868 protein-coding genes, 11 tRNA genes, 3 other RNA genes, 11 pseudogenes and 2 riboswitches (1 of these 895 running past the window's edge) are annotated in these 900502 nt (G+C 63.2%); of the genes and pseudogenes, 466 read left to right on the top strand and 427 right to left on the bottom strand.

Annotation, left to right across the window (positions count from 1 at the left end; translation table 11 throughout):
* The first annotated feature begins 476 nt into the window (after window positions 1-476).
* Genes M1E10_RS21625 through M1E10_RS21615 form a run of 3 tightly spaced genes read left to right on the top strand, consistent with a single transcriptional unit; the run spans window position 477 to window position 4334 of the window.
* Complete coding sequence (locus M1E10_RS21625) at window positions 477-818, top strand: sarcosine oxidase subunit delta (protein WP_499177261.1); 342 nt, start codon at window positions 477-479, stop codon at window positions 816-818.
* A complete protein-coding gene (locus tag M1E10_RS21620; RefSeq protein WP_499174834.1) occupies window positions 815-3793 on the top strand; it encodes a sarcosine oxidase subunit alpha in 2979 nt (992 codons plus the stop codon). Before M1E10_RS21625 ends, M1E10_RS21620 begins: the two co-directional genes overlap by 4 nt.
* A complete protein-coding gene (locus M1E10_RS21615) occupies window positions 3786-4334 on the top strand; it encodes a sarcosine oxidase subunit gamma (protein WP_499174833.1) in 549 nt (182 codons plus the stop codon). The genes M1E10_RS21620 and M1E10_RS21615 overlap by 8 nt, the downstream gene beginning before the upstream one ends.
* A 31-nt stretch (window positions 4335-4365) precedes the next feature.
* Here the strand turns inward: M1E10_RS21615 and M1E10_RS21610 are convergent, their stop codons facing one another.
* The 15 genes from M1E10_RS21610 to M1E10_RS21540 all read right to left on the bottom strand — a co-directional run bounded on the left by M1E10_RS21610 (window position 4366) and on the right by M1E10_RS21540 (window position 25939).
* Window positions 4366-4491, bottom strand: a complete 126-nt coding sequence (locus M1E10_RS21610; RefSeq protein WP_499174832.1) for a hypothetical protein — start codon at window positions 4489-4491, stop codon at window positions 4366-4368.
* The gene (locus tag M1E10_RS21605) at window positions 4491-4730 is read right to left on the bottom strand and encodes a hypothetical protein (RefSeq protein WP_499174831.1); all 240 of its coding nucleotides are present in this window, start codon (window positions 4728-4730) and stop codon (window positions 4491-4493) included. Before M1E10_RS21605 ends, M1E10_RS21610 begins: the two co-directional genes overlap by 1 nt.
* Window positions 4727-5782 (bottom strand): DUF2332 domain-containing protein, encoded by a 1056-nt coding sequence (locus tag M1E10_RS21600; RefSeq protein WP_499174830.1) that lies wholly within the window; start codon window positions 5780-5782, stop codon window positions 4727-4729. The genes M1E10_RS21605 and M1E10_RS21600 overlap by 4 nt, the downstream gene beginning before the upstream one ends.
* Window positions 5783-5791: 9 nt before the next feature.
* A complete protein-coding gene (locus tag M1E10_RS21595; protein ID WP_499174829.1) occupies window positions 5792-7033 on the bottom strand; it encodes a class I SAM-dependent methyltransferase in 1242 nt (413 codons plus the stop codon).
* A gap of 59 nt (window positions 7034-7092) precedes the next feature.
* Window positions 7093-7581 (bottom strand): MaoC family dehydratase, encoded by a 489-nt coding sequence (locus M1E10_RS21590; protein WP_499174828.1) that lies wholly within the window; start codon window positions 7579-7581, stop codon window positions 7093-7095.
* A 91-nt stretch (window positions 7582-7672) separates the two neighbouring features.
* Window positions 7673-9622, bottom strand: coding sequence for a glycogen debranching protein (gene glgX, locus M1E10_RS21585; RefSeq protein WP_499174827.1), 1950 nt, complete (start codon window positions 9620-9622; stop codon window positions 7673-7675).
* A gap of 871 nt (window positions 9623-10493) precedes the next feature.
* Window positions 10494-12122, bottom strand: a complete 1629-nt coding sequence (locus M1E10_RS21580; RefSeq protein WP_499174826.1) for a phosphoglucomutase — start codon at window positions 12120-12122, stop codon at window positions 10494-10496.
* 4 nt (window positions 12123-12126) lie between these two features.
* Entirely contained in the window at window positions 12127-13569 is a 1443-nt protein-coding gene (gene glgA, locus M1E10_RS21575; protein WP_499174825.1) for a glycogen synthase, read from the bottom strand.
* Between the two features lie 6 nt (window positions 13570-13575).
* Window positions 13576-14838, bottom strand: coding sequence for a glucose-1-phosphate adenylyltransferase (gene glgC, locus M1E10_RS21570; protein ID WP_499174824.1), 1263 nt, complete (start codon window positions 14836-14838; stop codon window positions 13576-13578).
* A gap of 16 nt (window positions 14839-14854) precedes the next feature.
* The gene (gene glgB, locus M1E10_RS21565; RefSeq protein ID WP_499174823.1) at window positions 14855-17068 is read right to left on the bottom strand and encodes a 1,4-alpha-glucan-branching protein; all 2214 of its coding nucleotides are present in this window, start codon (window positions 17066-17068) and stop codon (window positions 14855-14857) included.
* Window positions 17068-19530, bottom strand: coding sequence for a glycogen/starch/alpha-glucan phosphorylase (locus M1E10_RS21560; RefSeq protein ID WP_499174822.1), 2463 nt, complete (start codon window positions 19528-19530; stop codon window positions 17068-17070). The genes glgB (M1E10_RS21565) and M1E10_RS21560 overlap by 1 nt, the downstream gene beginning before the upstream one ends.
* A gap of 221 nt (window positions 19531-19751) precedes the next feature.
* Complete coding sequence (locus tag M1E10_RS21555; RefSeq protein ID WP_499174821.1) at window positions 19752-20900, bottom strand: vWA domain-containing protein; 1149 nt, start codon at window positions 20898-20900, stop codon at window positions 19752-19754.
* A gap of 119 nt (window positions 20901-21019) precedes the next feature.
* A complete protein-coding gene (locus M1E10_RS21550) occupies window positions 21020-21895 on the bottom strand; it encodes a transglutaminase family protein (RefSeq protein ID WP_499174820.1) in 876 nt (291 codons plus the stop codon).
* Between the two features lie 5 nt (window positions 21896-21900).
* Window positions 21901-24315 (bottom strand): circularly permuted type 2 ATP-grasp protein, encoded by a 2415-nt coding sequence (locus M1E10_RS21545; protein WP_499174819.1) that lies wholly within the window; start codon window positions 24313-24315, stop codon window positions 21901-21903.
* Between the two features lie 196 nt (window positions 24316-24511).
* Window positions 24512-25939, bottom strand: a complete 1428-nt coding sequence (locus M1E10_RS21540; RefSeq protein ID WP_499174818.1) for a glycosyltransferase family protein — start codon at window positions 25937-25939, stop codon at window positions 24512-24514.
* 523 nt (window positions 25940-26462) lie between these two features.
* Between M1E10_RS21540 and M1E10_RS21535 the strand changes: the two genes are divergently transcribed.
* Window positions 26463-26870, top strand: coding sequence for a DUF1003 domain-containing protein (locus M1E10_RS21535; RefSeq protein WP_499174817.1), 408 nt, complete (start codon window positions 26463-26465; stop codon window positions 26868-26870).
* Window positions 26871-26955: 85 nt separating this feature from the next.
* On the opposite strand, the gene M1E10_RS21530 is transcribed toward M1E10_RS21535, so the two are convergent.
* Together M1E10_RS21530 and cpdR1 are read right to left on the bottom strand one after the other, a co-directional pair.
* A tRNA-Val gene (locus M1E10_RS21530) sits at window positions 26956-27030 on the bottom strand.
* Window positions 27031-27132: 102 nt separating this feature from the next.
* Window positions 27133-27498 carry a response regulator CpdR1 gene (gene cpdR1, locus M1E10_RS21525; protein ID WP_029616709.1) on the bottom strand — a complete coding sequence of 122 codons (366 nt, stop codon included), beginning with the start codon at window positions 27496-27498 and terminating at the stop codon, window positions 27133-27135.
* 174 nt (window positions 27499-27672) lie between these two features.
* Between cpdR1 and M1E10_RS21520 the strand changes: the two genes are divergently transcribed.
* Window positions 27673-28557 carry an N-formylglutamate amidohydrolase gene (locus tag M1E10_RS21520; RefSeq protein WP_499174816.1) on the top strand — a complete coding sequence of 295 codons (885 nt, stop codon included), beginning with the start codon at window positions 27673-27675 and terminating at the stop codon, window positions 28555-28557.
* Between the two features lie 255 nt (window positions 28558-28812).
* Window positions 28813-29586, top strand: a complete 774-nt coding sequence (hisN, locus tag M1E10_RS21515) for an inositol monophosphatase family protein (protein WP_499174815.1) — start codon at window positions 28813-28815, stop codon at window positions 29584-29586.
* 3 nt (window positions 29587-29589) lie between these two features.
* Here hisN and M1E10_RS21510 read toward each other — a convergent pair whose 3' ends face one another.
* Window positions 29590-30558, bottom strand: coding sequence for an alpha/beta fold hydrolase domain-containing protein (locus tag M1E10_RS21510; RefSeq protein ID WP_499174814.1), 969 nt, complete (start codon window positions 30556-30558; stop codon window positions 29590-29592).
* Window positions 30559-30947: 389 nt separating this feature from the next.
* On the opposite strand from M1E10_RS21510, the gene M1E10_RS21505 reads away from it, so the two are divergent.
* The 3 genes from M1E10_RS21505 (at window position 30948) to mazF (M1E10_RS21495) (ending at window position 32147) form a co-directional block, all read left to right on the top strand.
* Complete coding sequence (locus M1E10_RS21505) at window positions 30948-31430, top strand: alpha-crystallin domain-containing protein (protein WP_499174813.1); 483 nt, start codon at window positions 30948-30950, stop codon at window positions 31428-31430.
* Window positions 31431-31572: 142 nt separating this feature from the next.
* Entirely contained in the window at window positions 31573-31815 is a 243-nt protein-coding gene (locus tag M1E10_RS21500) for an AbrB/MazE/SpoVT family DNA-binding domain-containing protein (protein WP_499174812.1), read from the top strand.
* The gene (gene mazF, locus M1E10_RS21495; protein ID WP_499174811.1) at window positions 31815-32147 is read left to right on the top strand and encodes a putative type II toxin-antitoxin system PemK/MazF family toxin; all 333 of its coding nucleotides are present in this window, start codon (window positions 31815-31817) and stop codon (window positions 32145-32147) included. Before M1E10_RS21500 ends, mazF (M1E10_RS21495) begins: the two co-directional genes overlap by 1 nt.
* Here the strand turns inward: mazF (M1E10_RS21495) and M1E10_RS21490 are convergent.
* Entirely contained in the window at window positions 32144-33190 is a 1047-nt protein-coding gene (locus M1E10_RS21490; RefSeq protein ID WP_499174810.1) for a threonine aldolase family protein, read from the bottom strand. The two genes, mazF (M1E10_RS21495) and M1E10_RS21490, sit on opposite strands and share 4 nt — an antisense overlap.
* 383 nt (window positions 33191-33573) lie before the next feature.
* On the opposite strand from M1E10_RS21490, the gene gltB reads away from it, so the two are divergent.
* Complete coding sequence (gltB, locus tag M1E10_RS21485) at window positions 33574-38298, top strand: glutamate synthase family protein (protein ID WP_499174809.1); 4725 nt, start codon at window positions 33574-33576, stop codon at window positions 38296-38298.
* A gap of 177 nt (window positions 38299-38475) precedes the next feature.
* The gene (locus tag M1E10_RS21480; RefSeq protein ID WP_499174808.1) at window positions 38476-39930 is read left to right on the top strand and encodes a glutamate synthase subunit beta; all 1455 of its coding nucleotides are present in this window, start codon (window positions 38476-38478) and stop codon (window positions 39928-39930) included.
* A 27-nt stretch (window positions 39931-39957) separates the two neighbouring features.
* Here M1E10_RS21480 and M1E10_RS21475 read toward each other — a convergent pair whose 3' ends face one another.
* Together M1E10_RS21475 and M1E10_RS21470 are read right to left on the bottom strand one after the other, a co-directional pair.
* Window positions 39958-41124: an SGNH/GDSL hydrolase family protein gene (locus tag M1E10_RS21475; protein ID WP_499177260.1), complete on the bottom strand. Its 1167-nt coding sequence runs from the start codon at window positions 41122-41124 to the stop codon at window positions 39958-39960.
* 120 nt (window positions 41125-41244) lie between these two features.
* A complete protein-coding gene (locus tag M1E10_RS21470) occupies window positions 41245-42465 on the bottom strand; it encodes a lytic murein transglycosylase (protein ID WP_499174807.1) in 1221 nt (406 codons plus the stop codon).
* Between the two features lie 199 nt (window positions 42466-42664).
* On the opposite strand from M1E10_RS21470, the gene galU reads away from it, so the two are divergent.
* Complete coding sequence (gene galU, locus M1E10_RS21465) at window positions 42665-43549, top strand: UTP--glucose-1-phosphate uridylyltransferase (RefSeq protein WP_499174806.1); 885 nt, start codon at window positions 42665-42667, stop codon at window positions 43547-43549.
* Between the two features lie 54 nt (window positions 43550-43603).
* Here the strand turns inward: galU and M1E10_RS21460 are convergent, their stop codons facing one another.
* On the bottom strand, window positions 43604-45232 hold the full coding sequence (locus M1E10_RS21460; RefSeq protein ID WP_499174805.1) for an outer membrane beta-barrel protein: 1629 nt from the start codon (window positions 45230-45232) through the stop codon (window positions 43604-43606).
* 139 nt (window positions 45233-45371) lie between these two features.
* Here M1E10_RS21460 and M1E10_RS21455 point away from each other — a divergent pair, with 139 nt between their 5' ends.
* Window positions 45372-46367, top strand: coding sequence for a KpsF/GutQ family sugar-phosphate isomerase (locus M1E10_RS21455; RefSeq protein ID WP_499177259.1), 996 nt, complete (start codon window positions 45372-45374; stop codon window positions 46365-46367).
* On the opposite strand, the gene M1E10_RS21450 is transcribed toward M1E10_RS21455, so the two are convergent.
* The 7 genes from M1E10_RS21450 to M1E10_RS21420 form a co-directional block, all read right to left on the bottom strand.
* Window positions 46368-46823, bottom strand: a complete 456-nt coding sequence (locus M1E10_RS21450) for an NfeD family protein (RefSeq protein ID WP_499174804.1) — start codon at window positions 46821-46823, stop codon at window positions 46368-46370. It abuts the gene before it with no gap.
* A 3-nt stretch (window positions 46824-46826) separates the two neighbouring features.
* Window positions 46827-47876 carry an SPFH domain-containing protein gene (locus M1E10_RS21445; RefSeq protein ID WP_499177258.1) on the bottom strand — a complete coding sequence of 350 codons (1050 nt, stop codon included), beginning with the start codon at window positions 47874-47876 and terminating at the stop codon, window positions 46827-46829.
* 81 nt (window positions 47877-47957) lie between these two features.
* Window positions 47958-48992: a ferrochelatase gene (hemH, locus tag M1E10_RS21440; protein ID WP_499174803.1), complete on the bottom strand. Its 1035-nt coding sequence runs from the start codon at window positions 48990-48992 to the stop codon at window positions 47958-47960.
* Between the two features lie 121 nt (window positions 48993-49113).
* Entirely contained in the window at window positions 49114-51108 is a 1995-nt protein-coding gene (locus M1E10_RS21435; protein ID WP_499174802.1) for a 5'-nucleotidase C-terminal domain-containing protein, read from the bottom strand.
* A gap of 212 nt (window positions 51109-51320) precedes the next feature.
* Window positions 51321-51689, bottom strand: coding sequence for an outer membrane lipoprotein Omp10 (gene omp10, locus M1E10_RS21430; protein WP_499174801.1), 369 nt, complete (start codon window positions 51687-51689; stop codon window positions 51321-51323).
* A gap of 157 nt (window positions 51690-51846) precedes the next feature.
* A complete protein-coding gene (locus M1E10_RS21425) occupies window positions 51847-53289 on the bottom strand; it encodes a homospermidine synthase (protein WP_499174800.1) in 1443 nt (480 codons plus the stop codon).
* A gap of 136 nt (window positions 53290-53425) precedes the next feature.
* The gene (locus tag M1E10_RS21420; RefSeq protein ID WP_499174799.1) at window positions 53426-54322 is read right to left on the bottom strand and encodes a LysR family transcriptional regulator; all 897 of its coding nucleotides are present in this window, start codon (window positions 54320-54322) and stop codon (window positions 53426-53428) included.
* A gap of 110 nt (window positions 54323-54432) precedes the next feature.
* Here M1E10_RS21420 and M1E10_RS21415 point away from each other — a divergent pair, with 110 nt between their 5' ends.
* Window positions 54433-55155 (top strand): SDR family oxidoreductase, encoded by a 723-nt coding sequence (locus M1E10_RS21415; protein WP_499174798.1) that lies wholly within the window; start codon window positions 54433-54435, stop codon window positions 55153-55155.
* Between the two features lie 10 nt (window positions 55156-55165).
* Window positions 55166-55507 carry an Atu4866 domain-containing protein gene (locus tag M1E10_RS21410; protein ID WP_499174797.1) on the top strand — a complete coding sequence of 114 codons (342 nt, stop codon included), beginning with the start codon at window positions 55166-55168 and terminating at the stop codon, window positions 55505-55507.
* A 7-nt stretch (window positions 55508-55514) separates the two neighbouring features.
* On the opposite strand, the gene M1E10_RS21405 is transcribed toward M1E10_RS21410, so the two are convergent.
* The 3 genes from M1E10_RS21405 to M1E10_RS21395 form a co-directional block, all read right to left on the bottom strand.
* Complete coding sequence (locus M1E10_RS21405; protein ID WP_499174796.1) at window positions 55515-56174, bottom strand: aminotransferase class IV family protein; 660 nt, start codon at window positions 56172-56174, stop codon at window positions 55515-55517.
* Window positions 56123-57283, bottom strand: coding sequence for an aminodeoxychorismate synthase component I (locus tag M1E10_RS21400; RefSeq protein WP_499174795.1), 1161 nt, complete (start codon window positions 57281-57283; stop codon window positions 56123-56125). Before M1E10_RS21400 ends, M1E10_RS21405 begins: the two co-directional genes overlap by 52 nt.
* A 107-nt stretch (window positions 57284-57390) precedes the next feature.
* Window positions 57391-59244: a M3 family oligoendopeptidase gene (locus tag M1E10_RS21395; RefSeq protein WP_499174794.1), complete on the bottom strand. Its 1854-nt coding sequence runs from the start codon at window positions 59242-59244 to the stop codon at window positions 57391-57393.
* A 163-nt stretch (window positions 59245-59407) separates the two neighbouring features.
* On the opposite strand from M1E10_RS21395, the gene M1E10_RS21390 reads away from it, so the two are divergent.
* Both M1E10_RS21390 and M1E10_RS21385 read left to right on the top strand, forming a co-directional pair.
* On the top strand, window positions 59408-60985 hold the full coding sequence (locus tag M1E10_RS21390; protein ID WP_499174793.1) for a sigma-54-dependent transcriptional regulator: 1578 nt from the start codon (window positions 59408-59410) through the stop codon (window positions 60983-60985).
* Between the two features lie 162 nt (window positions 60986-61147).
* A complete protein-coding gene (locus M1E10_RS21385; RefSeq protein WP_499174792.1) occupies window positions 61148-63022 on the top strand; it encodes a peptidoglycan L,D-endopeptidase MepK in 1875 nt (624 codons plus the stop codon).
* Between the two features lie 70 nt (window positions 63023-63092).
* On the opposite strand, the gene M1E10_RS21380 is transcribed toward M1E10_RS21385, so the two are convergent.
* The 3 genes from M1E10_RS21380 to M1E10_RS21370 all read right to left on the bottom strand — a co-directional run bounded on the left by M1E10_RS21380 (window position 63093) and on the right by M1E10_RS21370 (window position 64580).
* Window positions 63093-63371 (bottom strand): DUF2312 domain-containing protein, encoded by a 279-nt coding sequence (locus M1E10_RS21380; RefSeq protein ID WP_499174791.1) that lies wholly within the window; start codon window positions 63369-63371, stop codon window positions 63093-63095.
* Between the two features lie 85 nt (window positions 63372-63456).
* Window positions 63457-63765 carry a DUF1244 domain-containing protein gene (locus M1E10_RS21375; protein WP_499174790.1) on the bottom strand — a complete coding sequence of 103 codons (309 nt, stop codon included), beginning with the start codon at window positions 63763-63765 and terminating at the stop codon, window positions 63457-63459.
* The gene (locus M1E10_RS21370; RefSeq protein WP_499174789.1) at window positions 63765-64580 is read right to left on the bottom strand and encodes an N-formylglutamate amidohydrolase; all 816 of its coding nucleotides are present in this window, start codon (window positions 64578-64580) and stop codon (window positions 63765-63767) included. Before M1E10_RS21370 ends, M1E10_RS21375 begins: the two co-directional genes overlap by 1 nt.
* 234 nt (window positions 64581-64814) lie before the next feature.
* Here M1E10_RS21370 and M1E10_RS21365 point away from each other — a divergent pair, with 234 nt between their 5' ends.
* On the top strand, window positions 64815-65243 hold the full coding sequence (locus M1E10_RS21365; protein ID WP_499174788.1) for a DUF1036 domain-containing protein: 429 nt from the start codon (window positions 64815-64817) through the stop codon (window positions 65241-65243).
* Window positions 65243-66682 carry a pyruvate kinase gene (pyk, locus tag M1E10_RS21360; protein WP_499174787.1) on the top strand — a complete coding sequence of 480 codons (1440 nt, stop codon included), beginning with the start codon at window positions 65243-65245 and terminating at the stop codon, window positions 66680-66682. Before M1E10_RS21365 ends, pyk begins: the two co-directional genes overlap by 1 nt.
* A gap of 28 nt (window positions 66683-66710) precedes the next feature.
* Here pyk and M1E10_RS21355 read toward each other — a convergent pair whose 3' ends face one another.
* The 6 genes from M1E10_RS21355 to M1E10_RS21330 all read right to left on the bottom strand — a co-directional run bounded on the left by M1E10_RS21355 (window position 66711) and on the right by M1E10_RS21330 (window position 70475).
* Window positions 66711-67718, bottom strand: coding sequence for an alpha/beta fold hydrolase (locus M1E10_RS21355; RefSeq protein ID WP_499174786.1), 1008 nt, complete (start codon window positions 67716-67718; stop codon window positions 66711-66713).
* 2 nt (window positions 67719-67720) lie between these two features.
* The gene (locus tag M1E10_RS21350; protein ID WP_499174785.1) at window positions 67721-68320 is read right to left on the bottom strand and encodes a tetratricopeptide repeat protein; all 600 of its coding nucleotides are present in this window, start codon (window positions 68318-68320) and stop codon (window positions 67721-67723) included.
* 105 nt (window positions 68321-68425) lie between these two features.
* Window positions 68426-68551 (bottom strand): type B 50S ribosomal protein L36, encoded by a 126-nt coding sequence (gene ykgO, locus M1E10_RS21345; RefSeq protein WP_007607121.1) that lies wholly within the window; start codon window positions 68549-68551, stop codon window positions 68426-68428.
* Between the two features lie 130 nt (window positions 68552-68681).
* The gene (locus tag M1E10_RS21340; RefSeq protein ID WP_499174784.1) at window positions 68682-69761 is read right to left on the bottom strand and encodes a 5-(carboxyamino)imidazole ribonucleotide synthase; all 1080 of its coding nucleotides are present in this window, start codon (window positions 69759-69761) and stop codon (window positions 68682-68684) included.
* Complete coding sequence (purE, locus tag M1E10_RS21335) at window positions 69761-70258, bottom strand: 5-(carboxyamino)imidazole ribonucleotide mutase (protein WP_499174783.1); 498 nt, start codon at window positions 70256-70258, stop codon at window positions 69761-69763. Before purE ends, M1E10_RS21340 begins: the two co-directional genes overlap by 1 nt.
* 13 nt (window positions 70259-70271) lie before the next feature.
* A complete protein-coding gene (locus M1E10_RS21330) occupies window positions 70272-70475 on the bottom strand; it encodes a YdcH family protein (protein ID WP_499177257.1) in 204 nt (67 codons plus the stop codon).
* Between the two features lie 230 nt (window positions 70476-70705).
* On the opposite strand from M1E10_RS21330, the gene M1E10_RS21325 reads away from it, so the two are divergent.
* Complete coding sequence (locus M1E10_RS21325; RefSeq protein WP_499174782.1) at window positions 70706-70882, top strand: YdcH family protein; 177 nt, start codon at window positions 70706-70708, stop codon at window positions 70880-70882.
* A 100-nt stretch (window positions 70883-70982) separates the two neighbouring features.
* Here the strand turns inward: M1E10_RS21325 and M1E10_RS21320 are convergent, their stop codons facing one another.
* On the bottom strand, window positions 70983-71243 hold the full coding sequence (locus tag M1E10_RS21320; RefSeq protein WP_499174781.1) for an ArsR/SmtB family transcription factor: 261 nt from the start codon (window positions 71241-71243) through the stop codon (window positions 70983-70985).
* Window positions 71244-71324: 81 nt separating this feature from the next.
* Window positions 71325-72086, bottom strand: coding sequence for a sulfite exporter TauE/SafE family protein (locus tag M1E10_RS21315; protein ID WP_499174780.1), 762 nt, complete (start codon window positions 72084-72086; stop codon window positions 71325-71327).
* A 93-nt stretch (window positions 72087-72179) separates the two neighbouring features.
* Between M1E10_RS21315 and M1E10_RS21310 the strand changes: the two genes are divergently transcribed.
* Entirely contained in the window at window positions 72180-72833 is a 654-nt protein-coding gene (locus tag M1E10_RS21310) for a beta/alpha barrel domain-containing protein (protein WP_499174779.1), read from the top strand.
* 8 nt (window positions 72834-72841) lie between these two features.
* On the top strand, window positions 72842-73948 hold the full coding sequence (locus M1E10_RS21305; RefSeq protein ID WP_499174778.1) for a tetratricopeptide repeat protein: 1107 nt from the start codon (window positions 72842-72844) through the stop codon (window positions 73946-73948).
* On the opposite strand, the gene M1E10_RS21300 is transcribed toward M1E10_RS21305, so the two are convergent.
* Window positions 73949-74272, bottom strand: a complete 324-nt coding sequence (locus M1E10_RS21300) for an SdpI family protein (protein WP_499174777.1) — start codon at window positions 74270-74272, stop codon at window positions 73949-73951. It abuts the gene before it with no gap.
* A gap of 216 nt (window positions 74273-74488) precedes the next feature.
* Between M1E10_RS21300 and M1E10_RS21295 the strand changes: the two genes are divergently transcribed.
* The 3 genes from M1E10_RS21295 (at window position 74489) to M1E10_RS21285 (ending at window position 77481) form a co-directional block, all read left to right on the top strand.
* Entirely contained in the window at window positions 74489-75289 is an 801-nt protein-coding gene (locus M1E10_RS21295; RefSeq protein ID WP_499174776.1) for an inositol monophosphatase family protein, read from the top strand.
* Between the two features lie 107 nt (window positions 75290-75396).
* Entirely contained in the window at window positions 75397-76446 is a 1050-nt protein-coding gene (locus tag M1E10_RS21290) for a flagellar motor protein MotA (RefSeq protein ID WP_499174775.1), read from the top strand.
* A gap of 3 nt (window positions 76447-76449) precedes the next feature.
* The gene (locus M1E10_RS21285; protein ID WP_499174774.1) at window positions 76450-77481 is read left to right on the top strand and encodes a peptidoglycan-binding protein; all 1032 of its coding nucleotides are present in this window, start codon (window positions 76450-76452) and stop codon (window positions 77479-77481) included.
* Here M1E10_RS21285 and M1E10_RS21280 read toward each other — a convergent pair.
* Window positions 77468-79264 (bottom strand): ABC transporter ATP-binding protein/permease, encoded by a 1797-nt coding sequence (locus M1E10_RS21280; protein ID WP_499174773.1) that lies wholly within the window; start codon window positions 79262-79264, stop codon window positions 77468-77470. The genes M1E10_RS21285 and M1E10_RS21280 overlap by 14 nt on opposite strands.
* Window positions 79265-79446: 182 nt before the next feature.
* On the opposite strand from M1E10_RS21280, the gene rpmE reads away from it, so the two are divergent.
* Complete coding sequence (gene rpmE / locus M1E10_RS21275) at window positions 79447-79668, top strand: 50S ribosomal protein L31 (RefSeq protein ID WP_029616755.1); 222 nt, start codon at window positions 79447-79449, stop codon at window positions 79666-79668.
* A 136-nt stretch (window positions 79669-79804) separates the two neighbouring features.
* Here rpmE and rcdA read toward each other — a convergent pair whose 3' ends face one another.
* From rcdA to M1E10_RS21260, 3 genes are all read right to left on the bottom strand, one after another.
* A complete protein-coding gene (rcdA, locus tag M1E10_RS21270) occupies window positions 79805-80317 on the bottom strand; it encodes a DUF1465 family protein (RefSeq protein WP_499174772.1) in 513 nt (170 codons plus the stop codon).
* A 340-nt stretch (window positions 80318-80657) separates the two neighbouring features.
* The gene (locus M1E10_RS21265; protein WP_499174771.1) at window positions 80658-80843 is read right to left on the bottom strand and encodes a DUF1192 domain-containing protein; all 186 of its coding nucleotides are present in this window, start codon (window positions 80841-80843) and stop codon (window positions 80658-80660) included.
* On the bottom strand, window positions 80843-82120 hold the full coding sequence (locus M1E10_RS21260; RefSeq protein ID WP_499174770.1) for an MFS transporter: 1278 nt from the start codon (window positions 82118-82120) through the stop codon (window positions 80843-80845). The genes M1E10_RS21265 and M1E10_RS21260 overlap by 1 nt, the downstream gene beginning before the upstream one ends.
* Window positions 82121-82319: 199 nt before the next feature.
* Here M1E10_RS21260 and M1E10_RS21255 point away from each other — a divergent pair, with 199 nt between their 5' ends.
* Entirely contained in the window at window positions 82320-82481 is a 162-nt protein-coding gene (locus M1E10_RS21255) for a hypothetical protein (protein WP_499174769.1), read from the top strand.
* A 123-nt stretch (window positions 82482-82604) separates the two neighbouring features.
* Here the strand turns inward: M1E10_RS21255 and M1E10_RS21250 are convergent, their stop codons facing one another.
* The 5 genes from M1E10_RS21250 to tkt all read right to left on the bottom strand — a co-directional run bounded on the left by M1E10_RS21250 (window position 82605) and on the right by tkt (window position 90218).
* Window positions 82605-83501 (bottom strand): class I fructose-bisphosphate aldolase, encoded by an 897-nt coding sequence (locus M1E10_RS21250; RefSeq protein ID WP_499174768.1) that lies wholly within the window; start codon window positions 83499-83501, stop codon window positions 82605-82607.
* Window positions 83502-83776: 275 nt separating this feature from the next.
* Window positions 83777-84976, bottom strand: a complete 1200-nt coding sequence (locus M1E10_RS21245) for a phosphoglycerate kinase (protein ID WP_499174767.1) — start codon at window positions 84974-84976, stop codon at window positions 83777-83779.
* Between the two features lie 110 nt (window positions 84977-85086).
* Window positions 85087-86928 (bottom strand): potassium/proton antiporter, encoded by a 1842-nt coding sequence (locus tag M1E10_RS21240; RefSeq protein ID WP_499177256.1) that lies wholly within the window; start codon window positions 86926-86928, stop codon window positions 85087-85089.
* Window positions 86929-87164: 236 nt separating this feature from the next.
* Window positions 87165-88169 carry a type I glyceraldehyde-3-phosphate dehydrogenase gene (gene gap, locus M1E10_RS21235; protein WP_499174766.1) on the bottom strand — a complete coding sequence of 335 codons (1005 nt, stop codon included), beginning with the start codon at window positions 88167-88169 and terminating at the stop codon, window positions 87165-87167.
* Between the two features lie 66 nt (window positions 88170-88235).
* Entirely contained in the window at window positions 88236-90218 is a 1983-nt protein-coding gene (tkt, locus tag M1E10_RS21230) for a transketolase family protein (RefSeq protein WP_499174765.1), read from the bottom strand.
* A 309-nt stretch (window positions 90219-90527) separates the two neighbouring features.
* On the opposite strand from tkt, the gene M1E10_RS21225 reads away from it, so the two are divergent.
* The 11 genes from M1E10_RS21225 to M1E10_RS21175 all read left to right on the top strand — a co-directional run bounded on the left by M1E10_RS21225 (window position 90528) and on the right by M1E10_RS21175 (window position 99243).
* A complete protein-coding gene (locus M1E10_RS21225) occupies window positions 90528-90800 on the top strand; it encodes a DUF4164 domain-containing protein (RefSeq protein ID WP_499174764.1) in 273 nt (90 codons plus the stop codon).
* Between the two features lie 18 nt (window positions 90801-90818).
* The gene (locus M1E10_RS21220) at window positions 90819-91193 is read left to right on the top strand and encodes a cell division protein ZapA (RefSeq protein WP_499174763.1); all 375 of its coding nucleotides are present in this window, start codon (window positions 90819-90821) and stop codon (window positions 91191-91193) included.
* Between the two features lie 55 nt (window positions 91194-91248).
* Window positions 91249-91407: non-coding RNA, 6S RNA (ssrS, locus tag M1E10_RS21215), on the top strand.
* 118 nt (window positions 91408-91525) lie between these two features.
* Window positions 91526-93025 carry a sensor histidine kinase gene (locus M1E10_RS21210; protein ID WP_499174762.1) on the top strand — a complete coding sequence of 500 codons (1500 nt, stop codon included), beginning with the start codon at window positions 91526-91528 and terminating at the stop codon, window positions 93023-93025.
* Window positions 93022-93465: a response regulator gene (locus M1E10_RS21205; RefSeq protein WP_499174761.1), complete on the top strand. Its 444-nt coding sequence runs from the start codon at window positions 93022-93024 to the stop codon at window positions 93463-93465. Before M1E10_RS21210 ends, M1E10_RS21205 begins: the two co-directional genes overlap by 4 nt.
* 9 nt (window positions 93466-93474) lie before the next feature.
* The gene (locus M1E10_RS21200; RefSeq protein ID WP_499174760.1) at window positions 93475-94509 is read left to right on the top strand and encodes a sensor histidine kinase; all 1035 of its coding nucleotides are present in this window, start codon (window positions 93475-93477) and stop codon (window positions 94507-94509) included.
* A 270-nt stretch (window positions 94510-94779) separates the two neighbouring features.
* Entirely contained in the window at window positions 94780-96012 is a 1233-nt protein-coding gene (locus tag M1E10_RS21195; protein ID WP_499177255.1) for a hemolysin family protein, read from the top strand.
* Window positions 96012-96599, top strand: coding sequence for a 5-formyltetrahydrofolate cyclo-ligase (locus tag M1E10_RS21190; RefSeq protein WP_499174759.1), 588 nt, complete (start codon window positions 96012-96014; stop codon window positions 96597-96599). The genes M1E10_RS21195 and M1E10_RS21190 overlap by 1 nt, the downstream gene beginning before the upstream one ends.
* A gap of 2 nt (window positions 96600-96601) precedes the next feature.
* Window positions 96602-97426 (top strand): TIGR00282 family metallophosphoesterase, encoded by an 825-nt coding sequence (locus M1E10_RS21185; protein WP_499174758.1) that lies wholly within the window; start codon window positions 96602-96604, stop codon window positions 97424-97426.
* Window positions 97427-97531: 105 nt separating this feature from the next.
* On the top strand, window positions 97532-98386 hold the full coding sequence (locus tag M1E10_RS21180) for an MBL fold metallo-hydrolase (RefSeq protein WP_499174757.1): 855 nt from the start codon (window positions 97532-97534) through the stop codon (window positions 98384-98386).
* A 110-nt stretch (window positions 98387-98496) separates the two neighbouring features.
* Window positions 98497-99243, top strand: a complete 747-nt coding sequence (locus tag M1E10_RS21175; protein ID WP_499177254.1) for a YebC/PmpR family DNA-binding transcriptional regulator — start codon at window positions 98497-98499, stop codon at window positions 99241-99243.
* Window positions 99244-99263: 20 nt separating this feature from the next.
* Here the strand turns inward: M1E10_RS21175 and M1E10_RS21170 are convergent, their stop codons facing one another.
* Window positions 99264-100262, bottom strand: coding sequence for an LLM class flavin-dependent oxidoreductase (locus M1E10_RS21170; RefSeq protein ID WP_499174756.1), 999 nt, complete (start codon window positions 100260-100262; stop codon window positions 99264-99266).
* Window positions 100263-100354: 92 nt separating this feature from the next.
* Window positions 100355-101371, bottom strand: coding sequence for a hypothetical protein (locus M1E10_RS21165; RefSeq protein WP_499174755.1), 1017 nt, complete (start codon window positions 101369-101371; stop codon window positions 100355-100357).
* Window positions 101372-101555: 184 nt separating this feature from the next.
* Here M1E10_RS21165 and ruvC point away from each other — a divergent pair, with 184 nt between their 5' ends.
* From ruvC to M1E10_RS21130, 7 genes are all read left to right on the top strand, one after another.
* Window positions 101556-102068 (top strand): crossover junction endodeoxyribonuclease RuvC, encoded by a 513-nt coding sequence (gene ruvC, locus M1E10_RS21160; protein ID WP_499174754.1) that lies wholly within the window; start codon window positions 101556-101558, stop codon window positions 102066-102068.
* Window positions 102069-102125: 57 nt separating this feature from the next.
* Window positions 102126-102377: an AbrB/MazE/SpoVT family DNA-binding domain-containing protein gene (locus M1E10_RS21155; protein ID WP_499174753.1), complete on the top strand. Its 252-nt coding sequence runs from the start codon at window positions 102126-102128 to the stop codon at window positions 102375-102377.
* A gap of 1 nt (window position 102378) precedes the next feature.
* Entirely contained in the window at window positions 102379-102792 is a 414-nt protein-coding gene (locus M1E10_RS21150; protein ID WP_499174752.1) for a type II toxin-antitoxin system VapC family toxin, read from the top strand.
* 10 nt (window positions 102793-102802) lie between these two features.
* Entirely contained in the window at window positions 102803-103420 is a 618-nt protein-coding gene (gene ruvA, locus M1E10_RS21145) for a Holliday junction ATP-dependent DNA helicase RuvA (RefSeq protein WP_499174751.1), read from the top strand.
* A 72-nt stretch (window positions 103421-103492) separates the two neighbouring features.
* Window positions 103493-104533: a Holliday junction branch migration DNA helicase RuvB gene (gene ruvB, locus M1E10_RS21140; RefSeq protein WP_499174750.1), complete on the top strand. Its 1041-nt coding sequence runs from the start codon at window positions 103493-103495 to the stop codon at window positions 104531-104533.
* A complete protein-coding gene (locus M1E10_RS21135) occupies window positions 104534-105448 on the top strand; it encodes a metallophosphoesterase (protein ID WP_499174749.1) in 915 nt (304 codons plus the stop codon).
* Window positions 105449-105478: 30 nt separating this feature from the next.
* Complete coding sequence (locus M1E10_RS21130; protein WP_499174748.1) at window positions 105479-105694, top strand: hypervirulence associated TUDOR domain-containing protein; 216 nt, start codon at window positions 105479-105481, stop codon at window positions 105692-105694.
* A 58-nt stretch (window positions 105695-105752) separates the two neighbouring features.
* On the opposite strand, the gene M1E10_RS21125 is transcribed toward M1E10_RS21130, so the two are convergent.
* The 4 genes from M1E10_RS21125 to M1E10_RS21110 all read right to left on the bottom strand — a co-directional run bounded on the left by M1E10_RS21125 (window position 105753) and on the right by M1E10_RS21110 (window position 110049).
* Window positions 105753-106952 (bottom strand): hypothetical protein, encoded by a 1200-nt coding sequence (locus M1E10_RS21125; protein ID WP_499174747.1) that lies wholly within the window; start codon window positions 106950-106952, stop codon window positions 105753-105755.
* A gap of 120 nt (window positions 106953-107072) precedes the next feature.
* The gene (locus tag M1E10_RS21120; protein ID WP_499174746.1) at window positions 107073-107969 is read right to left on the bottom strand and encodes an NAD-dependent epimerase/dehydratase family protein; all 897 of its coding nucleotides are present in this window, start codon (window positions 107967-107969) and stop codon (window positions 107073-107075) included.
* Window positions 107966-108829 carry a glycosyltransferase gene (locus M1E10_RS21115; RefSeq protein WP_499174745.1) on the bottom strand — a complete coding sequence of 288 codons (864 nt, stop codon included), beginning with the start codon at window positions 108827-108829 and terminating at the stop codon, window positions 107966-107968. The genes M1E10_RS21120 and M1E10_RS21115 overlap by 4 nt, the downstream gene beginning before the upstream one ends.
* Window positions 108829-110049 (bottom strand): NAD-dependent epimerase/dehydratase family protein, encoded by a 1221-nt coding sequence (locus M1E10_RS21110; RefSeq protein WP_499174744.1) that lies wholly within the window; start codon window positions 110047-110049, stop codon window positions 108829-108831. The genes M1E10_RS21115 and M1E10_RS21110 overlap by 1 nt, the downstream gene beginning before the upstream one ends.
* 122 nt (window positions 110050-110171) lie before the next feature.
* Between M1E10_RS21110 and ybgC the strand changes: the two genes are divergently transcribed.
* From ybgC to M1E10_RS21055, 11 genes are all read left to right on the top strand, one after another.
* Window positions 110172-110621 carry a tol-pal system-associated acyl-CoA thioesterase gene (gene ybgC / locus M1E10_RS21105; RefSeq protein ID WP_499174743.1) on the top strand — a complete coding sequence of 150 codons (450 nt, stop codon included), beginning with the start codon at window positions 110172-110174 and terminating at the stop codon, window positions 110619-110621.
* Window positions 110622-110853: 232 nt separating this feature from the next.
* Window positions 110854-111573, top strand: coding sequence for a protein TolQ (tolQ, locus tag M1E10_RS21100; protein WP_499174742.1), 720 nt, complete (start codon window positions 110854-110856; stop codon window positions 111571-111573).
* A gap of 24 nt (window positions 111574-111597) precedes the next feature.
* Window positions 111598-112053: an ExbD/TolR family protein gene (gene tolR / locus M1E10_RS21095; protein ID WP_499174741.1), complete on the top strand. Its 456-nt coding sequence runs from the start codon at window positions 111598-111600 to the stop codon at window positions 112051-112053.
* Window positions 112054-112063: 10 nt separating this feature from the next.
* Entirely contained in the window at window positions 112064-113185 is a 1122-nt protein-coding gene (tolA, locus tag M1E10_RS21090; RefSeq protein WP_499174740.1) for a cell envelope integrity TolA family protein, read from the top strand.
* Between the two features lie 20 nt (window positions 113186-113205).
* Window positions 113206-114510: a Tol-Pal system protein TolB gene (gene tolB, locus M1E10_RS21085; RefSeq protein ID WP_499174739.1), complete on the top strand. Its 1305-nt coding sequence runs from the start codon at window positions 113206-113208 to the stop codon at window positions 114508-114510.
* Window positions 114511-114683: 173 nt separating this feature from the next.
* Window positions 114684-115226 (top strand): peptidoglycan-associated lipoprotein, encoded by a 543-nt coding sequence (pal, locus tag M1E10_RS21080; protein WP_499174738.1) that lies wholly within the window; start codon window positions 114684-114686, stop codon window positions 115224-115226.
* A 175-nt stretch (window positions 115227-115401) separates the two neighbouring features.
* The gene (gene ybgF / locus M1E10_RS21075; RefSeq protein WP_499174737.1) at window positions 115402-116427 is read left to right on the top strand and encodes a tol-pal system protein YbgF; all 1026 of its coding nucleotides are present in this window, start codon (window positions 115402-115404) and stop codon (window positions 116425-116427) included.
* 64 nt (window positions 116428-116491) lie between these two features.
* On the top strand, window positions 116492-117724 hold the full coding sequence (tilS, locus tag M1E10_RS21070) for a tRNA lysidine(34) synthetase (RefSeq protein ID WP_499174736.1): 1233 nt from the start codon (window positions 116492-116494) through the stop codon (window positions 117722-117724).
* Window positions 117725-117838: 114 nt separating this feature from the next.
* Window positions 117839-119776 carry an ATP-dependent metallopeptidase FtsH/Yme1/Tma family protein gene (ftsH, locus tag M1E10_RS21065; protein ID WP_499174735.1) on the top strand — a complete coding sequence of 646 codons (1938 nt, stop codon included), beginning with the start codon at window positions 117839-117841 and terminating at the stop codon, window positions 119774-119776.
* 208 nt (window positions 119777-119984) lie between these two features.
* A complete protein-coding gene (glmM, locus tag M1E10_RS21060; protein ID WP_499174734.1) occupies window positions 119985-121337 on the top strand; it encodes a phosphoglucosamine mutase in 1353 nt (450 codons plus the stop codon).
* Between the two features lie 167 nt (window positions 121338-121504).
* Window positions 121505-122344 carry an outer membrane protein gene (locus M1E10_RS21055; protein ID WP_499174733.1) on the top strand — a complete coding sequence of 280 codons (840 nt, stop codon included), beginning with the start codon at window positions 121505-121507 and terminating at the stop codon, window positions 122342-122344.
* A 76-nt stretch (window positions 122345-122420) separates the two neighbouring features.
* Here M1E10_RS21055 and M1E10_RS21050 read toward each other — a convergent pair whose 3' ends face one another.
* On the bottom strand, window positions 122421-123011 hold the full coding sequence (locus M1E10_RS21050) for a DoxX family protein (RefSeq protein ID WP_499174732.1): 591 nt from the start codon (window positions 123009-123011) through the stop codon (window positions 122421-122423).
* A gap of 304 nt (window positions 123012-123315) precedes the next feature.
* On the opposite strand from M1E10_RS21050, the gene M1E10_RS21045 reads away from it, so the two are divergent.
* The 3 genes from M1E10_RS21045 to M1E10_RS21035 all read left to right on the top strand — a co-directional run bounded on the left by M1E10_RS21045 (window position 123316) and on the right by M1E10_RS21035 (window position 127457).
* The gene (locus M1E10_RS21045; RefSeq protein WP_499174731.1) at window positions 123316-124494 is read left to right on the top strand and encodes a phosphoserine transaminase; all 1179 of its coding nucleotides are present in this window, start codon (window positions 123316-123318) and stop codon (window positions 124492-124494) included.
* Window positions 124495-124653: 159 nt separating this feature from the next.
* Window positions 124654-126249, top strand: coding sequence for a Rossmann-fold NAD(P)-binding domain-containing protein (gene serA, locus M1E10_RS21040; protein ID WP_499174730.1), 1596 nt, complete (start codon window positions 124654-124656; stop codon window positions 126247-126249).
* A 206-nt stretch (window positions 126250-126455) separates the two neighbouring features.
* On the top strand, window positions 126456-127457 hold the full coding sequence (locus M1E10_RS21035; protein ID WP_499174729.1) for a Tim44 domain-containing protein: 1002 nt from the start codon (window positions 126456-126458) through the stop codon (window positions 127455-127457).
* Here M1E10_RS21035 and M1E10_RS21030 read toward each other — a convergent pair.
* Window positions 127454-127885, bottom strand: a complete 432-nt coding sequence (locus tag M1E10_RS21030) for a DUF1810 domain-containing protein (RefSeq protein ID WP_499174728.1) — start codon at window positions 127883-127885, stop codon at window positions 127454-127456. The genes M1E10_RS21035 and M1E10_RS21030 overlap by 4 nt on opposite strands.
* Before the next feature lie 104 nt (window positions 127886-127989).
* On the opposite strand from M1E10_RS21030, the gene M1E10_RS21025 reads away from it, so the two are divergent.
* The 4 genes from M1E10_RS21025 (at window position 127990) to M1E10_RS21010 (ending at window position 131935) form a co-directional block, all read left to right on the top strand.
* On the top strand, window positions 127990-129120 hold the full coding sequence (locus M1E10_RS21025) for a mechanosensitive ion channel family protein (protein ID WP_499174727.1): 1131 nt from the start codon (window positions 127990-127992) through the stop codon (window positions 129118-129120).
* Between the two features lie 136 nt (window positions 129121-129256).
* The gene (gene mnmA, locus M1E10_RS21020) at window positions 129257-130453 is read left to right on the top strand and encodes an MnmA/TRMU family protein (RefSeq protein WP_499174726.1); all 1197 of its coding nucleotides are present in this window, start codon (window positions 129257-129259) and stop codon (window positions 130451-130453) included.
* A 145-nt stretch (window positions 130454-130598) separates the two neighbouring features.
* Window positions 130599-130675 (top strand) — tRNA-Met (locus M1E10_RS21015).
* A 219-nt stretch (window positions 130676-130894) separates the two neighbouring features.
* Entirely contained in the window at window positions 130895-131935 is a 1041-nt protein-coding gene (locus M1E10_RS21010) for a FecR family protein (protein WP_499174725.1), read from the top strand.
* Window positions 131936-132239: 304 nt separating this feature from the next.
* Here the strand turns inward: M1E10_RS21010 and M1E10_RS21005 are convergent, their stop codons facing one another.
* The 3 genes from M1E10_RS21005 to M1E10_RS20995 form a co-directional block, all read right to left on the bottom strand.
* Complete coding sequence (locus tag M1E10_RS21005; protein WP_499174724.1) at window positions 132240-132725, bottom strand: DUF421 domain-containing protein; 486 nt, start codon at window positions 132723-132725, stop codon at window positions 132240-132242.
* Between the two features lie 176 nt (window positions 132726-132901).
* A complete protein-coding gene (locus M1E10_RS21000; RefSeq protein ID WP_499174723.1) occupies window positions 132902-133111 on the bottom strand; it encodes a hypothetical protein in 210 nt (69 codons plus the stop codon).
* A 137-nt stretch (window positions 133112-133248) separates the two neighbouring features.
* Window positions 133249-134430 carry an HPP family protein gene (locus tag M1E10_RS20995; protein WP_499174722.1) on the bottom strand — a complete coding sequence of 394 codons (1182 nt, stop codon included), beginning with the start codon at window positions 134428-134430 and terminating at the stop codon, window positions 133249-133251.
* Window positions 134431-134646: 216 nt separating this feature from the next.
* Here M1E10_RS20995 and M1E10_RS20990 point away from each other — a divergent pair, with 216 nt between their 5' ends.
* Both M1E10_RS20990 and M1E10_RS20985 read left to right on the top strand, forming a co-directional pair.
* A complete protein-coding gene (locus M1E10_RS20990) occupies window positions 134647-135588 on the top strand; it encodes an NAD(P)/FAD-dependent oxidoreductase (protein WP_499174721.1) in 942 nt (313 codons plus the stop codon).
* 77 nt (window positions 135589-135665) lie between these two features.
* On the top strand, window positions 135666-135935 hold the full coding sequence (locus tag M1E10_RS20985) for a hypothetical protein (RefSeq protein ID WP_499177253.1): 270 nt from the start codon (window positions 135666-135668) through the stop codon (window positions 135933-135935).
* Between the two features lie 39 nt (window positions 135936-135974).
* On the opposite strand, the gene M1E10_RS20980 is transcribed toward M1E10_RS20985, so the two are convergent.
* Window positions 135975-136769: an SDR family NAD(P)-dependent oxidoreductase gene (locus M1E10_RS20980; RefSeq protein ID WP_499174720.1), complete on the bottom strand. Its 795-nt coding sequence runs from the start codon at window positions 136767-136769 to the stop codon at window positions 135975-135977.
* A gap of 201 nt (window positions 136770-136970) precedes the next feature.
* On the opposite strand from M1E10_RS20980, the gene M1E10_RS20975 reads away from it, so the two are divergent.
* Both M1E10_RS20975 and M1E10_RS20970 read left to right on the top strand, forming a co-directional pair.
* On the top strand, window positions 136971-137402 hold the full coding sequence (locus M1E10_RS20975; protein WP_499174719.1) for a DUF983 domain-containing protein: 432 nt from the start codon (window positions 136971-136973) through the stop codon (window positions 137400-137402).
* Between the two features lie 54 nt (window positions 137403-137456).
* On the top strand, window positions 137457-137708 hold the full coding sequence (locus M1E10_RS20970; protein WP_499174718.1) for a hypothetical protein: 252 nt from the start codon (window positions 137457-137459) through the stop codon (window positions 137706-137708).
* Window positions 137709-137786: 78 nt separating this feature from the next.
* Here the strand turns inward: M1E10_RS20970 and M1E10_RS20965 are convergent, their stop codons facing one another.
* Window positions 137787-139166, bottom strand: a complete 1380-nt coding sequence (locus tag M1E10_RS20965) for a UDP-glucose dehydrogenase family protein (protein WP_499174717.1) — start codon at window positions 139164-139166, stop codon at window positions 137787-137789.
* Between the two features lie 225 nt (window positions 139167-139391).
* Here M1E10_RS20965 and M1E10_RS20960 point away from each other — a divergent pair, with 225 nt between their 5' ends.
* Entirely contained in the window at window positions 139392-140252 is an 861-nt protein-coding gene (locus M1E10_RS20960; protein WP_499174716.1) for a Rossmann-fold NAD(P)-binding domain-containing protein, read from the top strand.
* A gap of 21 nt (window positions 140253-140273) precedes the next feature.
* Here M1E10_RS20960 and M1E10_RS20955 read toward each other — a convergent pair whose 3' ends face one another.
* The 9 genes from M1E10_RS20955 to M1E10_RS20915 all read right to left on the bottom strand — a co-directional run bounded on the left by M1E10_RS20955 (window position 140274) and on the right by M1E10_RS20915 (window position 150231).
* The gene (locus M1E10_RS20955) at window positions 140274-141545 is read right to left on the bottom strand and encodes a cytochrome P450 family protein (protein WP_499174715.1); all 1272 of its coding nucleotides are present in this window, start codon (window positions 141543-141545) and stop codon (window positions 140274-140276) included.
* A gap of 9 nt (window positions 141546-141554) precedes the next feature.
* Entirely contained in the window at window positions 141555-141839 is a 285-nt protein-coding gene (locus M1E10_RS20950; RefSeq protein ID WP_499174714.1) for a hypothetical protein, read from the bottom strand.
* On the bottom strand, window positions 141836-143158 hold the full coding sequence (locus tag M1E10_RS20945) for an NAD(P)/FAD-dependent oxidoreductase (protein ID WP_499174713.1): 1323 nt from the start codon (window positions 143156-143158) through the stop codon (window positions 141836-141838). Before M1E10_RS20945 ends, M1E10_RS20950 begins: the two co-directional genes overlap by 4 nt.
* A gap of 400 nt (window positions 143159-143558) precedes the next feature.
* A complete protein-coding gene (gene treY, locus M1E10_RS20940) occupies window positions 143559-146093 on the bottom strand; it encodes a malto-oligosyltrehalose synthase (protein ID WP_499174712.1) in 2535 nt (844 codons plus the stop codon).
* Window positions 146090-147919, bottom strand: coding sequence for a malto-oligosyltrehalose trehalohydrolase (gene treZ, locus M1E10_RS20935; RefSeq protein ID WP_499174711.1), 1830 nt, complete (start codon window positions 147917-147919; stop codon window positions 146090-146092). Before treZ ends, treY begins: the two co-directional genes overlap by 4 nt.
* A gap of 126 nt (window positions 147920-148045) precedes the next feature.
* The gene (locus M1E10_RS20930) at window positions 148046-148189 is read right to left on the bottom strand and encodes a hypothetical protein (protein ID WP_499174710.1); all 144 of its coding nucleotides are present in this window, start codon (window positions 148187-148189) and stop codon (window positions 148046-148048) included.
* Between the two features lie 51 nt (window positions 148190-148240).
* Window positions 148241-148927, bottom strand: a complete 687-nt coding sequence (locus M1E10_RS20925; RefSeq protein ID WP_499177252.1) for a metallophosphoesterase family protein — start codon at window positions 148925-148927, stop codon at window positions 148241-148243.
* 77 nt (window positions 148928-149004) lie between these two features.
* On the bottom strand, window positions 149005-149817 hold the full coding sequence (locus tag M1E10_RS20920) for a nucleotidyltransferase family protein (protein WP_499177251.1): 813 nt from the start codon (window positions 149815-149817) through the stop codon (window positions 149005-149007).
* Window positions 149818-149970: 153 nt separating this feature from the next.
* The gene (locus M1E10_RS20915; protein ID WP_499174709.1) at window positions 149971-150231 is read right to left on the bottom strand and encodes a hypothetical protein; all 261 of its coding nucleotides are present in this window, start codon (window positions 150229-150231) and stop codon (window positions 149971-149973) included.
* A 125-nt stretch (window positions 150232-150356) separates the two neighbouring features.
* On the opposite strand from M1E10_RS20915, the gene M1E10_RS20910 reads away from it, so the two are divergent.
* Window positions 150357-150542 (top strand): DUF3008 family protein, encoded by a 186-nt coding sequence (locus tag M1E10_RS20910; RefSeq protein WP_029616820.1) that lies wholly within the window; start codon window positions 150357-150359, stop codon window positions 150540-150542.
* Between the two features lie 133 nt (window positions 150543-150675).
* Window positions 150676-150906, top strand: a complete 231-nt coding sequence (locus M1E10_RS20905; RefSeq protein WP_499174708.1) for a hypothetical protein — start codon at window positions 150676-150678, stop codon at window positions 150904-150906.
* Between the two features lie 29 nt (window positions 150907-150935).
* On the opposite strand, the gene hutX is transcribed toward M1E10_RS20905, so the two are convergent.
* Both hutX and hmuQ read right to left on the bottom strand, forming a co-directional pair.
* Complete coding sequence (gene hutX / locus M1E10_RS20900) at window positions 150936-151457, bottom strand: heme utilization cystosolic carrier protein HutX (RefSeq protein WP_499177250.1); 522 nt, start codon at window positions 151455-151457, stop codon at window positions 150936-150938.
* A 7-nt stretch (window positions 151458-151464) separates the two neighbouring features.
* Window positions 151465-151812, bottom strand: a complete 348-nt coding sequence (gene hmuQ / locus M1E10_RS20895) for an antibiotic biosynthesis monooxygenase family protein (RefSeq protein WP_499174707.1) — start codon at window positions 151810-151812, stop codon at window positions 151465-151467.
* A gap of 157 nt (window positions 151813-151969) precedes the next feature.
* Here hmuQ and M1E10_RS20890 point away from each other — a divergent pair, with 157 nt between their 5' ends.
* From M1E10_RS20890 to M1E10_RS20880, 3 genes are read left to right on the top strand one after another with little or no spacing between them, the layout of a single operon-like run.
* Window positions 151970-152833: a heme/hemin ABC transporter substrate-binding protein gene (locus tag M1E10_RS20890; protein ID WP_499177249.1), complete on the top strand. Its 864-nt coding sequence runs from the start codon at window positions 151970-151972 to the stop codon at window positions 152831-152833.
* Entirely contained in the window at window positions 152830-153918 is a 1089-nt protein-coding gene (locus M1E10_RS20885; protein WP_499174706.1) for a FecCD family ABC transporter permease, read from the top strand. The genes M1E10_RS20890 and M1E10_RS20885 overlap by 4 nt, the downstream gene beginning before the upstream one ends.
* Window positions 153915-154697, top strand: coding sequence for a heme ABC transporter ATP-binding protein (locus M1E10_RS20880; protein ID WP_499174705.1), 783 nt, complete (start codon window positions 153915-153917; stop codon window positions 154695-154697). The genes M1E10_RS20885 and M1E10_RS20880 overlap by 4 nt, the downstream gene beginning before the upstream one ends.
* 7 nt (window positions 154698-154704) lie before the next feature.
* Here the strand turns inward: M1E10_RS20880 and M1E10_RS20875 are convergent, their stop codons facing one another.
* Window positions 154705-155067 carry a YbaN family protein gene (locus M1E10_RS20875; protein WP_499177248.1) on the bottom strand — a complete coding sequence of 121 codons (363 nt, stop codon included), beginning with the start codon at window positions 155065-155067 and terminating at the stop codon, window positions 154705-154707.
* A 174-nt stretch (window positions 155068-155241) separates the two neighbouring features.
* Here M1E10_RS20875 and M1E10_RS20870 point away from each other — a divergent pair, with 174 nt between their 5' ends.
* The 4 genes from M1E10_RS20870 to M1E10_RS20855 all read left to right on the top strand — a co-directional run bounded on the left by M1E10_RS20870 (window position 155242) and on the right by M1E10_RS20855 (window position 158041).
* On the top strand, window positions 155242-155637 hold the full coding sequence (locus M1E10_RS20870) for a VOC family protein (RefSeq protein WP_499174704.1): 396 nt from the start codon (window positions 155242-155244) through the stop codon (window positions 155635-155637).
* A gap of 10 nt (window positions 155638-155647) precedes the next feature.
* Window positions 155648-156337, top strand: a complete 690-nt coding sequence (gene ung, locus M1E10_RS20865; protein WP_499174703.1) for a uracil-DNA glycosylase — start codon at window positions 155648-155650, stop codon at window positions 156335-156337.
* Between the two features lie 132 nt (window positions 156338-156469).
* A complete protein-coding gene (locus M1E10_RS20860; RefSeq protein ID WP_499174702.1) occupies window positions 156470-157402 on the top strand; it encodes a VOC family protein in 933 nt (310 codons plus the stop codon).
* Window positions 157403-157429: 27 nt separating this feature from the next.
* Window positions 157430-158041 carry an alpha/beta hydrolase gene (locus tag M1E10_RS20855; RefSeq protein ID WP_499174701.1) on the top strand — a complete coding sequence of 204 codons (612 nt, stop codon included), beginning with the start codon at window positions 157430-157432 and terminating at the stop codon, window positions 158039-158041.
* Between the two features lie 109 nt (window positions 158042-158150).
* Here the strand turns inward: M1E10_RS20855 and M1E10_RS20850 are convergent, their stop codons facing one another.
* Both M1E10_RS20850 and M1E10_RS20845 read right to left on the bottom strand, forming a co-directional pair.
* Window positions 158151-159668 (bottom strand): pyruvate kinase, encoded by a 1518-nt coding sequence (locus M1E10_RS20850; protein WP_499174700.1) that lies wholly within the window; start codon window positions 159666-159668, stop codon window positions 158151-158153.
* 161 nt (window positions 159669-159829) lie between these two features.
* Complete coding sequence (locus M1E10_RS20845; RefSeq protein ID WP_499174699.1) at window positions 159830-160402, bottom strand: transglycosylase SLT domain-containing protein; 573 nt, start codon at window positions 160400-160402, stop codon at window positions 159830-159832.
* A 287-nt stretch (window positions 160403-160689) separates the two neighbouring features.
* Between M1E10_RS20845 and M1E10_RS20840 the strand changes: the two genes are divergently transcribed.
* Complete coding sequence (locus tag M1E10_RS20840) at window positions 160690-161253, top strand: transglutaminase-like domain-containing protein (RefSeq protein WP_499174698.1); 564 nt, start codon at window positions 160690-160692, stop codon at window positions 161251-161253.
* A 29-nt stretch (window positions 161254-161282) separates the two neighbouring features.
* Here M1E10_RS20840 and M1E10_RS20835 read toward each other — a convergent pair whose 3' ends face one another.
* Complete coding sequence (locus M1E10_RS20835) at window positions 161283-162170, bottom strand: DMT family transporter (RefSeq protein ID WP_499174697.1); 888 nt, start codon at window positions 162168-162170, stop codon at window positions 161283-161285.
* A 186-nt stretch (window positions 162171-162356) separates the two neighbouring features.
* Between M1E10_RS20835 and M1E10_RS20830 the strand changes: the two genes are divergently transcribed.
* The gene (locus M1E10_RS20830; RefSeq protein ID WP_499174696.1) at window positions 162357-163655 is read left to right on the top strand and encodes an adenylosuccinate synthetase; all 1299 of its coding nucleotides are present in this window, start codon (window positions 162357-162359) and stop codon (window positions 163653-163655) included.
* Between the two features lie 59 nt (window positions 163656-163714).
* Entirely contained in the window at window positions 163715-166063 is a 2349-nt protein-coding gene (locus M1E10_RS20825) for a hypothetical protein (RefSeq protein ID WP_499174695.1), read from the top strand.
* Between the two features lie 63 nt (window positions 166064-166126).
* On the opposite strand, the gene rpoH is transcribed toward M1E10_RS20825, so the two are convergent.
* Together rpoH and M1E10_RS20815 are read right to left on the bottom strand one after the other, a co-directional pair.
* Window positions 166127-167029 (bottom strand): RNA polymerase sigma factor RpoH, encoded by a 903-nt coding sequence (rpoH, locus tag M1E10_RS20820; RefSeq protein ID WP_499174694.1) that lies wholly within the window; start codon window positions 167027-167029, stop codon window positions 166127-166129.
* Window positions 167030-167241: 212 nt separating this feature from the next.
* A complete protein-coding gene (locus tag M1E10_RS20815) occupies window positions 167242-168264 on the bottom strand; it encodes an RluA family pseudouridine synthase (protein WP_499174693.1) in 1023 nt (340 codons plus the stop codon).
* A gap of 33 nt (window positions 168265-168297) precedes the next feature.
* Between M1E10_RS20815 and M1E10_RS20810 the strand changes: the two genes are divergently transcribed.
* The gene (locus tag M1E10_RS20810) at window positions 168298-168678 is read left to right on the top strand and encodes a hypothetical protein (RefSeq protein WP_499174692.1); all 381 of its coding nucleotides are present in this window, start codon (window positions 168298-168300) and stop codon (window positions 168676-168678) included.
* The gene (locus tag M1E10_RS20805) at window positions 168679-169527 is read left to right on the top strand and encodes a TrmH family RNA methyltransferase (RefSeq protein WP_499174691.1); all 849 of its coding nucleotides are present in this window, start codon (window positions 168679-168681) and stop codon (window positions 169525-169527) included. It abuts the gene before it with no gap.
* On the opposite strand, the gene M1E10_RS20800 is transcribed toward M1E10_RS20805, so the two are convergent.
* A complete protein-coding gene (locus tag M1E10_RS20800; protein ID WP_499174690.1) occupies window positions 169524-170681 on the bottom strand; it encodes a coiled-coil domain-containing protein in 1158 nt (385 codons plus the stop codon). The genes M1E10_RS20805 and M1E10_RS20800 overlap by 4 nt on opposite strands.
* 208 nt (window positions 170682-170889) lie before the next feature.
* Window positions 170890-171483, bottom strand: a complete 594-nt coding sequence (locus M1E10_RS20795) for a DUF1134 domain-containing protein (RefSeq protein WP_499174689.1) — start codon at window positions 171481-171483, stop codon at window positions 170890-170892.
* Between the two features lie 164 nt (window positions 171484-171647).
* Here M1E10_RS20795 and chpT point away from each other — a divergent pair, with 164 nt between their 5' ends.
* Both chpT and M1E10_RS20785 read left to right on the top strand, forming a co-directional pair.
* Entirely contained in the window at window positions 171648-172304 is a 657-nt protein-coding gene (chpT, locus tag M1E10_RS20790) for a histidine phosphotransferase ChpT (RefSeq protein ID WP_499174688.1), read from the top strand.
* Between the two features lie 94 nt (window positions 172305-172398).
* On the top strand, window positions 172399-172764 hold the full coding sequence (locus tag M1E10_RS20785) for a response regulator (protein ID WP_499174687.1): 366 nt from the start codon (window positions 172399-172401) through the stop codon (window positions 172762-172764).
* A gap of 136 nt (window positions 172765-172900) precedes the next feature.
* On the opposite strand, the gene ctrA is transcribed toward M1E10_RS20785, so the two are convergent.
* On the bottom strand, window positions 172901-173599 hold the full coding sequence (ctrA, locus tag M1E10_RS20780) for a response regulator transcription factor (RefSeq protein WP_499174686.1): 699 nt from the start codon (window positions 173597-173599) through the stop codon (window positions 172901-172903).
* Window positions 173600-174017: 418 nt separating this feature from the next.
* Here ctrA and M1E10_RS20775 point away from each other — a divergent pair, with 418 nt between their 5' ends.
* Window positions 174018-174368, top strand: coding sequence for a hypothetical protein (locus tag M1E10_RS20775; RefSeq protein WP_029616847.1), 351 nt, complete (start codon window positions 174018-174020; stop codon window positions 174366-174368).
* A gap of 84 nt (window positions 174369-174452) precedes the next feature.
* Here the strand turns inward: M1E10_RS20775 and M1E10_RS20770 are convergent.
* The 4 genes and pseudogenes from M1E10_RS20770 to M1E10_RS20755 all read right to left on the bottom strand — a co-directional run bounded on the left by M1E10_RS20770 (window position 174453) and on the right by M1E10_RS20755 (window position 177405).
* A pseudogene (locus M1E10_RS20770) lies at window positions 174453-174734 on the bottom strand (GNAT family N-acetyltransferase).
* 221 nt (window positions 174735-174955) lie between these two features.
* Window positions 174956-175231 carry a CtrA inhibitor SciP gene (sciP, locus tag M1E10_RS20765; protein ID WP_018327815.1) on the bottom strand — a complete coding sequence of 92 codons (276 nt, stop codon included), beginning with the start codon at window positions 175229-175231 and terminating at the stop codon, window positions 174956-174958.
* 161 nt (window positions 175232-175392) lie between these two features.
* Window positions 175393-176049, bottom strand: coding sequence for a sugar transferase (locus M1E10_RS20760; protein ID WP_499177247.1), 657 nt, complete (start codon window positions 176047-176049; stop codon window positions 175393-175395).
* 204 nt (window positions 176050-176253) lie between these two features.
* Window positions 176254-177405, bottom strand: a complete 1152-nt coding sequence (locus tag M1E10_RS20755; RefSeq protein ID WP_499177246.1) for a DUF2793 domain-containing protein — start codon at window positions 177403-177405, stop codon at window positions 176254-176256.
* Window positions 177406-177691: 286 nt separating this feature from the next.
* Here M1E10_RS20755 and M1E10_RS20750 point away from each other — a divergent pair, with 286 nt between their 5' ends.
* From M1E10_RS20750 to M1E10_RS20720, 7 genes are all read left to right on the top strand, one after another.
* Window positions 177692-178594 carry a branched-chain amino acid ABC transporter permease gene (locus M1E10_RS20750; RefSeq protein WP_499174685.1) on the top strand — a complete coding sequence of 301 codons (903 nt, stop codon included), beginning with the start codon at window positions 177692-177694 and terminating at the stop codon, window positions 178592-178594.
* A 1-nt stretch (window position 178595) separates the two neighbouring features.
* Window positions 178596-179978, top strand: a complete 1383-nt coding sequence (gene livM, locus M1E10_RS20745) for an ABC transporter permease family protein (RefSeq protein ID WP_499174684.1) — start codon at window positions 178596-178598, stop codon at window positions 179976-179978.
* Window positions 179978-180841: an ABC transporter ATP-binding protein gene (locus M1E10_RS20740; protein ID WP_499174683.1), complete on the top strand. Its 864-nt coding sequence runs from the start codon at window positions 179978-179980 to the stop codon at window positions 180839-180841. The genes livM and M1E10_RS20740 overlap by 1 nt, the downstream gene beginning before the upstream one ends.
* Window positions 180841-181569: an ABC transporter ATP-binding protein gene (locus M1E10_RS20735; RefSeq protein ID WP_499174682.1), complete on the top strand. Its 729-nt coding sequence runs from the start codon at window positions 180841-180843 to the stop codon at window positions 181567-181569. Before M1E10_RS20740 ends, M1E10_RS20735 begins: the two co-directional genes overlap by 1 nt.
* Window positions 181570-181593: 24 nt before the next feature.
* A complete protein-coding gene (locus M1E10_RS20730; RefSeq protein ID WP_499174681.1) occupies window positions 181594-181947 on the top strand; it encodes a DUF6867 family protein in 354 nt (117 codons plus the stop codon).
* 138 nt (window positions 181948-182085) lie between these two features.
* Window positions 182086-183198 carry a branched-chain amino acid ABC transporter substrate-binding protein gene (locus tag M1E10_RS20725; RefSeq protein ID WP_499174680.1) on the top strand — a complete coding sequence of 371 codons (1113 nt, stop codon included), beginning with the start codon at window positions 182086-182088 and terminating at the stop codon, window positions 183196-183198.
* A gap of 189 nt (window positions 183199-183387) precedes the next feature.
* Complete coding sequence (locus M1E10_RS20720; protein ID WP_499174679.1) at window positions 183388-184674, top strand: MFS transporter; 1287 nt, start codon at window positions 183388-183390, stop codon at window positions 184672-184674.
* 120 nt (window positions 184675-184794) lie between these two features.
* Here the strand turns inward: M1E10_RS20720 and M1E10_RS20715 are convergent, their stop codons facing one another.
* A complete protein-coding gene (locus M1E10_RS20715) occupies window positions 184795-185718 on the bottom strand; it encodes a response regulator (protein ID WP_499174678.1) in 924 nt (307 codons plus the stop codon).
* Window positions 185711-189088, bottom strand: a complete 3378-nt coding sequence (locus M1E10_RS20710) for a hybrid sensor histidine kinase/response regulator (RefSeq protein WP_499174677.1) — start codon at window positions 189086-189088, stop codon at window positions 185711-185713. Before M1E10_RS20710 ends, M1E10_RS20715 begins: the two co-directional genes overlap by 8 nt.
* A gap of 297 nt (window positions 189089-189385) precedes the next feature.
* On the opposite strand from M1E10_RS20710, the gene urtA reads away from it, so the two are divergent.
* From urtA to ureG, 15 genes and pseudogenes are all read left to right on the top strand, one after another.
* Window positions 189386-190675 (top strand): ABC transporter substrate-binding protein, encoded by a 1290-nt coding sequence (gene urtA / locus M1E10_RS20705; RefSeq protein WP_499174676.1) that lies wholly within the window; start codon window positions 189386-189388, stop codon window positions 190673-190675.
* 242 nt (window positions 190676-190917) lie between these two features.
* Window positions 190918-192525 (top strand): ABC transporter permease, encoded by a 1608-nt coding sequence (urtB, locus tag M1E10_RS20700; protein ID WP_499174675.1) that lies wholly within the window; start codon window positions 190918-190920, stop codon window positions 192523-192525.
* A complete protein-coding gene (gene urtC, locus M1E10_RS20695) occupies window positions 192522-193682 on the top strand; it encodes an urea ABC transporter permease subunit UrtC (RefSeq protein WP_499174674.1) in 1161 nt (386 codons plus the stop codon). Before urtB ends, urtC begins: the two co-directional genes overlap by 4 nt.
* A gap of 5 nt (window positions 193683-193687) precedes the next feature.
* Window positions 193688-194449 (top strand): ABC transporter ATP-binding protein, encoded by a 762-nt coding sequence (urtD, locus tag M1E10_RS20690; RefSeq protein ID WP_499174673.1) that lies wholly within the window; start codon window positions 193688-193690, stop codon window positions 194447-194449.
* Between the two features lie 181 nt (window positions 194450-194630).
* Window positions 194631-195326 (top strand): ABC transporter ATP-binding protein, encoded by a 696-nt coding sequence (gene urtE / locus M1E10_RS20685; protein ID WP_499174672.1) that lies wholly within the window; start codon window positions 194631-194633, stop codon window positions 195324-195326.
* A gap of 207 nt (window positions 195327-195533) precedes the next feature.
* On the top strand, window positions 195534-196655 hold the full coding sequence (locus M1E10_RS20680) for a CE1 family esterase (RefSeq protein ID WP_499174671.1): 1122 nt from the start codon (window positions 195534-195536) through the stop codon (window positions 196653-196655).
* Window positions 196589-197416 carry an urease accessory protein UreD gene (locus tag M1E10_RS20675; RefSeq protein ID WP_499174670.1) on the top strand — a complete coding sequence of 276 codons (828 nt, stop codon included), beginning with the start codon at window positions 196589-196591 and terminating at the stop codon, window positions 197414-197416. Before M1E10_RS20680 ends, M1E10_RS20675 begins: the two co-directional genes overlap by 67 nt.
* A 15-nt stretch (window positions 197417-197431) precedes the next feature.
* Window positions 197432-197734, top strand: coding sequence for an urease subunit gamma (locus tag M1E10_RS20670; protein WP_499174669.1), 303 nt, complete (start codon window positions 197432-197434; stop codon window positions 197732-197734).
* A 19-nt stretch (window positions 197735-197753) separates the two neighbouring features.
* The gene (locus tag M1E10_RS20665; RefSeq protein WP_499174668.1) at window positions 197754-198059 is read left to right on the top strand and encodes an urease subunit beta; all 306 of its coding nucleotides are present in this window, start codon (window positions 197754-197756) and stop codon (window positions 198057-198059) included.
* An 8-nt stretch (window positions 198060-198067) separates the two neighbouring features.
* Entirely contained in the window at window positions 198068-198466 is a 399-nt protein-coding gene (locus M1E10_RS20660) for a lysozyme inhibitor LprI family protein (protein ID WP_499174667.1), read from the top strand.
* Between the two features lie 49 nt (window positions 198467-198515).
* A complete protein-coding gene (gene ureC / locus M1E10_RS20655; protein WP_499174666.1) occupies window positions 198516-200222 on the top strand; it encodes an urease subunit alpha in 1707 nt (568 codons plus the stop codon).
* 28 nt (window positions 200223-200250) lie between these two features.
* Window positions 200251-200919, top strand: a pseudogene (locus M1E10_RS20650) (TIGR02117 family protein); the annotation flags it as partial.
* Window positions 200920-200934: 15 nt separating this feature from the next.
* A complete protein-coding gene (ureE, locus tag M1E10_RS20645) occupies window positions 200935-201396 on the top strand; it encodes an urease accessory protein UreE (protein ID WP_499177245.1) in 462 nt (153 codons plus the stop codon).
* 5 nt (window positions 201397-201401) lie between these two features.
* Complete coding sequence (locus M1E10_RS20640) at window positions 201402-202073, top strand: urease accessory protein UreF (RefSeq protein ID WP_499174665.1); 672 nt, start codon at window positions 201402-201404, stop codon at window positions 202071-202073.
* A 32-nt stretch (window positions 202074-202105) separates the two neighbouring features.
* Window positions 202106-202717 (top strand): urease accessory protein UreG, encoded by a 612-nt coding sequence (gene ureG, locus M1E10_RS20635; protein WP_499174664.1) that lies wholly within the window; start codon window positions 202106-202108, stop codon window positions 202715-202717.
* A 9-nt stretch (window positions 202718-202726) separates the two neighbouring features.
* On the opposite strand, the pseudogene M1E10_RS20630 reads toward ureG, so the two are convergent.
* The 8 genes and pseudogenes from M1E10_RS20630 to M1E10_RS20595 form a co-directional block, all read right to left on the bottom strand.
* Window positions 202727-203409, bottom strand: a pseudogene (locus M1E10_RS20630) (Crp/Fnr family transcriptional regulator).
* Window positions 203410-203589: 180 nt separating this feature from the next.
* Window positions 203590-206922 (bottom strand): efflux RND transporter permease subunit, encoded by a 3333-nt coding sequence (locus M1E10_RS20625; RefSeq protein ID WP_499174663.1) that lies wholly within the window; start codon window positions 206920-206922, stop codon window positions 203590-203592.
* Between the two features lie 13 nt (window positions 206923-206935).
* Entirely contained in the window at window positions 206936-208117 is a 1182-nt protein-coding gene (locus M1E10_RS20620) for an efflux RND transporter periplasmic adaptor subunit (RefSeq protein WP_499174662.1), read from the bottom strand.
* 275 nt (window positions 208118-208392) lie between these two features.
* Window positions 208393-209364, bottom strand: coding sequence for an ABC transporter substrate-binding protein (locus tag M1E10_RS20615; RefSeq protein WP_499174661.1), 972 nt, complete (start codon window positions 209362-209364; stop codon window positions 208393-208395).
* A 61-nt stretch (window positions 209365-209425) separates the two neighbouring features.
* On the bottom strand, window positions 209426-210553 hold the full coding sequence (locus M1E10_RS20610; protein ID WP_499174660.1) for an ABC transporter permease: 1128 nt from the start codon (window positions 210551-210553) through the stop codon (window positions 209426-209428).
* Window positions 210550-211434 carry an ABC transporter permease gene (locus M1E10_RS20605; protein WP_499174659.1) on the bottom strand — a complete coding sequence of 295 codons (885 nt, stop codon included), beginning with the start codon at window positions 211432-211434 and terminating at the stop codon, window positions 210550-210552. The genes M1E10_RS20610 and M1E10_RS20605 overlap by 4 nt, the downstream gene beginning before the upstream one ends.
* Window positions 211431-211811, bottom strand: a complete 381-nt coding sequence (locus M1E10_RS20600) for an endonuclease domain-containing protein (RefSeq protein WP_499174658.1) — start codon at window positions 211809-211811, stop codon at window positions 211431-211433. The genes M1E10_RS20605 and M1E10_RS20600 overlap by 4 nt, the downstream gene beginning before the upstream one ends.
* Before the next feature lie 220 nt (window positions 211812-212031).
* On the bottom strand, window positions 212032-212823 hold the full coding sequence (locus M1E10_RS20595) for an ABC transporter ATP-binding protein (RefSeq protein ID WP_499174657.1): 792 nt from the start codon (window positions 212821-212823) through the stop codon (window positions 212032-212034).
* A 124-nt stretch (window positions 212824-212947) separates the two neighbouring features.
* On the opposite strand from M1E10_RS20595, the gene M1E10_RS20590 reads away from it, so the two are divergent.
* On the top strand, window positions 212948-213361 hold the full coding sequence (locus M1E10_RS20590; RefSeq protein WP_499174656.1) for a cupin domain-containing protein: 414 nt from the start codon (window positions 212948-212950) through the stop codon (window positions 213359-213361).
* A 590-nt stretch (window positions 213362-213951) separates the two neighbouring features.
* On the opposite strand, the gene hydA is transcribed toward M1E10_RS20590, so the two are convergent.
* The 5 genes from hydA to M1E10_RS20565 form a co-directional block, all read right to left on the bottom strand.
* Window positions 213952-215406, bottom strand: coding sequence for a dihydropyrimidinase (hydA, locus tag M1E10_RS20585; RefSeq protein ID WP_499174655.1), 1455 nt, complete (start codon window positions 215404-215406; stop codon window positions 213952-213954).
* A complete protein-coding gene (locus M1E10_RS20580) occupies window positions 215403-216047 on the bottom strand; it encodes an endonuclease domain-containing protein (RefSeq protein ID WP_499174654.1) in 645 nt (214 codons plus the stop codon). The genes hydA and M1E10_RS20580 overlap by 4 nt, the downstream gene beginning before the upstream one ends.
* Window positions 216048-216110: 63 nt before the next feature.
* A complete protein-coding gene (locus M1E10_RS20575; protein WP_499174653.1) occupies window positions 216111-216338 on the bottom strand; it encodes a hypothetical protein in 228 nt (75 codons plus the stop codon).
* Window positions 216339-216439: 101 nt separating this feature from the next.
* Window positions 216440-216643, bottom strand: a complete 204-nt coding sequence (locus M1E10_RS20570) for a hypothetical protein (protein ID WP_499174652.1) — start codon at window positions 216641-216643, stop codon at window positions 216440-216442.
* A 49-nt stretch (window positions 216644-216692) separates the two neighbouring features.
* Window positions 216693-217946, bottom strand: coding sequence for a Zn-dependent hydrolase (locus M1E10_RS20565; RefSeq protein ID WP_499174651.1), 1254 nt, complete (start codon window positions 217944-217946; stop codon window positions 216693-216695).
* Window positions 217947-218200: 254 nt separating this feature from the next.
* Here M1E10_RS20565 and M1E10_RS20560 point away from each other — a divergent pair, with 254 nt between their 5' ends.
* The gene (locus M1E10_RS20560; RefSeq protein ID WP_499174650.1) at window positions 218201-218845 is read left to right on the top strand and encodes a TetR family transcriptional regulator C-terminal domain-containing protein; all 645 of its coding nucleotides are present in this window, start codon (window positions 218201-218203) and stop codon (window positions 218843-218845) included.
* A 7-nt stretch (window positions 218846-218852) separates the two neighbouring features.
* On the opposite strand, the gene M1E10_RS20555 is transcribed toward M1E10_RS20560, so the two are convergent.
* Window positions 218853-219878, bottom strand: a complete 1026-nt coding sequence (locus M1E10_RS20555) for a YeiH family protein (RefSeq protein WP_499174649.1) — start codon at window positions 219876-219878, stop codon at window positions 218853-218855.
* 106 nt (window positions 219879-219984) lie between these two features.
* Here M1E10_RS20555 and M1E10_RS20550 point away from each other — a divergent pair, with 106 nt between their 5' ends.
* Complete coding sequence (locus M1E10_RS20550) at window positions 219985-220881, top strand: LysR family transcriptional regulator (RefSeq protein ID WP_499174648.1); 897 nt, start codon at window positions 219985-219987, stop codon at window positions 220879-220881.
* A 6-nt stretch (window positions 220882-220887) separates the two neighbouring features.
* On the opposite strand, the gene M1E10_RS20545 is transcribed toward M1E10_RS20550, so the two are convergent.
* The 4 genes from M1E10_RS20545 to M1E10_RS20530 all read right to left on the bottom strand — a co-directional run bounded on the left by M1E10_RS20545 (window position 220888) and on the right by M1E10_RS20530 (window position 227529).
* Window positions 220888-222549 (bottom strand): alpha-amylase family protein, encoded by a 1662-nt coding sequence (locus M1E10_RS20545; RefSeq protein WP_499174647.1) that lies wholly within the window; start codon window positions 222547-222549, stop codon window positions 220888-220890.
* Between the two features lie 172 nt (window positions 222550-222721).
* Window positions 222722-224629, bottom strand: coding sequence for a methyl-accepting chemotaxis protein (locus M1E10_RS20540; protein ID WP_499174646.1), 1908 nt, complete (start codon window positions 224627-224629; stop codon window positions 222722-222724).
* A 209-nt stretch (window positions 224630-224838) separates the two neighbouring features.
* Window positions 224839-226155 (bottom strand): NAD-dependent dihydropyrimidine dehydrogenase subunit PreA, encoded by a 1317-nt coding sequence (gene preA / locus M1E10_RS20535; protein ID WP_499174645.1) that lies wholly within the window; start codon window positions 226153-226155, stop codon window positions 224839-224841.
* Between the two features lie 12 nt (window positions 226156-226167).
* Window positions 226168-227529 carry an NAD(P)-dependent oxidoreductase gene (locus tag M1E10_RS20530; RefSeq protein ID WP_499174644.1) on the bottom strand — a complete coding sequence of 454 codons (1362 nt, stop codon included), beginning with the start codon at window positions 227527-227529 and terminating at the stop codon, window positions 226168-226170.
* A gap of 286 nt (window positions 227530-227815) precedes the next feature.
* Between M1E10_RS20530 and M1E10_RS20525 the strand changes: the two genes are divergently transcribed.
* A complete protein-coding gene (locus M1E10_RS20525; RefSeq protein ID WP_499174643.1) occupies window positions 227816-228229 on the top strand; it encodes a DUF2325 domain-containing protein in 414 nt (137 codons plus the stop codon).
* Window positions 228210-228425 (top strand): hypothetical protein, encoded by a 216-nt coding sequence (locus M1E10_RS20520; RefSeq protein ID WP_499174642.1) that lies wholly within the window; start codon window positions 228210-228212, stop codon window positions 228423-228425. The genes M1E10_RS20525 and M1E10_RS20520 overlap by 20 nt, the downstream gene beginning before the upstream one ends.
* Here the strand turns inward: M1E10_RS20520 and M1E10_RS20515 are convergent.
* From M1E10_RS20515 to M1E10_RS20505, 3 genes are all read right to left on the bottom strand, one after another.
* Window positions 228422-228805 (bottom strand): DUF423 domain-containing protein, encoded by a 384-nt coding sequence (locus M1E10_RS20515; protein ID WP_499174641.1) that lies wholly within the window; start codon window positions 228803-228805, stop codon window positions 228422-228424. The genes M1E10_RS20520 and M1E10_RS20515 overlap by 4 nt on opposite strands.
* Before the next feature lie 4 nt (window positions 228806-228809).
* Window positions 228810-229199 (bottom strand): group II truncated hemoglobin, encoded by a 390-nt coding sequence (locus M1E10_RS20510; RefSeq protein ID WP_499174640.1) that lies wholly within the window; start codon window positions 229197-229199, stop codon window positions 228810-228812.
* Between the two features lie 75 nt (window positions 229200-229274).
* Entirely contained in the window at window positions 229275-229472 is a 198-nt protein-coding gene (locus tag M1E10_RS20505) for a hypothetical protein (RefSeq protein ID WP_499174639.1), read from the bottom strand.
* 187 nt (window positions 229473-229659) lie between these two features.
* Between M1E10_RS20505 and M1E10_RS20500 the strand changes: the two genes are divergently transcribed.
* Together M1E10_RS20500 and M1E10_RS20495 are read left to right on the top strand one after the other, a co-directional pair.
* Window positions 229660-230025 (top strand): response regulator, encoded by a 366-nt coding sequence (locus M1E10_RS20500; protein ID WP_499174638.1) that lies wholly within the window; start codon window positions 229660-229662, stop codon window positions 230023-230025.
* A 203-nt stretch (window positions 230026-230228) separates the two neighbouring features.
* Window positions 230229-232190 (top strand): putative bifunctional diguanylate cyclase/phosphodiesterase, encoded by a 1962-nt coding sequence (locus M1E10_RS20495; protein ID WP_499174637.1) that lies wholly within the window; start codon window positions 230229-230231, stop codon window positions 232188-232190.
* 42 nt (window positions 232191-232232) lie between these two features.
* Here the strand turns inward: M1E10_RS20495 and M1E10_RS20490 are convergent, their stop codons facing one another.
* Window positions 232233-234281 carry an O-linked N-acetylglucosamine transferase, SPINDLY family protein gene (locus M1E10_RS20490; RefSeq protein ID WP_499174636.1) on the bottom strand — a complete coding sequence of 683 codons (2049 nt, stop codon included), beginning with the start codon at window positions 234279-234281 and terminating at the stop codon, window positions 232233-232235.
* 871 nt (window positions 234282-235152) lie between these two features.
* On the opposite strand from M1E10_RS20490, the gene M1E10_RS20485 reads away from it, so the two are divergent.
* The gene (locus tag M1E10_RS20485; protein ID WP_499174635.1) at window positions 235153-239475 is read left to right on the top strand and encodes a beta strand repeat-containing protein; all 4323 of its coding nucleotides are present in this window, start codon (window positions 235153-235155) and stop codon (window positions 239473-239475) included.
* Between the two features lie 164 nt (window positions 239476-239639).
* Here M1E10_RS20485 and M1E10_RS20480 read toward each other — a convergent pair whose 3' ends face one another.
* Window positions 239640-240065 (bottom strand): VOC family protein, encoded by a 426-nt coding sequence (locus tag M1E10_RS20480; RefSeq protein WP_499174634.1) that lies wholly within the window; start codon window positions 240063-240065, stop codon window positions 239640-239642.
* Between the two features lie 457 nt (window positions 240066-240522).
* Here M1E10_RS20480 and M1E10_RS20475 point away from each other — a divergent pair, with 457 nt between their 5' ends.
* The 3 genes from M1E10_RS20475 to M1E10_RS20465 all read left to right on the top strand — a co-directional run bounded on the left by M1E10_RS20475 (window position 240523) and on the right by M1E10_RS20465 (window position 241615).
* On the top strand, window positions 240523-240990 hold the full coding sequence (locus M1E10_RS20475; RefSeq protein WP_499174633.1) for a hypothetical protein: 468 nt from the start codon (window positions 240523-240525) through the stop codon (window positions 240988-240990).
* A 176-nt stretch (window positions 240991-241166) separates the two neighbouring features.
* Window positions 241167-241478 (top strand): hypothetical protein, encoded by a 312-nt coding sequence (locus M1E10_RS20470; protein WP_499177300.1) that lies wholly within the window; start codon window positions 241167-241169, stop codon window positions 241476-241478.
* On the top strand, window positions 241379-241615 hold the full coding sequence (locus M1E10_RS20465; protein WP_499177244.1) for a phosphatidylglycerophosphatase A family protein: 237 nt from the start codon (window positions 241379-241381) through the stop codon (window positions 241613-241615). The genes M1E10_RS20470 and M1E10_RS20465 overlap by 100 nt, the downstream gene beginning before the upstream one ends.
* 123 nt (window positions 241616-241738) lie before the next feature.
* Here the strand turns inward: M1E10_RS20465 and M1E10_RS20460 are convergent.
* Window positions 241739-241815, bottom strand: a tRNA-Arg gene (locus M1E10_RS20460).
* A gap of 168 nt (window positions 241816-241983) precedes the next feature.
* Here M1E10_RS20460 and M1E10_RS20455 point away from each other — a divergent pair.
* Complete coding sequence (locus M1E10_RS20455) at window positions 241984-242682, top strand: Rossmann-fold NAD(P)-binding domain-containing protein (RefSeq protein WP_499174632.1); 699 nt, start codon at window positions 241984-241986, stop codon at window positions 242680-242682.
* Window positions 242683-242751: 69 nt separating this feature from the next.
* On the opposite strand, the gene M1E10_RS20450 is transcribed toward M1E10_RS20455, so the two are convergent.
* The 3 genes from M1E10_RS20450 to xylF all read right to left on the bottom strand — a co-directional run bounded on the left by M1E10_RS20450 (window position 242752) and on the right by xylF (window position 246077).
* Window positions 242752-243537: a sugar ABC transporter ATP-binding protein gene (locus M1E10_RS20450; RefSeq protein WP_499174631.1), complete on the bottom strand. Its 786-nt coding sequence runs from the start codon at window positions 243535-243537 to the stop codon at window positions 242752-242754.
* Between the two features lie 14 nt (window positions 243538-243551).
* Window positions 243552-244865: a sugar ABC transporter permease gene (locus tag M1E10_RS20445; protein WP_499174630.1), complete on the bottom strand. Its 1314-nt coding sequence runs from the start codon at window positions 244863-244865 to the stop codon at window positions 243552-243554.
* Window positions 244866-245036: 171 nt separating this feature from the next.
* Window positions 245037-246077: a D-xylose ABC transporter substrate-binding protein gene (gene xylF / locus M1E10_RS20440; protein WP_499174629.1), complete on the bottom strand. Its 1041-nt coding sequence runs from the start codon at window positions 246075-246077 to the stop codon at window positions 245037-245039.
* A gap of 204 nt (window positions 246078-246281) precedes the next feature.
* Between xylF and M1E10_RS20435 the strand changes: the two genes are divergently transcribed.
* Together M1E10_RS20435 and M1E10_RS20430 are read left to right on the top strand one after the other, a co-directional pair.
* A complete protein-coding gene (locus tag M1E10_RS20435) occupies window positions 246282-247499 on the top strand; it encodes an ROK family protein (protein ID WP_499174628.1) in 1218 nt (405 codons plus the stop codon).
* Between the two features lie 4 nt (window positions 247500-247503).
* Window positions 247504-247737, top strand: coding sequence for a hypothetical protein (locus M1E10_RS20430; protein ID WP_499174627.1), 234 nt, complete (start codon window positions 247504-247506; stop codon window positions 247735-247737).
* Here the strand turns inward: M1E10_RS20430 and M1E10_RS20425 are convergent.
* Window positions 247719-248207, bottom strand: coding sequence for a hypothetical protein (locus M1E10_RS20425; protein WP_499174626.1), 489 nt, complete (start codon window positions 248205-248207; stop codon window positions 247719-247721). The genes M1E10_RS20430 and M1E10_RS20425 overlap by 19 nt on opposite strands.
* 177 nt (window positions 248208-248384) lie before the next feature.
* Between M1E10_RS20425 and M1E10_RS20420 the strand changes: the two genes are divergently transcribed.
* Window positions 248385-248741 (top strand): hypothetical protein, encoded by a 357-nt coding sequence (locus tag M1E10_RS20420; RefSeq protein WP_499174625.1) that lies wholly within the window; start codon window positions 248385-248387, stop codon window positions 248739-248741.
* Window positions 248742-248745: 4 nt separating this feature from the next.
* Here M1E10_RS20420 and M1E10_RS20415 read toward each other — a convergent pair whose 3' ends face one another.
* From M1E10_RS20415 to M1E10_RS20405, 3 genes are read right to left on the bottom strand one after another with little or no spacing between them, the layout of a single operon-like run.
* Window positions 248746-249567 carry a transglutaminase family protein gene (locus M1E10_RS20415; RefSeq protein WP_499174624.1) on the bottom strand — a complete coding sequence of 274 codons (822 nt, stop codon included), beginning with the start codon at window positions 249565-249567 and terminating at the stop codon, window positions 248746-248748.
* 11 nt (window positions 249568-249578) lie between these two features.
* Window positions 249579-250523: an alpha-E domain-containing protein gene (locus M1E10_RS20410; protein WP_499174623.1), complete on the bottom strand. Its 945-nt coding sequence runs from the start codon at window positions 250521-250523 to the stop codon at window positions 249579-249581.
* Window positions 250524-250527: 4 nt separating this feature from the next.
* Window positions 250528-251997 (bottom strand): circularly permuted type 2 ATP-grasp protein, encoded by a 1470-nt coding sequence (locus tag M1E10_RS20405; RefSeq protein WP_499174622.1) that lies wholly within the window; start codon window positions 251995-251997, stop codon window positions 250528-250530.
* Between the two features lie 259 nt (window positions 251998-252256).
* On the opposite strand from M1E10_RS20405, the gene M1E10_RS20400 reads away from it, so the two are divergent.
* The 4 genes from M1E10_RS20400 to M1E10_RS20385 all read left to right on the top strand — a co-directional run bounded on the left by M1E10_RS20400 (window position 252257) and on the right by M1E10_RS20385 (window position 257086).
* Window positions 252257-253162 (top strand): DMT family transporter, encoded by a 906-nt coding sequence (locus M1E10_RS20400; protein WP_499177243.1) that lies wholly within the window; start codon window positions 252257-252259, stop codon window positions 253160-253162.
* Between the two features lie 186 nt (window positions 253163-253348).
* Window positions 253349-254101, top strand: a complete 753-nt coding sequence (locus tag M1E10_RS20395; RefSeq protein ID WP_499174621.1) for a gluconate 2-dehydrogenase subunit 3 family protein — start codon at window positions 253349-253351, stop codon at window positions 254099-254101.
* Between the two features lie 10 nt (window positions 254102-254111).
* Window positions 254112-255878, top strand: coding sequence for a GMC family oxidoreductase (locus M1E10_RS20390; protein WP_499174620.1), 1767 nt, complete (start codon window positions 254112-254114; stop codon window positions 255876-255878).
* Window positions 255875-257086: a cytochrome c gene (locus M1E10_RS20385; RefSeq protein WP_499174619.1), complete on the top strand. Its 1212-nt coding sequence runs from the start codon at window positions 255875-255877 to the stop codon at window positions 257084-257086. Before M1E10_RS20390 ends, M1E10_RS20385 begins: the two co-directional genes overlap by 4 nt.
* A 79-nt stretch (window positions 257087-257165) precedes the next feature.
* Here M1E10_RS20385 and M1E10_RS20380 read toward each other — a convergent pair whose 3' ends face one another.
* Both M1E10_RS20380 and M1E10_RS20375 read right to left on the bottom strand, forming a co-directional pair.
* Complete coding sequence (locus M1E10_RS20380; protein WP_499174618.1) at window positions 257166-258806, bottom strand: DEAD/DEAH box helicase; 1641 nt, start codon at window positions 258804-258806, stop codon at window positions 257166-257168.
* A 344-nt stretch (window positions 258807-259150) separates the two neighbouring features.
* On the bottom strand, window positions 259151-259468 hold the full coding sequence (locus M1E10_RS20375; RefSeq protein ID WP_499174617.1) for a hypothetical protein: 318 nt from the start codon (window positions 259466-259468) through the stop codon (window positions 259151-259153).
* A gap of 380 nt (window positions 259469-259848) precedes the next feature.
* On the opposite strand from M1E10_RS20375, the gene M1E10_RS20370 reads away from it, so the two are divergent.
* The gene (locus tag M1E10_RS20370; RefSeq protein ID WP_499174616.1) at window positions 259849-263508 is read left to right on the top strand and encodes a PAS-domain containing protein; all 3660 of its coding nucleotides are present in this window, start codon (window positions 259849-259851) and stop codon (window positions 263506-263508) included.
* Here the strand turns inward: M1E10_RS20370 and mnmC2 are convergent.
* Window positions 263495-264214 carry a tRNA (5-methylaminomethyl-2-thiouridine)(34)-methyltransferase MnmD gene (gene mnmC2, locus M1E10_RS20365; protein ID WP_499174615.1) on the bottom strand — a complete coding sequence of 240 codons (720 nt, stop codon included), beginning with the start codon at window positions 264212-264214 and terminating at the stop codon, window positions 263495-263497. The two genes, M1E10_RS20370 and mnmC2, sit on opposite strands and share 14 nt — an antisense overlap.
* Here mnmC2 and M1E10_RS20360 point away from each other — a divergent pair.
* The 12 genes from M1E10_RS20360 (at window position 264213) to M1E10_RS20305 (ending at window position 271257) form a co-directional block, all read left to right on the top strand.
* Entirely contained in the window at window positions 264213-265400 is a 1188-nt protein-coding gene (locus tag M1E10_RS20360) for an NAD(P)/FAD-dependent oxidoreductase (protein WP_499174614.1), read from the top strand. The two genes, mnmC2 and M1E10_RS20360, sit on opposite strands and share 2 nt — an antisense overlap.
* Before the next feature lie 82 nt (window positions 265401-265482).
* Complete coding sequence (gene puuE, locus M1E10_RS20355; protein ID WP_499174613.1) at window positions 265483-266409, top strand: polysaccharide deacetylase family protein; 927 nt, start codon at window positions 265483-265485, stop codon at window positions 266407-266409.
* The gene (gene uraD, locus M1E10_RS20350) at window positions 266406-266903 is read left to right on the top strand and encodes a 2-oxo-4-hydroxy-4-carboxy-5-ureidoimidazoline decarboxylase (RefSeq protein ID WP_499174612.1); all 498 of its coding nucleotides are present in this window, start codon (window positions 266406-266408) and stop codon (window positions 266901-266903) included. The genes puuE and uraD overlap by 4 nt, the downstream gene beginning before the upstream one ends.
* Window positions 266904-266968: 65 nt before the next feature.
* Entirely contained in the window at window positions 266969-267259 is a 291-nt protein-coding gene (locus M1E10_RS20345) for a nucleotidyltransferase family protein (RefSeq protein ID WP_499174611.1), read from the top strand.
* The gene (locus M1E10_RS20340) at window positions 267256-267618 is read left to right on the top strand and encodes a HepT-like ribonuclease domain-containing protein (protein ID WP_499174610.1); all 363 of its coding nucleotides are present in this window, start codon (window positions 267256-267258) and stop codon (window positions 267616-267618) included. Before M1E10_RS20345 ends, M1E10_RS20340 begins: the two co-directional genes overlap by 4 nt.
* 175 nt (window positions 267619-267793) lie before the next feature.
* Window positions 267794-268084 carry a nucleotidyltransferase family protein gene (locus tag M1E10_RS20335; RefSeq protein ID WP_499174609.1) on the top strand — a complete coding sequence of 97 codons (291 nt, stop codon included), beginning with the start codon at window positions 267794-267796 and terminating at the stop codon, window positions 268082-268084.
* Window positions 268081-268446, top strand: coding sequence for a HepT-like ribonuclease domain-containing protein (locus M1E10_RS20330; protein WP_499174608.1), 366 nt, complete (start codon window positions 268081-268083; stop codon window positions 268444-268446). Before M1E10_RS20335 ends, M1E10_RS20330 begins: the two co-directional genes overlap by 4 nt.
* 5 nt (window positions 268447-268451) lie before the next feature.
* The gene (locus tag M1E10_RS20325) at window positions 268452-268946 is read left to right on the top strand and encodes an ureidoglycolate lyase (RefSeq protein ID WP_499177242.1); all 495 of its coding nucleotides are present in this window, start codon (window positions 268452-268454) and stop codon (window positions 268944-268946) included.
* Complete coding sequence (gene uraH / locus M1E10_RS20320) at window positions 268943-269299, top strand: hydroxyisourate hydrolase (RefSeq protein ID WP_499174607.1); 357 nt, start codon at window positions 268943-268945, stop codon at window positions 269297-269299. Before M1E10_RS20325 ends, uraH begins: the two co-directional genes overlap by 4 nt.
* 77 nt (window positions 269300-269376) lie before the next feature.
* Window positions 269377-270159 (top strand): thermonuclease family protein, encoded by a 783-nt coding sequence (locus tag M1E10_RS20315; protein WP_499174606.1) that lies wholly within the window; start codon window positions 269377-269379, stop codon window positions 270157-270159.
* A 93-nt stretch (window positions 270160-270252) separates the two neighbouring features.
* Window positions 270253-270630: a DUF1622 domain-containing protein gene (locus tag M1E10_RS20310; RefSeq protein ID WP_499174605.1), complete on the top strand. Its 378-nt coding sequence runs from the start codon at window positions 270253-270255 to the stop codon at window positions 270628-270630.
* A gap of 81 nt (window positions 270631-270711) precedes the next feature.
* A complete protein-coding gene (locus M1E10_RS20305) occupies window positions 270712-271257 on the top strand; it encodes an iron transporter (protein ID WP_499174604.1) in 546 nt (181 codons plus the stop codon).
* Here M1E10_RS20305 and M1E10_RS20300 read toward each other — a convergent pair.
* Window positions 271238-271666 (bottom strand): annotated as a pseudogene (locus M1E10_RS20300) (type II toxin-antitoxin system HicB family antitoxin). The gene M1E10_RS20305 and the pseudogene M1E10_RS20300 sit on opposite strands and share 20 nt — an antisense overlap.
* Window positions 271667-271924: 258 nt before the next feature.
* Window positions 271925-273070, bottom strand: coding sequence for an alpha-hydroxy acid oxidase (locus tag M1E10_RS20295; RefSeq protein ID WP_499174603.1), 1146 nt, complete (start codon window positions 273068-273070; stop codon window positions 271925-271927).
* Between the two features lie 176 nt (window positions 273071-273246).
* On the opposite strand from M1E10_RS20295, the gene M1E10_RS20290 reads away from it, so the two are divergent.
* Window positions 273247-273492 carry a type II toxin-antitoxin system Phd/YefM family antitoxin gene (locus M1E10_RS20290; RefSeq protein ID WP_499174602.1) on the top strand — a complete coding sequence of 82 codons (246 nt, stop codon included), beginning with the start codon at window positions 273247-273249 and terminating at the stop codon, window positions 273490-273492.
* Complete coding sequence (locus tag M1E10_RS20285; protein WP_499174601.1) at window positions 273482-273763, top strand: type II toxin-antitoxin system RelE family toxin; 282 nt, start codon at window positions 273482-273484, stop codon at window positions 273761-273763. Before M1E10_RS20290 ends, M1E10_RS20285 begins: the two co-directional genes overlap by 11 nt.
* Before the next feature lie 21 nt (window positions 273764-273784).
* On the opposite strand, the gene guaD is transcribed toward M1E10_RS20285, so the two are convergent.
* Both guaD and puuD read right to left on the bottom strand, forming a co-directional pair.
* Window positions 273785-275092 (bottom strand): guanine deaminase, encoded by a 1308-nt coding sequence (gene guaD / locus M1E10_RS20280; protein WP_499174600.1) that lies wholly within the window; start codon window positions 275090-275092, stop codon window positions 273785-273787.
* Window positions 275089-276318, bottom strand: a complete 1230-nt coding sequence (gene puuD, locus M1E10_RS20275) for a urate hydroxylase PuuD (RefSeq protein WP_499174599.1) — start codon at window positions 276316-276318, stop codon at window positions 275089-275091. The genes guaD and puuD overlap by 4 nt, the downstream gene beginning before the upstream one ends.
* A 288-nt stretch (window positions 276319-276606) precedes the next feature.
* On the opposite strand from puuD, the gene M1E10_RS20270 reads away from it, so the two are divergent.
* The gene (locus M1E10_RS20270; RefSeq protein ID WP_499174598.1) at window positions 276607-276954 is read left to right on the top strand and encodes a hypothetical protein; all 348 of its coding nucleotides are present in this window, start codon (window positions 276607-276609) and stop codon (window positions 276952-276954) included.
* A 33-nt stretch (window positions 276955-276987) separates the two neighbouring features.
* On the opposite strand, the gene M1E10_RS20265 is transcribed toward M1E10_RS20270, so the two are convergent.
* Entirely contained in the window at window positions 276988-277884 is an 897-nt protein-coding gene (locus M1E10_RS20265) for a LysR family transcriptional regulator (RefSeq protein WP_499174597.1), read from the bottom strand.
* A 102-nt stretch (window positions 277885-277986) separates the two neighbouring features.
* Here M1E10_RS20265 and M1E10_RS20260 point away from each other — a divergent pair, with 102 nt between their 5' ends.
* Window positions 277987-278232 carry a hypothetical protein gene (locus tag M1E10_RS20260; protein WP_499174596.1) on the top strand — a complete coding sequence of 82 codons (246 nt, stop codon included), beginning with the start codon at window positions 277987-277989 and terminating at the stop codon, window positions 278230-278232.
* Here the strand turns inward: M1E10_RS20260 and xdhC are convergent.
* Window positions 278207-279040: a xanthine dehydrogenase accessory protein XdhC gene (gene xdhC, locus M1E10_RS20255; protein ID WP_499177241.1), complete on the bottom strand. Its 834-nt coding sequence runs from the start codon at window positions 279038-279040 to the stop codon at window positions 278207-278209. The two genes, M1E10_RS20260 and xdhC, sit on opposite strands and share 26 nt — an antisense overlap.
* A 119-nt stretch (window positions 279041-279159) precedes the next feature.
* Between xdhC and M1E10_RS20250 the strand changes: the two genes are divergently transcribed.
* The 3 genes from M1E10_RS20250 to M1E10_RS20240 all read left to right on the top strand — a co-directional run bounded on the left by M1E10_RS20250 (window position 279160) and on the right by M1E10_RS20240 (window position 281739).
* Entirely contained in the window at window positions 279160-280086 is a 927-nt protein-coding gene (locus tag M1E10_RS20250; protein WP_499174595.1) for a hypothetical protein, read from the top strand.
* Window positions 280087-280287: 201 nt separating this feature from the next.
* Window positions 280288-281394 (top strand): GAF domain-containing sensor histidine kinase, encoded by a 1107-nt coding sequence (locus M1E10_RS20245; RefSeq protein WP_499174594.1) that lies wholly within the window; start codon window positions 280288-280290, stop codon window positions 281392-281394.
* Window positions 281395-281475: 81 nt separating this feature from the next.
* Window positions 281476-281739: a sunset domain-containing protein gene (locus M1E10_RS20240; RefSeq protein WP_499174593.1), complete on the top strand. Its 264-nt coding sequence runs from the start codon at window positions 281476-281478 to the stop codon at window positions 281737-281739.
* A gap of 22 nt (window positions 281740-281761) precedes the next feature.
* Here the strand turns inward: M1E10_RS20240 and xdhB are convergent, their stop codons facing one another.
* The 5 genes from xdhB to M1E10_RS20215 all read right to left on the bottom strand — a co-directional run bounded on the left by xdhB (window position 281762) and on the right by M1E10_RS20215 (window position 288801).
* Window positions 281762-284101: a xanthine dehydrogenase molybdopterin binding subunit gene (xdhB, locus tag M1E10_RS20235; RefSeq protein WP_499174592.1), complete on the bottom strand. Its 2340-nt coding sequence runs from the start codon at window positions 284099-284101 to the stop codon at window positions 281762-281764.
* A gap of 304 nt (window positions 284102-284405) precedes the next feature.
* Entirely contained in the window at window positions 284406-285878 is a 1473-nt protein-coding gene (gene xdhA / locus M1E10_RS20230; protein WP_499174591.1) for a xanthine dehydrogenase small subunit, read from the bottom strand.
* Between the two features lie 34 nt (window positions 285879-285912).
* Entirely contained in the window at window positions 285913-286689 is a 777-nt protein-coding gene (locus tag M1E10_RS20225) for a Rossmann-fold NAD(P)-binding domain-containing protein (RefSeq protein WP_499174590.1), read from the bottom strand.
* A gap of 154 nt (window positions 286690-286843) precedes the next feature.
* Entirely contained in the window at window positions 286844-287629 is a 786-nt protein-coding gene (gene phnF, locus M1E10_RS20220; RefSeq protein WP_499174589.1) for a GntR family transcriptional regulator, read from the bottom strand.
* Window positions 287626-288801, bottom strand: a complete 1176-nt coding sequence (locus M1E10_RS20215; RefSeq protein ID WP_499174588.1) for an alpha-D-ribose 1-methylphosphonate 5-triphosphate diphosphatase — start codon at window positions 288799-288801, stop codon at window positions 287626-287628. The genes phnF and M1E10_RS20215 overlap by 4 nt, the downstream gene beginning before the upstream one ends.
* A 110-nt stretch (window positions 288802-288911) precedes the next feature.
* Between M1E10_RS20215 and M1E10_RS20210 the strand changes: the two genes are divergently transcribed.
* The 3 genes from M1E10_RS20210 to phnE all read left to right on the top strand — a co-directional run bounded on the left by M1E10_RS20210 (window position 288912) and on the right by phnE (window position 291399).
* On the top strand, window positions 288912-289769 hold the full coding sequence (locus M1E10_RS20210; RefSeq protein WP_499174587.1) for a type 2 periplasmic-binding domain-containing protein: 858 nt from the start codon (window positions 288912-288914) through the stop codon (window positions 289767-289769).
* Between the two features lie 72 nt (window positions 289770-289841).
* Complete coding sequence (locus tag M1E10_RS20205; protein WP_499174586.1) at window positions 289842-290612, top strand: phosphonate ABC transporter ATP-binding protein; 771 nt, start codon at window positions 289842-289844, stop codon at window positions 290610-290612.
* The gene (gene phnE / locus M1E10_RS20200) at window positions 290605-291399 is read left to right on the top strand and encodes a PhnE/PtxC family ABC transporter permease (RefSeq protein ID WP_499174585.1); all 795 of its coding nucleotides are present in this window, start codon (window positions 290605-290607) and stop codon (window positions 291397-291399) included. The genes M1E10_RS20205 and phnE overlap by 8 nt, the downstream gene beginning before the upstream one ends.
* Window positions 291400-291447: 48 nt before the next feature.
* Here the strand turns inward: phnE and M1E10_RS20195 are convergent, their stop codons facing one another.
* The gene (locus M1E10_RS20195) at window positions 291448-291846 is read right to left on the bottom strand and encodes a RidA family protein (protein WP_499174584.1); all 399 of its coding nucleotides are present in this window, start codon (window positions 291844-291846) and stop codon (window positions 291448-291450) included.
* 154 nt (window positions 291847-292000) lie between these two features.
* Here M1E10_RS20195 and M1E10_RS20190 point away from each other — a divergent pair, with 154 nt between their 5' ends.
* Window positions 292001-292594, top strand: coding sequence for a TetR/AcrR family transcriptional regulator (locus M1E10_RS20190; RefSeq protein ID WP_499174583.1), 594 nt, complete (start codon window positions 292001-292003; stop codon window positions 292592-292594).
* 10 nt (window positions 292595-292604) lie between these two features.
* Here the strand turns inward: M1E10_RS20190 and M1E10_RS20185 are convergent, their stop codons facing one another.
* The 6 genes and pseudogenes from M1E10_RS20185 to M1E10_RS20160 form a co-directional block, all read right to left on the bottom strand.
* A complete protein-coding gene (locus M1E10_RS20185) occupies window positions 292605-293429 on the bottom strand; it encodes a metallophosphoesterase family protein (protein WP_499174582.1) in 825 nt (274 codons plus the stop codon).
* Window positions 293430-293442: 13 nt separating this feature from the next.
* Window positions 293443-294042 carry a diacylglycerol/lipid kinase family protein gene (locus M1E10_RS20180; protein ID WP_499174581.1) on the bottom strand — a complete coding sequence of 200 codons (600 nt, stop codon included), beginning with the start codon at window positions 294040-294042 and terminating at the stop codon, window positions 293443-293445.
* Window positions 294043-294069: 27 nt separating this feature from the next.
* Window positions 294070-294327 (bottom strand): annotated as a pseudogene (locus tag M1E10_RS20175) (diacylglycerol/lipid kinase family protein); the annotation flags it as partial.
* A 174-nt stretch (window positions 294328-294501) separates the two neighbouring features.
* On the bottom strand, window positions 294502-295512 hold the full coding sequence (locus M1E10_RS20170) for a 2-hydroxyacid dehydrogenase (RefSeq protein WP_499174580.1): 1011 nt from the start codon (window positions 295510-295512) through the stop codon (window positions 294502-294504).
* Window positions 295513-295619: 107 nt separating this feature from the next.
* Window positions 295620-297281, bottom strand: coding sequence for a PQQ-dependent sugar dehydrogenase (locus M1E10_RS20165; RefSeq protein WP_499174579.1), 1662 nt, complete (start codon window positions 297279-297281; stop codon window positions 295620-295622).
* Entirely contained in the window at window positions 297278-297724 is a 447-nt protein-coding gene (locus M1E10_RS20160) for a DUF2231 domain-containing protein (RefSeq protein ID WP_499174578.1), read from the bottom strand. Before M1E10_RS20160 ends, M1E10_RS20165 begins: the two co-directional genes overlap by 4 nt.
* A gap of 184 nt (window positions 297725-297908) precedes the next feature.
* Between M1E10_RS20160 and glpK the strand changes: the two genes are divergently transcribed.
* Window positions 297909-299402 carry an FGGY family carbohydrate kinase gene (glpK, locus tag M1E10_RS20155; RefSeq protein ID WP_499174577.1) on the top strand — a complete coding sequence of 498 codons (1494 nt, stop codon included), beginning with the start codon at window positions 297909-297911 and terminating at the stop codon, window positions 299400-299402.
* A gap of 27 nt (window positions 299403-299429) precedes the next feature.
* Here glpK and M1E10_RS20150 read toward each other — a convergent pair whose 3' ends face one another.
* From M1E10_RS20150 to M1E10_RS20130, 5 genes are all read right to left on the bottom strand, one after another.
* The gene (locus M1E10_RS20150) at window positions 299430-300041 is read right to left on the bottom strand and encodes an SH3 domain-containing protein (RefSeq protein WP_499174576.1); all 612 of its coding nucleotides are present in this window, start codon (window positions 300039-300041) and stop codon (window positions 299430-299432) included.
* Between the two features lies 1 nt (window position 300042).
* Window positions 300043-300537 (bottom strand): invasion associated locus B family protein, encoded by a 495-nt coding sequence (locus M1E10_RS20145; protein ID WP_499174575.1) that lies wholly within the window; start codon window positions 300535-300537, stop codon window positions 300043-300045.
* A 338-nt stretch (window positions 300538-300875) separates the two neighbouring features.
* Window positions 300876-301190: a type II toxin-antitoxin system RelE/ParE family toxin gene (locus M1E10_RS20140; protein ID WP_499174574.1), complete on the bottom strand. Its 315-nt coding sequence runs from the start codon at window positions 301188-301190 to the stop codon at window positions 300876-300878.
* A 4-nt stretch (window positions 301191-301194) separates the two neighbouring features.
* Entirely contained in the window at window positions 301195-301452 is a 258-nt protein-coding gene (locus M1E10_RS20135; protein WP_499174573.1) for a ribbon-helix-helix domain-containing protein, read from the bottom strand.
* 75 nt (window positions 301453-301527) lie between these two features.
* Window positions 301528-302232 (bottom strand): glutathione S-transferase family protein, encoded by a 705-nt coding sequence (locus M1E10_RS20130; RefSeq protein ID WP_499174572.1) that lies wholly within the window; start codon window positions 302230-302232, stop codon window positions 301528-301530.
* A 276-nt stretch (window positions 302233-302508) separates the two neighbouring features.
* On the opposite strand from M1E10_RS20130, the gene M1E10_RS20125 reads away from it, so the two are divergent.
* From M1E10_RS20125 to map (M1E10_RS20110), 4 genes are all read left to right on the top strand, one after another.
* Complete coding sequence (locus M1E10_RS20125) at window positions 302509-304182, top strand: BCCT family transporter (RefSeq protein WP_499174571.1); 1674 nt, start codon at window positions 302509-302511, stop codon at window positions 304180-304182.
* 86 nt (window positions 304183-304268) lie between these two features.
* Window positions 304269-304745 carry an SRPBCC family protein gene (locus M1E10_RS20120; protein WP_499174570.1) on the top strand — a complete coding sequence of 159 codons (477 nt, stop codon included), beginning with the start codon at window positions 304269-304271 and terminating at the stop codon, window positions 304743-304745.
* 207 nt (window positions 304746-304952) lie between these two features.
* Entirely contained in the window at window positions 304953-306014 is a 1062-nt protein-coding gene (locus tag M1E10_RS20115; protein WP_499174569.1) for an LLM class flavin-dependent oxidoreductase, read from the top strand.
* A 31-nt stretch (window positions 306015-306045) separates the two neighbouring features.
* Complete coding sequence (map, locus tag M1E10_RS20110) at window positions 306046-306801, top strand: methionyl aminopeptidase (RefSeq protein ID WP_499174568.1); 756 nt, start codon at window positions 306046-306048, stop codon at window positions 306799-306801.
* Window positions 306802-307309: 508 nt separating this feature from the next.
* Here the strand turns inward: map (M1E10_RS20110) and M1E10_RS20105 are convergent.
* Together M1E10_RS20105 and M1E10_RS20100 are read right to left on the bottom strand one after the other, a co-directional pair.
* Window positions 307310-307705 carry an HIRAN domain-containing protein gene (locus M1E10_RS20105; protein ID WP_499174567.1) on the bottom strand — a complete coding sequence of 132 codons (396 nt, stop codon included), beginning with the start codon at window positions 307703-307705 and terminating at the stop codon, window positions 307310-307312.
* A gap of 12 nt (window positions 307706-307717) precedes the next feature.
* Window positions 307718-308542: a manganese catalase family protein gene (locus M1E10_RS20100; RefSeq protein ID WP_499174566.1), complete on the bottom strand. Its 825-nt coding sequence runs from the start codon at window positions 308540-308542 to the stop codon at window positions 307718-307720.
* Window positions 308543-308752: 210 nt separating this feature from the next.
* Here M1E10_RS20100 and M1E10_RS20095 point away from each other — a divergent pair, with 210 nt between their 5' ends.
* Complete coding sequence (locus M1E10_RS20095; RefSeq protein ID WP_499174565.1) at window positions 308753-309925, top strand: MFS transporter; 1173 nt, start codon at window positions 308753-308755, stop codon at window positions 309923-309925.
* A gap of 127 nt (window positions 309926-310052) precedes the next feature.
* A complete protein-coding gene (gene sbmA / locus M1E10_RS20090) occupies window positions 310053-311330 on the top strand; it encodes a peptide transporter (protein ID WP_499174564.1) in 1278 nt (425 codons plus the stop codon).
* Window positions 311331-311663: 333 nt separating this feature from the next.
* Here sbmA and mazF (M1E10_RS20085) read toward each other — a convergent pair whose 3' ends face one another.
* From mazF (M1E10_RS20085) to M1E10_RS20075, 3 genes are all read right to left on the bottom strand, one after another.
* Window positions 311664-312035 carry a putative type II toxin-antitoxin system PemK/MazF family toxin gene (mazF, locus tag M1E10_RS20085; RefSeq protein ID WP_499174563.1) on the bottom strand — a complete coding sequence of 124 codons (372 nt, stop codon included), beginning with the start codon at window positions 312033-312035 and terminating at the stop codon, window positions 311664-311666.
* Window positions 312035-312301, bottom strand: a complete 267-nt coding sequence (gene mazE, locus M1E10_RS20080) for an AbrB/MazE/SpoVT family DNA-binding domain-containing protein (RefSeq protein WP_499174562.1) — start codon at window positions 312299-312301, stop codon at window positions 312035-312037. Before mazE ends, mazF (M1E10_RS20085) begins: the two co-directional genes overlap by 1 nt.
* 66 nt (window positions 312302-312367) lie before the next feature.
* The gene (locus M1E10_RS20075; RefSeq protein WP_499174561.1) at window positions 312368-313348 is read right to left on the bottom strand and encodes a polysaccharide deacetylase family protein; all 981 of its coding nucleotides are present in this window, start codon (window positions 313346-313348) and stop codon (window positions 312368-312370) included.
* Between the two features lie 233 nt (window positions 313349-313581).
* Between M1E10_RS20075 and M1E10_RS20070 the strand changes: the two genes are divergently transcribed.
* The 3 genes and pseudogenes from M1E10_RS20070 (at window position 313582) to M1E10_RS20060 (ending at window position 316389) form a co-directional block, all read left to right on the top strand.
* Window positions 313582-314253 carry a tetratricopeptide repeat protein gene (locus M1E10_RS20070; RefSeq protein ID WP_499174560.1) on the top strand — a complete coding sequence of 224 codons (672 nt, stop codon included), beginning with the start codon at window positions 313582-313584 and terminating at the stop codon, window positions 314251-314253.
* A 36-nt stretch (window positions 314254-314289) separates the two neighbouring features.
* Window positions 314290-315714, top strand: coding sequence for a ribosome biogenesis GTPase Der (gene der / locus M1E10_RS20065; protein ID WP_499174559.1), 1425 nt, complete (start codon window positions 314290-314292; stop codon window positions 315712-315714).
* A 55-nt stretch (window positions 315715-315769) separates the two neighbouring features.
* Window positions 315770-316389, top strand: a pseudogene (locus M1E10_RS20060) (LysE family translocator).
* A gap of 12 nt (window positions 316390-316401) precedes the next feature.
* Here M1E10_RS20060 and M1E10_RS20055 read toward each other — a convergent pair.
* From M1E10_RS20055 to M1E10_RS20045, 3 genes are all read right to left on the bottom strand, one after another.
* Window positions 316402-317436: a glycosyltransferase family 4 protein gene (locus M1E10_RS20055; protein ID WP_499174558.1), complete on the bottom strand. Its 1035-nt coding sequence runs from the start codon at window positions 317434-317436 to the stop codon at window positions 316402-316404.
* Between the two features lie 135 nt (window positions 317437-317571).
* Entirely contained in the window at window positions 317572-317862 is a 291-nt protein-coding gene (locus tag M1E10_RS20050) for a hypothetical protein (protein WP_499174557.1), read from the bottom strand.
* Window positions 317863-317977: 115 nt separating this feature from the next.
* The gene (locus tag M1E10_RS20045; RefSeq protein WP_499174556.1) at window positions 317978-318889 is read right to left on the bottom strand and encodes a sugar kinase; all 912 of its coding nucleotides are present in this window, start codon (window positions 318887-318889) and stop codon (window positions 317978-317980) included.
* Between the two features lie 162 nt (window positions 318890-319051).
* Here M1E10_RS20045 and bglA point away from each other — a divergent pair, with 162 nt between their 5' ends.
* Entirely contained in the window at window positions 319052-320704 is a 1653-nt protein-coding gene (gene bglA / locus M1E10_RS20040) for an alpha-glucosidase family protein (RefSeq protein ID WP_499174555.1), read from the top strand.
* A gap of 176 nt (window positions 320705-320880) precedes the next feature.
* Here bglA and M1E10_RS20035 read toward each other — a convergent pair whose 3' ends face one another.
* On the bottom strand, window positions 320881-321495 hold the full coding sequence (locus M1E10_RS20035) for a LysE family translocator (RefSeq protein ID WP_499174554.1): 615 nt from the start codon (window positions 321493-321495) through the stop codon (window positions 320881-320883).
* A gap of 342 nt (window positions 321496-321837) precedes the next feature.
* Here M1E10_RS20035 and M1E10_RS20030 point away from each other — a divergent pair, with 342 nt between their 5' ends.
* Both M1E10_RS20030 and greA (M1E10_RS20025) read left to right on the top strand, forming a co-directional pair.
* Window positions 321838-322467: a hypothetical protein gene (locus M1E10_RS20030; protein WP_499177240.1), complete on the top strand. Its 630-nt coding sequence runs from the start codon at window positions 321838-321840 to the stop codon at window positions 322465-322467.
* A 90-nt stretch (window positions 322468-322557) separates the two neighbouring features.
* Window positions 322558-323058, top strand: a complete 501-nt coding sequence (greA, locus tag M1E10_RS20025) for a GreA/GreB family elongation factor (protein WP_499174553.1) — start codon at window positions 322558-322560, stop codon at window positions 323056-323058.
* Window positions 323059-323106: 48 nt separating this feature from the next.
* On the opposite strand, the gene M1E10_RS20020 is transcribed toward greA (M1E10_RS20025), so the two are convergent.
* Entirely contained in the window at window positions 323107-324276 is a 1170-nt protein-coding gene (locus M1E10_RS20020; protein ID WP_499174552.1) for an MFS transporter, read from the bottom strand.
* A 313-nt stretch (window positions 324277-324589) separates the two neighbouring features.
* Between M1E10_RS20020 and M1E10_RS20015 the strand changes: the two genes are divergently transcribed.
* The 3 genes from M1E10_RS20015 (at window position 324590) to M1E10_RS20005 (ending at window position 327399) form a co-directional block, all read left to right on the top strand.
* Window positions 324590-324964, top strand: a complete 375-nt coding sequence (locus M1E10_RS20015; RefSeq protein WP_499174551.1) for a hypothetical protein — start codon at window positions 324590-324592, stop codon at window positions 324962-324964.
* Between the two features lie 36 nt (window positions 324965-325000).
* Entirely contained in the window at window positions 325001-325390 is a 390-nt protein-coding gene (locus M1E10_RS20010; RefSeq protein ID WP_499174550.1) for a DoxX family protein, read from the top strand.
* 257 nt (window positions 325391-325647) lie between these two features.
* A complete protein-coding gene (locus tag M1E10_RS20005) occupies window positions 325648-327399 on the top strand; it encodes a sensor domain-containing diguanylate cyclase (protein WP_499174549.1) in 1752 nt (583 codons plus the stop codon).
* A gap of 89 nt (window positions 327400-327488) precedes the next feature.
* Here M1E10_RS20005 and M1E10_RS20000 read toward each other — a convergent pair whose 3' ends face one another.
* On the bottom strand, window positions 327489-328415 hold the full coding sequence (locus M1E10_RS20000; RefSeq protein ID WP_499174548.1) for an AraC family transcriptional regulator: 927 nt from the start codon (window positions 328413-328415) through the stop codon (window positions 327489-327491).
* Between the two features lie 192 nt (window positions 328416-328607).
* On the opposite strand from M1E10_RS20000, the gene M1E10_RS19995 reads away from it, so the two are divergent.
* Together M1E10_RS19995 and M1E10_RS19990 are read left to right on the top strand one after the other, a co-directional pair.
* Window positions 328608-328757, top strand: coding sequence for a hypothetical protein (locus M1E10_RS19995; protein WP_499174547.1), 150 nt, complete (start codon window positions 328608-328610; stop codon window positions 328755-328757).
* Window positions 328750-329097: an Atu4866 domain-containing protein gene (locus tag M1E10_RS19990; RefSeq protein ID WP_499174546.1), complete on the top strand. Its 348-nt coding sequence runs from the start codon at window positions 328750-328752 to the stop codon at window positions 329095-329097. Before M1E10_RS19995 ends, M1E10_RS19990 begins: the two co-directional genes overlap by 8 nt.
* Before the next feature lie 65 nt (window positions 329098-329162).
* Here the strand turns inward: M1E10_RS19990 and M1E10_RS19985 are convergent, their stop codons facing one another.
* The 4 genes from M1E10_RS19985 to ade form a co-directional block, all read right to left on the bottom strand.
* A complete protein-coding gene (locus M1E10_RS19985; protein ID WP_499174545.1) occupies window positions 329163-329363 on the bottom strand; it encodes a hypothetical protein in 201 nt (66 codons plus the stop codon).
* Between the two features lie 18 nt (window positions 329364-329381).
* On the bottom strand, window positions 329382-329627 hold the full coding sequence (locus M1E10_RS19980; RefSeq protein ID WP_499174544.1) for a DUF2442 domain-containing protein: 246 nt from the start codon (window positions 329625-329627) through the stop codon (window positions 329382-329384).
* Complete coding sequence (locus M1E10_RS19975; RefSeq protein WP_499174543.1) at window positions 329608-329853, bottom strand: DUF4160 domain-containing protein; 246 nt, start codon at window positions 329851-329853, stop codon at window positions 329608-329610. Before M1E10_RS19975 ends, M1E10_RS19980 begins: the two co-directional genes overlap by 20 nt.
* 211 nt (window positions 329854-330064) lie before the next feature.
* The gene (gene ade / locus M1E10_RS19970; RefSeq protein WP_499174542.1) at window positions 330065-331759 is read right to left on the bottom strand and encodes an adenine deaminase; all 1695 of its coding nucleotides are present in this window, start codon (window positions 331757-331759) and stop codon (window positions 330065-330067) included.
* A 128-nt stretch (window positions 331760-331887) separates the two neighbouring features.
* Here ade and M1E10_RS19965 point away from each other — a divergent pair, with 128 nt between their 5' ends.
* Window positions 331888-332133, top strand: a complete 246-nt coding sequence (locus M1E10_RS19965; RefSeq protein WP_499174541.1) for a DUF982 domain-containing protein — start codon at window positions 331888-331890, stop codon at window positions 332131-332133.
* Window positions 332134-332210: 77 nt separating this feature from the next.
* On the top strand, window positions 332211-332888 hold the full coding sequence (locus M1E10_RS19960) for an SDR family oxidoreductase (protein ID WP_499174540.1): 678 nt from the start codon (window positions 332211-332213) through the stop codon (window positions 332886-332888).
* Between the two features lie 60 nt (window positions 332889-332948).
* Here the strand turns inward: M1E10_RS19960 and M1E10_RS19955 are convergent, their stop codons facing one another.
* Complete coding sequence (locus M1E10_RS19955) at window positions 332949-333389, bottom strand: MarR family winged helix-turn-helix transcriptional regulator (RefSeq protein WP_499174539.1); 441 nt, start codon at window positions 333387-333389, stop codon at window positions 332949-332951.
* Between the two features lie 256 nt (window positions 333390-333645).
* On the opposite strand from M1E10_RS19955, the gene M1E10_RS19950 reads away from it, so the two are divergent.
* Window positions 333646-334485 (top strand): alpha/beta fold hydrolase, encoded by an 840-nt coding sequence (locus M1E10_RS19950; RefSeq protein WP_499174538.1) that lies wholly within the window; start codon window positions 333646-333648, stop codon window positions 334483-334485.
* Window positions 334486-334566: 81 nt separating this feature from the next.
* Here M1E10_RS19950 and M1E10_RS19945 read toward each other — a convergent pair whose 3' ends face one another.
* Complete coding sequence (locus M1E10_RS19945; RefSeq protein ID WP_499174537.1) at window positions 334567-335478, bottom strand: hydrogen peroxide-inducible genes activator; 912 nt, start codon at window positions 335476-335478, stop codon at window positions 334567-334569.
* Window positions 335479-335538: 60 nt separating this feature from the next.
* Between M1E10_RS19945 and M1E10_RS19940 the strand changes: the two genes are divergently transcribed.
* Complete coding sequence (locus tag M1E10_RS19940) at window positions 335539-336165, top strand: sodium-dependent bicarbonate transport family permease (protein ID WP_499174536.1); 627 nt, start codon at window positions 335539-335541, stop codon at window positions 336163-336165.
* 58 nt (window positions 336166-336223) lie between these two features.
* Here the strand turns inward: M1E10_RS19940 and aptA are convergent, their stop codons facing one another.
* From aptA to M1E10_RS19910, 6 genes and pseudogenes are all read right to left on the bottom strand, one after another.
* Window positions 336224-337552: an aspartate aminotransferase family protein gene (gene aptA, locus M1E10_RS19935; RefSeq protein ID WP_499174535.1), complete on the bottom strand. Its 1329-nt coding sequence runs from the start codon at window positions 337550-337552 to the stop codon at window positions 336224-336226.
* Between the two features lie 191 nt (window positions 337553-337743).
* Window positions 337744-338064: an ArsR/SmtB family transcription factor gene (locus M1E10_RS19930; protein WP_499174533.1), complete on the bottom strand. Its 321-nt coding sequence runs from the start codon at window positions 338062-338064 to the stop codon at window positions 337744-337746.
* 333 nt (window positions 338065-338397) lie between these two features.
* Window positions 338398-338919, bottom strand: a pseudogene (locus M1E10_RS19925) (HugZ family pyridoxamine 5'-phosphate oxidase); the annotation flags it as partial.
* The gene (gene choV, locus M1E10_RS19920; RefSeq protein WP_499174532.1) at window positions 338916-339974 is read right to left on the bottom strand and encodes a choline ABC transporter ATP-binding protein; all 1059 of its coding nucleotides are present in this window, start codon (window positions 339972-339974) and stop codon (window positions 338916-338918) included. The pseudogene M1E10_RS19925 and the gene choV, both read right to left, overlap by 4 nt.
* A complete protein-coding gene (choW, locus tag M1E10_RS19915; protein ID WP_499174531.1) occupies window positions 339971-340813 on the bottom strand; it encodes a choline ABC transporter permease subunit in 843 nt (280 codons plus the stop codon). The genes choV and choW overlap by 4 nt, the downstream gene beginning before the upstream one ends.
* Before the next feature lie 70 nt (window positions 340814-340883).
* Complete coding sequence (locus M1E10_RS19910; RefSeq protein WP_499177239.1) at window positions 340884-341837, bottom strand: choline ABC transporter substrate-binding protein; 954 nt, start codon at window positions 341835-341837, stop codon at window positions 340884-340886.
* Window positions 341838-342027: 190 nt separating this feature from the next.
* On the opposite strand from M1E10_RS19910, the gene M1E10_RS19905 reads away from it, so the two are divergent.
* From M1E10_RS19905 to M1E10_RS19890, 4 genes are all read left to right on the top strand, one after another.
* A complete protein-coding gene (locus M1E10_RS19905) occupies window positions 342028-342609 on the top strand; it encodes a thymidine kinase (protein ID WP_499174529.1) in 582 nt (193 codons plus the stop codon).
* A gap of 91 nt (window positions 342610-342700) precedes the next feature.
* Complete coding sequence (locus M1E10_RS19900; protein ID WP_499174528.1) at window positions 342701-343153, top strand: pseudoazurin; 453 nt, start codon at window positions 342701-342703, stop codon at window positions 343151-343153.
* A gap of 89 nt (window positions 343154-343242) precedes the next feature.
* The gene (locus M1E10_RS19895) at window positions 343243-344142 is read left to right on the top strand and encodes a hypothetical protein (protein WP_499174527.1); all 900 of its coding nucleotides are present in this window, start codon (window positions 343243-343245) and stop codon (window positions 344140-344142) included.
* Window positions 344135-345322 (top strand): DUF2333 family protein, encoded by a 1188-nt coding sequence (locus M1E10_RS19890; RefSeq protein WP_499174526.1) that lies wholly within the window; start codon window positions 344135-344137, stop codon window positions 345320-345322. Before M1E10_RS19895 ends, M1E10_RS19890 begins: the two co-directional genes overlap by 8 nt.
* 9 nt (window positions 345323-345331) lie before the next feature.
* On the opposite strand, the gene M1E10_RS19885 is transcribed toward M1E10_RS19890, so the two are convergent.
* Together M1E10_RS19885 and M1E10_RS19880 are read right to left on the bottom strand one after the other, a co-directional pair.
* Complete coding sequence (locus M1E10_RS19885) at window positions 345332-345985, bottom strand: helix-turn-helix transcriptional regulator (RefSeq protein ID WP_499174525.1); 654 nt, start codon at window positions 345983-345985, stop codon at window positions 345332-345334.
* A 283-nt stretch (window positions 345986-346268) separates the two neighbouring features.
* Window positions 346269-346466, bottom strand: coding sequence for a hypothetical protein (locus M1E10_RS19880; RefSeq protein ID WP_499174524.1), 198 nt, complete (start codon window positions 346464-346466; stop codon window positions 346269-346271).
* Between M1E10_RS19880 and M1E10_RS19875 the strand changes: the two genes are divergently transcribed.
* Window positions 346465-348687, top strand: coding sequence for a porin family protein (locus tag M1E10_RS19875; protein ID WP_499174523.1), 2223 nt, complete (start codon window positions 346465-346467; stop codon window positions 348685-348687). The two genes, M1E10_RS19880 and M1E10_RS19875, sit on opposite strands and share 2 nt — an antisense overlap.
* Before the next feature lie 68 nt (window positions 348688-348755).
* On the opposite strand, the gene M1E10_RS19870 is transcribed toward M1E10_RS19875, so the two are convergent.
* The gene (locus M1E10_RS19870) at window positions 348756-350303 is read right to left on the bottom strand and encodes a T6SS phospholipase effector Tle1-like catalytic domain-containing protein (protein ID WP_499174522.1); all 1548 of its coding nucleotides are present in this window, start codon (window positions 350301-350303) and stop codon (window positions 348756-348758) included.
* Window positions 350304-350485: 182 nt separating this feature from the next.
* Here M1E10_RS19870 and M1E10_RS19865 point away from each other — a divergent pair, with 182 nt between their 5' ends.
* Window positions 350486-352165 (top strand): formate--tetrahydrofolate ligase, encoded by a 1680-nt coding sequence (locus M1E10_RS19865; RefSeq protein WP_499174521.1) that lies wholly within the window; start codon window positions 350486-350488, stop codon window positions 352163-352165.
* A 32-nt stretch (window positions 352166-352197) separates the two neighbouring features.
* Here M1E10_RS19865 and M1E10_RS19860 read toward each other — a convergent pair whose 3' ends face one another.
* The gene (locus M1E10_RS19860) at window positions 352198-353118 is read right to left on the bottom strand and encodes an AraC family transcriptional regulator (protein ID WP_499174520.1); all 921 of its coding nucleotides are present in this window, start codon (window positions 353116-353118) and stop codon (window positions 352198-352200) included.
* Window positions 353119-353191: 73 nt separating this feature from the next.
* Between M1E10_RS19860 and M1E10_RS19855 the strand changes: the two genes are divergently transcribed.
* Complete coding sequence (locus tag M1E10_RS19855) at window positions 353192-353929, top strand: SDR family oxidoreductase (protein WP_499174519.1); 738 nt, start codon at window positions 353192-353194, stop codon at window positions 353927-353929.
* A gap of 159 nt (window positions 353930-354088) precedes the next feature.
* Here the strand turns inward: M1E10_RS19855 and M1E10_RS19850 are convergent, their stop codons facing one another.
* Window positions 354089-355096, bottom strand: coding sequence for an extensin-like domain-containing protein (locus M1E10_RS19850; RefSeq protein ID WP_499174518.1), 1008 nt, complete (start codon window positions 355094-355096; stop codon window positions 354089-354091).
* A gap of 280 nt (window positions 355097-355376) precedes the next feature.
* On the opposite strand from M1E10_RS19850, the gene M1E10_RS19845 reads away from it, so the two are divergent.
* The 5 genes from M1E10_RS19845 to queF all read left to right on the top strand — a co-directional run bounded on the left by M1E10_RS19845 (window position 355377) and on the right by queF (window position 359696).
* Window positions 355377-357566 carry an anthranilate synthase gene (locus M1E10_RS19845; protein WP_499174517.1) on the top strand — a complete coding sequence of 730 codons (2190 nt, stop codon included), beginning with the start codon at window positions 355377-355379 and terminating at the stop codon, window positions 357564-357566.
* Between the two features lie 77 nt (window positions 357567-357643).
* Window positions 357644-357790 (top strand): hypothetical protein, encoded by a 147-nt coding sequence (locus tag M1E10_RS19840; protein WP_158001928.1) that lies wholly within the window; start codon window positions 357644-357646, stop codon window positions 357788-357790.
* 63 nt (window positions 357791-357853) lie between these two features.
* The gene (locus tag M1E10_RS19835; protein ID WP_499174516.1) at window positions 357854-358156 is read left to right on the top strand and encodes a helix-turn-helix transcriptional regulator; all 303 of its coding nucleotides are present in this window, start codon (window positions 357854-357856) and stop codon (window positions 358154-358156) included.
* Window positions 358157-358314: 158 nt separating this feature from the next.
* Window positions 358315-359235, top strand: coding sequence for a cation diffusion facilitator family transporter (locus tag M1E10_RS19830; protein ID WP_499174515.1), 921 nt, complete (start codon window positions 358315-358317; stop codon window positions 359233-359235).
* Window positions 359232-359696, top strand: a complete 465-nt coding sequence (gene queF / locus M1E10_RS19825; RefSeq protein ID WP_499174514.1) for a preQ(1) synthase — start codon at window positions 359232-359234, stop codon at window positions 359694-359696. Before M1E10_RS19830 ends, queF begins: the two co-directional genes overlap by 4 nt.
* A gap of 68 nt (window positions 359697-359764) precedes the next feature.
* Here queF and M1E10_RS19820 read toward each other — a convergent pair whose 3' ends face one another.
* Window positions 359765-360352, bottom strand: a complete 588-nt coding sequence (locus tag M1E10_RS19820) for a HupE/UreJ family protein (RefSeq protein WP_499174513.1) — start codon at window positions 360350-360352, stop codon at window positions 359765-359767.
* A 287-nt stretch (window positions 360353-360639) separates the two neighbouring features.
* Between M1E10_RS19820 and M1E10_RS19815 the strand changes: the two genes are divergently transcribed.
* From M1E10_RS19815 to leuA, 6 genes are all read left to right on the top strand, one after another.
* The gene (locus M1E10_RS19815; protein WP_499177238.1) at window positions 360640-361230 is read left to right on the top strand and encodes an ATP-dependent Clp protease proteolytic subunit; all 591 of its coding nucleotides are present in this window, start codon (window positions 360640-360642) and stop codon (window positions 361228-361230) included.
* Window positions 361231-361638: 408 nt separating this feature from the next.
* Window positions 361639-363360: an ABC transporter ATP-binding protein gene (locus tag M1E10_RS19810; RefSeq protein ID WP_499174512.1), complete on the top strand. Its 1722-nt coding sequence runs from the start codon at window positions 361639-361641 to the stop codon at window positions 363358-363360.
* A gap of 126 nt (window positions 363361-363486) precedes the next feature.
* Window positions 363487-364668, top strand: a complete 1182-nt coding sequence (locus M1E10_RS19805; RefSeq protein ID WP_499174511.1) for a benzoate/H(+) symporter BenE family transporter — start codon at window positions 363487-363489, stop codon at window positions 364666-364668.
* A gap of 39 nt (window positions 364669-364707) precedes the next feature.
* Window positions 364708-364989, top strand: a complete 282-nt coding sequence (locus M1E10_RS19800) for a BrnT family toxin (RefSeq protein WP_499174509.1) — start codon at window positions 364708-364710, stop codon at window positions 364987-364989.
* Complete coding sequence (brnA, locus tag M1E10_RS19795; RefSeq protein WP_499174508.1) at window positions 364958-365197, top strand: type II toxin-antitoxin system BrnA family antitoxin; 240 nt, start codon at window positions 364958-364960, stop codon at window positions 365195-365197. The genes M1E10_RS19800 and brnA overlap by 32 nt, the downstream gene beginning before the upstream one ends.
* A gap of 306 nt (window positions 365198-365503) precedes the next feature.
* Window positions 365504-367216 (top strand): 2-isopropylmalate synthase, encoded by a 1713-nt coding sequence (gene leuA / locus M1E10_RS19790; RefSeq protein ID WP_499174507.1) that lies wholly within the window; start codon window positions 365504-365506, stop codon window positions 367214-367216.
* Window positions 367217-367219: 3 nt separating this feature from the next.
* Here the strand turns inward: leuA and M1E10_RS19785 are convergent, their stop codons facing one another.
* From M1E10_RS19785 to M1E10_RS19775, 3 genes are all read right to left on the bottom strand, one after another.
* Window positions 367220-368041, bottom strand: coding sequence for an anti-sigma factor family protein (locus M1E10_RS19785; protein ID WP_499174505.1), 822 nt, complete (start codon window positions 368039-368041; stop codon window positions 367220-367222).
* Complete coding sequence (locus M1E10_RS19780; protein WP_499174504.1) at window positions 368041-368523, bottom strand: RNA polymerase sigma factor; 483 nt, start codon at window positions 368521-368523, stop codon at window positions 368041-368043. The genes M1E10_RS19785 and M1E10_RS19780 overlap by 1 nt, the downstream gene beginning before the upstream one ends.
* Window positions 368524-368605: 82 nt before the next feature.
* Window positions 368606-369559: a metallophosphoesterase family protein gene (locus tag M1E10_RS19775; protein WP_499174503.1), complete on the bottom strand. Its 954-nt coding sequence runs from the start codon at window positions 369557-369559 to the stop codon at window positions 368606-368608.
* Window positions 369560-369711: 152 nt separating this feature from the next.
* Here M1E10_RS19775 and M1E10_RS19770 point away from each other — a divergent pair, with 152 nt between their 5' ends.
* The gene (locus M1E10_RS19770) at window positions 369712-370107 is read left to right on the top strand and encodes an NUDIX domain-containing protein (protein ID WP_499177237.1); all 396 of its coding nucleotides are present in this window, start codon (window positions 369712-369714) and stop codon (window positions 370105-370107) included.
* Here M1E10_RS19770 and M1E10_RS19765 read toward each other — a convergent pair whose 3' ends face one another.
* Entirely contained in the window at window positions 370108-371091 is a 984-nt protein-coding gene (locus M1E10_RS19765) for a glutathione S-transferase family protein (protein WP_499174502.1), read from the bottom strand.
* A gap of 247 nt (window positions 371092-371338) precedes the next feature.
* On the opposite strand from M1E10_RS19765, the gene M1E10_RS19760 reads away from it, so the two are divergent.
* A complete protein-coding gene (locus M1E10_RS19760; RefSeq protein ID WP_499174501.1) occupies window positions 371339-371854 on the top strand; it encodes a GNAT family N-acetyltransferase in 516 nt (171 codons plus the stop codon).
* Between the two features lie 73 nt (window positions 371855-371927).
* On the top strand, window positions 371928-373241 hold the full coding sequence (locus tag M1E10_RS19755; protein WP_499174500.1) for an MFS transporter: 1314 nt from the start codon (window positions 371928-371930) through the stop codon (window positions 373239-373241).
* Between the two features lie 3 nt (window positions 373242-373244).
* On the opposite strand, the gene M1E10_RS19750 is transcribed toward M1E10_RS19755, so the two are convergent.
* The 5 genes from M1E10_RS19750 to M1E10_RS19730 all read right to left on the bottom strand — a co-directional run bounded on the left by M1E10_RS19750 (window position 373245) and on the right by M1E10_RS19730 (window position 380589).
* Complete coding sequence (locus tag M1E10_RS19750) at window positions 373245-373670, bottom strand: GNAT family N-acetyltransferase (RefSeq protein ID WP_499174499.1); 426 nt, start codon at window positions 373668-373670, stop codon at window positions 373245-373247.
* A gap of 68 nt (window positions 373671-373738) precedes the next feature.
* Complete coding sequence (locus M1E10_RS19745; protein ID WP_499174498.1) at window positions 373739-375805, bottom strand: hypothetical protein; 2067 nt, start codon at window positions 375803-375805, stop codon at window positions 373739-373741.
* A 13-nt stretch (window positions 375806-375818) separates the two neighbouring features.
* Entirely contained in the window at window positions 375819-378626 is a 2808-nt protein-coding gene (locus tag M1E10_RS19740) for a DUF4159 domain-containing protein (protein WP_499174497.1), read from the bottom strand.
* Window positions 378623-379546, bottom strand: a complete 924-nt coding sequence (locus tag M1E10_RS19735; protein WP_499174495.1) for a DUF58 domain-containing protein — start codon at window positions 379544-379546, stop codon at window positions 378623-378625. Before M1E10_RS19735 ends, M1E10_RS19740 begins: the two co-directional genes overlap by 4 nt.
* Before the next feature lie 29 nt (window positions 379547-379575).
* The gene (locus tag M1E10_RS19730) at window positions 379576-380589 is read right to left on the bottom strand and encodes an AAA family ATPase (protein WP_499174494.1); all 1014 of its coding nucleotides are present in this window, start codon (window positions 380587-380589) and stop codon (window positions 379576-379578) included.
* Between the two features lie 168 nt (window positions 380590-380757).
* On the opposite strand from M1E10_RS19730, the gene M1E10_RS19725 reads away from it, so the two are divergent.
* The 3 genes from M1E10_RS19725 to M1E10_RS19715 are packed head-to-tail and all read left to right on the top strand — an operon-like array spanning window position 380758 to window position 383284.
* On the top strand, window positions 380758-381381 hold the full coding sequence (locus tag M1E10_RS19725; protein ID WP_499174493.1) for a DUF1285 domain-containing protein: 624 nt from the start codon (window positions 380758-380760) through the stop codon (window positions 381379-381381).
* Window positions 381378-382013 carry an NUDIX hydrolase gene (locus M1E10_RS19720; protein ID WP_499174492.1) on the top strand — a complete coding sequence of 212 codons (636 nt, stop codon included), beginning with the start codon at window positions 381378-381380 and terminating at the stop codon, window positions 382011-382013. Before M1E10_RS19725 ends, M1E10_RS19720 begins: the two co-directional genes overlap by 4 nt.
* A complete protein-coding gene (locus M1E10_RS19715; protein WP_499174491.1) occupies window positions 382010-383284 on the top strand; it encodes a CCA tRNA nucleotidyltransferase in 1275 nt (424 codons plus the stop codon). Before M1E10_RS19720 ends, M1E10_RS19715 begins: the two co-directional genes overlap by 4 nt.
* On the opposite strand, the gene M1E10_RS19710 is transcribed toward M1E10_RS19715, so the two are convergent.
* The 3 genes from M1E10_RS19710 to hemF all read right to left on the bottom strand — a co-directional run bounded on the left by M1E10_RS19710 (window position 383281) and on the right by hemF (window position 384858).
* On the bottom strand, window positions 383281-383466 hold the full coding sequence (locus M1E10_RS19710) for a DUF1059 domain-containing protein (protein WP_499174490.1): 186 nt from the start codon (window positions 383464-383466) through the stop codon (window positions 383281-383283). The genes M1E10_RS19715 and M1E10_RS19710 overlap by 4 nt on opposite strands.
* An 89-nt stretch (window positions 383467-383555) precedes the next feature.
* The gene (locus M1E10_RS19705) at window positions 383556-383774 is read right to left on the bottom strand and encodes a hypothetical protein (protein WP_499174489.1); all 219 of its coding nucleotides are present in this window, start codon (window positions 383772-383774) and stop codon (window positions 383556-383558) included.
* A 169-nt stretch (window positions 383775-383943) separates the two neighbouring features.
* Entirely contained in the window at window positions 383944-384858 is a 915-nt protein-coding gene (hemF, locus tag M1E10_RS19700; protein WP_499174488.1) for an oxygen-dependent coproporphyrinogen-III oxidase, read from the bottom strand.
* A gap of 157 nt (window positions 384859-385015) precedes the next feature.
* Here hemF and M1E10_RS19695 point away from each other — a divergent pair, with 157 nt between their 5' ends.
* Window positions 385016-385273 carry a hypothetical protein gene (locus M1E10_RS19695; RefSeq protein WP_499174487.1) on the top strand — a complete coding sequence of 86 codons (258 nt, stop codon included), beginning with the start codon at window positions 385016-385018 and terminating at the stop codon, window positions 385271-385273.
* Window positions 385274-385291: 18 nt separating this feature from the next.
* Here the strand turns inward: M1E10_RS19695 and M1E10_RS19690 are convergent, their stop codons facing one another.
* Window positions 385292-385756 carry a tRNA (cytidine(34)-2'-O)-methyltransferase gene (locus M1E10_RS19690; protein ID WP_499174486.1) on the bottom strand — a complete coding sequence of 155 codons (465 nt, stop codon included), beginning with the start codon at window positions 385754-385756 and terminating at the stop codon, window positions 385292-385294.
* A gap of 377 nt (window positions 385757-386133) precedes the next feature.
* On the opposite strand from M1E10_RS19690, the gene M1E10_RS19685 reads away from it, so the two are divergent.
* Together M1E10_RS19685 and M1E10_RS19680 are read left to right on the top strand one after the other, a co-directional pair.
* Window positions 386134-387987 carry an ABC transporter ATP-binding protein gene (locus tag M1E10_RS19685; RefSeq protein WP_499174485.1) on the top strand — a complete coding sequence of 618 codons (1854 nt, stop codon included), beginning with the start codon at window positions 386134-386136 and terminating at the stop codon, window positions 387985-387987.
* 180 nt (window positions 387988-388167) lie between these two features.
* Entirely contained in the window at window positions 388168-390030 is a 1863-nt protein-coding gene (locus M1E10_RS19680; protein WP_499174484.1) for an ABC transporter ATP-binding protein, read from the top strand.
* A gap of 6 nt (window positions 390031-390036) precedes the next feature.
* On the opposite strand, the gene M1E10_RS19675 is transcribed toward M1E10_RS19680, so the two are convergent.
* Window positions 390037-390978, bottom strand: a complete 942-nt coding sequence (locus M1E10_RS19675) for an endonuclease/exonuclease/phosphatase family protein (RefSeq protein WP_499174483.1) — start codon at window positions 390976-390978, stop codon at window positions 390037-390039.
* 357 nt (window positions 390979-391335) lie between these two features.
* On the opposite strand from M1E10_RS19675, the gene petA reads away from it, so the two are divergent.
* The 4 genes from petA (at window position 391336) to M1E10_RS19655 (ending at window position 394785) form a co-directional block, all read left to right on the top strand.
* Window positions 391336-391914 (top strand): ubiquinol-cytochrome c reductase iron-sulfur subunit, encoded by a 579-nt coding sequence (petA, locus tag M1E10_RS19670; protein WP_499174482.1) that lies wholly within the window; start codon window positions 391336-391338, stop codon window positions 391912-391914.
* A 13-nt stretch (window positions 391915-391927) separates the two neighbouring features.
* Complete coding sequence (locus tag M1E10_RS19665; RefSeq protein ID WP_499174481.1) at window positions 391928-393220, top strand: cytochrome b; 1293 nt, start codon at window positions 391928-391930, stop codon at window positions 393218-393220.
* A 24-nt stretch (window positions 393221-393244) separates the two neighbouring features.
* Window positions 393245-394126 (top strand): cytochrome c1, encoded by an 882-nt coding sequence (locus M1E10_RS19660; protein WP_499174480.1) that lies wholly within the window; start codon window positions 393245-393247, stop codon window positions 394124-394126.
* A gap of 119 nt (window positions 394127-394245) precedes the next feature.
* Window positions 394246-394785, top strand: a complete 540-nt coding sequence (locus M1E10_RS19655) for a purine phosphoribosyltransferase family protein (protein WP_499174479.1) — start codon at window positions 394246-394248, stop codon at window positions 394783-394785.
* A gap of 34 nt (window positions 394786-394819) precedes the next feature.
* Here the strand turns inward: M1E10_RS19655 and M1E10_RS19650 are convergent, their stop codons facing one another.
* Together M1E10_RS19650 and M1E10_RS19645 are read right to left on the bottom strand one after the other, a co-directional pair.
* A complete protein-coding gene (locus M1E10_RS19650) occupies window positions 394820-395287 on the bottom strand; it encodes a MaoC family dehydratase (protein ID WP_499174478.1) in 468 nt (155 codons plus the stop codon).
* Window positions 395284-395754, bottom strand: coding sequence for a MaoC family dehydratase (locus M1E10_RS19645; RefSeq protein ID WP_499174477.1), 471 nt, complete (start codon window positions 395752-395754; stop codon window positions 395284-395286). Before M1E10_RS19645 ends, M1E10_RS19650 begins: the two co-directional genes overlap by 4 nt.
* Window positions 395755-395821: 67 nt before the next feature.
* Here M1E10_RS19645 and M1E10_RS19640 point away from each other — a divergent pair, with 67 nt between their 5' ends.
* Entirely contained in the window at window positions 395822-396499 is a 678-nt protein-coding gene (locus tag M1E10_RS19640; RefSeq protein WP_499174476.1) for a Crp/Fnr family transcriptional regulator, read from the top strand.
* 64 nt (window positions 396500-396563) lie between these two features.
* Window positions 396564-396770: a YgaP family membrane protein gene (locus tag M1E10_RS19635; protein ID WP_499174475.1), complete on the top strand. Its 207-nt coding sequence runs from the start codon at window positions 396564-396566 to the stop codon at window positions 396768-396770.
* Window positions 396771-396836: 66 nt separating this feature from the next.
* On the opposite strand, the gene ychF is transcribed toward M1E10_RS19635, so the two are convergent.
* Complete coding sequence (gene ychF / locus M1E10_RS19630; RefSeq protein WP_499174473.1) at window positions 396837-397940, bottom strand: redox-regulated ATPase YchF; 1104 nt, start codon at window positions 397938-397940, stop codon at window positions 396837-396839.
* A gap of 178 nt (window positions 397941-398118) precedes the next feature.
* On the opposite strand from ychF, the gene clpS (M1E10_RS19625) reads away from it, so the two are divergent.
* Window positions 398119-398427, top strand: a complete 309-nt coding sequence (gene clpS / locus M1E10_RS19625) for an ATP-dependent Clp protease adapter ClpS (protein ID WP_037111663.1) — start codon at window positions 398119-398121, stop codon at window positions 398425-398427.
* 10 nt (window positions 398428-398437) lie between these two features.
* Here clpS (M1E10_RS19625) and pth read toward each other — a convergent pair whose 3' ends face one another.
* The 4 genes from pth to M1E10_RS19605 all read right to left on the bottom strand — a co-directional run bounded on the left by pth (window position 398438) and on the right by M1E10_RS19605 (window position 403273).
* Window positions 398438-399169, bottom strand: a complete 732-nt coding sequence (gene pth / locus M1E10_RS19620) for an aminoacyl-tRNA hydrolase (protein ID WP_499174472.1) — start codon at window positions 399167-399169, stop codon at window positions 398438-398440.
* A 78-nt stretch (window positions 399170-399247) separates the two neighbouring features.
* Window positions 399248-399976, bottom strand: coding sequence for a substrate-binding periplasmic protein (locus M1E10_RS19615; RefSeq protein ID WP_499174471.1), 729 nt, complete (start codon window positions 399974-399976; stop codon window positions 399248-399250).
* A 55-nt stretch (window positions 399977-400031) separates the two neighbouring features.
* A complete protein-coding gene (locus M1E10_RS19610) occupies window positions 400032-402407 on the bottom strand; it encodes a putative bifunctional diguanylate cyclase/phosphodiesterase (protein WP_499174470.1) in 2376 nt (791 codons plus the stop codon).
* A 248-nt stretch (window positions 402408-402655) separates the two neighbouring features.
* The gene (locus tag M1E10_RS19605; protein ID WP_499174469.1) at window positions 402656-403273 is read right to left on the bottom strand and encodes a 50S ribosomal protein L25/general stress protein Ctc; all 618 of its coding nucleotides are present in this window, start codon (window positions 403271-403273) and stop codon (window positions 402656-402658) included.
* A gap of 260 nt (window positions 403274-403533) precedes the next feature.
* Here M1E10_RS19605 and M1E10_RS19600 point away from each other — a divergent pair, with 260 nt between their 5' ends.
* Entirely contained in the window at window positions 403534-405600 is a 2067-nt protein-coding gene (locus M1E10_RS19600) for a putative bifunctional diguanylate cyclase/phosphodiesterase (protein WP_499174468.1), read from the top strand.
* 14 nt (window positions 405601-405614) lie between these two features.
* Here the strand turns inward: M1E10_RS19600 and M1E10_RS19595 are convergent, their stop codons facing one another.
* From M1E10_RS19595 to lgt, 8 genes are all read right to left on the bottom strand, one after another.
* On the bottom strand, window positions 405615-405866 hold the full coding sequence (locus M1E10_RS19595; RefSeq protein WP_499174467.1) for a hypothetical protein: 252 nt from the start codon (window positions 405864-405866) through the stop codon (window positions 405615-405617).
* A gap of 132 nt (window positions 405867-405998) precedes the next feature.
* The gene (locus M1E10_RS19590) at window positions 405999-408167 is read right to left on the bottom strand and encodes a methyl-accepting chemotaxis protein (RefSeq protein ID WP_499177236.1); all 2169 of its coding nucleotides are present in this window, start codon (window positions 408165-408167) and stop codon (window positions 405999-406001) included.
* Window positions 408168-408369: 202 nt separating this feature from the next.
* The gene (locus tag M1E10_RS19585) at window positions 408370-409302 is read right to left on the bottom strand and encodes a ribose-phosphate pyrophosphokinase (protein WP_499174466.1); all 933 of its coding nucleotides are present in this window, start codon (window positions 409300-409302) and stop codon (window positions 408370-408372) included.
* A 113-nt stretch (window positions 409303-409415) separates the two neighbouring features.
* The gene (locus tag M1E10_RS19580) at window positions 409416-410183 is read right to left on the bottom strand and encodes a hypothetical protein (protein WP_499174465.1); all 768 of its coding nucleotides are present in this window, start codon (window positions 410181-410183) and stop codon (window positions 409416-409418) included.
* A gap of 80 nt (window positions 410184-410263) precedes the next feature.
* On the bottom strand, window positions 410264-411415 hold the full coding sequence (locus tag M1E10_RS19575; protein ID WP_499174464.1) for a M24 family metallopeptidase: 1152 nt from the start codon (window positions 411413-411415) through the stop codon (window positions 410264-410266).
* 1 nt (window position 411416) lies between these two features.
* Window positions 411417-412190, bottom strand: a complete 774-nt coding sequence (gene pgeF / locus M1E10_RS19570; RefSeq protein WP_499177235.1) for a peptidoglycan editing factor PgeF — start codon at window positions 412188-412190, stop codon at window positions 411417-411419.
* Between the two features lie 147 nt (window positions 412191-412337).
* The gene (locus M1E10_RS19565) at window positions 412338-413435 is read right to left on the bottom strand and encodes a class I SAM-dependent methyltransferase (protein WP_499174463.1); all 1098 of its coding nucleotides are present in this window, start codon (window positions 413433-413435) and stop codon (window positions 412338-412340) included.
* 22 nt (window positions 413436-413457) lie between these two features.
* Window positions 413458-414297 (bottom strand): prolipoprotein diacylglyceryl transferase, encoded by an 840-nt coding sequence (gene lgt / locus M1E10_RS19560; RefSeq protein WP_499174462.1) that lies wholly within the window; start codon window positions 414295-414297, stop codon window positions 413458-413460.
* Between the two features lie 171 nt (window positions 414298-414468).
* On the opposite strand from lgt, the gene M1E10_RS19555 reads away from it, so the two are divergent.
* From M1E10_RS19555 to M1E10_RS19540, 4 genes are all read left to right on the top strand, one after another.
* A complete protein-coding gene (locus M1E10_RS19555) occupies window positions 414469-414726 on the top strand; it encodes an accessory factor UbiK family protein (protein WP_499174461.1) in 258 nt (85 codons plus the stop codon).
* 424 nt (window positions 414727-415150) lie between these two features.
* Complete coding sequence (locus M1E10_RS19550; protein WP_499174460.1) at window positions 415151-415651, top strand: type III secretion system chaperone family protein; 501 nt, start codon at window positions 415151-415153, stop codon at window positions 415649-415651.
* On the top strand, window positions 415651-416460 hold the full coding sequence (gene proC, locus M1E10_RS19545) for a pyrroline-5-carboxylate reductase (RefSeq protein WP_499174459.1): 810 nt from the start codon (window positions 415651-415653) through the stop codon (window positions 416458-416460). The genes M1E10_RS19550 and proC overlap by 1 nt, the downstream gene beginning before the upstream one ends.
* 8 nt (window positions 416461-416468) lie before the next feature.
* Window positions 416469-416810, top strand: coding sequence for a tRNA-binding protein (locus M1E10_RS19540; RefSeq protein WP_499174458.1), 342 nt, complete (start codon window positions 416469-416471; stop codon window positions 416808-416810).
* A 2-nt stretch (window positions 416811-416812) separates the two neighbouring features.
* Here the strand turns inward: M1E10_RS19540 and M1E10_RS19535 are convergent, their stop codons facing one another.
* From M1E10_RS19535 to M1E10_RS19520, 4 genes are all read right to left on the bottom strand, one after another.
* On the bottom strand, window positions 416813-418192 hold the full coding sequence (locus tag M1E10_RS19535; RefSeq protein WP_499174456.1) for a two-component system sensor histidine kinase family protein: 1380 nt from the start codon (window positions 418190-418192) through the stop codon (window positions 416813-416815).
* A gap of 34 nt (window positions 418193-418226) precedes the next feature.
* Window positions 418227-418922 (bottom strand): response regulator transcription factor family protein, encoded by a 696-nt coding sequence (locus M1E10_RS19530; RefSeq protein ID WP_499174454.1) that lies wholly within the window; start codon window positions 418920-418922, stop codon window positions 418227-418229.
* Window positions 418922-419389 carry a MarR family winged helix-turn-helix transcriptional regulator gene (locus tag M1E10_RS19525; RefSeq protein ID WP_499177234.1) on the bottom strand — a complete coding sequence of 156 codons (468 nt, stop codon included), beginning with the start codon at window positions 419387-419389 and terminating at the stop codon, window positions 418922-418924. The genes M1E10_RS19530 and M1E10_RS19525 overlap by 1 nt, the downstream gene beginning before the upstream one ends.
* 202 nt (window positions 419390-419591) lie before the next feature.
* Window positions 419592-420203, bottom strand: a complete 612-nt coding sequence (locus M1E10_RS19520; RefSeq protein ID WP_499174453.1) for a DUF1236 domain-containing protein — start codon at window positions 420201-420203, stop codon at window positions 419592-419594.
* 142 nt (window positions 420204-420345) lie between these two features.
* Between M1E10_RS19520 and M1E10_RS19515 the strand changes: the two genes are divergently transcribed.
* Entirely contained in the window at window positions 420346-420573 is a 228-nt protein-coding gene (locus M1E10_RS19515) for a hypothetical protein (RefSeq protein WP_499174451.1), read from the top strand.
* Window positions 420574-420629: 56 nt separating this feature from the next.
* Window positions 420630-421286, top strand: coding sequence for an MBL fold metallo-hydrolase (locus M1E10_RS19510; RefSeq protein WP_499174449.1), 657 nt, complete (start codon window positions 420630-420632; stop codon window positions 421284-421286).
* 52 nt (window positions 421287-421338) lie between these two features.
* On the opposite strand, the gene M1E10_RS19505 is transcribed toward M1E10_RS19510, so the two are convergent.
* The 3 genes from M1E10_RS19505 to M1E10_RS19495 form a co-directional block, all read right to left on the bottom strand.
* Window positions 421339-421554 (bottom strand): cold-shock protein, encoded by a 216-nt coding sequence (locus M1E10_RS19505; protein WP_029618728.1) that lies wholly within the window; start codon window positions 421552-421554, stop codon window positions 421339-421341.
* A gap of 438 nt (window positions 421555-421992) precedes the next feature.
* Entirely contained in the window at window positions 421993-422889 is an 897-nt protein-coding gene (locus M1E10_RS19500; protein WP_499174448.1) for a DMT family transporter, read from the bottom strand.
* A 110-nt stretch (window positions 422890-422999) separates the two neighbouring features.
* Window positions 423000-423311 (bottom strand): hypothetical protein, encoded by a 312-nt coding sequence (locus M1E10_RS19495; RefSeq protein WP_499174447.1) that lies wholly within the window; start codon window positions 423309-423311, stop codon window positions 423000-423002.
* A 246-nt stretch (window positions 423312-423557) separates the two neighbouring features.
* Between M1E10_RS19495 and M1E10_RS19490 the strand changes: the two genes are divergently transcribed.
* Window positions 423558-424760 (top strand): pyridoxal phosphate-dependent aminotransferase, encoded by a 1203-nt coding sequence (locus M1E10_RS19490; RefSeq protein WP_499174444.1) that lies wholly within the window; start codon window positions 423558-423560, stop codon window positions 424758-424760.
* 66 nt (window positions 424761-424826) lie between these two features.
* On the opposite strand, the gene M1E10_RS19485 is transcribed toward M1E10_RS19490, so the two are convergent.
* Both M1E10_RS19485 and M1E10_RS19480 read right to left on the bottom strand, forming a co-directional pair.
* On the bottom strand, window positions 424827-425840 hold the full coding sequence (locus M1E10_RS19485; protein ID WP_499174443.1) for an SDR family oxidoreductase: 1014 nt from the start codon (window positions 425838-425840) through the stop codon (window positions 424827-424829).
* Window positions 425841-425935: 95 nt separating this feature from the next.
* A complete protein-coding gene (locus tag M1E10_RS19480; protein WP_499174442.1) occupies window positions 425936-427174 on the bottom strand; it encodes a PQQ-dependent sugar dehydrogenase in 1239 nt (412 codons plus the stop codon).
* A 304-nt stretch (window positions 427175-427478) separates the two neighbouring features.
* On the opposite strand from M1E10_RS19480, the gene M1E10_RS19475 reads away from it, so the two are divergent.
* Entirely contained in the window at window positions 427479-427751 is a 273-nt protein-coding gene (locus tag M1E10_RS19475) for a DUF2188 domain-containing protein (protein ID WP_499174441.1), read from the top strand.
* Here the strand turns inward: M1E10_RS19475 and M1E10_RS19470 are convergent.
* Window positions 427742-428665, bottom strand: coding sequence for a LysR family transcriptional regulator (locus M1E10_RS19470; protein ID WP_499174439.1), 924 nt, complete (start codon window positions 428663-428665; stop codon window positions 427742-427744). The two genes, M1E10_RS19475 and M1E10_RS19470, sit on opposite strands and share 10 nt — an antisense overlap.
* Before the next feature lie 86 nt (window positions 428666-428751).
* Between M1E10_RS19470 and M1E10_RS19465 the strand changes: the two genes are divergently transcribed.
* Together M1E10_RS19465 and M1E10_RS19460 are read left to right on the top strand one after the other, a co-directional pair.
* The gene (locus M1E10_RS19465; protein ID WP_499174438.1) at window positions 428752-429774 is read left to right on the top strand and encodes a Rossmann-fold NAD(P)-binding domain-containing protein; all 1023 of its coding nucleotides are present in this window, start codon (window positions 428752-428754) and stop codon (window positions 429772-429774) included.
* Window positions 429771-430151, top strand: coding sequence for a DUF6220 domain-containing protein (locus M1E10_RS19460; protein WP_499174437.1), 381 nt, complete (start codon window positions 429771-429773; stop codon window positions 430149-430151). Before M1E10_RS19465 ends, M1E10_RS19460 begins: the two co-directional genes overlap by 4 nt.
* Window positions 430152-430187: 36 nt before the next feature.
* On the opposite strand, the gene M1E10_RS19455 is transcribed toward M1E10_RS19460, so the two are convergent.
* From M1E10_RS19455 to trxB, 4 genes are all read right to left on the bottom strand, one after another.
* Window positions 430188-431309, bottom strand: a complete 1122-nt coding sequence (locus tag M1E10_RS19455) for an alkene reductase (protein WP_499174436.1) — start codon at window positions 431307-431309, stop codon at window positions 430188-430190.
* A gap of 53 nt (window positions 431310-431362) precedes the next feature.
* A complete protein-coding gene (locus M1E10_RS19450; RefSeq protein ID WP_499174435.1) occupies window positions 431363-431677 on the bottom strand; it encodes an ArsR/SmtB family transcription factor in 315 nt (104 codons plus the stop codon).
* Between the two features lie 427 nt (window positions 431678-432104).
* A complete protein-coding gene (locus M1E10_RS19445) occupies window positions 432105-433007 on the bottom strand; it encodes a LysR family transcriptional regulator (RefSeq protein ID WP_499174434.1) in 903 nt (300 codons plus the stop codon).
* A gap of 8 nt (window positions 433008-433015) precedes the next feature.
* Window positions 433016-433990, bottom strand: coding sequence for an NAD(P)/FAD-dependent oxidoreductase (gene trxB / locus M1E10_RS19440; protein ID WP_499174433.1), 975 nt, complete (start codon window positions 433988-433990; stop codon window positions 433016-433018).
* Window positions 433991-434220: 230 nt separating this feature from the next.
* Between trxB and M1E10_RS19435 the strand changes: the two genes are divergently transcribed.
* Window positions 434221-434688 (top strand): Lrp/AsnC family transcriptional regulator, encoded by a 468-nt coding sequence (locus M1E10_RS19435; protein ID WP_499174432.1) that lies wholly within the window; start codon window positions 434221-434223, stop codon window positions 434686-434688.
* 32 nt (window positions 434689-434720) lie between these two features.
* On the opposite strand, the gene M1E10_RS19430 is transcribed toward M1E10_RS19435, so the two are convergent.
* The 3 genes from M1E10_RS19430 to greA (M1E10_RS19420) are packed head-to-tail and all read right to left on the bottom strand — an operon-like array spanning window position 434721 to window position 437462.
* Window positions 434721-435911, bottom strand: coding sequence for a capsular polysaccharide export protein, LipB/KpsS family (locus tag M1E10_RS19430; protein WP_499174430.1), 1191 nt, complete (start codon window positions 435909-435911; stop codon window positions 434721-434723).
* Window positions 435908-436972 carry a glycosyltransferase family 4 protein gene (locus M1E10_RS19425; RefSeq protein WP_499174429.1) on the bottom strand — a complete coding sequence of 355 codons (1065 nt, stop codon included), beginning with the start codon at window positions 436970-436972 and terminating at the stop codon, window positions 435908-435910. The genes M1E10_RS19430 and M1E10_RS19425 overlap by 4 nt, the downstream gene beginning before the upstream one ends.
* A gap of 13 nt (window positions 436973-436985) precedes the next feature.
* Window positions 436986-437462, bottom strand: a complete 477-nt coding sequence (gene greA, locus M1E10_RS19420; protein WP_499174428.1) for a transcription elongation factor GreA — start codon at window positions 437460-437462, stop codon at window positions 436986-436988.
* Window positions 437463-437691: 229 nt separating this feature from the next.
* Between greA (M1E10_RS19420) and M1E10_RS19415 the strand changes: the two genes are divergently transcribed.
* Window positions 437692-438924: a putative DNA modification/repair radical SAM protein gene (locus tag M1E10_RS19415; protein ID WP_499174427.1), complete on the top strand. Its 1233-nt coding sequence runs from the start codon at window positions 437692-437694 to the stop codon at window positions 438922-438924.
* Window positions 438924-440384 (top strand): uracil-DNA glycosylase family protein, encoded by a 1461-nt coding sequence (locus tag M1E10_RS19410; RefSeq protein WP_499174426.1) that lies wholly within the window; start codon window positions 438924-438926, stop codon window positions 440382-440384. The genes M1E10_RS19415 and M1E10_RS19410 overlap by 1 nt, the downstream gene beginning before the upstream one ends.
* Window positions 440385-440410: 26 nt before the next feature.
* Here the strand turns inward: M1E10_RS19410 and M1E10_RS19405 are convergent, their stop codons facing one another.
* From M1E10_RS19405 to carB, 7 genes are all read right to left on the bottom strand, one after another.
* Window positions 440411-441958 carry an MFS transporter gene (locus tag M1E10_RS19405; protein ID WP_499174425.1) on the bottom strand — a complete coding sequence of 516 codons (1548 nt, stop codon included), beginning with the start codon at window positions 441956-441958 and terminating at the stop codon, window positions 440411-440413.
* Between the two features lie 105 nt (window positions 441959-442063).
* Window positions 442064-442534, bottom strand: coding sequence for an SRPBCC family protein (locus M1E10_RS19400; protein ID WP_499174424.1), 471 nt, complete (start codon window positions 442532-442534; stop codon window positions 442064-442066).
* Between the two features lies 1 nt (window position 442535).
* On the bottom strand, window positions 442536-442979 hold the full coding sequence (locus M1E10_RS19395) for an SRPBCC family protein (RefSeq protein ID WP_499174423.1): 444 nt from the start codon (window positions 442977-442979) through the stop codon (window positions 442536-442538).
* A complete protein-coding gene (locus M1E10_RS19390; RefSeq protein WP_499174422.1) occupies window positions 442976-443317 on the bottom strand; it encodes an ArsR/SmtB family transcription factor in 342 nt (113 codons plus the stop codon). Before M1E10_RS19390 ends, M1E10_RS19395 begins: the two co-directional genes overlap by 4 nt.
* A 114-nt stretch (window positions 443318-443431) precedes the next feature.
* Window positions 443432-443626: a DUF2283 domain-containing protein gene (locus M1E10_RS19385; protein WP_029618752.1), complete on the bottom strand. Its 195-nt coding sequence runs from the start codon at window positions 443624-443626 to the stop codon at window positions 443432-443434.
* Entirely contained in the window at window positions 443623-443880 is a 258-nt protein-coding gene (locus tag M1E10_RS19380; protein ID WP_499174421.1) for a DUF4258 domain-containing protein, read from the bottom strand. Before M1E10_RS19380 ends, M1E10_RS19385 begins: the two co-directional genes overlap by 4 nt.
* A 10-nt stretch (window positions 443881-443890) precedes the next feature.
* Window positions 443891-447376 (bottom strand): carbamoyl phosphate synthase large subunit, encoded by a 3486-nt coding sequence (carB, locus tag M1E10_RS19375; RefSeq protein WP_499174420.1) that lies wholly within the window; start codon window positions 447374-447376, stop codon window positions 443891-443893.
* Window positions 447377-447634: 258 nt separating this feature from the next.
* On the opposite strand from carB, the gene M1E10_RS19370 reads away from it, so the two are divergent.
* The 4 genes from M1E10_RS19370 (at window position 447635) to M1E10_RS19355 (ending at window position 451809) form a co-directional block, all read left to right on the top strand.
* Window positions 447635-448378 (top strand): DUF1868 domain-containing protein, encoded by a 744-nt coding sequence (locus tag M1E10_RS19370; protein WP_499174419.1) that lies wholly within the window; start codon window positions 447635-447637, stop codon window positions 448376-448378.
* 84 nt (window positions 448379-448462) lie between these two features.
* A complete protein-coding gene (locus M1E10_RS19365; protein WP_499174418.1) occupies window positions 448463-449128 on the top strand; it encodes a glutathione S-transferase in 666 nt (221 codons plus the stop codon).
* 90 nt (window positions 449129-449218) lie between these two features.
* Window positions 449219-450121: a neutral zinc metallopeptidase gene (ypfJ, locus tag M1E10_RS19360; protein ID WP_499174417.1), complete on the top strand. Its 903-nt coding sequence runs from the start codon at window positions 449219-449221 to the stop codon at window positions 450119-450121.
* 305 nt (window positions 450122-450426) lie between these two features.
* Window positions 450427-451809, top strand: coding sequence for an MATE family efflux transporter (locus M1E10_RS19355; RefSeq protein ID WP_499174415.1), 1383 nt, complete (start codon window positions 450427-450429; stop codon window positions 451807-451809).
* A gap of 52 nt (window positions 451810-451861) precedes the next feature.
* Here M1E10_RS19355 and carA read toward each other — a convergent pair whose 3' ends face one another.
* Complete coding sequence (carA, locus tag M1E10_RS19350) at window positions 451862-453067, bottom strand: carbamoyl-phosphate synthase small subunit (RefSeq protein ID WP_499174414.1); 1206 nt, start codon at window positions 453065-453067, stop codon at window positions 451862-451864.
* A 323-nt stretch (window positions 453068-453390) separates the two neighbouring features.
* Between carA and M1E10_RS19345 the strand changes: the two genes are divergently transcribed.
* From M1E10_RS19345 to M1E10_RS19320, 6 genes are all read left to right on the top strand, one after another.
* Complete coding sequence (locus M1E10_RS19345; RefSeq protein WP_499177233.1) at window positions 453391-453840, top strand: GatB/YqeY domain-containing protein; 450 nt, start codon at window positions 453391-453393, stop codon at window positions 453838-453840.
* A 152-nt stretch (window positions 453841-453992) separates the two neighbouring features.
* Window positions 453993-455987: a DNA primase gene (dnaG, locus tag M1E10_RS19340; protein WP_499174413.1), complete on the top strand. Its 1995-nt coding sequence runs from the start codon at window positions 453993-453995 to the stop codon at window positions 455985-455987.
* Window positions 455988-456411: 424 nt separating this feature from the next.
* Window positions 456412-458466 carry an RNA polymerase sigma factor RpoD gene (gene rpoD / locus M1E10_RS19335; RefSeq protein ID WP_499174412.1) on the top strand — a complete coding sequence of 685 codons (2055 nt, stop codon included), beginning with the start codon at window positions 456412-456414 and terminating at the stop codon, window positions 458464-458466.
* 159 nt (window positions 458467-458625) lie between these two features.
* Window positions 458626-459606 carry a DUF930 domain-containing protein gene (locus M1E10_RS19330; RefSeq protein WP_499174411.1) on the top strand — a complete coding sequence of 327 codons (981 nt, stop codon included), beginning with the start codon at window positions 458626-458628 and terminating at the stop codon, window positions 459604-459606.
* Window positions 459607-459684: 78 nt separating this feature from the next.
* The gene (locus M1E10_RS19325) at window positions 459685-460107 is read left to right on the top strand and encodes a YjbQ family protein (RefSeq protein WP_499174410.1); all 423 of its coding nucleotides are present in this window, start codon (window positions 459685-459687) and stop codon (window positions 460105-460107) included.
* A 127-nt stretch (window positions 460108-460234) separates the two neighbouring features.
* Entirely contained in the window at window positions 460235-460627 is a 393-nt protein-coding gene (locus M1E10_RS19320) for a hypothetical protein (RefSeq protein ID WP_499174409.1), read from the top strand.
* Between the two features lie 89 nt (window positions 460628-460716).
* On the opposite strand, the gene M1E10_RS19315 is transcribed toward M1E10_RS19320, so the two are convergent.
* Complete coding sequence (locus tag M1E10_RS19315; protein ID WP_499177232.1) at window positions 460717-461451, bottom strand: SIMPL domain-containing protein; 735 nt, start codon at window positions 461449-461451, stop codon at window positions 460717-460719.
* A gap of 226 nt (window positions 461452-461677) precedes the next feature.
* On the opposite strand from M1E10_RS19315, the gene M1E10_RS19310 reads away from it, so the two are divergent.
* Window positions 461678-461753 (top strand) — tRNA-Ile (locus tag M1E10_RS19310).
* A gap of 101 nt (window positions 461754-461854) precedes the next feature.
* Here the strand turns inward: M1E10_RS19310 and M1E10_RS19305 are convergent.
* Window positions 461855-462526 carry a hypothetical protein gene (locus M1E10_RS19305; protein WP_499174408.1) on the bottom strand — a complete coding sequence of 224 codons (672 nt, stop codon included), beginning with the start codon at window positions 462524-462526 and terminating at the stop codon, window positions 461855-461857.
* Window positions 462527-462636: 110 nt separating this feature from the next.
* Here M1E10_RS19305 and M1E10_RS19300 point away from each other — a divergent pair, with 110 nt between their 5' ends.
* The 3 genes from M1E10_RS19300 to M1E10_RS19290 all read left to right on the top strand — a co-directional run bounded on the left by M1E10_RS19300 (window position 462637) and on the right by M1E10_RS19290 (window position 463940).
* The gene (locus M1E10_RS19300) at window positions 462637-462876 is read left to right on the top strand and encodes an XRE family transcriptional regulator (protein ID WP_499174407.1); all 240 of its coding nucleotides are present in this window, start codon (window positions 462637-462639) and stop codon (window positions 462874-462876) included.
* A 93-nt stretch (window positions 462877-462969) separates the two neighbouring features.
* Window positions 462970-463449 (top strand): hypothetical protein, encoded by a 480-nt coding sequence (locus M1E10_RS19295; protein WP_499174406.1) that lies wholly within the window; start codon window positions 462970-462972, stop codon window positions 463447-463449.
* Between the two features lie 8 nt (window positions 463450-463457).
* Complete coding sequence (locus tag M1E10_RS19290; RefSeq protein WP_499174405.1) at window positions 463458-463940, top strand: hypothetical protein; 483 nt, start codon at window positions 463458-463460, stop codon at window positions 463938-463940.
* A gap of 31 nt (window positions 463941-463971) precedes the next feature.
* Here the strand turns inward: M1E10_RS19290 and M1E10_RS19285 are convergent, their stop codons facing one another.
* The 4 genes from M1E10_RS19285 to M1E10_RS19270 all read right to left on the bottom strand — a co-directional run bounded on the left by M1E10_RS19285 (window position 463972) and on the right by M1E10_RS19270 (window position 468357).
* Window positions 463972-464172 (bottom strand): hypothetical protein, encoded by a 201-nt coding sequence (locus M1E10_RS19285; protein WP_499174404.1) that lies wholly within the window; start codon window positions 464170-464172, stop codon window positions 463972-463974.
* 154 nt (window positions 464173-464326) lie between these two features.
* Window positions 464327-466828, bottom strand: coding sequence for a right-handed parallel beta-helix repeat-containing protein (locus M1E10_RS19280; RefSeq protein ID WP_499174403.1), 2502 nt, complete (start codon window positions 466826-466828; stop codon window positions 464327-464329).
* A 376-nt stretch (window positions 466829-467204) separates the two neighbouring features.
* Entirely contained in the window at window positions 467205-467744 is a 540-nt protein-coding gene (locus M1E10_RS19275; protein ID WP_499174402.1) for a helix-turn-helix transcriptional regulator, read from the bottom strand.
* A 4-nt stretch (window positions 467745-467748) separates the two neighbouring features.
* Entirely contained in the window at window positions 467749-468357 is a 609-nt protein-coding gene (locus tag M1E10_RS19270) for a hypothetical protein (protein WP_499174401.1), read from the bottom strand.
* Between the two features lie 252 nt (window positions 468358-468609).
* Here M1E10_RS19270 and M1E10_RS19265 point away from each other — a divergent pair, with 252 nt between their 5' ends.
* Window positions 468610-469947, top strand: coding sequence for a DUF6161 domain-containing protein (locus tag M1E10_RS19265; RefSeq protein ID WP_499174400.1), 1338 nt, complete (start codon window positions 468610-468612; stop codon window positions 469945-469947).
* 149 nt (window positions 469948-470096) lie between these two features.
* On the opposite strand, the gene M1E10_RS19260 is transcribed toward M1E10_RS19265, so the two are convergent.
* The 5 genes from M1E10_RS19260 to M1E10_RS19240 all read right to left on the bottom strand — a co-directional run bounded on the left by M1E10_RS19260 (window position 470097) and on the right by M1E10_RS19240 (window position 472410).
* Window positions 470097-470336, bottom strand: coding sequence for a hypothetical protein (locus M1E10_RS19260; RefSeq protein ID WP_499174399.1), 240 nt, complete (start codon window positions 470334-470336; stop codon window positions 470097-470099).
* Window positions 470337-470624: 288 nt separating this feature from the next.
* Window positions 470625-470813, bottom strand: a complete 189-nt coding sequence (locus M1E10_RS19255) for a hypothetical protein (RefSeq protein WP_499174398.1) — start codon at window positions 470811-470813, stop codon at window positions 470625-470627.
* Window positions 470810-471313, bottom strand: coding sequence for a hypothetical protein (locus M1E10_RS19250; RefSeq protein WP_499174397.1), 504 nt, complete (start codon window positions 471311-471313; stop codon window positions 470810-470812). The genes M1E10_RS19255 and M1E10_RS19250 overlap by 4 nt, the downstream gene beginning before the upstream one ends.
* A complete protein-coding gene (locus M1E10_RS19245; RefSeq protein ID WP_499174396.1) occupies window positions 471310-472038 on the bottom strand; it encodes a hypothetical protein in 729 nt (242 codons plus the stop codon). The genes M1E10_RS19250 and M1E10_RS19245 overlap by 4 nt, the downstream gene beginning before the upstream one ends.
* A 147-nt stretch (window positions 472039-472185) precedes the next feature.
* Window positions 472186-472410 (bottom strand): hypothetical protein, encoded by a 225-nt coding sequence (locus M1E10_RS19240; RefSeq protein WP_499174395.1) that lies wholly within the window; start codon window positions 472408-472410, stop codon window positions 472186-472188.
* 178 nt (window positions 472411-472588) lie between these two features.
* On the opposite strand from M1E10_RS19240, the gene M1E10_RS19235 reads away from it, so the two are divergent.
* Window positions 472589-473626: a hypothetical protein gene (locus M1E10_RS19235; RefSeq protein WP_499174394.1), complete on the top strand. Its 1038-nt coding sequence runs from the start codon at window positions 472589-472591 to the stop codon at window positions 473624-473626.
* Window positions 473626-474195, top strand: a complete 570-nt coding sequence (locus M1E10_RS19230) for a hypothetical protein (RefSeq protein ID WP_499174393.1) — start codon at window positions 473626-473628, stop codon at window positions 474193-474195. Before M1E10_RS19235 ends, M1E10_RS19230 begins: the two co-directional genes overlap by 1 nt.
* A 1-nt stretch (window position 474196) precedes the next feature.
* Here the strand turns inward: M1E10_RS19230 and M1E10_RS19225 are convergent, their stop codons facing one another.
* The 13 genes and pseudogenes from M1E10_RS19225 to M1E10_RS19165 form a co-directional block, all read right to left on the bottom strand.
* A complete protein-coding gene (locus tag M1E10_RS19225) occupies window positions 474197-476626 on the bottom strand; it encodes a hypothetical protein (protein WP_499174392.1) in 2430 nt (809 codons plus the stop codon).
* Between the two features lie 195 nt (window positions 476627-476821).
* Window positions 476822-477376 carry a hypothetical protein gene (locus M1E10_RS19220; RefSeq protein ID WP_499174391.1) on the bottom strand — a complete coding sequence of 185 codons (555 nt, stop codon included), beginning with the start codon at window positions 477374-477376 and terminating at the stop codon, window positions 476822-476824.
* A 4-nt stretch (window positions 477377-477380) separates the two neighbouring features.
* Window positions 477381-477629: a hypothetical protein gene (locus tag M1E10_RS19215; RefSeq protein ID WP_499174390.1), complete on the bottom strand. Its 249-nt coding sequence runs from the start codon at window positions 477627-477629 to the stop codon at window positions 477381-477383.
* Between the two features lie 172 nt (window positions 477630-477801).
* Window positions 477802-478059 (bottom strand): hypothetical protein, encoded by a 258-nt coding sequence (locus M1E10_RS19210; RefSeq protein ID WP_499174389.1) that lies wholly within the window; start codon window positions 478057-478059, stop codon window positions 477802-477804.
* 382 nt (window positions 478060-478441) lie between these two features.
* The gene (locus M1E10_RS19205) at window positions 478442-479596 is read right to left on the bottom strand and encodes a helicase RepA family protein (RefSeq protein WP_499174388.1); all 1155 of its coding nucleotides are present in this window, start codon (window positions 479594-479596) and stop codon (window positions 478442-478444) included.
* Window positions 479593-480045, bottom strand: coding sequence for a hypothetical protein (locus tag M1E10_RS19200; RefSeq protein WP_499174387.1), 453 nt, complete (start codon window positions 480043-480045; stop codon window positions 479593-479595). Before M1E10_RS19200 ends, M1E10_RS19205 begins: the two co-directional genes overlap by 4 nt.
* A gap of 274 nt (window positions 480046-480319) precedes the next feature.
* On the bottom strand, window positions 480320-480514 hold the full coding sequence (locus tag M1E10_RS19195) for a helix-turn-helix transcriptional regulator (RefSeq protein WP_499174386.1): 195 nt from the start codon (window positions 480512-480514) through the stop codon (window positions 480320-480322).
* A gap of 246 nt (window positions 480515-480760) precedes the next feature.
* A complete protein-coding gene (locus M1E10_RS19190) occupies window positions 480761-482041 on the bottom strand; it encodes a tyrosine-type recombinase/integrase (RefSeq protein WP_499174385.1) in 1281 nt (426 codons plus the stop codon).
* A 280-nt stretch (window positions 482042-482321) separates the two neighbouring features.
* Window positions 482322-483512 carry an IS481 family transposase gene (locus M1E10_RS19185; protein ID WP_499174017.1) on the bottom strand — a complete coding sequence of 397 codons (1191 nt, stop codon included), beginning with the start codon at window positions 483510-483512 and terminating at the stop codon, window positions 482322-482324.
* Between the two features lie 166 nt (window positions 483513-483678).
* Window positions 483679-484866, bottom strand: a pseudogene (gene tcmP / locus M1E10_RS19180) (three-Cys-motif partner protein TcmP).
* A 91-nt stretch (window positions 484867-484957) separates the two neighbouring features.
* On the bottom strand, window positions 484958-485791 hold the full coding sequence (locus M1E10_RS19175) for a DUF5131 family protein (RefSeq protein ID WP_499174384.1): 834 nt from the start codon (window positions 485789-485791) through the stop codon (window positions 484958-484960).
* 266 nt (window positions 485792-486057) lie between these two features.
* The gene (locus tag M1E10_RS19170) at window positions 486058-486714 is read right to left on the bottom strand and encodes a BA14K family protein (protein ID WP_499174383.1); all 657 of its coding nucleotides are present in this window, start codon (window positions 486712-486714) and stop codon (window positions 486058-486060) included.
* Between the two features lie 224 nt (window positions 486715-486938).
* Window positions 486939-487106, bottom strand: a complete 168-nt coding sequence (locus M1E10_RS19165; protein WP_499174382.1) for a CrpP-related protein — start codon at window positions 487104-487106, stop codon at window positions 486939-486941.
* Between the two features lie 202 nt (window positions 487107-487308).
* Between M1E10_RS19165 and M1E10_RS19160 the strand changes: the two genes are divergently transcribed.
* Window positions 487309-487797 (top strand): metallophosphoesterase family protein, encoded by a 489-nt coding sequence (locus M1E10_RS19160; RefSeq protein ID WP_499174381.1) that lies wholly within the window; start codon window positions 487309-487311, stop codon window positions 487795-487797.
* 9 nt (window positions 487798-487806) lie between these two features.
* On the opposite strand, the gene M1E10_RS19155 is transcribed toward M1E10_RS19160, so the two are convergent.
* From M1E10_RS19155 to ytfQ, 5 genes are all read right to left on the bottom strand, one after another.
* Entirely contained in the window at window positions 487807-488592 is a 786-nt protein-coding gene (locus tag M1E10_RS19155; protein ID WP_499174380.1) for a FadR/GntR family transcriptional regulator, read from the bottom strand.
* The gene (gene yjfF, locus M1E10_RS19150) at window positions 488593-489576 is read right to left on the bottom strand and encodes a sugar ABC transporter permease (protein ID WP_499177231.1); all 984 of its coding nucleotides are present in this window, start codon (window positions 489574-489576) and stop codon (window positions 488593-488595) included.
* Window positions 489576-490607: an ABC transporter permease gene (locus M1E10_RS19145; RefSeq protein ID WP_499174379.1), complete on the bottom strand. Its 1032-nt coding sequence runs from the start codon at window positions 490605-490607 to the stop codon at window positions 489576-489578. The genes yjfF and M1E10_RS19145 overlap by 1 nt, the downstream gene beginning before the upstream one ends.
* Window positions 490604-492127, bottom strand: a complete 1524-nt coding sequence (locus M1E10_RS19140) for a sugar ABC transporter ATP-binding protein (protein ID WP_499174378.1) — start codon at window positions 492125-492127, stop codon at window positions 490604-490606. Before M1E10_RS19140 ends, M1E10_RS19145 begins: the two co-directional genes overlap by 4 nt.
* A 103-nt stretch (window positions 492128-492230) precedes the next feature.
* Entirely contained in the window at window positions 492231-493190 is a 960-nt protein-coding gene (ytfQ, locus tag M1E10_RS19135; RefSeq protein ID WP_499174377.1) for an ABC transporter substrate-binding protein, read from the bottom strand.
* 314 nt (window positions 493191-493504) lie between these two features.
* Here ytfQ and araD1 point away from each other — a divergent pair, with 314 nt between their 5' ends.
* The 10 genes from araD1 to M1E10_RS19085 all read left to right on the top strand — a co-directional run bounded on the left by araD1 (window position 493505) and on the right by M1E10_RS19085 (window position 504207).
* Complete coding sequence (araD1, locus tag M1E10_RS19130; protein ID WP_499174376.1) at window positions 493505-494494, top strand: AraD1 family protein; 990 nt, start codon at window positions 493505-493507, stop codon at window positions 494492-494494.
* Window positions 494495-494502: 8 nt separating this feature from the next.
* Window positions 494503-495426, top strand: coding sequence for a Gfo/Idh/MocA family protein (locus M1E10_RS19125; RefSeq protein WP_499174375.1), 924 nt, complete (start codon window positions 494503-494505; stop codon window positions 495424-495426).
* Between the two features lie 48 nt (window positions 495427-495474).
* Window positions 495475-497319, top strand: a complete 1845-nt coding sequence (locus tag M1E10_RS19120; RefSeq protein ID WP_499174374.1) for an IlvD/Edd family dehydratase — start codon at window positions 495475-495477, stop codon at window positions 497317-497319.
* A gap of 79 nt (window positions 497320-497398) precedes the next feature.
* Window positions 497399-498463, top strand: a complete 1065-nt coding sequence (chvE, locus tag M1E10_RS19115) for a type 1 periplasmic-binding domain-containing protein (RefSeq protein ID WP_499174373.1) — start codon at window positions 497399-497401, stop codon at window positions 498461-498463.
* A gap of 57 nt (window positions 498464-498520) precedes the next feature.
* The gene (gene mmsA, locus M1E10_RS19110) at window positions 498521-500080 is read left to right on the top strand and encodes an ATP-binding cassette domain-containing protein (protein WP_499174372.1); all 1560 of its coding nucleotides are present in this window, start codon (window positions 498521-498523) and stop codon (window positions 500078-500080) included.
* On the top strand, window positions 500080-501270 hold the full coding sequence (mmsB, locus tag M1E10_RS19105; RefSeq protein WP_499174371.1) for an ABC transporter permease family protein: 1191 nt from the start codon (window positions 500080-500082) through the stop codon (window positions 501268-501270). The genes mmsA and mmsB overlap by 1 nt, the downstream gene beginning before the upstream one ends.
* Window positions 501271-501392: 122 nt before the next feature.
* Window positions 501393-502214, top strand: coding sequence for a DUF1206 domain-containing protein (locus tag M1E10_RS19100; RefSeq protein WP_499174370.1), 822 nt, complete (start codon window positions 501393-501395; stop codon window positions 502212-502214).
* Between the two features lie 33 nt (window positions 502215-502247).
* Entirely contained in the window at window positions 502248-502955 is a 708-nt protein-coding gene (locus tag M1E10_RS19095) for a phosphatase PAP2 family protein (protein ID WP_499174369.1), read from the top strand.
* 107 nt (window positions 502956-503062) lie between these two features.
* The gene (locus M1E10_RS19090; RefSeq protein WP_499174368.1) at window positions 503063-503644 is read left to right on the top strand and encodes a J domain-containing protein; all 582 of its coding nucleotides are present in this window, start codon (window positions 503063-503065) and stop codon (window positions 503642-503644) included.
* A gap of 65 nt (window positions 503645-503709) precedes the next feature.
* Window positions 503710-504207: a cupin domain-containing protein gene (locus M1E10_RS19085; protein ID WP_499174367.1), complete on the top strand. Its 498-nt coding sequence runs from the start codon at window positions 503710-503712 to the stop codon at window positions 504205-504207.
* 19 nt (window positions 504208-504226) lie between these two features.
* On the opposite strand, the gene glgB (M1E10_RS19080) is transcribed toward M1E10_RS19085, so the two are convergent.
* The 4 genes from glgB (M1E10_RS19080) to M1E10_RS19065 form a co-directional block, all read right to left on the bottom strand.
* On the bottom strand, window positions 504227-506437 hold the full coding sequence (gene glgB / locus M1E10_RS19080) for a 1,4-alpha-glucan-branching protein (protein ID WP_499174366.1): 2211 nt from the start codon (window positions 506435-506437) through the stop codon (window positions 504227-504229).
* Entirely contained in the window at window positions 506434-509730 is a 3297-nt protein-coding gene (gene treS / locus M1E10_RS19075; protein WP_499174365.1) for a maltose alpha-D-glucosyltransferase, read from the bottom strand. The genes glgB (M1E10_RS19080) and treS overlap by 4 nt, the downstream gene beginning before the upstream one ends.
* An 11-nt stretch (window positions 509731-509741) precedes the next feature.
* A complete protein-coding gene (locus M1E10_RS19070; RefSeq protein WP_499174364.1) occupies window positions 509742-512987 on the bottom strand; it encodes an alpha-1,4-glucan--maltose-1-phosphate maltosyltransferase in 3246 nt (1081 codons plus the stop codon).
* Between the two features lie 86 nt (window positions 512988-513073).
* On the bottom strand, window positions 513074-513295 hold the full coding sequence (locus M1E10_RS19065) for a DUF982 domain-containing protein (RefSeq protein ID WP_499174363.1): 222 nt from the start codon (window positions 513293-513295) through the stop codon (window positions 513074-513076).
* 330 nt (window positions 513296-513625) lie between these two features.
* Between M1E10_RS19065 and M1E10_RS19060 the strand changes: the two genes are divergently transcribed.
* Entirely contained in the window at window positions 513626-516493 is a 2868-nt protein-coding gene (locus M1E10_RS19060) for a hybrid sensor histidine kinase/response regulator (RefSeq protein ID WP_499174362.1), read from the top strand.
* On the opposite strand, the gene M1E10_RS19055 is transcribed toward M1E10_RS19060, so the two are convergent.
* Complete coding sequence (locus M1E10_RS19055; protein ID WP_499174361.1) at window positions 516490-516987, bottom strand: MgtC/SapB family protein; 498 nt, start codon at window positions 516985-516987, stop codon at window positions 516490-516492. The two genes, M1E10_RS19060 and M1E10_RS19055, sit on opposite strands and share 4 nt — an antisense overlap.
* 144 nt (window positions 516988-517131) lie before the next feature.
* Window positions 517132-518388 carry an AGE family epimerase/isomerase gene (locus M1E10_RS19050; RefSeq protein ID WP_499174360.1) on the bottom strand — a complete coding sequence of 419 codons (1257 nt, stop codon included), beginning with the start codon at window positions 518386-518388 and terminating at the stop codon, window positions 517132-517134.
* A gap of 156 nt (window positions 518389-518544) precedes the next feature.
* Between M1E10_RS19050 and metH the strand changes: the two genes are divergently transcribed.
* Entirely contained in the window at window positions 518545-522321 is a 3777-nt protein-coding gene (gene metH, locus M1E10_RS19045; protein ID WP_499174359.1) for a methionine synthase, read from the top strand.
* On the opposite strand, the gene M1E10_RS19040 is transcribed toward metH, so the two are convergent.
* The 6 genes from M1E10_RS19040 to M1E10_RS19015 form a co-directional block, all read right to left on the bottom strand.
* A complete protein-coding gene (locus M1E10_RS19040; protein WP_499174358.1) occupies window positions 522276-523196 on the bottom strand; it encodes a PP2C family serine/threonine-protein phosphatase in 921 nt (306 codons plus the stop codon). The two genes, metH and M1E10_RS19040, sit on opposite strands and share 46 nt — an antisense overlap.
* Window positions 523197-523225: 29 nt before the next feature.
* A complete protein-coding gene (locus tag M1E10_RS19035; RefSeq protein WP_499174357.1) occupies window positions 523226-524284 on the bottom strand; it encodes an ABC transporter ATP-binding protein in 1059 nt (352 codons plus the stop codon).
* A 14-nt stretch (window positions 524285-524298) separates the two neighbouring features.
* A complete protein-coding gene (locus tag M1E10_RS19030; protein ID WP_499174356.1) occupies window positions 524299-525090 on the bottom strand; it encodes an ABC transporter permease in 792 nt (263 codons plus the stop codon).
* Window positions 525087-525962 (bottom strand): ABC transporter permease, encoded by an 876-nt coding sequence (locus M1E10_RS19025; protein WP_499174355.1) that lies wholly within the window; start codon window positions 525960-525962, stop codon window positions 525087-525089. Before M1E10_RS19025 ends, M1E10_RS19030 begins: the two co-directional genes overlap by 4 nt.
* A 111-nt stretch (window positions 525963-526073) precedes the next feature.
* Window positions 526074-527132, bottom strand: coding sequence for an ABC transporter substrate-binding protein (locus M1E10_RS19020; RefSeq protein ID WP_499177230.1), 1059 nt, complete (start codon window positions 527130-527132; stop codon window positions 526074-526076).
* Between the two features lie 177 nt (window positions 527133-527309).
* Window positions 527310-528197 (bottom strand): MurR/RpiR family transcriptional regulator, encoded by an 888-nt coding sequence (locus tag M1E10_RS19015; protein ID WP_499174354.1) that lies wholly within the window; start codon window positions 528195-528197, stop codon window positions 527310-527312.
* A gap of 164 nt (window positions 528198-528361) precedes the next feature.
* On the opposite strand from M1E10_RS19015, the gene M1E10_RS19010 reads away from it, so the two are divergent.
* The 9 genes from M1E10_RS19010 to M1E10_RS18970 all read left to right on the top strand — a co-directional run bounded on the left by M1E10_RS19010 (window position 528362) and on the right by M1E10_RS18970 (window position 538011).
* Window positions 528362-529159, top strand: a complete 798-nt coding sequence (locus tag M1E10_RS19010; protein WP_499174353.1) for an N-formylglutamate amidohydrolase — start codon at window positions 528362-528364, stop codon at window positions 529157-529159.
* Window positions 529160-529226: 67 nt separating this feature from the next.
* The gene (locus M1E10_RS19005; RefSeq protein WP_499174352.1) at window positions 529227-529736 is read left to right on the top strand and encodes a TRAP transporter small permease subunit; all 510 of its coding nucleotides are present in this window, start codon (window positions 529227-529229) and stop codon (window positions 529734-529736) included.
* Window positions 529733-531058: a TRAP transporter large permease gene (locus M1E10_RS19000; RefSeq protein WP_499174351.1), complete on the top strand. Its 1326-nt coding sequence runs from the start codon at window positions 529733-529735 to the stop codon at window positions 531056-531058. Before M1E10_RS19005 ends, M1E10_RS19000 begins: the two co-directional genes overlap by 4 nt.
* A 102-nt stretch (window positions 531059-531160) precedes the next feature.
* Complete coding sequence (locus tag M1E10_RS18995) at window positions 531161-532207, top strand: TRAP transporter substrate-binding protein (protein ID WP_499174350.1); 1047 nt, start codon at window positions 531161-531163, stop codon at window positions 532205-532207.
* A 76-nt stretch (window positions 532208-532283) separates the two neighbouring features.
* Complete coding sequence (locus M1E10_RS18990; RefSeq protein ID WP_499174349.1) at window positions 532284-533654, top strand: glutamine synthetase family protein; 1371 nt, start codon at window positions 532284-532286, stop codon at window positions 533652-533654.
* 40 nt (window positions 533655-533694) lie between these two features.
* Window positions 533695-535080: an aldehyde dehydrogenase family protein gene (locus M1E10_RS18985; protein WP_499174348.1), complete on the top strand. Its 1386-nt coding sequence runs from the start codon at window positions 533695-533697 to the stop codon at window positions 535078-535080.
* Window positions 535077-536222, top strand: a complete 1146-nt coding sequence (locus M1E10_RS18980; protein ID WP_499174347.1) for an iron-containing alcohol dehydrogenase — start codon at window positions 535077-535079, stop codon at window positions 536220-536222. The genes M1E10_RS18985 and M1E10_RS18980 overlap by 4 nt, the downstream gene beginning before the upstream one ends.
* Before the next feature lie 204 nt (window positions 536223-536426).
* Window positions 536427-537143 (top strand): ParA family partition ATPase, encoded by a 717-nt coding sequence (locus M1E10_RS18975; protein WP_499174346.1) that lies wholly within the window; start codon window positions 536427-536429, stop codon window positions 537141-537143.
* 91 nt (window positions 537144-537234) lie between these two features.
* Window positions 537235-538011 (top strand): sulfotransferase family protein, encoded by a 777-nt coding sequence (locus tag M1E10_RS18970; protein WP_499174345.1) that lies wholly within the window; start codon window positions 537235-537237, stop codon window positions 538009-538011.
* Window positions 538012-538040: 29 nt separating this feature from the next.
* On the opposite strand, the gene M1E10_RS18965 is transcribed toward M1E10_RS18970, so the two are convergent.
* The gene (locus M1E10_RS18965) at window positions 538041-539360 is read right to left on the bottom strand and encodes a L,D-transpeptidase family protein (RefSeq protein ID WP_499174344.1); all 1320 of its coding nucleotides are present in this window, start codon (window positions 539358-539360) and stop codon (window positions 538041-538043) included.
* Window positions 539361-539593: 233 nt separating this feature from the next.
* Here M1E10_RS18965 and M1E10_RS18960 point away from each other — a divergent pair, with 233 nt between their 5' ends.
* The 3 genes from M1E10_RS18960 to M1E10_RS18950 all read left to right on the top strand — a co-directional run bounded on the left by M1E10_RS18960 (window position 539594) and on the right by M1E10_RS18950 (window position 541248).
* Complete coding sequence (locus tag M1E10_RS18960) at window positions 539594-540433, top strand: aldose epimerase family protein (protein ID WP_499174343.1); 840 nt, start codon at window positions 539594-539596, stop codon at window positions 540431-540433.
* A 71-nt stretch (window positions 540434-540504) separates the two neighbouring features.
* Window positions 540505-540843 (top strand): protein tyrosine phosphatase family protein, encoded by a 339-nt coding sequence (locus M1E10_RS18955; protein ID WP_499174342.1) that lies wholly within the window; start codon window positions 540505-540507, stop codon window positions 540841-540843.
* Between the two features lie 63 nt (window positions 540844-540906).
* Entirely contained in the window at window positions 540907-541248 is a 342-nt protein-coding gene (locus M1E10_RS18950) for a RidA family protein (RefSeq protein WP_499174341.1), read from the top strand.
* A gap of 61 nt (window positions 541249-541309) precedes the next feature.
* Here M1E10_RS18950 and M1E10_RS18945 read toward each other — a convergent pair whose 3' ends face one another.
* The 4 genes from M1E10_RS18945 to M1E10_RS18930 all read right to left on the bottom strand — a co-directional run bounded on the left by M1E10_RS18945 (window position 541310) and on the right by M1E10_RS18930 (window position 546172).
* Complete coding sequence (locus M1E10_RS18945; protein WP_499174340.1) at window positions 541310-542959, bottom strand: thiamine pyrophosphate-binding protein; 1650 nt, start codon at window positions 542957-542959, stop codon at window positions 541310-541312.
* Window positions 542956-544161 (bottom strand): CaiB/BaiF CoA transferase family protein, encoded by a 1206-nt coding sequence (gene caiB, locus M1E10_RS18940; protein ID WP_499174339.1) that lies wholly within the window; start codon window positions 544159-544161, stop codon window positions 542956-542958. Before caiB ends, M1E10_RS18945 begins: the two co-directional genes overlap by 4 nt.
* Before the next feature lie 11 nt (window positions 544162-544172).
* Window positions 544173-545135 carry a DMT family transporter gene (locus M1E10_RS18935; RefSeq protein ID WP_499174338.1) on the bottom strand — a complete coding sequence of 321 codons (963 nt, stop codon included), beginning with the start codon at window positions 545133-545135 and terminating at the stop codon, window positions 544173-544175.
* 104 nt (window positions 545136-545239) lie between these two features.
* Window positions 545240-546172 (bottom strand): alpha/beta fold hydrolase domain-containing protein, encoded by a 933-nt coding sequence (locus M1E10_RS18930; protein ID WP_499174337.1) that lies wholly within the window; start codon window positions 546170-546172, stop codon window positions 545240-545242.
* Window positions 546173-546262: 90 nt separating this feature from the next.
* On the opposite strand from M1E10_RS18930, the gene ettA reads away from it, so the two are divergent.
* The 3 genes from ettA to metF all read left to right on the top strand — a co-directional run bounded on the left by ettA (window position 546263) and on the right by metF (window position 549966).
* The gene (gene ettA, locus M1E10_RS18925) at window positions 546263-547912 is read left to right on the top strand and encodes an ABC transporter ATP-binding protein (RefSeq protein WP_499174336.1); all 1650 of its coding nucleotides are present in this window, start codon (window positions 546263-546265) and stop codon (window positions 547910-547912) included.
* Window positions 547913-548056: 144 nt separating this feature from the next.
* The gene (locus M1E10_RS18920; protein WP_499174335.1) at window positions 548057-549073 is read left to right on the top strand and encodes an ArsR/SmtB family transcription factor; all 1017 of its coding nucleotides are present in this window, start codon (window positions 548057-548059) and stop codon (window positions 549071-549073) included.
* Complete coding sequence (metF, locus tag M1E10_RS18915; RefSeq protein ID WP_499174334.1) at window positions 549070-549966, top strand: methylenetetrahydrofolate reductase; 897 nt, start codon at window positions 549070-549072, stop codon at window positions 549964-549966. The genes M1E10_RS18920 and metF overlap by 4 nt, the downstream gene beginning before the upstream one ends.
* Window positions 549967-550390: 424 nt before the next feature.
* Here the strand turns inward: metF and M1E10_RS18910 are convergent, their stop codons facing one another.
* The 5 genes from M1E10_RS18910 to M1E10_RS18890 all read right to left on the bottom strand — a co-directional run bounded on the left by M1E10_RS18910 (window position 550391) and on the right by M1E10_RS18890 (window position 555507).
* Complete coding sequence (locus M1E10_RS18910) at window positions 550391-551281, bottom strand: DMT family transporter (RefSeq protein ID WP_499177229.1); 891 nt, start codon at window positions 551279-551281, stop codon at window positions 550391-550393.
* Between the two features lie 116 nt (window positions 551282-551397).
* Window positions 551398-552582: a lytic murein transglycosylase gene (locus tag M1E10_RS18905; protein ID WP_499174333.1), complete on the bottom strand. Its 1185-nt coding sequence runs from the start codon at window positions 552580-552582 to the stop codon at window positions 551398-551400.
* A 109-nt stretch (window positions 552583-552691) separates the two neighbouring features.
* On the bottom strand, window positions 552692-553474 hold the full coding sequence (locus M1E10_RS18900; protein ID WP_499174332.1) for a glycoside hydrolase family 25 protein: 783 nt from the start codon (window positions 553472-553474) through the stop codon (window positions 552692-552694).
* A gap of 111 nt (window positions 553475-553585) precedes the next feature.
* The gene (locus M1E10_RS18895; RefSeq protein ID WP_499174331.1) at window positions 553586-554263 is read right to left on the bottom strand and encodes a class I SAM-dependent methyltransferase; all 678 of its coding nucleotides are present in this window, start codon (window positions 554261-554263) and stop codon (window positions 553586-553588) included.
* Window positions 554260-555507: a BtaA family protein gene (locus M1E10_RS18890; protein WP_499174330.1), complete on the bottom strand. Its 1248-nt coding sequence runs from the start codon at window positions 555505-555507 to the stop codon at window positions 554260-554262. The genes M1E10_RS18895 and M1E10_RS18890 overlap by 4 nt, the downstream gene beginning before the upstream one ends.
* A gap of 137 nt (window positions 555508-555644) precedes the next feature.
* Between M1E10_RS18890 and M1E10_RS18885 the strand changes: the two genes are divergently transcribed.
* Window positions 555645-556991 carry a serine hydrolase domain-containing protein gene (locus M1E10_RS18885; RefSeq protein ID WP_499174329.1) on the top strand — a complete coding sequence of 449 codons (1347 nt, stop codon included), beginning with the start codon at window positions 555645-555647 and terminating at the stop codon, window positions 556989-556991.
* On the opposite strand, the gene M1E10_RS18880 is transcribed toward M1E10_RS18885, so the two are convergent.
* From M1E10_RS18880 to M1E10_RS18870, 3 genes are all read right to left on the bottom strand, one after another.
* Entirely contained in the window at window positions 556992-558005 is a 1014-nt protein-coding gene (locus M1E10_RS18880) for a transglycosylase SLT domain-containing protein (RefSeq protein ID WP_499174328.1), read from the bottom strand.
* 100 nt (window positions 558006-558105) lie between these two features.
* Entirely contained in the window at window positions 558106-558741 is a 636-nt protein-coding gene (locus tag M1E10_RS18875; RefSeq protein WP_499174327.1) for a LysE family translocator, read from the bottom strand.
* A 37-nt stretch (window positions 558742-558778) separates the two neighbouring features.
* A complete protein-coding gene (locus M1E10_RS18870; RefSeq protein WP_499174326.1) occupies window positions 558779-559990 on the bottom strand; it encodes a pyrophosphate--fructose-6-phosphate 1-phosphotransferase in 1212 nt (403 codons plus the stop codon).
* A 418-nt stretch (window positions 559991-560408) separates the two neighbouring features.
* Between M1E10_RS18870 and M1E10_RS18865 the strand changes: the two genes are divergently transcribed.
* From M1E10_RS18865 to recN, 25 genes are all read left to right on the top strand, one after another.
* A complete protein-coding gene (locus M1E10_RS18865) occupies window positions 560409-561149 on the top strand; it encodes a TerB family tellurite resistance protein (RefSeq protein WP_499174325.1) in 741 nt (246 codons plus the stop codon).
* Window positions 561146-561913, top strand: a complete 768-nt coding sequence (locus M1E10_RS18860) for an N-acetylmuramoyl-L-alanine amidase (RefSeq protein ID WP_499174324.1) — start codon at window positions 561146-561148, stop codon at window positions 561911-561913. Before M1E10_RS18865 ends, M1E10_RS18860 begins: the two co-directional genes overlap by 4 nt.
* A 237-nt stretch (window positions 561914-562150) precedes the next feature.
* Window positions 562151-562696 carry a lytic transglycosylase domain-containing protein gene (locus M1E10_RS18855; protein ID WP_499174323.1) on the top strand — a complete coding sequence of 182 codons (546 nt, stop codon included), beginning with the start codon at window positions 562151-562153 and terminating at the stop codon, window positions 562694-562696.
* Window positions 562697-562781: 85 nt separating this feature from the next.
* Window positions 562782-563969 carry an NAD(P)/FAD-dependent oxidoreductase gene (locus M1E10_RS18850; protein ID WP_499174322.1) on the top strand — a complete coding sequence of 396 codons (1188 nt, stop codon included), beginning with the start codon at window positions 562782-562784 and terminating at the stop codon, window positions 563967-563969.
* Window positions 563970-563978: 9 nt separating this feature from the next.
* Complete coding sequence (locus M1E10_RS18845) at window positions 563979-565169, top strand: NAD(P)/FAD-dependent oxidoreductase (protein WP_499174321.1); 1191 nt, start codon at window positions 563979-563981, stop codon at window positions 565167-565169.
* Window positions 565170-565227: 58 nt separating this feature from the next.
* Window positions 565228-565660, top strand: an RNA gene (gene rnpB, locus M1E10_RS18840) — RNase P RNA component class A.
* A 417-nt stretch (window positions 565661-566077) separates the two neighbouring features.
* A complete protein-coding gene (mraZ, locus tag M1E10_RS18835) occupies window positions 566078-566512 on the top strand; it encodes a division/cell wall cluster transcriptional repressor MraZ (RefSeq protein WP_499177228.1) in 435 nt (144 codons plus the stop codon).
* A 14-nt stretch (window positions 566513-566526) separates the two neighbouring features.
* Window positions 566527-567552 (top strand): 16S rRNA (cytosine(1402)-N(4))-methyltransferase, encoded by a 1026-nt coding sequence (gene rsmH, locus M1E10_RS18830; RefSeq protein WP_499174320.1) that lies wholly within the window; start codon window positions 566527-566529, stop codon window positions 567550-567552.
* 2 nt (window positions 567553-567554) lie between these two features.
* Complete coding sequence (gene ftsL, locus M1E10_RS18825) at window positions 567555-568025, top strand: Cell division protein FtsL (RefSeq protein WP_499174319.1); 471 nt, start codon at window positions 567555-567557, stop codon at window positions 568023-568025.
* Window positions 568025-569770, top strand: coding sequence for a peptidoglycan D,D-transpeptidase FtsI family protein (locus tag M1E10_RS18820; protein WP_499174318.1), 1746 nt, complete (start codon window positions 568025-568027; stop codon window positions 569768-569770). The genes ftsL and M1E10_RS18820 overlap by 1 nt, the downstream gene beginning before the upstream one ends.
* Window positions 569771-569834: 64 nt before the next feature.
* Window positions 569835-571295 carry a UDP-N-acetylmuramoyl-L-alanyl-D-glutamate--2,6-diaminopimelate ligase gene (locus tag M1E10_RS18815; RefSeq protein WP_499174317.1) on the top strand — a complete coding sequence of 487 codons (1461 nt, stop codon included), beginning with the start codon at window positions 569835-569837 and terminating at the stop codon, window positions 571293-571295.
* The gene (locus M1E10_RS18810) at window positions 571292-572725 is read left to right on the top strand and encodes a UDP-N-acetylmuramoyl-tripeptide--D-alanyl-D-alanine ligase (protein WP_499174316.1); all 1434 of its coding nucleotides are present in this window, start codon (window positions 571292-571294) and stop codon (window positions 572723-572725) included. The genes M1E10_RS18815 and M1E10_RS18810 overlap by 4 nt, the downstream gene beginning before the upstream one ends.
* 24 nt (window positions 572726-572749) lie before the next feature.
* Window positions 572750-573853, top strand: coding sequence for a phospho-N-acetylmuramoyl-pentapeptide-transferase (gene mraY / locus M1E10_RS18805; protein WP_499174315.1), 1104 nt, complete (start codon window positions 572750-572752; stop codon window positions 573851-573853).
* Window positions 573854-573857: 4 nt separating this feature from the next.
* Window positions 573858-575264: a Mur ligase family protein gene (gene murD / locus M1E10_RS18800; protein WP_499174314.1), complete on the top strand. Its 1407-nt coding sequence runs from the start codon at window positions 573858-573860 to the stop codon at window positions 575262-575264.
* A 2-nt stretch (window positions 575265-575266) separates the two neighbouring features.
* Window positions 575267-576421: an FtsW/RodA/SpoVE family cell cycle protein gene (ftsW, locus tag M1E10_RS18795; protein WP_499174313.1), complete on the top strand. Its 1155-nt coding sequence runs from the start codon at window positions 575267-575269 to the stop codon at window positions 576419-576421.
* Between the two features lie 4 nt (window positions 576422-576425).
* The gene (gene murG, locus M1E10_RS18790; protein WP_499174312.1) at window positions 576426-577550 is read left to right on the top strand and encodes a UDP-N-acetylglucosamine--N-acetylmuramyl-(pentapeptide) pyrophosphoryl-undecaprenol N-acetylglucosamine transferase; all 1125 of its coding nucleotides are present in this window, start codon (window positions 576426-576428) and stop codon (window positions 577548-577550) included.
* Entirely contained in the window at window positions 577547-578959 is a 1413-nt protein-coding gene (murC, locus tag M1E10_RS18785) for a UDP-N-acetylmuramate--L-alanine ligase (RefSeq protein ID WP_499174311.1), read from the top strand. Before murG ends, murC begins: the two co-directional genes overlap by 4 nt.
* Complete coding sequence (murB, locus tag M1E10_RS18780; protein WP_499174310.1) at window positions 578959-579933, top strand: UDP-N-acetylmuramate dehydrogenase; 975 nt, start codon at window positions 578959-578961, stop codon at window positions 579931-579933. Before murC ends, murB begins: the two co-directional genes overlap by 1 nt.
* A gap of 249 nt (window positions 579934-580182) precedes the next feature.
* On the top strand, window positions 580183-581109 hold the full coding sequence (locus tag M1E10_RS18775; RefSeq protein WP_499174309.1) for a D-alanine--D-alanine ligase: 927 nt from the start codon (window positions 580183-580185) through the stop codon (window positions 581107-581109).
* The gene (locus tag M1E10_RS18770) at window positions 581097-582023 is read left to right on the top strand and encodes a cell division protein FtsQ/DivIB (RefSeq protein ID WP_499174308.1); all 927 of its coding nucleotides are present in this window, start codon (window positions 581097-581099) and stop codon (window positions 582021-582023) included. Before M1E10_RS18775 ends, M1E10_RS18770 begins: the two co-directional genes overlap by 13 nt.
* Window positions 582020-583348 (top strand): cell division protein FtsA, encoded by a 1329-nt coding sequence (gene ftsA, locus M1E10_RS18765; RefSeq protein ID WP_029618844.1) that lies wholly within the window; start codon window positions 582020-582022, stop codon window positions 583346-583348. Before M1E10_RS18770 ends, ftsA begins: the two co-directional genes overlap by 4 nt.
* A gap of 85 nt (window positions 583349-583433) precedes the next feature.
* Window positions 583434-585206, top strand: a complete 1773-nt coding sequence (ftsZ, locus tag M1E10_RS18760) for a cell division protein FtsZ (protein ID WP_499174307.1) — start codon at window positions 583434-583436, stop codon at window positions 585204-585206.
* A gap of 252 nt (window positions 585207-585458) precedes the next feature.
* Window positions 585459-586412, top strand: coding sequence for a UDP-3-O-acyl-N-acetylglucosamine deacetylase (lpxC, locus tag M1E10_RS18755; RefSeq protein WP_499174306.1), 954 nt, complete (start codon window positions 585459-585461; stop codon window positions 586410-586412).
* A 223-nt stretch (window positions 586413-586635) separates the two neighbouring features.
* Entirely contained in the window at window positions 586636-587502 is an 867-nt protein-coding gene (locus tag M1E10_RS18750) for an outer membrane protein assembly factor BamD (protein WP_499174305.1), read from the top strand.
* Between the two features lie 3 nt (window positions 587503-587505).
* Window positions 587506-589179 carry a DNA repair protein RecN gene (gene recN, locus M1E10_RS18745; RefSeq protein ID WP_499174304.1) on the top strand — a complete coding sequence of 558 codons (1674 nt, stop codon included), beginning with the start codon at window positions 587506-587508 and terminating at the stop codon, window positions 589177-589179.
* 4 nt (window positions 589180-589183) lie between these two features.
* Here the strand turns inward: recN and M1E10_RS18740 are convergent, their stop codons facing one another.
* Window positions 589184-590071 (bottom strand): MBL fold metallo-hydrolase, encoded by an 888-nt coding sequence (locus M1E10_RS18740; protein ID WP_499174303.1) that lies wholly within the window; start codon window positions 590069-590071, stop codon window positions 589184-589186.
* A 139-nt stretch (window positions 590072-590210) separates the two neighbouring features.
* Here M1E10_RS18740 and ligA point away from each other — a divergent pair, with 139 nt between their 5' ends.
* On the top strand, window positions 590211-592628 hold the full coding sequence (gene ligA, locus M1E10_RS18735; RefSeq protein ID WP_499174302.1) for an NAD-dependent DNA ligase LigA: 2418 nt from the start codon (window positions 590211-590213) through the stop codon (window positions 592626-592628).
* A gap of 37 nt (window positions 592629-592665) precedes the next feature.
* On the opposite strand, the gene M1E10_RS18730 is transcribed toward ligA, so the two are convergent.
* Window positions 592666-593271 (bottom strand): BRCT domain-containing protein, encoded by a 606-nt coding sequence (locus M1E10_RS18730; protein ID WP_499174301.1) that lies wholly within the window; start codon window positions 593269-593271, stop codon window positions 592666-592668.
* A 306-nt stretch (window positions 593272-593577) separates the two neighbouring features.
* Here M1E10_RS18730 and M1E10_RS18725 point away from each other — a divergent pair, with 306 nt between their 5' ends.
* The 3 genes from M1E10_RS18725 to M1E10_RS18715 all read left to right on the top strand — a co-directional run bounded on the left by M1E10_RS18725 (window position 593578) and on the right by M1E10_RS18715 (window position 594980).
* Window positions 593578-593751: a helix-turn-helix domain-containing protein gene (locus tag M1E10_RS18725; RefSeq protein WP_499174300.1), complete on the top strand. Its 174-nt coding sequence runs from the start codon at window positions 593578-593580 to the stop codon at window positions 593749-593751.
* Between the two features lie 77 nt (window positions 593752-593828).
* Window positions 593829-594419 carry a 3'-5' exonuclease gene (locus M1E10_RS18720; RefSeq protein WP_499174299.1) on the top strand — a complete coding sequence of 197 codons (591 nt, stop codon included), beginning with the start codon at window positions 593829-593831 and terminating at the stop codon, window positions 594417-594419.
* 69 nt (window positions 594420-594488) lie between these two features.
* Window positions 594489-594980 (top strand): CreA family protein, encoded by a 492-nt coding sequence (locus tag M1E10_RS18715; RefSeq protein ID WP_499174298.1) that lies wholly within the window; start codon window positions 594489-594491, stop codon window positions 594978-594980.
* Between the two features lie 69 nt (window positions 594981-595049).
* Here the strand turns inward: M1E10_RS18715 and M1E10_RS18710 are convergent, their stop codons facing one another.
* Both M1E10_RS18710 and M1E10_RS18705 read right to left on the bottom strand, forming a co-directional pair.
* The gene (locus tag M1E10_RS18710) at window positions 595050-595400 is read right to left on the bottom strand and encodes a hypothetical protein (RefSeq protein ID WP_499174297.1); all 351 of its coding nucleotides are present in this window, start codon (window positions 595398-595400) and stop codon (window positions 595050-595052) included.
* 184 nt (window positions 595401-595584) lie between these two features.
* Window positions 595585-596052: a chemotaxis protein CheW gene (locus tag M1E10_RS18705; protein ID WP_029618855.1), complete on the bottom strand. Its 468-nt coding sequence runs from the start codon at window positions 596050-596052 to the stop codon at window positions 595585-595587.
* A gap of 269 nt (window positions 596053-596321) precedes the next feature.
* Between M1E10_RS18705 and M1E10_RS18700 the strand changes: the two genes are divergently transcribed.
* The 3 genes from M1E10_RS18700 to M1E10_RS18690 all read left to right on the top strand — a co-directional run bounded on the left by M1E10_RS18700 (window position 596322) and on the right by M1E10_RS18690 (window position 598165).
* The gene (locus tag M1E10_RS18700; protein ID WP_499174296.1) at window positions 596322-596480 is read left to right on the top strand and encodes a hypothetical protein; all 159 of its coding nucleotides are present in this window, start codon (window positions 596322-596324) and stop codon (window positions 596478-596480) included.
* A gap of 110 nt (window positions 596481-596590) precedes the next feature.
* Window positions 596591-597190, top strand: coding sequence for an SCO family protein (locus tag M1E10_RS18695; RefSeq protein ID WP_499174295.1), 600 nt, complete (start codon window positions 596591-596593; stop codon window positions 597188-597190).
* Window positions 597191-597280: 90 nt separating this feature from the next.
* The gene (locus tag M1E10_RS18690; protein WP_499174294.1) at window positions 597281-598165 is read left to right on the top strand and encodes a 50S ribosomal protein L11 methyltransferase; all 885 of its coding nucleotides are present in this window, start codon (window positions 597281-597283) and stop codon (window positions 598163-598165) included.
* A gap of 207 nt (window positions 598166-598372) precedes the next feature.
* Here the strand turns inward: M1E10_RS18690 and M1E10_RS18685 are convergent, their stop codons facing one another.
* On the bottom strand, window positions 598373-598546 hold the full coding sequence (locus M1E10_RS18685) for a hypothetical protein (RefSeq protein ID WP_499174293.1): 174 nt from the start codon (window positions 598544-598546) through the stop codon (window positions 598373-598375).
* A 254-nt stretch (window positions 598547-598800) separates the two neighbouring features.
* Between M1E10_RS18685 and M1E10_RS18680 the strand changes: the two genes are divergently transcribed.
* Entirely contained in the window at window positions 598801-600630 is a 1830-nt protein-coding gene (locus M1E10_RS18680) for an aminopeptidase P family protein (RefSeq protein ID WP_499174292.1), read from the top strand.
* Window position 600631: 1 nt separating this feature from the next.
* On the opposite strand, the gene M1E10_RS18675 is transcribed toward M1E10_RS18680, so the two are convergent.
* The 3 genes from M1E10_RS18675 to pncA form a co-directional block, all read right to left on the bottom strand.
* Window positions 600632-600946, bottom strand: coding sequence for an AzlD family protein (locus M1E10_RS18675; protein ID WP_499174291.1), 315 nt, complete (start codon window positions 600944-600946; stop codon window positions 600632-600634).
* Between the two features lies 1 nt (window position 600947).
* A complete protein-coding gene (locus M1E10_RS18670) occupies window positions 600948-601667 on the bottom strand; it encodes an AzlC family ABC transporter permease (protein ID WP_499174290.1) in 720 nt (239 codons plus the stop codon).
* 108 nt (window positions 601668-601775) lie between these two features.
* On the bottom strand, window positions 601776-602402 hold the full coding sequence (gene pncA, locus M1E10_RS18665; protein WP_499174289.1) for a nicotinamidase: 627 nt from the start codon (window positions 602400-602402) through the stop codon (window positions 601776-601778).
* A 184-nt stretch (window positions 602403-602586) separates the two neighbouring features.
* Between pncA and M1E10_RS18660 the strand changes: the two genes are divergently transcribed.
* The 3 genes from M1E10_RS18660 (at window position 602587) to M1E10_RS18650 (ending at window position 607078) form a co-directional block, all read left to right on the top strand.
* Window positions 602587-603969: a DUF2254 domain-containing protein gene (locus M1E10_RS18660; protein ID WP_499174288.1), complete on the top strand. Its 1383-nt coding sequence runs from the start codon at window positions 602587-602589 to the stop codon at window positions 603967-603969.
* 234 nt (window positions 603970-604203) lie between these two features.
* Window positions 604204-605427 carry a YeeE/YedE family protein gene (locus M1E10_RS18655; RefSeq protein ID WP_499174287.1) on the top strand — a complete coding sequence of 408 codons (1224 nt, stop codon included), beginning with the start codon at window positions 604204-604206 and terminating at the stop codon, window positions 605425-605427.
* Window positions 605428-605698: 271 nt separating this feature from the next.
* Window positions 605699-607078 carry a DUF2778 domain-containing protein gene (locus M1E10_RS18650; protein ID WP_499174286.1) on the top strand — a complete coding sequence of 460 codons (1380 nt, stop codon included), beginning with the start codon at window positions 605699-605701 and terminating at the stop codon, window positions 607076-607078.
* A 15-nt stretch (window positions 607079-607093) separates the two neighbouring features.
* Here the strand turns inward: M1E10_RS18650 and M1E10_RS18645 are convergent, their stop codons facing one another.
* From M1E10_RS18645 to M1E10_RS18635, 3 genes are all read right to left on the bottom strand, one after another.
* Window positions 607094-608239: a zinc-binding metallopeptidase family protein gene (locus M1E10_RS18645; protein WP_499174285.1), complete on the bottom strand. Its 1146-nt coding sequence runs from the start codon at window positions 608237-608239 to the stop codon at window positions 607094-607096.
* 89 nt (window positions 608240-608328) lie between these two features.
* Window positions 608329-609330: a zinc-dependent alcohol dehydrogenase family protein gene (locus M1E10_RS18640; protein ID WP_499174284.1), complete on the bottom strand. Its 1002-nt coding sequence runs from the start codon at window positions 609328-609330 to the stop codon at window positions 608329-608331.
* A 102-nt stretch (window positions 609331-609432) separates the two neighbouring features.
* On the bottom strand, window positions 609433-610191 hold the full coding sequence (locus M1E10_RS18635) for an SDR family oxidoreductase (RefSeq protein WP_499174283.1): 759 nt from the start codon (window positions 610189-610191) through the stop codon (window positions 609433-609435).
* A gap of 104 nt (window positions 610192-610295) precedes the next feature.
* Here M1E10_RS18635 and M1E10_RS18630 point away from each other — a divergent pair, with 104 nt between their 5' ends.
* The gene (locus tag M1E10_RS18630) at window positions 610296-610712 is read left to right on the top strand and encodes a winged helix-turn-helix transcriptional regulator (RefSeq protein ID WP_499174282.1); all 417 of its coding nucleotides are present in this window, start codon (window positions 610296-610298) and stop codon (window positions 610710-610712) included.
* Between the two features lie 14 nt (window positions 610713-610726).
* On the opposite strand, the gene M1E10_RS18625 is transcribed toward M1E10_RS18630, so the two are convergent.
* The gene (locus M1E10_RS18625) at window positions 610727-611149 is read right to left on the bottom strand and encodes a type II toxin-antitoxin system VapC family toxin (protein WP_499174281.1); all 423 of its coding nucleotides are present in this window, start codon (window positions 611147-611149) and stop codon (window positions 610727-610729) included.
* Window positions 611146-611409 (bottom strand): type II toxin-antitoxin system Phd/YefM family antitoxin, encoded by a 264-nt coding sequence (locus M1E10_RS18620; protein ID WP_499174280.1) that lies wholly within the window; start codon window positions 611407-611409, stop codon window positions 611146-611148. Before M1E10_RS18620 ends, M1E10_RS18625 begins: the two co-directional genes overlap by 4 nt.
* A gap of 131 nt (window positions 611410-611540) precedes the next feature.
* On the opposite strand from M1E10_RS18620, the gene M1E10_RS18615 reads away from it, so the two are divergent.
* Window positions 611541-611690: a ribbon-helix-helix domain-containing protein gene (locus M1E10_RS18615; RefSeq protein WP_499174279.1), complete on the top strand. Its 150-nt coding sequence runs from the start codon at window positions 611541-611543 to the stop codon at window positions 611688-611690.
* A 115-nt stretch (window positions 611691-611805) separates the two neighbouring features.
* Here the strand turns inward: M1E10_RS18615 and M1E10_RS18610 are convergent, their stop codons facing one another.
* The gene (locus tag M1E10_RS18610) at window positions 611806-614316 is read right to left on the bottom strand and encodes an ATP-dependent helicase (protein ID WP_499174278.1); all 2511 of its coding nucleotides are present in this window, start codon (window positions 614314-614316) and stop codon (window positions 611806-611808) included.
* Window positions 614317-614603: 287 nt separating this feature from the next.
* Between M1E10_RS18610 and M1E10_RS18605 the strand changes: the two genes are divergently transcribed.
* From M1E10_RS18605 to M1E10_RS18595, 3 genes are all read left to right on the top strand, one after another.
* A complete protein-coding gene (locus tag M1E10_RS18605; protein ID WP_499174277.1) occupies window positions 614604-615785 on the top strand; it encodes an efflux RND transporter periplasmic adaptor subunit in 1182 nt (393 codons plus the stop codon).
* On the top strand, window positions 615782-618943 hold the full coding sequence (locus tag M1E10_RS18600) for an efflux RND transporter permease subunit (RefSeq protein ID WP_499174276.1): 3162 nt from the start codon (window positions 615782-615784) through the stop codon (window positions 618941-618943). The genes M1E10_RS18605 and M1E10_RS18600 overlap by 4 nt, the downstream gene beginning before the upstream one ends.
* A 77-nt stretch (window positions 618944-619020) precedes the next feature.
* On the top strand, window positions 619021-619515 hold the full coding sequence (locus M1E10_RS18595; RefSeq protein ID WP_499174275.1) for a nuclear transport factor 2 family protein: 495 nt from the start codon (window positions 619021-619023) through the stop codon (window positions 619513-619515).
* Window positions 619516-619650: 135 nt separating this feature from the next.
* On the opposite strand, the gene M1E10_RS18590 is transcribed toward M1E10_RS18595, so the two are convergent.
* Both M1E10_RS18590 and M1E10_RS18585 read right to left on the bottom strand, forming a co-directional pair.
* Window positions 619651-620250 carry a DedA family protein gene (locus M1E10_RS18590; protein WP_499174274.1) on the bottom strand — a complete coding sequence of 200 codons (600 nt, stop codon included), beginning with the start codon at window positions 620248-620250 and terminating at the stop codon, window positions 619651-619653.
* Window positions 620247-620606 (bottom strand): hypothetical protein, encoded by a 360-nt coding sequence (locus M1E10_RS18585; RefSeq protein ID WP_499174273.1) that lies wholly within the window; start codon window positions 620604-620606, stop codon window positions 620247-620249. Before M1E10_RS18585 ends, M1E10_RS18590 begins: the two co-directional genes overlap by 4 nt.
* A gap of 1832 nt (window positions 620607-622438) precedes the next feature.
* Between M1E10_RS18585 and M1E10_RS18580 the strand changes: the two genes are divergently transcribed.
* Both M1E10_RS18580 and M1E10_RS18575 read left to right on the top strand, forming a co-directional pair.
* Window positions 622439-623869, top strand: coding sequence for an FAD-binding oxidoreductase (locus tag M1E10_RS18580; RefSeq protein WP_499174272.1), 1431 nt, complete (start codon window positions 622439-622441; stop codon window positions 623867-623869).
* A 56-nt stretch (window positions 623870-623925) separates the two neighbouring features.
* Complete coding sequence (locus tag M1E10_RS18575) at window positions 623926-627651, top strand: AsmA family protein (protein ID WP_499174271.1); 3726 nt, start codon at window positions 623926-623928, stop codon at window positions 627649-627651.
* Here M1E10_RS18575 and M1E10_RS18570 read toward each other — a convergent pair.
* The 4 genes from M1E10_RS18570 to ssrA form a co-directional block, all read right to left on the bottom strand.
* Complete coding sequence (locus M1E10_RS18570; protein WP_499174270.1) at window positions 627648-627902, bottom strand: ribbon-helix-helix domain-containing protein; 255 nt, start codon at window positions 627900-627902, stop codon at window positions 627648-627650. The two genes, M1E10_RS18575 and M1E10_RS18570, sit on opposite strands and share 4 nt — an antisense overlap.
* A 68-nt stretch (window positions 627903-627970) precedes the next feature.
* Window positions 627971-628165 carry a DUF4169 family protein gene (locus M1E10_RS18565; protein ID WP_499174269.1) on the bottom strand — a complete coding sequence of 65 codons (195 nt, stop codon included), beginning with the start codon at window positions 628163-628165 and terminating at the stop codon, window positions 627971-627973.
* Window positions 628166-628181: 16 nt separating this feature from the next.
* Window positions 628182-628685: an SspB family protein gene (locus M1E10_RS18560; RefSeq protein WP_499174268.1), complete on the bottom strand. Its 504-nt coding sequence runs from the start codon at window positions 628683-628685 to the stop codon at window positions 628182-628184.
* 115 nt (window positions 628686-628800) lie between these two features.
* Window positions 628801-629168: a transfer-messenger RNA gene (gene ssrA, locus M1E10_RS18555) on the bottom strand.
* A 167-nt stretch (window positions 629169-629335) separates the two neighbouring features.
* On the opposite strand from ssrA, the gene M1E10_RS18550 reads away from it, so the two are divergent.
* The 5 genes from M1E10_RS18550 to M1E10_RS18530 all read left to right on the top strand — a co-directional run bounded on the left by M1E10_RS18550 (window position 629336) and on the right by M1E10_RS18530 (window position 634803).
* Window positions 629336-630130 (top strand): thymidylate synthase, encoded by a 795-nt coding sequence (locus M1E10_RS18550; protein ID WP_499174267.1) that lies wholly within the window; start codon window positions 629336-629338, stop codon window positions 630128-630130.
* On the top strand, window positions 630127-630657 hold the full coding sequence (locus M1E10_RS18545) for a dihydrofolate reductase (protein WP_499174266.1): 531 nt from the start codon (window positions 630127-630129) through the stop codon (window positions 630655-630657). The genes M1E10_RS18550 and M1E10_RS18545 overlap by 4 nt, the downstream gene beginning before the upstream one ends.
* A gap of 132 nt (window positions 630658-630789) precedes the next feature.
* Window positions 630790-631902, top strand: coding sequence for an FtsH protease activity modulator HflK (hflK, locus tag M1E10_RS18540; protein ID WP_499174265.1), 1113 nt, complete (start codon window positions 630790-630792; stop codon window positions 631900-631902).
* Entirely contained in the window at window positions 631899-632909 is a 1011-nt protein-coding gene (gene hflC / locus M1E10_RS18535; RefSeq protein ID WP_499174264.1) for a protease modulator HflC, read from the top strand. Before hflK ends, hflC begins: the two co-directional genes overlap by 4 nt.
* A gap of 181 nt (window positions 632910-633090) precedes the next feature.
* Window positions 633091-634803, top strand: coding sequence for a Do family serine endopeptidase (locus M1E10_RS18530; protein WP_499174263.1), 1713 nt, complete (start codon window positions 633091-633093; stop codon window positions 634801-634803).
* A 3-nt stretch (window positions 634804-634806) separates the two neighbouring features.
* On the opposite strand, the gene M1E10_RS18525 is transcribed toward M1E10_RS18530, so the two are convergent.
* On the bottom strand, window positions 634807-635385 hold the full coding sequence (locus M1E10_RS18525) for a GNAT family N-acetyltransferase (protein WP_499174262.1): 579 nt from the start codon (window positions 635383-635385) through the stop codon (window positions 634807-634809).
* Window positions 635382-636272, bottom strand: a complete 891-nt coding sequence (gene serB / locus M1E10_RS18520) for a phosphoserine phosphatase SerB (protein ID WP_499174261.1) — start codon at window positions 636270-636272, stop codon at window positions 635382-635384. The genes M1E10_RS18525 and serB overlap by 4 nt, the downstream gene beginning before the upstream one ends.
* On the opposite strand from serB, the gene miaA reads away from it, so the two are divergent.
* A complete protein-coding gene (gene miaA / locus M1E10_RS18515; RefSeq protein WP_499174260.1) occupies window positions 636273-637187 on the top strand; it encodes a tRNA (adenosine(37)-N6)-dimethylallyltransferase in 915 nt (304 codons plus the stop codon).
* On the opposite strand, the gene M1E10_RS18510 is transcribed toward miaA, so the two are convergent.
* Complete coding sequence (locus M1E10_RS18510; protein WP_499174259.1) at window positions 637172-639262, bottom strand: ATP-binding protein; 2091 nt, start codon at window positions 639260-639262, stop codon at window positions 637172-637174. The genes miaA and M1E10_RS18510 overlap by 16 nt on opposite strands.
* 391 nt (window positions 639263-639653) lie before the next feature.
* Here M1E10_RS18510 and M1E10_RS18505 point away from each other — a divergent pair, with 391 nt between their 5' ends.
* Both M1E10_RS18505 and ilvN read left to right on the top strand, forming a co-directional pair.
* Window positions 639654-641411, top strand: coding sequence for an acetolactate synthase 3 large subunit (locus M1E10_RS18505; RefSeq protein ID WP_499177227.1), 1758 nt, complete (start codon window positions 639654-639656; stop codon window positions 641409-641411).
* A gap of 44 nt (window positions 641412-641455) precedes the next feature.
* The gene (ilvN, locus tag M1E10_RS18500; protein WP_029618892.1) at window positions 641456-642028 is read left to right on the top strand and encodes an acetolactate synthase small subunit; all 573 of its coding nucleotides are present in this window, start codon (window positions 641456-641458) and stop codon (window positions 642026-642028) included.
* 29 nt (window positions 642029-642057) lie between these two features.
* On the opposite strand, the gene M1E10_RS18495 is transcribed toward ilvN, so the two are convergent.
* Entirely contained in the window at window positions 642058-642906 is an 849-nt protein-coding gene (locus M1E10_RS18495; RefSeq protein WP_499174258.1) for an aldo/keto reductase, read from the bottom strand.
* A gap of 157 nt (window positions 642907-643063) precedes the next feature.
* On the opposite strand from M1E10_RS18495, the gene M1E10_RS18490 reads away from it, so the two are divergent.
* The 6 genes from M1E10_RS18490 (at window position 643064) to M1E10_RS18465 (ending at window position 647411) form a co-directional block, all read left to right on the top strand.
* Entirely contained in the window at window positions 643064-643657 is a 594-nt protein-coding gene (locus M1E10_RS18490; protein WP_499177226.1) for a LysE family translocator, read from the top strand.
* 10 nt (window positions 643658-643667) lie between these two features.
* Window positions 643668-644309 (top strand): nitrile hydratase subunit alpha, encoded by a 642-nt coding sequence (gene nthA, locus M1E10_RS18485; protein ID WP_499174257.1) that lies wholly within the window; start codon window positions 643668-643670, stop codon window positions 644307-644309.
* Window positions 644306-644965, top strand: a complete 660-nt coding sequence (gene nthB, locus M1E10_RS18480) for a nitrile hydratase subunit beta (protein WP_499174256.1) — start codon at window positions 644306-644308, stop codon at window positions 644963-644965. The genes nthA and nthB overlap by 4 nt, the downstream gene beginning before the upstream one ends.
* The gene (locus M1E10_RS18475) at window positions 644952-645338 is read left to right on the top strand and encodes a nitrile hydratase accessory protein (protein WP_499174255.1); all 387 of its coding nucleotides are present in this window, start codon (window positions 644952-644954) and stop codon (window positions 645336-645338) included. The genes nthB and M1E10_RS18475 overlap by 14 nt, the downstream gene beginning before the upstream one ends.
* Window positions 645339-645417: 79 nt before the next feature.
* Window positions 645418-646545 carry an ATP-dependent DNA helicase gene (locus tag M1E10_RS18470; RefSeq protein ID WP_499174254.1) on the top strand — a complete coding sequence of 376 codons (1128 nt, stop codon included), beginning with the start codon at window positions 645418-645420 and terminating at the stop codon, window positions 646543-646545.
* 113 nt (window positions 646546-646658) lie between these two features.
* Complete coding sequence (locus M1E10_RS18465) at window positions 646659-647411, top strand: pyridoxine 5'-phosphate synthase (protein ID WP_499174253.1); 753 nt, start codon at window positions 646659-646661, stop codon at window positions 647409-647411.
* An 8-nt stretch (window positions 647412-647419) separates the two neighbouring features.
* Here M1E10_RS18465 and M1E10_RS18460 read toward each other — a convergent pair.
* Window positions 647420-648370: pseudogene (locus M1E10_RS18460) on the bottom strand (bifunctional helix-turn-helix transcriptional regulator/GNAT family N-acetyltransferase).
* A gap of 55 nt (window positions 648371-648425) precedes the next feature.
* Window positions 648426-649142 (bottom strand): aspartate/glutamate racemase family protein, encoded by a 717-nt coding sequence (locus M1E10_RS18455; RefSeq protein WP_499174252.1) that lies wholly within the window; start codon window positions 649140-649142, stop codon window positions 648426-648428.
* 151 nt (window positions 649143-649293) lie between these two features.
* Here M1E10_RS18455 and M1E10_RS18450 point away from each other — a divergent pair, with 151 nt between their 5' ends.
* Window positions 649294-649758, top strand: coding sequence for an Lrp/AsnC family transcriptional regulator (locus M1E10_RS18450; RefSeq protein WP_499174251.1), 465 nt, complete (start codon window positions 649294-649296; stop codon window positions 649756-649758).
* Window positions 649759-649794: 36 nt separating this feature from the next.
* Here M1E10_RS18450 and M1E10_RS18445 read toward each other — a convergent pair whose 3' ends face one another.
* Entirely contained in the window at window positions 649795-650676 is an 882-nt protein-coding gene (locus M1E10_RS18445) for an SDR family oxidoreductase (protein WP_499174250.1), read from the bottom strand.
* 130 nt (window positions 650677-650806) lie between these two features.
* Here M1E10_RS18445 and M1E10_RS18440 point away from each other — a divergent pair, with 130 nt between their 5' ends.
* Complete coding sequence (locus tag M1E10_RS18440; RefSeq protein ID WP_499174249.1) at window positions 650807-651217, top strand: winged helix-turn-helix transcriptional regulator; 411 nt, start codon at window positions 650807-650809, stop codon at window positions 651215-651217.
* A gap of 56 nt (window positions 651218-651273) precedes the next feature.
* Here M1E10_RS18440 and M1E10_RS18435 read toward each other — a convergent pair whose 3' ends face one another.
* Window positions 651274-652320, bottom strand: coding sequence for an NAD(P)-dependent alcohol dehydrogenase (locus M1E10_RS18435; RefSeq protein ID WP_499174248.1), 1047 nt, complete (start codon window positions 652318-652320; stop codon window positions 651274-651276).
* A gap of 287 nt (window positions 652321-652607) precedes the next feature.
* Here M1E10_RS18435 and M1E10_RS18430 point away from each other — a divergent pair, with 287 nt between their 5' ends.
* Together M1E10_RS18430 and ilvC are read left to right on the top strand one after the other, a co-directional pair.
* Entirely contained in the window at window positions 652608-653246 is a 639-nt protein-coding gene (locus M1E10_RS18430; RefSeq protein ID WP_499177225.1) for a TetR family transcriptional regulator C-terminal domain-containing protein, read from the top strand.
* Window positions 653247-653285: 39 nt separating this feature from the next.
* Complete coding sequence (gene ilvC, locus M1E10_RS18425) at window positions 653286-654305, top strand: NADP-dependent ketol-acid reductoisomerase (RefSeq protein WP_499174247.1); 1020 nt, start codon at window positions 653286-653288, stop codon at window positions 654303-654305.
* Window positions 654306-654429: 124 nt separating this feature from the next.
* Here ilvC and M1E10_RS18420 read toward each other — a convergent pair whose 3' ends face one another.
* A complete protein-coding gene (locus tag M1E10_RS18420; RefSeq protein WP_499174246.1) occupies window positions 654430-654924 on the bottom strand; it encodes a hypothetical protein in 495 nt (164 codons plus the stop codon).
* A gap of 136 nt (window positions 654925-655060) precedes the next feature.
* Between M1E10_RS18420 and M1E10_RS18415 the strand changes: the two genes are divergently transcribed.
* The 7 genes from M1E10_RS18415 to M1E10_RS18385 all read left to right on the top strand — a co-directional run bounded on the left by M1E10_RS18415 (window position 655061) and on the right by M1E10_RS18385 (window position 662503).
* Window positions 655061-656287 carry an aminotransferase-like domain-containing protein gene (locus M1E10_RS18415; protein ID WP_499174245.1) on the top strand — a complete coding sequence of 409 codons (1227 nt, stop codon included), beginning with the start codon at window positions 655061-655063 and terminating at the stop codon, window positions 656285-656287.
* Between the two features lie 126 nt (window positions 656288-656413).
* On the top strand, window positions 656414-657397 hold the full coding sequence (locus M1E10_RS18410; RefSeq protein WP_499174244.1) for an ABC transporter substrate-binding protein: 984 nt from the start codon (window positions 656414-656416) through the stop codon (window positions 657395-657397).
* Between the two features lie 14 nt (window positions 657398-657411).
* Entirely contained in the window at window positions 657412-659106 is a 1695-nt protein-coding gene (locus M1E10_RS18405; RefSeq protein WP_499174243.1) for an ABC transporter permease, read from the top strand.
* Window positions 659094-660122 carry an ABC transporter ATP-binding protein gene (locus M1E10_RS18400; RefSeq protein WP_499174242.1) on the top strand — a complete coding sequence of 343 codons (1029 nt, stop codon included), beginning with the start codon at window positions 659094-659096 and terminating at the stop codon, window positions 660120-660122. The genes M1E10_RS18405 and M1E10_RS18400 overlap by 13 nt, the downstream gene beginning before the upstream one ends.
* A 46-nt stretch (window positions 660123-660168) precedes the next feature.
* Complete coding sequence (locus tag M1E10_RS18395) at window positions 660169-661278, top strand: endonuclease/exonuclease/phosphatase family protein (RefSeq protein ID WP_499174241.1); 1110 nt, start codon at window positions 660169-660171, stop codon at window positions 661276-661278.
* A 98-nt stretch (window positions 661279-661376) separates the two neighbouring features.
* Window positions 661377-662291 carry a PhzF family phenazine biosynthesis protein gene (locus M1E10_RS18390; protein WP_499174240.1) on the top strand — a complete coding sequence of 305 codons (915 nt, stop codon included), beginning with the start codon at window positions 661377-661379 and terminating at the stop codon, window positions 662289-662291.
* A gap of 136 nt (window positions 662292-662427) precedes the next feature.
* A tRNA-Lys gene (locus M1E10_RS18385) sits at window positions 662428-662503 on the top strand.
* A gap of 162 nt (window positions 662504-662665) precedes the next feature.
* On the opposite strand, the gene M1E10_RS18380 is transcribed toward M1E10_RS18385, so the two are convergent.
* The 4 genes from M1E10_RS18380 to M1E10_RS18365 form a co-directional block, all read right to left on the bottom strand.
* Complete coding sequence (locus M1E10_RS18380; RefSeq protein WP_499174239.1) at window positions 662666-663439, bottom strand: amino acid ABC transporter ATP-binding protein; 774 nt, start codon at window positions 663437-663439, stop codon at window positions 662666-662668.
* A 14-nt stretch (window positions 663440-663453) separates the two neighbouring features.
* Window positions 663454-664611, bottom strand: a complete 1158-nt coding sequence (locus M1E10_RS18375) for an amino acid ABC transporter permease (RefSeq protein ID WP_499174238.1) — start codon at window positions 664609-664611, stop codon at window positions 663454-663456.
* Between the two features lie 4 nt (window positions 664612-664615).
* Window positions 664616-665809: an amino acid ABC transporter permease gene (locus M1E10_RS18370; RefSeq protein ID WP_499174237.1), complete on the bottom strand. Its 1194-nt coding sequence runs from the start codon at window positions 665807-665809 to the stop codon at window positions 664616-664618.
* Between the two features lie 114 nt (window positions 665810-665923).
* A complete protein-coding gene (locus M1E10_RS18365; RefSeq protein ID WP_499174236.1) occupies window positions 665924-666946 on the bottom strand; it encodes an amino acid ABC transporter substrate-binding protein in 1023 nt (340 codons plus the stop codon).
* 355 nt (window positions 666947-667301) lie between these two features.
* Between M1E10_RS18365 and M1E10_RS18360 the strand changes: the two genes are divergently transcribed.
* A complete protein-coding gene (locus tag M1E10_RS18360) occupies window positions 667302-668492 on the top strand; it encodes a cystathionine beta-lyase (protein WP_499174235.1) in 1191 nt (396 codons plus the stop codon).
* On the opposite strand, the gene M1E10_RS18355 is transcribed toward M1E10_RS18360, so the two are convergent.
* A complete protein-coding gene (locus M1E10_RS18355; RefSeq protein ID WP_499174234.1) occupies window positions 668493-669656 on the bottom strand; it encodes a Rossmann-fold NAD(P)-binding domain-containing protein in 1164 nt (387 codons plus the stop codon).
* Window positions 669657-669676: 20 nt separating this feature from the next.
* On the bottom strand, window positions 669677-669922 hold the full coding sequence (locus M1E10_RS18350) for a zinc-finger domain-containing protein (RefSeq protein ID WP_499174233.1): 246 nt from the start codon (window positions 669920-669922) through the stop codon (window positions 669677-669679).
* 158 nt (window positions 669923-670080) lie between these two features.
* On the opposite strand from M1E10_RS18350, the gene M1E10_RS18345 reads away from it, so the two are divergent.
* The 7 genes from M1E10_RS18345 to M1E10_RS18315 all read left to right on the top strand — a co-directional run bounded on the left by M1E10_RS18345 (window position 670081) and on the right by M1E10_RS18315 (window position 676433).
* Window positions 670081-670857: an alpha/beta fold hydrolase gene (locus M1E10_RS18345; protein ID WP_499174232.1), complete on the top strand. Its 777-nt coding sequence runs from the start codon at window positions 670081-670083 to the stop codon at window positions 670855-670857.
* Between the two features lie 113 nt (window positions 670858-670970).
* The gene (cysE, locus tag M1E10_RS18340; RefSeq protein ID WP_499174231.1) at window positions 670971-671795 is read left to right on the top strand and encodes an LbetaH domain-containing protein; all 825 of its coding nucleotides are present in this window, start codon (window positions 670971-670973) and stop codon (window positions 671793-671795) included.
* A 122-nt stretch (window positions 671796-671917) separates the two neighbouring features.
* Window positions 671918-672121 (top strand): DUF3126 family protein, encoded by a 204-nt coding sequence (locus M1E10_RS18335; RefSeq protein ID WP_499174230.1) that lies wholly within the window; start codon window positions 671918-671920, stop codon window positions 672119-672121.
* A 250-nt stretch (window positions 672122-672371) separates the two neighbouring features.
* Window positions 672372-672725: an ATP-dependent Clp protease adapter ClpS gene (gene clpS / locus M1E10_RS18330; protein WP_029618925.1), complete on the top strand. Its 354-nt coding sequence runs from the start codon at window positions 672372-672374 to the stop codon at window positions 672723-672725.
* A gap of 9 nt (window positions 672726-672734) precedes the next feature.
* Window positions 672735-675254: an ATP-dependent Clp protease ATP-binding subunit gene (clpA, locus tag M1E10_RS18325; protein ID WP_499174229.1), complete on the top strand. Its 2520-nt coding sequence runs from the start codon at window positions 672735-672737 to the stop codon at window positions 675252-675254.
* Window positions 675255-675342: 88 nt separating this feature from the next.
* Entirely contained in the window at window positions 675343-676095 is a 753-nt protein-coding gene (locus M1E10_RS18320; protein ID WP_499174228.1) for an AzlC family ABC transporter permease, read from the top strand.
* Window positions 676092-676433: an AzlD domain-containing protein gene (locus M1E10_RS18315; protein ID WP_499174227.1), complete on the top strand. Its 342-nt coding sequence runs from the start codon at window positions 676092-676094 to the stop codon at window positions 676431-676433. The genes M1E10_RS18320 and M1E10_RS18315 overlap by 4 nt, the downstream gene beginning before the upstream one ends.
* Window positions 676434-676438: 5 nt before the next feature.
* Here M1E10_RS18315 and M1E10_RS18310 read toward each other — a convergent pair whose 3' ends face one another.
* The 4 genes from M1E10_RS18310 to M1E10_RS18295 are packed head-to-tail and all read right to left on the bottom strand — an operon-like array spanning window position 676439 to window position 679275.
* Window positions 676439-676870, bottom strand: a complete 432-nt coding sequence (locus M1E10_RS18310; protein ID WP_499177224.1) for an HIT family protein — start codon at window positions 676868-676870, stop codon at window positions 676439-676441.
* Between the two features lie 2 nt (window positions 676871-676872).
* Window positions 676873-678081, bottom strand: a complete 1209-nt coding sequence (locus tag M1E10_RS18305; RefSeq protein ID WP_499174226.1) for a GNAT family N-acetyltransferase — start codon at window positions 678079-678081, stop codon at window positions 676873-676875.
* 1 nt (window position 678082) lies between these two features.
* Complete coding sequence (locus M1E10_RS18300; protein ID WP_499174225.1) at window positions 678083-678808, bottom strand: glycerophosphodiester phosphodiesterase; 726 nt, start codon at window positions 678806-678808, stop codon at window positions 678083-678085.
* Window positions 678805-679275: a RidA family protein gene (locus M1E10_RS18295; RefSeq protein WP_499174224.1), complete on the bottom strand. Its 471-nt coding sequence runs from the start codon at window positions 679273-679275 to the stop codon at window positions 678805-678807. The genes M1E10_RS18300 and M1E10_RS18295 overlap by 4 nt, the downstream gene beginning before the upstream one ends.
* A gap of 110 nt (window positions 679276-679385) precedes the next feature.
* Here M1E10_RS18295 and M1E10_RS18290 point away from each other — a divergent pair, with 110 nt between their 5' ends.
* The 6 genes from M1E10_RS18290 (at window position 679386) to M1E10_RS18265 (ending at window position 684933) form a co-directional block, all read left to right on the top strand.
* Window positions 679386-680237: a cell envelope integrity EipB family protein gene (locus tag M1E10_RS18290; RefSeq protein WP_499174223.1), complete on the top strand. Its 852-nt coding sequence runs from the start codon at window positions 679386-679388 to the stop codon at window positions 680235-680237.
* Between the two features lie 37 nt (window positions 680238-680274).
* Window positions 680275-680886 carry a LysE family translocator gene (locus tag M1E10_RS18285; RefSeq protein ID WP_499174222.1) on the top strand — a complete coding sequence of 204 codons (612 nt, stop codon included), beginning with the start codon at window positions 680275-680277 and terminating at the stop codon, window positions 680884-680886.
* A 79-nt stretch (window positions 680887-680965) separates the two neighbouring features.
* Window positions 680966-681781 (top strand): RNA methyltransferase, encoded by an 816-nt coding sequence (locus M1E10_RS18280; protein WP_499174221.1) that lies wholly within the window; start codon window positions 680966-680968, stop codon window positions 681779-681781.
* Window positions 681765-682595: a glutamate racemase gene (gene murI, locus M1E10_RS18275; protein WP_499174220.1), complete on the top strand. Its 831-nt coding sequence runs from the start codon at window positions 681765-681767 to the stop codon at window positions 682593-682595. The genes M1E10_RS18280 and murI overlap by 17 nt, the downstream gene beginning before the upstream one ends.
* A 42-nt stretch (window positions 682596-682637) precedes the next feature.
* Window positions 682638-683273 (top strand): LysE family translocator, encoded by a 636-nt coding sequence (locus tag M1E10_RS18270; protein WP_499174219.1) that lies wholly within the window; start codon window positions 682638-682640, stop codon window positions 683271-683273.
* 127 nt (window positions 683274-683400) lie between these two features.
* Window positions 683401-684933: an ATP-binding protein gene (locus M1E10_RS18265; RefSeq protein ID WP_499174218.1), complete on the top strand. Its 1533-nt coding sequence runs from the start codon at window positions 683401-683403 to the stop codon at window positions 684931-684933.
* A 47-nt stretch (window positions 684934-684980) separates the two neighbouring features.
* Here M1E10_RS18265 and pepT read toward each other — a convergent pair whose 3' ends face one another.
* A complete protein-coding gene (gene pepT / locus M1E10_RS18260; RefSeq protein WP_499174217.1) occupies window positions 684981-686228 on the bottom strand; it encodes a peptidase T in 1248 nt (415 codons plus the stop codon).
* 359 nt (window positions 686229-686587) lie between these two features.
* On the opposite strand from pepT, the gene rpsD reads away from it, so the two are divergent.
* Window positions 686588-687205, top strand: coding sequence for a 30S ribosomal protein S4 (rpsD, locus tag M1E10_RS18255; RefSeq protein ID WP_499174216.1), 618 nt, complete (start codon window positions 686588-686590; stop codon window positions 687203-687205).
* 50 nt (window positions 687206-687255) lie between these two features.
* Here rpsD and sthA read toward each other — a convergent pair whose 3' ends face one another.
* The 5 genes from sthA to M1E10_RS18230 all read right to left on the bottom strand — a co-directional run bounded on the left by sthA (window position 687256) and on the right by M1E10_RS18230 (window position 693138).
* Window positions 687256-688725, bottom strand: coding sequence for a Si-specific NAD(P)(+) transhydrogenase (gene sthA, locus M1E10_RS18250; protein ID WP_499174215.1), 1470 nt, complete (start codon window positions 688723-688725; stop codon window positions 687256-687258).
* A 159-nt stretch (window positions 688726-688884) separates the two neighbouring features.
* Entirely contained in the window at window positions 688885-689700 is an 816-nt protein-coding gene (radC, locus tag M1E10_RS18245; RefSeq protein WP_499174214.1) for a JAB domain-containing protein, read from the bottom strand.
* A gap of 2 nt (window positions 689701-689702) precedes the next feature.
* Window positions 689703-690539, bottom strand: coding sequence for a type I methionyl aminopeptidase (gene map, locus M1E10_RS18240; protein ID WP_499174213.1), 837 nt, complete (start codon window positions 690537-690539; stop codon window positions 689703-689705).
* Between the two features lie 10 nt (window positions 690540-690549).
* Entirely contained in the window at window positions 690550-691284 is a 735-nt protein-coding gene (gene sfsA / locus M1E10_RS18235) for a DNA/RNA nuclease SfsA (protein WP_499174212.1), read from the bottom strand.
* Window positions 691285-691293: 9 nt separating this feature from the next.
* Window positions 691294-693138: a PHA/PHB synthase family protein gene (locus M1E10_RS18230; RefSeq protein WP_499174211.1), complete on the bottom strand. Its 1845-nt coding sequence runs from the start codon at window positions 693136-693138 to the stop codon at window positions 691294-691296.
* 192 nt (window positions 693139-693330) lie between these two features.
* Between M1E10_RS18230 and M1E10_RS18225 the strand changes: the two genes are divergently transcribed.
* The 4 genes from M1E10_RS18225 to recJ all read left to right on the top strand — a co-directional run bounded on the left by M1E10_RS18225 (window position 693331) and on the right by recJ (window position 698637).
* Entirely contained in the window at window positions 693331-693666 is a 336-nt protein-coding gene (locus tag M1E10_RS18225) for a hypothetical protein (RefSeq protein ID WP_499174210.1), read from the top strand.
* Between the two features lie 99 nt (window positions 693667-693765).
* Window positions 693766-694983 (top strand): pyridoxal phosphate-dependent aminotransferase, encoded by a 1218-nt coding sequence (locus tag M1E10_RS18220; protein ID WP_499174209.1) that lies wholly within the window; start codon window positions 693766-693768, stop codon window positions 694981-694983.
* 54 nt (window positions 694984-695037) lie between these two features.
* Window positions 695038-696366 (top strand): homoserine dehydrogenase, encoded by a 1329-nt coding sequence (locus M1E10_RS18215; protein ID WP_499174208.1) that lies wholly within the window; start codon window positions 695038-695040, stop codon window positions 696364-696366.
* A 435-nt stretch (window positions 696367-696801) separates the two neighbouring features.
* Entirely contained in the window at window positions 696802-698637 is a 1836-nt protein-coding gene (gene recJ / locus M1E10_RS18210; RefSeq protein ID WP_499174207.1) for a single-stranded-DNA-specific exonuclease RecJ, read from the top strand.
* 24 nt (window positions 698638-698661) lie between these two features.
* Here recJ and M1E10_RS18205 read toward each other — a convergent pair.
* The 4 genes from M1E10_RS18205 to M1E10_RS18190 form a co-directional block, all read right to left on the bottom strand.
* A tRNA-Glu gene (locus tag M1E10_RS18205) sits at window positions 698662-698736 on the bottom strand.
* A 164-nt stretch (window positions 698737-698900) separates the two neighbouring features.
* A tRNA-Glu gene (locus M1E10_RS18200) sits at window positions 698901-698975 on the bottom strand.
* A gap of 118 nt (window positions 698976-699093) precedes the next feature.
* Window positions 699094-699600 (bottom strand): hypothetical protein, encoded by a 507-nt coding sequence (locus M1E10_RS18195; protein WP_499174206.1) that lies wholly within the window; start codon window positions 699598-699600, stop codon window positions 699094-699096.
* Window positions 699601-699686: 86 nt separating this feature from the next.
* Window positions 699687-700127: a VOC family protein gene (locus M1E10_RS18190; protein ID WP_499174205.1), complete on the bottom strand. Its 441-nt coding sequence runs from the start codon at window positions 700125-700127 to the stop codon at window positions 699687-699689.
* 187 nt (window positions 700128-700314) lie between these two features.
* On the opposite strand from M1E10_RS18190, the gene M1E10_RS18185 reads away from it, so the two are divergent.
* The 5 genes from M1E10_RS18185 (at window position 700315) to M1E10_RS18165 (ending at window position 701990) form a co-directional block, all read left to right on the top strand.
* Window positions 700315-700893: a cold-shock protein gene (locus M1E10_RS18185; protein WP_499174204.1), complete on the top strand. Its 579-nt coding sequence runs from the start codon at window positions 700315-700317 to the stop codon at window positions 700891-700893.
* Window positions 700894-700895: 2 nt separating this feature from the next.
* Window positions 700896-701372 (top strand): DUF192 domain-containing protein, encoded by a 477-nt coding sequence (locus M1E10_RS18180; RefSeq protein ID WP_499174203.1) that lies wholly within the window; start codon window positions 700896-700898, stop codon window positions 701370-701372.
* An 82-nt stretch (window positions 701373-701454) separates the two neighbouring features.
* A tRNA-Pro gene (locus M1E10_RS18175) sits at window positions 701455-701531 on the top strand.
* Between the two features lie 51 nt (window positions 701532-701582).
* Window positions 701583-701888 carry an ETC complex I subunit gene (locus M1E10_RS18170; protein ID WP_499174202.1) on the top strand — a complete coding sequence of 102 codons (306 nt, stop codon included), beginning with the start codon at window positions 701583-701585 and terminating at the stop codon, window positions 701886-701888.
* Window positions 701889-701913: 25 nt separating this feature from the next.
* A tRNA-Arg gene (locus tag M1E10_RS18165) sits at window positions 701914-701990 on the top strand.
* Window positions 701991-702147: 157 nt separating this feature from the next.
* Here the strand turns inward: M1E10_RS18165 and M1E10_RS18160 are convergent.
* Complete coding sequence (locus M1E10_RS18160; protein ID WP_499174201.1) at window positions 702148-702480, bottom strand: hypothetical protein; 333 nt, start codon at window positions 702478-702480, stop codon at window positions 702148-702150.
* 207 nt (window positions 702481-702687) lie between these two features.
* Here M1E10_RS18160 and M1E10_RS18155 point away from each other — a divergent pair, with 207 nt between their 5' ends.
* The 4 genes from M1E10_RS18155 to M1E10_RS18140 all read left to right on the top strand — a co-directional run bounded on the left by M1E10_RS18155 (window position 702688) and on the right by M1E10_RS18140 (window position 706738).
* The gene (locus M1E10_RS18155) at window positions 702688-703434 is read left to right on the top strand and encodes a GntR family transcriptional regulator (protein ID WP_499177223.1); all 747 of its coding nucleotides are present in this window, start codon (window positions 702688-702690) and stop codon (window positions 703432-703434) included.
* A 136-nt stretch (window positions 703435-703570) separates the two neighbouring features.
* Window positions 703571-704983, top strand: a complete 1413-nt coding sequence (gene ligM, locus M1E10_RS18150; RefSeq protein WP_499174200.1) for a vanillate/3-O-methylgallate O-demethylase — start codon at window positions 703571-703573, stop codon at window positions 704981-704983.
* Between the two features lie 94 nt (window positions 704984-705077).
* Window positions 705078-705995, top strand: a complete 918-nt coding sequence (locus M1E10_RS18145; RefSeq protein ID WP_499174199.1) for a methylenetetrahydrofolate reductase — start codon at window positions 705078-705080, stop codon at window positions 705993-705995.
* Window positions 705996-706123: 128 nt separating this feature from the next.
* On the top strand, window positions 706124-706738 hold the full coding sequence (locus M1E10_RS18140; RefSeq protein WP_499177222.1) for an HAD family hydrolase: 615 nt from the start codon (window positions 706124-706126) through the stop codon (window positions 706736-706738).
* 48 nt (window positions 706739-706786) lie between these two features.
* Here the strand turns inward: M1E10_RS18140 and M1E10_RS18135 are convergent.
* Window positions 706787-707267: pseudogene (locus tag M1E10_RS18135) on the bottom strand (cupin domain-containing protein).
* 370 nt (window positions 707268-707637) lie between these two features.
* Here M1E10_RS18135 and M1E10_RS18130 point away from each other — a divergent pair.
* The 3 genes from M1E10_RS18130 to M1E10_RS18120 all read left to right on the top strand — a co-directional run bounded on the left by M1E10_RS18130 (window position 707638) and on the right by M1E10_RS18120 (window position 709141).
* Window positions 707638-708006, top strand: a complete 369-nt coding sequence (locus M1E10_RS18130; protein WP_499174198.1) for a response regulator — start codon at window positions 707638-707640, stop codon at window positions 708004-708006.
* An 82-nt stretch (window positions 708007-708088) separates the two neighbouring features.
* Window positions 708089-708580, top strand: a complete 492-nt coding sequence (locus tag M1E10_RS18125) for a heme-degrading domain-containing protein (protein ID WP_499174197.1) — start codon at window positions 708089-708091, stop codon at window positions 708578-708580.
* A gap of 12 nt (window positions 708581-708592) precedes the next feature.
* On the top strand, window positions 708593-709141 hold the full coding sequence (locus tag M1E10_RS18120; RefSeq protein WP_499174196.1) for a DUF924 family protein: 549 nt from the start codon (window positions 708593-708595) through the stop codon (window positions 709139-709141).
* A 19-nt stretch (window positions 709142-709160) separates the two neighbouring features.
* Here M1E10_RS18120 and M1E10_RS18115 read toward each other — a convergent pair whose 3' ends face one another.
* Window positions 709161-709412 carry a GlsB/YeaQ/YmgE family stress response membrane protein gene (locus M1E10_RS18115; RefSeq protein WP_029618033.1) on the bottom strand — a complete coding sequence of 84 codons (252 nt, stop codon included), beginning with the start codon at window positions 709410-709412 and terminating at the stop codon, window positions 709161-709163.
* Between the two features lie 147 nt (window positions 709413-709559).
* On the opposite strand from M1E10_RS18115, the gene M1E10_RS18110 reads away from it, so the two are divergent.
* The 3 genes from M1E10_RS18110 to M1E10_RS18100 all read left to right on the top strand — a co-directional run bounded on the left by M1E10_RS18110 (window position 709560) and on the right by M1E10_RS18100 (window position 715660).
* A complete protein-coding gene (locus tag M1E10_RS18110; RefSeq protein ID WP_499174195.1) occupies window positions 709560-712022 on the top strand; it encodes a mechanosensitive ion channel domain-containing protein in 2463 nt (820 codons plus the stop codon).
* A gap of 142 nt (window positions 712023-712164) precedes the next feature.
* A complete protein-coding gene (locus M1E10_RS18105; protein WP_499174194.1) occupies window positions 712165-714678 on the top strand; it encodes a GcvT family protein in 2514 nt (837 codons plus the stop codon).
* Between the two features lie 145 nt (window positions 714679-714823).
* Window positions 714824-715660 carry a response regulator gene (locus tag M1E10_RS18100; protein ID WP_499174193.1) on the top strand — a complete coding sequence of 279 codons (837 nt, stop codon included), beginning with the start codon at window positions 714824-714826 and terminating at the stop codon, window positions 715658-715660.
* A gap of 42 nt (window positions 715661-715702) precedes the next feature.
* Here M1E10_RS18100 and M1E10_RS18095 read toward each other — a convergent pair whose 3' ends face one another.
* Together M1E10_RS18095 and M1E10_RS18090 are read right to left on the bottom strand one after the other, a co-directional pair.
* A complete protein-coding gene (locus tag M1E10_RS18095) occupies window positions 715703-716722 on the bottom strand; it encodes a GlxA family transcriptional regulator (RefSeq protein ID WP_499177221.1) in 1020 nt (339 codons plus the stop codon).
* Window positions 716723-716944: 222 nt separating this feature from the next.
* Window positions 716945-717151, bottom strand: coding sequence for a hypothetical protein (locus M1E10_RS18090; protein WP_499174192.1), 207 nt, complete (start codon window positions 717149-717151; stop codon window positions 716945-716947).
* Window positions 717152-717341: 190 nt separating this feature from the next.
* On the opposite strand from M1E10_RS18090, the gene M1E10_RS18085 reads away from it, so the two are divergent.
* The gene (locus tag M1E10_RS18085) at window positions 717342-718238 is read left to right on the top strand and encodes a LysR family transcription regulator (protein ID WP_499174191.1); all 897 of its coding nucleotides are present in this window, start codon (window positions 717342-717344) and stop codon (window positions 718236-718238) included.
* Window positions 718239-718250: 12 nt separating this feature from the next.
* On the opposite strand, the gene M1E10_RS18080 is transcribed toward M1E10_RS18085, so the two are convergent.
* The 6 genes from M1E10_RS18080 to M1E10_RS18055 form a co-directional block, all read right to left on the bottom strand.
* Window positions 718251-720281, bottom strand: coding sequence for an ASKHA domain-containing protein (locus M1E10_RS18080; RefSeq protein WP_499174190.1), 2031 nt, complete (start codon window positions 720279-720281; stop codon window positions 718251-718253).
* Between the two features lie 228 nt (window positions 720282-720509).
* On the bottom strand, window positions 720510-721472 hold the full coding sequence (locus M1E10_RS18075) for a methyltetrahydrofolate cobalamin methyltransferase (protein ID WP_499174189.1): 963 nt from the start codon (window positions 721470-721472) through the stop codon (window positions 720510-720512).
* Between the two features lie 70 nt (window positions 721473-721542).
* Window positions 721543-722634 carry a methylenetetrahydrofolate reductase gene (locus M1E10_RS18070; protein WP_499174188.1) on the bottom strand — a complete coding sequence of 364 codons (1092 nt, stop codon included), beginning with the start codon at window positions 722632-722634 and terminating at the stop codon, window positions 721543-721545.
* Window positions 722631-723269 (bottom strand): methylenetetrahydrofolate reductase C-terminal domain-containing protein, encoded by a 639-nt coding sequence (locus M1E10_RS18065; protein WP_499174187.1) that lies wholly within the window; start codon window positions 723267-723269, stop codon window positions 722631-722633. Before M1E10_RS18065 ends, M1E10_RS18070 begins: the two co-directional genes overlap by 4 nt.
* On the bottom strand, window positions 723262-723564 hold the full coding sequence (locus tag M1E10_RS18060; protein ID WP_499174186.1) for a virulence factor: 303 nt from the start codon (window positions 723562-723564) through the stop codon (window positions 723262-723264). The genes M1E10_RS18065 and M1E10_RS18060 overlap by 8 nt, the downstream gene beginning before the upstream one ends.
* Before the next feature lie 124 nt (window positions 723565-723688).
* Window positions 723689-724330, bottom strand: a complete 642-nt coding sequence (locus M1E10_RS18055) for a DUF1638 domain-containing protein (RefSeq protein WP_499174185.1) — start codon at window positions 724328-724330, stop codon at window positions 723689-723691.
* A gap of 14 nt (window positions 724331-724344) precedes the next feature.
* On the opposite strand from M1E10_RS18055, the gene M1E10_RS18050 reads away from it, so the two are divergent.
* Entirely contained in the window at window positions 724345-724506 is a 162-nt protein-coding gene (locus tag M1E10_RS18050; RefSeq protein ID WP_499174184.1) for an entericidin domain-containing protein, read from the top strand.
* Between the two features lie 39 nt (window positions 724507-724545).
* Here M1E10_RS18050 and M1E10_RS18045 read toward each other — a convergent pair whose 3' ends face one another.
* Window positions 724546-725244, bottom strand: coding sequence for a corrinoid protein (locus M1E10_RS18045; protein ID WP_499174183.1), 699 nt, complete (start codon window positions 725242-725244; stop codon window positions 724546-724548).
* 250 nt (window positions 725245-725494) lie between these two features.
* Between M1E10_RS18045 and M1E10_RS18040 the strand changes: the two genes are divergently transcribed.
* A complete protein-coding gene (locus M1E10_RS18040) occupies window positions 725495-727066 on the top strand; it encodes a trimethylamine methyltransferase family protein (protein WP_499174182.1) in 1572 nt (523 codons plus the stop codon).
* 122 nt (window positions 727067-727188) lie between these two features.
* On the opposite strand, the gene M1E10_RS18035 is transcribed toward M1E10_RS18040, so the two are convergent.
* The 4 genes from M1E10_RS18035 to M1E10_RS18020 all read right to left on the bottom strand — a co-directional run bounded on the left by M1E10_RS18035 (window position 727189) and on the right by M1E10_RS18020 (window position 730806).
* Window positions 727189-727539 carry a hypothetical protein gene (locus M1E10_RS18035; RefSeq protein WP_499174181.1) on the bottom strand — a complete coding sequence of 117 codons (351 nt, stop codon included), beginning with the start codon at window positions 727537-727539 and terminating at the stop codon, window positions 727189-727191.
* 3 nt (window positions 727540-727542) lie between these two features.
* Window positions 727543-728556 (bottom strand): betaine--homocysteine S-methyltransferase, encoded by a 1014-nt coding sequence (bmt, locus tag M1E10_RS18030; RefSeq protein ID WP_499174180.1) that lies wholly within the window; start codon window positions 728554-728556, stop codon window positions 727543-727545.
* 56 nt (window positions 728557-728612) lie between these two features.
* Window positions 728613-729665 (bottom strand): quaternary amine ABC transporter ATP-binding protein, encoded by a 1053-nt coding sequence (locus M1E10_RS18025; RefSeq protein ID WP_499174179.1) that lies wholly within the window; start codon window positions 729663-729665, stop codon window positions 728613-728615.
* A 145-nt stretch (window positions 729666-729810) separates the two neighbouring features.
* Entirely contained in the window at window positions 729811-730806 is a 996-nt protein-coding gene (locus M1E10_RS18020; protein WP_499174178.1) for a type 2 periplasmic-binding domain-containing protein, read from the bottom strand.
* 511 nt (window positions 730807-731317) lie between these two features.
* On the opposite strand from M1E10_RS18020, the gene cobU reads away from it, so the two are divergent.
* Window positions 731318-731842, top strand: coding sequence for a bifunctional adenosylcobinamide kinase/adenosylcobinamide-phosphate guanylyltransferase (cobU, locus tag M1E10_RS18015; RefSeq protein ID WP_499174177.1), 525 nt, complete (start codon window positions 731318-731320; stop codon window positions 731840-731842).
* A 23-nt stretch (window positions 731843-731865) separates the two neighbouring features.
* On the opposite strand, the gene M1E10_RS18010 is transcribed toward cobU, so the two are convergent.
* Window positions 731866-732651 (bottom strand): sulfite exporter TauE/SafE family protein, encoded by a 786-nt coding sequence (locus M1E10_RS18010; RefSeq protein ID WP_499174176.1) that lies wholly within the window; start codon window positions 732649-732651, stop codon window positions 731866-731868.
* Between the two features lie 175 nt (window positions 732652-732826).
* On the opposite strand from M1E10_RS18010, the gene M1E10_RS18005 reads away from it, so the two are divergent.
* On the top strand, window positions 732827-733786 hold the full coding sequence (locus M1E10_RS18005; RefSeq protein WP_499174175.1) for a nucleoside hydrolase: 960 nt from the start codon (window positions 732827-732829) through the stop codon (window positions 733784-733786).
* 12 nt (window positions 733787-733798) lie between these two features.
* On the opposite strand, the gene M1E10_RS18000 is transcribed toward M1E10_RS18005, so the two are convergent.
* On the bottom strand, window positions 733799-734524 hold the full coding sequence (locus M1E10_RS18000) for a Crp/Fnr family transcriptional regulator (RefSeq protein WP_499174174.1): 726 nt from the start codon (window positions 734522-734524) through the stop codon (window positions 733799-733801).
* Between the two features lie 130 nt (window positions 734525-734654).
* On the opposite strand from M1E10_RS18000, the gene hemN reads away from it, so the two are divergent.
* The 8 genes from hemN (at window position 734655) to M1E10_RS17960 (ending at window position 742285) form a co-directional block, all read left to right on the top strand.
* Entirely contained in the window at window positions 734655-736004 is a 1350-nt protein-coding gene (gene hemN, locus M1E10_RS17995; protein WP_499174173.1) for an oxygen-independent coproporphyrinogen III oxidase, read from the top strand.
* A gap of 105 nt (window positions 736005-736109) precedes the next feature.
* Window positions 736110-736388, top strand: coding sequence for an acyl carrier protein (locus M1E10_RS17990; protein WP_029618059.1), 279 nt, complete (start codon window positions 736110-736112; stop codon window positions 736386-736388).
* Window positions 736389-736409: 21 nt separating this feature from the next.
* Window positions 736410-736883 carry a 3-hydroxyacyl-ACP dehydratase FabZ family protein gene (locus M1E10_RS17985; protein ID WP_499174172.1) on the top strand — a complete coding sequence of 158 codons (474 nt, stop codon included), beginning with the start codon at window positions 736410-736412 and terminating at the stop codon, window positions 736881-736883.
* A 22-nt stretch (window positions 736884-736905) separates the two neighbouring features.
* The gene (locus M1E10_RS17980) at window positions 736906-738111 is read left to right on the top strand and encodes a beta-ketoacyl-ACP synthase II (protein ID WP_499174171.1); all 1206 of its coding nucleotides are present in this window, start codon (window positions 736906-736908) and stop codon (window positions 738109-738111) included.
* A 10-nt stretch (window positions 738112-738121) separates the two neighbouring features.
* On the top strand, window positions 738122-739408 hold the full coding sequence (locus M1E10_RS17975; RefSeq protein ID WP_499174170.1) for a beta-ketoacyl-ACP synthase II: 1287 nt from the start codon (window positions 738122-738124) through the stop codon (window positions 739406-739408).
* Window positions 739409-739465: 57 nt separating this feature from the next.
* The gene (locus M1E10_RS17970; RefSeq protein WP_499174169.1) at window positions 739466-740494 is read left to right on the top strand and encodes a zinc-binding dehydrogenase; all 1029 of its coding nucleotides are present in this window, start codon (window positions 739466-739468) and stop codon (window positions 740492-740494) included.
* Between the two features lie 4 nt (window positions 740495-740498).
* Window positions 740499-741434 (top strand): lipid A biosynthesis lauroyl acyltransferase, encoded by a 936-nt coding sequence (locus tag M1E10_RS17965; RefSeq protein WP_499174168.1) that lies wholly within the window; start codon window positions 740499-740501, stop codon window positions 741432-741434.
* Between the two features lie 137 nt (window positions 741435-741571).
* Window positions 741572-742285 (top strand): nitrogen regulation protein NR(II), encoded by a 714-nt coding sequence (locus M1E10_RS17960; RefSeq protein ID WP_499174167.1) that lies wholly within the window; start codon window positions 741572-741574, stop codon window positions 742283-742285.
* Here the strand turns inward: M1E10_RS17960 and M1E10_RS17955 are convergent.
* On the bottom strand, window positions 742277-742717 hold the full coding sequence (locus tag M1E10_RS17955; RefSeq protein WP_499174166.1) for a hemerythrin domain-containing protein: 441 nt from the start codon (window positions 742715-742717) through the stop codon (window positions 742277-742279). The genes M1E10_RS17960 and M1E10_RS17955 overlap by 9 nt on opposite strands.
* 264 nt (window positions 742718-742981) lie before the next feature.
* Here M1E10_RS17955 and ccoN point away from each other — a divergent pair, with 264 nt between their 5' ends.
* From ccoN to ccoP, 4 genes are read left to right on the top strand one after another with little or no spacing between them, the layout of a single operon-like run.
* On the top strand, window positions 742982-744607 hold the full coding sequence (gene ccoN, locus M1E10_RS17950) for a cbb3-type cytochrome c oxidase subunit I (protein ID WP_499174165.1): 1626 nt from the start codon (window positions 742982-742984) through the stop codon (window positions 744605-744607).
* An 11-nt stretch (window positions 744608-744618) separates the two neighbouring features.
* Window positions 744619-745350 carry a cbb3-type cytochrome c oxidase subunit II gene (ccoO, locus tag M1E10_RS17945; RefSeq protein ID WP_499174164.1) on the top strand — a complete coding sequence of 244 codons (732 nt, stop codon included), beginning with the start codon at window positions 744619-744621 and terminating at the stop codon, window positions 745348-745350.
* A gap of 10 nt (window positions 745351-745360) precedes the next feature.
* Complete coding sequence (locus M1E10_RS17940) at window positions 745361-745513, top strand: CcoQ/FixQ family Cbb3-type cytochrome c oxidase assembly chaperone (RefSeq protein ID WP_029618069.1); 153 nt, start codon at window positions 745361-745363, stop codon at window positions 745511-745513.
* Between the two features lie 3 nt (window positions 745514-745516).
* Window positions 745517-746380 carry a cytochrome c family protein gene (gene ccoP, locus M1E10_RS17935; protein WP_499174163.1) on the top strand — a complete coding sequence of 288 codons (864 nt, stop codon included), beginning with the start codon at window positions 745517-745519 and terminating at the stop codon, window positions 746378-746380.
* 62 nt (window positions 746381-746442) lie between these two features.
* Here the strand turns inward: ccoP and M1E10_RS17930 are convergent, their stop codons facing one another.
* Window positions 746443-747861 carry an alanine/glycine:cation symporter family protein gene (locus M1E10_RS17930; RefSeq protein WP_499174162.1) on the bottom strand — a complete coding sequence of 473 codons (1419 nt, stop codon included), beginning with the start codon at window positions 747859-747861 and terminating at the stop codon, window positions 746443-746445.
* Between the two features lie 216 nt (window positions 747862-748077).
* Between M1E10_RS17930 and ccoG the strand changes: the two genes are divergently transcribed.
* From ccoG to gnd, 5 genes are all read left to right on the top strand, one after another.
* Window positions 748078-749658 (top strand): RdxA/RdxB/FixG family protein, encoded by a 1581-nt coding sequence (gene ccoG / locus M1E10_RS17925; protein ID WP_499174161.1) that lies wholly within the window; start codon window positions 748078-748080, stop codon window positions 749656-749658.
* A complete protein-coding gene (locus M1E10_RS17920) occupies window positions 749655-750149 on the top strand; it encodes a FixH family protein (RefSeq protein ID WP_499174160.1) in 495 nt (164 codons plus the stop codon). Before ccoG ends, M1E10_RS17920 begins: the two co-directional genes overlap by 4 nt.
* Window positions 750146-752440 (top strand): cation-translocating P-type ATPase, encoded by a 2295-nt coding sequence (locus M1E10_RS17915; protein WP_499174159.1) that lies wholly within the window; start codon window positions 750146-750148, stop codon window positions 752438-752440. Before M1E10_RS17920 ends, M1E10_RS17915 begins: the two co-directional genes overlap by 4 nt.
* Window positions 752437-752592 carry a cbb3-type cytochrome oxidase assembly protein CcoS gene (gene ccoS, locus M1E10_RS17910; protein ID WP_499174158.1) on the top strand — a complete coding sequence of 52 codons (156 nt, stop codon included), beginning with the start codon at window positions 752437-752439 and terminating at the stop codon, window positions 752590-752592. The genes M1E10_RS17915 and ccoS overlap by 4 nt, the downstream gene beginning before the upstream one ends.
* Before the next feature lie 87 nt (window positions 752593-752679).
* Window positions 752680-754110, top strand: coding sequence for an NADP(+)-dependent, decarboxylating phosphogluconate dehydrogenase (gene gnd / locus M1E10_RS17905; protein ID WP_499174157.1), 1431 nt, complete (start codon window positions 752680-752682; stop codon window positions 754108-754110).
* Window positions 754111-754180: 70 nt separating this feature from the next.
* Here the strand turns inward: gnd and M1E10_RS17900 are convergent, their stop codons facing one another.
* The gene (locus M1E10_RS17900) at window positions 754181-755233 is read right to left on the bottom strand and encodes a LacI family transcriptional regulator (RefSeq protein ID WP_499174156.1); all 1053 of its coding nucleotides are present in this window, start codon (window positions 755231-755233) and stop codon (window positions 754181-754183) included.
* 409 nt (window positions 755234-755642) lie between these two features.
* Between M1E10_RS17900 and M1E10_RS17895 the strand changes: the two genes are divergently transcribed.
* From M1E10_RS17895 to M1E10_RS17850, 10 genes and pseudogenes are all read left to right on the top strand, one after another.
* A complete protein-coding gene (locus M1E10_RS17895; RefSeq protein ID WP_499174155.1) occupies window positions 755643-756878 on the top strand; it encodes an ABC transporter substrate-binding protein in 1236 nt (411 codons plus the stop codon).
* Between the two features lie 136 nt (window positions 756879-757014).
* Window positions 757015-757917, top strand: a complete 903-nt coding sequence (locus M1E10_RS17890; RefSeq protein WP_499174154.1) for a carbohydrate ABC transporter permease — start codon at window positions 757015-757017, stop codon at window positions 757915-757917.
* A complete protein-coding gene (locus M1E10_RS17885; protein ID WP_499174153.1) occupies window positions 757910-758851 on the top strand; it encodes a carbohydrate ABC transporter permease in 942 nt (313 codons plus the stop codon). The genes M1E10_RS17890 and M1E10_RS17885 overlap by 8 nt, the downstream gene beginning before the upstream one ends.
* 3 nt (window positions 758852-758854) lie before the next feature.
* Window positions 758855-759943 (top strand): ABC transporter ATP-binding protein, encoded by a 1089-nt coding sequence (locus M1E10_RS17880; protein WP_499174152.1) that lies wholly within the window; start codon window positions 758855-758857, stop codon window positions 759941-759943.
* Window positions 759944-759950: 7 nt separating this feature from the next.
* Window positions 759951-762392, top strand: a complete 2442-nt coding sequence (locus M1E10_RS17875) for a beta-mannosidase (protein WP_499174151.1) — start codon at window positions 759951-759953, stop codon at window positions 762390-762392.
* A 40-nt stretch (window positions 762393-762432) separates the two neighbouring features.
* Window positions 762433-763194, top strand: a complete 762-nt coding sequence (locus M1E10_RS17870; protein WP_499174150.1) for a sugar phosphate isomerase/epimerase family protein — start codon at window positions 762433-762435, stop codon at window positions 763192-763194.
* 24 nt (window positions 763195-763218) lie between these two features.
* Complete coding sequence (locus M1E10_RS17865) at window positions 763219-764352, top strand: Gfo/Idh/MocA family protein (RefSeq protein ID WP_499174149.1); 1134 nt, start codon at window positions 763219-763221, stop codon at window positions 764350-764352.
* Between the two features lie 64 nt (window positions 764353-764416).
* Window positions 764417-765460, top strand: a complete 1044-nt coding sequence (mgrA, locus tag M1E10_RS17860) for an aldo-keto reductase family protein (protein WP_499174148.1) — start codon at window positions 764417-764419, stop codon at window positions 765458-765460.
* Window positions 765461-765644: 184 nt separating this feature from the next.
* A pseudogene (locus M1E10_RS17855) lies at window positions 765645-767257 on the top strand (glycoside hydrolase family 43 protein).
* A gap of 124 nt (window positions 767258-767381) precedes the next feature.
* Window positions 767382-767711, top strand: a complete 330-nt coding sequence (locus tag M1E10_RS17850; protein ID WP_499174147.1) for an RcnB family protein — start codon at window positions 767382-767384, stop codon at window positions 767709-767711.
* Window positions 767712-767784: 73 nt separating this feature from the next.
* On the opposite strand, the gene znuA is transcribed toward M1E10_RS17850, so the two are convergent.
* Window positions 767785-768810 carry a zinc ABC transporter substrate-binding protein gene (gene znuA / locus M1E10_RS17845; RefSeq protein ID WP_499174146.1) on the bottom strand — a complete coding sequence of 342 codons (1026 nt, stop codon included), beginning with the start codon at window positions 768808-768810 and terminating at the stop codon, window positions 767785-767787.
* 106 nt (window positions 768811-768916) lie between these two features.
* Here znuA and M1E10_RS17840 point away from each other — a divergent pair, with 106 nt between their 5' ends.
* The 11 genes from M1E10_RS17840 to M1E10_RS17790 all read left to right on the top strand — a co-directional run bounded on the left by M1E10_RS17840 (window position 768917) and on the right by M1E10_RS17790 (window position 774944).
* The gene (locus tag M1E10_RS17840) at window positions 768917-769852 is read left to right on the top strand and encodes an ATP-binding cassette domain-containing protein (protein WP_499174145.1); all 936 of its coding nucleotides are present in this window, start codon (window positions 768917-768919) and stop codon (window positions 769850-769852) included.
* Window positions 769845-770672, top strand: a complete 828-nt coding sequence (gene znuB, locus M1E10_RS17835) for an ABC transporter permease (protein WP_499174144.1) — start codon at window positions 769845-769847, stop codon at window positions 770670-770672. Before M1E10_RS17840 ends, znuB begins: the two co-directional genes overlap by 8 nt.
* A complete protein-coding gene (locus M1E10_RS17830) occupies window positions 770669-771076 on the top strand; it encodes a Fur family transcriptional regulator (protein ID WP_499174143.1) in 408 nt (135 codons plus the stop codon). Before znuB ends, M1E10_RS17830 begins: the two co-directional genes overlap by 4 nt.
* Before the next feature lie 164 nt (window positions 771077-771240).
* Window positions 771241-771471: a hypothetical protein gene (locus tag M1E10_RS17825; RefSeq protein ID WP_499174142.1), complete on the top strand. Its 231-nt coding sequence runs from the start codon at window positions 771241-771243 to the stop codon at window positions 771469-771471.
* 113 nt (window positions 771472-771584) lie between these two features.
* Entirely contained in the window at window positions 771585-771722 is a 138-nt protein-coding gene (locus tag M1E10_RS17820; protein WP_499174141.1) for a hypothetical protein, read from the top strand.
* A gap of 244 nt (window positions 771723-771966) precedes the next feature.
* Complete coding sequence (locus M1E10_RS17815) at window positions 771967-772182, top strand: hypothetical protein (RefSeq protein WP_499174140.1); 216 nt, start codon at window positions 771967-771969, stop codon at window positions 772180-772182.
* A complete protein-coding gene (locus tag M1E10_RS17810) occupies window positions 772169-772414 on the top strand; it encodes a hypothetical protein (protein WP_499174139.1) in 246 nt (81 codons plus the stop codon). Before M1E10_RS17815 ends, M1E10_RS17810 begins: the two co-directional genes overlap by 14 nt.
* Before the next feature lie 273 nt (window positions 772415-772687).
* A complete protein-coding gene (locus M1E10_RS17805) occupies window positions 772688-772897 on the top strand; it encodes a cold-shock protein (RefSeq protein ID WP_029618094.1) in 210 nt (69 codons plus the stop codon).
* A 179-nt stretch (window positions 772898-773076) separates the two neighbouring features.
* Window positions 773077-773457 carry a DUF6481 family protein gene (locus M1E10_RS17800; protein ID WP_499174138.1) on the top strand — a complete coding sequence of 127 codons (381 nt, stop codon included), beginning with the start codon at window positions 773077-773079 and terminating at the stop codon, window positions 773455-773457.
* A gap of 85 nt (window positions 773458-773542) precedes the next feature.
* A complete protein-coding gene (locus tag M1E10_RS17795) occupies window positions 773543-774586 on the top strand; it encodes a fatty acid desaturase (protein ID WP_499174137.1) in 1044 nt (347 codons plus the stop codon).
* Between the two features lie 70 nt (window positions 774587-774656).
* Window positions 774657-774944 (top strand): hypothetical protein, encoded by a 288-nt coding sequence (locus tag M1E10_RS17790; RefSeq protein ID WP_499174136.1) that lies wholly within the window; start codon window positions 774657-774659, stop codon window positions 774942-774944.
* Window positions 774945-775000: 56 nt separating this feature from the next.
* Here the strand turns inward: M1E10_RS17790 and M1E10_RS17785 are convergent, their stop codons facing one another.
* Window positions 775001-775528, bottom strand: coding sequence for a gamma carbonic anhydrase family protein (locus M1E10_RS17785; RefSeq protein ID WP_499174135.1), 528 nt, complete (start codon window positions 775526-775528; stop codon window positions 775001-775003).
* 132 nt (window positions 775529-775660) lie between these two features.
* Between M1E10_RS17785 and dusA the strand changes: the two genes are divergently transcribed.
* Window positions 775661-776692: a tRNA-dihydrouridine(20/20a) synthase DusA gene (gene dusA, locus M1E10_RS17780; protein ID WP_499174134.1), complete on the top strand. Its 1032-nt coding sequence runs from the start codon at window positions 775661-775663 to the stop codon at window positions 776690-776692.
* 105 nt (window positions 776693-776797) lie between these two features.
* Window positions 776798-777568, top strand: a complete 771-nt coding sequence (locus M1E10_RS17775; protein ID WP_499174133.1) for a PRC-barrel domain-containing protein — start codon at window positions 776798-776800, stop codon at window positions 777566-777568.
* A 95-nt stretch (window positions 777569-777663) separates the two neighbouring features.
* Here M1E10_RS17775 and M1E10_RS17770 read toward each other — a convergent pair whose 3' ends face one another.
* From M1E10_RS17770 to gcvT, 8 genes are all read right to left on the bottom strand, one after another.
* Entirely contained in the window at window positions 777664-778335 is a 672-nt protein-coding gene (locus M1E10_RS17770; protein WP_499174132.1) for a DUF922 domain-containing Zn-dependent protease, read from the bottom strand.
* A gap of 316 nt (window positions 778336-778651) precedes the next feature.
* Window positions 778652-778786: a hypothetical protein gene (locus M1E10_RS17765; RefSeq protein ID WP_499174131.1), complete on the bottom strand. Its 135-nt coding sequence runs from the start codon at window positions 778784-778786 to the stop codon at window positions 778652-778654.
* A 150-nt stretch (window positions 778787-778936) separates the two neighbouring features.
* Window positions 778937-779137, bottom strand: coding sequence for a hypothetical protein (locus M1E10_RS17760; protein ID WP_499174130.1), 201 nt, complete (start codon window positions 779135-779137; stop codon window positions 778937-778939).
* A gap of 57 nt (window positions 779138-779194) precedes the next feature.
* Window positions 779195-779443 (bottom strand): 30S ribosomal protein S21, encoded by a 249-nt coding sequence (rpsU, locus tag M1E10_RS17755; protein ID WP_029618103.1) that lies wholly within the window; start codon window positions 779441-779443, stop codon window positions 779195-779197.
* Between the two features lie 414 nt (window positions 779444-779857).
* Complete coding sequence (locus tag M1E10_RS17750; protein ID WP_029618104.1) at window positions 779858-780067, bottom strand: cold-shock protein; 210 nt, start codon at window positions 780065-780067, stop codon at window positions 779858-779860.
* 709 nt (window positions 780068-780776) lie between these two features.
* Window positions 780777-783641 carry an aminomethyl-transferring glycine dehydrogenase gene (gene gcvP, locus M1E10_RS17745; RefSeq protein ID WP_499174129.1) on the bottom strand — a complete coding sequence of 955 codons (2865 nt, stop codon included), beginning with the start codon at window positions 783639-783641 and terminating at the stop codon, window positions 780777-780779.
* Window positions 783638-784000: a glycine cleavage system H protein gene (gene gcvH, locus M1E10_RS17740; RefSeq protein ID WP_499174128.1), complete on the bottom strand. Its 363-nt coding sequence runs from the start codon at window positions 783998-784000 to the stop codon at window positions 783638-783640. Before gcvH ends, gcvP begins: the two co-directional genes overlap by 4 nt.
* A gap of 20 nt (window positions 784001-784020) precedes the next feature.
* The gene (gene gcvT / locus M1E10_RS17735) at window positions 784021-785157 is read right to left on the bottom strand and encodes a glycine cleavage system aminomethyltransferase GcvT (RefSeq protein ID WP_499174127.1); all 1137 of its coding nucleotides are present in this window, start codon (window positions 785155-785157) and stop codon (window positions 784021-784023) included.
* Between the two features lie 68 nt (window positions 785158-785225).
* Window positions 785226-785312: riboswitch (glycine riboswitch) on the bottom strand.
* Window positions 785313-785400, bottom strand: a riboswitch (glycine riboswitch).
* 167 nt (window positions 785401-785567) lie between these two features.
* Here gcvT and M1E10_RS17730 point away from each other — a divergent pair.
* On the top strand, window positions 785568-785942 hold the full coding sequence (locus tag M1E10_RS17730) for a hypothetical protein (RefSeq protein WP_499174126.1): 375 nt from the start codon (window positions 785568-785570) through the stop codon (window positions 785940-785942).
* Between the two features lie 66 nt (window positions 785943-786008).
* A complete protein-coding gene (locus tag M1E10_RS17725; RefSeq protein ID WP_499174125.1) occupies window positions 786009-786986 on the top strand; it encodes a copper chaperone PCu(A)C domain-containing protein in 978 nt (325 codons plus the stop codon).
* 108 nt (window positions 786987-787094) lie between these two features.
* Here the strand turns inward: M1E10_RS17725 and M1E10_RS17720 are convergent, their stop codons facing one another.
* Complete coding sequence (locus M1E10_RS17720; protein ID WP_499174124.1) at window positions 787095-787367, bottom strand: hypothetical protein; 273 nt, start codon at window positions 787365-787367, stop codon at window positions 787095-787097.
* 118 nt (window positions 787368-787485) lie between these two features.
* On the opposite strand from M1E10_RS17720, the gene crcB reads away from it, so the two are divergent.
* The 5 genes from crcB to M1E10_RS17695 are packed head-to-tail and all read left to right on the top strand — an operon-like array spanning window position 787486 to window position 790886.
* Window positions 787486-787863 carry a fluoride efflux transporter CrcB gene (crcB, locus tag M1E10_RS17715; RefSeq protein ID WP_499174123.1) on the top strand — a complete coding sequence of 126 codons (378 nt, stop codon included), beginning with the start codon at window positions 787486-787488 and terminating at the stop codon, window positions 787861-787863.
* A gap of 39 nt (window positions 787864-787902) precedes the next feature.
* Window positions 787903-788892 carry an RluA family pseudouridine synthase gene (locus M1E10_RS17710; RefSeq protein WP_499174122.1) on the top strand — a complete coding sequence of 330 codons (990 nt, stop codon included), beginning with the start codon at window positions 787903-787905 and terminating at the stop codon, window positions 788890-788892.
* Window positions 788889-789542: an HAD family hydrolase gene (locus M1E10_RS17705; protein ID WP_499174121.1), complete on the top strand. Its 654-nt coding sequence runs from the start codon at window positions 788889-788891 to the stop codon at window positions 789540-789542. The genes M1E10_RS17710 and M1E10_RS17705 overlap by 4 nt, the downstream gene beginning before the upstream one ends.
* 8 nt (window positions 789543-789550) lie before the next feature.
* Window positions 789551-790339, top strand: coding sequence for an ATP12 family chaperone protein (locus M1E10_RS17700; RefSeq protein WP_499174120.1), 789 nt, complete (start codon window positions 789551-789553; stop codon window positions 790337-790339).
* A gap of 55 nt (window positions 790340-790394) precedes the next feature.
* Window positions 790395-790886 carry a hypothetical protein gene (locus tag M1E10_RS17695; RefSeq protein WP_499174119.1) on the top strand — a complete coding sequence of 164 codons (492 nt, stop codon included), beginning with the start codon at window positions 790395-790397 and terminating at the stop codon, window positions 790884-790886.
* Window positions 790887-790889: 3 nt separating this feature from the next.
* On the opposite strand, the gene sugE is transcribed toward M1E10_RS17695, so the two are convergent.
* The 7 genes from sugE to lipB form a co-directional block, all read right to left on the bottom strand.
* Window positions 790890-791207: a DMT family transporter gene (gene sugE / locus M1E10_RS17690; RefSeq protein WP_499174118.1), complete on the bottom strand. Its 318-nt coding sequence runs from the start codon at window positions 791205-791207 to the stop codon at window positions 790890-790892.
* Between the two features lie 124 nt (window positions 791208-791331).
* A complete protein-coding gene (gene fghA / locus M1E10_RS17685; protein ID WP_499174117.1) occupies window positions 791332-792165 on the bottom strand; it encodes an alpha/beta hydrolase family protein in 834 nt (277 codons plus the stop codon).
* Window positions 792162-792626, bottom strand: a complete 465-nt coding sequence (locus tag M1E10_RS17680; RefSeq protein ID WP_499174116.1) for a DUF188 domain-containing protein — start codon at window positions 792624-792626, stop codon at window positions 792162-792164. Before M1E10_RS17680 ends, fghA begins: the two co-directional genes overlap by 4 nt.
* Complete coding sequence (locus M1E10_RS17675) at window positions 792623-793081, bottom strand: GNAT family N-acetyltransferase (RefSeq protein WP_499174115.1); 459 nt, start codon at window positions 793079-793081, stop codon at window positions 792623-792625. Before M1E10_RS17675 ends, M1E10_RS17680 begins: the two co-directional genes overlap by 4 nt.
* Entirely contained in the window at window positions 793081-794208 is a 1128-nt protein-coding gene (locus tag M1E10_RS17670) for an S-(hydroxymethyl)glutathione dehydrogenase/class III alcohol dehydrogenase (protein ID WP_499174114.1), read from the bottom strand. The genes M1E10_RS17675 and M1E10_RS17670 overlap by 1 nt, the downstream gene beginning before the upstream one ends.
* Before the next feature lie 113 nt (window positions 794209-794321).
* Window positions 794322-794900, bottom strand: a complete 579-nt coding sequence (locus M1E10_RS17665; RefSeq protein ID WP_499174113.1) for a hypothetical protein — start codon at window positions 794898-794900, stop codon at window positions 794322-794324.
* A gap of 275 nt (window positions 794901-795175) precedes the next feature.
* Window positions 795176-795898, bottom strand: coding sequence for a lipoate-protein ligase B (gene lipB, locus M1E10_RS17660; protein WP_499174112.1), 723 nt, complete (start codon window positions 795896-795898; stop codon window positions 795176-795178).
* A 211-nt stretch (window positions 795899-796109) separates the two neighbouring features.
* Between lipB and M1E10_RS17655 the strand changes: the two genes are divergently transcribed.
* Window positions 796110-796194: transfer RNA gene (locus tag M1E10_RS17655), tRNA-Leu, on the top strand.
* A 49-nt stretch (window positions 796195-796243) separates the two neighbouring features.
* On the opposite strand, the gene M1E10_RS17650 is transcribed toward M1E10_RS17655, so the two are convergent.
* From M1E10_RS17650 to M1E10_RS17635, 4 genes are all read right to left on the bottom strand, one after another.
* Window positions 796244-797584, bottom strand: coding sequence for an O-antigen polymerase (locus tag M1E10_RS17650; protein WP_499174111.1), 1341 nt, complete (start codon window positions 797582-797584; stop codon window positions 796244-796246).
* A 405-nt stretch (window positions 797585-797989) separates the two neighbouring features.
* Window positions 797990-799030 carry a tetratricopeptide repeat protein gene (locus tag M1E10_RS17645; protein WP_499174110.1) on the bottom strand — a complete coding sequence of 347 codons (1041 nt, stop codon included), beginning with the start codon at window positions 799028-799030 and terminating at the stop codon, window positions 797990-797992.
* A gap of 467 nt (window positions 799031-799497) precedes the next feature.
* Window positions 799498-799995 (bottom strand): BON domain-containing protein, encoded by a 498-nt coding sequence (locus M1E10_RS17640; protein ID WP_499174109.1) that lies wholly within the window; start codon window positions 799993-799995, stop codon window positions 799498-799500.
* 62 nt (window positions 799996-800057) lie between these two features.
* Window positions 800058-800552: a peptide deformylase gene (locus tag M1E10_RS17635; RefSeq protein WP_499174108.1), complete on the bottom strand. Its 495-nt coding sequence runs from the start codon at window positions 800550-800552 to the stop codon at window positions 800058-800060.
* 201 nt (window positions 800553-800753) lie between these two features.
* On the opposite strand from M1E10_RS17635, the gene mgtE reads away from it, so the two are divergent.
* Together mgtE and M1E10_RS17625 are read left to right on the top strand one after the other, a co-directional pair.
* Entirely contained in the window at window positions 800754-802169 is a 1416-nt protein-coding gene (gene mgtE, locus M1E10_RS17630; RefSeq protein WP_499174107.1) for a magnesium transporter, read from the top strand.
* Between the two features lie 60 nt (window positions 802170-802229).
* On the top strand, window positions 802230-802622 hold the full coding sequence (locus M1E10_RS17625; RefSeq protein ID WP_499174106.1) for a MerR family transcriptional regulator: 393 nt from the start codon (window positions 802230-802232) through the stop codon (window positions 802620-802622).
* 9 nt (window positions 802623-802631) lie between these two features.
* Here M1E10_RS17625 and M1E10_RS17620 read toward each other — a convergent pair whose 3' ends face one another.
* Together M1E10_RS17620 and M1E10_RS17615 are read right to left on the bottom strand one after the other, a co-directional pair.
* Window positions 802632-803621: a heparan-alpha-glucosaminide N-acetyltransferase gene (locus tag M1E10_RS17620; protein WP_499174105.1), complete on the bottom strand. Its 990-nt coding sequence runs from the start codon at window positions 803619-803621 to the stop codon at window positions 802632-802634.
* A 43-nt stretch (window positions 803622-803664) separates the two neighbouring features.
* Window positions 803665-804372 carry a DUF599 domain-containing protein gene (locus tag M1E10_RS17615; RefSeq protein WP_499174104.1) on the bottom strand — a complete coding sequence of 236 codons (708 nt, stop codon included), beginning with the start codon at window positions 804370-804372 and terminating at the stop codon, window positions 803665-803667.
* A gap of 553 nt (window positions 804373-804925) precedes the next feature.
* Between M1E10_RS17615 and M1E10_RS17610 the strand changes: the two genes are divergently transcribed.
* The gene (locus M1E10_RS17610; protein WP_499174103.1) at window positions 804926-806326 is read left to right on the top strand and encodes a serine dehydratase alpha family protein; all 1401 of its coding nucleotides are present in this window, start codon (window positions 804926-804928) and stop codon (window positions 806324-806326) included.
* A gap of 65 nt (window positions 806327-806391) precedes the next feature.
* Window positions 806392-806829 carry a DUF1489 family protein gene (locus M1E10_RS17605; RefSeq protein ID WP_499174102.1) on the top strand — a complete coding sequence of 146 codons (438 nt, stop codon included), beginning with the start codon at window positions 806392-806394 and terminating at the stop codon, window positions 806827-806829.
* A 22-nt stretch (window positions 806830-806851) separates the two neighbouring features.
* On the opposite strand, the gene M1E10_RS17600 is transcribed toward M1E10_RS17605, so the two are convergent.
* The 4 genes from M1E10_RS17600 to M1E10_RS17585 form a co-directional block, all read right to left on the bottom strand.
* Window positions 806852-807121 carry a hypothetical protein gene (locus M1E10_RS17600; protein ID WP_499174101.1) on the bottom strand — a complete coding sequence of 90 codons (270 nt, stop codon included), beginning with the start codon at window positions 807119-807121 and terminating at the stop codon, window positions 806852-806854.
* A gap of 122 nt (window positions 807122-807243) precedes the next feature.
* Window positions 807244-808683, bottom strand: a complete 1440-nt coding sequence (locus M1E10_RS17595; RefSeq protein ID WP_499174100.1) for an SPOR domain-containing protein — start codon at window positions 808681-808683, stop codon at window positions 807244-807246.
* A 329-nt stretch (window positions 808684-809012) separates the two neighbouring features.
* The gene (locus M1E10_RS17590) at window positions 809013-809618 is read right to left on the bottom strand and encodes a transglutaminase-like cysteine peptidase (RefSeq protein ID WP_499174099.1); all 606 of its coding nucleotides are present in this window, start codon (window positions 809616-809618) and stop codon (window positions 809013-809015) included.
* Between the two features lie 541 nt (window positions 809619-810159).
* The gene (locus M1E10_RS17585) at window positions 810160-810765 is read right to left on the bottom strand and encodes a PilZ domain-containing protein (RefSeq protein ID WP_499177220.1); all 606 of its coding nucleotides are present in this window, start codon (window positions 810763-810765) and stop codon (window positions 810160-810162) included.
* 213 nt (window positions 810766-810978) lie between these two features.
* Here M1E10_RS17585 and M1E10_RS17580 point away from each other — a divergent pair, with 213 nt between their 5' ends.
* Both M1E10_RS17580 and M1E10_RS17575 read left to right on the top strand, forming a co-directional pair.
* The gene (locus tag M1E10_RS17580) at window positions 810979-811746 is read left to right on the top strand and encodes a rhomboid family intramembrane serine protease (RefSeq protein ID WP_499174098.1); all 768 of its coding nucleotides are present in this window, start codon (window positions 810979-810981) and stop codon (window positions 811744-811746) included.
* Window positions 811747-811839: 93 nt separating this feature from the next.
* A complete protein-coding gene (locus M1E10_RS17575) occupies window positions 811840-812274 on the top strand; it encodes a CBS domain-containing protein (RefSeq protein WP_499174097.1) in 435 nt (144 codons plus the stop codon).
* Window positions 812275-812295: 21 nt separating this feature from the next.
* Here the strand turns inward: M1E10_RS17575 and M1E10_RS17570 are convergent, their stop codons facing one another.
* The 3 genes from M1E10_RS17570 to folE all read right to left on the bottom strand — a co-directional run bounded on the left by M1E10_RS17570 (window position 812296) and on the right by folE (window position 814439).
* Window positions 812296-813249, bottom strand: a complete 954-nt coding sequence (locus M1E10_RS17570; RefSeq protein WP_499174096.1) for a patatin-like phospholipase domain-containing protein — start codon at window positions 813247-813249, stop codon at window positions 812296-812298.
* 98 nt (window positions 813250-813347) lie between these two features.
* Window positions 813348-813812 (bottom strand): phosphoribosyl-AMP cyclohydrolase, encoded by a 465-nt coding sequence (hisI, locus tag M1E10_RS17565; RefSeq protein ID WP_499174095.1) that lies wholly within the window; start codon window positions 813810-813812, stop codon window positions 813348-813350.
* A gap of 12 nt (window positions 813813-813824) precedes the next feature.
* Window positions 813825-814439 carry a GTP cyclohydrolase I gene (gene folE / locus M1E10_RS17560; RefSeq protein WP_499174094.1) on the bottom strand — a complete coding sequence of 205 codons (615 nt, stop codon included), beginning with the start codon at window positions 814437-814439 and terminating at the stop codon, window positions 813825-813827.
* Between the two features lie 267 nt (window positions 814440-814706).
* Here folE and M1E10_RS17555 point away from each other — a divergent pair, with 267 nt between their 5' ends.
* The 3 genes from M1E10_RS17555 (at window position 814707) to thrS (ending at window position 817652) form a co-directional block, all read left to right on the top strand.
* On the top strand, window positions 814707-815150 hold the full coding sequence (locus M1E10_RS17555) for an iron-sulfur cluster assembly scaffold protein (RefSeq protein WP_499174093.1): 444 nt from the start codon (window positions 814707-814709) through the stop codon (window positions 815148-815150).
* Between the two features lies 1 nt (window position 815151).
* A complete protein-coding gene (yidD, locus tag M1E10_RS17550) occupies window positions 815152-815499 on the top strand; it encodes a membrane protein insertion efficiency factor YidD (protein ID WP_499174092.1) in 348 nt (115 codons plus the stop codon).
* A gap of 134 nt (window positions 815500-815633) precedes the next feature.
* The gene (gene thrS, locus M1E10_RS17545; RefSeq protein WP_499174091.1) at window positions 815634-817652 is read left to right on the top strand and encodes a threonine--tRNA ligase; all 2019 of its coding nucleotides are present in this window, start codon (window positions 815634-815636) and stop codon (window positions 817650-817652) included.
* Between the two features lie 55 nt (window positions 817653-817707).
* Here thrS and M1E10_RS17540 read toward each other — a convergent pair whose 3' ends face one another.
* Complete coding sequence (locus M1E10_RS17540) at window positions 817708-818655, bottom strand: RgsD C-terminal domain-containing protein (RefSeq protein WP_499177219.1); 948 nt, start codon at window positions 818653-818655, stop codon at window positions 817708-817710.
* Between the two features lie 152 nt (window positions 818656-818807).
* Here M1E10_RS17540 and M1E10_RS17535 point away from each other — a divergent pair, with 152 nt between their 5' ends.
* The 3 genes from M1E10_RS17535 to M1E10_RS17525 all read left to right on the top strand — a co-directional run bounded on the left by M1E10_RS17535 (window position 818808) and on the right by M1E10_RS17525 (window position 821257).
* Window positions 818808-819395, top strand: a complete 588-nt coding sequence (locus M1E10_RS17535; protein WP_499174090.1) for a nitroreductase family protein — start codon at window positions 818808-818810, stop codon at window positions 819393-819395.
* Window positions 819395-820012 carry a flavin reductase family protein gene (locus M1E10_RS17530; RefSeq protein WP_499174089.1) on the top strand — a complete coding sequence of 206 codons (618 nt, stop codon included), beginning with the start codon at window positions 819395-819397 and terminating at the stop codon, window positions 820010-820012. Before M1E10_RS17535 ends, M1E10_RS17530 begins: the two co-directional genes overlap by 1 nt.
* A 117-nt stretch (window positions 820013-820129) precedes the next feature.
* Window positions 820130-821257, top strand: coding sequence for a DUF2336 domain-containing protein (locus M1E10_RS17525; protein ID WP_499174088.1), 1128 nt, complete (start codon window positions 820130-820132; stop codon window positions 821255-821257).
* 4 nt (window positions 821258-821261) lie between these two features.
* Here M1E10_RS17525 and M1E10_RS17520 read toward each other — a convergent pair whose 3' ends face one another.
* The gene (locus M1E10_RS17520; protein WP_499174087.1) at window positions 821262-821666 is read right to left on the bottom strand and encodes a hypothetical protein; all 405 of its coding nucleotides are present in this window, start codon (window positions 821664-821666) and stop codon (window positions 821262-821264) included.
* A 120-nt stretch (window positions 821667-821786) separates the two neighbouring features.
* Between M1E10_RS17520 and M1E10_RS17515 the strand changes: the two genes are divergently transcribed.
* A complete protein-coding gene (locus M1E10_RS17515; RefSeq protein ID WP_499174086.1) occupies window positions 821787-822245 on the top strand; it encodes a GNAT family N-acetyltransferase in 459 nt (152 codons plus the stop codon).
* Here M1E10_RS17515 and M1E10_RS17510 read toward each other — a convergent pair.
* On the bottom strand, window positions 822223-823428 hold the full coding sequence (locus M1E10_RS17510; protein ID WP_499177218.1) for an AI-2E family transporter: 1206 nt from the start codon (window positions 823426-823428) through the stop codon (window positions 822223-822225). The genes M1E10_RS17515 and M1E10_RS17510 overlap by 23 nt on opposite strands.
* Window positions 823429-823574: 146 nt before the next feature.
* Between M1E10_RS17510 and M1E10_RS17505 the strand changes: the two genes are divergently transcribed.
* Both M1E10_RS17505 and M1E10_RS17500 read left to right on the top strand, forming a co-directional pair.
* A complete protein-coding gene (locus M1E10_RS17505; RefSeq protein ID WP_499174085.1) occupies window positions 823575-824141 on the top strand; it encodes a biliverdin-producing heme oxygenase in 567 nt (188 codons plus the stop codon).
* Complete coding sequence (locus M1E10_RS17500) at window positions 824134-826677, top strand: HWE histidine kinase domain-containing protein (protein WP_499174084.1); 2544 nt, start codon at window positions 824134-824136, stop codon at window positions 826675-826677. The genes M1E10_RS17505 and M1E10_RS17500 overlap by 8 nt, the downstream gene beginning before the upstream one ends.
* 53 nt (window positions 826678-826730) lie before the next feature.
* Here M1E10_RS17500 and parE read toward each other — a convergent pair whose 3' ends face one another.
* On the bottom strand, window positions 826731-828779 hold the full coding sequence (gene parE, locus M1E10_RS17495; RefSeq protein WP_499177217.1) for a DNA topoisomerase IV subunit B: 2049 nt from the start codon (window positions 828777-828779) through the stop codon (window positions 826731-826733).
* A gap of 193 nt (window positions 828780-828972) precedes the next feature.
* Here parE and M1E10_RS17490 point away from each other — a divergent pair, with 193 nt between their 5' ends.
* The 4 genes from M1E10_RS17490 to pyrG all read left to right on the top strand — a co-directional run bounded on the left by M1E10_RS17490 (window position 828973) and on the right by pyrG (window position 833079).
* Entirely contained in the window at window positions 828973-829857 is an 885-nt protein-coding gene (locus M1E10_RS17490) for an alpha/beta hydrolase (RefSeq protein WP_499174083.1), read from the top strand.
* A 111-nt stretch (window positions 829858-829968) separates the two neighbouring features.
* Window positions 829969-830739, top strand: a complete 771-nt coding sequence (gene tpiA, locus M1E10_RS17485) for a triose-phosphate isomerase (protein WP_499174082.1) — start codon at window positions 829969-829971, stop codon at window positions 830737-830739.
* Between the two features lie 94 nt (window positions 830740-830833).
* Complete coding sequence (gene secG / locus M1E10_RS17480; protein WP_499174081.1) at window positions 830834-831316, top strand: preprotein translocase subunit SecG; 483 nt, start codon at window positions 830834-830836, stop codon at window positions 831314-831316.
* Between the two features lie 134 nt (window positions 831317-831450).
* Window positions 831451-833079 (top strand): CTP synthase, encoded by a 1629-nt coding sequence (gene pyrG, locus M1E10_RS17475; RefSeq protein ID WP_499174080.1) that lies wholly within the window; start codon window positions 831451-831453, stop codon window positions 833077-833079.
* Between the two features lie 153 nt (window positions 833080-833232).
* Here the strand turns inward: pyrG and M1E10_RS17470 are convergent, their stop codons facing one another.
* The 9 genes from M1E10_RS17470 to M1E10_RS17430 form a co-directional block, all read right to left on the bottom strand.
* Window positions 833233-833793 (bottom strand): hemerythrin domain-containing protein, encoded by a 561-nt coding sequence (locus M1E10_RS17470; RefSeq protein ID WP_499174079.1) that lies wholly within the window; start codon window positions 833791-833793, stop codon window positions 833233-833235.
* Between the two features lie 71 nt (window positions 833794-833864).
* Window positions 833865-835298 (bottom strand): cryptochrome/photolyase family protein, encoded by a 1434-nt coding sequence (locus tag M1E10_RS17465; RefSeq protein ID WP_499174078.1) that lies wholly within the window; start codon window positions 835296-835298, stop codon window positions 833865-833867.
* 53 nt (window positions 835299-835351) lie between these two features.
* Window positions 835352-836566 (bottom strand): molybdopterin molybdotransferase MoeA, encoded by a 1215-nt coding sequence (locus M1E10_RS17460; protein WP_499174077.1) that lies wholly within the window; start codon window positions 836564-836566, stop codon window positions 835352-835354.
* A gap of 1 nt (window position 836567) precedes the next feature.
* Entirely contained in the window at window positions 836568-837062 is a 495-nt protein-coding gene (moaC, locus tag M1E10_RS17455; protein ID WP_499174076.1) for a cyclic pyranopterin monophosphate synthase MoaC, read from the bottom strand.
* A complete protein-coding gene (gene trpC / locus M1E10_RS17450) occupies window positions 837059-837874 on the bottom strand; it encodes an indole-3-glycerol phosphate synthase TrpC (RefSeq protein ID WP_499174075.1) in 816 nt (271 codons plus the stop codon). The genes moaC and trpC overlap by 4 nt, the downstream gene beginning before the upstream one ends.
* Window positions 837875-837883: 9 nt before the next feature.
* Complete coding sequence (gene trpD, locus M1E10_RS17445) at window positions 837884-838900, bottom strand: anthranilate phosphoribosyltransferase (protein WP_499174074.1); 1017 nt, start codon at window positions 838898-838900, stop codon at window positions 837884-837886.
* 16 nt (window positions 838901-838916) lie between these two features.
* Window positions 838917-840806, bottom strand: a complete 1890-nt coding sequence (locus M1E10_RS17440; RefSeq protein WP_499174073.1) for a peptidylprolyl isomerase — start codon at window positions 840804-840806, stop codon at window positions 838917-838919.
* A 137-nt stretch (window positions 840807-840943) separates the two neighbouring features.
* A complete protein-coding gene (locus tag M1E10_RS17435) occupies window positions 840944-841816 on the bottom strand; it encodes a DUF72 domain-containing protein (protein WP_499174072.1) in 873 nt (290 codons plus the stop codon).
* A gap of 94 nt (window positions 841817-841910) precedes the next feature.
* Complete coding sequence (locus M1E10_RS17430) at window positions 841911-842258, bottom strand: DMT family protein (RefSeq protein WP_499174071.1); 348 nt, start codon at window positions 842256-842258, stop codon at window positions 841911-841913.
* A gap of 191 nt (window positions 842259-842449) precedes the next feature.
* Here M1E10_RS17430 and M1E10_RS17425 point away from each other — a divergent pair, with 191 nt between their 5' ends.
* On the top strand, window positions 842450-843715 hold the full coding sequence (locus M1E10_RS17425) for a CynX/NimT family MFS transporter (protein ID WP_499174070.1): 1266 nt from the start codon (window positions 842450-842452) through the stop codon (window positions 843713-843715).
* A 1-nt stretch (window position 843716) separates the two neighbouring features.
* Here M1E10_RS17425 and M1E10_RS17420 read toward each other — a convergent pair whose 3' ends face one another.
* Both M1E10_RS17420 and M1E10_RS17415 read right to left on the bottom strand, forming a co-directional pair.
* Entirely contained in the window at window positions 843717-844604 is an 888-nt protein-coding gene (locus tag M1E10_RS17420; RefSeq protein WP_499174069.1) for an ABC transporter permease, read from the bottom strand.
* Between the two features lie 102 nt (window positions 844605-844706).
* The gene (locus M1E10_RS17415) at window positions 844707-845708 is read right to left on the bottom strand and encodes an ABC transporter substrate-binding protein (protein WP_499174068.1); all 1002 of its coding nucleotides are present in this window, start codon (window positions 845706-845708) and stop codon (window positions 844707-844709) included.
* A gap of 322 nt (window positions 845709-846030) precedes the next feature.
* Between M1E10_RS17415 and osmF the strand changes: the two genes are divergently transcribed.
* The 5 genes from osmF to M1E10_RS17390 all read left to right on the top strand — a co-directional run bounded on the left by osmF (window position 846031) and on the right by M1E10_RS17390 (window position 850230).
* Window positions 846031-846942 carry an ABC transporter substrate-binding protein gene (osmF, locus tag M1E10_RS17410; RefSeq protein WP_499174067.1) on the top strand — a complete coding sequence of 304 codons (912 nt, stop codon included), beginning with the start codon at window positions 846031-846033 and terminating at the stop codon, window positions 846940-846942.
* Window positions 846943-846999: 57 nt separating this feature from the next.
* Window positions 847000-848169, top strand: a complete 1170-nt coding sequence (locus M1E10_RS17405; protein ID WP_499174066.1) for an ABC transporter permease — start codon at window positions 847000-847002, stop codon at window positions 848167-848169.
* The gene (locus M1E10_RS17400) at window positions 848166-849104 is read left to right on the top strand and encodes an ABC transporter ATP-binding protein (protein ID WP_499174065.1); all 939 of its coding nucleotides are present in this window, start codon (window positions 848166-848168) and stop codon (window positions 849102-849104) included. The genes M1E10_RS17405 and M1E10_RS17400 overlap by 4 nt, the downstream gene beginning before the upstream one ends.
* Window positions 849101-849835, top strand: coding sequence for an ABC transporter permease (locus M1E10_RS17395; RefSeq protein WP_499174064.1), 735 nt, complete (start codon window positions 849101-849103; stop codon window positions 849833-849835). The genes M1E10_RS17400 and M1E10_RS17395 overlap by 4 nt, the downstream gene beginning before the upstream one ends.
* Before the next feature lie 92 nt (window positions 849836-849927).
* The gene (locus M1E10_RS17390) at window positions 849928-850230 is read left to right on the top strand and encodes a hypothetical protein (protein WP_499174063.1); all 303 of its coding nucleotides are present in this window, start codon (window positions 849928-849930) and stop codon (window positions 850228-850230) included.
* A 67-nt stretch (window positions 850231-850297) separates the two neighbouring features.
* Here the strand turns inward: M1E10_RS17390 and M1E10_RS17385 are convergent.
* The 3 genes from M1E10_RS17385 to M1E10_RS17375 form a co-directional block, all read right to left on the bottom strand.
* Window positions 850298-850387 (bottom strand) — tRNA-Ser (locus M1E10_RS17385).
* A 229-nt stretch (window positions 850388-850616) separates the two neighbouring features.
* Complete coding sequence (locus M1E10_RS17380; RefSeq protein WP_499174062.1) at window positions 850617-851213, bottom strand: hypothetical protein; 597 nt, start codon at window positions 851211-851213, stop codon at window positions 850617-850619.
* 228 nt (window positions 851214-851441) lie between these two features.
* A complete protein-coding gene (locus tag M1E10_RS17375) occupies window positions 851442-852161 on the bottom strand; it encodes a Crp/Fnr family transcriptional regulator (protein WP_499174061.1) in 720 nt (239 codons plus the stop codon).
* Between the two features lie 375 nt (window positions 852162-852536).
* On the opposite strand from M1E10_RS17375, the gene M1E10_RS17370 reads away from it, so the two are divergent.
* The 7 genes from M1E10_RS17370 to M1E10_RS17340 all read left to right on the top strand — a co-directional run bounded on the left by M1E10_RS17370 (window position 852537) and on the right by M1E10_RS17340 (window position 859893).
* Window positions 852537-853565 (top strand): septal ring lytic transglycosylase RlpA family protein, encoded by a 1029-nt coding sequence (locus tag M1E10_RS17370; RefSeq protein ID WP_499174060.1) that lies wholly within the window; start codon window positions 852537-852539, stop codon window positions 853563-853565.
* Between the two features lie 67 nt (window positions 853566-853632).
* Window positions 853633-854796, top strand: coding sequence for a D-alanyl-D-alanine carboxypeptidase family protein (locus tag M1E10_RS17365; RefSeq protein WP_499174059.1), 1164 nt, complete (start codon window positions 853633-853635; stop codon window positions 854794-854796).
* Window positions 854797-854904: 108 nt separating this feature from the next.
* Complete coding sequence (gene tmk, locus M1E10_RS17360; protein ID WP_499174058.1) at window positions 854905-855585, top strand: dTMP kinase; 681 nt, start codon at window positions 854905-854907, stop codon at window positions 855583-855585.
* Window positions 855582-856610 (top strand): DNA polymerase III subunit delta', encoded by a 1029-nt coding sequence (locus tag M1E10_RS17355; protein ID WP_499174057.1) that lies wholly within the window; start codon window positions 855582-855584, stop codon window positions 856608-856610. Before tmk ends, M1E10_RS17355 begins: the two co-directional genes overlap by 4 nt.
* Window positions 856611-856720: 110 nt before the next feature.
* On the top strand, window positions 856721-858274 hold the full coding sequence (gene metG / locus M1E10_RS17350) for a methionine--tRNA ligase (RefSeq protein WP_499174056.1): 1554 nt from the start codon (window positions 856721-856723) through the stop codon (window positions 858272-858274).
* 13 nt (window positions 858275-858287) lie between these two features.
* Window positions 858288-859070, top strand: coding sequence for a TatD family hydrolase (locus tag M1E10_RS17345; protein WP_499174055.1), 783 nt, complete (start codon window positions 858288-858290; stop codon window positions 859068-859070).
* A gap of 4 nt (window positions 859071-859074) precedes the next feature.
* Window positions 859075-859893 (top strand): MBL fold metallo-hydrolase, encoded by an 819-nt coding sequence (locus tag M1E10_RS17340; protein ID WP_499174054.1) that lies wholly within the window; start codon window positions 859075-859077, stop codon window positions 859891-859893.
* 22 nt (window positions 859894-859915) lie between these two features.
* On the opposite strand, the gene arsK is transcribed toward M1E10_RS17340, so the two are convergent.
* From arsK to M1E10_RS17325, 3 genes are all read right to left on the bottom strand, one after another.
* Entirely contained in the window at window positions 859916-861151 is a 1236-nt protein-coding gene (arsK, locus tag M1E10_RS17335; protein ID WP_499174053.1) for an MFS transporter, read from the bottom strand.
* A gap of 77 nt (window positions 861152-861228) precedes the next feature.
* Window positions 861229-861546: an ArsR/SmtB family transcription factor gene (locus M1E10_RS17330; RefSeq protein WP_499174052.1), complete on the bottom strand. Its 318-nt coding sequence runs from the start codon at window positions 861544-861546 to the stop codon at window positions 861229-861231.
* Window positions 861547-862155: 609 nt separating this feature from the next.
* Window positions 862156-862752, bottom strand: coding sequence for a regulatory protein RecX (locus M1E10_RS17325; RefSeq protein ID WP_499174051.1), 597 nt, complete (start codon window positions 862750-862752; stop codon window positions 862156-862158).
* A gap of 111 nt (window positions 862753-862863) precedes the next feature.
* Between M1E10_RS17325 and M1E10_RS17320 the strand changes: the two genes are divergently transcribed.
* A complete protein-coding gene (locus tag M1E10_RS17320) occupies window positions 862864-863286 on the top strand; it encodes a DUF4864 domain-containing protein (RefSeq protein ID WP_499174050.1) in 423 nt (140 codons plus the stop codon).
* Between the two features lie 2 nt (window positions 863287-863288).
* Here M1E10_RS17320 and tgt read toward each other — a convergent pair whose 3' ends face one another.
* The 5 genes from tgt to coaD all read right to left on the bottom strand — a co-directional run bounded on the left by tgt (window position 863289) and on the right by coaD (window position 867265).
* The gene (gene tgt, locus M1E10_RS17315; RefSeq protein ID WP_499174049.1) at window positions 863289-864419 is read right to left on the bottom strand and encodes a tRNA guanosine(34) transglycosylase Tgt; all 1131 of its coding nucleotides are present in this window, start codon (window positions 864417-864419) and stop codon (window positions 863289-863291) included.
* On the bottom strand, window positions 864416-865501 hold the full coding sequence (queA, locus tag M1E10_RS17310; protein WP_499174048.1) for an S-adenosylmethionine:tRNA ribosyltransferase-isomerase: 1086 nt from the start codon (window positions 865499-865501) through the stop codon (window positions 864416-864418). Before queA ends, tgt begins: the two co-directional genes overlap by 4 nt.
* Window positions 865502-865619: 118 nt before the next feature.
* Window positions 865620-866135: a peptidylprolyl isomerase gene (locus M1E10_RS17305; protein WP_499174047.1), complete on the bottom strand. Its 516-nt coding sequence runs from the start codon at window positions 866133-866135 to the stop codon at window positions 865620-865622.
* Between the two features lie 39 nt (window positions 866136-866174).
* Window positions 866175-866750 (bottom strand): peptidylprolyl isomerase, encoded by a 576-nt coding sequence (locus tag M1E10_RS17300; RefSeq protein ID WP_499174046.1) that lies wholly within the window; start codon window positions 866748-866750, stop codon window positions 866175-866177.
* A gap of 20 nt (window positions 866751-866770) precedes the next feature.
* Window positions 866771-867265 carry a pantetheine-phosphate adenylyltransferase gene (gene coaD, locus M1E10_RS17295; protein ID WP_499174045.1) on the bottom strand — a complete coding sequence of 165 codons (495 nt, stop codon included), beginning with the start codon at window positions 867263-867265 and terminating at the stop codon, window positions 866771-866773.
* A gap of 74 nt (window positions 867266-867339) precedes the next feature.
* On the opposite strand from coaD, the gene M1E10_RS17290 reads away from it, so the two are divergent.
* Entirely contained in the window at window positions 867340-867549 is a 210-nt protein-coding gene (locus M1E10_RS17290; RefSeq protein ID WP_499174044.1) for a hypothetical protein, read from the top strand.
* 1 nt (window position 867550) lies between these two features.
* Entirely contained in the window at window positions 867551-867730 is a 180-nt protein-coding gene (locus M1E10_RS17285; protein ID WP_499174043.1) for a hypothetical protein, read from the top strand.
* 274 nt (window positions 867731-868004) lie between these two features.
* Here the strand turns inward: M1E10_RS17285 and gyrA are convergent, their stop codons facing one another.
* The gene (gene gyrA, locus M1E10_RS17280) at window positions 868005-870821 is read right to left on the bottom strand and encodes a DNA gyrase subunit A (RefSeq protein WP_499174042.1); all 2817 of its coding nucleotides are present in this window, start codon (window positions 870819-870821) and stop codon (window positions 868005-868007) included.
* A 229-nt stretch (window positions 870822-871050) separates the two neighbouring features.
* Here gyrA and M1E10_RS17275 point away from each other — a divergent pair, with 229 nt between their 5' ends.
* The gene (locus M1E10_RS17275) at window positions 871051-871680 is read left to right on the top strand and encodes a MarC family protein (RefSeq protein WP_499174041.1); all 630 of its coding nucleotides are present in this window, start codon (window positions 871051-871053) and stop codon (window positions 871678-871680) included.
* Window positions 871681-871691: 11 nt separating this feature from the next.
* On the opposite strand, the gene M1E10_RS17270 is transcribed toward M1E10_RS17275, so the two are convergent.
* The gene (locus M1E10_RS17270; RefSeq protein WP_499174040.1) at window positions 871692-872606 is read right to left on the bottom strand and encodes a 5'-methylthioadenosine/S-adenosylhomocysteine nucleosidase; all 915 of its coding nucleotides are present in this window, start codon (window positions 872604-872606) and stop codon (window positions 871692-871694) included.
* A gap of 88 nt (window positions 872607-872694) precedes the next feature.
* Window positions 872695-873246 carry a single-stranded DNA-binding protein gene (locus M1E10_RS17265; protein WP_499174039.1) on the bottom strand — a complete coding sequence of 184 codons (552 nt, stop codon included), beginning with the start codon at window positions 873244-873246 and terminating at the stop codon, window positions 872695-872697.
* Between the two features lie 253 nt (window positions 873247-873499).
* On the opposite strand from M1E10_RS17265, the gene uvrA reads away from it, so the two are divergent.
* Window positions 873500-876421: an excinuclease ABC subunit UvrA gene (uvrA, locus tag M1E10_RS17260; RefSeq protein ID WP_499174038.1), complete on the top strand. Its 2922-nt coding sequence runs from the start codon at window positions 873500-873502 to the stop codon at window positions 876419-876421.
* 18 nt (window positions 876422-876439) lie between these two features.
* Complete coding sequence (locus M1E10_RS17255; RefSeq protein WP_499174037.1) at window positions 876440-877246, top strand: DUF72 domain-containing protein; 807 nt, start codon at window positions 876440-876442, stop codon at window positions 877244-877246.
* On the opposite strand, the gene M1E10_RS17250 is transcribed toward M1E10_RS17255, so the two are convergent.
* Window positions 877247-878728 carry an NAD(P)H-hydrate epimerase gene (locus tag M1E10_RS17250; protein WP_499174036.1) on the bottom strand — a complete coding sequence of 494 codons (1482 nt, stop codon included), beginning with the start codon at window positions 878726-878728 and terminating at the stop codon, window positions 877247-877249.
* 313 nt (window positions 878729-879041) lie between these two features.
* On the opposite strand from M1E10_RS17250, the gene M1E10_RS17245 reads away from it, so the two are divergent.
* The 3 genes from M1E10_RS17245 to hspQ all read left to right on the top strand — a co-directional run bounded on the left by M1E10_RS17245 (window position 879042) and on the right by hspQ (window position 881395).
* Window positions 879042-879380, top strand: coding sequence for a P-II family nitrogen regulator (locus tag M1E10_RS17245; protein ID WP_029618203.1), 339 nt, complete (start codon window positions 879042-879044; stop codon window positions 879378-879380).
* A 56-nt stretch (window positions 879381-879436) separates the two neighbouring features.
* Complete coding sequence (glnA, locus tag M1E10_RS17240) at window positions 879437-880846, top strand: glutamine synthetase family protein (RefSeq protein WP_499174035.1); 1410 nt, start codon at window positions 879437-879439, stop codon at window positions 880844-880846.
* Between the two features lie 219 nt (window positions 880847-881065).
* The gene (gene hspQ / locus M1E10_RS17235; RefSeq protein ID WP_499174034.1) at window positions 881066-881395 is read left to right on the top strand and encodes a heat shock protein HspQ; all 330 of its coding nucleotides are present in this window, start codon (window positions 881066-881068) and stop codon (window positions 881393-881395) included.
* 96 nt (window positions 881396-881491) lie between these two features.
* On the opposite strand, the gene M1E10_RS17230 is transcribed toward hspQ, so the two are convergent.
* Complete coding sequence (locus M1E10_RS17230) at window positions 881492-882139, bottom strand: invasion associated locus B family protein (protein WP_499177216.1); 648 nt, start codon at window positions 882137-882139, stop codon at window positions 881492-881494.
* Between the two features lie 281 nt (window positions 882140-882420).
* On the opposite strand from M1E10_RS17230, the gene M1E10_RS17225 reads away from it, so the two are divergent.
* The 3 genes from M1E10_RS17225 to M1E10_RS17215 are packed head-to-tail and all read left to right on the top strand — an operon-like array spanning window position 882421 to window position 885895.
* Window positions 882421-884229 (top strand): extracellular solute-binding protein, encoded by a 1809-nt coding sequence (locus tag M1E10_RS17225; protein WP_499174033.1) that lies wholly within the window; start codon window positions 882421-882423, stop codon window positions 884227-884229.
* Between the two features lie 43 nt (window positions 884230-884272).
* On the top strand, window positions 884273-884944 hold the full coding sequence (locus tag M1E10_RS17220; RefSeq protein WP_499174032.1) for a DsbA family oxidoreductase: 672 nt from the start codon (window positions 884273-884275) through the stop codon (window positions 884942-884944).
* A gap of 12 nt (window positions 884945-884956) precedes the next feature.
* The gene (locus tag M1E10_RS17215) at window positions 884957-885895 is read left to right on the top strand and encodes a DMT family transporter (RefSeq protein ID WP_499174031.1); all 939 of its coding nucleotides are present in this window, start codon (window positions 884957-884959) and stop codon (window positions 885893-885895) included.
* Here M1E10_RS17215 and mfd read toward each other — a convergent pair whose 3' ends face one another.
* Entirely contained in the window at window positions 885896-889408 is a 3513-nt protein-coding gene (gene mfd, locus M1E10_RS17210) for a transcription-repair coupling factor (RefSeq protein ID WP_499174030.1), read from the bottom strand. It lies immediately after the preceding gene.
* Window positions 889405-889734 carry an FAD assembly factor SdhE gene (locus M1E10_RS17205; RefSeq protein ID WP_499174029.1) on the bottom strand — a complete coding sequence of 110 codons (330 nt, stop codon included), beginning with the start codon at window positions 889732-889734 and terminating at the stop codon, window positions 889405-889407. The genes mfd and M1E10_RS17205 overlap by 4 nt, the downstream gene beginning before the upstream one ends.
* 92 nt (window positions 889735-889826) lie before the next feature.
* Here M1E10_RS17205 and recG point away from each other — a divergent pair, with 92 nt between their 5' ends.
* Complete coding sequence (gene recG, locus M1E10_RS17200; RefSeq protein WP_499174028.1) at window positions 889827-891932, top strand: ATP-dependent DNA helicase RecG; 2106 nt, start codon at window positions 889827-889829, stop codon at window positions 891930-891932.
* On the opposite strand, the gene M1E10_RS17195 is transcribed toward recG, so the two are convergent.
* The 7 genes from M1E10_RS17195 to M1E10_RS17165 all read right to left on the bottom strand — a co-directional run.
* The gene (locus M1E10_RS17195) at window positions 891910-892611 is read right to left on the bottom strand and encodes a DUF502 domain-containing protein (protein ID WP_499174027.1); all 702 of its coding nucleotides are present in this window, start codon (window positions 892609-892611) and stop codon (window positions 891910-891912) included. The genes recG and M1E10_RS17195 overlap by 23 nt on opposite strands.
* Window positions 892612-892840: 229 nt before the next feature.
* A complete protein-coding gene (glmS, locus tag M1E10_RS17190; RefSeq protein ID WP_499174026.1) occupies window positions 892841-894670 on the bottom strand; it encodes a glutamine--fructose-6-phosphate aminotransferase in 1830 nt (609 codons plus the stop codon).
* Between the two features lie 108 nt (window positions 894671-894778).
* Window positions 894779-896140, bottom strand: coding sequence for a bifunctional N-acetylglucosamine-1-phosphate uridyltransferase/glucosamine-1-phosphate acetyltransferase (glmU, locus tag M1E10_RS17185; protein ID WP_499174025.1), 1362 nt, complete (start codon window positions 896138-896140; stop codon window positions 894779-894781).
* Window positions 896141-896265: 125 nt separating this feature from the next.
* Window positions 896266-897339, bottom strand: coding sequence for a BMP family ABC transporter substrate-binding protein (locus M1E10_RS17180; protein WP_499174024.1), 1074 nt, complete (start codon window positions 897337-897339; stop codon window positions 896266-896268).
* Between the two features lie 46 nt (window positions 897340-897385).
* The gene (locus tag M1E10_RS17175; protein WP_499174023.1) at window positions 897386-898300 is read right to left on the bottom strand and encodes an ABC transporter permease; all 915 of its coding nucleotides are present in this window, start codon (window positions 898298-898300) and stop codon (window positions 897386-897388) included.
* Window positions 898293-899384 (bottom strand): ABC transporter permease, encoded by a 1092-nt coding sequence (locus M1E10_RS17170; protein WP_499174022.1) that lies wholly within the window; start codon window positions 899382-899384, stop codon window positions 898293-898295. Before M1E10_RS17170 ends, M1E10_RS17175 begins: the two co-directional genes overlap by 8 nt.
* Window positions 899374-900502: the 3' portion of an ABC transporter ATP-binding protein gene (locus tag M1E10_RS17165; RefSeq protein ID WP_499174021.1), read on the bottom strand. It continues 443 nt past the right edge of the window; the window shows 1129 of its 1572 coding nt (coding positions 444-1572); its start codon lies beyond the right edge, outside the window; it ends in the stop codon at window positions 899374-899376. The genes M1E10_RS17170 and M1E10_RS17165 overlap by 11 nt, the downstream gene beginning before the upstream one ends.

Raw genomic sequence — 900502 nt, 5'->3', positions numbered from 1 at the left:
CCGAGCGGCACATCGATCTCCCCCCTTGTGGGGGAGATGCCCGGCAGGGCAGAGGGGGGTGAAGCTCCCGGCAGTTTCTCCTGCTTCCGCATTTGCCGCAGCGTCGCGCCCCCCCTCTGTCACCTTCGGTGACATCTCCCCCACAAGGGGGGAGATTGTTCGGCGCTTGCCTTGCGCGCTTCCATCCGTCTCAACCTCGTGGAGGCGGGCATGCTGCTGATCCATCGCCCCTATCGCCAAGACGATCGCTCGGATGTGACGCAAGGCCGCGCGGCAGATCGATCTCCCCCCATCAGGGGGAGATGCCCGGCAGGGCAGAGGGGGGTGAAGCTCCCAGCAACTTCTCCTGCTTCCGCATTCGCCGCAGCGTCGCGACCCCCCTCTGTCACCTTCGGTGACATCTCCCCCACAAGGGGGGAGATTGTTCGGCGCTTGCCTTGCGCGCCATCATCCGTCTCAACCTCGCGGAGCCCGGCATGCTGCTGATCCACTGCCCCTATTGCGAAGACGACCGGTCGGAGCTGGAGTTCCGCTGGGCCGGCGAGGCGCACATTGCCAGGCCGGACAATATTGCCGAGATCACCGACGAGGCCTTCGCCGACTATTTCTTCCTGCGCGACAACGACAAGGGCGTCACCTATGAGCGCTGGCGCCATATCCATGGCTGCGGGCGCTTCTTCAATGCGGCGCGCGATACCGTCAGCGACCGGTTCCTGATGACCTACAAGGCAGGGCTTCCCAGACAGCCGGTGCCGGAGACCGGGGCGACCGAGCAGACCATCGAGACCTATGAGCAGACGGAAGGGGACGCGCGATGAGCGGTTCTCCCAGCAACCTCGGCGCCTTCCGCATCAAGGGCGCCGGTCGGCTGACGCCGGCGCGCACGGCGCGCTTCACCTTCGACGGCAAGAGCTTCACGGCGATGGAAGGCGATACGGTCGCCTCCGCGCTGCTGGCGCATGGCGTGCATCTCGTCGGCCGGTCGTTCAAGTATCACCGGCCGCGCGGCATCCTGTCGGCCGGGCCGGAGGAGCCGAATGCGCTGCTTGACGTCTCGCGCGACAGTGCCCGCCGCCAGCCGAACGTGCGCGCCACCGTGCAGGAGGTCTTCGACGGCGCGAAGATCGCCTCGCAGAACCGCTGGCCGTCGCTCGCCTTCGATGTCGGCGCCGTCAACAACCTGCTGTCGCCCTTCTTTGCGGCGGGCTTTTACTACAAGACCTTCATGTGGCCCCGCGAGGCCTGGTCGAAGCTCTACGAGCCGATCATCCGCAGGGCTGCGGGTCTGGGCGTGGCGCCGAAGGAAGAGGATCCCGACCATTACGCCAACCAGTTCGCCCATTGCGACGTGCTGATTGCCGGCGCCGGCGTTGCCGGACTGACGGCGGCATTGTCGGCAGCCGCGACCGGCGCCGAGGTGATCCTTGTCGACGAGCAGCCTGAGGTCGGCGGCGCGCTGCATTTCGATGCATCCACCAGCATCGACGGCCAGAACGGCTATGACTGGGCGCAGGCGACGGCGGCGAAGCTCGCCGCCATGCCGAATGTGCGCATCCTCACCCGCACCACCGTCTTCGGCTACTACAATCACGGCTTCCTTGGGCTGGCGGAACGGGTGACGGATCATCTGGCGCGGCCCGGTCGCGACCTGCCGCGCGAACGGCTGTGGCAGGTGCGCGCCAAGCGGGTCGTGCTCGCCACCGGCGCCATCGAGCGGCATATGGTGTTTGCCAACAACGACCGGCCGGGCATCATGCTGGCCTCGGCGGCGCGCACCTTCCTCAACCACCACGGCGTGACCGTCGGCCGTACTGTCGGCGTCTATACGGCGCATGACAGCGCCTATGAAGCGGCCTTCGACCTGAAACGGGCGGGCGTCGCCATCGCCGCCATCGTCGATTGTCGGGCGACACCCGGCGAAGCGGTGCTGGCGGAAGCCAGGCGGCTCGGGATCGAGGTGCTGACCGGACATTCGGTGATCGACACTTCGGGCCGACTGCGGATCTCCTCGATGAAGGTCGCCCCCATCGGCAGCACGGACAGCCGCAAGATCACCGTCGACGCGCTGATCGTCTCGGCCGGCTGGACGCCGTCCGTGCACCTCTTTTCGCAGTCGCGCGGCAAGCTGCGCTACGACGAAGCCAACCAGCGCTTCCTGCCGGACATCTATGCGCAGGACTGCATCTCCGTCGGTGCCTGCAACGGCACGGACGAGATCGCCGACCTGATTAACGAGGCGGCTGCGGCGGGCGGCGGCAATGTGGCCATCGGCGGCGAAAGCAGGTTTGCCTGGACCGGCGGCATGATCGGCGCGGCCGAAGGCGCCGGTGCGGACACCACCGTCAAGGCCTTCGTGGATTTCCAGCACGACGTGACCGCCAAGGACATCCGTCTGGCGGTGCGCGAGGGCATGCATTCGATCGAGCACATCAAGCGCTTTACCACGAACGGCATGGCGTCGGACCAGGGCAAGCTCTCCAACATGCACGGGCTGGCGATCGCCGCGGAAATGCTCGACCGGCCGCTGCCGAAGGTGGGGCTCACCACCTTCCGGGCGCCCTATACGCCGGTGACCTACGGCACGCTGGTCGCCCATTCGCGCGGCGAGCTGTTTGATCCGGCGCGGCATACGCCGATGCATGCGCTGCAGGCGGCAGCCGGTGCCGCGTTCGAGGATGTCGGCAACTGGAAGCGCGCCTGGTATTTCCCGCGACGCGGCGAGGACATGGCGGCGGCGGTCAACCGCGAGTGCCGCACGGTGCGCGAGGTGGCGGGGGTGTTCGATGCCTCGACGCTCGGCAAGATCGAGGTGGTCGGGCCGGACGCGGCACAGTTCCTGAACCTTCTCTATACGAATGCGTGGGACACGCTGAAGCCGGGCAAGAGCCGCTACGGGATCATGACCCGCGAAGACGGCTTCGTCTATGACGATGGCGTCGTCGGGCGGCTGGCGGAAGATCGATTCCACGTCACGACGACGACCGGCGGTGCACCGCGCGTGCTGCACCACATGGAAGACTACCTGCAGACGGAGTTCCCCGAGCTGAAGGTCTGGCTGACCTCGACCACCGAGCAGTGGGCGGTGATCGCGGTGCAGGGACCGAAGGCACGCGAAATCATCGCGCCACTCGTCGAGGGGCTGGATCTCTCACCTGAGGCCTTCCCGCACATGAGCGTTGCCGAGTGCAGCGTGATGGGCGTGCCCGCACGGCTGTTCCGGATGTCGTTCACCGGCGAACTCGGCTTCGAAGTCAATGTGCCTGCCGATTACGGCGCGGCCGTCTGGACGGCGATCCGGGAGCGGACGGAGGCGCTGGGCGGCTGCCTCTACGGCACGGAGAGCATGCATGTGCTGCGCGCCGAAAAGGGCTACATCATCGTCGGGCAGGACACCGACGGTACGGTGACGCCGGATGACGCCGGTCTCGGCTGGGCGGTCTCGAAGAAGAAGACGGACTTTGTCGGCATTCGCGGGCTGAAGCGCCCCGATCTGATGCGCGACGGCCGCAAGCAACTGGTCGGGCTCTTGACCAACCGGCCGAGCGACGTGCTGGAGGAGGGCGCGCAGATCGTTGCCGACCCGAACCAGCCGAAGCCGATGACCATGCTCGGCCACGTCACCTCCGCCTACTGGTCGGAGAACTGCGGCCGCTCGATCGCCATGGCGCTGGTCGCCGGCGGACGGGCGCGTGTCGGCCAGACGCTCTACGTGCCGATGCAAGACAGGACGATCGCGGTCGAGGTGACCGAACCCATGTTCTTCGACAAGGAAGGAGGCCGGATCCATGGCTGATGTGGCAATCCGAACCACGCCGCTCGGCGGTGTCCATGGCGGCTCCGCCTCTGTACGGCTGACACCTGCGGCGCCGGCCGAACGGGTTTCGCTCAGGGTGGCTTCGGGCGAGATTCAAGCGCTCTCAAATGCACTCGGTCTTGACCTGCCGGTGCGGCCGAAGGCTTCCGTCTCGGCGGGCGACCGCACGGCGCTCTGGCTGGGTCCTGACGAATGGCTGGTGATCGACGAGGGGCAGGGCGGGCTACTGGCGGCCTGCGTCGCATCCGGCGCGCTGCACTCGGCGGTGGATGTCTCGCACCGGAACACGGCGATCCTCGTCGAGGGACCGGGGGCAGCGGCGACCATCAACGCGGGCTGCCCGCTCGACCTCTCGCCGAAAGTGTTTACGGTCGGCGCCTGCACGCGCACGATCTTCGGCAAGGTCGAGATCGTGCTGCTCAGGACCGGCGAAGAGGCGTTCCGGGTGGAAGTGTGGCGGTCGTTTTCGGAGTATGCGTTCGGGCTGCTTTCGGAAGGGGCAACGGACGCGGAGCTTTAAAGCGTGTTTGTCCTGGTGTCAGGCCGTGGCGTCACTCGCCGGGCTGGCGGTGCCTGTGCTTGCGGTCGAGATCCCACTCGTGCAGGCGCAGAGCTACATAGCCCATGACGACGATGATGGTGGGAATGACCACATTGAAAAAGGTCCAGAAGTCCATCAGCTTAATTTCCTCAGGCCTCGTCTTGCCAGATAATGTAATAGGCCCGCGCTCAGAAGCCAATAGGCGAGATAGAACACCGCTTTTCCAAGCGATATCTCGTTGAAGTTGGTGAGGCCGTAGAGATATCCGGCAAGCGGTGTGACGACCCCAACCGTGATGCAGGCCGTTGATGCCCTGTCGAGCGCATTCGCCAACAGCTTCGTCTGCTCCACTTCGGCCATGGTCAGATCGGTCATGACCAGCCTTTCCATTTCACCCATCGGCCGTGGAAATCGGCGCGGCCGAGATCCTGGCGTTCGCCGCCCGGCCAGATCTGCAGTGTGATGGCGGCGCCGTCGGTCTTGTCGTCGGCCTCCATCGCCAGGCGGGCGAGCGGCGCCTCCGGTGTGGCGCGGCTGCCGGCTTCGGCGATGATGGCCTCGCCCTTTACTTGATCCTCAGGCGGCAGATATTGCCAGGCGATCGAGTGGTAGAGGACGCGAACGGCACCTTCGGCCGGTCGTGCCAGCACCCGCGGCAGCCAGGAGAGGGCATCGGCGCGCTCCACGTGCGGCGGCGCGGGAGCGGCAATTGCCAGGGCTGCGGTGAGACGCTCCATACGGTCCGCCTGGTCGGCCCAGACATAGGACATCAGCCGCAGCCGGTCCTCCGGCGACGTCGGGTCGAGCGGATTGAGATCGCAGCCAAGGCGGTCGCGCACGCGGATCCCGGCAAGCGGCGGGTTCGGGCCCTGCCAGTCGGGTGCCAGACGCACGGAGGAGGTCGGGTCGCCCCATCGAATGCCGCCGAGGCTGTAGTGATACTTGTCCCACTGCAGGTTGAGGCCGGCGCTGGCGCCGATCTCAGCCAAGTCGAGCGGCAGACCGAACCTTGCGGCGATCGTCAGGAAGCCGGGAAGCAGGACTGCGGAGCGGCGGATCTCGTTCGTCTGCGGTGCCGATTTCAGGCGCTCGAGGATGACGTGCTCGTGGCGCGCCATCGCGGCAACGACCGAGGCCCACAGATCGTCATCACTTGCATCGTGGGGCGGGTAGGCCGCCATGAGATCCACATCCCGGTCGGAGAGAACGAGAGCATGAAGTGCGCCGGCCCAGCGCAAGGGGAGAGAATCGCCGCTGGAGGTCGCGTCCCCCGGCCATGCGAGCATCACGGAGCCGACCGGATCGGACGCATCGAGGCGCGCCGCCGCCAGACGGCAGAGCCTTGCGGTGAAGGGCGAGCCGAGCGCCTCGCAGGACCGGGCCTGCCGCTCGAAAGCCTCGCGGACATTGTCTTCTTCTCGGGTCATGGGTAATCCTCAGAGGGAGATGCCGAGTGCTTTTTCCCGCTCGATGTACTCGCGCTGCCTGTCGGTGATGTAGTCGCGGGTGATGGGGGCTGCGTCGCGGCTGCGCGAGAGCTGCATGTGGAAGACGAGCTGGCTGCCGGTGCGGAACATCATCTCGGCACTGATCAGGTAGAATTCCCACATGCGGGCAAAGCGGTCGTCGTAGAGGGCGATCACCTGCTCGCGGTTGTTCTCGAAGCGCTCGCCCCAGTGGGCCAGCGTCGTCGCGTAGTGGACGCGCAGGAATTCCAGGTCGGAGACCCAGAGGCTGTTCCGCTCGACGCTGTCGAAGACCTCGGAGAGCGCCGGCGAATAGGCGCCGGGAAAGATGTACTTCCGGAGCCAGGGGCTCGCCATGCCGGGCGGGCTCATGTGGCCGATGGAGTGCAGCACGGCGATGCCGTCGTCCGGCATCAGGGCGTTGAGGTGCGAGAAGAACTCGTCGTAGTGCTGGACACCGACATGCTCGAACATGCCGACCGAGACGATGCGGTCGAAGCGGTCGTCGACGTCGCGGTAGTCGCGCAGCTCGAACTTGACGCGATCCGCAAGTCCTTCCTTCTGCGCCCGCTCGGAGGCCAGCTTCTGCTGTTCCCGCGACAGCGTGACGCCGGTCACCTGCACGTTTTCCAGCTTCGCCAGATAGAGGGCCAGATCGCCCCAGCCGCAGCCGATGTCGAGGACGCGCATGCCTTCCTTCAGGCAGAGCTTGGAGGCGAGCAGCCGCAGCTTGTTGCGCTGTGCCTGTTCCAGCGTCTCCGTCGGTTCGCGGAAGTAGGCGCAGGAGTAGAGCATGTTGTCGTCGAGGAAGAGCCTGTAGAAGGCGTTGCCGAGATCATAGTGGTGGGCGACGTTCTGCTGCGCCTCGCCCTTCTGGTTCGACTGCTGGCGGGCGCGAAAGCGCATCTTCACCGCCCGGATCGCCTTCTGCAGAGGATAGGAGCCGAGCGAGAGGCGGTTGATGGAGAAGAGGGTCAGGAAGTCGCGCAGCGTCGAGCCTTCCTCGAAGCGCATGGTCCCGTCCATATAGGCTTCGCCTGCGGCCAGTTCCGGGTTGAACACCAGCGTCCGGTAGAGCCGCTTGTCCGTCAGCCGCATCGTCACCTCCGGGCCGGGCGTGCCGGCGAAGACGTGGCGCCTGCCATCGGCGTCGATCACGGTAAGCTGTCCTTTGCGGATGAAGGACTTCATCATGTGGGAAAGCGGAAACATCGGACCTCGCATTATCGGTTTACGGGCGATAGGGACGGGATGCGTATGCTGCTGCGGCCTTAGACCTCCGGCGACCGGTCCTTGGGGTCGAATTGCACGATGGTGATCCAGCTGGCGGTCAATGCCGGCTTCTTCTCGTTCTCGATTTCCACCGAAATGTCATAGGTGGTCATCAGCATGCCGGCGCCGCGAAACCGCGCGCCGCTCAGGGTGAAATGGCCCCTGACCCGGCTGCCGGACTTCACCGGCGACATGAAGCGGATCTTGTCGAAGCCGTAGTTCAGCCCCATGGTCTGCTCGCGGATCTTCGGCAGGCAGTCGAAGTTCATCGCCGACATCAGCGACAGCGTCAGAAACCCGTGGGCGATCGTGCCGCCGAAGGGGCTTTCGGCCGCTGCCCGTGCGGGGTCGACATGGATGAACTGGTGGTCAAGCGTGGCGTCCGCGAAGCGGTCGATCATCGGCTGGTCGACGAGGATCCACTCCGAGATCCCGAGAACCTGACCGATCAGACCCGGCACATCCGCCAGCGATATTTCTCGTGCCATCGTCCCTCACTGATTCCGCTTCGCCGAGAGAGCAATGTACAGAGTTTGCGCCGCTTGGGTAGGCGGCGCGTGCAGTGCAGCGCGGCCTGCCTCAGGTCGCGATGCAGAAGGTGACCGAACGGGCGAGAGCTGCCCCATCCCAGCTGGCCTCGTCGGGCAGGCTGCGCCAGCCGCTTCCCGGCAGCACGAAAGGCCAGGTTTCCCGGCTGCGGTTGAAGATAGCGGCAAGGCGCACGGTCTGGCCGGTGCGGCGATCGAGCGTCTTCAGGACAACGGCCACCACGGAAGCGTCGGAGTCCTGCCAGTCCTCGGGCGTCATCGGCTCGCCGGAGGCTTTCAGCCAGTCGATGTCGTCGCCCGCATCGACGAAGAAGCCGCATTCGGAAAACACCGAGAAGCGCTGGCGCAGGCCTGACAGCATGGCTGTGTGCTCGATCAATTCGTCGTCGAGTGCGGCCCAGTCGACCCAGGTGATGGCGTTGTCCTGGCAATAGGCGTTGTTGTTGCCGCCCTGGCTGCGGCCGGCCTCGTCGCCGGCGGTCAGCATGATGGCGCCGCGGGTCAAGAACAGCGTCGAGAGCAGCGCCATGACATCGCGGCGGCGTGCGGTCAGGATCAACGGATCGTCTGTCTCGCCCTCTGTGCCGTTGTTCCAGGAGAAATTGTCGTGGTGGCCGTCGCGGTTTTCCTCGCCGTTGGCCTGGTTGTGGCGGTTCTCGTAGGAGACCATGTCCATCAGGGTGAAGCCGTCGTGGGCGGCGACGAAGTTGACGCTGCGGGTATGGTGGTGGCCGTGGCGGGCGAAGATGTCGGAGGAGCCCGCCAGCCGGGTGGCGAGATCGCCCATCGTCCAGCGGTCGCCGCGCCAGAAGCGGCGCATGTCGTCGCGGGCGCGGTCGTTCCACTCCAGGAAGGGCGGCGGAAAGTTGCCGAGCTGATAGCCGCCGGGGCCGATGTCCCAGGGTTCGGCGATCAGCAGCCGGTCGACGAGGATCGGGTCCTCGATCATTGCCTTCAGCGTTTCGCTCTCGGCCGAAAAGCCATGAGGGCCGCGCCCGATGATCGGGGCAAGGTCAAAGCGGAAGCCGTCGATTCCGGCGTGAACCACGAGGTGGCGCAGGCTGTCGAGGATCAGGCGGCGCACGAAGGGATGGTCGCAGGCGACCGTATTGCCGGTGCCGGTGTCGTTGACCAGCGTGCCGGGATGGCCGTCCACATGGCGGAAGCAGGCGAGGTTGTCGAGGCCGCGCAGCGAGAGCGTCGGGCCGGCGCGGTCGCTTTCGCCGGTGTGGTTGAAGACGAGGTCGAGGATGACGCCGATGCCGGCCGCGTGGAGGGCAGAGACCGCCTGGCGCAGTTCGGCAATGCCGCCCGGCACGAGCCGCGGATCGAGCGCCATGAAGCCGACCGGATTGTAGCCCCAGCCGTTGGTAAGCCCGAGCGGCGGCAGGTGGCGCTCGTCGATCCAGGCGGTGATCGGCATCAGCTCCACCGCATCGACGCCGATGCGCTTCAGGTGGGCGATGACGGAAGGATGTGCGAGGGCGGCGACGGTGCCGCGCTGGTCTTCGGGAACGTCCGGATGAAGCATGGTGAAGGGGCGCACGGCGACCTCGTAGACCAGGCCGCCGGTGCGGAAACGGGGTGGCTCCTTGGCGAGAGGCTCATGCCGGCAGACGATCGCCTTCGGCATCAGGCCGGCGGTGTCGACGCCGAACTGGCCAAGACGGCTGTCGTAGGCGAAGGGCCTGTCGATCTCGGTGGCGCAGGGATCAAGGAGCAGCTTGGAGGGATCGAACCAGAGGCCGCGGTCGGGATCATAGGTGCCATGGGCGCGGAAGCCGTAGCGGGTGCCGGCGCCGACATTGGGCACGGACACTCGGTGGATGTCGCCTTCGCCGCGCTGCATCGGCATGCGGGCGGTCTCGCGGGTGCCGCTGTCGTCGAAGAGGCAGAGCTCGATGCTGTCGGCGTGTTCGGACCAGACGGCGAAGTCGGCGCCGGCGGCCGGCAGGGTTGCTCCGAGGATTTCCGCTGTCACCACCAATGTCTCCCAATCTCACATTGCCGTCCGAAGGAGACTGAGCCGGTGCGGCCAGGCTCCCAGGATCTCCCCCCTTGTGGGGGAGATGTCACCGAAGGTGACAGAGGGGGGTAGGGGCGGTGCGGCAGACGGGATGTTGAAGATGGTGCGAGGAAGCCACCCCCCTCTGCCCTGCCGGGCATCTCCCCCACACGGGGGGAGATCGGCCCGTGGCGATGCCGGCGTTCTTTGCTGCGTTTCAGGTGATTGCCGTTGGTTCGGCCAGGCTCCCAGGATCTCCCCCCTTGTGGGGGAGATGTCACCGAAGGTGACAGAGGGGGGTGAAGGCGGTGCGGCGGATGGGATGTTGAAGATGGTGCGAGGGCGGAACCCCCCTCTGCCCTGCCGGGCATCTCCCCCACACGGGGGGAGATCGGCCCGTGGCGATGCCGGCGTTCTTTGCTGCGTTTCAGGTGATTGCCGTTGGTTCGGCCAGGCTCCCAGGATCTCCCCCCTTGTGGGGGAGATGTCACCGAAGGTGACAGAGGGGGGTGAAGGCGGTGCGGCGGATGGGATGTTGAAGATGGTGCGAGGGCGGAACCCCCCTCTGCCCTGCCGGGCATCTCCCCCACACGGGGGGAGATCGGCCCGTGGCGATGCCGGCGCTCTTTTCTGAGTGTCAGGTGATTGCCGTCGGTGCGGCCAGGCTCCCAGGATCTCCCCCCTTGTGGGGGAGATGTCACCGAAGGTGACAGAGGGAGGTAAAGGCGGTGCGGCAGGGGCGATCGTGAAGATGGGGTGAGGAGGATACCCCCCTCTGCCCTGCCGGGCATCTCCCCCACAAGGGGGGAGATCGGCCCGTGGCGATGCCGGCGTTTTCTTCGGCGTGTCACGTGATGACCGTCGGGCCGGCGCGGCCGGTGCGGCTGGCGATGCCGGCGATCTCGTCGGCGACGGAGATGAGGTCGGCAAGGGCCGCCTGCGTCTCGACATCGTGGCGGGAGGCGTCCGGCTCGTAGCGCTCTACGTAGAGGCGCAGCGTGGCGCCGGAGGTGCCGGTTCCCGACAGGCGGAAGACGACGCGGCTGCCGCCTTCAAACAGCACACGGATGCCCTGCCTGGTGCTGACGGAGCCGTCGATCGGGTCCGTGTAGGCAAAGTCGTCGGCCGCCTCGACCGTCAGGTCGCCGAAGGTCTGGCCGGGGAGCGATGGCAGCTTCTCGCGCAATGCGTCCATCAGGCCGTTTGCGGCCTCGGTGTCGACTTCCTCGTAGTCGTGGCGGGAGTAGTAGTTGCGGCCATATTCCGCCCAGTGCTTGCGGACGATGGCGGCGACGCCTTCCTGGCGGGCGGCCACGATGTTCAGCCAGAAGAGGACCGCCCAGAGGCCGTCCTTCTCGCGCACATGGGAAGAGCCGGTGCCGAAGCTTTCTTCGCCGCAGACGGTCACCTTGCCGGCGTCCATCAGGTTGCCGAAGTACTTCCAGCCGGTCGGCGTCTCATACATGCCGAGCCCGAGCTTTTCGGCGACGCGATCGGCCGCCGCACTCGTCGGCATCGAGCGGGCGATGCCGGCGATGCCGTCCTTGTAGCCGGGCGCGCATCTGGCGTTTGCGGCGATGATGGCGAGGCTGTCAGAGGGGGTGACGAACATGCCCTTGCCGACGACCATGTTGCGGTCGCCGTCACCATCGGAGGCGGCACCGAAGTCGGGCCCCAGCGCGCTCATCACGTCGTCATAGAGGTCCTTGGCGTGGACGAGGTTCGGATCCGGGTGATGGCCGCCGAAATCGGGCAGGGGGGTTGCATTGCGGACGGAGCCCTCCGGGGCGCCCAGCCGCTTCTCCAGGATCTCCCGGGCATAAGGGCCGGTGACGGCGCCCATGGAATCGATCACGACGCGGAAGCCGCCGGAGATCAGGTCGCGGATGGCAGCAAAATCGAAGAGCTCCTCCATCAGCGCGGCGTAGTCGGCGACCGGATCGATGACCTCCACAGCCATGCCGGCAAGGTCGAAGCTGCCGACCGTGTCGAGGTCGATATCGGCGGCGTCGGCGATCTTGTACTCCTCGATCGTCTTCGAGCGCTCGAATATCGCCTCGGTGATCTTCTCCGGGGCAGGGCCGCCGTTGCCGATGTTGTACTTGATGCCGAAGTCTTCGGTCGGGCCGCCGGGATTGTGGCTCGCCGAGAGGATGATGCCGCCGAAGGCCTCGTATTTACGAATGACGTGGGAGGCGGCGGGTGTGGAGAGGATGCCGCCCTGGCCGACCATGACCTTGCCGAAGCCGGCAGCGGCCGCCATCTTCAGCACCTTCTGGATGACCTCGCGGTTGTAGTAGCGGCCGTCACCGCCGACCACCAGCGTCTCTCCGGCAAAGCCGTCGAGCGAATCGAAGATCGACTGGATGAAGTTCTCCGCATAGTTTTCCTGCGCGAAGACAGGGACCTTCTTGCGCAGGCCGGAGGTGCCGGGCTTCTGGTCCTTGAAGGGCGTGGTTGCAACCGTCCTGATCATCGTCTCATCGACCTTTCGTTGTCAGTCGGGCGTAGAGTTCGGCGTAGAGGCCGGCGCTCTTGTCCCAGGATACGTCGGATTTCATGCCCTGCTTCTGCATGCCGAGCCAGGCCTTCTGATCGCCGTAGAGGCGGAAGGTGCGGCGCAAGGCACGGCGCAGGCCGTCGGCGGTCGTCGGGCCGAAGCTGATGCCGGTGGCGACCCTGGCGGCGAGCGCTGCCGGATTGGCGTCGATCACAGTGTCGTTCAGCCCGCCGGTGCGGGTGACGACCGGCACGCACCCATAACGCAGGCCGTAGAGCTGTGTCAGACCGCAGGGCTCGAAGCGGGAGGGGATGAGGATGGCATCAGCGCCGGCCTGCATCAGATGCGACAGCGGTTCGTCGTAGCCGGTGACGATGGCGACGCGACCGGGGTGCCGTGTCGCCGCGTGACGGAAGGCGTCTTCCAGCCAGGGCTCGCCGGAGCCGAGGACGGCGAGCCGGCCGCCCTGGCTCACGAGATCGCCGACGCATTCGGCGAGCATGTCCATGCCCTTCTGCCCCGTCAGTCGCGAGACGACGCAAAACAGCGGGCCGTCCGCCTGCTCGAGGACGAAGCGTTCGGCGACGGCACGCTTGTTCGTGCCCCGGTTCTTGAGGTTGGCTGCACTGTAATTGGCCTTCAGCAGCGGGTCGCGCTCCGGGTTCCAGACATCGGCATCGATGCCGTTGACGATGCCGTGCAGGTCGCCGGCGCGGGAGGCGAGCACGCCTTCCATGCCCATGCCGAAGTCGCCGGTGAGAATTTCCTCGGCGTAGGTGGGGCTGACCGTGCTGATCGCGGTGGCTGCCTGCACGCCTGCCTTCAGGTAGCCGACGCCGCCCCAATACTCGATGCCTTCGATCGAATAGGCATCCGGCGGCAGGCTGAGATGGGGAAAGATGTCGACCCCGTAACGGCCCTGGAAGGCGATGTTGTGGATCGTCATGAGGCTCGGCGGCACGGGTCTGCCGGCATAGCGAAGATAGGCCGGCAACAGTCCGGCCTGCCAGTCGTGCAGATGCACGAGGTCGGGCCGCCAGCCTTCCATTTGCCCAAGGGCAATATCGGCGCCGGCTTTGGCGAGCGCTGCAAAGCGGCGCCAGTTGTCGGGATGGTCGAGACCGTCCGTGCCCAAGTAGGGGCCGCCCGGCCGGTCGAACAGCGCAGGCGCGTCGAGGACGAAAAGGTCGAGCCCGTCGTGCTCTCCTTCCAGCACCGTCGCCGGGTGGCCCATGAGGTTGTCGAAACGGAGGCAGGGCGTGAGGCCCTTCACCGCCGCCATGACGGCCGGATAGCCCGGAACCAGGGTGCGGGTGCGGATGCCATGGGTGCGTAGCGCCAGCGGCAGGGCGCCCGCCACGTCGGCGAGCCCCCCGGTCTTGACCAGCGGATAGACTTCGGATGCGACCGAGAGGACGTTCATGCGGCGTTACAGATCCAGTTTGTCGATCATCGGCTGGGTGATCAGGCAGATGCCGCTTTCGGTGCGGCGGAAGCGTTTGGCATCGAGTTCCGGATCCTCGCCGACGACGAGGCCTTCCGGAATGGTGACATTGGAATCGATGACGACATTGCGAAGCTGTGCCCGTCGACCGACCCGGACGTTGGGAAGCACCACCGCTCCGTCGAGCCGCGAATAGGAATTGGCACGGACCCCGGTAAACAGCAGGCTGCGGTGCAGGCTGGAGCCGGAGATGATGCAGTCGCCCGAGACGACGGACGAAATGGCCGAGCCGCGACGGTCCTCGTCGTCGTGGACGAATTTGGCCGGCGGGGTGATTTCGGCGTAGGTCCAGATCGGCCAGGACTTGTCGTAGATGTCGAGCTCCGGCAGCACCGCCGTCAGGTCGACGTTGGCCTGCCAGTAGGCGTCGATGGTGCCGACGTCGCGCCAGTAGGACTCGCGCTCGAAATCAGAGCGAACGCAGGAATTGGCGAAGCGGTGGGCGACCGCCTTGCCGTTCTTGACGATCCACGGGATGATGTCCTTGCCGAAGTCGCGATTGGAGGACGGATCGGCGGCGTCGCGCCGCAGCGCTTCGAACAGGAACTTCGTGTGGAAGACGTAGATGCCCATGGAGGCGAGCGCGAAGTCCGGCTTGTCGGGCATGCCCGGCGGATCGGCGGGCTTCTCGACGAAGTCGATGATCTCGTCCTTCTCGTTGACATGCATGACGCCGAAGGCGGTGGCTTCCATCCGCGGCACCTCGAGGCAGCCGACGGTGACGTCGGCACCGGAATCGACATGCTGCTGGAGCATGTATTCGTAGTCCATCTTGTAGACGTGGTCGCCGGCCAGGATGACCATGTATTCCGGGTTGTAGGTCTCGATGATGTCGATGTTCTGGTAGACGGCGTCGGCGGTGCCCTCATACCACTGCGTCTCCGAAACGCGCTGCGAGGCGGGCAGGATGTCGAAACTCTCGTTGCGCTCCGGGCGGAAAAAGCCCCAGCCGCGCTGCATGTGGCGTATCAGCGAATGCGCCTTGTACTGGGTGGCCACGCCGATGCGGCGGATGCCGGAGTTCATGGCGTTGGACAGCGCAAAGTCGATGATGCGGGCCTTGCCGCCGAAATAGACGGCGGGCTTGGCGCGTCGGTCGGTCAGTTCCTTCAGGCGGCTGCCGCGGCCGCCTGCCAATACGTAAGCCATGGCGTCGCGCGCCAGCGGCTGGTATCTCTTGTCTTCCATGATCCCCCCTCCTTTATTATGCCTGTTCCAGTTCGAGCATGATTGTCGCCAGCGGCGGTAAAGTCATGGTCGCGCTTATGGTTCCTCCCGCATCGACGGCCTGAACCCGTCCGCCGTTGCCTTTGCCGCTGCCGCCGTAGATCTCGGCGTCGGTGTTGAGAATTTCACGCCACCGGCCTGCGGTTGGCAATGGGATTCGGTAATTTTCCCGATAGGCGGGCGTGAAATTGGTGATCACCGCCACCGGCTTTTCGCCGGGCGCCAGTCGCACCCAGGCGAAGACGGAATTGTCGTCGTCGTCGGCAATCAGCCATTGGAAGCCCTCCGGCTCGCAATCGCGGGCATGGAGCGCGGGCTTGGAGCGGTAGGCGCTGTTCAGATCGCGCACGAGGCGGCGCATGCCTTCGTGCTGGTGGTAGTGCAGGAGGTTCCAGTCGAGGGCTTTCGCCTCGCTCCACTCGCTCCACTGGGCAAATTCCTGGCCCATAAACAGCAGCTTCTTGCCCGGATAGCCCCACATGAAGGCGTAGTAGGCGCGCAGGTTGGCGAACTTCTGCCAGTCGTCGCCGGTCATCTTGGCAATCAGCGAGCCCTTGCCGTGTACCACCTCGTCGTGGCTGAGCGGCAGCACGAAGTTTTCCGAGAAGGCGTAGACGAGGCCGAAGGTGATCTCGGAGTGGTGGTGCTTGCGGTGGACAGGATCGCGGCTCATGTAGCTCAGCGTGTCGTGCATGAAGCCCATGTTCCACTTGAAGCCGAAGCCGAGACCGCCTTCGTGGACAGGGTGCGAGACCTTCGGCCAGGAGGTGGATTCCTCGGCGATCGTCATGACGCCCGGATGGTTGCCGTAGGAGAGGCTGTTGAGCTGCTGCAGGAAGCGCACGGCCTCCAGGTTCTCGCGACCGCCGTATTCGTTGGGGATCCACTCGCCGTGCTTGCGCGAGTAGTCAAGGTAGAGCATCGAGGCGACCGCATCTACACGCAGCCCGTCGAGATGGAACTTCTCGGCCCAGTAGAGGGCATTGTTGATCAGGTAGGACAGGACCTCCAGGCGACCGAAGTTGTAGATCGCCGTGTTCCAGTCCGGGTGAAACCCCTTGCGCGGGTCCTCGTGCTCGTAGAGTGCGGTGCCGTCGAAATGGCTGAGACCGTGGGCGTCGGTCGGGAAGTGCGCCGGCACCCAGTCGAGGATGACGCCGATGCCGACCTTGTGGCAGCCGTTGACGAAGCGGGCAAAGCCTTCCGGGTCGCCGAAGCGGGCGGAGGGCGCGTACAGCCCCGTCGCCTGGTAGCCCCAGGAGGGGTCGTAGGGGTGCTCTGTGATCGGCAGGAATTCGATGTGGGTGAAGCCCATGTCTGTGACATAGGGGATCAGCCGCGAGGCGAGCTCGTCCCAGCTGAGGAATGTGCCGTCGTCGCGGCGCTGCCAGGAGCCGGCGTGGACCTCGTAGATGGAGACCGGCTGGCGGCGATGATCGGCTTTCTCCCAGTGGCGTCGGTGCGCCGCGTCGTCCCAGTCCTGCTTTAGCTCCGGCGTCGTCACGGAGGCGTTTTTCGGGCGAAACTCGGCGCGGCGGGCGTAGGGATCCGCCTTCAGCGGCAGCAGGTTGCCGTCCTTGCCGACGATCTCGAACTTGTAGGAGGAACCGACCGTCACGTCCGGGGCAAAGATCTCCCAGATGCCGGTGTCGACGCGCAGGCGCATCACATGGCGGCGGCCATCCCAGGTGTTGAAGTCCCCGACGACCGAGACGCGCCGGGCATTGGGGGCCCAGACGGCAAAATGGAAGCCGTCGACACCTTCGTGGCGGATCGGATGGGCGCCCATCTTGTCGAAGAGGCGCAGGTGCGACCCCTCGCGGACGAAGTAGTCGTCCATGGGGCCGAGCACCGGGCCGAAGCTGTAGGGATCGGTCACGGCCCATTCATCGTCGCCGCGGCGGGCGCGGTAGCGGATCGGCCGCAGGTTTTCGGCCGAGACCGGCCCCTCGAAGAAGCCCGCCTCGTGACGCTGCTTCAATTCCCCGAGCAATGTTCCGTCCAGCGCAAAGGCGTCGACGGCCTCAGCGCCGGGAATGAAACAGCGGACGTGGCAGCCGCCCGGCAGCTGGTGGATACCGAGCACGGCGAAGGGATTGGCATGCCGCCCTTCCAGGATCGCCTCGATCTCCGACGACGGAATTTCGCCAGGGGCTCTTCCGTCGTCGACAGCCAGGGGCGATCTTGTCATCAGGCTCTCCAGATCTCCGACGCGTACTGGCGAATAGTTCTGTCAGAGGAGAACCATCCCATCCGGGCGGTATTGCGAATTGTCTTCGAATACCAGGATTTAGGGTCGCTCCAGATTTGGTCAACGGTGCGTTGCGCGGCGGCATAGGCGTCGAAGTCGGCGGCCACCATGAACCAGTCGTGATTGTAGATGCCGTCCATCAGTTCGGCGAAGCGGGAGCGGTCGTCCGGCGAGAAGACGCCGGTGGCGATGGCGTTGAGTGCCTGTGCCAGTTCCCGCGAGTTCTCGATGATCGGGCGTGGCTCATGGCCGGCGGCGCGGACATTGGCGACCTCTTCGGCGGTCATGCCGAAGATGACGATGTTGTCCTCGCCGACGTGGTCGCGCATCTCGACATTGGCGCCGTCGAGCGTGCCGATGGTCAGCGCGCCGTTCAGCGCGAACTTCATGTTGCCGGTGCCGGAGGCTTCCATGCCGGCGGTGGAGATCTGCTCGGAGAGATCGGCCGCGGGCACCATGATCTCCGCCAGGGAGACGTTGTAGTTCGGAATGAAGACGATCTTCAGGAGGCCGCGCACCGAGGGATCGTTGTTGATGACGCGGGCGACATCGTTGGCAAGCTTGATGATCAGCTTGGCGTTGTAATAGCTCGGCGCCGCCTTGCCGGCGAAGAGCTTGACGCGCGGCACCCAGTCAAGCTCGGGATGCGAGCGGATCTGATCGTAGAGGGCGACGGCCTCGATGATGTTGAGGAGCTGGCGCTTGTACTCGTGGATACGCTTGATCTGGATGTCGAACATGGCCGACGGATCGAGGCGCACGCCCATGCGGCTGCCGACGAGATTGGCGAGCTGCACCTTGTTGGCGCGCTTGATGGCGGCAAACTTCTCCTGGAACGATGCGTCATCGGCATAGGCGTCGAGATCGCGCAGGGCATCGGTGTCGTCGAGGAACTTCTCGCCGATGGTGTCGCGGATCAGCGAGGTCAGGTCCGGGTTGCACTGCATCAGCCAGCGGCGCGGGGTGATGCCGTTGGTCTTGTTGTTGATGCGAGTTGGATAGAGGGTGTGGAGGTCGGAGAAGACGGTGACCTTCATCAGGTCTGTGTGCAGCGCCGAGACGCCGTTCGTCGAATGCGAGCCGACGAAGGCGAGGTTGCCCATGCGCACACGCCGGTCGCCGTTCTCGTCGATCAGCGAGATGGAGCGGATCTGCGTATCGGTGAAGCGCTTCTCCTTGCGGGCTTCCATCAGGATCTTGGCGTTGATGGCGTAGACGAGCTGCATGTGGCGTGGCAGCAGACGTTCGAACAGCGGCACCGGCCAGCTTTCCAGCGCCTCGGGCAGAAGCGTGTGGTTGGTATAGGAGAAGGTGTTGCGGGTGATCTCCCAGGCCTCTTCGAAATCCATGCCGTGGACGTCGATCAGCAGGCGCAGCATCTCGCCGATCGAGACCGCCGGGTGGGTGTCGTTCAGCTGGATGGCGACCTTGTCGGCCAGATTGGTGAAATCCGGATACTGCTGCAGGTGGCGGCGCAGGATGTCCTGCAGCGAGGCGGAGGAGAAGAAATACTCCTGGCGCAGGCGCAGCTCCTGGCCGGCGGCCGTGGCATCTGCCGGATAAAGGACGCGGGTCAGGCTTTCGGCCTTGTTGCTTTCGCGCAGCGCGCCGATGTGGTCGCCGGCGTTGAAGGCGTCGAGCAGGATCGGATCGATCGGCTGCGCCGACCAGAGCCGCAGCGTGTTGACGCGATGGGCGCGCCAGCCGACGACGGGGGTGTCGAAGGCGGTGGCGATGACGCGCTCGGCTGGCTTCCAGACGTAGCGCGGCGGATCGTCGTAGCCGCCGATCGTTTCCACCGAGCCGCCGAAGCCGATCTCGTAGGAGCTTTCGCGGCGTTCGAACTCCCAGGGGTTGCCGTGGGCAAGCCAGGTTTCCGGCAGCTCGACCTGCCAGCCGTCGGCCATCTGCTGGCGGAAGAGGCCGTGGACGTAGCGGATGCCGTAGCCATAGGCGGGGATGTCGACGGTCGCCATGCTCTCCATGAAGCAGGCGGCAAGACGGCCGAGGCCGCCATTGCCGAGGGCCGCATCCGGCTCGAGACCGGCGATCACGTTGATATCGACGCCGAGGGAGGCGAGCGCTTCCTTCAGCTCCGCCATGACGCCGAGATTGGAGACGGCATCGCGCAGGAGCCGGCCGATGAGGAACTCCAGCGACAGGTAATAGACCCGCTTGTCGCCCGAGCGGTAGACGCGGCGGGTGGATTCCATCCAGCGGTCGATAATGCGGTCGCGCACAACCAGGATCGCCGCTGTCAGCCAGTCGTGCGGCTTGGCAACCTGGGCATCCTTGCCGATGCGGTAGGTGAGGCGTTCGATGATTTCCGCGGCGAGGATTTCCGGCTGCGTGCTGCGCGGCGTCGGCTGGGGGATGTCGACGTTAGGGCGGGTGTTTTCCATGGCTTGCCAACTCTTCTGGTGGGGCAGGATGGGAGGTCCTGGCGGGTCCATCAGTCCTGATTTGCGTCGCCGTCAGTGTACGCATCCTTGGCGGACGCTTGCAACCAAGCGATTGGGGTGGCGGAAAAAAGTCGGGCCGGCGCGTTGGTGTCTGGAGAGGGCGATGGCAAAAGGAAAACCCGCCGGTGAGGGCGGGTTTTGATGCTGCGTAGGTCGCGCAATCAGCTGCTCAGTCGCGTTGCGGATTTGGCCGCTTTCTGGCCAATGGCCTTGAACGCTTCGATCAGGGCCGTGGCGTTTTCGGGCTGAAAATAATGCGACGCGGTAGAGGCACACTCGGCAAGAAGCTTTTGACCAGCTGCTGGAGCCATGAAGGCGATCGTATATACTTCCATGCCAGCATCTTTTGCGTTTTTGCAAGCCCGTAATGTCTTGGTGTCTGCACCGTTAATATTGTTTTCGCCATCGGTCATGAACACGATGTACTTTGAAGGATCGCCGTCCCCGTTAGTGTTCTTATGGTAGCTGTTCTCGAGCGGATTCGCGAGAGACGTATAGGCCGTCTCGACAGCTTCTCCGGAGTTTGTCATCCCGTCGGCCGGCAGCGCGTTTACGTACGTCAGAGCGTCTGCTGTTCCCCATTTCAGCGGCGATGGAGACTGCATTTTATCGTTGTACGATACTGCACCCGTTCGCACAAACTTGCGATCAGGGTCAACATTCGCCAGCTCCGCAAGGAGATTGCTGGTTGCTTCTTTCAATGCTTCTATCTTCTTGAGCGTAACCATATAACAGAATTTATAGCCGAAGATTACCGAGCACCTCTGGACCTGGGGTTTTGAATCCTCACCCATCGACCCCGAGCGGTCGAGCACAAGGTAGAGAGAAAGCGCGTCCGTCTTTTTCTCAGTCCCACTCGTCGAAACGCTATTCGTCGCGATATTCATCGTCTGGTAGCCCAACACGCCCATCAGCGGTGTGAGCGCGAGATTGTAGCTGGTGCCGACAGAAACCGTGAATTTTTTTCCGGTCGTGCTGGTCGTCGTGTTAACGTCCACGTCCGTGCTGGCGCCCAGCGTGTTGGCGGCGTCGGCACCCATATAGTTGCCCATCTGGCCCAGAAAGAACTGCTTGGCCAAAGCTTCGGCCGCAGCTTCATCGGCGACCTCGCCGTTCGCAAGGGCAGTTGCGGCGGCCAGAGAGGCGGAATCGGCGGCTTCCTGGAGCTGGGTCTTCGACATCATCATATTGGTCAGATCGAGAGCAACGCCGCCGACGCCCAGCAGGACCGGGAGCAGGATTGCCGTCATGATGCCGAAATTGCCGCTGCGGTCATCACGCAGCCGCGCCAACTGTTGCCACATCTTCATCGCGCCTTCCCGTCCATTCACCTGAACTGCCAGCAAGTGGTAGCAAGAAGTCGTGTAAGAACACCTAAACGGGTGCGTCGTGTTTTAGCAATTGGCGCGATAATCCCGCAAGCGCAGGGCTATTGCAGCGGGATGACGTCGACGCCCTGATCGATCTTCTGGCTTCCTGCCCCCTTCAGGACACCCACGACGGGGGCGATATCGGCATAGTCGCGGCCGCAGGCGACGACGATGTGATCGGTGCCGGCCGGGATGTTGTTGGTGGGGTCGAGCTCGATGTAGCCGACCTCGTCGCCGCACCATACGCGCACCCAGGCATGCATGGCGTCGGCGCCCTCCAGCCGTTCCTTGCCCGGCGGCGGGATGGTGCGAATGAAGCCGCTGACGTAGCCGGCGGGAATGCCCAGGCTGCGCAGCGCGACGATCATCACATGGGCGAAATCCTGGCAGACGCCCCGCTTCAGCCGGAAGGCCTGCTGAGGGGTGGTATCGACGTGGGTGGCGTCTCCGTCATAGGAAAATTCGTGGTAGATCCGCTCGCAGAGGGCGACCGCGATGTCCCGGACCGTTTCATCCGGCCGGGCGAAATCCCTGGCGAAATCGGCAATCTCGGAGGTGGCGGGCGCGCGGGGGCTGGGTCCTGCAAGATGGTGGGGCGTGTCGGCGCCGAGCGACCAGAGGGCGGCCAGCTCCTGCGGCAGCCGCTTCAGCAGGGTGGATGTGCCGGTCACCGGCGGGTCCTCGACGCTTACCCGCGCCTGCATGCGGATGTCGAGACGCCGGTGCGGCGCGCGCAGCATCACCGAGGTGGTCGGCTGTCCGAAGAAATCGGCGAAGGTATTGCGTTCCTCGGGCGACGGGGTGAAGTCCAGCGAGCCTGAGATCAGCATCTGGCGGCCGGGGATGACGAGCGGCATCAGCCGGATCACGTGCCGGGCGTTGGAAGCAGGCGTGTCGTATGCATAGAGCATGCGGAGCGAGATGTCGTAGAGCATGACGGTTACGCCAGATACGTGCGGGCGAGCGTTTCGGACAGATGCCCCAGATCCCGCTCGAGCTTCAGGTAAACCGCCGGGGTCATATCCTCGGCGGTCATGACGACGAGCCCGGACTGCAGGCGCATGATCTCGCGAAACAGTGGCGACATCTGCCCGTCCGCATAGGCATTGGGCAGCTGCTCCACCTCGGTGCGCAGTTCGTTCAACTGGAACAGGATCGAGCGCGGGTTCATCGGGTCGAGCGCCAGCAGGTCGGTCACCGTCAGCCGGGTGGTGTTGACGTTGTAGCGGCGGCGGTGGGTCATGACGTTGTCGCCGATCTCCAGGAGCATGTCGAAGGCGCCATCGGGGGGCTCGCGCCCGGACATGTGGCCGAGCAGCCGCGTCATGTGCAGGGCGCGCTCGATGTAGCGGCCGATCGACAGGAAGCGCCAGCCGGTGAAGCGGTACATGTTCTCGTGGACGAGGCCCGCAAAGCCCGCAAGCTTGCGCAGCAGCACGGTCATGGCATGGGCCGCGTCATCGCCGGGATTGACGGTGTCGTGGAAGCGGCGGGCGGTCTTGGCAAGATCGTTCAGCGCCAGCCAGCCATCGGGGGAAAAGCGGTCGCGGATGTTGCCGGCCGCGTAGGTGGCGCTTTCGATGCTGCGCAACAGCGGCGCGGGAATACCGACGGCGGGGTCGATGCCGACACCTTCGTGGAGATAGCGCGCGACATCGGCGAGCAGCGGCTGGTTCGGGTCGGCGGCCTCCGCGTAGCGCTGGTGCCAGGCGCGGGTGATGCGCAGGGCGCCTTCGGCCCGTTCCGTGTAGCGCCCGAGCCAGAACAGGTTGTCGGCGGCGCGGCTCGGCAGGCTGCCGGCCGCAGCGCGGGCAAAGGTTCCCTCCGGCGACAGGAGGGTCGGCGTGGCGACGGGCGCCTGGCTGACGACCCAGACATCCGCGGCGGTTCCGCCCGCCTGCATGGCGATCGCCGCCACGTCGTCTCCTGCGCCGATCCGGGCAAAGCCGCCGGGCATGATCTGCCAGCCGCTTTCGGTTCGGGCTGCGAAGACGCGCAGCGACATGGGCCGGGGCACCAGCCTTCCGTCGACATAGGCCGGCGTCGTCGACAGCGTCACGACCTCCTGGCCGACGAGCTTGGCGCCATCGCTGGCGAGCCACGTGCTGATCGAGTCGCGGGCGGAATCGCGCAGCGACAGGCCGAGCACCGACTGGCTGTCGTCGTCGAAGAAGGGGCGGGTGGAGAAGGCAGGCCCGATGACCATGCGCTCGATGTTGCGCGTCACATGCTCGCGCTCGGCGCCCTGGCCGCACCACCAGGTGGCGATCGAGGGCAGTTTCAGCTTCTCGCCGAGCAGGCGCCGGGCGATAGCGGGCGTGAAGGCGAGGAGCGCGCGGGTCTCCAGGATGCCGGAGCCCAGCGCATTGACGAGCGTGACGGAGCCAGAGCGCAACGCCTCGACCATGCCGGGCGTGCCGATATGCGAGGTCTGGTCGAGCTCGAGGGGATCGGCATAGGAGGAGTCCAGGCGGCGCCAGAGAACACTGAGCGGCTTCAGGCCGGCGACGGTGCGCACCATCAGCTTGCGGTCCACCACCGCCAGATCCTCGCCCTCCAGCAGCATGAAGCCGAGATAGCGGGCGATATAGGCGTGCTCGAAATAGGTTTCGTTGGCGGGACCCGGGGTGAGGACGGCGATGCGGTCGTCCGGCGACTGCCGGCGTGCCTGCAGTGCATCGCGAAAGCTGCCGAAGAAGGAGGCCAGCCGATGGACGTGCATCTCGGCGTAGACGTCGGAGAAGGAGCGGGTGGTGGCGACGCGGTTTTCCAGTGCGAAGCCCGCGCCCGAGGGCGCCTGGGTGCGGTCCGCCAGTACCCACCAGGTGCCGTCCGGGCCGCGGCCGATTTCGAAGGCGCAGAAGTGCAGGTAATGGCCACCCGCCGGCTGGACGCCGACCAGCGGCCGCAAAAACTCGGGATTGGAGGCAATCAGGGCCGGCGGCACGAAGCCTTCCGCCACCAGCCGGTTTTCGCCGTAGATGTCGGCCAGCACCGCTTCCATCAGGTCGGCGCGCTGGACGAGCCCAGCTGAGACCTCAGCCCACTCCGTCTCGTCGATCAGCACCGGGATATGGGAGAGCGGCCAGCTGCGCTCCGCGGTATCTCCGGAGGCATAGGAGCGGTAGAAGACGCCGGCATCGCGCAGATAGCGGGAGGCGCGGGAAAAGCGCTCCTGCAGGTCGCCATCGGGCATTCCCCGCAAGGCTGCGACGAACTGCTGCCAGACCGGCCGAATGTTGCCGTCAGCGTCCATCATCTCGTCGGCAATGCCGGGGAGTGCGCTGTAGCCGAGGACCGGATCGTCGCCGCCCGCTGGCGTTTGCTCGAGATTTGCTGCCGGTGCCTTTGCCATATGCTCTTTCAGCTCCTTGCTGCCGGCGCAGAATGAACGCGTTCGAGTGTGTGCAATGCCGAAGGGGAAAGCAAGGTGGAGCCGGCACATTCGCCCGGCAATCGGCACGCCGGCCCGCGGCGGCGTGAGGTGTTGGATACTTCAGGGAAGGCCGGCTGCCGCAGCGGCGCCGGCCTTCGAACCCGGTGGTGCCGGATCAGCTGCGGCCGAATTCGTCGACGATACGGATGATGTCGTCCTCGCCAAGGTAGGAGCCGGTCTGGACCTCGATCATCTCCAGGAGGATCTTGCCCGGGTTGGCAAGGCGATGGACCTCACCCTGCGGGATGTAGACGGACTCGTTCTCGCGCACCGTCTTCACCTCGTCGCCGACGGTCACCTCGGCGGTGCCCTTGACGCAGATCCAGTGCTCGGAGCGATGGTGGTGCTTCTGCAGCGAGAGCTTCTTGCCGGGCAGCACGAAGAGGCGCTTGACCTGGAAGCGGTCGCCGTTCAGCACCGAGGTATAGCCGCCCCAGGGGCGGTAGGAGGTGGGGTGCGTCTTCGTCAGCGCCGAGGTCGCCTTGCCGGCGGCGAGCAGCTTGACCAGCTGGCCGACGTTCTGGCTGTCCTCCAGCCGGCCGATGTAGACGGCGTCTTCGCTCGCGATCACCGCGACATTGTCCAGGCCCTGCACCGCCAGATGGCTGGTGCGCGACATCACCAGCGAGTTGCGGGTGTCGACGAGCGTGGCATTGCCGGACACGACGTTGCCGGCCTCGTCACGGGTGCCGAGCTTCCAGACGGCATCCCAGCTGCCGAGGTCGGACCAGGTAAAGGATGCAGGGACGACCGCAGCCTTCTTCGTCTTCTCCATGATCGCATAGTCGATGGAGATGTCCGGGCTCCTGGCGAAGGCGCCGGCGTCGAGGCGGACAAAGTCGAGATCGGCAACCGCCTTGCCGACCGATTCGCGGGCCGCCGCGGCGACGTCCGGCGCGAATGTCTCCATCTCGCTCAGCACCTGGCTTGCCACGAACATGAAGATGCCGGAGTTCCAGTAGAAACCGCCGGCGGCCAGCATGCGCTCGGCTTCGGAGAGAACCGGCTTCTCGACGAAACGCTTGACGGCGTGGGCGCCGGTCGGAAGTGCATCGCCGGTCTCGATGTAGCCGTAGCCGGTGGCGGGCTCCGACGGGCTGATGCCGAAGGTGACGAGCTTTCCGGCGAGCGCCGTCTCGCGGGCGATTCGGATCGCGTCGAAGTAACGGTCGTCTGCCACGATCTCGTGGTCTGAGGCGAGAACCTGCAGGATCGCGTCCTCACCGGCGCGCTCGGCTACGAAAACGGCGGCCGCGGCAACGGCAGCCGCGGTGTTGCGCGCCATGGGCTCCAGCAGCGTGGCGGCCAGCGTGATTCCGAGCTCGCGTGCCTGCTCGGCGACGAGGAAGCGGAAATCTTCATTGGTGACGACAACCGGCGGTTCGTAGAGATCCGGGTCGGAGACGCGCGACAGTGTCGCCTGGAACAGCGTCCGGTCGCCGACGAACTGGATGAACTGCTTCGGGGCACTTGCCCGTGACAGGGGCCACAGACGCGTGCCCTTGCCGCCCGCCATGATCACGGGTGTAATCTTCTGAACCATATCATTCGCCCCTGAAAATTCGCTGTCTGATCGACCAATCCGCCGCTGTCGAGACCCTATAGCGGCTCATTTCAACAGCGGGAAGTCAGACGATGAAAATCGAGAGAAATCAAGTGGGAAAGAAGACGTGGAAATCGCTTTCCGCGAATGACGCAACTATACTCGGTTCTCGGCGATCAAAGAAAGTCTATGTCCATGAATACTTCATCCTTTGATAATACGACGTCTGTCATCCGCTGCGTCGCCTGTGGAAAGACTTATCCGGCCCGAAAGATGCACAAGTTGGAGGATCTGAAGCCTTCCCTTCGGGCAATGATCGCCGAGGACGTGAGCGGGATCACGGACCCAATGATCTGCGATGACGATCTTGCCCGCTGCCGGCGCAGCTATGTGGAGAAGCTTCTGAACGACGAGCGGGGAGAGCTCTCGGAACTCGACCGTCGGGTGCTCGACAGCATCGAGACGGGTGCCTCGACGGTGCAATCAAGCGCCGAGCTGGCGCTGGAGCCGCCGCGATCCTTCGGTGGAACGGGCCGCCGATGCGGTCGCCTCCTTCGGTGGTTCCTGGGGCTTCATCGGCACGTTTGGCACCGTCCTCATCCTCTGGATGCTCGTCAATGCGTCCGGAATGCTGTCGACGGCGTTCGACCCCTATCCGTTCATTCTGCTCAATCTCGTGCTGTCCTGCATCGCCGCCCTGCAGGCGCCGATCATCATGATGAGCCAGAAACGGCAGGAGTTTAAGGACCGACAGCGGGCCGAAAGCGACTACATGGTCAACCTTCGGGCAGAACTGGAGATCCGTCAGCTGCACGAGAAGATCGACCATCAGATGGCGCGCCAGTGGAACCGGCTGGCCGAGCTGCAGCAGATCCAGATCGAGCTTCTGGAGCGCAACGGCGGATGGAGGGACGATAGTGGGGCACCATGAGGCGGCGGGTACCGGGCGATGAACCGCCCGGACATGAAAAAGGCTCCCTGCGGAGCCTCAACATCTTGATAAACAAGGGATCGGATGGTGGGCGTGACAGGGATTGAACCTGTGACCCCTACGATGTCAACGTAGTGCTCTCCCGCTGAGCTACACGCCCATCCGACGTCGGCGCATAGACCACATGGTCGCCGGGTCGTCAACTGGTTTTGCGGCCGATTACGAAGCTTTTTTGAACAGCCCCGCGTCCGGCCCTCGCGGCTCAGGCGGCGGCGAGCATCTTGTTGACCTCATTGACGAGATCACGCAGGTGGAAGGGCTTGGAAAGAACCTTTGCGTCCTTCGGAGCCTTCGAATCAGCGTTGAGGGCCACGGCTGCAAAACCGGTGATGAACATGACCTTGAGGTCGGGGTCGAGCTCGGTGGCGCGGCGCGCCAGCTCGATGCCGTCCATCTCCGGCATGACGATGTCGGTCAAGAGCAGCGAGAAGGGCTCTTCGCGCAGCCGATCGTAGGCACTGGCGCCATTGTCGAAAGACGAGACCTGATAGCCTGCCTTTTCCAGCGCCTTCACCAGAAACCGGCGCATGTCGTTGTCATCTTCGGCGAGAAGAATTTTTTGTATCATCCGGGGTCGTCATCCATCACGAGAAATTTCAAGCGTCCAGCCTAGCCAAAATGCGTTAAGGGCCCATTTAATGGCGGCGGACGCAGATCCTTATAACACACACATAGTATGGACTTCACCATGGGCAACTGGCAACATGCCGCTTATGGAAGTTCGGGACATGGTAAAGGCTAGATGGATTGCGTAACGGGCGATTTCGAGCACTTCGAGATAAGGGAACCGACCGCTCATACCATCCCCTTCGTCTACAATTCGCCCCATAGCGGGCGTCGATATCCACCCTCATTTCTGAATGATGCACGGCTTGATTCGGTCGCCATTCGACGCTCTGCCGATCATTACGTGGATGAACTCTTCGCCGCGGCGCCGGAGCTTGGCGCGCCGCTGCTGGCGGCGCATTTCCCGCGCGCCTATCTCGACGTCAACCGCGAACCCTATGAACTCGACCCGAAGATGTTCGACGGGCCCCTGCCGCCTTTCGCCAACATCAGTTCGCTGCGGGTGGCCGGCGGGCTCGGCACGATCCCCCGAATCGTCGCGGAGAACATGGAGATCTACCGGCGGCGGTTGAGTGTCGAGGAGGGGCTGTCGCGGATCGAGGCGCTCTACAAGCCCTACCATGCCGCGTTGCGCCGGCTGATTGCCCGCACCCATACGCGCTTCGGCTTCAGCATCCTGATCGACTGCCATTCGATGCCCGGCAACATCCGCATCGCCGGATCGGAGATCCGGCCGGACTTCATCATCGGCGACCGTTTCGGGACAAGCGCTTCGGCAGATCTGTCGCGGGCGGCGATCAGCTTCCTGACCGAGCTCGGCTTTACGGCGGCGCGCAACAAGCCCTACGCGGGTGGTTTCATCACCGAGCATTACGGACGGCCGGTGCGGGGGCTGCATGCGCTGCAGATCGAGATCAACCGGGCGCTCTATGTGGACGAGGTGACGCTCGAGAAGCGGCCGGAGTTCGAAGCCGTCGTGGGCGCGCTGTCCTGCTTCATGCGCCAGATGGCGGAATTTGCAGACGAATTCGGCAGCACCACCGCGCTGGCGGCGGAATGACTTCTCGCAATGCCCCTGTTTTCTCGGGCTTCCTGCAAGGCAAAAAAAAACCGCGCCGAAGCGCGGCTAGTCTAGGGAGGAAACACCCAAGGAGGGCATTACAGTCAACGACTGCACCGTCACGCTACGTTCACATTGCACAAACGTCAAGCAGGGTTGGCCTTTGGTTAAATATTATACATTTGTGTTGCATCTCTCCCACACGACCTCTCAAGCCGGCCAGGCTTCATGAGGTTTCCCGTTCCGAGGTTATCCATGCTTCCCGATCGCGCCTTCTTCAACACACTCGCCGATGCCGCAAGGGCGGAGACGCTGCCGCGGTTTCGCACCGGCGCCTTCATCACCAACAAGCTGGAAGGCGGTTTCGACCCGGTGACGGAGGGCGACCGCGCCGCCGAGAGCGCCATCCGGGCGCTGATCGAGGCACGATTTCCAGAGCACGGCATTCTGGGGGAGGAGCATGAGGACATCGGGCTCGATCGCGAGCACATCTGGGTCATCGATCCGATCGACGGCACGCGCGCGTTCATCTCCGGGGTGCCGATGTGGGGGACGCTGATCGGCTTCCAGAGCGGTGGCCGGTCGGTAATGGGCGTGATGGACCAGCCGTTCACGGGCGAGCGCTATTTCGCCGACGGCGAGCGCGCCTGGTACAGCGGTCCGGACGGCGAGCGGCAGATCGCGACCCGCGGCTGCAAGAGCCTGTCCGACGCGATCCTCTTTACCACCTCGCCGCACATTTTCCTCGAAGACGAGGCTGAGCGCTATCATGCGGTGGAGCGGCACGTGCGGCTCTTCCGCTACGGGACGGACTGCTACGCCTATGCGCTTCTCGCTGCGGGCCATGTGGACCTGGTGATCGAAAGCAGTCTCAAGCCCTATGACGTCGGTGCGCTGATCCCGCTGATCGAGCAGGCGGGGGGTGTCATCACCACCTGGGACGGCGGGCGGCCCGAATCGGGCGGCAACATCATTGCGGCCGGCACGGCCGAACTGCATGCGCAGGCGATCAGCATCCTGGGCGGCTAAGGGTCAGGCGGCGCTTTCCGACAGATCCATGCCGCCGTCGAGACCGGGCATGAATGCCTCGATCGTCGCCAGCGCCTGCGCCCGATAGATATCGCGCTCCTGAAAGAGCTCGTGGCGGGCGCCGTTGATCGTCACCAACTGCCCGGCACGAAAGTTGCGCGACAGTTCCTCCTGCGCGACATAGGGGATCAGACCGTCGAGAACCGGCGCCAGGATCAGCGTCGGAATGTGGATGCGCGTCAGGTGTTCCTGGGCGGAGACGCGGGTGGCCGCCCGCAGCGTCTCGTGCAGCCAGCGGAAGGTCGGCGCGCCGACCGTCAGCTCCGGATGTGCCGCGATGATGCTGGCGTTGCGCGCGAAGCGTTCGGCGGAGGATGTCAGGGGATTGCCGGCGAAGGGGCGGGCGCTGCGGTCGCCGCCGGTCGACAGGCTGCCGAAGCCGGTCCAACTGGCGACAGCCGCAAGCGGGCGGATGATCCCGGTCGGCAGCTTCTCATGGCGCAGACCGACGTAAGGCGCGGCGAGCGCCATGCGGCTCACGCGGTTGGAAAGCCGTGGTGCCGCCGACAGCGCGATGAGGGCGCCGGTGGAGTGGGCGACGAGGAAGAAGGGCAGGCGGGTGTCGGGCAGGACGATATGTTCGAGGAAGATCTCCAGGTCGCGCTCGTAGTCGGCCAGGCGGCGGACATGGCCCTTGCGCGTGTTCTTCAGGAGGCGGTCGGAGCCGCCCTGGCCGCGCAGGTCGAAGGTGGCGACCCAAAGGCCCATGGCGTTGAGGTCGCGAATCGTCTCGAAATACTTCTCGATGAACTCGTTGCGACCCTGGACCAGTACGACCGTTCCCCTGGCGGGCGAAATCTCCGACCGGAAGATCGCGTAGCGCAGACGCGTGCCCCTGTGGCCGGTGAAATGGCCGGCGGTGCCGTTGGCGGGCGGCGGGTTGTCGGGGGTAAGGTGAAGGATGTCGTCCATCGGGTCCGGGAAGGGCAGGAGGGATTTTGTCCAGCGATAGGCGCTGCGGCTGCAAGGTCAAGCAAAAAAGCCGGAGCAGGGGGCTGATCGGCCCCCTGCTCCGGCAGTCTGACTGAAGAGAAGGGACGTGGCTTCAGTCAGCGACGAACTTGCGTCCGCCGGTAAGCCAAGGTTTATCCGTCTGTGCGTGAACACCTCCAGAACCGTGCATTCATGTGGTGTTCAGCGGCAGGCTACGGTGCGCGATCGCGGGTCTTGACGCGGAAAAATCCAGTTCCCATCTATTCTCTGCGGGCGCCAGAACGGGCCCGCTGACCGGCCGCCGCACCGCCATAACGGGGTGCGGACGGCCACCTTAAATCGCAACGTCGCTTCCCAGGAGGACACACATGCGTCACGTCGACTTCGCCCCCCTTTATCGCTCGACCGTCGGTTTCGACCGTCTCTTCAACCTTCTCGACACCCGTGGACAGCCGGAGCAGGCCCAGACCTATCCGCCCTACAACATCGAACGCACCGGCGATAACACCTACCGGATCACCATGGCCGTGGCCGGCTTCGACGAGCAGGAGCTCAGCATCGAAGCCCATGCCCACGTGCTGACGGTGAAGGGTGAAAAGACCGAGGAAGACAGCACCGGCGATAGCGAATATCTCTACCGCGGTATTGCCAAGCGCGCCTTCGAGCGCCGCTTCCAGCTTGCCGACCACGTCGAGGTCCAGACCGCTTCGCTGAAGAACGGGCTGCTGCACATCGATCTTCTCCGCAACATTCCGGAAGCCATGAAGCCGCGCCGCATTGCGATCGCTGCCGAGGCCAATGATGCGCCGAAGACCATCGAGGCACAGGTCGCCCCGCAGCAGATCAACTAATCTCCACCTCTGCCAGACATCAGGCGGCTCCTCCTCGCGGAGGGGCCGTTTTTCTGTGCACTGCTGAACCGCCTGCAGCGAGCTTGATCGCCGTGCCTGCTGCATGTAGTGTATCGACATTGTCTATACGGAGCCGCTCCCGATGCGTGTCACGATCAAGAAGTGGGGAAACAGCGCCGCGGTGCGAATTCCCTCTGCCGTCATGGAGGCCGCCCGGATCGCTCCCGATGCGATCGTCGACATCTCGGAGGAAGAGGGGCGGATCGTAATCGTTCCGCTTCGCGAAACCGGCCACGACCTTGCGTCGCTGATTGCCGGGATCACGCCGGACAATCTTCACGAGGAGGCCGACTTCGGCGCTCCTGTCGGGCGGGAGATCCTGTAGTGACGGCCTGGGTGCCGGAGGCGGGCGACGTGGTCTGGCTTCAGTTCTCGCCGCAGGCCGGGCACGAACAGGCGGGTCATCGACCTGCGGTGGTTCTCAGCCCTGCCAGCTACAACCGCTTCGGCCTGATGCTTTGCTGTCCGATGACCACCAGAGCGAAGGGCTATCCCTTCGAAGTGGCGATCTCGGACGGTCGGCAGGGGGTTGCCCTTTCAGACCAGATCAAGAGCCTCGACTGGCGCTCCCGGAAGGCTCAGCGCAAAGGCCAAGTCTCGCCGGGAGAGCTGTCGGAGATCCGCGCCAAGGCTTCCGCAATGCTGGGCAAGCCTTAAGCGATCGCATCCAGGAAGGCGTCAACATCGTCCGCGGTGGTTGCGAAGCTGGTGACGAGGCGGATCAGGGTTTCGTCGCCCGACACCGTATCCTGCATGTTGCTCGGCTGCAGCCAGTCGTAGAACTTCGCGCCCTTTTCAGCGGCGGTCTTTGCGGCGGCCTTGGGGATGATGGCAAAGACTTCGTTCGATTGCGTCGGCCAAGCCTGGCGGGCGCTGTTGGAGGCGCGAAGGCCCTCGCGCAGGCGGTCGGCCATGGCGTTGGCATGGGCGGCGAGTTCCAGCCAAAGGCCGTCCTTCAGATAGGCCTCGAACTGGGCGGCGATGAAGCGGGACTTGGAGAAGAGCTGCGCCGTGCGCTTGCGGATGAAGGGCAGTTCCTTGGCCATGGCCGGGTCGAAGAAGACGATCGCTTCTGCGCACCAGCAGCCGTTCTTGGTGCCGCCGAAGGAGAGGATGTCGACGCCGCGCTTCCAGGTCATCTCCGCCGGCGTCGTGTCGAGCCCGATCAGGGCGTTGGCGAAGCGGGCGCCATCCATGTGCAGCGGCAGGCGCTCGGCCTTGGCGATGCCGGAAATGGCCTTGATCTCGTCGAGGCTGTAGATGCTGCCGACCTCGGTCGCCTGGGTCAGGGTGATGGCGGCGGCACGGCCGTGATGGACCGCGTCCTGCGGGTAGCGCGCCATCCGGGCCTTCAGGTTGAGAGGGTTCATCTTTCCCTCGCCGCCGTCCACTGGTATCATGCGCATGCCGCTGAAGAAGTCGGGTGCGCCGCATTCGTCTTCGATGACATGCGCTTCGGTGTGGGCGAAGACGACGCCGCCGGGGCGTTCGACGCTGGCAAGGGCCAGCGAGTTTGCCGCCGTACCGGTTGCGACGAAGAAGACGGCGACTTCACGCTCGAAGAGGTCGTTGAAGCGCTGCTCGATGGAGCGGTCGAGCTCACTCGTTCCATAGGCGGCCGCAAATCGGGTCGACTCACGCATGAGCCGTTCGTTGATGGCGGGATGGGCACCGGCCCAGTTATCTGACGCGAAGAACATGGATGCTTCCTTAGGCTTGGGAGAGAGGCGACCTTAGTGGTTTTGCCTTGAGGATCAATCCGGCGTTTATGATGTTGGGTGGTGAGCAACAAGCGGTCAGCGCAGACGCCTGATCGGGACACAAAGTAGCTGCCTGAGGGCAGCGGGCGGTAATCTTCTATCTGCCCCAGCCGGCAAGGTGTTAACGCGGGCTCTTGCGGCGGGCCTGGAACTATGCGATAGAAAGCACAGGAATAGGTCATATATGTTGTCCTATTTCATTTGAAATCCGCCATCCGCCGTGCCTTCTTGATCCGGGAGGCAGAGGCGGTGTCCGTGTGGCGGGTATCGAAGCGACCGATTGCCAACCACCTTGTCCTGCTGGACCGAAGGAGGAGACGACGATGACGAAGACTGTCGAGACGCATGCTGCCGGCATCCTGGATGACGCGAGCAAGACTGCGGAAACGCGCCCAGCCTTCGTGGCGTCCGGCCTGCCGGCAGCGCAGGGGCTCTACGACCCGCGCAACGAGCATGATGCCTGCGGCGTCGGCTTCATCGCCCACATGAAGGGCCAGAAGTCGCACCAGATCGTCAAGGACGGCCTCTTCATCCTCGAGAACCTGACGCATCGCGGCGCCGTCGGCGCCGATCCGCTGATGGGCGACGGCGCAGGCCTGCTCGTGCAGATTCCCGACCGCTTCTTCCGCGAGGAGATGGCGAAGCAGGGGATTACGCTGCCGAAGGCCGGAGAATATGCGGCCGGCCACATCTTCATGCCGCGCGATCCGGAGCAGATCGAGCACTTCAAGAAGGTGATCGTCGAGGTGATCGCGGAGGAGGGACAGCAGTTCCTCGGCTTCCGCGACGTGCCGGTCGACAATTCCTCTCTGTCGAAGGCGCCCGACATTGCCGCCACGGAGCCGCATCACGTGCAGGTCTTCATCGGTGCCGGACGCGACGCCGCGACCAATCCCGATTTCGAGCGCAAGCTGTTTACCCTGCGCAAGGTGATCTCGAACCGGATCTATGACGCCTTCGGCGGCCAGGACACGGGCTTCTATCCGGTGTCGCTGTCGTCCTCGACGATCGTCTACAAGGGCATGTTCCTCGCCTATCAGGTCGGCGCCTACTACAAGGACCTCTCCGATCCGCGCTTCGAATCGGCCGTCGCGCTGGTGCACCAGCGCTTCTCGACCAATACCTTCCCATCCTGGAAGCTTGCCCACCCGTACCGGATGGTCGCCCACAACGGCGAGATCAACACGCTGCGCGGCAACGTCAACTGGATGGCGGCGCGCCAGGCATCGGTGTCGTCGCCGCTCTTCGGCGAGGATATCTCCAAGCTCTGGCCGATCTCCTACGAGGGCCAGTCGGACACCGCCTGCTTCGACAACGCGCTCGAGTTCCTGACCCGCGGCGGCTATTCGCTGGCGCATGCGGTGATGATGCTGATCCCGGAAGCCTGGGCCGGCAACCAGTCGATGTCGCCTGAGCGCAAGGCATTCTACGAATATCATGCGGCGCTGATGGAGCCCTGGGACGGACCGGCGGCGGTTGCCTTCACGGACGGCAAGCAGATTGGCGCGACGCTCGATCGCAACGGCCTGCGTCCGGCCCGCTACGTCGTGACCTCCGACGACCGCGTCATCATGGCCTCGGAGGCCGGCGTGCTGCCGGTGCCGGAAGAGACGATCATCAAGAAGTGGCGCCTTCAGCCCGGCAAGATGCTGCTGATCGACATGGAGAAGGGCCGCATCGTCTCCGACGAGGAGGTCAAGCGCGAGCTGGCGACGAAGCACCCCTACAGCAAGTGGCTCGACAACACGCAACTGATCCTCGAAGAGCTGAAGCCGGTGGAGCCGCGGGCGCTGCGCCGCGACGTGTCGCTGCTCGACCGCCAGCAGGCCTTCGGCTACACCTCGGAAGATACCCGCATCCTGATGTCGCCGATGGCCACCACCGGCCAGGAGGCAATCGGCTCGATGGGCACGGACACGCCGATCTCGGCGATGTCGACGAAGTCGAAGCTGCTCTACACCTATTTCAAGCAGAACTTCGCGCAGGTCACGAACCCGCCGATCGATCCGATCCGCGAAGAACTGGTGATGAGCCTCGTCTCCTTCATCGGTCCGCGGCCGAACATTCTCGACCACGAGGGCGCTTCGCGGGCCAAGCGACTGGAAGTGCGCCAGCCAATCCTGACGAACGGCGACCTGGAAAAAATCCGCTCGATCGGTCACACGGAAGACCTGTTCGATACCAAGACGCTGGACTTTACCTATGACATCGAGCGCGGTGCCGAAGGCATGCCGGAAATGCTCGATCGCCTCTGCGAGCGGGCGGAGGCGGCCGTCAAGGGCGGCTACAACATCATCGTGCTCTCCGACCGCCAGGTCGGGCCGGACCGCATTGCCATTCCGGCGCTGCTGGCGACGGCGGCCGTCCACCACCACCTGATCCGCAAGGGGCTTCGGACCTCCGTCGGCCTCGTCGTGGAGACGGGCGAACCGCGCGAAATCCACCACTTCTGCTGTCTCGCCGGCTTCGGCGCCGAGGCGATCAACCCCTATCTCGCCTTCGACACGCTGATCGACATGCACACCCGTGGCGAGTTTCCCAAGGAGGTCGATGCCAGCGAGGTCGTGACCCGCTACATCAAGGCGGTCGGCAAGGGCATGCTGAAGGTCATGTCCAAGATGGGCATCTCGACCTACCAGTCCTATTGCGGCGCGCAGATCTTCGATGCCATCGGTTTGTCGACGGAGCTCGTCAACAAGTACTTCTTCGGCACCGCGACCACCATCGAGGGCGTTGGCCTGGCCGAGATCGCCCAGGAGACGGTGACCCGCCACAAGGCGGCCTTCGGCAAGGATCCGGTGCTGGCCCGCACGCTCGACATCGGCGGCGAATATGCCTACCGCATCCGCGGCGAGAGCCACGCCTGGACGCCGGATGCGGTGGCCTCGCTGCAGCATGCCGTGCGCGGCAACAGCCAGGAGCGCTACCGCGAGTTCTCCGGGATGGTCAACGAGACCGCGATCCGGATGAACACCATCCGCGGCCTGTTCAAGATCAAGTCGGCAGAGGATATCGGCCGCAAGCCGGTGCCGGTCGAGGAGGTCGAATCGGCCGTCGACATCGTCAAGCGCTTCTCGACGGGCGCCATGTCCTTCGGCTCGATCAGCCGCGAGGCGCATACGACGCTGGCCATCGCCATGAACCGGATCGGCGGCAAGTCGAACACCGGCGAGGGCGGCGAGGAGAGCGACCGCTATACCCCGCTGCTCGACGGCTCTCAGAACCCGGAGCGTTCGGCCATCAAGCAGATCGCCTCGGGCCGCTTCGGCGTGACGACGGAATATCTGGTCAATGCGGACATGCTGCAGATCAAGGTGGCGCAGGGTGCCAAGCCCGGTGAGGGCGGCCAGTTGCCCGGCCACAAGGTGGATGCGACGGTTGCCAAGACCCGGCATTCGACGCCGGGCGTCGGTCTCATCTCGCCGCCGCCGCACCACGACATCTATTCGATCGAGGATCTGGCGCAGCTGATCTACGACCTGAAGAACGTCAATCCGGAAGCGGATGTCTCGGTCAAGCTCGTCTCGGAAGTCGGCGTCGGCACGGTGGCCGCGGGCGTTGCCAAGGCGCGCGCCGACCACATCACCATCGCCGGCTTCGACGGTGGCACGGGGGCTTCGCCGCTGACCTCGCTGAAGCATGCCGGCTCCCCCTGGGAGATCGGCCTTGCGGAGACGCAGCAGACGCTGGTGCTGAACGGGCTGCGGTCGCGCATCGCGCTGCAGGTCGACGGCGGGCTGAAGACCGGCCGCGACGTCATCATCGGCGCGCTGCTCGGCGCCGACGAGTTCGGGTTTGCAACGGCCCCGCTGATTGCCGCCGGCTGCATCATGATGCGCAAGTGCCACCTCAACACCTGTCCGGTCGGCGTGGCGACGCAGGACCCGGTCCTGCGCAAGCGCTTCAAGGGCACGCCCGAGCATGTCATCAACTACTTCTTCTTCGTGGCGGAAGAAGTGCGCGAGATGCTGGCAGCCCTCGGCTACACCAGGCTCGACGACATCATCGGCATGTCCGAGCTTCTCTCCAAGGACGAGATGATCGCCCACTGGAAGTCCGAGGGGCTCGACTTCTCGAAGATCTTCCACAAGGTGCCGGCACCTAAGGAAGCGACCTTCTGGACCGAGCGGCAGAAGCACCCGATCGACGACGTCCTCGATCGCAAGCTGATCGAGAAGTCGATGGCGGCGCTCGAAAACAAGGAGCCGGTGGTCTTCGAGGTGCCGATCAAGAACGTCGACCGGTCGGCTGGCGCCATGCTGTCCGGTGCGCTGGCGAAGCGCTGGGGCCACAAGGGACTGAAGGACGACACCATCCACGTGACGCTGCGCGGCACGGCGGGCCAGTCGTTCGGGGCCTTCCTTGCGCGCGGCATCACCTTCGATCTGGTGGGTGACGGCAATGATTATGTCGGCAAGGGCCTGTCGGGCGGCCGCATCATCGTGCGACCTCCGGAGAACTCGAGGCTGAAGGCGGAAGAGGCGATCATCGTCGGCAATACGGTGCTCTACGGCGCCATCACCGGGGAATGCTACTTCCGCGGCGTGGCCGGCGAGCGGTTCGCGGTGCGCAACTCGGGGGCGCTCGCCGTCGTCGAGGGCGTCGGTGACCACGGTTGCGAATACATGACCGGCGGCATCGTCGTGGTGCTCGGCGAGACGGGCCGCAACTTCGCGGCCGGCATGTCGGGCGGCGTCGCCTATGTGCTCGACGAGATCGGCGATTTCGCCAAGCGCTGCAACATGGCGATGGTCGAGCTCGAGCCGGTTCCGGAAGAGGACGACATGCTGGAGAAGCTGCACCACCACGGCGGCGACCTCATGCACAAGGGACGCGTCGACGTTTCCGAGGACATGACGCGCCACGACGAGGAGCGGCTCTACCAGATGATCTCCAACCACCTGCATTACACGGGTTCGGAGCGGGCCAAGGACATCCTCGACCGCTGGACCGAATTCCGGCCGAAGTTCCGCAAGGTCATGCCGGTGGAATACCGGCGGGCGCTGGAGGAGATGGAGCGGATGCGGCTGGGGGTTGCGGCGGAGTGAACCGCCTGCGCCTCATTCATCGGCTGCTTGCCGTGGGTGTAGCGGTCGCCGTTCCGGCGGCTACCTTCGTCGCAAGTGGTACTATCGGAATCGAATTGTTTGTACTGGGGGCGGCCTTGGGCTTCGCGTACTGGTACTGGGGGCCGACAGGCACCCTGCTTTAATAGGGGACGACACATGGGCAAGGTTACAGGTTTCATGGAAATCGACCGGCAGGTGATGAAATACCAGCCAGCGTCGGACCGTATCCGCCATTTCCGCGAGTTCACCATTCCGATGTCGGATGCCGAGGTGACCAAGCAGGCGGCGCGCTGCATGGATTGCGGCATTCCCTATTGCCATGGGCCGACCGGCTGTCCGATCCACAACCAGATCCCGGACTGGAACGACCTCGTCTACAGCGGCAAGTGGGAAGAGGCGATCCGCAACCTGCATTCGACCAACAACTTCCCAGAGTTCACCGGCCGCGTCTGCCCGGCCCCTTGCGAGGAAGCCTGCACGCTGAACCTCGAGGACTCGCCGGTGGCGATCAAGACGATCGAGCAGGCGATTGCCGACAAGGCTTATGAACTGGGTCTCGTCGGCCCGCAGCCGGCGACGGAAAAGACCGGCCGCAAGGTCGCCGTCATCGGTTCGGGTCCTGCCGGCCTGGCCGCGGCCCAGCAGCTTGGCCGCGCCGGCCACGACGTGCATGTCTACGAGCGCGAGAGCAAGCCCGGCGGCCTGCTGCGCTACGGGATTCCCGATTTCAAGCTGGAAAAGAACTTCATCGACCGCCGCGTCGAGCAGATGAAGGGCGAGGGCGTCACCTTCCATTGCGGCGTCAACGTCGGCGTCGACATGCCGGTCGAGCAGATGCTCGCCGAGCATGATGCGGTGCTCTACTGCGGTGGATCCGAAACGCCTCGCGCCGCCGGCATTCCCGGCGTCGACCTGCAGGGCGTCCATGATGCCATGCCATACCTCGTGCAGCAGAACCGCCGCGTCGGGCGCGAGAACATCGACAGCGTCGGCTGGCCGGCGGATCCGATCCTGGCGGGCGCCAAGCATGTGGTGGTCGTCGGCGGCGGCGATACGGCGTCCGACTGCGTCGGCACCGCCTTCCGCCAGGGAGCCGTGAAGGTCACCCAGCTCGACATCCGCCCGCAGCCGCCGGAGAAGGAAGACAAGCTGGCAATCTGGCCGTTCTGGGCCACCAAGATGCGCACGTCGTCGAGCCAGGCCGAAGGGGCACGGCGTGAATTCCAGGTGGCGACGCTCGAATTCGTCGGCGAAGACGGACATCTGACCGGCGTGCGCTGCTGCGAGGTCGACGACCGACGCCAGCCGATCCCCGGAACCGACTTCATCATCAAGGCCGATCTCGCCTTCATCGCCATCGGCTTCTCCGGACCGCTGCAGGGCGGTCTCCTCGACGAGCTCGACGGCAAGCTGACGCTCAACGTCGATCGTCGCGGCTCGACCAACGTCGTGGCCAACGATCGCGACTACAAGACTTCGGTGGAAAAGTTCTGGGTGGCCGGCGACGTGCGCCGCGGCCAGTCGCTGGTGGTCTGGGCAATCCGCGAAGGTCGCCAGGCGGCACGTGCGATCGACGAGGCGCTGATGGGTGCTTCGGTGCTGCCGGCCTGACGGCAGCACCATCGGTCACTGGGTGACTTACTGGGTCGATGGCAGAGCGTAATCGTCGATCCGGCCCTTGGGCGCCGGCGGAAGTTCGCCGCGCCGGACGAGCATGTCGCGCGGTGTCTCGATGAGCTGAGCCGGCGGCGGTGCGCCGCCCAGAAGCTCGCTGCCGCCATCGAGTTCCGGATCCGTGAGGCTGATCGGCTGGACGGGGACGGCCGCTGTCGGCGAAGGCGGCAGGATCTGTAGCTCCGGCAGGTTGGTGGCGTCGAGCGTCACCAGTTCGGGGCTGGCCATCTCGCCCAGGTGGCGTCGGGCGTATTTTTCCACATAGAAGGCCAGCTTGCGCTTGCCGGCGGTGGTGAAATTGATGCCGTCGGAGCCGCGCAGACGTGCCTGCTGGCCGTTCATGTCGGAGCCTGTGACGATGAACTTGCCGTCCTCGTCGACGAAGCCGTCCCAGATGTCGACGAACTCACCGCCGATCTTGGCAACCTCGCCGCGATAGACGCCATTCAGCTTCACGGCGTCGCGCATCAGGGACGGTGACTGGAACGACGGCAGGCCCACCCACAGCAGCGGTATCTTGCGGCTGGTGACGATCATGCCGAAGTCGTGCACCCGCTTCTCGTACTCCTTGAACCACGCGTCCGTCGAGAAGTCGACGCGGCCGTCGCCGGTCCGCATCTCCTGGCGGTCGTTGGCGCCGATCATGACCACCACGAGCGCCGGCTCGACTTCCTTGAGGAGGTCGGGAAGCTGGCGAGGCCAGTCATAATAATCCTGGCGCACCAGACCCGAGGAGCCGTTGCTCCGCTCGGTGATGGCCACGCCGGGGGATTGTTCGAAGGCGGTCTTCAGTTCGTCGCCGAGGCCGCCGGCGAGGAAGTCGCCCACCACCAGGATCTGTCGGGCGTTCTCGAGCTTTGCGACAGGATCAGGTTTGGCGGGTGCTGCAGGTGCTGCCGGACGCGGCGCGGAGGCGCGCACCGCCGGCGCGCGATTGCGGCGCGGCTGTGCCTGTTCGTTCTGGCGCTGACGCTGGCGACGGGGTACGACCTGCCTGACGGGAGGGGGTGGATCGATATAGCGTCGGCCGCCACCGAAGATCATGTCGAGGAGATTGCGGCGGGGGACAGGCTCCTGTGCGGCCGCCGGGATCCACTGCAGGGGCCAGGCCAGCAGCAGGGTGAGGATCATCACCGTAAACCGGCTGAATATGCGTCCGCCGCCCATGATCTGCAGAACCCTCGTACTTTTGCTGTGCGCTCTCGCCCCAGACCGCTCAAGAGAGCGATTTGGAGCGAGAGAACGGTCTTGTCAACGAAGCGCCCGCAAAAGGTTGTGCGAGGGTTCGCCGTCGGCCGGCATGCCGAGCCGTTGCTGAATGGCCTGCACGGCCGCCTTGGAGCCTGAGCCGAAGTTGCCGTCGATCTCGCCCTCGTAGTAGCCGAGCTGCTTGAGCTTCGTCTGAAGCTCGAACTTCTCCACCATGTCGAGCGTGCCGTCCGGCCGTGGCCAGCGCTGCTGCATGCCACCGAAGCCGGCGATCTGGTCCGCCAGCAGGCCGACGCCCAGCGCGTAGCTGTCGGCGTTGTTGTAGCGCTTGGTGACGAAGAAGTTCTTCATCATCAGGAAGGCAGGGCCATTGGCGCCCGCCATCAGCTTCAGCTCAGCCCGGTCGCCGGGACGAGGGAAGGGCTTGCCGTTCGGGCGCGATACGCCGAGAGCGGCCCACTGTGCAAGCGTCTTCGTCTGCCCGTCATATTTGGCAGCTCCGCGCGGCACTGCCGCCTCATAGCCCCAGGTCTTGCCGGTCTGCCAGCCGTTCTTGGCCAGAAGGTTGGCGGCGGTCGCGAGCGCGTCGGGGATGGAGTCCCAGATGTCGGCACTGCCGTTGCCGTCGGCATCGACCTTGTAGAGAAGGTAGCTCGACGGGATGAACTGCGTGTGGCCCATGGCGCCGGCCCAGGAGCCGGTGAGATGGTCCGGCGTGATTTCCCCCGACTGGAGGATCTTGAGCGCCGAGATCAGCTGGGTACGGGCAAATTTGGCCCGCTTAGGGTCGCCCCAGGCAAGCGTCGCCAGGGCCTGCGGCACATGGTGCAGTCGATCCTGCTTTTCCAGCACTGCGCCGTAGTTGGATTCCATCGACCAGATCGCCAGCAGGACGTGTTTATCGACGCCGAAATGATTTTCCAGCGAAGCCAGCGTGCGGCCGTGCTTTGCCAGCATCTCCTGGCCGATCCGGACCGTGTAGGGGTTCACGCGTGAATCCAGATAGTCCCAGATCTGCGATTTGAACTCCGGCTGATAGGCCGCCTTCTCCAGAACCCTCTTGTCAGGGCTGTCGATGCCCGCGAACGCCTTCTGGTAGGTCGAGCGGCTGATGCCACTTTTAGCGGCGGTGGCGTAGAAATCCGCAACCCAAGTCTTGAAACCCGTGTCGGCACGGGCATTTATCGGGTTAGTCGCGAGGGCTGCCCCTGCGATCAGGGCAAAGGCGAATCCGCGAAAGCGATTGATGGTGTATATTGTCATCGGCAGTCGTGTCCGTTGCTCTTAAAGTTCATACTTCACCGAGCATGGTGTCCGGCTTAACGAATGAATAAGACATCAGAGTCAACAAACCCTTTACCATATCGGAGCAGGCGGCGTCACCGGTTGTTAAACGGTAGCAAATCAGGGTTAGATAACCGGATTGTGATTGGCACCATGAGGGGTGCTTCAGGAGGTGTGCGTGGCACAAAAGAGAATTCGTAAGGCTGTCTTCCCCGTTGCAGGACTCGGGACCCGATTCCTTCCCGCCACAAAGGCGGTGCCGAAGGAAATGCTGACGGTGGTCGACAAGCCCGTCATCCAGTACGTCGTCGACGAGGCAGCGGAAGCAGGGATCGAGCATTTCGTGTTCGTCACCGGACGCGGCAAGGGCGTCATCGAGGACTACTTCGATATCCAGTTCGAACTGGAGCAGATGCTGCGCGAGCGTAACAAGAACGCCGAGCTCAGCCTGCTTGCTGATCTTCTGCCGACGGCCGGTACGGCGAGTTTCACGCGCCAGCAGGTGCCGCTCGGCCTGGGTCACGCGATCTGGTGCGCCCGCGACATCGTCGGCGACGAGCCGTTCGCCGTGCTTCTGCCCGACATGATCATGTCGTCGGAGAAGAGCTGCCTGAAGGGCATGATCGACATCTACGAGCAGACCGGCGGCAATGTTCTGGCCGTCGAGGAATGCGATCCGGAGATGGCCCACAAGTACGGCATCGTCGGTGTCGGCGACAAGGTCGGCGAGGGCTTCAAGGTGACCGAGATGGTCGAGAAGCCGGCCAAGGGCACGGCGCCTTCCAACTTCTACATCAACGGTCGCTACATCCTGCAGCCGGAGATCTTCGGCATCCTGGAAACACAGGAGCGCGGTGCCGGTAACGAGATCCAGCTCACCGACGGCATGCTGGCGCTTGCCAAGCAACAGGAATTCGCCGCCTATCACTTCAAGGGCGAGACCTTCGACTGCGGCGCCAAGGACGGCTTCATCCTCGCCAACCTTGCCTTTGCCCTGCAGCGCGACGACATTCGTCCGGCCATCGAGGGCCCACTGCGCGAGATGGTGGCCAAGCTCAGCTGATCTGCCAGTCAGCCTCGACAGACACGCGCCCGGGTCACAAGCCCGGGCGTTCTGTTATCTGCGCAAGGTCAGACCGAGGCCGGCCCGCAGTGTCTTCGTGTCGGTGCTGGTGCGGTCGGTGTACTCGTATTCGACGGCGCCGGTCAGATCGAGGTAGCGGCTGAGGTTCCAGGTAAGGCCGGCGCCGGTGATCCAGGTGGTCTCGTCGGAGGCCTGCGGGAAGACCCGCTCCGTCGCCCCGCCCGTCAGGCGGCCGACGAGGTTGTGCCGCAACCGGTGCGTCAGGATGGCGGCAACATTATATTCGACCCAGCCGCTTGCGCCCGGCGCGGTGGCATCCTGCAGCGTCGTGCGCAGGGCCAGCTCCAGTTCGGTGCCGCGTTGTGGCGACCAGACGGTTCGGCCGTCGACGGTCAAGCCATCGAGCGAGGCGAGACGGCTGTCGTCATATTCCACCCGTTCATAGCCCAGTGCCAGTTCGCCCCTCAGCTTTTCGCTCAGATCGACAGCCACGCCACCGCGACCGCCATAGGTCCAGGAGGAGCGCTCGTAGCCGGCGGAATCCTGCGTCCGGTCGTAGAAATTGCGGCCGCCCCGGACTTCCACGAAGGGGATGAGGGCGGGCGAGAGTTCGTAGCCGAGGCGCAGGCGCCCATCGACCAGGGTATGGTCGCGGTCGCTGAGGTCGAGGCGGGAGCCATCCTGGAGCTCGGCATCGCCGTAGATCTCGCGGCTGATGCCGAGGCCGGCCAATCCGCGCAGGATGCCGGCGTCCCGTTCCAGGGTGAGGCCGCCGTTGAACTGCTGAACAGCGGACTGCGCAGAGGCGCCGCCGATGGCGTTGGGGTCGCTGTTGTCCTCGCGTTCGAAGTCGTAGCCGGCGGAGATATTCGCGATTGTTTCATCCGCAAGGTCGAGCCGCAGGTTGGCGTCGATCTGCCCTTCCGGCCTGGGCTGCTCGCCGCCACCGAGGTTGCGCTCGATGATGGTTTCGCCGGTGACGGAAAGCTGGTGGCGCGACCAGTCGGAGGTCAGCGTGCCGCGAATGGTGGTGCCGAGGTAGTTGCGCTTCGTCTCCGTGTCGCCGTCACGGATGGTCTCGCGGTTGATCGACTGGCCGATCGAGGGGCGCAGGAGGAGGGTGCCGAGCCTGATGCCGGTCGGATCGGCGGGAAGCGGCGCCGCTTCCTCTGTTGCCGGATCGTCGAGGGGCGGATCGAGGAGGTCCGGATAGGGCTGGTTCAGATCCTCCACATAGGGCGGATCGTTGACGGGCGTGCTGTTGCCGGAGCCGACCGCGCCGGTCGTCAGCAGGGCCGGGTCTGCGCCTTCGGCAGCACTGCCCGCATCGGAGGCTGCTCCGGCCTGGTCAGTGGACGTTTCGGAGAGGACGGCAGATGTCGGTGCGGCCGCAGGATTGGTGGACGTGGCAGCCGTTGCAGGACGGGTCCGCAGGGGCGTGATGCCGATAGCCGGCGCCGTCGCCCAGGTCCCCTCGCGGCCATCGTCGTTCACCGGGTTCGTCGGGCTGTAGATATTGCGCTCCTGCGGCGCGGCGGAGGAGGGATAGGGCGTCTGCGCAACGGCCATTCCCGGGGCAGACAGCGTCGAGCAGGCAAGCAGGATCGCCATGGCCTGCCGATGCGGCGCCTGTCGTCCGTCTTGCTGTTTCGTCACTGCCATCTGCATGCCCGGGTCTTGCGATCGTTACGCAAAGGTAAAGCCATGTGGTTAACAGTTGGTGTGGGCCTGGGCCGGAGAGGGCGTTTCCGCGACCTTCATGTTGGTGGACTTCATTTGAAGAAGGCGCTAAATGCCGCTGATGACCAAAACCGCATCCCAGCCGGTTGAACGGGACGTGATCGCCTCCGCCCTTCGGACCATCAGCATCGAGAGAAACGGGCTCGAAGCGCTTGAACGCGCCTTGCAGGACGGGCTCGGGGCGTCGTTCCAGCGCGCCGTGGAACTGGTGCTCGGACTGACGGGCCGGCTGATCATCACCGGCGTCGGCAAGAGCGGCCACATCGGCGCCAAGCTTGCCGCCTCGCTCGCTTCGACCGGGACGCCGGCCTCTTTCGTTCATGCCGCCGAGGCAAGCCACGGAGACCTCGGGATGATCTCCCCCGGTGACGCCGTACTGGCGGTTTCCTGGAGCGGCGAGACCGCCGAACTGCAGACCATCGTCGCCTACTGCCGGCGGTTTTCCATTCCGCTGATCGCGCTGACGGCCGGCGAGATTTCGACGCTGGCGCGCGAATCCGACGTGGTGCTTCTCTTGCCCAAGGAGCAGGAGGCCTGCCCGCACGGGCTGGCGCCGACCACCTCGACGCTGATGCAGCTCGCCCTGGGCGATGCGCTGACGGTCGCGCTCCTGGAGGCGCGGGGCTTCACGGCGCTCGACTTCCGGGTCTTCCATCCGGGCGGCAAGCTCGGCGCGATGCTGAGCTATATCGGCGACATCATGCACACCGGCGATACCATTCCTCTGGTGGCCAAGGGCACGCCGCTGCCGCAGGCGGTCATGGTGCTGTCGGAGCGGCGGTTCGGCTGCGTCGGCGTGCTGGATGACGAGGGCCGGCTTTGCGGCATCGTCACCGACGGCGACCTGGCCCGCGGCCTCAACCTCAACCTCGGCGCCATGCTGGTCGACGACATCATGACGCGTTCACCGAAGACGGTGAGCGAGAAGACGCTGGCGACCGCCGCCATGGCAATCCTCAACAAGCACAATATCTCGTCGCTGATGGTGACGGACGACGGCGGGCACCCGGTCGGCATCGTCCACTTCCACGATCTGCTGCGCGTCGGCGTCGCCTGATCAGACCGCCTCGACGCTCAGCTTTCCTCCGTCCGCGGACGTGATCCTGACCTGGGTTCCGGCCGGCAGGTCCGGACCTCTGACCGACCACCAGGTATCGTCAAGATGCACCCGACCGCGGCCTTCGCGGATCGGTTCCCGGAGCGTTGCGGTGCGCCCGACGAGGCTCTCACCGCGCCGGTTGAGAAGCGGCTCGTCGGTCTCCCGGTTGTTGGAGTAGAAGCGCCGACCGAACAGCGCCAGCACGGCGGCGAGTGCCGCAAACAGCACGAACTGCAGCTGCCAGGACCAGAAGCCTGATTCCCAGAAGAGCAGCGACAGCGCGCCGACGATGATGGCCGAGGCGCCGATCCAGATCAGGAAGACGCCGGGCACCAGGAGTTCGGCTGCGAGCAGCAGAAGCCCGAAGATCCACCAGCTCCATGGACCGAGGGTGAGAGCGAGCGCCTGAAGCATCGCTTACGTCTCGTCGCGCGGGGCAAAGGGGTTGATCGGACGGGCCGGGGAGGCCGGTGCCGGCGGCGTCGTGCGCGGCGTTGGTGCGGATGGCTGCGGCGGAACGGCGGGGCGGGTGCGGGTCGGACGGTCGCCATCGCCGAAGACTTCCTTGGCGATCGCTCCGATGCCGGCCAGCGATCCGATCAGCGAGGAGGCTTCCATCGGCATCAGCACGATCTTGGAGTTTGGCGCCTTGCCGATTTCGGCCAGAGCTTCGGTGTAACGCTGGGCAACGAAGTAGTTGATCGCCTGGACGTCGCCCGATGCGATCGCCTGGGAGACGACCATGGTGGCCTTGGCCTCGGCTTCGGCCAGACGTTCGCGTGCTTCCGCCTCGCGGAAGGCCGCTTCCCGCTCGCCTTCGGCCTGCAGCACGGCGGCTTGCTTGGCACCTTCGGCGCGCAGGATCTGGGCATTGCGCGAGCCTTCCGCTTCCAGCACCTGGGCGCGCTTCTCGCGCTCGGCCTTCATCTGCCGGCCCATGGATTCGACGAGGTCGCGCGGCGGCTGGATGTCCTTGATCTCGACGCGCGTCACCTTGATGCCCCAGGGACCGACGGCTTCGTCGACGACGCGCAGCAACCGCTCGTTGATCACCTCGCGGTTCGACAGGAGCTCGTCGAGATCCATCGAGCCCATGACCGAGCGGATATTGGTCATCGTCAGGTTCTGGATGGCGTTTTCGAGATTGGAGATCTGGTAGGCGGCCTGGGCAGGGTTCAGGATCTGGTAGAAGGAGACGGCATCCGCCGAAACGCTGGCATTGTCCTTGGTGATGACTTCCTGGGTCGGGATGTCGAGCACCTGCTCCATGACGTTCATCTTGGCGCCGACGCGCTCGATGAAGGGGGTGATCAGGTTGAGGCCGGGATCGAGCGTGCGCGTGTAGCGACCGAACCGCTCGACGGTGTAGCGATAGCCCTGCGGAACGGTCTTGATCCCCGCAAACAGGACGAGGATCACCAGCACCACTATGGCGAGGACCACGATGTCGAAGCCGCCAAGAAACATGTTCAATACTCCATCTCCATTCGAGAGGTGTGGAGTACCATGTTCCCCCCGAAGAGGGAAATGGCGGCTTCGGACAAGAGGTTAGACCCAGCCCTGCAGTTCCCGCCGCACGACCGTCTCCAGCACTTTCATGCCCTCAGGGCTGTCGTTGAGGCAGGGGATGTGCAGGAATTTCTCGCCGCCGGCGTGTTCGAAGATCTCCGCGGCCTCGCCGGCGATTTCCTCGAGCGTCTCAAGGCAGTCGGAGACGAAGCCGGGGTTCATCACCGCAATCCGCTTCATGCCCTCGCTGGCGAGCTTCTCCATGGTCTTGTCCGTATAGGGCTGCAGCCATTCCTCCGGTCCGAAGCGGGACTGGAAGGTGACCATGAACTTTTCCTTCGGCAGGCCGAGGCGTTCGCGCAGCAGCCGGCCGGTCTTCTGGCAGTGGCAGTGGTAGGGATCGCCCTTCTTGAAATAGGACTGCGGAATGCCGTGGAAGGAGGCGACCAGCATCTCCGGCTCCCAGTCGATCTTCGCCAGCGCCTTCTCCACCGAGACGGCAAGGGAATCGATATAGGTCGGGTCGTCGTGGTAGCGCGGCACGGTGCGCAGGGCCGGCTGCCAGCGCATGGTCATCAGGTGCTCGAAGGCCTTGTCGTTGACGGTTGCCGTCGTCGAGGCGGCGTACTGCGGATAGAGCGGGAACAGCAGGATCTTCTCGCAGCCCTGTGCGTAGAGGTCGTCGATCTTGGAGGCGATCGAAGGGTTGCCGTAACGCATGCCCCAGTCGACCACGACGTTGGGCAGGTCCTTCATAGAGGCCGCCATCAGTTCCGCCTGGTTGCGGGTGTAGGTGCGCAGATAGCTTTCGTCGAGATCCTTGTTCCAGATCTCCTCATAGGCCTTGCCGACCTTCTGGGGGCGCTTGTTCAGGACGATGCCGTAGAGGATCGGGTACCAGTAGAACCGCGACCATTCGATGACGCGCTTGTCGGACAGAAATTCCGCCAGATAGCGGCGCATCGGCCAGTAGTCGGTGCCGTCTGGCGTTCCGAGGTTGACGAGAAGGACGCCGACCTTGCCGAACTTGACCTGCGGGTGACCGGGCGGAATGTGGGGGGCAGTCGCGTCCATCTGTGTAATCCGATTGCTGTTTCAGCGGCTACTACGGTGCCGCGAGAGGTTTGGTTCTATCTAGAAACAAAAAGCGGCCCGGGAAAGTCCCGGGCCGCGTCGCTGGACGGGACAAATCGTCTTAGTTGGCCGGCAGCTCCAGCTCCTGGCCGACGATCAGCAGGTTCGGATTGCGCATGGCGTTGGTCTCGGCAAGCCGTGTCCACATCGTGCCGTCGCCATAGGTGGTGACTGCGATTTCCCAGAGGGAATCGCCAGCGACGACCACATGGGTGCGCGGGGTGCCGGTAGCGGCCGCCGGAGCGGCGGCCTGCCCGGAGGAGGCCATAGGAGCCTGAGTTACCGGTGCTTCGGCTGCCGGAGCGGGAGCCTCTGCTGCGGGTGCCTGGGTTGCGGGTGCCTGGGCAGCCGGCGCCGGTGCTGCGGCCGGAGCTGGAGCAGGGGCCGGAGTGGCCGCCGGAGCAGCTGCAGCCGGTGCCTCTGCCTTGGCGGGCGGCGTGTAGTCGGCAGGCGTCACATCGGTGATGCGGCCGTCCGTATAGGGTGTGTACGGGTTGTTGGCCGTCAGGTAGTCGGCAACGGCCTGTTCCAGGTTGGGGCCGAAGTCGTAGGGGTTGACGGCATTGGTCGCGAAGATCTTATAGCCATCGCCGCCACCGCGGACATAGTTGTTGGTGACGACGCCGTAGGTCTTTTCCGGATCGAGCGGCACGAAGCCTTCGCCTTCCTTGACCTGAATGTCGGTGATGCGTTCACCGGGCGGCTTTGACCTGTCGAAGGCGTATTTCATCCCGGCGACCTGCGGGAAGCGTCCGGCAACCTCTTCGATCTGGCCAACGCCGTTTTCGAGTGCAGTGGCGAGATCGGAGCCCTTGAGCTGGAAGGTCGCGATCGTGTTCTGGAACGGCAGGACCGTCAGGACTTCTCCCATGGTCACGTCGCCCGCATCGATGGAGGCGCGCAGGCCGCCACTGTTGGCGATCGAAAGAGTGATGCCCTGGTCCTGGACGCGGGCAAGCTGCGCGTCGGCCACGAGATTGCCCATGGAGCATTCTTCGACGCGGCAGACGTCGCGGTCACCGACGATCGTGTCCTGGGTCGACCCAACCACCTTCTGCTTCAGTTCCTGGAGCGGCTTGCCGAGTTCCTCGACCTTGGCGGCAATGCCGGCGTCGGCAACGAAGGAGGAATCGAGCAGCTGTGGCGCACCTTCGGCAGATTTGACGACGCCGTTGTCATTAAAGACGACCTTGAGATCGCCGAGATACTTGGAATAGGCATAGGCCTGAACAATCGGAACCTCTGTGCCCGCCGGGTTTGCGACCATGGTGGGATAGGGGCCGGCCGCCTTCTCGTCGGTGCTCGACAGGAGCGTATGGCTGTGGCCGCCGACGATGACGTCGATGCCGTCCACTGCGGCTGCGATCTCCTTGTCGCGCGCATAGCCGACGTGGGAGAGCAGGACGATCTTGTCGACCCCCTGCGCCTCGATCTCCTGAACCGCCGTCTTCAGGTATTCGATCTCGTCCTGGAAGCTGATCTGGTCGCCCGGAGAAGAGGTCTCATCGGTGTCGGTGGCCAGCACCGAGACAACGGCCACCTTCTCTCCGCCCATCTCCTTGATGATGTAGGGCTCGTATTTGCCGGTCAGGATGCTGCCTTCTGCGGCCTTGGTGTTGCCGGAGATGATCGGGAAGTCGGCCGCGTCGATGAACTTCAGGAGCTCTTGCGGGCCGTCGTCGAATTCGTGGTTGCCGATCGCCATGGCGTCGAAACCGATGCCGTTCATGAAGTGGGCAATCGGGCCGCTCTTGAACATGCTGTAGAACAGCGAGCCCTGGAACTGGTCGCCGGCGTCCAGCACGAGGACGTTGGCGTCACCGAGTGCGCCGCGGCGCGTGTCGATGGCGGTCTTCACCCGGGCGATGCCGCCGAAGCACTCGTTCTTGGAGGCTTCGTCCGCCGAGCAGGTGGAATCATATTTGTTGATCGCCTCGATGCGGGAGTGGAGATCGTTGATGTGCAGGATGTTGAGTTCGTAGTCGGCAAACGCGGTGCCGGCAAAGAGAGCCATTGCCGAAGCCGTCATCAGCCCCAGTCTCAAGGTCTTCATCATCGTGTTCTCTCCTGTTTCGTTCCACCGGCCGCTTCTACTGGCGGAGGAGGCGCGACCCGCCTGGGCAGGCGACCTGTCCGGTGGACTTTAGCATGTTTCCATCAAGGCCATGCGACATCAAGGGAAATGTGCAGCGCGGAAGAGAAGTCTGACTTCGACTGCGGACAATAAAAAACCCCGCCGGAGCGGGGTTCATTGGCGGCCCACTGGCCTTAGATACGGCGGGTCAGGGAGAACTGCGCGCCGCTGTCCTGCGTGCAGTTCAGCTGGCTCGGCGTCACCAGCGAGCAGTTGACGCGAGACTGGGTGTTGCGGACGAGCGAGGTCATGCTGATCTCGACCAGTGTCGGCGAAAGACTGGTGTAGGTGCCGGAGGCCAGCAGCGCGTTGCTGTCGGTGGAGCGGGTGCTGAATGTGCCGCCCTGGAAGGTCGAAACGATGCCGTTCGGATCCGCCCATGTGCCTTCGACACCCTGCGGCGCGAGGGATACTTGCTGCTGCTGCATGCGAGGTGGCGCAGACGATACGCAGGCGCTCAGCGTGGCGACGGCGATGAGCACGAGGCTCGCTTTGAATTTCATGGTCAGTGTCTCCCGCAGTTCTACACGGCGGAGGCCGTGGCAACACGATCTCCTATCTAGCGCAGAGTAAAAGGTTTCACAGCCTCTTTCCGCTGCTTTCAACAGGGGAAACGTCCGAATTCGGGACAGTTTCCCCTGTGGAGCGGTCAAGACCGGTTCAGCGAACGAGAATGTTGCGGAACTGCCACGGGTCGGAGGTGTCGAGGTCTTCGGGGAAAAGGCCCGGGCGACCTTCAAGCGGCGTCCAGTCGGTGTAATGACCTTCGACAGGTCCGAGATAAGGCATCTGGATCTCGAGGCAGCGCTTGTAGTCGACCTCGTCGGCCTCGACGATGCCGGCTTCCGGGTTCTCCAGAGCCCAGACCATGCCAGCCAGCACGGCCGAGGTAACCTGCAGGCCGGTTGCGTTCTGGTAGGGCGCGATCTTGCGGGTTTCCTCGAGCGACAGGCGCGAGCCGAACCAATAGGCGTTCTTCTCGTGGCCGTAGAGAAGCACGCCGAGCTCGTCGACGCCTTCCTCAAGTTCGTCCTCGTCCAGCACGTGAAGGACTGGCTGCTGGTTGCCGCCGTTGCCGAACATCTCGTGCAGCGACAGGACCGCATCATTGGCCGGATGGTAGGCGTAGTGGCAGGTCGGACGGTAGACGACTTCGCCGTCCTTTTCGACGGTGAAGTAGTCGGCGATCGAGATCGACTCGTTGTGGGTGACGAGGAAGCCGTACTGCGGGCCCGGCGTCGGGCACCAGGTGCGCACGCGGGTGTTGGCGCCCGGCTGCTCCAGGTAGATGGCCGCCTGGCAGCCCTTCTTGTGCTTCTTGGCGTTCTTCGGCATCCACTTCTCATGGGTGCCCCAGCCGAGTTCGGCAGGCTGCAGGCCTTCGGAGATGAAGCCTTCCACCGACCAGGTGTTCCAGAAGACGTTGAGGGGCTTGGGGTGCTTGGTCAGCTGCGTGTCGCGCTCGGCGATGTGGACGCCCTTGACGCCGAGCTTCTTCATCAGCTTGGCCCAGCCTTCGCGATCGTGCTGGTCCGGCTCGTCAAACTTCAGGCCGGTGTCGTTGGCCAGGTTGACCAGCGCCTGCTTGACGAACCAGGATACCATGCCGGGATTGGCGCCGCAGGTGGAAACGGCGGTCGTGCCGCCCGGGTTCTTCTTCTTCTCGTGGCGCACGGTTTCGCGCAGCGCATAGTTGGTGCGTTCGGCGTTCTTCATGCTCTTGTCGAAGTAGAAGCCGAGCCAGGGCTCGACGACGGTGTCGATGTAGAGGACGTCGAGCTTGCGGCACATCTTCATCAGGTCGAGCGAGCCGGTGTCGACCGAGAGGTTGACGCAGAAGCCCTGGCCGTCGCCCTTGGTCAGGAGCGGCTTGAGGAGCTTCTTGTAGTTCTCCAGCGTGACGTGTTCCTTGATGTGCTTGACGCCGTGCTTCTCCAGGATGCCGGTGTCGTCGTCGCGCGGGTCGATAACGACCATCCGGCTCTTGTCGAACTTGAAGTGGCGTTCGATGAGCGGCAGCGTGCCGCGGCCGATCGAACCGAAGCCGATCATGACGATCGGGCCGGTGATCTCGGCATGCACCGGGTAAGTCGTTTCACTCATATGCTTCTCCTTCAGAGCCGCGGCATCGGAACCGCTGCGCCAGAAGGCCGACAGGGAACGGATGGAAGCGCTCGATCGCTATTTTCGCGCTCTAGATCATAGAATCACGTCACAATAAAGAGGCTGCGAATCGATCTCACGCCGATCGATGGCGGCGCAGATGGTCCACCAGCGCCCGCAGCTTCGGCGCCAGGTTGCGGCGGCTCGGGTAGTATAGGTAGAAGCCCGGAAAACGCGGGCAGTAGGCATCGAGAAGGGGCACCAGCTCGCCGCGCTCGATATGCGTGCGGAAGCTTTCCTCCATGCCGAAGGTGATGCCGGCGCCGGCAACCGCCAGCCGGATCATCAGGGCCATGTCCGTGGTGGTGATCTCATCGCCGACGGCTACCGAAAACTCCTTGCCGTCCTCGGCGAACTCCCAGCGGTAAGAGGTGGTGTCCGGCGCGGTGCGCCAGCCGATGCAGCGATGCGCCGTCAGGTCGCGCGGGTGGCTCGGCGCCCCGAGGCGCTCGATGTAGGCGGGAGAGGCGACGGCGATCTGCCGCTGTTCGCCGGAAACGGGCAGAGCGATCATGTCCTGGTCGATCACTTCGCCCAGCCGCACGCCGGCGTCATAGCCTTGCGCGACGATGTCGAAATGGTCGTCGGTGACGGTGACGTGGATCTTCACCTGCGGGTTCTCGTCAGCAAAGCGCGCCAGCAGGGGGCCGGACAGAAAGCTTTCGGCAATCGAGGAGACGGCCAGCCGCAGCTGTCCGCGCGGGCTGCCCTGAAGGCTTCCTGCCGCCTCGATGGCGGTGCGGATGTTGGCGAGCGCCGGCGAGGCGTCGGCGTAGAGCTGTTCGCCGGCTTCCGTCAACGCCACGCTGCGGGTGGTGCGGCTGACGAGCGCAATGCCAAGCCCTTCCTCCAGCTTGCGGATCGTCTGGCTGACGGCGGCCCGGGTGACGCCCATCCGGTCGGCAGCGGCGCGGAAGTTCTTCTCTTCGGCAACCACGGCGAAGATCGCGAGAGCATTCAGATCAGGAGACATTGGTTAGCTTTCGTTGCCAATATGGTAAGGTATCGACGGATTTTATATACAATGGCCGAGGTCTATCTTCCTGGCAACCGCAATCACGCGGAGAACACGGAGAGAGACAGATGGACAAGGTCATCCTGATCACGGGTGCTTCGAGCGGGATCGGCACCGGAATCGCAAGAGAATTGGCGAGGGCAGGGGCGACGCTCGTTCTCGGCGCCCGGCGCACCGATCGGCTGGAGGCGCTGGCCGACGAGATCCGCGGCGAGGCGGGCGGCGTGCTCACCCACAGGCTGGATGTGACCGACCGCGCGGACGTGCAGGCCTTCGCCGATGCGGCCCGCCAAGAATTCGGCCGCGTCGACGTGATGATCAACAATGCCGGCATCATGCCACTGTCGCCCATGGCCGCGATGAAGGTCGAGGAGTGGGACCGCATGGTCGACGTCAACATCAAGGGCGTCCTACATGGCATTGCGGCGGTGCTGCCGGAGATGACGGCCCGTGGATCGGGGCATATCATCAACATCGCCTCAATCGGCGCGCTGCAGGTGGTTCCGACGGCTGCCGTCTATTGCGCCACCAAATACGCGGTGCGGGCGATTTCCGACGGGCTGCGGCAGGAGCGTGACGACATCCGCGTCACCTGCGTCCATCCCGGCGTGGTGGAGAGCGAGCTTGCCGACACGATCAGCGATCCGGTCACGGCCGAGGCCATGCAGGCCTATCGCGCCATTGCGCTGCAGCCCGAGGCAATCGGACGCGCCGTGCGGTTCGCCATCGAGCAGCCGGCCGATGTCGACATCAACGAGATCGTCGTGCGCCCCACCCGTTCGGCCAACTGAGGAGATGAGCATGACAACGCGCCTCTCAACTCTCGTCGTTGCCGCGTCTCTCGGCGCAGCCGTTGCTCAACCCGCCGATGCGGAGACCGAAATGCCCCAGCAGACTGCCGTGCAGAATCACCCCTATGTCGGCATGTGGGTGACCGGCGACGGCCGCATCCGCCAGGAACTGCTGCCCAATGGCCGCTACGATGAAGCGCGCGGAACTCGCGCCAGCGCTTACCAGGGACGCTATGCCGTCACCGGCAACCACATCGACTACTGGGACGACACGGGCTTCACGGCGGATGGCGAGTTCGTCGACAATGACACGCTGCACCATGGCGGCATGGTGTTCTACCGGGAGAAATAGCCTGCCGTCAGTCGGTCACCAGCTCCGCCGGTATCAGCCCGCGCAGGGAGTTGCCGATGAAGAGCCGGCGGTTCTGGAGGGCCGCCGGCTGCAGCACCTCGGCGCGGGCCTTGCCGTCGCGGATGAGTTCGGCGCGCAGGACGCCGGGCAGCAGGCCACTGGAGAGGGCAGGGGTCAGCAATAGGCCTTCGGCGGTCTCGATGAAGAGGTTGCTGATCGTGCCCTCGCAGAGTTCGCCGCGCTCGTTGAGCATCAGGACCTCGTCGGCGTCCTCCGGCGCAAACTCGGCGCGGGCGGCCTCGTAGACGTCGCGCCGGGTGGTCTTGTGGCGAAGGAAGGCATCGTCGGACGACAGTCGCTGGTTAGCGATCCGCAGCCGCCAGACCTTGTTCTCGGGCTCCGGCTCGAAGGGGGTGGTGGTGACTTCCAGCTTGCCGCGGTAGGTGACGGTCAGGCGGATCCGGAGCGGGGTTTCGCCGCCGACGGCGAGCTGCAGCGCCATGGCGGGATCGGCGGGTGACAGGAAGCCCAATGCATCGGCGGAGCGGGACAGCCGGCGCATATGCTGGTCGAGGCGCAGGAAGCCGTTCCCGGGCTCCCAGCGCATGGTCTCGATCAGCGAGAGATCGCCTGACTGCCGAGTGCGAACCGTGCTTTGAGAAGACATTCGTCGTATTCCGCCTCTGCTGTCGAATCGAACACGATGCCACCGCCGACATTGAAGACGGCCTTTCCCGAATTGAAAAGGGTCAAGGTCCGGATGGCCACCGAAAAACGCATCGGGCCGTGGGGATCACAGTAACCGATCGCCCCGCAATAGACATCACGGGGACCTTCTTCCAGAGACGCGAGGATGCGCATCGCCCACATCTTCGGGGCGCCGGTGATCGATCCGCAGGGGAAAAGAGCGGCGAGGATCTCCGGCAGGCCGATCTCCGGCCGCAGCCTGGCCCGCACGTGGCTGACCAGCTGGTGCACCGTCGGATAGGTCTCGACGGCAAAGAGTTTGGGGACGGAGAGGGTGCCGACCTCGCTGATCATCGAGATGTCGTTGCGCAGGAGGTCGACGATCATGCGGTTCTCGGCCTGGGTCTTTTCGTCGGCCAGCATGGCGGCAACGATCGCCGCGTCCGCCTCCGGCGTTGCACCGCGGGGCGCGGTGCCCTTCATCGGATGCGTCTCGATCCAGCGGTCGTCATCGACCTTGAAGAAGAGTTCCGGCGAGCGCGACAGGATGATCGGACCGCCGAAATCGATCAGCGCGCCGTAGTGGACCGGCTGGCGGGAGACGAGCGACCAGAAGGCGGCGCGGGGGTCACCGCTCCACTTTGCCGTCACCGGCATGGTGAGGTTGGCCTGGTAGCAATCACCGCGACGCAGATGCTCGTGCAGGCGCTCGAAGCGGGCGCGATAGGCTTCCAGATCCCAGCCGGCGTGGGGATCGGTCAGGAAGGGCGCGGTCGGCAGTTCATCTGGAGGTACGGCGAGCGGATGGTCGTCCGGCGCCGGCGCGTCGAAGATGCCCATGGCGATCAGTGGCGTCTCGCGATGATCGACGATCAGCCGCCGCAGCTTTTCCTCGAAGACGTAGCCTACCTCGTAGGAGAGGAAGCCGGCGAGCCAGAATCCGTCGCGGCGCGCCTGCTCGAGGCGGGCGAGCGCCGGCAGGATCTCGTCTGCGGTGCGTGCGGTGACGATCTCGCGCGGCTTTGCGAAGACGAGGCTCTCGCCGCGCTTGTCGTCGCGAAACAGGGCGTAGGGCTGGTGGTCTTGCATGGTGTTCTCGGGTTCCGGCTGCCCGTCATCCGGCTGCCGCCACCTTCTCCCCGCCGGCGGGGAGAAGGGATCTGTTGCGCCGCCTCGGACTCATCGGTGTAGGACGATCAGGCCTTGTCCAGCGCTTCCAGCTCGTCGATCAGGCTCTCGATCATCCCCAGGCCCTTGGACCAGAAGGCCGGATCGGTGGCGTCGAGGCCGAAGGGCTTCAGGAGTTCCGAATGATGCTTGGTGCCGCCGGCCTTCAGCAGTTCGAAATACTTGTCCTGGAAGCCGGGAGCGGCATTCTGGTAGACCGCGTAGAGCGAGTTCACCAGACAATCGCCAAACGCATAGGCGTAGACGTAGAAGGGCGAATGGATGAAGTGGGGAATATAGGCCCACCAGGTCTCATAACCCTCGGAGATGCGAATCGACGGTCCGAGGCTTTCCGCCTGGACCGAGAGCCAGAGCTCGCCGATCTGCTCCGACGTCAGCTCGCCCTCCCGGCGCGCCGTGTGCAGCTTGCGCTCGAATTCGTAGAAGGCGATCTGGCGCACGACCGTGTTGATCATGTCCTCGACCTTCTGGGCGAGCATGGCCTTGCGCTCGCGCTTGTCCTTCGTCTTGTCGAGAAGGGCGCGGAAGGTCAGCATCTCGCCGAAGACGGAGGCGGTCTCTGCGAGCGTCAGCGGCGTCTGCGACATCAGCGCGCCCTGGCCGCCGGCCAGCACCTGGTGGACGCCGTGGCCCAGTTCATGGGCGAGCGTCATCACGTCGCGCGGCTTGCCCATGTAGTTGACGAGGACATAGGGGTGCGCGGAGGGGACGGTCGGATGGGCAAAGGCGCCGGGCGCCTTGCCGGGCCGCACCGGCGCATCGATCCACTCCTCGTCGAAGAAGCGGCGGGCGATATCGGCCATCTCGGGGGCAAAACCGTCATAGGCCGACAGCACCGTGTCGCGGGCGTCCGACCAGGAAATCAGCGCGTTGGGGGTTTCCGGCAGCGGCGCATTGCGGTCCCAGAAGTTCATCTGCTCCATGCCGAGCCATCTGGCCTTCATCGTGTAGTAGCGATGCGAGAGGCGCGGGTAGGCGTCGCGCACGGCGGCGGCCAGCGCATCGACCACTTCGCGCTCGACGCGGTTGGCGAGGTGGCGCGAGTCGGCGATGTCGTCGAAGCCGCGCCAGCGGTCGGAGATTTCCTTGTCCTTGGCGAGCGTATTGGTGATCAGCGTGAAGACGCGGATGTTCTGCTGGAAGGTCTTCGACAGCGCCTCGGCGGCCTTTCGGCGTACCGGCTCGTCGCGCTCCTGCAGCATGTTGAGGGTGAGCTCCAGCGGCAGCTTCTCGCCGTCGATCTCGAAGCGCAGCTCCGCCATGGTCTCGTCGAAGAGGCGATTGAAGGCGGCAGCGCTCGTCATCGACTTCTCGAGGAACAGCTGCTCCAGCCGGTCGTCGAGCTGGTAGGGCTTGTCCTGGCGCAGGTCGAGGATCCAGGGACGGTAGTGGGCCGCCTGCGGGTCGCGGTCGAGCGCTGAGTCCATGGTGGCGTCGTCGATGCGGTTGAGCTCCAGTGCGAAGAAGAGGAGATGCGCGGAGAGATCCGTGAGCTTCGACTGCACGTCGCCGAAGAACTTGCCGTTGGCGGGGCTCGATGTGTCGGAGAAATAGGTGAGACCGGCAAATGAGCCGATCTTGCCGAGAACGTCCTCAAGCTCCTCGTAATCGGCGAGCGCCTGCCCGAGACCCTCGGTGCCGGTCTTTCCGGCCGCTTCTGCCAGCCGGCCCTTCCATTTTTCCTCAAAAGCCAGCGACTGCGTTTTGGCCTTTTCCATATCGGCGGTGAAGCTGGATGAATCCCTGGAGGGATAGAGGTCCGAAAGCTTCCAGACCGGCAGCAGGCCAAGAGCCGGGTCGGCCACTGCGGCGTGTTGCGCCGGCGCTTGCAATACCGGGTTGGATGTCGCGGTCTTCGTCATTCGCCTTGTCCTTTGCGTGGCCTGCATCTGAATGGGCTCTGTCTTCCGCGACAGCCGTTAAAATGCAAGCGTTTCTCAAAAGATGATGTTCAAGCCTTTCTGACACAACCACCGGCAGACCGAAACTCAAGGGGACATTAATGATTGATGTCGGGAGCCGAGCATGATTGCCCAAATCCTTGTAATTGATAGCGATCCCATTCAGCGACGTCTCCTGAAGAGCGCGCTGGAGGGATATGACCATGTGGTGCATATGGCCGAGAACGGCAGTGCCGGCTTGGAGTTCCTCCGGCTGCACGGCGATCAGATCAACGTGATCGTGCTCGACATGATGATGCCGGGAACCGAGGGCGAGACCCTTCTGACGGCAATCCAGGACACGGGCGTCACGGCGCCCGTCATCGTCCAGACGGGGCAGGCGGAAGGCGACGAGCTGGTGCGCGCCATGCAGGCCGGCGCCTTCGACTTCGTCGTCAAGCCGGTGTCGCCCGAGCGGATCGCCGGTTCCGTCATCAATGCGCTGAAGCTGGAGCAGAAGGATGGCCGCGGCCGGGGCGCCCGCAAGGGGCGCGCCGGAATGGTGCCGTTCGGCGACATCGTTTCCGCCAGCGCCGACATGATGCGGGTCATCGATCTCGCCCAGCGCGCCGCGCAATCGCCCATCCCGGTCGTGCTCGAAGGCGAGACCGGCGTCGGCAAGGAACTGGTCGCGCGCGCCATCCAGTCCGGGAGCGACCGTGCCGGCAAGCCCTTCGTCACCGTCAACTGCGGTGCCATTCCGGCCCATCTCATCGACAGCGTCCTGTTCGGTGCAGACAAGGGTCCTGATGGCGGCCAGTCCGGCAAGTTTGCCGAGGCCGATGGCGGCACGCTGTTCCTCGACGAGATCGGCAATCTGCCGCTCGACGTGCAGGTGAAGCTCCTGCGCGCCGTACAGTTCGGCGAGATCGTGGCGGCCGGAACCGACGCAGTCCGCATTATCGACGTGCGGCTGATCTCGGCGACCAACAAGGACCTCATCGAGGAGGTTCGTGAAGGTCGGTTCCGGGAGGATCTCTACTACCGGCTGAACGTCTTCCCGATCACCATTCCCGCCCTGCGCCGGCGCAAGGAAGACATCCCGCATCTCGCCCGGGTGTTTGCCCGGCGCTTCTCCACCGAGCAGCACCTGGCGCAGCCTGTGACCGTCGGGCCAGCCGCCCTGGCGCTGCTGACGGCGCATGATTGGCCAGGCAATGTCCGTGAACTGGAGAACGCCCTGTTCCGTGCCGTCGTGCTGGCGCAGGACGAGCAGCTGACAGAGGCAGACTTTCCGCAGATTGCCGCACAGCTGCCGCATTTCCCCCATGCCGAACTGAAAGCCGGTGCTGCGCCGGCCTGGACCGCTGCACGGGCCGTCAGCCCGGCCAATGAGCCGCGCGAGGCTGCGGTATCGGACCTTTCGCATCGTCTGGCAGAAGGCTTTATGGAGCGGCCTGCAAGTTCTTCCCGTCCAGATCCGCGGGCCCTGCTTGCCGCCGCCTATCCTGCGTCGGACAATGTCATCCCCACCACCGACGGCACCGGGGAGGTGCGCAAGCTGGCGGACGTCGAGGAAGAACTCATCCGTTTCGCACTAAAATTTTATCGCGGCCAGATGAGCCAGGTGGCGCGCAAGCTCGGCATCGGCCGTTCGACGCTCTACCGCAAGCTCAAGGACTATGGCATCGACCCCGACAATCCACTGAAGGAGGCCGCTTGAGGCTTGGCGTATTAGCGGGCGTTAACTTTCGCGCAAGGATGTTCTGTCAGCTTCTGTCAATCTCTTGGTAGCCAATTATTGACTCCAAGTGATATGCTTGTGATTGTGTGGCAAAATTGCCATTGTGTCACCGCAATTGACAGTCATTTACGGCAACAACGGATGTTGTCGATAGGGACGGGGATCGCCTTGCCGGATCAGAATGCACTAGCCACGCCGTCAGGCGCGAACCAGCACGGCCGGAGGGGCGGATTTCTTACATCGCTCGTCAAAGGTGCTGTTTCCTGCGCTGCGGCAGCCTGTCTTGCCCTGCCTTTGCTTTTTGCATCCTCATCCAGTGCCGCTGCGGAAACGCGCAGCCTGAAGCTCTACTTCGTGCACACGAAGGAGCGCGCCGAGATCGTCTTCAAGCGCAACGGCCGATTCGACCCGCGTGGTCTGCAGCAGATCAGCATGATGCTGCGCGACTGGCGGCGCAACGAGCCCACCAAGATGGATCCACGCCTGTTCGACCTCGTGTGGGAAGTCTATCGGCGCAGCGGCGCCCGGGACTACATCCACGTCGTGTCGGCCTACCGTTCGCCTGCGACCAACGGCATGCTGCGGTCCCGCAGCAAGGGCGTGGCAAAGAACAGCCAGCACATGCTCGGCAAGGCGATGGATTTCTACATTCCTGGCGTGAAGCTCGCAACGCTGCGGTCGCTTGCCATGCAGATGCAGGTGGGGGGGGTCGGCTACTACCCGACATCCGGTTCGCCGTTCGTGCATCTGGACGTCGGCGGCGTGCGCGCATGGCCACGCATGAGCCGCCAGGAGCTCGTCAGGCTCTTTCCTGACGGCAACACAGTGCACCTTCCGGCAGACGGCAAGCCACTGCCGGGCTATCAGCAGGCCCTTGCCAGCTACAAGAAGCGCGTCAGCAGCGACAGCATCGAGATTGCCAGCACGGCTGGTGGCAGCAGCAAGTCGGACGGTAAGAAGCGCCCGAACCTGTTCGCCATGCTCTTCGGCGGCGGCGACGAAGACGAGGATGCCGATGCCATCGCGGCGCCGGCTCTGGCCGAGCGTCCCACGCCCGTGGCTCCCGCTCCGGCCCCGGTACCACAGCCGCAGGCGGAAGTCATGGTGGCGGCTGCCGAGCCTGCACCCGCTCTCGAGGTGCTTCCCGGCGTCGAGACAATTGCCGCACCCGTGCCCCTATCGCGGCCTTCCTTCCGGCAGGACGGCGGTCCAGGCGGACTGGCCACGGCACTCTATTCACCGGCTCGCAACGCGGCCCAGGAAGCCCTGCAGGCGGCGCTTCCGCCTGAACCGCGGCCAGCCGCAAGCCTGCAGACGGCCGAAAGCGAGGCTTTCGCCGACCTGCAACAGTATGCGATCCCGGTTCCGACCCTGCTTGGCCCCCGCGGCCAGAAGGGCGACAGCGAAGCCTCGATCATGACCGCATCCGTAACCCCGGCGATCCCTGAGGATGTTCTGGTGACGGTTCCGCTGCCGGCCACGAGGCCGTCGGCAACCGAGCCATTGCTGGCATCGGTCAATGCCGATCCCGAGGCCGAAGCGGATCTCGACGAGCAGCAGGAGCTGACTCCTGCCGTGGTTGCCGCACTGGCGGAAAGCGGCGCCTATGCCCGCGCGTCGCTGGCAAAGCCGGTGCCGGCTCCCGCTCCAAAAGCGCCGGTGGAGGTCGCGTCCCTTCCGAAGCAGGCCGAGCAGCTCGATGCAGGCACTCGGTTCGGCGATGCTTTCGATGTCCCGCAGGTGGCGCCGGAGATCACCGCTCCGACAAAGGGCGGGCGTTCGGCTGCGGCCGCCAAGCCGGAGGCCGCCCCGGCCCTGACCGGCGATCTGGTTGCCAAATGGGCGGTCAGTAACAACAGGCTTTCCGAGGTCGCCTCCGTCAAGGCGCCCCGCGTCGTCACGCGGACGCTCAACGGCACATATTCCGCTGCCTATGCAGCCGGTGCCTTCAAGCCGGTGACCCGTGCCGCGGCCATCGACCTCAACCGGTTCAGCCCGCCACCCGCCAAGCGCTAGGCTTTCGACAAGCGATCATAAAAAAAACCCGCCAAACCGGCGGGTTTTTTCGTTCGTCCGGTAGGATGCCTCAGGCGGCGTCTGCCTCTGCATCGACGCCGCTGTCGATCATGCCGAGCGCCTGGAGGTACGTGTCGAGGATCAGGTCCTCTTCCATGCGCTCCTGCTCGTCCTTCTTGCGCAGCGCAATCACCTTCTTGAGGATCTTGGGGTCGAAGCCCGTGGACTTCGCCTCGCCGTAGACATCCTTGATGTCGTCCGCGATGGTCTTCTTTTCTTCTTCCAGGCGTTCGATGCGCTCGACAAATGCGCGGAGTTGGTCGCGGGCGACGCCATGAGCATCAGACATCGAGGTCTCCTCTAGTTCAGGTTCTGAGATTGACGTGTCACCTGCCGCGAAGGGCTGCGAAGGTCAAGCCCAATCGTTCACGGTGTCAGTGATCAACAGCCTTGTTGTCGGCGAATGCGGCTTTTTGATCGCTGCTCGCTTCGCTCTGGTGCTGGTTTTTCCAGTCTTCGTACGACATGCCGTAGATGATTTCGCGCGACTGGTCCTTGCTCATCTCGAGCCCGGAGGCGCTTGCGGCGTCCCTGTACCAGTTCGACAGGCAGTTGCGGCAGAAGCCGGCCATGTTCATCAGGTCGATGTTCTGGACGTCGGTGCGCTCGCGCAGGTGCTGGACGAGGCGGCGGAAGGCGGCGGCCTCCAGTTCGGTCTGCTGCTCTTTGCTCAGTTCGGTCATCATGCGTGCTCCGATGGGGCATCCTGCCCCGGATAGGGGCCGGTGCGCGAGGGGAAGACCCGATACTCGTGCAGGGACGCGTCTTCATTGAGGCGGGAAAAGACTGGCGCCAGACGATCCGTCCATTCGGCGATGCCCGCCTCGTCGGCGATCAGATCCTGGCGGACCTCGAGAAGGGCGTGAGGGATGCCCGAGGTCATGCAGTGGCGATAGAGCGTGTCTCCGCGCAAGGCGCCGTCGTAGGGTTCATTGTCGCCGATCAGTAGCGCCGGGTCCCGGCGCAGATCCTCCAGCAGCGGTTCGACGGCGCGGTGGTCGGTATCCCAGAGCACCGCGGCGTGCCAGGGGCGAGGAACGCCTTTCCATGCCGGGGTAAACGAGTGAAGCGACAGCACCAGCGGCGCCCGGCCCGAGGTGCCGGCCTTGGCGAGCGTTCTCTCGACGGCGCGGTGGTAGGGGCGGTGATAGGTGTCGAGCCGCCGCTGCCATTCCTCGTCGCTGATCGGGTAATTGCCGGGGATGACGGCGCCATCGGAGATCTTCATGATCAGCGTCGGGTCGTCCTCGCCGCGGTTGGGGTCGATCAGCAGCCTGGAGAAACAGCCAAGGACAGCGGGCACGTTCAGTCGGGCCGCGAGCTGCCGGGTCAGGCCCTCGACACCGATGTCGTAGGCGATGTGGCGGTGAAACGCACTCTCCGGCAGCCCGAGGCTGCCGTAGGAGCACGGCAGCCGGTTCATCGCGTGATCGGCGAGCAAGACCATGCCGCCGTCATAATCGCCTTCTATGATCTCGAACGGGATGAAGTCAGGCATGAGGATGAAGTGATCCTGGTGTTCTGGTGAGTGTGCCCCGGTGATCGCATGCGGTGGCCGGGGGTGCAAGCGCAGGCTCCGTTCCTTCCGGTGTAAGGCCGGTATAATCGATTAGAGTTGCGTTGACTTTCTACCCCTGCCGGGCGAAGAAAGTGCTTTGCGAATAACCATGGGGTCCCATCGGAAGCCGTGACGACATCATCCCGCTTTTCTCCACTCCGCCCGCTCCGCCTGATGCCAGCACTGGCCTTCATGGCAACGATGAGCGTCCCGCTGTTTGCCGCCGATGCCGCGCATGCCGACTTCCGTGTCTGCAACGGCACGCAGAACCTTGTCGGTGTTGCAATCGGCTACCGAGCGCAGGAAGGCTGGACGACCGAAGGCTGGTGGCAGGTCCCGGCATCCACATGCGCCACCCTCATCGAGGGCGAGCTGCAATCCCGCTATTATTATCTCTATGCCGAAGACGCCGCGCGCGGTGGACGCTGGACCGGTGACGTCAACATGTGCGCCGCCGAGAACGAGTTCAAGATCGTCGGCGTCGAGGATTGTTTTGCCCGAGGCCACCAGCGCATGGGCTTCAAGGAATACGACACCGGGCGCCAGGGCAGCTGGATGGTGCAGCTCTCGGATGCACCGAACACCCAGGAAGGCCAGAATTGATGAAGCGCAACCGCAAAGTAAAGATCCTCGCAACGCTGGGTCCGGCCTCATCCGAAGAGGACATGATCCAGAAGTTGCATGAGGCAGGGGCCGATCTCTTCCGCATCAACATGAGCCATTCCAGCCACGAGATGATGCGGACGCTGATCCAGCGCATCCGCTCCGTGGAGGCCCGCTGCGGCCGGCCGATCGGCATCCTTGCCGACCTGCAGGGACCGAAGCTGCGCGTCGGCAAGTTCGCCGAGACGAAGGTGACGCTGGAACCTGGCCAGACCTTTACCCTGGACAGCAGCGAAGTGCCGGGTGACACCACGCGCGTCTTCCTGCCGCATCCGGAAATTCTCGAAGCCGTCAAGCCTGGTCACCGCCTGCTCATCGACGACGGCAAGCTTCTGCTGCGGGCGGACAAGACGGACGGAAAGTCGATCGTCTGCACCGTCGTCTCGGGCAACAAGATCTCCGACCGCAAGGGCATCAGCCTGCCGGATACGCTGCTGCCGGTCGGCGTCCTGACCGACAAGGACCGGGTCGATCTCGATGCGGTGCTGGCCACCAACGAGGTAGACTGGGTTGCGCTCTCCTTCGTGCAGCGTCCCGAGGATCTGGCGGAAGTGCGCAAGATCGCCCGCGGCCGCGTTGGCCTAATGTCGAAGATCGAGAAGCCGCAGGCCATCGAGCGGATCGAGGAGATCATCGAACTCTCCGACGCGCTGATGGTCGCCCGTGGCGATCTGGGTGTCGAAATGCCGCTCGAAGCGGTGCCCGGGCTGCAGAAGCAGCTGACGCGCGCCTGTCGTCGTGCCGGCAAGCCGGTGGTCGTCGCCACCCAGATGCTCGAATCGATGATCAGTTCGCCGGTGCCGACCCGCGCCGAGGTTTCCGACGTCGCCACCGCCGTCTTCGAAGGCGCCGACGCCATCATGCTGTCGGCCGAATCGGCATCCGGCGACTATCCGGTGGAAGCGGTCGCGACGATGGCTTCCGTCGCCAGCACCGTCGAGCGCGACCCCTATTATTCCAACATCATCTATGCGCAGCGTCCGACGCCGGAAGCCACCGGCGCCGACGCCATCTCGCTGGCTGCCCGGCAGATTGCCGAAACGCTGCGGCTGTCGGCCATCGTCACCTATACCTCGTCGGGCACGACGGGCCTTCGCGCCGCCCGCGAGCGACCGCAGGTGCCGATCATCGCGCTGTCGCCGATCGTCCAGACGGCGCGCCGTCTTTCGGTGGTCTGGGGGCTGCACTGCGTGGTGGCGCAGGATGCCGAGGATCTCGACGACATGGTCAACCGCGCCTGCCGCATCGTGGTGCGCGAAGGCTTCGGCAAGCCGGGCGACCGGATCATCATCTCCGCGGGCGTTCCGCTCGGCACGCCAGGCGCGACCAACATGCTGCGCATCGCCTATATCGGCTCGGACGGCCAGAGCGGCATCTGACGGCAGAAGCCGCCGCAAGGCGGCTTCATCACGGATCGGCGAGCGGCGCCTGAAAGCGCCGCGCCGCAGCCTGCAGGTCGCGATCCTGCCCGGCCAGTTTCTCGATGGCAGAGACCGCAATGGCGGTGGCGACATAGTCCGGCTTGTGGCCGACGTTATCGAGCCAGACGAGCTCCGACCCTTCGATATCCTGTCTCAGTCCGACGGAGTGGATCTCCTCGGCAACAACCGCATCCCGGTTGCCGCTGATGATCACCGTCGGTGTCTTGATGCTGCGGTAGAGCGGCGAGACGCGTCTGGCATAGTCATTGAGGTTGGCGACATCGATGGCATTGTAGCGGAAGTTTGCCGGACGAAGCACGAGTGCGGGAGCGCCTTCGGTGACATATCGTTCGGGCCGCGGATTGGGCGAGAAGACGCCATGCGTGGCGCCCTCCAGCCGCGTCATGCCGGCCGGTAGCGCGACGGTCCGCGAAAACAGCCAGCCAATATAGGGTTTCCTGGCGAGGTCGTAGTACCAGTCGACGCCGCCCGGCCAGGGGTGGGTTGCCGGCGCCAGGAAAAGCAGCCCAAGGGTTTTGTCCGGGTGCCGCAGCCCGAAGCTTGCCACGATCGCCCCTCCGAAGGAGTGGCCGACGATGATGGCGCGATCTATCCCTCGTGCGTCCATCAGCCTTGCCACGGCATCGGCCTGTCCGTCCGGAAAGCCGTTCTCTTCGCCGCCGCGCTCCGAGTAGCCATGGCCTGGACGGTCCACAAAGAGAAGCTCGGCGCGTCCCTCCAGGGCAGGTCGGAAGGCGGTTTCCTGATCGCGCAGATTGCCGCTGGCGCCATGGATGAAGACGATCGGTGGCAGGTCGGCCTGCGGACCAGCCGGCAGGTGGAGCGAATTCATCCTGTAGCCGCCGACGTCGACCAGTTCCCCATGGTTGGGGAACTCCTGCTCGATGGAATGGGCCTTCCAGACCGAGAAGCCCATGGCGGCCAATAGCAGGCCGAGGATGGCAACGGGAACCGCAATCACGACATGAAGCATGATCAGGTGCGGCTGCCGGCGATTTTTTCGGAGAGCTTGATGGCCGCCTCCTGCGCGTCGCGGTCGGCTGGATAGATGCTGAGATAGCGCTGCCACGCCTTGAGCGCGAGCTCGTCCTGACCGGCGTCCGTCAGGATTGCGGCCATTCCGGCGATGGCGCCGAAGTGTCGCGGTTCGCGCAGCAGCACCTGGTTGATGTCGGCCATGGACTTGCGCGTATCGCCCATCGCGTAGTGCAGGCCGGCGCGACGGTTCCAGCCTTCGGCGAAGTCCGGGCGCAGCAGGGTCGCCTGATCCAGGAAGTCGAGGGCGGCACCATTGCGTTTCTCGCTGGCGGCCGTCGTTGCCCACTGCATCAGGAGATCGATCGTGGCACTGCCCGAATCGTTTAGCTGGGACATGATCTGGCTAGCGATGCTGCCGGCCTTTTCAGGATCACGCTCGCGCTTCAGCGCATCGTAGAGCGGCTGGAGCTGGCCGCTTGCCTTTGCCTGGGCCGGTGCCGGTGCCGGTGCAGCGGCCGACGGCGGCGTCTGCGAAAGCGCCGGGGAGGCTGCAAGAGCGACAGTGAACAGGAGGTGGGTCAAACGAATTCGGCGCATGCGGATCAAGGTAATCCGCATGCGCCGAAGGTCAATTCAGAAAACCGCATTTTTCGACAACGTGAACGATAAAGCCAAAAGAGGCCTCCCGCCAACGGTCGTCGATCAGCCCTGGCGGGCCTTGAAGCGCGGGTTCATCTTGTTGATGATGTAAACGCGACCCTTGCGGCGAACCAGACGGTTATCGCGGTGACGGGCCTTCAGCGCTTTCAGCGAATTCTTGATCTTCATTGTTCTCGTCCGCAAAGTTTACGAGCGCGACGGCCCGCGTGTCTTTTACATGAAAAACGCGCCGCTTTTTCCCGAGAAGAAGGGCGCGCTGTGAGGTTGGGCGTGCAGATAACCCGAGACATGGGTCGTGTCAACCATATGACGGAGTTTTAGGGCCTGTGAGTTGGGTGACGTGACCCATTTTCCGGCCCGGCCTGGCTTGCGTCTTGCCGTACAGGTGGACAAGCGTGTCCGGTCGCTCCAGCCAGGTGGAGAGGTCGCGGATGTCGTCGCCGATGAGGTTGGTCATGCGGCAGTCGGAGTGCCGGCGCGGGTCGCCGAGGGGCAGGCCGGCAACGGCACGGATGTGCTGCTCGAACTGGGAAACCACGCAGGCGGCGTCCGTCCAGTGGCCGGTGTTGTGGACGCGCGGGGCGATCTCGTTGGCGATCAACCCGCCATCGGCCAACACGAAGAATTCGATACCGATGACGCCGACGTAGCCGAGCGCCTCGAGGAGGCTCCGGGCGGCCTTGCGTGCCGCAGTGACGGTCACGTCGGGTGCGGCGGCGGGAACGACGGAGGTGTGCAGGATGCCGTTCCTGTGGACGTTCTCGGCAGGATCGTAGCAGAGGACGGTGCCGTCGGTGCCGCGCGCGGCGATGATGGAGATCTCGCGCTCGAAGGGCACGAGGCTTTCGAGGATGAGCGGGACGCCACCCAGCGCATCGAAGGCGCCGGCCGGATCGTCGGCGGGCGAGCGGAAGACGCGCTGGCCCTTGCCGTCATAGCCGAAGCGGCAGGTCTTCAGGACGCCGCTGCCGCCGAAATCGGCCAGCGCGGCGATGAGGTCGTCCTGGCTGTCGATGGCGTAGAAGTGGGCGGTGGCGATACCGCAGTCGTTGAGGAAGCGCTTTTCCGTCAGCCGGTCCTGGGCGACGTGGAGGGCCTTGGGCGGCGGGTAGACCGGTACCGAGGCCTGCAGCCGCTCGGCGGCGCCGACCGGCACGTTCTCGAATTCATAGGTGACGACGTCGGCGGCCTGCGCCAGCGCGTCGAGGGCCTGCGGGTCATCATAGGCGGCGACGATCTGCTCGCTGGCGAGCTGCGCCGCCGGGCAGTCGGCCTGCGGTTCCAGGATGATGGTGCGGAAGTTGAGGCGGGCGGCGGCCATGGCGAGCATGCGGCCGAGCTGGCCGCCGCCGATGATGCCGATGGTGGTAACTGTCATTACTCTGCGTCCATGGGATATTCGGCGACGGCGGCGCTCTGGGCGGCGCGCCATTCATCCAGGCGATCGGCGAGATCCTCGTCGCTGAGCGCCAGTACGGCGGCGGCCAGAAGGGCGGCGTTCACTGCCCCGGCCTTGCCGATGGCGAGCGTTCCGACGGGGATGCCGGCCGGCATCTGCACGATCGAGAGCAGGCTGTCCTGACCCGACAGGGCCTTCGACTGGACCGGCACGCCAAAGACCGGCAGCGGCGTCATGGAGGCGGCCATTCCCGGAAGATGGGCGGCGCCGCCGGCACCGGCGATGATCACCTTGAAGCCTTCGTCGCGGGCGCCCTTGGCGAAACTGACGAGGCGATCGGGCGTGCGGTGAGCGGAAATGATTCGGGCTTCATAGCCGACGTCGAGCTGGTCGAGCATGTCGGCGGCATTCTTCATGGTCTCCCAGTCGGACTGGCTACCCATGATGATGGCAACTGCGGGCCGGTCGGAGGTCATCGTCCTCTCCTCCTCAGGCAATGATATCGGGAAGGATCTGGTCCTCGAGCTGGGTGATCCTGTCCTTGATCACCAGCTTCTTCTTCTTCATCCGCTGGACCCGGAGCGCTTCGCAGCCGACCTGGATCATGGCGTTGATGGCGGTGTCGTAGTCCTCGTGCTCCTGACGGAGCCTGGCAAGCGCCAACCGAATATCCGCCTGTTCCTGGTCGGCCATCATTGCAGTCCCCATTCCGATCCACCTCTGCCCCATCGCCGGCAACAAGCGCAAGCTCCTACCACCAAACGGCATTAACTGGAAGTTATGCACGGTCACGAAATTGCCCCGTTCAAAGCACGATTTGACCTTCGACAAACGCGGGGAATGGTGTCACACTTCCTTCGTAAACCTGAAGCCTTCGGCCAAGGATCGGTCGGGGATAGGTTTTCTCAAGGAGGACTTGCCGCATGACCATTCAGGCTCATATTGCATCGCTTGAACAGAAACATGGTGCTCTCGAAGACGAGTTGCAGACTGTTCTGTCGTCTCCCTCTTCCAACGATCGCGAGATCGTTGATCTCAAGCGCCGCAAGCTCCGGCTCAAGGACGAACTGGAGCGTCTGAAGTCATCCACGCGCCACTAGGGCCGTTTTCCATCTCCTGCCGCTGTCCGCAGTAGCTTCATAAAGTCAGAGACGCGGCACAACACATCCAACACAAGCAGTCTGGTCGTGGTCTTCCAGGTCACGACCAGAACTGATCAAGCCAGAGGTTCAAGCGGTCGAACCCCTTGCTGTTGACGGCATAGATCCGTCTCGTTCCAGAATTGCTGACGGTGACCAGATTGCAGGCAAGCAGGGCCTTGAGGTGCTGGGAGACGGCCGGTCTACTGATAGGAAGGCCTTGCGCCAGCTCGTTGACGGTCCTCGGGGCACGACGGAGCTCTTCCAGCAGGTATCGCCGGTTCGGATCGGCAATCGCCGCAAAGGGATCCGTGCTCGTCATGCGCTGCAGGCTAGGCCAAAGCCGAAGCTCCGGCAAGGCCAATTGTGCGGCGCAATATGGCGGCCGGCGCGGCGCGGCGACCTAGAACACCGCATCCCACATCAGCTTGATACCGGCGATCAACGCCAGGCCATAGGTGAGCGGATAGAAGACCTCGGCCTTCAGGCGGCGGACGACGGCGGCTCCCATCATGGTGGCCACCAGTGCGAGAGGCAGCAGGGTCGCCGATGCCGTCAGGTTTTCGAGATCCAGTGCGCCGAGCGCGAAATAGGGGATGAGCTTGATGGCATTGACCAGCGCGAAGAAGCGGACGCTGGCGCCGGTATAGGATTTCGGGTCGAGCCGGAGCGGCAGCACGTAGATCTGGAACGGCGGGCCGCCGGCATGGGCGACGAAACTGGCGTAACCCGCAACCGTTCCCCAGAACGTGGCGGCGACGGGCCTTTGCGGCAGCGGCGGGCGCTCGCCTTCAGAGCGCGGGCCGTAGACCTGGTAGAAGTAACGGCCGGCGAAGACGATGGTGGTAAGCGCAATGAGGAAGCGCAGCACGTCCGGCGGCACCATGGCCGAGGTCGCCCAGCCGAGCGCGATGCCGAAGACGCCGCCCGGCAGGATCATCAGCAGGGTTCGGCGATCATTGTGGTGGCGCCAGGCCCAGAGCGCGACGATGTCCATGACGATCAGGATCGGCAGGAAGATGGCGGCGGCCTTCAGCGGATCGACCACAAGGGCCAGCAGCGGCACGCCCATCAGCGCGAATGCGCCCCCCAGACCTCCCTTCGACAGACCAACAAGAAGCACGGCCGGGACGGCCGCGGCGAAGAACAGGAGATCGAGTTGCATGACGGGCAGTTGATCCAGTTATCGGTCCGGTCTATCGAACGGGGGAGGGGACGAGTGGTATTCGTCTCATAAAGCTGCCGAACAGGAAACACCATGCGCGAAACCGACAACCGTTGCCGACTCGTCCTGATCCTGCCCTCGGCAGAGGATATCGAGAAGCAGGCGCAGCAACTGGAAGAGGCGCTCGGCGCCGGTGATGTCGCGACCGTCATCCTGCCGCAGTACGGCCGCGACGACCAGCAGTTCCAGAGTGCCGCCGAGCGCATCGTTCCGGTCGCCCAGGCGCATGGCGCCGCCGCGCTGATTGCCGGCGACAGCCGGACGGCGGGACGCGCGAAGGCGGACGGGCTGCATTTCGAGGGCAGCATCGAGGATTTACGCGACTCACTTGCCAAGCACACGCCGAAGATGATCGTCGGTGCCGGCGGCGCTTCGGAGCGTCACAAGGCGCTGGAAATCGGCGAGGCGCAGCCGGACTACATCTTCTTCGGCAAGATCGAGGGCGACATCAAACCGGAGCCGCATCCGAAGAACCTCGCGCTGGCCGAATGGTGGGCGTCGATGGTGGAAATCCCCTGCATCGTCATGGGCGGCAACGAGGTCGCCTCGGTGGCGGCGGCTGCGGAGACCGGCGCGGAATTCGTGGCGCTGCGGCTCGCCGTTTTCGAGCATCCCGAAGGCGCGGCTGCGGCCGTGGCGACGGCCAATGCACTCTTGGACGAAAAAGCGCCACGGTTTAACGCTTGATGGGCGTCATGCGGTCGATCCATGCGCGTCAAAATGTTGGTGTTCTTCTTGTCGCGGCAAGCCTTGCGGGGCTGATGCCGTCGCTCTCGGCTGCCCAGCAGGGGCAGCGTGCGGTGACGCGGCCGCTGGAGCCGGACGCGCAGCCGATCAAGGCAGGTCGCGTCGGCGCCGGCGAGCAGGCCGGACCGCAGCCGGACGGGATCGTGCCCTCCGGTGGCGTTGACCTTTACCGGCGGATGGGCGTGACGCTGCCGCCTGCCCCTCCCGAAAAGCCGTATCAAGGCACTATCGACGAGGCCTATGGCGCCTACCAGCGCGGCCTGTATGTCACGGCGCTCACCAAGGCCCTGCCGCGGGCCGAAGAGGGAGACGCCGCAGCACAGACGCTGATGGCGGAGATGATGAGCAAGGGGCTTGGCGTCAAGCGGGACCCGAAGGCGGCCGCCTTCTGGTACGGCCAGGCGGCCGAACGCGGCGATCCGGCGGCGATGTTCCAATACGCGCTTCTGCTGATGTCGGGGCGGCATGTGGAGCGGGACAAGGTCAAGGCTGACGAGTTCATGCGCAAGGCGGCGGAGGCGGGCAATTCCTCGGCGCAGTTCAACTGGGCGCAGATCGTCGTCTCCGACAACCCGGGCGAGAAGGGTCTGAAACTGGCTCTGCCTTTCTACGAGAAGGCGGCAGCGCAGGGGCTGGCCGATGCGCAATATGCCGTCGCCCAGCTCTATGTGGCGATCACCGGCCTGCCGGAGGAGAAGCAGAAGCAGGCGCGGGACTGGCTGGAGCGGGCCGCCAAAGCCGGCTTCGATACCGCTCAGCTCGACATGGGTCTGTGGCTCGTCAATGGCGTCGGCGGCGAACGGGATTACGAGGCAGGGTTTCAATGGCTGCGCACGGCGGCCATGCGCGGCAATGTGGTGGCGCAGAACAAGCTCGCGCATCTCTACATCAATGCGCTGGGCACCCGACCCGATCCGATCGAGGCCACCAAATGGTATGTGCTCTCCCGCCGCGCGGGGCTGCAGGATCCGGAGCTTGAGGATTTCTTCCTCGGGATCAACGAGGAGCAGCAGAAGAAGGGCATCGAGGCGGCAAACCGCTTTCGCCGCAGCTGATCAATTGGCCTGAGCGAGTGCATGGGCCAGGATCAAGGCGTGACCGCCCGCAAGAACCATCACCACAAGCAGCCAGATCGGTAAAAGATAGCGACTTGCGGCGGCGTCGCGATCCCGTTTTACAGTCGCCACGAAGATTGCCACCACCAGCAGCGCCGCCGCCGGCATGGACCAGAAGCCAATGGCCTTGGGGGCATAGCCGTTCGGTGTGCCGTCGAGGCGAAAATGGATGGCCACCGGCATCTCGGGCGGCACAAGCGGCCAGACCACCAGCGAGGCGACAACCATCACGGCGAGCACCACGACGCTGATTGTGGACGGCAAGACGAGTTTCATTGGTTCCCGCGCGGTGAGCAAAGTCGCGAAAATCTGCCAGACGCCTGGCCCGCAGGCAAGGCAGATCGAGCCGCTCCCGGCGCACGACTTGAATTTCCCGCGGATTTGTGGTCTTGAAGCCGCCCATCACTACATTGCTTCTGAAATGCGTCCCGCTGCAGACCGATTGCGGGGCAAGCTTCCGTACTTCAAGGATCTTCCCGCATGGCTCGCTCCGCCCTTCTCAACGTCATGGTTCAGGCTGCCGTCAAGGCTGGCAAATCGCTGTCGCGCGACTTCGGCGAGGTGCAGAACCTGCAGGTGTCGGTCAAGGGACCGAGCGATTTCGTCTCGCAGGCGGATCTGAAGGCGGAGAAGATCGTCCACGACGAGCTGATGAAGGCGCGCCCGACCTATGGCTTCCTCGGCGAGGAGAGCGAAGAGATCATCGGCACGGATGGCGCGCACCGCTGGATCGTCGATCCTCTCGACGGCACCACCAACTTCCTGCACGGCATCCCGCAGTTTGCCGTCTCGATCGCGCTCGAGCGCAACGGCGAAGTGGTGGCCGGCGTCATCTTCAATCCGGCGACGGATGAACTCTACACCGCCGAGCGCGGCGGCGGTGCCTTCCTCAACGATCGCCGCCTGCGGGTCGCCTCGCGCCGGGTGCTCTCCGACTGCGTCATCGGCTGCGGCGTGCCGCATATGGGCCGCGGCAATCACGGCAAGTTCCTGCTCGAGCTTCGCCATGTCATGGGCGAAGTGGCCGGCATCCGGCGCATGGGCGCTGCGGCGCTCGATCTCGCCTATGTCGCCGCCGGCCGCCTCGACGGCTTCTGGGAAGTCGAGCTGTCGCCGTGGGACGTGGCGGCCGGACTGGTTCTGATCCGCGAAGCCGGCGGTTTCATCAGCGACATGAAGGGCACGACCAACATCTTCGAAAGCCGCAGCGTCGTGGCGGGCAACGAGAACATCCACAAGGCGCTGCTCGAGGTGGCCAACCGGCCGGTGCCGGCCCGCTGACCGCAAATGAGCGGTTGCTGCCGGCGCTAGCCAGCGCTTCGGCACTTCAATTCGTCGCATTTTTCCACTAGCCTCCGGCCAAACAGGACCGGAGGCCGAGTCACGACATGGTGGATGCGAAAGTGGACGATCTGGACGAGGCGGAAACGGGCCGCGGTGGCTATGCCCACAAACTCTCCAACCCTGTCCCCTTTCTGTGGACGATGCTGATCTTCCTGATCCTGGTCGGCTTCATCGCCGCCATTCTCTACCGTCAGGCGCATACGGCGTTCATGACCAATCCGGGGCTGAACGGCTTCATTCTCGGGGTTCTGATCATCGGCATCGTGCTGGTGTTCAACCAGGTGTTCAGCCTCATTCCCGAAGTGCGCTGGTTCAATTCCTATCGGGCCGCCGGCAGCGCGGACAAGGTGGGACGGGAGCCGCGGCTGCTGGCGCCGATGCGGGCACTGATCGGTCGTCGCAAGACGATGCTGCTGTCGCCCTCGTCGCAACGATCCATCCTCGATTCGATCGGCACGCGACTCGACGAATCGCGGGAAATCTCCCGCTATCTGATCGGACTTCTCGTCTTCCTCGGCCTGCTCGGCACCTTCTGGGGCCTGATCGGCACGATCGGGTCGATCAGCACGGTGATCCAGACCCTCGATCCGAGCGGCGGCGATACCAATGACGTGCTCAATGCCCTGAAGAGCGGACTGACGGCGCCGCTGGCCGGCATGGGCACCGCCTTCTCGTCGTCGCTGCTCGGCCTTTCCGGCTCGCTGATCCTCGGCTTCCTCGACATCCAGGCAGGCCGCGCCCAGAACCGCTTCTACACGGAGCTGGAAAACTGGCTTTCCTCTCTCACCGACGTCGGCTTCGACCTTGCGCCGACTGCGGCGGCCGATCCGACGGCCGGATCGTCCATCGAGATGAAGGCGCTCACCGACCAGCTGCGCAAGCTGACGGCGGCGCAGGCGAAGGCATCGGACGGCGGGCAGAGCGAGAAGTCGCTGGCGGCCATGGCCAATCTGGCCGAAGGCATTCAGGGTCTCGTCAAGAACATGCGCAACGAACAGCAGATGCTGCGCGACTGGATCGAGGCGCAGCAGGAAGAATCGAAGGCGATGCGGCGCACGCTCGACAGGCTCTCCGAGAAGATCGGGGGCAAATAGCCGATGGCGCTCGTCAAGAACCGCCGCCGGGAACGGGGCGTCGACTATTGGCCCGGGTTCGTGGACGCGCTCTCTACCCTCCTGCTTGCCATCATGTTCCTGCTCACGGTCTTCGTGCTGGCGCAATTCATCCTCAGCCGGGAGATTACCGGGCGGGACGAAGTGCTCACCCGACTGAACAGCCAGATCGCCGAACTGACGCAGCTGCTGGCGCTGGAAAAGGGCAATGCGCAGGACCTGGAGGATACGCTGGCAAATCTCCAGTCATCGCTCACGACCTCCGAGAGCGAGAGAAGCCGCTTGCAGTCGCTGCTCGAGCAGGGCGCCGGCAGCAGCAGCACCGCCAATACCCGGATCGGACAGCTGACGGATCAGTTGAACGAGGAGCAGCAGGTCAGCGCCCGGGCGATGAACCAGATCGATCTGCTGAACCAGCAGATCGCCGCCCTTCGGGCGCAGATCGCGGCCGTGGAGCAAGCGCTGCAGGCGTCGGAGGCGAAGGACCAGACCTCGCAGACGCAGATCGCCGATCTTGGGCGGCGCCTTAACGTCGCCCTGGCGCAAAGGGTGCAGGAGCTGAACCGCTACAGGTCCGACTTCTTCGGGCGCCTGCGGGAAATTCTGTCGGACCGCGAGAACATCCGCATCGTCGGCGACCGCTTCGTCTTCCAGTCGGAAGTGCTGTTTCCGGTGGGTGGCGCCGATCTGGACGAAGCAGGGCAGGCCGAGATGGCGAAACTGGCGACCGCGGTCCTGGAACTGGCCCGGGAGATCCCGGAGGAGATCAACTGGGTTCTGCGCGTCGACGGACATACCGACGCCACGCCACTGACCGGCACCGGCCGCTACCGCGACAACTGGGAGCTTTCCTCTGCGCGCGCCACCTCGGTCGTCAAATACCTGATCTCGCAAGGTGTGCCGGCCAACCGCCTGGTTGCCGCGGGCTTCGGCGAATACCAGCCGATCGCCGAGGGCGATACGCCGGAGGTTCGCAACCAGAACCGCCGCATCGAGCTGAAGCTCACAGAGCGGTGACGGTGTCGCGCTCGATGTCATGGAACTGCAGGCGCGCCAGACGGGCGTAGAGCCCGCCCCTGGCAATCAGGGTCTGGTGCGTGCCTTCCTCGACGATGCGGCCCTGGTCGATCACCAGGATGCGGTCGGCCTTCAGGACCGTTGCCAGCCGGTGGGCAATCACCAGCGTCGTGCGGTCCTTCATTAGGCCGTCGAGCGCCTTCTGCACCAGCGTTTCGCTCTCTGCATCGAGTGCCGAAGTCGCTTCATCGAGCAACAGCACGGGCGCGTCGCGCAGGATGGCGCGGGCGATGGCAATCCGCTGGCGCTGGCCGCCCGAGAGGGTGATGCCGCGCTCGCCAGCCAGCGTATCGTAGCCATCCTCCAGCCTGGAAATGAACTCGTCGGCCTGCGCCGCGATCGCGGCCGTGCGGACCGCGTCGCGCGTCGCGCCGGGCGTGCCGAAGGCGATGTTGTCGTGGATGGAGGCGGCGAAGATGGTGACGTCCTGCGGCACGATCGCGAGACGCTCGCGCAGCTGGTGGAGAGAAGTCTCGCGCAGATCCACGCCGTCGAGGCGAATCGCGCCGGACACCGGGTCGTAGAATCGCAGGAGCAGGGAGAAGAGCGTGCTCTTGCCGGCACCCGAGGGGCCGACGAAGGCGACCGTTTCTCCCGGCCGGACATGGAAGGAGAGGCGGTCCAGGGTGACGGCGTTTTCACGCGTCGGGTAGGCGAAGGAGACGGCCTCGAACGCCACGTCCCCCAGCGACGGCGAGGGCAGGGCAACCGGGTTTTCCGGCTCCGTCACTGCCGGCTTTTCGTGGAGCAGTTCCGTCAGCCGCTCGGCGGCGCCGCCCGCCTGCGAAAGTTCGCCCCAGACTTCCGAAAGCTGCCCGAGAGCACTGGCGGCGATGACGGAATAGAGGACGAACTGGCCGAGCGTACCCGCCGTCATCGTGCCGGAGAGGACGTTCTGCGCCCCGTACCAGAGAACGCCGACGATGCTGCCGAAGATCATCAGGATGGCAAAGCCGGTGAGCAGTGCCCGCGAGCGGATTGCCGCGCGGGCGGCTTCGAAGGCATCCTCGACGGTGCCGGCATAGCGGGCGGCGGCAGCGGTCTCGCCGTTGAAGGCCTGGACGGTGCGCGCGGCGCCCACGGTCTCGGCCGCGAAGGCCGAGGTGCGTGCCAGGGTGTCCTGGGCGGCCCTGGAGCGCTTGCGGACCGAACGACCGAAGGCAACCAGCGGGAAGACGATGAGAGGGATGGCGCCCAGCGCCAGGCCCGACAGCTTCGGGCTCGTGTAGACCATCATCCCCATGGCGCCGAGACAGAGGATGGTGTTGCGCAGCGCCTGGGAGGCGGCCGAGCCGAAGGCGGACTTGATCTGCACGGTATCGGCCGTCAGCCGCGAGACGATCTCGCCGGACTGGTTGACGTCGAAGAAGGCAGGCGACAGCGTCGTAACGCGGGCAAACACATCGCGGCGAAGATCAGCGACGACCCGCTCACCGACGGTGATGACAAAATAGTAGCGCATCGCGCTGGCGAGGGCGAGGAGCACCGCCAGGGCAAACAGCATGCCGAAATAATTGTTGATGAAGACGCCGTCGGCGGCCGCAAAGCCGTGGTCGATCATGCGCCGGACTGCCAGCGGCAGCGCCAGCGTCGCGGCGGCGGAAAGGGTAAGGGAGAAGAGGGCGCCGATGACGAGGCCACGGTAGCGCGAGAGGTAGGGAAGGAGCCGAGCGAGCGGCCCGATGGCCTTGCCTCTCGACTTTCTGTCTTCTGCGTATTCCACTTTGCCCCCATACTCGACGAACTCTTTCGGAGTGCGTCGGCCCTTGTGCTACCGGCGGCCTTCCTGTATAGGCTCCGCATCGAATTGGGAAGCCGTGGCCGGCCGGTCTGCGGCTTCATCTATTAAAGAGGGTCCGCATTCGCAATTGCGACATATGGACCCCGGGCAGCAGGATTAGGGCCATGAAGACTGATATTCATCCAGAATACCACACCATCAAGGTCGTGATGACCGATGGTACCGAATACGAAACCCGCTCGACCTGGGGTTCGGAAGGCGCAACCATGAACCTCGAGATCGACCCGAAGTCGCATCCGGCATGGACCGGCGGCAATCAGCAGATGATGGACCGTGGCGGCCGCGTCTCGAAGTTCAACAAGCGCTTCGGCGGTCTCGGCCTCTAAGCCGATCGACCCGCACCGACATCAAGAACCCGGTCCAGGCCGGGTTTTTTGTTGCCCGGAATCAGCGCGCAAACGGTCTGCAAAAAAAAAGCAGGCCGGAGCCTGCTTCTGTCGATGCGTTTCAAGGGAAGTCGTATCAGGCGCTGAAGGCGGTCTGCAGCAGGCTGAGCTGCGCGCGTACGCCGTTCTCGTTGTCGGGTGTGACAACCGGATCGCTCGGGCGGTAGATTTCGCGGTCGAGCAGGGCGACGCGGTTCTGCAGGCGCAACGAACGCTCGACGAGGTCGCGGAAGCCTTCCGGCAGATCCAGCCAGCCCGGTGCGTTCTTGTCGACGTTGAAGCCGTCGAGGCGAACCTTGTTCTTCTCGATGAGAACCTGATCCTTGCTCATCTCGCCATTGTTGACGGCGCGCTGCAGGAGAAGCCAGGACGCCATCTGCATCAGGCGGGTCGTCAGCCTCATCGACTCGGCGGCGTACAGGACGGAGGCGATCCGCGGCAGCACCTTGGAGGCGGCACGACCCGGTCCGTCCAGATAGGCTGCAGTCTCTTCCACCAACGACATTCCTTCAGCATAGAGAGCCTTGAAATGCGATGAGGCAGCGGCTCGACCTGCGAAGTTGACCGTATTCAGTCCCAGTTCCGACATGGAATTCACCTTGCTAACGCATCACTATCAAGCAATGACGACCGGAGGAAAAAGTTCCGATCCGCCTTTTTGTTGAAGTTAAGATGAGGTTTATAGCCTGAATCCGCAAGGCGTTTCTTAAGGAAGGGTTAATACCCACACTTTTGAAAGTGGCCGGTAAAAAAAAGAGCCGCAAAAGCGGCTCTCAAGGTAAAACAGGGAGAAAGTCAGACCACTTCGCCACTTGGTGAAACTGTCTGAGTCCGGGAAGCCCGGATGTTTATTATCATCGGCCAAGATGATTAATATCTAGTTAAAGATAGAATTGATTTACTTAGATTCCAACTGACGAGCGACCGGTCTAGCGAAAGAGACTGTCCGCGGCGCGTCGGCCGGCGGCCTTGCGTGCCTGATCGGCCTCAAGGCGGAGGATTTCTGCGCGCAGAAGATCGATCCGTTCGGCCAGGTCTTCAACGGAAAGTGAACTGAGATCGCCGCCGATCTCATGCGCGGGCTTTTTCGTGGGTCTGTCCTCGTCTCCAAACATCAGGCCGATTGCCTTTCCGAAAGATCATCGCTGCTGTTCTCGCTTGCCCGCGGATTGAGCAGCAGGCTTTCCGGGGTCGTGAGCGAGGGCGCCAGCGCCGGTGAGCCTGCGTAGCTGTCTCGGTCGGCCACCGGCACCGGTGCGCGCCTGCGGCTGCGGAAGATGGCATAGGCGGTGACGAGCACATGGCTGACGGCCGTGACTGCAAAGAGTGCATGCGGGCCAAGCCAGCTCATCACCGGGCCGCCGAGGCTCGGGCCTATGATGGTGCCGATGCCGAAGAGCAGCAGAAGGCCGCCTGAGACCTTCACGAAATCCTCGGGCGCAGCATGGTCGTTGGCGTGCGCCACGGCAATCGGATAGAGGGCGTTGGACGCAGCGCCATAGATGGCAACGAGGATGAGGATGGCATAGACGCCGGTCGGCTGAAACAGCGCCAGCGACAGGCCTGCGGCGGCGCCGACGGCCGACAAGGCTGCCAGCACATAACGCCGGTCCATGGTGTCGGACAGCCGTCCGGCCGGGAACTGGGCGATGGCGCCGGCAAAGATGGTGATGCTGACCATGAGCGCGATCGTCCCCTCCGGCAATCCGGCGCGGGAACCGAAGACGGCAGCCAGCGTGCCATAGGCGCCATTGGCGGTGCCGATCAGCAGGATGGCGATGAAGGAGACCGGAGAGTTCCGGTAGAGGCCCTTCAGGTCGATCTTGACGCGCTTCAGCGGCTGCGGCGAGGCGGCCCGCGAGACCGCGGTCGGAATGATCGCCAAGCAGTAGAGAATGCCGCAGATCATGAACAGGATGGGCGTCGAGATATCGACGAAGGGCACCATCATCTGGCCGCCGACGACGCCGAAGAGCGTGATGGAGATATAGAAGGAGAAGATCGCGCCGCGGCTCTCGTTGGTGGCGCGCTCGTTCAGCCAGCTCTCGATGATCATGCAGGTGCCGGCGGTGCAGAAGCCGGTGACGGCGCGCAGGATGAGCCAGGCGGTCTGATCGACGAGGATGCCGGTCAGGAGCACGTTGAGGCAGATTAGGGCACCGAAGCCGGCAAAGGCGCGGACGTGGCCGATGCGGCGCACCAGATTGGGCGCCACGAAGCAGCCGACGACGAAGCCCGTCGCCCAGGTGGTGCCGATCAGGCCGAGAATCTCGTTCGAATAGCCCTCCAGCGAGCCGCGAACAGGCAGAAGCAGGCCCTGGAGGCCGTTGCCGAGGAACAGAAACAGCGTACTGGTCAAAAGAGCCAGGACTGGCAGCAGGTTACGTCGCATTGTCTATGACCAACTTCTTCGGTCCGGAGGATGGGCCTTGGTGAGGCATAGCGGAATATATGTTGCCTGTACCGTCAACTGAGGATTAACGACCGGTCGTGATTAAAGATTCGAACCCGGTCCGATTCGATCAAGCCGCATTGGTGGCCAGCAAAGATGTCCAGCCTGTGACGACGGAGGCGGGCCGAGGGAGAATTTCATGTCGAAGGTGATCGGCGTCCTGCTGCTCCTTGCCATGCTGGTGCATATCATCCGCCCCCTTGGGCTACCGGGACTAAGACGCCGCACCGATTGCTGGAAGATCGCCGTCCTGGCGTTCGGCCTGTGGGCGCTGGTCCTGCTGGCTCGCGACTTCAGCTAGGGGATCTGTACGGTTTGGCAATGACAAAAGGCCGCCCGTTGCCGGCGCGGCCTTTGCTGTTTCCGACCGGTGAGGGACCAGGTGGCCCCTTCCGGTTTGCCGCCCCGTGACCTGAAGGCGTGATCAGGCCTTGTTGACGCTGGCGGCGTAGATTTCGTCGATCGTTTCGGCCAGGCTCGCGTTGAACTCTGCGTCGCTCATGGTGACGCGCAGGTTCTCGGTCAGCGCACGCGAGAAGCTCGCGATCATGCCGTGGTTGTGCTTCAGCTTTTCGCAGGCCTCGGTGCGGCTATAGCCGCCGGACAGGGCAACGACCCGGACGACCGAGTTGTGGGCGACCAAGGGGGCATAGAAATCGGAGACCGTCGGGATGGTCAGTTTCAGCATGACCGTCTCGCCTGCCGGGAGCTTGTCGAGGTGCTTGGCGATCTCGTCGCGAAGGATGGCTTCGGCCTCTTGCTTCGTCGGGCTCTTGATGGAGACCTCAGGCTCTATGATCGGCATCAGGCCCTGGGCGATGATCTGGCGCGCCACCTCGAACTGCTGCTGCACGACGGCAGCGATGCCGGCCCTGTCGGCCTCTGCGATCACCGAGCGCATCTTGGTTCCGAAGATTCCCTTTTCGCGAGCGCGGATCAGGAGAGTGTCCAGATCGGGCATGGCCTTCATCAATTGAGCGCCGTTCTGCTCGTCTTCAAGGCCCTTGTCGACCTTGAGAAAGGGCACGACGCCGCGATTTTCCCAGAGATATGAGGGGACCGGCTGACCTTCGACGTCTCCGTCCATGGTCCGCTCGAACAGGATGGCGCCAACGACCTTGTCGCCTGTAAACGCGGGGGCGCTCATGATGCGGACGCGCATGGCGTGCATCAGGCGGAACATCTCCTCGTCGCCCTGATAGTCGGATTCGGTGACGCCATAGAGGGCCAACGCTTTGGGTGTCGAACCGCCGCTTTGATCCAGCGCCGCAATGAAACCGGGCGCCGAGCTGATCTTGTTCAACATCTTCGCGTCCACCATACTTTGCTCCTATCCCTGAAATGGCGCGGTACGCGCTCACAAACATTGTCGATCTGACGGCCAGCCGGCAATCCGGTCTGCTGTCTTCAAGCCGTCCAGTCGGTCGCCCTTCTTTCGAGGCTTCCCATGGCGGATAACAGATGTAGGGCGGAAGTAAATCCTGGCCTAACTGATTGAAACGATTGAATTCATTTCAATCGTTTAAAATTTCTAAATATTTTAAATCCCGTTGACGAAGGCGCGGAACAGCCTATTTCCCGCGCCTTCACCAGATCTCAGACGTGGCGCAGCACATCGACGCCCGGCAGTTCCTTGCCTTCCATCCATTCCAGGAAGGCGCCTCCGGCGGTCGAGATATAGGTGAAGTCCTCGGCCACTCCCGCGTGATGAAGCGCTGCCACCGTGTCGCCGCCGCCGGCAACCGAGACCAGCTTGCCGGCACGGGTGCGTTCTGCGGCGTGGCGCGCTGCCTCGACCGTTGCGGTATCGAAGGGTTCGATCTCGAAGGCGCCGAGGGGGCCGTTCCAGACGAGCGTCTGGGCCTTGGAGATCCAGTCGTTGATCTTCTCGACCGACTTCGGGCCGACGTCCAGCATCATGGCATCGGCCGGGATGGCGTCGATGGCGACGACCTCGTTCTCGGCGCCGGCCTTGAACTCGCGAGCGATCACGCCGTCCACCGGCAGGACGATCGAGCAGCCGGCGGTTTGCGCTTCCGCCATGATCTTGCGGGCGGTCTCGGCCAGGTCGTGTTCGCACAGCGACTTGCCGACGTCGATGCCCTGTGCCGCCAGGAAGGTGTTGGCCATGCCGCCGCCGATCACCAGGGCGTCGACCTTGGTCACGAGGTTCATCAACAGGTCGATCTTGGTCGATACCTTGGCGCCGCCGACGATGGCGACGACCGGGCGGGTGGGGTTGCCGAGACCCTTCTCCAGCGCCTCGAGCTCTTCCTGCATGGTACGCCCGGCATAGGCGGGCAGGTGGCGCGCCAGGCCCTCGGTGGAGGCGTGGGCACGGTGGGCGGCGGAGAAGGCGTCGTTGACGTAGATGTCGCCGTTCTCGGCAAGGGCTGCGGCGAAGTCCGGATCGTTCTTCTCTTCACCCTTGTGGAAGCGGGTGTTCTCCAGAAGCAGGATGTCGCCGTTGTTCATCTTGGTAATCGCCTCTGCCGCGGGCTGGCCGATGCAATCGGCTGCAAAGAAGACGGCGTGATCGAGGACATCCTCGACGGCCGGAGCAATCAGCGACAGCGACATGTCCGCGACGGGTTCGCCCTTCGGGCGGCCGAAATGGGCGAGCAGGATGACCTTGGCCTGCTTGTTGCTCAATTCGCGGATCGTCGGGGCAACACGCTCGATGCGGGTGGCGTCCGTGATACGGCCTTCGGAGATCGGGACGTTCAGGTCAACGCGGACAAGCACGCGCTTTCCAGCGATATCATTGAGGTCGTCGAGTGTCTTGAAGGCAGGCATGGATTGGTCCTCGTCGGCTGGAACTTCGGCTATGTCTTTCGGAAGCGGACCATACTATTCCTGATCGGGCGCGCAAGGCGGCGACGCGGGAATCCGTCGGCCGCCTGTCCTCACTCGTGCCGATTGCCGCCCCTTGCCGACGGGGATGTCGCCTTGCCGCGGTAGCGCCGCAGAGCGTCGCGAACACGATGGGCGATCTCGCGCATGTTGATGAAGACGGGCAGGGTCGTCGCCGGCTCGACGGGCTCCAGCGAGACGCCGACGGAAAGGATGGCATTGTTCTCGTCGAGGTCGCGGACGATCAGCACCACGGAGCCGAAACGGACGCGATCGGCGTATTCGGCGCGTCCGCCCAGCCGGTGGATCATGAGCTCGGCGATCGTCAGGCTTTGCTCGCCGAGGGAGAGAAGGCCCGGGCCGTAGGCGGCGTCCAGTTCTTTGGCCGGGCGCGAGGGCGACACGGAGAAGGCACCGAAGAAGTCCTCATCGTCCGCCTCGACCGGCAGGCGGCTTGCAAACAGGCGGTCGAGCAGCCGGATGTAGGGCGGCGTGACGAACAGATAGAGCTGGTCGCCTTCCTGCAGGCGTCCGGCGTACTGGTAGCGCATGCTGCGGCCGTCGCGGATGACGAGGGACGGCATGGCCCAGCGCGGAATACGCTCGCCGCGCATGACCGGGCTGTCCTTCATGACGCGATAGGAAATGAGTTCGTGGGTCGACTTGCCGGGCAGGTCCAGCTCGACCTTGTCGATCTCGCCGTGCCGGGGAGGGATGATCAGCCCAAGCTTCTGCGCGACAGGCTTGATCGTCCATCCCTGCAGCAGCAGCGAGACCAGCACGATGATGAAGGCGGTGTTGAAGAAGAGGAGGCCATTCTCCAGGCCGCCCAGCAGGGGCATGATGGCGAGCAGGATGGAAACGGCACCGCGCAGGCCCACCCAGGCGACGAAACCGGTTTCCTGCTGCGTCATCTGGAAGGGCAAGAGGCTCAGCCAGACCGCAAGCGGACGCGCGATGAAGACGAGGAACAGGGCAAGGGCGATGGCCGGCAAGGCGATCGACGGAAACTGCGACGGTGTCGCGAGCAGGCCGAGCACGATGAACATGATGATCTGTGCCAGCCAGGTCAGTCCGGCATGGAAGCGGGCAATGGATTCGCGGGCGAACATCTTGCGGTTGCCGGCATAGATCCCGGCGACATAGACGGCCAGGAAGCCGCTGCCGCCGATGGCGCCGGTGAACGCGAAGACCAGGAGGGCGAGCGCCAGCACGAAGATCGGCGCCAGGCTACGGTCCTTGGTGAAGCGGTTGAGAACCCAGACGATCATCATGCCGCCGAGGAAGCCGAAGAGGACGCCGAGCGCCATCTGCTGGACGAACAGCATCAGAAACTGCATGTCCAGTCCGGCAAAGCCTTCGCCGCTGGCGATTACCTCGACGAGGGCGATGGTCAGGAAGATCGCCATCGGGTCGTTGGTACCGGATTCGACCTCGAGCGTGGAGCGAACCTGATCGCGGATGTTGATGCCGCCGATGCGCAGCAGGAAGAAGACGGCGGCCGCATCGGTCGAGCCGACGATGGAGCCGAGGAGCAGACCTTCCAGCCATGTAAAGTCGAGGAGGAACATGGCGGCAAAGGCGAAGATCGAGGCGGTGACGAGAACGCCGACCGAGGCCAGTGTCAGTGCCGGCCAGGCGGCGACGCGGAAGGAATGGATGGAGGTGCCGAAGCCTGAATCAAAGAGGATGATGGCGAGCGCCAGGGAGCCCAGCATATAGGCCAGAGAGAAGTTGTCGAAGGCGATCCCGAGGCCATCGACGCCGGCGATGAGGCCGATCGACAGAAAGACGAGCAGCAGCGGTGCGCCGAAGCGGAAGGCGATGAGGCTGGAAAACGCGGCCGCCAGCACGAGAATCGTGCCGACCAGCAGGAAAATGTAAAACGCATCCACCATTGCGGCTTCTTCCTATCCTTCTGGGGCCGGACGACCACCGGTCGACCATGCCTACGGCTGTGCACCGCGACCCGCTGGATCCACGCAATTTGGGATTTCGGCAGAACGGACGATTCGAAACGAGATATTGTAGAGGCGGGAACAAATCCGGCAACAGAAGGGCAGGGGAGAAATAAAAAGAAAGGCGGGCCGAATTTCGGCCCGCCTTTCCAGCGTTCGACGATCTGACTGTTTTAGATCAGCTTGCCCATCACGACGGCCGTGTCGGACATGCGGTTCGAGAAGCCCCACTCGTTGTCGTACCAGGTGAGGATACGCACGAGGTTGCCTTCCAGGACCTTGGTCTGGTCGGCGGCGAAGTTCGACGAATGCGCATCGTGGTTGAAGTCGATCGAGACGAGCGGATCCGTGACATAGGCCATGATCCCCTTGAGCTCGCCTTCGGCAGCGGCCTTGATCGCGTCGTTGACTTCTTCCTTCGTGACATTGCGCGAGGGAATGAACTTCAGGTCGACGACGGAGACGTTCGGGGTGGGAACGCGGATGGCCGAGCCGTCGAGCTTGCCCTTCAGTTCCGGCAGCACGAGGCCGACGGCCTTGGCAGCACCCGTCGAGGTCGGGATCATCGACATGGCTGCGGCGCGGGCGCGGTAGAGATCCTTGTGCATGGTGTCGAGCGTCGGCTGGTCACCGGTGTAGGAGTGCACCGTCGTCATGTAGCCCTTCTCGATGCCGAAGGTCTTGTGCAGGACATAGGCGACGGGAGCCAGGCAGTTGGTGGTGCAGGAGGCGTTGGAGACGACGAGGTCGTCCTTGGTCAGCGCGCTGTGGTTGACGCCGTAGACGATCGTCTTGTCGGCGCCTTCGGCAGGGGCCGACACCAGGACGCGCTTGGAGCCGTTCGACAGGTGCAGGCTGGCCTTCTCCTTGGAGGTGAAGATGCCGGTGCATTCCATGGCGATATCGACATCCGCCCAGGGCAGATCCTTGGGATCGCGCACCGCGGTCACCTTGATCGGCTTGCCACCGTCGATGATGATGGTGTCGCCGTCCACCCGGACATGTGCCGGAAACTTGCCGTGGACGCTGTCATAGCGCAGCAGATGGGCGTTGGTTTCCACCGGGCCGAGATCGTTGATGGCGACGACCTCGATGTCGGTGCGGCCGGACTCGATGATGGCGCGCAGTACATTGCGCCCGATGCGGCCGAAGCCGTTTATACCCACTTTAACTGTCATTTTCACATACTCCCGCTGGTCTGTCGTAGCGTGTTGGTCAACCTTGCTGACGCGAGGAGAACGGCTTTACGAAAGTCGCTTCTCGGCCGATTCCACCACGGCTTCCGCCGTGATGCCGAAGTGCTTGTAGAGTTCTTTCGCCGGACCCGAGGCCCCGAAGGATTTCATGCCGATGAAGATGCCGTCGGAGCCGATGATGGCGTCCCAACCTTCGCGCACGGCCGCTTCGATGGCGATCTTGACCGGCGAGGTGCCGATGATGGCCGCACGGTAGTCGTCGGGCTGGCCCATGAAGAGCTCGACGCAGGGGACGGAGACGACGCGGGTGGCAATGCCGCGCTGCTGCAGCATCTCGTTGGCCTTCAGGGCGATCTCGACTTCCGAACCGGAGGCGAAGATCGTGACCTTGGCATCGCTGGAAGAGACCAACTCGTAGGCGCCATAGGCGCAGAGGTTCTTCTCTTCGTATTCCTTGCGGGCTGGTGCCAGGTTCTGGCGGGTGAGCGCCAGGCCGGACGGGCGATGCTTCTCCTTCAGCGCCAGCTGCCAGCACTCGGCCGTCTCGGTTTCGTCGGCCGGACGGAAGACGAGGAGGTTCGGGATCGCGCGCAGGGCGGCCAGATGCTCGACCGGCTGGTGGGTCGGACCGTCTTCGCCGACGCCGATGGAATCATGCGTCCAGACGTGGATGACGCGGATGCCCATGAGGGCGGCGAGGCGTACCGAAGGGCGGCAGTAGTCGGAGAAGATCAGGAAGCCGCCGGCATAGGGGATGAGGCCGCCGTGCAGCGCAATGCCGTTCATGGCGGCGGCCATGGCGTGCTCGCGGATGCCGTAGTGAAGGTAGCGGCCGGAGAAGTCTGCCGGCGTGATCGCCGTCATCTGGCTCGTCTTGGTGTTGTTGGACGGCGTCAGGTCGGCAGAGCCGCCCAGTGTTTCCGGCAGCAGGCCGTTGATGACCTCCAGCACGTCTTCCGAGGCCTTGCGCGTGGCAACCGTCGGATTGTTGGCGGCCACCTTCTTCTTGAAGGCGTCGATCGTGCTGTCGAAGTCGCCGGGAAGGTCACCTGCAAAGCGGCGTACGAATTCGGCGCGCGTCCCGTTTGCGGTGGCGTTGAGCCGCTCTTCCCATTCCATGCGCACCTTGGTGGAGCGCAGGCCGGCAAGGCGCCAGGCGTCGAGAACGTCGGCCGGGACGCTGAAGGCTTCCGCATCCCATTCCAGCGACGTGCGGGCCGCTGCAATTTCCTCGGCGCCGAGCGGGCTGCCGTGAACCTTGTGGGTGCCCTGCTTGTTGGGCGCGCCGAAGCCGATGACGGTCTTGCAGGCGATCAGGGTCGGCTTGTCGGACAGGTGGGCGGCCTCGATGGCGGCCGCGATCGCATCGGGATCATGTCCATCGACGGAGATGGTGTTCCAGTTGACGGACTTGAAGCGGGCGACCTGGTCGGTGGAATCCGACAGGGAAACGGCGCCGTCGATGGTGATCGAGTTGTTGTCCCAGAAGACGATGAGCTTGTTGAGCTTCAGGTGGCCGGCCATGGCGATGGCTTCCTGGCTGATGCCCTCCATCAGGCAGCCGTCTCCGACGAGCACATAGGTATGGTGGTTCTGAAGGTCGGAACCGAATTCCTCAGCCAGCTTGCGCTCGGCGATCGCCATGCCGACGGCATTGGACAGACCCTGGCCGAGCGGCCCCGTGGTCGTCTCGATGCCGGAGATGTGTCCGTATTCCGGGTGGCCCGCGGTCTTGGAGCCCAACTGCCGGAACTGCTTGATGTCTTCGATGGTGATGTCTTCGTAGCCCGTCAGGTAGAGGAGCGAGTAGAGAAGCATCGAGCCGTGGCCGGCCGACAGCACGAAACGGTCGCGGTCGGGCCAGAGCGGGTTCTTCGGATCGAAGTTCATGAAGCGGGAAAACAGAACCGTCGCCACGTCGGCGGCTCCCATGGGCAATCCGGGGTGACCGGAGTTCGCCTTCTCCACGGCGTCCATGGAAAGGAAGCGGATCGCATTGGCCATCCGGTTGTGTTTTTCGCGAGAGATCATGACTGTTCCGCTGTGTTCCGGGTGTCGTTCACGGTCTTCAGACGGACCGCGTGAAAGCGGCTGATCCATATCAGGTGCAACGCGCAAGTCAACAAAACTGGCCCGGATCAGCCGTCCATTTGGGCAGCAGCGAGACGCTTTGCCTCATCGGCGAGCAGATCGGCCCGAGGTTATCATCCGCAGGATTCACAAGATAGACGTGGGCTGTCGCGGCGGCTTTGTTGACCCGTGTCGGAGGGCTGAATAGTCTGCGGGCGAAGTCAGATCGGCGCGCAAGCCGATTCGGCATGGTTCACACGGAAGATTCGGATGCCGGCGGAAAAGACGTTGGATCAGGCACTTGCCGAACTCTCGACCGCCCTTGGCGGCCTTGAGAATGCGGTCGACATGCGCATCGAGCATCAACGCCAGAGTGCAGATGCCGAGGGCGAGGTGCGTCGCGTTCATGCGGATAGAGCCCGGCTCGCCCAGGAACTCGACCAGTCACAGTTTCGCGCCAATCGGCTGGAAGAGGTCAACCGCGAGGTGTCGCGTCGTCTGGTCACGGCGATGGAGACCATCCGTGCGGTCCTCGACCGATAGCGCAGCGAAGGACAAGCCATGGCTCAGGTGACGGTAACGATCGACGGCAAGGCCTACCGCATGGCCTGCGAAGAGGGCCAGGAAGACCATCTGACCGACCTCGCGGCCGGCTTCGACCAATATGTCGGGCACCTGAAGAACCAGTTCGGGGAGATCGGCGACCTGCGGCTGACCGTCATGGCCGGCATCATGGTGATGGACGAACTGTCGGAAATGAAGCGGAGACTGGCTGCCTGCGACGCCGATATCGCCGCCCTGAAATCCGCCCGCGACGGCGAGAGCCAGCACCATGAGCACCATGAACAGCTTCTCATTTCGACGCTTGGCGACCTCGCCGGGCGCATCGAGTCGCTAACGGGAAAGCTGAGCGGGCGAAATGCACCCGTCAACTGACGCAAAAGCGTTTTAAGCCACTGGCGGACGGCAGGGATTCGGCCTATATCTGAGTTGCGATCTGCGCCTCACGACAGGAACCACAATCCCTGGGGCCATACTCGATCCAAAGGGAGCTGTCCCTGGCCAGGCCCGTGGGCTTGGTCATATGGCGCCCACCTACGTTTGTAGGCACCCAGGATCGTAAACCTCCATCGGTTGCCGTGGATCGCACTTATTTTTCGCCTTGTTCATCTGTTTGCCTGCCTGCGCAGTGCAAGACTTGATGCCGCGACTTGACTTTGACATTCCGGCGCACGAGTTTCCACCGGCCTCCACATCGCCGGAATCCCATGCCGATCCAAAACAATACGTTCGCTCGCTCGTCGATCCTGATGCTTCTGATCGGCGCCGTCATCCTTGTCGCGATTGTCCTGTCTTCGCTCTTCCAGGCGCGGATGACGCAGTCCTATTCGCAGGAAGTCGTCCAACTGCGCAATGCGCGAACGTCAGCGTCCAATCTTTTCGCCCTGATGCAGGGCGCAGAGACCGGGCAGCGCGGCTACCTCCTGACGCAGAACGAGGATTTCCTGGCGCCCTACGAGCGCTCCATCAACGAGGTCATGGCCAGCCTCGAGAAGCTGGAGAATGCTCTCAGGGAAGAGCAGACCTACGCGCAGACGATCCCGCAAATCAAAACGCTCGTCGAAGAGAAATTCCAAGAGTTGCGGCAGACTGTGGAGCTCGCCCGGTCGGGGGACGTCGACGGTGCGATCGCCGTGGTTCGCGCCGATTACGGGCGCCAGACCATGGAAGCCCTCCGCGACCTGCTGCGGACGCTGCTCCAGTCTCTGGATGGGCGGCTGAGTTCCGGCTTGGAGGAGCTGGCAAGCGCATCAGACACCATGCAGTGGTTCGCGATCGCCGGCGGCATGGTCATCATCGCGGTCGTTGGCGGTGCGATCCTGATCGTCGGCCAGCACGTCCGGGAGCTGTCGCGCGCCCGCGGCGCGGTGGAGGAGTTGAACGCCAGCCTGGAGGAGCGGGTCGAGGAGCGTACGGAAGACCTGATGCAGGCCAACCGCGAAATCCAGCGCTATGCCTATATCGTCTCGCACGACCTGCGCGCGCCGCTCGTCAACATCATGGGCTTCACCAGCGAACTCGATGCGACGCTTACGACCGTACGCACCTATGTCCTGTCGGATGGGGACAGGCTGACGGAGAGCGAAATCCGTGAGGCGCGGCTGGCGGTCGAGGAAGACCTTCCCGAGGCGATCAACTTCATCCGATCGTCCACCAAGAAGATGGACGGGCTGATCAATGCCATCCTGAAGATCTCCAGGGACGGTCGCCGGGAGCTGAAGCCGGAGCCGATCGATCTTTCGGAGCTTCTGGAGAGCACCGCCGCCAGCATCTACCACCAGGTGGACGAGGCGGGCGGGGAGGTCCGGATTGCCGTCGGCGGTGCCAAGGGGCTGGTATCGGACCGCTTCTCGCTGGAGCAGATCTTCGGCAACCTCTTCGACAATGCGGTGAAATACCGCCATCCCGACCGGCCGCTGCATCTGGCCGTGCGCGCCATGCCGGCAAAGCGCAACGGCGTGCGCATCGAGGTGGAGGACAACGGCCGTGGGATCGCGCCGGAAGACCACGAACGCATCTTCGAACTTTTCCGTAGATCGGGCGTGCAAGACAAGACGGGAGAGGGTATAGGCCTTGCCCACGTCCGATCATTAGTCAGAAATTTAGGTGGCGAGATTACGGTGACGTCAACGATGGGGGGCGGATCGACATTCATCATTCGCCTTCCGGGTGATTTGTCCCAGTATGTCAGGAGTAACGGGTCATGAAAGCGGCAGCAAAAGAAGTCACCATCGTGATGGTCGAAGACGACGAGGGCCATGCGCGCCTCATCGAGAAGAACGTCCGGCGGGCTGGTGTCAGCAACGAGATCATTCCGTTCACGGACGGCAATTCCGCGCTCGATTTCATCCTCGGCAGCGACCGCACGGGCGTCTCCACCCAGGACCGTCACCTGCTCATCCTGCTCGACCTCAACCTTCCCGACATGTCCGGCATTGACATCCTGGAGAAGGTGAAGTCCAACCCACATGCGAAGCGCCTGCCGGTCGTCATCCTGACGACCACGGACGATGAGCGGGAAATCCAGCGTTGCTACGATCTTGGCGCCAACGTCTACATCACGAAGCCCGTCGACTATGACAGCTTCGCCCATGCCATCCGTCAGCTCGGCCTGTTTTTCTCTGTGATGCAAGTGCCGGGGCAATAACGGAAGCAGATGCCGCAAACCGTTCTTTATGTCGACGACGATCTTGCGCTGGCCCGTCTGGCGCAGAGGTATCTGGGGCGTGCGGGCTACGATGTGGTCCACGCGGCGGATTCCGCGTCGGCATTGGCGGCGCTGGACAACGGCTCCTTCGGCGCCATCGTGCTCGACCATTATCTGCGGGCGGAAACCGGACTGCAGATCCTCGGCATGCTCAAGGAGCGCGGGATCGTGCTTCCGGTCATCTATGTCACGGGGTCCAGCGAGGCGACGATCGCGATCGAGGCCCTGAAGAACGGCGCCTCCGACTATGTGATCAAGACCGTCGGCGAGGAGTTCTGGCCGCTGATGGAAAGCGCGCTGCGGCAGGCGATCGCCAATGCCGAGCTGCGCAGGGCCAAGGAAAAGGCCGACCAGGAGATCAGGGTCGGCAAGGAGCGGGCGGAGGTGCTGCTGGCGGAGGTCAACCACCGCGTCGCCAACAGTCTCGCCCTCGTGGCAGCACTGATCCGCCTCCAGGCGTCCAACAGCAAGAGCGAGGACGTGAAGGATGCGCTGACAGAGACGCAGGCGCGCATCACCGCCATCGCCGGCATGCACCGCAGCCTCTATACCTCCGACGACGTCCGGCATGTGGAGATGGACAAGTATCTCGGCACCTTGGTCAAGGAGGTGCAGAATTCGGTCAACATGGAGCAGCAGGGGCCGGTCATCCAGCTTCGGGCGGATGAGGTGTCGCTGACATCGGACCGAGCCGTGTCGGTCGGCATGATCGTCACCGAACTGCTCACCAATGCCATCAAGTATGCCTATCCGGACGGCGGCGAAGGCGAAGTCCGCGTTGCCTTCATGCTGCAGGGTTCGGAGCAGGTACTTCTGGTCGTCGAAGACGACGGTATCGGCTGGCTGGAGGATGACACGCCGAAGGGCACAGGTCTCGGCAGCCGGATCGTCAAGTCCATGGCTGCAACCCTCGGCTCCTCCATCGACTACAAGCCGAGGTCTACGGGTACCCGGGCCGAGCTCCTCCTGACGCTCCAGCCCTAGCCGTCATGCCATGAGCGAAGCGGCGGCGACCATTGCCACCTGCGTGGACCGGCCCTATCATTTAAACGCCTGGACACCGGCGCCTGTGCATGAACCGTCTTGGCCCATGCCGCGCAGACCCTCAGGGCGGAACCTTCCAGGTGACTGTCTTTCGATCCGGCCTCGACCGGATCGGTCAAGCGGCCCAGTTTTCGTCCCAACCGAGAGATTCTCTTGTTTACTGAAATCTTCATCGTCGTGGCCCTCACCGTTCTCAACGGCGTGCTCGCCATGTCGGAGCTGGCTGTCGTCTCCGCTCGACCCGTCCGGCTCAGGATCATGGCGGAGCAGGGGAGCCGGGGGGCAAGGCAGGCGCTGCGGCTGGCCGAGGATCCGGGGCGGTTCCTGTCTTCGGTGCAGATCGGCATAACCCTGGTCGGCATCCTTTCCGGTGCCTTCTCCGGCGCAACCCTCGGCGCCCGGTTTGCCAACTGGCTTGAGCTGCAGGGGCTGCCGGACAACTGGTCGGATGCGCTGGGCGTCGGCACCGTCGTCGTCGCCATCACCTATCTGGCGCTGATCGTCGGCGAGCTGGTGCCGAAGCAGATCGCGCTGCGGGCCCCTGAAACGGTTGCTGCCCGCGTGGCACCGGCCATGGTCCTGGTCGCCAAGATCGGGGCACCACTCGTCTGGCTGCTGGATGTCTCCGGCAAGCTGGTTCTCGGGTTGCTCGGCCAGCGGGGCGATACGGGCGAACGGGTGACGGACGAGGAAATCCGCACGGTTCTCGCGGAGGCTCATAATGCCGGCGTGATCGAATCCGAGGAATCGGCAATGATCTCGGGGGTCATGCGGCTTGCCGACCGGACAGCCCGCGGATTGATGACGCCGCGGCGCGACGTCGAGGTGATCGACATCGAGGATGACGCTGCCGAGATCCGTGCGCAGCTGCGCACGACCCAGAGGTCGCGGCTTCCTGTCCGCAACGGCAGTTCCGACGAGATCCTCGGCGTGCTCTTCGTCAAGGATGCCTTCGATTTCGTGGCGTCGGGCACCGGCGACGAGATCCGCCAGCTGATGCGCGAGGCACCGGTCGTCTCCGACCTGACGGGCGCACTCGATGTCATCCAGGCATTGCGCAAGACGCCTGCGCGGATGGTTCTCGTCTATGACGAATACGGCCACTTCGAAGGGGTCATCACCTCGGCGGACATCCTGGAGGCGATCACCGGTGTCTTCCAGGAAGACGAAACCGACGAGCCCGCCATCGTGGCGCGCGAGGACGGGTCGTTCCTGGTGGCCGGCTGGATGCCGATCGACGAGTTTTCCCATGAGATGCGGCTGCGGATCAAAGTGGATCCGGATTATGAGACCGTTGCGGGCTTCGTGCTCGACGAGCTCAAGCATCTTCCGGAGCTCGGCGAGTGCTTCGAGCGGCAGGGATGGGTGTTCGAGGTGATCGATCTCGACGGTCGGCGGATCGACAAGCTGTTGGTGCGCAGGGCCCAGCAGGACCAGGACTGATGACAAGGCCGGAGGCAAAGGCAGAGTTGCGTGCTGGCCGCCTCACGGCGCGGGACGCCATTCCTGTCGCCGAGCGGATCGAGAAGAGCCTGCAGCTCGCCGACCACGGGCTGGCTGCGCTTCAGTTCGAGTCCGGCACGATCATCTCCGGCTTCCTCCCCATTCGCTCCGAGATGGACCTGCGACCGCTGATGGCCGGGCTGCGCGGGCGTGGCGCGCGGATCTGCGTGCCGGTCATCCTCGACAAGCAGCAGATCGTGTTTCGCGAGCTGGTTCCCGGCGCGCCGCTGATCGACTGCGGCTTCGGGACGATGGCGCCCGGACCTGAGGCCGAGGTGCTCGACCCCGACATCATGCTGGTACCGCTGTCGGCCTTCGATGCGCGAGGCCAGCGGATCGGCTATGGCGGTGGCTATTACGACCGGGCAATCGCCCGTCTGCATGCCCTGGGGCGCAGACCGCGACTGATCGGGATTGCCTTCGACTGCCAGGAAGTGGCATCAGTCCCCACCGAAACTCACGACATAGGACTGCAGGCCCTGCTCAGCGAAAGCGGCCTGCGGATCTTCGACACGCAGATTGGATAAGAATGCGACTTCTCTTCTTGGGTGACATGGTGGGCAAGACTGGCCGGACGGCGGTCTGGGAACGGCTGCCGGGCCTGATTTCCGACCTGAAGCTCGACTTCGTCATCGTCAACGGCGAAAACGCAGCCGGCGGCTTCGGCATCACGGAAGACATCTTCCTGGAGACCATCAATGCCGGCGCCGACGTTGTGACCACCGGCAATCACGTCTGGGACCAGAAGGAGGCCGTCGGCTTTTCCGGGCGCCACGAGCAGTTCCTGCGGCCGGCGAATTATCCGGCCGGCACGCCGGGCCGCGGCTCCAGCGTCTATTACGCGCGCAACGGCGCCCGCATCCTGGTGGCCAACATCATGGGGCGGGTGTTCATGCATCCGGAACTCGACGATCCCTTCAACGCGGCCGAGGCCATTCTCGCCGCCTGCCCGCTGAAGGAGCAGGTGGATGCGGTGGTCTTCGACTTCCATGCGGAGGCGACCAGCGAAAAGCAGTGCTTCGGGCATTTCGTCGACGGCCGCGCCAGTCTCGTCGTCGGCACGCATACGCATGTGCCGACGGCCGATTGCCAGATCCTCAACGGCGGTACCGGCTACATGTCGGATGCAGGCATGTGCGGCGATTATGATTCCTCGCTTGGCATGGACAAGGAGGAACCGCTGAACCGCTTCATCTCGAAGATGCCGAAAGGCCGCTTCGAGGCGGCCACCGGCCCGGCGACGATCTGCGGTCTCGGGATCGAGATCTCCGATTCGAGCGGGCTCGCCGAAAAGATCGCGCCGCTGCGGATCGGGCCGCGGCTGCAGGAGACCGTGCCGCCGTTCTGGGCGTAATCCCTCTTCTGGAATGACAGAAATGTGAGGCCGGCGGCTGAGGAAGCCGCTGGACCGTCCTCCTGCCTTGCCGCATCCTGCCGCCACAACGGATATGGGAGTGGCATGATGCTGCGGACTGTCGCCTTCGTTCTCTTCTGCCTGTGCATGCCGGCCACGCAGGCGCTGGCGCAGGACGCGCCGATGGCTGTCAGTCAGTGCCAGGCGATTGCCCGCTCCGTTCCCGGCACCACTTTTGCCAGATACACGCCTTCTAGCGCTGCTCCAGTTGTGCTTGCCCAGAGCGGCGGCACGTCAGACCTCTCAGCGCGCGAGGAGGTGAGGATCACCTACGTCGGCCACTCGACCTATTTTATCGAGACACCGGGCGGCGTCGGCATCGCCACCGACTACAGCGGCGTCTACAGGCCTTCGCGCCTGCCCGACGTGGTGACGATGAACAAGGCGCATTCGACCCATTTCACGCTGAACCCCGATGCCGGCATCGAACAGGTGCTGCAAGGATGGAGCGATGTGCCGGGTGAGAAGATCCAGCACAATGTGGTGGTCGGCGATGCCTATATCCGCAATGTGGCGACCGATATCCGCTCCTGGGGTGGTGATCTGGAGGAGAACGGCAATTCGATCTTCATCTTCGAGATTGCCGGCCTCTGCATCGGCCATCTTGGGCACCTGCACCACGAGCTGACCGAAAGCCATTACACGGAGATCGGCCGCCTGGACGTCCTGATGGTGCCGGTGGACGGCGGCCTGACGCTGGGAGCCGACAGCATGAGCCGTGTGGTCGATCGGCTGCGGTCGTCGGTGATCCTGCCGATGCACCGGCCGGGCGGGCTCGACCGCTTCATCGGCATGCTCGCGGGCAGAGTCGACGTGGCCTATGCGCGTGAGCCGACGATCGTGGTCTCGATGCGCAGTCTGCCGAAGCGGCCGACCATTCTGGTGCCGCAAGGGATGTAAGCCACGGTTGCCGGCCCGATTGCATGCGAAACGCCGCTCGTGGCTTGAACCTTCGCCGCTTCGAACCTATAACGCGGCCTTTCCACGAAATAGACGTGATCAGGGGTGCCATGGCCGGCCATTCACAGTTCAAAAACATCATGCACCGCAAGGGTCGCCAGGACGCGATCCGGTCGAAGATGTTCTCCAAGCTTGCGCGCGAAATCACCGTTGCCGCGAAATCGGGTCTGCCCGATCCGGACGCCAACTCGGCGCTGCGCCTGGCGATCCAGAACGCCAAGGCGCAGTCGATGCCAAAGGACAACATCGACCGGGCGATCAAGAAGGCCTCCGGTGCCGACGCGGAAAACTATGATGCCGTGCGCTACGAAGGCTACGGCCCGGGCGGCGTTGCCGTGATCGTCGAAGCCCTGACGGACAATCGCAACCGCACGGCTTCTTCCGTGCGTTCGACCTTCAGCAAGGCCGGCGGGGCGCTTGGCGAAACGGGCTCCGTCTCCTTCTCCTTCGACCATGTCGGCGAGATCACCTACAAGCTCTCCGTCGGCGACGCGGATGCGGTGATGGAAGCGGCGATCGAGGCAGGCGCCGACGACGTCGTGACCGACGAAGAGGGGCACGTCATCATCTGCGCCTTCGAGAGCCTGGGCGAAGTCACCAAGGCGCTGGAAGCAAGCCTCGGCGAAGCCGAGACCGTCAAGACCGTCTGGAAGCCGCAGAACACGGTACCCGTGGACGAGGAAAAGGCGCAGTCGCTGATGAAGCTCATCGACACGCTGGAAGACGACGACGACGTGCAGAACGTCTATTCGAACTTCGAAGTCTCCGACGAGGTCATGGCCAGGCTCTCGGCCTGACCATGGCAATGGGGAAGGCGCTAGTGCGCCTTCTCCATCATCGGCAGTCCGGCAAACAGCTCGACGGACTTCAGCCGTGCGCCGATGTCGTGGATCGGCATCGAGACGATCAGCTCGTCGGCCTGGGTTTCGGCGAGGAAGCGTGACAGGGTTTCTCCGACGGTTGCTGGAGAACCGACAGCCGCAAACCGCAGCGTGTGCTCCACCGTCATCCGCTCCATGTCGGTCCAGTGACCATCCATGCTGTCCACCGGACGCGGGAACTGGCCGCGGACATTCTTCCTCAAATTGACGAACTGCTGCTGCGCCGAGGTAAACAGGCGGGCCGCCTCTTCGTCCGTATCGGCTGCCACGCCCATGACGCCGACCATGACATAGGGCTTGTGGAGCGTTTCGGAGGGCTGGAAGCGGTCGCGGTAGATGTCGAGCGCCTCCATGAGCATGTCGGGCGCAAAATGCGAGGCAAAGGCGTAAGGCAGGCCAAGGGCTGCGGCGAGGTGGGCGCTGTAGACGCTCGAGCCGAGCAGCCAGAGCGGCACGTTCGAGTGGGCACCCGGAATGGCCAGGATCGCCTGGTCTTCCGAGGGGCTGCCCAGTAGTCGCTGCAGTTCGACGATGTCGTGGGGAAAATTCTCTGCGCCGGCGTCGAGATTGCGGCGCAGCGCACGGGCGGTGCGCATGTCGGTTCCGGGCGCGCGGCCGAGGCCGAGGTCGACGCGGCCGGGGAAGAGGGCGGCCAGCGTGCCGAACTGTTCGGCAATCACCAGCGGCGAGTGGTTGGGCAGCATGACGCCGCCGGAGCCGACGCGGATGCGGCTGGTCGCGGCAGCCACATGGCCGATCACGATGGCGGTGGCAGCACTGGCGATGCCCGGCATGCCGTGGTGTTCGGCAAGCCAGAGGCGATTATAGCCCTGCTCTTCCGCCTTGATGGCCATCAAGCGGGACTGGTCCAGAGCGTCGCTGACGGTCTGCCCTTCCGGAACCGGTGAAAGATCGAGAATTGAAAAGGGGATCATGATTGAAGTCCTGGGGGAAATGTCGGTTTCCCCCATGTAGGTATTCCGGCCGCGGTTGCGAGGCCGGAATACCCAAGGGTGCAGATCGAGACCTACGTCTTCACGAGCCGCAGATGCGAGCGCCGGCCGGTGCCGGGACCAGGGCCTGCCGGTGGGGTGACGACCCGAACTTCCGTATAACGGCTTGCCTGTTGCTCGATGTCGGCGATGGCGCGTTCCATCTTGCCGAGCTGCATGTCCGCAGGCAGGCCGGGTTCGTCGGCAGGCCGCCTTGACCGTACCAGGCTCATCAGACCCGTACGGAGATGATCGACCACGCCGGCGTGCCGGCGGGAGGATTCGCCCAGTGACGTCAGCTGCGAGTCCAGGGCCTCGGTGTAAACGTCGATGGCATCGAATTCGCGCGTCACCTGCGTCGCGGCATTGGACGTGGCTTGCGCCTGGGCAACGACGGCGTCGGTCGCTTCCGTCAGGACCTCTACCGTCGATCCGACTTGCTGGGTCAGAGCATGCAGGTTCTTGGCGATGCCCAGGGCTTCCTGGCCGTCGACGCCCGCGTGGGCGGCGTTGACGCCACCATTGAGCGACAGCAGTGCCGCCTCGCGCAGAAGCGTGCGTACCTCTTCCGTCATCGTCTTCAGGGCAGCGAGCGACTGGCAGGTCCGCTGGGCAGACGCAGCGGCTTCGGCGGCTGCGTTCTTCGGGCGGCGGATGTCCAGCCGGGCATTGTGAAGAATGGCAGCCACATGTTCGACATGGGTGGACTGGCTGCGGGCCGTCTCCGCCGCATTGCCGGCATCGGCAGCCAGACCGGACACGGCGCTGGCGCGGGCGGCCTGCTCATCGCTCGTTCGCTTGAGGCCTTCACGAACCTCTGCGCAGTCCAGATGGGCATCGCGGGCGCGGGTCAGCACCGTGTCGATGGTGGCGCTGACGGAGGCGAGGCCCCGGTTGAAATCCTTGCGCATGCCTTCATAGCCGCGCGGCAGGGGCTGTTCGATCTGCTGGTTCAGATCTCCCATCGCGAGCCGGCGGAGACTGCCATCGAAGGCCTCCACGACGGTGCGCAGTTCCTGCAGTTCATTCTCGAGCTTATCTCGATCCTGCATAACGGTCTCCTCATGATTCCGGATGCGATGTTCTGGCTTGGCAACGCACCAATCCAAAGGCCGTTGCCGAGCTTGCCGATGTTTTACACCGAAGTTGCCGAACAGGGTTAACAGAAGGGACGATGTTTCTCTTTTGTTCACATTTCCGTGGCAGTGCTACCTGCTCCAAGATAGAGTGACCGACATGACAGAGACGATTCGCATCATCGGCATTGATCCCGGCCTGCGCCGCACCGGCTGGGGCGTCATCGAGACGCTCGGCAACAGCCTTCGCTTCGTCGCCTCCGGAACGGTGATGTCCGACGGCGATCTCGACCTCGCCTCGCGGCTCTGCCAGCTGCACGACGGGCTGGCGGAGGTGGTGGATTCCTATCAGCCGCAGGAGGCGGCGGTGGAGCAGACCTTCGTCAACAAGGATGCGGTGGCGACGCTGAAGCTCGGCCAGGCCCGCGGCGTGGTGATGCTGGTGCCGGCGCGGGCGGGACTGCGGGTTTCGGAGTATGCCCCGAATGCCGTGAAGAAGGCGGTGATCGGCGTCGGACACGGCGACAAGAAGCAGATCCACATGATGCTGAAGATCCTGATGCCGAAGGCGACCTTCGTCGGCAATGACGCCGCCGATGCCCTGGCAATCGCCATCTGCCACGCCCATAATCGCGGCGGCGAACGGCTGCGGAAGATGCTGGCATCGGCATAGCGTGTTCTTGACTTGTTCCGTCAGTTGGAATAAGTATTACCTAACAGGAGCACGGTCATGCGCGTCACATCCAAGGGGCAGGTCACCATTCCGCGCGATCTCCGCGAGCTTGCGGGCATCGAACCGAATTCGGAGGTGGTCTTCACCGTCGAGGACGGGAAGCTTATCGTGGCGCCGAAGAAGGATCCTCAGCGCCAGCAGGAACGGCAGCGGCTGGATGACTTCATGGCGACCCTGAAGCGCCTGGAGGGGACCGGCGACCCGGCAGTAGACGCCGAGACGCTCATGGGCATGACGCGGGATCGCTGAGATGGCCGTCCTGGTCGATACCAATGTGCTGGTCGATATCGCCGTTCGGGACCCTCTCTGGCTTGAGTGGTCCCGCAATGCCCTGGCGAAGCTCGCGGGGCGTGTGCCGCTGACGATCAATCCGATCATCTACGCCGAATTCTCCGTAAGGTACGACGACATAGACGAGGTCGAGGCGCTGCTGCCGCCTGAGGAATTTCGGCGCGAAGGCCTGCCTTGGGCAGCGGCCTTTGCGGCCGGTGCCGCGTTCCGCCGGTATCGGGCGGCGGGTGGCGGGCGGGAGCGTGTGTTGCCGGACTTCCTCATCGGTGCGCATGCACTGATCCGCGGCCATGCGATCCTGACACGCGATCCGAAAGGCTACCGCACCTACTTCCCCGACGTCCCCCTCATTACCCCCGAAACCCATCCCTGACGGACATCCCATGATCGGCAAGCTCAAAGGCACCATCGACGAGATCGGCGAGGACTACGTGCTCGTCGACGTACACGGCGTCTGCTACGAGGCCTTCTGCTCGGCGCGGACATTGTCGCGCATGGGCTCTGCCGGCGAGGCGGTGGTGCTGTTCATCGAAACCTATGTGCGCGAGGACCAGCTGAAGCTCTATGGCTTCATCACCGCGCTGGAACGGGAATGGTTCAACCTGCTGCAGAGCGTGCAGGGGGTGGGGGCCAAGGTGGCGCTGGCGGTCTTGTCGACGCTGACGCCCTCAGAGCTCGCCAATGCCATCGCGCTACAGGACAAGACAGCGATATCCCGGGCGCCCGGTGTCGGCCCCAAGGTCGCGATCCGGCTCGTCACGGAGCTGAAGAACAAGGCACCGGCCTTCGCCGGGGAGGCGGCCGGCAACATCGGCTTCAAGCAGGAATTGGGCGAGGGCGTTGCCTCCGCGCCGGTCTCCGATGCCGTTTCGGCACTGACCAACCTCGGTTATTCCCGCGACCAGGCCGCCAATGCGGTGGCGGCCGCCATGAAGACGGCGGGCGAAGGGGCTGACAGCGCCAAGCTGATCCGCTTCGGCCTGAAGGAACTGGCGCGCTAGCCATGGCGACGGTGTCAAACCGGTCGCCCTTGGTGTAATGAACGACAATGATCTTGAACGGAAAATGCCCCGATGAGTGAAGCTGCCCGCCTGATATCGCCGGACAAGCGGGGCGAGGACCTCGATGTCACGCTGCGCCCGCAGACGCTGGACGACTTCACCGGCCAGGCGGAGGCGCGTGCCAACCTGAAGGTGTTCATCGAGGCGGCGAAGAACCGCGGCGAGGCGCTCGACCATGTGCTCTTCGTCGGCCCGCCGGGGCTGGGCAAGACAACGCTGGCGCAGATCATGGCGAAAGAACTCGGCGTCAACTTCCGCTCGACCTCCGGTCCGGTCATCGCCAAGGCCGGCGATCTCGCGGCGCTGCTCACCAATCTCGAAGAGCGCGACGTGCTGTTCATCGACGAGATCCACCGCTTGAGCCCGGCGGTGGAGGAAATCCTCTATCCGGCGATGGAGGATTTCCAGCTCGACCTGATCATCGGCGAGGGGCCGGCGGCGCGCTCCGTCAAGATCGACCTGTCGAAGTTCACGCTGGTGGCGGCCACCACACGGCTCGGCCTGCTGACGACGCCGCTGCGCGACCGTTTCGGCATTCCGGTCCGGTTGTCCTTCTACACGGTCGAGGAACTGGAGTTCATCGTGCGCCGCGGCGCACGGCTGATGGGACTCGGGATGACCGACGACGGCGCCCGCGAAATCGCACGCCGCGCCCGCGGCACTCCGCGCATCGCCGGCCGGCTGTTGCGCCGGGTGCGCGATTTTGCGGAAGTTGCGCGTGCGGAGGCCGTCACCCGCGAGATCGCCGACGAGGCACTGACGCGGCTTCTCGTCGACAACATGGGTCTCGACCAGCTCGACATGCGCTACCTGACGATGATCGGCGTCAACTTCGGCGGCGGACCGGTGGGGATTGAGACGATCGCCGCAGGGCTCTCGGAGCCGCGCGACGCGATCGAGGACATCATCGAGCCCTACATGATCCAGCAGGGCTTCATCCAGCGAACGCCGCGGGGACGCGTGCTGACCGCCAGCGCCTGGAAGCACCTCGGCCTGCAACCGCCGAAGGATCTCGAGGCGGCGCAGTTCCGCCTGACGCTCGAGGACGATTGATTGATTACGCGCCGAGGCTTGCTGAAGCTGGCCGGCTTTGGCTTTGCAAGCCTTGCCGCGGCGGTTGCCTATCCCCTCAGTGAGGTGCTGGCCCGCCCACGCATCATCCACTACCGGCTGACGCCGAATGGCTGGCCGCAGGGACTCGGGCTGCGCGCCTGCGTGGTGGCCGATATCCACGCCTGCGAGCCCTGGATGAACCGCAGGCGGATCGAAGCGATCTGCGCTCAGGTTCAGGACCTGAAGCCGGATATCATCCTGCTGCTGGGCGACTATCTCTCGGGGATGACGCTCGCCAGCGATCCCATCGCGCCATCGGAGTGGGCTCCGGTGCTGGGAAGCCTCGCAGCACCTCTGGGCGTGCACGCCGTTCTCGGAAATCATGACTACTGGGAAGATGGCGCCTTCCAGCAGGATCCGACGGAGATACCGGAGGTGCAGCGGGCACTGGAGGGAGTGGGCATCTCGGTTCACGTCAACCGCGCCGTTCGGATCGAAAAGGACGGGGGACACTTCTGGCTGGCGGGTCTGGGAGATCAGATGGCACTGCTGCCGGATGAGAGGCGGGGTCGGATCACCATGGAGGGAGTGGATGATCTGGAGGCGACACTCAGGGATGTGCAGGATGATGGGCCAGTGATCCTGCTCGCGCATGAACCCGACATCTTTCATGCCGGTGATGACAGGGTGGCACTTACCCTGAGCGGCCACACCCATGGCGGACAGATCAACCTTTTCGGCTGGCGCCCGTTCTCCGCCTCGCCGGGGTCCGCGCGCTATCCCGGGGGCATGTATCGGGAAGGTTCACGCCATCTCGTCGTCTCCCGAGGCCTCGGATGCTCCGCCATTCCGGTGCGCATCGGCAACCGTCCGGAACTCGTTCTTCTGGAGTTGGGGAACGAGCCGTCATCCTGACTGTTCTTCCATCGGAACAGGGAGAACGACATGACGAAGATCAAGGTTGGCGACGACGTCGAGTGGAAGTGGGGTGCAAACAAGGCCGAGGGGACGGCGAAGGAGCGGTTCACCAGCGATGTCGAGCGCACCATCAAGGGCACCAAGGTGAAGCGCAAGGCCGACAAGGACGAGCCGGCCTTCCTGATCAAGCAGGAGGACGGCGACCGGGTGTTGAAGAGCCAGTCGGAATTGAAGAAGAAGTAGATAAGCGGCCGAATGGTAAGTGGCGGAGCGGACCTACGGGCCGCTCCGCCTCCTGGTATTACTGGCTGGACAGAAGGATTTCCTGCGTCACCTTGGCCAGATTGGGATCTACCTCATAATCGTCGCTCAGATGAAGCACCCCGTCCGCGCATTGAAACCACTCGCCGGACGAGGTGATGGCCTTCTGAATGCGCGTCATGAGGTTCGGCCCGACTTTCCCTGCGGTCAGCGAATGAATTCTCTGGGCGAGAAAATCCTCCAGCCAACGCATGTTCGCTGGCGAGACGGCCGCCGCGGCAACAGCAGGGTTCTCCGAAAAATAGCCTGCGAAGGCCGCGTTGGTGGGTGCCGTCACCAGCAGTTGTACCGTGCTGTCACCAAAACCGCGCGCGGCGCCCGTGCGTTGGAGGGCTGCCAGAAAGGTGTCGGAACGTCCCGGCTCGCCCTCATGGGAGCCGAACTCCGCCAGACGCTCCAGGATCGTCGGGAGCTTTTCGTCCCGGGTTGCCATGACGCCGTCCGGCTGGAAACGCAGCGCGATGACGTCGTTAAAGCCCCGCGCGCGTATCCCGCGCGTCCAGTTATACTCGAAATCGACAACGAAGTCGCCTTCAAGTGCCGGGAAGGTTCCTTGGGGGACCTCGAAGATGACGGCGGGGTTCCACAGGTACCCGGCGTAGGAGGGCTCGGCAGGATTGGGCGGCGTCGCCGGACTGAGCCATCCGACGCCCGGAAGGCTGGTGCGCCATGAGATGGAATTCGTCGACGGGCGAGAGGCGAAGGAAACTTCCGATGCCGTGAAGGTGACGCCCACGCTGGCGCTGAGCGAGGCGCCGCCCTTGCCTCCCTCCGTTCCAGCCTCGCCGCTCAGCTCGCCACCGATCGAGAAGCTGACGGTCGCCTGTTCCACCGTGCTATTGGGCCCGAATGTGATCACCCGTGCGCCCGGTGTCCTGCAGCGAATGTCGAGCGTCATGTAGTTGGCGTAGAAGCCCACCGAAACCCAGTTTGCAGAGGGATCAACGGGCGACCCCTGGGTGCCGTGGTAGACGTCGCCCGCGACGAGATAATAGTCGCGGAGCCTGCTTTGGTCCCCCTGCATCAGCTTGTAGACCGGCAAGACCGCCGCTGCCGTCAGTTTCTGATTTTCCGTGGGCACGCTTCCCCAGCCGAAATTCGGGCCGCCTGTACGGGTTCGAGTGCCGTCCATGTGACCGACCAGTTTCCAAACTTCCGGGTTTAAAGATTCAATGGGCATCGATGCTTCTCCCTGTTGGTGGACAAGCCGGGCAAGGCCACGGCATGCCTGTGCAACCTGCACGCAAGGAGTGTAAACATAATTTTCCAAATGCAACCAGGGATATTTTATCCGCCGGGTTCACATCTTCAGGATCTTGCCGACTGGTGGGTCGTCTGTCCACGAACGGTGGAGCCTTGCCAGGGTATCTTGCAGCAAGGCGTACCCGCCCGGCGTCCATCCCAGGGCTAGGACTTTCTGGGTGTCCATTCGCCTCAGATCCACCGCGTCTTCCGAGATCTCCGGTTTGCCGCTTGAAACCAGTTGTTCGGCGCTCATGGTGATGTCGGACACGTTGAAGGACTGTCCATTGATCCGGATCCGCTGCGCCTCCAGCATCAGTTGCACCGCAGCCGCCACGTCGCGGCCGTGCACCTCGGTGCCGGCGCGGGGTGCAATGCCGCGTCCCGCAAGGTAGTCCGCATAGAGCGCGTCCCATTTGTTGGGGCGAAGCTCGCCGTAGACGCCGGTCAGGCGCAGGCTGGCGGTGACGAAATCCGGGCTGGAGAGCCCTGCCAGCGCCAATTCGGCCTCGAGCTTGATCTGTCCATAGAGGGAGGTGGGTGCAAGGTCGGCGGTTTCTTTGAGAGGAAGACCATCGGCCAGGCCGTCGTAGACGGCGCGGCTTGAGAGAAAGACGCAGCGGCGGACGCCTGCCGCTTTCGCCGTCTCGAACAGCCTGAGCGTGCCGTCGAGGTTCAGGCGGCGGAAGCGGGCGGCATCGTCGCCTTCGCCGCCGCGGTATTTTCCGGGCAGGTGGTCGAAGGCGGCGTGCACGAAGGCGTCGATGCCATCGAAGGCGTCACTCTGGTCTTTCTCCGGTTCCAGCGTCAGCGGGATGAAGCCGACGGGAGCCGTGAACCAGTGTTCCGGCGGCGGCGTGCGGCCGCCGACGGTCACTTCGTGTCCCGCCTCGGCCAGCCCGTTGACGATGTAGCGGCCTACGAGGCCGGTGCCGCCGGAGACGAGAACCTTCATTGGTGATTTCCGGGGCCGGGCAGCGACGAGATATCGGGTATCTCGCGGCCCTCATGGAAGCGATGCCAGAGATCGATCAGCGGGCGCAGCTTCTCCACCTTCGGGTGGTTCTCCTCCCAGGGCTTTTCGTACTGGTAGTGCAGGATGGCGATGCTGTTCCAGTCCCAGAGGCCGGGCATGTTGAACCAGACATATTGCAACATGTTCATGAAGACCGGCAGGCCGTGCCAGTCGGGGAAGAAGGTCTCCAGAAAGGTCTGGTCGGTGCGGCGCCAGAAGGCGTCCGGCGCGTCCAGACGTTCCAGCATCTGGTCGAAGGTCGAAAGCGCGGGGCGGGCGACGAAGACGCCGGAGTTCAGCCGGTGGAAATCGGCCAGGCTCTCGTAGACATTCGGTGCGGCGGAGAATTCCGGGTAGTCGAACAGCTTGTCGATGTTGCGCAGCACGATGGCGTCGGCGTCGATGAAGACGCAGGCCCGGTACTCCGTGAGCTGCCAGAGCCGCAGCTTGCAGAAATTGTCGAGCGGCGTGTGGAAGTCGGGTTTTCTGCCCTTCGTGAAAGGGGCGGCGCCATGCAGGTTGCGGCGGGCATGACGCTCGGCAAAGGCCTCCGACAGCGGCAGATGGTCGACCTCGACGAGCCGGCAGCCTTTTGCCGCGAGCGGTGCGAGTGCGGCTTGCTCGACGCCGCCGGTATGGAGGATGACGATGTCTGCCGTTGTGCCGGTGCGGCGCAGCGAATGGGCAAGCGCCGTTGCCCCCATCGCATAATCGGCATTGGTGACGAGCGTCACGAAGGCCAGGTCGCTGACGGCAGGCGTGGCGGGGCGAAGGCCCCGCACACCGGTTTCGGTCGGCATCAGGAGACCGACTTCAGCCGCCGGCCTTCCGGGTCGCGCTCGACCTTGGCGGCGATGTCCTTGGTCCAGGCGGAGACGGCCGGCACGCGCGAGCGGTCGACGCGGTAGGCGAACTTCTTTGCCACCTCGACGATCTCGTCGAGCAGGCCTTCGCCGAGCGTCGTGGGATCGAGGCCAAGGCCGAGGAACTTCTCGTTGCGGACGATGAGGTCGTTTTCGGCGGCCTCCTTGCGCGGGTTCGGCAGCCAGGCGATTTCGGCGCCGGTCATCTTCGCGATCATCTCGGCCAAGTCACGGACACGGTGGGTCTCGGTCATCTGGTTGAAGATCTCGACACGGCTGCCGCGCTGGGGCGGGTTGTTCAGCGCGATCTCGATGCAGCGAACGGAATCCTGGATGTGGATGAAGGCGCGCGTCTGGCCGCCGGTGCCGTGGACGGTCAGAGGATAACCGATCGCCGCCTGGATCAGGAAGCGGTTCAGGACCGTGCCGTAGTCGCCGTCGTAGTCGAAGCGGTTGACGAGCTGGGCGTGGCGGCGCGTCTGCTCCGTGTGGGTGCCCCAGACGATGCCCTGGTGGAGATCGGTGATCCGCAGCGCGTCGTTCTTGGCGTAAAACTGGAAGAGCTGCTGATCGAGGCACTTCGTCATGTGGTAGATCGAGCCGGGATTGCTCGGGTAGAGGATTTCCTGGCTGACGGTGCGACCGTCGACCGTCTCGATGCCGACCGGCAGATAGCCCTCGGGAATGGCCGCGCCGACCGTCGAGTAGCCATAAACGCCCATGGTGCCGAGATGCACGAGATGCGCATCGAGGTCGAGCTCGACCATGGCGTTCAAGAGGTTGTGGGTGGCGTTGACGTTGTTGCTGACCGTGTAGTTCTTGTGACGGTCGCTCTTCATCGAGTAGGGGGCGGCCCGCTGCTCGGCAAAATGAATGATGGCGTCGGGACGATGCTTGGCGAGCCACCCCTTCAGAAGCTCGTAGTCCTTGGCCAGATCGATCAGGTGAAAGTGGATCCGGCGCCCGGTTTCGGCATGCCAGACGCGGGTGCGTTCCTGGATGGAATCCATCGGCGTCAGCGACTGGACGCCCAGTTCCGTGTCGATCCAGCGCCGCGACAGGTTGTCGAGAATGTGGATTTCGTGGCCCTGGTCGGACAAGTGGAGGGAGGTGGGCCAGCCGACAAAACCGTCGCCGCCGAGAACTGCAATCTTCATGAATCAACTCCGCTGGTTGATGGACCGGATTTCCTGATAGGGAGGTTTTGTGACAGAAACAACAATAGTCGAGTGCCGCGCCATGGCATCCGGCCATCACGATCTTCCACTAAGGCATGACGATGACAACTGAGAATTTTCTTCTCTCCGGCCAGTTGACGGAAGCCGGACACCGGCTGGTGCAAAGGGTCTATTACGAAGACACCGATTTTTCCGGTCTCATCTATCACGCCCGCTACCTGCATTTTCTCGAGCGTGGCCGCACCGACTACCTGCGCTGCCTCGGCTGCCAGCAGAGCGAGCTTCTGGACGCTGACGAGGAGGGGCTGGTCTTCGTCGTCCACCGCATGGAGATCGACTTCAAGCTTCCCGCCAGGATGGACGACGTGCTGACGATCCTGACGGCAACGGAAAAGGCCGGCGGCGCGAAGATGGTGCTCCAACAGGAGATCCGTCGCGGCGAAACACTGCTGATCGTGGCCAAGGTGGTGATTGCGGTGATCAACCGGCACGGCCGTCCCCGACGCCTGCCGGAGACCATTGCGGAGAAATTCCTCGGCGGGCGGAAGTAGGCTAAGTCACGCTGCAGTAACGTATCGTTAACCATATTGAGGTGTACTACGGGACGAGGAATTTGTGCGCCGCACGCCTTCCTTTAACCAAATTTGAAAGCGAGAAGCCAATGCTGAAAGCTCAGGGCACCTTGGGGTAACGAGCGCTTCCGGCGGCCAGGTAAATCTCGCGAGAGCGCTTTTGAACCCGCCCGGTCCTGTGCCGGGCGTTTGGATTCGGGGATATAGGTAGATGGAAGATGTAGGTTTGGCTGCAGCGACCCACGACGTCAGTCTTTGGGCGCTGTTCATGCAGGCTGGTATCATCGTCAAGCTGGTCATGCTTGGGCTGATGGCGGCCTCGGTCTGGACCTGGGCGATTGTCATCGACAAGTACGTCAGCTTCGCCAAGGCAAGGCGCCAGTTCGACCAGTTCGAGCAGGTGTTCTGGTCAGGCCAGTCGCTGGAGGAGTTGTACCGGACGCTGGCGGAGCGCCAGAACACCGGCCTCTCGGCGATCTTCGTCGCTGCCATGCGCGAGTGGAAGAAGAGCTTTGAGCGGGGCGCCCGTTCGCCGATCGGCCTGCAGATGCGAATTGACCGGGCCATGGACGTAACCATGGCGCGCGAGGCCGAAACCTTCGAAGGCCGCCTCGGGTCGCTGGCGACGATCGGCTCCGCCGGTCCGTTCATTGGCCTCTTCGGCACCGTGGTCGGTATCATGACCTCGTTCCAGGCCATCGCCGGGTCGAAGTCCACCAATCTTGCGGTCGTTGCGCCCGGTATCGCCGAAGCGCTTCTGGCAACCGCGATCGGCCTCGTCGCCGCCATTCCGGCGGTCATCGCCTACAACAAGTTCTCTGCCGATGCAGGCAAGCTTTCGGCCCGCATGGAGGGCTTTGCGGACGAGTTCTCCGGGATTCTGTCACGGCAGATCGACGAGAAGCTGCAGCCGCGCCAGGCGGCGCAGTAACGCAGTCGAGAAGGAGTTTCCCTCATGGGCATGTCAGCCGGTGGTGCAAAGAGTTCAGGTGGCGGGCGCAGACGGCGCGGCGGCCGCAGGAATGCGCCCGTCAGCGAGATCAACGTCACGCCGCTCGTCGACGTCATGCTGGTGCTCCTGATCATCTTCATGGTGGCCGCGCCGATGATGACAGTCGGCGTACCGATCGACCTGCCGGAGACGCAGGCGACGGCCATGAATTCGGATACCCAACCAATCACCGTGTCCGTCAATCCCGCCGGGGAAATCTACCTGCAGGAAACGGCCATCGGACTCGACGAAGTGGTGCCGAAGCTCGAGGCGATCGCCACCACGGGCTACAGCGAACGCATCTATGTGCGCGGCGACACCGCCGCCGCCTACGGCGTCGTCATGCAGGTCATGGCGCGGATTTCATCGGCAGGGTTCAAGAACATCGGTCTTGTGACCCTCCAGGAACAGGAGCAGTGATCGGTTCGCGATGAAGGCAAGTCTCGGGACATCGCTGGTTCTTCACACCGTGGCGCTCGGCTTCGCGCTGGTGTCGCTTGGCACGCCCGCGTCTTTCGACGTGGCCGATGTCGAGGCGTTGCCGGTCGACATCATTCCGGTGGAATCGATCACCCAGATCCAGCAGGGCGACAAAAAGGCACCGCTTGCGGAGACGGCGGCACCCGTGCCGACGACCAAGCCCAATATCGTCGAGAACGCCGAGAATGCTGGCGACAACGACGTCGACCTGAAGGCGCCGCCGACGCCGACACAGCGACCGATCGAGACGGAAGTCGCGGCCGCGCCGGAAAAGACCGATAATCCGCTGCCCAACCCCACGACCGAGACGAATACGATCAAGGAGATCGTGCCGGAAGAGACGGCGCCGAAGCCGACCGAGGTTGCCGCCCTGCCGGAGACGAAGCCGGAGGTCGCACCCGAGCCGACGCCGGAACCGACGCCCGAACCCGCGCCGGAAGCGGCGGCTGCCGAAGAAATCCCGCTCCCGGACACCGTTCCCGTACCCGCCGCACGTCCACGGCCGGAGCCGCCGAAGGAACAGGCAAAGCCTGCCGAGAAGCCTGCGGAGAAGAAGCCCGAGACGCCGAAGGCTGCCGAGAAGCCGAGCGACAAGAAGGTCGCCGACAAGAAGCAGGAAACCGCAAAATCGACGTCATCCAAGGATAGCGACTTCAACGCCGACGAGATCGCAGCACTGCTCAACAAGCAGGAAGCCTCCGGCGGTGGCGCGAAACGCTCGACCGAGACGGCTGCACTGGGCGGCAAGAAGACCACCAGCGGTTCATCGCTCAGCCAGAGCGAAATGGATGCGCTGCGCGGTCAAATTCAGAATAACTGGTCGATCATCGCCGGCATCGAAGGTGCCGACGGGGTGATCATCACCGTTTCCATGAAGTTGGACGAGAGCGGCGCCATCGTCGGCCGTCCGGAAGTCACAGCGACCGGCGGTTCCGATACTGCCCGTCGCACCCTCGAAGGAAGCGCGCTCCGTGCCGTAATGCGCTCGGCTCCCTTCAAGAACCTTCCCGTCGAAAAATACGATGCCTGGAGTGAGGTTGTCGTGAATTTCGACCCCAGCGAAATGCTGTAATAGCTGAAAGGCTGAACACTATGATGAAACGCAATTTCATCCGCCTGATGATCGCGTTTGCCGGGATGGCGATGTCCTTCGCGCCGGCTTATGCCCTGGTGGAAATCAATATCAACAGGGGCAATGTCGAGCCTCTGCCGATCGCTGTCACCGACTTCATGTCCGGAAACGAGCTCGGCGCCCAGATCAGCCAGGTGATTGCTGCCGACTTGCAGCGCTCCGGCTTGTTTGCGCCAGTCAACAAGGCTGCCTTCATCGAGAAGATCAGCAATCCCGATCAGCAGCCGCGCTTCGAGGACTGGAAGGTCATCAACGCCCAGGCACTGGTGACGGGCCGGGTGACGCGCGAAAGCGACGGCCGCCTGCGCGCCGAGTTCCGCCTCTGGGACACCTTCGCCGGCCAGCAGATGACCGGTCAGCAGTTCTTCACGCAGCCGGAAAACTGGCGCCGCGTCGCCCACATCATTGCCGACGCGATCTATGAGCGCGTCACCGGCGAGAAGGGCTATTTCGACACCCGTGTCGTCTTCGTCTCCGAGAGCGGCCCGAAGACTGCCCGCCAGCGCCAGCTCGCGATCATGGACCAGGACGGCTTCAATGTCCGGCAGCTGACCAACGGCAACAACATCGTGCTGACGCCGCGCTTCTCGCCGAGCCGCCAGGAGGTCACCTACATGTCCTTCGAAGGCGACCAGCCGCGGGTCTACCTGCTGCAGCTGGAAACCGGGCAGCGCGAAGTGGTCGGCAACTTCCCCGGCATGACGTTTTCGCCGCGTTTCTCTCCCGACGGCCAGAAGGTGATCATGAGCCTTCAGCAGGAGGGCAATTCCAACATCTACACGATGGACCTGCGGTCGCGGACGACGACGCGGCTGACGAGCACGGCCGCGATCGACACCTCGCCCTCGTATGCGCCGGACGGTTCCCGCATCGTCTTCGAAAGCGACCGCGGCGGTCGCCAGCAGCTCTACGTCATGGGAGCCGACGGCTCCGGCCAGACGCGCATCTCCTTCGGGGATGGCTCCTATTCCACCCCGGTCTGGTCGCCGCGCGGCGATCTAATCGCCTTCACGAAGCAGTCGGGCGGCAAGTTCTCGATCGGCGTCATGAAGCCTGACGGCTCGGGCGAGCGCATCCTGACGACCGGCTTCCACAACGAGGGGCCGACCTGGGCGCCGAACGGTCGCGTGCTGATGTTCTTCCGGCAGAACGCCGGGGCAGGCGGACCGCAGCTCTATTCCATCGACCTGACGGGCTACAACGAGCAACTGGTCAAGACGCCGTCCTACGGTTCGGACCCGGCCTGGTCGCCGCTTCTCGAATGATGGCAGAATGCGGACGGGGGCGGCGCGCCGCCTCTTTGCCGCCCCAATCTCCTGAAAAGGAGCGGTTGAGGAACACGGAAACGGTTCGTTAACCATACGTATTTCAAGATGATTAACTGCCTCCGGTTAGAGTCCGGCAACTCTATTTACGTTGATCCAAGGAGAGACCGGCTATGAGCCGTACCTATACCCCGGCAATCAGCCGAATGCAGACCCTCGCCCGCAACCCAGCCGTTCTGGCGCTGACGCTGGCACTGGCCTTGACCGGTTGCGCCAACAAGAAGAACCTGCCGAACAATGCTGGCGACCTCGGACTCGGTGGTGCTGCCGGTGCGGGCGCCTCGACACCCGGCTCGGCCCAAGACTTCACCGTCAACGTCGGCGACCGGATCTTCTTCGATACCGATTCGACCTCGATCCGCGCGGATGCCCAGCAGACGCTCGATCGCCAGGCGCAGTGGCTTGCCCGCTACCCGAACTATGCGATCACCGTCGAAGGTCACGCCGACGAACGCGGCACCCGCGAGTACAACCTGGCGCTCGGCGCACGCCGCGCCTCCGCGACGAAGGAATATCTTGCTGCCCGCGGCGTTCCGGCCAACCGGATCCGGACGATCTCCTACGGCAAGGAAAAGCCCGTTGCCGTCTGCGACGACATTTCCTGCTGGTCACAGAATCGCCGCGCCGTCACGGTGCTCGGCGGCGCCGGCATGTAACGCAGATATCGGCGCACAATATTGTGAAGGCGGTCCATCGGGCCGCCTTTTCCGTTTCTCCATAGTTTGGCCGAACTTGAGTTGATTTTAGGGGCGGGCTTAGTTGCTTTTTGGCGTGGATTGACAAAATCTGCAGTCGCGCAAACTCGACGCAGATCAAAGCAGGACGGACGATATGAAGAAACTTGTCTTGGCAGCAATGCTGGGGCTGATGGCGGCGGGCGGCCCCGCCGGGGCATTCTCTTTGCCGGAGCTCTTTCCGCAACGGGGTCAGGCATCGCAGACGCCGCGGGCGCCTGAGGCATCGGTGGTGCTGGCACAAAGCACCGACGGGCCGGTTCGGGTCCAGCAGCTGGAGGAAGAAATTCGCCAGCTGAACGGGCGGATCGAGGAAATGAGCTTCCAGCTTCTGCAGATGCAGGAGCAAATGCGAAAGACCCAGGAAGACAACGAGTTCCGGTTCCAGGAGCTCGAGAAGAGTGAAAATGGAGCGGCCGGGAGACCGGCCGCTACCGCATCCACGTCGCAGCCCGCCGCTCCGGCGACGGAAGCCGACGACGTGGCGCGGCTCATCGGGACGCCACCTGCGGCGCCGTCGGGCGCTGCCGGGCCATCCGGAGCACCGGGGGCACCTGAAACCGTGCTCGGGGCGATCGACTTCGACCAGAATGGCAACCCGCGCAACGTCAGCCGCAATGATGTTGACAATTCCTCCAGCCTGCCGGGCGTCGATCCCGGGCCGGGCCTTCCTGCCCAGGGGCAGGCGACCGGGGTAAACCCGGGCCAGGTGCCGGATACGCAGCAGACGGCCTCGCTCGGCAGCGAGAGCGACACCTATCAGGTTGCCTACAACCATGTGCTCACCGGCGACTATGCCCTGGCAGAGCAGGGGTTCACCCAGTATCTGAGCGAGTTTCCCGAAGCCGAGCGGGCTGCGGACGCAAACTTCTGGCTCGGCGAGGCTCAGTACTCCCAGGCCAAATACACCGAGTCCGCCAAGACCTTCCTGAATGCCCACCAGACCTATGCCAAATCACCCAAGGCGCCGGAAATGCTCTTGAAGCTTGGCATGTCGCTTGCCGCGCTCGACAATTCCGAGACTGCCTGCGCAACACTGGGTGAGGTCAAAAAGCGCTATCCGAACGCGCAGCGCCCCGTGCTGTCCAAAGTGTCGTCCGAGCAGAAACGCCTCGGCTGCTGATCGGCTGCCGGTGTTGAGCGCCGACCATCCTTCCATTCTTTCCGCGCAAGAAGCCGTCCGCGTCTTGCTGCAGGCTCTTCCGAGGCCCGTGCGCCTCCTCGTCGCCATTTCCGGCGGCAGCGACTCGACCGGCCTGCTGGTGGCGCTTGCAGCCCATGCGGGCGCGGATGTGTCGCTGAGCGCCGTCACCATCGACCACCGGCTCCGGCCCGAATCGACAGCCGAGGCTGCCACCGTCGCACAGCTCTGTGCCAAGCTTGATATTCCCCACACGACCCTCGCCTGGACCGACGAAAAGCCGATGAGCGGTCTCTCCGCCGCAGCGCGGGAGGCGCGCTATGTGCTGCTGTGCCAGGCCGCTGCGGACATGGGCGCCACGGCGATTGTCACCGGCCACACGCTGGACGACCAGTTGGAGACGGTTGCCATGCGCCAATCCCGCGGCGACGGCTGGGTTCCCGGACATGCCGGCATGGCGGATGCGGTGCTCCTGCACCGTCGCCACTGGCTGCTGCGGCCGTTTCTGCGGACAAGGCGCCGGGACATCCGCGACTTTCTGCGTGAGGCGGGGCACGGCTGGATCGATGATCCGTCCAACGGTGACATGCGCTACGAGCGGGTGAGGACGAGGGCAGAGCTCCCGGCGGCGGATGCTGGCACGCTGTGCGACATCGAAGCGGCGGGGAAGCGGCGGCGTGCGCTGTCAGACGCAGCCGCGGTCCTGCTTGCCGAGCACGCGCAGGTGCAACATGGCGTCCTAATGCATCTTCGGCCTTCCGCGCTGGTGGCGGAGGCTGCGGTGCTGCGCCATGCGCTGTCGGCCGCGGCCGCCGTGATCGGCGGCCGCGAGCATGGTCCTGCTTCTCGGAGCATGGACCGGCTGATGGACGTGGTAAAGGCACAAGGCCTCCACCGGCTGACGGCCGGGCGGGTTGTGTTCGACGTCCGCCGCAGCGGCCTTTTCCTCTGCCGGGAGAGCCGCAACGTGCCTGAGGTAGAGGCGGCGGCGGGGGAGACCTGCGTCTGGGACGACCGCTTTCGCGTAATGAATACAGCGGCCGGGCCTATGAGCATCAGGCCGATGCGGGTTGACCGAGAGGAGGCGCAGGCGCTTTTTCCTGATGTGCCTGCCTCGATCGCAGCGCGCGCCGCCCGCGCCATGCCGGCGGCACCCGGCGCAGTCGCCAGGCTTGCGCCATACGACCGGTTTCTGCCCCAGTTCGACTATAAACTGGCCACCACTCTGGCAGAGCTTTTCGGATGCGACACTTTCCCGCTGGTTCCGTGGAACGATTAGGCACGGAAAAGGTAACCAGTCGATCCGGTTCGCCTTGGCAAGCAGTAGGCGGAACCCTATGTTAAGCCGCAAGCAAGGTGGCTTTCGAGCTGCCAAACAGTTCCGGGGAGTTCGATGAACCCAAACTTTAGAAATTTTGCCCTCTGGGCAATCATAGCGCTTCTGCTGATTGCGCTGTTCAGCATGTTCCAGACTGCGCCATCACAGACGAGCTCCCGGGAAATTCCGTACTCGAAATTCTTGAGTGATGTGGACGCCGGTCTGGTGCGCGAAGTGGTGGTCACGGGGAACCGGGTGATGGGGACCTATGCCGAAAACGGCACCGGATTTCAGACCTATTCCCCGGTCATCGACGATTCCCTGATCGAGCGCCTCCAGTCGAGAGACGTGACGATCGTGGCGCGCCCCGAGACGGACGGATCCTCCGGTTTCCTCAGCTATCTGGGCACGCTTTTGCCGATGCTGCTGATCCTCGGCGTCTGGCTGTTCTTCATGCGCCAGATGCAGGGCGGCGGCCGTGGCGGCGCGATGGGCTTCGGCAAGTCGAAGGCCAAGCTCCTGACCGAGGCGCATGGTCGAGTGACTTTCGAGGATGTCGCCGGTGTCGACGAAGCCAAGCAGGACCTCGAGGAAATCGTCGAATTCCTGCGCGACCCGCAGAAGTTCCAGCGCCTTGGCGGTCGTATTCCGCGCGGCGTGCTGCTCGTCGGCCCTCCGGGCACGGGTAAGACCCTGCTGGCCCGTTCCGTCGCCGGCGAGGCCAATGTGCCCTTCTTCACCATCTCCGGTTCCGACTTCGTCGAAATGTTCGTCGGCGTCGGTGCATCTCGCGTGCGCGACATGTTCGAGCAGGCCAAGAAAAACGCACCCTGCATCATCTTCATCGACGAAATCGACGCCGTCGGTCGTCACCGTGGTGCAGGTCTCGGCGGCGGCAATGACGAGCGCGAGCAGACGCTCAACCAGCTGCTCGTCGAGATGGACGGCTTTGAAGCGAACGAAGGCGTCATCCTGATTGCCGCGACGAACCGTCCCGACGTTCTCGACCCGGCGCTTCTGCGTCCCGGCCGCTTCGACCGCCAGGTCGTGGTGCCGAACCCGGACATCGTCGGCCGCGAGCGGATTCTGAAGGTCCATGCCCGCAACGTGCCGCTGGCACCCAACGTCGATCTCAAGGTGCTCGCCCGCGGGACGCCCGGCTTCTCCGGTGCCGACCTGATGAACCTCGTCAACGAAGCGGCCCTGATGGCGGCGCGGCGCAACAAGCGCGTCGTCACCATGGCAGAGTTCGAAGACGCCAAGGACAAGATCATGATGGGCGCGGAACGCCGTTCCTCCGCCATGACCGAAGCCGAAAAGAAGCTGACCGCCTATCACGAGGCAGGGCACGCCATTACCGCGCTTAATGTGCCGGTGGCGGACCCGCTGCACAAGGCAACGATCATTCCGCGTGGCCGTGCGCTGGGCATGGTCATGCAGTTGCCGGAAGGCGACCGCTATTCGATGAGCTACAAGTGGATGGTCTCGCGCCTTGTCATCATGATGGGCGGGCGTGTTGCCGAAGAGCTGACCTTCGGCAAGGAAAACATCACCTCCGGCGCGTCCTCCGACATCGAGCAGGCCACCAAGCTTGCCCGCGCCATGGTCACCCAGTGGGGCTTCTCCGACATCCTCGGACAGGTTGCCTATGGCGAGAACCAGCAGGAAGTCTTCCTCGGGCACTCGGTGTCGCAGTCAAAGAATGTTTCGGAATCGACGGCACAGAAGATCGATACCGAAGTGCGTCGGCTGATCGACGAGGCCTATACGGAAGCCCGTCGCATCCTGACCGAAAAGCACGACGAGTTCGTCATTCTGGCCGAGGGTCTCCTCGAATACGAGACGCTTTCGGGCGAAGAGATCAAGTCTTTGATCAAGGGTCAGAGACCCTCCCGCGACACGGGTGACGATACGTCGCCGCCGCGCGGATCGGCTGTCCCGAGCGCCGGCGCCAAGAAGGACGAGCCCAAGGGTGGCGAGCCTGAAGGCGGCCTGGAGCCTCAACCGCACTGATTTCGACAGTCATCGTACCAAAAAAGGCCATTCGCGAGAGCGGATGGCCTTTTCGTTTGGTAACGGGATGTAATCAGTTTTGACGGTAATTTACGTGTCTCGACGGGGAAACTGTGGCATGACCGCAGCCCTCTGGGGACACTGTTTCTCCAAGCCGCGGCGGCTGCCGCGATGACGCGCCATGAGGCGCGGTGACGAAGGAGCATGCATGACACGCCGATATTTTGGCACCGATGGAATTCGTGGACATTCCAACACCTTCCCGATGACGCCGGACCTCGCCATGCGAGTCGGTATCGCCGTCGGGACGATCTTTCGCAACGGCAGTCACCGCCACCGGGTTGTGATCGGCAAGGACACGCGCCTCTCCGGCTACATGCTGGAAAACGCCATGGTTGCCGGTTTTACCGCCGCCGGCCTCGACGCCTTCATCCTCGGACCCATTCCGACGCCCGCCGTCGCGATGTTGACCCGCTCGCTGCGGGCCGATGTCGGCGTGATGATCTCGGCCTCTCACAATCCCTACCAGGATAATGGCATCAAGCTCTTCGGCCCCGACGGCTACAAGCTTTCCGACGAGCTGGAGATGCAGATCGAGGACCTGATCGACAAGGATCTGACGTCGCAGCTTGCGAAGTCCGCCGACATCGGCCGGGCGAAACGCATCGATGGTGTCGACGACCGCTACGTCGAGCATGCCAAGCGGACGCTGCCCCGTGACGTGACCCTGCAGGGCCTCCGGGTCGTCGTCGATTGCGCCAATGGCGCCGCCTACAAGGTGGCGCCGACCGCGCTCTGGGAAATGGGTGCAGACGTCGTGACGATGGGCAACGAGCCGAATGGCCGAAACATCAACCTGGACTGCGGTTCGACCAGCCCGGGCGCGCTTCAGAAGAAGGTCCACGAGGTGAGGGCCGATATCGGCATCGCGCTCGATGGGGATGCCGACCGCGTCATCATCGTCGACGAGACCGGTGCGGTGGTCGACGGCGACCAGCTGATGGCGGTGATTGCCGAAAGCTGGGCGGCGGAGGACAAGCTTCGCGGCGGCGGGATCGTTGCCACCGTCATGTCCAACCTCGGGCTCGAGCGCTTCCTCACCTCCAAGGGCCTGAACCTCGCCCGCACCAAGGTCGGCGACCGCTATGTCGTCGAGCACATGCGCAGCCATGACTTCAACGTCGGGGGCGAGCAGTCCGGCCACATCGTCCTGTCGGATTTCGGCACCACGGGCGACGGTCTCGTCGCTGCCCTGCAAATCCTGGCGCGGGTGAAGCGGCTGGGCATTCCGGTCAGCGAACTCTGCCGTCGGTTCGAGCCGGTGCCGCAGCTTCTGAAGAACGTCCGTTTCCAGGGCGGCAAGCCGCTCGACGACATCATCGTGCAGCAGGCGATTGCCGATGCCGAAGCGGAGCTTGCGGGCAGGGGACGGCTGGTCATCCGCCCGTCGGGAACCGAGCCGCTCATCCGCGTCATGGCGGAAGGCGATGACGAGAGGCAGATCCACCGGATCGTCAACGAGCTGATCGGCGTCATTTCGAACGTGCGCAGCGTCGCCTGAGACGAGTGGGATTTCCAGCAAAAAGCCGGCCTCGCGCCGGCTTTTTGATTCGGTCTTGGTAAATTAGTATAGTTAAGCGGGTCTTTACCTTTCCGGCTCATTATCCATCCAGGATCAACCTATTGGCGTGCGCGACAGCCAATGATGACGAGCTTGGAGATGAAGCCATGAAAAAGAGCCTGCTGGGCGCAGCCGCATTGTTGCTGACGGTCGGTGCTGCCCATTCTGCCGATGTGTACCAGCCTGAGCCGCTCCCCTTCATGGACGCGCCAGAGATCACCGTAAAGGAAGCCAGTGGCTGGTATCTTCGCGGCGATGTCGGCTATTCGTTCAACAAGAGCCGCGGCGCGGAATTCATGCAGGGCAATGATGCGTCCCAGTATGTGGACTTCAATACCACTTCGCTGAAGGACAGCTTCCTGATCGGTGCCGGCGTCGGTTACCAGATCAACAACTATCTGCGCACCGACCTGACCTTCGACTATATGAAGTCGGATTTCGAAGGATCGACAGTTGGCGGTGGCGCCGCATTCGGCGCCTGCGTCGGACCCTGCACATCGCGGGATCTCTCCACCATGCATGCCTACTCGCTGCTCGCAAACGCCTATGTGGACCTCGGGACCTATGGCTCCGTCACGCCTTATGTCGGTGCCGGTATCGGTGGAACCTACGTGGATTGGAAGAACCTGCGCAACACCTCCTGCGCCGATGACGGTAGCAGCTGTGACGACTCAGTCGAGCACGAGGGCCACGGCAGCTGGCGCTTCACCTACGCTCTGATGGCCGGCGCGACCGTCGACATTACATGCGCCGTCAAGGCTGACGTGGGCTATCGCTTCCGTCACGTCACCGGCGGCGATATGTTCGGCTACAACGAAGGCGGCGGACCGGGCTGGGACAAGGGCTTCTACAGCCATGAAGCCCGCGTCGGCGCACGCTACCTTCTCGGCGGCTGCGATACACCGGTATCCTACGAGCCTCCGCTGGAGCCGATCGTCTACAAGTAACATTCGGCTTCTGCTCGCATCATAGAAAAGGCCGCTCGTTTATCCGGGCGGCCTTTTTTGTTGCTGGGTGCGCGACCTAGAATTCGCGCTTGATGAAGAGGCGGTCGATCGACCAGAAGCCACCGCCAAAGGCTGCGAAGAAGAAGGCACCGCCAGTCCAGAACAGCGAGGCGAGTTCGGCCTTGGTCTGTACCTGTTCAAGGAACTTTGTCCCGCCATCTGCCAGCCTCGTCACGGCTGTCGAGGTGAAGAAATCGCTGCCGGACTTCAGAGCCTCGATGCCGCCCGCGGTCAGGAAGGCGTGGCCATAGGGGTGGGCGTAGTGGAACCACAGCGTGATGGCGAGCATCACGCCGTTGGCCAGCGCGATCGGACGGGTGAAAAGCCCGAGCGCGATCATGGCGCCGCCGAAGAACTGCATGGCGGCGAGAAGCGGCGACCAGAGCCAGCCCGGGTAGAAGCCGAGGGTTTCGACGAACCCTGTCTGTGCCAGCGGCGCGACGATCTTCGGGTAGCCCTCGATCATCAGCATGCCGCCGATCGCCACCCGCAGCGCCACCCAGGCGAAGGGTTGGGCAAAACGTTCGTAGAAGCCCGTGAGGAAGGGCATGTAGAAGTGGTCTTTATCCTCTGTCCGTTCAGGACTGAATCCCGTCTGCATGGTCATGACTATCTCCTGATCTTAAACAAATTGAATATGAATATCAGTGGCATTGGTCTGTCTGGGGCCACAACGGCGCCGTATTCAAGCGTCTATCCGGGGCTTTGCCCGGTCCCTCGCCACCAGCAGGTGCACCATGAACCGGTGGCGGATAAATCCATTGACTTACGTCAATCCCGGCACAACCTCCCGTCTGCCCTAGACGAAGATATGCACGGACCTAAGCTTGACCGAAGCGGGCGCTTCCGGTAACACCGCGAGTGGGACACCCTTCCCCAACGAAGGGCTTTCTATCTGGAAGGATAGCCACATGAGCGATATCACCAAGCCGGACCTGCGTCCGGAAAACACCCATTTTTCTTCTGGCCCCTGCTCGAAGCGCCCCGGTTGGACGCTTGAAGCTCTCTCCGATGCACCGCTCGGTCGTTCGCACCGCGCCAAGGTCGGCAAGGCGAAGCTGAAGCAGGCCATCGATCTCACCCGTGAAATTCTGAACGTGCCGGCGGATTACCGCATCGGCATCGTGCCCGCTTCCGATACCGGCGCGGTCGAGATGGCGCTCTGGTCGCTGCTCGGCGAGCGCGGCGTCGACATGCTCTCCTGGGAGAGCTTCGGCGCCGGCTGGGTGACGGATGTCGTCAAGCAGCTGAAGCTCAAGGACGTGCGCAAGTTCGAGGCCGACTACGGCCTGCTGCCCAACATTGCCGACGTCGATTTCGACCGTGACGTCGTCTTCACCTGGAACGGCACCACCTCCGGCGTGCGTGTTCCCAATGCCGATTTCATTCCGGCCGACCGCAAGGGCCTGACGATCTGCGACGCCACCTCGGCGGCCTTTGCACAGGACATGGACTTCTCGAAGCTCGACGTCGTCACCTTCTCCTGGCAGAAGGTGCTGGGCGGCGAGGGCGGCCATGGCATGCTGATCCTGTCTCCGCGCGCCGTCGAACGCCTGGAAAGCTATGTTCCGGCCTGGCCGCTGCCGAAGATCTTCCGCATGACAAAAGGCGGCAAGCTGATCGAGGGCATCTTCACCGGCGAGACGATCAACACGCCGTCGATGCTCTGCGTCGAGGACTATCTCGACGCGCTGAACTGGGCCAAGTCGCTGGGCGGCCTCAAGGCCCTGATTGCCCGCGCCGATGCCAATGCCAAGGTGATCTTCGACTTCGTCGACGAGAACGACTGGATCGCCAACCTCGCCGTCAACGACGAGACGCGCTCGAACACCTCGGTCTGCCTGAAGATCGTCGACCCCGACGTCACGGCACTCGATGCCGATGCACAGGCGGCCTTTGCCAAGGGCATGGTGTCCATGCTCGAGAAAGAAGGCGTCGCCGTCGATATCGGCGCCTATCGCGACGCGCCGTCCGGCCTTCGCATCTGGGCCGGCGCGACCATCGAGACGGCCGACATGCAGGCGCTGATGCCCTGGCTCGGCTGGGCGTTCGAGACGCAAAAGGCCACGCTTGCGAAGGCTGCGGCCTAATCCTTCCTGACCGATTTCCAGTGCATGACATCGTCATCCTCGGCCTTGTGCCGAGGATCTGATCCCATCTCCCAGACCGATCGGTCGCAGATGCTCGGGACGAGCCCGAGCATGACGGCTGAAAGGTTTCAGTTCGAACTCATTTAAGGAGCCCAAACCATGGCACCTCGCGTTCTCGTCTCCGACGAATTGTCGGAAACCGCCGTCCAGATCTTTCGCGATCGCGGCGTCGAAGTCGATTTCCAGCCGCTGCTCGGCAAGGACAAGGAAAAGCTTGCCGAAATCATCGGCAACTACGACGGTCTCGCCATCCGCTCCGCCACCAAGGCGACGGAAAAGCTGATTGCTGCCGCGACCAACCTCAAGGTCATCGGCCGCGCCGGCATCGGCGTCGATAATGTCGACATCCAGGCCGCCTCGCGCCGCGGCATCATCGTCATGAACACGCCCTTCGGCAATTCGATCACCACCGCCGAACATGCCATCGCGCTGATGTTTGCGGTTGCCCGCCAGCTGCCGGCAGCTGATGCCTCCACCCAGGCCGGCAAGTGGGAGAAGTCGAAGTTCATGGGCGTCGAGATCACCGGCAAGACGCTCGGCGTCATCGGCGCCGGCAACATCGGCGGCATCGTCTGCCGCAAGGCGATCGGCCTCGGCATGCATGTGCTGGCCTACGACCCCTTCCTGTCGGCCGAGCGTGCCCAGGAGATGGGCGTCACCAAGGTCGAGTTCGACGAACTGCTGGCCAAGGCCGACTTCATCACCCTGCATGTGCCGATGACCGACAAGACGCGCGGCATCCTCGGCAAGGAGGCGCTGGCCAAGACGAAGCCCGGCGTGCGGATCATCAACTGCGCCCGTGGCGGCCTGGTCGACGAGGCAGCACTTGCCGACGCCATCAGGTCCGGCCACGTGGCCGGCGCCGGCTTCGACGTCTTCGAAGTCGAGCCCGCGACGGAAAGCCCGCTGTTCGGCCTGCCGAACGTCGTCTGCACGCCGCATCTGGGTGCCGCGACCACGGAAGCGCAGGAGAACGTCGCCCTGCAGGTCGCCGAGCAGATGTCGGACTATCTGGTCAAGGGCGCCGTCTCCAACGCCATCAACATGCCTTCGATCACGGCGGAAGAAGCGCCGATCCTGAAGCCTTTCATCCGTCTGGCGGATGTCCTGGGCGCCTTCGTCGGCCAGGTCACCGAAAGCGCGATCAAGGAAATCGAGATCCTCTACGACGGCTCGACGGCCGAGATGAACACCAAGGCGCTGACCAGCGCGCTGCTGGCGGGCCTCATCCGCAACCAGGTGTCGGACGTCAACATGGTTTCGGCGCCGATCATGATCAAGGAAAAGGGCATCGTGCTCTCCGAGGTCAAGCGCGACAAGACGGGCGTCTATGACGGCTACATCAAGCTGACGGTGACGACACAGAACCAGACTCGTTCGGTTGCCGGTACCGTCTTCTCCGACGGCAAGCCGCGCTTCATCCAGATCAAGGGCATCAACATGGATGCCGACGTCGGCCAGAACATGATCTACATCTCCAACACCGATGTTCCCGGCATGATCGGCTTCATGGGCACGACGCTCGGCGAGGGCGGCGTCAACATCGCCAACTTCCAGCTCGGCCGCGACCAGCAGGGCGGAGACGCGATTGCGCTGCTCTATGTCGACGCGCCGGTGAAGCAGGAGGTTCTTGACAAGCTGACGGCAAACCCGGCGATCCGCCAGGCAAAGCCGCTGGTGTTCAACGTCGACTGATCCGTTTTTCATGAACCAGAAGAAGGCCCGGCGGTTCAGCGCCGGGCCTTCTTTGTCGTGGGAGGAGGCGTGAGGTCGGAGGAAGCGAAAAAACATCGACTTCGCCGTTCAATTCTTCGCCAGTTGTCGAAAACCCCTTAAAAACCAGAGCAACTCTCGCTATATGCCTGCTAGTCCGCGCGCTTGCGGATTGTGAGGAGATCCGAATGTTTTCATCCATCCGCCACTTCAAAGGCGTGTTTGCCGTTGCTGCTCTCGCAATGGCTTTCTCGCTGGTGGCCGTCGATTTTGCAGAAGCCCGCCGCGGCGGTGGCTTCGGCAGCCGTGGCAGCCGTACCTTCAATACCCCTGCCGTCACCCGGACTGCGCCCAACCCGGCTGCACCGGTCGATCGCACCATGACCCCCGGCACGCAGCGCAATGCCGCGACGCCGAATGCTGCCGGACAGGCGGCACCTCAGAGCCGCGGCCTTTTCGGCGGTCTCGCCGGCGGTCTGCTGGGTGGCCTTTTCCTCGGCGGCCTCTTCGGCATGCTGATGGGCTCGGGCTTCGGCGGTGCCGCAGGCTTCCTCGGCATGCTGCTGCAGGTCGCGCTGATCGCCGGTCTTGCCATGCTCGCCATGCGCTTCTTCGCGCGCCGCCAGCAGCCGGCCAACGGTCCGGCCGGAACGAGTGCCCGCAATTCCCATGAGGCGCCGCAGCAGGGCGGATCATCGTTCCAGATCCCGAAGATGGGTTCGTTCGGCGCCGGCGCTGCCGCAGGTGCGGCATCCGCGCCGCGGCAGGCCTCGGATGCCACCGACGAGATCGGCGTGACCAGCCGCGATCTCAGCCTCTTCGAGAAGCTGCTGGAGCAGGTGCAGTCCGCCTATGCCGCGGAAGACTACGCGGCCCTGCGGGCCATCACAACGCCGGAAGCGATGTCGTATCTGGCCGAGGAACTGGGCGAGAACGCCACCAACGGCCTCAAGAACGAGGTGCGTGACGTGACGCTGCTGCAGGGGGATCTCTCCGAGGCATGGCGCGAAAACGGCATGGAATACGCCACCGTCGCGATGCGCTACTCCAGCATCGACGTCATGCGTGACCGCGATACCGGTGCGGTGACGAAGGGCGACCCGGATGTTGCCACGGAGACTGTCGAACTGTGGACCTTCGTGCGCAAGCCGACCCAGGAGTGGAAGCTCTCGGCAATCCAGACGGCCTAGTCACCCAGGCGCGCGACGGTCTTCTCGTCGCGGTTGCCTCCATAGAACACCGCAAGGGCTCGCTCGAAAGGCGAGCCCTTTTCGCTGACTGCTGCAAAGAGCGTCATGGAACTCTTGAACTTCATATCGTCCGGAGAGCCGAGAATGGCATGGGCGCTCGTGCCTTCATGCTGCAGCATAAAGTGCGTGCATTCCACGAGTCTCGGACCCAGCACCGGGTGACGCAGATAGGCCTTGGCTTCGGCGCGCGAGCCGATGGCGTATCGTTGCGCCATCGCTGAAGATCCCAGCCCTTCCACCTGTGGAAAGACGAACCACATCCAGTGGGAGCGCTTGGCGCCCTGCCGCAACTCGGCCAGCACCTGCACGTAGACCGGCGCCTGCGCCTCGGTAAAGCGCTCCAGATCAAAGCCGTTCGACGAACGCATCCTGTTCCTCCATGGCATTGGTGCTTCCCAATCTAGAAGTCGCCAGGCGGGAAAATGTTGCCTTGGGGCTTTCCGATGCTGCATTGCACCCTACCATAAGGCCCATGGAAGCACGACTGGAACAATATATTCACGCGTTCATAGGCTGGGTGCCAGACCCGATCCTGAGCCTGATGCTGCTGCTCCTGTCTTTTCTGCTCGGGCTGCTTTTACACAGGATCGTCTTCAGGATTTCGACCCGCGTGGCGGAGAAGCGCGACCTCTTCTGGCGTTCCCTGGTCCAGCGCACGCGGCGTCCGCTGAGGCTGGCGATCCTGACGTGGACGCTGTCGCTTGGGGTCGTGGTGGCACCCTTGAGCGACAACGCGGAGAGCGTGCTGCGGCACATCCTGCTTCTCTGTTTTATCGTCGTGATCGGCTGGATGGCGCGCACCGCCCTGCACATCTGGACGACGGTGTACCTGCGGCGCTTCAAGCTCGATGCGGAAGACAACCTGCTGGCCCGCAAGCACGTCACCCAGTCGCGGATCATGGAGAGGGTGGTGGCTACAGCCATCATCGCCTTTACCATCTCAGCAGCGCTGATGACCTTCCCGGGCGTTCGCCAGTACGGCGTGTCGCTGATGGCGTCAGCCGGCGTTGCCGGTATCGTCCTTGGCCTGGCGCTGCAGCCGGTGCTGAAGAACCTCTTTGCCGGCATCCAGCTGGCGATCACGCAACCGATCCGCATCGACGATGCGCTGCTGGTCGAGGGCGAGTGGGGCAATGTCGAGGAGATCACCTCCACCTATGTCGTCGTCAAGCTCTGGGACTGGCGCCGCCTGATCCTGCCGCTCGGCTATTTCATCGAGAAGCCGTTCCAGAACTGGACGCGCGAGGGAGCCGCGCTGATCGGAACGGTGATCATCTACCTGGATTACAGCGTGCCGATCGCCGAGATCCGCCGGAAGGTGCTGGAGATCGCAGCCAATTCGGCGCTCTGGGACCGCGATGTCGTCAACGTCGCCGTCACCGACTTCAAGGAAAGCGTCATGGAGGTCCGCATCCTCGTCTCGGCCAGCAATGCGGGGCGTGCTTTCGATCTGCGCTGCGAGGTGCGCGAGAAGCTGATCGACTTCATTCAGCAAACCTATCCGTCCGGCCTGCCGAAGGTGCGCGCGGAGGGGTCCGTCGATGCGACGGTCGGCCGGGCAACGGTCGCGGAGGCTTCGCAGGGAACGGCGCCAACACCGTGAAAACCGCTGCGCTTGCACGGGCGGCCAATCCTTTCTATATCCGGGGCAAGAACAGCCCGGCGCGGCCGAACCCGCTCCAGGTCGAATGCCGCCGATATCATGCAAGGCCGGCGCCCGAGTGACTGAGAGAGTTCCTGTGAACACGCTGGATTTTGACAAGAGGCCGGAAGATACGCGCATCGTCGTCGCCATGTCGGGTGGCGTGGATTCCTCCGTGGTGGCGGGTCTCCTGAAGCGCCAGGGCTATGACGTGCTTGGCATCACGCTGCAGCTCTATGACCATGGGGCCGCAGTCCACCGCGCCGGCTCCTGCTGCGCCGGCCAGGACATCGACGATGCCCGCCGTGTCTGCGAAACGCTCGGCATTCCCCATTACGTCCTCGACTACGAGAAGCGTTTTCGCGATGCGGTGATCAACCCGTTCGCCGAAGCCTATGCCATGGGCGAGACGCCGATCCCCTGTGTTGCCTGCAACCAGACCGTCAAATTCGCCGACCTGCTGGCGACGGCGAAGGAGCTCGGCGCCGACGCGCTGGCAACCGGCCATTACATCCGCTCGCAGCCGAACCCGACGCCCGGCAACCCCGGTCGCCGCGCGCTCTACCGGCCAATCGACGCCGACCGCGACCAGAGCTGGTTCCTGTTTGCCACGACGCAGGAGCAGATCGACTATCTGCGCTTCCCGCTCGGCGGCATGTCGAAGGCGCAGGTGAGGGCGCTTGCCGAGGACATGAGCCTCGTGGTCGCCAAGAAGGCCGACAGCCAGGACATCTGCTTCGTGCCGCAGGGGCGCTATACGGACATCATCAACAAGGTGCGGCCGAACTCGGCGCTCGGCGGAGACATCGTCCACATGGATGGTCGCGTGCTCGGGCAGCACGAGGGCATCCTGCACTACACGATCGGCCAGCGCCGTGGCATCGGCGTGGCGACCGGCGATCCGCTCTACGTCGTCTATCTCGATGCCCGCGGCCGCCGGGTCATCGTCGGGCCGAAGGAGGCGCTGGATACGCGGCGCGTCTACCTGCGCGACATGAACTGGCTGGGGGACGGCGCGCTGGAGGCAGATGCCGCCGGCGGCTTCTCCTGCTTTGCCAAGGTCCGCTCCACCCGTCCTCCGACGCCGGTAACGCTGCGCTGCGACGACCGGGGCGTCTATGTCGACCTGACGATCGGAGAGGCCGGTGTGGCACCCGGTCAGGCCTGCGTCCTCTATTCGGGCGAAGGCGCCGATTCCCGCGTCTGGGGCGGCGGCTTCATCGAACGGTCGGAACGGGCACCGGAAGCGGAAGCCGCGCTGAAGGCCCTGCTTTCCACACCCGTTGCGGCCTGACCTGTGCACGGGCGGCAGGCGCGGGTTTTCATTCGCGAAATTGAAAAGACCGCGCTTGACACTGCTACGACGCGGGTTTTATAAGCCGCACATCCAAACGGGCCCGCCCTTCAGTACGCTGAAATTCAAGGCAGGTTTTCCGTGTGGCGGGGTAGCTCAGGTGGTTAGAGCAGCGGAATCATAATCCGCGTGTCGGGGGTTCGAGTCCCTCTCCCGCTACCATTTTTCTTAGTCATTCAAATCGATCACCCTGCTTTTGTACTGGAAACATGAGTGACACACTCGTGTCGACGGTATCTGTCGCTTGTTTCCAGATGGTCAGGTGCATGCCCTGGCGGCGGTGAGACGAGCGGTCATCCGGTTCGGTAAAATTCAGTTTCCTACATCAAGGGATTCTTAAATGGAGTGCTTATAAATTAGCGCCCTGTAATAGGAGTCCTCATGCACCACGTCCGCTTTCTGCCGCTTATGTGTCTTTTCGCCCTCGCTCTTTTTCCTTCCATCGCCGTCGCAAAAGACTGGATCGTGGCCAAGACCACTACCCAGGTGAGCTATACGGTCGACAAGACGACGTGGGACGCTGTTGCGGTCGGCACTGTCATCCCCAGCAAGGCGTGGATCTCGACCGGACCGCGCGGCCGGGTGACGTTGACCAGAGGCGAAGAAAGCCTGTCGCTCAGCCCCAACACCCTGGGCTCGGTGGTCACACATGAAGGCCTGTTCTCGCGCAAGACGGAGGTCGTTCAGCAGACCGGGGAGATCGCTCTCGATATCGAGAAGCGCAGCAGTCCCCATACCTATGTTCATACGCCCTTCCTGGCGGCCGTGGTCAAGGGAACGACGTTCACGGTGACGGTGACGGAGCAGGAGGCTTCCGTGGCTGTCGAGAGCGGCTTGGTGGAGGTTTCATCATTTACAGGCGGACAAAGCGCCGACGTGGGGCCGGGCCAGCAGGCAACGGTGGACCAGAACCAGACCATGTCGGTTGCAGGCGTCGATGCCGCGCCGTCCGTTACGTCGGTGGAGCCGACGCGCGCCAATGTTCCGGCGGTCAATCAGGCCGCTCCTTTGGGAGCCGGTCTCGGGCTCAGCGCCTTTGGCGATCAGAGCGCCCAAAGTGGTGATGCCGGTTCAAACGGCGTCGCTGGAGAGAGCGGCGGCAGCGAAAGCAGCGTTGCAGAAAGCAGCTTCAGCCAGGGCAGCCAGATGGGCGAGGGGGCCGGCAAAGCAAACGGCAACGGCAACGGCGGCGGATCGGCGGGCAATCTTGGAAACACTGGCGACGGCCGTGGCAATGAACAAGGACGTGGCAACGGCAAGGGCAACGGGAATGGCAATGGGCCGGGAAACGGTAACGGCCCCGGTAACGGCCACGGCCACGGCCCCGGTAACGGCCATGGCCCGGGACACGGTAACGGCAATGGCCATGGGCACGGAAATGGAAACGGTCATGGCCATGATGATGATGATGACGACGACTGAGGGCGACGGGCCGAAGTAGCTCCTCAGGCAGCCCATTTCCGGACAGTCCTCTCGTTCATCGCCGCCCTATAAGTCATGGCAGGGGCATAGCCCCCCGTTCGATCCACATCGCAAAGAACTATCTAAGGAGAATACCGTGAGACTTATCATCCTGATCGCCGTCGTCACCCTGGTCGGCTGCACTACGACCGAGCCTTCCTACTACGAACCGCCGGCGACGACGCCGATCTACAAGTAGCAGTCACCCGCGAATCGGAGCGCCACAGGTGCGTTCTGGCGAACGCTCGGAGAGTTGCTTTGTCGGTCACCCCTTGCGCGGAATGACGCTGAGCGAACCGTCGCTTTCGAGGATGACCGCTTCCACCTGGTCGAGTGCGTCAAGGCCCTGCGAGCGGACGGCGGAGAGGACCTCATCTTCCGTCAGCCGCTGGTCGAGGAGGGCAGCGCTGCAGTAGCTTCCGCTGCGGGCCAGCAACGTCGGTTGTGACCGCACCAACTTGGCGAAATCCTTGGAGCGCACAGAAAGAAAGGTGACAAGATACTGAAGCGCAATGAGAAGGCCGAGCGCCGTGGCGCCTTCCGCCAGCGCAATGCTTTCCTGAAGCAGGACGGCCGACAATGTCGAGCCGAGGGCGACGGTGACCACCAGGTCGAAGGCGTTCATCTTGGCCAACGTGCGCTTGCCGGAGATACGCACGAACAAGACCAGCACGACATAGGCAAGCGTTCCGACGATCACCGTCCGGACAATGCCCGACCAACCCTGAAAAAAAAGTTCGCTCCAGTCCAAAGCCTTTTCTCCGTCCTTGCGTCGCAAACCGCAGATGTGGCGGAAGGTTCCTAAAGCGGCGATCAAAGGGCGCGAGGCGGCAGTCGGCACTTGAGATAGCCTGTTCGACCGCCAGGTATCTCGCAGGCAGGTGTCGCCATAGAGTTGCGCTCTTCGGTCCTGTGACAGCTATAGCATTACAGGGACAGGTCCGACTCCTGACGCAGCTTCAAGGCAATCGTCAGGATGGTCCTGGTCCTGAAGGCAACGAAGGGTACAGGCTCATTGCGAGCCTCCGCAGTCCGGATCTTGACTTCCATGTAATCGATGGCAGCGGCAATCTCGTCGCTGGCCACCGTATCATCCTGAGCAAGCGTATTTGCCATGGCCGCAAGTTTGTTTCGCATGGCACCCCCTAACTTGCTCCGTAAGACTATATTTTCCGAGCCAGATGCCATTCTGAACCTATGTTGCGCTGCATTCAACTATAAGCCGCAACAATTTAAGTCTTTGGTAAATTGCCATAGGTTGCCCGAGTAGGCATTTATCCAGCCACGGCCGGTGTCGTGCCGTCGTCTGCAAGCGGTGTCCGCTGGCATTGGAAAAGAGCCGCAATGAGATCCGACTGCGTAATGATGCCGACGACATGATTGCAGTGATCTACGACAGGCATGTGATGCAGGCCCATGTCGGCCATAGGCGGCACGAGCTTGGCGATCATGGTTTCCGGCAGCGCCGATTGAACACGCCGCGTCATCACATCCGCGACACTGCGCGGGGCGCTGTTGTTCGGGAGGATGCGACCGGCCTTGGCGCGCAGGGTCAAGGTTCCATGCTCGTTCAATACCGACATGCGCATGAAATCCGTCTGCGTGACGATACCCACCAGCTCGCCGTCCGCATCCACCACCGGAAGCGCCTTGTGCGGGCTTCGCATCAGCTGCTGCCAAGCGCGGCGCAGGCTTGTCTGCGGTGCGATGGTGACGACATCGCGGGACATGATCTGCCCACAGGTGATCTCCCCGGAGCGGCGTTCATAGGCGCGGATCTGCGCGGCGTGCAGAAGCGCATCGAGATCTTCCGGGCTGACGTTGACCACTTCATCGTACTGCTCCAGCACGGCGCGGAGGTGTTCCGGTACAACGCCGAGCGGACGACGTGCCGTCGCAGCGTTGCCGCCACCGGAAGCCGAAGGTGATACTGCAGGGGCAAGATGCGGATAGCGGCGACCGGTGAGGTTGTTGAAGGCATAGGCGCTCGCCAGCAGCAGGACCGTGTTCAGGCCGACCGGCGAGAGCACGAACCAGTAGCCCCATTCCTGGATGCTGGTGCCGGCAAGCACTGCGGTCAACGCCACGGCCCCGCTTGGCGGATGCAGGCAGTTGAGAAGCAGCATCAACCCGATGGAGACGGCGATCGCCGTGCTGGCGGCAATCACCGGATCCTCGATCAGCAGTGCACAGGTGACTCCAATCGTCGCAGAGACGACATTGCCGCCGAGGATCGACCAGGGCTGGGCCAGGGGGCTGCTCGGGGCAGCAAACAGCAAGACCGCGGAGGCTCCCATGGGCGCGATCAACAGCGGGAAGGCGCCGCTATCGCCGAGCGCCAGCCGGCTCAGCAGGCCGGTCAGGAGAATGCCGAGCAGCGCACCGACGGAGGCGCGGATACGCTCGGCAGGGCTTACGGGGACGATCGATGGATTGAGACGTCGGAGAAAGGACATGGACCCGGTCGTGGTGCTGGAAACCGAGGACTAGCAGAGGATATGCCGCCGCAATAGGCATGGTGCCCTAAATTTGGTCTGCTGCCTGGAATATCCGTTTCAGCGACACGAGGTTACTTCTGAAGCGATGCCGCAGGCGTGGCGCCGAACTGGAACTTCCGCCGCTCCGACCGAGTTAACGGCGCTTGCCGAAGATCAAATCCGAGGAGACCACATATGCTTGGCAAAGGCTCGGACGAGCGCGCCGATTCCGACAGCCCGTTCGACTGTATCATCCTCGGCGGTGGTCCGGGTGGAATGACGGCCGCGATCTATCTGGCGCGGATGAACCGCAAGACCCTGCTGGTCGACGGCGGCCGCAGCCGGGCACGCCTCATTCCGCGTTCCTACAATCATCCGGGCTTTCCCGGCGGTGTGAAGGGCCGCGACCTGCTTGCCCGGATGCGCGAGCAGATCGCCGAACTTGACGTGCCGGTGGTCGAGGGTGACGCAGCGCGGTTCGAACGCACGGGAGACGGCTTCTTCAAGACGGAGATCGGCGGGCGGCTCGTCCTGGCCCAGAACGTCATCTTCGCCACGGGACTGGAAGACAACATGCCGCCTTTCGAACATGCCCATGATCTGGTGGCGGAGGGATACCTGCGGATCTGCCCTATCTGCGACGGCTACGAGATCGCCGGGCGACCGGCAGTGGTCATCGGTGCGACCATGCGAGCGGTCGCGGAAGCGCGCTTCCTGAAGACCTTCACGCCCACCATCGCGATCGCAACGCTCGGCGAGACGCAGCAGTGGGACGAGGAGACGGCGGCGGCCCTGCGGGAAGAGGGTATCGAAGTGGTCGTCGAGCCACTTTCGTCGGTGACGAAAGCCGGGGAGGATGAGATGGACATGATGTTTGGCAGCGGCAAGATGTTCGATGGCGTCATCGTCTATGCTGCGCTCGGTGTCAGGCCACGTTCGCAGGTGGCTGCACAGCTCGGGGTCCGGCTCGAGGAGGACGGTCGCATCAACACCGGGCCGCACCAGGAAACCAATGTCGAGGGTTGCTTTGGCGTCGGTGATGTGGTCACGGGGCTGAACCAGCTCGGAGTTGCCATGGCGCATGGAGAGGTCGCGGCTGTCGCCGTTCATAACCGGCTACGCGCCGGAAGCATGTGAGACCTGGAACTCGCGTATGCGGGCGGTGTTAAGCGTTGCTGAACAGAAGAAAGGTCAGGTGCCTGTTGAGACAGTTCATTCCTATCGTCGGGCTTGCAATCGCGCTGGCCGGCTGCACCTCGGTTTCGCCCGATGCGCCGGGTCTCGAACCCATTCCCGGCAGCATCACCTATGGCGGGCAACCCCGGACGCGCTTGACCAAGGCGCCGATCGGCAGTCCCGTCAACCACCAGTTCCGAAACGAGTTCGGCCAACGGGTCGAGGAACGCTATATCATCCAGCCGGACCGCAGCCTGAAGCTCGTGACCCGGCGGGTCTATCGTGGGTGGCCGTTCGTGGACGACTGAATGCAAGAGGAGCCCCGCTACACACGGGGCTCCTGAGGTTCAGGTTCCGCTGCCGGGCTCGGCCATCTTGCGATGCTGCCCGGCGAGCATTCCGGCCGGCGTGACATTGGCGACGGCGGACATGACCTTGTTCTTCCAGCCGGCGACGACATCACCCTCGCCATCCATCATCGCCTTGAAGCCGGCCTTGGCGACGAATGCGGGATCGTCCTTCTTGCCCTGGCCCACGGCCGTGTCGAGCAGGTCGGCGCGTTCGAAGAACTCGGTGTCCGTCGGACCCGGCATCAGGCAGGTTACGGTGACGCCGCTGTCCTTCAACTCGTCGCGCAGGGCAAAGGAGAAGCTGTTGATGAAGGACTTGGTGGCATTGTAGACGGCCTGGTAGGCGCCCGGCATGAAGCCGGCGATCGAGCCGGTGAAGAGAATTCGACCCTCGCCGCGCGCCCGCATCCGGTTGCCGATGGCGTGGACGAGGCGGATGGTGCCCGTGACGTTGGTGTCGACCACCCGCTGCGCATCGTCCAGATCCTGATCGAGGAAGGAGTGGCCGAGACCGACACCGGCATTGGCCATCAGGAGATCGACGGGGCCGGCGGCGGAAATTCCGTCGACGAAGCGGCGGACGCCGTCCGGCGTCGCAAGGTCCACCTGCATGGCCTCCACCTGCACGCCGAATTCCTTCAGCTTCATGGCCGCGTCCTGAATCTCAGGCTCGTTGGCAGCGATCACGAGGTCGTAGCCGTTTTCCGCGGCGCATCTGGCCAGTTCATAGCCGATGCCGGTCGAGGCGCCCGTGACGACCGCCAGTCCTTTCCTGGTGGGGGTGGGGTTCATCGTCTTCTCCTTGAGGGGGACAGAACGGCGAGGATGCCGCCATGGCCTTGGAATCTTCTGCGCCAAACCGGGGGCGAAGTGGAAATGTTCCCGAGGCTGTTCTGGCAAATGGCAGGTCAGATTGACGCTGGGTGGAGGAAACCCTTGCTGCCGGATCGGGTTCGGACGTATCTCAGACGCAGTTTACGAGAAGGACTGAGCATGACATCAGATGCGCAATGGGCTCCCCTGTCCCCTGTCACGACCGGCCTCCGAGGGCGCTGCCCAAGATGCGGGCAGGGGCATCTGTTCGACGGGTTCCTGAAGCTGCGGCCCAGCTGCGAGGTCTGCGGCCTCGATTACTCGTTCGCCGACCCGGCCGATGGTCCTGCCTTTTTCGTCATCTGCTTTGCCTGCGTCCCAAGCGTGGCGCTTGCTGTCTGGATCGAGGTTGTGTTCCAGCCGCCGTTCTGGGTGCACGCACTGACGTCCCTGCCGTTCATGCTGCTGACCTGCATCCCGCCGCTGCGTCCGCTAAAGGGTTGGCTTGTGGCCAGCCAGTATTTCTACAAGGCCGAGCAGGGCACGATCGACCGTTCGAATGAGGCACAAGTCTCGCCAGACGCTGCCGCCAGCCGGAAAGCCGAGGATTAGTCGGAACCTTTCGTTCGCCAATCAATTCGTCAGGTAGCCAGCAGGGAGCCTGACATGCTTGAAAAAGAAAATGAAAACGACAAGGAAAGCCACCGAAGGGCTTTGGCCCTCGAGGGGGTGATGCTGCTGCTGATCGACGGACTCGCGGCCCGCGGGACCATTTCGGCAGACGAGGCAGAGGACATGCTGCTGATCTTGTCGAAAAGCTCCGATTTCTCCGCGGCACGCGCCTCAGGGTCGCTTCGCATCGTCAACCAGTTGCGGCGGCTGCGCGGCGGCGACGGCTTTGCGACACCTGGCGCATAACCGGCTGACAGCCATCCGATACCAAAAGGGCGCAGCTCCGGCCGCGCCCTTTCTTTATGGCTGGTCTCGACCCGAAGCTCAGACCGGCGCTGCGGCAATCTCGTTCCAGTTGCCGTTTCCGGCACCGGCACGCCGGCCGTTGGTCTTCATGATCGGTGTGGCAGTGCTGCGGCCGATGCTGATGTATTTCAGGCCGTGGCGCGTGACATCCTGTGGCTCGAAAAGGTTACGGCAGTCGATGACCGACTGGCCGGCCATGGACCGGGACAGGCGCTCCAGGTCCAGCCGGGCATAGTCGTCCCATTCCGTCAGGATCACCACAACGTCCGCACCGCGGGCGGCCTCATAGGGGCAGTTGGACCAGGAGATGCCCTCCACGTGGCGTTCCGTCACCTGACGGGCTTTCGGGTCATGGGCGGTCACCTTCACTCCCGCTTCCACCAGAAGCGGTATGATCGTCAGCGCCGCGGAATCCCGTACGTCGTCCGTATTGGCCTTGAAGGCGGTGCCCAACACCGCAGCCCGCCGGCCGCTTCCCTTGAGTTCGGCGAGGATCCGGTTGGCGATTTCGGCCTTGCGGATCTCGTTGCGGCTGATCAGTGTCTCGACGATCTCCTGCGGCTGTCCGAAGCGGCGACCGATCGCTGCAAAGGCGCGGGTATCCTTGGGAAAGCAGGAGCCGCCGAAGCCGGGGCCGGCATTGAGGAAGGCGCGGCCGATGCGGCGGTCAAGGCCGATGCCGTCCGCCACTGCCGCCACATCGCCGCCTGCCGCTTCGCAGAGATTGGCCACCTCGTTGATGAAGCCGATCTTCAGCGCCAGAAAGGCGTTCGCGGCATATTTGATCATTTCCGCGTTGATGGTGCTCGTCGTGACAAAGGGAATTCCCCTGTTGCGCAGGGGCTCGTAGAGCCTTGCCAGAACATCGGCAGCCCTGCTGTCGTCGGCGCCTGCGACGATCCGGTCGGCCTCCAGGAAGTCGCGGATGGCGGAGCCCTCGCGCAGGAATTCGGGGTTGGAGCCGACTGACACGTCCTTGCGGCCTCGGACCGCCTCCACCAGGTCGCTGACCATCCGTGCAGTCCCTGCGACCACCGTAGACTTGATGACGATGACGGCGTCCTTCTTGAGGAGCAGCGCCACGCCAGAGGCGGCATCCTTGACATAGGAGAGATCAATGTCGCCGTCCGATGCCGAGGGCGTTCCGACCGCAATGAACAGGGCGTCTGCGCCGGGGGCGGCGGAGGCTGCATCGTCGGAGAAGGATAGGCGGCCTGCGTCCACGTGCTTGCGGATCAGTTCCGACAGGCCGGGCTCATAGATCGGAACCTCGGCACGCTTCAACCTGGCGACCTTCAGCGCATCCGTGTCGACGCAGGTGACGGTGTGGCCCAGCTCGGCAAGGCAGGCTCCGGTGGTCAGGCCGACATATCCGGCTCCGATGATGACAACGTCCATACTGTCCTCTCTTTCGTAGGTACCCAGTCGCAGACCGCCGACGACGATTGCTGCATATGGCCGTCGAACAAAATTAAGCGCCCACTGTTCCTGAAGAAGACATTGTTGTTGATGTTATTCATGAAGATGCAGCCGGTGGGCCATGCATCAGAAATCTCTGGGGAACATAGACCGGCTGCTGCGGTTGGACAGGTCACCTGACACCGACAGCACGAGAGGATTTCCATGAGCCAGTATCCCAAGCCGCCGTTCGAAGAACAGCAGCCAATCCCCATGCCGGGCCGCACCCGCGACATGAATCCCGTTCCCGACCATGGTGAAGACAGCTACGAGGGGTCTGGGCGGCTGGCCGGTCTGAAGGCCGTGATCACCGGCGCCGACAGCGGCATCGGCCGCGCCGTGGCAATCGCCTATGCAAGAGAGGGCGCCGACCTGGTGCTGTCCTATCTCAACGAGGACGAGGACGCCGAAGAAACCAAGCGTCACGTCGAGAAGGCGGGTCGCAAGGCTGTTCTCGTTGCCGGCGACATCCAGTCGGCCGAACACTGCCGCAGCATCATCGAGACGGCTGTGAGCGAACTCGGCGGCATCGACATCCTCGTCAACAACGCCGCCCACCAGGCGACCTTCTCGTCGATCGACGACATCACCGATGAGGAATGGGAGCTGACCTTCCGGGTCAACATCCACGCAATGTTCTATCTGACGAAGGCGGCCGTGGCGCACATGAAGCCGGGCAGCGCGATCATCAATACCGCCTCGATCAACTCGGATTCACCAAGCCCCAGCCTGCTGGCCTATGCCACGACCAAGGGCGCCATCCAGAACTTCACGGGCGGTCTGGCGCAGCTTCTGGCGGAGAAGGAAATCCGCGCCAACTGCGTCGCGCCCGGCCCGATCTGGACGCCGCTGATCCCGTCGACGATGACGGGCGACCGGCTGAAGCAGTTCGGAACGCAGGTGCCGATGCAGCGGCCCGGGCAGCCGGCCGAACTGGCAACCGCCTACGTGATGCTGGCCGAGCCGCGGTCGAGCTATGTGTCCGGCGCGACCATCGCCGTGACCGGCGGCAAGCCGATCATCTGATCGGCATCGGGCGCGGTCTCCTCAGGATCGCGCCCTGACATCGGTCATGACGAAACCGCTTTCCGGCAGCGCCGGAACGCGGTTCATCCTCACCGACAGGTTCTGTTGCGGCACCCGATAGTCCATCTCCCGGCACAGCAACCGGATGGATTCCTTCAGCAGCTCCACCGTGATCATCTCGCCGGGACAGCGGTGCGTCGTCGCAACCGGTCCTGCTCCCTGGGGAATGAAGTCAAAGCCCTGATCGCGCCAGGAAATCTCCCTCTCCGGATCAAACTCCTGCGGCTGCGGAAACAACTGCGGATCATGGGTCGTGCCGTAGAGATCGAGCAGCAGCCATTGCCCCTTGGGAAGGGCATGGCCCTGCCATTCAATATTCTCCTTCACGCGAGCGCCGACAAAGGGAAAGAAGGGGCTCGATCGCCGGACTTCCTCCGCAAACCCCTCCAGGTTTTCGTCGCCACCGTTGCGAAAGGTTTCCGCCCAGTTCGATTTCTGGTGCAGCCTGAGTGCAGCAAAGACGATGAAGCGGCCAATTGCCACCACCGGCCGCAGCACGTTGAGGACCTCGACGGCGGCAACCTCCGCCGTCAGTTGCTGCCCGTCAAGATCGCGGAAGGTGGCTGCCTGGTAGACGGGGCCGTCCGGATCTGTGGGAATATGACCTGACCGGACGTCTTCGACCATCTGCCGGACGTGACGCTCGGCGCGCCGCCTGCGCCACAGGGCAGCAATCGTGCGCGGGCGGAAATGGCCGGCGTGTTCCACCATGCCGGCCAGCTCCGTGGTTGTCTCGTCACTGTCGCCGATGGGTATCCCCGCCCATTGGCACACGGCGCGCGCCAGGATCCGGTTCACCTCGTCGATCAGGACGATCTGATCCCGGTCCTGCCAGTGCCGCAGCTGGGCGTGCCACTCGCTGCGGAAGATGGCCGTCAGCCGTCCGACCCTGTCGGGCGCCATGAGCATCGCGACGAACAGGCTCTTGCGATGACGGTGGGTCTCGCCATCTTGCTGCTGGACGCTGCCCTTGTCCTGAAGCAGCCGGAGCACCGTCTGCGGCATCGATCCCTGGCGGGTGAGCGCGGCATTGCCGTAGAAGAGTTCTGCCGCCCGTGGGCCCTGCATGCAGATCACCTCGGTCAGCGTCAGACGGGACCGAAAGATGTCGCTCCCCAGTCGTTGACACCGGTTTGGGATGAAGTGATAGCCTTCGCGAAGCAGCGAAAAAGTCGCGTCCCAGGCGCCGTCGACCGGGATGGCTGCAGCCTTTGAAGGTTCCGTGCCGGTCATGGTGCCTCCTCAGGTGCGGCGTCCCACCTCGCTGGCGAGATCCTTGAAATCGAAGGTATCGCCCCGCTCCGACGCCTCGTTTGCGAGCAGCAGGACGCGGATCGGGAAGGCGACCGCCATCTGGTGAGAACCCGAGATGTCGAGGAGATGCGTATCGTCCAAGACTGCACGTTCGACATTCTGCAGCGCGCGTTGAATTTCGTCGTGCGTGACAAGGCCCTTGTCCACGAGCAGCCGATTTATGGAAGCGACGGCAAGATAAAGGCCTTCAAGTTGCGGATTGGCGGTGTTCATGTCTCTGTCCTTTCAGTCGATGCCGGGACTTCAACGGCGGCATTCTCATCGATCAGCCGGGCGCCACGCTGGCGCGTCACGTACCGCCAGATCCACTGGATGCTGACGAGCAGACGCTTTTCGAAGTTGACCAGCAGGTAGACGTGGACGATTGCCCAGAGCAGCCAGGCCAGCCGGCCCTTCAATTGCCAGCGCCCGAAGTCGAAGATCGCCGCGTTGCGGCCGATGACCGCCGTATTGCCACGGTTGTTGAAACGGAAGGGCTCCGGCTGGCGGTCTTCCAGGATCCTGCGGCGCAGCGATTGTCCGAGGTATTGTCCCTGCTGCTTGGCCACCTGCGCCAGCGCAGGGAGCGGCTTTCCTTCTTCTCCGAGGCCAAGGGCGGTATCGCCAATCGCATGGATACCGGGAAATCCGGTGACGGAAAGGTCGGGCTCGACGGGAATGCGCCCACCGGCCTTGCCTTCGATCCCCAGCCAGCCGGCCGCAGGCGAAGCCTTCACGCCGGCGCCCCAGACGATGCAGCCGGTGCGGAAGGTGTTGGGCCCGGCAACGACCTCGTCCTTGGTGATCCTGTCCACCGGCGTGTTCGTCAGAACCTGCACGCCCGCCTTGGCCAGGGTGCGTTCCGCATACCCGGCCAGTTCCTCCGGAAATGCACCCAGAATGCGCGGTGCGGCCTCGATCAGGACCACCCGAAAATCTGCGGGCGAGAGATCGCGGAAGTCCCGGGTGATCATGAAGTGCCCGAGTTCGGCAATGGCGCCCGCCATTTCGACGCCGGTCGGGCCGCCGCCGATCACGATGCTGGTCAACAGCGCCTTCTTCTCCTCCGGATCTCGCGAGAGTTCCGCTTTTTCGAAGGCGAGCAGCAGCCGCTGGCGGATCAGCCGGGCTTCATGGATGGTCTTGAGGCCCGGAGCCCAGGCGCGCCAGTCGTCGTGACCGAAGTAGTTATACTCCGATCCCGTGGCGATCACGAGGTGATCGTAGGAGAGGCTGCCGCCATCTTCAAAACGGATCGTCTTCGCGCCCGCATCCACGCCGGCGACTTCAGCCAGGACGACCCGAATATTGCGGTAGCGTCCCAGCGTGCGGCGGATCGGTTCGGAAATGTCAGCCGGGGAGAGGGCGGCGGTGGCGACCTGATAGAGGAGCGGCTGGAAGAGGTTGTGGTTGCGGCGATCGACGACAGTGACATCGATATCGGTGTTGCCGAGTTCGCGGGCGCAGGCGAGGCCCGCAAAGCCTGCGCCGACTATGACGACGCGGTCAGGTTTTGCCTGCAATCGTGACTGCTGGACGTGCTCTTCTGCCATACCCACCCCCATGGTTCTTCGCTGCAAGGTTCCACCACTGTAACCGGTGAACCCCGCCCCGCGGACGATTGTTCCCGCGGCATCCCTTTGGAACCTTTTGTGCGCCTTGCCGTTCACCTTGCCGAGAGCCACAGGAGAAAGCCATGTACAGTATCGTTTGGTTGGTCGGCGCGGTCGTCATCGTGATCGCCGTTCTGAACCTGGTCGGTTTCGCTTAATTCGTAGTATCAGCATTCATAAGGAGAAAGACATGAACAGCATCGTATGGCTTGTTGGAGCAGTTGTAATCGTTCTCGCTATCCTGTCCTTCGTCGGCCTCGGCTAACAAGGGACAGTCTCCGCCAGGAGAGAAAAAGGACGCCAATCATGATGATTGGCGTCCTTTTTTCGTGCCTCCCGGTTACTCCGAGACCAGGAGTGCGAACGGATGATCAGCGAAAGCCCAGCCGACCGAAAGGCTCGTGGACGGTTCGAATGCCCGACCGCTGAAGATCTCGCGGTAGCGGCGTCCCCGTAGCTCATCGGGAAGCGGCAATTCCGTATCTGCCCATTTGTCCGACATCGAAATCCCGCCTTGGCGAAACGCACTCAGAACCAGCCGCGGAGCGATCAGCACGAGGGACGCATCTCCGACGCTTCGCGCAAAAGAAACCAGATTGTCGGCGCGCTTGCCATGCGGCTCAAGAGCCATGTAGCTGCCGGAGGAGAAGAGCTCGGGCTGCTGCTGGCGGAGGTTCAGGACCCTGGCAATCACCATCTGTTTCAATCGGCCACTGCGCCAGTTTTCCTCATCGGCCGACAGCAGCATTCCGTCGCTGGTTTCGGTCAGTATGTTGAAATCGGGTGCCCGGCGGTTGTCGGGATCGACAAGGCTGAGGTCGAGACGTTCGGCGCCCTGATAGATGTCGGGTACGCCGGGCGCCACCAGCTTGATCAGCGTCTGGGTGATGCCGTTGACGAGGCCGGCACGGACGAAGGGGGATAGCGTGTTGACGAAATCGGAAAGGAAGTCGTCGTTCTCCGGGTCCAGAAGGCGGGTGGCATAATCCTTGACGGCCGTTTCGTAAGGTTCATTCACCTCGTTCCAGCTCGTCCGCTGCTTGGCTTCGCGCAGTGCCTTTTCCACAAAGGCGAGAAAACGCTCTTCGAGCGCCCTCAGTCCTGCCGTGTCTTCCGGCCGAAGGTCTACCGGCCAAGCGCCCGCAAGTGCCTGGTAGAGCATCCATTCCATGGCGGGTTCCGGCGCCGGTCCGTCCTTCAGTGCACGGACCTGCGTGGCGTTCATGTCGCGCCAGCGGGTGACAGCTTCGGACCAAACCTCAGGTGCTTCGCTGAGGGTATAGAGGCGGGCGCGGGCATCTTCACCGCGCTTTGTGTCGTGGGTGGAAGTTCCCGACAGCGCGTGAGGCTGGTGCTTCAGGCGGGTCCGCATCTCCTCGTGGAAGTGCGTGAGCGATGCAGCTGGCGGCGCGGCCTCGCTGCCTACCTCGTTCAGCGCCAGCAGGCGATGATGGCGGAAGAACAGCGTGTCTTCGAGCGACTTTGCCATCAGCGGGCCGGTGAGTTGCTGGAAGCGCGTGCGGAAGAGGCTGGCCTTGTCGGCCTGCGCGGCGCCGACGTCTCCCAGGAGAATGCGCTGGATGAAGGTCAGTGCCTCCTTGTCCGGTGCATGAGGTCCGCTTTCGACCGACGAGACGATGTCGCCGAGGCGGGTCTGGTCTGCCTGCGTCATGCCGTCCGCTGTACCGTAGGTGCGGTAGACGGGGAAAGCGACGAGCAGCTCGCGCAGCGCGTTGTGCATGGCGCGCGCTTCGATCGTTCCGGAGCCGCCCTCGGCTTCATGCAGTGCGAGAGCCAGCTTCTGCAGCGCCGCAACTTCGCCCTCGAAGTTGTTGTTCGCCATCGACAGTTTCGCGTCGCGCAGATCTTCCATCGGGTCCGTCTGCCGGCCGGAGACGGCCTCGTAGGCGTGGGTCAGGGCCTCCGTCTTTTCGCCGTCCACCAGGGCGTTGCTCAGTGCGCCGATGAACTCGTAGCCCGTGGTGCCGGAGATCGGCCAGTCGTCCGGGAGCTGCTCGCCTTCGCCGAGGATCTTCTCGACGACGATGTATGTGTCCGGCCCTGCCGCCTCGCGAAGCTGCTCCAAGTAGGCCTTTGGATCCGCCAGCCCGTCGACGTGGTCGATCCGCAGTCCGTCGACGCGACCGTCCCGGACCAGGTCGAGAACGAGGCGGTGGGCGTCGGCGAAGACCTCCGGATCCTCGACCCGCAGGCCGACCAGTCCGGTGATCTCGAAGAAGCGGCGATAGCTGAGCTCGCGCGGCGCATCGCGCCACGACATCAGCCGCCACGGCTGCTGCTCGTGAAGCTCGGCAATCTCCGTCTTCGCGGTGATCGACAGCACCGCCTGCTCGCGGCCTTCATAGGTGGAGGGCTTCAAGGGGTAGCAGGTATCGTAATAGGCGAGTGCCGGCTTGCCGGTATTCGGGTCGGCCTTGATCGACAGGTCGCCCGCCTCAAGTACCTTCTCGAAGGTGTCGCCGAGGAAGGGGAGCGTCAGCCGCCGGCTCCAGTCGATGTCGAAATAGCGGGCGTAGCGGCTGTCTTCGCCATGCTCCACGACATCCCGCCACCAGGGGTTCTCCAAAGAGGAGGCCATGTGGTTCGGCACGATGTCGAGGATCAGGCCGAGCCCGTGCTGCTGCAAGGCCTGCGACATCCGGTCGAAACCTTCGCGGCCGCCGAGAACCGGATCGAACTCGTTGGCATTGGTCACGTCATAGCCGTGCGTGGAGCCAGTCGTCGCCGTGAAGATCGGCGAGGCGTAGAAATGGCTGATGCCGAGACGCTTCAGGTAAGGCACCAATGCTGCGGCACGATCGAAGGTCATCCCGTCGCGAAACTGGATGCGGTAGGTCGAGGAGGGAATGTTCACGCGCGGGCTCCCGTGGCGGCGGTCACGACAACCGAATTGGCGGCGAGGATATCATCTGCGGCCGCCCCTAGGGGGTAGCTGTGGATCTGCGTGCCGGGCAGGTCCGGGAGCGGCTTTGGTTCCGACCCCAGGTTGATCGCCATTCCGAGCTCTCCATCGGGGAAGCTCCAGCGAACGGCGACCAGGCCATCGGCGGCTTCCACGATCGTGCCGCCGGCCTCGCGCGCGGTGCGGATCATCGGAACGATGATCTCGCGGCGAAGCTTGAGAAGCTGCTTCGTCAGCGCCATCCATTCGCCACCCTCGGACGTCTGGGGCTTGGCCCAGTCGAGCCTGCAGTCGCTGAATGTCGTCAGAGCGTTGGGATCCGGAATCTCCTCTTCCTCGTGGCCATGGCCGGCGTGGCCTTCGAACTCCCTGCGTCGTCCATCACGCACAGCCTTGGCGAGTTCGCCATGAAAGTCTGTGAAGAACTGGAAGGGGCGGGTCTCGCCATATTCCTCGCCCATGAAGACAAGCGGGATATGTGGTGACAGGAGGAGCATCGACAGAAGCGCCTTGACCTTCTCTGGCCCGGCCAGCGTCAGCAGGCGGTCGCCGAAGGCGCGGTTGCCGACCTGGTCGTGGTTCTGGATGAAGTCCACGAAAGCGACCGGCGGTTGGCCGGTGCTGTCGACACCTCGGGCCTCGCCGCTGTGCCTGGACGTTTCGCCCTGGAAGGCGAAGCCTTCCGCCAGCGTCCGGGCCACGAAATATTCGGTCTTGTCGGCGAAATCCTTGTAGTAGCCGTCGGTCTCGCAGGTGGCATAGACGTGGATGGCATTGTGCAGGTCGTCGTTCCACTCTGCGGTGAAGCGGGGCACGCCGCCATCGGCATCGCGCTCATGCAACGAGATGATGTTGCGGGCATCCTCGGTCGCCAGGTGGATGTGACGGTCGGGAAACTCGGCGCGGATGCGTTCGGCAAACTCCACCAGAAGATGCTTCTCAGACTCGTCGTCGGCGATCTGGTCGATCGCGTCGAAGCGAAGGCCGTCGATCTGGAATTCCTCGAGCCAGTAGAGGGCGTTCTCGATGAAGAACCGGCGCACCGCCTCCGTTTCATAGGCGATAGCGGCTCCCCAGGGCGTGTGCTTTTCCTGATGAAAGAAGCTTGGTGCTATCAGCGGCAGGTAGTTCCCGTCCGGGCCGAAGTGGTTGTAGACGACGTCGAGGAAGACCATCAGCCCGTGGCCATGGGCGGCATCGACGAAGGCCTTCATGTCCTCCGGCGTGCCATAGGCACTGTGGGGGGCGTAAAGCAGCACGCCGTCGTAGCCCCAGCCGCGGTTGCCGGCGAACTGGGCGACCGGCATGATTTCCACGGCGGTGATGCCGAGTTCCGCCAGATGCGGCAGCTTTTCGATGGCGGCGCGGAAGGTGCCTTCCTCGGTGAAGGTCCCCACATGGAATTCATAGAGGACCGCTTCCTCCCACGGCCGGCCCTTCCAGCTGGCGTTCTGCCATTCGTAGTTGGTCGGGTCGATGACGAGGGAGGCGCCGCTGACCTCATCCTTCTGACCGCGCGAGGCGGGATCGGGAATGGTCATGCCGTCCGACAGCACGAAGCAGTATTCAGCGCCAGCCGATACGCCAGTTGCCAGCAGCTCGAACCAGCCGTCATCGCTGCGGCTCATCGGCGTCTCGCTGGTGCCGAGGCGAAGGACGACCTCCTTCTGACCCGGCGCCCAGAGCCGGAAGCGGACTTCGCCGGCGGCGGTGAATTCCGCTCCCCAGGTCTTCGGAAAGGCGCGAAATTCGCTTGCGGCTTGGATGGCAGACGTCATGGATTACCCCTGATGATGAGACGGATCAAACGAGCGAGGAAGCCTGTTGTTCCAGAGCTTCCCGCCAAGGGCACAACTTAAAATCGATTTCCGGACTTTGGAGCCAACGCCTTCATCAAGCGGCGTTCAGCGCTTCAATTCGCCGTCATCGTCCTTCACCTTGCGACCATTCTCCTGCGCCTTCTTGTCCTGGCGGGCGAGTTCGCGGTCGATGGTTTCGCGGGAGCCTTCCGCGGGATCCTGCTCGGGGTGGTTCTTCTGGTCTGCCATGGGTGGTCCTCCTTGATACCTGTCGAACATCCGGCAAGACCGGATGTTCCGCTAGAGGTCCAGCAGGGCATACGGCCGGCCCGTCGGCTTCTCGATATGGGAGGCGACGTTGTAGACGGGGGCACCGCCGGGCGTGCGGCCTTCATAGGTTCCACGGTGGGCGTGGCCATGAACGACGGCCGAGACGGGAAAGCGGTCGATGGTTTCCGCCAGCCGGGAGGAGCCGAGGAAGGGATAGATCTCCTGGGGTTCACCCACGACCGTTTCGGGGATGGGCGCGTAGTGCAGCACCACCATGGCGCGCTCGGAGCGGACCTGGCGGAGCGCGTTCTCCAGCCGCATCGTCTCCTCGACGCTTTCGGCCACCATCGCCTTGATCGCGGGTTCGCCGAAGGAACCGAGCATGTAGCGTCCGAAGCCGCCGGCAAAGCCCTTGACGCCGGCAAAGCCGACGCCGTTGATCTCGATCGCCTGGCCTTCCAGCAGCTGGACGCCCGCATCCTTTAAGATCGCCTTGACCTCCTCGATGTGGCCGCATTCGTAATCATGGTTGCCGAGGACGGCGACGACGGGGATCGTGCAGGCGCGCAGGTCGGCGGCCAGCAGTTCTGCTTCCTTCGGCTTGCCGAGATCGGTCAGGTCGCCCGTGAGAACAAGGATATCAGCGGCCTGCGAGATTTCCGTAAACAGGTCCTTGAAGGACTCCGTTCCGGTTTCCTTGACGTGAAGGTCGCCCATGGCTGCAATCCGCTGCTTGCCGTCGGCCTTCTTGGTTCCGCTTTTCCCGGTTTCGCCCTTGCTGCCCGTCGACTTGCTCACGCCGATCCTCCTTCCGCCTTTTCTTTCTCTGTGCCCTCGCGCGGCTCTCCTTCGCCGCCCATATCGGCAAAGCCCCATTCCTTCACGTCGATCTCGAAATCGACGCGGCTGAACATGCGCCCGCGGCAGATCTTCATCTGCGGCAGCGGCAGCTGACGCTGTGCCTGCAGACGATCCAAGAGTTCGTCGAGGAGCCATTCCGGCACCTTGTCGCGCTCGGTGGGATAGATCCAACGGAAGTTGAGGAGGTGGATCAGCAGCACCTCCCAGTGGACTTCCATGTGGTTGAGCAGCCGCTGCCAGTCGATCTGGTCGTGGGCGCGCAGCATGACATGCACGACGTCACCGCCATCGTAGCGGTGGCGCAGCTGGACGAAACATTTCGACCAGACGAGTTCGGTGGGCGCGATGATCCGGACCTGGTGCCCGTTCAGCTCCATCTGGCGAGCGTGCTCGAACCAGGCGTCGCCGATCGGCATGGTGCCGTTGGAGCCGGCGAAGATCACGTCGAAGAAGTAGTCGCCCTTGATGACCTTGCCGAGCCAGCGGTCGTCTTCGACCTCTATGTCATAGCCCTTTGCCTTGAAGTGCGCGAGGATGCGGGCGTAGTCGCCGGCGCGGCAGAAGATGTCCAGATCCTTGGTGGGGCGGGAGATGCCGGTATAGGCACTGACGGCATAGGTTCCGGCGAGCAGGAAAGGGATCCCGCAGGCCACGAGCTCATCGATCGCCTCGCGGACGAAGGCTTCGGCGCCGGCGTCCGAGAGCGTCGGCGCGGCCTTGGCTTCCACGTGAGGCATGGTCTCCATGCGGTCACGCTGTTGGTCGATCTGAGGCGGCATGGCTTCGGCGTTCATATGATCTCCCGGATAAACGGCGGAGCAACGCCGCGTTCGGCGTCCGGTTCCAAGGGGCGGCCATCGTGCCGGAAAGAGCGATGGCGCGCGCCGCCGGAGATGCCTCTAGCGTTCCTGGTTTCCAGAGTTTGCCAGCGCGCTGATGCTGCCGTCCTCGTTCTCGACGCCTTCGCTCTGATCGGCCTCCTCGAGATCGGTCTCCACCAGATAGGTGTCGCCGCCGCCGAGCCTGGAGGCTTCCTTGACCGCTTTCTGGCTGGTCATATCCGTCTGCGCGTGCAGCGCGTCGTCGACGCGTTCGCGGCCTTCCTGTTCGAAGCGGGCGGACGGGTTGGAGGTGTCGGCGATTTTATCCTTGGCATCCATGGTGATGTCCTTCCTTTCAGAATCTGCCAGCCCAACGGAAGCGCGCGCCAGTTGGTTCCGCAGGCTGTCGGGAACCCGAGGGCACCCTGGCTGTTGAACGGAGGGTTCAACGCAAGGAGGCGATGATGCCGGCAAAATCGAAAGCACAGCAAAAGGCTGCAGGTGCGGCGCTGGCCGCCAAGCGCGGCGACATGAAGAAGAGCGAGCTGCAGGGCGCCTCGAAGAGCATGGAAAAATCCATGAGCGAGAAGGAGCTGCATGACATGGCTTCCACCAAGCGGAAGGGCAAGCCGCAGCATGCGTCCGAATAGGTATCGTTCCACCGGCGGCCAGCAGGTGCATTCACCGGAGTGTGACGCTATGCTGCTGGCGGGGGACCCATGCGTATCCTAGAAACGCAGGGGACAGGAGTGCCAGAGACAAGGTTGACCACGGAGGACCGACATGCCGCCCGAAGAACTCGACACGACATTGACCGCCATGCCGCTTCGGGTCGGGACCTATGTCCCGGATGACCTGCTGGAGGACTGGTTCGCCCCGGGAACAGGCATGAACCCGGTGAGTGCAGAGGCGCTGACGGCTGCGGAAAGTTACGGGCGCCGCTTCGAATGCGAGTTCAAATATTATCCGGAGCGTCAGGAAGGCGTGTTCTGGAAGTGGGTTCCGGCCATCTGACCCAGCCGGAACCTGTGGAAGCGCGTCGGCTACGCGAGATAGCCGTCGCGCAGGGCCTCGAACCGGGCCAGCTGGTCGGCCTTTAGTTCGCGCTGCTCGTCGCGGCGGACGAAGACCTTGAACATCGGCGCCCCCTTCTGGTTCATGAACCAGACGGAGCAGGAACGGCGGCCGTGAAAGAGGCGGTCGACGAAGGTGATCGAGGCACAGTTCTCCTTGCGGATATGTCCGCCGATCGGGCTGTCGCCGTGGATGTTGAACCAGCCGTGTCCTTCCGATCCCTGCGGCAGGCTGCCTTCCGCTTCCAGCACGATGTCGTCCGTGTGGACGATGAAGAGAACCTCTCCCCAGCCGGTCATGTCGGTCCAGATGTCACCGAACGCCGCGCTGGCGGTCACCACCGCGGCACCTTTCGGCAGGATGTCGAGGATCTCCGCAGGCGTCACGTCGGCTGACGCAGCGATCGCCTCCACCACGCCATCGGGCTTGGCGGCGAGTGCCGCAAGCGCCCGTTCGCGGCGATCATCGGCGGTTTGAGCAGCAAGGGTCATGGTGCCCTCACGCCGCATCGGCGTTGCGGACGCCCTTGCGGTCTTCATGGATGATAACCTCGAAGCCCTCGAAGTGGGGGCCGGAGAGGTATTCGATCTTGCCGCGGTTCTCGCCGGCCTTGGCGTGGGCGGCGCGGAACTGTTCCGACTTCGTCCATGCCTGGAAATGCTCGAAGCTCTCCCACACCGTGTGCGAGGCATAGAGGGTGTGATCCTCGGCCTTGGGGCCCTTCAGCATGTGGAATTCCACGTAGCCTGGCATTTCCGCCAGCCGGCCCTCGCGGCCGCGCCACATGGCTTCGAAGGCTTCTTCGCAGCCCGGCACGACACGAAATCGGTTCATCGCAATGTACATTTTACAGGTCCCTCACAAATCTTTCTCTTGCCACTCAAGATATAGAACAGCCCCTGTCTTGAAAAGCCGAAAAAACTTGTCTAGTCAACTCAAGTTATAGCCGCCGGTTGAGGCGGAGACTGGTAGGGGCCTCATGTTCAGATCGTATTTCTCTCGCATGGCAATCGCGTCTTCCTTGGTTGTCACGTCGTTTTACGCCGTCCCCGTACAGGCGTCGGATGCCGGCGATCCCGAGGCGCAGCGGATCGTTTCCGTCGGCGGCACGATCACCGAAATCCTCTATGCGCTCGGTGCGCAGGACCGGATCACCGCCGTCGATTCCACGAGCTTCTATCCCGCCGATGCGACGTCGAAGCCCGATGTGGGCTATATGCGTGCGCTGTCGGCCGAAGGCATCCTAGCACAGAAACCGGACCTGATCCTCGCCGAAGAGGGCTCCGGCCCGCCGCCGGTTCTCGATATCCTCCGAGCCAGCGCCGTCCCCATGGTCACGGTGCCCACGCCGGCGACGACCGACGGGATCCTCCAGAAGATCCGCGATGTCGGAACCGCCGTCGGTCTTGGCGAAGAAGCCTCCGTGCTGGCGGAGAAGACCGGGGCCGACCTAAAAGCCGTAATGGACGAGATTGCCACCTTCGACGGCGCCAAGAAGCGAGTGCTGTTCGTGCTGTCGCTCTCCAACGGCCGGATCATGGCCAGCGGTTCCGGCACGGAGGCGGCCGCCATCATAGAGATGGCCGGCGGCATCAACGCCGCGCCCGAGATCTCCGGCTACAAGCCGCTCAGCGACGAGGCGGTCATTGCGGCAAGGCCCGACGTGATCGTCAGCATGGAGCGCGGTGATCACAGACTGACGCCCGAACAGGTGTTTGCGGTTCCGGCCCTGCAGACGAGCCCGGCCGCGGCCAATCAGGCGCTGATCAGCATGGATGGCCTGTTCCTCCTCGGCTTCGGCCCGCGCACGCCCGACGCGGTTCGCGCGCTTGCAAGCCAGCTCTATCCCGGAGCCTTTGGCGGATGAGAACCCTGACCTTGCCCTGGCGCGCCGACAGGACCGAAGGCGACCGTTCGCTGCAGGGGATTGTTGCCCTGGCGGCCCTGGTTCTGCTGGTGGTCGCCGCCAGCCTCGTCTCGCTCAGCAGCGGCCCGACCGGCGTCGGGCTCGCCGAACTCTGGGCCTATGCGAGCGGTCATGGCGACAGTCTCAGCGCGCAGGACAGGGTGGTTCTCGAGGCGGTACGCCTGCCGCGTACGGCACTCGGCCTTCTGGTGGGGGCGGGACTGGCGGTGTCCGGGGCCATGATGCAGGGTCTGTTTCGCAATCCGCTCGCCGATCCCGGGATCGTGGGCGTGACATCCGGTGCGGCGCTGGCGGCGGTCGTGGCGATCGTGCTCGGGCCGACGGTTCTCCTGCCGCTCACCCTTCTCTTCGGCAATCAGTTCCTGCCGCTGATGGCGTTCTGCGGCGCACTGGTGAACACCTGGGTGCTTTATCTGATCGCCACGCAGGACGGGCGGACCTCGACGACGACGCTGATCCTCTCGGGCATCGCCATCGGTGCGCTGAGTGCTGCCCTGATGGGGATGCTGATCTTCATGGCCGACGACCGGCAGCTGCGCGACATCACCTTCTGGAGCCTCGGATCGCTCGGCGGCGCCACCTACGGGAGGGTGCTCTCCATTCTGCCTTTCGTGGCCGTGGTGATCGCCATCATTCCCTTCGTGGCGCGCGGTCTCGACGCCCTGGTGCTGGGCGATGCGGCGGCCTTCCACATGGGCATCCCCGTCCAGCGGCTGAAGAAGATCGTCATCATCGCGGTGGCGGCCGCCTGCGGCTCGACGGTCGCGGTCGCCGGTTCGATCGGCTTCGTCGGCATCGTCGTGCCGCATCTGCTGCGCCTGGTGATGGGCCCGTCCCACCGGTTCCTGCTGCTTGGTTCCGCGCTCGGCGGCGGCGCGCTGCTGCTGATCGCCGACAGTGTCGCCCGCACGGTGGCGGCGCCGGCGGAGCTGCCGATCGGCGTGATCACGGCGCTCTTCGGCGCGCCGGTCTTTCTCTTCCTGCTGCTCGGCAAGGGCGGCATCCGCATGAGGGACATGCCATGATCTCGGCCGACAACATCACCGTCACGCGATCGGGCCGCAAGCTGCTCGATGACGTCGGCATCGATCTCCATCCCGGCCGCTTCACGGTGGTGATCGGTCCAAATGGCGCGGGCAAGTCGACGCTGATGAAGGTGCTGTCAGGCGAGATGGCGCCGGACGAGGGCAACGTCTCCTATTTCGGCACGGCGGCCCATCTGCATGCGCCAGCGCATCTGGCCAAGCGCCGGGCCGTGCTGCCACAGGCGGTGCAGATTTCCTTTCCCTTCACCGCGCTCGAGATCGTGCGCATGGGTGCGGTGGCGCAGGGTTCGCTGCAGCCGACGGAACAGGCGCGCAAGGCGCTGACGCGTGTGGGTCTGCGCGGCTTCGAGGCGCGGGCCTATCCTTCGCTCTCCGGCGGCGAGCAGCAGCGGGTGCAGTTTGCCCGGGCGCTGGCGCAGGTGCCGACCTCCGTCGTCGATGGCATGCCGCGGGCGCTCTTCCTCGACGAGCCAACCGCCAGCCTCGATCTCGGGCACCAGATTTCCGTGCTGGAGATCGCCCGCGACTTCGCCGCTGCCGGCGGCATCGTGCTGGCGATCCTCCACGACCTGAACCTCGCTGCGGAGTTTGCCGATCATCTGGTGGTCCTCGACCAGGGGAGGGTCGTGGACGAGGGCGCCTGCATGGAGACCGTCAACGATCGCACGATCGGCAGCGTCTACGGCATCGCCGGCGCCGTCGGGCGGCTGCCGGCGGCGCATATTCCCTTTGTCCTGCCGCAGTCGCGGCATCGGTGATTTGCGATCAGGCGCCGGGTTCGGGCCGCGTCACTACGAAGATCGCCGGGGCGATCATGATGGCCGCCACCAGTACGGCCCGCCAGAAGGGCGGCGAGGTCCCGAACCAGAAGATCGCGTAGCTTGCCGTCATCATGGTGACGGCGGCGATCTTTGCCTTGCGCGGCACGGCACCCTTTTCGCGCCAGTCCCGAAGCGGCCTGCCGAATTTCGGGTGGTCCAGCAGCCAGGCCTCCAGCCGCGGCGAGGAGCGGGCAAAGCAGGCGACCGCCAGGATCAGGAAGGGGGTTGTCGGCAGCACCGGCAGGAAGGCACCGACGATGCCGATCGCAACAAGCAGCCAGCCGAGACCGAGATAGACGAGGCGCATCGAGACCTTCCGGAAGCGGCTGGAGATCGCCGCCATATGATCACCTGCTGCCTCGAATTCAATCCTGCAACGGACACTACCTGATGTGAATAGCTTGCCCATCTCCTCGACGGGCACTGGAAATCCCATCAACGTTGCCGATACATAGGGAATGTTTCCAAGCAGGAGTCCTCCGTGGCAAAGCTGATCCATTCGATGATCCGGGTTCTCGACGAGCAGCGATCGCTCGATTTCTACGAGAAGGCCTTCGGGCTTACTGTCGCCGAGCGCGTGCCCTTCGACGGCTTCACGCTGATCTATCTCTCCAATCCGGATACGGATTTCGAGCTTGAGCTGACGGTGAATGCGACGCGCGAACAGCCCTATGATCTCGGTGACGGCTATGGCCATCTGGCGGTCTCGGTGGAGGACGCCGAGGCGGAGCACCGGCGCTTCACGGACCTCGGGCTGAGCGTCGGAAAGCTCGTCGAGATGCCGCATGACGGGAGGCCGTTTGCCCGCTTCTTCTTCGCCACCGATCCCGACGGCTACAAGATCGAGGTGCTTCAACGCGGCGGTCGGTTCAAGTAGGGGGTGGGGGATGGTCGAGGGCGTGAAGCTGGAGGAGAGCTGGCGGCAGGCGCTGGCGCTGGAGTTTGAAGATCCGTACATGAGTGCGCTGCGCCGCTTCCTGATGGAGGAGAAGAGCGCCGGCAAGCGCATCTTTCCGAAGGGCAGTGAATATTTCCGGGCGCTGGACCTGACGCCGCTCGACGAGGTGAAGGTGGTGATCCTCGGGCAGGATCCCTACCATGGTCTCGGGCAGGCGCATGGCCTCTGCTTTTCCGTGCAGCCGGGCGTGCGCATTCCGCCCTCTCTCGTCAACATCTACAAGGAGCTGCAGAGCGACCTCGGCATCGCGCCAGCCCGCCACGGCTTCCTGGAGCATTGGGCGCGACAGGGCGTGCTGCTCCTCAACAGCGTGCTGACGGTGGAGGAGGCCCGTGCCGCCTCGCATCAGGGCAAGGGCTGGGAGAGGTTCACCGATGCGGTGATCCGTGCCGTCAACGAACGATGCGACGGCGTCGTGTTCCTGCTGTGGGGCTCCTATGCGCAGAAGAAGGCGTCCTTTGTCGACCAGACGCGCCATCTTGTCCTCAGGAGCCCGCACCCTTCGCCGCTTTCCGCGCACAATGGTTTCTTTGGCTCCGGGCACTTTTCGAAGACGAATGCGTTCCTGGTCTCCAAAGGGAAGGAGCCGATCGACTGGGAACTGCCGCAGCAGGCATGATGGTTGAACGGTGCCGAGGCCCAAGTCTTCAAATGGTGAACGATGCGTTCGGGTGTGGTTCCCTATGCAACAGAGCAGGCACTCGCCAATTATGATCCCAGAGCAGGCTCAGAGAGCCAGAAAGGGTTTCAGATGATCGACCAGATCAAGGGGCTGCATCACGTCACGTCGATGGCGGCCAGCGCCCGCACCAACAACAAATTCTTCACCGATACTCTCGGCCTCCGCCGCGTGAAGAAGACCGTCAACTTCGATGCGCCCGATGTCTACCATCTCTACTATGGCGATGAAGTCGGGACGCCGGGTTCGGTGATGACCTATTTCCCGTTTCCACACATTGCCCGCGGCCGGCCCGGCACGGGTGAAGTGGGGACGACCCTCTTCTCCGTCCCGGAAGGCTCGTTCGGCTACTGGTCCGAACGGCTGACGGCGGCCGGTGCCGAAGGGTTGAAGACCGAGACCGCATTCGGCGAGAACCGCCTGCATTTCGCAGGCCCGGACGGCGACGGCTTTGCGCTCGTCGAGGTGAAGGACGATGGGCGCGCGCCCTGGACCGGCAATGGCGTCGGCGAGGACCATGCGATCCGCGGCTTCCATTCCGCCTCGCTTCGCCTGCGCGACGAAGGGGCCACTGCCGAGCTCCTGAAGTACATGGGTTACCAGCAGATCGATAGCCGCGACGGCGTGCTGCGGCTTGGCGTTGCGGGCGGCAACGGCGCCGATGTCATCGACATCGAGACCATGCCGAACATCAGCGACGCAAGGCTGGGGGCAGGCTCCGTTCACCACATTGCTTTCGCCGTCGACAACCGGGAGAAGCAGCTGGAAGTCCGCAAGGCCCTGATGGACACGGGCTACCAGGTGACGCCGGTCATCGACCGGGACTATTTCTGGGCGATCTACTTCCGGACGCCGGGCGGCGTGCTGTTTGAAATCGCCACCAACGAACCCGGTTTCGACCGCGACGAGGATACCGCGCATCTGGGCGAAGCGCTGAAGCTGCCGCAGCAGCACCAGCATTTGCGATCCACTCTCGAACAGCATCTCGAACCGCTGGAGGCCTGAGGCGTTGGGTCTTCGAAGGAGTATGGCATGAGTTACGACAGTTACATTCATCGGGCGAAGCCGGGCGAAGCCGGGGCGCCGATCCTCTTCGTCTTCCACGGGACTGGCGGCGACGAGAACCAGTTCTTCGATTTCGGCAGCTGTCTGCTGCCGAACGCGACCGTGATCTCGCCCCGCGGCGACATCTCGGAGCATGGCGCGTCGCGATTCTTCCGGCGCAAGGCGGAAGGCGTCTACGACTGCGAGGACCTCGCCCGTGCCACCCATCGCATGAGCGAGTTCGTCGCCGCCAATCGGGAACGGCATCAGTCCGGACCGGTCATCGGCGTCGGATTTTCCAATGGCGCGAATATCCTGGCGAACATCCTGATCGAGAACCCGGGACTGTTTGAATCGGCGGTGCTGATGCATCCGCTGATCCCCTTCGAGCCCAATGACCGGACAGGGAAGGCCAGCAGCCGGATCCTGATCACCGCCGGCGAGCGCGATCCGATCTCGCCGGTCGACCTCACAAACCAGCTCGCCGACTATTTCCGGCGGCAGGGGGACATGGTCGATGTCGAGTGGCATCCAGGCGGGCATGAACTGCGCCCGAACGAGATCCAGGCCGCCAAGTCGTTTCTGGCCCAGTATCGCTGATCATCGCGGGCGGTCGGCGGAGCTTCGTCAGGGGTACGAATGAAGTCGGCCTTTCGTGCCGTGCCAAGAGTGTTGCCGGTGTTCGCCGGCGACATCGGACACCCGCAGATCACGCCGCCGGGGCGGGGTAGGTCCAGGACTTCAGCGCCCGCAGCGTCGGCGTCTTCTTCGTCACGTGCTCGTTCATGCGCGACATCAGGTGGTCAAGGATATTGACGGCCTCGGCGACGGCGGCGCCCTTGTTGAGCATCACGCATTCAGCGCGTGTCGCCATCGCGGCATCGGTCATTTCCCCCCGGGTAGGGATGCCGGTCTTGACCAGATCCTCCAGGACCTGGGTGGCCCAGATCGTCGGTACCGAGGCTGCTTCGCACAGCCAGAGAATTTCCTCCTGCATCTCGGCCACGCGCTCGAAGCCTATCTCGGCGGCCAGATCGCCACGGGCGATCATCACCCCGAAGGGCCGGCGGTGGCGGAAAGCAACGGCGATCAGTGCGGGCAGGTTCGCCAGCGCCTCCGGCTGCTCGATCTTGGCAACCAGTCCTAACGGGCGGTCGCGCGGCGGCAGGCCGGCGAGGGTGATCTCGAGCGACTTGATGTCGTCGGGACGGCTGACGAAGGAATAGCCCAGCATGTCAGCATGGTTCATGACGACCGCGAGATCGGCGTGATCCTTTGTGGTGAGCGGCGACAGGCCGAGAATCGTATCGGGAAGGTTGAGCCCTTTTTCAGCCTTCAGCTTCGTACCGCCGGTCTTGGTGCGCGTGACGCGGATCAGCGCTTCCTCGGGCGAGACAGCCTCGACGATGCCCTCGAGCTTGCCGTCATCGTAGCGGATGCGGTCGCCAATTTTCAGACGCGTAACGATCTCGGGAACGGAGACTGCCGCCGAGAAGCGTGCGATCTCATCGACGCGCGGCAGTGCACCAGTGCACAGGCGGATATGATCGCCAACCTGGGCCTTGGTGGAGGGCGGTGTCAGCACGTTGCCGGTGCGGATCTTGGGACCGGCGATATCCATCAGGATCGTCAAGGGGCGGCCGAGCGTCTTGCCCGCCGTCCGCACATGCTTTGCCATGTCCTCCCAGATCGACTTGTCGTCGTGAGCGCAGTTGATGCGGGCAACGTCCATGCCGCGCCGCGCGAGATCGAGAATGAACTCGGGGTCGTCGGCGCAGTCTCCGGGTAGCGTCACCATGATCCGGCCGCGCCGGTTCGGGCGCCCGGTGCCGAGGAGAGCGTCGGTTTCCTCGGCGAGCGACGACTCGCCGCGAAAGAAGGTCTCTTCCTCGGGTAGAGGATAGGGTGCAGGCGAACCCTGGATCGCCGCCAGTGCCCCCAGCACTGCATCGAAGGTCGGCAGAACGCGGCTTTCCAGCCTGCCGAGGGAAGACAGTCCGCGCTGCATCAGCCTGCGCTGCAGCGGACGCAGATCGTGCCGCCGCAGGGCAAGGTAATGACAGAGGTTTTCGAGACGAATACGATCGTTGTCGTCGATGCCGTCCGTGCCGCCCAGTTCCAGCACCAGGTCGGCCGCGTCGGTGACCACCTGTCGACGGACATCCATCAGGTCCTGGAATAGAACGGCCGACCAGGAAATGTCCTCTTGCTTTACGTTGTTCTGCATCATCGGCAATCCGCGCCATTTTGCAGGAGCCTAGGCGTGTCAAGCCACAGGTTCATGACGCCCGGACGGCAGGCGGGCGTGACATGACGTCCCATCCATTCTGCGGATCGGCACGGCAGGGCTGCCGTGTGCGTCGACGCGGACGCCGGAGCGTTCCCGGATCAGTAGCCGCAGGAGCGCAGCTGCGCCTCGTACTTGGAGGCTATGCCGGCGGAGCGCTGGGCACCCTTGCGGGCGGTCGAGGTGAAGGAGCCGCGTGAATAGCCCGCATGGCCGGTATAATAGGCCAGGTAGAGGTTGTAGCTGTCGTTGCGGGGGATGCCGTTCCGCACGTGGCTGCGATGGTGGTACCAGCCGATGAAATGGATGGCGTCGCCGAAGTCGCTTCGACGGGCGGACCAGCGTCCTGTGGCTCGCTGGTATTCGGTCCAGGTGCCGTCGAGCGCCTGGGCGTAGCCATAGGCGGACGACTGCCGCTTCCAGGGAATGAAGCCAAGCAGCTTGGTACGCGGCGGACGGGCGCGGGCGCGGAAACTGGACTCGGTATAGATCGTGGCCATCAGGATGGGGACCGGCACCCCGAACTCCCGCTCGACCTTCTTGGCATCGCGGGCCCAGTTGTCGAAAAGCCCGTCGCGCTGCTCGAAGATCGCACAGGCATTGGTGACCCGGCTGGGGGCGGACGCGCAGGCTGACAGCAGCAGCAGGAGCGCGATGGAGAACGCAATACGCATCGCTTGACCTCTTGTTTCCAAGAGATTCATGAGCCCTAAGATTTAATGAAAAGTTTAGGGATCACAAAAGCCGCAACATCGGGCTCCCTTTAGAGCCACACCAGTTCTGTGTCATCCCGGGAAAAAAAGTGGATTTCAGTAAATTTGAATCTTTCGGCTTAAGCGGGCTGCAAAGGTGTTTTCGTATGGTTGGCCATCGACGGCATGAGGCCAATGACGACCGAGATGAATTCGGGAAGCCACGCGAGACGGCGATCAACGCTGTCCGATCAAACAGGGTCTCGAAGATGTCGACGAAAATTCTCGCTGCTGCGGCTTTTCTGGCCGCGCTCATTTCGGGTCATGCCGCACAGGCAGCCGGTCCCGGCGGCTTTGCACGCACGTTTGCCGCTTCCCCGGCACTCGAATACAAGATGGCGGAGGTTCGCCCCTCCGCACGGGTTGAGCCTGCCCGTGGCGCATTCTCGCTGACCCGTGAGAAGGCGCAGGAGCTGGTGCGGATCAATCGCACGATCAACCAGGCGATCGACACTGTGGACAGCTACTTCGACGGCTTCCAGACGGATGTTGCCATCGCTGCTCCCGCAGCCGCCTGCTTTGACTGCGCCAACCTGAAGCGGGACCGCCTGGTGGCGCTCGGATGGCCGGATGACCGTCTGCACATCACCTACGCCCTGACGGACACCGGCCGGGTTCAGCGCGTGCTGGTGGTTTCCACCGATCGCGGCCAGATCGTCCTCGGAGAGAAGGTCAGCGTCGTGCGCGGCTGGCGCAACGAAAAGGCTAGAGCGGCGGGCAAGGCACTGTCGCAGACAGCCTCCAAAACCCCTGCGGCCTTCTACGACATCTAATTCGTTCCTCCCGACCAGAGGAGCCCGTCTCAGGGTGAGGCGGGCTTTCCGCGTTCGGCGATGGCAATGCCACCCAGCGCAAGCACCAGGGCGGCAATGTGGAACATCTGCAGATCCTCGCCGATGATGGCCACCGACAGAAGCGTTCCGAAGACCGGGATGAGGTTGATGAACAGGCTGGCGCGGTTCGGACCAATCCCCTCTACGCCCTTGATGTACAGGACCTGCGAGACGAGCGAGGCAAAGAGCGCGGTGTAGAGGACAATGACCCAGCCCCGCGTGTCGGGCCAGATGGCCTGGTCGCTCGCCTGTTCCCAGAGAACCAGCGGCACTGTCGTCAGCAGTGCGAAGAAAGCCGGGATCGCCATCAGCGTGCGCCAGTCGACCACCGGCTTCCAGCGCAGCGAGACGGTGTAGACGGCATAGGCGACGACGGCGATCAGCATCAGCGCGTCGCCGAAATTCACCGTCAGCTCCAGAAGCGTTGAGAGGTCGCCGTGCGCCGCCGTCAGCGCCACGCCCAGCAGCGTCAGCGAGAAGCCGAAAATCTGTGCGAGCGACACCCGCATCCGAAACAGGATGAAGTTGATGATGAAGATCAGCATGGGGATGCCGGCCTGCTCGATGGCGACATTGATCGCCGTCGTATATTTCAGGGCCGTATAGAGCGTCGCGTTGAAGGTCGTATAGCCGACCACGCCGTAGAGAATCAGGATCGGCAGGCGCTTTCGCACGATCGGCCAGTCCCGGATCAGTTGCGGCACCGAGATCGCGAAGATGATGGCGACGGCGAATGTCCAGCGCCAGAAGGTCAGCATCATCGGGCTGACATGGCCGACGGCAAGCTTGCCCGCCACGGCATTGCCACCCCAGCACAGCGTGGCGATGACGAGACACAGATAGGCCTTTTTGTGCAAGGGGATCTCCATGGGAGAAAAGGAAGGAATCTGGCCAGACCAACCGCTGATAAACCGGCGGTTTGGCGCTTGTCACGCAAAAACCTCTTTTTTCGCGACAAACGGTTCGCTTTCCGTGCGTCATGGTTTTATAGATGCGCCGGTTTGAGTGGGCGCAACAGCCTGTGCGGAATAGGAAAGCAAGATATGACGAACGTCGTGGTGGTCGGTTCCCAGTGGGGCGACGAAGGCAAAGGCAAGATAGTTGACTGGCTTTCCGAGCGTGCCGACATCGTCGTCCGGTTCCAGGGTGGCCATAATGCAGGCCATACGCTCGTCATCGATGGCGTCAGCTACAAGCTGTCGCTTCTGCCCTCGGGCGTCGTGCGTCCCGGCAAGATGGCCGTCATCGGCAACGGTGTCGTCGTCGATCCGCACGCGCTGATCGCCGAAATCGAGAAGCTGGCAAAGCAGGGCGTGACGATCACGCCGGAAAACCTGCGCGTTGCCGACAACGCGACGCTGATCCTGTCGCTGCATCGCGAACTGGACGGCATGCGCGAGGATGCCGCCTCCAACAGTGGCACGAAGATCGGCACCACCCGCCGCGGCATCGGACCTGCCTATGAGGACAAGGTTGGCCGCCGTGCGATTCGCGTCATGGATCTTGCCGACCTGGATACGCTGGGCGGCAAGGTCGACCGTATTCTCACCCATCACAACGCCATCCGCCGCGGCCTTGGCGCTCCGGAAGTCTCCCACGAGACGATCATGGAAGAGCTGACGTCGGTCGCCGACCGGATCCTGCCGTTCCGCGAGACAGTCTGGCTGCTGCTCGACAAGCAGCGCCGCAAGGGTGCGCGCATCCTGTTTGAAGGTGCCCAGGGCTCGCTTCTCGACATCGACCACGGCACCTATCCCTTCGTGACGTCGTCCAATACGGTTGCGGGCCAGGCTGCTGCCGGTTCCGGCATGGGACCGGGCGCGCTCGGCTATATTCTCGGCATCACCAAGGCCTACACCACCCGCGTAGGCGAGGGGCCGTTTCCGACCGAGCTCCATGACGAGATCGGCCAGTTCCTCGGCGAAAAAGGCCATGAATTCGGCACCGTCACCGGGCGCAAGCGCCGCTGCGGCTGGTTCGACGCCGCCCTGGTTCGCCAGTCGGTTGCCACCAACGGCATCACGGGAATCGCGCTGACGAAGCTCGACGTGCTCGACGGCCTGGACGAGTTGAAGATCTGCGTCGGCTACAAGCTGGACGGACAGGAAATCGATCACCTGCCGGCGAGCCAGGCGGCCCAGGCGCGGGTCGAGCCGATCTACATCACCCTTGAGGGGTGGAAGGAATCCACCGTCGGGGCCCGCAAGTGGGCGGACCTGCCGGCACAGGCGATCAAGTATGTTCGTCAGGTCGAGGAGTTGATCGGTGCGCCGGTCGCCCTACTTTCCACCAGCCCGGAGCGGGAGGACACGATACTTGTGACCGACCCGTTTGAGGACTAATGTTCATCATTGATTAATTATCAATCGTTGAACGACCCTATGACCATGAGAAAGTACTGATGGCAGATTTTGTTGCGGTCATCCGCCGCGCCGTCGACGGTCTGGCGAAAAACACGCCAGAGATGCGCGAAAAGGTGTACGACAAGGCGCGTGGCGCCGTTCGGCGGCAGCTCGAGAACATGAAGCCGGCCCCGCCGGAAGCCATGATCCATCGTCAGATGGACAAGCTTGAGTCGGCGATCGTTTCGGTCGAGGCGGAGCACGCCGAAGCGTTGCCGGCTGATGAGCCGGTCACCGCAGCACCGTTCTTTGCGCCCGAGATCGAGACGGCACCCGAGCCTGAGGATATCGCTGACGTCGGTCCCGCGCATCATATTCCGGAGCCAGAGACGTCCGCCGCCGCCCAGTGGCCGCAGGATGAGCTCGAACGCACTCCTGAGGAGGACGTCTACAGTGCTCCTCCAGATGCGCCGCAGGTTGTACATCCGGACGAAGAGGCTCCCGTCGAGCCTGCGCCGGAGCAGTTGTACGCGGCACCGGCCGTTCATGCTGATCCTGTCTACCAGGAGCCCGCTCATCAGGAGCATTCTGTACCGGTCGGCATGCCCGAGGAAAGCTGGCCGCCCCGGGAGGAGGCCGAAAGCCATGCATCGGAGGCCGTAGATCATTCGGTCGAGCGCCAGACGGACCACTGGTCCATGGAAGAGACCCGCACAAGTGAGGTCGCGCCGGAACCGATCGGCCTGTGGCCGGCACCGGAACACCATGCGGTTGCCGACGAAAGGCCTGGTGACACCGGAGCTTCTGTCGAGCCTGATCCCTACGCTTCGTCGCAATTCGAGCCCGCGGAAACGGATCATAGAACCTCTTCCTGGCCAGACGAGGCGGCACCTGCTGCTGCGCCGGCCGAGGACGCCTGGCTGTGGCCGGAAGCCCATCCGGCTCCATCCGCCCCAAGGCAGACCGAAGCCGCCTGGCAGGATGTTCCCGACCTGACGACTGCGGAGCCTTTCGCCGAGAACGCACCCGCTGCGGCGATGGCTTCAGAACCGTTCGAGGCGCATTTCAGCGACGAGACACATGCCAGTGCCTCATCTGTGCGCATGCCCTCGACCGAGGACATTCCTCTCTTTACACCGCCGCTTGCGGCGGCCGACGCCGGCGGACATGATGAGTTCGAGGATGCGCTGCGCACGCAGCGGCAGACTGCTTCGGCGCCGAAGAAGGCCAGCGACCCCTGGAACGACCTCGAGGAACTGATTGGTTACAACCCGAACGCCATGCCGGCAGCAGGGGCAGGCGGTCCGCCGACAGAAATGGAGCCGAATGCCGATGCCGACATGGTGCCGCCGCCGCGGCCCTACCGCGTCGCGCCCAAGAAGCGCAACTACGCCGGACCGATCCTGGCGCTGATCGGCGTCATCATCATTGCCGCCGGCGGTTATGCGCTCTGGCTGAACCGCGAATCGCTGACGGAAGTGGTCGGACTGAACGGAACACCGGTCGCAACCGACGGTGCGATCGAGGGTGTTGTCGAACCGGCGCCCGAGACCGCAGAGGCTCCGGTGACCGAACCATCCGCGGCCGCCGAACCGGAAGCAGGAACACCTGCGGTCGAAGACGTCGCCGCCCTTCCCAAGTTCACGCAGCGGCTTCTCACCGACGGTACGGAAGTGGATGAAGGCCCAGGTCCGGGCAATGGCACCGGAGAAGGTCAGTCGGTCGCGCAACTGAACGCCCCGCCGGCGACGCCTGCCGAAGTGGCGGCTAGTGCTCCGGCAGTGGAGGCTACACCATCCGCAGCGCCCGCGGATGCGGCGGCCTTGGCTGGCGAGAAGATGTTCCTCTACGAGGAGCGCGTCGGGCAGACGGCACCGACAGCCATCGAGGGCGCGGTGTCCTGGTCGCTGCAGCGGGAAGCTGGCGCCAATGGCGTACAGGAACCTGTCGTCCAGGGACGGGTCAATATCCCGGGTCGCGGCCTGACGGCGTTGATCACCTTCAAGCGCAATACCGACACCTCCTTGCCGGCAAGCCACCTGGTCGAAGTCGTGTTTGCCGTTCCTCCCGGCTTCGAGGGCGGCGCGATCGACAGTGTTCAGCGGATTGCCATGAAGCAGACGGAGCAGGATCGCGGCGATGCGCTGATTGCGGTCCCGGCCAAGATCACCGACGACTTCCACATGATCGCGCTGAACGACTTTCCCGATGCACGTGCGACAAACCTCGAGCTCCTGCGCAGCCGCAACTGGATGGACATCCCACTTGCCTACCGCAATGGACGTCGCGCGCTCATGACGTTGCAGAAGGGCGATGCCGGAATGCGTGCCTTCAACGATGCCATTCGCGAGTGGCAGGCGATGAGCAGTAACGGATCCGGCGGCAGTACCGGAAGCACCGGCCAGTAACGAAAAAAGCCGGCGGGATGATCCGCCGGCTTTTTTGATGTCCGATGCAATGAGCCGCGAGGATCAGGCGTCGACGACGCGCAGAGCCTGGGCCTGGGCGAGCGCTTCCTTCTGGACCGCATCCTGAACCTTTTCGAAAGCTCTCACTTCGATCTGGCGGACACGTTCTCGGCTGATGTCGAACTCCGACGAGAGCTCTTCCAGCGTGATCGGATTTTCCGCAAGCCGCCTTGCCTCGAAGATCCGCCGTTCGCGGTCGTTCAGAACGCCCATGGCCTTGGACAGCATGCGGCGGCGGGTTTCCAGCTCGTCCTGCTCGATGAGCACGTCTTCCTGGCTGTCGTGGTCGTCGACGAGCCAGTCCTGCCACTGACCGGATTCGCCCTCCGTGGCGCGGATCGGCGCGTTGAGCGACGCGTCGCCGGACAGGCGCCGGTTCATCGACACCACTTCTTCTTCCGAGACCTTCAGCTTGGTGGCAATCTCGGCCACCTGGTTGGGCTTCAGATCGCCCTCGTCGATGGCCTGGATCTTGCCCTTCATGCGGCGCAGGTTGAAGAACAGCCGCTTCTGGTTGGCGGTGGTGCCCATCTTCACGAGCGACCAGGAGCGCAGGATGTATTCCTGGATCGATGCCTTGATCCACCACATGGCATAGGTTGCCAGGCGGAAGCCGCGTTCCGGATCGAATTTCTTGACCGCCTGCATGAGGCCGACATTGCCCTCGGAGACCACCTCGCCGATAGGCAGGCCATAACCGCGGTAGCCCATGGCAATCTTCGCCACCAGGCGCAGATGGCTCGTCACCAGCTGATGGGCGGCGTCGCGGTCGCCATGTTCGGCATAGCGCTTGGCAAGCATGTATTCCTGCTGCGGCTCCAGCATCGGAAACTTGCGGATTTCATCGAGGTAGCGGTTGAGACCGGCTTCCCCGGCAGTGATTGACGGCAGTGAATTGCGGGCCATGAAAGCACCCCCTTCTGATCGATTTTTCTGGCTCCCTCGTCACAAGCGACAATACGCTGAGGCAAGCCAAACGGCGCGGGTCAATATCGACCCCGCACCGACCCAGATACCAAATAAGTGCGGCATAAGAGTGGTTCAAGTGAACGCAGCGTTCACTCCGGCGTTACAGCATTACATTTGTGTAATGCTGATCTCCGACGTCGTTTTCGCCGCTACTGCCGCAGTGCGGTGACCAGAGCGTCCATGTCCTTCGGCATCGGTGCCTCGAACTCCATGACCTCTCCGGTTCGTGGATGTTCGAATGCCAGCAGAAAGGCGTGCAAGGCCTGGCGATGGAAGCCGTTGACCACGGTTTTCGCCGGCTCTGGCAAGAGGTTCACCTTGGTGCGGAAGCCGGCGCTATAGTCCGGATCGCCCACCAGCGGGCAGCCGATGTGGGCCATGTGGACACGGATCTGATGCGTTCGCCCGGTCTCGAGGCGGCATTCGATGAGGGCGGCCAGAGACGTTGCATCCGGCTTCTCGTGGAAGCGCTCCATGACCTCGTAATGGGTCACCGCTTCGCGGGCATCGTCGCTTCCCTCACGCTTTACCGCGCGCTTGATGCGGTCGCCGGCGCGGCCGAGCGGGGCGTCTATCGTGCCGCGCAACTGCCTGGGTCGGCCCCAGACGACGGCCTGATAGGCGCGCTCCAGCGGGCCGGTCCGGCCATGGTCTGCAAACTGCGCGGCGAGATGGCGGTGGGCGGCGTCATTCTTGGCGGCAATCAGCACGCCGCTGGTGTCCTTGTCGAGGCGGTGCACGATCCCCGGCCGGCGGACGCCGCCGATGCCAGAGAGTGTGTCGCCGCAATGATAGATCAGAGCGTTGACAAGCGTGCCCGTCCAGTTGCCGGCGCCCGGATGGACGACGAGCCCCGCCTGCTTTGCGATCACGATGACGTCCTGATCCTCGTAGAGAACCTCCAGCGGGATATCCTCGCCCTTCGGCTCGGGATCTTCCGGCTCCGGGAGGATGATCTCCACCTGGTCGCCGGGCGTGACCTTGCGCTTGGGCTCCTTGCAGACGACGCCCTTGAGCAGAACGGCACCCTGTTCGATCAGGGCCTTGATGCGGCTGCGCGAAAACTCGCCGTCCAGGGCTGCCGTCAGCCATGCGTCTAGCCGGCCTTCTGCGTCTTCGTCGGCCACCAGCACTTTCCTTGGCGCCTCGGCTTGTTTAAAGGGATCGTTCATTCATTCAACCTGACAGCAGCAAGGACATTCGCAATGGCAAATCCTGATTCCGTGGAACAGGAAGAACCGCTTGATCCGGCGATGGAAAGGGTCCGCCGGAAGATGGTGCTGCTGCAACTCGTTTCGGGCGGCATCTTGTTTGTCTGCTTTATGGCGGTCCTCGCCGCGGTTGTCTACAAGGTGACGCAGACGCCGACGAGCGCGCCGGTGGCCACCGGTGGCTTCTCGGTTCCCGCCGACCAGCCGCTGACCTCGTCCGTCACCCTTCCGGCCGGGTTCCAGGTGCAGTCCGTGTCCTTGTCGGGCAGCCAGATCCTGTTCTACGGATCGATCGGCGGCGTGCAGAAGGCGCTGGTGTTCGACGCGTCGGTCGGTCGCATCGTCGCCGACGTGGCGGTCGGAACCGCGCCCTGAATGGCGTCGGACAGCGGAGACCGGATCATCCGGATCAACGATCCCGATGATCCGCGGATCCTGGAATTTCATGGCATCCGCGAGCGGGATCTGACAGGACGCCAGAACCGCTTCATCGCCGAGGGGACGGTCGTGCTGCGGATGTTGGCGGCCGCCCATACAGCCGGCGGAGGCTTCGTCGCTGAAAAGATCCTGTTGCTGGAGAACCGGGTGGCGGGCCTGCAGGCCGAGCTTGCTTCCTTCCCCGCGGACGTGCCGGTCTATGTGGCGAGCTCATCGGTGCTCGATGCCATTGCCGGATTTCATCTGCATCGCGGCGTCCTCGCCCTCGGGTACCGGAGCCATCAGCCCGACGCTGCGGAGCTGCTCGAGACGCTGCCGGACAAAGCGCTGGTGGTCTGCGCCGCCGGCATTTCCAACCACGATAACATCGGGTCGATCTTCCGCAATGCCGCGGCCTTCGGCGCCGATGCCGTGCTGCTGGACGAGACCTGCTGCGATCCCCTTTATCGCAAGGCGCTGCGCGTCTCGGTGGGGGCGGTGCTGAAGGTGCCCTATGCCAGGGGCGGGAGCATAGAAGCCAATCTTGCGGCTCTCGCTCAGCGTGGGTTCGATGTCTGGGCGCTGTCGCCCTCCGGCACCACCGAGATGACCAGCCTTGTCGCCGCGCCGCGCATGGCGCTGGTGACCGGCACGGAAGGCAGCGGTCTTCCCGCGGCTATCCTCGAGAGGTTCAACACGGCGCGTATCGCGCAGGCACCGGGGCTCGACAGCCTCAACGCAGCAACGGCGACCGGTATCGCTCTCTACATGCTGGCCAGCGTTCAGGGACGGCTTCAGGCGGACTAAACGGCCGGCTCGCGAGCGGCGTCAAGCTCTGCGCGCGTGCGCGCGGCCAAGCTCTCGCGCCTCCCTGTCGACCCGCTGTCGGATCCGGTATCCGCCGCCAGCATGGCGTAAACGGGCGAGGCTGGACCTTCGGCCCGGGCGGTGAGCGCCACCATGGCTGCGGCAATCGCTGCCAGTTCCTCGCGGATGGCTGAATCATTGCCATCGCTTCTCGCCTTGAGAAGCCTCTCGGAGAGGGCGGTGGCGCGGTTGTGGACACTGTCCGCCAGTTCGGACAGCGCCGGAGAAGCGGCGATGACCGCGGCGATATCATTCGGCCCCGCCGTTTCGACGGCAGCAAGCGGGACACCTGCGGTGGAGGTCTTTGCGATCGTGCTGCCGGCGGCCGGCTCCTTCGAGCCCGACTTGCCTGCAGAGCGGGAGGCATCGCGAGCTTCGGCGGTGACCGTCTTCAGCTTCTCCTTCAGGATCGCGATCTCCTGTAGGCGACGCTCCAGCGCGTTCTCCTTGTCCGCTCGGGCGGAGATTTCGCGCGAAAGCTTGTCCTCCAGCCGGAGGGCGCGATGTTCTTCCTGTGCCAGCCGGTTTTCGGCATCCTTGGCCCGCGTCGTCTGCAGCTTGATGTCGTTGCGGGTCGCTTCCCGTTCGTCCCGGAGCGCTGCCATGCGAAACTTGAGGTTTTCGATCTCGGTATCACGGGCGGAGAGGTCGATGCGCGCGTTGTCGCTGTCCGCGGTCAGTTTGGCGATGCGTTGCTGCAGTTCATCGATCCGGACGCCTTTGGCGGCATCCGCTTCCTCGGCGGCTTCGACGGCGGCTTTCAGCTGCTGGATGTAGCTGTCTTCCTGGCGCAGGCGAGAGCGCAGATCAGCTGCCTCGACGTCCATATCGTTGATCTGCATCTGCAGGTCATGATTGTCCGACTGCAGGCGCCGGGCCTCGACGGCCAGCTTCTCGTAACGTAGCTTCAATGCCACGGCCTGGTCACGCTCCTGTACCAGCTCCTGCTTGGTACGGGCATTTTCCGCGGCATAGACAGCACGCGCCATGTCGCGCTGGGCGCGAACCTCCTGCGGGCTGATCGGCAAAGTCGCCTGGATTCGCTTCTCGGTGTAGCGCACGATGCGACCGTGGATCGCAGGTGCGATCAACATGACCAACAACGCGGCGCTCAGGAAGCCCAGGCCGAAAAGGAGAGCGAATTGGATCACGATAGGGCCATCTCGCCGAATTGGACGTGTTCTGGGACAGTGCGTCGTTTAAGCACAACCGGCAGGCTGCGGCAAGCAACGCCGGAGTGCCAATCTGCCCAGTATGTCGATGCCTGCGGCCTTGGATGCGCTGAGCCTGTGATTCGGCGGCTCAGAATGGATTCCAGGTCGGAGACGGGGTCAGTTTCAGATAGCCGATATTGATGCCGAGGCGGGCACCCAGGCCGGTTCGTATCGGCACAAGGATGACGTCGTTGCTGCGCATGACCGTCATGCCAACGCCGGCCACGACAAAGGCGGAACCTGAAACACCGCCGAATCGGGCATAGAGGCTTGGTATGGCCGGCAGGTCATACACGAGCATCATGGCGCGTGAGCCTTGGCCGCCATAGTCGATCCCGAGCGATGGACCCTGCCAGAAGACCGGGTGCTGGCCCGCATTCTTCGTGTAAAGCTCGCCCTCCCCATAGGTGAGACCGGCAATAAAGGCTCCCGAACCTTCCTGACCCAGGATGTAGCCGTTCGGCAGACCGTACTGCTCGAAGGCCTTTTCGACGACCTTGGCCAGGCCGCCGCTCGTGGAGCCGAAGAAGCCATGGCCCGCATCAACGATTTCCTGCGCCGTATACTGGGCGCTGCTCTGGGCCTGCGCCGGCTTGACCGACCAAAAGCCAGCCAGCGTCAGCACTGTCACGGCGATTGCGGCGAGGCGGGCGAGGGGAGACGTCTGGTACATGCGCATCATCGGGTCCGTCTTGTTCTTTGGTGCGGGTGAGCTTCACATATTGCGGGGATCGCCTTAACAATCGGTTTACCAAATATGGTGTCTTTATGACCGACGAAACGGCACCATCTTCGCACAATGCTAAGACCATAGAGATGCTGGCATGACAGCAGCAGGAGAAACCAATGGCCAAGAACCCCAATCTCACCCTTGAGGGGCCAGACCTTGCGGCTCTGCTGTGCAGCCGCGTCTGCCATGACGTGATTTCTCCCGTCGGCGCCATCAACAACGGTCTGGAACTGCTGGACGAGGGCGGATCGGGCACATCGGACGCTGATGCGCTCGACCTGATCCGAACCTCCGCGCTTAATGCTGCTGTCCGCCTCAAGTTTGCCCGACTAGCCTTCGGCGCCTCGGGATCGGTGGGCGCTTCGATCGACACCGGCGAAGCCGAAAAGGCTGCAAAGGACTATGCGGCTGCCGAGAAGAAGACGGAAGTGACCTGGAGCGGGCCGCGCGCCATCGTCGCGAAGAACCGGGTAAAGCTGCTTCTCAATCTCTTCCTCGTCGCCTATGGCGGCATTCCGCGCGGCGGCTCCGTCGACGTGATGCTCGAGAACCCCGAGCACCACGCGAAGTTCACGATCACCATCAAGGGACGGATGATGCGCGTGCCTGCAAAGTTCGTGGAGATCTGCTCCGGAACTTTGGAGGAGGCGATCGACGCCCACACCATCCAGCCTTATTATACGGTGCTTCTGGCGGATGAATGCGGCATGGAGCTCAGCTACGTCGTGTCCGAGGACAAGATCGTCTTCACCGCTGAAAGCACAGCCGCCTAAGCATCTGCGTGGTGTAACCATTCGTTAGCTGACTTGGCTTTATCCTTGCCGAGGCCTTTCCTTCACGGGAGGACCTTGGTGTGGGGAGTGAGTTATGCAGCGTCTGATGATCGCCGACGGTTCGGATGTGGTCCGCAAGGTCGGAAAGCGCATCTTGTCGGAGATCGGCTTCCTCGTTGCCGAGGCGGCCAGCGCCGACGAGGCCATGAGCCGTTGCAAAACCGACTTGCCGGCGATCCTGATCGTGGACGCGGGGCTGGAAGGCGCGCTGGGCCTGATCCAGGACATCCGCACACTGCCGAATGGCAAGAGCGTGCGGATCTTCTACTGCGTGATCGAGGCCGATCTGAAGAAGATGATGCTCGGCAAGCGCGCCGGTGCCAATGACTTCCTGTTGAAGCCCTTCGATCGCAAGATCCTGACTGCCGTCTTCGGCGCCTATGTCGTCGCCCCGGCCTGAGGTCAATATCCCTCCAAATGATTAACCCACGCGATCCTGACCGGCCACCGGACCTTGATGCACGCCGGCTGCCAAACGCAAAACGCCCGCGTTGGACGCGGGCGTTTCAAGGAGGAGAATGCGCGGGGTGTTGGAATTATGCGCTTTCGGCCAAGTCGCCTTCCGGTTCGCGCAACACGTAGCCGCGGCCCCAGACGGTTTCGATGTAGTTGGAGCCGCCGGCAGCATTGGCGAGCTTCTTGCGCAGCTTGCAGATGAAGACGTCGATGATCTTCAGCTCGGGTTCGTCCATCCCGCCATAGAGGTGGTTGAGGAACATTTCCTTCGTCAGCGTCGTGCCCTTGCGCAGCGAGAGCAGCTCGAGCATCTGGTATTCCTTGCCCGTCAGGTGGACGCGCTGGCCACCGACTTCGACCGTCTTGGCATCCAGATTGACGATCAGTTCGCCGGTGATGATGATCGACTGGGCGTGGCCCTTGGAGCGCCGGACGATCGCATGGATGCGAGCGACCAATTCGTCCTTGTGGAAGGGCTTGGTCATGTAGTCGTCGGCGCCGAAGCCGAGGCCGCGAACCTTGTCCTCGATACCCGCCATGCCGGATAGGATCAGGATAGGGGTCTTGACCTTGGACAAGCGCAACGTCCGCAGAACCTCGTAACCCGACATGTCGGGCAGATTGAGGTCCAGAAGGATGATGTCGTAGTCGTAGAGCTTTCCGAGGTCGACGCCTTCTTCCCCCAGATCGGTGGTGTAAACGTTGAAGCTCTCCGACTTCAGCATCAGCTCGATGCTCTGCGCTGTCGCGCTGTCATCTTCGATGAGTAGAACCCGCATAATTTTCCCCTTTGCCGCCGCTAGGTAGTCCGTGCCCCTAGGCGTAACGGATCCAGACTGAGCCTGATTTGGAGGCTGCCACCAAATGGTTAACAAATTCTGATTCACTTAGGCAAGCGGTATCGTAATTATTAAGCATGTGAAGACACCCGTCTGATTTTCAAAGAGGATCGGCCATTGCCTGACTTAAACCACTGCTTGAGGAAACCTCGTTAAGTGATTCATGCGACTCTCACATTGTCGCGCCAAATAGGCCTTGGCATTTACCGACCCTTAAATGATCACCCGTATTGTTAATGATGCCCGTAAACGAAAGGTTAACGCAGAGAGGTTTTGCATTAACGAGAACGGGTTTTTTGGCCCGAAGTGTAACAATCGGGTTACAGCGGACAGGTGCCGCTTCCACGGAGTATTGCGTATGAAGTCGCGTGACAGCCTAGTTCGCCTGAAGGAATTCCAGGTTAATGAGAAACGCCGTCAGCTGCAGCAGCTGCAGATGATGATGGCGGAATTCGAGCGCATGGCCAAGGAGCTCGAATACCAGATCGGCGTCGAGGAGAAAAAGTCGGGAATCACCGACCCGAATCACTTCGCCTATCCGACCTTTGCCAAGGCGGCCCGCCAGCGGGCCGACAATCTTCAGGTTTCGATCCGCGATCTTCGCGTTCAGCAGGAAACCGCTGAACTCGCCGTCGAGGAGGCGCAGGCCGAATTTTCCAAGGCCGCGGCTCTGGAAGAGCGCGACGGAGCCATGCGCGCCAGGGCTTGATAGCCTGACGCCTTCAAAGAAAAGATGCCGCAGGCCGATTGGCCATGCGGCCCTTTGCGTTAAGCGGCGTCCGCGTGCGCCAATCTAGCCGCTGATGACGTCCTGCCATTCCGGATGCCGGAGTGCCAGGCTCCTGAAGAAGGGGCAGAGCGGCACGATCTACCATCCCTCGCGACGCGCGTCTTCGACCGCATGGGCGGCGAGCGCCTGGCCGACGCCCCGGCCGCGCAGTTCGTCGGGGACTCCGGTATGGTCGACGATCACCAGCCGCGGCGAGGTCCGCGAGTAGGTGAGTTCGGCCTCATGCCCATCCAGCGTGGCCGAATAGCGCCCACCCGATTTCAATTCCTGATGGCTGATGTCCATGTCGCTCTCCGTCGCCGCATGCGGTTGCCACGCTTAAGGCATCTTCGGCAATTGCGGAGCCGACGCAAGTCCGGCTTTGGGGGAGAAGGGATGGTGGCAGGGTCGGGAGGCCGGCGCGGGGCAGGGGCTGCGCCCGTGCCCCTGTCTCAAATGCCAGAAGGCGCCGCGGTGTGGTCTCCCGAGCGGCGCCTTGCGGCATGGACTAGATCGGTAGCAGAACGCTAGTGGCGATACTGCTGAATACGCGTGGTGCGCAGGCCGGCAAGGCCGTGGTCATTGATCGATGACTGCCAGGAGAGGAATTCCTCCACCGTCAGCGTATAGCGCTCGCACGCTTCTTCCAGGCTCAGCAAGCCACCCCGGACGGCAGCCACGACTTCCGCCTTGCGGCGAATGACCCAGCGGCGGGTATTGGCCGGCGGCAGGTCGGCTATCGTCAACGGACTGCCATCGGGGCCGATGACGTATTTCACTCGGGGCCGTATCATTTCGGTCATGGAACTCTCTACACAAACACAAGACCACAAGGCGAAGGCTAGCGCCGCAGATTTAACATTTACCTAAATGTGGCGAAGCATTTGTTCCAAAGGCGTCGGGAAGCCTGGAAAAGTAGAGGCACAGCAGTTGATCAGCCAATTAAGGCAAGAAAACCGGGTTTTTAGAAGCCGTTACCGCCGCGCAATTCGTTCCACACGGTGAGGACCATGATCTTCAGATCCAGCCGTAGGTTGAAATTTTCGATGTAGTAGAGGTCGCAGGCGATCCGTGCGCGGGCCTTGGCGGCCCTGTCCGTCGGACCCCGCAGGCCGCGCATCTGCGCAAGGCCCGTCATCCCGGGCTTCACCAGGTGACGGCGGTGGTAGTGAGGAACGAGATCCTCATAAGGGATACCGGCAGCCAGCATGCCGATCGCGTGGCACCGTGGCCCGACAAGCGACATGTCGCCTCTCAGGACGTTCAGTAGCTGCGGCAGCTCGTCGATATTCGTGCGGCGAATGATGGCGCCGATCCGCGTGATCCGGGGGTCGTTCACCTTGGTCTGCAGGACGCCGGTAACGTCGCAGTTGTCGATGCGCATCGAGCGGAATTTGTAGACTTTGATCTTGCGGCAGTCCTTGCCCCAGCGGACCTGGGTGAAAAGGATGGGGCCCGGGCTGTCAAGCCGGATCATGATGGCCACTGCCAGCAGTAGCGGCAAAAGCGCGATGAGCGCCATCAAAGAAACGACGACGTCGATCGCTCTCTTGGCGACGGCCTGCTCCAGCCGAATCGGCCCGGTCAACTGCAAGGGGAAGTGGTCGACATAGGTTTGCATAGGGGGCGATGCCGACAGGACATCGGCAGCAGCATAGACGGTATTCTGTTGAAAATCCGACATACTCAAAGAGCCACCCCGACAGGAAGTACGCAATCACCACATCCATTTTCAACAATAGAACAGTAATTTCCGGCTGTCATCCTCAAAGTTAATCATTGGTTAACTACAAGCCGTTGTCCAGGGCGATCAATTCGACGGCCTCTAAAGTAGAGCCAAAGATAGTGTTGTTCCGCTGGAACCAGACTGCAGTACGGGCGTTCCGCCGTGTTGGAGCGACAGGAAGTCCCCCTCCGTAAGTGCCGTTATGGTGCTGGCTGATTGAAAGCCGACGCTCCCCGGCAGTGTCAGCAGATCCGCATTATCGTTGACGCGCAGGATGGTCGTGTGCCCGCTGGAGGAGGCGACGGCCACGTGCAGGCAGATGAGGTAGATGCCGGTCGCGGGCACCATGATCTCATTGCCGCCCCCCGCAACCGCGCCTGCCAGTTGAAACCCGCCCTGGACCAAAGAAAAGTCGGTGAAGCCGCTGCGGGTGCCGTTGCCCGGGGAGAAGGTCGTGCCGGCGCGATAGGCCCGCGCCACGGGCTGGTGTGGTCGATAGATGCGGCCGGAAGGATCGAGGGAGAGTCCGGTCTTCCAGGTGCTGCCGTCGTTGACCCTCAGCGAAAGCGCATTGTCGCCCGTCAGGCCGATCTCCGCATAACCGGCCCATCCGGACTGGAACAGCAGAGAAGCGGTGTCTCCGCCGGTCGCCTTGTTGATCTTCAACTGATGGCCGCCGCCGGCGTGGCTGAAGAGACTGGAAGGCGAAGAGAGGGCGAGCCTGTTCGTGTCGTCGGCGGAGGCCGCTATCCCGAGGCGCGCGAATTGCGCTTCGGCGGGAAGCGCGTCGCGCCACAAGCCGCCGGCAAACACCTTCAGGGATAGATCCGTGACGAACCAGGCACGCCAGCCGTCCTTCGGTTGCAGGAAGGCCCATGCTCCGTCCTGCCAGGTCGCCAACTGTTCCTGCCGACCCGTCCATGGGCCAGATGGTTGGGGGCCGATCAGAAAGACGGAGCTTTCCATCGGTGAGGCGGGTGGCGTGGAGCTTTCCGCGACGATCGCGAGATGCACCAGCGCATCCAAGGTCAGAAGAGCCTCGTTGTGGGTGACTGCTTCTGAGCCTGGGATGGAAGAATGAAGGGCAGGTTCAGCTTCGCGGTGGTATCGGCCATGATCTCTCTCCTGTTTGCCAGAGAGTAGGCGCGGTTCTTCGGGAGGTGAATCTGAACCGGGGTAAGCCGTTGTTTCGACTAACACGGCTGTGCGGTTCCGGCGCGTGGGAGACGCGCAGCTGCAGGCGCCGCACATCGTTTTTCCTTCTTCAGTCGCGGTGTGGGCGCAACCGTGGCGCGGCGGATCGATGTGTCGGCAAACCACGAAGGCGCGGATTTCGGCAGGGCCGTGTGTATTTTTTGGCGTTCCGGCTTCGTCTGTGGGCAGACTGTTGAAAACCGATCGCTTTTCGCCGTACTCCCGGCTTTTTGTCTTCACATTTATGCCAAAAACGGTAATGGATGCGCCTGAAGTCTGGGGACCCGCAAGGGTCAAGAAGAAAAGAGATGCGGCCGATGGGATCGCATCCGGGGGAAAATATATGGAGTACTTCGTCCAGCAGCTCGCCAATGGGCTGACGCTTGGGTCCATCTACGGCCTGATCGCAATCGGCTACACGATGGTTTACGGCATCATCGGCATGATCAATTTTGCCCATGGTGACATTTTCATGCTCGGCGCATTCGCTGCCCTGATCGTCTTCCTTATTCTGACGTCCTTCTTCGCCGGTATTCCGGTGGCGCTCGCGCTGCTGGTGATGTTGATTGCGGCGATGCTGATGACGAGCCTTTGGAACTGGACGATCGAGCGGGTCGCCTACCGGCCGCTGCGCGGCTCGTTCCGCCTGGCGCCGCTGATCACCGCGATCGGCATGTCGATCGTGCTGTCGAACTTCATCCAGGTGACGCAGGGTCCGCGCAACAAGCCGATCCCGTCGCTGGTCACCGATGTCTACCACTTCGGCAATATCACCATCTCTCTGAAGCAGATCATCATCGTCGCAGTGACCGCGGTGCTGCTGACGATCTTCTGGTACATCGTCAACAAGACGCCGCTCGGGCGGGCCCAGCGCGCAACAGAGCAGGACCGCAAGATGGCGGCGCTGCTCGGCGTCGACGTCGATCGGACGATCTCGATCACCTTCATCATGGGTGCCGCGCTGGCGGCAGTCGCCGGCACGATGTACCTGATGTACTACGGCGTCGCGACCTTCAACGACGGCTTCATTCCGGGCGTCAAGGCCTTCACCGCAGCCGTTCTCGGCGGCATCGGCTCGTTGCCGGGCGCCGTGCTCGGCGGGCTGCTGATCGGCCTCATCGAATCGCTCTGGTCGGCCTATTTCACGATTGCCTACAAGGATGTGGCGACCTTCGCGCTGCTCGCCTTCGTGCTGATCTTCAAGCCGACCGGCATCCTTGGCCGTCCGGAAGTGGAGAAAGTCTGACATGGCGCAGTCTCCGGAACACAACGGCCTGATGGCTCAGGCTGCCAAGGAGGCCCTGGTCGCGGCCGCCGTCTCCTTCGGTCTCTTCATTCTTTACGTCGGCATCGAGACCTACCAGGACATCAACAATGCCCTGGTCTGGCGCACGCGCTGGGGGCTCCTGGCCGTCTTCGTCGTGATCGCGGCAGTCAGCCGGTTCCTGGTCGTCGGCTTCATCAAGCCGCATCTGGACAAGCGCAAACGGGACAAGGCCAAGGCCGGCATCCCCGAGGTCTCCGACGGAAAGACCTTCTTCCAGCGGAATTTCCTGAAGATCGCGCTGATCGGGCTGCTGATCTATCCGCCGCTGTCGGTCATGCTGGCGGGAACGCAAGGGTCGCTGAAATACGTCGACAACTTCGGCATCCAGATCCTGATCTACGTCATGCTCGCCTGGGGGCTGAACATCGTCGTCGGTCTCGCCGGCCTCCTCGACCTCGGCTATGTCGCCTTCTACGCGGTCGGCGCCTATTCCTATGCGCTGCTGTCCCAGCAGTTCGGCCTGTCCTTCTGGGTCCTGCTGCCGCTGTCGGGTATTCTGGCCGCCTTCTGGGGTGTCATCCTCGGCTTTCCGGTGCTGCGCCTGCGGGGCGATTATCTGGCAATCGTTACCCTGGCGTTCGGCGAGATCATCCGTCTCGTGCTGATCAACTGGACCGCCGTGACGAAGGGTACCTTCGGCGTCTCCGGAATTCCCAAGGCATCCTTCTTCGGCATCTGGTCCTTCGACGTCGGCGCCGCCAACAATTTCACCAAGGCGTGGGGGCTCTCGATGTCCTCCGCCTACTACAAGATCTTCCTGTTCTACCTGATCCTGGCGCTCTGCATGCTGACGGCCTATGTGACGATCAAGCTTCGCCGCATGCCGATCGGTCGCGCCTGGGAAGCCTTGCGCGAAGACGAAATTGCCTGCCGCTCGCTTGGCATCAATACGGTCACCACCAAACTGACGGCTTTTGCCATCGGCGCGATGATTGGTGGCTTTGCCGGCGCATTCTTCGCCACCCGGCAGGGTTTTGTCTCTCCGGAGAGCTTCGTGTTCCTGGAATCGGCCGTCATCCTGGCGATCGTCGTCCTCGGCGGGATGGGCTCGCTGACCGGTATCGCGATCGCCGCCATCGTCATGGTCGGCGGTACGGAACTGTTGCGCGAGATGGAGTTCCTGAAGCATGTCTTCGGGCCCGACTTCACGCCTGAACTCTACCGCATGCTGCTGTTCGGTCTGGCGATGATCGTTGTCATGGTCTTCAAGCCGCGCGGCTTCGTCGGCTCGCGTGAGCCGACGGCCTTCCTCAAAGAGCGCAAGGCGGTTTCCGGCAGCTTTACCAAGGAGGGCCACGGCTGATGACCCTCGGAACGAATACGATGAACAACGACACCATCCTGAAGGTCGAGCACCTGTCGATGCGCTTCGGTGGCCTGATGGCCATCGACGACTTCTCCTTCGACGCCCGGCGCGGCAACATCACCGCGCTGATCGGCCCCAACGGTGCCGGCAAGACGACAGTCTTCAACTGCATCACCGGCTTCTATAAGCCGACGATGGGGATGATCACGCTGACGCAGCGGGATGGCGACCACTACCTGCTGGAACGGCTGCGCGACTTCGAGATCACCAAGATCGCCAAGGTCTCGCGGACCTTCCAGAACATCCGGCTGTTTTCGGGTCTGACGGTGCTGGAGAACCTTCTGGTCGCCCAGCACAACGCGCTGATGAAGGCCTCCGGATACACGGTCCTCGGTCTCCTCGGCCTGCCCGCCTACACGAAGGCATCGGCGGCCGCGATCGACAAGGCGAAGTACTGGCTGGACAAGGCCAATCTGACAGAGCGAGCCGACGATCCGGCGGGCGACCTCCCGTATGGTGGGCAGCGCCGTCTCGAGATCGCTCGCGCGATGTGCACGGGGCCGGAGCTTCTGTGCCTCGACGAGCCGGCGGCCGGTCTCAATCCGCGCGAATCGGCGGCGCTCAACACGCTTCTGCACTCCATCCGCGACGATGGCGCCTCGATCCTCTTGATCGAGCACGACATGTCGGTGGTGATGGAGATCTCCGACCATGTCGTGGTGCTGGAATACGGCCAGAAGATTTCCGACGGCACACCGGACCACGTAAAGAACGACCCGAAGGTGATCGCTGCCTATCTCGGCGTCGAGGATGACGAAGTTGAACACATCGAGGAACAACTCGACGAGGGGACGATCTGATGTCCGATGAACCCCTCCTGAAAGTGGAAGGCGTCCAAACCTTCTACGGTAATATCCGGGCGCTCGACGGTGTCGATGTGCATGTCAATCGCGGCGAGATCGTCAGCCTGATCGGTGCCAATGGTGCAGGCAAGTCGACGCTGATGATGACGATCTGCGGCAGTCCGCAGGCGCGCCACGGCTCGATCATCTTCGACGGCGAGGACATCACCCAGCAGCCGACGCACCTGATTGCGCGGCGCCGGATCGCCCAGTCGCCGGAAGGTCGCCGCATCTTCCCGCGCATGACAGTCTTCGAGAACCTGCAGATGGGTGCCGGCCTCGACAAGATGAAGCACTTCGACGAGGACGTGGAAAAGATCTTCACGCTCTTCCCGCGCCTGAAGGAACGCCAAAGCCAGCGCGGCGGCACGCTGTCGGGAGGCGAACAGCAGATGCTGTCGATCGGGCGTGCGCTGATGTCGCGACCGAAGCTCCTGCTGCTGGACGAGCCGTCGCTCGGCCTCGCGCCGCTGATCGTCAAGGGGATCTTCGAGGCGATCAAGAAGCTCAACGAGGAGGAAGGCCTGACCGTCTTCCTCGTGGAGCAGAACGCGTTTGCCGCACTGCGCCTGTCGCACCGCGCCTATGTGATGGTCAACGGCAAGGTGACGATGACGGGATCGGGCAGGGAGCTTCTGACCAATCCGGAGGTGCGCGCCGCCTACCTCGAAGGGGGCCGGCATTGAGCCGCGCGTCAGGGAGAGATTGAGATGCAGGGTTTATTCTTCGAAACCGACACCGGCGTCCGATATGTGCTGCGCGTCCTCGTGCTGCTGATCGGCTTCTGGACCGCATGGCGCACTGGCAAGGCCGTCGCAGAAGGCTGGCAGGGCTATGTCACCGTCGTGATCTATACGGCGCTTCTGGCCTTCGTGATGCGCTTTCTGCACTTTTCGCTTTTCGAGGGGCCGTTCGTCAGCCCCTTCTACTACGTCATCGACTTCCTGCTTCTGCTGGTGCTGTCCACCGTCGGATTCCAAATGCGCCGGACACGGCAGATGGTCGACAACTACTACTGGCTCTACGATCAAACCTCCGCTTTCTCATGGAAGAAGAAAGATTGACAGTCGCGAAAATCTGGCCTCAGATTGGGCAAAGGTTCAACGGGACGAAACCTTGGAGTGGAACAGTTTCCGACGCGATAACAGTGGGTATCGCGCCCGGATTGAAATCAACCCGCTTATAAAACTGGGAGTTAAATAATGAAGAAGTCTCTTCTTTCCGCCGTCGCACTGACTGCCGTCGTCGCCTTCGGCGGCAGCGCCTGGGCAGAAGTGCTGGTTGGCGTAGCAGGCCCGCTGACGGGTCCGAACGCTGCCTTCGGTGCGCAGCTCCAGAAGGGTGCCGAGCAGGCAGCTGCCGACATCAATGCCGCTGGTGGCCTCAACGGCGAGCAGATCCGTATCGTGCTCGGCGACGACGTGTCCGACCCCAAGCAGGGCATCTCGGTCGCCAACAAGTTTGTTTCTGACGGCGTCAAGTTCGTCATTGGCCACTTCAACTCCGGCGTTTCCATTCCGGCGTCCGAAGTCTACGCTGAAAACGGCATCCTGCAGATCACGCCAGCCTCGACCAACCCGGTCTTCACCGAGCGTGGCCTCTGGAACACCTTCCGCACCTGCGGCCGCGACGACGAACAGGGCGGCATTGCCGGCGCCTATCTCGCCGAGAACTTCAAGGACGCGAAGATCGCCGTCATCGACGACAAGACCCCGTATGGCCAGGGCCTCGCCGAAGAAACCAAGAAGGCGATGAATGCTGCCGGCGTCACGGAAGTGATCCGCGAAGGCGTCAACACCGGCGACAAGGACTTCTCCGCCCTCATCGCCAAGATGAAGGAAGCCGGCGTCTCGATCATCTACTGGGGCGGTCTTCACACGGAAGCGGGCCTGATCATCCGCCAGGCTGCCGACCAGGGTCTCGACGCCACGCTCGTTTCGGGTGACGGTATCGTGTCCAACGAACTGGCGTCGATTGCCGGCGACGCCGTCGAAGGCACGCTCAACACCTTCGGCCCGGATCCGCGCCTTGCGCCGCAGAACAAGGAGCTCGTCGAGAAGTTCCGCGCAGCCGGTTTCGAGCCGGAAGCCTACACGCTCTACTCCTACGCTGCCATGCAGGTGCTCGATGGCGCCACCAAGGCCGCCGGCTCCAACGAACCGGAAGCCGTTGCGGAAGCGATGAAGGCCAACACCTTCCCGACCGCGCTCGGCGACATGGGCTTCAACGAAAAGGGCGACCCGAAGCTGCCGGGCTACGTCATGTACGAGTGGAAGAAGGGTGCCGACGGCAACTTCACCTACGTCCAGATGTAAGACTAAGGTTTGCCGCGAGGCATTCTGATCTGAGAAAAGCCCGGCTTCGGCCGGGCTTTTTGTTCTGCATGCCTACATTCAACTCGATGCCGCGATCCGGCATCGCTTCAGTTGGCGCAGAAGCGCAGGGATCGGTCCTTATCCACCTTTGGCATTGTGCAAGGTGGCGGAAACGTCGATGTTACCACCATGGCAACAGACACCGAGTTTTCATTCGTAGCGCTCACCCGTTCGGCGCGACGGCACATTCGGGTGTTTCAGATACACCAGTTTCTGGACCGTCTTGCGATGGGTCTGACGATTGCCGTTGTCGCTCTGGCGTTAACCGACCGCGGCATGGACCTCTTTCAGATATCGCTTCTCTTCGGAGTTTATTCGCTCACGACGATCGCGATGGAGCTGCCCTTCGGTGGTTTGGCAGACAGTATTGGACGCAAGCCGGTTTTTCTGACGGCAGTCGTCGCCAGCTTGATTTCGCTCGCCCTCTTTATCTCGACCAGCGATTTCCATGTTCTGGCAGTGTCGTTTGCGTTCATCGGTTTCGGACGTGCGCTTCGGTCGGGGACGCTTGATGCGTGGTTTGTCGAAACCTTCAAGGCCGCCGCGCCAAATGTGGATATCCAGCCCGCGCTGGCCAAAGCGCAATGGGCCAATGCCGTCGGGTTGGCCATTGGCGCGGTCCTCGGTGGCCTTCTGCCCGATGTTTTTGGCTCGGTCGCGAAAAGCATCGGTTTCAGCATCTATGATGTGTCCTATGCAGCAAGCTTTGGTGTGATGCTGGGCGTGTTTGCTTTTACGGTACTGGCCATTGTCGAAAAACCACGTTCTATGGACCCCGGTGCACTCAGGCGGGGGGTCGCAAACGTTCCCTCGGTGATCAAAGACGCGAGCGTCCTTGCTCTGAAACATCCTGCACTATCGGTTCTACTGGCAACGCTGGCGTTCTTCCTGATGGCAACCAATCCCGTCGAGGTGATCTGGCCGACCCACGCAAAGCCGATGTTGGACGCGGGCTATGCAAACACAGTCATTGGCGTCGTGACCGCGACCTATTTCTTCTCCATCGCTTTTGGCGCATCTCTGTCTCCGTACATCAGCCGGATCTTCAAGCGGCAGCATGCGAAAACGCTTGCAGCGACGTTTGCATGCCTGGCAGGCGTTCAGATCGCATTGGCGGTACAGGGCAATATCCTGGGCTTTGTGGCCGTTTTTGTCCTGTATTCTGTGCTCCTTGGCGTCAGCGAGACACCTGCCAGCAGCATTTTGCATCGGTGTGTAGAAGACCGTCAGCGGTCGACCATGCTGTCTTTGAGATCGCTTATACAGCAGTTGGGGGCCGCATTGGGTCTGGTGTTGGCAGGAGCCGTCGCCGAGATCTACTCGACACCCATCGCATGGATTGTCGGTGCCGTGTTTCTATTCATTGCCGCGATACTGTCCTTGTTCTTGCTCAAACGACTGGCCGTAAAAGCCTAAAGCTGACGTTCGTGCACCGCGCAGCATCAGCAATCTAGGCTCTTTCAGCCGTTATCTACGCGCCGTTCAAAAGGCCGCTTGGAGTGTGATCGCTCCAACGGAGGCCTGAACCGGTCATGGTCACGCCAGATAAATCACCTGCGCCGCCTTTACCGCAGCGGAGGCACGGTTCTCGACGCCGAGTTTGACGTAGATCTGCTCCAGATGCTTGTTCACCGTGCGGGCGGAAAGGCCGAGGATATCGCCGATGTCGCGGTTCGACTTGCCCTTGGCGATCCATTCCAGAACCTCCGATTCCCGCAGCGTCAGGGAAAAATGCTGGCGCAGCACCTCGGCGCCGGCGCGCTGGCTGGAGCCGGTCAGCCGGAACAGGAACTCGTCGGCGCCGATGGCGCCGAGGAAGGTGAAGTGCAGGCCGGCATCGCCCTTGAGGGTGAGGGAGAAGCTGCCGTCGCGCGAGGCGCCGGCCTGCTCGCGGGCGCCAAGCCAGGAGGCGATGTGGTGCGCGACCGCTTCCAGCCCGTCGTCGCTGCCGGTTGCGGCGTTCACCAGGCGCGTCGCCTGCGGGGTGGACCAATGGATGCTGCCGTCGCCCTTGACCGCCAGCAGGTGACGGCCAGCTGCGTCGAGCGCCACGCGGGCGCTCTGGGCGGAGCGGGCATTGGCGAGGTGAACGCGAATGCGGGCCCGCAACTCGTCGATGTTGATGGGCTTGGTGAGGTAGTCCACACCGCCGCAGTTCAGAGCGTTGACCACATGCTCGGTCTCGGTCAGGCCGGTCATGAAGATCACCGGGACCTGCGACACGGCCGGATTGGCCTTCAGCCGCCGGCATGTGGCGAAACCGTCCATGGCGGGCATGACCGCGTCGAGCAGGATGAGATCCGGGGTGATGCGCTCGACGATGTTGAGCGCTGCCTGTCCGGAGGTGGCGATCAGCACGGAAAAGCCGGACTGCTCCAGCGCCTCAGTCAGGAAACCGAGGGCTTCGGGACTGTCGTCGACCAGAAGGACGATGTCGCGGGGCTGGGCTGCATCAGCCATCGGTTGCGTGTTCTCCACTGAATCGTTTGAGGAATGTCCTGTAGCCGTCGAAGTCAAAGGCCTGCACGTAGAGCCCCAGTTCGGCGACGAAGGGGCGGTAGACCTCCGCTTGCGCCAGATCGGCGAGCTTGCTTTCGATCCCCCGGACGTAGCCGATCTCGCCCAGTCGCAACAGGTCCTGCAGATGACTTTCGCCGGGGCTGACGATCTTTGCCGGTTTCGGGACCGCAATCGCCTGCAGTTCGTCCTCGTAGACCCAGGTGAGGCCCAGATGCGCCGCCAGCCGGTCGCTCAGCTTGCGCATGTCCACCGGCTTGCCGATCGCGTCATTATGGCCCTCCGTCTTGGCCGCGGTGCCGTCGCCGATGTTGGCCGAAAGCATAACGATCGGCGCCGTCTGGCCGCCTTCGCGCAATCGCGTCACCAGGTCCCAGCCGCTCATCCCGGGCATGGAGATATCGACCAGGAAGAGATCGGGCTTCACGCCTTCGATCAGCGTCAGGCAGTCCGGGCCGCTCGCGGCGGTCAGCACCACGAAATCCATCGGCCCCAGCGCTTCCTGCATCAGGTCGCGATGGTCCTCGTTGTCGTCGACCACCATGATCGTGCGGCGCGGGCCGCTGTAGGAGACGATGCGCCGTTCGGGGGCAGGGGCCGTGCTCGGCCGATCAACCGCGGACAGCATCAGCCGGACCCGGAAGGTCGAGCCCTCGTCCTTGACGCTTTCCACCGAGATGTCGCCGCCGAGCGTATTGGTCAAAAGCCGGGTGATCGTCAGCCCGAGGCCAAGACCGGGCATCGGCTTGATGGTCTCCGCCTCGCCGCGCTGGAAGGGTTCATAGATCCGCCCGAGATCCTTTTTCGCAATGCCACGGCCGGTGTCGCTGACCGTGAAGGTGGCCACCTGGCTGCGATAGGTGACATCAAAGCGGACCGTACCGGCATCGGTGAACTTGATGGCGTTGGAGAGCAGGTTGACGAGGATCTGGCGCAGGCGCTTCTCGTCCGTGCGGACATATTGTGGCAGGGCGCGGGTCCGGTCATGTTCGAACACGAGCCCCTTGGCCTGGGCCTGGAGACCGAACATCTCGACGATCTGGTCGAGAAAATCCTGGATGTTGATCTCGTTGGAATAGACCTGCAGGCGCCCGGCCTCGATCTTGGAAATGTCGAGGAGCCCGTCGATCAGCCCTGCCAGATGGTCGGCCGAACGCTTGATGACCTTGATCGCTGCCTGGCGCGGGACCGGAATGGTCTCATCGCGCTCGAGGATCTGTGCGTAGCCCATCACGGCGTTCAACGGCGTGCGCAGTTCATGCGACAGGCCGACGACGTAGCGGCTCTTGGCGCGGTTTGCCGCCTCGGCGGTCTCTTTCGCCTGCTGCAGGGCAGCGTCGGTCTTCTTGTGCGCGGCGATCTCTCGCAAGAGCAGGGTGTTCTGGCGCGAGGATTCCTCCTCCGCCACCACCCGGCTGTCATGGGCCAGCACATAGAACCAGGAGACGATGCCGGCGATGACGGCGAAAACGAAGAAGACGATGAAGATGGTGCTGTAGATCACCTCGGCATTGGCGGGCGCGGCCAGCCCCGCCTGATAGCCGATCATGACGAGAATCGCGCCGATGACGGAGATCGACAGGACGGCAGCGATCGCATAGCGGCCGAGTCTTGTCGTGAGCCTGGTCACCATTGTGGGTGGCAGCACCGCGCGGGCGACGGTGCCCAGCTGTGCATGCAGCCGGGCCTTCGGCTTGCACATGTCGTGGCAGCGGCTGTCGAGCGAGCAGCAGAGCGAGCAGATCGGCGCGGCATAGGCGGGGCACCAGGCCATGTCCTCCGGCTCGAAGGGATGCTCGCAGATCGAGCAGGTGATCGAGGTGAGGTTCTTCCAGCTGTGGCGCGGCTTGCGGGCCAGGTAGAACTTGCCCTTCGTCGCAAAGGCGATGGCTGGCGACAGCAGAAAGGCGCTCAGCGTCAGATAGGTTGATAGGGAGGCCATCACCGGGCCGAAGAGGCCGAAATGGGCCGCCAGAGCGATAGCAGTCGATCCACCCATGGCGCCCAGTCCGACCGGATTGACGTCATAGAGATGGGCCCGCTTGAACTCGATCCCCGGCGGCGAGAGGCCGAGCGGCTTGTTGATGAAGAGGTCGGCGGAGATCGCGCAGAGCCAGGCCATGGCGATGATCGAGAAGATGCCGAGCGTCTCTTCCAGAAGCCCGTAGATGCCGAGCTCCATCAGCAAAAGGGCGATGGCGACGTTGAAGATCAGCCAGACCACGCGCCCCGGATGGCTGTGGGTGAGCCGCGAGAAGAAGTTCGACCAGGCGAGCGACCCCGCATAGGCGTTCATCACGTTGATCTTCAGCTGCGAGACGACGACGAAGGCGGCCATCAGGAGCAGTGCTGCGGTCTCGTTCGGGATCATGTAGCCGAAGGCGGCAAGATACATATGGGCCGGATCGGCCGCTTCGTCGGCGGGAAAGCCGGTCGAGAGCGTCAGCACTGCGAGGAAGGAGCCGGCCAGCAGCTTCGGCACGCCGACGACGACCCAGCCGGGACCGGCGAGGAAGACGGCCAGCCGATGGCGCCACTTGCGCTGGCCTTCGGCCGGCAGGAAGCGCAGAAAGTCCACCTGCTCGCCGATCTGCGGCATCAGCGCCAGGATCACCGCCGAGGCGGCACCAAATTCCAGGAGGTTGAAGGGTGCAACGCCGGAGACCTCCGCGTTGGAATGGTCGATGCCGGCAAACGCCCGCCAGAGGTCGATCTTTTCCCAGTCGAGGAAGGCGATGAAGATGAAGGGCAGGATGTTGAGGACGATCCAGAAGGGCTGCGTCACCAGCTGGAAGCGGGAGATCAGCCGCACGCCGTAGATCACCAGCGGGATGACGACGACGGCGCTGATGATGTAGCCGATCCAGGGCGGGATGCCGAAGGCAAGCTCCAGCGCGCCGGTCATGATCGAGGCCTCGATCGCAAACAGCATGAAGGTGAAGCTCGCATAGATCAGCGAGGTGATCGTTGAGCCGATGTAGCCGAAGCTGGCGCCGCGGGTCAGCAGGTCGATGTCGACGCCATGGCGGATCGCATAGCGGCTGATCGGAAGGCCGACGACCAGCATGACGACGGCGGCGACAATGATGGCGTAGAAGGCATTGGTGGTGCCGTAGGACAGGGTGATCGCGCCGCCGATGGCTTCGAGCGCCAGGAAGGAGATCGCGCCGATGGCCGTCTGCGAAATCCGGCTCGACGAAAAGCGCCGCGCGCTCTTTGCGGTGAAGCGCAGCGCGTAGTCTTCAAGCGTCTGGTCGGCGACCCAGCGGTTGTACTCCCGACGGACCGGTATGATGCGTTGCCGTGCGGCCATGCCTAATATCTAGCGCCCATGATGATGTGACTGATGATTGGGCACCTTCCTGTGTGCCATGCGCTTTTGCAAGCCCTACGGAAGAAGGATCATGCGCAATACCAGGCGTTTCCCGCCGCTGCCGCCATTGGCAGGACATGCCGACCTTTGGTGCCCATGGGCATTTGTTCCCTCTTCTCCCCCCGCGGTACGTCAAACGACGTATACGGTTTTGCGGTGCAGCACCCGATAGTCCTGTTCAGCAACGGTTAAGGTTTTCACTTCCGGCTGCCAACGAACAAGAAGAGGGGTTCGATCATGAAGATTTCCGCAAGACTTGGCGGGGCAATGCTTGCTGCCGCGCTGTCCACGACTGCATTCCATGGTGCGTTTGCGCAGGAAGACACGATCAAGATCGGCGTCCTGCATTCGCTGTCTGGTACCATGGCCATTTCCGAGACGACGCTCAAGGACGCCATGCTGATGCTGGTGGAGGAGCAGAACAAGAAGGGTGGCGTGCTTGGCAAGCAGATCGAGGCGGTTGTCGTCGATCCAGCGTCCGACTGGCCGTTGTTTGCTGAAAAGGCTCGTCAGCTGATCAGCCAGGACAAGGTTGCCGCCGTGTTCGGCTGCTGGACGTCCTCGTCGCGCAAGTCCGTCCTGCCAGTGTTCGAGGAGCTGAACTCGATCCTGTTCTACCCTGTCCAGTACGAGGGTGAAGAGTCCTCGCGCAACATCTTCTACACGGGCGCGGCGCCGAACCAGCAGGCCATTCCGGCGGTCGACTATCTCGCCGAAACGGAAGGCGTCGAGCGCTGGGTCCTCGCCGGCACCGACTACGTCTATCCGCAGACGACGAACAAGATCCTCAAGGCCTACCTGATGTCGAAGGGCGTGGCCGAGGAAGACATCATGATCAACTACACGCCGTTCGGTCATTCCGACTGGCAGACGATCGTGACGGACATCAAGAACTTCGGTTCCGCCGGCAAGAAGACCGCCGTCGTCTCCACCATCAACGGCGACGCCAATGTTCCCTTCTACAAGGAGCTCGGCAACCAGGGCATCAAGGCGGAAGACATTCCGGTCGTTGCCTTCTCGGTCGGCGAAGAAGAGCTCGCCGGTCTCGACACCACGCCGCTCGTCGGCCATCTGGCCGCATGGAACTACTTCCAGTCCGTCGATGCCGAGGTGAATGCGGAGTTCATCGAGACCTGGCATGCCTTCACCAAGGACGACAAGCGCGTCACCAACGACCCGATGGAAGCCGCCTATATCGGCTTCAATGCCTGGGTGAAGGCCGTCGAGGCCGCCGGCACCACCGACACCGACGCGGTTCTCGACGCCATCATCGGCGTCGCCGTGCCGAACCTCTCGGGTGGATATGCCACAGTCATGCCGAACCACCACATCACCAAGCCGGTGCTGATCGGCGAGATCCAGGCGGATGGCCAGTTCGAGATCGTCCAGCAAACGGCCTCCGTCGTCGGTGACGAATGGTCCGATTACCTGCCGGACTCGAAGGACCTGATCTCCGATTGGCGCAAGCCGATGGAGTGCGGCAACTTCAACGTCGCCACCGGCAAGTGCGGCGGCAAGGGCAGCTGATCAAGGGCGTTTTCGTTGGTGGGGGCAATCCCCTCACCAACAAAATCTAAGACTTAGCTTCGCTAAGATCTTGATTTTGTAACCTCTCCCGCAAGGGGAGAGGTGGGACGCCGAGTTCGCCTCGCCACTCCTCTCCCCTTGAGGGAGAGGAAGCGATTTCAGCATCTTGGGCGAAAGCCCAAGTGCTAGAAATCGCAGGTGAGGGGATCGAACCGCGAACTGTGCGAACGAGGGGCGGTATGATGACGACACGGTTGTTTATCCAGGTGATATTTTTAATCCTTTCTCTCGCCGCGCCATCGCTGGCGCAGACCGACAGCAAGGCGCTCCTCGATGCGCTCGCCGACGCCAACTTCAAGCAGGCGGAAGAGATCGTCGGGCAGCTGGCGGCGTCGGCCGATCCGCGCGTGGTGCCGGCGCTCGAGGCCTTCGCGGAAGGGGATCTCTATGCCCGCAAATCCGACGATGCCGTGTTCATCACCCGGGCAGCCGGCTCCAAGTTCGCTCTGATTGATCCGCTAACCGGCGAAAGTGCCGGCGAGGTCGCCAAGGGCGCCGTGAGCAAGATCCGGGTCAACAACAACCTGCGGCGCGTGATCCGTTCCGCTCTTGGCGGGCTGACGCTGCTCAGCCCCGATCGCAATGTACGCCTGCAGGCGGCAAGCGCCGTGCTCGCCTCTCCGAGCGCCGAAAACCTCGATCTCGTCGAGGCGGCGCTGGCACGCGAGACCGACCCCGAGGTCAAGGCCCGCATGGTCGAGGCGCGTGCCGTGTCACTGCTGCCCTCCGACCGACCGCCCGAGGCCAAACGCGAAGCGATCGAAACGATCGCCAGCCTCGGCGGACGCAATGCGATCGGCATCCTGATGTCGTCCGCCGGCACGCTCGATCCGTCCCTCAAGGAGGATCTCAACGCGGCGATTGCACGGCTTGAAAGCAAGCTTGCCTTCTGGGACATGGCCCAGAACATCTGGTACGGCCTGTCGCTCGGCTCCGTCCTGCTGCTCGCCGCCATCGGGCTCGCCATCACCTTCGGCGTTATGGGCATCATCAACATGGCGCATGGCGAGATGGTGATGCTGGGGGCCTATTCCACCTTCGTCGTGCAGGACCTCATCCGTTCCCACGCGCCGCAGCTCTTCGACTGGTCGCTGCCGATCGCCCTGCCGGTCGCCTTCCTGGTGACCGCGCTGGTCGGTCTCACCATCGAGCGTGGCGTCATCCGCTTCCTCTACGGCCGACCGCTCGAAACGCTGCTGGCCACCTGGGGCATCTCGCTGATCCTGCAGCAGGCGATCCGCTCGATCTTCGGCCCGACCAACCAGGAGGTCGGCAATCCGTCGTGGATGTCCGGCTCGTTTCCGCTCGGCGGCATGACCGTCACCTGGAACCGGTTGTGGATCATCGTGTTTTCGCTGACGATCTTCTTTGCGCTGCTGGCGCTGATGAAGCGCTCGGCCTTCGGCCTGCAGATGCGCGCCGTCACCCAGAACCGGCGTATGGCCGCCTCGATGGGCATTCGCACGCCCTGGGTCGATGCCTTCACCTTCGCGCTCGGATCGGGCATCGCCGGGATCGCCGGTGTCGCGCTGTCCCAGATCGACAATGTCTCGCCGAACCTCGGGCAAAGCTACATCATCGACAGCTTCATGGTCGTCGTCTTCGGCGGCGTCGGCAATCTCTGGGGCACGCTAGTCGGAGCCATGACGCTCGGCGTGCTCAACAAGTTCCTCGAGCCGTCCGTCGGCGCGGTGCTCGGCAAGATCCTCGTGCTGGTGCTGATCATCCTGTTCATCCAGAAGCGGCCGCGCGGTCTCTTTGCACTCAAGGGAAGGGCGGTCGAGGCATGATCACCGGGTTCCTCTTTCGCGCCCTCGACGGCAAGATCATCGTTGCCATCGGCATGCTGCTCGCCGCCGGCATTCTGGTGCCGGCCCTCAACCTGCTGGTGCCGCCCGACAGCGCCTTCCATATTCCGACCTATGCCATGTCGTTGATGGGCAAATACCTCTGCTACGCCCTGCTTGCGCTGGCGCTCGATCTCGTCTGGGGCTACTGCGGCATCCTCTCGCTCGGCCACGGCGCCTTCTTCGCGCTCGGCGGCTATGCCATGGGCATGTATCTGATGCGCCAGATCGGCTCGCGCGGCGTCTACGGCAATCCGGAGCTTCCCGACTTCATGGTCTTCCTGAACTGGGACGAGCTGCCGTGGTTCTGGTACGGCTTCGACATCTTCCCCTTCGCCATGCTGATGGTGCTTTTCGTGCCGGGGCTGCTCGCCTTCCTGTTCGGCTGGTTCGCGTTTCGCTCCAGGGTGAACGGCGTCTATCTGTCGATCATCACGCAGGCTATGACCTATGCGCTGATGCTCGCCTTCTTCCGCAACGACATGGGGTTCGGCGGCAACAACGGCCTGACGGACTACAAGGAAATCCTCGGCTTCAGCGTCCAGGCGCAGGGAACGCGGGCAGTCCTGTTTGCCCTGTCGGCCGTCATGCTGTCGCTCTGCCTGCTGATCGCCTCAGGCATCGTCCGCTCGAAGTTCGGCAAGGTGCTTGTCGGCGTGCGTGACGCCGAGAGCCGCGTCCGCTTCCTCGGGTTCCGGGTGGAGAACATCAAGCTCTTCACCTTCGTCGTCTCGGCGATGATGGCGGGGATCGCCGGGGCGCTCTTCGTGCCGCAGGTCGGCATCATCAACCCGGGCGAATTTGCGCCGGCCAACTCCATCGAGGTGGTCGTCTGGACCGCGGTCGGCGGGCGCGGCACGCTGATCGGGCCGATCATCGGCGCCATCCTCGTCAATGCCGGCAAGAGCTTCTTCACCGGTGCCTTCCCGGAATTCTGGCTCTATGCGCTGGGCGGGCTGTTCATTGCCGTGACGCTCTTCCTGCCAAAGGGCATCGTCGGCACCATCCAGCACGGCTGGACCGGGCGCAAGGCGATGAAGGCGGCTGCCGAAACGGAAAAGGGCAGGGACAATACCGTTCTGCCGCAGGCTGCGGAGTAGAGACGATGGCGACAATTGCAGAAACCAGATCGAAAAGCCTGCTCTATCTCGACGGCGTCTCCGTCTCCTTCGACGGCTTCAAGGCGCTGAACTCGCTTTCCTTCGTGGTGGAGCCCGGCGAACTGCGGGCGATCATCGGCCCGAATGGGGCGGGCAAGACGACGATGATGGACATCATCACCGGCAAGACCCGACCCGACAGCGGCACGGTGCTGTTCGAGGATTCCATCGACCTCACCAAGAAGGATGAGGCGGACATCGCGCAGCTCGGCATCGGCCGCAAGTTCCAGAAGCCGACGGTGTTCGAGAGCCATACGGTCTGGGACAACCTGGAGCTGGCGCTCAACCGCTCGCGCGGCGTCTTCGCCACGCTGTTCTACCGATTGTCGGGCGAGGACCGCGACCGCATCGAGGAGATCCTCTCCACCATCCGGCTGACCCACCGCAAGACGGAACTTGCCGCCAACCTGTCGCACGGCCAGAAGCAGTGGCTGGAGATCGGCATGCTGCTCGCACAGGAGCCGAAGCTGCTGCTCGTCGACGAGCCGGTGGCCGGGATGACGGATGCGGAGACGGCGGAGACTGCCATCCTGCTGCGCGACATCGCAAAAACCCGCTCCGTCGTCGTCGTCGAACACGACATGGGCTTCATCCGCGATCTCGGGGTCAAGGTGACATGCCTGGCGGAAGGATCGGTGCTCGCCGAAGGGTCGATCGATTTCGTGTCCAACGATCCGAAGGTGATCGAGAATTATCTGGGGCGGTGATGATGAACGTTTCTGTTTGGCGCAAGACGCCCCCCTCTGCCCTGCCGGCCATCTCCCCCACGAGGGGGGAGATCGGCTGTGGTGCGGTCGGCGCTCTCCAATCTCCCCCCTCGTGGGGGAGATGTCACGCAGTGACAGAGGGAGGAGTGCTTGCGCCGAGCAAACATTTGGGAGTTCTGCCATGCTGACCGTCGACAACATCAACCTTCACTACGGCGCGGCCCAGGCCTTGCGCGGCGTGTCGCTGACGGCGGAGATGGGCAAGATCACCTGCGTGCTCGGCCGCAATGGCGTCGGCAAGAGCTCGCTCCTGCGCGCCGTCACCGGGCAGCATCCGGTGAGCGGCGGGACGATCTCCTTCGGTGACGCCTCGCTCGACGGCATGGCACCATATGCAAGGGCGAAGAAAGGCATCGGCTACGTACCGCAGGGCCGCGAAATCTTTCCCCTTCTCACGGTGCAGGAAAACCTCGAAAGCGGATATGCGCCGCTTGACCGCAAGGACCGCTTCATCCCGGACGAGATCTTCAGCCTGTTTCCGGTGCTCGGCAGCATGCTGTCTCGGCGTGGGGGCGATCTTTCAGGCGGGCAGCAGCAGCAGCTGGCGATCGGCCGGGCGATGGTGATGCGACCAAGGATCCTCGTGCTCGACGAGCCCACGGAGGGTATCCAGCCTTCGATCATCAAGGATATCGGTCGGGCCATCCGCTACCTGCGCGATTCGACCGGCATGGCGATCCTGCTGGTCGAGCAATACCTCGACTTCTGCCGCGAGCTGGCAGATCGGGTCTATATTATGGATCGTGGCGAGATTGTGCACGAAGGACTTGCGGAAACGCTAGATACGGCAGAAGCAAGGCGTCACCTTACTGTTTAGGGGTCAATAATCGCATAGCTTCTATACGTTTGAATCGTTTTAAGCTTTGCCGGCTTATGCTATCACCGCTGCGGTTTCAGAGCATGACGCAGACCGTGACACTCTCCTGCACCCCACCTTTTGAGGCGCTAGATGGCATTTGCCCGCATTGCTGGTTTTCATCCCCTGAGAGCTCTTACTCGAATGATCGGAGTAGGGGCCTTTTTCTTGGGCGCTTCCGGGGCGGCACTGGCTGCAGGCTGCGGCCAGCCGCTGGAGCCCGGGCGTCACGAGTTCAGCGTCCAATCCACGGATGAAATGCGGTCGGGCGTCTACTTCGTGCCATCGTCCTACACCGGTACGAAGAAGCTGCCAGTGGTCTTCGATTTCCACGGCAGCGACAGCAATCCGAACGGGCAGCTGAACCGGAGCTCCTGGGACAAGGTGGCTGAAAAGAACGGCTTCGTGGTCGTGGCGTTGCAGGGCAGCCTGCGCGGCAAATTCGAAGGCACCCATGCCTGGAACGTCCCGCTTGTCACGCAGGTCGAAGGCGGCCTCGACGAGGTTGGTTTCATCACCTCCGCGCTTACGAAGGTGAAGCAGGAGTTTTGCATAGATGCTGACCGCATCTATGCTTCCGGCTATTCCGGTGGCGGGCGCATGCTTTCCCATTACATCTGCAGCGGTCACGGTGATTTTGCCGCCGCCGGTTTCGTGCATTCTCTGCGGGCCGGCGCGCCTGTCGAGGTTGACGGCAAATGGGGTCCTGGCAGCTGTTCGCCGGCCCGTCCGATCTCGATCATGGCGTTCGCCGGCGAGAAGGATACCTCCAACCCCTATGCAGGCGGCGGTAAGGCCTATTGGCAGTATGGTTTCAAGACGGCCGTGCAGCGCTGGAGCGAACTTGCAGGTTGTAACGGCGGCGCCAAGGTCGAGAGCGCCGACGGCGTCAGCTACGGCATCTACGACACCTGCAAGAACGGCGCGCGCATCGCGTCCTACGTGTTTGCGAACGGCACACACGACTGGCCGAAGCCCAGCGCTACGGATGCCGCGATGGCAGCCAATGCCGATGCGCAGGCCGGTATCGTCAAGGTTGCTGCCGCCAAGAAGCCTTCGTTCAATCCAAGTGTTGATCCTGCCTCCCGGATGTGGGACTTCTTCCAGAAGGCCGACAGGTCGGACATGGTCGCCACGGTTGCGCCCGCCGCAGCCAAGGTCAACGCGCCCTGCACGGCCGCCGCAACGGGCGCGCTGGGCGGCGCCGATCCACAGGGGACGACGTGCAGCAGCAAAGAGCAGTCAATCCAGGCGCGCCGCAGCGGGCAAGGGGCAAAGGGCGCCTTGTAACGAAGCTCTTCAACGGGCGCACGCGACTCTCCGAGTTCTATCAGGAGGGTTGCGCCAAGATCCGCTTGCCCGAGACCTTTTCGCCCGCGATGGAGGCGATCCTCATCAATACGTCAGGGGGACTGACTGGCGGCGACGTGATCGAATGGTCCGTTGCCGCCTCCGATTCCACCCGGCTGACGGTGACCACCCAGGCGAACGAGAAGGTCTACAAGGCTTCCGCCGATACAGCCTCTCTGAGCACCCGGATCACCGTCGGCCCTCAGGCTGCCGTGCACTGGATGCCGCAGGAAACCATCCTCTTCGACCAGTCGGCGCTCAGCCGCCGCCTCGACGTGGATCTCCAGGAGACCTCCGAATTCCTGGCGGTCGAGGCCGTGCTGATGGGCCGCCAGGCCATGGGCGAGACGCTCAACCGCGGCCTCTTCCGCGACCGCTGGCGGGTCCGGCGCGGCGGAGACCTGATCCACGCCGAGGACATGCGACTTGGTGGCGAGATCGACCGTCTGTCGGCGTTGCCGGCGACGCTCTGCGGCCAGTCCGCGTTCGCGACGCTTCTCTACATCGGACCCATGGCCGAGGTCCTGCTGCCGAGGGTACGCGAGAGCCTCGGCAGTGCAGTCGGCGGGGCCAGCCATTGGCAGGGGAAGCTCGTGGTGCGGCTCGTGGCCTCCAGCGGCTACGAGCTCAGAAAACTGCTGGTACCGGCAATTGCCGTATTGCGTAATGGTGCTGCGGTGCCGAAGGTCTGGCACATCTGATTTTATGGGACGAACATGAACCTCACGCCGAGAGAAAAAGACAAGCTGCTGATCTCCATGGCTGCCGTGGTTGCGCGGCGCAGGCTGGAGCGGGGCGTCAAGCTCAATCATCCGGAGGCGATCGCGCTGATCACCGACTACGTGGTGGAAGGTGCGCGCGACGGCCGCTCGGTCGCCGACCTGATGGAGGCTGGCGCCCATGTGATCACCCGCGACCAGGTGATGGAGGGCATCGCCGAGATGATCCACGACGTGCAGGTGGAAGCTACGTTCCCGGACGGGACGAAGCTCGTCACCGTCCATGAACCGATACGTTAAGAGACTGGGAGATCGATTCATGATTCCGGGCGAAGTGATTGCCGCAGCAGGCGAAATTGAACTGAATGTCGGTCGGCCGACGGTTCTGATCGAGGTCGCCAACACCGGCGACCGGCCGATCCAGGTCGGCAGCCACTACCATTTCTTCGAGACCAACGAGGGACTGGCCTTTGAGCGGGACATGGCGCGCGGCATGCGCCTCGACATTCCGGCGGGCACCGCTGTCCGCTTCGAGCCGGGGCAGACACGGCAGGTGACGCTGATCCCGTATGGCGGCGACCGCCGGGTCTACGGCTTCCAGCAGAAGATCATGGGTGCGCTATGAGATCGTTGATGATCGTTGCGAGTGTTTCTCTTTTTTCTTTCGCCGCCCATGCTCAAGACCAGCCCGATGTCGACTGCAACACTGCCATTACTCAGATGGAGATGACGTATTGCGCCCAGCTGGAATTCGGGGATGCCGACGAGCTTCTCAATGCGCAGTACAAATCAACCCGAGACGTCATGAGAAAATGGGACGCGGATTCCATTGATGAGCTGAACGGCGCGGAAGACGCGCTCCTAACGGCACAACGCGCGTGGGTCACCTTCCGCGATGCTCATTGCGCATCGGTCGGTTATCAGGCGCATGGTGGAACGATGGAGCCGATGCTCATCTACGGCTGCCAAGCGGAGCTGACGCGCGCACGAACCGACGAGCTGAAGCAGTTGGCGGATTCAATGGTCAACTAGACCTTCGCCTGGCCTGCCTCGACCAAGTGATTTCAGAAGGTATCATCCCATGCCCCACAAGATGTCCCGCGCCAGCTATGCCTCGATGTTCGGCCCGACCGTCGGCGACAAGGTCAGGCTTGCCGATACGGAGCTCTTCATCGAGGTGGAGAAGGATTTCACCACCTATGGCGAAGAGGTGAAGTTCGGCGGCGGCAAGGTCATTCGTGACGGCATGGGACAGAGCCAGGCGACCCGCGCCGAGGGCGCCGTGGACACCGTCATCACCAATGCGCTCATCGTCGACCACACCGGCATCTACAAGGCCGACGTCGGCCTCAAGGACGGCCGCATCCATGCGATCGGCAAGGCGGGCAATCCGGACACGCAGCCGGGCGTGACGATCATCGTCGGCCCCTCGACGGAGGCAATTGCTGGCGAGGGCAAGATCCTAACGGCCGGCGGCATGGACGCGCATATACACTACATCTGCCCGCAGCAGATCGAGGAAGCGCTGATGAGCGGGATCACCTGCATGCTGGGCGGCGGTTCCGGCCCGGCACACGGCACGCTTGCCACCACCTGCACCGGCGCCTGGCACATCGAGCGGATGATCGAGAGCTTCGACGGCTTCCCGATGAACCTGGCGCTTGCCGGCAAGGGCAATGCCTCGCTGCCGGCACCGCTGGAGGAGATGATCCTCGCGGGCGCCTCGTCGCTGAAGCTGCACGAGGACTGGGGCACGACGCCCGCCGCCATCGACAACTGCCTCACCGTCGCCGACGAATACGACGTCCAGGTGATGATCCACACGGACACGCTGAACGAGTCCGGCTTCGTGGAAAACACGGTGGCCGCCATCAAGGGCCGCACCATCCATGCCTTCCACACGGAAGGGGCGGGTGGCGGTCATGCGCCCGACATCATCAAGGTCTGCGGCCTGCCCAACGTCATCCCGTCGTCCACCAATCCGACGCGGCCCTATACGATCAACACGTTGGCCGAACATCTTGACATGCTGATGGTCTGCCATCACCTGTCGCCGTCTATCCCGGAAGACATCGCATTCGCCGAAAGCCGCATCCGCAAGGAAACGATTGCGGCCGAAGACATCCTGCACGACCTCGGTGCCTTCTCGATCATCTCGTCGGACAGTCAGGCCATGGGCCGCGTCGGGGAAGTCGCGATCCGCACCTGGCAGACCGCCGACAAGATGAAGCGGCAGCGCGGCCGGCTGGCCGAGGAAAAGGGCGAGAACGACAACTTCCGCGTCCGCCGCTACATTGCCAAATACACGATCAATCCGGCCATCGCCCACGGGCTGTCCCACGAGATCGGCTCGGTGGAGGTCGGCAAGCGCGCCGATCTGGTGCTCTGGAACCCGGCCTTCTTCGGCGTCAAGCCGGAGATGATCCTGATGGGCGGCTCGATTGCGGCGGCACCCATGGGCGATCCGAACGCCTCGATCCCGACGCCGCAGCCGATGCACTATCGGCCCATGTTTGCCGCCTACGGCAAGCTCAGGACCACTTCCTCGGTCACCTTCGTCAGCCAGGCCTCGCTCGATGCCGGTCTAGCCAGGCGTCTTGGGGTCGCCAAGAAACTGATGGCGGTGAAGAACACGCGAAACATCTCCAAGGCATCGATGATCCACAATTCGCTGACGCCGCATATCGAGGTCGATCCGGAAACCTACGAGGTGCGCGCCGACGGCGAGCTTCTGACCTGCGAGCCGGCGACCGTGCTGCCGATGGCGCAGCGCTATTTCCTGTTCTGAGGTGGCGCCGGCCAACCGAGGCAATCGCATGACGAGGGTGCTGCGCCGGCTGCTGGCGGTGATGCTGGTCATCGTCGGCGCAGTCGCGGCCGGCGCCCTTATTCCGTTGCCGCTGTGGTCGCAGGAGACCGAACACAACGGTGGTGAGACGCGGCGGATCCTCGTCCTGTCCAATCCGATCCATACGGACATCGCCATTCCGCTCGACGCCGAGACGCGGGCGGGTTTTGCCTTTCTCGAGCGATCCGGCGTCCCTGTCGCGGAACCGGGCGCCAAATGGATGATCATCGGCTGGGGTGGACGCGCCTTTTATCTGGAGACGCCGACCTGGGCCGACCTGAAGCCCATGCCGGTGTTTCGCGCGCTGACTGTCGATAGTTCCGTTCTCCACGTGGACGTCACGGGGGAGCTGGATGAAGGGCATCCTGCCGTAACCGCGCTCGAAGTTGGAGCGGCGGAGTTCGAACAGTTGCAGGTGTTCATTCGCCAAAGCTTTGCGCAGCCGCCGGATGCCGTTGCGGCGATACCGGACGCGGGATATGGACCATACGACCGCTTCTTCGAGGCCAAGGGTTCCTTCAATGCGCTGATCGGCTGCAACACGTGGACGGCGCAGGCGCTGAGGGCGGCGGGCGTGCGCACCGGCCTCTGGAACCCCTTGCCGCAGACGCTTACCTTGTCGCTCAAGCTTTTCAACGGACCGGAGTTTCGGATGCAGTACATTCACACCCACCACAAGGCCGGCGTCATCACCGATCCGCCGGTCGACACGATCTCGCTGCCGCACGACCTGCGCCATCTGCGCCGGAAGGTGCTGCATCTGTCGAACGGCGAGATGGTGATGCTCGACCTGAAGGAGGCGGTGCTGTTTGCCGACGGCGACCGGCTGATCCTCGAGGACGGCAGCAATGTCGCCATCGCTGCCGCTCCCGAGAAGCTCTTCGAGATCAAGCCACGTGATCCGCTGCACCTGATCGAACTCGCCTGGCATCTCGGCAACCGGCATCTCTCGGCGCAGATCGAGGAGGGACGCATCCTGATCCTGCGCGACCATGTGATCCGGCAGATGCTGGAGGGCCTGGGCGCCACGGTCGCCGATGTCGAGGAGCCCTTCCAGCCGGCGCGCGGCGCCTATCACGCCCACGGCGGCCATGATCATCATGCGCATGGCTGACGGAAATGGGTGAGGGGCTTCGCACCCAGGCACTGCTCCGGCTGATGGCCTGGATGTCGCCAGCCTTTCCGATCGGCGGCTTTGCCTATTCCGGCGGGCTGGAGCGGGCGGTGCATGACCGGCTGGTGACGGATGCTGCCGGGCTGCAGGGCTGGATCGCCACGCTCCTGCACCACGGGGCGCTCTGGAACGACGCGGTGCTGTTCTCCCATGCCTGGCGCAGCCGTGAGAGCGAGGCGGACCTCAGCGAGGCCGCGGACCTCGGGCTGGCGCTGGCGGGCTCCGCAGAGCGGCATCTGGAGACGCTGTCGCTGGGGCGGGCCTTCGTCACCGCCGCGCGCGCCTGGCCCGATGCCGTCTTTGAGCGGCTGCCGGACGACCTGCCGTTTCCGGTGGCGGTCGGCAGCGTTGCCGGGGCCCACGCGGTGCCGGCAGAGGATGCGCTGGCGGCCTATCTGCATGCGGCCACATCCCAGATGATCTCGGCCGCCATCCGGCTCGGCATCTGCGGTCAAACGGACGGCGTGGCGGCCCTGGCGGCCCTGGAGCCTGAGATCGTCGCGGTGGCGTCGCATGCTGCCTCCACCACGCTCGACGACCTCGGCAGCTCCTGCATCCAGGCGGAGATCGCGGCACTTCGCCACGAGACACAGCATTGCAGGCTCTTCCGCTCCTGAGCGACGAGCCTTCGCAGATGAAAGGAAACACCATGAAATCCCAGAACGGTCCCTTGCGCGTCGGCATCGGCGGTCCGGTCGGCTCCGGCAAGACGGCGCTTACGGAAAAGCTCTGCAAGGCGATGCGCGACGCGTATTCGATCGCTGTCGTGACCAACGACATCTACACCCGCGAGGACGCCGAGGCGCTGGTGCGGATGCAGGCGCTGTCGTCGGACCGCATCGTCGGCGTGGAGACCGGCGGCTGCCCGCACACTGCCATCCGCGAGGATGCAACGATCAACCTGCAGGCGATCGCGGGTCTCAACGAACGCTTCCCGGATCTCGACATTGTCTTCATCGAATCGGGCGGCGACAATCTGGCGGCCACCTTTTCTCCGGATCTCGCCGACATCACCATCTATGTGATTTCCACCTGCCAGGGCGAGGAGATCCCGAGGAAGGGCGGTCCAGGCATTACCCGTTCGGATCTGCTGGTGATCAACAAGAAGGATCTGGCTCCTTACGTCGATGTCGATCTCGACGTCATGGACCGCGACGCGCACCGGATGCGCGAGGCCAAGCCGCATCTCTTCACCGATTTGAAGCGCGGCGAGGGCGTCGACCATGTCGTCCGTTTCCTGAAGGAGAACGGCGGCCTCTGAGGCCGCTCCCTAGATGTCCCGCAGCGCCTTGACGTCGCCGATCTGCACGACACGGCCGCGGACGGTGACGCCGATGCGGCGCAGCGACGAGAAGGCCCGCGACAGGGCCTCCGGCGCCAGACCCAGCATGCCGGCGAGCAGGTTTTTCTGGTAGGGCAGGCGGAGCGACGCGGGACCGCCGCCGACGGGGCAATTCTTCAGCAGGTATTCCGCGACCCGCTGCTGCGCCGTGTGCAGCCGGTCGTTGGCGACGCAGTCCATGGTCGTCAGCAGATGCTGCGAGAGGCAGGCCATGATCGCCTTGGCGATGTCGGCTCCTGCTCGGCAAGTGTCCGCACCGTGCGGATGTCGAAGCGGGCGAATGTCGTATTCTCGGCTGTCTGGGCGTTGAAGCGATAGGTGTCGTCGCCGAAGATCTGGCATTCGGCGAAGGTGTCGCCGGGGCCGCAGACGCGGATATCGGCCTCGCGTCCATCCCGGTTCAGGCGGTAGAGGCGCACGTAGCCGCCGAGCACGCAGTAGAAGTGATCGGCAGGCATTCCCTCCCGGAAGACCACATGGCGCGCTGGCAGGCTGCTGATCGTGGCGGCATTCAGCATTTTGAGGAGTGCTTCGTTGCTCAACGCAGACATGAACGGCGTGCGCACCAGGAGCGCCTTGTCGCGGCTGTTCACTTTGAGGCTCTTGTTCATCTGCACCGTCGGATCTTCCATCGTCACATCCGGTTGCTGGAGAGACCGGTGAAGAACGAAATCTAACAGCAGCAGCGGCGGAGCCTTTTGACTTCGATCAACTGTGGCGCCAGGAAGACGCGCATGAAAAAGGCCGGGACGTGCCCGGCCTTAGATGCTGTGGTGACGGTGGCGTGGTGCCTATTCCGCAGCCCAGGGCGTCAGCCTGAGGACGTTGGAGCCAGGCTCGGTCTTGTTGCGATCGTCGTTGGCGCCGTTCTGCTTCTCGATGGAGGCCACGCGCTCCTCAAGCGTTGCGATCGACTGCGACGCTTCCTGCGCGTGACGGCTCAGCACCTCGGAGGAGAATGCCGCATCTTCCTCTTCCTTCTTGCCGAACATGCCGCCGAAGATACGTGCGAGCAGGCGGGAGAGATCGTCCATGATCAGGAAGAAGGCCGGAACGACGACCAGCGAGAGCACGGTCGAGACGATGATGCCGCCGATCACCGCAATCGCCATGGGTGCGCGGAATGAGCCGCCTTCGCCGACGCCGAGCGCCGAGGGCAGCATGCCCGCGGACATGGCAATCGAGGTCATGATGATCGGACGGGCGCGCTTGCGGCCGGCTTCCACCATCGCGTGCACGCGTTCCATGCCGTGGCGGCGCATTTCGATGGCGAAGTCCACCAGCAGGATGGCGTTCTTGGTGACGATACCCATCAGCATCAGGATGCCGATCAGCACCGGCATGGAGAGCGAATTCTGCGTGATGATCAGCGCGATCGCGACGCCGCCGATAGCCAGCGGCAGCGAGAGCAGGATGGTGAACGGCTGGATCACGTCCTTGAAGAGCAGGATCAGCACGACCAGCACCAGCAGGAGGCCGAGCAGCATGGCGTTTGCAAAGCCCGCCGTCATCTCCGCCTGAACCTTGGCGTCGCCACTCTCGGCCAGCCGCACCGAAGGGGGAAGCTCCGTCTCGCTGACGATGCGCTTGAACTCCTCGGTGGAGGTGTCGAGAGCGGTGCCAAAGGGCACGTCGGAGCCGATCGAGACGACGCGGCTGCGGTCGTTGCGCTTGATCGAGCTCGGACCTTCCGCATAGTCGACGTCGGCAACGCTATAGAGCGGCACGGTCTCCCCGGTCGCGGTCTTGATCTGCAGGGCCCGGATCGCCGAGAGGTCGCGCCGGAAGTCGAGCGAGGCCTGGACGCGGATCGGGATCTGCCGGTCGTCGATCGACATCTTCGGCAGCTGCGAATCGACATCGCCGATGGTGGCGACGCGAATCGTTTCGGAGATCTGCTGAGGGGTGATCCCGAGGCGGGCAGCCTCATCCGTGCGCGGCCGGATCTGCAGCTCCGGACGGGGCAGGGCGCCTTCCGAGCTGACGTTGGCAAGGATCGGCGAAGCGCGAAGCTTCGATTCCAGCGTGCTGACGGCTTCGTTCAGGTCTTCCTCGTTGGAGGACAGGAAGTTGAAGCTGAGTTCGCGCTCGGCGCGGTCGTTGAGCTTGGAGATGCGCACGTCCGGGATGGACTGCAGCTTGGCCAGCAGTTCCCGCTCGATTTCCCACTGCGGGCGCGTGCGTCCGTGATCTGGAACCTTCGGGATCATGTCGCCGAGCAGCGGAATCGAGCCAAGCCCCTTGTTGACGAGCGTCTTGAACAGCGAGTGATCGATGTTGCCGAGGATGACGCGCACGGTGGCGCGGCGAAACTCGAGATCGCCCTTCGGCGAGGCGCCGCCCAGGATGAAGACCCCCTGGACGCCTTCGAGGTCCCGCGTTGCCTCGTAGATGCGATCGGTCGTCTCGGCCGTCTCGTCCAGCGTCGCGTTCGGCGGCAGTTCGACCGACAGTACGATACGCGAGGAGTCCTCCGGCGGAAGGAAGCTGCCGGGGACCTGAGCCAGAAGCGCAAGCGATCCCACGAGGAATGCGATTGCGCCGAGCAGCGTCGCATAGCGCATGTACCACTTCCTGGTGGTGCCGGTGACCATCCAGGTATAGGCCCGCATCAGCCGGCCATCGTTGTCCTGGTGGTCGTCCATGGCGTCTTCGGCGCGCATCCAGTAGGCCGCCATCAGCGGCGTGATGAGGCGCGCCACCAGCAGCGAGAAGACCACCGAGAAGGCGACGGTCAGGCCGAACTGGATGAAGTACTGGCCGGGGATGCCGGGCATGAAGGACACGGGAACGAAGACGGCGATGATCGTGAAGCTCGTCGCGATGACCGCCAGCCCGATCTCGTCGGCGGCTTCCAGGGCGGCGCGATAGGGCGTCTTGCCCATCTTGATGTGCCGCGCGATGTTCTCGACCTCGACGATCGCGTCGTCGACGAGAATGCCGGTGGCGAGCGTGAGCGCCAGGAAGCTGACGAGGTTCAGCGAGAACCCGAGCAGGTCCATGACCCAGAAGGTCGGAATTGCCGAAAGCGGCAGAGCGACGGCGGCAATGACGGTCGCGCGCCAGTTCTTCAGGAACAGCATGACCACGATGATGGCCAGCACCGCACCTTCGATCAGCGTGTGCAGCGCCGCCTCGTAGTTGCCGTAGGTGAAGTAGACGGAATCATCGACCATCTCGATGTTGACGTCCGGATAGGCGGTCCGAACGGTCGAGAGGCTTTCCTCGACGGTCTCTGCCACCGAGACTTCGCTGGCGCCCTTGGCGCGGAAGACGGCGAAGGTGACGGACGGGACGCCGTTGAAGCGCGAGAAGGACTTCTGCTCTTCGTAGGTGTCGTCGATGGTGCCGATTTCGGCCAGCCTGACGAAGCGTCCGCCAGAAAGCGCGATCGTCGTGTCGGCCAGTTGCTCCACCGTGCGGGCGTCGCCCAGCGTGCGGATCGTCTGCTCGTTGCCGGCCACCTGACCGCGGCCGGAGCCGAGGTCGACGTTGGTGCCGCGCAGCTGGTTGTTCACGTCGACGGCAGTGATGCCGTAGGCGTCGAGCTTGTCCGGGTTGAGGGCGATGCGGATTTCACGGTCGGCACCGCCGTAGCGGTCGATCCGGCCAATGCCGGGCTGGCCCTGCAGTTCGCGCTTGATGGTGTCGTCGACGAACCAGGACAGTTCCTCCAGCGTCATGTTGGGCGAGGAGACGGCAAAGGTCTGGATCGCCTGGCCCTCGACGTCGATCTTGGAGACGACCGGCTCCTCGGCGCTGGCCGGCAGGTCGCTGCGGATGCGGTCGATGGCGTCCTTGGTGTCCTGGACCGCCTCGTCGGTCGGCTTCTCGATGCGGAACATGACGACCGTCTGGGACTGGCCATCGACCACCGTCGAGGAGATCTCGTCGACGCCGCTGATCGAGGCGACAGCGTCCTCGACCTCTCGGGTGATCTGCATTTCCAGTTCGGCCGGCGAAGCGCCGCTTTGCACCACCGTGATCGACACCACCGGCACATCGATGTTCGGGAAACGGGTGATCGGCAGCGAATAGAAGGACTGTATGCCCATGAAGAGCAGCAATGCGAAACCGAGCAGGGGCGCAATCGGGTTGCGGATCGACCAGGCTGAGAAGTTCATCTTACGTCCTCGATCAATTCGATTCGGCGGCTTCTTTGAAGACCGGTGCGATCCGGTCCCCATCACGCACGAAGGCGCCTGCCTTCTCGACTACCACGTCGCCGGCCTCAAGACCGCTGACGACCTCCACGAACCCGCCGTCCTGGATGCCGATCTGGATGTCCACCTGCTTCACGACCCCATCTTCCACCTTGCGGGCGAAGGAGCCGTCGCGTCCCGTGGTAACGGCAGACAATGGCAAGGCGAGGGCCATCTTCTCGTCAATGATGATCTGCGCGCTGCCATACATGCCGGCGCGGACACCATTTCTCTCGTCGATATCGATGCGCACGTAGCCGAGGCGGCTGACTGCATCTACGGTCGGCGACACGAGACGGACCACACCCTCGATCGTCGTGGTGCCGCCGGCGATCGTCACGAGCGCCTTCTGGCCAGGCTCGACCTTCTGGATGTTGGTCTCCGAAAGATCGGCAACCAGTTCCAGCGCGCCGTCGCGGATCACCGTGAACAGGGGCTCTCCGGCGCCGCTTGCAATCGCGCCGACTTTGGCGTTCCTGGCTGAAACGACCCCGGCAACCGGTGTCTTGACGCTGGTGCGCGCGAGCCTCAGGTCGATGTCGGCAATCTGGCTGTCCACCACTTCGATGTCAGCCTCGCCGACGGCGACTGCCTGTTGCGCTGCCTGAAGCCGCGCTTCCGCAACCTCGGCGGCGGAGGTCGCCTGTTCGACCTGGGATGCCGTGCTGGTTCCGGACTGTTGAAGGCGGACGAGGCGGTCACGCTGGCGGATGGTGTCGTCGCGATTGGCCTCAGCCTCGATCACCTGCGCCCGGTACTGCGCCAATCCTGCCTCGGCTTTCGCCCTGTTTGCCTGCAGCTGACTCTTCTGCAGAACCAGCGTGTCGTCGTTAAGGGTCGCAAGTACCTCATCGGCGGCCACGGTATCGCCAGCCTCTACATTTAGAGCCCGAACGGAGAGGCCGTCGACCAGCGGCTGGACGTAGACCTCCTGCACCGGCTGGATTGTTCCGGTCGCGTTGACACGATCCACCAACGACTTTTGCACGGCCTCCGAGACCACGATGGCTGGCAGTGTCGGCTCACGCACTTCGGTTTCGTCCTGCGCCGATACGGGAGCTGCCGTCAGCATGGCAGCCGATATGACGGCGGCAAGAAGAGAAGACTTGCGAAGCATGCGACTAATCCAAATGAACTATGGGTTTATGAGGTCTGCGCCTTGCGACGAGCGGCTGATTGTGCCTCTCGAAGCTTGTATCAATGCACAGTTGGGAACCGGGCCATGCCGTTGCAAGACGGCTGCCGAAGTTTCAACGGTCACCGCTTTTGTACGTGTGCGAGGCGGACAAATCAATCCTGCGTGGGAGCGCGACGCATTCGTTCTGCTGATGACTTACGTAAAACGCGCAGCCGAAGCCGCGCGTTTCGTGGGTGTTTCAAGTATACAGTGTATCACTGCGCCGCCGCATCTGTGATCTCGGCCGTATAGGCGCCTGTCGGCTCAGTGGAGATGATTTTCTGGTCGAGAAGCGCATTGGTGGTACGCTCGTAGACTGTCGTGTCGAGCTTGCCCGTTGCATCGCCAATCAGCTTGGCGACTTCGCCCATCATCCGCACCTGGTGGTTCTCATCCTGGCCGCCGTTGTCCATGACGATCTCGGCCGCTTCTTCCGGGTTGGCGATGGCGTATTCCCAGCCCTTCATCGACGCGCGGACGAATTTCACCATGTTTTCCTTGAAAGCCGGGTCAGCGAGTTTGTCCTCCATGACGTAGAGGCCGTCCTCGAGCAGGTCGTTGCCCATCTCCGAGTAGTTGAAGACAGTCAGGTCTTCCGGCTTGAAGCCGGCATCGATCGCCTGCCAGTATTCGTTGTAGGTCATCACCGAAATGCAGTCGGCCTGCTTCTGGACGAGTGGCTGCACGTCAAAACTCTGCTTCAGGACGGTGACGCCATCGGCGCCGCCTTCGGTGGAGAGGCCGAGCTTGTTCATCCAGGCGAAGAAGGGGTACTCGTTGCCGAAGAACCAGACGCCGAGCGTGTGCCCCTTAAAATCCGCCTCTGTCTTGATCGGTCCGTCTTTCGGGCAGATCAGCTGCAGGCCGGACTTCTGGAACGGCTGGGCGATGTTGACGAGCGGCACACCCTTTTCGCGGGCGACCAGCGCGCCGCCCATCCAGGCGACGATGACGTCGGCACCGCCGCCGGCGATCACCTGTTCGGGCGCGATGTCGGGGCCGCCGGCCTTGATCTCGACCTCAAGGCCTTCCTCTTCGTAGAAGCCCTTGTCCTTGGCAACATAGTAGCCGGCGAACTGGGACTGGGCGACCCATTTCAGCTGGAGGACGATCTCGTCTGCCGCGGCCGTCTGCAGGGTGGCGAGCGATATCGCGCCCGCCATCATTGCCATGAAGATATTTCTCATCTTGTTATCCTTTCCCTCTGAGGTTTTGCCGCCGCCCGTCGTTGCAGGCGGCGGAACACGCCTAGCCACCACGGTTAGACGGATGCCAGAACGTCGTGGCCCGCTCTGCGAGCGCCAGGACGCCATAAAAGACCGATCCGATGACCGCCGCAACTGCGATCTCCGCCCAGACCATGTCGACATTCATGCGGCCGATCTCGGTGGAGATGCGAAAGCCCATGCCGACGATCGGCGTGCCGAAGAACTCGGCGACGATGGCGCCGATCAGGGCGAGCGTCGAGTTGATCTTCAGCGCATTGAAGACGAAGGGCATGGCGGCGGGCAGGCGCAGCTTGACCAGCGTCTGCCAGTAATCCGATGCATAGGAGCGCATCAGGTCGCGCTCCATGGCGCCGGCGGCGCTCAAGCCCGCGATGGTGTTCACCAGCATCGGGAAGAAGGTCATGACGATGACGACGGCGGCTTTCGACTGCCAGTCGAAGCCGAACCACATGACCATGATCGGTGCCACGCCGATGATCGGCAGGGCGGACATCAGGTTGGCGATCGGCAGCACGCCGCGCCGCAGGAAGGCGATCCGGTCTGCGAGGATTGCCATCACGAAACCTGCGGCGCAGCCGACGACATAGCCGAAGAGCACTGCCTTGAAGATCGTCTGGCGCACGTCGGCGGCGAGGATCGGAAGCGAATTGACGATCCTCTCCCCGATCGCCGAAGGCGGCGGCAGCAGGATGAAGGGGACGCCGGCGCCGCGCGTGACCGTTTCCCAGAGGATCAGGATCCAGGCGCCGAAGATCGCCGGGATGAGCAGGCGCAGAAAGGTCTCGGCCGCCCGGCCGTTCGGCTCGATCTCCGCCAGCACGGTGATGCAGCGCCAGCCGAGCAGCCAGCCCGCGGCGACGAGCAGGAAGAAGGCCCGGCTCGCATGGCCCTCGTTGCCGTCGATGCCGCCGATCAGCAGCCAGGCCGCGCCATGCGCAGCCACGAAGAGGACCGCGGCCATTGCCGCCAGTGGCATCCGCAGGAAAGAGGCGAGAGCGCCGCCGGCGATGAGCAGCAGAACGACGGTCGTGGCGCCTGACCCGACGGGGAGCGGTGCCTCGGCCCCGAGCAGCGGCAGCTGGGTCAGAGCGAGAAGACAGAGGAGGAGGGCGACGGCACCCTGCCAGGAGCGCAGGAGGAGGCTCATGCGGACTTTACTCCCATTCTCCGGTCGACCAGGCGCGACCCGATGCCTACGATCGTCACCAGCAGGGCGGCGAGCACGGAACCGGCGATCAGCGCCGCCCACATGTCGATCGTCTGGCTGTAGTAGGAGCCGGCCAGGAGCTTGGAGCCGATGCCGGCGACCGCGCCGGTCGGCAGTTCCGCGACGATGGCGCCGACGAGACTTGCCGCGACCGCAACCTTCATGGAGGTAAAGAGGAAGGGCATGGCGGCCGGCATCCTGAGCTTCCAGAAGGTCTGCCAGGGGCTGGCGCTATAGGTGCGCATCAGGTCGAGATGGATGAGGTCGGGCGAGCGCAGGCCCTTCACCATGCCGACGGCGACGGGGAAGAAGGAGAGGTAGGTGGAGATCAGCGCCTTGGGGATGAGCCCTGAAACGTTGATCGCCGAGAGCACCACCACCACCATCGGCGCGATCGCCAGGATCGGCACCGTCTGCGAGGCGATGATCCAGGGCATCAGGCTTCGGTCGAGCGCCTTCACATGGACGATTCCGACGGCGATCAGGATGCCGAGCAAGGTGCCCATGCCGAAGCCGGCAAGGGTCGAGGAGAGCGTCACCCAGGAATGGTAGACGAGGCTGCGGTTGCTCGTCACCTTGCGCAAAAAGGTGTTCTCGAAGACGTTCACCACCACCTGATGCGGCGCCGGCACGATGGGCTTGGGCTGCGCCAGCGTCTTGCCGATGAACTCCATGGTGGTCGAGGTGACATCGGCGCGGCGATCGAGATCGCGCTGGAAGGGGGCGTTCATCACGACGGCGGCGAGATACCAGACGGTGATGATGAGCGCGACGACGGTTAGGACGGGGATGGCGCGGGTCCTGAGGGGCTCGGTGGTCATGCCGGAACTCCCGTCAGGAAGGGGGCGGCATGGGTCTGGATCGTCACGAAGACGAAGTCCGGGCCGCTGAGCACCTGTTCGTTTTCAAAGCGGAGGACGGTGAAACCCTGGGCAGTCAGGAAAGCGTCCCGCCGTCTGTCGTGCCGGCGCCCCTGGTCCGTTTCATGCGTGTCCCCGTCAACCTCGACCACGATGCGGGCCGACAGCCAGGCGAAGTCGGCGATGTAGGGGCCGATCGGCGTCTCCCGTCGAAACCGGGCGCCATAGGGACGCAGATCGCGTAGCATGCTCCACATGGCAGTCTCCGCCTTGGTGAGTTCGCGGCGGAGGGTTTTCGCCCGGGTTCTCGTCTTGGGATCGATGTTGGAATGCGGCATGCCAATTCCTCCGTCGATAGAGAAGACCCCTCCCCAACCCCTCCCCACAAGGGGGAGGGGCTTAACCTGCCGTACCATCGCCTTCTCCAAATTAACGAGCGTGTTCTGCAAGTTAAGGAGCGTGCAGCATCTGATAGCTGCACTGTCTGTCGCAACGGGGCTGCGGATTAAGCCCCTCCCCCTTGTGGGGAGGGGTTGGGGAGGGGTCTTTTCAAACACACTATTCCTCATAGCTATGCCCCGCCCTCAAGCCCTCGCGCACCCGATGGGCGATCTCCAGGAATTCCGGCGTCTCGCGGATGTCGAGCGGGCGCTCCCGGGGAAGCGTGTTCTCGATCACGTCGGTCACCCGGCCCGGGCGCGGGCTCATCACCACGATCTTCGTCGAGAGGTAGACAGCCTCGGGGATCGAATGGGTGACGAAGCAGATGGTCTTCTGGGTCGCCGCCCAGAGTTTCAGGAGCTGTTCGTTCAGATGGTCGCGGACGATCTCGTCGAGCGCGCCGAAGGGCTCATCCATCAGCAGCAGGTCGGCGTCGAAGGCGAGTGCCCGGGCGATCGAGGCGCGCTGCTGCATGCCGCCCGAAAGCTGCCAGGGGTATTTCTTGCCGAAGCCGGACAGGTTGACGAGATCGAGCGTGCGCGCGACGCGCTCTGCCCGTTCGGCCGGCGAATGACCCATGATCTCCAGCGGCAGGGCGATATTCTTCTCGATCGTGCGCCACGGGTAGAGCGCCGGGGCCTGGAAGACATAGCCGTAGGCGCGCGCCTTGCGGGCCTCCTCCGGCGTCATGCCGTTGACGGTGATGTCGCCGGAGGTATTCTGTTCCAGGTAGGCGACGACGCGCAGGAAGGTGGTCTTGCCGCAGCCCGAAGGGCCGATGAAGGAGACGAAATCGCCCTTGGCCACCTCCAGGTCGACATCCGAGAGGGCATGCACCGGCCCATCACCGGTCTGGAAGGTGAGGCCGAGCTTGCGGGCGGAGACGACGGGCGAGGGGGAGGCTGTCATAGGGATTTGCCAGTGCTGTGTTCCAAGGATGCCGGGGCCGGCAAGCATGCTATGATCGGGACTTGCGGCATCAGGGGCCGATCGGGCCGGGCCGCATTGTGGCACAGGACGGAGGACGGATGACATGGACGCATCATCGAAGCCCACCTGCCGGATCGTCAAACCCGGCACGACCTATGACGGCAAGCAGGGGCTGAGCTATTTCGAGGGGATTGCCGCGGAGACGGTCGGCTCGACCGGCATCTGCATGCATCTCCTGACTATTCCACCCGGCGGCCGCGCCAAGGCGCATCTGCACCAGAGCCACGAGACGGCGATCTACATGCTGTCGGGCTCGGCCCACACCTGGTACGGCGACCGGCTGGAGCACCATGTCGTCGTGCATGCGGGCGAACTCTTCTACATTCCGCCCGGCGTGCCGCACCTGCCGGCCAACCTCTCCAACACGCCGTGTACGGCGATCATCGCGCGGACGGACCCCAACGAGCAGGAGAGCGTCGTGCTGCTGCCGGAGCTGGACGGACTGGTGGAGATTTGAACGCATGGTCGCGACTCCATTTTCACCCCCATGTTTAGTGCGCTCCAGCACTAGAAGGTGCCCTTGAGTGAACTGGGGTAGCCAAAGTTCGAAGCCAACGGACGCAGCGCCCAATGGTAGCCTTTACCGCTACCTGGAGTTAGTACTTTGTAAAAATAGGATCGTAAACGTGGCTGCGAGTGTGGTACTCGTATTGTCTATTAAAGAGAGGAGAAGTGCCGTAGATCTCCCAGAATTTCCAAAGCAGATCAGATTCAGCGTCACGGTGCACGTTACTCACACCCCTGGCTGATGGTCTGCAATGCCTTACTTCTATATTCAGATTCGGGATGTATTTTCCTAGGTCTGCTATCCATTTTTTCATGTGATCCCGTAGTCTATTTCCTACGTTCCCTTCTCCAATATAAAGAACAGGCGAGGATTTCTTGTCGTACGCTATGGAGAAAGGGCGAACGGTACGGATTACGTAAACTGACTTGTCCGAGAGGCTATATTTCAGTTCCCTCAGCCATTCGTTGAATTCTTCTCTTCCCTCTGCAGCGTCTAAAGACGTTCTAAAAGATTGCCATTCTGTTGAGACTTTAGCCATTTCACACCCCGCTCGCCGGTATGCCTGAGCGCTCAACCCTGCGCGGCGCCGTCACTTCCTTCCAGGTAGAGAGCGCCTTGTTGACGGCCGGGAAAGGCTCGCGGCTGACGAACTGGCCGTGGCCCTCTTCCGTCTTCACCGCGCCGTCCTCGATGGCCACCTTGCCGCGGGTCAGCGTGTAGCGCGGCAGGCCCTTCACCTGCTTGCCCTCGAAGACGTTGTAGTCGATCGCCGATTGCTGGGTGCCCGCCGTGATGGTCTTTTCCTTCGCCGGGTCCCAGACGACGATATCGGCATCGGCGCCGACGAGAATGGCGCCCTTCCTCGGGTAGACGTTGAGGATCTTGGCGATATTGGTGGAGGTCACCGCGACGAATTCGTTCATGGTGATGCGACCGGTGGCGACGCCATGGGTCCAGAGCATCGGCATGCGGTCTTCCAATCCGCCGGTGCCGTTCGGGATCTTGCGGAAATCGCCGACGCCAGTGCGTTTCTGGTCTGTGGTAAAGGCGCAGTGGTCGGTCGCCACCACCTGCAGCGAGCCGGACGCGAGGCCTGCCCAGAGCGAGTCCTGGTGGGTCTTGTTGCGGAAGGGCGGGCTCATCACCCGGCGGGCGGAATGGTCCCAGTCCTTGTCGAAATACTCGCTCTCGTCGAGCGTCAGGTGCTGGATCAGCGGCTCGCCATACACGCGCATGCCGTTGCTCCGGGCGCGGCGGATGGCTTCATGGGCCTGTTCGCAGGAGGTGTGGACGACATAGAGCGGCGCGCCGGCCATGTCGGCGATGATGATCGCCCGGTTGGTGGCTTCGCCTTCGACGGAGGCGGGCCTCGAATAGGCATGCGCCTCGGGACCGTCGTTGCCGGCATCCATCAGCTTCTGCTGCATGGCGGCAACGACATCGCCGTTTTCCGCATGGACGAGCGGCAGCGCGCCGAGTTCGGCACAGCGCGAGAACGAGGCGAACATCTCGTCGTCGTTGACCATCAGCGCGCCCTTGTAGGCCATGAAGTGCTTGAAGGTGTTAATGCCCTTCTCCTGGACGACGGTCTTCATCTCGTCAAAAACCTGCTCGCCCCACCAGGTCACCGCCATGTGGAAGGAATAGTCGCAGTTGGCGCGGGTCGCCTTGTTGTCCCAGCGCTTCAGCGCGTCGAGCAGCGACTGGCCGGGATCGGGCAGGCAGAAGTCCACCACCATGGTGGTGCCGCCGGCAAGCGCCGCACGCGTGCCGCTCTCGAAGTCGTCGGCGGAATAGGTGCCCATGAAGGGCATTTCGAGATGCACATGCGGATCGATGCCGCCCGGCATGACGTAGCAGCCGGAGGCATCCAGCACGGTGTCGCCAGAGAGGTCCGGCCCGATCTCGACGATCCTGCCGCCGTCGACCTTGACGTCGGCCTTGTAGGTCAGGTCGGCGGTGACGATGGTGCCGTTTTTGATGACTGTGGTCATGGGTCCCGTTCCCCTGTCGTTTCGAGTGCTGCAAGATCTGAGGGATAAAAGCGGGCGATGTCGCACCGCTCTGTCAGTTGGCCATGCAATGCGGCGAGGATGGTCTCCAGCACGGCCTGCCGTTCGCGCGTGATCTCATGGTTCCAGAAGCGCAAAAGGGAGTAGCGGTTGGCGTTCAGCCAGCGGGTGCGGGCCTCGTCATAGAGATTTTCGGAATGCTGGGAGCCGTCAGCTTCAACGACAAGCCGGTTTTCACGGCAGAGAAAATCGACGATATACGGTCCCAGCGGGATCTGCCGGGAGAACTTGAAGCCGTTCAGGCGGCGACTGCGAAGGTCACTCCACAAGCGATACTCTTCCTCGGTCTCTTCCCGGCGGAGCTTGCGGGCCTGCAGTGTCTTTCCCGGTCGTCGCTTGGTGATGTCGTCACGTTGCATCGCGTACACCCCCTCATCCGACCCTTCGGGCCACCTTCTCCCCGTGGGGGAGAAGGTGGTGCTTGCAGCACCGTTTCCGCTACTTCCGAAACGTTGCCCTATGCGGCAGAGTTGAATTGCTGCGCGTGATGAGTGCTCCCTCTTCTCCCCAGCGGGGAGAAGGTGGCCCGAAGGGCCGGATGAGGGGGGCTTCACCTGCATCATCACCTGCCCACAATCTCCGCCGTCTCCACCACCGCAGGGGACAACAGGTCGTCCCTGCAGGGCTTATACTTCGACGAGATCGAGGCGCTTTTCGATGCGTGTAAGTCGCTCGTCGACACGGTCCAAGCGTTTGGAAATGCTGGCGTACTGGGCTGTGATGCCGCCGATCTGATATTCGACCAGTCCCAGCCGTTCCTTGGTCTCAAGGTGGTACTGCGTGTGCAGGGACAGCGTTTCCTGCATGCGCTTGAGTGTTTCGTAGATGAGCTCGTTGGTGACCTTGTCCGACATCGCGACATCCTCTCGACGCCGGAATATAGCGGTTGCGCCCTCACTCGACAATCTCCGCCGTCTCCACCACCGCAGGGGACAACCCGTCGTCCCTGCAGGGCTTATACTTCGACGAGATCGAGGCGCTTTTCGATGCGCAGGACGCGAAGGTCCAATCGATCAAGCCTGGTCGAGATGCTGGCGTATTGCTGCTCAAGAAAGCCGAGCCGCTCCTTGATCTCCAGGAGGTCGTCCGAATGCTTTTCTTGAGTCGCGCGGATTGCACGCAGCATCTCAAGGACAAGGTTCTCTGTGGATGGCGACATGGCTCGCTCTCCGCGGCTGCGCTATGGGCCGAATATAACGCGATCACGCTCACCCCACAATCTCCGCCGTCTCCACCACCGCGTGGAACAGCACGTCGGCGCCCGCCGCTGCCCATTCCCTGGAGATCTCCTCCGCCTCGTTGTGGGACAGGCCGTCGACGCAGGGGCACATGATCATGGTGGAGGGTGCCACACGGGCGGCCCAGCAGGCGTCGTGGCCGGCGCCGGAGATCAGGTTCATGTGGCTATAGCCCAGCCGTTCGGCGGCCTCGCGCACCCGACCGACGAGCACCGGGTCGAAGGTCACGGGGTCGAAATGCCCGACGGCCTCGACGGAACAGCCGACGCCGAGCGCGGCGCAGATCTCCGCCGCCTGCGCTTCGATCCTCGCCCGCATGCGGTCGAGCTTGTCCTGGCTCGGCGTGCGGATGTCGACGGTGAAGACCACCTTGCCCGGCAGGACGTTGCGGGAATTGGGCGAGAAGAACACCTGGCCGACGCCGCCGACGGCGCCCGGCTGTTCGGCCATCGCCACCGCATGGACCATCTCCAGGATGCGGCCCATGGCAAGGCCGGCGTTGACGCGCAGGGTCATCGGCGTGGAGCCGGTATGGGCCTCCTTGCCTGTCAGTGTGAATTCCAGCCACCAGAGGCCCTGGCAGTGGGTGACGACGCCGATCTGCTTTTCTTCCGCCTCAAGGATCGGGCCCTGCTCGATGTGGTATTCGAAATAGGCGTGCATCTGCCGAGCGCCGACTTCTTCCTCGCCGAGCCAGCCGATGCGCTTAAGCTCGTCGCCGAAGGTCTTGCCCTCGGGGTCCTTGCGGGCATAGGCATAGTCGAGATCATGGACGCCGGCGAAGACGCCGGAGGCGAGCATGGCCGGCGCGAAGCGGGCGCCTTCCTCGTTGGTCCAGTTGACGACGGTAATCGGGTGCTTCGTCTCGATCCCGAGATCGTTCATCGTGCGCACGACCTCGAGGCCGGCAAGCACGCCGAGAACGCCGTCGTATTTGCCGCCGGTCGGCTGGGTGTCGAGATGCGAGCCGATGAAGACCGGCAGGGCCTCGGGATCGGTGCCGGGGCGGGTGGCAAACATCGTGCCCATCTTGTCGACGCCCATCGTCAGGCCGGCCTCGTCGCACCAGGCCTTGAAGAGATCGCGGCCCTCCGCATCCGCATCCGTGAGCGTCTGGCGATTGTTGCCGCCAGCGATACCGGGGCCGATCTTTGCCATCTCCATCAGCATGTCCCACAGCCTGTCGCCGTTGATGCGCAGGTTCTCTCCGGGTGCTGCCACCATGAGCTCAGTCCTCACCTGTTCTGTGACCGCATTGTCGCGGCCGTGCTGTTCCCGTCGGTCCGTTCCTGCCGTTGGTCGGCAGTGAAACTCAGCATTGCCTTTGTTGGACTTGTCGCTGATAATTTGACCGGTTGGTAAAACATTACAATTTCCGCGCCGCCACTCAAGACGAAAATCACGAAAGTCACCGGCAGATTTGCGACGGGCTTTCGCGAGTTCCAAGTTGTGCCGGGGCGGAAAGAGCAGGCGAGGGCATGACAGAACCACGGGCGGCGAAGACACAGCGGCGAACGCGGATCCAGGAGGAGAAGGAGGAGCGCATTCTGGATGCTGCCCTCGACGTTTTTTCCTCAAGCGGTTTTCGCGGCTCGACCATCGACCAGATCGCCGAGGCGGCCGGCATGTCGAAGCCAAACCTGCTCTACTACTTCCGTACCAAGGAGGCGATTCACCGGCTGCTCCTGGAGCGGATGCTGTTCACCTGGCTCGAGCCGCTGAAGGCCTTCGATGCGGACGGCGACCCGGAATCGGAGATCCGCTCCTATATCCGCCGAAAGCTGGAGATGTCGCGGGATTTCCCGCGCGAGAGCCGGCTCTTTGCCAACGAGGTGCTGCAGGGCGCGCCGCATATCGAGGACGAGATCAACGGACCGCTGAAGGCTCTCGTCGACGAGAAGGCGGAGGTCATCCGCACGTGGATCAAGGCGGGCAAACTTGCCCGATGCGATCCCTATCACCTGATCTTCTCGATCTGGGCAACCACACAGCATTATGCCGATTTCGACGTGCAGGTGCGCGCCGTGCTGGGCGAGAACCGGGCCGGCGAGGGGCGCTTCGAGGATGCGGCGCGCTTCCTGGAGCAGCTGTTCATGCGCGGGCTTGGGATCAACGCCGCCTGAGCGGCTTTCAGAAGCCTGTGAGCTTCACCATCATCAGCCCGAAGACGGAGATGAACAGCCAGCCGAAGGCGCCCAGCGCCAGCGGCCGCGCGCCCTGCACCTTCAGCCGTCCGATCGTGGTGTGCAGTCCCATGGCGGCCAGTCCCATGGACAGCAGGAAGCTCGACAGCAGGGCACCCGCCTGATGGGCGAAGGCGGGGATGTCGATGCTGCTGTTTATCAGCACCATGGCGAGGAAGCCAAGCACGAACCAGGGCATGGGGCTCGACGCCGACGAACCGCCGCCCTGGCTGCGGCGGGCGGCATACGCCATGGCCATGACGAGGGGAGCCAGCAGCATGACCCGCGCCAGCTTGGCGATCGTGCCAGACTGGCCTGCCACGTCACCGCCCTGGAAGGCGGCAGCTACCACCTGCGCCACCTCATGGATGGTCGAGCCGGTCCAGACGCCATAGGCCTGCGGGTCGAGCGAGAGCGGGCCGGCGAGCAGCGGAAACAGCAGCATGGACATCGAGCCAAAGATCGTGACGCAGGCAACGGCGTAGGCAACCTGCTCGTCGCGACCGCCGGCGACGGTGTTGGCCGCAATCACCGCCGAGGCACCGCAGACGGAGGTGCCGGCGGCGATGAGGTCGGTCAGCGCCGGATCGACGCCGATGGCGCGGCCGACGAAGCGGATCGCCAGGAAGGTGGCAATGAGAGTTGCCGTCACCGCCGCCAGGCCGCCGAAGCCGAGCGAGAGGATCTGGCCCAGCGTCACCTGCAGGCCGAGCAGGATGATGCCGAGGCGCAACAGGCGCCGCATGGCAAACGCTATCCCGGGCGCGGCGGCGGCCGGCAGCTTCACTGCATTGCCGATCACCATGCCGATGACAATGGAGAGGATCAGCGGGCTCAGCCACAACCACTCGGTCAGCGTCCGGAAGGCAAGCGCCGTGACTGCTATGCCACCGGTGAGGAGGAGCCCGGTCGCCAGCGGCGTGAAACGGGGTTCAGGGCGGATTTGCTCGGAAGTCAATGTGGATTGGGTCATCGTTCTAATTCTGATCTGCAATGCGCAAATCCATCCTCAGCCACTTCCCAACACGAATCCAACGCGTAATATCGCTTGATCCGATCGAAAAATACGAACGATAGCCATGACCCTTGATCAGTTGCGTGTGTTCATCGAAGTGGCGGAGCGGCAGCATGTGACCCGAGCGGCCGCCGCGCTCAACATGACCCAGTCGGCGGCCAGTGCCGCCATCTCGGCGCTCGAGCGTCGGCATGATGTGGTTCTCTTCGACCGCATCGGCCGCCGGATCGAGCTGACGGAGGCGGGGCGGCTGTTTTTGCCGGAGGCGAGGGCGCTCCTGGAACGTGTCGCGTCGGCCGAGCACATGCTGGCAGATCTCGGCGGAACGGCTTCGGGCACCCTGCGGGTGCATGCCAGCCAGACGGTTGCCAGCTACTGGCTGCCGTCACGGCTGGTCGCCTATCATGAGCGCTTTCCGCGCGTCGACCTGCAGCTCACCGTCGGCAACACGCGAAGCGCAGCGGAGGCGGTGCTCGCCGGTCGGGCGGAGCTCAGCGTGGTCGAGGGCGAGGTCGAATTTCCGGACCTGGTGCGGACGCAGGTCGCCGCCGACCGCCTGCTCCTCGTGGTCGGCATTCGCCATCCCTGGCTGGAACAGCGGCGCATCCAGGCCGCGGACCTGACCGACACCACCTGGGTCATGCGCGAGGTGGGGTCCGGCACCCGTTCTGCCTTCGAGCGCGAGCTGCAGGCGCTCGACATCGATCCGGCGGGTCTGTCGGTGGTCCTGGAACTACCCTCCAACGAAGCGGTGATCGCCGCCGTCGAGGCCGGGCTCAGCGCAACGGTCATCTCGAGCAGGGCGGTCGACTGGCACCACGCCTCCGGCCGGGTGCGGGCGGTCGATTTTCCGATGCCGCTGCGGGCCTTCTCCGTGCTGCATCACAGGGAGCGGCATGTGACGCGGGCGATGCAGGCGATGCTGGACGTGCTGCAGGAGCCGGACAAAGCCGCCTTGTGACGGATGCTAGATCTCCGTGCGCCGCAGGAGGTAGTCGAGCCCGCCGACCCGGAACCAGCGGTAGGCGTGCGCCTCCAGCAACAGCCGGTGCCGCCCTTTGTCGTCGGCCTTGCTGCTTTCGCTGTCGACGATGTCGATCAGCGTATTGCTGTGCTCGCCGCAGCCGGGATCGACAAAGATCTCGACCGGCTCCGGGTAGAGGTTGTGGACGATCAGCACCGAATTGTTGCGCCAGTCGTAGCGCATGACCAGCACGCCGGGCTTGCCCGTGTCGATGACCCGGTAGTCGCCCCAGCCGATCTCCGGAACTTCCCTGCGCATGCGGATCAGCCGCTCCATCCAGTTAAGGAGAGAGTTCGGCAGGCGCCTCTGCTCGGCGACGTTGAGGTGATCGTAGGAGAAGGGGCCCTTGGAGATTACCGGCAGTACGGGGTTGTCGCTCCTGGTGAAGCCGCCCTGCTGTTCGTCGGACCACTGCATCGGAGTTCTGGCGCAATTGCGCTCGGGGAGTTCGAGGTCGTCGCCCATGCCGATCTCGTCACCGTAGCGGATGACCGGCGTGCCGGGCATCGAGAACATCAGGCTGTAGGCGAGCTCAAGGCGGCGCTGGTCGCCGCCCAGCATGGGAGCGAGGCGACGGCGGATGCCGCGATCGTAGAGCTGCATGTTCTTGTCAGGACCGAAGGCATCGAACACCGTCTGGCGTTGCTCCTTGCTCAGCCGGCCCAGGTCGAGTTCGTCGTGATTGCGCAGGAACTGGCCGAACTGCGCCGTCTGCGGCTTTTCCCTCGTCTCATCGAGCGCCTTGACCAGCAGCCCCGTGTCGCCTGACGCGAGCGCGTAGAAGAGGCTCTGGTTGACCGGGAAGTTGAACATCATCTGGATGCGGTCGCCGTCGTCGCCGAAGTACTGGATGTTGTCCTCCGGCAGGATGTTGGCCTCGCCGAGGATGATGCTGTCGCCCTGGCGCCACTGGAGGAACTCGCGGAACGTCCGCAGCATGGGAAACTGCGATTTCGGCTTCTTGAACTCCGCGCCCTTCTCGGCAATGACGAAGGGAACAGCATCCATCCGGAAGCCGCTGACGCCGAGCTGGATCCAGAAGCCCATGATCTTCAGGATTTCCTCCTGCACCATGGGGTTGGCGGTATTGAGGTCCGGCTGGAACTTGTAGAAGCGGTGGAAGTAATATTCGCCCGCCTTCTCGTCGCGGGTCCAGGTGCTTTCCTGCACACCCGGAAAGACGACGCCCTTGTCGGCACCGGCGGGCTTGGTCTTCGACCAGATGTACCAGTCGCGATAGGGCGATTTCGGATCGCTGCGGGCTGACTGGAACCAGGGGTGCTGGTCCGACGTGTGGTTGACGACCAGGTCGATCAGCACCCGGATGCCGCGCTGCTTGCAGCCATGGGTGAAATCAACGAAGTCGCCGAGCGTACCGAAGCGGGGGTCGACGTTGTAGTAGTCGGAGACGTCGTAGCCGTCGTCCTTGCCGGGAGAGGGCTGGAAGGGCATCAGCCAGATCGCAGTCACGCCGAGGCCGGCGATGTAGTCGAGGCGCCGGGACAGGCCCTCGAAATCGCCGACACCGTCGCCGTTGGCGTCCATGAAGGTTTCGACGGAAAGACAGTAGACGACGGCGTTCTTGTACCAGAGGTCGCTGATCACGGATTGGTTCTCCTGCTTGCTCCCTGCCGGCAATGAGATGAACCGGTATTTGTTCCGGTCGCCGGCATCCGTGGCAGACTGGCTTTCCTGAAAACCAGAGTGCCTGCGACCAAAGAAAAAGGCCCGGGAGCAGATGCTTCCGGGCCTTTCTGTTCCGAAGACAGGAGGTTGATCAGGCTGCGGCGCGAATGCCGCGGCTGGATGTCTGTCCGTGGCTGTCGAGCTTGAAGTTCTGCAGCATGGTCTGGAGCTGGAAGCTTTCCTGGGCAAGCGTGCTGCTCGCAGCCGTGGTTTCCTCGACCATGGCGGCGTTTTTCTGCGTCATCTGGTCCATCTGGTTGACGGACGAGTTGATCTCGGCCAGCGCCGTCGACTGTTCGCGGGCAGCCGTGGCAATCGACTCCACGTGACCATTGACGCGGTTGACGAGGCTTTCGATTTCCAGAAGCGCGTCGCCGGTGGAGCGGACCAGCGAGACGCCTCCGTCGACTTCCGACGCCGATGCCGTGATCAGTGTCTTGATCTCCTTGGCGGCATTGGCCGAGCGCTGTGCAAGCTCGCGGACTTCCTGGGCGACAACGGCAAAGCCTCGACCGGCTTCACCGGCACGAGCGGCCTCGACGCCGGCGTTTAGGGCCAGCAGGTTGGTCTGGAAGGCGATCTCGTCGATGACCGAGATGATCTGGCTGATCTTGTTGGAGGAGTCTTCGATGCGGCCCATCGCATCGACCGCACTGCGGACGATCTCGCCGGATTTTGCAGCGCTCTGGCGGGTTTCATGGACCATGTCGCGGGCTTCGACGGCACGCGCGGAGGAGGCGCGGACCGTTGCGGTAATTTCGTCGAGCGCCGCTGCCGTTTCTTCGAGTGCCGCAGCCTGCTGCTCGGTGCGCTTGGAGAGATCGTTGGCCGCCGAGCTCAGTTCGGCGGAGTTGTCGTTGATCGTGCTGGCGGCGCCGCGAACATTGTTCATGGTGGCGCGCAGCGTTACCATCGTCGCGTTGACGTTGGCCTGCAGTTCGGCGAAGGCACCCTGGAACTGGCCGTTCATCGTCTGCGTCAGGTCGGCATCGGCAAGCGCTGCGATCACGCGGCGAACTTCGGCCACTGCCGTATCGACGCTGCCGACGAGTTCGTTGACGCTGCGAGCGAAGCGGTTCAGGTCCTCGTTGCTATAGTCCTTGTTGATGCGACCGGAGAAATCGCCGGCAACAGCGGATGCGACGACGACGGCGATGCTGGACTGGAGGTCGCTGCTGCGCTCGTGGAGAACTGCTTCCTGAGCCTTGAGTTCGCGCATGGTGAGAGCGTTGTTGCGGAAGACTTCGACCGCACGGGCCATCTCGCCGATTTCATCCTTGCGGGAGGCATCGATAGAGACGTTTTCCAGGTCCCCCTGGGCCAGACGGCTCATGCCCTGCGTCAGCGAGCGGATCGGCAGGACGATGCCACGGCGGGCAACGAGCGTGCTGATGGCCGCGCCGATCAGGATGAAGGCGAGCGCCGATGCGGCGGCGATGATCATCGCATTGGTGGAGGAGGAAAGAGCTTCGGCACGGGCGGTCGCGAGTGCCTCGCCGGAGTAGGTGCTGTAGACCTTGACGGTGTCGGTGACGACCTTCTGGCCGGCAAGCGCCGTGTCGAGCGCGGCCGAGATCGCCGCAGCATCGCCGGGGTTCTGTTCGGCCACCGTCACCATGGCGCGGATGTTGTTGAAGTAGCTGTCGAGCGCTGCACGGATCGTCTTCAGCTGCTCCTTCTCGGTGGCGTCAGCCGTGGCCTCGATCTTGGGGAGGCGGTCCAGCATTTCTCCTGCGCGCTTCTCGGTCTGGGCGCGGAAATCCGTCGCCTTCTCGGGGGATGCTGCCAGCTGGTAGGTCATGCGGCTGATGGCGATGATGTCGACGCGCAGGTCCATCGCTTCGCGAGCAACCTCTTCTCTGGCGCCGACCGATGTCATTGCCTTCTGGAGTCCATAGAGGCCGCCGCCGGAGATGGCGGCGATGATCAGGGATGAAACTCCCATTACGACGACAAGAAGACCAATCTTCTTGGAGATGCCCATATTCTTAAAATTCATGGTCTGAATCCTGGTTGTATACGCGAGTGCGTGGCGGCGCAGATGATCATCGCCAGAAGAAATCCCACACAACACTTTGCAGACTTGCGCTAATTCCAGGTTAAGATCCGAACGGATCTCTTGCACTGCAGCACGTGCAGGTACGTTGCTGTAAGACCCCTACATTCTGAAAGAGTAAGGGCGGCCATGGGTCGCCCCTTTCTCTGTCGTCACTCGGCAGCCACGGGAGCGGCCATCGGATTGTTGGGATGCGTGGTCCAGTTGGCGTAGGCGGGATCGACCACCTTGCCGGTCCGCTCGTCGAGAGCGCCGGCGGGCAGCGCTTCCAGCGTGATGCAGTCTTCCACGGGACAGACGTTGACGCAGAGGTTGCAGCCGACGCATTCGTCCTCCATCACCTCGAAATGCCGTATCCCGTTGACGACGCTGGTGATCGCCTGATGGGACGTATCCTCGCACGCGATGTGGCAGCGGCCGCACTTGATGCAGAGGTCCTGGTCGATACGGGCCTTGGCGACGTAGTTGAGGTTCAGGTACTGCCAGTCGGTGACATTGCCGACGGCGCGGCCGCAGATGTCGTCGAGACTCCTGTGTCCCTTGGCATCCATCCAGTCCGACAGGCCGGTGATCATCTCCTCGACGATCTTGAAGCCATAGGTCATCGCCGCCGTGCAGACCTGCACGTTGCCGGCGCCGAGCGCCAGGAATTCGGCAGCATCGCGCCAGGTGGTGACGCCGCCGATGCCGGAGATCGGCAGGCCGTAGGTTTCCGGATCGCGGGCGATTTCCGCCACCATGTTCAGCGCGATCGGCTTGACCGCCGGGCCGCAATAGCCGCCATGGCTGCCCTTGCCGGCGATCGACGGGTTGGGCGAGAACGTGTCGAGATCGACGGAGACGATCGACGAGATGGTGTTGATGAGCGAGACCGCATCGGTGCCGCCGCGCTTGGCGGCACGCGCCGGATAGCGGACGTCGGTGATGTTGGGGGTCAGCTTGGTGATCACCGGCATACGGGTGTACTGCTTGCACCAGCGCACCACCATCTCGATGTATTCCGGCACCTGGCCGACGGCCGATCCCATGCCGCGCTCCGACATGCCGTGCGGACAGCCGAAGTTGAGCTCGATGCCGTCCACCTCGGTTTCCTCGACCAGCGGCAGGATCGCCTTCCAGGCCTCCTCCTCGCAGGGCACCATGATGGAGGCGACGATGGCGCGGTCGGGCCAGTTCTTCTTGACCTCCTTCATTTCGCGCAGGTTCACGTAGAGATCGCGGTCGGTGATCAGCTCGATGTTGTTCAAGCCGAGCAGCCTGCGGTCGGCGCCCCAGATGGCGCCGTAGCGCGGGCCGTTGACGTTGACGACCGGTGGGCCTTCCTCGCCGAGCGTTTTCCAGACGACGCCGCCCCAGCCGGCCCGGAAGGCGCGCTCGACGTTATAGGCTTTGTCGGTCGGCGGTGCGGAAGCCAGCCAGAAGGGGTTGGGCGACTTGATGCCGACGAAGTCGTTGCGGATATCAGCCATGTCCGTTCTCCCTCAGGCGACTGCGGCGGCGGGGCGAACGCCGGCAGCCAGCAGCGTGTTGATGCTTTCGGCAGCGTCGCGACCCTGTGCCACGGCCGTGACGGTCAGATCCTCGCCGGTCCCGACGCAGTCGCCGCCGGCCCAGACGCCGGCCATGGAGGTGCGGCCTGTCGCATCGGTGACGATCCTGCCGGCCTCCATGCGCAGGGTGCCGAGACCGCTGGCGGCAAAGGTCTGGCCGATCGCCTTCATAATCTGATCGGCGGCGATGACGCCGGTTTCGCCGGTGCCGGCGAGCTTGCCGTCGACCATCGCCGTATATTCCAGCTCGATACCGGCCACCGTGCCGTCCTTGCCGACGATGCGCCTGGGCGCCAGCCAGTGGCGGATGATGACGCCGTTGGCGGCGGCCAGATCCTGCTCGTAGCCGGACGCGTTCATGTGCTCCTTGCCGCGGCGGTAGCAGATGTTCACCTCCTCGGCGCCGAGCAGCTTTGCCTGAATGGCGGCATCGATGGCGGTCATGCCGCCGCCGAGCACCACGACCCGGCGACCGACCGGAACCGCGGCCTTGTCGGTGGCCTGGCGCAGGGCGGCGATGAATTCCACTGCGTCGTCGACGCCCGCCAGCTCTTCGCCCTCGATGCCGAGGGCGTTCACCCCCGACAACCCGATGCCGAGGAAGACGGCATCGAACTCTTCCGTCAGCTCCGGCAGCGTGAAGTTGCGGCCCAGCATCTGGCCGGTGCGGATCTCGATGCCGCCGATTGCGGTGACATAGGCGACCTCGCGCTGCGCGAAGTCGTTGGTCGCCTTGTAGGTGGCGATGCCGTATTCGTTGAGGCCGCCTGGCTTTTCGCGAGCGTCGAAGATGACGACGTCGTGGCCGTGCAGGGAGAGGCGGTGGGCGCAGGCAAGCCCCGCGGGTCCGGCGCCGATGACCGCGATGCGGTGACCACTTGCGGCAGACCGCGTGTAGAACTGCCGCCCTGCCTCCATGGCGATGTCGGTTGCGTAGCGCTGCAGGTTGCCGATCTCGACCGGGCGGTCTTCGGCGGTATTGCGCACGCAGGCCTGCTCGCAGAGCGTTTCTGTGGGACAGACGCGGGCGCACATGCCGCCGAGAATGTTCTGGTCGAAGATGGTCTTGGCCGAACCCATCGGATTGCCCGTCGATATCTGCCGGATGAACAGCGGGATATCGATGGCGGTGGGACAGGCCGTCATGCAGGGCGCGTCGTAGCAGAAGTAGCAGCGGTCGGCGGCCACCAGCGCCTCGTGCTTGTCGAGGCGCGGATGAAGGTCGGCAAAATTCGATGCGTAGCGCTCGGGAGACAGGCGTCCGGCCTGAATCCCGCTTCCCAGTCGTTCCATCTGAGTTCCCTCTTTTATGGCTTTATGGACAACTATTGGAGGCAGGCTAGCACAAGCCAAAAATTTATCAAACGGTAAAACTTTTGGGTTCCCGACGTGCCGAGCCTGGGCGGCCACGACAAGTTCACAGGCATCCGGATCACCGCGATCGAGCGCGACCGAAGCGGCGCCGCGGTCGGATTGCTGCTAGCGGATTTAATCTTTACTATTCCACTCATGTTTCATAAAGTCGCGTCGAAACTGAGAGGGCGGTCGAGATCGACTGCCCGCCAAGCAGGAGACAAGCATGGCGAAGAAGGGCAAGAAGGGCGGCCGGCAGACCAAGCAGCCAGCGGCTGACGCCGTGGAAACGGTCCCCAAGCTTCAGCGTCCGGAGCCCATTCGCAGCTTCCTCTATGTCGGCGGGCGCGACTGCCAGGTCGCCCATCTTCGCCAGATCGCCAGCAACCATGGTGCCGAACTCATCCACCACGATGGCGGCTTGCGCGAGGCCGTGTCACGCATCGACACCGTGCTGCCGTCGGTCGACTGCGTCTTCTGCCCCATCGACTGTATCAGCCATGATGCGTGTCTGAGGGTGAAGACCGGCTGCAAGAAGTTCGGAAAGACCTTCGTCCCCCTGCGCAATGGCTCGAAGTCCAGCCTGGACCGGGCGCTGCAGACCATGAAGGAGCAATGCGATGACAGAAGAACGTCCTGACGCCAGCCTGCTGATCGGGCTGCACAAGCTCGCCGATCAGAATGGAGACGGATTAGTGCCGGAACTCTACGCGCTGCTGGCGGCGCGACCAGAGGCCGATCCGGCGACCATCGTGCCATTCCCGGGGGAGCGCCGGACAGCCTCGAACCATGACACCCGCGATGGAAAGGGTGAGGTGGTCGCGTTTCGCCGTTAGCGGCCAGCGCCGGCCGGACGGTCTTTGAAGAAGGCGCCGGCCGCCACAACCAGCCAGCCAAGGATCATCGTCGTGCCGCCGATCGGCGCTGCCATGGGAAACAGCCCCGTCGCCAGGAAATGGCGGGCGAGCAGATCGCCCCCGAAGAGGACTGTGCCAAGGGCGATCACCAGGGCCGCCAGCGTCGCCGTCCGAACAAGGCGATGTCCGGCATGCAGCGCCAGAAGCGCCGGTGCATGGGCAAGACACATGGTGGAGGCCGAGCCCAGAAGTCGCATGTCGCCACCGTGGCTGGCTGCCGCCGCCAGCGCCACCCCTGCAGCTCCCAGGAGGCCGCTCACAAACAGAATCAACGGCCGCAGATTGTCGAGTCTTTCCATCGGCCTATTCCCTGTTCTGCATATGAAATGCGAGCCGCTCGATGGGCGGCCAGATAATCTCGCGCAGCTTCGGGTTGTCGACCGTCTCGTCAAGGGCGCGGCGGAAGCAGAGCAGCCATTCGGCCGTTTCCGCCGGGCCGATCGGGGCCGCGAAGTGCCGGCTTCTCAGTCGCGGATGACCATATTTCTCGACATAGACAGGCGGGCCGCCGAGGTAGCCTGTCAGATAATCGTAAAGCTTGGCCTCGCTGCCCTCAAGTGTGGGCGGATGCACGGCACGACAGCGGGCGGCTTCGGGAAGCGTATCCATCAGTGCATAGAAGCGTCTCGTCAGCGCCCGCACGGTCGGGTCGCCACCGATCGCTTCGTACAAGGTAATGGTGTCCGCTGTCATTCAGTTTTCCTCGGCGCCATTCTCCTGTCGCTCTAGAAGTCCCGGGCGAGGCTGGCAAGCGCCACAGCGTCGCAGTCAGTCAGGGCCCACATCGGCATCGTCGCCACCCTCGTCGGCGAGCGAGCCCGTGCCGGGAGTCTTTTCCGCATCGGTCAGTCTGTCCTTGGCGTGCGGCCCGGCCGCTTTGCTGCTCGATGTCCCGGAAGGGACCTGCGCCTGGTCGCGGTTCTCGACGGCCTCCTGGGCCTTCTGGTCTTTATTGTCTTCGCTCATGGCACGGCTCCTTCGTTGAATGTCATAACACGGGCCGGTCGAGCGTTGTTCCCTGGGCGCCCTGCATCGGATTTCATACGGCCGCGATCGGGCTCATTGCACCGAAAACCATGGAACGTAACCGCATCTCGCCTGTTGTGAAGCAGGAGCGGCTGCCGTCCAGACTGCGAGAATAAGATTATGATCCATGAGTAAAATTGTCCCCGTTCTCGTTGTCGAAGACGAGCCCCTGCTGCGGCTCGACATTGTAGACAGTCTGCAGGACGTGGGGTTCCTCGTATTCGAGGCCGCCAACTCGGCCGAGGCAATTGCAATCCTGATGGAGCACGAGGAGATCAGGCTCGTATTCACCGATGTGGATATGCCCGGAAGCATGGACGGGATCATGCTCGCCGCCTACATCCACGACCGTTGGCCGCCTCTCAAGATCATCGTGACGTCCGGCTATCGCCGGGTGACTCAGGACGACATCCCGGCGGAAAGCCGCTTCTTCAGCAAACCCTATGATATCGACACGGTTGTGCGGTCGATGCACGAGATGCTTGCCGCGTAAGCGCCCGCCGTTCTTCCCAGGCCAGCGCTCTACTTCTTTATTAACGTTTTGCTGAAATACTCTGTTGGTCGGGCTTTTGCGCCATGATGGCCTGCAGAAGCACATCTGCCACGCTCGACATGGGTCGCTCGGCGACCAATTCTCCCCCTTTTGTGCTGGCACACTGTTGCCGCCCTGCGGCAGCGACGCGCCAGGAGGTGATCATGCAAATCGCGCGCTGGATAGCAAAAGTCTTTGGCGATCAATCCGATCTCCCGGAATTCCGGCGGGCGCAATACCGGGAGCTTTCGCGCCAGGTCCCGTTGATGTACGCCATCATCATCGTCAATATGGCGATGCTTGCATTGACCTATGTGGGCAAGGCACCCGCCATTCTCTCGATCTGGCTCCCCGCCATCTTCGTCGCGATCTGCCTGGTGCGAGCGATCCGCATGGCCTATGGGCGCCACCATGTGCCTTCCGATGAGGTGATGGGGCGGGCACTGCGCACTGTGGTGGTGCTTGCCTGCGGGCTGGGGTTCACGGTCTCCACCTGGTCGCTGCTGCTCTTCGGCTACGGCGATATATTCACCCAGGGCCAGAACGTCTTCTTCACGGCCATCACCATCATCACGGTCATGACATGCCTGCGCCCCTTGAATCAGGTGGCTCCGGCGCTCTTCATCCTCGTGATCCTGCCGACTGCGATCTTCCTCTCCCTCCAGCACAACAATGTATTCCTGGCTGTCGCCATCAACATGTTGCTTGCCATTGGCGGGATGATCCTCGTCATGCAGCGCTCGCATGCCGATTTTCGCGACCGCATCTACAAGCAGATCGAGCTCGACAGCCAGCGGACGCAACTGGAGTCGCTGAATGAAGCCATCAGCCTTCTTGCGAACCAGGACAGCCTCACCGGGCTGGCCAACCGGCGCTGTTTTCTCAATGCCCTAGATCAGCGGATCGCCGACTACCACCGCCAGGGAAAACGCGGGGAGTTTGCCGTGGGCATTCTGGACCTCGACGGGTTCAAGCCGGTGAATGATGTCTTCGGGCACTTCGTCGGTGATCAGCTTCTGCAGGAGGTCGCCAGGCGGCTGCCTGCCAGCCTGCCGCCGGAGACACTCGTGGCCCGCCTGGGAGGGGATGAGTTCGCACTGATCCTGCCGCCAGCCAGCGTGGAAGAGCTCCAGGAGATCTGCCGCCGGGCCATGGCGGTGCTTGCGCATCCCTTCACGTTCGCGGAGGGCAGCGTGACGATCTCGGCAACCTGCGGCATTGCCTGCTTCCCGAGTGCTGCTGAAACGGGACTCGAGCTCTTCAAGAAGGCGGATTTTGCGCTCTGCTACTCCAAGCAGCACGACAGGGGGAGCGTCACCGTCTTCTCAGACCTCCATGAAGCCGGCGTCAAGAAAGCGGCGGCGGTGGCGCAGCGGCTTCGCAGCGTCGTGGTCGAGCAGGCCTTCCATCTGGAGTACCAGCCGATCGTCGACCGCACCGGCATACCCTTGGGTTTCGAGGCGCTGGCCCGCTGGCGCGATCCGGTGCTGGGGGATGTGCGACCGGATGTGTTCATCCGCGTGGCCGAACAGGCGGGCCTCATCGGCAAGATCACCGTACCGCTGTTCCGCAGCGCCCTTCGCGCGGCGCGGTCGTGGCCCGAACATCTGCGGCTGTCCTTCAACCTGTCCGCCTTTGACGTCTGCAGCGAGACCACGATGGACGCCATCCTGGCGGAGATCGCTTCGGCAGGATTTCCGCCGCAGCGCCTGATGTTCGAGATCACGGAATCGGCGATCATGCAGGATTTTTCCCGCGCGGTGGATGCGCTCAGCCTGCTGCGGTCGAAGGGAGCGACGGTGGCGCTCGACGACTTCGGCACCGGCTATTCCAGCCTCAGCTACATGCGCCGATTGCCGATCGACCGGATCAAGGTCGATCGCTCCTTTATAATCGATCTGGAGAACGAGGCGACTGCTCGGGACATCGTGCGCGCCATTTCGTCGATGTGCCAGAGCCTCGGGCTCGAATGCATCGTCGAGGGCGTCGAAACGCATGCGCAGCTGCAGTTCCTCGCCACCAGCGGATGCACCGGCTACCAGGGATATCTCTTCTCCAGGCCGATGCCACAGGTGGCGATCGCCAATTACCTCGGCGAGCAGGAACAGCTCCGCAAGAGAGCCTGAAGCTTCGAGTTGCTTGTGACGTGCCGGCCCCGCGAGCCGGCGTCAGGCCGCCGGATCCCGCCATAGACGCCGGTCGTAGGGAAGCGGCGAGTAGTCGTGCAGCTTGGCCAGCGCGTCGATGTAGCGCTTCCGGTAGGTCTCTTCGTCCTCGAACTCGACATGCTGCTGCAGAAGTTCGGCGCCCACCTCGTAGTAGACGTCGAGGTTGGTCATGTCGGGCAGGGGCGTCTCGCCGCGCTCGCGCTCGCCCTGCATCTGCCAGAAGAGTTCCTCCAGCCGCCGGACAAAGGCAGGCGTGTCCTGCAGGACACTTGTGGTGCGCTGACTCTCCAGCGAGGTGCGGACGGCGGCAAGGCTCTCGCGGTCCCGTTCGAAGGCAATTGCCCGCTGTACGTATTCATCCGGTGTGGTGCAGATGAGCTCCGGAATGCCGGCTGCAGCGACGATGCTGGTGCAGACCCGCGGCGCGAAGCCGGCGCCGGAGATGGTGAGCACCGGCAGGCCGGCCGAGAGGGCATCCGTGGCCGTCGCATGGGCGCCGTAGGGCGAGGTGTCGAGAAAGAGATCCGCCAGCGCCATCCGGGCGATGTGCCCGGAATGGTCGGCAACCGGGGTCGCAAAGATCAGCCGGTCTGCATCGACGCCACTCTGCGCCGCCAGCTTGCACAGGCGGTCCTGGGCGACGGCGTCGCCGCTGCGAAGCCAGAGGACGCTGCCCGGGGTGGCCTGAAGGATCTGCATCCAGCGGCCGAAGCAGTTGGCGTTGATCTTCTGCATGCCGTTGAAGCAGGCATAGACGAAAGCGTCTTCCGGGAGGCCGCTTTCGGCGCGGCTCGGCGGGGCGGTCAGCTGCCTGGTGCGGTCGATGGCGAGATAGCAGGAGAGCCGCAGCACCTTCTCGGTGAAGTATATCTCCTGTTCCGGCGGGATGATGTGCCCATCGGCGATGATGTACTGGTGCGCGGCACTCGCCATGGAACCGGGGAAGCCGCAGAAGTTCACGATCACCGGGGCCGGGCGGTAGACGAAGATCTTCGTGCGGGCGTTCTTGGTGTAGCCGTTGAGGTCGATCAGAATGTCGATCTCGTCGGCGGAAACGAGCTTGGCAGCATCGACATCGCTCAGCGCCGTGATGTCGCGCCAGCAGTCGACAGCGGCGCGGATACGCCCCTGCGTCTCGTCGTTGGGACGGATCGCACCGGAGTAATAGGCGTAGACCTCGACACTCGACTTGTCGTGCAGCTCGAACGCTTCGCTGAGGGCAAAGCCGACGGCATGTTCGCGGAAATCGGACGAGACATAGCCGACCCGCAGCCGCTCGCCAGTCCCGACCTTCTTCTTCGGCTGCTTGCGCGGGAAGGCGCTCAGATCCGGTCGTCCGGCCTGCGTCTTGCTGAAGCGATAGGCCTTGGCCAGCTGGAACATCGGATCGTCGGCATGAAAGGCGAGCGTCAGAGGCGACATCGAGTCGAGCAACTGGCGGTAGGTCACGTGTTCCGAGGGTGCGAGAACCGGCCACTTGCACTGCCGTTGACGCGCCGCGGTCCAGTGCTGGCCAGCCTCCGTCCGGTCCGGCTGGAGCTCGATCGCCTGCCAGAGTGCTGCCTCAGCCTCTTCGAGCCGCCCGGCGCCTTCCAGAACACGGCCGGTATGCTGGAGGCTCATCAGGCGATGGCCGATCCTTTCCGGCGTGATGTCGGATGTGACTCCTACGTAATCGCGCCACTGCTGGATGGCCTGCCCGGGCAAGCCGCTGTCTTCCAGGGCGCGGCCCAGGTTGATGTAGCCGGCGCCAAAGCGCGGGTTGGCTTTGACGCAGGCCCGCAAGGCCTGCACGGCGCCTGCGGTATCGCCCATCTGCCCCAGCGTCACGCCGTAGTTGAAGTAGGCCAGGTGGAGGAGGGGGCTCGTGTCGTTGTAGGCGATCCAGGTCTTGAAGAACTCCGCTGCCTGGGCTCGTTGCCCCGAGACGTTGAAGCTTTCCGTAATCCTGAAAAGTTCAACCAGTGGAAGGGTGCCTGTGCGTGCACGATCCAGAAGGCCGATCAGCGGGGAGGCGGGCTCTGAGGCAAAGGCGTTGTTGATCAGCATGGATATCCCAAAAGCAGGTGGCGGTTTGCCGACGGCGTCGTGACGCGGGCAGTTGATTGTCTATAGTGCCGCTAGCTTGCGTTGGACTTGCCTGAGTAAGAGACGACATTGCCAAAAAGCAGCGAAATCCGCCAAACCCGCAATCGGGTCCTGATGCCCACGCAGAGAATTTTGGGCGATAAAGCCCAAAAATCTGAAGATTTACTTCCATCTCCCAGCGATGTCGAGATATTCAAATGAATATCCTGCCTGTACCTGCATGGCCGTCTCGACGGGACGCCTCGTTATTTGCTTAGCCTCTAAAATTTCAGATTTTTCTCCGTCCTCTCGCGGTTTCCCTTCAGAAGTCCGTCTATGCAGCGAAAAATAGTTTAGCTGCCGCAGTGTTTCAAAGAGTCTGGCCCGCCTGTTCTGATCTGCACTGCCGTGGCGCAATAAAGAGGCCGTCTCTATTTGTCAGAATGCAACACAAGCACTCCGCGTTAACCCAAATTTAGGAAGTGCGGCGTAACCATGCGTCTAAGACTTCTGCCAGCCACCCATCCCTTGATGGCGCGCGGGCAGATCGGTGTGACAGCCCTGCGGAAGCAAGATGCTCACATCTACAGGCGGGGGAGTCGGGACGCGCAGGCGGCCTGAACGCATGATGCCTTCCCACGCTGCGGCTCCTGTCAGCCATGATCCCAACATTTGAATTCGTCCGAAAGGACACCCTTGGTCGATGCCATGCTGGCATCAACCACGGGTAGGTTGCCAGCATGGCGCAGGATGCGCCTGAGGCCGCAGCGTGGAGCTTGGAAGTGCCCACGCACGATCTCTGGCAGGTGAGATGAAATTTGCTTTCCAGCTTAATAGATAGGCGGCCCCATCCATGACCTCGATCATCTCCTCCTTGAGCGTGAACCAGATCCGCTCACTCTCCACGACCACGATCGCTTCGCTGACCAGCGACGATATCTCCGCTCTGAGAACAGACCAGATCAAGGCGCTGTCCTCCTCGCAGATCTCGGCCCTGGCTTCGGACGATATCGCGCAGCTCACCACCGACCAACTCGCTGCGATCACCACCACCGGCGTCAAGGGCCTGACCCTGGCCCAGCTGGAGGCGCTCGATACCACGCAGGTCAGCAGCCTCGGCACCGCCCAGCTTTCCGCCCTCAGCGCGACGCAGTTCGGCGCGCTCGATTCCGAACAGCTTGATGCTCTGAACACGACGCAGATCGCATCCCTGTCCTCATCCGCCATTTCCGCCCTCTCCAGCGACGAATTGGCAGCCTTCTCCAGCAGCGAAATCACCGCCATCAGCGCCAAGGCCCTGGCCGGCCTCACGACCGCCAATTTCGCTGCCCTGGCGACTGATGTGGTCGCCGCTCTTACCACCGCTCAGGTGGCCGCCCTGAACACAGCCCAGATCGCCGCCCTGACCACGGATCAGATGGGTGCGCTGACCTCCAGCCAGATCGGCGTCCTCTCCGGCACGCAGATCGCTGCGCTGACCACCACCAACATCGCTGCCATTTCCACGGACAACATCGCAACGCTCGGCACCAAGGCGATTGCTGCCCTGACCACCGCCCAGCTCAATGCCCTGACGTCCGACCAGATCGAGGCGCTCACTTCGGCTCAGATCGGATCGCTTGCCGCCGACGACATCGCGGTCATGCAGGCTGACGACATCGCTCAGTTCACCACCAGCGAATTTGCCGCCATCAGCTCCAAGGCGATCGCCGGTCTCGCCGCTTCCGTCATCGCAACCCTCGAAACCGACATGGTTCAGGCTCTGACCTCTTCGCAGGTTGCAGCCCTCAGCACGGCGCAGATCAGCGCCCTGACGTCCGAGCAGGTCGCAGTCCTCGGGACAGCGCAGGTATCGGCCCTCAGCGCTGCCCAGCTCGGCGCCTTCAGCAGCGACAACATTGCTGCACTGACCACCACTCAGGTGCCGGCGCTCTCCGTCAAGGCACTGGCTGCACTTTCGTCGGCACAGGCCGATGCCATGACATCGGACCAGTTCGGCGCGCTCACGACGACGCAGATCGCCGCCCTTAGCTCCGCGGCCATCTCGGCTCTTTCCACCGACGATCTTGGAACCTTCGACACGTCTGATATCGCTGCCATCAGCGTCAAGTCGCTTGCCGGCCTGACGTCGGACAACTTCGCAGCGCTGTCGACCACCCAGGTTGCAGCTCTGACCTCCGGCCAGGTCGCTGCGCTGACATCTTCGCAGATTGGTGCCCTGACCACCGACCAGCTCGGCGCGCTGGCAACCGACAAGATCGCGGTTCTCTCCGCAACCCAGGTTGCCGCACTGACGACGACCAACATCGCTGCACTGGAAACCGACCAGGTCACGGCCCTCAACGAGAAGGTCATCCGCGCTCTGACGACGACGCAGGTCGCTGCCCTCACGTCGGAGCAGATCGATGTGCTGACCACGGGCCAGATCGGCAACCTCAGCTCGGCTGCCATTTCCGCCCTGACCACCGACGACATCGGCACATTCTCGACCACAGAGATCCAGGCGATTTCCGCCCGGTCGCTGTCGGGACTGTCCACTGATGCCTTCGCACTGCTGGCCACGGACCGGGTCGCGGCCCTGACGACGGCTCAGATCGCCGCTCTGACCACCGGTCAGATCGCCGCCCTGACGAGCGACCAGACCCAGGCGCTCACCTCTTCGCAGATCGGTGCTCTGACCGCGACACAGGTTGCCGCCGTGACGACCACCAACATTGCGGCCCTTACCACGGATCAGGTTTCCACGCTCAGCGCCAAGGCGATTGCCGCCCTGACGTCCTCTCAGATCGGTGCCCTGAACTCGTCGCAGACGGAAGCTCTCACCACGACACAGGTCGCCTCGATGAGTGCGGCAGCCCTGGCAGCCTTGGCGGGTGAGGACATCATCGCCTTCTCGACCGCCGACATCGCAGCCATCAATGTTCGGTCGCTGTCCGGTCTGACGACAGACAACGTCGCCCTGCTCACCACCAGCCAGGTCGGCGCCCTGACCACCTCGCAGTTGGCCGCCATGTCCTCTGCCCAGGTCGGCGCTCTGACCAGCGACCAGGTAGGAGCCCTGTCCTCGACCCAGATCGCAGCCTTGAGCTCGGCTGGTCTGGGTGCAATGTCCACGGAAGACCTCGCAACGTTCGACACCGCCGACATCGCTGCCATCAACGTCAAGTCGCTGGCGGGCCTTTCCACCACGAATGTCGCTGCCCTGACCACTTCGCAGGTCGCCGCTCTGACCACCGGTCAGGTCGTCGCCCTCAATACCACCCAGGTCGGTGCCTTGACCACCGAACAGGTCGAAGCCCTGACGACGACACAGGTCAGCGCCCTCAGCGCGGTCCAGCTCGGCGCCATGTCCACGACCAATGTCGCGGCCCTTACCACCGACCAGGTTGCGGCCCTCAGCACCAAGGCCATCGCTGCGCTCACATCCGCACAGATCGGTGCTCTGGACTCCAGCCAGCTCGAAGCACTCAGTTCGGCTCAGGTCGCCGCACTCAGTGGTGCCGCCGTGGCAGGCCTCACCACCGAGGACATCATCGCCTTCTCGACGGACGATATCGCCGCCCTCAACGCAAAGGTCATGTCGAGCCTCTCCACCGACAATGTCGCGGCTCTGACAACCACCCAGATCGGTGCCCTGACGACCTCGCAGCTTGCCGCGATGACGTCTTCGCAGATCGGCGCGCTGACCTCGGATCAGGTCGACAAGCTCACCACCGCCCAGATCGCATCGCTGACATCGGCAGCTCTTGGTGCCATGTCGACGGAGGATATGGCGACCTTCGACAGCGCAGACATCGTCGCAATCAACGTCAAGGCACTGGGTGGTCTGTCCACGACCAACATCGCGGCCCTGGACACCACGCAGGTCGCCGCTCTGACCACCGGCCAGGTCGCTGCCCTCAAGACTGCCCAGGTCGCCGCCCTGACGACGGACCAGATCACGGCCCTGACCACCGCGCAGGTCCAGACGCTCAGCCCGGCACAGGTCTCGGCCATCTCCACCGCCAACGTCGCGCTGCTCACCAGCGATCAGCTCGGCGCACTCTCCACGGCGCAGGTCGCCATCCTGTCATCCGCACAGGTCGGCGCCCTGACCAGCGACCAGATCGACGATCTGAACACGACCCAGATCGCCGCACTGAGCGCAGCCGCACTTTCGGCCATGGGAACGGACGATCTGGCAACCTTCAGTAGCTCGGATATCGCTGCCATCAGCGCCAAGGCACTGGCGGGTCTTTCGACCACCAATGTCGCCGCGCTTGATACAGAGCAGGTTGCCGCCCTGACGACCACCCAGATTGCAGGCATGACGTCGGCTCAGTTCGGCGCGCTTACCTCCGATCAGGTTGCTGCCCTGACGACCACTCAGGTCGGATCTCTGCGGGCAACGCAGGTCGCCGCACTCTCCACGACCAACGTCGCGGCTCTGACCACGACCCAGGTCGGGGTGCTGTCGACTGCACAACTGGTCGGCATGACTTCTGCCCAGATCGGTGCGCTGACCTCGGAACAGGTCGGAGCGCTGAACACGACGCAGATCGGCGCGCTGAGCGCAGAGGATCTGAGCGCCATGTCGACGGACGATCTCTCGACCTTCGACAGCTCGGACATCGGCGCCATCAACGCAAAGTCGATCTCCGGTCTCTCCACCACCACCGTGGCGGCCCTGAGCAGCGCCCAGATCGGGGCTCTCTCCACGGCCCAGATCGCCGGGCTCAATGCGAGCCAGATCGGCGTCCTGAACACCGACCAGATCGATGGTCTGAGCACGACCCAGGTGGCCGCACTGTCTGCCAACCAGGTCGCCGCGCTGAGCACGACCAACGTGGCATCGCTCTCCACTGATCAGGTGGTGGCGCTGAGCACCTCGGCGATCTCGGCGCTGACATCGGCGCAGATCGACGCCATGGACAGCGACCAGATCGAGGCCCTGACCTCGAACCAGGTCGCAGCCCTGACGTCGGCTTCGATCGCGGCCATGTCGAGCTCGGATCTCGTCACGTTCACGACGGAAGACATGGCTGCCATCAGCGTGAGGGGCATGGCGGGTCTCGAGGCTGAAGATATCCTGAACTTCAGCAGCAACCAACTCGAGGCACTGAGTGACGCGCAGATCCAGGCGCTGAGCAATCCTGAGCAGACTGCAGCGCTCATCCAGGCCTACCAGAACTTCTAACGATGCAAGGCGCGGCCTTCGGGCCGCGCCCTTCCACCCTATTCAGGAACGGCCGGTGTTAGGCGAGGGCAGGAATGCCCGACCTTGATCCCGGCCGTCCTGCTTTCGCTGAAGGCGTGCATCATCGGCGCGCTGATGGATCCCGGCGATCCCGCCAACTCGGCTCAGTCTTCCGCCGGCAGCATCTGCGGGTTCCAGACGATCTCCCAGAGGTGCCCGTCCGGATCGGCAAAATATCCGGCATAGCCGCCATAGAACGTTTCCTGCCCGGGTTTAACGATATCAGCCCCGGCGCGACGGGCGGCTTCCATGACATCGTCGACGTCTTCCCGGTGCATGACATTGTGGCCGATGGTGAAGGCGGTCGGACTGGCAGGGGTCTTGCTCAGGCCGGTATCGTGGGAAATGTCGTTCTGGGCCCAGATCGCGAGCTTCAGGCCGCCCGCGAGATCGAAGAAGGCGACGGCGCCATGCTCGAATTCGCGGCCGACGATGCCCTGCGTGGGCAGCCCAAGGCCGTCGCGATAAAAGGCCAGCGACCGCTCGAGATCGGCAACGCCAAGCGTGACAACAGAAATTCTCGGTTTCATCGTCCATACCCTTCCTATCGGCGCCCGCGCATGCGAGCACCTCGATAGTCTTGGGCCGCTGGCATGCAACGGAAGGACCCATCGAGTGGGGGCCGGGCCAACCGTCCCGGGCCTAACCTGTTTCAGACGGGGCAACGATAGGCCTCCCGGTCAGCACCGTCAACGCTCCCACCGGCCTCCGGTTGAGCCTCACGCCACTGCTGCTGAAATGCATGCGCGTTTGGAACCATCGCCATGCGCCATCGTTCGGCAAGCATGCGGATATACGTCCTTGCAGCTCTTCCACGGTCTTTCGTGGCTGGCGCCGCGCCGGTGGCTCGGACCTGAGCCGGACATTGCGGGCTGCTGAGGTGTCAAGCCGGTTGCCACGGCATTCCCTGCAAAGCAAGGCAACGCCACCCAGATCAACGCCACCCAGATCAACAATGGGCACGACAATCACGGAGGTCACGATACAATGGGCAAAGGGCTGAAGGAACTGGGCCTATGGGTTCTCCTCGCCACACTGGCACCTGCGCTTTCCGCAACGGCACAGTCAGCCCTGCCGTTGGATGAAGATCCCGCGGATCTCTTCGGCTATAGCGTCGACATCACCGAGTCTGAGGGCGGTGATGTTGCGGCAAAGGTACGCAACGCCGTGGAACGATCCGACGCCACGGCGGAAGAGATCAAGATGATCTTCAGCGTCGACAACTTCCGCTTCGTGTCGCTTGATGCCGGACTGGTGAAGGACATGGAACCGATACTCGCCCGGCAGCAGCATGGCGTCACCAACCTGCGGACGGCCTTGTCGGCGAGCGCGCTCTTTCACACCGCCATGGAGAGCGAGAGGATCGACACCAATTCGGTCGTCGCCGTCGATCTCGCGCCGGGAGAGAGCGGCCTGCCGTCGGACAAGCAGGCGGTGATCTATGTAGCGGAGTGAGGGGGAGACATCGCGCGTGTCGGCCTGGGATCCGATGCTGCGTTCGACGCGGTTGCTCGGGTGTCGTGATCCTGCCAATTTTGGCTCCAAAGACGGATGATCCAGACCAGGCTGTTTGACACGACAAGCGCCGCCCCCATATTGCGAGCGCAGGTTCTCCCAATGTGGTCGCAGTCGTGAATCTCATCCCTAGCCTTCTGGCGCTTCCGGACGCCGCCCTCCTGGCCGACCCCGTCGTCCTTTCCGCCACTTGGTTCGGCACGGGCCTCGTCGAACCATTTCGGGCGGGGCTGAGCGTTGCCACGGTCTGGCTCCTGCTTGCCTGCCTTGGAATGCCCAAGCTGGCGTTCCTCGCCATGGCTGCGGTCGCCGCGTCCGTGCTCGGTATCTGGTCGGCCAATGCCTGGGAGGCGGCGTTCACGATGTCGGACGATCGCCGGATCGTGCCGGCGGCATCGCGGTCCTGTTCCTGGCCCTCGACCGCCTGAAACCCTGGCCCGTCTCCACGCTCGAAGCCATTCCCGGCGGATTTGGCGTCGTCGCCGACGACGTCATCCTCGGCCTTGCGCTGGGACTGACGGTGCGCCTGGTCGTGGCGCTGCGGCAGCGGGGGTTGAGGGGGTAGGGGGCGCTCACGTCGCTGCGCGCAGTCAAATCTGAGGTTTTGCCTGAGGATGGGCCTGCTGCTCGAAGCAATCTGGCCGCCTTGATGGATGGCAGCACCTAGCGCAATGAATTTCCAAGAAAATGGCGCACCCGACAGGATTCGAACCTGTGACCTTTGGAATCGGAATCCAACACTCTATCCAGCTGAGCTACGGGTGCTAACCGTTGGCGAAGGCTACTTCGCCGCTCCGATGGCAGCTACTTACCTCAGGATGAAGGCCGCTTCAATGGCAATCACGGTGCGGTCGGCGGAAAGTTGTGGGGGGTGGCTGAACTGGGGTGGCGGCTGCGACGTAGATCCCTGCAACAATGGGTGGGAGGATCGCCATGCAGTCTTTGAGACAGGGATACCGGGCGCTGGTGATCGGCGCGAGCGGCGGGATCGGCGGGGCGCTGGCGGCGCAGCTGCGCGGCGATCCGGAGTGCGGGTCTGTCGAGACGCTGTCGCGGTCGGCGACGCCGGGGTTCGATCTCACCGACGAGGCATCGGTCCAGGCGGCAGCCGCGGCGCTGGGGGAGGGCGGCGCCTTCAACCTCGTCTTCGATGCGACAGGCGCGCTGACGATCGACGGCATCGGGCCGGAAAAGACGATCCGGGCGCTCGATCCTGCCGCCATGGCGCGGCAGTTTGCGGTCAATGCCATCGGGCCGGCGCTCCTCCTCAAGCATTTCCTGCCGCTTCTCAACCGCAACGAGCGGGCGATCTTCGCGACGCTGTCGGCCCGGGTCGGATCGATCGGCGACAACCGGCTGGGCGGCTGGATCTCCTACCGGGCCGCCAAGGCGGCGCTCAACCAGATCGTCCGGACGGTCGCCGTCGAGGCGGCGCGCACGCGCCCGCAGGCGGTGATCGCGGCGCTGCATCCGGGCACTGTGGCGACGTCACTGTCGGAAGCCTATGGCGCAGGTCACGAGCGGATCTCGCCGGGGCAGTCGGCGCAGATGCTGCTCGATGTCCTCGACGGGCTGCAGCCGGACCAGACCGGCGGCTTCTTCGCCTATGACGGCAGTCCTATCGAGTGGTGAGCCTGACGCAGGCGTGACGTCATTAAAAGGGCCCCGCGGGGCCCTTTCTTGTCTTCGTTGCGGTCTCGGTCAGGCCGCTACCATGGCGCCGGGGCCGGGAATGGCGCCGGGCGGGCATTTGCCGAGGATGATCATGCCCAGCACCTCGTCCTTCGTCACGTCGCTGGTCCTGGCGTGGCCGACCACCTGGCCGTTCTTCATCACGAAGACGCGGTCGGCGAGGTCGAAGACGTCGTGGATGTCGTGGCTGATCAGGAAGATGCCGATGCCATCGAGCTTCAGCTGCTTGATCAGGTCGCCGACCTGCGCCGTCTCCTGGGGCCCGAGTGCTGCCGTCGGCTCGTCCATGATCAGGATGCGGGCGTCGAAGAGGATGGCGCGGGCGATCGCCACCGACTGCCGCTGGCCGCCCGAGAGTGCCTTCACCGGCTCCTTGAAGCGCTTGAAGTTGGGGTTCAGCCGGCCCATGACCTTGCGGGCATTGGCCTCCATGGCGACGTCGTCGAGCGTCCCCCAGGGGGTCTGCAGCTCGCGGCCGAGGTAGAGGTTGGCGGCGGCGTCGACATTGTCGGCGACGGCGAGCGTCTGGTAGATCGTCTCGATGCCGTGGCCCTTGGCGTCGCGCGGGTTGCGGATGTCGGCCGGCGCGCCGTTGATCAGGATGTCGCCGGCGTCGCGGCGGTAGGCGCCCGAGAGGATCTTGATCAGCGTCGACTTGCCGGCGCCGTTGTGGCCCAGCAGCGCCACGACTTCGCCGGGGAAGAGGTCGATGCTGGCGTTTTCCACCGCGTGGATGCCACCGAAGGAGATGGAAATATTCTTCATTTCCACGAGCGGAGTGTTTTGGTCCGTCACGATGAAAACTCCTGTTACTTGGCTCTGGCGCGATAGACGGTGTCGAGCCATACGGCCAACACGAGAACCGCCCCGACGACGATGCGCTGCAGCGGCGTGTCGATGCCGAGCAGCACCATGCCCGACTGCAGCGACTGCATGACGAGCGCGCCGAGCATGGCGCCGGCGATGGTGCCGACGCCGCCGGCCAACGACGTCCCGCCGATCACGGCGGCGGCGATGGTGTAGAGCTCGTCGAGCTCCCCTTGCGCATTGGTGGCGGCGTTGAGGCGGGCGGTGGAGATGGCCGCGGCGACGGCGCAGAGCATGCCCATCAGCGCGAAGATGCGCACCGTCACCCAGCGGGTCTTGATGCCGGCAAGCTCGGCGGCCTCCGGGTTGCCGCCAATGGCGAAGACATAGCGGCCGAAGCGCAGCCTGGTGGCGATGAAGGTCATGACGATGCCGGCGCCGATGGCGATCAGTACCGGGATGGCGATGCCGTGGGCGATCTGCAGGCCGCCCTCCGGCCAGGCGATGTTGTTGGTGTCAGCGTAGCGGCGGGCGATGGCGACCGGCCAATAGTAGCTGTTGGCGACGAGCACGAAGCCGAGCACCGCGGCGCAGCCGATGCCGCCGATGACATATTCGGCCCAGATCGGCTTGCGCGGGAAGGAGAAGCGCATGCGCTGGCGACGGGCGTTGATGATGGCGGCGATGATGGCGAGGCAGGCGACGAGGCCGACGATCCAGCTCCAGGTGGCGCCGATCGAGCCCGTGGTGCCGCCGCCCATCAGGCGGAAGGTCGGATCCATCGGCGCGACCGTCTGGCCGCTCGTGACGAACCAGGTGGCACCACGCCAGATGAGGAGGCCGCCGAGCGTCACGATGAAGGAGGGCACGCCGAGAAAGGCGATGACGACGCCGTGCAGCGCGCCGACCGCAGCGCCCACCACGAGGCCGCCGGCGAGCGCCAGTGCCCAGATCGCCGGATGGCCGAAGCCCAGCCATTCAGGGAGGATCTGCGCCTGCATCACCCCCATCAGCATGCCGGTGAAGCCGAGGATGGATCCGACGGACAGGTCGATGTTGCGGGTGACGATGACCAGCACCATGCCTGTCGCCATGACGGCGACGGAGGAGGTCTGGACGGTCAGGTTCCAGAGGTTGCGGGGCGTCAGGAACAGCCCGTCGGTCAGGATGTTGAAGCCGATCCAGATGATCAGAAGGGCGCCGATCATGCCGAGCAGGCGCGTATCGACTTCCGTGGCGCGGAAGAAACGCGTCACGGGATTGGTATCCGCCTTGCGCGGAGTGCTGGTTGTCGTGGTCTGCATTGTATCGGCCATTCCCGCCGTTCCCACCTCTTGGGGCGCGTTTGAAGATCGGTCACCGTGGAGGTGATCGTCGCGCCGGCTTTCGGCAATCCGCCACAGCGGATGCAGCCCTGCCTCTTCACGATGGACCGACGCTGCCGCGGTTGCAGAGCAGCGTCGGTCCCTCAGACTATCGTCTCTTGCTTAGTTGCAAGCCTCGACAGAGCCGGACTGTACGCCCTGGCAGGCTTCTTCCTTGCTGATCCAGCCGGCATCGATGACCACGCCAAGGTTATCCTTGGTGATGGGCAGCGGGGCCAGGAAGACGGACTTCATCTCGGCGCCCTTGGGGCCGCCGCTGAAGGTCTGCATGTCGGGGATCTCGTCCATGGTCTTGCCACCGGCAAGGGCGAGGGCGATTTCGGCAGCGTTCTTGCCGAGCTCGCGGCTGTCCTTCCAGACGGAGACCGTCTGCGTGCCACGGGCAACGCGGTTCAGCGCGGCCTTGTCGGCGTCCTGGCCGGAAACCGGCACGGAACCGGCGAGGCCCTGGGCGTCGAGAGCAGCGATCGCGCCGCCGGCGGTGCCGTCATTGGACGCAACCACGGCATCGACGTCGTTGTTGTTGGCCGTCAGGAACTGCTCCATGTTGCGCTGGGCATTTTCCGGCTTCCAGCCGTCGGTATAGGCTTCGCCGACGTTCTTGATCTTGCCGGCGTCCATGGCTTCCTTCAGCACTTCCATCTGACCGGAAAACAGGAAGTCCGCGTTCGGATCGGACGAGGAGCCCTTGATGAAGACGTAGTTGCCTTCCGGCGCGACCTTCAACACTTCGGCAGCCTGCATGCGGCCGACTTCCTTGTTGTCGAAGGTGATGTAGAAGGCTTCCGGGTTCTCGATCAGGCGGTCGTAACCGACGACGGGAATGCCTTCAGCCGTTGCCTTTTCGATGGCCGGGCCGATGGCGTCGGAATCCTGGGCGAGAACGATCAGCGCGTTGGCGCCCTGCGAAATCAATGATTCGACGTCGGTCAGCTGCTTGGCGGCGGACGACTGGGCATCGGCGGAAATGTATTTTGCGCCAGCGGCTTCGAGCGCGGTCTTGATGGCGGCCTCGTCCGTTTTCCAGCGCTCTTCCTGGAAGTTCGACCAGGAAACGCCGACGACGAGTTCCTGCGCCAGGGCAGCGGTCTGCATGGAAACGATGACGGCTGCGCCAGCCATCAGCTTGATGATAGATTTCATGGTGTCCTCCCGAGTGACGGCGGATGGCCAAGCCTCCGTGCTCTCCCCCCCGCCAGATTTGCTGCCCCCAAAAGCCCGAAGGCTTTTTTCTCGACAGTCGAGAAATTAAATGTCAGAGATTTTTAACAGAGTCAATCGGGGCTGTCTGAGCATCCTTCGCAGCTGGACCATGACGGAAAGACCCACGGGAGGAACGGGCAGACAATGCTGGCCAAGTCGAGCACGGAGCTGGTCCGGCAGCAAAACAGCTCGCTCGTCCTGACGGCGCTGCGGCGCCACGGCCCGCTGTCGCACACGCAGCTTTCGGAAGCGACACGGCTGTCCTCGGCAACCGTGTCCGCGATCACCGCAGACCTCGAGCGCCATGCCGTCATCGGCAAGAACGAGCAGCAGGCGGCCACCGGCCGCGGGCGGCCGCGCGTGCTGTTCAGCCAGCGCCGCGACTGCGGCTTCCTCATCATCGTGATCGTCTCGTCCGATTCCATCCAGTACTCGCTGGTGGATTATGCCGGAACTCTGCTCGACAGGTTTTCCGAGGAGCGTCGCGAGGACGGGGCGCAGGCTTTCATGGGGCGGATGTCGGCCGGGCTCGAGCGGGTGGTCGCGCGGTCCAACATCGCCAAGGACCAGGTGCTGCTCGTCTCCTTCAGCAGCAAGGGGCTGGTCAGCCCGACGGAGCCGAAGCTCGTCTGGTCGCCGATGCTGGGCTCAGAGCCCGTCGATGTCCGGACCGTTCTGGGGAAGGGATGGCGCGCCAAGACGATCCTCAACAACGAGACGCTGCTGGTCGCCCAGGCCTTGCAGCAACGCCAGCCGCAGGAGGCGGGCACCCTTGCCGCCGTCTCGCTCGGCCACAGCATCGGGCTCGGCATCGCCAAGGCGAGGGCAGGCAGCGAGCCGGAGATCTCGGCGCCGAACTTCGGGCACATGCTGCATATTCCCGGCGGTGCGCTGTGCCGCTGCGGTGCGCGTGGCTGCATCGAGGCCTATGCCGGCTTCTATGCGGTGCTGCGGACGGCCTTCGAGGTGCCGGCCGACACCATCCCCGCCAAGATCGTGCCGCTGCCGGAGGTCGACAAGATCGCCGCGCAGGCCCGTCAGGGGCACCGCATGGCGGGATTTGCCTTCCGCCAGGCGGGCGTCGCGCTCGGCAACGGTCTGTCGCGGCTGCTCAGCCTGCACGGCCACATGCCTGTCTTCATCACAGGTCCTGGCCTGCGCTACTATGACCTTCTCAGGCAGGGAATCGAGGAGGGGCTGGCGCAGACGCAGGTGGTGCGGCTGTCGGGCATGCCACGGCTCGAGGTCGTGGCGGACGAGCCCTCGCTCGTCTTCGAAGGCCATCTCGGGCTTGCATTTTCGATCGTCGACCAGGATATCATCGCCCATCGTGCGCCAGTCCAGGCGGCGGCTGGAGAATAGACACATGATCGACATCGACCACCCCATGTACAAGCCGCTCTGGGCGCGCCTGCTGATCGTCGGCGTCTGCTTTGCCTGGGCCGGGTTCGAATTCTACAACGGCGCAGCCTTCTGGGGCATGCTGGTCGGGGCGATGGGGATCTATGCCGGCTACAAGCTGTTCTACGAATTCGGGCGCAAGCGTCCGCCAGCTGCGCCGGCTCCGCTAGAGAACGACGGTCAGGACGATCGCCAGTAGAGATCCTTGATCGCCCGGTCGACGAGCAGGTTTGCTGTGGTCATCCGCAGGGTGGCCTCATCGCGGAAGGCGACGGCGATCGTATCGGGATGATTGTCCTTGGCAAAACGCCGGCGCTTCTCCGCCAGTGTCTCGGCTGTGTCCTCCGGACCGATCGCCAGGTCCTCGGCAATCTCCGCCTCGCTGAGCCGCAGGAGGTGCGGGGGGATCTCTGGTTCTTCCGGAGGTTGGGGCACTGGCGCCGGCGCGTCTGATGCGTCTGTCGCCTCCGGTTGCGCAGGCATGCCGTCGGCCTGGACGTCGAAATATGCGTCCGCCGCGCTCGTCGGACTGCCGACGGCCGTTTCCGCCACGAAACTTGCGTTGAGGCCAGACACGCGGAAAGCCTGCGGATCCGCCTCGGTCTTTTCCGCGTCTTCTTCGTCCAGTCGTGTCAGCACCGACTGGAACACCGATTGCCCGAACAGCATGATCTTTCCTCTCGCCGGGAGATCAACACGTGAAGATGGCGCCGGGCTTGCGAGAGGCCTCTGTGTGCGTCACTCAAGCTTTTCATTCACGATTAGTAATATATGCGGCTTTAACCCTTCTCAAAGGGTCGAAGCTAGGGTCGAGCCATCCTGCAATGCACATGAGATCCGGCCGCCATGAGTGAAATCCAAAACCGCGCCATCGAAGTTTTCCACCGACAGACCGGCTCGACACCTGTCACGAACGAAGAATTCCGCCGTCAGTTGCTCCAGGGCGCGCTCGCCCTTTACCGGGCCCTGGGCGGGACGGAGGCGGCTGCGCAGGACCTCCTTCAAGGAAGTTTGTCCAAGGGACCGAAGGATGTCGCGACGTCGGTGGGCGATCTTGTTGTGGCCTTGGCGGGTGTCAGTTATCTGCAGGACATCGATATGGTCCAGGCAGGCTACAATACGCTCAACGACAAGCTGCGCCGGCTGCCACGGGTCGCCTGTGGGCAGAACGCTCCTGTTGCGAGCCACAGGATGGCCGGCTGACCCGTCAGTTCTGGCTCTGCTGCCGGCTGCCTGATTCTGCAACCGTCAGCGCCACGTTCAGGTTCTCGCCGGCGGGGCCGATGCGCATGCCAGAGACGGGTGCGCCTTCCCGGTAGCTGAGGCCGGTGGCGAGCCGCACGTAGCGCTCGTCGGGGCAGACGTCATTGGCGGCGTCGAAGCCGACCCAGCCGAGACCGGCCAGATGTGCCTCCGCCCAGGCGTGGGTCGCCACCTGCTCGGTGATGCCCTCCATCAGCAGATAGCCCGACACGTAGCGGGCCGGGATGTTGAGGAGCCGCGCGGCGCTGATGAAGATATGCGTGTGGTCCTGGCAGACGCCGCGTCCGGCCGCCAGCGCCTGTTCCGCCGTGGTCTGGTTGTCGGTGGACCCGGGGACGTAGGCGACGGCCCGGTGGATCTCGCCCATCAACGCGTGCATGCGCGACAGCTCGCTGCCGGCCGGAAGGGTCTTGACGAGATCGCGCACCAGTTTCCCGGGCTTCGTCAGCGGCGTCTCGCGCAGGAAGAGCCAGAGCGGCGCAAAGCCGTGATGCGGTCCCACGACGCCTGCCTTGTCCGTGGTCTCCACCTCGCCGCGGGCGACGATGCGGATCCGGTGCTCGCTGCCCTCCACCGAGACCAGTTCGACGCGGTTGCCGTGATGGTCGGCATAGCCCGTCTCGACGGTTGCACCGTCGACCTCGATCGTCCAGTTGAGCACCTTCTGCGTCGGCCCGTCGACGGGCGTCAGCCGCAGCCGCTGCAGGATGTAGGAGACCGGCTGGTCGTAGAGATATTCGGTCGTGTGGGTGATCGTCAGCCGCATGGCTCTTCGTCCTACTCGTTGAAGCGATAGCCCTGGGAGATTTCCACGCTAAGCCGGTTGTTGCGGCTGATGAACTCCTCGAGAAATTCGTGGAGGCCGTTGTCCATGATGTCGGCGATCGACCCGTGCGTCAGCATGGCGTTGATCTCCTCGGCGGTCTCGATCGCTGCTGGCCGCATCTCGTATTCGCGCTCCAGATAATGGAGGTTGCTGACGATCTTGCCGTAGCTGTAGGCGAGCGAGCGCGGCATGCGACCGTTGAGGATCAGGAAGTCGGCGATGTTGGAGGGGCGGTATTCGCCGTCATAGACCCAGCTGTAGGCGCGGTGGGCGGAGACGGAGCGCAGGATCGATTCCCACTGCATGTTGTCCAGCGACGAGCCCACCTGGCTGACGGCCGGCAGCAGGACGTAATATTTCACGTCCAGGATGCGGCTGGTGTTGTCGGCGCGCTCGATGAAGGTGCCGATGCGCGAGAAGTTGTAGATGTCGTTTCGGAGCATCGAGCCGTGGAAGGCGCCGCGAATGAGGCCGCAGCGGTGCTTGACCACGTCGATCAGTTCCGGAAGATCGGCGGGCTTGACCCGCTTCGTCAGCCGGGTCGTCAGGTCGATCCAGCATTCGTTGGTGGCTTCCCAGGTCTCGCGGGTCAGAGCCGTGCGCACCATGCGGGCGTTGTTGCGTCCAGACTCGAAGCAGGACATCACGCTCGACGGATTGTGCTGGTCGCGCAGCAGGTAATCGATCGCATCGGCCGACGTCACCTTGTCGTGCACTTCCGCATAGCTCTTGCGGGCACCGGCGCTTTGCAGCACGCCCTCCCAGTCGTCATCGCCGCTGTCGGGGCGGGTGAGGGAGACGCGCAGGCCCGCGTCCACCAGTCGGGCAATATTTTCGGCGCGCTCGATGTAGCGGAACATCCAGTAGAGGCCGTTGGCGGTTCTTCCAAGGAGCATCGGTTTAGTCCTCCAGAACCCAGGTGTCCTTGGTGCCGCCGCCCTGGCTGGAGTTGACCACCAGCGAGCCCTGCTTCAGCGCCACGCGTGTCAATCCTCCGGGAATGATCTTCACCTTGTCGGAGACCAGCACATAGGGGCGCAGATCGACATGGCGAGGGGCGATGCCCTTGTTGACGAAGATTGGCACGGTCGAAAGCGACAGAGTCGGCTGTGCGATGTAGTTCGACGGCCGCGCCTTCAGCTTTTCGGCGAACAGGGTGCGTTCCTTCTTGGTGGCCGTCGGGCCGACGAGCATGCCGTAGCCGCCGGAGCCGTGCACCTCCTTGACGACCAGTTCGTGCAGATGCTCCAGCACATAGGCCAGGCTCTTCGGTTCCGAGCAGCGCCAGGTCGGGACGTTCTCCAGCATCGCCTTGCGGCCGGTGTAGAACTCGATGATTTCCGGCATGTAGGAGTAGATCGCCTTGTCGTCGGCAATGCCTGTTCCGGGCGCATTGGCGATGTTGATCTTGCCGGCGCGATAGACGTCCATGATGCCCGGAACGCCGAGCGTGGAGTCGGACCGGAAGGTCAACGGATCCAGGTAATCGTCATCGACGCGGCGGTAGAGCACGTCGATCGCCTCGTAGCCGCGGGTGGTGCGCATCTTCACCCGGCCGTCGATGACGCGCAGGTCGGCACCCTCGACCAGCTCGACACCCATGGTATCGGCTAAGAAGGCGTGCTCGAAGTAGGCGGAGTTGTAGATGCCGGGCGTCAGGACCGCGACGCGCGGCTTTCCCTGGCAGCCGGGCGGTGCCATCGCCGCCAGCGACTGGCGCAGCAGGTAGGGGTAATCCTCGACCCGGCGAACCTTGTTCTGCGTGAACAGTTCCGGGAACATCTGCATCATCGTCTCGCGGTTCTCCAGCATGTAGCTGACACCGGACGGCGTGCGGGCATTGTCTTCCAGCACGTAGAACTCGTTCTCGCCGGTCCTGACGATATCGGTTCCGACGATATGGGTATAGACGCCGCCGGGCGGCCTGAAGCCGATCATCTCGGGAAGAAAGGCGTCGTTCCTCTCGATCAGCTCGCGGGGAATGCGGCCGGCCTTGATGATCTCCTGCTTGTGGTAGATGTCCTCGAGGAAGGCGTTGAGCGCCAGCACCCGCTGTTCGATCCCGGCCGCAAGCTTTCGCCACTCGGAGGCAGAGATGATGCGCGGGATGATGTCGAAGGGAATCAGTTTTTCAGAGGAATCCGCATGGCCGTAGACGGCGAAGGTGATGCCCGTCCGGCGGAAGATGGTCTCCGCGTCCCGGGTCTTCTGGATGAGATGGGCCGGATCCTGGCCCGCATGCCATGCGTGGTATTTCTGGTAGGGTGGTCGCGGACTTTTGTCCGCAGTCAACATTTCATCGAATGCCAATGGCGCGTTCCCCTTTTTGCAGCCATTTGAATACATGCCCTTTGGTAAAGCAAGAAGCATGCTAGACGCCGATGGCTGCCAGAGGACGTCAGTGGGTGCCTGAAATGCTGCCGGATGCTCCCGCGGACGACGTCGAAGACGCTTCACTACGAGACAGGAAGCCTAGGAGATGGGCGTTTCAGCCCTGTTCCGGCGCGGGAGACGACGGCATTTGGGCAAGCGTCAGCCGCACTGAAGCAACTGGTAAGTTTTTCTGCTTTGACCGATGGCGGAGGGCTGTCTAGGAAGCAGATGCCACTTTTCTGATCGCCGGAACCCCCTGATGCTGTATCGACTGGCTCCGGCCGTATTCGTCCTTCTCTGGTCCACCGGCTGGCTCGTGGCAAAGTTTGCGGTGGCGCATGCCGACCCGCTGACCTTCATGGCCGCGCGGCATGCGCTGGCGGCCCTTGCCTTCACGGCGCTCTGCCTGGCTGCGGGTGCCGCCTGGCCGCGCTCGAAGCGGGCGATCGGCCATGCGCTGATCTCGGGCATCTTCCTGCACGGGCTTTATCTCGCCGGTGTCTGGTGGGCGATCGGGCAGGGCGTGCCGGCAGGGCTGTCGGGCATCATCGCCGGGCTGCAGCCCTTGCTGACGGCGCTGGCTGCCCCATTCCTGATCGGCGAACGCCTTCGCCCGCTGCAGAAGGTCGGCATCGTGATCGGCTTTGCGGGCATCATGATCGCCATATCGCCGCAACTCTTCGACACGCTGGAGCAGGGTCTCGTCGGGCTCGGTCTGCCGATCATCGTCAACCTGACCGCGATGTTTTCCGTCACCTACGGCACGCTCTACCAGAAACGCCACCTGCAGCAGGGCGACCTCCTGTCGATCGCCGTGCTGCAGTTCGTCGGCGCCTTCATCGTCACCGTGCCGCTGGCGCTCGCCTTCGAGGACCTGCGCTTCGACTGGACGGGAGAGGCGATCTTCGCCATGGCCTGGTCGGTGTTCGGGATCTCGATGGGCGCCGTCGGCCTGCTGCTCTACCTGATCCGGCGCGGCCAGGTCTCGCGGGCCGCCTCGCTCATCTACCTGATGCCGCCGGTGGTCGCCATCGAGGCATTCTTCCTGTTCGGCGAGCCGCTGACGCTGCCGATGATCGTCGGCACCGCCATCGTTGTCGCCGGCGTCTACATGGTCAACCGGAACGGCAGTGCCCGGCCTCCTGGCCCCGTCTCGACCTGAGACATTTGCAAATGCATTTTCGTATCAGCGGAATACCTCTGAAATAAAAAGTTCCTGACGGTCGTCAATTGCCGGCTTGTAACGATTGGCCATTGGGTTAGGTTGAAGCGAACCGTTCGGTTCGATCATCTCGGCGCACGTCGCAAGACGCGTCACCGACCTTTTCTCGTTGGAGGAGGTCTTTCCATGGAAAGCCACTGTCTGAAGCGCCCCACCCGGCGCCAATTCCTTTCTTCCGTCGCATTTGCAGCACTGGCCGGCAGCGCCGGGGGTGCGCTGGCTCGCAGCATCTCGGGCGAACTGCCCTGGCAGTCGGGGGCGGCCGATCCGCCGCTTCAGGTGCGCCCCGACGGATGGATGTTCTTCACCGCCGACGAGGTTGCGACTATGGAGGCCGTGGTCGATCGGCTGATCCCAGCCGATGACCTCTCGATCGGCGGCCGGGAGGCGGGCTGCGTCCTCTATCTCGACCGGCAGCTGGCCGGTTCCTATGGGTCGTCCGCGCGCCTCTATACCGGCGGGCCCATCCTGCCCGGCCTGCCGACCCAGGGCTATCAGAACGCCGAGACGCCGGATCAGCGCTATCGCCTCGGGATCGCCTCCCTCAATGCCTGGACTCGCGACAACAAGGACGGCAAGCGTTTTGCCGAGCTGTCGGGCGACGACCAGGATGGCGTGCTGACGGATCTCGAAGGCGGCAAGATCGAGCTCCCCAACAAGGTGAATGCCAAGGCGTTCTTCAACCTGATGCTGAGCGGCGCCATGGAAGGCTTCTTCGCCGATCCGATCTATGGCGGCAACAAGGACATGGCCTCGTGGCGGATGCTGGGTTTTCCCGGCGCCCGTTACGACTATCGCGACCATGTCTCCAAACACAATGAACCCTATCCTCTGCCGCCGGTCTCGATCGCCGGTTCGACGGAATGGATGAGCAGGTAGGATTTCAGCCATGACAACAATTCTCCCCCGCAAGGACGTCGTCATCGTCGGCCTGGGCTGGACGGGTGCCATCCTTGCCCATGAACTGACCGAGGAAGGCCTCGACGTCGTCGCCATCGAACGCGGCCCATGGCGCGATACGGCCACCGATTTCAACATCGGCTATGTACAGGACGAGCTTCGCTACGCGATCCGCAAGGACCTGTTCCTGCAGCCGGTCACGGAAGCGATGACGATGCGCAACAACACCTCTCAGACGGCCCTGCCGATGCGCGACTATGGCTCGTTTCTTCTGGGCAACGGCGTCGGCGGCGCCGGCGTTCACTGGAACGGCCATACCTGGCGTTTCTGGGATACCGATTTTCAGATCGCCGATCACCTGACCCAGCGCTACGGTGCTGAAAAGTTTGCCGAACTGCAGCTGCAGAACTGGGGTGTCACCGGCGCCGAGCTCGAAAACGCCTACGATCGCTTCGAATACCTCAGCGGCATCTCGGGCAAGGCGGGCAACGTCAACGGCGAGATCCGCGAGGGCGGCAACCCGTTCGAGGATCCGCGCTCGCGAGAGTATCCCCTGCCGCCGATGCAGATGACCTATGCGCCGACGCTGTTTGCCGAAGCCGGCCGCGCGCTTGGCTATCACCCGTTTCCGACGCCTTCGGCCAATATGTCGGAGGACTACATCAACCCGCTCGGCATCGCCATGGGCCAGTGCACGATGTGCGGGTTCTGCGAGCGCTTCGGCTGCGCCAACTATTCGAAGTCGAGCGCCCAGACGACCGTGCTTCCGGTGCTGATGAAGAAGAAGAACTTCGAGCTGCGCACCCATTCGGAGGTGCTGCACGTCGATCTCGACGCCGCCAGGACCCACGCCCGCGGCGTCACCTATGTGGACACCTCCGGCGAGGAGTTCTTCCAGCCGGCCGACATGGTGCTGCTCTGCGCCTACGGCCTGCACAATGTCCGGCTGATGATGCTGTCGGGCATCGGTCAGGCTTATGATCCCAATACCGGGGAGGGGACCGTCGGCCGGAACTACTGCTACCAGACCAATTCCGGGGCGCAGGTGTTCTTCGACGACAAGAACTTCAATCCCTTTGTCGCTGCCGGCGCGCTCGGCCAGACGATGGACGATTTCAACGGCGACGCCTTCGACCACGGCGGCCTCGATTTCGTCGGCGGCGCGGGCATCAACTGCATTCCGACCAATGGCCGCCCGATCCAGACCCGGCCGACGCCGCCGGGCACGCCGCGCTGGGGCAAGGACTGGAAGCAGGCAACGGTGGATTCCTACAAGAGCACGCTGTCGTTCTCCGCCCAAGGCTCCAGTTACCCGACCCGCGGCAATTATCTCGACCTCGACCCGACCTACAAGGACCGCTTCGGCCGGCCGCTGCTGCGGGTGACCTTCGATTTCCCCGACAATGACATCCGCATGGCAAGCTGGGTCTCGGGCAAGATGGAGGGGATCGCCAAGGAGCTCGGGGGCCGCCAATACACGGTCTCGCCCCGCAAGAAGGGCTGGGATTCGGTGCCCTACCAGAGCACCCACAACACGGGCGGCGCGACGATGGGAGCCGATCCGCGGACCAGTGCGGTCAACAAATACCTGCAGAGCTGGGATGTCCCGAATGTCTTCGTCGTCGGTGCTTCCGCATTTGCACACAATGCCGGAAAGAACCCGACCGGCACGGTCGGCGCGCTTGCCTATCATGCGGCCGATGCGATCCGTCAGCAGTATCTCCGCAATCCCGGACAAGCTCTGGTGTCGGCATGAGGACGATCGCTCTTTGCCTGTCCGTCACCGTCGCGGCGCTCGCGTCCTCCTCCGTTCTCGCCCAGGCGCCGGACGATGATGCCAAGATCATCCGTGGACGCTACCAGGCGATCCTCTCGGATTGCGCCGCCTGTCACACCACGCCCGGCGGGGCGCCGCTTGCCGGCGGCCTGCCGCTCGAGACGCCGTTCGGCAAGCTCGTTCCGCCCAACATCACGCCTGACGACGAAACCGGCATCGGCAGCTGGTCGGCGGAGGATTTCCGCAGCGCGATGAAGGAGGGCATCGGCCACGACGGCAAGCGCCTTTATCCCGCCATGCCCTATCCAGCCTATACGAAGATGAGCGACCAGGACGTCGACAACCTCTGGTCCTATATCCGCACCGTCGAGCCGGTCCACAATCCGGTCGAGGCAAACCAGCTGCCGTTCCCGTTCAACATTCGCCTGGCGATGCTGGGCTGGAACATGCTGAACTTCGAGCCGGGCGATTTCCAGCCCGATCCGAACCAGTCGGAGGAATGGAACCGCGGCGCCTACATCGTCCAGGGGGCCGGCCATTGCGGCACCTGTCACTCGCCCAAATCCATCCTCGGCGCCGACAAGGGCGACGAGGCGCTGCAGGGCGCCTCGCTGCAGGGATGGTATGCCCCCAACATCACCGGCAACAGCTATCTCGGTGTCGGTGGCTGGAGCGAGGACGAGATCGTCCAGTACCTCAAGACCGGGCAGAATGCCCACTCCATCGCGTCCGGTCCGATGCGGGAGGCGGTCCAGGAATCGACGTCGATGATGACGGATGGCGACCTGAAGGCGATCGCGGTCTATCTGAAGAGCACGGAAGGCGGCGAGACGCAGAAGCCGCAGCCGATCGCTGCCGATGATGCGCACATGCGGGCAGGGGCGATGATCTATCACGATACCTGCTCGGCCTGTCACCGCGGCGACGGCTCGGGCGGAAAGCAGCTGTTCCCGGCTCTGGCCGGAAGTCCGCTCGTGCAGCAGCCGAGTGCCGAGACGCTGACGCATGTCGTCCTCAACGGCTCGCAGGGTGCAGCCACGCCGGAGGCCAGGACAACGCCGGCCATGCCGTCGTTTGCCTGGCGCCTTGACGATCAGCAGGTCGCAGACGTCCTGACCTATATTCGCAACAGCTGGGGCAATGCTGCGCCGCCGGTGACGGCGGATGACGTCAAGGCGCAGCGATAGGCGTCAACGCCCTGTCGAAACGAAGAAAGCCGCCCCGTTTCCGGGGCTGCTTTCTCATTTTTCGAACCGATGGAACCGCTTAGGCGGGGCGGCGCGTGCGGCCCTGGCCGCCGCCGGTGTTCTCGCCGCCGAACTTGACGGGACCGCCGTTGGCGCTGCCCTTGGAGGCAGGACGGCCGTGGCCGCTGCGGGTACGCTGGTTGGCGGCTTCATGGGCGCCGTGGGCTGCAGGAGCTGCACCCTTGCGGTGTTCCTTGCGAGCCGGACGACCTTCGGCACCGTTCGGGCCGCCGAAGGCCTTCTTGGCCGGACGGAAGTCCGATGTCGAGGTCAGGTCGTTGTCGCCCTGCGGGGCGCTTTCGCCGCTGCGCTGGCCGCGGAAGTCGTCGTTGCGACGGTTGTCGCGCTGCGGACGCCCACCGCGTTCCTCAGAGCCTTCAGCCTGCGAGAAGGGCTTGCGGGCCGGGCGATCGCGACGTTCCGGACGGCCTTCGCCGCCGGGACGGCCGCCGCCGTTGCCACGGGCCTGGCGTGGGGCCGAAGCACCGCGCTTGTTGCCGCCGCCGCGTGCCGGACGAGCCATGCCGACCGGGCGCTCGCCCGATGCGGTGGTGATCTCGATGTTCATCAGACGCTCGATGTCACGCAGCAGACCGGCTTCGTCGGGTGCGCAGAAGGCGATGGCGATGCCGTCCTTACCGGCACGCGCGGTGCGTCCGATGCGGTGGACATAGGCATCCGGCACTTCCGGAAGATCGTAGTTGAAGACGTGGGTGACGCCCGGGATGTCGATACCGCGGGCTGCAACGTCGGTTGCCACCAGTACGCGGATATCGCCGTCGCGGAAGGCCTTCAGGGCCCGTTCGCGCTGGCCCTGGCTCTTGTTGCCGTGGATGGAGGCAACCTTGAACTCGACCTGCTCCAGGTGCTTGGAGAGCTTCTCGGCGCTGTGCTTGGTGCGCAGGAAGACCATGGCGCGGCCGTCCGGGTTCTCCGTCAGGGACTTCTTCAGGAGATCGGTCTTGTCGTTCTTGCCGGTGACGAAGTGGACGAACTGCTCGACCTTGTCGGCAGCCTTGCCCGGAGGCGTCACGGACACCTGGACCGGATCCTTCAGGAAGTCGGACGCCAGATCGGCAATCGCCTTTGGCATGGTGGCCGAGAACAGCAGGGTCTGGCGCTTGGCCGGGACCATCTTGGAGATCTTGCGCAGGTCGTGGATGAAGCCGAGGTCGAGCATCTGGTCGGCTTCGTCGAGCACCAGGTAGCGAACCGTCGTCAGGCCGATGGCGCGACGCGAGATCAGGTCGAGCAGGCGGCCGGGGGTGGCGACGAGAATGTCTGTACCCTTTTCAAGCTGCTGCTGCTGCTTGTTGATCGAGGCGCCGCCGACGACGGCGTTGATCTTCAGCGGCGTGTTGCGGATGTAGCTCTTCAGGCTGACGGCGATCTGGTTGACCAGCTCGCGGGTCGGAGCCAGAATCAGCGCACGGGTGGTGCGGTTGTCAGGACGCTTCGGGTCCTTGGACAGCATTTCGATCAGCGGCAGGCCGAAGGCGGCTGTCTTGCCGGTGCCGGTCTGTGCCAGGCCGACCATGTCGCGACCCTGGAGAAGCTGGGGAATGGACTTTTCCTGGATCGGGGTCGGGGTGTCGTAGCCGAGAGCGGAAAGCGCGTCTACGAGCTGCTTGGACAGGCCAAGCTCTTGGAAATTCGTCAAGTCGAATACCTTTTCGGGGCGCCAAAAGCGCGCAACCGGCTACAGCACCATGCTGTCCGGCTTGCCCTTGGCGTCAAGAACCCCGCGTGAAGTGGGAACTTGTGTGTTGGAAATTGCTCTCCAGCGCGTAAACCCTCGGGAGGTGAGGGCGATCTATCTGTGCGCCTTGTTCCTTCTTCGCGACTATTGTGTCGCAGGGCCAACTCACGCGGCGGCCGGAAGGTGAAAGCTGTCGTTCATTTGGTGGATCAGCGGCCCAAAGTCAAGTGACGATTCTGCGGCTGCAATGCGAAAGCCCGCCTCCAGACATGGACGCGGGCTCTAATTTGTTCAATGGATTCCGTTCAGTAGCAGACGCGGGCGCGATAGGCTTCGCCCCACTCGTTCTCCACCCATTCGAAGTGGCAGCGCGGCGCAGGCCGGTAATAGGTGCGGCGATAGACCGGTGGCGGCGGCGGCGCATACTCGTATTCGGGTTCGACATAGACGCGGCGTGGCTGGGAAGCGATGGCTCCACCGATGATGCCGCCGGCCAGGCCCGCTGCAACGCCGGCCCAGACGTCGTCGTGACGATCGCGGGCCTGCGCGTTCGGAACCGCAAGAGCCCCCATCGCCGTCAAAGCCATCATGCCCGCAGTCACAGTCTTCTTAAGTGTTCGCATGATCCTCATCCTTTCCCTCTCCAGGGTATGGGAAGAGTGTCGCCAGCAATCCCGGCGGATTGATGGAGGTGCGGAAGCCGTAGTCTGAACGGCTGTTCAGCCAGATGCGGCTTGCGGTTGAGAGCGCGCTCGACGGCATTTCCGAAAGCGGGAACTGTGGCTGGAACGTGGCGCGAACATGGCATTGGCAGGGCAGGGTTGAAAGCGCCGAAGCGTGCCTTAGACGGGCAAAAAACCTGACAATTGTAAACTTTCGGGACAGTCCGACGCGCTTTGCAAGGATTTGTTAACGCTCGCTATGGTGTTATTCCGGAATCGGAGCACAACAGAATCGCTGCGGGACGCCGCTGTTCAAGCGGCTGGAGCGGAAGACGGTGGGTATGCAGGGCCAACTCCTGACAACGGCTTGCGCGCGGATCGGTGATCTGCGCGAACCTGCGTTCATCAAGGACAGCACTCTCAACTACATTGCCGTCAACGAGGCTTATGCGGCCCTGTTCGGCGGCGCGCCGGCGGATTTCGTCGGTCAATCCACCCGCGAGCTGCTGCAGAGCGAGCACGACGGGGACCGCCGGGAGAAGGAATGCCGCGCGCTGATCTTCGGCAGCGAGGAAACGGCGCGCGTTCTCGACTCCGCCGGCAAGCCGGCTTTCGAGGTCGCCATCGAGCGTTTCGTCACGGAAGATGACCGCACCTTCGTGTTCGGTCGCTTCACGCCGGTGGAGGAGGCCGGCCACGTGCCGCGACTGGTTGTGACGGACGGGGGAGAAAAGACCATGCGTGACAACGCGGACGGCCGCTATCAGGATTTGCAGCTCGAGAACGCTCTCGACCTCCTCGACGTCGGCATCGGCATCTACGATGAGGGCGATGCGCTTATCTACTACAATGCGCAGCTGGAAGAATTTTACGAAACTTTCGGCGTCTCCCTTCGGCACGGCATCCGCTACGATCAGCTCCTGCAGGAGATCTACGAGAAGCGCGTCAAAAATAACCCGCGCCTGCAGGGGCGGGAGCCGCCGGAACGTGCGGCCTGGATGCAGGAACGCGTGAAGTCCTTCAGGCTTGCCTATTCGGAAACGGTCGAGCAACTGAGGGACGGTCGCTGGCTGAAGAGCGTCAACAAGCGCCTGGACAATGGTCTCGTCATCGCACTGCGCTCCGATGTCACCGACTTCAAGGAGCAGGAGCATCACCTGCGCAAGAATATCGGCGAAGCCGAGCTCCTGCGAGCGGTGCTGGAGGACCTGCCGGTCGCCGTCTTCATGCGCGACAGCGAGCAAAGGCTTGAATTCGTCAACGCCGCCTACGAGGAGATGTTCGGCGACAAGCGCGGCAACATCCTCGGCAAGACCGATGCTGAGATGTTTCCCTGGAAGGCGGAGCGCAGCCAGAGCGAAAACGACCGAATTCTGGACGACGGCGAGGCGATCGAAAAGGCCGAGGACAAGACGTTTCCGGACGGCCGCACGATTCCCGTTCTCACCCGGCAGATGCGCGTCCTCGATGCCGAGGGCGAACCGCACCTCGTAGGGTCCATCACCGACATCACGCCCTACAAGCAGGCCATGGAGCACGCCGACAAGCTGCGCCAGGACATGCAGACCATCCTCGGCGGCGTTCCGGTGGGGATAGGCATTCTCGACCGCGACTTCACCTTCGAATATGCCAACCCGGCCTTCTACGGCTTCTGGGATGCCGGCGAGCAGTTCGAGCTGATCGGCCGGCCCTACCGTGATTTCCTCAAGGTCAATTTCGACAACGGCATCTACAGCGATACCGACAAGAGCTTCGAGGAGATCTACAGCAAGCGGATCGCCGACCTGACCCAGGAGGGCGAGCAGCCGCCGATCGAGGTCCGCAGCGCCCAGGGGCGGGTGATCCTGATCTCCGGCACCCGGCTCACGGGCGAAAAGCTGCTGCTCAGCTACACCGACATCACCGCGATCCGCAAACGCGATGAGGAGATGCGGGCCGCCCAGCAGGCGCTCGATCGCCAGGGCGCGCTGATGCGCGACGCCACCAGTGCCATGTCGCAGGGATTGCTCATTCTGCACGACGGGATGATCGTGTTTTCCAACAATGCCCTGCCGGCGATGCTGGAGATCCCGGAGGCGCTCGGAAGCCCCGGCGCCCTGTGGCGCGAGGTCTTCCGCTTCTGCGTCAAGCGTGGCGATCTCGGGCCTACCGACAAAGCCATGGAGACGCTTCGGACCTGGGAGGAGAGCGTCAGCCAGGGCCAGTCCGTCGAGGTCACCTTCAAGGTCGACGGCCGCAAATGGATCCATGTGGAGGCCAATCTCAGCGGCAACGATCACTGGCTCGCCGTGTTTACCGATGTCACCGACGTCAAGGAGCGCGAGGCGGAGCTGACGCGCCTGGTGCAGCGCGCCGAGGCGGCGGACAAGGCAAAGTCGGAATTCCTTGCCAACATGAGCCATGAGATCCGCACGCCCATGAACGGCGTGCTCGGGATGGCGGAACTTCTGGCAAAGTCCAACCTCGACACCCGCCAGAAGACCTTCATCGACATCATCGTCAAGTCGGGCAATGCGCTCCTGACGATCATCAACGACATCCTCGACTTCTCCAAGATCGACGCCGGCCAGATGAAGCTCCGGAAGGCACCCTTCGATCCGGTCGAGGCGATCGAGGACGTGGCGACGCTTCTCTCATCGGCGGCGGCCGACAAGGACATCGAGCTGATCGTGCGCGGCGATGCCTCGGTCAAGGAGACGGTGCTTGGCGACGCCGGCCGCTTCCGCCAGATCATCACCAACCTCGTCGGCAATGCGGTGAAGTTCACCGAGAAGGGCCATGTCTTCATCGACCTGCACTCGGAGGCGATCGCCCAGGGCGAGATGATGCTGTCGGTGCGGATCGAGGACACCGGTCTCGGCATTCCGGACGAGAAGCTGAAGTCGGTCTTCGAGAAGTTCTCTCAGGTCGACGCCTCTTCGACACGGCGCCACGAGGGCACAGGTCTGGGCCTTGCCATCACCGCCGGCCTCGTCGACCTCTTCGGCGGCTACATCGAGGTCGAGAGCGAAGTCGGCAAGGGGTCTGTCTTCACCGTCAAGCTGCCATTCCACGTGGTCAGCGAGCGCACCACCAATCCTTCACTGCCGGTCAATACAGCAGGTGCTCGGGTTCTCGTCATCGACGACAATGCCGTCAACCGGCGCATCCTGACCGAGCAGCTCACCATGTGGGGCTTCGATACGGTTGCTGCCGACGGTGGCGCCGAAGGACTTGCGGTCATGGCAGAAGTCGTTCGGCTCGGCATGACCATCGACGCCATTGTGCTGGACTACCACATGCCGGAAATGAACGGGCTCGAAGTCGCGGCGCACATCCGCGGCGACCGTCGCTTCGACGGGATCGGGATCATCTTCCTGACGTCTATGGACATGGCGGGCGACGACAGCACGTTCGCCAAGCTCAATATCCAGGCGCACCTGATGAAGCCGGCGCGCGCCAATCTTCTGCGCGCAACCGTCGTGGAGGTGGTGCGTTCGGTTCGCCTGAAGCGGCGCACGGATGTGCCGGTGCCGTCACTTCCGGCCGCATCGGCGTCTGCGCCGCGGCTGGTCGAACAGGGCAGCTACGGCAACGAGACGATGCCGGCGGCACCGCCGGCGCCCTTGATCGACGTCCTGGTGGCGGAGGACAACGAGGTCAACCAGATCGTCTTCACCCAGATCCTGCAGGGCACCCCCTGGCGCTTCGAGATCGTCGAGAACGGCGCCAAGGCCGTCGACGCATGGCAGGCCATGGCTCCTTCGCTCATCCTGATGGATGTGTCGATGCCGGTGATGAACGGGCATCAGGCGACACAGAAGATCCGCGAGCTGGAGAAGCAGACGGGCGGCCATGTGCCGATCATCGGCGTCACGGCGCACGCGCTGGAAAGCGACAGGGAACTCTGCATCGCGGCGGGCATGGACGACTACATGTCGAAGCCGATCAGCCCGGAACTGCTGGAGCAGAAGATCCGCCAGTGGCTAGGGGCGACATCGGCCTCCCTCAGGTCGAGCTGACGGGCTTTCTACCGCACAGCATCTCGCGCTTGCCGGCAAAGCCCGGTCGGCGCACGACCGTAAAGCCTGCAGCCTGCAGGTTTCGCCGCACGAAGCCTGCCGCCGCATAGGTGGCGAAGCTCCCGCCGCGCACCGTTCTGTCGAAGATCGCCTGCATCAGTTCCGCAGACCACATGTCGGGGTTTCGCGAAGGGGCGAAGCCATCGAGGAACCAGGCGTCTATATCCACCGGCTCCGCCGTCACACCGTCCAGCGCCGGGCCGATAAAGACCGTCAGCCGCGTCTGCGCATCCACCTCGATCTCCACGCGCCCTTGCGGAACCACAGGCCAGGCCGCGACCAGCGCCGTCCGCTCCTCGGTGATCTCCGGCCACTGCGACAGGGCGCGGTCGATCTCGTCGGCGGCCATGGGATAGAGCTCGAAGGAGGTGAACTGCAGGTGCTGGCCCGGCTGTCGCACAAGCTTCCATTGCCGCCAGGTCTCGCAGAAGTTCAGCCCTGTGCCAAAGCCCAGTTCGCCTATGCGAGAATTTCGTCCGTCGTCCCATCGCTGAGGCAAGTCGTTACCGGCCAGAAAGACGTGGCCGCACTCCAGCCGGCCGTCTTCCCGGCAATAAAAATGGTCGCCAAACTGGGACGAGTAGGGCATATCGCCCTCATGCCACTCGAGGCTTGCCCCATCACTCTTAGAATTATTGTCGCTCATGACCACAGCCGATAGTCCCGCCGGCCGGGCCGGTCAATCGCTTCCGTCACGCCAGGATCTCGTCATCCTCGGTGGCGGCATCATGGGGCTGTGGGCAGCGCTGAAGGCCGACCGGCTCGGCATCCCGACGCTGCTGCTCGACGCCGGGACGCTGGCCAGCGGTGCCTCCGGCGGCCTCCTCGGCGCGCTGATGGCGCATGTGCCGGATCGCTGGTCGGAGAAGAAGCTGTTCCAGTTCGACGCGCTCGTTTCGTTGGAAGACGAAATCGCCGGGCTCGAAGCCGAAACCGGCCTCTCCAGCGGCTATCGCCGCTCCGGCCGGCTGATCCCGCTGCCGAAGCCGCATCTGCGCGACATCGCGCTGCGCCATCAGCAGGACGCGAGCGAGAACTGGGCGTCCGCCGGCCATGATTTCGCCTGGGACGTGCTCGATCCGGACGCCGTTCCGGGTCTCGATCCCGCCTTCACCGGCGCCGGCGTGATCCACGAGACGCTGGCCGGGCGGGTGTCGCCGCGTGCGCTGATGTCGGTGCTGGCCGCACGGCTGCGGGCGTCGTCCAACGTCCGGATCGTCGAATGGGTGCCGGCACTGCGCATCGATGCGGCACAGAACCGGGTGGTGCTCGCGGACGGCACGGCGGTCGCCTTCGGCCATTGCATCGTCGCGGCCGGTCCGTCCTCCTTTCCGCTTCTGGATGATCTCGGCGGTGGCGCTCCCCGGTCGCTCGGACGTCCGGTGAAGGGACAGGCGGCGCTCCTGAAGGCGGACATCGATCCCGCGCATCCGATCATCTTCCTCAACGGCCTCTATGTCGTTCCCCATGACGACAGGCTGGTCGCCATCGGCAGCACCAGCGAGGAGGAATACGACGCGCCTTTCTCGACCGACGCCAAGCTCGACGACCTTCTGGAGCGGGCGCGGCAGCTGGTCCCGGTGCTGCGCCAGGCGGAAGTGGTCGAGCGCTGGGCGGGGCTGCGGCCCAAGGCAATCGGCCGCGATCCCATGGTCGGGCCGCATCTTGACCATCCGTCGGTCATTGCGCTCACCGGCGGCTTCAAGGTCAGCTTCGGCATCGCCCACCGGATGGCCGATGCGGCGCTGTCGGCCATGGCCGGTCAGGTGATGGATGTGCCCGACGCCTTCACCTTCGAGACCCATCTGCGGCTTGCCACCCAGCCCGGCTGACCACCGCAGGTATCGACATTTGCGTCTCGACAGCGGCGGGACGGCTGGCTACCGTCGCCTTCTTGTCTGGCAAGGTGATTTGATGTCCGAGAGTGACTACCCCCGTAATCTCGTCGGCTACGGCCGCAATCCCCCCGATCCGAAATGGCCAGGTGGCGCCCATGTCGCCGTGCAGTTCGTCATCAACTACGAGGAGGGCGGCGAGAGCTGCATCCTCGACGGCGACGCGGCATCCGAAAACCTGCTGTCGGAGATCGTCGGCGCGGCGGCCTGGCCGGGCCAGCGCAACCTCAACATGGAATCGATTTACGAATACGGTTCGCGCGCCGGCTTCTGGCGGCTGTGGCGGATGTTCACGGAGCTCAAGGTGCAGACGACGGTCTACGGCGTGACGCGCGCCATGGCCCGCAACCCCGAGGCCGTCGCGGCCATGAAGGAAGTTGGCTGGGAGATCGCCAGCCACGGCTATCGCTGGCTGGAATACAAGGATTTTCCGCTCGAGCAGGAGCGCGAGCACATCCGCGAGGCCGTCCGCCTGCACACGGAGCTGACCGGCGAGCGGCCCTACGGCATGTACCAGGGCAAGCCGTCGGACAACACGCTGCGGCTCGTCATGGAGGAGGGCGGCTTCCTCTATTCCTCCGATAGTTATGCGGACGATCTGCCCTACTGGGTGCCGGGGCTCGACGGCAAGCCGTTCCTGATCATCCCCTATACGCTGGAGACGAACGATATGCGGTTCGCCACGCCGCAGGGCTTCAACTCCGGAGACCAGTTCTTCACCTACCTCAAGGATGCCTTCGACGTGCTCTACCGGGAGGGCCAGGAGGGTGCGCCGAAGATGATGTCGGTCGGGCTGCACTGCCGCCTCGTCGGCCGTCCCGGCCGCGCCGCCGCCCTTCGCCGCTTCATCGAATACGTGCTCTCCCACGACAGGGTGTGGATCCCGCAGCGCATCGAGATCGCCCGACACTGGCACGCGCACCATATGCCGGGAGACGGCGCATGACAGCGCGCGAGGATTTTGTCGCCCGCTTCGGCGGCGTCTTCGAGCATTCGCCGTTCATCGCCGAACGGGCCTATGACGCCGGCCTGCTGTTCGTGCCGCTGAGGGCCGACGGCGTGCATCAGGCGCTGGTCTCGATCTTCCGCAAGGCAAGCCGGGAGGAGCGGCTCGGGGTGTTGCGCGCCCATCCGGATCTCGCCGGCAAACTGGCGATCGCGGGCGGACTGACGGAGGAGAGCCGCCACGAGCAGGCGGGTGCCGGTCTCGACCGGCTGACGCCGGCCGAACACGCCCGGTTCACCGAACTCAACGACGCCTATACGCAAAAATTCGGCTTCCCCTTCATCATCGCCGTTAAGGGCCTCGACAAGACCGACATCCTCGCCGCCTTCGAAGAGCGCATCCACAACAGCCTTGATGCGGAGTTCGAGACGGCGACGGCGCAGGTGGAGCGCATCGCGGCGCTGCGGCTCGCGACGCTGCTGCCGGAGGGGTGAGCGCCCATGTTCTTTCCAGCCCGTCTCCGATCGCCTATATTGCCGGCATCAGGAGTGATTTCGCCATGAGACCGTCCGAGGTGCTGGACAGGAACCGAACCATCATCAAGGAGATCGTGGCCCGACGTCGGGTCTCGAACCCCCGCATCTACGGGTCGGTCCTGCGCGGCGAAGACGGACCGGGCAGCGACCTCGATATCCTGGTGGACCCGTCGCCGGACACGAGCCTGCTGACGCTCGGCGGCCTCGAAGGCGATCTTTCGGAGGCGCTGGGCATCCGGGTCGACGTGAAGGTTCCGGGCGATTTTCCACCCGCGGTGCGCGAACGCATCATGGCCGAAGCCGTCGCCGTATGAGCGACGATCGCCTGGCCATCTATCTCGAACGCATGGCGGCATCGGCGAAGACGGCGACTGGTTATACGCGCGGAATGGATCGCGCCACCTTCTTCGCCGACCAGAGAACCCAGGATGCCGTTGTTGCCAATATCATGGCTATCGGCGAATGCGTCATCAAGCTGATGGATAGCCACCCGGAGTTCGTTACGGATCACCCGGAGATCGCCTGGAAGGACATTCGCAACATGCGCAACCGCATCGCGCATCAGTATTTCCAACTGGACGTCAGTACTATCTGGCTTACCGTAAACAGCGTCCTACCCGACCTTCTCGACCAACTTCACGCCATCACCCACTGGCGCCCGCAAGGCGAATGATCATGCCGCAGCCTCTCGTCGTCCATCGCCTCAACCGGGAAGCCTCAACGATCCAGAGGCAGAGTTCGAGGAAGGCGCTGCGGCTCGCGACGCTGCTGCCGGAGGGGTGAGCGCCCATGTTCTTTCCAGCCTGTCTCCGATCGCCTATATTGCCGCCATCAGGAGTGATGTCGCCATGAGACCGTCCGAGGTGCTGGAGCAGAACAGAGAAGCGATCCGCGCTGCAACGGCCCGTCACAAGGCGGCCAATCCGCGTGTTTTCGGTTCTGTTGCGCGGGGTGAGGACGGGCCGGACAGCGATCTCGACATCCTGATCGATGCTCTGCCCGGCATGACCCTGTTCGATCTCGGGGGGCTTCAAGCCGAGATGGAGGATCTTCTGCCTTGCCGGGTCGACGTGGTCACGGCCAGCGGCCTGAAGGCGCGGATGCGCGACCGGATCCTTGCCGAAGCGCGCAGCATATGACACCGGAAGAGCGGCTGCTCGACAACCTTATCGATATGGAGGCGGCGGCGCGCGAAGCGATCGCATTCCTTGAGGAGGTCAGCTTCGAGGCATTCGAGCAGGATCTCTTGCATCAGCACGCCGTAGCCATGACCTTCGTTTTAGTCGCGACCGCCGCTGCACGGATCCAGACACTGTTTCCGAACATTGCGTCCGAGCAACCGGAGGTCGCCTGGAGCAAGATCCAGGTGCTGCGCAATCTCGTGGTTCACCAATATGACCGGCTGGATTGGCGTATCGTCTGGGATACGGTGCAGTCCGACCTGCCGAAGCTTGTGCGACAGATCGACCAGCTCCGCCACCCGCATGTCCAGGGAGAATGACCCCTTTGCCCACCGAGCTTCCTATCCGCCCCCTGACGGCCGGGACATTCGCCCCCTTCGGTGACGTCATCGAAGCCGATCCGGCGACGATGCGGCTGATCAACGGCGGCACCACCGAGCGTTTCCACCGGCTGTCGGTCGCCGAGGCCGAGGGCGAGGATGTCATCATCAGCCTGTTTCGCGGCCAGCCGCGGCGCTTTCCCTATGAGATCGGCATGATGGAGCGGCATCCCTTCGGCAGCCAGAGTTTTTCGCCGCTGTCCGGCCGGCCCTTCCTCGTGGCGGTCTCGGAGGATGTCGATGGCCGTCCGGGCGAACCGCGGGTGTTCCTCGCCAGCGGCAGCCAGGGTGTGAACTACCGCCGCAACGTGTGGCATCATCCGCTGATGGTGCTCGATGCCGTCAGCGATTTCCTCGTCGTCGACCGGGACCGGCCGGAGACCAATCTGGAAGAATTCGTCTTCGACACGCCCTACATCCTCTCGGAGCCTCGCCCATGACCGGCCTTACCACCCATGTCCTCGACACCGCCCGCGGCGTTCCGGCCGAAGGACTGGCGATCGACCTCTACCGGCTCTCCGGCGAGACTCGCGAGAAGGTCAAGTCCGTGCGCACCAATGCCGACGGGCGCGTCGACGGCGGGCCGATGCTGGCCGGCGAGACCTTCCAGGCCGGCGAATACGAGCTGGTTTTCCACGCGGGCGACTATCTGCGCCAGACTGGAGCCAAGCTGCCGGATCCCGCCTTCCTCGACATCATCCCGATCCGCTTCGGCATCGCCGACACGGCGGCGCATTACCATGTGCCGCTGCTGCTTTCCCCCTTCGGCTATTCGACCTACAGGGGAAGTTGAGGCCGCGCAGGCGGCTCGGAAACCTTTCGGAAACCATCGTCACCCCATACTTCGCCGCGAGTCGCTGTGAGGGTAAAATGGCAGGTCCGAGACGAAAGACAGCCCGCAGGAGTAGTGGGCGCAAGAAGCGCGCTTCGGCCAGCGGTCGAGGCTCGACCTGGTTCTGGGGGGCGGCGCTCGTCGTTCTCGTCGGCGGTATCGCCGCCTACGACAATTCGGCGGCGGTGCGCCGTTTCGCCGGCACTTTCCTGGAGCAAGGACAAGAAACCGCTGCAGCCCGCCCGGCACCTGACAAGGCGCCGCAACAGAAGACTGTCGCATCGCGCCCCGTACCGGTGCCGCCAGAGGTAATCCCCGAGACGAGGCAGAAGCCTGTCACCAGGCCACGCGACGGCATTCAGACGGCAGCCATTACCCCGCCCGCGCTGATTGGCAACCCCAATGCGGCAAGGCCCGCCGGCGTGGTTCCGGCGGCTGTCCGGCCCGATGCGCCGGTGCTGCCAGATGGCCCCCACCAGACGAAATTCTATCTCTGCGGCACCGCCAAGCAGGACGATTGCGTCATCGCCGGCGACAGCTTCATGTTGCACGGGCAGAAGATCCGGCTTGCCGGCATCGAGGTGCCGGACATGGACAAGCCCGGCTGCGAGGCCGAGCGCATCAAGGGCAGCGACGCGGAACTGCGCGTGCGCGCCTTCCTCGATTCCGGACCCTTCGAGCTGGTGGCCGCCGGTGCCGGTGACGCTGACAGCCGTGGCCAGAAGATCCGCGCCGTCATGCGCAACGGCATTTCCCTCTCCGACATCCTGGTGCGCGAGGGGCTGGCGAGGAAGCCCGGCGCGAAAGGCGGCTGGTGCTAGCGGGCACTTGTCCACCGCCACATGGCCCATGCGGAACGATGTGCAACTTCATGCCGCCAGGCGCAGTTTCACCTGCCTGAAAGGGGACCTCGAATGGACGCCATGTTTGCCCAGCTCCTGCATGTCACCACCCGCACCATCGAAGTGGCGGGTGTGGTGGTCATCGTCGTAGGGATTTTCTTTGCCGCTTTCAACTTCATCAAACACAGATCGCGCGAAGGGGCCTACCACGAACTGCGGGCTACCCTTGGTCGGGCCATCCTGCTGGGGCTGGAGCTTCTTGTGGCGGCCGACATCATCAACACGGTGGCGATCGAGCCGACGCTGGACAGCCTCGCCGTCTTGGCCGGTATCGTGCTTGTCCGAACCTTCCTGAGCCTCTCGCTCGAGGTGGAGATCACCGGCCGATGGCCCTGGCAGGAAGCCAGCCGTTCCTCGGGGCGTGATCCCGGCGGCGTACACAGGGATTGAGCTCGCTTCTGAAACCTTTCGGGCTCGCCACTCTTAATAGACTGAGCGATGCCGCAGTCTCAGCGATCGAAAGGGTTTCAAATGCGCAAAGCACCGGAAAAAGTCAGCGATGAAGCCGATCGTCATCAGATCGAGATGGCGAAGAAGGAGGGCGCTGCCTATCACGCCTCCCTGAAATACATGGCCGAGGAAGTGGCCGACAGCGGCGGGATGACCCGCGCCGGCCACTATATCGTGGCCTACGCGCAGGAGCGCGCGGAAGGCATGTATTCGCTGAAGGGGGAAGGGGAGCTTGTCTGGGACGAGCCCACCGACGAAGACTGCCATCTGGAAATCTCGGTGAGCGATGCCGGCGACCAGCGCTTCGTCCCCTATCTGGACATCACCGCAACCCTGACGCCGAAGGACGGCAAGGCCGTTGGCCCCTTCGACGTGCCCTTCGTCTGGCACCCCGGGCTCTACCACTACGGTACGAACATCAAGGTGCCCGGCGACGGCATCTACCGGCTGGACGTCACGATCAAGCCGCCGACGTTCATGCGCCACGACGAGGTCAACGGCAAGCGTTACGCCGAGACCGTCGACGTGACCTTCGACGCGGTCGAGATCACGACCGGCCAAGAGTGATCTCGCGAGCCTTCGTCTGCCGCTCCAGCTCGCGGCGCGCGGCACCGGCAAGGAAGCCCGACCGCGACAGGCCTTGCGATGTGGCGAAAGCATCGACCTTCCTCAGGACATCTTCCGGCAGAGTAACATTGATGCGCACGGCCCGGCTTTACGGCATCCTGATCGGGACGAGAATGGCGACGCCGTCTCTGTTGGCCAGTTCCGCCATGACGGTTTCGAGGCTTGACGGCTCGGGGATCATGTCGCCGTCCTCCAGCATGCCCTCGATGTGGAAGGCGAGAGCCTCTTCCGCCATCTGACGCGCATCGTCCAGCGTTTCGCCAGCCGTGACGACCCCGAGGAAATCGGGGAAGGACATGCCATAGTCACTGCCGTCTTCCTTATGGATGAGTACGATGTAGTTGGTCATTCGACCCCTTGCCTTGACGCACAATAGAGAATTGTCGTATTACACAAGTATATGAAATTCTGTTGCTGCGCAGGACGTGCGGCCCAATGAGGGCTCGCTATGCGCACAATCACGTCGAACTGTATCTCATTCCTACAAGAAATCACTGTCCCGGTCGGCACGCGATACTTTTGGTTTTCGCAGGCAAACGAGCTTCATCCGCTTTGTTATGGTGTCGCGGACCTAATTGTCCAATTTTTCCGGTGAACATCTGCCACATCAGAACCGGACCTCCGCCAGCACGCTGCGGTCGACCGCCTGGATGTCGCGCTTGCCGCAGAGCGCCATGGTGATGTCCAGTTCTTTCCGGATGATCTCAAGCGCCGTGGTCACCCCCGGCTTGCCCATGGCGCCGAGGCCGTAGAGGTAGGGGCGGCCGATGTAGGTGCCGCGGGCGCCGAGCGCCACGGCCTTCAGCACGTCCTGCCCGGAGCGGATGCCACCGTCGAAATGCACTTCGATCCGGTCGCCGACGGCGTCGACGATCTTCGACAGCATGCTGATCGAGGACATGGCGCCGTCGAGCTGGCGGCCACCGTGGTTGGAGACGATGATGGCGTCGGCACCGGTCTCGGCGGCCGAGCGGGCGTCCTCCTCGTCGAGGATGCCCTTCAGGATCAGCTTGCCGCCCCAGCGTTCCTTGATCCAGGCGACGTCCTTCCAGGACAACTGCGGATCGAACTGCTCCGCGGTCCAGGAGGACAGCGAGGAGAGGTCGGAGACATTCTTGGCGTGGCCGACGATGTTGCCGAAGCCGCGACGCCTGGTGCGCAGCATGTCCATGCACCAGAAGGGCTTGGTCGCCAGCTGCAGGCCGTGGTGGATCGTCCACTTCGGTGGGGCTGAAAGCCCGTTGCGCAGGTCTTTGTGGCGCTGGCCGAGGATCTGCAGGTCGAGCGTCAGCACCAGCGCAGAGCACTTGGCCGCCTTGGCACGGTCGATCAGGTTGGCGACGAACTCGCGATCCTTCATCACGTAGAGCTGGAACCAGAACGGCTTGGAAGTCACCGAGGCGACGTCCTCGATCGAGCATATCGACATCGTTGACAGCGTGAAGGGCACGCCGAATTCCTCCGCCGCCTTGGCCGCCAGCATCTCGCCGTCGGGATGCTGCATGCCGCAGAGACCGGTCGGCGCCAGCGCCACCGGCATCGATGCCTCCTGGCCGACCATGGTCGTCGCAAGCGAACGGTTCGTCATGTCCACCAGCACCCGCTGGCGCAGCTTCACCTTGGCAAAATCCTCCTCGTTGGCGCGGTAGGTGCCCTCCGTCCAGGCGCCGCTGTCGGCATAGTCGAAGAACATCTTCGGCACCCTTCGGCGGGCGCGGGTCTTCAGGTCGGCGATGGTCAGCGGCTTGGACATGGTGTGATCTTCCTCCCAGATGTTGTCAGACAACTAGCAACAATGGCGGCGCGGGTGAACATATTTCCGCGCTTGCCCGACCGTTTTTCCAAGCTATCGGTTTCTTGGCTGCCGTGCTATCAGTACCTAAATCGATGCCAAATTCAGACCTGTTTCATTCGATGAGGGAACCCGAGATGCAGCGCGTGGAAGCCGATGTCGCCGTCAGCGTTTCGGATCTGAAGAAAAATCCTACGGCGATCGTGGATCGCGCAGGCGGGGGGACGGTTGCGGTTCTCAACCACAATCGCGTCATGGCCTACATGGTGCCTGCCGCCACCTACGAAGCGCTGATCGATGCTCTGGACGATCAGGCGCTGGTGGAGATAGCCAGGGCGCGCGCGGAGGAGAAGGGCGTTCCGGTTTCTCTCGATGACCTATAGCCTCGAGTTTCTGCCCTCTGCGCAAAAGGAGTGGGAGAAGCTCGGGGCAACGCTCCGCAGCCAGTTCAAGAAGAAACTTGGCGAGCGTCTTTCCCATCCGCGCGTCGCCGCCGATGCCCTGCGCGGCATGCCGGACCACTACAAGATCAAGTTGCGCTCCGCCGGCTACCGTCTGGTCTACCGGGTCGAGGACGAGAGGATCACCGTCGTCGTCGTGGCGGTCGGACGGCGCGAGGGATCGGCAGTCTACGAGGCCGCCCGGAAGCGCTGATGCGTCCGCGGGGAACGCCCGTTAGAGCCCACCCTTCATCGCCCGTCCCCGCACATAAGTCTCCGCCACCGCCCGATCGTCGCCCATGGTCTGCAGCAGGAACAGCTCCTCCGGCAGCGTCGTCACGGTTTCCATGCGCAGCGCCATGGCCGGCGTTGCCGCGGCGTCGAGGACGACGAGGTCGGCGTCGGTGCCGACCTCCAGCGTGCCGATCCGGTCGGCGAGCGACAGGGCCTCGGCGTTGCCGCGGGTCATCAGGTGGAAGCTGTCCAGCGGGTTCAGCCGCTCGCCGAGGATCTGCTGGATCTTGTAGGCCTCGTCCATCGTGCGCAGCATCGAATAGCTCGAGCCGCCGCCGATATCGGTGGCGACCCCCACGCGGACGGGCTTGTCGCGCCGGCGGATGGCGTTCAGCGGAAACAGGCCGGAGCCGATGAAAAGGTTGGAGGTCGGGCAGTGGACGGCAACCGCGCCGGTTTCGCTGAGTACATCCGTTTCGCGGTCGGAGAGGTGGATCGCGTGGCCGAGCAGCGTCTTTTTGCCCAGCAGGCCGTAGTGGGCGTAGATGTCAGTATAGTCCTTCGCCGTCGGATAGAGCGCGCAGGTGAAGGCGATCTCGTCGAGGTTTTCCGAGAGATGCGTCTGGATGTGGAGGTCGGGGAATTCCTTTGCCAGCGCCTGCGCGGCCTGCATCTGCTCCGGCGTCGAGGTGATGGCGAAGCGTGGCGTGATGGCGACGTGGTTGCGCCCCTTGCCGTGCCAGTCGGAAATGACCCCGCGGGTCTCATCATAGGCCATCTGCGGCGTGTCGAGCAGCCCCTGCGGCGCATTGCGGTCCATCATCACCTTGCCGCCGATCATGCACATGCCGCGCTTCATGGCTTCGGTGAAATAGGCGTCCGCAGAGGTCTTGTGGACGGAGCAATAGGCGGCCGCCGTGGTCGTGCCGTGGCGCAGCAGCTCGTCGTAGAACCGGCCGGCGATGCGTGTCGCATGATCGGTGTCGACGAAGCGCAGCTCCTCGTGGAAGGTATAGGTGTTGAGCCACTCCAGCAGGCTGCCGGCATAGGAGGCGATCACCTGCATCTGCGGGAAATGCAGATGCGTGTCGATCAGGCCGGGCAGGATCAGGTGCGGGCGGTGGTCGATCTCGGCGACATTGTCCGGCGCCTGCGCCCTGACCTCGGCGTAACCGCCGATCGCGGCGATCACGCCATTCTCGACCAGCAGGCCGCCGTCATGCTCGTAGCGGTAGCTTGCCGTGTCGGTCAGCGACAGGGGCGCCCGCGTGAAGGTCAGCAGGCGGCCGCGGATCAGGGTCTTCGTCATTCGGATACTGCACTTTCGTACCAGGCGGTCAGGAGCTCCCGCTCCTGAACCGAAATCTCGGTGATGTTGCCGGGCGGCATGGCGTGGCTGCGACCGGCCTGGATGTAGATCTCGCGGGCGTGGACGGCGATCTCGCGATCGGTCTCTAGCTTCACCGCCTTCGGCGGGAATGGCACGCCCTCCCAGACGGGCTCTGCCGCATGGCACATGGAACAGCGCGACAGGACGACGTCGCGGGCAGCCTCAAAATGGACGTTGGCGGCAAATTTCTGCTGCACGGGCGACATTGCTGCATCGTCCGTCTCGCCGGTCAGGACCTTCGGCACCGTCGACAGCCACATGATGACGATGAAGATCAGAACGGTGGCAAGCCAGGTCCAGGTCGGGCGTCCCTTGCGGGCATGGGTGGTGTTGAACCAGTGCCGGATCGTGACGCCCATCAGGAAGACGAGAGCGGCGATCACCCAGTTGAAATGGGTGGCAAACGCCAGCGGGTAGTGGTTCGACAGCATGAAGAAGATGACGGGCAGCGTCAGGTAGTTGTTGTGCAGCGAACGCTGCTTGGCGATGACGCCGTATTTCGGGTCGGGCGTGCGTCCCGCGATCAGGTCGGCGACGACGATCTTCTGGTTCGGGATGATGATGAAGAAGACGTTTGCGGACATGATCGTCGCGGTGAAGGCGCCGAGATGCAGGAAGGCGGCACGGCCGGTGAAGACCTGCGTATAGCCCCAGCCCATGACCACCAGCACCACGTAGAGGACCGCCATCAGGCCCCAGGTGTTCCTGCCCACCGGCGACTTGCAGAGCTGGTCGTAGATCACCCAGCCGACGGCCAGCGACGCGACCGAGATGGCGATCGCCTGCCACTGGCTGAGCGCCATGACGTGGCTGTCGATCAGGAAGAGGTCGGCACCGCCGTAGTAGACGATCGCCAGCATCAGGAAGCCCGACAGCCAGGTGGCATAGCTTTCCCATTTGAACCACGTCAGGTGCTCGGGCATCTGCGCCGGCGCCACCAGGTACTTCTGGATGTGGTAGAAGCCGCCGCCATGCACCTGCCACTCCTCGCCATAGGCGCCGACGCGCAGATGCGGCCGCTTCACCAGCCCGAGATCGAGCGCGATGAAGTAGAAGGACGAGCCGATCCAGGCGATGGCGGTGATCACATGCAGCCAGCGTGCCGCAAACGACAGCCACTCCCAGGCGACGGCATATTCGTACATTTCAACAACCCCTCTGGAGACCTTCCCCCGACTCGGCACATTGCGAAAAAATGACGGGTGAGGGAAGGGGTGGCAGAGCTGCAGATAAATGTTCCTGCGCGGGAACTCCAGCACTGCTGTCTGGTTCACGGCAAGGCGCGGCAGCTGAACCCGTTTCAGATGCAGGCGCAGGACCGGATGAGGGCGCAGACGCGCTGTTCCGGTGACAGGTGCATGTCGACCGGTGGTGGAGGTTGGCGGGGCTTGCCGGTTGGTGATCGTTCATCATCATCAACGGAGAATGAGCAGATGCGCAGCATGCCGATAACCGCATTCATCGCCTACGCCATGACCGTCGCCACGCTTCCGGCGGCAGCTCATGAAACGACGACAGGCTGGCAGTACGATCAGTTCTGCTGCAACGGCGACAGCCACAGCGGCGACTGTCAGATGATCTCGACGAAGAACGTGAAGATTACCGAGAATGGCTACGAAATCTCGCTTGCGCCCGGCGATCACCGGCTGGTGACCCGGCCGCATCACTTCACCCTGCCGCAAGCCAAGGCGCGGCGCTCCCGGGATGCCGAATACCACCTCTGCCTCTATCCCACGGAAGATACGCTGCGCTGCTTCTACGCACCACCCATGGCGTTCTAGGCGCAAGCCCAGCCCGTAGCCGCAGTCGTGTGGCTACTCGGGGATCGGCGGCAGCATCTTGTGCATGAAATCTCTGAATGCCTTGATCTTGCGGGAGTTGCGCCGCGCCTCGGGGTAGACGAGATAGTAGTCGGTGCCGTCGTTGGCCTTCAGCTCGAAGGGTTGCAGCAGGCGGCCGAGTGCGACGTCGTCGGCGTAGAATTCAGGCATCAGGATCGCGACCCCGTTGCCGGCAATGGCGGCTGCGGCCTCGAAGGCCTGCACGCCGAAGCGGCTTGCGGGGCGACCGGCAAGATCGACGTCCGGCAGTCCGGCAGCCTCGAACCAGATCCGCCACCAGGGATCATTCGGATCGATGATCCGGAGCTTCAGGAGGTCGGCCGGCGTCCGCACGCCGCCGATCGTGGCAGCAAGATCCGGGCTCAGCATCGGCGTGAAACCGCCCTTCATGAGGAGGTGGATCCGCAGCCCCGGCCAGTTGCCTTTGCCGGAGCGGATCGCCACGTCCGCTTCCGTCTTGGTGAAGTCGATCACCTCCTGCGAGGTTTCGAGCCTGACGGCGATGCCCGGGTTTTCCAGCTGGAACGTGCCGAGATGGCGGGCCAGCCAGCGGGAGGCGAAGGTCGCCGTCGAGTGGATGGTCAGCGTCCCGTCCGAGGTGTCCTTCAGGCCGGCCACGGCGTCCTCCAGCATCGCGAAGGCCTCGGTGACCTTCGGCGCCAGCCGCAGGCCGGCATCGGTGAGGCTCAGCTGCCGGGGCTGGCGCAGGAAGAGCTGTTCGCCCAGCATGTCCTCCAGAAGCCTGATCTGGTAGCTCACGGCCGTCTGTGTCAGGCCCAGTTCCGCGCCGGCCCTCGTGAAGCTCATGTGGCGGGCTGCAGCCTCGAACACGCGCAGGGCGTTCAGCGGGAATTGGCGCGACATCTTCATGCATGAGCTCTCTTGATCCATACAGGCGATCATTCGATTGGATGCCGCCCGCAGCGCGGCGCATCTTAGACCCACGATCACCAAATGGAAGTGGGTCACATCATGTCGATATCGTTTGTGTCACAGGAGCAGAGGCGGAGATCAGCGCTTCCTCCGTCATTGCTGCAGAAGCTTGTTGGCGTCTTCAGTGCCGGGCGACGACGCAACAACAGGATCGATCCCGATCACATGCCGGACGACCTGCAAAGGGACATCGGCCTGCTCGACGGCCCTGCGAGACGCGGTGATGCGTCCCGCGACAGCGCCTGGCGCGCTGCCATTCTCACCTATCCGCCGCGGGCACTCTGAGTTTGCTTCCGAGCACCGTCAGCAGTTCAGCCGCCACCAGGGCGGCGATCACGGCCGGGCGCTTGTCGCGGACCTCTGTGCCGCCGATCGGGAGCACGAGCCGGTCGATGAGGCCGCCCGTGATCCTGCCGTCATCGCCCTCGCGCTTCAGCCAGCTCGCGAAGGTCGCCCGTTTCGTCGCCGAGCCGATCATGCCGACATAGGGGAGATCCGGCCGGGTGAGGGCCTCGCGGGCAATCAGGAAGTCGAGCGCGTGGTCGTGGGTCAGGATGACCGCCGCACCGCCTGCCGGGATCTCGGCAACCACGGCTTCCGGCAGGGCCACATGCCGTACGGTCACGCCTTCCGGCAGATCGCCAATCGCCTCGGCACGGGTTTCGACCACCGTGACCGCCAGGGGCAGGGGGGCAAGCGCCCGCGCCAGCGCCAGACCCACATGGCCGGCGCCGAAGAGGAATACGGCAGGGTTCTGTTTGGCCTCCTGGCTCAGTCGCTCGCCAAGGCTGCGGGCGATCTCCGGGGTCACGAGGGAGAAGGAGAGCCGCGTGCGCCCGCCGCAGCACTGGCCGATCTCCGGCCCGAGCGGGATGTCCATGACCGTCTGTCCGCCGCCTTTCAGCAGGGCGCGGGCATTGTCGATCGCCATGAACTCGAACTGGCCGCCGCCAATCGTGCCCCAGATCGCCCTGTCCGCCACCAGCATCACCGTGCCCCGGTCGCGGGGCGTCGAGCCGCGCGCCTCGTCGATCACGACGAGTACCGATTGCGGATGGGCGGCAAGGAATGCGGAGAGAGCGAGATCTGGCATGGCGCTCACGTTAGCATCTTCGATGCCCGGCTGCACCGGTCGTGGCCCGCCGGCAACAGGCTTTGTACCGAAGCGCCATTGTTGTAGGGTCGCATCGAGAGCTCGCGAGGAATTCCCGGATGAACAGGTTTACACGCTCGATCGCCTGGGTCGCGGTCGCGGTCTTTGCTGCGGCGATCTTCGTCGCCAACCCGCTGTCTGAAAGCGCCACCCGCTTCGCCCGCGAGGTGACGATCGGCACCGGCGCCCTCTATGGCACCTTGCGGGTCGCCAATTCAGTGATGAGCGTCGCCAAGGATGCCGACGTCTCGGGCGGTGTGGGTCTCGCCTCGGTGACGGCAAGCCCGGGGCAACTGCTGCAGCCGGTCACCAACACCATCGACCGCATGGCCGATCTTCTCTTCTATCTGGCCATCGCCTCCGGCATCCTCTCAGTTGTGCTTGCCCCCGTTGCCAAGGTGACGGCCGCGTGCCTCGCCATCCTCGGGATCGTGCAGGCGCTGCTTGCGCTGGCGGCCAGACGGGCGCCGCCGTTCGCCGAGCGGCTCAGCCGGTCGGCGCTGGTTCTCTGCCTGATCGGCACGGTGGTGCTGCCGGCCTCCTACGCAATCGCCTTCCATGCGGGCGAGGCGATCACCGACGAGGCCTGGCGAAGTGCCACATCGGTGTTCCAGCGGATGGATGCCGACTACGAGACCACCGCAGTTCGCGAGCAGGTCGAGGCCCTGCGCGAACTGCCGCCGGTAGAAGCGCCGGCCCCGCCCGTGCCGCCGGTGGAGGAGGGGCTTCTCGACCGACTTGGGTCCGCCGTCGATGCGTCACGCTCGGCGCTGGCCGGGACGCTGGATGCGGCGTCCGGGCTGGCGGGGACGGTGACGGGCGGATTGTCGGCCAACGCCCGCATCATCACCGATGGCGTTGCCATCTCCGCGGACCTTTTCACCGCCTCGATCGGGATCGCCGTCGCCTATCTGGTGAAGCTTCTCGTCCTGCCGCTGATGATTTTTGCCGCCTGTCTCTATCTGCTGCGGGCGGCAGTTCGCTAGTGCGGGATGCCGATCTTGGAATTGACAAAGAATGCACTAATTGCTGTTGCGAGAAGCGGTGGCCCGCCGGCTGCACGCAGGATGACCCTACCAAAGTTCGATTTTCCCTAGATGGCTGAAGACGCGCAGAACGAAGTACAAGCGATGCAGGGCGTTCCTGCAATCCCGACAATATTGGAGGTCGTCTGTCAGGCGGCCGGAATGGGATTTGCAGCGGTCGCCCGGGTCACCGAGGACAGGTGGATCGCCTGCCAGGTCCGCGACAGCATCGGTTTCGGCCTGATGCCTGGCGACGAGCTCGCCGTCGAAACAACCCTATGCCACGAGGTGCGGCAGTACCGCGATGTGATCGTCATCGACAATGTCGCCGAAGATCCTGTCTACAGCAGCCACCAGACGCCGAAGCTCTACGGCCTGCAGAGCTATGTCTCGGTTCCGATCATTCTCCCGGACGGGCGGTTCTTCGGAACACTGTGCGCCATCGATTCAAAGCCTGCCACGCCCAGCAATCCGCAGACGCTCGCGACGATCAAGCTGTTTGCCGATCTGATCGGCTTCCAGTTCGATGCGGCGGAGAAACTCAACTCGGCGCGCGCCAGCCTGATGGGCGAGAAGGTCACCTCGGAGCTGCGCGAGCAGTTCATCGCGGTGCTGGGCCACGACCTGCGCAACCCCATTGCGTCGCTCGGCGGCGGCATCAGCATCCTGCAGCGGGAACCGCAGAGCGAGAAGTCGACGCGGGTGCTGAACATCATGCGCGGCAGCGTGTTGCGCATGTCGGCGCTGATCGACAACGTGATGGATTTTGCCCGCGGACGTCTCGGCGGCGGCATCGCGATCCAGAAGGATTACGATTCGCCGCTTGGCCCGACCCTCGACCAGGTCATCTCCGAGATCCAGTCAGGACACCCGGAGCGGCGCATCGAGGCGAACTACCGGCTGTCGGAAGCGGTCGGCGTCGATCATCAGCGGATCGCGCAGATGTTCTCCAATCTGCTCGGCAACGCCGTCACCCATGGCTCGACCGAGCATCCGATCCATGTCCATGCCTCCGTCACGGATGGAGAACTGCATCTGTCGGTGGCCAATGCCGGCGAGCCAATTCCTCAGGAGGCGCTGCAGAAGCTGTTTCAGCCGTTCAAACGCGGCGGCGGGTCGAGCATGCAGGGGCTCGGCCTCGGCCTCTATATCGCCTCTCAGATTGCCGAGGCGCATGGCGGCAGCCTTGCGGTCAATTCCGACGAGAGCGAGACCCGCTTTACCTTCCGGATGCCGGTCGACTCAGGTGACGAACTGGTTGTCCGGTAGTCCTCTGTCCTCTGCGCATGCAGACAAATTGAGCGAAACCGGAAACGCGGATGCAACATTCGGTTGCTAGCCTCGTTCTCCATGAGCCAATTTACCGTGACCGTTGTTCTGGCATCCGCAGCCGCCTTCGTTGCCGCTGGCGGCTACACGCTCTTGCCGCGCAGTCTTTACGACTCGGCCTGCGACATCAAAGGCAATGTCTCGATCAACTCCGGCGAACGCATCTATCACGTGCCGGGGCAGGAGTACTACGCGGACACCAAGATCTCGCCGCAGCACGGCGAACGCTGGTTCTGCTCCGAGGCGCACGCCCGGTCCGCCGGCTGGCGCAAGGCCCGCCGCTGAGCCTTCGCCGAACCAGGGCCTCCTATTCCACCGCCTTCATCCGCTCCACCGCCATCAGCACCCGCTCGGGGGTCGCCGGCGCGTCGAGGCGCGGGCAGACGCGGTAATCGGCGACGCTCGCCACCGCCATCGAGATCGCCTCGAGCACCGAGATCGCCAGCATGAACGGCGGCTCGCCGACCGCCTTGGAGCGGCCGATGGTGGGTTCGGCGTTCTGCGACCATTCCGCCAGCCTGACGTTGAAGATCTTCGGGCGGTCGGAGGCGAGCGGGATCTTGTAGGTGGAGGGCGCATGGGTCCTCAGCCGGCCCTTGTCGTCCCACCACAGTTCCTCGGTCGTCAGCCAGCCCATGCCCTGTACGAAGCCGCCTTCGATCTGGCCGATGTCGATGGCCGGGTTCAAGGACTTGCCGACGTCGTGGAGGATGTCGGCGCGGTCGACCATGTATTCGCCGGTCAGCGTGTCGATCGACACCTCCGACACGGCCGCACCATAGGCGTAGTAGTAGAAGGGCCTGCCGCGGCCCGCCTCGCGGTCCCAGTGGATGTCCGGCGTCTTGTAGAAGCCCGCCGCAGACAGCTGCACGCGGTCGTAAAAGGCCGCGCGCACCAGCGTGTCGAAGGGGACGATCTCGCTGCCGACCCGCACCTGGTTGGGCAGGAATTCCACCTCCTCGCGCGGCACCTCGAACTGGCGCATCGCGAAATCGATGAGCCGCTCCTTGATCTGGCGGGCGGCGTCATAGGCCGCCATGCCGTTCAGGTCGGAGCCGGAGGAGGCGGCGGTCGCGGAGGTGTTGGGCACCTTCTCCGTCGTCGTTGCGGTGATCTTCACCCGCTCGATGTCGACGTTGAAGGCATCGGCCACCACCTGCGCCACCTTGACGTAGAGCCCCTGGCCCATCTCGGTGCCGCCGTGGTTGAGGTGGATCGAGCCGTCCTGGTAGATGTGGATGAGCGCGCCCGCCTGGTTGTAGGCGGTCATGGTGAACGAGATGCCGAATTTCACCGGCGTGAGCGCGATGCCCTTGCGGATCACCGGGCTTTCCTCGTTGAAGGCCAGGATCGCCTGGCGCCGCGCCTGGTAGTCGCTGGAGGTCTCCAGCTCCTCGACGATGCGGGCGATGACGTTGTCCTCGACCTCCTGGTGATAGGGGGTGAGCGTGCGGCCGGACCCCTTCTGCCCGTAGAAGTTCAGCTTGCGGATCTCCAGCGGGTCCTTGCCTACCGCATAGGCTATCTCCTCGATCATCCGCTCGGCGCCGAGCATGCCCTGCGGCCCGCCGAAGCCGCGGAAGGCGGTGTTGGAGACGGTATGGGTCTTCAGCGGCTGCGAGGTCAGATGGACATGCGGGAAGAAGTAGCTGGAATCCGCATGGAAGAGGGCGCGGTCGGTGACCGGGCCGGAGAGATCGGCGCAGTAGCCGCAGCGGGCCGCATAGGTCGTGTCGACCGCATGAATGCGGCCGTCTTTGTCGAAGGCGACATCGTAGTCGACGCGGAAATCGTGGCGCTTGCCGGTGACGCTCATGTCCTCGTCGCGGTCGGGCCGGAACTTGACGGCGCGGCCGAGCTTCTTGGCGGCCACCGCGGCGAGTGCCGCAAACTGATTGCCCTGCGTCTCCTTGCCGCCGAAGCCGCCGCCCATGCGTCGGATGTTGACGGTGACGGCATTGTTGGCGACGCCGAGCACATGCGCCACCATGTGCTGCACCTCGCTCGGATGCTGGGTCGACGACCAGACGGTGACGTCGTCGTCCTCGCCGGGGATGGCGAGCGCAATGTGGCTTTCCAGGTAGAAATGCTCCTGGCCGCCGATCACCATGCGGCCCTGCAGCCGGTGCGGCGCTTTGTCGATCTCCGTTTCCGGCTCGCCCCGCGTCAGCGTCATCGGCTGCACCACGAGCGGCGCGCCGTTGGCGATGGCGCCGTCGATGTCCGTCCAGTGCGGCAGGTCGCGGTATTCGACCTTGGCCAGGCGCGCGGCGCGGCGGGCCTGGTCGCGGGTCTCGGCAATCACCGCAAAGATCGGCTGGCCGTGGAACTGGACCTCCTTCTCCGCCAGCAGCGGCTCGTCGTGACGGCCGGTGGCGGCGACATCGTTGAAGCCGGGAATATCGTCGGCGGTGATCACCCAGACGACGCCGGCGGCGGCTCTCACTGCATCGAGATCGAGCGAGACGATCTCCGCATGCGCCCGGTCGGCCATGCCGAGGGCCGCATGCAGCGTATCTGCCGGTTCGCGAATATCGTCGATGTATTCGGCGGTTCCGGTGACGTGCTTGTGCGCTGAATCATGGCGCAGCGAGACATGCATGGCGCCGTTGATGGTCGGTTTCTGTTCGAAGCTGGAGTTGTCCATCAGCGCGTTCCTCCGGCCGTCGCGGCCCGCCGATCTCCCCCCTTGTGGGGGAGATGCCCGGCAGGGCAGAGGGGGGTGCTTTGCACCGGGTGAAGAGAGACCCCTCCCCAACCCCTCCCCACAAGGGGGAGGGGCTTCACCAGCCTCACCGCCTCATGACGCAGGGAACGTGGAGTTCTGTTGGATCTTCCGCCGCTTGGGTGTGAGACGGCGCCACATGTCCTCTCCCCCCTTGTGGGGGAGATGGCCGGCAGGCCAGAGGGGGTCTTGTTCACGACGGCATCGTTCACCTGAACTGCCACCATCACACCTCCTCCAGCTCGAAGCGGCGCAGCTCCACCGGCGCCCCCGCCGTTTCCAGAAACACGCGGGTCAGCAGGTTCTTCGCCGTCAGCATCCGGTATTCCGCCGTCGCGCGCCAGTCGGTGAGCGGCTGGTAGTCGTCCTCGAAGAGGTCGCGGACGGCGGCGACGAGGCCCCAGCTCCAGACCTGGCCGGCCAGCGCGTCCTCCACATGGCGGGCGCGCTTGGGCGTTGCCGCCATGCCGCCGAAGGCGATGCGTGCCTCCTCGACGCGGCCCTCGGCATCGAGCACCAGATGGAAAGCGCCGCAAAGCGCCGAAATGTCTTCGTCGCGGCGCTTGGAGATCTTGTGGACGGCGAAATAGGCGTCGTCGCGCAGCCGCGGCACGAAGACCTTCTCGACGAATTCGCCGGCCATGCGATCCTGCTTGCCGTAGGCGCGGAAATAGTCCTCGAGCGGCATGGTCCGCGTGCCGCTGTGGGAGCGCAGCGTCAGCGTGGCGCCGAGCGCAATCAGCGGCGGCGGCATGTCGCCGATCGGCGATCCGTTGGCGATATTGCCGCCGATGGTGCCCATGTTGCGGACCTGTCCGCCACCCAGACGGTCGAGGAGCTTTGCCATGGGCGGCAGTTCCGCCGAGAGCGTTTCGAGCGCCTGGGCATAGGTGACGCCGGCGCCGATGGTGATGCCCCGGTCGTCGACCGTCACCGACTGCAGCTCCGGCAGGTGATTGATGAAGACCATGGTGTCGAGCAGGCGCATCTGCTTCGTGACCCAGAGGCCGACGTCGGTGGAGCCGGCAACGATCGTCGCCTTCGGCTCCTCGGCGATGATGTCGGCAAAGGCCGCCATGGAGGCCGGCACGATGGAGCGGGCGCCATCTTTGGTGACGGTGATGGTCTCCGGATGGGCGCGGATGTCCCAGAGCTTGGCGGCAATCTCGGTGCGATCGCGCTCCAGCGGGTCGAAGAGGGCGCTTGGGCGATCCCCGCCCACCTGCTCGGCGGCCTTGACGATCGGCTCGTAGCCGGTGCAGCGACAGAGGTTGCCCTGCAGCGCGCTTTCGATCTCGGCGCGCGAGGGCGCCTCGTTGGAGAGCCACAGTCCGTAGAGCGACATCACGAAGCCCGGCGTGCAGAAGCCGCATTGCGAACCGTGCTGATCGACCATGGCCTGCTGCACCGGATGCAGCGTGCCATCCTTGGCGGCCAGATGCTCCACCGTCACCACATGGGTGCCGTGCAGCGAGCCGAGGAACCGGATGCAGGCGTTGACCGTCTCGTAGCGCAGCAGGCCCTCGACCAGGCGGCCGACGAGGACGGTGCAGGCGCCGCAGTCACCCTCGGCGCAGCCTTCTTTGGTGCCGGTCAGCCGGCGCTTCAGGCGCAGGTAGTCGAGGAGCGTCTCGGTCGGGCCGAAGCCGCCGAGGGAGATCTCCTCGCCGTTGAGGATGAAGCGGATTGCGTCTGTCATGCTGTCTATTCTCTTTCGGGCCGTCCGGTCTCTGTTATTGGGCGGTCCAGCCGCCATCGATCGAAATATGCGTGCCGGTGATCTGCCGCGCCGTGTCGCTGGCGAGGAAGACGGCGGTGGCCGCGACTTCCTCGATGGAGACGAATTCCTTCGTCGCCTGCAGCCGCAGCATCACCTCGGTCTTCACCTCGTCCTCCGAAATGCCGCGTTCCCGAGCGGTATCGGGGATCTGGCGTTCGACGAGCGGCGTCAGCACGTAGCCGGGGCAGATCGCATTGACGGTAATCCCGAAACCGGCAAGTTCCAAGGCGGCTGTCTTCGTGAAGCCTAAAATACCGTGCTTGGCGGCCACATAGGCGGACTTGAAGGGCGAGGCGACGAGCGCATGGGCCGACGCCACATTGATGATGCGGCCCTTGCCCTTCGCCTTCATCAGCGGGATGGCTGTGCGGGTGGTGTGGAAGGCGCTCGTCAGGTTGATGGCGATGATGCGGTCCCACTGCTCTGTGGGGAAATCCTCGATTTTGGCGACATGCTGGATGCCGGCGTTGTTGACGAGAACGTCGACCGCGCCGAAGGTTGCCGCCGCTGTGCCTATGAGGTCTTCGATCTCCTCCGGCTTCGTCATGTCGGCGGGGTGATAGATCACCCGTCCGCCGCCCAGCACCTCCAGCTCGCGCCGCGCCGTCTCGATCGCGTCCGGCTCGCCGAAACCGTTGATCACCACATGGCAACCCTCGACCGCAAACGCCTTCGCAATGCCGAGCCCGATTCCGCTGGTGGAGCCGGTGACGACGACGGTTCTGGACATGCGTGACCTCCCAGTTTGCGGTGTTCTTGGCGCACCGCGGTGATTTGCCGAGGTTATGCGCAAATGGGAGGCGCTGGCAATCGCTCAACGGCCGGCGGCCGGCTGTCCGGTCACACCCGGTCAGGTCGCGGGTGCCCGGATGCGTCCGCGACGCTTAGAAGACGAATTCGACGGAGGTGAGCGGCCAGCAGCCGAGCGTCCATTCGATGGGGCGCGACTGGCCATCGTGATTGATCGCGTTGATCCTGAAGACCGGCGTGCCCGGCGTCAGCTTCAAGAGCTCCGCCTCGTCGGACGAGGCGAAGCCGCCGCTGACGCGCGTCTCCTGGCGATGGTACTTCTCCATCCCATGCGCCCTGTAGACATCGGTCACCGACTGGCGCTCGTTGTAGAGGGTTTCGAAGTCGGAAAAGCGCCTGCCCGGGAAGATCTTGGTGTTGACGTAGAGCGGCTGGCCGTCGGCGCTGCGGATGCGGCACAGCCGGATGATCTCCTCGCCTTCGGCAAGGTCGAGCTTCTTTGCCAGCGCAGAGGTGACGGTTTCGCGGCAGAGCACCAGCGTCTGCGTCACGATCTCCTTTCCGCGGGCATTGAAGTTTTCGAGAAACGGCCGGTCGTCGCGGACGGTGAACACGGATGGCAGGTTGCGGACGAAGATGCCGACCCCCTTGCGGGCCGTCAGATGTCCTTCGCGCTGCAGCTGCTGCAAGGCGCGCCGCAGCGTCATGCGAGTCACGCCGAGCTTTTCGGCCATGTGGGTCTCGCCGGGCAGCTGGCTGCCCGGCGCCAGGAAGTTCGATTCGATCAGGCGCAGGATATGATCGTAGATCTGCTGCCAGATCGGCATGTCGCTGCGCGGCCGGAAGACCACGTCCGCGAAGCCGGCCAGCAGGTCCTCGCCCTTGTCCGGGCTGGACGCCGTGCTTGTCTCGGTCGTCATGCCCGGCCTCCCGCGGTTGCCCGGGACGCGGCCGCCAGGCCGAAGCCTCCCGCAGAATAGACCATCCGGCCCTCGACCATGGTCGCGATCACCTGCGGATGCGCAGGATCGCCGGCATCGACGAGGATCAGGTCTGCGCGCCGGCCTGGCTCCAGTACGCCTCTGTCGGCCAGTCCGGCGGCCTTGGCGGCATTGCTCGAGACCAGCGCCCAGGTCTTCGCCAGATCCGAAAGATCCGGCGCCGCCAGCTTGAAGGCGGCGTGCAGCGGCGACGGGTAATGGTAGTCACTGGTGAGCACGGTGCAGAGGCCCGCGCGAACCGCCTGCGTGGCATCGACGGCACCGTTATGGCTGCCACCCCGTACGACGTTCGGTGCGCCCAGGACGATTTCCTCGCCGGCCGCGCGCGCTGCCTGCGCAGTCTCGGCATTAAGCGGGAATTCCGACGTCACGGCGCCGAGTTCTCGAAACCTTTCGCGCTCTTCGGGCGAGGCCTCGTCGTGGGCGAGCAGTACGTTGCCGAAGGATCCAGCCGCCGCGGCCAGTTCCCGGATGGCGGCGGACACGTCGTCGCGCCGGGCCCAGGCGCTGTCGAGGAGCTTCCTGTAGGCCGTCTCGGTCAGCCCGGATCTGGACGCCATCTGGCCGATCTTGCGGGCGATGGTGCCCTTCATCACCGTGCCTGTCGTGTGGTCGTTGAGCGCCACGATCGGCTTCGGGTCGAGCGACAGCCACTCCATCACCATTGGCAGCTGGTCGAGCGCAAAGATTTCCCAGCGCAGGTGCAGACGGGTGTCGCAGTGGAGGCTCGCACGGATGCGCATCAGCGTCGAGATCAGGTCATGCGCGGCATCCACCGACCGCAGGCCCGGCTCCCAGGAGATCGTCACGCCGTGAAAGGCGGTGGTGATGCCGTTGGCGACGAGCTGGCGGTCCGTGTCGCGAAGGGCAAGCGCGGTGTCGAACCGGACACCCGGGCGGGGCATGATCTGCCGCTCGAAACCGTCGCCGTGAATGTCGACGATGCCGGGAAGAACGAGAAGTCCGTCTGCGTCGATCATCTGCACGTCCGTGGCGCGGCTCGCGGCGATCTGCCCGTCTGCGACGTGTACCTCGGCGAGGGCCAGCTGGTTTCCGGCAAGCACGCGCCCGCCCTTGATCGTCCAATTCATAAGCATTCCTTGCGGTGGTTCATGCGGCGTGAGGTGTCATCCGGGCGTCATCTGCTGTCTATACAGGTAGCGCGTCGCAGCCATCCTGTCTACACAGCAGAGGGAAAATCATGATCCGCAAACTCGCAGCCGCCGTCGCGCTCTCGCTTGCCACCGCCATGCCGGTGCTCGCCGAACCCGTCAAATTCGCCGTCACGGATATCGAGGGCCTGGAAGCCCTGCAGCAGGAGTTCGGCGCCTTCGAACTCGCGCTGGAAGAGGCCACCGGCCTTGAGATCGAGCTCTATCCGGTCGCCTCCCGCACCACCGCCGTCGAGGCGCTGAATTCGCAGCAGGTCGACCTGGTTCTGACCGGTCCGGCTGAATACGTGGTGATGAAGGAGCTCAGCCAGCCGAAGATCGTCGTCGCCTGGCAGCGCCCGGACTACTTCGCCCAGATCGCCGTCCTCGCCGATGGCCCGATCCGCACGCTCGAAGACCTGAAGGGCCAGAAGATCGCCTTCGGGGCGGCTGGCTCCACCTCGCAGCATCTCGGCCCGGCCCAGGCACTTGCCGATTTCGGCCTGGCATACGGCACGGACTACGAGCCGGTGATCATCAACCGCAACATCGCCGCCGAAGCGCTCATCCGTGGCGACATCGCCGCCATCGGCCTCAACTTCGGCCATCTCGCCTCGGTGCGCGAAGCCTTCCCGGACAAGGCCTTCGCGGTCGTCGCGCGGGGTCGTGACCTGCCGAACGATATCCTTGTCGCGCGCAAGGACATCTCCGACGAGGTCTTCAACGCCATTCGCGGCGCCTTCGTCGAAAAGGGCAATGAACTGATGCTGTCCGTGCTCACGGGCGATGACAATCAGAAGTTCAAGGGCGGGTTCTTCCTGACCGATGTGAAGGACAGCGACTACGACTACGTCCGCTCGATGTACCGCACGATCGGCGTCGACACCTTTACCAACTTCGTCAACTGAACCGCAGCGTTCTGATCAGGCGACCTGAGGCAGCCGGACCATCCGGCTGCCTTCATGCAATAAGAGGGACATATGGCAGGCAAGACAGAGATCATGGGCGAGATCATTCGCGCACGGGGCCTGACGAAGAGATATGCCAACGGGAAGATAGTCTTTTCCGGAGTCGGGCTGGATGTTTCGGCGGCGCAACGGATCGCCCTGGTCGGCTCGAACGGCGCCGGCAAATCGACGCTGCTCAAATGCCTGATCGGGCTTCTGCCGCTCAACGGCGGCGAGGTCAGCACGCTGGGCGAGAACATCGGCGTTTCGCCATCGCCGCGCCAGCTGCTGCGGCTGCGGCGGCGCATCGGGGTCGTCTTCCAACATCACGGCCTGGTCGCCCGCCAGTCGGTGCTGAGCAATGTCGTGCACGGCAAGCTCGGTCTTGCCGGCGGCTGGCGTGCCTGGCATCAGTCGATCGCGCGCCAGGATTGGCGCGAAGACGCTCAGGAGGCGCTCCGCCAGGTCGGTCTCTCCGAGAAGGGGGCGGCGCGCGCCGACGAACTCTCGGGCGGGCAGGCGCAGCGCGTCGCAATCGCGCGCGCGCTGATCCGCAAGCCGCAGCTCCTGATCGCCGACGAGCCGGCGGCAAGCCTGGACCCGGCTTCCGGCCGCGACGTGATGGCGCTGTTCTCGCAGCTCGCCCATGAGAGCGGCATCACTCTGATCTGCACGACACACGACATGGACCATGCCCTGGAGTTTTCCGACCGCATCATCGCGCTGAAGGCGGGCTCCATCTTCTTCGATCTGCCCACCCGCGACGTGACGCGCCGCCATCTGCAAGAGGTCTTCCATGCATAGGGCCATGCTTCCGTCGCGCATGCCGCGGATCTCGCCGGTGACCTTCGCGCTTCTCGTCGGTGCGGGCGCGCTGCTCATCGTTTCCATGCAGCAGGTGGCGCCGTCGCCGGCGCAGCTGGCTCATGGCGCGCCGCGCATGGCCGAGCTCGTCGGCCGCATGATGCCGCCCAATCTCGAAAGCGCGTTCCTGCAGCGCGTCTTCTGGCGCATGATCGAGACGTTCCAGATCGCCGCCGTCGGCACCGCCATCGGCGTGGTGGTCAGCCTTCCGATCGCCTGGCTGTCGGCCAAAGGCATCTCTCCGGCAGGCCTCTTCCGGCATGTCTTCAAGGTCCTGGTGTCGCTGTTTCGCACCGTGCCGGATCTGGTCTGGGCGCTGATCTTCGTCGCGTCCGTCGGCCTCGGTGCCGTCGCCGGGACGATGACCATCGTCGTCGACACCATCGGCTTCTGCGGCCGCTTCTTCGCCGAGGCCATGGAGGATGCCGACAAGAAGCCGCAGGAGGCGCTTTCCGCCATCGGCGCGAGCCGCTTCGAGGTGCTCTGTGCCGCGGTCTTGCCGGACACCATGCCGTCGCTGATCAACACAACGCTGTTTGCACTGGAAAAGTCGGTCCGCTCGTCGGTGGTGCTCGGGCTTGTCGGCGCAGGCGGCATCGGGCAGGAGCTGAAGGTCGCCTTCGATCTTTTCCAGTATCGGAACGCGTCCACCATCATCCTGGTCATCTTCATCATCGTGCTGGCCATGGAGTTCGTGACGGACCGTTTGCGCACCCGGGTGCAGTAGAGATGCCGAGCGCGGCTGCGATCACCCAAGGATGATCGCAGCCGGATGCTAGCTGCCCTGCGGAATGCGGGCGACGACCTTGATCTCGAAGTCGAAGCCGGCCAGCCAGTTGACGCCGACGGCCGTCCAGCTGGGATAGGGTGCGGCCGGAAACGCGCGATCCTTGACGGCAAGGACGGTCTCCAACTGGTTCTCAGGGTCTGTGTGGAACGTCTGCACGTCGATGATGTCGTCGAAGCTGCCGCCTGCGGCCTCCAGGACTGCCGCAAGATTGGCGAAGGCGCGCTCGACCTGCGCCTCGAACTCCGGTTCCGCCGTCCCGTCCTCGCGGCTGCCGACCTGGCCGGAGACGAAAAGCAGGTCGCCGGAGCGGACGGCGGCGGAATAGCGGTGCTTCTCGTAAAGTGCGTGCCTGCCGGTTGGAAAGATTGCTTGGCGCTGGGTCATTCCCGGCTCCTTTCATGATTGTTGCTGGGAAACCGACAGGAGCGCCAGGCCTTCACACCTGTCGCTCAAGTTGATATACGGTTCGTATGTAATTTATGTCATACGCGGCGTATGTCAATTCAAATACGTCATGTATGTGAAAATCGGGAAGACCATGGCCACGAAGCGTGCGCAGACGATGGAGGAAAACCGGACACGGCTGATCGCCGCTGCCCGCAAGGCCTTTGCCGAACAGGGCTATGCGTCCGCCTCGATGGATGAGCTGACCGCAAACGCCGGCCTGACGCGGGGCGCGCTCTACCACAACTTCGGCGACAAGCGCGGGCTCCTGGCCGCCGTCGTCAACCAGATCGACGCGGAAATGGCGACGCGGGCGCAGGAGATCGGCGCTAAGGCCGGCGATGGCTGGCAGGCGCTGCTGGCGGAAGGGGCGGCCTATATCGAGATGGCGCTGGAGCCGGAGGTGCAGCGCATCGTCCTCCTCGACGGTCCCGCCGTGCTCGGCGATCCGTCGCGCTGGGAAAGCCAGAACAGCTGCCTGGAGGTGACGCGGCAGACGCTGGAGCGGCTGATGGCAGAGGGGGTGGTAAAGCCCGTGGATCCGGAGGCGGCAGCGAGGTTGATCAACGGCGCGGCGCTCAACGCGGCGCTCTGGGTCGCGGCGTCCGATGAACCCCGCGATGTGCTGGCAAAGGCCATCGATGCCTTCCGGGCCCTGGCGACGGGCCTTCTTGCAAAACCGGTCTGATACGGCCTGCTCACCGTCCCGGTATCGGCCCGGCCGCATGGGTTCGGCTCGTCCAGTGCTTGCCCTGCCATTCGCGCACCGTCACCGCAATCCGGCCCTCGGCGATGTCGACGAGGTTGTAGGCATTGGCGTGGTCGCGCAGGCGGGTGGAGATGGCGGAGGCGGCCTGCAGGACCATGATCGGGGCGGCGGCTGCTTGCAGCGGCCCTTCTGTCTCGCCGGTCACGATATGATGCTCGCGCACATATGACATGTGGAAGTGTCCGGAGAGGACGAGCCGGACGCCGAGCCTTGCAAAGCAGGCTAGCGCCTCGTCGGCGCGCCTGACCAGCCGCATCGGACGGGCCATCGCCACATCCGGCTGGAGGAGGGGATGGTGGGCGACGACGATCCGCAGGCTCTCCGGCGGGCTTATCGAAAACCGGGCCTCCAGGGCCTCGAGCTGGCCCGTATCGATCGCTCCGTGCGCCCAGTTGAGGCCGAGCCGGAACCGGCGCGACGTCTTCAACCCGGCGATGGCGACGCCCTGGGCTTCCAGGAAGGGTTCCAGCTCGTCGGCGATATGCCGGCGGTAGTGACGATAGGGATCGGCAAATCGCAGAAGCAGATTGCGGGCCGGCACGTCGTGGTTGCCCGGCACCGCAAAGACCGGCGCCGGAAGTGCGTCCAGGAAGGCGCGCGCCGCCTCGAATTCGGCGCGCGATCCCACTTGGGTGAAGTCGCCGCTGACGACGATCAGGTCCGGCGCATTCATCCGGATGTCGGCGAGAAGGCTGTCGGCAAGGTCGGCGTTGTGATGGCCGAAATGCAGGTCGGAGAGATGGATCAGCCGCATGGACCTGACCTCCTCATGCTGTTTCCGATGCGGGATCGACCGCCGGCGCCATGACGCGGAGCGCCCGGGGGCGGATGGAAAAGGCAAGCGGCATGGCCATGCGCTCCACCTCGCCGTCGATCATCACCTCGACCTCGCGGCGCTTCGTGCGGATCACGGCCTCCGTGACGTCCTCGATCACCAGGGCATCATCGTGCCGCCAGCGTCCGATCAGCATCTCGAGGGCCAGCCGGACGAGACCTACGAGGCTGAGGCGTTTCAGGAGGTAGAGCGTCAGCGTGCCGCGGTCGAGCCTGGCGCGCGAGAAGAAGCGGCCGACGCCTTCGTCATAGGCATTGTTGGCGATCGCCACCGAATGAACGCGCTCGATCCGCTTGCCCGCCCGTTTGTCCGCCCGGGTGTCCGACTGCGGCAGGTCGATCTCGACGGCCATGCGCCGGGCCCGGCCGATGCGGCGGATCGACCGGCGCGCGAAATGCAGCTTGCCGACAAGCGAGCGGTCACCGCGCATCTCCTCGCGGACGACGGCGATGCCGGGGAAGGTGCCGATCACCGCCTTGTGCAGGAAGACCCTGCCGTTCACCTCGCCGACATCGATGCGATGGGGCTGCATCCCGGACAGGGCGCCGATCGCCGCATCGACGTCGAGCGGGATGCGCAGGTCGCGGGCCAGCAGATTGGCCGTGCCGAAGGGCAGGAGTGCTAAGCTCTTGTCGCTGTCGATCAGCGCGCTGGCGATGGCGGTCGCGGTGCCGTCGCCGCCGGCCGCGACGATGACGCCGGCGGTGCTGGCGAGCGCCGTTTCGATCCGCTGCTCCAGCGGCCGGTCGTCATCCGCGTCGAGGTCGAAGTCGAGGCCCGCCGCGCGGAATTTTTCGGAGAGGACATCGGCCGTGATGCCGAGCGTCGCGGCGGTGCCGGCGCGCGAGTTGAAGATGATGTAGAACCTCAGGAGCGCAATCCATCTCTACGAGAACCCACGGAAAATCCGACGGGCAGATGGCTCCTTCTAGGCGTCGGGTGTGAAACGCCTGCGACAGGATCGCTTTCGCTCGGGAAGAAACAGGGCCTGTCAGCCCTTGCCGGCGAGAAAATCGACGGTCACGGCGTGCAGCGGCGTCCCGGTATCCCGGAAAGCCGCGATGTTGCCGATCGTGGTGTCGGCGATCGCCTCCAGCGCTTCATGGGTGAAGAAGGCCTGGTGGCCGGTGATCAGCACGTTGGGGAAGGTCAGCAGGCGGGCGAAGACGTCGTCGCGCAGCACCTCGTTGGAGAGGTCCTCGAAGAAGAGGTCGGCCTCCTCCTCGTAGACGTCGAGGCCGAGGCTGCCGATCGTGCCGTCCTTCAAGCCCGAGATCGCCGCATGGGCATCGATCACGGCGCCGCGGCTGGTGTTGATCAGCATGACGCCCGGTTTGAGGAGCGGAAGGGTGTCGGTACGGATCATGTGATAGGTGTCGGGCGTCAGCGGGCAGTTGAGGCTGAGGATGTCGGATTCCCGAAAGATATCCTCGCGGTCGACATAGGTCATGCCGAGCGCCAGGCAATCCGGGTTCTGCTGCAGGTCGTGGCCGAGCAGACGGCAGCCGAAGCCTGAGGCGATGCGGGCCAGCACCGCGCCGATCTTGCCGGTGCCAACGATGCCGAAGGTCTTGCCGTGGAGGTCGAAACCGAGCAGCCCGTCGAGCGCGAAATTGCCTTCGCGGACGCGGTTGTAGGCGCGGTGGATCTTGCGGTTCAGCCCCAGGATGATCGCCATCGTGTGTTCGGCGACCGCATGCGGCGAATAGGCGGGTACACGGGCGACCGTAATGCCCAGTGCCTCGGCTGCGACAAGGTCGACATTGTTGAAGCCGGCGCTGCGCAGGGCGATCAGCTTCACGCCATATTCCGCCAGCCGTTCGAGAACCGGCCCGGAAAGGTTGTCGTTGACGAAGGCGCAGATCGCCGGCGAGCCTTCGGCAAGTGCTACGGTTTCCAGCGACAGTCGCGCCTCGCAATACTGGAGGTCGAGACCGGCTTTGGCGCCGCGGTCCAGGAAGTGGCGGTCATAGGGCTTGGTGCTGAAGATGGTAACCCGCATGGCTGTCTCTCCGCGTGTGCCGCTCCAGGAGCTGCGGGGACGATGCCACGCCTGACGTAACGCGTCCAGATTGCCGGCGCCCGCAAGGGGCGCCGGCTCTCGTCTGGTCAGTCGGCAACGGCTGGGGCGGCGTCCTCGACCGCTGCCGGAGGCTGGACGGCCGGGGCGATCTGCGGCTGGGCCGGCTGCGTCACCGTCCCGGGGGTGCCGGCGGCCGGAGCCGGTGTGACAACGCCGGGAGGCGTGTCACCGGTCGGTGCGGCACCCGTCGGGGCCGGCGCAACCCGGCCGGTGGTGCCGCCGGTTGCGCCCGGGGCCGCATTCGGGGCGGGCTGTCCGGCCGGCGGTGTCACGGCCGTGCCTATCGCGGGTGCGGTGGCTGCCGCTGCCGTCGGGGAGGCGTCCGTGGCGATCGGCTCGGGGATGACCGTGCCGTCGGCCGGTGCAATGCGCCAGACGGTATTGCCGGCGTCGTCGGCGAGCAGCAGTGCGCCGGTGCCATCGATGCCGACGCCGACCGGACGGCCGCGGGCATTGTCACCATCGAGGAAGCCGGTCACCACGTCGACCGGCTGCCCGTTCGGCATGCCGTTCTCGAAGGGGATGTAGACCACCTTGTAACCGTTGAACTGGGTGCGGTTCCAGCTGCCGCGGTGACCGACGAAGGCGCCAGCGCCGTAGGCCTCGGGCATGGCCGAGTTCATGGAGAACGTCATGCCGAGGGCTGCCACATGGCTGGAGAGCGCATAGTCGGGCGCAATCGCCTGCTCCACCAGATCCGGCCGCGGCGGATGGACCCGTTCGTCCACATGCTGGCCATAGTAGCTATAGGGCCAGCCGTAGAAGGCGTTTTCCTTCACCGATGTCATGTAGTCCGGCACCAGGTTGGGCCCGAGTTCGTCACGTTCGTTGACGACGGTCCAGAGCACCCCGGTCTCCGGGTGGAAGGTCAGGCCGTTCGGATTGCGCAGACCCGAGGCAAAGACGCGGGCGGCACCCGTCTGGCGGTCCACCTGCCAGATCGCGGCACGACCCTTCTCGGCTTCCATGCCGCGTTCGGCCGCGTTGGAGTTCGAGCCGACCGAGGCATAGAGGAACCGACCGTCGGGGCTCAGCGCCAGGTCCTTCGTCCAGTGGTGGTTGATCGGGCCGCCAGGCAGCGGCGTCAGCACGCGTGGCGTGTCGGTGATCTGGTTCTGGCCGAGGGTATAGGGGTAGGCGAGGATGGCATCCGCCGCCGCCACATAGAGGGTATTGTCGGCAAAGGCCACGCCGAAGGGCGAGTGGATGCCGGTCAAGAGGTCGTGGCGTTCGTCCACGGTGCCGTCGCGATCTGTGTCGCGCAGGAGCGTGATGAGATTGCTCTCCTTCGGCGGGCCGCCGCTTGGCTTGCCCGAGGCGAACGCCATGATCCAGTCGCGGATGAGGTCCTTCGGCCGTTCGGTCGGCTTGCCGCTCGGCGCTTTCCCCTGCACGACGAGCACGTCGCCGTTCGGCAGCGTGTGGACGGTGCGCGGGTTGGCGAGATCATTCGCATAGGCGGTGACGGTAAGGCCCTCGGCGACCGTTGGGGTTTCGCCCTCCTGCCATCCGATAACTTCGGCAACCTTCAGGTCGGGCAGCAACTGGCTTTGCGGTTCAGGCAGCACGGGGTCCGGGCCGATCTGCTGGGAGATGTCGAAGCTGGAATTCTCCTCGCTGCAGCCGGCCAGTGCCAGGACGGCAACGGCGGTCGAGGCCAGCGCAAGGGTACGGAAAGGGCGGTTCATCGTTCAACACTCCAGATTACGCGGGACCGGTTGCGGGCAGCGAGCAGGATGGTGACCAGGATCAAGGCAACCGTCAGGGCCGAGACGATAAGGCCGTTCGGAACCACGGCCGGCCAGCCGTCGCCGGCATGGATCAGGCTGTTGAGAAGGGCGAGTGCCAGCACGATGATGTAGGCGATTGCCGCGGCCCAGCCGGGACCGACCATCCGTGTCGACCGGCGCAGCATATCGAACAGGCCGGCGATCAGGCCAAGCGCTCCGCCAACGAGACCTGCAAAGAGCAGCCAGGAAGAGAAGTTCTGCCACATCAGGAAGGAGGTCTGCCAGTAGAGGATGTCGGTGAAAAGCGTCAGCGTGAAGCAGACGAACGGGAAGGGGACGAAGAGCGAGCTTAGTGCAAAGCCCGCCCTCCCGGACGTCGTTGTCGAGTAGGTCGTTGTCATGGTGGCGCCTCAGGTTGCAGAGGATGGGATGATGCCACTACGGCTGACGGCGCCTTTTGTTCCGAGACCGGCAGCCGCAAGATCCGTTTTGCAGGCAGCGGCATTTGTCAGCCCCCGTTGACACGTCTTTGTCGCATCTGCTCAAACCCTTGGCACGAATGGCATGAGGCGGGGGAGGACCGAAATGGCTGGTTATGTGTTGGCGATCGACCAGGGGACGACGTCGAGCCGGGCGATCGTCTTTGACGAGAGCATGAAGATCGCGGGCGTCGGGCAGAAGGAGTTCACCCAGATCTTCCCGAAGTCTGGATGGGTGGAGCACGATCCGGAGGAGATCTGGGGCTCTGTGGTGCTGACCATCCGTCAGGCGATCCGAAAGGCCGGCATCCGCGCCGCCGACGTCGCGGCAATCGGCATCACCAACCAGCGCGAGACCGTGGTGGTCTGGGAGAAGGAGACCGGCCAGGCGATCCACAACGCCATCGTCTGGCAGGACCGGCGCACCGCAGGTCTCTGCGAGGAGATGAAGGCCGACGGGCTTGAAGAGGTCTTCACGGCAAGGACCGGGTTGCTGCTCGACCCCTATTTTTCCGGAACCAAGCTGTCCTGGCTGCTCTCCAACGTGGAAGGCGCGAGGGCACGCGCCGCCAATGGCGAACTCTGCTTCGGCACGATCGACACCTACCTGATCTGGCGGCTGACGGGCGGCAAGCGTTTCGTCACCGACGCCACCAATGCCTCGCGCACGCTTCTCTACAACATCGCCGAAAACCGCTGGGACGAGGAACTGCTGCGGATCCTCGACATTCCGGAAGCGATGCTGCCGGAGGTGAAGGATTGCGCCGACGACTTCGGCGTGACCGAGCCTCGCCTGTTCGGCGCGGCCATCCCGATCCTCGGCGTTGCCGGCGACCAGCAGGCGGCGACGATCGGCCAGGCCTGTTTCGAACCCGGCATGATCAAGTCCACCTATGGGACCGGCTGCTTTGCCGTCCTCAACACCGGTGCCGAGATCGTGCCGTCGCAGAACCGGCTCTTGACGACGATCGCCTACCGGCTGAACGGCCGGACCACCTATGCGCTGGAAGGCTCGATCTTCATCGCCGGCGCTGCCGTCCAGTGGCTGCGGGACGGACTGGGGATCATCCGCAAGGCCGAGCAGACCGGCGCGCTGGCCGAAAGCGCCGATCCTGAGCAGAACGTCTATCTGGTGCCGGCATTTACAGGACTGGGCGCACCGCATTGGGACGCCGAGGCACGCGGCGCGATCTTCGGGCTGACCCGCAACACAGGTCCGGCGGAGCTTTCGCGCGCCGCACTCGAGGCGGTCTGCTACCAGACGCGCGACCTGCTGGACGCCATGCACAAGGACTGGAAAAAGGCGGGCAGCGAGACCGTGCTGCGCGTCGACGGCGGCATGGTCGCGTCCGACTGGACGATGCAGCGGCTGTCTGACCTCCTCGACGCGCCGGTCGACAGGCCCACCATCCTGGAGACCACCGCACTCGGGGCGGCCTGGCTTGCCGGCTCGCAGGCAGGCGTATGGCCGGATCAGGCGGAGTTCGCGCGCCGCTGGGCGCGCGAGCGACGGTTCGAGCCGCAGATGGAGGAAACGGTGCGGGCCGCCAAGATCGAGGGCTGGAACAATGCGGTCCGGAGGACCTTGGGTGGCCTCTGACCCACCCGGTTCCGACCGGCGCTCGGCCTATTCGAAGCGTTCGCCGGGATAGACGCCCCAGAGCGAGCCCTGATCGACGAAACCCTCGACGCCCGCGCTTCTGAGCACGACGGCGCACCAGGAGCCGTCGCAGGACCGCACGGCCATCATCACCTTCGGCTCCAGCCGGGCGGTGATCCTGGCGTTGTCGGAGGGACGGCCGCGCAAAGCCACCGGTTCCTTCAGCCAGGGCCCCACCAGTGCCGAGCGCTCGCCCGACAGCAGCGCGCCGGACATCCAGCCGCTGACGCCGTCGTGGTCGCGCACGCGCCGCCAATTGCCGTATTCCTCGGTGATCTCCAAAGGCGTGCCGGGTTGGGTGTAGAGCCATTTCGTCGGATAGTCCGTCGACGGCCCGACGCGCATGCGCGCCTGCCGCGCCTTCAGGGACACGTAACGTGGCACGGAAAACCCGGTCTCGCGGCCCTTCTTGAAGCCTGTCATCGGTGACGGCTGTGCCTGCGCGATCGTGGCTGACGGAAGGTGCAGGACGTGCCCAAGGGCAAGAGCGGCTGCGCCCAGCGCTGCAATCCGGCAGGCCCGCAGGCCCGCCCTCATCCAGACCGGCCGACGGCCAGGCTGCTGCTGACAGAGGTGCATGTCAGTTGCACTTCTGCACTTCCTGGAGTGCTGCGGTCACGCCGTTCAGCGAGAAGGTGTAGCTGGTATCGGTACCGCGCTGCGAGGTGGCCTGCAGCACCAGCTGGCGTCCGGCCCGCATGGCGTTGACCATCTCCGGCTCGGCGGCCTGGTTCTTCACCCAGGCCGCATTTTCCTTGGGGCGCATGCTGAAGGACTTTTCGTCGACGTTGACACGGATGTCGGCGTCGGGCTTCAGGCTGTAGCCCATGATCGCCTGCGGCGCGTAGCTGGAGTTGGTGGCCGGCGCGATCAGCAGGAAGTTGTCGCCGTGGTTGACGTTGGAGGGCTGCGCCGTGACCGGCACCGAAAGGGCGTAGCAGTTCTTCTGCCCGCCGGCGGTGTAGGAGTAGACGCCCCAGGCGTCATACTGCTTGATGCGTGTGGGTTGAGCGCTGGCGACCGCGGCCGAGCCGAGAATGAGCGAAAGAGCAAAGCAGCTTGTCCGAGCGAACATTATGCCTCCATCTGTGTCTGTGCGGTGGGTTTTGGCCCTCATCTGTTGCGGGGGACCGTCTCAAACGAGGCTCTAATACAGCCCGTCGCGGTTACCGGGAAGTTAACTTTCGGGCCGAAATCATGTCCCGGGCGTCACAAAGAGGTGAGTGGTGCCTGAGTTTGACATGGGTTTGTCGGATTTGAGCCGCTCCCGCGGCGCTTTGAAACGCTGATTTTGCGGGCTCGTTCATTGGATCGCAGCACCTCTCAGATCACAGCAGCGCCGGCAGCAGCAGACGCTTTTTGCCGGAGACAGGTCACCGTTCAGCGCAGCGAGGCAGCACAGGGATCCGACCCTTACTGGAAGTCTGTGGTCCACTCGATGTTGTCCTGATCGAGCGCGCTATCCAGCACGCGAACAATTCGGATGGCTAGTTCCGAGGTCGCGTAAAGAACAACCCATCGCTGCACGACCAGCATGCGAGCGTCCGCAGCAATTTCCGGCTTCGCAGGGCCGAGATGCGGATAGTCCTCCAGTCTGGATATGCCTCGCTCGATGGCGCTGAGAACGAGAGATGCTCTGGCCTCGCCGCTCGTTGTCGCCACCCAGATCCAGATGTTCATCAGATCGTGACGTGCCAGCCGGGAAAACAGAACCGGCCGCGTCGCCATCGGTTCAGGCCTTGCCAGCCATACGCGATCTGCCTTCGGCGATCACGCTGTCAATGTCGAGCGGCGCGTAATCGCCACTCTCCTCACCCTTGCGCCAGGCATCGCGAACTTGATCGAGGTCCTGATTCTGAATGGTGTTGCGGGCTTCCATGAGGCGCAGTGCCTCCTCCACGACCTCTGCGGACGATCCGAACCTGCCGGACCTGACTTGGGCGTCGACATACTCGGCAAGATGGTCGTTCAGGGAGATGTTGAGCTTCACTCTAAGTTCCCTCCGATGATGTGACGATCATAGACGCGCCGGCCAAATCGCGCAAACACTCCGGCCGGCTTTGACCTACGCCCGTGCCGGAATGTTCAGCCCGCGTTCCACCGCCGGCCGGGCCAGGCCGCGCGCCAGCCACTTCGGCACGTTCTTCAGCTCGTCGTAGCGCACGAGGTCGCCGGCGCCGTAGAAGCCGACGAGGTTGCGGACCCAGCCAAGCATGGAGATGTCGGCGATCGTGTAGTCGTCGCCCATGATCCAGTCGCGGCCTTCGAGACGCGTCTCCAGGACGCGGATGATGCGGGCGGATTCCTTGACGTAGCGCTCCAGCGGGCGCTTGTCCTCGATCTCGCGGCCGGCGAACTTGTGGAAGAAGCCGAGCTGGCCGAACATCGGGCCGAGCCCTCCCATCTGGAACATCAGCCACTCGATCGTCTCATACCGGCGGGCCGGATCTGCGGGCAGCAGCTTGCCGGTCTTTTCCGCCAGATAGATCAGGATCGCGCCGCTTTCGAAGAGTGCCAAAGGCTTGCCGCCCGGGCCGTCGGGATCGAGGATTGCCGGGATCTTGCCGTTCGGGTTGAGCGACAGGAACTCCGGGGCCCAGCTCTCATTGTCGCCGATGTCGATGAAATGCGGCTCGTAGGGCAGGCCGGTCTCCTCCAGCATGATCGACACCTTGACGCCGTTCGGCGTCGGGGTCGAGTAGAGCTGCAGGATGTCTGGGTTCTGTGCCGGCCAGCGCGTGGTGATGCGATAAGCGGAGAGATCGGCCATCGGGGTACCTCGAGGGTTACTGTTGCTCGTCAAATATAGGTCGGGCGGGCAGGGGGAACCAGAAGCGCGGTGGCTTTTTTACGGCCATAATGTGGCAGCAGGGGTTGTCGCTCCCTTCTGCTGCGCCATCTACCGTCTTCTGATGCTGCTCAGCCTCGTGCCTTTCAGCGCCACAGGCGGCAGCCTTTCGCGCGTGCCATCTGCGTCTTCCGGACGTCCTCCTGTTCAAGGCAGGCGTCCTCCGTTGGCACCGCCCGCAAGAGAACGGAGCAAATCATGAGCGATACGGTCGCATCCGGCCCAGAAGAAGCCGTTCCTGCCCCCGAGGGCAAGACGCAGATCATCGAGACCGACTACGAGATCGGCCAGGACAACACCAGTTACCGCCGCCGTTTCGTCCTGGAGTTCGACATCCACAACGTGGTCTTCACGGTCTCGGCTCTCGGCATCGTCGCCTTCACGTTTCTGACGCTGATCTTCCAGACGACGCTCGGCCCCGTCTTCGTGGCGCTGCGCGACGCGCTGACGTCGAACCTTGCCTGGTTCTTCCTGCTTGCGGGCAACATCATGGTGCTCGCCTGCATCCTTCTGATCTTCCTGCCGCTCGGGCGCGTCCGTCTGGGTGGACCGGAGGCGACGCCGGACTACAGCCGCATGTCGTGGTTCTCGATGCTGTTCGCCGCCGGCATGGGCATCGGCCTGATGTTCTACGGCGTTTCCGAACCGCTCGGCAACTACACGGCAGCCTTTGGCGGCCCTGTGTTCGAAGACGGCGTGCGCACCGACTGGGCGCCGCTCAACGGCGTGGTGGGCGACGAGGAGGGCGCGCGGCGCCTGGCCATGGCGGCGACGATCTTCCACTGGTCGCTGCACCCCTGGGCGATCTATGCGGTGGTGGCGCTGTCGCTGGCGCTGTTTGCCTACAACAAGGGCCTGCCGCTGACGCTGCGCTCGATCTTCTATCCGATCTTCGGGGAACGGGTCTGGGGCTGGCCGGGCCATGTCATCGACATCCTCGCGGTCTTCGCGACGATCTTCGGCCTCTCGACGTCGCTCGGGATCGGTGCGCAGCAGGCGGGAGCAGGGCTCAACTTCCTGTTCGGTCTGCCCGCGAACCTCGGCATGATCGTCTTCCTCGTGATCATCATCACCGGCATTGCCATCGCCTCGGTGGTCGCGGGCATGGACAAGGGTGTCAAGCGGCTCTCCGAGATCAACATGGCTCTCGCCCTTCTGCTGCTGGTCTTCGTCATCCTCGTCGGCCCGACGTGGCAGATCCTGCGCGGCTTCTTCCTCAATTTGAGCGCCTACGTGCAATATCTGCCGGCCCTCTCCAATCCGTTCGGCCGCGACGACGACAACTTCCGCCAGGGCTGGACGGCCTTCTACTGGGCCTGGTGGATCAGCTGGTCGCCCTTCGTCGGCATGTTCATCGCCCGCGTCAGCCGCGGCCGCACGGTGCGCGAGTTCCTGATCGCGGTGCTCCTGATCCCGTCGCTGGTGTCGACGCTGTGGATGACGGCGCTCGGCGGCACGGCGATCAGCCAGGTGGTCAACGAGGGGCTCACCTCGGTGCAGGACGCGGCGCTGGAGATCCAGCTGTTCGAGATGCTGGCGCATCTGCCGCTGACGCAGATCACCTCGCTGATCGGCATCATCCTGGTCATCGTGTTCTTCGTCACCTCGTCGGATTCCGGCTCGCTGGTGATCGACACGATCGCCGCCGGCGGCAAGGTCAATGCGCCGACGCCGCAGCGGGTGTTCTGGGCAAGCTTCGAAGGACTGGTCGCCATCGCGCTGATGCTGGGCGGCGGTCTTGCCGCGCTGCAGGCGATGGCGGTCTCGACCGGCTTCCCCTTCGCCATCGTGCTGCTGGGCGCGACCTACTGCCTGTTCAAGGGACTGATGGCCGAACCCCGGCCCGTATCGGGCAAGTCGAAAACGGCCTAGGAAGCCGGCTGCACCAGATTTTTGGTGCAGCCTATCGTCACCGGCGCTACGTCTTCATGTGAACAACTATAGCCGGAGGAAGGACGATGGATATCACGAACAGGGCGCCTGGCCATGAACTGAAGCTGGTGCGCGAGATCGACGCGCCGCGCGAGAAGATCTTCCAGGCGTGGACGACGCCGGAGCTGATGAAGCAGTGGTTCTGCCCGCTGCCCTGGAAGGTGACGGAGGCCGACCTCGACGTGCGCGCGGGCGGACGCTGCAACAACACCATGGAGGGACCGGACGGCGAGGTGATCCCGAACCAGGGTGTCTATCTCGAGGTGATCGAGAACGAGAAGCTGGTCTTCACCGATGCCTTCACCGAAGGCTGGGTGCCGACGGAGAAGCCCTTCATGGTCGGGGTCGTAGAGCTCGAGGAACTGCCCGGCGGACGGACCCGCTATACCGCCAAGGCGCGGCACTGGACCGAAGAAGATAAAGAGGCGCACGAAGCCATGGGCTTCCACGAAGGCTGGGGAGCGGCAACGGACCAGCTCGCGGCGCTTTTGGCGCGGATGTAGATCTGGTCTTCGTCAAGCGTGCCGTTTCGCGAAAGGCGCAGGTTGCCGGTCTGCCCCCGGCAGGTCCGGGAGCATTGTGCGGGCGCCAGGTGATCTTGCGAGCGCTTAGCCATCCATCCCATCGAACGGACCGTTCGAGATATTCGCATTTGCGGTCGGGGGCTCACTTCTCTATCTGCAGGAAAACCACCAGATAGGACCCTCTCCATGGAACTCGGCCTTTATACCTTTGCGGATGTGGACCCGAATGCGCCCGACAAGGGTGCGGAGGGCGTGCAGCGGATGAAGAACCTGCTGGAGGAGATCGAGCTTGCCGACCAGGTCGGCCTCGATGTCTTCGGGCTCGGCGAGCATCATCGGCCGGATTATCTCGTTTCCTCGCCGGCAACCGTGCTGGCGGCGGCGGCGGTGAAGACGAAGACCATCCGCCTCACCAGTGCCGTCTCGGTGCTCTCGTCAGACGATCCGGTGCGGGTCTTCCAGCAGTTTGCGACGCTCGACCTGATCTCCAACGGCCGCGCCGAGATGATGGCCGGGCGGGGCTCCTTCATCGAATCCTTCCCGCTGTTCGGCTACGACCTCGGCGACTACGAGCAGCTTTTTGCGGAAAAGCTCGACCTGCTGATGGCGATCCGCGACGAGGAGGTGGTGACCTGGACGGAGGGCCAACTACGCGCGCCGATCAACGGCCGCGGCGTCTATCCGCGCCCGCTGCAGGAGAGACTGCCGCTCTGGATTGCCGTCGGCGGCACGCCGCAGTCGGTGGCGCGGGCAGGGGCGCTCGGCCTGCCGGTGGCGCTTGCCATCATCGGTGGCGAATATCCGCGCTTTGCACCGCTTCTCAACCTCTACCGGGAGGCGGCCCGCCGGGCCGGGCAGGATCCGGCCAAGCTGAAGACAAGCATCAACGTGCACGGCTTCATCGCCGACACGACCGAGATTGCCGCCGACCAGTTCTACGGACCGCAGGCCGCCGTCATGGACCGGATCGGCCGCGAGCGCGGCTGGGGGCCGACCAACCGGGCGCAGTTCGACCAGGCGCGCGGCCCGACCGGCAATCTCTTTGTCGGCGATCCGGAGCTGGTGGCGGAAAAGATCGTCGCGGCGCACAGGGTGTTCGGCAACGACCGCCTGCTGATCCAGATGGCGATCGGGCTGATGCCGCATGCGCAGATCATGCGCGGCATCGAGCTCTTCGGCACGAAAGTGGCGCCGCTCGTCAGAAAAGAATTGACGGGTTCGGCGGTTGGCGCGACACCGGCCGCCTGAAGCCACCGGCCCGAAATCATCGGATAGTCGAATGATCGTTACCACTGAAGACGAACTCCTGAAGCTCAAGGATGTCGGGCGCATCTGCGCCGTGGCCATCGAGACCATGGCCAAGGCGCTCGAGCCCGGCATCACCACCGCCGAGCTCGACGCCATCGGGCGTCGGGTGCTGGAGGAGAACGAGGCGGAATCGGCGCCGGAGTTCTGCTACAAGTTTCCGGGCGCCACCTGCATCAGCGTCAACGAGGTCGTGGCTCACGGCATTCCCGGCGACCGGGTGATCGGCGCGGGAGATCTCGTCAACATCGATGTCTCGGCGGTCAAGAACGGGCTGTTCGGCGATGCGGGTGCTTCCTACGCCGTGCCGCCGGTGACGCGGCAGGCGGAGAAGCTTTGCCGCGACGGACGCCGCGCGCTGTGGACGGGCCTGCAGCAGGTAAAGCCCGGTCGGCCGCTGGCCGGCATCGGCAATGCCATCGGTGAGTTCGCGCGCAAGAACCGTTATACGCTGATCCAGAACCTTTCCAGCCACGGCATCGGCCACACGCTGCACGACGAGCCCAAGGAATTGCCGACCTGGCCGGACCCGACCGAGACGCGGATGATCGAGGAGGGGCTGGTGTTCACCATCGAGCCGTTCCTGTCGGTCGGCGCCGACTGGGCCGTCGACGGCGGCAACGGCGATCCGTGGACGCTCTACAGCGAGCCGCGGGCGCTGACGGTGCAATACGAGCACACGATCGTCGCCACCCGCAACGGGCCGCTGATCCTGACGCTGGCAAGCTAGCAAGTTGGCAAGCCAGCAAGAGAAGGCAGCGTGCGGGGATCCCGGGCGCCCGGCTCAGTCATTGAACACGGGTTGGCCTCGGAAAGCCCGCACCGTCGCAAGAGCGGCCGGTCCGGGCATCATGCCCGGTCCGATGCCGGCGACCTCATGTCGCGCTCCGACTCAAGCGACCGGCACAGGTTAAGTCAGGAAGGCGCGCGAAGTTCAGATCTTCCGCGAGGTCATTCCCGTTTCGATTAACAAATGATGAAGCGCCGGCCCCCGCAGAGGTCTCTCCAGAGGCGGATGGGCCGACCTGTGCGGACATCGCACAGGTCGCCGTCGCGGATCACGAATGCAGGGCGCGGTGCTGTGGATAACCGGCGTCAGCCGGCGAGGGGGTGAGGCGGTGCTTTGCCCGCATCGTGCGATTTCATCAAGTCGCCGCAAGAGGACGGTCACGGGCGGATCGCGCCGCCCGTGACGTCATTCCTTGCACCAGACATCTCGACGCCGGTCCGCGCGCGCCTCAGGCCGTGCGGCTGGAGGGTTTCTCCAGATAGACCTCGATCGGGACCCCGGAGCGGACATCGCCTTCAAGGGCGACGGCATAGGCACCGAAGCCCGTGTCGAGCAGGGCGGCCAGCATGCCGGTCGATGCCGGCGGCAGATAGCCAAGCTGGCTGCCGTCGCGTCTCTCGACTGCAATGCTGGAGGGATCGAAGCTGCGGTCCGGGCGCCGGCGAAGGCGCAGGACCTCGTTCTCGTCGGGCTGACGTGCCTGCGGGAACTGGTCGCGATTGGCGACATAGGACCTGAGCAGCCTGATCCCGGCCTTCGGCTCGCCGGCGGCCATGGCCGTGGCCGCCAGCGGAAGCGAAGCCAGAGCTCCGCCCGCGCCGGCGAGGAAAGAGCGTCTTTCCATTGAAGCCCCTCCCTAGAGCTGTTCCGCCTGGGCGCCGCTGTTGGGCTTGGCCCGGCCGAGGTTCGGCTTTTCGCCAAGCGGCTCCATCGGCCGGCTGGAGAAGGAGCCATTGCCGTCGATCGACTGGCCTTCCGTCCAGCGGCCCTGGACCGGCTCGCTGCCGTCCTTCTGGAAGCCGAGGAAGGAATAGCTGAACTCCTGGTTTTCCTGGTCCTGCGGGAAGCTGTTGGGGATCGGGAAGACCTCGGTCGGGCCGCCCAGTTCCTCCAGCGCCGCCATCCACTGGTTCTGGTGCATGGTATCGCGCGCGATCAGGAAGGACAGCATGTCCTTCATGCCCGGATCGTTGGTCATGTTGTAGAGGCGCACGGCGAGGATGCGGCCGGTCGATTCGGCGGTGACGTTTGCCGTCATGTCGGCGGCGATATTGCCGCTGGCGTAGATGTGAGACATGTCGAAGGGCACGCCGTCGGAGTCCACCGGCATGGCCGACAGACCTGCGGAAAGAAGGTTCTTGAGGTTGAGGCCGCCAAGCACCGCACCGCCGACCGGATCATTGGCGACTTCTTCCTTGAGGCTGAGCGGGGCGCCTTCGAGGTTCATGGCAACCGCCGTCGCCAGCATCTCGATATGGCCGAGTTCTTCGGCCGCGGTGTTCATCAGAAGGTCGCGAAACTTGGGATTACCCCGGGCGCCGCAGGCCTGGAAGAAGTACTGCATCGCGACGCGGATCTCGCCCTCGACGCCGCCGATGGCCTGCTGCAGCGCACGGGCAAACAACGGGTTCGGTGTCTCGACGCGCACGGGATATTGCAGTTTTCCGTCGGTGTAGAACATTGTTCTCTCCTCATGTTGGGAACGGGTGCCGAACAAGGGGTGGTGCGAAGAGTTCCGGGGATGTTGAGAAAGTCTCGGGCTTTCCAATTGTCCGTTGATTTGCATGCCCGCGCCGCCGACACTTTTTCGCGGCAGGATCCATCAGTGTTGCGCATCGTTGGATCAATATTGCTGGTTTGCCGGCGCCCGGGTGCGGTGCGATAAGCGCGCATGGCTTCCCAGATCTGCCCGCTCCAGACCTCGTTCGTGCCCGTCGGAATTGCCGGGGCGCTCGCCATGGCGGCGGCGATGGGATTCGGACGCTTCGTCTACACGCCGATCCTGCCGGGGATGATGGCGGGCGCGTCGCTGTCTGCCGCCGATGCCGGGCTGATCGCCGGCGCCAATTTCGTCGGCTATCTCCTGGGCGCGGTGCTTTCGGCCTACGGCTGGGCCGCGGGGCGGGAGAGGCGGGTGGCACTGGCCGCGCTTCTGGCGACCGCCTTGCTGCTGGCGGCGATGGCGGCAACCGACAGCCTTGCCGGTTTCCTCATCATCCGGCTTTTCGCCGGCGTCGCCAGCGCCTTTGCGATGATCTTCACCTCGTCCATCGTGCTGCCCTATGCCGCCCAGAGCGAGCGGGTGCCGATGCTGCATTTCGGCGGCGTCGGCTTCGGCATCGCATTGTCCTCGGCGCTGGTGTTCCTCGTCAACCTCATCGCCGGCGACGGGGCGCACGGCTGGCGGCTGAGCTGGATCGGCAGCGCGGTGATCGCCTTCCTCTGCCTTCTCGTCATCGCCCCGCTTTTACCGCGACCGGCCAGCGGTGCCATACGCGTGCAGGAACCGCCGCTTCCCTGGCGGCGGCCGCTCGTGCTGATGACGCTGTCCTACGGCCTGTTCGGCTTCGGCTATGTGATCACGGCGACCTTCCTGGTGACGATCGCGCGCACCACCGACGCCGGTCCGCTGGTGGAGTTCCTCGCCTGGTTCGTCACCGGCACGGCGGCGGCGCTGTCGCTGCTCGCCTGGCGCCTGCTGGTCGACCGGGTGGGGGCAACGGCCACCTACGCCGCCTGCATCGCGCTGGAAGCGGTCGGCGTCATGGGTTCGGTGCTGCTGCCGCCGATGGCGGGGGCGCTGGTAGGAGGGCTCTTCCTCGGCCTCACCTTCATGGCGGTGACAGCCTACGGGCTGCAGATCGGCCGGACGCTGGCGCCGGAAAGCCCGCGCAGGGCGCTCGCCTCCATGACGGCCGCCTTCGGGACCGGCCAGATTGCCGGGCCGCTGGCAGCCGGCTGGCTGGCGCAAGGCAGCGGCAGCTTCACGCTGCCGACGATGCTGGCGGCGGCGGCGCTCGCAGTCTCGGCGCTGCTGGTCCTGCCGATCCTCCGCCGAACGTGAGAACACACGGTATTACAATTCTGTAAGGCGCACCGGGCGGCATTGCTGCCCACACAGTTCTGCCCTAGTTTGCCGCCACGCCACCCCCCAGCCAATCACGGCCAGATCGCGCAACGAGTGCTGCCACGTGTTCAAGTCATTTTTTCCACAACCGAAGCTCTTCTTCATATCCGCAGCCGTCTGGTCGGCGCTCGTCATCGCCTTCTGGTATGCGGTCGGAGAAGATCTGGGAGCGTATTTCGGGATGCCGCCGGTGCCGGTCGAGGCGCCGCCCGAGATCGGCGTCACGACTTTCTGGTCGCCGGCCTTCCTGTGGTTCTACCTCTACTTCGTCCTGGTGACCGCGATCTTCACGGCCTTCTGGTTCTGGTACCGGCCGCACCGCTGGCAGATGTGGTCGATCCTCGGCTCGGCGGTCATCCTGTTCACCACCTATTTCCAGGTGCAGGTGAGCGTGGCGATCAACAACTGGTACGGCCCGTTCTGGGATCTGGTGCAGGCGGCCGTGTCGCAGACCGCCACGGTGACGGCCGACCAGTTCTACGGCCAGATCGGCGTCTTCCTCGGCATCGCCATGGTGGCGGTCGCGGTCGCGGTCATCACCCGCTTCTTCGTCAGCCACTACATCTTCCGCTGGCGTACCGCGATGAATGAATACTACATGTCGCAGTGGCCGAAGCTCCGAAAGATCGAAGGCGCCTCGCAGCGCGTCCAGGAGGACACGATGCGGTTTTCCTCGACCGTCGAGGGGCTAGGCGTCAGCTTCATCGATTCCATCATGACGCTGATCGCCTTCACGCCGGTGCTGATGCGGCTCTCCGAAAACATCACGGAACTGCCGCTGATCGGGGAAATTCCCTATCCGCTGGTGACGGCCGCCATCCTCTGGTCGCTGTTCGGGACGGTGTTCATGGCGCTCGTCGGCATCAAGCTGCCGGGCCTGGAGTTCCGCAACCAGCGCGTCGAGGCCGCCTACCGCAAGGAACTCGTCTACGGCGAGGACCATGTCGACCGGGCGCAGCCGATGACGGTGACGGAGCTCTTCGACAACGTCCGCCGCAACTACTTCACGCTCTATTTCCACTACCTCTATTTCAACATCGCGCGCATCTTCTACCTGCAGATCAACAACATCTTCGCGCTGCTGATCCTGGCGCCGTCGATCATCGCCGGCCGCATCTCGCTCGGCGCGCTGAACCAGATTTCCGGTGCCTTCGGGCAGGTGACCTCGTCGTTCCAGTATCTCGTCTCGTCGTGGCCGACGATCGTCGAGCTTCTGTCGATCTACAAGCGCCTGCGCGCCTTCGAAAAGGCGATCGACGACGAGCCGCTGCCGGAGATCGACAGGCACTATCTCGAGCGCGAAGCGATGGGTGGCGAGCTGGAGGCCGACCGGCCGACGTAACGCCGGACAGCCGTTAGGTCCGCGCCGGGTGACCCGCGCGGGTTCAAAGGGGAGAGGGCAGGCGGTTGAGGTATGGGGTTGGTGTTTTCAGGCTTTCCGCCTGCCCCGGTTGCCGTGTCGTTCAGGAAGTTCCCTGCTGTCCCGTCCGTCACTGCAGCCATCACCGGCACCGAGCCTTGTTCGGGCGCTACCCCGGTTCGCGACCCGGTGCTCCCTTCCGATGACGCCCCGATTGTCGCGCATCCGGTCGGGAGGTGAATCCAGGTGAATGTGAAAAGCGGTAAGGTTCTGTTCGGGCTGGTTTAAAAATCTGGAGGAAGACAAAAGCGCCCCTCAGGGCGCCTCTGGCGCGGGATCGATGGCGCTGACGACCCGCGCGACAATCTCGTTCATGGTCGCGGCATCCAGCGTTTCGATGTACTGCGCCGTCTTCTGCTGAATGCGTGCAGCAATGTCGAAGCTGCGCACCTGGTTGCAGACGGCGATGCCGGTGGTGTCATGGCCGGTGACCGGCACCGCCAGACCGACGTCCCTCGCGAAGGCGCCGCCAGTGGTGATGGGGACGGTCATCGCAACGCCCAAGGCGTTGATCTCCCGGGGCGTGATGACGACGAAGCGGTGCCGGTTCTTCATTTCGCGACCGGCCACGGGATTGGGGTCGATCCAGAACACGTCGCCACGCCGCGGCACGTTGCTGCGGATCATCAGCCGATCTCGCGACCGACGGGATCGCCATCCAGCGCCCGGGCGGTCTCGGCTGAAAGCCGTTCCATTTCCTCGGCACCCTTCAGGAGTTCTCTCAGCGTATAGCGGCGGCTGGCGCGCTCCACGGGCCGGGCCACCAAGGCTCCATCCGCGACCGTCAGCGAAAGCTGGTCGCCAACCTGCGTCTGCATCATCTGCAGCATGACGGGCGGAATGGTCACAACGGCGGCGCCGCCCTGCCGCCGGATCTTCGTGATGTTGGACATGATGACGCTCCGATGTGCTACAAATGTAGCACATTGGGCCGGGCTTTCAACGTGCCGATGCGGTCTTTAGAGGCCGGAACTCTCCGACGAACCGTGCTGCAGCGCTCTCATCGCCTCCGCATAGGTGACGCAGGCGACGTCGGGGAGGGCGCAGACTTCGGAGGCCAGCCGCTCCATGGCCCGCCAGTAGGCGCCACCGTTCATCTTGACGAAGTGCAGGCCGATCTGGAGCGGGATGCGGTCACCCTCATACTGGCGATCGAAGGCGGACCGGAAGGCGGCGTAGGCGCGGTCCTCGAATTCGGCGGACCGGCTGGGCTTCTCGACACCGGCGGAATGGCGGATGAAGAGATTGTAGTCCATGGCGATGATCGGCCGTTGCTTCGGGCCCTCGGGGATCAGCGGCAGGCCGAACTGGGTGATGCCGTCCTTCTCCCGGGGCATCAGCGGCCCCTTGGTGACGGTGCTCGCATCGTAGAGGAAGCCTTCTTCCCGTTCCGCTTCAAACAGGGTTTCGGGCGCCGACAGATAAGGGGCACGAAAGCCGCGGATGCCGTCCTTCACCAGGTTGCGCCAACCCGGCGGCTCGTCCGAAGCGACGCCATTGGCGACCCAGGCGTCGGCAAGCACCGCGCGGAAGCTCTTCATCTCCGTCTTCCAGTCACCCACGCTCCAGTCGGCGCCATCGAAGTGGCCGCAGGTGTGGCTGGCGATCTCGTGACCTTCCTCGTGCGCCTGCCAGACGTGGGCGAGGCGGGTGCGGGCTTCCTCGGTGGTCTGGGCAAAGCCGATGTTGGAGCGGCCGGCCTTGTGGTGCGGACCCTTGTAGGTCGATGCGGCGGGACGTGCGATCACCAGCGCGCAGGACAGGAAGTAGGTGAAGCGGATGTCGTTTGCCCTGGCGAAATCGCGGCTGCGCTGCCAGAGCGCATTGTCGCCGGCGCCGTCGAAGGAGACGAGCAGCAGCTGCTTCGGCTTTGGTGATTCCGTTGGCTGTTCCGGTTGCTGGGCCAGGGCGGGGAGTGGCAGGCAAAGGCAGACGGTCATCAAAAATCGGAAAAACATGGGCACCGTGCAATGAGAGTGGGTGCGCCCTTCTGTGACCCGAATGCGGCAAAGCTTGGGAAGGACGACGGGATGGCGCGAGGGTCGCGCGGACGCAAAGCCCGATCTGCGGCCACTGCCGATCGGAGAATCGCGTCGGCCACCCCTTACATGCGCGGGAAAATGCGCTAGAAGGCGCTTTTCCGCATGATGGGCCTCGAGGGCCGGAGATTGGAATGGCGCAAGACAACGACAGCTTTATCCGCGAAGTGAACGAGGAACTCCGTTCCGACCGGTTCAGGAACGTCTGGAGCCGTTTCGGCAAGATCATCATCGCGCTCGCAATCCTGATCGTTCTCGCGACAGCCGGCTATCGCGGCTATGAATACTGGAAGAACCACAATGCGTCGGCTTCCGGCGACCGGTTTCTCGCGGCTCTGAACCTCGCCTCCCAGGACAAATACGACGAAGCTCTGGCCGCCTTCCAGGCGCTGGAGGAAGACGGAAGCGGTTCCTACCCGGTGCTGGCGCAGATGCGCGCGGCCGCCGTACTGGCCCAGAAGGGTGACGTCCCCGGCGCCATCGCGGCCTATTCCGAGGTTGCCGGCAATACGGCTGCACCCGACGCCATGCGCGACGTGGCGCGCCTGCGAGCCGCCTGGCTTCTGATCGATACCGGCACCTATGAGCAGGTCTCGGCCGAAGCGGAAGTGCTGACGACCGGAACTCATGCCCTGCGCAATTCGGCCCGCGAAGCGCTTGGGCTTGCGGCCTACAAGGCCGACGACATGGTGCGCGCGAAGGAATGGTTCCAGGCCATTGCCGACGATGCAGCCGCACCGCGCAACGTCGCCAATCGTGCGCAGATCATGCTCGACACAATTGCCGCCTCCGGCAGGGCGGCCTAACTTCCCGAAGCGGGAAGGACCGAAGGAACGAACCCCATGACTTTTACAGTCGCGATCGTCGGACGCCCGAACGTCGGGAAATCGACGCTGTTCAACCGGCTGGTGGGCAAGAAGCTCGCGCTGGTGGACGATACGCCGGGCGTCACCCGTGACCGGCGGCCGGGCGATGCCAAGCTGATCGACCTGCGCTTCACCATCATCGATACCGCCGGCCTCGAAGAGGTCGGTCCGGACACGCTGGAAGGCCGTATGCGCGCCCAGACGGAGATCGCCATCGGCGAAGCGGATCTGACGCTCTTCGTGGTCGACGCGAAATCCGGCCTCACGCCGCTCGACAAGACGTTTGGCGAACTGCTGCGCCGCAGCGGCAAGCCGGTGGTGCTGGTCGCCAACAAGTCGGAGGCCAAGGGTTCCGACGGCGGGTTCTACGACGCCTATACCCTGGGGCTCGGCGAGCCGGTGCCGATCTCGGCCGAACACGGCCAGGGGATGATCGACCTGCGCGACGCGATCGTCGAGGCGATCGGCGGCGAGGATGTCGCCTTTCCGCCCGAGGTGGACGAGCCCGAGACCAATGTCGACCTGCGCGGGGAACTGGAATTCGAGGACGAGGACTACGAGCCGGAATACGACGACACGAAGCCGCTGCGCGTCGCCATCATTGGCCGCCCGAATGCCGGCAAGTCGACGCTGATCAACCGCTTTCTCGGCGAGGACCGGCTGCTGACGGGTCCGGAAGCCGGCATTACCCGCGACAGCATTTCCGTCGAATGGGACTGGCGCGGCCGCACCATCAAGATGTTCGACACCGCCGGCATGCGCAAGAAGGCGCGCGTCCAGGAAAAGCTCGAGAAGCTTTCGGTGGCCGACGCGCTGCGCTCGATCCGCTTTGCCGAAACCGTGGTGATCGTGTTCGATTCGACCATTCCGTTCGAAAAGCAGGACCTGCAACTGGTCGACCTGGTGATCCGCGAGGGGCGCGCCGCGGTGCTGGCCTTCAACAAGTGGGATCTCGTCGAGTATCCGCAGGAAGTGCTGGCGGAGCTTCGCGAAAAGACCGAGCGGCTGCTGCCGCAGGCGCGCGGCATCCGCGCCGTGCCGATGTCCGGCCAGACCGGCTATGGGCTGGACAAGCTGATGCAGAGCATCATCGAGACCGACATGGTGTGGAACAAGCGCATCTCGACCGCCAAGCTCAACCGCTGGCTGGACGGCGTGCAGATCCAGCATCCGCCACCGGCGGTCTCCGGGCGCCGGTTGAAGCTTAAGTACATGACCCAGGTGAAGGCCCGCCCGCCGGCCTTCATGATCTCCTGCACGCGTCCCGATTCGGTGCCGGAGTCCTATATCCGTTACCTGACGAACGGCTTGCGCGCCGATTTCGACATGCCGGGCGTACCGATCCGCATCCATCTGCGGGCGTCGGAAAATCCATTCGAATCAAAGAGGAAGCGCCGCTAGCGCCAGCTTTGATTCAAGCGGTCAAAGGTGCGAACCGGTCGTCATAGGAGCCGCCATGGCCTCGGCCGATGTCCTGATCGCATTCTTCGTCACGACGGCGATCTTCGCCTATATCCCCGGGCCGGCGATGCTCTATGCGGCGGCCCAGACGGTCGCGCGGGGGCGTCGATCCGGCCTCTCGGCGGTGCTCGGGATCCATCTCGGCTGCTACGTTCATGTGCTGGCCGCGGCGGCCGGACTGTCGCTCATCTTCCACGCCGTGCCATTGCTCTACACAGTCGTGAAGCTTGGCGGCGCAGCCTATCTGATCTGGCTCGGCATCGTGCTGTTTCGCAGCCGTGATGGAGACTTCTCCTCCGGCTCGCCAGTTCAGCCCAAGTCCGCCCGGAGAGCGTCATGGTCGAGGTGCTGAACCCGAAGACGGCGCTGTTCTTCCTCGCCTTCCTGCCGCAGTTCGTCGATGCAAGCGCCAGCCTGCCGGTCTGGCTGCAGTTCGCAATTCTCGGAACAGTGGTCAACCTGCTGTTTTCATCGGCCGACATCGTCTGCGTCTTCTTTGCCGGCGCGCTGACCAATCGCCTGCGTGCCTCGCAGCGGACGCAGAGGTTCATGCAGCGGGTCGGTGGCGCGGTGCTTGTCGGGCTCGGCGCCCATCTCGCCCTGCAGAGAAGCTGAAGACCCTGCCTGTCAGGGGGCGGGCAGGGCGAGGCGCTTCTGCGAGGTGCGGACATTGTCGAGAAACTGGCGCGAGGCGGCTTCCCAGGTGAACTTGCGGGCGAGCGCGCGGGCGTTGTCGCGGGAGCAGTCCAGCGCTGCAAGGCACGCCTGCTGCAGGTCCTCGTGCAGCACGCCTGCGCGGCTGCCGGGCTCGATGATGTCGATCGGACCGGTCACGGGGTAGGCCGCCACCGGCACGCCGCTCGCCAGCGCTTCCAGGATGGTGTTGCCGAAGGTATCGGTCCGCGACGGGAAGACGAAGACGTCTGCCTGGGCGTAGATGTCGGCAAGGTCCTTGCCGGTCTGGAGGCCGGTGAAAAGGACATCCGGGTAGCGCCGCGCCAGATCGGCCAGCGCCGGCCCGTCGCCGACGACGACCTTGGATCCGGGTAGTTCGAGATCGAGGAAGGCGGGCAGGTTCTTTTCCACCGAGACGCGGCCGACCGTCAGGAAGATCGGTCGCGGCAGGCCGAAAGGCTTTTCCTCCAGGGGGCTCGGGTGGAACATGCTCTGGTCGATGCCGCGGCTCCAGCGCAGGAGATTGCGCAGCCCGAGCTTGGCCAGTTCCCGTTCCAGGCTTGCGGTCGCCACCATGCAGCCGTTGCCGGCATTGTGGAACCAGCGCACGAACGCCTGCATCCATCGGATCGGGACGGGGAAGCGAGCGGCCACATATTCCGGAAAGCGGGTGTGGTAGCTGGTGGAGAAGGGGACATGGTTCTTGAGGCACCAGCGCCGCGCCAGAAGGCCGAGCGGACCTTCGGTGGCGATGTGAACGGCATCCGGCTTGGAGGTCTCGATCTCTCGCGCCACCTGCCAGTAGGTGGCGACGGAGAGGCGGATCTCCGGGTAGGTGGGGCAGGGAATGTTGCGGAAGGACTGCGGCGTGACCATGGTCACGTCGATTCCCATCCTCTCCAGCTCGCGGTTGGTGTTCTGGATCGAGCGAACGACGCCATTGACCTGAGGATACCAGGCATCCGTGACGATGGTGATCTTGTTCATGGTCCCACCCCGGCGATCCGGATGCGAGCGACTCGGTTGTCGGCACCACGGACGTCGGGAATGATATGGGAAGATTTTGTTACAAGGTGATGTCAGCTTGCCCGGAACGGCCGGATTCCCTCCGGGCAAGGCCGGTCAGCAGTTGGCTGGCTTCGAGGTGTTCTGGGTGCCTGCCGTCGTGGCGGTGTTGGTGCCAGCCTCATTGTCGGGGGCACAATCGGCCGTGCCGGCCGCATTGTCGCTGCTGTTGGCGCCCGACGAACTGCTGCTGCCGCCCGAGGAGCTGCTGCTTCCGCCGGACGAGCTGCTGCCATCCGAGGAACCGCTGCCGCCCGCCGAGCCGCTGCTGTCGCTGCTGGTCTGGGCCATGGCGCCGGTGGCGAGGCCGAGGGAAAGGGCAGCTACGGTGAGAAGTCTCAGGCTCATGATGTTTCCTCCGGTGCGCCGACATGGGCCGGCTTGAGTGTTCACGGGGACAGAACCTGTAGTCCTAGATATTGTTTCAGGAATAAATGATATCTGGCAACGGTTGGCGCGCTGATCAGCTCGGCAGGAGCGCCGGGCTGATCAGGGCGCCGTGGTGGCGGATGACGATGGAGGCGACGGCCGCGCCATATTCTGCGGCCTCTTCCGGCGAAGCGCCCCGCACCAGCCGCGACAGGAAGCCGCCGTTGAAGCTGTCGCCCGCGCTGGTGGTGTCGACCACCTCCGGCGCCTGAACAGCCGGCACGTAGCTTGTGGCGCCGCCGAAGCTCAAGGTGGCGCCGTGTTCACCGTTCTTGACGACGACGCCTTCGACGCCGAGGCCGTGATAGCGAGCAATCGTGTCTTCCACGGTGCGGTCGCCGAAATGGGTGGTCTCGTCGTCGAAGCTCGGCAGGACGAGCGTTGCGGCGCGGGCGCCGTCGCTGATCGTCTTCAGCATGGTGTCGCGGTCGGCCCAGAGGCGCGGGCGCACGTTCGGATCAAAGGCGACGCGCTTGCCGGCGGCCTTGGCGCGGCGCAGTTCAGAGAGCAGCGTGTCGTTGGCTTCCGGGGTGAGGATGCCGAGCGTGATGCCGGAGAAATAGACGATGTCGGCGGATTCGATGCTCTGGCGCAGGTGATCGGCGTCGTCGGCAAGCCTGCGGGCGGCGGCCGTGTCGCGCCAGTAGCTGAAGGTGCGTTCGCCGTTCGTCAGCGTGATCAGGTAGAGGCCGGGCGTCTTGCCGGGGATGCGGCGGATGGCATCCGTGCCGATGCCGGCGTTTTGCATGAAGGCCAGCATGTCCGACGACATCGGATCGTCGCCGAGCGCCGTGAAGTAGTCGACGTTCCAGTCGGCAGGAAGGCAGGCGCGGGCATACCAGGCGGTGTTGAAGGTATCGCCGGCGAACCCTTTCCGCAGCAGGCCTTCGCCCGCCTGCGACAGTTCGACCATGCATTCTCCGATGGACAGCAACCGACCCGGCACGCGCGTTCTCCCCCGTCATTCCCTGTTTCAAGTCGCAATAGGCGGAAGTGGGCCTCAAGGCAAGCTCGGCCATGCCTGTGCGGTACGCCGGATCGGAATGCGATTGTCTTTTGGAACGGCGGCTTTAGGTTACGCGTCGCAACGCTGAAACAGGAGATGGACATGGCTTTGGAGACGGGCAGGGCGGATGATGCCAACTGGTGGCGCGGGGCGGTCATCTACCAGGTCTATCCGCGCTCGTTCCAGGACACCAACGGCGACGGGATCGGTGACCTGAAGGGGATCACCGAGCGCTTGCCGCACATCGCCTCGCTCGGTGTCGATGCCATCTGGCTGTCGCCCTTCTTCACCTCGCCGATGGCCGACATGGGCTACGACGTTTCCGACTACTGCAACGTCGATCCGATGTTCGGGGCGCTTGCCGATTTCGACGCGATGATGGCGCAAGCGCACCGGCTGGGGCTGAAGGTGATCATCGACCAGGTGATCAGCCATACCTCCGACAAGCACCCGTGGTTCATCGAAAGCCGCACCAGCCGCACCAATGCGCGCGCCGACTGGTATGTCTGGGCCGATCCGAAGCCCGACGGCACGGCGCCCAACAACTGGCTGTCGATCTTCGGCGGGCCGGGCTGGGAATGGGACGGCGTGCGCAAGCAGTACTATATGCACAACTTCCTGACCTCCCAGCCGGACCTCAACTTCCACAATCCCGACGTCCAGGCGGCGATGCTCGATACGGTCCGCTTCTGGCTGGACCGTGGCGTCGACGGCTTCCGGCTGGATACCGCCAACTACTATTTCCACGACAAGCAGCTGCGCGACAATCCGCCGATCCTCTACGATGCGGAGACCGGGGGGCTGGAGTCCGACACCAATCCCTATTCGATGCAGAACCATCTCTACGACAAGAGCCAGCCGGAAAACATCGACTTCCTGAAGCGGCTGCGGTCGCTGCTCGACAGCTACGACAACCGTGCGACGGTGGGCGAGATCGGCGACGGGCCACGCTCCCTGACGACGCTCGCGATCTACACGAGCGGCAACGACAAGCTGCACATGTGCTACACCTTCGACCTGCTGGGGCCGGCGTTTTCGGCAGGCTTCATCCGCCGCGTCGTCTCCACCTTCCAGGACACGGTGACGAACGGCTGGGTCTGCTGGGCGTTTTCCAACCACGACGTGGTGCGGCATGTGACGCGGTTTGCCGAGACGCCGGAAGAGCGCGAACGGGTGGCAAAGCTTGCGATCAGCGTCCTGGCGGTGCTGCGCGGCTCGATCTGCCTCTACCAGGGCGAGGAACTGGGGCTGACGGAGGCGGAGCTTGCCTTCGAGGATCTGACCGACCCCTACGGCATCCGCTTCTGGCCGGCCTTCAAGGGCCGCGACGGATGCCGCACGCCGATGCCGTGGGAAGCGAACAAGGGGCATGCGGGCTTCACCACCGCCGGACGCTCCTGGCTGCCGGTGCCGCCCGAACATGCCGCCGCTGCCGTCGATACCCAGGAGCACGACCCGCAGTCGGTGCTGAACCACTACCGGGCGACGCTTGCCTTCCGCAAGGCGCATCCGCCGCTCTTTGACGGCGACCTCACCTTCGTCGACACCCACAACCACGACCTGCTCGTCTTCATCCGCGAGAAGGACGGCGAACGCCTGCTCTTTGCCTTCAATCTCACCCGCGAGCCCCAGGATTTCGCCCTGCCGGCGACGATGAAAAGCTGCCTGCCGATCCCGATGCCCGGGTTTGCGCCGGTGGTGGAGGAGGGCGTGGTGAAGATGGCGGGGCTGGATGCGTTTTGTGGGCGGGTGTGAGGGGGGCGGGTGTTTGCTTTAGGGCCAAAGCGGTCACTCTCCGTCGGAGAGATGGTCGCAAAATCCTAACATTCGCGACAGATCGGCGGCGCCTGAATTTTTAAGGGGAATTTCCTTCGCAAAAGTCGGTCGCAAAGTCTGATTTTTACGACCGACTTTTGCGGCAGTTTCGCGGCTTACCTCGATGCCACCACCGCAACGCCAGCGCCGACCATTACACCACCGGCCGTGCGATTTACGCGGCGCACGATGGTCGGCGTCCGAAGCAGCATGCGAGCGCGGCCGGCTAGGATCACATGCCCACCGATCACTACCACCTCGACAACGAGGATGACGGCCGCCAGCGCTGCGATGTGACCGGGCGTCAGGGACGATCCGACCACGTTCGGCAGCAACGCAACGTAGAAAAGCGGCATTTTCGGATTGCCGAGATTGAGCGCAATGCCGGTCCCGAAGACTGCCAGCAGACCTCGCCGTTCGGAAACAGGTTGCAGTTCCGGCACGACTGGTTCAGCCGTCCAGAGCTTAATGCCCATCCAGATCAGATAGGCCGCGCCGACATAGCGCAGGATCGTCATGACAATCCCCATTTCGGCGGCGATGACCGACATGCCGAATGCGGCCAGGGTCAGGAAGAGCAGGATACCGACGACAGTTCCTGCCCCATAGGCAATGCCAGAAGCCGCGCCGTGTGAGATCGTGCGAGCGACGATCGTCATATTGTCAGGGCCGGGACTGGCGGCGAACACGAAGAAGGCCGCCCCGAAGGCGAGTAAGGTCGAAATGTCCATGGAACCCCCGAAAGTTATCGTTGCTTACGGGCTTTCAGGATACGCGGTTTTCGCCCATGCGGAAGGGGATGGAGAGAAAATCAGAATTTCAGCGACACGTCCTTGACCATAAGTATTCATTCGCCCTCCTCCGAACCCGGAAAAACAAGAAATGGGCGTCTAGCCGATTCAGCGAAACCACTATGGCCTTCGGCATTGCGGATTACGTTTCGTCCGACCTCGAACGCCGACTGCCCGGCAGCCGCGATCTGGCTCCACAGAAACGAAGTCAGGCGGCGTGTCGCCATGTCGGCAAAAAGGACGAGCGTTGACCTCAACGCCATCCCATCCCATCTAACGGGCATGCCGAAAGCCGCAAAGACCGAGATCGAACTGTTGAGAACATGGACGCTGTCGCCTGCGGCGACGCTCGGTTCGTCCGTGCGGGCCAAGGGGATCTTGCAGGAAATCCAGGCGAGGCTTCCAGCCACCGTCAAGAAGTCGGTCGTTCTCGAAGGGAGCGACCTGACGCTGGCGATGCCCGTCAACGAGAAAGCCGCGTTTGCCGCCTCGGTTGCCGTCGTCAACACGGTGATGGGGGAGGCCCAGACGCTGCCGGTCATTCCCCGCGAGATCCAGGATATCCTGACGATCAAGACGAGCGAGCGCCATCGGTGGCTTGCGGACGGACGTTTGCCGAGCGCGGGGACCCGGACGGTGCGGCTGAACGGCCGCGCCCGCCGGATCACGTTCCATGTCTTCGATCCGAAAGTGGTGGAAGACCTTCTCGACCGGGGCGCCGTCGACGAATGGCGGGAGGAGGACGCCGAGGCGAAGGCGGAAAAGCGGCGGGAGGCCGCCTACAAGGCGAAACTGACGCGGACGCTGAAGAAGGCCCAGAAGGTGCCGAAGAAGCCCGTCCGTGATCCCGACGGTCCGGCTGTCACGCTGCGCGGGTGGGAAGACTTCGATAGCGACGGGCTTCTGCGGTAAGAAGCACCTTCGACTGAGCGCTGGAGCATCTTAGGCTCCCAGGGCGGTATCCATGAAAGCAAGAACCATTCATCGGAACAGGAATTTGTCATGAGCGTCGCCTTCGTGAAGGAAGAGAGTGCGGAAACGGCTGCGGAGACGCTGTTGCCCGACCGTCCGGTCTCGCCCCATCCCAATCTGGTGACGGAGGCCGGGCTGGAGGCGCTGAAGCGGCAGCTGGAGGAGGCGCGCGACGCGCATCAGGCGTCCAATGCCATCGAGGACGTGAACGAACGACGGCGGCAGGCGGCGGGGCCTTTGCGCGACCTGCGCTATTTCGCCCAGCGGGTCCAAACGGCCCAGCTTGTCCCTGAGCCGGTGGGGGTGGAGATGGTTGCCTTTGGAAGCACCGTGACCTTCAATCGCGAGGACGGCAGGGTGCAGACCTACCGGATTGTCGGCGAGGACGAGGCCGATCCCACGGCTGGCACGATTTCCTATGTGTCTCCCGTCGCCAGACAGCTTTCGGGAAAGCGCGTGGGAGACGTCGTCTCGGTCGGCGGTCAGGAACTGGAACTGGTTTCGATCTCCTGCGACGCGCCACGCCCGTGATCTTCCGTTCCAAAGCGGAAGACGCCCGCCGGCCCGAGTGGCAGGCTCTCAAGGCGCCTCCTTGATCCGACGAACCAGAAGCAGGGAGCCGATCGACACGGCGCTGAAAACTGCAAAGGTCGGGCCGAGGCCCAGCGCTGCGCCGAGCTGGCCTGCCAGCGGCGGCGCGATGACACTGCCGGCGGCATAGAGCATGAGGACGGCCGTGAAGCTTTCGGCGGGGATATCGGGGAAGAGGCGCTGGCTCCAGAAGGAGTAGATCGCGCTGAGGCACATTACGCAGATCCCCTGCAGCGTGGCGGACGCAAGCGTGCCTGGCCAGCTGCCCGGCAGGACGCCCAGAAGCAGCAAAGAGGCAGCCGATCCGGAGAACAGGGCCAGCAGCACGATCCGCAGGCCACGCCTTTCGACGACGTCGCCCGTGAAGAGACCGAGGCAGCCCGCCAGGCCGAAGGCGATGAAGAGCACGGGGCCGATCAGTTCCGAAGCGATGCCGGGGAGGCCGCCGGACTGGCTGATGTGCTCGACCCAGTAGGAGAGATAGGTGCCGTTCGTGGCGCCGAAGGAGAGAGCAAGGCCAAAGAGGGGAACGGCCTCGCGGCGGCGAAGCCGGGCGAACACCTTGCGGATGTCGATGCGGCGTCCATGCTCGAAGCCATCCCTCTTCGACAGGAGCAGCATGGGAAGGATGAGGGTGATGGGCGCGATGGCGGCGAAGGCCGCCCAGGCGATCCGCCACGACAAGCCCCCGAGGGCCATGCCCAGCGCCAGGAGCCCGGCGGCGATGATCCCGAACGTCGTTCCGGTGCTGACAATCGAGAGAACCCGCTTGCGATACTGCTCCGGTACCGCCTGCTGGGTCATGCTGTTGAACGGCGTCCAGGCAAAGCCGGCGCTTGCCGAGGCGCAGGCAACCCCGAGGCTCAGCACGGCCATACCAGGAGCGAATGCCGTGAGAGCGAAACCGGCGACTGCAAGGCATCCTCCGATCAGGAGCGGCAAGCGCGGGCCGAAGCGGGGTGTCAGCATGCCGGTGACGAAAAGGGCCAGAAGAAAAGCGGCAAATCCAAAACCGGCGATGCCGCCGGCCGTGCCGGAGCCGAAGGCGAACTCCGACTTCAACTGGGGAAGAAACATGCCGTATGCCATGCGTCCAGGCCCGAAGGTGATGGCCGTGGCGACAAAGCCCACTATCGCAATCCGGGTTCTCTCGATCACACCATGCGCCCCATCAAATCTCCAGGTATGAGCCTGAATGGCTGCAGAAGGATCGTGTTCCCTGCAGCAAGCGAGAAAGGCGTTGGACACATGTGCGCGCCTGGCACGGCGTTGTCGCGATGTTCATGGGCTGTCGTACGATCGAAAAGGACGCCGCCGCGTTCGCGATCGTACCGGTTTCCGTCTCCATTGCCCTGCGGCCATCCGCTCGCCGGCACCGGGTGCCGACAGGGAGCCGGCGACCGTTTGCTTCGGCAGCGGTGTCACGTTACATTTCGAACCACCCGAGGAGACGGGTGTGGAGGAGATATCGATGAGACGTGCGTGGCCTGCGGAACTGCGATCGCTGTTGGATGATGCGGAGGAGGTGATGCTGGATGTTCCGGTGTCCGAGCGAGCCGGTCGCGGCCGGCCCTTGGAGGCGCATCGGCCTGCCTTCAAGGTGCGGGTGACGGAGGAGGACTACCAGCGCATCTGGCCGCTGGCCGAAGCCCGTTACCGGCTGGACGGCACATATGCCGGCAAGGCGGTCACCCTGATCACCAACAACCCCCATTACCACGCCTGGCATCCAGCCGACGGCGGAACGGTCGAGGCCACGTCCGACAGCGGTGCGCGCTACAGCATCAAATACGTCGTGGTGCATTTTCTGCTCGATGACGTGCGCGAGGACGCGACGGTCGGGTAGGGGTCTCGCCGGTTTTCTAGAGAGGAGCGCGGCGGCATGGCGGGAGCACATGATGACGTCCTGCCGCTGAGCGCCCGCCTGGAAAGCTGGCGTGTGCGATGCCGGGTGGTGCTGGCGGGCTTCTATGGTCTGGCGGGGATCCTGCATCTGGCCGTGCCCGGGCCTTTTGTCCGCATCACCCCGTCCTGGGTCCCGGAGCCTGAAGCGGTCATCTTGGTAACGGGCCTGTGCGAGATCGCCGGCGCCGCCGGCCTTCTGGTGCCGGCTCTGCGAAAGTATGCGGCTGTCGGCCTGGCGCTCTATGCGGTCTGCGTGTTTCCCGCCAACATCAAGCATGCCTACGACGCGCTCGGTGCAGCCTCCACCTCTCCATGGCAGTGGCTCTACCATGGCCTGCGCCTGCCGCTGCAGCCGTTGCTTGCCTGACTGCCGCTGTTTGCTGTCGAACTGGTGTGGACGGCAGGGAAGGGGAAGTCTCCTCCGGGGTAGATTGAAGAGTTTTTCCGAAGGAATGCTTTCGATGTGCTTCCTGTCGTGCATCAGTTAGCTTTGCCTAATATAAATCGGTTTTGCTGAACACTGTCCGCGTCGCAGATCAATTAGCATTTTCTTAGCTGCGGCGGTTTACCACGCTCCAGTTGATTTATGTCAATTCCGTCCGCCCCATGCGAGGAGAGTGAATTTTGCAGGTTCGGTGGTCTTTTCAGCAGCTGCGCGACACGCTGACGATCAGGGCGCAGACGGCATTGCTCGTTGCGGCCGTCTGTACGGCAGCCGTGGCGCTGGCAGCGACAGGCGCGGCCTATATGGCGCGCAGCGGTGTTGCCGGTTCGGCGGACCGCGAACTGCAGTCGCTGGCCAAGAACATGGCCGACCGCCTGGACCAGCACATGTTCGAACGCTACCGCGAGATCAAGAACATCGCGAGCTTCCCGACCCTGCGCGACGTCTGGAAGGACAATCCCGCCGAGGTCCAAGAGACGCTGGAGCGTGTCCAGTCCAGCCTTCCCGACTACGCCTGGCTTGGCTTCGCCACCGCCGACGGAAATGTCAGGGCCGCGACAAAGGGCATGCTGGAGGGTGTTTCGGTGGCCGCCAGGCCGTGGTTCATCAACGGGCTGCAGGCTGCCACGGTCGAGGACGTGCACGACGCCAAGCTGCTGGACGCGCTGCTGCGCAGTTCACCGGATGAGGCGCCGTTCCGGTTCGTCGATGTGGCCGTGCCGATCACCGCAACAGATGGATCGGTGGCCGGGGTTCTGGGCGCCCACATGAGCTGGACCTGGGCAGAGGACGTCAGGCGCACCGTGCTCAGCGGAAGACAGGCCAATGGCGCCGACCTCTGGATCCTGTCCCACGACGGTTCGGTGCTGATCGGGCCCAGCGGCGAGACCCTGCCGCTGGGGGAACGGGAAGAGGCGATCCAGATCTTCACCGACCTGACACCGGAGGGTGGCATCCGCACGGCACTCGTTTCGACGCAGGGTTTCCAGGATTATCCAGGGCTCGGCTGGCGCGTTGCGGCCCGCAAGCCGGTGGCGGTCATCTATGGTCCGGCCAACAGTCTGGTCGTTCAGATCCTGCTGATCGGCGGTGCCGCTGCGTTTTTCGCCAGCCTCGCGGCGTGGTTTCTGGCCGCCGCCGTGACCCGGCCGCTGCACAACCTGTCGCAAGACGTCGACCGGATCGGCCGCGAGACCGGCGCGACTACCGTTGAACGACAGCATGGTTCGCGCGAGGTTCTGCAGCTGTCGGCGGCCGTGCGCTCATTGCTGCGCCGCGTGGGCGCGGCGGAAGCCGACCAGCAGGCGGCCAGCAGCGCCATGTCGGCGTTGCAGCTGGAGCTGGAAACCCAGACAAAGGCCTCGGAAGAGAAGGCCATGCGTTTCGGCGTCGACCTGAATGCCCTGCGGGCACTGGCCGATACGGACGGCCTGACCGGGCTGTTGAACCGCCGGGCTTTCCTTCCCTTCGCGGAAGATGCGCTGAGCGACTTCAAGCGCTATCAGCGCCAGTTCAGCATCCTGCTGTTCGACATCGACCACTTCAAGCGGGTCAATGATACCTATGGCCACTCGGCCGGCGATGAGGTGATCCGGGCGGTCGGCACGCTGATCAGCGAAGAGATCCGCAGCACCGACAGGGTGGCGCGTTTCGGCGGCGAGGAGTTCGTGGTGCTTTTGCGCGAGACGGATGAGCATCTTGCTGCTGTGCTGGCAGACCGGCTACGGCGCAAAATCAGCGAGCTCAGCGTTTCGTCGCATGACCAGACGATTAATTTCACGGCCAGCATCGGCTGCGCCATGAGCGACGAGAGCAGCCGTGACGTGGAGGACGTGATCCAGCGGGCGGACAAGGCGCTCTATGCGGCGAAATCGGCAGGACGAAACAGCATCGCCGTCGATCGCAGCAACGGCCAGGAGCGCGCCGCCTAGAGCGTCGGGCACCTAGGAGCCGACGCCAACCGGATCGCCGTCGGCGCGAAGATCGGGCGGATGCGCGGCTGATTTAGATGACTTGGCGGCTAAGCCTCCACGTAGTGCCCTGGTTCCTGCTTCAGCCGTGTCACGTCCTGAATCGGCGGCGCGCCGAAGAGGCGGCGGTATTCGCGGCTGAACTGGGAGGGGCTGTCGTAACCGACATGCTGGGCGGCGGTTGCGGCGTCGTAGGCGTTGGCGAGGATCAGGCGGCGGGCCTCCTGCAGGCGCAGCTGCTTCTGGTATTGCAGCGGGCTCATGGCCGTCACGTCGCGGAAATGCTGGTGCAGCGACGATGGGCTCATGCGCGCCTCCGCCGCCAGCTGCTCGATCGAGAAGGGAGCGGCGTAGTTCTGGCGGATCCAGGCGATGGCGCGGTTGACCTGCTGCAACCGGCTGTCGGGCATCAGCATGCGGCGCACCTTGTGCGCCTGCGGCCCGCGCAGCAGGCGGTACATCAGCTCGCGCTCGGCCAGTGGCGCCAGATAGGCGATGTCGTCGGGACTGTCGAGGAGGCGCAGCAGGCGCAGCGCCGAGTCGAGGAACTGCGGCGAGGTCTCGGCCAGGCAGATCGCCTTGGAGCAGCTGCCGGCGGGCTCCGCGGCCGGCGGCGCGACTTCCATGAACATGGCCCCGAGTGCGGGCAGGTCGAGGTCGAGGCGGATGCAGAGGTAGGGTTTTTCCGGGCTCGCCTCGATGATCTGGCTGCTCACCGGCAGGTCGACCGAGACGACCAGATGCCTTGCCGGGCCATAGACATAGATCTCGTCGGCCAGCATCACCTGCTTGGATCCCTGCACGATGATGCAGAGTGCAGGGTGCTGCAAGGTCTGGAGCGGCTGCGTGGTGGTGGAGAAGCGGATCAGCGACAGGCGCGGAATGTTCGTATCGACGATCCCGTCGTCCCTGGTGTTTTGTGCAACGATGGCGGCGAGCTCATCGAGCTGCGGCAGAGCCGTGGGAGTAGCAAGCATCCGGATCTCCGAATTTTTCGGGGTATGTGACTTAAGTCTTGTACGCGCGTGCCGGCTTCAGGGAAAGCGCAATCTTGATCTTCCGGAGGATCGTGCAATCACTTCGGAGCTTCGGTCTACCGCCTGCCGCTGTTGATCGCCCATATTCCGCCCTGTTCGAACGAGCCAACCCGAACGGAAATGGAGATGGTGATGGACAAATTCCAGCGTTTACTCGAAAGCCCCTTCCGCTGGCTTGCGGGCCTGCCCGTGCGGCTGGCCAGGCGACATGCCGGCGAGTTTTGCGCTGCGCTCAACCGGCGGCGCCAGCAGGCACTGCGCCGGAAGTACATGAATGGCTGAGCGGGCCGGTTCCAGGCACATCGCGTTGGTCGCCATCACGGTGGCCTTCGTTTTCATCGTCGCGGTCACGGCCTTTGCCGGCGACCGGCAGCAGGATATCTCGATGACCAACCACCCCTATGTCGGCCTCTGGGTCACCAAGGACGAGCACATCCGCCACGAGCTTCTGGCCAACGGCCGCTATATCGAGGCGCGCGGCAACCGGGAGCGGGCCTATACGGGCGAATACCGGGTGAACGGCAACCACATCGACTACAAGGACGACACGGGCTTCCTGGCCAACGGCGAGTTCCGCCAGGACGTGCTTTATCACGCGGGGATGGAGCTGGTGCGGGGGTGAGTTAACGGAGCATCCTGTCGTAATCGGCGTGCGAGCCGAGCGAACGCGGGAGGAGGCGTGATGGATCACATGCGTCGGGTTTTTGCGCCCCTAAACTCAATGAGTGCGTCGCCCGCCAGATCGTCTAGCTTGCCGCTCTTGAAATCGGCTTCGATGTCCTTGTCCCAGCGGTCCGCCTGGAATTGCTCAAACCACGCGGCAAAGGCCTCGAGCTCCTCTGCCCCGAGTTCTGCAACCGAATTTTCTATATGTTCGAGCCTGGTCATCGTTCCCTCAACTTTCGGCTAAGCTGCCGGGCGTTTCAGTGTCCTGTCGCCGCGGCCTTCAAGGAGGCCTATGATGGATATGTCTTCGTCGAGGGCATCCCAGTGAATGCCACCTGGGCTGAGTTCGAAATCGCTACGTTCGGCCGGCTTGGCGAGGAGGAGACGCGGGAACCAGGCGAGCGGGACCCCAAGAGTCCGTCCGTCGTCGAGCGCCACCCACATCGTCTCCTCGTCAAACGTTACGTCAGTTGCTGAAATGCTCATGCCATGCCTTTTTGATGAGGGAATGGTTCTCGATCACGAGACGGATGATAGCAGACAGCTCCCTGCTGTTGAAGCCTTCGCTCTCCGCCACGCCGATGGCGGGCTCCAGCCAGATCTTCGCGTTCGCACCGCCCCCGCGCACGTGGATGTGGAGGGGCTCTCGGGGCGAGCCTTCGTTCGAGTAGAAGAAGAACTTGAACGCGCCGGAGCGGAGGATGACTGGCATTGCGATCTCCAAGAAAGAGAGAGATCCCGAGTCTGCTACAAGTGGACAAGGGTTAACTGCGAAAGGTAGATCATTCTTCTAGAGTTCATTCGGGGCCGTCCTCGCAGCGTGAGCGGGTGCATTCACTGCAGAGACGCTGGAATTCCGTTCCAGTCTCCAGAGTTTTCTCCGCGTCGTGGTTAATTGAGGAGCGTTCCCGCACCGGGGCGGATTAAATCAACTCGAACCTGTCCACATCCACCATCCCCCTGTCCGAAATCTTCAGGTGGGGGATGACCGGCAACGGCAGGAAGGCGACCTGGAGGAAGGGTTCTTCCAGCGTGGTGCCCAGCGCATAGGCGCATTGGCGCAGCTCGTGCAGGGTGTCGCGCACCACCTCGTAGGGTTCGAGGCTCATCAGGCCGGCGACGGGCAGGGCGATTTCGCCCGTGACCTTGCCATCCTCGACGACGACGAAGCCGCCCTTGATTTCGCCGAGGCGATTGGCGGCGAGCGCCATGTCGTCTTCCGAGACGCCGACGACGCAGATGTTGTGGCTGTCGTGGCCGACGGTGGAGGCGATGGCGCCCTTCTTCAGGCCAAAGCCCTGGACGAAGCCGTTGGCGTGGTTGCCGTTCTTGCCGTGGCGCTCGATGACGGCGACCTTGATGATGTCGCGGTCGAGATCGACGCCGGCCTGGTTGCCGGCGGCGGGCAGGCGGTAGCGGCGGTACTCGGTGATGATCTTGCCGGGGATGACGCCCATGACCGGCGTCTCGTTCTCGCTGAAGGGCACGCCGAAGTGCATGGCCTGCACGGGCCGCGCCTTGACGCTGTCGAGCCCGACCGGGGCGACCGGCTTGCGGGTGGCAAACAGGTCGTCGTCGACGCGGCGGCCGGCGGAAAAGACCATCTCGGCCTTGCAGCTTTCCAGGCTGTCGAGCACGACGAGATCGGCGCGCCAGCCGGGGGCGACGAGGCCGCGGTCGCGCAGGCCGAAGGCGCGGGCAGCCGAGATCGAGGCGGCGCGGTAGATCGCCAGCGGCTCGACGCCGTGGGCAATCGCGGTGCGGATCATGTAGTCGAGGTGGCCGTGCTCGGCGATGTCGAGCGGGTTGCGGTCATCCGTGCAGAGCGCCAGGAAGGGCGACAGGCGCTCGGTGATGATCGGCATCAGGGCGTGGAGATCCTTGGAGACGGAGCCTTCGCGCACCAGGATGTGCATGCCCTTGCGGATCTTTTCCATGGCTTCGTCGGCCGTCGTGCATTCGTGCTCGGTGCGGATGCCGGCCGACAGGTAGCCGTTCAGGTCGTTGCCGCGCAGCAGCGGCGCGTGGCCGTCGATGTGGTCGCCCCAGAAGGCGTCGAGCTTGGCCAGGCACCCCGGGTCCTTGTGGATGACGCCGGGGAAATTCATGAATTCGGCCAGGCCGATGACCTTCGGGTGGTTGCGGAAGGGCAGCAGCTTCTCGATGGGCAGATCGGCACCGGCGGTTTCGAGATGCGTCGCCGGCACGCAGGAGGAGAGCTGGACGCGGATGTCCATGATCGTCTGTTCGGCCGAATCGAGGAAGAAGCGGATGCCCTCCTCGCCCAGCACGTTGGCGATCTCGTGGGGGTCGCAGATGGCGGTGGTGACGCCATAGGGGAGGACGCAGCGGTCGAACTCGTGCGGCGTGACCAGCGAGCTTTCGATGTGCAGATGGGTATCGATGAAGCCCGGGACGACGATGCGGCCGGAGATGTCGATCTCCGTTTCGCCCACGTAGCTGCCGCCGGTGCCGACGACGCGGTCGCGGCAGATGGCGATGTCGGAGGCAACGAGCTCGCCGGTGACGAGGTCGAAGAAGCGGCCGCCCTTCAGGACGATGTCGGCCGGGATGCGGCCGGTGCCCTGGTCGATCATCCGTTCGAGGCGGTTGCTCATACTGTTTCTCCGACATTCCGTGTTTTGCCCGTTCTAGCGCGCCGAGCGGGGCGGGGGGAAGGGTGGTTGACGGGACGATGGCAAATTGGGACGTAGGATGTTCACGAAACCTGGGTTAGAATGGCGTCATGAATCCATCCTGGAAAGATCCCGTCGTCATCTCCATCGGAGAGCCGCCAGCCGAAACCGCCATCGTCACGCTGCAGGCCGCCGCCTGGGCGCTGATCGACGACTGGCCGATCGAGGAGGGGCCGGCACTCGACCTTGCTGTCACCGCCTGCACCGGCGTGATCGAGGGAAAGCGCAAGCCGGAGGAGGCGCGCCAGGCTTTCGTGGCCGCGGCGACGGAAGCCGGTATTCTCGTCCGCGCCTAGGGCTCCGAGCAGTGATGTGATCGAACAGGATCGCTTCATCGCTGGACAGACCGGGACACGCTCCTATTTTCTGCCGGATGAAACGTGCAATCATCACAGGCGGTGCCGGCCTCATCGGCATAGAATTGTGCTCGGCTCTTGCGGAGCAGGGTTACGAGGTGGCGTCTTTCGACGTCGAACAGGGACCGGAGGGTGTGCGCCAGATCCATTGCGACGTCGGCGACGAGACCTCCGTAACCGGTGCCTTCGAGGAGCTCGGCTGGGACAGACTAGACCTCCTGGTGAACAATGCCGGGATCGCGGGGCCGTCGAACGGACCGATTTCAAAGCTCTCGCTGGCGGACTGGCGGCGGGTGACCGACAGCCACCTGACCGGCGCCTTCCTGATGACCCGGTCGGCGGTGCCGCTGATGGGCGAGGGTGCATCGATCGTCAACATGGCCTCGACGCGGGCCTTCATGTCGGAACCGGAGACGGAAGCCTACGCCGCCTCCAAGGGCGGGCTGGTGGCGCTGACGCATGCGCTCGCCGTGAGCCTCGGGCCCAGGATCCGGGTCAATGCCATCGCGCCGGGCTGGATTTCCGGCGAGGGGGAGCTGCGGCCGGTCGATCACGCGCAGCATCCGGCGGGCCGCGTCGGGCGGCCCTCAGATGTGGCCGATGCCGTCCTCTATCTTGCGTCGGCGGGCTTCATGACCGGTCAGGTGCTGACGCTCGACGGCGGCATGAGCCGCAAGATGATCTACGCGGAATAACCGGTCGCGGGCATCCGACCGCAGGCGCTCGGTTCTGGTTTCTGCGGCCCGGACCGCGCGTCATGTCTGGTTGCGGACAGCTTCAGTCAAGGTGCGGATCTGGCGGTTGAAAGCCGAGAATTCGGCCTTGGTCATGCCGGAACGCTCCATCAGCGAGTCACCGAGACATTTGCTCTCGCGGATCAATGCCCGGCCCGCCTTCGTCAAAGAAACATGGACCTGTCGTTCGTCGGCCGTGCTGCGCGTTCGCTGGACGAGACCCGCCTGCTCCAGGCGCTTGACCGGCGGCGTGATGGTGCTCGATTCCAGCGACAGCCGTTCGGCGATCGCGCCAATGGTGATCCCGTCGTTTTCTCCCAATGCGGATAGAACAAGATACTGCGGATAGGTGATGCCCATCCGGTCGAGCATGGGCTTATAGAGCCGGTTGATGGCGATATGCGCCGTGTAGAGCGAGAAGCAGAGCTGGTCATCCAGCGGGTAGACGGCGTTGTCGGGCATGCCTTGGTCTTTCGGTTCTGACGTTGAAGCGGTGTTCAGAGCGTTCATAGCACAAAAAGGATATCGCGATAAATAAAACTCTGGACAGCGTGCGGACAGTCGGTTAGGTGTTCGATATCGCGATAACAAATATCGCGAATACAGAATGGCCTGAGCGTCATCAGGCCGACACCTCGATACAGTCATCTGGCGACGCCCCCGTCTTGGGGCAGCGCACATCGCAGCGACATCTCACTTTTCCAAAAGGGACACGCACATGAGCAGCAATTTCATCACCACTCAGGACGGCACGCAGATCTTCTTCAAGGATTGGGGTCCGAAGGACGCCCAGCCGATCGTTTTCCACCATGGCTGGCCTCTGAGCGCCGACGACTGGGACGCGCAGATGATCTTCTTCCTCGGTCAGGGTTACCGGGTCATCGCCCATGACCGGCGCGGCCACGGCCGCTCCAGCCAGACCGATACCGGCAACGAGATGGACACCTATGCGGCCGATGTCGCGGCCCTGGCTGCCTACCTCGACCTGAAGAACGCCATCCATGTGGGCCATTCGACCGGTGGCGGCGAAGTCGCCCGCTATGTGGCGCAGTATGGGCACGAAGGCCGTGTCGCCAAGGCCGTGCTGATCGGCGCCGTTCCGCCGATCATGCTCAAGACGGAGGCAAACCCGGGCGGCCTGCCGCTCGAGGTCTTCGACGGCTTCCGTTCGGCGCTCGCCGCCAACCGGGCGCAGTTCTTCCTCGACGTGCCGACAGGCCCGTTCTTCGGCTTCAACCGCGAAGGCGCCACGGTCTCCGAGGGGCTGATCCGCAACTGGTGGCGGCAGGGCATGATGGGCGGCGCCAAGGCCCATTACGATTGCATCAAGGCGTTTTCGGAGACCGATTTCACCGAGGACCTGAAGACGATCGAGGTTCCGGTGCTGGTCATGCATGGCGACGACGACCAGATCGTGCCGATTGCCGATTCGGCGCATCTGGCGATCAAGCTCCTGAAGCACGGCACGCTGAAGGTCTACGAAGGGCTGCCGCACGGCATGGCGACGACCCATGCGGAGATCATCAACGCCGATCTGCTGGCTTTCTTCCGGGCCTGAGCGATTTGCGGGATGATGAGAAGAGGCGGCTGCGGCCGCCTTTTTTCCGTTCCAAGTGCAATGGCGGGCCGCTGCGGCGGATCAGCCCAGAAGCTCGCCGGCGACGGCCCTGCCGAGTTCCGCCAGGCGCCGGTAGTGCGTTTCCCTGACACTGTTGCGGCGCCAGAAAAAGCCGATGGTGCGCACGCCGGGCCACCCCTCGATGCGCAGGAGGTGGACGTCCTGATCGCTTCGAAACTCGGAGCGCAAATAGAGTTCGGGAAAGAGTGACAGCCCCATGTCGATGGACACCATCTGGCGCAGCGCGTCGAGACTGGTGCCCTCGTAGTCTTCGACAAGATGGGCGCCGGAGACCCGGGCGAGATCGCGCACGGTGTCCAGGAGGCGATGGCCCCGCCCGAGCGTCAGCAGTTGCTCGCCCGCAAGAGAGGCGAGATCGACCGTTTCGCGGCCGGCCAGCCGGTGCCCCCGCGGCACGCCGAGAAAGATGCGCTCCTCGCAGATCGCCGAGAACTCGCAGGTGTCGCCAGCGGCGGGCGCCGGACCGAGGCCGCAGTGAATGCTGCCGTCTGCCACCTGCTCCTCGAGGAGCAAGGGGCGTTCCTCGCGGATGTGCAGCCTGAGATCGGGATAGGCAGCGTGCAACTGGGGCAGGAGGCGGGGCAGGAAATAGGGGCCGAAGGTGGGCACAGCTCCCAGGCGTATGAGGCCGCCGAGCGCGCCCTGACTGACGGAGGCCATGGCGACCATGCTGTCCAGCGTATCCAGCACCGCACGGGCCGAAGCGATCGCCTCCAGTCCGGCAGGCGTCGGCGCCACCAGGCCGGGCGTGCGATCGATGAGTGCGCAGCCGAGACGCTCTTCGAGGAGTGCGATCTGGACCGAGAGCGTCGGCTGCGAGACATGACAACGTTTCGCCGCTTCGCCGAAGTGGCCGGTCTCGCCGAGCATGACGAGATATTCGAGCTGTCGCACCGTCGGTCTGTAAGGCATGCCATAGTTTTAAACTATTACATTGATGCAATCAATGAATTTGAACAATTGCGGAGATTCTTGCATCCTGAGATCGTCAAAGAGGACGGCGGCATGGTGGCCGTGGCGGCCGCGATGGAGGCGCCGGCCATTCTGACTGCCCTGTGGCTGATCCTGCGCCATCCGGCGCCCGGCGCCGATCCGGCATCGACGCAGCGCCGACAGAAAGCGGTGCTGCGGGACGTCGTCCTCAACGTCACCATCGTGATCCTGCTGGGCGCGTTTGCCATCGGCGCCATGACCGGAGAACAAGGGCTGAGCGAGCTTTCGGGCTTCGTCAGCGATCCTTTCCGCGGTGTGCTCTGCCTCTTCCTGCTCGATCTCGGGGCGATAGCCGGCGGCGGGATCCGCAGGGACTGGCGGCTGCTTTCGCCCGGCCTCCTCGGCTTTGCGCTGGTCATGCCGCTGATCGGCGCAGCGCTTGCGCTTGGGCCGGCCCTTGCGGTGGGGCTCTCGGTCGGCAACACGGCGCTGCTCGTCACGCTCGCTGCCAGCGCCTCCTATATCGCCGTTCCCGCCGCGATGCGGATCGCCGTGCCCGACGCGCGGCCGGAACTCTATCTTAGCCTGTCGCTGGGACTGACTTTTCCGTTCAACCTGATCGCGGGCCTGCCGATCTACGTGCATCTCGCGGGCCTTGGCGGCTAGAACCGCAAAGAAAAGGCGGTCCCAAGGGACCGCCCGCAATGCCTGCGATGCGCAAAGCTCAGATGTTGCTCTTCAGGATCTCGCGCAGCTTGCCGAAGATCTCGTCGATGTGGTGCTTCTCGATGATCAGTGGCGGCGACATGGCGATGATGTCGCCGGTGGTGCGGATCAGCAGGCCGTTGTCATAGGCCTTCAGGAAGGCGGAGAAGGCACGCTTGGTCGGCTCGCCGGCGATCGGGTCAAGTTCGATGGCGCCGATCAGGCCGATGTTGCGGATGTCGATGACGTTCGGCAGGTCCTTCATCGAATGTAGCGCGTCCTCCCAGTAGGAGGCCATCTCGGCGGCGCGGGTCAGCAGGCCCTCTTCCTTGTAGGTGTCGAGCGTCGCAAGCGCTGCGGCCGCGGCGATCGGGTTGCCGGAATAGGTATAGCCGTGGAAGAACTCGATCATGTGCTCGGGACCGCTCATGAAGGCATCGTGGATTTCCGAGGTAACGAGCACCGCGCCCATCGGGATGACGCCGTTGGTCAAACCCTTGGCGGTGACCATGATGTCCGGTTTGACGTCGAAGTACTGCGAGGCGAACGGCGCGCCGAGGCGGCCAAAGCCGGTGATGACCTCGTCGAAGATCAGGAGGATGCCGTGCTTCGTGCAGATGTCGCGCAGTTTCTGCAGGTAGCCCTTCGGCGGGATCAGCACGCCGGTGGAGCCGGCGACGGGTTCGACGATGACGGCGGCCACCGTCGAGGCGTCGTGCAGCGTGACGATCCGCTCCAGTTCTGTCGCCAGATCGCCGCCATGCTCCGGCTCGCCGCGGGTAAAGGCGTTCTGCGCGGGCAGGTGGGTATGCGGCATGTGGTCGACGCCGGTCAGAAGCGTGCCGAACATCTTGCGGTTGGAGACGATGCCGCCGACGGAAATGCCGCCGAAGTTGACGCCGTGATAGCCCCGTTCGCGACCGATCAGGCGGGTGCGCGAGCCGTGGCCCTTCACCCGCTGATAGGCGAGCGCCACCTTCAGGGCGGTCTCGACCGACTCGGAGCCGGAGTTGGTATAGAGGACGTGGTTCAGGCCTTCAGGGGCGACATCCACCAGCCGGTTGGCAAGCTCGAAAGCCTTGGGGTGGCCGAGCTGGAAGGCGGGAGCATAATCGAGTTCTCCGGCCTGCTGAGCGATCGCCTCTGTGATTTTCGGGCGGCAGTGGCCGGCATTCACGCACCAGAGGCCAGCGGTCGCATCGAGGACCTGGCGGCCGTCATGGGTGGTGTAATGCATGTCCTTGGCCCCGACGAAGAGGCGCGGCTCCTTCTTGAACTGGCGGTTGGCCGTGAACGGCATCCAGAAGGCGCGCAGATCGTTGGGCGTGCTGTTGAGGCGATTGGACATGAAATACTCCCCGTCCGGTCATTGCCGGCATTTTGACTGTCCGGTCAAATTATCAGGGGCGGCCCGCGCGTCAACTCCGGTGCAGAGCAGAGCCTGCATCTGTCGGTGGACAGTCAGGGTTCAACCGTTCCCCTGACGGCACCCAAGAGGTGCAGGGAACGGCTCAGTACCCGCCAATGTCAGCGCTAACATCAGGCAGCAGCAACGGAGGCGCGGACGGGCTCGCAGTAGATTTCCTCCAGCGAGTCGAGGACCTTCAGAACGGCCGGCGAGGCGCAGGAGTAATAGATCGTCTGGGCATCGCGGCGGGTCTTGACGAGCTTCTGTGCGCGCAGCTTCGACAAATGCTGCGACAGGGCAGACTGGCTCAGGCCGACGCGTCCAGCCAGGACTCCCACCGCCATTTCCGTTTTCACGAGGCAGCAAAGGATCATGAGGCGCTTCGGATTCGCCATTGCAGACAACAAGCCCGCAGCGGCAAGCGAGTGATCGGAAAGCGGCATCGTATCCATGGTGATTAGTATCCCCTTGAAGCGCCAGCGCTTCATTAAACCCAACTTTTAAAGTTAAAGATTAGCAAGCACCCGATATATTTGTATATCCCTAAATTTCGGGTGGCAGTATCCACTAGGCATTTTCGTCGTCGGCGCCAGAAATGCAACAAAAAGCGTCACTTGAGAACATTGCCGTGGTTTTGAACTCGCGGCGAATCGGCGGTTTATGCAGATCTCGTTAACCCTTCGAAAAGATGGTGGCAAATCTCCGGCCGCAATCCATCGTCGAGTCTCTCTACAGCTCCCAGCGATTTCGTGCGTCTCATGCAACTCCTGCAGCACACCTGGTCATGCGGAAGCGGCGACTGATTCGTTCGACACAAGATCTACGTCGGTGAGTGCATAGGCGCGGCCGAAGCCGGCATTCAGAGCGGCGGACTGCGGGATCAGGCGGAAAAAGCGGAAATCGGGAAAGTCGACGTAGAGCGCGGCTTTCGGATGGACATCGAGGAAGCGCGCGCGCAGGCAGTCGTGTGCCTCGCTCGGCCGTTCGACAAGGTCTGCCAGGCACTGAACCGTGATGCGGGGGTGGGCGAGCGGGTCGCCCTTGCCCGGCTCTCCGGCCAGCAGCGAGCAGCGAGGATCAGCAAGCAGACCCTTGGTATGGCCCGATAGCGCGGAAGCGAGGATCACGGGCACGCCATCCCGATCCGTTGCCGTCAATGCCCGGCTCGCGGAGGGAAAGCCTGTCGCGGGATCTAGCACCGCCAGTGCCATGTAGCGGGCGTCGCGCATCAGAGAGCGGGCGAGGCGGCGGGCCTCCTCGTCCGTCTCCCGCAGCAGCTGCGGCTTGTCCTGCGTCTCCCCGGTCATGGCTTGCCGGCATACTGCCGGTGGCGCGTCAGGCCGGCAATGACGTCCTCGGCGCTGATCGTGCCGATGACTGTACCGTTGTCGACAATTCCGATGGTGCCCGGCTGCCTTGAAAGGGCGTCGAGGATGTCGATGAGCGGCGTGTTCCTGGTGGCAGTCGCCGAGACGCCGGAGGCGGTCCCGCCGGTCGCCACGCCGTTGCGCATCACATCCGCGGCCGTCAGCATGGCGATGGGGTTCATGTTCTGGACGAAGTCGGAGACATACTGATCCGCCGGACTGCGGACGATCTCCTGCGGCGTGCCGCACTGGATGATCCGGCCGCCTTCCATGATGGCGATGCGATTGCCAATGCGGAACGCCTCGTCGAGGTCATGGCTGACAAAAAGTATGGTCTTTTTCAGCCTGCTCTGGAACTCCATCAGCTCGTCCTGAAGCCGCGTGCGGATCAGCGGATCGAGGGCGGAGAAGGGCTCGTCCATCAGCAGGATGGGGGCTCCCGTCGCAAAGGCACGGGCGAGGCCGACGCGTTGCTGCATGCCGCCGGAGAGTTCGCCGACCTTGCGATCGGCCCATTGGTTCAGGCTGACCAACTCGAGCTGGTCGGCGACCCGTGCCCTGCGCTCGGCCTCGGGTACCCCGGCGAGCTCAAGGCCGAAGCCGACGTTTTCGGCGACAGTGCGCCATGGCAGCAGGCCGAACTGCTGGAAGACCATCGACACGGTGTGCATGCGAAGGTGGCGCAGCGTCTTGCGGCTGGCCTTGTAGGGGTCGATCGGTCCGTCGGCACTCATCACGGTGACATTGCCGCGGGCGACCGGCGCCAGACCATTGACGGCGCGCAGCAGCGTCGACTTGCCGGAACCGGAGAGGCCCATCAGCACGAGGATCTCGCCTTCGCGCACCTTCAGGGAGGCATCTGCAACACCGACGACGATGCCCGTCTCGGCGCTGATCTCGTCGCGGGTCTTGCCCTGATCGACGAGCGCCAGCACTTGCGCATGCTTTTCGCCGAAGACGATATCGATGTTTTCGAAGACGACTGCGTTCGTCATGTGCCGTCTCCCGAGGCTGGGCGGAACATCCGGTCAAGGATGATTGCGAGGATGACGATGCAGAGGCCGGCTTCAAAGCCCTGGGCGATGTTGACGGTGTTGAGCGCGCGCACCACCGGAACGCCGAGGCCGTTGGCGCCGACCAGCGCGGAGATCACCACCATCGACAGCGACAGCATGATGGTCTGCGTCAGGCCGGCCATGATCTGCGGCATGGCAAAGGGAAGCTCTACCTTGCGCAGGATCTGCCCGGGGGTCGCTCCGAAGGCGACGGCCGCCTCCGTCAGCGCCTCCGGCGTCGAGACGATGCCGAGCCGGGTGAGACGGATCGGCGAGGGGATTGCAAAGATCACGGTGGCGATCAGGCCGGGGACCATGCCGAGGCCGAAGAGGATCAGCGCCGGGATGAGATAGACGAAGGTCGGAATCGTCTGCATCAGGTCGAGCGCCGGGCGCATGATCTCGTAGAGCCAGGGGCGCCGGGCAGCGGCGATACCGAGCGGTACGCCGACAACCATGCTGACAGCCGTGGCGGCGAGGACGAGCGCCAGTGTTTCCGTCGTTTCCTCCCAATAGCCCTGGTTGATGATCAGCAGCAGCCCCAGCGCGGTGAAGGTGGCGACGCTGAACGAGCGTCGAAACCACCAGGACAGCGCTGTCATTGCCGCGACGATAATGAGCGCATGGGGCGTCTGAAGGACATACAACAGCCCGTCGATCACGGCGGAGAGAACGGTCGAAAGCCAGTCGAAGAACCAGGCACCGTTGTCGGTGAGCCAGTCTACGAACGACCTGGCCGAGGGTCCCATGGGGATCTTGTTATCTGTCAGCCAATCCACTTGCGGCATTCCCGGTTGGATGGGTGAGGGAGACCGGAGCCGCCAGGCTCCGGTCAGGGGCGGATTGACCTTAGAGGCCCAGTTCGGAGGTGACGGCTGCCATGGCATCGCCGCCGTCCCGGGTGGTGACTCCTTCGAGCCAGGGGCCGATGGCATCCGGATTGGCCTTCAGCCACTTGGTCGCGGCGGCTTCCGCCTCCATGCCGTCGTTCAGGATGCTGCCCATGATCTCGTTTTCCATTGGCAGCGAGAACTCCAGGTTCTTCACGAAGGTTCCGACGTTGGGGCATTCCTCGGTGTAGCCGGCGCGGACGTTGGTAAAGATTTCAGCGCCGCCGTAGTTTGCGCCGAAAACCTCGTCGCCGCCCGACAGATAGGTGAGCTCGAAGCTGGCGTTCATCGGATGCGGGGCCCAGCCGAGGAAGACGATCGGCTCGCCGGAACGGTCCGCACGCGCTACCTGCGCCAGCATGCCCTGTTCGGAGGACTCTACCACTTCGAAGTCCTTGAGCCCGAAGGTGTCGTTGGCGACCATGTCGAGGATCAGGCGGTTGCCGTCGTTGCCGGGCTCAATTCCATAGATCCGACCATCCAGTGCTTCCGCGTGCTCGGCGATATCCTTGAAGTCCTTGATCCCGAGCTCTGCGCCCTTGGCGTTCGTGGCCAGGGTGTACTTGGCGCCGGTGAGGTTCGGGCCGAAGATTTCGACCGACTTGTCTTCGCGGTAGGGCGCAAGATCGGCCTCCATGGTCGGCATCCAGTTGCCCAGGAAGACGTCAATGTCCTTGTTCTTAAGCGAGCTATAGGTCACCGGGACAGAGAGGAGCTTGACATCGGTCTCGTAGCCGAGGGCCTTGAGGAGGATGGAGGCGGTGGCGGTGGTCGCCGTGATATCGGTCCAGCCGACGTCGGAGAAGCGGACGGGACTGCAGGATTCCGGATCGGCTGCCGAGGCAATCTGTCCGAGTGCCAGAAACGAGAGGGTTCCGGCGAGCAGGATCTTGAACGGTTTGGTCATTGGCATCATGGCGTTCCCTGTTCTTATGTTCCCGACCATTATCAATATATGCGGAGGTGAGGCAAGCTTGCCCGAGGGCGGCAGATCGTGTCGGCTTTGCAACGGGCGCCACCTGATGCATCTTCTGCGGTGTTTTTCTGTGGTTTCAGGTTCCTGTGGACTTTTCCTCGGACGCCGTCGGCAGCAGAACGGCGGCATGGCCAAGCTTTACTTCAACTACGCGACCATGAACGCGGGAAAATCGACACTTCTGCTGCAGGCGTCCTACAACTACCATGAGCGCGGGATGCGCACGGTGATCCTGACCGCCGCGCTCGACAGCCGCGCGGGCGTCGGGCGGGTGGCGTCCCGGATCGGGCTCAGCGCGGACGCCATCCCCTTCCGCGAGAGCGACGACCTGCATGCGCTCGTCACCGACCTGCACCGCGACGAGCCGGTGGCCTGCGTCTTCATCGATGAGGCGCAGTTCCTGGCGCCGCAACAGGTGTGGCAGCTGGCGCGGCTTGCCGACGGATGCGGGATCCCGGTGATGGCCTACGGGTTGCGTACCGACTTCCAGGGCAAGCTGTTCCCCGGCTCGCAGGAGCTGCTGGCGATTGCCGACGAGCTGCGGGAAGTGCGCACCATCTGTTTCTGCGGCCGCAAAGCGACGATGGTGGCGCGTCTCGACGAGGAGGGCCAGGTTGTGCTGGAGGGCGCGCAGGTGGATGTCGGCGGTAACGAAAAATACGTCTCCTTCTGCCGCCGCCACTGGGAGGACAAAATCCGCTGCATCTGAGCCGGACTTGATTTCGGTCAAAGATGGTGCGGCCGGATGCGCCTATTCCCTCGCCCGACGCCTCCCAAGGCTCGCGTCAGGAGAAATAGACATGCTGAAGACTGCAAAGACCGCTTTCATTCTCGCGACAGGCCTCGCGCTTTTCTCGCTTCCTGCGCTCGGCGCTGAAATCGAAGTGAAGATGCTCAACAAGGGCGGTGACGGCCAGGCCATGGTTTTCGAGCCGGCGGCGATCAGGGCCGCGCCCGGCGACGTGATCCGGTTCATGCCCGTCGACAAGGGCCACAATGCCGCCGCCGTGAAGGGGCTGATCCCCGAAGGCACGGAAGAATTCACCGGCAAGATCAACCAGGAGCTCACCGTCACCGTCGAGAAGGAGGGTGCCTATGTGATCAAGTGCACGCCGCACTTCGGCATGGGGATGATTGCGCTGGTGGTTGTCGGCGAGGGGACGCCCGCCAATCTCGATGCCGTGAAGAGCGCCAAGATGCCGAAAAAGACCAAGGAGCGGCTCGACGCGGCGGTGGCGCAGCTGGGCCTCTAGACCTCCCCAAATCAAGTTTCGAGGTCGCCGTGGTAAAATCCTGCGGCGGCCTTATGTTTGTCGCGTAAGAATCGGCTCCGGGGATCGCGATGGGTAGGGCAAAAGGCATTGAAGGCGCGCTGGTGGCCCTTACCGGCACGCTGGAGGCGCTCGACCAGCAGATCGGGCAGGCGGCGCAGGACGTTGCCGGAGCCGCACGCGACAAGGGCAGCATAGGTGCGGCGGCGAAAACCAGGTTCGATACGATCCCGCTGTCCTGGACGTCTGTTCGGCAGACGCTGGTGAACCTCGTTCTGGCGGTGGCGGACCGCAACAACGAGGCCGTGGCGCCGCGGGAGGACAAGCCGCAACCGACGAGATCCGAACGGCTTCGCATTGCGTTCTCGCAGGTGCTGTCGATGCGCGGGGCTCGAACGGCTGGCCCCAAGGCACGATCGCTCGGCGAAGCACTGATGCTGGCCGACGGTCTCTACGGCCTGCTGCTGGCGCGGCGAGAGCGTATCCTCGCTCTGCGACATGCGGTGGAGTCTGATCTTGTGGAGCTGATCGGCCATCGGACACAACTGGCCGAAAACCTGATCGCTTCTGCAGAACGGGAGGAGCGGGAAACAAGCGCCGTCTCGCGGCAGGTAGAGGACAGCCTGCAGGCGATCCAGGATCTGGCGGCGAACCTCAACCGGCAGGTGCGCGAGATGAACGGGCTGGTGAACAAGCTGACGCTGGAGGCCGAGCGCGCCATCGTACTGTCCCACGTCCTCGCGGACGAAGGTGCCAACCCCGGATCCTCACCGGGGCTGGACAAGGCGCTCCTTGCGCATCTGCGCCCGCTGATCGAACTCCAAGAGAACGACATGCTGTCGAGCATCGAGATCGAGCGGCGCAGGGCAGGGATAGACGCCCGCTTCCGTGCCGCTTTCGACGATCTCGGGGACGGAGCGGCAAGCGGCGAGCAGACCATTTTGGCCAACCCTGAGGTGCAGCATGCTTGACCCGATCGTGCAATTCTTCCAGCGCATATTGGGCGCAATAGGTCGCGGCTTTGGCTTGCTGGTGGCATGGCTGGTCTGGCCTTTCCTCGCGGTCCATGGCTGGTATGCCGGGCGCAGCTGGATCATCAAGGCGCCGCTTGCGGCGATCTTCGTGCTGTTTGCCGGTCTTTACGGGTACTTCTTCTGGCAGACCCAGGTCTGGACGGGCTTCGACCCGGATTTTGTCGATGAATATCGCTGGTCGGAGCGGACGATACCGGCCGGGCAGCAGATCTTGGCTGCGGCGCCGGTGTCGCCCGACGCCGCGCCTGCCGGAACCGAGACTGGCGCAACTCCCGTTCCAGGCACGTTGCCCGTGGCGGCACAGCAGTGCCAGTCCTCGGCCATCGTGGACGCCATCGCAGAACTGACCGATGCGAATGTGAACCAGAACGCCTGGATATCGTCGATGCTGCTCTATCGGCTCGGCCTGTTCGGCATCGACTGGGATCATACGCCCTTCCTCGACAACAAGGCGTCGTTCCAGCGGGGCGTAAACCAGGCGGTGCGCCGGACCTCGGTCGAACTGGTGGACACGCTGGCGCGCATGCGGGGCACGTCCGGCATCAACAGCGAGCTTCAGGACGCCCGCAACAACCTGCAGTTCGACGAATATTCCTGGTATTTCGGCTTGAGCCCCTTCGGCCCGAAGACGCCGACGCCGAGCTATTACCGGACTGCCATCGAGGGGTTTCGCGCGTTCAATGTGGAGCTCACCGCCTGCAACGCGACCTTCGACACGCGAGCCGACAACCTCGTGCAGTTCATCGACCGGATTGCCAACGACCTGGGCAGCACGTCCGCGATCCTGCGAGAACGCTCGGAAAACTTCAATTCCGGCTGGTTCGACACCCGGGCCGACGACCGGTTCTGGTTCGCCTATGGCCAGCTCTACGGCTACTACGCAGTCCTGTCGGCGGCCAGCGCCGACTTCTCGCAAGTCATCCGGGAGCGCAACCTGGGGCCGCTGTGGACGGAGACGCTGACCCAGTTCCGTTCGGCGCTGCGCATCCAGCCGGCGATCATCTCCAACGGCCGCGAGGACGGTTGGATCATGCCGACGCATCTGGCGACGATGGGTTTCTATATCCTGCGGGTGCGCTCCAACCTCGTGGAGGTGCGTTCGGTGCTCGATCGCTGAGAGCGACGGCTAGTTGATCAGGCCGAGGCGGATCGCCTTTGCCACCAACTGGGTGCGGTTGACGCAGTCCATCTTCTTGATGGCGTTGGTCATATGCGCGTTGACGGTGTGATCGGAGAGCGACAGGATGCGGCCGATCTCCACCGAGGTCTTCCCCTGGGCGGTCCAGCGAACGACCTCGAGCTCGCGGGCCGACAAAGGGCCCGGCAGGGTAAAGCGCTCGGCGCGGCGCAGCTTCTCGAAGACGTCGAAGGCGTGCAGGGCGATCATGCCTAGCTCGTTGAGTTCCGGCTGTTCCACCGCGGGACGCTCCCCATCGAACTGCAGCAGGAAGCGCTCTCCCTCCAGCGAGTGGAGCGGCATGACGGCCGCCGTCTTCATGCCGAAGCGGCGCAACAGCTGTACCAATTCCGGTGGAAAGGAGTCCTGGTTCAGCATTTCAGCCGATTCCAGGGTCCAGGTGCGTGGCAGCATGGAGAACAGCAAGGGCATGACCGGAGACACAGACAGAAAGCGGCTCTGGTCGAACTCCTGGACGAACTGGGAGGGTAGGGTGGTCTGGATCAGCAATCTTGCCAGGAGGTCGTCAGGCCGCGTTGGCCTGATCAGCAGCGTCACGAAGGAAAAACCGAACGCTTGGGCAGTCTGCTCGAGCGCAGCCAAAACGTCTGCCTGAGAGCTGGCAGCCGAAATAACGTCATTGAGGGCTGTTTGCCTCTCCGGCTTTTCTATTCCTGTAGCTGACAAATCTGCTCGCTTGCGGCTTCCCGTGTTGTTGCCGCACGACTGCAGGGGCGCAGTCCTTGGGGATTTACGACAATATGTCACTTTCCCTTATCCGGGTCCGGACGGCGTGGCAATTTCTACTTAATGCTGACGGTGGTCCGAGAACTTCATGTTTCAAACGAAACTTAACGAGCCGTGAAGCACTTCCATAAAAGATGAGTCAATTTGTCATGATAATTAAGTTGACAAAATGAATCATGTTTTTTAGATGGCGGAACAAGGGCACGCCTGCCTGCCACCACCACTGAACCGTCCACCGACCGCTTCCTGAGCGGCGTGCCGTCGCACGCCGGCGATGTTGCACGCCCATTTTCGAAAGGAACATCATGACCTCCCGGACAACAACAAAACTGCTCATGGCCTGCACAGCCGTCGCCGTGCTTTCGGCTGCACACAGCAGAGCGCAAGAGCCTGCGGCGGCAAACGAAACCGTCCTGCAGACGATCGTGGTGAAGGGCAAGCGGGTGGCGGTGCCGGCAGGCGGGATGGCGGACACGCCGCTGGCGACGGAGACGACCCGGGCGGAAATCGAAGACAGGCAGATCACCAGCATCGAGGATCTGGGCCGCTCCGCGGAGCCGGGTGTCGGCTTCAATCGTTCCACGGGCGCTGTCAACATTCGCGGCCTGGAAGGCAATCGGGTCCTGACGACGATCGACGGCATTCCGGTTCCCTATCTCTTCGATGCCACGCGCGGCGCCAATGGCGGTGTGGACGCCTTCAGCTTCAGCTCGCTGTCTGCGGTCGACGTCATGCGCGGGGCCGACTCCAGCCGGGCCGGACCGGGCGCCCTTGGCGGCGTACTCGGCCTTAGAACGCTCACGCCAGAGGACCTGATCGGCGAGGGCAGGGACTGGGGTGGCGTTACCAAGCTGACCTTCGACAGTGCGGACAACAGCTGGGAAAGCTCGGCAGCGGTCGCCAAGCGGATCGGCCAAACGTCGGTCATGTTCCAAGGCAGCTACAAGAACGGCCATGAGCGCAAGACGAATGGCGACGTCGGCGGCTACGGACCCACCCGCACAGAGGCCAATCCTGCCGATTTCGACCAGCACAACCTGCTGTTCAAGCTGCAGCAGGAGCTGGAAGGCGGCCACACGATCGGGCTGACGGCCGAACGCTTCCGCAAGGACAGCAAGACCGACACGCGCACCGAGCAGCGTGCCGTTCTGGGCGCCAGCGACAACTTCCTGCCCGGGAACTACACCTCCAAGAAGGAGACGGAGCGGGACCGGGTTTCGCTGGACTATCGCTTCGAGGCAGAGTCCGATAACGCGCCGATCTCCAATGCCTGGGCGTCGCTCTACTGGATGAACCAGGCCACCATGGAAGGTTACGACGGTTACCGCTCGACGAGCGTCGTGGGTCCCATCGGTCGCGAAAACGACAATGAAGAGCGGACGATCGGCCTTGTCGGTGCCGCGCAGAGCGAGTTCGCGACGGGTGACCTGAACCATCTGCTGACCTTCGGGTTCGACATCGCATCGGGCGTCAGGGAGCAATATTCCTCGGGCTACGACGAGTGCCCGCCACCGCCTTACCGACCGTTTGCGACATGCTCCTTCCTGCACACGAACCAGGCGGACACGCCGAAGGTGGAAAGCGACCGCATCGGCCTGTATCTCGACGACGACATTTCGCTGGGATCGACGGGCTTCACGCTGACCCCCGGCGTTCGTTTCGACTGGGTCCGCCACGAGCCGGTCATGACCGACGCGTTCGACCGCAACTACACGAACCCGGCCCTGCCGGACGGTTTCCAGGACAGCGGAATCTCGCCGAAACTGCGTCTGACCTATGATGTGCAGCCGGATATCCAGATCTACGGTCAATGGGCGATGGGCTTCCGTGCCCCTTCGGCAAGCGAGCTCTACAGCGCCTACGGCGGAACCGGCACCTATCTGCGGCTTGGCAATCCCGACCTGGAGACCGAAACGAGCAATGGCTTCGAGATCGGCGCACAGCTGGGCGACGATGAATTCGGCGGGCGTGTCTCGGCGTTCTACAATCGCTACAAGAATTTCATCGACGTGGTGAGCATCACGTCGGCCGAAGCGGCCGCCCGCGGTTTCCCGGGCTCCTACCCGGCCGGCATCACCGGCTACGACAACATCTCGGATGCTGAAACCTTCGGGGTGGAACTGGCCGCGCACAAGCGCTTCGACAGCGGATTCCGGGTCGGTGCGGGGCTTGCCTATACCCGCGGCAATGATCTGACCAATGATACCTTCATCCGCTCCGTCGCACCTCTCAAGGCGGTCGCAAGCGTCGGCTACGACACCGACGTCTGGGGCCTGGGCCTCGACTGGATCGGCGTCGGCGCCTCACGCGAGGATGATGGCAAGGGCCCGACCGGCACCAGCTACTTCGAGACGCCGGGCTACGGCATCGTCGACCTCACCGCCTGGTGGGAGCCGGAGCAGATGAAGGGGCTGAAGATCAATGCCGGGATCTACAACGTCTTCGACAAGACCTATTACGACTATACCTCGGTTCGCTCGAACAGCGCCACACAGGCCCGGGAGTTCTATTCCGAGCCGGGCCGGTCCTTCAAGATCTCGCTGACTCAGCGGTTCTAGGAGAAGGTACAAGGTGTGAGAGTAGGGCGGTGCGACCAGGTCGCGCCGCCCTCTCGTTCTCGAAGATCTCAGACCTCGGAGATCGTCAGCTGGACGCTGCCGCGGTTGTTGTCATAGGCCTGCCAGGCGTCGTTGGCGAAGCAGTAGAGATAGCCGGATCCCTTCGGCTTCAGGGTCACGCCCTCGCCGATCTTGAAGACCTCATGCGGCAGGCGTTCGATCTTCTGGTCCTCGTCCGTCTGCGGCGGTGGCACGTTATTGGCGATCAGGCCGACGAGGCAGAACCACTCCATCCGTTCCTCGCGCCGCGTCCACCAGAAATCGAGCTGCCTGTTGCCGGTGAGCTTCTTCCACAGCGTCTCGACGCCACCCCAGGCGGAGGAGGCGACATGGGCGATCTCGGCGGCCTGGAACTTGCCGTCCTTTGCTCCGCCCGGGCCGCATTTGATGGAGGCGTCGGTCCATTCTCCGGTGGCCTTGAGGCGGTAGCTTTTCCCCGCCTGAAGATAGACACCGGTGTCGTTCCATCGCTCGCGGGCGAAGATGTCGATGGTCGCCGGAAGCGTCTTTCCCGGTCGGTAGCGGCCCTGCGCGAGCGGCGGGTTGCGGTGACGGTCGACTGCCGAGGCATGGACGTCTGGGGAGGGCGGATCAGACACACGAGGGGCTGCCCGCGGTCGGGTCTTCAGTGCCTTGAACAAGCCGGTAACGGAATCATGCAGGAGGCCGCGCGGGTTTGGATCGAGCTGGTTAATCGCGCCGTCGGCAAAGCGGAGCCCGAGAGCTTCAGCTTCCTGCATCATCCAGTATAGCGCGCCGTCGGAGAGACCGGACTGGCTGTAGCCGCCGCCGACATCACCATGAGCGCCGGGAAACCAGACCTGCTTCAGTGATCCGGTCCAATCCTCGGGCTTTTCCCACAGCGTCGGCAGGAAGCTTTGCCGGAACTCGTCGATCGCCACCGCATGGCGGGCGTTCCGGACCGCCGGTCCGAGCTGCGTGTTGTGGAAGCGATGGTTTCCCGGGTTGTCGAGCAGGTTCAGGAGCGCCAGATCGTCGGGTATGCCGAGAGCGCCGACCGTATCCCAGACGCCGATGAAATGGACCGGGGTCTTCCCGGCCGGGGGAGCGCCGTCGGCGGTATTGTGGAACCGGCGTTCCTTGCTGTCGACGAAGGGGCTAGGATCATCGGCACGATAGGCGTCGAAGATCTGCTCGATCGCGTCCCAGACCTTGTTCTCCGGCACCTTTGAGCCCGGCAGATCGAGCAGGCCGCACTTGGAGATCATGCCGCCGAGGCTGCGCACCGTATAGGCGCCGCGGCTGAAGCCGAACAGCCAGATCGCGTCGCCCTCCCGATAGTTGCGGGCGAGCCAATGGTAGCCGCTCATGATGTTGCGATCGAGGCCCTTGCCGGTGCTGCCGCCGAGTGCCCGGTCGATCCAGCTGCCGTCCGTGCCGACGCCGGGGTGGTAATAGAACTTCTGTTCCGCACCGGCATCGTCCGTCTGCGCGAGCGCGTTGTAGAGCTTGACGACATTGGTCGGGCTCGGCACCCCGTCCTCCATCGCGTCGGGTGTATTCCAGGTGCCGTCACAGCATACGATGATGTTCATGATCTTCCCCCAGTGTCCGCAATCAGTATCTACATCTTCAGGTAATTTGCAATCGTAAATACACCTATTGGTAGAGTTGCTCCTTCCAGCCGGCAAAGTCGGGGATGGCCGGTGGCAGCGGCTTGTGTCCCGGCGCTCCCTGTGTCCAATTCACCACGCGAAAATGCCAAGGGGATGACGACATGGCGGCGGTGAAGTCCGATATCGAAATTGCGCGCATGGCACGGAAGAAGCCGATCATGGAGGTGGGCGCTGCTCTCGGCATTCCGGCAGAGCAGCTTGCGCCCTACGGCCACGACAAGGCGAAAGTCAGCGCCGACTTCATCCACGGGCTGTCGGACCGGCCGGACGGCAGGCTGATCCTGGTGACGGCCATCAACCCGACGCCCGCCGGCGAAGGCAAGACGACGACCACCGTCGGTCTCGGCGACGGGCTGAACCGGATCGGCAAAAAGGCGGTCATCTGCGTGCGCGAGCCCTCGCTCGGCCCCTGCTTCGGGATGAAGGGGGGCGCTGCCGGCGGCGGCCATGCGCAGGTCATCCCGATGGAGGACATCAATCTCCACTTCACCGGCGACTTCCACGCGATCACCTCGGCGCACAATTTGCTCGCGGCGATGATCGACAACCACCTCTACTGGGGCAATGCGCTGGACATCGACGTGCGGCGCATTACCTGGCGGCGGGCAATGGACATGAACGACCGGGCGCTGCGGCAGATGGTCAGTGCGCTCGGCGGGGTTTCCAACGGTTTTCCGCGCGAAAGCGGCTTCGACATCACGGTTGCCTCCGAGGTGATGGCCATCCTCTGCCTGGCGGAGGATTTCGAGGATCTGGAGCAGCGGCTGGGCGCCATCATCGTCGCCTATCGCCGCGACAAGACGCCGGTGTTTGCCCGCGACCTGAAGGCGGACGGTGCCATGGCCGTGCTGCTGAAGGATGCCATGCAGCCGAACCTGGTGCAGACGCTGGAGAATAACCCGGCCTTCGTGCACGGCGGACCCTTCGCCAACATCGCCCATGGCTGCAATTCGGTGATCGCCACCAAGGCGGCACTGAAGCTCGGCGACTATGTGGTGACGGAAGCGGGCTTCGGGGCGGATCTGGGGGCGGAAAAATTCTTCGACATCAAGTGCCGCAAGGCCGGGCTGAAGCCTGCCGCGGCGGTGATCGTCGCGACGGTTCGGGCGCTGAAGATGAACGGCGGCGTCGCCAAGGAGGCTCTCGGCGCGGAAGACGTGGCCGCTCTGACGCGCGGCTGCGCCAACCTCGGCCGGCACATCGCCAATGTGCGCCGCTTCGGCGTTCCGGTGGTGGTGGCGATCAACCACTTCACCACGGACACCGATGCCGAGGTGGCGGCCGTGCAGGATTACGTGTCCCGCCATGGCGCCGACGCGATCCTCTGCCGCCACTGGGCGGAGGGCTCCGCCGGCATCACCGAGCTCGCCGAGCGGGTGGTGGAGCTTGCCGACGGCGGCCAGGCGGATTTCAAGCCGCTTTATCCTGACGCCATGCCGCTGATGGAGAAGATCGAGACGGTGGCGTCGAAGATCTATCACGCCGGCGAGGTGACGGCCGACAAGACGGTCCGCGACCAGCTTGCCGCCTGGGAGGCGCAGGGCTACGGCGAGCTGCCGGTGTGCATCGCCAAGACGCAGTATTCCTTCTCGACCGATCCGACGCTGCGCGGCGCACCGGAGGGCCATGTGGTGCATGTGCGCGAGGTGCGGCTTTCGGCCGGCGCCGGCTTCGTCGTCGCCATCACCGGCGAGATCATGACCATGCCGGGGCTGCCGAGCGCGCCTGCAGCGGAGCGGATTTTCCTGAACGATGACGGGAATGTGGAGGGGTTGTTCTGAGCTGGGATCTAGGTGACGGGATGGCGGTTCTCTCAACGGCTATCTGACCGCGGCGTCCGCCCCATAGTTCGCTTGAAGGCATGAGCAAAGGCGCTCTGGGAGTTGTAGCCGACTGCGGTGGCAACTGCGGCGACGGTCTGGCCCTCGGTGAGCTTTCGCTGCGCCAGAACCATGCGCCAGTGAGTGAGGTAGTCGAGAGGTGGACGGCCGACGCGTTCGTTGAAGCGCTGCGTGAAGGCCGAGCGCGACATGCCGACTTCGGATGCCAGCATTGGCACTGTCCAACAGTATGCGACATCGCCGTGCAACAGTCTGAGCGCCTTGCCGATCTGTGGGTCCGCAAGTGCGGTGATCCACCCGACGCTGGCTCTCGGACCGGTGGCCACGAAAGCACGGACGGCCGCGACGACGAGGATTTCCGCCAGTCGCTCGGCGACGAGCGGACCACCCAGTTCCGCGTGGGCGACCTCCGTCCTCAGAGCGTTCAGCGTCCTCGCGACGGCCTCCGCGGTGGACGATGCCCGATCGACGCGCAGAAACTTCGGCAGCGCATCCAGAACGAATGCGGCGCTGCTATCCGCAAAGCTGCTGCCGCCGCCTATCAATGACGTCTCGTCTGCACTGCCGAGACGTACCATATCGTGTCCTGCTGACGCATAGAGCGGCATGCCATCGACCGGTTCGACCGCCGGGTTACTGGCGACCGCGTAGCGCGTGTTGCTGATGAGAACCACATCGCCTTCTACAAGTTCTTGCGGCAAATGATCGGCGAACAGAAGCCAGCATCGGCCGCGTGTGACGGCAACGAACTTCAATCGCATTCGCCCGTCGAAGGCCAGTGCCCAGTCGCCCGCCGCTTCGAGCCCGGTCCCGCGAACGCTTCGCGCACCAAGGGCCGCGAGAACCTCGGTGAACGGATCGGCAATGGTTTTGGCGGATCGCGATAAAAACATGGCCGTTCCAGCATAGATCCTCCGGTCTGTACTGCATAGATCTGACTTTTGATGCAGAAGATGGAGCCCAATTGTGACCATAGAAAACAAGATCGTTGCCATTACCGGAGCCGGGCGCGGCATTGGCCGGGCCACCGCTATCCACCTTGCCTCGCGAGGCGCGCGTCTTGTGCTCGGTGCACGAAGCGAAGCGGAGATCGCCGCTGTGGCAGGAGAGATCGAAGCGGCGGGCGGCGAAGCCGTCTATCGGGCCGTCGACGTGACCAAGCGCGCTGATCTCGACCTACTGGTCAGCCTTGCCTGCGAGCGTTTCGGGCGGCTCGACGTCATCGTCAACAATGCGGGCATCGGGCCGCTCTCGTGCTTCGACGCGCTGAAGGTTGATGACTGGGACGCCATGATCGATGTGAACCTGAAGGGCGCGCTCTACGGTATCGCTGCGGCCTTGCCCGTGTTTGCGCGCCAGGATAGCGGGCACGTGATCAACATCGTATCAACGGCTGGCCTCAAGATCGTGCCGACGATGGGCGTCTACGCAGCGACCAAGAATGCAGTGCGGACAGCCACTGAAGCCCTGCGGCAGGAGTCGGGCAAGAACTTGCGTGTGACGGAAATATCTCCGGGTTTCATCGACACGACCTTCGCGGATACCGCTATAGCCGACCCGGATATCAGAGCGGCAATCCTGAAGCAAAAGGAGGAGCTTGCCATATCACCGACAGCGATCGCACGGGCGATAGCATTTGCGATCGAACAACCGGCTGAGGTCGAAATCGGGAGCATCGTTGTGCGCCCGACCGCACAGCATTGATATTCTCGGGAAGCGGCCTGGGCCGCAGACCTCTCCATCGGGGATCAAACGACGACCGAAAATTCACCGGAGGCTCGCAACAGGGCGGACTGCGATCGTCATCGACAGCACAGCCATCTACGCAAATGGCGCAAGACAGGCCCTCCACCCTTGCGCTTCCTACCGGCAATACCTATACCCGCTCTCCCGCTCCAGCACATCGAGATGCAGGTGGTCCATGTGGGTGGGGTCGCTGCCGGGGGAGAGGACGGTGGTGAAGTGGAGGCAGGCGCCGGCGCTCGCGGTGCGCTGGAAGGCGCCTTCCAGGGTGCCGTCCTCGGCACGCGGCTTCATCGTCACTTCCGATCCGTCGTCGAGCCGGAAGGCGGCAATGTCGATGGCATTGCCCTTGGCGTGTTCGGACGTTTTGCCGGTCGATGCGCTGTTGCGCAGGCGGCAGGCATAGGTGGAGCCGGTGGTGAGGCCAGTGATGCGGCGTTCCGGCATGGCGATCCTCAGCGCCGGCTGGACGGTGTCCTTCAGCCAGTGGCCGAGCGCGCGGGCGGTTTCGCAGCGCATCTGGGCGCCGCCGGTATCGATGCCGGGCAGGGCTTCCGCCACCTCGATCGGTTGGTCGATGCCGCAGCCGTCGCCCTCATCGATACGTGCCGCCGTCTTGAACTTCGTGCCGAGCGTGGCGAGATCCGCCAGGCAGGCCTTCAGGGCTGCCTGATCCTCCTTCTCGACCGGTGGCGGGGGTGGCGGCGACGGTTCCTTCGGCTCTTCCGGCTTTTTGTCCTCCGCTTTCATCTCGTCCGGCTGGCTGGGGCCGGGCTTCGGCATTGCCGGGGCTTCGCCCGCCGGCTTTTCAGGGGCGGCGGGCTCCGGCGTCTCGGTCCCAGTGTCGGGTTTCGGCTCCGGTGTCGGGATCTCCGAGACCGGTTCCGTGGCGGGGTTGGGCTGCGCGTCCTCGGAGGCGGGCGCTGCGGTCTCGGTGTCCTCCTTGTCCGCTGCCGGAGAGGCGGCGTCATCGTCCTCCTCCTCCGCGGCGGTTGCCGGTGGGGGCGGGGCATCGGAGGTGGCCGCTTCGGCGGGCTTCGGCTTCGGCACGGGGCCGTCGCTGGGCAAAGCGGATGCGCCGATCATGATCGGCAGGCCGAGCAGGAGAAGAAGGAGGGAACGCTGCATCGAGGGCTCTTCCGTTGGATGGCCGGGACCGGACAACGCGGCGGGAGGGGTTTTGGTCGCATCGCCATTGCAGAGGAAATCCACTTGCGGTGACGCAAGGTCCGGGTTATCTCTTCGCCCATGATCAATTCGATGAACATCGGTAACTGGTGGTGGGCACGCTAACGCGGCCTTGACCAGTCATGTCCATTCGACAAGACCCCAAAGCCGCCCGAGTTTCGAGGCGGCTTTTTTGTTGTTCGCCGCAGGGTCCCGGGCGACAGATTTCGGAGAGCAGGAAATGGTGACGATCATTCGGGACGACGGTTCGGAGACCTACGAGACGAGGGGCGGCATCGCCGTCAGCCGCGCGCGGCGCCCCACGCCCTATGCCGATGCGGTGGCCGGCTATGTCGACAAGCTCGACGAGCGGCGCGGCGCGGTGTTTTCCTCCAACTACGAATATCCGGGCCGCTACACCCGCTGGGATACGGCGATCGTCGATCCGCCGCTCGGGATTTCCTCGCATGGCCGCAGCGTCTGGATCGAGGCCTTCAACGGGCGCGGCGAGGTGCTGCTCGGCTTCATCGTCGAGACGCTGAAGGGTGTCGACGAGCTGACGCTCGGGACGCTCACCGATCGTCGCCTCGACCTCACCATCAACGAGCCCTCGCGGGCCTATACCGAGGAAGAGCGGTCGAAGATGCCGACGGTGTTCACCGTGCTGCGCGCCGTGGTGGACCTCTTCCATTCCGAGGCGGATTCGGCCATCGGCCTGTTCGGCGCCTTCGGCTATGATCTTGCCTTCCAGTTCGATGCCATCAAGCTGTCGATGCAGCGGCCGGAAGACCAGCGCGACATGGTGCTGTACCTGCCCGACGAGATCCTGGTGGTCGACCACCATGCGGCCAAGGCCTGGATCGACCGCTACGACTTTGCCAAGGACGGGGTGACGACGGAGGGCAAGGCGCAGGAGATCGCGCCGGAACCCTTCCAGCGCACCACCGTAACGCCGCCGAAGGGCGACCATCGGCCGGGCGAATATGCCGAGCTGGTGACGAAGGCGAAGGAAAGCTTCCGCCGCGGCGACCTCTTCGAGGTGGTACCGGGCCAGAAGTTTCTGGAGCGCTGCGACAGCAAGCCCTCGGAGATCTCCAACCGGCTGAAGGCGATCAACCCGTCGCCCTATTCCTTCTTCATCAATCTCGGCCACCAGGAATATCTGGTCGGCGCCTCGCCGGAAATGTTCGTGCGGGTCTCGGGCCGGCGCATCGAGACCTGCCCGATTTCCGGCACCATCAAGCGCGGCGAGGACCCGATTGCCGATAGCGAGCAGATCCTCAAGCTCTTGAACTCCAAGAAGGACGAGAGCGAGCTGACGATGTGCTCCGATGTCGACCGCAACGACAAGTCGCGCGTCTGCGAGCCGGGTTCGGTCAAGGTCATCGGCCGGCGGCAAATCGAGATGTATTCGCGACTGATCCACACGGTGGACCATATCGAGGGGCGGCTTCGCGAAGACATGGATGCCTTCGACGGCTTCCTCAGCCACGCCTGGGCGGTGACCGTCACCGGCGCACCGAAACTCTGGGCGATGCGCTTCATCGAGAACCACGAGAAGAGCCCGCGCGCCTGGTACGGCGGCGCGATCGGCATGGTCGGCTTCAACGGTGACATGAACACCGGGCTGACGTTGCGCACCATCCGCATCAAGGACGGCATTGCCGAAGTGCGGGCGGGTGCGACGCTGCTCAACGACAGCGATCCGGCCGAGGAAGAGGCCGAGACGGAACTGAAGGCCTCGGCCATGCTGTCGGCCATCCGCGACGCGCGTGCCGGTACCACGGCCAAGGTGATCCGTGACGTTGCGCCCGTCGGCAAGGGCGTGCGCATCCTGCTCGTCGACCACGAGGACAGTTTCGTCCACACGCTGGCCAATTATTTCCGCCAGACGGGGGCGGAGGTCTCGACCGTGCGCACGCCGGTGCCGGAAGAGATCTTCGACCGCATCGATCCGGATCTCGTGGTGCTGTCGCCCGGGCCCGGCAATCCGAAGGATTTCGACTGCAAGGCGACGATCAAGACGGCACGGGCCAAGGGGCTGCCGATCTTCGGCGTCTGCCTCGGGCTGCAGGCGCTGGCGGAAGCCTATGGCGGCGAGCTGCGGCATCTGGCGGTTCCCATGCATGGCAAGCCGTCGCGCATCCGCGTGCTGGAGCCGGGCGTCGTCTTCTCGGGCCTCGCCCGCGAGGTGACGGTCGGTCGCTATCACTCGATCTTCGCCGATCCGCGGTCGCTGCATCCTGACTTCACCATCACCGCGGAAAGCGAGGACGGCACGATCATGGGCATCGAGCACGTCAAGGAGCCGATCGCGGCGGTGCAGTTCCACCCGGAATCAATCATGACGCTCGGCCACGACGCCGGCATGCGGATGATCGAGAACGTGGTCGCCAATCTGGCGCGGCGCCGGAAGGTGGAGGCGGCCTGAGGCAGGCGTTCAGGGCGGCAACCTTTTGTGTCTCTTCCAGTTAGGGCCGTGGAAACACGAACCGAACGGGAAGAGACATGAGCAGAAGAGCGCTGATCTGGATGGTGGGCGGCCTGGTTGTCGTCGTGATGGCATTGACCATGTGGCCGGAGACGGACGAAAACCTGCAGGCGCCGCCGGTTGCGGGCGACCAGCAGACCAATCCGGCTGAGCCGGCGGATTAGCGGGCAGGAGTTCATCGTCTTGTCGTATCGTGTTACATACGGCGTGGCGATGAGGAGATGGAGATGAGTGTCCGCAACCTTCCGGCAATTCACCCAGGAGAGATCCTGAGGGATCTTTATCTCCTGCCGATGGACATGTCGCCGTATGGGCTTGCCAAGAAGCTCCATGTGCCGCGCACCCGCATCGAGCGGATCGTTGTGGAGAAGACGGCGATCACGCCCGATACTGCGCTGCGGCTCGCCCGGTTTTTCAAGACCACACCTGAGTTCTGGATGAACCTGCAGAACAGCTTCGACCTGAAGCAGGAGGCTGAGGCGCTGAAGGGCGAGCTGGAGAAGATTGACCAGTACGAGCACGCCGCATAACCGCAGTCCTGGTTGTGGACGAACTGCCGGATGCTTTGACAAAACCGCCGGCTTGAGCCATACCGCCGACCATACGAAACCGTCCGGGCCTGGCCCGGGCGGTTTCGCCGTTCTGGGGCGTTGCTCCTGCAATTCACTCGCAAAGGCATGGACCCGTCATGGTGGGCACGAGAACAGATCCGATCGTCGAAAGGCTGGCCTTCTGGGGCATTCCGCTCGCCCTCGGGGTGATGGGGCTGAAGATGCTTGCCTGGTGGGTGACGGGATCGGTGGCGCTCCTGTCGGACGGGCTGGAATCGACCGTCAACGTGGTTGCCGCCTTCATCGCCTATTTCGTCATCCGCTATGCGCAGCGGCCCGCCGACGAGGACCATCAGTTCGGGCATCACAAGGCCGAATACATGTCGGCGGTGGTCGAGGGCGCGCTGATCATCGTCGCGGCCCTCCTGATCGTGCAGGAGGCCTGGGGGGCGCTGTCTTCGCCGACGCTGCCCGAGGCGCCGGTGCTGGGTCTTGCAATCAACGCGATCGCCGGGGTCATCAATGCCGTCTGGGCGACGGCGCTGATCCGGGTCGGCACGAAACACCGCTCGCCGGCGCTTTCCGCCGACGGTCACCATATCATGTCCGACGTGGTGACCTCGGCCGGGGTCTTCGTCGGCCTGATCCTTGCCATCCTCACCGGTTACGCGATCCTCGATCCGATCATGGCGATCCTGGTGGCGCTCAACATCCTCTACCAGGGCTACAAGGTGATCTCGCATTCGCTGGGCGGGCTGATGGACCGGGCCGTGACAGTGGAGGAGGAAGAGGAGATCCGTGCGGCGATCACCGCCCATTCGGCCGGATCGATCGGGGTGCACGACCTGCGCACCCGGCGCGCCGGAGCGGCGGCCTTCATCGATTTCCATCTGGTGGTGCCGTCGGACATGGCGGTCGCCAGGGCGCACGAGATCTGCGATCGCCTCGAGGATGCCATCAAGCAGGCCATACCGGGCGCAAGCCTTGCCATTCACGTGGAGCCGGAAAGCGAGCAGGCGCACGGCATCCGAGTCAAACTGGAAGGAACAGACCCATGAGCATGACCGACACCTCGAGCCTTTCTCAGCTCGGGCAGGCGGTGGAGACGCCGCAGAACCCGGAGTCCGCGGTTCTGGAGAAGGTGCCGAACGGCAACCAGGGCACCGATTATGTGGTGCGCTTCACGGCGCCGGAGTTCACCTCGCTCTGCCCGATGACAGGACAGCCGGATTTCGCGCATATCGTCATCGACTACATCCCGGATGGTTTTCTGGTGGAATCGAAGTCGCTGAAGCTCTTCCTGCATTCCTTCCGCAACCACGGTGCCTTCCACGAGGATTGCTCCGTTTATATCGCCAAGCGGATCGTTGACCTGCTGGCGCCGAAATGGCTTCGGATCGGCGCCTACTGGTATCCGCGCGGCGGCATTCCGATCGACGTGTTCTGGCAGACCGGGGCGGTGCCGGAGGGCGTCTGGCTGCCGGATCAGGGCGTGCCGACCTATCGTGGGCGCGGCTAACAGGCTGCACGAAGAGAAAAGGGCGCCCGCGAGGCGCCCTTCTTTCCTGTTCTCTCGGATGACGTCGTTCAGCCGAAGGCGAGGGACAGCCCGGCGAGCGCGGTCAGCGCGCCGATGATCCGGGTGGCAACCGGGGCGAAGCGTCCGATGCCGAGGCCGAGAACGATGCCGGCCGCGTGCAGGAGCGCGGTTGCCAGAACGAAGCCGATGCCGAACTGCAGTGCGCCGGCGCTGCCCAGCTCGCCGCCATGGGCGTGGCCGTGGAAGAGGGCGAAGACGCCGACGACGGCGGCCGAAGCGGCGACCGGCAGCCGGGCCGCCATGGCCACCAGAAGGCCGAGCGCCACGACGGAGGCGAGGATGGCCGGTTCGACGAAGGGCAGGCCAACTCCGGTGACGGCGGCCGCATAGCCGAGCGCCATGGTGCCGACGAAGGCTGCCGGCACGGCCCAGAGCGCCGACCGGCGGCCAGAGCCTGAGGCGATCTGGCTTGCCCAGAGGCCGACGGCCACCATGGCGAGGATGTGGTCCGCGCCGAAGAGCGGATGCGAGACGCCCGCCATGAAGGAGCCATGGGCTTGCGGATCAAGGTGGGCAAGCGCCGGTGCGGCAGTGGCCGCGGAGATGATGGCGGCAAGCGAAAGTCGTCTGAACATGGGATCCCCTCTAATGTCTCGCGGCGCCGGAGCGTCGGTGCGTCCGTATCCGGCGACGATAAGCAGCCCGCGTTTTCCTGTCCATGTCCAAAGCCGGTGGCGGCAGCGTTTCCACTACGTCGAACGACTTAGAAGGGCAGGCGACATGAGGACGGTGCGAGGCGGCTGCGCCGGGAAGAAGTTCTTCACCACACCACGGCGAGACGGAGCTAACTCGCTTTCGCGCATTGTTTTACGCTGGCGAACGCATTATGTCCGTGGAGACACATTCCATGCTGGAGATGCTGATGCACGACGAAAACGAAGACGACGACAAGGTCAAGGAATTGCCGCTCGGCAAGGAAACGGAAGCGAACCTCTTCAAGTCGCGTTCGATCTTCATCTACGGCCCGATCAACCAGGAACTGGCGCAGAAGGTCTGCACGCAGTTGGTGGCGCTCTCGGCGGCCAGCGACGACGACATCCGCATCTACGTCAACTCGCCCGGCGGTCACGTGGAATCGGGCGATTCCATCCATGACATGATCAAGTTCATCAAGCCGAAGGTCTGGATGATCGGCACCGGCTGGGTCGCCTCCGCCGGCGCCCTGATCTACGTCTCGGTTCCGAAGGAACGGCGCATCTGCCTGCCGAACACGCGCTTCCTGCTGCACCAACCGTCCGGCGGCACGCGTGGCATGGCGTCCGACATCGAGATCCAGGCCCGCGAGATCATCAAGATGAACGAGCGCCTGATCAAGATCTTCGCAAAGGCCACCGGCCAAACGGAAGAGAAGATCGCCAAGGACATCGACCGTGACTACTGGCTGTCTGCGGAAGACGGCGTGGCCTATGGCCTCGCGTCCCGCGTGATCGTCAACCAGTCCGAGATCGGCTGAGTTTCAGCCACACCGCTGTTTCAAGAAAGCCCCGCCGGCGCCTGCCTCCGGGGCTTTTGTCGTTCTGCCGCGAGGCGGCCGATTGACGGTGCCGGTGCCATCGCGCGCGGACGCTCTCCATGGCGTTCGTCACTTGTGACAACCCCTCATGGTCGGGCGCCTCAGCCTGGCTCGTCTCGCCGTACCTGGCTCGCATAGCCAGGTTCCATCGGCCGGGAGAGCAGCTTGCGGCCTCGCTGATCGTGGGGCAGCCATCCTGATTGTTGCCGACCGGCTTTCGCGGCTGTTGATTTACCCGTATCAGATCCCCGGGGGCTGATCGGCGGTCTTGATCTTCTGTGGCTGATGAAGCCGCAGGACGTCGGCCTGACCGCGCCGACATGCCGTGACGCCATGAAAGCAAGAGCCATGAGAGACATCCTCCGCCGATTCTTCGCCTACTACCGGCCGCATCGCCGGCTCTTCATGCTGGATTTTTCCTGCGCGGTGGCCTCGGGCCTGCTGGAGCTCGCGTTTCCCATGGCGGTTGCGGTGTTCATCGACCGGCTGCTGCCGACGCAGCGGCTCGACCTGATCGCGGTTGCGGCGCTCTGTCTTCTCGTCATCTATCTCTTCAACGCCGGTCTGCAGGTGGTGGTCACCTACTGGGGCCATATGCTGGGCATCAACATCGAGACGGAGATGCGGCGCAAAGCCTTCGACCATCTCCAGAAGCTGTCGTTCGGCTTCTTCGACAACCAGAAGACCGGCAATCTGGTGGCGCGGCTGACCAAGGACCTGGAAGAAATCGGCGAGGTGGCCCACCACGGGCCGGAAGACCTGTTCATTGCGATCGTCACCCTGATCGGCGCCTTTGCGCTGATGATGTGGGTGCATCCGCCGCTCGCCACGATCACGGCGATCATCGTGCCGCTGACGGCCTTCGTCACCACCTTCTACGGCCAGCGGATGACGGGCACCTGGCATGCGCTCTACGGGCGCGTCGCCGACTTCAACACCCGGATCGAGTCCAACGTCGGGGGCATCCGCGTCGTCCAGGCGTTTGCCAACGAGGACCATGAGCGACGGCTGTTTGCGGAGGACAACAACAATTACCGGACGACGAAGCTGCAGGCCTACAAGGTCATGGCGGCGGCAAGCTCGCTGAGCTACCTGTCGATGCGCTTCGTGCAGGTGGTGGTGATGCTGGCGGGCGCCTGGTTCGTGACCACCGGCGAACTGTCTGCCGGTGGCTTTGTCGGCTTCCTGCTTCTGGTCAACGTCTTCTTCCGGCCGATCGAGAAGATCAATGCGGTGATCGAGACCTATCCGAAGGGGATCGCCGGCTTCCAGCGCTATTCGCAGTTTCTCGCCACGCGCCCCGACATCGCCGACCGGCCCGGTGCGACGGATCTGCCGCGGCCCCGCGGCGACATCCGCTACAGCGGCGTCGGCTTCGGCTATGCCAGTGGCCGCAAGGTGCTGGAGGGGATCGACTTCGAGGTGAGGGCAGGCGAGACGATCGCCTTCGTCGGTCCCTCGGGTGCCGGCAAGACCACCATCTGTTCGTTGCTGCCGCGGTTCTACGACGTCACCGAGGGCACGATTACCATCGACGGCGAGGATGTGCGCGACGTGACGCTGAAATCGCTGCGCGCCAGCATCGGCATCGTACAGCAGGACGTGTTCCTGTTCGCCGGCACGATCCGCGACAATATTCTCTACGGCCGGCTGGATGCCAGCGACGAGGAGGTGCAGCATGCAGCAAGGCGGGCGCGTCTCGACGACATGATCGCTCTCCTGCCGGACGGCTATGACACGATCATCGGCGAGCGGGGCGTCAAGCTGTCCGGCGGCCAGAAGCAGCGGCTGGCGATTGCCCGGATCTTCCTCAAGAACCCGCCGATCCTGATCCTCGACGAAGCGACCTCGGCGCTCGACACGGAGACCGAGCAGGCGATCCAGGCGTCGCTCGCGGAGCTTGCCGAGGGCCGCACGACGCTGGTGATCGCGCACCGGCTGTCGACGATCACCAAGGCGGACCGCATCCTCGTGGTCGACGGCGGCCGGATCGTCGAGCATGGGTCGCACGACGCGCTGCTGACGGACCAGAGCGGCGCCTTCTACAGGATGACCCGGGCGGGGCGCTGAACCACGCTACGGTTGGCGCTGCCCGCCGGGCCGAACGTTTTGGCGGGCGGGACGGCTTGCCAACGTCCAGCTATTCAGGCTTCGGTGGTGGCATTCGTCTCACCCCGCGCCCGCTTTGAGTCTTCGATGCTGAAAGATCTTTCCGTCCAGAGCCTGTTCATGGGCTGCCTGACCGCCTTCGTCGGCTTTGCCAGTTCGTTTGCAGTCGTGCTGCAGGGGCTGAAAGGCGTCGGCGCCACCGATTACGAGGCGGCATCGGGGCTCATGGCGCTTTCGGTGTCGATGGGCGTCTGCGCCATCGTGCTCAGCGCCTGGACGCGGTTGCCCGTGTCGATTGCCTGGTCGACGCCGGGGGCGGCCCTGCTGGTCTCGGCCGGAACGGTGGAGGGCGGGTTTCCGGCTGCCGTCGGCGCGTTTGTCGTCTGCGGCATGCTGATCGTCTTTGCAGGGCTCTTCCGTCCGCTCGGCCGGGCTGTCGCCGCAATTCCGGCGCCGCTGGCCAATGCGATGCTTTCGGGCGTGATCCTCGGGCTCTGTTTTGCGCCGTTCAAGGCAATCGCCTTCGATGCACGGCTCGGGCTGCCGATCCTGATCGCCTGGGCGGTGGTGGCCACGGTGAAGCGGCTCTATGCGGTGCCGGCGGCGCTCGTCGCCTTCGTTGCGGTGATGATCTTCGGCGTCGACCTGCCGGACGGTGCGATGGCAAGCTGGACGGCCGGACTGGCGCCACCGCTGGCGCTGGTCTTGCCGGTCTTCACGCTGCCGGCGCTGGTCTCGATCGCGCTGCCGCTCTTCATCGTCACCATGGCGTCGCAGAACATTCCCGGCATCGCGGTGCTGAAGGTCCATCACTATGATCCGCAGCCGGGGCCGCTGTTTGCGGTGACCGGCGTCTTCTCGCTGCTGTCGGCACCCTTCGGCGGGCATGCCGTCAATCTGGCGGCCATCACGGCGGCGATGTGCGCGGGCGAGGATGCTCATCCCGATCCCGCCCGACGCTACTGGGCGGCGATCATCGGAGGTGTCGGCTACATCGTGCTCGGCCTTGCCGCCGGCGCGGTCACCGCGTTCGTTTCGCTGGCGCCGCCGGTGCTGATCCAGGCGGTGGCGGGGCTGGCACTGATCGGTGCCTTCTCCGGTTCGGCGGTGGCGGCGTTCCGGGAGCCGGAAACGCGCGAGGCGGCCGCGGTGACGTTCCTGATCACCGCGTCGGGCGTCTCGTTCGCGGGCATCTCCGGCGCCTTCTGGGGGCTGGTCGCCGGCGGGCTGATGATGGGGCTGCAGGCCGTCATCAAGAGCCGCCGATAACCTGCTCGCAAAGGTCCGTTTTCCGGACTATATTTGGGAATGGAGTTCGAGTTCGATCCCGCGAAGAGCGCCAGTAACAAGGACAAGCATGGGATCGATTTCGTCGAGGCCCAGGCCCTTTGGCGGGACAAGTTGAGGCTGATCATTGGGGCCAAGTACGTAGGTGAGCCTCGATACGCACTTATTGCAGAAATGGACGGCCGTTTATGGGTCGCCGTTTACGTTCTGCGCAGTGAAACGGTCCGACTGATTTCCGTCAGGCGGGCACGGGCCATGGAGAAAGAACGCTATGAAGACTATAACCGCAGCCGAATTCGATAAGAAGTTCGATGATGGTGAGGATATCAGCGAGTATCTGGACTGGGAGAACGCTTGGCGTCCTAACGAGCAGATCGAGACCAGCCTGCATCTTTCAGCTTTGCAGGTGCGGCAGTTGGACGAGGAAGCTGCTCGATTGGGTGTGACCCGGGAAGCCCTTGTCGCTGGATGGATTGGCGAGAAACTGAAGGGCGCTCCCTGGCCAAAATAACACTCTTGCGCGATTCATTCCTGCGCGCTACCAGTTGTGACATGAAGATCGACGGCTCGACCATTGCTGTGACTGAGATGACGGCCCGCGCTGTGGCCGGCTTTGTCGCGTCGGTGCCAAACTCGCTTCTTAGCCTCGACCTTACGCGCGGTTGCCGGGTCCGTTGAGGAGCGCCCGGCGGCCGAGAAGCCTGCCGGCGTAAGAGCTCCTCTCATCACCATTCACACCTGAATTCTGAAGACCTCCGGGTCTGCGCCTGCGACGGCACCCTGTGCTGCGGCGCGTGTAGCGAGACGAGACATTACCATGGACGCGAAGACCTCCTCCCCGAAGAACGGCATGCCGGATGCGGCGACAAAGTACCGGCCCTATCCGCAGATCGATATTTCCGACCGGACCTGGCCCGGCAAGACCATCGACAAGGCGCCGATCTGGTGCTCCGTCGACCTGCGCGACGGCAACCAGTCGCTGGTCAATCCGATGGGCCACGACCGCAAGGCCCGGATGTTCAAGCTGCTGCTCGACATGGGTTTCAAGGAGATCGAGATCGGTTTCCCCTCGGCCTCCCAGACCGATTTCGACTTCGCCCGCTGGTGCGTCGAAAAGGGCGGCGTGCCGGAAGACGTCTCGCTGCAGGTGCTGGTGCAGTGCCGGCCGGAGCTGATCACCCGGACGTTCGAATCGCTGCAGGGTGCGCGCAACCCGATCATTCACTTCTACAATTCGACCTCCGAGCTGCAGCGCCGCGTGGTGTTCGGCAAGGATGTCGCGGGCGTCCGACAGATCGCCGTCGACGCGGCGAAGATGATCATGGACATGGCGCAGAAGGCTGGCGGCGGCTACCGCTTCGAGTATTCGCCGGAAAGCTTCACCGGCACCGAGCTGGAGGTGGCGCTGGAGATCTGCAATGCGGTGATCGCGGAAGTGAAGCCGACGGCCGACAACAAGCTCATCCTCAACCTGCCGTCGACCGTCGAGATGGCGACGCCCAACATCTATGCCGACCAGATCGAGTGGATGTGCCGCAACATCGACAACCGTGAGAACGTGATCATCTCGCTGCATCCGCACAACGACCGGGGCACGGGGATTGCCGCGACCGAACTCGGGCTGATGGCCGGCGCCGACCGGGTCGAGGGAACGCTGTTCGGCAACGGCGAGCGTACTGGCAATGTCGACGTGGTGACGCTGGCGCTCAACATGTACACCCAAGGCGTCGATCCGAAGCTCGACTGCAGCGACATCGAGCGGATCAAATCCGTCTACGAATATTCCAACGAGATGGTCATTCCGGAGCGCCACCCCTACGTCGGCGAGCTGGTCTACACGGCCTTCTCCGGCTCGCACCAGGATGCCATCAACAAGGGCATGAAGGCGATCAAGGTGGCGAACCATCCGGTCTGGGAGGTTCCCTATCTGCCGATCGACCCGCAGGACGTGGGGCGCACCTACGAGGCGATCATCCGCATCAACTCGCAGTCGGGCAAGGGTGGCATCGCCTACATCCTGCAGGCGGACTACGGCATCAACCTGCCCCGCAACCTGCAGGTGGAGTTCCGCGAGGAGATCCAGCGGATTACCGACGAAGAGGGCGTGGAGCTTCCGTCAAAGCGGATCCACCAGCACTTCCTGACCCATTACGTCGAGCAGCCGGACGCGCGGCTGAAGTTCGTCGACCACCACACCTATCCGGCCGGAACCGACCACAAGGGCGTCCGTGTCGTGGCGGCGGAGATCACCGACCGCGGCGAGACGAAGCGGATCGAGGGCAAGGGTACGGGGCCGATCGATGGCTTTATCGATGCGCTGTCGAGCTACCTGGGTGTTGCCCTGTCGGTTGCCGACTATTCCGAGCACTCGCTGCAGCACGGCTCGAATGCGTCTGCGATCGCGTATGTCGAGGTGGAGTATTCGGGCGGCAAGCTGTTCGGTGTCGGGATCAACACGAACATCGTCGCGGCCTCGCTGGAAGCGATCGTGTCTGCGGCGAACCGCATCATCGCCGACAGGAAGGCCTGATCGTCAGATCAGGCCGGCAGCCTTCGCCGCGATCTCGTCCAGAGACGCGGCGGAGGAGGGGCCGACAGCTACATAGGTCGCCGTTGCACCCTTCCACGACATCAGCGCGATGTTGTCGCGGATCAGTTCGGAGAAACCGTCGTCGTTCGGCTGGTTCTTCCGAAACAGGATGGCAATGACGTCACCTTCGCCGGAGGTGTAGAGCAACTCGCCGATCGGCATTCCGCCGGCTGCAAAGAGCCGGGCGCCCTGGAACGTGAGGTCATTGTCGCTGAGGTCGGGGATACGGAAATTGACGCCGGTGTTGGTGAGCAGCCATTCGACGACGGCAGCGGGATCGGAAGCCGGCATTTCGGCGAGGCGATCCGGCTGCCGCGAGAAGATGCGGTAGTGGGCGACGATATCGTCGAGCCAATCGCCGCCGGCTTCCGCCGCCGCGGACTGCGCCGCACTGGTTGGTTGCTGGCCGAGCGTATAGCCGAAGCCTCCGCCGAGCGCGAAGATCACGACACCAGCAAGAGCAGCCTGCATGGCCCTCGGCTTGAAGGAGAAGCCGGAGCGATGGTCTGAGGGCAGGCGGACCGCCCGGCGCGGCGGCGGGGCCGTCTTGATGACGCGCACCAGATCGAGCGGCACCGGCTCCTTGAGGAGGTCGTCAAAGACATCGCGGCCCCGGCTGCTGCCACGTCGCAGCGTGTCATGAAGCGAAGACACGTCCGGATTGTCTCGCAATGCCGCCTCGACGTCCTGCTGCTCGCGGCTGTCGAGCTCTCGATCGAGAAGCATGCTCACCTTCAGGTCTATCGGCTCCCGGTTCGATGGCATCACGCCCTCCGTTTCACGATCGTGGCGTCGCCTGCGGCAAAGCTCAGACGGGCGGCGCAGAGGTGAGACGCCAGGCGTTCGGTCGGGATCCCCAAGATGTCGGCCGCCTGTGCGTAGGTAAACCCCTCGATCTCGACCAGGAGGAAGGCGCTCGCCTGACCCGGGGGCATCGCCAGTACCGCGTGCTGCTGCTCTGTGCCGGCCTTGTCTGCAGGTGTCCCTGCAGGCTCGCGCGCTTTTGATTTTCGTTTTTTGGCCATGTCGGAGGAGACGCGGCGGATCAGCTGGAAAAGCCACGGCGCCGATGGATTGTCATCGGTCGGATACTGGCCCTGGATGATCGCCCTCGAACACGCTGTCCGCACCAGTTCATCCGCGTCTTCCACGCTCGTGCTGAGCGTCAGCGCGAAGCTGCGCAGACGTGGCAGAAGAGCGACGAATTCGCGCCGTATGTCGACCGGTGCGGTTGATGCAGCTGTCAAATCGAGGAGGCCTTACTGATGCTGATAGGTTGCCCTAACTCCAAGATATGAATCGAATAAGGCAGATGCGCAAGTTGGCTGCCTAAATCAACCGTGCAGCTTCCGGTATGGACACGGAAGACGGCGCTTCGCCGTAGAAGACATGGCTGTTCTCCAAAGCGATACCGTCGCCAGACTCGGTTAACGAATGGCGTTCGCAGCTGAGATTCCAGGCGCCCGGCTCGCCGGAGAGGGTGAAGAGATTGTAGGCGGCGCGGGGCTTATGGCCGCCGGGACCCTGCGATGCCGAGGCAATGCCGACGACCGGAATCTGGCCGTGATGGCTCTTCAGCCAGTAGACCGTGTTGAGGTGGGTGTGGCCGTGCAGGACCAGTTCCGCTCCGCCTGTGGAAATCGCGGCTGCGAATCGTCGAATGCCGATCATGCGCTTGTGGGAGGAGGCTGCACCCCGAATCGGCGGATGGTGGATCAGCACCACCCGGAAGAGACCCTCTTCGCCGGCCTTCTTCAACAGGTTCACGGTTTCGCGGGCCTGGCGCGGGCTGAAATAGCCCGAAGCCGAGAAGGGAGGAGTGGCAACCGATGTCGAGCAGCCGATGATGGCCAGCGGCCCGCGGCGTCGGATCGTCGGGAAGACCTTCGTCTCGTCCTCCCAGTTGCGGGTCCCCTCGTCGCCGATGATGTAGGGGAACCATTCCTTGACCGAGCGTTCGTGGGCACCTGGGACATAGGCATCGTGATTGCCCGGCACGACGGTGGTCGCGTCCGGCTCGCCCACCGTCTGCAACCATTCGCCGGCAAGCCGCGTCTCGATGCTGGTCGCAAGGTTGACAAGATCCCCGGTGATCATCAGGTGGTCCGGTTCGCGCGTCTTCAGATCGCTGAGCAGCAGGTCCAGCGTGTTGACGAAAAGATGCTTGCTCCGGTTGCGGTGCCAGTTCACAAAGCCGGTGATGCGCTTCGACATCAACTCGCGAAGCGTGAGCCTTGGAAGCGGGCCGAGATGAATGTCTGAGATATGAGCGAATTTAAACATGGCGCAGACTTAACGCACGAAGCCATGAATGGTTATCTAATTTCTTCGTCGCGGAGATGTGAATAGTGGCCACCGGTATCCCCGAAGTCAGCGGGCTGCGCAGTCGCGTGGCCGTGTGGCTTTTCCATCGTGTCTTCATCCTGACGCGCGGCATGACACTCGGGGTGCGGGCCGCCTGCTTCGATGCGGAAGGCCGGATCTTCCTCGTCCGCCACACCTATGTTCCCGGCTGGTACATGCCGGGTGGCGGCGTGGAGCGCAACGAGACCGTGCTGGAAGCGCTGGAGAAGGAGATCCGAGAGGAGGGCAACCTGGTGATGACGTCCCCGCCGTCGCTTTTCCACGTCTACTTCAACAGCCGCATCAGCAAGCGCGACCACGTGCTTCTCTACAGGGTCCAGGTGGAGCAGACGGCGCCGCGGTTGCCGGACCGGGAGATCGCCGAGTCGGGCTTCTTCCCGCTCGACGCACTGCCTGACAACACCACGACGGCGACGCTTGCGCGTGTCCGGGAGCTTTCCGGCGTGCCGCCTGCCGACCTCTGGTGATCAGGCCCCCAGGTTCTCCCGGCCATGGGGGGACTGAAGATCCATCTCCGGCCCAACCGGTACGACGCCTGTCGGATTGATGGTCTTGTGGCTGCGGTAGTAGTGCTGCTTGATGTGGTCGAAATGGACCGTCTCGGCGATGCCAGGCACCTGGTAGAGATCGCGCAGATAGGCGCTGAGGTTCGGGTAATCCATGATGCGGCTGATGTTGCACTTGAAGTGGCCGACATAGACGGGATCGAAGCGCACCAGCGTGGTGAACAACCGCCAGTCGGCTTCCGTCTGCCGATCGCCGACCAGATAGCGCTGTGAGGCCAGGCGCTTGTCCAGCATGTCGAGCGTCTCGAACAGCGCCGTGACGTTTTCTTCATAGGCGTCCTGGGTGGTCGCAAAGCCTGCCTTGTAGACGCCGTTGTTGACGGTGTCGTAGACGATCGCATTGATTTCGTCGATCTCGCTGCGCAGGACCTGCGGGTAGTAATCGTCCGAGGAGCCGGTCAATCCGTCGAAGGCGCTGTTGAGCATGCGGATGATGTCGGCACTCTCGTTGGAGACGATCGTCTGCTGCTGCTTGTCCCACAGGACGGGAACGGTGACGCGGCCTGAATACTGTGGATCCGCCTTCAGGTAGACCTGGTAGAGATAATCCGATCCGAAGAGGTCGTCCTTCGTCGCACCATCCTTGCCGGAGAATTCCCAGCCGTTTTCCAGCATCAGCGGATCGACCACGGACACGGAGATCAGGTCTTCCAGGCCCTTGAGCTTGCGGAAGATCAGGGTCCTGTGAGCCCAGGGACAGGCATAGGAGACGTAGAGGTGGTAGCGCCCGGCCTCAGCCTTGAAACCGTCACGACCGCTCGGGCCGGCGGAACCGTCGGCGGTCACCCAGTTGCGGAACTGCGACTCGGAGCGCTTGAACTGGCCCTTGGTGGATTTCGTGTCGTACCAGACGTCCTGCCATTTTCCGTCGACCAGCATGCCCATGTGTTTCTCCTTCAACTCTTGCCGACTTACTTACGGCAGCACCGGGGAATTGCGAGACGTCAAAAAACGAACGCTGTGTTTTTCCTGTTGGCGGCGGATTTCTTTCCTGATATTGCGCTTGTCACCTTTTGAGGAAGCCCGATGACCGAAGCACGGACACTGCGACGACGCTGATCCTGGCAAGATGCTGACGAAGCATCTCGAGATCCCTTGTCCTGTCTGTCTCTTTCACGGTTTCGGCTCACCCATGACTGCGCAACTTCTTCCCAAGCACGACCTCGTCTATCTCACCGAGGACGCATCCTATGATGCCGTCATTGAACTGATCAATTCTGAGGCCTTCGGTCCCGGCCGCCACACGCGCGCCGCTGCCCGCATCCGCGAGCAGGGGCCCCATGATCGCGGGCTTTCCTTCGTCTGCGCCGATGACGGGGAAACAATTGCTTCGGTGCGGATGACGCCGGTTGCGGCGGGGGAGGTGAAGGGTCATCTTCTCGGCCCGCTGGCGGTGCGTCCCTCCCACAAGAAAATGGGAATCGGTCGAGAACTGGTGCGGATCGCCATCGAGGCGGCGCGGCGCAAGGGCTCGGAGGGTGTGATCCTGGTCGGAGACCCGCCGTACTACATGCCGCTCGGCTTCGAGAAGGTTGCTTACGACGCCTTGCAGTTCCCGGGGCCGGTCGATCCCGGCCGGGTTCTCATCGTTCCGCTGGCCGAGGATGTGCATCCCCGTCTCAAAGGAACAATCTGCTGGCGCGAATAGGACAAGTCCTCTAATCAAAACGACAGGGTCCGGCACTCGCCGGCATCCCTTTCTCGAGCTTGGGGACGTTCGAATGGCGGCAATCACGATCGATGAAGCGATGGACCGTGCCGGGACCGGATCGTACCAGAGGCGCCTGATCGGGATCTTCGGACTGGTCTGGGCCGCCGATGCGATGCAGGTGCTGGCCGTCGGCTTCACGGCCGCCTCAATCGCCGTCACCTTCGATCTCACGGTGCCGCAGGCGCTGCAGACAGGAACCCTGTTCTTTCTCGGGATGCTGCTTGGCGCGCTCGGCTTCGGGCGTCTTGCCGACCGGATCGGACGTCGCAACGTGCTCATCGTCACCGTGTCCTGCGATGCCGTCTTCGGCATTCTTTCCGTGTTCGCTCCCGACTTCATGATCCTCCTGCTCCTGCGCTTCCTGACGGGCGTCGCGGTCGGCGGCACCTTGCCGGTGGACTACGCGATGATGGCCGAATTCCTGCCGGCCAAGAACCGCGGACGCTGGCTCGTCCTGCTGGAAGGTTTCTGGGCCGTCGGTACGCTGGTGGTGGCGCTTGCCGCCTGGGCGGCCAGCCTGGCCGGCGTCGAGGATGCCTGGCGCTACATCTTCGCTGTTACGGCGCTGCCGGCGGTGATCGGCATCGGCCTGCGCTTCCTGGTTCCGGAATCGCCGCTCTACCTGCTGCGTGCCGGTCGCAGCGACGAGGCCAAATCCATCATCGACGAGATCCTCGTCGTCAACGGCAAGCCGCCGTTGCCGATCGGGCAGCAACTGGAAACGCCGCCTGCCGTCGGTGAGGTACGGATCTTCTCCGGACCCTTGCGTCGGCGCAGCCTGATGATCCTGGCAATCTGGTTTCTGGTGTCGGTTTCCTACTATGGAGTCTTTGCCTGGATACCGCCGCGGTTGGCGGGGGAGGGGTTCGGCTTCGTGCGCGGCTACGGCTTCCTCGTGCTGATCGCACTGGCGCAACTGCCGGGTTATGCGCTCGCCGCCTACGGGGTGGAGAAATGGGGACGCCGCCCGACGCTGATCGGCTTCTGCCTCCTGTCCTCGGCCGGCTGCCTGCTGTTCGTCGTGGCCGGCAGCGCCATGGTCGTCGGCGCCTCGCTGCTGATCATGAGCTTTGCGCTGCTTGGTACCTGGGGCGCGCTCTATGCCATCACGCCGGAACTCTACCCGACCGCCTCGCGGGCGACGGGCATGGGAGCGGCGGGTGCCATGGCCCGCTTCGGCGGGTTGCTCGCCCCTTCGCTGGTGGGCCTGGTCGTGGCGCAGAGCTTCGGACTGGCGGTGGCCGTCTTCGCAGCGCTGCTGCTGCTGGCGGGCATCGCCGCGTTCCTGATCGATACGGAGACGCGGGCTGCCTCGCTGGCGTAAGCGTCAGAAGCGCTTCTTCAGCCAGGTGATGGAATGACCTCCCGTGAGGTCGTCCAGCTGTCCGATGGTCTCGTAGCCCTGCCTGCGGTAGAGGCCGAGCGCCTGCGGACTGACGGTGTCGAGATAACTGCCGATGCAGCCGCGGGCCCTTGCCTCCTGCTCCGCCATATCCAGCATGCGGCTGGCGAGCCCCTGGCCACGTCGATACTCCGGGACGAAGAGCATCTGGACGTAAAGCCAGCCTCGCGCCGTGCGGCCGATCAGTCCGCCTTCCGGGTTTCCCGTTGCGTCGTGAAGAATGATTGCCAGCTCCTTGCGACCGCCCGCACCAAAATTCTCGGTGCTGTAGGCCTGTAGCGCTTCAGAGATTGCCTTGTCATCTGCCGGCGTGACATGATCTATCACCCGGAGTTCAGACGTTTCCATCATTCACCTCAGCCTTCCTTTTTAACCTGCATCAGACCGCTTTTGCAGCGAAAGACAGCAGGTTTATCTCCTCAGCGGCCTTCGCGCCACCACATGGCGGCGACCGCGAAGAGCAGGGCGGAGAGACCGGCGAAGCCTGCAAACAGCGGAACGGTGTTGACGCCACGCAGGACCGTCTCGTCCGTCAGGCGGATGACCATCCTGTCGGGATCGTTGACGCGCACTTCTCCCCGGACCGGCAGGATCGCCGGAAGTGTGATGCCGTCACCATCGGCCACCCGGGCGACGAGGCCCCTGGTCTTTTCCGCGTATGGCGCCAGCGTCTCCGGCGTCGAGATCATCGCCTGGAATTCCGGCGCATCCACCGTGCCGACGTGGACGAGGGTGGAGAAATCGCCGTTGGTGACTTCAAAGAGGCCAGTTTCCTCGGTGCGCCGCTCCAGCCGATAGAGGCCCGGTCCGGTCTGGGTGAAGGGGACGGTCTCGGTGCGGCCGGAGGGATAGGTGATCGTCGCGGGGCCGGGGTCGTCGCCGATGGTCTGACGGGTGGCTTCCAGCGTGCGGCCGACGGCACGGGCGGTCAGCGCCTCTTCCTCGAGTTCCGGCTCCTTCATCAGCCAGTGGGCGATGCGTCTGTAGAGCGAGACGTGCGGGCCGCCGCCTTCGAAGCCGCGGGCCCAGAGCCAGCCATGGTCGGACAGCAGCATGGCGACGCGGCCCTCTCCCTCGCGGTTGAGGACGAGGAGGGGGCGGTTGTCGTCGCCGAGCATCACCGTCTGGCCCTCGGGCTGTGCCACGTCGATCGAGCGGAACCAGCGTCCCCAGGCTGGCGGCTCCTGCCCGGTGCCGTCGAGGCCGCGGGTGACCGGATGCTTCTGGCCCTCATCCGAGAGGCGCGGGAAGAAGCCGGCAGTGTGGACGTCGCCGGTGGGGCTCGCGGGCAGCACCTGGGCGAGCGGTGTCGTGGCGATGGAGTTTTCGCCGGCATGCTCGGGGCCGGCCGCGATCAGCAGGGCGCCGCCGTTCTCCACGTACTGCGCGATGTAGTCGTAGTAGAGGATCGGCAGCACGTTGCGATGGGTGTAGCGGTCGAAGATGATCAGGTCGAAGTCCTCGATCTTCTCGACGAAGAGTTCACGCGTCGGGAAAGCAATCAGCGATAACTCATTGATCGGCGTACCATCCTGCTTCTCCGGAGGGCGCAGAATGGTGAAGTGGACGAGGTCGACGGAGGCATCCGATTTCAGGAGGTTGCGCCAGGCCCGCTCGCCGGCATGCGGCTCGCCCGAGACGAGAAGGACGCGCAGGTTCTGGCGAATGCCGTCGATGACGTGGACGGCGCGGTTGTTCACCGCCGTCACCTCGCCGGGAACCTCGGCGACGGAAAACTCCATGACGTTGTTGCCGCCGCGCGGCACGGTGAAGGAGAAGGGCGTGTCGGCACCTGGCGCCGCCTGCAGCGTCTGCAGGTCCTCGCCGTTCATGCGCACCGTCACTTCCGCCGTTCCGCCGGCGCTGCGGCCGTCGTCGAAAACGCGCAGGGTCAGCTGCTGCTCTTCGCCGACGATGCCGAAGCGCGGCGCCTTGACGATCTGCACGCGCCGGTCGAATTCGTCCGGCTGGCCGGTGATGAGGCCGTGAAGCGGCGCGTTGAAGCCGAGGTCCTGGTTGACGCCGGGAAGATCGTGGATCTGGCCGTCGGTCAGGAAGACAGCACCGCCGACGCGGGCGGGCGGCACATCGGAGATGGCCGAGGAGAGGGCGCCAAACAGTTTCGTCGAGGGCGTGTCGGTGTCGGCATTGTCCTCGACTTCGACGACTCGCGTCTCGATACGGGGAAAGCGCGAGAAGCGCTCCTGCAGCTCGGCCAGCGCCTGATCGGTCTGGCCGTCGCGGCCGGCGGTCTCCTGGCTCTGCGAGCGATCGACGACAATCGGCACGACGGTGGACAGCTGCTCCCGGTCCTCCTGGTTCAGGATCGGGTTGGCAAGCGCCAGAAGCAGGGCAGCGAGCGCCAGGGTGCGCAGCGTTGCGCCGCGGATACCGCGCCAGAGGCCGAGAGCGGCGAGGATGGCTGCGAACACGGCAAGACCCGCCAGGATTGGCCAGGAGAAGAAGGGGGCGAAGTCGATGGTCATGCCGTTAGGTTCCCTATTGGCCGAGCCGCTCGAGGAGCGCCGGGATATGCACCTGGTCGGCCTTGTAGTTGCCGGTGAGCATGTACATCATGATGTTGACGCCGGCGCGGTAAGCGTATTCGCGCTGCATCGCGTCCGAGGGGACGGTCGGCAGGACCGGCGTGCCTTGGGCGTCGATGGCCCAGGCGCCGGCGAAATCATTGGCGGTGATCAGGAGCGGCGTGACGCCGTCGCCGGAGGAGGAGAGCGCGCTGCCGGTCTGGGCCGCCTCCTGCCGTGACTCCACCCAAAGCGGGCTCCCCGCATAGCGGCCTGGAAAATCATTGAGGAGATAGAAGGAGCGCGCCAGGACATGGTCCTCCGGCGTCGGCTCCAGCGGCGGGATGTCGATGTTGCCGAGGATGGCCTGGAGCCGCTCGCCGTTCGGGCTCGCCGCACCGGAACCGTCGAAGCCGGAAACCTGATCGCGCGTATCGAAGAGCACCGTGCCGCCATTGCGCATATAGGCATCGATGCGGGAGATCGCCGCCGGTGACGGCATGGGCGCATTGGCGGAGATCGGCCAGTAGATGATCGGGTAGAAGGCGAGTTCGTCGGTGGCGATGTCGACGCCGACGGGGGCGCCGGGTTCCAGCGTCGTCCGGTAGGTTAGGAACTGGGTCAGGCCCTGCAGGCCCTGCTCGGAGAGCTGGTCGACCTCCGCTTCGCCGGTGACGACATAGGCGAGATGGGTGGTGTCGAGATGCTCCATGAGCACGTCGTCGCCGGGCTGCGCATCCTGCGCCAGGCTCTGCCCCGGCTGAAAGACGAGGAGCAGGGCGGCGAGAGCCGCAAGGCCTGCCGCCGCGGAGCGGCTGGGCCGTGGAAGGCGGGAGAAGGCGCCGTTCATGAAGAGCACCACGAGGCTGTCGAGAACGATGAAGAGGAAGGCCAGCGCAAACAGAAGCGGCCGCAGCGACTGCGCCTCTCCGCCGATCAGGCCTTCGCGAACGACGTTTACGCCGTCGAGGCTGGCGTTGAATGGCTGAAGCTCGGTGCCCGGCGCCAGCAGGTTGACGGCGCTGAAGCCGTCCTCCGTGCCGTAGAGGCCCGGCGGATGATCGAAGCTGGCGACGGGTGTTGCGCCTGCCGCGATGGTGATCGGCCGGGCGATGCCGGTGTCTGTCGTCAGGGTGCCGTCGGCGTTGAGCAGACGGAAGGGCGGCAGGGCGGCAGCAGTTCCCGCTGATGCGCTGGACGCACCACCGACCCGCGCCATCTGCACGAGCCGGCGCAACATCTCGACGAAGGTTCCAGACAGCGGCATGTTCGACCACGTGGCTTCGGCGCTGGTGTGGAAGAGAACAATGCGTCCTGCCTCCTGTTCCCGGGTGGTCACCAATGGCGTTCCGTCGGCAAGGCTTGCCCAGGTGCGGTCGGCGAGATCAGGGGTCGGCTCGGCCAGCACCTGGCGGTTGACGGTGATGTCCTCGGCCCGCGGCAATCCGGCGAAGGGGCCGGTCGCCGGGAAATCGGCCAGCGCCTGCGGCTCCGACCAGGACATGGCGCCGCCCAGCGCCCGTTCGCCCTGGCGCAGGATCACCGGCACCAGCGGATCGTCAGCGGGGGCGGCGGCGAGGCGCGGGCCGGCAAAGCGGATCAGCGTGCCGCCACGGGAGATCCATTGCTGCAGCGGCTCGTAGACGTCGGCCGGAAGGCGGCCAACGTCGGCCATGACGATCGCCGAGGGATTGCCCTGAAGGATCTGCGGGATGGAGACAGAGAGATCGGCGGTGGTGGGCTCGATCAGGTCGGCGTAGGGCTGCAGCGCGCGGCTGATGTAGTAGAGCGGCTGCAGCAGGGGCTGGAAGTCGCTGCCGCTGTCGCCGGCAATCAGCGCGACGCGCCTGCGCCGGAAGCCGTCGTCGAGCAGGCGGACTGAGCCGGCAGTGGAGAGGTCGGCGGCGGCCAGACGCGCAAAATCGTTGCGAAGTTCGAAGGGAGCGGAGATCTCCGCCGTCGCGGTTGCAGCGCCGGCGGCAAAATTCAGCGTGCCGGAGGCGAGAGCACGGCCCTGCGGGTCGAGCGCATTGACGCTCATGCTCTGCGGCATGCCGGTCACCAGGCGCGTGGCGGTCACGGACATCGCATCGGCGTTGTTGGTGGCCTCGGTCAGGGCCATCGTGCGGGCGCCATCACCTTCGATGACGCGAAGCTCCGCAGGTGACAGCGATGCGAGGGCGTCGAGTGCCGTTTCGTCGGCGGCGTCGGCAATGCCGTCCGAGAGCACAACGACTGTGCCGGGACGCGTGCCGTTGATCGCTTCTGTGACGGCGGCTGCGGCGCGCTCGCGATCCGGCACCAGCGGTTTTGGAGCGGAGGCGGCCAGCTTTTCGCGCGCGGCGGCGGCGCTGCCGGGCACGGCGTCATGGGTGGTGTCGGCGGTGAAGGTCACCGAGACCGGCACGTCGGCATCCTCCGCGTCGCCGATCAGCGCTTCGGCCGTCTGCACGCGGCGATCCCAATCGGGCGAGGTTGCCCAGCTGTTGTCGACGAGGAGCACGAGGGGGCCGCTGGCGTCCAGTGAGTTTGCCCGCGGGTTCATCACCGGATTGGCGATGGCGAGGATGATGGCCGCGGCAAGCGCCATGCGCAGCAGCGTCAGCCACCAGGGGCTGTTGGCCGGCGTTTCCTCGCGTTTCAGGACGCTGGCCAGGATCCGCAGCGGCGGGAAGATTTCGCTCTTGGGGCGCGGCGGCGTCAGCCGGAGCAGCCACCAGATTGCCGGAAGTGCGAGAAGGCCGATCAGGATGGCCGGATTTGCGAAGGCGAGGGCGCTCATGTCCGGGTTCCACCATTGATGCCCGCGGCCGGCAGTCCGGACAGATAGCCATGGACCGTGACGAGGGCTTCGGAAGCCAGATGATCGGTGCGGTGGAAGGCAAAGCTCCAGCCGAGGCGGCGCAGCGATTCTCCGAGCGTCTGGCGGCGCAGGAGATAGGCCCGCCGATAGTCTTCGCGGATGGTTTCGGCGCGGCCGGAGACAAGCTTCTCGCCGGTTTCCGGATCGGTGAACTCGGTGCGTCCGGAATAGGGGAAGGTTTCTTCCGCCGGATCGGCAATCTCGACGACATGGCCGCGCAGGCCGCGGCGGGCGAGCGGAGCGATGCGATCCATGATCCGATCGGGGTCGTCGAGGAAATCGCCGATCAGGACGATGTCGCTATGGCCGCGGATCATAGCCGTCTCCGGCAGGCCGGCGGTTTGCGGAGCGTGCATGACGGCTGTCGCCAGCCGCTCGGCGGCGTTGCGGGCGGACACCGGTTCCATGATGCCCGGACAGCCGATGCGTTCGCCGGAGCGGGCCAGGATCTCGGCCAGCGCCAGCATCAGCACGAGTGCCCGGCTTTCCTTGGAGACGGTGCCGAAAGACGACTTGTACATCATCGATGGCGACAGGTCGGCCCAGAGCCAGACCGTATGGGCGGCTTCCCATTCCCGGTCGCGCACATAGGTGTGGTCGTCGCGGGCGGAGCGGCGCCAGTCGATTGCCGCCAGGCTTTCGCCCTCGGCATAGGGCCTGAACTGCCAGAAGTTCTCGCCGATGCCGCGCTTGCGGCGGCCGTGCCAACCGGCGATCACGGTGTTGGCGATGCGTTTCGCCTCGACCATGCAGTCGGGAACAAGGGCGGCCCTTGCCCTTGCCCGGGAAAGAACTTCGCCGCCTTTTGTCTGCTCAACGATCTGGCCGATGGGTGCCACGCGGGGTCCTTTCTATGGCCGTGGCCGTCTCAGCCGCGCGCCTGTTTGACGAGGCCGGCGACCACATCGCGGACCGACATGCCTTCGGCACGGGCAGCAAAGGTTAGCGCCATACGGTGCTGCAGCACCGGCTCGGCGAGCGCGTAGACGTCATCGAGCGAGGGCGCCAGACGGCCTTCGTAGAGCGCGCGGGCACGGGCGGTCAGCATCAGCGACTGGCCGGCGCGGGGACCGGGACCCCAGGCGACGTTCTTGTCGGTGGTGGCATTGCCGTGGCCCGGACGCGCGGAGCGGACGAGGCCGAGGATCGCATCGACGACCTTGTCGCTCACCGGCATCTGGCGGATCAGCGACTGGATTTCCTGGAGTCGGCTGGCCGGAATCACCTCGCGCGACTTGCTTTCGGAGCGGCCGGTGGTTTCGAGCAGGATCTGCCGCTCGGCATCAAGTTCGGGGTAGAGGACGTCGACCTGCAGCAGGAAGCGGTCGAGCTGGGCCTCGGGGAGCGGGTAGGTGCCTTCCTGCTCCAGCGGGTTCTGGGTCGCCAGCACATGGAAAGGGGCGGGCAAGTCGTAGCGCTGACCCGCCACGGTGATGTGGTACTCCTGCATGGACTGCAGCAGCGCCGACTGGGTGCGGGGCGAGGCGCGGTTGATCTCGTCGGCCATCAGCAGCTGGGCAAAGACCGGTCCCTTGACGAAGCGGAAGGAACGGCGGCCATTCTCGTCCTGATCCATCACCTCCGAGCCGAGAATGTCGGAGGGCATCAGGTCGGGCGTGAACTGGATGCGGCTGGCGTGAAGGCCGAGGACGGTGCCGAGCGTCGACACCAGTTTGGTCTTGGCGAGGCCCGGAACGCCGACGAGCAGCGCATGGCCGCCGGACAGGAGCGCCAGCATGGTGTTTTCCACCACCTTTTCCTGACCGAAGATGACCTTGCCGACTTCGGTTCGGACAGCTGCGACATCCGCCAGCGCCCGTTCGGCGGCCGCAACGACGGCCTTCTCGTCGAGAACGGCTTCGGTGGAATTCATCATACCCATTTGCGCTCTCCATCGGGCGTGGACCACGGCCTCATGCCGGGCTGCGAATCGCTGCAGTGCGGCATTCGCCTCATCCACATAAACTTATTCCCGCCGGAGCGGCTGACAAGAACGTCGGGAATGACTATCTCGTGACAGAATGACTTAAAGCGGAACCGGGACTGAAAGATGGCAGACGACACCATTCAGACAGCGACTGATGCCGCAGGCCTTGCCGCACTGATTGCACGGGCAGCCGACCAGAAAGCGGGCGGCAAACCCGGTCTTCCCCCGGTCGAGCGGTGGAATCCGCCATTTTGTGGCGATCTGGACATGGAAATCCGTGCCGACGGCACCTGGTTTTACATGGGCACGCCGATCGGCAGGCAGCCGCTGGTGCGCCTGTTTTCGACGGTTCTGCGCAAGGACGAGGACGGCAGGACCTATCTCGTCACGCCTGTGGAAAAGGTCGGGATCCGGGTCCAGGACGCGCCGTTCCTCGCCGTCGAGATGAGCGTGTCGGACAAGGACGGGCGAAGGGTACTGATTTTCCGCACCAACGTTGGCGACGTGGTGGAGGCTGGCGCCGAGCATCCGCTGCGCTTCGAAATGGCTGACGGTCACAGTGAATTGAAACCCTACCTGCTGGTGCGGGGACGGCTCGAGGCGCTTGTCTCGCGGGCCGTCATGTACGATCTGGTCGAACTCGGCGAGACGATCGACATGGATGGCGTCGCCATGTTCGCGATCCGCTCAGGTGGCGAGGTGTTCCCGGTGATGCCGGCAGCCGAACTGGACCGGTTGTCCGCATGAATGACGCCGGCCTGTTCTCCGCAGATGTGTTTCGCACGCGGGCGCTCAACCAGAGCGGCGGTCCGATCGACCAGTCGTGGCGCGAGCATGGCGATCATCTGCTCAATCCGAGCCTGATGCCGATCGTCGAGGGGCTGCACCTGCGCGATGCCGCCGTGCTGGTGCCTGTCGTCGACGATGGCGACGAGGCCAAGGTGATCTTTACCAAGCGGACGGCGACGATGCGCAAGCATTCCGGGCAGATCGCCTTTCCCGGCGGCGCGATCGATCCGGAGGATGTTTCGCCGGAAGAGGCGGCGCTGCGCGAGGCGGAAGAGGAAATCGGCCTGGCGCCGCGGTTCGTCGAACCGGTCGGGCGCCTGCCGCAGTATCTTGCCGCAACGGGCTTCCGGATCACGCCCATCCTGTCGGTGGTGCAGCGCGGCTTCGACCTGAAGCTCAACCCGCATGAGGTGGACGATGTCTTCGAGGTGCCGCTGTCGTTTCTGATGGACCCTAAGAACCATGAGCGCGGCAGCCGGATCTGGGACGGCAGCGAGCGGCATTTCTACCAGTTTTCCTTCGAGGACCGGACCATATGGGGCATTACCGCCAGCATCGTCCGGACCCTCTACGAAAGGCTTTATGCATGACTTCAGTCGCCCATGAGACCTGGTTTCAGGATCCCGCCCTGACCCGCCTCCTTGTACTTCTCAACAGCGAGGGCGGCGAGGGGCGTGTCGTGGGCGGAGCAGTGCGCAACACGCTGATGGGACTGCCGGTCGGCGACATCGACATCGCCACCACGCTGGTGCCGGAGCAGGTGATGGAAAGGGCAAAGGCCGCGGGCATCAAGGCCGTCCCGACGGGCGTTGCGCATGGAACGGTGACGCTGGTGCTCGAGGGGCGGGGCTACGAGGTGACGACGCTGCGCCGGGACATAGAGACCGACGGTCGGCATGCGCAGGTGGCCTTCGGGACCGACTGGATGGCCGATGCGGAGCGGCGCGACCTGACGATCAACGCGCTCTACGCGGATGCGGACGGCGAGGTGATCGACCTCGTCGGCGGGCTTGGCGACATTGAGAGCCGCACGATCCGCTTCATCGGCGATGCGGCGACCCGGATCGCGGAGGACTATCTGCGCGTGCTGCGGTTCTTCCGCTTCTTTGCCTATTATGGCAGCGGGCGACCGGATGCCGACGGGTTGCGCGCTTCGGCCAAAACGAAAGACAGGCTGAAGACGCTGTCGGCCGAGCGGATCTGGGCGGAGATGAAGAAGCTGCTTGCCGCGCCCGATCCTTCGCGGGCGCTCCTGTGGATGCGGCAGACCGGAGTGCTGACGGAGATCCTTCCGGAAACCGAGAAGTGGGGCATCGATGCCATCCATGGGATCGTTGCGGCGGAGGGCGCGCTTGGTTGGGCGCCGGATCCGCTGCTGCGACTGGCCAGCATCTTGCCGCCCGACGCAGCGCGCCTGGAGGCGATGGCAAAGCGCCTGAGGCTGTCCAATGCCGATGCGGCCCGGCTGCAGAGGTTTGCCACTACACCTGTGCTGCCTGACGAGGTCACCGATGTCGGCTTTGATAGGCTGCTCTACCGGCACGGCGTGGAGGGCATCGCGATGCGACTAAGGCTGGCGCTTGCCACCGCCCGCAGTGCCGCCGAAGACGATCCAATCGCAATGCGCAGGGCTGCAAGGCTTTCTGTGCTTCTGGATCGTTGCGAGCGCTACAGAAAGCCGGTCTTTCCGCTTGCGGGCGCAGACGTCCTGGCTGCCGGCGTTCCGGCCGGAAAGCGGGTCGGGGAGGTTCTTTCGACGCTGGAGACCCTCTGGGTCGAGCGCAACTTCTCACTGGACCGGGCGGCGCTGTCCGCCCGGCTCGAGGAGATGGTCCGGGAAGAGCCGGGACGCGGCGACTAGGCCGCGGCGGCGCCGTCGCGGATCCGGGCCTTGATGTTCTCGACCATGTTTTCGCGGATGACCTCTTCACCATGGGTGGTGCGAAGATGCTCGACGGCGCGACGCACCACTTCCGCATCCTCGTTGGCGCGTGTGTGCCACGGGCAACCGGGCACCAGGGTTCCGCATTCGAATAGTCTCATCGAATCCTCCTTTGTTTGCCAAGGGCGACGCAAGGTCCGCGCGCCGTCCTTGGGTGTTCAACAAGAGAGGACTTCGCGCGTTCCCGTCTTTATTCGGGCATGGCCCAGGCGCGGAAAACGGACGCAGACTGTAGTTGTGTCTTGCGCGAGCCGGGGGTGTGATCGCGGGCGGTGACCCCCGATACGGCGATCCGTCCTGCCAACTGGAGCTTGACCTGTTCCAGGTAAAACTGATGGGGCAGATCAGGGTCGCTGCGCAGACGAAGCTCTCTGGCAAGCCTCTCGATCAGTTCCGGTGAATTCATCATGCGAGCCCGCTCCGATCCTCCATCGGGCATTGGCTTGCGCGGCACTGGCATGCTGTCTGACGCTATCATCGCGTTCCTCCTCCGGTGCTAACAGGGGAAGGCTAGCATCAAAGGCGCTGCTTTAATATGTCAAATGTTAGCACTGTGAAATATTGTGTGAATATGGAGATCAGGGCCAGCGCACGACCGGCGGCATCGAGGAGAGGATGGATTCCACGTTCCCTCCGGTCTTCAATCCGAAGATGGTGCCGCGGTCGTAGAGGAGGTTGAACTCCACGTAACGGCCCCGCCGAATCAATTGCTCGTCACGATCCGCTTCGGTCCAAGGTTCGTTGAAGTTGGTGCGCACGATGCGGGGATACACCATGCTGAAGGCGCGCCCGACGTCCTGGACGAAGGCGAAATCCGCGTCCCAGCCGCCCTTCTCCGGTTCCGAATGCAGCCAGTCGAAGAAGATGCCGCCAATGCCCCGGTGTTCGTTGCGGTGCTTCAGGAAGAAGTATTCGTCGCACCAGTCCTTGTAGCGCTCGTAATCGGCCACCGTCTCGTGGCGCCTGCAGGCGATCTCCATGGCGCGGTGGAAGAGGGCGCTATCGGGATCCTCCTGGGTGCGTCGACGGTCCAGCACCGGGGTGAGGTCGGCGCCGCCGCCGAACCACTGGCTGGTGGTGACGACCATGCGGGTGTTCATGTGGACGGCCGGAACATTGGGATTGACCGGGTGAGCGATCAGCGAGATGCCGGAGGCCCAGAAGCGAGGATCCTCGTCGGCGCCGGGCATCTGGCTGCGGAAATCGGCAGAAAATTCGCCATGCACCGTCGAGGTATGGACGCCGACCTTCTCGAAAACGCGCCCTTCCATCATCGACATGCGGCCGCCGCCGCCCTGGCCCTCTTCCCGCAGCCAGTCTTTGGCGACGAAGCGGCCCGGCGGCTGGTCGGAGAGCGGGCCGGCCAGCTCGTCCTCCAGCGCCTCGAAGGAGGCGCAGATGGTATCACGCAGGCTTTCAAACCAGCCACGGGCGATGACCTTCTTGTCCTCGAGGTCGTCCGGCAGGTCCCTGGGCAAAACTGGCCGTTCCATCGTCGCGCACCTCGATCGCTGATTCCTCTTTCGCCAAGCCTTTAACAGCAATGGCTTTCGCGAGCCATTCCGAGTGAAGCGCTTCACGCAAATCTGCGAGAATTCCGACTCGCAAAGCGGGAACTCCCGCATTATCTTCAGCTCAGAGAGGTAGTGCATGGCCAGGTTCACCCCGCCGCCGCTCGACGGCTTGAAGCGTAGAATTGACCGGCATCGGCAGGAAAAGTCGAGCCGGACCTCCGGCATGTTCGTCCGCGAGACATTCCGGATGCCCCGTGAAGAGGCGCGTCATAAGGCGCGCGAATGGTTCGACGCGTTCCCCAAAGCTGCCTACTGGACTGAGGTCGAAAGCTGGCGGCAGCTCGAAGGCGGGCAGATCGAGTTCACGATGCGCCGGTTGCCGACGGCCGACTAAGTGTTGCTCCGACGGCTCTCACGCGGACCAACTGGTCTGGCGCAAGGCCTCGCCGGCGATCATGGCGGCGGACATGGCGACATTGATCGAGCGCTGGCCCTCCACCATGGGGATCAGGATCCGGGCATCCGCCGCGTCATGGACGTGGTCCGGGACGCCGGCGCTTTCGCGGCCGAACAACAACACGTCGTCGGGCAGAAACGCGTGCTCGACATAGGGCATCGCGGCTTTCGTGGACGCCAGGACGAGGCGGCGACGGCTTGCGGTCCGCCAGGTCTCGAAAGCCTGCCAGTCGACATGCCGGGTGAGGGCCACGCTTGCCAGATAGTCCATGCCGGCCCGCTTCAGGTTGCGGTCCGAGATGTCGAACCCTGCCGGCTCGATGATGTCGACACCGAGCCCGAGGCAGGCGGCAAGCCGCAGGATCGTCCCGGTATTGCCGGGAATATCAGGCTGATAGAGAGCGATGCGGAGACTGGACATGAACACGGTCATACGCCACCGGATTTGCGCCGTCAAAGCCCTTTGCCGCCCACCGTGACCGGGGGGCAACAGCGGCCGGTGAGTGCAGTCGCGTGTGAATGGAGGCTGCAGTTTGGTCTTTTCATTGCCGTGGCGGAGCGCTAAAAGGACAGGGTCTTCAATGCGAGCCCCAGGAGGCCTACATGGATATAGCCGTGCGTCCCCGCCTTCCGGCTCGGATGTGTCCTGCAACGCGCTAAGCGTTCTGCGGTCCTTCGCATCCTGAAATTTCCCGATTTCCTCGTGGCCGTTCCTGGCCTCGGCCCTAGTTTCCGGTGTCCCGACGTTCGCGTGTCTCCGCGGATGCGGTTCCGACGCCAGCCTTTTGGAGTATGACGATGTTTTCCTGGTTCGAACGGCGTGTGGATCCCTATCCGGCCGATCCGCCCGGCCTGCCGCCGAAGGGGTTGGTCGCCTTCTGCTGGCACTACACGAAGCCAACCTGGCCCTGGCTGCTGCTGCTCGGCATCTGCTCGATGGTCATCGCCGTGGCTGAGGTCTTCCTCTACCAGTTCCTCGGCAATATCATCGACTGGCTGTCGAATGCCGACCGCGCGACCTTCCTGCAGCAGGAGAGCGGACGCCTGACCTGGATGGCTGCCGTGCTGCTGCTGGTGCTGCCGCTTGCCGGTGCCATCCACACGATGACCATGCACCAGGTGCTGGCCGGCAATTTCCCGATGATCGCCCGCTGGCAGATGCACCGCTTCCTGCTGCGCCACTCCATGACCTTCTTCGCCAACGAGTTCGCGGGCCGGGTCTCGACGAAGGTGATGCAGACCTCGCTCGCCATCCGCGAGACGGTGATGAAGATCATCGACGTCTTCGTCTATGCGATCAGCTTCTTCATCTCGATGCTGGCGCTGGTGCTGGTCGTGGACTGGCGGCTCGTCGTGCCGCTGGTGATGTGGTTCGTCTTCTACAGCCTGATCCTCTGGTACTTCATCCCCAAGCTCAGGAAGTCGTCCAGCGAGCAGGCCGATGCCCGTTCGATGATGACCGGCCGGATCGTCGACAGCTACACCAACATCGGTACCGTGAAACTTTTCTCCCATGCGGGGCGCGAGGAAAGCTATGCCCGTGAAGGCATGGACGAGTTTCTTGGCACGGTGCACCGGCAGATGCGGCAGATCTCGCTTCTCAACATCTGCGTCGACATCAACAACGCGGTGACCATCTTTGCGGTGGCGGCTGCGAGCATTTCGTTCTGGCTAACGGGTGAAGTTTCCGTCGGCTCCGTGGCTGTGGCGATCGGCCTTGCCATGCGCATCAACGGGATGTCGCAGTGGATCATGTGGGAGGTCTCGGCGCTCTTCGAAGCGATCGGCACCGTCTACGACGGGATGTCGATGATGACGAAGCCGCATGACGTCACGGACGTTCCCGCCGCAACCGAACTTCAGACGAAGAAGGGGCAGATCTGCTACGAGAACGTCCGCTTCCACTACGGCAAGACGAAGGGCGTGATCGACGATCTGACGCTCGACATCCGCGCCGGCGAGAAGATCGGCCTCGTGGGCCGCTCGGGTGCGGGCAAGACGACGCTGATGAACCTGCTGCTGCGTTTCTACGATCTGGAATCCGGCCGGATCACGATCGACGGGCAGGACATCTCGCAGGTTTCGCAGGAGAGCCTGCGGGCGCTCGTCGGTGTGGTGACGCAGGACACCTCGCTGCTGCATCGGTCGATCCGTGACAACATCGCCTACGGCAAGCCGCAGGCGAGCGATGCGGAGATCATCGAGGCTGCCAGGCGGGCCAATGCCTGGGACTTCATCCAGGGGCTTTCCGACTTGCAGGGGCGTACCGGGCTTGATGCCCATGTCGGTGAGCGTGGCGTGAAGCTCTCGGGCGGCCAGCGGCAGCGGATCGCGATCGCGCGGGTCTTCCTCAAGGATGCGCCGATCCTCGTGCTCGACGAGGCGACCTCGGCGCTCGATTCCGAGGTGGAGGCGGCGATCCAGGAAAACCTGTTCTCGTTGATGGAAGGCAAGACGGTGATCGCCATCGCCCACCGGCTGTCGACGCTGACGGAGATGGACCGGCTGATCGTTCTGGACAAGGGCCGGATCGTCGAGACGGGAAATCACCAGGAGCTCGCCAACTCCGGCGGCATCTATGCGGATCTCTGGAGCCGCCAGTCCGGTGGCTTCATCGGCGATGATGCGGCGAAAGACGCTGCCGCCGAATAGGGGTGATCGTCATGCCTTGAGCCAAGCCTCCGCGGCCCATCCGCGGAGGCTTTTTCATGGGCGAGGGGTGTGCGTGCCGCGCGGAGCTTTCCCACAGGGAAACCGGCGCCTCCGCGCGATTACGGAAATGTAAGCTCTGTTGCCCTTTGCCGCACCTGCGAAGCGGACTATATCGGGCGCATGATCAGAGCCACCTTCCGCCTGTTTGAGAACTGGATCCAGCCCTTCGCAAGGCATGACGACCTGAAGCCGCCGCAAGGACTCGTTGCCTTCGTCTGGTTCTATGTGCGCCAGGCCAAGCTGCCGTTCCTCGCCATGCTGGTTCTCGGCGGACTTGCGGCCGGCGTCGAGGCGGCGATGTTCTGGTTCGTCGGTCGGCTGGTCGACATCCTCGATACCATCCAGCCCGCCGACGGCTGGAGCGGGCTGATGGCCTCGCACGGCCGGGAACTGCTGTTCATGGCGCTTGTCGTCGGCGTCGGACGGTTTCTGATCGCCTTCCTGACGGCCCTGATCGACCAGCAGATCATCACGCCGGGCTTCTACAACCTGGTGCGCTGGCAATCCTACCTGCATGTCTCGCGGCAATCGCTGTCGTTCTTCCAGAACGATTTCTCCGGCCGCATCGTCACCAAGGTCTGGTCGGCGGGGCAGGCGACGGGGGACGTGCTGACGACGCTGATGGAAAGCGTCTGGTTCGTGGTGATCTATTCGGTCTCGACGCTGGTGCTGGTGGCGCAGCTCGACCTGCGGATGGCCGGGGTCGTGCTGGTCTGGCTTGCCGTCTTTGCAGCCCTTGCCCGGTACTTCGTGCCGCGCATCCGGGAAAATGCCAAGGCTTCGGCGGAAGCCGGTTCGATGATCAGCGGGCGCATGGTGGACGCCTATTCCAACATCCAGACGCTGAAGCTGTTCGGCAGCGACGAGGCCAACGACAGCTACATGCTGAATGGCTTCAACAGCTTCCAGGCCACGATCCTGCGGTTCACGCGGATGCTGACCGGGGTCCGGGCCTGCATGGCGCTGCTCTCCAGTACGATGATCGTCATGATGGCGGGGCTCAGCATCCATCTCTGGCTCGGCGGGATCATCAGCTCCGGTGCGGTCGCCTTCACGCTGGCGCTGATGCTAAGGCTGAACTTCCTGCTCGGACGGCTGATGACGCAGCTGAACGGCCTGATGCGCAACATCGGCACGATCCAGAATTCCTCCGAGCTGATCTCCAAGCCGATCGGGCTTGTCGACGCGCCCGATGCCAAGCCGCTAACGGTCAACGTGCCGGAAATCCGCTTCGAGAACGTCCACTTCGACTATGGCAACGGCAAGGACGTGATCGACAGCCTGTCGCTCGTCGTTCGGCCGGGAGAAAAGATCGGCATCGTAGGTCGGTCCGGCGCCGGCAAGTCGACGCTCGTCAACCTGCTGCTGCGCTTCTACGACATTGAGTCCGGCCGCATCCTGATCGACGGGCAGGATATTTCACAGGTGACGCAGGAATCGCTGCGGGCGCAGATCGGCATGGTGACGCAAGACACCTCGCTGCTGCATCGCTCGATCCGTGACAACATTCTGTTCGGGCGCCCCGATGCCACGGAAGAGCAGTTGCGGCAGGCGGCCGAGCGCGCCGAAGCCGATGACTTCATCGCCTCCCTCGAGGACCAGCGCGGACGCAAGGGCTACGACGCTCATGTGGGCGAACGCGGCGTCAAGCTGTCCGGCGGGCAGAGGCAGAGGATTGCGATTGCGCGAGTGATGCTGAAGAACGCGCCGATCCTGGTTCTGGACGAGGCGACCTCGGCGCTCGATTCGGAGGTGGAGGCGGCCATTCAATCCAACCTCGTGCGCCTGATGCAGGGCAAGACTGTGCTGGCGATTGCTCACCGGCTGTCGACGATCGCGGCCCTCGACCGGCTGATCGTGGTCGACAGAGGCCAGATCGTGGAGCAGGGGACACACAACGAGCTGGTGGCCGCAAACGGGATCTACGCCGATCTTTGGGCGCGCCAATCCGGCGGCTTTCTGGCGGCCGACGCCGCGCAGTGAGGATAGTCAGTTCGCCGGAACCGCAATCTCGGCGATCAGGCCGGAGTGATTGGATCCCAACGCATCCGGCAGCCGCTCCAGCGAAGCGATGCCAAGCGGCGGACGAACGAAGACGTGATCGATCGGGACGCCGAGGGAACCGGCCTGTATCGGCCAAGTCGCCGGCTCACGTTCTGCCGTTCTCAGGCCCGTCTCCTGCAGGAACTCGCGGACGTTGGATGCCAGACTGGAAGCGTTGAAATCGCCAGACAGGATCACCGGCCCCGCAATGCGGTTCAGCCGGCGTGCGGCAACGTCCAGTTCATAGCGTTGGAAATTATCGAAGTAGGGCTTGGTGGTGTGGATTGCTGCGATGTGCAGGGGACGGCCGCCGAAGTCCAGCCTGGCCAGCAGCATCCGTTCCTCGAAGACATTGCTCAGGCTGGCCACTGACGGCTCGAGGAGAGGGCGCTTCGACAGCATCATCAGGTCGCATCTACGGGTCATCTCGCCACAGCCGATGCGGTAGGGGTAGACGGCGGACAGTGCCGCCAGATGCGCCATGAGGGGTTCGGATTCCATGACGTTCACCACATCGGCGCCAGATGCCAGGATCATCTGCGCAATCGCCCCGCCGTTTTCGGTGTTGTCCATCAGGATGTTGAAAGACATCAGCCGGAGCATCGGATCTCCGGTTGCTGCCACGGCAATCGGCGGCTGGGCAAAGTCACGCGGCATCCAGATCGAATGGATGAGGAAGACAACAGCTATGGCGAGCAGAACTCCCGGCAAAATGCCGCGTCTGAAGCCCAGCGCAAGCAGCAGAGCCACGACACTGGCGATCGACAGATGGAGTTGCAGGCTCTCGAAGGTGCCGATGATCCAGGCGCTGCCCACATAGCGGACGCCGATGGTGAAGAGAACGAGCGACACGATGACGCAGATCGCACTCGATACAAAATCTCTCATTCAGCCTGTCCCGCTGGTCGTCTGGTCCTCGCGACCTACCACGGGCCACCCATTGCTGCAATGCGAAGACCCTATTCCATCGCGCCGCATGGGGTATTCGGCCTTCCCGAACAGGGTGGCCTTGCACGGTCGCTCAGGACTGATTACGGCCACTTGATGCCGCTGTTGAAATAGGGGCTGGATTTGCCGCGACAAACTGGCTTCTATGCTATTGCCGAGACTGGACATATTTTGCGATCAAGCATAGAAGGCGCGAAATTGCCGGGGAATCTGTGTCCCAATTGTGGCCAGAATCGCTTTCCCGTCGTAAGGGCAGACGCGGGTTTTCGCGAAATGCGTGAGAAGGATGTTTGAGCCGTGAGCGAGCACGAAACACACAGCGAAACAGCGGGCGAACCAACCCGCCGTGATTTCCTTTACCTGACGACCGGAATGGCGGCGGCCGTCGGTGCGGTGGCGGTGGCCTGGCCGTTCATCGACCAGATGCGTCCCGATGCATCGACGCTGGCTCTGGCGTCCATCGAGGTCGACGTTTCTGCCCTCGAGCCCGGCATGTCGCTGACCGTCAAATGGCGCGGCAAGCCGGTGTTCATCCGCAACCGGACAGCGCAGGAAGTCGAAGAGGCGAATGCGGTTCAGCTCACGGATCTGAAGGATCCGATCGCTCGCAACGACAACATCGATGCCACTGCGGAAGCGACCGATCTTGCGCGTTCCGCTGGCGAGGGCAAGGAAAACTGGATCGTCATGATCGGTTCCTGCACCCATCTCGGCTGCGTTCCTCTGGGCCAGTCCGGCGACTTCGGCGGCTGGTTCTGTCCCTGCCACGGCTCGCACTACGATACCGCGGGCCGGATCCGGAGAGGTCCAGCGCCGACCAACCTGCCGGTGCCGACTTTCACATTTACGTCCGACACAGTGATCCAGATCGGGTGAGGGGTTCTAACTTATGAGCGGTCATTCTACATACCAGCCGGCTTCCGGCATCGAGAAATGGATCGATTCCCGGCTTCCCTTGCCGCGAATGATGCATGACAGTTTCGTTGCCTATCCCGTTCCCCGCAATCTGAACTATGCCTATACCTTCGGCGCAATGCTGTCGGTCATGCTGATCGTGCAGATCCTGACCGGCGTCGTGCTTGCCATGCACTATGCAGCCGATACCGCAGTTGCGTTCAATTCGGTCGAAAAGATCATGCGCGACGTCAACCACGGCTGGCTGCTGCGCTACATGCACGCCAACGGCGCGTCGTTCTTCTTCATCGCCGTCTACCTGCACATCGCCCGCGGCCTCTACTACGGCTCCTATAAGGCGCCGCGCGAGATCCTCTGGATCCTCGGCGTCGTCATCTACCTGCTTATGATGGCAACCGGCTTCATGGGCTATGTGCTGCCCTGGGGGCAGATGTCCTTCTGGGGCGCGACCGTCATCACCGGCTTCTTCTCGGCCTTCCCGCTGGTCGGCGAGTGGATCCAGCAGTTCCTGCTCGGCGGCTTTGCGGTGGATCAGCCGACGCTGAACCGCTTCTTCTCGCTGCACTACCTGCTGCCGTTCATGATCGCCGGCGTCGTCGTGCTGCACATCTGGGCGCTGCATGTCACCGGCCAGACGAACCCGACCGGCGTCGAGGTGAAGACCAAGACCGATACGGTCGCTTTCACTCCCTATGCCACTCTCAAGGATGCGCTCGGCATCTCGGTCTTCCTGATCGTGTTTGCCTGGTTCGTCTTCTACATGCCGAACTACCTGGGTCACCCGGACAACTACATTCCGGCGGACGCCCTGAAGACGCCGTCGCACATCGTTCCGGAATGGTACTATCTGCCGTTCTACGCGATGCTGCGCGCCATTACCTTCAACGTCGGCCCGATCGATTCCAAGCTCGGTGGCGTCCTGGTGATGTTCGGCTCGATCATCGTGTTGTTCTTCCTTCCCTGGCTCGATACCTCCAAGGTCCGTTCGGCCGTCTATCGTCCCTGGTACAAGCTGTTCTTCTGGATCTTCGTGGCCAATTCCATCCTGCTGGGCTGGCTCGGTGCCATGCCGGCTGAGGGCATCTACGTGATCCTGTCGCAGCTCGGCACGCTCTACTACTTCGGTTTCTTCCTGGTGATCATGCCACTGCTCGGCCTGTTCGAAACACCGCGGCGAATTCCGAACTCGATCACCGAGGCGGTGCTCGCCAAGAAGAACAAGTCCGACATGGAAAAGCTCAAGCCTGGCGAAGCTAGCGTCCGATAGCCGAGACCGAGAGGGAATAAACGTATGAAAAAGCTTGTTACAAGCGTCCTTTCGCTGGCCCTGGTGGCAGGTCTTGGCTTCGGCGTTGCCGCCGTGGCACAGGAAGAGCACGCCGCAGCGGAAGGTGCCCATGAGGCAGGTGCGACGCCGCACTATCCGCTGAAGCATCCAAAGGAAGTCGACTGGAGCTTTGCCGGACCATTCGGCCACTACGACAAGGGCCAGCTGCAGCGCGGCCTGAAGGTCTACACCGAGGTCTGTTCCGCCTGCCACTCGATGTCGCTCGTCTCCTTCCGCATGTTGGAGGAGCTGGGGTATTCCGAGGAGCAGGTGAAGGCTTTCGCCGGCAACTACCAGGTCACGGACGGTCCGAACGATGCCGGCGACATGTTCGAGCGGACAGCCGTTGCTTCGGACTACTTCCCGTCTCCGTATGCCAATCCGCAGGCTGCCGCGGCATCGAACAATGGTGCAGTGCCGCCGGACTTCTCACTGATCGCCAAGGCGCGCGGTGTGACCCGCGGCTTCCCGCAGTTCGTCTTCGACATCTTCACCCAGTACCAGGAAGGCGGGCCTGACTACATCTACTCGCTGCTGACGGGATACGAAGAGCCGCCGGAGGGCGTTGAAGTGCCGGAAGGTACCTATTACAACCCGCACTTCATCGCAGCCGCATCGCTCGCCATGGCGCCGCCGATCTCGGACGATCAGGTCACCTACGACGACGGCGCGCCGCAGACCCTCGACCAATACTCCAAGGACGTGTCGGCATTCCTGATGTGGGCCGCCGAGCCGCACCTCGAAGAGCGCAAGCGCACGGGCTTCATGGTCATGATCTTCCTGGTGATCTTCACCGGCCTGATCTACCTGACGAAGAAATCTGTCTACGCCAGCAAGGATCACTGAGGCCTCGCCTCTGGGGATTAGAAAAAGGCGGCCTCCGGGTCGCCTTTTTTTGTTGGGCGACGGTGCCGGAATTGCTACCTTCCGGCCAAGATCCAGCCGCCTCAAATCATCGGTCCATCATGACAAAGCCCATCGACCTTGCCGCTACCGTCCGCTCGATCGTGGACTATCCGAAGCCCGGCATCATCTTCCGCGACATCACCACTCTGCTCGGCGACGCGGTGGCCTTCCGGCAGGCCGTCGATGAGCTGGTGGCTCCCTATGCCGGCCTGGGCATCGACAAGATCGCAGGGGTCGAGGCGCGCGGCTTCATTCTCGGCGGTGCCCTGGCGCACCAGCTCTCCGCGGGTTTCGTGCCGATCCGCAAGAAGGGCAAGCTGCCGCACCAGACGGTGCGGATCGCCTACAGCTTGGAATACGGCGTCGACGAGATGGAAATGCACGTGGATGCGGTGAAGCCGGGCGACAAGGTGATCCTGACGGACGACCTGATTGCCACCGGCGGGACCGCGGAAGGTGCAGTCAAGCTTTTGCGCCAGCAGGGGGCGGAGATCGTCTCGGCCTGCTTCGTCATCGACCTGCCCGACCTCGGCGGACGCCGCAAGCTGGAGGCGCTCGGCGTCGAGGTGCGCACGCTGATGGAATTTGCGGGACACTGAGCGGATCCGCCAGGGGCGGCTTTCCCAACTCCGGCTATTCGAACTCCAGGACCGTTCCCTCGTAGCGCATGACCAGATCGCCGTTCTGGTTGACGCCTTCGTTGACCGTGAGGTTAAGCCGTGTCCCGGAGCGGGAGGCCAGGGAGCGGCTGCCGACAACCTCGACCGAATAGGTGATCTCGTCGCCGGCATAGACCGGCTTCAGCCACTGGAGCTTCCTGAAGCCGGCTGAAGGTCCGAGCTTCGGCGCAACCAGACCTTCGCGTTCGAGGCTCTCCACCTTGGCGGTCCAATAGGCAACATAGGTCTTCATCCAGCCGGCACAGGTGTGCCAGCCCGAGGCACAGAGGCCGCCAAAGACGTAAGCCTTGGCCGCTTCCGCATCGATGTGAAAGGGCTGGGGATCGAACTGGCGCGCGAAGCGGATGATGTCCTCTGCGGTAAACAGCAGGCTCCCGGTGATCACTCTGTCGCCGGGAGGGGAGAGGTCGATCAGTTTCATGCCTGTGTCTCCTGCGGCGCGCGAAGGCGGATCATGATCGGGTTCTCGCCTCTCATGACGGGGACGCCATTCTGGTTCCTGACCTCGTGCAGAAACGTGACCAGGCCGATGCCCGGGCGGGACCGCAGGACGCGGGATTCGGAGACGGTCGAAGTGCCGGAGAGCGTGTCGCCAGCCAGAACGGGCCGTTTCCACTCCATAAATTCGATGCCCGGCGAGCCTTCCGAAGCCGTCTGCGACAGCCAGCCGTCGAACATCATGCGCATGAAGAGACTTGCCGTGTGCCAGCCAGACGCGGAGAGCCCGCCGAGAATGCTGGCCTTTCCGCCTTCTTCGGTAAGATGCATCGGCTGCGGGTCGAACTCTGACGCAAAGGAGACGATTTCTTCGGCGCTGACCGTATGACCGGCGAGTGGCAGGGAGCGACCGGAGGTGAAATCTTCGAAATAGTACCGCGGTTTGATCATCCGCAACGTTCCTCCCTGCGTTCGGCTGCACAATGGGTGGCAACCACAGTGATTTCAAGGAGCCGAGATGAGCAGATGGCTCGATCAGGCAGTTTTCCCCGCTTCGCTCGAACCGGAGGCTTCTGCTTTGCTGGGTGGCCTGCGGCCGGTGCATGTGCGGTCAGGCTCGGTCCTTTTTCGGCCGGGCGACCGGGCACAGGCTTTTCTCGTGCTGCTGTCGGGTCGCGTCGGGGTCTACCTGACGGGGCGGTGCGGTCGCGAGATCCTGCTTTATGCGGTGGGGGATGGCGAGACCTGCGTCCAGACGACGCTCGGAATGCTGGGCGATGCCGCCTATACCTGCGAGGCGGTTGCGGAGACAGATCTGATCGTGGCGATGATCCCAAAGCCTCTGTTCGATACCCTGGTGGCGCAGTCGGCGGGCTTTCGGCTGTTTGTCTTCAAGGATTTTGCGGCGCGGCTGGCCGACATGATGGTGTTGCTGGAGCAGGTGGCCTTCACCTCCATCCGCGAGCGGCTGGCGCGCGTGCTGGTCGATCGGGCCGGCGAAGGAGATGTTGTGCAGGCCACGCACCAGGAGCTGGCTGTGGCTATCGGGTCGGCGCGGGAGGTGGTGTCGCGGCGGCTGGAGGCAATGGCGTCCACGGGCCTGGTCGAGAACGAAAGGGGTCGGGTTCGCATCCGGGACCGTCGGGCACTGGTGCGGATGGCGCAGGGCGAGGGGCAGGAGAGGCTGGTGACTTAGTCACCGACGCCAAGGATGACGAGACTAGACTTCAATCGGCAACAAAGCCTCAGGGAGATATTCCATGCTCGCCAAAAACGTCGGAACCGTCGACAGGTTTCTCCGCGTCATCGCCGGGATCGCAATCCTCTCGCTGTTCTTTCTCTACCCGGAAGCCGGATGGCGCTACTATGCGCTCATCGGGATCATTCCGCTGGTGACCGGAGCCCTGGGCACGTGCCCGCTCTATTCACTTATCGGCATTTCCACATGCCCCGCCAAGAGGACCTGACGCGCCATAGAAAAAGCCGCCGCAACGGGTTTGCGGCGCCTTTCTTGATGCTCTGTCCAGACGCGATCAGGTGTTGAAGCGGAAGTGGATCACGTCGCCGTCCTGGACGACGTATTCCTTGCCTTCATCGCGCCCCTTGCCCGCTTCCTTGGCGCCCACTTCGCCCTTGAAGGCGATATAGTCGTCAAAGGCGATGGTGAAGGCGCGGATGAAGCCACGTTCAAAATCCGTATGGATGACACCGGCGGCGGCCGGCGCCTTGGTGCCGCGCGGGATCGTCCAGGCACGCGTTTCCTTCGGACCGACGGTGAAGTAGGTGATCAGGTCGAGCAGGTGGTAGCCGGCGCGGATGAGGCGGTCGAGGCCGGCTTCCTCGAGGCCGAGGGCCTCCAGGAATTCCTTGGATTCTTCCTCGGGCAGCTGCGCCACTTCCGATTCGATCGCCGCCGAAATGATCACGCATTCCGAGCCCTGCTCCTTGGCCATCGCCTCGACGGCTTTTGTATGGGCATTGCCGGTGACGGCATCGGCTTCTGCGACATTGCAGACATAGAGCACCGGATGCGAGGTCAGAAGGTTCAGGCCCTTGAGGATCTCCAGCTCTTCGGCGTCGAGCTTGGGCAGCAGCGTGCGGACAGGCTTTCCGTCATGCAGAAGTTTCAGGGACGCGTCCATCATCGGCAGCAGCGTCGTCGCTTCCTTGTCGTTGCTTTTCGCCCGCTTGCGCATCTGCTCGGTGCGGCGCTCCAGGCTGTCGAGGTCGGCGAGCATCAGCTCGGTCTCGATTGTGTCGGCATCGCCGACCGGATCGATCTTGCCCTCGACATGGGTGATGTCGTCGTCCTCGAAGCAGCGCAGCACATGCACCACCGCATCCACTTCGCGGATGTTGGCGAGGAACTTGTTGCCGAGGCCTTCACCCTTCGATGCGCCACGCACGAGGCCGGCGATGTCGACGAAGGCGATGCGGGTCGGGATGATCTCCTTCGATCCGGCGATATCGGCGAGCTTCTTCATCCGCGGATCGGGCACGGCCACTTCACCGGTGTTCGGCTCGATGGTGCAGAAGGGATAGTTGGCGGCCTGCGCCGCCGCCGTCTTGGTCAGAGCGTTGAATAGCGTCGACTTGCCGACATTCGGCAGGCCCACGATGCCGCATTTGAAACCCATGGGTCGAATTACCTGTTGCTTGATACGATTGTTGCCTTGGCTATGGGATAAACGACCGGAGGGGTCAAGGGCTTGGCACTGCGGCAGGCGAGGCGCAGACCTCTGGACACGGGTTGAACAGGCCCAGACGTGGTGCGATAATGGAGGTCGATCAAGATCAACGTCATCGCGAGCCATCATGCCGACGAAGGACGACACGACCCTCCTGCCCAAGACGAAGCCGAAGCTGGAGCGACCGAAGCTCTACAAGGTGATGCTCGTCAACGACGACTATACGCCCCGAGAATTTGTGGTGATGGTGCTGAAGGCCGTCTTCCGGATGAGCGAAGAGGCGGCATCTCGGGTCATGCTGACGGCGCACCGCATGGGTGTCGCGGTCGTGCTGGTTTGTGCCCGCGACATTGCCGAGACGAAGTCGAAGGAGGCGATCGATCTGGCCAAGGAAGCCGGCTTCCCGCTGATGTTCACGACGGAGCCGGAGGAGTAGCGGAGCCCGCCTACTCGTCGCTTTCCTTCTTGCCGAACATCTTCTGCAGCATCGCGGCCATGGGGCCGGTGGTCGGCAGGGCCTTGGGCTGATTGAAATTGCGGGCCTGGCGGATATGGGACTGGCCAGCCGGCTTCAGTGTCTTGGCGGGCTTTGCCGGCTCGTCATCGGCCTTTGTGCCCGTGGCGAGCGCGAGCTTGTTCAAGAGCTGCGAGTCCTCGCCCTTCACCAGCATTTCGGCATTGTCGGCCAGTGCCTCGATCAACGGATCCAGCCAGTCGCGGTCGCTCTTGGCGAAATCGCCGAGCACATGGCCCTGGACGCGGTCCTTGTGGCCCGGATGGCCAATACCGAGCCGCAGGCGGCGGTACTCCTTGCCGCAATGGGCATCGAGCGACTTGATGCCGTTGTGACCACCGTGCCCCCCGCCGATCTTGATGCGGGCCTTGCCGGGAACCAGGTCCAGTTCGTCGTAGATCGCCAGGATGTTCTGCGGCCCGAGCTTGTAGAAGCGCATGGCCTCGCCAACGGATTCGCCTGACACGTTCATGAAGGTCTGCGGCTTCATCAGCAGCACCTTTTCGCCGGCGATCTCGCCTTCGGAGATCAACGCCTTGAACTTCTTCGACCATGGGGTGAAGCCCGGCCGACGCTGGATCTGGTCGACGGCCATGAAGCCGATGTTGTGGCGATTGCCCGCATATTGCGTTCCGGGGTTGCCGAGCCCAGCGATGATCAGCATTGTCTTTTGTTCCAGTTCCGAACGTTCCTTGCCTCTCCAGCGCGAACGCACGAGGAAGTCAATCGGTTTCGGCGGTAGTTAGCGGGGACGCTCCACTCCGTAGGAGGCAAGGATGCGGTCCTGGGCGCCCGTCGAGATCAGCTTGTCGAGAGCGGCCTGCAACTGCGTGATCAAACCGTCAGGCAGGCTCAGACTGCAGGCAAAGCCGAGCGGCTGCGTGCTTAGCGTCACGCCTTTCTCCAGGGGCATGCCCTTTGCACGCATCTCCAGGTACACGCTTTCGGACATCGGCATCAGCTCGATGCGGCCCTCGATCAACTTGCGAACAGTGGTGCCGAAGTCGGCGCTGACATCGATGCTGCCGAAGCCCATCTCCTCGAGCAGTACTTCGGTGTAGTCGGCTCTGTGGGTCCCCACGAGACGGCTCTTGGCAGCCTCCATGTCGATGGAAGCCAGTCCCGAACCCTGCCGCGTTACGAGGATGGCCCGATCGATGAAGAGCGGCAGGACCCATTTGAACCTTGCCTCTCGCTCGGGTGTGCGGGCCGCGGCGAAGACGCAATGCATCGGCTGTGTCTCGGCCAGTGCGATTGCCCGCGCCCAGGGCATGATCTCGATCAGGAAGGGATTGTCGATGTCTGCCATCATCGCGGTGACCTGATCGATGCCGGCGCCGCGGCTGCTGCCGTCCGCCTCGCGATAGGCGTAGGGAGGATAGGCTTCAGTGGTGAAGGTGAGGGTATCTCGCGCGAGCGCCGCCGAGACGGGCATCAGGCCAACCAGAAGCAGAACCACGATGTGGATCATTCACCTTCCCCTCGCATGCCCTCATGGCAGAGTATCATGCATGGCGCTTGCCAGATCAAGCCACGACGGCGGTGTTCAATCTCTGCTGTTGGCGCGTCAAGATGGAATGGAGAGCATCGACGGGAAGGGGGCGCGAGAACAGATAGCCTTGCGCAAAGTCCACTCCCATCTTCCGCAGGACGGCTTGTTGTTCTGGCGTCTCCACGCCCTCCGCGATCACCTTGCAATTCATCTTGTGGGAGATGGCGCTGATCCCTTCGACCAGCATGCGGTTCTTGCGGCCGACGTCGGTCTCCTCCTCGATCGAACGTATGAAGGACTGGTCGATCTTGACGATGTCGACCGGAAACCGGCTCATGTAGCTCAGCGACGAATAGCCCGTCCCGAAGTCGTCCAGCGCAATCCGGCATCCGAATTGCTGGATCTCGTTCAGGACGTTGCGGACTTCGGGGTTGTCGTGCATCAGCACCGCCTCGGTGATCTCGATGACGAGCCGGTTCGGCCTGAGCCCGTATTGTCCCAGAAGGGCGGCAAGGCGCGTCGGCAGTGAGCACTCGAACTGCAACGGTGAGAAGTTGACGGCCACATAGGTGTCCACCAGGCCGAACTCCTGCTGCACGCGGGCAAGATTGGCCACGGCGCTTTCCAGGATCAGATTGCCGATGGTTCCGACCGAGCCATCCTCTTCGGCAACCTCGATGATTGCTGCAGGCGAGAGAATGCCTTTTGTCGGGTGGCGCATTCGCATCAGCGCCTCGAAACCGACGATGGCGCCACCCTCGAGGTTCACGATCGGCTGGAAATAGGCCTCAAACCAGTTGCCGGCGATGCCGTCCTGGATGTCCTTTTCGATTTCCGCCCGTTCCCGTGTCTCTTCGAGGATCGCTGGATCGAAGATCTGGGCGCCGTTCTTGCCGTCCCGCTTGCGGGCATACATGGCAAGGTCGGATTTGTGCAGCAGGTCGGCTGCGCCCGAGGCATGGTCAGGATAGAAGGCGACGCCGACGCTGGCGCTGAGGCGAACCGTTGCGCCGGCAACCACGAACGGCGTCTCAAACAGCTCGACGATCTTGTCGCACAGTTCGTGAGCCCCGGCCTGACCCTCGGCCTCGGTCAGGAGGAACGCGAACTCATCGCCGCCGAGGCGCGAGGCGGTGTCGCCGCTCCGCAAGAGTGGCTGGATGCGTCCCACGAACTGGCGCAGAAGGTCGTCGCCTGCGGCATGTCCGAAGTTGTCGTTGACGGACTTGAAACGGTCGAGGTCCACAAACAGGCAGGCGAGGCGGATATCGCTGCGGTCGGCCTCACTGATCTTGAGGTCGAGGATGGCTTCGAAACCCTGGCGGTTGATGAGCCCGGTGAGGTGATCGGTGATCGCCTGCTGGCGGTTTCGCTGCTCCGACTGCCTCAACTCGGTGATGTCGGTCATCACGTTCAAGGACCCCGTTGTCCCGTATCGCGCATCCAGCTCGCGCTCGATGATCAGCACGTCCATGACCTTGCCGTTGCAGCAGACGAAGCGGACAGTCGCCTCAACCGAACGGCCGTCGTCGCGGAGCTTGGTTTTGCGACCGGCAAATATGTCATGATCGGCCGGTACCACGAGGCTGGTGAAAGGCTGCCCGATCACGTCCGAACGGCTGTACCCTGTGGCCAGGAGCCAATAGTCGCTGACAGCACCGATCAAGTCCTCCTGGTCCAGCGAGAAGAGCATGGCGGGCGTGCGATTGTAGATCTCGGTCGTCTGCTGGTGCGCTCGTTTGAGCTCCTTCTCGTCGCGCTCCAGCTGGATCTGCATCTCGTTGAACGAGGTGGCTAGGCGGCCGATTTCGTCGTTGGAGCGCCAGTCCACATGGTGGCGGGCGCCCAGCTTGCGGGTCGCCTCGATGGCTGCGGCAAGGCGCATCAGCGGCGTGATCACCATCAGGCGGTTGCCGATCAGGGCCGCCAGGAAGACGGTCAGCACAGCAAGCACGAAGATGAAGATGAAGGCAAACTCGGTTTCGTTCAGCGCCGCGAACCAGCCCGGTGCCTCGACGAAGACGGCGATGTCGCCGACGATCTGCTCGCCCTGTGTGGATTTGTAGCTGATGGGAAGTGAGATTTTCTCCAGATTGCCGGGATCGAGCGACCTGAGATCGCTTTCGAACACCCTCAGCTTCCGGAGGCGGTCGTCCACACTCACGGAATGGACCGCCGGATCCGCGAGGATAGTCAACGCGGTCTGCCGGATCGTTTCTTCGTCGATCTCCCAGACGGGCTTTCCAAGAGCTCGGGCGTTTGTGGACAGGAGGAGCTCAATCTGATCGCGCTGTGCGTTGGCCACCTGCTGCGAGGACAGTGCCAGAAACAGGGTGAAGAGCGGAACGACCACGCCAGGAAGCGCAGCCGAGACTATCGTGATGAAGCGGCTTTCGACCGAATGGTTCATCGCGGTTATTCGCCTCCCACCGGCGCCGTTGCGGTATCGTGCTGGACTGCAGGTTTGCGCAAAGGACGAATGTAACCGTAATTGCTTAAGCTTTGCTGAAATCCAGCGATGAAGTGCAACATCTTGCAGCAGGCAGAAGAAGGCAACGCCTGGCCGTGTTGTCCAGAGATCGATCGCCAAACAAGGAAAAGAAAGTACAAACAAAAAACCCGCCTCGCAGGCGGGTTTTTCATCAGAACCAGGAGGATTTACTCGGAAGCGGGTGCTTCTGATGCTTCTTCCTGCTCTTCGTCAACGCCGGCTGCCGGAGCAACGATGGTCGCAATGGTGAAATCGCGGTCAGTGATGACCGGCTTCACGCCCTTCGGCAGCGTCACTTCCGAGATATGGATGCTGTCGCCGATCTTGTGGCCCGTGAGATCCACCGTGATGAATTCCGGGATGGAGTCGGCCGGGCACTGGAACTCGACCGTGTGACGAACGATGTTCAGCACGCCGCCGATCTTCACTCCGGACTTCTCTTCATTGATGAAGTGAACCGGAACGTCCACGGTGACTTCGGTGTCTGCGGAAACGCGCAGGAAGTCGACGTGCATGGTGAAATCGCGGACCGGATCCAGCTGGTAGTCCTTCGGCAGGACCTGGATCTTCTGGCCATCGACGTCAATGGTCCCGATGGTGGTCATGAAACCGCCAGCGTGGATGCGCTTCGTCACTTCGTTGGTCGAGAGTGAGATCGCGATGGGGGCCTGCCTGTCTCCGTAGATGACAGCAGGAATCAAACCGTTGCGGCGAAGTTCACGGGCGGACCCCTTACCAACCCGTTCGCGCGCCTCGGCCTTGAGCTCATAAGATGTCTGGCTCATGGCTAATCCTTTCGAGGTTATTGGAGAGCCTTCCGACGCAGCTCGTGAGTCGGGAGACCGGAGGACACCTCGCGATGCGCTCCATCCGCGTTGCCTCCAAGGGTGTCTACGCGGACTGGCGGCCTATATTACAACAGCGCCCCGAAGGCAAGCTTTGCCCAGAACAGGCCGGGTGGAAGTCGTTTACCATCTTGGACAACCGTTCCAACATATTTGGAATGTTAGAAGATTGGGATACTCTCACCTGGAATCCTTGTTTCATGGGCCGTCTCTTCTCCTGCATCCTTGTCGACCACGACCTGCGCTACGTCGCCGCTGCCATTCTCGTATGCGCGCTGGGTGCGATGTTGACCGTCAGGCTGTTTTCACGCGTGAGGCGAGCGCAAGGCTTGGAAAAAGGCCTGCGGCTCTTCATGGCCGGGTTCATCGGCGGGACGGCGACCTGGGGCACGCATTTCCTGGCGATGCTGGGTTACACGAGCGGTGGCATGGCCGGCTATGAGCCGGGCCTGACCTTGCTGTCACTCGGTGTTGCCATTGCCGCGGCCACCGCCGGGCTTGGCGTGTCAGCCTATGGAGGCCGATCGCTGCTGCTGGAGGCAGGCGGCGTCATCCTTGGACTCGGGATCGTGGCGATGCATTATCTCGGCATGGCGGCGTATGAGGTTCAGGGCATCATTATCTGGGACTGGCGCTATGTGACTGCGTCGCTGGTTGCCGGTGCGTTGTTTGGTGGCCTCGCCACCAATCGTGTCGGACGACCGATTGGGCCTTTCTGCCACTATGGTGCCACCGCTGCGCTGGTCCTTGCCATCGCGTCCACCCATTTTCTCGGAATGGCGGCCATCGAGATCGTCCTGGACAGCGGCCTCACCATGCCCGAAGCCATTCTTCCTCCAGACGTCCTGGGGCTGGGAGTGCTGGGTGTCATGCTCGTTCTCCTGGCAGTCGCGGCCGCGACCTATCTGATCGACACCACCACCATGCAGGACGCCGTTGAGCGATACCGGCACCTTTCGCTTCACGACCCCCTAACCGGTTTGCCCAATAGAACCTCGTTTACGGAAGAACTGGGGCTGGTCGCTTCACGGGCCGCCGACAGCAATGCTCGCATCGCCGTGTTGTCCTTCGATCTGGACCGCTTCAAGGAAGTCAACGACGTGCACGGACACGCAGCGGGTGATGCCGTGTTGTGCGAACTGGGGGAGCGGCTGGCCAGAATGGTTGGCGATGACGAGTTCATCGCCCGTGTCGGAGGTGACGAGTTCATCGCGCTGACCCGCCGCTATTATGTCAGAGCCGACGCTTCGCGTTATGCCCAGCGGATCATCAACGAGATCTGCCGGCCGGTCGAGTGGCGGGGCAACTCGCTGAGCGTCGGCACCAGCGTCGGTATCGCCGTGCTGGACGACGACACCCAGTTGGACGATCTGCTGGCTCAGGCCGACGTCGCCATGTATCGCGCCAAGAGCAGCGGCTCCAATACCGTGTGCTTCTATGACGCGTCGATGGACCTGGCGGCGCGAGAGCGGAATGTTCTTGCCATGGACATGCGGGCCGGGTTGCGGGCGGGGCAATTCCAGCTGTTCTACCAGCGCCAGAACGATACCTTCACGGAGGAGGTCGTCGGCTTCGAAGCGCTGCTGCGCTGGAACCACCCGGTGCGTGGCCTGGTGTCGCCCATGGATTTCATCCCGATCGCCGAGAGCAGCGGCTTCATCATCGAGCTTGGAGAGTGGGTGCTCCGTGAAGCCTGCAGTGAGGCTGCGGGCTGGCTGAACCCGCTGTCGATTGCCGTCAACGTGGCGACGCAGCAGTTGGGCGACCGTAACTTCCCCACGTTGGTGCAGAACATACTGCACGAGACGGGCCTGGATCCGGCGCGGCTCGAGCTGGAGATCACGGAGACCGGCATCATTGCCGACCACCAGCGCGCCCTGCAGACCATCCGCCATCTCAAGAGCCTGGGCGTCAGGATCGCCATGGACGACTACGGCACAGGCTATTCCTCGCTGTCGATGCTGCTGACGTTCCCCTTCGACAAGATCAAGATAGACCGGCAGTTCGTGGACGGCGTCGCGACGAGCGCACAGTCTGCAGCCATCGTGCGCTCCACGCTGATCCTTGCGGCAAGCCTCGGCATTCCCGTGGTGGCCGAAGGCGTGGAGACGGACGAACACATCAAGTTTCTCAAGGAGCAAGGCTGCATGCAGGTTCAGGGCTTCTTCTTCGGCAGGCCCGGGCCACGCGAGGGCATAGAAGGCATCGTCAATGCCGAAGCCGCCGCCGTCGGCCGGCCGAACGATCTGAGGGTGGCCAAGAGCTAACCGTCTGCGCGCTTTTAGCGAGGTTCCCCACCGGGCGGATAGGCCGTCTTCTGCTCAAAGCGGAACTTGTGGCCGCACTGGCAACGGACCATGTACTTGCGCGGATCCTTGGACGAGAACTCGGTGGAGAAACCGACGGGCATTTCGTCGATCTGGAAGTCCCTGCTGCCGCCACGACGCTCGTCGCTTTCCGAAACTTCGGCGTATCCGGAATGACCGCACTGGGAACATTCCAACTTTCTCGAATAGCGGTCGCGCGCTGCCATGGGGACTCCGTCGGTGGCCAAGATGGATGCGCACAACTAGCCGCGGCTGACGCAGATGCAAGGCAAAAAAGAAAAGCGCCGGCCCAAGTATGGACCGGCGCTTTTTCGTATCAGAGTGTGACCGCCGCTGCCTCAGGCGGCGCGTCGGCCCATGTCGGCGGAACTGCCACCTACGGAGAAGTGGCTGATCTGGTCGTTCAGCACTTCGGCCTCGTTGGCGAGGGAGTGGGCCGAGGCAGACGTTTCCTCGACCATGGCGGCGTTCTGCTGCGTGACCTGATCGAGCCCGCTGACGGCGGAGTTGATCTCACCGAGACGGGCGGACTGCTCGCGGGATGAGGTGACGATGGCGCCGATATGCTCGTTGATCGACTGGATGTTGCCCTGGATGTGTTCCAGGCTTTCACCGGTCTTCAGGACGAGCGCGACGCCGTTTTCAACATCTGCCGCCGAGGCGGTGATCAGCTGTCCGATGTCGCGTGCCGCTGTTGCCGATTTCTGGGCAAGTTCGCGGACTTCCTGGGCAACCACTGCGAAGCCCTTGCCGGCTTCGCCTGCGCGGGCAGCTTCCACACCGGCATTCAGAGCAAGCAGGTTGGTCTGGAAAGCGATCTGGTCGATCACGTCGATGATCTGCCGGATCTTGGAGGAGGAGCTTTCGATCCTCTCCATCGCCTGGATGGCGTTCTGGACGACAGCCGTGGATGTGTGGGCCCCCTTCAGCGTGTCGGCGGCGACATCGACGGCTGTTTCACAGCGGGTGAGGGCGCCATTGACGGCACCCGTCATCTCGCCAAGCGCTGCGGCCGCTTCCTCGAGCGCCGCTGCCTGCCGCTCGGTGCGGCGCGACAGGTCGTCTGAGGCTGCCTTCAACTCGCCAGAGCCGCCACGGATGGTGGTGACACTGTTGCCGATCGAGGCGATCGTCGCTTCGAGGCCGGCCACCGAGTTGTTGAAGTCGTGCCGCAGGTGATCGAGCGATGCGGCGAAGGCGCGGTCGATGCGTTGGTCGAGCTTGCCGCGTGACAGGGCGGCAAGGCCGGTCGCCAGGGCGGATACGGCATCATCGATCTCACGGGCGCTGGCGGCCTTCTCGGCTTCGCGCTGCTGACGCTCTTCGTCGATCTCCTCCGTCTTGCGGTGCGCTTCTTCCTCCATGCGCTGCTTGTCGAGCGCTCCCTGGCGAAAGGATTCCAGCGCGCGGGCCATGACGCCGACTTCGTCGCCACGCTTGACGTGGTCGACAACGATCGTCTTGTCGCCGTCGTTGAGGCGGTTCATCAGTCCGGCGAGTTCCGTCAGCGGACGCGTCAGGCGTGCGGCGATATAGGTGCCGACGATGCCCATGATGGTGAGGACGGCGAGCGTCGCGAGGATGGCCCAGAGCGCGAGGTTGCGCGCCGAAGCGAGAACCTGTTCCTCGGACTGGCCCATCGCCAACAGGTGCTTTTCGCCAAACAGCGTGACCGGCTGATAGGCGAAGAAGAGAGGATGATCGGCTACCGTCGCGAAGGCGGAGCCTGCGGACTGGGTCGTTGCCGCCTGCGCCAGTTCGGGCGGGATGGCATGCGACTGGGCGCCGACAAAGGAACCACTGCGATAGGTGCCCTTACTGTCGAGAAGCAAGGCCTCGTCGATGGACTGGCCAAATTCGTCGGGCGTGACCGCGCGCGTCAGCTCACTCGACGAAATGCGGAAAACGACGGCGCCTTTCGTGACGATCTTGCCCCAGGAGGCAACTGCGAGCTGCTTGCCGATCAGGGCGGACGGCTGGCCGCCATCGAGCTCGTAGGGCGAGAAGGATGAAGTCTGCACGTCGTCGGGCGTGCCGGCCTGGATGCGGGAGAAGAGATCGCCGATCGCCGGGACGGCGGATACATTCTCCAGCAGTTCCTTGCCCTTCGTGACCGAGTAGACAATCGTGCCGTTCATGTCGGTGACGTAGATGTCGCTGACCCGGGTGTTCTTCCAGGCGCTGGCGATGGTGCCGTGAATGGAGCTGTGATGGACGGCGTAGAGAAGCTTCAGGCCGGTGCCGTCGAAGCTTGCGCGTTCTTCCGGCGTCTTTTCGGCCTTCTGGTATTCCGCCTTGACGCTCGCGCCTTCGCTCGGGATGATGTTGGTCATGGTCTCTACTGCCTGACCGATCGCCGTATTCTGGGCGAGATCATCCAGAGACTGGGAGATGCGCTCCTGGTAGTCGGCCAATGCCTTGGACTGGTTTCCGGCAACGGACTCGAGTCGCAATGTGCTCGCGTCGATCAATCCGTCCTTGCCGATCTGGTAGCTCAACAGCCCCACAGACAGGCAGGATATGAAGGTCGCCCCAACGACCAGACTCGCAAACTTCGCTTTGATAGACAGCGATCTACCGGCAACGGCAGACTTCGATGACTGCAACATGGCAGTGACTTCCCCCACATAAACACTGGTGGCGGAATCATTGTCAGCAATTCATTGCGGCACCCTTAACAAGTGACGCTTGTATACTGCCGTCGCAAGGTCAGTCGAAAAGGCTGGAAACGGATTCTTCGAGAGCGGTCCGGTTGATCGCCTCGCCAAGCAGGTTGGCGGTGGTGACGACACGGATGTTCTGGGCGGACTGCACCGCGGTGGTCGGCTGGATCGTGTCGGTGATTACCAGTTCGCGAAGTTTGGACGAGGTGATGCGTGCAACGGCGCCGCCGGACAGAACACCATGGGTGATGTAGGCCGTGACGCTGGTAGCGCCCTGGTTCAGGAGCGCTTCCGCGGCGTTGCAGAGCGTGCCGCCGGAATCGACGATGTCGTCGACCAGCAGGCAATCGCGGCCGGCGACTTCACCGATGACGTTCATGACCTCCGATTCACCGGCGCGTTCCCGGCGCTTGTCGACGATGGCCAGCGGACAGTTGATGCGCTTGGCGAGCGATCTGGCGCGCACGACACCACCGACGTCCGGCGAGACGACCATGACGTTGTTGACGTCATAGTAGTCCTTCACATCGCGGGCGAGGATCGGTACGGCGAAGAGATTGTCGGTCGGGATGTCGAAGAAACCCTGGATCTGGCCGGCATGAAGGTCGAGCGTCAGGACGCGGTCGGCGCCGGCTTCGGTAATCAGATTGGCCACCAGCTTGGCTGAAATGGGCGTACGCGGTCCGGCCTTGCGGTCCTGGCGGGCATAGCCGAAATAGGGAAGAACCGCCGTGATGCGCTTGGCGGAGGACCGCCGGAAGGCATCGATCATGATCAGCAGTTCCATCAGGTGGTCATTGGCAGGAAAGGATGTCGACTGGATCACGAAGACGTCCTCGCCGCGGACATTTTCCTGAATCTCTACGAAGATTTCCTGGTCCGCAAAACGTCTGACCGTGGCTTTCCCGAGTGGAACGTTGAGATAGGAGCATATCGCATCAGCAAGTTGCCGGTTCGAGTTGCCTGCGAAAACCTTCATTGCGGTCTGCCCGTTGTGACGCTGGATGGGCGCCTTTTACCGTTGCTCAATGCGAATGCAAGTGCGTTTCCCGTGCGGCTATGTTTTTTATGAACAATCGGTGACCGGCGAGCTCAACCTCGCTGCGCGAGCTTCCATGCCACATACTCGTTGATCGTCTTGGTAGCGATGGTTTCCATGGTCGATGGTGGGACGGCAGCCCAGGTCTCCTTGCCGGCCGCGGGGACCTTCTCCTGACCCTGAAGGCGATGCAGGCGAGCCCCGCTGTTGTCGAGGATGTCCCAGACGTAAACGACGGTGACGGCCTCCCCATCCTCGAAGGCGGAGAAGTACCCCTTCAGGATGTGGTCGGTGCCGGTGTCGGCGGACGCGCGAATGGCAAGACCGCTGGCACGGGCCTGAGCGCCGAGCTGGCGCGACAGCGGCGTGACCGACTGAACCGGCGCCCCGATGATCGGCAGGAAGCGGATCGTGCCACTGGCCGCGGATGGCAGTGCTGCCGTTTCCGTCGCCGGCGCGGAGGGTGGTGGAGCTGCGGCCGTGAGGGAAGGAGCCGCCGGTGACGGAGCAAGAGGCTCCGACGATTGCGGATCGGAGGCCGACGGTGACTGTTGGCCGGCCTGCAGGGCCTGCGCCTGCGCTTCCAGCGTGTTCTGGGGCGGACGCACCGGATCCGTCCGATAGACCGGGCTGGCATCTGTTGCGTAGGCGGTCTGTCCGGTGTTGCCCACCAGTTGATCCGCCTCCGCCTGGGTGACGGGCGTCGAAGGGCGAAGTCCGCCGCCGACATCCACCTGCGGGGTCAGCGCGTCGCTCGTGCTGCAGGCCGAGAGCAGGACGGAGAAGCCGACAGCCGCCAGGGCCGTTGCCGCTATCTTCATGTCCGCCTCCGTCATCTGCTCCGCCGCAGCGACCTTATGTGCCGGCTTTCCCCCGTGTCAATTGCGCCTTCTTGCCCGCCTCAGCGTACGATCAGGTCGAGCCCGTGCCGCGACAGCGCCTGTGGGGCGTCCTCGGTGGTCAGGTAGGTGTGGCCGAGCGTCATGGCGGTTCCCGTCTCGGAGTCCATGATGATCATGTGCACGAAGAGGCTCATGTCTGGCAGGATCGGCTGCGGATTGCCGACGTGGAACATCTGGTGCTCCATCCAGGAGGGGGAGAAGCGGGCGCCGAGGGAATAGCCGCAGGCGTTCAGCCGGTGCCGGGTCAGGCCGCGCTCGTCGAGGATGCGGGCATGGGTATCGAAGACGTCACCGAAGGTATGGCCCGGCTTCAGAACCGACTCGATCGCCGTGATGGTCTCGACGCAGGCCCGGTAGAGCTCCCGGTGGCGCGGTGTAGGGTCGCCGACTACGACGGTGCGCATCATCGCCGCGTGGTAGTGGGCGCTGGCGCCGGCCCATTCGAGCGTCAGCTGGTCGCTTGCCTCAAGCGTCCGGCGGCCTGCCTTGTAGCGGCACAGCAAGGCGTCGGCGCCGGAGCCGATGATGAACTCGTTGGCGGGATAGTCGCCGCCGCCGCTGAAGACGGCGCCCTGCATGGCGGCCAGAACATCGGCCTCGCTGCCGCCGGCCTTGATCAGCGGCAGGGCCGCGTCGAGGGCGTCGTCGGCGAGTTCCGCGGCGCGGCGCACATGGACGATCTCCGCCGGGCTCTTGGTCAGCCGCAGCCCGCTGACGAGATAGGAGGCGTCCAGGATCTGGCCGAAGGACGACAGCTGGTTGTCGAGCAACCGGGCCACACGGCCCGTCATGCCATGCGTGTCGTATTCGACGCCGATGCGCGCCCCCAGCAGGTCCATGTCGTCCAGCAGGTTCTTCAGGTCGAGCGTCGGGTCGGCGTTCACCCGGTCGACCCAGACGACGACATTGTCGATGACCGAGGTCTGGCGCGCCTGTCGCAGGTCGGCCGAGCGGGTCAGCAGCGTCATCGTACCGTCTTGCTTGACTATGAGCGTCTGGAAGAAGCAATAGCCGAAGGTATCGTAGCCGGTCAGCCAGTACATGCTCTCCTGGGCGAACAGAAGCATGGCGTCGAGCTTCTCCTCGCGCATCCTGTCCAGGAGGCGGGCGAGCCTCTCGTCAAATTCGCTTCGGTCGAAGTGAAGGGCCATCTCAAGCCTCCATGATTGCAATTGCAGAAATCTGACGCCCGTAGTCGGGTTCGCCACGATGTGTCGTGCGCCGATAGGAGAAGAAGCGCTCCTCATCGGAATAGGTATCGAGATCGAGGCTGACGGCCTCGATGCCGGCGTTCGTCAACCGCCTGACGGTGAGAGCGGGGAGGTCGAAATGGGCGTGGCCATCCTTCTCCGACGGCGAGAAGAATTCGGCATAGGTGGAATCGAAGCTGAGAAAGCGCTCGACGAACTCGGGGCCCACCTCATAGCTTCTTTGGCTTATGGAGGGCCCAAGGCAGGCGGAGATCGCGCTTCTCTCTGCGCCCAGCATGACCATTGCTTCGATGGTGTTCTCCAAGACCCCTCCCAAGGCTCCCTTCCATCCGGCGTGTGCCGCACCGATGATGCCGTTCGTACCGTCGCAGAACAGGACCGGACCGCAATCGGCCGCCAGAACCCCCAGAACCACACCCGGCGATGCCGTCACCAGCGCGTCAGCCTTCGGGCGCTCGCCGTCGTAGCTGCCGTCCACGACGATGACATCCGGGGAGTGGATCTGATGCACCGTCGCCAGACTTTCAAGCGGGCGGGTGAACCAGCCGGCCACGCGAGTGCGGTTTTCCATCACGTGCTCCACCGCGTCGCTGGAGCCGACGCCGACGTTGAGGCCTTCATAGATTCCTCGGGAAACACCGCCCTGGCGGGTGAAGAAGCCGTGGCGGATGCGGCCCTTGCTGCGGTCGGACAGGAGCCGGCTTTCGATCGGCATGGGCACGGATTGGTCCTTCATGGGCGGCTGTCTCGCTGTTCTATGGAGGATGAGATGGGCGCGCAGGGCAGCGGCGCAGGTTCCGGTGCTGCTTCGGTTTCCCGATGTTGGCGCATCCGCGCGTCGGCTGTCAATCTGCGAGACTGCTTATCCAACCGGCCGGAACGGCATCAGGTCGACCGCCGGGGAGGAAACGGCCATGACCTTGAAAAGCTCGCCCATCTTGCCGGCGCCATCTCCGGCGAGGCGGTCTGCGGCGGCGGCGACCAGCTTCTGGGCGCTAGGCTCCTTGCCTCTTGCGAGTGCCGCTGCGCGTTCGGCAAGGCCGAGGCCATAGAGGAAATCGCCCTGTCGCAGCCCGCCGTTGAGATGCATGCCGGACCCGACCGCAACCCTTGCCAGGTCTTCGAAATCAACATGACTGGTGAGGTCAGCTTCGCCGGGATGGGCCAGTGGCGGATCGAATTCATGCGCCCGCAGCGCCTGCAGCGTATCGCCGAAGCCGGTGACCATATGGCCGTAGTCGATGATGAGCGCGGTGCCGTCGGACTGGCGAAGCCGCTCGCACAGCGCGAGCATGACCGCCTGGCGAGCCGGCGCGAATTCGAAGATCATGCCGTCGGGCGGGGAAGATCCGACGGGCAGGACCTGCGGATCGAGCGTCGCTACGCCGACGGTGAAGGTCAGCTCGTCGTCGGCATCCAGGCCGACCATGCGCTCCCGGAATCCGGTCGGCGTCTTGACGAACTGGCGGATGGGAATGGCGTCGAAAAGTTCGTTGGCCACAATCAGGGTGAAGCCGTCCGTCACATTCTCAAAGCTGTCGTGCCACTGCACCTTTGTCGAATAGGCCTCCAGCGTCACGCGCTGAATCCCCCTCAGGCGATCGCTGGTCTCGACCAGGCTGACGTTCATATCGTCGAACATCTGCGGCGAAAGCCTGCTGATGACCCGCAGCATGTCGGCCATCATCGTGCCGCGTCCCGGGCCGATCTCCACCAGTTGCACCCCGGAGGGCGAGCCGTGGCGCTGCCAGGCGTGGACCATGAAGATGCCGATCATCTCGCCGAAGAGCTGGCTGATCTCAGGCGCGGTGATGAAATCACCGGCCGTGCCGAAGGGTTCGCGAGTGCGATAGTAACCGTACTGCGGATCGGCCAGGCACATCGAGAAATAGTCCGTGACGCTGATCGGGCCAGCCGCACGGATCAGCGCCTTGATCTTCTGCGCCAGCGGGGAACTCATGAGCGAACCATCCTTCCCGCCATCACGACGAAGGACTGGAGCGGGCGCGCAGCATCAGCCAGATCCCGACGGCCACCATCGGGAGCGACAGCAGCATCCCCATGGTCAGCCAGCCAAAGGCGAGATAGCCGAGTTGGGCATCGGGCTCGCGGAAGAACTCCACGAAGATGCGGGAGAGAGCGTATCCGACGCCGAAGGCCCCGGCGATCAAGCCAGGCCGCTTCAGGGCCTTGGCCCAAAAGACCAGCGCGGCCAGCACCACGAGCAACAGCAGGCCTTCCAGGCCGGCCTCGTAAAGCTGACTCGGGTGGCGAGCAAAGGGTCCGCCGGTCGGAAAGACGACGGCCCATGGAGCGTCGCTCAGGCGGCCCCACAGTTCACCGTTGACGAAGTTGGCGATGCGGCCGAACAACAGGCCGAAGGGCACAACTGCCGCGATGGTGTCCAGCATGCTGAGAACGGGAATGCCGTTGCGGCGCGAAAAGAGGATGATTGCCAGGATCGCGCCGACAAAGCCGCCATGAAACGACATGCCGCCATTCCAGATCTCGATCGCCCGGATCGGGTTCTGCGCGATTGCTGCAAAGTCATAGAAAAGGATGTAGCCGAGCCGCCCGCCGAGGACGATGCCGACCGCCACCCAGACCATGAAGTCATCGAGATGGGCTGCGGTGAGCGGCGAGCGGTCGTGCGGCCAAAGGTAATCGCGCCGCGCGAGCTGGCGCGCGTAATACCAGCCGCACAGAATGCCGAGCACATAGGCCAGCCCATACCAATGCACCGCAATCGGCCCAAGTGAGAAGGCAACCGGATCTATCTCCGGGAACGGCAGGAGCGCAAACAGCTTCAGGCTATCGGTCAAAACAGAAGTATCCATTTGAGCATAAGTGGGCGCGAAAATGACGACAGCCCATACGGTGGTCAAGGTGAATCTCTTCCGACAGGCGATCGTGCTTGCAAGGCGGCCTGCCAAACCCTACTTCATCCACAGAGATGATTGCAGGCCTCGGCCGAAACGATGGAGTTGAAGACCATGTCCAGCGGCACCAACCGTATCCTCGACGACTTCGCCAAGCTCATGACGGATGCTGCGGGTGCAGCTCAGGGCCTGCGCCGCGAGGCGGAAACCGCCTTCCAGGCACAAGCCGAGCGGTTCCTGAACAGCATGGACATCGTCAAGCGCGAGGAATTCGAAGCCGTTCGCGAAATGGCGGCGCGGGCGCGTGACGAGAACGAAGCCCTCAAGGCTCGTATCGAGGCGCTTGAATCGAAGCTCGGCTCCCAGAGCTGAATCTCACCATTTTTCGAACGTGACGAACGGTGACGTCGAAGCCACCGTTCGCATTGGCGTTGTCGACGCCCCGACCTGCCCCTCAGGCGCCATGACATGGCTAACAATTGATTAAATTTTGCAGCCTGTGGACATCTCGAAAAACACAATCCGCAGAGTCTCTTAAGAGTCACGGCTGATCTCCTGTTGGAGGAGCTTTGACATCTCTCCACCGCTAATTGCAGGACTGGGGGCTGGCAGCCGGACTCCGCGACTATACACTGATTTTAAATGATGATTCGAAACGGCTGGTAAGCTTGAGGCAGGGTGGCGGCGTTATGGTGCCACTGTCGGACGATCATCTGAATTGGTGTTTCCGGTGGTCCGTTCTGCGTCTCGCGTACTTTCACGAACGCCGCATTATCCCCGGTCAAGAAGGTGCTGCATGAGTCTCATAGATTTTGCTTTCGAGCGACAGTCCAATCCCGTCGACATGATCGAGGTCGTCGCCGCGTCGAACGACTGGACGTTCGAGCGATCCGGAGAGGATGAGATTGCCATGACGGTGGAAGGTCGCTGGGCCGACTACCATGTCTCCTTCTCCTGGATGGAGGATTTCGAGGCGCTGCATCTCGCCTGCGCCTTCTCCATCAAGATCCCTGATATCCGCGTCAACGAAGTGATCCGGCTGCTGTCGCACGTCAACGGTCAGGTGCTGATGGGGCATTTCGACCTCTGGCGTCAGGAGGATGTGGTGATTTTCCGTCAGTCCCTGCTTCTGGCAGGCGGTGCCGAACCGACCAACCAGCAGGTCGAGGTGCTGCTCTCCAGCGCTCTGGAAGCCTGCGAGACCTATTTCCAGGCCTTCCAGTTCGTCGTCTGGTCGGGTCTCGATGCCAAGAGCGCCATGGATGCCGTTCTCTTCGAAACGGTGGGCGAGGCCTGATGCGCTCCGGATCGATCGTTCTCGTCGGCGCTGGCAATATGGGGGGAGCCATGCTGTCGGGCTGGCTGAGGAACGGCATTCCCGGCGCCAGCATCACGGTTCTCGATCCCGCGCCGTCGGACGTGATGGCGCAGCAGATCGAAGAGGGGGGGGCGAAACATTTCACGGCGCCACCCGAAAGGCTGCTGGCCGAAGTGATCTTTCTGGCGGTGAAGCCCCAGGCGATGGCGACGGTGCTGCCGCCGCTGAAACGGATCGTATCCAACGAAACCGTCGTGGTCTCGGTTGCTGCCGGCACGACGCTGAGCTTCCTGGAAAACCATCTCGGCGAAGCTGCCATGGTTAGGGCCATGCCGAACACACCGGCGATGATCAGCCGTGGCGTGACCGGGGCCTTTGCCAATCCACGGGTCACCAATGCGCAGAAGGCGCAGGTCGATGCGCTCCTGAAGGTAAGCGGGCCGGTCGAATGGGTGGGCGAAGAGCATGACATCGATGCCGTCACTGCCGTGTCCGGCAGTGGGCCGGCCTATGTCTTTTATCTCGTGGAATGCATGGCAGAGGCGGGCCGCAAGCTCGGCCTGCCGGCGGATCTCGCCATGCGGCTGGCACGGGAAACGGTTTCCGGTGCAGGCGAACTCCTGCACCGCTCACCGGAGCCGGCGTCCCGACTTCGCCAGAACGTGACGTCGCCGGGCGGAACGACCGCTGCTGCACTCTCCGTGCTGATGGCCGAAGACGGCATGCAGCCCTTGTTCGACAAGGCGCTTGCCGAGGCCCGCAGACGGGCTGAAGAACTCGGCAACTGAGGTTTAAGATGGCAGACGAGATCACCTATGACGACTTCGAGAAGGTCGACATCCGCACCGGTACGATCATCGAGGTTCTGCCGTTTCCCGAGGCCCGCAAGCCGGCGTGGAAACTGAAGATCGATTTCGGGCCCGAGATCGGCGTCAAGAAATCGTCGGCGCAGATCACCGTCCATTATCAGCCGGACGAACTGGTTGGACGCCAGGTTCTGGCCGTCGTGAACTTTCCGCCTCGGCAGATTGGCCCGTTCCGCTCCGAGGTGCTGACCCTGGGCTTCGAGGACGAGACCGGCGCGATCGTGCTTGCGGCCGTCGAGCGGCCGGTGCCGAACGGACGCAAGCTGATGTAGTGTCAGGCGGGCACGCGAACCGTTGCCCGCAGGCCTCCCAGCGGACTGTCGCCGAGCGTGACGTTGCCGCCATGGCCGTGGGCGATATCCCGAACGATCGACAGGCCGAGGCCGGTTCCGGACTCGTCGATGTTGCGGGCTGCATCCAGCCGGAAGAAAGGCTTGAAGACGTCCTCTCTCGCAGCCGCCGGAATCCCCGGTCCGTTGTCGTCGAAGGTGAGAGTCAGCCAGCGAGCCGTGTGCCGGGCTTCCACATGGAGGCGGTCGGCATAGCGTTCGCTGTTGCCTGCCAGGTTGTCGACGAGACGCGAAAACGCATTCGGACGAACGGCGATGGTGTCTTCGCCGTCGATCTCGTAGGTCATCGTCTTGCCTTTGAGCTCGAAATCTCCCTTGACCTTTCCGAGGAGGTCGCTCAGTCGCAGTGAGCCGACGTCCTCCTCAGATTCGCCCTTGGCGAAGGCGAGATATCCTTCCAGCATGTTCTGCATGGCATCGACGTCGTCGCTCATACCCTGTAGCTCCGGCTTGTCGCCCGCCAGCGCCAGCTGAAGCTTGAAGCGCGTCAGGATGGTGCGCAGATCATGGCTGACGCCGGACAGCATCGCGGTCCGCTGCTCGATCTGCCGCTCGATGCGTTCGCGCATCAGAATGAAGGCCGATCCTGCCATGCGAATCTCGTCGGCACCGCGCGGCGTGAAGTCCGGTATCCTTTGTCCCTTGCCGAAGGCCTCGGCCGCACGCGCCAGGAACAGGATCGGGCGGATCTGGCCGCGCAGGAACAGAACCGAGATGGCCGTCAATGCCAGTGCCGTCCCCGCCATCCAGACCAGAAAGATATGGGTATTGGATGCATAGGTCTGATTGCGCCGGGTAAAGACGCGGAGGATGTTGCTGTCGAGCTTGACCCGGATTTCCACCAGCCGGCTATCGCCGACCGTGTCGATCCAGAAGGGGCGCTGGATCCGGTCGCTGATCTGGTCGGACAGGATCCCGTCAAGGATGGAGAAGAAAGGCTTGCGTCGCGGCGGCGGCAGTTCACCACCCGGTTCTATGATGATGCTCAGGTCCAACTGCTGGTCAGCGATCCGCGTGACGGTGGCGTAGTTGTCATTGCTGGGAAAGGCCTCAATCATCTCGATGATGGCAGCGATGTCGCGTGTGACCCCTTCCGAGAGCCGCTCGGTGACCAACCTCCAGTGGCGCTCCATGAAGACGGCAGCCACAACGGTCTGCAGCAGGATCATCGGAATGATGACGATCAGGACGGAGCGGGTGTAGAGCCGCGTCGGCAGCAGGCGCTTGAACCGGCGCCGGGAGGCACGCAGGCCAGGCAGCTGGAACCTGCCGATATCGCGTCTCAAGCTGTCGAACAGTGCCATCGCCCTGTCGCTCCTGTTGGCCATCCTGCCGCCGTCAATCGATGCTCAGCCGGTAGCCGATGCCGCGCACCGTCTGCAGGTAGATCGGGTTTGCAGGGTCGTCTTCGATCTTGCGTCTCAGACGATTGATCTGGACGTCGATCGTCCGCTCGCCGACATCGGCATCACTGCCGATCAGTTCGTGGCGCGGTATGGTATCGCCGGCCCTCAGTGCAAACAGCAGCATGATTTCCTGCTCGCGGTCGGTCAGCCGGATCGGCTCCGCCGCCCTGCGCAATTCCTTGCGCAGAATGGAGAATGTATAGGGCCCGAACATGACCTGTTCGATCTTCGGCGCATCGGGGGAGGCGTTGCGCCTCAGGATGTTGTTGATCCGAAGCACCAGTTCGCGTGGATCGAAGGGCTTCGACAGGTAATCGTCCGCTCCGGCCTCCAACCCTGCAATGCGCGAATCCGCCTCGGCTCTTGCCGTCAACAGGATGACGGGCGTGGTCTTGTCGTGCTGCAGGGCTTGCGTCAGGGAGATTCCGGATTCTCCGGGCATCATGACGTCGAGGATGATCAGGTCGAACTGAACGCCCGCCAGCTTTCGGCGCGCGTCGGCAGCGTCGGCTGCAACGGTAATGCGGAAACCCTGTTCGGTGAGGTAGCGGTTCAGGAGGTCACGGATGCGCGTGTCGTCATCCACGACAAGGAGGTGAGGGGCGTCATCGGACAGAAGTGGTGTCATCACTCCAACTCGCTTTCAAGGACAGGAAGATTGGGGTCGCGCCCCCGCATCTCCCGTAAAAATGTCGCCACGGCTGAGCGCCCCTCGGGAGGCAGCGCCTGCATCGCCCGGGTGATGCGGCGTGACTGCGGTTCAGACAGGGCCAAGGCCAGTTCGCGGCCGGCAAGGGTCGGGTAGAGACGCCGCTGCCGCCGATCCTTGGCGCCGGCCATCTGGCGAATATAGCCTATTTCGATGAGTTGTTTGAGCACGCGGGCGAGGCTTTGTTTGGTGATCTTCAGAATGTCCAGCAGATCCGTCACCATCATGCCCGGGTGGCGGGAGACGAAATAGACCACGCGGTGGTGCGCCCGGCCCATTTCAATCGTCGCAAGAATGGCATCGGGATCGGACACGAAGTCGCGGTAGGCGAAGAACAGCAGTTCGATCATTTCGAAATCGATCTGCGCCTCGTCGACTGCCGGCATGGCCGGCGGATTTTTCTTCACTGCTCTTGCTGCCGGTGCCCGCGACACACCCTGTCCTTTCCACCTGAGCCCCTGCGGAAGGCTCCTGCTGTGATCCGTCGTGCACCGATAAAGCGCGAACGGCAGCAACAATCAACCGCAATCGTCAGCGGGAGGGATCTCGGAGGGAAGGCGGAGCCGCGGTTGCGGCTCCCCCTTTCATTCAGTCGTAGATGTGCACGATACGGCGGGTCTGGGGATCGACGAGGACCGTGGTATCGTTGACGACGACGTAATCGTAGTCGTAATCCGGGACTTCCTGGATGACGACGCCAGCCGGCAGTGAGGCGCCGACGACCACATCGTTCTGGACGTAGACGGCCTGGGAACGGTTCTGTTGGATGTAGGTGTTGACGGTTTCCGGCGGCTCGACGACGACGACGTCCTCGACCGGGCCGAGAAGCATGTCGCCGGGTGCGGGAGATGCTGCCGGAACGGCTGTCGTCGTCTCATAGGTCACCACCGGCACGTCGTACTGCGTGCGGTATTCCTCGACGACCACGGGAGCGCCATCGCGCTCGATCGTCAGATATTCGGCAAACACCCAGCCGCGCATGCCGTTGACGTCGATGCGGCACCAACTGCTGCCTGCCATGCAGCCGTCCATCACAGCGGCGCTGCCGCGCGTGGCAAGGCCGACCTCGGGGTATTCTTCGCCCGGGCCGGACCGGACGGTGATGTCGGAGGCGGTGACTGTGCTCATCTGAGCCTGAACGGGGAGGGCAAGAAGCGCAAAGGCGCTGCCGGCCAGCAGTGCTCTGAGGGAATGTTTCATTTTCGTCTCCTGAGGTTGAACTGCAGCGGCAACGTCCCGAACGCACTCTCGTTCCTCAGGGGGCGGCGGTGGCGCTCGAGTGTGGCGCTCTCGCCACAGACGCGGGAGAGGGAAGGAGCCTGATGTTTCCAGGAGGAACCAAATGCCGATCGAGGCCGTTGCCACGCCAAACAGACAGGAAAAAATCATGGCCGATATATCGTCCTCCACCGACACCGCCTTTTCTTACGCCAGCCAGCCCGTGCACCCGCTGCGGCCGGTGTTCATCTCGGTTCTTGCTGCCAAGGTCGTCGTCGCCGCATTTCTGCTGACGACAGTGTCGATGGCGCCGCCGGTTTCCGCGGAAGCGAGCTACGCCGCGCTCAACTGATTTGTGTCGGCGATATGATGCCGCTATAGGTCCGCCCGACAACTTGGGAGTTGACCATGGGCAGACTACAGGCCGGTACCGTTCCGGTGACCCCATTCCAGCAGAACTGCACTCTCCTTTTCGATGAGGAGACGAAGAACGGCGTGGTGGTGGATCCCGGCGGCGATGTGCCCGCGATCCTTGAGGTAATCTCCCAGAACGGTCTCACCATCAAGGAGATCTGGCTGACGCATGGTCATATCGATCATGCCGGCGGCGCAGACGAGCTGAGGGAAGAACTCGGTATTCCCGTCATTGGTCCGCATCAGGACGACCTCCCGCTTCTGCAGGGGCTGGAAGCTCAGGCGCAGATGTTCGGCGTCGCCATGGCGGTCCGAAACGTCGTGCCGGACCGCTACCTGAAGGACGGTGACCGGGTTTCCTTTGACGAGCATGTGTTCGAGGTGTTCCACTGCCCGGGGCATGCGCCTGGCCATGTGATATTTTTCAATCGTCAGCAGAATTTTGCGCACCTGGGCGACGTGCTGTTCAACGGCTCCATCGGGAGAACCGACCTGCCCGGCGGCGATCACGCCACGCTGCTGCGATCGATCCGCGACAAGGTGCTGCCGCTGGGCGACGAGGTCGGCTTCCTCTGCGGCCATGGGCCGGGCGGCCGGATCGGCGAGGAGCGTCGAACAAACCCGTTTCTGCAAGGCATCGACAACGCATAAAAAAACCCGGCATGACTGCCGGGCTTCAACTCGAATATAAAAGCCTTCCGGCTTAGCCGGAGATCTGCAAGTTGACCGCCTTGGGCCCCTTGCCGCGACGATCCGGTTCCGTGTCGAAGCTTACTTTCTGGTTTTCCGAAAGTCCCGCCAGGCCGGAAGCCTGTACGGCAGAGATGTGTACAAAGATGTCGGCGCCGCCATTGTCTGGCTTGATGAAACCGAAGCCCTTGTCGGTGTTGAAGAATTTTACAGTGCCAGTTTCGGCCATGCAGCAGGTCCTTTTCTCTCCGTCCGTGTTCAGCGTCGGACAGCATCAGAATAACGCCCAAGGGGCGGGTGGCAGGCAGCTTTAAGAAAGGGTCCCTGTCGTTACCGCGGCATCTTGCTCAGGAAGAACGAAGTCCGCCCCTCGCAAACACCGCCCGAAGTTTTCACGCCTTCGGAGCGCATCATTATAGGTCTTCCCATGCTCGTAAATTGCCCGAACGCCGACAGATTGCTGTGTTTGCAGGAGTTTGGCAAGAAAAAGTTTTGCGCTTGGCTTGCGCGACTCACCACGTCTTGATCGCAAACAAAACGAAGCTGCATTGGTGGGGGTATTTGGTCAGAATGAGCCTGCATTCCTTTGCGCCACGAAGTAATCGATAAGTCTAGACTAGTCAGTCGCCCCTGGCTTGCTCCTTGAGCCACTTCCTTCGCCTGCTGTTCAAGTCTTCGGGAGAGAAGCCTTTCGCCGGCTCAGTTCCGGAACGATCTCCACCATGATCATGGCCGAAAAGATGATGGCACATCCGAGATAGCCTGCAGGTGGCAGCAATTCGCCGAGCAGCAAAGCGCCGAGCAATCCGCCGAAGAGGGCCTCGCTGGACAGGAAGATGGCCGCCTGCGGTGCGGTCGTGTAGCGCTGGCCGATGACCTGCAGCACGAAGGCGAGGCCGGAGGAGATCAAGCCGACATAGAGGATCTCGCGCCCGGCCGACCGGATCGCTTCGATGCTGATGGGCTCCACGAAGGGAGCTATGACAAGGCAGCAAAGGGAGCAGACCGCAAACTGGGTCAGCGAGAGCGCCAGCGGTCGCCCCGTCGTCGTCACGAAGAGGCCCGCCAGGATGATCTGAATGCCCCAGAAGAAGGCACAGACAATGCTGAGGAGATCACCCTGCGTCAGGTTGCCGAGCCGGCCACCGCTCAGCAGGAAGATGCCGATGAGCGACATGCCGGCTCCCGGCCATATGATCCAGTGCGGGTAGCGGCGGAGCGCAATGACCGAGATCACCGGCACGAAGACGACGTAGAGCCCGGTCAGGAAGCTCGAGTTGGTGACCGTCGTCGTCAACAGCCCGAACTGCTGGGTGATGGCCCCGCCGAAAAGTGCCATCCCGACGGCTGCGAACGACAACCATTCCCCGCTGGTGACCGGGCTCGCCGATTTGCGCGTCTCCATCACGGCGAATGGCAGGACAGCGATCGCCGCGATCGCAAAGCGCAGCCCGACGAACCAGAAGGGACCGATCTTTCCCATGGCCGTGGATTGCGCGACGAAACCGCCGCCCCAGATCGCGGCAGCCAACAGAAGGACGAGGTTTGCCTGGAGACGGGTCATGGGCCGGGCCTGATGTGCGGAGACGGCCTTGGCAGGCCTCAAGGGAGCGGCAGCAAATATCAGCGTCGTCCGACACCGGCAGGGGCGTGCACAGTCCGCCGATAACGACGCTACTTCGTGCGCTTGATTTCCGCTTTCAGGGTATCGCGAAAACTGCGCCGCGACAGCACGAAACAGCCACCGGCCATGAGCACGAAGCCCCCGAGGAGCAGGAAGAACATCAGCCTCTGGTCTGAAAACAGGGTGGCGGCGTGCAGAACGGTGGCGGAGGGGAAGGGCGAGGCGGCGATCGTAGGGGCCGATGGCCGTCCGATCAGGACCAGCAGCATCACGGCGCAGCCGATCAGCGCCAGAAAAGCGAGCGGAAAGGGAGACCTGATCAGCCCCAGCCGATTTGTCTTCTTCTGGTCGTCGATGAACATCATCCGTCTCCAGCTTGGTCAGCCACGGTCAATAGGAGGCATTGCAAGAAGGGCAGATTTGAGGCAGCGGCGACGAACGCCGTTGTTTGTCGAGGACCGTGGCGCAGTTGTATCGCGAAAACCCGCCCGAGCGCGATCGTCTGCGCTTTCGGCTTGAAACCCCGTGTCACATTCGACATACAACCTGTCGGCGGATATCGGCGCGCGGTTCCGCCTTGTTCAACAGACCTTTTCAGGACCAAGATCATGGCCTTTCTCGCCGACGCACTTTCCCGCGTAAAGCCTTCCGCCACCATTGCCGTATCCCAGAAGGCGCGCGAACTCAAAGCGCAGGGGCGCGACGTGATCGGCCTGGGCGCCGGCGAGCCGGATTTCGACACGCCGGACAACGTGAAGCAGGCCGCGATCGACGCAATCAATCGCGGCGAGACAAAGTACACGCCGGTTTCCGGCATTCCCGAGCTGCGCAAGGCCATTTCCGAAAAGTTCAAGCGCGAGAACGGTCTCGACTATAAGCCGGAGCAGACGATCGTCGGCACCGGCGGAAAGCAGATTCTTTTCAACGCCTTCATGGCGACAATGAATGCAGGGGATGAAGTAGTCATTCCTGCACCCTACTGGGTTTCTTATCCCGAGATGGTGGCGCTTTGCGGCGGCACGCCGGTTTTCGTGGCGACCACGCAGGAGAACAACTTCAAGCTGACACCCGCCGATCTCGAGGCTGCGATCACGCCCAAGACGAAGTGGTTCCTTTTCAACTCGCCGTCCAACCCGTCGGGTGCGGCCTACAGCCACGACGAGCTCAAGGCGCTGACGGATGTGCTGCTGAAGCACGAGCATGTCTGGATCCTGACCGACGACATGTACGAGCACCTGACCTTCGGCGACTTCAAGTTCGCGACCCCGGTGGAAGTCGAGCCGAAGCTCTACGATCGCACGCTGACGATGAACGGCGTCTCCAAGGCTTACGCCATGACCGGCTGGCGCATCGGCTATGCAGCCGGTCCGCTGTCGCTGATCAAGGCGATGGACATGATCCAGGGACAGCAGACGTCGGGCGCCTGCTCGATCGCCCAGTGGGCGGCTGTCGAAGCCTTGAACGGCCCGCAGGACTTCGTGGCAAAGAACAAGGCGATCTTCGAGGGCCGTCGCGATCTCGTCGTGTCGATGCTGAACCAGGCAACAGGCATTTCCTGCCCCAAGCCGGAAGGCGCCTTCTACGTCTATCCGTCCTGCGCCGGACTGATCGGCAAGACCGCGCCCTCGGGCAAGGTGATCGAGACGGACGAGGACTTCGTCTCCGAGCTTCTCGAAGCGGAAGGCGTTGCCGTCGTGCACGGCTCGGCCTTCGGCCTTGGACCGAATTTCCGCATCTCCTATGCGACCTCGGAAGAGCAGCTGGAAGAGGCCTGCAAGCGCATCCAGCGCTTCTGCGCCAGCTGCCGCTAAGCTCGTCCGCATAAATTGGAAAGCCCGCCAACCGGCGGGCTTTCTGCAACATGGATGCCGGCTGGATCAGGGGCCGCCGTTTCCGCCGGTTGCTCCGAAGATCTGACCGGTCGAGTAGCTGGATTCCGGCGATGCGAGCAGGACATAGATGCCTGCCAGTTCCGCCGGCTGCCCCGGACGTCCCAGCGGCGTATCCGAGCCGAATTCGACAAGTGCATCGGTCGGCTGACCGCCACTCGGCTGCAGCGGAGTCCAGAACGGTCCCGGTGCCACGCCATTGACACGGATGCCTTTCGAAGCGACCTGTTTGGCCAGCCCCTTGGTGAAGTTCTCGATCGCCGCCTTGGTCGCCGAATAGTCGAGGAGGTTCTCCGGCGGACGGTAGGCAACGACCGAGGTGGTGTTGATGATCGTCGAGCCCGGCTGCAGGTGGGACAGGGCAGCCTTGGTGATCCAGAACATCGCATAGATATTGGTCTTGAGCGTGTCGTCGAGCTGCTGGCTGGTCAGATCGGTCAGCGACTCGACCGACTGCTGCCGTGCGGCATTGTTGACCAGGATATCCAGGCCACCAAGCTGCTCCACCGCATCGGCGACGAGCTGCTGGCAGAATGCCTCGTCGCGGATATCGCCCGGCAAGGCGATGGCCTTGCGGCCTTCGGCTCTGATCAGCTCGAGCACTTCCTGCGCATCCGGTTCTTCCTGCTCGAGGTAGCCGATCGCGACATCGGCGCCTTCGCGTGCATAGGCAATCGCCGCAGCGCGTCCGATGCCGGAATCACCTCCGGTGATCAGAGCCTTGCGTCCGGCAAGACGGCCCGAGCCCTTGTAGCTTTCCTCGCCGTGGTCTGGACGCGGATCCATCCGGCTTGTCAGGCCGGGCCATTCCTGGGACTGCCGGGGGAAGGGAGGCTGCGGATATTTCGTCGTCGGATCCTGCAGCGGCTGTGGCGCTGCCGATGATGCGGCCGCTGGTGCCGAAGATTGGGCGCTCGCAGTCCCCGCCAGGGCGGCGACTGCGACGCCTGTCGACAGGCCTCCGAGGACCAGGCGGCGCGAGGTATTGATTTCGTTGCTCATAGGTGTCTCCAGTTGGTGCAGTTGTCCCAACTGGAGACGATATCGTCGGTTCCTGGCCTCACGGAGCCGTGAAGGCGGAACATCGAGCTCAGCGATCAGCCTTCCTTGGTGATCTTCACGATGGTGGACCCGCCACCGCCGCGCTGTTCCGTGACGGCATAGACGGCACCGTCCGGACCGACCTTGACGTCACGGATGCGAGCCTCAAGCGGCACGCGCTCCTCATACTGGACGCGGTCGTCCTCCATGTGAATGACGACGAGGCCCTGCGTCACAAGACCACCAACGAGGAAGGCACCCTGCCACTCGGGAATGGCATCGCCATCGTAGTACGCCATGCCGGAGGGGGCGATCACCGGGTCCCAATAATAGACCGGCTGTTCGGTCTCGGCCATCTCGGTCACACCGTCGCCCACCGGTCCACCGCTGTATTCGACGCCGTAGGTGACCTCCGGCCAGCCATAGTTCTTCCCGGCTTCCGGCCTGTTCAGCTCGTCGCCGCCGCGCGGGCCGTGCTCCACGAGCCAGAAGCGGCCTTCGCCGTCCAGTGCTGCCGATTGTACGTTGCGGTGGCCGAGGCTCCAGATTTCAGGAAGGCCTTCCTGGCCGATAAAAGGATTGCCTTCGACAGGCTCGCCTTCCGGCGTGATCCGGAAGACCTTGCCGAGACCGCTTGTGATGTCCTGGGCCTGGACGCGGGGCTCAGGATCGGATCGTTCGCCGACGGTGACGTAGAGGTTGCCCTCGGGGCTGAAGACGAGGCGCGAGCCGAAATGCTTGTTGCCGTCGTAGCTCGGGGTCTGGCGGAAGATGACCTCGACATTCTCCAGGCTGCCGCCGCCATTGTCATTGGTGACGAGCTTGGCGGAGGCCACGGAGGTGCCGTTGCCGTCCTCGCGCTCCTCGGCGAAGGAGAAGTAGATCATGTTGGACGTCTCAAAATCGGGCCCGAGCGCGACATCGAGCAGGCCACCCTGGCCGGCGCTCAGCACCTCCGGGACACCTTCGATCTCCGGTCCGGCCTCGCCTTCCTCGGAGATGATGTGCATGGCGCCCTGCTTGGCGGTGACAAGCATCCGGCCATCCGGCAGGAATTCCATGGCCCAGAGATGCGGAAGCCCCTCGGCAACGACCTCTGTCTTGAGCTCCGGAGTTTCCGGCGGTTGCGGGGCCCGGGTCTGCTGCTCGAAAGCGGGCTGCTGGTCGGGTGCATTGGGTGGCGAGGTCTCCACCGGCGTACCGGGCTGTGCGCCGCTTTGCTGGGAATGCGCCGGCACAACGGCGAGCGTGGCAGACAGCATCGTTCCGGAGAGGAGAAGGATCAGTCGGTTCATAGATGGTCACTCCCTTGTGTCACTTGCGGCTGTTCCCGTTCGGGCCGCGATAGGAGTGATCTAGGGCGGGTGGGGTGGATGGCTGCACACAGACGCTTCAATAATAGTTTATTGCAATTCAGCGCCGAAAAGCATGGTGTTACGCTCACAGTCCACGTGCCGTGGCCTCGGGTTGGGGGCGGGTCGCGTCATTTGCGGATTTTGCCGTCCGATTGGAACCATGAGGCACGGACTTCGCTTTTCCATCACCTTCAAGCCGGTGGGTTTCCGTCGGCGCAAAGGCATTCGAAATCAGGAGGGAAGCATGACCAAGGTGACTTACAAGATCGTCGAGCACGACGGTGGCTGGGCCTACAGGCTCGGCGACGTCTACTCCGAAACATTCGCGTCTCATTCCGATGCCCTCCAGGCGGCGCGGATCGTTGCAGCCGAGCAGCAGGTGGGCGGTGAGCCGGAGGAGATCAGCTGGCAGGACGCAAAGGGCGTGTGGCACACGGAATACAGCGATGGCGGCGACCGCCCGGAAGCCGAGGTGGTTGATCTCGAGGACGACGAGCCGGGCCGCAGTCAGCCCTGAGGTCCGGTCTCCCGTGTGTAGTCACGCAGGCCCTGAACCAGGGCGTCGAAGGTCCTGCGCCACCTGAGGCCGCCTCTCAGGTTCTCGTGCATGACGGCCCACGTCTCCAGCGGCACTTCGAAGACTTCAGGAAGGACCCGGACGAGATCCGGGTCTTTTCGTGCTATCCCCACCTGGCAGATGCCGATCCCCGCGCCGGCCCGGATGGCTGCCAGTTGCGCGACGTTGCTGTCGGTTTTGAAGCTCCAGTTCAACTCGTCAAGAAGCGGAAACATTGGCATCATCGCCTGAAGCCGGCTTTCCATGGCTCTGATGAAGGCAGTCTTCCGGTCAAAGCCGATGAAGCGGTGGACCTTCAGGTCGGCGGCGGAAAGAGGCGTGCCGTACCGGTCCAAATAGCGGCGATGAGCATAGAGGCCGACAGGAATATTGCCGATCCTTTGGGCCACGAGCGCCTCCTGGGCGGGATCGGTCATCCTGATGGCGATGTCCGCGTCGCGGCGCAGCAGATCCTCCACCGCATCCGAAAGCGACAGTTCGATGGTCAGCTGCGGATGCTCGTCCTGCAGCGCCGCCAGGATCGGCGGCAGGACTTCCATGCCGATGACGTCGCTGGCGGTGATGCGTACGACGCCACTGATAGCGCCGGAGGCCCCCGTCGCGTGCCGCGCCATGGCGGCTGCGGTGGACGCGAGCGTCTCCGCATAGGGCTGCAGTGCCAGAGCCGCATCGGTCGGGCGCAGGCCCTGTTGTGACCGGGTGAAGAGCGGATAGCCCAACGCCCGTTCCAGAGCCTCCACATGCCGCCCGGCCGTCGGCTGTGTCAGACCCAGATCGCGGGCCCCGGCCGACAGGGAGCCGGTGCGCAGGACGGCCAGGAAGGTGCGGTAGAGGTCCCAGCTGATGGTATTCATTTTTGAATAGCTTCTCTTCCTGTTTAGCCAATTTCATATATCGGTAGCATCCGCGACAATCCAGCCATCAACGGATGGAGATTGCGATGACAAACGATATGATCCCGACCCGGACGGCCCTCGTCCTCGGAGCGACGGGGGGAATTGGCGGCCATGTCGCCCGGGGACTGCTAGCGAGGGGTTGGACGGTGCGGGCCTTGAGCCGTGGCGCGAGTGCCGGTCGCCAGCTCGATCCCCGATTTCAGTGGCATAGGGGCGACGCTCTCAATGCCGAAGATGTGCGCCGTGCCGCGGAAGGCGCCGACCTCCTCGTGCACGCCGTCAATCCGCCCGGATACCGGGATTGGGACAAGCTGGTGCTGCCGATGCTGGAGAATACCATTTCGGCGGCGAGAGCGGTCGGCGCCCGGATCCTTCTGCCGGGTACCGTCTACAATTACGGGCCGGATGTCTTTCCGGTCGTCACGGAAGAGAGCCCCCAGAATGCCTTGACCCGCAAAGGCAAGATCCGGGTCGAGATGGAGCGCCGCCTGGAGGCTGCGGCGGTGGACGGTGTTCCGGTCCTGATCGTGCGGGCTGGCGACTTTTTCGGCCCCGGCGCCGGCAACAGCTGGTTCTCGCAAGGGGTGATCAAGCCGGGGAAACCGGTGACGTCGTTCAGCAATCCCGGCAGACGCGGGATGGGACACCAATGGGCCTATCTGCCCGATGTCGCCGAAACCATGTTGCGGCTCGTGGATCGCGCCAATGACCTGCCGCCGTTCGCACGCTTCCACATGGGAGGTGTCTGGGACCATGACGGGGAGCAGATGAGACTGGCGATCGGGCGCGTTCGAGGCGGCCCGGTTCAAGACAAGCCGTTTCCCTGGTGGCTGCTGCGTCTCGCCGCCCCCTTCGTGCCGATGTTTCGGGAGCTCAACGAGATGCGTTATCTCTGGCGTACGCCGCTGCGGCTGACCAACGACAAGCTCGTGGCCTTCCTCGGGGAGGAGCCGCAGACGCCACTCGATGTTGCCATGCTCGCCACCTTGAAGGATCTCGGTTGCCTGGATGCGGACATTAGTTCCTTCGCGCCTGCCCAGCATCGGGACAGGGGAAGGGTGGCATGAGACACGCAGTGGCAAAGACCTGCCCGAACCGTTCCGGCTTCCGTCTCCTGGCTCTGGCGCTGCCTGTGGCGATCCTGTTCCAGGTCTATCTGGCCGGGCTCGCCATCTTCTCGGACGGTTCTCACTGGGCGCTTCATGGCGCGATCGGCGGCGCCATCGCTGTCCCGATCATCGCGTTGGTGGTGATGGCCTGGCTCAGCCCGCCGCTTCGCCGGCACCGGCTCCTGACGGCTCTGCTGTTCGGGCTCTATGTCCTGCAGTTCGTCTTCATCATCGTGGGCGAGGGATGGGGATTTCTGCAGGCACTGCATCCGGCCAATGCGGTTGCCATCACGGTGGCAGCAGTCCTCCTCGCAAAAGAAGCATGGTCCGAATGAAGATGGTAGGGGCGCCTTGCGGCGCCCCTACGGATATCAGGCTGCGGCGTCGAGCGCCGGGTAGTCGGTGTAGCCCTTGGCGCCGCCACCATAGAAGGTGCTGCCGTCCGGCTCGTTGAGGTCCGCACCAGTTTGGAAGCGCTCGACCAGATCCGGGTTGGCGATGAACAGGCGTCCGAAGGAGACCATGTCGGCGCGGCCGGTTTCCACGGCCTGCATGGCAGTGTCGCGGTCGTAGCCGTTGTTGACCATCCAGCCCGCCTTACCGCCGGCGTCGCGGTAGACCGCCTTGAAGGCATCGTAGTCGAAGCTGGTGCCCTCATACTGGAAGCTGCGGTCGCCGCCCGTCGCTCCCTCGATAACGTGGATGAAGGAGAGGTCGCGCGTCGCCAGCTGTGTCGCGACGTAGTCGAAGACGGCCTGGGGATCTTCGTCGGAAATGCCGTTGGCGGGCGTCGTCGGCGACAGTCGGATGCCGGTGCGGCCGGCGCCGATCTCTTCCGACACGGCATCGACCACTTCGAGCAGGAAGCGGGCACGATTTTCGATCGAGCCGCCGTAGTCGTCGGTCCGCTGGTTGGCGCCGGTCTTGAGGAACTGGTCGATCAGGTAGCCATTGGCAGCATGGATCTCGACGCCGTCGAAGCCTGAGTCCATGGCAGCGCGGGCAGCCTTGCGGAAGTCATCGACGATGCCCGGAATTTCAGATGCTTCAAGGGCACGGGGAGCGGATGTCTCGACGAATTCTCCGGTGCCGTCCGCATTGATGATGTAGGTCTTGCCGCCGGCCGGGATCGCCGAAGGCGCGACCGGGGCTGCGCCGTTTGGCTGCAGCGAGACGTGCGAGACGCGACCGACATGCCAGAGCTGCGTGACGATCTTGCCGCCCTTGGCGTGAACGGCGTCGGTGACCTTCTTCCAGCCATCGATTGCCGGCTGCAGATAGAGGCCGGGAACGTCGGCATAGCCTTGGCCCTGGTGGGTGACCGGCGTGCCTTCCGTGATGATCAGGCCGGCGGTGGCGCGCTGCTCGTAATAGGTGACGTTCAGGTCGTTAGGCACGGCCCTCGGCGAGCGGTTGCGGGTCAGAGGAGCCATGGCCAGGCGGTTGGAGACGTCAATGTCGCCGAGCTTCATCGCATCAAAAAGTGTGGTCATCGGAAAATATCCTTGGGATGTTGGCAGGACTTCGGGAGAGGGAAGTAAGGTGATCAGAGCGTGTTTTTCAGCTCATCGAGGAATGCCTGGATGGCCTTTTCATTGCGCCGGTAGAACGACCATTGGCCAACGCGGTTGATCTCGACGAGACCAGCCTTCTCAAGCGTCGCGAGATGGGCGGAAACGGTCGACTGCGAGAGCCCGCAGCGCTTTTCAAACTGATTGGCACAGATACCCATATCCAGCGGGTGGGCCTGGGATGAAAAATGCGCTTCCGGCTCGCGCATCCACTCTAGGAACTCGACCCGGGCGGGATGCGACAGCGCCTTGAGGATCTCTGTCTTGTTTACCGGCACAAAATCGTTCATCACCGATATATAGATCGGGATTTATCGATTTAAAGGTGCGCCCTCAATGAGAGGCCAAAAAAATAGGGCCGGATTTCTCCTGGCCCTGAAATGTGAAGGTTCAAACCTCCAGAGGGGAACAGCTGGTAGCAGCAACTACGGGTCGCGGGCCCCAGCTGACAATAATATGGGAAGTTGATCGGGACCGGACAAGACAGCGGGCGAACACCGGGCAAAAAAAAGGGCCACCGAATTGCTTCGGGGCCCTATAGGTATGAAGGTCAAAAACCTCCAGAGGGGAACAGCTGATGCGGTGGAACTGGGAGGAAAGCCACCGTGTGCATCAACTGAGTGCGATATGGTCGTTATTTGTGCAGTGAACAATGCATAAATGTGCAGGACAGCCATGCAGGTTGCGCAGGCCTGCGCAAAGCTGCCTAGAAACCGCTCAAAAACTCCAGTTTCGGGCTTTCGACACGACGAAATCCCGGAAGGCCTTGAGCTTCGCGGCGTTCTTCATTTCGTCCGGATAGCAGAAATAGGTGTCGAAGGAGGGAATGTCGGCGGCAAGCGGGAGCTGTATCAACCCCGGATCGCGACCGACGATGTAGTCGGGCAGTACGGCGATCCCGATTCCCAGCAGGCAGGCCCGCTTGATTGAGGTCTGGCTGTTGATCTGCAGGTGCGGATTGCGGGGATTGTCGGATGACCTTCCGGCCGTTTCCAGCCAGTTGACGTCCAGCAGGTAGTTCGGTGCTGGCTCTCCGAAGGTGATGATCTTGTGGTCGTCCAGATCCTCGATCGTCTGCGGCTCGCCGAAGCGGTTGATATAGGAGGGCGCGGCATAGACGTGCATGTGGACGGTGAAGAGCTTGCGCTGGATGAGGTCGGACTGCTGCGGCTGGCGGAGCCGGATGGCGCAGTCGGCGTGGCGCATGTTGACGTCGAGTTCCTCGTTGTCGAGCAGCAGCTGGATCGACATGTCCGGGTAGAGTTGCAGAAATTCCTGCACCTTGTCCGTCAGCCAGCCCTGTCCGAGGCCGACGGTGGTCGTGACCCTGAGCTTGCCGGAGGGCTTGTCAGTCGTCTCCGTGAGCTGCATCTTGACGGTTTCGAGCTTCAGCAGCACGTCATGGGCGGTGCGGTAGAGCAGTTCCCCCTGTTCCGTCAGGATCAGCCCGCGAGCATGGCGATGAAAGAGCTTGACGCCGACGTCCTGCTCCAGCGCGCTTACCTGCCGACTGATGGCCGACTGAGACAGATGCAGCTTGTCTGCGGCATGGGTGAACGAACCCGCTTCCGCCGCAGCGTGGAAAATCCGCAGTTTGTCCCAGTCGAGAGGTACACCCATGCTTCACACTATTCCGCGGCTTGAGCGACCGGCTGAATGCCAGCCAGATATCGTTCAGCCTCGAGTGCCGCCATGCAGCCCAGACCTGCAGCCGTGATGGCCTGGCGGAAGCTGTCGTCGGTGACGTCGCCGGCGGCAAAAACCCCCGGAACGTTCGTGGCGGTGGAATCGGGAGCCGTCCAGAGGTAGCCGTTCGGCTTCATCTTGAGCGTGTCCTTGAAGAGTTCGGTGGCAGGCGCGTGGCCGATGGCGACGAAGACGCCGTCGATCGTCTGGTCGCTGATGATGCCGGTGCGGGTGTCGCGCAGGCGTACGCCATTGACAGAGGGCGGCATCGGTGGCCTGGCCGGCTCGCCGACGATTTCAGCGATCTCGGTGTTCCACATGACCTTGACGTTGGGTCGCTGGAAAAGGCGTTCCTGCAGGATCTTCTCCGAACGGAAGCTGTCGCGGCGGTGAACCACGGTCACGGTCCTGGCGATGTTGGAAAGATAAAGCGATTCTTCGACCGCCGAATTGCCGCCGCCGACCACGATCACGTCCTTGTTGCGATAGAAGAAGCCATCGCAGGTGGCGCAGGCGGAAACGCCGAAGCCCTGGAAACGCTGTTCGCTCTCGATGCCGAGCCACTTTGCCTTGGCACCGGTGGCAATGATCAACGTGTCCGCACTCCAGACGGCGCCGGAATCGGTGCGCACGGTGAAGGGGCGGCGCGACATGTCCACCTCGGTGACGATGTCATTGACGATCTCGGCGCCGACATGCGTCGCCTGCTTGAGCATCTGCTCCATCAGCCATGGCCCCTGGATGGGGTCGGCAAAGCCGGGATAGTTTTCGACATCCGTGGTGATCATCAGCTGCCCGCCCTGTTCCATCCCGGCGATCAGGACGGGGCGCAGCATGGCGCGCGCGGCATAGACGGCAGCGGTATATCCGGCGGGGCCAGAGCCAATGATGAGAACTTCGGTGTGACGGGCAGACATGGCCTTCCTTTCGGCAGCTGATCGCAGTGCGGGTGCGCCCACACATATAGGAAGCAGGGTCGCGATCCACCGCTTTTGTCGCAGCATTTAAGAGTGATCCATGCATTACATCAAGGGCAGCCTTGCATTTACAACAGAACAGTTACTCCAAGGCCGTGAATAGGCTGTCCGGTCTGCTTGCGTTCAATCCGCTTTTGGCTAATAGGTTCGGAAAATTGAAGGGGAAGAGCGTGCTTCGCGCCGATCTGGACGCCATAGACATCAAAATTCTGCGTGAACTGCAGCAGGACGGGCGCATGACAAATGTCGAGCTCGCCGAGCGCGTCGGTATCTCGGCGCCTCCCTGTCTGCGCCGCGTGCGCAAGCTCGAAGAAGCAGGGATCATCGAGGGCTACCATGCGCTCCTCAACGGGCCGAAGCTCGGCTACGATCTCGTTGCCTTCTGCATGATCGGCCTGAAGCGGCAGTCCGACACCGATCTCAAGTCCTTTGCAGCACGGGCGCAGACCTGGCCGATCGTGCGGGAGGCCTGGATGGTCTCCGGCGACAGCGACTTCCTGCTGCGCTGCACGGCGGAAAACCTCAGCATCTTCCAGAACTTCGTCATCGAGGTCCTGACGGCGGACGAGCACGTCGACACGGTGCGGACCATGCTGACGATCCGGCAGGTGAAGCGGTTGGGTCTAGTCGAGGTCTAAGGCGCGTTCACCGTCTTCCGCTTGCGGCCATTTCAAGCCGTCGAGCGCTCCACGAATTCCTTCAGAAGAAGGCCGTGCTGATCGGTCCCCTCTGCGCGACTGCGCAGGGCGGCGACCATCGCGGGATCAGCCCTGTTCATGTCCCCCTTGAGCAGGAAGACGTTGTAGACGTAGCGCAGGAACATGTCGCGGAGGGCGGCGTCCGGCTCCCACTCTCCCAAGCTGTCGAAAGCGGACAGCAGCTCGTCGTCATCTCCCGCCTGAAGCACGAGACCATTGACGTCATAGGGCGCATTGCCGAGCGTGATGACCTTCTTTTGAAGGAACAGGCTCTCCAGACCTACTGTCGAATTCATGACGACGACGGAGTCGGCGCCTTCGATCAGGCTGCGCGTCTCGTTGTGGTTGGCGAACAGGATCCGGTCATGCGCCTTGACCTGGCCGCGGATCGACAGCGGGAAGCTTGGATGCTCCTTGATGACGAAGGTCGTCTCCGGCCGCTTGTCTGCCAGACGCTCGATGACCTGGTAGAACTGCACCATGTTCTTGATCCAGGGTGAATGGACCAGCACCTGCATGTCGCTCGGCACCTGGAACGGCACGAAAATGTAGGAGGGGGGCAGGCTGATGGCTTCCGCCTGCTTCTGCTTGGAGGCGCGCCGCACAAGCGCGGTCGGCAGCTCCGCCCCGATTTTCGTCTCCATCATCCGGTAGAACGCCGGGTCGCGGGGCAGGGTGCTGTCGTAGTTGATACCCAGTCTGTCGTACTGAAGTGTGCCTGGAAAAAAGCCGAGTTCGATCACCAGCCGCTCGCGCCCCAGGGCCTGGCTGACGGCCAGTGTCAGCGCGTCGGGCATCAGGAAGCCGTTGAACACCAGCGCACGCGCCTCGGGATGGTCCTCAAAATAGCTGATGATGAGCGCGGCGGAAATGCGGGCCCGGGCGCTCGCCACCGCGCGGTAGATCGCCGCTGCCAGCGGATTGCCGTAGAACCAGCCGATCCGGATGCGGCGACGCAGGAGATTGTGCTCCACGAGCGGCTGCAGATCGACCGTCCTGTTCCTGCCGAAGGTCGCAGCCGCAAGCCCCCGCCACCCTTTGCGCGCAACGAGCTCGCGGACGATCCTGGAGAGTTCGAGCGGAATGGTGAGGACACCGCCGTCGGCGGCTTCGCGGATGCTGGTGAAGTGCTTGCTGTGCCCGATGAATTCGACTGTTTTCATTGGGCGTCCCGACGAGCCGACAGAAGGCCAGCATAGATCTTGTCCAGGGCCTCCGCCTCGCGCGCCAGTGCAAAATTGTTCGCGACATGCCGCAGGCCGGCTTCCCCATGCGCTTGTGCCAGATCGGGGTTGGCCAGGTAGACCGCAATGGCATTTCGGAGGAGCTCGTAAGCTCCGGCAGGGACCACCGCTCCGGTTTCGCCGCTCACAATCTGCTCAGCATAGGCGCCGGCGTCGCTGGCAACGACCGCGGTCCGCGACGCCATGGCCTCGAGCGGGGTGAGGCCGAATCCCTCGTTTCGGGAGGGCGCGACATAGAGGTCCAGGCGCCGGTACCACGGTTTGATGTCGTCGACCTCACCAAGAAAGCGGATACGGTCGGACAGGCCGGCCACTTCGACGGCTGACTTCAATGAGTCGCCAAACGCCTGATGCTCCGCCGTGACGCGGCCGCAGACCACAGCTGTCCAGTCGGGGTATTGCGGTAGAAGCTCGATCATGGCCTGGACGAAAAGGTCAGTGCCCTTCTGGTGACGAACCCGGCCAAAGCAACCGACCAGATGCTGTCCGGGAAGTCCCGTCGCCACGAAGCCGTCTTCATTCCCGCGCGGCGGATGGAAGACGTCGAGATCAACGCCGTGACGGATCACCGTGTGGGGCACCTTCAGGAAGGATCCGGACCGCTTACTGGTGGCGACCACGGCATCCATCTGGCGCAGCAGCCATTTCGTGTAGCCGCTGTGGCTGCGCTGGGCGGCAGATGTGAAGAGCAGTTTCAACGGCATGCGCAGGACCGCCTTCAACAACAGGCCGACCAGCATTTCGTTGTTGCGGCGCGCATGCCAGACCCGCCAGCTGTGACCGGCCGGACGCTGCCAGAGCTGCGGCAGCTGAGACCATTGCATTTTCGGCAGGTCATCCGGCAGGCCGGGTCCGAGGGTCGCGATGCCGCGGCCCTGTCGCACCTGTTCAGGCACCAGTTGCACCACCGTCGAGGTCACGCCGGAAAGCCTTCGCTTGAAATGCGGTGCGATCACGGTGATGTCGCGGAGGGAGGACAAGCGGCTCAGCCCTTCAGCCCCAGGTGAGGGCAAGGATCTCGTAGGCCTTGGAGCCGCCCGGCGCGTTGACCTCGATCGAGTCGCCGACTTCCTTGCCGATCATGGCGCGGGCGATCGGGGACGAGACGGAGATGCGACCAGCCTTCACGTCGGCCTCCTGGTCTCCGACGATCTGGTAGATCTTCTCCTCGTCGGTGTCTTCGTCGATGAGCTTGACGGTCGCGCCGAACTTGACCTTGTCGCCGGACATCTTCGACAGGTCGATGACTTCTGCCCGTGCCGTCAGATCCTCAAGCTCGCTGATGCGGCCTTCATTGTGGCTCTGCGCTTCCTTTGCGGCATGATATTCCGCATTTTCAGAAAGGTCGCCATGGGCGCGCGCTTCGGCGATCGCCTCGATGATGCGGGGACGCTCCTCCTGCTGACGCCAGCGCAACTCCTCGTGCAGCTGGGTAAAGCCGTTCTGCGTCATCGGTACCTTTTCGACCATTCTCTTGTCCTTCGCATTGCGGACGCGCTGTTCGCGGCCACAAAAAGAAACAGGTTCCGTAGCGACACCACGGAACCATCCACACACCAAATTTTCCGGAACTATAACAGATCAATCGCCGTCATTTCCAGCGATTTCGAAGTGGAGCTTTGAAACGGTCTTTCAAGGGCAGCCAGTCCGCAAAACCGCCGGTTGACGGCTGGGTCAAGAACATATAGTGAACGTGCTAATGAAGAAAAGTCTCAAAGAACGGTTGGCGATTCTATCCGACGCGGCGAAATACGACGCCTCCTGCGCATCGAGCGGCACCGTCCGCCGCTCCTCCGCCGAGAGCGGCGGCCTCGGCTCCACGGAGGGATCGGGCATCTGTCACGCCTATGCGCCCGACGGTCGATGCATTTCGCTGCTGAAGATCCTGATGACGAACTTCTGCATCTATGACTGCGCCTATTGCATCAATCGCTCCTCCAGCAATGTCGAGAGGGCACGGTTCTCGGTGGAAGAGGTGATCTGGCTGACGCTGGAGTTCTATCGCCGCAACTACATCGAAGGCCTGTTCCTGTCCTCTGGCATCATCCGTTCCTCGGACCATACGATGGAAGAAATGGTGCGCATCGCGCGCGAACTGAGGACCACCCATAACTTCCGTGGCTATATCCATCTCAAATCGATCCCCGAGGCATCGCCGCATCTGATCGAGGAGGCCGGGCTTTATGCAGACCGATTGTCGCTCAACATCGAGCTGCCGACCGATGCCGGGATTGCCCGTTACGCGCCGGAAAAGCAGCCCGCCGGCATTCGCCGGTCGATGGGCGCGCTGCGTCTCAAAATCGAGGAGATGGGCGACAAGACGTTGCAGACGAAGCGCACACGCAGGTTTGCGCCGGCTGGGCAGAGCACGCAGATGATTGTCGGTGCCGACGGTGCCAGTGATGCGACGATCCTGGGGACCAGCGCGCGGCTCTACGGCAGCTACGGCCTGAAGCGCGTCTACTACTCCGCCTTCAGCCCGATCCCGGATTCGTCGAAGAATCTGCCGCTGATCAAGCCGCCGCTGATGCGCGAGCACCGGCTCTACCAGGCCGACTGGCTCTATCGCTTCTACGGTTTCAACGTCGGGGAGATTACCTCCACGCGGGAGGACGGGATGCTCGATCTCGATCTCGATCCGAAACTGGCCTGGGCGCTGGGTCACCGGGAGCAGTTTCCGGTCGACGTGAACAAGGCGGAGCGGGAGATGCTGCTGCGGGTGCCGGGCCTCGGCACGAAGACGGTCAAGTCGATCCTGTCCTCGCGGCGCTTCACGCGGCTGCGGCTGGAGGACCTGAAGCGGCTTGGCGTGTCCTTGAAGAAGGTGCAGCCCTTCATCGTCGTCGATGGTTGGACTCCGCATCGGCTGGAAGACCGGCCGGATCTGCGTGCCATGTTCCAGCCGAAGCCGGAACAGCTGTCGCTGCTCTGATGTATACGGTGAGGCTGAAGGGCAGGGGCGATCTCGGCGAATGGCGTGACGCGGCACGGGCGTTCCTGCAGGGCGGGGTGCTGCCGGAACGGATCGTCTGGGAGTTGGCTGGCGCCGCGGAAGGCCTGTTTGCCGCCGAGCCGAACCATCTGCCGCCGCCATTGCCGCAGATCGGACCAATCTCGGTTCCGCCCGATTTCGTCAAGCTTGCCGGCGCCGTCGTCTGCCATTCCGATCCCGGGCGGTTCGCGCTGCTCTATCGCCTGTTGTTCCGACTGATGTATCAGCGCCGGCTCCTCGACGTGCTCACGGATGCGGATGTGGTGGCGGCACGGCAGCTGGCGAAATCGGTTGGCCGCGACTACCACAAGATGACGGCCTTCGTCCGCTTCAAGGAGATTGCTCTGCCGCCCGATACCCCGGGACGGCGGCAGTTCGTCGCCTGGTTCGAGCCGGATCACTTCATCGTCGAGCGGGTCGCTCCGTTCTTCCAGCGGCGTTTCACCGACATGGACTGGCTGATTGCGACGCCGAAGGGATCGGCTTCCTGGGACGGCGATACGCTGCGCACGACCGACGAGCCGGCGCGCAAGCCTGACCTGAAGGACGAGACGGAAGATCTCTGGCGCACCTACTACGCCTCGATCTTCAATCCGGCGCGCCTGAAGGTGAAGGCGATGACGTCGGAGATGCCGAAGAAATACTGGAAGAACATGCCCGAGGCGGATCTTATCCCCGGAATGATCGCCAATGCGGAGCGTAGCGTCCTGGAGATGGCGGCGAAGGCGGCCAGCGAGCCCCTGCCGTTCCATCACCGAATCCAGGCGGCAGCAGCGCAGGCACCGGCCGCGCCAGAGCTGCCGCCGGGCACGCTGGCGAGCCTGAAAGAAGAAGCACGGCACTGCACCCGCTGCGATCTGCATTGCATGGCAACGCAGACGGTGTTCGGCGAGGGACCTGACAAGGCGAAGGTGATGGTCGTCGGCGAGCAGCCGGGCGACCAGGAAGACCTGGCCGGCAAGCCGTTCGTCGGACCGGCGGGACAATTGTTCAACGACGTCCTGCGCGAGGCGGGCTTCGACCGCCGTTCGCTCTACGTCACCAATGCGGTAAAGCATTTCAAGTACGAGGCACGGGGCAAGCGGCGCATCCACCAGAAGCCGAACATGGGCGAGATCCAGCAGTGCCGCTGGTGGCTCAGCCAGGAGATCGAGCTGGTGAAGCCGAAGCTGGTGGTGGCCATGGGCGCCACGGCCTATTTTGCGCTGACCGATGAAAAGCAGAAACTTCCCGATGTGCGCAGCAAGCCGATGCCCCTGGACGGTGGAAGGACACTGTTCGTGACAGTGCATCCCTCCTATCTGCTGCGAATTCCCGATGGCGAGCAGAAGGCGGCGGAGCTTCTGCGGTTCAAGCGGGACATTGAATCAATCCAATCGCTTGCGCGTTCTTTCTCATGAACTGATTCAGGGGCGTGTGAGCTTGTTCAATGCCGCGGTGCAAGCGCCTCTTCGTCGATATGCGCGCGTGCGTAGACCTTCGCCGCGATCACGGCGAGGAGCACGAGCGTGACGGTTGCCACAAGGCAGCAGACCGCAAACCCGAGTGAGAACCCAGCCTTGGCCGTCTCCAGCCATACCGCCGATGCGGGGTCCGTGAGCGCTTGCGCGGTTTCGACGGCGCCGGCCAGGGTGGCGGAGACGGCCTGTGCCTGCGTGTCGGTCAGGCCGCTCAGATCCGCACCCTTCATGGTCATCCGGTAGACGAGGGTGGCCAGGCTGCCCAGGAGGGCGATGCCCAAGGCGCCACCGAATTCGGCACCGGTTTCCGAAATCGCCGATGCGGATCCGGCTCGTTCCGGCGGTGCCGTCCCGACGATCAGTCCGGTGGTCGTGAGGACGACAGGAACGAAGCCGAGGCCGATGATCATGCTGGAGCCCAGGATGCCGAAGAGGTTCTCGGCATAGGCGGCGATCGCCATCGACGCCGTTCCGACGGCGTTGACCAGCAGTCCGCCCACGACCGTGCGGACCGCTCCGAAGCGGTTGGTGAAGCGGTAGGCCTGGAAGGACATCACGGTGAAGACGAAGGCCGATGGTATCGACCACAAGGCCGCCTCCAGCGGCGAGAGGCCGAGCACCAGCTGCAGGAAGAGGTTCTGGAACAGGAAGACGCCGAACACGAAGAAGACGCCGGCAAGATTGACCATGAGCGAGGCCGTGAAGGCGGGGATGCGGAAGAGGGCAAGGTCGATCAGCGGATCGGCCAGATGTTTCTGGCGCCGCACGAATGCTATCCCCACGATCAGCCCGATGGCGATGTAGAGGAGCTGCGATAGCTGGAAGCCGTCGGCGGCCATGTGCTTAACGCCGTAGATGACGGGGAGGACGGTTGCGAGCGACAGCGCAACACTTGCCAGATCCAGGCGGCCGGCCTCCTCGTTGCGGTATTCCGGCAGCAGGAACGGCGCCACGGCCAGCAGGATCATCATCACGGGGATGTTGATCAGGAAGACCGATCCCCAGTCGAAATACTGTAGCAGGACGCCACCGATCAGCGGGCCGACGAGACCGCCCAACGCAAAGGCCGTACCCCAGATGCCGATGGCACGGTTTCGCTCACCCTCGTCCCGGAAGAGGTTGACGATGAGCGAGAGGGTCGAGGGGGCGATCGTCGCGCCCGCAACGCCAAGTAACGCTCTTGCGACAATCAGTTGCCCGGCGGTGCTCGAGAAGGCTGCGAAGGCGGACGCGACGCCGAAAGAGAAGGCGCCGATCAACAGGACGCGCCGGCGTCCGATCCGGTCTCCGAGCGTTCCCATGGTCACCAGGAAGCCGGCGACCATGAAGCCGTAGATATCGTTGATCCAGAGCAGCTGCGCCGCCGATGGGTCGAGGTCGGCGACGATTGCCGGCATGGCCAGAAACAGGACCGAGAGGTCCATGGAATAGATCAGGCAGGCGATCGACAGGACGCAGAGGCCGATCCATTCACGGCGGGTCGCCCGCTCCGGCGTTACAATACCCTCGGCCATTTCATCCTCCCGAAAAGCCGGCGGAGATTTCCCCGATTTTTCCAGCTTGGCAAGTGCCCATCGCCCTGTCCCGGTCACAAGACGGGGTGCCGCAGGCCAGCCCTGTTACGCCAGCGTCTGCGGCCCGGTGACATAGGCATCCAGCCGTGCCAGCGTCTGCTTGCCGCCGTCCTCCGCGCCGAGTTTCATCGTCTCCGCGCGCGCTTGCGCCGTCGGGAACTGCAGCAGGATGGTGATGCGCGTGCCGTCGCCTTCGGCGTCGAGGGTGATGGTGCCGACAAACCATGGGGGTTCTCCCACTTCGGCGCCATGGTCATAGACGATGCGTTCGGGCGGGGTAATCTCGGTATAGCGGATCCAGTTCGGCCAGTCCTTGCCGTCCGGCCCGTGCATCGTGTAGCGCCACATGCCGCCGACGGCGAATTCCATTTCATGGGTTTCGGTCTTGAAGCCGTCCGGCCCCCACCACTGGTCGAGATGACCGGCCTCCGTCAGCATCTTGAAGACCAGTTCGCGCGGCGCGGCAATCAGCCGGTGGACTGCAAGGCTTGTGTTCGGATCGGGGTTCACGGTCATGTCAGCGGGCTCCGGCCAGTTCGAGAAGATTTTCCAGACGATCGAAATTCTGTTCGTTTGCGGCGGCTATGAACTTCTGCAGCGCCAGGTTTTCCTCCGTGGGTTGAAACAGCATGCGCCAGTGAAGACGCGTGCCGCCATCCTCCGGCAGGAAGTCCATCTCCATGGTGTAGACGTGCATGGGTTCGTGGTGGAGGAAGACGATCCGCCGGTCCGGCACGATCTGCTGGAACGTCGACCGGTTGGCGAAGTCGGTGCCGTTGGAGGCGGTCATGGTGATCTGCCACAGGCCGCCTGGGCGGAAGTCGAAGGCGCCCATCGTGTTGGTGAAACCATGCGGGCCCCACCAGAGCTTCAGCTTCTCGGGATCGGCGAAGGCATCGAAGAGCGTCCCAGGATCGACGCCAAACAGGCGCTCGTTGAGGATCTCCATCTGGTCTGTCATTCCGGTTCCTCCTTCTCGGCCGGGCTTTGCAAGGTGGCGAGATAGGTCTCGAGCCTGTCGAGCCGTTTTTCCCAGATCGCCCGGTAGTCGCCCAGCCAGTCATCCACCTGCTCCAGGGGAGCCGCCTCCAGCCGGCAGGGGCGCCATTGGGCGTTGCGGCTGCGGGAGACAAGCTTTGCACGCTCCAGCACCTTCAGGTGCTTGGAGACCGCAGGCAAGCTCATGGCGAAGGGGGCGGCGAGCTCGTTCACCGTTGCCTCGCCCTGTGCCAATCGTGCCAAGATGGCGCGGCGGGTCGGGTCGGCAAGGGCGGAGAGGGTGGTGGAGAGCTGATCCATTTACGCTATTTAGCCGGTCGGTTAATTAACTTTATGGATAAATATATCCTGGCTCAGCCGGAGTCAAGATTTGGCGATGCTGGGGGGCTGGTGGAGGTGAGATTGAAGGGGAGTCTAAGCCGCATCCTCAAGCGCTGCCGCTGGCAAGTTCGCACGGGCGTTCAGAACTTCGAGGCCGACGATGCGACCATCCCGATCATAGTCGAGCATGATGCCTTGAGAAACCTCTTCGGTTTCCAGCACCGGCTCGCTGGAGAAGCGGATATAGGCAGCATCGGCTGCGGCATCATATTCGAGCTTCGGCTTCATTGCGGCATCCGTGCCTTCCGATCGAGGAATGCAGTGATTATACGGATTGCCGTCTCCGTTTCCAAGCAGATTACCCGAAGAACCCTGCCGTCGCATTCCGGGATTCGGCGATACCGTCTTTCCGTCGGGGGACCTGACGGATCTGCTTCCCGCCATTCGGGCTCGTAGACCGTCCTTTCGATACATGCCGTTTGCAGTTGCCGCTCCGACATCACCGTTTCCGCATGGAGGGTGAAGTGGAGCGGCTTTCGCATGGCTGATCCTTTAGAAGTAGCTTTGCAGCGGCCGGACTTCGAGACTGCCGGCCTTCAGGGCCCTTATGGCCATGGCCGCAGCTTCGGCGCCGGCCATCGTGGTGTAATAAGGGACCTTCTGCATCAGTGTGGCGCGGCGCAGCGACTTGGAGTCGGAAATCGCCTTGTTGCCGTCGGTGGTGTTGATCACCAGCTGGACCTGCCGGTTGCGGATGGCGTCCTCGACGTGTGGGCGACCCTCCAGAACCTTGTTGATCTTGGTGGCTGCAATGCCCTGTTCAGCCAGGAAGCGGGCCGTGCCGCCGGTCGCCATGACCTTGAACCCGCACTCCATGAGAATGCGGATGGCCGGCAGCACGCGCGCCTTGTCCTCGTCGCGAACGGAGACGAAGACCGTGCCGTCGCGCGGAAGTTCGACGCTGGCGCCGAGCTGCGACTTGGCGAAGGCGAGGGCAAAGTCGGTGTCGAGGCCCATGACTTCGCCGGTGGAGCGCATTTCCGGGCCGAGCAGGGTGTCGACGCCGGGGAAGCGGGCGAAGGGGAAGACGGCTTCCTTGACGGCGATGTGCTTCAGGTTGCGCGGATCAGGCTTTGCACCGTAGGCGGTGATCGCCGCGTCCAGCTTCTCGCCGGTCATGATGCGGGCGGCGATCTTGGCGATCGGCGCGCCGATTGTCTTTGCCACGAAGGGCACGGTGCGCGACGCCCGCGGGTTGACCTCGAGAACATAGATCACGCCGTCCTTGATGGCGTACTGCACGTTCATCAGGCCGACGACGTGGAGTGCCTTGGCCATGGCGGCGGTCTGGCGTTCCAGTTCGTCGAGCGTCTCTTCGGAGAGCGAGCGGGACGGCAGCGAGCAGGCCGAGTCGCCCGAATGGATGCCGGCCTCTTCGATGTGTTCCATGATGCCGGAGACGAAGACGCTTTCGCCGTCGCACAGGGCGTCGACGTCGACTTCGACCGCATTCGTCAGGTAGCTGTCGAAGAGGAGCGGGTTCTTGCCGAGCAGCGTGTTGATCTGGCCCGTCTTGTCGTTCGGATAGCGCTGCTTGATGTCTTCCGGTACCAAGCCCGGAACCGTGTCCAGCAGGTAGCTCTGCAGCATCGATTCCGAGTGGATGATCTGCATGGCGCGGCCGCCGAGCACGTAGGATGGGCGCACGACCAGCGGGAAGCCGATCTCGGCCGCAACCAGGCGGGCCTGTTCGACCGAATAGGCGATGCCGTTGTTCGGCTGCATCAGGTCGAGCTTCGTCAGCAGCTTCTGGAAGCGGTCGCGGTCTTCGGCCAGATCGATCATGTCGGGTGCCGTCCCGAGGATCGGGATGCCGTTCTTTTCAAGCGCTTCGGCAAGCTTCAGCGGGGTCTGGCCGCCGAACTGCACTATGACGCCGACCACTTCGCCCTTTTCCTGCTCGGCCCGCAGGATCTCGATGACGTCCTCGGCCGTCAGCGGCTCGAAGTAGAGACGGTCGGAGGTGTCGTAGTCGGTCGAGACTGTTTCCGGGTTGCAGTTGATCATGATGGCTTCGAAGCCTGCATCCTTCAGCGCGAAGGCGGCATGGCAGCAGCAGTAGTCGAACTCGATGCCCTGGCCGATGCGGTTCGGACCGCCGCCGAGGATGACGACCTTCTTGCGGTCGGAGACTTCCGCTTCCGAGCGCAGGCTGCCCACGAAGGGCGTCTCGTAGGTCGAGTACATGTAGGCCGTCGGCGAGGCGAATTCGGCAGCGCAGGTGTCGATGCGCTTGAAGACCGGGCGCACGTTCAAACCGTTGCGCAGTTCTGCCACTTCCTTCGGACGCTTATGGCTGAGGCTGGCGAGGCGCGCGTCGGAGAAGCCCATGGCCTTGAGGGCGCGCAGGTTCTCGGCGTCCTGCGGCAGGCCGTGCTCGCGCACGCGGGCTTCCATGTCGACGATCGCCTTGAACTGGCTGATGAACCAGGGGTCGATCTTGCAGGCCTCGTGGACCTCGCCTTCTGGCATACCCATGCGCAGCGCCTGGACGACCATGCGCAGACGGTCCGGTGTCGGCGTGCCGATGGCGGCGCGGATGGCGTTGTTGGCATTCTCGCCGTCTTCGAGGCCGGGGATCTCGATCTCGTCGAGGCCGGTGAGGCCGGTTTCGAGACCGCGCATCGCCTTCTGCAGGCTTTCGGCGAAGGTGCGGCCGATCGCCATGACTTCACCAACGGACTTCATGGCGGTGGTCAGCGTCGGCTCGGCGCCGGGGAATTTTTCAAAGGCGAAGCGCGGGATCTTGGTGACGACATAGTCGATCGACGGCTCGAAGGAGGCCGGCGTCGCGCCGCCGGTGATGTCGTTGTCGAGTTCGTCCAGCGTATAGCCGACAGCGAGCTTGGCGGCGACCTTGGCGATCGGGAAGCCTGTCGCCTTGGACGCCAGCGCCGAGGAGCGCGAGACGCGCGGGTTCATCTCGATGACGACGAGGCGGCCGTCCTTCGGGTTGACGGCGAACTGGACGTTGGAGCCGCCGGTCTCCACGCCGATCTCGCGCAGCACCGCAATCGAGGCGTTGCGCATGATCTGGTATTCCTTGTCGGTCAGCGTCAGCGCCGGCGCGACAGTGATGCTATCGCCGGTGTGGACGCCCATCGGGTCGATGTTCTCGATCGAGCAGATGATGATGCAGTTGTCCGCCTTGTCGCGGATCACCTCCATCTCGTATTCCTTCCAGCCGAGCACGGACTCTTCGATGAGCACTTCCGTCGTCGGGGAGGCGTCGAGGCCGGAGCCGATGATCTCGAAGAACTCGGAGCGGTTGTAGGCAATGCCGCCGCCGGTGCCGCCCATGGTGAAGGAGGGGCGGATGATGGCGGGCAGGCCGATGGCGTCGAGGGCCTGCGCGGCGATCGCCATGGCATGGTTCATGTAGCGCTGCTTGCGGTCACTTTCGCCCAGGTTCCACTGGTTTTCCAGTGCGTCAAGCGCAGTGTCGAGATCGGCGCCGGTGAGGCTTTCGCGAAGCTTGACACGCTCGGCCTCGTGCACGGCGCGGTCCTGCTCCTTGATGTCGGTGGCGTTCGCCAGCATCGACTTCGGCGTCTCGAGGCCGATGCGGGCCATGGCTTCGCGGAAGAGCGCGCGGTCTTCGGCCATGTCGATGGCGGCCGGCTTGGCGCCGATCATCTCGACATTGTAGCGGTCGAGCACGCCCATGCGCTTCAGGGAGAGCGCCGTGTTCAGCGCCGTCTGGCCGCCCATGGTCGGCAGCAGCGCATCCGGGCGTTCCTTGGCGATGATCTTGGCGACAACCTCGGGCGTGATCGGCTCGATGTAGGTCGCATCCGCAAGGCCCGGATCGGTCATGATGGTGGCCGGGTTGGAGTTGACCAGGATGACCCGGTAGCCTTCCTCCTTCAGCGCCTTCACCGCCTGCGTGCCGGAATAGTCGAACTCGCATGCCTGGCCAATGACGATCGGACCCGCGCCGATGATGAGGATCGATTTGATGTCTTGGCGCTTCGGCATGGGCGTCTTCCAGTTTTTTGGTGCGCGAAAAGCCGGCCAGGGCAAATTACCGGCCGGGGCGCGCATGGAGGGTCTTTTCAGGCTAGAAGCGGCTTATAGGGAATTGTGCGGCAGAGCGGAACCCCGGAAATTGCGAATCCAAACGGAAATTTCACCCGGAAGCGGCATCAATTGACCTGCCTTATCCGTCCGGGATGTCACACCTAAGAGGCATTCCCGATTTACATGCTGCTCTATGTGTCACTCGAGGATCATTCGATGAACGCTCCCGACATCTCGCCCTATCTGCTCATGCTTGCGAAGTCTCTCAACGCTGGCGTCCCCCGACACCTCGGCGAGCGATATGACGCGCAAGGCGTTTTCCTGCCCGAGCCGGGAAATACGGTCGTGTGCCATATCATCGCGGGCTCGGAGACGGAAAGCGCTCTTGCCGAGGCCCGGTCGCGCTGCATCGAGATGCAGGGGGCGAGCCGTATCGCCTTCACCCCGCTATCCAGCCTCCACATGACCCTCTTCCAGGGTGTGATCGAATATCGGCGCAGCAGGGAGCACTGGCCGGCAGACATGCCTCTCGAGACGCCAATCGACGATATGACTGCTATCCTACGGAAGCGGATAGATTATTTCGCTGGCGGACCACCTTTTAGAGTCCGGATGGTAGAAGCCTTGCCGACCGGCCTCATCCTCCAAGGCGCTTCGGAATCCGACAACCGCAGCTTGGCAATCTGGCGCGACCGGCTGGCAGATCTGTTCGGGTATCGGCACCCGGATCATGACAGCTACGTCTTTCACATCACGTTCGGCTACATGATCGATTGGCTGCCTGACGAGACGCTCGGTGACTGGCAGAGGATGCTCCGGGAGGTGACGCAGGATATCCAACGGCGTGCGCCGATCCTGGAGCTGAAGCCTCCCGCCTTCAGTTCATTCGACGACATGAACCGTTTCGACGAGCTTGTTGTGCTGCCGGTACAGGATCATTCGCTGCTATCTGGAAACTGAAGCCGTCGAAAACCGTTTTAGCTGGTTGCGCGTATCAGGTGACGAAGCGCCCTTTCGGCAACCAGGCGCTACCCGGAGCAACAGATGATCAAGCTGCACTATCTCGACAATTCGCGCGCCCATCGCATCCTTTGGCTCCTGGAGGAGCTGGGGCTCGAATATGAGGTCGAGATCTATCATCGGGGCAGCGACATGCGGGGGCCCGAAAGCCTGAAGGCGGTGCATCCGCTCGGCAAGTCTCCGATCATCGAGGATGACGGCCGGGTGATCGCCGAGAGCGGGGCCATCGTCGAGTATCTGGTCGAGACCTACGGTAGCGAAGAACTGCGGCCGACAGGCGGCGAGGAGCGGCTGCGGTACACCTATTGGCTCCATTATGCGGAGGGGTCGGCGATGCCGCTGCTTCTGCTGAAACTGATCTTCGCACGGCTGCCGGGGCAGGTGCCCTGGTTCCTGAAGGCGCCGGCCAGCCTGATCTGCAAGGGCGTCTCCCGGACGCTGGTCGAGCCGCAGCTTCGCGATCATGTCCGCTTCTGGAACGGCGAACTTTCTCGTGAGGGCTGGTTTGCGGGCGCAAGCTTCTCTGCTGCCGACATCATGATGAGCTTTCCGGTGGAAACAGCGATGAGCAGGATCGATGAGACGAAGGACCTGGCCGCCATCCGCAGCTATCTTGCCGCGATCCGGGCACGACCTGCCTATCAGCGCGCCCTGGCTCGCGGCGGCGCTTACGTCTATGCAGAGAGCTGAAGCTTTCGCTGCCCTTAAGCGGGGAGTGGAACGCTTTGACCAGCCCGGTATTATGGGCGGTAGAAGAAGCAGCAGCAGAGGACGCTTGCCATGGAATGGAAAGGCCGCCGACAGTCGAACAATGTCGAGGATCGGCGCGGAGCGGGCGGGCGCAGTCCCCGCGGTGGCCTGCGGATCCCCATGGGTCGCGGCGGCGTGCGTCGCGCTGGCGGCGGGCTCGGAATCGGCAGCATCATCCTGATCCTGATCGTCTCCTGGGTGCTTGGCATCAATCCGCTGACGCTGCTGTCCGGTGACACCGGCTCCACCGGTGGCGGCTACGAGCAGCAGCAGACCCAGAATGCGGCGCCCGCAAACGACGAGACGACGGCCTTCGTGCGCACCGTGCTTGCGGAGACGGAGGATACCTGGAACGGCATCTTCCAGGCCGGCGGCGAGACCTATCAGGAGCCGACGCTCGTGCTGTTCTCCGGTCAGGTCGAGTCGGCCTGCGGCTTTGCCTCCTCGGCAACCGGGCCCTTCTACTGCCCGGGTGACCAGAAGGTCTATCTCGACACGGCCTTCTTCCAGGACCTGCGCCAGCAGTTCGGCGCTTCCGGCGATTTTGCCGAGGCCTATGTGATCGCCCACGAGGTCGGTCATCACGTGCAGAACCTGCTCGGCATCCTGCCGCGTTTCAACCAGGCGCGTCAGCAGATGAGTGAAGTCGAAGCGAACCGGATGTCCGTGCGTGTCGAACTGCAGGCGGACTGCTTCGCCGGCGTCTGGGGCAAATTCACCGACCAGAAGGGCATTCTGGAGCAGGGCGATCTTCAGGAAGCGCTGAACGCGGCCCAGCAGATCGGCGACGATACGCTGCAGCGGAAAAGCCAGGGCTATGTGGTGCCGGAGAGTTTCAACCACGGCACCTCGGCGCAGCGGATGGAGTGGTTCCGCCGCGGTTTCGAAAGCGGTGACATGAACAGCTGCGACACCTTCTCGGCCAACCTCTAGCAGGCTGGCAGCCGGTCAAGGTGACCCGGGATCCCCACGGAGGTGGAGACAATCCGCCTCCTTTCGGTCTTCGTGCCGGGAAGGTTCCGATTCATCATCAGCATCTTTGTCGGCTGCATCAACAAGATTGAAGCGTCGCATGTTGTCTCCGCGCGTGGCTGCGGCTAAGTCACGTGTTCGCCTGCCGAACTTTCGGGGCCGGGAAAGGGGCGGTGCTTGTCGTAGATCGGCAGCTCCTCTCAAGGCATCCGGAACTGGCCGCGCACTTCTCTGGAGCAGCGGCCTCTTTCATCTGGAGAACGAAGATGTCGAGCCACTCTCCCGCGATGGAGCCCGTTGCTGCGGATAACAGCTGGCGCCGCCACATCCGCTCGACGATCAATCTCGGCATCCCCTTCGTCGGGGCACAGCTGGCGCAGATGGCGATCAACACGACCGACGTGATCATGGTCGGCTGGCTCGGCACCACGGAGCTCGCGGCCATCGTGCTTGCCAGCCAGATCTTCTTCATCGTCTTCATCTTCGGGTCCGGCTTTGCCGCGGCCGTCGTGCCGATGGTGGCGCATGCGGTCGGGCGCGGCAATGTCACATCGGTGCGGCGCGCCGTCCGGATGGGCATCTGGGTGGTGCTCGGCTACGGCGCGTTGACGGCGCCGATCCTGTGGTTCTCGGAACCGCTGCTGCTTGCCTTCGGTCAGGAGCCGGAGGTTTCCGCGCTGGCTCAAGGCTATCTGCGGGTCGCGCAATGGGGGATCTTCCCGGCGCTCACCTTGATGGTGCTGCGAAGCTTCCTGAGCGGGCTGGAGCGGGGCAGCATCATCCTCTACGTGACGATCGGCATGTTCCTCGCCAACGCGGTTCTGAACTACGCTTTGATCTTCGGAAACTTCGGCGCTCCTGCCTGGGGCCTCGTTGGTGCCGCCGTGGCGTCCGTCTGCGCCAGCACCTTCGGCTGCGTGGCGATGATGCTCTACATCAACAACCGCGCGGAGACGCATACCTACGAGCTCTTTGTGCGATTCTGGCGGGCCGACTGGGGTGCGATCCGTGAGAACCTGGCGCTCGGGCTGCCGATCAGCTTCACGATCCTTGCCGAAACGAGCCTGTTTGCCGCCGCCTCGCTGATGATCGGCACGATCGGTACGCGCGAACTTGCAGCCCATGGCATTGCGCTGCAGCTTGCCTCTCTTGCCTTCATGATCCCTCTCGGCATGGCGCAGGTCGCCACAGTCCGCATCGGCCTGGCCTATGGTCGCGGCGACATGCTTGGCGTCCGACGTGCGGCGCTGGCGGTTCTCGCAGTCAGCCTCTGCGTCTCGATCTGCGGCAGCACGCTGTTTGCGCTGATGCCTCGGGAACTCGGTGGGCTCTTCCTCGACACCCGCAAACCGGATGCGCAGGCAGTGCTCGACTATGCCGTGTGGCTGATCGTGATCGCCGGCATCTTCCAGATGGCCGATGGCCTGCAGGCGGTGGGCGCCGGGATGCTGCGCGGCCTTAAGGACACCAAGGTGCCGATGCTGCTGGCGCTCGTCGCCTACTGGCCGATCGGCTTTGCCTGCGCCTGGCTGTTCGCCTTCCCGCTCGGCTACGGTGGCCCGGGCGTCTGGTTCGGTTTCGTCACCGGCCTCGGCGCCGCGGCTTTTCTCCTCTGCGGGCGTTTCTATCTGCTGGTCCGGCGGGCATGAAAAAGCCCGCTCGAGCGGCGGGCCATTTCGTTTTGCGTCTGCCCTTCAGGGCCTAGCGTTCGGCGAGGGCGGCTTCGCCCTTGCGCTCGCGCACCATGTTGAGGAAGCGCTGGAAGAGGTAGTGGCTGTCCTGCGGTCCGGGCGAGGCCTCCGGGTGATGCTGCACCGAGAACACCGGCTTGCCGGTGACACGCAGGCCGCAGTTGGTGCCGTCGAAGAGCGAAATGTGAGTCTCTTCAACACCTTCCGGCAGGCTGTTGGAGTCGACCGAGAAGCCGTGGTTCATCGACACGATCTCCACCTTGCCGGTCGTGTGATCCTTCACCGGGTGGTTTCCGCCGTGGTGGCCCTGGTGCATCTTCGTCGTGGTGGCGCCAAGTGCAAGGCCCAGCATCTGGTGGCCGAGGCAGATGCCGAAGGTCGGAACGTCGTTTTCCAGGACCTGCCGGATGACCGGCACGGCATATTCGCCCGTTGCGGCCGGGTCGCCGGGGCCGTTCGACAGGAAGACGCCGTCCGGCTTCAGCGCCATGATATCTTCGGCGGAGGTCTGCGCGGGAACGACGGTCACCTTGCAGTCGAGGCCGGTAAACAGCCGCAGGATGTTGCGTTTGACTCCGTAGTCGACGCAGACGATGTGGTATCTGGCTTTGGTCGGGTCTGCATCCTCCAATTCTTCGTCCCACACCCAGGGCTTCTGCGTCCATTGCGAGGACTGTCCCGAAGTGGCTTCCTTGGCAAGATCCAGACCCTCGAGACCGCTCCAGTTGCGGGCCTCTTCCTTCAGCGCGTCGATGTCGAAGACACCGTTCGGGTCATGGGCGATGACGGCGTTCGGAGCGCCTTTTTCGCGGATCCAGGCGGTCAATGCCCGGGTATCGATGCCCGAGAGGCCGATCACGCCGCGCGACTTCAGCCACTCGTCGAGGTGCTTGGAGGCGCGGTAGTTCGAGGGCTCGGTGATGTCGGCCTTGAAGATGACGCCGACGGCGCCGCGGCGGGCGGCGGGTGTCAGGTCCTCGATATCTTCCTCGTTGGTGCCGATGTTGCCGATGTGGGGGAAGGTGAAGGTGACGATCTGACCGAGATAGGAGGGGTCGGTAAGGATCTCCTGATAGCCGGTGAGCGATGTGTTGAAGCAGACTTCGGCGCAGACCTTGCCGGTGGCGCCGACACCGACGCCTTCGATCACCGTGCCATCGGCCAGAACGAGAACGGCGGTGGGCTTCTTGCTTGTCCAGGGGGCTGTCGCGGTCATCTCTATCCTTCTGCCCGATCGGCCCGTCACTTGAAGTGGCGGGGATGCAGGGCCATTTGTGGTCGCAGAAAAGGGCGCGCCGGAATGACCCGCGCCGCCCTGAATACCTAAATCTCGTGCAGGTGCCGGAAAATAGACAAAGCGCGCTCAGCGGTCAATGTCAGCATCGTTCTTTCTACATTGGAAATCATACCCAGTGTTTTCAAGAGCTTGGATGAATTGATTTGATCAGGGGCGCGTGCTTGTCTATGAGGGCGGCCTGACTGACAAGGAAAAGCCGTATTTCAGCACTCGCTGCGGCTTCTCCAAAGGAGCAAGACATGATGCGCGATAAGCTCGCCACTGCAATGAAAGACGCGATGAAGTCCAAGGACAGCCGCCGTCTGTCCACCGTGCGTCTGATCCAGACCGCAATCAAGGACCGTGACATCGCCCATCGCGGCGCCGGCAAGGATCCGGTGAGCGACGACGAGATCATGCAGATCCTCCACAAGATGATGAAGCAGCGGGAAGAATCCGCCAAGATCTATCACGACGCCGGGCGCGCCGAGCTTGCGACGCAGGAGCGCGAGGAAATCGATGTCATCAAGAGCTTCATGCCCGAGCAACTGCCGGAAGACCAGGTGCGCCAGCTTTGCCAGTCGGTGGTCACCGAGACCGGCGCCCACGGGCTGCGCGACATGGGCAAGTGCATGAATGCGCTGAAGGAGAAGTATCCGGGCAAGATGGACTTCGCCAAGGCCTCCGGCATGGTCAAGGATCTGCTGAAGTAATCAGCATTTAGTCGATGATGAAAAAGGCGGGGCCGATCTTGGCCTCGCCTTTTTGTTTTCTGAGGTCGGTGCTGTGGATACCGGGCATGATGCGCTTTAGCATTGGCGCACAGGGGCTGCAGGTTCTATAGTTGCCGGGTCCCGAGGTGAAAATGCGCTTTTCCAACAGCTTTCTCGACGAGATCCGCGACCGCGTGCCGATTTCGGCCGTGGTGGGCCGCCGCGTGACCTGGGACAGGAAGAAGACCAATGTCGCCCGCGGGGACTACTGGGCCTGCTGCCCCTTCCACGGAGAGAAGAGCCCGAGCTTCCACTGCGAGGACCGCAAGGGCCGCTACCACTGCTTCGGGTGCGGTGTCTCCGGCGACCATTTCCGTTTTCTCACCGACCTCGAAGGCCTGAATTTCCCCGAAGCGGTGCAGCAGATCGCCGACATGGCCGGCATCGCCCTGCCGCAGCCCGATCCGCAGGCGGAGCGGCGCGAGAAGGAGCGCACGACGCTTCTCGACGTCATGGAACTGGCGACGCAGTTCTTCCAGGATCAACTACAGAGCGCTGCCGGCGCGCGGGCCCGGGCTTATCTGCGCGACCGCGGCCTCACCGGGCGGACGATCGAGACGTTCCGGCTGGGATTTGCGCCGGAGAGCCGCAATGCGCTGAAGGAGTTTCTGTCCGGCAAGGGCGTGCCGAAGGAGCAGATCGAGGCCTGCGGCCTGGTCGTCCACGGTGAGGGCATTGCCGTCTCCTACGACCGTTTCCGCGACCGCGTCATGTTTCCGATCCTGTCGTCGCGCGAGAAGGTGATCGCCTTCGGCGGCCGGGCGATGTCTCCCGATGCGCCGGCGAAATACCTGAACTCCAACGAGACCGAACTCTTCCACAAGGGGCAGGTGCTCTACAATTTCGCCCGCGCAAGGCGTGCCTCGCAAGGTGCCCCCGGCAGCCGCGACGTCGGAACGATCATTGCCGTGGAAGGCTATATGGACGTGATTGCCCTGCACCAGGCGGGCGTCGAGAATGCGGTCGCGCCCCTCGGTACGGCCTTGACTGAAAACCAGCTTGACCTCCTGTGGAAGATGTCGCCCGAGCCGGTGCTCTGCTTCGACGGTGACGGAGCCGGTGTGCGGGCGGCCAATCGGGCCGCCGATCTGGCGCTGCCGTTCCTGAAGCCCGGACGGTCGGTGCGCTTTGCGCTGCTGCCGGAAGGCAAGGATCCGGACGACATCGTGCGCCAGGACGGACGCGGTCCCTTCGACAAGGTGCTGGCCGAGGCCCGGCCGCTGGCCGAGACGATCTGGATGCGCGAGACCTCCGGCGGCAACTTCGAGACGCCGGAAAAGCGGGCGGAGCTCGAGGCGCGCCTGAAGCAGGTGGTCTCCGTCATCGCCGACGAAAACGTGCGCCGCTACTACCAGCAGGAGATGCGCGACCGGCTGCACGGACTGTTCCAGGGCAACAAACGGGGCGACGACCGGCGCTCCAATTTCCAGCCACGGGGCGGCAATAACCGGCCCGGCCAAGGGCCGACACCTGGACCGAGGGCGTCGGGACGAGGCCTTGCGGTCTCCGACCGGCTGGCGCGGTCGGGACTGGTGCGGGGACATCGCGACCTGCCGGCGCTGCGCGAAAGCGTCCTGGCGCTGACGGTCGCCAACCACCCGCAGCTCCTGCTCGATGATCACGACGAGATTGCCGGGGTGGAATTCGAGAACCGCGATCTGCAGCGCTTCTGGTCCTGCCTGCTGACAGCTGCGGCCAAGCTCGGCGCGCGCCTCAACCGCCCGAACCTTCGCGAGGAACTGGAGGAGAACGGGTTTGAATCGCTGATCGCCCTGATGAACCAGCAGATCCGCAACGCCCGCCTCTGGACGGCAACGGAGGAGGCGGACCTGCACGATGTCGTGCAGGCGTATCGGCAAGCCTATGCCCTGCATTCGCGCAATAAGGAGCTTCGCTGGCAGAAGATCGAGCTGGAGCGTGAAATCGCCGAGACTGCAACCGACGAGGAAGAGCGAGGGACGGCGCTGATGCGCGCCTTGTCGGAGGTACAGCTCGAGATCGGTCGGCTGGAAAATCAGGAGGCCATCATCGATGGTTTCGGTGTGATGTCCGGGCGGGTCAAGGGGGCCGCCGTCAGTCATGGCTAGAGGGCGCGAATCAGACTAGGCTGGAGGGAATGCCAATATTGGACCCGCTGAAGGCCCGCATTTGGAATGATGCTCTTGTCTCGGCGGGGATGCTCACTACATATTCGGCAAACATGTGCATGTGATCCTTGAAGCCCTCTAGAACGGCTTTTTCCACTTTTCCAAGCGGTTCGCCTTGGAAAAGCTTGACGGGGCGTTAATTTGTGGGAATCACCACATCAGGCGGAAAAGGTGGAATGGGTCAAGCACAACGGGCCACGATCGGCGAGCTGTGAACCAGTGGGTTCGGCAATCGGCTGCTATCGTCGTGGTAATCCGGAATTAAGCAACATTCCGTACGTGTTGAACAGTGATTCGCGGCTGGGCTCTGAGCCTTAGCCGACGGCCACCGCCGCGAGGTGGCGTTCAGGGAAAGCGAAAATATATGGCAACGAAAGTCAAAGAAAACGAAGAAGCAGAGACCGAGCGCGAAGGCACTCCGGATGGTCCGCTTCTCGACCTTTCCGATGACGCGGTCAAGAAGATGATCAAGGCCGCCAAGAAGCGCGGCTATGTCACCATGGACGAATTGAACTCGGTTCTGCCCTCGGAGGAAGTCACCTCCGAACAGATCGAGGACACGATGTCGATGCTCTCCGACATGGGCATCAATGTCGTTGAAGATGACGAGGCTGACGAGGCCCCGTCCGAGGACGACACTCCCGACGATAGCGACGGTGAAAGCGAAGGCGGCGAGATTGCCCCAAGCGCGGGCACGGCGCTGGCTGCCGCCAAGAAGAAAGAGCCGACCGACCGTACCGACGACCCGGTGCGGATGTATCTGCGCGAGATGGGCTCGGTCGAACTGCTGTCGCGCGAAGGCGAAATTGCCATCGCCAAGCGCATCGAGGCCGGCCGCGAGACGATGATCGCAGGGCTTTGCGAAAGCCCGCTGACCTTCCAGGCGCTGATCATCTGGCGCGACGAGCTGAACGAGGGCACGACGCTTCTGCGCGAGATCATCGATCTCGAAACCACCTATTCCGGTCCCGAGGCCAAGGCTGCGCCGCAGTTCCAGAGCCCGGAGAAGATCGAGGCCGACCGCAAGGCGGCGGAAGAGAAGGAAAGGGTCCGCAAGACCCGCACCGCCGCCAACGATGACGATGTGACCTCCGTCGGCGGCGAAGGCCTGCCGGGCGAAGAGGAAGAGGAGGACGACGACGAGTCGAGCCTGTCCCTTGCCGCCATGGAAGCGGAACTGCGCCCGCAGGTCATGGAGACGCTCGACACGATTGCCGAGACCTACAAGAAGCTGCGCAAGCTGCAGGACCAGCAGGTCGAGGCGCGCCTCTCCTGCACCGGCACGCTGTCGTCTGGCCAGGAGCGCCGCTACAAGGAGCTCAAGGATCAGCTGATCACGGCGGTGAAGTCGCTGTCGCTCAACCAGAACCGCGTCGATTCGCTCGTCGAGCAGCTCTACGACATCTCCAAGCGGCTGATGCAGAACGAAGGCCGCCTGCTGCGGCTCGCCGAATCCTACGGCGTCAAGCGCGACTCGTTCCTGGAGCAGTACCAGGGCGCCGAGCTTGATCCCAACTGGATGAAGTCGATCGCCAATCTGTCTGCCCGCGGCTGGAAGGATTTTGCCCGGGAAGAGAACCAGACGATCCGCGACATCCGCCAGGAGATCCAGAATCTCGCGACGGAAACCGGCATCTCGATCGCCGAATTCCGCCGCATCGTCTCGATGGTGCAGAAGGGCGAGCGCGAGGCGCGTATCGCCAAGAAGGAAATGGTCGAGGCGAACCTGCGTCTGGTGATCTCGATCGCCAAGAAGTACACGAACCGCGGCCTGCAGTTCCTCGATCTCATCCAGGAAGGCAACATCGGCCTGATGAAGGCGGTGGACAAGTTCGAATACCGCCGTGGTTACAAGTTCTCGACCTATGCCACCTGGTGGATCCGGCAGGCGATCACCCGTTCAATCGCCGACCAGGCCCGCACGATCCGCATTCCGGTGCACATGATCGAGACGATCAACAAGATCGTCCGGACCTCGCGCCAGATGCTGCACGAGATCGGCCGCGAACCGACGCCGGAAGAACTGGCCGAAAAGCTCGCCATGCCGCTCGAGAAGGTCCGCAAGGTCCTGAAGATTGCCAAGGAGCCGATCTCGCTCGAAACCCCCGTGGGTGACGAAGAAGATTCGCATCTCGGCGATTTCATCGAGGACAAGAACGCGCTGCTGCCGATCGACGCGGCCATCCAGGCGAACCTGCGCGAGACGACGACTCGCGTGCTTGCCTCGCTGACGCCGCGTGAAGAGCGTGTCCTGCGCATGCGCTTCGGCATCGGCATGAACACCGACCATACGCTGGAAGAAGTCGGCCAGCAGTTCTCGGTGACGCGCGAGCGTATTCGCCAGATCGAGGCAAAGGCGCTGCGCAAGCTCAAGCACCCGAGTCGGAGCCGCAAGCTGCGGTCCTTCCTGGATAGCTAGGCCGACAAGGCTTTAAACCCATCAAGCCCGGCCCTTCGCGGCCGGGCTTCTTTTTTGCGGCTGTTTTCCCGGTGGCTCTCGATCTTGCCGCCGTTTGGACCTACATCGGGCCTCATGCAGGATGAACCGGAAAAGCCGCGGAGCGACATGAGATGGGGCGTGCCAGCCTCCATCCTCGTGCATGTGGTGCTCGCCGCTGTCCTCATCTTCGGGCTGCCGCTCGAACTGCCGCAGTCTCCCGAGGAAGAAGAGGCCGTGTCGGTCGAGATTGTCGAGCCGCCACCCGAGCCCGAGCCTCCCGAACCTGAACCACCAGCGGCTGAAGAGCCCGAGCCGCCGGCGACCGAACCGGAACAGCCGGCGCCTGAACCCGAACAGGCTCCCCCGGAGCCTGCGGCGGAAGAAGAGCCCGCCGAACCTGCGCCCGAACCTCCACCGGCGACAGAGCCGCCGGAGCCGCAGACCGAACCGGAGGCGCAAGCGCCGGAAGAGCCGCCAACCCCTGCGCCGATACCGGTGCTGCGGCCGGTGATCGAATTCGGGGAGGAGACCACCGGACCCGAGGTCTCCCCGGATGGCGATGCCTCGGCCGAGGAGCGGGCGGCGCCGCAACCGACCGAGGAACCGGCAGAGGTCGTCGAACCCGAAGCGCCGGATGTTCTCGCCGCCGTCCCCGATGCCAATGCGGATGCAGCGGCTGTCGCCGCGCCACCGGAGGCCGTGGAGGCTGCGCCGGAGGCGGAGATGGAGGGAGAAGCCGCGGAGATACCGCTGGTCGCCCTGACGGAAGCAACGAGGCTGTTTTCCGAAGCGGTGACGGACGACCCGGTGGCGCAGACCGCCATGGGCAATCTGCCGCGCGGCCTGCGGGCGACACAGCTGTGCGAGACGGAGCTGACGGAACAACTGCGCAATGCCTCGCCCTCGCGCGATCCGGACTTCATTCCCCGGTCGCCCCTGGCGGACGGCAATATCCTGGAGCTGCGGCAGACTGCATTTCGTTCTCAAGGCCTGTGGTATGACCTCAGCTTCCGCTGCGAGATCGACGCGGATGCCACGAAGGTGATGGGATTTGCCTTCGGCATCGGCGCGCCGGTGCCGCGCACCGAGTGGCGGGCCCGCGGTTTCCCCGGTTCCTAGCCTTTCTCTCAGTCTCCTGTCAGAGGCAGGCAGGAGAGGTGAACGCCGCGTCTTTCATTCACCCACCGGAGGCCGCTCATGCCGCAGACCGAATTGACGATCCAGACCCGGGGGCAGGGGCTCTACGAATTCACCGACAAGGTCGTGGAGTTTGTCGGGCGGCAGGGGGTGGAAGAGGGGCTGCTGACGGTCTTTGTCCGTCACACCTCCTGCTCGCTGCTGATCCAGGAGAATGCCGACCCGGACGTGCAGCGCGATCTGAAGACCTTCTTTTCGCGGCTGGTGCCGCCGTCGGACGCGCCTGCGATGCGCTGGGTGACGCATACGATGGAGGGGCCGGACGACATGCCGGCCCACATCAAGGCGGCGATGATGGCCGTGTCGCTCTCCATCCCCGTCACTCGGGCAAGGCCTGTGCTCGGGACCTGGCAGGGGATCTATCTCTTCGAGCATCGCGACCGGCCGCACAGCCGCAGTGTCGTGCTGCATCTGTCCCGCTGATCCAAATGAACAGCTGGTGAATGCGCACTTCGGAATGCGTTCAGCCGCAGCGCACTAAGGTCTCCTCAATCCCGGACGACGGGAGAGTTCAACGGCGCCAGTTGCTGGCCCTTCTGGGGAGACATCCATGACAAACATTCTCATCAAGACCGGAATTGCCGCTCTGATCGCCATGACCGGCCTGTCCGCCACGGCGTCGACGGCGGCCGCCTCCGGACCGGAATTCCGCATCTTCGTGCAGCAGGGCTGGGACAGCCGCGGCGGCGACCACCATCGGGGTGGCGACCGCTGGGACGGCCCGCGCCACGACCGGGGCGACCGCTGGGAGCGCCCGCGCCATGATCGCGGCGGCCGCTGCTCGCCGGGACTGGCGGAAGCAAAGGCGCGTGACATGGGCCTGCGTCGCGCCCGCGTCGTCGATGTCGACCGGCGGACCGTCACCGTCGTCGGGCGTGACCGCCACGGTCGCGACCGGATCGTCTTCGCCAACGATCGCGGCTGCCCGGTGATCCGCCGCTAGGAGTTTCCAGAGCTTCCGTCTTCATTCGCCCGTCGACGGAGGAAGCGCCTCCGCCAGCCCTTCAAAAGGCCGGCGGGGGCGTTTTGCTGTTACTGCTCCAGCCCGAAGGTGACGTTGACGGTAACGCTGTAGGTGTTTTCGCCGGCAGCGACCGGAACGCTGTCTGAGGCTTCCTTGGCCATCGCCATGCGGTACATCGGCTGCGGCGGCATCTGCTGGTTGCCGCCTTCGCTGATCTCGATGACCGGACCGAGCCTCACGCCGGCCGCTTCCGTCAGCGTGCGTGCCTTGGCGAGCGCCCTTTCGACCGCCTGCTTGCGGGCCTCGGCCAGCGCTGGCTCCGGGTTGTCGTTGGTGAAGGTGATCTGGCCGCCCTGGTTGATCCCGAGCTTTACCGACCGGTCGAGAATGGCGCCCACCTTGGCGATGTCTCGCACCTTGACCGTCAGCGTGTTGGTGACTTCGTAGCCGACCACCTGCGGCGGCTCGACGACCCCGTCCTTCGGCTCCGCCTGCCGGTACTGCGGATAGATCGCGAAATTGCTGGTCTGCAGATCCTTGGGCTCGATGCCCTCGGCCTTCAGAGCCGCCATGACGGCGGCCATCGCCGTGCTGTTCTCGCCGACGGCGACTTCGGCGGTCTGCGAGTTGCGGACCACCGAGAAGCTGAGGATGGCCATGTCCGGCGCAATCGACGCTTCGCCATCGGCCGAAACGCTGACAACCGGCTGGCGCGCCCGGGCGCCATCCTGCGCATCCTGCGCCAGGGCCGGACCGACGGAGGCGAGCATCAGCAGGCCGCCGAGGGAGAGGCGGGACAGCATCCTGGCGGGCGAGGCTTCAGGCGTCTTGGCGGCCATGCCCGTGGAGGGGCGCGTGAAAGGGATGGACTGTTGCATCGGTGATTCCTCTTGCGGTGGGCGATCCGCCATAGGTGGGGGGTGATTGTGAAGCGAATGCGGCGGTGGCTTGAGGTGGCCGACGAATTGCGTTAGAGCGGGCGCCAAGGGCCGGCGAACCATTGCGCCACCCGATGCCTCGACAAAGGCAGGGCCTGTAGCTCAATGGTTAGAGCCGGCGGCTCATAACCGCTTGGTTGGGGGTTCGAGTCCCTCCGGGCCCACCATATTTTACAGTCTCTCTGGCTTTTACCCCGCCAGCCGTTGTTCAGTCGGGGCAACATATGGGGCAACATCAGGCGCATCGCCTTGGGTTGTGTTGCCCCAGCTAATGCCCGGCGATCGATTCCAGCAATGTTTCCATCTGGCCGATATCCAGCATCCAGCGATCGCTGCGATATATCTGCAGGAGCATTCCCGCTTGTGCCTGACGCGTGGAGAAATGTTGACATCTGAAGCTGAGAAGATCGTGGAGAGCTTCCCGCGATCTCGCCTTGACCTCTTTCCCCCAGGCTTCGTAAGTTGACAGCTCTTCGTCCGTCCTCTCCCGGTCATCATCGAGGCCGTCGGAAAATTCCCTCTCGGCCTCCTGGTACCGATCGACGACATCCTGAAGCTGCCTCCGTTCCGTCTCAGCATCATCTTCACAGACCCAGAAAAGCCGCTGCTCGGCGTCATGCGGGCGGATAGTCACGCTGAAGCGCATGCAATCTGGCCAGTTGGCCATCACCTCCGCAAGCTTGCGCCCATGGAACTCTGCAGCCCGCCACGGATCATTCGGCAACTCAACCGTCTCCAACTTCGCCTCACCGCGGTCAATGAACTGGCAGAGCATCACCGGGGGGCGCGGAGAGCTGGCGGGATTGATGTTCAACGCCGCCGCGAGTGGAACGCGGTCCAGCAGGGAGGAGATCTCATAGGCGAGCTCCCTTACGCGGTTGCGGATGTGGATGTCGGCGGGCACACCTTCGGCGGCGGCCGGAACTGTGTTGTTCGGCATGATCTATCTCCAGTTAAGGTGGGGTCCGCGTTAGCGAACTGATAACTATTTATCACTAGACAGGAACTGATAGCAAGTGCATCAGTGATAAAAAGATATCAGAGGCAATTATGAAGCTGCTCATCAAAGCCGGCCGTGACCTGGTCGGAATGACCCAAGCCGAGCTGTGCGAGAAAGCGGGCGTTCCGCTGATTACCCTCCGTAGGATTGAAGGGAAACCCGATCACGCCGGCTTAGTCTCCCAGGCGACCTTTGCGAAAGTGAAGGCAGCGCTCGAAGCTGAAGGTGTGATCTTCCTCGACGATGGCGCAATGATCGACGGTGGGCCCGGCGTTAGGCTGAGGAAGTAGGTTAACCAACTATTAAGGTCGCAGTTTCGTTTAATTGACTTAGGCACGCCCCATGTTCAATCTGCCCCATCAAGGGATGTGGGAAGATTTCAGATGAAAATGGTAATTGTGGCTATAGCTGCTGCGCTCTCGCTGACGTCTTGCGTGCAGTCGAGCGCGATGCGGGTTTCGCAAAACGAGGTGATCATACAGACCAGTGCGGAGTCCATGTGTGGTTCCACCGGCGCGCTGAAAGCTGCCGAGAAGTCAGCCGCGGTCGAGACCATCAAAGCCGGCTACGACAGGTACGTCATTACGGCCGCATCTGCCGCAAACAACACGTACGCGACCCAGATGCCAGGTACCTACAACACTTATGGCACTGTGAACTCGTATGGCGGTTTTGGCACCATGAATGCGACCACGACCTATACCCCAGGCGCGACGATTTATGGCGGCAGCCACGATCAGGCCATCGGTGTCCGCATGTTCAGAGAGGGTGAGCCAGGTGCCACTAATGCGGTCTCGGCACGTGAGACCCTCGGCCCGAAGTGGGAGACGATGGTAAAGGGCGGTGTCCGCATCTGCAATTGAGGGCGACGATGCCAAGCTGGATCCATATTTTGCAGGCGTTGCTTACGCCCGCCGTAGCTCTCGGGGTCGGTATGGTCGCTTATTTGCAGTGGCGTACGGCACATCAAAAGGTTGTGCTTGACCTCTTCGAGCGCCGGCTGGCCATTTATGACGAGGTGATGGATGCGGTACGCAAGGATGAGGTCAAACGCCTGTGGCCTTGTGAATCAAAGGCCATGTTTCTCTTTGGGTCTGATATCGAGCGACTTATTCGCGAAGTCCGCCACGCGTTTAACAGCTTTCAAATGCGACAATCTGAACTTCGGCGTACCGATCTTTCCCCCGAAGAGCGGCAGATGATCCACAATTCATGCGAAGAGCCATTCCACTGCATCAGTCATTTCCCGCAAACCTTCACCAAGGCGGTGATGCCGTTCATGAAAATGCACACTCGGGTTGTCGCAACCCCCGTTGAATGGTTGCGTGAACTAAACTCTGCCCGCCTTAGCTAGGCCGACGAGAAGCAGAAGTGACTAGCACGGATTAGGTCGACCGCCGCTCCATCGCCGCCGACAGCACGTTGAGGTGCTGGGTGAGCTGCAGCACTTGACTAAGGTTCACCGGCTCCTGACCCGCGAGGACACGTGCAATATCCTCATCGACAGCGGCTTGAGCGGCCGTCGCAATCACAGCTCTACGCTGCTCAAGCTCATCAATCGTGGGATCGAGAACTGGTTCGGGCATCGGTGGACTCCTTTGTAGTTGGGCGGGCTCAGAACAGCCAAGTGGAAACTCGAAAAGCCTCATTGAGGATCTTCAGCAGGATGGCCGGGATCATCAGGAACAACATCCAATTCGGGATATACAGCCACATAGACGTCTCCCTTGGTCCGCGGCGCTATACCGCTAGCGAAGGCCAAGCCTTCCATATCCCAGGAGCGCCGGCCGTGACGCACGTCCAACGCGGAGTCCCACCGGCAGGCGGAGCAGAGTGAATAAACTCATCTCCCGGAGCCCAAGCTCCCGTGGTCGGCGGTGCGGTGCCGCGGCGCCGGCGTTGGCCGGGGATCTCATTGTCGATATCGATCAAGGAAAGGAACCTGGTAGGAGCGTCCACGGAGCGGGATGGGCCGGTCGCACCGCCCCAGTCGTTGCCCCTGAAGATGCCTTCCTCGATTGCTCCCACGGCGAGAGCACCGACGTTCACCGGGAACGCGGGAACGGGCCCGCCCCATCCTGTTCGGTTATTGAGGACCTGCAGCCTGCCGACGGTCATCGTTGCGACGGTGAGCCTCATGAACTCTCGAGATCCGCTGGTGTTGAGCCCGCGCCCGATGCTCGCGTCGGTGATGATCTCGTCGACGCGGCCGCTATAAGCCAGTTCGATCAGCCCATTGATGCTGTCGGTGCAGTCATTCCCCAGAATTTCGAGAAGCTTGGCAGTGACGCCCGTTGCCAATAGGTAGCGGGTTAGAGCACCATCGGATTTGTTGTTCTTGACGAACAACTTTTCAAAATTCTGCACCGTGATGAAGTTGGCGTTGGTGCCGGCAGACCTGGAAAGATTTCGGCCGGTATTGCCCTCGATCTCCCCATACTTGGCCTTGGCATAGAAGACAGCACTGTTCTGATGAAGCGCAATGTCCTCAGCATAGTTGCCCTTCATTATCGCGGCGCCATCGTCGGTGCAGGTAATGTTGATGGCATAGGAGGCATTTGGATTGTCTGGGGTTCCGACGTTCCGAATGACGTTGCCTAGCACGAAGGTTCTTGCCTGATTGCCGCTCCCGCCAGAGATGCCGGTGTAGCAACGCGGGATGCTGAGGCGTTGATTGTGGCCATCCACGTAGTTTTGCGAAATCACGACATCGCCTGGGATCTCTATGCCGTATGTCGCTTCTGTTGCGTCCGTAGCAAAGTGGGTGTCGCCTTCAATCCCGAAGTGCGTCGCGCCGGTGATCGTATTGCCCGAGATGATAAGCCCCTTGAAGGCGGCATGCTGGATCCCTGCGTCCTGTATGTCATCGATGATGTTGGCGGTTACCACTGCGCCTCTCGATGAAAGATCGGGGTTGCTGAGGTCCAATTGGCCAGTAACGGAGATTCCGTTCCGGCTGGTACCGGGCACACCGTGCCACCCCATGCGCTGAAGGCTGTTGTGGGAATAGTCGACGTCAAGCCCGCCCATTGAAAGGATGCCTGTGTTCGGCAGCCCGACCATCCGGCAATTCCTGACGAAACCGCCCTTGGCGAAGTACAGGTGGATACCGCCGAGTTTCTCATTCGGGCCCAAGTTCATGGCGATATCGGAACCGTCGAACGTGACCCCATCGACGAAAAAGCTGTTCACATAGGTGGACCTATCCCGATAGCCGATGACCGTATCGACGCTCGGCGCAGAGGCCAGACCGGAGCGCAAGCCAGTCGCCGGATCCCCTGATACGATCATCGCACCGCCGGCAAAGGGGTAAGGCAGCTCAGTTGTGATGGTTGTCGTGTCGGGGCGGACCACTGATCCTGAGCCGAAACCGATAATTTTGCCATTTGACGGCAAGATGAGAGGCACGGAGACATCAAAGAGATAGTCGCCGGGCATGAACAGGGTGAGCCCTTTCTGAGCTGCATCTACAAGCGCTGCCTGTACAACTGCGCGATCGTTGCTGCCGTCGATCGGAGCGTAGTCTTGTGGCTTGGGCAGGCTCTCAATGCTGTGATCCTTCATCGCTGCCCAGGTACGGTGCAGCGTGACAATCTTCGCATCGTCATCCCGAGGCGTATTTTCATCAGCTAATACGAGCCCAGTAACGATCTCGGTCGCGCTGCGGGCAGCGTTCCATGCAGTTCCTGCACTGCTGGACGCTTCCGCTGCATGGGCGGCAGCCATGGCTCGTTGGGTGCTAGCAAGGCTGACCTGCTGAACTGCGTTCGCCTCTGCGGCCACGATATCAGGGCCTTCTCGAAGCTCGTCGCCGACCTTCATCAACGTGCGGCCGTCTCGGATACCAGTAGCCAGGGTGGGACCATCCGCGCCAGGCTTTACCTTGAGCGCACGCTTGCGATCGCGCGCGAGCTCCTGCACCTCAGCCTTAACCTCATCGAGAGCGAGGTTCTGATCTGAGATCCCAAGCGGGCCGCCGTTCGTGAAACGATTGCCTCGGCGAGGGGCTCGGGAACCGACCACTTGAACCGTCCCAGTCAGACCAGGCGCGAAGTTCACCCTCGCGTCGGTGGATATACCATCGGCGTATGAAGCGGTGACGGTGAAGTCCGTCCGCCTCAATCCGTCGTGGTAGACCTCAAGGTCCGAATTATCGAAAATGGGAAAGGTCGCCGCGAACTGAGCAGTCGCGACAACAGGGGCGTAGGTGCTGATGCGATCATCGGGTGCGGTAATGGACATGGCAGCAGATTGCCGTCCACATTTGCTAATCGCAAAGCACGGGCAAAACTCGCGATAAGTGCCTGTGCCCACACCGGAAAAAATCAGCTTGTGCTTTTTCCAGTCAATCCCAGCACTCTTGGCCGTCTAGGCCCACAGGAGCGGCGGCACCTTCTAGGGAAACTCCGAAACGCCGATCGAGCCAGGCCTTTACAGCGGGCCAGTAGCGCCGATCGGCGAACAGGGGGTCAGCTGCTGGGAACCCTGCCTTGGATGCTGCAGCGAGGGCAGTTTTGAACTGCTCAGTTGTGAGGCCCAGGCGGTCAGCGCACTGGGCGTCCGTTACGAAGAGGGTACTGGATTTGGTCATGATGTCCTCCTTTGACGGGAGGATGATTCACGCCACTGCGACGGCGTCAATCTCCACGACTTCACCGATTGCAGGCCCGGCGCGTTCTTTGAAGTTGCGAGTTGCCCGCGGCAGCGCCACCAGGACAATGCCGACGCGCAGCCCACCGAGCCACAGCGGCAGGGTGTCAGGCCCGACGCCGCGCCCATACTTCTTCCCGGGGTTCTCCAGCTTCGAAGTGTATCCCTCTTGCATTCCCGATTTGGCATCCAATTCCAGCACAGTGAACTTCATCTGCTCCCGGTGCTTTCGCATAGCGCCGACGAACCCGTCATAGTCGACAATGAGATCGGAGATCACCTCCAGTCCCTTGATCAACTCCGGCATATCGGGATTGAGACCTGCCCGGCGCATCTCCCACTTTAGGATCTCCGCCTCGTCGAAGTAGTGCCGACGGTTGATGAAGATCGGCTTGGGGAAGTCTGTTTCTGGATCTTCTTGCCATCGGCGAAGGGTCCACCGGCTGATGCCGTACCGGCGGCACACGTCCGCGGTCTGCAGCTTTCTGGAAACGCGCTTGAGGGCCATGCCGCTACTCCGACGCCAGCGCCTGAAGTCTCTCGACCTTGGCATTCAGCTCTCGCATCATCCTCGCAAAGACGTTTTCTAGTCCTCGACGTTCGTCTTCCTGCCACTCCGCGCACCAATCTCGGGTGTCGTAGACGGCAACACGGAAAGGCGCGAAGACGCTCAGCTGGTTGCTTAGGACGTGGGCCGTGCGGGCGAGGATCCGGCGCTCGTAGTTGCCCTGCTGCAGCTCGGGGAAGTTGAGGCCGCGTTCTCCCAGCTCGTCGCCATCGAACTGTGTTATAGCAACTGTGAGCTGCGCCATCGTCTCGTGAATGAGGGACATCGCGCCGGCGAGATCGTCAGAGGCACGTTGAATGACCTCAACCTGGATGAGGTACACCGACCTCAACTGCTCGATGCGGGCCTGCTGCGCCCCGATCCTCTCGATCTGAGATTGCGCTGCCTCACGATCTTGCTCTTTGTCGGCATAGGTAGCCGCCAGGGCTGCCGCTTCATTGACTTCATCGAGTTCAACGATCAGCGAGGCGATCCGATTGCCGGCTTTGAACTCTGAGCCGTTGAGGCGAGTTTCCGCCCGCTGCCGCTTCAGCTCGTCAAGCTCGACCGACATTGCTTGCGCCTGGTCCTGAAGTGCTCTCAGTTTTTCGCGTTGTGCCTCTGACATTTTCCTGCGCTCCACCTGCTTTTGAGATGGTGCAAAAAGTAGAGCGCCGTGAATGCGCCCGCAAAGCACACCCGTCACTAACAGTAATGTCAAAGGGTTAGGGTCTAATTCGCGTTGATACCGATATCAACGGCGGGCGTGGTCAAATCTACCGTGCAGAGCTATAAGTTGTCTCCGGGTTGCAGGCAGGGGGTTGCAGTGGAAGAGTTGTATGTGCGCTTGGCCGAGCTGCTGAGCCGACGTGAAGTGCGTTTCTCTGCAGATGCGGGAGGATCTGCCAGGGCTTTAGCTGCCCAGCAACCCAGCCTCTACCTAAGCTTGACGGATGCCTTCAGGAGCGTCGGCTATAATGATAGCGGCCGTGTTGGCGGTGTTGACAGCGCTTCTCTCGCAAATCACATTTTTGACTGGGTAAATAGCCTCACACGGAGCGAGGCGCCGAGCGTGGGGATGGAGAACGACAGCTTCGTGGTAAGAGGCGCGATGCCGATCCTGGATGATGCCACGACTCAAGATTTCATCCACTTCATCCAAAGGGTTCCTGAAAATGCTCGGTCCGTTCAGACTGCACAACTTTTCCCCTACGCGCTTTCTGCGGCATTGCTCGCGGAGGTTCTGGATTTTCTAAGTCGCCCTGACCTGAAAGCATTTCAAAGCCATCCTGAAAAGTTTCAACTCCAATGCAACATCGCCGAATATGTCGCGGTGAAAGCAGATCGCTACCAACATCGGACGCGAGATGATCGTGTAGAAGCAGAACTTGCTTCTGCCCGGGGACAGCTGGAGAACTATCGAGCGGAGTTTGAGCAAGACCGTTCCGCACATCGCGGACAGCTTGACGCTCTCGCTGCAGCTTCCAGGGTAATTTCCGCCAGCCAGACCTCAGCGCAGACGGACATCCAAAAGGCCCGCGAAGAGTTGGCCGACTTCGAGAAGACGATCCGCGAAGAGCTTCGCCTCGACCGGTCTCGGTTGTCCTGGGAAACTCGTCATAGGGAGGCACGAGTAGCCTTCCAAATTGCCTGCGGCCTCCTCGTACTGTTTCTGCTGGTGACGATCGGCACAGCTGTCAAATACGGAATCCCCATCGTCCAAACCCTAGCTAACATTGACCAGATTGCTCCGCCGGTTGCACAAGTCCCGATGGACGGTTCGGCAACGGCGCCCGCGGCCTCGGTCCCGCCGCTCCGATCGGTCGCATCACCAGATCAATCTATTGCTGTCGCGATTATCCATCAGTTCGGCAGACTGATCGTGTTTTCAGTGCCGGTGCTGGTGTTCCTCTGGATGCTTCGGGTAGTGATGCGCTACTTCATGCGCTCGATGCTGCTGATGGATGACGCGCGGCAGCGGCAAACAATGCTCGATACCTACTTCCTCCTGAGCGAAAAGGGACGTGCAGACGAGCGAGACAGGCCGCTGATCCTATGGGCTCTCTTCCGTCAGACCCCTGGCCACGGCCCTGATGGCATCGATCCGCCCGACTTTACGGAGGTCATCAACGCCGGGCTCAAGCGTGCGCAACCGGGGCCCTGATTTAAGTGAAGATGCCCGTGTAGATTTTGGCCGGAGGCCTCACGCCGGCGTGCGCCATCAGCTTCCAGCGGCACCGATGACACGGCATCATTCGGGTGGGCCTGCCGCGGCTGCCACGGAAGGCGAAAAGCTAGCCTCCAGGCTATAGACTAGAGCAGCTTTGTAAGGGCTATCAGATTGTCACCCTTGATGGTCGGGTTCATGCCGTTTAGATGGACTTCGAGCCTGATGGAGTCTGTGCTGGCCCACTCGTTCTTCGCGAGGAGAGCAGCGTCACGAAGCGTTGAAAAATGTAACCTTTCAGGAACCGCCGATCCGGGACGCGTGATCCAAACGGTTGTTTCGTAGTCGCCCCACCTCTCAAGTGTTTCTGCTGCATCAAGCGCCATTTCTTTCCTCCATCATCTGTTGGCATCGGTCCCAGAACTCTTCGCACTTCTGCGTAGCCAACTCGGCAGTATCCACCCAGCCCGTGTTCGGCGCCGGCGGGCTACCTTTGAACGTCCGATGACGCCAGCCAGTCCACTCCCATTTACCTGCCATCGGGCCTTGGGTTTCCCTTCGGATCCTGCCGAACGGTGTCACTGCGTCAAAGCCGGTCCAATCCAAGTCGGTAGGCGGTTCACTCTCAACCATATGCGTCTGCTGCCAATGGTACTTCGTCTGGTAGGGCTCGGTCATATGTGCTCGTCGGTGTCGCTGTTGGGCTGCAGCTGATGAAGGCGGATCTGAAGATCTTTCAGCCTTTTATAGTAGAACATGATGGTTCCGAGCCTCTTCTGCTCGTCGGCACCCGACGTCTTTTGCAGCAGGCCGATCATGTTGTTGATGCGTTCGACCTCCATCCTCAGACGCTTTTCGTTCATTTCGTTTGACCAATCTCTTTCTCAAGCTGCTTGAGCAGTTTACGCCGTCGGCTCCAGATGACATCTTCGACTTCATAGACCTTGTTGTACGTGCTGGGACGGTGCGTGATGTCCTTCCAGAATAGATCGTTGTATCGCCCTTGGGGATCCTCAAAGCGCTGTTTGCCAGAGCTTAACAGCGTATAGAGCATCCTCTTCTCTGACTGGCTTAGAACTTCAAGGTTCCTCAGCTTACCTGAGTGCATGCGCTCCTCATAACGTCGATACTCCCGACCCTCAGCGACTTTCCGAACTGCAGCGGAGAACCCCCAGACGATCACGATTGCTCCGCCAATGATGATCATCCCGACGATGACGAGGGCAATGGTCGAATTCACCTCTACTTCTGGAACAAGCTCTGTCTTCCATGCCCAAAAGGAACTGAGGCCAACGATCAGGAACAGAAAGCCTATAGATGGCTTGATGTTGTGCTGGATAAAATCGAGCAGCTTCTCGATCATGCGCGCTTCTCCGGCTCATCTTGCCCCAGCGCGGAAGTCAGTAGCCTCGCGCGTCCAGCATCCAGCGCCGCCACAAACGGATCGTATGACCCAGGCAGCGGCCGGTCACTTGTCTCGCCGTAGCCCATCGTCCGCAGCTCGTCGACGAACTCCGAACCCCGCTTGATCAGGGAGATGATCTCGTCGTCTGGGCCAGGCATGGGTGCGATCCTGCGGTTCTGTTTGCTTAGCCCGTTGATGTGCTGCTGGAAGGCTAACATACCGGCTCGCAAGGTAATGATCATCATGACGAAGCGCATACTTGGCGCCAGTTGAGAGTATTTCGCAGGTCGATCTTTATTATCCGCTGTCTCCCGCCAAATGTCCTCGTAGAGGGCGACCATTGTTTGCTGATCTGAGGCGGAGAAGGCGTTGTAGAAGTTCCGGGCGTCTTCTTGCGTCAGGTCATCCATGAGTCTGTGAGCAAAACGGTTCCTGATGTTCCCCAAGAAGCGAAGAGGTGGCTTCAAGCGTGACGGCATGCCGAACGCAAACAGCATGCCGACCTGCTGATGGTATTCCAGCGACAATTCGTCCAGGTGGCTCGGCGCAGCAAAGATCTCTTCGTTAATCGACCGCATGACGCTCTCGATAATGATAGTGCCTTCAATTACCACGCGAAGCGGATCATCCACTGCCATTCGCTTAAAGAACTCTTGGTCAGACAATGGCTTCTGATGCTTCATCGCTTCATCTCCGGCCTCATCGTGATCACCACCGGCCGGTTGAGCCTGGTCTAATCGAACTCGATGCCCTCTCAACCGCGGCACAGGCAAGACGGTAGCGCTTCCTCACGATCGGATCGATATCTTTCCCGGGCCGCCCAAAGCTTTTTATGAAGGCGTGACGGCCTCGATGGTAATGATATCATCATCATCAAGGTCGGCCGAGGGCTCGGCTCGGGGGTGGAGGTCCAGAACGTACCCAGGGGTGACGCTCAGGTTGTTGTTGATCTGCACGTTGACCTGCGTTCCCGGCGGATCAACAAGCACCACCTTGGCGGTCTCGATCGCAACCCTGCTGCCGGCGGCCGTCTTCTTCAGCTCCGGATCGATCAACACGCCTTCGATGGTGTGGAGCCCGAGGCCCCGAGGCCTCTCCACATGTGCGTCAGCCGGAGGAGGCGAAGAAGGCTGAAGGTGTTCGTCGCGGCAGAGTCGGCGGATGGGCCCGCAGCGCAGGCTTGCATTCGTCTGGGGTTCCGATACCCATTCCTGTGAGGGATTGGGAGGCATCATGGCAACCGCGTATCATATGGTCAATTACCGCCGGATTATTCAGGCGGACGGCTCGGCGCTACCGAAATCCTTCGAGAGCTGCTGCCGAGAAGTGCTTGGAGCGAACAATATTGCTGGCATCACTCTCTGGAATCGAGTGCAAGATCGAGTTCATGCTACAGATGACGGCAAACAGCAGATAGTTCTAAATCGTGTAGCGGATCTATCGAGCGCTGTTTTTGGTGAGATGTGCCTGATTGAGATTAGCGGCAGCCAGCCGTTGCTTCAGCAAGTTCCTTCGACTGTACCCCTTTCTAGCCTTACAATAGCAGAGATATTCGCTCTAGAAGAGAAGCAGGCTCCCGAAGGCTCAAAGTTCGTGCGAGGGATGGCCTACTGGCTCGCTGTTGGCGATCATTTCTTCTTCGTGAAAACTCAGTCGATGGCGCCACGTTATCTGCACCAATACCTGGATTGGATGCTTAGAGGGAAAGATGGAGGATTGCCAATTGACGTCGAACTGCAACTTCAAGCTGAATTCGACAAGACGAAGTTGTCCGGTGACATAGGAGAAATAAAAAGTCTTCGTGTGAAAGGCGGAGCCACTCCTCAGTATGCGGTTAGGCCGGTGCTGGAGGAAGAGCCAAAAGAGGTGGCTACGTCTAAGAAAGTTGCCGATCGGTTTGTCCAGTTTTCTCAAGCGCTGCCAGTTATCGAGGCGCTCTTTGGAAAGGCCAAAGCTCAATCACTAGTCGAAAGTCTGGGTCCAGAAGAATATCTAGCTGTAGATGCGTCAGTGAAGGTTCGGGGGCGTCGAACCCAAGAGTCGAAGAAAAAGATGCAAGATCTCACAAACGAGTTGGCCGACCTCACCGATGGCTCCGTTCAAGTGGAAGGGAAGGGAGGACGGATCTCGGACGGTGATGCGATCCTGCGCACATCTATGCCTTTCCAGCTAGAGCAAGATGGAGCCAGTCTCCTCAATTTCGACAACGTCGCCGACCAACTTCAAGTGGTCTATTCCCGTTTTGTTCAAGATGGTATGATTGAAGCCTGATGCTAAGGCCGATCCTGTCCGCTGCAGTGACGTTTGTCGTTTCTGGGTTAGCCGCCTGGGCGATCGACGTCGGCCGGGTGTTCAACGTGACTCAGCCTGTCACTGTCTGCCTCTCGATCATGGCGGCTGCAGTGTTTGTGCGGTTGAATCGGGGCATGCCGACATTGGACTGGAAAAGCCTTACCGTCGATGAACGTGAGTCTCTGACGACCGCTATTCTCAACCTAACGCGAGATTATACGATCGTGCTGGCGATTAATGCCTGTGCCGTTAGCTATGTGATCTTTCTCAGTGCTTTAGGAAGATATGATGCGCTCCAGCTTCCGGAAAGTATGCAACGGCTGATCACGGGAAGCTTTGCGTTCGTCCTCTGTGTCGCGGTGCTTAGAGTGAGCTATGTCGTGTGGCGGGACTACGACATAGTCAAACTTCAGAAAAAACTGATTGATGACTCCGGCGTGCGGGAGGAGCGTGATCAGGCGAGAAAGGAGGCGCATGAGAAGGTTGCCGCAATGCGTACGGCGGGACTGAAAAGTTCACCTGTGCCCGTGCAGCCATGGTCCAATTAACTCATGGTCCGACAGCTCCGCCCATGTCCGGAGCGCGCGAAGGCAGAGCGTCACCCGGCCCCCACCAAAACGACTGCCCGAATTCCTTCTTCATCCGGCGCTCGTAACGGGCGAAGGTGGCGCGGTAGCTGGGATCGACCATCGCCTGAATGCTGTCGAAGATGAGCCGATCCGTCGCCATTTTCGTGTACCAGAGCGAGGATCCGGGCGTCCAAGCTTTGACGTGGTCGGCCAAATTCTTACCAGTCAGCTCTTTTGTCCCGCCCAGAAACTGGAATGCATCACCAAGACCTCCGACAACGGCGCCGGGAGCAGGCCCCAACCCGTACTGCAGCATTCCTTCTTTGCCTCGTGTGGTCGACGAGTAGACGAAATCAGCCAGCATGCCGCCGCCACCACCACGGATGAACGCTTGCCCCCAGAACTGCGGGTCTGCCATGTCCTGCGCGTCTCTGCCGGCGATCAGCGATTGCATCTGGGACATTGCCGCGCCGCTGAAGGTCATCAGCAACACAAGCTGCGAGGTCCGGAAAGCCCGGTTCGACATGTCGCCTTGTGTCATCGACCGCATCAGGTGCGTCATCATGAAGGTCATTGGGAACGACTTGAACTGCGTCATCGAGCGGACAGCCTCGCCGATCACCGTCCCTCTTTGGAGACCAAGAGACATCTTTCCGCGGATACGCGCGTCAGGCTCGACCACCGCGAAGTGCCGTTCGTCGATGACGGCCGACATCAGCCGATCGGCAAGCCGCTGATCCTCGACGCCGTTCACATCGAAGAACCTGGCGCGGTCCGCTTCAAGCTGGGGAGCGGAGCGCAGGACATCCCAATCGTCGGCGGTGAAGCCGTAGCGGGTCAGGAAGCCTTTGAACATGGGATCAAGGGCATCGTGCCTTTTCTCGGACTCACGGGCGATCAGGCCCATGAATTCCATAGAGAACGCGCGCTTCAGGCCTTCGGTCCACACGTTGATGCCGGACATTCGCATCAGGGCGTCAGCGGTTCGGCCGGTGATGCCTTGACCGATCACTTCATCGTCGAACCGCTTCGTGCCGATCGCGGTGTCCAGCACCGTAGCTGCGGTCAGGTTGAGTTGCCGCGCGATCTGTTCGGCGCCCTCGCGATCGACGGTGAGATCCTTGACCAGGCGTGAGAGCACCGCCGATGCTGGAATGCCATTGTAGTTGGAAGCGATCGTCGCCGTCACACTGTCACCGGGTAGCGCCGCGATCGTGGCCGAGCCGAGCCGGGCCGCCGTCTGGATGTTACGCATGCCCCCACCGATGCCGGCAATCAGCTCGCTTTGCGCCACACCCAGATTGCCGACGAGGCTGTCGAAAGCCCTGCGCACCGATACGGGGTTATTCATCGTCAGCCAGGAGACGAACTTATCGCTGCCCTTGGATCCACTTCTGTAGTCGTCATCCGCCGCCTGCATGAGACGGTCGAAGTTCTGCTGATAACGGGGCCCGAGGATCTCGACGAATGCGATCTCTTTCGCCATGCCCTGAACGTGGCCCATCATGGTGTTGAAGAGTCCGCCGGAGCCGACGCCGTATTTCTTCATCAGCCGCTTGTAGGTTTCAGGGTGGTCAAAGCGGAAGACGCGGAGCTGATTAGAGAACCCACCAGCGCCTTGCCCCTGACCCTTGCCGAGGGTGATTTCTTTGTAGGCGTTCTGGATGATGCCCGGCACCGCTCCACGTGGCGCTTCGCCCCAGCCTTCCTTGTCAATGACGCGCATGTTTCCGGAATCGATCTCGCGCATCAGGTCATCAAGGAACTCGCGCTCAGTGATCTTGCCGACCCGCTTGCCGTCCCACATCTGAGGAAGGCGCCAGTCTTCGAGAACCGACAGCGGCTTGCCACCCTTCTTCACCCGATCGACGGCATACTTCGAGGCATCGGAGAAACCCTTTGCCGCCGCTTTCGCCTGGATGTCGCCGGTGTCCACGCCGAAGAGCTCGTCGACCACATTCCAGATCGTCTCGGTGTCCTGGCGGAGGCCGGCCATCTTCGACTGATACGGCTTCATCGCGCCATCGAGGTGCCGCAGCAGCCGCTTTGTCACCGCCTCGCTGTGGCTCTCGATGTTGATGGCATCGCCCATCTGGCTGCCGCCTTCCCAATTGTCGCGGACGAGGACAGACATCAGGCCCGCCGTCTTACCCTTGGCGTGCTTCTCCATGCGGGCCATGACCTCAGCCTGCCGTATCGCCTGCTTGGCCGCCATCAGCTTCCGTTCCTGTGCGGCCTGCGCCATCACACGAGCGGCCTCAAGCGCACTAGCGGCCTCCGCCGACGCTGGGCCCATCTCTGGGTACAAACGCCCCTGCACGCCGTCCCTGATGGCAAGCGCGTCGTCAGCAGCTTTCTGTGTGATCCTCTTGGCAGCAACCAGTCGCTGCAGACACCGCTGAATGCTCATCTTGCAGGCTCCTGTTCCACGTAAGCAATCATTCGCTCGGCCGCGCATATCTCTTCGTCCGCCTCCGCAATGATTTTGGAGGCGAGGCGGGCGCCGGCACCGTCACCGAGGTCGATCATAACATCAGGAGGTGCGAGCGCTGGAGAGTTCGGACGTTCATAGCCGGGCGGCGTGATGGATGGGACACTGATCATCTCAATATTCCTCCATCGCTACAGCTTCGATAGTGACGACGTCATCATCGAGTTCGTGCGCCGGCCGCGGCTCGGGGGTGAGGTCCAGAACGTACCCAGGGGTGACGCTCAGGTTGTTGTTGATCTGCACGTTGACCTGCGTTCCCGGCGGATCAACCAGCACCACCTTGGCGGCCTCGATCGCGACCCTGCTGCCGGCGGCCGTCTTCTTCAGCTCCGGATCGATCAACACGCCTTCGATGGTGTGGAGCCCGAGAGCCTTCAGCCCGTTCCGCTTGGCCGTGAGTTGCTGGCGATGGTAGGCCTCAACCGACGGCTTCAGCATCGCCTCACGAAGGGATCGAACGCACCGAAGGCCAACCGCCGCGGCGACATCTCGATCATTGAGAAAGACAGTGCCGTCGTCGGCTCCGAACACGATCAGGTCGATCGCCTGTCGTACCTTCGGCGTTAACCCGGAACCGCGCCCCGCCGGCTTCTGGCGGCCAGGCTTGACCGCCTGCCGAGCCTTCGCCTTCTGCAGGGCGAGGGAACTATTGTCGTGACGGACGGCCATGCGCTCACCAGCCCCAAGGCTGTTCGATAGGGGAGACGCCGCCCCGGAGCGACTCAACCCCATTCGGATCCGACGGCGCGCCGTAGGTCTGAGCAGCGAAGGGCTCCTTCGACCATTCCGCAGGCAGCCGTGCAGCAACTGCCTTCTCTGTCACGACGTCCATCCAAGCGCTTTCGCCACCGGTGGCGCGGAAGATCTTGACCTGTTCACGTCCCTGAAGATTACGACCGCGACCAATAGGCATCTTGCGCATTGTAAATTCTCCTCAGATTGGAAAAAATCTGGCCTCGAAAGTTCAGGCTGTTCGAGGTGTGTGTGAGGGTGGAACTAGAAGTCTCGAGCCCGATTTTTGCCCCCACCCCCGGCTGTCTATCACCTGCTCAGAAGTGACCGGGGGTGGGGCCCCGAGCTTCAGCACCTCTTCATCAGCAGAGGAGGATGATGCTGCCGCCGGGTTCAGTGGAGTGGGCCGTCGCCCTCCGGCGAACGCTCGACGATAGGATCGTCTTTACCACCTCTCGCTGCTGTTCAGCTGAAAACGGCTGCATCGCCCATTCGGCTGGATGTTCACGAACGAGCCGACGAGCGTCGACGGAGTCGATCCGTGCGGTTTCACCGTTGACACGTTGAAGCTGGAACTGAGTGGCGCCGATGCGAGTGCGCGCCTCTATCTGCTGAGACATGATGGTTCTCCGTTGCTTTTCTGTGCCTGGTCGCCATCGCTCAACCGGATGTCTTCCAATAACGTCGCTGAAACCGCGCCCTGTGTTGCCCAATAGTTGCCCGGGGCGCGGTGATAGCAATGCAACTGGAGACTATTGCCGCCTGACTATGCCTGCAGACAAGGGGATTCGCAATCTTCTGATGCTGATCAATCACACGGCTATTAACCGCTTGCTCAATCGTGAAGGGAGCCGCAAATGCTGGTGGCTGGCTCGCGCACGCTCCAAACACCACCAAACGTAGATTGACGGAGAGGGGGAGTGACAGTCCGTGACAGAGAGTGACAATGTCACGCGTGTACCGTGACGTGACGTGACAACCCCCTAAAGGGGTGTCCGTATGTCACGCTTGATCGTCGAAGCAGCGCCAATAGTGATCATTGTAGTGTGCGATGTAACCTTTGGCCTGGAGCTTCTCCGCAGCGCGGCCGAACGCCTGACGCTTCGCTTCTTGGGTGGCGTCGTCGCGGTGCCTGTAGAAGTGTTTGCGCCAGTCGTCTGTCGAGACCACGGCACAAGACCCTGGATAATCAGGCCCTGTCTTCCGAACCCCATGCTCCGCCAACGCGTCATCCAGCGCCCGAAGAGCAATTGTTTCTTTTGGGGTGGGTTTGGGGCGTTTCTGCGCGCCCTCCGGCGCTTGCGCGTCCGTCACCACGCATGTCCGCACGGGATCGCCGTCGTCGTCTTTTCCAATCTCGATGCTCTTGAGATCAAAATGGAATGCCTCTCCTCCCGGGTAGTCTCGCTGCTTCTGCACCGTGGCCGTTCGGGTGCCGTCACCCTCGACAGATATTTCAATCTCGGTGTCAGTGGCTGCACGCAGCGAAGAGTGACCACGTGCCCCTCGTGCAGCATCCTTGCCGGTATGATGAACAATAAGGATGTGTGCGCCCGTAGCGTGCCGGATGAGGTCGACGTTCTTTACGAAGGCTGTCATGTCCGAGGGCCCATTCTCGTCGCCTCCTGACAGCACCCGGGAAAGCGTGTCGATCACGATCAACTCTACCGGGATCTTAGCTCCCTCTCGGCTGGCGATAGTCTCAGCCAGGTCGATGACGCGCTGCACGTCTGCTTTCGGGTCAAGCAGGTCCAGCCCCGCCCTCCGAACGGCAAGCGGAACATTGGAAGTACCGTGCTCGTGCCTGAGAGCAACGATACGATTGGCAATACCGTGGCCGCCCTCTGCAGCCAGATAGAGAACGGTACCGTTCTTGACGCGACGATCGCGCCAAGTCTGCTTCAGGGCAACATGATAGGCGATATCGAGGGAGAAGAACGTCTTCCCAGAGTTGGAAGGGCCGTAGATGACAGACATCGCGCCACGATCGAGAAGCCCTTTGATGAGGTAGGACGAAGCCAGAACTGGCGAGAGCTCATCGAACCATTCGATCTCCTGAACCATCGGGCGTCGGTTGCGTGTTGGACCAATCGAGGCTCGGTCGCGGAGATCGTTCTCGTAAACCTCAAGCGGCGGCGTGGGCGCGTGGCGGTTCATGCTGCCGCCTTCCTGGTCTGCCGTCGGACTGCAACCTTTGGCATCCGCGGAGGATTCATCGATCGCCGGTAGAGCTGCAAGACAGCCTCGTCGACGGCTATGCGTGGTGCACTCCGGAGCTTGTCGAAGGCCCGCTGCCAATCGATCACGACGATACCCTTGCCACCGGAGAGGATGTAGCCTCGGGGACTCTCGTGAATGATCAGATAGTCGTCGAGCGCGTACGTGGTCGCGTTTTCGATCGCGTGCTCATTCAAAGCGAACGCCCGCCCATCATAGCTGGCCACCTGGTCACTGAAGGGGCACCACAGAACGAGGTCGTCAGGCTCCTGGAAGCCGAGCCACTGCTGGCCTTGCTGATCCTTCTCGAAGCGCCCGTCTTCGGCGCGGAAGCCGCGGAAAACGCCGCAGGTCAGAGCACGAGCTTTTTCTCTCCAATCCCAGATCATGCCGGCCTCCGGCAATGAGGGCAGGGCGGAGCAACTCGAGGCTGCTCTATCGGCTGCAGCTCGATAAACTGGCGACCGCATTTCCGGCAATCGAACGCGCGCTTGATCCGATGGACGGACGCTATTGCTTCAGCAGCGAGAGCGCGCAGCGCTGCTTTGTCTGGGCGGGGTTTCGGTGGGCCGAGCGAAGGCATGCCACCGCTTACAGATTCCGACCCTCGTCTGATGGTGTTCCGGCGCTGCCGGTCTCTCTCGAAGTTCCGGCCCTTCATGATCAAGCAGCGCTCCGATCGCGTTCAGCGATCCGGGCTTCCAGCCACTGATCAATCTCGGTTTCGACCCAAGCGTTCTTCCGCGATCCGATCTTTATCGGCCGAGGGAATTTTCCACTGTTGATGAGCTCGTAAATGTGTGGGCGGGAGAAGCTGATCCCACGCGCCTGAAGGTCTTCAAGCGATAGTAGACGCATATTTCACCTCTGTTTGCACCACCGCCCGAAAAGCTCTCCCTGGGACAACGCATAAGGTCTGAGTCCACGATATAATCGTGTTCATCGAGAACCTTTGCGTCGCGCGGAAACCTACTGGTTGCTTTCTTCGGGGACATACGGCGATGCTTGGTTAGTCTGAGGTGAAACTCGGTCGGCGTCTCCTAAGTTACTAAGAACGGGCTATCCCGTCCGAATCATATGGTATCAGACAGATTAGGCGAGTCGTCAAGCATGCTCTCGCACGAGCTCGACAATGTTGTTGGCCCCCTCGGGAGATACGATCTTCGCCAAGGCATGCGCCCAACGCTCTAGCGCCTCCCTCATCTCGGGCTCGAACTCATACTGATCGTAAACGCGCCGAAGGCCCGTCTTGCCGTGCCCAATCACCATCTCTGCAACATCAGAATTTATCCGGAGCGCCGACAGTCGGGTCCGTACTGTGCGTCGAACGTCATGGAACACCCAGTCAGGAACCGCGGCATCCGGATCATCTTTTCTCAGGACCTCAAGCATTGCCTTGTCCAATGCCTGCTTGGCACGGCTGAAGCCGTTGATAGGCTTCCTGCCTTCTGTAGTGCTGAAGAGGAAATTTCCTCCATCCTCGCCAACAAATTCAGGCAAGTCACCGAGCAGAGACATCGCATCATCCGACAGCGGAACTATGTGCGATTGCCCCGACTTGAACCGCTCGGGCGGAACTGTCCAAAGCTTCTTCTTCAGATCGAATTCGGGCCTCTGAGCGTCAGAGACTTCGGTCTTTCGCTGCCCCGTCAGAAGCAGCATTTTGAGAAACGGGCCTAGAGGGTAGGGCATGTTGTCGGCTGCACCCCAGTACGCTTTGATCTCGGCATCGGACAACACTCGGACGCCGACCCTTTTGGAAAGCTTGAAGTGCTTCGGCTGCAGATGCTGGGTGGGGTTCACCGTCAGGCCATATCCTTGCCGGCGTTCCGGCCACATTGCCCACGAGAATATTGCTTTGATGTGGCCCCAGGTGTTGTAAGCCATTCCCGGCGCCGGCCGGTCACGTACGGCGCCGATGAGTTCCGCAATATCCGAGTCCGACACGTCGACGATCGGCTTCTTCAGCCATTTGTTGCGGGCCGGATCAAGCAGCTCGCGCCGGATCTCTTTGGCATCCTGATCCGCATGCCGGCTCCGCTGACGTGTCGGAATGTCAGAAAGGTAGTCTTCAACGACTGCTGCAAAACTGTTCTGGCGCTTGCGCGACTGCTCCATTTTCGATCTGTTGATCTCGTCCCGTGGATCTATCCCTTTCTTAAGGAGAAGAAGCCATTTCTTCGCCTCATCCCGTGCTTCATGGAGGCTTAGCGCCGGGTATTCACCCAGGGCTCGCCGCGTCGGATTACCGCTGCCTGGAAAGCGCGCAACAAGCACAAATGTCTTCTTGCCTTTGTCCGTCACCCTGACGGCCAGTCCAGATAGAAGCTCGTCTCGGATTTCAAGGCGGGAGCCAGGCGGTGCGGACTTAAGTCCCGCGATCATAGCGTCGGTGAGTCTCTTCTTCGAGCTTGGCATCTAGGGTCCTGGGCAACATGGGGCAACAAAAACTGCCAGATACTATCTTACAAACTCTGACATATCCAGACAAGCAGGAGCGCGGAGTCCCTGTTTTGTTGAGGCTTCGAAGCCCGTAGCTTACGTTGCCGTCTTGTAACAGACACTAAGCCGCACGGCTCATAACCGCTTGGTTGGGGGTTCGAGTCCCTCCGGGCCCACCATTTCTGTCCATGTACAGCCCGGAGACATTGGTAACAGCTTGTACCTAAGACATGGGTGACAACCTCGTGCCGAACGGGTTGTCGATGGTCTGCAAGGTTCTCTGTTCCAGGTCGATGTAACCCAAATCATAGTGCATGAAGCTGACGAGCCAAATGCCGTCGTCGACCTCCTTGATGCCTAGCCTCTGACCGGCGAGTACGGTGGAGAGGTTGATCTTCTTTCGTGCCATACAGATGCGTCCGCAGGCGGTGACGAGGACGTCCCTGTCGTGGAAGGGGTATTCGACGTCTGGCAGGCCTTCATAGGCTCTCGACGAGGGCGTATAGAGCTCGGCGGGTGTTTTCATGCCGATAGCCTCATGGGGGCGTTCCTCGTTGAACTCGCTGACGAATTGGTCGAAGCGGTCCTGCTGTTGCAGGGCGTTCATGCCCGGCGGACGCGCCGTCTCCTGCTTCAGGGTGCGGTGCATGCGCTCGTGGCGGCCGTTCTGTTGTGGGTGACCGGGTTTGATGCGCTCGATCGCAATGCCGAGCCGCAGCCACCACACCGACAGCTTCGACAGGTTGTAGAGCCCGTTGGGGCTGGCGAAGGGCAGGCCGTTGTCGCTCCTGATGGCGGCTGGCAGGCCGCGCTCCCGGAACAGGCTGACAAAGGTCTCGATGACTGCAGCCTCCTTCGTGCTCTCAAGGGCTTCGCAGCAGAGGATCATGCGCGAGGCCTGGTCCGTTACCGTCAAGGGGTAACAGTATCGGCCGTCGCCAAGCTTGAACTCTCCCTTGAAGTCGGCGCACCACAGATCGTTGGACAGGGCGGCCTGCGACAGCGCCGTGCCTGCCGCCTTGTTCGCCGTTCGCCTCTTGCGGGCGCGGCTCACGAGGCCGTGCCGGTCGAGCACCGCATGCACCGTAGACTTCGCCGGAATGCGCATGTCGCCGGCCAGCTTCCTGACCAGGAGCTCTCTAATCTTGCGGGCGCCCCAATGCGGCTTGTTGCGTTTGGTCTCGACGATCAACTGCTCGATCTGGGCGGGCAACTGGTTGGCGTAGCGCACCGGGCGGCGCGAGCGGTCGGTGAGCGCCTCCAGCCCTTCCTGCCGATAGCGATCCCAGATCTTGTAGCCAGTCTTGCGCGATATGCCAAACTGGCGGCACACATCGCTCATGCCTTCTCCATCGAGAAGACGAGCCACGAAGCGTAGACGTTCTTCCATCACCGAACACTCTCTCCACGGCATCAACACCTCCCGCAAAGCGAAAAGTGTTACCCATGTGTCCGGTACAAAACGTCACCTATGTCTCGGGTCACTCACCATCGCCGCAGCAATACGGACTGTCGTTGTAGCCGGACGCGACTTTCCGAAATTTTGACAGCAAGATCTGGAATTTCGTTGCTGCCCTATTTTAAAATAGACGGGACTGCCGATTGATTTCGATGAAATCTGTCCTTGTTACCCTGGAACTTCGCTTTGCGCGTTGAAGAGGGTTCAGAACCGAAAGTGAATTAGCCGATATCAAGCTGCCCACCGCACTGTCGATGTCGCTTAGACGCGCGGGGGTCTGATTGACCACGCTGTCCACGAAGAGCCCATATTCCACGGGAATATTGCCGTGGGAGTTCTGGATCCTTCGAGCAATATCCTCGGACAACGACTGGATCATCATCTCTCGCTCATGCTCAGCGAACATGAATGTGGTGGGGTCGAAGCTTTCAGGATGGAAACCCACAATATCGAGCCCGCCCCTGCCTTGATGGATGGAATGATTGGAGACCGACCAATGGCTGTCTACCATCACGTTTCTGGCCGTTGCATGTTGTGACAGATGGACCAGCCAGAGCGCTTTATTGGCCTCTGTGGACCTGATAAAAAAAGCGGTAGCGAAAGAGGCTCCGGTTCGCTCCCTAAGGTGGTCAAGGAGAAGGCGTTGGATGGCGTAACGCCCCCCTTCTTCACCACGCATTCGCACGAACTCACGCACCTGATCAGGGGAAAGCTCGACGTTTGATGCAGCTGTGATGTTTTCGGGACGGTCGCTCAGATAGTCGATCAGCCAGTCCACTGCAAAGGTCAGAATGCACTCAGCGCGCTTGAAGCGGTTGAAGATGCTTCTGATCGTCGGCAGGGGCGCCTTTGTGTAGCCCTTCTGGTCTAGCAAGAATAGCGAGCGCCCAGCCCCACGATTTGACCTTTGCGCGATGGCTTCCAATATATCGGGGGCCGCCGCCTCAAATTTTTTGGTGGACATTGATGTCGTGTCCCAACCTGGCGATATAGCCCTTCGCCAGCAATTGATCCTTCAGGTAATCAGTAGTGCTTTTCGAGGCATCCAAAAAACGAAGTCGGCATTGATGGTTAGTGGCTTTGCTTTCCCGAGATTAAGACGGTGCGTCGCCCGGTTGACGGCGTTCAGAAGAAGGAACGGTGTGCCTTCGACGGTCTGCAGGCCATCGCTAAACGCGCCACCGCCACTGAAACCGTCGACCAAGGTTATTCGCAAGTTGTCGATGCGCGGGTTCTGAAGAACGGCATTAAAATAGGGATCTAGATAGTGCTCGATCAGGCGAAGCTTTGCTCCGCTGTGTGATTTCAGTTTCGGTGGGGGAAACCCAACTTTCCAGCCAAACTCAGCGATGGCTCGTCTCCTTTGTAGAAGGAGAGGGAGTACCGCTTAAGTTGATTCGTCAAGCGGACATGCGCTCGACATCCCGCTTTGGTGTAGGAAACTCACGAATCAACACCCCATCGATCATGCCCCCTCCCTTGCCATGAGGGTCTTGTTCCTTAGCGTGTGACAAGGCGGATCCAAGTTCTTGTACCAACGGGTTGTTAGCATATGTGCCCCATTGCTTGAAAAACGGTGCTACACCGTATTGCTGGCAATCCGCGATGATGTCGCGAGCCCATTGGCTAATCATTGGCCTCGATCCATGGCCGCTCTCACCCCCGCTAATCAGCCAATTGGGCTTTGGATCGGTGTGCGCAATTCTAAGCGGGCCTATCGCGGGCTCATAGGAGACAAACCATACAACTGAAGGTATATCCGCGATAAAGCGCTTCCGCTGGTCGAACCGCATCTGGTCCTCCGCAGTGAAGCCGAGCCAAACGTTATGATAGCCTGAGCGCCAATCAGTGGGTAGCATCTTGCGGATGTTCTGAGGCCGTTTGGTCAAGAGTTGCCAATCTAGCGCGGGCGTAGCCCTAATGACTTCGAAAAGGTCGGCCCGCCACTGCGGGTCTGCCTGATTGTCGAATACATCTGCGAGAGAGGCGCAAAATATGCGCTGTCGCCTACCGAACTGGGCCGAAAACTGAGCAGCTTTCTGCTGCCAGATATGTGGCGCCTTCCAGTATGCTTCCGTGGTTCTTTTCCGAGGGGAGTTGCCCCATTTTACGTGGCCGGACCGCTTTGACCAAGCCTCCGCGTAGCAGTTGTCACAGCCCGGGCTGATGTTCGTACAGCCTGTCCAAGGATTAAATGTGTGGTCGGTCCACTCGATCGCTGAATTCATGGCCATCGCACATCTCCCTGCAACAAATCAGTTGCATCGTACCTTCAGCCTCCATGGTCACCAAAGGCTTAATCTGATGGTTGAGCGGGTGAGAAAATAACCTCTTTAACCGCTTTGCTGTTTCCGCCACCAGCGACTGAGTATGTGCAGTCTACCTCTCGGATTGCAAAATTTGAGAAGGTTTCGAACTTCGGGCGAGAGGCCATTATGAACTAAGGTAGTGGCGCTGTAATCTCCGAAACAGAATTGTGGCAGGCGCTACCTATGGCTCCTCACCCAAACGGCGACTCACACGCGCGACGGGGGCCGTTGTACGGCTGGTAGCTGTTGTCTTCGGCACGGTAGGAGCGGTAGCGCTCGAGGCACCAGGTCATGTGGGCGTTGCCGGTGTGCACCAGGGGGCGCTCGGATGTGGCGCTGTAGGCGATCGTTTCGGCGCGGGCGGTGTCGGGGGCCGTGTTCTCTGCCATGTGGGGGGACTCGCAGCTGCGCCGCGGGCCGTTGTAGGGCTGGTAGGTGTTGTCGTCGATCCGGTAGGAGTTGTAGCGGCTCTGGCACCATTCGGCATGCGGCGTGCCGGCGAGGGTCGTCATCGCGCCGTCCTCGATGGCGCCGGTGGCCTCCATGTCGAGGCTGGCGTTCTGGAAGGTACCGTCAAACGCCGTGTCGATTGGCGGCTTCTGCGAGTCGGGAACATCGACGGCCATGGCGAGGTAGACCTGTGGCACGGGAGCGGCGGCGATGCGTTCGAAGGACTGGACCTTCGGATCGATCGCAACGGGCCTGTTGGTCCAAAGCGGGCGTTCGTCGAGATGCGCGAAGCGATGCGGCGCGGGCTCGGCCAGGATCCAGGACGCAGCGGCAACGCCACCGACGAACAGCACCACCGCCATCGTGATGCCCAGCACCAGGGAAAAAAGAGATCTCATCGTTCTGCTCCGCATTCTGCCATTGCGGCGTCAATGCGGCACGCCGCGGAGCGTTCCGCCGCGATGTATGGAATGTGGGTAAGAGTGTTAGCAAAGCGTGATATAATCGGCGGTGGGGGAGGGAGAAGCGTTCCCTTGCGGGCAAAACACCAGCGGTGATGCCGGAGATTGCTCTCGGGCCGGCTCCGATGTCTATGCGGAGATGGCGATGCCCGCAGGGACGATCACTGGTCGGGGTCGCCCGACCAGGCGTTTTCCAGCAGCCAGCCGAAAAGCCATGCCTCCGCCTTCTGACGCCAGTCGCCGACGGGTTCACCGGTTGTCTGCGGCAGCCGTTCCTTCACGAGGAAGGGATTGGTGTCGAAGCCAAGACCGCGGGATCGGGCGGTCATGCCCTCATCCTGGTATGTCAGAAGCATTTCTAGCACGGGCGTAACTTACTGGCCTGTCATTATTATTAGTTGATTCTAAGATCGTCGCGACCATGGCAGAGCCGGTGATTCACGACAAGAGTCGCCCACCACCAAAGTCTAATAAAACCGTTTGGGCGCTCGGCGCCGGATCAAAGGCCAAGTCCCAAGCGTTCGGAGACAGATGATCTATTTCACGAGTGATACCCATTTCGGCGATGCGCGCGTCCTGCGCATCGACCGCCGTCCCTTCGCCAACATGGTCGAACACGACGCCGCCCTCATCGAAACCTGGAACGAGACGATCGGTCCTGAGGACGAGGTCTGGCACCTTGGGGACGTCATGTCCGCGCGCAGCACGGAGGACGCCGACCTGCTGCTGTCACGGCTGAATGGCCGCAAGCATCTGGTGATCGGCAACAACGACCCGGTACCGGTGACAGAGGCCGGCGCGTGGGAGAGTGTCCAGCACTATGCCGAGATCCGGCTCGGCGACCAGCTGCTGGTGCTCTGCCACTATGCCTTCCGGACCTGGAACCAGATGAGCAAGAAATCGATCAACCTGCACGGCCATTCCCACGGGCGGCTGAAGCCGGTGCCGCGCCAGTTCGACGTCGGTGTCGATGCCCGGCGGCTGCGCCCCGTCACCCTGATGGAACTGATCGAGCGGTGACGGTCGGGATCAGGACGCGGTGACGGCCTCGGGCTCGTCATCAGCCAAGGCGAATGCCGGGTCGGATGCGCCGAACGAAGAGCGGATGCGGCTCTTGCCGACGTCGATGACGTGGCGCATGGCCTGAACCGCCTTGTCGGGATCGCGCGAGGCGATGGCATGGGCGATGCGCAGATGGTTGGTCGCGACCTCGTGGATCTTCTTGGGGGAGGCTGCCGGCGACGAGAGCTGGAAGGAGATCGCCAGCGCCGCTTCGACGATGGCGCTCGCGGAGCGCATGAACGGATTGCCGGACATGCGGGCGATCGCAAGATGGAACTCGAGGTCGACCTTGGCGATGGTCTCCGGCGTATGGGTCAGGTCGTCGAATTTGGCGGCAATGGCGTAGAGTTGCACGATGTCGTCGTTGGAGGCGCGCAGCGCGGCGGCTGCCGCTGCCGCTGGCTCCAGTGCCATGCGCATTTCCGCCAGGTGCTCGATGAACTCGAAATCGAGGCCGGACTGGCAGCGCCAGCCCAGCACGTCGGCATCGAAGAAATTCCAGCTGGCGCGGTCAACGACCCGAGTGCCGACCTTCGCCTTGGCTTCGATCAGGCGTTTGGCCGATAGCGTTTTCATCGCCTCGCGCAGGACCGTGCGAGACACGCCGAAGCGGGCGGAGAGTTCGGCATCCCCCGGAAGCAACGAGCCCTCCGGGATGCGTCCGGCGACGATGGCGCTGCCGAGCTCCGCGACCACATGCGCATGGCTGCTACGGCCCTTGCGTCCGGTGATCGTGGTTTCAAGCAGTCCCAATCATGCCTCCTTCAGGCGTCCCTCGGCCAGTCTCCGGTCCGAATACCACACGATCGCGCGTTGCAGAACAATGAAGGTGAAGAGCAGGATGCCGATGACGATCTTCGTCCACCAGGACGACAGCGATCCGTCGAAGACGATATAGGTCTGGATCAGCCCCTGTATCAGGATGCCGACAAAGGTTCCGGCAACCAGGCCGGCGCCGCCGGTCAGCAGGGTGCCGCCGATGACGACCGCCGCGATGGCGTCCAGTTCGACACCGACGGTCGCCAGCGAATAGCCCGACGAGGTGTAGAGGGTATAGGCGATGCCGGCAAGGCCGGAGAGAAAGCCCGAGAGCGCATAGATGCCGATCGTCGTGCGCCCCACCGGCACGCCCATCAGTTCCGCCGACTGGGGATTGCCGCCCAGCGCATAGACATTGGCGCCGAAGCGGGTGCGCCCCGCCACGAACGCGCCGACGACGAAGACCACGAGCATCAGCATCGCCATGGCGGTCAGGCGCCCGCCGCCGGGGAAGCGGAAGTAGAAGCCCTGGATGGCGTCGATGACGGGATGCGAGATGGGCACGGACTGGGTGGAGATCAGATAGGCGGCGCCGCGGGCGAGAAACATGCCGGCAAGCGTTGCCACGAAGGGCGGGATGGACAGGAAGCGGATCATCAGCCCCATGGACGCGCCAAAGGCCGTGGAGATCGCCAGCACCGCCGCGAAGGCGACGATCGGGTCGACGCCGAGCGAGCCGACCATGGAGGCGACGAAGACGCTGGTGAAGGCGATCACGGAGCCGATCGACAGGTCGATGCCGCCCGAGAGGATGACGAAGGTCATGCCGACCGCGGCGATGCCGAGGAAGGCATTGTCGGTCAGCAGATTGCCGAGCACCCGCGTCGACAGCATGTTGGGGAATTGCAGCACGCAGGCGAGATAGGCGAGAAGGAAGATCGCCAGTGCCGCGACGAAGGGGAGGTTGCGTGTGTGGATCACCGGGCCGTCCTCTCTGTCTTTGCGGTCTGCGCGGGGTGCCTGACAGGCTTCAGGAAGCCGATCAGCGTACCGATCGCCGGCGACTGGAGCGTCAGGACAAGGATGATGATGCCTGCCTTGATGATCAGGTTGAATTCCGGCGGGAACCCCGAAACCAGGATACCGGTGTTGATGGTCTGGATGATCATCGCGCCGATCAGCGATGCGAGGATGGAGAAGCGCCCGCCGTTCAGCGAGGTGCCGCCGATGACGACCGCGAGGATGGCGTCAAGCTCCAGCCAGAGCCCGGCATTGTTGGCGTCGGCCCCGCGGATGTCGGCGGTGATGATCAGCCCGGCGACGGCCGCCATGATGCCGGAGACGGCGTAGACGAAGAACAGCAGGAAACGCGCGCGGATGCCGGCGAGCATGGCCGCGCGACGGTTGATCCCGGTCGCCTCGATCAGGAAGCCGAGCGCGGTGCGGCGCACCAGAAGACCGACCAGCAGGGCCGCAGTGACCCAGATCAGGATAGAGACGGGAATGCCGCCGATCGAGCCGGATCCGAGGGCTGCGAAGCTCTCGTTGTTGAAGGTCAGGATCACGCCTTCGGTGATCAATTGGGCAATGCCGCGGCCGGCGACCATCAGGATCAGGGTGGCGATGATCGGCTGGATGTCGAGGACGGCGACGAGCAGCCCGTTCCAGAGCCCGCAGGCAAGGCCGACGAGGAGCGACGCGAAGATCACGACCGGCAGCGGGTATCCGCTGGTGACCAGCGTCGCGGCGACCGCGCCGCAGATGGCGATGACAGCGCCGATCGAGAGGTCGATGCCGCGCGTGGCGATCACCAAAGTCATGCCGATGGCCAGGAGTGCCACGGGCGCGCCGCGAACGAGCACATCGACCAGGCTGCCGTAGAGCCTACCATTCTGGTAGGTGACGCTCAGGAACCCGGGCGAGATCAGGCTGACGAGGGTGACGATGACGATCAGGGCCACAAGCTGCGGGGCGATGCGGCGCAGGCGGCGGGTGAGGGCGCTTTTCATGCGGCCTCCGTGCGGGCCGGATCTGCGATAGCCGTCATGATGTTGTCGGCCGTCACCGCTGCGCCGGTCAGTTCCGCCACGTGGCGGCGGTCGGCGAGCACGATGACGCGATGGGCCACGGCCGTCAGTTCTTCCAGTTCGGAGGAGATGACGACGAGCGACATGCCATCGGCACACAGTCTTTCGATCATTCTGAGAATTTCCGTATGGGCGCCGATGTCGATGCCGCGGGTGGGCTCGTCGAGGATGAGAAGGCGCGGGCCTGTCGCCAGCCAGCGCGCCAGGATCGCCTTCTGCTGATTGCCGCCGGAGAGGAACTTGATCGGCCGGTCCGGGTCCGGGGGGCGGATATCGAGCGAGCGGATGAATTCGTCAGCGAGTTGCGCCTTCTGGCGCGCCGAGACCGGCCGCGCCCACCCTTGCCGCGCCTGCAGGGCAAGCGCAATGTTTTCGCTGACGGAGAATTCGCTGATGATGCCGTCGCTCTTGCGTTCCTCCGGACAGAAGCCGAAGCCGTGGGCGATCGCCGCTTCCGGCGAAGTGATCTTCACCGCCTCTCCGTCGATGTGTGCGGTCCCCGAGTCGGGCCGGTCGATGCCGAACAGCAGGAAGGCGGTTTCCGTGCGGCCCGAGCCCAGCAGGCCGGCGATGCCAACGACTTCGCCGGGATGAATGGCGAGGTCGAAGGGCGCGATGCTGCCGCGCTTGCCGTAGCCTGCAAAGCGGATCGGTGCGGAGGCGGGCTCGACGGTTTCCTCGAGGGCGTGATGGTCACGCGTGATGTGCTGCAGCTCACGGCCGAGCATCATCGAGATCAGCTCCATGCGCGGCAATCCGTCGATCTCGCGCGTTCCCACCATGCGACCGTTTCTCAGCACCGTCACCCGGTCGGCGATATCGTAGACCTGGTTCAAGAAGTGGGTGATGATAATGATGCCGAGGCCGCGGTCGCGCAGCTTGCGCAGAACCGAGAAGACCAACTCTACTTCGTGGCTGTCGAGGCTTGCGGTCGGTTCGTCGAGGACGAGGACCTTGCCGGAGAGATCGACGGCGCGGGCGATGGCGATGATCTGGCGGATGGCGACCGAATAGGACGACAGCAGGGCGTCGACATCGATGTTCAGACCGTAGTCCTGCAACAGCTCGCGGGCGCGGCGGCGCATCTCCCGCTTGTCGATGAAACCAAAGCGTCGCGGCTGGCGGCCGAGAAACAGGTTCTCCGCCACCGTCAGATTCTCTAGAAGGTTCACCTCCTGATAGACGGTGCCGATTCCGAGGTCCTGCGCCTCAGCCACCGTGGCGGGCGCGACCTCCGCGCCCTCGAGCATCATGGTGCCGTCGTCGCGGCTGTAGACGCCGGTCAGGATCTTGATGAGGGTGGACTTGCCTGCGCCGTTTTCGCCAAGCAGCGCGTGGACTTCGCCATGCCTCAGGGAAAAATCGACGTTCTCGAGTGCAGCATTGCCGAGGAAGCTCTTGTTGATGCCGCGAGCGTCCAGAAGAGTGGGTGTCGTGTTCATGTGACGTCCTGCGACCGACGACCGGAGCCGCGACATGCGGCCCCGATCATGCTTCAGGAAGGGCGGTGGGACCGGCGCGCCGGCCCCCCTTTGACGGTTCGGCTCAGTAGCCGAGGTCCTTCTTGGCTTCGTAGACGGCCATCGGATCGTCAGCGGCCGTGTAGAGCTTCGATTCCGTCTGGATCCACTTCGGTGGTTCCGTCTTGTCCTTCAGGTAGGCTTCCAGCGCGTCGAATGCGGGGCCGGCCATATTCGGAGTCAGCTCCACCGTGGCATTGGCCCCACCTTCGGCCATGGCCTTGAAGATGTCCGGAACGGCGTCGATCGAGACGATCTTGATGTCGGAGCCCGGCTTCAGGCCGGCTTCCTTGATGGCCTGTATCGCGCCGACGGCCATGTCGTCGTTATGGGCGTAGACTGCGCAGATGTCCTGGCCGCCGCCTTCCGCCTTGATGAAGCTTTCCATGACTTCCTTGCCCTTGGTACGGGTGAAGTCACCGGTCTGCGAGCGGGTAATCTTGATGTTGTCATGCGAAGCGAGAGCTTCCTCGAAGCCCTTCTTGCGGTTGATGGCGGGCGAGGAGCCCGTGGTACCCTGCAGTTCCACGACGTTGCATGGCTTGTCGCCGATTTCCTGCACCAGCCAGTCGCCGGCAACCTTGCCTTCGTGCACCTGGTCGGAGGTGACGGCCGTCAGATAGAGATCGTCCGGGGCTTCGATCTGCCGGTCGAGAAGAATCACCGGGATCTCTTCCTCCTTGGCTTCCTGCAGGACCGATTCCCAGCCCGTCGCGACGACCGGGGCAACCAGGATCGCATCGACGCCCTGTGCGATGAAGCCGCGGATCGCCTTGATCTGGTTTTCCTGCTTCTGCTGCGCATCGGCAAACTTCAGGTCGATGCCGCGCTTTTCGGCTTCCTGTTTCGTGACCGTCGTCTCGGCGGCGCGCCAGCCGGACTCAGAGCCGATCTGCGAGAAGCCCACGGTCAGGGACTGTGCGGAAACGCCGGATGCGAGACATGCGGAAAATGCGACGGTAAACGCCGCGAGTGCCTTTTTCATCTTAAATCCTCCCAGAAGATGATGGCCTATGACGTCCTCACATTTTCATATTGTCATACTTTTGCAAGGGGGTTTTTCGAGTGCCGATGGAAAAATGTTGGAGGCCATCGGGTTCTTTCGTTCAGAAAGACTGATTTCGCTGGAGAAACAGGGGCTGGGCGAGGCGGGTCGACTTGTGGTGGCCAAGACCGCTCGCTGCTTGACAACGGCCCCCTTGCTCCAATAATCCTATTATATTCTCTCCGGCATGATCGGGGTGGGAGGAGAAGGCCGCCGAATGCGGTCGTACCGGAAGTGCTTTGGGTAGAGGGTCAATGCTGCGAATTCTTCAAGTGCGTCATGGCGACGGCGTCAAGGTTGTTGCCTGGGATGGTGTCGGTGCCGGGCGGGTCGTGCGCGACGTCGCGTCCACCTACGATCTGGCCATGGGCGCCATCGAGGCGGGACAGTCGCTGCAGGAGCGCATTGATACGCTCGGCTATGGCGATGACGTCGATCTTCAGCGCGCGCAGGCCGAGGGACGGTTGACGATCCCGGTGTCGCATGCGGATCCGGCGCATTTCTTCGTCGCAGGAACGGGCCTGACCCATCTCGGGTCTGCCGACGGACGCGACAAGATGCACAAGGCGGCGCAATCCGCCGAAAAGCCCACCGATTCCATGCGCATGTTCCAGATGGGCGTCGAGGGCGGCAAGCCTGCAGATGGCCAGGTCGGCGTGCAGCCCGAATGGTTCTACAAGGGCGATGGTTCGCAGCTGCGCGCTACCGGCGAGGACCTGATCTCGCCCGCCTTCGCACTCGATGGAGGGGAAGAGCCCGAGCTGGCCGCCATCTATCTGATCGGGCCGGACGGCACACCGTTCCGTCTCGGCTTCTGTCTTGCCAATGAGTTCTCCGACCACGTCACGGAGAAGGGCAACTATCTCTGGCTCGCCCACTCCAAGCTGCGCCAGGCGGCGCTCGGCGCCGAGCTCATCGTCGGCGACCTGCCTGCGCATGTTGAGGGAACGTCGCGCGTCCGCCGTGGCAACGAGGTGATCTTCGAAAAGCCCTTCCTGTCGGGCGAAGCGAACATGTCTCATTCGATCGCCAATCTCGAGCACCATAACTTCAAGTACGATCTGTTCCGCCGTCCCGGCGACCTGCATGTGCACTTCTTCGGCACGGCAACGCTGTCGTTCTCGGAAGGGGTCAAGACCGAGCCCGGCGACGTTTTCGAGATCGCCGCCGAGCCGTTCAAGCTGCCGCTCGTCAATTCCCTGACGGTGGCTGCTGACACGCCCGTCTCCATCCGCAAGCTCTGAGGCGCGCCATGAGCATCCGTCTCGGCATCGTCGGACTGGGCAAGATCGCAAGGGACCAGCATCTGGGCGCCATCAAGGCAACCGATGGCATCGGACTGGTTGCCGTGGCGAGCCGCAATGCGACGCTCGAAGGCATCGCCTCGTTCAACGACGTCCAGGACCTGTTGTCGTCCGACATCGCAATCGACGCCATCTCTCTCTGCACACCGCCACAGGGTCGGTTCGAGCAGGCAAGGACTGCGATCGAGGCCGGCAAGCATGTGATGCTGGAAAAGCCGCCAGGTGCGACGCTCTCGGAGGTCTATGCTCTGGAGGCCTTGGCGAAGGAAAAGGGCGTCACTCTTTTCGCCACCTGGCACTCGCGCGAGGCTGCGGCCGTCGAGCCGACACGGGCACTGCTGGCGCAGCGGACGATCCGCAGCCTTGCCGTCGAGTGGAAGGAAGACGTTCGCCACTGGCATCCGGGGCAAGCCTGGATCTGGGAGCCGGGCGGCCTCGGCGTCTTCGATCCCGGTATCAATGCGCTGTCGATCGTGACGCGGATCATGCCGGTGCCGTTTCACCTCGTTCGCTCCGACCTGTTCTTTCCGGAAAACCGCGCCGCACCGATTGCGGCAAGCCTCGCTTTCGAATCCGTCGGCGGCATGGCCGTGACGGCCGAGTTCGACTGGCGCCAGACCGGGCCACAGACCTGGGACATCCGCATCGACACGGAAGAGGGGCCTGTGGTCGTCACTCATGGCGGCAGCCGGCTCATCATCGATGGCGAGCAGCGAATGGTCGAGGAGGACCGGGAATACCGGAACCTCTACAAGCATTTCGTCCGGCTGGTCGGGGAGGGGCGCAGCGATGCAGATTTCTCGCCGCTGGTTCATGTCGCCGACGCCTTCCTGCTCGGACGCCGGCATGCCGTCGAAGCCTTCGAGGACTAGCGATGCGTTCCGCTCGCCTCGTCCCCATTCACGCGTGAGAATTACAACATGACAAATTCCGAAAACCTGCCGTCGACCGAAACCGCCGAAACCGGCCACACCCGCGGAGAGACACGCAAGCTGCGGTCGCGCGCCTGGTTCGACAATCCGCACAATGCGGACATGACGGCGCTCTATCTCGAGCGCTACATGAACTTCGGCCTCAGCCAGGCGGAATTGCAATCGGATCGCCCGATCATCGGCATTGCCCAGACAGGCTCCGACCTGTCGCCCTGCAACCGCCACCACCTGGAACTGGCCAAGCGCCTGCGCGAAGGCATTCGCGAAGCGGGCGGCATCGCTATCGAATTTCCGGTGCATCCGATCCAGGAAACCGGAAAGCGTCCAACCGCCGGTCTCGACCGCAACCTTGCCTATCTCGGCCTCGTCGAAGTGCTCTACGGCTATCCGCTCGACGGCGTCGTGCTGACGATCGGCTGTGACAAGACCACGCCGGCCTGTCTCATGGCAGCGGCAACCGTCAATATTCCGGCCATCGCCCTTTCCGTCGGCCCGATGCTGAACGGCTGGTTCCGCGGCGAGCGAACCGGCTCCGGCACGATCGTCTGGAAGGCGCGCGAACTGCTGGCCAAGGGCGAGATCGACTACGCCGGCTTCGTCAAGCTGGTTGCCTCCTCGGCACCATCGACCGGCTACTGCAATACGATGGGCACCGCGACGACGATGAATTCGCTCGCCGAAGCACTGGGCATGCAGCTTCCGGGCTCGGCCGCCATCCCCGCGCCCTACCGCGACCGCCAGGAGGTTTCCTACCTGACGGGCCTCAGGATCGTCGAAATGGTGAAGGAGGACCTGAAGCCTTCCGAGATCATGACCAAGGAAGCCTTCATCAACGCCATCCGCGTCAATTCGGCGATTGGCGGCTCGACCAACGCGCCGATCCACCTGAACGGCCTGGCGCGCCACATGGGCGTCGAACTGTCCGTCGATGACTGGCAGACCTATGGCGAGGACGTGCCGCTGCTCGTCAACCTGCAGCCGGCAGGGGAATATCTCGGCGAAGACTACTATCATGCGGGCGGCGTTCCGGCCGTGGTCAACCAGTTGATGCGGCACGGCCTCATCAACGAGGACGCCATGACCGTCAACGGCAAGACCATCGGCGAGAACTGTCGCGGAGCCATCATCGAGGACGAGAAGGTCATCCGCACCTACGAGCAGCCGCTCAAGGAACGCGCCGGCTTCCGCGTCCTGCGCGGCAACCTGTTTGCCTCGGCGATCATGAAGACGAGCGTCATTTCGCCGGAATTCCGGGAACGCTATCTGTCCAATCCGGACGATCCGGAGGCCTTTGAGGGTCGTGCGATCGTGTTCGACGGACCGGAGGATTATCACAAGCGGATCGACGATCCGTCGCTCGAGATCGACGCCCACAGCGTCCTCTTCATGCGCGGCGCCGGCCCGATCGGCTATCCGGGCGCGGCGGAAGTGGTCAACATGCGCGCCCCCGACTACCTGCTGAAGCAGGGGATCTCGTCGCTCGCCTGCATCGGTGACGGCCGTCAGTCCGGCACATCGGGCAGCCCGTCCATCCTCAACGCCTCTCCGGAGGCGGCAGCCGGCGGTGGTCTGGCGCTGCTGAAGACCGGCGACCGCGTCCGCATCGACGTCGGTCGCGGCACGGCCGACATCTTGATCTCCGAGGAGGAGATTGCCGAGCGTCGCCGGACGCTGGAGGCGCACGGTGGCTACCAGTACCCGAAACACCAGACGCCATGGCAGGAAATCCAGCGTGGTATCGTTGGGCAAATGGAATCCGGCGCGGTTCTCGAACCGGCCGTGAAATACCAGCGGATCGCGCAGACTGAAGGCATTCCGCGCGACAACCACTGAGTCGACAACGGGGCGGGGGCAGGGGGCCACCGCCCGCATCATCGACGGGTCGAGAACCCGTTCTTTAGGAGGAGCAGTTATGAATTTCGTGAAGTATCTGACGGCCGCAGCAATGCTCGCGTCCGTGGCATTCGCCTCGCCAGCCGCTGCGCAAGACAAAGGCCTCGTCGGCGTTTCCATGCCGACCAAGTCCTCGGCACGCTGGATCGCCGATGGCGACAACATGATCAAGGTCCTGCAGGAGCGCGGCTACGAAACGGATCTGCAGTACGCAGAAGATGACGTGCCGAACCAGCTCTCGCAGATCGAGAACATGATCGTGAAGGGCGCCAAGGTGCTGGTCGTGGCTTCCATCGACGGCACGACCCTCTCGGACGTGCTCCAGCAGGCAGCCGATCAGGGCATCAAAGTTATCGCCTATGACCGGCTGATCCGCGACAGCGGCAACGTCGATTACTATGCCACCTTCGACAACTTTCAGGTCGGCGTGCTGCAGGCCCAGTCGCTTGTCGATGGCTTGAAGGCCAGCGGCAAGGAAGGCCCTCACAACATCGAGCTGTTCGGCGGTTCGCCGGACGACAACAATGCCTACTTCTTCTACGATGGCGCCATGAGCGTGCTGCAGCCGATGATCGACAGCGGCGAACTCGTTGTCGGCAGCGGCCAGACCGGCATGGAGCAGGTTGCCACCCTTCGCTGGGATGGCGCCACAGCACAGGCCCGCATGGACGCGCTCCTGAGCTCGACCTACTCCGACAAGCGCCTCGACGCTGTTCTGTCGCCCTACGACGGCATCTCGATCGGTATCCTGTCTTCGCTGAAGGGTGTTGGCTACGGCAGTGGCGACATGCCAATGCCGGTCGTCAGCGGCCAGGACGCGGAAGTTCCTTCGGTCAAGTCGATCCTGGCCGGCGAGCAGTACTCGACGATCTTCAAGGATACGCGCGAACTCGCCAAGGTCACCGTCGACATGGTTGACGCCGTCATGACCGGCAAGGAGCCGGAAGTCACGGACACCAAGACCTACGACAACGGCGTAAAGGTTGTTCCTTCCTACCTGCTGAAGCCGGTTGCGGTGAACAAGGACAACTGGAAGGAAATCCTGGTCGACAGCGGTTACTACACCGAAGACCAGATCCAGTAAGCCATCTGAGGGCGCCTTCGGAAACGTCGGCGCCCTTCGTCCCATCGGAGTTTCCAGATGCTTGCACCGGCGGTTTCGGCCGAACAATTGCCCATTCTAGAGATGCGCGGCATCTCCAAGTCCTTCGGCGCCGTCAAGGCGCTTTCCGACGTGAGCTTCACCGTTCGCGAAGGCGAGATCCATGCCCTCGTCGGTGAAAATGGCGCCGGCAAGTCGACCCTCATGAAAGTGCTTTCCGGCGTCTATCCGTACGGCAGCTACGAGGGCTCGATCCTGCTTGACGGGCAGGAGAGGCAGTTTCGCGACATCAATGATTCCGAGGAACTCGGCATCATCATCATCCACCAGGAACTGGCGCTCATTCCGCTGATGTCGATCGCGGAAAATATTTTCCTGTCCAATCCGCCGTCCCGCTTCGGCGTGATCGACCGATCGGCCGTTCACCAGCGGACCCAGGCCCTGCTCGCGAAGGTGGGACTGGGCGAGACGCCGGACACGCTGATCACCAACATCGGCGTCGGCAAGCAGCAACTCGTCGAGATCGCCAAGGCTCTGTCGAAGGACGTCCGGCTGCTGATCCTCGACGAGCCGACAGCGAGCCTCAACGAGAAGGACAGCGCCGCCCTGCTGGAGCTTCTGAAGGAGTTCCGGGCCCAGGGCATCACGTCGATCCTGATCTCGCACAAGCTCAACGAGATTTCAGCCGTTGCCGACCGCATCACGGTGCTGCGCGACGGGCGCTCGGTCGGGACGCTCGACTGCCACGAAGGCGTCGTCGAGGAAGACGAGATCATCCGGCGTATGGTCGACCGCGACATGGAGAGCCGCTATCCCAAGCGCACTCCGAACATCGGCGACGTGATCTTCGAAGTTGAGAATTGGTCGGCCTATCACCCGCAGCATTCAGAGCGGCAGGTGGTCAAGAACGTATCCATGCAGGTCAGAGCGGGCGAGATTGTCGGCATCTCGGGGTTGATGGGCGCCGGCCGTACCGAGTTCGCCATGAGCATCTTCGGTCGTTCCTGGGGACGCAACATCTCCGGCACGGCGCGATTGCACGGCAAGGAGGTCGATCTGTCCGACGTCCACCGGGCGATCAAGGCGGGTCTCGCCTATGTCACCGAAGACCGCAAGCACCTCGGCCTGATCTTGGGGGAGGATATCCGCAAGAATATATCGCTTGCCCATCTCGGCGGCGTGTCGTCGCGCGGGGTCATCGACGACATCGACGAGATGAAGGTGGCGCAGGATTTCCGCACAAGGATGCGGATCCGCAGCCACAATGTCTACCAGGAAACGGGCAAGCTGTCCGGCGGCAACCAGCAGAAGGTGGTGCTGTCGAAGTGGCTGTTCACCGACCCTGACGTGCTGATCCTCGATGAGCCGACCCGCGGCATCGATGTCGGCGCAAAATACGAGATCTATTCGATCATCAATGAATTGGCGGACGCAGGTAAAGCCGTCATCGTCATCTCTTCGGAGATGCCGGAACTCATCGGCATCTGCGACAGGATCATGGTGATGCACGAAGGCGATTTCGTCGGCGAGGTGGCCGGAGAGGAGGCCACCCAGGAAAATATCATGCGTGCCATCATGCGCCGCAAAGTGAGGGAATAATGAGCAACCCGGCCAACACTACGGCTGTGCCGCCGCGCGGCACCGGCTTCTGGAAGGAAAACTTGCGCGATTATGGAATGATGATGTCGCTGCTGGCGATCGTCCTCTTTTTCCAGTTTGCCACGGGTGGAGTCATCCTGAAGCCGCTGAACATCACCAACATCATCCTCCAGAACAGCTATATCGTCATTATGGCGCTCGGCATGCTGATGGTGATCGTCACCGGACATATCGACCTTTCGGTTGGTTCCGTCGCAGGCTTCATCGGCGCGATCTCCGCGGTGCTGATGGTCCAGTACGACCTGAACTTCGTTCTGGCTTCCGTCATCTGCCTGGCGCTGGGCGGACTGATCGGTGCCGCCCAAGGCTTCTGGATCGCATATTTCAAAATACCGTCGTTCATCGTGACGCTGGCGGGAATGCTGGTGTTCCGCGGACTGATGATCGCAGTGCTCGGTGGACGCTCGATCGGGCCATTCGATCCGACGTTCCAGAAGCTGTCGTCCGGCTACATTCCAGAGGTCATCTCCTCCACCAGCGGCATCTATCTTACCTCGCTGGCGGTGGGACTTGCGGTGGCAGGCTTCCTCGTATGGCAGAACTTCAAGGGCCGCAGCCGCCGCGTGCTGCATGAGGTCGAGACAGAGCCTTTCGGCTTCTTCCTGGCCAAGAACGCTGCAGTCTTCCTGGTGATCGGCTACGCCGCCTATCTGCTCGCCTCGCACCGGGGCATGCCGAACGTGCTTATCATCATGGCGCTGCTGATCGGCTGCTATGCCTTCTTCACCAACAGGACGATCTTCGGGCGTCAGATCTATGCCGTCGGCGGCAACGAGAAGGCGGCGGCCCTGTCCGGGATCAAGACGGCACGGCTCACCTTCTTCACCTTCGTCAACATGGGCGTGCTTGCGGCTCTCGCAGGGCTTGTCTTCGCCGCGCGGTTGAACACGGCGACGCCGAAAGCGGGTCTAGGCTTCGAGCTCGACGTGATCGCCGCCTGCTTCATCGGCGGGGCGTCGGCTTATGGTGGCGTGGGTAAGGTGACTGGGGCCGTCATCGGCGCCTTTATCATGGGCGTGATGAACAACGGCATGTCGATCCTCGGCATCGGCATTGACTATCAGCAGGTCATCAAGGGCCTCGTACTCCTGGGCGCCGTCTGCGTCGACGTCTACAACCAGCGCCGCTGATCTCCATTCCCGCTGAACTCGGGGGCCCGCTTCCTTAGGAGCGGGCCTCTTCGTTTTTGCAGCATCTTCTTCCGGAACCGCCTTGGTTCCGACGCGTTCGCTTCCTGAAACGGAGGTCTCCCATGCCCGATGAGGTAAAGTTCGAATGGCTCGCGCGCTTTGGCTATGCAGCGCGTGGCGTCGTCTATCTGTTGGTTGGCGGCATCGCGCTGCTGTCCAGTTTCTCCGGCGGTCAGGCGGATCAGGAGTCGGCGCTGCAGATGGTGCTGCAGCAGCCGCTGGGCTGGATATGGCTGGGGCTGATCGGGCTTGGCCTGGTCGGCTTCATCGTCTGGCGGCTGGCACAAGGCGTCCTCAATGCAGATGGCCATCCTGGCGATGCCAAGGGGTATCTGACCCGCGCCGCGATGATCGTCAGTGCCATTACCCACGTCGGGCTTGCCTCGTTTGCGCTTCGACAGGCGTTTCAGCTGTCGATCGGTGGTGGATCGGGCAACAGCCAGGAAAGCTGGGCGGCCTGGCTGATGCAGCAGGCCTTTGGTCCCTACCTCGTCGGCGCCGTTGGTCTTGCCATCCTCGCGGGTGGCGTCGTGCAGATCCTCAAGGGCGTCAAGCGCCGTTACTTGAAGTACATCAACCTCGACCCTTCCCGGCATCAGGCACTCGATCTCATTTGCATCTATGGCCTGACGGCAAGGGGTGTGATCTTCCTCATCATCGGTACGTTCTTTCTCTACGCCGCCTGGGCGGTCGATCCGAGCCAGACGGGAAGCACCGCAGATGCGATGGCCTGGGTGCGTCAGCTTCCCTTCGGACGTCTCCTCTATGGCTTCGTCGCGCTGGGGCTGTTTGCATTCGGTGCCTATGGTTTGATCGAAGCGAAGTATAGAACCGTCAGCGCGCCTACCTTAAATGATGCCAAGCGGGCAGCCTCGCTGGCGTAAAGCCAAGCGGACGATCGACAACCGGAGTTACACATGGCCTACCACCAGCGGTTCGGACGAAAGATCGTCGATCGAATCATGACGTTCGAACCCATCAGTCTGGTGCTGATTGCCGTGGCTGCAGGTGGCCTCTTCCTGTTCCTGCAGCTGACGGGAGAAGTGCTGGAGGGCGAGACGCGTGCCTTCGACGAAACTTTCCTGCTGATGCTGAGGAGCACCGATGATCCCGGGACGGCCGTTGGGCCGTTCTGGCTCTCCCACGCGATGAATGACATCACGGCGATCGGCGGTACGACCGTGCTTTCGCTGATGACGGTGCTCGTCATCGGCTACCTCATCCTGGCCGGACGCAGGAAGATCGCACTCTTCACCTTCGTGTCTCTGGTCGGCGGGTGGTTGCTCAGCGCTTCGCTGAAGCTGGGTGTTGCCCGTCCCCGTCCAGACATCGTGCCGCATCTCGTCGAGGTCCACGACCTGAGCTTTCCAAGCGGTCACGCCATGCTCTCGGCGGTGACCTATCTGACGCTCGGGGCTTTGCTCTCGCGGGCCGAGCCGGGTCGCATCACCCGGATCTATACCATTGGTGTAGCGGTGTTTCTGACCTTCATCATCGGGCTGAGCCGGGTCTATCTAGGTGTCCATTATCCCACGGACGTTCTGGGCGGTTGGTGTGCCGGCGCAACCTGGGCACTGATCTGCTGGTTGATCGCGCGCCGTTATATCGCCAAAACTCCCGGCTAGGTTCGGCGCCTTGGATGGGGAAAAAGCCGTTTCGACTTGAGCGAAGCCTCACCAACCTCTAGACCATAGCGGCTGGATGACGACCGAGCAAAATCAGGTGGGACACGTTGATCGATCCATACGAGACCCTCGGTGTTGCACGCAATGCCGATGCCACACAGATCAAGACCGCCTACCGCCGGCGGGCGAAGAACGCCCATCCGGACACCGGCGGTGACGTTGACGCGTTCGCGAAACTGACCACGTCCTACGAACTGCTCTGCGATCCGGTACGGCGCAAGGTCTTCGACGAAACCGGCTATGACCCCACGCTGGCCGACACGAAGGACCTCGAGGGGCTGCTCGTTCTCGAGACGCTCATCAATGATTTCATCCTCGACGAGCGCGAGCCGGGAAGCTTCGATCCGGTTGCCGCCATGCGCCGCAAGCTTACCGACAAGATCGTCAATGTCCGCTTCCACATCCTGGAGCTCGAGCGCCATCGCGCCCGGATCCGCAATCACCTGGACCGCATCGGGCGCAAGCCGGAGACGGATTTCCTGGGCAGCATGATGCGGGCGCGCAGCGATTCGATCACTGATGCCATTCTCAAGGCCGAGGCGCAGATTGCCACCATCGAGAAGGCCTACCAGATGCTCGACGGTTACTCCTACGAGCTGGAGCTCGAGGCGCGGAGCGCCGCGGAGTAGCGGCTGCTCTGGTCGAACGCCAAAGCGCTTCTAGCTTAAAAGAAACGAGCATAGGAGGCCTCCCCATGAAGACCGACCATTTCCTATTGTCCGAAAACGACTGGGTGCCGAACAATCCTCGGCTGCCGGTGATCGTCCATAGCGGCCTCTCGTCAGAGGCGGAGTCCTTGGCGGACATGTTTGAATCGACGTTTGCCGAAAACGGCTGGCAGGGTATCTGGCGCAACGGCATCTTCGACTATCACCACTACCACACGACCGCCCACGAGGTGCTGGGGATCGCGCGCGGACAGGGGACCGTGGTGCTGGGCGGTCCCGGCGGACGTGAGCTGCAGGTGCAGGCCGGAGATTGCCTTGTGCTGCCGGCGGGCACAGGCCACTGCAGGATCTCGGCCAGCGATGACTTCCTGGTCATCGGTGCCTATCCGGCGGGGCAGGATCCGGACCTGCGGCGCAGTGCAGCGGGGGAGAACGGGATGCGCATCCTGCATACGCTTCCCGTTCCCGAAACCGATCCTCTCGGCGGCCCGACGCTTCGGGACCTGTGGGGAGACGGCGGCTGAGACGCCGCCGCCTGTCTGACTAGTCGCGGCTCCAGCGGAGGAAGATGGTCGAGAGCGGCGGCAGCGTCAGCATGATCGACTGCGCCTTTCCATGCGCGGGATGCTCCTCGCTCCAGGCCTCGGAGTTGCCGAGGTTGGAGCCACCGTAGACGCCAGCGTCGGAGTTCAGGATCTCCGTCCAGCGGCCGCCCTCCGGAACGCCGACCCGGTAGCCGTGGCGCGGCATCGGGGTCATGTTGGAAATGGCGAGCACGCAGGAGGAACGATCCTCCGGCCAGCGCAGCATTCCGAAGATGGAATTCTCCGCATCGTCGCCGATCGCCCATTCGAACCCTTGCGGGTTGATATCGCCGTAGGTGAGGGCGGGTTCCGTCGCATAGAGGCGGTTGAGATCACGGATCAGCCGCTGCACGCCGGCGTGCTGCGGGTTGTCGAGCAGATCCCAGACGATCGAGCCATCATGGTTCCATTCGGTCTCCTGGCCGATCTCGCAGCCCATGAAAAGCAGCTTCTTGCCAGGGTGCGCCCACATGAAGCCGTAGTAGGCGCGAAGGTTGGCATGCTTCTGCCAGACGTCGCCCGGCATCTTGCCGAGCAGCGAGCCCTTGCCGTGCACCACCTCGTCATGGGAGATCGGCAGCATGAACCGCTCGGAGTAGGCGTAGACCATGCTGAAGGTCATCATGCCGTGGTGATACTTCCGGTAGACCGGGTCTTCCTCCATGTAGTGCAGGCTGTCGTGCATCCAGCCCATGTTCCACTTGAAGTCGAACCCAAGGCCACCCTGTTCCGGCGGAACGGTGACGCCAGGCCAGGCGGTCGATTCCTCGGCAACGGTGAAGGCATGATCGCAGCGATGATGGATGATGCTGTTGAGGTGCTTGAAGAACTCGACCGACTCTAGGTTCTCCCGGCCGCCGTACTTGTTGGGGATCCACTCGTCCGCGTTGCGGCTGTAGTCCCGGTAGAGCATCGAGGCCACGGCATCCACGCGCAGTGCGTCCACGTGGTAATGCTCGAGCCACTCCAGTGCGCTGGCGATCAGGAAGCCCTTCACCTCGTTGCGGCCGAGGTTGTAGATCAGCGTGTTCCAGTCCTTGTGGAAACCTTCGCGCGGGTCCTCGTGCTCATAAAGTGCGGTGCCGTCGAACCGGGCGAGGCCCCAGACGTCGGTCGGGAAGTGCGCCGGCACCCAGTCCACGATGACGCCGATGCCAGCGGCATGGCAGCGATCGACGAAATAGGCGAAGTCTTCGGGCGTGCCATAGCGGCCGGTCGGTGCAAACAGTCCGAGCGGCTGGTAGCCCCAGGAGCCGCCGAAGGGATGCTCCATGATCGGCAGCAGCTCGATGTGGGTGAACCCGAGATCTGAGGCGTAGGGAATAAGGCGCTGGCTGAGTTCGATCCAGTTGAGGTTGCGATTGCCTTCCTCCGGGACCCGTAGCCAGGATTCCAGATGCACCTCGTAGACGGACATGGCGTCCCTGCCGTCCCGGACTGGCGCCTGCGAGCGCATCCACTCGTCATCGGTCCAGCGGAAGGGGGCGTTTGAGGCGACGATCGAGGCGGTCGAGGGGGCCGCCTCGCTGGCGCGTGCCACGGGATCCGCCTTCTGCGGCAGGGTGTGGCCGTTGTAGTCGATGATCTCGAACTTGTAGCGCTCACCCGGACCGAGCCGGGGGAGGAAGAGTTCCCAGATGCCGGCAGAACCGCGCAGCCGCATCGGGTGCCGGCGGCCGTCCCAGGCGTTGAAATCGCCGACGACAGAGACCCGGCGGGCATTCGGCGCCCAGACGGCGAAGCGCACTCCGGATACGCCGTCGACGTCCATGGGCTGCGCGCCAAGCGTGCGGCCGAGGTCGTAATGGGTGCCTTGGGAGATCAGGTGAAGGTCGAGCTCGCCCAGGAGGAGGCCGAAGGAATAGGGGTCCTCCGTCTCCTGGACCGCATCCGGCCAGGAGATGCGCAGACGGTAGCTGCCGCGCCCCCCGATGTCGGCGGCAAACAGGCCGCCGCCAAACACCTGTTCCATCTGGGCGATGAGGCCATCGCCGTCGGTGTCAATCACCTCCACGGAGGTGGCTCCCGGCAGGAAGGCACGCACTACGTTGGTTTTGCCGACGGTGTGACGGCCAAGGATCGTGAAGGGGTCGCCGTGGCGCCCCTCTACGAGTGCCTGCAGGGCAGCGTGGTCGATATTGGCGAGCAGATCGGCGCGCTCAAGGTTCATTCCGCATTCTCCATGAGGCGTTTTGCGATTTCCGAAAAGCCGGCCAATGGGATCGGTAGCCATTTCGGGCGATTGCGAGCTTCATAGCTGATCTCGTAGGCCGCCTTTTCCAGAAGGAAGAGGTCAAGTACCGCGCGATAGGTCTCGTCTGCCATGGCCAGTGGTCCGGCTTCAGCCACCACCTGCCTGTAGCGCTCCACGAATGCCGCTTCCGCATCTTGTCCGAACTGCGAAACGATCGAGTGGCGACGAGACTGGTCGGCATCGACCATGACGTCCTGCTCAAGGTCCGCCGTCGCGGCGAGATAGTTCAAGGACCGCAGGAAACCTGCGACGTCGCGCAGCGGGCTCGACTTGGCGCGCCGTTCAGCGAGATCCCGGGCTGGCTCGCCTTCGAAGTCGATGAGATAGGCATCGTTTTCGGCAACCAGGATCTGGCCCAGGTGGAAATCGCCGTGATGGCGGGTCATCAGGGTGCCCAAACCAGCACCGGCCAGTTTACCGGCCGCGCTCAGCAATTCTTCACGGCGGTCCAGCAACGGCTGTACCTGCTGGGCGACCTCCGGATCAAGATTGCCTTTCTCCTCGACCAGGACGTCGAGGGCAGAGTTGATCTGGTCGGCAACAGATCTGCGCCACGCGTCCGTATCGTCCTGCCGTGCCGTAACGGGCTGGAAGTCCGGATCGTCGGTCTGCTGCGACAGGGCAAGGTGAAGCTCGCCCAGCCTTTGCCCGATCGTACCAGCAAAATCGACCAGCGGCTTGAACTGCTCCGCGACGTCCTTTTCCTCTTCACCTGCAGTCAGCAGGATATCGTCGATGCCACGGCGCAGATTGCCGAGCATCCAGGTCCATGCGTCGCCCTGATTGCGGATCATGCCCTGGACGATGATCAGCGTATAGCGTGATCCGTCCGGCGCGGTGCGGGCAACCTCACCCAGCAGGGGAGCGGTGTTCTGGTAACCGACCTTGGTCAGATGGCGGGTCATCTCGACTTCCGGGTGGACGCCCGGGAAGATCTTGCGAATGAGCTTGATCATGGCCTTATCGCCGATGATCAGGGAGCTGTTGGACTGCTCCGCCGACAACCAGTTGACGTTCATGTCGTCGGTCATGCCCATGCCGTCGAGCTGCTCCGTGCCGATGAACTCCAGCGTGCCGGCACGACCCGAGATTTGCGACCTCTCGCAAAGCGAGCGGATAATGGCTCGGGCCATGGCCTCCATCGCAAAGCCGTCGGTCAGGAAGCCGACGCGGCGACCCTGGCGGATGCGTGCCAATGCGAGCTGCTGGGCGAGTGCCGGTGGCTGCGTTTCGTCCCACGCGGCCGCAAGCGGCAGGAGGTAGGTTTCGGTCCGGCCTTCCAGCTCCGCTTCCAGCTCGCCGAGCAGGATGTTGCCGGCAAAGGGCAGGGGTGTCGCAGCGACGAGGTTGGCGCTCTTCAACTTCTCACCTTTCGACCCGAACCAGCGGCGCTTCGTCAGATAGGTAGGCAAAATCTCGCGCGACATGGTGCTGACCAGACGCGGCTCCTCGATCAGTTCGTGCAGGTCGCGACGGATCACCATGGTGGCGAAATCGGCAAGCTGCTCAGGCGGTTCTTTCCGCCATGTGGGGCCATCAGCCTCGGCCACCAGCTGGAACCAGAAGAAGCCGTAGGGAGGCATGGTCAGCAGGTAGGTGAGCTGGCCGATCGGCGGGAAGGGCGACATGCCGGTCAGCTCGATGGGAACGCGACCCTGGAACTCCGAGAGATCCAGTTCGACCGCCTGCGGGATCCGCGACAGGTTGGCGACGCAGAGGATCGTCTCGCCCTGATACTCGCGCATGTAGGCGAGGATCTTGCGATTGCCCGGCGTCATGAACCGCAGCGATCCGCGGCCAAAGGCCGGGTGCTTGCCGCGCAGCGACAGCATGCGACGCGTCCAGTTGAGAAGCGAGTGAGCGTCGGCGGCCTGGGCCTCGACGTTGACGGCTTCGTAGCCGTAGAGCGGATCCATGACCGGTGGCAGGACGAGGCGCGCCGGATCTGCCTTGGAGAAGCCGCCGTTGCGGTCGGGAGACCACTGCATCGGAGTGCGTACGCCGTCGCGGTCGCCGAGGTAGATGTTGTCGCCCATGCCGATCTCGTCGCCGTAGTAGAGGACGGGAGTGCCCGGCATGGAGAGAAGCAGGGCGTTCATCAGCTCGATGCGGCGGCGGTCGCGCTCCATCAGCGGCGCCAAGCGACGCCGGATGCCCAGGTTGATGCGGGCGCGGCTGTCGGCGGCATAGGTGCTCCAGAGGTAGTCGCGCTCCTCGTCCGTCACCATTTCGAGCGTCAGCTCGTCGTGGTTGCGCAGGAAGATCGCCCACTGGCAATTTTCAGGGATCTCGGGCGTCTGGCGCATGATGTCGGTGATCGGGAAGCGGTCTTCCTTGGCGATCGCCATGTACATGCGCGGCATCAGCGGGAAGTGGAACGCCATGTGGCATTCGTCGCCGTCGCCGAAATAGTCGCGGGTGTCTTCGGGCCACTGATTGGCCTCCGCGAGCAGCATCTTGCCGGGGTGGGTGGCTTCGAGAGCGGCGCGGATCTTCTTCAGGATGTCGTGCGTCTCCGGCAGGTTCTCGTTGATCGTGCCTTCCCGTTCGATCAGATAGGGGATCGCGTCGAGGCGGAAGCCGTCGATACCAGTCTCCAGCCAGAAGCGCATGACGTCGAGCAGCTCCTGCAGAACCTGGGGGTTGTCAAAATTCAGGTCCGGCTGGTGGGAATAGAAGCGGTGCCAGTAGTAGGAGCCAGCGACCGGGTCCCAGGTCCAGTTCGACTTTTCGCTATCAATGAAGATGATCCGGGTTTCCGGGAACTTCTGATCGTCGTCGGACCAGACGTAGAAGTCACGCTCGGGCGAGCCGACCGGGGCGTGGCGGGCGCGTTGAAACCAGGGATGCTGGTCGGAGGTATGGTTGATCACGAGCTCGATGATCACGCGCATTCCGCGGGCGTGGGCGGCGTCGACGAAGCCCTTGAATTCGTCCATCGTGCCGTAGTCGGGGCTGACGTCGCCGTAGTCGGCAATATCGTAACCGTCATCCCGGCGCGGGGACGGGAAGAAGGGCAGGATCCAGATCGCTGTCGCACCCAGAGACGAGATATGATCGAGCTTCTCGTGCAGTCCCTTGAAATCGCCGATGCCGTCGCCGTTGGCGTCGTAGAACGACTTCACGTGCAGCTGGTAGATAATCGCATCCTTGTACCACAAAGGGTCCTGGATGGTCGTGTCTTGGGCCTGCGCCTGCAGGTTGTCCATGCTCTTCTCCATTATCTCACGCGCCAGATCGAAAACGGCATGCCGGGCTCGATGCGCAGCCGTTGCCACTTGCCGGTCCAGGTGAACTTGTGACCCGAGATCAGGTCCTCCATGGAAAGTGCTGCATGGTCCGGGAGGTTCCATGACCACAGTGGGATTTCGACATCCGCTTCCTGCGCATTGTGCGGATCCAGGCTGATGGCGATCATCAAAACGTTCTCGCGGCCCGGGCTCGCCTTCTCGAAGAACATCACATTGTCGTTCTGAGCAGGGAGCAGCGTGAGGCCGAGATGCGAGTGGAGCGCTGGGTTTTCCCTGCGGATGCGGTTCAGCAGACCGATCTCCTGCTTGATGTTCCCGGGGCGATCCCAGTCCCAGGCACGGATCTCGTATTTCTCGCTGTCGGCATATTCCTTGCGCTTGGCGTCCGGCCGGCCTTCGCAAAGCTCAAAACCGTTGTAGATGCCCCAGAGGCCCGAAAGGGTAGAGGCGAGCGCTGCGCGGATGAGGTAGGCGGAGCGCGGGGCGTTCTGCAGGAAGTCCGGGTTGATGTCGTGGGTGTTGACGAAGAAGTGGGGGCGGAAGAAATCCTTCGGCTCTTCCGTGGTGATCTCGTGCATGTACTGCTCGAGCTCCCACTTGGCGTTGCGCCAGGTGAAATAGGTGTAGGACTGCGAGAAGCCGATCTTCGCCAGCCGATACATGACCTTCGGCTTGGTGAAGGCCTCGGAGAGGAAGATGACTTCCGGGTGGCGCGAGCGGATGTCGGCGATCAGCCATTCCCAGAACGGAAAGGGCTTGGTGTGCGGGTTGTCGACGCGGAAGAGCTTGACGCCCTCGTCGACCCACATCTGGATCACGTCGCGCAATTCCTGCCACAGGGAGGGCACCGCATCCTTGGCGTAGAAGTCGACGTTGACGATGTCCTCGTATTTCTTTGGCGGGTTCTCCGCATAGCGGATCGTGCCGTCCGGCCGCCAGTCGAACCAGCCCGGATGCTCCTTCAGCCATGGATGGTCGGGGGAGGCCTGGATGGCGAAGTCGAGGGCGACTTCCATACCCTGCTCATGGGACGCGGCGACGAGGCGGCGAAAGTCCTCGAAGGTGCCGAGCTCCGGATGAATGGCGTCGTGGCCACCCTCCTCAGAACCGATTGCATAGGGGCTGCCGGGGTCACCGGGAGCCGCCTTCAGGCTGTTGTTTCGGCCCTTGCGGTTGGTGTCGCCGATCGGGTGGATGGGCGTGAAGTAGACGACGTCGAAACCCATCTCGCGAATGCCGGGAAGACGTTCAATGACATCGTCAAAGGTGCCGTGGCGCTGAGGGTCGCCGCTTTGCGAGCGCGGGAAGAGCGAGTACCAGCTGGCGAAGCTTGCACCCAACCGTTCCGCATCGAGCGGCATGACCTGCGAACGGATACGGAACGGCCGGCGGTCAGCCTTCGTCATCAATTCCGACGTCGCGTGGTCGAGGAGGATCTCGATGCGACGTGTCTCTGGGGCATCCGCAAGTTCGCCGATCAGGCGCTTGAGCTGCACCTTGATGTCGCCGTCGACCTGATCGGCCGTCGCCTTGATCAGATTTATGCCTTCCTGGATCTCCAGCCTGAGGTCCAGCCGCGCGTCATGCTTCTTCGTCAATTCGTAGCGGAAGATCGCAAAGGGATTTCGCCAGGCCTCGACGGCATATTCGTGGCGGCCCATGCGCCGCGGCGTGAACTCGCCCTGCCAGCGGTCGTTCTCGAACAGCTGCATCCGGACTTCCTGCCACTCGTCCTGATCGGCAGCACGCCACAGCAGGGCGGCGCTCAACGGATCATGGCCGTCGCCGAAGATGTCGGCTTCGACGCGGATCGTGTCGCCGACCACGCGCTTGACGGCGAAACGTCCATCGTCGACTGCCGGGGTGATCTTCTCGATCGCCAGCCTGGGCGCGGCCGCAGCGACAGTCAGGTCGGGAAGCGGAGAGGGCGACTGGATCGGCTCGGAGGCGCTGCCTTCCAGGATGCGGACTTCCCCGGGCTTCAGGCGGGATACCGACGAGCCCCCGACGTCGGTCAACGGCAGGAAGGACGAGGCGACCTGATTGATGGCCTTGAGTGGCGGCGCAACGCTCTGCCGCAGATCGCGGTTGACGATGACGACCCGCACCTTCCGGGAGGCACGAAGATCCTCTCGATCGGACTGCAGAATTGCCAGGGCCGGCGTGTTGCTGCTGCCGGCAATGATGGTCAGCGGACGGCGGTGATAACCGCTCTGATCGAGTTGCAGCTTCTCGTTGACCGCGCGGATCTCGCCGGAAATGTCATAGGCGGACTGTTCGCGAAAGGCGGCCAGACCAAGGCCGTCGCCGTTCATCTGGTCGAGCGGCGTTGAGGCGCCATACTCGAAGCCCATAGGCACCATCAGGCCGCCGCCCAGAAGTGCAGAAAGCTTGAGCGCCCGCAACGCCCGGCGCTCCAGGATCTCGGAGCTTTCGGTGCCATGGGCAAGGCGCTTGGCGAAGGGGGCTTCGGGAAAGGCAATCTGGTGGCCGAGGATTCGCTGCAGACGGTGCTCTTCGGGAAGCCAACTGTCCTCCAGGTTCCACCATGCCAGCGAGGAGAAGCAGCCGTCGAAGCCGACGCCCGCCAGCGCGCGGCGCCGATTAAGATCCGTGCCTGGTGTCCATGCGTAGAATTGAGCGGCATTCCCTTGGGCCCGCGCAGGGCCGATCAGAGACCTCCAGGCCTCCTCCGGGACGCGATCGATCCCGAGGCAGCGGAAACCGGTGACGCCGGCATCGGTCATCACCGCCAGACGCTGGCGCCACGTCTCGAGGTGCTGATAGGTTTCATCGTTCGGCGCCAGTCCGATGGACTCGCTGCAGCTCTCGTCCGGTCCAATGCGCGGATCGGAGACGATGCGGGCGCTTCCTCTGTCCTGGCGGGCGATCCTGTCGACCACGAGGTCCAGCATCAAGCTCAGGCCGTGCTCGGCGGCGGCGGTCGTTAAGGTCCTGAAGACGTCCTTGACGTTTTCGCCAAGCCCGAGGCGCGGATCGATCCGGTCGGCGTCCTTGCTGACGAAAACGCTCGTCTGGCCGCTTCGCGCGAAAAGCGGAGCACTCAGGATCGTGTCGAACCCCAGTCCCGATGCATGGCGGAACACCTCCTGCCAGGCCTCGATCCCATTCAGTTGAAGAGGATGGACATAATAGATCCGGGGGGGATGGCTCAGGCGTGACGCCGGAGCATCGAATTTCGGAATCGGATTCATGGCCGGGGTCCCCTACGTTTGCATCCAGAGCTAAACGGTGAGGCTTCCGGCTTGTTCCAGCCGAAGTGGGCTGAGGGAGATTTGCGCTACATCAGCTGTGCTTCTGCGACGGCATCCTGAAAGGTCTGTCGGGCCACCTCGGCGGATTCGCGCCCGTCCAGCGCCGCCAGACAGGCATAACGGGCCTTTATGAACCGTGGGCCCTTGATGTTGGGCCATCGGTGATCGAGGTAATCGAGCGCCTCGAAGGTGCTCGTGACGGCGTCGGATCGGGTCCTCACGGGCTTCTGCCAAACCACGTTGTGCATTACCATCCTCCCATGGTGTCTCGGTTTCTCGGCCTCCCAGCCGAAGCGACCCTCGTAACTCCTGAGAACAGAAGCGGTTGCGCTACTTCCGAAGTTTAGCACATTTTCAGATAAACCATGTGGCTTCAGATGCGAGGCCTCAACACGGTGCTCAACTAGATCATGAACCGGCCAGAGACGGCGGGACGAACGGGAAATTCATCAATCAGTTAGGATAGTCGCCGCCATCTTCTTCGGTAATTGTCATCACGTCAGGAAGCGGTATAACCCCATATCTGCATTGATTTGGGAATGGACATGTTTCGGCGGACGGGGCTATCAGAGATTGATTTGAATCTGCTGTTCAATCTCTCTCCAAATCCATATGTCCTGCTGGATGGTGCGCTTCAGATCGTCGGTGCCAACGATGCCTATCTGAAGGCGACAATGCGTACCGAAGAAGAGCTTCTCGGCCGCAAGATGTTTGACGTCTTTCCTAGCGAGCCGACTTCAACGCACGGAAAAATGCTTCGGCAATCCTTCGCCCGTGTACTCGAAACCGGCGAAATCGATTATCTTTCGGTAATTCCTTACCCGATTGCCGGACCCGGCGGGGTATTGGAAAACCGTTTCTGGAGCGCCACCCACACGCCGATCAAAGACGGTGACGGGAACGTCGTACTCATCCTGCAGCACACCGTCGATGTCACCGAACTGCATCGGTTGCGACAGGCTGCCGATCTCGACGGAAATCTGCAGGCACAGGTTGGCGTTCTCACCCGCGCCGATGCCGTTCAGGGGCAGAACCGGGTGCTTGGAGAGGAGCGCGAGTATCTGCGCAACCTGTTTGAGCAGGCACCGGGCTTCATGGCGGTTCTTCGCGAACCGGAGCATGTCTTTACCATTGCAAACAAGGCCTACCGCGAACTCGTCGGACGCGGCGACCTGATCGGCAAGACGATCAGAGCGGCGCTGCCTGAGGTGGCAAGCCAGGGCTTCTACGAAACTCTGGACGAGGTGTATCGAAGCGGCAATCCCTATTCCGCCAATGCGGCGCGCATTCTGCTGCGACGCCAGAACGACACGGAAGAAGAGCGCTTCCTCGATTTCGTCTATCAGCCGATCCGTGATGCATCGGGCGTCGTGAGCGGCATTTTCGTGCAGGGGCACGACGTCACTGAGCTTCGCAAGGCCCAGGAGACGGCAAAGGAAAACGAGAAGCGCTTTCGAACGCTGGCGCAATCGCTGCCGAACCAGGTCTGGACGGCGCTGCCGAACGGGCAGATCGAATGGTGCAATGACGAGGTTTATCGCTATAGCGGGCTCGCGTCGCTCCACTTCGATGCGGACACCCGCTCCACCATGATCCACCCGGACGAGGCCGAAGCGGTCTCGCGCAACTGGCAACACTCGCTGCGCAGCGGCCAGCCGTTTGAGATGGACGTTCGGCTGCGGCGCCACGACGGCGTGTTCCGATGGTTCATCAGCCGCGCTGCGCCGATCATGAACAGCGAAGGCGATATCATCCTGTGGGTCGCCACCAATACCGATATCGAGGAGCAGAAGAAGACAGAGTCACACCTCGAATATCTGGCGGAATCGCTTGGGCAGACAGTGGAAGCGAGGACGCAGGAGCTGGAGCGGACGCAGGAAGTGCTGCGTCAAAGCCAGAAGATGGAAGCGATCGGCAATCTGGCCGGCGGCATTGCCCACGACTTCAACAATCTGCTGCAGGTCATCACCGGCAATCTTCAACTGCTGAACCGCGATGTGTCCGGCAATGATGTCGCAGAGCGCCGCGTCGCGGGTGCGCTTGCGGGTGCTGCGCGCGGTGCGCGGCTCGCTTCGCAGCTTCTCTCCTTCGGGCGCCGGCAGCCGCTGGAACCCAAGGTCATCAACCTCAGCCGGCTGATCCGCGAGATGGATCATCTGCTGCGCCGGAGCCTGGGCGAAGCGATCGAGATCGACACGATCGTCAGTGGCGGTCTGTGGAATACGCTGGTGGATCCGAGCAATGTCGAGAACGCTCTGCTGAACCTGGCCATCAATGCGCGTGACGCGATGGACGGACAGGGCAAGCTGACGATCGAGCTTGGCAACGCCTTTCTCGACGATGAATATGCCCGCAACGCCATCGATGTGACCCCGGGCCAGTATGTCATGCTGGCGGTCACCGATACCGGTTCGGGAATGACGCCCGACATCCTGGAGAAGGTCTTCGATCCCTTCTTCACAACCAAGCCGGATGGCAAGGGGACCGGGCTTGGGCTGTCGATGGTCTACGGCTTCGTCAAGCAGTCTGAAGGCCATATCAAGATCTACAGCGAGGCGGGCAGTGGCACCACCGTGCGCATCTACCTGCCAAGGGCCATGGAGACCGAGGACGTCATGGCCGACAATAGTGCCGGCCCCGTTACTGGCGGAACCGAGACGGTGCTGGTGGTCGAGGACGAGGAGGCTGTCCGCGATGTGACCGTCAGCCTGCTGACCGAACTCGGCTACAAGGTCCTGAAGGCCAAGGATGCCGACAGCGGCCTGGCGATCGTCGAAAGTGGCGCCCAGATCGATCTGCTCTTCACCGATGTGGTGATGCCGGGTCGCCTGAAAAGCCGCGATCTGGCGCGCAAGGCGAAAGAGCGTCTTCCCACGCTCGGCGTTCTCTTCACCTCCGGCTATACGGAGAACTCCATCGTTCACGGGGGACGCCTTGACCCGGGCGTCAATCTTCTCAGCAAGCCCTATACGCGGGAGGCACTTGCCCGGAAGATCAGGCAGGTGCTCGAACAGGGGCGTGGGAAATCGGGAGGGCAGCACATGACGGAAACAGAGACATCAAATGCCGCAGTGCAAGCCGGTGATCTGCCGATCACCGTTCTCATCTGCGAGGACGAAGTGCTCATCCGCATCTCTACCGTCGATTATCTCCAGGACGTCGGAATGAACGTCGTTGAGGCCGGCACATGCGCAGAGGCCATGGCCGCAGCGCAGAGTCATCCGATCGATATCCTTGTCACCGACGTCAACCTGCCGGATATGAGCGGGGTGGAACTGGTTCTCAAGCTTCGCGAGTCACTGCCGCGTCTGCCGGTGATCTTTGCGACGGGCGACAGGACGGTTCCGGGGGCAGAGGTGCTGGAGAAGACCGCGCTGATCACCAAGCCGTATGACTATGACCTCCTGGCGACGCACATCCGGTCGATGGTGACGCCGCGGTCCTAGAGGCCGCGGTCGTCGTCGCTCTTGATGCCGGTGGCGATCTCGGTCTTTCGAAGCAGCCACAGGACGATGATGCCGGTGACGGTGGCAGCGACGGCGACCACCCACATGCCCATGCCGACGCTGAGGCCGATTGCGGCGGACAGCCACATGCTTGCGCCTGTCGTCAGGCCGCGGACGCTCCCCTTCGTATAGACGATGACGCCGGCCGCGAGGAAGGCAATGCCGGACGTAACCGCCTCCACGAGCCTGACGGGATCCATCCGCGTCGTATCGCCGTCGCCGAGCGTCTTCATCATCTGGAGCATGACGAGAGTGAAGACAGTCGCAGCCAGTCCGATCAGCATGTTGGTGCGGATCCCGGCGGTGTTCTTGCGGATCTCGCGCTCCAATCCGATGATGCCGCAGAGGAGGAGGGCACCGAAGATCCGCAGAAACAGGACTTCGATGCTGACGGGGGAAGTGTTGGAAAATTCCGCAGCGAGTGTTTCGGTCATGGCGGCGTCAGGGGCCTCGTCCGGTTATCATAACCTCCGACAACCGGTTCCGGCTCCCGAAGTTCCTGATCCGCACCGAGGAAGTCCCGCGGGTCACGGGGGGTGCGGCCCACACCATGAGGCCCGCACCACGAGAGGTCGCCGCTAGAGCTTGCCGCCGGCGTTCTGGATGACGCGGGTCAGGCTGCCGTCGGCCGAAAACAGGGGGATGAGGCAGGCCTGCAGTGCGTGGTAGAGGTCTCCCTTGCCCGGGAACAGGTCGTGCGAAGGGATGAGGTCCTCGGACAGTTCCTCGTGCCAGCCGCCGTTCCTGTGGTCGATGACATTGTTGGCGATCGTGCTCCAGACGAGACGGTAGCTGTCCTCGTAGAAGTCGTCGGCGGGCAGGTGCTCGTTGAGGAAATGCGCAGCACCGGCGGCTTCGCAGAGCGGCCACCAGAGTTTGCTCGTCTTGGCGGGCGTGTCGTCCCAATCCAGGGTGTAGAAAAAGCCGCCCCTCTGCTTGTCGCAACCCAGTGACATGGCCTGGATGAACAGGGTTCTTGCGGCATCTGCCATCCAGCCATGGCGCTTCTCGCCGAGTGACCAGAGCTGCAGGATGAGGCGCGACCATTCCAGCCAGTGGCCCGGAGTGGTGCCTGCCGGTCTAAACATCTCGTTGGCGTGGTAATACTCGCGGTCGATCTGCCACTCGCTGTCGAAATGCTCGGCGACCCGGAAACCGACGCTGCCGGCCGAGCGGCGGATGACGAGGTCGGCGATGCTCTCGGCCTTGTCCAGGTAATGTCTCTCGCCGGTGACCTCGAAGGCGGCCATCAGCGCTTCGGTCAGGTGCATGTTGGAGTTCTGGCCGCGATAGGTTCCGCCGTCGATGGGTGACCAGTCGGCCTCGAATTCTTCGGCGATGGCGCCGTGGCGCTCTTCCCAGAAGCGGGTTTCCAGGACCTGCGTGATATCCGCCAGCATCTGGTCGGCCAGCGGATGGCCGACGACCTTGGCCGAAGAGGCGGCGAGCAGCACGAAGGCGTGGCCATAACCCTGCTTGGTGGCATCGACGACGCCATCGTCGTTCAACGACCAGCAGTAGCCGCCGTTGACGCTGTCGCGGTGGCTGTTCCAAAGGTAAGTCATGCCGTGATCGATGACTTCGCCGGCGCCCGGTCGTCCGAGGAGGTAGGCGATCGAGTAGCAGTGCACCATGCGTGCCGACGAATGAATGCCGCGAACCGGGTTGTCCGTGACGAGCGGCGAACCCGCGTCGTCGAGGTCATAGAATCCGCCCTTGGGGTTCATCGCCCGGTACTGGAAGAAGTCCATCAGGGTCTCGGCCTGCCGCAGCAGCCAGTGACGGTGATACTCGCGCTTTGCCCACATGCGTGGCATCGACCCCAGTTCGTTCATGCAACCTTCTCCCGGACTCACAGATTTAACTGCTGGGCATATAACGCTAGGGGACACATGGTGTCATCGCGATTGTTGTCGATGCAGCGGTCGCTAAATATTTGACATAAACATATGCTTATGCGCTTATGGCGCAAATCGATTAGGGAGATGTCTATGTTCGACGAGCTGTTCGGCCCGGAGGCTTCGCCACGCGACGGCACAGAGGTGCTCGCCGCCCTGCAGAAGGCTGCACGCGAACGCATCCTGATCATCGACGGCGCCATGGGCACCCAGATCCAGGGGCTCGGCTACGACGAGGATCACTTCCGCGGCGAGCGCTTTGCCGGATGCGCCTGTCACCAGCAGGGCAACAACGATCTTCTCATCCTCAGCCAGCCGCAGGCGATCGAGGAAATCCACTATCGTTATGCAATGGCGGGTGCCGACATTCTCGAGACCAACACGTTTTCCTCGACACGGATTGCCCAGGCCGACTACGAGATGGAAGGGGCCGTGTACGACCTCAACCGCGACGGCGCCCGCCTTGCGCGGCGCGCGGCGCTCCGGGCGGAGAAGGAAGACGGCAAGCGCCGTTTTGTGGCGGGCGCCATCGGCCCGACCAACCGTACGGCCTCGATGTCGCCGGACGTCAACAATCCCGGCTACCGGGCGGTCTCCTTCGATGACCTGCGGATCGCCTACGGCGAGCAGATCGACGGGTTGATCGACGGCGGTGCCGACCTGATCCTGATCGAGACGGTCTTTGATACGTTGAATGCCAAGGCGGCCATCTTCGCCTGCGAAGAGCGCTTCGCCGAAAAGGGTGTGCGCCTGCCGGTAATGATTTCAGGGACGATCACCGATCTTTCCGGCCGAACGCTGTCCGGGCAGACGCCGTCGGCGTTCTGGTATTCCGTCCGCCACGCCAACCCCTTCACCATCGGCCTGAACTGCGCGCTCGGTGCCGACGCCATGCTGCCGCACCTGCAGGAACTCTCCGCGGTCGCCGACACCTTTATCTGCGCCTATCCGAACGCCGGCCTTCCGAATGAATTCGGCCAATACGACGAGTCGCCTTCGGACATGGCACGACAGGTGGCCGAATTTGCCCGCGAAGGCCTGATCAACGTCATCGGCGGCTGCTGCGGCTCGACACCGGAACACATTCGCGCGATCGCCGACGCCGTCTCCGGTTTCGCGCCGCGCGAGGTGCCCGAGCACAAGCCGTTCATGGCGCTGGCCGGTCTGGAGCCCTTCGTGCTCACCAAGGAAATCCCCTTCGTCAACGTCGGCGAGCGGACGAACGTCACGGGCTCTGCCAAATTCCGCAAGCTGATCACCGCCGGCGACTACGCCGCAGCCCTCGTCGTCGCCCGCGACCAGGTGGAGAACGGTGCACAGATCATCGACATCAACATGGACGAGGGTCTGATCGATTCCGGCCGCGCCATGGTGGAGTTCCTGAACCTGATCGCCGCCGAGCCGGACATCGCCAGGGTGCCGGTGATGATCGACTCCTCGAAGTTCGAGATCATCGAAGCGGGCCTGAAGTGCGTGCAGGGCAAGGCGATCGTCAACTCGATCTCGATGAAGGAGGGCGAAGAGAAGTTCATCGCCCAGGGCCGCCTGATCCGCAACTACGGTGCCGCCGTCGTCGTCATGGCGTTCGACGAACAGGGACAGGCAGACACCTATGAACGCAAAGTCGCGATCTGCAGTCGTGCCTACCAGCTTCTGACGGAAGAAGCCGGATTTGCGCCGGAAGACATCATCTTCGATCCGAACATCTTCGCGGTGGCGACGGGCATCGAGGAGCACAATGGCTACGGCGTCGCCTTCATCGAAGCGACGCGCACCATCCGCCAGACCATGCCGCTGGTGCATATTTCCGGCGGTGTCTCGAACCTCTCCTTCTCGTTCCGCGGCAATGAGCCGGTGCGCGAGGCGATGCATGCGGTCTTCCTCTACCACGCCATCCAGGCGGGCATGGACATGGGGATCGTCAACGCGGGGCAGCTGGCGGTCTACGAATCGATCGATGCCGAGCTGCGCGAGGCGTGCGAGGACGTCGTCCTGAACCGCCGCGACGACGGCACCGAGCGGCTGCTAGAGATCGCCGAACGCTATCGGGGTGCTGCCGGCAAGGAAGCCCGCGTCCAGGACCTGGCATGGCGCGACTGGACCGTCGACAAGCGGCTGGCGCATGCGCTGGTCAACGGCATCACCGAGTTCATAGATGCCGACACGGAAGAGGCACGCCTGCAGGCGGAGCGTCCGCTGCATGTGATTGAGGGGCCGCTGATGGCCGGCATGAACGTCGTCGGCGACCTGTTCGGGGCCGGCAAGATGTTCCTGCCGCAGGTGGTGAAATCGGCCCGCGTCATGAAGCAGGCGGTCGCGGTGCTCTTGCCCTACATGGAAGAAGAGAAGCGCCTCAATGGCGGGGACGGCCAGCGGCAGACCGCCGGCAAGGTGCTGATGGCGACCGTGAAGGGCGATGTCCACGACATCGGCAAGAACATCGTCGGCGTCGTTCTTGCGTGCAACAACTACGAGATCATCGATCTCGGCGTCATGGTTCCGGCCACCAAGATCCTGGAAACGGCGATCGCCGAGAAGGTCGACATCATCGGCCTCTCGGGACTGATTACGCCGTCGCTCGACGAGATGGTGCATGTCGCCTCCGAGATGGAGCGCCAGGGGTTCAACATTCCGCTGCTGATCGGCGGCGCGACGACGAGCCGCGTTCATACCGCGGTCAAGATCCATCCGCGTTACGAGAAGGGGCAGGCGGTCTATGTAACCGACGCCAGCCGCGCCGTTGGCGTGGTGTCCTCGCTTCTCTCCGAAGATGCAAAGACGGGCTATGTGGAGACGATCCGCGCCGAATACGCCAAGGTTGCAGCTGCGCACGCCCGCAACGAAGCCGACAAGAAGCGCCTTCCCCTGGCCAAGGCCCGGGAAAACGCGCAGAGGCTGGATTGGCAGGCCTATGAGCCGGTTGCGCCGAGCTTCACCGGGACCAAGGTCTTCGAGCATTACGATCTCGAGGAACTGTCGAGATACATCGACTGGACGCCCTTCTTCCAGACCTGGGAGATGAAGGGCAGGTACCCGGCGATCCTCGAGGACGAGGCGCAAGGTGAGGCAGCCCGGCACCTCTTTGCCGATGCCCAGGCGATGCTGGAGAAGATCATCGCGGAGAAGTGGTTCCGGCCGCAGGCCGTGATCGGCTTCTGGCCGGCCAATGCGGTGGGCGACGACATCCGCCTGTTTGCCGACGACAGCCGCAGCGAGGAGCTTGCGACCTTCTTCACGCTGCGGCAGCAGCTTTCCAAACGCGACGGCCGGCCCAATGTGGCGCTCTCGGATTTCGTGGCGCCGGTGGAGAGCGGCAAGCAAGACTACGTCGGCGGCTTCGTCGTCACGGCGGGCATCGAGGAGGTCGCGATTGCCGAGCGTTTCGAGCGGGCCAACGACGACTATTCCTCGATCCTCGTGAAGGCGCTTGCCGACAGGTTTGCGGAGGCGTTTGCCGAGCGGCTGCATGAGCGGGTGCGCAAGGAGTTCTGGGGCTATGCGCGCGACGAGGCGCTGGCGCCGGACGCGCTGATCGGAGAAGGCTATGCGGGTATCCGTCCGGCGCCTGGTTATCCCGCACAGCCGGACCACACGGAAAAGGAAACGCTTTTCCGTCTGCTCGACGCGGAGAAGGCCACGGGCGTGACGCTGACGGAGAGTTTTGCCATGTGGCCCGGCTCCTCGGTCGCCGGCCTCTACATCGGCCATCCGGAGTCCTACTACTTCGGCGTTGCCAAAGTGGAGCGGGACCAGGTGCAGGATTATGCGACCCGTAAGGGCATGCCGTTTGCGGAGGTCGAGCGCTGGCTCGGGCCAGTGCTCAACTACGTGCCGGTAAACCCAGCGGACGAGTCCGACGAGGCGGCCTGATCCTTCAGCCTGAGGAGGATGGCGGTGGTGTCGTCCGACTGCTTGAAGCGCGGGAACGTCAGCCCTTCCGGGTCCGTCTCGCGCTCCAGGCGTCGGAGCTCCTCGACGAGCGACGGCAATCCCTTGCCCATCGCCTGGCGAACAAGACCAGGCGCATCGTAGGCCTTGTAGAGGGAGACGAGATCGGCCAGGCCGTCGGAGCAGAGCACGGCGTGGGCGCCGCCGCCGCGCAGGGGTACGTCGCGAAGGAAAAGATGAGCTGCGGCTTCCGGCACGATGCCGAAGGTCCAGGTGATGCCGTTTGGTGTGTTCTGCAGTGCTCGCCCCCGGCGCAGATCCTCCAGCGTCACCGGGTCGGTCTGGTCACCGCGGATCAGGCCGATGCCGCCGAGACGGGCTATGTGGCGGGCGGCCTGCTGCTGTTCCCATTCGTAGGCGCCGGGGATCGGGACGAGAAAGTCGCTCGTACCGTCGTCGTGGAGGAGGTAGAGGCAGCTGTCGCCAAGCCCGAAATACTGGAAGCCAGCCTCTGTCGCGCGCAGCGCCGTCAGGCTGCAGAGCGGCCAAGCGTAGCGCGGCTGATCGCCCGCCGCCGCCAGGAACACATCCCGCGCTTCACCCGAAATCTGTCTGAGAACAGCGTCTGGATCGACGCTCCCATCCAGACGCTGCGACAGTCGGGTTGCGGCGAACTCGGCGATCCAGGCCGCGTCAGAGCCGTGGCCTTCCATGAACTGTCGGTCACCAAGCCCCGTTGCGCCATCCAAGACGAAGGCGGCGCAGGCGTTGAAGCCGAGCCTGTCCTCGTTCGGCCGCCCAGGCTTGCCCGGGTCTGTGATCGTATCGACAATTTCCAGCGTGAAGCGGGCGCTCATGGGCTGTCTTTCCGGCTGAGGCCGATGCGTCAGTCCCGGACCACCAGCAGGTCGCTTGCCGAGAACCTTAGCGTGACGAGTTCTCCCGGTTCCGGCATCTTCAGGTCGGGGGCATTGAACATATCAAACGAGACGGTGCTGCTATCGACCAACAGCTTGGTACGGATGACGGAGCCGAGAAAGCTCGACGATAGCACCTCGCCCTGCAGAGCCGTATCGCCGCCGTCTTCGGACAGGCTGCCGGCCTCCGGTCGCAGTGCCAGGGAGATAGCGTCGCCGCCCTTCCTGTCCGCAATCGCTTCCTTCAGCGCGATGAACTGGTCGCCGATGCGCACGGTATTTGCCGCGGGATCGGCCACGACGGCATCGATCATGTTGAGCGTGCCGACGAAGGAGGCGACGAAGCGGGTGGCCGGGCGGTTGTAGATCTCCGAGGGTGTGCCGATCTGGTCGGCGCGGCCGGCGTTCATCACGACGATGCGGTCGGAGATCGACAGCGCCTCTTCCTGGTCGTGGGTGACGAAGACGGTGGTGATGCCGAGTTGGCGCTGGATCTGGCGGATTTCCTCGCGCAGCGAAATGCGGATCTTGGCGTCGAGCGCCGACAGCGGTTCGTCGAGGAGCAGCACCCGCGGCTTCGGCGCCAGAGCCCGGGCAAGCGCTACGCGCTGCTGCTGTCCGCCCGACATCTGGTAGGGGTAGCGGTCGGCCAGGTGCTCGAGGCGGATCAGCGCCAGCATCTCGTTGACGCGCTCTGTGATCTCGGCCTTCGGCTTGCCGGCGACCTTCAGCCCGAAGGCGACGTTGTCGAAGACGTTCATGTTGGGGAAGAGTGCGTAGGCCTGGAAGACCATGCCGATGTTGCGCTGGTTGGACTTCAGCCGGTTCTGGTCCTGGCCGTCGATGGTGATCGTACCGCCGCTCGGCATCTCGAACCCGGCGATCATCCGCAGCACCGTCGTCTTGCCGCAACCGGACGGTCCGAGGAAGGAGACAAATTCGCCCTTCTCGATGGACATGTTGAAGTCTTTCACCACCTGCACCGGGCCAAAGCTCTTCTGAAGGTTGTCGAGAACCAGGAACGACATGGGCGGATCAATCCTTAGAAGCGGGCGGGTGCCGCCTTGCTGAAGCGGGAAACGAGCTGGATCAGCGCAAGGCAGCCCCAGGTGATGGCGAAGGCGATGACCGAAAGCGCAAAGGGCTCGTAGGCCTTGTTGGCGCCGATCCGCTGGAGATACGGGCCGAAGGCCGGTCGGTCGAGCAGGGCGGCAAATGTGAATTCGCCGATGACGATGGCAAACGTCAGGAAGGCGCCGGACAGAACGGCAGGCACCACATTCGGGAGGATGATCCGGCGCAGGATCGTGAACCAGCCGGCACCGAGAATCTGCGCCGCCTCCGTCAGCGTCGCGACGTCGATCGTGCGCAGGCCCGTATCCACGGCCCGGTACATGTAGGGCAGGGCGAGCACCGTATAGCCGAAGGCCAGCAGTACATTGGTGCCGAGGACGGAACCGGTCAGCGGCAGGAAGCTCGAGGTGTTGTAGAGCCGGATATAGCCGAAGACGATGACGATGGCGGGAATGACGAGCGGCAGCAGGGTCATGAACTCCACATAGGGCCGCGCCCAGGGCATCTTCAACCGCACCCAGAAGGCGGTGGGGACGACGATGACGATGCCGATGACGATCGTCGCCAGTGCCATCAACACGGAGTAGCCAAAGGTCGCCTGAAACTGGGGATCGGACCAGACGCGGGCGTAGGCGTCGAGACTGTAGACGCCGCGCCTGGCCTTCAGCGAGAACTCGAGGAGACCGCCCAGCGGCACGAAGAAATACAGGAGGCCGAAGATCAGGACCGCCCAGCCGATGATGCGTGTGCCGATACTCATTTCAGCCACCTTTCGGCGCGGATGCGCAGCCAGATGTAGACGACATTGGCGATGGCGGTAACGACGATCATGCCAAAGGCCATGGCATAGCCGAGGTGAGGATTGCCCAGAACATCGCCGCGGATCTGCGCGTAGAGCTGGATCGGCACGATGTTGAGGCTGGAGCCGGTCAGCGCGATGGCGGTGGCAACGGCGCCGAAAGCATTGGCGAAGAGCAGCGCGAAGGTGCCCAGCAGCGAGGGGAAGAGGATCGGCATGGCGACCATCCGCCAATACTGCATGGTGGTTGCGCCCAGTACCTGTGCTGCCTCCCGCCATTCGCGGCGCAGGCCTTCGAGGGCGGGCGTGATGATCTGGATCATCAGCGGGATCTGGAAGAACAGATAAGTGACCGTCAGGCCCCAAAAGCTGAGGATGTTGAAGCCGAGGTCGCGCTGCAGGACGAGGCCGAAGTTGTTGCGCAGGAAGACGGTGACGAGGCCCACCGGCCCAAACGTCGCCAGGAAGGCGAAGGCGAGCGGCACGCCCGCAAAGTTCGACGCGACGCCGGAAAAGGTCATCAGCGGCGACCGGACCCAGCGCGGCACCGCGCCAAAGACAACGGCTGCGGCCATGCCAAAACCGATCAGGCAGCCGAGGGCGGCCGAGGCAACCGAGATCTTGACCGAGATCCAGTAGCTGGAGGGGATGGTGCCGCTGTTGAGGTCGGCGATGTTCTGGAGTGTGAAAGCGCCGTCACGCGTCTGGAAGGCGCCGATGACGATGTGCATCGTCGGCAGCACCATGAACAGCATGACGAAGATGACGAAGGGCATCAGGCCCAGCCAGGTGAACGACAGGCGCAGCCGGGGGGCGGGTGAGGCTTGGTTCATCGCGTCAGGATATCCCCGTCAGGGTGTTGTTGCGCTTCCGGTGAACGTACGGCGAGAGCGCTCCGGCTGGCAAGTCCCGGCCCCTTAAGAGGCCGGGACAAGTGGAGAGGTTTACTGGACGTTGGCGCCGACGACGCTGTCCCAGCCGGCAGTGACGGCGGCCTTGTTGGCGTTCTGCTGCTCAACGGTCGGGAAGACGGCCGCTTCGTAGCTTTCGGCCGGCGGCAGGGCGTCCATCAGGTCCTGCGGGATCTTGCCGGCCTTGGCCATGGCGTTGAAGCGGGCCGGGTGGCAATAACCCTTCAGCCAGAGGTTCTGGCCTTCGTCGGAGTAGAGGTATTCCATCCACAGCTTGGCGGCATTCGGGTGCGGGGCGTAGGCGGAGATGCCCTGGACGTAGACGCCGGCGAGAACGCCGGTCTTCGGTACGACGATTTCGACCGGCGGGTTGCCGGCCAGCTCGTCGCGCCACGCCAGAACGTTGTAGTCCCAGGCAATGGCGATCGGGGTCGCGCCCTGTGCGATCGTGCCGGCCTTGGCGATGACCGGGACGAAGTTACCAGCCTTGTTGAGCTCGGCGAAGTACTCAAGACCGGCCTTGCCGGACGCTTCGCCCGCTTCGGCACCCTTGTGCAGACCTGCGGCGAGAACGGCGAGGATGGCCTGGTTGGAGGCGCGCGGATCACCGGCAAGTGCCACCTGGCTTGCATATTCCGGCTTCAGAAGGTCGGCCCAGTCGGTCGGCGTGTTCTCGACGAGGTCCTTGTTCACGATGAACGACAGTACGCCGTAATAATCGCCGTACCAGTAGCCGTCGGCGTCCTTGATGTCGGCCGGGATCTCGTCCCAGGTCGAAACCTTGTAGGGCTGCAGCAGTCCTTCGTCCTTCATCTGCGGTCCGAAAGCGAGGCCCACGTCGACCACGTCAGGGGCCTGCGGGCCCTTGTTGTCCTTGTTGGCCTTGATGGCTTCGACCTCGTCGGCGGAGCCGGCGTCCGGGTTCAATTCGTTGACCTGGATCTCAGGATACTTCGCCTTGAAGCCGGCGATGACCTCGCCGTAGCCGCACCAGCTGTGGGGCAGTGCGATGGTGGTCAGCATGCCTTCTGCCTTGGCGGCTGCAACCAGTTCCGCGCTCGGCTCGGCAAAGGCCAGGCTGGTCGAAGCCATGACGATGGCTGTCGTCAGAGACAGCAAACGGTGGGTCTTGGTGATCACGATATCCTCCTGAGGTTGGTCGTGTTGGCGCGACTCGTAGAGCCAGTTGATGTATCGTATGTGACAGCCTGCGAAGGTGAGCTTTTGCTCATGAAGCCCTTGCGCAGAAGGCCTTGGCGTCCGCCACGGTCATTTGGGCCCGTGGCGATTGTGGCGGCGGAACAGCCGGGATCGCTCAAACAGATCTTCCAGGGAGTTCATCCGCTCCCGTGTCCTGTCCCAGGCGCCGCTCTGCACCGCCTCAATCAGCGCCTCGACGACGAACAGGGTCACGACGGAGGAGTCCCATGCGCTCGGCGCCTCGATGCGGACCCGAAAGCTGTGCCGCGCATGCTTGGCGACCGGCGAGCCCCAGACGTCGGTCAAGAGGACGATGACGACGCCGTTGGCCTTGGCGACCTCGGCAAGCGTCGCCATCTCCTGCTCGTAGCGGCGGATGTCGAAGATCACCAGCACGTCGCCGGGGTTCATGTTGAGGACGTGCTGCGGCCAGGAGCTGGAGTTGGTCGAGATCAGCGTCGTCTTCGGGCGGATCACCTGCATGTGGGTGAAGAAATATTCCGCCAGCGCCCCTGTGATGCGGCCGCCGACGAAATAGATGCCGCGCTTTGGGTCTCCCAGCAGTGATGCCGCTTCCTCGAAGGTGTGCGTGTCGAGGTCCGAGAGCGTCTCGCGCAAGTTGGCGGTGATGGCATCGGCAAAGCGATTGAGGATGTGCATGCCAGGCGCGTTCGACGCCCAGCGGTCGTGCTTGGCAATCGGGTTGGAGATCGTCGCCTCCAGCTCCTGATGCAGATGCGACTGGAATTCCGGATAGCCCTTGAAGCCGAGTTTCTGCACCATGCGGGCGACTGTCGGCGTCGAGACGCCGGCGTTCTCCGCGATCGTGGTGATGCTGCCGAGGCCGGACACCGGATAATTCTCCAAAATCCTGTCGGCCAACTGCCGTTCCGCGCGCGTCAGGCTGTCGTAGCGGGTGCGGATGACATCTGAGACGGTGCGTGCTGTCGTTGGCACTGAAGCTGTTCCCTCCGGTCTTCGCCGGTTGATGAAGATTTAAAAGTTCTTTCGGTTTCGGAGTCAATGGAAGCAATGAAGAGAAATTTTCAGAACTGCATTGACGGGTCGATGAAGATGAAGAATTCTCTTCTAAGTCTTCCCCCGAGTGATAACATCTTCGAATGCTGGCTGAGACAACATTCTTCACTGAGGCCGACGGCGGTCCTGTGGCTGTCGAAAACCCCGACGGGAAGGGCGAGGTCCTGCTTGTCTGCGAACATGCCTCGCGACGGCTGCCGCAGCGTTATGGCACCCTCGGCCTCTCCGGCGACGCTCTCTCGTCACATATCGCCTGGGATCCCGGTGCGCTTGCCGTTGCACAACGGATGTCGCGGCAGCTCGATGCCACCTTGATCTACCAGCGCTTCTCTCGCCTGATCTACGACTGCAACCGCCCGCCGGACTCGCCGGCTGCCATGCGCGACGTCAGCGAGATCTTCCGCATTCCCGGCAATGAGAACCTGACGGAGGAGGAGCGTTCGCTGCGCACCTCATCCCTCTACCTGCCGTTCCAGGGGCGCATCTGTCAGGATCTTGAGGCACGCAGGGCCCAGGGACGTCCGACGGTGCTGGTGACGGTGCACAGCTTCACGCCCGTCTATTTCGGACAGCAGAGACAGGTCGAAATCGGTATTCTCCATGAACGAGACCGCCGTCTCGCCGATGCCATGCTCGAGATTGCCGCCGGTGGCCCGCTCTATCGGGTGGCGCGCAACGAACCCTATGGACCGGCCGACGGCGTGACCCATACACTCGAGCTGCACGCCACGCCGGCCGGCATGCTGAACGTGATGATCGAGATCCGCAACGACCTGATCGCCGACGAGGCGGGGCAGGGCCGTGCAGCAGATTTCCTCAGCGGCCTGCTGAGACAAAGCATCAAAGCCCTGACCAATCAGAACAATAATGGCGGGGCGTAACGAGGTGGAACGGACTGGGAGAATTAAGGGATGCCTGCGAATGTGAGTGCCGCGCCGGGTCGGGCTGATGCCTGAGGCGCTGAAAACCTATGTCCGCACCGTCGACCGCTTCAACCGGAGCGTCGGTCGCGTGACCATGTACCTGATCTTCGTGATGATGGGCATTTTGCTCTGGTCGTCGATCTCCAAGACCTTCTTCCTGCCGTCGCTCTGGACGCTGGAGATGGCGCAGTTCGTGATGTCAGCCTACTACCTCCTCGGTGGCGCCTATTCGCTGCAGATGGATTCCCACGTGCGCATGGATCTCGCCTATGGCCGCTGGTCGCCGAAGACCAAGGCCGTCGTCGACGCGATCACCATCTTCATGCTGTTCACCTACCTGTTCTTCCTGCTCTACGGTGGCATCTCCAGCACGACCTACGCGCTGCAATATACCGAGACCAGCTACTCTTCCTGGTCGCCCTACATGGCACCGATCAAGATCATCATGGTGGTCGGCATCTTCCTGACGCTGCTGCAGGCGACGTCGATCTTCATCAAGGACATCGCGACGGCTCTGGGGAGGTCGCTCGCATGAGCGCAGAGATGATCATCCTCTTCATGTTCTCGTCGATGCTGCTCAGCATGCTGACGGGGCAGCGCGTCTTTGCCGTCATCGGCTTCGTCGGCGTCGTCGCGGCGGCGATCCTCTGGGGCAACGGCGGCTTCGAGCTCGGGTTCTCGGCCGCCATGAAGCTGATGAAATGGTATCCGCTGCTGACGCTGCCGCTGTTCATCTTCATGGGCTATCTGCTGTCGGAATCCGGTATTGCCGAGGATCTCTACAAGGCCTTCCATGTCTGGATGGGCGGCTTGCGCGGCGGTCTTGCCGTCGGCACGATCGGGCTGATGGTGGTGATCTCGGCGATGAACGGCCTCTCGGTCGCCGGCATGGCGATCGGCGCGACTATCGCGCTGCCGGAACTGCTGAAGCGCGGCTACGACAAGACGATGGTCACCGGCGTCATCCAGGCGGGCAGCTCGCTCGGGATCCTGGTGCCGCCGAGCGTGGTGCTGGTGCTCTACGGCATGATCGCCCGCCAGCCGGTGGGTCAGCTCTGGCTTGCCGGTGCGCTGCCGGGTCTGCTGCTCGCGGCGCTCTTCATCATCTATGTCCTCGTGCGCTGCCACCTCAATCCTGCGCTCGGGCCCGTCCTCCCGAAGGAGGAACGGGACATTCCGCTGCGCGAGAAGCTCCTGCTGCTGCGGGCCGGGATCCTGCCGTTCCTGATCTTCTTCCTGATGATGGGCCTGTTCCTGATGGGCTATACGAGCCTGGTGGAGAGCTCGGCCGTCGGTGCCCTCTCGGCGCTGGTGGTGGCCGCACTCAAAGGGCGTCTCGGCAATGGCGTCCTGACCCGGACGATCGAGCAGACGCTCGGCATCTCCTGCATGTTCATGTGGATCATCCTCGCCGCCCTCTGCTTCGGTGCCGTCTTCGACGGATTGGGCGCCGTTCGGGCGATCGAGGGCCTGCTGGTCAACGACTGGGGTCTGTCGCCATGGACCATCCTGATCATGATGCAGATCTCGTTCATCCTGATGGGCATGTTCCTCGACGACACCGCCATGCTGGTGATCGTCGCGCCGCTCTACATTCCGCTCGTCGGCAAGCTCGGCTTCGACCTCGTCTGGTACGGCGTGCTCTACACGATCACCTGCCAGATCTCGTACATGACGCCGCCCTTCGGCTACAATCTCTTCCTGATGCGGGCGATGGCGCCGCCGGAGATCTCGCTTGCCGACATCTACCGATCGGTCTGGCCGTTCGTGATCATCATGATGATCGGTCTGGCCATCATCATGGCCTTTCCGCAGATCGCACTCTGGCTGCCGGAGACCGTCAATGTGCGCGGCTAGCCTCACAACATCAAAAGCAAGAGTCCTGGGAAAGGGGCCATTCCTCGTGCCGGATGAGCCGGCGCGGCGTGACTGTGTCAATCAACAACAGAGGGAACAGACATGACGAACAGACGCGAATTTCTGAAGAAAGCCGGCATGACGGCTGCCGCCGCAGGACCCGCCATGCTGGCGGCCCCGCATGTGAGAGCGCAGGCGCCGATCCGCTGGCGGCTGCAGACCTATGCCGGGCCGGCGCTGGCCGAACACGTCATCAAGCCGGCGATCGACTCCTTCAACAAGATCGCCGACGGCCAGATGGAGATCGAACTCTATACGGCCGATCAGCTGGTGCCGACGGGCGAGCTTTTCCGTGCCATGCAGGCCGGAACCATCGATGCGGTGCAGTCCGACGACGATTCAATGAACTCGCCGGTCGATATCAAGGTCTTCGGTGGCTACTTCCCGTTCGCCTCCCGCTACAGCCTCGACGTGCCCACACTTTTCCACCAGTACGGGTTGAACGAGATCTGGCGGGAGGCCTATGACGAGGTCGGCGTGAAGTGGCTGTCTGCAGGCGCCTGGGACCCCTGCAACTTCGCGACCAACAAGCCGCTGAACAGCCTGGAGGACCTGAAGGGGCTGCGGATCTTCACCTTCCCGACCGCCGGCCAGTTCCTGTCGCGCTTCGGCGTCGTGCCGGTCACCCTGCCGTGGGAAGACGTGCAGGTCGCCATGCAGACCGGCGAAATCGACGGGATCGCCTGGTCAGGCATTACCGAGGACTACACCGTCGGCTGGGCGGACGTGACGCAGTACTTCCTCACCAACAACATCTCCGGCGCCTGGTGCGGCTCCTTCTTCGCCAATGCCGACCGCTGGGCCGAAGTGCCGGACAATCTGAAGGAACTGTTCATGCTGACGATGGACTCGTCGCATTACTACCGGCAGCACTGGTACTGGGGCGGCGAGGCGAAGCTGCGCGTCGAGGGCACGAAGCTGGAACTGACGACCATTCCCGAAGCGGAGTGGAAGACGGTCGAGGCGGAGGCGCTGAAGTTCTGGGACGAGACGGCCCAGATCAGCCCGCGCTGCGCCAAGGTGGTCGACATACTCAAGAAGTACCGCGACACGATGGAGAAGGCGGGGCCGCCCTACCGCTACACCTGATCGCACCATCCGACGGCAGATCCGGAGCCTCCGGATCTGCCACACCTCCAACATGCTCGCCTGACGGAACCCATTCATGTCCCCCACCTATACCTTCGATGCACTCAAGGCCGATGTCGAAGCCGGCCGGATCGATACCGTCCTTGCCTGCCTCGTCGACATGCAGGGCCGGCTGATGGGCAAGCGCTTCCAGGCCGAGTTCTTCGTCGAGAGCGCCTTCGAGGAGACGCACGGCTGCAACTATCTGCTGGCGACCGACATGGAGATGGAGACCATCTCCGGCTACAAGGCGACAAGCTGGGAGACGGGCTACGGCGATTATACGATGAAGCCGGACCTTTCGACGCTCCGCCGCGTGCCGTGGCTGGAGGGGACCGCACTCGTCCTCTGCGACGTGCTCGATCATCACACGCATGAGGAGGTGGCCCATTCCCCGCGTGCCATCCTCAAGAAGCAGGTCGCGCGGCTGGAAGCCATGGGCATGAAGGCCTTCATGGCGACCGAACTGGAATTCTTCCTGTTCGACCAGACCTACGAGCAGGCGCAGGCCTCCGGCTACCGCAACCTGAAGCTCGCCGGCACCTATAACGAGGACTACCACATCTTCCAGACCACCAAGGAGGAGGATGTGATGCGGGCGATCCGCAACGGGCTGCAGGGTGCGGGCATCCCGGTGGAGAATTCCAAGGGCGAGGCCTCGGCGGGGCAGGCGGAGATCAACGTCCGATACGCCGATGCGTTGACCATGGCCGACCGGCACGTCGTCATCAAGAACGCCTGCAAGGAGATCGCCTGGTCGAAGGGCAAGGCGATCACCTTCCTGGCCAAGTGGAACTACAGCGCTGCCGGCTCGTCCTCGCACATCCACCAGTCGCTCTGGAGTGCCGACGGCAAGGTGCCGCTCTTCTTCGACAAGGAGAGCGAATACGGCATGTCGGAGACGATGCGCCACTATGTGGCCGGACTGCTCGCCCACGCCGGCGAGATCACCTATTTCCTCGCGCCCTACATCAACTCCTACAAGCGCTTCATGGCCGGTACTTTTGCCCCGACCAAGGCGATCTGGTCGAAGGACAACCGCACCGCCGGCTACCGCCTCTGCGGCGAGCAGACGAAGGGCATCCGCATCGAATGCCGGGTCGGTGGCTCCGACCTCAATCCCTATCTCGCCATGGCGGCGCTGCTGGCGGCCGGCATCGACGGCATCGAGAAAAAGATGGAGCTGGAGCCCGCCTTCGTCGGCGACGCCTATGGCGGCAAGGACATCCGCGAGATCCCCAACACGTTGCGGGGCGCGACCGCACTGATGCACGGTTCGGCCATGCTGCGCACGGCCTTCGGGGACGATGTCATCGATCACTACACCCGCGCGGCGCAATGGGAGCAGGAGGAATACGATCGCCGCATCACCGACTGGGAAGTGGCGCGCGGTTTCGAAAGGGCCTAGTGCTCAAACCACAAGTTCATAAACGACAGGAAGTGCGATCATGACGATGATCCAATGTATTTCGCCGGTCGACGGCTCGGTCTATGCCGAGCGGCAGGCCATGAGCTTCGAGGAAGCCGCAGTTGCCGTCGATGGCGCGCGCAAGGCGCAGAAGGCCTGGGCGAAGCGGCCGCTGGAGGAGCGGGTGCAGCTCGTCATGAAGGGCGTCGCGCGGCTGAACGAGATGGCCGACGAGATTGTTCCGGAACTCGCCTGGATGATGGGCCGGCCGATCCGCTACGGTGGCGAGTTCAAGGGCTTCAACGAGCGCTCCAATTATGTGGCATCCATCGCAGCGGATGCACTGGCGCCGATGGTGGTGGAAGAGAGTGGCGCCTTCGAGCGCCGCATCGAGCGGGAGGCGCACGGCGTCGTCTTCGTCATCGCCCCGTGGAACTATCCCTACATGACGGCCATCAACACGATTGCGCCGGCGCTGATGGCAGGCAATACGGTCGTCATCAAGCACGCGTCGCAGACGCTGCTGGTCGGCGAGCGCCTGGTGCGCGCCTTCGTGGAGGCGGGCGTTCCCGACGACGTCTTCGTCAACCTGTTCCTCGATCATGATACGACCTCTGCGCTGATCGCTGCGGGCAAGTTCAACTTCATCAACTTCACCGGGTCCGTCGCGGGCGGCCGTTCGATCGAACGGGCGGCTGCCGGCACCTTCACCGGCCTCGGCCTCGAACTCGGCGGCAAGGATCCGGGCTATGTGATGGAGGACGCCGATCTCGACGCCGCCGTCGACACGCTGATGGACGGAGCCACCTACAATTCCGGCCAGTGCTGCTGCGGCATCGAGCGCATCTATGTGCACGAGTCTCTCTACGACAAGTTCGTCGAGAAGTCGGTCGCCTGGGTGTCGAACTACAAGCTCGGCAATCCGCTGGAGCAGGAGACGACGCTCGGACCCATGGCCAATAAGCGATTTGCCCAGGTCGTGCGCGAGCAGGTGGCGGACGCGGTGTCGAGCGGTGCCAGGGCGCTGGTCGATCCGAAGCTTTTCCCGGCCGACGACGGCGGCGCCTATCTCGCGCCGCAGGTCCTGGTGGATGTCGATCATTCGATGACCTTCATGACCGAGGAGACCTTCGGACCTGCCGTCGGGATCATGAAGGTGACGAGCGACGAGGAAGCCGTCGCGCTGATGAATGACAGCAAGTACGGACTGACGGCTTCGCTGTGGACGCAGGACGCAGAGCGGGCAGGGCGGCTTGGCCGCGAGATCGAGACGGGCACCGTCTTCATGAACCGCGCCGACTATCTCGACCCGGCGCTCTGCTGGACCGGTGTCAAGGAAACCGGCCGCGGTGGCTCGCTCTCCGTCCTCGGCTTCCACAACCTCACAAGACCCAAGTCCTACCATCTGAAGAAGGTGACCTCATGAACATCGTCGCGAACTGGAGCTATCCGACGGCCATCAAACTCGGCCGCGGGCGCATCAAGGAACTGGCGGAGGCCTGCAAGACGCTCGGCATCAAAAAGCCGCTGCTTGTCACCGACCGGGGACTGGCGACGATGGCGATCACCGCCCATGCGCTCGACGTGCTCGAGGAGGCAGGTCTCGGCCGGGCGATCTTCTCCGATGTCGATCCGAACCCGAACGAGAAGAACCTCGACGCCGGTGTCACGGCCTACAAGGCCGGCGGGCACGACGGCGTCGTCGCCTTCGGCGGCGGCTCCGGCCTCGATCTTGGCAAGGCGGTCGCCTTCATGGCCGGGCAGACCCGTCCGGTCTGGGACTTCGAGGACATCGGCGACTGGTGGACGCGGGCGAACGCCGACGCCATCGCACCCATCGTGGCCGTGCCGACCACCGCCGGCACAGGCTCGGAAGTCGGGCGCGCCTCGGTCATCACCAATTCCCAGACGCATGTGAAGAAGATCATCTTCCATCCGAAGTTCCTGCCGGGCGTCGTCATCTGCGATCCGGATCTGACGGTCGGCATGCCGAAGGTGATCACCGCCGGCACCGGCATGGATGCCTTCGCCCATTGCCTGGAAGCCTATTGCTCGCCTTTCTTCCATCCAATGAGCCAGGGCATCGCACTGGAGGGCATGCGGCTGGTGAAGGAGTTCCTGCCGCGCGCCCACAAGGACGGCACCGACATCGAGGCGCGCACCAACATGATGGCGGCTGCCGCCATGGGCGCCGTCGCCTTCCAGAAGGGGCTCGGCGCGATCCACGCACTGTCGCACCCGATCGGCGCCGTCTACAATACACACCACGGCATGACAAACGCCGTGGTCATGCCGCCCGTGCTGCGCTTCAACCGGTCGGTCATCGAGGACAAGCTCACCCGCGCCGCTGCCTACCTCGGCATTTCTGGCGGCTTCGACGGGTTCTATGACTATGTCCTCTCGCTGCGCTCCGACCTCGGCGTGCCGGACACGCTGACGGCGATGGGAATCACGCCGGATCGGGTGGACGAGCTTTCGGCCATGGCGATCGAGGATCCGAGCTGCGGCGGCAATCCGGTCCCGATGACGCTGGAAAATACCCGGCAGCTCTTCCTCGACTGCTTCTAGGCCATCGAAGAGGACTGGAATGACAAGCCCCGGAGCCGGAATCCGGGGCTTTTTTCGTCGTGCACTCACATCTCATCGGTCATATGACAGGCAGCTGAATTAACCGTGCGTTAACCATGATTAAGCAGGATGCGGGCAATGCACCATGCCGCTGCGGTGCCCCCTTCGAGCGATGCGGCTCATATTCCCTCCTGAGGATCGAGAATGCCCGTAATTTCCTTTGCCAATGCCAAGGGTGGTGCCGGAAAGACCACCGCAGCCCTTCTGCTCGCGACCGAGCTGGCCCACCGGGGCTTTCGGGTTGCCATCATCGACTGCGATCCGCAGCACTGGATCACGCAGTGGGCGGAGATCTCCGGCCCTGTCCGCAACCTCGAGGTCATCTCGGAAGCTTCGGTTGCATCGCTGCAGTGTCATCTGCGTGATCTGGCGTCACGCTTCGATTTCTTCGTCGTCGATCTCGCCGGCGCCAAGGATGCCCTGGTCACCACGGCCATCGGCCTTTCGGACCACGTCATGATCCCGGTGCAGGGATCGGCAATGGACGCCAAGGGCGCGGCCCAGATCCTCGACCTCCTGGCGCTGATGAAGGACAAGGCGAACCTCGATATCGCCCACTCGGTGGTGCTGACCCGCGTTTCCTCGATGGTCACCACCAAGGCGCTGCTGGCCATCAAGGGCCTGCTGGCTGCCCGCGGCGTCAACGTCCTCAATACGCCGATCGGCGAGCGCAATGCCTTCAAGGAGCTCTTCGAGGTGGGCGGCACCCTGCACACGCTGGATGTTGCGAAGGTCAGCAATGTCGACAAGGCAAAGGAGAATGCCGCGGCCTTTGCGCAGGAGGTCATCCGCCTGATGCCGGCGCATGTCATCCGCTCGCCACGCCTGCGCGTCTTCCCCTTCGGTCGCCACGCAGCCTGAGCCGACTGACGCATCAATTCTGCCGGGCTCGCCGCTCGGGACAACGCGCCGGCACCCGTTGGGCATCGAAGCAGGTAACGGAGACTGCGTGATGCCCACACCGCCTGTGCCGAAATTCAGAACCTATCTCATCTGCGGCACGCCGCGCAGCGGTAGCACTCTGCTGTGCAAGCTTCTTGAGCTTGCTGGTTGCGGACGGCCTCGGTCGTATTTCCGGCGGCAATCGATCAGGCGAATCGCGGACGAACTCGAAATCGAGCACGATGCCAACCTGGAGTCGGTCGAGTTCAGCCGGCTCTATCTCGATGGAAATCGTTCCCAGGGTGAAGCGGGAACAGGCTTGTTCAGCCTGCGCATCATGTATGAGAATCTTGAGGACATGTTGGCGTTGCTCGCCAAGCTCCATCCCGACATACCGTTACCGCAGCAGCTGATCGCGAGCGAGTTCGGCCAGCCATTGTACATCTATCTATCCCGGGAGGATAAGGTCGCGCAGGCGGTTTCTTTCTTCAAGGCTGAACAGACTGGCCTTTGGCACATTGCAGCCGACGGGAGCGAGATCGAACGCACCGGGGATTATCAGGACGCGGTATACGATGCCGATCGTATCTCCATCCTCGTCGATGAGATCTCACGGCATGATCGCGAGTGGCAGCAGTGGTTCCTGCTGCAAGGGATAGAGCCACTACGGCTCACGTATGAGCATCTAACGTCCCGCCCGCAGTCTGATCTGCAGATGGTTCTTGAGGCGCTTGGGCGGGATACCTTGCCTGCCGCAGCCATCGCCACTCCAACCGGCAAGCTGGGGGATAAGCAGAGCGCCGGTTGGATCGAGTGGTTCAAAGCCGAACGGGGCCTTGGCAGTTGAGAAAAAAAAGGCGCCCGAGGCGCCTTCTTTCATTCCACGAATTCGACGGTCACGCCGGGCTTGACCATCTTGGCCAGCTCGGTCGCATCCCAGTTCGTCAGGCGGATGCAGCCGTGGCTGTTGGTCTTGCCGATCTTCGACGGCTCCGGGGTGCCGTGGATGCCGTAGCTCGGCTTCGACAGGGCGATCCAGACGGTTCCAACCGGACCGTTGGGGCCTGGCGGGATCTCGAGGACCTTGTCGTTGTCGCCCTGCTTGAAATTGATCTTCGGGTTATAGGTATAGCCGGGATCAAGCGCGATGCGCTGCACCGTATGAGTGCCGACCGGCGAAGGGGTGTCGGTCGAACCGATGGTTGCCGGATATGCCGCGATCAGGCCGCCGTCTTCGCCATAGGCGAGGACCTGCTCCTTGCTCTTGTCCGCGACGATGCGGGCGACGGCTCCGGTCTTCGGTGCGCCGGGGTTGATCACCTTGATCGTGGTGCCGGGGATGGAGAAGTCAACGCCGGGATTGAGCGTCTTGAGGTAGTTCTCGTCCATGTGGAACTGCTCGGCGAGCTTCTCGCTCGTCGAGGTATAGGACATGGCCGGCAGCTGCGCCTTATGGGCGTAGTCGTCGGGAATGGAGGCCACATAGGGCCCGGCTGCATCCGCGGCGGTGATGGTATAATCAACGATCGGCAAGCCGCCCGAGTACGCCAGACGCTGCAGGATGTCTTCAGAATTGTTCGGATCCAGCGTCTCGCCCGTCATCTGCTGCCAGGCTGCGATTGCCTTGTTGACGTTCTCGCCGAGATGGCCGTCGATGACGCCGGGCGAAATTCCCTCGCGGTCGAGGAAAACCTGCAAGGCAGCGATCTCCGCTTCCGGCTTCTTGGTCACGGTGATGATCGGCTCTTCCGTCTGCAGTGGCTGGGCAGGCTGCTGCTCACGGTCAATCGAGGCATAGGCATCGTCGGGCTGCGGCGCTTCGGGGTAGGCCTGCTCCTCGAGCGGCATCCGAGTGATCGAGCCAGGGCTCACGATCGAACCGGTCACGGAGCCGGGTTCGCCGGGCCGGTATTCGCGATAATCGCGGTAGCCGGCCTCGTCACGGTATCCACCGGGAGCGGGCGGGTATTGATCCGCGCGACGCTGGCCATAACCGTTGCGGCTGACTTCCGTCGCCACAACCTCTCCATAGCGGTCGATCAGGACGCGCTGGCCGGCGCGATCATAGCCGATCCGCACTTCGCCTTCTTCGGGCACGAAGTCGAGGATGCTGCCATCGGGCGCGACAAGCATGGTGTCGGCAGCGTAGGGATCAAAGATCACCTGCGCCGACGTCGTCGAGATACCCTGGGTCATCAGAATTGCGAGACCGAGACTAGCGGTAAAAAGGCGTTTCACGTTGTCACCGACCTTGTTGTTGAACACGGATGAAATTGCCGAGACTGCCAAACGTTCCACCCGATGGATTGGCTGCCACAGACAAGCTAAATTTGACGCTAGTGTGAATTAGCTGAATTCATCGTGAACACGGCGTTAAAATCTCTATCACGTTCTGGTAACAGAGTCGTTGCAGGGAGTGAGGAGTTGAAATGAAAGCTTTTTCCGCAGCCGTCGGACCGCGCCTGATGCTGGATGAGACCTCGGTGCTCGATATCGGCTCCTGCTTCGTCGATGACGTCGACATTGCGCCGGGACGCGCTATTCCCGACGACGGCGATCCGCGGATCGATCATTCGCTGGAGGGCTTCCTGTTCACCTGTGGCCCGGATCACATCCGCCATCCGGAACAGATTCCCGGGCGCGAGGACGGGAAGCATTTCCCGCTGCACGGCTCCTTCTCGTCCCATCCGGCAAAGCTGGTGTTCTGGGACGCGCAGGGCGAGGATGTGGAATGCCATGCCGAGGTGCCGGTGAAGCTTGCCGATGGCGGCACGGCGCTCCTGGAGCGCCAGTGGCGGATCGATGGGCAAACGGGCGAGGTCTGCCTTGACGACAAGGTGACGAACACCGGGCCTCAACCCTTTTCACCCGTCCACATGTACCACATGAACATCGGCGCCTGGCTGTTCGACAACGAGGTGCGGTTGAACGGCGCGATGCTGGAGAACGGAGGCCTGCCCTGGAACTTCGGCGAGGAGCCCGGTGGCGTCTTCTGCGTGCCGGCAGCTTCGGAAGATGTCGCATGGGCGGAGGTGAGACTCGGTCCGATTGCCGCGATCGGCGGCAAGACGCTGAAGGTGAAGTTTCGCACCGATACGCTTCCGCATCTGCAGATCTGGCGCAACCAGCAGGCGCCGGCGCATGTGCTGGGCATCGAGCCGGTCTCGCACCGCTGGGTGGGACGCCGTGAGCTCGAGGAGGCGGGCGAGCTTTCCCTGCTGCAGCCGGGCGAGAGCATCGACTACGGCCTGCGCTTCTGCTTCGTCTGACGCGGGCGTCGATTGACGCTCCGTCGGTGGCAGCGTATTGGGGTTGCCACATTCCAGCCGGAGGAAAAGCGATGGACATCCGACAGATCAACGACGAGTACGCGGTAGCCGGACAGATTTCGGTCGAGGATCTCGACCAGGTCAAGGCAATGGGGTTCAAGTCGATCGTTTGTAATCGTCCGGACGAAGAAGACCCCGGCCAGCCGAGCTTTGCCGATATCGCCGCCAAGGCTCAAGAACTTGGCCTTGAGGTCAAGCACGTGCCGGTCGGTCGCATGGGCGTCGACTCCGATGCCGTCAACGGCATGGTGGACGCGCTGGACGAGCTGCCGCGCCCGATGCTTGCCTATTGCCGCTCCGGCGCGCGCTCCACGGCCATCTACGAGAAAAGCCAGCATCTGCGTGGCTGAGACTTTCACGGCCGGCACCCTGCTGGCCAATCATCCGCAGCCTAAACATCTCCAGGAGTATCCATGAGCATCAAGCGCATCGAAACCGGCGCCCGCATGAGCGGCGCCGTCGTCCACGGCAACACCGTCTATCTGGCTGGCCAAGTGGGTGAGGGCGAGACCGTGACCGAGCAGTGCGAATTTGCCCTGCGTGAAGTGGATCGCCTGCTGGCGGCCGTCGGCAGCGACAAGTCGAAGATCCTGCAGACGCTGATCTACCTGTCAGACATGTCCTATTTCGCCGAAATGAACGCCGCCTGGGAAGCCTGGATCGACCCGGCCAACACGCCGGCGCGTGCCACCAGCGAAGCCAAGCTTGCAGCACCGAAGTACAAGGTCGAGTTCACGGTCACTGCCGCCATCTGAGTGGTGAAGATCTGAACCCGAAAGCCGGCGCATCCCTCTGATGCGCCGGCTTTTTTTCATATCAGGCCTTCTCGCGGATCTGCGTCAGCGTACGGGTCGGTGTGATGGCCTCGGGATCGAGCTTGATCTCGATGATCGACGGCTTGCCGCTGGCGCGGGCGCGTTCGAAGGCGGGCGCAAAGTCTGCCGTCTTTTCCACCAGTTCACCATACCCGCCATAGGCCTTGGCGAAGGCGACGAAATCCGGGTTGACGAGATCGGTGGCGCTGACGCGGCCGGGATACTCCCGCTCCTGGTGCATGCGGATCGTGCCGTAGGTGCTGTTGTTGACCAGCACCGTGATGATCGGCAGGCCGTAGCGCACGGCGGTGATGAACTCCTGGCCATGCATCATGAAGCAGCCGTCACCGGCAAAGCAGATCACCTCACGCTCGGGAAACAGCTGCTTGGCGGCGACGGCCGCCGGCAGGCCATAGCCCATGGAGCCGGAGGTGGGAGCCGCCTGGGTGTTGTACTTGCGGAAGCGGTGGAAGCGATGCACCCAGGTGGCGTAATTGCCGGCGCCATTGGTGAAGATCGTGTCGGCCGCGGTATTGGCGTCCAGCCACTCCATGATCGGTCCCATCTGAACGGCGCCCGGACCGGTCTGCGGCGGGGTCGACCATTTCAGATAGGCGTCGTGCATCGCCGACTTGCGCTCGGCCCAGAGTGGCGCCGCCGGCGGCTCGATGTGCTTCAGCGCGGCGGCGAACTCGGCAGGTGCGGCGCAGATGGCGAGATCCGGGCGGTAGATGCGGCCGAGTTCCTCCGGATCCGGGTAGACATGGACCAGCTTCTGGGCCGGGTATGGGATGTCGATCAGCGTATAGCCGGAGGAGGGCATTTCCGACATGCGGGCGCCGACGAGGACGAGGAGGTCGGACTCCTTGATGGACTTGAACAGTGCCGGGTTGATGCCGATGCCGACATCGCCCGCATAGGACGGATGCAGGTGATCGAACAGCATCTGGCGGCGGAAGGAGCAGCCGACCGGGACCTTGAAGCGGCTGGCGAACGCCTGCATGTCGGAAACGGCCTCCTGGCTCCAGCGGGTGCCGCCGAGGATGAACATCGGCCGCTGCGCCTCTTTCAGCATCACTTCCAGCGCCTGCATCTGGCTCGGGCCGGGATGGGATTCGACGGGCATATAGGCCCGTGCCGCCGGTGCTTCGACCTCCTCGACCAGCATGTCCTCCGGCAGTGTCAGCACGACGGGGCCGGGGCGGCCGGAGGTCGCGACCGCGAAGGCGCGGGTGACGAACTCGGGAATGCGGCGGGCGTCGTCGATCTCACCCACCCATTTGGCGAATTCGGTGAAGGCGCGGCGGTATTCGACCTCCTGGAAGGCCTCGCGTTCCTTCATGTCGCGGCCGATCTGGCCGATGAAGAGGATCATCGGAATGGAATCCTGCTTGGCGATGTGCAGCCCGGCGGAGGCATTGGTGGCGCCCGGTCCGCGGGTGACCATGCAGATCCCGGGCTGGCCGGTCAGTCGTCCCCAGCTGTCGGCCATCATCGCCGCGCCGCCTTCCTGGCGGCAGACGAGGACCTCGATGCCGCTGTCGTAAAGCGCGTCGAGCACCGCCAGATAGCTTTCACCGGGCACGCAGGAGACGCGCTCTACCCCGTTCGCTTTCAGCGCCTCGACAATCAGCTGTCCTCCGGTCTTCATCGGTCTTTCCCCTTGGTGTCTTTGAGTTTCAGTTCTGACAGCACACTTTGCGTGTGCTCGCCGAGCTTCGGGCTCGGGCGGTGATAGGCAAGCGGCGTCTCAGAGAGCACGATCGGTGTGCGGACGCCTGGAATGACGGTGCCGTCGGCTGACGGGAGGTCGATGCGCAGCTGACGCGCCTTCACCTGGGGATCCTCGAACATCTCGGCGACCGAGTTGATCGGTCCGGCCGGGACGGCGTTGTCGCCACAGGCGGCAAGCAGGGCTGCCTTCGGCCAGGCTTGCGTCTGCGCGACCAGCAGCGGCCGCAGGGCAAGCCGGTTGGCGACGCGGGCCTGGTTGGTCGAAAAACGTTCGTCGTCGGCCAGGGCCTCGATGCCGAGGACGCGGCAGAAGCGGCGGAACTGGCCGTCATTGCCGACGGCGAGGATGATGTGGCCGTCCTCGACAGGAATGACCTCATAGGGGCTGATATTGGGATGGGCGTTGCCGAGGCGGGTTGGCGGGGTGCCGGAGACCAGGTAGTTCATGTTCTGGTTGGCGAGCACCGCCGACATCACGTCGAGCAGCGCCATGTCCACCAGTTGGCCTTCGCCGGTCTTCATGGCATGGATCAGCGCCGCCTGGATGGCCGCCACGGCATAGATGCCGGTGAAGATGTCGGCAATGGCGACGCCCGCCTTCATCGGCTGGCCGTCGGCCTCGCCGGTCACCGACATGAAGCCGGACATGCCCTGGACGATGTAGTCGTAGCCGGCCAGATTGGCATAGGGGCCGTCCTGGCCGAAGCCGGTGATCGAGCAATAGACCAGCTTCGGATTGTTCGCCTTCAGGCTCTCGTAGTCCAGTCCGTATTTCTTCAGGCCACCGAGCTTGAAGTTCTCGATCACCACGTCGGCGGTCGCCACCAGCTGGCGGACGATCTCCTGTCCTTCTGCCGTCTTCAGGTCGACGGCGACCGACCGCTTGCCGCGATTGGTGGCGTGGTAATAGGCGGCCGAAAGGTTCTCGCCGTCCTTGCCTTCGACGAAGGGCGGTCCCCAGGCACGCGTGTCGTCGCCGCCTTCCGGGTTCTCCACCTTGATCACGTCTGCCCCGAGATCGGCGAGCATCTGGCCTGCCCAGGGACCCGCCAGCACGCGGGCCAGTTCGATGACCCGGATGCCGGTCAGGGGCGGTTTTTTCGTCTGGCTCTCGTCCATGGTTTCCCTGTCTAGGGTGTGACGATCGGATCGGCCGAAGTCACGGGTTTGGAGGCGGCGCGGCGTTCGCGCCAGATGATGTAGAGGCCGGAGCCTATGACGATGGCAATGCCAAGCCATGTCATCGGCTCCGGGAAATCGCTGAAGACCAGCCACCCAAACCATGTCGCCGAGACGATCTCGAAATAGTGCAAGGGCGCAAGGACGGAGGCCGGGGCAGCCCTGTAGGCATAGACGGAGAGGATGCCGGAAAGCGATGCAAAGAAGCCGACGCCGACGATAAACAGCATCGTCGTGATGTCCGGGAGGGACGGCGCCAGAAAAGTGACGCCACTTCCGCTGCCGAAGACCAGCAGAGCCGCCGAAATCGGGATGCCCCAGAGCGCCATCTGGAACTGCATGGCCCAGGGGTTCTCGTGCCGCGCCAGCGCGCGCGTCATCAGCGCGAAGACCGCGACGCAAAAGGCAGTGGCGATGGGCAGCAGCGCCACGAAGCCGATATCGACAAAGCTCGGCTGGATGATGATCATGGCGCCGAGGAAGCCGACGCCGCAGGCGGTGTAGCGCCGCCAGCCGACGACTTCCTTCAGGAAGATGCTCGACAGCACCGTCAGGATCATCGGCTCGACGAAGAAGATGGCGACCGCGTCGGCCACTTCCATAACCGCGAGCGTGGCGACGAAGCAGATCATGCCGACCGTGACGAGCGCGGCTCGAATTGCGTGAAACGTGCTCATCCGCCAGGAGAAGCTGCGCCACAGGCCGTGCCAGATCACGATCGGCAGCATGAAGATTGCCTGGAAGACGAAGCGGCCGGCGGTGATCATGGTCGGTGACGTGGTGTCGGTGGCAAGCTTGGCGAAGGTGTCGATCAGGGGCGCCACGAGCATGGCGAGCAGCATCAGCAGGAGTCCGGTGACGATGCTGGCGGTTGGGGCATGGGTGGCGGCAAGGCCGCCGGCTGGGGAGTTCATCCTGATCCACTCTTCACAAGGCGCGGCAGGAACGATCAGCTCCGGCCACGGGGGCATCTATAGCCAAGCGCAGCCGCGGCCGCACTTGAAGAAATATCATCACTTCATTCCGTTTGGAGCCCGACGGCCTGGCGTGCCCAGGTGGCGAATTCCGCCGTTGCCTCGTTGCGGACCGTGTCGTTTAACGTCTCGTGACGGGTCTTCGGCCAGACCCTGCTCGTGACACGCTGCAATCCGTGGTTCTTCAGATGACGCGCGAGCCAGGTAATTTCACGACCGCCGTTGGTGGCCTGATCGTTCTCGCCGCCGACAAGGTAGATCGGCATGTCCTTGCGCAGCCTGTCGACGAGCGTCGGGCCACGGTAGGTCATCTCGAACAGGTCGAGCCACAGCGAGACGCTGGCGTCGAAGCCGCACAGGGGATCGGCGAGATAGGCGTCGACTTCCGCGGGATCATTGCTCAGCCAGTCCGCCTCGGTTCGCTTTTCCGGCATCGAGCGTCCCCAGGTCCGGAAGGTTGCCATCGGCAGGATGGTGCTCGGCACGTCGGAACCCTTCAGCGCCCGTTCCGCCAGAAGGACGGCCTGCGCGACGCGCCCGGCAGGTCCGGGGTGGAAGTTCGAATTCCAGATGGTCAGCGCCTGGAAGTCGTCGGGCCGATCGACGGCAGCGTTCAAGGCAATGAGGCCACCCATGGAGTGACCGAAGAGGATGACGGGCAGGCCGGGATGTGCCATGGCAGCCATGTCGCGCATGGCGCAGACGTCGTCGACTACCTTGCGCATGCCATTACGCTCGGCGAAGCGGCCGGGAACGGCATCCGGAGCGGTCGTCTTGCCGTGGCCGCGATGGTCGTGGGCGTAGACGTGGAACCCCGCTCCCGCCATCGTGTCCGCGAAAGCCCCGTAGCGCCCGGAATGCTCCGCCAGTCCGTGGCAGATCAGGAGAATGCCGACGGCGGAAGCCCCCCCCTCACGGTGGCGATAGGCAAGGCTGGCGCCGGTCGGACTTTCAAAACGTCTCGTTTCGCTGAACATTACCCCTCCGTTGGGCGCCTGCGCATTGCTCCGCGCGCCCGTTTCGCCTACATAGCGGCAACTTCCCATTTCTGCCCGGAGCAATTCACGATGGCACGCCAGTTCATCTATCACATGTCGGGACTGAACAAGTCCTACGGCGCCAAGAAGATCCTTGAGAACGTCAGCCTGTCCTTCTACCCGGACGCCAAGATCGGTATCCTCGGTCCAAACGGCGCCGGTAAGTCGACCGTGCTGCGCATCATCGCCGGCCAGGACAAGGAGTTCAACGGCGAAGCCTGGCTCGCCGAGGGCGCGACCGTTGGCTACCTGGAGCAGGAGCCGCATCTCGACGAGACGAAGAACGCCTTCGAGAACGTCATGGAAGGCGTGGCCGACAAGCAGGCCGTGCTCGACCGCTACAACGAACTGATGATGAACTATTCCGACGAGACGGCGGAAGAAGGCGCAAAGCTGCAGGACGTCATCGACAGCCAGAACCTCTGGGACCTGGAACAGCAGGTCGAGATGGCGATGGAAGCGCTGCGCTGCCCGCCCAAGGATGCCGACGTCTCGGTCCTCTCCGGTGGTGAGCGTCGCCGTATCGCGCTGTGCCGGCTGCTTCTGTCGCAGCCGGACCTGCTGCTGCTCGACGAACCGACCAACCACCTCGACGCCGAAACCATCGCCTGGCTCGAGAAGCACCTGCGCGCCTATCCCGGCGCCGTGATGATGATCACCCACGATCGCTACTTCCTCGACAACGTCACCGGCTGGATCCTCGAGCTCGACCGCGGGCGTGGCATTCCCTACGAAGGCAATTACTCGGCCTATCTCACCGCCAAGGCCAAGCGCATGCAGCAGGAAGCGCGTGAAGATGCCGGTCGCCAGAAGGCAATCTCGCGTGAGCAGGAATGGATCGCCTCCAGCCCGAAGGCACGCCAGGCCAAGTCAAAGGCCCGTATCCGGTCGTACGAGCAGCTGGTGGATGCCGCGGAAGGGATCCGGCCGGGCGATGCGCAGATCATCATCCCCGTATCCGAACGCCTCGGCCAGGTGGTCATCGAGCTTGACGGCATCACCAAGGGTTTTGAAGGCCGCACGCTGATCAATGACCTGTCGATCAAGCTGCCGCCAGGCGGCATCGTCGGCATCATCGGACCGAACGGTGCCGGCAAGTCGACGCTGTTCAAGATGATCACCGGGCAGGAAACGCCGGATGCGGGCTCCATCCGCATTGGCGATACGGTGCATCTCGGCTATGTCGACCAGAGCCGCGACGCGCTGGACGGTTCGAAGACTGTCTGGGAAGAAATTTCCGGCGGTGCCGAAATCATCAAGCTCGGCAAGTTCGACATGAACAGCAGAGCCTATTGCGGCGCCTTCAACTTCAAGGGCGGTGACCAGCAGCAGAAGGTCGGCAATCTCTCCGGCGGACAGCGCAACCGCGTGCATCTGGCCAAGATGCTGAAGGCCGGCGGCAATGTTCTCCTCCTCGACGAACCGACCAACGACTTGGATACGGAAACGCTCGGCGCGCTGGAGACGGCGCTCGAGAACTTTGCCGGCTGCGCCATCATCATCAGCCACGATCGCATGTTCCTCGACCGCCTTGCCACCCACATCCTCGCGTTCGAAGGTGACGGCCATGTGGAATGGTTCGAAGGCAACTTCGAAGACTACGAGCAGGACAAGATCCGCCGTCTCGGTGCCGATGCGCTGAACCCCGGCAGCCAGACCTACAAGCGCCTGACGCGCTAATCGTCAGACGGACCTGACAGTGTCGAAGGCTCCGGGCGACCGGGGCCTTCTGCTTTTACACCGACACGACGACAATCGGGTTGCACGACCGCTCCGCCTCATATAAAGATATCTTTATATCTTGATTGCGTAAGGCTGGTGCGAATGGGTTTGTCGCTCGATACATTGGTGGATGTGCTGAAGACCGCCGGCGAACCGACGCGGTTTCGCCTTCTGGCCCTGCTGGCCGACGGCGACCTTACTGTCAGCGACCTCACCGAAATTCTCGGCCAATCCCAGCCCCGTATCTCGCGTCACCTCAAGCTTCTGGCGGAGGAGGACCTGATTGAGCGGTATCAGGAGGGCGCCTGGGCCTACTTCCGCCTGAAGCAGGACGGGCGCGCAGCGGTGCTGGTGCAGACGCTGCTGGCCGCTGCCGCCACAGATGAGCCGGTCCTGGTGCGCGACGGCGAGCGGCTGGCAACGGTGAAGCGGGCGAGGGCGGAGAAGGCGCAGGCCTATTTCAGCCGCAACGCCTCCGAATGGGATGAACTGCGGCGCCTGCATGTCAGCGATGCTGCCGTCGAAAAGGCGCTGCTGCGGCTGATCGGCCGGACGCCGGTCGATTCGCTGCTGGATCTGGGAACCGGGACGGGCTGGATCCTGCAACTGCTATCCGACATCTACAGGCGGGCCGTCGGCGTCGATGCGAGCCGCGACATGCTGTCGGTTGCGCGCGCCAATCTGGACAATGCCGGCATTCTCAAGGCCTCCGTCCGGCACGGGGATATCCTCAATCTGCCGGTGGAGGGTCAGGATTTCGACCTCATCACGATCCACCAGGTGCTGCACTTCCTGGACCAGCCGGAACTGGCGATTGCCGAGGCGGCGCGGGTGCTGCGGCCCGGTGGGCGACTTCTGATTGTCGATCTGGCGCCCCATACCCTTGAATATCTTCGCGACGAGCATGCCCATGTTCGCCTCGGCTTCTCACACCAGATCATCAGCGACTGGCTTGAGAAGGTTGGCCTTGAGGTTGACGAGGTTGTCGATCTGGCGTCCGGGCAGAAGATCGCCCCGTCGCTGACGGCGACGCTGTGGCTTGCGCGCGACAAACGCTTGCTGATTGCCGAATCCAGTTCGGCCCACGACGTGACGGCTACTCAGGGAGAACACGCATGAGAACCGGTCAAATTTCACGGGACGCATTCAGCGTTTCTTTCGAGTTCTTTCCGCCGAAGGGCCCCGATATGGAAGAGCAGCTTTGGCAGACGGTTGCCGAACTGCGCAACTGGAACCCGGAGTTCGTCTCCGTCACCTATGGTGCCGGCGGTTCCACCAAGGCGCCGACGCTGGCAACGATCCGGCGGCTTGTCGAGGAGACGCCGCTCGTGACGGCCGGACACCTTACCTGCGTCGATGCCTCGCGCGAGGAAGTGCATGCCGTGGTGGCCGAGTACAAGGCGACCGGCGTTCGTCACATCGTCGCGCTTCGTGGTGATTCGGCCAGCGGCGTCGGCGCCGCCTATGTGCCGCATCCGGATGGCTACACCGATACGGCCGAACTGGTGGCAGGCCTGCGTGCCCTCGGCGACTTCGACATCTCTGTCTCCGCCTATCCGGAGAAGCATCCGGAAAGCCCGGACATGGCGGCCGACATCGAGACCTTGAAGCGCAAGGCCGATGCCGGCGCGGCGCGGGCTCTTACCCAGTTCTTCTTCGAGAACGACGTCTTCGAACGCTATCTGGAAAAGGTGCGGGCGGCGGGCATCAGCATTCCCATCGTGCCGGGGATCATGCCGATCCAGAACCTGACGCAGCTGAAGCGCTTCGCCGGACGCTGCGGCGCATCGGTGCCGAGCTTTCTGGACGACCGGTTCGCGGGTTTCGACGACAAGCCGGATGAGCGGGCAAAGGTGGCCGCGGATGTGGCTGCCGAGCAGATGGAAGATCTGCAGCGGCGCGGCATCGATGATTTCCACATCTACACGATGAACAGGTCCGGCCTCGTCAACGCCGTGCTGGAGCGACTTGGCCGCCCGAAGCGGCAGGCACAGACGGGCGCCGCTGCCTGATTGCACGAAAGAAGAAACGCAGCCCGATGGAGCTGCGTTTCCTGCTTTCAAAGCTTTATATGATTGTCACGGATGCCAGATATGACCGGTAGTTGTGAAAACTGTGGCGCTCAAATGAAGAGCATAGAAGCCACGAACACAAATGCTACACCAACTGCCAGGACATTCAGAGAGTAAGCGCGTCCCATGTCTGCCTCCTTGTGCTGACTGAGGGAGTGTATGTCTCTTTTCACCCGTTTGAAAAGTAAATTATATGCTGCAGTGCGTGCTTCGGTTGCGTTAGAATCGCTGAATATGAGGCTCAACTCTTTGTTTTGAAACGATTAACATATTAAAATATATGGTGGATAGATCGTAAATTTTCGCTCTCCTGCTGTTAGGGGGCGATACATTGCGTGAGCATCGAGGCGCGCAGGACGCGCTTCTACCGCGCTGCAGCAGGACTCAGGCGACGGAAAATCCGGCCGTCAAGGACCAGCAGACCAAGCGCGATGAGCGCCATCCCAGCCATGTCCGTCCACGTCAGCCGCTCGCCCAGGAACACGACGCCGAGGACGATGGCGCTGGGCGGCACGAGCAGGGTGACCAACGAGGCATTGGTGGCGCCCGCCAGTGTCAGGATGCGGAAGTACAGCAGATAGCCGAAGGCAGTCGACAGGAGCGCAAGCCCAAGGATCGCGAGGATCGCGGTCGTGCTCGGCATGGGGAGCGACCAGGACTGGTCCATGACGAGGGCGACCGGCAGCATCATTAGGGACGACGCCGTCAACTGGCCGGTGGCCGTCACCGGGGCAGGCACCCCACGGAAGCGCTTGCCGAAGGTGCCGGCAAATCCATAGGAAATCGCGGCTGCGACCGGCAGGACGAGGGCCCAGACCGGTGCATGGGCTGCCGAGGAGAGGGCTGGTCCGATGAGGACGGCGGTGCCGGCCAAGCCGATGGCGCAGCCGGCGAGCTTGGCGCCCGTCAGCCTCTCGTCCGTCGTCAAGCGGTTGGCGATGATCACCGTCCAGATCGGCGTCGTCGCGTTGAGGATCGAGGCGAGGCCGGCACCGATCTCCGTCTGGCCGAAGAAGATCAGCGTGTGCGGCAGGGCATTGTTGAGGAGGCCCATGATCGCGAACGCCCGCCAGTGGAGGCGAAGCGTCCTGTAGAGATCGCGGCGCCCATGCAGGTAGATGTGCAGTGCCAAGGCGGCAAGCGACAGCCGCAGGAAAACAAGAGTGAAGGGTGGCACTTCCAGGACGGCCACGCGGGCGAAGAAGAACGAGCCGCCCCAGATCAGGCCGAGCAGCAGCAAAAGGCCCCAGGCCATTGCCGAAAGCCGTTGCGGTGAGTCAGGTGCCACGCGATTCTCCCTCGTGCGAAGTCGAAGGAATAGGGGGGCGCAGCGCCGTGCGCCACCCAAATCTTGCCGGGCAAACCTGGTGCTCAGAGCGCCTGTAGCAGTTCCTGCGTCGGCCAGCCGTCTGCCGGCAGTCCGAGGCGTATCTGTTCCTTCTGGACGGCGCGGCGGGTGCCGGATCCGAGAATGCCATCCACCTTGCCGACATCGTGGCCAGCGCCCTGCAGCTTCGTCTGCAGCGCCCTCATGCCGGCATCGTCGAGACCCGTATCGGGGTTGCCCTTCTGGTAGATCGGAGCGCCCATCAGGCGGGTGGCGAAATAGGCCGCCGAGGTGGTGTAGATGAACGACTGGTTCCATTCGAGATAGATGTTGAAGTTCGGATAGGTGAGGAAGGCCGGGCCGTTGCGGCCCTGCGGCAACACGAGCGCCGCCGGCAGTGCGCCGGAGGCGGTGTCGCCGTCGCGCGGTGTCACGCCCATGGCAAACCACTCGCTGGCCGGCACTTCGTTGCCGAGGCCGCTCTTTTCCCAGGGCAGATCGGCGGGAAGCGTCACTTCCTGGATCCAGGGCTCGCCGGGGCGGAAGCCGAGGCTCTGGATGAACTTGGCGGCCGTCAGGATGGCGTCGGGCGAACTTTCCTTGACGTTGACGTGGCCATCACCGTCGCCGTCGATGCCATAGGCGATGATGTCTTCGGGAAGCATCTGGACCTGGCCGATCTCGCCGGCCCAGGCGCCGGTGCTGGTGGCGGGGTCGAGGTCGCCGTGCTGCACCATCTCGATCAGTGCCAGCAATTGCGGCCGGAACAGCTCCGGGCGGCGGCAGTCATGCGCCAGCGTCACGAGGGCATTGCGGGTGTTGAAATCCCCCTGGACGGCGCCGAAATCGGTCTCCATGGCCCAGAAGGCGGCAATCACGCCAGGCGGTACGCCGAACTCCTGCTCGGCGCGCGCAAAGACGTCCGCATATTGCTTGAGCTTTTGGCGCCCGATGTCGAGGCGGGCCTGGCTCACGGTCCGCTGCGAGAATTCGAGGAAGGTCTGCTTGAAGACGCCCTGGGCGCGATCGCGCGACAGGACCTTTTGGTCGATGCTTGCACCCGCCAACGCGCGGTCGGCAGCCTCGGCTGGAACGCCCTTGGCGACGGCTTCCGCCTTCACGCCTTCCAGAAAGGCGCCAAGGTCGCCGCCGCAGCTTTGCGCCAGCGCCGAGGAGGCAAAAGCGGTCGACAACAGGGCGGAGAGGATCAGGTTGCGGGCTATCGGCATCGGGCGCTCCATCAAACGGCAAGAGGAAACAGGTCTGCCGGGTCTGGGCAATCAATGTGACGGAAGCGCGGCGGGGTGTGCCGGATCAGGTGCCACCTGCGGACCGCCGTCAGCTGCCGACGGAGGCCAGCCAGGTTCGCCAGTTCTTCTCTGTGCCGGCAAAGACGTTGATGTCGGTATCACCGGGAACACCCGGCACGACGCCGGTTGCCGTATACTGCCAGAACGCCCAGCGCCGCGAGGCATAGATGCCTTCCGGATGCGCGGCCGTCGAGCGGATCCAGAAATGGTAGTCGTCGAAGTGGCCGACGAGGTTGTCGCGGTGGAAGTCGACCGTGGTGTAGATGATCGGTCGCTTGCCGTAATGGGCTTCGATGCGATCCATGAACCGCTGCATGGCGGCGCGCACCGTGGTTGAGTCCGGACGCAGCTTGCAGGTCGGGGAGGCGTGGTTCCATTCCACGTCGAGGACAGGCGGCAGACGGACCGAAGCTTTCGGAACGTTGCGGATGAACCAGTCGGCCTGGTCGTCGGCGGTAGAGCAGAAATAGTAGAAGTGGTAGGGCGCGTGCGGAACGCCGGCCGCGGCGGCTTGGCGCCAGTTGCGCTCGAAGCCGCTGTCGATGCGGTCCTTGCCTTCGGTCGCCTTGATGAAAGCGAAAGAGACGCCGGATCCCTTCGCCTTCCGCCAGTCGATCTCACCGTTCCACTTAGAGACGTCGATGCCGTGAATGTCGTGCCTGTGAGGATGCTTGGCGCCGAAATCGACCGGATCATTGTCCTGGAATTTCGGCCGGACAATCGATGCAGTGCTCAGGCTGTCGTAGTCGGTGACGCTGCATCCGGTGAGCAGGAGCGCCACGGTCGTGAGCGCGATCAGAAGCCGTGTCATCGATATCCTGTATGCTGCGACGTCAGGAGAGGCATACGCCGATCCTGAAGCCTTCCTCTTCCTTGCCCGCCATAACGCCGCAAAAGCGGCGCCGGGGCAAGGGGAGACGGGTCACATGCGCTTGCGCACGATCGCATGCCAAGCATAGCCGCCGCCAATCTCCTCGAAGATCATGTCGGCGTTGGCTTGCTCCAGCCTGTCCTCGAGTGCGGTCTGCAACTGCGCCCGCGGCGTGACGTGGAAACGGGCAAGCCAGCCGACGAGGATGTTCCGGAACCAGCGGGGCAGGCGCTCCTGCTGGCCGAAGTCGACGATGTGCAGCGATCCTCCCGGCGCCACGACGGCCAGCGCCGCGTCGATGGCGGCTTCCCAATCGGGGATCATCGACAGCGCATAGGAGATCATCACCCGCTCGAAGCGATCCGTGCCGAACTCTGCCGCGTCGAAATTCGTGGCGTCTGCACGGACGAGGACCGGGCTTGTCACCTCGTGCTCGAAGTGGCGGCGGGCGCTGTTCAGCATCTCGGCGGAGATGTCGAGGCCGTAGAGGCGTGCTGTCGGGTAAAGGCGATGTGCCTTCAGGAGGTTGCGCCCGGTGCCGCACCCGATTTCCAGCAGCCGCCCGTCGCGAGGAACCTGCAGGTCGAGGATCGCCCGGTCACGCCCGAGGAGGTAGTACTTGCGCGACACGTCGTAGATGTGCCGCTGATAGCGGTACATCCGGTCCATCCGCTCGGCGTGTTCGCCCTTGATGTCCATGGCGCCGACGGCCTGCGGAAGCTCGCTCATCCGCGCAACTCGTAGATGTGGAAGCCGCCGTAGATGGCGGACCGATCGCGCAGGTTCAGCTCCCTGGAGCGGTCGGCAAGATAGCTCCAGCGCGTCAGCAGCGGCTGTGCGACCCGGCCCTCGATGACGCTGTCCTCGGCTGCGGTGCGGAAGATGACGCGGGCGCCGGGAGCCGCGGTGCGGCTGATTTCCGACCACAGTTCGTTCAGCTGCACATCGGTCATCCAGTCCTGGGCGTCCAGCAGCACATAGCGGTCGACTGAAGCGGTCGGCTTTTTCGCCAGCAGATCCGTGAAGCTTGCGTGGTGGACGGTGACCCGTTCGACGTTGTCACGGATCGTCAGGTAGTTCTCAGGACGCAGATAGGTTGGCAGGCTGCCTTCGTGAGTGGCCGGGTAGCGGCGCGCGAAGGCCTGCCAGGCAAAATGATTGTCGCGGAGCGGAAAGTGACATGCAAGCTTTTCCAGGCGCTGGCGAAGAACCGGCGCAATCGAACCGCCCTCGGCGCCGCGCGCCAGTTCGTCGTATTGCTGCGGCGGGATACCGAGGCCGAAGAGCGAGCTCTTGCGGTTGGTGATGAAGCGGATCAGCGGCTTGTTGAACAGCGGCGCGATCTCGGTCTCGAAGAAGTGACGCTGTTCGCGCAGCGAGCGGGCCTCGACGAAATCCGTTAGCTTGACGCCGTGAAGGCGCGCCAGCAGATGGCCTGCACCGATGAAACGGCCGAGCAGCCCGGTCCGGTAGATGTTGCCGTTCAACACCTCGATCCGGCGGCGGCCGGTCATGCTACGGCGCTCCCAGTAGGCGCGGGTCGCCTCATCGAGGTTGGCGGCGACGAACATGTCGTAGCTGGCGCTGTTGGTGCCCACCTGATCCATCCCGAAGAGGCGTACGACGTCGTTGTGGGTGGGCAGGTGACGGTAGGCTGCAAGTTTCAACTTGTTCAGCGCGATGTGGTGCGGGTTAAGATCGACGACATCGATGGCCAGTGGTGCGCGGCTTAGATAGGCAAGCATGTTGCAGCCGCCGGAGCCGATCGTGACAATGCTGTGCTTCGGACCGAGCTCCATCGCCTGCATGTCGACGTCGGCGTCTTCCCAGATCTGCGGATAGACGAGGCCGGAAAACAGAAGCCCGAATAGCCGTTCCGAAAGCCCCTTTCGCGTCAGCGCCTTGTGCTGAAGCAGCGCGTCCTTGAGGGGCCGGTTCTTGCGGTAACCCGCGTGGTGAGCAACGTCCGCCATCCTGAGATCTCCCGCCTTGGTGTCACGTGGATCTAGACGCGCCGTGCTACAGATTGATGACGTGGCCTGTGGGCAAAGGGATGAGGGGTTTTCTTGCCGACCGTTTGCTGGTTGCATGGAGCATCACAGGAGCTGCCATGATCCGTGTCGTCCGCATTCTGAAGTTTGCCGCCGTTGCCGTTGCGGTGGTTGTCGCCGGAGGTCTCCTCTGGATGCTGTTCTCGCCCCCGGCCTTGCTGCGGGTCGGGGCGGGGTATGCCGCCAAGATGGTCTGCTCGAACGTGTTCCTGAACGGTCGCGATGCCGATGGCGTCCTGTCGGTTGATGTCCAGGCGCCGGGCAATCCGCTGCTGCGGCTGATGCAGGTGGAGGTCGATTACTCGAGGGGTCGTGTGCAGGCGGCGTTCCTGGGCGTCCTTTCCGGCAACGAGGCCGTCGACCGTGCGGGCCTGGGATGCACTGTGCTGCCGCAGGGCGGTCCTCCGGAAGATGCCTCTATAGCAGGAGCCCCTGCGGTAGACCTGCCTGTGGAAAGCCTGTGGCCGGAGGGGCGGATTGCAGAGTCCGACCAATCTGTTGCGGCCCTTCTTTCAGATCCTGCTTTCACCGGCCCGGGCATGCGGGCGCTGGTGGTGCTGCGCGGCGGCCGGATCGTTGCGGAGACCTATGGCGAAGAATTTTCGCCCGAATCGCTGCTGCTCGGCTGGTCGATGACGAAGACGGTGAACGCTGCGATCATCGGGACGCTGATCAATCAGGACCGGATGAGGATGGACGAGACGAGACTGCTTCGCCAGTGGCAGGGCGACCCGCGGGCTGAAATCTCGCTCGCCGATCTTCTGGCGATGGAGGATGGGCTGGCCTTCAACGAGAGCTACGGCTCCGTGACCGACGTGACGCAGATGCTCTATCTCGAGCCGGACATGGCGGCCTTTGCCGCCGACGCGCCGCTGGTTGCCGAACCGGGTACGCGCTTCAGCTATTCCTCCGGAACTGCGGTTCTCTTGTCGCGCATCTGGATGAACCGGATCGGCGAACCCTCAGAGGCGCTCGCCTACCCCCAGGAGGCCCTGTTCCGGCCGCTCGGTATGGACAGTGCGGTGATGGAGGTGGATGCGGCAGGCACCTTCGTCGGCAGTTCTTACATGTATGCCACCGCGCGTGACTGGGCGCGATTCGCGCTCTTCCTGCTGCGCGACGGCCGGTGGAACGGCGAGCGTCTGTTGCCGGAGGGGTTCGTGGCGATGATGTCGCAACCGAATGGCACGTCGGAAGGCCGTTATTCGCGAATGCAGACCTGGCTTCCCGGCCCCGACGAAACTGAGCTTCCCGAGGATACCTTCTTCCTGCAGGGGCACGACGGGCAGACGATCGCCGTCATGCCGTCTCTGGACATCGCGGTCGTGCGTCTGGGCCTGACGCCGCGCCGAGCAGGCTACGACGTCGTTCCGCTGGTGCGGGAAATTGTGAGGTTGAGCCGCTGACTACTGCTTCAGCACGTCCAGCATACCCTTGCGCTTGGCGTCGTAGTAATAGCCGCGCGCATAGAGACGGATGGCATTGTCGTTGCTGTTGTCAGCCACAAGCCAGGCGCCGCGAAGATACTTCGACGCATATTTCAGGTTGGTCTCGGCGTCGAGCAGTCCTTCAGGACGGCCGTTGTAGCCCATAGACTTGGCCGTCGCGTATTTGATCTGCATGAGACCCCAGTAGCCGTCCTTGTGGTAGGCCTTCGGGTTGTAGCGGCTCTCGCGCTGGACGACACGGTGGATCAGCGATTCGGGGATGCCGTAGAGACCGGCGTAATGCTTGATGAGCCTGGTCAGTTCCGGCGGGCTTGCGGCCGCGGTTTCCGGAAGCGGATCGCCCGGTGCGGGCGGAAACAGGCGGCGGGTATCGACAGCCTGAAGCGTCGCCACGGTTGCTGCCGGTGCAGCAGAGGTGCTGGCATAGCCGAGCGCCTGGATGTCGGGACGGGGGATCGGAATGGCCGCCTGCAGGGACCGCATGTCCGGCGTCAGCGCTGCCTCTTCCGCCGTAAGGGTCTCTCCGCCGAGCGGGGTTGGGGCGATGCTGGCGGTTTCCGTCGCCACATCGACGGTCGCTGCGGGCGCGACGGACTGGATTGCGACGGCGGCCGTTGTCGCCGATACCGGATTGTTGGTGGCGTAAGCGACCTGCGGTGCCATCTCAGGCGCCTGCATGGCAGCCCGCTGAACGTTTGCGACGGAACCGGTGTCAGGAATGGCGAGGTGGATGCGACCGGTCTTGGACACGGGACCCTGGGCACCGGAAGTTCCGTTCTCGGCAACCTCGACAGTGGTCGCGGAGGGCTGCGCGGAGGAGATGACAGCTGCCGTCTGCTGGACGGGATTTGACGCGGGCTGGAGGCGCGACGTTTTGCTTGGCGCCGTCTCGACACTCGAACATCCCGCAAGCGCCGTGGTCAACGCCAGCGAGGCGAATGCGGTACGGGTCAGTAAACGGTTCATCGCCATGGAGTCGCTCTCATGATGTCTACGTGCTTGTCCCCAGCCGCCCAAACGCCACCGAACTGGTTTCTCATTAACCCATTCCCATCAGGGGAACAAGTCGCCCTCATGCGGCAATGCGCCGGAACCCGGCGCTGACGGCGCGGCGGGCGATATATCTGGTTTGCATCTTGTGCGAGGCTGGATGTCGCGGCGCGGGTCGGCGGAGCCGGTTCAGGGTGCGGCGAGCGAAGAGAACATGCAGTGTGGCACCGGCCGCCACCGCCAGCAGGAAGGCCGCCTGCATCTCCATTGCTAGAGCCGGCGCGGCCATGACCGGCTCGAGGAACTGGGAGAGAAGGGCTGCCAGAACCACCAGGTATCGGCCTGTCGCGAGGCATCCCCGGAAAAAATGGACGAAGATTCCCAGCGGCCGCTGTTGCGGCAGATTGTCGTTGCTGGCGAGCGGCGCGCGGGCGGACGGCTCCTGGAACGACCAGAGAATGTAGAGGAGCAGATAGGCCAGGCCGAGCCACGAAAGCGGCTCGCGCAGGGCCGGTGCCGCCCAGACAATGGCCGCCAGCGGAAGCGCGGTGACCGTCAGGGCGGTGCCCATCCCCAGCGCGACGCCGGGGACGGTGACCAAGGCGCTGCGGCGGCCTCTCTGAACGGCGAACCGCGCAATCAGGCTGGCCAGGGGACTCGGAAGCAGCGTGAGGAGGATGGCTGCAGCACAGAAGGCTACCCAGGTTTCGGCCGTCATCACGTCCTCCTCAGCATTGCGATTTCAGGCGTCCGGATCAGGCGGCCTCGAACGGCTGGCCAATGAAATCCATGACGTCTGCGAACCATTTTGCCGACAGATCGAAGTGTTTTCCACCTTTAATTCGCGGAAACTCGATTGTTCGCAAACGTCCCTCCTGATCTTCGTCATGGCCGGTGACGCCGGAGACCTTGTTGAGGGCACTCTCCACGGCCAGATCGACCATGCTCTGGATCAGGCGCAGATCGCCAGGATTGGCCGGAGCTGACCGGGCGAAATAGCCGGACTTCTGGACCATCGATCGCTCGGAATTGAGTTTGGCGGCGAAATGCTTCTGGAACCAGTGGCCGACATTGATGCTGTCGATCTTCACATGGCCGAAGGCGTCGCGCTTGACGTCTTCGCCGGAGGCCTCGCGCTCGGCGACGATGGCGTCGAGGCAGGCTCCCTCGGAGACGAAGAGCGTCACATAGCCGCGTTCGTCCATCACCTGGCGCAGGCGTTCCGCCTCCTTCTCGAAATCGAAGGCCATCTCCGGGAGATAGAGCCCATCGATGTTCTTCATCGAGGTGTTCATCATCAGGCCCTCGACATATTCGTTATGCTGGGTGCGCTGGATGTACTTGCGGGCGGTGGCGGCGGTGAGCCAGCCGCAGTGGCGGCCCATCACTTCGTGGATGACGAGGCTGCGCGGGGCGGCACTCTGCTCGTTGCTGACGTGGTCGAAGAAATGCGCACCGACCTCAGCGGCCGTCCAGGCGCCGAGCGACTGCCGAATCGGGACGATGTCGTTGTCGACGGTTTTCGGCAGGCCGACGACGGTGAGGTCGTAGCCGTTGGCGCCAAGATAGGCGGCCAGATCCGCCGCCGTGGTGTTGGTGTCGTCGCCGCCGATGGTGTGGAGAATGGTGATGCCGTCCTCGGCCAGACGGTCGGCTGCGACCTGCAGCGGGTTCTGCCCCTCCTTGACGAGGCCGCGCTTGACGCAGTCGGCGGCATTGGTGAGCTTGACGCGGCTGTTGCCGATTGGCGAGCCGCCGTAGCGGTGGAGAAGGTGGGCGGTTTCGCGAATGTCTGGCGTGATCTCGATGTGATCTGCTTTCAGCAGGCCCTGGTAGCCGGACCGGTATGCGACAAGCTCGATCTCCGGGGCGATGTCCGTGTATCGCTCGATCAGTCCGCCGACAGCAGATGAAAGACAGGGGGCCAGTCCACCCGCAGTCAGCATTGCCACTTTCTGTTTCGCCATCTCAAGCCTCCCTGTGCGCCAGCCTGCGCCGGCTTCCGCCTTTCGGATCGTGCGCCATGGATGGAGCACACAGCTGCGGCTGTAAAGAAAATTTGCCAAGGAAATCGGGTGTTTCGACGAGATCGGTCCACTTCCCGCAGGAGGCGGGCGATCTAATCGGTTCAAAGTGAAGGGGTTGGAGATCCGGCTGTGGAAAACTCCCGTAATGCAACTCCAAGAACCTGTGCGGATGTTTTTGCGTCCCTGCCGGACGTTGGCCACCGGAACCGAATGCGAAGCGAGAGTGAAATCGATCTGCTTCGGAACTGCTGGAAGATCTGCCGGTTGGGTTCGTTGTTCGGAAAGGATGAACAGAGTTTAATCTTTTCCGGGACGTTCGACTTATTGCATCCAACCCGAATATCTGGTCATCTGCGGCATGATTTTTGATTTTTCCTGCTTCCAAATCTCCTCCCTCTGGGACAGGCTGATCGGCGCCATCGGCGACGCCGCTGGCGGTGCGCTCGGCCGGGTGGTCGAAGCGATCCGCACCCTCTTCGAGGGCGATCCGGAAATGCGCCGTCAGGTGTCGTTCTCGGTGGCCATCATTGCGCTCTCGGCCAAGATGGCCAAGGCGGATGGACTGGTGACGGAAAAGGAAGTGGACGCCTTCCGGCAGATCTTCGATTTCCCGCTGGAGGAAGCGCAGAACGTGGCGCGTCTCTATAATCTCGCCCGTCAGGATATTGCCGGCTACGAGGCCTATGCCACCCGTTTGTCGGGGCTTTGCGGCAGCGGCGACGACAATTGTCCGATGCTCGAGAACGTCATCGACGGGCTCTTCCATATCGCCAAGGCCGACGGCCTGATCCACGAGAAGGAACTGGAGTTCTTGGCGCGCATCGCCGACATCTTCAAGATCGACGAAGAGCATTTCCGCCGGATCCTGGCCCGCCACGTCCATATCGAGGGGAGGGATCCCTATCTGGTTCTCGGTGTTTCGCCGGACGATGAGTTCGCCGCGATCCGCAAGACCTACCGCCGGCTCGTGTCGGAGCACCACCCGGACCGGCTGATTGCGCGTGGCGTGCCTGCGGCCCTGCACGCCGCCGCCAACGAACGCATGGCAGCGCTGAATGCGGCCTACGCTGCAATCGAGAAAGAGCGCCGCGCCGCATGAGCGAATTCGCCGCCGATTTTTCCGGCGCAATGGTCAGACCCTCACCCAATCACGGGCATCGCAACGATCAGCGCCGCCCGGACATGATCATCCTGCATTACACGGGCATGCCGGATCACGAGCAGGCTCTGTCCTGGCTCTGCAATCCCGACAGCCAGGTGTCCAGCCACTACTTCGTCCATGACGACGGACGCGTCGTGCAGATGGTGCCGGAGCGCGAACGGGCCTGGCATGCCGGCAAAAGCTGCTGGGGCGGCGAGAGCGACATCAACTCCAGCTCGATCGGCATCGAAATCGCCAACGCCGGGCACCCGGGTGGTTTACCTCCATTTCCGGCGGCTCAAATCGAAGCCGTTGTCAGATTGTGTCTCGATTGCGGCTCGCGGTGGGGGATTGCACCCGAAAGGGTGCTGGGGCACTCCGATATCGCCCCCATCCGCAAGATCGATCCGGGTGAAAATTTCCCCTGGTCGGCACTGCACGCGGCAGGCGTCGGACACTGGGTCGAGCCGGCGCCGATCACCAGCGGCCGTTTCTTCCAGCGGGGCGAGACAGGACAGCCGATCGAGGCCCTGCAGTCGATGCTGTCGATCTACGGGTACGATGTTGAGATCACAGGATATTTCGACGAAAGAACCAAGGGCATCGTCGAGGCGTTCCAGCGCCATTTTCGCCCGCAGCGGGTCGATGGGATCGCCGACATCTCGACGATCGATACGCTGCATCGGCTGATCGCGTCACTGCCGAAATTCAACCTCACTTAATGCCCGAACCGAGCTTCGGTTCCCCCGCGCCGCAGCAAAAAAATGCCGGTGCCACATCATTTCCGCATTACGCCGGTTAAAACCCACTCCATCGACGTGGCCGACACCGAAGGACGGGGGGCCGCAAACATCAATGAACCGTGGGTCCTACCCACTGCCGCAGCGTCTTCCCGACGCGGTGCGCAGAGGCTGGCGCTTGTCCAGACGAGACCTTGCAATCGGAGAGCTTCCCCGAAAATGAAAAATGCAATTGTTGCCGCTGCGGCATGTTTCTCCATGCTCATCGCTGTTCCCCAGGCTTCATTCGCCGGCGAGGAAAAAGTGAAGACGAAGACCGTCGCGCTGCAATCGAAAGTCAGCAAGTCCGGCTATGCATCCGCAAAAGGCGCCTTGTCCGCTGCCACGGAGGCCGCCAATCCCTATTCCAAGATCATCACCAAATACGCCAAGGCCTACGGCGTGCCGGTCGACCTTGCGCATGCGGTCGTGGAGGTCGAGAGCAACTTCAACGCCAAGGCGCGCGGCCGCGCCGGCGAGGTCGGCCTCATGCAGATCAAGCCTGCGACGGCGCGGATGATGGGCTACAAGGGCAGCGTCAAGAGCCTCTACAATCCGGAAACCAACATCGAGTTCGGCATGAAGTACCTTGCTGCAGCCCACGAGCTCGGCGGTGGAAAGACCTGCGGGACCATCCTCAAGTACAACGCCGGCCACGGCGCCAAGCGGATGAACCCGATCTCCAAGCGCTACTGCGGCAAGGTCATGGCTCTCTTGCAGTCCTGATCCTGCTGTGCTGCTTTGCCACTGGCGCTTAATGCCCGGGAGCGGCTAAGACCTATTCGGATCCATTCGACCGGCAGGGGCAGGCGTGGCAGAGAGCTTCAGGTATATCGTCATCGGTGGCGGCATGTTCGGTGCCGCTACCGCCCGCCATCTCTCCCGAGCGACCGACGGTGTGGCCCTGATCGGCCCTGCGGAGCCCGCAGACTATCAGTCGCATGACGGGGTATTTTCCAGCCACTATGACGAGGCCCGCATTACTCGCCGTTTCGATGCCGACACCCTCTGGGCAACATTTGCTGTCCGCTCCATTGAACGGTACCGCCAGATCGAAATCGAAAGCGGGATCGGCTTCTACCGCGAGGCGGGCTGCCTTTTCGTCGGCCCGGAGCCGCGCTCGGAGGCGGACTATCTCTACCGAGCCTCCGCCGTGGCACGGTCTATGGATCTTCCGGTGGAGACGGTGCCGTCCACGCAGCTTAACGCCCGCTTCCCGCAGTTCGACTTCCCGTCGCATGTGACGGGCTACCTCGAGGAAACGAGGGCCGGCCATATCAACCCTCGCGCGCTTGTTGCGGCCCAGACGCTGCTGGCGAGGCGCGGCGGCGTCCGTCACATTGCCCAGATGGTGACTTCCGTCCGCGACGAGGGCGATCGGGTCCGGGTCCAGACGGGGGATGGAGACTACCTTGCCGAGCGCGTGCTGGTCGCCGCAGGCGCCTTCAGCAATTTCCAGGGCCTTCTGCCGCGCCCGCTCGCCCTGCGAGCGGCACCGCGGACCGTCGTGTTCTTCGAGCTCGCCGAGGCGGAGATGGCGACGTTTTCCACCATGCCCTCGACGATCGTCTTCACGGACAGGGAGGAGGATCACGTCTACATCCTGCCGCCCGTCCGCTATCCCGACGGCAAAGTCTACCTCAAGCTTGGCGGCGACATTGAGGCCGGCGGGTTCGACAGGCTGGAGGACTTGCAGGCCTGGTTCCGGACGTCCGGGGATGCGGCGGAGCGGCAGCGCCTGATCGACATCGCCCTGCAGCTGATGCCGGGCCTTGCCGGGTGCCCCACCTCATCGGCCGCCTGCGTCGCCAGCTTCACGCCGACTGCGCGGCCTTATGCCGGATATACCGAATCGCCGCGGATTGCGGTTCTGACCGGCGGCAATTTCGTGGCCGCCAAGTCATCGGACGAAATCGGGCGGCTGGGGTCGCTCCTGCTGCTCAAGGGCGCTTTGGGCGAAGATGATTTCGGGCACCAGATGGCGCCGGTCTTTCAGTGAGGCATGGGAATGACGAAGCACTTCAAATACCTGATCATTGGTGCAGGCATGATGGGGGCGGCGGCCGCACGGCATCTGTCGCAGTGGACGGATGGGGTGGCGCTCCTGGGGCCGGCCGAGCCGACCGACCCGAAGACCCACGAGGGTGTCTTTGCCAGCCACTACGACGAAGCACGAATCACCCGCACGATCGATCCCGATCCGGTCTGGGCCCGTCTCGCGCACCGCTCGATCGCCCGGTACCCGCAGATCGCGGCGGACAGCGGCGTGGATTTCTACTCAGAGGCCGGTTGCCTGCTGGTCGGACCGAAGCGTGCCGGTGGCCCATCCTATGTCGGAAATGTTCTGGATGCAGCCGACCGTCTCGAGGTGCAGCCCGAGGTGCTCGATGACGCCGATCTGCAGCAGCGTTTCTCCTGCTTCGCCTTTCCACGCGCGAGCGAGGGCGTCTGGGAAGCGACGGATGCCGGCCACATCAACCCGCGCCGGCTGGTGAAGGCGCAGATGCTGCTGGCCGAACGTCAGGGCTGCTCGCTGCTGCGCGAGACGGCAGCCTCGGTGCGCGATGACGGCAGCAGGGCCGTGGTGACGACCGCAGAGGGCAATGACTATTGCGCCGAACGGGTGCTGATCGCCGCCGGCGGCTTCTCGATCAACGAGGCGCTGTTGCCACGCCGGCTTGCCCTCGATGTCTTCGCCCGCACCGTCGCCTTCTACGAGGTGGACGAAAGCGCGATGCAGGTGTGGGGCAGGGTGCCCTCGCTGATCTGGAAATGGAACGAGGAGGAGGACGGGATCTATCTCCTGCCGCCTGTCCGCTACCCAGACGGAAGGCTTTACCTGAAGATCGGCGGCGATCCCGACGATCTACTTCTGGAGCGCGAGGGCGACATCCGCGCCTGGTTCCGCTCCGGCGGCCGCGACAGCACGCATCGTCACCTGATGAGCGTGATGGCCCGGCTGATGCCGGAACTCGACCTGTCGCGGACCTCGATGGCGGCCTGCGTCACCTCGTTCACGCCAACGGGCTATCCGGCGATCTCGATGTCCGATTCGGACCGCATCGGCGTTTTGTCGGGTGGCTGCGGTGCCGCCGCCAAGAGTTCGGACGAGATTGGCCGGCTCGGCGCGGAGCTCATCTTCCACGGGGCCATTCAGGATGATGTCTATTCTGCGGATTTTCGGGCGAACTTCGTCTGAGGCGTTCGGCTTCCTTTCCGCTGGTGTTTGTCGGGCAACTCGACTATCTCACCGCTTGCCAGTTGGCCGGGCAGCCGCGCTTTACCAATGCCGAAAGGCGGTAGGGTGAGGAAAGTCCGGGCTCCACGGAAACACGGTGCCGGATAACGTCCGGCGGGGGCGACCCCAGGGAAAGTGCCACAGAAAGGAAACCGCCCCGCCTGCTGTTTCGCTCCTCCATCGAGCGCAAGAGCTGGCGGGGTAAGGGTGAAAGGGTGGGGTAAGAGCCCACCGCGCTGCTGGTGACAGGAGCGGCATGGTAAACCCCACCGGGAGCAAGACCGAATAGGGATGACGCGGGGTGCTTTCAGCACCTACAGCCTGTTTCTGGGCCAGTCATCCGGGTGGGTTGCGCGAGGCGGTGTGCAAGCACCGTCCCAGATGAATGGCTGCCGCGTTCCGGTGTTCGCACCGGGGCCTTACAGAACCCGGCTTACAGGCCAACTGGCTCCACAATTTGCATCCATCAACGCCTCTGGACGAACAACGTCCGGAGGCGCTGATGCATGTGAGTGGATGCGAAAATTATAGATTTTTCAAAAGCTTGACCTGCTACTGATTGCGGCTTAGCGGGAGCTGTCGAACCTCTTTCTCGGCGGCCTCTACTAACCCTTTGTTAAACTTAACAGCTCATAAATAAACGCTGTTGCGGCCTTGCTGCGGGGCCTCTTCCCATTGACGCCCATATGGTCCCATGTTATCCCAGATGCATACTGTTGAAGGGCAAATGAGTGCCCGCCAATCACCAAGTTTCAGTCGCTCGGCCGGGCGGATTCTCATCCGTGTGGTTGGCGAAGCCGTGTCTGGTTCAGTCGTATGTCAGGGGGCATTTCACGCCCTGAGGAGCAGCGGGACGGATGTCGGGCGTAATCAACCGCTTCCTGTCGAATGCAACCAACCGGATCGATGCGAAGGGGCGCGTTTCTGTGCCCGCGAGCTTTCGTTCCGTCTTGGCCGACAGAGGGGTCCAGGAGCTTTATTGTCTTCAGGATTTCATCTATCCGGCGATCAGCGTCGGCGGTCCGGATCTGCTGGATCGGTACGAGCGGCAGATCGCAACCGTCGATCCGTTTTCGCCGGAAGCGAACAGGATGTCGCTGCTGGTTCACGGTGGCGGGGTCTATATGAGGCTCGATGCGGAAGGCCGTCTGATGGTCACGGACTTCATCCGGGACTTCACGGGCATCGACACGGAGGTCACCTTCGTCGGGCGCTCGGATCATTTTCAACTTTGGCGGCCGCAGGCGTTTCACGAGGCGCAGGCGGCGGCAAGGGAGGGGCGCTTCGGACTGCGCCCCACTTAGGACGGGGGATTGTAATGGCGGCGAATCTAGGCAGCGGATATCCCGAGGCCGAAGGCGGACCGGTTCGCCACATTCCGGTTCTACTGTCGGAGGTGCTGGCGGCACTCGACGCGAAGCCGGGGCAGATCGTGCTGGATGGCACATTCGGCGCCGGTGGATACACGGCAGCGATTCTTGATGCCGGGGCCTCGGTGATCGCGCTCGACCGTGATCCGACGGCGATTGCCGGAGGTCAGGCGATGGTCGAGGCCAGTGCAGGCCGACTTACCCTCATTCAGACCCAGTTTTCCCGTCTCGACGATCATGCGCCAGCCGAACGCCTCGATGCCGTGGTCCTCGATATCGGCGTTTCCTCCATGCAGATCGACGAGGCGGAGCGGGGGTTCTCGTTCCAGCGCAACGGCCCGCTCGATATGCGCATGTCCGGAGACGGCGTCTCGGCGGCGGATGTCGTCAATCGAGCTAAGGTCGGCGATCTCATCCGGATCTTCGGCTTCCTCGGCGAGGAAAAACATCCTGGACGAATCGCAAGAGCAATCGAGAAGCGCAGGCTCACTGAACCCTTCGCCACCACGCGCGATCTCGCCAACCTCATCGAGAGCGTCAACCCACGCAAGGCCAAGGACAAGATCCATCCGGCGACGCGGGTGTTCCAGGCACTGCGAATCTTCGTCAACGACGAGCTCGGCGAACTGGCGCAGGCGCTGTTTGCGGCGGAGCGGGCGCTGAAGCCCGGCGGACGCCTGCTGGTCGTGACGTTCCATTCGCTGGAAGACCGGATCGTCAAGAAATACTTCGCGGACCGCTCCGGCAAGGCCTCCGGCTCACGGCACATGCCGATGGTCGAAGTGAAGCCGGCAATCTTCGAACCGCTCGGCAAGGGCATGGTGGCCGCCACGGAAGCGGAAGCCGAGCTTAATCCGCGGGCGCGTTCGGCAAAGCTGCGGGCGGGGCTGCGCACCGATGCCGCTTCGCGTCCGGACGACCTTTCGATCTTCGATCTTCCCGATCTCGCCACTCTTGCCAAGCTGGGAGCCTGAACATGCTCAGAAGCTTCGATCTCGTGCTCATCGGTGTCATGACCGCGGCCGCGGTGGTGACCTACACCATCAAGCACCAAGCCGACGACAAGCTGCAGGAGGTGCGCCGGCTGGAGACCGAGATCCGGCTGGAGCGCGACACGATCGACCTTCTGAAGGCGGACTGGGCGCTGCTGACGCAGCCCAACCGGCTTGACCGGCTGATCGCTGTCTACCAGTCGGAACTGCAGCTCGTGCCGACGGCGCCGACGCAGCTTGCCATGCCGATGGAACTGCCAATGCCGCGTTCGCAATTGCCGATGCCTGAAACCACGATCGAAGACCTCATTGCCAGTGCCGGCGGGGATGTGGCCGCAGCCATCAAGGGTGTCGACGAAGCGCGCAATGCGGCGCCTGTCTCCGATATCCCGGTGCCGCTCCCGCGCGGCGGCTATCCTGTCGATGTCATCTCAACCGGATCGGTGAATCGCTAATGTCCTTCCTTTCGCGCATCATGGTGTTGAAAAGCCGGGCTCACCTTTCCGCCGGCACGCGTGGCAGTCGGGGTGTCCGCAGCGAACTGTTCGAAGGCGCCGGCAAGCGCAAGACGGCGCAGGCGCGTAATCGCGTCGGGCTGCTGATGGTCGGTTTTGCCGCGGTCTACTGCGTCATCGGCGGACGGCTTGTCCAGTACGGGATGGCGCAGCCGGAGATCACCTCCAGCATCATGCCGGCGGACCGGCTTCTGGCATCCCGCCCGGATCTCCTCGATCGCAATGGAGAAGTCCTTGCGACAGACATCCGTACCGTGTCGCTCTATGCGGAGCCGCACAAGATCGTCGACGCCAACGAGGTGATCGAGAAGCTTGCAACAGTGCTTCCTGATATCGACGCCAAGAGTGTCTACGGTCGCCTGGCATCGAAATCGCATTTCCAGTGGCTGCGCCGCCAACTGACACCCAAGCAGCAGAGCCAGATTCTGGCGCTCGGCATTCCCGGCATCGGCTTCCGGCCCGAGAAGCGCCGCTTCTATCCGGGCGGTGCGACGGCCGCGCACATCGTCGGCCATGTGAACATCGACAACCGCGGTGTCGCCGGCATGGAGCGCTACGTCGACGGGCAGGGTCTGGCCGATCTCGCCGCCGTCGGCATGACCTCCGACCAGCCGCTCGAACCCGTGCGCCTGTCGATTGATCTCCGGGTCCAGTCGATCGTCCGTGAGGTCCTCTATTCCGCCATGGACAAGTTCAAGGCGATCGGCGCCGGTGCCGTCGTGCTCGACGTCCATACGGGTGAGATCCTCGGCATGGCCTCTGCACCGGACTATGATCCGAACAATCCGGCGGCCGGTGCCGAGGAAGGCTGGCTCAACCGGATGTCGAACGGCACCTTCGAGATGGGCTCGACCTTCAAGTCGTTCACCATCGCGATGGCGCTCGATTCCGGCAAGGTCAATATGAACGACAGCTTTGATGCGCGCTATCCGATCCGCATCGGCGGCTTCACCATCAAGGATTTTCACGGCAAGGGCCGCATGCTGACGGTTCCGGAGGTATTCCAATATTCCTCCAACATCGCCACGGCAAAAATGGCCGATGTCGTCGGGATCGAGGGTCACAAAAATTTCCTCACCAAACTCGGCCTGCTCTCCAAGATGAAAACGGAACTGCCGGAGGTCGCCCAGCCTAGCCAGCCGCGCGAATGGAAGAAGATCAATTCGATCACCATCTCCTTTGGTCACGGCGTCGCCACGACACCGTTGCAAACGGCGGTCGCCGGCGCGGCGCTCATCAACGGCGGCAAGCTGATCGAGCCGACCTTCCTGCCGCGGACACGCGACGAGGCGGATCTTGTTGCGCAGCAGGTGCTGCAGGAGACAACCAGTGATTCCATGCGCTACCTGTTTCACTGGAACGGCGTGAAGGGCTCGGGGAAGAACGCCCGCGTCGAAGGCTTCAATGTCGGCGGCAAGACCGGCACGGCCGACAAAGTCGTCAACGGTCGCTACGTCAACGACAAGAACTTCAACGCCTTCCTCGCAGCTTTCCCGATTGATGACCCTCAGTATGTCGTTCTGACCTTCATCGACGAGCCGAAGACCGACAAGGGTAATGGTGCAGCGCTTGCAGGTAACTCCGCGGCGCCGATGGCGCATGACATCATCAGCCGCTCTGCCGCCATTCTCGGTGTGAAGCCGAAGTTTGGCGATGACGGGTCTGCCCTGCTCGTGTCTTATTGAACGATAACTAATCGAGCGGACGATTCGTGGGATGTGATATCCGCTCGGAAATGAAAGTGCGCCGATGAAACTGCGAGAGCTTGGGGGAAACGACTTCCCGGAGATCAACGACATCCTGGCCAGCCCGATCGGCGACCTCGACGTTGCGGCGCTGACCTCCGACAGCCGCAAGGCGAAGCCGGGGGCGCTGTTTGTGGCCGTGGCGGGCACTAAGGCCGATGGTGCGGTTTATATCGCCGACGCGGTAGCACGCGGCGCGGTCGCGGTCGTGGCGGAAACCCCGGTCGGGGCCGAAATTCCGGTTCTGGCTGTCGGCAACGCACGCCGGTTCCTCGCCCTTGCGGCCGCGCGGCTCTCCGGAGCACAACCTTCGACCATGGTGGCCGTCACGGGCACGGCCGGCAAGACGTCCGTCGCCTCCTTCACTCGGCAGATCTGGGCACATGCCGGTCTGGCGGCCGCGCAGATCGGCACGACCGGCGTCGTCTCTCCATCCAGAAACGAATACGGCTCGCTGACGACGCCCGATCCCGTGGCGCTGCATGCGCTGCTGGCCGAGCTTGCCGCGGAAGGCGTCACGCATGCGGCGGTGGAAGCTTCCAGCCATGGCCTTGATCAGTCTCGCCTCGACGGCGTGCGGCTTGCGGCGGCAGGCTTCACCAACCTCGGCCGCGACCACATGGACTACCATCCGACCGTCGAGAGCTACATGGCGGCCAAGATGCGGCTCTTCGATACGCTGCTGCCGAAGGGGGCGCCGGCGGTCATCTTCGCGGACGACGAATGGTCGGCGGAAGCCATACGCGTTGCCCGTGCCAGTGGTCTCGACGTCAGGACGGTCGGCCGCCGCGGCGACTACCTCAGCCTCAAGCGGGTTGAGCATTTCCGTCACAAGCAGACGGCCGAAATCCATATCGATGGTGCGATCTTCGAGGTGGACATTCCGCTCGCTGGCGATTTCCAGGTAGCAAATGCCCTGGTCGCCGCCGGTCTCGCGATGGCGACTGGAACGCCGGCGGCCATGGCGATGGTGGCACTGGAGAAACTGCAGGGAGCACCCGGCCGGCTCGAACTCGTCGGGCAGACCAAGGGCGGCGCGCTGGCCTATGTCGACTACGCTCATAAGCCCGATGCCCTGGAGAATGTCCTGACCTCCGTGCGCCCCTTCACGACGGGGCGGGTCATCGTCGTCTTCGGGTGCGGTGGCGACAGGGACAAGGGCAAGCGTCCGATCATGGGCGAAGTGGCGACCCGGCTTGCCGATGTCGTCATCGTCACCGACGACAATCCGCGCTCGGAAGTTCCTGAGGTGGTTCGCTCGGAAATCATGGCGGCGGCGCCCGGCGCGGTCGAAATCGGTGATCGCGCCGCCGCCATCCGCCATGCGGTTGGAATCCTCGGCTCGGGCGATACTTTGATCGTTGCCGGCAAGGGGCATGAAGAAGGACAGACGATCGGGGACAAAGTCTTGCCGTTCTCCGATCATGCGGAAGTCCGAAAGGCATTGGAGGAGGTAGGATCTTGAACTGGCTCTGGACGACCGAGACGATGGTTTCCGTGATGGAGGGGCGCCCGGTGGGGACGCCGCCGGAGGGTATCACCGGCATCTCGATCGACAGCCGCTCGATTGCTGCGGGCGAAGCCTTCTTCGCCATCAAAGGTGACCGCGTCGACGGCCACGACTTTGCCAGCATCGCGGTCGCCAACGGCGCGTCGTTGATCGTCGTCAGCGAGGCGAAGCTGCCGGCGATGGGCCGGCTCACCATACCGATGATCGTCGTCGACGATGTGCTGGCAGCGCTCGGCCGTCTTGCGGTTGCCGCGCGGCAGCGCAGCAGGGCGAAGATCGTCGCCGTCACCGGATCGGTCGGCAAGACGACCACGAAGGAGATGCTGCGCCATGTACTGGCTCCGTCCGGCCGGGTGCATGCCGCCGTCGCATCCTTCAACAATCATTGGGGCGTGCCGCTGACGCTTGCCCGCATGCCGGCCGATACGGAGTTCGGCGTCTTCGAGATCGGCATGAACCATGCCGGCGAAATCCGCCCGCTGGTGAAGCTGGCGCGACCACATGTGGCGATCATCACCACGATTGCGGCAGCCCATCTCGGCCACTTCAAGGGGATCGAGGAGATCGCCGCGGCCAAGGCGGAGATCTTCGAGGGGATCGAGCCGGGCGGTGCGGCCGTCCTCAACCGCGACAATAAGCAGTTCGGCTACCTGGAAAAGCAGGCCCAGGCGTGTGGGGTCGAGCGGATCTACAGTTTCGGCCAGCATGCCAAGGCGGATTATCGGCTCGCCGATTACGAGGGCGACAGCCGCAGCTCGACCATCTGGGCGACCTTGAGCGGCGAAACCGTCGAAGTGCATATCGGCTCGCCCGGTCGTCACATCGCCGAGAATGCCACGGCGGCGCTGGGCGCCTGCCTGCTGGTGGATGCCGATCTCGGCAAGGCAATATCGGCACTGGCGGATCTTCGTCCGGTCAAGGGGCGGGGCGAGCAACACCAGCTCGGGATCGGGGAGGGGACCCTGACGCTGATCGACGAGAGTTACAATGCCAACCCCGCTTCGGTACGGGCGGCAATCGCCCTGCTCGCCGCATCTGATCCGCAGGTCTCGGGCCGGCGGATCGCCGTTCTGGGCGACATGCTGGAAATGGGCGAGTTCTCCTCGAAGGTGCATGAGGAACTGGCGGGCCCCATTCTTGCAGCCGGGATCGAGCATGTCTGGCTTGCCGGGCCGGAGATGGCAGCGCTGCGCGACGCGCTGCCCGACAGCGTGCATGTCGCATATCATCCCGATACGGAATCGCTCGTCTCCTTTGCCATTGGCGCGGTAAAGCCCGGCGACGTGGTGATGGTGAAATCGTCGCTCGGCCTCGGCTTCGGCAAGATCGTCGCAGCCCTTATTGACAATTACCCGGCAGTTTCCGACAGGGAGCGCCAACTGTAATACGGCTTCTAGAAAGGGCCATTGATGCTCATATGGCTTGTGGAACTGGCGGACACGTTTCAATTCTTCAATCTCTTCCGGTACATCACGTTCCGCACCGGCGCAGCTCTGTTCACTTCCGCACTGATCGTCTTCCTGTTCGGGCCGCGCATTATTGCGTCTCTGCGCGTCAGGCAGGGCCGGGGACAGCCTATTCGGGCCGACGGACCTCAGACGCATTTCAAGAAGGCCGGCACGCCGACCATGGGCGGCCTGATGATACTGGCCGGCATCGTCGGCAGTTCCCTGCTGTGGGCCGATCTGTCGAACGTCTATGTAGTGGCGACGCTGTTGGTGACGCTCGGCTTCGGCGCCATCGGCTTCTATGACGACTACCTGAAGGTCACGAAGCAGACCGACAAGGGGTTTTCCGGCAAGGCGCGGCTTGGCATCGAATTTCTGATCGCTGCCATCGCCGTCTTCTTCATGATGCGCATTGCGCTCGCCACCGGGCAACCCTCCAACCCGACGCTCGGGTCGTCCGTCGCTTTTCCGTTCTTCAAGGATCTCTTCCTCGATCTCGGGATTTTCTTCGTCTTCTTCGGCGCCTTCGTGATCGTCGGGGCGGGCAATGCGGTCAATCTGACGGACGGCCTCGACGGGCTTGCCATCGTGCCGGTGATGATCGCCGCCGCGTCCTTCGGCGTCATTGCCTATCTCGTCGGCAACGGCGTCTTCGCCAACTACCTGCAGATCAATTTCGTACCCGGCACCGGCGAGCTGGCGGTGATTCTGGGCGCGGTGATCGGCGCCGGTCTGGGCTTTCTCTGGTTCAACGCGCCGCCGGCGGCCATCTTCATGGGCGATACCGGATCGCTCGCCCTGGGTGGCCTGATCGGCTCGGTCGCCGTGGCCACCAAGCACGAGATCGTCATGATCATCATCGGCGGCCTCTTCGTGATGGAGACCCTGTCGGTGATCATCCAGGTCGGATTCTTCAAGATGACCGGGCGGCGGGTCTTCCTGATGGCACCGATCCATCATCACTTCGAGAAACTGGGCTGGACGGAAAGCCAGGTCGTCATCCGCTTCTGGATCATTGCCGTCGGCCTGGCGCTGCTCGGCCTCTCCACCCTCAAGCTGCGGTGAGCCGATGATCCCGGTCACCACATTCGCAGGCAGGAAGGTCGCCCTCTTCGGGCTTGGCGGTTCGGGACTTGCAACCGCGCAGGCGCTGGTGGCCGGCGGAGCGGATGTGACCGCCTGGGACGACAACCCGGACAGTGTCGCCAAGGCGACGCAGGCGGGCATCCCGACCGGCGATCTGCATGGGCTCGACTGGTCGGCGCAGGCGGCCCTGGTGCTGTCGCCCGGCGTGCCGCTGACGCATCCGAAGCCGCACTGGAGCGCCGATCTGGCGCGCACGGCCGGCGTCGAAATCATCGGCGATATCGAGCTCTTCGTGCGCGAGCGTCGCGCGCATGCCCCCGATTGCCCGTTCATTGCAATCACCGGTACCAACGGCAAATCCACCACGACGGCGCTGATCGCCCACATCCTCAGGGCCAGCGGTCGCGATACCCAGCTCGGCGGCAATATCGGCACCGCCATCCTGACGCTCGAGCCGCCGAAGGCGGAGCGCTACTTCGTCGTCGAGTGCTCCTCCTACCAGATCGATCTCGCGCCGACGCTCGACCCGACGGCTGGCATCCTGCTCAACCTGACCCCGGACCATCTCGATCGTCACGGCACGATGCAGCATTACGCCGAGATCAAGGAACGGCTGGTGGCCGGCAGCCGCACGGCGATCGTCGGCGTCGACGACAGCTTTTCGGCGATGATCGCCGACCGTATCGAACGGGCCGGCGTCCCGGTGCGCCGCATCTCGAAGCGGAACGTCGTCGCCGACGGCATCTACGCCGAAGGCAGCAGGATCTTCCAGACCGATGGCGGCACCAGCGCCGACTTCGTGGATCTCGACGGCATCGGCGCCCTGAAGGGCAGCCACAATGCGCAGAACGCCGCCGCGGCCATTGCCGCCTGCCGGGCGGTCGGCGTCAGCGCTGACGAGATCCGTGCCGGACTACGCTCCTTCCCGGGCCTCAAGCATCGCATGCAGCCGGTCGGCCGCCGTGGGCGCGTGGTCTTTGTCAATGATTCGAAGGCGACCAATGCGGAAGCTGCAGCGCCTGCGCTATCCAGCTACGCGCGCATCTACTGGATTGCCGGCGGTCTGCCGAAGGAGGGTGGCATCGCAAGCCTCGCACCACTCTTTCCGCATATTATAAAAGCCTATTTGATCGGAGAGGCTGCACCCGGCTTTGCCGCATCGCTGGGCGACGCCGTGGCCTATGAAATATCCGGCACGCTGGAGCAGGCTGTGGCTCATGCGAGCGCGGATGCGGCAGCGGACGGGCAGGAGGTGGCGGTATTGCTGTCTCCGGCCTGCGCAAGCTTTGATCAATACAAGAACTTCGAGGTCCGCGGAGACGCCTTCGTGAGCCATGTTGCTACACTCGATGGCATCACCATGCTGGTCGAGACGAAGAAGGGGAACTGACGATGGTAAGCCGCGCTGACCGTGGACCGCTGGCGGATTGGTTCTGGACGATCGACCGCTTTTTCCTGGCCGCCTTCATCCTGCTGATGGGCGTTGGCTTCATGCTGTCGTTCGCCGCATCGCCACCGGTTGCAGAGCGCCTCGGTCTCGACAGCTTCCACTTCGTGAAGCGGCATGCGGTCTTCATCGTGCCGTCGCTGGCGGTGATGCTCGGTCTGTCCTTCCTGACGCCGCGGCAGGTTCGACGGGCGGCAGTCATCCTGCTCGGCATCTCTCTTCTGCTGATGGTCATTGCGCTCTTCTTCGGGGTCGAAGTGAAGGGCTCGCGTCGCTGGGTCTCGATCGCCAGCTTTTCGCTGCAGCCGTCAGAATTCATGAAGCCGGCCTTCGTCGTGGTCTGCGCCTGGCTGTTTGCCGAACATGCCCGTCAGCCGGAGATCCCCGGCAATCTGTTCGCCATCATCCTGTTCGGCATTGTCGCTGCGCTTCTCGTGGCGCAGCCGGACCTTGGCCAGACCATCCTGACCTCCGTCGTCTGGGGCGGCATGTTCTTCATGGCCGGCATGCCCTGGCTGTGGATCATGGTGCTCGGCATGCTGGGTGCCGGCGGCTTCCTGACCGCCTACTACATGCTGCCGCATGTCGCCGGTCGTATTGACCGGTTTCTCACCGGCGAGGGCGATACCTTCCAGGTGGACACGGCGCGCGATGCGATCATCCGCGGCGACTGGTTCGGCCAGGGGCCGGGCGAGGGCATCGTCAAGCGGATCATCCCCGACAGCCACACCGACTTCATCTTTTCCGTGGCCGCCGAGGAATTCGGCATCCTGTTCTGCATGCTGCTGGTGGCGATCTTTGCCTTCATCGTCCTGCGCGGACTCAGCCATTCCTTCAAGGAGCGCAACGACTTCAATCGGTTTGCGGTCGCCGGACTGGTTCTTCAGCTCGGCATCCAGTCGATGATCAATGTCGGCGTCAACCTCGAGCTTATGCCCGCCAAGGGCATGACGCTGCCGCTGATCTCCTACGGCGGTTCGTCTATGATTGCGGTCTGCGTCACCGCCGGGTTCATCCTGGCGCTCACCCGCCACCGGCCGGAGAAGCGGGCCCAGGAACGGAGCCTGTTCCGCGTCGCTTCCGCCGTACCGGCGGAGTAGCGCCATGAGCAAGGGCATCATTCTGCTGGCCGCCGGCGGTACCGGCGGTCATCTGTTTCCGGCCGAGGCGCTGGGTCATGAGCTCAGGGCACGCGGCTATTCCGTGCATCTGGTGACGGACAGCCGCGCCGAACGCTTTGCCGGCAGCTTTCCGGCCGAGGAGGTGCATGTCGTCGCCTCCGCGACTTTTGGCTCCAAGAACCCGATCGCACTCCTGCAAAGCGCCTGGAAGATGTGGAGCGGACTGCGCGCCGCGCGCCGGCTCATCGGCCGGTTGAAGCCTGCTGCCGTTATCGGCTTCGGGGGCTATCCCACCGTGCCGCCGCTTCTGGCGGCAACCTCGATGGGTGTGCCCTCGCTGATCCACGAGCAGAACGCCGTGATGGGGCGCGCCAACAGGGCGCTTGCCTCACGGGTCAAGGCAATCGCCGGTGGATTCCTGCCGGAGGGTAACGGCACTCACGGTGCCAAGACCGTGATCACCGGCAACCCTGTCCGTCCCGCCGTCCTTGCAGCGGCGGAAACGATCTACCGGCCGTCTGCGGCAGCGCAGGAGTTCCGGCTCCTGGTGTTTGGCGGCAGCCAGGGAGCCCAGTTCTTCTCCAAGGCCATTCCTGCCGCTGTCGGCCTGCTCGATCCGGCGCAGCGCGCCCGACTGAACGTGACGCAGCAGGCGCGGTCGGACGATGCCGAGGCCTTGGCTGAAGCCTATCGGGTGCTCGACACGCCGGCGGCGGTGTCGCCGTTCTTTACCGACATGGCCGAGCGGCTGGCGGATGCCCACCTCGTCATCTGCCGTTCAGGCGCTTCAACAGTGTCTGAAATCGCCGTGATCGGCCGACCGGCCATTCTCGTGCCCTATCCCTATGCGCTTGATCACGACCAGGCGGCGAATGCCGCGGCGCTGGTGGCCAAGGGCGGCGCGGCCGTGGTGCCACAGGCGGAACTCTCGCCGGAACGGCTGGCGGAGCTGATCACGGCCGCCATGGCCGAGCCCGAGCGGCTGGAACAGATGGCCAGGGCGGCAAAGCAGGCCGGCCGTGCGAATGCGGCAGCCTTGCTCGCGGACCTGGTTGTGGCTATCTCGGCGCATCAATCGGTACAGGAATTCAAAGGAGAGCATCCATGAAGATGCCGAAGGCCATCGGGCTCGTTCATTTCATCGGTATCGGCGGGATCGGCATGAGTGGTATCGCCGAGGTTCTGCATAACCTTGGCCACCGGGTGCAGGGATCAGACCAGGCGGATGGCGCTAACGTCCAGCGTCTGCGCGAGAAAGGCATCCCTGTCTTCGTGGGGCACAAGGCCGATAACCTCGGCGAGGCCGAGGTGGTCGTTGTTTCGACTGCCATCAAGAAGGACAATCCGGAGCTGGTCGCGGCGCGGGAGAAATCCCTGCCGATCGTGCGGCGCGCGGAAATGCTCGCCGAGCTGATGCGCTTCCGCAATGCCATCGCCATCGGCGGCACGCACGGCAAGACGACCACGACCTCGATGGTTGCCACCCTTCTCGATGCCGGCGGCCTGGATCCGACCGTCATCAACGGCGGCATCATCAACGCCTATGGCACCAATGCCCGCATGGGCGAGGGCGAGTGGATGGTGGTGGAGGCCGACGAATCGGACGGCACCTTTCTGAAGCTTCCCGCCGACGTTGCCGTCGTCACCAATATCGATCCGGAACACCTCGACCACTACGGAAGCTTCGACGCCGTGCGCGCGGCCTTCCGCCAGTTCGTCGAGAACGTGCCGTTCTACGGCTTCGGCGTGCTCTGCATCGATCACCCGGAAGTCCAGGCGCTGGTCGGCCGCATCGAGGACCGCAAGATCGTGACCTACGGCGAGAACCCGCAGGCCGACGCGCGCTTCTCCAACATCCGCATGGAAGGCACGAAGGCAATCTTCGACGTCGAGATCCGGCGGCGCCGGACCGGCCGCGTCTTCCAGCTCAAGGACCTGGCGCTGCCGATGCCGGGACGCCACAACATCTCTAACGCCACGGCGGCGATTGCCGTCGCAAACCGTCTGGGCATTTCCGAGGACGATATCCGCAAGGGACTGGCCGCCTTCGGTGGCGTCAAGCGGCGCTTCACGCTGACAGGCACCTGGAACGGCGTCTCCATCTTCGACGACTATGGCCACCATCCGGTGGAGATCAAGGCCGTGCTGCGGGCGGCGCGCGAATCCTGCTCCGGTCGGATCATCGCCGTCCATCAGCCGCACCGCTATTCGCGGCTTTCGAGCCTCTTCAACGATTTCGCCACCTGCTTCAACGATGCCGACAGCATCCTGCTCGCCCCGGTCTATGCCGCCGGCGAGGAGCCGATCGAGGGCGTCAACTCGGAGGCGCTCGTGGCGCAGATCCGGGCCGGCGGCCATCGCGACGCGCGCTACATCAGCGGGCCTGCAGAACTGGCGCCGATCATTTCCGGCATTGCGAAGCCCGGCGATTTCGTGGTTCTTCTGGGGGCTGGCAATATCACCCAGTGGGCAGCAGTCTTGCCCGAGGAATTGGAAAGCGCTTCAGGACAGTCGTGATGAAACAGGTGAATGGGGAAAAACTGCTGGCGTCGCTCGGGGAGGGCGTCAAGGATGTGCGGGGCCGGTTGACGCCGGACGCGCCGATGGACCGCGTCACCTGGTTCCAGGCCGGCGGTCTGGCCGAGCTGATGTTCCAGCCGCATGATGTCGATGATCTGGTCACTTTCCTCAAGATCCTGCCGCAGGAGGTGCCGCTGACGGTGGTCGGCGTCGGCTCCAATCTCCTGGTGCGCGACGGCGGCATTCCGGGCGTTGTCCTGCGGCTCTCGGCCAAGGGGTTCGGCCAGGTAGATCTCGCCGGCGAGAACCGGATCCAGGCCGGTGCCATCTGCCCGGACAAGCATGTGGCGGCCATGGCGATGGACAATGGCATCGGCGGCTTTGCCTTCTACTACGGGATTCCCGGCTCGATCGGCGGCGCTCTGCGCATGAACGCCGGGGCCAACGGCACCGAGACGGCGGATCGCGTCGTCGAGGTGCATGCGGTGGACCGGAGCGGCAACCGGCATGTGCTGAGCAAGGCGGATATGGGCTACAGCTACCGCCACTCCGGTGCGCCCGCCGGTCTGATCTTCACCCATGGCATCCTTGAGGGATACGCCGAAGATCGCGCGAAGATCCGCCAGGAGATGGATGCGGTACGCCAGCATCGCGAGACGGTGCAGCCGGTCAAGGAAAAGACCGGCGGATCGACCTTCAAGAACCCGGAAGGCCATTCGGCCTGGAAGCTCATCGACGAGGCCGGCTGCCGCGGGCTGGTCTGCGGCGGCGCCCAGATGTCCTCGCTGCACTGCAATTTCATGATCAACACCGGCCATGCCGGCGGCTACGATCTCGAATATCTCGGGGAGATGGTTCGCCAACGGGTCTTCGAGCATTCGGGAATCAGACTCGAATGGGAGATCAAGCGTCTCGGCATCTTCATGCCGGGCCGTGAGGTAAAGCCCTATCAGGGCGTCGCGTCGGAGTAACCAGAACAATTCCTTAAAAGGCCGCCATCCCAAAGGGTTGGCGGCCTTTTTTATTGTCTTGAATCCGGACAAGCTCTCGGCTGGGAAGGACTGATTTTTCAACGACTTCGGGTTTCGGTTAACGAAAGTAAACGATTCATTAACCATATGCCGGCAATATGGGTCCTGCATCAGGTGATCCGGGTTGATCTGGTCAGTCTGGCGCAAGTGAAGTGTGGAATGGATGCGTTCTTTTTCCGGAGGTCGTCGATGAGTGACAAGCATGTGGCTGTTTTATTGGGGGGATTCTCCTCCGAGCGGCCCGTAAGCTTGGCCTCTGGAAGGCCCTGTGCCGATGCTCTCGAGGCAGAGGGTTATCGGGTCACGCGCGTCGACGTGGATCGCAATGTCGCATCCGTTCTGTCTGAACTTCGTCCAGACGTCGCCTTCAACGCCCTGCATGGGCCCTTCGGCGAAGACGGCACCATTCAGGGTATCCTTGAGTACCTCCAGATCCCCTACACGCATTCCGGCGTGCTTGCTTCGGCGCTGTCGATGGACAAGGGGCAGGCCAAGCATGTTGCTGCCGCTGCCGGCATTCCGGTCGCCGAAGCGCGCATCATGAGCCGCTTCGACTTTACCTCCGAGCATCCCATCGAGCCGCCCTACGTGGTCAAGCCCGTGCGCGAAGGTTCTTCCTTCGGCGTCGTGATCGTCCGGGAAGGGCAGTCGCATCCGCCGCAGATCCTCACTTCGGCGGACTGGCGTTATGGCGACCTGGTCATGGTGGAGCGCTACGTCCACGGTCGCGAGCTCACCTGCGGCGTGATGGGTGATGTCGCGCTTGGTGTGACCGAGGTGGTGCCCACCGGCAACGCCTTCTACGACTATGATGCAAAGTATTCCGACGGTGGATCGAAACACGTCATTCCGGCGCAAATTTCACCAGATGTTTACCAAAACATTCAATCCTACGCACTTAAGGCGCATCAGGCGATGGGATGCCGCGGCGTGAGTCGATCCGATTTCCGCTACGACGACCGCTTCTCCAAAAACGGCGAGATCATCTGGCTTGAGGTCAATACTCAGCCCGGAATGACCCCGACCTCCCTGGTGCCCGAAATGGCAGCTCATGCCGGTTATTCGTTCGGTGAGCTTGTTCGTTGGATGGTGGAGGACGCATCGTGTTTGCGTTGAGCGACAAAATGTCTGACAGGTCGGCCCTTGAGGGATCTGCGTCCCATGCCGAAGATCGTCGCGTCCTGCCGCGGCCGCTTCGCCGTATCGTTCGCTTCACCGTCAGTCTGGCCAGTGGGCGTATTCATATTCCGCGCCATGTCGGCACGGCCTCGACCTTCGTCTTCCTCGGTGTCGTCGGTCTCTACGGCATGTCCGTCGGCGGACACACGGAAGTCGTGGCGCAATCCGTAACGGCGTCGGCAGGCTTTGCGATTGAGGACGTCCGCGTCTCCGGCAACGACCAGACCTCCGAGATCGATATTCTCCAACTCCTCGGCCTCGACGGCACGACCTCGCTCGTTGCTCTCGACATCGAGGCTGCCCGCAAGAAGCTCGCCGGGCTCCCCTGGGTCGAATACGCGGAGGTCCGCAAGGTCTATCCGAAGACCATCGAAGTCATGCTCAAGGAGCGTCAGGCATTCGGTATCTGGCAGCACGGCACGGAGCTGTCGCTGATCGAGCGCGACGGCAAGATCATCGCCCCGCTGCGCGACAGCAAGTTCGCCACGCTGCCGCTCTTCGTCGGTCGCGACGCCGAAACGGCCGCCTCCGCATTCGAGCAGGAACTCGCCGGCTGGCCGGAGCTGAAAAACCGGGTGCGCGCCTATGTGCGCGTCGCCGGACGTCGCTGGGACCTGCATCTCGACAATGGCGTCGTCCTGAAGCTTCCCGAGCGCAACATCCACAAGGCGCTGGCCGTCCTGTCGCGCCTGGAAGCTGACCAGGGGATCCTGGGACGCGACGTCGCGGCCGTGGATCTTCGCCTCGACGACCGGACCGCCGTGCAGCTGAGCGAGGGTGCCTTCGAGCGTCGCAACGAAGCCCTTGAAGAGCGCACCAAGGCCCTCAAGAAGGCGGGGGCGCAGTCATGAGCCTGTTCGGTTCCTCGCATTTCCTGCCGCGCATCAAGCCGCTGTCCTCCAAGCGCAGCCACGTCGTCTCCGTTCTCGACATCGGTTCGACCAAGGTCGTCTGCATGATCGGCCGACTGACGCCGCGCGCCGAGAGCCTGGTGCTGCCGGGGCGTACCCACAACATCGAAGTCATCGGCATCGGCCACCAGCGGTCGCGCGGCGTGAAGTCCGGCGTGATTGCCGACCTCGATGCGGCCGAAAGCGTCGTGCGGCTGGCGGTGGACGCCGCCGAGCGCATGGCCGGCCTTACAGTCGACAGCCTCATCATCAATATCTCCTCCGGCCGCCTTGCGAGCGACGTCTACACGGCGAGCATCGATCTCGGTGGCCAGGAAGTCGAAGGCGACGACCTGCGCAAGGTGCTGATTTCGGCAAGCCAGCAGTCGCAGCGTCAGGATCGCGCCATCCTGCATTCTCTCGCCACCGGCTATTCGCTCGACGGCGAGCGCGGCATCCGCGATCCGCTCGGCATGTTCGGAGATGTTCTGGGCGTCGACATGCATGTGGTCACCTCGGAACGTGCGACGCTGAGGAACCTCGAACTGTGCGTCAACCGGGCGCATCTGTCGGTCGAGGGCATGGTTGCCACGCCGTACGCGAGCGGCCTGTCGGCGCTCGTCGACGACGAAGTCGAACTCGGATGCGCGGCCATCGACATGGGCGGCGGCACGACGACAATTTCGGTCTTTGCCGAAGGCAAGCTGGTCCACACCGATGCCATCGGCCTTGGCGGTCATCACGTGACGACCGATCTGGCCCGCGGCCTCTCCACCCGGATCGACGATGCCGAGCGCCTCAAGGTGGTGCATGGTTCGGCCCTGTCGAACGGCGGCGACGACCGCGACCTGATCTCGATCCCGCCGATCGGCGAGGACGACCGCGACCAGCCGACCCAGGTTCCGCGTGCCCTGGTGACGCGCATCGTGCGGGCCCGCATCGAGGAAACGCTGGAACTGATCCGCGACCGCATCCAGGCTTCCGGTTTCAGCCCGGTCGTCGGCAAGCGCATCGTGCTTACCGGTGGCGCCAGCCAGCTGACCGGCCTGCCGGAAACGGCGCGGCGGATTCTCGCCCGCAACGTCCGGATCGGACGCCCGATGGGCGTCTCGGGTCTTCCTGTTGCGGCCAAGGGACCAGCTTTCTCGACTGCGGTCGGGCTGATGATCTATCCGCAGGTAGCGGACATGGAAACGCATGCGTCGCAGGGTGGCCTGATCGCCTCCCTCGGCAATGGCAACGGCAGACTGTCCCGCATGGGCCAGTGGCTGAAGGAAAGTTTTTGACCAACCGCCCACAAGGGCGGCGTCTGAAGAAATTGCAATAAATCGGCCGGCGGCGAAGCGGCCAGAGTGAGAAGGAACGGGTACAATGACCATCAAGCTGCAAAAGCCCGATATCACCGAGCTGAAGCCTCGGATCACCGTCTTCGGCGTCGGTGGCGGTGGCGGAAACGCTGTCAACAACATGATCTCGGCCGGACTTGAAGGCGTCGACTTCGTCGTCGCCAATACCGATGCCCAGGCACTGACGATGACCAAGGCCGAGCGCATCATCCAGATGGGCGCCCAGGTGACGGAAGGTCTCGGCGCCGGATCGCAGCCGGAAGTTGGCCGTGCGGCCGCTGAAGAGTGCCTCGACGAGATCGTCGACCACCTGAACGGCACCCACATGTGCTTCGTGACTGCCGGCATGGGCGGTGGCACGGGTACCGGTGCGGCTCCCGTCGTGGCACAGGCTGCCCGCAACAAGGGCATCCTGACCGTCGGCGTCGTCACCAAGCCGTTCCACTTCGAAGGCGCCCGCCGCATGCGGCTTGCCGAGATGGGCATCCAGGAACTGCAGAAGTCGGTCGATACGCTGATCGTCATCCCCAACCAGAACCTGTTCCGTATCGCCAACGACAAGACCACCTTTGCCGACGCCTTCGCGATGGCCGACCAGGTGCTCTATTCGGGTGTTGCCTGCATCACCGACCTGATGGTCAAGGAAGGCCTCATCAACCTCGACTTCGCCGACGTCCGTTCGGTGATGCGCGAGATGGGCCGCGCCATGATGGGCACCGGCGAAGCTTCGGGTCCGGGCCGCGCCATGCAGGCTGCGGAAGCCGCCATCGCCAACCCGCTGCTCGACGAAACATCGATGAAGGGTGCCCAGGGCCTGCTGATCTCCATCACCGGCGGTCGCGACCTGACGCTGTTCGAAGTCGACGAAGCGGCGACCCGCATCCGCGAGGAAGTCGATCCGGATGCCAACATCATCCTCGGCGCCACCTTCGACGAAGCACTGGAAGGCCTGATCCGCGTTTCGGTCGTTGCCACGGGCATCGATCGCAGCGCCAACCAGGGCGACATGCGCGGCTATGAAGCCCATGCCGCCGCGGCTCCGGCACGTCCGATCATTCGTCCTTCGGCGGCCGTTGCTCCGGCTCCGGCCGCAGTGCAGCCTGCCCCCGTGATGCAGGCACCGAGAGCCATCGACCCGGTTGCCGAAACGATCCGCCAGGCAGAAGCCGATATGGAACGGGAACTGGCGATTGCGGAAGCACCGCGTCCGGCCGCTCTTCAGCCGGCCGCACCGCAGCCGGTTGTCCAGCAGGCAGAGCCCGAATTCCGTCCGCAGAGCCGGATCTTCAGCGGCTCTGCTCCAGTCGAAACTCCTGTTCTTCGCGCCCCGGCCGCCCCGCAGATGCATGCGCAGTCGGCTCCGGTCATGGCCCAGCCTGCACCGCGCATGGCGCAGCCGTTCCACCACGAGCCTGCCGCTCCGTCCCTGTCGGCTGCAGTCGAGCCGGTCCGCATGCCCAAGGTCGAAGACTTTCCGCCGGTCGTGAAGGCCGAGATGGACCACCGCGCCCATCAGGTTCAGCATGTCCAGGAAGAGCGCGGCCCGATGGGTCTCCTGAAGCGGATCACCAATTCGCTCGGGCGTCGCGAAGATGAAGACCAGGTCACGGCCGACATGACGGCACCGGCACCTGCTGCCGCTTCGCAGCAGCGCCGTCCGCTCTCGGCCGAGGCAAGCCTCTATGCTCCGCGTCGCGGCCAGCTCGACGATCACGGCCGCGCCGTGCCGCAGTCGGCTGCACAGCAGGAAGACGATCAGTTGGAAATTCCGGCCTTCCTGCGCCGCCAACACAACTGATTCAAACCATACCTGGAACAACGAAGGCCCGGCTCGCCAGATCCGGGCCTTTTGCGTGCCATCTGGAAGGACTGAAAGATTAGCGAATTCTGATAGTTAACAACGTAACAATCAGAAAGAAACAGTGATTTGGAATGTCCTCGCGAGCTGCGTATGTAGAAGGCTCAGAACAAGCATTGGCATCCGCGTGGGGTGGCAATCGCAGGAATGCCCCGCCGCCTTCGGGCGGAGGGATTTTTAAAGGCAGAAGTAATGACGATCGGTCTCCTCGGATTTCAGACAACCATCGCAGCTCCCGTGACGATGCGGGGCATCGGTGTGCATTCGGGAACTCCGGTGTCGATCACCTTTCAGCCCTCCGAGGCGGGTGCCGGCATTGTTTTCAGCCGTGTCTTCGCCGATGGCAAGTCCGTCGAATACCGGGCGGTCTCCTCGCAGGTCGGTCCGACCGATCTCTGCACCATCCTCGGCAGCTCGCCGGCCAATTGGGTTGCCACCATCGAGCATGTGATGGCAGCCCTGTATGCGCTCGGCATCGACAACGTCGTCGTCGAGGTGGATGCGGCCGAAATGCCGATCATGGACGGCAGCTCCTACGACTTCATCGAGGCGATCGAGCAGGTTGGCACCGTCAATCTCGGCGTCAAGCGCCGCTACATTCGCGTCGTCAAGCCAGTGCGGATCGATTCGGACGCCTCCTGGTCGGAGTTCAGGCCCTATGATGGCACCCGCTTCGAGGTCGAGATCGATTTCACCACGCCGCTGATCGGTCGCCAGAGCTGGAAGGGCGACCTGACTGCCGCGACCTTCAAGGAAGAGCTTTCGCGGGCTCGCACCTTTGGCTTCATGCGTGACGTGGAGCGGCTCTGGGCTGCCGGCTACGCGCTGGGGTCGTCCTTGGAAAACTCGGTGGTGATCTCGGATGACGACACTGTCGTGAACGTCGAGGGCCTGCGCTACAAGGACGAGTTCGTTCGTCACAAGACCCTGGACGCCGTTGGCGATCTCGCCCTTGCCGGTGCCCAGTTCATCGGCTGCTACCGGTCCTACCGTGGCGGCCACAAGATGAATGCCAATGCGCTGAAGGCGCTGCTCAGCGATCCGACCGCTTATGAGATTGTCGAGGCGCCGGTGCGCAGCGACCGGGTGCGCGCGCGCGAATTCGTGCCGGTCAAGGCACCGGAAGTTTCAGCCTGGCTCGCCTGAATTTCGACCTCCAGTCCAACTGGCCGCTCCTTGGGGGCGGCCTTTTCTTTGAACGGCAAGTGCAAACCGGCAAAATCCGCCATCCGGTGGATGCCGCACAGAACAACGTGCCACAAAATTGCGTTAATGCGCCCGCATTGCGTTGCTCTGAAGCTGCTTGTAAGGCTACAGAAGGCCAGTGAGAGCAGTGGCACTTGTACGCGTGATGATCAGGAACCGTCGAATGGCTTATGCGCAGTCTGATGTGATGAAGAAAACGGCGAGGATCGCCTTGGTTTCGCTTGCGATGGCCTTCGCAGGTGCTGCCGTGACGGCTTGCCAGTCCGACAAGGACATCGACATTACCAAGCTGGGCTTCGAAAGCGAGCCGCCTGAGCTGCTCTACAACCAGGGGCTTGCCAACATGAAGGCCGGCAATATCGGCGAGGCCTCGCGCAAGTTTGATTCGATCGACCGCCAGTACCCCTTCACCGAATGGGGCCGCAAGGCGCTGGTGATGAGCACTTTCAGCAAATATCGGCTGGGTCGCAACGATGATGCCATCACGACCGGCAATCGGTATCTGAAGCAGTATCCCAACTCCGAGGATACCGCGTACGTGCAGTATCTCGTCGGCCTCTCCTACTCCAAGCAGATTGCCGACGTGACGCAGGACCAGAAGGCTGCAGCGCAGACCATCGATGCCATGTCGAGGGTGGTCAACGAATATCCGGATTCGGAGTATGTCGAGGACGCCCAGGCGAAGATCCGCTTTGCCCGCGACCAGCTCGCCGGCAAGGAAATGCAGGTCGGCCGCTACTATCTGGAGCGCAAGGAATATCTGGGCGCCATCAAGCGCTTCCGCATCGTCGTCGAGCAGTATTCCAACACCAACCAGGTGGAGGAAGCACTCGCCCGTCTCGTCGAGACCTATTACGCCATGGGCATCGTCGAAGAGGCGCAGACGGCCGCCGCCGTTCTCGGTCGCAATTATCCCGACAGCCAGTGGTACGCGGACTCCTACAAGCTGCTGCAGACGGGTGGCATCGAGCCGCGCGAAAATCCTCGCTCCTGGATTTCCCGCGCCGGGGCCAAGCTCGTCGGCGCCTAGCCCATGCTCGTCCAGCTTTCGATCCGCGATATCGTCCTGATCGAGCGGCTGGACCTCGATTTCGAGGCTGGCCTCTCGGTGCTGACCGGCGAGACGGGGGCAGGCAAGTCCATTCTTCTCGACAGCTTGTCGCTGGCACTCGGTGGACGCGGCGATGGCGGGCTCGTGCGCCACGGCGAGGACAAGGGGCAGGTGACGGCGGTGTTCGACGTTGCCGGGCAGCATCCAGCCCGTCTCATGCTGCGCGACAACAGCATCGATGATGACGGCGACCTGATCTTCCGCCGCATCCAGTCCGCCGACGGCCGCACCCGCGCCTCCATCAACGACCAGCCCGTCAGCGTCCAGATGATGCGCCAGGTCGGCCAGTTGCTGGTCGAGATCCACGGCCAGCATGACGACCGCGCGCTGACCGATACCAATACCCACCGCACGTTGCTCGACGCCTTCGCCGGCCTGACGGAGGAGGTCCAAGTCGTTGCCGGCCTCTATCGCAGCTGGAAGGACGCCGAGCGCGCCTTCAAGACGCATCGCGCCAAGGTGGAAGCCGCCGCGCGCGAGGCAGATTATATCCGCGCCTCGGTCGACGAGCTGGAAAAGCTCAGCCCCCGCGACGGCGAAGAGGAGGAACTGGCGGAGCAGCGCTCGCGGATGCAGAAGTCCGAGCGCATCGCCGGTGACATCTCCGAGGCGTCTGAGTTTCTGAACGGCAATGGCTCGCCGGTGCCGGCGATCGCCTCCATGGTGCGCCGTCTGGAGCGCAAGTCGCAGGAAGCTCCCGGGCTCCTGGAGGAGACGGTCGAGCTTCTGGATGCGGCGTTGGACAGCCTGTCCAATGCGCAGATGGAAGTGGAAGCCGCCCTTCGCAAGACCGAATTTGATCCGCGCGAGCTCGAGCGTGTCGAGGAGCGGCTGTTTGCGCTGCGCGCTGCCGGCCGCAAGTATTCCGTTCCGGTGGCCGATCTTCCGGCACTGGCGGAAAAGATGGTCGCCGATCTTGCCGATCTCGATGCCGGCGAGGAAAGGCTCGGGATCCTGGAACAGCAGACGCTTGCCACCAGGGCGGACTTCGACCGGGCGGCGCTCACGCTGTCGCAGAAGCGCCAGCAGGGCGCCGAGGGCCTGGCCGAAGCGGTGATGGCGGAGCTACCGGCGCTGAAGCTGGAGCGGGCACGGTTCATGGTGGAAGTCACGAGCGACGCCGACGCAGCGACGGCCGAGGGCATCGACATCGTGGAATTCCACGTCCAGACCAATCCCGGCACGCGTCCCGGCCCGATCATGAAGGTCGCCTCGGGTGGCGAGCTGTCCCGCTTCCTGCTGGCCTTGAAGGTGGCTCTGGCCGATCGTGGCTCTGCACCGACGCTCGTCTTCGACGAGATCGACACCGGCGTCGGTGGCGCGGTGGCCGATGCCATCGGTCAGCGCCTGAAGCGGCTCTCCGACAAGGTGCAGGTCCTGTCGGTGACCCATGCGCCGCAGGTGGCCGCGCGTGCCGCCACGCATCTCTTGATTTCCAAGGGGCCTGCGGGCGAGGGCTCGGACAAGATCGCCACCCGCGTCGCGACCATGGAGCCCGAGCACCGCACCGAAGAGATCGCCCGGATGCTCGCCGGCGCCTCGGTCACCGAAGAGGCCCGCGCCGCGGCCAAGAAGCTGCTGGCCGGGACTGGCTAATCGGCTAGTCGCCGTCCGACTGGCTCATGATGGCGACGACATTGCGACGGTGGACGGCTTCATAGGGCTGGAAGTAATCGACGGCACCTGCCGCCAGATCCTCGGCGATAAAATCCTTCAGCGACATGGCCTCCGGTGTTGAAAGCTCCCGCTTGGCCGTGAGCTTTTCCAGATAGCGCCTGTTCGCGTCGACCAATTCCACCGGATAGCCGCCGGCTGCAATGCGTTCGGCAGAGCCATGGTTGGGAAGGATGCGGCGGATCGGCCAGGTCCGCATCCGCTCCAGTTCGCGGATGTGGATGGCAAGCCGGTCCTCTTCGGCGAGATAGCTGATCGGATCCTCCAGCGTATCGCCGGCGAGCAGCAGTCCGTCATCTGGAAGCCAGACCACGGTGCCGTCGGCGCTGTGGATGTCAAAGTGGTGCAGCTCGACGGTCCGGCTGCCGATCTGCAGGGTGAGTGCGGTGGTGAACAGGCGGTTCGGCATGATCAGCGGCTTGATCGGCGGGTCGCGGCTTTCCAGTCGCTGCCGGTTCTTCTCCAGCGCCTGTGCAGTCAGTTCCAGCGCGATGATCTCGCAATCCTCGAAGACACCGTTGCCGGCGACGTGGTCAGCATGCCAGTGGCTGAGGACGACGGTGATCTTGACGACGCCCCGCTCTTCGAGATGCCGGCGTATGAACTGCGCATGGGCGAGCGAGATGTGCGTGTCGTAGACCAGCGCCTCTGCGCCATCGACGATGGCATAGGAGGCGGCGCCGAGCTCAAAGGCGCCGTCGTCCAGCCAGTTCGGCTTTTGCGAATGCAGCCGCTTGCCGGGAATGCGCCCGTCGTAATAGGCGAAGACGCCCGGATAGGGTTCGAAGGTTCGAAGTGTCGACGTATCGACCATGATGGCGGCATCCTGTTTTGACGTGGTGGAAACTACGGACGGAAAATCACCGTGACAAGCGTGCGCGGAGCGCTAGTTGGAGATTTGCATTCCTGAAATTTCGGCTAAAACGCATCGACACCACTGGAGTGAGACCCGCATGGCCGCCGAGCAGACGCCCGTTGACACCCTGACCGAAGCGCAGGCCGCGGCCGAGCTGGCGTTTCTCGCCTCCGAGATCGCCCGCCACGACGAGCTCTATCACGGCCACGACGCCCCGGAAGTGTCGGACGCCGAATACGACGCCCTGAAGCGTCGCAACGATGCGATCGAACAGCGCTTTCCGGAGCTGCGGCGTGCCGACAGCCCGTCGATGCGGGTCGGTGCCGCGCCGCTGGCGACCTTCGCGCCGATCACCCATTCGCGGCCGATGCTGTCGCTCGACAACGCCTTTTCCGACGAGGACGTGCGCGACTTCATCAACGCCGTCTACCGCTTCCTGGGCACGCTTCCGGACGGATCGATCGCCTTCACCGCCGAACCGAAGATCGACGGCCTCTCCATGTCGATCCGCTACGAGAACGGCAGGCTCGTCAACGCGGCCACCCGTGGCGACGGCACGACGGGCGAAAACGTCACCGCCAACATCCTGACGATCGACGACATTCCGAACGTGCTGCCCAAGGGCGTGCCGTCGGTCGTGGAAGTGCGCGGCGAGGTCTACATGCGCAAGAGCGACTTCCTGGCGCTCAACGAGCAGATGGCGGCGGAGGGCAAGCAGACCTACGTCAATCCGCGCAACACGGCGGCCGGTTCGCTGCGCCAGCTCGATGCAAAGGTGACGGCGAGCCGCAAGCTGAAGTTCTTCGCCTATGCCTGGGGGGACATGTCGGAAATGCCGGCCGACACGCAGATGGGCATGGTGAAGGCCTTCGAGGAATGGGGTTTCCCGGTCAACCCGCTGATGAAGCGCCTCTCCTCCGTCGAGGAGATCATCGCCCATTACACCGAGATCGGCCTGAAGCGCCCGGATCTCGACTACGAGATCGATGGCGTCGTCTACAAGGTCGACCGGCTCGACCTGCAGCAGCGCCTCGGCTTCCGCTCGCGCTCGCCGCGCTGGGCGACCGCGCACAAGTTCCCCGCCGAACAGGCCTTCACCCGGGTGGAGAAGATCGACATCCAGGTCGGCCGCACCGGCGCGCTGACGCCGGTCGCGCGGCTGGCGCCGGTGACTGTCGGCGGCGTGATGGTCACCAATGCGACGCTCCACAACGAGGACTACATCAAGGGCATCGGCAATTCCGGCGAGCGCATCCGCGAGGAAGAGCACGACATCCGCATCGGCGACACGGTGATCGTGCAGCGGGCAGGGGACGTCATCCCGCAGGTGCTCGACGTGGTGATGGAGAAGCGGCCGGCCGATGCGGTGGCTTACGAGTTTCCCAAGAAGTGCCCGGTCTGCGGCAGCCATGCGGTGCGAGAAGAGGGAGAGTCAGTCTGGCGCTGTACGGGCGGTCTCATCTGCTCCGCTCAGCAAATTGAACGACTTCGTCACTTCGTGTCACGCAATGCGGTCGATATCGACGGCTTCGGAGACCAGTATATCGAGCTCTTTTTCAACGCAGAACTGCTGAAGACTCCCGCGGATATTTTTCGTCTCCACCAGCACGGCGATGAAGTGAAGAGGGTGATCTTGGAATATCGAGAGCTTCTTCAGCGGGAGCGGGAGGAACGGACAGGCAAGCAGCGAAAAAATGTTTCCGCGGAAGACGCCCGCTCGTTTGAGGGTGTCGACAAGCTTTTCGCCTCCATAGACAAGAGCCGGCGTGTTTCTTTTGAAAGATTGCTTTTCGGTTTGGGCATTCGTCACATCGGAGAGGTGACGGCGAAGGCGCTGGCTAGGCGTTATCAGAGCCCGCAAGCGCTTCTCGCAGCGGTCGACGCTGCAGCTCTCGGCCGTCCAAAAAGCGCATGGCATGTTTTGTCCGCTGTTGAAGGTATTGGAGACGTCACTCGGGCCGCGCTGGTTAAATCACTTGGTTCTGATGCACCGGCAGGGTCCGCCCTTTCTCGGGAAGCTTGGCTATCGAATGTCGGGCTAAACAAGAAGCAAAAGCAGAACCTTCTGGCTCGCTTTGGTAATTCAGACAACGTGTTCAAGGCAGTTTCAGAAGCTGTCGTTGATGCACCAAGTCAAGCTTACAAGGACCTCGCAAGCGATAGGGACGTTGGCGAGGTAGCCGCTGACGCTTTGGTCGAATTTATCTCGGAGAAGCATAATCGTGAAGCTCTTAGTGATCTCCTTGATCAGCTAGATGTCTTCTATGATCAACCTGCTTCGTTGAGCGGTGAGCTGTCAGGGAAAACCGTTGTCTTCACAGGAAATCTTGAGAAAATGACCCGAAGTGAGGCCAAAGCGACGGCGGAGCGACTTGGCGCACGGGTATCCGGCTCTGTTTCTGGCAAAACCGATTTAGTGATCGCCGGCCCCGGCGCCGGCTCAAAGCTGGCCGAAGCTGAGAAGCATGGCGTGAAAGTTCTTACAGAAGAGGAGTGGTTGGCTCTGATCGAGTAGGCGACTCCGCGCTGGGCTGTTTCCGTGCCGCTCATAGTTACAGATGGCTCGCCCAGTGCTCCTCGGAAACGATTGAGATTGGGTGGCCTTTGTCCCGCAGCTCACTAGCTTGCAGGATCTTGTTGCCAAATGCCGAGTGCTTCCAAGAGTCCGTTGCATAGACGCCGATGACCAGAACGTTTGTCCTCTTCGTCAGTCCACCGACCATAGCATCCCGCTCCCGCATTGCCGCCTCGCAGAGCCTGCGTTGGCCGAAGTTAAATGTTCCGGTAAAGCAGTAGGTCTGACCTGCGAAGGTCAGACTGGGTGCAGGTGCGCATAGAGGTAATGACGTTGCCTTCAGGGTTTCTCCCAGCTCAAAGTCGCGATTGGCGAAGTTGCTCAAAGTGTCTAGCAGTTCAGACTTTTCAGACTGGTCGACGATGCCGTCTGCCAAAATTTCCGTTACCCTTCTGTAGAGAGTGCTTATGACGGGTTGGTCGCTTACAGCACCGTTCGCCACCAGCCACTTTTGTAGAAACTCGACCTCTTGTTGGTTTATCGTGCCGTCAGCTATCAGCCCGCGCGCCAAGCCTATAAGCTCATCGATCTGGCGGCTCGAGATACGATCGTTGCCGTAACCAACAAGTATCGCTTCTTCCATTTTTATGTCCTCCACATAGAATGTATGAAAGCAAATGCGCCCGAAAAAGTCGATACAGCTCAGAGGCTTTCCGGGAGTGGTGAAATCTCTGAGACAATATGATGGAAAACATCAGGCCGATCAGAAACGACGATGACTTGAACTGAGCAATCGGTGAGGTTTGCAGCCTATTTCGATCATCCTCTCGTGAAGGGAAGCGGAGGCGGATCGTTTCGATGTCCTTTCGGACCTCATCGATGTCTATGAAAACCGCAGCTTTCCTGCAGATGATCGAAGCCGGACGAGTTTCTTGAGGAGTTCATGCGGATGACCGGTCGGAGCCAGAGCGATCTGGCGGAACTGTTCGGCTCTCGGTCGCGCGCGTCGGCGATCCTGAACAAAAGGCGGGCGCTGACCGTCGAGATGATCTTCAGGCTGCGAGAGGCGTGGGATCTGCCCGCCAATAGCCTGACAAAGCCCTATTCTCTGGCGGTCACCTGAACTCGGCGCTCGTGCCGCGTTTTGCCGAATCACCACGGCCTCGCTAGAAGTGGGTGAGACCAACCCGGAACCGCACCTTGAAAACCATCGCCATCGACTTCGAGACCGCCAACGAAACGCGTGGCAGTGCCTGTTCGGTCGGTCTAGCCTGGATCGAGGATGGCGAGGTGGTGCGGGTCGAGGAGCGGCTGATCCGGCCGCACGACATGCGGTTTTCGTCCTTCAACATCGCCATTCACGGCATCCGGCCGGAGCATGTGGAGGATGCGCCTGAATTTCCGGAAGTGATGGACGAATTTGCGGACGACTTCCGCGAGGCGACGATGATTGCTCACAATGCCGCCTTCGACTTCAGCGTCTGGCGCGCCTGTCTCGACCTCTACCGCTTCGGCTATCCGGAGCTTTCCTACCTGTGCAGTGTGAAAATGTCCCAGAAGGTCTGGCCGCATCTGGGTTCTCACCGGCTGAACGCGCTGGCGGCGCATCTTGGCCTGCAGTTCATGCACCACAATGCGGCGGAGGACGCCGCGGTCTGCGCGCGCGCGGCCATCGCCATCGCGAAATCGCTGGATGTTGTCCATGTCCGAGATATCCCGGCGCTGATCGGCATGAAGGTGGGTCGGCTGTTTCAGGGTGGTTACGCGCCCTGCACCTGCAGGCTTAAGTAAGAGTGTTCTTGTAACGCCGTCGCTGCGCCTTATCTCTGATCACAGATCGTTGACCGGAGTTCCCCCCTGATGAATCGCCTGACCCTTCTCGCATCCGCCGCCGCACTGTCCTGCGGCCTTCTTGCATCTGCCGCGGTTGCCCAGGTGGTTGGTGAGGTTGGCGTCGACTGGATCGGCAACGACATCATCGTGGAGGCCGTCGCCGATCCGGAGGTGAAGGGCGTGACGTGCCACGTCACCTATTTCGACCGCTCCATCATCGACCGGCTGAGGCAGGGGAACTGGTTTGAGGACCCCTCCAACAGTTCGATCGCCTGCCGGCAGACCGGTCCGATCGAGATCGGCGACATTGACCTGTCTAAGGGCGGCGAGGAGGTTTTTCGTCAGGGGCGTTCGCTGATCTGGAAGGATCTGCTCGTCAAGCGCATCTACGACAAGACCAATGACACGCTGGTCTATCTGGCGCATTCGCGGCAGGTGGTCGAAGGGTCCGCGAAGATGGCGATCTCGACGGTGCCGCTCTACGGCGAAGAAGTCACCTGGACGAACGGCAAGCCTTAGAAGAGCAGCCTCAACGAAAAAAGGGCCCGCAAAAGCGAGCCCTTCATGTCATGGAAAAACGTGGTCGTCTTACTTGACGTAGACGATCTTGCCGCCGTTGGCGGCAGTCTCGATTGCCAGAACGTTCATCAGCTCGATGCTGTTTTCCTGCAGCTCGGCCATCAGAGCCGGTGTCGCCTCGACTTCAGCCTGCGCCGCGGCTGTTACGTCAGCGCTGGGGTTCTGGTACATCTCCGGCACCTGAACGGTGGCGTCATCGCTGTCGGAGTTCTCATCGACGCGCACGATGCGGATCATGTCGTTCATGTCCGATGTTGCAGTCGTCGCAGTCGTCGCAGATGTCGTCTGAGCAACAGCAATGCCGCCCAGCGAAGCGGTGGACAGAGCTGCGGCTAGAGCGAGTGTTACGGCATTCTTCATGGGTAGTCTCCCTAGTTCGTTTCCGATCGACAAGCCTTGGCTTAGCCGAACATTTCGCTGTCCGATTGGACACTAGGGCAACGGCGCGGGTACGCGTTCGTTCCCACGCTGCTCGCGTATCAGGTCACGATGAGATAACATAAAAGTCATCTCGGGGAGGAGTCGAGACAGCGGTGATCCGATTTCAGGCGGCTTCGCGGGCCAGTTCGTCTGCGATGATCGTGTCGAGGTTCAGGAAGCAGACCATGGTCTTTTCCAGGGCGACGATGCCGCGGCAGAAGGCGCGCTGCTCTTCCGGGATGATTTCCGGTGCCGGCTGCAGGTCTTCGGAGCGGATGGTCATCATGTCTGAAACCTGTTCCACCAGCAGGCCCACCAGCTTGCCGGCGATGTCGGTGACGATGATGGCGGAGCGTTCGGACGGCTCGGTCATCTTCATGCCGAGGCGGCAGGCCATGTCGATGACGGGGATCACCGCACCGCGCAGGTTGATGAGGCCGAGCACATAGGGCGGGGTGTGCGGCATCGGGGTCACTGGTGCCCAACCGCGAATTTCGCGGATCGCCATGATGTCGATGCAGAATTCCTGGTCTCCGAGATGAAAGGAGACGATTTCGAGATAGGCGCCCGATTGCTTGATGGCGTTGCTCATTAGTTTTCCCCCACCTGCCAATGGGCTCGCGGCTTGCCGCGGATGCCGCCATTCAGGCTGCCATAATTGTCTGGATCGTGATGCGGAGGCGAGATTTCTCTCGGTGACATCATGTCGGCGTGGATTTCTGCCCTCCGTCATCATCAGGACGGTGACGGCAATTGATTCCACCTTCGCGCTGATCAAACAATGCCCAATAGACGTTAAGCTTCCGCTAATGGCTGCATCTCGCACTTTCGATCCCTGCCGATTGGCAGTAGACTGTGCCCATGGATCAGGTCTCGCCAAAGGCTTACCGCCTTCCGATCGCACTGCTTGCTGCCCTGGCGGTGACGTCGCTTGTGGCTGTCGCCTTCTATGGCTGGGTGAGCTACGGCTCGTCGATCCTGCTGACGCTCGCCGAAACCGGCCTTTCAAACTGTTTCTGAGGATCTTTGGTTTTGAGACAAATCGCCGCTCGGAGCGCGAATGATTTGCCCGCAGCCGCAGATTCGCCTATCGGATCGGGAAATCCCCTGGGCCGCAAAGAGAGACAGACATGAGAACGCTCCGCATCATCCTCTGGGCAGCCGTGCTTGTTCTCGGCGGCGTGCTGGCGTGGCTGACCCTCGAAGTGACCCAGACCCGGCAGGCCACCGTCGAAGAACCCTTCGGCGTTCCCTTCGAGCTCGTGGCGCAGAACGGCGAGCCGATCACGGAGCAGGCCTTCCGGCAGAAGCCGACGGCGCTCTTCTTCGGCTTCACCCATTGCCCGGAAGTCTGCCCGACGACGCTCTACGAACTGAACGGCTGGATGCACCAGGTCGATCCCGATGGCACGAAGCTGAACGGCTATTTCGTCACCGTCGATCCGGAGCGCGATCCGCCGGAGCTTCTCGGTCAGTACATCTCCAATGTCACCGACCGCGTCACCGGGATCTCGGGCCCACCGGAAAAGGTGGCCGAGATGGCCAAGGGCTTCAAGGTCTACTTCAAGAAGGTGCCGCTCGACGAGGCGCAGCCGGAAGGGGACTACACGATGGACCACACCGCCTCCGTCTTCCTGCTCGACGCCCAGGGCCGCTTCTCCGGCACCATTTCCTACGGCGAAAACCCGGAGACCGCCGTCAAGAAGCTCGAGAACCTCGTCAACGGCTGATCGCTCAATTTGCCTGCTGTCGCTTGCCGGTTGAAGGGGTAGGGGCTATGTGGCGTCCAACTGCAATCGCAATTGCCAAAGAGCCGCCCCTTGAGTGAAATTCGCCTGTACGTCGCCGCCACCGAACGGGATGCCGAACGCATCCTCGACATCTTGTCGGATGTCTTCGGCGAGGAGGACATCGCGCTCGCCACGACGGAGGTCGACGAGAAGCGGGACCTCTGGGAGGCCTCGGTCTACCTGATGGCGGACGACGAGGAGCATATCCGGCAGCGGATCGCCGATGGTCTCGCAGAGGCCTATCCCGGACTTGCCATCGAGAGGGAAGTCATCCCCGATGTCGACTGGATCGCCAAGTCGCTCGAAGGCCTGTCGCCGGTGCGGGCCGGCCGTTTCCTTGTTCACGGATCGCACGATCGGGGGAAGGTGAAGCCCAACGACGTCTCGATCGAGATCGACGCCGGCCAGGCCTTCGGCACGGGGCATCACGGCACGACCGCCGGATGCCTGGAGATGATTGAGGCCGTGGCGCGCTCGCAGACCATCCGCCGGGCGCTCGATCTCGGCACGGGTAGCGGCGTGCTGGCGATCGGTCTGCGCAAGATCCGCAACATTCCGATCCTCGCCACCGACATCGATCCGGTCGCGGTTGCCGTCGCGAAAGAGAACGTCCGCCGCAACGGCATCGCCTCCGGGCTGAAGCTGGTGACGGCGCCGGGCTTCCACTCGCCGGCCTTCGCGCAGGAGGGGCCGTTCGACCTGATCATCGCCAATATTCTCGCTCGTCCGCTGATGAAGATGGCACCGCAGCTTGCGGCGCATCTGGCTCCTGGCGGTTCGGTCATCCTTTCGGGGATTCTTGCGGCACAGCGCTGGAAAGTTCTCTCGGCCTACAATGGCGTGCGCCTGCATCACGTGCGGACAATCTGGCGCAACGGCTGGGTGACGATCCACCTGAAGCACCGCAGCCACTGATCCTGCTGCGCTGCAGCATTGCGCGGACTGCAAAGCAGACGCCTCGAAACCAGTCTCGGAACAAGAAAAAGGCGGCACCGTGAGGTACCGCCTTGAACGATCAGGAGACCCTGATCTGACCCGCGAGCCTGGGAGGAAAGCTCAAGCAGGAAGTACGCATTCTGGAGTTCCGGAGGAGGGAGGGAGGATCCCGAACCGGAAGCCTTATCAGAACGCGGAGGTCGAGCCGCCCTTGCGGCGCAGTTCTTCGCGGCTGGTGCCCATGCCCTGCAGGGTCTGGTCGTCCAGGTTCATCAGCACGCCGTTGACATAGCGGCTGGCCTGACGTTCGCGTGCCGCAACAACGCGTTGGAAGGCAGTGCGGAAAAATGAGGTAGCCATTGTCTTAGTTCCTTTCATCGCGGGACTGGTTCGTTGCCCGTTCGATGATTGGAATATAGTCGCTTTCCCAGGAGGCAGTGAGGGGACTTGCGTCATTGGTGTCATGCGCCCAGCGCATGGGCCGCCGCGATAGTGTTCATTGGTTGTTAGCAGATGCACATTCGGCGTGCATCCGAGTCTTTCGCTGGCGCCATCAGCCGCGGATCGTCTAGTATCGGCATCCTCCTCTCCTTTTGCCGTTCCGGAAAGTTCTCATGTTCCAGTCCTTCGATCTCAAATCAGCCCCTCAGTTCGGTCGCGAGCGGGTTGCTTCCCTCCGGGCTCGCTTTGCCGATTCGGGCATCGACGGTTTTCTCGTCCCGCGTGCGGATGAATTTCAGGGGGAATATGTTCCGGCGTCCGCCGAACGACTGTCCTGGCTCACCGGCTTCACCGGATCGGCTGGCGTGGCGCTGGTCACCGCCTCGCAGGTCATCGTCTTCGTCGACGGGCGCTACACGACGCAACTCAAGGAGCAGGTGGACGGCGACGTCTTCACCGGCGGCGATCTCGTGGACGAGCCGCCGCATCTGTGGCTGCGCCATCACGGGGTGAAGGGGTTCCGGCTGGGCATCGATCCCTGGCTGCACACGGCCGCCGAGGTGCGCCGCCTCACGAAGGCGCTGGAGGAGATCGACGGATCGCTCGTCTTCCTGCCGGCCAACCCGCTGGACGCGGTCTGGACGGACCGACCCGCAGAGTCGGTCGGTGCCGTCGCCATCCAGAAGGCCGACCACGCCGGCACGCTGGCGCACGAGAAGATCGCCAAGATCGCCGAACAGGTGCGGGACAAGAAGGCGGCAGCGGTGCTGATCACCGATCCGTCCTCCGTCGCCTGGATCTTCAACATCCGCGGCAGCGACGTGCCGCATACGCCGCATCCCTTGGCACGCGCCATCGTGCCGGCCGAGGGCAAGCCGCAGCTCTTCCTCGACCAGCGCAAGACGGGCATCGAAGTGCGCGCCTATCTGGCCCAGCTCGTCGAGCAGTTGCCGCCCGAGGAGTTTGCGGCCCGGCTGCAGGACTTTGCGAAGCAGGGCCCCATTCTCCTCGACGCCGATCTGGCGCCGCTGGCGCTCAGCCTGGCGATCGAGGCGGCGGGAGGGCGCGTGATCGAGGCGCCGGATCCGGCGAGGCTGCCGCGCGCCTGCAAGAACGCCACCGAGCTCGAAGGCTCGGCGAAAGCGCATCTGCAGGATGGCGTGGCCGTCGTCGAGTTCCTGCATTGGCTTGACCGGCAGCCGGCCGGCAGCGTCACCGAGATCGAGAGCGTTCGGGCACTGGAAGCGGCTCGCGTGCGGGTGGGCGAGCGGATGCAGAACCCGCTCAAGGATATTTCCTTCGACACCATCTCGGGGGCCGGCGAACACGCCGCCATCATGCACTACCGGGTGACCAGCGAGAGCGACCGCAGCCTTCAGGAAGGCGAGCTGTTCCTGATCGATTCGGGCGCGCAATACATCAACGGCACCACCGATATCACCCGCACGGTCGCCATCGGCGCGGTGCAGGAGGATCGCAAGCGGTTCTTCACGCTCGTGCTGAAGGGCATGATCGCGATCAGCACCGCCCGCTTCCCGAAGGGAACCCGCGGTTGCGACCTCGACCCGCTGGCCCGCATCGCGCTCTGGAAGGCCGGTGGCGATTTCGCCCATGGCACGGGCCATGGCGTCGGCTCCTATCTCTCGGTGCACGAGGGGCCGCAGCGGATCTCGCGGCTGTCGACGCAGGAACTGCTGGCCGGCATGATCCTCTCCAACGAGCCGGGCTATTATCGCCCCGGGCACTTCGGCATCCGCATCGAGAACCTGATCCACGTCCGGGCCGCCGAGGAGATTGCCGGCGGCGACATGCCGATGCTCTCCTTCGAGACATTGACCTGGTGCCCGATCGACCGCCGCCTCGTCCTGCCGGAACTGCTGACCGCGGACGAGCGGGACTGGCTGAACGACTATCACGCGCAGACGCGCGACAAGCTGATGCCGCTGATCGAGGACAAGGATGTGCGGGAATGGCTGGTGGGGGCGACGGAGCCGCTCGGCTAGGTCAGAGCCCGAACAGGTGGCGGCAGATCATCACTGTCGCCCAGCCTGCGACCAGCACCAGAAGACCAGGAAAGCGCAGGGCGACGCCGAGCGCCACCAGCATGGTGATCTTCACGTCCCAGCCGCCCTCGAAGAAGGCGGGTGCGACCAGCGTCGTCAGGACGGCGGCCGGCACGGCGTTCAGCGCCGCCTCCATCCGGGGCGGAATGCTGGTCATCCGCGTGATCAGCAGGTAGCCGCCGATGCGCGTGACATAGGTGGCGGCAGCGGCCGCGAGGATCAGCAGCACGGTGTTGGTATCGAGCGCCATGTTCATCTCAGCCCTCCGCCTCGGGCGCCGCGGCATCCGGCTCCTGCCTTGCCGGCAGCGGCAGCACGGTCGCGACAATCACGCCGGCGGCGGCGCCAATGCTGACATGCCAGGGAGAACCGACCGTGTGATAGGCCACGATCGAGGCGAGGGCACTGGCCAGCACGATGGGATAGAAGCCCCAGCGGCTGCGGAAGGCCAGCACCATCCCGAGAAAATAGACCGGCAGCAGGATGTCGATCCCGATCGAGGCGGGATTGCCGATCATCTTCCCGAACCAGGCGCCGATCATGGTGGAAAAGCTCCAGGACACGTAGATCACCGCCCCGAAGCCGAAATACCAGGAGGCGCTGACGCCCTGGCCGCTCTCGCCGCGCCGGAAGGCTTCGGCGAACTGCGGATCGACCAGCAGGAAGAAGGCGAGCGCCTTCTGCAGCGGGGTGTAGTGCCGGACGAACTTCGCGATGGCCGCGGAGTAGAGGATATGCCGGAAGTTGACGGCAAAGACCGACAGCACCACCAGCCAGGGCTCGACGTTCTGGCCGAAGAGCTCGATGCCCACCAGCTGGCTGGCGCCGGCATAGACGGTGGCACTCATCAGCAGCGTTTCGAGGAAGCTCAGGCCATTATCGATGGCCACGGCGCCGAACAGCACGCCGAAGGGGGCCGACGACAGGGCAATAATGGCGCCGCCCTTCACGCCTTGTTTGAAATCGCTGCGGTTCATGGGAATCCTTCTTGCGCGCCAGCCTTACGGGCGAGCGGCGAAGGACACAATCCAATTGCGCTGATGGACGGATCTATTTTGCTGAAGCATTGCCGGCGCGCCGTCCCTTCAATCCTTGAGGATCTGCCGGCTCCTGACGATGCCGATCCCCTTTTCGCGCATCTCGGCAATGGCCGTCTTGACGCCCTTCGGATCGATGCCGCGGCTGGCATCCTCGATGAAGCAGATCTGCACCCCCGGCAGCATCTCCAGAGCATCGAGCGCGGAGAACTTGACGCAGTAGTCGGTCGCCAGCCCGCAGATGTCGAGCTCGTTGATCTGCTGGGCGCGAAGATAGCCGGCAAGGCCGGTGACGGCCGCCTTGTCGTTGTCGCGGAAGGCGGAATAACTGTCGATGGCCGGGTTCTCACCCTTCTGCTGGATGTAGTCGATAGCATCGACGTTGAGATCCGGATGGAATTCGGCGTCCGCCGTCTCCTGCACGCAGTGGTCCGGCCAGAGCATCTGCGGCTGGCCGCAGAGTTCACCCATTTCGAAGGGCTGCCGGCCGGGGTGCTGCGAAGCAAAGCTCCCGTGGTTGGCCGGATGCCAGTCCTGGGAGGCGACGATCACGTCATAGCCGCCGTCCTCGATCAGGCGGTTGGCCACCGCCACCACCTTGTCGCCCTCCGGCACCGGCAGGTTGCCGCCCGGGCAGAAGCCGTTCTGGATGTCGACCAGCAGCAAGGCCTTCATGATCCGCTCCTCCTTCTCCGAGCCTGGCCGATTAAACCCGAGGCGGACCCGCGCGACAACCCTTGGCAGGCGAGGAGAAGCGAAAGGGCGCCAAAACGACCGGGCCGCCAGAGCCTGCGCAGCGGCTGGAACTTTGCCGGGGCCCTTCCGTTGCAGCGTCCAGCAGTCCGGCCAGAGAGTTCCGATGAGATATCCGCGAGCGATGATGGTCAGGGGGCAACTGGGCGGGAAAAATCCCGCAGTTCAGGTCGTGTGGGAGAAACTCAGGACAAGCTTCTGGCTGGTGCCAAGCCTGATGGCCGTCGTTGCTCTCGCCCTCGCGGTGGTGGCAACCTGGGCTGACTTCCAGCTGGCCAACGCCGATCCCGCCAGCATGCCCAGGTTCATCTTCATCAGCACGCCGGACGGCGCAAGGGATGTCCTATCGACATTGCTGTCGTCGATGATCACGATGACCAGCCTGGTGTTTTCGATCACCATGGTCGTCCTGTCGCTGGCGGCAAACCAGTTCGGTCCGCGGCTGATCCGCAGCTTCATGTCGAGCCCGCACACGCAGTTCGTGCTGGGGACGTTCGTCATGACGTCGGTCTACTGTCTGCTCGAACTCGGATCAGTCGGCTCCACCACCGACGACGAGATGCAGGCCTTCCCGAGCGTCAGCCTCGGACTTCTGCTGATGCTGGTGAGCGTCCTTGTGCTGATTTCCTTCCTGCACTTCCTGGCGCGATCGATCGTTTCGGAAACTCTGATCAGGCGGCTCGGAACCGAGGTCGCCGACATGGTCGCCGAACTGGACGACCTGCCGGAGGATCGCAACCAGCAGACGGCAGCGGCGCTGCCTCAGGATTTCGAGCATGAGGCCACCTTCTTTGGTCCGCGCACAGACGGCTTTGTCCAGAGCATCGACCTGGACGGGCTCAAGGCGCTCGCCGAGGACGCCGACGTCCTTGTCGCATTCTCGTTTCGACCCGGCGACTACGTGATTGCCGGCGGCGGCGGCATCGGCGTCTTCCCCAGCCGAAACTGCAAGGCCGAACATCAGGAGCACATCTGCAGGATGATCGTTGTCGGCTCGCGGCGAACCGCCACACAGGACCCGGAGTTCGCGATCCGCCATCTGGTGGAGATGGCGGTGAGAGCCTTGTCGCCGGGCGTCAATGATCCCTATACGGCCGTGGCGGTGCTGGCACAGCTTTCCGCTGGCCTCGCGCACCTCATGAAGCGTGCGCTGCCCGAATCGGTCGTGACGGGAACGGACGGAAACCCGCGTATCGTCATCCCGGCCCCGACCTATGCCTCGATCATCGGCGCCGCCTTCAACCAGATCCGGCAGAATGCGGCCGGCAAGCCTTTCGTCATCCTGCACCTGATCGAGGCCATCCTTCGCGTTGCGGACCATGTCAGGCTTCCGGAGCAGGGCGACATCCTGGAGGAACAACTGGACGCCGCCCTGGATGCCGGCAGCGCGATCGGCGACTTTGACCGGCAGGCGATCACCGTCCGGGCAGAGGCCGCCCGTACCGCGATCAACAGGCAGAGGCAGAGGCTCACACAGGAGCGGCGCTGACGCAAACTGCAGTGGCGGGGCTCGGCTGCCTCGTCAAAACTGCAGGCGCCCGGCTGATGCAATTCCGCAGAGAGCTGCCCGTCGCCGGGCTTTGGACCATCAGAAGTCTGCGTGACCCGTTACGGGCGTCTGGACGCAAACAATATCCGCCTGACGCGCCGCAGGGAGAACAGGGTTCCTCGAAGCATGTGGCGACCCGGCCCATATAAGGTCTACAAACTCCCGGAGTATCCCATGTCCGTATCATCGACATCAATCCAGCCGCGCGCGGGGAGCCTGCCGCCCTTCGGCGCGCCCGGCCTTGCGGCGCTCGCCGTCCTCATCCTCGGCACGCTGGCGCTCGGGGCCGCCTATGGCGTCACCCACGGCGCGCTCTTCCTCGTCGGCGGTGCGCTCGGTATCGCGCTCTATCATGCCGCCTTCGGCTTTACCTCCGCCTGGCGGGTCTTCATCGCGGAAGGGCGGGGCAGGGGACTGCGCGTGCAGATGATCCTGCTGGCGCTGACCGTGATCCTTTTCTTTCCGTTCCTGGCAAGCGGCACGCTCTTCGGCAATGAGGTCCGTGGCCTGGTGTCGCCGGCCGGCACCGGCGTGATCGTGGGGGCCTTCATGTTCGGCGTCGGCATGCAGCTCGGCGGCGGTTGCGCTTCCGGGACGCTGTTTACCGCCGGCGGCGGCAATGCCCGCATGCTGGTGACGTTGTTCTTCTTCATCGTCGGCTCGGTGCTCGCCACCGTCCACTTCGACTGGTGGGCAAGCCTGCCGTCATTGCCGCCGACCTCACTCGTGAGCCTCGGCCCGATTGTCGGTATCCTCGTGTCGCTGGCCATCTTCGGCGCCATCGCGGCGATCACCGTCCTCGTCGAGAAGAAGCGCAACGGCGCGCTGGAACAGCCGCCGGAAGCGCCACGCCACGGCCTTGCCCGCTATCTGCGCGGTCCCTGGCCGCTGGTGGCCGGTGCCGTGGCACTGGCGCTTCTCAATTTCGCAACGCTTGCTCTGGCAGGTCGTCCGTGGGGCATTACCTCCGCGTTTGCGCTCTGGGGTGCCAAGGGCGCGCAGCTGATCGGCATTGATCCGACGGCCTGGGCCTACTGGCAGACGCCTGGCAATGCACAGGCTCTGGCGCAAAGCGTCTTTGCCGACGTCACCTCGATCATGGACTTCGGCATCATCGCCGGCGCCATGCTGGCGGCAGCGCTGGCCGGGAAATTTGCCCCGAGCCTCGACATTCCGCTGCGGTCGATCCTCGCTGCCGTCGCCGGTGGCTTGCTGCTCGGCTACGGTGCCCGCATCGCCTATGGCTGCAACATCGGCGCCTATTTCTCCGGGATTTCGTCGGGCAGCCTGCACGGCTATCTCTGGGCGGTGGCGGCCTTCGCCGGCAACGTCCTCGGCGTCAAGCTGCGTCCCTGGTTCTTCCTGGAACGCAGCTCAATCCGCCGCAACGACGGCTAGACCAGGGACTGGCTCCGCGCGGTCATGGACCGCGCGTAGCCGCTTTTCCGGCGCTTGACACCTCAGTGCCGTATTTAAGGCAAATTTCCCGCATGTTTGCCCGCTAGAGGAGAAGCATCAAATCACGGGCGGGGTGTAAAGATATTGGTTACCATATTTCGGCATTCTCTAATCCAGTCGCCGAACGGCATGAGGCCCACGGGTCGCCGTTCAACGAATGTGGACATTGTCGCTGTTGCGACTTTGGCAGAATGACCGGGTAACGAGTATCATGGCGCTAGAGATCGGCACGTTCGACAATCCATTTCCATCTCAGAAGTCGGCACCACGCAAGAAGCGTCCGTCCCGCTTTGCCTTCGCGGGCAAGGTGGCACTCGCCGCCGCGGCCCTTGGCGGCATCTGGATCTTTGCTGCAACCACCACCGTCAGCAGCTTTGCGCCCGGCCACGCGCTGTCGGAGCGGCCACAATTCGATCTGGCGTTGTCCCTGAGGCCGTCGCCTGCTCGAAAGGCGGCCGAGCCGGACACCACCGAGCCCCGGTCGCTGCGGATCAGCAAGTTCTCCCGCCTCTACCAGCACCCGGTGGCGCCGAAAGCTGGCCGTCTCGAGGGCGCGCAGCTTGCCGCCGTCCTGTCGCAGCGTCCCGACCGCAACGAATTTATCCAGACACTCGATGCTGCCTTCGCCTCGGTGGCCGAAGACGAGAAATTCCAGACGCTGGCCGATGCCCGTCCAGAGGCGGAGGTCGTCAAGCAGATGCTGGACCAGGCGATGAACCAGACGGTGGCGCTCGCGCCGCGCATCGAACGTCAGGATCAGGCCGTCGTCACTGCCTCCATTCCCGTCGCCCCGGATGCAGGCGAGGTGCTTTCGAACGAAGGCGCGATGCAGCTTGCGTCTCTGGATATGCAAGAGGCGTCGGCTCCTGCCGATCTTCAGGGTTCGGCTGCAGAGCCTGAGGCCACGTCGGAAATGGCCGCCCTTGCGCAAGGCCTTCTGCCCACCGAAGGTCCCTTGCCGACATCACGGCCGCAGACGGCCGCCAAGGCGCTTGAGGCGCTGGCCGCAGCCGAGCTGACGAAGCCTGGCAAGCCGGCGCGCGCCACCGCGGCGCCGGAAGAGCCGGCAGCGACGGTGCTGGCCTATGCAAGGCCCGACAATCCGGTCAAGCCGATCGCGCCCGTCGCGCCGATTCCCAATCCCGGCACCAAGAAGGTCGCCATCTACGACATCACCAATGGCGTCGTACACATGCCGAATGGCACCAAGCTGGAAGCCCATTCCGGCATCGGCAAGATGCGCGACAACCCGAAATACACGCATGTAAAGATGAAGGGGCCGACGCCGCCCGGCACCTACAAGCTGTCGATGCGCGAAAAGCCGTTCCATGGCGTTGCCGCCATCCGCCTGACCTCGGTGGACGGCAAGCATCCGCAGGGCCGTACGGGGCTCCTCGCCCACACCTATCTGCTGCGTTCCAACCCCGGCGATTCGCACGGCTGCGTCGCCTTCAAGCACTACGACAAGTTCCTGGCCGCCTTCCGCCGCGGCGAGATCACCCACATGGTCATCGTGCCGGAATACAACGGCCGGCTGCCGGGGCAGAGCAACAACCTGCTGGTCAAGCTGTTCGGCGGCAAGGGCGCGTGATCCGCGTCTGAGCTCCTAACCCAGAAGGTCGCGCGCTGTGCGCATCAGGATACGCGCGCCGATCGGGATCAGGTCGTCGGGAAAATCATAGTCGGGATTGTGAAGCGCCGGGTATGTTTCACCGGCGCCGAGATAGAACATCGCCGAGTGCGAGACCGCGCCGAACCTGCCGAAATCCTCCGAGGCGCGCAGCGCTTCGCCCGGCTCGTGCGTCACCCCCTCCGCATCGAGTGCCGCGCGCAGCTTCTCCACCGCGTCAGGATGGTTGTCGCAGTGGCTGAAGATCTCGTGATAGCTCGTCTCCAGCGCCAGACCCCCGGCATCGGCCGCCTGCCGCGCCAGTTTTTCAGCCGCATCCACCAGCGCCTGCATCTGGTCGTTCGTCGTCGTTCTGAGCGTCACCCAGAGCTCCGCATAACCGGGCGCGATGCCGAAGGCGGGTTCGCCCAGGCGCACATGGCCGACGGTCGCCAGCACCAGATCGCCGCCGGCGACGGTGCCGCCGCTCAGGTCCGTCAGCGCCGGCATCAGCCCGGCGATCGCCCGCATCGGCGAGGTCCCGGTCTCCGGCATGGAGGCATGCGCCGTCTTGCCGGTGAGGGTGATCTTCAGCCCGCGCGAGGCGCAGTTGACGATGCCCTCCTTCAGCCAGACGTGCCCGAGCGGCAGCCCCGGCAGGTTGTGGAGCGAGAAGGCGTAGTCCGGCGTGATCTGTGCAAACCGCGGGTCGGCGATCACCGCCGCGGCGCCTGCACCCGTCTCCTCCGCCGGCTGGAACAGCAGCACGACGCGGCCGCGCTGCGGGCGCTGCTTGGCGAACCCGCGGGCGAGCGCTGCGATCGTTGCAGTATGCCCGTCGTGGCCGCACATATGGCCCTTGCCGGAGAGCCGCGAGCGATGCGGGATATCCGAGAGCTCCTCGATGGGCAGCGCGTCGAGCTCGCAGCGGAAGAGCACCGTCGGTCCCGCCTCTGCGCCGTTGAAGACAGCCGCGACGCCGGTATCGCCAAGGCCGGAGAGGACCTTGTCAGGCGCCGTCTCGGCCAGGAAGGCAATCACCTCGGCGGCGGTCGCCACCTCCTCGCCGGAGATCTCCGGCATGGCGTGCAGCTTCTGCCGCCAGGCGGTCAGCTCGACGACGTCGTGATTGGTGAGAAACATGGCGGGCCTCCGTTACCTGAACAGAAGAGGTAGCGGGGAGACTGGGGCAGGGCAAGCGTCACGCGTTCGCCTTGCCCGGGCGCCTCATCCTACCATTCGATGCCGATCTTGCCGAAGTGGGAGCCGCTTTCCTCGTAGCGGAAGGCATCCGCCAGATCTTCCAGCGCAAAAACCCGGTCGATCACCGGGCGGAGAATGCCGGTATCGAGGGCGCGGACGAAATCCTGCTGGTGCCTGCGGTTGCCGACGATGATGCCCGAAAGCACCACCTGCTTGGCCATCAGTGCCGCCGTCGGCACCTCGCCGCTGACGCCGGTCAGGACGCCGATCAGCGTGATGCGGCCGCCGAGTGCGACCGCCTGGATCGATTGCGCCAGCGTGCCGGGACCGCCGACCTCCACGACATGATCGACGCCGCGGCCGCCGGTCCAGTCCATTACCTGCTTGCCCCAGTCCTGGTGCGTCTTGTAGTTCAGCGTGAACTCCGCGCCCAGTTCCCTGGCCCGCTCCAGCTTCTCGTCCGAGGAGGAGGTGATGGCGACGCGGGCGCCCATGGCGCGGGCAATCTGCAGGGCATAGATCGAGACGCCGCCGGTGCCGAGCGCCAGGACTGTATCGCCCGCTTTTAGCCGCCCGAGTTCCACCAGTGCCCGCCAGGCCGTCAGCCCCGCGGTGGTGATCGTCGCCGCTTCCACATGTGAAAAGCCTTTCGGCGCATGGGTGAAGGCGGTCGCCGGGCGCACCGCGTATTCGATCGCAAAGCCGTCGATGCCATCGCCGGGCACGCGGGAAAAATTGCCGGAGACCGGCGGGCCATCCTGCCAGTCGGGAAAGAAGCAGGAGACGACATTGTCTCCCGGCGCAAATTCGTCGACGCCTTCGCCGACGGATTCCACCACGCCGGCGCCATCGGCCATCAGCACGCGCCCGTCGCTCGGCGTCCTGCCGCTCGCCACGCCATAGTCGTGGAAGTTGATCGAGCTGGCGTGCAGGGCGACGCGGATCTCGCCCGGTCCCGGCTTTCCTGGGTCGGGGAGGTCGATGAGCTTCAGGGCGTCCAGTCCACCCGGGGCGGTGACGATGGCTTTCATGGGAAGGCTCCTCGATTGGCAGGTGAGGGGCTTCAACTAGCGGCGGTGGGGCCCTCGGCAAGGGAAGAAGAGGAGGCGCCGGAACGCCTCCCTGTCCTTGCCCTAGTGGTCGAGGCCGCTGACGATCTCGAACATCTTGTCGAGATTGCCGGTTTCGGCCGCATAGCGCAGCGGCTTGCAGCGCTCCACGATGACCTCCCGGGCGTCCGGCTGGTTCGTCAGGATGTCCATCACCTCGGTGATGAAATCGTCCAGCGGCATGGCGGTCGGGTCGCTCGCCTGCCGGTCGCCCATCAGCGTCGTCTGCACATAGGGCGGGGCGATCTCGATCACCTGGACGGGCGTCTCCGCCAACTGGCGGCGCAGCCCCATGGAGTAGGAATGGATCGCCGCCTTGGTGGCCGAATAGGTGGGCGTCGCGGCCATCGGCACGAAGGCGAGGCCGGAGGAGACGGTGAGGATCGCCGCCTTCTCTTGGCTCAGCAGGTGCGGCAGGAGCGCTGCCGTCAGCCGTATCGGGCCGAGCAGGTTGGTGGCGATCGTGTCTTCCGCCGTCGCCAGGAAGTCCGGCGCATCCGTCAGCGTCTCGCGCTTCATGATGCCGGCATTGTGGATGACGACGTTGACGGCGGGATGCCGGGCGATTGCTTCTGCGGCAAAGGCCTTGATGCTGTCGGCGTCCGTCATGTCGACGGTTAGCGCCGCCATGCCGGGATTTTCGGCCGTCACTTCGGAAAGGGCCTCCTGCCGGCGGCCGGCGATGATCACCTGGTTGCCGAGCCGGTGGAAGGCTTCCGCCAAGGCCCGGCCAATGCCGGAATTGCCGCCGGTGATGAGAATGGTATTGCCTGTCATCTGCATGCGTCTGGTCCTCTCGCTGCTTGTCTGAGACCAAGATATGGCGCATGCTTTCGCTTTGACAGAAGGCACCCGAAAGAACCATACGCACCAGAAGGAGAGCGTCTGTGACACAGGCGGTTGCGACCGAAAAAACTTCCGATCGGCCTCACGCCATCCCCGAGGAGATCGATCCGGCCATCGAGGAACTGGTGCGCGGCATCATCGGCCAGGTCGCCGACAAATGGACGATGCTGATCCTCGAGGAACTGGAGGAACGCGGCACGCTGCGCTTTACCGAGCTCGGTCGCCACGTGCCCGGGATCAGCCAGAAGATGCTGACGAAGACGCTGCGCGACATGGAACGCGACGGCCTCGTCTCGCGCACCGTCCACCCGGTCATCCCGCCGCATGTGGACTACACGCTGACCGACCTCGGCCACAGCCTCGGCGAGGCCTTCTGCGGCGTCTGGATCTGGGCGCAGAAGCACCACGCGACGATCGAGGCGGCCCGGGCGGCGTTTGCGGCGCGAACGGGACGATAAGGGAGGGCGACCGGTCACATCGCCCAAGGATCCAGGAGCTTGATGTCCAACCCCTCAAAATCCTTGATGTTGCGGGTGGCAAGTGTCAGGTCGCAGGCAATGGCGGTGGCCGCGATCAGGCCGTCCATCGCAGACATGCCCCGGCCGCTCCGCTTGGCCGCGGCCATCAGGTCACCCCAGGCCAAAGCGACCGTCTGGTCGACCGGAATGACCCGGTCGCCGAAGCGCTGCGGCAGATCCGCGGCCAGCCATTCGGCCAATACGTCCCGTCTCCGGCCCTGGTCCAGGAGAGCGATGCCGCGCCTTATCTCCGCCAGCGACACGACGCTGATGAAGGTCTTGTCCTCATCGAGGGCATCCAGCCATTCCAGAACATGGGTCGCCGGATGCGGGCGGGTCACTTCGGACAGCACGTTCGTGTCTAGGAGAGTCTTCACAGCGAGATGTCACGCGCGTCATCAGCTTGGCGCTCAATGTCTAGCTCCGTGCCCCGCAGCGGCGAATCCATCAGGAACTGCGCCAGCGTACCCTTGCGCATGGTCTTCCGCTCCCATTCTTCGGCGGAAACGACCACGACGCTCGGCTTGCCGTTGCGCGTGATGGTCTGGGGCGCCGTCTGCGCCTGCTGAATCACTTCGGAAAGCTTCGCTTTCGCATTCGCGACGGTCCAAGTTGCGCCTGTAGGATCTGATGGCATAGGTCACCTGATGTCTATCTTGACTAGGATGACCATATCCTCAAACGGCTGATCCGGCAAGGCAAAAGGGAGAGCCGTAATTGCGGAAGATGACAAGGTTTGCCATGGTCGTGTGCAAACGAGAGGCCGCTATGGCGACGATAAACGTGTCTCTGCCGGATCGCATGAAGGACTGGGCTGAGGAGCAGGCCCAATCCGCCGGCTACTCGAACGTCAGCGACTATGTGCGCGATCTAATCTGCCGCGATCAGGAGCGGGCGGAAAAGATCGCAGCCATGTAGCGGCTGGCCGATGAAGGCTTGCCAAGCGGCATCGGAGAGAGGTCAGCCTCCGCTCTTTTCGATGAGGCGAAGAAGCGGGCAGAAGGCGCTGATGGTTGAGGAGAAGTAAAGTCCGTCACACCTTCTCCACAAACCCGTCCAGCACCCGCTTCTGCCCGGCCTTGTCGAAATCGATCGTCAGCTTGTTGCCCTCGATCGTCGCCACATTGCCGTTGCCGAACTTGATGTGGAAGACGCGGTCGCCGATTGTGAATTTCGACGGGGTGTCGGCGACGGATTTGGCGACCAGTTCGCCCTCGATGGTGCGGCCGCGCGGGCCGCTTTCGCCATAACCGATGCGCTCCACCGCGTGGCCGGAGCGCGAGCCCCAGTTGTCGCGGGTGGCATCGGTCTTGTTGGCCTGGGCGCGCTTCCAGCCGGGGGTGGAATAGCTGTTGGCGAAGGGCTCGGCCTTGTCGAAGCGCGACTGGCCGTAGCCGCCGCGGCCTCCACCACCGCCATAGCCGCCGTAATTGCTGTCGGAGGCGGACACGTCGACATGGGCCGGCGGCAGTTCGTCGAGGAAGCGCGACGGCAGCGTCGATTGCCAGAGCCCGTGGATGCGGCGGTTGGAGACGAACCAGATGTGGCAGCGGCGCTTGGCGCGGGTGATGCCGACATAGGCAAGGCGACGTTCCTCCTCCAGCCCCGAGCGGCCGCCTTCGTCGAGCGAGCGCTGGTGCGGAAACAGGCCTTCCTCCCAGCCGGGCAGGAAGACGGTCTCGAACTCGAGCCCCTTGGCCGAATGCAGCGTCATGATCGAGACGGCGTCGAGGTTCTCGTTCTGCTCGGCGTCCATCACCAGCGAGACGTGCTCGAGGAAGCCGCGCATACTCTCGAAGGCCTCCATGGAGCGGATCAGCTCCTTCAGGTTTTCCAGCCGTCCGGGGGCTTCCGCCGTCTTGTCGTTCTTCCACATGTCGGTGTAGCCGGACTCTTCGAGGATCTGTTCGGCAAGCTCGACATGTGGAGTCTTTTCAAGCCTTTCCTGCCAGTTCCTGAAAGATTGAATCACGTCGAACAGCGCCTTGCGTGCCTTCGGCTTCAGCTCGTCGGTCTCGATGATGTCGGTCGCGGCCGCCAGCATCGGAATGTCGCGGGCGCGGGCATAGTCGTGCAGGTTGCGGATCGTCGTGTCGCCGAGGCCGCGCTTAGGCGTATTGACGATGCGCTCGAAGGCGAGGTCGTCGGCCGGCTGGCAGACGAGCCGGAAGTAGGCCATGGCGTCGCGGATCTCGAGCCGCTCGTAGAAGCGCGGGCCGCCGATGACGCGGTAGTTGAGGCCGAGCGTCACGAAGCGGTCTTCGAATTCGCGCATCTGGAAGGAGGCGCGCACCAGGATCGCCATGTCGTTCAGCGCGTGGTTTTTCCCGCCGGCACCATCGCCGCGCTGCAGCCGTTCGATCTCCTCGCCGAGCGCGCGGGCTTCCTCTTCACTGTCCCAGGCGGCATGCACCTGCACCTTCTCGTCGTCCGGGTTCACCCGGTCGGTGAACAGCGTCTTGCCGAGTCGCCCCTCGTTGTGGGCGATCAGATGACCGGCGGCGCCGAGGATGTGTTCGGTCGAGCGGTAGTTGCGCTCCAGCTTGATTACCTTGGCGCCCAGGAAATCCTTCTCGAAGCGCAGGATGTTGTCGACCTCGGCGCCGCGCCAGCCGTAAATCGACTGGTCGTCGTCGCCCACGCAGCAGACGTTCTGCGGCACGTCCTTCGGCCGCTGGGCAAGCAGCCGCAGCCACATGTACTGCGCCGTATTGGTGTCCTGGTACTCGTCCACCAGGATGTAGCGGAAGCGGCCGTGATAGTCCTTCAGGATATCCGGATGGGCGCGGAAGATGGCGATCGGATGCAGGAGCAGGTCGCCGAAATCGCAGGCGTTCAGCGTGCGCAGCCGCGCCTGATAGGCGGCATAGAGTTCGCGGCCCTTGCCGTTGGCGAAGGCGCGGGCATCGCCTTCGGGAATGTCCTTGGGCGTCAGCCCCTTGTTCTTCCAGCCGTCGATCATGCCGGCAAACTGGCGGGCCGGCCAGCGTTTGTCGTCCAACCCTTCCGCCTGGATCAGCTGCTTGATCAGCCGGATCACGTCGTCGGTGTCGAGAATGGTGAAATCTGAGCGCAGGCCTGCAAGCTCCGCGTGGCGGCGCAGGATCTTGACGCCGATCGAGTGGAAGGTGCCGAGCCACGGCATGCCTTCGACGGCGCCGCCGACGAGCACGCCGATGCGCTCCTTCATCTCGCGCGCCGCCTTGTTGGTGAAGGTGACGGCAAGGATCTGGCTCGGATAGGCGCGGTTGGTCGCCAGAATATGGGCGATGCGGGTGGTCAGCACGCGCGTCTTGCCGGTGCCGGCGCCGGCCAGCACCAGCACGGGACCGTCGAGCGCCTCGACGGCCTCGCGCTGTTCCGGGTTGAGGCCGGAGAGATAGTCGGGAACGCTGCGGCTCTGGTCGCGGGCGGCCATGGCGCGCGCGGCGATGCCAAGGCCTCCCGCGGCAGGCGCGGCGGAGGGCGAAGGGGCCGGCTGCGACGGGCGGCGGGGTTCCGGCTCCTCGTCGAAGAACGGAATATCGTCGAAACTGTTACTCATGCGGCCAATGTAGTGATTCGGTTCCGAAAGGCCAGAAAAGATGTTCTGCTTTCATTCCAGCCGCGCCATATCGGTGGTCAAAAAGCAGGCGGGACGCCTCTGTCCTTCCGCTGCCGCCTGCCTATGTCGGCTGCATGCAGTGGTCGGCGATGCTGACATTTGCGTGAAATGTCGCGAGGTTACAAATCCGTAAGGATGCGGTCCGGGTATTGCATGTATAGTCGCGACAACCAACGATTTCCGTCTATTGATTTCCGGCCCCCAGGCCACTCCCACCGGAGACCTTCATGCGCATTTGGAAACAGCTCCTGCTGAGTATCGTCATTCTCGTCGGAGCTCTCTGTCTCTGGGTCTATCTGGTGCCGAGCGCCGGCGACACGCTGGCGAAGGCCGGCGTGCCGGGCAGCTGGATCGCCGCCATCCGGCCGGAAACCGCCGGTTCGTCCGGCGAGGGGGAGGGCGCGCCCCGTGGCCGTCAGGCCGGTCGCGGCCCGGGTGGCGGACAGGGGGGCGGACAGGGCACGCTGATTGCGACCCGTCCCGTCGAACTTGGCACCGTCAACGACCGGTTGAGCGCCATCGGCGACGGCGAGGCGATCCAGTCCGTCGTGGTGATGCCGCAGGCGGCTGGCACGATCGAGGAGATTTTCGTCTCCTCGGGCGAGCGCGTGACGAAGGGCCAGGTCCTGGCGCGGCTCGACGACGACGAGCAGACCATCCTGCGCGATCAGGCGCAGGTCCTTCTGCGCAGTGCCAGCGAGAAGGCTTCCTCTTACCGCAATGCCCGCAGCTTCGCCCGTCTGGAAGTGCTCGACGCGCAGATTGCCGAAGAAACAGCGCAGCTGGATCTGACCAATGCCGAGCTAGCCCTGAAGCGCCGGTCGATCGTCGCGCCCATCGACGGCATCGTCGGTATCGTCGCGGTCAATATCGGCGACAACGTCACCACCACCAGCAATGTCGTATCGATCGACAATCGCTCGGAGCTTCTCGTCGACTTCTGGGCGCCGGAGCGCTTCGCGGTCGCCGTGACGCCCGGCATGCCGGTGGAGGCAAGTTCGGTGTCGCGGCCGGGTCAGCTCTACAATGGCACGGTCGAGGCCGTCGACAACCGCGTCGATCCCGCCAGCCGGACGATCCGCATCCGCGCCAAGATCCCGAACGGCGACGACGCGCTGCGCGCCGGCATGTCGTTCAACGTCACCATGCGCTTTGAAGGCGAGCGCTTCCCCGCCGTCGATCCGCTGGCCGTGCAATGGGACAGCCAGGGTTCCTTCGTCTGGCAGGTTCGCGACGACAAGTCGGTGAAGACCCGCGTGCGCATCATCCAGCGCAATCCGGATCTGGTTCTCGTGGAAGCCGAGCTTGCCGAAGGCGACAGCGTCGTGATCGAGGGCTTGCAGCGGGTGCGTGAAGGCGGCACCGTGCGCATTGCCGGCCAGCCGGCTCCGGAGGTCGCCAGCAAATGAGCGAGCACGAAACGCCTTCCACCCCTGCGCAGACCGATTCCTCGCAGACCTTCACCGCGCTCTTTGTGCGCCGTCCGATCCTGGCCGCCGTCCTCAATACCCTTCTCGTCGTCGCGGGCCTTGCCGCGCTGTTCGGCGTCGAGGTGCGCGAACTGCCCGACGTCGACCAGCCGGTCATCACAGTCCGTACCGATTACGATGGCGCTTCGGCCCAGACGATGGACCAGGAGGTGACCGAGATCATCGAGGGCGCGGTTGCCCGCGTCAGCGGCCTCAGCAAGATTTCGTCTTCGTCGCAGTTCGGCTCCAGCCGCGTCACCCTCGAGTTCAACGATACTGCCGATCTCGCCGTTGCCGCCAACGACGTGCGCGATGCGCTCGGCCGCGTCACCAACCAGCTGCCCGACGATGTCGACGAACCGCGCATCATCAAGGCGGATTCCGATTCGCAGCCGATCATGCGGCTTGCCGTCACCTCCACCACGCTCAGCATGGAAGACCTGACGCTCCTCGTCGACAACGAGATCTCCGACCGCCTGGCGGCTGTCGAAGGTGTTGCCGACGTCGAACTCTACGGCGATCAGGAGAAGGTCTTCCGCATCGACGTTGACCAGAGCGCGCTCGCCAGCCGTGGCCTGACCGTCGCGGACGTCTCGCAGGCGCTGTCGACGGCGGCGCTTGACGTGCCGGCCGGCTCGCTGCAATCCAGCACCCAGGACATCGTGGTGCGCGCCACCGCCAATCTGACGACACCGGAAGACTTCGAGAACGTCCTGCTGCGCGACAACATCCGGCTGCGTGACGTCGCCACCGTCATGCTGGGTGCCGACGACGGCACCACGGCGCTGCGCTCCAACGGCGTGCAGGGCGTCGGTCTCGGCATTCTGCGCCAGGCCCAGTCGAACACGCTCAGCATCTCGCAGGGCGTCGAGGCGGCCGTTGCCGACCTTGCCGGAACGCTTCCGGAAGGCACGCGGCTGGCCATCACCAGCAATGACGCCGTCTTCATCGAGGGCGCTCTGCACGAGGTGGAGATCGCACTGGCGATCTCCGGCACGGTCGTCATCGCGGTCCTCTACCTGTTCCTGCGCGACTGGCGGGCGACGCTCATTCCGGCGCTGACCATGCCGGTTGCCTTGATCGGCACGCTGGTAGCGATCTACCTGGTCGGCTTCTCGATCAACATCCTGACGCTGCTCGCCATCGTTCTCGCCACCGGTCTCGTCGTCGACGATGCGATCGTGGTGCTCGAAAACATCGTGCGGCGACGATCCGAAGGCATGGGACCGCGGGCGGCGGCCGTGCTCGGGACGCAGGAGGTGTTCTTTGCGGTGCTCGCGACGACGGCGACGCTTGCCGCCGTCTTCATCCCGCTGTCCTTCCTGCCCGGCCAGATGGGCGGTCTCTTCCGGGAGTTCGGCTTCGTGCTCGCCTTTGCCGTGGCGCTGTCTTCGGTGACCGCGCTGACGCTCTGCCCGATGCTCGCCTCGCGCATGCTGACGAAACCGATGAAGGAAGATCACGGCGCGCTCGGACGCTTTGGCACCAGGATTGCCGAACTCTACCGCGTCACGCTGCGCGCCTGCCTCAATGCGCCGGCGGTGGTGATCGTCGTGTCGATCATCTTCTCCGCCGCCGCCTATCTCGCCTTCACGCAGGTCCAGAGCGAGCTGACGCCCCAGGAAGACCGCGCCATGGTGATGATGCGGGCCAGCGCGCCGGAGGGCGTCAGCCTCGAATACACCCGCGACAAGCTCCAGCAGATCGAAGAGCGGCTGCAGCCGCTGGTGGATGCGGGAGAGATCTCCAACGTCTTCTCCATCTCCGGCTTCGGCAGCTCCACCAACAGCGGCTTCATGGTGCTGACGCTGGCGCCCTGGGGCGAGCGGGAGCGCAGTCAGAACGAGATCGTCCAGGACATCAATGCGGCCGCCGCCGAAGTGCCGGCGCTGCGCGGCTTTGCCATCCAGCAGAACAGCCTGCGCATTCGCGGCGCCGGAAACGGCCTGCAGATGGCCATGGTCGGCTCGACTCATGAGCAACTGACCGAGGCGACGATCAAGCTGGTCGACGCCCTGCGCGACAGCGGCCTCTTCGAGACGCCACGCCTCAACGACGAGCCGACGCAGGCGCAGATCTCCGTCAGCATCAACCGCGAGCGGGCCTCCGATCTCGGCATCGACATCACCAGCCTCGGCTCCTCGCTGCAGGCGCTGCTCGAGGGCCGCTCGATCGTCGACGTCTTCGTCGACGGCGAGGCGATCCCGGTGAAGCTTGCGTCGACCACGCGCCCGATCGACGATCCGACGGATCTGGAGAACATCTTCCTGAAGGCGGGTGACGGCCGCATGGTGCCGATGTCGACGGTCGCGACCCTGGAAGAGGTCGCCGTCGCGCCGGAACTGAACCGCGAAGACCAGCTTGCCGCCGTCTCCTTCTCGGCCAACCTGCGCGAGGGCGTGTCGCTTGGCCAGGCGGTCGAGGTGGCCACCGAGCTTGCCGCGCCGCTCCTGCCGGCGGGCGCCCGGCTGATGCCGCTTGCCGAGGCTGCGACCCTCGACGAGAATTCGAGCGGAATGCTGCTGACGTTCGGCTTTGCCATCGCCATCATCTTCCTGGTGCTGGCGGCGCAGTTCGAAAGCGTCATTTCGTCCCTGATCATCATGGCGACGGTACCGCTCGGGCTTGCCTGCGCCGTGTTCGCTCTGGTGGTGACGGGCTCCAGCCTCAATGTCTACAGTCAGATCGGGCTCGTACTGCTGGTGGGGGTGATGGCGAAGAACGGCATCCTGATCGTCGAGTTCGCCAACCAGCTGCGCGACCGCGGCGAGGATGTCCGAGAGGCGATCGAGAATGCCTGCAGCGTGCGCCTGCGCCCCGTGATGATGACGATGATCGCCACCGTGACGGGTGGTCTGCCGCTGGTGCTGGCCGAGGGTGCCGGCGCCGAGGCCCGCATTGCGCTCGGATGGGTCATCGTCGGTGGCCTTGGCCTGGCGACCCTCGTCACGCTCTATATCACCCCGGTTGCCTATCTTCTGCTTGCCCGCTTCACCAAGCCGCAAGTGCATGAGGAGCAGCGTTTCCATGCGGAGCTGGCGGTTGCCCGCCAGAGCCAGGCGAACGAGGACGATCGGCCGCTGCTGGCGGCCGAGTGACGATCCGACTCAACCGTACGCCTCGGAACAAGGGTGAAACCTGCTGGTTGGTACAGAGCAACCAGCAGGAGCCCTTCATGTCACAGCTGACAGACCAGTTCGTCGATGCCCTTCAGACCCTTGAAAACTCGCGTGAGGTCGAGGGTCTTGCAGCACTCTTTTCCGATGACGCAGACATCGCCAGCCCGATGGTGCATCACCAGACTGGCGGCGCCAGTGCCGCCGGCGCCTTCTGGACCCACTACCGCGATGCCTTCGACGACATCCGCTCCACCTTCAGGACCGTGCGCGACATCGATGGCGTGTCCTTCCTGGAGTGGCGCAGCGAGGGGTCGCTGGACGGTCAGTCCTTCGCCTACGACGGCGTCAGCGTGCTCGAGGAAACCGACGGCAAGATCACCGCCTTCCGCACCTATTTCGACACCCGCCACCTTCCGGTCGCCCGGACGCAGCCTGGCGGCGGTGCGACCGACAGCAAGAGTACGGGCGAGGGTGAGGGTGCTGCAGAGGGAGACCTCGAACAGGCGCAGCGCGACGCCGCCGAGCAGCGTGCGCAGGGAGGCTATGCGTGATCCTTCGAGGGCCGGGCTTCGCCCGGCCACCGCAGGAGAAGGAGGGTCTTTGAAACCACCGGGGTTTTGTAGCGCACCCTCACAGAAGCCCTACGCATGAGCTGACCACATGGAGTGGAGCTGGCAGGTGAGTGACTAATGCCGGCGCTTGCGCGTCCGCGCGACGGCCAGCAGCTTCCAACCCAGGATGCCGGCAACCAGCGCGGACACGATGAACCACGTGAGGCTGCCCAGCACTTCCGACAGCATCTCCACGCTTCGGCTGAAAGTCACGCCGAGGGCGAGATAGCCGGCGACCCAGACCGCTTCCCCGAGAAGTCCAAAGAAGGAGAACCGCGCCCAGGAATAGCCGCTCATGCCGGCGACCAGGTTGATCCACGGTCCCATGGGGCTCAGCAGCCAGCGGCTCAGGAAAATGCCGAGGTCTCCCCAGCGGGTCTCGAACCGTTCCGCCTTCTGGAGGGTGGCAGCAAGCCAGCCATGCTCTGCGCTCGCCCTCACCCTCACCCGGCCGGTGCGGCCGATCAGGTAGCCGAGCTGGTCGCCGGCCACCGAGCCGGCCAGACCGGCGAGGAAGAAGGGCAGGGCTTTGATCTCCCCCTGGTCTACCAGGGAGCCGACGGCCATCATCACCAGGGCGCTGGGAACGGGAACGGCAAGACAGCTCGCCATCAGGATCAGCGCGAGGGCAAGGCTCCCTCCGGTGTTGACGAACTGGAGAAGCTGATCCGTCACCGCACGGCCTCGCCGTCCGGGCGCCTGTTGGCCGCGTCGGCGGCGATCGCCCGTTCGAGATCCGCCTTGAGGTCAGCGAACGTCCTGTTCTGGGCTCTCGCGATATCCGCCAGGGGGCGGCGGTCGGGTGGTCCCACCGGCAGGCCGATCGCCTCCTGAAGGAGCTGCGGCGGCACCGCGTGGGAATGGGCCACGTAGCCGACCCACATCCAGTCCTCGATGGGCTCCAGACGATGGGCGGACCAGTAGGTTGCGTGGACCACGAACCGCACCGCAAAGAACCCCGCGGCGCCCAGTGCCGCGGCAAAGGCGATGACGAGGGCGAATAGAACCCTGCGGGGGTGTCGTGCGGTCACGGGCGTTCTCTCGGTGCGCCGCCAACCTGCCACGGACGGCCGGCAGTTGTCGATCTGCCCGGATGCGGGCACGCCGCTGGCCATCACTTGAGGCGGGTGAAACGACAGCCCTCTCCTCGGGATTAACCCGAGGACTGAGGTGCGCAGCCGCAGGATGCGCCTCGAAGGGCGAGGGCGGGCCGTGGAGCAAGCAAGCCGAATCCTTCGAAGGCCCGGCTCCGCCCGCCCACCTCAGGATGAGGGGGAATGCGTGGCACTGCCTCTCCGTCTTTACCCTCCGCCCCATGCTTTCGTCATCCTCCCCCCATCCTTTCGTTATCCTCGGGCTTGACCCGAGGATCCAAATCCAAGCCCTCTTTGCCCTCATCATCACACCACTCCGCCAAACCGGCTGCCCTTACTTCCCTTCGCATGGATCCTCGGATCAAGTCCGAGGATGACGAAAGTGAGGGAGGTGCCATGGGTGGCTCACGAGACGCCGGAGCGAGCCGCATCCTTTCGAGGCCGGGCTTTGCCCGTCCACCTCAGGATGAGGAGGAGTGCAGCACCCACCTCCAACCCCGCGGCTGGCACAACGCCAGCCCTCACCCTGAGGTGGGAGCGCAGCGACCCTCGAAGGGCGAGGGCGGGCTGTGGAGCGAGCGGATCCTTCGAGGGCCGGGCTTTGCCCGGCCACCTCAGGATGAGGGAGAGTGTGCGGCACCGCCCTCTTCGTCGTCATCCTCCCCCTGTCCTTTCGTCATCCGCCGCCCCATGCTTTCGTCATCCGCCGCCCCATGCTTTCGTCATCCTCGGACTTGATCCGAGGATCCAAACCCAAGCCCTCCTCGCCAAAATCATTTTCCCGCGCCGCCGCCATTCGTCCTAACCCGTTGATGTCGCAGGCCTGTGCGTGGATCCTCGGGTCAAGCCCGAGGATGACGAAAGAAAAATTAGTCCCCCTTCATCCACCCCCTCCCAACCTGCGCCCATAATCCCCCCGTTCCGCTCTCGGATACACCGGCAGGCGTGCCGGCGAGGTGGGGCCGGCGCCGGTGGTGGAGAAACGACGTAAGTCTCCATCCTCGGGGTCCGCGGAAAATGGTCTCCCTCCGGCGACACGGGGAGAGGCGCGGGGTTTCGGACCGGCCCCCGCCTCTTGAAGCCCGAAAGAGCGCGCCGGGCGTGCCTGTGCGGCACACAGGGGGGTCTCGGGATTGGTGTCGCCGGATGAATACGTCCGTCGCGACAGCGAGCGTTCGGCGAAGGTGCCTTAAGTGTTGGCGGTAACTTGGTCCGCCCGGGCTTTTGGCAACCAGACGAACACCATTCCCGGAAGACCCTTGCAGAGGGACCGAAGTCGCGGGCAACAACCGCCGAACGGGGCGCTGCGAGGTGCCATATAAAACTAAACTTACGAGGCAGCTTTCAGCGCCCCGTCCGAGCTTCGAGAATTTTGAGGATCGCCAAGGGAGGAGTGCGTCTTGTCTGCAGCGTTGCGTGCCCGCCCCCGCCCTTCGAGGCTCCGCCCTGCGGGCTGCGCACCCCAGTCCTCGGGTTGAACCCAAGGAGAGGGCTTCGAGGGCTTCAAGAGCTTCAAGGGCTTCGACGGCAGCGCTCACTCCGCCCTCATCCTGAGGTGGGAGCGCAGCGACCCTCGAAGGATCAGCGCGACCACCACGACCCCCAACAGGTCTCTGGCAGGGCGGATGAGGGGCGGCCTCGGCGCGGAAGGCCGCATCCCGCACCGGCCGCATCTTGTCGCAACCCGGCTTGCCCGGCCCTGCCGTTCTGGACAAACGCCCGGCCGACGCTTACCCACTCTGTCGACAGGACTGCAGGAGAGAATGATCATGGCACTGAAGGACGTTCGGTCGGGACAACGCAACGAGCAGGGGATCGAGACGGTCCTTGGTCTCCTGAAGCAGCAGTTCGGCGAACGCTTCCAGACGGGGCAGGCGTTTCGCGAGCAGCATTCCCACACGACGACCTATCTGCCGTCGCAGCTTCCCGACGGCGTCGTCTTCGTCGAGACGGCCGAGGACGTGAAGGCGGTGGTTTCGGCCTGCGCGGCGCACAAGGTGCCGGTGATCGCCTTCGGGACGGGGTCCTCGCTCGAAGGCCAGGTGAATGCGCCGAGCGGCGGCATCTCGATCGACTTCTCCCGCATGAACCGGGTGCTGCAGATCAACGCCGAAGACCTCGACGTGGTGGTGGAGCCCGGCGTCACCCGCGAGCAGCTGAACACGGAGCTGCGCGACACCGGCCTGTTCTTCCCGATCGACCCCGGCGCCAATGCCTCGATCGGCGGCATGGCGGCGACACGGGCGTCGGGAACGAATGCAGTGCGCTACGGCACGATGAAGGACAACGTCCTGGCGCTGACCGTGGTGACCGCGAACGGCGAAGAGATCCGCACCGCCCATCGGGCGCGAAAATCCTCCGCCGGCTACGACCTGACGCGGCTCTTCGTCGGCTCCGAGGGGACGCTCGGCGTCATGACCTCGGTGACGCTGCGGCTGCAGGGCATTCCGGAAAAGATCGGTGGCGGCGTCTGCGCCTTTCCGTCGGTGAAGGCCGCCTGCGACGCGGTGATCCTGACCATCCAGATGGGCATACCGGTTGCCCGCATCGAGCTGCTCGACGAGATGCAGATGCGCGCCTGCAACGCCTATTCCGGACTGTCCTATGCGGAGAAGCCGACGCTCTTCGTCGAATTCCATGGCACGGAGCAGACGGTGGCGCTGCAGGCCGAACAGTTTACCGAGATCGCCACGGAATGCGGCGGCGACAGCTTCAGCTTCACCGCCAATGCCGAGGAGCGCAGCCGCCTCTGGAAGGCCCGCCACGACGCCTACTGGGCTTCGCGCGCACTTGCGCCGCATCTCAACGGCCTTTCGACCGACGTCTGCGTGCCGATCTCGCGGCTGGCCGACTGCGTCGTCGAGACCCAGGCCGACATCCAGGAGCACGGCTATCTGGCGCCCATCGTCGGGCACGCGGGCGACGGAAACTTCCACGTGCTGATCCTGTTTGACGACAAGGACCCTGCGGACGTGGCGCGCGCCGAGGCCTTCGTGTCGCGGCTCAACAGCCGTGCGCTCGCCATGGGCGGCACCTGCACGGGCGAACACGGCATCGGCCAGGGCAAGATGAGCTTCCTGGAACAGGAGCTCGGTGGCGCAGTTGACCTGATGCGGTCGATCAAGAAAGGCCTCGATCCGGAGAATATCTTCAATCCCGGCAAGATCTTCCCGATGACGATGTCGCTCCCCGATGCTTGACTTGCCTATGCATCGGGTGGGACTAGTCTTTTCCTGAGACGAAGGAGACTCATACGGTGCTCGGTCGCATCCTGTTGACGTTTGGCGGTGTTCTGGTGGTGGCTTTGTTCGCCGCCCTGCTGGCGCCGTTCATCATCGACTGGACCGACTTTCGGGTCGAGTTCGAGCAGCGTGCGAGCCGCATTCTCGGCAAGAAGGTGACGGTCCACGGAGAGGTGGAGGCACGCCTCTTGCCTTTTCCCTCCGTGACTCTGAACGATGTGCGGGTCGGCCAGGACCCGGACGGCGAGCCGCAGGTCTCGGCCGCGCGTTTCTCCATGGATATGGAACTGGCGCCCTTCATGTCGGGCGAGGCGCGTATCTTCGACATGCGCGTCGAGGATCCGAAGGCGCGGGTGCGCATCCTTGCCGATGGCACACTCGACTGGATGCGCGGCAGCAGTGGCGACATTCCGCTGCGCACTGTGGTGATCGAGGACGTCCACATCACCGGCGGTACGATCGATCTGATCGACGAGCAGAGCGGTCAGACGCGGCGGCTGACGGGACTTTCTACGGATCTGTCGGCTGGCTCGCTGGCAGGCCCCTGGCGCGGCGAGGGCTTTGCCTCGCTCGACGGCGAGGAGGCGGCCTTCAGCCTGTCCACCGGCGAGGCCGACCGGATCGAGCAGAAGGTGCCGCTGCGGCTGCGGCTCTTGCCGGATTCGGCGCCCATTGCCCTGACGCTCGACGGCGACCTTGCTCTGTCCGAAGACCGTCCCGGCTACAACGGTACCTTCGCGGTGGATGTCCTGCAGGAGGAAAGAGAAGACGAGCCGGTCAATGCGCCGCCGCCTGGTCCGCGCCTCAAGGGTGGCTTCGAACTCACCAACGAGCGAATAAGGATTCCGGAATACCGCCTCGAGGTCGGAGCGCTGAACGACCCTTACGTGGTCACGGGGGAGGCGACGCTCGATACCGGGCAGGCGCCGGAGTTCCTGCTGACGGCCGATGGCCAGCAGATCGACGTGAACCGCCTGGGCGCTGGCGAGCGTGCCAAGACCGGGCGCGATGCGGCCGCATCCGCCCAGAGGCGCATCCAGGCGGTCATCGATATCGCCGCGCAGATCCCCATCCCGCAGGTGCCGGGGCGGGCAAGCCTCCGGCTTCCCGCGGTGGTCGCCAACGATACGACCGTCCGTGACATCCGCATCGACGTGCGTCCCGCCGGGACTGGATGGACCGTCGAGAATTTTGCAGCGACCCTTCCGGGGCGCACCCAGGTGGAGGCAAAGGGCGCCCTGACGCTGGAGAACCGGATTGGCTTCGTCGGCGATATGTTGCTCGCCTCGAACCAGCCGTCCGGACTTGCCGACTGGCTGTCGGGCAGCGTCGATCCGGCCATCCGGCAGTTGAAGACGGCAGGGTTCTCGGCGCGGGTGAACCTCACCCCCGAACTGCAGCGCTTCGACGACCTGGAGCTTGCCATCGGCCCTGCGACGCTGCGCGGCAGCGTCGAGCGTCACGCTGCACCGGAGGCAGTGCCTTCCCTGACCCTCGACCTTGCTGGCGACGAGATCGATCTTGATGCGATGCGTGCGCTTGCCTCGTTGATCACCGGAGACGATGCGGGAGAGGATGTCCTCGACCATAGCGTCGCCGCCAGCCTGAAGGCGGAACGCTTTACCGCCTTCGGCGTCGCCGCCGACCGGGTGGACACGGTCTTCACGCTTTCGGAAGGGCAGCTTTCGCTCGAGCGTCTGGCAATCGGCGATCTGGCCGGTGCAGCGATCGGGGCAGAAGGCAATCTCACCGGCTCGTTGCTCTCCTATACCGGCAGCGGCTCCGCGACATTGACGGCCGAGGATCCTTCTGCGTTCCTCGCGATGTTGCGCAACCGGCTGCCGTCACACCCCGTGCTCGACCGGATGGCAGCGAGCGCCGGCTGGTATGTCGGAACGGATTTGACGGCAAACGTCACCGTTGGCGGCGAAATCAGCGGGGCGTCCGCAAGGGTTACCGGCACGGCCAACGGCAGCACGATCGAGGCGGATCTCGCCCTGCCCACACTGTTCGACCTGACGGCCGGCACCGACTTTTCGCTCAACGCCCTGCTGACGAACGAGCAGAGCCAAGTCCTGCTCGGCCAGGCCGGTCTCGATCCTCTGCCGCTGGGCGACGTTGGTGCGGGCCGGCTGTCGCTGGCACTCAACCGGGAAGGCGATCTGCCGGCATCCGCGATCCTCGCCTTCAGCACCGACTCCACGCAGTTCGAGGCGAATGGCTCGCTCAGCCTCGCGTCTGACAATTTCGGCGCCGGCCTTGGCCGGATCAGCCTTCGCGCCCACGACCTTGAGCCTTATCTGCTGATGGCGGGCATCGGCGTGCCGCAGTTCGGCACCGGCCTGCCGGTCGAACTCGGCGCGGAGGTCACCGTGTCACCGGAGAGCGTCGCGTTTGCGAACGTCGTGGGACGGGTTGACGGCAGTCCCGTCGCCAGCACGGGACTGGTCCTCGACCGCACCGCTTCGGATTTCTCGGTCAGCGGGGACCTGGCGGTGGATACGCTCGACCTTGCCTGGCTCGGCGAGGCAGCCTACGGAGCGTTTGCCGATCCGGCGACGGGGGCATTCTCGGACAAGCCATTCTCCCAGCCGATCTTCGGCTCGGCAGAGGCGCAGCTTGACGTGACGGCGAAGACGTTCCGGCCGGGGCTCTTTGGCGACGTCAGCGACTTCTCGGGTGTCATCACCCATCGCAACGGCAGTCTCACCATCGAGGATGCCGCAGGTGCCTGGCAGGGTGGTCGCATTGCCGGCCGGCTCGCCATGTCGAACGGCGAAGGCAATGGCATCTTCCAGAGCCGCCTGACGGTGGAGGACGCCGATCTGTCTTCGCTCGTCTGGGACGGCGGCGGCGCGCCGGTGGCCAGCGGAAGGCTGGACGCCGTTCTGTCGGCCGAGGCGACTGCCCAGTCGCCCGCCGCACTGATGGCAGCGCTCAACGGCTCGGGCGAACTGCGGCTCGCCGATCTTTCGGTGCAGGGCATTTCGCCCACGGCCTTGCCGGCCATGCTGGCGGAGGTCGATCAGCTGGATGGCGAGATCACGGATGCCCGGGTGCGTCCGATTGCCGAGCGGCTTATCCGCAGCGGCGCGCTTTCGCTCGGAACGGTCGTCGTGCCGTTCACGATCACCGAAGGCGAAGTGAGAGCGCAGAATATCGTTGCGACCGCCGGTGATGTCAGGCTTTCGGGCGAGGCAAGGGTCGATCTTCTCGAGGAGACGCTCCGCGGCGAACTGGTCGCTGCCTATGCGGCGGGGGACGAAGGCATGGCCGGCGGCGATGCGGCCGTACAGCTCACCTATTCCGGCGATATCGCCGAGCCGCAGGTCGCGACCTCGGTGGCGCCGCTGACGAATTTCCTGTCGCTGAGGGCCTACGAGCGGGAGCGCCGCCGGGTCGAGGCATTGCAGGCGAGCGTCTTGGAAAAGCAGCGGCTGCGCCGCGAGGTCGCCCTCTACCGCTTTCTCGAAGAGGAACGCCAGGCGGCCCGTGAACGGGCGGAAGCGGAGGCGCGGGCGCAGCGCGAGGCGGAGGAAGCACGCCGGCAGGCCGAGGCTGCGGCACAGGCGGAGCGGGAGAGGGCGGAAGCTGCCGCCCGGGCCGCCGAGGATGAGCTTCGCCGCTCGCAGCAGGTGGCGCCAACACTCTCCGTGCCCCCGACGGGCGATGTCTTCCGACAGGATCTTTCGCCGCTCCAGTCTCCGAGCATCCAGAACCTGCCCGGCGTTCAGCCTTAGACCGGGTCTGCGCCGGTCTTGACCTCGGGGGATGGACGCGGACTGCCCTGCTGCAGCGTTCGCAGGACGTGCACTCGGAGCGCTGAGGAGAGGTTGCTGTCGGGCGGGCGCGCGTCGTCGACTTCGGCAATGAGGGAGGCGATGCTGATCTGCCGGTCGGCGGCCAGACGCTTCAGCTCCTCCCAGAACTCATCTTCCAGCGAGAAGCTGGTCCGGTGGCCGTGCAGCGTTGCGGAATGTTTGCGGATCACCGGCGCCTCCGTTGAAGCCAAGCCTGTCCCAAGCATGCATGCCAGGCCGGTCGCGGAGAAGGCTCCGGTCAGTCTGGATCCGGCTTTTCCAGGCGGCCCTGGTCGAGCGTCCGGTCTGCCTTTTCGTTCAGCGCCTTCGTCAGCGTCTTTTCCGCCTTGCTGCGGCCGAAGGTCAGGCGGTTCTGCTCCGCCTGCCTTTCCTTCTCGCTACGCTGCTTCGTCTTTCGAAACTGCCGCAGGTTGACGACGTCGCCGCTGCTCATCGGGTGCCCGCCCGCGCTACTGCTTCTTGCGAAAGGAATCGAGCGACACGACGGACGCCGGCTTCTTTTCCTCGCCGGAAGTCTGCTCGCCAGATTCGGGCTTGGCCAACGAATCGACTGGGATCGCCGTGATCTCTGCGGTTGCCTGGTCCTCGTCCACCAGCGGCACCTCGAATTCCAGTTCAAAGTTCACCGAGGGGTCGTAGAAGCCGCGAATTGCATTGAACGGAATGACCAGACGTTCGGGCGTGTCGGAGAAGGACAGCCCGATCTCGAACTGCGTATCGGAGATCTTCAGGTCCCAGAACTGGTGCTGGACGACGATCGTCATCTGCTCGGGATATTTGGACTTCAGATGCTGGGAGACACGAACGCCTGGCGCGCCGGTCAGGAAGGTGATGAAGAAATGGTGGTCACCAGGCAGGCGCCCGGTGGCTGCGACCTCCGACAATACTTTGCGGATGACGCCGCGCAACGCGTCCTGTGCCAAGATATCGTAGCGGATGTGATCCTGCCCCATTCGGTTCTGTCTCTCATTCTGAATAAGTATCGAAGCACTGCTTATGCCATGCCCGCGATGCGCGGGAAAGCGGTCGCGTTGGTGTCACTGTACATAAATTCGTCGAAAGAGAGAAGGTGAAGGCTTCTGTTGCCAGGTGCCTTCGGACCCCGCCTCAAGGTGCTAGCCAGGAGGACTTAGTTCGGGTTTCCCGCACCGCCATTAGGCAGCGAGAGCGTAACCCTTAGCGTTGTTGTCATTTGCAACTACACTTGTGACCCGATAACGGCGGTATCATGCCGAGCAAAAGTACGATCTTTACACCCTTGTCGATCCTATTTCGCCCCCATCAAAAGCCGGTCATGCTGACCGACCGGTTTTTGGTGGAGGCGCCGGGTACCGCCCCCGGGTCCAATAGGTTTATTACACCGACCATTTATCGCCATATCCGGACCGAGGTCCGGCAAGGCTGATATAGGGCTTTCGATCGATGCTGAAAAGGGGGGCAAGACGGAATTGCAGGAGGGAGTGCGCTGGCCGGTGGCCGGTCGCGGGAATCGCCAGGCATATTTCCGCCACGCTCAGTTAATTGTACATACTGACCGGAGCATCGTTGGAGCGGCCGGCGATACCGTCTACAATTGCGCCGATCCAGAATCGGCGGCAGCACCATGAAGCAATATCTCGACCTTCTCCAACACGTGCTGGACAACGGCACCGATCGCGGCGACCGAACCGGGACGGGCACTCGCTCCACCTTCGGCTACCAGATGCGCTACGACCTGGAGCAGGGATTTCCTGTCACGACCACGAAAAAGCTGCATCTCCGGTCGATCATCCACGAACTCCTGTGGTTCCTCCGGGGCGAGACCAACATCGCCTACCTGAAAGAAAACGGCGTCACCATCTGGGACGAATGGGCTGACGAAAATGGCGACCTGGGACCGGTCTATGGCGCTCAGTGGCGCTCCTGGCCGGCACCGGACGGGCGCAAGATCGACCAGATCGCCAATGTCGTGGAGAGCATCCGCACCAACCCCAATTCCCGCCGGCACATCGTTTCGGCCTGGAATCCGGCCGAAGTGGACGAGATGGCGCTGCCGCCCTGCCACTGCCTGTTCCAGTTCTACGTCGCCGACGGTCGTCTCTCGTGCCAGCTCTACCAGCGCTCGGCCGACATCTTCCTCGGCGTGCCCTTCAATATTGCCTCTTACGCGCTGCTGACGATGATGGTTGCGCAGGTGACGGGGCTGAAGCCCGGCGACTTCGTGCATACGCTGGGCGACGCGCATCTCTATGCGGATCACTTCGAGCAGGCCCGGCTGCAGCTTGCCCGCACACCAAAGGCGCTGCCGCAGATGCACCTCAACCCGAAGGTGACGGACCTCTTCGCCTTCACCTATGAGGATTTCCGGCTCGAAGGCTACGAGGCCGACCCCAGCATCAAGGCGCGTATTGCGGTATGAGGCGGGTTCCTGTCTCAATCGTCGTGGCGGTATCGGACGATGGCGTCATCGGCCGCGAGGGCGGCATGCCGTGGCGGCTTTCGACCGACCTCAAGCGCTTCAAGGCTCTGACCATCGGGAAGCCCGTCATTGTCGGGCGAAAGACGCTGGAGTCCTTCGGCGGCAAGGCGCTGCCGGGCAGGCCGCATATCGTGGTCACCCGCAATGCCGATTTCGTGCTCGACGATGCGGTGACCGCTTCCTCCGTGGAGGAAGCCCTGGAGATCGCGCAGCGCATCGCTTCGGAAACGGGAGCCGAGGAGGTCTGCGTCATCGGTGGCGGTGAGATCTACAAGCAGGCGCTCGATGCGTCGGACGTGCTCTATGTGACGCATGTTGAAGCCACGATCGGCGATGGCGACACCTTTTTCCCTGACATCGACCCGGACGTCTTTGAGAAACGGGAGGAAACGGCGCATCCTGCTGGCGAGAAAGACAGCTGTCCGACTCGATTTGCCGTTTATACCCGCCGGCCCGCGACAAACTGAAACATTTCGTTACCAAACGCCGGGAACTTCCTGAACCGGCGTTGAAAGGGCATGCCCGGCTCCCTATAACGAGACCATACAGGCGGGGAGGCATTGCCTCCGTGCGGTGGGAGAGCAAACAAAGAGGTTTTAATGCCCTGGAGCAATCAGAACGGCGGCGGCGGTCCTTGGGGCGGCGGCGGTGGTGGTGGTGGAAACAACCAAGGCCCGTGGGGCGGCGGTCCTAACCGCCCCCGCGGCGGTGGCGGCGGCAACGGCGGTCCACCCGATCTAGAAGACATCATACGGCGCAGCCAGGATCGGTTGCGTAGCATAGTGCCCGGCGGTTTCAACGCGGGCGCCGTCGTCCTCATCGTGCTGGTGGTGGTCGCGTTCCTGGCGATCCAGTCCGTCTACACGGTGCAGCCGGACGAGCGTGGCGTCGAGCTTCGCTTCGGTGAGCCGAAGGAAGAAATTTCGATGCCTGGCCTGCACTTCCACTTCTGGCCGTTTGAAACGGTCGAGATCGTGAAGGTCACCGAACAGCAGCAGAACATCGGCGCGGCCGGCAGTGCCCAGTCCTCCGCAGGCCTGATGCTTTCGGGCGACCAGAACATCGTCAACGTACAGTTTTCGGTGCTCTATACGGTCAACGAACCGAAGGACTATCTGTTCAACCTGGAGAATCCGGCCGGCACCCTGCAGCAGGTCGCCGAAAGCGCGATGCGTGAAGTGGTCGGCCGACGTCCTGCACAGGACGTCTTCCGCGACAACCGCGAGGAGATCTCGACGGAAGTGCGCGCCATCATTCAGGGCACCATGGACACCTACGGCTCCGGCATCGCCATCAATGCGGTTCCGATCGAAGACGCGGCACCGCCGCGCGAGGTTGCCGATGCCTTCGAAGAGGTGCAGCGCGCCGAACAGGACGAAGACCGCTTCGTCGAGGAAGCCAACCAGTACGCCAACCAGCGACTCGGTCAGGCCCGAGGCCAGGCTGCCCAGATCCGCGAAGAGGCGGCAGCCTACAAGGATCAGGTCGTCAACGAGGCACAGGGTGAAGCGCAGCGCTTCATTTCGATCTACGATGAATACCAGACGGCTCCGGACGTGACGCGTCAGCGCATCTTCCTGGAGACCATGGAGGCAGTCCTGAAGAATTCCGAGAAGATCATTGTTGAGGGCGGACAGGGCGTCGTGCCTTATCTCCCGCTCAACGAGATCAACAGAACAGCCGGTCAGCGGCAGCAGGGAGGCACCCAATGAGCTCTCGTCTTCCAGCTATCCTTATCGGCATCGCGGTCGTTCTCTTCCTGATCTATTCGTCTGTCTTCGTCGTCAACGAGCGCGAGCAGGCGGTGGTCGTTCGCTTCGGTGAAATCCAGGACGTGAAGAGCGAGCCGGGTCTCTACTTCAAGCTGCCGTTCGCCTTCATGGACGCCGACCGCGTGCAGTATGTCGAAGATCGCGCACTTCGCTTCGATCTGAACGACATCCGTGTCCAGGTCCGCGGCGGTGCTTTCTATGAAGTTGACGCCTTCGTTGTCTACGAGATCAGCGACCCGCGCCTGTTCCGCCAGACGGTATCGGGCGACCGGGAAGCTGCCGAGTCGCGGCTTCGCACCCGTCTCGACGCCGCCCTGCGCCGTGTCTACGGTCTGCGCGACTTCAGCGCAGCTCTTTCCGAAGAGCGCTCGCAGATGATGCAGGAAGTCGGCGAGCAGCTTCGTGAAGCTGGGCAATCGCTCGGCATCACGGTGCGCGACGTGCGCATCAGCCGGACCGACCTGACGCAGGAAGTCTCGCAGCAGACCTTCGAGCGGATGAAGGCGGAGCGCCTTGCTGAAGCCGAACTGATCCGTGCCCGTGGTAACGAGCTTGGCCAGACGCGGCGCGCCGTCGCCGATCGTCAGGTCGTCGAAATCGTCTCGGCAGCACAGCGCGACTCGGAGATCATCCGAGGTGAAGGCGATGCCGAGCGGACACAGATCTTCGGTGAGGCCTTCGGGCGGGATCCCGAGTTCTTCGACTTCTACCGGTCGATGACCGCCTACGTCGAATCGCTGGTGGATACCGGCACCACGCTGGTGCTGTCGCCCGATTCGGCGTTCTTCAAATTCCTGAACAATCCGGACGTGGAAGCAGGGTCTGCCGCCACGCGGGCGCGGAACGCGGCACCGGCGCCAGCCGGCACGCCTCCCGCCGCTCCGCCTCCTGCCACTCCGGAAGCATCCGCGCCGGCGACGCCGGCAGCCCCAGGCACCGGCGGCTAAGATTCAGAGAGGCGGCTTCGGCCGCCTCTTCCTTTTGCGGCATAGCGGTGCCGAGTGCCTCTGCACATTTCTCACGAAAAGGTAATTTCGCCGGTCTTCATTCCGCCCTATGTTGCGGCAACAGTCCGCGCGAACATACGGGCGGCCGCCCGATGTCGGGCATGCTCTACAGGGAGGCCAAATGGCTCAGTCGGTTCTATCGTCGTTGAAGCGGTCCGTCGCAGTTTTGGCCATTCTTTCCGTGGCGGCGAGTGCCGCGGCACAAGCGCCGGCGCCGCCCGCGCCATCGGCCGAACCGGCTCCTCCCATCGCACCTGCACCCCCGCCACCTGGCGCCCCTCCGGCCGGCGAGCCGGTTCAGCCTCCCACGGTCGAGGACGGTGTCCAGCCGGATGCCATGCTTCCGGCGCCCCCGACGGCGACACCGACCGTCAACATCCAGCCGTCGCCCGGTCCCGTGATCGGCGGTCCCGCTTCGATCGCCGACCTGTCGGAAGGGCTCTTGGATGCGGTCGTCAATATCGCGACCTCGCAGAGCGTCGACAACCGCGGCGCCGGGCCGCAAACGCCGCAGGTACCCGATGGCGCTCCCTTCGAGGAATTCTTCGATGATTTCTTCGATGGCGAGGGCGGTGAAGGCGGCGAGGGCGGTGGCCAGAAAGTCAATTCGCTGGGCTCCGGCTTCGTCATCGATCCCTCCGGCTTCGTGGTCACCAACAACCACGTCATCGAGGATGCCGACGACATCGAAGTCGTCTTTCCCAACGGCAACAAGCTGAAGGCGACCCTCGTCGGCACCGACCCGAAGACCGATCTTTCGGTGCTCAAGGTGGAGCCGGCGGCACCCCTGAAGGCGGTCCGCTTCGGCGATTCGCGGCAGATGCGCATCGGCGACTGGGTGATGGCGATCGGCAACCCGTTCGGCCTCGGCGGCTCGGTGACACTCGGCATCATCTCGGCGCGCGGCCGCAATATCAATGCCGGCCCCTACGACAATTTCATCCAGACCGATGCTGCCATCAACAAGGGGAACTCCGGCGGCCCGCTGTTCAACATGCGCGGCGAGGTCATCGGCATCAATACGGCGATCATCTCGCCCTCGGGCGGATCGATCGGCATCGGCTTTGCGGTGCCGACGGAACTTGCGGAAAACATCGTCAACCAGCTGATCGAGTTCGGGGAAACGCGGCGCGGCTGGCTCGGCGTGCGGATCCAGCCGGTGACCGACGAGGTGGCCGAGAGCCTCGGGCTCGACCGTGCTCGCGGGGCGCTGGTGTCGGGTGTCGTCGAGGGCGGCCCGGTGGAGAACGAGGCGATCCGTGCCGGCGACGTGATCCTGACCTTCGACGGCCGGCCAGTGGGCGAAATGCGCGACCTGCCGCGGGTGGTCGCCGAAAGCCCGGTCGGCAAGGAAGTCGACGTCGTGGTCATGCGCGACGGCAAGGAAGAGACCGTGAAGGTGACGCTCGGGCGGCTTGAGGACAGCGGCGAAGAGGTGGCGCAGACGGACGAAGAGACGGCGACCCCGGATGCGGTGGATCCGGCGCCGGAGAGCGGCAATCCGGACGAACAGAGCAGCGAGGCGCCCGGTGAGCCGGTCGAGATCCTCGGCATGACGGTGGTCGCACTCGACGAAGAGCAGCGCCAGGCCTTCAGCATTGCGGAAAGCGTCGAGGGCGTTGTCGTGACAGCCGTCGCACCCGGATCGGCAGCCGAGGAAAAGGGCATGAAGGCGGGCGACGTGATCGTCGAGGTGGGCCAGGACTTCGTGGATGCGCCGGCGACCGTCAGCGAGCGCGTGGACGCCCTGAAGGCCGAAGGCCGGCGCAACGCCCACATGATGATCGCCGGCCCGGATGGCGCACTGCGCTTCGTGGCGATCCCGGTCGAATAGAGGTCAGGCGGGCCTCAGGTCTTGCGCCACGGCCGCATAGACGACGTGGCGCCTGAGGTGCGGGTGGGTCTCGGGAACCCGCGGGTGGTCGAAATCCATCTGCGGGCAGCGGCTCATGCCGATGCGTTGCATGACGCCTGTGGAACGCCGGTTAGCCTCGACGGCGAAGGCGAGCACGGCGGCGATCCGCTTCTCCTGGAAAGCAAAGTCGAGCAGCGCGCGAGCTGCCTCGGTGACGTAGCCATGGCCCCAGAAGCGGGTGGCGAGGCGCCAGCCGATTTCCACCGTCTCGACCGGGAAGATGTCCGGCAGGTTGGCCAGCGACAGGCCGCAGAAGCCGATCGGCTCTGCGGTCGCCTTCAGCTCGAGCGCATAGAAGCCGAGGCCGGTCACCTGGATCGATCCGTTGATCCTGGCCAAAAGAGCGTCCGCCTCCTCGTGGCTGCGGCGGAAGGCGAAGAACTCCATGACCTTTGAATCGGCATTGATCTCGCGGAAGAGATGGCGGTCCGTCTCGATCCAGCTGCGGACCAGCAGGCGGTCTGTCTGCAGGATGATCGCGGGCCGGCCGGCGAGGTTCATGGGGTGACGAAGTCCGATTTGCGGTAGCCCTGGAGGTAGAGGAGAGCGGTGAGGTCGCCGTGGTCGATCCGCACACGGGCCTCCGCCGCCACCGCAGGCTTGGCATGCAGGGCAACGCCCGTGCCGGCGAGGTTGATCATGCCGAGATCGTTGGCGCCATCGCCGACGGCAATCACGTCGTCGGAGGAAATCCCGAGCGTTGCGCAGATATCGATGACCGCGTCGACCTTGGCCTGCTTGCCGAGGATGGGCTCGGCCACTTCGCCGGTGAGGATGCCGTCTTCGGCCAGCAGGATGTTGGCGCGGTTTTCGTCGAATCCGAGGCGGGCGGCGATCGGATTGGTGAAGACGGTGAAGCCGCCGGAGACGAGCGCGGTGTAGAAACCCTTCGCCTTCATGGTGGCCACGAGCTCGGGGCCGCCGGAGGTGAGCGTGATGCGCTTTGCGATCACGTCGTCGACCACGGAGAGCGGCAGGCCCTTGAGGAGCGCGACGCGCTCGCGAAGGGCCGGCTCGAAGGCAATCTCGCCGTTCATGGCACGGGCGGTGATGGTCGACACCTTGTCCTTCAGGCCGACGACATCTGCAAGCTCGTCAATGCATTCCTGGCCGATCATGGTGGAATCCATGTCGGCGATCAGGAATTTCTTGCGCCGGGTGTCGGCGTCCTGGATGACGAGGTCGAGCGGCAGGCCGAGGGTGGCGGCGCGCAGTGCGACCTCCGCTGCGGCGAGGTCGGCGCCGTCGCGCAGCACGATATCGCAGGCGATGCCGTCGGCCAGCCAGTAGAGACCGCTCGCCTCGACGGCCGCCGCGGCGGCTTCTCCAACCGAGGACGCGAGGACAGGGTTTGACGGATGGGCGATGAGCGTGGCAACGAAAGCCATATGAGCGACCTTGCAAAACAATATGATGCGATCCTGATAACGGGACCGACCGCCAGCGGCAAGTCGGCAGTGGCGCTGCGGCTGGCACGAGAGAGCGGCGGCGCCGTGATCAATGCCGACAGCATGCAGGTCTACGACACACTGAGGGTACTGACCGCGCGTCCTTCGGACACGGAGATGGCGGGCATTCCCCATCATCTCTACGGCACGGTGGCGGCAACACGGGCCTATTCGACGGGGGAATGGCTGCGCGACGTGGCGGCACTTCTGCCGCGGCTGCGGGCGGAGGGGCGGCTGCCGATCTTCGTCGGCGGGACCGGGCTCTACTTCAAGGCCCTGACCGGCGGCCTGTCCGACATGCCGGAGATCCCCGCCGACGTCCGGCTTCGGCTGCGCACGCGGCTGAAGGACGAGGGGCCCGACGCGCTGCACCGGGAGCTTTCAGGTCGCGACCCGGCCATGGCGGCGGTGCTCGAGCCGATGGACGGACAGAGAATCGTCCGGGCGCTGGAGGTGCTGGAGGTGACCGGGAAATCCATCGCCGAGTATCAGGAGACGCGCGGCCCGCTGATCGTCGATCCGGAACGCGCCCTGAAAATCGTGGTGCTGCCGGACCGGGCGGTCTTGAGGGAGCGGATCGACAGACGATTCTCAGAGATGTTCGAAGCGGGGGCCGTGGACGAGGTGAGGGCGCTGCTGGCGCTGCAGCCGGATCGGGACGTGCCGGCGATGCGGGCGATCGGCGTGACGCAGATCGCAGACATGCTGGACGGCAAGGTGAGGCCGGACGAGGTCATCGAACGGTCCTCGGCGCTCACCCGCCAATACGCCAAGCGGCAGATGACGTGGTTTCGCAACCAGATGGACGAGAGCTGGAAGAGGATCGACCCTGCCGATCCTCAGTCCTTGTCGTAGAGGCTGGTGAGCGGCTTCTTCAGGAGGCTGTCGCGCAGCGAACCCTCGCGTTGCAGGGGTGGTCGCGGGCGAAGGCTGCTCTCGCCGCCGAAGGGCCTGTAGCCGCTCTGCGTCCGATCGGGAAGCTCTTCGCCGGACAGGCCTGCGGCCGGACGATCGAACCGCGACGGCGGCCGCGGAAGAGGGGCAGGCTGTCGGGCCTGCGGCAGCATGTCTGGCCGATAGGGCTCCGGTTTCGCTGCCGTCTCTGCCGTGGGGCGAGCCCGGTCGTGGGTGCTGTTGACCGTCTGCGCCCAGCGATCCAGGTCGGTGCCCTCGGAGGACGCGGCCGTGGGTTCCGGCGGGATGGCGTCGCGGAAATCCTCGCTGTCGTCGTAGCGGTCGAAGCTCTGCTTGAAAGCCTGGATGTCGGGTCCGTTGACTGAGCGCATGCGGGCCACCACGGTGCGAAGATCGACCGTGTCGGGGGTGTCTTCCGTTCCCTTGTTGGCAACGCCGTTGGCCTTCGGCACATATCTCTGCTCGACCCGGGCAAAGCGCATGCGCATGGGCACCGAGATCGCCTCACCGAAGGCAATCGCCTCGCCGTTGCCGATCGAGGAGAGGAAGCTCGTGGTGGAGACGGACGAGTTGGGAATGGCCGAACGGATGATGTCCTGATCCCGATCGTTGGACAGGCGCATTGCGAAGATGGTCGAGCACTGCGACAGGATCGTCTGGTCCAGCTCTCCGGGACGCTGCGTGATGACGCCAAGAGACACACCGTATTTGCGGCCTTCCTTGGCGATCCGTGCGATCGCCTGGCGGGTCGGGAAGAAGCCGCGTTCCGGATCGGCCGGGACATAGCGGTGCGCCTCCTCGCAGACGACCAGCATGTGGATAGCGCCATTGCTCCAGAGTGCCAGTTCGAAGGCCATCCGGCACAGGATGGATGCGACCGAGTTGACGACTTCGGACGGAATTCCCGCCAGCTGGAAGGTGGAGATCGGCCTGTCTCCGCCGGGAATGCGGAAGATATGCGCGATCGCCTCCATGATCGTGTCCTGGATCGTGTTGTTGGAGAACATGAAGTGATAGCGCGGGTCATTGATCGCCGAGATCACGCGCATCTTCAGCGTCCGCAGGAGAGGCTTTTCGCTGCGTCCCTCAAGGCGACCGATACGCTCGTCGATCAGCGCCAGCAGGTCGGCCATGCGATAGGGGACGGGTGTGTCGGCGGTGATCGAGCTCTTTTCGGTGGCACGGCGCATCAGGGCGGAATCACCACCTCGGAAGGCGCGCTTGGCTTCAGGAATCAGGTCGCGCAGGATGTCGAGCTCTTCGGCAATCGGCGCACGGCCGCGGAAGAGGACCTCCGCGAACTCCTCGAGCTTCATCAGCCAGAAGGGCAAGTCGAGTGTGTCGGTATCGATGACGACGGCATGCTCCGGGAAGGCTGCCGCGAACTCGTTGTGCGGATCGAGGATCAGGACCCGAAGCTTGGGGTCGCATTCGATCGCCTTGTGCAGCAGCAGCGACACGGCCGTCGACTTGCCGACGCCGGTGGAGCCGACGATGGCGAAATGCTTCGACAGCATGGACGGAATATGGATGGCCGCGTCGATCGTCTCGTCCTGCGTCAGCTTGCCGATGACGCAGGTATCGTCCTTGCCGGTGTCGTAGATGCGCAGGAGATCGGCGGCACGGATGCGGTGGGCGACGGCTCCGAGATAGGGATAGCGGGAGATGCCGCCGGAAAACTCCTCGCGGCCATCGTCGCCAACCCGTACTTCACCCAGGAGTTCCGCCTCGATCTGGAAGCTGTTGTCCTCGCCTTCGCCCCAGGTCTTCTTCTCCGTGCTCATCGAATATGCGAGAGCCACGACGCGGTTGCGGCCGACGTTGATGGAGATGAGCCTGCCGACGGACCAGAGTTCCGTGAGGTCGGTTTCGCCGAGTTCGGCGGTGGCGGCGATCGTGGCATGGGCGCCGTTGCAGGCGACGACGCGACCCAGCATGCGGTTGCCGGCACTCTGGGAGTTGCGGCGATCATGTTCCCCGGCGGATACGGAGCGGTGCAAATCGTTGTTGAGCAAAACGTCTCCCGATCATTGGGTGACGGACTGGTATGTGGGCCAACCGCCGGCATGCGAATTCAATCGGCAACCTAAATCAGCGGGCTTAATAAGTGGTTTAGCAGGTAAGTGGTCGCCTGCGGGTGTCGCCGGATCAACCGGCACGTAATTTTTAGTGCGTCTTGCGTTGACGCACAGTAATTATCTGTCTAACACTGCCAACCATGAACATTGCAAACGCACTTATCGTGGTGGGAACGCGCATGGGCAGGATGGATTGACCATCCGGCGTTAGCCACCCATGCGCGAAAGACAGGCTCCTCAAGGGGCCTTTTTTTATGCCTGAAGCACAGCAAGACCATCCAGCAGACAGCAGCAAATGGACCAGGACATGACGGATAGCAACAATCAGATGACCGGCGCGGAGATCGTTCTGAGAGCGCTGAAAGACAATGGCGTGGAGCATATCTTCGGCTATCCCGGCGGGGCCGTGCTGCCGATCTACGACGAGATCTTCCAGCAGGACGACATCCAGCACATCCTCGTGCGCCATGAGCAGGGTGCGGGCCATGCGGCCGAGGGCTATGCCCGTTCGACCGGCAAGGTCGGCGTCATGCTGGTCACCTCCGGTCCGGGCGCCACGAATGCGGTGACGCCGTTGCAGGATGCGCTGATGGATTCGATTCCGCTGGTTTGCCTGACCGGTCAGGTGCCGACGACGCTGATCGGCTCGGATGCCTTCCAGGAGTGCGATACCGTCGGGATCACCCGCCCCTGCACGAAGCACAACTGGCTGGTCAAGGACGTCAACGAGCTGGCTGCAGTCATTCACGAAGCCTTCCGGATCGCGCAGACCGGCCGCCCCGGCCCGGTCGTCGTCGATATTCCGAAGGACGTCCAGTTCGCCACCGGCACGTATACGCCGAAAGGCGATACGCCGCAGAACAAGAGCTACACGCCGAAGACGCAGGGCGACCTCAGCGCCATCCAGGCGGCGATCGAGCTGATGGCCAGCGCGCGTCGTCCGATCCTCTATACCGGCGGCGGCGTCATCAATTCGGGGCCGGATGCCACACGACTGCTGCGCGAACTGGTCGAACTCACCGATTTCCCGGTCACTTCGACACTGATGGGCCTCGGCGCCTATCCGGCTTCCGGAAAGAACTGGCTCGGCATGCTCGGCATGCACGGGTCGTACGAAGCCAACATGGCGATGCATGACTGCGACGTCATGGTTTGCATCGGCGCGCGCTTCGACGACCGCATCACCGGGCGGCTGAACGCCTTCTCGCCGAACTCGCGCAAGATCCACATCGACATCGACCCGTCGTCGATCAACAAGAACGTCCGCGTCGACGTGCCGATCCTGGGCGATGTCGGTCGCGTGCTGGAGGACATGGTCCGCCTGTGGCGGGCACTGCCCAAGAAGCCGGAGAAGAGCCAGACGCAGGAATGGCACGAGGGCATCACCCGCTGGCGCGGGCGCAACTCGTTTGGCTACAAGCCGTCAAACGACGTCATCATGCCGCAATATGCGGTCCAGCGGCTTTACGAGCTGTCGAAGGGCAGGGACACCTATATCACCACGGAAGTCGGCCAGCACCAGATGTGGGCAGCCCAGTTCTTCGGCTTCGAGGAGCCGCACCACTGGATGACCTCCGGTGGTCTCGGAACGATGGGCTACGGCCTGCCGGCGGCGATCGGCGTGCAGGTCGCGCATCCCGACGCGCTCGTCATCGACATTGCCGGCGACGCCTCGATCCAGATGTGCATCCAGGAAATGTCCTGCGCCATCCAGCACAATCTGCCGGTCAAGGTCTTCATCCTCAACAACCAGTACATGGGCATGGTGCGCCAGTGGCAGCAGCTCCTGCACGGCAACCGGCTGTCGAACTCCTACACGGAGGCGATGCCGGACTTCGTCAAGCTGGCCGAAGCCTATGGCGCCATCGGCATGTATTGCGACGACCCGAAGGAGCTGGACGGGAAGATCGAGGAGATGATCGCGGTCAAGAAGCCGGTGATCTTCGACTGCCGCGTCGCCAACCTCGCCAACTGCTTCCCGATGATCCCGTCGGGCAAGGCGCATAACGAGATGCTGCTGCCGGACGAGGCGACCGACGACGCGGTCGCGAATGCCATCGATGCCAAGGGACGGCAGCTCGTTTGAGCGCCGTCTTCTAAAGCAATTTCTCATAGAACGGACGCAAGATCATGAATGCGCATCAACAACCGACCGGCTCCGCCTACTTCATCGCGCCTGAGACCGCCAAGGCCGAGAACCACACCCTCTCCGTCCTCGTCAGCAACGAGCCGGGTGTGCTCGCCCGAGTCATCGGCCTGTTTTCCGGCCGCGGCTACAACATCGAGAGCCTGACCGTCTCGGAAACCGAACACGAGGCGCATCTGTCGCGCATCACCATCGTGACGCGCGGAACGCCGGCGGTGCTGGAGCAGATCAAGGCGCAGCTCGAGCGCATCGTGCCGGTGCACCGGGTGGTCGACCTGACGGTCCGGGCCCAGAGCCTTGGCCAGGAGCGGCCGATCGAGCGGGAGGTGGCGCTGATCAAGGTGGTCGGATCGGGCGAACATCGCGCCGAGACGCTGCGCCTTGCCGACGCCTTCCACGCCAAGGTGGTGGACGCGACGGTGGAGCATTTCATCCTCGAGATGACCGGCAAATCGTCGAAGATCGACCAGTTCGTGGCCATCCTGAAGCCGCTCGGCCTGATCGAGATCTGCCGCACCGGCATTGCCGCGATGAACCGCGGCCCCCAGGGAATGTGATCCCAGAGGATGTGATCGGAGGGATGGGATCAGAGCATGGCGAGCGGGGTCTTCTTCGCCGGTGGCGGGAAGGCGGCGTCGAGCGCCTGCAGATCCTCTTCCGTCAGCTCCAGGCGCGCCGCCTCGCAGTTTTCCGCGATCCGGCTGGTGTTGGCGGATTTCGGGATGGCGATGACGCCGTCCCGCTCCAGCAGGAAGGCGAGCGCCACCTGCGCAGGCGTTGCCTGATAGGCCTTGGCGATCCGGGCCAGCGCCTCGCTGCGGATCAGCCGTCCCTGCTCGATCGGCGAGTAGGCCATGACGGCGATGCCGCGTTCCTGGCACCAGGGCAGCAGGTCGTATTCGACGCCGCGCCGCGAGAGATTGTAGAGCACCTGGTTGACCGCGCAGTTCTCGCCGCCCGGGACATCCATCAGCTCCTGCATGTCGTCGACGTCGAAGTTGGAGACGCCCCAGGCGCCGATCTTCCCATCACGACGCAGTTCCTCGAAGGCGGCCACGGTATCGGCGAGAGGATGTTCGCCGCGCCAGTGGAGGAGGTAGAGGTCGAGCCGGTCGGTGCGCAGGCGCTTCAGGCTCCGCGCGCAGGCGGCGATGGTGCCCCCGTGGCTGGCGTTCCACGGATAGACCTTGCTGACGAGGAAGGCCTCGTCGCGGCGGCCATCGATCGCCTCGCCGACGATCTCCTCGGCGCCGCCTTCGGCATACATCTCCGCGGTGTCCACCAGCGTCAGGCCGAGATCGAGGCCCGCTCTCAGTGCCGCGACTTCGCGCGCCGCCTGCGCCGGATCCTCGCCCATGTGCCAGGTGCCGAGCCCGAGTGCGGGGACGGTTGCGCCGGAAGGCAGGGTGACAGTGGGCAGAGTGTCGTCGATCATGATGGGCCGCTCCTTCTGAATACCCCATAGATAACGCGTACCGCTCTGCTGCCAAGCCCGCTTGAAGCGAGCTGCAAATGCGCCTAAACCCTCTGCAGGCTATCCATCGAGCGAGATGGCCATGAGACAATTTTGGTATTGGCGCCTGGAGATTCCTTTGCCGCTGGAAACATTTCTGGCCCTGGTCCTGTTCGCCTTTACGACGTCGATCACACCCGGTCCCAACAACATGATGCTGTTTGCCTCGGGCGTGAACTTCGGCTTTCGCCGGACGATCCCGCACATGCTCGGCATCGGCGTCGGGTTCTTTTCGCTGCTGATCGGTGTCGGACTGGGGCTCGGCGCGCTGATGCAGGCGGTGCCGGTCGCCTATACGGTGCTGAAATTTGCCGGCGGCGCCTATCTGCTCTTCATCGCCTGGAAGATCGGCACGTCGCGCAGCCTGTCGGAAGGCAAGGCCGGTGCCAAGCCGATGACCTTCCTGGGCGCTGCCGCGTTCCAGTGGGTCAACCCGAAGGCGTGGGTCATGGCCGTCACGGCGATGGCGACCTACACCAATCCGGCCGCCTATACCGCGACCGTGCTGATCGTCGGCTTTGCCTTTGCGCTGGTCAACGTGCCGAGCGTTTCCACCTGGGCCGGCTTCGGCTCAGCCTTGCGAGAATGGCTGTCGGTACCGGTGCGGCTGAAGTGGTTCAACATCACCATGGCCGTGCTGCTCGTCATCAGTCTCTGGCCGATGCTGAAGTGAAGGGAAACAGATGCACGACGATCATCACGATCATGACCACGACGACCACCATCACCACGACAACCGCTATTCCGACATGCAGGCGCGGGTGCGGGCGCTGGAGACGGTGCTGACGGAGAAGGGGCTGGTCGATCCGGCTGCCATCGATGCGATCGTCGAAACCTACGAGACGAAGGTCGGGCCGCGCAACGGCGCGCGCGTGGTGGCCAAGGCCTGGAGCGACCCGGATTACGCCTCCTGGCTGCAGCGGGACGCGACGGCTGCGATCGTCAGCCTCGGCTTCACCGGCCGGCAGGGCGAGCACATGCGGGCGGTCTTCAATACGAGCGAAATGCACAACCTCGTCGTCTGCACGCTCTGCTCCTGCTATCCCTGGTCCGTGCTCGGGCTGCCGCCGGTCTGGTACAAGGCGCCGGCCTATCGGTCGCGCGCGGTGATCGATCCGCGCGGCGTGCTGGCGGAGTTCGGCGTCACGCTGCCGCAGGAGCAGAAGATCCGGGTGTGGGATTCGACTGCGGAACTTCGCTATCTCGTGGTGCCGCAGCGACCCTCCGGAACGGAGGGGATGGGGGAAGCCGAACTGGCGGATCTCGTGACGCGCGATTCGATGATCGGCACGGGGCTCGCCCTGGCGCCGGAGACCGGCCGATGAACGGCCCGCATGATCTCGGCGGACAGATGGGTTTCGGGCCGGTGGCGCCGGAGCCGCATGAACCACTCTTCCACGCCGAATGGGAGAAAAGGGCGCTCGGCCTGACGCTGTCCTGCGGTGCCTTCGGCGCCTGGACCATCGACGAGAGCCGGCATGCGCGGGAAACCATCCCGCCGGCGAACTATCTGTCCACGAGCTACTACGAGATCTGGATCCGAGCGCTGGAGGTGCTGCTGGAGCGGCACGGGTTCGTCGGTGCGGACGAGATTGCGGCAGGCCGGATGCTGCAGGCGCCGGCGACGCCGAAGCGGGTGCTGACGGCGGAGATGGTGGCGGGTGTATTGGCGCGCGGCGGTCCGTGCGACCGTCCCGTCGAGACGGCGCCGCGCTTTGCGGTCGGCGACCGTGTGCGGACGAAGAACTTCAACCCGCCGACCCACACGCGGCTGCCGCGCTATGCGCGGGCGAAGACGGGCGTGGTCGAGGCGGTGCAGGGCGCCTTCGTCTTTGCCGACGACAATGCCCATGGGCGAGGCGAGAACCCGCAGTGGCTCTACACGGTCGTCTTCGACGGGAACGAAATCTGGGGCGAGGGGGCCGACCCGACGCTGACGGTCTCGATCGATGCCTGGGAGAGCTACCTTGAGCGCCTGTGAGACGGGATCGCCGGTCGATCCATCTCCTCTGGCCCGGTCGCCGGGATTGCCGCAGTCTCCCGAAGGCGATCCGGTGTTTCCCGAGCCCTGGGCGGCGGAGGCCTTTGCGATAACGATGCATCTGCACGCGCAGGGCGTCTTCTCCTGGACGGAATGGGCCGCGGCCTTGTCCGCGGAAGTGCATCGGCCGGGTCGGGCCGAGGACGGCAGCGATTATTTCGACTGCTGGGTGGAGGCGCTTTGCGCGCTGCTGGCCGCCAAGGGCATTGCCGACGCCGGACAGATCCTCGGCCTGCAGCGGAGCTGGCAGCGGGCGGCGGAGGCGACGCCGCACGGGCAGCCGATCGAACTCGCGAACGATCCGGAGCGATGACCGCCGTTTGCCGGTCCTTTTGATCCTCTTTCGTTCTTTTCGGTTGCGGTAGGACGCAGAATCCTGCCATGTCGCAGCCATGCAATTTGCACCGCAACAGGACGAGGCTCTCAAAGCCGTTTCGCGCTGGCTGAAGGAAGGCCGCAGCCCGGTCTTCCGGCTGTTCGGCTATGCCGGTACCGGCAAGACGACGCTGGCCAAGCATTTTGCCGAGAATGTCGACGGCGAGGTGCTGTTTGCAGCCTTCACCGGCAAGGCGGCGCAGGTGCTGCGCTCGCGCGGCGCCAAGAATGCCCGCACCATCCATTCGCTGATCTACCGGCCGCGCGGCGAGGAAGAGGTCTCCGACGAGGAGACTGGCAAGACCTCCGTTTCGCCGATGTTCTCCATCAACCGGCAGAGCCCGCTCGCCAAGGCGCCGCTGATCGTCATCGACGAATGCTCGATGGTGGACGAGCAACTCGGGCGCGACCTGATGAGCTTCGGCACGCCAATCCTCGTGCTCGGCGATCCGGGGCAGCTGCCGCCCGTGTCCGGCGGCGGCTTCTTCACCGAGCAGGAGCCCGACTATTTGCTGACCGACATCCATCGCCAGGCGCGCGACAACCCGATCATCCAACTGGCGATGAACGTGCGCGAGGGCAAGGAGATCATGCACGGCGACTACGGCACCGCCCAGGTGATCTCGCGCGGTGACGTCAGCCAGGAGCTGGTGCTGGAGGCCGACCAGGTGCTAGTCGGCACCAACAAGACCCGCAAACGCTACAACCAGCGGCTCCGCGAGCTCAAAGGTTTTGCCACCGAATATCCGCAGTCCGGCGACAAGCTGGTGTGCCTGCGCAACGACCAGGTGAAGGGCCTGCTGAACGGCTCGCTCTGGCAGGTGATGAGCTCGTCGAAGGAGACGGTGAAGCCCGGCATCAACCTGATGATCCGTCCCGAAGACGACGACATGGATCGCGGTGCTGCCAAGATCAAGCTGCTCAAGACCGCCTTCGAGAATGTCGAGGGGGAGATCCCCTGGTCGACGCGCAAGCGCTACGACGAGTTCGACTACGGCTATGCGCTGACCGTTCACAAGGCGCAGGGCTCGCAGTGGAACAACGTCGTGCTGTTCGACGAGAGCTGGGCGTTTCGCGATACCCGCGAGCGTTGGCTCTATACGGCGATCACCCGGGCGGCCGAGACGATTACCATTGTCCGCTAGAGCCCTCGGCGGCGGGTCATCAAAAGTTTCAATGGCCGGATCTGCGAAAGCCATTGGTCATCGTCGCCGGCATGGCCTAAGCAGGAACGGCATTTTCTGAAATGGATGTCGCCATGCCGACCAAGCTTTCCGTCAACATCAATGCCATCGCCATGCTGCGCAACCGCCGCGACCTGCCGTGGCCGAGCCTCGAGAATCTGGGACGAATCGCGCTCCAGGCGGGCGCCAGCGGGCTGACGGTGCATCCGCGGCCGGACCAGCGACACATCCGCTTCTCCGACCTGCCGGTCATCCGGGCGCTGATCGACGACGAGTTTCCGCAGGCCGAATTCAACATCGAGGGCTATCCGAGCGAGGATTTTCTCGCCCTTTGCGAACGCACGCAGCCGGAGCAGGTGACGCTGGTGCCGGACGATCCGAGCCAGGCGACTTCCGACCACGGGTTCGATTTCAAGGCGCATGGCGAGATGCTGAAGCCGATCGTGGCGCGGCTGAAGGCGGGCGGCATGCGCGTCTCGCTGTTTGCCGATGGTGACGGCGATGTGGAGGCGGTCAAGCTTGCAAAGGCGACGGGCGCCGATCGCCTGGAACTTTATACCGGACCTTATGGCGGCTGCTACGACGCTCCGGAACGGGCGGCGGAAATCGCCGAAAAGCTCGGACAGACCGCCGACGCGGCGCGCGCCGAAGGGCTGGGCGTCAATGCCGGACATGATCTGACCGTCGCCAACCTGCCGCTTCTGGTAAAGCGCATCCCGGACCTCGCGGAAGTCTCGATCGGCCACGGGCTGACGGCGGACGCGCTGGAGTTCGGCATGGCGGAAACCGTGCGCCGCTTCCGTCGCGCCTGCGGCCAGACGGTCTAGGTGCCGGTCTAGGGAGTCGAAAGCTTCGCCTCGGCGAGGTCTAGCTCCCATGTCTGGCCGACGCATTCCGGCCCGAACATGGAGTGTCTTTCCTCGGAGACCAGCTTGAAGCCCGCTGTTTGGTAGATGCGGATGGCGGCCGTCAGCATGTCGTTCGTCCAGAGCGCGAGCCGGGCATAGCCGGCCGAAATCGCAAAGCGGATGCATTCCTCCACCAGTGTGCGGCCGAGGCCGAGGCCGCGCACCTGCGGATCGAGATAGAGCAGGCGAAGCTTTGCCGTCTCCCCGCCGCCATCGGCAACCAGCACCGAGCCCACCCGCTTGCCACTCTGTTCGGCGATCCAGCTTCGTTATCTTTGCGGATTGAAATCGGCGATGAACCTGCCGGCGACTTCAGCGATCAGGCCCTCGAACTTCTCGTTCAAACCGTATTCGCGGGCATAGGCGGTCGCCTGGCTCTCGATGAGCCAGCCCATGTCGCCGATGCGGTAGGGGCGCAGGATCATGGGCGCGGGAGTGGCGGCAGAGGACTCCGGGTCGAGGATCGCCCGGATCGTGCGCATGGCCTCAATCAGCCTGATCCGGTCGGCCTCGCTCACCGTCTCCAGGTCGCCCGCGATCTGCCGACGGGAGCGCTGCGCCAATGTCTCGTAGAGCTCGCGTCCCTCCTCGGTGACACGCAGGATCTGGCTGCGCCTGTCGGTCGGATCTGGCTCGCTGTCGATGAAGCCGGCCTCGCGGAATTTCTTCAGAATCCGGCTGAGATAGGCGGGATCAAGCCCGAGATCGCGGTTGAGTTCGCTGGCCGAAACCGACTGGCGGGGACCCATCTCGTAGAGGATGCGCCCCTCCGTCAGCGTGTAGGGTGTCTCAAGATAACCCTTTTCGAGCAGGCCGAGCTTGTTGGTGTAGAAACGGTTGAAGGCGCGGATGGTGTCCGCCGTCGTGTCGTCAAGCATGGATGGAGCCTCCGTTTAGAGACTCCATCCAATAATATGTTGACTGAGTCAAGTATCAGGCGGCGGCGCGATCCCCGGCGGCTTCTGCCAGAGCGAACTCGACCGCCGCGCAGGCGTGGACAGCGGTGGAATCGATGCCCGGCAGCGGCAGGTCTTGCGGGTCGAGCAGGAGGCAGATCTCAGTGCAGCCGAGGATGATGCTGTCAGCGCCCTGGCGCTTGGCCGTTTCGATCATGGCGATGGCGCGCTCGCGGGAGCCGGGCTTGACGACGCCGGCGCAGAGTTCGTCGAAGATGATGTCGTGCATGACGCCGCGATCCTCGGCTTCCGGGACCATCACCCCGATGCCGGCCCCGCGCATGCGCTCGGCATAGAAGCCGTGCTCCATGGTATAGCGGGTGGCGAGCAGGAGCGGGCGCTTCAGGCCCTTCGCGGCCAGCGCCTTGGCAGTTTCGTCGATGATGTGGATCAGCGGCACGTCGATCCCGCTAGCCACCTCGGGCGCCACCAGATGCATGGTGTTGGTGCAGATCAGCACGCAGTCGGCACCGGCGTCCTGCAGGCGGCGGGCGCTTTGGGTCAGGGCTGCCGCGGCCAGATCCCAGCGACCGGCCTTCTGGAGGGCGACGATCTCGGCGAAGTTGACCGAATGCAGGAGGATGTCTGCGGAGGCGAGGCCGCCCAGGCGACTGCGCACCATCTCGTTGATCATGCGGTAGTAGACCGCCGTGCTTTCGAAGCTCATGCCGCCGATCAGGCCAATCGTCTTCATCTGTCGTCTCCCTCTGGTGATCGGAAGGATGATAAGGCGCCTAGGGCGGTGGATGTGTGCGATGTCGGTGGCGATTAGTGATCTCCCTGCATCCGGATTGCGCACATTGCAGGAATGATGCACGTTATGTGCAGACACCAGGAGACCAACGATGCTGGACGAGCGTGATCGCCGAATCCTCGAACTGCTGCAGAAGGATAGCGCCATTCCGGTGGCGGAGGTGGCCGAGCAGGTGTCGCTCTCGGCCTCTGCCTGTTCGCGGCGCATTCAGCGGCTGGAGGAAGCGGGCTACATCCAGCGTCGCATCGCCGTTCTCGACCGCGAGCGCATCGGCGTGCCGACGACGGTCTTTGCGCTGATCAAGACGGCGCATCATTCCGACGACTGGATCGAGAACTTCCGGCGGGCGATCAGCGACATCGGCGAGATTACCGAGGCGCACCGGCTGACCGGCAGCTACGACTATATTCTGAAGGTGGTGCTGCCGCGGGTCGAGCACTACGACGTCGTCTATCGCCGCCTCGTCAAGCGCATCGAACTCTTCGACGTCTCGGCCTTCATCTCCATGGAGGTGCTGAAGAGCGGCCAGACGATGCCGGTGGATTACGCCGTGTGAGGATGCGGGCGCCACGAACGGCGCCCGCCGAAGAGATCAGGCGAGCGCCGCGCGATGCTCTTCGAAAAATGCCCGAAGCGACTGTGGCTTTCTACCCGTCAGGGTCTCGTAGTCGTCCGTCACGAGGTCAAAATTGCCGGCGCGGATGTTGGCATCGGCAGAGACCAGCATGGCTACCACGAAGTCTGGCAGGCCGGCGGCCTTCATCCCCTCTGCCAATTGCTCCTCCGAAGCGGGAACGACCGTCAGTGGCTTGTCGGCAACCGCAGAGACGATCGCCGCGATCTCGGAGGCCGGGAGGCTTTCAGGGCCGGTGAGGGTGAGCGTGGCATTGCCTGCAGGCGGATTTGCAAGCGCTGCAGCGGCGGCGCGGGCGCAGTCTTCGCGGGAGATGTTGGATAGCCGTCCGTCGCCCATGGCCGTGTACCAGGTGCCGGCCTGCAGGTTGTGCGGCATGGCCATCAGATAGTTGTCTGAATACCAGGCGTTGCGCAAAATCGTGTAGGGGAGGCCGCTGGCCTTGATCGCCTGCTCGGTGCCCAGATGATCCGGAGCGAAAGTGACCAGCGAGCGGTCCGGGTTTGGCATGGAGGTATAGACGACGTGGCCGATGCCGGCTGCAGCCGCAGCCGCGACCGCATTGCGGTGCTGTTCGAGACGCTTGCCCGGTGTCGCCAGTTCGTCGGTCGAGACGATGAGGAGGCGATCGATGCCGGTGAAGGCCTGCACGAGACCGTCTCTGTCGTCAAAATCGGCCTTGCAGGTCTCGACGCCGAGGTCGGAGAATTCTGCCAGTTTTGACGGATCCCGGCTTCCGGCGACGATGTCGGACGGCGCGATCTTCTGTGTCTCCAGCAGGTGGTGGAGCGTGGCGTGGCCTAGGTGGCCATTGGCGCCGGTGACAAACAGTCGGGTCATGCGGGTCTCCAGGTTGGGTGAACTGCTTCAGGTGGTCTCAAAAGTATACCAGCACTATAAAGGGAATTGACCGGCACCTGTAAAGGAGGCAGGTTTTGGGGAGATCGTTACCTCAAGGGAACTACCGACCATGGACCAAGCCGTCCGCTCCGCTGCAAAGGCTGCGACCGCCGACTGCGACCGCAGCGCCTGGGATGCCGGCAACTGCCCCGTGCGCGACGTCATGAACCGGATCTCCGGGAAATGGTCGACGCTGCTTCTGGAGGCCTTGGCGAACAAGCCGCATCGGTTCGGCGAGCTCAGGCGTCTCGTGCCCGATATCTCGCAGCGCATGCTCACGCAGACGCTCCGCGACCTGCAGCGGGACGGCTATATCGAGCGGGAGGTTTTTCCGACCAAGCCGCCGAGCGTGGAATACCGGATGACGCCGCTGGGGCGTTCGCTATTTAAGCCACTGTCAAAGGTGCTGGAATGGGCGGCGGAGAACCATGATGCGGTTCGCGCGGCAAGGCGCTCCTTCGACGACACGGGCCTTGCCTGAACGAAAAAGGGCGGCAGATGCTGCCGCCCTTGTGATGGATTTGCCGGAGTGCCGTGTCAGGCGGCCAGCGAGGCCATGTCGATGACGAAGCGGTAGCGGACGTCGCTCTTCAGAACGCGCTCGTAGGCTTCGTTGATCTCCTGGATGCCGATCGTCTCGATTTCGGAGACGATGTCGTGCTTGCCGCAGAAATCCAGCATTTCCTGGGTTTCCTTGATCGAGCCGATCATCGAGCCGGAGAGACTGCGGCGGCCGGGGATCAGCGAGAAGGCGTGGACGGGCACCGAGTCCTCCGGCGCGCCGACGACGACCATGGAGCCATCGACCTTCAGGAGGCCGAGATAGGCGTTCCAGTCGATGGCAACGCCGACGGTGCAAATGATCAGGTCGAAGCTTTCGGCGAGCTTGGTGAAGGTTTCAGCGTCGCTCGTCGCATAGTAGTGATCGGCGCCGAGCTTCAGGCCATCGTCCTTCTTGGAGAGGGACTGGCTGAGCACGGTGACGTCGGCACCCATGGCATGGGCGATCTTGACGCCCATATGGCCGAGGCCGCCCATGCCGACGATGGCGACCTTCTTGCCCGGGCCGGCGTTCCAGTGGCGAAGCGGCGAATAGAGCGTGATGCCGGCGCAGAGCAGCGGCGCGGTGGCGTCGAGCGGGAGATTGTCCGGGATCGACAGGACGTAGCCTTCCTTGACGACGATATGGTCGGAATAGCCGCCCTGGGTGGCGGTCTTTCCGTCGCGGTCGACGCTGTTGTAGGTCTGCACGAGGCCCGGCATGTACTGCTCGTTGTCGAGGTCGCGGCTGGCGCAGCCAACGCAGCTATCGACGAAGCAGCCGACACCGACCTTGTCGCCGACCTTGAACTTGGTGACGTCCGAACCGACGGCGGTGACGACGCCGACGATCTCGTGACCTGGGACGATCGGATAGACGGCGTTCTTCCATTCGTTGCGGACGGTGTGGATGTCGGAATGGCAGACGCCGCAGTACTGGATGGAGATCGCGACGTCGTCGGCGTTCGGTTCGCGCCGTTCGAAGGTGAAGGGTGCCAAGGGTTTCGACGCGTCGGTGGCGGCATAGCCTCGTGCAAGTGCCATGGGGGCAGCTCCGTTGTTTGGTTGTCAGGAAGGATCTTGTGACAACGGATATGCACCCGAAGGGTTGCCGGGTGGTAGTTCGATGCAGCGTGGTTCTTGCACGATCCTCCGCAATTGCTGGGCGACGTGGCAGGATGGGCGATATCGCGGGACCGAAATGGTGCGGCTCGATGAGATCAGCCAAAAACCCACTTGACGGCGCTCGCCGCTTTCAGCATAACAGCGTCACGAACCGTACCGTACGGTACCTATTTGGAGTGGTTGCCTTGATCGCTGATGCGGGCCAGATGCCGGAGTTCACACCGCGCCAGAACGAGGTTCTGGAGCAGGCGCTTCGCCTGCTGGTGGAAGGCGGCGACCGGGCGTTGACGACGTCGGGACTGGCGCGGGCGGCCAACTGCTCGAAGGAAAGCCTCTACAAGTGGTTCGGCGACCGCGACGGGCTGCTGGCGGCGATGATCGCGCATCAGGCCAGCAAGGTGCGCACGCTCGAACGGAGCAAGGAGCGCCTGACGGCGGAAAACCTGCGCGAGCATCTGGAGACCTTTGCGCGCGACCTGATCGAGGTTCTCTCGGGCGACATCTCGCTGGCGCTCAACCGTCTGGCGATCGGGCAGTCGAGCCGCGACGGGTCGAAGCTCGGCAAGCTTCTGGTGGAGCACGGCCGCCGGCAGATCGATCGGCGCGCCGTCGCGCTGATGGACACGGCCAAGCGCGCAGGCCTCTTGCGCTTCGACGATGCGGATGCCGCCTATCACACACTCTACGGCCTTGCCGTCTCCGACCTGCATGTCCGCATGCTGCTTGGGGAGCCGGGGCTGAAAGACACGGCGCGCCAGGCGGAGAGGGCGGTGTCCGCTTTTCTTGCGCTCTACGGCGCGCGACAGGAATCGGGGGAGGCGCTGGGCCTCTCCTCGGGACGATAAACACCAGCAACAGCAAAACGCATAGGGAAGGACCAAACGATGCGCGTATATTATGATCGCGATGCCGATCTCAACCTGATCAAGTCCAAGAAGGTCGCCATCATCGGCTACGGTTCCCAGGGGCGCGCGCATGCGCTGAACCTGAAGGACAGCGGAGCGCAGAACGTGGCGATTGCCCTGAAGTCCGGCTCGCCGACGGCCAAGAAGGCCGAAGCCGACGGCTTCAAGGTGATGACCGTTGCCGAGGCGGCCGGCTGGGCCGACCTGATGATGATGGCGACGCCGGACGAACTGCAGGCCGACATCTACAAGGCCGACATTGCTCCCAACATCCGCGACGGCGTGGCAATTGCCTTCGCCCACGGCCTCAACATCCACTTCGGCCTGATCGAGCCGAAGGCCTCCGTCGACATCGTCATGATCGCGCCGAAGGGCCCGGGCCATACGGTTCGCGGCGAATACCAGAAGGGTGGCGGCGTGCCGTGCCTGGTTGCCGTTCATCAGAACGCCTCCGGCAATGCGCTCGAGCTCGCGCTCTCCTACGCCTGCGGCGTCGGCGGCGGCCGTTCCGGCATCATCGAGACCAATTTCCGCGAAGAATGCGAAACCGACCTGTTCGGCGAGCAGGTCGTCCTCTGCGGCGGTCTGGTGGAACTGATCCGCGCCGGCTTCGAAACGCTGGTCGAGGCCGGTTATGCGCCGGAAATGGCCTATTTCGAGTGCCTGCACGAAGTGAAGCTGATCGTCGACCTGATCTATGAGGGCGGCATCGCCAACATGAACTACTCGATCTCCAACACGGCGGAATGGGGTGAATATGTCTCCGGTCCCCGCATCATCACGGCCGAAACCAAGGCCGAGATGAAGCGCGTGCTCACCGACATCCAGACCGGCAAGTTCACCTCCGACTGGATGCAGGAATACCGCGCCGGCGGCGCCCGCTTCAAGGGCATCCGCCGCATGAACGACGCCCACCAGATCGAGGAAGTCGGCGCCAAGCTGCGCGGCATGATGCCCTGGATTGGCAAGAACAAGCTGGTCGACAAGTCGGTCAACTAAGGGCACGTTGTAGGAGGCGAGATGGCCGGAGCAAATGCTCCGGCTTAACTATAATAAGAGCCGACATATATCCCGTGGTCGGAGAGAATGTCATTTGCTTCATCAAGATAGTCGTTAAGGTTCTTCAAGAAATCTGTGAGCTGAAACGTTTTGCGGGGAACTTGTCGGATTTTATTGAAACAGCGGCATCAATCTCTTCCGTATTGCTCATAATCTTCAGCAGATCCCTCTCCAGATATCTCCCCACGTCCTTGTATATAACGATTTCTACGCCGTGTAGGATATTGCCAATGATATCCCAGCAATTCTCTAGACCGCGTTTGTCATTGCCATCTTCGTCCTTGTAGACAGATGTGATTTGCTTGCCTTTTAGGACGCCGGTGCTTTTTGTCATCTCCGCGAGCCGTCGCGTGGAGATTGATAGGATTATAAGATCCTTTTGCGAAAGCTCTTCCGCTATTGAAAAGTATTCGCCGAAGCCAACTGCTTTCAAACTACGAGATGTCGCGTAACAGGCAAGCCGCGCGATGCGCTCCACCGCCTCGTTGTATGCATGTGAGCACAGTGATGGATGGAGTTTCAATTTGCCTGTTGTCATCTTCTCATCTTCATTGACCATCGGCAACGGCATGCAACGGCAGACTAGAAGAAGCAGACCCTCAAACCCAGCAAAAAATCGATAGGTCAGTATTGCTGACCTGTCGAAGTTTCTGTAATGCTTCGGCCAACAAAATTGAAAGATGAGGAAACATCCGGTGCTCGATTGGGAACATATCTTCGCCACCCGTTCCACCAGAATGCGTGCGTCCGAAATCCGTGAACTGCTGAAGCTGCTCGAGCAGCCGGACATCATCTCGTTCGCCGGCGGCATTCCCGATCCGGCACTCTTTCCGCACGAGGCGTTCCAGGAGGCCTATGCGTCGATCTTTTCCGGGCCGCAGGTGAATGCCGCGCTGCAGTATTCTGTTAGCGAGGGCTACAAGCCGCTGCGCGAATGGCTGGTGGGCGAGATGGCAAAGATCGGCATCGAATGTGGCGTCGACAACGTATTCATTACCTCGGGGTCGCAGCAGGCGCTCGACTATCTCGGCAAGCTCTTCATTTCGCCCAATGACACGGCTCTGGTGACCTGGCCGACCTATCTCGGTGCGCTGCAGGCCTTCAATGCCTATGAGCCGACCTATGACCAGCTGTCGCTCAGCGGCAACCGGACGCCGGAAGGCTATCGCGAGGCGGCCGCCAAGGCCGGTGGCGCGGTGAAGTTCGCCTATCTCTCGCCCGATTTCGCCAATCCGACCGGAGAGACGGTCGATCGCGCGGCGCGCGAAAAGCTGCTCGCCCTGGCCGATGAGCTGGACATCGCCATCATCGAAGACGGCGCCTACCAGAACCTGCGCTACGACGGCGAGCCCGTTCCGCCGGTGCTGGCGCTCGACATCGCCCGCAATGGTGGCATCGAGAACACCCGCACGATCTACGGCGGCAGCTTCTCCAAGACACTGGCGCCGGGGCTGCGCGTCGGCTTCGTGGTGGCGGCCATGCCGGTCATCCGCAAGCTGGTGCTGATGAAGCAGGCGGCGGACCTGCATTCCTCGACGATCAACCAGATGGCGGTCGCGACTGTTGCGCAGACGATCTTTCCCGAGCAGGTGGCGAAGATCAAGACGGCCTACAGCGCGCGCCGCGATGCGATGCTGGCAGCCCTTGCCAAGTACATGCCTGCAGGCGCCAGTTGGACGAAACCGGAGGGCGGGATGTTCGTCTGGGTGCGGCTGCCGGAGGGCATGGACGGCGCCGAGCTGCTGGCCCGTTCGATCCAGACGGAGAAGGTCGCCTTCGTGCCGGGACGTGCCTTCTATGCCGACGGCTCCAACAACAACACCCTGCGGCTGTCCTTCTCCTGCGCCAACGAGGCGATGATCGAGGAAGGCATCCAGAGGCTCGGCCGGCTGATCGGCCAGGCTGTCGCGGAAGCTGCATAGGCAGGACCTGCCCAGAGGGCGGCAACTCTGCCGCCTTCATTTCATTGTGGCTCGAAAGCAGACTGTCATAAGCCTGTCAGATGGCTGTGGTCTAGCGATGGCAATCCCAGCAGGAAGGACCATCCCATGAACAAGATTGTCTCCGCCTTTTCCACTCTCGCCGCCACGGCACTGCTTGCCGGCGCCGTCTCCGCTGCCGACCTGGTGATCTACACCAGCCAGCCCAATGAAGATGCCCAGGCCACAGTCGACGGCTTCAAGGCCGCCAATCCCGGTCTCGACGTCGAGTGGGTCCGCGACGGAACGCCGAAGATCATGGCCAAGCTGATGGCCGAGATCGAGGCCGGCAACCCGGTTGCCGACGTTCTGCTGATCGCCGACACCGTCACGCTCGAGCGCATGAAGCAGGCCGGCCAGCTGATGGCCTACAAGTCGCCGGAAGCCCAGAACTTTGACGCCGCCCTCTACGACGCGGACGGCCACTACTACTCCACCAAGCTGATCACCACCGGCATCATGTACAACACCCAGGCGGCCATGAAGCCGACCAGCTGGAAGGATCTTGCCTCGGCGGAAGCCAAGGGCCTCGTCGCCATGCCGAGCCCGCTGACCTCGGGTGCAGCACTCATCCACGCCCAGACGCTGACCGGCGTCGACAGCCTCGGCTGGGACTACTACCGGTCGCTGAAGGAAAACGGTGCGGTCGCCTCCGGCGGCAACGGCGCCGTCCTGAAGTCGGTCGCCTCCGGCGAGAAGGCCTACGGCATGGTCGTCGACTACATGCCGATCCGCGAGAAGGCCAAGGGCGCTCCGGTCGAGTTCGTCTTCCCGGAAGAGGGCGTTTCCGCCGTGACCGAACCGGTCGCCATCCTGTCGTCTTCGCCGCATGCGGATGCCGCCAAGAAGTTCATCGACTACATCCTGTCCGAGGATGGCCAGAAGATCCAGCTGGGTCTCGGCTACATCCCGGCCCGCAATGGTCTGGGCGTACCGGAAGGCTTCCCCGCGCGTGACCAGATCAAGGTCCTGCCGATCAATGCCGCCGACGCACTGAAGACCTCGGAAGAAGACCTGAAGACCTTCTCCGACATCTTCGGCACCGCCGGCTGATCCGTCAGCCGCAGATGCGATCTTCCGCAAGGTCGGGAAACAGCCAGCCGCGCTGGCTGTTTCCTTTTGTTCTCATCGTCATTCTCATCTTAAGCGTGCTGCCATTGGCGCGGCTGGCATGGACGGGCGTTGTCTCCGCCCTGCGCGGGGATGCAGGACAGCTGCTCGCGGATCCGGCACTCTGGAACGCGACGCTCAATACGCTGACGACCTCCGTCCTGGGGATGTTTGCCGCCGTCATTCTCGGCGGCAGTTTCGCCGTGCTGCTGACGCTGTTTGACGTGCGGGGCAGGAGCGCCCTCGGCTTCCTGTTCATGCTGCCGATGATGATCCCGCCGCAGGTGACGGCACTGTCCTGGATCGGTTTGACGGGCCCATCCAGCACGCTTCTGAAGGCCATTGGCATGGCGCCGCCGCTCGGCAGCCCGCAGCCGCTTTATTCCGTTGGCGGCATCGCGCTCCTGTTCGGGGTGCAGCATGCACCGCTCGTCTATCTCGCCATGCGCGCCGGGTTGCTGGCGCTGCCGAAGGAGGGCGTGGAGGCGGCGCGGCTTGCTGGTGCCTCGTCGCTGCGGGTGCTGATCGACATCGTCCTGCCGCTCGCCCTGCCGGGACTGGTTGCGGGTGCCGCGATCGCCTTCGTGTCCGGCGTCGGCAACTTCGGCATTCCCGCCATCCTCGGCATACCGGCCTCAATCTACACGCTGCCGACGCTGATCTATTCGAAGTTTGCCAGCTTCGGCCCAACGACCTTCGCCGATATTTCAATCATCTCGGCGCTGATCACGCTGCTGGCCGTCGCCGGGCTCTCGGTGGAGGCGAGGGTGCTGCGCGGGCGCGACTTCCGGACCATCGGCCTGTCCGGGCAGGCGGCCGTCTTCAGACTTGGCCAAGTGCGGCTGCCCGCCGAGATCCTGCTCTGGCTGGTGACCTTCGTCATCCTCGTCCTGCCGTTCCTGGCGCTTCTGGCAAGTTCGCTGGCACCGGCCTATGGCGTGCCGCTCAACATGGAGACGGCAACCCTGCATGCCTACGAAGAGGTCCTGTTCCGGCAGTCGGTGACGCGCTCGGCCTTCTCCAACTCGGTCACGCTGGCGCTCGCCAGCGCCTTCGGCCTGCTGGTGATCTCGGTTCTCTTGGGCTACTACATCGTGCAGACGAAGAGCCGGACGGCGGCGACCATCTCGGCCATGGCTGAAATTCCCTATGCACTGCCGGGGATCGTGCTTGCGGTTGCCTTCATCCTGTTGCTGGCCGCACCGCTTCCCATCCTCGGCTTCTCGATCTACGGGACGATCTGGATCATTCTGATTGCCTATCTGTCGAGCTTTCTCGCGGTCAGCCTGAAGCCGGTGGTCAGCGCCTACCGGCAGCTCGATCCGTCGCTTGAGGAGGCGGCGCGGCTGTCCGGCGCCGGGTTCTACCGGCGCATGCGCGACGTGCTGGTACCGCTGATTGCGCCGGCGGCCGGCTCCTCGCTGATTCTGGTCTTCCTGATTGCCTGCAACGAACTGACCGTCTCGGCGCTGCTGTGGTCGGCGGGGACGCAGACGCTCGGGGTGGCGATCTACAATCTCGACGACAGCGGCAGCTTCGACCTCGCCGCGGCACTTTCCGTGCTCGTCGTGGTGATGGTGGTGGTACTGATGATGATCCTCGAACTGATGGCACGCCGGCTGCCTGCAGGAGCCCTGCCATGGCGCCGCTGATCCTCCATGCCCTGGAGAAACGCTTCGGTCCCGGAGCGCCTGCCGTGCGCGATCTGTCGCTGACGGTGCGCGACGGGCGGTTCCTGGCGCTGCTCGGGCCTTCCGGCTGCGGCAAGACGACGGTGCTGCGGATGATCGCCGGCTTCGAGCAGCCGAGCGACGGGTCGATCCTGCTCGGCGAGCGGTTGCTGGCCGATGCCGCGACCATGGTGCCGCCGGAACGGCGCAACATGGCGATGGTGTTCCAGTCCTACGCGCTCTGGCCGCACATGACAGTCGCCGAGAACGTCGGCTATCCGCTGAAGGTGCGCAAGGTCGACAAGGAGCGCGCGCGGCAGAAGGTGCGCGAGGCGCTGTCGGCCGTTCGGCTGGACGCCTATGCCGACCGGCGCCCCGCCGAGCTTTCCGGAGGCCAGCGGCAGCGCGTGGCGCTGGCGCGCTGCCTGGTGACGGAGCCGGACGTGGTGCTGCTCGACGAGCCGCTCGCCAATCTCGACCGCCACCTGCGACAGGAGATGGAAGAGACGTTTCGCGAGTTCCACGCCCGCTCCGGGGCGACGATGATCTATGTGACCCACGACCAGAGCGAGGCCATGGCGCTTGCCACCGACGTGGCGGTCATGTCGGAAGGTCGGTTGCTGCAGATGGCCTCGCCCGAGGAGATCTACGCCAGGCCCGAGGGCCTCGTCGTCGGCGGACTGGTGGGGCAGGGATCGATCCTGTCGGTGCCACTTGCGGCAGGCTCTCCCAGGCTGATGGACTGGGCCCGGTTGAGCGAGGCGCTCCGGGCACCGGCGGAGGGTGCGCAACCGTCCAGCGTGCTGGTGCGACCGCAGGACGTCGTCCTCGACGCGTCCGGGCTTGCCGCCCGCGTTACCTCCTCGTTCTTCGAGGGCGAGCGCTACGCGCTGCGCCTGGAGCTGAAGGACGGCCAGTCGCTTCGCGCCTTCTCACGGCAGCCGGTGAGAGCCGGGGACACGATCAACGTGGTGCTGGCCAGTGGATGGCGATTGTAGGTCGGACCGCCAGCGGGCATAACTGTCGCCTCAACCGGGAGCGCTCATGTCCGTCCGCCTTGCCACCTTCAACATCGAGAACCTCGTCACCCGCTTCGACTTTTCCGGCTTTCGCAACCAGTTGCGGCAGGACCGGGTGCTGCGCCTCTACGACGTGGCCGACAAGGACGCCTACCAGCAGATGGAGCAGGCGCGGGTCATCGCCGCAACCGACGATACGCGGCAGCTTTCGGCGCTGGCGATCGCGGATGCGGACGCCGACATCCTCTGCCTGCAGGAGGTCGACAACATGCCAGCCCTGCATGCCTTCGAATACGGCTACCTGTTCCGCATGGTCGGCAACGGGTATCTGCAGAAATATCTGATCGAGGGCAACGACACGCGCGGCATCGACGTTGCGGTGCTGATGCGTGAGAAAACCCGTCACGGCGAGACGATCGAGCTCGTCGACATCCGCAGCCACGCCATGCTGACCTATCAGGACCTCGATCTTTTCGACGAGACGCTGGCAGCGGCCATGGTGAAGCCGCACGACAAGGTGTTCAAGCGCGACTGCCTGGAACTCGACATCCGCATCGGCGGGCGGCCGCTGACGCTCTATGTCGTCCACTTCAAGTCGATGGGCAATGCGCGCGAGAGTGGCGACGGTCGGCTCGGCACGATGCCGGTGCGGATGGCAGAGGCGCGGGCGGTTCGGCGGATCATCGAACAGCGCTTCGGGCCCGAACACGCCGCCAGGAAGAACTTCGCGATCTGCGGCGACATGAACGACTACCAGGAGAAGGTGGTGGTCTCCGGTACCCGCCGCACCGGCCATGACTTCATCTGCCAGCGCGAACACGAGAGCGCACTCGACGTCTTCAGCGCCGACGGCTTTGCCGAGAACGTTGTACGCCGGCGCGACGAGCTCGACCGCTGGACGCTCTACCATTCCCGCGGGCCGCAGGAGCAGCATCTCTGCCAGCTCGACTACATCTGGCTGTCGCCGGCGCTGGCCGCTCGCAATGCGAAAATGATTCCGGAAATCGTCCGTAACGGGCAGCCATACCGGACACCCTTTCCGCCGGGCCAGGAGGTGGAGCACTACCCGCGGATCGGCTGGGACCGGCCGAAGGCCTCCGATCACTGTCCGGTGGTGGTGGAAATCAGCCTCTGAGGCGATCGCCCCGCTCATTTAGCATAAACCGATGGAGCGGTTGCGTGGGAGGTCCGCCTCGTGCAGGTTGACCGGGATGGACTGTGTTGGAGGGACCAATGGCGCGACGGTACGGGATCTACGACGTGTTTACCGACACGGTGCTGGCCGGCAATCCGCTGGCGGTAATCTTTGACGGCGACGGGCTGGACGACGACGTCATGCAAGCCGTGGCGGCCGAGATGAACCTGTCGGAAACCGTGTTCGTGCAGACGGCGACCAATCCGGCACATACGGCCAAACTGCGAATCTTCACGCCCAGCCGGGAACTTCCCTTCGCGGGTCATCCGACGGTGGGGACTGCGGTTGCCCTGGCGGAGATGCAGACGGGAGGCGACGGCGACCTCGACATGGTCTGTATGCTTGAGGAGAACGTCGGACCGGTGCGCTGTGCCGTGCGGCTGCGCGCCACCAGTGTCGGGTTTGCCGAGTTCGACCTGCCGAAGACGCCGGTTGCCATCGACCTGCCGCTCGACCGGCAGGGGCTGGCGGACGCTCTGAGCCTCAACGCCGCTTCCATCGGGTTCGAAAACCATCGTGCTTCGGTCTGGAGCGCCGGCGTGCCCTTCGTGTTGATCCCGGTCCACAACCTGGCCAGCGTCCAGATGCTGGAGTTCAATGCGTCCCTGTGGGAGACGGTCGCGCCCTTCGTCGAGGGAGGGCTGGCGTCGGCCTATGTCTACTGCCGCGGTGGCGTGCATCATCAGGCACGGTTTCATACGCGGATGTTTTCGCCCGACATGGGCATTGCGGAAGATCCGGCCACCGGCTCCGCCGTGGCGGCGCTCGCGGGTGCCATCCACCATTTCGATGCCCTTCCGGACGGCCACCACCCGCTCCTCGTGGAGCAGGGCGTCGAAATCCGGCGGCCCTCCTATATCCACCTGCATATCGACGTCAAAGAGGGCGCAATCGCCAAGGCTCGCATCGGCGGTCAGGCCGTAAGGCTTGCCCGGGGCACGCTTGAGCTCTGATTTGGCTTGTAAATCGCGCTTGGCACCGATGAATTACACTGCGGTCGATTATTTTCACGCAAGCGCTGGACAAGCCCTTCGATCCGCTTTATACGCGCTCACACCGACGGGGCGCTGGCCGCAACGAACGGTTCTCGGGTGATTAGCTCAGGTGGTAGAGCAGCTGACTCTTAATCAGCGGGTCGTAGGTTCGAGCCCTACATCACCCACCATTCTTTCCAGATTTTCATGATCTTGCCGCATCGCAGCCGACGTTTTCAACGTGGGCTCGCGACCGCGTTTCTGCGTTTGCTGCAGGCTTTAGAGCAAGATCGGCCGGAACCGCGTCTGACGGTTCCGGCCGATCTTTTGCACGTCAACTGGCAGGCAGGCAGCTAGTGCAGGATCTGGCTGAGGAAGAGCTTGGTGCGCTCGTGCTGCGGGTTGTCGAAGAACTCGGCCGGTTCGTTCTGTTCGACGATCTGGCCCTGGTCCATGAAGATGACCCGATTGGCGACCTGACGCGCAAAGCCCATCTCGTGGGTGACGCAGAGCATGGTCATGCCTTCTTCAGCGAGGCTCACCATGGTGTCGAGCACCTCCTTGATCATCTCCGGATCGAGCGCCGAGGTGGGCTCGTCGAAGAGCATGATCTTGGGGCTCATGCAGAGCGAGCGGGCGATCGCCACACGCTGCTGCTGGCCGCCGGAGAGCTGGCCCGGGTACTTCAACGCCTGCTCGGGGATCTTCACCCGCTTCAGGTAGTGCATCGCGATCTCTTCCGCTTCCTTCTTCGGCATCTTGCGGACCCAGATCGGCGCCAGCGTGCAGTTCTCGAGGATCGTCAGGTGCGGGAAGAGGTTGAAGTGCTGGAACACCATGCCGACTTCGCGGCGCACCTCGTCGATCTTCTTGAGGTCGTTTGTCAGTTCGATGCCATCGACGGTGATGGTGCCGGACTGGTGTTCCTCCAGGCGGTTGATGCAGCGGATCATCGTCGACTTGCCGGATCCAGACGGTCCGGCGATGACGATGCGCTCGCCGTTCATCACCTTGAGGTTGATGTCGCGCAGGACGTGGAAGTCCCCGTACCATTTGTTCATGCCGATGATTTCGACGGCCACGTCGGTTGCGGAGCCGGGTCGGATCTTGGGTTGGGCGTCAGCCATTGTTTTCCCCTAAATTATCGTTTGTGGCCGGTTTCGAGATGGCGCTCCATGAAGGCGGAGTAGCGCGACATGCCGAAACAGAAGAGCCAGAACAGAAAACCCGCGAAGATCAGCCCGGTGATCGGTGTCACGGGGGTGATCCAGGTTGTATCGGTGAAGTTCAGCCGGACGATGCCAAGGAGGTCGAACATGCCGATGATCGACACGAGCGACGTATCCTTGAAAAGGCCGATGAAGGTGTTGACGATGCCGGGAATGACCAGCTTCAGCGCCTGCGGCATGATGATCAGCCGGGTCTTCTGCCAGTAGCCGAGGCCGAGCGAATCGGCGCCCTCGTACTGGCCCTTCGGGATCGCCTGCAGGCCGCCGCGCACAACTTCGGCCATATAGGCGGAAGCAAACAACGCCACGCCGACGAGCGCGCGCAGGAAGTTGTCGATCGTCCAGCCGGTCGGCAGGAAGAGCGGCAGCATCACGTTGGCCATGAAGAGCACGGTGATCAGCGGCACGCCGCGAACCACCTCGATGAAGGTGATGCAGGAGATGCGGATCACCGGCAGGTTGGACTGGCGCCCGAGCGCCAGCAGGATGCCGACCGGTAGCGAAACGGCGATCCCGACGAAGGAGAGGATCAGCGTTACCATCAGGCCGCCCCAGAGCGGCGTCTCGACCTCTTCCAGGCCAAAGCTGCCGCCATGCAGCAGGAAGAAGGCGACGACCGGAAATATCACGAAGAGCGCCAGGGCGTTCCAGCCCTTGAACGGCAGCTTCGGAATCATGATCGGCGTCAGGAGGCCGATGAACATCAGTGCCACGAGGATCGGGCGCCATCTTTCGTCCAGTGGATAGCGTCCGAACATGAACTGCTGGAAGCGGTCGCCGACGAAGGCCCAGCAGGCGCCGTTCCAGTCGTCGGGCTTGGCGCCTCCCTGCGCAATGGTGAGACAGGCCTGGCGGTCGGCACCGGTCCAGACTGCGTCGAAAAACAGCCAGTTCAGCATGCCGGGAACGGTATAGAGGAGGAGAGCCGTCGCCAACAGCGTCAGGATGATGTCCTTCGGCGTCGCCAGGAGGTTGGCTCGGATCCAGCGAGTCGCATTTCCGGCCTGCTCCGGCGCAGGCTGCGCCGGGAGGAGTTCGGTTCTGACAAAGCCAGTCTGATAGGTGTTCATGACCTTACCTCTCCACCAGCGCCATACGGGCGTTGAACCAGTTCATGAACATCGAGGTGGCAATGCTGATGCTGAGATAGACCACCAGCCAGATCGACACGACCTCGATGGCTTGGCCAGTCTGGTTCATGGTCGTGCCGCCCGTGGAGACGAGCTCCGGAAAACCGACTGCAACGCCGAGCGACGAGTTCTTCGTCAGGTTGAGATACTGGCTTGTAAGCGGCGGGATGATGATGCGCATCGCCTGTGGAATGACGACGAGGCGCGTCGTCATGGAAGGCTGCAGGCCAAGCGCCGAGGCCGCTTCGGTCTGACCCTTCGCGACGCCGGAGATGCCGGCGCGGATCGTCTCGGCGATGAAGGAGGCGGTGTAGAAGGACAAAGCGAGGTAGAGGGCCACGAATTCCGGTGCCACGGTGGCACCGCCGCTCAGATTGAAGCGGCCGGCTTGCGGAAAGTCGAAGGTCAGCGGCATGCCGCCGAGGAAGTAGGCCAGCACCGGCAAGCCGACGATAAGCGCAGTCACCACCTGAGCCGTCCGGAACTGCTGTCCCGTGGCTGCCTGCCGTGCGCCTGCCCAGCGGGCCACGGCCAAGGAGGCAATGATGGCGATCAGCAATGCTGCCGGGATGAGCCAGGCACCTTCGGCCCAGATCGGCTTTGGAAACGCGAGGCCGCGATTGTTGAGGAACATGCCGAAGGGCAGGACAAGCGAGTCCCGCACCTGCGGCAGTGCGCCGAGAACGCCCTTGTACCAAAAGAAGATCACCAGCAGCACCGGGACGTTGCGGAACACCTCCACATAAACGGTGCAGAGCTTGGCGATCAGCCAGTTGCGCGACAGGCGGCCGAGGCCGATGATGAACCCGATGACCGTGGCGGTGAAGATGCCGACGATGGCCACCAGCAGCGTATTGAGGAAGCCCACCATGATGGCGCGGCCATAGGTTGAATCGCTGCTGTAGGGAATCAGCGACTGACCGATGTCGAAACCGGCACGGCCATTGAGAAAGCCGTAACCTGAAGCCGTGTTCGACCGGCTGAGGTTTTCTGTCGTGTTGTCGAAAATCATCCAGCCAAAGATGATTATAACTGCGAGTGTCAGCGCCTGGAAGAACAACCCCCGGAACTTCGGATCGTATACGTAGGATGCCAAAGATCTTCCGGAGGGCGGCGCAATTACAGCGTGATCGGTCATGCCGGCCCTATCCCCTTGTGACCTTTTTTAAGGTCTCTTCTTTTGTTTTTTTGCTTTTAATTCTTATCGATAAAGATGAGGCGGCGAACCGCCTCATCTGAAGTCGTTGCGATCCTAGCGGATCGGCGGTGCGTACTGAAGGCCACCCTTCGTCCACAGGGCGTTGAGGCCACGCTCGATCTTGAGCGGAGTGCTCTTGCCGATGTTGCGTTCAAAGACCTCGCCGTAATTGCCGACGTTCTTGATGATGTTGTAGGCCCACTCGTTGGTGAGGCCGAGGTCGGTGCCGATCTTGGTGTCAGCTTCAACACCGAGGAAGCGGCGAATGTCCGGGTTCTCGGAGTTCTTCATCTCGTCGACGTTGGCCTGGGTGATGCCGAATTCCTCAGCCTGGACCATTGCGTAGTGCGTCCAGCTGACGATGTCGAACCACTGGTCGTCGCCTTGGCGGGTGGCCGGGCCAAGCGGCTCCTTGGAGATGATCTCCGGCAGGATCTTGTGGTCGTCAGGGTTGGAGAGCGACAGGCGCAGCGAGTAAAGGCCCGACTGGTCGGTCGTGTAGACGTCGCAACGGCCGGCCTGATAGGCTGCATTCACCTCTTCGAGCTTTTCGAAAACGACAGGCTGGTAGTCCAGGTTGTTGGCCTTGAAGTAGTCAGCAAGGTTCAGTTCCGTTGTGGTGCCTGACTGTACGCAAACGGCTGCGCCCGAGAGCTCCAGCGCGGAGTTCACGTTAAGCGCGTTCGTAACCATGAAGCCCTGGCCGTCGTAGTAGTTGACGGTGCGGAAGTTGAAGCCAAGAGCCGTGTCGCGGCTGATCGTCCAGGTGGTGTTGCGGAACAGGACATCGCCTTCACCCGACTGCAGCGCCGTGAAACGGGTCTGCGCGGTGGTCGGAGTGAACTTCACCTTCGACGGATCGTTAAAGATGGCGGCAGCGACGGCACGGCAGTAGTCGACGTCGAAACCCGTCCAGCTGCCCGATGCGTCCGGTGCGGCAAAGCCTGCAAGACCGGTGTTCACCACGCACTGAACAAAATCCTTCGCTTTGACGTCATCAAGCGTGGCAGCCGAGGCAGCCGAGCCCAAGCCGAGGACTGCTGCGCCAATCGTAGCTGACAGAAGCGTCTTTTTCATTTTCCCAACCTTTATCTTTTGTGTTCTTGTGACTTCGTCGCCCTGCCGTTCACATTCGTGAACACGAGCGCAACCTCCGCTGACCTCCCGGTGCGGAGAGGGCCATCACAGTCGGAAAAGGTGGAATGGTCAAGTCGGCACGCCGCAGATTGTGTCCGAAAAACGTCAAAGTTGCTTAATTTGCCCGCTTGCCGGCCATTGATCCAATTTTTAGGCGGACGATGCCGAAAATGCTTGCAACTGCGCGCGAAACCCGAACCTGCTGTGCAGATAGCTCTCTGGTTCCAAAGGGTTGACCGGATCCGCACGAGGCGGCAACATCGCTTTCTCGCATTGCAAAGAAAGCTCTCCGAAGATGAAAAACAAGGCACCCTTGCCCGATGAGGCCGGCGTCAACACCCGTCTTGCCCATATCGGTCATGATCCCTTCAGCTATCACGGTTTCGTCAATCCCCCCGTCGTGCATGCGTCAACCGTTCTGTTCCCCGATTGCGAGGCAATGGAGAAGCGGGAACAGAAGTATCTCTATGGTACCCGCGGAACGCCGACGACCGACGCGCTGTGCGAGGCATTGGACGCGCTCGAAGGCTCGGCCGGGACAGTCCTTGTGCCGTCCGGCCTTGCGGCGATCTCGGTGCCATTCCTTGCCTATCTCTCGGCCGGAGACCACGCGCTGATCGTCGATTCGGTCTATGCGCCTTGCCGGCAGTTCTGCGACACGGTGCTCAAGCGGCTTGGGGTGGAGATCGAATACTACGACCCCGAGATCGGCGCCGGGATCGAGGTGATGATCAAGGCCAACACCAGGCTCGTGCATACGGAGGCGCCCGGCTCCAACACCATGGAGATGCAGGACATTCCGGCCATCGCGGAGGTCGCCCATCGACACGGCTGTGTCGTCACCATGGACAACACCTGGGCAACACCGCTGTTCTTCCGGCCGCTCGATTTCGGCGTCGATGTCTCGATCCATGCGACGACGAAGTATCCTTCGGGCCATTCCGATATCGTCATGGGATCGGTATCAGCCAATGCGGCTCACTGGCCGCAATTGAAAGAGACGGCGCTCAGCATGGGGATCTGCGGCTCCCCGGATGATTCCTACCAGATCCTGCGCGGGCTACGATCCATGGGTGTGCGGCTCGACCATCACCAGCGCAGCGCGCTCGATATTGCCCAGTGGCTGGAGGGACGCGACGACGTTTCCCGTGTGCTGCATCCGGCGCTGCCGAGCTTTCCCGGCCACGCGATCTGGAAGCGGGACTTCAAGGGCGCCAGCGGCGTCTTCTCCTTCGTCCTCAAGGTAGACGAGGCGGGCCGGTTCAAGGCCAAGGCGCATGCGCTGCTGGACGCGCTGTCGCTGTTCGGTCTCGGCTATTCCTGGGGTGGCTACGAGAGCCTTGCCGTGCCGGTGAACCTGTCTGACCGCACCATCCGCACCGCACCGAAGGATGGGCCGGTGATCCGCCTGCAGATCGGCCTGGAGGATGTCGCCGACCTGAAGAAGGACCTGGAAACCGGCTTTGCTGCTGCGGCTGCCGTCTGATCAGTCGCGGCTGCGGTAGCCGTAGAGCCAATCGAGATCCGCCGCCAGCGACTGCGGCGGTCTCAGCGACAGGACGAGATCGCGTCCCAGCCGGACCGGGCCGCGGGCGTGATAGGCGAAGCGGTTGAGCTTGCCGCGGGCACGGGCCCGGGCGATGCGCGGCACACGCTCCGCTTCGAAGGCGCCAAGCGCCTGGGCAATCGAGGCGGCGCCGGCAACGTGTGCCGCGAGCGCAAAGGCGTCCTCGATCGCCATGGCAGCACCCTGTGCCGCAAACGGCATCATGGCGTGGGCGGCGTCGCCGATCAGCACGGTGTCGCGGCCGTTCTGCCAGCGCCCCGGGATCATCTGGTAAAGCGGCCAGAAGGTCGGGGCAGGGGCCGATTCGAGAAGCGCTACGATCTGGCGGTTCCAGTTCCGGAACTGGTCGAGCAGCATCTTCCGCCGTGCCTGCGTCGATGTCGCCTCCCAGGTCTCGCCAGGAGTCATGCCCGACGCGATGGCAACCACATTGAAGCCGCCCACGTCCTTCAGGGGATAGGAGACGAGGTGGGCGGAGGGGCCGAGGAAGGCGGAGACCGCATCGGGTTTCAGCCAGGCAGGCGCGTCCGCTGCGGGAATGGTGAACCGCCAGGCGACATTTCCGGAGAACTCAGGTACCGGTCCGCCGGGAACGCGGTGGCGCATCTGTGACCAGACTCCATCTGCGCCGACGACAAATTTGTAGGGTTTGCCGTTGCCGATGAGGTCGGGCATGTCGTCCGGCGACAGGCGTGAGGCGAGCTTCATGTTGCAAAGCGGCTGCGCCTGCACGGCTTCCAAGAGCGCGTTCTGCAGCGTCGAGCGGTGCAGGACGCCATAAGGTGCGCCCCAGCGCTTGCGCGCGAAACTGCCGGCCGGGACATGGCTGATCGCCCGCAGACTGATGCCGGAGAGGAGGTTGATGCGCTCCGGTTCGGTCCAGACCGTCTCGATCTTCTCCAGCACGCCGAGCGCGTCGAGAATGCGCGACGCATTGGGCGATATCTGCAGGCCAGCGCCGACCTCCGTCAGGGCCGGGGCCTGTTCGTAGATATCGCAGGCCAAGCCCTTGCGTGCGAAGGCGAGGGCGGCGGTCAGCCCGGCCATTCCGGCGCCGACAATGGCGATCCTGTCCGTCGGCATCTTCAATGCCGATCGGAGGACTACGCCGCCTTGACGTGGAAGACGCAGCCCGGCGGATCCGTCTGCTCAGGCTTCAGGGCCGGATTGTAGCGGTAGAGGGTCGAGCAGTAGGAGCAGACCTTTTCGACGTCGTCGCCCATGTCGATGTAAATGTGCGGATGGTCGTAAGGAACGGACGCGCCGGTGCACATGAATTCCTTCACGCCGATCTGGATCAGCCTGTGACCGCCGTCGTTCTGGAAGTGAGGGATGCCGTGCCCAGCCATTGTCGTCTCCGATGCTTTTTCGTTGCGTCGGACATTATCCCCCCGATGGCGGAATGTGTAGTGGGAAAAACTGACGCGGCGGGGTGGAAACAAGGCGGCCGGCGGTTTAAATCCGGTCGTTCTGCCTGTGGGCTCCAAACTGATCAGAAAGCCGGTTCATGAACCTCAATGCCCCCGCGTTTTCCTCCTTCGCCCATGATGGCCTCGATCTCTCCTACTTCGACGAGGGTAATCCGGAGGGGCAGCCGGTGCTGCTGGTCCATGGCTTTGCCTCGAGCGCGCTGGTCAACTGGGTGCACCCGGGCTGGCTGAAGACGCTGGGCGATGCAGGCTACCGGGTGATCGCGATCGACAACCGGGGTCATGGCCGCAGCGACAAGCCACGCGATCCGGAGGCCTACCGGCCGTGGGTGATGGCCGAAGATGCCGCAGCGCTGCTCGACCATCTGCGCATCCCGCAGGCCCATGTGATGGGGTATTCGATGGGCGCGCGCATTTCCGTCTTTCTGGCGCTCAAGCATCCGGATCGGGTGCGATCGCTGGTGCTCGGCGGGCTCGGCAGCGGCATGACCGACGGCGTGGGCGACTGGGACCCGATTGCCGATGCGCTGATGGCGCCGTCGCTCGACGATGTTTCGCACGAGCGCGGTCGCATGTTTCGTGCCTTCGCCGACCAGACCAAGAGCGACCGCGAGGCTCTCGCCGCCTGCATCCGCGGCTCCCGTGACCTCGTGTCGGAGGACGACATGGGGCGGATCGAGGCGCCGACTTTGATCGGCGTGGGAACGAAGGACGACATTGCAGGTTCGCCTCAGGCGCTGGCTGCGCTGATGCCGCACGCGACAGCGCTCGACATCCCGGGCCGCGATCACATGCTCGCGGTTGGAGATCGCGTCTTCAAGAAGGCCGTGCTCGAATTCTACGAAGGGCTCTGAGGGAAAACGATCCGCCCTGACGATAAGGATCAGCGAAATGCGATATTGCAGGCGTTGGTAGTCCTGTAATGATCCTCTATATATAATCCTCCATCGAGAACGAGGAGACGGCGATGGCCGCGAGAACCGAAATTCGCCCCAATGATCCGGTGGCCAGCGTAGACCCGATCTGGGACACGATGCGGCAGGAAGCGCGGACGGCGGCGGACAACGACCCGCTACTGGCGGCTTTCCTGTATTCGACGGTCCTCAACCACCGCTCTCTGGAAGACAGCGTCATCCACCGCATCTGTGAACGGCTCGACCATCCCGACCTGCAGGCGGTGCTGCTTCGCCAGACTTTCGCTGAAATGCTTGTCGACTGGCCGGACTGGGGTTCGGTGCTGCGGGTGGACATCCAGGCGGTCTACGACCGCGATCCGGCCTGCCTGCGCTTTCTTGAGCCGGTCCTCTACTTCAAGGGCTTTCACGCCATCCAGACGCATCGGCTGGCGCATTGGCTGCTGGCGCGCGGGCGACGCGACTTTGCGCTCTACCTGCAGAGCCGCGCTTCCAGCATTTTCCAGACGGACATCAATCCTGCCGCGCGCATCGGCAAGGGCATCTTCCTCGATCATGCCACCGGGCTGGTGGTGGGCGAGACGGCGGTGATAGGCGACAATGTCTCCATCCTGCACGGCGTAACGCTCGGCGGCACCGGCAAGGAGGGCGCCGAGCGGCATCCGAAGATCGGAAACGGCGTGCTGATCGGGGCAGGCGCAAAGATCCTCGGCAATATCGAAATCGGCTCGTGCTCGCGGGTTGCGGCCGGATCCGTGGTGCTGAAGCCCGTGCCACCAAAGACGACCGTTGCCGGCGTTCCGGCCAAGGTCGTCGGTGAGGCCGGCTGCTCGGAGCCGGCGCGGCTCATGGACCAGTTGCTCGGCTCCGACGAATAGACCCCGGACGATCTTCATCCCGGCCCCGGCACGAAAAACGGCGGGTGGCCAAGCGTTGCCTTTACTTTGCCAGCGCTGCCATGGCACAAGCCCCGAAATCGAACCGCTGACGGAGAAAATTCATGAAGCCAGAAGAAATCAAGAAGCTGGACGGCTACTTCAAGCGAACGTTCAACCCGCAGATGGCGGTCAAGGCGCGTCCGCGCAAAGACGATTCCGCGGAAGTCTATCTCGGCGAAGAGTTTCTGGGCGTCGTCTATATCGACGACGAGGACGGCGACCGTTCCTACAATTTCTCGATGGCAATCCTTGACGTCGACCTTTAGCCTTGGGCTCAGACGCGGCTTTGTCCCGTCGTGCTTCCGCTTTATACGCGATTTGAGACCGGCGACATTGATCGCCGGTCTTTCGATTCCGGCTGCAGGTTTTCGGATGATGTAGTCCGTGCGCGGAATAGTGATTGCGCCAGACCGCGGGGGGCTTAAAATCAGCACCAAATGCACTAAGTTATGAACATCTGATGTCCGCCGCTTAAACCAGGATGGTCACCCGCCGGATGATTGGGGAATGAACGAAATGATCGCAGCGCCGATCTTGATGCAAGACGAAAAGAACGGCGACGGAGACAACGCAAATCGCGGCACGTCCGTCATCACCCGCACCAAGCCGAAAACGAAGAAACCGAACCTGTATCGCGTATTGCTCCTGAACGACGACTACACTCCCATGGAGTTTGTCATTCATATCCTAGAGCGGTTCTTCCAGAAGGATCTTGAGGCGGCGACGCGGATCATGCTCCACGTGCACAATCACGGCGTGGGGGAGTGTGGAATATTTACGTATGAAGTCGCGGAGACAAAGGTCAGTCAGGTCATGGATTTTGCCCGGCAGCACCAGCATCCCCTTCAGTGCGTGATGGAAAAGAAGTGAGGAACCCACGTGCCAACTTTTTCGCCTAGTCTTGAAAAGGCGCTACACCAGGCACTGACATTTGCGAACGAGCGGCATCACGAGTATGCCACGCTCGAGCATCTGTTGCTGGCATTGATCGACGATGCCGACGCGGCAGCGGTCATGGGTGCGTGTAACGTCAACCTGGATGCCCTGCGCAAGACCGTTGCCGATTACGTCGACAACGAACTTGCCAATCTGATTACCGGATACGACGAGGATTCGAAGCCGACCTCCGGCTTCCAGCGTGTCATCCAGCGCGCCGTCATTCATGTGCAGTCTTCCGGACGAGAGGAAGTTACCGGCGCCAATGTGCTGGTGGCGATCTTTGCCGAACGGGAAAGCCATGCCGCCTTCTTCCTGCAGGAGCAGGAGATGACGCGCTATGACGCCGTGAATTATATCTCCCACGGAATCGGCAAGCGGCCGGGCGCATCGACGGTGCGGCCACCGCGCGGTGCGGAGGAAAGCGACGCGGACGCCAAGCCCTCGCGCGAACAGGATGAAGGTCCCGGCAAGAAGCCTACAGATGCTTTGAAGGCCTATTGCGTTAACCTGAACGAGAAGGCCAAGAACGGACGCATCGATCCGCTCATCGGGCGTCACTCCGAGGTTAACCGCACCATCCAGGTGCTGTGCCGCCGGTCCAAGAACAATCCGCTCTACGTGGGCGATCCCGGTGTCGGCAAGACGGCGATTGCCGAAGGTCTGGCCAAGCGTATCGTCGAAGGCAAGGTGCCCGAGGCGCTTGCCGATGCGACGATCTTTTCGCTCGACATGGGCACGCTGCTGGCCGGGACCCGCTATCGCGGCGACTTCGAGGAACGCCTGAAGCAGGTGGTCAAGGAACTCGAGGATTATCCGGGTGCCGTGCTCTTCATCGACGAGATCCACACGGTCATCGGTGCGGGCGCGACCTCGGGCGGTGCCATGGATGCGTCGAACCTGTTGAAGCCGGCGCTGTCTTCGGGACAGATCCGCTGCATCGGTTCGACCACCTACAAGGAGTATCGCCAGTTCTTCGAGAAGGACCGGGCGCTGGTCCGACGCTTCCAGAAGATCGACGTCAACGAGCCGTCGATCGATGATGCGATCGAGATCATGAAGGGCCTGAAGCCCTACTTCGAGGAATACCACAAGCTTCGCTACACCAACGAGGCGATCCGGTCGGCCGTCGAGCTTTCGGCGCGCTATATCTCCGACCGCAAGCTGCCGGATAAGGCGATCGACGTGATCGACGAGACCGGTGCGGCACAGATGCTGCTGCCGGCATCCAAGCGCCGCAAGCTGATCACCGAGAAGGAGATCGAGGTCACCATCGCGACGATGGCCCGGATTCCGGCCAAGACCGTTTCCAAGGACGACGAGATGGTTCTCGCCAACCTGGAGAAGGAATTGCGCTCGGTCGTCTACGGCCAGGATGCGGCGATCGAGGCTCTGTCGACAGCCATCAAGCTTGCCCGTGCAGGCCTGCGCGAACCCAACAAGCCGATCGGCTCCTATGTCTTCTCGGGCCCGACGGGCGTCGGCAAGACGGAGGTCGCCAAGCAGCTGGCCGCGTCGCTCGGCGTGGAAATGCTACGGTTCGACATGTCGGAGTACATGGAGCGGCACACGGTTTCGCGTCTGCTCGGTGCTCCTCCCGGCTACGTCGGCTTCGACCAGGGTGGTCTCCTGACCGATGGAGTCGACCAGCATCCGCACAGCGTCGTCCTGCTCGACGAAATCGAGAAGGCGCATCCGGACATCTTCAACATCCTGTTGCAGGTGATGGACCACGGTTCGCTGACGGATCACAACGGCAAGAAGATCGACTTCCGAAACGTTATCCTGATCATGACGACGAACGCGGGCGCTTCTGAAATGGCCAAGGCCGCTATGGGCTTCGGTTCTTCCAAGCGCACCGGCGAGGACGAGGAGGCGCTGAACCGCCTGTTCACGCCGGAGTTCCGCAACCGTCTCGACGCGACCATACCGTTTGCGCCGCTGCCCACGGATGTCATCCATCAGGTGGTGCAGAAGTTCGTCATGCAGCTCGAGACGCAACTTTCGGAGCGCAACATCACCTTCGACCTGCAGGACGATGCGATCGCCTGGCTGGCGGAAAAGGGCTATGACGAAAAGATGGGTGCGCGTCCGCTTTCGCGCGTCATCCAGGAGTACATCAAGAAGCCGCTCGCCAACGAGATCCTGTTCGGCAAGCTCCGCAAGGGCGGCGTCGTGCATGTGACGGTTGGCAAGAAGGACGACGGCACCAACGGGCTGCTGCTCGACTGCGTGCCCGAGGCGGTGCCCGTCAAGCCGAAGCGGGAGGCCGAGGTGGAAGAGGCGTCCGAAGAGGGCGGGGCAAAAGCCAAGAAGCCCCGGTCTTCCAAGAAGGCCACCGGCAAGGACGGCTCTGACAAGGCACGGCCTATGGTCGAGGCTGATGTGGCCGTCTCCGAGGAGGCACCGAAGTCGCCGCCCCGCAAGGGCAGTATCGTGCCCCGGGTGCCAAAGTCCAAGTAATTGACAGAGAAAAAGAAATGCCGGGTTCATTGCCCGGCATTTCTGCGTTATGCCTGCTGCCTGCGCGTTGTCGTTTCCGGAATTCCTGATGTCCCCAAGCAGTGATATGCGGCCCGCCTCCTTCTGGTTCCTGTCCGGAATGCGCGGCATCACCTCGCTGCCCGCCGTGATCCTGATGATTTCCTTTGTCGGCTTCAGTGCGTTCGCCTTCGAATCCGGCATTTCGCGGGGCGAGGCGATCTTCATGACGATCTCCATCTGGGCGCTTCCGGCGAAGATGATCCTGGTCGGCATGATGGCGAGCGGCGCGCATATCGCCGCCTGCTTCCTTGCCGTGACGCTCTCCTCGATCCGGATGATGCCGATGGTGGCGTCGATCGTGCCTGAAATGCGCAACGACAAGACGCCGACCTGGCTCCTGCTGCTGTTGTCGCATTTCGTCGCCATCACCGCCTGGGTCTTCGCGATCCAGCGGCTGAAGGACGTGCCGCGCGAATACCGGACGACCTTTTTTGCTGGCTTTGGCATCACGCTGACGCTGACCAACACGCTGATCGTTGCGGTCTGCTACGGCGTTGTGGAATCGTTTCCGCCGGTGGTCTCCGGCGCGCTGTTCATGCTGACGCCCGTGTATTTCCTGGCGTCGATCTGGGCAACCGCCCGGCAGGACGTCGTGAAGCTCGCCTTCATCGTCGGCGTCGTCGGAGGTCCGCTGATGGCGCTCGTGGCGCCAGACTTCGACGTTCTCTACGCCGGCATCGGCGGCGGCACGCTCGCCTACGCCGTCGATCGCTTCTGGATCCGCCCGCGACGGGCCGCCCGTGAAGGCACCGTCCGATGAGCGGCGACTGGTGGTGGACCTACGTCGTGATTGCCGTCGCCGGCTGGCTGGCGACGGACATCTGGCGTTGGCTCGGTGTTTTGATCGGCAACCGGCTGAACGAAGATTCCGAGGCGCTCTACTGGGTGAGGGCCGTTGCGACGGCGCTCGTCATGGCAGTGACCGCTAAGCTGATCGTATTTCAGACCGGGACGCTGGCGGGTTCGCCGCTGTGGCTGCGGCTCGGTGCCGCCGGCATAGGCTTCCTCGCCTTCCTGCTGGCAGGGCAGCGGGTCGGCGTGGCGGTGATCACCTCCACGCTGCTGCTCGGCCTGGGTCTCTACTGGCTCGGGGTCTGAGCCGATCAGCCGGCAAGCGCCGCCCGGACCTTATCGGCGTTCGCCTTCAGGATCTCGCCATCCTCCATCTGCCCCGAATGCGGCGTGAGTGCCTGGCCCTCATGGCGCGGAACCACGTGAAAATGCAGATGGAAGACCGTCTGGCCCGCCGCCGGCTCGTTGAACTGCATGATGGTGATTCCGTCGGCGTCGAAAGCGTCCTGTGCAGCCCGGGCCAGCTTCTGCACGACCTGGACGGTCTTGGCCAACACGGCCGGGTCGGCGTCCAGCATGTTGCGGGAGGGCGATTTGGGCACCACCAGCAGATGACCGGGTGCCTGCGGCATCACGTCCATGAAGGCGATGGCGTGATCATCCTCATAGACGCGGTGGCAGGGAATTTCGCCGCGCAGGATCTTGGCGAAGATATTGCTGTCGTCGTAGCTCTGGCTCATCATGGTCACTCCTCTTCCTCGTCTGTCTTTCCCGGATCCTGCCGCTCACCTTTTCGGAAGGGGCTATGGGCTTCCAGATAGCCGCCGATCTGCTCGACCTCCTCGCGCTCGCGCTCAAGGTAACTAGCGACAGCCTTGCGCAGGCCGGGATGGGCGATGTAGTGGGCCGAATGGGTCGTGACCGGAAGATAGCCGCGGGCGAGCTTGTGCTCCCCTTGCGCACCGGCCTCGACGCGCTTCAGGCCCTTGGCCAGCGCAAAATCGATTGCCTGATGGTAACACACCTCGAAATGCAGGAAGGGATGATCCTCGCTGCAGCCCCAGTGTCGGCCGTAGAGGGCTTCCGAGCCGATGAAGTTGATGGCGCCGGCGATATAGCGGCCGTCGCGCTTGGCCATCACCAGCAGGATGTCTTCGGGCATCCGCTCGCCGATCAGGGAGTAGAAGCTGCGCGTCAGGTAGGGACGGCCCCACTTGCGGCTGCCGGTGTCCATGTAGAAGGCGAAGAACTGGTCCCAGATGTCTTCGGTGAGGTCGCTGCCGCTCAGCCAATCGATGGTGATGCCGTTCTCCAGCGCCGCCCGCCGCTCCTTCTTGAGAGCCTTGCGCTTGCGGGACGCGAGCGTCTCCAGGAAGGCGTCGTGGTTGGCATAGCCCTCGTTGAGGAAGTGGAACTGCTGGTCGGTGCGGTGCAGATAGCCGGCCTCATCGAAGGCCGGCAATTCGTCTTCCTGCAGGAACGTCACATGGGCGGACGAGACGCCGAGCTGGCGTGTCACCTGCTGGAGACCGGTCGCCAGTGTCCGGCGCATAGACTCCACGTCCTGGCCCTCGGCCACCAGCAGACGCGGACCGGTCGCCGGCGTGAAGGGCACGCTGCACTGGATCTTCGGATAGTATTGGCCGCCGGCACGCTCGAAGGCATCGGCCCAGCCGTGGTCGAAGACATATTCGCCCTGGCTGTGGCTCTTCAGGTAGCCGGGGACGGCGCCGAGAAGGGTCCCGTCATCACTCTCCAGCAGCGTGTGGTGCCCCATCCAGCCGGTCTTCGCCGTCGCAGATCCCGATTCTTCCAGAGCGGAGAGGTAGGCGTGCGAAACGAAGGGATTGTAGCCGCCGGTCCCGCCCTTCGAGGTGCCGGTCAGCCTTGACCAGCGCTCGGGGGCAATTTCGGCAAAACTCTGCTCGATGCGGATGGTGAGAGCTTCTGTCATTCTAGGCGGTCGCAGTCTCCCGTGGGTCGAAGCCTTCGAAGGTCATCTGGTCGGCATGAGAATGGGTATGCGCGCGGGCGTTTGCATCCCTGACGGTCCAGGTAATGACCGGAATGCCCGCCTGTCTTTGCGCGGTGACAAAGCTGTTGGGCAGATGGGCGTATTGATAGGAGATGAAGTCGAGGCCGAGGTGCATAGCCTCGTCGTGCTTGAAGAAATCCTCGGGCTTCGTTCCCTGGGCCGTGAGGCCGAGAGGCCATGGGCAGCCGGCGGCCTTCAGATCCTTGAGGATGTGATGGTCGAAGCTCATCAGCGCAACCTTGCCCTCGTAGCCTTCCAGCACTTCCAGGACGGCCTCGGCAAAGCCGTCGTCCTCACCCTTGCGACCCTTGATCTCGATCACCAGCGGCACGCGGCCGCCGACGTGCCTCAGCATCTGCTTCAGCGTCGGAATCTTGTCGGCGGTTCCACCGACGGTGAGCATGGCGAGTTCGCCCGAGGTGCGTTCACGGACATCGCCGGCGATGCCGCAGAGGCGTTCCAGCGTGTGGTCGTGGAAGACGACCGGCACGCTGTCGGAGGCGAGCTGCAGGTCGCATTCGATGGCAAAGCCCGCATCGATGGCGCGGGAGAAGGCGGACAGCGTGTTCTCCCAGACAGTCTTGTTCATGTCGTGATAGCCGCGATGGGCAACCGGGACGTCCCTGATCCAGGCGGCAGATGTCATGCTTCGATCTCGATGATGGCGTCGATCTCGACCGAGGCATTGAACGGCAGCGCGGCCATGCCGACGGCGGCACGGGCGTGCTTGCCGGCGTCACCGAGGACATCGGCGATCAGGTTGGAGGCGCCGTTGATCACCAGGTGCTGTTCGGTGAACTCCGGGACGGAGGCGACGAAGCCGTTCAGCTTCAGGATGCGCCGGATGCGGCCGAGGTCGCCGTTCAGCGCCGCCTTGGCCTGGGCCAGGATGTTGATGGCGCAGAGTTCGGCGGCGCGCTGGGCACCAGCCACATCGACATCACGACCCACCAGTCCCGTGACCGCGACCTTGCCGTTTTCCATCGGCAGTTGGCCGGAAAGATAAAGCATGTTGCCGGAGATCGTGAAAGGGACATAATTGGCAGCCGGTGCTGCGGCTGCGGGAAGGGAAATCCCCCGTTCCTTGAGGCGGGCCTCGATGGCTTCGGACATGGTCCACTCCAGTTTTGTTGTCAACGTCTCAAAAATCCTGCATTCAGGGACATACCCTTGCTGGATGGCGTTCTTATAACATCGGCAGTGAGTCCGACAGGAGATAATGAATGAACTATTCGGCACTCGCACTGATCCTGACCGCCGGTTTTGCTGCCGTGGGAGCGGGATCGGCGTCGGCTGGCGTCGAGGGCGCGGCCGGTCTTCTGCCGCACCGGGCGGTCTATGACCTGCAGCTCAAGGATGCCTCGGATCGTTCCGGGATCGAGGGCATGAGCGGTCGCATGGTCTATGAGTTCACCGGTTCGGCCTGCACCGGTTTCACCACCAATTTCCGTTTCGTCACGCGCATCAACTCCGGCGAGGAGACGCGTCTGACGGACCAGCAGACGACGACCTTCGAGGACACCGAGGCCGGCCAGTTCCGCTTCGAGACGAAGTCCTTCACCGACGAGCAGATGGACAAGGAAGTGGCGGGCGAGGCGCGGGAAGATGATTCCAAGGTTGTGGTGGAGATCGAGCGACCGGACCCGCGGCAGCTCGAGCTGGTGGCCAGCGCCTTCCCGACGGAACACATGCTGGAGGTGATCAAGAACGCCCGGGCTGGAAACCGCTTCTTCGAGACCCGCATCTTCGACGGTTCGGAAAACGGGGACCAGAGCATGATCACCAACACGGTGATCGGCGCGCAGCAAACGCCGAACGGAAAATCCGCGGATGACGATGCCGGGAAGGCCGGAGAGTTTGCCAATGCGACCTACTGGCCCGTCACCATTGCCTACTTCAGCGAGGGCGGAGAGGGGGATGCGACGCCGGTCTATACGATGTCCTTCAAGCTTTACGACAACGGCATCACGCGCGATCTGACCATGGACTACGGTGAGTTCGTGCTGAGCGGGACGCTTGCCAGGCTGGAGCTTCTGGACAGGCCCGACTGCGATCCGAAACAGCCCGCCCAATAACCGATCGGGGCGCGGCAGGACCGAAAGGAATGCGTGCATGAGCCTTGAATTCCTTCTGACGTCCCTCGTCATCATCGCATCGCCCGGCACCGGCGTGCTCTACACGCTTGCCGCCGGCCTCGCGCGCGGCGCCCGTGCCAGCATCATTGCCGCCTTCGGCTGCACCCTGGGCATCGTGCCGCATATCGCCGCTGCCGTGACGGGGCTTGCCGCCGTGCTGCACACAAGCGCGCTCGCCTTCGAGATCATCAAGTATCTCGGCGTCGCCTATCTGCTCTACATGGCCTGGAAGACGATCACTGACCGGGGCGCGCTCAGCGTTGACGAGGAGCTTGCGCCGCGTTCGGTGCGGCAGACCATCGTCTCGGGCATCCTTCTCAACATTCTCAATCCCAAGCTGTCGATCTTCTTCTTCGCCTTCCTGCCGCAGTTCGTCAGCCCGGACCAGCCGGATGCGCTGCCGATGATGCTGAGCCTGAGCGGCGTGTTCATGGGGCTGACCTTCGTCGTCTTCGTCGGCTACGGCGTCTTTGCCGCCGCCATGCGCAGGCATGTCATCTCGCGACCGGCGGTGGTGACCTGGATGCGCCGCACCTTTGCTGCCGCTTTTGTCGCCATGGGTGCCAAACTCGCGTTGGCCGATCGCTGAGCGGAGGCCGACGGTCTCACGGCACTTGCCGATCCGGCCGTTGCCCGGTATTGCGGCGCGCGAAGGATCGGATTGAGCAATGTCAGGTACGAACAGCGAGCGCGAACTCATAGCCGAAGGACCGGCCGTCATTCTGGTCGAGCCGCAGCTTGGCGAGAACATCGGCATGGTGGCCCGGGCGATGGCCAATTTCGGCCTGGCGGAACTGCGTCTCGTCAAGCCGCGCGATGGATGGCCAAGCGAGAAGGCGCGCGCCGCCGCGTCCAAAGCCGATCATGTGATCGACGGGACGCAGGTGTTCGAAACCCTGGAGGAGGCGATTGCCGACCTCAACTTCGTCTACGCGACGACGGCGCGGGAGCGCTACGGGTTCAAGCCCGTCCGTTCGCCCGTCACGGCTGCAGAAACGCTGCGGGCGAAGTTCAAAGCGGGCGAGAAAACCGGCGTGCTGTTCGGACGGGAGCGCTGGGGGCTTACCAACGAGGAAGTGGCGCTCGCCGACGAGATCGTCACCTTTCCGGTCAATCCGGCCTTCGCTTCGCTCAACATCGCCCAGGCGGTGCTGCTGATGTCCTACGAGTGGATGAAGACAGGGCTCGATGACGTGGCGGCGACGCCGTTCCTGCCGATCGAGCAGAGGCCCTCTACAAAAGAGCAGGTGCTTGGCCTCTTCGAGCATCTGGAGGAGGCGCTCGATTCGCGCGGCTATTTCCATCCGCCCGCGAAAAAGCCAAAAATGGTCGACAATCTCCGCGCGGTGATTTCGCGTCGCGGCTTCACCGAGCAGGAAATCAGCGTGTTTCGTGGTGTGATCCGCTCGCTCGACCGGTTCCCGCGACGGTGGTCGAAGACGACCGGGAGAGTGGAGCCGCCGGAGAATGACGACGAAGCCTGAAAGGCCGGTGCTGATGTTCGATTCGGGCATCGGCGGACTGACCGTGCTGCGCGAGGCGCGCGTGCTCATGCCCGGGCGTCGGTTCGTCTATGTCGCCGACGATGCCGGTTTCCCCTATGGCAGCTGGGAAGAGGATCGACTGCGTGCGCACATCGTCGCTCTGTTTCGAGGGCTGATTGCCGAACACGACCCCGAAATTGCGGTCATCGCCTGCAATACCGCGTCCACGCTGGTGCTGGACGATCTGCGCGTCACTTTTCCCGACACCCCCTTTGTCGGAACGGTGCCGGCCATCAAGCCGGCGGCGGAGCGGACGCGGTCGGGCCTCATCTCCGTGCTGGCAACGCCGGGCACGGTGAAGCGGCAATACACCCGTAACCTGATCGGCGAATGGGCGTCCAAGGTGCATGTGCGTCTCGTCGGCAGCGAGCGGCTGGCAGGGCTGGCGGAAACCTACATGCGTCAGGGCTTTGTCGACGAGGCGGCTGTCCGCGACGAGATCGCCCCCTGCTTCATCGAGCAGGAGGGTCGGCGGACCGACATCGTCGTGCTGGCCTGCACCCATTATCCCTTCCTCGTGAACCGGATGCGCAAGACCGCGCCCTGGCCGGTCGACTGGATCGATCCGGCCGAAGCGATTGCGCGTCGGGCGCTGTCCTTGATGCCGAAGGAGGGGCAACCACAGGCGCAGGTTCTGGCCAATCCGGACATCGCCATCTTCACCTCCGGCAATCCGGACTTTGCCACGTGCCGATTGATGCAGGGCTTTGGTCTGCGCGTCGAACCGTCGCCGCGCATGCTCTTGCCAACCTGACAAATCGGTGGCTTGCTCCCGACACTCACCGGAGCAAAACTGATGCCCATCGAAAACTGGCTTGCCTTCGTTGCCGCGTCGGCGGTGCTGCTGGCGATCCCCGGACCGACCATCCTGCTTGTCATCTCCTATGCGCTGAGCCACGGCCGCAAGGTGGCGACCGCGACGGTGGCCGGCGTTGCGCTCGGCGACTTCACGGCGATGACGGCGTCGATGCTGGGGCTCGGCGCGCTGCTGGCCACGTCGGCGGCCCTGTTCACGCTGCTGAAATGGGTGGGCGCCGCCTATCTGATCTACCTCGGCATCAAGCTTTGGCGGGCACCGGTGTCCGGCGGTGCGGAGGGCGAGGCCCCGGCTCCTTCTGCGAAGGCTTCGCGGATCTTCCTGCACACCTATGCCGTCACGGCGCTTAACCCCAAGAGCATCATCTTCTTCGTGGCCTTCCTGCCGCAGTTCCTCGATCTCGGCGAACCGCTCTTCCTGCAGATGCTGATCTTCGAACTGACGTTTCTGACGCTGGCGACCCTGAACGCAACGGTCTACGGTCTGCTGGCGGCGCTCGCCCGCAACCAGATCCGCAAGCCGCAGGTGCAGCGCGCCGTCAACCGCACCGGCGGTTCGCTGATGATCGGCGCCGGCCTTCTCGCTCTCGGTTGGAAGCGTGCCGCGGCGACCTGAACGGGGCTCACAGCAAAGCCTGTGCATTTCGGTAGTGACGGGGCGCAACAAATCCGTAAACCTGTTACAGCACCGGAATCGCGCAAGGCGCGTCACCATCCAGAGACTGTCATACGAGGGAAGTGCATTGCAGGTCGGAATCGATATGGGGACCGTGTCCGGGGGCGCTCCGGCCAAGCTCGATATCGAGGAGCTGCTGGCAACGCGCCTCCTGGTGCAGGGCAATTCCGGTTCGGGGAAGTCGCACCTGCTGCGGCGGCTCCTGGAGCAGTCTGCCCCCTGGGTGCAGCAGGTCATCATCGATCCCGAGGGCGATTTCGTCACGCTGGCCGACAAGTACGGCCATGTGGTCGTGGACGGCGAGCGGACGGAAGCGGAGCTGATCGGCATCGCCACCCGCATTCGCCAGCACCGGGTGTCCTGCGTGCTGACGCTCGAGGGTCTTGACCTCGAAGAGCAGATGCGCGCGGCCGCAGCCTTCCTCAACGGCTTGTTCGATGCGGATCGGGAGCACTGGTATCCGGTTCTCGTCGTCGTCGACGAGGCGCAGATGTTTGCGCCTTCGGTCGCCGGCGATGTCTCCGAAGACGCCCGCAAGATGTCGCTCGGCGCCATGACCAATCTGATGTGCCGTGGCCGCAAACGCGGTCTGGCCGGCGTCATCGCCACGCAGCGGCTGGCCAAACTTGCCAAAAACGTTGCGGCCGAGGCCTCGAACTTCCTGATGGGCCGCACCTTCCTCGACATCGACATGGCGCGTGCCGCCGATCTGCTGGGCATGGACCGGCGGCAGGCGGAGATGTTCCGCGACCTGAAGCGCGGCAATTTCGTTGCGCTCGGCCCGGCCTTGTCGCGTCGTCCGCTGCCGATCGTCATCGGTGCCGTCGAGACCTCGGCGCGATCCTCGTCGCCGAAGCTGATGCCGTTGCCGGATGCGCCGCAGGATGTGGAAGACCTGATCTTCACGCCGGATCCGGAGGAATTCGCCCGCCCGGTCACGCGCCGCACGCCGCCGGCGCCGCGTCCGACGACGGATATCCTGGCGGAGCTTTCGCGCTCCACACCCGCGGCCGGCCCGATCGCCCAGGACCACAATACTTCGCGTCCAGCACAGCCGGAGCTTTCGCCGGAGGCGCGGGAGGAACGGCTGAACGCGGTTCTCTCGGAGATCATCGACGATCCGCAGGCGGCCTATCGTACCGATGCGGTGCTCTACCAGGACTTTCTGGTGCGCCTGCGCATGCGCCGGCTGCCGGGTCCGCCGATGGCGATGAGCGAATTCCGCCGCCGCGTCGCGATCTCACGGGCGGGCGTCGACAAGGAAACCGCCGAGACACCCGGCTGGCAGACGGCATTGGAGCTGTCGGTTCGAGTGTCCGACGACCTGCAGGGTGTATTTCTGTTGCTGGCCCGGGCGGCGCTGCTCGCCGAACCCTGTCCAACCGACATGCGCATCGCCAGAGCCTATGGCACCCACTCTGCGCGGCGGGCCCGCCGGCTTCTCGGCTATTTCGAGGAACAGGGCCTGATCGTGGTGCATTCGGATTTTTCGGGCAAGCGCATCGTTGCCTTCCCGGATCTCGACGTCCAGACGTCACCGGGCGCGCCCGATGCGCAGGATGACGAACCGGTGGTACGGCAGCAGCACGCCGCCGAATAGGGAAGGGCGGGATATGCCGCCTCTTCCCTCTGCCGCTACGGCGAACCTCAAGCGGTGGCGCGTTCTTCCCAGACCTTGACCAGCTCGACGATCGCCTTCACCGCGACGTCCATGTCCTGGACACCGATCCACTCCAGCGGTGAGTGATAGGCATGTCCGCCGGTGTAGATATTGGGGCAGGGCAGGCCCATGAAGGACAGGCGTGCGCCGTCGGTGCCGCCGCGGATGCTGTCGATCCTCGGCTCCAGACCGACGCGGCGGGTGGCCTCCATGAGATTGTCCATGACCTCGGGATGCCGGTCGAGCACGCTCTTCATGTTGCGGTACTGTTCCTTGACCTGAATGTGGCAGGTCGAGCCCGGATAGGTCTTCAGCACATCCTGCGTGATCGCTTTCAACAGATCTTCCTTTTCCACCAAGCCCTTCTCATCGAAATCGCGGATGATGAAGCTGATGCGGGCTCCCTCCATGGCGCCGCTGATGCCGACGGGATGAATGAAGCCCTGCCGCCCTTCCGTCGTCTCCGGTGCCTGGTCCTGCGGCAGGCGGGCGATGATGGCGCTGGCGATCTTGATGGCGTTCTCCATCTTGTCCTTGGCCGTGCCCGGATGCATGGCGACGCCGGAGATTTCTATGGTCACGCCGTCGGCGGAAAAATTCTCGCTCTGGATCTCGCCGAGTGTAGAGCCGTCCAGCGTGTAGCCGAAGGCGGCGCCAAGCTTTTCGAGGTCCACCTTGTCGGCGCCGCGACCGATCTCCTCGTCGGTGGTGAAGAGGATCTTGACCGGACCATGCTTGATCTGCGGATGCGCCAGCAGAAACTGTGCCGCCGTCATGATCTCGGCAATGCCTGCCTTGTCGTCGGCGCCGAGCAGCGTCGTGCCGTCGGTGGTGACGATGTCGTGGCCGATCTGATCCTTCAGCTCCGGATGCTCGTCAAGGCGGATCACGCGGCTCGTGTCGCCGGTGAGCCGGATGTCGCCGCCCTGGTAGTTGCGGACGATCTGCGGCTTGATGTTGGTGCCGGTGAAATCGGGTGCCGTGTCCATGTGCGAGCAGAAGCAGATCGCCGGGACCTGTTTCTCCGTGTTGGCCGGCAGGGTCGCATAGACGTTGCCGTGTTCGTCGAGATGGGCATCTTCCAGCCCGAGCGCCCTGAGCTCCTGCTCCAGGACGCGGCCGAGGTTCAGCTGCTTTTGTGTCGAAGGCTGCGTGGTGGAGCTTCCGTCCGACTGGGTGTCGATGACGACATAGCGAAGGAAGCGGTCGAGCGCGGTGTCGGTGGGGAGAGACATGGGCGAGATCCGATTCTGGCGTGGCGAAGAAGGGGAGCCTAGCCGGGATGAGCTTCGAGGGAAATGTGCTATGCTGTGGGGGATCTGGCTCTGGCGGATGATCCGGACGCAAGTCCCCGTCTGATCGCGGCGGCGGACGGCTTTCCGGCGTCGAGGCGTTGACAAGAGGCTTCCCGCCGAGTAGAGACCCGCCAACGCCGGGTGGTAACGCCCGGTGTTTTCATGACATGTCCCGTGGTGTTCTCCGGACGCTTCCGTGAGAAACCTGTCAGGACTCCCCAATCGGAGTTCAGAGGAGGGCGTGTTTCCTTGATCCTGTCCGGCAACGGTCGGGTGAAACCTGTTAAGAAGGAAATACGATGAGCAAGCGCGCGTCGTCCAAGTACAAACTCGATCGCCGTATGGGCGAAAACATCTGGGGCCGTCCGAAGTCCCCGGTCAATCGTCGCGAATACGGTCCCGGCCAGCACGGCCAGCGCCGCAAGGGCAAGCTTTCCGACTTCGGCGTGCAGCTGCGCGCCAAGCAGAAGCTGAAGGGCTACTACGGCGACGTCCGTGAGAAGCAGTTCCGCGCCATCTACGACGAAGCCAACCGCCGCAAGGGCGACACCGGCGAGAACCTGATCGGCCTGCTGGAATCGCGTCTCGACGCCATCGTGTTCCGCGCCAAGTTCGTGCCGACGGTCTTTGCTGCCCGCCAGTTCGTCAACCATGGCCACGTGACCGTCAACGGCGTCAAGGTCAACATCGGTTCCTACCGCTGCAAGGCCGGCGACGTGATCGAAGTTCGCCAGAAGTCGAAGCAGCTCGTGACCGTTCTGGAAGCCGTCCAGCTCGCAGAGCGCGACGTTCCTGACTACATCGACGTCGACCACAACAAGATGGTCGCCACCTTCGTGCGCATCCCGACACTGGCCGACGTTCCTTACGCCGTCATCATGGAACCGAACCTGGTCGTCGAGTTCTACTCGCGCTAATAGAAAGGGCCCGCACCGCGGGCCCTGCCAAGCTATTCAGAAAAGCCGCGTCAGCTCGACGCGGCTTTTTTCATGGCCGAGAGCGTCTTGTCGAGCGACTCGCCGGTGGCGACCGGCGCTTCCTTCGGTCCTTCGCCCATGCGGTTCCAGGCGTCGAGGCCGGCGATCTTGTAGCCTTCCGCAAGCGTCGGATAGTTGAAGGTATTCTCGACGAAGTAGTCGACCGTGCCCTTGAGGTTGAGCACCGCCTGGCCGATGTGGACAAGCTCGGTTGCGCCTTCGCCGACGATGTGGACGCCGAGCAGCCGGCGCGTCTTGCGCGAGAAGATCATCTTCAGGAGGCCGCTGTCGAGCCCCATGATGTGACCTCGCGAGGTTTCGCGGAAATGGGCGATGCCGGTCTCATAGGGGATGCCGCGCTGGATGACTTCCTCTTCTGTCAGGCCGCAGGTGGAAATCTCCGGCACGGCGTAGATGCCGTAGGGGAAGAACTGTGGCGGATCGCTTGCGGGGGCGCCAATTGCGTGACGGGCAGCGATCCGCCCCTGCTCCATCGAGGTCGAGGCCAGGCTCGGGAAACCCACCACATCACCTGCGGCATAGATGTGCGGTACCGCGGTCTGGAACGTCTCCGGGTTGACCTTCAGGCGACCGCGGCTGTCGGCATCCAGCCCGGCTGCGGCAAGGTTCAGCGTATCGGTCGATCCGACACGACCGGCCGCGAACAGCACCATCTCGGACTGGAGGGTACGGCCGTTGCTGAGCTCGATGCGGCATTTGCCGCTCTCGTCCTTCTCGATCTTGTCGACGGTCTGGCCGAAGATCAGCTTCATGTTGCGGTCACGCAGCTGGTAGGTGAAATCCTCGACGATCTCCTTGTCGATGAAGTCGAGCATCGTCTGGCGCGGCTCGACGACCGTGACCTGGGTGTCGAGGGCGCTGAAGATCGTGGCATACTCGATGCCGATGACGCCGGCGCCGACCACGATGAGAGAGCGCGGGACGGAGGCAATTTCCAGCAGTTCGTCGCTGTCGATGATCGACTTTCCGTCGAAGGGGATGTTGGTCGGGCGATAGGGTCGGGTTCCGACCGCAAGGAGGATGGAGTCGGCGCTCACCCGCAGCAGTTCGCCATCGCTTTTTTCGACCTCCAGCGTATGGGGATCGACGAAGCGGGCGGTGCCCAGCATGTGCTGCACGCGGTTGCGATCGAACTGGTGCTCGAGAACCGCCACTTCGTGCTCGAGCGTGATCAGCAGCCGGCGGCGCAGGTCATCGGCGCTGATGTCCTGCTTGACCCGGTAGGATTTGCCGTAGAAGCCGCGCTCGCGCCAGCCGGTGAGGTTCAGCGCGGTTTCGCGAAGGGTTTTGGAGGGGATGGTGCCGGTGTGAACCGAGACGCCGCCGACGCGTCGCCCGCGTTCGATCACCAGGGCGGTCTTGTCCAGCTTGGCGGCCTGGATGGCAGCGCGGCGCCCTGCCGGGCCGCTGCCGACGACGATGAGGTCGTAGTGGTTCATGGATTGCTCCGCTTGCTCAATTCGGCGGCGTGTCCTGCTGCCAGATGCATGATCTATCAGCCTTGTCTTACGGTTTGATTGAGGCAACCTGATAAACGCCGGTGCCTCGGCTTCCGTTTCATGGGGACGTGCAACAAACGGGCCAAATCGAGGGCTATGTCAAATCAGACGCAGGCCCTTCAGGCTTGCGTGGCCGTCCTTGCCGATGATGATGTGGTCGTGGACGGTGATGCCGAGCGGCTTTGCCGTCTCGACGATTGTCCGAGTCATGTCGATGTCGGCCCTCGATGGCGTCGGATCACCGCTTGGATGGTTGTGGACGAGGATAATGGCCGTCGCCGACAGTTCCAGCGCGCGCCGCACGACCTCCCGCGGATAGACCGGGGTGTGATCGACGGTGCCGAGGCCCTGGATCTCATCGGCGATCAGTGCATTGCGCTTGTCGAGGAAAAGAATTCGGAACTGCTCCCGGGATTCGTAGGCCATGGCTGCATGGCAGTAGTCGATGACCGAGGACCAGGACGACAGCACCTGCTTGCCGCGCAGTTCGCTCTTCAGCATGCGGTGGGCAACGGTGGCGATGAGCTTGAGGTCAAGGGCGACCGCCTCGCCGACCCCGTTGATTTCCTGCAGCAGGCCGGTCGGCGCGCCGAACACGCCCGCGAGCGTCCCGAACCGGTCGATCAGGGCCTTGGCGATCGGCTTGGTGTCCCTGCGCGGGATCAGCCTGAAGAGCAAGAGTTCCAGAAGCTCGTAGTCCGCGAGAGCGGCATCGCCATGATCGCGGTAGCGGCTTCGCAGGCGGTCGCGGTGGCCGTGGTAATGCGCCTGCTTGTCCTCTTCCTTCGCCAGCACGCCGCTGCGCTTCAGCGATGCGGTTTTCGCTGGCTGTTCCCCGAAGAAACCGCGTTCGTCGGTACCCTCTTCCATGGCTGGCAGATTGCCGTCATTGGGAGGGACCGCGCGGTTGGTCATGGCTATCCCTTCAGCGGTGGCAGGCCGGGCCGATCGAGCCCCGCGGGCGAGAGCGTGAAGACTTCGCAGCCGGTTGCGGTGACCCCGACGGCATGCTCATACTGAGCCGAAAGCGACCGATCGCGTGTAACGGCCGTCCAGCCATCGTTGAGGACTTTGACGTGCGGCTTGCCGATGTTGATCATCGGCTCGATGGTGAAGATCATGCCTTCGCGCAGTTCGGGGCCCTCGTCGGCCTTGCCGTAGTGCAGGATGTTGGGCGTATCGTGGAACAGTCGGCCGACGCCGTGGCCGCAGAAGTCCCGGACGACGGAGCAACGCTCGGCTTCGGCATAGGTCTGGATCGCCTGGCCGATGGCGCCGGTGCGGGCGCCGGGGCGCACCGCCTGAATGCCGCGCATCAGGCATTCATAGGTCACCTCCAGCAGACGTTCGGCCGCCCGCTTGATCTGGCCGACGGGATACATGCGGCTGGAATCGCCATGCCAGCCGTCGAGGACATAGGTGACGTCAATGTTGACGATATCGCCTTCCTTCAGCGGCTTGTCGTCCGGCATGCCGTGACAGACGACATGATTGATGGACGTGCAGACGGAATATTTGTAGCCACGATAGTTCAGCGTTGCGGGCAGGGCGCCGTGATCCATGCCGAACTGGAAGACGAAACGGTCGATTTCACCAGTCGTAACGCCGGGCTTGACGATCGACGCCAGTTCATCGAGGCAGCGCGCCGTCAGCAGGCAGGCCTTGCGCATGCCGGCAAAATCGTCTGCGCTGTAAAGGCGGATGGCGCCCGTGTTCTTGAGCGGGGCTTGCACCGCGTCAATGTAATTTACCATGGGGTCTTTCTCACAATATCCCCGTTCTTAATGCACCCGGACGCATCTCGTCCATTGCGATCAGGTCGCATGCGATAATTTCTGCGGGCGTGACCCGGCAACGCAGGGCGTAGGCCTCGACGCCTTGCTCGATTGCATGCCGGAAGGCTGCCGCATAGGCGGGATCAAGGTCGTGGCAAAGGCTGAAAGACGTGCAGTCCGGCCTCTGGATGACGTAGAGCATGACGCCGCGATGCCCCTGCGCCACCATCTGCGACAGTTCGCCGAGATGCTTGGCGCCCCGCTTGGTGACGGTATCGGGAAACTCCGCCAGCCCTGGCTCGCGAATGAAGTGGACGTTCTTGACCTCGACATAGGCATCCGGTCGTCCCGGTTCCGACAGCAGAAAGTCGATGCGGGAGTTCGTGCCGTAGCGCTGTTCGCGGCGGAGGGTGCCGTAACAGTCCAGCGCCGGCACGCGGCCGGCCGCAATCGCCTCCTCGGCAAGCCGGTTGGGAAGGCCGGTGTTGATGCCCACCAGCGTGCCATCTACCTCGACCATCTCCAGCATGTGACGGTATTTGCGGGTCGGACTCTCGTGCAGCGAGAGCCAGATGCGCGAGCCGGGCGTCGTCAGTCCACGCATGGAGCCGGTGTTGGGGCAAGACCCGGTGATCGGCGTGCCGTCGTCGAGAATGGCATCGAACAGGAAGCGCTTGTAGCGCTGGACGAGGGTCGCGGGCACGAGCGGCGGATCGAAGACCATCAGCCGCGTTTACACCCGTTCCAGCACATAGGTCCCGGGCGCGTCGCCGATCGCGTTCAGCGCGTCGCCGCCGGGCTTGCGGGCCGCGACCCGCGCGTCGGCGCGCTTTTCGACCCAGGCGTGCCAGTGCGGCCACCAGGAGCCCTTGGTCTCGCGGGCCTTCTTCATCCAGCCGTCGAAGTCACCCTGCGGCCTGCCGTTCGTCCAGTACTGGTATTTCTGCTTGTCCGGCGGATTGACGACGCCGGCGATGTGCCCCGAACCGCTCAGCACGAATTCGACGCGGCCGCCGAACAGCGCGGACCCCTTGAACACCGACCGCGGTGGGGCAATGTGGTCCTCGCGTGTGGCCAGATTGTAGACCGGGATCTTCACATCCTTGAGCGAGATGACCTGGCCGCCAAGCTTCATCTCGCCCTTGCTCAACGCGTTGTCGAGATAGCAGTTGCGCAGATAGAAGGCATGGTTGGCGGCGGCCATGCGGGTCGAATCGGCGTTCCAGTAGAGCAGGTCGAAGGGCGGCGGCTCCTTGCCCATCAGGTAGTTGTTGACGACATAGGGCCAGATCAGCTCAGAGGCGCGCAGCATGTTGAAGGCGTTGGCCATCCTGGAGCCGTCCAGATAGCCGCTCTTGTGCATCTGCCTTTCGATCGCCTCGAGCTGCTCTTCGTCGACGAAGACCTTCAGATCGCCGGCGTGGGTGAAATCCACCTGGGTGGTGAAGAAGGTTGCCGAAGCAATGCGGCTGTCCTTTCGCTGCGCATGCAGCGCCAGCGCAGCGGCCAGGAGCGTTCCGCCGACACAGTAGCCGATGGCGTTCACCTTCGTCTCTCCGGTCGCTTTTTCCACCGTCTCGAGCGCGAATTCCACGCCTTCCTCGATATAGGCTTCCCAGCTCTTGGTGGCGTGGCGTCGATCGGGATTGACCCAAGAGATCACGAAGACCGTGTGCCCCTGATCGACGCACCATTTGATGAAGCTCTTCTGCGGCGTCAGATCGAGGATGTAGAACTTGTTGATCCAGGGCGGCACGATGAGCAGCGGCCGCTTCAGGACCGTCTCGGTGCTCGGATCATACTGGATGATCTCGCAGAGGTCGCTCTGGGCAATGACCTTGCCGGGTGTCACGGCAAGGTTCTCGCCGACCTTGAACTTCGTGAGGTCCGTGTGGCGCAGACGCAGTTCGCCCCCGCCTGCGGCGATGTCCTCGGCCAGCATGCGCATGCCTTCGACGAGGTTGGTGCCGCTGCTGGCCACCGTCTGGCGATAGACTTCCGGATTGGTCAGCGCGAAATTGGCGGGCGAGAGCGCCGCCGTCATCTGCTTGACGTAGAAGGCGGCCTTCTGCCGGCTGTGCTCGTCGAGCCCTTCCGCTTCGGCCACCAGCTTCTCCGCCCATGAGGCCGTCACATGGTAGACCTGGCGGAGGAAGGCGAAGAACGGGTTGCGGGTCCAGTCCTCATCGGCGAAGCGCTTGTCCTTGGGCAGCTCCTCGGCGTCGGGCACCGGCTGGCCGGTGAACTGCGACAGCGTGCGCGTCCAGATGCCGATATAGCTGGAGAACAGCAGCGACTGCGCCTCCAGCGTTCGCTTCGGGTCGGAGACCCAATAGTGGGCCACCTGCGACAGGGTTTTCACAAGATCTGTCACAGGGTCGGCTGCGGGGTCGGCCACGCCGGACTGTTCGCGTGCCTTGATCCACTCCGAGGCGCCCTGGCCGAGGTGCTCGAGCGCCCGCGCCAGGTTGAGGGCGAGCGTGTTCGGGTCCTTGACCATGTAGGATTCCACGGACTTCGGGTCGAAGCCGGCGAATCCCTCCGCTCCGGACTGTTTCTCCTCCCTCGTGTCGGTCAACCGCTCCTCCGAACAGAACTGTTCTTGCCGTTTGATTTCCTTTGTACATAGTGCCGGAAGTTGAATACAAGTGCCAGCGATTGACGCTGACGGCGTCGACTTTTTGAACGCCGGGAATGGGCGGGTGTGATGGAACGACTGAGGCGCTGGGCGCGAACGCTGCCCCTTATCCTGTGTGTAGGCGGACTGCCCATGTTGCTGGCGGGCTGCAGCAGCTTTGCGTTAGACGACGGCATTCCGAACACGGCGCCGACGTCCACAGTCGTCTCGAATCAGTCTACGTCTCCGTCCGGGCCGCTGGTCCGGCGCCAGACAGGCACCTATCCGACCTTCGACGGCAGCCTGACCGCCGCCAACACCCAGATCGGCGACGAGGATGCGGCCGGAACCGAGGCACAGCTCACCGCCCTGGCGCAGGCGCGCGAGAACGGCAGCGTGTCGGATGCGGAGTATCAGCGCCGGGTTGCCGAACTGCGCCGACTTGCCGCCAATCACGGCCAGGACGCGGAAACCGCGATCGCCAATTAGCGCTTGCCTTTCGGGCGGTTTGGTCGCAAATCACCAAATCGCCGATTGGGCGATATCCCCGCGCTGGCCTATGCCGCGCGTGCTTCCACGGGGAGAGATATGGAAGAGTTTCATAAAGTCCGCCGACTGCCGCCCTATGTGTTCGAACAGGTCAATCGCCTGAAGGCCAGCGCCCGAGCGGCGGGCGCCGACATCATCGATCTCGGCATGGGCAATCCGGACCTCCCCACACCAAAGGCCATCGTCGACAAGCTTTGCGAAGTGGTCCAGGACCCTCGCACGCACCGTTATTCCTCTTCCAAGGGCATTCCGGGCCTTCGCCGGGCGCAGGCCGGTTATTACGCCCGACGCTTCGGCGTCAAGCTCAACCCCGACACCCAGGTCGTCGCGACGCTGGGATCGAAGGAGGGCTTTGCCAACATGGCGCAGGCGATTACGGCGCCGGGCGATGTGATCCTCTGCCCCAATCCCACCTATCCGATCCACGCCTTCGGCTTCCTGATGGCCGGCGGCGTGATTCGATCGATGTCGGTCGAGCCGGACGACAGCTTCTTTGGGCCGCTGGAGCGGGCGGTGAAGCATTCGATCCCGAAGCCCCTGGCATTGATCATCAACTACCCCTCCAATCCGACCGCCCACGTGGCGTCGCTGGATTTCTACAAGGATGTGATCGAGTTCGCCCGCAAGCACGAGCTGATCGTTCTTTCGGATCTGGCCTATTCGGAAATCTACTTCGACGGGGAGCCGCCGCCGTCGGTTCTCCAGGTTCCCGGCGCGATCGACGTTGCCGTGGAGTTCACCTCGATGTCGAAGACGTTTTCGATGCCCGGCTGGCGGATGGGTTTTGCGGTCGGCAACGAGCGGCTGATCTCGGCGCTGACCCGCGTCAAATCCTACCTGGACTACGGCGCCTTCACGCCGATCCAGGTGGCGGCGACACATGCGCTGAACGGCGACGGTTCCGACATCGCCGAGGTGCGCTCCGTGTACAAGCGCCGCCGCGACGTGATGGTCGACACCTTCGGCAAGGCAGGCTTTGAGGTGCCGCCGCCGGCAGCGACCATGTTCGCATGGGCGAAGATCCCGGAAAAATTCCGACACCTGGGCTCTCTGGAATTCTCCAAGCTCCTGGTGGAAAAGGCGGATGTGGCGGTTGCGCCGGGCATAGGCTTTGGAGAGATGGGCGACGACTACGTGCGACTGGCACTGGTGGAGAACGAGCATCGCATCCGGCAGGCGGCGCGCAACATCAAGAAGTTCCTCTCCACGGCGGACGAGACGATGCATAATGTGATTTCATTGAACACGCGCCGCTAGTCTCGGGCGGCCCGGCGACGGCCGCCCCCTCCCAAAAAACTCAGGAAGAATATGATGGCAGATGCCCTTAAAGTCGGCATTGCGGGTCTTGGAACGGTCGGTGCGTCGCTGGTCAGGATCATCGCTGCACGGGCGAACGAGCTTTCGATCACCTGCGGGCGTGCCATAGAGATCACCGCCGTCAGCGCCAGGGACCGCTCCCGCGACCGCGGCCTCGACCTGTCGGGCATCGCCTGGTTCGATACGCCGGACGCGATGGCGCAGGAGGCCGACATCGACGTCTTCGTCGAGCTGATCGGCGGAGCCGAGGGTGCTGCCGACACGTCTGTCCGGGCGGCGCTGCGGCGTGGCCTGCATGTGGTCACCGCCAACAAGGCGCTTCTGGCGCGTCACGGCATGGAGTTCGCCGCGCTTGCGGAAGACAGGGGCGTCCTGCTGAACTTCGAAGCTGCCGTCGCCGGCGGCATTCCCGTGATCAAGGCGCTGCGCGAATCGCTGACAGGCAACAAGGTCTCGCGCATCTACGGGATCATGAACGGCACCTGCAACTACATCCTGACCCGTATGGAGAAGGAGGGGCTGACCTTCGAGGACTGCCTCGCGGAGGCGCAGCGGCTCGGCTACGCGGAAGCGGACCCGGCGTTCGACATCGAAGGGAACGACACGGCCCACAAGCTTGCTATCCTGACGACGCTCGCCTTCGGCACGCAGATCGCCGCAGACGAAATCTACCTCGAAGGCATCAGCAATATTTCCATCGAGGATATCGGCGCTGCGGCGGATCTCGGCTACCGCATCAAGCTGCTGGGCGTTGCGCAGAGAACGGAGACGGGCATCGAGCAGCGGGTTCACCCTACGATGGTGCCCCGCGATTCCGTCATCGCTCAGGTCGATGGCGTCACCAATGCGGTTGCGATCGAATCGGATATTCTTGGCGAACTGCTGATGGTCGGCCCGGGCGCCGGCGGCGACGCGACGGCTTCTGCCGTGCTCGGCGACATTGCCGACATCGCCAAGAGCCGCCCCGGAGAGCAGCGGGTGCCGGTCCTTGGAACCCCTGCCAAGGCTCTGGCACCTTATGTGCGGGCCCGTATGCGCAGCCACGAAGGCGGATACTTCATCCGCCTGACCGTTGCCGATCGCACCGGGGTCTTCGCCAGCGTCGCGAGCCGGATGGCTGAAAACAATATCTCTCTCGAGTCGATCGTGCAGCGGGCAGCCTCGCAGACGGTTGCCGAGGCGCGAGACTCCAAGACGATCATCCTCGTCACCCATGCGACGACGGAGGAATCGGTTCGCAACGCCGTTTCGGCGATCAAGGCGGAGAGCTATCTGGTGGGTGAACCACAGGTTATCCGCATCGAACGACCGAAAGCCTTCTAGACGCGGCTGACGGCACGCTTAACGGGTCGCTCAAAACGACGAGATCAAGTCGAGGACCACTGGCCAGCGGGGAAGTTTCCGGTTACATTGCATTGTCACACCACTGTCGCAGGGAGGCGTCAGCGTGATTTGCCAAAGATCACAAAGTAGATCCTTTCGGGTTGCTTATCGGGGTTCGTCACCGGTTTCTTCGGAGCGAGGGATCCTGTTGCCCGCCAACGATCACGATAATCTTGAGGATCGGGATGAGCGCCGCAACTGGGCGGCCGTCCTGGTGTTGAGCGTTCCCGTGTTTACCGTCGGGTGCGTGCTGCTGGCACTCCTGTAAAGCCTCAAATCTGTACGGCCGCGGGTGCAGATGGGGCTCGTTTTGGCGCTGCCTAGCTTGCGCCGAAAAAGATACCGTTTCAGCTGTCGATAGTCTAATAAGGCTCCATGACGGCAAGGCACCTTCCCACCATTGTTATTGCTGATAACCAGGTCGATCCCGTGCCGCGGGCGTTTCTCAATGTTGAACGTTCCGTGTCGGGTCAACGCTGGATTTCGCGCCTCGATCAGGCGGCGCAGAACCGCGCGCTGGCAATCGCGCAGGTTCACGGTGTTCCGGATCTCGTTGCTCGCGTGCTGGCGGGGAGGGGCGTGGAGCTCGACAGTGCCCTGGCCTTCCTGGATCCAACCATCCGCTCGCTGATGCCCGAGCCGTATACGCTGACAGACTGCGAGAAGGCGGCCGCCCGTCTCTCGACGGCCGTGCAGCGGCGGGAAAAGGTAGCAATCTTCGGCGACTATGATGTCGATGGAGCCGCGTCGTCAGCTTTGCTCTACCGGTTTCTCGCGCATTTCGGCCTAGAGGCGGAAATCTACATTCCCGACCGCGTCTTCGAGGGCTATGGGCCCAATCCGGCGGCCATCCGCCAGCTGATCGCCAATGGCGCCAGCCTGATCGTCACCGTCGACTGCGGTTCGACCAGCCACGACGCGCTGGCTGCGGCGCGCGACGAGGGATGCGAGGTGGTCGTCATCGATCACCACCAGCTTGGCGAAGCGCTTCCGCCGTGCCTGGCGCTCGTCAATCCCAATCGCGAGGACGATCTGTCGGGGCAGGGGCATCTCTGCGCCGCCGGCGTCGTCTTCATGGTCCTGGTGGCGACGGCGCGGATGCTGCGCGAGCGGGGTGACCCGCGCGCCAAGTCGGTGGATCTGCTGCAGTGGCTGGATCTCGTGGCGCTGGCAACGGTGTGTGACGTGGTTCCGCTGAAGGGGCTCAATCGCGCCTTCGTGGTGAAGGGGCTGATTGCGGCGCGACATATGAACAATGCCGGTCTGGCCGCGCTCTTCCGGAAGGCCGGCCTCGGTGGGCCGGTAACGCCCTATCATTTCGGGTTCCTGGTCGGGCCGCGCATCAATGCCGGCGGCCGCATCAGCGACGCGGCCCTGGGCAGCCGGCTCCTGACGCTTGACGACGCCGCTCTGGCCGATGAGATCGCTGCGCGCCTCGATGACCTCAACCGCGAACGCCAGGCCATGGAACAGGCCATGCTCGCCGAGGCGGAGGCGGAGGTCATGGCCGAATACGGTGATGGCGAGGGCGCCAGCGTGCTGGTGACGGCCCGTGACAACTGGCATCCGGGAATCGTCGGGCTGTTGGCAGCGCGGCTGAAGGAAAAGTTCAAGCGTCCCGCGTTCGCGATCGCCTTCGATCCCTCCGGCAAGGGGACGGGCTCGGGACGGTCGATCAACGGCTTCGACATGGGCAAGATGGTGCGGGCCGCCGTCGACCAGGGGCTGCTCGTCAAGGGCGGCGGACATGCGATGGCAGCGGGACTGACGGTGGAGAAGGCCAACCTCGGGCGCCTGCGCGCGCTGTTCGACGAAATTGCCGGGGAGATCGTCCCGAAGCTCGTCGGCAACCATGTGCTGAAGATCGATGGCGCGCTTTCGGCATCCGGCGCCACGCTCGCGCTGTTCGACCAGCTGGAGCAGGCCGGCCCCTATGGCTCGGGCCATGCGCAGCCGATCTTCGCCATTCCTGCGCATCGGATCAAGGATGCCCGGCTGGTCGGGACGTCGCATGTGAAGGCCGTGCTGCAGGCCGCGGACGGGACCACGCTCGACGCCATAGCGTTTCGCGCGGCGGAGACGCCGCTGGGCGACCTGCTGCTCAATTCGCGCGGCGTCCAGTTGCATGTGGCGGGCTGTCTGAGCGGCGACCAGTGGCAGGGGAACCGCCGCATTCAGCTGCGCATCCTCGATGCGGCGCCGGCGCCTTAAAGTCTTCAAATCATTGATGAGAAGTGGCACGCCCTAGGGGAGTCGAACCCCTCTTTCCAGAATGAAAATCTGGCGTCCTAACCGATAGACGAAGGGCGCGTGCGTTGTGGCGCCCTTATAGTCAGGAGCCGGATTCCCCGCAAGCGGGAAATTGCAGATTTCAGGTCGAAAACAACAAAAAAACAGAGGCTCGGACGCAGGCATGTCGATGCCGCGTAAGATTCCGTAAATGGAACGATTTCAGCAATTTAGGTGAGGGTAGATGGCACGCCCTAGGGGAGTCGAACCCCTCTTTCCAGAATGAAAATCTGGCGTCCTAACCGATAGACGAAGGGCGCGTGCGGTGAGCGCTCTTATAGAGGGGTGATTCCCAACCCGCAAGCATGAATGTGGCGAATTCTGCAAAAAAATGACAGCGTCATCTCGGCGTTAATAATCGAGATTAGCAAATTGGAATCAGCAGCTTAATGGTGTTCCATCGGCAGCCGTCCCGCAGCCGGTGCCGTCATAGACCGCGGTTGCCGGTGGAGCGCTGAAGACGCTGCCGGCGGTGGCGTTGACGCGACCGGGCGCGCTACTGCCTGGAGCGGCACCGGTCATCGTCGCTTCGCCAACAGCCGGGGCGGGCGCGGAGAAGATGCTGACGCTGCCGGCCCGTATTCCCGTCGGCTGAGACACCGCGCCTGCCAGATCCGGCGATTCCTGTGCCGGCACGCCATAAGCATCAGGCGCCGAGGCGTCCTCGGCGACCGAGGCCGAGGAGACGAGGGCGGGATCGACGTAGCGGCTGGAGGCGGTGCTGCCATCTTTGGCGTTCGCGGAGGGTTCAGTCTCAGAGCCGTCCGACGTGCCTGTATTGCCGGCGGACGTGGCTTTGGTGGCGCAGCCAGCAAGAACGCCTAGGACCAAACTCACTGCAAGTAAGGCACCCAGTCGCGGCTTGTTCTGCCACATGTTCGGCATTCATCTTCCCATCCGGCCAGCTTGCGAATCGCCCGACAAGGGTGCCCCGGCCGGCCTGCGAGAGCAAGCCGGCCGCGCGACAGCGGTTACCAGCTGCCGGTGTTTTCCATCGACGACCAGGGTTCCGTCGGTGCAAGGGCTGCGCCCTTCTGCAGGATCTCGATGGAGATCCCGTCCGGCGATCGGACGAAGGCCATGTTGCCGTCGCGAGGCGGGCGGTTGATGGTGACGCCGTTATCCATGAGCTTGCGGCAGAAGGCATAGATGTCGTCGACCTCGTAGGCGAGATGCCCGAAGTTGCGGCCGCCGGTATAGTCTTCCGGGTCCCAATTGTAGGTCAGCTCGACGCACGGAGCCTTCAGCGACTGTGCCGCCTCGGCGTCTTCAGGTGCCGCCAGGAAGATCAGCGTGAACCGCCCCTTGTCGTTTTCGATCCTGCGGACTTCCTGCAGTCCCATCAGATCGGTGTAGAATCGCATCGAGGCGTCGAGGTCCTTCACGCGGACCATGGTGTGTAGATAGCGCATCAGTGGAGATCTCCTGTTCCGGCTCGTATATGTGTTCATGCACCAGCCACGGGCAAGGCATGGAACATAGAAATGGTCCGGATAATTCCAGAGCGGGGGGCTTGCGCTGGACGGTTAGCAAGATGTTAATCTACTCTCCAGAATCAGTTAACCGACTCAGTAGCGCGTAATCGAGGGGCCGACAGACATGATTGACAGACTGTCATCGAAAGGTGTTGACGAGATCGAGGATCTCGCTGGCGAGCCTGTCGATCTGATCGAGATTACCGGTGTCGTGAAGTGGTTCGACGTGGCCAAGGGATTTGGCTTCATCATTCCCGACAACGGTATGCAGGACGTGCTGCTGCACGTGACCTGCTTGAGGCGGGACGGATACCAGACAATCCTGGAGGGCACGCGCATCGTCGCGCTCATTCAGCGGCGGGAGCGGGGCTACCAGGCCTTCCGGATCCTTTCGATGGATCAATCGACGGCCATTCATCCGTCGCAGATGCCGCCGATCAGGACGCATGTGCAGGTGACGCCGACAAGCGGCCTTGAGCGGGTCTTGGTGAAATGGTTCAACCGCACCAAGGGGTTCGGCTTTCTGACCCGCGGCGAGGGAACGGAAGACATCTTCATCCACATGGAAACCCTGCGCCGTTTTGGCCTGACCGAGCTTCGTCCAGGCCAGGTGGTGCTGGTGCGCTTCGGCCCGGGGGACAAGGGACTGATGGCGGCGGAAATCCATCCCGATATTCCCAATCCCGTCAGCCGGGCTCATTGATAATGAGGACTGCCATGTCTTTCCTACGAAAAGGCGCCCTTGCGGCGCTTTTTATGCTTTTGGCGACTGTCGCCTCGGCGCAGTTGCAGTTCGACCGGGAGGAGCTCGTCATCGAGACCCGGGACGGCAAGAGGCATGTCTTCCAGGTGGAACTCGCCCTGACGCCGGAGCAGCGGTCGCAGGGCCTGATGCATCGCGAGAGCATGCCGCCTGACCACGGCATGCTGTTTGATTTCGACGACACGCGTCCCGTGTCCATGTGGATGCAGAACACGCCTCTGCCGCTCGACATGCTGTTCATCCAGAAGGACGGAACGATCTCGCATATCCACGAGATGGCCGTGCCGTTCTCCCAGACCATCATCGATTCTCGCGGCCCGGTGAGCTACGTGCTGGAGTTGAATGGCGGACGCGCCGACGCTCTGGGCATCACCTCGGGCGACCGGGTCATCAGCCCGCGCATTGAGGCCGGACAGTAACGTCGGAACCTTTCGTCCTCTGGTTCGATTTTGCTGTTGCAGGCCAGGGGGTAAGCGTGTATCTCGCTGGTCAACGTGAATACGGAGTGTAGCGCAGCCTGGTAGCGCATCTGGTTTGGGACCAGAGGGTCGGGAGTTCGAATCTCTCCACTCCGACCACGTCGCCGGATGAGGCCACAATTCCGGTCCATTCAGGGAGCGTCGTCGCGAATGTCCGCCAAGATCTATCGTCCCGCCAAGAACGCCATGCAGTCCGGCAAGGCCAAGACCCATCTCTGGGTTCTGGAGTTCGATCAGGAAACGCCGCGCAGCATCGATCCTCTCCTTGGGTATACCTCGTCCTCCGACACGCGCCAGCAGGTTCGCCTGACCTTCGAAAGCCAGGAGCAGGCGGAAGCCTACGCCAAGCGCGAAGGCATCGAATACCGCGTGATTGCGCCGAAGGAAGTGGCGCGGCAGATGCTCTCCTATACCGACAATTTCCGTTACAACCGCATCCAGCCCTGGACGCACTGATAATCCTGGTGCCCTGGCGCCGGTTGACCCCGTAGCTCAGCTGGATAGAGCATTCGCCTTCTAAGCGAACGGTCGCAGGTTCGAATCCTGCCGGGGTCGCCAAGATTCCTCAACCTCTTGATATTTCTGCTGTTTACTTGGCGGTAGTTCACTCGCAGTCCATGCGTGGAGGAACTGCGCGGCGTCGTAAGCGCCGCACAGCATTTTTTTGCTCAATCAGGTGCCGACTTCATCGACATCATGATTCGATATGCGGCTGCTAGCGGCGCTCCGAGACCCAGATCCGCTGTCCGTCGCGGATGATCCAGCGGCCGTCCCGGTCACCACCGTCCCAGTCCGCACGTTCGCGGCGCTCATCATTGCCGCGGCGTCCATCCCATCGGTCGTCTCCTCCGCGCCGGTTGTCGTCTCGGTAATCGCCGCGGTCTCGACGATGATAATCGGGGCGTCGATCGTTTCTGTCGCGGTTGTCGATGCGGTCATAGCGGGGGCCGGCATCATAGACGGCGCGGGGGCTTCCCTCACTGACGCAGCCCGCCGCGGTGAGGCAGGCCAGGCCGACGACGGACAGGGTGATTGCTGATAGTTTCATGCTGCACTTCTCCTTGATGCTGACCCAGATGGGGCCGCATCGGCGGATGGCAAGCACGCGTCCTTGCGAAGCACGTCGATCCTGAACAGGAGCCAGCGGTGTCCAAAGCCAAGAAGCTCAGACGGTGCGCTGTATACAGAGTTCGGGTTTCGCCTTGCGAGACCAGGTGTCTGCGCGATAAGATTGCGGCATGTTTTGCGGGAGATGATGGGCTTGGCGGTGGAGGAAGCGGTAAGGACGACGCATACGGCGGTGGCGCTGATGGAGTTGCGCAAGCGCATCCTCAACGGTGACTTTCCTGGCGGCACGCGGCTTTTCGAGGTGCCGCTCGCCGAGACGCTGCAGATCTCGCGCACGCCGATTCGCGAGGCGATGTCGCGGCTGGCGGAGGAGGGACTGCTGGACCGGCTGACCAATGGCGGCTTCGTCGTGCGCAGCTTCACCTTCGCCGATGTTCTGGATGCGATCGAACTGCGCGGCGTGCTGGAGGGTACGGCAGCGCGGCTCGCGGCGGAACGGGGCGTGACGCAGGAGGGCTTGGCGCAGATGCAAGACGTGCTCGCCCGCCTTGATGCCTGCTTTGGCGCATCCTCGGACGACGTGGATTTCGAAGCCTATTCGGATCTCAATGCCCAGTTCCATGCGCTGCTGGTGACGCTGGCCGGCAGCGTCGTTCTGCAGCGGGAGATCGAGCGGGCGACGCGGCTGCCGTTTGCATCTCCCTCGGCTTTTCTCTCCGACCAGACGAACATCGACATCTTCCGGCAGTCGCTGCATGTCGCGCAGGAGCAGCATCGCGCCTTGGTATCGGCGATTTCCTCGCGCGAGGGGACGCGCGCGGAATTCGTGGCGCGAGAACATGCCCGGATTGCCCGCCGCAACCTCGAATATGTGATCCACGAAAGCCCGGACCTGATCCTGCGGGTGCCGGGACTTGGTCTTCTCAACAGCTGAGAACGAAATTTTAGCGCGTCGGATATCCTGTACCCCCGCGCAGTTGTCGCGCAAAGGCGCGTTCACTTTCCCCTTGAGTTTTGCTCCCAAATAGGTTGATGTATACATCAACACCATATCTCAGGGAGGAGAGAACGTGATCAAGTCCAGTCTATCCGACGTAATCGACGCAAATGGCAATGTCGTGGAGATGCTGCGCAACTCGCGCGTGGGCATGTATGTATACCCGGTCGTCGCACCCGAGTTCACCAACTGGCGCGACGAACAGCGCGCCTGGCGCGAATCGGCGGTCCTCTTCGATCAGTCGCACCACATGGACGAGGTGATCGTGGAAGGCCCGCAGGCGGCGGAATTCCTCGAGTATGTCGGCATCAACAGCTTTGCCAACTTCGATCTCAACCGGGCAAAGCACTTCGTTCCGGTCACGCCTGCCGGGCATGTTATCGGCGACATGATCATCTTTCGCGAGCGGCAGGACAAGTTCATCCTCGTCGGTCGGGCGCCCACCGCCAACTGGGTGCTGTTCCAGCAGGCGATCGGCAAGTGGAACGTGCGTCTCCACCGTGACCCGCGCTCGCCGTCGCGCCCGGACGGCAAGGCCGTCTACCGCACCCATTACCGCTTCCAGATTCAGGGACCGGATGCGCCGAAGATCTTCGAGAAGATGAACGGCGGCCCGGTACCGGACATCAAGTTCTTCCACGTCGATTGGATCAATGTCGGTTCCAAGCGCGTCCAGGCGCTGCGCCATGGCATGGCCGGCGCACCAGGCCTCGAGATCTGGGGGCCTCACGCGGATCTCGAATACGTGCGCAGTGTCATCCTGGAATCGGCGCGCGAGGCAGGCGTCGATCTGCACCAGGTCGGCAGCCGGGCCTATTCGACCAACACGCTGGAATCCGGATGGATCCCGTCGCCGCTGCCGGGCATCTACACCGGTGACGGCATGATGAAGGAATACCGCGACTGGCTCGGAGCCGACAGCTACGAGGCAACCGGCGCCATCGGCGGCAGCTTCGTGTCCGGCAATATCGAGGACTACTACGTCAACCCGTTCGAACTCGGCTACGGCTTCTACATCGGCTGGAAGTCCGACTTCATCGGCAAGCCGGCGCTCGAGAAGCTGAAGGACGCCAAGAACCGCAAGAAGGTCACCTTCGAGTGGAATGCCGAGGATGTCGTCAAGGTCATCGCCTCGGCCTTCCAGCCGGGCGAGGACCACTACAAGTGGATCGACTTCCCGCAGCCGAACTACGCGTCGACGAGCGCTGACATGGTGATGCACGACGGCAAGATGGTCGGCATGTCGATGTTTAACGGCTACAGCTACAACGAGCGCTGCATGCTGTCGCTTGGTGTCGTCGATGCCGACATCCAGGAAGGCGACGTGCTGACGATGATATGGGGCGAGCCGAACGGCGGCAGCCAGAAGACGTCGACGGAACGCCACAAACAGGCGGAAATCCGCGTCCGCGTCTCTCCGACGCCTTACGCCGCCGAAGCGCGACAGAACTACGCCGAGAGCTGGCGTACCAAGCGCGTCGGCTGAAAATCGCTGGCGGACGCCCCAGGCGTCCGCCAATCCTTCGCTCTCTTCATTTCAAGGCTTCCACTTCGCGGACGCCGAGGGACAGGCCATGGGAATGACTGGTTTTTTGCGCAAGGACGAGGCCTCTGCCGCGCCATCCGGACTGTGGCAGCTCCTGCAGGGATGTTCCATCGAGGTGATGCCGCGGACGGCGGCCAAGATCAGCGATTTCCGGCCTCTGCTCCCTGTTGGAACGCGGGTTTATGTCGCCCATATCCATGACACGCCGATCGACGACATGGTGGCGACGGCGCGGCGGCTCACGGACGAGGGTTTCGAGCCAATGCCGCATTTTCCGGCCCGGATCATCCCGGACCGGGCCACGCTGGAGACCTGGGTGAGGCGGTATCGCGACGAGGCGGGCGTCACGCAGGCGCTGTTGCTCGGCGGCGGCGTCTCCGAACCCGCCGGCGAGCTGGACAGTTCGATTGCGATGCTGGAGACGGGCATCTTTGATCGCCTCGGATACCAGCGACTCCATGTGGCCGGCCATCCGGAAGGCAACAAGGACATCGACCGGGAAGGCGGCAGCCGGCTGGTCGATGCGGCGTTGCAGTGGAAGCAGGGTTTTGCGGATCGCACCGATGCCGAGATGGCTGTCGTCACCCAGTTCGCCTTCGAGGCGAGACCGGTGATCGCATGGGCGGAGCGCCTTGCAGAGGCCGGCATCACGTTGCCGATCCATGTCGGCGTGGCAGGTCCGACCAAGCTCCAGACCCTCATCAAGTTTGCCATGGCCTGCGGTGTCGGTCCGTCGCTCAGCGTGCTGCAGAAGCGGGCGCTTGACCTGCGCAAGCTGCTGGTGCCCTACGAACCCACGGATCTCCTGAGCGATCTTGCCGCTTACAAAGCGCGCCATCCGCAGAGCCTGATCGACCAGATCCATGTCTTCCCGCTGGGCGGCATCCAGGCCAGCGCGGACTGGATGGCAAAGATGCGGCGCGAAGCCGGTGCATCGGAGGCAAGCTTCTGACGAGGGGAAGCTTGCCGGTGGGTTGATCAGGCGATAATGCGAGGCCTGAGCTCCAGACCGCGCAACCGATCGGAATCGTCTTGTTCCACCCTGATTTCACCAACAGCTATGCCGGCTTCCTCTTCGACATGGACGGCACCATCCTCAACTCCATCGCCGCCGCTGAGCGCGTCTGGGGCCGCTGGGCGCAGCGCCACGGGCTGGATCTCGACTCATTCCTGCCGACGATGCATGGGAAGCGCGGCATCGACACGATCAGCGGCCTGAACCTGCCCGGGATCGACCCGGTCGCTGAAGCCGCGGAGATCCTGCGCGGCGAGATCGAGGATGTCGAGGGCGTGATCGCCATCGATGGCGCCGCAGACTTCCTGGCGTCGCTGCCGCCGAGCCAGTGGGCCATCGTGACCTCCGCACCGATAGACCTTGCCCGCGCGCGGCTTGCGGCAGCCGGCATCCCGCAGCCGAAGCTCATGGTGACGGCGGAAGATGTCTCGGTCGGCAAGCCCGACCCGCAGGGCTACCTGCTCGGCGCAGAGCGGATCGGCGCGAGTGCCACGCAGATGCTCGTGTTCGAGGATGTGCAGGCCGGTGTGATGGCGGGCGAGGCTGCAGGCGCCGATGTCGTGGTGATCACCGCCACCCACCAGCATGCGCTGGCGACGACGCATCCAACCCTTTTCGACTACCGGCAGGTTGCGGTGAGAACGGTAGCGGACGGGCGCCTTTCGATCGTCGCCCGCTAGTTCCCGCCATATCCAAATCAATTCGCCGGCCGCACTGCGCGACCAGCGTCAGCGATGGATCGGGTCCTGCCAGAGAACGTCCTCGGGTTTCTCGACCGGCTCGATGTCGAGATTGACCACCACCGGCTCCTGGCCGGAGCGGACCAGAACGCATTCCAGCGTCTCGTCGCGGCTGGCGTTGATTTCCTGGTGCGGCACAAAGGGTGGCACATAGATGAAATCGCCTGGACCTGCTTCGGCGACGTATTCCAGGTTGTCCCCCCAGCGCATGCGGGCCTTGCCCTTCACGACGTAGATGATGCTCGCGAGATCGCCGTGGTGGTGGGCACCGGTCTTGGCATTGGCATGGATGGTGACGGTGCCCGCCCAGATCTTTTCCGCGCCGGCCCGGGCGTTGTTGATGGCAGTGGCGCGGTTCATTCCGGGCGTGGGCGGTGTTGGGGTCGAGCGATGTGCCGGGAACGACCTTGACCCCATGCTCCCGCCAGTCGGGAACCGTGGGTGAGTGGTCGTGGTCGTGGTCCGTCATGGGCCGCCTCGTTGTTGTTGGCGGGGCTCACCAGCTCTTGCGAGCGGGGGGTCCGCGAGCCCCTGACCGACTGCGGTCGGCTGAGGCGAGGTAACGTGTCCTGAGTCCGAAGTTCAACATCCGCCTCGACCAAAAGCAAGGGATGGTGAGCGGACTTTCGCGCCCTGTCCCAAATCGGCGCGCCAAGACTTCGGCGGCCGCCGAATTTCCAGCTATTGCCGCCTTCAATGTCGCTGATCCCTGAATGAGGGTGGCTAAGTCCAACAGGTTTGCCTATATGGCGCGCCAGCGTGTAGACAGCGCAACGCCACGGGCCCGGTCTCTGGCTGCGGCGCTGCCCATCCGCCGATCGCAGACTCTGGAGTTGAACATGTCCACACAAAAGGCCGTCGTGCTTATCGTCGAGGATGAGCCGCTTATCCGTTTCACGATGCTCGATGCTCTGGAGGAAGTCGGTCACATCGTGCTTGAGGCCGCCAATGCGGACGAAGCGATGGTGCTGCTGCGCAACCGGACCGATGTCGACATCGTCTTCACCGACGTCAACATGGCCGGCTCGATGGACGGAATTCAGTTGGCGCAGCGGGTGCGAGCCCTGCGACCGCATATCGGGATCATCATTACGTCGGGCGTCGTTCGCCTTGATCCGATGCTGCTGCCGACGCGGACCTTTTTCCTGCCCAAACCCTACCAGCACGACACCGTCCTGACGGCCATTCACTCGCTGCTCCAGAACTAGCGGAAAGCCTTCAGGCCGGTCCGCGACCTTTACATCCTGCTCAGACTGGTCATCAATGCAGCCGCACTGAGAGGAGATGCCCTTGACGATCGAACAGGATCTTACCCGTATATCCGAGCAGGAGCAGGCACTGCGCTTCAGCCGCTTCGATGCAGCCACGGCCTGGGAGCTGGGGTCGCTTCTGCGCAACATGGCCATCGAGCGCGGACTGGCTGTCGCAATCGACGTTCATCTTCATGCGATGCCGGCCTTCTATTGCGCCCTGCCGGGAACGACAGGAGACAACGCCTCCTGGGTGCGGCGCAAGCGGGCGGTGGCGCTCCGGTTCTTCACGTCAAGTTATGGTATCGGCCTGAAACTCTCCCACCAGCAGACGACGATCGAAGAAAAGTTCGGGCTGTCGGCTGCGGATTATGCGACGCACGGCGGCAGCTTTCCGATCTTCGTCGAGGGAACAGGCTGCATCGGAGCCGTCACGGTCTCCGGTCTGCCGCAGCGCGAGGACCACAACATCGTGGTCGAAGCTCTTTGCCGGATGCTTGTGAAGGACTACGCGGCCCTGCGGCTTGCGTGAGGAGACATTGCGATGACAGTGGAGACGCCACAGGAAATTCTGGATTTCTGGTTTGGAAGGCTGACGCGGGAGCAGTGGTTCCAATCCTCCGAGGCCGTCGACAACGAGATTGGCCGGCGCTTTCGGGACACGCACCTGGCGCTGGCGCGCGGCGAGGTGGACCAGTGGCGGGATACGCCGGAGCATCGGCTCGCGGCCATCATCGTGCTGGATCAGTTTCCGCGCAACATCTACCGGGCGACGCCGCTTGCCTTTGCCACCGACTGGATGGCGTTGCGGGAGGCGAGACTTGCGGTCGACGCGGGAGCTGATGCTGCCATTGCCGTCGAGCGCCGCGCCTTCGTCTACCTGCCGTTCGAGCACTCCGAAGCGCTGGAAGACCAGCAAATGTCGGTGACCTTGTTTCAGGCTCTCGGCGACCCCGAATATCTGGACTACGCAGAACGGCACCTGGCGGTGATCCGGGAGTTTGGTCGCTTCCCGCATCGCAATGTGTATGTCGGGCGCCAAACGACCGACGCCGAGCTCGACTATCTGTCGAGGCCCGGCGCCGGTTTCTAACGCTGGTCTTGGTTCAAGCCTAGCGCCTGAACATTCGTCCGATGGCGATCAGGATGCACGCACCGATGAAGCCCGCGATGAGATAGCCGATCCAGCCGCCGAGGCTGACGCCGATGAGGCCGAGCAGCGCGTTGGCGATGATCGCACCAACGATGCCGAGCAAGATGTTCATGAAGATGCCCATGTTGCTCTTCATGAACTGTTCAGCGAGCCAGCCTGCTACACCGCCAATGATGATGGCTGCAATCCAGCCGATTCCTGCGTCTTCCATAACCTTACCCTCTGTGTTGGTTGCGCATGGTAACGCAGCAGAATGTTCCAGGGTTCCATGAAGATTTTCGCCCCATTCTCTGTTCCTTCCTTTCGTCGCGAAGCGGAACTAGTTTCGCTCTGTGATTCTTCTGTATCCGAGACCCGTATGGCCGCTTTCACCTCCACACTGCTGTCGATCCTTGCCCGCACTCTCGTCGTTCTTGCTGTGCTCGGCGGCAGCTCAATGCTGGCAGCTTCAGTGTCCGCACAGGATCTTGCGGCGGAGGTGACGGTAGATTCGATCAACACGGAGGTGCGCGAGAAACTGGGTGCCATCCGGCAGCAGCTCGACAGCTTCAGCGCCGCCGTGCAGCAGGATACGAGCGATGATGCGCGTCTGGCGGAACTGCGCGCCCAGGCCGAGGAGATCCTTGCCGAGATGCGTGCGGCCTCCGATACGCTTGGCACCCGGGTGCAGCAGATCCAGGGTCGCCTCGATGTCATCGGCGAGCCACCGGCAGCCGGTCAGCCGCCCGAACCGCCGTTGGTGACGGAAGAACGCAATCGCCTGCTTAACGAGCGCGCCGAAATCAATGCGATCGTCGAGGATGCGGAGAACCTTTCCAGCGGGGCGGATCGGCTCGCCAACAGCATCACCACCATTCGCCGCAACCTCTTCACCCAGACGCTGTTCCGGCACACGGAGCTGTCACTGGCGCTCTTCAGCGAGGCCGGCGAGGCGCTCGTGGTCGAGGTCGATAGGCTCGGAAACACCATCGGTAGCTGGCTGAGCTTTGCCTGGCGCTTCAAGGCGCCATCGCTGTTTGGAGCCCTCGGACTGTCGCTTGTCGTCGGCCTGGTGATCCTGTCTGGAGGGTACCGGCTTTTTGGAAGCTTCATCTGGCGGGAGAACGGAGAGGGCCCGCCTTCCTACCTCAAGCGGCTGACGGTCGCCTTCTGGTCGACGGTCATCCGCACCATGTCGCTGGCCGCCTTCCTTGCCGCATCCTATCTTCTCCTCGAAGGCTTCAGCGTGTTGCGGCCCGACGTCGCGCCGATCATCTCGGGGCTCTTCGGTTTCATCTGGTTCGTCTACTTCGTGTCGCGCCTGACGCATGCTGTTCTGGCTCCGGACGAGCCTGACTGGCGGCTGGTTCGGCTGACTGACAAGGGAGCACGGTTGATCGGCTGGGCCGTCATCCTGATGGCCGTGGTGAACGGCCTCGATTACCTCCTCGGTACGATCAGCGAGACGCTCAACTCGCCGCTGGTTCTGACCATCACCAAGAGCGTCATCGCCTCGTCGATTATCGGGATCGTGCTGATTGCGCTGTCCTTCATGCGTCCGGTGATGCGCACCGACGGCGACCCCTCGGCGACGGGCAAGCCATGGCCACGGTTCCTGCCGCTTCTGCTGCGTTTCATGGGCGGCCTGCTGCTGTTTGCGGTGATTGCGGGACATATCGGCTTTGCCCGGTTCATCTCGACCCAGATCGTCCTGACAGGTGCCGTGCTGGTCACCGTCTATATCGGCCTGCTGACCGGCAAGGCCGTATCCAAGCAGGAGGTCTTCGGACGCACGGCGCTTGGCGAGCGGCTGGCGGAGCGGTTCAACTGGAGCGAGGTAACGCTCGATCAGGTCGGCCTCGTTGCAGGTCTCGCCATCTATGCCTTTGCCCTGATGATCGGCGTGCCGCTGATCCTGCTGACCTGGGGCTTCCAGATCGCGGACATCGAATCCTGGTTCTACCGCTTCTTCACGGCGATCACGATCGGCAACATCACTATCTCGCTCGTCGGTATCATCGGCGGGATCCTGCTTTTTGCGGTCGGCTATATCGTCACCCGCTGGGTGCAGCGATGGATCGACGGCAACGTCATGGCCCGCAGCCAGGTGGATGCGGGTGTGCGCAACTCCGTCAAGACCGGCATCGGCTACCTGGGTGTCGGGCTTGCGGTGATTGTCGGTGTGTCGGCCGCCGGCATCGACCTCTCCAGTCTGGCGCTCGTTGCCTCTGCTTTGTCGGTCGGTATCGGTTTCGGGCTGCAGAACATCGTGTCGAACTTCGTCTCGGGCCTGATCCTGCTTGTCGAGCGCCCGTTCAAGGTGGGCGATCATATCGTCACCGGAACGACCGAGGGGATCGTCAAGCGCATTTCCGTGCGTGCCACCGAGATCGAGACGTTCCGCAAGCAGTCGATCGTCGTCCCGAATTCTGACCTCATCAATGCGCCCGTTGGCAACTGGACGCACCGGAACAGGGTTCAGCGGTCGGAAATCCCTGTCTCGGTCGCCTACGGCACTGACCCGGAAAAGGTGATCGCCATCCTGCTGGAGATTGCCGGGACGGTTCCGGAGGTGCTGCAAAATCCGGAGCCGCATGTCGATTTCCTTGCCTTCGGCGCCTCCTCGCTCGATTTCGAGCTCCGCTTCTGCCTGGCGGACTATTCCGACGGGATCCGGATAAGGGCCGAGGTCCGGATCGCGATCCTGAAGCGCTTCGAACTAGAGGGCATCGAAATCCCCTATGCGCGCCAGGATATCATGATCCTGCCGCGGCCCGGTCGCAGCGGTCAACCGGCGCCCGGTGCTGTTGGCGACCTTATCGAGAACGGCGCCGGTGTCTGAGACGCCAGGGGAGCCGTCGCGGCAAGCTTTTCCCATGTCGTAATCAGGCGTTTGGCCGGCGGGCCGGAATTGCATAGTTCAGCGAGCTGCAGATCATGCGCCGCGCTTGCGAAAGAGCGGCTGTTCCAAGGGGTTCGTTTCGATGAAGACACATGCGCGTGCTGTGGTGGTCGGAGGCGGTGTGGTGGGCGTTTCAACGCTCTACCATCTGGCCAAGAGGGGCTGGGCCGACAGTGTGCTCATCGAACGCAAGGAACTGACGTCGGGCTCCACCTGGCATGCGGCCGGGCTGCTGCCGCTCTTCAACCTTTCCTATTCGGTCGGCCAGCTGCACAAGTATTCTGTCCGCTTCTACGAGGAGCTGCAGGAAGAGACCGGCATGAATGTCGGCTTCTCCAAGGTGTCCAACATCCGGCTGGCGCGCACCAAGGACCGTTGGGACGAATACATGTATTATGCGGGGATTGCCGAGACGATCGGCGTGACGGTCAATGTCCTGACGCCGGAACAGGTGAAGGAGATCTGGCCGCTCTGCGAGACCGATGGCCTGCTCGGCGCCATCCAGCACCCCGACGACGGCTATATCCAGCCGGCGGATCTCACGCAGGCGCTCGCCAAGGGCGCCCGGGACCTCGGCGCCACGATCTACCGCAACACCACGGTCACCGCGATCGAAAAGCAGTCGGACGGTCTCTGGAAGATCACCACCGACAAGGGCGAGATCACCGCCGAACACGTGATCTCCTGCACCGGCAATTTCGCACGCAAGACCGGCGAGATGGTGGGGCTCGACGTGCCAGTCATCCCGGTCGAGCACCAGTATATCGTCACCGAACCGCATCCCGCGATCCAGGAGCGTCGCCGACAGGGGCTGCCGGAGATGGGGGTTCTGCGAGAGTCCGACAGTGCCTGGTACATGCGCGAGGAGGCCGGCGGCCTGATCCTCGGTCCCTACGAGGTCGGGGCTCCCGTCTGCTACGTCGACGGCCCCTCGGATGAGAGCGAATACGAGCTGTTCCAGGAGGATCTCGATCGCCTGATGCCGCATATCGAGGCGGCCATCGCGCGCGTTCCGGCCTTCGGCGAGGTGGGCATCAAGAAGGTCTACAACGGCGCGATCGCTTATACGCCCGATGGAAATCCGATTGTCGGCCCGGCGCCGGGGCTCAAGAACTTCTGGCTCAACGAAGGCCATTCCTTCGGCATTACCGCCGCCGGTGGCGCCGGCTGGCAGCTTGCGGAATGGATCGTCGGAGGTGAGCCGACGGTGGACATGATGGGGGTCGATCCGCGTCGCTTCGGTCCCTACGCTACGGAAGGCTACCTCATAGCGAAGAACGAGGAGGCCTATTCCAACGTCTTCACCATGCACTATCCGGACGAGGAGCGCTCGGCGGCGCGACCACTGAAGACGACGCCGATCTACGATCGCCTCAAGACGCTCGGCGGCGTGTTCGGATCGGTCTACGGCTGGGAGAGGGCAAACTGGTATGCCCCTCAGGGTTACGAGGTGCCGAAGGATCAGCTCGGCGTTGGCGCGGATGTGCTCACCAATCACAATCATGCGCCGCCGCTGGAGGACGGACGGATCGTCGAGAAATGGTCGTTCCGGCGCTCCAATTACTTCGAGCATGTCGGCAAGGAGGTGAAGAACGTCCACGAGAATGTCGGCGTTCTCGACATGTCGCCCTTTGCGAAGATGGAGGTCAGCGGCCCGGGCGCTCGCGGCTGGCTTAATTCGATCCTGGCCAATGCGATCCCCAAGAAGCGTGGGCGCATTGCCCTCTGCCACCTGCCGACGCCTGCCGGCGGCGTGAAGGCCGAGTTCACCGTCTACGAATGGGCGCCCGACCGCTTCTACCTCGTCTCCGCCGGTGGCCTGGAGGCTCATGATCACGATCTGCTTGCCCGGCTGGCGCCGGCCGACGGTTCGGTGCAACTGCAGCCGATCACGCAGAAATACGGCGTGCTGGTTCTGGCCGGCCCGAAGTCCCGCGACGTTCTGCGCAAGCTCACTCGCAGCAGCCTCGACAGCAAGGATTTCCCGTGGCTGACGGCAAAGAAGATTTCCGTGGGAGTTGCAACGGCGCATGCGCTGCGGGTCAATTTCGTCGGCGAGCTCGGCTGGGAACTGCATCATCCGATCGAGATGCAGGCCTATATCTTCGACAGGCTGATGGAGGCGGGTGCGGAATTCGGCATCCGGCCTTTCGGCATCCGGGCCATGAGCGCCATGGCGGTCGAGAAGTCGTACCGCAACATGGGGCGCGAGCTGTCGATCGAATACAATGCCTATGAATCTGCGCTCGATCGTTTCATCCGGCCGGAAAAGCCATTCCTCGGGCGTGAAGCAATGCTGGCCTACAAGGACAAGGGGCTGCGCTGGAACTTCGCGACGCTGATCCTGGAAGGCAACGAGGATGTCGACGCGCGCGGTTCTGAGGCGATCTACGACGAGGGCGGTGTGCTTGTCGGTCGCGCCACCAGCGGAGGATTCGGCTGGCGGATCGGCAAGTCGGTCGCGCTTGCCATGGTGAAGCCCGAACATTCTGCTGCCGGCACTCGGTTGAAGATCAAGATCCTCGGCAAGCTCTATTCAGCAACGATCGTTCCGGAGAGCCCGTTCGATCGGGATAACGCCGTTCTCAGAGCCTGATCGCGGTAACGCGCCATTTACCTCAAAGGCGGCTTCTGGGCCGCCTTTTCTTGTTTTCGCAAGGAGATAGCAGCTGCATTAACGGTTCTGCAAAGCCATGAGAGTAACTGTACCAGCAGGGGACAGTAACCGACTGAGGGGTAACATGACTTTCCTTGGCATATCCGGAATGCAGTATTCCGGCCAATCTCTGGCAGGTGCGCGCATTCTGCTGGCGGAAGATTCAAACGTCTTTACCTCCATGATCGGAACGCGCCTCAAGGAGCTGTTCGGGATCGAGGTCGAGGTTTGCCGCAACTTCGAAGAGCTGCAGCTTGCCTACGACCGCTCCACGGAGCCGGTGACCTTGGCGATTTCCAACATCAACCTGCCGGGCGCCGAAAATGGCGAGGCGCTGGAGTATCTGATCGATCTCAGCATTCCGACGATCGTCTTTACCGGTACCTTCCACGAGGGAATGCGCGATCAGCTGCTGTCGAAGGACATCGTCGACTACATTCTCAAGGACAACATCTTCGCGGTGGACATGCTGGCGGAATCGGTTGCCCGGTTCCTCACCAACCATCGCCACCACGTGCTGATCGTCGACGATAGTGCGACGGCGCGCGCGCTTCTCACGAGCCGCCTGAAGCGCTTCAATTTCCGGGTCAGCGCGGCCGATTGTGGGGCCAAGGCGCTGGAAATCCTGAAGAACAACCCGGATGTCGGTCTGGTCGTCACCGACTACAATATGCCCGACATCGATGGCTTCGAACTCACGCGGCGCATCCGTGCCGTTCGCGGTTCGCACGAGCTGCGGATCATCGGCGTGTCGTCATCCTCCAACCGGCTGCTCTCGGCCCGGTTCCTGAAGGCCGGCGGCAACGACTTCATGCTGCGGCCGTTCATCGACGAGGAGTTCTACTGCCGCGTCAACCAGAACCTGGACACCCTGATCCAGATCCGATCCATGCGCTCGGATCGCAAGACTGCCGCCGCTTAGTAAAGCTTGGACCCGGTTTCGCGACCGGTCCGTAGGAGCATCTCAGGCAGCGACGCTTGTGCGCGAGCTGGCAATCGTCAGCTTGCGCTCCGCGCGTTCCTGCTGGGGCGAGCGGTTGTAGACCTCACGATAGCATTTGGAGAAATGCGAGGCGGAAACAAAGCCGCAGGCCACCGCCACCTCAACGACCGGCATCGACGACTGCACGAGCAGATGCCGGGCCCGGTCGAGGCGGATCTCCAGATAATAGCGGGCAGGGGATCGGCCCATCTCCTGGCGGAAAAGCCGCTCGATCTGCCGGCGCGACAGATCGGCATCATCCGCGATTTCCACGAGCGACAGCGGCTCCGACAGATTGTTCTCCATCAACTCGATGATCGACAGCACCTTGGCGTTCTGGACACCGAGGCGGGCGCGCAACGGCAGGCGCTGGCGATCATGCGGGTTGCGGACGCGATCGGTAAGCTGCTGCTCGCAGATGCGATTGACAAGGTTTTCGCTAAAATCCTGGCCGATCAGGTTGAGCATCATGTCCAGTGACGCCGTGCCGCCGGCGCAGGTGTAGATATTGCCGTCAACCTCGTAGAGATCCGCATAGACCTCCGCCTGCGGAAAGGCTTCCGAAAACCCGGGCAGGTTCTCCCAGTGGATGGCGCAGCGCTTTCCGTTCAGCAGCCCGGCCTGGGCCAGAACATGGGCGCCGGTGCAGAGGCTGCCGACCGCGATGCCGCGGTTGTAGGTCTCGCGCAGCCAGGCGTTGACCGTCTTGTTGGCGTATTGTTCGATGTCGATGCCGGAGCAGACCAGCACCATGTTGGGCCGGCTCTCGCCGCCGAGGTTCTTGCGCTCGTCGGCCACCGAGCTGTTGACCTCGACCGCAATGCCCGCCGAGGAGCATACCCTCTCGCCGTCGGCGGAGCAGAGCCGCCAGTTATAGGCGGTGTACCCGAGCATGCGGTTGGCAATGCGCAACGTCTCCACTGCCGCGGCGAACGGCAGCATGGTGAAATCCGGCACGAGAAAGAATACGAGAGTCCGCTTCACTGTCGGCTGTCTGCTGATCACATTCATGCCGCCGCTCCTCAAGTCGCGCCGTTGTCCGATACTTCAAATGCGACACTGACATGAAATATCGGAGGCGAGAAGGGGGGCTGGAGTAACGGCCTGCAGTATTTTTGCGACATGGGCATCACCAGACGATGTTGCCGATGATGGGCCTGGACAGCCTTGCGCCGATGTTCCCCACCCGCGTCGAAACCGGATCGAGCGAAAGCGCCGCCGTCGCTAATGCGGGGCACGCCCTGCGACACCCATTTCGTTGCTGGACGGCCAGCCAATGTCCTTGCGGATCTCGGAGGGGAGTGATTCCAGCATTCTTTCGGTCTGGCGCTGACGCCACCGCAGCTGCAGCAGTGCGGCGAGCATCAAGACGGGGCGGCCAAGGCTGCGGAACCGCCAGCTGTGGTCGGAGTGATGTGATGCGTATGCCATCGGTCTTCTCCTTTAGTATCAGGATGGCACTTCACCGAGTAACCAGCGTCACGGTCCAACTGGGAGCCGCGAGAACCTGGAGTTTGTCTGGCTATGTCATCCTCTATGCACAGGATCCTGAACTCAGCTTGACGTTCAATCAAACGAAATGATATCGTGTTTAATGTCAGTTTTATTGATAGAGAAAACGATGGCCACTCCATTCCGCCCGCCGCTGCCGCTCCTGGACAATGACCTGCTGCGCACCTTCGTCGCGATTGCCGAGACGGGAAATTTCTCAACCGCGGCGGAGGCCGTGCTGCGGACGCCGTCGGCCGTTTCCATGCAGATCAAGAAGCTGGAGGAGCAGTTGAAGACGACGCTGTTTCTCCGGGACGCGCGCTCGGTGTCGTTGACGCAGCATGGCGAGGTTCTCCTGTCCTACGCCCGCCGGATGCTGGCACTGTCGAACGAGGCGGTTGCCCGCTTCGTGATGCCGGATCTGGCCGGCGTGGTGCGGCTCGGCGCCCCGGACGATATCGCCGAGCGGCTGCTGCCGCTGATCCTCAAGGATTTCGCCGAGAATTTTCCCGGCATCATGGTCGATGTCACCGTCGACATGAGCTCTGCACTGCGCCGGCGTGTGGAGGAGGGGCGGCTGGACCTGGCACTGTTCAACTGTCACCCGCGTTCCTTTCCGAATTTCGGCGAGGTTATTCATGCGGAGAAGCTGGTCTGGGCCGGTGCCAAATGCGGCAACGCCCATCTGCGCGATCCGCTGCCGATCTCTGTCTGGGAGGAGGGGTGCGTATGGCGCCAGGATGCCATCAGCCAGCTCGAAAAGCAGAAACGCCCTTACCGCGTCGCCTACGCCAGCGCCCATTCCATGGCCCAACGCGCGGCGGTGCTGGCCGATCTGGCCATCGCACCATTCCCGCGCTCCTATCTGACAGACGAGATGGTGGTGCTGGGGCCGCAGGAGGGGTTGCCGGAGCTTTTCAGTTTCGACGTGCGGCTGTTGACGACACCGCAGCTGGCGATCCCGTCAAAGGCCGTGGCCGAGAGCATTCGCGCGTTTTACGGCCAGCTGATCAGGGCAGCCGCCTGATCCACCGCCTGCCTAGTCGCGCCCGCGGCGCCTTCGCCGCCCGCCGGGTTCACCGTTATCCGTCGAGGCCTTGCGCTCCGGCAGAGTGACGGCGGCGGCGAGTTGCGGGAAGCTGTCGACCTTGTTCGGCAGAGCCATGGCATAGACGAAGTGCTCCTGGAACCTGGGTTCCAGAGCCGTCTCTATCTTCTCGATTTTGCTGACCGTCTCTTCGATCTCGCGTCGGAAGTCCCGGTTGAGCAGGGCCATCAAGGCGCCGGTTCCGGCCGCATTGCCGACCGCCTTCACCTCCGACAGATCGCAATCCGGTATGAGGCCCAGGACCATGGCGTATTTGGGGTCTATGAAGGAGCCGAAGGCGCCGGCGAAGCGGATGGTGTCGACGGTTTCGACGCCCTGCTTCTCCATCAGCAGCTTGATGCCGGCGTAGAGCGCCGCCTTGGCGAGCTGGATCGCGCGCACGTCGTTCTGCGTCACCGTGATCCTCTGCTCGCCGTCATGCAGCAGGTAGGAAAAGGTGCGGCCGCTGGCGAGGATGCGGGGGCTTCTCGACGCCATGGTGCCATCCACGACGCCGTCCTCCGAGATGATGCCGGAGAGATACATCTCGGCGACGACTTCGATGATCGCGGAGCCGCAGATACCGGTGATCCCGGTCCTTTCAGCCTCTTCGGCAAATCCCGGTTCGTCCGACCACTTGTCGACGCCTATGACGCGGAACTTCGGCTCCAGCGTCTCAGGGTCGATGCGCACGCGCTCGATGGCGCCGGGTGCCGCTCGCTGACCGCAGGAGATCTCCGCGCCTTCGAAGGCGGGGCCGGTGGGCGAGGAGGCGGCGACGACACGGTCGCGATTGCCGAGGACGATTTCGGCATTGGTACCGACATCCACCAGCAGCATCATCTTGTCCTGGCGGTGCGGACCTTCCGACAGCGTGGCACCCGCGGCGTCGGCACCGACATGACCGGCAATGCAGGGAAGAAGATAGACGCGCGCACCGTGATTGATGGCGAGATCGATCTCACGCGACCAGGTGTGGACGGCGCCGGAAACGGCCAGCGCGAAGGGCGCCTGGCCGAGCTCGGTCGGATCGATGCCCAGGAAGAGGTGATGCATGATAGGATTGGCGACAAAGACCGCGTCGAGGATGTCATTGGGGTCGACGCCGCTCTCCTGGCAGACCTGAACCGTCAGCTCGTTGATGGCCTGGCGTACCGCCTTTGTCATGGCGTCGCGTCCGTGCGGGTTCATCATCACATAGGACACCCGGCTCATCAGATCCTCGCCGAAGCGGATCTGCGGGTTGGAGGTGCCGGAGGATGCAATGACGCGGCCCGACAGCAGGGAGACCAGATGCATGGCGATCGTCGTCGAGCCGATGTCGCAGGCAATGCCATAGGCTTCGTTGTGGAGGCCAGGCCAGAGTGCGATGAGGTTTGGACGCGCGCCCTCCAGATCGCGGTGGATGGCGGCGGTGACGCCCCAGCTGCCCTTGCGCAGGATCTTCTGGACGTCGGGCAGCAGGTGCTGGGCAACCAGGATGTCCTTCCAACCCCAGTCCTTCTCCAGCATCACGTTGAGGCGGTCGAGATCGCCGAGCGGCTTGTGCATGTCCGGCTCGTCGACCTCCACATAGCAGAGCTGGATCGCCGGATTGCGGTCGAACAGGCGGTCGGTGGCGGCCTTGCGGATCACCTGGGCATTGACCACCGTATCCTGCGGCACGTCGACGACGATATCGCCGAGGATCTGCACCGAGCAGGACAGCCGGCGGCCCTCGGGGATTGTCCGCACTTCTGCGTAGCGTCGCTCCTTGGCGCCGACCGGCGAGATATGGTCGAGCGAGGAGGAGATCTGGTGCTTAGCGAAATGCCCCTCCTGAACCTGGATCTGGCAGCGCCCGCAGGTGGCGCGGCCACCGCAGACGCTCTCGACATAGACGCCAAGCGAACGGGCGGCCTCCAGGACGGTCGTACCCACCGGGAAGCGTCCGCGCTTGCCGGACGGCATGAAGAGGACGAGGGGATCTGCGGTCTCGGTCATGTCAGTCTTTCATGGTGGGGCCGGAGCCCCGAGGTCCGTTCTTAATCGCATAGGAAGCGAGCTGTCGTCGTTGTCACTGGGCGACACATCTCTTCTCCCCAGCGGGGAGAAGATGCCCAAAGGGCAGATGAGGGGGACTGGTCTCATCTGCGTTGCTTTGCCCCCTCATCCGGCGCTTCGCGCCACCTTCTCCCCGCTGGGGAGAAGGGCAAGCGTCAGGCGCCGCATTTACTCCGACGCCGCTCCCGCGCCGGCTCTGGCCGCGCGGCCGCCGCGGCGACCGGAGGAGGCGCCCGGCGGTGTGCTGGAGGGGGCGGCACCGGCTTCCGCCGGTTTGTGGTCGCGATAGGACATGATCCAGGTACCGCAATTGGGGTCGGTGCCGTTCAGGACGTTGGCGGCGCGCACGGCTTCCATTTCCTGCGGGCGGCAGGGGTTCATGATGGCCGAGGTCATGCCGGCGCCGATGACCATGGGAATGAAGCCGGCGTTGATGCCGTGGCGGTGCGGCAGGCCGAAGGAGATGTTGGAGAGGCCGCAGGTGGTGTTGACCTTCAGTTCGTTGCGGAGGCGATAGAGCAGCTGGAAGACCTGGCGGCCGGCGTTACCCAAGGCGCCGATCGGCATGACCAGAGGATCGACGACGATGTCATGGGGTTTGATGCCGTAGTCCATGGCACGCTCGACGATCTTCTTGGCGACGGCGAAACGGACGTCCGGGTCCATCGAGATGCCGGTCTCGTCGTTGGAGATCGCCACGACCGGCACGTCATATTTGGCGCAGAGCGGCAGGATGGCTTCCAGCTTCTCCTCCTCGCCGGTCACGGAGTTGACCAGCGGGCGGCCCTTGGCGACCTTCAAGGCGGCCTCGATGGCGGCGGAGACGGACGAATCGATCGACAGCGGCACGTCGACCAGGCCCTGGACGATTTCCAGGGTCCTCACCAACAGGCCCGGCTCCGTCTCGTTCGGGTTGACGGATGTGACGCCTGCATTGACGTCGAGCATGGTGGCGCCGGCGGCGACCTGCTCCAGCGCGTCCCGGATGACGGTGTCGAAATTTCCTTCGATCATCTCGGCGGCGAGCTTCTTGCGGCCGGTCGGATTGATCCGCTCGCCGATGACGCAGAAGGGCTGGTCGAAGCCGATGATCACTTCGCGGGTGGCGGATGCGACGATGGTGCGGGTCATGCGGGTCTCCGAGGCCTGATGGCGGTGGGTCTCTACTGGTCGAGCCCCGGCATCTGCCGAGGCCGGTTGTTCAGTGCGGCTTGTGTGCCGCGATGTCTGCGAGCTGCTGCTGGTTTTCTTCCTTGCCCTGGCGGATTTCCTCCAGGCGCTCGGCGACAACCACATCGGTCGGATTGGCCTCGTGCTTCCACGGCCGGCGGCCTTTCAGCACGCCGGACTCATGGACGATCTCGGCCACGTATTCCTCCTGCCGATAGGCCATCACGTGGATGCCGGCGACGCCCTCGATCTCCTTCACCTCGTTGATGATGTCGATGCAGAGCTGCTTGCCCTCTTTCTTCTGATCCTTGGCGCCCTCGAGGCGGGCGATGACGCTGTCGGGGATGTGGATGCCGGGGACGTTGGCGCGGATCCACCGGGCGGTCTTGGCGGAGGCAAGAGGCCCGACGCCGACGAGGATGAAGCACTGCTCTGCAAGGCCGAGATCGCGGACCTTGGCCATGTAGTCGCGAAACATCGGCACGTCGAAACAGTACTGGCTCTGCACGAACTGCGCGCCGGCCGCGATTTTCTTCGCCAGCCGGTAGGGGCGAAAATCATAGGGCGGCGCGAAGGGGTTGATGGCGGCGCCGAGGAAGACCTGCGGCGGCGAGGTCAGCTTGCGGCCGGAGAGGAATTTCGCCTCGTCGCGCATGGTGCGCACCGTTTCGAGCAGCGACATGCAGTCGAGGTCGAAGACCGGCTTGGCGCCCGGCTGATCGCCGGCCTGCACGCCGTCCCCGGTCAGGCACAGGATGTTCTGCACCCCCATGGCAGATGCGCCGAGCACGTCGCCCTGGATGGCGATGCGGTTCCTGTCACGGCAGGCGATCTGCATGATCGGTGCGTAGCCCATCCGGGTCAGCAGCGCGCAGATGCCGACCGACGACATGTGGCAGTTGGCGCCGGAGGCATCGACCGCATTGATGCCGTCGACCCAGCCCTCGAAGATCGCCGCGCGGTCGTAGACGTCCTGCGGATCGGCACTGTCGGGTGGGTTGAGCTCGGCGGTGACGGCAAATTCGCCCCGACGGAGAATGCGCTCCAGCCGTCCGCGTGACGAATGGCCGGGCAGGGGCTCGAGCGGACCTCCCAGATCTCTAGGATTGATGTCCACGCTCATGCCGCTGTGTCCTTGGCAATCTCGTTTCGTGCTGCAGCCTCGGCGGTGACCCGCAGCCACGAGGAGGTTTCCCGCAGCGACTGGTTGACCGGCTTCTGGACGTTCAGCATTGCGTCGCCCTTCACCATCTGGCGCGACCCTTCCCATGCCTTGACCCAGACGCAGGGCATGTCGGGCTCGACCTCGCAGTTGCCGTTCGCCCGGACGCCGCCGCAGGGCCCGTTGCGCAGCTGCTTGGGACAGTTCATCGGGCAGGACATTCCGGTGGAGGAGAGGATGCATTGGCCGCACATGCGGCAGTCGAAGAGCAGGCCCTTCACCCGTTTTTCGACGAAGGTGACCGGCGCCTCGACGCGGCTGTAGCCGATCGCCTTCCACAGGGGATGCAGCAGCAGGAAGACGCTGGCGAAGCGGGCGTAGAACCATTCGAGCATGCGCGAATGGCGGACCGACCAGAGGCGGATCGAGTAGCTTCGCTGGACCCGTCGGTTGGGAGAGATGTCACTCGGGACGTAGGCGCCGGTGGCGGCCTTGCGTGCCGCGCCGGCATTTCCGGTTGCCGGCCTGGTGCCGGAACCGGCAGCCGGTGAAACGGCCGGGGCATCAGTAATCTTCGGGGCGCCGACATCAGGCATCTTCCCGACCTCCAGCCTTGACCAGCGCGACCAGACGTTCCTTGTCGTAGCCCGCTTCCAGTTCCGCCGCAGCCCGGTCTGCCTCGGCCTGTAAATCGTCGGAGACGGCAACGGCTTCGCCCTTGCGCCAATCCGCCAGATAAGAGTCCGTTTCGGCCGCGCCGGTGCGCATGGCGCACATGTCGATGGCTTCCGTAAAGCGGAGCGAAAGCTCCCGCTTGGCGGTCTGGCGCCCCTTCTTGACGATCACCTGCGCTGGTATGTCCCGCCAGTAGACGGTGATGCAGTCTGCCAATGCACTCTCCTGTTTTGTCACAGCATGCACGTGCTGTCTGGCCGGGACTGCGCTTGTCACGACGTCGCACAGAGCAAAAAGCGACGCGAGGGAGGAGGGGCATGATCGCGTCCGGGCGAGAAGGTCACAGGGTCTGCAATGCCTTCGTCAGATCACCGTAGCCGGTGACGCGATACTCATAGGTCAGCCCCAGGTAATGGGCCGCGGCCCGCGCCTTCTCCTGCAAGGCTTCATCCTCCTCCTGGCTGAGATAGACCAGCTTGCGGTAGTTGCCGAAGTAGGTCTCCTTCAACTGCGGATACCGGTCGAGGCCGAGCGGCTCGATGACGAAGGCATGGAACTGGCGCGCCAGGAAATCGGTCAGGAAGAAACTCAGAAGATCGTCGTCGGCTCTCGACTGGAAGACGTCGTTGCCGGAAAAGAAGGAATAGCAATGTGGTCCGGCAATGCGTGCGATGCCCTCGCGTGCGCAGAGGCGGTCGATGTCGCCGCCGGTGCCGCAGTCGGCGTAGGCAAAAAAGATCTTCCGGAAGCCTTGGTTGCGAGCCTCCGCGAGGGCTTTCTCCAGCCCCGGCACGATCTTCTGCGGGTAGGCATGCCAGATGGCAGGCAGGCATCGAATGTCGACATGGTCCAGGCCTTGCTGCGCACAAACCGCTAATATTTCACGCGCAATCGCGCCGCACGCAATTATGTGAACTTTTTCGCGATTGGGGCGTTCCTGTGTCGGAAGGCAATTTTCCGCCTTTTTTTGATCGGAACCCATCGGAGTACTTTCTCATGACGTCCAAGACTGTCACGGTTATCGCCGCCCTCTTCGTCACGGCTGCTGCACTTAGCTCCTGCGGCAACACCATCCGCGGTGTCGGCGCAGACGCAGCCAACACTGTAGATGCGACGCAGTCCGCCGGCCGCAACGTTGACCGCGCCGCTTCGCGCTAACGACAGCAAGAAAAAGCCGGCATGAGGCCGGCTTTTTCTTTATCCGGCTGAGAGCGAATTGTGCTTTCTGCGGATGTATTCCTTGGCCGTTTCGACGGCCACCGCCGCATCACGGCAATAGGCATCGGCACCGACCGCCCGCCCGAACTCCTCGTTGAGCGGCGCGCCGCCGACAAGAACGACGTAGTCGTCCCGGATTCCCTTTTCCTTCATCGTGTCGATCACCACCTTCATGTAAGGCATGGTCGTCGTCAACAGAGCCGACATTCCCAGAATGTCCGGCTTCTCGCGCTCCAGTGCCTCGAGATAGTTCTCGACTGGGTTGTTGATCCCGAGATCGATCACATCGAAGCCTGCGCCCTCCATCATCATGCCGACAAGGTTCTTGCCGATATCGTGGATATCTCCCTTCACCGTGCCGATCACCATTTTACCCTGCTTCGGCGCCCCGGTGGCGGCCAGCAGCGGACGCAGGATGTTCATGCCGGACTTCATCGCGTTGGCCGACAGAAGCACTTCGGGAACGAACAGGATGCCGTCGCGGAAGTCGATGCCGACAATGCGCATGCCCTCCACGAGGGCCTGTGTCAGAACATCGTAGGGCGTCCATCCGCGGTCGAGCAGGATTCGGGTCGCTTCCTCGATCTCGTCTTTCATTCCGTCGTAGAGATCGTCGTGCATCTGCTGCACCAGTTCCTCGTCGGACAGTTCGGCCAGAATGATGTCGTCTTCGGACATGATGCTTCCAATCGATTGCGGCACGAAACACAGCGTGCTCCGCGAACATGATGAAACGCAAATGGTTTTTCGACTTCCTTGAAAACGACTTCGGATCGCTGGAAAAGCGACGGCGTGTCCGCAAGGGCGGCCCGATGTCTGTTCTGCGCAAATGCGTGGCGCAGAAAGGCGGGGTTCGCATGGCGCGGCGTCCTAGCATGGTGAGCGAGATGATGGCAGGCACCGTCACGGTGCAACGGCGAGGAAGAGCATGGACGAGGTCAATCAACCAACGGAAGCGGCTGCAGGTGGGCGTCGGTCGCGCGGCGAACGCGGAGCGGCAGGCCGGCGCGCCTCGCGGGCCGGCGGCGGTCCAAACCCGTCGCTGCCCTATATCACCCGGAAGATCGGCGTGTACGAGGTCCTCGACGAGGAAGGCCTGCAGCTCATCGAACGCAATGCCGACACCATCCTGGAAGAGATCGGCATCGAGTTTCGTGACGACGCCGAGGCACTGGAACTCTGGGCGAAGGCTGGCGCGGACGTGCGCGGCCAGCGCGTGCACTTTCCGAACGGACTATGCCGCGAGATCCTGAAGACGGCGCCCAAGGAATTTACCTGGCACGCGCGCAATCCCGAGCGCAGCGTCCATATCGGCGGCAAGGCCACCGTCTTTGCCCCCGTCTATGGACCGCCCTTCGTGCGCGACCTCGACGGCCAGCGCCGCTATGCGACGATCGAGGATTTCCGCAACTTCGTGAAGCTTGCCTATATGGCACCGTCGATGCATTCGTCCGGCGGCACGGTCTGCGAGCCGGTCGACGTGCCGGTCAACAAGCGCCACCTCGACATGATCTATGCCCACGTGAAATACTCCGACAAGCCGTTCATGGGCTCCGTCACCGCGCCTGAGCGGGCAGAAGACACGATCGCCATGGCCAAGCTCGTCTTCGGCGACGAGTTCGTCGAGAACAACTGCGTGACGCTCAATCTCATCAACGCCAATTCGCCAATGGTCTTCGACGAGACGATGCTGGGCGCGCTCAAGGTCTATGCGCGGCACAATCAGGCCAGCGTCGTGTCGCCGTTCATCCTGTCGGGCGCCATGAGCCCGGTGACGGTTGCCGGCACGCTGACGCAGATCCTGGCGGAAGTGCTGGCCGGGGCAGCCTTCACGCAGCTCATCCGTCCGGGCGCGCCGGTGCTGTTCGGCACGTTTGCTGCCTCGATTTCGATGCAGTCGGGTGCGCCGACCTTCGGCACGCCGGAGCCGTCGCTGGTGTCCTATGGCGCGGCCCAGCTGGCGCGTCGCCTCGGGCTTCCGTTTCGGACCGGCGGCTCGCTTTGTGGCTCCAAGGTTCCGGATGCGCAGGCCGCCCACGAATCAGCCAATACACTCAACACGACGCTGCTGGCCGGCACGAACTTCGTGCTTCATGCGGCAGGCTGGCTGGAGGGCGGGCTCGTCTCCTCCTACGAGAAGTTCATGATCGATCAGGACCAGCTCGGCATGATGCAGAAGCTTGCCGAGGGCGTCGATCTGTCCGAGGCCGGTCAGGCGCTGGACGCCATCCGCGAAGTGGGCCCGGGAAGCCATTATCTCGGCTGCGCCCATACCCAGGCGCATTTCCAGACAGCCTTCTACCGTTCGGCGCTGGCCGACAACAACTCTTACGAACAATGGGAGGTCGAGGGCGAGAAACGGATCGAGGAGCGTGCAAATGCGCTTTGCCGTTCCTGGCTTGACAGCTATGAGGCGCCGGCTCTGGATCCGGCGATCGACGAGGCGCTGCTCGCCTTCATCGCAAGCCGCAAGGAATCGATGCCCGACGCCTTCACTTGAAAGGGTCCCGATGCCGCCAGGGAGCAAGGCGGCGCGGCGACCGTTGCCGATTTCATCCAGGCAGCGGTCTGGCGGCCGCACTACAAGCCGAATGAGCCGCGGTAAGCGGCTCCGGATCTGAGCTAGATGCGCGCCTTGGGATAGGCGCGCTCAAGTCCGCCGGAATTTACAAGCCCCTCGCGGAAGGCTGCATAGGCCGCGTGCTGGCTGGATTTTGCAGCCTCCATGAGCCGCACCTGGAGCCGAGGCGGCGCAGTGTTGCCCAGCCACTCGCCGCATTTCTGCAGCTTCAGGGCGTTCAGGAACTGCGCTTCGGCCTGACGGCCGAGGAAGAGATGCAGTCCATCGAACAGCGTCTCGTCAGCAGACGGATTTTGCATCAGCAGCCCAAGCCAGGACTGATTTTCGTCGGTCAGGCCCGACAGGCTGTCGGCGACGGTGTCGCGGTTGGCGATCGTTGCGATGTTGCTCATGGTTCAGGTCCTGCGCCGGCGCCGTTCGCGCGTGCCGTCGCCGCCCGATTCGCTTGCCTTCTTGTTGCGGAGTGGCCCAATCCGCTCGACGATCTCCTCGATCGTCGGCCTTGGCCGCGGCGTATAATCGTCGAGCGCCTGGCGCATTGCGGCGAGGTGCTCACAGGATGTGCCGCAGCAGCCGCCGATAATCCTGGCGCCGGCGTCGCGGGCGAGGCGCGCATATTCCGCCATCAACGGCGGCGTGCCGGAATAGTAGATCTCGGCACCGCGGAATTCTGGAATGCCGCAGTTGCCCTTGACGATGGTGATCGCCTCCGGCTCGGCGGCCGTCATGTCGAGGAGGCTGGACAGGATGTCGGAGGCGCCGACGCCGCAATTGGCACCGACGGCCACCGGGCCATCCCCCATGTCTTTCGCGATGCCGTGGATGTCCTTCGGATCAACACCCATCATCGTCCTGCCGGCCGTGTCGAAGGAACCGGTGTAGGTATAGGGCAGGCCGACCTTGGTTGCCGCCTCCGCGGCGGCGCGGATCTCGTCGGCGGATGACATGGTCTCGATCCAGGCGACATCCGCACCTCCCGCCTTCAGGCCTTCCATCTGCTCGACGAAGGCAGTGACGGCTTCCTCGTAGGTCATGGCGCCGAGCGGCACCAGAAGCTCGCCTGTCGGACCGACGGAGCCGGCCACGATCACTTTCCGCGGTGCGCGGTCGGCTACGGCACGGGCGATTTCTGCTGCACGTCTGTTCAGGTCGAAGACGCGGTCCTGCGCATGGTGCAGTTTCAACCGGTGGCGCGTGCCGCCGAAGGAGTTGCTGAGAATGATATCGGCGCCCGCATCGACGAAGTCCTGATGCAGTTTGTCGATCCGCTCCGGATGCGTCTCGTTCCAGAGTTCCGGTGCCTCGCCGGCCTCCAGGCCCATGGCGAAGAGATTGGTTCCTGTCGCGCCGTCCGCGAGCAGGACACCCTTTTCGGCAAGCAGGTCGCGGAGAGGATTTGCGGCGGTCATTGAAGCCTCCTTGAATTTTCTGGCTATAGGCGCTCGGTGAGGGAAATACAATCTGCCTACCGTGGGGCGGCTGCAGTGGCATGATGCCCGACCGGATTGACCATGGCCGCGAGGATCGTATTGAGGTCCAGGACGCCGATCTCGATACCGTCGTCGTCGACCACGACGGCGCTGGAGCGTTCCGCCCTGGTCAGGCGCTGGGCGACCGATTCCAGCGTCTCTTCCGCTGCAACCTTGACGCCCTCGACGGCGCCCACCGCCGGCTTCATCACCGTGCGGGCCTGGATGACGCGGCTACGGTTCACTTCCTTGACGAAAGAAGCGATATAATCATCCGCCGGCGAAAGAACAATTTGCTGCCCGGTGCCCTGCTGGATGACCTGACCGTCGCGCAGGATGGCTATCTTGTCGCCGAGCCGCAGGGCCTCGTCGAGATCGTGGGTGATGAAGATCACCGTCTTCTTCAGCTCGCTCTGGATGTCGAGGAGCACGGTCTGCATGTCCATCCGGATCAGCGGGTCGAGCGCCGAATAGGCCTCGTCCATCAGCAGGATGTCGGCGTCGTTGGCCAGCGCTCGCGCCAGTCCGACACGTTGCTGCATGCCGCCCGAGAGCTGGTTCGGATAGTGGTTCTCGAAACCTGCCAGGCCGACGCGCTCGATCCAGTGCTGTGCTTTTTCCATGCTCAGGCTCCGCGGAACGCCCTGCACGTCCAGCCCGTAGACGGCATTTTCCATCACCGTGCGATGCGGCAAGAGCGCGAACTTCTGGAACACCATCGCCGTCTTGTGCCGACGGAATTCGCGCAGGTCGCGATCGCTCATGCGGCAGATGTCGGTCCCGTCGTAGATCACCTCGCCGGCGGTTGGTTCGATCAGCCGGTTGATGTGTCGGATCAGCGTCGACTTGCCCGATCCGGACAGTCCCATGACGACCGTGATCTGTCCGGCGGGCATGGCGATGTTGATGTCGCGCAGCCCCAGTACATGGCCATGCCTCTCGTTCAGCTCCGTCTTCGACATGCCGCCGCGAACCTGTACGACATGATCATGCCCCCGCGGACCGAAGATCTTGTAGAGCCCCTTGATCTCTATGCCGTGGCTAGCCATGCGCTTCCTGTCTCATGCGTATCCCTTGCATGCCGGTCTGGCGGAACCCCTCCGCCGGATGAGCGAGGAAGGCATGTTCTGCCACTACAGCATCGGCGGAAGCTGCGATGCGCGATTTGCGACGCCGAAGGGACAAGCGGAGCCGTCAGCCCTCGCCAGTGATCTTCTTCGCGACGCTCGGCGTCACCCACTGCGACCATATATCCGGATGGCTGTCGAGGAAAAATTCGGCGGCTTCCTGATCGGAGGCCTGGTTTTCCATCTGCCAGGCGAGGACGCTGCTGATCGTGGCATTGGACCATTGCCGGCGGCGGACATAGTCCAGGGCCTCGGCGGCTTTTTCTGTGAAGCTCTGCGTGACGAGGGTAAAGGCCTGCGACGTCGGATAGGCGTTGCGCTCCGGACTGGCGCACGCGGCCACGGTGGTGCAGGCATCCCACTCCGTCTTGCTGTGCGTCACACCGAAGGAGAGCTTCGCCATCTCGTATTTTCCGAGAATCGCGGTGGGGGCCCAGTAATAGCCGAGCCAGCCGGTCTGCGTTTCGAAGGCGGCTGCGATCGATTCCTCGAGTTCTTCGGCGGTTGCCGGCTCGATCAGCTCGAACCCCTTTTGCCCAGCATCGAAGGCGCGAAAGAGATTGGCGGTCGTCGCCTGGCAGCTCCAGTCGTGCGGACAGCCATGGACGGCACCCTTGTCGGCCTGTGCGGGCGCGGGAAACAGGTCGGGACGGGCCAGGGCGTCATCGACCGTGCGAATTTCCGGATTGGCGTCGATGATGAATTTCGGCACCCACCAGCCCTCGACGGCGCCGTCGGCGAGGATCTCCGCGCCGATCACCAGGCGGTTCTCCGCCGTCGCCTGGGAGAGATCGCCGCGTACCGCGTTGATCCAGAACTCCGGCGCCATGTCTGGCGTGCCAGCAGTGTTCATGGAGTTGAAGGTCGGCAGGGTATCGCCCGGAACGAGGTTGACGGTGCAGCCGAAGCCGCGTTCCAGGATGATCTTGTCGATCTGCGCCGCGACTGCCGCCGATCCCCAGTTCATCTTCGCGATGGAAATCGCGCCACAAGCGGCCTCGGCTGCCCCCGATGGAAGGCAAAATCCGAGTGACAGCGCGGCTGCGGCAAGGGGATAGCGCATGACAAACATCCATAACCGGGCCAGCAAGGGACGATCGCCCTGCTGCCCCTCCGAACGCCGCAACTCGTTCGACCGTCGGCGATTTCGGTGTGCCCAGGAGAGTAGGGTATTGCGCTGCGAAATCAACCGTGCTGCCCGCAGCTTCACGCTCTTGGGACGTCTTGGGCCAAGAGAAGGCTAAGAATGCGAGATGAGGGGGAGCGCTAATAACTTTCCGGTAACACTGTGCCGCTAATCATCGCTTTGCAGACGGTTGCTCCGACTGCAGCGTCGGGTCAGGTAGTGCGTCCCCGCCGCTCGTTTTTTCCGCAAAGCGCCATGGAGCCGGCCGTCAAGCCCGTCTCGGCTTGACTCCTCCCGTCAATGCCCCCACCTTTGTGCAGCGGCAGCGCAAACTGATGAACCAAGGCGGACGCCTCATGCATCTACGAATCGTCCGTGCTTTCAGGAATTGCGCTGCCGCGGTTTCCTCTTTCCCCACCCAGATCCCGATCCGCCGCGCAGGTGCGCTGTGAGTTCTTCCACCAATCGTGTCACGCTCGTCCTAGGCGGTGCGCGATCGGGAAAGTCGGCCTTTGCCGAACGGCTGGCGCGCGAAAGCGGCCTTGAGCGTCATTATGTGGCGACCGGGCAGGCTTATGACGCCGAGATGCGGGAGCGGATCTCCCGCCACCGTACCGACCGCGGCGACGGATGGAGCACCCATGAAATTCCTGTCGATCTGACCAGCCATCTGCAGGCTCTGGCGGCGCCCGAACGCGTGGTGCTCGTCGATTGCCTGACCCTTTGGGTGACGAACCTGATGATGGCCGAGACCGATGTCGATGCTGCCGGCGCTCTGTTCGTCGAGCGTTTGTCCGGCTGGCCGGGGCAGATCGTTCTGGTGTCCAATGAGGTCGGCCTGGGGATCGTCCCCGACAACAGGATGGCGCGGGATTTCCGTGACCATGCCGGGCGGCTGCACCAGCGGATCGCCGCCGTTGCCGACGAGGTCTACTTCGTCGCCGCCGGGCTGCCGTTGAAGATGAAGGGATAGCGCCAGCTATTCTCGAGAGACGGCTAGAAGCCGAGCCAGATCCGGACGGGATGCGTCGGGTCCGACATCAGCTTCAGTGCCAGCGCGAGGCACGAAACCACCAGCAACGGCTTGATGATCCTGGCGCCGCCGCGCATCGCCAGGCGCGAACCGATCTGCGCGCCCAGGATCTGACCTGCTCCCATGATCAGGCCCACCTTCCAGAGAATCGAACCGGTGACGGCGAAGACGAGGAAGGAGCCGAAGTTGGACCCGAGGTTGAGGAGCTTCGTATGGGCGGTCGCCTTCAGCAGGCCAAAGCCGCCGAGAAGCACGAAGGCCAGCATGTAGAAGGAGCCGGCGCCGGGCCCGAACACGCCGTCATAGAGGCCGACGAGCGGGACGATCGTCAGTCCGAAAAGGAAGGGTGTGACGCGCCGGTGACTGTCGAGATCGCTGAGGTTCGGCTTCAGCGCGAAGAAAAGCGCGATGCCGACCAGCAGGAACGGAATGGCTGCGGCCAGAGTGTCCGCTGGAACGACGGAGGCGAGAAATGCCCCGAGGACGCCGCCCACGGTCGCCATCAGCGCCATCGGCAGCTGCTTCTTGAGGTCGACATGGCCCTTCCTTGCATAAGCAAGAGTGGCGGATGCGACGCCGAACTGGCCCTGCAGCTTGTTGGTGGCAATCGCTTCGAGCGGCGGAATGCCGACAATCAGCATCACCGGGATGGTGATCAGACCTCCACCACCCGCAATGGAATCGACAAAACCGGCAATACAGGCGGCAGCAAAGAGCAGCACCAGAAGGTGGAAGGCGAGATCGTGCACGGGAGGAACCAGAGGAGGGGGAGGATCGGCGGAGAAAAGATGAGAGTCGCTCTGTGCCACCGAACATCGTTGCTGGCAACTGTTGGCATCGCGAGCCGACGGACTTGCCCGGCAACAAATCGGCGATATGGTGCCGGAACCGAATACCGCAGTTCCAGAATTCAAGAGCGTAAGCATGCACAAGGTCATCTTCGACACAGATCCCGGCATCGATGATGCCATGGCGCTTCTCTTCCTGCACCGCCATCCGCAGATCGATCTCATCGGGATCACCACCGTCTTCGGCAATGCGCCGATTGACCTCACCACCCGCAACGCGCTCTTCCTGGCGCAGGCGTGGGGGATTTCAGCCCCCGTGGCTCAAGGCGCCGGGGTGACCTTCGACCCCTCACGACCCGAAGGGCATCGGCCGACCTTCATCCACGGCGAGAACGGTCTCGGTGATATCGACATCCCGCCGGTCATCGGCAGGACTGTCGACGACCGCCCGGCCTGGCAATTCATCATCGACACCGTACGGGCGCAGCCGGGGGAGGTGACGCTGGTGGCCGTTGGCCGCATGACCAATCTAGCACTGGCGCTGAGGGCGGATCCGGATTTCGCAGCACTGGTGAAGGAAGTCATCGTGATGGGTGGCGCCTTCGATCTGAACGGCAACGTCAGTCCCGCGGCGGAGGCCAATATCCACGGCGACCCGGAGGCTGCCGACCTGGTGTTTACCGCGCCGTGGCGAGTTACCGTCGTCGGTCTGGACGTAACGCTGAAGACGGTGATGACGAGCGGCTTCCTGGCGGAGATGGCCGCTGCCGGCGGCGCGCCGGTGCAGCTCCTCTCCGACATCTCGCAGTTCTACATCGACTTCTACCGGCACCGCGTCGGCGACGGCATGGTCGTCCACGACAGCTGCGCCTGCGTGTACCTGGTGGCACCGGATCTCTTCCAGACCCGCAGCGGCCCGGTCCGCGTCGTCTGCGGCGGCATCGCCGATGGCCAGACGATCCAGAAGCCGGACGGTCGCGTGTTCCCGGCCGGACATTGGGACGGGCACCCGAGCCAGCTGGTCTGCACCGGTGTGGAGCCGGAGCGCGTGCTGGATGTCATCCGGGCCGCAATCGTGGAGGGCAGGGCGGCCTGAGCAGCCTTTCCTTCAATCGTTGCCGGCCGCAGCATTCAGCCGGTCGAGATCGGGGACCGTCACATGGCGGTTGTTCTCGATCTGGATGATGCCTTCCTTGCGCAGCTTCGTCATCTGGCGACTGACGGTCTCGATCGTCAACCCCAGGAAGTCGGCGATGTCGGCGCGCGACAAGGGGAGTTCGAAGATGCTCTTGTCCTCGGCGACCGGGTCGCTGTGGCTGGCGATCAGCGCCAGGAAGCTCGCGACCTTTTCCTGCGCCGTCTTGCGGCCGAGCGTCAGCATCCAGTCGCGCGCCTCATCGAGCTCCTTGAGGGCCTGGCTGTGCAGCAGATGCTCCAGCCCCGGCGTTTCGGCGATCAGCCGTTCGATGGCACGGCGGGGGAAGACGCAGATCTCGGTGTCGATGGCAGCTTCGGCCGCCATCCGGCTTTCGCCGAGGAAGGGCCGGCCCATGAAGTCCGGCGCAAACTGCAGGCCGACGATCTGCTGGCGCCCGTCGGCCATGACCTTGGAAAGCTTCACGACGCCCTTCAAGATATTGCTGTAGGAGGAAATGCTCTCGCCCTGGCCGATGAACTCGGTGCCGGCGTCGATCTTGCGGCGGGAAGAATGCTTGCTGAGTTCCGTCAGTTGGGCGCCCGTCAATGCCGAGCAGACGCCGCCATGACGGGCTTCGCAGGATCGACAGACAGCGGGAAGTTCTGCGGTGTTGGCGTCTCTGTTGAGCATGTCCATGAAGTATCGTCCGATTGCACGGCTGCGAGATGAGGTTGATCTTCGTCAATTCAGGTCTCTGACGAATTGATCTGCATCAAGGTTTGCGAAATCTCCCCTGATAGCCATTGGCGGACAGAAGGGGTTCGCGATGAACGAGATACTGCTCCAGAAATACACCGGTGCTGCACCGCGCTATACCAGCTACCCGACTGCACCGCATTTCGGCCCTGAGGTAAACTGCGACATCTATGCGCGGTGGCTGGGCGAACTGCGGGACGATGCGACGATCTCGCTCTACCTCCATATTCCATACTGTGACCGCCTCTGCTGGTTCTGCGCCTGTCATACCAAGCAGACGCTGCGCTATGACCCGATCGTCACCTATCTTGTGGCCTTGAAGGCAGAGATTGCCGCGGTCGGTGCAAGGGTTCCGCGCTCCGCCAGGGTAACGGCGGTTCACTGGGGCGGCGGTTCGCCGACCATGCTGAAGCCCGCGGACATGATCGGGCTGATGGACTGTCTGCGCCAGGCCTTCACGATCGCTCCGGATGCCGAGATCAGCGTCGAGATGGATCCCAACGATCTCGACGAGGCGCGCTATGACGCGCTTGCCGCGATCGGTCTCACCCGGGCGAGCCTCGGGGTTCAGGATTTCGATCCCACGGTGCAGAAGGCGATCAATCGCCTCCAGACCTTCGAACAGACACGCTCGGTGGTCGAGGCGGTGCGGGCGAGGGGCGTGCAATCGGTCAACTGCGACGTGCTTTACGGGCTTCCGCATCAGACGATCGCTTCCCTGGAGCGGACCGTCTCGGATATCATCTCGCTGGACCCGGACCGCATCGCGCTGTTCGGCTATGCCCATGTGCCGTGGATGAAGAAGCATCAGACGATGATTCCGGATGCGGCTCTGCCGGATGTGCGGCAGCGCTTCGCGCAGATGGCACGGGCGTCCGACATGCTGATCTCGGCAGGCTATGAAGCCATCGGTATCGACCACTTCGCCAAGCCGGCCGATGCGCTTGCCCTCGCCGCCAGAACCGGTGCGCTGCGCCGCAACTTCCAGGGCTATACGGACGATGCCGCCGATGCGTTGATCGGCATGGGGGCGTCCTCGATCGGCCAGCTGCCGCAGGGATATGTCCAGAACATGCCGGCGACCGGCGAATACCAGCGGGCGGTGGAGGCCGGAGGACTGGCGGCAGTCCGCGGGATCGAACTGTCCGACGATGATCGGCTCAGGGCCTATGTCATCGAGCGCATCATGTGCGACTTCGGCTTCGACTTCCGGCCGCTTCGGGAGCGGTTCGGCGATGTCGCGGAGGCGATCGTTGCCGAAGCCGGCCACTATGCCCGCCATAACATCGACGGCATATGCCTTGCAGATGCCGAGGGCTTCCATCTGACGGAGGCCGGCAAGCCGTTTGCCCGCAGCGTCGCTGCCGTCTTCGATCGCTACCTCGACACCGGGGTCGGGCGCCATTCGATTGCTGTTTGAGCAACAGTTAGTCCACAATTGGTCGGCGCGGGAACACGGGGATTGGCATTTGCCGACGTATTCCCTATGTGGAACGCTGAATTGAATATTTCAGAGGACATTGGCGTGACTGCTACATTCGACAAAGTTGCCGACATCATCGCGGAAACCAGCGAGATCGACCGCGAGACGATCACGCCGGAGAGCCATACGATCGACGACCTCGGCATCGACAGCCTAGACTTCCTCGACATCGTCTTCGCGATCGACAAGGAATTCGGCATCAAGATTCCGCTCGAGCAGTGGACGCAGGAAGTCAACGACGGCAAGGTCTCGACGGAGGAATATTTCGTCCTCAAGAACCTCTGCGCCAAGATCGACGAGCTGAGGGCGGCGAAGGGCTGAGACGCCGTTCCCCACGCATGAATGCTGCTTGAATACTTCCAGATGATCGACCGGGTGGAGGGCGTGGACCTCCCCGCAAAGGTGTTGCGGGCACGGTCGGTCGTCCCGGCGAAGAGCCCCGTGTTCGAGGGCCATTTTCCCGGCATGCCGCTCGTTCCGGGCGTGCTGCTGATCGAGACGATGGCGCAGGCCTCGGGGTTCCTGGTGCTGGCGGCGACGAATTTCGCAGCCATGCCGTTCCTGATGTCCGTCGACGGCGCCAAGATGCGCAGCTTCGTCGGCCCCGACACCGTACTCGACATCGAAGCGTTTCTGGAGCATGAGGGGTCCGGCTATGCCGTCACCAAGGCGAAGATCACCGCGGACGGCAAGAAGGTCTGCGACGCTCAGTTGAAGCTTCGCACCATGCCGTTCAGTGAAGTGCCGCTTGCCGACATCGTGCGCAAGCGTGCGGAAGAAGTCGGGCTCATGGACGCGCTTCAAGCTGGCGCGTGAAACGCCAGGCAATGAGGACAGAATGAGCAAGTCTGACAATGATGTCGTGATCACCGGGGTCGGGATCGTCACCTGCTACGGCGTCGGCAAGGAGCCGCACGTGGCGCTGTTGTCGTCTGCCGAGGCTGAGCTTCCTCGGGTGGAGAGCGACCGTTTCAAGCCCTATCCGGTCCATCCGATGCCGGAGATCGACTGGTCGCAGCAGATCCCGAAGCGTGGCGACCAGCGCCAGATGGAGAACTGGCAGCGCCTCGGCGTGTTCGCCGCCGGTCTCGCGCTCGATGACGCCGGCCTGAAGACCGATGCCGAGGCCTGCGCCTCAATGGACATGATCGTCGCTGCCGGTGGTGGCGAGCGTGACATCAAGGTCGATTCGCTGATCGTCGACGAGGCGCTGAAGCGCAACGACCGGGAGACGCTGCTCAACGAAAAGCTGACGACGGAGCTGCGCCCGACGTTGTTTCTGGCGCAGCTGTCCAACCTGCTCGCGGGCAATATCTCCATCGTTCACAAGGTGACCGGCTCGTCGCGCACCTTCATGGGCGAGGAAGCGGCAGGCATTTCGGCGGTCGAGACAGCGTTTCACCGCATCAAGTCCGGTCAGTCCACCCACTCGCTGGTCGGCGGCGCCTTCGTGGCGGAGCGGGCCGACATCCTCCTGCTGGTCGAGGGCATTCGTGCCCATGCGACCGGTGACTGGCAGCCGCTCTGGCAGCGTTCCTCCGACAACGGCGGCGGCATGATGCTAGGGTCGGTCGGCGCCTTCCTGGTTCTGGAGTCGCGGGCTCATGCCGTGGCACGAGGCGCCCACATCTATGCGTCGATCGATGCGGTCGAAGGCGATCGCGGCAACCGTGACGACGGCAGGCTCGAACAGCGCCTTTCCCGGCTCTCGGGGCCGGCCATGGACGCAGAATCGTCGGAAATCCTCCTGTTTTCAGGGGCAAGCGGCATGGTCGAAACATCGCTGCGCGAGCGTCAGGTGCTGGCGGAACGGTTTCCCGGCGCGACGCTCCGCGGCTATGGCGGCATGACCGGGCATGGCATGGAGGCGCAGTTCCCGCTCGGACTGGCGCTGGCCGCCCTTGCCCTCGACGGCAATCTGCGCGTGCCGTCCTTTGATTCCAGCATTGAGCAGCCGATGCCGGCGCCCGCCCGACAGGCCGTGGTGACGACGGTCGGCTATACGCGCGGCGAGGGACTGGCAGTCCTCTCGGCCGGTGCGTAAGGAGACAGACATGAGCGACAACCGTTTCAAGGATCATCTCGGGCGGCCGATCATCGCCGTCACCGGCATGGGCGTGATCACGTCTCTCGGGCAGGGCCTTCAGGACAACTGGGCAGCTCTGACGTCGGGCACGTCCGGCATCCACAAGATCAGCCGCTTCCCGACGGAAGGCCTCTCGACCCGAATCAGCGGTACGGTGGATTTCATCGACGTTCCCGCCGACAATTCGGTCGAACGTTCCTATGCTTTTGCCCGCGAAACCACCGCCGAAGCATTGGCTCAGGCGGGTCTCTCCGGCGACTTCCAAGGCCCTCTTTTTCTCGCGGCGCCGCCGGTGGAGCCGGAATGGTCGGCCCGCTTTGCGCTTGCTGACCGCGCACCACCGTCGCAGGTCGACGGCGATGCCTATGATCGCTTCCTGGCCGCTATGCGCGACCGCCCCGATCCTGCCTTCCTCGAGGCTGTCCAATTCGGTTCGATTTCGGAACGGCTGTCGGACAAATTCGGTACCCGAGGATTGCCTGTGACGCTATCGACGGCATGTGCCTCGGGCGCGACGGCCATCCAGCTCGGCGTGGAGGCCATCCGACAGGGCCGCACCGACCGCTCCCTCGTGGTCGCGACGGATGGCTCCGTCAGCGCCGAGGCACTGATCCGTTTCTCGCTTCTCTCTGCGCTCTCGACCCAGAACGACCCGCCGGAGAAGGCGTCCAAGCCTTTCAGCAAGGAGCGCGACGGCTTTGTCATCGCCGAGGGCGCCGCGACCCTGGTGCTGGAATCACTGGAGGCGGCGATCGCCCGCGGCGCAAAGGTGCTGGGGATCATGAAGGGCTGCGGCGAGAAGGCAGACCACTTCCACCGCACGCGCTCCTCGCCGGATGGCGGTCCCGCGATCGCCACGATCCGGGCGGCACTCGAAGATGCCGGCATGGACGAAGGCGGCATCGGCTACATCAATGCCCATGGCACCTCGACGCCGGAAAACGACAAGATGGAATACGGCGCGATGCTCGCCGTCTTAGGTGACGGACTGAAGGATATCCCCGTGTCGTCGAACAAGTCGATGATCGGCCATACTCTGACGGCCGCCGGTGCGGTTGAAGCCGTCTTCTCGATACAGACGATGCTGACGGGTACGCTGCCGCCGACCATCAACTACATCAATCCGGACCCTACGATCGTCCTCGACGTGGTGCCGAACGAGAAGCGGGACCAGCAGGTCCAGGCGGTTCTTTCCAACTCCTTCGGCTTCGGCGGGCAGAATGCCAGCCTTGTCATGGCGCTGGAACCAGCCTAGAGACAGCCAACACAGAATTTTGGCCGATTGAACGTCCTCCGGGCGAAGGAAATCCATATGCGCGCTCTCCAGCTGATCGACGACCGCAAGCTCGAAACGGTCGACATTCCCGAACCGGAAGCTCCCGGTCCCGGAGAGGTCACGTTGAGGGTCAAGGCCGTGGCATTGAACCACATCGACGTCTGGGGCTGGCGCGGCATGGCATTTGCCAAGCGCAAAATGCCGCTGACGATCGGCGCGGAAGCCTCCGGCGTCGTCGAGGCGATCGGCCCCGGTGTCTCGAACGTCCTCCCGGGCCAACTGGTGGCGATCTACGGCGCGCGCACCTGCGGTCTCTGCAAGCCCTGCCGCGAGAAGCGCGACAATCTCTGCGAGAACGTCTCTGGCGTGCACGGCTTCCACCTCGACGGCTTTGCGCAGGAGAAGGTCAATCTGCCAGCCCGCCTGCTGGTTCCGGCTCCTCCGGGCGTCGATGCGATCGCTGCAGCACTGGCGCCGGTGACCTTCGGTACGGTCGAGCACATGCTGTTCGACAACGCCAAGCTTGAGCCCGGTGAAACGATCCTCGTGCATGCGGGCGGTTCGGGCATCGGCTCGGCAGCCATCCAGCTTGCCAAGAAGACCGGCTGCACCGTCATCACGACGGTCGGTTCCGACGACAAGATCGAGCGCGCCAAGGCACTCGGTGCCGATCACGTCATCAACTATCGCACTGACCGCTTCGAAGGCGTCGTGCGCAAGTTGACGAAGAAGAAGGGCGTCGATGTGGTCTTCGAGCATGTCGGTGCAGATACCTTCGCCGCCTCCATGTTCTGCCTGAAGCGTGGAGGCCGGCTGGTCACCTGTGGCTCGACCTCCGGCGTCTCCACCAGCGTGAACCTGATGATGCTCTTCCAGCAGCAGCTGAAGCTTTTTGGCTCCTTCGGCTGCCGGATGGAGAACATGGCGAATGCGATGCAGAAGATGGCCCGCGGTGTGGTTCATCCGGTCATCGACACTGAAGTGACGTTCGACGATATCGATCGGGCTCTGGAGCGGATGGAAACGCGACAGGTGTTCGGCAAGATCGTCCTGCGCATGGATTGATGACTTGAAAATGTTCGTGACGAGGATCGTGTTGGCCTTCCGGCGTTTCCAGCAATGGCTGGTGGCGCAGGCGGCCTTCGGCGTTCTCAACCTCCTCAAGCTGTTCCCGGCCGATCCGGCCATGAACTTTTCGGACCGGGCTGCCCGTTGGCTCGGGCCAAAGCTCGGCCGCCATCGACTGATGCTGACCAACCTGCGCAATGCCTATCCAGACAAGACCGGCTCCGAGATCGAAGAGATTGCGGTCAGGAGCTGGGGGCACATGGGTCGGCTGGCGGCTGAATATGTCTTTCTGGACCGGCTGTTCGACTTTGCCCCCGAGAATACAGAGCCCGGCCGGGTCGAGGTTTCCGGCGTTCCTGTGTTCATGGATCTCCTCGAAAGACCTCGACCCTTCATAGTGTTTACAGCCCATTCGGGGAGCTTTGAATTGCTTCCGGTGGCTGCCAAGAGCTTCGGCCTCGATGTGATGGTCCTGTTCCGGCCGCCCAACAACCCGTACATCGCCAAGAAGGTCTTTGACTTCCGAAGCTCGCGCATGGGCAAGCTCGTGCCGTCGCATGCCGGGTCGTCCTTTGCGCTGGCGCGCAGGCTCGAAGCTGGCGGTGGCGTCGGGGTACTGGTCGATCAAAAGTTCAAGAAGGGGCTGACGACCACGTTCTTCGGGCGTCCCGTCCGCACCAATCCCCTGCTTGCCAAGCTCGTGCGACAGTTCGATGCGGATGTGTATCCTGCCCGCTGCATCCGGCTTCCCAACAACCGCTTCCGTCTCGAGATAGAGCCGATGATCGACGTTCCGCGAGATGCCAAGGGGCATGTCGATGTCCAGGCGACCGCGCAGATGTTGAACGATAAGGTCGAGAGCTGGGTCCGGCAAAACCCTGAACAGTGGCTCTGGTATCACGACCGCTGGGAGATCAAGAAACAGTTGAAGGTATAGTCATTTTACTTTCTGCCGCATCTTGAACAACGCACGCGCAAGGTTAATCTGACACACTGTCGCTATTGCTTGGACTCACAAGAGGAAGGACGCGAGACTGCACGGGAAGGGGTTCTCTGCGGGCCTTGGGAAATCGAATGGAAGCACTGATCGATCTCTTCTGGTCAAAATACCGCGACCTGCGGTCCGCCGTGGATGAGGACGACCCCGAATCCGTGCTTTCGTTGGACAGGCAGCTCGATCCGCTGCTCGAGGCGATCTTCCAGCACGAGGGTGCGGATCCCACAAGTATCCAGGCACAGTTCCAGTTTGCTCTGGACCTCCTGAAGGAGGAGGCAGACGACAGCGGATGCGTGCATCGCAACGGCCATCTTCTCCAGACTCTCGTCGAGCGATACCTCGCCCCGCAGCTCGGCCGTGCGGCAACCGTGAGGGCGGCCGGAGAGACGGGCAACATAGCCGTTTTTGGAAGCGACCCTGGCGCCGTTCTGGATACGGGATTGTTCGACCAAATTCCGGAACGGATCATGGTCGTGGCACCGGGGTATCGGGTTTTCTATTCCAACGAAACCAACGCACTCAGGCTTGGGCAGACCAAGGAAAAGCTTCTCGGGCGCCATTTTGCGGATCTGGTGGGCGTCTACCACTTTCAGCGGGATTTGCGGGAGCCGATCGACCGCTGCCTGCTCGGCGAAAGCCTGTCGCTCACCTATGCAGAGCAGCGGGAGGAGGGGACTGTCGTCATTCGCTGCAGAATGTCCCCCTGTTTCTCCAATGCCGTAACCCAGGTCGGCGCTCTGGTGGTGATCCAGGAGATGGCGGATCGCCGTCGTCCCCGTCCGTCAAGCTGAACCTTGGGATCTCTGCGGTTCGGCACGGAAATTCTTCAGCAGATGCGACCGCTCGAAGGCAATGTGCCGGCGCATGCCTTCGAAGAAGCCGCGCAGCATGTAGCCGACGGCCTCCATGTTGACGGGTTCGCCGGAGCCTAGATTGTAAAGTGCCTCCGTGAGTTCCTCCGCATAGCCTTCGTCCTCGAGATGCTCGTATCTCAGCCGCGACAGCGTCTCATCGTCGGCGGATCCGTCCTGCCACTGCTTGATCCGGGGAAACACGATGGTCTCCTCGTAGTGGTGAAGGCTACGTATCATCGGCGCGAGCGCCTTGGCGGCATAAATGCACTTCTGCCGGTTGACGTTTGCCGGGAGTGAATCGGCGATTTCCTCCAACTCGTTGCAAAGTGCCAGCTGTTCGAGCTGAGCGTCCTGCAACCAGGCAAGCATCTCTGCGTCTCTTATCGTTCCTTCGCATTTTTGCGATCGATGACCGTCGTGCGCCTGTTTCATGCAGCATCTCCCAAAGCTCCGTCCCCATTCGTCCCATGCGTGCAGAATCGGAGATGAGATGGGTTCTCGCCTTGATCCAAATCAAGGCCGGGCAGCCGCTGCGGTGCCAATCCTCCCCCTGTCGCGGGATGCTGCCACGAGGGATTCGCCTCGTTTCTGAGCGGACGCGAATTGCAATCAGGCCGTTGGGGGATGTCCAACATGAACTACACGATCGAAACTGTGGCGCTGGCGGTGGGGGCGTTCCTTGCGCTGCTGGGCGTCGCCTTCGCACAGGACAGTCAATTTGCCGCCCACATGTGGGTGTTGTTCTTTGCGCTCTTTGCCGGTGCCGTCGTGCTGGTGCGGCGGGCGAGCTTTGCGCCTGCCGGTCCTTTCCAAAAAGCACTCCGACAATCGGAGTACTTCGATGAGGTCATCAAATACGGCGTCATCGCGACGATCTTCTGGGGGGTGGTGGGGTTCCTTGTGGGGGTCGTCGTCGCACTGCAGCTGGCCTTCCCCGACCTCAACATCGAGCCCTACCTCAACTTCGGCCGCACGCGCCCGCTTCACACTTCGGCGGTCATCTTCGCGTTCGGCGGCAATGCGCTGATCGCCACGTCGTTCTACGTCGTGCAGCGGACCTCGCGGGCAAGGCTCTTCGGCGGCAATCTCGGCTGGTTCGTGTTCTGGGGCTATCAGCTGTTCATCCTGATGGCGGCCACCGGCTATCTCCTGGGGATCACCCAGAGCCGCGAATACGCTGAGCCGGAATGGTATGTCGACATCTGGCTGACCATCGTCTGGGTCGCCTATCTCGTCGTCTTCCTCGGCACGATCCTGCGGCGCAAGGAACCCCACATCTATGTGGCCAACTGGTTCTATCTCGCCTTCATCGTGACCATCGCCATGCTGCACGTGGTCAACAACCTTGCCATTCCCGTCTCCTTTCTGGGAGTGAAGAGCTACTCGGCATTTTCGGGTGTCCAGGATGCGCTGACCCAGTGGTGGTACGGGCATAACGCGGTGGGCTTCTTCCTGACGGCCGGCTTCCTCGGCATGATGTACTACTTCATCCCGAAGCAGGTGAACCGCCCGGTCTATTCCTACCGGCTGTCGATCATCCACTTCTGGGCGCTGATCTTCATGTACATTTGGGCCGGACCTCATCACCTTCACTACACGGCGCTGCCGGACTGGGCGCAGACGCTCGGCATGGTCTTCTCGATCATGCTCTGGATGCCCTCCTGGGGCGGCATGATCAACGGCCTGATGACGCTGTCTGGCGCCTGGGACAAGATCCGCACCGACCCCATCGTTCGCATGATGGTCATTGCCGTTGCCTTCTACGGGATGGCGACCTTCGAAGGCCCGATGATGTCGGTGAAGGCGGTCAATTCGCTCAGCCACTATACGGACTGGACGATCGGTCACGTGCACTCCGGCGCACTCGGCTGGAACGGCATGATCACCTTCGGCGCCATCTACTTCCTCGTGCCGAAGCTCTGGAACCGCAAGCGCCTCTACAGCCTGCAACTCGTCAACTGGCACTTCTGGCTGGCAACCCTCGGTATCGTTGTCTACGCGGCCGTAATGTGGGTGGCCGGCGTGCAGCAGGGCCTGATGTGGCGCGAGTACGACGACCAGGGCTTCCTCGTCTACTCCTTCGCAGAATCGGTTGCGGCAATGTTCCCCTACTACGTGCTGCGCGCCGTCGGCGGCGGGATGTTCCTCCTGGGGGCACTGATCATGGCCTACAACGTGACAATGACAATCCTCGGCTATGAGCGGCGCGAAAACGTCCCGGGTGTCACACCCGCGGCGGCGCTGCAGCCGGCAGAATAGGGAGCAGAAATATGGCTCTTCTGGATAAACATAAGTTCATCGAACGCAATGCCACGCTGCTGCTGGTGGGGTCTCTGCTGGTGGTGGCGGTTGGCGGGATCGTCGAGATCGTGCCGCTCTTCTACCTTGAGAACACGATCGAGAAGGTCGAGGGAATGCGGCCCTATTCGCCGCTCGAACTCGCGGGCCGCAACATCTACATCCGCGAGGGTTGCTACGTCTGTCACAGCCAGATGATCCGGCCGTTTCGCGACGAGGTCGAGCGCTACGGACACTACAGCCTGGCGGCCGAATCCATGTACGACCACCCCTTTCAATGGGGGTCGAAGCGGACCGGACCGGACCTTGCTCGCGTCGGCGACCGTTACTCCAACGAGTGGCACGTGCAGCATCTGATCGAGCCGCGCTCGGTCGTGCCGGAATCGGTGATGCCAAGCTACTCCTTCCTGAAGGAGACGCCGCTGCAGGTCCGCAACGTCGGGATGGAGCTGGTCGCCAACCGCAGGGTGGGCGTTCCGTATAGTGACGAGATGGTGGAATTCGCTGCCGCTGATATCGCGGCGCAGGCGGATCCGAATGCCGACACCTCCGGCGTGACGGAGCGATATCCGAAGGCGAAGATCGGCGATTTCGACGGCGATCCGGCAGCTCTCACCGAAATGGACGCGCTCGTCGCCTACCTGCAGATGCTCGGCACGCTGGTCGATTTCTCGACCTATGACGATGCGTCCGGCTACCGCTGAGGAGAATGCAATGGAAGCCTATACCGCACTTCGCCATTTTGCCGACAGCTGGGCCTTGCTTGGCATGACCCTGTTCTTTCTCGGCGTCGTCCTGTTCACCCTGCGCCCTGGTTCGAAGTCTCATGCCAATGAGGCTGCCCAGATCCCTCTGAAGGAGGATTGAGAGATGGCGGACAAACATATCGATGAAATCAGCGGCGTCGAGACCACCGGTCATGAGTGGGACGGTATCCGCGAACTGAACAACCCGATGCCGCGCTGGTGGGTCTGGACCTTCTATGCCACGATCGTCTGGGCGATCGGCTACACGATCCTCTACCCGGCCTGGCCGATGGTGACGCAGGCGACCACGGGCGTGCTGAATTATTCCAGCCGTGCCGAGCTTGCCGGCGAACTGGATGGCGCCAGGATTGCCCAGGGCGAGATCCTCGAAAAGGTCTCCAAGGTTTCGCTCGAGGAGATCCTCGCCGATCCCCAGCTTGCGCAATACGCCACCGCCGGCGGCGCATCCGCCTTCCGGGTCAACTGTGTCCAGTGCCATGGCACCGGAGCTGCGGGCGGTCAGGGCTATCCCAACCTCAACGACGACGACTGGCTTTGGGGCGGCGACATCAACGCGATCTACCACACGATCGCACACGGCGTCCGTGACGGGGTAAACGAGGATACCCGCTTCTCCGAAATGCCCGCCTATGCCGACATTCTGCAGCCGGAGGAGGTTCGTCAGGTGGCCGCCTATGTCGTCAGCCTCAGCGGGACACCGCGGGACGCAGCCATGGTGGAACCCGGCATGCAGCTTTTTGCCGACAATTGCGCAGCCTGCCACGGGGAGAACGCGGAGGGCAACCGGGAGTTTGGCGCACCCAATCTTGCGGATGCGATCTGGCTGAAGGTCAACGGCGAGGCGGAAATCGCCCGTCAGGTTCAGGCGCCTCGCCATGGCATGATGCCGGCCTGGAGCGGCCGGCTGAGCAATGAGACAGTGAAGCAGCTGGCCGTCTATGTGCACTCGCTGGGCGGCGGGGAATAAAGCTCTCCTAAATTCGAACAGCACCAGGCCGCCCATTCGGTGCGGCCTGGTGCAGATGCATTTCAGTCGCGCGTCCAGATCGCCTTGTCGATCTTCCCGGCAAGCTCCGGATAATCGGCGACCTCGAAAATTGGCTCCTTGCCGGCTTTGCGCTGTCTGAAGTAGTCGGTCGTCAGTTTTGCCACCGTGCCCGACAGCAGCACGATCGCGATCAGGTTGATGGTCGCCATCAGGCCCATGGAGGCGTCGGCTGCATTGAAGACTGTTGCCACGGATTCATAAGCGCCCCAGACCACCATCAACAGAACCGCGCTGCGCAGGATGAACAGTCCGATGCCCGATGCCGCGCCGAGGAAGGTCATCGCGTTCTCGGCATAGGAGTAGTTGCCGATGATCGAGGTGAAGGCGAAGAAGAAGATCGCCGTCGCGATGAAATAGGATCCGAAGATTCCGAGGTGTTCCTGAAGCGCTGCCTGCGTCAGTTGTGCCCCGGTCACACCGCTTCCTGGAACAAGCGCGCTGGAGAGAAGGATCATCAGCGCCGTTGCCGTGCAGACGACGATGGTGTCGATGAAGACACCCAGCGCCTGCACGAAGCCCTGGGATGATGGATGGTGCGGCTCCGGCGTGGCAACGGCAGCGATATTGGGTGCGGAGCCCATGCCTGCTTCGTTGGAGAACAGGCCGCGCTTCACGCCGTTCATCATGGCCGCCATGACGCCGCCGGTGACGCCTCCGGCTGCCTCCTGCAGTCCGAACGCGCCGGCAAAGATGCTGCCGAAGACGCCCGGGATCTCCGTCCAGTTGATGACCAGCACGTAGAGGGTCGTCAGCAGATAGGCGCCGGCCATGAGCGGAACCACCAGTTCCGCCACCCGCGCGATCTGACGGATGCCGCCGAAGATCACGACGGCTGCGAGGATGGCGACAAAGATGCCGATACCCAATTTGGGGAGGCCGAAGGCGCCTTCCATGGCATCGGCAATGGAGTTTGCCTGCACCGCGTTGAAGACCAGTCCGAAGGAGAGAATCAGGCAAACCGAGAAGGCAGCTCCCGCCCACGGGGCACGCAGGCCTCTCGCGATGTAGAAGGCAGGCCCGCCGCGATACCGGCCTTCCGCGTTCTTGACCTTGTAGAGCTGCGCCAGGGCACTCTCGGAATAGGCCGTCGCCATGCCGACCAGCGCCACCATCCACATCCAGAAGATGGCCCCGGGACCGCCGAGGTAGAGTGCGACGGCAACGCCGGCGATATTGCCGGTGCCAACGCGGGAGGCGAGGCTGACGGTGAGGGCCTGGATAGGGCTGATGCCCGCGTCGTCCTCGGAGGTGCCGCCTTTCAGAACCCTGAACATCTCGCCGAACTGGAGGAATTGGATGAGCCGCAGCCGGACCGTGAAATAGATGCCGACGGCGAGCAATCCGTAGACGAGCACGTATTCCCAGAGGATCAGGTTCAGAAAATCGATGATCGCAGACATTTGGCCCTCCCGCACGCGGCTTTGACACCCTCATGGTAGGGCGGCAGCTGTAATTGGGAAGGTGGAGACAGATCGCCGGCAGCGGTGCCGCCTGCCAGGATCGTGGCTCGGAGATGCGACAATGAGCGCGGCCGGACCCCCATGCTTCTTGATTTAAGTCAAGGAGACCTGCGGCGGCGCATGGGAGAACGCAGACACAGAAGTGGATCTGCGCCCATGAATCTCTACACCGCAAACGGCATGGAAAACGCCAGCAACGACGCTCGCAAGTCTGGACCGAGTGAGCCTGGAACGCCGCCCGAACGCCTGTACGAGGCGCGCAAGAAGATCTTCCCGAAGCGGGCCGAAGGTCGGTTCCGCCGCTTCAAGTGGCTGGTGATGCTGATCACCCTCGGCATCTACTACATCACACCCTGGATACGCTGGGATCGCGGCCCCTATGCGCCGGACCAGGCCGTGCTCCTCGATCTTGCAAATCGCCGCTTCTACTTCTTCTTCATCGAAATCTGGCCGCAGGAGTTCTTCTACGTGGCCGGCCTTCTGGTGATGGCGGGTTTTGGTCTCTTCCTGGTGACTTCGGCTGTCGGGCGCGCCTGGTGCGGCTACGCCTGTCCCCAGACGGTGTGGGTCGACCTGTTCCTGGTCGTCGAACGCTGGATGGAAGGTGACCGCAATGCGCGCATGAAGCTCGATGCCGGGCCCTGGAGCCTGGAGAAGATCAGGAAGCGGGTCGTCAAGCATGGCATCTGGCTGCTGATCGCGGTTGCGACCGGCGGTGCATGGATCTTCTACTTTGCCGACGCCCCGACGCTCGCCTATGACTTTGCAACCGGCAATGCCGCCTTCGTGGCCTATTCCACGGTCGCAGTGCTCACGGCCACGACCTATGTCTTCGGCGGGCTGATGCGCGAACAGGTCTGCATCTACATGTGCCCGTGGCCGCGCATCCAGGCGGCCATGCTGGACGACAACTCGCTCGTCGTCACCTACAACGACTGGCGCGGCGAGCCGAGGTCGAAACATGCCAAGAAGGCGGCCGCCGCCGGTCAGCCGGTGGGCGATTGCGTCGACTGTAACGCCTGCGTCGCCGTCTGTCCGATGGGCATCGATATCCGCGACGGACAGCAGCTCGCCTGCATTACCTGCGCGCTGTGCATCGATGCCTGCGACGCGGTGATGGACAAGATCGGCAAGCCGCGGGGCCTGATCGATTATGCGACGCTCAATGAATACGACGCCAACATGGCGCTTGCCACCGACAACGGCACGACGTCCATCAATCCGGCCCGGGTGCGCGACGCCGATGGCGCCTTCACCGACAAGGTCCGCCACTTCAACTGGCGCATCATCCTGCGGCCGCGCACCCTGCTTTACCTGGCCGTCTGGAGCGCCGTCGGCATCGGGCTCCTCGTTGCGCTGCTCAGCCGCGACCGGCTGGAGGTCAACGTCATCCATGACCGCAATCCGCAATATGTGCTGGAATCGGACGGCTCGATCCGCAACGGCTATACGATCCGGCTTCTGAACATGATCCCTGAACCGCGGACGATCCTGCTTTCGCTGGAGGGGCTGCCGGGGGCGTCGATGAAGATCAACGGACTTTCCAGCGACGACGACCGGACCTTTGCCGTGTCGGTCGATCCTGACAAGGCGACAGCGCTGAAGGTGTTCGTCACCCTGCCGGCGGCTGCCATCGACCAGACCGACGCGCGCTTCAGCTTTATCGCCCAGGACCGCTCCAGCCACGAGCGCGACGCCTACAGCGCCACCTTCAATGCCCCGGAGCCAAGGAAATGAGATCCATGCGAACGAAACCCTTCGTCTTTACCGGCTGGCACATGATGGTGGTGATGACGATGTTCTTCGGGACCATCATATCCGTCAACTTCTACATGGCCTGGCAGGCGACCCACACCTGGAGCGGTCTGGTCGTCCCGAACACCTACATCGCCAGCCAGCAGTTCAACGGCAAGGTTGCCGAGGCAAAGGCATTGGCAGCGAGCGGCGTGCTCGGCAACCTCACGATCGCCGACGGCGAGATCCGCTACCAGATCAGCCATACGCGCGGTGACCCGGTGGCCGCCGACACGCTGACGCTGCACTTCCGGCGGCCGGTCGGGGAGCACCAGGATTTTGAAGTCGCGCTGGAGCCCCGGGGGAGCGGACTGTTTTCGATCCCGCGCGACGTGCTGCCCGGCACCTGGATCGTCGAAGCAGACGCCAGCGATGCCGGCGAACGCATACTGCATCATACCAAAAGGGTCGTCGTTGCCGGAGCCGCACGATGACCACCTGCTGTGCCCCCGGCACCGAAGGTGCGATGGAGCTTGAGCGGCTGAGCCACGCCCTGCCGTCTTCGGAGGAACTGCTGCTCTCCAGCCGGGTAATCGAGCCGGGGCTGCGCCAGACCGATCTCAGCGTCCCCGGCGTCCATTGCGGCGCCTGTATCTCGGCAATCGAGAAGGCGCTGACGGCACTGCCGGAGGTCGAGCGGGCAAGGGTGAACCTGTCCACCAAGCGCGTCTCCATCGTCTGGAAGGAGATTTCCGACGGTCAACCGACCAACCCTGTCCGTCTCGTGCAGACTATCGTCGATGCCACGGGCTATGATGCCCACCTGTTCACGAGTGCCCAAGAGGCTGGAGACAGGCAGCAGCGCGACCTGATCCGGGCCGTCGCCGTCTCCGGTTTCGCTGCCGCCAACATCATGCTGCTCTCCGTCTCGGTATGGTCGGGGGCCGAGGCCTCGACCCGCGACCTCTTCCACTGGGTTTCCGCCATGATCGCCGCGCCCGCGCTGGTCTACGCTGGTCGGTTCTTCTACCAATCCGCCTGGGTCGCCATCCGTCATGGCCGCACCAACATGGATGTGCCGATCGCTCTCGCGATCACGCTCTCCTACGCCGTCTCCCTCTGGGAAACGATGCACCACGGCGAGCACGTCTGGTTCGACGCCACCGTCTCGCTTCTGTTCTTCCTCCTGATCGGGCGCACGCTCGACCACATCATGCGCGATCGGGCGCGTGCCGCGATCAGCGGTCTTGCGCGGCTGTCACCACGCGGTGCCATGGTGATGACGGCGGACGGCGGACGGGATTACCGCCCGGTTGAGGAGATCCGACCCGGCGACAGATTGATGATTGCTGCCGGCGAACGTGTACCCGTCGACGGTCTGGTGGAAAGCGGCAGGAGCGATTTCGACCTCTCGATCGTCAACGGCGAGAGCGCACCCACGGCCATCGGCCCGGGAGACTCCGTCCAAGGCGGCACGCTGAACCTCACCGGCCCGCTCATTGTGAAGGCTACGGCTGCAGCCAGGGACTCGTTCCTGGCGGAGGTCATTGCATTGATGGAGGCTGCCGAAGGCGGGCGGGCTCGCTACCGGCGCATCGCCGACCGCGCCGCCCGGCTTTATTCGCCGGTCGTCCATCTTCTTGCGCTTTTTGCCTTCCTGGGATGGGGGATTTTCGGCGGCGACTGGAAGCAGGCGATGCTGATCGCCATCGCCGTCCTGATCATCACCTGCCCCTGTGCGCTCGGTCTGGCGGTGCCGGTGGTGCAGGTCGTGGCGGCAGGACGGCTGTTCAAGCACGGCATCATGGTCAAGGACGGATCGGCCATGGAGCGGCTGGCAGAGGTCGATACCGCGCTCTTCGACAAGACCGGGACGCTGACGCTTGGCCGGCCGCGGCTGATCAACGTCCGGGAGATCAACATCCGGCATCTGTCGCTTGCGGGCGGGCTTGCCATGCATTCGCGCCACCCGTTGTCACATGCGCTCTACAGAAGCGCGGGAAACGCTCTGTCGCAGTTCGACGATATCCAGGAGTTGCCGGGGCAGGGGCTTCAGGCACAGACGGAGGAGGGCCTCTATAGGCTCGGCAACCGCCGCTTTGCCACCGGTACCGCAGCCGGTGCGGGCACGACATCGGAAGTGGTGCTGTCGCTCGACGGTTCCGAGCTCGCCTGCTTCCGCTTCGAAGACATGGTGCGGCCAGACGTGTCCGCAGCGATCAGGGCACTGGATCATGCAGGCATTCGCACCGGCATTCTTTCCGGTGACCGCGCACCGGTCGTGGAGGCGCTTGCGAGCCGCCTTGGTGTCGCCTTCTGGAAGAGCGATCTTGCGCCGCGCGACAAGGTCGATGCCGTCGCCAACTTCAGCGCGCAGGGCGCGCGGGTGCTGATGGTGGGCGACGGGATCAACGACGCACCTGCGCTTGCGGCAGCCTATGTCTCGATCGCACCGGCAACCGCTGCGGACGTCGGGCGCCAGGCTGCGGATTTCGTCTTCATGCACGACAGTCTCTCGGCGGTGCCGCTTGCGATCGACGTATCGCGGCAGGCGGGGCGGCTTATTCGTCAGAATTTTGCGCTTGCCATCGGTTACAACGTCATCGCCGTGCCGATCGCGCTGGCGGGCTATGCGACGCCCCTGATCGCCGCCGTCGCCATGTCGACATCGTCGATCATCGTCGTTGCCAATGCCTTGCGGCTTAATCGCGTTTCCCGTTCAGCTGCGTTCGTTTCGAAGGTCGTGAACTCCGGTCCCGTGCCGGCGGAGGCACATCCCGCATGAACATGCTCGTCTATCTTATCCCGATCGCCCTTTTTCTCGGCGTGCTCGGCCTCTTCGCTTTTCTCTGGTCCCTGAAGAGTGGCCAGTACGACGACCTCGACGGCGCCGCATGGCGGGCGATCGAGGAGGACGACGATCATCCTGCTGTCTGACAACTGGTGGCTTTTGCATGTTTCAGCCTTGCCGTTTGACGTTCGCGGTGCCAAAACAGCGGCCGGAATTCAAATGGAGACAGAAGCGTGGAACAGGCAGAAATTGGCCTCATCGGGCTCGGCGTCATGGGCTCGAACCTCTCGCTCAACATAGCCGAAAAAGGCAACCGCATCGCGGTCTTCAACCGCAGCCCGGAGGCAACGCGCAAATTCTACGCCGAAGCCGGCGATCTGCAGGGCCAGATCATCCCGTGCGAGACGCTGGAAGAATTCGTGGCGTCGATCCGTCCACCGCGGCCGATCATCATCATGATCAAGGCCGGCGATCCGGTCGATCAGCAGATGGAAGCGCTGAAGCCCTATCTGTCGGCCGGCGACATCATGATCGACGCCGGCAACGCCAATTTCCGCGATACCATGCGCCGCTTCGATACCCTGAAGGACAGCGGGCTGACCTTCATCGGCATGGGCGTCTCCGGCGGTGAAGAGGGTGCCCGTCACGGCCCCTCGATCATGGTCGGTGGCAAGGAAGAGAGCTGGAAGCGCGTCGACAAGGTGCTGACCTCGATCTCCGCCAAATTCAACGACGAGCCTTGCGTTGCCTGGCTTGGCGAAAACGGCGCGGGCCACTTCGTCAAGACAATCCACAACGGCATCGAATACGCCGACATGCAGATGATTGCCGAAATCTACGGCATCCTGCGCGACGGCCTCGGCATGAGCGCGACCGAGATCGGCGAGGTCTTCGGCAAGTGGAACACCGGCCGTCTCAACTCCTACCTGATCGAGATCTCGGAACAGGTGCTGAAGGCGACCGATCCGGTTTCGGGCAAGCCGATCGTCGACATGATCGTCGATCGCGCCGGTCAGAAGGGCACAGGCAAGTGGTCCGTCATCGAAGCCCAAAACATGGGCGTCGCGGCAACCGCCATCGAGGCGGCTGTGGCCGGACGGATCCTGTCGTCGCAGAAGAAGGAACGCGAAGCGGCCGAAGGTATCCTCGGACTGCCGACGCTGGCCGAGACAACGAAGGACCGGGCGGCATTCCTCGCCGATCTCGAGAATGCGCTGCTTGCCGCCAAGATCGGCGCCTACGCACAAGGCTTCGCGGTCATGTCCGCAGCCTCCACCGAGTTCGGCTGGAACCTGCCGATGCCGACGATTGCCCGCATCTGGCGCGCCGGCTGCATCATCCGCTCGGCCTTTCTCGACGAGATCACCTCGGCCTTCACCAAGGATCCGGATGTCGCAAACCTGATCGTCACGCCGGCCTTCTCGCAGATGGTCAAGGCGACCGACGGCGCGCTTCGCCGGGTTGTTTCCTATGCGGCACTGTCCGGCCTGCCGGCTCCGGCGCTGTCGTCGGCGCTCGCCTACTTCGACGCCTACCGCCGCGGCCGCGGCACCGCCAACCTGATCCAGGCGCAGCGCGACTTCTTCGGTGCCCATGGCTTCGAGCGCATCGATGGCCTCGACCGGCCGCATGGCCCCTGGGGCAGCGGCCTCAACCAGGGCTGAGCCGGAACGACAACGAAAACCCGCCCTTGTGGCGGGTTTTTCATGTCTTGCTAAAACATTGGAGGCGGCGTCAGCCGTTCGGACCCATCGGCGACCAGGCCGGCTTGCTGATGCTTTGCAGGAGGTCCGGTGCGACGCCGTCGATCCGGGCAATCACTGCCTTGGCAAGCTCGCGCCCGGCGTGCCGCACGTCCTCGTTGACCGTATAGATCTCCGGACGGATCCAGTTCAAAAACTCCGCCGATTGCTTCGACACAAGATCTGCGTCGCGCCCAAGCACCTTTCCGGCGGCTTCGATGCCAGCCACCAGGGCAATCGTCGAACTGCCGCTCAGGGAGATGATGCCGTCTGGCGCATGGGCGGAGCGCATCATCGCCTCGGCATGGGCGCGGATGTCTCCAAGAGAGGTCTCGGTCGTGACCCTTCCCATGGCGACCTCCGTCAGTCCATAGTCGCTCAGGGCGCGCTCGAAGCCGTTGCGACTGTGCAGGAAGAAGGAGAGGGCGTTCGGCGGCGGCAGAAGCGCTATGCGTTCGCGACCCTTGCCGGCGAGCTTCGCCACGGCCTGATAGGCGAAGGCCTCATTGTCATAGTCGTGATAGGGGTGGGAGATGCCCATGTCGCTGCGACCGTGCGCGGCGAACGGCATGTTGCGCTCTGTCATCAGGCGGATGCGTGGATCATCGGGCGCAATGCGGGAGATGATGACACCGTCGGCGGAGCCGGTGTCGAGGATGTACTTCACCGGCACCATCGGGTCCTTCTGGTGCGAATGCGGCGTCAGCACGAGGTGGTACTGCGTGCCGGCCAGCACTTCCGATATGCCGAACACCAGCTGACTGGTGAAGCCCATCAGTTCTTCCTCGATGCTGAGCACGAGGGCAATGACATTGGTCTTGCCGGTTCTGAGGCGCACACCGGCGCGGTTCGGCTGGTAGCCGAGCTGGTTGGCGATGAGGCGGACACGCTCCTTGGTGTCAGCGCCGATATCCGGCGCATCCTTCAGCGCCCGCGACACGGTGGTGATCCCGAGCCCGGTCATGTAGGCGATCGTCTTGAGTGTCGGACGCTCCTGCGCCGATCTTGGCGCACCTCCAGTCCTCTTCGTCGTACCGTCGTCCATTGCCTGTCACCACCGTCCGAGTAAGCCGTGGATCAATAGAGATTTGTCCAGCACTTGAATACACCTTGCATTCACCGGTCGATCGGCGCCGCAAGGGGGCTAAACTGTAACGATGCAGTAGAAATGTCGAGCGAATTCTCCAGCTGCTCCGCGCCAGCATTCTTCCTGGGTTGCACAACGCAGGCGCAGCATCTTTTTTGCCTTTGCGAGATGGAAGGATATCAACAATAGCGGAAAATGCCTTTACGAAAGGGCGTTAGCTGATCTGGTTCGCTCCCGACGCTCCTCTTCATGCGCAGCTTGAGATTGTAATTCAGCGCCTCCGAAGATTTTTGCTCGCACTGCTGTTGCGTGAGTGAAAGCTTTGCACTAGCTTTTTACGGCAACGTTTCAGTGAGGGAGGAGACTCATGTTTACTCGTGCATTTGCAGCCGCTTTGGCGGCTACCGTCGTGCTGCCACTCAGTGCCGCACAGGCTACGGATCTGGAGGTAACCCATTGGTGGACCTCCGGCGGCGAGGCTGCTGCAGTGGCAGAACTTGCCAAGGCGTTTGACGCAACCGGCAACAAATGGATCGACGGCGCCATTGCCGGCGCAGGCAGCACTGCCCGGCCGATCATGATCAGCCGCATCACCGGTGGCGACCCCATGGCCGCCACGCAGTTCAACCACGGCCGTCAGGCGCAGGAACTGGTGGAAGCCGGCCTGATGCGCGACCTGACAGCCGTTGCCGAAGAGGGGAACTGGAAGGACGTCATCAAGCCGGCCAGCCTGCTCGACAGCTGCACCATCGACGGCAAGATCTATTGCGTGCCCCTCAACATCCACTCCTGGCAGTGGCTGTGGCTCTCGAATGCGGCCTTCGAACAGGCTGGCGTCCCGGTGCCTAAGGACTGGAACGAGTTCGTCGCGGCTGCTCCGAAACTGAAGGAAGCTGGTATCCAGCCGCTCGCGCTCGGCGGCCAGGCCTGGCAGGCCGGCGGCCTTTTCGACACGCTCGTCCTCTCTCTGGGCGGTAAGGATGTGTATCAGGCTGTTTATGTCGACAAGGACGCCGACGTGGCAGCCGGGCCGGAAATGGCAAAGGTCTTCGAGGCTGCGGCCCAGGCACGCGACATGGCGGCCGGCAGCAATGTCCAGGACTGGAACCAGGCCACCAACATGGTGATCACCGGCAAGGCCGGCGGTCAGATCATGGGCGACTGGGCGCAGGGGGAATTCCAGATGGCCGGCCAGGTGGCGGGTGAGGATTACAGCTGCCTGCCCGGTCTCGGCGTCAGCCCCTACATCACCACTGGTGGCGATGCCTTCTACTTCCCCGTTCTCGATGACGAGGAAAAGTCGAAAGCGCAGGATGTCCTGGCACAGAGCATGCTCGACCCTGCCACGCAGGTCGCGTTCAACCTCAAGAAGGGCTCGCTGCCCGTTCGCGGTGACGTCGATCTGGCTGCTGCCAACGACTGCATGAAGAAGGGACTGGAGATCGTTGCACAGGGCAACGCCTTGACCAGTACCGATCAACTGCTCTCGGCCGACAGCCAGAAGCAGAAGGAGGACCTCCTGACGGAGTTCTTCGCCAGCACGTCGATGAGCCCGGAAGCCGCCCAGGAGCGTCTTGCGGACATCATTTCCTCGGCTGACTAGTTCCCAAGCGGCCGCAGCCGGCCGGCACTGCTTGCGGTGTCGGCCGGTCTGACCGTTCGCTTTCCGTCTGTTGCGCGTCCGCCAGTTCGCTGACGGAATGCGTCCCAGCGATGTCGCGCTCGAGGAGGACACGACAATGACAGGTCACGCGCCTGCCAAACGCCCCAACCAGCTTTTCCGCAATCTGAATTCCAAGATTGCCTCCATTCCGATGATCCTGATTGCCGTCGGAATCTTCCTGGGAGGCTCTGTCTGGACGATCGTCTATTCGTTCACCAACTCCAAGCTTCTGCCGCGGATGTCCTTCGTGGGACTCGACCAGTACGAGCGGCTCTGGAGCACCTCGCGCTGGATCATCTCGATCCAGAACCTTGCGATCTATGGCATCCTGTCCTTGATCTTCAGCCTGGTGATCGGCTTCATGCTGGCGGCGCTGATGGACCAGAAGATCCGTTTCGAAAGCGCGTTCCGGACGATCTTCCTCTATCCGTTTGCGCTCTCCTTCATCGTCACCGGCCTCGTCTGGCAGTGGATCCTCAACCCCGAGTTTGGCGTGCAGGGCATCGTCCGGTCGCTCGGCTGGCAGAGCTTCACCTTCGATCCGCTCTACAATCCCGATATCGTCATCTACGGCATCCTGATCGCCGGCCTCTGGCAGGGCACGGGGCTCGTCATGTGCCTGATGCTTGCCGGCCTGCGCGGCATCGACGAGGACATCTGGAAGGCGTCGCGCGTCGACGGCATCCCGATGTGGCGGACCTATCTCTTCATCGTCATCCCGATGATGCGGCCGGTGTTCATCACCACGCTCGTCATCATCGCGAGCGGCATCGTCAAGGTCTACGACCTCGTCGTCGCCCAGACCAGCGGCGGCCCGGGCAATGCCTCGGAAGTGCCGGCGAAATACGTCTACGACTACATGTTCCAGGCGCAGAACCTCGGCCAGGGCTTTGCCGCATCGACGATGATGCTGCTGACCGTCGCCATCATCATCATCCCCTGGGCCTATCTCGAGTTCGGAGGCAAGAAGCGTGGCTAACATCTCGACACTCAACACCACCGCTGCCGGTTTCGATGCCGTGGCCACCGATGTCTCCGGACCCCGCGGTCGCCGGCCGAGGCGGACGCTGTCGCGCCGCAACATCATCCTCTACGGCACGCTCTTCATTGCGGCGCTCTACTATCTAGTGCCGCTCTACGTGATGGTCGTCACCTCGCTCAAGGGCATGCCGGAAATCCGCATGGGCAACATCTTCTCGCCGCCGATGGAGATCACCTTCGAACCCTGGGTCAAGGCCTGGTCGGAGGCCTGCACAGGGCTCAATTGCGACGGGCTGTCTCGCGGATTCTGGAATTCCGTGCGGATCCTCGTGCCCTCCGTGGTCGTGTCGATCTTCGTTGCCTCCGTCAGCGGCTATTCGCTGGCCAACTGGCGGTTCAAGGGGTCGGAGCTGTTCTTCTCGATCCTGATCATCGGCGCCTTCATCCCCTACCAGGTGATGATCTATCCGGTCGTCATCGCGCTGCGCGAACTCGGCGTCTACGGCACGCTGACCGGGCTCGTCATCGTCCACACCATCTTCGGCATGCCGATCCTGACGCTGCTCTTCCGCAACTACTTCGCTTCGCTTCCGGTGGAACTGTTCAAGGCGGCGCGCATCGACGGGGCGGGATTCTGGCAGATCTATTTCCGCATCATGCTGCCGATGGCACTACCGATCTTCGTCGTCGCCATGATCCTGCAGGTGACCGGCATCTGGAACGACTTCCTGTTCGGCGTCATCTTCACCCGTCCCGACAGCTATCCGATGACCGTGCAGCTCAACAATATCGTCAACTCCGTCCAGGGCGTGAAGGAGTACAATGTCAACATGGCCGCGACGCTTCTGACGGGCGCCGTCCCCCTGATCGTCTATTTCGTTTCCGGCCGTCTATTCGTCCGCGGCATCGCCGCAGGCGCAGTGAAGGGGTAATTCATGTCCAACAGCGTTCACATCAGCGATCTATCGCTCTCCTTCGGTGCCGTCAGCGTGCTCAAGAACCTCGATCTCGAGGTCCGCGACGGGGAATTCCTCGTGCTGCTTGGCTCCTCTGGCTGCGGCAAGTCCACGCTTCTCAACTGCATCGCCGGCCTCTTGGAGCCGACCGACGGGCAGATCTTCATCAAGGGCAAGAATGTCACCTGGGAAGAGCCGAAGGACCGCGGCATCGGCATGGTGTTCCAGTCCTACGCGCTCTACCCGCAGATGACGGTGGAGAAGAACCTCTCCTTCGGCCTGCAGGTTGCCAAGGTGCCGAAGGAGGATATCGACCGGCGCATCGCCCGCGCCTCCGAGATCCTGCAGATCGAGACGCTTTTGAAGCGCAAGCCGGCGGAGCTTTCCGGCGGCCAGCGGCAGCGCGTTGCGATCGGCCGTGCCCTGGTGCGCGACGTCGACGTCTTCCTGTTCGACGAACCGCTCTCCAACCTCGATGCCAAGCTGCGCTCGGAACTGCGCGTCGAGATCAAGCGGCTGCACCACCAACTGAAGAACACGATGATCTACGTCACCCACGACCAGATCGAGGCGCTGACGCTCGCCGACCGGATCGCGATCATGAAGAGCGGCGTCATCCAGCAGCTCGACGATCCGATGACGATCTACAACCGCCCGGTCAATCTCTTCGTCGCCGGCTTCATCGGCTCGCCGTCGATGAATTTTCTGCGCGGCGAACTGGCGGAGGAGGGTGGCCGCACGGTGTTTCGCACCCATGGCGTCTCGTTCTCGCTCGACGGCTATGACGCGGCAGCCCCGCTCACGCCGGGGCGCAAGGTCGTGCTCGGTCTGCGACCGGAGCACATCCACGTCGATAACCACCCGGTTGGCGCCGAGATGCACGACGCGGTTGTCGACCTCGAAGAGCCTATGGGCGCCGACAACCTGTTGTGGCTGAAGCATGCCGGTCACACGATGTCGGTCCGGATCGGCGGTGCCAAGCGTTTTGCGCCGGGCGCCAAGCTGCAGCTCTCCTTCGACATGTCGGTCGCCTCGCTCTTCGATGCCGAGACGGAAGATCGGATCTGAGACTGCCATGACGATATCGAAGCTTGGTCTCTCCAGCATCTGGCAGCTGTCGTCCGCCGATGGCGCGCAGACGGCCGACATGCCGATCCCGGGTGACGTCCATACCGCACTGAAGGCGGCGGGTATCATTCCGGATCCGTATTTCGGCCGCAACGAGGATCAGGTGCAGTGGGTCGCCGAGCGCGACTGGGTGATCGAGCGCCAGTTCGTCATCGATGATCCCGCCGGCCATTGGCATCTCGACATCACCTATCTCGACACGGTCGCCGTCGTCTTCATCAACGATGTGCCGGTGCTTTCGGCCGACAATTGTTTTCGCCGCTACCGTCCCGACGTATCGGCGGCGTTGCAGCCGGGCGAGAATACGATCCGCGTCCACTTCCATTCCAGCATTGCCGCAGGCGCCGAGCGGCAGGCGCACCAGCCGTTCTACGTTCCGTACCATCCCGGCAATTCGCCGATCGCGAACGGCAACATGCTGCGCAAGCCGCAATGCCATTTCGGCTGGGACTGGAATATCGCCATCGCGCCGCTCGGCCTCTATGGCGAGATCGCGCTGAAGCGGCTCGACACGGCGCGGATCGAGCATGTGGTCACCAGCCAGAGACATGCCGACGGCAAAGTCGAGCTGCATGTCACGGTGACGCTCCATGCCGAAGAACCGGCGGTTGTTCCGGTGCATTTCGATCTCGACGGCGAACGTGTCAGGCTCGATTGCGGCGTTGCGGCCGGCGAGACGATCATCCATCAGGTCTTCGAGATCGAAGAGCCAAGGCTCTGGTGGCCGGCCGGCAGCGGCGAGCAGCACCTCTACCGGCTGACGGTCGAGATTCCGGACGAGCAGGTGACGCGCCAGATCGGCCTGCGGACCGTCGAGCTGATCACCGATCCGGACGAGGCGGGAAGCCGCTTCGCCTTCCGCATCAACGGCCGGGAGATCTTCTGCCGCGGCGCCAACTGGATCCCGGCAGACGCTCTCTTCTCGCTCTCCAGCCCGCAGAAGACGCAAGACCTGCTGCAGTCGGCGGTCGACGCCCACATGAACATGATCCGCGTCTGGGGCGGCGGCTTCTACGAGGCCGACGGGTTCTACGACCTTTGCGACCAGCTCGGCCTGATGGTCTGGCAGGATTTTCAGTTCGCCTGCAACCTCTATCCCTCGACGCCGGACTTCCTCGACGACGTGGCGGAAGAAGTCGATTACCAGGTCCGCCGGCTCGTCTCGCATTCGTCGATCGTGCTCTGGTGCGGCGACAATGAGCTCGTCGGCGCGCTCAACTGGTTCAAGCCGTCGATCGAGAACCGAGACCGCTACCTCGTCTCCTACGACCGCCTCAATCGGACGATCGAGCAGGCGCTGAAGAGGGCGGCACCGGAGGCGATCTGGTGGCCCTCGAGCCCGGCCTCAGGCTATCTCGACTATGGTGACGCCTGGCACGCCGACGGGTCCGGCGACATGCACTACTGGTCCGTCTGGCACGAGAACAAGTCGTTCGACAACTACCGCTCGGTGCGGCCACGCTTCTGCTCGGAATTCGGCTTCCAGTCCTATACCTCGCTGCCGGTCATCCAGACCTATGCCGAGCCGAAGGACATGAACATCGCCTCGCCGGTGATGGAGCACCACCAGAAGAATGCCGGCGGCAACGAGCGAATCGCGGCGACGATGTTCCGCTACTTCCGCTTCCCGAAGGATTTTGCCAATTTCGTCTATCTGAGCCAGGTGCAGCAGGCGCTCGCCATCCGCACCGCGGTCGACTACTGGCGCTCGCTGAAGCCCCACTGCATGGGGACGCTCTATTGGCAGCTCAACGACACCTGGCCGGTCGCTTCATGGTCCAGCCTCGACTACGGCGGGGGCTGGAAGGTCCTGCACTACGCCACCCGACGCTTCTTCCAGCCGGTCGCAGTCGCCGCAATTCCCTCCGAAGATGGCTCGAAAATCGCGATCTCGGTGGTCAACGACACGATGGGGGACGTCACCGTCACCATCAACCTGTCGGCGGTTTCGCTGGATGGGCATCGGACGCCGGTGAAGAGTGTCGAGGCTTTCTGCGCACCGGATGCGGCGGTAACGGCCTTCACCCTGTCCTCAGCCGATCTCGCGCCGGATGCCATCCTGTTCTGGAGCTTTACCGCGACCAATGGCATGGGCGGCGAGGGGCATTATGTGCACGGCACCTATAAGGCCCTTGATCTTGCGCCGGCCGGGCTCGAAATGTCTGTCGCCGAGACCCCCGATGCCGGCGGCTTTGACATTCTCGTCCAGGCGTCGGGGCTCGCGCTCTTCGTGATGGTTGAGAGCGATACCCCCGGGCGCTATTCCGACAATGCTTTCGACCTCGCCGCCGGCGAAAGCCGCCGGATCACCTTCACCCCGTCGGAGCCCGGTCCTGCGGCGCCCGTTTTCCGCATCTACGATCTCTATTCCTGCCAATCGACAGACTGACCCTTTTTTCGAAGACGGGCCGCCGGCCCAGGAGGATGACATGACGAAACTCGGTTTCCAGCTCTACAGTGCGCGCAATTTCCCGCCGCTCGCCGATACGCTTACTGCGCTTGGCAAGGCTGGCTATGCGGAAGTGGAAGGGTATGGTGCCCTCTACGCGACGCTCGACGAAAGCCAGCTGAAGGCGATGAAGGCGGATCTCGACGCCAACGGGCTGACCATGCCGACCGGTCACTTTGGCCTCGACCTTCTGGAGAAGGAGCCGGAACAGGCGCTGCTGATCGCCAGGACGCTCGGCATGGAGGCGATCTACTGCCCGCACATCGCCGCCGATCTGCGCCCGATCGATGCCGCCGGCTGGCATGCCTTCGGTGCGCGTCTGGCAGAGGCCGGCAAGCGCTATCAGGATGCCGGCTACACGTTCGGCTGGCACAATCACGACTTCGAGTTCAAGGCGCTGGCGGACAGCACGACGCCGCAGGAGCAGATCCTCGAAGCGGCGCCAGGCCTCAGCTGGGAAGCCGATATCGCCTGGGTCATCCGCGGCGGTGCCGATCCCTTCGCCTGGATCGAGCGCTACGGCGACCGCATCACCGCCGTCCACGTCAAGGACATCGCGCCGGCCGGTGAAAATGCGGACGAGGACGGCTGGGCGGATGTCGGCCACGGCACTGTCGACTGGAAGGGGCTGATGGCGGCGTTGCGCAAGACGCCGGTGAAGCACTACGTCGTCGAGCACGACAATCCCAACGACCTGGAACGGCTGATTTCCCGCTCCATCGAAGCCTTCAAGACTTACTGACATTCCAGCATTCGGAGCCCCATCATGGCCAAGGAACTCGGCGTCGGCATCATCGGATGCGGCAATATCTCCATCACCTACCTGGCGCTGGCGCCGTTGTTCAAGGGCATCCAGATGCTCGCCTGCGCCGACCTCAACCGCAGTGCCGCGGAACTGAGGGCAGAAGAATACGGCGTCGTGGCGCAGTCCATCGACGAACTGCTTGCCAATGACGAACTCGACGTCATCGTCAACCTGACGATCCCGGACGCGCATTTTGCCGTCTCCAAGGCAATCCTTGAAGCCGGGAAGCATGTCTACTCGGAAAAGCCGCTGGTTCTCTCGCTCGAGGAGGGCGAGGAACTGCGGCGGATCGCCAAGGCGAAGAACCTGTCGATCGGCTGCGCTCCGGATACCTTCCTCGGCGGCGCCCATCAGCTCGCCCGCAAGTATATCGATGAAGGTGGCGTCGGCCGCATCACGTCTGGCACCTGCCACGTGATGAGCCCGGGCATGGAGATGTGGCACCCCAACCCCGGCTTCTTCTTCCTCAAGGGCGGCGGGCCGATCCTCGACCTCGGGCCCTATTACGTCGCCAACCTGATCAACCTGATCGGCCCGGTAAAGCGCGTCGGCGCCTTAACCTCGATGGCAAACCCCACCCGCACCGTCACCAGTCAGCCGCTGGCCGGAACGAGAATCCCGGTCGAAACGCCGACCAACATCCACGCGCTGCTCGAATTTGCCAGCGGCGCGACGATCACGATGTCGGCGAGCTGGGATGTCTGGTCGCACCGGCACGCCAACATGGAGCTCTACGGCACCGAAGGCTCCCTCTATGTACCCGATCCGAACTTCTTTGGTGGCCTCGTCGAGGCGTCCGGCCGCGACAAGGACATCAAGCCGCTGCCGGAATGGGATCATCCCTTCTCCAAGGCCAACCAGGAGCATGCCAACGGCCCGCGGGCTAACTATCGTGCGGCAGGCCTTGCGGACATGGCGATGGCGCTGATCGAGAAGCGCGATCCGCGCTGCTCGCTCGACCGCTCGCTGCACGGCATCGACGTCCTGACCTCGATCCTGAAGTCCGGCGAGGAGGGGCGGTTCATCGACATGACGACGACCTGCACCCAGCCGGAGCCGCTCGGCATCGACGAGGCGCTGGCACTGCTGCGCTGATCCGCTAAGTATGCGTGCGGGCCGCTTGCGCCCGCACGCATTTTTCATGGACAAGGAGGATGTCATGGCCTGGCAACCGGCAGAAGACCGTTATTCGAAGATGAAGTACAACCGCTGCGGCCACTCGGGGCTGAAGCTGCCGGCGATCTCGCTCGGTCTCTGGCACAATTTCGGCGACGATACCCCGCATGAGCGCAAGCAGGCGATCTGCCGCAAGGCTTTCGACCTCGGCATCACCCATTTCGATCTCGCCAACAATTACGGCCCGCCCGGCGGCAGCGCGGAGACTGCCTTCGGCGAGATCCTGCGCACCGATTTTGCCGGCTACCGGGACGAGCTGATCATCTCCTCCAAGGCCGGCTACAACATGTGGCCGGGTCCCTATGGCGAATGGGGCAGCCGCAAGTATCTGATCTCCTCCTGCGACCAGAGCCTCAAGCGCATGGGGCTCGACTATCTCGACATCTTCTACTCGCACCGCTTCGATCCCGACACGCCGCTCGAAGAGACCTGCGGCGCGCTCGACCAGATCGTCCGGTCGGGCAGGGCACTCTACGTCGGGATCTCCTCCTATAATTCGCAGCGCACCCGCGAGGCGATGGCGATCCTGAAGGAGCTCGGCACGCCGATCCTGATCCATCAGCCGAGCTATTCGATGATCAACCGCTGGATCGAGGACGACGGTCTCCTCGATACGCTCGACGATCTCGGCATCGGCTCGATCGTCTTCTCGCCGCTCGCCCAGGGCATGCTGACCTCCAAATATCTGGGGGGAATTCCGGAGGACAGCCGGGCGGCACAGGGCAAGTCGCTGCGGCCGGCCTTCCTCAACGAGCGCAATGTCGAAAACCTGCGGGCGCTCAACGCCATCGCCGAAAAGCGCGGCCAGACACTGGCGCAGATGGCGCTCGCCTGGGTGCTGCGCGGCGGTCGCGTCACCACGGCGCTGATCGGCGCCAGCCGGCCGGAGCAGGTGGAGGATTGCGTCAAGGCGCTGGAGAAGCCGGACTTCACGACAGAGGAGTTGGCCGAGATCGATCGTCACGCCGGCGAGGCGGACATCAATCTCTGGGCAGCATCGGCCGAGCGCGAGGGGCCTTCGCGCTAGAACCGACAACTTGAGCGCCTGATGGCTGCCCTTCATCCCCCTGCCGGGACCTTCTCCCCGCATGCGGGGAGAAGGATGTTGGAGCGGGCGCCTTGCCACACTCGCCTTCTCCCCGTGCAACGGGGAGAAGGTCCCGTCAGGGGGATGAGGGGCTTATCGATGAATTCTTTGGAGGAGAGACACCATGATCCGCAACCCGATCCTGCCGGGCTTCAATCCCGACCCGTCGATCTGCCGTGTGGGCGACGACTACTACATCGCCACGTCGACGTTCGAGTGGTATCCGGGTGTGCAGATCCATCACTCCAAGGATCTGGTCAACTGGACTTTGGTGCGCCGGCCGCTGGAGCGGGCAAGCCAGCTCGACATGCGCGGCAATCCCGACAGCTGCGGCGTCTGGGCGCCGTGCCTCTCTTATGCCGACGGGCTGTTCTGGCTGGTCTACACCGACGTCAAGCGGATGGACGGCAACTTCAAGGACGCGCACAACTACATCGTCACCTCGCCGACGATCGAGGGCGACTGGTCTGAGCCGATCTATGTCAATTCCTCCGGCTTCGATCCGTCGCTCTTCCACGACGACGACGGCCGCAAGTGGTTCCTCAACATGCAGTGGAACCATCGCACCGAAAGCTACGGCGGCGCGCCGAAGCACCCGGCCTTCGACGGCATCCTGATGCAGGAGTGGGATGCGGAGACGAAGTCGCTGACGGGGCCGATCAAAAATATCTTCGCCGGCAGTCCTCTCGGTCTCGTCGAGGGCCCGCATCTCTTCAAGCGCAACGGCTGGTATTATCTCACGACTGCCGAAGGCGGCACCGGTTACGACCATGCCGTCACGATGGCCCGCGCGCGCGCCATCGACGGGCCGTATGAGATGCATCCCGACCGGCATCTGATCACGTCCAAGGACGCGCCGGATGCCGTGCTGCAGCGGGCAGGGCACGGCCAGTATGTCGAGACGCCGGACGGCCAGGCCTATCATACCCATCTCTGCGGCCGGCCGATGCCGCCTCAGCGCCGCTGCACGCTCGGCCGCGAGACGGCGCTGCAGAAATGCGTCTGGAAGGATGACGACTCTATCTTGCGCAGGGTGGCGTCGTGCCGGACGTCGACGTTCCGGCGCCGACCGATGCCGATCCCGCCGAACAGCCGGCGCGGATCGAGACCCGCTTTACCCCCGGCTCGCTGCCGGTGGACTTCCAGTGGCTGCGCACGCCGCAACCGGAGCGGATCTTCAGTCTCTCGGAACGGCCTGGCCATCTGCGGCTCCACGGGCGCGAAAGCATCGGCTCCTGGTTCGAGCAGGCGCTCGTCGCGCGCCGGCAGGAGCATCATGCCTTCCGTGCCGAGACGACCGTCGAATTTGACCCAGACACCTACCAGCAGGTGGCCGGGCTGACCCATTACTACAACCGTCACAAGTTCCATTCGCTCGTGGTGACGCTGCATGAAAAGCTCGGCCGCGTCGTGACGATCTTCTCCTGCCCGGGCGACTTCCCCCATGGCCGGATGAGCTTTCCGGCAGACAGCGGCGTCGCCGTACCCGAGGGGGCACTCGACCTTGCGATGGACATCCGCGACAACGACCTGCAGTTCTTCTGGAGGCCAGCCTCCGGCGGTGAGTGGCAGGTGATCGGTCCGGCGCTCGATGCCGGCGTCATCTCCGACGAGGGCGGGCGCGGCGAGCACGGCTCCTTCACCGGAGCCTTTGCGGGAATGTTTGCCTTCGACACCTCCGGCCGTGCCCGCGTCGCAGATTTCAGCCGCTTCGTCTATGAGCGGCTCGATCGGTGATGCGGAATATGAGCAGGTGGGAATAAGGCACTGCGATCATTACATAAGTGTAATCTAAAACTCATCTGGCGTTCATCGGCGAAGGCCTAGCGTCCTCCTCGTCAGCAACACGAGGAGACACACCATGAGAAAGTTCGTCAGCATCCTGATTGCCGCCACGGTCCTTGCCGCTCCGATAGCACAGGCCCGCGACAGCCACCACGATACCAATCGCGGCCGTCAGGTCGAGCGCCACGTCACGGTCGAGAAGAAGGTGGTGGTCGAGAAGCGCCGCTGGAACAAGGGGCATCGGCTGTCGTCGGCGGAACGCCGGCAACTGCGCAACGTCAGCGACTACCGTCGCTACCGCCTGTCAGCACCGCCGCGCGGTTATCGTTGGGTACAGGTGGACAACCAGTTCCTGCTGATCGGCGTCACGTCCGGCATCATCTCCAGCATCATCGCTGCCCGGTGACATGCCGGAACGAGATATCCACGAAAAAGGGCGGCCTGCGCCGCCCTTTCATCCTGTTTCTGAGCAAGCCGCCTCAAGCGCCTGACAGGCAGGTCTTCAGGTTCGTCGCGATCGACCGCATCAGCTCGAAATAGAGGTCGGGGCCCTCCGTCAGCGTTGCGCCTTCCGGGTCGAGCGTGCCGGAGCGGGCGTTCGTTCCTTCGGTGACCACCTGGATCAGCTTCGGCTCGAATTGCGGCTCGGCGAAGACGCAGGTCGCGTCTAGCGCCTTTACCTTCTCATGGATTTCCTGCACCCGTTCGGCGCCCGGCATGACTTCCGGACTAACGGTGACCGAACCTGCGATGCGCACCCCGTAATGCGCCTCGAAATACTGATAGGCGTCGTGGAACACGAGGAAGGCCTTGTCCTTCACGGGCGCCACCGTCTCGGCGATCTCCGTGTCCAGCGCGTCGATCTTCGTGTTCAGGGCCTCGAGATTGGACGCGTAGGCCGCGGCATTGTCCGGATCGGCTTCGGCCAGTGCCCTCTCGATTGCGGTCGCCATCGCCTTGGCATTCGTCGGGTCTAGCCACAGGTGCGTATCAAAGGTGCCGTGATCATGGTGCTCGTCTTCGCCGGCCTCGTGGGCGTGGTCATCATGGGCGTGCTCGTGGCCGGCCTCCGCCGTCTCCTCATGCGCATGCTCCCCCTCGGCATGGTCTTCGTGCTCATGCCCCTCATGCCCCTCATCATGGGCTTCAAAGGCGCCTCCTTCGCGGAAGGGCAGCTTGGTCAGGCCGTCCGCATCGTCGAGCTCGACGACCTTGGCGTCCGATGCCAGAGCCTGCAGCGGCTTCTCCAGGAAGGCTTCCATGCCCGGCCCCATCCAGAAGACCATGTCGGCGCCTTCCACGGCGCGGGCATTGGAGGGCTTCATGGTGAAGGTGTGCGGCGAGGCTGCGCCCTCGACGATCAATGCCGGCTCGCCGACGCCCTGCATGATGGCCGCGACCAGCGAATGGATCGGCTTGATCGAGACGACCACGTCGGGTGCGGCCGAAGCGGCTGTGGCGCCGAAAAGGATGGAAGATGCCAGGAGGAAGGCGGGGGTTTTCATCACTGCGTCCTTGTTGTGCGCTTGTTTTCGATCGTAATGTTATTACATCAATTGCGTTATGCTATAACGTGTGTCATAGCCTCAGGCAACAGGGCTCCAGAAAAAGATGCTGATGGATACCAAGGCCGGTCCGCAGGGCCGAAATCAACTCGTCGAGCTCCGGCAGGCCGGGATCCGCCGCAGCGGACGTTGGCTTGTGCGCGGCGTTGATTTCTCCATCGCCCGCGGCGAAATCCTGACGCTGATCGGCCCGAATGGCGCGGGCAAGTCGACGACGGCCAAGCTCGTCACCGGCGTCCTGCGTGCCGATGAGGGCGCGGTCCAGCGCGCCGAGGATCTGCGCATCGGCTATGTCCCCCAGAAGCTCTCCATCGACTGGACAATGCCGCTGACGGTGCGTCGGCTGATGCGCCTGACCGGCGGTCTTGCCAACGATGATCTGACGGATGCGCTTTCGGCAACCGGCATCGCCCACCTCGTGGATGCCGAGGTGCGCCATCTCTCTGGCGGCGAATTCCAGCGGGCGCTTCTTGCCCGAGCGATTGCGCGCAAGCCCGATCTGCTTGTGCTCGACGAGCCGGTGCAGGGCGTGGATTTCGCCGGCGAGACGGCCCTCTACGACCTCATCCGCGACATCCGCACCTCTACCGGATGCGGCATCCTGCTGATCTCGCACGACCTTCACATGGTCATGGCCGGCACGGATACGGTGATCTGCCTCAACGGCCATGTCTGCTGCCGCGGCACCCCCGAGGTGGTCAGCCGCAGCGAGGACTACCAGCGCCTATTCGGCGGCAATGCCGGGGGACTTGCCGTCTACAGCCACCGTCACGACCATACCCATCTGGACGACGGGCGGGTGATGCACGGAGACGGATCTATCACCGACCATTGTCACCCCGGCGACGGGCACCACGACCACGCCCATCATCAGGAACACGACCACGCCCATCACGGTCACAATCATCACGATCACGATCATCATGGGCACCATGGCCAGGACCATGCCACGCCAGCCGGGGAGGGGAACCGCCGTGCTTGACGACTTCTTCATCCGCGCCCTGGTGGCCGGCATCGGGGTTGCGCTGACGACCGGCCCCCTCGGATGTTTCGTCGTCTGGCGGCGAATGGCTTATTTCGGCGATACGATGGCGCATTCGGCGCTGCTCGGCGTCGCCATTTCGCTGCTCTTCGACCTCAACCTGCTGCTCAGCGTGTTTGCTGTGGCGGTGGCGGTCTCTCTGCTTCTGCTGTTCCTGCAGCGACGCCAGGCGCTCTCTGCCGATGCGCTTCTCGGCATCCTGTCGCATTCGACGCTGGCAATCGGCCTCGTCCTTGTCGCCTTCATGAGCTGGGTGCGAATCGACCTCATGGCCTTCCTGTTTGGCGACATCCTGGCGGTGACCCGCGAAGACATTGCGCTGATCTGGGGCGGCGGCCTCGTCGTCCTCGCTGCCGTCGTCTGGCTCTGGCGACCGCTCGTCGCCTCCACGGTCAGCGAGGACATCGCCGAGGCGGAGGGGCTGAAGCCGGAGCGGGCGCGGCTTCTGTTCATGCTTCTGATGGCGCTCGTCATCGCGATCTCGATGAAGATCGTCGGCATCCTGCTGATCACCGCTCTCCTCATCATTCCCGCAGCCACGGCGCGTCGATTTTCAATCAGTCCCGAACGCATGGCGGTTTTCGCGTCACTGTTCGGATCGCTGGCGGTTGTCGGAGGGTTGTTCGGATCCCTACATTACGATACGCCGTCCGGGCCCTCCATCGTCGTTGCCGCGCTGCTGCTCTTCATCCTCAGCCTTCTGCCGGGCACTCGGGGGAACCGGGCCGAGGCGGTCGCCAACAGAGGAGTGCGCCCATGATAGCGCCCGCTTTGACCAAGAACCAGACGCTGGTATTCGATGTGCTGTCGCACTCGGATGCACCGCTCAGTGCCTATACGATCCTCGACAAACTGCGCGATCAAGGGTTTCGCGCACCGCTGCAGGTGTACCGGGCGCTCGACAAGCTGCTCGAACGGGGCATGATCCATCGGCTGGAAAGCCTGAATGCCTTTGTCGCCTGTGCCCATCAGGAGAAGGCCTGTTGCGGGGCTCACGGCCATGGAACGGTCGCTTTCGCCATATGCGAGAGCTGCGGCCACGTCGTGGAGTTCCATGACCACGCGGTCGATCACCGGCTCGACGACTGGACCAGGCAGCGCAAGTTCAAGCCGGCGAAGACGACGATCGAAATCCGCGGCCTTTGCGAGACCTGCGCCACGTAGCTGCCTGCCAGCGACGGCAGGGGCAGAGACTGAGGGTCTCTCGTGCGTCAATTGATAAACCTTGCGTTTTCCGCCAAATTGGCGCAAGGTTAATTGTCAGCAGCCGGATCAAGGGCGCTGTTGCTCCGGGGTTCACAGCCCTGGCCCCAACGAAAGGAGGACAGATGTCTTCCGACCTTAACCTTTACAGCCTGTCCCGTAATCTCGCTGGCATCAGCGGCTTCGGTTACCGCGAAAATATCCAGGATCGACAGGACCGTCACTCCGCGCAGTCATCGATCTGGGCAAGCCAACGCGTCGATGTTTCCGCAACAGGGCCTCGAATCGCACTTCCGCTGTCCGATACATTCATTCTCGGAAAGCTGGGCGGAAGCCCGGTCCCTTCGATTCTCTGAACAAAACGCTTCTGTCTCCGCTGGTGGCGGAGCGTCCGCGGCCGATGTCTTCTCGGTCTCCGGGGGAGCAGCGCGCGAACGACCATTCAACACGACATCATCAGGAGGGCCAGATGGCCAAGGGTCAGGCAAAAAGCAACAAAGAAGTTCGAAAGCCTAAGAAGGACAAGAGCGCTGCAACTGCCGTTGCCGCTCAGGGTTCGCAGGTTAAATTTGCCAATAGCACGAGCGACTTTGGGAAGAAGAAGTAGGCTCGTTTCACGCCAGCCGTGGCAGCCTGTTATCGATGGTCGCCAGGTTCGTTCAGCGCCGCCTTGCACGCGGCGCCGACCACCACCACATAACACTCATGTTTCGCTCTCAGGTTGGCGTTGCCAATTCTGAATGAACCAAATGCATGGTTCTGCAGTCTACGAAACTTACGACTCCGCGCGATGCGGAGATCAATGCAGGCCTCGCCAATTGCGGGCCTCACTTGGATCTTGGGATACACTTATGACCGACATTACCCGCCATTCGGCGGAAAGCCTGTTCCGTCGCCCGGCAGCCGAAGGCTCCAATGCGGCCAAGCTCGAAGAAGTTCGTGCTCGGCAGACGCTCAGGAGCCGCGAGCGCAAGCCAGCGGAACGGCAGGAACGTCTTGAAAGGCGTACGCAAAGCTCTGGCGACGGCGTGTTCAGCAAGAAGGAGCCGATCCATGCGGACGTTTGATTACAACGCCAGTGCCGGGCTTTACCCTTGCAAGACGGTGAAGCGGACAAGCCGGCTTCGCTATCGCAGGTTCGATTCGGTCGCAGAGGCGCTTCGCTTCGCGATGGAAGACATGCCGTCGGGGCTGCTTCGCGGATCTGTGCTTGAGGTGGAAGAAGCGCGTTATGACGGCCAGCAGATGCAAAGGCTCTACGAATCGGAGGCCTATCCGCTTCCCCGACGCAGCATCTAGGAATACCGAGCGGGCACGCCGCTCGGACGACCGCTGCCCGGGAGTCCTGATAGGACGTCTCGAGAGCACCACGCCGGATGTGTCCATCGGTCTCTCAAAACAAAAAAGTTGACCTGAGGCAGCTGGGCGCGTATAGAAAGACCTCGATACTTTGTTTGCGATATTTGTTTTTGATGCGCTTTGCGCTCCGTAACGAACTTCCTTCTCTCAAAAGTCGAAAACTCCGTTGGGCGTCGCTCAGCGGTGATCAATGTTGCTAAGAAAGGGTTCGTTATGGCCACTGGCACAGTTAAATGGTTCAACGCCACTAAGGGCTTCGGCTTCATTCAGCCTGACGACGGTAGCGCCGACGTCTTCGTTCACATCTCTGCCGTAGAGCGTGCAGGCATGGGCTCGATCGTTGAAGGCCAGAAGCTCGCGTTCGAACTTGAGCGCGACAACAAGTCGGGCAAGATGTCCGCAGGCCAGCTTCGCGCTGCCTAAAGCTTTGGCTGCCGATGACCACGAATGTACTGGCATGGCGGCAATGAGTTTCGAAAGGCCAGGCGCAAGTCTGGCCTTTTTGCGTTCGCCAATCTCAGTGGGGCGGTGATCTGCATCGGCTCCTCCCGAAAGAGGCGGGGCTAAGTGAGCTAATCTAACATTATCCAAAGGAACATCTGTTGAAACACCCTAACGATAACGGCTTTGCTGAACGCCGCACGACGGCTGCAGAAGCGAAGCGAAAGCTTCTGGCAAAGTTCGCATCGGCTCCAAAGGCCACCGATCCTGAAATGCAGGAAAAGCTGGCTGCTCGCGAAGCAGTAAGCGCCGCCCGCGAAGCACGTCGTGCGGAACGCGAAGCGCAGAAGGCAGCGGAGAACGAGCGGTTGCTGGCCGAGGCAGGTGCTCAGGCGGCCGCGGCCGAGGCCGAGGAAAAGGCTGCTGCCGAAGCCCGTCAGGCCGAGGTTGCCGACCGCGTTTCGCGCGTGGTGGCAGACGAAGCAGCCCGCAAGGCGGAACGTGACCGCCGCTATGCTGCCCGCAAGGCACGCAACTCCTGATCCATTGCTGTTGCGCCCGCGTGTCGGGCGCAATCAACCATTCTGGCAGACAGCTGCCGATCCATAGAATATCGGAAAATTTAACATGAACGCCCGCGTCCAGACATCTGCGCCAGCCTCCGACGACAATGCCGGAGCATGGTTGAAGATTCTCGCGTCTTATCGTCAGCCCGATGTTGGCCGCAGTACATTCGAGCTCGTTGTCACGATCGTGCCTTTTGCGGTTTTCTGGGCAGTCGCCTATTTCTCCCTTGCCTACGGCTTCTGGATCGGGCTCCTGGCCATCGTCCCGGCCGGTGCAGCTCTTCTGAGGCTGTTCATGATCCAGCATGACTGCGGTCATGGCTCCTTCTTCGGCCGCCGCAAGCTCGACGACTGGACCGGGCGAGTCCTTGGTGTGCTGACACTTACGCCCTATGACTACTGGCGCCGGGCGCATGCCGCCCATCATGCGACGGCAGGCAATCTTGACGAGCGCGGTATCGGTGACATCACCACCCTGACAATCGAAGAGTATCATGGTCTTTCCATCTTCGGGCGGCTCGGATACCGTCTTTACCGGCACCCGCTCGTGATGTTTGGCATTGGACCAGCCTGGCTGTTTCTCTTCAAGCAACGGTTGCCGTTCGGGATGATGAAGTCCGGAGCGCAGCCCTGGGTTTCAACCATGTCGACTAACCTTGCTGTCGCGGTTCTGTCCGGCCTGATGATCTGGGCTATAGGCGTCGTGCCTTTCCTCGTCATTCACCTGCCGATCGTTCTTCTGGCGGGCGCTGCCGGCATCTGGCTCTTCTACGTGCAGCATCAGTTTGAAGAAACGCATTGGTCGGCCGGCGAGGACTGGAAGTTTCCGCAAGCCGCCTTGCATGGGGCTTCGCATTACGATCTGCCGCCGGTGCTGCGCTGGATCACCGGGAATATTGGCATTCACCACATTCACCACCTGGCCAGCCGTATTCCCTATTACCGGCTGCCGGAGGTGCTGCGTGACCACCCGCAGCTGGCTGATATCGGCCGCATCACCATCCGTGACAGCCTTCGTTGCGTGAAGCTCGTCCTTTGGGACGACCAGCGCCAGAAGCTTGTTTCCTTCCGCGATGCAGCCCAGATGTCTGCGGCTCGCGCCTAACCGACTGCTTCGGCTGGCCGTTACGATCGCCGTACGGCCATAACCGATCCGACTGACGAAAGACGAGAACATGATTGAACTAACGCCGACCCAGATCCGCGGCCTCAAACTTGCCAAGGACGGCGATGTCTATCCGCAGGTCGGAAAGAAGTGGACGCACCTCAATGCGGAAATTACCTACGCGAGGACCGACCGTTTCAAGGAGCGACCACAGAAGATCAAGTTCCTGACGACCACGACGCTAACGGAGCTGCGCGAGCACGGGTTGTTGAAGCCGGTTGATCCAGACGTCGCTCCTGAGGAATCGGCACATGGCATCACCATGGCCGGCAAGATCCTGCTTCTCAAGATCAAGTAGAACCTGCTGAAAAGCCCTTGCCCCGTTGTCGTCCTGCGACAAGGGGGCACTCGTGTTCAGACCGGACGCAGCTCCTGTGCAAACAGCTTCCATCGCTCGACGTAGTGTGCGGCTGATCTTTTCAGCGCTGCCACTGCCGCGTCGTCCAGCAGGCGGACGGCTTTCGCGGGAGAACCGACGATCAGTGAATTGTCAGGAAAAACCTTTCCTTCGGTGACGAGCGCATTGGCGCCCACGAGGCAGTTGTTGCCGATCCGCGCGCCATTGAGAATGGTGGCGCCCATGCCGATCAGCGAGTTTTCGCCGATTGTGCAGCCATGGATGATGGCGTGGTGACCGATGGTGCAGCCTTGGCCGATGCTGACGGGGAAATCAAGGTCGTTGTGGATCATCACCCCTTCCTGGATATTGGTGCCGGCGCCGAGCAGGATCGGCTCGTTATCGCCGCGCAAGACAGCACCGAACCAGATCCCGACGTCCTCACCGATATCGACGTCGCCGATCACGGTGGCATTCGGAGCAACCCAGTAACGGCCGGGGGCAGGGGTTTTCGGCGCAAGCTCGCCGAGAGCGTAGAGCGGCATGTTTTCTCCTTCCTTGGTGCGACCGGGGCATGCTGCCGACGCGGTTGCCGATACTAGCGCTTCCGTCAGCTTTGGCAAAACTAGCGATGACGCCGCACTTGTTGTATGAGCGACGCGAACGAAAGGTAGTCGATGTACGCTGATGCCCTGAAGAATGGCCGCAAGATCTTCGCCGTCGCACCTATGATCGACTGGACGGACCGGCACTGCCGGTATTTCCATCGGCAGATGAGCGATCATGCGCTGCTGTACACCGAGATGGTGGTTGCCGATGCCATCATTCACGGGCCACGGGACCGGTTGCTGTCGTTCTCGCCGGCGGAGCATCCGGTGGCACTGCAGGTGGGGGGATCCGATTCCGGCAAGCTTGCGGAGGCGGTGAGGATCGCCAGCGATTACGGATATGACGAGATCAACCTCAATGTCGGCTGCCCTTCGGACCGGGTTCAGTCGGGTACGTTCGGCGCGTGCCTGATGCGCACACCGGAGCTCGTCGCCGATTGTGTATCCGCCATGAAGGCAGTGGCCTCCGTGCCGGTGACGGTCAAGTGCCGCATCGGTGTGGACGACCAGGAGCCGGAGGCGGTGCTGCCGGATTTCCTGGCACGGGTGGTCGGGGCCGGGGCGGACGCCATCTGGATCCATGCCCGCAAGGCCTGGCTGCAGGGGCTGTCACCCAAGGAAAATCGCGACATCCCGCCGCTCGACTATGCGCTCGTTTACCGGATGAAGCAGGAAAATCCGGACGTGTTCCTGGGTATCAACGGGGGCATTACGGACCTGGAGCAGGCTGGCGAACATCTGGCACGGATGGATGGAGTGATGCTGGGCCGCGCCGCCTATCAGAATGCCGGACTTCTGGCCGAAGTCGACGAAAGAGTTTTTGGCGCTCCCCACCGGGAGACAGACTGGCTGGCGATCCGCGACTCGATGAAAACCTATGCAGAGGGTGTCATGACGTCAGGGGGACGGTTGAACCATATCACCCGTCACATGGTCGGCCTCTTCCAGGGACTTTCCGGCGCACGGCGGTATCGGCAGATCCTGTCGACGGAGTCGACGAAGCCGGGCGCAGGGCCGGAGGTTATCGACGCAGCCTTCGCCGCGGTCGATGTTGCGGCAGGGCCAAAGCATCAGGCGGCAGAGCAGCGTCAGGTTGGCTGAGGGCGGAGAAGCGACCGCAGGTCAATCCGGCCGGATCCCATGTTTGGAACCATCCGGCGCGACAATTGTTATTCCATTGTCCTCTTCACGGCAAAGGAGCCTAACATGACCAAGCGTATGCTTTCCATCCTTCTTCTCTCCGCGGCCTTCCCGCTGGGTGCCTATGCGCAGACGAACGATGGCGCTGCTACAATCGCTCCTGCCGCACCTGGTGCCGCGCAGGAAGGTACAATGACCAACGATACCAACGCCGCCGGAACGACTGCTGCACCGATGGGTCAGTCCTCAGATGCGAGCAGCATGACTGAAGGTCCGTTCGTGACCGTTCCGGAAACCGGCGCATGGCGCGTCAGCGATTTCCAGGGCAAGGCAGTCTACGGCACCGATGGCGAAAGCATCGGTGAGATCAACGACGTGCTTGTCAGCCAGGACGGCTCCGTCAACGCCGTGATCATCGGCGTCGGCGGCTTCCTCGGTATCGGCGAAAAAGACGTCGCGGTCGACATGACCGCTCTCGAGCTCGGCCCAGGTGCAACCCAGGCTGAAGCCGATCAGGCCGCTTCGACGATGAACGACGACGTCTCGGCTGAAACGACCGCCGCGACGGACACCACGGCTACCGCGCCAGCTACTGGCACCGCCACGACCGGCACGGGTACAGCCATGACCAACGATACCGCTGCCACCGGCAACACGACCACCGGCACCGGTATGCCTGCCACCGGCAATGACGCCCAGATGGCCGCCAACACCGGCGGAGAAACCATCGAGATCGGCGAAGACGGTCTTCCGGATCGTATCGTTCTCAACGTTACCCGCCAGCAGCTTGAAGACGCACCTGCGTTTGAAGGCGTTCGCGGCGAGATGCAGGAATAATTACGACTTATCGCATCGGTAAAGTCTCGACTTCGGCCCCCGCAGTTTTCTGCGGGGGCCTTCTTGCATCCCGTTCTGCAGTAAACGCGTAGGATTCAGGGGCTGTTCACAAGTGCCAATATCAATTGGTGGACGGCTCCGCCCTCTGTCAGTTCAACCTGGTCAAAGGCGCGGCTCTGCGCCACGCGCTCGTCGGAGAATTGCTTCAGTCGCGCCTGCAGCGTCTGGCGAACCTTCGTGCACTTGGGATCCTTCTCCTCCCTCAGTCCCCGACTGAAGGTCTCGATGCCGCGCACCATGTCGATGATCTGCCTGCCATGCACCCGCTCGTGCTTCTCCACCCCCTCGACGAACCGTTGCCATTTTTCGCCGACCGCACCGGTGAGGTTTTTCGACGCCTTCGGCAGGGTATAGGTGATTACGAGTTTCGGCTTGGCGACGGCGAGAACACAGGCACCGTCCGGCTGCGGGCGATAATCACGGGTCCATGTGAGTTTGAAGGTGGTGATCGCCACCGCCTGGCCGACCCCGGCAGCAGGACCCCGCTCGCCGATCGAGCGGTAGAGGTCGATTCCGGTACTGCCGCTGACGGCATAGGGCCGGACTTCCTCGACCGGCTGCCACACGGATGCGGGGGGCAACGGCGCAGGTGGAAAGCCGCTCTCCGTCGCGCGGGCAGGGGCCGCGATGAGGGCTGCCAACAGAGGCGCAGCGAAGAGGGCGGCAGCGGGATGGCGGGGCTGGAGGTACGGGTGTGTGTCGTTCATGGCAAACCCTAGGATGGAGCGGCTTTCAGGGGAAGGGGCTGCCATAGCCGAAATGTCTTTTCTGACTGGGCTTGGCCGATGTCATGGCCGGAGAAGCGCTGTCTAGCGACAGACGTCGGATCGGGATCGTCTGGCAGCACACCACAGGCGCGAACGGCGATGCCATGGTGGACCGGAAGATGGGATTTGGAGCTGCTTTGCATGGACGTGAAGGATGCGCATCGGCCTTCCCTGCAATGCCGACGATTTCAACGCAGCCGCTCCTGCGGTGCGGCTCAGCGCGCTTCTCGGTCGACTGCCGGTGCGGCTTAAGGGTTCAGGACAGCAGCCAGGATATGCCGCCACCCAGCACAACGAACACGGCGACGATTGCGACGAATCGACCAGTGCCCGATTGCGAATCGGTATCGAATAATTTGTCCCAGAAAGCGTTCTTGTTTTGGTGTTCCATCGATCTCTCCTGTCGTCGATACAGTCTTTGCGAATAGCGCCTCGGACTGCGCTGTCAATGGAAAGGTGACGGGCAGGGAAAGGAGACCATCGATATGGGATTACAGCAACGAATGGATTTGCAGCAGCATGTGGCGCCTGTCGTGGAACCTCAGCTCTTGCGACCACGCTTCTTGGGTGATTCGGACGGAGCGGGCTGGGACAGGCGCAGTGCTTTCAGCTTTTCCGTCTTCTTCTCGCGCTCGGTCGTCTCGGCGTCGAGAATGTCACGGACAACGGAATTTGTCTGCTCAGCCTTTGCTTGAGCGGACATCTTTGCCGGCTTGAAGAATTCGTCCTTGGTCGCGGTCATGGCATGCTCCTCTGCATGAACGGTGAACGCGGCCGCTAGGGCCGCGTCGTGATAGCGTCAGCGGGCGGGACGACCGGCGACGATCTTCTTCTTTGGCATTGGCAGCAGGCCTTCGCGCTGCATCTGCTTGCGCGCCAGCTTGCGCTGCCGGCGGATGCCTTCCGCCTTCTCGCGAGCCCGCTTCTCAGAAGGCTTTTCGTAGGCAGTGCGTGCCCGAATTTCGCGGAACAGACCTTCACGCTGCATCTTCTTCTTCAAGACGCGCAGTGCCTGATCAACATTGTTGTCTCTGACGAGTACCTGCAAAAATAGCTCCTTTCCGGCCATCGGCCGTCACTTCTTGATCCGAATCGCCTTCGGATCGACCCAGGAGAATGTCGCTGGAGGGGAAGCGGGTCTTCCTTGTCCCTTCAGCTCGGTTGAAACCAGACAATCAATCTCAGTTTCGATGATGCGCCAGCCGAAATGTCGTTTTCGAACAGAACGCGTGTATTGTGTAGGCTCTGCGCCTCCGGCAACACTGAGTCAATGGAAAGATGCGGATGCCCCGCCTTTGTGGGCCGGTGCCGCTCTTCAGACCATATTCGCCGAAGAAATCGAACGGCGATGGAATGCCGGACTTCTCATGCGCAAAAACAAAAGGTCGGGACTGCTCCCGACCTCCATTATCACTGCCTCGTCGCGCCAGTACATCCGTGGTTGCGCGTGGCAATGAAAACCTTAAGCAGCCTGCAGGTTGTCTGCAGAGCTCTTGCCGGAGCGCTTGTCCTGGACGATGTCGTAGCTGATTTTCTGACCTTCGGTCAGGCCACGCATGCCAGCGCGCTCAACAGCCGAAACATGAACGAAAACGTCCTGGCTGCCGTTGTCGGGCTGGATGAAACCAAAACCCTTGGTGCTGTTGAACCACTTTACAGTACCTGTGTTCATCACGATAATCCTTGTAATCGCTGTGGGCCCGGTCTTAGAGACCGATCTGAAAATCGACGATGACGAGGAAATCTGAAACAGCCGTATTCTGGCTACAAAAGTCGCTAGCAAAGTTCGATAGCGTTAACATAGCGCCAAAACTCCACAAGACAAGTCCCGACGGTAAATAAATGCCGAAAGCTCCGCCGGGGATGAACGCGTTGTCTGCTGCGCTCGCCGTCACCGCAAGTTGATGCCGCGCCAGGCGGATGCATCGCTTTAGTACGACGAAAGACGCTTTAGTAGAAGCTGCATTTCCGGCTTCGGAGACAAGGCGGGCGGATTTGACTTCAGCAAGTCACGATCCGTCATGCCAGACTTATACCAGTCTATGAGAGCAGAAGCGACCTCGATCGCGCGATCGTCGGAATGGTCCACGTGATGCTCCTCGCACCAGGCATCCAAGAACCTTTGAAGAAGATCGAGGTCGTCAGATTTCAGCGCAACTTCCGAATTGCTTGTACCTTTATTTAGCATGACTGCCCCAATATTCATGACGACGACCGAGGTCGCGACTGATCGTGCCGATCGATATTATAACCTACAGTTTGTGGCTTGTGCAGGGCTTGCTAATATACATGCAGCCCCCTGGCATTGGGACTGGCGTTCGCAGGCAGACGGAGGGCCGGTCGGTACCGGCCCCCGCAGACATCGTAGAACTGGCGGGCGTTTACTCCGCAGCCTCTGCATAATCGCTCATCGGCGGGCACGTACATACCAGGTTGCGGTCACCGTAGACATTGTCGATGCGGTTGACCGGCGACCAGTATTTGTCGACCCGGAAAGAGCCCGGCGGGAAGCATGCCTGTTCGCGCGAATAGGGGCGATCCCAATCGCCGACCAGATCCTCCACCGTGTGCGGCGCGTTCTTGAGCGGGTTGTTGTCCCGGTCCATGCGGCCGTCCTCGATGGCGCGAGCCTCTTCGCGGATGGTGAGCATGGCGTCGCAGAAACGGTCGATCTCCGCCTTTGTCTCCGATTCGGTCGGCTCGATCATCAGCGTGCCGGCGACGGGCCAGCTCATGGTCGGCGCGTGGAAGCCGCAGTCGATCAGGCGCTTGGCGACATCGTCCACCGTCACGCCGGCCGATGCGCTGAGCGGGCGCGTATCGATAATGCACTCATGCGCCACGCGGCCTGCCGCCGATTTGTAGAGCACATCATAGGCGCCCTTCAGGCGGGCTGCGATGTAGTTGGCGTTGAGGATCGCCACCTTCGTCGCCTGCGTCAGTCCTTCGCCACCCATCATCAGGCAGTAGGACCAGGAAATCGGCAGGATCGACGGGGAGCCGAACGGGGCTGCCGAAACCGCGCCCTCCCGGCCGTCCCATTGCGGGTGACCCGGAAGATGCGGCGCCAGATGCGCCTTCACGCCGATCGGTCCCATGCCCGGCCCGCCGCCGCCATGCGGAATGCAGAAGGTCTTGTGCAGGTTGAGATGGCTGACGTCGGAGCCGATGTCACCGGGCCGGGACAGGCCGACCATGGCGTTCATGTTGGCCCCGTCGAGGTAGACCTGACCACCGTGCTTGTGTGTGATCGCGCAGATCTCGCTAACGGTCTCCTCGAAGACCCCGTGCGTCGACGGGTAGGTGATCATGCAGGCGGCGAGGTTCTCTGCATGCAGTTCGGCCTTGGCGCGAAAATCATCGAGATCGACGTCACCGTTTTCCATTGCCTTCACCGGCACCACCTTCATGCCGACCATCTGCGCCGAAGCGGGATTGGTGCCGTGCGCGGAGGTCGGGATCAGGCAGACGTCGCGGTGGGTCTCACCGCGGGCGATGTGGTAGTTGCGGATGGTGAGCAGACCCGCATACTCGCCCTGGGCTCCGGAATTCGGCTGCATCGAGAAAGCCTCGTAGCCGGTGATCTGGCAGAGCTTGGCCGAGAGATCGTCGATCATCTCCTTGTAGCCGAGCGCCTGGTCGGCCGGCACGAAGGGGTGGATGTCGGCAAACTCCGGCCAGGTGATCGGCAGCATTTCCGCCGTGGCATTCAGCTTCATGGTGCAGGAGCCGAGCGGGATCATCGCCCGGTCGAGCGCCAGGTCGCGGTCCGAGAGACGGCGGATGTAGCGGGTCATCTCGCTCTCGGCGCGGTTCATGTGGAAGATCGGGTGCGTCATGTACTCCGACTTGCGCAGGAGTTCGTTCGGCAGGCGGTATTCGGCGGAGAAATCACCGGCCCTGAAGTTTCCGCCGAAGGCGCGCCAGACGGCTTCCAGCGTCGCCGGCCGGGTGCGCTCGTCGAGCGACATGCCGATCTTCGTCTCGCCGACCTTGCGCAGGTTGACGCCTTCCGCCACTGCTGCCCGCAGGATCAGCGCCTGCATGTGACCGACCTCGACGGTGAAGGTGTCGAAGAAGGCTTGCGGTTCGATGGCGTAGCCGAGCTTCTCCAGCCCCTTGGCCATCAGCACCGCCTTCTTGTGGACCTGCTGGGCAATCGCCTTGAGACCTTCCGGCCCATGGAAGACGCCGTACATGGAGGCCATGACGGCCAACAGCACCTGTGCGGTGCAGATGTTGGAGGTCGCCTTCTCGCGGCGGATGTGCTGCTCGCGGGTCTGCAGCGACAGCCGATAGGCGCGGTTGCCGCGGGCATCGACGGAGACACCGACGAGACGCCCGGGCATGGCGCGCTTGTGGGCATCCTTGACGGCCATATAGGCGGCGTGCGGTCCACCGTAGCCGACCGGGACGCCGAAGCGCTGCGAGGAGCCGATGGCAATATCGGCCTCCATTTCGCCCGGCGATTTTAGAAGCGTCAGCGCCAGCGGGTCGGCGGCGACGGCCGCCACGGCGCCCGTCTGGTGCAGGCGGGCGATCAGGCCGGTGAAGTCGCGGACATGGCCGTGGGTGCCGGGATACTGGAAGATGGCGCCGAAGACGTCGACCGGGTCGAGGTCGCTGAAGGGATCGCCGATGACGACGCTCCAGCCAAGCGGGGCTGCGCGGGTCTCGATCAGCGCAATGGTCTGCGGATGGCAGGCCGCATCGACGAAGAAGGCGGTCGCCTTGGATTTCGCCTGGCGCTGGCAGAGCGCCATGGCCTCGGCGGCCGCGGTCGCCTCGTCGAGCAGCGAGGCGTTGGCCACGTCGAGGCCGGTCAGGTCGCAGATCATCGTCTGGAAATTGAGAAGAGCTTCCAGGCGACCTTGCGAGATTTCGGGCTGGTAAGGCGTATAGGCCGTGTACCAGGCAGGGTTCTCGAGAATGTTGCGCTGGATCACCGGCGGCGTGATGGTGCCGTAATAGCCCTGGCCGATCAGAGTTGTCAGCACCTGGTTCCGGTTGGCGGTCTCGCGCAGCTTGTCGAGCGCCTCACGCTCCGACAGGGCCGCACCCCAGGCCAGCGGCTCGGTCTGGCGGATCGTGGACGGCACGGTGGCGTCGATCAGCGCATCCAGCGTTGGATATCCGATCACCTTCAGCATGTCGGTCATCTCGGACGGAGAGGGACCGATATGGCGGCGGTTGGCGAAGTCATAGGGCTGGTAGTCGGTGAAATGGAAGTCGGTGCTGTCGCTCATCCGATGAGATCCTTGTAGGCGGCTTCATCCATCAAAGCATCGAGATCGGAGCTGTTCTTCAGCTTCAGCTTGAAGAACCAGCCGGCGCCCTGCGGGTCCGAGTTGACGACGGATGGATCGTCTACGATGGCCTGGTTGACCTCGGTGACTTCGCCGTCGAGCGGCGCATAGACATCGGACGCGGCCTTGACGGATTCGACGGTGGCGGCATTGCCGTCCTTGGTAAGCTCAGTGCCGACGTCCGGCAGTTCGACGAAGACGAGATCGCCGAGCTGTTCGGCGGCATGCGTGGTGATACCGACGGTGGCGACATCGCCCTCGAGCTTCAGCCATTCGTGTTCGGCGGTGAATTTCAACATGGTTCTCTCCGGAGGATTTTTCAGCGTTTGTAGGTGGGGGTGATGAAGGGCAGAGCGGTGACGGTGAGCGGCAGATACTTGCCGCGCACCTCCGCAAAGACCTGGGTGCCGGGTTCGGACCTGGCGGAGGGCACGTAACCCATGGCCACGGGTCCCTCGGCCGTCGGGCCGAATGTTCCGGACGTGACTTCGCCGATCTCGTCACGCCCCTCGGCGTCAGCATAGAGCTTCGCATGGGCCCGCACCGGGGCCTTGCCCTCGGGCCGCAGGCCGACGCGACGGCGCGAGGTCCCTTCCGTCAGTTCCGCGAGAATGCGCTCTGAGCCGGGGAAGCCGCCCTCGCGCTCGCCGCCTGAACGGCGAACCTTCTGGATCGCCCATTCGAGCGATGCTTCGATCGGCGTGGTGGTGGTGTCGATGTCGTTGCCATAGAGGCAGAGCCCGGCTTCCAGCCGCAGCGAATCGCGGGCGCCAAGGCCGATCGCCTCGCAGTCGGGCTGGGAGAGAAGAGCCTTTGCCAGTTCCTCCGCCTTGTCGGCGGGAACCGAGATTTCGAAGCCGTCTTCGCCGGAATAGCCGGAGCGGGAAACGATGCAGGCGGCACCAGCAAGGTCGACGTCACGGACGTCCATGAACTTCATTGTGGAGACTTCGGGAGCGAGCGATGCCAGCACAGACTCAGCTTTGGGACCCTGCAGCGCGAGCAGCGCCCGGTCTTCCAGAAGCGTTACCGAACATCCGGGAAGATGCGCCTGCATATGGGCGACATCCGCCTCCTTGCAGGCGGCGTTGACGACGACGAGGAGATGGTCGCCGCGATTGGCGATCATCAGATCGTCGAGGACGTGACCGTTGTCGTCGGTGAAGAAACCATAGCGCTGGCGACCTTGCTTGAGACCGAGGATGTCGACCGGCACCAGCCGCTCCAGTGCCATCGCTGCATCGGCATAGGTGCCGGAGGCGGCCTTCACGATGACCTGGCCCATGTGCGAGACGTCGAAGAGACCGGCGGCGCTGCGCGTCTGCAGGTGCTCCTTCATCACGCCCGCCGGGTATTGCACGGGCATGTCGTAGCCGGCGAAGGGTACCATCTTCGCCCCAAGTGAAAGGTGAAGGGCGTGCAGCGGGGTCTGTTTCAGGGTAGGGCTGTTATCCAAGAACAAGGGCCTCCAGGTTACGCGCAGGGCGCGGTCGCTCAATCATAGGCGCGAATGCGCCCGGTTCATGAGCCCCCTCTGTCCTTGTCGCCTGAGATTGTTATCCCTTCGGCGTGCCCTGTCTGACGACGGGGCCTCTCTCCAGAGTCCTGTTAGGCCGTGCGCTGGTCCTTTTGCCTGAGAGTTTCCGGGGCGGTTGCTCCTTCGGCACCGCAGTAAAGCGGCTTCTCCCAACGTACGTGGCGCCCATTATCCGTGAGGCCGACTGCTTGGCAAGCGTCAAATGTCGCTGCCAGCAAGATTCTTGTCGCTTGACCTCGGGTGCCGGCTGCGGCGCAAAGAAGCAGTCGCCGCGAATTGCGCTTTGCCACCCCGTGGGATATCGGAAGCAGAGAGCTTCGGAACCCGACATGATCACGAGCAACTGGACATCGGCGAACATCCTGCGCGTCTTCTGCGCAATGGTGTTCCTGTCGCTCGGGTTTGGCCACAGGCCGGTTCAGGCCGCGACACCGCTCGAGTCCTATGGTGAAGAGTATCGGCTGCCGGACGGCAGCTTCGCCGACATTTGCGCGGCCGGACATGACGAGCAGCAGCACGGCGCGCTTCCCGCCTGCGAAGTCTGCCGCCTGGCCTCCTCGATCGTCCTTCCGACGCCTGCCGGTGGCGTCGATCTTCCGAGCGAGGCGGCCGTCCTCGACAACCCGCTTTGCGTTGCCTCGCTGAACCTCGGCTTCACCGCACTGGCGCGCGCGACCTCCCGTGGCCCACCCTTCGCCGGCTGATTGACCGTCACTCATTCAGCAACGCTCCCGGCGCAGGCAAGGCCACGACCGGAGGGAACCATCATCATGACCAAGATCAGAACCCTGGCCCTGTCTGCCATTCTCGGCGCAGCCGCAGCCGGCAGCGCAGAAGCGCACGCCACATTCATCGAATCCACCGTCAAGGCAGAAAGCTACGTCGTCATGTCGCTGCAGGTGCCGCATGGGTGCGACGGCAAGGCGACCAACGAGGTGCGCATGGAACTGCCGGAAGGCTTCGTCTTCGCCAAGCCGCAGCCGAAGCCTGGCTGGGCTCTTGAGATCACCGAAGGCGACTACGCACATTCCTACGACAACCACGGCACTCCCGTGACCAGCGGACCCGTCGAGATCCGTTGGACGGGCGGAGACCTGCCGGACGCCTATTACGACACCTTCGTCGTGCGCGGCAAAATTTCCGGCATTGAAGTCGGCACGGTCCTAGCCTTCCCAGCAACGCAGTTGTGCGGCAGCGATGCGAGCGTCGCCTGGACCGAGGTCGCCGCGCCTGGCACCGATCCGCATTCGCTGGAAAGCCCGGCACCGACCGTCACGGTCGTTGCCCAGGAGGCTACCGATCATCAAGCGATGCATGGCGGTCACGGCCAGGCTGCGGCTGCCGCACTTCCTTCGGTCGGCGATCTCGAGTTGGACAGAGGCTATGTCCGAGCCATGCTGCCGGGCCAGCCTGTCGGCGGCGGCTTCGTCACCATCAAGAACAATGGGAGCGAGGATGACCGCCTCGTGTCGGTCTCGTCGCCGGCCGCCGGGACGGTGGAGCTCCACGAGATGGCCATGCAGGGCGAGGTGATGAAGATGCGCAAGCTCGACAGCGGCATTCCGGTGCCTGCCGGTGAAACGGTGGAGCTGAAGGCGGGCGGGCTGCACATGATGTTCATGCAGGTAAAGACACCCTTTGCCGAAGGCGACACGGTGCCCGTGACCTTGACGTTCGAAAAGGCCGGCGAAATTCAGCTGACCCTGCCGGTGACCTCGGCAGCGCCTGGCGGCCATTCGCACAACTGATGCCATTCTCCCAACGAGAAAGATGCTCGCGGCCTTTGTTGCTGCGAGCCATCACATTCACGGGCTGACTGGCGCGCGATTGCTGCTGGTCTGACTGTCTGGTGACGATCAGTCTTCAAGGTCGCGATAGGCGGCCTGCGCCTGAGCGAGCGTGGTGCGCTGCTCCGGCTGCTGCTCCGGCGATAGTAGGTCCAAGCCTACGGCGGCTGCCGGAATCAGTTGCTCGATCGTCGGATCACCTGTCTCGGCCCGCAGGGCATTGCGGTCGGCGGCGAGGCGGATGTCTTCCGCCCGATCCTTCACAGACAGACGTCGAGCGGGCTTCATCGCATCCGATGCGTAGGCCGCCGTGTTGGCTGAAACTGAAAGAACCAAGGTCATCGCTTAAATCCACTACTCCAGGTTAAAACCTAATGCAGCGCGGCTTGGTTCCCTGTTAAGGAACAAATCGGCATTTTAACCACCTGTCATTTTTTTGTCTTCGTTGGGCCAACCAATCATGTCGAATATGCTCCTTGTCGCCCTCGGCGGCGCTTCCGGCTCCGTTCTGCGCTATCTCGTCGGCCACTGGAGCCTTCGGCAATTCGGCCCGGCTTTCCCCTGGGGAACGCTGATCGTCAACGTCGTCGGCTCGTTCGCGATCGGTTTTCTGGCCGAGTTCATTGCGCGCCGGCTGAATGCCCCGGCGGAAATGCGGCTCCTGCTGGTCACCGGCTTCCTCGGCGGCTTCACCACCTTTTCGGCCTTTTCGCTGGATGCCCTGCTCCTCTTCGAGCGCGGTGCGGTGACAACGGCGGTCGCCTATGTGGTGGCAAGTGTTGCCGTGTCGCTTGTGGCCGTGACGGCCGGGCTGGCGCTTGGTCGGGCGATGTTCTAAACAGCCTCGAAAAGCGACAGAACAAGAAGAAAGAATATTATGGCAGGCATCGAGCACATCCGCGTCGAGGCGGACGAAGCGGGCATGCGCCTGGACCGCTGGTTCAAAATTCACTATCCGGGCCTTGCCTTCGGGGCGCTCCAGAAGCTGCTGCGCTCCGGTCAGGTGCGCGTCGACGGCGGCCGGGTCAAATCCGACGCGCGCGTTCAGCCGGGCCAGACGGTGCGCATTCCGCCGCTCGACGTTGATGCCAAGAAGGCAGGCCCGATCGCCGGCAAGGACCTCAAGCATTCCAGCGACTACGAGCTTCTGCAGCGCATGGTGCTGCATGAGGACGACAAGGTGATCGTGCTGAACAAGCCGGCCGGTCTTGCGGTACAGGGCGGTTCGGGCGTTACGCGCCACATCGACCAGATGCTCGACGCCTGGACGAGCCCGAGGGGCGAGAAGCCCCGGCTCGTGCATCGGCTCGACCGCGACACCTCCGGCGTGCTGGTGATTGCCCGCACCAGGGGCGCCGCCCAGAAGCTGACGGCGGCCTTTCGCGAGCGCGACACCAAGAAGACCTATTGGGCGCTGGTCAAGGGCGTGCCCCGCAAGCACCAGGACAAGATTTCCACATGGCTAGTGAAGGAAGCGACACCGGACGGTGACCGGATGCGGATCGCCAAGCATGGCGAAGACGGCGCCGATCACGCGGTGACCTTCTATCGGGTTCTCGAGACCGCGGCTCAAACGATGGCCTGGCTGGAAATGGAACCCTATACCGGCCGTACGCACCAGCTGCGCGTGCATGCGCTGCACATCGGCCATCCGATCATCGGCGATCCGAAGTATGAAGACGACGACATCAACTGGCCGTTCCCGGGCGGCATCCAGAAGCGGCTGCACCTGCACGCCCGCCACATCGACGTGCCACACCCCGAGGGCGGGCGGCTGCGGGTGACGGCGCCCTTGCCGCCGCACATGGTGCAGAGCTGGAACCTGCTGGGTCTCGACATGGAGAACGGGCGGAGAGACGACGAATGAAGCTCGTCCTCTTCGATTGCGACGGCACGCTTGTCGACAGTGCCAGCCTCATCCACGAGACCATGCGCCGGACCTTCCTGCGTTTCGAGAAGCCGGAGCCGAAACTCGAGGAGACCAAGGCGATCATCGGGCTGACGCTCGACATCGCCATCGCGCGGATGCTCGGCCGGCCGCATGCCGGCGACGAAGAGGTCGAGATGATGGCCTACTACAAGTCGCTGTTCTCGGTCGTGCGCAAGGAACTCGATTTCCATGAGCCGCTGTTTGACGGCATTCGCGAGCTGATCGACACGATCGGACCGCGGAACGACCTGCGGATCGGTGCCGTCACCGGCAAGTCGAGGCGGGGGCTGAATCACCTGATGGAAATCCACGGCTTCGACAAGCACTTCATCGTGTCCCGGACGGCGGACGAGTGTCCCTCCAAGCCGCACCCGGCCATGGTCACCGAGTGTTGCGACGAAACAGGGCTGGTACCGGGCGTCACCCTTGTGATCGGCGATGCCATCTACGATATGCAGATGGCAAAGGCGGCCGGCGCGACAGCCATCGGCGTCTCCTGGGGCTATGCCGCGGTGGACGAGCTTTGGAACGCGGGAGCCGACGCCATCGTTGACCATCCGAGCGAACTGCTTGTCCACATCGGCTGAGGTATTCCATGCGTGAACTGTTCGACCTTCCGGAGGGCTTGAGCCACCCCGACCCTACCCGCCGGGCCCAGATCCAGATGAAGCGCCCGCTGCCGAAGCGGTTCTATACGGATGTCTCGGTGGCCCAGGGGGACGAAGGCTATGCCATTCATCTCGACGGTCGACCGGTACGGACGCCGGCCAAAAATGCTCTGGTGGTCCCCACCGCTGCCCTGGCGGACCTGATGCGCGTCGAATGGGATGCCCAGGTGGAGCATATTGACCCGGTGACCATGCCGGTGACGAAGCTCGTCAACACTGCGATCGACGGCGTGGCGATCGATCCGCAGGCGGTCTTCGAGGATATCCTGCGATTTTCCTCGAGCGACCTCCTCTGCTACCGGGCCGATGGCCCGGATGAGCTCGTGGCACGCCAGTCGGAGCGCTGGGACCCGCTGATCGATTGGGCGGCCAACGATCTTGGTGCCCGCTTCATCCTGATCGAAGGCATCATGCCGCAGGACCAGCCGCGCGAGGCGATTGCCGCCTTTGCCGTGACCTTGCGCAAATATGATACGCCGATCGAGCTTGCCAGTCTCCATACGGTGACGACTCTGACCGGTTCCGCAATCCTGGCACTGGCATTTGCGGAAGACCGCCTTTCGGTGGACGGAGTGTGGTCGATTGCCCACCTCGACGAGGACTGGACGGATGAACACTGGGGTGTCGATCCGGAAGCGCAGCTGCGGCGCGCAAAGCGTCAGGAGGAACTGCAAGCGTCGGCGGCAGCCTTCCTCAGCCTTCGGCCCGCGGTTTAAGCCTTCGCTAACTCTGTAGGCGGCATGATCCGGGAAATGTTCCCGGGACACCCCGATGCGCCGCCTCTTTCCCATTTGCCTGCTGATGGCAGTTCTGCCGCTTCTGATGGCGTTCCGGCTGGAGACAGCCGCTCGCGGTCCGGAGTCGCTGCTTTATGATGTTCGCGGTGCCTTCGTTGCAGCAAGGTCGGACATCCCGCCGGTGGTCGTCGCCGAAACAGACCGGCTGGTGAACGAGGCGATCTTCTCCACCGTCCGCCAGCGGGTCCTGCCACGGACGATCCTCACTGTCCGGATCCATCGCCTTACGAAACTGCCGGTGCTTCTGGGCAGGAAGCGCGAGGCTGCCGTCTCGGTGAAGGCGGTTTCCGTTGCCAATGGCGAGGTGATCGCGGAGGGCAGCTTCAGCGTGGTCGTCTATTCGCTGAACGCCGGTGGTGTCGATCTCCTGCTGGCGGAACGAATCGCCAAACGGGTTGCGGCCGAGTTCCAGCTCTCGGGCGAGCGCCGATCGACACTGGCGACGGCGCTGTCTTCCGGCCGCTAGAGATCAGCCGGCGGCCACCTTCAACCCGATGATGCCGGTGATTATCATGGCAATGCAGCCGAGGCGAAGCGCGGTCGCCGGCTCGGCAAACAGGACCATGCCGAGGATGACCGTGCCGACGGTGCCGATGCCTGTCCAGACGGCATAGGCGGTGCCGACTGGCAGCGTGCGGATCGCAAGCCCCAGAAGCACCACGGATATCAGCATGGCGACAAGGGTGAGGACCGTCGGGATCGGACGGGTGAAGCCCTCGGTGTATTTCAAGCCGATCGCCCAGCCGATTTCGAACAGTCCCGCAAGGGTGAGAAGGATCCAGGCCAATGTCTTACTCCGTGTGAAGGGAGCGAGGCCGTCCCCGCGATCGTGACCGGGAAACCCGGCGGCAGCCGTCTGCCAAGACGGATATGGTGCCGATCGATGGGGACGACAAGGTTTCCAGTGCCGACTATGCCAGCCGCTCCGCATGCCATTTCAGGTGGTCGTCCATGAAGGTCGAGATGAAATAGTAGGAGTGGTCGTAGCGCTCGTGCATCCGGAGCGTCAGGCCGATGCCGGTGTCCTTGATGGCCTCTTCGAAGAGCCATGGGCGCAGTCCGTCCTCCAGGAAGCTGTCGGCCTTGCCCTGGTCGATCAGGAACTCCGGAAAACGGGCACCGTCTTTCACCAGCGCACAGGCGTCGTAGGCGCGCCAGGACGAGCGGTCTGTGCCGAGATATTTCTCCAACGCCGGAGCCGACCAGTCAGCCGTCGACGGCTGCACGATCGGGGCAAAGGCCGAGCAGCTGCGGAAGCGGTCCGGGTTCTTCAGCGCGATCGTCATGGCGCCGTGACCTCCCATGGAGTGGCCGAAGATGCCCTGGCGATCCATGTCGACGCGGAAATGCTGGGCGATGAAATTCGGCAGCTCTTCCGTGATGTAGGTGTACATCTGGTAGTGCTCGGCCCAAGGCTTCTCGGTCGCATCAAGGTAGAAGCTGGCGCCCTTGCCCATCTTCCAGTCGGTAAGCTCGTCGGGAACGTCGTTGCCGCGTGGGCTCGTGTCCGGGCAGACAACAATCAGCCCCAGTTCGGCGGCCATGCGCCGGTATTCTCCCTTTTCCATGACATTGGCATGGGTGCAGGTGAGGCCTGACAGGTACCAGACAACCGGGCAGGGCTCCTGCGTCGCCTTCGGGGGTACATAGACGGCAAAGGTCATCTCGCCCTGGCAGGCGTCCGAGTCGTGGGAGAAGACCCCCTGCATGCCGCCAAAGGCGGTGTTCTGGGAAAGGACTTTCATGGCGTGTCTCCGGGTGGTGTCATGCTTTTGGCGCGACGGCAGAGCCGATCGAGCACCTCGAGAAACTTGGATCGGTCGCGCGGACTGAAGGCGGCGTTATACCCCTTGCTTTCGCCGGTTTCGCGCAGGTGCTGGCCGAGATCGCGCATGGCGGTCGCCATGCCGATGTTGCCTTCGTCGAAGACGCGGCCGGTCGGGCCGGTGACGAGGGCGCCTGCGCGGACACAGCGTCCGGCCAGCGGCACGTCGGCGGTGATGACGATGTCGCCGGGTCCGGCGCGCTCGGCGATCCAATCGTCGGCGGCATCGAAGGCGCCCGAGACGATGACGTTGTGGATCATCGGATCGCGCGAGGGGCGCAGGCCGGAATTGGCAACCAGCGTCACCTCCAGCCCGTGCCGCTCGGCGACCTTCATGACCTCCGGCTTGACCGGGCAGGCGTCTGCATCGACATAGATCACGAGGCCGGTCTCTCCATGTCCACATGCGGGATGCCGTCTTCGACGTATTCAGCGGAGGTCGCGGCAAAGCCGAGCGCGCCGTAGAATGCCTGCAGATGGCTCTGCGCCGAAATCGCGATCGGTTCGCCGGGATAGAGCCTCTCACATGCCTCGATCGCCTCGCGCATCAGGGCCTCGCCAAGCCGCCTGCCGCGATGCCTGGGCGAGACGGCGACGCGGCCGATGCGCGGATGATGGTCCGCCGTCGGCCGCCACAGGCGGGCGCAGGCAATCAGTTCGCCCTCCGCCAGCAGCCGCAGATGCAGGCAGTCGGCGTCATTGCCGTCGAGCTCCGGATAGGGGCATTCCTGCTCCACCACGAAGACGTCGACACGCAGTTTCAGCATCGCGTAGAGATCGACCGCGGAGAATGCCTCCATCCTCCGCAGATCGACGTCGTAGGGTTTGGCAGGCATCAGTAGACCACGACGCCGCGGATGCTTTCGCCCTTGTGCATCAACTCGAAGCCCTTGTTGATGTCTTCGAGCGGCATCGTATGGGTGATCATCGGATCGATCTGGATCTTGCCTTCCATGTACCAGTCGACGATCTTGGGCACATCGGTGCGGCCGCGCGCGCCGCCGAAGGCGGTGCCCATCCAGTTGCGGCCGGTGACCAGCTGGAAGGGACGCGTCGAGATCTCCTGACCCGCACCCGCGACGCCGATGATGATCGACTTGCCCCAGCCACGGTGCGAGGCTTCCAGCGCCTGGCGCATGACCTTGGTGTTGCCGGTGCAGTCGAAGGTGTAGTCGGCGCCGCCGATCAGGTCGCCGTTGCGCTTCGTCATGTTGACGAGATGGGGCACGATGTCGTCGCCGACTTCCTTCGGATTGACGAAGTGCGTCATGCCGAACTTCTCGCCCCACGCCTTGCGGTCGTTGTTGATGTCGACGCCGATGATCATGTCGGCGCCGGCAAGACGCAGACCCTGCAGCACGTTCAGCCCGATCCCGCCGAGGCCGAAGACGATGGCGGTCGAGCCGATCTCGACCTTGGCGGTGTTGATCACCGCGCCGATGCCGGTCGTCACGCCGCAGCCGATGTAGCAGATCTTGTCGAAGGGCGCGTCGGGGTTGACCTTGGCAACGGCGATCTCCGGCAGGACCGTGTAATTGGCGAAGGTCGAGCAGCCCATGTAGTGGTGGATCTTGTCCTTGCCGATCGAGAAGCGCGAGGTGCCGTCCGGCATCAGGCCCTGGCCCTGGGTCGAGCGGATCGCGGTGCAGAGATTGGTCTTGCGCGACAGGCAGGAATAGCACTCGCGGCATTCCGGCGTGTAGAGCGGGATGACGTGATCGCCCTTCTTCACCGAGGTCACGCCGGGGCCGACGTCGACGACGATGCCAGCTCCCTCATGGCCGAGAATGGCTGGAAACAGGCCTTCAGGATCGGCGCCGGAAAGGGTGAAATCGTCGGTGTGGCAGATGCCTGTCGCCTTTACCTCGATCAGCACTTCACCCGCGCGGGGGCCCTCCAGTTGAACGGTCATAACTTCAAGCGGCTTGCCAGCCTGAACGGCAACGGCGGCGCGGACATCCATGATATCTCTCCTCAATGCGAATCCGCGCGACCTTCGCATGCCGCGAAACCAGGCTCAAGCGACAAGCGTTGCCATGCAGACCTCGGGCATCACGATCGGTTGCAGCAAGGCGATCAGGCGGCGCGGTTTTTGACCCGTTCGGCCCGCGCCGGATCGGACCAATTCTCGACCTGCAGGATATCACCCGTTGCGGTCTCTGGCCTTGCCAGCCTCATCATCTCCCGCCATGCGGGGTGATGCTCGTGCGGGGCGGCGAGCTGGTCGATCTCATGGAGGATCTGGCGTTCGGCGGGCGACAGGTTGACCGTGCCCCGGTCGAGCCCGCTGCGCAGCACCCGCCAGACCAAGGCGAGATCATGCTTGCTGAACGCATGCCCGCCGGTGCGACGGCGTGCATAGGCGCCGCGCGGTACAGGAAGCAGTGCCAGGCGCACCTGATTGAGGACGGTGGCGGACAGGAAGCTGGGAACGGAGCGGGCAACGTCCAGGACGTGCAGCAGGATATCGAAGCCCGCCGGCGACCAGACCGTTCCGGCGTCCGTCAGCCATTCGAGCAGCCAACCGGCTGTTTCGTTCGAAACTTCGCCTGTGGGAGATGCGCGCCAGACAACAAATTCGGTAACCGACTCGACCAGATAGATTGCCCATTCCGGACAATGGCTGTCACAGCACTCCTGCAGTGCCAGCGCCATGACCGCCTCCTGGCGGCTGCGAATGCCTTCCGGCCACAGGTGGCGTCGCAAGAGCCCCACGTCATCGGGCCTGATCCGACCCTTTCCGGCGATAACGCATGCCGGAAAAGAGAAGCGAAGATCGCTCATCCTTGTTCTCCGTTTCATCATGAAACTGCCATCGGCAGAATAGGGTCCACGTCTTGACGGAGCACCAATGGACAGCGTTAACGGGTGCTGATCATGGGCGGCTTTGTCGGAAAGACTGTATCAAGGCGGGACGCGGCCGGAGAGCCTCAGGGCGGGTCTGCGACAACCGGCCCAAAGACTTCCTCGAAGGCCTCGCGCAGGCGCATGTCGACATCCGGCATCATCACCGGGAGGCCGAGATCGACGAGGCTCGTGACGCCGTAGGCGCTGATGCCACAGGGCACGATGCCCGAGAAGTGGGAGAGATCGGGATCGACGTTCAGCGACAGGCCGTGGAAGCTCACCCAGCGGCGCAGGCGGATGCCGAGTGCGGCGATCTTGTCCTCCGCGACCGAGCCGTCCGGCAGTTGCGGCTTGTCTGGCCGCCGGACCCAGACGCCGACGCGGTCCTCCCGCCGCTCGCCGCGGACATTCATCGAGGAGAGCGTCTGGATGATGAGTTCCTCGAGCGCGGCCACATAGGCCCGCACGTCCTGGCGGCGCCGCTTCAGATCGAGCATGACATAGGCAACCCGCTGGCCGGGACCATGATAGGTGTATTCGCCGCCGCGGCCGGTCGCAAAGACAGGAAAACGGTTCGGCTCGATCAGGTCGTCCGCATCGGCACTGGTGCCGGCCGTGTAAAGCGGTGGATGCTCTAGCAGCCAGACCAACTCGTCGGCGCGACCGTCCGCAATGGCCCCAACCTCCGCCTCCATCGCCGCGACCGCCGCCTCGTAGGGCACCAGGCCTTCGGTGATTCTCCAGCGCACCGGCGGCGAGCCGGGCAGGGGATGCATGATATGGTCTAGATCGGTGCGCGCCAGCATGGAAAACTCCTTCTACGGCCTTCTGCCAAATCCCCGGAGAGCGGGCAAGACAAGACGCCATCCCGGGTGGGGCAGCTGCCGGAACGGGGCTTTCATATGGGATGTCGGCGAGCGGATTGTTATCCTTCAAAAATCTGTCACGACGCCCTTGTGCCGGTCAAATCCTTTTGCTAGATGCTGCCTCGCCGGACCCGTCCGGCTCTACCACGATGCGGTCGTGGCGGAATTGGTAGACGCGCAGCGTTGAGGTCGCTGTGGGGCAACCCGTGGAAGTTCGAGTCTTCTCGACCGCACCAAAGAAACCCGCTTCGGCGGGTTTTTTTTGTTTAGGATAAATCTCTTGGTTCAAGACCTCGCGGCGGATGACAATCTGTTCGTCTGCTTCACCGCAGGTTTCTTTGAATAGACCGAGCCGACCAGCGCCAACATCAGCCGCAGTGCCAGCCAAGACCAGAAAATTTGAGCCATCTGAGTGATGCCTGCCCTAACGAAGAGAATTGTTAGAGCGAGCATGGCAGTCGTGACCATTGCTTGAACTTCGATGGAGCGACGGGGGTTGGGGGTGGATAGCCGATACCACACCCAACCAAGCAAGAAGACCACCAAGCTGCCGGCGACCAGTCCGAACTCCAGGTAGACATCGCCAAACACGCCGAGCGTTGTCTGACTTGCGAATCTGAACCAAACGTCAGGGTTGATGATTTCCGAAAATGGCGCGCTTGGCGATTGGCCCTTAAAAGGCATGATCGACCTTGGCACAGGCAGGAATAACGCTGCCCAAAAGGCTTCGCCGGGTATCCGGTCGATCTTTTCCGTCAAGCCCATAGTAACAATGGAGGTGAGCGAAAGATGATAGTGGAATTCAAATGGATTTACTAGGAGATCAACCCATCCCCCGCTCTGCTGCACCTGCTCGTTAACAGAGGAATACGCCTTAAAGCCGCGTAAAAAGTAAAGAGAGTAAGCGGAAGCTAGTCCAAGCATGGGGAACGCGAGCCAAATGCGCCGAGGAAACCGCCATCCTCGAAGTGTCAATGCGGCTCCCAGCGCAAAAAATAATGAAAGGATGTTGATACGATTGCCGGACGCCATGGCTGCTAGAAATGTAAGTGCTAAGCATAGAAAGAAGCTCAGCTTGAACCTGGACTTTGAACAATAAGCGGAGAATATCAGAAATGGGAGCATGAACAGATAGATGACGAATGACGACTCCCGATATGCGACAAAGCGGTCAGCAGTTAGGGCCTGCAAGTCGGACGCGCTCCTGACATTGAAGACGACTACAAGATACAGAACCACAAAGCCCGAGATCGACAAGCTCGCCAGCAAGAGAGGCAGAGCTGGCAGCCCCTCGTTTTTTGCGTAGGGACTTGCATTCAGCGGATTAGAAACTCTTGACGCCACTGCATTGCCGAGAGCGAGGGCAAAAGAGAAAAGCGTGAAAATAACATAAGAATAGAGCCTGTCTCCTGCTGGCGCATAAAACGTTGCGCGCGGGTGGTAGACGTAATGCTCATTTCCGTAGGCTGCATAGAGAACGTTACAGCATAAGTGGAAAATCCAGAGGATAAGCACTGGATTCAACGCGCTCTTGGCTAGCACGCCCATCGATGATGACGAAGAGATGCGGATGCCCCATGCGCATATTGCAAGGTTCACTGCAAACAGCAGCCAAATGCTCTCCATCAATCGGGCCTATAAAATTGGAACTATGGGAGCCAAGGATGGCAGTGCTATGGACGCTCCGCTAGTACCTTGGAAAGGTTGCGAACAGATTCTGGATTAAGCGGCCCTAAGCGGCAATCACTTGAGCAGACCGTATTGATAGCGCGAATTGTTGACGATGTAAGGAAGCCGTTTAGCGGGCCAGAATATACCCCACGCTCCTGCAACCGACTCTGAGCGACATAAACAAATGCATTTGGGTTAGTAAACCGAAGCGCAGAAATAGCAGCACCCTGGTCTCCTTCCGGAACCTCACTAAGTAGATCGGTTACTGCAGACAGCGACTGCCTGCCAGATGCTGCTGCTGCCGCGAGCAGAACCCTTTCCCGTGCAGCAACGGAAGGAGGCATTTCCCCAGCTACGCGCTCAAAGAGCTTCTTGGCTTTGCCTACGTCCCTGACCACTCCTTTTCCTGGCGTCCCTGTAGAAATAGATAAGTCGCTGCGCAGCGAGAATATCGCCCTCGTCCGCAGCAACTTGAAGAATATTAACCGCTTTCTTTGGATCCTTGGCTGTGCTTCTGCCGAAATAGTAGACGTCGGCGAGGGATGCACGTGCTTCCGAACTACCTTGCTCAGCCAGTTCTTCCAACTTGCTTATCCCCTCGGAAGGATCGGATGACCTTCCAAATCGACCAGCGATGTGCCCGTTTGCGATCATGACATCAGCCTGCTGAACGCCAGCTTCCGACGCACGCTTCAGATAGGTCATTGCTTCCTCTGGATCGGAATCCGCCATTGTCCCTGACAGATAAATGCTTCCAAGCTTCAGCATTGCAAACGCATTTCCTGCATCGGCACTACGTTCGAAATATCGCAGAGCTTGCGTGTTGTCGGCCTGGACCGGACCTTCTCCGGACGAGTAAAGATTTCCGAGCGTGTTCATCGCCATCTGGTCGCCGGCTTCTGCGGCTTCCTGTAGCATGGCGAGACCCCGTTCTACATCCGCGTCCACGCCCTCACCATGGATATAGGCCAAGCCCAATCTGACTTTCGCTGGGGCCAGACCCTCGTTGGCCGATACCTGATAAAGCTCGGCAGCCTTGGCTTTGTCTTCGGGAATTATGTCGCCAAGCCGATAGATTTCCGCAAGCTTGTAGCGTGCGAATTTTGCGCCGCCATCAATGCTACGCTGATAAAAGTCCACCGCTTTGGCGCCATCTACTTGAGCCAGCGTGCCATTGGAAAAAATATCGCCGAGTAGCATCAATGCCTCGGCATTCCCTTGTGCAGCCAGGGTTTCCAGGGCGGATATCGCCTCGGACGACCTTGCTGTCTGTTGTTCGGCTATAATTGCCTGAACTTCAGCCATTGGAATGGAGGGTGCCTGCTGGCCAGCCGTGCTCTGAGCAACGGCTGACAAGGGTGTGGCGAGAATGAGTGACACTACGAGAAAAGTCAGTTTCATCTTTGGCCTCCTAATGGCATCTATGCGTAAGTCGCTGTAGATCATCCCTAGAATCGGCGGGTATCTCTCGATTTTCTTAGTTTGGTCGAGGTAACTAGCCGTTCATAAAGTATTAGGATTCCATCGTGTGATATCGTCTCGCAGTTATCAAGCGATAATCTCCACAATTTCGTTATTGCCTTTGCTGCGCGGACGGTGGGTATGGAAAAGGCAAATCTCAGTTTGTTGGCTGGCTTAGTCGTTTCCCTTTCGTCTGTGAACGTGGTTCCATCCCACTTGGAGCAATGCCGACATCACATCGTTCCAGCCCGACAACACGACGAGGTGTGTCTCCAAATTGGTCTGGGCATATTCAGAAGCGACACGCAATAGTTGGTCCAACAAAGCCCGTTATGCCACCAACGCCATTAGGTTGCGACTGCCCCACCGCCGAGAGCAGCCTTGCTCGCGGCGGAAGGGAGGACGCATCAATCGTCGGTCGGAATATGGGTGTCGACGCCGGCGAGTCTCAGTTTGTTGATCACCTGGCGGACGCCCTTGATCTGACGCACGGTTGTGGTGATGCGGTGCGAGACGTCGGCGTCGTCGACGACGCCCTCGATCGTGACCGTTCCGTCCTGCGCATGGATGTCGATGCTGTCCATCGGAACATCACCCAGGTTGTCCAGCGCCTCGGTCACGCGCTCTTCGACATCGTCTGACGCAATGAAGCCATCCGTGCCGGGCAGCACGCTGTCCGGCGTGCGCTCCTCGAAGCCTTGCTTGTCGACGGTGTCGACGTGATACCCGCGGTTGCGGTCGCGGTCGAAATTGGCGTTAGGATCACCATAGGCGGCGTTGCCCACGGGCTTTGCGGCGGCGCCGGCGGGGTCTGCGTAGGGCCAGCCGTCGTCGATGTTGCGGGTGTCGTAGTCGCGGTAGTCTTCCTCGCGCGTCGTGTCGGTGGGAATCTTCTTGGTCGCCATCGGGGTCTCCTTTCGGACGGTTCGGCTTTCTAACGTCCGGCGGAAGGAATGGTTCGAGACGATCAGCCGGTTGACTGCTTCTGCCAGCGGCGGATCAGCCTCTCGCGTTTCAGCCGCGACAGGCGCTTCAGCCAGAAGATGCCGTCCAGCTGGTCGATCTCGTGCTGGATGCAGACGGCGTAGAACCCGGTGGCATCCTCTTCGTGGATGACACCTTCGAGATCCTGATAGCGGAATCGAATGCTTGAAGGACGCTCCACCTCTTCCGTGGCCCCCGGCATCGAGACGCTTCCCTCCATGTGACGGGCAGTCTGCTGCGACGCAGACAGGATCTGCGGGTTCACATAGGTCCGCGGCGTCTCTTGCGGCAGATCCAGCACCACGAGCCTTTGCGGCACGCCGATATGCGGCGCGGTGATACCGACGCCCGGTGCTGCCCGCATCGTCTGCAGCAGGTCGTCGCTGAGTTGCCGGAGGGCGGGGCCAAAGGATGCGACTGGCTCGGCCGGTTGCGACAGGCGCGCATCGGGGTATCGAAGGATGAAACGTAGGGCCATGGCTGCCTCTGCTGCGCTTTGCCGGTTTCATACGCCGGCATCGCGTGCCTCTCAAGCATCTGCGGCACGGGTGCTGGACCGGCATCGGCATTTCGTCTAGCAGGGAGCCGGTGCGGGCAGACGGCGCACCTCTATCCGGTTGTTGACATTACGGTTCTGCCGGCCATTCTCAGGCCCGCGCGGATCAGACGGGGGCGGCAGATGAGTGACATCGACAACGAAGATCGCGCCCGCAACCGCATCGACGACTCCAACCACGACATCTATGCCGAGAACGGCTCGGTGCGGGCCGATTTCCTGGCGCTGGTCGGCGCGGCGATTGCCGACCGGGACGTGCTTTTCCTGCGCCAGAATGTCGTGCGCCTGCATGAGTCGGAGCTGGGCCACCTGCTGGAGGCCATCCAGCCGGACCAGCGGATGGCGCTGATCAGGCTGCTTGGCGCCGACTTCGACCTGACCGCGCTCACCGAGGTCGACGAGGCGATCCGCCTCGAGATCGTCGAGCAGATGTCGAACGCGCAGATCGCAGCGGCGATCGGCGAGCTCGATTCCGATGATGCCGTCTACATTCTCGAGGACCTCGACAAGGAGGACCAAGAGGAAATTCTGGCGCAGCTGCCGTTCACCGAACGGGTGCGTCTCCGTCGGGCGCTCGATTACCCGGAGCAGTCGGCCGGTCGGCGCATGCAGACGGAATTCGTCGCGGTGCCGCCGTTCTGGACGATCGGGCAGACGATCGACTACATGCGCGAGGACGAGGAGCTTCCGGAAAGCTTCACCCAGATCTTCGTCATCGATCCCACGTTCAAGCTGCTCGGCATCGTCGATCTGGATCGGATCCTGCGCACCAAGCGCCTGGTCCGCATCGAAAGCATCATGCGCGAGACGAATTATCCGATCCCGGCGGAAATGGACCAGGAAGACGCCGCGCAGATCTTCGAGCAATACGATCTTCTGTCCGCCGCCGTGGTCGACGACAATGGCCGCCTCGTCGGCGTGCTGACCATCGACGACGTGGTCGACGTGATTCAGGAAGAGGCGGAAGAGGATTTCATGCGGCTTGGCGGCGTCGGCGACGAGGAGCTCTCCGATTCGATCCTCGACATCTCGCGGTCGCGCGTGCCCTGGCTGATGGTGAACCTCTTCACCGCCTTCATGGCCGCCTCCGTGATCGGCCTCTTCGAGGGCACCATCCAGGAAATCGTGGCGCTTGCCGTCCTGATGCCGATCGTCGCCGGCATGGGCGGCAACGCCGGATCGCAGACGATGACGGTGACGGTGCGCGCGCTTGCCACCCGTAACCTCGACATTCACAACGCCTGGCGCGTCATCCGGCGCGAAGCGGGCGTCGGCCTCATCAACGGGTTGCTCTTCGGCATCGTCGTGGGCGTCCTGTCCGGCTTCTGGTTCGAGGACACCGATCTCGGTTTCGTCATTTCCGCCGCGATGATCATCAACATGTTCGCCGCCGCCGTGGCAGGGATCGCCATTCCCATGGTGCTCGACCGGACGGGTGCGGACCCGGCGGTGTCTTCCGCCGTCTTCGTCACCGCCATCACGGATATTGCCGGGTTCTTCAGCTTCCTCGGTCTGGCCACCTGGTGGCTTCTGCGGTGAGGGTGCGTCAAAATTGACTGTTACGTAAAAGTCAATTATTCTCAGCGGCCAGAGCAGGGAATGGCCGTGAACAGATATTATACGATAACGGAGCTGACGCGGGAATTCGGTGTCTCCACCCGCACGCTGCGTTTCTACGAGGATGAGGGGCTTCTCCATCCCGAGCGACGCGGTCGCACCCGGCTTTTCCGCTCGGCCGACCGTCGGCTTCTCCAGGAAATCCTGCGTGGCCGGCGCATCGGCTTCACGATCGCCGAAATTCGCGAAATCATCAAGGTTTACAAGGAGCCTCCGGGTGAACTCGGGCAGCTGAAGCTGATGATGAACCGCATCGACGAGAAGCGCAACGAGTTGCGCCAGAAGCGCAAGGACATCGAGGAAACTCTCGAGGAACTCGACAATGCCGAAGAGGCCTGCCTGACGCGGCTGGCGGAGATCGGCGTCAGCACCTGACCGGCGTCGTTACTGGTTCAGCATCGAGCATTCCTGCGCCAGCGCAATAACCCTCTCATCCGTCTGTGGATTGATGCTCCCCTCCTGCATGGGCGTGAGCAGCGATTGTGCCTGGAGCCCGTCTGCCGTGCAGCCGCAGAAGCTTCGGCAGAGCGCCTCACCATTTCCGCTGCCGCCGCAACCGCTCTCGCAGGCACGCATGTAGCTCTCGCGCGGGTCCGCCTGCGGCGGCGGGACCGTGATCGACAGGAGATAGACGATCGCGATCAGCACCGGCTGGTGGAGGAGGTAGATCAGCAGGCTGTGCCGTCCGGCGCGTGTCAAAACGTTCGGTCGCGCTTGAACGCGGCTGAGAGCCGCCAGCCACTGGTGCCGGATCGCCAGGCGAGCCACGAAGACGCCGGCCAGGAGGGCAGCCAGCCACGGAAAAAGCGGCACGAAGTCGTTGGATCGCGGTGGCGTCTGGGCAAAGCCGAGCCATGCCAGATATTTCGGATCAAAGACGGCTGACCGCAGGCTTCCGGGCGCGACATACCCATCGATCACCATCAGGGCGACGATCAATGCCGCCGCACCGCCGGAGACAAGAGGCGGCAGTCGGACGAAGGCGAGGCCGACGAGGCTTGCTGCGGCGATCGCGTGCAGGATGCCGAAGAAGATCCACTCGTTGGGCAGTGCGATCAGCGTCGCGATGCTGATCGCCGCCGCGGCACCGGCAACGATGGCAAACCGCTTCCAGAACGAGCGCCAGCGGATGTTCGGGTAATGCGCCAGCACGAGACTGATGCCCGCCAGGAACAGGAAGGAACTGGCAATCGATCGCGCGTAAACTTTCCATAGTCCCTGCGTCGCGGTTCCCGGATCGAGATAGCCGAAAAATTCGAGGTCCCAGGTAAAGTGGTAGGACGCCATGGCCAACAGGGCCACGCCACGCAGTGTGTCGATCATCAGGATGCGCGGGACGGCAGGCGAGGGGTTCTGGCTTTCGGCTAGGGTCAAGAGGGACCTTTCAAATGCAATGTCGGTACGGGTGCCGCGTCATTCAGGGCGGCGAGGGCGCGCCGGTGTCCATGATCGCCTTGCGGGCCTCGGAAAAGAACTGGCGCCGCGTCAGGACGAAGATCACGACCACCGTCGCCAGCATGAACATATAGGGCCCGACAAACCAACCGAGATAGCCGATCGACAAAAAAATCGCCCGCAGTCCGGCATTGAAGTGTTTGGCGGCAATCGTGTTCATTTTCACGACCTGATCGGCCGATCGGCGTGCCGACACCATGTCCGATTGGGCATTGTCGACCATCGGCAAGGCGCCGAACAGGATCGTGCAGTAGTTGAAAAGCCGATAGGACCAGCCGAACTTGAAGAACGAATAGCCGAACAGCATGGTCAGTCCCACGACCTTCAGTTCAAATACGGTGCGGCCGCCATAGGCGACGAAGGGCAGATCCCGAAACATCGCATCCACCTGATCGGTCGCACCCAAAAGGGCAAAACAGCCGCCGATCGCAAAGATGGAGGTCGAGGCGAAGAAGGCGGTGCCGTTCTGCAGCCCGGCCATGATCTGCGTGTCGATCATCTTCAGGTCGCGGTCGAGCGAGTTGTAGATCCACTGCTGCCGCCGCTCTGCCATGGCACGATTGAGGCTGGCGCGCGGCAAGAAGCGCGCGCCACCTCCGGCAGAGATCCAGGAATAGAGCGTCCAAAGGAGGACAAAGAGACCAAGGGCGATGTAATCCGCTGCCGTCATCCGATTCCCCAGTGTTGTCGGGAGTAGGGATATGCGCTTCAAGCCGTTAAGCAGCAAGAGCGCCTGCAATTAACAGCTATGGCGCAACTGGGGCTGGCCCTTCTGAAGAAATGGGACTATACGCACCGCCTGCCCGGGGCGCCATGCACGGATCGAATGGCTGACCTGTGGTATCGCCTTGCTTTGGCCATGTTTTGCGATTGCGAGATGCGGCCGAATTTAATATATCATTCACCACGGTCGCGTTTAATGAGACCGCACCATTCCATTCATTCGGAGTCACCATGGAAGAAACCATTCAGAAGTCCTGCTGGGCTGTCACCTTCAAGGCGCTTGCAGGATTTGCCGGGATTTTAGCATTGGCCTATCTCTTCGGCACCATCTGATTCTTTCACGCAACCAGATCGATTTTGAGAAACAGCGCGGAATTGAACCGCGCTGTTTCTGTTTGAAGGCCCCGATGTCGCCCCGGCCACAGTCGATGTCGGACCGCCGCCATGCCGGCACGAGGCTCAGGCATAGCCTTGTATCGTCGTTTCCATGAGGCTCTACTATGTTCCTATCCGTCCTCGACGTGTTCAAGATCGGCGTCGGCCCGTCGAGTTCCCATACCATGGGTCCAATGTCGGCGGCGAAGCGCTTCCTGGACCTGATCCTGTCCGACGAATGGCCGAGGCCGGCGGGCGCCCGCGTCGCAGCCCTGAAGGTGAGCCTGCACGGATCATTGGCCTACACCGGCATCGGCCACGGTACCGGCAGGGCCGTGATCCTGGGCCTGACGGGCGAGGAGCCGCACACCACCGATCCCGACCGGATGGATGCCGTGATCGCCGAGGTGGAAAGGAGCGGGCAGGTCAGTTCTCCCGGACACCCGACCTATCTGTTCCAGCCGAAGGATGATCTTGTCTTCGACAAGCGCCAGCCGCTGCCGGGGCATGCCAACGGCATGACGTTCTCGGCCTTCGATGCGAATGGGCGACTGCTTCTGAAGCGGATCTTCTACTCGATCGGCGGCGGCTTCGTCGTGACGGATACCGAGCTTGCGGAAATGCGCACGTCGGCGAAGAAAGGTGGCGGACCTTGGGTTCCCTATCCGTTCGCAACGGCACGTCAGATGCTCGAGATGGCCCGGTCCTCAGGACTGACGATTGCGCAGATGAAGCGTGCGAATGAAGAGACCCAAATGCACGCCGCAGATCTCGACGCCAAGCTCGACGGAATCTGGGACGCCATGAACAGCTGCATCGAGCGCGGCCTGCGCGTCGACGGCATCATGCCGGGAGGCCTCAATGTCAGGCGCAGGGCAAAGGCGATCCACGAGAAGCTGAACGAGGAATGGCGGAGCAACCGTCTCAATCCGCTGCTCGCCAACGACTGGCTGAGCGTTTACGCGATGGCGGTCAATGAGGAGAACGCAGCGGGCGGCCGGGTCGTGACGGCCCCCACCAATGGCGCGGCCGGCGTCATTCCGGCAACGCTGCGCTATTTTCAGCATTTTCACGAGGATGCCACACCAGAGGATGTGCGCACCTTCCTGCTGACCGCAGCGGCCATCGGCGGCATCATCAAGCATAACGCGTCGATCTCCGGGGCCGAAGTCGGCTGCCAGGGGGAGGTGGGTTCTGCCGCGGCGATGGCGGCCGCGGGGCTTGCAGCCGTCATGGGTGGTTCTCCCGAGCAGATTGAGAATGCTGCGGAGATCGCCCTCGAACACCATCTCGGCATGACCTGCGACCCTGTGGGGGGGCTCGTCCAGGTGCCTTGCATCGAGCGAAATGCCCTTGGCGCGGTCAAGGCCGTCACCGCAGCCTCGCTGGCCCTCAAGGGAGACGGCACACATTTCGTGCCGCTGGATGCATGCATCGAGACCATGCGCCAGACCGGGAACGACATGAGCGAAAAGTACAAGGAGACTTCGACCGGTGGTCTTGCAGTGAATGTGGTGGAATGCTGACGTCTGCAGGACAGGTGTGGCATCAGGCCTCTTGACCTTGATGGCGGTTAGCGCTCAAACGCGCCATGACTCTTCACATGATCAAACTCTGCGTCGGTGCGGACTCGCTGGAGGATCTCCGGGACTGGGTCGGCGAACGCTCGATGATGGCCATCGCCGCGGGCCTTGAGCCACACACCGTGCACAACACCAGAATGATGCCGAAGCGGATCGAGGAGCTTCTCGACGGCGGTTCGCTCTACTGGGTGATCAAGGGTCAGGTGCTTGCCCGGCAGATGCTGCTCGACGTCCGTTCGGTCACGGGGGGCGACGGTATCTCCCGGTGCGAACTCGTGCTCGGTCCTGAAATCATCGAGACCGCTCCGCAACCGAAGCGGCCCTTCCAGGGGTGGCGTTACTACAAGGCGGAAGAAGTGCCTCGCGACCTTATCGGCATGGGCGAAAGTGTTGCCGCCATGCCGGAGGATTTGCGCCGGGAGCTGGCGGACCTAGGGCTGCTCTAGACGCCCCAGACATTGGCTGATCTCAGCTGATCTTCAGCCGCACCGGCACTTGGCCTGCCTCTGATCTGACATGAAGGTGTATCTTGGCACTGGGCTGCGACTGCCGCCAGGCGCGGGCCCCGTGGCTCAGCAGCAGCGCCACCAGGTCGCGGGTACGACCGCGGGACTTTGAAATCCCGGCTCCGGCCAGCCGCATGGCAGCTTCGTGGATGGGATGCAGCGCAAGGTTTCGTGCAGGACGTGTCACACCGGACGCGAACGGCGAGTTCGCGATATTCTCATAAACCGTCATTTCTGGCCTCGTAAACGCAGTACAATCGAGGTGATGCGGGACCTTACTCGTCCCCCGACGGGGCGCCCAAACACAGGACGCCACATCGTTTTGCTGTCCAGGCATACGGCCTGGGGAAGTTCCTACTGCTGGGAGGCCCAGCAGTTCACACCCTGCTTCTTCAAAGCATTGCAGGTGTTGACCGCGGTCTTCTGGCTTTCGAAGCCACCGAAGCGTGCGCGATAGAGCTGCTCACCATTGGCCTTGACCGCAACCGTGAAAGGCTTGGCGGTACGCAGCACCTTTCCGCCCTTGTCCTGCGCCGTTTGCAGCAGCTGACTTGCCATTGCCTGGTTCGGGGAAACGCCGACCTGGATGACCCAGCCCGAGACTGTCGCTGCCGGGATGTTCGCTGTGGTCGAAGCGGTGGTGACGGCGTCCACTTCATCGCTGCCAGCGTCGCCCTGTTCGGCCGGCATATACTCAGGTGCAGGGATCGGAACCGCCGCATTGGCAAGGGCCTTCAGCGCATCCCCAGACCGCTTCTGTGACGGGGCATAGGCTGCGGCGATCTGCTGCTCCTCATAGCGGACCTGCGGAACGGGGCCACTGGTAGGGAGGTCGAGGGCGGCCATACGTCCGGCGGCAGCGACTGCATCACCGATCGGAGCGGATGGCGTCTGCGCGATCAGTGCGCTCTTGCCGCCGCGCGATGCCTTGGGGAAGTATTCCGCTACAAGCTTGCGCATCTGTGCGTCGCGGCTTGCGCCGGTGCGCCCGCCGATAACGACGCCAACGATCGAGCGGCCGTCTTTCTGCATGGAGGTTACAAGATTGAAGCCTGCTGCACGGATATAGCCTGTCTTGATGCCATCAACGCCGTCTACCGAACCCAGCAAGCGGTTATGATTTCCAATGGTCTGCTTGCCGAATTTGAAGCTGCGTGTGGAGAAATATCCGTAGTATTGCGGGAAATGCTGACGCAGTGCCATGCCGAGGCGGGCCTGGTCGCGTGCCGTTGTCATCTGCGCAGTGTTTGGCAGGCCGTGGGCATTGCGATAGGTGGTACGGGTCATGCCAAGCGCACGGGCCTTGTTGGTCATCAGCTGCGCAAAACGGGCTTCTGAACCACCCACGAACTCGCCAAGAGCCGTCGCCATGTCGTTGGCCGAGCGGGTAACAAGTGCCTTGATGGCCTGATCGACCGTCACGGAACCGCCAGCACGCACGCCGAGCTTCGATGGGGGCTCCTTAGCCGCATTGGCCGACACCGGAACCTTGGAGTCGAGACGGATCCGCCCGGCTTCCAACGCTTCGAAGGTCATGTAAAGGGTCATCATCTTTGTCAGCGATGCCGGGTAGCGGAGGCCGTCCGGGTCATCTGAATACAGCACCTTGCCGGTGTTGGCGTCGACGACGATCCCCGCATACTTCGGGGCCGCATGAGCAGGCGCCACTGCCAGACTCAGCACAGCGAGGCACGTCAGGAAAAACCCGAGGAGAAGGCCCGTATGCCTGTCGTCCGCCTTGGGAAGAAAGTTAGAGAGATTTGCTTTCGACACTACCGCACTCATCGCTTGCATAACTGAACACCTTCCGGACGCGCCCCCGCCACGCCGTTATTCCTCAAGGTAGGGCAACAGCGTTACCAAGAGGTTTATGATGTACGACCAGCTTCCGAATTGGATCGCATTTGAACGACCGCAGATCTCGGCGCCGGAGCAGCGTCCACCAACTGGTTGTCAAAAAGGAAATAATCGCGGCATCAATATGATCTGGTTCTAAAATGCCGCGTCGAACCTGTGTCGCCGTCGAACAGGCGCTGTTCAGGCTCCGGCGATACGGTCCAAACGCAATGCGCCGGCTAGGGGAGCTGGCCGGCGTTGCAGGACGATAAGGATTGGCTTGGGCGTTACTGACCCACGCTGCCGACGGCGGTGGCGCGTCCATCCTGCAACTTGACCCATTGGCCCGGATTGTCGGCCGCCTGTCGTTTCAGGAAGGTGTATTCGGTTTCCGACCAGGGGAGAACCTTGTTGCGCATGTTGTCGAGCACGAAGTCGCCGTGGTCGGTGCGAACGGTGAGCACGGCATGGCCTTCGCCGTTCGGCTGCAGGACAACGGTGATCAGCAGGTCGGAAGCGTCGAACCCTTGGGAGATCAGCATCTTGCGCTTCAGAAGTACGAAGTCTTCGCAGTCACCGACGGTGCGAGGATAGGCCCAGCGCTCTTCCACGCCGTAGATCTCCTGGTCCGTCAGCGGCATGATTGAGGTGTTGACCGTGTAGTTGACGTCCAGAAGCGTGCGCCACCGGTCTTCGGTCAATGTCATCGGGCCCGGATCATGGGAGGCCGGCTGGCACTCGCTCGTGTAGATCCGGCAGAACTCGTAGTGGCCGATCGGCGGATTGGCCTTGCCGATCACCTGCATGCCCGACATTGCCGACGACGAATACGCGGCAAACAGCATGAAGAAGGCGGATACGGCAGCGACGCTGAGGGCCTGGCGATGAGTCATGTTCTTGTCTCCCCGTTGTGGGAGTGAAGATGACATCAAGCGTTTGATTGGACGCCAAAATCCGTCCTAAAATCAAAGACTTAATTGACGCAATTTTTACTCGAACACGAATCAAATTCGCATCTAATTTGGGTAAAATCTGAGGTAAATGCCGCTCGTATTTGAAGGAAGTTCGATCAATCGATGTAACGCAGCAAACTCAAGACAAGCGCTGAAAGCCGGCAGACCGGGGCGTGTCGAGGCTTTCTGGTTAACGGCCGAGGCCGGTCGAAGCTGTCCGCGGCCTTTGCACTCGGCCGACCGGCCCCGCAGAGAGCGGAGGATTTGGGACAGTTCAGGGGGACGCGGTGAGGTTTTGCCCCCTGTTGGGGTGTCATCGGGAGAGGTGGCGGCTTAAAAAAAATCCCGAAATCGAACAGTTTTTTTTCGCGCGACTGTTCCGAAATGCGCCGACGCGGCAGAAGGGGGCTGACCAATCTGCGCCCGAGCGCACAAAAAAAGCGGCCACCGGCCGCTTGCGTTGTCGAGATTGAGACGGGAGCTACAGGAACTCGCGCAGCGTGTCTCGCGATTGCACGGTGTTAAACTCGACCGCGACACCTTCCATGAAGTGGCGCACCACCTTGCCATGCATGTTGCCGAGCCTGACAGGCGTGCCCAGAGGCGGACGCACGTCGATGTCGACGGCGGCGCCGGAGAGCGAAAGGTCCATCAGGCGGCATTCATAGCGGCGCCCATCGTCGAGGATGATTTCCGTCTGGATCTGGCGCGGCGTCAGGCGGTCGTGCCGGCGGTCCTCCGGCAGTCCGAGTTCGTGCTTGTTGGCAAACCATGTCAGCTGCGCGGCGAGTTTCTCCCGCTTGCGCTCGGAGGCATTGATGACCATCGAGAAGCCGGCTTTGCCGACGGCGGTAACCTTGCCCTCCAGGCGACCCAAGTTATCGACATACGCGATGATGCGCTCGTCGACGCGGGGACGGGCGGCGCAGTTGAATTCCACGTCGCCGGGCGACATCTCTGTCGCCGTGCACGGATATTCCTCATAGTCGGCCAGCATCAAACGGCCGCCGAGATTGACGGTCACGCGCTGGAAGGCGCGAGCTGCCGTCACAGGTGGCGGATTTTGAGCTGGCTGGAATGAAAACATCGTCTGGCTTTCCTGTCCGAACGTCATTCCTTCTTACCGGGCCGGAGTTAACATTGCGTGATGAGGACACCGCGCTTTGCGCAGAAGTTGACAGATCGCCGAGCCCGCAGCCGATGGCCGGCACTTGTGCGGGAAACGCGTTCCATGAACGCCTTTCCATGGGGTGGGTCGACCTATATGGCTGGAACGGAATGGTAGCGAGGATTTTTGAGAATGGACCACCAGCGCGAGCCGACAGACGACGTTCCAGATGATCGCGACACGCAAACTACATTGGCTCCGCAGCCCTTCTTCAATCTGCCCGGCGCATTGACGGTGACGATCGCGTTGCTCGCCGGGATCTATGCCATCGACGCGCTGCTCCTCGATCCCGAAGCCAGGAGCATGATGCTCTTCTACTTCGCCTTCACGCCGCTGCGGTATGTCTATTCCCTGGCAGATCAGGGACTGGAGTGGATCTGGACCCCGGTGACCTACTCCCTGCTGCACGGCGGGATCGAACATCTGCTTTTCAACGGGCTGTGGCTGCTGGCTTTCGGGGCTCCGGTGGTGCGACGGATCGGCACCTCCCGTTACATCGTGTTCTGGATCCTGTCTGCCGCCGCTGCCGCCTTCTTCCATGCTTTCCTGAACTGGGGAAACCAGACGATCCTGATCGGCGCCTCCGGCGTGGTCTCGGCCTTGATGGGCGCAGCCTGTCGCTTTGCCTTTCCGTCGCGTGGGGGCTTCAACCGGATCAACGGTCATCTTCAGCCTCGACAGACGATCCTGGGGTCGTTCCGCAATCGCACCGTTCTCGTGTTCACCCTACTCTGGCTTTTTGGCAACCTGATGATCGCGGTCGGGCTTCCGCTCATGGGCTCCGGGGCCGGAGAGATCGCCTGGGACGCCCATATCGGCGGCTTTCTGTTCGGATTTCTGCTGTTCGGCTTCTTCGATCCGTTGCCGCAGTACGACGAGGAAGAGGCGCGTGCGCATTAGCATGTTGCAAAGCTAGCGGAGCGGAGGCACGATCCGGTGTCGCCGTCGCTCTGGGAGGGGCTACGCGCGGAGCAGAGCTTTGAGGAGAAAGCCATGTCGATGACCGTGAAGAACATGCTGGACGCAAAAGGCCGCGAGGTGATTGTGGTCGAGCCGGAGCAGAGCCTGCTGGAGGTGGCGGGGATCCTGCACGAAAAACGCATCGGCGCTGTGGTCATCGCCGGCCGCGAAGGGCGCACCGAAGGCATCTTCACCGAGCGCGACCTCGTGCGTGCCGTGGCCGAAAAGGGAGCCTCCGTGCTCGACGCACCGGTATCGACAATCATGACCGTCAACGTGCAGACCTGTCGGGAAGACACGACCGTCAATCATCTGATGCAGATGATGAGCCTCGGACGTTTCCGTCACGTCCCCGTGGAGGAGGCAGGTCGTCTGGTCGGCATCATTTCGATCGGTGACGTCGTCAAGTCCCGTATCCGCGAAATCGAACTCGAGGCCGAGCAGATCAAGGCCTATATCGCCAGCTGAGGCAGAGTCTGCCGGACGGGGTTATCGAGCGAAGACTTCCTGCATCCGCTGCAGGGCGGCGATCTGGTTCATCGTCTCGCTGTAGCCGCGGTCGATCGCTTCGCCCGCGCGGTGGAACTCGGACAGGCCGATGTCACTCATGCGGGGATGAAGGGTGAGGTCCGGCGGGTCTCCGGCAAGGCGTGCGCGCGAAATCCGTTCCTGGATGATGTTGAATGCCTGCACCATGACGCCGGGAAGCCCCAGATGATGCGGCTCGCGGGGCTTGCGCGGTTCGTCGGTGGGCTGGAAGCTTGCGCTGTGCTTGACGACTGCGGAACGGCCGAAGATCTCGTAGTTGAGGTTCACGGCGACGACCAGCGGCTGCTCATAGGCGCGGCAGACAGAGCTTGGCACCGGGTTGACGAGGGCGCCATCGACCAGCGTGCGATTGTTGCATGTCACGGGCTCGAAAATGCCGGGCAATGCATAGGAGGCGCGCAGCGCGGTGATCAGGGAGCCGGCGCTGATCCAGACCTCGTGCCCGCTGTGAAGCTCCGTCGCAACGGCGACGAAAGGCCGGTCGAGGTCTTCGATCGACAGATCCTGGAGGTGCTCCTGCATGCGCTTGGTCAGCCGCATTCCGCCCAGAAGCCCGCTGCCACCGATGGTCAGGTCCAGGAGGCCGACGAGGCGGCGCATGGTGATCGATCGCGCGAAGGCTTCGAGTTCATCGAGCTTTCCCGCAAGGTAGCATCCTCCGACGAGGGCGCCGATCGACGTGCCGGCGACCATGCCAACTTCGATGCCGGCCTCGTCCAGCGCCCGCAGGACACCGATATGTGCCCAGCCGCGGGCCGCACCGCCGCCGAGCGCGAGAGCAAGCTTCGCCTTGGCGGGAGCCTCTACGGGTTTTGATGGTTCGGTTGCATGGGTGCCGGACACAGCGTCTGCATTCGCAGCCGATTCATTCCGATTTCTCGTCCAGTTCAGCATCGACACCCTCCAAGCTGAACGCTGCATCAACGAACATTAGGGCAGATATAGGTTTCCAAACCGTGTATCTGCAGGCGCGTTGTGGAACAACGGAACAATCAGATGTCTGTTCCTGCCGATCCATACACCTCGGCAGGATCGAACCGTCGCGTTTCATCGACGATCTTCAGGCAAACACCGCCGTCCTCTGTGCCGACAACCCGGTAGAAGCATGAGCGTCGCCCGGTGTGGCATGTCGCTTCGTGACCGGCGACCGAGACCTTCAGCCATATGACATCCTGGTCGCAGTCGGTCCGCATCTCGCTGACAGTCTGCAGATTACCGGAGGTCTCCCCCTTTTTCCAGATTTTCTGGCGGGAGCGGCTGTAATAGTGGGCAACTCCCGTCTCGATCGTCAATGACAGGGCTTCCCGGTTCATGTGCGCGACCATCAGGAGTTCGCCGTCGGCAATATCGGTGACGACGGCGGTGACGAGGCCATCGTTTCCAAATAGCGGTGAAAACGGGCCTTCGCTCTCCTGTATCGTCTTGTCAGGCGAGGGGGAGGCAAAATTCAAGGACATGGAGATTTCGCCTTACCGGTTGCGCACGAGGGTGAGGAAGCGCGCCTGTTCGGCAGCGTTCGATTTGAACTCACCTTTGAACGTGGTGGTGAGCGTCGTGGAGCCCTGTTTCTGGACGCCGCGCATGGCCATGCACATGTGTTCGGCCTCGATCATCACGGCCACACCGCGGGGCTTCAGCGTCTCATCGATCGCCTGGGCTATCTGTGCCGTCATGTTTTCCTGCGTCTGCAGCCGGCGCCCGAAGATGTCGACGACACGGGCGATTTTGGACAGGCCCAGAACACGGTCATTCGGCAGGTAAGCGACATGCGCCTTGCCGATGATCGGCAGCATGTGGTGTTCGCAATGGGAATAGAAGGGAATGTCCCGCACCAGCACCGGATCGCCGTATCCGGACACTTCTTCGAATGTGCGGCCGAGCACTTCTTCATGGGAAAGGTCGTAGCCGCTGAAGAGCTCGCGGTAGGCTGTGGCGACGCGTTTGGGTGTGTCTAGGAGGCCTTCCCGCTGCGGATCATCGCCTGCCCAACGCAACAGAACGCGAACCGCTTCTTCGGCCTGTTCACGTGTCGGACGGCTTTCGGCATGGCCGGAAGTCGGGAAATTCTTCACAATTGCATCCATTGCTGTCTCCCGGGACGACCAGACGCCGCACCTTCATTCCAAGTTGACGGAGGTGGCTTGCGGCCAATCCTCAGCAATCCGGCGCTTTTTGACCCCTCGCGGCCCCTTTGACAAGATATGCCTGCCTATTTTAAAGCCCGTCGCCCAAAATCATCCGTTCTTGATCGCTGGGACCCTGGCTCACATATAGTGTTGCAACGAAAGATTTTCACTGTTTTGCGGTGCATGCAGCTTCCGCCGCAGGAATGAGCCGAACGGGCCGGAACAATGGACGATATCTATAACACCAAGATCCTCGAATTTGCCGGCAACATCAGCCGGGCAGGAAGGCTGCCGGATGCCGAGGCAACGTCCGAAAAGCACTCCAAACTGTGCGGCTCGCGGGTGCGGGTCTACCTCAAGACTGAAGGTGGGCAAGTCTCCGACTTCGCTCATGAGGTAAAAGCCTGCGCGCTCGGCCAGGCCTCGTCCTCGGTGATGGCACGCCATGTGGTGGGTGCATCCATCGAGGAGGTCCGGCAAGCGCGCCGTGACATGCTCGCGATGTTGACGGCCGGCGGCGAGGGCCCGAGCGGACGCTTCGAAGACATGCGGTATCTGAAGCCGGTCAAGGACTACAAGGCGCGACACGCTTCCACCATGCTTACGTTCGAAGCGGTCGTGGATTGCCTCGACCAGATCGAGGCGAAAAACGCCGCGGTCTCGGCCTGAGATGTGCGGTTCTCCGGGCTGCCGCCATCCATCGACCGGACGCCGGTCGCGTAACTGGCAAGGCCCGTTTCGCAAGACCCCCGGTCGGCTGCTCGGCATGGGACTGATCCGTCTCTACCAGTTGACGCTCTCCGGCTTCATCGGCAATTCCTGCCGTCATATCCCGACATGCTCCGAATACGGATACGAGGCGATTGCCCGGCACGGCGTCTGGAGCGGTGGCTGGATGACGCTGTTTCGAGTCGGTCGCTGCGGACCCGGCGGCACGTCCGGCCTCGATCCGGTGCCGGAACGGCTGGCCGAGCGCCAGCGCTGGTGGATGCCGTGGCGGTACTGGGTGCGCCACTGACGCATCCGGAGCGCTCAGCCGGCTGCCTTTACTCCACCGTCAAAAGCCATTATCTGCGGACCGTCCGGCAGCTGCCGGGATTTGACAACCACCACCCGCATTCGTTGGCCGGGACTGGATCAGGAGCATCAGACATGTCCGTTTCCCTTACATTCCCCGATGGTTCCGTGCGCGCCTACGACGCTGGCACGACAGGTCTTGCCGTTGCCGAGTCGATCTCCAAGTCGCTCGCCAAGAAGGCCGTGGCCATTACCCTCGACGGGACACTTTGCGATCTCTCCGACCCCGTCGTCGAGGGCCGGATCGAGATCGTCACCCGCACCGATCCCCGCGCGCTGGAACTGATCCGCCACGACGCCGCCCATGTGATGGCGGAAGCGGTGCAGGAACTCTGGCCCGGCACCCAGGTGACCATCGGCCCTGTGATTGAGAACGGCTTCTACTACGACTTCAAGCGCGTCCATCCGGACAACCGCGAGGATTGGCCCTTCACGCCCGACGATCTGCCGAAGATCGAAAAGAAGATGAAGGAGATCATCCAGAGGAACGCTGCCTTCACCAAGGAAGTCTGGTCGCGCGACAAGGCTCGTGACGTCTTTGCCGACAGGGGCGAGGCCTACAAGGTCGAGCTGGTGGACATGATTCCCGAGGGCCAGGACCTCAAGATCTACAAGCAGGGCGACTGGTTTGACCTCTGCCGCGGCCCGCACATGGCCTCGACCGGCCAGATCGGCACAGCCTTCAAGCTGATGAAGGTTGCCGGCGCCTACTGGCGCGGCGATTCAACGAAGCCGATGCTGACGCGCATCTACGGCACCGCCTGGGCAACGCAGGAAGAACTCGACGCCTATCTCCACATCCTGGAGGAGGCTGAAAAACGCGACCACCGCAAGCTCGGCCGCGAGATGGATCTCTTCCATTTCCAGGAGGAAGGTCCGGGCGTCGTCTTCTGGCACGGCAAGGGCTGGCGCATGTTCCAGACGCTGACGGCCTACATGCGCCGCCGCCTGGCCGGCGTCTACGAAGAGGTCAATGCGCCGCAGATCCTCGACAAGTCGCTGTGGGAAACCTCGGGTCACTGGGGCTGGTACCAGGAGAACATGTTCGCGGTGAAATCCGCCCATGCTTTCACAAATCCCGACGACGAAGAAGCTGACCAGCGCATCTTCGCGCTGAAGCCGATGAACTGCCCGGGTCACGTGCAGATCTTCAAGCATGGTCTGAAGTCCTACCGTGACCTGCCTATCCGGCTTGCAGAATTCGGCAACGTCCACCGCTACGAACCGTCAGGCTCGCTGCACGGCCTTATGCGGGTGCGCGGTTTTACCCAGGACGACGCGCATGTCTTCTGCACCGACGAGCAGCTTGCGGCGGAATGCCTGCGGATCAACGACCTGATCCTCTCGGTCTACGAGGACTTCGGTTTCCAGGAGGTCGTCGTCAAGCTCTCCACGCGGCCGGAGAAGCGGGTCGGTTCCGACGACCTCTGGGATCGTGCCGAGTCGATCATGACCGAGGTGCTGCAGACGATCGAGGCGCAGTCGGGCGGCCGCATCAAGACCGGCATTCTGCCAGGCGAGGGCGCCTTCTACGGCCCGAAGTTCGAGTACACTCTGAAGGACGCCATCGGCCGCGAATGGCAGTGCGGCACGACTCAGGTCGACTTCAACCTGCCGGAACGCTTCGGTGCATTTTACATCGACCAGAACTCCGAGAAGACGCAGCCGGTGATGATTCACCGGGCCATCTGCGGCTCCATGGAACGCTTCCTCGGCATCCTGATCGAAAACTTCGCCGGGCACATGCCGCTGTGGTTTGCCCCGCAGCAGGTGGTCGTTGCCACGATTACATCGGATGCGGACGATTACGGTCGCAAAGTTGCCGAGGTGCTCCGCGATGCGGGACTGCAGGTGGCGACCGACTTCCGCAACGAGAAGATCAACTACAAGGTCCGCGAGCATTCGGTGACCAAGGTGCCGGTGATCATCGTCTGCGGCAAGAAGGAGGCCGAGGAGCGCTCAGTCAACATCCGCCGTCTGGGGTCGCAGGCACAGACGTCTATGACGCTCGAGGAGGCGGTAACCAGCCTGACGCTGGAGGCGACGCCGCCTGACCTGCTGCGCAAGGGAAAGAACAAGAAGGCAGCCGCCTAATGCAAAACGCCCGCTCTCGAAGCGGGCGTTTTCATTTCCGCTGAAATGGCATCGCTCAGTTCCGGAGCACGGCGTCAGTGAACAGATCCATATTGGCGGGCTGTTCCTTCATCATCACCTCGACGTCCATATTCCTTGCCGATTCGACCGTGAAGGCGCGCTGATAGATCTTGTCCTTGTTGCGCGCGACGGCGAGGTAATCGCCTTCGGCAAGCACCATGGTGGAAAATGCGCTGACGCTCTCATTGACGATGTCGCCAGCGGCCGTCAGCACCGACCATGCGGTGTCGGCCACCGCTTCGCCGCCCGCCTGCGACACGAGCTTCAGGGTAATCTGGGCCGCCCGGTGCTGAAGCGTCGCTTCGACCAGCTTGCCGGCTTCCACCTGGATGTCCGCACGCACCACCGCATTCACGTCTCCATATTCGGAGACGACGTGGTAGGTGCCGGCATTCAGCCGGACGATAGTGTTGGGCTGAATTTCGGCCATCAGCAGTCCGCGTTCACCGTTCTCGCGAACTTCGGACGAATAGATCGAGAAGGTCAGCTGTTGTTCCGGAATCTGCTCCTCGGAGCCAGACGTGGCGGTGAGTACGACGCCACCCGCATCGAGCACCAGAACCTGCTTTTCGACATCGCCCTCGACCGGTACCGTCACTTTCTTGGTGACGCCGGCACGACCGAAGGCAACATTGACGAAGTAGTCGCCGGGTGCCAGTTGGAATGCGGCGTCGCCGCCTTCGGCACTGGCCACTAGCGGCAGCTTGCCATCCTCTCCGGAGATCGGGCTGAACACTCTCCAGGTCAGGCCTTCCTGTACGGGTTCCTCATCGGCCGCCGTCAGCTTGGCCTCCAGTACGACATCCTTGCCGACAATGGCTGCAGGCTCCAGGGGCGTGGCCGAGAAGGCATTCAGCTTCGGCATCTTGGTCGTGCTGTTCAGTTGCTTGAAGCTCTTGAACGCCTCCTGGGCCGTAGCGCCATAGGCATGCGCGAAGACCATCGCTCCAACGAGGGCCAAGCGCACGGCGTTCGATCTGCCTGTCATCTTTGCTGAACCGTTGACTCTTGAATTTCCAAGCATCACTTGAAGACCAATCCAAAGGCGAATTCAAGGCTGGCACGGCCGATCTCCCCGTTAAGGACGACTCAAGTATGCAAAACGATACGAACCTCGTTGATTATCTGCGCGAACGCCATTCAACACCGGTTGCCCAGATCGGCGAACCGGGCCCAAGCGAGGAGGAACTGGAGGCGATTCTGACGCTGGCGTCACGGGTGCCCGATCATGGGAAGCTCGCGCCCTGGCGCTTCATTGTCTACCGCGGCGAGGTCCGCCGACAGTTGGGCGAGATCTTCCTTGCTATCATGCTGCAAGATTCGCCGGAGCTGACGGATGCGGCACGCGAGGCGGAATTGTCACGTCTGTTGCGGGCGCCGGTCGTGGTAGCCGTGGTCAGCACCGCAGCACCGCATGTCAAGATCCCGGAATGGGAACAGGTGCTCTCTGCAGGCGCCGTCTGCCTCAATATGCTGATGGCCGCCAATGCCCATGGCTATGCGGCGAACTGGCGTTCGGAATGGATCGCCTATGACAGCCGAGCGCTGGCAGCACTTGGCGTGAAGCCGGAGGAGAAGGTCGCAGGCTTGATCCACATAGGATCCAGTGATTTCCCCGTCCCCGATCGTCCCCGTCCCAACCTTGCCGACATCGTCACCTTTGCGGGCGAGGACAGGTCCTGATGTTCTATGACACGCAGACCAATGCCCATGGCATGAAGCACGATCCCTTCAAGGCGATCGTTGCTCCGAGGCCGATCGGCTGGATCGGCTCGAGGGGCAGGGACGGCTCGATCAATCTGTCTCCCTATTCCTTCTTCAACATCGTCTCCGACACGCCAAAGATCATCATGTTCTCATCGAGCGGGCGCAAGGACAGCCTGCGCAATGCAGAGGAGACGGGGGTGTTCACGGCAAGCCTCGCCAGCCGACATCTGGCCGAAGCGGTGAACGCCTCTTCGGTGACGGTGCCTTATGGCACCGACGAATTCGCCCTTGCAGGCGTAACGCCTGAGCAGGGAACTCTTGTCGATGCGCCTTATGTTGCAGAGGCCTACACCGCGCTCGAATGCCGGGTCACCGAGATCCTCCAGCCCAGCACCCTGGAGGGGAGCAAGGCGTCATCCTACATGGTCTTCGGTGAGGTCGTCGGCATCCATATCCGTGAAGAGGTGATCCGCGACGGGCGGATCGACATGGCGCTGCTGCGGCCAATCGCGCGCATGGGCTATCGCGACTTCAGCGATGGCGGCGCGGAGGTCTTCGAACTGACAAGGCCAGAGCCTCAGAGTCAGGCTTGATTTTCGGCCTGCACCGCCGAAGGTTGGCGAACATGGTGAACCAATCTTAAACGTTTTGCCCCTAGCGTGACGGCAGTTAGTGTTTCAGGTGACGCTGTTCGTCAGCCGGGGTTCGTAGTGATCATAGAGGCTTTCATTCGTTGGATCGAAACGGCGCGGGCGGCCGACAGGGCCAGTGCCGCCGCCGCACTGGCGAGAGCCTTTCTCCGGCCCGATTTGGAGAAAGAGCAGCGCCGCGCCGCGCTTCTGGCCATGTCACACCTCCTGGATGACCCTTCACCGCAGGTGCGACTGAGCCTAGCGCAGGCTCTTGCCACGTCACCGCTCGCGCCGCGCGCCATCATGATAGCGCTAGCTGAGGATCAGCCGGAAATCGCCTGTACTGTTGTGACGCTTTCTCCCGTGCTCTCGGATTCGGATCTGATTGATCTTGCAGCCGCAGCTGATCCGCTTGTGGGCGGCTTCGTCGCGGCCAGGGGACATCTCAGTCGCTCGGTATCCGCGGCCTTAGCCGAAGTTGGCGACGAGGGGGCGGCCGTTATTCTGCTGGAAAATGAGACGGCGTCGATCTCCAGCCTCTCCGTGAGCCGTATCGCAGAGCGATTCGGTCATTGCGCGGCGATCCGGCGGTTGCTGCTGGAGCGTGGCGACCTGCCGGCCGATGCCCGCCAGGCTCTGGTGGAGCAGGTTAGCACCGCGCTGGCCGGCTCCGATCTCGTTCGCAGGGTGCTTGCTCGACCGCGCCTTGAGCGACTGACCCTCGACGCCTGTGAGACGGCGTCCGTCGCCATTGCCGGGGACGTCTCGATCACGGAACTGCCCGCCCTGGTGGAGCACCTCAGAGCCAAGGGAAGGCTGACGCCGGCGCTTCTGATCCATGCGCTCTGCAGCGGCAAGAGCGACTTCTTTTGCCATGCGATGGTTGCATTGTCGGGGCTGGAGGAGCGGCGGGTGCGCTCCCTTCTCGCATCCGGGCGCATGCATGCGGTCCGGGCGCTGTTCGAGGCCGCCGGCCTGCGCCGCGACATTGCCATGGTGTTTGTGGAAGCAACCCTGCTCTGGCGCCAGGCGGGCGAGGTTTTGACGACCCAGAGCATCTGCGACCGACTGCTGGAAACGTGCCGCAGGCCGGTCGATCCGAATTCTCCGGTTGCCCTGCTTCTGGACCTGGTGGAGAAGCTGCAGCGCAGCGAACTGCGGGTCACGGCCCGCTCCTATGCAGGCAGCGCGCTGCTGGCTGCCTGAAGCGTCAGAACTTGCGCGCCACCCAGGAGTAGCTTTCGTCCACGAGACGGACGGGTGTCTGCATCAGCGTACGGACGCCTTCGGTCGTCGGCAGCACGGCTTTGACGCGCGAGATCGCCCGCACGGCAAGATTTCTCTCCCCGTCTGCCGTAACTTCCACGCTGGCAACGGCTGGCGCGGGCGAGGCGGGCAGTTCCGGGCTTTCCACGATCTCCGTCTGTTGCGGCTCCTGGCAAACCGCGATCACCACCGGGTAGGGGGCGTTGGCGTGGTCGAGGAGTTCTCTGTCAGAGCTTGCGCTGCACATCTCGATGCTCGTCCATCGCTTTTGCGAGGTGGCGACGTAGTGGCACTCGGTGCCGCTGTCGTCGCAGCCGAGGATGGTCAGGATGATGATTGCTGCATTCATTCTCGGTTCCCCGCTTCTTCCGTGATCATGCCGATAAAGGTGACCCAATCAGGGCGGCTTGGCGATCCTCTCCGGCTGAGCTATAGCGCCTTCCGATAATTGTTGGGAGCCGGAGCCTCCATGACCGTCACGATCACGATCGAGCGTCCTCGCCAGCCGGAGATCCTGCGCCTCCTGGAGCTTTCTGATGCCTATGCGGCCTCTCTCTACCCGCCACAAAGCAATCACCTCGTTGACGTATCCAGCCTGGAGATGCCTTCGGTCCGCTTCCTTGTGGCGAGGAAGGACGGAGTCATTGCCGGTTGCTGCGCCCTTGTCGATGCAGGCGATCGCACGGCCGAGATCAAGCGCATGTTCGTCGATCCTGCCTGGCGCGGGCTGAAGATCGGCAAGCTGCTCCTCGAGGCCATGATCGACGGCGCACGCAGCGGGAAACTTGATGCGATCCGGCTGGAGACAGGCATCCACCAGCCGGAGGCGATCGGTCTTTACCGCGCTTACGGGTTCACCGACATTCCGCCCTTTGGCGCCTACAAGCCGGACCCTTTGAGTCTCTTCATGGAGAAGAGGCTGTCCTGACGGTCGGGGGGACCGGCTGGTATTCTTCCTTGGCTAGATCCGCGGATTGAATCTCGCCGGCATCGGCAAGGCGTACCTCCCGGATCCATTCGCGCCAGATCGAGACGATCAGCGCCATCAGCACCGGGCCAATGAAGAGACCGAGGAAGCCCATGGTCTTCACGCCGCCAACGAGACCGAAGAACGTCGGCAGGAACGGCAGCTTGATCGGGCCGCCAATGAGTCGGGGGCGCACAGTCTTATCGACGATGAAGAGCTCAACAGCGCCCCAGACAAAGAGCCCAATGCCCGCGAAAAAGGAGCCGCTGGCCAGGAGGTAGATGGACACCAGCGTGAAGGAGAGCGGCGCGCCGCCCGGAATCAGGGCCATGACACCGGTAATTACGCCGAGTGTGACGGGTGAAGGCACGCCGGCTATCCAGTAGGCGATGCCCAGTACGATGCCTTCTCCGATGGCAATCAGGGTCATGCCTGTCACCGTCGAACTGATCGTTGCAGGAACCACGCGCGAGATGCGTTCCCAGCGGATTGGAAGGATACGCTCGCCAAGCAGATCGATCTGGCGGGTGAATGAAGCGCCGTCGCGGTAGACGAAAAAGAGTGCGATCAGCATGAAGAGCAGTGTCAGGAACAGGTGGAAAACGCCATCTCCGGCTGCAATCACCGCACGGTAGATGTTGCCGATATTTGCACCGCTGACGATCTGAATGAGTTCGCCGACGGCCCCTGGGGCGCCGACATGACTGTCCCATTGCTCCGTCAACCATGGTCCGACGCCGGGGAGGGCGGCGATCCAGGCGGGCACCGCCGCACCATCGCGATTGACCTCGATGATCCACGCGACCCATTCTCGCACCTCGCCGATCGTGTAGGAAATGGCGATGCCGATCGGCACTACGAGGAAGGCGATGATAAAGATGATGGCGAGCGTTGCACCGATTGTCGTATTGCCGCCGATGTTCTGCAGCATCTTCCGGTACAGAGGCCAACTTGCAAATCCGATGACGAGTGCCGCCAATACGGGGACAACGAAGCCGTGGAAGAAGTATATCCCCGCGATCACGATCAGCACCAGCAACCAGCGAGCTGCCGAAATCGGCGGAATCAATGCGGAGCGGCTATGAGCGACCGGCCCAAGCCAGCGCGGCGCATCTTGCGGTTTTGGGGATCCGTTCACCGTCATCACTACTCCGTTGGTCGCCAAGCATATGGCTTTCACGACAAATTGCACAAGATGACGAGGAAGAACCCAAAAAGGAGTTCGCACATCTTGTCCTGCCATACCTATGCGATAAATATGATGGAATTCAAACAGACCGAATATTCTTCATGACATCATCATCGCGTCGGTTCCTTGTGCGGGATCGGACCTCTTCGTCCCACGCCAAGGTAGAGGCGACGGTAGGCTCCTTCGAGACGCTCGATGCGTATCGTCGATACCTCTCCGGCACCTATATCTTCCGGGCATCCCTCAACGAGAGCATGACCGGTGTCAGCCTGCCTTCGCAGCTGTCTCTGTGGCAGTGGCCTGATCTCCTGACGGATCTAATGCGCAGGGATATGGATGATCTCGACATGCCGCAGCCCGGGCGGAGCTGCATCCAGAAGATGCCCGCCATCGGTCCGGACCTAGAGAGCCTTCTGGGCACCCTCTACGTCGTTGAAGGATCTTCGCTTGGAGCCCGCGTGCTCTATCGCCGCGCACAAAAGCTTGGACTGACCGAGCTCTTCGGTGCGCGCCATCTTGCCGCACAGGCGCAGTCCAGTGAGCGCTGGAAGCGGCTGCTGGAGTTGCTGGAAACAGCGCCTGAGCTTGACCTTGATCGCACAGTCGAAGCCTCCGAGGCGATGTTCTTCGCCGTCGGTCAAGCTTTCGAGGAAATGAAGAATGCCTGAAAGCCAGACAGTCGACCTCAGCAACTGCGACCGTGAGCCGATCCATGTGCCCGGAAGTATCCAGCCGCATGGCTGTCTTATCGCATGCGACCCATCCGGGAGCGCGGTGCTGCGCCACTCGGCGAATGCGCCGGCCATGCTGGAGGTTTCGCAGGATCTGATCGGCCAACGCCTCGACGAGGTCCTTGGTGGAGAAGTCGCACACACGCTTCGCAACGCCATCGCGACATCGTCCGATCCTGCCCGGCCGGCGCTGCGTCATAACGTGCTGCTGCCTTCCGGCCAGCGGTTCGACGTCTCGATCCATGTCTTCAACGGCAATGCGATCCTGGAATTCGAACCGGTCATGGGCGATACGGATCAACCGCTCGAAGTCGCCCGCATGCTGATCAGCCGCGTTCGCAACATCGGCACGGTCGAGCAACTGGTGGAGCGTTCGACGCGCCTGATCCATGCGCTTCTGGGCTACGACCGGGTGATGATCTACCGGTTCGAAAACGACGGTGCCGGCAAGGTCATCAGCGAGCACAAGCGGCGCGACCTAGAGAGCTTCAAGGGCCAGTATTTTCCGGCCAGCGACATCCCCAAACAGGCGCGCATCCTCTACATCAAGAACACCATCCGGGTGATTTCGAACGCCGATAATACCCGCGTGAACATTCTTCCCGAGCTGGACGAGGCCGGGCATCCTCTGGATCTTTCTTTCGCGCATCTGCGCAGCGTTTCTCCGGTGCACTGCGAGTACCTGCGTAACATGGGCGTGTCCGCCTCCATGTCGATCTCGATCATCGTTGATGGTGAACTCTGGGGACTGATTGCCTGCCATCATTACTCACCAAAATCGTTGTCGATGCCGCAGCGTATTGCCGCGGAGACCTTTGGTGAGTTCTTTTCCCTGCATCTCAGCGCCCTGAGGCAGAAAGAGGTTGGTGAGAAGAGTCGGGAAGTGCGCGGTGCCCTGGATCGCTTTCTTCAAGTTGCGTCCCATCAGGCCGACATCCGCGCATTGCTCCGTACCTCTCTGGAGGAATTCGGTGCCATGCTGCCATCCGATGGCGTCGGGCTATGGCTTGGCGGCGTCTGGACCGCAATCGGCGTCACACCCCGGCAGGACGAGGCCGCCGTGCTCGCGGAAATGCTGGCGGAGATTTCTGCTGGCAGGGTGTGGCAGAGTCACAAGCTGTCGGCGGATCTCCCGGAACCCGTCAAGCCGCCTGAGGGGATTTGTGGTGTCGTGGCCGTTCCGTTGTCGCAGCGGTCCCGCGATTGTCTTTTCTTCTTCCGCCGTGAAGTTGTGCAGACGCTGAACTGGGCGGGAAATCCCGATAAATCCTATAGTGTGGGGCCTTTGGGTGATCGACTGACCCCAAGGAAGAGCTTTGCGCTATGGAAGGAAACCGTGCGCGACCAGGCGCAGCCATGGTCGGATGCGGACATGGAGGTCGCAGACGCAATCCGGTCCGTGCTCGTCGAGATCGTGCTGCATCACAATGAACTGATTGCCGACGAGCGCGGCAAGGCGGATGTGCGTCAAAGGATGCTCAACGAGGAGCTCAACCACCGGGTCAAGAATATCCTGTCGGTCATCAAGTCCCTGATCGGCAGCCCGTCGGAAACGCACCAGGATCTCGAAAGCTATGTCGAATCGCTCAAGGGGAGGGTGCAGGCACTTTCGCTGGCACATGACCAGATCGTCCGCAGCGGTGATGGTGGCATGCTGCGTGAGCTGTTGCAGGCTGAGCTTCGTCCGTATCAGCGGAAAGACCGCGACATCCTGCTGCAGGGGCCGCCGGTTTGGCTCGATGCGCGCTCCTTCTCTGTAATGGCGCTTGTTCTCCATGAGATGGCGACGAATGCCGCCAAATATGGCGGCCTGTCCGTTTCGGGTGGCAATCTTTCCGTCCGCTGGTGTCGGGGCGAGACCGGTGACTGCGAAATCTGGTGGAGCGAGAGCGGTGGCCCGCCGGTCACTTCACCGATGCGGAAGGGCTTCGGCAGCGTATTGATTGGACGCAGCGTTTCCTACGAACTCGGCGGCAGGAGCCAGATTGATTACGACGCGGGCGGGCTTCAGGGTTACTTCTGCATTCCGCCGCGTCACATCCAGGCCGGTGGTGAAGACGACGAGCTCCAGTCGATAGAAGCTGAGGCGGAAGACGAGAGCTCGGATCGCGCGGATTTCTCGCAGATCGAATTGCTTCTGGTCGAGGATCAGATGCTGATTGCAGCCGATGTCGAAACGATCCTGGCGGACCACGGATTCCACAAGGTGACCACCGCGCCATCGGCAGCTGAGGCCCTACGCCATCTGGAGCATTTTACGCCGCAGATCGCCATCCTTGACGTTAACCTTGGCAATGGCACTTCCATGCCGGTGGCTCAGGAGTTGCGTCGTCGCGCGATCCCGTTCGTGTTTGCGACCGGCTACAGCGATCGCTCGATCATCCCGGAAAATCTGGACGTGCCGGTACTGCGCAAGCCTTACGAGGCCTCCGCGCTGATCCGCACTCTCGGAAAGTTACTCGCAGCGCAGTGACACGGCAGCAGTCGGCGCCGCGCGCCCCAGGAAGGGCGCGCCGCCGCCGTGCATCAGATGTCGAGATTTTCGGCGAAGGCAGCCCTGTCCTGAATGAAGCGGAACCGGGCATCCGGCCTGGTGCCCATCAGATTGTCGACAGCCTCGCGGGTTCCCTCGAAATCGACATCGTCAATCGCCACACGCAGGAGCGTGCGCTTGGCAGGGTCCATGGTGGTTTCCTTCAGCTGCGCCGGCATCATCTCGCCGAGGCCCTTGAAGCGGCCGATTTCGACCTTCTTGCCCTTGAACACCGTCTCCATCAGTTCGGCGCGGTGTGCATCGTCGCGGGCGTAGACCGATTTGGCACCCTGGCGGATGACGTAGAGCGGCGGCACGGCGAGATACAGGTGATTGCCCCGGATCATTTCCGGCATCTCCTGATAGAAGAACGTGATCAGGAGCGAGGCGATATGGGCGCCGTCAACGTCGGCATCGGTCATGATGATGACGCGCTCGTAACGGAGATCCTCCTCCCGGTATTTGGTTCGCGTACCGCAGCCCAGCGCCTGAATGAGATCTGCAATCTGCTGATTGGCGGACAGCTTCTCGCGGCTGGCACTGCCGACGTTGAGGATCTTGCCGCGCAACGGAAGAATTGCCTGGTTGGCGCGGTTGCGCCCCTGCTTCGCGGAGCCGCCGGCCGAATCGCCCTCGACGATGAAGATTTCCGCGCCTTCGGCCGTATTCTGCGAGCAATCGGCAAGCTTGCCCGGCAGACGCAGCTTGCGCACCGCGGTCTTGCGGTTGACTTCCTTTTCCTTGCGACGGCGCAGGCGCTCCTCGGATCGTTCGATCACCCAGTCGAGCAGCTTGTCTGCTTCGCCCGGATTGCCCGTCAGGTAATGATCGAACGGATCGCGCAGGATGTTCTCGACGAGGCGTTGGGCCTCGACGGTGGCAAGCCTGTCCTTCGTCTGGCCGACGAATTCCGGCTCGCGAATGAACACCGACAGCATGCCGACGGCCGAGATCATCACGTCGTCGGTGGTGATCTGTGCTGCCCGCTTGTTCTGCGTCAGGTCCGCATAGTTCTTCAGGCCCTTGAGGAGCGCGATGCGCAGGCCGGCCTCATGCGTGCCACCCTCGGGGGTCGGGATGGTGTTGCAGTAGGAATGGACCTGCGGGTCGCCGCCGTACCAGGTGATAGCCCACTCCATGGCGCCATGGCCGCCGGTCTTTTCGGTACGGCCTGCGAAAATCTCGCGGGTGACGGTGAAGTCTTTGCCGAGCGTTGCGGCGAGATAATCCTTGAGTCCGCCCGGGAAGTGGAAGACGGCCTTCTCCGGGAGTTCTCCACCCGGCGGCACCAAGCCCGGATCGCAAGACCAGCGGATTTCGACGCCACCGAACAGATAGGCTTTCGAACGCGCCATCCGGAAGATCCGGCCTGGATCAAACTTGGCATGATCGCCGAAGATCTGCGGGTCGGGATGAAAACGGACGCGGGTTCCGCGACGGTTGTGAACGGGGCCCAGTTCCTCAAGCCCCCCCTGGGGTATGCCGCGTGAAAAACGCTGTCGGTAGAGCTTGCGGTCGCGTGCGACCTCAACTTCGAGGAGGTCGGAGAGCGCATTGACCACCGAAACGCCAACGCCGTGGAGACCACCGGAGGTCTCATAGGCCTTGCCGTCGAATTTGCCGCCGGCATGCAGCTTCGTCATGATCACTTCGAGTGTCGACTTGCCCGGCACCTGGGGATGATTTTCCACAGGAATGCCGCGACCATTGTCGGTGACGGTGAGACAGCCCTCGGTGTCCAGGTGGACCTCGATGAAATTAGCGTGGCCGGCCACGGCTTCGTCCATCGAGTTGTCGAGGACTTCGGCAAAAAGGTGGTGCAGGGCCTTCTCATCGGTGCCCCCAATATACATGCCCGGGCGCATCCGGACGGGTTCGAGCCCCTCAAGGACGCGAATGGAGGACGCTCCATAGTCGTCGGCGGAGGTCGCAGGATCGGCAGGCGGATCCTTGGGCTTGGCGACGGTCACGGGCGGCTTGGGCTCCAAAGCGACTGGCGTGGCCAGAGGAAGGTCTGCAAAAAGGTCGTTGTTGTCATCCATCGGGTCAGTCGGTACTACCTGTCGAGGGGCTGAAGGGGATGCCATGTCCGCCTCATGCTGTTTCGAATCACCGGCAATTCTGCCAGAAAGCTGGCGTTTCTGCGATGCGGCAGGGAATGTGCTCCCCGAGCAATGCTTTGCTGAGCTGACATTGGCAAGGTGCCGACAGCGGATCGACCGACGGGAGAGAGCCGTGTCCACAGTTCATTTCACTCTAGCCACAGTATTTCTGGTCGCTGCAGCTTTCGCCGGCGGGCAGGCGCTGGCGCAGCAGGGACCGATCAAGCCGTACAAGGACGAGCTGTTCTCCCAGTTCCAGGTCCTGGAGAGCGCCGACAGTGGTGCCTATGAGGTCATAGACTACCAGGAACTGCGCGACATCAACGAGCGCGACCAGGAGCCCGAGCGTCGGGTCAAATCCACCTATGTCGCCACGTCCGTCAGGCGCGTGCAGGAAAACGAGACGCTACAGATCGGTGGCAGGGCCATCGAGGTAGCGCGCGTGGGGAAAGCCCGGGACGCAGCCTTCACGGTGATCTTCGTGCACGGGCGGGGCGGAGACAGGCGTCTTGGCGTCAACGACTACAGTTTTGGCGGCAACTTCAACCGGCTGAAGAACCTCGCTGTCCGGAACGGCGGCACCTATTATGCTCCGAGTGTGGTCTCCTTTGACTCCAGCGGAACGGCGGAGATCGCCTTGCTTATCCGCCACGCCTTCGAGCAATCTCGCGGTCGGCCGGTCCTGCTGGCCTGTGCCTCCATGGGCGGGATGATCTGTTCAGGGATCGCCCGAGACCGCGAGGCGGTCCACTACCTGAGTGGAATGGCGGTTATCGGCGGCCCTCCCGACGCCGGCTTTCTGACGACACCCGCTGCCAAGCGCCGCATGCCGATCTATCTGTCGCAGGGTAGCGCCGACAGCGTCTATCCGGTCGAGGGGCAGGTGGCCGTCTACAGGAAGCTGCGGGCGGCAGAATATCCCGTCCGACTGACGGTCTTCAACACCGGCGGTCATGGCACCCCCATCCGCATGACCGACTGGCGCAAGCTTCTCAATTTCCTGCTGACGGCCGCCTGAGGCTTTAACCTTCGTCCCAATCGCTCGTTTTTCGTGGCGTTTGGTGTCCGTCACACTTAAACCGCTGATGAAGAGAACGGGCACCAAAGCCCAAAGGGAAGGAGACCAACGATGACACCCGATGTACGGCCGCTGGTGGCGGGCAACTGGAAAATGAACGGCACCCGCTCGTCGCTTGACCAGATCAAGGCGATCAGCGAGGGCGTACGAGGCGAATTGTCGGATAAGGTCGAGACACTGCTGTGCCCGCCGGCCACCCTGATCTATGTGGCGACGGCGATCTGCACCGAGAGCCCGCTTATGATCGGAGCCCAGGATTGTCATCCGAAGACTCATGGTGCCCATACCGGCGACATCTCGGCCGAGATGATCGCCGATTGCTTCGGCACCTTTGTCATCGTCGGTCACTCCGAGCGCCGCAGCGACCATGGTGAGAGCGACTCTCTCGTCCGTTCCAAGGCCGAAGCCGCTCATGCCGCCGATCTGACCGCCATCATCTGCATCGGGGAGACAGAGAACGAGCGGGAAAACGGTCATACGCTCGAGGTGCTGAAGCGCCAGCTTGTCGGCTCGGTCCCGGACGGTGCAACGGCGGAGCGGACGGTCATCGCCTACGAGCCGATCTGGGCGATCGGAACCGGGGTGACCCCGACGGTGGAGGACATTGCGGATGCGCATGCCTTCATGCGCCAGGAGCTGACCGGGCGCTTCGGTCCCGAAGGAAAGGCGATGCGCATCCTCTACGGCGGCTCCGTCAATCCTTCCAACGCGAAGCAACTGATGGCGGTCGACAATGTCGACGGTGCCCTCGTCGGCGGAGCGAGCTTGAAAGCCGAGGATTTCCTTGCCATCTACCGGGTCTACGAAGAGCTGACCGCGTAAACCGTTCCGCTAGGGCTTGGAATGCGCGGCCGCCTCATGTAAAGAGCCGCCAATCTTACAAGCATTGCCTTCCGCGGAGGGCAGGGATTTTGCCATGCAAACCGTTTTGATCGTCATCCATCTCATGATCGTGCTCGCTCTCGTGGGCGTCGTGCTGATCCAGCGCTCGGAAGGCGGCGGCCTCGGCGTCGGCGGCGGGTCAGGCTTCATGTCCGCCCGCGGCACGGCCAATGCGCTGACCCGCACCACCGGTATCCTCGCGGCACTGTTCTTCCTGACATCGTTGACGCTCGGCATTCTGGCGCGTTACGAATCGCGTCCGACCGATATTCTCGACCGAATTCCTGCGACACAGGGTACCGGCAACGGGATCCTCGACTCGCTCGGTCCTGCTGCGACCGCACCAGCCCAGGCACCGGCCGAAGACGGCGTGCCGACAGGGGGTGCCGCACCGGCGCAGCAGACGCCTGCAACCGGAACCCAGGCTCCAGCAGCGACGCCCGCACCCGCAGGCGGCGCCGCAACTCCGGCCCCGGCCGCACCCGCAGATCCGACTGGCGTTCCGACCGGTCAGTAAGCGCGGTCGCTCAAACATCTCCCGGCAGGCCAAAAGCCTGCCGGTTTTCTTTTGTCCGGATTCAGTGGCTCCCTTCAGCGAAGTGAAGATTAGGGCTAGCGGAATCGATCATGAACAGGTACTCGGTGACTCCCATGGCGCGATATGTATTCATCACAGGCGGCGTGGTTTCTTCCCTTGGAAAAGGGATTGCCGCCGCCGCACTCGGAGCTTTGCTGCAGGCCCGCGGTTATCGGGTTCGCATTCGCAAGCTGGACCCCTACCTCAATGTCGATCCGGGCACCATGAGCCCGACACAGCACGGCGAAGTGTTCGTGACCGACGACGGCGCGGAAACCGACCTTGATCTCGGCCACTATGAGCGCTTTACCGGGCGCTCGGCGACGAAGACCGACAACATCACCACGGGCCGGATCTACAAGAACATCATCGACAAGGAACGCCGCGGCGACTACCTCGGCGCGACAGTCCAGGTGATCCCGCACGTCACCAACGAGATCAAGGACTTCATCGTCGAGGGCAATGACGACTACGACTTCGTCATCTGCGAGATCGGCGGCACGGTCGGCGACATCGAGGCCATGCCTTTCGTCGAAGCGATCCGCCAGCTGGGCAACGAGCTGCCGCGCGGCGCCGCCGTCTACCTGCACCTGACGCTGATGCCTTTCATTCCTGCGGCTGGCGAGCTGAAGACCAAGCCGACCCAGCATTCGGTCAAGGAGCTGCAGGCCATGGGCATTGCGCCCGACATCCTGCTGGTGCGTGCCGACCGGGAGATCCCGGAGGCTGAACGCCGCAAGTTGTCGCTGTTTTGCAACGTGCGCCCTTCAGCGGTCATCCAGGCGCTTGATGTCGCCAACATCTACGACGTGCCGATGGCCTACCACAAGGAAGGGCTGGATTCGGAAGTGCTAGCCGCCTTCGGCATCGAGCCGGCCCCGAAGCCGCGTCTCGACGCCTGGGAGAAGGTCTGCAACCGGATCCACACCCCGGAAGGCGAAGTGACGATTGCTATCGTCGGCAAGTACACGGGTCTCAAGGATGCCTACAAGTCGCTGATCGAGGCGCTGCATCACGGCGGGATTGCCAACCACGTGAAGGTCAGGCTGGAATGGATCGAGTCGGAAGTCTTCGAACAGGAAGACCCGGCGCCCTATCTGGAGAAGGTCCACGGCATTCTGGTGCCGGGCGGCTTCGGCGAGCGCGGCGCACAGGGCAAGATCAATGCCGCCCGTTTTGCGCGTGAGCGCAAGGTACCTTACTTCGGTATCTGCTTTGGCATGCAGATGGCCGTCATCGAAGCGGCCCGCAATCTTGCCGGTATCGAGAAGGCCTCGTCGACGGAGTTCGGTCCATCAGCAGAACCGGTCGTCGGGCTGATGACGGAGTGGGTGAGGGGCAATGCGCTCGAGAAGCGCGCCGCTGCCGGCGATCTGGGCGGCACCATGCGGCTCGGCGCCTATGATGCGACCCTGAAGAAGGACACCAAGATCGCCGGGATCTATGGTTCGGCCGGCATCTCGGAGCGTCATCGCCACCGCTATGAGGTGAACGTTCAATACAAGGACCGGCTGGAGGAATGCGGCCTGGTGTTCTCCGGCATGTCGCCGGACGGTTTGTTGCCGGAAACGATCGAATATCCGGATCACCCGTGGTTCATCGGCGTGCAATATCACCCCGAGCTGAAGAGCCGGCCGCTCGACCCGCATCCGCTCTTTGCAAGCTTCATTGAAGCGGCACTGGAACAGAGCCGCCTAGTATAGGCTGATGCCTGCTGTTTGAAAAAAAAACGACACCCGGCGGAAACGTCGGGTGTCGTTTTGATTCAAGGAGATTTTCTCCGCCGGTGTCTGCCGAGATCCGGCCAGCCCAGATGCTTGCGAAGGTCCAGTCCCGACAACCAGCGTCCGAGGCTGCTACACGTCGACCTCGAAGTACCCGAGTGCCTCCTCCAGCTCTTCCTGCTCATAGCCGAAGTGGGACTGGACCACCTTCTCGAGCAGGTCATAGATTTCCTTGAGTTCGCCAAAGGCTTCCGCCGAGGGGCTCTCCATGGCGCGGATGGCTGAGGCTTCCAGGCCTTCGATCAGGGCATGGATGATCAGGTGTTCTTGCGCCAGCCGCTCGACGACCTTCGTCAGGCCCTCGGTGCGGTCCATCAGGGCCGGAAAGATCCATTGGTCTTCCGCCGTATGGTGGAATGTCAGCATCTGACATTCCTGACCGCAGATATTTCCCGAGGCGCGGATATTGCGCGTCATGTCGAGGGACGCCACCGCTGCCGCGACGTCGCCGGTGGCGCCGAGCCCGCTTGCGACCTTATCCAGAACCCGTCGTACCTCCCGCATCTGCTGCAGATGCATGGCATGGATCATCGCCAGGCGCCGGCCGTGCTGCCGCTGCGGCGCCGAGACGCCGTCGATTTTCGGCGCTTTCGGCCGGGTTCTGTCGTCCAGCAGGTTGATGGTGAAGGTCATGACTACTCCTTTGTCGCCGCAGACATACCGGATCGGTCGTGCAGCTCCTAGCTTCGCTTTCGGACGATCGGCTATCGGAGGTCCTTGTATGCGGCGAGCGCGCGGTCGCGGGCTTCGAAGTGATCGACAAGCGGTTTTGGATACGTTTCGCCTAGTATGACGCCGGCCTTCTGCAGAACATCCTCCGGCGCAGAGAAGGGGCGGTGGATGTACTTGTCGTCGAGCTTTTCCAGTTCCGGCAGGTACCTGCGGACATAGTCGCCGCCGGGATCAAATTTCTCGCCCTGCAGCAGCGGGTTGAAGATGCGGAAGAAGGGGGAGGCATCGGCGCCGGAGCCTGCGACCCATTGCCAGCTCGCCGCGTTGTTGGCCGGGTCCGCGTCAACAAGGGTATCCCAGAACCACTCCTCGCCCTTGCGCCAGTCGATCATCAGGTCCTTGATCAGGAAGGAGGCAGTGATCATCCGCACCCGGTTGTGCATATAGCCTTCCTGCCAGAGCTGGCGCATGCCGGCATCGACGATCGGATAACCGGTCTGTCCCTTCGTCCACGCCTGGAATTGCTGTTCGTCGAAGGTCCACTGGAAGTCGTCGAAACTCGGATTCCAGTTGCGGGTTGCCAGCTCCGGGAATTCGACGAGCAGCGTATAGCTGAAGTCACGCCAGGCGAGCTCGCGGCGGAAGTGGGTGATATGGGCGGGATCGACGTTGGCGAGGCCGCTTGTTGCATGCCAGGCCTGGGCCGGCGAGATCTCCCCGTGGGCAAGGTGAGGCGACAGGCGGGACGTGACCTCCAGTGCCGGAATGTCTCGGCCCGCCTTGTAGTTTCCGAGGCCTTCGTCGATGAAGGTCTTCAGGCGCTCATGGGCACCGGCTTCGCCGGGCGTCCAGACCTCGGAGAAGGGTGCAGCCCAGTCAGGCTTGACCGGCAGCAGCTTCCAGTCGTCGAGGTTTTCGGATGCCATGGCCGGGGAATGCCCGGCAATCGCCTTTGGTGCCGCGATCGGCTCCCGCGGCTCGCCCAGTGCCTGCAGGGCTTTCCAGAACGGCGTGAAGACGCGAAACGGCTTGCCGGCTCCGGTGCGGACTGCAGAAGGCTCGCTCAGAAGCTGGCCATGGAATGCCTGAACGGAGACGCCCGCCTGTTTCAATGCGCGGGCGATGTCGCGATCCTGCTCGTCACGCTCATAGCAGCGATTGAAGTAGACGGTCTCGACACCCGCCTCAGCCGCCACCTGTGTGAGAACATCGTCAGCCGGTCCGGAGAGAAGCAGAAGATCGCCACCTGCCTGCTTCAGGCTCTCCCTGAGGGCCAGCAGCGAGTGATGCAGCCACCAGGCCTGTGCGGCGCCGAGGGGCATGGACGAGGCTCCCGTCGGCTCGCGAATGAAGAGCACGATGATCGGCCTGCCGGTCTCGACAGCCGCGGACAGGGCGCCATTGTCGGAGAGCCGCAGATCACGACGAAACCAGACGATGACGGGCGGGGAAGTGTTGTCAGCCAAGAGGGTCTCCACCAAACATTCTCTCCCGACTACGCCGAGAGGCGCGAGACAGATCAGGGCCTTAGCAGAAGAACCGGGCAGGGCGCGCCTGCCGCCAGAGCCGGGGCGTGTGGCGGGCGGACGATCAGCGCATCCGACGTCGCCAAGACCTTCATCATCGAGGAGTCCTGCTTGCGATAGGGATCCGCGACCAGATTGCCGTCGCCGTCCGGGGTCAGCGTCGCCCGAAGGTAGTCCTGGCGCTGATCGTTCTGCGCAAGCTCACGGGCTGCGAAAGCCTGCGCCTCGCGTCGTTTTTCAGGCAGGCGAGCCAGGGTCCGTATCAGCGGCTCGAGAAACAAAAGGCTGCAGACCAGGCTGGCAACAGGGTTTCCCGGCAGACCGAGCACCTGCATGTCGCCCAGCGACCCCACCATGAGCGGCTTGCCCGGCCGCATGGCGATCCGCCAGAAGTCGAGTTCCATGCCGGCCGCCTTGAGGGTGGACTGCACGAGGTCGTGGTCGCCGACAGAGGCGCCGCCAAGGGTGACCAGAACATCGGCATTCGCCTTGCGGGCCATATCGACGGCGGCGGAAATACTGTCGCGATCGTCGCGGACAATGCCGAGATCCAGAACCTCGGCACCATTGTCCTCGACCAGTGCCCTAACGCCAAAGCTGTTGGAGGCGATGATCTGGCCTGCGGCCGGGATGCTGCCCGGGACGAGGAGCTCGTCGCCGGTCGCGAGGATGGCCACCAGCGGCTTGCGGTAGACAGTGAGGCTCGGATGGTTCATGGCGGCTGCGACGGTGAGGTGCGTGTAGTCGAGCCGTGTCGCCTGGGGCAAGACCGTCTCACCCTCGGTGAAATCCTGTCCGCGCGGACGGATGTGCCGCCCGGCGGCGACGGCAAACTTTGTCCGGATCCTCAAGCCGTCCAGAGGCTCGGCATCTTCCTGGATCAGGATCGTGTCGGCGCCATCCGGTACCGGGGCGCCCGTGAAGATCCGCACGGTCTGTCCAGCATCTACGTGTCCTTCGAAGGGGTGGCCTGCGGCAGCAGTGCCGATCACGGAAAGCTCAGCGCCGATCTGCGGGGCGTCGACGGCGCACAACGCGTAGCCATCCATGGCGGACGCGTCGAAGGGCGGCTGTGTCAGGCGCGCGGCAAGGGGTTCGGCCAGCACGCGGCCGTTGGCATCTGCGAGCGAGACCTCCTGCGTGGCTTCCACCGGGCGGGCTCGCGACAGCAATCGGTTTTTTGCCTCGGAGACCGGGAGCAGAGCCATATCAGCCGTCCGTCCGCTTGAAGGTGCCGGACTTGCCGCCGGTCTTCTCGACGAGCCGGATGCCGCCGATCTCCATACCCTTGTCGGCGGCTTTCGCCATGTCGTAGATCGTCAGGCAGGCAACGGAGACCGCTGTCAGCGCCTCCATCTCCACGCCGGTCTTGCCTGTAAGTTTCGCGGTGGCGGAAACGCGCAGACCGGGGAGGGCGTCATCCTCGACAATTTCGACAGCGACCTTGGTCAGCATCAGCGGATGGCAGAGCGGGATCAGATCGGCCGTCCTCTTGGCGGCCATGATACCGGCAAGCCGCGCCGTGCCGATCACGTCGCCCTTCTTGGCATTGCCCTCGCGAATCAGCGCCAGCGTCTCCGGCAGCATCCGCACGTAGCCTTCGGCCGTCGCACTCCGTTCCGTTTCCGCCTTGCCGCCGACATCGACCATGTTGGCCTCGCCGGAAGCGCCGAGATGGGTGAGGGTGCCGTTCTCCGCCATCATTCGGCCGCCACGGATGCGGCGTCACCGTTCAACAGAGCCCGCGTGGCCTTGGCCACATCGTCCTGCCGCATCAGGCTCTCGCCGACAAGGAAGGTGACTATCCCCGATCTCTGCAGGCGCTGGCAATCGGCATGGGTGAAAATGCCGCTCTCGCCAACCAGGAGCCTGTCGTCGGGGACCATTTCTGCGAGTTGTTCGGAGGTGTCGAGGCTCACCTCGAAAGTCCGCAGGTTGCGGTTGTTGATGCCGATCAGCGGCGAGGAAAGCTTGAGCGCCCGCTCGGTCTCTTCCGCATCATGAACTTCGACCAGCACGTCCATCCCGAGCGCGAAGGCTTCGTCCTCCAGCATCCGCGCCTCATCGTCGCTGAGCGAGCCCATGATCAGCAGAATGCAGTCGGCGCCCCAGGCGCGCGCCTCGTGGACCTGATAGGTGTCGAACATGAAATCCTTGCGCAGGGCCGGCAGGGAGCAGGCGTCGCGCGCGGCGCCGAGAAACTCAGGCGCACCCTGGAAGCTCGGGGCGTCGGTCAGGACGGAGAGGCATGTCGCGCCGCCCGCGGCATAGGCTGCCGCCAGTGCCGGCGGATCGAAGTCCGGGCGGATCAATCCCTTGGAGGGGCTCGCCTTCTTGATCTCGGCGATGAGGCCGAATGAACCGTCCGCCTGCTTCGTCTTCAGGGCCTGATAAAAGCCGCGCGGTGCCGTCTGGTCCGCGGCCATGGCCTTCAGCTCGGCAAGCGACGTCCGCGCCTTTGCGGCCTCGATCTCCTGGCGCTTGTAGATCTCGATCTTCTTCAGGATATCCGTCATCGACCAGCCTCAGTGCTTTTCGTTGGAAACGGCAACCAGCCGATCGAGCGCTGCGGCAGCGTCGCCGCTGTCGAGGGCGCGGGTAGCCACCTGCATGCCTTCGCTGATGTCGGCTGCCTTGCCGGCCACGACAAGAGCCGCCGCGGCATTGCACAGCGATATGTCGCGGTAGGCGTTGCGGGCGCCGCCGAGTACTGCACGGAGTGCCGCGGCATTGGCCGTGCCGTCGCCGCCCTTGAGGTCTGCCAGTGCCGCGTGAGGAACCCCGAAGTCGGACGGCGTCAGGTCGAAGCTGCGGATCTGTCCGCCCTCCAGCGCCACGACATTGGTGGTGCCGGTGGTGGTGATCTCGTCCATGCCGTCGCCGTAGACGACCCAAACACGCTCGGAGCCGAGGTCACGCAGCACTTCGGCGATCGGCATCAGCCAGCGTGGCGAGAAGACACCGAGCAGCTGACGCCTGGCGCCGGCCGGGTTGGAGAGGGGGCCGAGGATGTTGAAGATGGTCCTCGTGCCGAGCTCGACGCGGGTCGGCCCGACGTGGCGCATTGCCGAATGATGCATCGAGGCGAACATGAAGCCGATCCCGGCTTCGGCGATGCAGCGACCGATCTTGTCGGCACCTATCTCCAGGTTGACGCCAAGCGCCGAGAGCGCATCGGCGGCGCCCGATTTGGAGCTCAGGGCCCGGTTACCATGCTTGGCAACGGGCACGCCGCAGCCGGCGACGATCAGCGATGCCAGCGTCGAGATATTGTAGGTGCCCGTGCCGTCGCCGCCCGTGCCGACAATATCGACTGCATGCGCCGGCGCCTTCACCGGAAGCATCTTGGCGCGCATGGTGGCAACAGCGCCGGCAATCTCGTCGACGGTTTCGCCGCGCACACGCAGCGCCATCAGGAAGGCGCCGATCTGTGCGGGCGTCGCTTCACCCGACATCAAAATCTCGAAGGCCTGGCGTGCCTCGTCACGGCTGAGGCTGTGGCCGTCGGCGACCTTGGCGATCAGTGGCTTCAGTTCGGCCATGTCGTCCTCACCTTCCTCAGCGGATCGTGCTCGTCACCTGATCGGCGACCGCCTGGTTGATCGACACGCCGTAGTCGTTCTGAAGACGGTTGACCATCTGGTCGAGCATGTCGTCGCCGGCAGCTTCCGCCAGTCGCTGCAGTGCCTGATCATCGACTCCGGCTTCGACCGGCACCTGCTGCGTGCCGGTCACCGTGATGAGCAACCGGCTCGCACCGTCGGCGCCGAGCGCCGTGGTGACCAGACCAACCGGACCGGCGAATATGGCCGAGACGGCTTCCGGGCCAAAGAGGGCATCTTCGCCGTTGCGGCGCAGACCCTGCTTCGTCTCGACGGCAATGCCGAGGTCTTCCGCGACGGCTGCGAGCGTCTCGCCACCCTCGACCCGGGCTTTCAGCTCCGTAGCGCGGGCTTCAAGCGCTTCGCTCTGCTGCTGCGCCGTCCAGTCGGTGACCACCTGCTCGCGAACCTCATCAAGCGTGCGGTCGCGCTCCGGAATCGCCTCTTTGACTTCGAACCAGACATAACCGTTGTTGCCGAGCGTGACCGGCAGCGGCTGCGCACCCACCTCGGTGCGGAAGACGTCGGTCAGAAGCGTTTCGGCGGCCGGCAGGGTCGAGATCCTGTCACCCTGCTGATCGGTGCCGGAGGCATCGACCGTTACTGTTGCGACGTCGAGGTTCAGTTCCTGTGCGGCTTCCTCAAGAGTCGCACCGGTGGCACGAATCTCTTCGAAGCGGTCATGGGCATTCATCACGTCCTGGGACGCAGCGGAAAGCGCCATCTGTTCGCGGATTTCTCCTGCGACCTCCTCGAACGACCTGGTGGTTTCCGAGGTGATGTTCGTGACGCGCAGGATGACCGGGCCAAAGGCGCCGTCGATGACGTTGGTGGTGCCGCCTTCGGTGGACACTGCAAAAGCGGCCTCTGCGAGTGCAGGGTCCGGCATGTTCTCGCGGCTGAAGTCACCCAGGAGCACATCGCTTGCGGTCTTGCCCTGATCGGCAACCAACTGGTCGAACGTCCGGCTGTTGTCGCGCAACTGCTCGGCAGCGGCCTCGGACATTTCACGGTTCGGATAGGTCAGCTGTTCGATCGTGCGTGTGCCGCGGGTGGTAAAGCTGTCTCTCCGGCGCTCATACTCCGCGCGCGCTTCTTCCGCCGTGATGGAGGAGGCGTCAGCCAGATCGGACGGCTCGAGCGTTACATAGGTGAAGGTGCGGTAATCGGGTGCACGGTAGCGGGCCTTGACGCCCTCGAACCAGGCAGCGAGCACATCGTCGGTGGGCGTCTTCACCGGGTCGATGTTGGCGTTCGACAGAAGCAGGTAATCGACGCTGCGGGTTTCGTCGCGGTACTGCTTCAGCGCGTCGAGCATGACCTGCGGCGGCTGGAAGCCATCCGAGACTGCCTCAACGACCTGGCTGCGGACCGCGACCTTGCTGCGCTCCATGATGTAATCGTCTTCGCGCAAGCCGGCATTGTTGAGTCGCGATGTGAAGAGGTTGCGGTCGAACTGTCCGTTGCTGCCCTGGAATGCCGGGTCTTCTGCGATCAGCATCGCCAGGCGGTCCTGCGAGAGACCCAGTCCCATGTCATCCGACAGTTGATCGAGCGCGGCGCCGGCGGCGAGCTGCGAATAGACCTGCTGGTCGATCCCGAAGGCACGCACCTGGTCCGGCGTCAGCTGCATGCCGAACTGGCGGCTGATTCCCGCAACCTGGCGCTGATAGGCAATGGCGAATTCCTGCGTCGAGACCTCCTGATCGCCGACCGTCATGACGGTGATGGCATCGGTGGCGACGAGCGAGGTGGAAATACCCCAGACGGCAAAGGATGCGACCAAGAGCAGAAGAAGAGCCTTGGCGACCCAGGTGCGGGAAGCATTTCGGAGGGAATTGAGCATTGCCTACATACCTTACAAGATGTCCGTCCGCCGGTTCGGGCGGTATGATCGACTGTCTCTAGAACAATCCATGGCAGAATTGAAGGCGTGCGAATGCAAAAGCAGGTGAGGGGCAGTTTGACAGAACACGGGCGAATTCAGCTGATACGCCGGATCAGCGAAGCGGCATCGGCCGGCGCCCGCATTTTGGCATCATTGTCAAAATACACGTAGACGTCGCGGCCCGCAGGTCGTGCTGCTGTCGAAGCCAGCACCCGCTTTGCCTGGCTGGGATCCTCGCCACGCGCCCAACCTCTCACCAGCGCGGCCCATTCGTCCAGCGCAGGGTCGTCGTACCCGCTGACGTAAAGCTCTTCCGCCCCGTGCAGACGGCAATAGACGAAGTCGGCAGTGATATCCATCAGCAGCGGCCATTCCACCGTATCTGCAACAACAAGGGCAGCGCCATAGTGGCGCAGCATCTCGATGAATTGCGCGCAGGCAAAGCTCTCGTGCCGGATCTCGAAGGCGTTTCGCAGAGGACGGATGGCATCCGCGTCGGTCGCGGATCGGCCGTCGAGCCGCCCGTCGTGCTTGCCAGCGAGAGCTGCGGCTTCCCCCGTGTCCTTCGGCAGGAGTTTGAGAAAGTTCTCAAATCGCGCCGCGTCGAACCGCATCCGCGGGGGAAACTGCCAGAGGATAGGACCAAGTTTGTGGCGAAGGTTCAGCAGACCGGACGCAAGATAGTTGGCAAGCGGGATCTCGACATCCCGTAGGCGCTTCATGTGGGTGATGTAACGGGGTCCCTTGACGGCAAACACGAAATCATCCGGTGTCGCTTCCCGCCAAGTGTCGAAGTCCTGCGGCATCTGCAGCCGGTAGAAGGTACCGTTTATCTCAATACTCGGAAAGCTCGACGCGGCATGAGCAAGCTCCCGCTTCTGAGGTAGGCCTTTGGGGTAGAAGACGCCCCGCCAGGGCTTGTAGGTCCAGCCGGAGATGCCGATGCGAATGGTACCGGCGATGCTCATCGCGCCATTCCTCTCGATCGGCCGGCGAAGCCAAGCTGCTGGCCTTCGGGTTATTGAGGATCAAACGGCGCGTGTTCAGCCTGGTTCCCGCGGGCTACTTGGTGAAGATGAAGAAGGCGCCGAGGGCGATGAAGGCAAAGCCGACACCCTGTTTCCAATGGAAGGCCTCGCCAAGGTAGAAGACCGAGAAGAGCACGAAAACCGAAAGCGTGATGATTTCCTGGATGGTCTTCAATTGTGCGGCATTGAAATAGCCGTAGCCGATGCGGTTGGCGGGGACCTGAAAGCAGTATTCGAAGAAGGCGATTCCCCAACTGACAAGGATCACCAGGTAAAGCGGTTCCGCCTTGAACTTCAGATGTCCGTACCAGGCAAAGGTCATGAAGACATTCGACAGGACAAGAAGACCGATGGTGATGAAGGGGACGGCAGATGTGAACATGGCAAAGGATCCGCTGATGCTGCGCCCAGCGCAACCATGTTCCGGCGAGTCGGGCAAGAGGCGAGGTCGTTCCGCCGCTTTTCGGGCGTACCGAAGGCCCCGGTTCTGACGTTGGCGGCCTTCTCGGCACCTGCTAGGAGGGCGGATCAGGATGCAGACGATCGGTGAGCCCAGGGGGTGACCGACCGCGAATGGATGCCGCCGTGAATAAAATCTCTTCCCATGTGCCGCCGGTTGACGGCTCTCGGTCGCCCCGATCGAACCCGGGCGGCGGCTCAAGACGTCTGCTGCTGGGTGCTAGTCTTGTCCTGATTGCGTTCAATCTGCGGCCGCTCTTTTCCAGTGCTTCGGCGCTCCTGCCCGAGATTCGCTCGGAACTGGGGCTGGGCGCCGTCGGTGCAGGCCTTCTGACGACGCTGCCGGTCGTCTGCCTCGGCGCCTTTTCGCCGCTTGCGCCGCGTCTTGCCCAGCGGCTGGGAACAGAGCGGACCCTGCTGGCCGTGGCGCTGATGCTGGCGATCGGGACGGCCGTGCGCGGCGTGCCGTCGCTGACTTTACTCTTCCTCGGCACCGCGATAGCCGGCGCCTCCATCGCTGTCGGCAATGTGCTGCTGCCCGGCCTGGTGAAGCGGGACTTCCCGGACCGGACGGCGCTGATGACCGGCCTCTATACGATGGCACTGTGCGGCGGCGCGGCAGGGGCTGCCGGGCTGACGCTGCCGATCTCGCATGCGCTCAACGATTCGCTCAGCGCGGCCCTCGCCGTCTGGGCGCTGCCGCCAGCCATCGCCGCATTGATCTGGTTGCCGCAGGTCTTGATGGCGAAGACCGTCACCAAGGCTGGCAGGGTCCGGGTTCGGGGGCTTTGGACGGACCGGCTCGCCTGGCAGGTGACACTGTTCATGGGCCTTCAGTCGGCCTTGGCTTACTGTGTCTTCGGCTGGCTCGTGCCAATCCTGCGCGAACGGGGCCTGGACGGCGTTGCTGCGGGCGGAATCGTCTCAGTCTCAGTGATGGTGCAGGCGGCGGCCTGCCTGGTAGTGCCCCATATTGCGGTGCGGGGCAGGGATCAGCGCGTCATCAACGCGGTGCTTTGCCTGTTTTCGGTGGGCGCACTTCTCGGCCTGCTCTTCGCGCCGCTGTCGACGGTCTGGATCTGGGCCGTGCTGCAGGGGATCGGGCAGGGCGGATTGATTGCGGCGGCCATGACCACCATCGTGCTCCGGTCGCCGGATCCGCTGATTGCCTCGCATCTGTCGGGCATGGCGCAATGCGTCGGCTACCTGCTGGCCTCGATCGGGCCGCTGATCGTTGGCCTCATCCGCGGTTGGACCGGCAGTTTTGCGGCTTGCGGGTTGCTCTTCTTGACGCTCGGTCTTGGAGCAGCGTGGTGTGGCTGGCGGGCCGGCCGCGCCGCCCACGTGCAGGTAGAGACGGTCAGCGCAGAAGCCGGCTGACCTATCCGTGCAGCGTTTCCCGGTGACGCTGTAGACGCTGGCCATAGGCCTGGCTGATGCGGTCGAAGATGATGGCGATGCCGACGATCGCCAGGCCGTTGAAGAGCCCCAGCGTGAAATACTGGTTCGAGATTGCCCGCAGCACCGGCTGCCCAAGCCCCTGGACGCCGATCATCGAGGCGATCACCACCATGGCAAGCGCCATCATGATCGTCTGGTTGATGCCGGCCATGATCGTCGGGAGGGCGAGCGGCATCTGCACGTTGCGGAGCTTCTGCCAGCTGGAGGAGCCGAAAGCATCGGCAGCCTCCAGCACATCCCTGTCCACAAGACGGATGCCCAGATTGGTGAGCCGGATCATCGGCGGAAGCGCATAGATTACCACGGCGATCAATCCCGGCACCTTGCCGATGCCGAGCAGCATGACCACCGGGATCAGATAGACGAAGCTCGGCATGGTCTGCATCACGTCGAGCACAGGGTTGACCATGCTCTGCAGCCGGTCGGAACGGGACATGGCGATGCCGATGGGGATGCCGACGAGGATCGAGATCACGGTGCAGACGAAAATCATCGAGACCGTCTTCATCGTGTCTTCCCACATGTCGAAGTAGCCGATCAGCAGGAGGGTCGCGATGCAGCCGGCAACGATCTTCCAGTTGCGGCTGGCAAACCAGGCGATGGCGCCGATCAGCAGGATGATCAACGGCCACGGCGTCCGCGTCAGGAACCGCTCGGACTCGATCAGGAAGAACTGCAGCGGATCGAAGAAGGATTCGATCCCGTCGCCGTAGGCACGGGTGAAAGCGCGAAATCCCTCGTCGATCGTCTTCTTGAGGCCCCGCAGCATGTCATCGTCCATATGCGGAAAGCTCGACAGCCACTCCATAGAGACATCTCCGGAAGTTAGAGGAACGCGCTCGGTCGAGCCAAGGGCGGTGGCGCGTCGGCGGTCTGCACGGGACAGACTGCCGACGCCGTTAACTGCGGATTACAGCGCAGCCTTTACCTTTTCCGCGACCTCCGGGGACACCCAGGTGGTCCAGAGGTCCTCGTTTTCCTGCAGGAAGTGCCGGGCACCGTCCTCGCCGGTGGCCTGATTGTCCGTCATCCACGCCATCAGGGCGTTGACCGTGGCATTGCTCCAGGCCCGCTTGTTCAGATAGTCCATGACATCTGGACCAGCACGCTCGGCAAAGCCCGTCGTCAGCATCGTCTGGACCGTGTCTTTCGGCCAGTCGTTGGTCTTGGGGTCGGGGCAGTCCGCCACGGTGTTGCAGCGCTTCCACTCCGCCTCGTCATAGGGAACGCCGTGGCCAAGCTTGACCATTTCGTACTTGCCGAGAAGAGCGGTCGGCGCCCAGTAATACCCGGCCCAGCCATTGCGGCCTTCGTATGCCTTGGCGATGGAGCCATCGAGACCTGCAGCGGAGCCGGTGTCCACAAGGGTAAAGCCTGCGTCTTCGGCTCCGTAAGCCTTGTAGAGCTGAGCAGTTGCGACGGTGCCGCCCCAGCCGGCAGGTCCGTTGTGGATCGCACCCTTGCTGGCATCCTCCGGATCGGGGAAGAGTTTCGGGTGCTTCAGCACGTCCTGGATCGTCTTGATGTCCGGGTTGGCGTCGGCAATGTATTTGGGGATCCACCAGCCTTGGACGGCGCCGTCGGACAGGGCGACGGCAGCTCCGACGAGCTTTCCTTCCGAAACGCCGCGTCCGACCACTTCCGGAAGCAGATCAACCCAGCCTTCCGGTGCGAGATCCGGTTCGCCCTTTTCAACCATGGACGTGAGGGTGGGGACGGTATCCCCGACAATGATTTCGGCATTGCAGCCGAAGCCTTCGTTGAGGATGAGCTGGTCAAGTGCGGCGAGAACCTCGGCGCTCTGCCAGTTCATGCTGGCGATGGTGACGTCGCCGCATTCGGCGGCAGCAATGCTTGCCCCCGTGAGCGAGAGGCCGAAGGCGAGGCAGGTGGAGGCAAGCAATCTGTTCATTTATGGCGTTCCCCTGGTTGATGTCCGCAGCCGGGCGGACGGTTGCCGGCGTTTCCTCCACGCCGGTCGATATCGGATGCAAGGGATCTTCTGCCCCCTCTCATCCCACTGGAGTTTTGCAGGCTTGTAGGGCTGCACCGTCCCATTTGCGCCGGGCGCTTTGGCATTTCCGCCAAACAACGCTGCCAATCGATCCGGCGCAGCTGGAAAATTCCGGCGTGACGATCTCCCCTTATCGGACAGGTGATCCATATGATCTCTGGAGGCATAGAGCTATGACAGCACCGGTCATGCCGGGGGTCCAGTTACGGAGGGTTCATCCATGCACATCCTGAGGAAAACCGCGGGCGTCGCGCTGGCAATTGCCATGTCTGCCGGTGCCGCCAGCGCACAGGTGGTCGTCTCGTCAAAGATCGACACTGAAGGTGGCGTTCTGGGAAATATCATCCTGGCGGTCCTGAATGCCAACGGCATCGAGACGACCGACCGCATCCAGCTTGGCGCCACGCCTGTGGTGCGTGCCGCCATCACCGCCGACGAGATCGACATCTATCCGGAGTACACCGGCAATGCGGCCTTCTTCTTCGAGAAGGCGGACGATCCGGCCTGGAAGAATGCCGCCGAAGCCTACCAGCAGGCAAAGACGCTCGATTACGACGCCAACAAAATTGTCTGGCTGACGCCTTCGCCCGCCAACAACACCTGGGCAATCGCTGTTCGCGGCGATCTTGCCCAGGAGAACAGCCTGAGCACACTCACCGACTTCGGGAAATATGTGTCCGAGGGCGGCGACGTGGTGCTGGCTGCATCGTCGGAATTCGTCAACTCCGCCGCGGCCCTTCCGGCCTTCCAGACGACTTATGGCTTCACCCTGACGCCGGAGCAGCTGATCACCCTCTCGGGCGGCGATACCGCGGCCACCATTGCCGCCGCGGCCAATCAGACGAATGGCGCCAATGCCGCCATGGTTTATGGCACCGACGGCGGCATTGCACCGTCCAATCTCGTGGTGCTTGAGGACGACAAGGGCGTGCAGCCGGTCTACCAGCCCGCACCGATCATCCGCGAAGAGGTTCTGCAGCAGCATCCAGAGATCGAGACCCTGCTGCAGCCAGTCTTCGAGAAACTCGATCTCCAGACGCTTCAGGAGCTGAACGGTCGTGTCCAGGTCGGCGGCGAACCCGCCAAGGTGGTCGCCGAGCAGTTCCTGACCGAGAACGGCTTCCTCAAGTAGTTGTCCAGTGGTTTCGCCGGTGCCAACATGTCGGAATCGGCGAAACCGCACTGAGGGATGCCCGTGACCTTTCGCATCGATAAGCTCGGCGTCCTGATCGTCGTCCTTGCCATCTACGGCGTGCTGTCTCCTTTCGCTACGCTTAAGGCAAACCGAATCGTCCCAGGAGAGGGGTTCGACATCCTCGAAGCCCTGCCTGGCGGCCCTGGACGGCTGCTGCTGTTGGTCGTCGTGGGCGGGGCAGCAATAGCGCTGCTGCGCCGGGAAGCCCTGTGGCGGCTGCTGTCGGCGTCCGTCGTGCTGGCTGCGCTGTTTGCCTGCGTCGGCCTTGCCGCAGCCTATCTGACGCCGGCCGACAACAGCTATGCGCGAGTTTCGCCGGCCTCCGGCTTCTGGATTCTGCTTTTCACGTTCTCCCTGCTGGCGACGGACGGCATCAGCCGGATGAACCCGCGCCCGCACGTGCGTCTCCTCTTTCTCGCCCTGGCCATCGGGATCATCTCGGTCATCCTGCTGTCGGGCCTCTGGACCGATCTCTCGGTGATGAAGGAATATGCCGCGCGCGCCGACGTGTTCTGGAGGGAAGCGTCGCGGCATCTGTTGCTGGCGCTCGGCTCCCTGCTTGCCGCCGCGATCGTCGGCCTACCGATCGGCATCGGCTGCGAGCGGGTTCCCGCGATCCGGTCCGCCGTGCTCAACACGCTGAACCTGATCCAGACCATACCCTCGATCGCCCTCTTCGGGATCATGATCGCGCCGCTCGGCTGGATTGCCGCGTATGTGCCCGGCGCCTATGCAATCGGCGTGCGTGGCATCGGAGTGGCGCCGGCGTTCGTGGCACTGTTTCTCTACTCGCTCCTGCCGATCGTCGCCAATACCGTCGCAGGTCTCTCCGGCGTGCCGCGGCAGGCGCGCGAGGCGGCGCGGGGTCTCGGGATGACGTCGGCGCAGCGGCTGATCAGGGTAGAGTTTCCGCTCGCCCTGCCGGTGATCCTGACCGGCATCCGCATCGTGCTGGTGCAGAACATCGGTCTGGCGACCATCGCGGCCCTGATCGGCGGCGGCGGATTCGGGACCTTCGTCTTTCAGGGGCTCGGTCAGACGGCGACGGACCTCGTGCTGCTCGGGGCGCTGCCGACCGTGGCGCTGGCCTTCGCGTCGGCCGTGGTACTCGACGCATTGATCGATATGAATGCCGTCGCCCCGGCCAGAAAGGATAGCCGGTGATCGAGATCGACCATGTGTCCAAGATCTATGACGGCAAAACTGTCGTCGACGACATCTCGCTGACGATCGAGCCGCATACGATCGCCGTCATCGTCGGCACCTCCGGATCGGGCAAGACAACGCTTCTGCGCATGATCAACCGGCTCGTGGAGCTCGACGCCGGCATGATTCGGCTTGACCGAGAGGACAACCGGACGATCCCGGGGTACGAACTGCGCCGCCGCATAGGCTACGCCATCCAGGGACACGGTCTCTTTCCGCATCGGACGGTGGCGGAGAACATCGCCACCGTTCCGCGCCTGAACGGCTGGGACCGGCGCAGGACGACGGAGAAGGTGAGGGAGCTTCTCTCGCTCTTCCAGCTTGACCCGGACGCGTTTGGACCCCGCTATCCCCATGAGCTTTCGGGCGGCGAGCAACAGCGCGTCGGGGTGGCCAGGGCGCTTGCCGCCGAGCCCAACGTTCTGCTGATGGACGAGCCCTTCGGTGCACTCGACCCGATCATCCGCGCCAAGGCGCAGGACGATCTGCTGGCGATCCAGAAGCATTTCGGCACCACGATCATCCTCGTCACCCACGACATGAACGAGGCCTTTCATCTCGCCGACAAGATCGCGGTCATGGACGGTGGACGCCTGCTGCAGTTCGGCCCGCCGGACGACCTGGTGCGTCGGCCGGCCACCGGCTTCGTCGAAGCCATGGTCGGCGCTGGCGACCGGCCGTTCCGCTTGCTGTCGATGCGCCGTGTCGGCGACGCAGTCGAGCCGGGCGAGGCCAATGGCGCGGCACTGGCGGCATCGATGAACCAGCAGGATGCGCTGGCGGACCTGATGTGGTCGGGCCGACCGGCGGCCCCCGTGGTTTCCGCCGACGGCAAGACGGCTGGGCGCGTGACCATGGACGCTCTGCTGAAGCGTGCCAGAGGCGCGCCATGAGCAGGGTTCTCCCCGCCCTCCTGCGCGCGCTTCTGCTCGTCCTTCTCGTGACGTTCCTGCTGGCGCCCGAGACCTTCGAGCCGCTGCTGCGGCCGCTGGTGCAGCAGAACGCGCCGGTGATCTATGCTCAGGGCAATCTGATGTCGCTGACCCTGCAACACCTGGCCACGGTTTTTGCGGCGACACTGGCGGCAACCATTGTTGCGGTCAGCCTGGCAGTGCTGGTCAGCCGCCCGATCGGTGCGGAATTCCTGCCGCTGTCGCGCAGCCTCGTCAACATCGGCCAGACCTTTCCGCCCGTCGCCGTTCTGGCGCTGGCCGTGCCGGTGGTCGGTTTCGGGGAGAAGCCGACGCTGATTGCGCTCTTCCTCTACGGACTGCTGCCGATCTTCGAGAACACGCTGACAGGCCTGACAAACCTGCCGCGGCCCGTTGTCGAGGCGGCGCGCGGCACCGGCATGACGGGCTGGCAGCGGCTGGTGAAGATCGAGCTGCCGCTGGCCATGCCGGTGATCCTGGCCGGCATCCGTCTCTCCGTCGTCATCAGCCTGGCGACCGCCACCATCGGCTCGACGGTCGCGGCGCGGACGCTCGGTGAGGTTATCATTGCCGGGCTGCAGTCCAACAACCTCGCCTATGTGGTGCAGGGCGGCCTGATCGTCGGGGCGCTGGCGGTGCTGATCTACGACGGTTTTTCGGCCATCGAGCGGCGGCTGGCGGTTCGATCCTGAATTGGTAACGCCCGGTCCCGCTGCCTGTCTCGCCGCAAAGCAACCTTCCGCGAAGTCTCCCGTTGTGAGGTCGAACAGACCGGAGGAACACGATGTTCATCAAATTGCTCACAACAACTGCCCTGACCCTAGTGCTCGCCACTGCCGCCCTTTCGCAGACCACAGGCGGCACCAACCTGCCGGGCGTCACCGTTCCCGATGCTGCGACGACCACGACCGGCACGGCTGTCACGGCGACGCCAGGCTCTGCGGCTGGCGCAGAGGCAGCGACCGGATCACGCGCCGCATCGTCTAACTGCGGTGCCGACACGTCGATGCAAAGCACGGGAAGCACCGGGGCGGAGATCGGCACCACCGTGGTGGGCACCGGATCGGCCAACGCAGACGCTTGTTGAACTCGGCGGAGGCGACGCGATCGTGGCGGAACCTCGGAACTTAAAGTGCAGTCTGGTTGGCTGAGGATGGCGGAAGAGGTGGGATTCGAACCCACGGTACGGTTTCCCGCACGCCGGTTTTCAAGACCGGTTCCTTAAACCACTCGGACACTCTTCCATGTGATTGACAGGTCGTGCTTTCCCTTGGCAGGGAGGCCTGAAAACGGTGTTTGTTGCCGCTTTGCTACCCAATCATTCAACCGCTCGCTTTTTAGCAGCTTTGATTGCCGCGTCAACGTGGTCCGCAGCGCTTGCCTCATCGGAATGAGCGAGGCAGAGATTAAGGGTGGTTCCGCAGGCGCTCTGGCTCGACCGTGCGCTCGGCGCCGGCGACATGAGGCCTGGTTTCAGAACTTGTACCGAACGCCAAGGACATTCGCGTTCGAGCCTCCTTGCATGTCGCCGAGTGTTCCCCAGGCGCCCGAGCGATGGTGGAGCCGCCAAAAGATCTCCGTGTTCGGGAGCGTCTCAGCCGAGAAACTGAGTTCCGGTCCGAGGTAAAAGAGGGTCCGAGCATTGCCATCCCGCTCTTGCTCGTGATCGCGCTCGCGACCTTTCTGGCTATTGCTCACATGGCTTATCCCGAACGTAAAGGAGGGGGCCAACCGGACAGGACCCAGCTGGAATCCGTCGTGGCGCCCGACAACGCCTCCCCAGATCTCACCGCTCGTGTTCGGACCAAACCTCCCTGCGATGCCCGCTTCCAGCCCGAGGCTGAATTGCTCCAGGCGGAATGGAAAAACTTGGTATCCGACGCCAAGCAGCGCATTGTCCTCGTAGTCCGCGCCGAAGACGTTTGCAGCATTGTGCATGTTTTCGTCGACCATCACGCCGCCGAAGAACATCACTGACTGAGGCTGATCATAAGGGCTAGCCCATCCGCTCGCCGTGTCTAAATGCAGAAACGCCATGGCCGCCACAGCGATTTTCAGGACGATTTTCATAAGGCTCTCCGTCCATAGGCTCCGCAGTAGCGGCTTGCGTATGCACATTGCAACATATAACGGCCTCCCTTCCAGGCAAGGCCCTTACCGGCATCCGAAGCTCATTGGCTTCGACAAGGCAATCGACCAGGCTGCCTGGTCAAGGTGCTGTCGCCACTGCAGCGTCAACCGGAGGGGATAGAATCACTCTTGCGCGGCTGGAGCCACACGTGGGTCTGCCGTCGGTCGCTAGCGTGGCTCGTTCCAGAGGTTGAGGTAGGTCGGGTCGAATTCGGCCAGGGTCTGAAGCCGGTCCCAGTCGAGAATCGTGATGGTCTGATTGTTCCAGGAGATGACGTTCTCCTGTCGAAGCGTCTGGATGACACGGTTGATGTGCACGAGGGAAAGGCCCATCACATCAGCCATCTCTCCCTGCGACAGCGGAAAATGAAAACTCCGGCCGTCAGCGCGATCGACTGCCTGCAGCCGGACGTAGAGTTCGCAAAGAATGTGGGCAAGGTGGGACGACTTCGAGCGCCGCCCCATGGCAACGATCCAGGACCGGTGGATGGATCCGGTGATCAGGGTATCAAGCCACAGCAAGCGGGTCAGATGCGGGACCTGTTCCGTGATGCCCATGAGACCGGCGTGATCGACCAGCACCACCGTGCAGGGCGAGAGTGCGGAAATGCCGTGATCCATGGTCTTCAGCAGGAAGGCATGCAGGTCGACGAAGTCGCCCGGCACGTGCAAGGCGGTGATCTGGCGTGCACCATCGCGCGTCAGCTTGTAGCGGCCGGCAAATCCATCGATGAGCAGGGTGCTGTAGGTCGGCCGCGAGCCGTCGGAGACAATGTCCTCGCCTTTCGCAAACCGGCGCTCGCGGATCACGGTGTCGCGCAACAGGGCTTTATAGCTTTCCGGCAGGACGTCGCGGTGTTCGAGGTTTCTGATTAGTGTTTCGATCATCTGGTCTCCCCCTCGATTGCCTCAGGGAACGAATTTCTGAAGCTCACTGTGAACAGAGCAAGGCTTGAAGCATAACGTGAGGCCCATTGGTATGAAAAATGCTGTGGTCATAGCTGCCTCGCTGCCTTCAGCTTCCACCATCGCGAATGCAGCATGCATGCTCCAGCGAACGGTGGATACGCATCAGCCCATTAGTTCTTGGTTAACCATGCTGCGGCAAACCGCAGATTGTCCCCAGAAATCATTCGCATTTTCGCCATGTTCGAACCAAAGAGTGGCTCTGTTGCATCATTGTCTCCCGTACTGCCTGTGCCGGAAGTGTGCAACAGCTGCACCAATGGGATGTCTGCAGAGAAGACTTGAGGGGCTTACGGTTTGAAATTCAGCAGCGGCGCGCTTTCGCTCTCGGCGAAATGGCTAGGGATCACGTTGGTCGGATTGAGCGTTGCATCCTGTGCGACGACAGAGCCACCAACGAAGAAAACCCGCAGCAAGGAATATTTTTCCGAGAAGGAGTACGGCGTCAAGGCGAGCCCTCGAGTTACGCCGGAGGGACGGGCCGTTCCGAAGGGCGGCGGCCGGTTCATGGTCGGCAAACCGTATAATGTCAGAGGAAAGACTTACGTACCAAAGGAGGATCCGTCCTACAACAAGAGCGGACTTGCCTCCTGGTACGGCTCTGCATTTCACGGACGGCTGACCGCCAATGGCGAGGTCTACGACAAGGAGCACCTGTCGGCTGCCCATCCGACGTTTCCGCTGCCGAGCTATGCCCGCGTGACGAATGTCGAAACAGGCTCCTCCGTCATCGTGCGCGTCAACGACCGCGGCCCCTTCCACGCCGGCCGCATCATCGACGTCTCGTCCAAGGCTGCAGAACTTCTCGACATGAAGCGGGCCGGCACCGGCAAGGTCAATGTCGAGTATGTCGGGCGAGCCCGCATGGACGGGCACGACATGCCCTATCTGATGGCCTCCTATTCCCGCAAGGGCGATCGCCTGCCGTCCCTCTATCCGGAAGGGCAGATCGCGACAGGGGTCATGGTCGCCTCGAACGAACCGCTCGGCGATCAACTGCAAAGCTACGCAGCACCTGTTCCTGTGCCGATGGCCCTTAGCGGCCCGACCCCCAGCGGGCCTGTCGCCACGACCACCACCGCCTTTGACGGCTTCGCGGGCACGGTCGAGTTTGCCGTCCTTCCAGAGTTGGGTCCCATGCCTGCCGAACGACCCAATTACGGTCTTGCTGCCAATGGCGGCAACCTGGCCGCGGCCTATACGGTCGAGCCGGTATCGACGGTCGATCTGGTGTTCGACGCGGTGCTGGTGCGCAATGACGGCCTGACCGAGCAATCAATTCTGTCTTATGCGAAGCGCAGCACGGTTAAAAACCCGGTCGAGTGAGCGAAACGCAATTGCCCGTGTGCAGGCATCTTGCTACGCCTGTCGCCTCATGTGTGATGGGGCAATAATGCGGTTTCTCGTTCTTTCGGTCCTGGCACTTCTGCAGTGGCCGACACTCTTCCAACCGGTGCTGGCGCAGGAGCGTTCCGCGGCGATCGAGACCGTGGCCAGACAGCTCTACATGGTCGAGGCAAAAACGGGAACGGTGCTGCTTTCGGTCAACGAAAACCAGGCTTTCCCACCCGCGTCGCTGGCCAAGCTGATGACGGTGGAAGTAGTCCTCAGCGCGCTGGAGCGCGGAGAAATTACCGAGCAGACAGAGTTTCCCGTCACGGAATATGCCTGGCGCAACGGTGGTGCGCCCTCCGGGACCACCACCATGTTTGCCGCCCTTAATTCGCAGGTGCCAGTCATCGATCTCATTCGGGGTGTCGTGATCCAGAACGCCAATGACGGATGCATCATTCTGGCAGAGGGCATAAGTGGATCGGAGGCGCAATTTGCAGACCGGATGACGGCACGGGCCAAAGATTTGGGTCTCGTCCGCTCCACCTTCGGGAACGCCACCGGCCTGCCGGAAGCACAGAGCTTCACCACGGCTCGCGACCTCGTGGAGCTCTCCCGTCATATCTACCGGACCTATCCGCAATATTATGCGCTCTACGCACAGCCGGATTTCGAGTGGAACAAGATATTCCAGCGCAACAAGAACCCGCTGCTGTCGCTCGGCATCGGCGTCGATGGGCTGGGCGCCGGCTACGCCGAAGGTGCCGGTTACGCCGCGGTCGCATCCGTCGAGCGTAGCGGGACGAGGCTCTTTCTGGCGCTCGGTGGACTGGAAAGCGACAGGGAGCGGCTGGACGAGGCACGCCGCCTGCTGGAATGGGGGCTCTCGGCCTTCGAGACCAAGGTTCTTTTTCAGGCCGGTGAGGTTATCGGACAGGCGAGCGTCTATGGCGGCCAAGCCCGCTACATCGACCTGGTAGCGAAGGAGCCGATCGACATCTATGTGCCGACGGACAATCCGGAGCGGCTGACGGGCCGCATAGTCTACAAATGGCCCTTGCGGGCACCGGTGGCGGAAGGGCAGGGGGTGGGCTCGCTGCGCATCTTCTCCGGCGAGCGGCTGGTCCGGGAGGTCGAACTCTACACCTCCCAGCCGGTCGCCACGGGAAGCCTGAGTTCGCGTGCCACGGACGCATTGCTCGAACTGATGTTCTTCTGGCTTTGAACGGATCGCGGTTTCGCAAGCCGACGACATGCGGTAAACAGCGCGGGAGTTTCGGCATCGCCAAAAGGCGAACGGCAAACGTGCCGGAAGAATGAAGAGCGCATCGGTTTGGCAAGACGATCAGGTTTGTTTGTGACGTTTGAAGGCGGCGAAGGAGCGGGCAAATCCACACAGATTCGCCTTCTCGCCGAGAACCTGCGGCGGCGTGGTCGGGATGTGCTGGTGACCCGCGAACCCGGCGGCTCGCCGGGTGCGGAGGCCGTCCGGCATGTGCTGCTGTCCGGGGCTGCCGAGGAATTCGGGGTCCGCATGGAGGCAATCCTGTTTGCCGCAGCCCGCAACGATCATGTGGAAGAGGTAATCCGACCCGCGCTCGACAGGGGTGCCGTCGTCCTCTGCGACCGATTCATGGATTCCTCGCGCGTTTACCAAGGGGTCACCGGCAATCTTGAACCGGATTTTCTCGAGGCCCTGCAGCGCATTGCCATAGACGGACTTCAGCCGGACTGCACCGTGATCCTCGACCTTCCCGCCGAAAAGGGCCTGGCTCGGGCCCGCAGGCGCGGCGGTTCGGGTGCGCCTGACCGGTTCGAGCGCGAAGAACTGCAGACCCACGAGAAGCGTCGCGAGGCCTATCTGGAGATCGCCGCGGCCGATCCCGAACGCTGCCGGGTGGTGGATGCCGACCGGGCGGAGGAGGAGATCGCCGCAGAGATTCTGGCGATCGTCGCTCCGCTGGTGGACGAACTGTCGGGAACACCTGCTGCCGGCCTGGAAGCCGTCGAATGAGCGAGGAAGCCCACGAAGTCCTGGACGGGGCGATACCGCCTGCTCGCAATCCGAACCTCTTCGGTCATCAGGCCGCGGAAGCGTTCCTGGCCCGCAGCTACCAGTCCGGCAAGGGCCACCACGCGATCCTGATCGAAGGGCCGGAGGGGATCGGCAAGTCGACTTTGGCCTTCCGCTTCGCCAATCATGTTCTGACGCATCCAGACCCTGCCACAGCGCCGGATCACATGGTGGCGCCCGATCTCGATGCGCCTGTGACGCGACAGCTTGCGTCGGGCGCATCGCACAACCTGCTGCATCTGACGCGGCCGGTCGACGCGAAGTCCGGAAAGCTGAAAACGGCCATCACCGTCGATGAGGTGCGCCGCGCCGGACACTTCTTCGCCCAGACGTCAGGGACCGGCAACTGGCGCATCGTGATCATCGATCCCGCCGACGATCTCAATCGCAATGCAGCCAATGCCATCCTCAAGATCCTTGAGGAGCCGCCGCGGCGATCGCTGTTCCTGGTGCTGTCGCATGCACCGGGAAAACTGCTTCCGACCATCCGGTCCCGTTGCCTGCCGCTGCGGCTGTCTCCGCTCAGTGACACTGATCTCACCAGCGCGATGGCGGCACTCGGCCTGCCGCTCGAAGGGGGGCGGACCGCGGAGACGGTGCTCGCCATGTCAAAGGGAAGCGTGTCGCAGGCACTGAAACTCCTGAACTACGGCGGCACGGAGATCGTCACCGCCTTCACCGATCTCCTGGCCGCCGAGGGGGCAACGGCCCGAAAGGCGATGCACCGCCTGGCGGACGTGCTGTCGGCCAAGGACAGCGACGTGATCTTCGGCTTTTTCCTGCAGCACCTGGGCGAACACCTGGTGGACAGGGCGCGCGCCGCGGCATTTGCCGGCGATATCGGCTGGGCCGATCGCTACGCCCGGTTGGCCACGGATATCGACGAGAAGATCACCATCTCCCAGGCCTACAACCTCGACCGTAAGCAGACGATCCTGTCGATCCTCGAGGCTGCCCACCGCTGATCGGTCCGGGGACGGGTGGCGGTACGGTGCAGTGCGGCGAAGTTTGGGTTTCGCTGCTGCGAAACATGCGCTAAGAGCCTGACGACAATCATTAGTGCTCGAGTGAAACGATGCCGGACAAGACACCCTACTTTATCACCACCGCGATCTCCTATCCCAATGGCAAGCCGCATATCGGGCATGCCTACGAGTTGATCGCGACGGATGCGATGGCGCGCTTCCAGCGCCTGGACGGCAGGGATGTGTTCTTCCTGACGGGTACGGACGAGCATGGCCAGAAGATGCAGCAGACGGCGCGTGCTGAAGGAATCGAGCCTGCCGCGCTGGCGGAAAGGAACTCCAGCGAATTCCGTGAGATGGCACGCCTGCTGAATGCCTCCAACGACGACTTCATCCGCACCACTGAACCACGGCACCACGACGCCTGCCGCGCGATCTGGAACCGGATGGCCGACAATGGCGACATCTACAAGGACAGCTATGCCGGCTGGTATTCCGTGCGCGACGAAGCCTACTACCAGGAAGGCGAGACCGAGGTCCGCGAGGGTGTTCGTCTTGGCCCGCAGGGAACGCCGGTGGAGTGGGTGGAGGAGGAGAGCTACTTCTTCAAGCTGTCCAGCTATCAGGACAAGCTGCTGCAGTACTACGAAGACCATCCGGACTTCATCGGACCGGCGGAACGCCGCAACGAGGTGATCTCCTTCGTCAAGTCCGGCCTGAAGGATCTTTCGATCTCACGGACGACCTTCGACTGGGGCATCCCGGTGCCCAATGATCCGGCGCACGTCATGTATGTCTGGGTCGACGCCCTGACCAACTATATCACCGCCACCGGCTACCTGGAGGACCCGCATGGTCCTCGGGCGAAATACTGGCCGGCGGATGCGCACATCATCGGCAAGGACATCATCCGTTTCCATGCGGTCTACTGGCCGGCTTTCCTGATGTCGGCGGGCTTGCCGCTTCCCAAGCGCGTCTACGCGCACGGCTTCCTGCTCAACAAGGGCGAGAAGATGTCGAAGTCACTCGGCAATGTCGTCGATCCGGTCAACCTGGTGAACCACTTCGGGCTCGATCAGGTGCGCTACTTCTTCATGCGCGAAGTCTCCTTCGGCCAGGACGGCAGCTATAGCGAAGAGGCCATCGGCACCCGCATCAATGCCGATCTCGCCAACGGCATCGGCAACCTCGCCAGCCGATCGCTGTCGATGATCGTCAAGAACTGCGACGGCAAGATTCCGCAGCCCGGCACGCTGATCGAGGAAGACACGGCAATGCTGGCCACTGCCGATGCCATGATCGGTGCTTGCCGCGAGGACATGAGCAAGCAGCTCGTGCATCGGGCCGTTGCAACAATCATTGCCGTCGTATCCGAGACTGATCGCTATTTTGCAGGCCAGGCACCCTGGGCGCTGAAGAAAACGGACCCTGAGCGCATGGGCACGGTTCTCTATGTGACAGCGGAAGTGGTGCGCCAGATCGCCATACTGCTGCAGCCCTTCGTGCCGGACTCGGCTGCCAAGCTGCTCGATCTAGTCGCAGCCCCAGCCGACAAGCGCGATTTCGCAGCGCTGGGGGAGGTGGATCGCCTCGTGCCGGGGACACTGCTCTCGGCACCGACGCCCGTCTTCCCGCGCTATGTCGCTCCCGAGGTCACAGACTGAACAGAAGCAAACCATGCTGATCGATACGCACTGCCATCTGGATTTTCCCGATTTTGCCGAAGAGCGCGACGAACTGATCGCGCGCGCCCATGCAGCCGGCGTGCAGCAGATGGTGACGATCTCGACGCGGGTGCGCAAACTCGAGAACCTGCTGGCGCTGAGCGACCGCTACCCCTCGGTGTTCTGCTCCGTCGGGACGCACCCGAACAATGCCGGCGAAGAGCTGGACATCACCGCCGACGAGCTGGTGCGGCTGGCTGAGAGCCACGAGAAGATCGTCGCGATCGGCGAGGCGGGACTCGATTATTTCTACGACACCCAGAAGCCCGAAGACCAGCAGACAGGCTTTCGCCGGCACATCGAGGCGGCGCGCCGGACAAAACTGCCGCTCGTCATCCACAGCCGCAGCGCCGACGAGGACATGGCGGCGATCCTGACGGAGGAAACAGGGAAGGGGGCTTTCCCCTTCATCCTGCACTGTTTCTCGGCCGGCCAGGCGCTGGCGGACACCGGTGTCGCGCTCGGCGGCTTTATTTCCTTTTCGGGCATCCTGACCTTCCCGAAGTCCGGGGAGCTGCGCGACATCGCCAAAACGATCCCGCACGACAGGCTGCTTGTCGAAACGGACGCACCCTATCTGGCGCCGAAAACTTGGCGGGGCAAGCGCAACGAGCCGTCCTATGTGGTCAACACGGCCGAAATCCTGGCGGAGACGCTGGGCGTGGAGTTCGAGGAGATGGCGCGGATCACCACCGAGAACGCCTTGCGGGTCTTCTCCAAGATGCCCAGGGTCTGATCCCATGCAATATCGTCGTCGTTTCACGATCCTTGGCTGTGGCTCTTCGCCAGGTGTTCCGCGGATCAACGGCGACTGGGGCGAATGCAATCCCGACAATCCCCGCAATCGGCGCACGCGCGCGGCATTCCTCGTGGAGCAGTTCGCGCCTGACGGCGGTTGCACGACGGTCGTCGTCGACACCGGTCCTGATTTCCGCGAACAGATGATCGCGGCCAGGGTGCAGCGTGTGGATGCGGTCCTGTTCACTCATGCACATGCCGACCATCTGCACGGCATCGACGATCTGCGCGGCTATTTCATCCTGCAGAAGCACAGGATCCCGATCTACGCCGACGCCTTCACCATGGATCGGATCCGGCTGGGCTTCGGCTATTGCCTCGAAACGCCACCGGGCGGCAGCTATCCGCCGATCGTCGAGCCGCGCATCATAGGATCGCTGGCCGAACCGATCGTCATTCACGGCGCCGGTGGGCCGATCGAGGTGCTGGCCCATCACCAGGAGCATGGTGACATCCACTCGCTGGGCTTCCGGTTCGGCGACGTCGCCTATTGCAGTGATGTCAGCGACTTTCCGGCCGAAAGCCAGAACAGGCTTCTCGGTCTCGACATGCTGGTGATCGACGCCCTGCAGCACAGTTACCATCCCAGCCATCTCTCGCTCGGTCAGGCACTCGAATGGATCGGCAAGTTTTCGCCCCGCCGGGCCCTTCTGACCCATATGCACATTCCGCTTGATTATGATGCGGTCATGCAAGCGACGCCGGATCACGTCGAGCCGGCCTATGATGGACTATCCTTCGAGATGACCGTCACGGGTTAAGCGGGGTTTCCACCGGTTGAGGTCAGGGATCCGTGGTGGCTTCCAGTGGTGCGACGGTAGCGCGGTAGCGCTGCAATACGATCAATCCGAAGAGAACGACCGCAACGCCTGCACAGACCACCGTCAGCGTCACGGCACGCTCCGGGCCAGCGGCCTCCAACCCCACCGCAAACAGGAAGGGCGCAAGCGCCGACGAGAACTGGCGGGCGGCCGTCACCCAGCCCAGCCGGGCGCCGTAGCCGGCGCGTCCGAAGAGTTCCAGCGGAAGTGTGCCGCCGACGATGCTGGCAAGGCCCGATCCCAGGCCAAACAGGATCGCAAAGAGCGCCAGTCCCGGGAGCCACGGCGTAGTGGACAGGAGCGCCACCAGCGCCAGTGCCAGCAGGCCGGCCGAGATCGTCGCCAGCACGGTCTGCGACAAGCGCCCCCCGAACACCATGTTCAGAAGTCGGCTGGCGACCTGCGAGGGTCCAAACAGCGCCGAGACCATCAGCGCCGAAGCCCCGACACCCAATGCGCCGAGCAGCGGCACCATGTGGACGAGGATGGAGGCCAGCACGAAACCTTCCACCGCAAACCCGGCCAGCATCAGGAGAAAGATGCCCTGGCTGGAGGCAGCCGGACTGGCAGCCAGGGGCTGAGTTGCCTCCGAGACCGGTCGAGGCGAGGGCCGGGCGGGCTCCGTCTTGCGAGAAAGCCGAGCGATCCACCAGTGGATCGGCAGGCAGAGGCCGAGATTCAGGGCGGCAAACAGGAGGTAGATCTCCCGCCAATCGAAGTGAGCATGGAGTGCCGCCGTCAGCGGCCAGAACAGCGTCGATGCAAAGCCGGCAATCAGCGTCAGATGGGTGATGCTTGCCGGCGCGCGGCTGCCGCCGACCTGGACGATCGCGGCAAACGCCGTGCCGTAGAGCACGAAGCAGGAGGCGAGTTCCATGACCACCAGCGACAGGGTGAAGGTCACCGGGTGGGACGAGAAGGCCGCACAGGCCAGCGATACGGCCGCGGCGATCGATCCAGGTACCATCAGCCTGCCGGCGCCGTAGCGATCGGCCCATTTGCCGGCCTGGGGCGCCAGCAGGCCTCCCGTCAGCAGCGCCAGCGACAGGATGCCGAACAGCCAATCCAGCGGCAGCGAGAGGTCCTGCGCCATCGCGGGGGCCAGAATGCTGAAGGAATAGTAGAGAGTGCCGTAGCCGATGATCTGCGTCGCCCCGAGCGCCCAGATCATGAGCGCGGGGGCCTTTCGGTCGGTCATTCGGCAGGTTCCATTCTGTTCGCCTATGCTTCCATCATCTTAGAAGTTTCGAAGTTTGCAGGTAAATAGAACCCGGATCAGCCTTGGGTTTCCGACGTTTCCTCGGCGCGGCCGTCGGCGCAACATTCATCGGCCAAATAACCGATCAGCGACGACATCGCCTTATAGTTGGCCCTGCAGATCAGCGTCGTGCCATGGCGTTCCTGGGTCACGAGACCGGCTTCGATCAACTTGCGGCAGTGGTGAGACAGCGTCGATGCAGGGATATCGACTTTTTGCTGAAGCCCGCCAACAGGCAATCCATCCAGTCCTGCGCGGACCAGCGTCCTGTAGATCAGCAGGCGCGTCGAGCTTCCCAGCGATTCCATCTGTGATGCAGCTGTTTCGATGTTCATGGAAATATGATGCCGCGATGGATGGTTCCCGTCAAGAGATACTTCCGCAATTATCGAAATAGAATAAGGCACGCGGACCTTCCGTCAGGATACGCTAGCATCGGAAGGGAAGAAACGTGCTGGCCGTCCCACCATTCATTGCGGCGATCGTCAGAAGATTGGCGGCCTCGATCTCCACGTCTCGTTCGGGACAGACCGCGATACGGGCAAGGCAGCCTGACGCAATGAACGTCTCGTTCTGTGTCCTGAACTGCTGACGGAATGAACCGGTGTCCAACAGCGTCGGCAGATCTTTCCAGGCGTCCGTGTAGATCTGACACTTTTTAATCTGCCACGGTGTTGGCAGCGACCCGTCCGCGTGGGCAAATTGCGGCAGGAGTGAAAGGGCTATATAAGCGGCTGTTAGGAACCTCATGGGGGTACTTTCTGATTGAACTTACGCTGGCAATGTCTTCGAATGCTTGTGATATTTGAATACGTCTGCCGCTCGGTTGTTATACCCAAGCGGCAAGATCCAATGCTGAATGAACATCCGCCAGGACATCCGTAGGTTCCATAATCTATCTTATGCGATCTTTGTTCGTGCCGCAGATGGACTGAGTTCCAGGCTCAGCCCAAGGGTTGAGCAGCAGCCACCGCCTCGGCTTCGTCCGCGGTCATCTCCAGCACTCTCCTCGCCAGGTCGAAGCTGAAGCCGTTGCGCGCAAAGGCGGACATCTCCCGGGCAAGCCGCTTTTCGTCGAGCGGCACACGCCGGTACGGACCAAAGCCCCGCTTGCGCGCGAACGCGATGGCTGCGGTCGGGTCATCGGCATCCTCCAAGGCTTCATCCGCCGTCGGCCGGTCGATGCCTTTTTCCTGCAGCTTGCGCGCGATGGCGCGCTTGGAGCGGCCGGCTCTCCCCAAGGACCTGACCTTCACTTCCGCATAGGACTTGTCGTCCAGTGCGCCGACACGCCGGCCGAACGCCAGCGCGGCTTCGGCCACGGCCGCTACCTGTGCCTCCGAGATGCCTTCGAATTTCTGCTTGGCCTTGCGGCTGATGGCGGTCGCCAGCTCGCGTTCGGTCATCATCCGGCGCGACAGCCGATAGGATGCCGAGTTCTTGGCCCATCCCAGCATTCGTGCGGTCGGCTTGGTGGTGTCGTCAACACCATCGCCATGCTCCGCGGCACCCGCACCGTCCGTGGCGAGGTTCTCGCTCATTCGGTCGCTGGAGCGCATCCGCGCAAGCGGCTGGCCGGAAATCTCGAAAAGGTGATGTTCTCCTCCCTGGAAAACGCGGTAGCCTTCTGCTTCAGCCTAGAGGAGTAGCCGATGCTTCGTCGATTCGCCTGCCTCATTCTGTTCATGCTTTTCCTTCCTGCAGCGTCTTACGCCGAAGATCCGGTAAGGGATGCCCGCGCCGTGATCTCCGGCCAGATCGATGCGTTTCGCAGCGACAATGCCGAAGCCGCCTATGGCTTCGCCTCACCGAATATCCGCAGCACGTTTCGAACCGAGACCCAGTTCCTGGAGATGGTCCGCAAGACCTATCCACCCGTCTACCGCGCCGACAACTACGCCTTTGGCCGCGCCAAACTCGTCGGTGGCGGCGAACTCGTGTTCCAGGAGGTGTTGATCAGCGGCAGCGAAGGCAAGGACTGGACGGCGATCTATGAACTGCGACTGATGGATGACGGCGCCTATAAGGTGAACGGCGTTCGGCTTCTGCGCAATACCTCCAGCACCGGCATCTGACGCTAAAGAGGTGGCAGATCGCCCCTCGCCCAGGCCTCCTGCGTTTGGCCCTGGAAGTCGGCAAAACGGCCTTCAGCGATAGCTTTCCGTATCCCTTTCATCAGGTCCTGGTAATAGGACAGATTGTTCCAGGTTAGCAGCATGCCACCCAGTGCCTCATCGGCGCGCACCAGATGATGAAGATAGGCCCGTGAATAGTCGCGCGCGGCGGGGCAGTCGGATTCCTCGTCCAGCGGTCGCATGTCTTCGGCATGACGGGCATTGCGCAGGTTCACCTTGCCGCGCCGAGTGAAGGCCAGGCCGTGGCGGCCGGCGCGGGTCGGCATCACGCAGTCGAACATGTCGATACCACGGGCGACGGATTTGAGGATATCGTCGGGCGTGCCGACGCCCATCAGATAGCGCGGCTTCTCGGACGGCAGCACCGGAAGCGTCGTCTCCAGCATCCGCAGCATCACGTCCTGGGGTTCGCCGACGGCAAGCCCGCCGACCGCATAGCCCTTCAGGTCCAGCTGCGTTAATCCCTCCGCCGAACGGACGCGCAGATCGGGCTGATCGCCGCCCTGCACGATGCCGAACATCGCCTTGCCGGGCTGTTCGCCGAAGGCCACGCGGCAGCGCTCTGCCCAGCGCAGCGAAAGCTCCATGGCGCGCTCGATCTCCTTCGGCTCGGCCGGCAGCGCTACGCATTCGTCGAGCTGCATCTGGATGTCGGAGCCAAGCAGCCCCTGAATCTCGATCGAGCGTTCCGGCGACATGTGATGCCGGCTGCCGTCCACATGGCTCTTGAAGGTCACGCCCTGCTCGTCAAGCTTCCTGAGGCCCGAGAGCGACATCACCTGGAAGCCGCCGCTGTCGGTGAGGATCGGGTGTTTCCAGCGGATCAGCTCGTGCAGTCCGCCAAGGCGTGCGACGCGTTCGGCGCCGGGCCGCAGCATCAGGTGGTAGGTATTGCCCAGGATGATGTCGGCGCCGGTCTCCCGGACCTGATCGAGATACATGGCCTTCACAGTGCCAGCCGTACCGACCGGCATGAAGGCAGGCGTACGGATCGTCCCGCGCGGCATGGTGATTTCGCCAAGGCGAGCGCCGCCATCGGTGAGCTTGAGATTGAACTGAAACATCTCTGTCATGTCGTCTTCCGGAAAAGCAGGCTGGAATCGCCATAGGAATAGAAGCGATAGCCGCTGCGAATGGCGTAGTCATAGGCGTTCTTCATGGTGTCGAAGCCGCTGAAGGCGGAGACCAGCATGAAGAGCGTCGATCTTGGCAGGTGGAAATTGGTCATCAGCACGTCCACCGCCTTGAAGCGGTAGCCGGGGGTGATGAAAATGTCGGTCGCGCCGCTCCAGGGATGGATGGTTCCGTCCTCGGCGGCAGCGCTTTCGAGAAGGCGCAGCGACGTTGTCCCGACCGAGACGATACGCCCGCCCCTCGCCTTCACGGCGTTCAGGCGCTGGGCTGTATCGGCGCTGACGTGGCCGATCTCCGAATGCATCTTGTGCGCCTCGGTGTCGTCCGCCTTGACCGGCAGAAACGTCCCCGCGCCCACGTGCAGCGTCACGAAATGACGTTCTATGCCAGCCGCGTCGAGCGCCGCAAACAGCTCCGGCGTGAAGTGCAGCCCGGCGGTGGGCGCCGCAACCGCTCCCTTTTCACGGGCATAGATCGTCTGATAGTCGATCTGGTCCCGTTCGTCTTCAGGGCGCTTGTCGGCGATATAGGGCGGCAGCGGGATGTGGCCGACCGTCATGATCGCCTCGTCGAGTGCCGGGCCTGACAGGTCGAAGAGCAAAGTGATTTCGCCACCCTCTCCCTTGGATTCCACCGTCGCGTTCAACGTGCCAAGCAGGCAGGCGTCGCCGCCGTGCCCGAACAGGATCCGGTCGCCGACCTTGATGCGCTTGCCGGGTCTCGCAAAGGCTTTCCAGCGCTCCGGCCCGACCCGCATATGCAGGGTCGCCGACACCGGAAGTTCGCTCCCCCCTTCCCTGATCCGCTGGCCTTCCAGCTGAGCTGGGATAACCCGTGTGTCGTTGAAGACGAGCGCATCGCCGGCTCTCAGCATCCCGGGGAGATCGCGGACCTGGTGATCCGCAAAGACTGCGGAGGGCTCCGGCTGCACCACGAGCAGGCGGGCGCTGTCGCGCGGGCTGACGGGCCGCAGCGCGATGTTGTCGTCCGGCAGGTCGAAGTCGAAGAGGTCTACGCGCATGTCATCTCGGCGGCTGGTGTCTGGCTGGTGATGGCGGTCTCCGCAGATAGTCGGATATGCCGCAAAAGAAAAGCGCCCCGGCAAAACCGAGGCGCTTGCAGCACATTACAACAGAAGATCAGGCAGCGATATCGGCTGCGACCTTCACGGAAACGATCGAATCCGGATCCTGTACGGGCTCGCCCTTCTTGATCAGGTCGATGTTGTCCATGCCTTCAATGACCTGGCCCCAGACGGTGTACTGCTTGTTGAGCCAAGGAGAATCGGTGAAGCAGATGAAGAACTGCGAGTTGGCAGAATTCGGGCTCTGCGAGCGCGCCATCGAGCAGGTGCCGCGAACGTGCGGGACAGCCGAAAATTCGGCCTGCAGGTCCGGCTTTTCGGAGCCGCCCATACCGGCGCGCGACGGGTTGAAGTTTTCGCTGCCCTTCTTGCCGAACTTGACGTCGCCCGTCTGGGCCATGAAGTCCGGGATCACGCGATGGAAGACGACGCCGTCATAGGCCTGTTCGCGCGCCAGCTCCTTGATGCGGGCGACATGACCGAGGGCCAGGTCGGGCATGAGTGCGATGACGACCCTGCCCTTGGTGGTTTCCATGATGAGGGTGTTTTCCGGGTCCTTGATCTCGGCCATAGCCATCTCCTTCTTGTGTTGTCGCGACTTAAGCCGCCTTTACTGGGTCTGCTTTCCGACGGTGACCTTGATCATGCGGTCGGGATCTGAGACTTCGCCGTTTCCGCCTTCGCCGCGCTTGATCTTGTCGACGGCTTCCATGCCGGAAGCCACCTTGCCGACAACTGTGTATTGGCCGTTCAGGAAAGAACCTTCGTCAAACATGATGAAGAACTGCGAATTGGCGGAGTCCGGATCCTGGGAGCGGGCCATGCCCACGGTGCCGCGTTCGAAGGGCACCTCGGAAAACTCGGCCGGCAGATCCGGGAGCTTGGAGCCGCCGGTGCCGGCACGCTCCGGAGCGAAGCCCTCCTCGGTGTCGCCGAACTCGACGTCGCCGGTCTGAGCCATGAAGCCTTCGATGACGCGGTGAAACGCGACGTTGTCGTATTCACCTTCTGCTGCCAGCTTCTTGATCTGCTCGACGTGCTTCGGAGCGATCTCCGGAAGAAGCTCGATCACGACCGGACCGTTCTTCAGTTCGATGGTGAGAAAGTCGTCCTCTGCAGCAAATGCCGGAACTGCCAGAGTTGCGAATGCAAAAGCGCCTGCAAAGGCGGAACGAAGCGATTTCATAATTTCTCCAAGATGGGACGTCAGCGTTTCAGCTTGAGCTTCATGGCCATAGAGACAGGTGTCGGGACAAAGGCTCCGACATCACCGCCCATGGCGGCGATCTGCCGGACCAATGTGGCCGTAATGGGCCGCGATGCGACCCCTGCGGGTAGAAAGACGGTCTGGACATCGGGAGCGAGCTGCCTGTTCATCCCGGCCATCTGCATCTCGTAGTCGAGATCGGTACCATCGCGCAGGCCGCGAATGAGGAGCCTTGCACCATGAGCGCGGGCCGCATCGACGACGAGATTATCGAACGAGACGACATAGATGTCGGCAGCCTTTTCGGGCAGGACATCGGCCAGAGAAGCGCGGACAAGGTCCGCCCTCTCCTCGAAGCTGAACATCGGGACCTTGCCCGGATGAACCCCGATGGCAACGACCACGCGGCTGGCAACTTCGAGGGCCTGAAGAAGGACGTCGAGATGTCCGTTGGTTAACGGGTCGAATGATCCTGGGTAGAAAGCGATGGTCATGGAGGGTCCCGCCGGTTTCCTGCCTTTTGTCACGGTCGAGATGCTGCCGCAAGTCTCGACAAGATGAACGGCAGATGAACAGCCCGTTCAAGCCGGTTTCATTGCGCATGTGGTTATCTGCGATCAATGGGCAAACGCCCGGTGAGAAAAGCAGGCGCGGGGTCGGAAACGAACCGCCAGTACAAACGGCTGGCAGGGATCAACGACCTCAAGATCCCGCTTTTCAAGACATGGCGGAACCAGATCGCGATATCGGCGTTCTGACAAACAAGAAGGACTACTGAGATGATCGAGAGAAGAAAGCCGATCATGCTGGACAAGATCTTTATGATCAACATGGTCTGGACAGCAATGATTGCGGCAATGCTCACGGCGACAGTGACCCTTTATCAGGATAGGTCCGAGTGGACCGAGCTCAACTATCCGCAGATGACGGGACGGTATCACGACGTTTCGTTCTACTGAGCGGAGTGGACAAAGAGGCAGGCTATGTTTGTGACGTTGACGGTTCTGGCAAGTTTGATCAGCATTATGTTCGTAGCCTCAGTGACGTCAACAATAGCGGAACTTCGTCGCGAAAGCGACGAAATGAAGGTTTTCGCGAAGCGTCGCGCTCCTTTCTGAGCGTAGGATAGGAACCTCAGAGATTTTCAGTAGCTGGCTGCTCGGATTTGATCCTCGAAGCAGCCGAAAAGAAAGCCGGGCTGATGCCCGGCTTTTTTTATATGTCCGAGGCCCCTTAGTCGGCCTCTGGCTCTTCGGGCGCACTGACTGGCGCCGGTGCGCCGCCGAGATCACCCGTTTCCGCCATGATCTCTTCCGGAAGAACGTTGCCGTTCTCGTCTTCGCCTTCCGGCTCGCTGATCCGCTCTACGGAGACGACCTTCTCATCCTTGGCGGTGGAGAAGATCGTGACGCCCTTGGTGGCGCGGCTGGCGATGCGGATCCCATTGACCGGGACCCGGATGAGCACGCCGCCGTTGGAGACGAGCATGATCTGGTCTGTGTCCTCGATCGGGAAGGCTGCCACGAGTTCGCCGATCTCACTGGTTCTGGAGGTGTCGGTGGCGCGAATGCCCTTGCCGCCGCGGCCCGACGTACGGAAGTCGTAGGAAGACGACCGTTTGCCGAAGCCCTTTTCCGAGACCGTCAGAACGAACTGCTCGCGGGCCTTCAGCTCCTGGTACCGCTCTTCCGAAAGTTCTCCCACTTCGCCGACCTCTTCACCAACCAGCGCAATATCCTCCTCATCGACGCCGGCAGAACGGCGTTCCACGGCCGAGCGCTTGAGATAGGAGGCACGCTCCCAGGGTTCGGCAGCCACATGGCCAACGATGGTCATCGAGATAATGCGGTCTGTCGGCTGCAGCGTGATGCCGCGGACGCCGATCGAATTGCGGCCGGCAAAGACGCGGACGCTGTCGACAGGGAAGCGAATGCACTGTCCCAGCGCCGTCGTCAGCAGCACGTCGTCGCGGTCGGTACAGGTCTCGACGGAGAGGATTTCGTCCCCCTCGTCCTCGAGCTTCATGGCGATCTTGCCGTTGCGGTTGACCTGAACGAAGTCCGACAGCTTGTTGCGACGTACGGTTCCGCGCGTCGTGGAGAACATGACGTCCAGGTTTTCCCAGCTCGTCTCGTCTTCGGGCAGCGGCATGATCGTGGTGATGCGTTCGCCGGGTTCCAGCGGCAGCATGTTGATGAGGGCCTTGCCGCGCGATGTCGGCGTGCCGATCGGCAGGCGCCAGACCTTTTCCTTGTAGACGATGCCGCGCGAGGAGAAGAACAGCACAGGCGTATGCGTGTTGGCGACAAATAGCCGGGTAACGAAATCCTCGTCCCGGGTCGCCATGCCTGAACGGCCCTTGCCGCCGCGGCGCTGCGCCCGGTAGGTCGTCAGCGGCACGCGCTTGATGTAGCCGAGGTGCGAGACGGTGACCACCATATCCTCGCGGGCAATCAGGTCCTCGTCGTCCATGTCCGGACCACCTTCGAGGATCTCGGTCCGCCGGGGTGTCCCGAACTCGTCGCGAACGGCAATCAGCTCGTCCTTGACGATGGTGTAGATGCGAACGCGCGACGACAGGATATCGAGGTAATCGGTGATCTCAGCCCCGATCTTGTTCAGTTCATCGCCGATTTCATCACGACCGAGCGCCGTCAGGCGAGCCAGACGCAGTTCGAGGATGGCGCGGGCCTGCTCTTCCGACAGGTTGTAGGTGCCGTCCTCGTTGATTCTGTGACGCGGATCGTCAATCAGGCGGATCAGCGAATCGACGTCATGCGCCGGCCAGCGGCGGGTCATCAACTGCTCGCGGGCGGTCGCCGGATCTGGCGCGCGACGGATCAGGCTGATGATTTCGTCGATGTTGGCGACGGCGATCGCCAGGCCGACCAGGACGTGGGCCCGGTCACGTGCCTTGCGCAGCAGATATTTCGTTCGGCGGCTAACGACCTCTTCGCGGAAGGCGATGAAGGCCTTCAGCATGTCGATCAGCGTCAGCTGTTCCGGCTTGCCACCGTTCAGCGCCACCATGTTGCAGCCGAAGGAGGTCTGCAGCGGCGTGTAGCGGTACAGCTGGTTGAGGATCACCTCGGCATTGGCATCGCGCTTCAGTTCGATCACGACCCGGTAGCCCTGGCGGTCGGATTCGTCGCGCAGATCGGAGATGCCTTCGATGCGCTTGTCGCGCACCAGTTCGGCCATCTTCTCGATCATCGTCGCCTTGTTCACCTGGTAGGGCACTTCGGTGATGATGATCTGCTCGCGGTCGCCGCGCATCGGCTCGATGTGGGCCTTGCCGCGCATGATCACGGAGCCGCGGCCGGTTTCATAGGCCGAGCGGATGCCGGACCGGCCGAGGATAAGGGCGCCGGTGGGGAAGTCGGGCCCGGGAATGAACTGCATCAGTTCCTGCAGTTCGATCGCAGGATTGTCGATGAGCGCAATGCAGCCGTCAATCACTTCGGTCAGGTTGTGGGGCGGAATGTTCGTCGCCATGCCGACGGCGATACCGCCGGCGCCGTTCACGAGAAGGTTCGGGAAGCGCGCAGGCACCACCACGGGTTCCGACATGGTGCCGTCGTAGTTGTCGCGGAAGTTGACGGTCTCCTTGTCGAGATCGTCGAGCAGCGCATGCGCCGACTTCTGCAGGCGGCATTCCGTGTAACGCTGGGCTGCAGGCGGATCGCCGTCGATGGAGCCGAAGTTGCCCTGGCCATCGATCAGCGGCAACCTCAGGGACCAGTGCTGCGCCATGCGCGCCAGTGCGTCGTAGATCGCCGAGTCGCCGTGCGGGTGGTATTTACCCATCACGTCACCGGTGACGCGGGCGGACTTCACGTACTTCTTGTTCCAATCGATGCCCATCTCGCTCATCGAGAACAGGATGCGCCGGTGAACCGGCTTCAAGCCGTCCCGGACGTCGGGAAGCGCGCGGCTGACGATGACGCTCATCGCGTAATCGAGATAGGACCGCTGCATCTCTTCCACGATGGAAATGGGCTCGATGCCTGGGGGCAGCTTTCCGCCGCCGGGTGTGCTTTGCTCAGTCAAATCGGATCACGATCTTTGTTCGGAATCAGTTGCATTTCTATAGCGGAAAGCGGCTCCGGACGCCAATTTCCGCAGCGGTTTTGAACAGTTTTTGGCCTTTGCGCGGCTCGTCCGTACGGCGCACATGGTGGAAAACCAGCGAGGAAGCTTGCTCTTCCCTTGACCGCCCCGCTGTCCTAACAATCTTGGCTGGCATCCGCAAGGATGGTGAGCATTACCGGGGGGTCAGATGGCAACTGCAGATATCCTGATCAACGCCTTTACTACCCTGTTGGTGACGCTCGACCCGCCTGGGCTCGCACCGGTGTTTCTCGGGCTGACGGTTGGGATGACTCGGCAGCAGCGCCGACAGGTGGCGGTGCGCGGCTCGCTGATCGCTTTCGCCATCCTCGCAGTCTTCGCGCTCTTCGGTGCCAGCCTGCTCGGTTCGCTCGGCATCTCGATGGGAGCGTTCCGGATCGCCGGCGGTCTGCTGCTGTTCTGGATCTCTTTCGAAATGGTCTTCGAGCGACGGCAGGAGCGCAAGGAGAAGACGTCTCAGACGGCCATCACCATCGACCACATTCATAACATTGCGGTCTTCCCGCTGGCGCTGCCGCTGATCGCCGGTCCCGGTGCCATATCGGCCACCGTACTGCTGGCGGGCGCCCTCCCTGGCCCCTGGGAGCGATTTCTGCTGATCGGCGTGCTGGCCCTCAGCATGCTGCTCGTGCTTGCCGCGCTTCTGATCGCCGAGCGTCTCGACCGTTTCCTCGGCGTCACGGGGCGGGCCATTCTGACCCGCCTGCTCGGCGTCATACTGGCTGCGCTGTCCGTGCAGTTCGTAGTCGATGGAATACGGTCTGCCTTCATCCTGTAGCGGCGAACGGCTTAGGGAAGCGCGGCAAGGAAAGCCTGCACCACCTTGGCGGAATTCTCCGAGGCAAGGGCGAAGAAGGTCCCCATCTCGTTCTCTCCCTCCCCGCCGCCAGCGAGATCCGAGAGGCTGCGGAAGGCGATGAAGGGAACACCGTTGCTGTAGGCCACATGCGCCGTCGCCGCACTCTCCATGTCGAGCACCTTCGCCTGGAAAGTCTCGAAGGTGAATTCGCGGAAAGCCGCATTGTCGACGAAGGCCGGTCCGGACACACCATTGCCGCCCACCAGCACGTTCGGCTGCGTCGAGAGACATTTCCCATCGCCGGCGCATTTCGCCAAGGTCACCTCGGAGGCCACCTGGCGCGCCGTCTCCAGCAGCTTGCCATCGACGGGAAACCAAAACCTATCTTCCGGCTCGGTCGCACCGTCGCGCAGGACTTCGCTTTCGTTGGGGTAGATCATGCCGAAGTTCGGGAACTGCGTGTCGAGGAAGGGCGGGATCGCAAAAGTGCTTTCCGTCTCGCGGGCGAAGATTGCCTCCAGATATTGGCCCCATTGGTCGCTGACGACGACGTCGCCGACCGACAGGGACGGATCGACGCCGCCTGCTATGCCGGAAAACACGATGGTGGTGATGTCAAAATGATCAAGTGCCTGCTGCGTGGTCATCGCCGCATTGACCATGCTGACGCCACTGAGAAAGAGGACGACGTCCTTGCCGGCGAGGCTGCCGGTGACAAAGCGCCGGCCGTTCACGACGTGCTCCTGCGCGCCTGAGACCTTGGTAAGAAGCGTTTTCCACTCCGGCTCGAAGGCCGACATAACCGCAATACGCGGCTTATCGTCGAGCTGATCCGCGGCAACTGCCGGCGCTGAAAGAGCTGCGGACAAAGCGACGGCGGAAATCAACAGGCAGGCGAATTTCATGACGTGATCCCTTGATGACAATGCCAGGCATCACGCAAGCCGTATGCCAGACGCCAACCCCTCGGGCGGCGTCTGGAGAGTCGTTCGATCAGAACGGGATGTCGTCGTCGAGATCGCGGGAGAAGCCGCCTCCGGACTGGCCACCACCGGATGCGCCGCCACGGGCGCCACCGGATGCGGGACGATCGTAGTCATCGCCGCCGCCACCGAAGTCGTTGCCGCCACCGCCGCCGCCGGCAACCCGACCACCGCCGCCGCCGTAGTTGCCCTGACCGCCGCCTTCGCCGCCGCGACCGTCCAGCATGGTCAGCGTCGAGTTGAAGCCCTGCAGCACGATTTCTGTCGAATAGCGGTCATTGCCCGTCTGGTCCTGCCACTTGCGGGTCTGCAGCGCGCCTTCGATGTAGAGCTTGGCGCCCTTCTTGACGTATTGCTCGACCACCTTGCAGAGGCCTTCGTTGAAGACCACCACGGTGTGCCATTCGGTCTTCTCCTTGCGCTCGCCGCTGTTGCGGTCGCGCCAGCTTTCCGATGTCGCGATGCGCAGGTTAGCGATCGGGCGACCGTCCTGCGTGCGCCGAATTTCGGGGTCCGCACCAACGTTGCCGACCAGAATTACCTTGTTGACGCTTCCCGCCATGATCAATCACCTCGTCCGCCGCCTTGTGACGCGGCTTTCCTTATCTTTAAGCCGCCAGCTTAGCCCATCTGATGCCCCATTTGGGTATCCCGGGTCCACAATCCACAATCATTTTTGTTCTTTATTTGTTCTATGAATTCATTATGGTCAAGTCAGGCGAGTCGAAATCTGTGGTGTCAAGATCAAGTTTCTGCCTCGACAGCGCAATTTACCTCACTACATATGGGCATTGATCCTCCCACCGGACAGACTTATGAGCGAATTTAAGACGATCTCCATCCGTGGTGCGCGTGAGCACAACTTGAAGGGCATCGATCTCGACTTGCCGCGCAACTCGTTGATCGTGATGACCGGGCTTTCCGGCTCCGGCAAGTCCTCCCTCGCTTTCGATACCATCTATGCCGAGGGGCAGCGCCGTTATGTCGAGAGCCTTTCGGCCTACGCGCGGCAGTTCCTGGAAATGATGCAGAAGCCGGACGTCGATCAGATCGACGGCCTGTCGCCGGCGATCTCGATCGAACAGAAGACCACCTCGCGCAATCCGCGGTCTACGGTCGGCACCGTCACTGAAATCTACGACTACATGCGCCTCTTGTTCGCCCGCGTCGGGGTTCCCTATTCGCCGGCGACCGGCCTGCCGATCGAGAGCCAGACCGTCAGTCAGATGGTCGACCGCATCCTGGCCTTCGAGGAAGGCACACGCCTCTACATCCTGGCGCCGATGATCCGCGGCCGCAAAGGCGAATACAAGAAGGAACTCGCCGAGCTGATGAAGAAGGGCTTCCAGCGCGTCAAGGTGGACGGCCAGTTCTACGAGATCGCAGACGTGCCGGCGCTCGACAAGAAGTACAAGCACGACATCGACGTCGTGGTCGACCGCCTGGTCGTGCGGTCCGATATCGGCGCACGCCTGGCAGACAGTCTGGAGACATCCCTGAAGCTTGCGGACGGGCTGGCGATTGCGGAGTTCGCCGACAAGCCGCTGCCGCCAGAGGAAACGGCCGCGGGCGGCTCGGCGAACAAGTCGCTGAACGAGACCCATGAGCGGACGCTGTTTTCGGAAAAATTCGCTTGCCCCGTCTCCGGCTTCACGATTTCGGAAATCGAGCCGCGGCTCTTCTCCTTCAACAACCCCTTCGGCGCCTGCCCTACCTGCGACGGCCTGGGCTTTCAGCAGAAGATCGATACGGCGCTGATCGTGCCGGAGCCGGAGCGTACGCTTCGCGACGGCGCCATCGCACCCTGGGCGAAGTCAACTTCGCCGTACTACAACCAGACGCTCGACGGCCTCGGCAAGGCGTATGGCTTCAAGCTTTCCAGCCGCTGGTCGGAGCTCTCGGCTGAGGCGCAGGATGCCATTCTCAAGGGTACCGAGGAGAAGCTCGAGTTCCACTACATAGACGGTGCCCGTTCCTACAAGACGACGAAGACCTTCGAGGGCATTGTGCCTAACCTGGAGCGCCGCTGGAAGGAGACCGACAGTGCCTGGGCGCGCGAGGAGATCGAACGCTACATGTCGGCGGCCCCCTGCCCGGCCTGCAACGGCTTCCGCCTGAAGCCCGAGGCGCTCGCCGTCAAGATCAACAAGCTGCACATCGGCCAGGTAACCGAGATGTCGATCAAGCTGGCCCGCGACTGGTTCGAGGACCTGCCCGCAAGCTTGAACACGAAGCAGAACGAGATCGCGGTCCGCATCCTCAAGGAGATCCGGGAACGCCTGCGCTTCCTGAATGACGTCGGTCTCGAATATCTCAGCCTGTCGCGCAATTCCGGAACGCTGTCGGGCGGCGAAAGCCAGCGCATTCGCCTCGCCTCTCAGATCGGCTCCGGGTTGACCGGCGTTCTCTACGTGCTCGATGAGCCTTCAATCGGCCTGCACCAGCGCGACAACGCAAGGCTGCTCGAGACTCTGAAGCACCTGCGCGACATCGGCAATACGGTGATCGTCGTCGAACACGACGAGGATGCCATCATGACCGCCGACTATGTGGTGGACATCGGCCCGGCGGCCGGCATCCATGGTGGCGAAGTGGTTGCCGAGGGTACGCCGGCCGACATCATGGCGAACCCCAAGTCGCTGACCGGCAAGTATCTGTCCGGCGAATTGGGCGTTGCCATCCCGACCACGCGGCGCAAGCCGAAGAAGGGCAAGGAGATCAAGGTCGTGGGCGCCCGCGGCAACAACCTCAAGAACGTCACCGCCTCGGTGCCGCTCGGCGTCTTCACGGCGGTGACCGGCGTATCGGGCGGCGGCAAGTCCACCTTCCTGATCGAGACGCTGTACAAGGCGGCGGCACGGCGGGTGATGGGCGCGCGCGAAATTCCGGCCGAGCACGACCGCATCGATGGCTTCGAGCATATCGACAAGGTGATCGACATTGACCAGTCGCCGATCGGGCGGACGCCGCGATCCAATCCGGCCACCTATACCGGCGCATTCACGCCGATTCGCGACTGGTTTGCCGGTCTGCCGGAGGCAAAGGCGCGCGGCTATGCACCAGGCCGCTTCTCCTTCAACGTCAAGGGCGGGCGCTGCGAAGCCTGCCAGGGCGACGGCGTCATCAAGATCGAGATGCACTTCCTGCCGGACGTCTACGTCACCTGCGACGTCTGCCACGGCAAGCGCTACAACCGCGAAACGCTGAGCGTCGAGTTCAAGGGCAAGTCGATCGCCGACGTGCTCGACATGACGGTCGAAGAGGGCGTCGAATTCTTCTCTGCTGTTCCCGCAGTGCGTGACAAGCTGCAGGGCCTCTTCAGTGTCGGCCTCGGTTACATCAAGGTGGGACAGCAGGCCAACACGCTCTCGGGCGGCGAGGCGCAGCGCGTGAAGCTCGCCAAGGAGCTGTCGAAGCGCTCCACCGGCCGGACGCTCTACATTCTCGACGAGCCGACCACAGGCCTGCATTTCCACGACGTCAACAAGCTCTTGGAAATGCTGCACGAACTGGTCAACCAGGGCAATTCCGTGGTGGTCATCGAGCACAATCTGGAGGTCATCAAGACGGCCGACTGGATCATCGACGTCGGTCCGGAAGGCGGCACCGGCGGTGGCGAGATCGTCGCGACGGGAACGCCGGAGCAGGTGGCCAAGGAGAAGCGCTCCTATACGGGGCATTTCCTCAAGGAGCTCCTGGAACGCCGACCGGCCAAGGCAGCGGAAGCGGCGGAATAACCGCCAGGGGAGGACGACGTGAGCGCATCCGGCACCATTCGCACCGGCATCGGCGGCTGGACCTTCGATGCGTGGGAAGGCAGCTTCTACCCGGAGAAGCTGGCGAAGAAGAAGCAGCTCGAATACGCCAGCAGCAAGCTGGCGGTGATCGAGGTCAACGGCACCTACTACGGCTCGCAGAAGCCGGAGACCTTTGCCAAATGGGCGGCGGACGTGCCGGAGGGATTCGTCTTCTCGCTGAAGGCGAGCCGGTACACCACCAACCGGAAGGTGCTGGCGGAGGCCGGGGAATCGATCGGCAAGTTCCTTGGACAGGGGCTGGTGGAACTGGGCCCGCACCTGGGACCTATCCTCTGGCAGTTCGCCCCGACCAAGAAGTTCGAGCCCGACGATTTCGAGGCTTTCCTCAAGCTGCTGCCGGAGACGATCGAGGGCCTGCCGCTTCGCCATGTGGTGGAAGTGCGCCACGACAGCTTCAAGGTGCCGGAGTTTGTGCAACTGCTCGCCCGGCACAACATTGCGCCCGTCTGCGCCGAGCATCACGACTACCCGATGATCCCCGACGTGACGGCGGATTTCGCCTATGCCCGGCTGCAGACAGGCTCCGACGATATTCCCACCTGCTATGCGGATGCCGACCTGAAAACCTGGGCGGGACGATTGAAAACCTGGGCCGAAGGCGGCGTGCCGGACGACCTGCCGCTCGTCGATCCGGATCGCCGGCCCGAACGGAAACCGCGCGACGTCTTCGCCTTCTTCATCCACGAGGGCAAGGTCAATGCGCCGCAGGGTGCCATGGCTCTGCAGGCCATGATTGATCGCTGATCAGGCGCTGCTGAGTGGGCCGAGATGAGCGACAAGCGTTTCAGCCGTCATGCCCTCGCCTGCCCGGATGGCGGCCTGACCATGCAGATAGACCGCAGCTGCGGCTGCTTCGAACGCCGGCATGCCGTTGGCGAGCAAGGCCCCGATGATGCCGGCCAGGACATCGCCCGAACCGGCGGTTGCCAGCCAGGGCGGCGCATTGTCGTTGATGAGGGCCCGGCCATCGGGTGCCGCAATCACGGTGTCGGCGCCCTTGTAGACGATGATCGCGTTCGACAACCCGGCAGCCGCCACGGCCTTTTCGACCTTGCTCTGCCCCTCCTCTGCCGCAAGGTCGGGAAACAGCCGTGCGAACTCCCCCTCATGCGGGGTCAAGACCAACTGCGTATCGCGCGCGCGGTAGATGTCGAACAGGCGGTTGCGCTGATCCCGAAACGAGGTGATCCCGTCGGCGTCCAGTACCAGCGGGCGTCCCTCCAGCGCCTCCACGAAGTCGCGGGCCTTGTTGCCAACCCCGAAACCCGGCCCCAAGACGAAGGCCGACAGTTTGGACGCGGTCAGCCAGTCCAGCAGTGCTGCGGTCGTCTCGACCTCGCGCAGCATGACAGCCGTGAGTTGGCCGGCATTGACCGGCATTGCTTCGGCCGGAGAGGCAAGCGTCACCAGTCCGGCGCCGGCAGCAAGTCCTGCGCCGGCCGCGAGCCGCGCCGCCCCCGTGTGGGAGGCACCACCGGAGAAGACACCAAGGTGGCCGCGACGGTACTTGTGGGAGGCGGGATCGGGCGTCGGCAGCAGATGACGCCAGGCATCCGGATGATTGACGGATATCGTACCTGCCGCACTGCGCAGGATGCGCAACGGAATGCCGATGTCGCAAACTTCGATGTCTCCGCAGAGCGAGCGTCCGGGCATCAACAGGTGACCAGGCTTGCGCGCCATGAAAGTGACGGTGCGGTCGGCCCGGAACGCGGCGCCGAGCGGTTCGCCTCGACGGCCGCAGAGACCGGATGGCAGATCGACCGCCACGACCGTTACTGCGGCATCGCGGACCTTGCCGATCACGGCGTTGACCTCAGCGGAAACCGGCCGCGCCAGTCCTGCACCGAAGATGGCATCGATCACCACATCGCCAGGCTCGATCTGCAGCTGTGACGATGCCAGGGGCGCGACGGGGCAAGCTTTCCAGGCGCGGCGCGCATCGCTCGCCAGCTGGCCTGGATCTCCGATCGCGAAGACCCGGGTGTCGGCACCCGCGCGGATCAGGCTTGCCGCCGCGACATAACCATCGCCGCCATTGTTGCCGGGGCCACAGAGAACGACGAACCGCAGCGCCTGCGGGTAGTGGCGAAGCGCTGATGCCGCCACAGCCTGCCCCGCCTTCTCCATTAATCCATAGGAATCAATACCGGATGCGGCTGCGGCGGCGTCAGCCGCGGCCATCTCAGCGGGGGTGAGCAGCAATGTGTCTGGCTGTGCGGTCATGCTGCACTTGAACGGAAACTCAAACGGAACACAAGAGCCGGTGCAGCCGCTTGCTGCGCCCACAACACGGGCATCAGCTTAATATTTGTGCAACCAAAAGCTTTAACGCACGCTCCCTGTCGATGACAGTGGCATAGCATGTTGTCAAACGCTCAAACTTCAGGCGTTTATCTCGAACAACAATGCGCTATATCTGTATGACAAAATTGGAATTTTCTGGGCGTTACCGCGAAAGCGGCTTTCCAGATTGGCATGATACCTGCATTAGTAGGTCGAGCCGGTAACGGCAGCGTCAGGGGAGAGATCGTTTCTCATGAAAAAAATCGAAGCCATTATCAAGCCATTCAAGCTGGATGAGGTGAAGGAAGCCCTCCAGGAGGTCGGCTTGCAGGGCATAACTGTGACGGAGGCGAAGGGTTTCGGGCGCCAGAAGGGCCATACCGAACTCTATCGCGGCGCCGAGTATGTCGTCGACTTCCTGCCCAAGGTGAAGGTCGAAGTCGTTCTTGCAGACGAGAATGTGGACGCTGTCATCGAAGCGATCCGCAATGCCGCCCAGACCGGTCGCATCGGCGACGGAAAGATCTTCGTGTCCAACGTCGAAGAGGTCGTTCGCATTCGTACCGGCGAGACCGGCGTGGACGCGATCTGATTCACCGGCCGGACGGCCGCAGATCAATCGTCATATCAAATTCAAGGAAGCGTAAAATGACGACCGCAAGCGAAATCATGAAGCAAATCAAGGAAAACGACGTCAAGTTCGTGGACCTGCGATTCACCGATCCGAAGGGCAAGCTGCAACATGTGACGATGGACATTGCGGCCGTCGACGAGGACATGTTTGCCGATGGCGTCATGTTCGACGGCTCCTCCATCGCCGGCTGGAAAGCCATCAACGAATCCGACATGGTGCTGATGCCGGATCCGGCGACCGTGCACATGGACCCCTTCTTCGCCCAGTCGACCATGGTCGTTTTCTGCGACATCCTGGACCCGATCTCGGGCGAGTCCTACAACCGTGACCCGCGCGGCACGGCCAAGAAGGCTGAAGCCTATCTCAAGGCATCGGGTATCGGCGACACCATCTACGTCGGACCTGAGCCGGAATTCTTCGTCTTCGACGACGTGAAGTATAAGGCTGACCCCTACAACACCGGCTTCAAGCTCGACTCCTCCGAGTTGCCGTCGAACGACGACACGGATTACGAGACCGGCAACCTCGGGCACCGTCCGCGCGTCAAGGGCGGCTACTTCCCCGTCCCGCCGATCGACAGCCTTCAGGACATGCGCTCCGAGATGTTGACCGTGCTCACCGAGATGGGCCTCGTCGTCGAGAAGCACCACCACGAGGTGGCTGCGGCGCAGCATGAGCTCGGCGTGAAGTTCGACACGCTGGTGCGCAACGCCGACAAGATGCAGATCTACAAGTATGTGGTGCATCAGGTCGCCAACGCCTACGGCAAGACGGCAACCTTCATGCCGAAGCCAATCTACGGCGACAACGGCTCGGGCATGCACGTGCACCAGTCGATCTGGAAGGACGGCAAGCCGACCTTCGCCGGCGACGAATATGCAGGTCTCTCGGAAAGCTGCCTCTTCTACATCGGCGGCATCATCAAGCATGCCAAGGCCATCAACGCCTTCACCAACCCCTCGACCAATTCCTACAAGCGTCTGGTTCCGGGGTATGAGGCGCCGGTGCTGCTGGCCTATTCGGCCCGCAACCGCTCCGCATCCTGCCGCATCCCCTTCGGCACCGGGGCAAAGTCGAAGCGCGTCGAAGTCCGCTTCCCGGATCCGACTGCCAACCCATACCTTGGCTTCGCGGCGATGCTGATGGCCGGTCTCGACGGCATCAAGAACAAGATCCATCCGGGCAAGGCCATGGACAAGGACCTCTACGACCTGCCGCCGAAGGAGCTGAAGAAGATCCCGACGGTTTGCAGCTCGCTGCGAGAAGCTCTGGAAAACCTCGACCGGGACCGCAAGTTCCTGACCGCCGGCGGCGTCTTCGACGACGACCAGATCGACGCCTATATCGAACTGAAGATGCAGGAAGTCATGCGCTTCGAGATGACCCCGCATCCGGTCGAGTTCGACATGTACTACTCGGCCTGAACCGGCCGATTACATCGCACATCTGCGGCGGGCCTCGGCCCGCCGTTTTTGTTTCGGCGGGTCTGTTTCGTTTTCATCCAAGGGACGGGGTGTTTCAGTCGCTTCGCGGAGGTGAGCAGCGTGCATGGAGCCAATCGGGAACTGCCGCGTTCCCCTCTGCCATGCCCTTGATGTGACGAGAAATTATTCCCACATCAGGGTGCGAAAGGAAATCGCACCATGAAACAACGAAACGCCAAGTTCACCATCGGAGAAGTGGTTCGCCACAAGGTATTTCCGTTCCGTGGCGTCGTGTTCGATGTGGATCCGGAATTTGCCAATTCCGAGGACTGGTGGAATGCCATTCCAGCCGAGATCCGCCCGAGCAAGGACCAGCCCTTCTATCATCTTCTCGCCGAGAACGATGAGTCGGAATATGTGGCCTATGTCTCCGAACAGAACCTCGAACATGACGGGAGCGAGATGCCGCTTCGCAACCCTCAGGTCTACCAGATCTTCGACGAGGGGCCGTCCGGCCGCCTACGGCCCAAGATGATCATGGCCCACTAAAGCCAATTCATCAGGCAACCTGAAAGCAAAACAGCGCCGCGGAGACCGACGGCGCTGTTTTCGCATTTGCGGGCCGGCATTTGCCGGCCTCGGTATTTACTGGCCCTGCTTGGCTGCGTTCTGCGCTTCTTCGAGCTTCTTGCGCGCTTCTTCAGCCTTCTTCTGCATGCCTTCCTGGAGGCTGCGCTGGCTTTCGGCCAACTGCGACTGCGTGATCGGCTCGCCGTCGAACGCGCCCGTAAAGCCGTTCAGAGAAATCTTGATCGGGTTTGGCGCCCGGCGGAAGTTGATCGAGGTGAACACGACCTCGCCACCCTTCTTGAGGCTTGCGATCATGGCATCCGTCAGCGGCACCTCGGCCGTGCATTTGTCGGGCAGGCAGACGGCATAGTCGAGCTTCTGTCCCGTGCCGCCGTCGATCTGCATGACGATGCCCGGCGGGATCATGCGGGCGGTCGGAACCGATACCTGCAGGATCTTGCGGTTGACCTTGCCCTCAATGGTAATCAGGCCGACTGCGGTAATCAGCTGGCCGTTCTGCGCCAGGTTGACGTTCTGCACCACGCAAAGATCGCTGTCGTCCTGCTTGGTGCAGGTCTTGAACCAGCCGAGCGGCGGTCCGCCGGCGCCTGCGGCGGGAGCGGCGTCCTGCGACAGCGCGGCGGTCGGTGCCGTGGCGGCTGCAAAGGAAAGTGCCAGAACGGACATGGTGGCCCGCAGAACCTTGTTTACCTTGAGTTTGATCACGAAATCGGTCTCCTGAAATCCGTTCGGGTACGGCTTCAACCGTTCCTCCCTCGGGTGTCCTACTGCGTTCCACCTGTCGGCGAAATGAGGCATTTGAATGACCCCGCGCATTTGCCAAATTTGTTACAATGCCACCGGGATGATATCCAGTCCTCACTGACGTTTTTTTGATCGCCACCCGCGCCACCTGTGCAGGGAGACGCCTCTCGGCGGTTGGTCGCGCGGCAGCATTGCAGTAATTTGCGTCGAATCGGGACCACCCGTGAAAAGGACTGTTCATGCGCCGTCTCCTGCCCCTGCTTTTCCTCCTCGCGCTTGCAGCGCCGGCACTTGCCGAGCCGCGGCACGGCATCGCGATGCATGGGCATCCGGCATTGCCGGCCGACTACCAGCACTTCCCTTATGTCAAACCGGACGTCCAGAAAGGCGGCAGCGTCCGCTACGGCGTCGTGGGCACCTTCGATAGCCTGAACCCCTTCATTCTCAAGAGCATGCGCACGACGGCCCGCGGCGTCTGGGATCCGGTCTTCGGCCATCTCGTCTTCGAGCCGCTGATGCAGCGCTCGGCCGATGAGCCGTTCTCGCTCTACGGACTTCTGGCGCAGACGGTGGAGATGGATGAGGCGCGGAGCTTCATCCAGTTCAATCTCAACCCGGAGGCGAAATGGTCGGACGGCAAGCCCGTAACGCCCGAAGACGTCATCTTCACCTTCGAGCTTCTGCGCGACAAGGGTCGCACGCCCTTCAGCAACCGGCTGACGCCGGTCGCCAAGATGGAAAAAGTGGGCGACAGGAGCGTGAAGTTCACGTTCAACGAAAAGTCCGACCGCGAGTTTCCACTGATCCTGGCGACCGCGACACCGATCCTGCCCAAGCATGCCATCGACCCGAAAAGCTTCGACCAGTCGTCGCTGCAGATCCCCGTCGGCTCCGGACCGTACACGGTCAAATCGCTGCGGCCGGGCGAGCGGATCACCTTCGAGCGAGACCCTGACTACTGGGGCAGGCAAGTCCCGGCCAAGGTCGGGTTCGACAACTACGACGAGATTTCGGTGGAGTATTTCCTGCAGGAGAATACCCTGTTCGAGGCCTTCAAGAAGGGGGTCGTCGACATCTATCCCGACGGCAGCCCTGTGCATTGGGCGCGTGCCTATAACTTCCCGGATGTCGACAGCGGCGCGGTGGTGAAGGATACTTTTCGGCCGGATTTGCCGACAGGCATGCTCGGCTTCGTGTTCAATACGCGCCGTACGATGTTCGCAGATCCGGCTGTCCGCGAGGGACTGGCGCTGGCGTTCGACTTCGAATGGGCCAACCGTAACCTCTTCGAGGGCGCCTATACGCGCACCGAGAGCTTCTGGCAAAACTCTTCCCTCTCCGCTCTTGGCACGTCTGTCGATGCGCGCGAGCTTGGGATTCTCGGAGAGGCCAAGGACCGCATCGATCCCACCATTCTGGACGGGTCCTATCGGTTGCCCCAGACGGACGCTTCCGGCGGCGACCGCAGTGTGCTGCGGCGTGTTGTCGACCTTCTGAAGGAAGGCGGCTACACGATCCAGAACGGCAAGATGACAAACCAGTCGGGCAATCCGCTGCGGTTCGAGATCATGACCCAGAGCCAGGATCAGGAAAAACTGGCGATCGCCTACCAGAGGACGCTGCGGATGATTGGCGTCGAGGTCGGCATACGTACGGTCGACGACGCGCAGTATCAGTCCCGCTCGGTTTCCTTCGACTATGATGTCATCGTCAAATCCTACCCCTCTTCGCTTTCTCCCGGGATCGAGCAGGTGGGGCGCTGGGGTTCGATCTCCCGTGACCGCGAAGGGAGCAACAATTTTGCGGGCGTCGCCGATCCTGCCATCGACCGGGCGATAGATGCCATGCTGGGCGCCCGAAGCCGCGAGGATTTCGAAGCGGCTGTGCGGGTCTACGACCGACTGCTGATCGCTGGTCGCTACCTCGTTCCGCTGTATCATGTGGCGGAACAATGGGTGGCGCGGCGCAGCTACATCGGCTATCCAGACGTCACACCCCTCTACGGCTACCAACTCCCCGTCTGGTTCGACAAGCGGGCGCAGGACTGAGCCGGCTCGAACAGGCGAAAGCCATCTCAGAAAGGATCCCACCATGGAGCGCGTCACCATCGAAGTCGTGTCCGACGTAGTCTGCCCCTGGTGCTATCTCGGCAAGGCGCGGCTGGAGCTGGCGATTGCCCAGGTGCAGGATGAGGTCGGCGTCATCGTCAACTGGCGGCCCTATCGGCTGGATCCGGATGCGACGAGCGACGGCACCGATTACCGCAGCCACCTGATCGCGAAGTTCGGAAGTGCCGAACGCCTCGACCAGATGCAGGACACCTTGCGCGCGCACGGCCGGGAGATCGGTGTCGATTTCCAGTTCGAGAACATCAAGGTCCGTGCCAACACGCTGGACGCCCACCGTCTGCTGCACTGGGCGCGGATCGAGGGCAACGAACTGCAGGACCGTGTCGCGACCGCCCTGTTCAAGGCGCACTTCGAAGACGGACTGAACATCGCCGACCACGAAGTCCTGGTAAAGATCGCCGAAGCCTCCGGTCTGGATCCGGCAGTCATTGGTGCCTTGCTTGCGTCGGATGCGGACAAGGACACGGTGCTGGAAGAAATCGAATCGGTCCAGAAGATGGGCGTCAACGGCGTACCCTTCCTGATCTTCGACGGACAATATGCCGTCAGTGGCGCGCAGGAGCCGGATGTCCTCGCCAGCGCCCTGCGCGATATCGCCAACATGAAGGCGGAAGCTCGCAAGGGCATGATCTGACGGAGGCGACAGATGTCGACCGACCACACCCTGAAGGGCATCCTCTTTGCCTTTGCGGCCTTTGCCGCCTTTTCCTTCAGCGACGCCGCCGTAAAGATGATCGAAGGGGCACTCAGCTCTTTCGAAATGGCCTTCCTGGGTGCCGTCTTCGGCCTGGCCGGCCTGCCCTTCCTGATGAAGCGCGGCGACCGCGTTCTTGACATGCTACGGACGACGAACCGCCCGCTCTGGCTGCTGCGGGCATTTTCGGCCGCCTTCGGCACGATCAGCAGCGTCACCGCCTTCACGCATCTGCCCATGGCCGAGGCCTTCGCGCTGATCTTCCTGCTGCCCTCCTTCGTCACGATCATGTCTGTGCTCTTCCTGAAGGAAACCGTCGGGATCAAGCGCTGGAGCGCCGTCGTCATCGGCTTCATCGGCGTCATGATCGTCCTGCGCCCCGGCTTCCGGGAGCTTTCGATTGGCCATGTCGGGGCAGTGTTCGCGGGCCTCAGCGGCGCGATCTCGATCGTCGTCTACCGCGCCATCGGCCCGACGGAGAAAAGCGTGTCGCTCTATGGTGCCGGCGTGATCGGATCGCTGGTCGTGTGCGGACTGCTGATGCTGCCGAGCTTCGCCTGGCCCACCGCTTCGCAGTGGCTGATGCTGGCGGGCTACGGCCTGCTGGCGGCGGTGGCGACCATTCTGCTGATGTATGCCACCAGCTATGCCCCCGCGGCTCTCATCGGCCCGACGCAGTACAGCCAGATGCTCTGGGCGGTTCTGTTCGGCTACCTGATCTTCGGCGACGCCGTCGACATGCCGATGATCCTCGGCATCCTCCTGATCATCGGCTCGGGCCTGCTCACACTGGCGCGGGAACGCGCGCGCGGCGTTCCCCTGCCTCCGTCTGTTGCCGCCGATCCGCAAGGCAATGCCTTGGCGGCCGTCGACGATGCACTGGACGGCTGATCAGGCCGCCTGCCGCGCCATTTCCGCGATCTGCTTCATGACCTGCGCGGCGGTGGTCAGCCGCTTTTCCGGTGTCGGCAGATCGCGTGTCAGGAACACGCTCTGGTCGGGACGGATCTTGGCCATGGTACCCTGCTTCGCGATATAGCCGACGAGGCCTGCCGGGTTGGGGAACTGCTTGTCGCGGAAGGTGATGACCAGACCCTTCGGACCGGCGTCGAGCTTCTCGACATTGGCAGTGCGGCAAAGCGACTTGACGTAGACCACCTTCATCAGGTTCTGGACCTCGACCGGCAGCGGACCGAAGCGGTCAATCATCTCGGCGCCGATCCCGTCGATCTCCGTCAGGTCCTTGAGTTCGCCCAGGCGGCGGTAGAGGCCCATGCGCAGATGCAGGTCGGGCACATAGGTTTCCGGGATCATCACGGTGATGCCGACCGAAATCTGCGGCGACCAGCCCGTGTCGATGATCTCGTCGTCGCCGCGCACTTCCGCCACGGCCTCCTCGAGCATCTGCTGGTAGAGCTCGAAACCGACCTCCTTGATATGCCCGGACTGCTCCTCACCCAGAAGATTGCCGGCGCCGCGGATGTCGAGATCGTGGCTGGCGAGCTGGAAGCCGGCGCCCAGCGTATCGAGCGACTGCAGCACCTTGAGGCGCCGTTCGGCCATCGTCGTCAGAGTGCGGTTGACCGGCAGCGTGAAGAGGGCAAACGCGCGCACCTTCGAGCGCCCGACGCGGCCGCGCAACTGGTAAAGCTGGGCGAGACCGAACATGTCGGCGCGGTGGACGATCAGGGTATTGGCAGTCGGCACGTCGAGGCCCGACTCGACGATGGTCGTCGACAGCAGCACGTCGTAGGTGCCGTCGTAGAAGGCATTCATGATGTCTTCCAGCTCGCTCGCTGCCATTTGCCCATGCGCCACCGCAACCTTGAGCTCGGGCACGTCGGACTGCAGGAAGGCCTGGATGTCGGCGAGATCGGCGAGCCTCGGGCAGACATAGAAGCTCTGTCCGCCCCGGTAATGCTCGCGCATCAGCGTCTCGCGGATGACGAGCGAATCGAAGGGCGAGATGAAGGTGCGCACCGCCATGCGATCCACCGGCGGGGTCGTGATCAGCGAGAGCTCGCGCACACCGGTCATGGCCAGCTGCAGCGTGCGCGGGATCGGCGTGGCCGAGAGCGTCAGGACGTGCACGTCGCTCTTCAACTCCTTCAGCCGCTCCTTGTGCTTGACCCCAAAATGCTGCTCCTCGTCGATGATGAGGAGGCTGAGGTTGGCGAAATTGACGCCGCTCCCTAGCAGCGCGTGGGTGCCGACGACGATGTCGACCTTGCCGTCGGTCAGATCCTTCTTGACCTGGTTCAGCTCCTTGCCCGGCACCAGCCGCGAGGCTTGCGCCACGCGGATCGGCAGACCGCGGAAGCGGTCGCGGAAGGTCTTGAAGTGCTGGCGCGCCAGAAGCGTGGTCGGCACGACGACGGCGACCTGACCGCCGTTCATGGCGGCGACGAAGGCGGCGCGCAGCGCGACCTCGGTCTTGCCGAAGCCGACGTCACCGCAGACCAGGCGGTCCATCGGGCGGCCGGCGGACAGATCGTCGCGGACCGCCTCGATGGCGGTCGCCTGGTCTTCCGTCTCGTCATAGGGGAAGCGCGCCGCAAACTCGTCGTAGAGCCCGTCGGGGGCCGCCAGAACCGGGGCGCGGCGGGTCATGCGGCTGGCAGCGATCCGGATCAGGCCATCGGCCATGTCGAGCAGGCGCTTCTTCAGCTTCGCCTTGCGGGCCTGCCAGGCACCACCGCCCAGTCTGTCGAGCGTCGCCTCGGCGGCGTCCGAGCCGTAGCGGGACAGAAGATCGATGTTCTCGACCGGCAGGAACAGCTTTGCGTCGTCCGCGTAATGCAGTTCCAGGCAGGCGCGGAGTGCTCCGGCGGCCTGGATATTTGTCAGGCCGACGAAGCGTCCGATGCCGTGTTCGGCATGGACCACCAGCGAACCCTCATCCAGCCCCGCGACTTCCGTGATGTAGTCTGCACCGCGTTTGCGGCGCTTGCCGCGGCGGACCATGCGGTCGCCGAGAATATCCTGTTCGCCGATCACGGCGATATCGCCGGTCTCGAAGCCGCCCTCGAGGCTCAGGACGGCCGCGGCCGCCTCGCCCTTGGCAAGCTTCTGGAGATCGGCCAGCGTTTTGATCGGCTTGACGCGTTTGAGGCCATGCTCGTCCAGGACCTGCAGCAGGCGATCCAGCGAGCCGGTGGACCAGCCGGTGATCAGCACCTTGCGGCCCTCGGCACGCTTGCCGGCGATATGCTTGACCGCCAGGTCGAAGACGTTGACCTTCTCGTCGCGGTCGTCCTTCTCGGTCTGCGTCTTTGCCCAGCGCGGACCGACGTGGGCATCGAGCGCCACGACGCGGCGGCTATCGGCATCCATCTCGTTGAACGGGGTCAGCCGGATGGCGCTGGCGCTATCAAGCGCTGCGGCGAATGCCTTGGACCCGAGGTAGAGTTCGCCGGGCGGCACCGGTTTGTAAGGCGTCCCCTGCGCGGCGGCGCCCTTTCCCAGTCCGCTGTTGTCGCGGCGGGCCTCATAGTAGTCGGTAACGAGCTTCGAGCGCTCGGTCGCCGCCTCCCGGGCCGTGTGATCGGTGACGATTCGGAAGCCCTGCAGGTAATCGAAGGCGGTTTCCAGATGGTCGTAGAAGAGCGGTAGCCAGTGCTCCATGCCGGCATAGCGGCGCCCCTCGGACACCGCCTGATAGAGGGAGTCCTCCTTCGTCGTCGCTCCGAAGAGCGAGAGATAGTTCTTGCGGAAGCGGCTGATCGTGTCCGGTGTCAGCGACACCTCGCTCATCGGGTTGAGATCGAGCGAGCGTGCCTGCCCCGTGGTCCGCTGGCTGGCCGGATCGAAGGTCCGGATGGTCTCCAGCGTATCGCCGAAGAAATCCAGCCGCACGGGTTCTTCCGTTCCCGGCACGAAGACGTCAAGGATACCGCCGCGGACGGCGAATTCGCCGACCTCGCGAACGGTCGCCACGCGATCGAAGCCATTGCGCTCCAGCCGCGCCGCGATATCGTCCATGCGGATGACGCCGCCGGGACGGGCGGAAAAGGCGAGGCTCTCGATCACGTCCGACGGCGCGATCTTCTGCAGCATGGCGTTGACGGTCACCAGCACGATCGCCGCATGCGGCTTCTTGGCATGCGCGATCAGGCCGGACAGCGCTGTAAGTCTCCGCGCGGAGACATCCGGGCTCGGCGAGACGCGGTCATAGGGAAGGCAGTCCCAGGCCGGCAGCGTCAGGACCGGGATGTCGGGGGCGACGAAGCCCAGCATCTGCTCGAGGTCGGCCATCCTCTGACCGTCGGAGATCACATAGGCGACCGCCCGGCCGGCGCGCGCGATCTCGGCGAGCAACAGCGGTTCCATACCGGGCGGCACATTGCCGATGGTTAGCGGGCTGGTGGCCGCTGCAACCTTCTTCGCATCAAAACCTGCAATCATTCTTGATGCTCTGCCTTCGCCTGCAGGCTGACCATGGTGACAGGATCGAAATCCGGGCGGTAGGATGCTATGCGGTCAAACAGCGCCGTCTGACGGTGGGCAGGCGTCGGCTTGGCACCGGTCACCCAGGAATGCAGATCATGGTCGTCCTCATCCATGATCGCCTCGAATTCGTCCAGATCCGTATCGGAAAGCGTGCCGATCTCCTGTTCGGCGAATTGTCCGAACACGAGGTCCATCTCGCGGATACCGCGGTGCCAGCAGCGGTAAAGAATACGGCGACGGCGAGGCGTAAGGTCCGCGCTGCTGCGCACAAGTCCTGTCATGGAAGTGATCCCTGGTTTGCGATGCTCATATAGGTCGGAAATCCCCCTGCGTCACCTTGCAATCCAGTCTATATCCGGCGCATTTTGCCGCCATGCGCCCTGCCATCCTTGATCCCTTGTTCTCGCCCGTTGCGGCCCTCCCCGGTGTCGGCCCAAAGCTTGCCGATCTGATCGCGCGCGTGACGGGGCGCGAGGACGCTGACGACTGCCGGGTGATCGACCTCCTCTTCCATGCGCCGTCCTCAATCATCGACCGCCGCAACCGGCCGGGAATCGCACTCGCACCACAGGGCGCCATCGTCACGATCGAGGGCCGGGTCGACCGCCATCAACCGCCACCGCCAGGCAAGCCGAACATGCCCTACCGTGTCTTCCTCCACGACGAGACCGGCGAACTGGCGCTGACCTTCTTCCGCGCCAAGGGCAACTGGCTGGAAAAGGCCCTGCCGATCGACGAAGCAGTGATGGTCAGCGGCAAGGTCGACTGGTTCAACGGCCGTCCGTCGATGGTCCATCCCGATTTCATGGTGAAGGTTTCGGAGGCCGGAAATCTGCCGCTCGTGGAACCGGTTTATCCTCTGACGGCCGGGCTCTCTCCCAAGGTGTTGCGGAAAGCCGTCGACGGCGCCGTGGCGCGGCTGCCGGCGCTTGGCGAATGGATCGATCCGGCGCTGGCCGAGCGGCAGGGTTTTCCGTCCGTCGTGGAGAGCTTCCGGCAGTTGCACGACCCGCACGACGAGAGTGACGTCGATCCGCGCTCGCCCGCGCGCTGCCGGCTTGCCTACGACGAGTTCATGGCCGGGCAGGTATCGCTGGCGCTGGTGCGCCAAAGGCTGCGCAAGGTGCCCGGGCGTCCGATCCACGCAACCGGGGAGCTGGCGGAACGGATCGTGGCCACCCTGCCCTTTTCCCTCACAGCCAGCCAGCAGAAGGCGGTCGCGGAAATCCTCAACGACATGGCCGGCGAAGACCGCATGCTGCGTCTGCTGCAGGGCGACGTCGGCGCTGGAAAGACGCTCGTGGCTCTGATGGCCATGGCGGCAGCCGTCGAGAGCGGCGGCCAGGCGGTGCTGATGGCACCGACCGAGATCCTGGCGCGCCAGCACCACGCGACGATCTCCAGGATTGCCGCCGTGGTCGGAATTACCGTTGAAGTGCTGACCGGCCGCACCAAGGGCCGCGAACGGGACGCGATCGTCGAGAGGATCGCCTCGGGTGAGGCTCAAATCGTCATCGGCACCCACGCGCTGTTCCAGGATGCCGTCAGCTACCGCAACCTCGTGCTGGCCGTGGTCGACGAGCAGCACCGCTTCGGCGTCCATCAGCGCCTGCGCCTGACGGCGAAGGGCATCTCGCCGCATATGCTGGTGATGACCGCGACGCCCATCCCACGCACGCTGGTGCTGGCCGCCTTCGGAGACATGGATGTCTCCAAGCTCACCGAGAAGCCCGCCGGGCGCAAGCCGATCCAGACGGTGACCGTGCCGACCGAGCGCACCGGGGAAATCGTCGGGCGCCTGAAGACCGCGATGGCCGAGGGCAAGAAAGCCTATTGGATCTGCCCGCTGGTGGAGGAATCGGATGTCTCCGACCTGATGTCTGCGGAAGAACGCTTTTCCGTTCTCGCCAAGGAGTTCGGGCGCGACGTCGGGTTGGTGCATGGACGCATGTCCGGACCGGAGAAGGACGAGGTGATGGCGGCCTTCAAGGCCGGCGATATCCGCCTCCTCGTGGCCACCACCGTCGTCGAGGTCGGAGTCGATGTACCCGACGCCACCATCATGGTCATCGAACATGCCGAGCGGTTCGGGCTGGCGCAGTTGCATCAGCTGCGCGGTCGTGTGGGACGCGGCGCAGAGGCTTCGACATGCATCCTCCTCTACAAGGGACCGCTCAGCGAGACGGGGCGTGCGCGGCTCTCGATTCTGCGCGACAGCGAGGACGGCTTCCTGATCGCCGAGGAGGATCTGAAACTACGCGGCGAAGGTGAGCTTCTGGGCACCCGGCAATCGGGCACGCCGGGGTTCCGGATTGCCAGCCTGGAAGCGCATGCCGACCTTCTGGAGATTGCGCGCAAGGACGCGGCATATCTGCTCGATCGGGATCCGGACCTCACCAGCGAGCGGGGAGAGAGCGTGCGTACGCTTCTGTACCTGCACCGCCGCGACGAGGCGGTCAGGTTCCTGGGCGCGGGCTGACCGCCTGCGGCACGATCGACGGCTGGAGAACTTTCGGCTTGTAGTCCGGCGCGATCAGTCCGCCGGAAATCAGCAGACGGGCGCCCTCTTCCGGCGTCATGTCCAGCATGATGATCTTGCTGCGCGGCACGAACATCAGGAAGCCCGCCGTCGGCACGGGTGTCGGGGCGAGGAAGACGCTGACCATTTCCTCGCCGTTCTCGTTAAGCCTTGCGGCAATCTCGCCCTGCACGTCGCCGGAGATGAAGACGAGCGCCCAGGTGCCGGGGCTCGGGAACTCGATCAGGCCGCATTTCTTGAACGAGGTCGATTGTTCCTTCAGCACCGTTTCGAAGATCTGTTTCAGGCTCTTGTAGAGAGTGCGCACCAGGGGCATGCGGTGCAGCACCGATTCGCCGAAGCTGACAATTGAGCGGCCGATCAGGTTCTTGCCGAGGAAGCCGATCGCGGTGATCATGAGGATTGCGATCAGCATCCCGAGGCCCGGCATCGCGATGTTGAGGTAGTTCTCTGGGTTGTAACGTGTGGGGATATAGGGCTTCACCCAGCTGTCGGCCCAGCGGATGAAACCGAAGGTCAGCCAGATGGTGATCGCCAGCGGCGCGCAGATGATAAGCCCGGTGAGGAAGTTGTTCCTGAGCCGCGTCGTCACCGGGATACGATCGAATTTATCCGCCATTGTCCGTCGCTATTGTGCACTGCCGTCGTATCTGGATGAGATGCGACAATGCCGGAGGCATCGGGGCCACGCAAGTGCAGGCAATGGAAATACCTCGGCGCGACGTCACCCCGCCACGAACGCGAGCGTGCCGCGCGCAGGATGCCGTCACCATCGGACGGTTCGGGACCTATGCGCACGGCGAAGGTGGTGACGGGCGCAGAGCACAACCCTCGCCGACACCAGCGGCTTATTCGACGGTGACTGACTTGGCGAGGTTGCGCGGTTGGTCGACGTCGGTGCCCATGAACACCGCCGTGTGATAGGCGAGCAGCTGGATCGGCAGCGAAAAGACCATGGGTGCGATAATCTCGGCGACATTGGGCAGCGTGATCGTCGCCATCGTCGGAAGCTTGGAGGCCGCCGCACCGCGCTCGTCGGTGATGAAGATGATCTTGCCGCCGCGGGCCGCTACCTCCTGCATGTTGGAGACGGTCTTCTCGAAGAAGCGGTCGTGCGGCGCGATGACGACAACCGGCATGTTCTCGTCGATCAGCGCGATCGGGCCGTGCTTCAGTTCTCCGGCGGCATAGCCTTCGGCGTGGATGTAGGAGATTTCCTTCAGCTTCAGCGCCCCCTCTAGGGCGAGCGGGTAGCTGGTGCCGCGACCGAGATACAGCACGTCCTTGTATTTCGACAGCTCGCGGGACAGGGCCTCGATCTGCGGCTCGATGGAATTCAGCACGCCGCTCATCAGGCGCGGCATTTCCGTCAGCTGCTTGACCAGCTGCCTCTCCTCCTCCGCACCGATGAGGCCACGAGCCTTGCCGGCTGCGATCGCCAGCGATGCGAGCACCGTCAGCTGGCAGGTGAAGGCCTTCGTCGACGCCACGCCGATTTCGGGGCCGGCCAGGATCGGGAAGACCGCATCGGACTCGCGTGCGATCGTCGATTCCCGGACGTTGACGACGGCGCCGATCTTCAGGCCCGATTCCTTGCAGTAGCGCAGCGACGCCAGCGTGTCGGCGGTTTCGCCGGACTGCGAGATGAAGAGCGCCGCCTGATCTGTCGACAGCGGAATTTCGCGGTAGCGGAACTCGGAAGCGACGTCGATCTCGACCGGCAGGCGCGCGTAGCGCTCGAACCAGTATTTGCCGATCAGTCCGGCCAGATAGGCCGTGCCGCATGCGGAGATAGTCAGACCCCGAAGCGCGGCGAAGTCGATGGCGTCGCTCACCCCGGTCTTGACCGTATGGGCGCCGAGGTCGACGTAATGCGCCAGCGCATGGGAGATGACTTCCGGCTGCTCGTAGATCTCCTTCTCCATGAAGTGCCGGTGATTGCCCTTGTCGACCATATAGGCGGCCGCCTGGGTAATCTGGCGCGGGCGAACGACCGCATTTCCATCGTGGTCGAAGATGAAGGCACCGTCACGCCCGATGACGGCCCAGTCGCCGTCGACGAGATAGGTGATTTCATTGGTGAAGGGTGCGAGCGCGATGGCGTCGGAACCGAGGTAGGTCTCGCCGCGGCCGTAACCGATCGCCAAAGGGGGGCCGGAACGGGCCGCCATGATCGTCGACGGGTCATCGGAGAAGATCACCGCCAGCGCATACGCGCCAGTGACCTGCTTCAACATGGCCTGCATCGCTTCACGGCGCCCCATGCCGGCGCGGCGGCTGCGGGCGAGCAGCTGCGCCACCACCTCGGTATCGGTCTGCGTCTCGAAAGTGGCGCCGTCCGCCGAGAGTTCATCCTTCAGTTCGGAGAAGTTCTCGATGATGCCATTGTGGACGACCGCGACACCATCGACGAAATGCGGATGTGCGTTTGTCTCGTTCGGCACGCCGTGGGTCGCCCAACGGGTATGGGCGATGCCGATATTGCCTGCCAGCGGCTCGGAGGCGAGCTTCTTCTCCAGATTGAAGAGCTTGCCCTCGCCGCGCCGGCGCTCGAGCACGCCGTCGTGGATGGTAGCGACGCCGGCAGAATCATAGCCGCGGTACTCCAGCCGCCGCAGCGCATCCACCAGACGCTCCGCAACCGGCTCCTTGCCGACGATTCCTACAATCCCACACATGGACAACCCCTTCGTTCCCGACCATCTGGCGGGATTTCTAATCGATCATGCCGTTCCTGCAATTGCCTCTCCGGTCACTTTGCGTGTCGGAAGGTAACGGCGCAGAATTCAGCCCTTGGTCTTCTTCGCCGCCTTGATTGCGAGCGCCCGTTCGCGGATGACCTTCGCCCGCCCCGGCTTGATTTCCTGCCGACCTCGGCCAAGTGCCAGTGCATCGGCCGGCACGTCCTCGGTGATGACGCTGCCGGATCCGACATAAGCGCCGTCACCGATCGAGACGGGAGCAATCAGAGAGGAGTTGGAGCCGATGAAGGCGTTGGCGCCGATCTGCGTCATATGCTTGTTGATGCCGTCGTAATTGCAGGTGATCGTGCCCGCGCCGACATTGGTGTGGGCGCCGACGATCGCGTCGCCAATGTAGGTGAGATGATTGATCTTGGCGGCCTCGCCGATCTCCGCCTTCTTGACCTCGCAGAAATTGCCGACCTTCGATTGCGCCGCCAGATTGGCGCCGGGACGCAGCCGGGCAAAGGGCCCGACGGTTGCACCGGAACTCACGTATGCGCCTTCGAGATGCGAAAAGGCATGAATGACGGCGCCGCTCTCGACGGTGACCCCGGGGCCGAAGACGACGTTCGGCTCGATCACCGTGTCCTGGCCGATCTCGGTGTCGTAGGCGAGAAAGACGGTTTCCGGGGCGATCATGGTGACGCCGGACAGCATCACCTCGTGGCGTCGACGCTCCTGCCAGATACGTTCCAGCACGGCGAGTTCGGCGCGGTTGTTGCAGCCGGCCATCTCGCTCTCCGGGGCATCGACGGCGACCGCCCTGCCGCCGGACGCCCGCACGATTTCCACCAGATCCGTCAGGTAGTATTCGCCCTTGGCGTTCCTGTTGTGGATCTTCTCCAGGAGCTGCAGGGCCTTGCGGCCGTTGATTGCCATGATGCCGCTGTTGCACCAGGTGACCTTGCGCTCTTCGTCCGTTGCATCTTTCTCCTCGCGGATAGCGACAAGCTCGCCGTTCTCGACGAGCAGGCGCCCGTAGCCGGTCGGCCGCTCCGTGTGAAAGCCGATCACCGCGACGTCGGCGCCGGCGGCAAGCTCTGCGCGAGCGGCAGCGAACGGTCCGACCGTCACCAGGGGAGCGTCGCCATAGGTGACGAGCACGTCGTCGAAACCATCGGCAATCGCCGCTCGAGCCGAGAGCACGGCATGGCCGGTTCCAAGCCGCTCCGTCTGCAGGAAGGTCCGGGTATTGACGCCGTCGATTGCCGCCGCCTTGGCGACCGCATCCGCATCCCGCCCGAGCACGAGGGCGACATCGGCGATCCCGGCCGAGGCGACCGTCCGCATCACATGCCCGATCATCGGCAGGCCGGCGACCGGATGCAGGACCTTCGACATCGACGACTTCATGCGCGTGCTGTCGCCGGCGGCGAGGATGACGGCAAGGCAGGTGCGGCTCATGATTGCTCCCTCAACGTGGTTGCTGCTTCTTAGCAACAAGTCGATTGACAGGCGATAAACGGCTTGTGTCGCGATGCAACAAAAAAGGCGCCCGGAGGGGCGCCTTTTCCGATGATGCCGGCAGCTTACTGCGGCAGCGTATCGTCCACGCCTTCGACGTAGAAGTTCATGCCGAGCAAGGTACCGTCCTCGGCCTTCTGGCCTTCCGCAAGCCACTCGGTGCCGTCCTGCTTCTTCACCGGGCCGGTGAAGGGGTGCAGTTCGCCGGACTTGATCTTGGCTTCGGTCTCTTCGGCCATCGCCTTCACGTCGTCGGGCATGTTGGTGTAGGGCGCCATCGTCAGGATGCCGTCCTTGAGGCCGTCCCAGATCTGCTCCGACTTCCAGTTGCCGTCGAGGTGCGCCTGAACGCGCTTGATGTAATAGGCGGCCCAGGTGTCGACGATTGCGGTCAGCTGCGTGTTGGGACCGGCAGCGATCATGTCGGACGCCTGGCCGAAGGCGAGGATGCCGCGCTCTGCGGCAACCTGCATGGGAGCCGTCGTGTCGGTGTGCTGGGTCAGGATGTCGACGCCCTGGTCGATCAGAGCCTTGGCCGCATCGGCTTCCTTGCCGGGGTCGAACCAGGTGTTGGCCCATACAACCTTCAGCTCGAAGTCCGGATTGACCGACTGCGCACCCAGGATGAAGGCGTTGATGCCCATCACCACCTCAGGGATCGGGAAGGACGCGATGTAGCCTGCGACGCCCTTCTTCGACATCTTCGCGGCGATCTGGCCCTGGATGTAGCGGCCTTCGTAGAAGCGGGCATTGTAGGTGGCGAGGTTTTCGGCGGACTTGAAGCCGGTAGCATGCTCGAACTTGATGTCCGGAAACTTCTCAGCGACCTTCACGGTCGCATCCATGAAGCCGAACGAGGTGGTGAACACCATGCCGCAACCGGAACGCGCCATGCGCTCGATGGCGCGTTCTGCGTCGGGGCCTTCCGGCACGTTCTCCAGGATCGGGGTTTCAATCTTGTCGCCGAAGTGCTCCTGCAGCGCCTGGCGGCCGATGTCGTGGGCCTGGGACCAGCCACCATCGGTCTTGGAGCCGACATAGATAAAGCAGACCTTCGTCTTGTCCTGGGCCTGCGCGCCGCCTGCAAACCCGCCCAGAAGGGCGGCTGTAGCGGCAAGTGCGATGATCGTTTTCTTCATGTCTTGTAACCTCTGTTGGCTCGAAGAGTGGATAGGTGTGGTGGCGTCATCGCTCTGGAACAAACGGCTTTCCGAGTGAGGCCGGCGTGTTGATCAGGGTCGTGCGGCGATTATGCGAGATGATGATGAGCACGACAATAGTCGCGACATAGGGCAGCGCCGAAAGAACCTGGGATGGTATGCCAATTCCAAATGCCTGTGCGTGCAGCTGGCCGATCGAGACCGCCCCGAAGAGGTAGCCCCCGGCAACAAGGCGCAGGGGCCGCCAAGATGCGAAGACGACGAGCGCCAGCGCGATCCAGCCGCGGCCGGCCGTCATGTTCTCCACCCACTGGGGCGTATAGACGAGCGACAGCTGGGCACCGGCGAGGCCTGCACAGGCGCCGCCGAACATGACCGCCAGATAGCGGGTCCGGATGACGTTGATCCCCAGCGCGTGCGCGGAGGCGTGGTTGTCGCCGATCGCCCGCATCTTGAGGCCGGTCCGGCTTTTGAACAGGAACCAGTGGATACCGGCGACCAGCGCGATGGAGAGATAGAAGATCAGGTCCTGCTGGAAGAGCAGGCGCCCGAGGACCGGGATGTCGGACAAGAGCGGAACGACGATCGGCTGCAGCTTGATGCCAGGTTGGCCGACGAAGCTCTCACCGAGTTGTCCGGAAAGGCCAAGACCGAGGATAGTCAGGGCAAGGCCGGTCGCCACCTGGTTTGCCACCAGCGTCAGTGTCAGGAAGCCGAAGAGAAGCGAGAATCCGGCGCCGGCGGCAATTCCCGCAAGCACCCCGAGATAAGGCGATCCGGTCATCTGGGTTGCTCCAAAGGCGCTGACGGCGCCCATGACCATCATGCCCTCGACGCCGAGATTGAGCACGCCCGAGCGCTCCGTGACGAGTTCGCCGAGCGCCGCGATGACGAGTGGCGTTGCGGCGGTGATCACGGTCAGGATGATCGCTTCAAGCATGGTGCGTCCTCCCTCCCGTCAGCTTCTGGGTCACGATCCTGATGCGGTAGTGGATGAGCGTGTCGCAGGAGAGGACGAAGAATAGCAGCAGGCCCTGGAAGACACGGCTCACCTTGTCGGAAATGCCGATGGAGAGCTGCGCGGCTTCTCCCCCGAGATAGGTCAGCGCCAGCACGAAGCCCGAGGCGACAATTCCCAAGGGGTTGAGCCGGCCGAGGAAGGCGACGATGATCGCCGTAAAACCGTAGCCGGGCGAGATCGTCGGCTGGACGTGTCCGATCGAACCGGAGACTTCCGAGATCCCGGCGAGGCCCGCCAGCGCACCTGACACCAGCATGGAGAACCATACCATCCGGCGTGCGGAAAAGCCCGCGAAGCGCCCTGCCCTTTCCGATTGGCCGAGAACGGTGACCTCGAAGCCCTTGAGCATGAAGCGCATCATGAACCAGATGGCGACGGCGGCAACAATGGCGAAGACGATGGCCAGATGCGCACGGCCGGAATCGAGGATTTCCGGAAGCACCGCCTCCGGCACGAAGGACCTGGATTGCGGAAAATTATAGCCCTGCGGATCGCGCCAGGGACCGCGTGCCAGCCAGTCGAGATAGAGCTGGGCGATATAGACCAGCATCAGGCTGGTCAGGATCTCGTTGGTGTTGAAGCGGGTCTTCAGCAATGCCGGGATCCCGGCATAGAGCGCGCCTCCGATCATGCCCATGACCAGCATCAGCGGCAGGATCATCGGCGAGTGCCACTGGGGATACAGCACGGGCAGGATCGAGCCGGTGATTGCGCCGATGGTGAACTGCCCCTCGGCGCCGATATTCCAGTTGTTGGAGCGGTAGCAGACCGACAGGCCGACGGCGATGAGGATCAGAGGAGCTGCCTTGATCGCCAGCTCATGGAGCGACCAGACTTCCAGCAGCGGCTCGATGAAGAAGCTGTAGAGCGCATCGACCGGGTTCTTGCCCAGCATCCAGAACATGATGCCGCCGAAGAACAGCGTCAGGGCCAGCGCCAAAAGCGGGGAAAGGAACGAGAAAAGGCGCGAGCCCTCGGGGCGCTTCTGAAGCTCAATGCGCATGGGAGGCCTCGGCATGCTTGGTGTCGTGGATGCCGCCCATCATCAGGCCGATCCGCTCCAGGCTGAGTTCGCCGGCGGGATAGGCACGGGACAGACCGCCTTCGGAAATGACGGCGATCTTGGTCGCCACTTCGAAGATCTCGTCGAGATCCTGGCTGATTACCACCACCGCCGAGCCCGCCTTGGCGAGATCCACCAGCGCCTGGCGAATGCGGCTCGCGGCGCCGGCATCGACGCCCCAGGTCGGCTGGTTGACGACCAGGACGGCCGGCTGCCGGTCGAGCTCACGCCCGACGATGAACTTCTGCAGGTTGCCGCCGGAGAGCGAGCCGGCGGCAGGGTCCCTGCCGCTCTTGCGCACATCCATGTCCTGACAGATCCGCTGCGTCGCAGCCCCCACGGCATCGTGGCGAATAACGGAAAGAGCGCCGCCGGACAGGAACGCGCTGCGGTCCGACTGGCTGCGGGCCAGCAGCAGATTGTCGGAAAGCCGCATGCTTGCGACCGCGGCGTGGCCATGGCGCTCCTCGGGCACAAAGCCCGCACCGAGCAGGCGCCGCGCGTTGATGCCCGACGTGCCGACCGACTTGCCGCGGATCCGGATGGCATCGTTGTCGGAGACGGCAAACTCGCCGGACAGTGCGTCGAACAGCTCACCCTGGCCATTGCCGGCGACGCCGGCGATGGCCAGCACCTCCCCGGCACAAACCTTCAAGTCTATCCCCTTGAGCGTTACGGCGAAGGGGGTGCGGGCCGGAACGGAGAGCGCCGAGACCTCGATCTGCACGTCTCCCGGCGTGCCAATTTCACCGCGCGAAACGCCTGCGATGTCGGTTCCGACCATCATGCGGGCGAGCGACGCCGGCGTCTCCTGCTTCGGGTCGCATGTCCCCGTCACCTTGCCGTGCCGCAGGACAGTCGCCCGGTCGCAGATTCGGCGAACCTCTTCCAGCCGATGGCTGATATAGAGAACGGAACGGCCCTCAGACTTCAGCGTGAACAGCGTCTCGAACAACTTGTCCGCTTCCTGCGGCGTCAGGACGGAGGTCGGTTCGTCGAGGATGATGAGCTTGGGGTTCTGCAGCAGCGCCCGCACGATCTCGATGCGCTGGCGCTCT

This window comes from Rhizobium sp. PK7-22, assembly GCF_056530405.1.
This window is presented reverse-complemented; position numbering and strand designations above follow the sequence as displayed.

Excerpts from the sequence above, each read along its gene's own strand:
- M1E10_RS19215 (WP_499174390.1), bottom strand. The coding sequence starts at position 477,629 with ATGCGCAAGATGCCTATTGGTCGCGGTCGTAATCTTCAGGGACGTGAA.
- M1E10_RS19345 (WP_499177233.1), top strand. The coding sequence starts at position 453,391 with ATGCGCGATAAGCTCGCCACTGCAATGAAAGACGCGATGAAGTCCAAG.
- M1E10_RS19715 (WP_499174491.1), top strand. The coding sequence starts at position 382,010 with ATGACTTCAGTCGCCCATGAGACCTGGTTTCAGGATCCCGCCCTGACC.
- M1E10_RS20120 (WP_499174570.1), top strand. The coding sequence starts at position 304,269 with ATGGATATCACGAACAGGGCGCCTGGCCATGAACTGAAGCTGGTGCGC.
- M1E10_RS20880 (WP_499174705.1), top strand. The coding sequence starts at position 153,915 with ATGATCTCGGCCGACAACATCACCGTCACGCGATCGGGCCGCAAGCTG.
- M1E10_RS18680 (WP_499174292.1), top strand. The coding sequence starts at position 598,801 with ATGTTCCAGTCCTTCGATCTCAAATCAGCCCCTCAGTTCGGTCGCGAG.
- M1E10_RS17640 (WP_499174109.1), bottom strand. The coding sequence starts at position 799,995 with ATGGCGACCAAGAAGATTCCCACCGACACGACGCGCGAGGAAGACTAC.
- M1E10_RS18775 (WP_499174309.1), top strand. The coding sequence starts at position 580,183 with ATGAGTGACAAGCATGTGGCTGTTTTATTGGGGGGATTCTCCTCCGAG.
- M1E10_RS21180 (WP_499174757.1), top strand. The coding sequence starts at position 97,532 with ATGATGCTGCGGACTGTCGCCTTCGTTCTCTTCTGCCTGTGCATGCCG.
- M1E10_RS19550 (WP_499174460.1), top strand. The coding sequence starts at position 415,151 with ATGAGTCTCATAGATTTTGCTTTCGAGCGACAGTCCAATCCCGTCGAC.
- M1E10_RS21210 (WP_499174762.1), top strand. The coding sequence starts at position 91,526 with ATGCCGATCCAAAACAATACGTTCGCTCGCTCGTCGATCCTGATGCTT.
- yidD (WP_499174092.1), top strand. The coding sequence starts at position 815,152 with ATGTGCGGTTCTCCGGGCTGCCGCCATCCATCGACCGGACGCCGGTCG.
- M1E10_RS19065 (WP_499174363.1), bottom strand. The coding sequence starts at position 513,295 with ATGCACAACGTGGTTTGGCAGAAGCCCGTGAGGACCCGATCCGACGCC.
- M1E10_RS21255 (WP_499174769.1), top strand. The coding sequence starts at position 82,320 with ATGTCGAAGGTGATCGGCGTCCTGCTGCTCCTTGCCATGCTGGTGCAT.
- M1E10_RS17425 (WP_499174070.1), top strand. The coding sequence starts at position 842,450 with ATGGATGCCGCCGTGAATAAAATCTCTTCCCATGTGCCGCCGGTTGAC.
- M1E10_RS19450 (WP_499174435.1), bottom strand. The coding sequence starts at position 431,677 with ATGAACGATTTTGTGCCGGTAAACAAGACAGAGATCCTCAAGGCGCTG.
- M1E10_RS18190 (WP_499174205.1), bottom strand. The coding sequence starts at position 700,127 with ATGCGCTATCTACACACCATGGTCCGCGTGAAGGACCTCGACGCCTCG.
- M1E10_RS18465 (WP_499174253.1), top strand. The coding sequence starts at position 646,659 with ATGCCGACCAAGCTTTCCGTCAACATCAATGCCATCGCCATGCTGCGC.
- M1E10_RS21120 (WP_499174746.1), bottom strand. The coding sequence starts at position 107,969 with ATGAAGGTTCTCGTCTCCGGCGGCACCGGCCTCGTAGGCCGCTACATC.
- uraH (WP_499174607.1), top strand. The coding sequence starts at position 268,943 with ATGACCGGCCTTACCACCCATGTCCTCGACACCGCCCGCGGCGTTCCG.
- M1E10_RS17675 (WP_499174115.1), bottom strand. The coding sequence starts at position 793,081 with ATGCCTGCCAAACCCTACGACGTCGATCTGCGGAGGATGGAGGCATTC.
- queA (WP_499174048.1), bottom strand. The coding sequence starts at position 865,501 with ATGCGCGTAGACCTCTTCGACTTCGACCTGCCGGACGACAACATCGCG.
- M1E10_RS19535 (WP_499174456.1), bottom strand. The coding sequence starts at position 418,192 with ATGGCACTGTTCGACAGCTTGAGACGCGATATCGGCAGGTTCCAGCTG.
- xdhA (WP_499174591.1), bottom strand. The coding sequence starts at position 285,878 with ATGACAGACGCAATCCGCTTCATCCTCAACGGCGAGGAGATCTCCCTC.
- M1E10_RS19960 (WP_499174540.1), top strand. The coding sequence starts at position 332,211 with ATGAAACGTGCAATCATCACAGGCGGTGCCGGCCTCATCGGCATAGAA.
- M1E10_RS18005 (WP_499174175.1), top strand. The coding sequence starts at position 732,827 with ATGCACAAGGTCATCTTCGACACAGATCCCGGCATCGATGATGCCATG.
- M1E10_RS19615 (WP_499174471.1), bottom strand. The coding sequence starts at position 399,976 with ATGATCCACATCGTGGTTCTGCTTCTGGTTGGCCTGATGCCCGTCTCG.
- M1E10_RS17975 (WP_499174170.1), top strand. The coding sequence starts at position 738,122 with ATGAGCGACAACCGTTTCAAGGATCATCTCGGGCGGCCGATCATCGCC.
- M1E10_RS18395 (WP_499174241.1), top strand. The coding sequence starts at position 660,169 with ATGTCCGTCCGCCTTGCCACCTTCAACATCGAGAACCTCGTCACCCGC.
- M1E10_RS17420 (WP_499174069.1), bottom strand. The coding sequence starts at position 844,604 with ATGGAGTGGCTGTCGAGCTTTCCGCATATGGACGATGACATGCTGCGG.
- M1E10_RS18820 (WP_499174318.1), top strand. The coding sequence starts at position 568,025 with ATGTCCTTCCTTTCGCGCATCATGGTGTTGAAAAGCCGGGCTCACCTT.
- thrS (WP_499174091.1), top strand. The coding sequence starts at position 815,634 with ATGTCCGTTTCCCTTACATTCCCCGATGGTTCCGTGCGCGCCTACGAC.
- M1E10_RS19725 (WP_499174493.1), top strand. The coding sequence starts at position 380,758 with ATGGCAGACGACACCATTCAGACAGCGACTGATGCCGCAGGCCTTGCC.
- M1E10_RS18670 (WP_499174290.1), bottom strand. The coding sequence starts at position 601,667 with ATGAACCGCAGCGATTTCAAACAAGGCGTGAAGGGCGGCGCCATTATT.
- M1E10_RS18155 (WP_499177223.1), top strand. The coding sequence starts at position 702,688 with ATGGGCTTGGCGGTGGAGGAAGCGGTAAGGACGACGCATACGGCGGTG.
- M1E10_RS17500 (WP_499174084.1), top strand. The coding sequence starts at position 824,134 with ATGCCTGAAAGCCAGACAGTCGACCTCAGCAACTGCGACCGTGAGCCG.
- M1E10_RS19675 (WP_499174483.1), bottom strand. The coding sequence starts at position 390,978 with ATGAGAGATTTTGTATCGAGTGCGATCTGCGTCATCGTGTCGCTCGTT.
- folE (WP_499174094.1), bottom strand. The coding sequence starts at position 814,439 with ATGGATGCAATTGTGAAGAATTTCCCGACTTCCGGCCATGCCGAAAGC.
- M1E10_RS21460 (WP_499174805.1), bottom strand. The coding sequence starts at position 45,232 with ATGGCAGTGACGAAACAGCAAGACGGACGACAGGCGCCGCATCGGCAG.
- rpsD (WP_499174216.1), top strand. The coding sequence starts at position 686,588 with ATGAGCAAGCGCGCGTCGTCCAAGTACAAACTCGATCGCCGTATGGGC.
- ybgC (WP_499174743.1), top strand. The coding sequence starts at position 110,172 with ATGACAACTGAGAATTTTCTTCTCTCCGGCCAGTTGACGGAAGCCGGA.
- M1E10_RS17775 (WP_499174133.1), top strand. The coding sequence starts at position 776,798 with ATGACCAAGCGTATGCTTTCCATCCTTCTTCTCTCCGCGGCCTTCCCG.
- M1E10_RS18470 (WP_499174254.1), top strand. The coding sequence starts at position 645,418 with ATGCAATTTGCACCGCAACAGGACGAGGCTCTCAAAGCCGTTTCGCGC.
- M1E10_RS17840 (WP_499174145.1), top strand. The coding sequence starts at position 768,917 with ATGCTGATGGATACCAAGGCCGGTCCGCAGGGCCGAAATCAACTCGTC.
- tgt (WP_499174049.1), bottom strand. The coding sequence starts at position 864,419 with ATGACAGAGATGTTTCAGTTCAATCTCAAGCTCACCGATGGCGGCGCT.
- M1E10_RS19325 (WP_499174410.1), top strand. The coding sequence starts at position 459,685 with ATGCCGCAGACCGAATTGACGATCCAGACCCGGGGGCAGGGGCTCTAC.
- M1E10_RS20115 (WP_499174569.1), top strand. The coding sequence starts at position 304,953 with ATGGAACTCGGCCTTTATACCTTTGCGGATGTGGACCCGAATGCGCCC.
- M1E10_RS17540 (WP_499177219.1), bottom strand. The coding sequence starts at position 818,655 with ATGGTCTTCGCGCATGCCTATGGCGCTACGGCCCAGGAGGCGTTCAAG.
- M1E10_RS20735 (WP_499174682.1), top strand. The coding sequence starts at position 180,841 with ATGTCCGATGAACCCCTCCTGAAAGTGGAAGGCGTCCAAACCTTCTAC.
- M1E10_RS20730 (WP_499174681.1), top strand. The coding sequence starts at position 181,594 with ATGCAGGGTTTATTCTTCGAAACCGACACCGGCGTCCGATATGTGCTG.
- M1E10_RS17320 (WP_499174050.1), top strand. The coding sequence starts at position 862,864 with ATGCTTCGTCGATTCGCCTGCCTCATTCTGTTCATGCTTTTCCTTCCT.
- M1E10_RS19495 (WP_499174447.1), bottom strand. The coding sequence starts at position 423,311 with ATGTTCATCGACGACCAGAAGAAGACAAATCGGCTGGGGCTGATCAGG.
- M1E10_RS19230 (WP_499174393.1), top strand. The coding sequence starts at position 473,626 with ATGCTAAGGCCGATCCTGTCCGCTGCAGTGACGTTTGTCGTTTCTGGG.
- M1E10_RS18185 (WP_499174204.1), top strand. The coding sequence starts at position 700,315 with ATGATTGACAGACTGTCATCGAAAGGTGTTGACGAGATCGAGGATCTC.
- M1E10_RS18635 (WP_499174283.1), bottom strand. The coding sequence starts at position 610,191 with ATGCAGATGACAGGCAATACCATTCTCATCACCGGCGGCAATTCCGGC.
- M1E10_RS20105 (WP_499174567.1), bottom strand. The coding sequence starts at position 307,705 with ATGGAAAGACGCTCTTTCCTCGCCGGCGCGGGCGGAGCTCTGGCTTCG.
- M1E10_RS18650 (WP_499174286.1), top strand. The coding sequence starts at position 605,699 with ATGGCGCTAGAGATCGGCACGTTCGACAATCCATTTCCATCTCAGAAG.
- urtE (WP_499174672.1), top strand. The coding sequence starts at position 194,631 with ATGCTGACCGTCGACAACATCAACCTTCACTACGGCGCGGCCCAGGCC.
- M1E10_RS17670 (WP_499174114.1), bottom strand. The coding sequence starts at position 794,208 with ATGGATGTCCGCGCCGCCGTTGCCGTTCAGGCTGGCAAGCCGCTTGAA.
- M1E10_RS17625 (WP_499174106.1), top strand. The coding sequence starts at position 802,230 with ATGGCCGTGAACAGATATTATACGATAACGGAGCTGACGCGGGAATTC.
- M1E10_RS20755 (WP_499177246.1), bottom strand. The coding sequence starts at position 177,405 with ATGTGCGGCGCCTGCAGCTGCGCGTCTCCCACGCGCCGGAACCGCACA.
- M1E10_RS17970 (WP_499174169.1), top strand. The coding sequence starts at position 739,466 with ATGCGCGCTCTCCAGCTGATCGACGACCGCAAGCTCGAAACGGTCGAC.
- M1E10_RS20035 (WP_499174554.1), bottom strand. The coding sequence starts at position 321,495 with ATGGACATTTCGACCTTACTCGCCTTCGGGGCGGCCTTCTTCGTGTTC.
- ctrA (WP_499174686.1), bottom strand. The coding sequence starts at position 173,599 with ATGCGGGTTCTACTCATCGAAGATGACAGCGCGACAGCGCAGAGCATC.
- M1E10_RS18705 (WP_029618855.1), bottom strand. The coding sequence starts at position 596,052 with ATGAGCAACGCCATCAAGCAATCGGGCGCCTATCTCGAAATCGTCTCC.
- M1E10_RS21510 (WP_499174814.1), bottom strand. The coding sequence starts at position 30,558 with ATGGACGACATCCTTCACCTTACCCCCGACAACCCGCCGCCCGCCAAC.
- mmsB (WP_499174371.1), top strand. The coding sequence starts at position 500,080 with ATGAGCAACCCGGCCAACACTACGGCTGTGCCGCCGCGCGGCACCGGC.
- M1E10_RS20445 (WP_499174630.1), bottom strand. The coding sequence starts at position 244,865 with ATGGCCGATACAATGCAGACCACGACAACCAGCACTCCGCGCAAGGCG.
- M1E10_RS20975 (WP_499174719.1), top strand. The coding sequence starts at position 136,971 with ATGACATCAGATGCGCAATGGGCTCCCCTGTCCCCTGTCACGACCGGC.
- M1E10_RS17730 (WP_499174126.1), top strand. The coding sequence starts at position 785,568 with ATGATCACGAGCAACTGGACATCGGCGAACATCCTGCGCGTCTTCTGC.
- hspQ (WP_499174034.1), top strand. The coding sequence starts at position 881,066 with ATGAAACAACGAAACGCCAAGTTCACCATCGGAGAAGTGGTTCGCCAC.
- ruvB (WP_499174750.1), top strand. The coding sequence starts at position 103,493 with ATGAGTGAAGCTGCCCGCCTGATATCGCCGGACAAGCGGGGCGAGGAC.
- sfsA (WP_499174212.1), bottom strand. The coding sequence starts at position 691,284 with ATGGTCTTCGATCCGCCGCTCGTGCCCGCGACCCTCGTCCAGCGCTAC.
- map (WP_499174568.1), top strand. The coding sequence starts at position 306,046 with ATGATCGTTACCACTGAAGACGAACTCCTGAAGCTCAAGGATGTCGGG.
- M1E10_RS18545 (WP_499174266.1), top strand. The coding sequence starts at position 630,127 with ATGAGGCGGGTTCCTGTCTCAATCGTCGTGGCGGTATCGGACGATGGC.
- M1E10_RS17245 (WP_029618203.1), top strand. The coding sequence starts at position 879,042 with ATGAAAAAAATCGAAGCCATTATCAAGCCATTCAAGCTGGATGAGGTG.
- M1E10_RS17275 (WP_499174041.1), top strand. The coding sequence starts at position 871,051 with ATGGCAACTGCAGATATCCTGATCAACGCCTTTACTACCCTGTTGGTG.
- M1E10_RS17750 (WP_029618104.1), bottom strand. The coding sequence starts at position 780,067 with ATGAACACAGGTACTGTAAAGTGGTTCAACAGCACCAAGGGTTTTGGT.
- M1E10_RS18045 (WP_499174183.1), bottom strand. The coding sequence starts at position 725,244 with ATGTCCGAAGACGACATCATTCTGGCCGAACTGTCCGACGAGGAACTG.
- M1E10_RS19770 (WP_499177237.1), top strand. The coding sequence starts at position 369,712 with ATGACACTCGGGGTGCGGGCCGCCTGCTTCGATGCGGAAGGCCGGATC.
- M1E10_RS20305 (WP_499174604.1), top strand. The coding sequence starts at position 270,712 with ATGCGCAAAGCACCGGAAAAAGTCAGCGATGAAGCCGATCGTCATCAG.
- M1E10_RS20170 (WP_499174580.1), bottom strand. The coding sequence starts at position 295,512 with ATGCGGGTTACCATCTTCAGCACCAAGCCCTATGACCGCCACTTCCTG.
- M1E10_RS21555 (WP_499174821.1), bottom strand. The coding sequence starts at position 20,900 with ATGAAGATGTGGCAACAGTTGGCGCGGCTGCGTGATGACCGCAGCGGC.
- M1E10_RS18025 (WP_499174179.1), bottom strand. The coding sequence starts at position 729,665 with ATGGCTAGCCACGGCATAGAGATCAAGGGGCTCTACAAGATCTTCGGT.
- carB (WP_499174420.1), bottom strand. The coding sequence starts at position 447,376 with ATGCCGAAGCGCCAAGACATCAAATCGATCCTCATCATCGGCGCGGGT.
- sthA (WP_499174215.1), bottom strand. The coding sequence starts at position 688,725 with ATGAACCACTACGACCTCATCGTCGTCGGCAGCGGCCCGGCAGGGCGC.
- M1E10_RS19990 (WP_499174546.1), top strand. The coding sequence starts at position 328,750 with ATGGCTGAGCGGGCCGGTTCCAGGCACATCGCGTTGGTCGCCATCACG.
- ligA (WP_499174302.1), top strand. The coding sequence starts at position 590,211 with ATGGCCGCCGAGCAGACGCCCGTTGACACCCTGACCGAAGCGCAGGCC.
- M1E10_RS20510 (WP_499174640.1), bottom strand. The coding sequence starts at position 229,199 with ATGACAGCGGACACCATTACCTTGTACGAAGCGATCGGTGGCGACCCG.
- aptA (WP_499174535.1), bottom strand. The coding sequence starts at position 337,552 with ATGTCCAATCGCCTCAACAGCACGCCCAACGATCTGCGCGCCTTCTGG.
- M1E10_RS21365 (WP_499174788.1), top strand. The coding sequence starts at position 64,815 with ATGCCAGCACTGGCCTTCATGGCAACGATGAGCGTCCCGCTGTTTGCC.
- queF (WP_499174514.1), top strand. The coding sequence starts at position 359,232 with ATGAGCATGACCGACACCTCGAGCCTTTCTCAGCTCGGGCAGGCGGTG.
- M1E10_RS17285 (WP_499174043.1), top strand. The coding sequence starts at position 867,551 with ATGATCGAGAGAAGAAAGCCGATCATGCTGGACAAGATCTTTATGATC.
- M1E10_RS20050 (WP_499174557.1), bottom strand. The coding sequence starts at position 317,862 with ATGAGCCTGAGACTTCTCACCGTAGCTGCCCTTTCCCTCGGCCTCGCC.
- M1E10_RS18345 (WP_499174232.1), top strand. The coding sequence starts at position 670,081 with ATGAACCTCAATGCCCCCGCGTTTTCCTCCTTCGCCCATGATGGCCTC.
- M1E10_RS17405 (WP_499174066.1), top strand. The coding sequence starts at position 847,000 with ATGCCCGTGACCTTTCGCATCGATAAGCTCGGCGTCCTGATCGTCGTC.
- M1E10_RS20830 (WP_499174696.1), top strand. The coding sequence starts at position 162,357 with ATGACGAACGTCGTGGTGGTCGGTTCCCAGTGGGGCGACGAAGGCAAA.
- M1E10_RS21115 (WP_499174745.1), bottom strand. The coding sequence starts at position 108,829 with ATGCCGACCGAAACCGGTGTGCGGGGCCTTCGCCCCGCCACGCCTGCC.
- M1E10_RS17440 (WP_499174073.1), bottom strand. The coding sequence starts at position 840,806 with ATGCTCAATTCCCTCCGAAATGCTTCCCGCACCTGGGTCGCCAAGGCT.
- M1E10_RS18955 (WP_499174342.1), top strand. The coding sequence starts at position 540,505 with ATGGACATCCGACAGATCAACGACGAGTACGCGGTAGCCGGACAGATT.
- M1E10_RS19505 (WP_029618728.1), bottom strand. The coding sequence starts at position 421,554 with ATGGCCGAAACTGGCACTGTAAAATTCTTCAACACCGACAAGGGCTTC.
- M1E10_RS18140 (WP_499177222.1), top strand. The coding sequence starts at position 706,124 with ATGGACGGCACCATCCTCAACTCCATCGCCGCCGCTGAGCGCGTCTGG.
- hisI (WP_499174095.1), bottom strand. The coding sequence starts at position 813,812 with ATGTCCTTGAATTTTGCCTCCCCCTCGCCTGACAAGACGATACAGGAG.
- M1E10_RS17825 (WP_499174142.1), top strand. The coding sequence starts at position 771,241 with ATGTCTTCCGACCTTAACCTTTACAGCCTGTCCCGTAATCTCGCTGGC.
- coaD (WP_499174045.1), bottom strand. The coding sequence starts at position 867,265 with ATGACCATCGCTTTCTACCCAGGATCATTCGACCCGTTAACCAACGGA.
- M1E10_RS21330 (WP_499177257.1), bottom strand. The coding sequence starts at position 70,475 with ATGGCCGACCAGGAACAGGCGGATATTCGGTTGGCGCTTGCCAGGCTC.
- M1E10_RS21190 (WP_499174759.1), top strand. The coding sequence starts at position 96,012 with ATGACAAGGCCGGAGGCAAAGGCAGAGTTGCGTGCTGGCCGCCTCACG.
- parE (WP_499177217.1), bottom strand. The coding sequence starts at position 828,779 with ATGGATGACAACAACGACCTTTTTGCAGACCTTCCTCTGGCCACGCCA.
- clpS (WP_037111663.1), top strand. The coding sequence starts at position 398,119 with ATGCCGACGAAGGACGACACGACCCTCCTGCCCAAGACGAAGCCGAAG.
- M1E10_RS19955 (WP_499174539.1), bottom strand. The coding sequence starts at position 333,389 with ATGCCCGACAACGCCGTCTACCCGCTGGATGACCAGCTCTGCTTCTCG.
- znuA (WP_499174146.1), bottom strand. The coding sequence starts at position 768,810 with ATGAAAACCCCCGCCTTCCTCCTGGCATCTTCCATCCTTTTCGGCGCC.
- M1E10_RS21455 (WP_499177259.1), top strand. The coding sequence starts at position 45,372 with ATGACCAAAACCGCATCCCAGCCGGTTGAACGGGACGTGATCGCCTCC.
- ade (WP_499174542.1), bottom strand. The coding sequence starts at position 331,759 with ATGAGCAACCGCCTCGAACGGATGATCGACCAGGGCACCGGCCGCATC.
- M1E10_RS19880 (WP_499174524.1), bottom strand. The coding sequence starts at position 346,466 with ATGAGCAGTTTTGTTGTTGTCCGGGAGGTCATGATGTTCCTTTCGAAA.
- M1E10_RS19185 (WP_499174017.1), bottom strand. The coding sequence starts at position 483,512 with ATGCCGTGGAGAGAGTGTTCGGTGATGGAAGAACGTCTACGCTTCGTG.
- M1E10_RS21475 (WP_499177260.1), bottom strand. The coding sequence starts at position 41,124 with ATGATCCTCACCCTGCTGCTGGCCTGGCCCCTGCAGTGGATCCCGGCG.
- M1E10_RS18815 (WP_499174317.1), top strand. The coding sequence starts at position 569,835 with ATGAAACTGCGAGAGCTTGGGGGAAACGACTTCCCGGAGATCAACGAC.
- M1E10_RS20670 (WP_499174669.1), top strand. The coding sequence starts at position 197,432 with ATGAACCTCACGCCGAGAGAAAAAGACAAGCTGCTGATCTCCATGGCT.
- metG (WP_499174056.1), top strand. The coding sequence starts at position 856,721 with ATGCCGGACAAGACACCCTACTTTATCACCACCGCGATCTCCTATCCC.
- map (WP_499174213.1), bottom strand. The coding sequence starts at position 690,539 with ATGGTAAATTACATTGACGCGGTGCAAGCCCCGCTCAAGAACACGGGC.
- brnA (WP_499174508.1), top strand. The coding sequence starts at position 364,958 with ATGAAGACTATAACCGCAGCCGAATTCGATAAGAAGTTCGATGATGGT.
- M1E10_RS19845 (WP_499174517.1), top strand. The coding sequence starts at position 355,377 with ATGGTGACGATCATTCGGGACGACGGTTCGGAGACCTACGAGACGAGG.
- M1E10_RS19390 (WP_499174422.1), bottom strand. The coding sequence starts at position 443,317 with ATGGATCAGCTCTCCACCACCCTCTCCGCCCTTGCCGACCCGACCCGC.
- M1E10_RS20590 (WP_499174656.1), top strand. The coding sequence starts at position 212,948 with ATGGACGCATCATCGAAGCCCACCTGCCGGATCGTCAAACCCGGCACG.
- M1E10_RS21150 (WP_499174752.1), top strand. The coding sequence starts at position 102,379 with ATGGCCGTCCTGGTCGATACCAATGTGCTGGTCGATATCGCCGTTCGG.
- M1E10_RS20915 (WP_499174709.1), bottom strand. The coding sequence starts at position 150,231 with ATGGATGCCAAGGATAAAATCGCCGACACCTCCAACCCGTCCGCCCGC.
- M1E10_RS20845 (WP_499174699.1), bottom strand. The coding sequence starts at position 160,402 with ATGCGTATTGCGTTCTCCATCGCGCTCCTGCTGCTGCTGTCAGCCTGC.
- M1E10_RS19745 (WP_499174498.1), bottom strand. The coding sequence starts at position 375,805 with ATGACCATCGACTTCGCCCCCTTCTTCTCCTGGCCAATCCTGGCGGGT.
- M1E10_RS18070 (WP_499174188.1), bottom strand. The coding sequence starts at position 722,634 with ATGAGCGTGGACATCAATCCTAGAGATCTGGGAGGTCCGCTCGAGCCC.
- rpoD (WP_499174412.1), top strand. The coding sequence starts at position 456,412 with ATGGCAACGAAAGTCAAAGAAAACGAAGAAGCAGAGACCGAGCGCGAA.
- sciP (WP_018327815.1), bottom strand. The coding sequence starts at position 175,231 with ATGACCGAAATGATACGGCCCCGAGTGAAATACGTCATCGGCCCCGAT.
- M1E10_RS19750 (WP_499174499.1), bottom strand. The coding sequence starts at position 373,670 with ATGATGGAAACGTCTGAACTCCGGGTGATAGATCATGTCACGCCGGCA.
- murD (WP_499174314.1), top strand. The coding sequence starts at position 573,858 with ATGATCCCGGTCACCACATTCGCAGGCAGGAAGGTCGCCCTCTTCGGG.
- M1E10_RS18560 (WP_499174268.1), bottom strand. The coding sequence starts at position 628,685 with ATGGGGCAGGATCACATCCGCTACGATATCTTGGCACAGGACGCGTTG.
- pgeF (WP_499177235.1), bottom strand. The coding sequence starts at position 412,190 with ATGCCGATCGAAAGCCGGCTCCTGTCCGACCGCAGCAAGGGCCGCATC.
- M1E10_RS18685 (WP_499174293.1), bottom strand. The coding sequence starts at position 598,546 with ATGGCTACCTCATTTTTCCGCACTGCCTTCCAACGCGTTGTTGCGGCA.
- M1E10_RS21590 (WP_499174828.1), bottom strand. The coding sequence starts at position 7,581 with ATGGCACGAGAAATATCGCTGGCGGATGTGCCGGGTCTGATCGGTCAG.
- M1E10_RS18660 (WP_499174288.1), top strand. The coding sequence starts at position 602,587 with ATGAGATATCCGCGAGCGATGATGGTCAGGGGGCAACTGGGCGGGAAA.
- M1E10_RS19140 (WP_499174378.1), bottom strand. The coding sequence starts at position 492,127 with ATGAACACGACACCCACTCTTCTGGACGCTCGCGGCATCAACAAGAGC.
- M1E10_RS18390 (WP_499174240.1), top strand. The coding sequence starts at position 661,377 with ATGGCGCGACGGTACGGGATCTACGACGTGTTTACCGACACGGTGCTG.
- M1E10_RS21325 (WP_499174782.1), top strand. The coding sequence starts at position 70,706 with ATGACCATTCAGGCTCATATTGCATCGCTTGAACAGAAACATGGTGCT.
- ureC (WP_499174666.1), top strand. The coding sequence starts at position 198,516 with ATGCCCCACAAGATGTCCCGCGCCAGCTATGCCTCGATGTTCGGCCCG.
- M1E10_RS20825 (WP_499174695.1), top strand. The coding sequence starts at position 163,715 with ATGGCAGATTTTGTTGCGGTCATCCGCCGCGCCGTCGACGGTCTGGCG.
- M1E10_RS21395 (WP_499174794.1), bottom strand. The coding sequence starts at position 59,244 with ATGACGAAGACCGCGACATCCAACCCGGTATTGCAAGCGCCGGCGCAA.
- M1E10_RS17600 (WP_499174101.1), bottom strand. The coding sequence starts at position 807,121 with ATGACGGTTTATGAGAATATCGCGAACTCGCCGTTCGCGTCCGGTGTG.
- M1E10_RS20905 (WP_499174708.1), top strand. The coding sequence starts at position 150,676 with ATGCCGCCCGAAGAACTCGACACGACATTGACCGCCATGCCGCTTCGG.
- xdhC (WP_499177241.1), bottom strand. The coding sequence starts at position 279,040 with ATGCCAGATCTCGCTCTCTCCGCATTCCTTGCCGCCCATCCGCAATCG.
- caiB (WP_499174339.1), bottom strand. The coding sequence starts at position 544,161 with ATGGACGAGAGCCAGACGAAAAAACCGCCCCTGACCGGCATCCGGGTC.
- M1E10_RS17175 (WP_499174023.1), bottom strand. The coding sequence starts at position 898,300 with ATGCTTGAAGCGATCATCCTGACCGTGATCACCGCCGCAACGCCACTC.
- ychF (WP_499174473.1), bottom strand. The coding sequence starts at position 397,940 with ATGGGTTTCAAATGCGGCATCGTGGGCCTGCCGAATGTCGGCAAGTCG.
- M1E10_RS19635 (WP_499174475.1), top strand. The coding sequence starts at position 396,564 with ATGCTCGCCAAAAACGTCGGAACCGTCGACAGGTTTCTCCGCGTCATC.
- M1E10_RS19875 (WP_499174523.1), top strand. The coding sequence starts at position 346,465 with ATGGCCTGCACAGCCGTCGCCGTGCTTTCGGCTGCACACAGCAGAGCG.
- M1E10_RS18055 (WP_499174185.1), bottom strand. The coding sequence starts at position 724,330 with ATGGGTTCCGATCAAAAAAAGGCGGAAAATTGCCTTCCGACACAGGAA.
- M1E10_RS18380 (WP_499174239.1), bottom strand. The coding sequence starts at position 663,439 with ATGGCTGACGCCCAACCCAAGATCCGACCCGGCTCCGCAACCGACGTG.
- M1E10_RS20430 (WP_499174627.1), top strand. The coding sequence starts at position 247,504 with ATGATCGACATCGACCACCCCATGTACAAGCCGCTCTGGGCGCGCCTG.
- M1E10_RS19260 (WP_499174399.1), bottom strand. The coding sequence starts at position 470,336 with ATGGCGCTTGATGCAGCAGAAACACTTGAGAGGTGGGGCGACTACGAA.
- glgA (WP_499174825.1), bottom strand. The coding sequence starts at position 13,569 with ATGAACGTCCTCTCGGTCGCATCCGAAGTCTATCCGCTGGTCAAGACC.
- M1E10_RS18655 (WP_499174287.1), top strand. The coding sequence starts at position 604,204 with ATGTCCGTATCATCGACATCAATCCAGCCGCGCGCGGGGAGCCTGCCG.
- M1E10_RS19515 (WP_499174451.1), top strand. The coding sequence starts at position 420,346 with ATGCCGATCGAGGCCGTTGCCACGCCAAACAGACAGGAAAAAATCATG.
- trxB (WP_499174433.1), bottom strand. The coding sequence starts at position 433,990 with ATGTCTGCCCGTCACACCGAAGTTCTCATCATTGGCTCTGGCCCCGCC.
- M1E10_RS21410 (WP_499174797.1), top strand. The coding sequence starts at position 55,166 with ATGACAACGCGCCTCTCAACTCTCGTCGTTGCCGCGTCTCTCGGCGCA.
- M1E10_RS18450 (WP_499174251.1), top strand. The coding sequence starts at position 649,294 with ATGCTGGACGAGCGTGATCGCCGAATCCTCGAACTGCTGCAGAAGGAT.
- treZ (WP_499174711.1), bottom strand. The coding sequence starts at position 147,919 with ATGACGTCTGCCATCCAAGCCGCAAGCGAATTTCGCGCCTTTCCGAAG.
- M1E10_RS21445 (WP_499177258.1), bottom strand. The coding sequence starts at position 47,876 with ATGTTTCTTGGCGGCTTCGACATCGTGGTCCTCGCCATAGTGGTGCTG.
- M1E10_RS18065 (WP_499174187.1), bottom strand. The coding sequence starts at position 723,269 with ATGCCTGATGTCGGCGCCCCGAAGATTACTGATGCCCCGGCCGTTTCA.
- recN (WP_499174304.1), top strand. The coding sequence starts at position 587,506 with ATGCTCGTCCAGCTTTCGATCCGCGATATCGTCCTGATCGAGCGGCTG.
- ccoG (WP_499174161.1), top strand. The coding sequence starts at position 748,078 with ATGAATCTCTACACCGCAAACGGCATGGAAAACGCCAGCAACGACGCT.
- M1E10_RS18170 (WP_499174202.1), top strand. The coding sequence starts at position 701,583 with ATGTCCGCCAAGATCTATCGTCCCGCCAAGAACGCCATGCAGTCCGGC.
- M1E10_RS19950 (WP_499174538.1), top strand. The coding sequence starts at position 333,646 with ATGAGCAGCAATTTCATCACCACTCAGGACGGCACGCAGATCTTCTTC.
- M1E10_RS20015 (WP_499174551.1), top strand. The coding sequence starts at position 324,590 with ATGAGACGTGCGTGGCCTGCGGAACTGCGATCGCTGTTGGATGATGCG.
- M1E10_RS19120 (WP_499174374.1), top strand. The coding sequence starts at position 495,475 with ATGACAAATTCCGAAAACCTGCCGTCGACCGAAACCGCCGAAACCGGC.
- M1E10_RS19285 (WP_499174404.1), bottom strand. The coding sequence starts at position 464,172 with ATGCCCGAACCAGTTCTCGATCCCACGATTGATGAGCTTGAGCAGCGT.
- M1E10_RS20435 (WP_499174628.1), top strand. The coding sequence starts at position 246,282 with ATGCTGGCCAAGTCGAGCACGGAGCTGGTCCGGCAGCAAAACAGCTCG.
- urtA (WP_499174676.1), top strand. The coding sequence starts at position 189,386 with ATGAAGATTTCCGCAAGACTTGGCGGGGCAATGCTTGCTGCCGCGCTG.
- M1E10_RS17460 (WP_499174077.1), bottom strand. The coding sequence starts at position 836,566 with ATGGCTCTGCTCCCGGTCTCCGAGGCAAAAAACCGATTGCTGTCGCGA.
- M1E10_RS19640 (WP_499174476.1), top strand. The coding sequence starts at position 395,822 with ATGAGCAGATGGCTCGATCAGGCAGTTTTCCCCGCTTCGCTCGAACCG.
- M1E10_RS17760 (WP_499174130.1), bottom strand. The coding sequence starts at position 779,137 with ATGACCGCGACCAAGGACGAATTCTTCAAGCCGGCAAAGATGTCCGCT.
- M1E10_RS21010 (WP_499174725.1), top strand. The coding sequence starts at position 130,895 with ATGCACCACGTCCGCTTTCTGCCGCTTATGTGTCTTTTCGCCCTCGCT.
- M1E10_RS18895 (WP_499174331.1), bottom strand. The coding sequence starts at position 554,263 with ATGAGCGAGCTTCCGCAGGCCGTCGGCGCCATGGACATCAAGGGCGAA.
- chpT (WP_499174688.1), top strand. The coding sequence starts at position 171,648 with ATGGCCAAGAACCCCAATCTCACCCTTGAGGGGCCAGACCTTGCGGCT.
- M1E10_RS20500 (WP_499174638.1), top strand. The coding sequence starts at position 229,660 with ATGAGTAAAATTGTCCCCGTTCTCGTTGTCGAAGACGAGCCCCTGCTG.
- M1E10_RS20520 (WP_499174642.1), top strand. The coding sequence starts at position 228,210 with ATGACAGAAGAACGTCCTGACGCCAGCCTGCTGATCGGGCTGCACAAG.
- M1E10_RS21165 (WP_499174755.1), bottom strand. The coding sequence starts at position 101,371 with ATGCAGGATCGAGATAAGCTCGAGAATGAACTGCAGGAACTGCGCACC.
- M1E10_RS20785 (WP_499174687.1), top strand. The coding sequence starts at position 172,399 with ATGCAGCGTCTGATGATCGCCGACGGTTCGGATGTGGTCCGCAAGGTC.
- M1E10_RS19030 (WP_499174356.1), bottom strand. The coding sequence starts at position 525,090 with ATGAGTATCGGCACACGCATCATCGGCTGGGCGGTCCTGATCTTCGGC.
- M1E10_RS20860 (WP_499174702.1), top strand. The coding sequence starts at position 156,470 with ATGATCGACCAGATCAAGGGGCTGCATCACGTCACGTCGATGGCGGCC.
- M1E10_RS21320 (WP_499174781.1), bottom strand. The coding sequence starts at position 71,243 with ATGACGAGCACGGATCCCTTTGCGGCGATTGCCGATCCGAACCGGCGA.
- M1E10_RS17515 (WP_499174086.1), top strand. The coding sequence starts at position 821,787 with ATGACCGTCACGATCACGATCGAGCGTCCTCGCCAGCCGGAGATCCTG.
- M1E10_RS17345 (WP_499174055.1), top strand. The coding sequence starts at position 858,288 with ATGCTGATCGATACGCACTGCCATCTGGATTTTCCCGATTTTGCCGAA.
- M1E10_RS17225 (WP_499174033.1), top strand. The coding sequence starts at position 882,421 with ATGCGCCGTCTCCTGCCCCTGCTTTTCCTCCTCGCGCTTGCAGCGCCG.
- M1E10_RS19460 (WP_499174437.1), top strand. The coding sequence starts at position 429,771 with ATGAGACACGCAGTGGCAAAGACCTGCCCGAACCGTTCCGGCTTCCGT.
- gltB (WP_499174809.1), top strand. The coding sequence starts at position 33,574 with ATGACGAAGACTGTCGAGACGCATGCTGCCGGCATCCTGGATGACGCG.
- M1E10_RS21600 (WP_499174830.1), bottom strand. The coding sequence starts at position 5,782 with ATGACCCGAGAAGAAGACAATGTCCGCGAGGCTTTCGAGCGGCAGGCC.
- M1E10_RS19900 (WP_499174528.1), top strand. The coding sequence starts at position 342,701 with ATGCTGAAGACTGCAAAGACCGCTTTCATTCTCGCGACAGGCCTCGCG.
- M1E10_RS21050 (WP_499174732.1), bottom strand. The coding sequence starts at position 123,011 with ATGACCATGCAGACGGGATTCAGTCCTGAACGGACAGAGGATAAAGAC.
- M1E10_RS17920 (WP_499174160.1), top strand. The coding sequence starts at position 749,655 with ATGAGATCCATGCGAACGAAACCCTTCGTCTTTACCGGCTGGCACATG.
- M1E10_RS20375 (WP_499174617.1), bottom strand. The coding sequence starts at position 259,468 with ATGCGAACACTTAAGAAGACTGTGACTGCGGGCATGATGGCTTTGACG.
- M1E10_RS18900 (WP_499174332.1), bottom strand. The coding sequence starts at position 553,474 with ATGACACGGCTTCTGATCGCGCTCACGACCGTGGCGCTCCTGCTCACC.
- M1E10_RS19835 (WP_499174516.1), top strand. The coding sequence starts at position 357,854 with ATGAGTGTCCGCAACCTTCCGGCAATTCACCCAGGAGAGATCCTGAGG.
- M1E10_RS20810 (WP_499174692.1), top strand. The coding sequence starts at position 168,298 with ATGGCAAATCCTGATTCCGTGGAACAGGAAGAACCGCTTGATCCGGCG.
- M1E10_RS21110 (WP_499174744.1), bottom strand. The coding sequence starts at position 110,049 with ATGAAGATTGCAGTTCTCGGCGGCGACGGTTTTGTCGGCTGGCCCACC.
- M1E10_RS19850 (WP_499174518.1), bottom strand. The coding sequence starts at position 355,096 with ATGCAGCGTTCCCTCCTTCTTCTCCTGCTCGGCCTGCCGATCATGATC.
- M1E10_RS17980 (WP_499174171.1), top strand. The coding sequence starts at position 736,906 with ATGAGCAAGTCTGACAATGATGTCGTGATCACCGGGGTCGGGATCGTC.
- M1E10_RS18280 (WP_499174221.1), top strand. The coding sequence starts at position 680,966 with ATGTCAGGTACGAACAGCGAGCGCGAACTCATAGCCGAAGGACCGGCC.
- M1E10_RS17580 (WP_499174098.1), top strand. The coding sequence starts at position 810,979 with ATGGACCACCAGCGCGAGCCGACAGACGACGTTCCAGATGATCGCGAC.
- rpoH (WP_499174694.1), bottom strand. The coding sequence starts at position 167,029 with ATGGCCCGCAATTCACTGCCGTCAATCACTGCCGGGGAAGCCGGTCTC.
- ccoO (WP_499174164.1), top strand. The coding sequence starts at position 744,619 with ATGGCTCTTCTGGATAAACATAAGTTCATCGAACGCAATGCCACGCTG.
- M1E10_RS20310 (WP_499174605.1), top strand. The coding sequence starts at position 270,253 with ATGGACGCCATGTTTGCCCAGCTCCTGCATGTCACCACCCGCACCATC.
- M1E10_RS17220 (WP_499174032.1), top strand. The coding sequence starts at position 884,273 with ATGGAGCGCGTCACCATCGAAGTCGTGTCCGACGTAGTCTGCCCCTGG.
- M1E10_RS20625 (WP_499174663.1), bottom strand. The coding sequence starts at position 206,922 with ATGAACTTCTCAGCCTGGTCGATCCGCAACCCGATTGCGCCCCTGCTC.
- livM (WP_499174684.1), top strand. The coding sequence starts at position 178,596 with ATGGCGCAGTCTCCGGAACACAACGGCCTGATGGCTCAGGCTGCCAAG.
- bmt (WP_499174180.1), bottom strand. The coding sequence starts at position 728,556 with ATGACCGCCGCAAATCCTCTCCGCGACCTGCTTGCCGAAAAGGGTGTC.
- M1E10_RS19660 (WP_499174480.1), top strand. The coding sequence starts at position 393,245 with ATGAAAAAGCTTGTTACAAGCGTCCTTTCGCTGGCCCTGGTGGCAGGT.
- M1E10_RS21125 (WP_499174747.1), bottom strand. The coding sequence starts at position 106,952 with ATGCCCATTGAATCTTTAAACCCGGAAGTTTGGAAACTGGTCGGTCAC.
- M1E10_RS17830 (WP_499174143.1), top strand. The coding sequence starts at position 770,669 with ATGATAGCGCCCGCTTTGACCAAGAACCAGACGCTGGTATTCGATGTG.
- M1E10_RS21390 (WP_499174793.1), top strand. The coding sequence starts at position 59,408 with ATGATTGCCCAAATCCTTGTAATTGATAGCGATCCCATTCAGCGACGT.
- M1E10_RS18640 (WP_499174284.1), bottom strand. The coding sequence starts at position 609,330 with ATGAAAGCCATCGTCACCGCCCCGGGTGGACTGGACGCCCTGAAGCTC.
- M1E10_RS18100 (WP_499174193.1), top strand. The coding sequence starts at position 714,824 with ATGACTTTCCTTGGCATATCCGGAATGCAGTATTCCGGCCAATCTCTG.
- M1E10_RS19610 (WP_499174470.1), bottom strand. The coding sequence starts at position 402,407 with ATGAACCATTCGGTCGAAAGCCGCTTCATCACGATAGTCTCGGCTGCG.
- M1E10_RS19280 (WP_499174403.1), bottom strand. The coding sequence starts at position 466,828 with ATGTCCATTACCGCACCCGATGATCGCATCAGCACCTACGCCCCTGTT.
- M1E10_RS19320 (WP_499174409.1), top strand. The coding sequence starts at position 460,235 with ATGACAAACATTCTCATCAAGACCGGAATTGCCGCTCTGATCGCCATG.
- araD1 (WP_499174376.1), top strand. The coding sequence starts at position 493,505 with ATGCTGCGAATTCTTCAAGTGCGTCATGGCGACGGCGTCAAGGTTGTT.
- M1E10_RS20995 (WP_499174722.1), bottom strand. The coding sequence starts at position 134,430 with ATGTCCTTTCTCCGACGTCTCAATCCATCGATCGTCCCCGTAAGCCCT.
- M1E10_RS18305 (WP_499174226.1), bottom strand. The coding sequence starts at position 678,081 with ATGACAGAAGCTCTCACCATCCGCATCGAGCAGAGTTTTGCCGAAATT.
- M1E10_RS18215 (WP_499174208.1), top strand. The coding sequence starts at position 695,038 with ATGGCAGATGCCCTTAAAGTCGGCATTGCGGGTCTTGGAACGGTCGGT.
- cpdR1 (WP_029616709.1), bottom strand. The coding sequence starts at position 27,498 with ATGATACAAAAAATTCTTCTCGCCGAAGATGACAACGACATGCGCCGG.
- phnF (WP_499174589.1), bottom strand. The coding sequence starts at position 287,629 with ATGACGACCGAGACAAGCACGGCGTCCAGCCCGGACAAGGGCGAGGAC.
- M1E10_RS18160 (WP_499174201.1), bottom strand. The coding sequence starts at position 702,480 with ATGAAACTATCAGCAATCACCCTGTCCGTCGTCGGCCTGGCCTGCCTC.
- M1E10_RS18000 (WP_499174174.1), bottom strand. The coding sequence starts at position 734,524 with ATGGACATGCTCAACAGAGACGCCAACACCGCAGAACTTCCCGCTGTC.
- pyk (WP_499174787.1), top strand. The coding sequence starts at position 65,243 with ATGAAGCGCAACCGCAAAGTAAAGATCCTCGCAACGCTGGGTCCGGCC.
- M1E10_RS20245 (WP_499174594.1), top strand. The coding sequence starts at position 280,288 with ATGGGATTTGCAGCGGTCGCCCGGGTCACCGAGGACAGGTGGATCGCC.
- M1E10_RS19445 (WP_499174434.1), bottom strand. The coding sequence starts at position 433,007 with ATGGGTGTACCTCTCGACTGGGACAAACTGCGGATTTTCCACGCTGCG.
- mgtE (WP_499174107.1), top strand. The coding sequence starts at position 800,754 with ATGAGTGACATCGACAACGAAGATCGCGCCCGCAACCGCATCGACGAC.
- M1E10_RS20540 (WP_499174646.1), bottom strand. The coding sequence starts at position 224,629 with ATGAATTTTAAGAATATGGGCATCTCCAAGAAGATTGGTCTTCTTGTC.
- M1E10_RS20340 (WP_499174610.1), top strand. The coding sequence starts at position 267,256 with ATGAGCGACGATCGCCTGGCCATCTATCTCGAACGCATGGCGGCATCG.
- M1E10_RS19510 (WP_499174449.1), top strand. The coding sequence starts at position 420,630 with ATGGGCAGACTACAGGCCGGTACCGTTCCGGTGACCCCATTCCAGCAG.
- M1E10_RS21000 (WP_499174723.1), bottom strand. The coding sequence starts at position 133,111 with ATGCGAAACAAACTTGCGGCCATGGCAAATACGCTTGCTCAGGATGAT.
- M1E10_RS20125 (WP_499174571.1), top strand. The coding sequence starts at position 302,509 with ATGAGCGATACGGTCGCATCCGGCCCAGAAGAAGCCGTTCCTGCCCCC.
- M1E10_RS19805 (WP_499174511.1), top strand. The coding sequence starts at position 363,487 with ATGCTGAAAGATCTTTCCGTCCAGAGCCTGTTCATGGGCTGCCTGACC.
- M1E10_RS19220 (WP_499174391.1), bottom strand. The coding sequence starts at position 477,376 with ATGGCCGTCCGTCACGACAATAGTTCCCTCGCCCTGCAGAAGGCGAAG.
- M1E10_RS18950 (WP_499174341.1), top strand. The coding sequence starts at position 540,907 with ATGAGCATCAAGCGCATCGAAACCGGCGCCCGCATGAGCGGCGCCGTC.
- M1E10_RS21205 (WP_499174761.1), top strand. The coding sequence starts at position 93,022 with ATGAAAGCGGCAGCAAAAGAAGTCACCATCGTGATGGTCGAAGACGAC.
- M1E10_RS21470 (WP_499174807.1), bottom strand. The coding sequence starts at position 42,465 with ATGACAATATACACCATCAATCGCTTTCGCGGATTCGCCTTTGCCCTG.
- M1E10_RS20750 (WP_499174685.1), top strand. The coding sequence starts at position 177,692 with ATGGAGTACTTCGTCCAGCAGCTCGCCAATGGGCTGACGCTTGGGTCC.
- M1E10_RS19100 (WP_499174370.1), top strand. The coding sequence starts at position 501,393 with ATGCCCGATGAGGTAAAGTTCGAATGGCTCGCGCGCTTTGGCTATGCA.
- M1E10_RS17795 (WP_499174137.1), top strand. The coding sequence starts at position 773,543 with ATGAACGCCCGCGTCCAGACATCTGCGCCAGCCTCCGACGACAATGCC.
- recJ (WP_499174207.1), top strand. The coding sequence starts at position 696,802 with ATGACGGCAAGGCACCTTCCCACCATTGTTATTGCTGATAACCAGGTC.
- puuD (WP_499174599.1), bottom strand. The coding sequence starts at position 276,318 with ATGTACGAATATGCCGTCGCCTGGGAGTGGCTGTCGTTTGCGGCACGC.
- M1E10_RS21400 (WP_499174795.1), bottom strand. The coding sequence starts at position 57,283 with ATGCAAGACCACCAGCCCTACGCCCTGTTTCGCGACGACAAGCGCGGC.
- M1E10_RS19475 (WP_499174441.1), top strand. The coding sequence starts at position 427,479 with ATGACCAAGGTGACTTACAAGATCGTCGAGCACGACGGTGGCTGGGCC.
- M1E10_RS21220 (WP_499174763.1), top strand. The coding sequence starts at position 90,819 with ATGGCTCAGGTGACGGTAACGATCGACGGCAAGGCCTACCGCATGGCC.
- M1E10_RS21175 (WP_499177254.1), top strand. The coding sequence starts at position 98,497 with ATGGCCGGCCATTCACAGTTCAAAAACATCATGCACCGCAAGGGTCGC.
- urtD (WP_499174673.1), top strand. The coding sequence starts at position 193,688 with ATGGCGACAATTGCAGAAACCAGATCGAAAAGCCTGCTCTATCTCGAC.
- M1E10_RS17930 (WP_499174162.1), bottom strand. The coding sequence starts at position 747,861 with ATGTCTGCGATCATCGATTTTCTGAACCTGATCCTCTGGGAATACGTG.
- M1E10_RS18180 (WP_499174203.1), top strand. The coding sequence starts at position 700,896 with ATGAGGACTGCCATGTCTTTCCTACGAAAAGGCGCCCTTGCGGCGCTT.
- M1E10_RS21170 (WP_499174756.1), bottom strand. The coding sequence starts at position 100,262 with ATGATCCCCTTTTCAATTCTCGATCTTTCACCGGTTCCGGAAGGGCAG.
- M1E10_RS17395 (WP_499174064.1), top strand. The coding sequence starts at position 849,101 with ATGAGCAGGGTTCTCCCCGCCCTCCTGCGCGCGCTTCTGCTCGTCCTT.
- mraY (WP_499174315.1), top strand. The coding sequence starts at position 572,750 with ATGCTCATATGGCTTGTGGAACTGGCGGACACGTTTCAATTCTTCAAT.
- M1E10_RS18935 (WP_499174338.1), bottom strand. The coding sequence starts at position 545,135 with ATGAACTCCCCAGCCGGCGGCCTTGCCGCCACCCATGCCCCAACCGCC.
- M1E10_RS18110 (WP_499174195.1), top strand. The coding sequence starts at position 709,560 with ATGGCCGCTTTCACCTCCACACTGCTGTCGATCCTTGCCCGCACTCTC.
- M1E10_RS19775 (WP_499174503.1), bottom strand. The coding sequence starts at position 369,559 with ATGTTTAAATTCGCTCATATCTCAGACATTCATCTCGGCCCGCTTCCA.
- M1E10_RS19575 (WP_499174464.1), bottom strand. The coding sequence starts at position 411,415 with ATGGCCCTTCACTTCGACCGAAGCGAATTTGACGAGAGGCTCGCCCGC.
- M1E10_RS18960 (WP_499174343.1), top strand. The coding sequence starts at position 539,594 with ATGAAAGCTTTTTCCGCAGCCGTCGGACCGCGCCTGATGCTGGATGAG.
- pal (WP_499174738.1), top strand. The coding sequence starts at position 114,684 with ATGAGCCGTACCTATACCCCGGCAATCAGCCGAATGCAGACCCTCGCC.
- glpK (WP_499174577.1), top strand. The coding sequence starts at position 297,909 with ATGGCTGGTTATGTGTTGGCGATCGACCAGGGGACGACGTCGAGCCGG.
- M1E10_RS17870 (WP_499174150.1), top strand. The coding sequence starts at position 762,433 with ATGACGAAACTCGGTTTCCAGCTCTACAGTGCGCGCAATTTCCCGCCG.
- M1E10_RS17380 (WP_499174062.1), bottom strand. The coding sequence starts at position 851,213 with ATGAAAATCGTCCTGAAAATCGCTGTGGCGGCCATGGCGTTTCTGCAT.
- M1E10_RS17665 (WP_499174113.1), bottom strand. The coding sequence starts at position 794,900 with ATGGCGCTGGCACTGCAGGAGTGCTGTGACAGCCATTGTCCGGAATGG.
- mazF (WP_499174563.1), bottom strand. The coding sequence starts at position 312,035 with ATGATCCGCAGCAACGTGCCGCGGCGTGGCGACGTGTTCTGGATCGAC.
- ykgO (WP_007607121.1), bottom strand. The coding sequence starts at position 68,551 with ATGAAGATCAAGAATTCGCTGAAAGCGCTGAAGGCCCGTCACCGCGAT.
- tkt (WP_499174765.1), bottom strand. The coding sequence starts at position 90,218 with ATGATCTCTCGCGAAAAACACAACCGGATGGCCAATGCGATCCGCTTC.
- M1E10_RS18985 (WP_499174348.1), top strand. The coding sequence starts at position 533,695 with ATGACGATGATCCAATGTATTTCGCCGGTCGACGGCTCGGTCTATGCC.
- M1E10_RS20330 (WP_499174608.1), top strand. The coding sequence starts at position 268,081 with ATGACACCGGAAGAGCGGCTGCTCGACAACCTTATCGATATGGAGGCG.
- M1E10_RS21620 (WP_499174834.1), top strand. The coding sequence starts at position 815 with ATGAGCGGTTCTCCCAGCAACCTCGGCGCCTTCCGCATCAAGGGCGCC.
- M1E10_RS17415 (WP_499174068.1), bottom strand. The coding sequence starts at position 845,708 with ATGAACAGATTGCTTGCCTCCACCTGCCTCGCCTTCGGCCTCTCGCTC.
- M1E10_RS20180 (WP_499174581.1), bottom strand. The coding sequence starts at position 294,042 with ATGCAGCCCCATCGCATCGATGTCGGCGAGGTGAACGGCAGGGTCTTC.
- M1E10_RS19290 (WP_499174405.1), top strand. The coding sequence starts at position 463,458 with ATGCCAAGCTGGATCCATATTTTGCAGGCGTTGCTTACGCCCGCCGTA.
- M1E10_RS21305 (WP_499174778.1), top strand. The coding sequence starts at position 72,842 with ATGCGGTCGATCCATGCGCGTCAAAATGTTGGTGTTCTTCTTGTCGCG.
- M1E10_RS18740 (WP_499174303.1), bottom strand. The coding sequence starts at position 590,071 with ATGGTCGATACGTCGACACTTCGAACCTTCGAACCCTATCCGGGCGTC.
- nthA (WP_499174257.1), top strand. The coding sequence starts at position 643,668 with ATGCACGACGATCATCACGATCATGACCACGACGACCACCATCACCAC.
- M1E10_RS20795 (WP_499174689.1), bottom strand. The coding sequence starts at position 171,483 with ATGATGCGCATGTACCAGACGTCTCCCCTCGCCCGCCTCGCCGCAATC.
- M1E10_RS17820 (WP_499174141.1), top strand. The coding sequence starts at position 771,585 with ATGGCCAAGGGTCAGGCAAAAAGCAACAAAGAAGTTCGAAAGCCTAAG.
- M1E10_RS19050 (WP_499174360.1), bottom strand. The coding sequence starts at position 518,388 with ATGAACGAACTGGGGTCGATGCCACGCATGTGGGCAAAGCGCGAGTAT.
- M1E10_RS17890 (WP_499174154.1), top strand. The coding sequence starts at position 757,015 with ATGACAGGTCACGCGCCTGCCAAACGCCCCAACCAGCTTTTCCGCAAT.
- M1E10_RS19315 (WP_499177232.1), bottom strand. The coding sequence starts at position 461,451 with ATGCTGTCCCGCCTCTCCCTCGGCGGCCTGCTGATGCTCGCCTCCGTC.
- serA (WP_499174730.1), top strand. The coding sequence starts at position 124,654 with ATGGCACCTCGCGTTCTCGTCTCCGACGAATTGTCGGAAACCGCCGTC.
- M1E10_RS17895 (WP_499174155.1), top strand. The coding sequence starts at position 755,643 with ATGTTTACTCGTGCATTTGCAGCCGCTTTGGCGGCTACCGTCGTGCTG.
- M1E10_RS20775 (WP_029616847.1), top strand. The coding sequence starts at position 174,018 with ATGAAGTCGCGTGACAGCCTAGTTCGCCTGAAGGAATTCCAGGTTAAT.
- M1E10_RS21550 (WP_499174820.1), bottom strand. The coding sequence starts at position 21,895 with ATGCTCTACGACATCTCGCTCCGCATGCTCTATGCATACGACACGCCT.
- M1E10_RS20660 (WP_499174667.1), top strand. The coding sequence starts at position 198,068 with ATGATCGTTGCGAGTGTTTCTCTTTTTTCTTTCGCCGCCCATGCTCAA.
- ettA (WP_499174336.1), top strand. The coding sequence starts at position 546,263 with ATGGCACGCCAGTTCATCTATCACATGTCGGGACTGAACAAGTCCTAC.
- guaD (WP_499174600.1), bottom strand. The coding sequence starts at position 275,092 with ATGACGAAGACCCTGATCCGCGGCCGCCTGCTGACCTTCACGCGGGCG.
- M1E10_RS21130 (WP_499174748.1), top strand. The coding sequence starts at position 105,479 with ATGACGAAGATCAAGGTTGGCGACGACGTCGAGTGGAAGTGGGGTGCA.
- M1E10_RS18080 (WP_499174190.1), bottom strand. The coding sequence starts at position 720,281 with ATGACCGAGACCGCAGATCCCCTCGTCCTCTTCATGCCGTCCGGCAAG.
- hemF (WP_499174488.1), bottom strand. The coding sequence starts at position 384,858 with ATGGAACGGCCAGTTTTGCCCAGGGACCTGCCGGACGACCTCGAGGAC.
- M1E10_RS21605 (WP_499174831.1), bottom strand. The coding sequence starts at position 4,730 with ATGACCGATCTGACCATGGCCGAAGTGGAGCAGACGAAGCTGTTGGCG.
- M1E10_RS20385 (WP_499174619.1), top strand. The coding sequence starts at position 255,875 with ATGAGGACGATCGCTCTTTGCCTGTCCGTCACCGTCGCGGCGCTCGCG.
- tolB (WP_499174739.1), top strand. The coding sequence starts at position 113,206 with ATGATGAAACGCAATTTCATCCGCCTGATGATCGCGTTTGCCGGGATG.
- xdhB (WP_499174592.1), bottom strand. The coding sequence starts at position 284,101 with ATGGACAACTCCAGCTTCGAACAGAAACCGACCATCAACGGCGCCATG.
- M1E10_RS18320 (WP_499174228.1), top strand. The coding sequence starts at position 675,343 with ATGTCCCCAAGCAGTGATATGCGGCCCGCCTCCTTCTGGTTCCTGTCC.
- M1E10_RS19035 (WP_499174357.1), bottom strand. The coding sequence starts at position 524,284 with ATGTCGTTCCTGGTTCTCGACAACCTTCAGAAGAGCTTTGGCCCGGTG.
- M1E10_RS17330 (WP_499174052.1), bottom strand. The coding sequence starts at position 861,546 with ATGAACATCGAAACAGCTGCATCACAGATGGAATCGCTGGGAAGCTCG.
- M1E10_RS19190 (WP_499174385.1), bottom strand. The coding sequence starts at position 482,041 with ATGATCGCGGGACTTAAGTCCGCACCGCCTGGCTCCCGCCTTGAAATC.
- M1E10_RS18605 (WP_499174277.1), top strand. The coding sequence starts at position 614,604 with ATGCGCATTTGGAAACAGCTCCTGCTGAGTATCGTCATTCTCGTCGGA.
- hydA (WP_499174655.1), bottom strand. The coding sequence starts at position 215,406 with ATGACCACAGTCATCAAAAACGGCACCATCGTCACCGCCGACCTGACC.
- M1E10_RS17365 (WP_499174059.1), top strand. The coding sequence starts at position 853,633 with ATGCGGTTTCTCGTTCTTTCGGTCCTGGCACTTCTGCAGTGGCCGACA.
- M1E10_RS17865 (WP_499174149.1), top strand. The coding sequence starts at position 763,219 with ATGGCCAAGGAACTCGGCGTCGGCATCATCGGATGCGGCAATATCTCC.
- hflK (WP_499174265.1), top strand. The coding sequence starts at position 630,790 with ATGCCCTGGAGCAATCAGAACGGCGGCGGCGGTCCTTGGGGCGGCGGC.
- M1E10_RS18975 (WP_499174346.1), top strand. The coding sequence starts at position 536,427 with ATGCCCGTAATTTCCTTTGCCAATGCCAAGGGTGGTGCCGGAAAGACC.
- M1E10_RS18435 (WP_499174248.1), bottom strand. The coding sequence starts at position 652,320 with ATGGCACTTGCACGAGGCTATGCCGCCACCGACGCGTCGAAACCCTTG.
- M1E10_RS21155 (WP_499174753.1), top strand. The coding sequence starts at position 102,126 with ATGCGCGTCACATCCAAGGGGCAGGTCACCATTCCGCGCGATCTCCGC.
- M1E10_RS20475 (WP_499174633.1), top strand. The coding sequence starts at position 240,523 with ATGGGCAAAGGGCTGAAGGAACTGGGCCTATGGGTTCTCCTCGCCACA.
- M1E10_RS19500 (WP_499174448.1), bottom strand. The coding sequence starts at position 422,889 with ATGACCCGTCTCCAGGCAAACCTCGTCCTTCTGTTGGCTGCCGCGATC.
- M1E10_RS18130 (WP_499174198.1), top strand. The coding sequence starts at position 707,638 with ATGTCCACACAAAAGGCCGTCGTGCTTATCGTCGAGGATGAGCCGCTT.
- glmU (WP_499174025.1), bottom strand. The coding sequence starts at position 896,140 with ATGAGCCGCACCTGCCTTGCCGTCATCCTCGCCGCCGGCGACAGCACG.
- trpD (WP_499174074.1), bottom strand. The coding sequence starts at position 838,900 with ATGGCCGAACTGAAGCCACTGATCGCCAAGGTCGCCGACGGCCACAGC.
- leuA (WP_499174507.1), top strand. The coding sequence starts at position 365,504 with ATGGACGCGAAGACCTCCTCCCCGAAGAACGGCATGCCGGATGCGGCG.
- M1E10_RS17650 (WP_499174111.1), bottom strand. The coding sequence starts at position 797,584 with ATGGAGAGCATTTGGCTGCTGTTTGCAGTGAACCTTGCAATATGCGCA.
- M1E10_RS19815 (WP_499177238.1), top strand. The coding sequence starts at position 360,640 with ATGCACGACGAAAACGAAGACGACGACAAGGTCAAGGAATTGCCGCTC.
- M1E10_RS17520 (WP_499174087.1), bottom strand. The coding sequence starts at position 821,666 with ATGAATGCAGCAATCATCATCCTGACCATCCTCGGCTGCGACGACAGC.
- M1E10_RS19645 (WP_499174477.1), bottom strand. The coding sequence starts at position 395,754 with ATGATCAAACCGCGGTACTATTTCGAAGATTTCACCTCCGGTCGCTCC.
- M1E10_RS20195 (WP_499174584.1), bottom strand. The coding sequence starts at position 291,846 with ATGACCCAGCGCCAAGCAATCTTTCCAACCGGCAGGCACGCACTTTAC.
- M1E10_RS18105 (WP_499174194.1), top strand. The coding sequence starts at position 712,165 with ATGAAGACACATGCGCGTGCTGTGGTGGTCGGAGGCGGTGTGGTGGGC.
- M1E10_RS21490 (WP_499174810.1), bottom strand. The coding sequence starts at position 33,190 with ATGTTCTTCGCGTCAGATAACTGGGCCGGTGCCCATCCCGCCATCAAC.
- M1E10_RS19840 (WP_158001928.1), top strand. The coding sequence starts at position 357,644 with ATGAGCAGAAGAGCGCTGATCTGGATGGTGGGCGGCCTGGTTGTCGTC.
- M1E10_RS20605 (WP_499174659.1), bottom strand. The coding sequence starts at position 211,434 with ATGACCACCGAGCCCCTCAGGACCCGCGCCATCCCCGTCCTAACCGTC.
- M1E10_RS19740 (WP_499174497.1), bottom strand. The coding sequence starts at position 378,626 with ATGAGCGCCCTCGCCTTCGCAAATCCGGCCATCCTGATCGGCCTTCTC.
- radC (WP_499174214.1), bottom strand. The coding sequence starts at position 689,700 with ATGACCAACCGCGCGGTCCCTCCCAATGACGGCAATCTGCCAGCCATG.
- M1E10_RS21520 (WP_499174816.1), top strand. The coding sequence starts at position 27,673 with ATGGATTGCGTAACGGGCGATTTCGAGCACTTCGAGATAAGGGAACCG.
- lipB (WP_499174112.1), bottom strand. The coding sequence starts at position 795,898 with ATGCTGGCGCGCACCGATCTAGACCATATCATGCATCCCCTGCCCGGC.
- M1E10_RS20525 (WP_499174643.1), top strand. The coding sequence starts at position 227,816 with ATGGCGAAGAAGGGCAAGAAGGGCGGCCGGCAGACCAAGCAGCCAGCG.
- metF (WP_499174334.1), top strand. The coding sequence starts at position 549,070 with ATGAGAACCGGTCAAATTTCACGGGACGCATTCAGCGTTTCTTTCGAG.
- M1E10_RS20575 (WP_499174653.1), bottom strand. The coding sequence starts at position 216,338 with ATGTCGGACAAGGTCACCAACGAGCTCATCTACGAAACACTCAAGCGC.
- M1E10_RS18310 (WP_499177224.1), bottom strand. The coding sequence starts at position 676,870 with ATGATGAGCCAGAGCTACGACGACAGCAATATCTTCGCCAAGATCCTG.
- M1E10_RS20610 (WP_499174660.1), bottom strand. The coding sequence starts at position 210,553 with ATGAGCCTCCTCCTGCGCTCCTGGCAGGGTGCCGTCGCCCTCCTCCTC.
- trpC (WP_499174075.1), bottom strand. The coding sequence starts at position 837,874 with ATGACGGATATCCTGAAGAAGATCGAGATCTACAAGCGCCAGGAGATC.
- M1E10_RS21610 (WP_499174832.1), bottom strand. The coding sequence starts at position 4,491 with ATGGACTTCTGGACCTTTTTCAATGTGGTCATTCCCACCATCATCGTC.
- omp10 (WP_499174801.1), bottom strand. The coding sequence starts at position 51,689 with ATGAAATTCAAAGCGAGCCTCGTGCTCATCGCCGTCGCCACGCTGAGC.
- ytfQ (WP_499174377.1), bottom strand. The coding sequence starts at position 493,190 with ATGAAAAAGGCACTCGCGGCGTTTACCGTCGCATTTTCCGCATGTCTC.
- M1E10_RS20390 (WP_499174620.1), top strand. The coding sequence starts at position 254,112 with ATGACAACAATTCTCCCCCGCAAGGACGTCGTCATCGTCGGCCTGGGC.
- proC (WP_499174459.1), top strand. The coding sequence starts at position 415,651 with ATGCGCTCCGGATCGATCGTTCTCGTCGGCGCTGGCAATATGGGGGGA.
- M1E10_RS21200 (WP_499174760.1), top strand. The coding sequence starts at position 93,475 with ATGCCGCAAACCGTTCTTTATGTCGACGACGATCTTGCGCTGGCCCGT.
- M1E10_RS21450 (WP_499174804.1), bottom strand. The coding sequence starts at position 46,823 with ATGCTTCAGGCGCTCGCTCTCACCCTCGGTCCATGGAGCTGGTGGATC.
- M1E10_RS17595 (WP_499174100.1), bottom strand. The coding sequence starts at position 808,683 with ATGCAAGCGATGAGTGCGGTAGTGTCGAAAGCAAATCTCTCTAACTTT.
- M1E10_RS18675 (WP_499174291.1), bottom strand. The coding sequence starts at position 600,946 with ATGAACATGGCGCTCGATACCAACACCGTGCTGCTGATCCTCGCGGCC.
- M1E10_RS19210 (WP_499174389.1), bottom strand. The coding sequence starts at position 478,059 with ATGTCTCAGCAGATAGAGGCGCGCACTCGCATCGGCGCCACTCAGTTC.
- M1E10_RS20965 (WP_499174717.1), bottom strand. The coding sequence starts at position 139,166 with ATGGACGTTGTCATCATCGGAGCCGGATATGTCGGCCTGACCACCGGA.
- moaC (WP_499174076.1), bottom strand. The coding sequence starts at position 837,062 with ATGATGGCGGAGAACGGCACCCTCACCCATCTCGGCGCTTCCGGCGAG.
- M1E10_RS21370 (WP_499174789.1), bottom strand. The coding sequence starts at position 64,580 with ATGCCTGACTTCATCCCGTTCGAGATCATAGAAGGCGATTATGACGGC.
- hisN (WP_499174815.1), top strand. The coding sequence starts at position 28,813 with ATGCTTCCCGATCGCGCCTTCTTCAACACACTCGCCGATGCCGCAAGG.
- M1E10_RS17875 (WP_499174151.1), top strand. The coding sequence starts at position 759,951 with ATGACGATATCGAAGCTTGGTCTCTCCAGCATCTGGCAGCTGTCGTCC.
- M1E10_RS21580 (WP_499174826.1), bottom strand. The coding sequence starts at position 12,122 with ATGATCAGGACGGTTGCAACCACGCCCTTCAAGGACCAGAAGCCCGGC.
- M1E10_RS19800 (WP_499174509.1), top strand. The coding sequence starts at position 364,708 with ATGGAGTTCGAGTTCGATCCCGCGAAGAGCGCCAGTAACAAGGACAAG.
- M1E10_RS18020 (WP_499174178.1), bottom strand. The coding sequence starts at position 730,806 with ATGCGCTATCCCCTTGCCGCAGCCGCGCTGTCACTCGGATTTTGCCTT.
- M1E10_RS20165 (WP_499174579.1), bottom strand. The coding sequence starts at position 297,281 with ATGAACCGCCCTTTCCGTACCCTTGCGCTGGCCTCGACCGCCGTTGCC.
- choV (WP_499174532.1), bottom strand. The coding sequence starts at position 339,974 with ATGACGAACGCAGTCGTCTTCGAAAACATCGATATCGTCTTCGGCGAA.
- M1E10_RS19760 (WP_499174501.1), top strand. The coding sequence starts at position 371,339 with ATGACTGCGCAACTTCTTCCCAAGCACGACCTCGTCTATCTCACCGAG.
- xylF (WP_499174629.1), bottom strand. The coding sequence starts at position 246,077 with ATGAAATCTATCATCAAGCTGATGGCTGGCGCAGCCGTCATCGTTTCC.
- M1E10_RS18225 (WP_499174210.1), top strand. The coding sequence starts at position 693,331 with ATGTTGCTGGCGGGCTGCAGCAGCTTTGCGTTAGACGACGGCATTCCG.
- M1E10_RS18700 (WP_499174296.1), top strand. The coding sequence starts at position 596,322 with ATGGATCAGGTCTCGCCAAAGGCTTACCGCCTTCCGATCGCACTGCTT.
- M1E10_RS19755 (WP_499174500.1), top strand. The coding sequence starts at position 371,928 with ATGGCGGCAATCACGATCGATGAAGCGATGGACCGTGCCGGGACCGGA.
- tolR (WP_499174741.1), top strand. The coding sequence starts at position 111,598 with ATGGGCATGTCAGCCGGTGGTGCAAAGAGTTCAGGTGGCGGGCGCAGA.
- M1E10_RS20410 (WP_499174623.1), bottom strand. The coding sequence starts at position 250,523 with ATGCTCCTTGGAAGAACCGCCAACGGCCTCTACTGGATGTTCCGCTAC.
- M1E10_RS17615 (WP_499174104.1), bottom strand. The coding sequence starts at position 804,372 with ATGACGGCAGCGGATTACATCGCCCTTGGTCTCTTTGTCCTCCTTTGG.
- glnA (WP_499174035.1), top strand. The coding sequence starts at position 879,437 with ATGACGACCGCAAGCGAAATCATGAAGCAAATCAAGGAAAACGACGTC.
- M1E10_RS19540 (WP_499174458.1), top strand. The coding sequence starts at position 416,469 with ATGGCAGACGAGATCACCTATGACGACTTCGAGAAGGTCGACATCCGC.
- M1E10_RS20190 (WP_499174583.1), top strand. The coding sequence starts at position 292,001 with ATGGCCACGAAGCGTGCGCAGACGATGGAGGAAAACCGGACACGGCTG.
- M1E10_RS19095 (WP_499174369.1), top strand. The coding sequence starts at position 502,248 with ATGGCCTACCACCAGCGGTTCGGACGAAAGATCGTCGATCGAATCATG.
- M1E10_RS17645 (WP_499174110.1), bottom strand. The coding sequence starts at position 799,030 with ATGAAACTGACTTTTCTCGTAGTGTCACTCATTCTCGCCACACCCTTG.
- M1E10_RS19005 (WP_499174352.1), top strand. The coding sequence starts at position 529,227 with ATGCCTGAGGCGCTGAAAACCTATGTCCGCACCGTCGACCGCTTCAAC.
- M1E10_RS19295 (WP_499174406.1), top strand. The coding sequence starts at position 462,970 with ATGAAAATGGTAATTGTGGCTATAGCTGCTGCGCTCTCGCTGACGTCT.
- M1E10_RS17585 (WP_499177220.1), bottom strand. The coding sequence starts at position 810,765 with ATGTTTTCATTCCAGCCAGCTCAAAATCCGCCACCTGTGACGGCAGCT.
- M1E10_RS18405 (WP_499174243.1), top strand. The coding sequence starts at position 657,412 with ATGCGATCTTCCGCAAGGTCGGGAAACAGCCAGCCGCGCTGGCTGTTT.
- M1E10_RS17765 (WP_499174131.1), bottom strand. The coding sequence starts at position 778,786 with ATGGAACACCAAAACAAGAACGCTTTCTGGGACAAATTATTCGATACC.
- M1E10_RS18860 (WP_499174324.1), top strand. The coding sequence starts at position 561,146 with ATGAGCGAATTCGCCGCCGATTTTTCCGGCGCAATGGTCAGACCCTCA.
- M1E10_RS19070 (WP_499174364.1), bottom strand. The coding sequence starts at position 512,987 with ATGAATCCGATTCCGAAATTCGATGCTCCGGCGTCACGCCTGAGCCAT.
- M1E10_RS20070 (WP_499174560.1), top strand. The coding sequence starts at position 313,582 with ATGGCGCAAGACAACGACAGCTTTATCCGCGAAGTGAACGAGGAACTC.
- M1E10_RS21425 (WP_499174800.1), bottom strand. The coding sequence starts at position 53,289 with ATGAGTGAAACGACTTACCCGGTGCATGCCGAGATCACCGGCCCGATC.
- M1E10_RS20295 (WP_499174603.1), bottom strand. The coding sequence starts at position 273,070 with ATGTCCAAGCCGCTGACCATCGCCGACCTGAAGACCCGCGCCCGCCGA.
- M1E10_RS19585 (WP_499174466.1), bottom strand. The coding sequence starts at position 409,302 with ATGAAGGTTTTCGCAGGCAACTCGAACCGGCAACTTGCTGATGCGATA.
- M1E10_RS18905 (WP_499174333.1), bottom strand. The coding sequence starts at position 552,582 with ATGCCGATAGCCCGCAACCTGATCCTCTCCGCCCTGTTGTCGACCGCT.
- M1E10_RS17530 (WP_499174089.1), top strand. The coding sequence starts at position 819,395 with ATGTTCTATGACACGCAGACCAATGCCCATGGCATGAAGCACGATCCC.
- M1E10_RS17590 (WP_499174099.1), bottom strand. The coding sequence starts at position 809,618 with ATGACTCATCGCCAGGCCCTCAGCGTCGCTGCCGTATCCGCCTTCTTC.
- nthB (WP_499174256.1), top strand. The coding sequence starts at position 644,306 with ATGAACGGCCCGCATGATCTCGGCGGACAGATGGGTTTCGGGCCGGTG.
- urtB (WP_499174675.1), top strand. The coding sequence starts at position 190,918 with ATGACGACACGGTTGTTTATCCAGGTGATATTTTTAATCCTTTCTCTC.
- M1E10_RS21415 (WP_499174798.1), top strand. The coding sequence starts at position 54,433 with ATGGACAAGGTCATCCTGATCACGGGTGCTTCGAGCGGGATCGGCACC.
- M1E10_RS18285 (WP_499174222.1), top strand. The coding sequence starts at position 680,275 with ATGAGCCTTGAATTCCTTCTGACGTCCCTCGTCATCATCGCATCGCCC.
- M1E10_RS20620 (WP_499174662.1), bottom strand. The coding sequence starts at position 208,117 with ATGCTTCGCAAGTCTTCTCTTCTTGCCGCCGTCATATCGGCTGCCATG.
- M1E10_RS21545 (WP_499174819.1), bottom strand. The coding sequence starts at position 24,315 with ATGGCAAAGGCACCGGCAGCAAATCTCGAGCAAACGCCAGCGGGCGGC.
- M1E10_RS19605 (WP_499174469.1), bottom strand. The coding sequence starts at position 403,273 with ATGAGCCAGACATCTTATGAGCTCAAGGCCGAGGCGCGCGAACGGGTT.
- M1E10_RS19020 (WP_499177230.1), bottom strand. The coding sequence starts at position 527,132 with ATGGCTTCGACCAGCCTGGCCTTTGCCGAGCCGAGCGCGGAACTGGTT.
- M1E10_RS19245 (WP_499174396.1), bottom strand. The coding sequence starts at position 472,038 with ATGAAGCATCAGAAGCCATTGTCTGACCAAGAGTTCTTTAAGCGAATG.
- M1E10_RS19555 (WP_499174461.1), top strand. The coding sequence starts at position 414,469 with ATGTCCAGCGGCACCAACCGTATCCTCGACGACTTCGCCAAGCTCATG.
- M1E10_RS19025 (WP_499174355.1), bottom strand. The coding sequence starts at position 525,962 with ATGAACCAAGCCTCACCCGCCCCCCGGCTGCGCCTGTCGTTCACCTGG.
- M1E10_RS20240 (WP_499174593.1), top strand. The coding sequence starts at position 281,476 with ATGAGCCAATTTACCGTGACCGTTGTTCTGGCATCCGCAGCCGCCTTC.
- hemN (WP_499174173.1), top strand. The coding sequence starts at position 734,655 with ATGAACGAGATACTGCTCCAGAAATACACCGGTGCTGCACCGCGCTAT.
- mmsA (WP_499174372.1), top strand. The coding sequence starts at position 498,521 with ATGCTTGCACCGGCGGTTTCGGCCGAACAATTGCCCATTCTAGAGATG.
- M1E10_RS17170 (WP_499174022.1), bottom strand. The coding sequence starts at position 899,384 with ATGCGCATTGAGCTTCAGAAGCGCCCCGAGGGCTCGCGCCTTTTCTCG.
- M1E10_RS19160 (WP_499174381.1), top strand. The coding sequence starts at position 487,309 with ATGATCTATTTCACGAGTGATACCCATTTCGGCGATGCGCGCGTCCTG.
- secG (WP_499174081.1), top strand. The coding sequence starts at position 830,834 with ATGCAAACCGTTTTGATCGTCATCCATCTCATGATCGTGCTCGCTCTC.
- M1E10_RS20815 (WP_499174693.1), bottom strand. The coding sequence starts at position 168,264 with ATGAACGATCCCTTTAAACAAGCCGAGGCGCCAAGGAAAGTGCTGGTG.
- M1E10_RS18855 (WP_499174323.1), top strand. The coding sequence starts at position 562,151 with ATGAAAAATGCAATTGTTGCCGCTGCGGCATGTTTCTCCATGCTCATC.
- M1E10_RS21290 (WP_499174775.1), top strand. The coding sequence starts at position 75,397 with ATGGTGGATGCGAAAGTGGACGATCTGGACGAGGCGGAAACGGGCCGC.
- pepT (WP_499174217.1), bottom strand. The coding sequence starts at position 686,228 with ATGTCTCTCCCCACCGACACCGCGCTCGACCGCTTCCTTCGCTATGTC.
- M1E10_RS19705 (WP_499174489.1), bottom strand. The coding sequence starts at position 383,774 with ATGATGAATTCACCGGAACTGATCGAGAGGCTTGCCAGAGAGCTTCGT.
- M1E10_RS20145 (WP_499174575.1), bottom strand. The coding sequence starts at position 300,537 with ATGTTCGCTCGGACAAGCTGCTTTGCTCTTTCGCTCATTCTCGGCTCG.
- M1E10_RS20950 (WP_499174714.1), bottom strand. The coding sequence starts at position 141,839 with ATGAACACCGCCAATCCGCAACTTGAAGGCCTTTATCTTGCCGTCGCT.
- M1E10_RS19405 (WP_499174425.1), bottom strand. The coding sequence starts at position 441,958 with ATGGCCGAGGGTATTGTAACGCCGGAGCGGGCGACCCGCCGTGAATGG.
- tolQ (WP_499174742.1), top strand. The coding sequence starts at position 110,854 with ATGGAAGATGTAGGTTTGGCTGCAGCGACCCACGACGTCAGTCTTTGG.
- murB (WP_499174310.1), top strand. The coding sequence starts at position 578,959 with ATGAAACAGGTGAATGGGGAAAAACTGCTGGCGTCGCTCGGGGAGGGC.
- M1E10_RS18750 (WP_499174305.1), top strand. The coding sequence starts at position 586,636 with ATGGCTTATGCGCAGTCTGATGTGATGAAGAAAACGGCGAGGATCGCC.
- M1E10_RS18620 (WP_499174280.1), bottom strand. The coding sequence starts at position 611,409 with ATGCCATCAGATCCTACAGGCGCAACTTGGACCGTCGCGAATGCGAAA.
- ftsA (WP_029618844.1), top strand. The coding sequence starts at position 582,020 with ATGAGCCTGTTCGGTTCCTCGCATTTCCTGCCGCGCATCAAGCCGCTG.
- M1E10_RS19455 (WP_499174436.1), bottom strand. The coding sequence starts at position 431,309 with ATGACCACACTTTTTGATGCGATGAAGCTCGGCGACATTGACGTCTCC.
- M1E10_RS18870 (WP_499174326.1), bottom strand. The coding sequence starts at position 559,990 with ATGGCGAAACAGAAAGTGGCAATGCTGACTGCGGGTGGACTGGCCCCC.
- M1E10_RS20640 (WP_499174665.1), top strand. The coding sequence starts at position 201,402 with ATGGGTGAGGGGCTTCGCACCCAGGCACTGCTCCGGCTGATGGCCTGG.
- gcvP (WP_499174129.1), bottom strand. The coding sequence starts at position 783,641 with ATGAGCGACAGCACCGACTTCCATTTCACCGACTACCAGCCCTATGAC.
- M1E10_RS17390 (WP_499174063.1), top strand. The coding sequence starts at position 849,928 with ATGTTCATCAAATTGCTCACAACAACTGCCCTGACCCTAGTGCTCGCC.
- puuE (WP_499174613.1), top strand. The coding sequence starts at position 265,483 with ATGTCCGAGAGTGACTACCCCCGTAATCTCGTCGGCTACGGCCGCAAT.
- M1E10_RS17265 (WP_499174039.1), bottom strand. The coding sequence starts at position 873,246 with ATGGCGGGAAGCGTCAACAAGGTAATTCTGGTCGGCAACGTTGGTGCG.
- M1E10_RS17955 (WP_499174166.1), bottom strand. The coding sequence starts at position 742,717 with ATGCTTGCCTGGTTGCAGGACGCTCAGCTCGAACAGCTGGCACTTTGC.
- M1E10_RS20565 (WP_499174651.1), bottom strand. The coding sequence starts at position 217,946 with ATGGTGGCAGCACCCGGAGAGAACCTGCGCATCAACGGCGACAGGCTG.
- M1E10_RS20760 (WP_499177247.1), bottom strand. The coding sequence starts at position 176,049 with ATGCAAACCTATGTCGACCACTTCCCCTTGCAGTTGACCGGGCCGATT.
- M1E10_RS19145 (WP_499174379.1), bottom strand. The coding sequence starts at position 490,607 with ATGAAAAGCGCCCTCACCCGCCGCCTGCGCCGCATCGCCCCGCAGCTT.
- M1E10_RS19195 (WP_499174386.1), bottom strand. The coding sequence starts at position 480,514 with ATGCGTCTACTATCGCTTGAAGACCTTCAGGCGCGTGGGATCAGCTTC.
- M1E10_RS18115 (WP_029618033.1), bottom strand. The coding sequence starts at position 709,412 with ATGGAAGACGCAGGAATCGGCTGGATTGCAGCCATCATCATTGGCGGT.
- M1E10_RS20955 (WP_499174715.1), bottom strand. The coding sequence starts at position 141,545 with ATGACCGGCACGGAACCTTCAAAGGCTGCAGCCATCCCGGTCGACGGC.
- M1E10_RS19520 (WP_499174453.1), bottom strand. The coding sequence starts at position 420,203 with ATGAAACATTCCCTCAGAGCACTGCTGGCCGGCAGCGCCTTTGCGCTT.
- M1E10_RS19565 (WP_499174463.1), bottom strand. The coding sequence starts at position 413,435 with ATGAGTTCCCCGCTGGCGCAGAAGATCAAGGCGCTGATCCGTGCGGCT.
- ccoP (WP_499174163.1), top strand. The coding sequence starts at position 745,517 with ATGGCGGACAAACATATCGATGAAATCAGCGGCGTCGAGACCACCGGT.
- gcvH (WP_499174128.1), bottom strand. The coding sequence starts at position 784,000 with ATGTTGAAATTCACCGCCGAACACGAATGGCTGAAGCTCGAGGGCGAT.
- M1E10_RS18430 (WP_499177225.1), top strand. The coding sequence starts at position 652,608 with ATGCCGGAGTTCACACCGCGCCAGAACGAGGTTCTGGAGCAGGCGCTT.
- miaA (WP_499174260.1), top strand. The coding sequence starts at position 636,273 with ATGAGCGACCTTGCAAAACAATATGATGCGATCCTGATAACGGGACCG.
- mgrA (WP_499174148.1), top strand. The coding sequence starts at position 764,417 with ATGGCCTGGCAACCGGCAGAAGACCGTTATTCGAAGATGAAGTACAAC.
- M1E10_RS17215 (WP_499174031.1), top strand. The coding sequence starts at position 884,957 with ATGTCGACCGACCACACCCTGAAGGGCATCCTCTTTGCCTTTGCGGCC.
- M1E10_RS19465 (WP_499174438.1), top strand. The coding sequence starts at position 428,752 with ATGACAAACGATATGATCCCGACCCGGACGGCCCTCGTCCTCGGAGCG.
- M1E10_RS17355 (WP_499174057.1), top strand. The coding sequence starts at position 855,582 with ATGAGCGAGGAAGCCCACGAAGTCCTGGACGGGGCGATACCGCCTGCT.
- gap (WP_499174766.1), bottom strand. The coding sequence starts at position 88,169 with ATGACAGTTAAAGTGGGTATAAACGGCTTCGGCCGCATCGGGCGCAAT.
- M1E10_RS21500 (WP_499174812.1), top strand. The coding sequence starts at position 31,573 with ATGCGTGTCACGATCAAGAAGTGGGGAAACAGCGCCGCGGTGCGAATT.
- M1E10_RS18220 (WP_499174209.1), top strand. The coding sequence starts at position 693,766 with ATGGAAGAGTTTCATAAAGTCCGCCGACTGCCGCCCTATGTGTTCGAA.
- M1E10_RS19480 (WP_499174442.1), bottom strand. The coding sequence starts at position 427,174 with ATGAACCGACTGATCCTTCTCCTCTCCGGAACGATGCTGTCTGCCACG.
- M1E10_RS21355 (WP_499174786.1), bottom strand. The coding sequence starts at position 67,718 with ATGCTTCATGTCGTGATTGCGGTTCCCGTTGCCATCCTCGGCCTGCTA.
- urtC (WP_499174674.1), top strand. The coding sequence starts at position 192,522 with ATGATCACCGGGTTCCTCTTTCGCGCCCTCGACGGCAAGATCATCGTT.
- M1E10_RS18890 (WP_499174330.1), bottom strand. The coding sequence starts at position 555,507 with ATGGCGGACGTTGCTCACCACGCGGGTTACCGCAAGAACCGGCCCCTC.
- M1E10_RS19595 (WP_499174467.1), bottom strand. The coding sequence starts at position 405,866 with ATGGCAGCGCGCGACCGCTATTCGAGAAAGTTGGAATGTTCCCAGTGC.
- M1E10_RS19695 (WP_499174487.1), top strand. The coding sequence starts at position 385,016 with ATGGCCAGGTTCACCCCGCCGCCGCTCGACGGCTTGAAGCGTAGAATT.
- M1E10_RS21385 (WP_499174792.1), top strand. The coding sequence starts at position 61,148 with ATGTTGTCGATAGGGACGGGGATCGCCTTGCCGGATCAGAATGCACTA.
- M1E10_RS21195 (WP_499177255.1), top strand. The coding sequence starts at position 94,780 with ATGTCGGAGCTGGCTGTCGTCTCCGCTCGACCCGTCCGGCTCAGGATC.
- M1E10_RS19490 (WP_499174444.1), top strand. The coding sequence starts at position 423,558 with ATGGCCTTTCTCGCCGACGCACTTTCCCGCGTAAAGCCTTCCGCCACC.
- M1E10_RS19385 (WP_029618752.1), bottom strand. The coding sequence starts at position 443,626 with ATGAAGCCGAAGCTCGAATATGATGCCGCAGCCGATGCTGCCTATATC.
- M1E10_RS17810 (WP_499174139.1), top strand. The coding sequence starts at position 772,169 with ATGCGGACGTTTGATTACAACGCCAGTGCCGGGCTTTACCCTTGCAAG.
- M1E10_RS18580 (WP_499174272.1), top strand. The coding sequence starts at position 622,439 with ATGGCACTGAAGGACGTTCGGTCGGGACAACGCAACGAGCAGGGGATC.
- M1E10_RS19255 (WP_499174398.1), bottom strand. The coding sequence starts at position 470,813 with ATGAACGAAAAGCGTCTGAGGATGGAGGTCGAACGCATCAACAACATG.
- M1E10_RS20150 (WP_499174576.1), bottom strand. The coding sequence starts at position 300,041 with ATGCACCTCTGTCAGCAGCAGCCTGGCCGTCGGCCGGTCTGGATGAGG.
- M1E10_RS19530 (WP_499174454.1), bottom strand. The coding sequence starts at position 418,922 with ATGACACCACTTCTGTCCGATGACGCCCCTCACCTCCTTGTCGTGGAT.
- M1E10_RS17570 (WP_499174096.1), bottom strand. The coding sequence starts at position 813,249 with ATGCTGAACTGGACGAGAAATCGGAATGAATCGGCTGCGAATGCAGAC.
- M1E10_RS17790 (WP_499174136.1), top strand. The coding sequence starts at position 774,657 with ATGATTGAACTAACGCCGACCCAGATCCGCGGCCTCAAACTTGCCAAG.
- M1E10_RS18315 (WP_499174227.1), top strand. The coding sequence starts at position 676,092 with ATGAGCGGCGACTGGTGGTGGACCTACGTCGTGATTGCCGTCGCCGGC.
- M1E10_RS20420 (WP_499174625.1), top strand. The coding sequence starts at position 248,385 with ATGAGTGAAATCCAAAACCGCGCCATCGAAGTTTTCCACCGACAGACC.
- M1E10_RS19410 (WP_499174426.1), top strand. The coding sequence starts at position 438,924 with ATGTATACGGTGAGGCTGAAGGGCAGGGGCGATCTCGGCGAATGGCGT.
- M1E10_RS17325 (WP_499174051.1), bottom strand. The coding sequence starts at position 862,752 with ATGAGCGAGAACCTCGCCACGGACGGTGCGGGTGCCGCGGAGCATGGC.
- M1E10_RS17305 (WP_499174047.1), bottom strand. The coding sequence starts at position 866,135 with ATGGCCGAGATCAAGGACCCGGAAAACACCCTCATCATGGAAACCACC.
- M1E10_RS17900 (WP_499174156.1), bottom strand. The coding sequence starts at position 755,233 with ATGGACGACGGTACGACGAAGAGGACTGGAGGTGCGCCAAGATCGGCG.
- glmS (WP_499174026.1), bottom strand. The coding sequence starts at position 894,670 with ATGTGTGGGATTGTAGGAATCGTCGGCAAGGAGCCGGTTGCGGAGCGT.
- ccoS (WP_499174158.1), top strand. The coding sequence starts at position 752,437 with ATGAACATGCTCGTCTATCTTATCCCGATCGCCCTTTTTCTCGGCGTG.
- fghA (WP_499174117.1), bottom strand. The coding sequence starts at position 792,165 with ATGAAAGTCCTTTCCCAGAACACCGCCTTTGGCGGCATGCAGGGGGTC.
- M1E10_RS20455 (WP_499174632.1), top strand. The coding sequence starts at position 241,984 with ATGCAGTCTTTGAGACAGGGATACCGGGCGCTGGTGATCGGCGCGAGC.
- recG (WP_499174028.1), top strand. The coding sequence starts at position 889,827 with ATGCGCCCTGCCATCCTTGATCCCTTGTTCTCGCCCGTTGCGGCCCTC.
- M1E10_RS20855 (WP_499174701.1), top strand. The coding sequence starts at position 157,430 with ATGAGTTACGACAGTTACATTCATCGGGCGAAGCCGGGCGAAGCCGGG.
- M1E10_RS19275 (WP_499174402.1), bottom strand. The coding sequence starts at position 467,744 with ATGGCCCTCAAGCGCGTTTCCAGAAAGCTGCAGACCGCGGACGTGTGC.
- carA (WP_499174414.1), bottom strand. The coding sequence starts at position 453,067 with ATGACCGCGACAGCCCCCTGGACAAGCAAGAAGCCCACCGCCGTTCTC.
- M1E10_RS19905 (WP_499174529.1), top strand. The coding sequence starts at position 342,028 with ATGGCCAAGCTTTACTTCAACTACGCGACCATGAACGCGGGAAAATCG.
- M1E10_RS20710 (WP_499174677.1), bottom strand. The coding sequence starts at position 189,088 with ATGGCCGCACGGCAACGCATCATACCGGTCCGTCGGGAGTACAACCGC.
- M1E10_RS17470 (WP_499174079.1), bottom strand. The coding sequence starts at position 833,793 with ATGACCTTCACCATCAACCTGCTGGACGACAGAACCCGGCCGAAAGCG.
- M1E10_RS19865 (WP_499174521.1), top strand. The coding sequence starts at position 350,486 with ATGGCGGCGGTGAAGTCCGATATCGAAATTGCGCGCATGGCACGGAAG.
- M1E10_RS20980 (WP_499174720.1), bottom strand. The coding sequence starts at position 136,769 with ATGAACCCCACCCCCACCAGGAAAGGACTGGCGGTCGTCACGGGCGCC.
- M1E10_RS21055 (WP_499174733.1), top strand. The coding sequence starts at position 121,505 with ATGAAAAAGAGCCTGCTGGGCGCAGCCGCATTGTTGCTGACGGTCGGT.
- M1E10_RS21560 (WP_499174822.1), bottom strand. The coding sequence starts at position 19,530 with ATGGAAAACACCCGCCCTAACGTCGACATCCCCCAGCCGACGCCGCGC.
- M1E10_RS20215 (WP_499174588.1), bottom strand. The coding sequence starts at position 288,801 with ATGAATTGGACGATCAAGGGCGGGCGCGTGCTTGCCGGAAACCAGCTG.
- M1E10_RS18350 (WP_499174233.1), bottom strand. The coding sequence starts at position 669,922 with ATGGCTGGGCACGGCATCCCTCACTTCCAGAACGACGGCGGTCACAGG.
- M1E10_RS20010 (WP_499174550.1), top strand. The coding sequence starts at position 325,001 with ATGGCGGGAGCACATGATGACGTCCTGCCGCTGAGCGCCCGCCTGGAA.
- M1E10_RS20055 (WP_499174558.1), bottom strand. The coding sequence starts at position 317,436 with ATGAACAAGATCACCATCGTCACGGATGCCTGGTATCCTCAGGTCAAT.
- M1E10_RS20290 (WP_499174602.1), top strand. The coding sequence starts at position 273,247 with ATGCAGCGCGTGGAAGCCGATGTCGCCGTCAGCGTTTCGGATCTGAAG.
- M1E10_RS20140 (WP_499174574.1), bottom strand. The coding sequence starts at position 301,190 with ATGGCGACGCGGCCGGTTCTGTTTTCCCGGCTGGCACGTCACGATCTG.
- M1E10_RS17725 (WP_499174125.1), top strand. The coding sequence starts at position 786,009 with ATGACCAAGATCAGAACCCTGGCCCTGTCTGCCATTCTCGGCGCAGCC.
- M1E10_RS17605 (WP_499174102.1), top strand. The coding sequence starts at position 806,392 with ATGACTCTTCACATGATCAAACTCTGCGTCGGTGCGGACTCGCTGGAG.
- M1E10_RS18920 (WP_499174335.1), top strand. The coding sequence starts at position 548,057 with ATGGGTTTGTCGCTCGATACATTGGTGGATGTGCTGAAGACCGCCGGC.
- M1E10_RS20555 (WP_499174649.1), bottom strand. The coding sequence starts at position 219,878 with ATGACCCAATCCACATTGACTTCCGAGCAAATCCGCCCTGAACCCCGT.
- M1E10_RS17195 (WP_499174027.1), bottom strand. The coding sequence starts at position 892,611 with ATGGCGGATAAATTCGATCGTATCCCGGTGACGACGCGGCTCAGGAAC.
- M1E10_RS17635 (WP_499174108.1), bottom strand. The coding sequence starts at position 800,552 with ATGGCCCTACGTTTCATCCTTCGATACCCCGATGCGCGCCTGTCGCAA.
- M1E10_RS18290 (WP_499174223.1), top strand. The coding sequence starts at position 679,386 with ATGAACTATTCGGCACTCGCACTGATCCTGACCGCCGGTTTTGCTGCC.
- M1E10_RS18145 (WP_499174199.1), top strand. The coding sequence starts at position 705,078 with ATGACTGGTTTTTTGCGCAAGGACGAGGCCTCTGCCGCGCCATCCGGA.
- M1E10_RS20205 (WP_499174586.1), top strand. The coding sequence starts at position 289,842 with ATGGCAGGCAAGACAGAGATCATGGGCGAGATCATTCGCGCACGGGGC.
- M1E10_RS21315 (WP_499174780.1), bottom strand. The coding sequence starts at position 72,086 with ATGCAACTCGATCTCCTGTTCTTCGCCGCGGCCGTCCCGGCCGTGCTT.
- M1E10_RS18710 (WP_499174297.1), bottom strand. The coding sequence starts at position 595,400 with ATGAAGAATGCCGTAACACTCGCTCTAGCCGCAGCTCTGTCCACCGCT.
- ruvC (WP_499174754.1), top strand. The coding sequence starts at position 101,556 with ATGACAGAGACGATTCGCATCATCGGCATTGATCCCGGCCTGCGCCGC.
- M1E10_RS20885 (WP_499174706.1), top strand. The coding sequence starts at position 152,830 with ATGAGAACCCTGACCTTGCCCTGGCGCGCCGACAGGACCGAAGGCGAC.
- M1E10_RS18965 (WP_499174344.1), bottom strand. The coding sequence starts at position 539,360 with ATGACCCAGGGTATCTCGACGACGTCGGCGCAGGTGATCTTTGATCCC.
- M1E10_RS19415 (WP_499174427.1), top strand. The coding sequence starts at position 437,692 with ATGAAGAAAAGTCTCAAAGAACGGTTGGCGATTCTATCCGACGCGGCG.
- M1E10_RS17770 (WP_499174132.1), bottom strand. The coding sequence starts at position 778,335 with ATGAACGACACACACCCGTACCTCCAGCCCCGCCATCCCGCTGCCGCC.
- M1E10_RS20130 (WP_499174572.1), bottom strand. The coding sequence starts at position 302,232 with ATGGCCGATCTCTCCGCTTATCGCATCACCACGCGCTGGCCGGCACAG.
- murC (WP_499174311.1), top strand. The coding sequence starts at position 577,547 with ATGAAGATGCCGAAGGCCATCGGGCTCGTTCATTTCATCGGTATCGGC.
- mazE (WP_499174562.1), bottom strand. The coding sequence starts at position 312,301 with ATGTCCAACATCACGAAGATCCGGCGGCAGGGCGGCGCCGCCGTTGTG.
- M1E10_RS20970 (WP_499174718.1), top strand. The coding sequence starts at position 137,457 with ATGCTTGAAAAAGAAAATGAAAACGACAAGGAAAGCCACCGAAGGGCT.
- greA (WP_499174428.1), bottom strand. The coding sequence starts at position 437,462 with ATGGTCGAAAAGGTACCGATGACGCAGAACGGCTTTACCCAGCTGCAC.
- M1E10_RS21045 (WP_499174731.1), top strand. The coding sequence starts at position 123,316 with ATGAGCGATATCACCAAGCCGGACCTGCGTCCGGAAAACACCCATTTT.
- M1E10_RS20395 (WP_499174621.1), top strand. The coding sequence starts at position 253,349 with ATGGAAAGCCACTGTCTGAAGCGCCCCACCCGGCGCCAATTCCTTTCT.
- greA (WP_499174553.1), top strand. The coding sequence starts at position 322,558 with ATGAGCGTCGCCTTCGTGAAGGAAGAGAGTGCGGAAACGGCTGCGGAG.
- M1E10_RS19965 (WP_499174541.1), top strand. The coding sequence starts at position 331,888 with ATGAATCCATCCTGGAAAGATCCCGTCGTCATCTCCATCGGAGAGCCG.
- M1E10_RS20740 (WP_499174683.1), top strand. The coding sequence starts at position 179,978 with ATGACCCTCGGAACGAATACGATGAACAACGACACCATCCTGAAGGTC.
- M1E10_RS18300 (WP_499174225.1), bottom strand. The coding sequence starts at position 678,808 with ATGACATCTGCCGCCTGGATCAGGGACGTCCCGGTTGCCCATCGCGGC.
- M1E10_RS20615 (WP_499174661.1), bottom strand. The coding sequence starts at position 209,364 with ATGAGAAATATCTTCATGGCAATGATGGCGGGCGCGATATCGCTCGCC.
- M1E10_RS20260 (WP_499174596.1), top strand. The coding sequence starts at position 277,987 with ATGTCGATATCGTTTGTGTCACAGGAGCAGAGGCGGAGATCAGCGCTT.
- M1E10_RS20570 (WP_499174652.1), bottom strand. The coding sequence starts at position 216,643 with ATGTCGCCATCCACAGAGAACCTTGTCCTTGAGATGCTGCGTGCAATC.
- M1E10_RS17985 (WP_499174172.1), top strand. The coding sequence starts at position 736,410 with ATGCTGCTTGAATACTTCCAGATGATCGACCGGGTGGAGGGCGTGGAC.
- M1E10_RS18365 (WP_499174236.1), bottom strand. The coding sequence starts at position 666,946 with ATGAAAAAGACGCTTCTGTCAGCTACGATTGGCGCAGCAGTCCTCGGC.
- M1E10_RS18990 (WP_499174349.1), top strand. The coding sequence starts at position 532,284 with ATGTCCCCCACCTATACCTTCGATGCACTCAAGGCCGATGTCGAAGCC.
- rcdA (WP_499174772.1), bottom strand. The coding sequence starts at position 80,317 with ATGTCGGAACTGGGACTGAATACGGTCAACTTCGCAGGTCGAGCCGCT.
- chvE (WP_499174373.1), top strand. The coding sequence starts at position 497,399 with ATGAATTTCGTGAAGTATCTGACGGCCGCAGCAATGCTCGCGTCCGTG.
- M1E10_RS20265 (WP_499174597.1), bottom strand. The coding sequence starts at position 277,884 with ATGAAGATGTCGCGCCAATTCCCGCTGAACGCCCTGCGCGTGTTCGAG.
- M1E10_RS18085 (WP_499174191.1), top strand. The coding sequence starts at position 717,342 with ATGGCCACTCCATTCCGCCCGCCGCTGCCGCTCCTGGACAATGACCTG.
- M1E10_RS20185 (WP_499174582.1), bottom strand. The coding sequence starts at position 293,429 with ATGCGGCTGATCCATCTCTCCGACCTGCATTTCGGCCATCACAACGCC.
- M1E10_RS17785 (WP_499174135.1), bottom strand. The coding sequence starts at position 775,528 with ATGCCGCTCTACGCTCTCGGCGAGCTTGCGCCGAAAACCCCTGCCCCC.
- ftsH (WP_499174735.1), top strand. The coding sequence starts at position 117,839 with ATGAACCCAAACTTTAGAAATTTTGCCCTCTGGGCAATCATAGCGCTT.
- M1E10_RS17180 (WP_499174024.1), bottom strand. The coding sequence starts at position 897,339 with ATGAAGAAAACGATCATCGCACTTGCCGCTACAGCCGCCCTTCTGGGC.
- rsmH (WP_499174320.1), top strand. The coding sequence starts at position 566,527 with ATGGCGGCGAATCTAGGCAGCGGATATCCCGAGGCCGAAGGCGGACCG.
- M1E10_RS17850 (WP_499174147.1), top strand. The coding sequence starts at position 767,382 with ATGAGAAAGTTCGTCAGCATCCTGATTGCCGCCACGGTCCTTGCCGCT.
- M1E10_RS17940 (WP_029618069.1), top strand. The coding sequence starts at position 745,361 with ATGGAAGCCTATACCGCACTTCGCCATTTTGCCGACAGCTGGGCCTTG.
- M1E10_RS18615 (WP_499174279.1), top strand. The coding sequence starts at position 611,541 with ATGGCGACGATAAACGTGTCTCTGCCGGATCGCATGAAGGACTGGGCT.
- M1E10_RS20095 (WP_499174565.1), top strand. The coding sequence starts at position 308,753 with ATGGCTTCCCAGATCTGCCCGCTCCAGACCTCGTTCGTGCCCGTCGGA.
- M1E10_RS20480 (WP_499174634.1), bottom strand. The coding sequence starts at position 240,065 with ATGAAACCGAGAATTTCTGTTGTCACGCTTGGCGTTGCCGATCTCGAG.
- M1E10_RS21260 (WP_499174770.1), bottom strand. The coding sequence starts at position 82,120 with ATGCGACGTAACCTGCTGCCAGTCCTGGCTCTTTTGACCAGTACGCTG.
- M1E10_RS20850 (WP_499174700.1), bottom strand. The coding sequence starts at position 159,668 with ATGCAGAACAACGTAAAGCAAGAGGACATTTCCTGGTCGGCCGTTCTA.
- M1E10_RS18945 (WP_499174340.1), bottom strand. The coding sequence starts at position 542,959 with ATGAAGACCGGAGGACAGCTGATTGTCGAGGCGCTGAAAGCGAACGGG.
- glgB (WP_499174366.1), bottom strand. The coding sequence starts at position 506,437 with ATGAACCTTGAGCGCGCCGATCTGCTCGCCAATATCGACCACGCTGCC.
- M1E10_RS19995 (WP_499174547.1), top strand. The coding sequence starts at position 328,608 with ATGGACAAATTCCAGCGTTTACTCGAAAGCCCCTTCCGCTGGCTTGCG.
- glgC (WP_499174824.1), bottom strand. The coding sequence starts at position 14,838 with ATGGAAGACAAGAGATACCAGCCGCTGGCGCGCGACGCCATGGCTTAC.
- ureG (WP_499174664.1), top strand. The coding sequence starts at position 202,106 with ATGAAATCCCAGAACGGTCCCTTGCGCGTCGGCATCGGCGGTCCGGTC.
- M1E10_RS18845 (WP_499174321.1), top strand. The coding sequence starts at position 563,979 with ATGACGAAGCACTTCAAATACCTGATCATTGGTGCAGGCATGATGGGG.
- M1E10_RS19765 (WP_499174502.1), bottom strand. The coding sequence starts at position 371,091 with ATGGGCATGCTGGTCGACGGAAAATGGCAGGACGTCTGGTACGACACG.
- M1E10_RS19010 (WP_499174353.1), top strand. The coding sequence starts at position 528,362 with ATGCTGGCTGAGACAACATTCTTCACTGAGGCCGACGGCGGTCCTGTG.
- M1E10_RS19250 (WP_499174397.1), bottom strand. The coding sequence starts at position 471,313 with ATGATCGAGAAGCTGCTCGATTTTATCCAGCACAACATCAAGCCATCT.
- M1E10_RS18195 (WP_499174206.1), bottom strand. The coding sequence starts at position 699,600 with ATGCCGAACATGTGGCAGAACAAGCCGCGACTGGGTGCCTTACTTGCA.
- hutX (WP_499177250.1), bottom strand. The coding sequence starts at position 151,457 with ATGACCCTTGCTGCTCAAACCGCCGATGATCGCCGCGAACGGGCGCTT.
- M1E10_RS20360 (WP_499174614.1), top strand. The coding sequence starts at position 264,213 with ATGACCACAGCCGATAGTCCCGCCGGCCGGGCCGGTCAATCGCTTCCG.
- M1E10_RS20920 (WP_499177251.1), bottom strand. The coding sequence starts at position 149,817 with ATGGAGACCATGCCTCACGTGGAAGCCAAGGCCGCGCCGACGCTCTCG.
- M1E10_RS18505 (WP_499177227.1), top strand. The coding sequence starts at position 639,654 with ATGACCGGCGCGGAGATCGTTCTGAGAGCGCTGAAAGACAATGGCGTG.
- M1E10_RS19270 (WP_499174401.1), bottom strand. The coding sequence starts at position 468,357 with ATGTCGGTCGAGCTTGACGAGCTGAAGCGGCAGCGGGCGGAAACTCGC.
- M1E10_RS19485 (WP_499174443.1), bottom strand. The coding sequence starts at position 425,840 with ATGAGCAACGAAATCAATACCTCGCGCCGCCTGGTCCTCGGAGGCCTG.
- ftsW (WP_499174313.1), top strand. The coding sequence starts at position 575,267 with ATGGTAAGCCGCGCTGACCGTGGACCGCTGGCGGATTGGTTCTGGACG.
- M1E10_RS17510 (WP_499177218.1), bottom strand. The coding sequence starts at position 823,428 with ATGACGGTGAACGGATCCCCAAAACCGCAAGATGCGCCGCGCTGGCTT.
- M1E10_RS17430 (WP_499174071.1), bottom strand. The coding sequence starts at position 842,258 with ATGTTCACATCTGCCGTCCCCTTCATCACCATCGGTCTTCTTGTCCTG.
- M1E10_RS20225 (WP_499174590.1), bottom strand. The coding sequence starts at position 286,689 with ATGTCCAGAACCGTCGTCGTCACCGGCTCCACCAGCGGAATCGGGCTC.
- M1E10_RS19870 (WP_499174522.1), bottom strand. The coding sequence starts at position 350,303 with ATGAACATCATCGTATGCTGTGACGGCACCTGGAATACACCCGACGCG.
- M1E10_RS20495 (WP_499174637.1), top strand. The coding sequence starts at position 230,229 with ATGCAAATCGCGCGCTGGATAGCAAAAGTCTTTGGCGATCAATCCGAT.
- M1E10_RS20515 (WP_499174641.1), bottom strand. The coding sequence starts at position 228,805 with ATGGAAAGACTCGACAATCTGCGGCCGTTGATTCTGTTTGTGAGCGGC.
- M1E10_RS19395 (WP_499174423.1), bottom strand. The coding sequence starts at position 442,979 with ATGACAGACCAGATGGAGATCCTCAACGAGCGCCTGTTTGGCGTCGAT.
- M1E10_RS18120 (WP_499174196.1), top strand. The coding sequence starts at position 708,593 with ATGACAGTGGAGACGCCACAGGAAATTCTGGATTTCTGGTTTGGAAGG.
- M1E10_RS19910 (WP_499177239.1), bottom strand. The coding sequence starts at position 341,837 with ATGCCAATGACCAAACCGTTCAAGATCCTGCTCGCCGGAACCCTCTCG.
- M1E10_RS19225 (WP_499174392.1), bottom strand. The coding sequence starts at position 476,626 with ATGAGCATTCAGCGGTGTCTGCAGCGACTGGTTGCTGCCAAGAGGATC.
- hemH (WP_499174803.1), bottom strand. The coding sequence starts at position 48,992 with ATGGACGCGACTGCCCCCCACATTCCGCCCGGTCACCCGCAGGTCAAG.
- M1E10_RS21595 (WP_499174829.1), bottom strand. The coding sequence starts at position 7,033 with ATGTTTCCGCTTTCCCACATGATGAAGTCCTTCATCCGCAAAGGACAG.
- M1E10_RS18730 (WP_499174301.1), bottom strand. The coding sequence starts at position 593,271 with ATGGAAGAAGCGATACTTGTTGGTTACGGCAACGATCGTATCTCGAGC.
- M1E10_RS17535 (WP_499174090.1), top strand. The coding sequence starts at position 818,808 with ATGCAAAACGATACGAACCTCGTTGATTATCTGCGCGAACGCCATTCA.
- M1E10_RS18865 (WP_499174325.1), top strand. The coding sequence starts at position 560,409 with ATGATTTTTGATTTTTCCTGCTTCCAAATCTCCTCCCTCTGGGACAGG.
- M1E10_RS19665 (WP_499174481.1), top strand. The coding sequence starts at position 391,928 with ATGAGCGGTCATTCTACATACCAGCCGGCTTCCGGCATCGAGAAATGG.
- pncA (WP_499174289.1), bottom strand. The coding sequence starts at position 602,402 with ATGAAGGCCTTGCTGCTGGTCGACATCCAGAACGGCTTCTGCCCGGGC.
- M1E10_RS19380 (WP_499174421.1), bottom strand. The coding sequence starts at position 443,880 with ATGCGAAAGCCGCTCCACTTCACCCTCCATGCGGAAACGGTGATGTCG.
- purE (WP_499174783.1), bottom strand. The coding sequence starts at position 70,258 with ATGACCTCCGACCGGCCCGCAGTTGCCATCATCATGGGTAGCCAGTCC.
- M1E10_RS18910 (WP_499177229.1), bottom strand. The coding sequence starts at position 551,281 with ATGGCCTGGGGCCTTTTGCTGCTGCTCGGCCTGATCTGGGGCGGCTCG.
- M1E10_RS20910 (WP_029616820.1), top strand. The coding sequence starts at position 150,357 with ATGCCGGCAAAATCGAAAGCACAGCAAAAGGCTGCAGGTGCGGCGCTG.
- M1E10_RS20595 (WP_499174657.1), bottom strand. The coding sequence starts at position 212,823 with ATGACAGCCTCCCCCTCGCCCGTCGTCTCCGCCCGCAAGCTCGGCCTC.
- ypfJ (WP_499174417.1), top strand. The coding sequence starts at position 449,219 with ATGGAATGGAAAGGCCGCCGACAGTCGAACAATGTCGAGGATCGGCGC.
- bglA (WP_499174555.1), top strand. The coding sequence starts at position 319,052 with ATGGCTTTGGAGACGGGCAGGGCGGATGATGCCAACTGGTGGCGCGGG.
- M1E10_RS19205 (WP_499174388.1), bottom strand. The coding sequence starts at position 479,596 with ATGAACCGCCACGCGCCCACGCCGCCGCTTGAGGTTTACGAGAACGAT.
- murG (WP_499174312.1), top strand. The coding sequence starts at position 576,426 with ATGAGCAAGGGCATCATTCTGCTGGCCGCCGGCGGTACCGGCGGTCAT.
- M1E10_RS18980 (WP_499174347.1), top strand. The coding sequence starts at position 535,077 with ATGAACATCGTCGCGAACTGGAGCTATCCGACGGCCATCAAACTCGGC.
- M1E10_RS20890 (WP_499177249.1), top strand. The coding sequence starts at position 151,970 with ATGGCAATCGCGTCTTCCTTGGTTGTCACGTCGTTTTACGCCGTCCCC.
- M1E10_RS20335 (WP_499174609.1), top strand. The coding sequence starts at position 267,794 with ATGAGACCGTCCGAGGTGCTGGAGCAGAACAGAGAAGCGATCCGCGCT.
- M1E10_RS20665 (WP_499174668.1), top strand. The coding sequence starts at position 197,754 with ATGATTCCGGGCGAAGTGATTGCCGCAGCAGGCGAAATTGAACTGAAT.
- M1E10_RS19945 (WP_499174537.1), bottom strand. The coding sequence starts at position 335,478 with ATGCCTTACAGACCGACGGTGCGACAGCTCGAATATCTCGTCATGCTC.
- M1E10_RS19400 (WP_499174424.1), bottom strand. The coding sequence starts at position 442,534 with ATGACCGTGAACCCCGATCCGAACACAAGCCTTGCAGTCCACCGGCTG.
- glgB (WP_499174823.1), bottom strand. The coding sequence starts at position 17,068 with ATGACAAGATCGCCCCTGGCTGTCGACGACGGAAGAGCCCCTGGCGAA.
- M1E10_RS20000 (WP_499174548.1), bottom strand. The coding sequence starts at position 328,415 with ATGCTTGCTACTCCCACGGCTCTGCCGCAGCTCGATGAGCTCGCCGCC.
- M1E10_RS19650 (WP_499174478.1), bottom strand. The coding sequence starts at position 395,287 with ATGAAACTGATCGACCTCTCCCCTCCCGGCGACAGAGTGATCACCGGG.
- M1E10_RS19040 (WP_499174358.1), bottom strand. The coding sequence starts at position 523,196 with ATGAGCGCCCGCTTCACGCTGGAAATTGTCGATACGATCACAGACCCG.
- M1E10_RS20505 (WP_499174639.1), bottom strand. The coding sequence starts at position 229,472 with ATGAGCGAAGACAATAAAGACCAGAAGGCCCAGGAGGCCGTCGAGAAC.
- M1E10_RS19525 (WP_499177234.1), bottom strand. The coding sequence starts at position 419,389 with ATGCCGGCAGTCGACGAGGCGCAGATCGATTTCGAAATGATCGAACTG.
- hflC (WP_499174264.1), top strand. The coding sequence starts at position 631,899 with ATGAGCTCTCGTCTTCCAGCTATCCTTATCGGCATCGCGGTCGTTCTC.
- M1E10_RS17505 (WP_499174085.1), top strand. The coding sequence starts at position 823,575 with ATGACATCATCATCGCGTCGGTTCCTTGTGCGGGATCGGACCTCTTCG.
- M1E10_RS19165 (WP_499174382.1), bottom strand. The coding sequence starts at position 487,106 with ATGACCGCCCGATCCCGCGGTCTTGGCTTCGACACCAATCCCTTCCTC.
- rpmE (WP_029616755.1), top strand. The coding sequence starts at position 79,447 with ATGAAGACTGATATTCATCCAGAATACCACACCATCAAGGTCGTGATG.
- crcB (WP_499174123.1), top strand. The coding sequence starts at position 787,486 with ATGTCGAATATGCTCCTTGTCGCCCTCGGCGGCGCTTCCGGCTCCGTT.
- M1E10_RS18995 (WP_499174350.1), top strand. The coding sequence starts at position 531,161 with ATGACGAACAGACGCGAATTTCTGAAGAAAGCCGGCATGACGGCTGCC.
- M1E10_RS18930 (WP_499174337.1), bottom strand. The coding sequence starts at position 546,172 with ATGTTCAGCGAAACGAGACGTTTTGAAAGTCCGACCGGCGCCAGCCTT.
- M1E10_RS19785 (WP_499174505.1), bottom strand. The coding sequence starts at position 368,041 with ATGCCATCGAACCGGGAGCCGATAGACCTGAAGGTGAGCATGCTTCTC.
- M1E10_RS18375 (WP_499174238.1), bottom strand. The coding sequence starts at position 664,611 with ATGAACACCTATCAGACTGGCTTTGTCAGAACCGAACTCCTCCCGGCG.
- M1E10_RS19370 (WP_499174419.1), top strand. The coding sequence starts at position 447,635 with ATGAACGCTCCCGACATCTCGCCCTATCTGCTCATGCTTGCGAAGTCT.
- M1E10_RS20960 (WP_499174716.1), top strand. The coding sequence starts at position 139,392 with ATGAGCCAGTATCCCAAGCCGCCGTTCGAAGAACAGCAGCCAATCCCC.
- M1E10_RS21350 (WP_499174785.1), bottom strand. The coding sequence starts at position 68,320 with ATGCGCCGAATTCGTTTGACCCACCTCCTGTTCACTGTCGCTCTTGCA.
- lpxC (WP_499174306.1), top strand. The coding sequence starts at position 585,459 with ATGACGATCGGTCTCCTCGGATTTCAGACAACCATCGCAGCTCCCGTG.
- M1E10_RS18075 (WP_499174189.1), bottom strand. The coding sequence starts at position 721,472 with ATGACCCGCACCATCGTCGCATCCGCCACCCGCGAAGTGATCATCGGC.
- M1E10_RS21265 (WP_499174771.1), bottom strand. The coding sequence starts at position 80,843 with ATGTTTGGAGACGAGGACAGACCCACGAAAAAGCCCGCGCATGAGATC.
- M1E10_RS19200 (WP_499174387.1), bottom strand. The coding sequence starts at position 480,045 with ATGATCTGGGATTGGAGAGAAAAAGCTCGTGCTCTGACCTGCGGCGTT.
- M1E10_RS19000 (WP_499174351.1), top strand. The coding sequence starts at position 529,733 with ATGAGCGCAGAGATGATCATCCTCTTCATGTTCTCGTCGATGCTGCTC.
- M1E10_RS21380 (WP_499174791.1), bottom strand. The coding sequence starts at position 63,371 with ATGTCTGATGCTCATGGCGTCGCCCGCGACCAACTCCGCGCATTTGTC.
- M1E10_RS20925 (WP_499177252.1), bottom strand. The coding sequence starts at position 148,927 with ATGGGCGACCTTCACGTCAAGGAAACCGGAACGGAGTCCTTCAAGGAC.
- M1E10_RS19820 (WP_499174513.1), bottom strand. The coding sequence starts at position 360,352 with ATGTTCAGACGACTTTCGCTTGCCGCCATCATCTCCGCGGCCACTGCC.
- ilvC (WP_499174247.1), top strand. The coding sequence starts at position 653,286 with ATGCGCGTATATTATGATCGCGATGCCGATCTCAACCTGATCAAGTCC.
- ftsL (WP_499174319.1), top strand. The coding sequence starts at position 567,555 with ATGCTCAGAAGCTTCGATCTCGTGCTCATCGGTGTCATGACCGCGGCC.
- M1E10_RS17290 (WP_499174044.1), top strand. The coding sequence starts at position 867,340 with ATGAACAGCCCGTTCAAGCCGGTTTCATTGCGCATGTGGTTATCTGCG.
- metH (WP_499174359.1), top strand. The coding sequence starts at position 518,545 with ATGTTCGACGAGCTGTTCGGCCCGGAGGCTTCGCCACGCGACGGCACA.
- M1E10_RS17340 (WP_499174054.1), top strand. The coding sequence starts at position 859,075 with ATGCAATATCGTCGTCGTTTCACGATCCTTGGCTGTGGCTCTTCGCCA.
- M1E10_RS18440 (WP_499174249.1), top strand. The coding sequence starts at position 650,807 with ATGGACCAAGCCGTCCGCTCCGCTGCAAAGGCTGCGACCGCCGACTGC.
- M1E10_RS20030 (WP_499177240.1), top strand. The coding sequence starts at position 321,838 with ATGCCGAAAGCCGCAAAGACCGAGATCGAACTGTTGAGAACATGGACG.
- M1E10_RS20415 (WP_499174624.1), bottom strand. The coding sequence starts at position 249,567 with ATGCGGCTGACGATCACCCACACGACCGAATATCTCTACGACCAGCCG.
- M1E10_RS18495 (WP_499174258.1), bottom strand. The coding sequence starts at position 642,906 with ATGATCGACGACACTCTGCCCACTGTCACCCTGCCTTCCGGCGCAACC.
- M1E10_RS19890 (WP_499174526.1), top strand. The coding sequence starts at position 344,135 with ATGCTTGACCCGATCGTGCAATTCTTCCAGCGCATATTGGGCGCAATA.
- ruvA (WP_499174751.1), top strand. The coding sequence starts at position 102,803 with ATGATCGGCAAGCTCAAAGGCACCATCGACGAGATCGGCGAGGACTAC.
- cysE (WP_499174231.1), top strand. The coding sequence starts at position 670,971 with ATGGCCGCGAGAACCGAAATTCGCCCCAATGATCCGGTGGCCAGCGTA.
- M1E10_RS21540 (WP_499174818.1), bottom strand. The coding sequence starts at position 25,939 with ATGGTTCAGAAGATTACACCCGTGATCATGGCGGGCGGCAAGGGCACG.
- uvrA (WP_499174038.1), top strand. The coding sequence starts at position 873,500 with ATGAGCGAATTTAAGACGATCTCCATCCGTGGTGCGCGTGAGCACAAC.
- M1E10_RS21480 (WP_499174808.1), top strand. The coding sequence starts at position 38,476 with ATGGGCAAGGTTACAGGTTTCATGGAAATCGACCGGCAGGTGATGAAA.
- M1E10_RS21310 (WP_499174779.1), top strand. The coding sequence starts at position 72,180 with ATGCGCGAAACCGACAACCGTTGCCGACTCGTCCTGATCCTGCCCTCG.
- M1E10_RS18455 (WP_499174252.1), bottom strand. The coding sequence starts at position 649,142 with ATGAAGACGATTGGCCTGATCGGCGGCATGAGCTTCGAAAGCACGGCG.
- M1E10_RS20560 (WP_499174650.1), top strand. The coding sequence starts at position 218,201 with ATGACAGAACCACGGGCGGCGAAGACACAGCGGCGAACGCGGATCCAG.
- M1E10_RS18410 (WP_499174244.1), top strand. The coding sequence starts at position 656,414 with ATGAACAAGATTGTCTCCGCCTTTTCCACTCTCGCCGCCACGGCACTG.
- mnmC2 (WP_499174615.1), bottom strand. The coding sequence starts at position 264,214 with ATGAGCGACAATAATTCTAAGAGTGATGGGGCAAGCCTCGAGTGGCAT.
- M1E10_RS20805 (WP_499174691.1), top strand. The coding sequence starts at position 168,679 with ATGGCGTCGGACAGCGGAGACCGGATCATCCGGATCAACGATCCCGAT.
- M1E10_RS17205 (WP_499174029.1), bottom strand. The coding sequence starts at position 889,734 with ATGACAGGACTTGTGCGCAGCAGCGCGGACCTTACGCCTCGCCGTCGC.
- M1E10_RS19235 (WP_499174394.1), top strand. The coding sequence starts at position 472,589 with ATGGCAACCGCGTATCATATGGTCAATTACCGCCGGATTATTCAGGCG.
- M1E10_RS20485 (WP_499174635.1), top strand. The coding sequence starts at position 235,153 with ATGACCTCGATCATCTCCTCCTTGAGCGTGAACCAGATCCGCTCACTC.
- M1E10_RS20490 (WP_499174636.1), bottom strand. The coding sequence starts at position 234,281 with ATGCTGATCAACAACGCCTTTGCCTCAGAGCCCGCCTCCCCGCTGATC.
- ilvN (WP_029618892.1), top strand. The coding sequence starts at position 641,456 with ATGAATGCGCATCAACAACCGACCGGCTCCGCCTACTTCATCGCGCCT.
- M1E10_RS19810 (WP_499174512.1), top strand. The coding sequence starts at position 361,639 with ATGAGAGACATCCTCCGCCGATTCTTCGCCTACTACCGGCCGCATCGC.
- M1E10_RS17710 (WP_499174122.1), top strand. The coding sequence starts at position 787,903 with ATGGCAGGCATCGAGCACATCCGCGTCGAGGCGGACGAAGCGGGCATG.
- M1E10_RS17815 (WP_499174140.1), top strand. The coding sequence starts at position 771,967 with ATGACCGACATTACCCGCCATTCGGCGGAAAGCCTGTTCCGTCGCCCG.
- M1E10_RS18715 (WP_499174298.1), top strand. The coding sequence starts at position 594,489 with ATGAATCGCCTGACCCTTCTCGCATCCGCCGCCGCACTGTCCTGCGGC.
- M1E10_RS20840 (WP_499174698.1), top strand. The coding sequence starts at position 160,690 with ATGTCGACGAAAATTCTCGCTGCTGCGGCTTTTCTGGCCGCGCTCATT.
- M1E10_RS18295 (WP_499174224.1), bottom strand. The coding sequence starts at position 679,275 with ATGTCCGAAGCCATCGAGGCCCGCCTCAAGGAACGGGGGATTTCCCTT.
- M1E10_RS20930 (WP_499174710.1), bottom strand. The coding sequence starts at position 148,189 with ATGGCAGACCAGAAGAACCACCCCGAGCAGGATCCCGCGGAAGGCTCC.
- M1E10_RS18525 (WP_499174262.1), bottom strand. The coding sequence starts at position 635,385 with ATGAACCTCGCCGGCCGGCCCGCGATCATCCTGCAGACAGACCGCCTG.
- M1E10_RS19985 (WP_499174545.1), bottom strand. The coding sequence starts at position 329,363 with ATGACCAGGCTCGAACATATAGAAAATTCGGTTGCAGAACTCGGGGCA.
- M1E10_RS18550 (WP_499174267.1), top strand. The coding sequence starts at position 629,336 with ATGAAGCAATATCTCGACCTTCTCCAACACGTGCTGGACAACGGCACC.
- clpS (WP_029618925.1), top strand. The coding sequence starts at position 672,372 with ATGATCGCAGCGCCGATCTTGATGCAAGACGAAAAGAACGGCGACGGA.
- M1E10_RS19600 (WP_499174468.1), top strand. The coding sequence starts at position 403,534 with ATGGGCCGTCTCTTCTCCTGCATCCTTGTCGACCACGACCTGCGCTAC.
- M1E10_RS21405 (WP_499174796.1), bottom strand. The coding sequence starts at position 56,174 with ATGTCTTCTCAAAGCACGGTTCGCACTCGGCAGTCAGGCGATCTCTCG.
- M1E10_RS21420 (WP_499174799.1), bottom strand. The coding sequence starts at position 54,322 with ATGTCTCCTGATCTGAATGCTCTCGCGATCTTCGCCGTGGTTGCCGAA.
- M1E10_RS21285 (WP_499174774.1), top strand. The coding sequence starts at position 76,450 with ATGGCGCTCGTCAAGAACCGCCGCCGGGAACGGGGCGTCGACTATTGG.
- M1E10_RS17915 (WP_499174159.1), top strand. The coding sequence starts at position 750,146 with ATGACCACCTGCTGTGCCCCCGGCACCGAAGGTGCGATGGAGCTTGAG.
- M1E10_RS19470 (WP_499174439.1), bottom strand. The coding sequence starts at position 428,665 with ATGAATACCATCAGCTGGGACCTCTACCGCACCTTCCTGGCCGTCCTG.
- pth (WP_499174472.1), bottom strand. The coding sequence starts at position 399,169 with ATGCTGATCATCGCTGGGCTCGGCAACCCCGGAACGCAATATGCGGGC.
- glmM (WP_499174734.1), top strand. The coding sequence starts at position 119,985 with ATGACACGCCGATATTTTGGCACCGATGGAATTCGTGGACATTCCAAC.
- M1E10_RS18530 (WP_499174263.1), top strand. The coding sequence starts at position 633,091 with ATGGCTCAGTCGGTTCTATCGTCGTTGAAGCGGTCCGTCGCAGTTTTG.
- M1E10_RS20550 (WP_499174648.1), top strand. The coding sequence starts at position 219,985 with ATGACCCTTGATCAGTTGCGTGTGTTCATCGAAGTGGCGGAGCGGCAG.
- M1E10_RS21025 (WP_499174727.1), top strand. The coding sequence starts at position 127,990 with ATGGAAGCACGACTGGAACAATATATTCACGCGTTCATAGGCTGGGTG.
- mfd (WP_499174030.1), bottom strand. The coding sequence starts at position 889,408 with ATGATTGCAGGTTTTGATGCGAAGAAGGTTGCAGCGGCCACCAGCCCG.
- M1E10_RS20370 (WP_499174616.1), top strand. The coding sequence starts at position 259,849 with ATGCAGGGCCAACTCCTGACAACGGCTTGCGCGCGGATCGGTGATCTG.
- M1E10_RS20250 (WP_499174595.1), top strand. The coding sequence starts at position 279,160 with ATGAACAGGTTTACACGCTCGATCGCCTGGGTCGCGGTCGCGGTCTTT.
- M1E10_RS17610 (WP_499174103.1), top strand. The coding sequence starts at position 804,926 with ATGTTCCTATCCGTCCTCGACGTGTTCAAGATCGGCGTCGGCCCGTCG.
- M1E10_RS19895 (WP_499174527.1), top strand. The coding sequence starts at position 343,243 with ATGGGTAGGGCAAAAGGCATTGAAGGCGCGCTGGTGGCCCTTACCGGC.
- M1E10_RS20315 (WP_499174606.1), top strand. The coding sequence starts at position 269,377 with ATGGCAGGTCCGAGACGAAAGACAGCCCGCAGGAGTAGTGGGCGCAAG.
- M1E10_RS17300 (WP_499174046.1), bottom strand. The coding sequence starts at position 866,750 with ATGAAATCGCTTCGTTCCGCCTTTGCAGGCGCTTTTGCATTCGCAACT.
- M1E10_RS19930 (WP_499174533.1), bottom strand. The coding sequence starts at position 338,064 with ATGGATACGATGCCGCTTTCCGATCACTCGCTTGCCGCTGCGGGCTTG.
- M1E10_RS20945 (WP_499174713.1), bottom strand. The coding sequence starts at position 143,158 with ATGGCAGAAGAGCACGTCCAGCAGTCACGATTGCAGGCAAAACCTGAC.
- M1E10_RS21295 (WP_499174776.1), top strand. The coding sequence starts at position 74,489 with ATGGCTCGCTCCGCCCTTCTCAACGTCATGGTTCAGGCTGCCGTCAAG.
- M1E10_RS20875 (WP_499177248.1), bottom strand. The coding sequence starts at position 155,067 with ATGCGCCTCGTCTATCTCGGTCTCGGCTGGCTGCTTGTTGCGATCGGC.
- M1E10_RS17555 (WP_499174093.1), top strand. The coding sequence starts at position 814,707 with ATGGACGATATCTATAACACCAAGATCCTCGAATTTGCCGGCAACATC.
- M1E10_RS17375 (WP_499174061.1), bottom strand. The coding sequence starts at position 852,161 with ATGATCGAAACACTAATCAGAAACCTCGAACACCGCGACGTCCTGCCG.
- M1E10_RS19710 (WP_499174490.1), bottom strand. The coding sequence starts at position 383,466 with ATGAGACTATTCGAATGCGGAACCCTGGTGCCCGGTTGCCCGTGGCAC.
- M1E10_RS18040 (WP_499174182.1), top strand. The coding sequence starts at position 725,495 with ATGGACGAGGTCAATCAACCAACGGAAGCGGCTGCAGGTGGGCGTCGG.
- tpiA (WP_499174082.1), top strand. The coding sequence starts at position 829,969 with ATGACACCCGATGTACGGCCGCTGGTGGCGGGCAACTGGAAAATGAAC.
- M1E10_RS21505 (WP_499174813.1), top strand. The coding sequence starts at position 30,948 with ATGCGTCACGTCGACTTCGCCCCCCTTTATCGCTCGACCGTCGGTTTC.
- M1E10_RS18645 (WP_499174285.1), bottom strand. The coding sequence starts at position 608,239 with ATGTTTCTCACCAATCACGACGTCGTCGAGCTGACCGCCTGGCGGCAG.
- M1E10_RS18565 (WP_499174269.1), bottom strand. The coding sequence starts at position 628,165 with ATGAGCAGCGGCGACGTCGTCAACCTGCGGCAGTTTCGAAAGACGAAG.
- M1E10_RS20285 (WP_499174601.1), top strand. The coding sequence starts at position 273,482 with ATGACCTATAGCCTCGAGTTTCTGCCCTCTGCGCAAAAGGAGTGGGAG.
- M1E10_RS18050 (WP_499174184.1), top strand. The coding sequence starts at position 724,345 with ATGACGTCCAAGACTGTCACGGTTATCGCCGCCCTCTTCGTCACGGCT.
- dnaG (WP_499174413.1), top strand. The coding sequence starts at position 453,993 with ATGCGCTTTTCCAACAGCTTTCTCGACGAGATCCGCGACCGCGTGCCG.
- M1E10_RS18400 (WP_499174242.1), top strand. The coding sequence starts at position 659,094 with ATGGCGCCGCTGATCCTCCATGCCCTGGAGAAACGCTTCGGTCCCGGA.
- M1E10_RS18090 (WP_499174192.1), bottom strand. The coding sequence starts at position 717,151 with ATGGCATACGCATCACATCACTCCGACCACAGCTGGCGGTTCCGCAGC.
- M1E10_RS18595 (WP_499174275.1), top strand. The coding sequence starts at position 619,021 with ATGTCACAGCTGACAGACCAGTTCGTCGATGCCCTTCAGACCCTTGAA.
- M1E10_RS18360 (WP_499174235.1), top strand. The coding sequence starts at position 667,302 with ATGAAAAACAAGGCACCCTTGCCCGATGAGGCCGGCGTCAACACCCGT.
- M1E10_RS21340 (WP_499174784.1), bottom strand. The coding sequence starts at position 69,761 with ATGACAGTTACCACCATCGGCATCATCGGCGGCGGCCAGCTCGGCCGC.
- M1E10_RS18875 (WP_499174327.1), bottom strand. The coding sequence starts at position 558,741 with ATGACGGCCGAAACCTGGGTAGCCTTCTGTGCTGCAGCCATCCTCCTC.
- M1E10_RS20530 (WP_499174644.1), bottom strand. The coding sequence starts at position 227,529 with ATGGAACGACTGGGAAGCGGGATTCAGGCCGGACGCCTGTCTCCCGAG.
- M1E10_RS19730 (WP_499174494.1), bottom strand. The coding sequence starts at position 380,589 with ATGGGTATGATGAATTCCACCGAAGCCGTTCTCGACGAGAAGGCCGTC.
- M1E10_RS18270 (WP_499174219.1), top strand. The coding sequence starts at position 682,638 with ATGCCCATCGAAAACTGGCTTGCCTTCGTTGCCGCGTCGGCGGTGCTG.
- M1E10_RS17705 (WP_499174121.1), top strand. The coding sequence starts at position 788,889 with ATGAAGCTCGTCCTCTTCGATTGCGACGGCACGCTTGTCGACAGTGCC.
- M1E10_RS20160 (WP_499174578.1), bottom strand. The coding sequence starts at position 297,724 with ATGACAACGACCTACTCGACAACGACGTCCGGGAGGGCGGGCTTTGCA.
- M1E10_RS17575 (WP_499174097.1), top strand. The coding sequence starts at position 811,840 with ATGTCGATGACCGTGAAGAACATGCTGGACGCAAAAGGCCGCGAGGTG.
- M1E10_RS19300 (WP_499174407.1), top strand. The coding sequence starts at position 462,637 with ATGAAGCTGCTCATCAAAGCCGGCCGTGACCTGGTCGGAATGACCCAA.
- osmF (WP_499174067.1), top strand. The coding sequence starts at position 846,031 with ATGCACATCCTGAGGAAAACCGCGGGCGTCGCGCTGGCAATTGCCATG.
- M1E10_RS20270 (WP_499174598.1), top strand. The coding sequence starts at position 276,607 with ATGCGCAGCATGCCGATAACCGCATTCATCGCCTACGCCATGACCGTC.
- M1E10_RS17720 (WP_499174124.1), bottom strand. The coding sequence starts at position 787,367 with ATGACCTTGGTTCTTTCAGTTTCAGCCAACACGGCGGCCTACGCATCG.
- hmuQ (WP_499174707.1), bottom strand. The coding sequence starts at position 151,812 with ATGTACATTGCGATGAACCGATTTCGTGTCGTGCCGGGCTGCGAAGAA.
- M1E10_RS21225 (WP_499174764.1), top strand. The coding sequence starts at position 90,528 with ATGCCGGCGGAAAAGACGTTGGATCAGGCACTTGCCGAACTCTCGACC.
- M1E10_RS21375 (WP_499174790.1), bottom strand. The coding sequence starts at position 63,765 with ATGACCGAACTGAGCAAAGAGCAGCAGACCGAACTGGAGGCCGCCGCC.
- M1E10_RS20580 (WP_499174654.1), bottom strand. The coding sequence starts at position 216,047 with ATGATGCAGGTGAAGCCCCCCTCATCCGGCCCTTCGGGCCACCTTCTC.
- phnE (WP_499174585.1), top strand. The coding sequence starts at position 290,605 with ATGCATAGGGCCATGCTTCCGTCGCGCATGCCGCGGATCTCGCCGGTG.
- treS (WP_499174365.1), bottom strand. The coding sequence starts at position 509,730 with ATGGACAACCTGCAGGCGCAGGCCCAAGACACGACCATCCAGGACCCT.
- M1E10_RS17700 (WP_499174120.1), top strand. The coding sequence starts at position 789,551 with ATGCGTGAACTGTTCGACCTTCCGGAGGGCTTGAGCCACCCCGACCCT.
- M1E10_RS18600 (WP_499174276.1), top strand. The coding sequence starts at position 615,782 with ATGAGCGAGCACGAAACGCCTTCCACCCCTGCGCAGACCGATTCCTCG.
- M1E10_RS18420 (WP_499174246.1), bottom strand. The coding sequence starts at position 654,924 with ATGGTCAATGAAGATGAGAAGATGACAACAGGCAAATTGAAACTCCAT.
- ureE (WP_499177245.1), top strand. The coding sequence starts at position 200,935 with ATGCAGTACATTCACACCCACCACAAGGCCGGCGTCATCACCGATCCG.
- M1E10_RS17695 (WP_499174119.1), top strand. The coding sequence starts at position 790,395 with ATGCGCCGCCTCTTTCCCATTTGCCTGCTGATGGCAGTTCTGCCGCTT.
- M1E10_RS18885 (WP_499174329.1), top strand. The coding sequence starts at position 555,645 with ATGATCCGTGTCGTCCGCATTCTGAAGTTTGCCGCCGTTGCCGTTGCG.
- M1E10_RS19175 (WP_499174384.1), bottom strand. The coding sequence starts at position 485,791 with ATGGCCATGAATTCAGCGATCGAGTGGACCGACCACACATTTAATCCT.
- M1E10_RS19365 (WP_499174418.1), top strand. The coding sequence starts at position 448,463 with ATGATCAAGCTGCACTATCTCGACAATTCGCGCGCCCATCGCATCCTT.
- M1E10_RS20075 (WP_499174561.1), bottom strand. The coding sequence starts at position 313,348 with ATGACCGTCTGCCTTTGCCTGCCACTCCCCGCCCTGGCCCAGCAACCG.
- M1E10_RS21245 (WP_499174767.1), bottom strand. The coding sequence starts at position 84,976 with ATGCCTGCCTTCAAGACACTCGACGACCTCAATGATATCGCTGGAAAG.
- M1E10_RS20100 (WP_499174566.1), bottom strand. The coding sequence starts at position 308,542 with ATGTTCTACACCGACGGAAAACTGCAATATCCCGTGCGCGTCGAGACA.
- M1E10_RS19085 (WP_499174367.1), top strand. The coding sequence starts at position 503,710 with ATGAAGACCGACCATTTCCTATTGTCCGAAAACGACTGGGTGCCGAAC.
- M1E10_RS21030 (WP_499174728.1), bottom strand. The coding sequence starts at position 127,885 with ATGCGTTCGTCGAACGGCTTTGATCTGGAGCGCTTTACCGAGGCGCAG.
- M1E10_RS19690 (WP_499174486.1), bottom strand. The coding sequence starts at position 385,756 with ATGTCCAGTCTCCGCATCGCTCTCTATCAGCCTGATATTCCCGGCAAT.
- M1E10_RS20720 (WP_499174679.1), top strand. The coding sequence starts at position 183,388 with ATGGCAACAGACACCGAGTTTTCATTCGTAGCGCTCACCCGTTCGGCG.
- M1E10_RS17960 (WP_499174167.1), top strand. The coding sequence starts at position 741,572 with ATGGAAGCACTGATCGATCTCTTCTGGTCAAAATACCGCGACCTGCGG.
- serB (WP_499174261.1), bottom strand. The coding sequence starts at position 636,272 with ATGGCTTTCGTTGCCACGCTCATCGCCCATCCGTCAAACCCTGTCCTC.
- M1E10_RS17270 (WP_499174040.1), bottom strand. The coding sequence starts at position 872,606 with ATGAAATTCGCCTGCCTGTTGATTTCCGCCGTCGCTTTGTCCGCAGCT.
- preA (WP_499174645.1), bottom strand. The coding sequence starts at position 226,155 with ATGGCTGATATCCGCAACGACTTCGTCGGCATCAAGTCGCCCAACCCC.
- M1E10_RS20800 (WP_499174690.1), bottom strand. The coding sequence starts at position 170,681 with ATGTTGATCGCACCTGCGATCCACGGTCGCATCGTGCGCTACACCGAG.
- M1E10_RS20990 (WP_499174721.1), top strand. The coding sequence starts at position 134,647 with ATGCTTGGCAAAGGCTCGGACGAGCGCGCCGATTCCGACAGCCCGTTC.
- M1E10_RS18035 (WP_499174181.1), bottom strand. The coding sequence starts at position 727,539 with ATGAGCAACATCGCAACGATCGCCAACCGCGACACCGTCGCCGACAGC.
- M1E10_RS20210 (WP_499174587.1), top strand. The coding sequence starts at position 288,912 with ATGATCCGCAAACTCGCAGCCGCCGTCGCGCTCTCGCTTGCCACCGCC.
- M1E10_RS18880 (WP_499174328.1), bottom strand. The coding sequence starts at position 558,005 with ATGGCGATGAACCGTTTACTGACCCGTACCGCATTCGCCTCGCTGGCG.
- M1E10_RS17250 (WP_499174036.1), bottom strand. The coding sequence starts at position 878,728 with ATGACCGCACAGCCAGACACATTGCTGCTCACCCCCGCTGAGATGGCC.
- M1E10_RS17435 (WP_499174072.1), bottom strand. The coding sequence starts at position 841,816 with ATGAGCATCGCCGGTACCATTCGCATCGGCATCTCCGGCTGGACCTAC.
- M1E10_RS20405 (WP_499174622.1), bottom strand. The coding sequence starts at position 251,997 with ATGCTTCTTGCTTTACCAAAGGGCATGTATTCAAATGGCTGCAAAAAG.
- ung (WP_499174703.1), top strand. The coding sequence starts at position 155,648 with ATGGTCGAGGGCGTGAAGCTGGAGGAGAGCTGGCGGCAGGCGCTGGCG.
- M1E10_RS20425 (WP_499174626.1), bottom strand. The coding sequence starts at position 248,207 with ATGCTGTTCGGGCAATCGGTGTTCCAGTCGGTGCTGACACGACTGGAC.
- M1E10_RS19655 (WP_499174479.1), top strand. The coding sequence starts at position 394,246 with ATGACAAAGCCCATCGACCTTGCCGCTACCGTCCGCTCGATCGTGGAC.
- M1E10_RS18355 (WP_499174234.1), bottom strand. The coding sequence starts at position 669,656 with ATGCCGACGGACAGGATCGCCATTGTCGGCGCCGGAATGGCCGGGCTG.
- tolA (WP_499174740.1), top strand. The coding sequence starts at position 112,064 with ATGAAGGCAAGTCTCGGGACATCGCTGGTTCTTCACACCGTGGCGCTC.
- ftsZ (WP_499174307.1), top strand. The coding sequence starts at position 583,434 with ATGACCATCAAGCTGCAAAAGCCCGATATCACCGAGCTGAAGCCTCGG.
- M1E10_RS19355 (WP_499174415.1), top strand. The coding sequence starts at position 450,427 with ATGTCGAGCCACTCTCCCGCGATGGAGCCCGTTGCTGCGGATAACAGC.
- M1E10_RS17880 (WP_499174152.1), top strand. The coding sequence starts at position 758,855 with ATGTCCAACAGCGTTCACATCAGCGATCTATCGCTCTCCTTCGGTGCC.
- M1E10_RS21625 (WP_499177261.1), top strand. The coding sequence starts at position 477 with ATGCTGCTGATCCACTGCCCCTATTGCGAAGACGACCGGTCGGAGCTG.
- pyrG (WP_499174080.1), top strand. The coding sequence starts at position 831,451 with ATGGCGCGATATGTATTCATCACAGGCGGCGTGGTTTCTTCCCTTGGA.
- ybgF (WP_499174737.1), top strand. The coding sequence starts at position 115,402 with ATGAAGAAACTTGTCTTGGCAGCAATGCTGGGGCTGATGGCGGCGGGC.
- M1E10_RS19170 (WP_499174383.1), bottom strand. The coding sequence starts at position 486,714 with ATGAGATCTCTTTTTTCCCTGGTGCTGGGCATCACGATGGCGGTGGTG.
- M1E10_RS18610 (WP_499174278.1), bottom strand. The coding sequence starts at position 614,316 with ATGAGTAACAGTTTCGACGATATTCCGTTCTTCGACGAGGAGCCGGAA.
- M1E10_RS21185 (WP_499174758.1), top strand. The coding sequence starts at position 96,602 with ATGCGACTTCTCTTCTTGGGTGACATGGTGGGCAAGACTGGCCGGACG.
- M1E10_RS21250 (WP_499174768.1), bottom strand. The coding sequence starts at position 83,501 with ATGGTGGACGCGAAGATGTTGAACAAGATCAGCTCGGCGCCCGGTTTC.
- M1E10_RS18970 (WP_499174345.1), top strand. The coding sequence starts at position 537,235 with ATGCCCACACCGCCTGTGCCGAAATTCAGAACCTATCTCATCTGCGGC.
- M1E10_RS18695 (WP_499174295.1), top strand. The coding sequence starts at position 596,591 with ATGAGAACGCTCCGCATCATCCTCTGGGCAGCCGTGCTTGTTCTCGGC.
- M1E10_RS18370 (WP_499174237.1), bottom strand. The coding sequence starts at position 665,809 with ATGACCGATCACGCTGTAATTGCGCCGCCCTCCGGAAGATCTTTGGCA.
- M1E10_RS19685 (WP_499174485.1), top strand. The coding sequence starts at position 386,134 with ATGTTTTCCTGGTTCGAACGGCGTGTGGATCCCTATCCGGCCGATCCG.
- M1E10_RS20715 (WP_499174678.1), bottom strand. The coding sequence starts at position 185,718 with ATGGCTGATGCAGCCCAGCCCCGCGACATCGTCCTTCTGGTCGACGAC.
- M1E10_RS19580 (WP_499174465.1), bottom strand. The coding sequence starts at position 410,183 with ATGAAGATAGCGGCAACGGCCCTGGCGGCTGTCGGCTTCTCCGTCCTG.
- M1E10_RS18445 (WP_499174250.1), bottom strand. The coding sequence starts at position 650,676 with ATGACCCGACTGTTTGTCACCGGCGCCAATGGCCACCTAGGCCACGCC.
- M1E10_RS19720 (WP_499174492.1), top strand. The coding sequence starts at position 381,378 with ATGAATGACGCCGGCCTGTTCTCCGCAGATGTGTTTCGCACGCGGGCG.
- M1E10_RS18335 (WP_499174230.1), top strand. The coding sequence starts at position 671,918 with ATGAAGCCAGAAGAAATCAAGAAGCTGGACGGCTACTTCAAGCGAACG.
- M1E10_RS19125 (WP_499174375.1), top strand. The coding sequence starts at position 494,503 with ATGAGCATCCGTCTCGGCATCGTCGGACTGGGCAAGATCGCAAGGGAC.
- M1E10_RS19680 (WP_499174484.1), top strand. The coding sequence starts at position 388,168 with ATGATCAGAGCCACCTTCCGCCTGTTTGAGAACTGGATCCAGCCCTTC.
- M1E10_RS21615 (WP_499174833.1), top strand. The coding sequence starts at position 3,786 with ATGGCTGATGTGGCAATCCGAACCACGCCGCTCGGCGGTGTCCATGGC.
- M1E10_RS21435 (WP_499174802.1), bottom strand. The coding sequence starts at position 51,108 with ATGATGAAGACCTTGAGACTGGGGCTGATGACGGCTTCGGCAATGGCT.
- murI (WP_499174220.1), top strand. The coding sequence starts at position 681,765 with ATGACGACGAAGCCTGAAAGGCCGGTGCTGATGTTCGATTCGGGCATC.
- M1E10_RS20725 (WP_499174680.1), top strand. The coding sequence starts at position 182,086 with ATGAAGAAGTCTCTTCTTTCCGCCGTCGCACTGACTGCCGTCGTCGCC.
- M1E10_RS19860 (WP_499174520.1), bottom strand. The coding sequence starts at position 353,118 with ATGTTTTTATCGCGATCCGCCAAAACCATTGCCGATCCGTTCACCGAG.
- arsK (WP_499174053.1), bottom strand. The coding sequence starts at position 861,151 with ATGACCGACCGAAAGGCCCCCGCGCTCATGATCTGGGCGCTCGGGGCG.
- M1E10_RS19830 (WP_499174515.1), top strand. The coding sequence starts at position 358,315 with ATGGTGGGCACGAGAACAGATCCGATCGTCGAAAGGCTGGCCTTCTGG.
- dusA (WP_499174134.1), top strand. The coding sequence starts at position 775,661 with ATGTACGCTGATGCCCTGAAGAATGGCCGCAAGATCTTCGCCGTCGCA.
- M1E10_RS19975 (WP_499174543.1), bottom strand. The coding sequence starts at position 329,853 with ATGCCAGTCATCCTCCGCTCCGGCGCGTTCAAGTTCTTCTTCTACTCG.
- M1E10_RS20600 (WP_499174658.1), bottom strand. The coding sequence starts at position 211,811 with ATGCCGCATTCCAACATCGATCCCAAGACGAGAACCCGGGCGAAAACC.
- M1E10_RS17805 (WP_029618094.1), top strand. The coding sequence starts at position 772,688 with ATGGCCACTGGCACAGTTAAATGGTTCAACGCCACTAAGGGCTTCGGC.
- M1E10_RS19430 (WP_499174430.1), bottom strand. The coding sequence starts at position 435,911 with ATGAAAACAGTCGAATTCATCGGGCACAGCAAGCACTTCACCAGCATC.
- uraD (WP_499174612.1), top strand. The coding sequence starts at position 266,406 with ATGACAGCGCGCGAGGATTTTGTCGCCCGCTTCGGCGGCGTCTTCGAG.
- M1E10_RS19305 (WP_499174408.1), bottom strand. The coding sequence starts at position 462,526 with ATGCCGAACAACACAGTTCCGGCCGCCGCCGAAGGTGTGCCCGCCGAC.
- M1E10_RS19055 (WP_499174361.1), bottom strand. The coding sequence starts at position 516,987 with ATGACCGAAACACTCGCTGCGGAATTTTCCAACACTTCCCCCGTCAGC.
- ccoN (WP_499174165.1), top strand. The coding sequence starts at position 742,982 with ATGAACTACACGATCGAAACTGTGGCGCTGGCGGTGGGGGCGTTCCTT.
- M1E10_RS20345 (WP_499174611.1), top strand. The coding sequence starts at position 266,969 with ATGAGACCGTCCGAGGTGCTGGACAGGAACCGAACCATCATCAAGGAG.
- M1E10_RS18725 (WP_499174300.1), top strand. The coding sequence starts at position 593,578 with ATGACCGGTCGGAGCCAGAGCGATCTGGCGGAACTGTTCGGCTCTCGG.
- der (WP_499174559.1), top strand. The coding sequence starts at position 314,290 with ATGACTTTTACAGTCGCGATCGTCGGACGCCCGAACGTCGGGAAATCG.
- M1E10_RS21035 (WP_499174729.1), top strand. The coding sequence starts at position 126,456 with ATGTTTTCATCCATCCGCCACTTCAAAGGCGTGTTTGCCGTTGCTGCT.
- M1E10_RS19980 (WP_499174544.1), bottom strand. The coding sequence starts at position 329,627 with ATGAGCATTTCAGCAACTGACGTAACGTTTGACGAGGAGACGATGTGG.